General features: G+C 44.5%; 839 protein-coding genes, 6 tRNA genes, 6 rRNA genes, 2 other RNA genes, 2 pseudogenes and 2 riboswitches (2 of these 857 only partly in view). Of the genes and pseudogenes, 509 read left to right on the forward strand and 346 right to left on the reverse strand.

What is annotated here, in order from left to right; genetic code table 11:
* On the reverse strand, positions 1–175 hold the 5' portion of the coding sequence (locus ACLD71_RS07275; RefSeq protein ID WP_411993863.1) for a site-specific integrase. 722 nt of this gene lie to the left of the window's left edge; the window shows 175 of its 897 coding nt (coding positions 1–175); it begins with the start codon at positions 173–175; its stop codon lies beyond the left edge, outside the window.
* Between the two features lie 162 nt (positions 176–337).
* On the opposite strand from ACLD71_RS07275, the pseudogene ACLD71_RS07280 reads away from it, so the two are divergent.
* A pseudogene (locus tag ACLD71_RS07280) lies at positions 338–490 on the forward strand (transposase); the annotation flags it as partial.
* A 43-nt stretch (positions 491–533) separates the two neighbouring features.
* Here the strand turns inward: ACLD71_RS07280 and speB are convergent.
* Positions 534–1,454, reverse strand: coding sequence for an agmatinase (speB, locus tag ACLD71_RS07285; protein WP_411993864.1), 921 nt, complete (start codon positions 1,452–1,454; stop codon positions 534–536).
* A 200-nt stretch (positions 1,455–1,654) separates the two neighbouring features.
* Here speB and ACLD71_RS07290 point away from each other — a divergent pair, with 200 nt between their 5' ends.
* Complete coding sequence (locus ACLD71_RS07290; protein WP_411993866.1) at positions 1,655–2,791, forward strand: efflux RND transporter periplasmic adaptor subunit; 1,137 nt, start codon at positions 1,655–1,657, stop codon at positions 2,789–2,791.
* Complete coding sequence (locus ACLD71_RS07295; RefSeq protein WP_411993868.1) at positions 2,788–5,874, forward strand: efflux RND transporter permease subunit; 3,087 nt, start codon at positions 2,788–2,790, stop codon at positions 5,872–5,874. The genes ACLD71_RS07290 and ACLD71_RS07295 overlap by 4 nt, the downstream gene beginning before the upstream one ends.
* 50 nt (positions 5,875–5,924) lie before the next feature.
* Here the strand turns inward: ACLD71_RS07295 and ACLD71_RS07300 are convergent.
* The 8 genes from ACLD71_RS07300 to ACLD71_RS07335 all read right to left on the reverse strand — a co-directional run bounded on the left by ACLD71_RS07300 (position 5,925) and on the right by ACLD71_RS07335 (position 14,664).
* Positions 5,925–7,129, reverse strand: a protein-coding gene (locus ACLD71_RS07300; protein ID WP_411993870.1) for an IS3 family transposase whose coding sequence is annotated in 2 segments (ribosomal slippage) — positions 5,925–6,742 and positions 6,742–7,129 — 1,206 coding nt in all. Because the reading frame shifts where the segments join, the coding sequence is not laid out codon by codon here.
* Between the two features lie 117 nt (positions 7,130–7,246).
* On the reverse strand, positions 7,247–7,789 hold the full coding sequence (locus ACLD71_RS07305; RefSeq protein WP_137672381.1) for a cupin domain-containing protein: 543 nt from the start codon (positions 7,787–7,789) through the stop codon (positions 7,247–7,249).
* Positions 7,790–7,816: 27 nt separating this feature from the next.
* Complete coding sequence (locus tag ACLD71_RS07310; RefSeq protein WP_137672380.1) at positions 7,817–8,662, reverse strand: ABC transporter permease subunit; 846 nt, start codon at positions 8,660–8,662, stop codon at positions 7,817–7,819.
* Positions 8,662–9,588: a putrescine ABC transporter permease PotH gene (potH, locus tag ACLD71_RS07315; RefSeq protein ID WP_303516828.1), complete on the reverse strand. Its 927-nt coding sequence runs from the start codon at positions 9,586–9,588 to the stop codon at positions 8,662–8,664. Before potH ends, ACLD71_RS07310 begins: the two co-directional genes overlap by 1 nt.
* A complete protein-coding gene (potG, locus tag ACLD71_RS07320; protein ID WP_137672378.1) occupies positions 9,585–10,724 on the reverse strand; it encodes a putrescine ABC transporter ATP-binding subunit PotG in 1,140 nt (379 codons plus the stop codon). Before potG ends, potH begins: the two co-directional genes overlap by 4 nt.
* A 60-nt stretch (positions 10,725–10,784) precedes the next feature.
* On the reverse strand, positions 10,785–11,894 hold the full coding sequence (locus ACLD71_RS07325) for an extracellular solute-binding protein (RefSeq protein ID WP_137672377.1): 1,110 nt from the start codon (positions 11,892–11,894) through the stop codon (positions 10,785–10,787).
* 47 nt (positions 11,895–11,941) lie between these two features.
* On the reverse strand, positions 11,942–13,300 hold the full coding sequence (locus ACLD71_RS07330) for an aspartate aminotransferase family protein (RefSeq protein WP_137672376.1): 1,359 nt from the start codon (positions 13,298–13,300) through the stop codon (positions 11,942–11,944).
* A 32-nt stretch (positions 13,301–13,332) separates the two neighbouring features.
* Positions 13,333–14,664, reverse strand: coding sequence for a glutamine synthetase family protein (locus ACLD71_RS07335; RefSeq protein WP_411993873.1), 1,332 nt, complete (start codon positions 14,662–14,664; stop codon positions 13,333–13,335).
* 233 nt (positions 14,665–14,897) lie between these two features.
* Here ACLD71_RS07335 and ACLD71_RS07340 point away from each other — a divergent pair, with 233 nt between their 5' ends.
* The 3 genes from ACLD71_RS07340 to ACLD71_RS07350 all read left to right on the forward strand — a co-directional run bounded on the left by ACLD71_RS07340 (position 14,898) and on the right by ACLD71_RS07350 (position 18,716).
* On the forward strand, positions 14,898–16,268 hold the full coding sequence (locus ACLD71_RS07340; protein ID WP_411993875.1) for a glutamine synthetase family protein: 1,371 nt from the start codon (positions 14,898–14,900) through the stop codon (positions 16,266–16,268).
* Between the two features lie 51 nt (positions 16,269–16,319).
* Positions 16,320–17,597 carry an NAD(P)/FAD-dependent oxidoreductase gene (locus tag ACLD71_RS07345; RefSeq protein ID WP_411993877.1) on the forward strand — a complete coding sequence of 426 codons (1,278 nt, stop codon included), beginning with the start codon at positions 16,320–16,322 and terminating at the stop codon, positions 17,595–17,597.
* A 147-nt stretch (positions 17,598–17,744) separates the two neighbouring features.
* Entirely contained in the window at positions 17,745–18,716 is a 972-nt protein-coding gene (locus tag ACLD71_RS07350) for an aldo/keto reductase (protein WP_411993879.1), read from the forward strand.
* Positions 18,717–18,771: 55 nt separating this feature from the next.
* Here the strand turns inward: ACLD71_RS07350 and ACLD71_RS07355 are convergent, their stop codons facing one another.
* Positions 18,772–20,169 (reverse strand): MATE family efflux transporter, encoded by a 1,398-nt coding sequence (locus ACLD71_RS07355; RefSeq protein WP_137672371.1) that lies wholly within the window; start codon positions 20,167–20,169, stop codon positions 18,772–18,774.
* Between the two features lie 117 nt (positions 20,170–20,286).
* Here ACLD71_RS07355 and ACLD71_RS07360 point away from each other — a divergent pair, with 117 nt between their 5' ends.
* The 7 genes from ACLD71_RS07360 (at position 20,287) to ACLD71_RS07390 (ending at position 24,965) form a co-directional block, all read left to right on the forward strand.
* Positions 20,287–20,766, forward strand: coding sequence for a GNAT family N-acetyltransferase (locus tag ACLD71_RS07360; RefSeq protein ID WP_137672370.1), 480 nt, complete (start codon positions 20,287–20,289; stop codon positions 20,764–20,766).
* Between the two features lie 19 nt (positions 20,767–20,785).
* Positions 20,786–21,232 carry a DUF3291 domain-containing protein gene (locus tag ACLD71_RS07365; RefSeq protein WP_411993881.1) on the forward strand — a complete coding sequence of 149 codons (447 nt, stop codon included), beginning with the start codon at positions 20,786–20,788 and terminating at the stop codon, positions 21,230–21,232.
* Positions 21,233–21,321: 89 nt separating this feature from the next.
* Positions 21,322–22,863 carry a glutamate synthase-related protein gene (locus ACLD71_RS07370; protein WP_137672368.1) on the forward strand — a complete coding sequence of 514 codons (1,542 nt, stop codon included), beginning with the start codon at positions 21,322–21,324 and terminating at the stop codon, positions 22,861–22,863.
* Positions 22,864–23,014: 151 nt separating this feature from the next.
* Positions 23,015–23,091 (forward strand) — tRNA-Arg (locus ACLD71_RS07375).
* 29 nt (positions 23,092–23,120) lie between these two features.
* Positions 23,121–23,196 (forward strand) — tRNA-His (locus ACLD71_RS07380).
* Between the two features lie 244 nt (positions 23,197–23,440).
* A tRNA-Pro gene (locus tag ACLD71_RS07385) sits at positions 23,441–23,517 on the forward strand.
* 581 nt (positions 23,518–24,098) lie between these two features.
* Positions 24,099–24,965, forward strand: coding sequence for a substrate-binding periplasmic protein (locus tag ACLD71_RS07390; RefSeq protein WP_137672367.1), 867 nt, complete (start codon positions 24,099–24,101; stop codon positions 24,963–24,965).
* A gap of 18 nt (positions 24,966–24,983) precedes the next feature.
* On the opposite strand, the gene ACLD71_RS07395 is transcribed toward ACLD71_RS07390, so the two are convergent.
* Positions 24,984–25,331 (reverse strand): hypothetical protein, encoded by a 348-nt coding sequence (locus ACLD71_RS07395; protein WP_303516800.1) that lies wholly within the window; start codon positions 25,329–25,331, stop codon positions 24,984–24,986.
* 274 nt (positions 25,332–25,605) lie between these two features.
* Between ACLD71_RS07395 and galM the strand changes: the two genes are divergently transcribed.
* Both galM and ACLD71_RS07405 read left to right on the forward strand, forming a co-directional pair.
* Entirely contained in the window at positions 25,606–26,637 is a 1,032-nt protein-coding gene (gene galM / locus ACLD71_RS07400) for a galactose-1-epimerase (protein ID WP_411993883.1), read from the forward strand.
* Positions 26,638–26,736: 99 nt separating this feature from the next.
* A complete protein-coding gene (locus ACLD71_RS07405) occupies positions 26,737–27,282 on the forward strand; it encodes a YSC84-related protein (protein ID WP_411993885.1) in 546 nt (181 codons plus the stop codon).
* Between the two features lie 96 nt (positions 27,283–27,378).
* Here ACLD71_RS07405 and ACLD71_RS07410 read toward each other — a convergent pair whose 3' ends face one another.
* Both ACLD71_RS07410 and ACLD71_RS07415 read right to left on the reverse strand, forming a co-directional pair.
* Entirely contained in the window at positions 27,379–27,936 is a 558-nt protein-coding gene (locus tag ACLD71_RS07410) for a porin family protein (RefSeq protein ID WP_411993886.1), read from the reverse strand.
* Between the two features lie 602 nt (positions 27,937–28,538).
* Complete coding sequence (locus ACLD71_RS07415; RefSeq protein ID WP_411993888.1) at positions 28,539–28,970, reverse strand: IS110 family transposase; 432 nt, start codon at positions 28,968–28,970, stop codon at positions 28,539–28,541.
* Between the two features lie 637 nt (positions 28,971–29,607).
* Between ACLD71_RS07415 and ACLD71_RS07420 the strand changes: the two genes are divergently transcribed.
* Positions 29,608–29,946, forward strand: a complete 339-nt coding sequence (locus ACLD71_RS07420; protein WP_303516337.1) for a hypothetical protein — start codon at positions 29,608–29,610, stop codon at positions 29,944–29,946.
* A 180-nt stretch (positions 29,947–30,126) separates the two neighbouring features.
* Here the strand turns inward: ACLD71_RS07420 and ACLD71_RS07425 are convergent, their stop codons facing one another.
* Positions 30,127–30,303: a hypothetical protein gene (locus ACLD71_RS07425; RefSeq protein ID WP_303516336.1), complete on the reverse strand. Its 177-nt coding sequence runs from the start codon at positions 30,301–30,303 to the stop codon at positions 30,127–30,129.
* A 295-nt stretch (positions 30,304–30,598) separates the two neighbouring features.
* Here ACLD71_RS07425 and ACLD71_RS07430 point away from each other — a divergent pair, with 295 nt between their 5' ends.
* On the forward strand, positions 30,599–31,192 hold the full coding sequence (locus ACLD71_RS07430) for a DUF1287 domain-containing protein (protein WP_411993890.1): 594 nt from the start codon (positions 30,599–30,601) through the stop codon (positions 31,190–31,192).
* Positions 31,193–31,209: 17 nt separating this feature from the next.
* Here ACLD71_RS07430 and ACLD71_RS07435 read toward each other — a convergent pair whose 3' ends face one another.
* Positions 31,210–32,106 (reverse strand): LysR family transcriptional regulator, encoded by an 897-nt coding sequence (locus ACLD71_RS07435; protein WP_411993891.1) that lies wholly within the window; start codon positions 32,104–32,106, stop codon positions 31,210–31,212.
* A 106-nt stretch (positions 32,107–32,212) separates the two neighbouring features.
* Here ACLD71_RS07435 and ACLD71_RS07440 point away from each other — a divergent pair, with 106 nt between their 5' ends.
* Positions 32,213–32,782 carry an NADPH-dependent FMN reductase gene (locus tag ACLD71_RS07440; protein ID WP_303516332.1) on the forward strand — a complete coding sequence of 190 codons (570 nt, stop codon included), beginning with the start codon at positions 32,213–32,215 and terminating at the stop codon, positions 32,780–32,782.
* Positions 32,783–32,835: 53 nt separating this feature from the next.
* Here ACLD71_RS07440 and ACLD71_RS07445 read toward each other — a convergent pair whose 3' ends face one another.
* The 4 genes from ACLD71_RS07445 to ACLD71_RS07460 all read right to left on the reverse strand — a co-directional run bounded on the left by ACLD71_RS07445 (position 32,836) and on the right by ACLD71_RS07460 (position 36,421).
* Positions 32,836–33,792, reverse strand: coding sequence for a peptidoglycan-binding domain-containing protein (locus tag ACLD71_RS07445; RefSeq protein WP_411993894.1), 957 nt, complete (start codon positions 33,790–33,792; stop codon positions 32,836–32,838).
* Positions 33,793–33,804: 12 nt separating this feature from the next.
* A complete protein-coding gene (locus ACLD71_RS07450) occupies positions 33,805–34,305 on the reverse strand; it encodes a hypothetical protein (protein WP_303516329.1) in 501 nt (166 codons plus the stop codon).
* Between the two features lie 97 nt (positions 34,306–34,402).
* Entirely contained in the window at positions 34,403–35,188 is a 786-nt protein-coding gene (locus ACLD71_RS07455) for an ABC transporter permease (RefSeq protein WP_411993896.1), read from the reverse strand.
* 108 nt (positions 35,189–35,296) lie between these two features.
* Positions 35,297–36,421, reverse strand: coding sequence for a GGDEF domain-containing protein (locus ACLD71_RS07460; protein WP_137672353.1), 1,125 nt, complete (start codon positions 36,419–36,421; stop codon positions 35,297–35,299).
* A gap of 289 nt (positions 36,422–36,710) precedes the next feature.
* Between ACLD71_RS07460 and ACLD71_RS07465 the strand changes: the two genes are divergently transcribed.
* The gene (locus ACLD71_RS07465; RefSeq protein WP_411993898.1) at positions 36,711–37,358 is read left to right on the forward strand and encodes a YceH family protein; all 648 of its coding nucleotides are present in this window, start codon (positions 36,711–36,713) and stop codon (positions 37,356–37,358) included.
* A gap of 106 nt (positions 37,359–37,464) precedes the next feature.
* Positions 37,465–38,669, forward strand: a protein-coding gene (locus tag ACLD71_RS07470; protein ID WP_411993900.1) for an IS3 family transposase whose coding sequence is annotated in 2 segments (ribosomal slippage) — positions 37,465–37,852 and positions 37,852–38,669 — 1,206 coding nt in all. Because the reading frame shifts where the segments join, the coding sequence is not laid out codon by codon here.
* Positions 38,670–38,710: 41 nt separating this feature from the next.
* Here the strand turns inward: ACLD71_RS07470 and ACLD71_RS07475 are convergent.
* Positions 38,711–39,853, reverse strand: coding sequence for an HlyD family secretion protein (locus ACLD71_RS07475; protein WP_411993902.1), 1,143 nt, complete (start codon positions 39,851–39,853; stop codon positions 38,711–38,713).
* Positions 39,853–40,239 carry a DUF3302 domain-containing protein gene (locus ACLD71_RS07480; protein ID WP_411993904.1) on the reverse strand — a complete coding sequence of 129 codons (387 nt, stop codon included), beginning with the start codon at positions 40,237–40,239 and terminating at the stop codon, positions 39,853–39,855. Before ACLD71_RS07480 ends, ACLD71_RS07475 begins: the two co-directional genes overlap by 1 nt.
* Before the next feature lie 182 nt (positions 40,240–40,421).
* Between ACLD71_RS07480 and ACLD71_RS07485 the strand changes: the two genes are divergently transcribed.
* Positions 40,422–41,348 (forward strand): exo-alpha-sialidase, encoded by a 927-nt coding sequence (locus ACLD71_RS07485; protein ID WP_137672349.1) that lies wholly within the window; start codon positions 40,422–40,424, stop codon positions 41,346–41,348.
* 61 nt (positions 41,349–41,409) lie between these two features.
* Here the strand turns inward: ACLD71_RS07485 and ACLD71_RS07490 are convergent, their stop codons facing one another.
* The 4 genes from ACLD71_RS07490 to ACLD71_RS07505 all read right to left on the reverse strand — a co-directional run bounded on the left by ACLD71_RS07490 (position 41,410) and on the right by ACLD71_RS07505 (position 44,552).
* Positions 41,410–42,411 (reverse strand): DUF2860 domain-containing protein, encoded by a 1,002-nt coding sequence (locus tag ACLD71_RS07490; protein WP_411993906.1) that lies wholly within the window; start codon positions 42,409–42,411, stop codon positions 41,410–41,412.
* A gap of 278 nt (positions 42,412–42,689) precedes the next feature.
* Positions 42,690–43,148: an aspartate carbamoyltransferase regulatory subunit gene (gene pyrI, locus ACLD71_RS07495; RefSeq protein ID WP_137674851.1), complete on the reverse strand. Its 459-nt coding sequence runs from the start codon at positions 43,146–43,148 to the stop codon at positions 42,690–42,692.
* Positions 43,148–44,080 carry an aspartate carbamoyltransferase gene (gene pyrB, locus ACLD71_RS07500; RefSeq protein ID WP_303516311.1) on the reverse strand — a complete coding sequence of 311 codons (933 nt, stop codon included), beginning with the start codon at positions 44,078–44,080 and terminating at the stop codon, positions 43,148–43,150. Before pyrB ends, pyrI begins: the two co-directional genes overlap by 1 nt.
* A 112-nt stretch (positions 44,081–44,192) precedes the next feature.
* Complete coding sequence (locus ACLD71_RS07505; RefSeq protein ID WP_137674849.1) at positions 44,193–44,552, reverse strand: TraR/DksA family transcriptional regulator; 360 nt, start codon at positions 44,550–44,552, stop codon at positions 44,193–44,195.
* Between the two features lie 303 nt (positions 44,553–44,855).
* Here ACLD71_RS07505 and ACLD71_RS07510 point away from each other — a divergent pair, with 303 nt between their 5' ends.
* Positions 44,856–45,953 (forward strand): extracellular solute-binding protein, encoded by a 1,098-nt coding sequence (locus tag ACLD71_RS07510; protein WP_373681417.1) that lies wholly within the window; start codon positions 44,856–44,858, stop codon positions 45,951–45,953.
* 65 nt (positions 45,954–46,018) lie between these two features.
* Here the strand turns inward: ACLD71_RS07510 and pckA are convergent, their stop codons facing one another.
* The 3 genes from pckA to hslR form a co-directional block, all read right to left on the reverse strand.
* On the reverse strand, positions 46,019–47,644 hold the full coding sequence (gene pckA, locus ACLD71_RS07515; RefSeq protein WP_137674848.1) for a phosphoenolpyruvate carboxykinase (ATP): 1,626 nt from the start codon (positions 47,642–47,644) through the stop codon (positions 46,019–46,021).
* Positions 47,645–47,823: 179 nt separating this feature from the next.
* Positions 47,824–48,705: an Hsp33 family molecular chaperone HslO gene (gene hslO, locus ACLD71_RS07520; protein ID WP_411993908.1), complete on the reverse strand. Its 882-nt coding sequence runs from the start codon at positions 48,703–48,705 to the stop codon at positions 47,824–47,826.
* A 12-nt stretch (positions 48,706–48,717) separates the two neighbouring features.
* Entirely contained in the window at positions 48,718–49,113 is a 396-nt protein-coding gene (hslR, locus tag ACLD71_RS07525) for a ribosome-associated heat shock protein Hsp15 (RefSeq protein WP_137674846.1), read from the reverse strand.
* Between the two features lie 318 nt (positions 49,114–49,431).
* Between hslR and gspC the strand changes: the two genes are divergently transcribed.
* The 12 genes from gspC (at position 49,432) to ACLD71_RS07585 (ending at position 60,696) form a co-directional block, all read left to right on the forward strand.
* The gene (gene gspC, locus ACLD71_RS07530; protein ID WP_411993910.1) at positions 49,432–50,256 is read left to right on the forward strand and encodes a type II secretion system protein GspC; all 825 of its coding nucleotides are present in this window, start codon (positions 49,432–49,434) and stop codon (positions 50,254–50,256) included.
* 19 nt (positions 50,257–50,275) lie between these two features.
* Positions 50,276–52,387, forward strand: a complete 2,112-nt coding sequence (gene gspD / locus ACLD71_RS07535) for a type II secretion system secretin GspD (protein ID WP_411993912.1) — start codon at positions 50,276–50,278, stop codon at positions 52,385–52,387.
* A gap of 65 nt (positions 52,388–52,452) precedes the next feature.
* Complete coding sequence (gene gspE / locus ACLD71_RS07540; protein WP_161985205.1) at positions 52,453–53,925, forward strand: type II secretion system ATPase GspE; 1,473 nt, start codon at positions 52,453–52,455, stop codon at positions 53,923–53,925.
* An 8-nt stretch (positions 53,926–53,933) separates the two neighbouring features.
* Complete coding sequence (gene gspF, locus ACLD71_RS07545; protein WP_137674842.1) at positions 53,934–55,151, forward strand: type II secretion system inner membrane protein GspF; 1,218 nt, start codon at positions 53,934–53,936, stop codon at positions 55,149–55,151.
* 28 nt (positions 55,152–55,179) lie between these two features.
* Complete coding sequence (gene gspG / locus ACLD71_RS07550; RefSeq protein WP_303553875.1) at positions 55,180–55,620, forward strand: type II secretion system major pseudopilin GspG; 441 nt, start codon at positions 55,180–55,182, stop codon at positions 55,618–55,620.
* Between the two features lies 1 nt (position 55,621).
* Complete coding sequence (gene gspH / locus ACLD71_RS07555) at positions 55,622–56,215, forward strand: type II secretion system minor pseudopilin GspH (RefSeq protein ID WP_303516302.1); 594 nt, start codon at positions 55,622–55,624, stop codon at positions 56,213–56,215.
* Entirely contained in the window at positions 56,208–56,570 is a 363-nt protein-coding gene (gene gspI, locus ACLD71_RS07560) for a type II secretion system minor pseudopilin GspI (protein ID WP_137674839.1), read from the forward strand. The genes gspH and gspI overlap by 8 nt, the downstream gene beginning before the upstream one ends.
* Positions 56,570–57,289, forward strand: coding sequence for a type II secretion system minor pseudopilin GspJ (gene gspJ, locus ACLD71_RS07565; RefSeq protein WP_411993916.1), 720 nt, complete (start codon positions 56,570–56,572; stop codon positions 57,287–57,289). The genes gspI and gspJ overlap by 1 nt, the downstream gene beginning before the upstream one ends.
* Complete coding sequence (gspK, locus tag ACLD71_RS07570; protein ID WP_137674837.1) at positions 57,289–58,278, forward strand: type II secretion system minor pseudopilin GspK; 990 nt, start codon at positions 57,289–57,291, stop codon at positions 58,276–58,278. The genes gspJ and gspK overlap by 1 nt, the downstream gene beginning before the upstream one ends.
* Positions 58,275–59,477: a type II secretion system protein GspL gene (gspL, locus tag ACLD71_RS07575; RefSeq protein ID WP_411993918.1), complete on the forward strand. Its 1,203-nt coding sequence runs from the start codon at positions 58,275–58,277 to the stop codon at positions 59,475–59,477. Before gspK ends, gspL begins: the two co-directional genes overlap by 4 nt.
* On the forward strand, positions 59,474–59,944 hold the full coding sequence (gene gspM, locus ACLD71_RS07580) for a type II secretion system protein GspM (RefSeq protein ID WP_137674835.1): 471 nt from the start codon (positions 59,474–59,476) through the stop codon (positions 59,942–59,944). Before gspL ends, gspM (ACLD71_RS07580) begins: the two co-directional genes overlap by 4 nt.
* Entirely contained in the window at positions 59,941–60,696 is a 756-nt protein-coding gene (locus ACLD71_RS07585) for a type II secretion system protein N (protein ID WP_411993920.1), read from the forward strand. The genes gspM (ACLD71_RS07580) and ACLD71_RS07585 overlap by 4 nt, the downstream gene beginning before the upstream one ends.
* 36 nt (positions 60,697–60,732) lie before the next feature.
* On the opposite strand, the gene yrfG is transcribed toward ACLD71_RS07585, so the two are convergent.
* Positions 60,733–61,395: a GMP/IMP nucleotidase gene (gene yrfG / locus ACLD71_RS07590; protein ID WP_137674833.1), complete on the reverse strand. Its 663-nt coding sequence runs from the start codon at positions 61,393–61,395 to the stop codon at positions 60,733–60,735.
* A 75-nt stretch (positions 61,396–61,470) separates the two neighbouring features.
* Here yrfG and nudE point away from each other — a divergent pair, with 75 nt between their 5' ends.
* From nudE to ACLD71_RS07605, 3 genes are all read left to right on the forward strand, one after another.
* Entirely contained in the window at positions 61,471–62,034 is a 564-nt protein-coding gene (gene nudE / locus ACLD71_RS07595; RefSeq protein ID WP_137674832.1) for an ADP compounds hydrolase NudE, read from the forward strand.
* 4 nt (positions 62,035–62,038) lie between these two features.
* Positions 62,039–62,854 carry a 3'(2'),5'-bisphosphate nucleotidase CysQ gene (gene cysQ, locus ACLD71_RS07600; protein ID WP_411993923.1) on the forward strand — a complete coding sequence of 272 codons (816 nt, stop codon included), beginning with the start codon at positions 62,039–62,041 and terminating at the stop codon, positions 62,852–62,854.
* 136 nt (positions 62,855–62,990) lie between these two features.
* Positions 62,991–63,398, forward strand: a complete 408-nt coding sequence (locus ACLD71_RS07605; RefSeq protein WP_137674830.1) for a c-type cytochrome — start codon at positions 62,991–62,993, stop codon at positions 63,396–63,398.
* 91 nt (positions 63,399–63,489) lie between these two features.
* On the opposite strand, the gene ylqF is transcribed toward ACLD71_RS07605, so the two are convergent.
* Entirely contained in the window at positions 63,490–64,434 is a 945-nt protein-coding gene (gene ylqF / locus ACLD71_RS07610) for a ribosome biogenesis GTPase YlqF (protein WP_411993925.1), read from the reverse strand.
* A 232-nt stretch (positions 64,435–64,666) separates the two neighbouring features.
* On the opposite strand from ylqF, the gene ACLD71_RS07615 reads away from it, so the two are divergent.
* From ACLD71_RS07615 to ACLD71_RS07625, 3 genes are all read left to right on the forward strand, one after another.
* Positions 64,667–65,365, forward strand: coding sequence for a hypothetical protein (locus tag ACLD71_RS07615; RefSeq protein ID WP_411993927.1), 699 nt, complete (start codon positions 64,667–64,669; stop codon positions 65,363–65,365).
* A gap of 128 nt (positions 65,366–65,493) precedes the next feature.
* Entirely contained in the window at positions 65,494–66,618 is a 1,125-nt protein-coding gene (locus tag ACLD71_RS07620; protein WP_137674827.1) for a M14-type cytosolic carboxypeptidase, read from the forward strand.
* 305 nt (positions 66,619–66,923) lie between these two features.
* Complete coding sequence (locus ACLD71_RS07625; RefSeq protein ID WP_137674826.1) at positions 66,924–67,694, forward strand: PEP-CTERM sorting domain-containing protein; 771 nt, start codon at positions 66,924–66,926, stop codon at positions 67,692–67,694.
* 53 nt (positions 67,695–67,747) lie between these two features.
* Here ACLD71_RS07625 and gltS read toward each other — a convergent pair whose 3' ends face one another.
* The 3 genes from gltS to ACLD71_RS07640 form a co-directional block, all read right to left on the reverse strand.
* Complete coding sequence (gene gltS / locus ACLD71_RS07630; RefSeq protein ID WP_137674856.1) at positions 67,748–68,971, reverse strand: sodium/glutamate symporter; 1,224 nt, start codon at positions 68,969–68,971, stop codon at positions 67,748–67,750.
* A 198-nt stretch (positions 68,972–69,169) separates the two neighbouring features.
* A complete protein-coding gene (gene gorA / locus ACLD71_RS07635) occupies positions 69,170–70,519 on the reverse strand; it encodes a glutathione-disulfide reductase (protein WP_411993930.1) in 1,350 nt (449 codons plus the stop codon).
* A 60-nt stretch (positions 70,520–70,579) separates the two neighbouring features.
* Positions 70,580–72,583: an ATP-binding protein gene (locus ACLD71_RS07640; protein WP_137674824.1), complete on the reverse strand. Its 2,004-nt coding sequence runs from the start codon at positions 72,581–72,583 to the stop codon at positions 70,580–70,582.
* A 188-nt stretch (positions 72,584–72,771) separates the two neighbouring features.
* Here ACLD71_RS07640 and prlC point away from each other — a divergent pair, with 188 nt between their 5' ends.
* From prlC to glpG, 9 genes are all read left to right on the forward strand, one after another.
* Positions 72,772–74,805, forward strand: coding sequence for an oligopeptidase A (gene prlC, locus ACLD71_RS07645; RefSeq protein ID WP_411993932.1), 2,034 nt, complete (start codon positions 72,772–72,774; stop codon positions 74,803–74,805).
* A 65-nt stretch (positions 74,806–74,870) separates the two neighbouring features.
* A complete protein-coding gene (locus tag ACLD71_RS07650; protein WP_137674822.1) occupies positions 74,871–75,953 on the forward strand; it encodes a mechanosensitive ion channel family protein in 1,083 nt (360 codons plus the stop codon).
* 509 nt (positions 75,954–76,462) lie between these two features.
* Positions 76,463–77,581, forward strand: coding sequence for a branched-chain amino acid ABC transporter substrate-binding protein (locus ACLD71_RS07655; protein ID WP_137674821.1), 1,119 nt, complete (start codon positions 76,463–76,465; stop codon positions 77,579–77,581).
* Positions 77,582–77,677: 96 nt separating this feature from the next.
* Complete coding sequence (gene livH / locus ACLD71_RS07660) at positions 77,678–78,604, forward strand: high-affinity branched-chain amino acid ABC transporter permease LivH (RefSeq protein WP_137674820.1); 927 nt, start codon at positions 77,678–77,680, stop codon at positions 78,602–78,604.
* Complete coding sequence (locus tag ACLD71_RS07665; RefSeq protein WP_411993935.1) at positions 78,601–79,872, forward strand: high-affinity branched-chain amino acid ABC transporter permease LivM; 1,272 nt, start codon at positions 78,601–78,603, stop codon at positions 79,870–79,872. Before livH ends, ACLD71_RS07665 begins: the two co-directional genes overlap by 4 nt.
* On the forward strand, positions 79,869–80,633 hold the full coding sequence (gene livG, locus ACLD71_RS07670) for a high-affinity branched-chain amino acid ABC transporter ATP-binding protein LivG (RefSeq protein WP_137674818.1): 765 nt from the start codon (positions 79,869–79,871) through the stop codon (positions 80,631–80,633). Before ACLD71_RS07665 ends, livG begins: the two co-directional genes overlap by 4 nt.
* Before the next feature lie 19 nt (positions 80,634–80,652).
* Entirely contained in the window at positions 80,653–81,354 is a 702-nt protein-coding gene (locus tag ACLD71_RS07675) for an ATP-binding cassette domain-containing protein (RefSeq protein ID WP_137674817.1), read from the forward strand.
* Between the two features lie 138 nt (positions 81,355–81,492).
* Complete coding sequence (gene glpE, locus ACLD71_RS07680; protein ID WP_137674816.1) at positions 81,493–81,819, forward strand: thiosulfate sulfurtransferase GlpE; 327 nt, start codon at positions 81,493–81,495, stop codon at positions 81,817–81,819.
* On the forward strand, positions 81,816–82,664 hold the full coding sequence (gene glpG, locus ACLD71_RS07685; RefSeq protein WP_137674815.1) for a rhomboid family intramembrane serine protease GlpG: 849 nt from the start codon (positions 81,816–81,818) through the stop codon (positions 82,662–82,664). The genes glpE and glpG overlap by 4 nt, the downstream gene beginning before the upstream one ends.
* 59 nt (positions 82,665–82,723) lie before the next feature.
* On the opposite strand, the gene ACLD71_RS07690 is transcribed toward glpG, so the two are convergent.
* Entirely contained in the window at positions 82,724–83,125 is a 402-nt protein-coding gene (locus tag ACLD71_RS07690) for a flagellar basal body-associated protein FliL (RefSeq protein ID WP_137674814.1), read from the reverse strand.
* A gap of 228 nt (positions 83,126–83,353) precedes the next feature.
* Between ACLD71_RS07690 and ACLD71_RS07695 the strand changes: the two genes are divergently transcribed.
* Both ACLD71_RS07695 and ubiA read left to right on the forward strand, forming a co-directional pair.
* Positions 83,354–83,917, forward strand: a complete 564-nt coding sequence (locus ACLD71_RS07695) for a chorismate--pyruvate lyase family protein (protein WP_411993939.1) — start codon at positions 83,354–83,356, stop codon at positions 83,915–83,917.
* Positions 83,898–84,779 carry a 4-hydroxybenzoate octaprenyltransferase gene (ubiA, locus tag ACLD71_RS07700; RefSeq protein WP_411993941.1) on the forward strand — a complete coding sequence of 294 codons (882 nt, stop codon included), beginning with the start codon at positions 83,898–83,900 and terminating at the stop codon, positions 84,777–84,779. Before ACLD71_RS07695 ends, ubiA begins: the two co-directional genes overlap by 20 nt.
* Here the strand turns inward: ubiA and plsB are convergent.
* A complete protein-coding gene (gene plsB / locus ACLD71_RS07705; RefSeq protein WP_411993943.1) occupies positions 84,776–87,169 on the reverse strand; it encodes a glycerol-3-phosphate 1-O-acyltransferase PlsB in 2,394 nt (797 codons plus the stop codon). The genes ubiA and plsB overlap by 4 nt on opposite strands.
* Before the next feature lie 244 nt (positions 87,170–87,413).
* On the opposite strand from plsB, the gene ACLD71_RS07710 reads away from it, so the two are divergent.
* Positions 87,414–88,100: a hypothetical protein gene (locus tag ACLD71_RS07710; protein ID WP_411993945.1), complete on the forward strand. Its 687-nt coding sequence runs from the start codon at positions 87,414–87,416 to the stop codon at positions 88,098–88,100.
* 167 nt (positions 88,101–88,267) lie between these two features.
* Positions 88,268–91,054: a choice-of-anchor Q domain-containing protein gene (locus ACLD71_RS07715; RefSeq protein ID WP_411993947.1), complete on the forward strand. Its 2,787-nt coding sequence runs from the start codon at positions 88,268–88,270 to the stop codon at positions 91,052–91,054.
* A 58-nt stretch (positions 91,055–91,112) separates the two neighbouring features.
* Here the strand turns inward: ACLD71_RS07715 and ACLD71_RS07720 are convergent, their stop codons facing one another.
* Complete coding sequence (locus ACLD71_RS07720; RefSeq protein ID WP_411993948.1) at positions 91,113–91,610, reverse strand: GNAT family N-acetyltransferase; 498 nt, start codon at positions 91,608–91,610, stop codon at positions 91,113–91,115.
* A 116-nt stretch (positions 91,611–91,726) separates the two neighbouring features.
* Here ACLD71_RS07720 and lexA point away from each other — a divergent pair, with 116 nt between their 5' ends.
* The 5 genes from lexA (at position 91,727) to ACLD71_RS07745 (ending at position 96,809) form a co-directional block, all read left to right on the forward strand.
* Positions 91,727–92,371: a transcriptional repressor LexA gene (lexA, locus tag ACLD71_RS07725; protein WP_411993950.1), complete on the forward strand. Its 645-nt coding sequence runs from the start codon at positions 91,727–91,729 to the stop codon at positions 92,369–92,371.
* A 327-nt stretch (positions 92,372–92,698) separates the two neighbouring features.
* A complete protein-coding gene (gene coxB, locus ACLD71_RS07730) occupies positions 92,699–93,766 on the forward strand; it encodes a cytochrome c oxidase subunit II (protein WP_201798771.1) in 1,068 nt (355 codons plus the stop codon).
* 11 nt (positions 93,767–93,777) lie between these two features.
* Positions 93,778–95,367 carry a cytochrome c oxidase subunit I gene (gene ctaD, locus ACLD71_RS07735; RefSeq protein ID WP_137674805.1) on the forward strand — a complete coding sequence of 530 codons (1,590 nt, stop codon included), beginning with the start codon at positions 93,778–93,780 and terminating at the stop codon, positions 95,365–95,367.
* Position 95,368: 1 nt separating this feature from the next.
* Positions 95,369–95,950, forward strand: a complete 582-nt coding sequence (locus ACLD71_RS07740) for a cytochrome c oxidase assembly protein (protein WP_411993952.1) — start codon at positions 95,369–95,371, stop codon at positions 95,948–95,950.
* Positions 95,934–96,809, forward strand: a complete 876-nt coding sequence (locus ACLD71_RS07745; RefSeq protein ID WP_137674803.1) for a cytochrome c oxidase subunit 3 — start codon at positions 95,934–95,936, stop codon at positions 96,807–96,809. Before ACLD71_RS07740 ends, ACLD71_RS07745 begins: the two co-directional genes overlap by 17 nt.
* Here the strand turns inward: ACLD71_RS07745 and ACLD71_RS07750 are convergent, their stop codons facing one another.
* Positions 96,810–97,013 carry a DUF2909 domain-containing protein gene (locus ACLD71_RS07750; protein ID WP_137674802.1) on the reverse strand — a complete coding sequence of 68 codons (204 nt, stop codon included), beginning with the start codon at positions 97,011–97,013 and terminating at the stop codon, positions 96,810–96,812. It abuts the gene before it with no gap.
* On the opposite strand from ACLD71_RS07750, the gene ACLD71_RS07755 reads away from it, so the two are divergent.
* The 5 genes from ACLD71_RS07755 (at position 97,006) to dinF (ending at position 101,635) form a co-directional block, all read left to right on the forward strand.
* Positions 97,006–97,734, forward strand: coding sequence for an SURF1 family protein (locus tag ACLD71_RS07755; RefSeq protein WP_411993954.1), 729 nt, complete (start codon positions 97,006–97,008; stop codon positions 97,732–97,734). The two genes, ACLD71_RS07750 and ACLD71_RS07755, sit on opposite strands and share 8 nt — an antisense overlap.
* A complete protein-coding gene (locus tag ACLD71_RS07760; protein ID WP_137674800.1) occupies positions 97,731–98,234 on the forward strand; it encodes a hypothetical protein in 504 nt (167 codons plus the stop codon). The genes ACLD71_RS07755 and ACLD71_RS07760 overlap by 4 nt, the downstream gene beginning before the upstream one ends.
* 16 nt (positions 98,235–98,250) lie before the next feature.
* Positions 98,251–99,267: a COX15/CtaA family protein gene (locus ACLD71_RS07765; RefSeq protein WP_411993956.1), complete on the forward strand. Its 1,017-nt coding sequence runs from the start codon at positions 98,251–98,253 to the stop codon at positions 99,265–99,267.
* Positions 99,245–100,159, forward strand: coding sequence for a heme o synthase (gene cyoE, locus ACLD71_RS07770; protein WP_174235973.1), 915 nt, complete (start codon positions 99,245–99,247; stop codon positions 100,157–100,159). Before ACLD71_RS07765 ends, cyoE begins: the two co-directional genes overlap by 23 nt.
* A 141-nt stretch (positions 100,160–100,300) precedes the next feature.
* On the forward strand, positions 100,301–101,635 hold the full coding sequence (dinF, locus tag ACLD71_RS07775) for an MATE family efflux transporter DinF (protein ID WP_411993958.1): 1,335 nt from the start codon (positions 100,301–100,303) through the stop codon (positions 101,633–101,635).
* Positions 101,636–101,645: 10 nt separating this feature from the next.
* On the opposite strand, the gene trmL is transcribed toward dinF, so the two are convergent.
* Genes trmL through ACLD71_RS07790 form a run of 3 tightly spaced genes read right to left on the reverse strand, consistent with a single transcriptional unit; the run spans position 101,646 to position 104,161 of the window.
* Positions 101,646–102,110: a tRNA (uridine(34)/cytosine(34)/5-carboxymethylaminomethyluridine(34)-2'-O)-methyltransferase TrmL gene (gene trmL, locus ACLD71_RS07780; RefSeq protein ID WP_137674797.1), complete on the reverse strand. Its 465-nt coding sequence runs from the start codon at positions 102,108–102,110 to the stop codon at positions 101,646–101,648.
* Between the two features lie 27 nt (positions 102,111–102,137).
* A complete protein-coding gene (locus ACLD71_RS07785) occupies positions 102,138–103,472 on the reverse strand; it encodes an ATP-binding protein (protein WP_411993960.1) in 1,335 nt (444 codons plus the stop codon).
* Between the two features lie 2 nt (positions 103,473–103,474).
* A complete protein-coding gene (locus ACLD71_RS07790) occupies positions 103,475–104,161 on the reverse strand; it encodes a response regulator (RefSeq protein WP_411993962.1) in 687 nt (228 codons plus the stop codon).
* Between the two features lie 157 nt (positions 104,162–104,318).
* Here ACLD71_RS07790 and ACLD71_RS07795 point away from each other — a divergent pair, with 157 nt between their 5' ends.
* From ACLD71_RS07795 to cysE, 3 genes are read left to right on the forward strand one after another with little or no spacing between them, the layout of a single operon-like run.
* Positions 104,319–104,789 (forward strand): Spy/CpxP family protein refolding chaperone, encoded by a 471-nt coding sequence (locus tag ACLD71_RS07795; protein ID WP_411993964.1) that lies wholly within the window; start codon positions 104,319–104,321, stop codon positions 104,787–104,789.
* 42 nt (positions 104,790–104,831) lie between these two features.
* Positions 104,832–105,734 carry a cation diffusion facilitator family transporter gene (locus tag ACLD71_RS07800; protein WP_411993966.1) on the forward strand — a complete coding sequence of 301 codons (903 nt, stop codon included), beginning with the start codon at positions 104,832–104,834 and terminating at the stop codon, positions 105,732–105,734.
* Positions 105,735–105,743: 9 nt separating this feature from the next.
* Positions 105,744–106,550, forward strand: coding sequence for a serine O-acetyltransferase (gene cysE, locus ACLD71_RS07805; RefSeq protein ID WP_201798769.1), 807 nt, complete (start codon positions 105,744–105,746; stop codon positions 106,548–106,550).
* 16 nt (positions 106,551–106,566) lie between these two features.
* Here cysE and ACLD71_RS07810 read toward each other — a convergent pair whose 3' ends face one another.
* A complete protein-coding gene (locus tag ACLD71_RS07810; protein ID WP_137674792.1) occupies positions 106,567–106,788 on the reverse strand; it encodes a DUF1653 domain-containing protein in 222 nt (73 codons plus the stop codon).
* A gap of 192 nt (positions 106,789–106,980) precedes the next feature.
* On the opposite strand from ACLD71_RS07810, the gene zapB reads away from it, so the two are divergent.
* Positions 106,981–107,187: a cell division protein ZapB gene (gene zapB, locus ACLD71_RS07815; RefSeq protein ID WP_137674791.1), complete on the forward strand. Its 207-nt coding sequence runs from the start codon at positions 106,981–106,983 to the stop codon at positions 107,185–107,187.
* Positions 107,188–107,204: 17 nt separating this feature from the next.
* Here zapB and rraA read toward each other — a convergent pair whose 3' ends face one another.
* The 8 genes from rraA to priA form a co-directional block, all read right to left on the reverse strand.
* Entirely contained in the window at positions 107,205–107,693 is a 489-nt protein-coding gene (rraA, locus tag ACLD71_RS07820) for a ribonuclease E activity regulator RraA (RefSeq protein ID WP_137674790.1), read from the reverse strand.
* Between the two features lie 181 nt (positions 107,694–107,874).
* Positions 107,875–109,206, reverse strand: coding sequence for an HslU--HslV peptidase ATPase subunit (hslU, locus tag ACLD71_RS07825; protein WP_137674789.1), 1,332 nt, complete (start codon positions 109,204–109,206; stop codon positions 107,875–107,877).
* A 19-nt stretch (positions 109,207–109,225) separates the two neighbouring features.
* Positions 109,226–109,756 carry an ATP-dependent protease subunit HslV gene (hslV, locus tag ACLD71_RS07830; protein WP_411993969.1) on the reverse strand — a complete coding sequence of 177 codons (531 nt, stop codon included), beginning with the start codon at positions 109,754–109,756 and terminating at the stop codon, positions 109,226–109,228.
* Between the two features lie 169 nt (positions 109,757–109,925).
* Entirely contained in the window at positions 109,926–110,579 is a 654-nt protein-coding gene (locus tag ACLD71_RS07835; protein WP_137674787.1) for a division plane positioning ATPase MipZ, read from the reverse strand.
* A gap of 107 nt (positions 110,580–110,686) precedes the next feature.
* Positions 110,687–110,989 carry a PilZ domain-containing protein gene (locus tag ACLD71_RS07840; RefSeq protein ID WP_137674786.1) on the reverse strand — a complete coding sequence of 101 codons (303 nt, stop codon included), beginning with the start codon at positions 110,987–110,989 and terminating at the stop codon, positions 110,687–110,689.
* Positions 110,990–111,307: 318 nt separating this feature from the next.
* A complete protein-coding gene (locus ACLD71_RS07845) occupies positions 111,308–111,868 on the reverse strand; it encodes an SPOR domain-containing protein (protein WP_411993971.1) in 561 nt (186 codons plus the stop codon).
* A 2-nt stretch (positions 111,869–111,870) separates the two neighbouring features.
* Positions 111,871–113,625 (reverse strand): arginine--tRNA ligase, encoded by a 1,755-nt coding sequence (argS, locus tag ACLD71_RS07850; RefSeq protein WP_303516221.1) that lies wholly within the window; start codon positions 113,623–113,625, stop codon positions 111,871–111,873.
* Positions 113,626–113,813: 188 nt separating this feature from the next.
* Positions 113,814–116,018 (reverse strand): primosomal protein N', encoded by a 2,205-nt coding sequence (priA, locus tag ACLD71_RS07855; RefSeq protein ID WP_137674783.1) that lies wholly within the window; start codon positions 116,016–116,018, stop codon positions 113,814–113,816.
* A 241-nt stretch (positions 116,019–116,259) separates the two neighbouring features.
* On the opposite strand from priA, the gene rpmE reads away from it, so the two are divergent.
* On the forward strand, positions 116,260–116,472 hold the full coding sequence (rpmE, locus tag ACLD71_RS07860) for a 50S ribosomal protein L31 (RefSeq protein WP_016399703.1): 213 nt from the start codon (positions 116,260–116,262) through the stop codon (positions 116,470–116,472).
* A 78-nt stretch (positions 116,473–116,550) separates the two neighbouring features.
* Here rpmE and ACLD71_RS07865 read toward each other — a convergent pair whose 3' ends face one another.
* The 3 genes from ACLD71_RS07865 to metJ all read right to left on the reverse strand — a co-directional run bounded on the left by ACLD71_RS07865 (position 116,551) and on the right by metJ (position 118,965).
* Complete coding sequence (locus tag ACLD71_RS07865) at positions 116,551–117,633, reverse strand: DUF4062 domain-containing protein (protein WP_411993974.1); 1,083 nt, start codon at positions 117,631–117,633, stop codon at positions 116,551–116,553.
* Positions 117,634–118,068: 435 nt separating this feature from the next.
* On the reverse strand, positions 118,069–118,437 hold the full coding sequence (locus ACLD71_RS07870; RefSeq protein ID WP_306766898.1) for a hypothetical protein: 369 nt from the start codon (positions 118,435–118,437) through the stop codon (positions 118,069–118,071).
* 228 nt (positions 118,438–118,665) lie between these two features.
* Complete coding sequence (metJ, locus tag ACLD71_RS07875; protein ID WP_137674780.1) at positions 118,666–118,965, reverse strand: met regulon transcriptional regulator MetJ; 300 nt, start codon at positions 118,963–118,965, stop codon at positions 118,666–118,668.
* A gap of 153 nt (positions 118,966–119,118) precedes the next feature.
* On the opposite strand from metJ, the gene metB reads away from it, so the two are divergent.
* Both metB and metL read left to right on the forward strand, forming a co-directional pair.
* Complete coding sequence (metB, locus tag ACLD71_RS07880) at positions 119,119–120,276, forward strand: cystathionine gamma-synthase (protein ID WP_137674779.1); 1,158 nt, start codon at positions 119,119–119,121, stop codon at positions 120,274–120,276.
* Positions 120,277–120,305: 29 nt separating this feature from the next.
* Positions 120,306–122,717, forward strand: a complete 2,412-nt coding sequence (gene metL / locus ACLD71_RS07885) for a bifunctional aspartate kinase/homoserine dehydrogenase II (RefSeq protein ID WP_411993976.1) — start codon at positions 120,306–120,308, stop codon at positions 122,715–122,717.
* Positions 122,718–122,870: 153 nt separating this feature from the next.
* Here the strand turns inward: metL and ACLD71_RS07890 are convergent, their stop codons facing one another.
* Positions 122,871–124,931 (reverse strand): alpha-amylase family glycosyl hydrolase, encoded by a 2,061-nt coding sequence (locus tag ACLD71_RS07890; protein WP_411993978.1) that lies wholly within the window; start codon positions 124,929–124,931, stop codon positions 122,871–122,873.
* A gap of 277 nt (positions 124,932–125,208) precedes the next feature.
* On the opposite strand from ACLD71_RS07890, the gene fabR reads away from it, so the two are divergent.
* Positions 125,209–125,829, forward strand: a complete 621-nt coding sequence (gene fabR / locus ACLD71_RS07895; RefSeq protein WP_137674776.1) for an HTH-type transcriptional repressor FabR — start codon at positions 125,209–125,211, stop codon at positions 125,827–125,829.
* 9 nt (positions 125,830–125,838) lie between these two features.
* Positions 125,839–126,177 (forward strand): DUF1422 family protein, encoded by a 339-nt coding sequence (locus ACLD71_RS07900; protein WP_137674775.1) that lies wholly within the window; start codon positions 125,839–125,841, stop codon positions 126,175–126,177.
* A 16-nt stretch (positions 126,178–126,193) separates the two neighbouring features.
* Here the strand turns inward: ACLD71_RS07900 and ACLD71_RS07905 are convergent, their stop codons facing one another.
* Together ACLD71_RS07905 and trmA are read right to left on the reverse strand one after the other, a co-directional pair.
* Positions 126,194–126,508 carry a hypothetical protein gene (locus tag ACLD71_RS07905; protein ID WP_411993980.1) on the reverse strand — a complete coding sequence of 105 codons (315 nt, stop codon included), beginning with the start codon at positions 126,506–126,508 and terminating at the stop codon, positions 126,194–126,196.
* A 222-nt stretch (positions 126,509–126,730) separates the two neighbouring features.
* Positions 126,731–127,834 (reverse strand): tRNA (uridine(54)-C5)-methyltransferase TrmA, encoded by a 1,104-nt coding sequence (trmA, locus tag ACLD71_RS07910; RefSeq protein WP_411993982.1) that lies wholly within the window; start codon positions 127,832–127,834, stop codon positions 126,731–126,733.
* 146 nt (positions 127,835–127,980) lie between these two features.
* Here trmA and ACLD71_RS07915 point away from each other — a divergent pair, with 146 nt between their 5' ends.
* From ACLD71_RS07915 to murI, 3 genes are all read left to right on the forward strand, one after another.
* A complete protein-coding gene (locus tag ACLD71_RS07915; RefSeq protein ID WP_411993984.1) occupies positions 127,981–129,156 on the forward strand; it encodes a DUF5610 domain-containing protein in 1,176 nt (391 codons plus the stop codon).
* 56 nt (positions 129,157–129,212) lie between these two features.
* Positions 129,213–129,439, forward strand: a riboswitch (cobalamin riboswitch).
* Between the two features lie 35 nt (positions 129,440–129,474).
* Positions 129,475–131,325 (forward strand): TonB-dependent receptor domain-containing protein, encoded by a 1,851-nt coding sequence (locus tag ACLD71_RS07920; protein WP_411993985.1) that lies wholly within the window; start codon positions 129,475–129,477, stop codon positions 131,323–131,325.
* Between the two features lie 80 nt (positions 131,326–131,405).
* Entirely contained in the window at positions 131,406–132,191 is a 786-nt protein-coding gene (murI, locus tag ACLD71_RS07925; RefSeq protein ID WP_411993987.1) for a glutamate racemase, read from the forward strand.
* Here murI and ACLD71_RS07930 read toward each other — a convergent pair.
* Positions 132,188–132,649: an RNA recognition motif domain-containing protein gene (locus ACLD71_RS07930; RefSeq protein ID WP_137674770.1), complete on the reverse strand. Its 462-nt coding sequence runs from the start codon at positions 132,647–132,649 to the stop codon at positions 132,188–132,190. The genes murI and ACLD71_RS07930 overlap by 4 nt on opposite strands.
* Before the next feature lie 609 nt (positions 132,650–133,258).
* Between ACLD71_RS07930 and ACLD71_RS07935 the strand changes: the two genes are divergently transcribed.
* The 22 genes from ACLD71_RS07935 to rplQ all read left to right on the forward strand — a co-directional run bounded on the left by ACLD71_RS07935 (position 133,259) and on the right by rplQ (position 147,268).
* Positions 133,259–134,801: ribosomal RNA gene (locus tag ACLD71_RS07935) — 16S ribosomal RNA — on the forward strand.
* 107 nt (positions 134,802–134,908) lie between these two features.
* A tRNA-Glu gene (locus tag ACLD71_RS07940) sits at positions 134,909–134,984 on the forward strand.
* Positions 134,985–135,226: 242 nt separating this feature from the next.
* Positions 135,227–138,115 (forward strand): 23S ribosomal RNA (locus ACLD71_RS07945).
* Positions 138,116–138,232: 117 nt separating this feature from the next.
* Positions 138,233–138,348: ribosomal RNA gene (gene rrf / locus ACLD71_RS07950) — 5S ribosomal RNA — on the forward strand.
* The 16S, 23S and 5S rRNA genes sit together here with 2 tRNA genes alongside, the layout of an rRNA operon.
* A gap of 45 nt (positions 138,349–138,393) precedes the next feature.
* Positions 138,394–138,469 (forward strand) — tRNA-Thr (locus ACLD71_RS07955).
* Positions 138,470–138,793: 324 nt separating this feature from the next.
* Positions 138,794–139,162, forward strand: a complete 369-nt coding sequence (gene rplN, locus ACLD71_RS07960; RefSeq protein WP_137673757.1) for a 50S ribosomal protein L14 — start codon at positions 138,794–138,796, stop codon at positions 139,160–139,162.
* A 10-nt stretch (positions 139,163–139,172) separates the two neighbouring features.
* The gene (rplX, locus tag ACLD71_RS07965; RefSeq protein WP_137673758.1) at positions 139,173–139,487 is read left to right on the forward strand and encodes a 50S ribosomal protein L24; all 315 of its coding nucleotides are present in this window, start codon (positions 139,173–139,175) and stop codon (positions 139,485–139,487) included.
* Between the two features lie 12 nt (positions 139,488–139,499).
* Positions 139,500–140,039, forward strand: coding sequence for a 50S ribosomal protein L5 (gene rplE / locus ACLD71_RS07970; protein WP_137673759.1), 540 nt, complete (start codon positions 139,500–139,502; stop codon positions 140,037–140,039).
* A gap of 13 nt (positions 140,040–140,052) precedes the next feature.
* Positions 140,053–140,358, forward strand: a complete 306-nt coding sequence (rpsN, locus tag ACLD71_RS07975) for a 30S ribosomal protein S14 (protein WP_137673760.1) — start codon at positions 140,053–140,055, stop codon at positions 140,356–140,358.
* 26 nt (positions 140,359–140,384) lie between these two features.
* Positions 140,385–140,777 carry a 30S ribosomal protein S8 gene (gene rpsH, locus ACLD71_RS07980; RefSeq protein WP_137673761.1) on the forward strand — a complete coding sequence of 131 codons (393 nt, stop codon included), beginning with the start codon at positions 140,385–140,387 and terminating at the stop codon, positions 140,775–140,777.
* A gap of 15 nt (positions 140,778–140,792) precedes the next feature.
* A complete protein-coding gene (gene rplF / locus ACLD71_RS07985; RefSeq protein ID WP_137673762.1) occupies positions 140,793–141,320 on the forward strand; it encodes a 50S ribosomal protein L6 in 528 nt (175 codons plus the stop codon).
* A gap of 9 nt (positions 141,321–141,329) precedes the next feature.
* Positions 141,330–141,680: a 50S ribosomal protein L18 gene (gene rplR / locus ACLD71_RS07990; RefSeq protein WP_137673763.1), complete on the forward strand. Its 351-nt coding sequence runs from the start codon at positions 141,330–141,332 to the stop codon at positions 141,678–141,680.
* Between the two features lie 10 nt (positions 141,681–141,690).
* Positions 141,691–142,194 (forward strand): 30S ribosomal protein S5, encoded by a 504-nt coding sequence (gene rpsE, locus ACLD71_RS07995; RefSeq protein WP_016402136.1) that lies wholly within the window; start codon positions 141,691–141,693, stop codon positions 142,192–142,194.
* Between the two features lie 7 nt (positions 142,195–142,201).
* Complete coding sequence (gene rpmD, locus ACLD71_RS08000) at positions 142,202–142,384, forward strand: 50S ribosomal protein L30 (protein ID WP_137673764.1); 183 nt, start codon at positions 142,202–142,204, stop codon at positions 142,382–142,384.
* 2 nt (positions 142,385–142,386) lie between these two features.
* Positions 142,387–142,821, forward strand: a complete 435-nt coding sequence (gene rplO, locus ACLD71_RS08005; RefSeq protein ID WP_137673765.1) for a 50S ribosomal protein L15 — start codon at positions 142,387–142,389, stop codon at positions 142,819–142,821.
* Between the two features lie 9 nt (positions 142,822–142,830).
* On the forward strand, positions 142,831–144,156 hold the full coding sequence (secY, locus tag ACLD71_RS08010; RefSeq protein WP_411993991.1) for a preprotein translocase subunit SecY: 1,326 nt from the start codon (positions 142,831–142,833) through the stop codon (positions 144,154–144,156).
* Between the two features lie 41 nt (positions 144,157–144,197).
* Positions 144,198–144,311, forward strand: coding sequence for a 50S ribosomal protein L36 (rpmJ, locus tag ACLD71_RS08015; RefSeq protein WP_000868186.1), 114 nt, complete (start codon positions 144,198–144,200; stop codon positions 144,309–144,311).
* Between the two features lie 109 nt (positions 144,312–144,420).
* Positions 144,421–144,777 (forward strand): 30S ribosomal protein S13, encoded by a 357-nt coding sequence (rpsM, locus tag ACLD71_RS08020; RefSeq protein ID WP_016402132.1) that lies wholly within the window; start codon positions 144,421–144,423, stop codon positions 144,775–144,777.
* A gap of 13 nt (positions 144,778–144,790) precedes the next feature.
* Positions 144,791–145,180: a 30S ribosomal protein S11 gene (gene rpsK, locus ACLD71_RS08025; RefSeq protein WP_016402131.1), complete on the forward strand. Its 390-nt coding sequence runs from the start codon at positions 144,791–144,793 to the stop codon at positions 145,178–145,180.
* A 26-nt stretch (positions 145,181–145,206) separates the two neighbouring features.
* Positions 145,207–145,827: a 30S ribosomal protein S4 gene (rpsD, locus tag ACLD71_RS08030; RefSeq protein ID WP_137673766.1), complete on the forward strand. Its 621-nt coding sequence runs from the start codon at positions 145,207–145,209 to the stop codon at positions 145,825–145,827.
* Between the two features lie 23 nt (positions 145,828–145,850).
* Positions 145,851–146,837: a DNA-directed RNA polymerase subunit alpha gene (locus tag ACLD71_RS08035; protein WP_137673767.1), complete on the forward strand. Its 987-nt coding sequence runs from the start codon at positions 145,851–145,853 to the stop codon at positions 146,835–146,837.
* Positions 146,838–146,875: 38 nt separating this feature from the next.
* A complete protein-coding gene (gene rplQ, locus ACLD71_RS08040; protein ID WP_137673768.1) occupies positions 146,876–147,268 on the forward strand; it encodes a 50S ribosomal protein L17 in 393 nt (130 codons plus the stop codon).
* Positions 147,269–147,365: 97 nt separating this feature from the next.
* On the opposite strand, the gene ACLD71_RS08045 is transcribed toward rplQ, so the two are convergent.
* Positions 147,366–148,628 (reverse strand): HD-GYP domain-containing protein, encoded by a 1,263-nt coding sequence (locus ACLD71_RS08045; RefSeq protein ID WP_137673769.1) that lies wholly within the window; start codon positions 148,626–148,628, stop codon positions 147,366–147,368.
* A 157-nt stretch (positions 148,629–148,785) separates the two neighbouring features.
* On the opposite strand from ACLD71_RS08045, the gene metA reads away from it, so the two are divergent.
* From metA to mgtE (ACLD71_RS08060), 3 genes are all read left to right on the forward strand, one after another.
* Positions 148,786–149,727: a homoserine O-acetyltransferase MetA gene (metA, locus tag ACLD71_RS08050; RefSeq protein WP_303515936.1), complete on the forward strand. Its 942-nt coding sequence runs from the start codon at positions 148,786–148,788 to the stop codon at positions 149,725–149,727.
* Between the two features lie 89 nt (positions 149,728–149,816).
* Complete coding sequence (gene metH / locus ACLD71_RS08055) at positions 149,817–153,497, forward strand: methionine synthase (RefSeq protein WP_411994077.1); 3,681 nt, start codon at positions 149,817–149,819, stop codon at positions 153,495–153,497.
* Positions 153,498–153,769: 272 nt separating this feature from the next.
* Positions 153,770–155,107, forward strand: coding sequence for a magnesium transporter (gene mgtE, locus ACLD71_RS08060; RefSeq protein ID WP_137673772.1), 1,338 nt, complete (start codon positions 153,770–153,772; stop codon positions 155,105–155,107).
* A 66-nt stretch (positions 155,108–155,173) separates the two neighbouring features.
* On the opposite strand, the gene ACLD71_RS08065 is transcribed toward mgtE (ACLD71_RS08060), so the two are convergent.
* Both ACLD71_RS08065 and ACLD71_RS08070 read right to left on the reverse strand, forming a co-directional pair.
* Positions 155,174–155,521 (reverse strand): hypothetical protein, encoded by a 348-nt coding sequence (locus ACLD71_RS08065; protein WP_411994079.1) that lies wholly within the window; start codon positions 155,519–155,521, stop codon positions 155,174–155,176.
* A gap of 74 nt (positions 155,522–155,595) precedes the next feature.
* Positions 155,596–157,521 (reverse strand): ABC transporter ATP-binding protein, encoded by a 1,926-nt coding sequence (locus ACLD71_RS08070; RefSeq protein ID WP_411994081.1) that lies wholly within the window; start codon positions 157,519–157,521, stop codon positions 155,596–155,598.
* A 101-nt stretch (positions 157,522–157,622) separates the two neighbouring features.
* Here ACLD71_RS08070 and ACLD71_RS08075 point away from each other — a divergent pair, with 101 nt between their 5' ends.
* Positions 157,623–157,811: a YheV family putative zinc ribbon protein gene (locus tag ACLD71_RS08075; RefSeq protein ID WP_411994083.1), complete on the forward strand. Its 189-nt coding sequence runs from the start codon at positions 157,623–157,625 to the stop codon at positions 157,809–157,811.
* Positions 157,812–157,931: 120 nt separating this feature from the next.
* Here the strand turns inward: ACLD71_RS08075 and ACLD71_RS08080 are convergent, their stop codons facing one another.
* From ACLD71_RS08080 to folE2, 5 genes are all read right to left on the reverse strand, one after another.
* A complete protein-coding gene (locus ACLD71_RS08080) occupies positions 157,932–158,408 on the reverse strand; it encodes a hypothetical protein (protein ID WP_411994085.1) in 477 nt (158 codons plus the stop codon).
* On the reverse strand, positions 158,398–159,336 hold the full coding sequence (locus ACLD71_RS08085; RefSeq protein WP_411994086.1) for a hypothetical protein: 939 nt from the start codon (positions 159,334–159,336) through the stop codon (positions 158,398–158,400). Before ACLD71_RS08085 ends, ACLD71_RS08080 begins: the two co-directional genes overlap by 11 nt.
* Positions 159,337–159,639: 303 nt before the next feature.
* Entirely contained in the window at positions 159,640–160,107 is a 468-nt protein-coding gene (locus tag ACLD71_RS08090; protein ID WP_137673778.1) for a Fur family transcriptional regulator, read from the reverse strand.
* Between the two features lie 28 nt (positions 160,108–160,135).
* A complete protein-coding gene (locus ACLD71_RS08095) occupies positions 160,136–160,741 on the reverse strand; it encodes a DUF1826 domain-containing protein (RefSeq protein ID WP_411994088.1) in 606 nt (201 codons plus the stop codon).
* Positions 160,741–161,694: a GTP cyclohydrolase FolE2 gene (gene folE2, locus ACLD71_RS08100; protein ID WP_411994090.1), complete on the reverse strand. Its 954-nt coding sequence runs from the start codon at positions 161,692–161,694 to the stop codon at positions 160,741–160,743. Before folE2 ends, ACLD71_RS08095 begins: the two co-directional genes overlap by 1 nt.
* A 169-nt stretch (positions 161,695–161,863) precedes the next feature.
* Between folE2 and ACLD71_RS08105 the strand changes: the two genes are divergently transcribed.
* From ACLD71_RS08105 to ACLD71_RS08125, 5 genes are read left to right on the forward strand one after another with little or no spacing between them, the layout of a single operon-like run.
* Positions 161,864–162,604, forward strand: a complete 741-nt coding sequence (locus ACLD71_RS08105; RefSeq protein WP_411994091.1) for a metal ABC transporter ATP-binding protein — start codon at positions 161,864–161,866, stop codon at positions 162,602–162,604.
* Position 162,605: 1 nt separating this feature from the next.
* The gene (locus tag ACLD71_RS08110) at positions 162,606–163,502 is read left to right on the forward strand and encodes a metal ABC transporter permease (RefSeq protein WP_411994093.1); all 897 of its coding nucleotides are present in this window, start codon (positions 162,606–162,608) and stop codon (positions 163,500–163,502) included.
* A complete protein-coding gene (locus tag ACLD71_RS08115; RefSeq protein ID WP_411994095.1) occupies positions 163,499–164,524 on the forward strand; it encodes a metal ABC transporter solute-binding protein, Zn/Mn family in 1,026 nt (341 codons plus the stop codon). The genes ACLD71_RS08110 and ACLD71_RS08115 overlap by 4 nt, the downstream gene beginning before the upstream one ends.
* A gap of 56 nt (positions 164,525–164,580) precedes the next feature.
* A complete protein-coding gene (locus tag ACLD71_RS08120; protein WP_411994840.1) occupies positions 164,581–165,201 on the forward strand; it encodes a DUF1007 family protein in 621 nt (206 codons plus the stop codon).
* An 8-nt stretch (positions 165,202–165,209) separates the two neighbouring features.
* Positions 165,210–166,205: a nickel/cobalt transporter gene (locus ACLD71_RS08125; protein ID WP_411994097.1), complete on the forward strand. Its 996-nt coding sequence runs from the start codon at positions 165,210–165,212 to the stop codon at positions 166,203–166,205.
* A 42-nt stretch (positions 166,206–166,247) separates the two neighbouring features.
* Here ACLD71_RS08125 and ACLD71_RS08130 read toward each other — a convergent pair whose 3' ends face one another.
* From ACLD71_RS08130 to ACLD71_RS08140, 3 genes are read right to left on the reverse strand one after another with little or no spacing between them, the layout of a single operon-like run.
* The gene (locus tag ACLD71_RS08130) at positions 166,248–166,745 is read right to left on the reverse strand and encodes a GNAT family N-acetyltransferase (RefSeq protein ID WP_303515901.1); all 498 of its coding nucleotides are present in this window, start codon (positions 166,743–166,745) and stop codon (positions 166,248–166,250) included.
* Positions 166,746–166,758: 13 nt separating this feature from the next.
* Positions 166,759–166,980: a SlyX family protein gene (locus ACLD71_RS08135; protein WP_137673786.1), complete on the reverse strand. Its 222-nt coding sequence runs from the start codon at positions 166,978–166,980 to the stop codon at positions 166,759–166,761.
* A 4-nt stretch (positions 166,981–166,984) separates the two neighbouring features.
* Positions 166,985–167,962, reverse strand: coding sequence for a WD40 repeat domain-containing protein (locus ACLD71_RS08140; protein ID WP_411994099.1), 978 nt, complete (start codon positions 167,960–167,962; stop codon positions 166,985–166,987).
* 147 nt (positions 167,963–168,109) lie between these two features.
* On the opposite strand from ACLD71_RS08140, the gene fkpA reads away from it, so the two are divergent.
* Positions 168,110–168,874: an FKBP-type peptidyl-prolyl cis-trans isomerase gene (gene fkpA / locus ACLD71_RS08145; protein ID WP_137673788.1), complete on the forward strand. Its 765-nt coding sequence runs from the start codon at positions 168,110–168,112 to the stop codon at positions 168,872–168,874.
* 92 nt (positions 168,875–168,966) lie between these two features.
* Here fkpA and ACLD71_RS08150 read toward each other — a convergent pair.
* A protein-coding gene (locus ACLD71_RS08150) for an IS3 family transposase (RefSeq protein WP_411994101.1) occupies positions 168,967–170,171 on the reverse strand; the annotation gives its coding sequence in 2 pieces (ribosomal slippage) (positions 168,967–169,784 and positions 169,784–170,171; 1,206 coding nt in all).
* Between the two features lie 97 nt (positions 170,172–170,268).
* A complete protein-coding gene (gene rsd, locus ACLD71_RS08155; protein ID WP_137673789.1) occupies positions 170,269–170,748 on the reverse strand; it encodes a sigma D regulator in 480 nt (159 codons plus the stop codon).
* 186 nt (positions 170,749–170,934) lie between these two features.
* Here rsd and nudC point away from each other — a divergent pair, with 186 nt between their 5' ends.
* The 5 genes from nudC (at position 170,935) to ACLD71_RS08180 (ending at position 174,601) form a co-directional block, all read left to right on the forward strand.
* On the forward strand, positions 170,935–171,729 hold the full coding sequence (gene nudC, locus ACLD71_RS08160; RefSeq protein WP_411994103.1) for an NAD(+) diphosphatase: 795 nt from the start codon (positions 170,935–170,937) through the stop codon (positions 171,727–171,729).
* A 105-nt stretch (positions 171,730–171,834) separates the two neighbouring features.
* Positions 171,835–172,899 carry a uroporphyrinogen decarboxylase gene (hemE, locus tag ACLD71_RS08165; protein ID WP_411994105.1) on the forward strand — a complete coding sequence of 355 codons (1,065 nt, stop codon included), beginning with the start codon at positions 171,835–171,837 and terminating at the stop codon, positions 172,897–172,899.
* 376 nt (positions 172,900–173,275) lie between these two features.
* The gene (locus ACLD71_RS08170) at positions 173,276–174,061 is read left to right on the forward strand and encodes a sulfite exporter TauE/SafE family protein (RefSeq protein ID WP_161985160.1); all 786 of its coding nucleotides are present in this window, start codon (positions 173,276–173,278) and stop codon (positions 174,059–174,061) included.
* Between the two features lie 10 nt (positions 174,062–174,071).
* Positions 174,072–174,401 (forward strand): hypothetical protein, encoded by a 330-nt coding sequence (locus tag ACLD71_RS08175; protein ID WP_411994107.1) that lies wholly within the window; start codon positions 174,072–174,074, stop codon positions 174,399–174,401.
* Between the two features lie 26 nt (positions 174,402–174,427).
* Positions 174,428–174,601 carry a PLDc N-terminal domain-containing protein gene (locus ACLD71_RS08180; protein WP_303515879.1) on the forward strand — a complete coding sequence of 58 codons (174 nt, stop codon included), beginning with the start codon at positions 174,428–174,430 and terminating at the stop codon, positions 174,599–174,601.
* Here the strand turns inward: ACLD71_RS08180 and ACLD71_RS08185 are convergent.
* Positions 174,598–174,981 (reverse strand): TM2 domain-containing protein, encoded by a 384-nt coding sequence (locus ACLD71_RS08185; protein ID WP_411994109.1) that lies wholly within the window; start codon positions 174,979–174,981, stop codon positions 174,598–174,600. The genes ACLD71_RS08180 and ACLD71_RS08185 overlap by 4 nt on opposite strands.
* Before the next feature lie 3 nt (positions 174,982–174,984).
* Positions 174,985–175,197, reverse strand: a complete 213-nt coding sequence (locus ACLD71_RS08190; protein WP_137673794.1) for a DUF4177 domain-containing protein — start codon at positions 175,195–175,197, stop codon at positions 174,985–174,987.
* Positions 175,198–175,458: 261 nt separating this feature from the next.
* Here ACLD71_RS08190 and ACLD71_RS08195 point away from each other — a divergent pair, with 261 nt between their 5' ends.
* Complete coding sequence (locus tag ACLD71_RS08195; protein WP_137673795.1) at positions 175,459–175,698, forward strand: TIGR02922 family protein; 240 nt, start codon at positions 175,459–175,461, stop codon at positions 175,696–175,698.
* A 31-nt stretch (positions 175,699–175,729) separates the two neighbouring features.
* On the opposite strand, the gene ACLD71_RS08200 is transcribed toward ACLD71_RS08195, so the two are convergent.
* Positions 175,730–176,662 (reverse strand): D-2-hydroxyacid dehydrogenase, encoded by a 933-nt coding sequence (locus ACLD71_RS08200; protein WP_411994111.1) that lies wholly within the window; start codon positions 176,660–176,662, stop codon positions 175,730–175,732.
* A 121-nt stretch (positions 176,663–176,783) separates the two neighbouring features.
* On the opposite strand from ACLD71_RS08200, the gene ACLD71_RS08205 reads away from it, so the two are divergent.
* The 3 genes from ACLD71_RS08205 (at position 176,784) to ACLD71_RS08215 (ending at position 178,320) form a co-directional block, all read left to right on the forward strand.
* The gene (locus ACLD71_RS08205; RefSeq protein WP_303515871.1) at positions 176,784–177,368 is read left to right on the forward strand and encodes a YjaG family protein; all 585 of its coding nucleotides are present in this window, start codon (positions 176,784–176,786) and stop codon (positions 177,366–177,368) included.
* Positions 177,369–177,535: 167 nt separating this feature from the next.
* A complete protein-coding gene (hupA, locus tag ACLD71_RS08210) occupies positions 177,536–177,808 on the forward strand; it encodes a nucleoid-associated protein HU-alpha (protein WP_137673798.1) in 273 nt (90 codons plus the stop codon).
* A gap of 158 nt (positions 177,809–177,966) precedes the next feature.
* On the forward strand, positions 177,967–178,320 hold the full coding sequence (locus ACLD71_RS08215) for a sirohydrochlorin chelatase (RefSeq protein WP_411994114.1): 354 nt from the start codon (positions 177,967–177,969) through the stop codon (positions 178,318–178,320).
* Here ACLD71_RS08215 and ACLD71_RS08220 read toward each other — a convergent pair.
* Positions 178,317–178,739: a hypothetical protein gene (locus ACLD71_RS08220; RefSeq protein ID WP_303515861.1), complete on the reverse strand. Its 423-nt coding sequence runs from the start codon at positions 178,737–178,739 to the stop codon at positions 178,317–178,319. The genes ACLD71_RS08215 and ACLD71_RS08220 overlap by 4 nt on opposite strands.
* Before the next feature lie 275 nt (positions 178,740–179,014).
* Here ACLD71_RS08220 and ACLD71_RS08225 point away from each other — a divergent pair, with 275 nt between their 5' ends.
* Positions 179,015–179,206, forward strand: coding sequence for a hypothetical protein (locus ACLD71_RS08225; protein ID WP_303515859.1), 192 nt, complete (start codon positions 179,015–179,017; stop codon positions 179,204–179,206).
* Positions 179,207–179,306: 100 nt separating this feature from the next.
* On the forward strand, positions 179,307–179,786 hold the full coding sequence (locus ACLD71_RS08230) for an FKBP-type peptidyl-prolyl cis-trans isomerase (protein WP_137673802.1): 480 nt from the start codon (positions 179,307–179,309) through the stop codon (positions 179,784–179,786).
* 41 nt (positions 179,787–179,827) lie between these two features.
* On the opposite strand, the gene leuA (ACLD71_RS08235) is transcribed toward ACLD71_RS08230, so the two are convergent.
* Both leuA (ACLD71_RS08235) and ACLD71_RS08240 read right to left on the reverse strand, forming a co-directional pair.
* Positions 179,828–181,501: a 2-isopropylmalate synthase gene (gene leuA / locus ACLD71_RS08235; RefSeq protein ID WP_411994116.1), complete on the reverse strand. Its 1,674-nt coding sequence runs from the start codon at positions 181,499–181,501 to the stop codon at positions 179,828–179,830.
* 282 nt (positions 181,502–181,783) lie between these two features.
* Positions 181,784–182,887, reverse strand: coding sequence for an ABC transporter ATP-binding protein (locus tag ACLD71_RS08240; protein ID WP_137673804.1), 1,104 nt, complete (start codon positions 182,885–182,887; stop codon positions 181,784–181,786).
* A gap of 259 nt (positions 182,888–183,146) precedes the next feature.
* On the opposite strand from ACLD71_RS08240, the gene ACLD71_RS08245 reads away from it, so the two are divergent.
* From ACLD71_RS08245 to ACLD71_RS08255, 3 genes are all read left to right on the forward strand, one after another.
* Positions 183,147–184,079: a carbohydrate ABC transporter permease gene (locus tag ACLD71_RS08245; RefSeq protein WP_174235951.1), complete on the forward strand. Its 933-nt coding sequence runs from the start codon at positions 183,147–183,149 to the stop codon at positions 184,077–184,079.
* Positions 184,079–184,930 carry a carbohydrate ABC transporter permease gene (locus ACLD71_RS08250; protein WP_137673805.1) on the forward strand — a complete coding sequence of 284 codons (852 nt, stop codon included), beginning with the start codon at positions 184,079–184,081 and terminating at the stop codon, positions 184,928–184,930. Before ACLD71_RS08245 ends, ACLD71_RS08250 begins: the two co-directional genes overlap by 1 nt.
* A gap of 70 nt (positions 184,931–185,000) precedes the next feature.
* Positions 185,001–186,230 (forward strand): ABC transporter substrate-binding protein, encoded by a 1,230-nt coding sequence (locus ACLD71_RS08255; protein ID WP_201798745.1) that lies wholly within the window; start codon positions 185,001–185,003, stop codon positions 186,228–186,230.
* A gap of 66 nt (positions 186,231–186,296) precedes the next feature.
* On the opposite strand, the gene ACLD71_RS08260 is transcribed toward ACLD71_RS08255, so the two are convergent.
* Entirely contained in the window at positions 186,297–186,836 is a 540-nt protein-coding gene (locus ACLD71_RS08260) for a YfaZ family outer membrane protein (protein WP_137673806.1), read from the reverse strand.
* A 280-nt stretch (positions 186,837–187,116) separates the two neighbouring features.
* On the opposite strand from ACLD71_RS08260, the gene aqpZ reads away from it, so the two are divergent.
* The gene (aqpZ, locus tag ACLD71_RS08265; RefSeq protein ID WP_137673807.1) at positions 187,117–187,815 is read left to right on the forward strand and encodes an aquaporin Z; all 699 of its coding nucleotides are present in this window, start codon (positions 187,117–187,119) and stop codon (positions 187,813–187,815) included.
* 245 nt (positions 187,816–188,060) lie between these two features.
* A complete protein-coding gene (locus ACLD71_RS08270; RefSeq protein ID WP_411994120.1) occupies positions 188,061–189,131 on the forward strand; it encodes a TRAP transporter substrate-binding protein in 1,071 nt (356 codons plus the stop codon).
* Between the two features lie 63 nt (positions 189,132–189,194).
* On the opposite strand, the gene ACLD71_RS08275 is transcribed toward ACLD71_RS08270, so the two are convergent.
* The 10 genes from ACLD71_RS08275 to soxR all read right to left on the reverse strand — a co-directional run bounded on the left by ACLD71_RS08275 (position 189,195) and on the right by soxR (position 201,104).
* A complete protein-coding gene (locus tag ACLD71_RS08275) occupies positions 189,195–190,145 on the reverse strand; it encodes an NADPH:quinone reductase (RefSeq protein WP_411994122.1) in 951 nt (316 codons plus the stop codon).
* Positions 190,146–190,993: 848 nt separating this feature from the next.
* Positions 190,994–191,587 (reverse strand): DNA-3-methyladenine glycosylase I, encoded by a 594-nt coding sequence (locus ACLD71_RS08280; protein WP_411994124.1) that lies wholly within the window; start codon positions 191,585–191,587, stop codon positions 190,994–190,996.
* A 26-nt stretch (positions 191,588–191,613) separates the two neighbouring features.
* Positions 191,614–193,209, reverse strand: a complete 1,596-nt coding sequence (locus ACLD71_RS08285; RefSeq protein WP_411994126.1) for a succinylglutamate desuccinylase/aspartoacylase family protein — start codon at positions 193,207–193,209, stop codon at positions 191,614–191,616.
* A 78-nt stretch (positions 193,210–193,287) separates the two neighbouring features.
* Positions 193,288–194,496, reverse strand: coding sequence for a methyltransferase (locus ACLD71_RS08290; RefSeq protein WP_411994128.1), 1,209 nt, complete (start codon positions 194,494–194,496; stop codon positions 193,288–193,290).
* A gap of 3 nt (positions 194,497–194,499) precedes the next feature.
* The gene (locus ACLD71_RS08295) at positions 194,500–195,096 is read right to left on the reverse strand and encodes a YitT family protein (RefSeq protein WP_411994130.1); all 597 of its coding nucleotides are present in this window, start codon (positions 195,094–195,096) and stop codon (positions 194,500–194,502) included.
* A gap of 157 nt (positions 195,097–195,253) precedes the next feature.
* Positions 195,254–196,543, reverse strand: coding sequence for a phosphoribosylamine--glycine ligase (gene purD / locus ACLD71_RS08300; RefSeq protein WP_411994132.1), 1,290 nt, complete (start codon positions 196,541–196,543; stop codon positions 195,254–195,256).
* A gap of 85 nt (positions 196,544–196,628) precedes the next feature.
* Entirely contained in the window at positions 196,629–198,221 is a 1,593-nt protein-coding gene (gene purH, locus ACLD71_RS08305) for a bifunctional phosphoribosylaminoimidazolecarboxamide formyltransferase/IMP cyclohydrolase (RefSeq protein ID WP_411994134.1), read from the reverse strand.
* Between the two features lie 270 nt (positions 198,222–198,491).
* Positions 198,492–200,267 carry a diguanylate cyclase gene (locus tag ACLD71_RS08310; protein WP_411994136.1) on the reverse strand — a complete coding sequence of 592 codons (1,776 nt, stop codon included), beginning with the start codon at positions 200,265–200,267 and terminating at the stop codon, positions 198,492–198,494.
* 127 nt (positions 200,268–200,394) lie between these two features.
* Positions 200,395–200,571, reverse strand: coding sequence for a DUF6435 family protein (locus ACLD71_RS08315; RefSeq protein WP_137673817.1), 177 nt, complete (start codon positions 200,569–200,571; stop codon positions 200,395–200,397).
* A 71-nt stretch (positions 200,572–200,642) separates the two neighbouring features.
* Entirely contained in the window at positions 200,643–201,104 is a 462-nt protein-coding gene (gene soxR, locus ACLD71_RS08320) for a redox-sensitive transcriptional activator SoxR (RefSeq protein ID WP_411994138.1), read from the reverse strand.
* Positions 201,105–201,221: 117 nt separating this feature from the next.
* Here soxR and ACLD71_RS08325 point away from each other — a divergent pair, with 117 nt between their 5' ends.
* From ACLD71_RS08325 to ACLD71_RS08335, 3 genes are all read left to right on the forward strand, one after another.
* Positions 201,222–201,638, forward strand: a complete 417-nt coding sequence (locus tag ACLD71_RS08325; RefSeq protein WP_137673819.1) for a VOC family protein — start codon at positions 201,222–201,224, stop codon at positions 201,636–201,638.
* A 116-nt stretch (positions 201,639–201,754) separates the two neighbouring features.
* The gene (gene zntR / locus ACLD71_RS08330; protein WP_411994141.1) at positions 201,755–202,162 is read left to right on the forward strand and encodes a Zn(2+)-responsive transcriptional regulator; all 408 of its coding nucleotides are present in this window, start codon (positions 201,755–201,757) and stop codon (positions 202,160–202,162) included.
* A complete protein-coding gene (locus ACLD71_RS08335; protein ID WP_411994143.1) occupies positions 202,146–203,195 on the forward strand; it encodes an SO_0444 family Cu/Zn efflux transporter in 1,050 nt (349 codons plus the stop codon). The genes zntR and ACLD71_RS08335 overlap by 17 nt, the downstream gene beginning before the upstream one ends.
* An 11-nt stretch (positions 203,196–203,206) precedes the next feature.
* Here ACLD71_RS08335 and ACLD71_RS08340 read toward each other — a convergent pair whose 3' ends face one another.
* Positions 203,207–203,614 carry an META domain-containing protein gene (locus ACLD71_RS08340; protein WP_411994145.1) on the reverse strand — a complete coding sequence of 136 codons (408 nt, stop codon included), beginning with the start codon at positions 203,612–203,614 and terminating at the stop codon, positions 203,207–203,209.
* Between the two features lie 242 nt (positions 203,615–203,856).
* Here ACLD71_RS08340 and udp point away from each other — a divergent pair, with 242 nt between their 5' ends.
* Positions 203,857–204,624 carry a uridine phosphorylase gene (udp, locus tag ACLD71_RS08345; protein ID WP_137673823.1) on the forward strand — a complete coding sequence of 256 codons (768 nt, stop codon included), beginning with the start codon at positions 203,857–203,859 and terminating at the stop codon, positions 204,622–204,624.
* 175 nt (positions 204,625–204,799) lie between these two features.
* On the opposite strand, the gene fis is transcribed toward udp, so the two are convergent.
* The 5 genes from fis to ACLD71_RS08370 all read right to left on the reverse strand — a co-directional run bounded on the left by fis (position 204,800) and on the right by ACLD71_RS08370 (position 208,099).
* On the reverse strand, positions 204,800–205,099 hold the full coding sequence (gene fis / locus ACLD71_RS08350) for a DNA-binding transcriptional regulator Fis (RefSeq protein ID WP_016402072.1): 300 nt from the start codon (positions 205,097–205,099) through the stop codon (positions 204,800–204,802).
* 35 nt (positions 205,100–205,134) lie between these two features.
* Complete coding sequence (gene dusB / locus ACLD71_RS08355) at positions 205,135–206,091, reverse strand: tRNA dihydrouridine synthase DusB (protein WP_137673824.1); 957 nt, start codon at positions 206,089–206,091, stop codon at positions 205,135–205,137.
* Positions 206,092–206,254: 163 nt separating this feature from the next.
* Positions 206,255–207,133 carry a 50S ribosomal protein L11 methyltransferase gene (gene prmA / locus ACLD71_RS08360; protein WP_137673825.1) on the reverse strand — a complete coding sequence of 293 codons (879 nt, stop codon included), beginning with the start codon at positions 207,131–207,133 and terminating at the stop codon, positions 206,255–206,257.
* 89 nt (positions 207,134–207,222) lie between these two features.
* The gene (locus ACLD71_RS08365; RefSeq protein WP_411994147.1) at positions 207,223–207,603 is read right to left on the reverse strand and encodes a hypothetical protein; all 381 of its coding nucleotides are present in this window, start codon (positions 207,601–207,603) and stop codon (positions 207,223–207,225) included.
* A gap of 76 nt (positions 207,604–207,679) precedes the next feature.
* On the reverse strand, positions 207,680–208,099 hold the full coding sequence (locus tag ACLD71_RS08370) for a hypothetical protein (RefSeq protein WP_411994149.1): 420 nt from the start codon (positions 208,097–208,099) through the stop codon (positions 207,680–207,682).
* A 300-nt stretch (positions 208,100–208,399) separates the two neighbouring features.
* On the opposite strand from ACLD71_RS08370, the gene ACLD71_RS08375 reads away from it, so the two are divergent.
* Complete coding sequence (locus tag ACLD71_RS08375) at positions 208,400–209,428, forward strand: MBL fold metallo-hydrolase (protein WP_411994151.1); 1,029 nt, start codon at positions 208,400–208,402, stop codon at positions 209,426–209,428.
* Positions 209,429–209,498: 70 nt separating this feature from the next.
* On the opposite strand, the gene accC is transcribed toward ACLD71_RS08375, so the two are convergent.
* The 4 genes from accC to ACLD71_RS08395 form a co-directional block, all read right to left on the reverse strand.
* Positions 209,499–210,842 carry an acetyl-CoA carboxylase biotin carboxylase subunit gene (gene accC / locus ACLD71_RS08380; RefSeq protein ID WP_137673829.1) on the reverse strand — a complete coding sequence of 448 codons (1,344 nt, stop codon included), beginning with the start codon at positions 210,840–210,842 and terminating at the stop codon, positions 209,499–209,501.
* Positions 210,843–210,854: 12 nt separating this feature from the next.
* Positions 210,855–211,307: an acetyl-CoA carboxylase biotin carboxyl carrier protein gene (gene accB / locus ACLD71_RS08385; RefSeq protein ID WP_411994153.1), complete on the reverse strand. Its 453-nt coding sequence runs from the start codon at positions 211,305–211,307 to the stop codon at positions 210,855–210,857.
* Positions 211,308–211,342: 35 nt separating this feature from the next.
* Positions 211,343–211,789, reverse strand: a complete 447-nt coding sequence (gene aroQ, locus ACLD71_RS08390; protein WP_137673831.1) for a type II 3-dehydroquinate dehydratase — start codon at positions 211,787–211,789, stop codon at positions 211,343–211,345.
* 143 nt (positions 211,790–211,932) lie between these two features.
* Complete coding sequence (locus ACLD71_RS08395) at positions 211,933–213,318, reverse strand: MATE family efflux transporter (protein WP_411994156.1); 1,386 nt, start codon at positions 213,316–213,318, stop codon at positions 211,933–211,935.
* 142 nt (positions 213,319–213,460) lie between these two features.
* On the opposite strand from ACLD71_RS08395, the gene ACLD71_RS08400 reads away from it, so the two are divergent.
* Positions 213,461–214,303 carry an AraC family transcriptional regulator gene (locus ACLD71_RS08400; RefSeq protein ID WP_137673833.1) on the forward strand — a complete coding sequence of 281 codons (843 nt, stop codon included), beginning with the start codon at positions 213,461–213,463 and terminating at the stop codon, positions 214,301–214,303.
* A gap of 9 nt (positions 214,304–214,312) precedes the next feature.
* On the opposite strand, the gene ACLD71_RS08405 is transcribed toward ACLD71_RS08400, so the two are convergent.
* Positions 214,313–214,954 carry a TetR/AcrR family transcriptional regulator gene (locus ACLD71_RS08405; protein WP_411994158.1) on the reverse strand — a complete coding sequence of 214 codons (642 nt, stop codon included), beginning with the start codon at positions 214,952–214,954 and terminating at the stop codon, positions 214,313–214,315.
* A gap of 178 nt (positions 214,955–215,132) precedes the next feature.
* Between ACLD71_RS08405 and ACLD71_RS08410 the strand changes: the two genes are divergently transcribed.
* Entirely contained in the window at positions 215,133–216,371 is a 1,239-nt protein-coding gene (locus ACLD71_RS08410) for an efflux RND transporter periplasmic adaptor subunit (protein ID WP_303515790.1), read from the forward strand.
* Positions 216,372–216,379: 8 nt separating this feature from the next.
* Positions 216,380–219,565, forward strand: a complete 3,186-nt coding sequence (locus ACLD71_RS08415; protein WP_137673836.1) for an efflux RND transporter permease subunit — start codon at positions 216,380–216,382, stop codon at positions 219,563–219,565.
* 80 nt (positions 219,566–219,645) lie between these two features.
* Here the strand turns inward: ACLD71_RS08415 and ACLD71_RS08420 are convergent, their stop codons facing one another.
* The 5 genes from ACLD71_RS08420 to ACLD71_RS08440 form a co-directional block, all read right to left on the reverse strand.
* Positions 219,646–220,011, reverse strand: coding sequence for a rhodanese-like domain-containing protein (locus ACLD71_RS08420; RefSeq protein ID WP_174235952.1), 366 nt, complete (start codon positions 220,009–220,011; stop codon positions 219,646–219,648).
* Between the two features lie 158 nt (positions 220,012–220,169).
* Positions 220,170–222,122 (reverse strand): acetate--CoA ligase, encoded by a 1,953-nt coding sequence (gene acs / locus ACLD71_RS08425; RefSeq protein ID WP_137673837.1) that lies wholly within the window; start codon positions 222,120–222,122, stop codon positions 220,170–220,172.
* A 288-nt stretch (positions 222,123–222,410) separates the two neighbouring features.
* Positions 222,411–223,217, reverse strand: a complete 807-nt coding sequence (locus ACLD71_RS08430; RefSeq protein ID WP_411994161.1) for a family 16 glycosylhydrolase — start codon at positions 223,215–223,217, stop codon at positions 222,411–222,413.
* A gap of 157 nt (positions 223,218–223,374) precedes the next feature.
* On the reverse strand, positions 223,375–224,007 hold the full coding sequence (locus tag ACLD71_RS08435; RefSeq protein WP_137673839.1) for a 3'-5' exonuclease: 633 nt from the start codon (positions 224,005–224,007) through the stop codon (positions 223,375–223,377).
* An 8-nt stretch (positions 224,008–224,015) separates the two neighbouring features.
* Positions 224,016–225,815, reverse strand: coding sequence for a DUF294 nucleotidyltransferase-like domain-containing protein (locus ACLD71_RS08440; RefSeq protein ID WP_411994163.1), 1,800 nt, complete (start codon positions 225,813–225,815; stop codon positions 224,016–224,018).
* Positions 225,816–226,182: 367 nt separating this feature from the next.
* Between ACLD71_RS08440 and ACLD71_RS08445 the strand changes: the two genes are divergently transcribed.
* From ACLD71_RS08445 to ACLD71_RS08530, 18 genes are all read left to right on the forward strand, one after another.
* Positions 226,183–229,704, forward strand: a complete 3,522-nt coding sequence (locus ACLD71_RS08445) for a NahK/ErcS family hybrid sensor histidine kinase/response regulator (RefSeq protein WP_411994165.1) — start codon at positions 226,183–226,185, stop codon at positions 229,702–229,704.
* Positions 229,705–230,321: 617 nt separating this feature from the next.
* Positions 230,322–230,894 (forward strand): DUF4255 domain-containing protein, encoded by a 573-nt coding sequence (locus ACLD71_RS08450; protein WP_411994167.1) that lies wholly within the window; start codon positions 230,322–230,324, stop codon positions 230,892–230,894.
* Positions 230,891–231,757: a hypothetical protein gene (locus ACLD71_RS08455; RefSeq protein ID WP_411994169.1), complete on the forward strand. Its 867-nt coding sequence runs from the start codon at positions 230,891–230,893 to the stop codon at positions 231,755–231,757. Before ACLD71_RS08450 ends, ACLD71_RS08455 begins: the two co-directional genes overlap by 4 nt.
* 13 nt (positions 231,758–231,770) lie before the next feature.
* Complete coding sequence (locus tag ACLD71_RS08460; RefSeq protein WP_411994171.1) at positions 231,771–233,261, forward strand: phage tail sheath family protein; 1,491 nt, start codon at positions 231,771–231,773, stop codon at positions 233,259–233,261.
* 39 nt (positions 233,262–233,300) lie between these two features.
* Positions 233,301–233,759: a phage tail protein gene (locus ACLD71_RS08465; protein WP_303553358.1), complete on the forward strand. Its 459-nt coding sequence runs from the start codon at positions 233,301–233,303 to the stop codon at positions 233,757–233,759.
* Between the two features lie 37 nt (positions 233,760–233,796).
* Positions 233,797–234,279 carry a phage tail protein gene (locus ACLD71_RS08470; protein ID WP_303553359.1) on the forward strand — a complete coding sequence of 161 codons (483 nt, stop codon included), beginning with the start codon at positions 233,797–233,799 and terminating at the stop codon, positions 234,277–234,279.
* A 2-nt stretch (positions 234,280–234,281) separates the two neighbouring features.
* Positions 234,282–234,494: a DUF5908 family protein gene (locus tag ACLD71_RS08475; RefSeq protein ID WP_411994173.1), complete on the forward strand. Its 213-nt coding sequence runs from the start codon at positions 234,282–234,284 to the stop codon at positions 234,492–234,494.
* 2 nt (positions 234,495–234,496) lie between these two features.
* Complete coding sequence (locus ACLD71_RS08480) at positions 234,497–235,276, forward strand: CIS tube protein (RefSeq protein WP_303553361.1); 780 nt, start codon at positions 234,497–234,499, stop codon at positions 235,274–235,276.
* Positions 235,276–237,075, forward strand: a complete 1,800-nt coding sequence (gene vgrG, locus ACLD71_RS08485; protein ID WP_411994175.1) for a type VI secretion system tip protein VgrG — start codon at positions 235,276–235,278, stop codon at positions 237,073–237,075. The genes ACLD71_RS08480 and vgrG overlap by 1 nt, the downstream gene beginning before the upstream one ends.
* 37 nt (positions 237,076–237,112) lie before the next feature.
* The gene (locus ACLD71_RS08490) at positions 237,113–237,412 is read left to right on the forward strand and encodes a PAAR domain-containing protein (RefSeq protein ID WP_411994177.1); all 300 of its coding nucleotides are present in this window, start codon (positions 237,113–237,115) and stop codon (positions 237,410–237,412) included.
* Position 237,413: 1 nt separating this feature from the next.
* A complete protein-coding gene (locus ACLD71_RS08495; RefSeq protein ID WP_411994178.1) occupies positions 237,414–237,842 on the forward strand; it encodes a GPW/gp25 family protein in 429 nt (142 codons plus the stop codon).
* A 5-nt stretch (positions 237,843–237,847) separates the two neighbouring features.
* Positions 237,848–241,675 carry a hypothetical protein gene (locus ACLD71_RS08500; protein ID WP_411994179.1) on the forward strand — a complete coding sequence of 1,276 codons (3,828 nt, stop codon included), beginning with the start codon at positions 237,848–237,850 and terminating at the stop codon, positions 241,673–241,675.
* Positions 241,676–241,683: 8 nt separating this feature from the next.
* Positions 241,684–242,598, forward strand: coding sequence for a hypothetical protein (locus tag ACLD71_RS08505; RefSeq protein WP_411994181.1), 915 nt, complete (start codon positions 241,684–241,686; stop codon positions 242,596–242,598).
* Positions 242,598–245,135 carry a hypothetical protein gene (locus ACLD71_RS08510; protein WP_411994183.1) on the forward strand — a complete coding sequence of 846 codons (2,538 nt, stop codon included), beginning with the start codon at positions 242,598–242,600 and terminating at the stop codon, positions 245,133–245,135. Before ACLD71_RS08505 ends, ACLD71_RS08510 begins: the two co-directional genes overlap by 1 nt.
* Positions 245,128–250,302 carry a contractile injection system tape measure protein gene (locus ACLD71_RS08515; protein WP_411994185.1) on the forward strand — a complete coding sequence of 1,725 codons (5,175 nt, stop codon included), beginning with the start codon at positions 245,128–245,130 and terminating at the stop codon, positions 250,300–250,302. Before ACLD71_RS08510 ends, ACLD71_RS08515 begins: the two co-directional genes overlap by 8 nt.
* Positions 250,303–250,317: 15 nt before the next feature.
* Entirely contained in the window at positions 250,318–251,712 is a 1,395-nt protein-coding gene (locus tag ACLD71_RS08520; RefSeq protein ID WP_411994187.1) for an ATP-binding protein, read from the forward strand.
* A complete protein-coding gene (locus ACLD71_RS08525) occupies positions 251,712–254,252 on the forward strand; it encodes a hypothetical protein (RefSeq protein WP_411994189.1) in 2,541 nt (846 codons plus the stop codon). Before ACLD71_RS08520 ends, ACLD71_RS08525 begins: the two co-directional genes overlap by 1 nt.
* 222 nt (positions 254,253–254,474) lie before the next feature.
* Positions 254,475–254,870: a DUF4157 domain-containing protein gene (locus tag ACLD71_RS08530; RefSeq protein WP_411994190.1), complete on the forward strand. Its 396-nt coding sequence runs from the start codon at positions 254,475–254,477 to the stop codon at positions 254,868–254,870.
* Positions 254,871–254,942: 72 nt separating this feature from the next.
* Here the strand turns inward: ACLD71_RS08530 and ACLD71_RS08535 are convergent, their stop codons facing one another.
* The gene (locus ACLD71_RS08535) at positions 254,943–255,602 is read right to left on the reverse strand and encodes a response regulator transcription factor (protein WP_303553372.1); all 660 of its coding nucleotides are present in this window, start codon (positions 255,600–255,602) and stop codon (positions 254,943–254,945) included.
* Positions 255,603–255,669: 67 nt separating this feature from the next.
* Entirely contained in the window at positions 255,670–256,278 is a 609-nt protein-coding gene (locus ACLD71_RS08540; protein ID WP_303515763.1) for a LysE family translocator, read from the reverse strand.
* Positions 256,279–256,563: 285 nt separating this feature from the next.
* Here ACLD71_RS08540 and ACLD71_RS08545 point away from each other — a divergent pair, with 285 nt between their 5' ends.
* Positions 256,564–257,055: an ABZJ_00895 family protein gene (locus ACLD71_RS08545; protein ID WP_137673844.1), complete on the forward strand. Its 492-nt coding sequence runs from the start codon at positions 256,564–256,566 to the stop codon at positions 257,053–257,055.
* Positions 257,056–257,069: 14 nt separating this feature from the next.
* Here the strand turns inward: ACLD71_RS08545 and ACLD71_RS08550 are convergent, their stop codons facing one another.
* Together ACLD71_RS08550 and ACLD71_RS08555 are read right to left on the reverse strand one after the other, a co-directional pair.
* Positions 257,070–257,462: a DUF5522 domain-containing protein gene (locus tag ACLD71_RS08550; protein WP_411994193.1), complete on the reverse strand. Its 393-nt coding sequence runs from the start codon at positions 257,460–257,462 to the stop codon at positions 257,070–257,072.
* A 72-nt stretch (positions 257,463–257,534) separates the two neighbouring features.
* Entirely contained in the window at positions 257,535–258,497 is a 963-nt protein-coding gene (locus ACLD71_RS08555; RefSeq protein ID WP_411994195.1) for an alpha/beta fold hydrolase, read from the reverse strand.
* Positions 258,498–258,593: 96 nt separating this feature from the next.
* Between ACLD71_RS08555 and ACLD71_RS08560 the strand changes: the two genes are divergently transcribed.
* Positions 258,594–259,610, forward strand: a complete 1,017-nt coding sequence (locus ACLD71_RS08560; protein ID WP_411994197.1) for a GlxA family transcriptional regulator — start codon at positions 258,594–258,596, stop codon at positions 259,608–259,610.
* 58 nt (positions 259,611–259,668) lie between these two features.
* Here ACLD71_RS08560 and ACLD71_RS08565 read toward each other — a convergent pair whose 3' ends face one another.
* On the reverse strand, positions 259,669–260,565 hold the full coding sequence (locus ACLD71_RS08565; RefSeq protein WP_137673847.1) for a LysR family transcriptional regulator: 897 nt from the start codon (positions 260,563–260,565) through the stop codon (positions 259,669–259,671).
* Between the two features lie 314 nt (positions 260,566–260,879).
* Between ACLD71_RS08565 and ACLD71_RS08570 the strand changes: the two genes are divergently transcribed.
* Positions 260,880–262,901 carry a methyl-accepting chemotaxis protein gene (locus tag ACLD71_RS08570; protein ID WP_161985164.1) on the forward strand — a complete coding sequence of 674 codons (2,022 nt, stop codon included), beginning with the start codon at positions 260,880–260,882 and terminating at the stop codon, positions 262,899–262,901.
* 311 nt (positions 262,902–263,212) lie between these two features.
* Here the strand turns inward: ACLD71_RS08570 and ACLD71_RS08575 are convergent, their stop codons facing one another.
* Together ACLD71_RS08575 and cutA are read right to left on the reverse strand one after the other, a co-directional pair.
* A complete protein-coding gene (locus tag ACLD71_RS08575) occupies positions 263,213–265,015 on the reverse strand; it encodes a protein-disulfide reductase DsbD (protein WP_411994200.1) in 1,803 nt (600 codons plus the stop codon).
* Positions 264,991–265,314 carry a divalent-cation tolerance protein CutA gene (gene cutA / locus ACLD71_RS08580; protein ID WP_235836223.1) on the reverse strand — a complete coding sequence of 108 codons (324 nt, stop codon included), beginning with the start codon at positions 265,312–265,314 and terminating at the stop codon, positions 264,991–264,993. Before cutA ends, ACLD71_RS08575 begins: the two co-directional genes overlap by 25 nt.
* A gap of 189 nt (positions 265,315–265,503) precedes the next feature.
* Between cutA and ACLD71_RS08585 the strand changes: the two genes are divergently transcribed.
* On the forward strand, positions 265,504–265,986 hold the full coding sequence (locus ACLD71_RS08585; protein ID WP_137673850.1) for an FxsA family protein: 483 nt from the start codon (positions 265,504–265,506) through the stop codon (positions 265,984–265,986).
* 54 nt (positions 265,987–266,040) lie between these two features.
* Here ACLD71_RS08585 and ACLD71_RS08590 read toward each other — a convergent pair whose 3' ends face one another.
* Positions 266,041–266,223, reverse strand: coding sequence for a hypothetical protein (locus tag ACLD71_RS08590; protein ID WP_137673851.1), 183 nt, complete (start codon positions 266,221–266,223; stop codon positions 266,041–266,043).
* A gap of 326 nt (positions 266,224–266,549) precedes the next feature.
* Here ACLD71_RS08590 and ACLD71_RS08595 point away from each other — a divergent pair, with 326 nt between their 5' ends.
* From ACLD71_RS08595 to oxyR, 4 genes are all read left to right on the forward strand, one after another.
* Positions 266,550–266,840, forward strand: coding sequence for a co-chaperone GroES (locus tag ACLD71_RS08595; protein WP_137673852.1), 291 nt, complete (start codon positions 266,550–266,552; stop codon positions 266,838–266,840).
* Positions 266,841–266,892: 52 nt separating this feature from the next.
* On the forward strand, positions 266,893–268,551 hold the full coding sequence (gene groL, locus ACLD71_RS08600; protein WP_137673853.1) for a chaperonin GroEL: 1,659 nt from the start codon (positions 266,893–266,895) through the stop codon (positions 268,549–268,551).
* Positions 268,552–269,238: 687 nt separating this feature from the next.
* The gene (locus tag ACLD71_RS08605) at positions 269,239–272,577 is read left to right on the forward strand and encodes an esterase (protein WP_411994203.1); all 3,339 of its coding nucleotides are present in this window, start codon (positions 269,239–269,241) and stop codon (positions 272,575–272,577) included.
* Between the two features lie 214 nt (positions 272,578–272,791).
* Complete coding sequence (oxyR, locus tag ACLD71_RS08610) at positions 272,792–273,682, forward strand: DNA-binding transcriptional regulator OxyR (RefSeq protein WP_411994205.1); 891 nt, start codon at positions 272,792–272,794, stop codon at positions 273,680–273,682.
* Here the strand turns inward: oxyR and ACLD71_RS08615 are convergent.
* On the reverse strand, positions 273,679–276,255 hold the full coding sequence (locus ACLD71_RS08615; protein ID WP_411994207.1) for a penicillin-binding protein 1A: 2,577 nt from the start codon (positions 276,253–276,255) through the stop codon (positions 273,679–273,681). The two genes, oxyR and ACLD71_RS08615, sit on opposite strands and share 4 nt — an antisense overlap.
* A 159-nt stretch (positions 276,256–276,414) precedes the next feature.
* Here ACLD71_RS08615 and pilM point away from each other — a divergent pair, with 159 nt between their 5' ends.
* The 9 genes from pilM (at position 276,415) to ACLD71_RS08660 (ending at position 285,327) form a co-directional block, all read left to right on the forward strand.
* Positions 276,415–277,491, forward strand: a complete 1,077-nt coding sequence (gene pilM / locus ACLD71_RS08620) for a type IV pilus assembly protein PilM (RefSeq protein WP_137673871.1) — start codon at positions 276,415–276,417, stop codon at positions 277,489–277,491.
* A complete protein-coding gene (locus ACLD71_RS08625) occupies positions 277,484–278,059 on the forward strand; it encodes a PilN domain-containing protein (RefSeq protein WP_411994209.1) in 576 nt (191 codons plus the stop codon). Before pilM ends, ACLD71_RS08625 begins: the two co-directional genes overlap by 8 nt.
* Positions 278,059–278,655, forward strand: coding sequence for a type 4a pilus biogenesis protein PilO (locus ACLD71_RS08630; protein WP_303515727.1), 597 nt, complete (start codon positions 278,059–278,061; stop codon positions 278,653–278,655). Before ACLD71_RS08625 ends, ACLD71_RS08630 begins: the two co-directional genes overlap by 1 nt.
* On the forward strand, positions 278,652–279,179 hold the full coding sequence (locus tag ACLD71_RS08635; RefSeq protein ID WP_137673874.1) for a pilus assembly protein PilP: 528 nt from the start codon (positions 278,652–278,654) through the stop codon (positions 279,177–279,179). The genes ACLD71_RS08630 and ACLD71_RS08635 overlap by 4 nt, the downstream gene beginning before the upstream one ends.
* Before the next feature lie 10 nt (positions 279,180–279,189).
* Positions 279,190–281,262, forward strand: coding sequence for a type IV pilus secretin PilQ (gene pilQ / locus ACLD71_RS08640; protein ID WP_411994211.1), 2,073 nt, complete (start codon positions 279,190–279,192; stop codon positions 281,260–281,262).
* A gap of 170 nt (positions 281,263–281,432) precedes the next feature.
* Positions 281,433–281,948: a shikimate kinase AroK gene (gene aroK / locus ACLD71_RS08645; RefSeq protein WP_137673876.1), complete on the forward strand. Its 516-nt coding sequence runs from the start codon at positions 281,433–281,435 to the stop codon at positions 281,946–281,948.
* Between the two features lie 7 nt (positions 281,949–281,955).
* On the forward strand, positions 281,956–283,032 hold the full coding sequence (gene aroB, locus ACLD71_RS08650; protein WP_411994213.1) for a 3-dehydroquinate synthase: 1,077 nt from the start codon (positions 281,956–281,958) through the stop codon (positions 283,030–283,032).
* A 10-nt stretch (positions 283,033–283,042) separates the two neighbouring features.
* A complete protein-coding gene (locus ACLD71_RS08655; RefSeq protein WP_411994215.1) occupies positions 283,043–284,509 on the forward strand; it encodes an AAA family ATPase in 1,467 nt (488 codons plus the stop codon).
* Positions 284,510–284,511: 2 nt separating this feature from the next.
* The gene (locus ACLD71_RS08660) at positions 284,512–285,327 is read left to right on the forward strand and encodes a Dam family site-specific DNA-(adenine-N6)-methyltransferase (protein WP_411994217.1); all 816 of its coding nucleotides are present in this window, start codon (positions 284,512–284,514) and stop codon (positions 285,325–285,327) included.
* On the opposite strand, the gene ACLD71_RS08665 is transcribed toward ACLD71_RS08660, so the two are convergent.
* Positions 285,324–285,506: a DUF2970 domain-containing protein gene (locus tag ACLD71_RS08665; RefSeq protein WP_137673880.1), complete on the reverse strand. Its 183-nt coding sequence runs from the start codon at positions 285,504–285,506 to the stop codon at positions 285,324–285,326. The genes ACLD71_RS08660 and ACLD71_RS08665 overlap by 4 nt on opposite strands.
* A gap of 118 nt (positions 285,507–285,624) precedes the next feature.
* On the opposite strand from ACLD71_RS08665, the gene rpe reads away from it, so the two are divergent.
* The 9 genes from rpe to ACLD71_RS08710 all read left to right on the forward strand — a co-directional run bounded on the left by rpe (position 285,625) and on the right by ACLD71_RS08710 (position 294,735).
* Positions 285,625–286,302, forward strand: a complete 678-nt coding sequence (gene rpe, locus ACLD71_RS08670; protein ID WP_137673881.1) for a ribulose-phosphate 3-epimerase — start codon at positions 285,625–285,627, stop codon at positions 286,300–286,302.
* Between the two features lie 9 nt (positions 286,303–286,311).
* Positions 286,312–287,007 carry a phosphoglycolate phosphatase gene (locus ACLD71_RS08675; protein WP_411994219.1) on the forward strand — a complete coding sequence of 232 codons (696 nt, stop codon included), beginning with the start codon at positions 286,312–286,314 and terminating at the stop codon, positions 287,005–287,007.
* A gap of 30 nt (positions 287,008–287,037) precedes the next feature.
* Positions 287,038–288,042, forward strand: coding sequence for a tryptophan--tRNA ligase (gene trpS / locus ACLD71_RS08680; RefSeq protein ID WP_411994220.1), 1,005 nt, complete (start codon positions 287,038–287,040; stop codon positions 288,040–288,042).
* Between the two features lie 146 nt (positions 288,043–288,188).
* Complete coding sequence (locus tag ACLD71_RS08685; RefSeq protein WP_411994222.1) at positions 288,189–289,097, forward strand: cation transporter; 909 nt, start codon at positions 288,189–288,191, stop codon at positions 289,095–289,097.
* Between the two features lie 88 nt (positions 289,098–289,185).
* A complete protein-coding gene (locus ACLD71_RS08690; protein WP_411994224.1) occupies positions 289,186–289,767 on the forward strand; it encodes an anthranilate synthase component II in 582 nt (193 codons plus the stop codon).
* 294 nt (positions 289,768–290,061) lie between these two features.
* Positions 290,062–291,273 carry an aspartate aminotransferase family protein gene (locus ACLD71_RS08695; protein ID WP_411994226.1) on the forward strand — a complete coding sequence of 404 codons (1,212 nt, stop codon included), beginning with the start codon at positions 290,062–290,064 and terminating at the stop codon, positions 291,271–291,273.
* Positions 291,274–291,388: 115 nt separating this feature from the next.
* Complete coding sequence (gene astA, locus ACLD71_RS08700) at positions 291,389–292,420, forward strand: arginine N-succinyltransferase (protein ID WP_411994228.1); 1,032 nt, start codon at positions 291,389–291,391, stop codon at positions 292,418–292,420.
* 40 nt (positions 292,421–292,460) lie between these two features.
* Positions 292,461–293,930 carry a succinylglutamate-semialdehyde dehydrogenase gene (gene astD / locus ACLD71_RS08705; RefSeq protein WP_411994230.1) on the forward strand — a complete coding sequence of 490 codons (1,470 nt, stop codon included), beginning with the start codon at positions 292,461–292,463 and terminating at the stop codon, positions 293,928–293,930.
* A 10-nt stretch (positions 293,931–293,940) separates the two neighbouring features.
* On the forward strand, positions 293,941–294,735 hold the full coding sequence (locus ACLD71_RS08710) for a DUF1338 domain-containing protein (RefSeq protein ID WP_411994231.1): 795 nt from the start codon (positions 293,941–293,943) through the stop codon (positions 294,733–294,735).
* A 49-nt stretch (positions 294,736–294,784) separates the two neighbouring features.
* Here the strand turns inward: ACLD71_RS08710 and crp are convergent, their stop codons facing one another.
* The gene (crp, locus tag ACLD71_RS08715) at positions 294,785–295,423 is read right to left on the reverse strand and encodes a cAMP-activated global transcriptional regulator CRP (protein WP_016403770.1); all 639 of its coding nucleotides are present in this window, start codon (positions 295,421–295,423) and stop codon (positions 294,785–294,787) included.
* 211 nt (positions 295,424–295,634) lie between these two features.
* Between crp and ACLD71_RS08720 the strand changes: the two genes are divergently transcribed.
* Positions 295,635–296,039: an OsmC family protein gene (locus tag ACLD71_RS08720; protein WP_411994234.1), complete on the forward strand. Its 405-nt coding sequence runs from the start codon at positions 295,635–295,637 to the stop codon at positions 296,037–296,039.
* Position 296,040: 1 nt separating this feature from the next.
* On the opposite strand, the gene ACLD71_RS08725 is transcribed toward ACLD71_RS08720, so the two are convergent.
* From ACLD71_RS08725 to ACLD71_RS08735, 3 genes are read right to left on the reverse strand one after another with little or no spacing between them, the layout of a single operon-like run.
* Positions 296,041–296,910, reverse strand: a complete 870-nt coding sequence (locus tag ACLD71_RS08725) for a phosphoribulokinase (protein ID WP_137673891.1) — start codon at positions 296,908–296,910, stop codon at positions 296,041–296,043.
* Positions 296,911–296,947: 37 nt separating this feature from the next.
* Positions 296,948–297,196 carry a YheU family protein gene (locus ACLD71_RS08730; protein WP_137673892.1) on the reverse strand — a complete coding sequence of 83 codons (249 nt, stop codon included), beginning with the start codon at positions 297,194–297,196 and terminating at the stop codon, positions 296,948–296,950.
* The gene (locus ACLD71_RS08735) at positions 297,193–298,191 is read right to left on the reverse strand and encodes a hydrolase (protein WP_235836224.1); all 999 of its coding nucleotides are present in this window, start codon (positions 298,189–298,191) and stop codon (positions 297,193–297,195) included. The genes ACLD71_RS08730 and ACLD71_RS08735 overlap by 4 nt, the downstream gene beginning before the upstream one ends.
* Positions 298,192–298,315: 124 nt before the next feature.
* Here ACLD71_RS08735 and ACLD71_RS08740 point away from each other — a divergent pair, with 124 nt between their 5' ends.
* On the forward strand, positions 298,316–299,707 hold the full coding sequence (locus ACLD71_RS08740) for a coniferyl aldehyde dehydrogenase (RefSeq protein ID WP_411994236.1): 1,392 nt from the start codon (positions 298,316–298,318) through the stop codon (positions 299,705–299,707).
* Positions 299,708–299,739: 32 nt separating this feature from the next.
* The gene (locus ACLD71_RS08745; protein WP_411994238.1) at positions 299,740–299,985 is read left to right on the forward strand and encodes a DUF3624 family protein; all 246 of its coding nucleotides are present in this window, start codon (positions 299,740–299,742) and stop codon (positions 299,983–299,985) included.
* Here the strand turns inward: ACLD71_RS08745 and miaA are convergent, their stop codons facing one another.
* Both miaA and ACLD71_RS08755 read right to left on the reverse strand, forming a co-directional pair.
* Positions 299,986–300,915 (reverse strand): tRNA (adenosine(37)-N6)-dimethylallyltransferase MiaA, encoded by a 930-nt coding sequence (miaA, locus tag ACLD71_RS08750; protein ID WP_411994239.1) that lies wholly within the window; start codon positions 300,913–300,915, stop codon positions 299,986–299,988. It abuts the gene before it with no gap.
* A gap of 118 nt (positions 300,916–301,033) precedes the next feature.
* Positions 301,034–301,243 carry a DUF1127 domain-containing protein gene (locus ACLD71_RS08755; RefSeq protein WP_137673896.1) on the reverse strand — a complete coding sequence of 70 codons (210 nt, stop codon included), beginning with the start codon at positions 301,241–301,243 and terminating at the stop codon, positions 301,034–301,036.
* Between the two features lie 792 nt (positions 301,244–302,035).
* On the opposite strand from ACLD71_RS08755, the gene ACLD71_RS08760 reads away from it, so the two are divergent.
* The 10 genes from ACLD71_RS08760 to ACLD71_RS08805 all read left to right on the forward strand — a co-directional run bounded on the left by ACLD71_RS08760 (position 302,036) and on the right by ACLD71_RS08805 (position 312,587).
* A complete protein-coding gene (locus ACLD71_RS08760; RefSeq protein WP_411994242.1) occupies positions 302,036–303,160 on the forward strand; it encodes a pyridoxal-phosphate-dependent aminotransferase family protein in 1,125 nt (374 codons plus the stop codon).
* A gap of 80 nt (positions 303,161–303,240) precedes the next feature.
* Positions 303,241–303,855 carry a flavin reductase family protein gene (locus tag ACLD71_RS08765; RefSeq protein ID WP_411994244.1) on the forward strand — a complete coding sequence of 205 codons (615 nt, stop codon included), beginning with the start codon at positions 303,241–303,243 and terminating at the stop codon, positions 303,853–303,855.
* Between the two features lie 2 nt (positions 303,856–303,857).
* Positions 303,858–304,358 (forward strand): C40 family peptidase, encoded by a 501-nt coding sequence (locus tag ACLD71_RS08770; RefSeq protein ID WP_411994842.1) that lies wholly within the window; start codon positions 303,858–303,860, stop codon positions 304,356–304,358.
* 426 nt (positions 304,359–304,784) lie between these two features.
* A 16S ribosomal RNA gene (locus tag ACLD71_RS08775) occupies positions 304,785–306,327 on the forward strand.
* 107 nt (positions 306,328–306,434) lie between these two features.
* Positions 306,435–306,510, forward strand: a tRNA-Glu gene (locus ACLD71_RS08780).
* Between the two features lie 242 nt (positions 306,511–306,752).
* Positions 306,753–309,641: ribosomal RNA gene (locus tag ACLD71_RS08785) — 23S ribosomal RNA — on the forward strand.
* 117 nt (positions 309,642–309,758) lie between these two features.
* Positions 309,759–309,874: ribosomal RNA gene (rrf, locus tag ACLD71_RS08790) — 5S ribosomal RNA — on the forward strand.
* A gap of 278 nt (positions 309,875–310,152) precedes the next feature.
* Positions 310,153–310,791 (forward strand): hypothetical protein, encoded by a 639-nt coding sequence (locus ACLD71_RS08795; protein WP_411994246.1) that lies wholly within the window; start codon positions 310,153–310,155, stop codon positions 310,789–310,791.
* Between the two features lie 121 nt (positions 310,792–310,912).
* Positions 310,913–312,298 carry a PhoH family protein gene (locus ACLD71_RS08800; protein WP_411994248.1) on the forward strand — a complete coding sequence of 462 codons (1,386 nt, stop codon included), beginning with the start codon at positions 310,913–310,915 and terminating at the stop codon, positions 312,296–312,298.
* Between the two features lie 10 nt (positions 312,299–312,308).
* The gene (locus ACLD71_RS08805; RefSeq protein ID WP_137673608.1) at positions 312,309–312,587 is read left to right on the forward strand and encodes a PilZ domain-containing protein; all 279 of its coding nucleotides are present in this window, start codon (positions 312,309–312,311) and stop codon (positions 312,585–312,587) included.
* On the opposite strand, the gene ACLD71_RS08810 is transcribed toward ACLD71_RS08805, so the two are convergent.
* Both ACLD71_RS08810 and leuA (ACLD71_RS08815) read right to left on the reverse strand, forming a co-directional pair.
* On the reverse strand, positions 312,571–313,536 hold the full coding sequence (locus ACLD71_RS08810) for a hypothetical protein (protein WP_411994250.1): 966 nt from the start codon (positions 313,534–313,536) through the stop codon (positions 312,571–312,573). The genes ACLD71_RS08805 and ACLD71_RS08810 overlap by 17 nt on opposite strands.
* 25 nt (positions 313,537–313,561) lie before the next feature.
* Positions 313,562–315,136, reverse strand: coding sequence for a 2-isopropylmalate synthase (gene leuA / locus ACLD71_RS08815; RefSeq protein ID WP_137673610.1), 1,575 nt, complete (start codon positions 315,134–315,136; stop codon positions 313,562–313,564).
* 182 nt (positions 315,137–315,318) lie between these two features.
* Here leuA (ACLD71_RS08815) and ACLD71_RS08820 point away from each other — a divergent pair, with 182 nt between their 5' ends.
* The 32 genes from ACLD71_RS08820 to tldD all read left to right on the forward strand — a co-directional run bounded on the left by ACLD71_RS08820 (position 315,319) and on the right by tldD (position 350,660).
* Positions 315,319–315,972 (forward strand): NAD(P)H-binding protein, encoded by a 654-nt coding sequence (locus ACLD71_RS08820; protein ID WP_411994251.1) that lies wholly within the window; start codon positions 315,319–315,321, stop codon positions 315,970–315,972.
* A 182-nt stretch (positions 315,973–316,154) separates the two neighbouring features.
* The gene (locus ACLD71_RS08825; protein ID WP_137673612.1) at positions 316,155–316,643 is read left to right on the forward strand and encodes a phosphatase PAP2 family protein; all 489 of its coding nucleotides are present in this window, start codon (positions 316,155–316,157) and stop codon (positions 316,641–316,643) included.
* A 10-nt stretch (positions 316,644–316,653) separates the two neighbouring features.
* Positions 316,654–317,760, forward strand: coding sequence for an MJ1255/VC2487 family glycosyltransferase (locus ACLD71_RS08830; protein ID WP_411994252.1), 1,107 nt, complete (start codon positions 316,654–316,656; stop codon positions 317,758–317,760).
* Between the two features lie 17 nt (positions 317,761–317,777).
* Positions 317,778–317,933 (forward strand): hypothetical protein, encoded by a 156-nt coding sequence (locus tag ACLD71_RS08835; RefSeq protein WP_174235948.1) that lies wholly within the window; start codon positions 317,778–317,780, stop codon positions 317,931–317,933.
* Positions 317,934–318,218: 285 nt separating this feature from the next.
* Positions 318,219–319,937, forward strand: coding sequence for an acetolactate synthase 3 large subunit (locus tag ACLD71_RS08840; protein ID WP_411994254.1), 1,719 nt, complete (start codon positions 318,219–318,221; stop codon positions 319,935–319,937).
* Positions 319,937–320,431 carry an acetolactate synthase small subunit gene (gene ilvN, locus ACLD71_RS08845; RefSeq protein WP_137673615.1) on the forward strand — a complete coding sequence of 165 codons (495 nt, stop codon included), beginning with the start codon at positions 319,937–319,939 and terminating at the stop codon, positions 320,429–320,431. Before ACLD71_RS08840 ends, ilvN begins: the two co-directional genes overlap by 1 nt.
* Before the next feature lie 150 nt (positions 320,432–320,581).
* Positions 320,582–322,474 carry an EAL domain-containing protein gene (locus tag ACLD71_RS08850; protein WP_411994255.1) on the forward strand — a complete coding sequence of 631 codons (1,893 nt, stop codon included), beginning with the start codon at positions 320,582–320,584 and terminating at the stop codon, positions 322,472–322,474.
* A 185-nt stretch (positions 322,475–322,659) separates the two neighbouring features.
* Positions 322,660–323,541 (forward strand): hypothetical protein, encoded by an 882-nt coding sequence (locus ACLD71_RS08855; protein ID WP_411994257.1) that lies wholly within the window; start codon positions 322,660–322,662, stop codon positions 323,539–323,541.
* Complete coding sequence (locus tag ACLD71_RS08860) at positions 323,538–324,149, forward strand: PilN domain-containing protein (RefSeq protein ID WP_411994258.1); 612 nt, start codon at positions 323,538–323,540, stop codon at positions 324,147–324,149. Before ACLD71_RS08855 ends, ACLD71_RS08860 begins: the two co-directional genes overlap by 4 nt.
* A complete protein-coding gene (gspM, locus tag ACLD71_RS08865) occupies positions 324,142–324,795 on the forward strand; it encodes a type II secretion system protein GspM (RefSeq protein ID WP_411994260.1) in 654 nt (217 codons plus the stop codon). The genes ACLD71_RS08860 and gspM (ACLD71_RS08865) overlap by 8 nt, the downstream gene beginning before the upstream one ends.
* A complete protein-coding gene (locus ACLD71_RS08870; RefSeq protein WP_137673620.1) occupies positions 324,788–325,129 on the forward strand; it encodes a hypothetical protein in 342 nt (113 codons plus the stop codon). The genes gspM (ACLD71_RS08865) and ACLD71_RS08870 overlap by 8 nt, the downstream gene beginning before the upstream one ends.
* Before the next feature lie 3 nt (positions 325,130–325,132).
* A complete protein-coding gene (gene mshL / locus ACLD71_RS08875) occupies positions 325,133–326,833 on the forward strand; it encodes a pilus (MSHA type) biogenesis protein MshL (RefSeq protein ID WP_137673621.1) in 1,701 nt (566 codons plus the stop codon).
* Between the two features lie 9 nt (positions 326,834–326,842).
* Positions 326,843–327,748 carry an ExeA family protein gene (locus tag ACLD71_RS08880; protein WP_137673622.1) on the forward strand — a complete coding sequence of 302 codons (906 nt, stop codon included), beginning with the start codon at positions 326,843–326,845 and terminating at the stop codon, positions 327,746–327,748.
* The gene (locus tag ACLD71_RS08885; protein WP_411994263.1) at positions 327,745–328,950 is read left to right on the forward strand and encodes a tetratricopeptide repeat protein; all 1,206 of its coding nucleotides are present in this window, start codon (positions 327,745–327,747) and stop codon (positions 328,948–328,950) included. Before ACLD71_RS08880 ends, ACLD71_RS08885 begins: the two co-directional genes overlap by 4 nt.
* A gap of 2 nt (positions 328,951–328,952) precedes the next feature.
* Positions 328,953–330,701 carry a GspE/PulE family protein gene (locus tag ACLD71_RS08890; protein ID WP_411994265.1) on the forward strand — a complete coding sequence of 583 codons (1,749 nt, stop codon included), beginning with the start codon at positions 328,953–328,955 and terminating at the stop codon, positions 330,699–330,701.
* Positions 330,701–331,930, forward strand: a complete 1,230-nt coding sequence (locus ACLD71_RS08895; RefSeq protein ID WP_137673625.1) for a type II secretion system F family protein — start codon at positions 330,701–330,703, stop codon at positions 331,928–331,930. Before ACLD71_RS08890 ends, ACLD71_RS08895 begins: the two co-directional genes overlap by 1 nt.
* The gene (locus ACLD71_RS08900; RefSeq protein WP_411994267.1) at positions 331,931–332,422 is read left to right on the forward strand and encodes a hypothetical protein; all 492 of its coding nucleotides are present in this window, start codon (positions 331,931–331,933) and stop codon (positions 332,420–332,422) included.
* Between the two features lie 25 nt (positions 332,423–332,447).
* On the forward strand, positions 332,448–333,098 hold the full coding sequence (locus tag ACLD71_RS08905; RefSeq protein WP_411994269.1) for a Tfp pilus assembly protein FimT/FimU: 651 nt from the start codon (positions 332,448–332,450) through the stop codon (positions 333,096–333,098).
* A 36-nt stretch (positions 333,099–333,134) separates the two neighbouring features.
* A complete protein-coding gene (locus tag ACLD71_RS08910; RefSeq protein WP_137673627.1) occupies positions 333,135–333,602 on the forward strand; it encodes a prepilin-type N-terminal cleavage/methylation domain-containing protein in 468 nt (155 codons plus the stop codon).
* Between the two features lie 46 nt (positions 333,603–333,648).
* Complete coding sequence (locus ACLD71_RS08915) at positions 333,649–334,131, forward strand: type II secretion system protein (protein ID WP_411994271.1); 483 nt, start codon at positions 333,649–333,651, stop codon at positions 334,129–334,131.
* Complete coding sequence (locus ACLD71_RS08920; RefSeq protein ID WP_137673629.1) at positions 334,118–334,645, forward strand: prepilin-type N-terminal cleavage/methylation domain-containing protein; 528 nt, start codon at positions 334,118–334,120, stop codon at positions 334,643–334,645. The genes ACLD71_RS08915 and ACLD71_RS08920 overlap by 14 nt, the downstream gene beginning before the upstream one ends.
* Complete coding sequence (locus ACLD71_RS08925) at positions 334,645–335,478, forward strand: PilW family protein (protein WP_411994274.1); 834 nt, start codon at positions 334,645–334,647, stop codon at positions 335,476–335,478. Before ACLD71_RS08920 ends, ACLD71_RS08925 begins: the two co-directional genes overlap by 1 nt.
* Positions 335,450–335,935, forward strand: coding sequence for a hypothetical protein (locus ACLD71_RS08930; RefSeq protein WP_411994275.1), 486 nt, complete (start codon positions 335,450–335,452; stop codon positions 335,933–335,935). The genes ACLD71_RS08925 and ACLD71_RS08930 overlap by 29 nt, the downstream gene beginning before the upstream one ends.
* Positions 335,932–339,834 carry a DUF6701 domain-containing protein gene (locus ACLD71_RS08935; RefSeq protein WP_411994277.1) on the forward strand — a complete coding sequence of 1,301 codons (3,903 nt, stop codon included), beginning with the start codon at positions 335,932–335,934 and terminating at the stop codon, positions 339,832–339,834. The genes ACLD71_RS08930 and ACLD71_RS08935 overlap by 4 nt, the downstream gene beginning before the upstream one ends.
* A 181-nt stretch (positions 339,835–340,015) precedes the next feature.
* The gene (locus tag ACLD71_RS08940; protein WP_016400728.1) at positions 340,016–341,059 is read left to right on the forward strand and encodes a rod shape-determining protein; all 1,044 of its coding nucleotides are present in this window, start codon (positions 340,016–340,018) and stop codon (positions 341,057–341,059) included.
* A gap of 75 nt (positions 341,060–341,134) precedes the next feature.
* Complete coding sequence (mreC, locus tag ACLD71_RS08945; protein WP_137673633.1) at positions 341,135–341,950, forward strand: rod shape-determining protein MreC; 816 nt, start codon at positions 341,135–341,137, stop codon at positions 341,948–341,950.
* A gap of 27 nt (positions 341,951–341,977) precedes the next feature.
* Positions 341,978–342,463 carry a rod shape-determining protein MreD gene (gene mreD / locus ACLD71_RS08950; protein WP_137673634.1) on the forward strand — a complete coding sequence of 162 codons (486 nt, stop codon included), beginning with the start codon at positions 341,978–341,980 and terminating at the stop codon, positions 342,461–342,463.
* Positions 342,463–343,038 (forward strand): Maf family protein, encoded by a 576-nt coding sequence (locus ACLD71_RS08955; RefSeq protein ID WP_411994279.1) that lies wholly within the window; start codon positions 342,463–342,465, stop codon positions 343,036–343,038. The genes mreD and ACLD71_RS08955 overlap by 1 nt, the downstream gene beginning before the upstream one ends.
* 6 nt (positions 343,039–343,044) lie before the next feature.
* A complete protein-coding gene (rng, locus tag ACLD71_RS08960) occupies positions 343,045–344,514 on the forward strand; it encodes a ribonuclease G (RefSeq protein WP_137673636.1) in 1,470 nt (489 codons plus the stop codon).
* Between the two features lie 4 nt (positions 344,515–344,518).
* Entirely contained in the window at positions 344,519–348,385 is a 3,867-nt protein-coding gene (locus ACLD71_RS08965) for a YhdP family protein (protein WP_411994281.1), read from the forward strand.
* Positions 348,385–349,209, forward strand: a complete 825-nt coding sequence (locus tag ACLD71_RS08970) for a carbon-nitrogen hydrolase family protein (RefSeq protein ID WP_235836217.1) — start codon at positions 348,385–348,387, stop codon at positions 349,207–349,209. Before ACLD71_RS08965 ends, ACLD71_RS08970 begins: the two co-directional genes overlap by 1 nt.
* A 5-nt stretch (positions 349,210–349,214) precedes the next feature.
* Positions 349,215–350,660: a metalloprotease TldD gene (gene tldD, locus ACLD71_RS08975; protein ID WP_411994283.1), complete on the forward strand. Its 1,446-nt coding sequence runs from the start codon at positions 349,215–349,217 to the stop codon at positions 350,658–350,660.
* A 25-nt stretch (positions 350,661–350,685) separates the two neighbouring features.
* Here the strand turns inward: tldD and yjgA are convergent, their stop codons facing one another.
* Entirely contained in the window at positions 350,686–351,189 is a 504-nt protein-coding gene (gene yjgA, locus ACLD71_RS08980) for a ribosome biogenesis factor YjgA (protein WP_137673639.1), read from the reverse strand.
* A 104-nt stretch (positions 351,190–351,293) separates the two neighbouring features.
* Here yjgA and pmbA point away from each other — a divergent pair, with 104 nt between their 5' ends.
* Positions 351,294–352,631, forward strand: coding sequence for a metalloprotease PmbA (gene pmbA / locus ACLD71_RS08985; RefSeq protein WP_303553428.1), 1,338 nt, complete (start codon positions 351,294–351,296; stop codon positions 352,629–352,631).
* An 82-nt stretch (positions 352,632–352,713) separates the two neighbouring features.
* Here pmbA and mgtE (ACLD71_RS08990) read toward each other — a convergent pair whose 3' ends face one another.
* The 12 genes from mgtE (ACLD71_RS08990) to ACLD71_RS09045 form a co-directional block, all read right to left on the reverse strand.
* The gene (gene mgtE / locus ACLD71_RS08990; protein ID WP_137673641.1) at positions 352,714–354,075 is read right to left on the reverse strand and encodes a magnesium transporter; all 1,362 of its coding nucleotides are present in this window, start codon (positions 354,073–354,075) and stop codon (positions 352,714–352,716) included.
* A gap of 65 nt (positions 354,076–354,140) precedes the next feature.
* Positions 354,141–354,410 (reverse strand): HPr family phosphocarrier protein, encoded by a 270-nt coding sequence (locus ACLD71_RS08995; protein WP_137673642.1) that lies wholly within the window; start codon positions 354,408–354,410, stop codon positions 354,141–354,143.
* On the reverse strand, positions 354,397–355,254 hold the full coding sequence (gene rapZ / locus ACLD71_RS09000; protein ID WP_137673643.1) for an RNase adapter RapZ: 858 nt from the start codon (positions 355,252–355,254) through the stop codon (positions 354,397–354,399). Before rapZ ends, ACLD71_RS08995 begins: the two co-directional genes overlap by 14 nt.
* Positions 355,255–355,280: 26 nt before the next feature.
* Entirely contained in the window at positions 355,281–355,724 is a 444-nt protein-coding gene (ptsN, locus tag ACLD71_RS09005; RefSeq protein WP_137673644.1) for a PTS IIA-like nitrogen regulatory protein PtsN, read from the reverse strand.
* An 8-nt stretch (positions 355,725–355,732) separates the two neighbouring features.
* Positions 355,733–356,020, reverse strand: coding sequence for a ribosome hibernation promoting factor (hpf, locus tag ACLD71_RS09010; RefSeq protein ID WP_137673645.1), 288 nt, complete (start codon positions 356,018–356,020; stop codon positions 355,733–355,735).
* Positions 356,021–356,043: 23 nt separating this feature from the next.
* A complete protein-coding gene (locus ACLD71_RS09015; RefSeq protein WP_411994288.1) occupies positions 356,044–357,546 on the reverse strand; it encodes an RNA polymerase factor sigma-54 in 1,503 nt (500 codons plus the stop codon).
* Positions 357,547–357,596: 50 nt separating this feature from the next.
* Positions 357,597–358,322 (reverse strand): LPS export ABC transporter ATP-binding protein, encoded by a 726-nt coding sequence (lptB, locus tag ACLD71_RS09020; protein WP_303513952.1) that lies wholly within the window; start codon positions 358,320–358,322, stop codon positions 357,597–357,599.
* 2 nt (positions 358,323–358,324) lie between these two features.
* Complete coding sequence (gene lptA, locus ACLD71_RS09025) at positions 358,325–358,864, reverse strand: lipopolysaccharide transport periplasmic protein LptA (RefSeq protein WP_303553430.1); 540 nt, start codon at positions 358,862–358,864, stop codon at positions 358,325–358,327.
* The gene (lptC, locus tag ACLD71_RS09030) at positions 358,827–359,384 is read right to left on the reverse strand and encodes an LPS export ABC transporter periplasmic protein LptC (RefSeq protein ID WP_137673648.1); all 558 of its coding nucleotides are present in this window, start codon (positions 359,382–359,384) and stop codon (positions 358,827–358,829) included. The genes lptA and lptC overlap by 38 nt, the downstream gene beginning before the upstream one ends.
* Positions 359,381–359,932: a 3-deoxy-manno-octulosonate-8-phosphatase KdsC gene (kdsC, locus tag ACLD71_RS09035; RefSeq protein ID WP_411994290.1), complete on the reverse strand. Its 552-nt coding sequence runs from the start codon at positions 359,930–359,932 to the stop codon at positions 359,381–359,383. Before kdsC ends, lptC begins: the two co-directional genes overlap by 4 nt.
* Positions 359,932–360,897: a KpsF/GutQ family sugar-phosphate isomerase gene (locus ACLD71_RS09040; RefSeq protein ID WP_303553432.1), complete on the reverse strand. Its 966-nt coding sequence runs from the start codon at positions 360,895–360,897 to the stop codon at positions 359,932–359,934. Before ACLD71_RS09040 ends, kdsC begins: the two co-directional genes overlap by 1 nt.
* Before the next feature lie 40 nt (positions 360,898–360,937).
* Positions 360,938–361,906 carry a calcium/sodium antiporter gene (locus ACLD71_RS09045; protein ID WP_411994292.1) on the reverse strand — a complete coding sequence of 323 codons (969 nt, stop codon included), beginning with the start codon at positions 361,904–361,906 and terminating at the stop codon, positions 360,938–360,940.
* Between the two features lie 147 nt (positions 361,907–362,053).
* Between ACLD71_RS09045 and ACLD71_RS09050 the strand changes: the two genes are divergently transcribed.
* From ACLD71_RS09050 to murA, 7 genes are read left to right on the forward strand one after another with little or no spacing between them, the layout of a single operon-like run.
* Entirely contained in the window at positions 362,054–362,854 is an 801-nt protein-coding gene (locus tag ACLD71_RS09050) for an ATP-binding cassette domain-containing protein (protein ID WP_411994294.1), read from the forward strand.
* Entirely contained in the window at positions 362,851–363,627 is a 777-nt protein-coding gene (gene mlaE / locus ACLD71_RS09055; RefSeq protein WP_411994296.1) for a lipid asymmetry maintenance ABC transporter permease subunit MlaE, read from the forward strand. The genes ACLD71_RS09050 and mlaE overlap by 4 nt, the downstream gene beginning before the upstream one ends.
* A 14-nt stretch (positions 363,628–363,641) precedes the next feature.
* Entirely contained in the window at positions 363,642–364,109 is a 468-nt protein-coding gene (gene mlaD / locus ACLD71_RS09060) for an outer membrane lipid asymmetry maintenance protein MlaD (RefSeq protein ID WP_303513935.1), read from the forward strand.
* A 2-nt stretch (positions 364,110–364,111) separates the two neighbouring features.
* The gene (locus ACLD71_RS09065; RefSeq protein ID WP_411994298.1) at positions 364,112–364,750 is read left to right on the forward strand and encodes a phospholipid-binding protein MlaC; all 639 of its coding nucleotides are present in this window, start codon (positions 364,112–364,114) and stop codon (positions 364,748–364,750) included.
* Positions 364,750–365,028, forward strand: a complete 279-nt coding sequence (locus tag ACLD71_RS09070) for a lipid asymmetry maintenance protein MlaB (RefSeq protein WP_137673656.1) — start codon at positions 364,750–364,752, stop codon at positions 365,026–365,028. The genes ACLD71_RS09065 and ACLD71_RS09070 overlap by 1 nt, the downstream gene beginning before the upstream one ends.
* 22 nt (positions 365,029–365,050) lie before the next feature.
* A complete protein-coding gene (locus ACLD71_RS09075; RefSeq protein WP_137673657.1) occupies positions 365,051–365,305 on the forward strand; it encodes a BolA family protein in 255 nt (84 codons plus the stop codon).
* A gap of 15 nt (positions 365,306–365,320) precedes the next feature.
* Positions 365,321–366,586 carry a UDP-N-acetylglucosamine 1-carboxyvinyltransferase gene (murA, locus tag ACLD71_RS09080; RefSeq protein WP_137673658.1) on the forward strand — a complete coding sequence of 422 codons (1,266 nt, stop codon included), beginning with the start codon at positions 365,321–365,323 and terminating at the stop codon, positions 366,584–366,586.
* Here the strand turns inward: murA and degS are convergent.
* The 3 genes from degS to ACLD71_RS09095 all read right to left on the reverse strand — a co-directional run bounded on the left by degS (position 366,570) and on the right by ACLD71_RS09095 (position 369,617).
* Positions 366,570–367,715 (reverse strand): outer membrane-stress sensor serine endopeptidase DegS, encoded by a 1,146-nt coding sequence (gene degS / locus ACLD71_RS09085; protein ID WP_411994301.1) that lies wholly within the window; start codon positions 367,713–367,715, stop codon positions 366,570–366,572. The two genes, murA and degS, sit on opposite strands and share 17 nt — an antisense overlap.
* A gap of 46 nt (positions 367,716–367,761) precedes the next feature.
* Complete coding sequence (locus tag ACLD71_RS09090; RefSeq protein WP_137673660.1) at positions 367,762–369,129, reverse strand: DegQ family serine endoprotease; 1,368 nt, start codon at positions 369,127–369,129, stop codon at positions 367,762–367,764.
* Between the two features lie 80 nt (positions 369,130–369,209).
* Positions 369,210–369,617, reverse strand: coding sequence for a YhcB family protein (locus tag ACLD71_RS09095; protein ID WP_137673661.1), 408 nt, complete (start codon positions 369,615–369,617; stop codon positions 369,210–369,212).
* Between the two features lie 107 nt (positions 369,618–369,724).
* Between ACLD71_RS09095 and zapE the strand changes: the two genes are divergently transcribed.
* The 8 genes from zapE to ACLD71_RS09135 all read left to right on the forward strand — a co-directional run bounded on the left by zapE (position 369,725) and on the right by ACLD71_RS09135 (position 375,789).
* Positions 369,725–370,843, forward strand: a complete 1,119-nt coding sequence (gene zapE, locus ACLD71_RS09100; RefSeq protein ID WP_411994304.1) for a cell division protein ZapE — start codon at positions 369,725–369,727, stop codon at positions 370,841–370,843.
* 192 nt (positions 370,844–371,035) lie between these two features.
* A complete protein-coding gene (gene rplM, locus ACLD71_RS09105) occupies positions 371,036–371,464 on the forward strand; it encodes a 50S ribosomal protein L13 (RefSeq protein ID WP_137673663.1) in 429 nt (142 codons plus the stop codon).
* Positions 371,465–371,481: 17 nt separating this feature from the next.
* On the forward strand, positions 371,482–371,874 hold the full coding sequence (gene rpsI, locus ACLD71_RS09110) for a 30S ribosomal protein S9 (protein ID WP_040306930.1): 393 nt from the start codon (positions 371,482–371,484) through the stop codon (positions 371,872–371,874).
* Positions 371,875–372,116: 242 nt separating this feature from the next.
* The gene (gene petA / locus ACLD71_RS09115) at positions 372,117–372,707 is read left to right on the forward strand and encodes a ubiquinol-cytochrome c reductase iron-sulfur subunit (protein ID WP_137673664.1); all 591 of its coding nucleotides are present in this window, start codon (positions 372,117–372,119) and stop codon (positions 372,705–372,707) included.
* A gap of 1 nt (position 372,708) precedes the next feature.
* Positions 372,709–373,920: a cytochrome b gene (locus tag ACLD71_RS09120; protein ID WP_137673665.1), complete on the forward strand. Its 1,212-nt coding sequence runs from the start codon at positions 372,709–372,711 to the stop codon at positions 373,918–373,920.
* Positions 373,920–374,654, forward strand: coding sequence for a cytochrome c1 (locus ACLD71_RS09125; RefSeq protein ID WP_303514037.1), 735 nt, complete (start codon positions 373,920–373,922; stop codon positions 374,652–374,654). The genes ACLD71_RS09120 and ACLD71_RS09125 overlap by 1 nt, the downstream gene beginning before the upstream one ends.
* Positions 374,655–374,740: 86 nt before the next feature.
* The gene (sspA, locus tag ACLD71_RS09130; RefSeq protein ID WP_137673666.1) at positions 374,741–375,376 is read left to right on the forward strand and encodes a stringent starvation protein SspA; all 636 of its coding nucleotides are present in this window, start codon (positions 374,741–374,743) and stop codon (positions 375,374–375,376) included.
* Positions 375,377–375,387: 11 nt separating this feature from the next.
* Complete coding sequence (locus tag ACLD71_RS09135) at positions 375,388–375,789, forward strand: ClpXP protease specificity-enhancing factor (protein ID WP_303513912.1); 402 nt, start codon at positions 375,388–375,390, stop codon at positions 375,787–375,789.
* Positions 375,790–375,839: 50 nt separating this feature from the next.
* Here ACLD71_RS09135 and dolP read toward each other — a convergent pair whose 3' ends face one another.
* The 4 genes from dolP to ACLD71_RS09155 are packed head-to-tail and all read right to left on the reverse strand — an operon-like array spanning position 375,840 to position 379,231.
* The gene (gene dolP / locus ACLD71_RS09140; RefSeq protein WP_411994308.1) at positions 375,840–376,406 is read right to left on the reverse strand and encodes a division/outer membrane stress-associated lipid-binding lipoprotein; all 567 of its coding nucleotides are present in this window, start codon (positions 376,404–376,406) and stop codon (positions 375,840–375,842) included.
* A 3-nt stretch (positions 376,407–376,409) separates the two neighbouring features.
* Positions 376,410–377,000 (reverse strand): SIS domain-containing protein, encoded by a 591-nt coding sequence (locus tag ACLD71_RS09145; protein ID WP_303553440.1) that lies wholly within the window; start codon positions 376,998–377,000, stop codon positions 376,410–376,412.
* A gap of 1 nt (position 377,001) precedes the next feature.
* The gene (locus tag ACLD71_RS09150) at positions 377,002–377,349 is read right to left on the reverse strand and encodes a YraN family protein (protein WP_411994310.1); all 348 of its coding nucleotides are present in this window, start codon (positions 377,347–377,349) and stop codon (positions 377,002–377,004) included.
* The gene (locus tag ACLD71_RS09155; protein WP_411994312.1) at positions 377,342–379,231 is read right to left on the reverse strand and encodes a penicillin-binding protein activator; all 1,890 of its coding nucleotides are present in this window, start codon (positions 379,229–379,231) and stop codon (positions 377,342–377,344) included. Before ACLD71_RS09155 ends, ACLD71_RS09150 begins: the two co-directional genes overlap by 8 nt.
* Before the next feature lie 139 nt (positions 379,232–379,370).
* Between ACLD71_RS09155 and rsmI the strand changes: the two genes are divergently transcribed.
* The 18 genes from rsmI to lpxC all read left to right on the forward strand — a co-directional run bounded on the left by rsmI (position 379,371) and on the right by lpxC (position 398,530).
* Positions 379,371–380,210 (forward strand): 16S rRNA (cytidine(1402)-2'-O)-methyltransferase, encoded by an 840-nt coding sequence (rsmI, locus tag ACLD71_RS09160; RefSeq protein ID WP_137673671.1) that lies wholly within the window; start codon positions 379,371–379,373, stop codon positions 380,208–380,210.
* 41 nt (positions 380,211–380,251) lie between these two features.
* Positions 380,252–380,635: RNase P RNA component class A (gene rnpB / locus ACLD71_RS09165), an RNA gene on the forward strand.
* 347 nt (positions 380,636–380,982) lie between these two features.
* Positions 380,983–381,438, forward strand: coding sequence for a division/cell wall cluster transcriptional repressor MraZ (gene mraZ, locus ACLD71_RS09170; protein WP_137673672.1), 456 nt, complete (start codon positions 380,983–380,985; stop codon positions 381,436–381,438).
* Position 381,439: 1 nt separating this feature from the next.
* Positions 381,440–382,375 carry a 16S rRNA (cytosine(1402)-N(4))-methyltransferase RsmH gene (gene rsmH, locus ACLD71_RS09175; RefSeq protein WP_137673673.1) on the forward strand — a complete coding sequence of 312 codons (936 nt, stop codon included), beginning with the start codon at positions 381,440–381,442 and terminating at the stop codon, positions 382,373–382,375.
* On the forward strand, positions 382,375–382,692 hold the full coding sequence (ftsL, locus tag ACLD71_RS09180; RefSeq protein WP_137673674.1) for a cell division protein FtsL: 318 nt from the start codon (positions 382,375–382,377) through the stop codon (positions 382,690–382,692). Before rsmH ends, ftsL begins: the two co-directional genes overlap by 1 nt.
* Positions 382,692–384,422: a penicillin-binding transpeptidase domain-containing protein gene (locus ACLD71_RS09185; protein WP_137673675.1), complete on the forward strand. Its 1,731-nt coding sequence runs from the start codon at positions 382,692–382,694 to the stop codon at positions 384,420–384,422. The genes ftsL and ACLD71_RS09185 overlap by 1 nt, the downstream gene beginning before the upstream one ends.
* Positions 384,409–385,884, forward strand: coding sequence for a UDP-N-acetylmuramoyl-L-alanyl-D-glutamate--2,6-diaminopimelate ligase (murE, locus tag ACLD71_RS09190; protein ID WP_411994315.1), 1,476 nt, complete (start codon positions 384,409–384,411; stop codon positions 385,882–385,884). Before ACLD71_RS09185 ends, murE begins: the two co-directional genes overlap by 14 nt.
* Positions 385,881–387,260 carry a UDP-N-acetylmuramoyl-tripeptide--D-alanyl-D-alanine ligase gene (locus ACLD71_RS09195; protein WP_411994317.1) on the forward strand — a complete coding sequence of 460 codons (1,380 nt, stop codon included), beginning with the start codon at positions 385,881–385,883 and terminating at the stop codon, positions 387,258–387,260. The genes murE and ACLD71_RS09195 overlap by 4 nt, the downstream gene beginning before the upstream one ends.
* On the forward strand, positions 387,254–388,336 hold the full coding sequence (gene mraY, locus ACLD71_RS09200; RefSeq protein ID WP_137673678.1) for a phospho-N-acetylmuramoyl-pentapeptide-transferase: 1,083 nt from the start codon (positions 387,254–387,256) through the stop codon (positions 388,334–388,336). The genes ACLD71_RS09195 and mraY overlap by 7 nt, the downstream gene beginning before the upstream one ends.
* 21 nt (positions 388,337–388,357) lie before the next feature.
* Positions 388,358–389,662 (forward strand): UDP-N-acetylmuramoyl-L-alanine--D-glutamate ligase, encoded by a 1,305-nt coding sequence (gene murD / locus ACLD71_RS09205; RefSeq protein ID WP_411994319.1) that lies wholly within the window; start codon positions 388,358–388,360, stop codon positions 389,660–389,662.
* A complete protein-coding gene (gene ftsW, locus ACLD71_RS09210; RefSeq protein WP_411994321.1) occupies positions 389,659–390,867 on the forward strand; it encodes a cell division protein FtsW in 1,209 nt (402 codons plus the stop codon). The genes murD and ftsW overlap by 4 nt, the downstream gene beginning before the upstream one ends.
* Positions 390,860–391,945: an undecaprenyldiphospho-muramoylpentapeptide beta-N-acetylglucosaminyltransferase gene (gene murG / locus ACLD71_RS09215; RefSeq protein WP_411994323.1), complete on the forward strand. Its 1,086-nt coding sequence runs from the start codon at positions 390,860–390,862 to the stop codon at positions 391,943–391,945. Before ftsW ends, murG begins: the two co-directional genes overlap by 8 nt.
* Positions 391,946–393,400, forward strand: coding sequence for a UDP-N-acetylmuramate--L-alanine ligase (murC, locus tag ACLD71_RS09220; RefSeq protein WP_411994324.1), 1,455 nt, complete (start codon positions 391,946–391,948; stop codon positions 393,398–393,400). It abuts the gene before it with no gap.
* Positions 393,400–394,323 (forward strand): D-alanine--D-alanine ligase, encoded by a 924-nt coding sequence (locus tag ACLD71_RS09225; RefSeq protein WP_303553449.1) that lies wholly within the window; start codon positions 393,400–393,402, stop codon positions 394,321–394,323. Before murC ends, ACLD71_RS09225 begins: the two co-directional genes overlap by 1 nt.
* Positions 394,323–395,081, forward strand: coding sequence for a cell division protein FtsQ/DivIB (locus ACLD71_RS09230; protein ID WP_411994326.1), 759 nt, complete (start codon positions 394,323–394,325; stop codon positions 395,079–395,081). The genes ACLD71_RS09225 and ACLD71_RS09230 overlap by 1 nt, the downstream gene beginning before the upstream one ends.
* A complete protein-coding gene (ftsA, locus tag ACLD71_RS09235; RefSeq protein WP_137673684.1) occupies positions 395,062–396,318 on the forward strand; it encodes a cell division protein FtsA in 1,257 nt (418 codons plus the stop codon). The genes ACLD71_RS09230 and ftsA overlap by 20 nt, the downstream gene beginning before the upstream one ends.
* Before the next feature lie 38 nt (positions 396,319–396,356).
* A complete protein-coding gene (gene ftsZ, locus ACLD71_RS09240; RefSeq protein WP_411994329.1) occupies positions 396,357–397,505 on the forward strand; it encodes a cell division protein FtsZ in 1,149 nt (382 codons plus the stop codon).
* A 107-nt stretch (positions 397,506–397,612) separates the two neighbouring features.
* Complete coding sequence (lpxC, locus tag ACLD71_RS09245; protein WP_137673686.1) at positions 397,613–398,530, forward strand: UDP-3-O-acyl-N-acetylglucosamine deacetylase; 918 nt, start codon at positions 397,613–397,615, stop codon at positions 398,528–398,530.
* Between the two features lie 22 nt (positions 398,531–398,552).
* Here the strand turns inward: lpxC and ACLD71_RS09250 are convergent, their stop codons facing one another.
* Entirely contained in the window at positions 398,553–399,008 is a 456-nt protein-coding gene (locus ACLD71_RS09250) for a DUF721 domain-containing protein (protein WP_137673687.1), read from the reverse strand.
* Between the two features lie 18 nt (positions 399,009–399,026).
* On the opposite strand from ACLD71_RS09250, the gene ACLD71_RS09255 reads away from it, so the two are divergent.
* The 3 genes from ACLD71_RS09255 (at position 399,027) to mutT (ending at position 403,169) form a co-directional block, all read left to right on the forward strand.
* Complete coding sequence (locus ACLD71_RS09255; RefSeq protein ID WP_411994332.1) at positions 399,027–399,950, forward strand: M23 family metallopeptidase; 924 nt, start codon at positions 399,027–399,029, stop codon at positions 399,948–399,950.
* Between the two features lie 35 nt (positions 399,951–399,985).
* Positions 399,986–402,700, forward strand: coding sequence for a preprotein translocase subunit SecA (gene secA, locus ACLD71_RS09260; protein ID WP_411994333.1), 2,715 nt, complete (start codon positions 399,986–399,988; stop codon positions 402,698–402,700).
* 61 nt (positions 402,701–402,761) lie between these two features.
* Complete coding sequence (gene mutT, locus ACLD71_RS09265; RefSeq protein WP_411994335.1) at positions 402,762–403,169, forward strand: 8-oxo-dGTP diphosphatase MutT; 408 nt, start codon at positions 402,762–402,764, stop codon at positions 403,167–403,169.
* Here mutT and yacG read toward each other — a convergent pair.
* The 8 genes from yacG to nadC form a co-directional block, all read right to left on the reverse strand.
* Positions 403,166–403,366 carry a DNA gyrase inhibitor YacG gene (gene yacG, locus ACLD71_RS09270; protein ID WP_411994337.1) on the reverse strand — a complete coding sequence of 67 codons (201 nt, stop codon included), beginning with the start codon at positions 403,364–403,366 and terminating at the stop codon, positions 403,166–403,168. The two genes, mutT and yacG, sit on opposite strands and share 4 nt — an antisense overlap.
* Positions 403,366–404,106, reverse strand: coding sequence for a cell division protein ZapD (gene zapD / locus ACLD71_RS09275; RefSeq protein ID WP_411994339.1), 741 nt, complete (start codon positions 404,104–404,106; stop codon positions 403,366–403,368). Before zapD ends, yacG begins: the two co-directional genes overlap by 1 nt.
* A 58-nt stretch (positions 404,107–404,164) precedes the next feature.
* Positions 404,165–404,767 (reverse strand): dephospho-CoA kinase, encoded by a 603-nt coding sequence (gene coaE, locus ACLD71_RS09280; protein ID WP_411994341.1) that lies wholly within the window; start codon positions 404,765–404,767, stop codon positions 404,165–404,167.
* The gene (locus ACLD71_RS09285; RefSeq protein ID WP_411994343.1) at positions 404,767–405,645 is read right to left on the reverse strand and encodes a prepilin peptidase; all 879 of its coding nucleotides are present in this window, start codon (positions 405,643–405,645) and stop codon (positions 404,767–404,769) included. Before ACLD71_RS09285 ends, coaE begins: the two co-directional genes overlap by 1 nt.
* A gap of 2 nt (positions 405,646–405,647) precedes the next feature.
* Entirely contained in the window at positions 405,648–406,895 is a 1,248-nt protein-coding gene (locus ACLD71_RS09290; protein ID WP_411994345.1) for a type II secretion system F family protein, read from the reverse strand.
* 86 nt (positions 406,896–406,981) lie between these two features.
* Positions 406,982–408,688, reverse strand: a complete 1,707-nt coding sequence (gene pilB / locus ACLD71_RS09295) for a type IV-A pilus assembly ATPase PilB (RefSeq protein ID WP_411994347.1) — start codon at positions 408,686–408,688, stop codon at positions 406,982–406,984.
* Between the two features lie 6 nt (positions 408,689–408,694).
* Complete coding sequence (locus tag ACLD71_RS09300; RefSeq protein WP_411994349.1) at positions 408,695–409,153, reverse strand: pilin; 459 nt, start codon at positions 409,151–409,153, stop codon at positions 408,695–408,697.
* A gap of 254 nt (positions 409,154–409,407) precedes the next feature.
* The gene (gene nadC, locus ACLD71_RS09305) at positions 409,408–410,247 is read right to left on the reverse strand and encodes a carboxylating nicotinate-nucleotide diphosphorylase (protein WP_411994351.1); all 840 of its coding nucleotides are present in this window, start codon (positions 410,245–410,247) and stop codon (positions 409,408–409,410) included.
* Positions 410,248–410,363: 116 nt separating this feature from the next.
* On the opposite strand from nadC, the gene ampD reads away from it, so the two are divergent.
* The 15 genes from ampD to ACLD71_RS09380 all read left to right on the forward strand — a co-directional run bounded on the left by ampD (position 410,364) and on the right by ACLD71_RS09380 (position 431,600).
* Entirely contained in the window at positions 410,364–410,945 is a 582-nt protein-coding gene (gene ampD / locus ACLD71_RS09310) for a 1,6-anhydro-N-acetylmuramyl-L-alanine amidase AmpD (protein WP_411994353.1), read from the forward strand.
* A 74-nt stretch (positions 410,946–411,019) separates the two neighbouring features.
* A complete protein-coding gene (gene ampE, locus ACLD71_RS09315; RefSeq protein WP_411994355.1) occupies positions 411,020–411,874 on the forward strand; it encodes a beta-lactamase regulator AmpE in 855 nt (284 codons plus the stop codon).
* Positions 411,875–412,131: 257 nt separating this feature from the next.
* The gene (gene pdhR / locus ACLD71_RS09320; protein WP_137673701.1) at positions 412,132–412,896 is read left to right on the forward strand and encodes a pyruvate dehydrogenase complex transcriptional repressor PdhR; all 765 of its coding nucleotides are present in this window, start codon (positions 412,132–412,134) and stop codon (positions 412,894–412,896) included.
* A gap of 57 nt (positions 412,897–412,953) precedes the next feature.
* Entirely contained in the window at positions 412,954–415,611 is a 2,658-nt protein-coding gene (gene aceE / locus ACLD71_RS09325) for a pyruvate dehydrogenase (acetyl-transferring), homodimeric type (protein WP_411994357.1), read from the forward strand.
* A gap of 11 nt (positions 415,612–415,622) precedes the next feature.
* Positions 415,623–417,482, forward strand: a complete 1,860-nt coding sequence (gene aceF / locus ACLD71_RS09330; protein ID WP_411994359.1) for a pyruvate dehydrogenase complex dihydrolipoyllysine-residue acetyltransferase — start codon at positions 415,623–415,625, stop codon at positions 417,480–417,482.
* A gap of 131 nt (positions 417,483–417,613) precedes the next feature.
* Entirely contained in the window at positions 417,614–419,044 is a 1,431-nt protein-coding gene (gene lpdA, locus ACLD71_RS09335; protein ID WP_137673704.1) for a dihydrolipoyl dehydrogenase, read from the forward strand.
* An 80-nt stretch (positions 419,045–419,124) separates the two neighbouring features.
* Positions 419,125–421,341, forward strand: coding sequence for a patatin-like phospholipase family protein (locus ACLD71_RS09340; protein ID WP_411994361.1), 2,217 nt, complete (start codon positions 419,125–419,127; stop codon positions 421,339–421,341).
* Between the two features lie 234 nt (positions 421,342–421,575).
* Positions 421,576–424,173: a bifunctional aconitate hydratase 2/2-methylisocitrate dehydratase gene (gene acnB, locus ACLD71_RS09345; protein WP_411994363.1), complete on the forward strand. Its 2,598-nt coding sequence runs from the start codon at positions 421,576–421,578 to the stop codon at positions 424,171–424,173.
* Positions 424,174–424,402: 229 nt separating this feature from the next.
* Entirely contained in the window at positions 424,403–425,221 is an 819-nt protein-coding gene (locus tag ACLD71_RS09350) for a winged helix-turn-helix domain-containing protein (RefSeq protein ID WP_411994364.1), read from the forward strand.
* A gap of 10 nt (positions 425,222–425,231) precedes the next feature.
* Positions 425,232–425,579: a YacL family protein gene (locus ACLD71_RS09355; RefSeq protein ID WP_303513836.1), complete on the forward strand. Its 348-nt coding sequence runs from the start codon at positions 425,232–425,234 to the stop codon at positions 425,577–425,579.
* A 349-nt stretch (positions 425,580–425,928) separates the two neighbouring features.
* Complete coding sequence (locus ACLD71_RS09360; protein WP_016400812.1) at positions 425,929–426,267, forward strand: P-II family nitrogen regulator; 339 nt, start codon at positions 425,929–425,931, stop codon at positions 426,265–426,267.
* Positions 426,268–426,312: 45 nt separating this feature from the next.
* A complete protein-coding gene (locus tag ACLD71_RS09365) occupies positions 426,313–427,584 on the forward strand; it encodes an ammonium transporter (protein ID WP_137673709.1) in 1,272 nt (423 codons plus the stop codon).
* Positions 427,585–427,717: 133 nt separating this feature from the next.
* Positions 427,718–428,752: an extracellular solute-binding protein gene (locus ACLD71_RS09370; protein WP_411994366.1), complete on the forward strand. Its 1,035-nt coding sequence runs from the start codon at positions 427,718–427,720 to the stop codon at positions 428,750–428,752.
* Between the two features lie 102 nt (positions 428,753–428,854).
* Positions 428,855–430,540, forward strand: a complete 1,686-nt coding sequence (locus ACLD71_RS09375; RefSeq protein ID WP_303513823.1) for an ABC transporter permease — start codon at positions 428,855–428,857, stop codon at positions 430,538–430,540.
* Positions 430,541–430,547: 7 nt separating this feature from the next.
* Positions 430,548–431,600: an ABC transporter ATP-binding protein gene (locus ACLD71_RS09380; protein ID WP_137673712.1), complete on the forward strand. Its 1,053-nt coding sequence runs from the start codon at positions 430,548–430,550 to the stop codon at positions 431,598–431,600.
* 24 nt (positions 431,601–431,624) lie between these two features.
* Here ACLD71_RS09380 and argR read toward each other — a convergent pair whose 3' ends face one another.
* Positions 431,625–432,092: a transcriptional regulator ArgR gene (argR, locus tag ACLD71_RS09385; RefSeq protein ID WP_137673713.1), complete on the reverse strand. Its 468-nt coding sequence runs from the start codon at positions 432,090–432,092 to the stop codon at positions 431,625–431,627.
* 189 nt (positions 432,093–432,281) lie between these two features.
* On the opposite strand from argR, the gene ACLD71_RS09390 reads away from it, so the two are divergent.
* The 16 genes from ACLD71_RS09390 to ACLD71_RS09465 all read left to right on the forward strand — a co-directional run bounded on the left by ACLD71_RS09390 (position 432,282) and on the right by ACLD71_RS09465 (position 447,463).
* On the forward strand, positions 432,282–432,989 hold the full coding sequence (locus tag ACLD71_RS09390; RefSeq protein ID WP_411994369.1) for a transporter substrate-binding domain-containing protein: 708 nt from the start codon (positions 432,282–432,284) through the stop codon (positions 432,987–432,989).
* 179 nt (positions 432,990–433,168) lie between these two features.
* The gene (gene mdh, locus ACLD71_RS09395; RefSeq protein WP_411994371.1) at positions 433,169–434,098 is read left to right on the forward strand and encodes a malate dehydrogenase; all 930 of its coding nucleotides are present in this window, start codon (positions 433,169–433,171) and stop codon (positions 434,096–434,098) included.
* A 117-nt stretch (positions 434,099–434,215) separates the two neighbouring features.
* Complete coding sequence (locus tag ACLD71_RS09400; RefSeq protein WP_137673716.1) at positions 434,216–434,935, forward strand: tetratricopeptide repeat protein; 720 nt, start codon at positions 434,216–434,218, stop codon at positions 434,933–434,935.
* A gap of 77 nt (positions 434,936–435,012) precedes the next feature.
* Positions 435,013–437,541, forward strand: a complete 2,529-nt coding sequence (gene rnr, locus ACLD71_RS09405; protein WP_411994373.1) for a ribonuclease R — start codon at positions 435,013–435,015, stop codon at positions 437,539–437,541.
* Positions 437,542–437,543: 2 nt separating this feature from the next.
* Positions 437,544–438,278: a 23S rRNA (guanosine(2251)-2'-O)-methyltransferase RlmB gene (gene rlmB / locus ACLD71_RS09410; RefSeq protein ID WP_137673718.1), complete on the forward strand. Its 735-nt coding sequence runs from the start codon at positions 437,544–437,546 to the stop codon at positions 438,276–438,278.
* A gap of 197 nt (positions 438,279–438,475) precedes the next feature.
* Positions 438,476–438,925: a 30S ribosomal protein S6 gene (gene rpsF / locus ACLD71_RS09415; protein WP_303513809.1), complete on the forward strand. Its 450-nt coding sequence runs from the start codon at positions 438,476–438,478 to the stop codon at positions 438,923–438,925.
* Between the two features lie 5 nt (positions 438,926–438,930).
* A complete protein-coding gene (gene priB, locus ACLD71_RS09420) occupies positions 438,931–439,245 on the forward strand; it encodes a primosomal replication protein N (protein ID WP_137673720.1) in 315 nt (104 codons plus the stop codon).
* A 4-nt stretch (positions 439,246–439,249) separates the two neighbouring features.
* Complete coding sequence (gene rpsR, locus ACLD71_RS09425; protein ID WP_137673721.1) at positions 439,250–439,477, forward strand: 30S ribosomal protein S18; 228 nt, start codon at positions 439,250–439,252, stop codon at positions 439,475–439,477.
* A gap of 49 nt (positions 439,478–439,526) precedes the next feature.
* A complete protein-coding gene (gene rplI / locus ACLD71_RS09430; RefSeq protein WP_137673722.1) occupies positions 439,527–439,979 on the forward strand; it encodes a 50S ribosomal protein L9 in 453 nt (150 codons plus the stop codon).
* Between the two features lie 157 nt (positions 439,980–440,136).
* Positions 440,137–441,321 (forward strand): ABC transporter substrate-binding protein, encoded by a 1,185-nt coding sequence (locus tag ACLD71_RS09435; protein ID WP_411994376.1) that lies wholly within the window; start codon positions 440,137–440,139, stop codon positions 441,319–441,321.
* Positions 441,318–443,006 (forward strand): ABC transporter permease, encoded by a 1,689-nt coding sequence (locus ACLD71_RS09440; RefSeq protein WP_411994378.1) that lies wholly within the window; start codon positions 441,318–441,320, stop codon positions 443,004–443,006. Before ACLD71_RS09435 ends, ACLD71_RS09440 begins: the two co-directional genes overlap by 4 nt.
* On the forward strand, positions 443,006–443,638 hold the full coding sequence (locus ACLD71_RS09445; RefSeq protein WP_411994380.1) for an ATP-binding cassette domain-containing protein: 633 nt from the start codon (positions 443,006–443,008) through the stop codon (positions 443,636–443,638). The genes ACLD71_RS09440 and ACLD71_RS09445 overlap by 1 nt, the downstream gene beginning before the upstream one ends.
* A gap of 123 nt (positions 443,639–443,761) precedes the next feature.
* Entirely contained in the window at positions 443,762–444,055 is a 294-nt protein-coding gene (locus ACLD71_RS09450; protein WP_411994382.1) for a c-type cytochrome, read from the forward strand.
* Positions 444,056–444,185: 130 nt separating this feature from the next.
* Complete coding sequence (gene dnaB, locus ACLD71_RS09455; protein WP_137673756.1) at positions 444,186–445,604, forward strand: replicative DNA helicase; 1,419 nt, start codon at positions 444,186–444,188, stop codon at positions 445,602–445,604.
* Between the two features lie 6 nt (positions 445,605–445,610).
* Positions 445,611–446,690, forward strand: coding sequence for an alanine racemase (gene alr, locus ACLD71_RS09460; protein WP_411994384.1), 1,080 nt, complete (start codon positions 445,611–445,613; stop codon positions 446,688–446,690).
* 167 nt (positions 446,691–446,857) lie between these two features.
* Positions 446,858–447,463: a peroxiredoxin C gene (locus ACLD71_RS09465; RefSeq protein WP_137673728.1), complete on the forward strand. Its 606-nt coding sequence runs from the start codon at positions 446,858–446,860 to the stop codon at positions 447,461–447,463.
* A 66-nt stretch (positions 447,464–447,529) separates the two neighbouring features.
* On the opposite strand, the gene ACLD71_RS09470 is transcribed toward ACLD71_RS09465, so the two are convergent.
* Entirely contained in the window at positions 447,530–447,997 is a 468-nt protein-coding gene (locus tag ACLD71_RS09470) for a chemotaxis protein CheX (protein ID WP_137673729.1), read from the reverse strand.
* Positions 447,998–448,356: 359 nt separating this feature from the next.
* On the opposite strand from ACLD71_RS09470, the gene ACLD71_RS09475 reads away from it, so the two are divergent.
* The gene (locus ACLD71_RS09475) at positions 448,357–448,974 is read left to right on the forward strand and encodes a hypothetical protein (protein ID WP_411994386.1); all 618 of its coding nucleotides are present in this window, start codon (positions 448,357–448,359) and stop codon (positions 448,972–448,974) included.
* A 705-nt stretch (positions 448,975–449,679) separates the two neighbouring features.
* On the opposite strand, the gene ACLD71_RS09480 is transcribed toward ACLD71_RS09475, so the two are convergent.
* Positions 449,680–449,985, reverse strand: a complete 306-nt coding sequence (locus tag ACLD71_RS09480) for a hypothetical protein (protein ID WP_411994388.1) — start codon at positions 449,983–449,985, stop codon at positions 449,680–449,682.
* A gap of 176 nt (positions 449,986–450,161) precedes the next feature.
* On the opposite strand from ACLD71_RS09480, the gene ACLD71_RS09485 reads away from it, so the two are divergent.
* The 3 genes from ACLD71_RS09485 (at position 450,162) to ACLD71_RS09495 (ending at position 453,007) form a co-directional block, all read left to right on the forward strand.
* Entirely contained in the window at positions 450,162–450,986 is an 825-nt protein-coding gene (locus ACLD71_RS09485) for a hypothetical protein (RefSeq protein WP_411994389.1), read from the forward strand.
* Between the two features lie 364 nt (positions 450,987–451,350).
* Positions 451,351–451,974 carry a DUF6088 family protein gene (locus ACLD71_RS09490; protein ID WP_411994391.1) on the forward strand — a complete coding sequence of 208 codons (624 nt, stop codon included), beginning with the start codon at positions 451,351–451,353 and terminating at the stop codon, positions 451,972–451,974.
* A gap of 1 nt (position 451,975) precedes the next feature.
* On the forward strand, positions 451,976–453,007 hold the full coding sequence (locus ACLD71_RS09495) for a nucleotidyl transferase AbiEii/AbiGii toxin family protein (RefSeq protein WP_411994393.1): 1,032 nt from the start codon (positions 451,976–451,978) through the stop codon (positions 453,005–453,007).
* A gap of 59 nt (positions 453,008–453,066) precedes the next feature.
* Here the strand turns inward: ACLD71_RS09495 and ACLD71_RS09500 are convergent, their stop codons facing one another.
* The 6 genes from ACLD71_RS09500 to ACLD71_RS09525 form a co-directional block, all read right to left on the reverse strand.
* Positions 453,067–455,310 (reverse strand): AAA family ATPase, encoded by a 2,244-nt coding sequence (locus ACLD71_RS09500; RefSeq protein WP_411994395.1) that lies wholly within the window; start codon positions 455,308–455,310, stop codon positions 453,067–453,069.
* A gap of 463 nt (positions 455,311–455,773) precedes the next feature.
* Positions 455,774–456,856 (reverse strand): hypothetical protein, encoded by a 1,083-nt coding sequence (locus tag ACLD71_RS09505; RefSeq protein WP_411994396.1) that lies wholly within the window; start codon positions 456,854–456,856, stop codon positions 455,774–455,776.
* A 208-nt stretch (positions 456,857–457,064) separates the two neighbouring features.
* A complete protein-coding gene (locus ACLD71_RS09510; RefSeq protein ID WP_411994398.1) occupies positions 457,065–457,679 on the reverse strand; it encodes a hypothetical protein in 615 nt (204 codons plus the stop codon).
* A 314-nt stretch (positions 457,680–457,993) separates the two neighbouring features.
* Positions 457,994–458,611 (reverse strand): recombinase family protein, encoded by a 618-nt coding sequence (locus ACLD71_RS09515; protein ID WP_411994400.1) that lies wholly within the window; start codon positions 458,609–458,611, stop codon positions 457,994–457,996.
* A 157-nt stretch (positions 458,612–458,768) separates the two neighbouring features.
* Positions 458,769–459,836 carry a site-specific integrase gene (locus tag ACLD71_RS09520; RefSeq protein WP_411994402.1) on the reverse strand — a complete coding sequence of 356 codons (1,068 nt, stop codon included), beginning with the start codon at positions 459,834–459,836 and terminating at the stop codon, positions 458,769–458,771.
* A 303-nt stretch (positions 459,837–460,139) separates the two neighbouring features.
* Positions 460,140–461,222, reverse strand: coding sequence for a site-specific integrase (locus ACLD71_RS09525; protein WP_411994404.1), 1,083 nt, complete (start codon positions 461,220–461,222; stop codon positions 460,140–460,142).
* A gap of 248 nt (positions 461,223–461,470) precedes the next feature.
* Here ACLD71_RS09525 and dusA point away from each other — a divergent pair, with 248 nt between their 5' ends.
* Entirely contained in the window at positions 461,471–462,448 is a 978-nt protein-coding gene (gene dusA, locus ACLD71_RS09530) for a tRNA dihydrouridine(20/20a) synthase DusA (RefSeq protein WP_411994405.1), read from the forward strand.
* A 116-nt stretch (positions 462,449–462,564) separates the two neighbouring features.
* A complete protein-coding gene (locus ACLD71_RS09535) occupies positions 462,565–463,203 on the forward strand; it encodes a super-infection exclusion protein B (protein WP_137673732.1) in 639 nt (212 codons plus the stop codon).
* Positions 463,204–463,211: 8 nt separating this feature from the next.
* Here ACLD71_RS09535 and ACLD71_RS09540 read toward each other — a convergent pair whose 3' ends face one another.
* Positions 463,212–463,667 (reverse strand): methylglyoxal synthase, encoded by a 456-nt coding sequence (locus tag ACLD71_RS09540; protein ID WP_411994407.1) that lies wholly within the window; start codon positions 463,665–463,667, stop codon positions 463,212–463,214.
* 113 nt (positions 463,668–463,780) lie between these two features.
* On the opposite strand from ACLD71_RS09540, the gene ACLD71_RS09545 reads away from it, so the two are divergent.
* Positions 463,781–464,350: an SOS response-associated peptidase family protein gene (locus ACLD71_RS09545; protein WP_411994408.1), complete on the forward strand. Its 570-nt coding sequence runs from the start codon at positions 463,781–463,783 to the stop codon at positions 464,348–464,350.
* 48 nt (positions 464,351–464,398) lie between these two features.
* Positions 464,399–464,986, forward strand: a complete 588-nt coding sequence (locus tag ACLD71_RS09550; RefSeq protein ID WP_137673735.1) for a gamma-glutamylcyclotransferase family protein — start codon at positions 464,399–464,401, stop codon at positions 464,984–464,986.
* A gap of 58 nt (positions 464,987–465,044) precedes the next feature.
* Here ACLD71_RS09550 and pykF read toward each other — a convergent pair whose 3' ends face one another.
* Positions 465,045–466,457, reverse strand: coding sequence for a pyruvate kinase PykF (gene pykF / locus ACLD71_RS09555; RefSeq protein ID WP_137673736.1), 1,413 nt, complete (start codon positions 466,455–466,457; stop codon positions 465,045–465,047).
* A 251-nt stretch (positions 466,458–466,708) separates the two neighbouring features.
* Entirely contained in the window at positions 466,709–467,419 is a 711-nt protein-coding gene (gene arcA, locus ACLD71_RS09560; RefSeq protein WP_137673737.1) for a two-component system response regulator ArcA, read from the reverse strand.
* A 751-nt stretch (positions 467,420–468,170) separates the two neighbouring features.
* On the opposite strand from arcA, the gene ACLD71_RS09565 reads away from it, so the two are divergent.
* The gene (locus ACLD71_RS09565) at positions 468,171–468,668 is read left to right on the forward strand and encodes a putative 4-hydroxy-4-methyl-2-oxoglutarate aldolase (protein WP_137673738.1); all 498 of its coding nucleotides are present in this window, start codon (positions 468,171–468,173) and stop codon (positions 468,666–468,668) included.
* Here the strand turns inward: ACLD71_RS09565 and ACLD71_RS09570 are convergent.
* Both ACLD71_RS09570 and aceK read right to left on the reverse strand, forming a co-directional pair.
* Positions 468,665–469,216, reverse strand: a complete 552-nt coding sequence (locus tag ACLD71_RS09570; protein ID WP_411994410.1) for a hypothetical protein — start codon at positions 469,214–469,216, stop codon at positions 468,665–468,667. The genes ACLD71_RS09565 and ACLD71_RS09570 overlap by 4 nt on opposite strands.
* 134 nt (positions 469,217–469,350) lie before the next feature.
* Positions 469,351–471,057 (reverse strand): bifunctional isocitrate dehydrogenase kinase/phosphatase, encoded by a 1,707-nt coding sequence (gene aceK / locus ACLD71_RS09575; protein ID WP_137673740.1) that lies wholly within the window; start codon positions 471,055–471,057, stop codon positions 469,351–469,353.
* A gap of 567 nt (positions 471,058–471,624) precedes the next feature.
* On the opposite strand from aceK, the gene thrA reads away from it, so the two are divergent.
* The 4 genes from thrA to tesB all read left to right on the forward strand — a co-directional run bounded on the left by thrA (position 471,625) and on the right by tesB (position 477,450).
* Positions 471,625–474,096 (forward strand): bifunctional aspartate kinase/homoserine dehydrogenase I, encoded by a 2,472-nt coding sequence (gene thrA / locus ACLD71_RS09580; protein WP_411994412.1) that lies wholly within the window; start codon positions 471,625–471,627, stop codon positions 474,094–474,096.
* Position 474,097: 1 nt separating this feature from the next.
* Complete coding sequence (thrB, locus tag ACLD71_RS09585; RefSeq protein WP_137673742.1) at positions 474,098–475,063, forward strand: homoserine kinase; 966 nt, start codon at positions 474,098–474,100, stop codon at positions 475,061–475,063.
* Entirely contained in the window at positions 475,060–476,337 is a 1,278-nt protein-coding gene (gene thrC, locus ACLD71_RS09590) for a threonine synthase (protein WP_411994413.1), read from the forward strand. Before thrB ends, thrC begins: the two co-directional genes overlap by 4 nt.
* Positions 476,338–476,589: 252 nt before the next feature.
* Positions 476,590–477,450: an acyl-CoA thioesterase II gene (gene tesB, locus ACLD71_RS09595; RefSeq protein WP_137673745.1), complete on the forward strand. Its 861-nt coding sequence runs from the start codon at positions 476,590–476,592 to the stop codon at positions 477,448–477,450.
* 75 nt (positions 477,451–477,525) lie between these two features.
* Here the strand turns inward: tesB and grcA are convergent, their stop codons facing one another.
* Positions 477,526–477,918, reverse strand: a complete 393-nt coding sequence (gene grcA / locus ACLD71_RS09600; RefSeq protein WP_411994415.1) for an autonomous glycyl radical cofactor GrcA — start codon at positions 477,916–477,918, stop codon at positions 477,526–477,528.
* 417 nt (positions 477,919–478,335) lie between these two features.
* Between grcA and ACLD71_RS09605 the strand changes: the two genes are divergently transcribed.
* A complete protein-coding gene (locus tag ACLD71_RS09605) occupies positions 478,336–478,887 on the forward strand; it encodes a hemerythrin domain-containing protein (protein WP_303513759.1) in 552 nt (183 codons plus the stop codon).
* Between the two features lie 49 nt (positions 478,888–478,936).
* On the opposite strand, the gene ACLD71_RS09610 is transcribed toward ACLD71_RS09605, so the two are convergent.
* Entirely contained in the window at positions 478,937–479,104 is a 168-nt protein-coding gene (locus ACLD71_RS09610) for a DUF3545 family protein (RefSeq protein WP_137673748.1), read from the reverse strand.
* A gap of 304 nt (positions 479,105–479,408) precedes the next feature.
* Between ACLD71_RS09610 and ACLD71_RS09615 the strand changes: the two genes are divergently transcribed.
* Entirely contained in the window at positions 479,409–480,818 is a 1,410-nt protein-coding gene (locus ACLD71_RS09615; protein WP_411994417.1) for an alanine/glycine:cation symporter family protein, read from the forward strand.
* A gap of 54 nt (positions 480,819–480,872) precedes the next feature.
* Here the strand turns inward: ACLD71_RS09615 and ruvX are convergent, their stop codons facing one another.
* From ruvX to ACLD71_RS09655, 8 genes are all read right to left on the reverse strand, one after another.
* A complete protein-coding gene (gene ruvX / locus ACLD71_RS09620; protein ID WP_411994419.1) occupies positions 480,873–481,301 on the reverse strand; it encodes a Holliday junction resolvase RuvX in 429 nt (142 codons plus the stop codon).
* 94 nt (positions 481,302–481,395) lie between these two features.
* The gene (locus tag ACLD71_RS09625) at positions 481,396–481,959 is read right to left on the reverse strand and encodes a YqgE/AlgH family protein (RefSeq protein ID WP_137675309.1); all 564 of its coding nucleotides are present in this window, start codon (positions 481,957–481,959) and stop codon (positions 481,396–481,398) included.
* Positions 481,960–481,986: 27 nt separating this feature from the next.
* Positions 481,987–482,943, reverse strand: a complete 957-nt coding sequence (gene gshB / locus ACLD71_RS09630; protein ID WP_137675310.1) for a glutathione synthase — start codon at positions 482,941–482,943, stop codon at positions 481,987–481,989.
* Positions 482,944–483,675, reverse strand: coding sequence for a 16S rRNA (uracil(1498)-N(3))-methyltransferase (gene rsmE, locus ACLD71_RS09635; RefSeq protein ID WP_137675311.1), 732 nt, complete (start codon positions 483,673–483,675; stop codon positions 482,944–482,946).
* A gap of 121 nt (positions 483,676–483,796) precedes the next feature.
* Positions 483,797–484,267 carry a SprT family zinc-dependent metalloprotease gene (locus ACLD71_RS09640; protein WP_303513743.1) on the reverse strand — a complete coding sequence of 157 codons (471 nt, stop codon included), beginning with the start codon at positions 484,265–484,267 and terminating at the stop codon, positions 483,797–483,799.
* 116 nt (positions 484,268–484,383) lie between these two features.
* Positions 484,384–485,535, reverse strand: a complete 1,152-nt coding sequence (metK, locus tag ACLD71_RS09645; RefSeq protein WP_411994422.1) for a methionine adenosyltransferase — start codon at positions 485,533–485,535, stop codon at positions 484,384–484,386.
* Positions 485,536–485,953: 418 nt separating this feature from the next.
* Positions 485,954–486,499: a hypothetical protein gene (locus ACLD71_RS09650; protein ID WP_303513742.1), complete on the reverse strand. Its 546-nt coding sequence runs from the start codon at positions 486,497–486,499 to the stop codon at positions 485,954–485,956.
* A gap of 394 nt (positions 486,500–486,893) precedes the next feature.
* A complete protein-coding gene (locus ACLD71_RS09655; protein ID WP_411994424.1) occupies positions 486,894–488,159 on the reverse strand; it encodes a chloride channel protein in 1,266 nt (421 codons plus the stop codon).
* Between the two features lie 208 nt (positions 488,160–488,367).
* Between ACLD71_RS09655 and tkt the strand changes: the two genes are divergently transcribed.
* The 12 genes from tkt (at position 488,368) to ACLD71_RS09715 (ending at position 509,992) form a co-directional block, all read left to right on the forward strand.
* Positions 488,368–490,362 carry a transketolase gene (tkt, locus tag ACLD71_RS09660; RefSeq protein WP_411994425.1) on the forward strand — a complete coding sequence of 665 codons (1,995 nt, stop codon included), beginning with the start codon at positions 488,368–488,370 and terminating at the stop codon, positions 490,360–490,362.
* An 86-nt stretch (positions 490,363–490,448) separates the two neighbouring features.
* Positions 490,449–491,474 (forward strand): erythrose-4-phosphate dehydrogenase, encoded by a 1,026-nt coding sequence (gene epd / locus ACLD71_RS09665; RefSeq protein WP_411994427.1) that lies wholly within the window; start codon positions 490,449–490,451, stop codon positions 491,472–491,474.
* A gap of 57 nt (positions 491,475–491,531) precedes the next feature.
* Positions 491,532–492,695, forward strand: coding sequence for a phosphoglycerate kinase (locus tag ACLD71_RS09670; protein ID WP_411994429.1), 1,164 nt, complete (start codon positions 491,532–491,534; stop codon positions 492,693–492,695).
* A gap of 98 nt (positions 492,696–492,793) precedes the next feature.
* Entirely contained in the window at positions 492,794–493,870 is a 1,077-nt protein-coding gene (gene fbaA, locus ACLD71_RS09675) for a class II fructose-bisphosphate aldolase (RefSeq protein WP_137675319.1), read from the forward strand.
* Positions 493,871–494,305: 435 nt separating this feature from the next.
* A complete protein-coding gene (locus ACLD71_RS09680; protein ID WP_411994431.1) occupies positions 494,306–501,085 on the forward strand; it encodes a retention module-containing protein in 6,780 nt (2,259 codons plus the stop codon).
* An 82-nt stretch (positions 501,086–501,167) separates the two neighbouring features.
* Positions 501,168–503,327 (forward strand): type I secretion system permease/ATPase, encoded by a 2,160-nt coding sequence (locus ACLD71_RS09685; RefSeq protein ID WP_137675321.1) that lies wholly within the window; start codon positions 501,168–501,170, stop codon positions 503,325–503,327.
* Entirely contained in the window at positions 503,320–504,714 is a 1,395-nt protein-coding gene (locus ACLD71_RS09690; protein WP_411994433.1) for an HlyD family type I secretion periplasmic adaptor subunit, read from the forward strand. Before ACLD71_RS09685 ends, ACLD71_RS09690 begins: the two co-directional genes overlap by 8 nt.
* A gap of 48 nt (positions 504,715–504,762) precedes the next feature.
* Entirely contained in the window at positions 504,763–506,058 is a 1,296-nt protein-coding gene (locus ACLD71_RS09695; RefSeq protein ID WP_411994435.1) for a TolC family outer membrane protein, read from the forward strand.
* Positions 506,058–506,660 (forward strand): OmpA family protein, encoded by a 603-nt coding sequence (locus ACLD71_RS09700; protein ID WP_137675324.1) that lies wholly within the window; start codon positions 506,058–506,060, stop codon positions 506,658–506,660. The genes ACLD71_RS09695 and ACLD71_RS09700 overlap by 1 nt, the downstream gene beginning before the upstream one ends.
* Positions 506,661–506,669: 9 nt before the next feature.
* Positions 506,670–507,341, forward strand: coding sequence for a transglutaminase-like cysteine peptidase (locus ACLD71_RS09705; RefSeq protein ID WP_303513725.1), 672 nt, complete (start codon positions 506,670–506,672; stop codon positions 507,339–507,341).
* Positions 507,342–507,350: 9 nt separating this feature from the next.
* Positions 507,351–509,282 (forward strand): EAL domain-containing protein, encoded by a 1,932-nt coding sequence (locus tag ACLD71_RS09710; protein WP_411994437.1) that lies wholly within the window; start codon positions 507,351–507,353, stop codon positions 509,280–509,282.
* A 20-nt stretch (positions 509,283–509,302) separates the two neighbouring features.
* Positions 509,303–509,992 carry an SIMPL domain-containing protein gene (locus ACLD71_RS09715; RefSeq protein ID WP_411994439.1) on the forward strand — a complete coding sequence of 230 codons (690 nt, stop codon included), beginning with the start codon at positions 509,303–509,305 and terminating at the stop codon, positions 509,990–509,992.
* Between the two features lie 126 nt (positions 509,993–510,118).
* Here ACLD71_RS09715 and ACLD71_RS09720 read toward each other — a convergent pair whose 3' ends face one another.
* Genes ACLD71_RS09720 through ACLD71_RS09740 form a run of 5 tightly spaced genes read right to left on the reverse strand, consistent with a single transcriptional unit; the run spans position 510,119 to position 515,882 of the window.
* Positions 510,119–511,093 (reverse strand): substrate-binding domain-containing protein, encoded by a 975-nt coding sequence (locus ACLD71_RS09720; protein ID WP_303513717.1) that lies wholly within the window; start codon positions 511,091–511,093, stop codon positions 510,119–510,121.
* 37 nt (positions 511,094–511,130) lie between these two features.
* Positions 511,131–512,132 (reverse strand): ABC transporter permease, encoded by a 1,002-nt coding sequence (locus tag ACLD71_RS09725; protein WP_235836274.1) that lies wholly within the window; start codon positions 512,130–512,132, stop codon positions 511,131–511,133.
* Entirely contained in the window at positions 512,129–513,664 is a 1,536-nt protein-coding gene (locus ACLD71_RS09730) for a sugar ABC transporter ATP-binding protein (protein WP_411994440.1), read from the reverse strand. Before ACLD71_RS09730 ends, ACLD71_RS09725 begins: the two co-directional genes overlap by 4 nt.
* Positions 513,651–514,820 carry a Gfo/Idh/MocA family protein gene (locus tag ACLD71_RS09735; RefSeq protein WP_411994442.1) on the reverse strand — a complete coding sequence of 390 codons (1,170 nt, stop codon included), beginning with the start codon at positions 514,818–514,820 and terminating at the stop codon, positions 513,651–513,653. Before ACLD71_RS09735 ends, ACLD71_RS09730 begins: the two co-directional genes overlap by 14 nt.
* Before the next feature lie 9 nt (positions 514,821–514,829).
* Positions 514,830–515,882 (reverse strand): sugar phosphate isomerase/epimerase family protein, encoded by a 1,053-nt coding sequence (locus ACLD71_RS09740; RefSeq protein WP_411994444.1) that lies wholly within the window; start codon positions 515,880–515,882, stop codon positions 514,830–514,832.
* A gap of 356 nt (positions 515,883–516,238) precedes the next feature.
* Between ACLD71_RS09740 and ACLD71_RS09745 the strand changes: the two genes are divergently transcribed.
* Entirely contained in the window at positions 516,239–517,234 is a 996-nt protein-coding gene (locus ACLD71_RS09745; RefSeq protein ID WP_152780420.1) for a LacI family DNA-binding transcriptional regulator, read from the forward strand.
* Positions 517,235–517,248: 14 nt separating this feature from the next.
* Here ACLD71_RS09745 and ACLD71_RS09750 read toward each other — a convergent pair whose 3' ends face one another.
* Positions 517,249–518,187 (reverse strand): GntR family transcriptional regulator, encoded by a 939-nt coding sequence (locus ACLD71_RS09750; protein ID WP_152780418.1) that lies wholly within the window; start codon positions 518,185–518,187, stop codon positions 517,249–517,251.
* A gap of 381 nt (positions 518,188–518,568) precedes the next feature.
* Here ACLD71_RS09750 and ACLD71_RS09755 point away from each other — a divergent pair, with 381 nt between their 5' ends.
* The 8 genes from ACLD71_RS09755 (at position 518,569) to ACLD71_RS09790 (ending at position 527,254) form a co-directional block, all read left to right on the forward strand.
* Positions 518,569–519,228: an aspartate/glutamate racemase family protein gene (locus ACLD71_RS09755; RefSeq protein ID WP_411994447.1), complete on the forward strand. Its 660-nt coding sequence runs from the start codon at positions 518,569–518,571 to the stop codon at positions 519,226–519,228.
* A gap of 35 nt (positions 519,229–519,263) precedes the next feature.
* Positions 519,264–520,337 carry an isocitrate/isopropylmalate dehydrogenase family protein gene (locus ACLD71_RS09760; protein ID WP_411994449.1) on the forward strand — a complete coding sequence of 358 codons (1,074 nt, stop codon included), beginning with the start codon at positions 519,264–519,266 and terminating at the stop codon, positions 520,335–520,337.
* A 114-nt stretch (positions 520,338–520,451) separates the two neighbouring features.
* A complete protein-coding gene (locus tag ACLD71_RS09765) occupies positions 520,452–521,420 on the forward strand; it encodes a Bug family tripartite tricarboxylate transporter substrate binding protein (protein ID WP_411994450.1) in 969 nt (322 codons plus the stop codon).
* Between the two features lie 60 nt (positions 521,421–521,480).
* On the forward strand, positions 521,481–521,963 hold the full coding sequence (locus ACLD71_RS09770; protein WP_411994452.1) for a tripartite tricarboxylate transporter TctB family protein: 483 nt from the start codon (positions 521,481–521,483) through the stop codon (positions 521,961–521,963).
* A 20-nt stretch (positions 521,964–521,983) separates the two neighbouring features.
* Complete coding sequence (locus ACLD71_RS09775) at positions 521,984–523,507, forward strand: tripartite tricarboxylate transporter permease (RefSeq protein ID WP_152780408.1); 1,524 nt, start codon at positions 521,984–521,986, stop codon at positions 523,505–523,507.
* A gap of 90 nt (positions 523,508–523,597) precedes the next feature.
* Complete coding sequence (otnK, locus tag ACLD71_RS09780; protein ID WP_411994454.1) at positions 523,598–524,848, forward strand: 3-oxo-tetronate kinase; 1,251 nt, start codon at positions 523,598–523,600, stop codon at positions 524,846–524,848.
* Positions 524,841–525,473, forward strand: coding sequence for an aldolase (locus tag ACLD71_RS09785; protein WP_411994456.1), 633 nt, complete (start codon positions 524,841–524,843; stop codon positions 525,471–525,473). The genes otnK and ACLD71_RS09785 overlap by 8 nt, the downstream gene beginning before the upstream one ends.
* Positions 525,474–525,622: 149 nt before the next feature.
* On the forward strand, positions 525,623–527,254 hold the full coding sequence (locus tag ACLD71_RS09790; RefSeq protein WP_411994458.1) for a methyl-accepting chemotaxis protein: 1,632 nt from the start codon (positions 525,623–525,625) through the stop codon (positions 527,252–527,254).
* 262 nt (positions 527,255–527,516) lie between these two features.
* Here the strand turns inward: ACLD71_RS09790 and ACLD71_RS09795 are convergent, their stop codons facing one another.
* From ACLD71_RS09795 to ACLD71_RS09835, 9 genes are all read right to left on the reverse strand, one after another.
* Positions 527,517–528,866 (reverse strand): hypothetical protein, encoded by a 1,350-nt coding sequence (locus ACLD71_RS09795; protein ID WP_411994460.1) that lies wholly within the window; start codon positions 528,864–528,866, stop codon positions 527,517–527,519.
* A 303-nt stretch (positions 528,867–529,169) separates the two neighbouring features.
* Entirely contained in the window at positions 529,170–530,399 is a 1,230-nt protein-coding gene (gene serA, locus ACLD71_RS09800; RefSeq protein WP_137672322.1) for a phosphoglycerate dehydrogenase, read from the reverse strand.
* Between the two features lie 254 nt (positions 530,400–530,653).
* Positions 530,654–531,307 carry a ribose-5-phosphate isomerase RpiA gene (gene rpiA, locus ACLD71_RS09805; protein WP_411994461.1) on the reverse strand — a complete coding sequence of 218 codons (654 nt, stop codon included), beginning with the start codon at positions 531,305–531,307 and terminating at the stop codon, positions 530,654–530,656.
* 136 nt (positions 531,308–531,443) lie between these two features.
* The gene (locus tag ACLD71_RS09810; protein WP_411994463.1) at positions 531,444–532,034 is read right to left on the reverse strand and encodes a 5-formyltetrahydrofolate cyclo-ligase; all 591 of its coding nucleotides are present in this window, start codon (positions 532,032–532,034) and stop codon (positions 531,444–531,446) included.
* Between the two features lie 114 nt (positions 532,035–532,148).
* Positions 532,149–532,871, reverse strand: a complete 723-nt coding sequence (locus ACLD71_RS09815) for a YebC/PmpR family DNA-binding transcriptional regulator (RefSeq protein ID WP_137672320.1) — start codon at positions 532,869–532,871, stop codon at positions 532,149–532,151.
* A 159-nt stretch (positions 532,872–533,030) separates the two neighbouring features.
* Entirely contained in the window at positions 533,031–533,774 is a 744-nt protein-coding gene (locus ACLD71_RS09820) for an outer membrane lipoprotein-sorting protein (protein ID WP_411994465.1), read from the reverse strand.
* Entirely contained in the window at positions 533,767–534,981 is a 1,215-nt protein-coding gene (locus ACLD71_RS09825; RefSeq protein WP_411994467.1) for an ABC transporter permease, read from the reverse strand. Before ACLD71_RS09825 ends, ACLD71_RS09820 begins: the two co-directional genes overlap by 8 nt.
* A complete protein-coding gene (locus ACLD71_RS09830; RefSeq protein WP_137672317.1) occupies positions 534,969–535,655 on the reverse strand; it encodes an ABC transporter ATP-binding protein in 687 nt (228 codons plus the stop codon). Before ACLD71_RS09830 ends, ACLD71_RS09825 begins: the two co-directional genes overlap by 13 nt.
* A 9-nt stretch (positions 535,656–535,664) precedes the next feature.
* The gene (locus ACLD71_RS09835) at positions 535,665–536,294 is read right to left on the reverse strand and encodes a hypothetical protein (RefSeq protein ID WP_137672316.1); all 630 of its coding nucleotides are present in this window, start codon (positions 536,292–536,294) and stop codon (positions 535,665–535,667) included.
* A 346-nt stretch (positions 536,295–536,640) separates the two neighbouring features.
* Between ACLD71_RS09835 and ACLD71_RS09840 the strand changes: the two genes are divergently transcribed.
* A complete protein-coding gene (locus ACLD71_RS09840) occupies positions 536,641–537,126 on the forward strand; it encodes a VOC family protein (protein WP_137672315.1) in 486 nt (161 codons plus the stop codon).
* 72 nt (positions 537,127–537,198) lie between these two features.
* Here ACLD71_RS09840 and ACLD71_RS09845 read toward each other — a convergent pair whose 3' ends face one another.
* A complete protein-coding gene (locus ACLD71_RS09845; protein ID WP_137672314.1) occupies positions 537,199–537,663 on the reverse strand; it encodes an OsmC family protein in 465 nt (154 codons plus the stop codon).
* 163 nt (positions 537,664–537,826) lie between these two features.
* Between ACLD71_RS09845 and ACLD71_RS09850 the strand changes: the two genes are divergently transcribed.
* Positions 537,827–538,480, forward strand: a complete 654-nt coding sequence (locus ACLD71_RS09850) for a cupin domain-containing protein (protein ID WP_411994470.1) — start codon at positions 537,827–537,829, stop codon at positions 538,478–538,480.
* Between the two features lie 386 nt (positions 538,481–538,866).
* Here ACLD71_RS09850 and ACLD71_RS09855 read toward each other — a convergent pair whose 3' ends face one another.
* Positions 538,867–539,667: a PEP-CTERM sorting domain-containing protein gene (locus ACLD71_RS09855; RefSeq protein ID WP_161985094.1), complete on the reverse strand. Its 801-nt coding sequence runs from the start codon at positions 539,665–539,667 to the stop codon at positions 538,867–538,869.
* Between the two features lie 219 nt (positions 539,668–539,886).
* Between ACLD71_RS09855 and ACLD71_RS09860 the strand changes: the two genes are divergently transcribed.
* The gene (locus ACLD71_RS09860; RefSeq protein ID WP_411994472.1) at positions 539,887–540,201 is read left to right on the forward strand and encodes a hypothetical protein; all 315 of its coding nucleotides are present in this window, start codon (positions 539,887–539,889) and stop codon (positions 540,199–540,201) included.
* On the opposite strand, the gene ACLD71_RS09865 is transcribed toward ACLD71_RS09860, so the two are convergent.
* Complete coding sequence (locus ACLD71_RS09865) at positions 540,198–541,259, reverse strand: LacI family DNA-binding transcriptional regulator (RefSeq protein ID WP_411994474.1); 1,062 nt, start codon at positions 541,257–541,259, stop codon at positions 540,198–540,200. The two genes, ACLD71_RS09860 and ACLD71_RS09865, sit on opposite strands and share 4 nt — an antisense overlap.
* Before the next feature lie 263 nt (positions 541,260–541,522).
* Here ACLD71_RS09865 and ACLD71_RS09870 point away from each other — a divergent pair, with 263 nt between their 5' ends.
* Together ACLD71_RS09870 and ACLD71_RS09875 are read left to right on the forward strand one after the other, a co-directional pair.
* Positions 541,523–543,625, forward strand: a complete 2,103-nt coding sequence (locus tag ACLD71_RS09870; RefSeq protein WP_411994476.1) for an alpha-galactosidase — start codon at positions 541,523–541,525, stop codon at positions 543,623–543,625.
* A gap of 66 nt (positions 543,626–543,691) precedes the next feature.
* Positions 543,692–545,395 (forward strand): solute:sodium symporter family transporter, encoded by a 1,704-nt coding sequence (locus ACLD71_RS09875; protein ID WP_137672309.1) that lies wholly within the window; start codon positions 543,692–543,694, stop codon positions 545,393–545,395.
* A 75-nt stretch (positions 545,396–545,470) separates the two neighbouring features.
* On the opposite strand, the gene ACLD71_RS09880 is transcribed toward ACLD71_RS09875, so the two are convergent.
* From ACLD71_RS09880 to ACLD71_RS09890, 3 genes are read right to left on the reverse strand one after another with little or no spacing between them, the layout of a single operon-like run.
* Entirely contained in the window at positions 545,471–546,220 is a 750-nt protein-coding gene (locus tag ACLD71_RS09880) for a LytR/AlgR family response regulator transcription factor (RefSeq protein ID WP_411994478.1), read from the reverse strand.
* A complete protein-coding gene (locus tag ACLD71_RS09885) occupies positions 546,208–547,230 on the reverse strand; it encodes a sensor histidine kinase (protein ID WP_303554370.1) in 1,023 nt (340 codons plus the stop codon). Before ACLD71_RS09885 ends, ACLD71_RS09880 begins: the two co-directional genes overlap by 13 nt.
* Positions 547,227–548,546, reverse strand: a complete 1,320-nt coding sequence (locus ACLD71_RS09890) for a hypothetical protein (protein WP_411994480.1) — start codon at positions 548,544–548,546, stop codon at positions 547,227–547,229. The genes ACLD71_RS09885 and ACLD71_RS09890 overlap by 4 nt, the downstream gene beginning before the upstream one ends.
* Before the next feature lie 252 nt (positions 548,547–548,798).
* Between ACLD71_RS09890 and galE the strand changes: the two genes are divergently transcribed.
* From galE to galK, 3 genes are read left to right on the forward strand one after another with little or no spacing between them, the layout of a single operon-like run.
* On the forward strand, positions 548,799–549,818 hold the full coding sequence (gene galE, locus ACLD71_RS09895) for a UDP-glucose 4-epimerase GalE (protein ID WP_411994482.1): 1,020 nt from the start codon (positions 548,799–548,801) through the stop codon (positions 549,816–549,818).
* 54 nt (positions 549,819–549,872) lie between these two features.
* On the forward strand, positions 549,873–550,934 hold the full coding sequence (locus ACLD71_RS09900; RefSeq protein ID WP_411994484.1) for a UDP-glucose--hexose-1-phosphate uridylyltransferase: 1,062 nt from the start codon (positions 549,873–549,875) through the stop codon (positions 550,932–550,934).
* 10 nt (positions 550,935–550,944) lie between these two features.
* Positions 550,945–552,111, forward strand: coding sequence for a galactokinase (gene galK, locus ACLD71_RS09905; protein WP_411994486.1), 1,167 nt, complete (start codon positions 550,945–550,947; stop codon positions 552,109–552,111).
* A gap of 165 nt (positions 552,112–552,276) precedes the next feature.
* Here the strand turns inward: galK and ACLD71_RS09910 are convergent, their stop codons facing one another.
* The 4 genes from ACLD71_RS09910 to ACLD71_RS09925 all read right to left on the reverse strand — a co-directional run bounded on the left by ACLD71_RS09910 (position 552,277) and on the right by ACLD71_RS09925 (position 558,676).
* The gene (locus ACLD71_RS09910; RefSeq protein ID WP_411994488.1) at positions 552,277–554,550 is read right to left on the reverse strand and encodes a beta-galactosidase; all 2,274 of its coding nucleotides are present in this window, start codon (positions 554,548–554,550) and stop codon (positions 552,277–552,279) included.
* Positions 554,551–554,998: 448 nt separating this feature from the next.
* Positions 554,999–555,460: a YhcH/YjgK/YiaL family protein gene (locus ACLD71_RS09915; RefSeq protein WP_303509151.1), complete on the reverse strand. Its 462-nt coding sequence runs from the start codon at positions 555,458–555,460 to the stop codon at positions 554,999–555,001.
* A 178-nt stretch (positions 555,461–555,638) separates the two neighbouring features.
* On the reverse strand, positions 555,639–557,000 hold the full coding sequence (locus ACLD71_RS09920) for an RICIN domain-containing protein (RefSeq protein ID WP_411994489.1): 1,362 nt from the start codon (positions 556,998–557,000) through the stop codon (positions 555,639–555,641).
* Between the two features lie 227 nt (positions 557,001–557,227).
* Complete coding sequence (locus ACLD71_RS09925; protein WP_411994491.1) at positions 557,228–558,676, reverse strand: aldehyde dehydrogenase family protein; 1,449 nt, start codon at positions 558,674–558,676, stop codon at positions 557,228–557,230.
* Positions 558,677–559,011: 335 nt separating this feature from the next.
* Between ACLD71_RS09925 and ACLD71_RS09930 the strand changes: the two genes are divergently transcribed.
* Positions 559,012–559,791 carry an FCD domain-containing protein gene (locus ACLD71_RS09930; protein ID WP_137672298.1) on the forward strand — a complete coding sequence of 260 codons (780 nt, stop codon included), beginning with the start codon at positions 559,012–559,014 and terminating at the stop codon, positions 559,789–559,791.
* A gap of 70 nt (positions 559,792–559,861) precedes the next feature.
* On the opposite strand, the gene ACLD71_RS09935 is transcribed toward ACLD71_RS09930, so the two are convergent.
* The 4 genes from ACLD71_RS09935 to ACLD71_RS09950 all read right to left on the reverse strand — a co-directional run bounded on the left by ACLD71_RS09935 (position 559,862) and on the right by ACLD71_RS09950 (position 564,391).
* Complete coding sequence (locus ACLD71_RS09935) at positions 559,862–561,475, reverse strand: MFS transporter (RefSeq protein WP_411994494.1); 1,614 nt, start codon at positions 561,473–561,475, stop codon at positions 559,862–559,864.
* 227 nt (positions 561,476–561,702) lie between these two features.
* On the reverse strand, positions 561,703–562,794 hold the full coding sequence (locus tag ACLD71_RS09940; protein ID WP_137672296.1) for a 3,6-anhydro-alpha-L-galactonate cycloisomerase: 1,092 nt from the start codon (positions 562,792–562,794) through the stop codon (positions 561,703–561,705).
* Positions 562,795–562,804: 10 nt separating this feature from the next.
* Positions 562,805–563,434, reverse strand: a complete 630-nt coding sequence (locus ACLD71_RS09945; RefSeq protein WP_137672295.1) for a bifunctional 4-hydroxy-2-oxoglutarate aldolase/2-dehydro-3-deoxy-phosphogluconate aldolase — start codon at positions 563,432–563,434, stop codon at positions 562,805–562,807.
* A gap of 27 nt (positions 563,435–563,461) precedes the next feature.
* Positions 563,462–564,391, reverse strand: coding sequence for a sugar kinase (locus tag ACLD71_RS09950; protein ID WP_137672294.1), 930 nt, complete (start codon positions 564,389–564,391; stop codon positions 563,462–563,464).
* A gap of 339 nt (positions 564,392–564,730) precedes the next feature.
* Between ACLD71_RS09950 and ACLD71_RS09955 the strand changes: the two genes are divergently transcribed.
* From ACLD71_RS09955 to ACLD71_RS09975, 5 genes are all read left to right on the forward strand, one after another.
* Positions 564,731–566,203 carry a mannitol dehydrogenase family protein gene (locus ACLD71_RS09955; RefSeq protein WP_411994496.1) on the forward strand — a complete coding sequence of 491 codons (1,473 nt, stop codon included), beginning with the start codon at positions 564,731–564,733 and terminating at the stop codon, positions 566,201–566,203.
* Positions 566,204–566,211: 8 nt separating this feature from the next.
* On the forward strand, positions 566,212–567,228 hold the full coding sequence (locus tag ACLD71_RS09960) for a zinc-binding alcohol dehydrogenase family protein (protein WP_137672292.1): 1,017 nt from the start codon (positions 566,212–566,214) through the stop codon (positions 567,226–567,228).
* 14 nt (positions 567,229–567,242) lie between these two features.
* A complete protein-coding gene (locus ACLD71_RS09965) occupies positions 567,243–568,250 on the forward strand; it encodes an Ldh family oxidoreductase (protein ID WP_137672291.1) in 1,008 nt (335 codons plus the stop codon).
* Positions 568,251–568,592: 342 nt separating this feature from the next.
* On the forward strand, positions 568,593–571,493 hold the full coding sequence (locus ACLD71_RS09970; protein ID WP_235836159.1) for a beta-galactosidase: 2,901 nt from the start codon (positions 568,593–568,595) through the stop codon (positions 571,491–571,493).
* Positions 571,494–571,591: 98 nt separating this feature from the next.
* On the forward strand, positions 571,592–572,572 hold the full coding sequence (locus ACLD71_RS09975) for a LacI family DNA-binding transcriptional regulator (protein ID WP_411994499.1): 981 nt from the start codon (positions 571,592–571,594) through the stop codon (positions 572,570–572,572).
* 103 nt (positions 572,573–572,675) lie between these two features.
* Here ACLD71_RS09975 and ACLD71_RS09980 read toward each other — a convergent pair whose 3' ends face one another.
* Positions 572,676–573,758 carry a glycoside hydrolase family 117 protein gene (locus tag ACLD71_RS09980; protein WP_411994500.1) on the reverse strand — a complete coding sequence of 361 codons (1,083 nt, stop codon included), beginning with the start codon at positions 573,756–573,758 and terminating at the stop codon, positions 572,676–572,678.
* Positions 573,759–574,199: 441 nt separating this feature from the next.
* On the opposite strand from ACLD71_RS09980, the gene ACLD71_RS09985 reads away from it, so the two are divergent.
* The 9 genes from ACLD71_RS09985 (at position 574,200) to ACLD71_RS10025 (ending at position 589,976) form a co-directional block, all read left to right on the forward strand.
* The gene (locus ACLD71_RS09985; protein ID WP_137672287.1) at positions 574,200–575,468 is read left to right on the forward strand and encodes an oligosaccharide MFS transporter; all 1,269 of its coding nucleotides are present in this window, start codon (positions 574,200–574,202) and stop codon (positions 575,466–575,468) included.
* 42 nt (positions 575,469–575,510) lie between these two features.
* Complete coding sequence (locus ACLD71_RS09990; RefSeq protein ID WP_161985093.1) at positions 575,511–576,923, forward strand: carbohydrate porin; 1,413 nt, start codon at positions 575,511–575,513, stop codon at positions 576,921–576,923.
* Positions 576,924–577,003: 80 nt separating this feature from the next.
* Complete coding sequence (locus ACLD71_RS09995; RefSeq protein WP_411994502.1) at positions 577,004–579,859, forward strand: beta-agarase; 2,856 nt, start codon at positions 577,004–577,006, stop codon at positions 579,857–579,859.
* A 74-nt stretch (positions 579,860–579,933) separates the two neighbouring features.
* Positions 579,934–582,921: a GlyGly-CTERM sorting domain-containing protein gene (locus ACLD71_RS10000; RefSeq protein WP_411994504.1), complete on the forward strand. Its 2,988-nt coding sequence runs from the start codon at positions 579,934–579,936 to the stop codon at positions 582,919–582,921.
* 64 nt (positions 582,922–582,985) lie between these two features.
* Positions 582,986–583,387 (forward strand): hypothetical protein, encoded by a 402-nt coding sequence (locus tag ACLD71_RS10005; protein ID WP_137672283.1) that lies wholly within the window; start codon positions 582,986–582,988, stop codon positions 583,385–583,387.
* A gap of 34 nt (positions 583,388–583,421) precedes the next feature.
* On the forward strand, positions 583,422–584,273 hold the full coding sequence (locus ACLD71_RS10010; RefSeq protein ID WP_411994506.1) for a diguanylate cyclase: 852 nt from the start codon (positions 583,422–583,424) through the stop codon (positions 584,271–584,273).
* An 18-nt stretch (positions 584,274–584,291) separates the two neighbouring features.
* On the forward strand, positions 584,292–585,770 hold the full coding sequence (locus ACLD71_RS10015) for a methyl-accepting chemotaxis protein (protein WP_411994508.1): 1,479 nt from the start codon (positions 584,292–584,294) through the stop codon (positions 585,768–585,770).
* A gap of 234 nt (positions 585,771–586,004) precedes the next feature.
* Positions 586,005–586,400, forward strand: coding sequence for a hypothetical protein (locus ACLD71_RS10020; protein WP_411994510.1), 396 nt, complete (start codon positions 586,005–586,007; stop codon positions 586,398–586,400).
* Positions 586,401–586,769: 369 nt separating this feature from the next.
* Positions 586,770–589,976: an FG-GAP-like repeat-containing protein gene (locus ACLD71_RS10025; RefSeq protein WP_411994512.1), complete on the forward strand. Its 3,207-nt coding sequence runs from the start codon at positions 586,770–586,772 to the stop codon at positions 589,974–589,976.
* A gap of 799 nt (positions 589,977–590,775) precedes the next feature.
* Here ACLD71_RS10025 and ssrS read toward each other — a convergent pair.
* Positions 590,776–590,956, reverse strand: a non-coding RNA gene (gene ssrS, locus ACLD71_RS10030) — 6S RNA.
* Between the two features lie 47 nt (positions 590,957–591,003).
* Positions 591,004–591,318 (reverse strand): cell division protein ZapA, encoded by a 315-nt coding sequence (zapA, locus tag ACLD71_RS10035; RefSeq protein WP_411994514.1) that lies wholly within the window; start codon positions 591,316–591,318, stop codon positions 591,004–591,006.
* 270 nt (positions 591,319–591,588) lie between these two features.
* Between zapA and ACLD71_RS10040 the strand changes: the two genes are divergently transcribed.
* The 5 genes from ACLD71_RS10040 to ACLD71_RS10060 all read left to right on the forward strand — a co-directional run bounded on the left by ACLD71_RS10040 (position 591,589) and on the right by ACLD71_RS10060 (position 596,608).
* Positions 591,589–592,194: a hypothetical protein gene (locus ACLD71_RS10040; RefSeq protein ID WP_137672278.1), complete on the forward strand. Its 606-nt coding sequence runs from the start codon at positions 591,589–591,591 to the stop codon at positions 592,192–592,194.
* A gap of 91 nt (positions 592,195–592,285) precedes the next feature.
* A complete protein-coding gene (locus tag ACLD71_RS10045) occupies positions 592,286–592,852 on the forward strand; it encodes a UPF0149 family protein (protein ID WP_137672277.1) in 567 nt (188 codons plus the stop codon).
* Positions 592,853–592,874: 22 nt separating this feature from the next.
* A complete protein-coding gene (gene pepP / locus ACLD71_RS10050; RefSeq protein ID WP_411994516.1) occupies positions 592,875–594,167 on the forward strand; it encodes a Xaa-Pro aminopeptidase in 1,293 nt (430 codons plus the stop codon).
* 4 nt (positions 594,168–594,171) lie between these two features.
* Positions 594,172–595,377 carry a 2-octaprenyl-6-methoxyphenyl hydroxylase gene (ubiH, locus tag ACLD71_RS10055; RefSeq protein WP_411994518.1) on the forward strand — a complete coding sequence of 402 codons (1,206 nt, stop codon included), beginning with the start codon at positions 594,172–594,174 and terminating at the stop codon, positions 595,375–595,377.
* 19 nt (positions 595,378–595,396) lie between these two features.
* Positions 595,397–596,608: an FAD-dependent monooxygenase gene (locus tag ACLD71_RS10060; protein WP_411994520.1), complete on the forward strand. Its 1,212-nt coding sequence runs from the start codon at positions 595,397–595,399 to the stop codon at positions 596,606–596,608.
* Positions 596,609–596,661: 53 nt separating this feature from the next.
* Here the strand turns inward: ACLD71_RS10060 and ACLD71_RS10065 are convergent, their stop codons facing one another.
* Both ACLD71_RS10065 and ACLD71_RS10070 read right to left on the reverse strand, forming a co-directional pair.
* Complete coding sequence (locus ACLD71_RS10065) at positions 596,662–597,159, reverse strand: GNAT family N-acetyltransferase (RefSeq protein ID WP_137672273.1); 498 nt, start codon at positions 597,157–597,159, stop codon at positions 596,662–596,664.
* Positions 597,156–597,878 carry a hypothetical protein gene (locus ACLD71_RS10070; RefSeq protein ID WP_411994522.1) on the reverse strand — a complete coding sequence of 241 codons (723 nt, stop codon included), beginning with the start codon at positions 597,876–597,878 and terminating at the stop codon, positions 597,156–597,158. The genes ACLD71_RS10065 and ACLD71_RS10070 overlap by 4 nt, the downstream gene beginning before the upstream one ends.
* Before the next feature lie 777 nt (positions 597,879–598,655).
* Here ACLD71_RS10070 and gcvT point away from each other — a divergent pair.
* From gcvT to ACLD71_RS10100, 6 genes are all read left to right on the forward strand, one after another.
* Positions 598,656–599,747, forward strand: coding sequence for a glycine cleavage system aminomethyltransferase GcvT (gcvT, locus tag ACLD71_RS10075; RefSeq protein ID WP_411994524.1), 1,092 nt, complete (start codon positions 598,656–598,658; stop codon positions 599,745–599,747).
* A gap of 78 nt (positions 599,748–599,825) precedes the next feature.
* Positions 599,826–600,218 (forward strand): glycine cleavage system protein GcvH, encoded by a 393-nt coding sequence (gene gcvH / locus ACLD71_RS10080; RefSeq protein WP_016403167.1) that lies wholly within the window; start codon positions 599,826–599,828, stop codon positions 600,216–600,218.
* A 111-nt stretch (positions 600,219–600,329) separates the two neighbouring features.
* Positions 600,330–603,215, forward strand: a complete 2,886-nt coding sequence (gene gcvP, locus ACLD71_RS10085; protein WP_411994526.1) for an aminomethyl-transferring glycine dehydrogenase — start codon at positions 600,330–600,332, stop codon at positions 603,213–603,215.
* A gap of 408 nt (positions 603,216–603,623) precedes the next feature.
* On the forward strand, positions 603,624–604,307 hold the full coding sequence (locus ACLD71_RS10090; RefSeq protein WP_411994528.1) for an N-acetylmuramoyl-L-alanine amidase: 684 nt from the start codon (positions 603,624–603,626) through the stop codon (positions 604,305–604,307).
* A gap of 36 nt (positions 604,308–604,343) precedes the next feature.
* Positions 604,344–605,555, forward strand: coding sequence for a hypothetical protein (locus tag ACLD71_RS10095; protein ID WP_411994530.1), 1,212 nt, complete (start codon positions 604,344–604,346; stop codon positions 605,553–605,555).
* A gap of 22 nt (positions 605,556–605,577) precedes the next feature.
* A complete protein-coding gene (locus ACLD71_RS10100; protein ID WP_411994532.1) occupies positions 605,578–606,573 on the forward strand; it encodes a hypothetical protein in 996 nt (331 codons plus the stop codon).
* Between the two features lie 64 nt (positions 606,574–606,637).
* Here the strand turns inward: ACLD71_RS10100 and dgt are convergent, their stop codons facing one another.
* From dgt to ACLD71_RS10130, 6 genes are all read right to left on the reverse strand, one after another.
* On the reverse strand, positions 606,638–608,149 hold the full coding sequence (gene dgt / locus ACLD71_RS10105) for a dGTPase (RefSeq protein ID WP_411994533.1): 1,512 nt from the start codon (positions 608,147–608,149) through the stop codon (positions 606,638–606,640).
* 529 nt (positions 608,150–608,678) lie between these two features.
* Positions 608,679–609,044 carry a hypothetical protein gene (locus ACLD71_RS10110; RefSeq protein ID WP_411994535.1) on the reverse strand — a complete coding sequence of 122 codons (366 nt, stop codon included), beginning with the start codon at positions 609,042–609,044 and terminating at the stop codon, positions 608,679–608,681.
* Positions 609,045–609,047: 3 nt separating this feature from the next.
* Positions 609,048–610,070 carry a hypothetical protein gene (locus tag ACLD71_RS10115; RefSeq protein ID WP_411994537.1) on the reverse strand — a complete coding sequence of 341 codons (1,023 nt, stop codon included), beginning with the start codon at positions 610,068–610,070 and terminating at the stop codon, positions 609,048–609,050.
* Positions 610,071–610,489: 419 nt separating this feature from the next.
* The gene (locus ACLD71_RS10120; RefSeq protein ID WP_411994539.1) at positions 610,490–611,344 is read right to left on the reverse strand and encodes a hypothetical protein; all 855 of its coding nucleotides are present in this window, start codon (positions 611,342–611,344) and stop codon (positions 610,490–610,492) included.
* Positions 611,345–611,519: 175 nt separating this feature from the next.
* Positions 611,520–612,602 (reverse strand): L-dopachrome tautomerase-related protein, encoded by a 1,083-nt coding sequence (locus ACLD71_RS10125; protein ID WP_411994541.1) that lies wholly within the window; start codon positions 612,600–612,602, stop codon positions 611,520–611,522.
* Between the two features lie 73 nt (positions 612,603–612,675).
* Positions 612,676–612,966, reverse strand: coding sequence for a putative quinol monooxygenase (locus tag ACLD71_RS10130; RefSeq protein WP_137672259.1), 291 nt, complete (start codon positions 612,964–612,966; stop codon positions 612,676–612,678).
* A 249-nt stretch (positions 612,967–613,215) separates the two neighbouring features.
* On the opposite strand from ACLD71_RS10130, the gene ACLD71_RS10135 reads away from it, so the two are divergent.
* From ACLD71_RS10135 to ACLD71_RS10190, 12 genes are all read left to right on the forward strand, one after another.
* Positions 613,216–614,136: a LysR family transcriptional regulator gene (locus ACLD71_RS10135; RefSeq protein WP_411994543.1), complete on the forward strand. Its 921-nt coding sequence runs from the start codon at positions 613,216–613,218 to the stop codon at positions 614,134–614,136.
* Between the two features lie 451 nt (positions 614,137–614,587).
* Positions 614,588–615,181: a transcriptional regulator BetI gene (gene betI, locus ACLD71_RS10140; protein WP_137672257.1), complete on the forward strand. Its 594-nt coding sequence runs from the start codon at positions 614,588–614,590 to the stop codon at positions 615,179–615,181.
* Between the two features lie 47 nt (positions 615,182–615,228).
* Positions 615,229–616,683, forward strand: coding sequence for a betaine-aldehyde dehydrogenase (gene betB, locus ACLD71_RS10145; protein WP_411994845.1), 1,455 nt, complete (start codon positions 615,229–615,231; stop codon positions 616,681–616,683).
* Positions 616,684–616,752: 69 nt separating this feature from the next.
* On the forward strand, positions 616,753–618,447 hold the full coding sequence (gene betA, locus ACLD71_RS10150) for a choline dehydrogenase (protein WP_137672255.1): 1,695 nt from the start codon (positions 616,753–616,755) through the stop codon (positions 618,445–618,447).
* Positions 618,448–618,579: 132 nt separating this feature from the next.
* A complete protein-coding gene (locus tag ACLD71_RS10155) occupies positions 618,580–619,527 on the forward strand; it encodes a choline ABC transporter substrate-binding protein (protein ID WP_137672254.1) in 948 nt (315 codons plus the stop codon).
* Between the two features lie 92 nt (positions 619,528–619,619).
* Positions 619,620–620,468, forward strand: a complete 849-nt coding sequence (gene choW / locus ACLD71_RS10160; RefSeq protein WP_411994546.1) for a choline ABC transporter permease subunit — start codon at positions 619,620–619,622, stop codon at positions 620,466–620,468.
* A 2-nt stretch (positions 620,469–620,470) separates the two neighbouring features.
* Positions 620,471–621,667, forward strand: coding sequence for a choline ABC transporter ATP-binding protein (choV, locus tag ACLD71_RS10165; RefSeq protein ID WP_411994547.1), 1,197 nt, complete (start codon positions 620,471–620,473; stop codon positions 621,665–621,667).
* A gap of 85 nt (positions 621,668–621,752) precedes the next feature.
* Positions 621,753–622,334 carry a hypothetical protein gene (locus ACLD71_RS10170; RefSeq protein WP_411994549.1) on the forward strand — a complete coding sequence of 194 codons (582 nt, stop codon included), beginning with the start codon at positions 621,753–621,755 and terminating at the stop codon, positions 622,332–622,334.
* A 143-nt stretch (positions 622,335–622,477) separates the two neighbouring features.
* The gene (locus ACLD71_RS10175; protein ID WP_137672250.1) at positions 622,478–623,134 is read left to right on the forward strand and encodes an OB-fold-containig protein; all 657 of its coding nucleotides are present in this window, start codon (positions 622,478–622,480) and stop codon (positions 623,132–623,134) included.
* Between the two features lie 39 nt (positions 623,135–623,173).
* Positions 623,174–624,919, forward strand: a complete 1,746-nt coding sequence (locus tag ACLD71_RS10180; protein WP_137672249.1) for a flotillin family protein — start codon at positions 623,174–623,176, stop codon at positions 624,917–624,919.
* A gap of 598 nt (positions 624,920–625,517) precedes the next feature.
* Positions 625,518–627,152 carry a dihydroxyacetone kinase subunit DhaK gene (locus ACLD71_RS10185; protein WP_137672248.1) on the forward strand — a complete coding sequence of 545 codons (1,635 nt, stop codon included), beginning with the start codon at positions 625,518–625,520 and terminating at the stop codon, positions 627,150–627,152.
* A 10-nt stretch (positions 627,153–627,162) separates the two neighbouring features.
* Positions 627,163–628,239 carry a glycerol dehydrogenase gene (locus ACLD71_RS10190; protein WP_411994552.1) on the forward strand — a complete coding sequence of 359 codons (1,077 nt, stop codon included), beginning with the start codon at positions 627,163–627,165 and terminating at the stop codon, positions 628,237–628,239.
* 108 nt (positions 628,240–628,347) lie between these two features.
* Here ACLD71_RS10190 and ACLD71_RS10195 read toward each other — a convergent pair whose 3' ends face one another.
* Genes ACLD71_RS10195 through norV form a run of 4 tightly spaced genes read right to left on the reverse strand, consistent with a single transcriptional unit; the run spans position 628,348 to position 631,573 of the window.
* The gene (locus ACLD71_RS10195) at positions 628,348–628,683 is read right to left on the reverse strand and encodes a DUF1971 domain-containing protein (RefSeq protein WP_411994554.1); all 336 of its coding nucleotides are present in this window, start codon (positions 628,681–628,683) and stop codon (positions 628,348–628,350) included.
* 31 nt (positions 628,684–628,714) lie between these two features.
* On the reverse strand, positions 628,715–628,897 hold the full coding sequence (locus ACLD71_RS10200; protein WP_137672245.1) for a hypothetical protein: 183 nt from the start codon (positions 628,895–628,897) through the stop codon (positions 628,715–628,717).
* 34 nt (positions 628,898–628,931) lie between these two features.
* A complete protein-coding gene (norW, locus tag ACLD71_RS10205; RefSeq protein ID WP_411994556.1) occupies positions 628,932–630,080 on the reverse strand; it encodes an NADH:flavorubredoxin reductase NorW in 1,149 nt (382 codons plus the stop codon).
* A gap of 11 nt (positions 630,081–630,091) precedes the next feature.
* Complete coding sequence (norV, locus tag ACLD71_RS10210) at positions 630,092–631,573, reverse strand: anaerobic nitric oxide reductase flavorubredoxin (protein ID WP_411994558.1); 1,482 nt, start codon at positions 631,571–631,573, stop codon at positions 630,092–630,094.
* Between the two features lie 467 nt (positions 631,574–632,040).
* Between norV and ACLD71_RS10215 the strand changes: the two genes are divergently transcribed.
* The 6 genes from ACLD71_RS10215 to ACLD71_RS10240 all read left to right on the forward strand — a co-directional run bounded on the left by ACLD71_RS10215 (position 632,041) and on the right by ACLD71_RS10240 (position 641,008).
* Entirely contained in the window at positions 632,041–632,649 is a 609-nt protein-coding gene (locus tag ACLD71_RS10215; RefSeq protein WP_411994560.1) for a PEP-CTERM sorting domain-containing protein, read from the forward strand.
* A 741-nt stretch (positions 632,650–633,390) separates the two neighbouring features.
* Positions 633,391–634,599 (forward strand): family 43 glycosylhydrolase, encoded by a 1,209-nt coding sequence (locus ACLD71_RS10220; protein ID WP_411994562.1) that lies wholly within the window; start codon positions 633,391–633,393, stop codon positions 634,597–634,599.
* Positions 634,600–634,790: 191 nt separating this feature from the next.
* On the forward strand, positions 634,791–635,810 hold the full coding sequence (locus tag ACLD71_RS10225; RefSeq protein ID WP_411994564.1) for a hypothetical protein: 1,020 nt from the start codon (positions 634,791–634,793) through the stop codon (positions 635,808–635,810).
* A 451-nt stretch (positions 635,811–636,261) separates the two neighbouring features.
* On the forward strand, positions 636,262–636,987 hold the full coding sequence (locus tag ACLD71_RS10230; RefSeq protein ID WP_411994566.1) for a hypothetical protein: 726 nt from the start codon (positions 636,262–636,264) through the stop codon (positions 636,985–636,987).
* Positions 636,988–637,038: 51 nt separating this feature from the next.
* The gene (locus ACLD71_RS10235) at positions 637,039–638,895 is read left to right on the forward strand and encodes a zinc-dependent metalloprotease family protein (RefSeq protein ID WP_411994567.1); all 1,857 of its coding nucleotides are present in this window, start codon (positions 637,039–637,041) and stop codon (positions 638,893–638,895) included.
* Between the two features lie 67 nt (positions 638,896–638,962).
* Positions 638,963–641,008: a fibronectin type III domain-containing protein gene (locus ACLD71_RS10240; RefSeq protein WP_411994569.1), complete on the forward strand. Its 2,046-nt coding sequence runs from the start codon at positions 638,963–638,965 to the stop codon at positions 641,006–641,008.
* A gap of 54 nt (positions 641,009–641,062) precedes the next feature.
* Here ACLD71_RS10240 and yghU read toward each other — a convergent pair whose 3' ends face one another.
* From yghU to ACLD71_RS10260, 4 genes are all read right to left on the reverse strand, one after another.
* A complete protein-coding gene (yghU, locus tag ACLD71_RS10245) occupies positions 641,063–641,920 on the reverse strand; it encodes a glutathione-dependent disulfide-bond oxidoreductase (protein ID WP_411994571.1) in 858 nt (285 codons plus the stop codon).
* Positions 641,921–642,254: 334 nt separating this feature from the next.
* Positions 642,255–642,860 (reverse strand): hypothetical protein, encoded by a 606-nt coding sequence (locus ACLD71_RS10250; RefSeq protein WP_411994573.1) that lies wholly within the window; start codon positions 642,858–642,860, stop codon positions 642,255–642,257.
* A gap of 328 nt (positions 642,861–643,188) precedes the next feature.
* Positions 643,189–643,743, reverse strand: a complete 555-nt coding sequence (locus ACLD71_RS10255) for a sugar O-acetyltransferase (protein WP_411994575.1) — start codon at positions 643,741–643,743, stop codon at positions 643,189–643,191.
* Positions 643,744–643,923: 180 nt separating this feature from the next.
* The gene (locus ACLD71_RS10260) at positions 643,924–644,838 is read right to left on the reverse strand and encodes an NAD-dependent epimerase/dehydratase family protein (protein WP_411994577.1); all 915 of its coding nucleotides are present in this window, start codon (positions 644,836–644,838) and stop codon (positions 643,924–643,926) included.
* Between the two features lie 83 nt (positions 644,839–644,921).
* Between ACLD71_RS10260 and ACLD71_RS10265 the strand changes: the two genes are divergently transcribed.
* Together ACLD71_RS10265 and ACLD71_RS10270 are read left to right on the forward strand one after the other, a co-directional pair.
* Positions 644,922–645,797 carry a LysR family transcriptional regulator gene (locus ACLD71_RS10265; RefSeq protein WP_411994579.1) on the forward strand — a complete coding sequence of 292 codons (876 nt, stop codon included), beginning with the start codon at positions 644,922–644,924 and terminating at the stop codon, positions 645,795–645,797.
* A 409-nt stretch (positions 645,798–646,206) separates the two neighbouring features.
* Entirely contained in the window at positions 646,207–647,307 is a 1,101-nt protein-coding gene (locus ACLD71_RS10270) for a DUF3179 domain-containing (seleno)protein (protein WP_137672232.1), read from the forward strand.
* Between the two features lie 81 nt (positions 647,308–647,388).
* Here ACLD71_RS10270 and nadN read toward each other — a convergent pair whose 3' ends face one another.
* The 6 genes from nadN to ACLD71_RS10300 all read right to left on the reverse strand — a co-directional run bounded on the left by nadN (position 647,389) and on the right by ACLD71_RS10300 (position 652,989).
* On the reverse strand, positions 647,389–649,236 hold the full coding sequence (gene nadN / locus ACLD71_RS10275; protein WP_411994581.1) for an NAD nucleotidase: 1,848 nt from the start codon (positions 649,234–649,236) through the stop codon (positions 647,389–647,391).
* Between the two features lie 436 nt (positions 649,237–649,672).
* On the reverse strand, positions 649,673–649,960 hold the full coding sequence (locus ACLD71_RS10280; RefSeq protein ID WP_411994583.1) for an immunity protein Tsi6 family protein: 288 nt from the start codon (positions 649,958–649,960) through the stop codon (positions 649,673–649,675).
* A 109-nt stretch (positions 649,961–650,069) separates the two neighbouring features.
* Positions 650,070–650,579: a hypothetical protein gene (locus ACLD71_RS10285; protein WP_411994585.1), complete on the reverse strand. Its 510-nt coding sequence runs from the start codon at positions 650,577–650,579 to the stop codon at positions 650,070–650,072.
* Positions 650,580–650,589: 10 nt separating this feature from the next.
* Positions 650,590–651,903, reverse strand: a complete 1,314-nt coding sequence (locus tag ACLD71_RS10290) for a hypothetical protein (protein ID WP_411994587.1) — start codon at positions 651,901–651,903, stop codon at positions 650,590–650,592.
* A gap of 329 nt (positions 651,904–652,232) precedes the next feature.
* Positions 652,233–652,688 (reverse strand): NifB/NifX family molybdenum-iron cluster-binding protein, encoded by a 456-nt coding sequence (locus tag ACLD71_RS10295; RefSeq protein ID WP_411994589.1) that lies wholly within the window; start codon positions 652,686–652,688, stop codon positions 652,233–652,235.
* 13 nt (positions 652,689–652,701) lie between these two features.
* Positions 652,702–652,989, reverse strand: coding sequence for a DUF134 domain-containing protein (locus ACLD71_RS10300; protein ID WP_137672226.1), 288 nt, complete (start codon positions 652,987–652,989; stop codon positions 652,702–652,704).
* A gap of 121 nt (positions 652,990–653,110) precedes the next feature.
* Here ACLD71_RS10300 and ACLD71_RS10305 point away from each other — a divergent pair, with 121 nt between their 5' ends.
* The 6 genes from ACLD71_RS10305 to ACLD71_RS10330 all read left to right on the forward strand — a co-directional run bounded on the left by ACLD71_RS10305 (position 653,111) and on the right by ACLD71_RS10330 (position 657,619).
* A complete protein-coding gene (locus ACLD71_RS10305; RefSeq protein WP_411994591.1) occupies positions 653,111–653,524 on the forward strand; it encodes a PaaI family thioesterase in 414 nt (137 codons plus the stop codon).
* 180 nt (positions 653,525–653,704) lie between these two features.
* Positions 653,705–654,421: a hypothetical protein gene (locus ACLD71_RS10310; RefSeq protein WP_411994593.1), complete on the forward strand. Its 717-nt coding sequence runs from the start codon at positions 653,705–653,707 to the stop codon at positions 654,419–654,421.
* A gap of 103 nt (positions 654,422–654,524) precedes the next feature.
* On the forward strand, positions 654,525–655,130 hold the full coding sequence (locus tag ACLD71_RS10315; protein WP_411994595.1) for a GyrI-like domain-containing protein: 606 nt from the start codon (positions 654,525–654,527) through the stop codon (positions 655,128–655,130).
* 35 nt (positions 655,131–655,165) lie between these two features.
* A complete protein-coding gene (locus ACLD71_RS10320) occupies positions 655,166–655,615 on the forward strand; it encodes an NUDIX hydrolase (RefSeq protein ID WP_137672223.1) in 450 nt (149 codons plus the stop codon).
* A 290-nt stretch (positions 655,616–655,905) separates the two neighbouring features.
* Positions 655,906–656,466 carry a CAP domain-containing protein gene (locus ACLD71_RS10325; RefSeq protein ID WP_411994597.1) on the forward strand — a complete coding sequence of 187 codons (561 nt, stop codon included), beginning with the start codon at positions 655,906–655,908 and terminating at the stop codon, positions 656,464–656,466.
* A 493-nt stretch (positions 656,467–656,959) separates the two neighbouring features.
* Positions 656,960–657,619 carry a CAP domain-containing protein gene (locus ACLD71_RS10330; protein WP_137672221.1) on the forward strand — a complete coding sequence of 220 codons (660 nt, stop codon included), beginning with the start codon at positions 656,960–656,962 and terminating at the stop codon, positions 657,617–657,619.
* Between the two features lie 89 nt (positions 657,620–657,708).
* Here ACLD71_RS10330 and ACLD71_RS10335 read toward each other — a convergent pair whose 3' ends face one another.
* The 4 genes from ACLD71_RS10335 to ACLD71_RS10350 all read right to left on the reverse strand — a co-directional run bounded on the left by ACLD71_RS10335 (position 657,709) and on the right by ACLD71_RS10350 (position 661,967).
* Positions 657,709–659,772 carry a metallophosphoesterase gene (locus ACLD71_RS10335; protein ID WP_411994599.1) on the reverse strand — a complete coding sequence of 688 codons (2,064 nt, stop codon included), beginning with the start codon at positions 659,770–659,772 and terminating at the stop codon, positions 657,709–657,711.
* Positions 659,773–660,014: 242 nt separating this feature from the next.
* Complete coding sequence (locus ACLD71_RS10340) at positions 660,015–660,269, reverse strand: hypothetical protein (protein ID WP_411994601.1); 255 nt, start codon at positions 660,267–660,269, stop codon at positions 660,015–660,017.
* Between the two features lie 528 nt (positions 660,270–660,797).
* Positions 660,798–661,316: a disulfide bond formation protein DsbB gene (dsbB, locus tag ACLD71_RS10345; RefSeq protein WP_411994603.1), complete on the reverse strand. Its 519-nt coding sequence runs from the start codon at positions 661,314–661,316 to the stop codon at positions 660,798–660,800.
* Positions 661,317–661,373: 57 nt separating this feature from the next.
* A complete protein-coding gene (locus tag ACLD71_RS10350; RefSeq protein WP_137672217.1) occupies positions 661,374–661,967 on the reverse strand; it encodes a TetR/AcrR family transcriptional regulator in 594 nt (197 codons plus the stop codon).
* Positions 661,968–662,124: 157 nt separating this feature from the next.
* Here ACLD71_RS10350 and ACLD71_RS10355 point away from each other — a divergent pair, with 157 nt between their 5' ends.
* A complete protein-coding gene (locus tag ACLD71_RS10355) occupies positions 662,125–662,811 on the forward strand; it encodes a haloacid dehalogenase type II (RefSeq protein WP_137672216.1) in 687 nt (228 codons plus the stop codon).
* Positions 662,812–662,917: 106 nt separating this feature from the next.
* The gene (locus ACLD71_RS10360) at positions 662,918–663,508 is read left to right on the forward strand and encodes a sugar O-acetyltransferase (RefSeq protein ID WP_137672215.1); all 591 of its coding nucleotides are present in this window, start codon (positions 662,918–662,920) and stop codon (positions 663,506–663,508) included.
* A gap of 289 nt (positions 663,509–663,797) precedes the next feature.
* On the opposite strand, the gene ACLD71_RS10365 is transcribed toward ACLD71_RS10360, so the two are convergent.
* Together ACLD71_RS10365 and ACLD71_RS10370 are read right to left on the reverse strand one after the other, a co-directional pair.
* Positions 663,798–665,300: a lytic polysaccharide monooxygenase gene (locus ACLD71_RS10365; protein WP_411994606.1), complete on the reverse strand. Its 1,503-nt coding sequence runs from the start codon at positions 665,298–665,300 to the stop codon at positions 663,798–663,800.
* Between the two features lie 395 nt (positions 665,301–665,695).
* Entirely contained in the window at positions 665,696–665,998 is a 303-nt protein-coding gene (locus ACLD71_RS10370; protein ID WP_303509401.1) for an ArsR/SmtB family transcription factor, read from the reverse strand.
* 105 nt (positions 665,999–666,103) lie between these two features.
* On the opposite strand from ACLD71_RS10370, the gene ACLD71_RS10375 reads away from it, so the two are divergent.
* Positions 666,104–667,024 (forward strand): permease, encoded by a 921-nt coding sequence (locus ACLD71_RS10375; protein WP_411994608.1) that lies wholly within the window; start codon positions 666,104–666,106, stop codon positions 667,022–667,024.
* A gap of 153 nt (positions 667,025–667,177) precedes the next feature.
* Here ACLD71_RS10375 and ACLD71_RS10380 read toward each other — a convergent pair whose 3' ends face one another.
* The 7 genes from ACLD71_RS10380 to ACLD71_RS10410 form a co-directional block, all read right to left on the reverse strand.
* Positions 667,178–668,497 (reverse strand): ferric reductase-like transmembrane domain-containing protein, encoded by a 1,320-nt coding sequence (locus ACLD71_RS10380; RefSeq protein WP_411994610.1) that lies wholly within the window; start codon positions 668,495–668,497, stop codon positions 667,178–667,180.
* Positions 668,498–668,616: 119 nt separating this feature from the next.
* Positions 668,617–668,907, reverse strand: a complete 291-nt coding sequence (locus tag ACLD71_RS10385) for an excalibur calcium-binding domain-containing protein (RefSeq protein ID WP_411994611.1) — start codon at positions 668,905–668,907, stop codon at positions 668,617–668,619.
* 265 nt (positions 668,908–669,172) lie between these two features.
* Positions 669,173–670,171: a zinc-binding alcohol dehydrogenase family protein gene (locus ACLD71_RS10390; RefSeq protein ID WP_411994612.1), complete on the reverse strand. Its 999-nt coding sequence runs from the start codon at positions 670,169–670,171 to the stop codon at positions 669,173–669,175.
* A 229-nt stretch (positions 670,172–670,400) separates the two neighbouring features.
* Positions 670,401–671,078, reverse strand: coding sequence for a hypothetical protein (locus ACLD71_RS10395; RefSeq protein WP_137672209.1), 678 nt, complete (start codon positions 671,076–671,078; stop codon positions 670,401–670,403).
* A 142-nt stretch (positions 671,079–671,220) separates the two neighbouring features.
* Entirely contained in the window at positions 671,221–672,471 is a 1,251-nt protein-coding gene (locus ACLD71_RS10400) for an outer membrane beta-barrel protein (RefSeq protein ID WP_411994614.1), read from the reverse strand.
* Positions 672,461–674,779, reverse strand: a complete 2,319-nt coding sequence (locus ACLD71_RS10405) for an EAL domain-containing protein (RefSeq protein ID WP_137672207.1) — start codon at positions 674,777–674,779, stop codon at positions 672,461–672,463. Before ACLD71_RS10405 ends, ACLD71_RS10400 begins: the two co-directional genes overlap by 11 nt.
* Before the next feature lie 15 nt (positions 674,780–674,794).
* The gene (locus ACLD71_RS10410; protein WP_161985091.1) at positions 674,795–675,451 is read right to left on the reverse strand and encodes a methylamine utilization protein; all 657 of its coding nucleotides are present in this window, start codon (positions 675,449–675,451) and stop codon (positions 674,795–674,797) included.
* A gap of 664 nt (positions 675,452–676,115) precedes the next feature.
* On the opposite strand from ACLD71_RS10410, the gene ACLD71_RS10415 reads away from it, so the two are divergent.
* Positions 676,116–676,640, forward strand: coding sequence for a hypothetical protein (locus tag ACLD71_RS10415; RefSeq protein WP_137672205.1), 525 nt, complete (start codon positions 676,116–676,118; stop codon positions 676,638–676,640).
* Between the two features lie 43 nt (positions 676,641–676,683).
* Here the strand turns inward: ACLD71_RS10415 and ACLD71_RS10420 are convergent, their stop codons facing one another.
* Entirely contained in the window at positions 676,684–676,860 is a 177-nt protein-coding gene (locus ACLD71_RS10420; RefSeq protein ID WP_235836157.1) for an ATPase, read from the reverse strand.
* A gap of 176 nt (positions 676,861–677,036) precedes the next feature.
* On the opposite strand from ACLD71_RS10420, the gene ACLD71_RS10425 reads away from it, so the two are divergent.
* Entirely contained in the window at positions 677,037–677,255 is a 219-nt protein-coding gene (locus tag ACLD71_RS10425; protein WP_137672204.1) for a TIGR02450 family Trp-rich protein, read from the forward strand.
* A gap of 36 nt (positions 677,256–677,291) precedes the next feature.
* Here ACLD71_RS10425 and ACLD71_RS10430 read toward each other — a convergent pair whose 3' ends face one another.
* From ACLD71_RS10430 to ACLD71_RS10440, 3 genes are all read right to left on the reverse strand, one after another.
* Positions 677,292–677,570, reverse strand: a complete 279-nt coding sequence (locus ACLD71_RS10430; RefSeq protein ID WP_137672203.1) for a peptidylprolyl isomerase — start codon at positions 677,568–677,570, stop codon at positions 677,292–677,294.
* Positions 677,571–677,784: 214 nt separating this feature from the next.
* Entirely contained in the window at positions 677,785–678,444 is a 660-nt protein-coding gene (locus ACLD71_RS10435; protein WP_137672202.1) for an NAD(P)H-dependent oxidoreductase, read from the reverse strand.
* A 412-nt stretch (positions 678,445–678,856) separates the two neighbouring features.
* Positions 678,857–682,186, reverse strand: coding sequence for an alpha-amylase family glycosyl hydrolase (locus tag ACLD71_RS10440; protein WP_411994618.1), 3,330 nt, complete (start codon positions 682,184–682,186; stop codon positions 678,857–678,859).
* Positions 682,187–682,642: 456 nt separating this feature from the next.
* Between ACLD71_RS10440 and ACLD71_RS10445 the strand changes: the two genes are divergently transcribed.
* From ACLD71_RS10445 to ACLD71_RS10465, 5 genes are all read left to right on the forward strand, one after another.
* Complete coding sequence (locus ACLD71_RS10445; protein ID WP_411994619.1) at positions 682,643–684,559, forward strand: alkaline phosphatase D family protein; 1,917 nt, start codon at positions 682,643–682,645, stop codon at positions 684,557–684,559.
* 109 nt (positions 684,560–684,668) lie between these two features.
* Positions 684,669–686,813: an efflux RND transporter permease subunit gene (locus tag ACLD71_RS10450; protein WP_411994621.1), complete on the forward strand. Its 2,145-nt coding sequence runs from the start codon at positions 684,669–684,671 to the stop codon at positions 686,811–686,813.
* Positions 686,813–687,532, forward strand: a complete 720-nt coding sequence (locus tag ACLD71_RS10455; protein WP_411994623.1) for a hypothetical protein — start codon at positions 686,813–686,815, stop codon at positions 687,530–687,532. The genes ACLD71_RS10450 and ACLD71_RS10455 overlap by 1 nt, the downstream gene beginning before the upstream one ends.
* The gene (locus ACLD71_RS10460; RefSeq protein WP_411994625.1) at positions 687,523–688,572 is read left to right on the forward strand and encodes a 3-oxoacyl-ACP synthase III family protein; all 1,050 of its coding nucleotides are present in this window, start codon (positions 687,523–687,525) and stop codon (positions 688,570–688,572) included. The genes ACLD71_RS10455 and ACLD71_RS10460 overlap by 10 nt, the downstream gene beginning before the upstream one ends.
* 268 nt (positions 688,573–688,840) lie before the next feature.
* Entirely contained in the window at positions 688,841–689,533 is a 693-nt protein-coding gene (locus tag ACLD71_RS10465; RefSeq protein ID WP_411994626.1) for an SDR family NAD(P)-dependent oxidoreductase, read from the forward strand.
* Between the two features lie 21 nt (positions 689,534–689,554).
* Here ACLD71_RS10465 and ACLD71_RS10470 read toward each other — a convergent pair whose 3' ends face one another.
* A complete protein-coding gene (locus tag ACLD71_RS10470; RefSeq protein ID WP_411994628.1) occupies positions 689,555–690,736 on the reverse strand; it encodes an MFS transporter in 1,182 nt (393 codons plus the stop codon).
* Positions 690,737–691,061: 325 nt separating this feature from the next.
* On the opposite strand from ACLD71_RS10470, the gene ACLD71_RS10475 reads away from it, so the two are divergent.
* Positions 691,062–691,235, forward strand: coding sequence for a PA3496 family putative envelope integrity protein (locus tag ACLD71_RS10475; RefSeq protein ID WP_174235926.1), 174 nt, complete (start codon positions 691,062–691,064; stop codon positions 691,233–691,235).
* 116 nt (positions 691,236–691,351) lie between these two features.
* Here ACLD71_RS10475 and ACLD71_RS10480 read toward each other — a convergent pair whose 3' ends face one another.
* The 3 genes from ACLD71_RS10480 to ACLD71_RS10490 form a co-directional block, all read right to left on the reverse strand.
* On the reverse strand, positions 691,352–691,702 hold the full coding sequence (locus ACLD71_RS10480) for a DUF2750 domain-containing protein (RefSeq protein WP_137672194.1): 351 nt from the start codon (positions 691,700–691,702) through the stop codon (positions 691,352–691,354).
* 141 nt (positions 691,703–691,843) lie between these two features.
* Positions 691,844–692,410 (reverse strand): rhomboid family intramembrane serine protease, encoded by a 567-nt coding sequence (locus tag ACLD71_RS10485; RefSeq protein WP_201798693.1) that lies wholly within the window; start codon positions 692,408–692,410, stop codon positions 691,844–691,846.
* A 63-nt stretch (positions 692,411–692,473) separates the two neighbouring features.
* The gene (locus ACLD71_RS10490) at positions 692,474–693,709 is read right to left on the reverse strand and encodes a DEAD/DEAH box helicase (RefSeq protein WP_411994848.1); all 1,236 of its coding nucleotides are present in this window, start codon (positions 693,707–693,709) and stop codon (positions 692,474–692,476) included.
* A gap of 186 nt (positions 693,710–693,895) precedes the next feature.
* Here ACLD71_RS10490 and ACLD71_RS10495 point away from each other — a divergent pair, with 186 nt between their 5' ends.
* Complete coding sequence (locus ACLD71_RS10495; protein WP_411994630.1) at positions 693,896–695,098, forward strand: ABC transporter substrate-binding protein; 1,203 nt, start codon at positions 693,896–693,898, stop codon at positions 695,096–695,098.
* Positions 695,099–695,477: 379 nt separating this feature from the next.
* Positions 695,478–695,975, forward strand: a complete 498-nt coding sequence (locus tag ACLD71_RS10500) for a carbohydrate binding domain-containing protein (RefSeq protein WP_411994632.1) — start codon at positions 695,478–695,480, stop codon at positions 695,973–695,975.
* Positions 695,976–696,015: 40 nt separating this feature from the next.
* Here ACLD71_RS10500 and ACLD71_RS10505 read toward each other — a convergent pair whose 3' ends face one another.
* A complete protein-coding gene (locus ACLD71_RS10505; RefSeq protein ID WP_137672191.1) occupies positions 696,016–696,291 on the reverse strand; it encodes a DUF3634 family protein in 276 nt (91 codons plus the stop codon).
* Between the two features lie 164 nt (positions 696,292–696,455).
* Here ACLD71_RS10505 and ACLD71_RS10510 point away from each other — a divergent pair, with 164 nt between their 5' ends.
* Together ACLD71_RS10510 and ACLD71_RS10515 are read left to right on the forward strand one after the other, a co-directional pair.
* Positions 696,456–696,893, forward strand: coding sequence for a DUF4399 domain-containing protein (locus ACLD71_RS10510; RefSeq protein WP_411994634.1), 438 nt, complete (start codon positions 696,456–696,458; stop codon positions 696,891–696,893).
* 95 nt (positions 696,894–696,988) lie between these two features.
* Positions 696,989–697,903 carry an endonuclease/exonuclease/phosphatase family protein gene (locus ACLD71_RS10515; protein ID WP_411994636.1) on the forward strand — a complete coding sequence of 305 codons (915 nt, stop codon included), beginning with the start codon at positions 696,989–696,991 and terminating at the stop codon, positions 697,901–697,903.
* Here the strand turns inward: ACLD71_RS10515 and ACLD71_RS10520 are convergent.
* Entirely contained in the window at positions 697,898–699,241 is a 1,344-nt protein-coding gene (locus ACLD71_RS10520) for an ABC1 kinase family protein (protein ID WP_411994638.1), read from the reverse strand. The genes ACLD71_RS10515 and ACLD71_RS10520 overlap by 6 nt on opposite strands.
* Before the next feature lie 228 nt (positions 699,242–699,469).
* On the opposite strand from ACLD71_RS10520, the gene ACLD71_RS10525 reads away from it, so the two are divergent.
* Positions 699,470–700,126 (forward strand): DUF642 domain-containing protein, encoded by a 657-nt coding sequence (locus ACLD71_RS10525; RefSeq protein ID WP_411994640.1) that lies wholly within the window; start codon positions 699,470–699,472, stop codon positions 700,124–700,126.
* Positions 700,127–700,162: 36 nt separating this feature from the next.
* Here ACLD71_RS10525 and ACLD71_RS10530 read toward each other — a convergent pair whose 3' ends face one another.
* Complete coding sequence (locus ACLD71_RS10530; protein WP_411994641.1) at positions 700,163–701,116, reverse strand: response regulator; 954 nt, start codon at positions 701,114–701,116, stop codon at positions 700,163–700,165.
* Positions 701,117–701,307: 191 nt separating this feature from the next.
* Between ACLD71_RS10530 and ACLD71_RS10535 the strand changes: the two genes are divergently transcribed.
* Positions 701,308–701,673, forward strand: a complete 366-nt coding sequence (locus tag ACLD71_RS10535) for a 5-carboxymethyl-2-hydroxymuconate Delta-isomerase (RefSeq protein WP_411994643.1) — start codon at positions 701,308–701,310, stop codon at positions 701,671–701,673.
* 183 nt (positions 701,674–701,856) lie between these two features.
* Entirely contained in the window at positions 701,857–702,264 is a 408-nt protein-coding gene (locus ACLD71_RS10540; RefSeq protein WP_137672187.1) for a hypothetical protein, read from the forward strand.
* Positions 702,265–702,330: 66 nt separating this feature from the next.
* Here the strand turns inward: ACLD71_RS10540 and ACLD71_RS10545 are convergent, their stop codons facing one another.
* The 5 genes from ACLD71_RS10545 to ACLD71_RS10565 form a co-directional block, all read right to left on the reverse strand.
* The gene (locus ACLD71_RS10545) at positions 702,331–704,265 is read right to left on the reverse strand and encodes a putative bifunctional diguanylate cyclase/phosphodiesterase (RefSeq protein WP_411994645.1); all 1,935 of its coding nucleotides are present in this window, start codon (positions 704,263–704,265) and stop codon (positions 702,331–702,333) included.
* 493 nt (positions 704,266–704,758) lie between these two features.
* Positions 704,759–705,154, reverse strand: a complete 396-nt coding sequence (locus ACLD71_RS10550) for an ACT domain-containing protein (protein ID WP_411994647.1) — start codon at positions 705,152–705,154, stop codon at positions 704,759–704,761.
* A 15-nt stretch (positions 705,155–705,169) separates the two neighbouring features.
* A complete protein-coding gene (locus ACLD71_RS10555; protein WP_411994649.1) occupies positions 705,170–706,768 on the reverse strand; it encodes a methyl-accepting chemotaxis protein in 1,599 nt (532 codons plus the stop codon).
* Positions 706,769–707,204: 436 nt separating this feature from the next.
* A complete protein-coding gene (locus ACLD71_RS10560; RefSeq protein WP_411994651.1) occupies positions 707,205–707,714 on the reverse strand; it encodes a DUF6653 family protein in 510 nt (169 codons plus the stop codon).
* Between the two features lie 6 nt (positions 707,715–707,720).
* Positions 707,721–708,134, reverse strand: coding sequence for a VanZ family protein (locus ACLD71_RS10565; RefSeq protein ID WP_411994653.1), 414 nt, complete (start codon positions 708,132–708,134; stop codon positions 707,721–707,723).
* A 323-nt stretch (positions 708,135–708,457) separates the two neighbouring features.
* Between ACLD71_RS10565 and ACLD71_RS10570 the strand changes: the two genes are divergently transcribed.
* Together ACLD71_RS10570 and ACLD71_RS10575 are read left to right on the forward strand one after the other, a co-directional pair.
* The gene (locus ACLD71_RS10570; RefSeq protein ID WP_137672182.1) at positions 708,458–709,405 is read left to right on the forward strand and encodes a LysR family transcriptional regulator; all 948 of its coding nucleotides are present in this window, start codon (positions 708,458–708,460) and stop codon (positions 709,403–709,405) included.
* 156 nt (positions 709,406–709,561) lie between these two features.
* Positions 709,562–710,125, forward strand: a complete 564-nt coding sequence (locus ACLD71_RS10575; RefSeq protein ID WP_411994654.1) for a hypothetical protein — start codon at positions 709,562–709,564, stop codon at positions 710,123–710,125.
* 97 nt (positions 710,126–710,222) lie between these two features.
* On the opposite strand, the gene ACLD71_RS10580 is transcribed toward ACLD71_RS10575, so the two are convergent.
* From ACLD71_RS10580 to ACLD71_RS10595, 4 genes are all read right to left on the reverse strand, one after another.
* Positions 710,223–710,663, reverse strand: a complete 441-nt coding sequence (locus ACLD71_RS10580; RefSeq protein WP_411994656.1) for a GNAT family N-acetyltransferase — start codon at positions 710,661–710,663, stop codon at positions 710,223–710,225.
* Positions 710,664–710,669: 6 nt separating this feature from the next.
* A complete protein-coding gene (locus tag ACLD71_RS10585; protein ID WP_411994658.1) occupies positions 710,670–711,239 on the reverse strand; it encodes a GNAT family N-acetyltransferase in 570 nt (189 codons plus the stop codon).
* 26 nt (positions 711,240–711,265) lie between these two features.
* Entirely contained in the window at positions 711,266–711,622 is a 357-nt protein-coding gene (hpf, locus tag ACLD71_RS10590) for a ribosome hibernation-promoting factor, HPF/YfiA family (protein WP_137672178.1), read from the reverse strand.
* A gap of 334 nt (positions 711,623–711,956) precedes the next feature.
* Positions 711,957–712,385: a cellulose binding domain-containing protein gene (locus ACLD71_RS10595; protein ID WP_411994660.1), complete on the reverse strand. Its 429-nt coding sequence runs from the start codon at positions 712,383–712,385 to the stop codon at positions 711,957–711,959.
* Positions 712,386–712,460: 75 nt separating this feature from the next.
* Here ACLD71_RS10595 and ACLD71_RS10600 point away from each other — a divergent pair, with 75 nt between their 5' ends.
* Positions 712,461–713,345, forward strand: coding sequence for a hypothetical protein (locus tag ACLD71_RS10600; RefSeq protein ID WP_411994662.1), 885 nt, complete (start codon positions 712,461–712,463; stop codon positions 713,343–713,345).
* A gap of 72 nt (positions 713,346–713,417) precedes the next feature.
* On the opposite strand, the gene icd is transcribed toward ACLD71_RS10600, so the two are convergent.
* On the reverse strand, positions 713,418–714,674 hold the full coding sequence (gene icd, locus ACLD71_RS10605) for an NADP-dependent isocitrate dehydrogenase (protein WP_411994664.1): 1,257 nt from the start codon (positions 714,672–714,674) through the stop codon (positions 713,418–713,420).
* A 212-nt stretch (positions 714,675–714,886) separates the two neighbouring features.
* Complete coding sequence (locus tag ACLD71_RS10610) at positions 714,887–715,984, reverse strand: endo-1,4-beta-xylanase (RefSeq protein ID WP_411994665.1); 1,098 nt, start codon at positions 715,982–715,984, stop codon at positions 714,887–714,889.
* Between the two features lie 553 nt (positions 715,985–716,537).
* On the opposite strand from ACLD71_RS10610, the gene ACLD71_RS10615 reads away from it, so the two are divergent.
* Positions 716,538–717,827 (forward strand): carbohydrate porin, encoded by a 1,290-nt coding sequence (locus ACLD71_RS10615; protein WP_411994667.1) that lies wholly within the window; start codon positions 716,538–716,540, stop codon positions 717,825–717,827.
* Positions 717,828–718,321: 494 nt separating this feature from the next.
* Positions 718,322–719,527, forward strand: a complete 1,206-nt coding sequence (locus tag ACLD71_RS10620; protein WP_411994669.1) for a carbohydrate porin — start codon at positions 718,322–718,324, stop codon at positions 719,525–719,527.
* A 77-nt stretch (positions 719,528–719,604) separates the two neighbouring features.
* On the opposite strand, the gene ACLD71_RS10625 is transcribed toward ACLD71_RS10620, so the two are convergent.
* Entirely contained in the window at positions 719,605–721,257 is a 1,653-nt protein-coding gene (locus ACLD71_RS10625; protein ID WP_411994850.1) for an AMP-binding protein, read from the reverse strand.
* Positions 721,258–721,709: 452 nt separating this feature from the next.
* Between ACLD71_RS10625 and ACLD71_RS10630 the strand changes: the two genes are divergently transcribed.
* The gene (locus ACLD71_RS10630; RefSeq protein WP_411994671.1) at positions 721,710–722,423 is read left to right on the forward strand and encodes a substrate-binding periplasmic protein; all 714 of its coding nucleotides are present in this window, start codon (positions 721,710–721,712) and stop codon (positions 722,421–722,423) included.
* A 65-nt stretch (positions 722,424–722,488) separates the two neighbouring features.
* Here the strand turns inward: ACLD71_RS10630 and ACLD71_RS10635 are convergent, their stop codons facing one another.
* Positions 722,489–725,641 carry an efflux RND transporter permease subunit gene (locus tag ACLD71_RS10635; RefSeq protein ID WP_411994673.1) on the reverse strand — a complete coding sequence of 1,051 codons (3,153 nt, stop codon included), beginning with the start codon at positions 725,639–725,641 and terminating at the stop codon, positions 722,489–722,491.
* Positions 725,642–725,654: 13 nt separating this feature from the next.
* The gene (locus ACLD71_RS10640; protein WP_411994675.1) at positions 725,655–726,782 is read right to left on the reverse strand and encodes an efflux RND transporter periplasmic adaptor subunit; all 1,128 of its coding nucleotides are present in this window, start codon (positions 726,780–726,782) and stop codon (positions 725,655–725,657) included.
* 394 nt (positions 726,783–727,176) lie between these two features.
* On the opposite strand from ACLD71_RS10640, the gene ACLD71_RS10645 reads away from it, so the two are divergent.
* The 10 genes from ACLD71_RS10645 to ACLD71_RS10690 all read left to right on the forward strand — a co-directional run bounded on the left by ACLD71_RS10645 (position 727,177) and on the right by ACLD71_RS10690 (position 735,883).
* Complete coding sequence (locus tag ACLD71_RS10645; protein WP_137672167.1) at positions 727,177–727,440, forward strand: DUF2960 domain-containing protein; 264 nt, start codon at positions 727,177–727,179, stop codon at positions 727,438–727,440.
* Between the two features lie 93 nt (positions 727,441–727,533).
* Positions 727,534–728,376: a DUF4037 domain-containing protein gene (locus ACLD71_RS10650; RefSeq protein WP_411994676.1), complete on the forward strand. Its 843-nt coding sequence runs from the start codon at positions 727,534–727,536 to the stop codon at positions 728,374–728,376.
* 157 nt (positions 728,377–728,533) lie between these two features.
* Positions 728,534–729,493 carry a S1 family peptidase gene (locus ACLD71_RS10655; protein ID WP_411994678.1) on the forward strand — a complete coding sequence of 320 codons (960 nt, stop codon included), beginning with the start codon at positions 728,534–728,536 and terminating at the stop codon, positions 729,491–729,493.
* Between the two features lie 198 nt (positions 729,494–729,691).
* On the forward strand, positions 729,692–729,955 hold the full coding sequence (locus ACLD71_RS10660; protein WP_137672164.1) for a CBU_0592 family membrane protein: 264 nt from the start codon (positions 729,692–729,694) through the stop codon (positions 729,953–729,955).
* Between the two features lie 224 nt (positions 729,956–730,179).
* A complete protein-coding gene (locus ACLD71_RS10665) occupies positions 730,180–731,091 on the forward strand; it encodes an AAA family ATPase (protein ID WP_303509538.1) in 912 nt (303 codons plus the stop codon).
* Positions 731,092–731,093: 2 nt separating this feature from the next.
* Complete coding sequence (locus ACLD71_RS10670) at positions 731,094–732,074, forward strand: DUF58 domain-containing protein (protein WP_137672162.1); 981 nt, start codon at positions 731,094–731,096, stop codon at positions 732,072–732,074.
* Positions 732,071–733,963: a transglutaminaseTgpA domain-containing protein gene (locus ACLD71_RS10675; protein ID WP_411994681.1), complete on the forward strand. Its 1,893-nt coding sequence runs from the start codon at positions 732,071–732,073 to the stop codon at positions 733,961–733,963. Before ACLD71_RS10670 ends, ACLD71_RS10675 begins: the two co-directional genes overlap by 4 nt.
* A gap of 165 nt (positions 733,964–734,128) precedes the next feature.
* Positions 734,129–734,746, forward strand: coding sequence for a hypothetical protein (locus ACLD71_RS10680; RefSeq protein WP_411994683.1), 618 nt, complete (start codon positions 734,129–734,131; stop codon positions 734,744–734,746).
* Positions 734,747–734,846: 100 nt separating this feature from the next.
* Positions 734,847–735,422 carry a DUF4136 domain-containing protein gene (locus ACLD71_RS10685; RefSeq protein ID WP_137672159.1) on the forward strand — a complete coding sequence of 192 codons (576 nt, stop codon included), beginning with the start codon at positions 734,847–734,849 and terminating at the stop codon, positions 735,420–735,422.
* Between the two features lie 62 nt (positions 735,423–735,484).
* Positions 735,485–735,883, forward strand: a complete 399-nt coding sequence (locus tag ACLD71_RS10690; protein WP_411994685.1) for a MerR family transcriptional regulator — start codon at positions 735,485–735,487, stop codon at positions 735,881–735,883.
* Positions 735,884–735,886: 3 nt separating this feature from the next.
* On the opposite strand, the gene ACLD71_RS10695 is transcribed toward ACLD71_RS10690, so the two are convergent.
* Entirely contained in the window at positions 735,887–736,825 is a 939-nt protein-coding gene (locus tag ACLD71_RS10695) for an aldo/keto reductase (RefSeq protein ID WP_411994687.1), read from the reverse strand.
* 280 nt (positions 736,826–737,105) lie between these two features.
* Here ACLD71_RS10695 and add point away from each other — a divergent pair, with 280 nt between their 5' ends.
* Entirely contained in the window at positions 737,106–738,110 is a 1,005-nt protein-coding gene (gene add / locus ACLD71_RS10700) for an adenosine deaminase (protein ID WP_137672156.1), read from the forward strand.
* Positions 738,111–738,156: 46 nt separating this feature from the next.
* On the opposite strand, the gene ACLD71_RS10705 is transcribed toward add, so the two are convergent.
* Positions 738,157–740,130, reverse strand: a complete 1,974-nt coding sequence (locus ACLD71_RS10705; protein WP_411994688.1) for a M48 family metallopeptidase — start codon at positions 740,128–740,130, stop codon at positions 738,157–738,159.
* A 16-nt stretch (positions 740,131–740,146) separates the two neighbouring features.
* Positions 740,147–740,740 (reverse strand): LemA family protein, encoded by a 594-nt coding sequence (locus tag ACLD71_RS10710; RefSeq protein ID WP_411994690.1) that lies wholly within the window; start codon positions 740,738–740,740, stop codon positions 740,147–740,149.
* A 190-nt stretch (positions 740,741–740,930) separates the two neighbouring features.
* Between ACLD71_RS10710 and ACLD71_RS10715 the strand changes: the two genes are divergently transcribed.
* Positions 740,931–741,578, forward strand: a complete 648-nt coding sequence (locus tag ACLD71_RS10715; protein WP_303509565.1) for a MarC family protein — start codon at positions 740,931–740,933, stop codon at positions 741,576–741,578.
* 65 nt (positions 741,579–741,643) lie between these two features.
* Here the strand turns inward: ACLD71_RS10715 and ACLD71_RS10720 are convergent, their stop codons facing one another.
* The gene (locus ACLD71_RS10720; RefSeq protein WP_137672152.1) at positions 741,644–741,898 is read right to left on the reverse strand and encodes a TIGR02647 family protein; all 255 of its coding nucleotides are present in this window, start codon (positions 741,896–741,898) and stop codon (positions 741,644–741,646) included.
* Between the two features lie 228 nt (positions 741,899–742,126).
* Here ACLD71_RS10720 and ACLD71_RS10725 point away from each other — a divergent pair, with 228 nt between their 5' ends.
* Positions 742,127–742,705, forward strand: a complete 579-nt coding sequence (locus ACLD71_RS10725; RefSeq protein WP_411994692.1) for a LysE family translocator — start codon at positions 742,127–742,129, stop codon at positions 742,703–742,705.
* 33 nt (positions 742,706–742,738) lie between these two features.
* The gene (locus tag ACLD71_RS10730; RefSeq protein WP_411994694.1) at positions 742,739–743,587 is read left to right on the forward strand and encodes an AraC family transcriptional regulator; all 849 of its coding nucleotides are present in this window, start codon (positions 742,739–742,741) and stop codon (positions 743,585–743,587) included.
* 7 nt (positions 743,588–743,594) lie between these two features.
* Here the strand turns inward: ACLD71_RS10730 and ACLD71_RS10735 are convergent, their stop codons facing one another.
* Positions 743,595–744,245: a peroxiredoxin-like family protein gene (locus ACLD71_RS10735; protein ID WP_137672150.1), complete on the reverse strand. Its 651-nt coding sequence runs from the start codon at positions 744,243–744,245 to the stop codon at positions 743,595–743,597.
* Between the two features lie 168 nt (positions 744,246–744,413).
* Here ACLD71_RS10735 and ACLD71_RS10740 point away from each other — a divergent pair, with 168 nt between their 5' ends.
* Entirely contained in the window at positions 744,414–744,986 is a 573-nt protein-coding gene (locus tag ACLD71_RS10740) for a TetR/AcrR family transcriptional regulator (RefSeq protein WP_411994696.1), read from the forward strand.
* A gap of 5 nt (positions 744,987–744,991) precedes the next feature.
* On the opposite strand, the gene ACLD71_RS10745 is transcribed toward ACLD71_RS10740, so the two are convergent.
* Both ACLD71_RS10745 and ACLD71_RS10750 read right to left on the reverse strand, forming a co-directional pair.
* A complete protein-coding gene (locus ACLD71_RS10745) occupies positions 744,992–745,699 on the reverse strand; it encodes an SDR family NAD(P)-dependent oxidoreductase (protein WP_137672147.1) in 708 nt (235 codons plus the stop codon).
* Positions 745,700–745,877: 178 nt separating this feature from the next.
* Complete coding sequence (locus tag ACLD71_RS10750; RefSeq protein ID WP_137672146.1) at positions 745,878–747,134, reverse strand: OmpP1/FadL family transporter; 1,257 nt, start codon at positions 747,132–747,134, stop codon at positions 745,878–745,880.
* A gap of 298 nt (positions 747,135–747,432) precedes the next feature.
* On the opposite strand from ACLD71_RS10750, the gene ACLD71_RS10755 reads away from it, so the two are divergent.
* The 5 genes from ACLD71_RS10755 to ACLD71_RS10775 all read left to right on the forward strand — a co-directional run bounded on the left by ACLD71_RS10755 (position 747,433) and on the right by ACLD71_RS10775 (position 749,323).
* Positions 747,433–747,729 (forward strand): Dabb family protein, encoded by a 297-nt coding sequence (locus ACLD71_RS10755; RefSeq protein ID WP_411994698.1) that lies wholly within the window; start codon positions 747,433–747,435, stop codon positions 747,727–747,729.
* 147 nt (positions 747,730–747,876) lie between these two features.
* Positions 747,877–748,113, forward strand: a complete 237-nt coding sequence (locus ACLD71_RS10760; protein WP_137672144.1) for a DUF333 domain-containing protein — start codon at positions 747,877–747,879, stop codon at positions 748,111–748,113.
* A gap of 79 nt (positions 748,114–748,192) precedes the next feature.
* The gene (locus tag ACLD71_RS10765) at positions 748,193–748,558 is read left to right on the forward strand and encodes a hypothetical protein (protein WP_137672143.1); all 366 of its coding nucleotides are present in this window, start codon (positions 748,193–748,195) and stop codon (positions 748,556–748,558) included.
* 19 nt (positions 748,559–748,577) lie between these two features.
* Positions 748,578–748,937 carry a hypothetical protein gene (locus tag ACLD71_RS10770; RefSeq protein ID WP_411994701.1) on the forward strand — a complete coding sequence of 120 codons (360 nt, stop codon included), beginning with the start codon at positions 748,578–748,580 and terminating at the stop codon, positions 748,935–748,937.
* Positions 748,938–748,939: 2 nt separating this feature from the next.
* The gene (locus ACLD71_RS10775) at positions 748,940–749,323 is read left to right on the forward strand and encodes a VOC family protein (RefSeq protein WP_411994852.1); all 384 of its coding nucleotides are present in this window, start codon (positions 748,940–748,942) and stop codon (positions 749,321–749,323) included.
* Positions 749,324–749,345: 22 nt separating this feature from the next.
* Here ACLD71_RS10775 and ACLD71_RS10780 read toward each other — a convergent pair whose 3' ends face one another.
* Positions 749,346–750,110, reverse strand: coding sequence for an SDR family NAD(P)-dependent oxidoreductase (locus ACLD71_RS10780; RefSeq protein ID WP_411994703.1), 765 nt, complete (start codon positions 750,108–750,110; stop codon positions 749,346–749,348).
* Between the two features lie 107 nt (positions 750,111–750,217).
* Between ACLD71_RS10780 and ACLD71_RS10785 the strand changes: the two genes are divergently transcribed.
* Both ACLD71_RS10785 and phrB read left to right on the forward strand, forming a co-directional pair.
* The gene (locus ACLD71_RS10785) at positions 750,218–750,553 is read left to right on the forward strand and encodes a winged helix-turn-helix transcriptional regulator (protein ID WP_137672140.1); all 336 of its coding nucleotides are present in this window, start codon (positions 750,218–750,220) and stop codon (positions 750,551–750,553) included.
* 76 nt (positions 750,554–750,629) lie between these two features.
* Positions 750,630–752,078, forward strand: coding sequence for a deoxyribodipyrimidine photo-lyase (gene phrB / locus ACLD71_RS10790; protein ID WP_411994705.1), 1,449 nt, complete (start codon positions 750,630–750,632; stop codon positions 752,076–752,078).
* Positions 752,079–752,110: 32 nt separating this feature from the next.
* On the opposite strand, the gene ACLD71_RS10795 is transcribed toward phrB, so the two are convergent.
* The 3 genes from ACLD71_RS10795 to ACLD71_RS10805 form a co-directional block, all read right to left on the reverse strand.
* Positions 752,111–753,298: an OmpP1/FadL family transporter gene (locus ACLD71_RS10795; RefSeq protein WP_411994707.1), complete on the reverse strand. Its 1,188-nt coding sequence runs from the start codon at positions 753,296–753,298 to the stop codon at positions 752,111–752,113.
* A 227-nt stretch (positions 753,299–753,525) separates the two neighbouring features.
* Positions 753,526–753,804 carry a hypothetical protein gene (locus tag ACLD71_RS10800; protein WP_201798692.1) on the reverse strand — a complete coding sequence of 93 codons (279 nt, stop codon included), beginning with the start codon at positions 753,802–753,804 and terminating at the stop codon, positions 753,526–753,528.
* Positions 753,805–753,810: 6 nt separating this feature from the next.
* A complete protein-coding gene (locus ACLD71_RS10805) occupies positions 753,811–754,092 on the reverse strand; it encodes a pyrimidine/purine nucleoside phosphorylase (RefSeq protein WP_411994709.1) in 282 nt (93 codons plus the stop codon).
* An 87-nt stretch (positions 754,093–754,179) separates the two neighbouring features.
* On the opposite strand from ACLD71_RS10805, the gene ACLD71_RS10810 reads away from it, so the two are divergent.
* From ACLD71_RS10810 to ACLD71_RS10820, 3 genes are all read left to right on the forward strand, one after another.
* A complete protein-coding gene (locus tag ACLD71_RS10810; protein WP_137672136.1) occupies positions 754,180–754,434 on the forward strand; it encodes a DUF3820 family protein in 255 nt (84 codons plus the stop codon).
* A gap of 272 nt (positions 754,435–754,706) precedes the next feature.
* On the forward strand, positions 754,707–754,919 hold the full coding sequence (locus tag ACLD71_RS10815; protein ID WP_137672135.1) for a cold-shock protein: 213 nt from the start codon (positions 754,707–754,709) through the stop codon (positions 754,917–754,919).
* 216 nt (positions 754,920–755,135) lie between these two features.
* A complete protein-coding gene (locus tag ACLD71_RS10820) occupies positions 755,136–755,600 on the forward strand; it encodes a TIGR02444 family protein (RefSeq protein WP_303509617.1) in 465 nt (154 codons plus the stop codon).
* A 3-nt stretch (positions 755,601–755,603) separates the two neighbouring features.
* Here ACLD71_RS10820 and ACLD71_RS10825 read toward each other — a convergent pair whose 3' ends face one another.
* Positions 755,604–757,391 (reverse strand): ABC transporter ATP-binding protein, encoded by a 1,788-nt coding sequence (locus tag ACLD71_RS10825; RefSeq protein WP_411994712.1) that lies wholly within the window; start codon positions 757,389–757,391, stop codon positions 755,604–755,606.
* Between the two features lie 106 nt (positions 757,392–757,497).
* Positions 757,498–758,847 carry a DEAD/DEAH box helicase gene (locus ACLD71_RS10830; protein WP_137672132.1) on the reverse strand — a complete coding sequence of 450 codons (1,350 nt, stop codon included), beginning with the start codon at positions 758,845–758,847 and terminating at the stop codon, positions 757,498–757,500.
* Between the two features lie 285 nt (positions 758,848–759,132).
* Between ACLD71_RS10830 and ACLD71_RS10835 the strand changes: the two genes are divergently transcribed.
* Positions 759,133–762,054, forward strand: coding sequence for an HD domain-containing phosphohydrolase (locus ACLD71_RS10835; RefSeq protein ID WP_411994715.1), 2,922 nt, complete (start codon positions 759,133–759,135; stop codon positions 762,052–762,054).
* A 2-nt stretch (positions 762,055–762,056) separates the two neighbouring features.
* Here the strand turns inward: ACLD71_RS10835 and ACLD71_RS10840 are convergent, their stop codons facing one another.
* Positions 762,057–763,301 carry a diguanylate cyclase gene (locus ACLD71_RS10840; protein ID WP_411994717.1) on the reverse strand — a complete coding sequence of 415 codons (1,245 nt, stop codon included), beginning with the start codon at positions 763,299–763,301 and terminating at the stop codon, positions 762,057–762,059.
* Positions 763,302–763,550: 249 nt separating this feature from the next.
* Between ACLD71_RS10840 and ACLD71_RS10845 the strand changes: the two genes are divergently transcribed.
* The 3 genes from ACLD71_RS10845 (at position 763,551) to ACLD71_RS10855 (ending at position 768,756) form a co-directional block, all read left to right on the forward strand.
* Positions 763,551–764,177 carry a LysE family translocator gene (locus ACLD71_RS10845; protein WP_411994719.1) on the forward strand — a complete coding sequence of 209 codons (627 nt, stop codon included), beginning with the start codon at positions 763,551–763,553 and terminating at the stop codon, positions 764,175–764,177.
* A gap of 28 nt (positions 764,178–764,205) precedes the next feature.
* Positions 764,206–767,991 (forward strand): DUF748 domain-containing protein, encoded by a 3,786-nt coding sequence (locus tag ACLD71_RS10850; RefSeq protein ID WP_411994721.1) that lies wholly within the window; start codon positions 764,206–764,208, stop codon positions 767,989–767,991.
* Between the two features lie 69 nt (positions 767,992–768,060).
* On the forward strand, positions 768,061–768,756 hold the full coding sequence (locus ACLD71_RS10855) for a TIGR01621 family pseudouridine synthase (protein ID WP_303509635.1): 696 nt from the start codon (positions 768,061–768,063) through the stop codon (positions 768,754–768,756).
* 41 nt (positions 768,757–768,797) lie between these two features.
* Here the strand turns inward: ACLD71_RS10855 and ACLD71_RS10860 are convergent, their stop codons facing one another.
* The 3 genes from ACLD71_RS10860 to ACLD71_RS10870 all read right to left on the reverse strand — a co-directional run bounded on the left by ACLD71_RS10860 (position 768,798) and on the right by ACLD71_RS10870 (position 772,901).
* On the reverse strand, positions 768,798–770,288 hold the full coding sequence (locus ACLD71_RS10860) for a carbon starvation protein A (protein WP_411994723.1): 1,491 nt from the start codon (positions 770,286–770,288) through the stop codon (positions 768,798–768,800).
* A 163-nt stretch (positions 770,289–770,451) separates the two neighbouring features.
* Positions 770,452–771,204 carry a two-component system response regulator BtsR gene (btsR, locus tag ACLD71_RS10865; RefSeq protein WP_137672125.1) on the reverse strand — a complete coding sequence of 251 codons (753 nt, stop codon included), beginning with the start codon at positions 771,202–771,204 and terminating at the stop codon, positions 770,452–770,454.
* On the reverse strand, positions 771,201–772,901 hold the full coding sequence (locus ACLD71_RS10870; RefSeq protein WP_411994725.1) for a LytS/YhcK type 5TM receptor domain-containing protein: 1,701 nt from the start codon (positions 772,899–772,901) through the stop codon (positions 771,201–771,203). Before ACLD71_RS10870 ends, btsR begins: the two co-directional genes overlap by 4 nt.
* A gap of 250 nt (positions 772,902–773,151) precedes the next feature.
* On the opposite strand from ACLD71_RS10870, the gene ACLD71_RS10875 reads away from it, so the two are divergent.
* Both ACLD71_RS10875 and tyrA read left to right on the forward strand, forming a co-directional pair.
* Positions 773,152–774,225, forward strand: coding sequence for a 3-deoxy-7-phosphoheptulonate synthase (locus tag ACLD71_RS10875; protein WP_411994854.1), 1,074 nt, complete (start codon positions 773,152–773,154; stop codon positions 774,223–774,225).
* A 13-nt stretch (positions 774,226–774,238) separates the two neighbouring features.
* Entirely contained in the window at positions 774,239–775,363 is a 1,125-nt protein-coding gene (tyrA, locus tag ACLD71_RS10880) for a bifunctional chorismate mutase/prephenate dehydrogenase (protein WP_137672123.1), read from the forward strand.
* A gap of 60 nt (positions 775,364–775,423) precedes the next feature.
* Here tyrA and ACLD71_RS10885 read toward each other — a convergent pair whose 3' ends face one another.
* From ACLD71_RS10885 to ACLD71_RS10895, 3 genes are all read right to left on the reverse strand, one after another.
* Positions 775,424–775,858, reverse strand: coding sequence for a hypothetical protein (locus tag ACLD71_RS10885; protein ID WP_137672122.1), 435 nt, complete (start codon positions 775,856–775,858; stop codon positions 775,424–775,426).
* Between the two features lie 150 nt (positions 775,859–776,008).
* Positions 776,009–776,431: a right-handed parallel beta-helix repeat-containing protein gene (locus ACLD71_RS10890; RefSeq protein ID WP_411994728.1), complete on the reverse strand. Its 423-nt coding sequence runs from the start codon at positions 776,429–776,431 to the stop codon at positions 776,009–776,011.
* A complete protein-coding gene (locus ACLD71_RS10895; RefSeq protein WP_411994729.1) occupies positions 776,418–777,173 on the reverse strand; it encodes a hypothetical protein in 756 nt (251 codons plus the stop codon). The genes ACLD71_RS10890 and ACLD71_RS10895 overlap by 14 nt, the downstream gene beginning before the upstream one ends.
* 374 nt (positions 777,174–777,547) lie before the next feature.
* Here ACLD71_RS10895 and prfB point away from each other — a divergent pair.
* From prfB to ACLD71_RS10935, 8 genes are all read left to right on the forward strand, one after another.
* Positions 777,548–778,646, forward strand: a protein-coding gene (gene prfB / locus ACLD71_RS10900; RefSeq protein WP_137672120.1) for a peptide chain release factor 2 whose coding sequence is annotated in 2 segments (ribosomal slippage) — positions 777,548–777,622 and positions 777,624–778,646 — 1,098 coding nt in all. Because the reading frame shifts where the segments join, the coding sequence is not laid out codon by codon here.
* 16 nt (positions 778,647–778,662) lie between these two features.
* The gene (gene lysS / locus ACLD71_RS10905) at positions 778,663–780,186 is read left to right on the forward strand and encodes a lysine--tRNA ligase (protein ID WP_411994731.1); all 1,524 of its coding nucleotides are present in this window, start codon (positions 778,663–778,665) and stop codon (positions 780,184–780,186) included.
* Between the two features lie 130 nt (positions 780,187–780,316).
* Positions 780,317–780,766, forward strand: a complete 450-nt coding sequence (locus tag ACLD71_RS10910; RefSeq protein ID WP_411994855.1) for a DUF1499 domain-containing protein — start codon at positions 780,317–780,319, stop codon at positions 780,764–780,766.
* Between the two features lie 105 nt (positions 780,767–780,871).
* On the forward strand, positions 780,872–781,858 hold the full coding sequence (locus ACLD71_RS10915) for a substrate-binding domain-containing protein (protein ID WP_411994733.1): 987 nt from the start codon (positions 780,872–780,874) through the stop codon (positions 781,856–781,858).
* 93 nt (positions 781,859–781,951) lie between these two features.
* Positions 781,952–783,373: a helix-turn-helix transcriptional regulator gene (locus tag ACLD71_RS10920; RefSeq protein WP_411994735.1), complete on the forward strand. Its 1,422-nt coding sequence runs from the start codon at positions 781,952–781,954 to the stop codon at positions 783,371–783,373.
* Between the two features lie 168 nt (positions 783,374–783,541).
* Entirely contained in the window at positions 783,542–786,205 is a 2,664-nt protein-coding gene (locus tag ACLD71_RS10925; RefSeq protein ID WP_411994737.1) for an alpha-amylase family glycosyl hydrolase, read from the forward strand.
* Between the two features lie 183 nt (positions 786,206–786,388).
* Positions 786,389–787,135 carry a carbonic anhydrase gene (locus tag ACLD71_RS10930; RefSeq protein ID WP_411994739.1) on the forward strand — a complete coding sequence of 249 codons (747 nt, stop codon included), beginning with the start codon at positions 786,389–786,391 and terminating at the stop codon, positions 787,133–787,135.
* Between the two features lie 286 nt (positions 787,136–787,421).
* Positions 787,422–789,038, forward strand: coding sequence for a cellulase family glycosylhydrolase (locus ACLD71_RS10935; RefSeq protein ID WP_411994741.1), 1,617 nt, complete (start codon positions 787,422–787,424; stop codon positions 789,036–789,038).
* Between the two features lie 70 nt (positions 789,039–789,108).
* On the opposite strand, the gene ACLD71_RS10940 is transcribed toward ACLD71_RS10935, so the two are convergent.
* The 3 genes from ACLD71_RS10940 to ACLD71_RS10950 are packed head-to-tail and all read right to left on the reverse strand — an operon-like array spanning position 789,109 to position 790,908.
* A complete protein-coding gene (locus ACLD71_RS10940) occupies positions 789,109–789,669 on the reverse strand; it encodes a DJ-1 family glyoxalase III (protein WP_411994743.1) in 561 nt (186 codons plus the stop codon).
* Positions 789,662–790,567, reverse strand: a complete 906-nt coding sequence (locus ACLD71_RS10945) for a ketopantoate reductase family protein (protein ID WP_411994745.1) — start codon at positions 790,565–790,567, stop codon at positions 789,662–789,664. Before ACLD71_RS10945 ends, ACLD71_RS10940 begins: the two co-directional genes overlap by 8 nt.
* Positions 790,549–790,908, reverse strand: a complete 360-nt coding sequence (locus ACLD71_RS10950) for a hypothetical protein (protein ID WP_411994747.1) — start codon at positions 790,906–790,908, stop codon at positions 790,549–790,551. Before ACLD71_RS10950 ends, ACLD71_RS10945 begins: the two co-directional genes overlap by 19 nt.
* 146 nt (positions 790,909–791,054) lie before the next feature.
* Here ACLD71_RS10950 and ACLD71_RS10955 point away from each other — a divergent pair, with 146 nt between their 5' ends.
* The 4 genes from ACLD71_RS10955 to ACLD71_RS10970 all read left to right on the forward strand — a co-directional run bounded on the left by ACLD71_RS10955 (position 791,055) and on the right by ACLD71_RS10970 (position 794,366).
* Positions 791,055–791,537 (forward strand): YajQ family cyclic di-GMP-binding protein, encoded by a 483-nt coding sequence (locus ACLD71_RS10955; protein ID WP_303509665.1) that lies wholly within the window; start codon positions 791,055–791,057, stop codon positions 791,535–791,537.
* Between the two features lie 178 nt (positions 791,538–791,715).
* On the forward strand, positions 791,716–792,510 hold the full coding sequence (locus ACLD71_RS10960; protein ID WP_137672109.1) for a hypothetical protein: 795 nt from the start codon (positions 791,716–791,718) through the stop codon (positions 792,508–792,510).
* Positions 792,511–792,768: 258 nt separating this feature from the next.
* Entirely contained in the window at positions 792,769–793,113 is a 345-nt protein-coding gene (locus ACLD71_RS10965; RefSeq protein ID WP_137672108.1) for a YciI family protein, read from the forward strand.
* Positions 793,110–794,366 (forward strand): RNA polymerase sigma factor, encoded by a 1,257-nt coding sequence (locus ACLD71_RS10970; RefSeq protein WP_411994750.1) that lies wholly within the window; start codon positions 793,110–793,112, stop codon positions 794,364–794,366. The genes ACLD71_RS10965 and ACLD71_RS10970 overlap by 4 nt, the downstream gene beginning before the upstream one ends.
* On the opposite strand, the gene ACLD71_RS10975 is transcribed toward ACLD71_RS10970, so the two are convergent.
* From ACLD71_RS10975 to ACLD71_RS10990, 4 genes are read right to left on the reverse strand one after another with little or no spacing between them, the layout of a single operon-like run.
* Positions 794,363–795,724 (reverse strand): AmpG family muropeptide MFS transporter, encoded by a 1,362-nt coding sequence (locus ACLD71_RS10975; RefSeq protein WP_411994752.1) that lies wholly within the window; start codon positions 795,722–795,724, stop codon positions 794,363–794,365. The genes ACLD71_RS10970 and ACLD71_RS10975 overlap by 4 nt on opposite strands.
* Positions 795,725–795,752: 28 nt before the next feature.
* Entirely contained in the window at positions 795,753–796,331 is a 579-nt protein-coding gene (locus tag ACLD71_RS10980) for a peptidylprolyl isomerase (RefSeq protein ID WP_411994754.1), read from the reverse strand.
* Positions 796,328–796,909, reverse strand: a complete 582-nt coding sequence (locus ACLD71_RS10985) for a YajG family lipoprotein (protein ID WP_303549253.1) — start codon at positions 796,907–796,909, stop codon at positions 796,328–796,330. The genes ACLD71_RS10980 and ACLD71_RS10985 overlap by 4 nt, the downstream gene beginning before the upstream one ends.
* A 22-nt stretch (positions 796,910–796,931) precedes the next feature.
* Complete coding sequence (locus ACLD71_RS10990) at positions 796,932–798,074, reverse strand: methyltransferase (protein ID WP_411994756.1); 1,143 nt, start codon at positions 798,072–798,074, stop codon at positions 796,932–796,934.
* A gap of 98 nt (positions 798,075–798,172) precedes the next feature.
* On the opposite strand from ACLD71_RS10990, the gene ACLD71_RS10995 reads away from it, so the two are divergent.
* From ACLD71_RS10995 to nqrM, 11 genes are all read left to right on the forward strand, one after another.
* On the forward strand, positions 798,173–798,760 hold the full coding sequence (locus ACLD71_RS10995) for an alpha-ketoglutarate-dependent dioxygenase AlkB family protein (RefSeq protein WP_411994758.1): 588 nt from the start codon (positions 798,173–798,175) through the stop codon (positions 798,758–798,760).
* A gap of 20 nt (positions 798,761–798,780) precedes the next feature.
* Positions 798,781–799,086 carry a BolA family protein gene (locus tag ACLD71_RS11000; protein WP_137672102.1) on the forward strand — a complete coding sequence of 102 codons (306 nt, stop codon included), beginning with the start codon at positions 798,781–798,783 and terminating at the stop codon, positions 799,084–799,086.
* 46 nt (positions 799,087–799,132) lie between these two features.
* Positions 799,133–800,203, forward strand: a complete 1,071-nt coding sequence (locus ACLD71_RS11005; protein ID WP_411994760.1) for a TRAP transporter substrate-binding protein — start codon at positions 799,133–799,135, stop codon at positions 800,201–800,203.
* A 298-nt stretch (positions 800,204–800,501) separates the two neighbouring features.
* Complete coding sequence (locus ACLD71_RS11010) at positions 800,502–801,842, forward strand: Na(+)-translocating NADH-quinone reductase subunit A (RefSeq protein WP_303549262.1); 1,341 nt, start codon at positions 800,502–800,504, stop codon at positions 801,840–801,842.
* Between the two features lie 2 nt (positions 801,843–801,844).
* On the forward strand, positions 801,845–803,056 hold the full coding sequence (locus ACLD71_RS11015; protein ID WP_137672099.1) for an NADH:ubiquinone reductase (Na(+)-transporting) subunit B: 1,212 nt from the start codon (positions 801,845–801,847) through the stop codon (positions 803,054–803,056).
* A complete protein-coding gene (locus ACLD71_RS11020; protein ID WP_137672098.1) occupies positions 803,046–803,831 on the forward strand; it encodes a Na(+)-translocating NADH-quinone reductase subunit C in 786 nt (261 codons plus the stop codon). The genes ACLD71_RS11015 and ACLD71_RS11020 overlap by 11 nt, the downstream gene beginning before the upstream one ends.
* Positions 803,824–804,456 carry an NADH:ubiquinone reductase (Na(+)-transporting) subunit D gene (locus ACLD71_RS11025; protein ID WP_137672097.1) on the forward strand — a complete coding sequence of 211 codons (633 nt, stop codon included), beginning with the start codon at positions 803,824–803,826 and terminating at the stop codon, positions 804,454–804,456. Before ACLD71_RS11020 ends, ACLD71_RS11025 begins: the two co-directional genes overlap by 8 nt.
* Before the next feature lie 4 nt (positions 804,457–804,460).
* Positions 804,461–805,069, forward strand: coding sequence for an NADH:ubiquinone reductase (Na(+)-transporting) subunit E (gene nqrE, locus ACLD71_RS11030; RefSeq protein WP_303509698.1), 609 nt, complete (start codon positions 804,461–804,463; stop codon positions 805,067–805,069).
* A gap of 31 nt (positions 805,070–805,100) precedes the next feature.
* Complete coding sequence (nqrF, locus tag ACLD71_RS11035) at positions 805,101–806,324, forward strand: NADH:ubiquinone reductase (Na(+)-transporting) subunit F (protein WP_137672095.1); 1,224 nt, start codon at positions 805,101–805,103, stop codon at positions 806,322–806,324.
* A gap of 3 nt (positions 806,325–806,327) precedes the next feature.
* Positions 806,328–807,353: an FAD:protein FMN transferase gene (locus tag ACLD71_RS11040; protein WP_411994764.1), complete on the forward strand. Its 1,026-nt coding sequence runs from the start codon at positions 806,328–806,330 to the stop codon at positions 807,351–807,353.
* A gap of 15 nt (positions 807,354–807,368) precedes the next feature.
* Positions 807,369–807,605 carry a (Na+)-NQR maturation NqrM gene (gene nqrM, locus ACLD71_RS11045; protein WP_137672093.1) on the forward strand — a complete coding sequence of 79 codons (237 nt, stop codon included), beginning with the start codon at positions 807,369–807,371 and terminating at the stop codon, positions 807,603–807,605.
* A gap of 40 nt (positions 807,606–807,645) precedes the next feature.
* Here the strand turns inward: nqrM and ACLD71_RS11050 are convergent, their stop codons facing one another.
* From ACLD71_RS11050 to ggt, 3 genes are all read right to left on the reverse strand, one after another.
* Entirely contained in the window at positions 807,646–808,092 is a 447-nt protein-coding gene (locus ACLD71_RS11050; RefSeq protein ID WP_411994767.1) for a DUF1566 domain-containing protein, read from the reverse strand.
* Between the two features lie 121 nt (positions 808,093–808,213).
* Positions 808,214–811,240 (reverse strand): PKD domain-containing protein, encoded by a 3,027-nt coding sequence (locus tag ACLD71_RS11055; RefSeq protein WP_411994769.1) that lies wholly within the window; start codon positions 811,238–811,240, stop codon positions 808,214–808,216.
* Between the two features lie 104 nt (positions 811,241–811,344).
* Complete coding sequence (gene ggt / locus ACLD71_RS11060) at positions 811,345–813,084, reverse strand: gamma-glutamyltransferase (RefSeq protein WP_411994771.1); 1,740 nt, start codon at positions 813,082–813,084, stop codon at positions 811,345–811,347.
* 361 nt (positions 813,085–813,445) lie between these two features.
* Between ggt and ACLD71_RS11065 the strand changes: the two genes are divergently transcribed.
* The gene (locus ACLD71_RS11065; protein WP_137672089.1) at positions 813,446–813,706 is read left to right on the forward strand and encodes a hypothetical protein; all 261 of its coding nucleotides are present in this window, start codon (positions 813,446–813,448) and stop codon (positions 813,704–813,706) included.
* Positions 813,707–813,856: 150 nt separating this feature from the next.
* On the opposite strand, the gene ACLD71_RS11070 is transcribed toward ACLD71_RS11065, so the two are convergent.
* Complete coding sequence (locus tag ACLD71_RS11070) at positions 813,857–815,080, reverse strand: threonine/serine ThrE exporter family protein (protein ID WP_235836154.1); 1,224 nt, start codon at positions 815,078–815,080, stop codon at positions 813,857–813,859.
* Positions 815,081–815,306: 226 nt separating this feature from the next.
* On the opposite strand from ACLD71_RS11070, the gene ACLD71_RS11075 reads away from it, so the two are divergent.
* Positions 815,307–817,022, forward strand: a complete 1,716-nt coding sequence (locus tag ACLD71_RS11075; RefSeq protein WP_137672088.1) for an NAD-dependent malic enzyme — start codon at positions 815,307–815,309, stop codon at positions 817,020–817,022.
* 86 nt (positions 817,023–817,108) lie between these two features.
* Here the strand turns inward: ACLD71_RS11075 and ACLD71_RS11080 are convergent, their stop codons facing one another.
* The gene (locus ACLD71_RS11080) at positions 817,109–818,845 is read right to left on the reverse strand and encodes a choice-of-anchor I family protein (protein WP_411994774.1); all 1,737 of its coding nucleotides are present in this window, start codon (positions 818,843–818,845) and stop codon (positions 817,109–817,111) included.
* Positions 818,846–819,143: 298 nt separating this feature from the next.
* Between ACLD71_RS11080 and ACLD71_RS11085 the strand changes: the two genes are divergently transcribed.
* The gene (locus ACLD71_RS11085) at positions 819,144–819,641 is read left to right on the forward strand and encodes a fasciclin domain-containing protein (protein WP_411994776.1); all 498 of its coding nucleotides are present in this window, start codon (positions 819,144–819,146) and stop codon (positions 819,639–819,641) included.
* A gap of 107 nt (positions 819,642–819,748) precedes the next feature.
* On the opposite strand, the gene ACLD71_RS11090 is transcribed toward ACLD71_RS11085, so the two are convergent.
* The 3 genes from ACLD71_RS11090 to ACLD71_RS11100 form a co-directional block, all read right to left on the reverse strand.
* Positions 819,749–820,282, reverse strand: a complete 534-nt coding sequence (locus ACLD71_RS11090; RefSeq protein WP_411994778.1) for a sigma-70 family RNA polymerase sigma factor — start codon at positions 820,280–820,282, stop codon at positions 819,749–819,751.
* A gap of 72 nt (positions 820,283–820,354) precedes the next feature.
* Positions 820,355–820,603, reverse strand: a complete 249-nt coding sequence (locus ACLD71_RS11095) for a thioredoxin family protein (protein WP_137672084.1) — start codon at positions 820,601–820,603, stop codon at positions 820,355–820,357.
* A 33-nt stretch (positions 820,604–820,636) separates the two neighbouring features.
* Positions 820,637–821,620, reverse strand: a complete 984-nt coding sequence (locus ACLD71_RS11100) for a permease (protein ID WP_411994781.1) — start codon at positions 821,618–821,620, stop codon at positions 820,637–820,639.
* Positions 821,621–821,866: 246 nt separating this feature from the next.
* Positions 821,867–822,059, forward strand: a riboswitch (FMN riboswitch).
* 155 nt (positions 822,060–822,214) lie between these two features.
* On the opposite strand from ACLD71_RS11100, the gene ribB reads away from it, so the two are divergent.
* Positions 822,215–822,868 (forward strand): 3,4-dihydroxy-2-butanone-4-phosphate synthase, encoded by a 654-nt coding sequence (gene ribB, locus ACLD71_RS11105; RefSeq protein ID WP_411994783.1) that lies wholly within the window; start codon positions 822,215–822,217, stop codon positions 822,866–822,868.
* 256 nt (positions 822,869–823,124) lie between these two features.
* Here the strand turns inward: ribB and ACLD71_RS11110 are convergent, their stop codons facing one another.
* Entirely contained in the window at positions 823,125–824,108 is a 984-nt protein-coding gene (locus tag ACLD71_RS11110; protein WP_411994785.1) for an aldo/keto reductase, read from the reverse strand.
* Positions 824,109–824,266: 158 nt separating this feature from the next.
* Here ACLD71_RS11110 and ACLD71_RS11115 point away from each other — a divergent pair, with 158 nt between their 5' ends.
* Both ACLD71_RS11115 and ACLD71_RS11120 read left to right on the forward strand, forming a co-directional pair.
* Complete coding sequence (locus ACLD71_RS11115; RefSeq protein ID WP_411994787.1) at positions 824,267–825,169, forward strand: LysR substrate-binding domain-containing protein; 903 nt, start codon at positions 824,267–824,269, stop codon at positions 825,167–825,169.
* A gap of 182 nt (positions 825,170–825,351) precedes the next feature.
* Positions 825,352–826,845, forward strand: a complete 1,494-nt coding sequence (locus ACLD71_RS11120; protein WP_411994789.1) for an alpha/beta hydrolase-fold protein — start codon at positions 825,352–825,354, stop codon at positions 826,843–826,845.
* Positions 826,846–826,893: 48 nt separating this feature from the next.
* On the opposite strand, the gene ACLD71_RS11125 is transcribed toward ACLD71_RS11120, so the two are convergent.
* Positions 826,894–827,778, reverse strand: coding sequence for a family 16 glycosylhydrolase (locus ACLD71_RS11125; RefSeq protein WP_411994791.1), 885 nt, complete (start codon positions 827,776–827,778; stop codon positions 826,894–826,896).
* Between the two features lie 404 nt (positions 827,779–828,182).
* Between ACLD71_RS11125 and ACLD71_RS11130 the strand changes: the two genes are divergently transcribed.
* Positions 828,183–828,485 (forward strand): hypothetical protein, encoded by a 303-nt coding sequence (locus tag ACLD71_RS11130; RefSeq protein ID WP_411994792.1) that lies wholly within the window; start codon positions 828,183–828,185, stop codon positions 828,483–828,485.
* Between the two features lie 153 nt (positions 828,486–828,638).
* Here ACLD71_RS11130 and rnr (ACLD71_RS11135) read toward each other — a convergent pair whose 3' ends face one another.
* Positions 828,639–830,969, reverse strand: a complete 2,331-nt coding sequence (gene rnr / locus ACLD71_RS11135; RefSeq protein ID WP_411994793.1) for a ribonuclease R — start codon at positions 830,967–830,969, stop codon at positions 828,639–828,641.
* Between the two features lie 565 nt (positions 830,970–831,534).
* Between rnr (ACLD71_RS11135) and ACLD71_RS11140 the strand changes: the two genes are divergently transcribed.
* Positions 831,535–832,371, forward strand: a complete 837-nt coding sequence (locus ACLD71_RS11140) for a hypothetical protein (protein WP_411994795.1) — start codon at positions 831,535–831,537, stop codon at positions 832,369–832,371.
* Here ACLD71_RS11140 and yjjX read toward each other — a convergent pair.
* The 3 genes from yjjX to ACLD71_RS11155 form a co-directional block, all read right to left on the reverse strand.
* The gene (gene yjjX, locus ACLD71_RS11145) at positions 832,357–832,899 is read right to left on the reverse strand and encodes an inosine/xanthosine triphosphatase (protein WP_137672072.1); all 543 of its coding nucleotides are present in this window, start codon (positions 832,897–832,899) and stop codon (positions 832,357–832,359) included. The two genes, ACLD71_RS11140 and yjjX, sit on opposite strands and share 15 nt — an antisense overlap.
* A 93-nt stretch (positions 832,900–832,992) precedes the next feature.
* Entirely contained in the window at positions 832,993–833,739 is a 747-nt protein-coding gene (locus ACLD71_RS11150) for a sugar nucleotide-binding protein (RefSeq protein ID WP_411994796.1), read from the reverse strand.
* 80 nt (positions 833,740–833,819) lie between these two features.
* Positions 833,820–834,179 carry a hypothetical protein gene (locus ACLD71_RS11155; RefSeq protein ID WP_137672070.1) on the reverse strand — a complete coding sequence of 120 codons (360 nt, stop codon included), beginning with the start codon at positions 834,177–834,179 and terminating at the stop codon, positions 833,820–833,822.
* 562 nt (positions 834,180–834,741) lie between these two features.
* Between ACLD71_RS11155 and ACLD71_RS11160 the strand changes: the two genes are divergently transcribed.
* Positions 834,742–834,963 (forward strand): hypothetical protein, encoded by a 222-nt coding sequence (locus tag ACLD71_RS11160; RefSeq protein ID WP_137672069.1) that lies wholly within the window; start codon positions 834,742–834,744, stop codon positions 834,961–834,963.
* A gap of 25 nt (positions 834,964–834,988) precedes the next feature.
* Here ACLD71_RS11160 and ACLD71_RS11165 read toward each other — a convergent pair whose 3' ends face one another.
* Positions 834,989–836,419, reverse strand: a complete 1,431-nt coding sequence (locus ACLD71_RS11165) for a PLP-dependent aminotransferase family protein (protein WP_411994798.1) — start codon at positions 836,417–836,419, stop codon at positions 834,989–834,991.
* 215 nt (positions 836,420–836,634) lie between these two features.
* Between ACLD71_RS11165 and ACLD71_RS11170 the strand changes: the two genes are divergently transcribed.
* Both ACLD71_RS11170 and ACLD71_RS11175 read left to right on the forward strand, forming a co-directional pair.
* Positions 836,635–836,895 (forward strand): DUF1127 domain-containing protein, encoded by a 261-nt coding sequence (locus ACLD71_RS11170; RefSeq protein WP_411994800.1) that lies wholly within the window; start codon positions 836,635–836,637, stop codon positions 836,893–836,895.
* 194 nt (positions 836,896–837,089) lie between these two features.
* Entirely contained in the window at positions 837,090–839,270 is a 2,181-nt protein-coding gene (locus ACLD71_RS11175; protein ID WP_411994802.1) for a di-heme-cytochrome C peroxidase, read from the forward strand.
* A 64-nt stretch (positions 839,271–839,334) separates the two neighbouring features.
* On the opposite strand, the gene ACLD71_RS11180 is transcribed toward ACLD71_RS11175, so the two are convergent.
* Positions 839,335–840,492: an iron-containing alcohol dehydrogenase gene (locus tag ACLD71_RS11180; protein WP_411994857.1), complete on the reverse strand. Its 1,158-nt coding sequence runs from the start codon at positions 840,490–840,492 to the stop codon at positions 839,335–839,337.
* A gap of 29 nt (positions 840,493–840,521) precedes the next feature.
* The gene (locus ACLD71_RS11185) at positions 840,522–841,211 is read right to left on the reverse strand and encodes a type 1 glutamine amidotransferase domain-containing protein (RefSeq protein ID WP_411994804.1); all 690 of its coding nucleotides are present in this window, start codon (positions 841,209–841,211) and stop codon (positions 840,522–840,524) included.
* A gap of 163 nt (positions 841,212–841,374) precedes the next feature.
* Between ACLD71_RS11185 and ACLD71_RS11190 the strand changes: the two genes are divergently transcribed.
* The 4 genes from ACLD71_RS11190 to ACLD71_RS11205 all read left to right on the forward strand — a co-directional run bounded on the left by ACLD71_RS11190 (position 841,375) and on the right by ACLD71_RS11205 (position 844,727).
* A complete protein-coding gene (locus ACLD71_RS11190; RefSeq protein WP_411994805.1) occupies positions 841,375–842,289 on the forward strand; it encodes a LysR family transcriptional regulator in 915 nt (304 codons plus the stop codon).
* Positions 842,290–842,408: 119 nt separating this feature from the next.
* Positions 842,409–843,146, forward strand: a complete 738-nt coding sequence (locus ACLD71_RS11195) for a hypothetical protein (protein ID WP_411994807.1) — start codon at positions 842,409–842,411, stop codon at positions 843,144–843,146.
* Between the two features lie 169 nt (positions 843,147–843,315).
* Positions 843,316–844,212 carry an EamA family transporter gene (locus tag ACLD71_RS11200; RefSeq protein ID WP_411994809.1) on the forward strand — a complete coding sequence of 299 codons (897 nt, stop codon included), beginning with the start codon at positions 843,316–843,318 and terminating at the stop codon, positions 844,210–844,212.
* Between the two features lie 35 nt (positions 844,213–844,247).
* Positions 844,248–844,727 carry a DUF1772 domain-containing protein gene (locus ACLD71_RS11205; RefSeq protein WP_411994811.1) on the forward strand — a complete coding sequence of 160 codons (480 nt, stop codon included), beginning with the start codon at positions 844,248–844,250 and terminating at the stop codon, positions 844,725–844,727.
* 47 nt (positions 844,728–844,774) lie between these two features.
* Here the strand turns inward: ACLD71_RS11205 and ACLD71_RS11210 are convergent, their stop codons facing one another.
* The gene (locus ACLD71_RS11210) at positions 844,775–845,287 is read right to left on the reverse strand and encodes a lactoylglutathione lyase family protein (protein ID WP_137672060.1); all 513 of its coding nucleotides are present in this window, start codon (positions 845,285–845,287) and stop codon (positions 844,775–844,777) included.
* A 94-nt stretch (positions 845,288–845,381) separates the two neighbouring features.
* Between ACLD71_RS11210 and ACLD71_RS11215 the strand changes: the two genes are divergently transcribed.
* The 3 genes from ACLD71_RS11215 (at position 845,382) to ACLD71_RS11225 (ending at position 847,762) form a co-directional block, all read left to right on the forward strand.
* Positions 845,382–846,266 carry a LysR family transcriptional regulator gene (locus ACLD71_RS11215; RefSeq protein ID WP_411994813.1) on the forward strand — a complete coding sequence of 295 codons (885 nt, stop codon included), beginning with the start codon at positions 845,382–845,384 and terminating at the stop codon, positions 846,264–846,266.
* 264 nt (positions 846,267–846,530) lie between these two features.
* Positions 846,531–847,043, forward strand: a complete 513-nt coding sequence (locus ACLD71_RS11220) for a PEP-CTERM sorting domain-containing protein (protein ID WP_137672058.1) — start codon at positions 846,531–846,533, stop codon at positions 847,041–847,043.
* A gap of 113 nt (positions 847,044–847,156) precedes the next feature.
* Positions 847,157–847,762 (forward strand): YiiX/YebB-like N1pC/P60 family cysteine hydrolase, encoded by a 606-nt coding sequence (locus ACLD71_RS11225; protein ID WP_411994814.1) that lies wholly within the window; start codon positions 847,157–847,159, stop codon positions 847,760–847,762.
* Positions 847,763–847,903: 141 nt separating this feature from the next.
* Here the strand turns inward: ACLD71_RS11225 and ACLD71_RS11230 are convergent, their stop codons facing one another.
* The 4 genes from ACLD71_RS11230 to ACLD71_RS11245 all read right to left on the reverse strand — a co-directional run bounded on the left by ACLD71_RS11230 (position 847,904) and on the right by ACLD71_RS11245 (position 854,513).
* Positions 847,904–849,376 (reverse strand): efflux transporter outer membrane subunit, encoded by a 1,473-nt coding sequence (locus tag ACLD71_RS11230; RefSeq protein ID WP_137672056.1) that lies wholly within the window; start codon positions 849,374–849,376, stop codon positions 847,904–847,906.
* The gene (locus tag ACLD71_RS11235) at positions 849,363–852,446 is read right to left on the reverse strand and encodes an efflux RND transporter permease subunit (RefSeq protein ID WP_137672055.1); all 3,084 of its coding nucleotides are present in this window, start codon (positions 852,444–852,446) and stop codon (positions 849,363–849,365) included. The genes ACLD71_RS11230 and ACLD71_RS11235 overlap by 14 nt, the downstream gene beginning before the upstream one ends.
* Position 852,447: 1 nt before the next feature.
* Positions 852,448–853,530 (reverse strand): efflux RND transporter periplasmic adaptor subunit, encoded by a 1,083-nt coding sequence (locus ACLD71_RS11240; RefSeq protein ID WP_137672054.1) that lies wholly within the window; start codon positions 853,528–853,530, stop codon positions 852,448–852,450.
* 101 nt (positions 853,531–853,631) lie between these two features.
* Positions 853,632–854,513 (reverse strand): LysR family transcriptional regulator, encoded by an 882-nt coding sequence (locus ACLD71_RS11245; RefSeq protein ID WP_137672053.1) that lies wholly within the window; start codon positions 854,511–854,513, stop codon positions 853,632–853,634.
* Positions 854,514–854,744: 231 nt separating this feature from the next.
* Here ACLD71_RS11245 and ACLD71_RS11250 point away from each other — a divergent pair, with 231 nt between their 5' ends.
* The 3 genes from ACLD71_RS11250 (at position 854,745) to ACLD71_RS11260 (ending at position 857,544) form a co-directional block, all read left to right on the forward strand.
* Entirely contained in the window at positions 854,745–855,440 is a 696-nt protein-coding gene (locus ACLD71_RS11250; protein ID WP_411990759.1) for a hypothetical protein, read from the forward strand.
* A 355-nt stretch (positions 855,441–855,795) separates the two neighbouring features.
* A complete protein-coding gene (locus ACLD71_RS11255; RefSeq protein ID WP_411990760.1) occupies positions 855,796–856,356 on the forward strand; it encodes a hypothetical protein in 561 nt (186 codons plus the stop codon).
* 195 nt (positions 856,357–856,551) lie between these two features.
* Positions 856,552–857,544, forward strand: coding sequence for a transposase (locus ACLD71_RS11260; protein WP_411990761.1), 993 nt, complete (start codon positions 856,552–856,554; stop codon positions 857,542–857,544).
* 209 nt (positions 857,545–857,753) lie between these two features.
* Here the strand turns inward: ACLD71_RS11260 and ACLD71_RS11265 are convergent.
* Positions 857,754–858,311: pseudogene (locus tag ACLD71_RS11265) on the reverse strand (IS110 family transposase); the annotation flags it as partial.
* A gap of 120 nt (positions 858,312–858,431) precedes the next feature.
* Between ACLD71_RS11265 and ACLD71_RS11270 the strand changes: the two are divergent.
* Positions 858,432–858,674, forward strand: coding sequence for a hypothetical protein (locus ACLD71_RS11270; protein ID WP_411990762.1), 243 nt, complete (start codon positions 858,432–858,434; stop codon positions 858,672–858,674).
* Between the two features lie 649 nt (positions 858,675–859,323).
* Here the strand turns inward: ACLD71_RS11270 and ACLD71_RS11275 are convergent.
* The 4 genes from ACLD71_RS11275 to ACLD71_RS11290 all read right to left on the reverse strand — a co-directional run bounded on the left by ACLD71_RS11275 (position 859,324) and on the right by ACLD71_RS11290 (position 864,605).
* On the reverse strand, positions 859,324–860,514 hold the full coding sequence (locus ACLD71_RS11275; protein WP_411990763.1) for a hypothetical protein: 1,191 nt from the start codon (positions 860,512–860,514) through the stop codon (positions 859,324–859,326).
* Positions 860,514–861,332: an outer membrane lipoprotein-sorting protein gene (locus tag ACLD71_RS11280; RefSeq protein ID WP_411990764.1), complete on the reverse strand. Its 819-nt coding sequence runs from the start codon at positions 861,330–861,332 to the stop codon at positions 860,514–860,516. Before ACLD71_RS11280 ends, ACLD71_RS11275 begins: the two co-directional genes overlap by 1 nt.
* A complete protein-coding gene (locus ACLD71_RS11285) occupies positions 861,301–863,616 on the reverse strand; it encodes an efflux RND transporter permease subunit (RefSeq protein ID WP_221076308.1) in 2,316 nt (771 codons plus the stop codon). The genes ACLD71_RS11280 and ACLD71_RS11285 overlap by 32 nt, the downstream gene beginning before the upstream one ends.
* Before the next feature lie 236 nt (positions 863,617–863,852).
* The gene (locus ACLD71_RS11290; protein WP_137672048.1) at positions 863,853–864,605 is read right to left on the reverse strand and encodes a TetR/AcrR family transcriptional regulator; all 753 of its coding nucleotides are present in this window, start codon (positions 864,603–864,605) and stop codon (positions 863,853–863,855) included.
* A 425-nt stretch (positions 864,606–865,030) separates the two neighbouring features.
* Between ACLD71_RS11290 and sstT the strand changes: the two genes are divergently transcribed.
* A complete protein-coding gene (sstT, locus tag ACLD71_RS11295) occupies positions 865,031–866,254 on the forward strand; it encodes a serine/threonine transporter SstT (protein ID WP_411990765.1) in 1,224 nt (407 codons plus the stop codon).
* Positions 866,255–866,419: 165 nt separating this feature from the next.
* Here sstT and ACLD71_RS11300 read toward each other — a convergent pair whose 3' ends face one another.
* The 3 genes from ACLD71_RS11300 to ACLD71_RS11310 all read right to left on the reverse strand — a co-directional run bounded on the left by ACLD71_RS11300 (position 866,420) and on the right by ACLD71_RS11310 (position 869,538).
* Positions 866,420–867,973, reverse strand: coding sequence for a tripartite tricarboxylate transporter permease (locus tag ACLD71_RS11300; protein WP_411990766.1), 1,554 nt, complete (start codon positions 867,971–867,973; stop codon positions 866,420–866,422).
* A gap of 25 nt (positions 867,974–867,998) precedes the next feature.
* Entirely contained in the window at positions 867,999–868,463 is a 465-nt protein-coding gene (locus ACLD71_RS11305) for a tripartite tricarboxylate transporter TctB family protein (protein ID WP_137672045.1), read from the reverse strand.
* Positions 868,464–868,569: 106 nt separating this feature from the next.
* Complete coding sequence (locus ACLD71_RS11310) at positions 868,570–869,538, reverse strand: tripartite tricarboxylate transporter substrate binding protein (protein WP_137672044.1); 969 nt, start codon at positions 869,536–869,538, stop codon at positions 868,570–868,572.
* A 235-nt stretch (positions 869,539–869,773) separates the two neighbouring features.
* Here ACLD71_RS11310 and ACLD71_RS11315 point away from each other — a divergent pair, with 235 nt between their 5' ends.
* Together ACLD71_RS11315 and ACLD71_RS11320 are read left to right on the forward strand one after the other, a co-directional pair.
* On the forward strand, positions 869,774–871,387 hold the full coding sequence (locus tag ACLD71_RS11315; protein WP_411990767.1) for an ATP-binding protein: 1,614 nt from the start codon (positions 869,774–869,776) through the stop codon (positions 871,385–871,387).
* A gap of 4 nt (positions 871,388–871,391) precedes the next feature.
* Complete coding sequence (locus ACLD71_RS11320) at positions 871,392–872,069, forward strand: response regulator (protein ID WP_411990768.1); 678 nt, start codon at positions 871,392–871,394, stop codon at positions 872,067–872,069.
* A gap of 19 nt (positions 872,070–872,088) precedes the next feature.
* Here ACLD71_RS11320 and ACLD71_RS11325 read toward each other — a convergent pair whose 3' ends face one another.
* From ACLD71_RS11325 to ACLD71_RS11340, 4 genes are all read right to left on the reverse strand, one after another.
* The gene (locus ACLD71_RS11325) at positions 872,089–872,538 is read right to left on the reverse strand and encodes a hypothetical protein (protein WP_137672041.1); all 450 of its coding nucleotides are present in this window, start codon (positions 872,536–872,538) and stop codon (positions 872,089–872,091) included.
* Between the two features lie 15 nt (positions 872,539–872,553).
* Positions 872,554–873,453: a M15 family metallopeptidase gene (locus tag ACLD71_RS11330; RefSeq protein ID WP_411990769.1), complete on the reverse strand. Its 900-nt coding sequence runs from the start codon at positions 873,451–873,453 to the stop codon at positions 872,554–872,556.
* 139 nt (positions 873,454–873,592) lie between these two features.
* The gene (locus ACLD71_RS11335) at positions 873,593–875,329 is read right to left on the reverse strand and encodes a hypothetical protein (protein ID WP_411990770.1); all 1,737 of its coding nucleotides are present in this window, start codon (positions 875,327–875,329) and stop codon (positions 873,593–873,595) included.
* A gap of 148 nt (positions 875,330–875,477) precedes the next feature.
* Entirely contained in the window at positions 875,478–877,379 is a 1,902-nt protein-coding gene (locus ACLD71_RS11340; RefSeq protein WP_411990771.1) for a glycosyl hydrolase 53 family protein, read from the reverse strand.
* Positions 877,380–877,563: 184 nt separating this feature from the next.
* Between ACLD71_RS11340 and ACLD71_RS11345 the strand changes: the two genes are divergently transcribed.
* Entirely contained in the window at positions 877,564–877,980 is a 417-nt protein-coding gene (locus ACLD71_RS11345; RefSeq protein ID WP_137672037.1) for a hypothetical protein, read from the forward strand.
* Between the two features lie 51 nt (positions 877,981–878,031).
* Here the strand turns inward: ACLD71_RS11345 and ACLD71_RS11350 are convergent, their stop codons facing one another.
* The gene (locus ACLD71_RS11350; protein WP_411990772.1) at positions 878,032–878,940 is read right to left on the reverse strand and encodes an SMP-30/gluconolactonase/LRE family protein; all 909 of its coding nucleotides are present in this window, start codon (positions 878,938–878,940) and stop codon (positions 878,032–878,034) included.
* A gap of 649 nt (positions 878,941–879,589) precedes the next feature.
* Here ACLD71_RS11350 and ACLD71_RS11355 point away from each other — a divergent pair.
* Both ACLD71_RS11355 and ACLD71_RS11360 read left to right on the forward strand, forming a co-directional pair.
* Positions 879,590–881,071, forward strand: a complete 1,482-nt coding sequence (locus tag ACLD71_RS11355; RefSeq protein WP_137672035.1) for a sodium-dependent transporter — start codon at positions 879,590–879,592, stop codon at positions 881,069–881,071.
* A gap of 4 nt (positions 881,072–881,075) precedes the next feature.
* Positions 881,076–881,171, forward strand: coding sequence for a MetS family NSS transporter small subunit (locus ACLD71_RS11360; RefSeq protein ID WP_137672034.1), 96 nt, complete (start codon positions 881,076–881,078; stop codon positions 881,169–881,171).
* A 59-nt stretch (positions 881,172–881,230) separates the two neighbouring features.
* Here ACLD71_RS11360 and ACLD71_RS11365 read toward each other — a convergent pair whose 3' ends face one another.
* The 5 genes from ACLD71_RS11365 to rsgA form a co-directional block, all read right to left on the reverse strand.
* Positions 881,231–881,950: a hypothetical protein gene (locus tag ACLD71_RS11365; protein WP_411990773.1), complete on the reverse strand. Its 720-nt coding sequence runs from the start codon at positions 881,948–881,950 to the stop codon at positions 881,231–881,233.
* Between the two features lie 57 nt (positions 881,951–882,007).
* Positions 882,008–882,958, reverse strand: a complete 951-nt coding sequence (locus tag ACLD71_RS11370; RefSeq protein ID WP_411990774.1) for a HEAT repeat domain-containing protein — start codon at positions 882,956–882,958, stop codon at positions 882,008–882,010.
* A 101-nt stretch (positions 882,959–883,059) separates the two neighbouring features.
* Positions 883,060–884,223: a glycoside hydrolase family 11 protein gene (locus ACLD71_RS11375; RefSeq protein WP_411990775.1), complete on the reverse strand. Its 1,164-nt coding sequence runs from the start codon at positions 884,221–884,223 to the stop codon at positions 883,060–883,062.
* A gap of 759 nt (positions 884,224–884,982) precedes the next feature.
* A complete protein-coding gene (locus tag ACLD71_RS11380; protein ID WP_411990776.1) occupies positions 884,983–886,395 on the reverse strand; it encodes a hypothetical protein in 1,413 nt (470 codons plus the stop codon).
* A gap of 145 nt (positions 886,396–886,540) precedes the next feature.
* Entirely contained in the window at positions 886,541–887,593 is a 1,053-nt protein-coding gene (rsgA, locus tag ACLD71_RS11385) for a ribosome small subunit-dependent GTPase A (RefSeq protein ID WP_411990777.1), read from the reverse strand.
* A 347-nt stretch (positions 887,594–887,940) separates the two neighbouring features.
* Here rsgA and ACLD71_RS11390 point away from each other — a divergent pair, with 347 nt between their 5' ends.
* The 3 genes from ACLD71_RS11390 to ACLD71_RS11400 all read left to right on the forward strand — a co-directional run bounded on the left by ACLD71_RS11390 (position 887,941) and on the right by ACLD71_RS11400 (position 894,754).
* Positions 887,941–888,651, forward strand: a complete 711-nt coding sequence (locus tag ACLD71_RS11390; RefSeq protein ID WP_411990778.1) for a pirin family protein — start codon at positions 887,941–887,943, stop codon at positions 888,649–888,651.
* Between the two features lie 340 nt (positions 888,652–888,991).
* A complete protein-coding gene (locus tag ACLD71_RS11395; RefSeq protein WP_411990779.1) occupies positions 888,992–891,541 on the forward strand; it encodes a glycosyl hydrolase family 8 in 2,550 nt (849 codons plus the stop codon).
* A 369-nt stretch (positions 891,542–891,910) separates the two neighbouring features.
* Positions 891,911–894,754, forward strand: a complete 2,844-nt coding sequence (locus tag ACLD71_RS11400) for a glycosyl hydrolase family 8 (protein ID WP_411990780.1) — start codon at positions 891,911–891,913, stop codon at positions 894,752–894,754.
* 55 nt (positions 894,755–894,809) lie between these two features.
* On the opposite strand, the gene ACLD71_RS11405 is transcribed toward ACLD71_RS11400, so the two are convergent.
* Positions 894,810–895,349 (reverse strand): hypothetical protein, encoded by a 540-nt coding sequence (locus ACLD71_RS11405; protein ID WP_411990781.1) that lies wholly within the window; start codon positions 895,347–895,349, stop codon positions 894,810–894,812.
* Between the two features lie 276 nt (positions 895,350–895,625).
* Here ACLD71_RS11405 and ACLD71_RS11410 point away from each other — a divergent pair, with 276 nt between their 5' ends.
* Together ACLD71_RS11410 and ACLD71_RS11415 are read left to right on the forward strand one after the other, a co-directional pair.
* Positions 895,626–901,013 carry a response regulator gene (locus tag ACLD71_RS11410; protein ID WP_411990782.1) on the forward strand — a complete coding sequence of 1,796 codons (5,388 nt, stop codon included), beginning with the start codon at positions 895,626–895,628 and terminating at the stop codon, positions 901,011–901,013.
* Between the two features lie 96 nt (positions 901,014–901,109).
* Positions 901,110–901,520, forward strand: a complete 411-nt coding sequence (locus ACLD71_RS11415; protein ID WP_137672024.1) for a hypothetical protein — start codon at positions 901,110–901,112, stop codon at positions 901,518–901,520.
* Here ACLD71_RS11415 and ACLD71_RS11420 read toward each other — a convergent pair.
* Positions 901,517–902,416, reverse strand: coding sequence for an HAD-IIA family hydrolase (locus ACLD71_RS11420; protein ID WP_411990783.1), 900 nt, complete (start codon positions 902,414–902,416; stop codon positions 901,517–901,519). The two genes, ACLD71_RS11415 and ACLD71_RS11420, sit on opposite strands and share 4 nt — an antisense overlap.
* 89 nt (positions 902,417–902,505) lie before the next feature.
* Complete coding sequence (locus ACLD71_RS11425) at positions 902,506–903,483, reverse strand: LysR family transcriptional regulator (protein ID WP_411990784.1); 978 nt, start codon at positions 903,481–903,483, stop codon at positions 902,506–902,508.
* A 147-nt stretch (positions 903,484–903,630) separates the two neighbouring features.
* On the opposite strand from ACLD71_RS11425, the gene ACLD71_RS11430 reads away from it, so the two are divergent.
* The 4 genes from ACLD71_RS11430 (at position 903,631) to ACLD71_RS11445 (ending at position 906,474) form a co-directional block, all read left to right on the forward strand.
* Complete coding sequence (locus ACLD71_RS11430) at positions 903,631–904,284, forward strand: outer membrane beta-barrel protein (RefSeq protein ID WP_411990785.1); 654 nt, start codon at positions 903,631–903,633, stop codon at positions 904,282–904,284.
* A gap of 161 nt (positions 904,285–904,445) precedes the next feature.
* Positions 904,446–905,303 carry a carboxylate/amino acid/amine transporter gene (locus ACLD71_RS11435; protein ID WP_137672020.1) on the forward strand — a complete coding sequence of 286 codons (858 nt, stop codon included), beginning with the start codon at positions 904,446–904,448 and terminating at the stop codon, positions 905,301–905,303.
* Between the two features lie 89 nt (positions 905,304–905,392).
* On the forward strand, positions 905,393–905,857 hold the full coding sequence (locus tag ACLD71_RS11440) for a VF530 family DNA-binding protein (protein WP_137672019.1): 465 nt from the start codon (positions 905,393–905,395) through the stop codon (positions 905,855–905,857).
* Between the two features lie 113 nt (positions 905,858–905,970).
* Positions 905,971–906,474 (forward strand): RNA methyltransferase, encoded by a 504-nt coding sequence (locus ACLD71_RS11445; protein WP_411990786.1) that lies wholly within the window; start codon positions 905,971–905,973, stop codon positions 906,472–906,474.
* A 31-nt stretch (positions 906,475–906,505) separates the two neighbouring features.
* On the opposite strand, the gene ACLD71_RS11450 is transcribed toward ACLD71_RS11445, so the two are convergent.
* Positions 906,506–907,495 carry a rhodanese-related sulfurtransferase gene (locus tag ACLD71_RS11450; RefSeq protein ID WP_411990787.1) on the reverse strand — a complete coding sequence of 330 codons (990 nt, stop codon included), beginning with the start codon at positions 907,493–907,495 and terminating at the stop codon, positions 906,506–906,508.
* 254 nt (positions 907,496–907,749) lie between these two features.
* Between ACLD71_RS11450 and ACLD71_RS11455 the strand changes: the two genes are divergently transcribed.
* Positions 907,750–908,700 (forward strand): chemotaxis protein CheV, encoded by a 951-nt coding sequence (locus ACLD71_RS11455; RefSeq protein WP_411990788.1) that lies wholly within the window; start codon positions 907,750–907,752, stop codon positions 908,698–908,700.
* A 103-nt stretch (positions 908,701–908,803) separates the two neighbouring features.
* On the opposite strand, the gene ACLD71_RS11460 is transcribed toward ACLD71_RS11455, so the two are convergent.
* The 6 genes from ACLD71_RS11460 to ACLD71_RS11485 form a co-directional block, all read right to left on the reverse strand.
* Positions 908,804–909,799, reverse strand: coding sequence for an ABC transporter substrate-binding protein (locus ACLD71_RS11460; RefSeq protein ID WP_201798687.1), 996 nt, complete (start codon positions 909,797–909,799; stop codon positions 908,804–908,806).
* A gap of 120 nt (positions 909,800–909,919) precedes the next feature.
* Positions 909,920–910,216, reverse strand: coding sequence for a DUF3861 domain-containing protein (locus ACLD71_RS11465; protein ID WP_137672015.1), 297 nt, complete (start codon positions 910,214–910,216; stop codon positions 909,920–909,922).
* Between the two features lie 22 nt (positions 910,217–910,238).
* Positions 910,239–910,739, reverse strand: a complete 501-nt coding sequence (locus tag ACLD71_RS11470) for a DUF2798 domain-containing protein (protein WP_411990789.1) — start codon at positions 910,737–910,739, stop codon at positions 910,239–910,241.
* A gap of 337 nt (positions 910,740–911,076) precedes the next feature.
* Positions 911,077–911,754 (reverse strand): ChrR family anti-sigma-E factor, encoded by a 678-nt coding sequence (locus ACLD71_RS11475; protein WP_137672013.1) that lies wholly within the window; start codon positions 911,752–911,754, stop codon positions 911,077–911,079.
* Positions 911,747–912,373 (reverse strand): sigma-70 family RNA polymerase sigma factor, encoded by a 627-nt coding sequence (locus ACLD71_RS11480; protein WP_235836152.1) that lies wholly within the window; start codon positions 912,371–912,373, stop codon positions 911,747–911,749. Before ACLD71_RS11480 ends, ACLD71_RS11475 begins: the two co-directional genes overlap by 8 nt.
* A 32-nt stretch (positions 912,374–912,405) precedes the next feature.
* Complete coding sequence (locus tag ACLD71_RS11485; protein ID WP_411990790.1) at positions 912,406–913,014, reverse strand: hypothetical protein; 609 nt, start codon at positions 913,012–913,014, stop codon at positions 912,406–912,408.
* Between the two features lie 151 nt (positions 913,015–913,165).
* On the opposite strand from ACLD71_RS11485, the gene ACLD71_RS11490 reads away from it, so the two are divergent.
* From ACLD71_RS11490 to ACLD71_RS11520, 7 genes are read left to right on the forward strand one after another with little or no spacing between them, the layout of a single operon-like run.
* On the forward strand, positions 913,166–913,606 hold the full coding sequence (locus tag ACLD71_RS11490; protein ID WP_137672011.1) for a nuclear transport factor 2 family protein: 441 nt from the start codon (positions 913,166–913,168) through the stop codon (positions 913,604–913,606).
* Positions 913,603–914,325 carry an SDR family NAD(P)-dependent oxidoreductase gene (locus ACLD71_RS11495; protein WP_411990791.1) on the forward strand — a complete coding sequence of 241 codons (723 nt, stop codon included), beginning with the start codon at positions 913,603–913,605 and terminating at the stop codon, positions 914,323–914,325. Before ACLD71_RS11490 ends, ACLD71_RS11495 begins: the two co-directional genes overlap by 4 nt.
* Positions 914,326–914,329: 4 nt before the next feature.
* Entirely contained in the window at positions 914,330–915,583 is a 1,254-nt protein-coding gene (locus ACLD71_RS11500) for an NAD(P)/FAD-dependent oxidoreductase (RefSeq protein ID WP_411990792.1), read from the forward strand.
* 10 nt (positions 915,584–915,593) lie between these two features.
* Positions 915,594–916,328: a DUF1365 domain-containing protein gene (locus tag ACLD71_RS11505; protein ID WP_411990793.1), complete on the forward strand. Its 735-nt coding sequence runs from the start codon at positions 915,594–915,596 to the stop codon at positions 916,326–916,328.
* 22 nt (positions 916,329–916,350) lie between these two features.
* Positions 916,351–917,574 carry a class I SAM-dependent methyltransferase gene (locus tag ACLD71_RS11510; protein WP_411990794.1) on the forward strand — a complete coding sequence of 408 codons (1,224 nt, stop codon included), beginning with the start codon at positions 916,351–916,353 and terminating at the stop codon, positions 917,572–917,574.
* 7 nt (positions 917,575–917,581) lie between these two features.
* Positions 917,582–918,055 (forward strand): DUF2878 family protein, encoded by a 474-nt coding sequence (locus ACLD71_RS11515; RefSeq protein ID WP_137672006.1) that lies wholly within the window; start codon positions 917,582–917,584, stop codon positions 918,053–918,055.
* Positions 918,048–918,536: a chalcone isomerase family protein gene (locus tag ACLD71_RS11520; RefSeq protein ID WP_137672005.1), complete on the forward strand. Its 489-nt coding sequence runs from the start codon at positions 918,048–918,050 to the stop codon at positions 918,534–918,536. Before ACLD71_RS11515 ends, ACLD71_RS11520 begins: the two co-directional genes overlap by 8 nt.
* On the opposite strand, the gene ACLD71_RS11525 is transcribed toward ACLD71_RS11520, so the two are convergent.
* On the reverse strand, positions 918,533–919,186 hold the full coding sequence (locus ACLD71_RS11525) for a DsbA family oxidoreductase (RefSeq protein WP_137672004.1): 654 nt from the start codon (positions 919,184–919,186) through the stop codon (positions 918,533–918,535). The genes ACLD71_RS11520 and ACLD71_RS11525 overlap by 4 nt on opposite strands.
* A gap of 188 nt (positions 919,187–919,374) precedes the next feature.
* Here ACLD71_RS11525 and ACLD71_RS11530 point away from each other — a divergent pair, with 188 nt between their 5' ends.
* Both ACLD71_RS11530 and ACLD71_RS11535 read left to right on the forward strand, forming a co-directional pair.
* Positions 919,375–920,472, forward strand: a complete 1,098-nt coding sequence (locus tag ACLD71_RS11530; protein WP_411990795.1) for an alkene reductase — start codon at positions 919,375–919,377, stop codon at positions 920,470–920,472.
* A gap of 127 nt (positions 920,473–920,599) precedes the next feature.
* The gene (locus ACLD71_RS11535) at positions 920,600–920,779 is read left to right on the forward strand and encodes a hypothetical protein (protein WP_411990796.1); all 180 of its coding nucleotides are present in this window, start codon (positions 920,600–920,602) and stop codon (positions 920,777–920,779) included.
* A 192-nt stretch (positions 920,780–920,971) separates the two neighbouring features.
* Here ACLD71_RS11535 and ACLD71_RS11540 read toward each other — a convergent pair whose 3' ends face one another.
* Positions 920,972–921,697 (reverse strand): ion transporter, encoded by a 726-nt coding sequence (locus ACLD71_RS11540; RefSeq protein WP_303515971.1) that lies wholly within the window; start codon positions 921,695–921,697, stop codon positions 920,972–920,974.
* Positions 921,698–921,812: 115 nt separating this feature from the next.
* Positions 921,813–922,746 carry the 3' portion of a DUF4041 domain-containing protein gene (locus ACLD71_RS11545; protein ID WP_303515973.1) on the reverse strand. 557 nt of this gene lie beyond the right edge of the window, so 934 of the gene's 1,491 nt are visible here — the last part of the coding sequence; its start codon lies off the right edge, out of view; the stop codon is at positions 921,813–921,815.

Genomic DNA, 922,746 nt, shown 5'->3' on the forward strand with positions numbered 1-922,746 from the left:
AGGCCTTTAAATCAGCGGTGCTTAAGGTATCAGGGCAGCGGTCAAAGTGGGCCGAAATACGACGTACCGCACGTGAATACGCATCAATGGTAGCGGGGCGTTTCCCTTGTAAGGTTAAATTGGTAAGGTGTTGTTGATAAAGAGCATTAAATCGTTGCTGTTGCTTGGCGTCCATGGTTTACTCCTGTTATTCACCATCGGGCGATGGCGTTACTAAGAGTATGGTTGGCTTGTGCTTCACTCTGCCGCAGAGCGGCTTCGTTCAACAAGGGTTTTCAAGGCGGACTGTAGTTGATCCGATTCAGTAGACACTTCACTCAAACAAGATGAGGTGTTTATGCCAGCTTATAAAAAAGGTAAAAAAACTCAGCAATACACAACTGAATTCAAAGCAACCGCCGTTAAATTAACCCACTTGGCAGGTGCTACAGTTAAAGGAGTTGCAGAGTCACTCGACATTCATCCGTTCATGTTATCTCGGTGGCGGAAGCCAAAGTCCCTTTTCATACCTTAATCTATTTTTCAATAGCGAATTATCGATGTTTAACAGCCCACAAGTGCAGTAGCTCAACCGCAATGGTTGCGGCCGCGAGTGCCGTTACTTCGCTGTTATCGTAAGCGGGTGCCACCTCTACAACGTCCATTCCGACAATGTTTACGCCTTGCAAGCCACGCAGGATTTGTAGGATTCGGTTAGTGCTTAATCCGCCACCGACAGGTGTGCCGGTGCCCGGTGCATAAGCGGGGTCTAAGCAGTCAATGTCAAAACTAAGGTATAAGGGTTTGTCACCGATGCGTTGGCGAATTTGCTGAACAATTTGCTCAATGCTTAAGTTATTGGCTTGGTCGGCATTAATCACTTCAAAGGGATGATTGGCTTTCTCGTAATCGGTTCTAATGCCTAGTTGTAGGGAACAAGCGGGATCGATTAATCCCTCTTTGGGCGCGTGATAAAACATGGTGCCATGGTCGTAACGGCTACCTGCGCTGTAGGTGTCGGTGTGAGCGTCGAAGTGCAGCAACGCCATTTTACCGTAGTGTTTGGCATGGGCACGTAACAACGGCAGGGTAACAAAATGGTCACCGCCCAAGCTCAGCATGGTTTTGCCCGCTTTAAGTAAGCTGGTGGCATAGTCTTCTACTCGCTGAGTAAACTGGGCTTGCTCGCCACAATCAAATACTAAATCGCCTGCGTCCACTAAACTGATACGCTCTAACAACTTAAAATCCCAAGGCCAACGTGTCTCTTCCCAGGCTAAATTTACTGATGCTCGGCGCACCGCATCTGGCCCTAAGCGGGCACCAGAGCGGCCAGTGGTGGCTAAATCAAAAGGGAGGCCGGTAATCACCACATCAGCCGAGCTAAGCGCAGGGCGATGATCTAAGGTTTGGCGTAAAAAAGTATTCGCATTTGAATATAGAGAATAGTCTGGGTGATCCGCCAAGGTACTCATAAAAACATCCGTTGTTATAAAATAATTAACAATTTATTTTGTAGTAGGCTGATTATAAGCGCAAGTGTTTTGTATTTTGCTACATTGAACGGTTTTTTATATGAATCTTTTTGTGAATAGAATGCGCAAACACTAGACACTAATGAGCACACTTCCTACACTGAGTAGAGCTTTTACCACTAAGTCACACGGACGTTAATATGCATAGGTCGTTATTTTCATTCACCTTTTTGTTTGCCTCTCTTTTTGTAGGAGCGGTGTTAGTGAATGCTTCTTCTAATTTGGCCCATGCCGACGATTCTAACAGCCTTGCGAATGAGCCTATTAATATTGCACAAGTGAAAGCTTTTGTGCCGGTTCGTAGCGACAATTATGCCGTTGAACGGCAGTTTGTAGGGCAAGTAATTGCTAAGCAACGTGCTGACATTGGCTTTGAACTTGCGGGTAAAATCTCTAACATTTATGTAGATGAAGGTGAAAGGGTTGAGCAAGGCGCTATTCTAATGCAGCTTGATACCGAGCTACTCGAGATTGAGTACATTGACCTTCAAGCACAGCTACAACAGCTTGCCGCCGATGCCTCTTTGGTTAAAGCGAACTTGAAACGGGTAAAGTCGCTGAATGATGACGGCTATGCCTCGGCGCAAAATGTTGATGAACTGGTCGCGCAGCAAAAATCCTTGTGGGCCAATAAAGCCCGTATTGATGCTTCTATTAAAGCTAACCGCACCCGTATTGAAAAATCTACCTTGGTCGCGCCGTACAGCGGCATTATCGATCGCCGTACTGTATCTGAGGGGGCAGTAGTGGGGGCGTCTCAACCGGTACTAACGGTACTGCAAAAAGGCGCGAATGAGGTAAAAGTAGGGGTGCCGGTGCGTTTGTTAGAACAAGTTGATATGGTGAAACCTAAGTCGGTTACTGTGGCTAAGCGCCACTACGCCGTAGACTTGGTGGCTGCTGGTGGCCAAGTTGATCCGGTTACTCGCACTGTTCAATTACGCTTTGCCTTGCCTGACAACGATAATTTAGTGAGTGGCCAACTGGCTTACTTAAATGTGGTAGAAACGGTAGAAGAGCCAGGTTACTGGATTCCCGTGACCGCCATTACCGACGGCATTAGAGGCTTGTGGAATGTGTACGCCATTGTGGCGCAAAGTGATGGGAATTTTAAACTAGAACGGCGTGATGTAAGCGTTCGTTATGCTACCGAAGACCAAGCCTTTGTGCGTGGTGCCTTGCAAGCGGGCGAAGCCATAGTAGCGACTGGCATGCACCGTTACGTGCCGGGGCAAACCGTTAATCCGAGCGGGGCCTTGGAAGAGGCAAGCCAATGATAGGCGCTCTTTTTAACAATGGGCGCTTAATTGCCCTGTTAATCACGCTAATTATTGTGGCGGGAATGGGCGCGGTAAGCACCCTGCCGCGCAGCGAAGACCCTAAAATTACCAGCCGTTTTGCCAGTATTGTTACTCAGTACCCTGGCGCTTCCGCCGAGCGCGTAGAGGCCTTGGTGACCGAGCTTATCGAAAACAAAATTCGTAAACTTCCCGAGATTAAGCGAGTGCAGTCGTCGTCTCGCCCTGGCTTTTCGGTACTTCAAGTTGAATTAAAAGACGCCGTAATTGATGTTGTACCGGTTTGGGCAAGGGTGCGAGATTTGGTGGGCGAATTGCCGCCACTGTTACCTGATGGCTCCTCTGAACCGGTCGTTGATGATGACCGAGGTTATGCCTTTACCAGCTTAATAGCACTGCGCTGGACGGGGCCGGGCGACACCGACTTAGCCATTTTGGGCCGTTATGCCAAAGAGCTACAAAACCGTTTACGTAACGTGTCGGGTACTGACTTTGTAGATTTGCAGGGGCAGGGTGAAGAAGAAATTCTGGTTGAGATTGAGCCCTATCAAGCTGGAGCCATGGGCCTTACCACTGATCAAGTATCGCAAATTATTGCAGGGGCCGATGCCAAAGTATCTGCAGGTGAACTCACTAACGAAAACACCCGCATGCAGTTGGAGCTTGAGGGCGAACTCAACTCTTTAGAACGGATTAAAAACATCCCGGTTAGCAGTGCCGAAAATGGCTATGTTTACCGTTTAGGTGATTTGGCCACCGTGACCCGCCAGCTAAAATCTCCGCCAGAACAAATTGCCGTGGTTGAGCGTGATTACGCGATTGTGGTGGGTGTGCGGATGTTGGCCGAATACCGAGTGGATCAGTGGAGTGCTCGAGTTAATCAAACCCTTGATGAATTTAGAAGCATTTTACCCACCAATGTAAGCGCCGACATTATCTTTGAGCAAGACGGTTATACCGCTAAACGCCTTGGCGAACTGGTGGTAAATGTACTGATTGGTTTTGCCATTATTGTGGTAGTGCTGTTGCTTACTTTGGGGTGGCGCTCAGCCTTAATTGTGGGCTTGTCTTTACCTTTAACGGTAATGTTCACGCTGGCGTGTATGAAGTTTTATGGTCTGCCGATCCACCAAATGTCGGTAACTGGCTTGGTGGTGGCTTTGGGGATTATGGTTGATAACGCCATTGTTATGGCCGATACCATTGCTCAAAAACGTCAGCAGGGTAAGAGCGGTTTGCAGTCGGTGAAAGAGTCGCTAAGCCACCTTTGGTTACCCCTGTTAGGCTCAACCTTAACTACTATTTTGGCCTTCTTGCCAATTGTTTTAATGCCTGGGCCGGCTGGCGAGTTTGTTGGCGGTATTGCCTTAAGTGTTATTTTCTCGCTGATTGGTTCTTACTTTATCTCGCATACCCTAGTGGCCACCTTCTCTGGTCACTTTTTACCTTCGCAACAAACCGCGGATCATTGGTATGAGAAAGGCATCCAGTTTCCTGCCCTCAGTCGTGGTTTTCAGGCTGTTTTGCATGCTAGTTTACGCTACCCTAAAATTGCTATTTTATTGGTTACGGCCTTGCCATTATTTGGCTTTTACAGTGCTGGCAGTTTAACCGAGCAGTTCTTCCCGCCGTCTGACCGTGACATGTTCCAAATTGAAGTGTACATGGCGCCGCAGTCGAGCATTTACGCTACCGAGCGTTTAACCGAGGAGCTCACCGAGCATCTTTACGCAAAACAAGGCATTAAGTCGGTGAGTTGGTTTGTTGGTAACAATGCTCCTTCATTTTATTACAACTTAATGCTGCGCCAGCAAGGGGCAAAAAACTACGCCCAAGCGATGATTACCACCGACGATTTTCGCGCCGCCAACCGATTGATTCCAAACCTGCAGGCCGAGTTTGATTTGCTCTATCCTCAGGCGCAAATTCTGGTAAGAAAACTTGAGCAGGGCCCTCCGTTTAATGCGCCTATTGAGCTACGCGTTTATGGGCCAAATTTGGATCAGCTTAAAGAGCTTGGTGACGAATACCGACGCATACTCTCAGAAATCCCGTATGTTACTCATACCCGCGCCACCTTGTTAGCGGGTACGCCCAAGGTGTGGCTAAAGGTAAATGAAGAGGCCTCTCGTTTAAGCGGTGTCGCGCTTACTCAAATTGCAGGGCAGTTGCAGGCGAACTTGCAAGGCCGAATTAACGGTAGCGTATTAGAAGCCAGCGAGTCTTTGCCGGTGCGTATTCGTTTAGCCGATGACCAGCGTCAGCAATTGGAGAACTTGGGTGACATTACCCTCACCAGTGAAATTGCCGGCAATATTCCTTTGGCCTCTTTAGCAGAACTAGAGATTAGGCCAAGTCGCGGCGAAATACCGCGGCGTAATGGTCGGCGAGTAAACGTGGTAGAAGGTTATTTGCGTACAGATATTTTACCTGACCAAGTGCTAGAGGTATTTAGTCAGCGTTTAGAAGAAGAGAACGTTCCTTTGCCTGCTGGTTACTCGATTGAGTTTGGTGGCGAAGGAGCCGAGCGTAACGAAGCCGTTGGCAACTTACTCGCCAGTGTGGGGATTATTGCAGTACTGCTGGTCACCGTGGTGGTGGTGTCGTTTAACTCCTTCCGCTTGAGCTTTCTAATTATGATTACCGCCATTCAAGCAGCGGGTTTGGGTTTGCTAAGTGTTTATTTAGGCAGTTTCCCCTTTGGTTTTACCGTGATTATTGGTTTGTTAGGTTTGGTGGGTTTGGCGATTAACGCGGCCATTGTGATTGTGGCCGAGCTGAAATCCGATCCCAAAGCCTGTGCTGGTGAAGCAGAAGCAATTTGTTTTGGAGTGCTAAGCTGTACTCGTCATATTAGCTCTACCACTATTACTACCGTGGGTGGCTTTTTACCCCTGATATTAGAAGGTGGCGGTTTTTGGCCTCCGTTTGCGGTGGCCATTGCTGGCGGCACGGTATTAACCACGATGTTGTCGTTCTTCTTTGTGCCGGTGGTGTTCTCTTTGATCGCAAAAGGTAAGCGTAAAATTCCATCGGTGGGCGAACCCACAGTGGCTCACTAAATTGCTATAAATAAAGTGACCCGTCCTGATATGGGTTGACACTTGATTGACTAAAACGCTCGATGCACTTCATCGGGCGTTTTGTATTTTAGTGCTTCGTGAGGCCTATATTCATTGTAGAGCTTAACCGATTCATCGACCATTTTTCGTGCCTCATTTAAGTTTGTAGGTTTATTCAGCAAGTACTCCATCTTTAGTATTCCATTTATTCTCTCCGCAAGGGCGTTCTGATAACAGTCATAACCGTCTGTCATCGAACAAGATACATCGTGCTGACGGTGTATCGCCTGATATTCATTGGAGCAATACTGAACACCTCGGTCCGAATGATGAACAAGCTCCCCTATAGACCTTCGTTCCTTCAACGCATTTAAGAATGCTTGTTTGACCGTGTAAGCTTTCATATCCTTACCTAGGTGATATCCCACTATTTTTCTTGAGTAAGCATCCGTCACTAGACTGAGGTACGCTTCACCGCTACGCGTCGCCAAGTAAGTGATGTCAGCCACCCATAACTGCTCTGGTTTATCGGGTATTAGGCCTTCTTTTATGCGGTTAGGATGGCAGTAAAAACGATGATTGCTATTTGTAGTTCGATGGTAAGCCCTTCGATTATGAACTAATAATCGATTCATTCTTAGTAAAGAGAATAAGCGGTCTCGGCCAATATCGATAGCATTCTGGGCAAGTAGGTACTTGAGCTTACGAGCCCCGATACGAGGGTGCATCATTCTTTGTACTTTCACAAAGTTGAGCACTGACTCATCTTTTTGTATTTGGTGAGCCTGGGCAATACCGCGCTTGTAAAAAGCTTGCCGTGTAATACCCATGAAGTGACAGGCTTTCGTTACAGTTAACTTTCGGACCGCTTTTTCCTTAATAACTCGGCCTTGCGCTTCTTTGAGAGCCGAACTCCGAAGTCTCTATCCATGACTTTTACCACCGCTTCAAAGAAATCAGCTTTCATCTGAGAGTCTTCTAGCTGCTTCTCTAGCTCTTTAATGCGTTGCTCTGGGGTTTGAGGCGAAGAAGAATTTGACATAGCAGTACCTACCATTCTCGTATGCTCTATTCCTTTAGACCAATCTAGTCGACCATGTTTGCGAAGCCAAACTAAAACGGTAGAGCGACCTTGGATCCCATAACGGTCCTGAGCTTGTCGATAAGACATTTCGCCTTTTTCAACTTGGTCTACCACTGCCAATTTAAAGGCAAGAGAATAATTTCGTTGGGTACGTTTACTGGTTGTTTTCATGACACTCTCCAATTTCATGTTGGATATGTGTCAACCTTATTTAGGACGGTACAAAGACAAACAAAAAAGCCGCTAATAGCGGCTTTTTTGTAGCAATAACTTATCTGAATGTTGTGGCTAGAAGGTTGGCGGAGTCGCGGCGCTAATTAACTCACATTCATCTTTGCTTTTATTGCGGAAGCGGTGCGGTTTGCGGGTTTCAAAGTAGTAGGAGTCGCCGGCTTTTAATACTTTAGATTTGCTGCCAACGGTAATCTCAATTTCCCCACGAATCACAATCCCGCCTTCTTCGCCTTCATGTTGAATAAACTCGGTGCCGGTATCTGCGCCGGGTGGGTAAATTTCGCGTAAAATAGCCAACTGGCGGCCATTATGTTTGCTGCCTACCAATAGCATTTTTACCATGCCATCACCTAAGTCGGTGAGCTCGTCTTCGCTATAAAAAATCTTGTCGTCGCTTTCCATTTCTAAGGTGAAAAACTCGCCCATAGAAATAGGAATTGCATCAAGGATCTTTTTCAAAGAGCCTACCGAAGGGTTAACTTGGTTCTGCTCAATTTGCGAGATCATACTGTTAGTGACCCCGCTTAATTTTGCTAATTCTCGTTGCGAAATGCCGCGCATTAAGCGAATACTCTTCAGGCGTTTTCCAACATCCATTAAGTTTGTTTCCTCAATTTCTAACGCCTATTTAGCATTGCCGGTTCTTAATTCCTGCAAGCGACGTTTCTCTGCTTTGGCCATAATCCACCAAGCAATAAAAGTAGCGACAGATACTACACCAATTATCAGTGTGGCTAGGGCATTAATTTTGGGACTTACCCCTAACCTTACGCTAGAAAATACCACCATTGGCAAGGTTGTTGCGCTCGGGCCCGAGACAAAGCTCGCGATGACTAAGTCGTCTAAGGATAAGGTGAAGGCCAATAACCAACCCGCCACAATCGCCGGTAAAATGGTGGGTAAGGTAATCACAAAAAATACTTTTAAGGGGGTTGCCCCTAAATCCATGGCGGCTTCTTCAATGCTTTTGTCTAGCTCACGCAGGCGCGAACTCACCACTACCGAGACATAGGCCGTACAAAAAGTAACGTGGGCAATCCAAATGGTTAACATGCCGCGTTGGCTAAATAAATCAAACACTTGGCCCAAAGAAATGAACAGCAGTAACAGGCTTAAACCGGTGATGACTTCTGGCATAACTAAGGGCGCAGTAATCATAAAGGCAAAGCTGGTTTCGCCTCTAAACTTGTTATAACGGGTCATAACAAAAGCGGCTAACGTACCCAGTACCACTGCGGCGGTGGCCGACATAAAACCAATTAACAAGCTAAGCGTAATGCCGTTCATTAGTAGGGCGTCGTCAAACAAGGCGCCGTACCATTTGGTAGAAAAACCACTCCATACCGTGACTAAACGGTTGGCATTAAACGAGTAGATGATCAGGCTTAAAATAGGCAAATAAAGAAAAGATAAGCCTAAGCCGAGTATCGCCCACTTCCACTTGGTTTTGTAAACGGGGATGGCGTCCATTAGCCGGCCTCCATTTCACGTTTTTGATAGCGATAAAAGAACATAATCGGCACCATTAATAGCAGTAACATCACCGAGGCAACGGCGGCAGCCACCGGCCAATCGCGGTTATTAAAGAACTCTTGCCAGAGAATTTTACCAATCAAAATGGAGTCTGGGCCGCCTAATAATTCAGGAATAACAAACTCGCCCACGGCTGGAATAAATACCAACATCGAGCCGGCAATAATACCGGCCTTGGTTAATGGCAACAGCACTTTAAGTAGCACGGTGGTGGTAGACGCACCTAAGTCGCGAGCGGCCTCTACTAAGGAGTAATCGACGCGCATTAAGGCGGTATATAAAGGCAAAATCATGAACGGTAAATAGGTGTATACAATGCCAATATACACCGCGGTATCGGTATGCAATATTCGCAAAGGTTCGTCGATAATCCCGGTGTACATCAAGATATTGTTTAAGAAGCCGTTGTTTTTAAGAATGCCAATCCATGCGTAAACACGGATCAAAAAGCTGGTCCATGAGGGTAAAATAATTAGCATTAACAATATATTACGATTGGCGGGGCTAGAGTGAACAATTGCCCAAGCCATGGGAAAGCCAATAATTAAACATAACAAGGTTGAGATGGAAGCAATTCGTACCGACTGCAAGTAAGAGCTAATGTACAGGCTGTCTTCAATTAAGTACGCGTAGTTGCCTAGGTTAAGCAGTATTTGCACTTGTTCCTCGGCCATTGTCATCAGCTGAGTGTAAGGTGGAATAGCAATAACCGCTTCGGCAAAACTAATTTTGAAGACGATGAAAAACGGCATCAAAAAGAATAGAAATAACCAAAAGTAGGGCACGGCGAGTATCGCACAGCGGCCACTGGGCGTAAGGCGAGTGAGCCACTTTTTGAGCTTGGCTGATGATTGAGTGGTCATATTTTTAACACCACGCAGCTATCGGCTTGCCAGCATAGGTAAACTTGGTCTTCCCAAGTGGGCATGTTGTTGCGATGGCGACTGCTGTTAGGCATGGCTGCCGTTACCCGCTTACCGCTGGCCAAGCGCACATAATAAATTGATTGGTCGCCTAAGTAGGCAATGTCTTCTACGGTGCCTTGGCAAACGTTGTTAGTACGTCCTTTTAGAGTTTTGAAAATACTCATTTTTTCGGGGCGTACCGCGACCATAAATGGTACGCCGGGCGCTGAAGATACACCGTGGTTGAGGCTAATGGGAAAGCCCAGTTCTTGGCTATCAATGGTGGCGCTGTCGTTATCGTTATCGCGTAATACACCCTCGAACACGTTCACCGAGCCAATAAATTCGGCGCTAAAACGCGAGTTGGGGTATTCGTAAATTTCTTCTGGTTCGCCCACTTGAATAAACTGGCCACGATTCATAATCGCAATCCGGCTAGCCATGGTCATGGCTTCTTCTTGGTCGTGGGTTACCATTACGCAAGTTACGCCCACTTTCTCAAGAATATCCACTACTTCAAGCTGCATTTGCCCACGAAGGTTTTTATCCAATGCGCCCATTGGTTCATCTAGTAACAGTAATTTAGGGCGCTTGGCTAAGCTTCTGGCAAGCGCTACGCGCTGGCGCTGGCCGCCAGATAGTTGATGAGGCTTACGCTTGGCGTAGTTTCTCATGCGCACCAATTCAAGCATTCTTGCCACGGTGTCGGCTATTTCGTCTTTTGGGAGTTTGTCTTGTTTCAAACCAAAGGCGATGTTTTGTTCTACGGTCATATGCGGGAACAAGGCATAAGACTGAAACATCATATTGACGGGGCGTCGATGCGGCGGCACGCCAATAAGATCTTGGCCGTCGAGAATAATGCTGCCCGAGCTGGGTTTTTCAAAGCCGGCCAGCATTCTTAACAGCGTTGATTTACCACAACCTGATGCACCTAGCAGTGCAAAAATCTCACCTTTATTAATGGTAAGGCTTACGTTATCTACCGCGATGGCTCCATCGTAATCTTTGCTAATACTTTCAATGTGTAACAAAGGCTCCGGAGCCTTTTCTCCGTCTACCGGAAGCTTTGAAATGTGTGACACCGCAGCCATTGCGGATCCTCCATCATGAAACAAAAACGTGCTTGCCACCCTTAGGTGGCAAGCGACTCGCTAGTTTTGAAGAAACTTAGTCCAAGAGCGAGTGAGTGTTCGTGACACTTTCGCTGGCGTTACCTTTGCGCCATACAGCTTGGCTAGGGTTTCGTCACTTGGGTAAATACCTGGGTGCTCAATAATTTCGGGATCAATAAACTCCTTCGACGCTGGCGTTGGGTTGGCGTACCACACGTAGTTAGAGATTTCTGAAATCACCTTAGGCTGCAATAAAAAGTTAATGAATTTATGCGCGTTATCTTTATGTGGCGCATCTGCTGGAATGGCCATGAGATCAAACCACGCTAAAGCGCCTTCCTGCGGGATTACATATTCCACCTCTACGCCATTGTCGGCTTCTGCCGCGCGATCTGAGGCTTGTAGCACATCGCCAGACCAACCAATAGCCACACAAATGTCCCCATTCGCTAAGTCATTTATGTATTGCGAAGAGTGGAAATAAGTGACGTAAGGGCGAACTGCTTTTAGCAGCTGGTAAGCTTCGCCGGTGTCTTTGTAATCGTTAGGGTCAACACTATTTGGGTCTTTACCCACATAGTGCAGCGCCGCTGCAAACAGCTCAGTTGGGGCGTTTAAAAATGCGACACCACACTTTTGCAGTTTTTCCATATTTTCTGGTTTAAACACTAAATCCCAACTATTGGTGGGGGCGTCTTCGCCAAGCACTTCTTTAACTTTGTTTACGTTGTAACCTAAGCCTGTGGTTCCCCATAAATAGGGCACTGCATATTGGTTGCCCGGATCTGCAGTGTCATCAAGCATGTCCATAATTTTAGCATCTAAATTGCTATAATTAGTGAGTTTTGTTTTGTCTAATTTGATAAACGCGCCTGCTTGAACTTGGCGAGCTAAAAAGTCTGAGGTAGGAACCACAAGATCGAAGCCAGTTGATCCCGATAGGATTTTAGCTTCTAGCACTTCGTTTGAGTCAAATACGTCGTAAACCACCTTAATGCCTGTTTCGGCTTCAAACTGAGCAATGGTATCTTCGGCGATATAATCTGACCAATTGTATACATTAAGCACTTTTTCTTCTGCTGCCTGCAGGTTCATTGCGCTGGCAGTTAACAGGGAAGCTATGGTTAGCTTCAGGCTAGCTTTGTTCATCAATGTTCTCCAATTCCATGTGGTGTTTGCTCGTACTGCTTCGCGGATTAACTCAATGCCTGCAGAGTGTCATCCAAACTTTGTTTTGCCAGTGTGATTAACTGATCTATTTGTTGTTTAGTGATAACCAATGGAGGGGAAATAATCATGGTGTCGCCACAGGCGCGCATAATTAATCCATTGTTAATGCATATATCGCGACATACGCCGCCAGCGCCAACATCCTTGCCGTAGCGCTGATTGGTGTTTTTATTGGCGACTAACTCTATGGCGGCCACCATGCCTTTACTGCGTGCCTCACCCACTAAAGGATGCTCGCCCAACTCTTGCCAGCGTTGGGCAAGATAAGGGGCGGTGTCGTTACGCACAGTGTTAACGATGTTTTCTTGCTGCATGATGCGAATGTTTTCGATGGCTACAGCACAAGCCGCTGGGTGACCGGAGTAAGTAAAGCCGTGGGCAAACTCGGTATCGGCGTCAATTAAGCCTTGTGCCACTTTATCCGACACCATTACTGCGCCCAGTGGCAAGTATCCTGAAGTAATGCCTTTGGCTAAGCACAACAGGTCGGGCTTAATGTTATAGGTTTGGCTGGCAAACCATTCGCCAGTGCGGCCAAAGCCGCAAATCACTTCATCTACTATCAGTAATATTTGGTACTTATCGCAGATCCGTTGAATCTCTGGCCAGTAGCTGTCGGGGGGAATAATTACTCCACCAGCTCCTTGAATGGGCTCGGCGATAAAGGCGGCGACCTTGTCTTCACCTAATTCGAGGATCTTTTGCTCTAACTGGCGAGCGCGCTCTACACCAAAGGCTTGCGGATCTTGGCCTTGGCCCTCTTCAAACCAATAGGGTTGGTCTATATGGCAAATGTTGGGCAGGGGTAATCCACCTTGGGCGTGCATAAAACCCATACCGCCAAGGCTTGCACCCGCCATAGTGCTGCCGTGATAAGCATTGTTACGGCTAATGATTTCGAGCTTGTTAGGTTGGCCTTTGCTGGCCCAATAATGGCGTACCATACGCACCACGGTGTCGTTACATTCTGATCCTGAACCTGTAAAAAATGCTCGATTCAATCCCTCGGGCGTAAGCTCAGCCAACAGTTTAGACAGCTCTACCGCTGGGCTATGAGTGGTTTGAAAAAACAAGTTGTAGTACGGCAGTTGCTGCATTTGTTTGGCCGCCGCATCAACCAACTCTTGGCGACCATAGCCTAAATTTACACACCATAGTCCGGCCATGGCATCGAGCAACTTGTTGCCTTCATTATCGTATACAAAAACACCTTCGCCTCGTTCTATCACTCTAGCTCCTTTCTCATTTAACTCCTTAAAGTTAGTGAAAGGGTGCAAGCAGTGGGCGCTGTCTTGTTGTTGTATCGTTAATGTTGCTGTGCTCATTTTGCCTCCTAATGGCCGGGGTAACTGATTGTTTATACGTTGAGCAATAAAAACTCACGCTCCCATGAACTAATCACTTTGAAATAGGTTTGGTATTCTTTGCGCTTCACCGCCACGTAGCAGTTAACAAAACGCTCGCCGAGAATGTCCTTGAGTTCGTCACACTGCTCTAGCTTAACCAGCGCTTCTTCTAAGGTGCCGGGCAAGGTGTAGCGGTCTTCGCTAACGTCTCCGGTTTCTTGGGCAGACGGTACGAGTTTATTTTTCATGCCTATGTAGCCGCAGGCCAAGGTAAGCGCCATTGCTAAATAAGGGTTGGCATCGGCGCCAGCAAAGCGGTTTTCTACTCGGCGGTTTTGCGCATCAGACAAGGGGACACGTAAACCCACGGTGCGGTTGTCGATGCCCCATTGCAGATTTATCGGTGCTGAGTCTCCAAACATTAAACGGCGATAGCTATTCACGTTGGGTGCGTAAAAGGCAATGCTGGCTGGAGTGTATTGCTGTAGGCCAGCAATAAAACTTAAAAACTGCTCGCTGTTGCTGTCATCACTATTGGCAAACAGATTGTTGCCATCAAAATCTTCCAAACTTTGGTGAATGTGCATGGCACTACCGGGTTCATCTTCCATAGGTTTAGCCATGAACGTGGCGTAGGTATCGTGTTGTAGCGCGGCTTCGCGCATGGTGCGTTTAAACAAAAAGACTTGGTCACAGGCGAGTACTGGCTCGCCATGATCAAAATTAATCTCCATTTGTGCGGCACCGGATTCATGCACCAAGGTATCTACATCGAGGTTTTGCGCCTCACAGTAGTCGTACATATCTTCGAACAGCGGGTCAAATTCGTTTACCGCGTCAATACTAAATGATTGGCGAGCAGTTTCTGGGCGACCATTGCGACCAATGGGCGGCTCAAGGGGGTAGTCCCAATCGACGTTTTTCTTCACTAAGAAAAACTCGAGCTCTGGGGCAACAATGGGCTTCCAACCTTCTTTCTCATATAAGGCCAGCACTTTTTTTAGCACCGAGCGCGGCGCCATACCAATTAACTCACCGTCGGCGGTGTAGCAATCATGAATAAGCTGAGCGGTGGGTTCTTTTGCCCAAGGCACAAAACGTACGCTGTCGGTGTCGGGTTCAAGGTTCATGTCCTTTTCGGTCCAGTCGAACAGTTCATCGTCGTCTGGCCAGTCACCGGTTACAGTTTGGTAGAAAATTGATTCTGGAAGGCGCATACCGCCTTCTTTGAGGTATTTGCTTGCGGGGATAATTTTACCGCGGGCGTTACCGGTAATATCGGGGATGAGGCATTCAACTTCGGTTATCTTGTTATCCGCAAACCACTTCCTGACGTTATCCATAATCACCTGTTATTTATTGTTAAGTAAACTAGGGCATATATCGACGCCCTCGGCTTTTTGCTCCGTGCTAATTAGAATTGTCACGATTTGGCGATAAAGTCAACAAGGTGTTAACTAAAACCTAAATATAGCGTCTTTTTTGGCTTATAAGGCAAAATTGTTTGCATTATACTTAACACTATGTTGTAAATCTAAGGGCTGTAAGGGACGTTTTTACTGAGGGACTGTTAATTATGTTGAAACACCAGCCGCAGGAACAAGCAGATAGTTTGCTTGAGCAAGTACACCACTTTTTGGCCGCTCATCCGCATCTAGAAAGCATTGATTTAATGCTTTCAGATATGAATGGGGTGATCCGTGGTAAACGTATTGAAGCGGCATCTTTGGAAAAAATAGCCAAAGAAGGTATGTGTTTGCCTGCATCGGTGTTTGCCCTAGACATATGTGGTGAAACAGTTGAAGAAACAGGGCTAGGTTTTGAACAGGGTGACGGCGATAGAATTTGTCACATACTGCCGCATAGTTTAAGTGTTATCCCATGGAAGAAAAACGCCGCGCAAGCGCTTGTCACTATGCATGAAGTGGACGGCCAGCCATTTTTTGCCGACCCTCGTCAGTTATTAACTAAAACCCTTAGCCGCTTACAGCAGCGCGGTATGTTCCCTTGTGTTGCCATAGAGTGGGAGTTTTATTTACTGGATGCGCGTAGTGAAAATCGCCAACCGCAAGCGCCTTTATTACCTAAATCGCAACAACGCATGCAGCAAACCCAAGTTTACTCCCTAGATGAGCTAGACGAATTTTCTGAGTTTATTCGAGACATTCAAGACTACTGCCATACTCAAAACATTCCCAGCGACAATGTAATTGCCGAATATGCGCCCGGCCAATTTGAAGTGACCTTGCAGCACCAAGAAGATCCGCTTTTGGCCTGCGACCAAGCCATTTTGCTTAAACGCGCCATTAAGGCAGTGGCTAAACAACATGGTTATTTAGCCACGTTTATGGCCAAGCCCTATGCCGAGCATTCGGGTAATGGCTGTCATGTGCACATCAGCATGTTAGATGAACTGGGCAATAATCGATTTGCTAAAGATAGCGCGTTGTTGGAATACGCCCTTGCGGGTTTACTCGACACCATGCCACAAGCCATTGCCCTACTGGCACCCAACGCCAACTCTTATCGCCGTTTTCAACCCGATATGTTTGTGCCACTACAGGCAAACTGGGGCTGGGATAACCGCACTGTTGCCTTACGTATTCCTTCTGGTAGTAAGGCGAATACACGTATTGAACATCGCGTAGCAGGCGCAGATTGTAATCCATACATTGTTATGTCGGCCTTATTGGCGGGTATTGATTATGGCATTGACCAGCAGTTAGATTGCGCCGAAGCGGTTAGTGGTGACGCCAGTAAAGCTAACGCGCCGGCTTTACCTACCTATTGGCAGCAAGCCTTAAAGACTTTTTCCCACTCTACGTTATGGTCTCTCTTAGGTGAGGACTTTAGCCACGTTTATCACGCCAATAAGCTCAGCGAATGGCATCGCTTTGAAGCACAAGTCTCACCCTTAGAGCAGCAGTGGTATCAACAAATGGTGTAGCGCTTAGCCAGCAGGGAAGCAGTAGTTTATTTTTAGATCAAAGGTGAGTACATGAAAGCGCAACATGCAAATTCCTATTATGCGGCGAGTGCGAATCTGCAGCTTGATTATCCGCAACTGAAAGGAGACCAGCAAGCAGATGTATGTGTGGTTGGTGCAGGCATAACCGGCGCGACTACCGCCCTAGAGTTGGTCAGCAAAGGTTATAAAGTCATCTTATTGGAAGGTGAGCGAGTAGGCTGGGGCGCCTCGGGTCGCAGTGGCGGCCAAGCAATTTTTGGCTGGGCCTCGGAGCAGTCAACGCTTGAAAAGCTAATGGGTAAAGACGATGCCAAAAAGATGTGGGATTTGTCGGTAGAGGCGTTAGCCGTTACCAAGGCCAATATTAACAAGCACAAAATTGATTGTGATTGGCAAGACGGTCAAATTCATGTGGCAATTAAAGATCGCCATGTAACAGAGCTTAAAGCATGGCACGAGCAACTCAGCACCGATTATGGTTATGACCAACTAGAATATTGGAACCGTGACAAGCTAGAAAGCCAGCTCTCTAGTCCGCGTTACTTAGGCGGTATGTTCGACCCCAATAGTGGCCATTTGCACCCACTAAATTATACCTTGGGTTTAGTTAAAGCCGCTGAGTTAGCAGGCGCCGAGATTTATGAAGACAGTAAAGTCACCAAGATTGAGCATGGCAGTAAAGTAAGCGTAACCACCGCCAGTGGCAGTGTGACTTGTTCCCATGTGGTGCTGGCGTGTAACGCCTATATGGAAGGGCTGAATAGCAAATTAGAAAGCCGAGTGATGCCAGTGGGTACTTACATTTGCGCGACGAAGCCCTTAGGCGAGCAGCGAATTCGTGAGTTAATTGCTAACAATATGGCAGTGTGTGACATTAATTTTGTATTGGATTACTACCGCTGTTCTGGTGATCATCGCATGTTGTTTGGTGGCCGAGTGAGTTACTCCGGCATAGAGCCTCGCGATCTCGCAAAAACCATGAAGCAACGTATGGATTGGGTATTCCCGCAATTGGCAGATGAACAAGTCGAGTTTGCGTGGGGAGGCAATGTGGGCATAACCATTAACCGCGCCCCACACTTTGGCCGTATTGCCCCTAATGTATATTTTGCGCAGGGCTTTTCTGGGCATGGCATTGCCGCTACCGGATTGGCTGGCCAGCTAATGGCTGAGTCGATTATGGCAACATCTGAACGCTTCGATATTTTTGAAAAAATCCCCCATATGCCTTTCCCTGGTGGGCGGTTGTTACGCACGCCGGCTTTGGTATTAGCCATGAGCTACTATCGCTTACGCGATCTTCTTTAAAGTTTAATGCAGTGCTTACTTGGTTTAGCACTGCATTGCTTTACTGCTTCGAACTATAGTGCGTAAATTCTGCCTATAAACCTATTAGCCTGTGAAGATTTATCGTTATACTTGCTCAATATTCGTAACAATAAAGGCATGCGACAAATGGCTGCATCTCCAATTAATTTAGTTTTACCTAAGGCGAGCCGCCTCGTTTATGGCTGTATGGGCTTAGGCGGTAACTGGGACAACTCTCCAGTAAACCAAGACCATGTAAATCAAGCGAACGCGGCAATTGATGCTGCTTTAGAGATTGGCATTAACTATTTCGACCACGCCGACATTTACACCATGGGTAAAGCCGAGCAGGTATTTGGTCAGGTATTGGCGCAGCGCCCAGAGTTACGTGAGCAAATTATTTTGCAAACCAAATGTGCGATTCGCTTTGGTGATGATCAGTGGTGTGGTCGCTACGATTGGTCGGCAGATTATATTCGTCAAAGTGTTGAAGACTCGTTACGTCGCCTGCAAAGTGACAGCATTGATGTGATGATGCTACATCGCCCTGATCCGCTAGCTGAAATGGATGAAGTAGCCGAAGTATTACAAGCGCTTAAAGACAGCGGCAAAGTACAGCATTTTGGTGTGTCTAACATGAGCGGTGCTCAAATTGCACATTTGCAATCAGTACTCAGCTTCCCGCTGGTGGCTAACCAACTAGAAATGAGCTTGTCTAAGCTTGATTGGTTAAATCACAACATTGCAGTGAACGACGAGCAAGTGAAAGGGCATAGTTTTGCTGCGGGCACCCTAGAATATTGCGCGATGAATAAGGTGCAAATTCAAGCTTGGGGCAGTTTAGCGCGTGGTTTATTTAGTGGTGCCGACCTATCTAACACAAATCAACAACAGCGCGATACCGCGCAGTTAGTTCGCCAGTATGCAGACCAGTACTCTACCTCTCCTGAGGCCATTGTATTGGCGTGGTTAATACGCCACCCAGCGGGTATTCAGCCGGTGATTGGTAGTGTTAATGTTGATCGCATTCGCGCCTGTGCAGATGCTACTAAAGTTGAGCTAAGCCGCGAGCAGTGGTACCAACTTTACGTCACTTCGCGTGGTCAGGCCTTACCATAGGCTGATGACTTATCTTTAAAAGTCGAGCTGATGCTCGGCTTTTTTTATGTCTTTCTCAGGCCTGTTTTAAAGCGAGTTCAGCCTTAAACTGTTGCACCAGTTTTACCAGCCACCATGCAACTAACAGGCTGAGCAACACCGTAGATAAGGGCATCACCAGCCAAATTCCTTTTACTCCAAACAGGAATGGTAAAACCAATATAAAGGGCAGTTGAATAGCCATGTTGCCAAGCGAAATAAAGGTGGCACGGCTGGCCCGGTTGATTGACTGAAACACCACTGCACCGGTAAATACTAAGCCATCTAAGGGCATAGCCCAAAGATGCAAGCGAATGCCGCTTACGGTGGCGTCTAGCAGAGCTGGGTCATCGTTATTAAACACTCCCACGCTAAACTCGCTAAATCCATTCATCAGTAGTACGGCTGCCACCCCAGTACCCAAAATAATGCTAAACCCCAAGGCCATTACTTTAAGTACGTTGTCATAACGCTTGGCACCATAGTTATAAGAGATTAGCGGCTGCATACCGTTGGCAAAACCTTCAGCGATAAAGTAATAAATCACACTCAGATAAAGCACAATCGCGTAAGCGCCAGTTTCGGTTATGCTGCCGTAGCGTAAAAAGAGGTAGTTATGAATCAGCGTAATAAAAGCGGTATAAACGGTGGTGAAAAAGCTACTTAAGCCCAAATTAGAAATGTTCGCCAAGTAGCGGGTATTTAGCCTAAAACCACTAAACTGAAAATGTAAGTTGCTATAGCGTGAGCCAAAATAAACGAGGGCTAACAGCATCACAATGGCTTGTGCACCCAAAGTTGCGTAGGCGGCGCCCGCTAGTTCCCAGTTCCATTTTACAATGAATAAGTAGTCGAGGCCGATATTGGCTAATGCGCCTATTACCATCAAAATGGTGGCAAAATTGGGCGAGTTGTCGTTACGGATCAAAATAGGCAGTGCGCAGCTAAACAGCACCACTAATGCACCGTTGCCCAGTATGCCTAAGTAGCTTTCTGCCAATTGCTGAATATTACCGCTGGCGCCTTGCCAGGTAATTGGGTTGGCCCCCAGTAAGGCTAAAATAGCGCTGAATATGAGCGCCATTAACACCATTAGTAATAAGGCATGGTTAAACAAGCTTTGTACGCGTTGCTTGTCTCCCTCGCCGCTGGCAATCGAAATGAGTGCTCCTGCCCCCACCCCTACCATTAAACCTAAGCCGGTGACTAAGAAAATAATTGGCCACACCAAGTTAATCGCTGCCAAGCCTTCGGCACCCAATATTTGGCCAATAAATATTCCATCTATAATCAAGTAAATGCCACTCACGATCATTGCGACCACAGAGGGGATGGAATAACGCCAAAATTGTTGAGTAATATTTTTACTGAGCATGAGCAGCCACTTGTGTTCTAAACGCTGGGTAAAGCTAAGGAGTGAAAGTGCAACCATCATATTCGGATTACCTAAGCAGGCAAGAGGAAAACTGCGAATTAAGGTATATGCTTAACTGATTGTACAAAGCTTAAGGCTTTAGTTGGTTTAAGCTGCGGTTAATCTTAAGGATACTAGATGGATAAAGGCTTCACCGTTCGCTTGGCTGAGCTTGATGATGCTGCGGCCATTAGTGTTTTAGTCAGTCAACTTACTCGGCGCTTTTTGGTTGAGGACTTTAGCCCGGCTGGCGCCGCTCGCTTGCTAGATGCCATGAGCGAACAGGCGGTTCGCTCTTATCTTCAACAAGGCTTTCGTTATCACCTTGCTGAGCAAACATTAGAAAATAATACTGAGCTGGTGGGGGTGGTGGCTACGCGAGATAATCAGCATTTGTATCATCTGTTTGTCGCCGAAAGCGTTCAAGGGCAAGGATTAGCGTCGCGCTTGTGGCAGCAAGCTAAAGCGTCTTGCTTAGCCAATGGTAATTGTGGTGAGTTTACGGTAAACGCATCGCTTAACGCGAAGGTGATTTATCAGGCATGGGGTTTTGTGGCTGAACAAGAACGCCGTGAAACCAAAGGGATTATTGATGTTCCAATGCGCTTAGTTCTTTAACATACAACAGGATAAAAACATGCATCTAGCTCAGCTTAATATTGCCACTGCTAAAGATGAATTGGGTTCTCCTCGCTTGAAAGAGTTCGTAGACAATCTTGAACCGATTAATGCTCTGGCCGAAGCCAGCGAGGGGTTTATATGGCGATTAAAAGACGAGACCGGCAACGCGACCGAGATACAGGCTTTTAGCAATCCCAGAATCATTGTGAATATGTCGGTATGGCAGTCGGTAGCCAGTTTACAGGCATTTATGTTTAAGACTCATCATGTTGATTTTATGCGCCGCCGCAGTGAGTGGTTTGATAAATCACCGCTGGCGACCTATGTATTGTGGTGGGTTGAATCGGGGTATCGGCCAACGATAGAGGAAGCGTTAGCGCGACTAGAGCACTTGCGAGAGCATGGTGAATCTGAACATGCTTTTAGTTTTAAAAGTAAGGTCAAAGCGCCAGCGACTAAGTAACTAAGCCCTCATGCCAGCCAAAAGCGACTAAGCTGATTGAATGCAAGGCAGCGTAAATTAGCCTAGGCAAGTTAGCGTAAGGAGTGTGTATGAGCAAAGCAATTATTGCCGATAACAAACCTAAAAAGGTAAATTTAGTAAAAGGTGACCAATATTACTTTTGCAGTTGTGGTCGTTCTAAAGCCCAGCCTTTTTGCGATGGCAGCCATGCCGGTACAGGCTTAAGCCCTAAAGCTTTTAAGGCAGAACAATCCGGTGACGCCTACTTATGTGCCTGTAAAACCACCGCTAATAGCCCGTTTTGCGACGGTAGCCACAAGCAAATAAGCAGTGAGCAAATCGGCAAAGAAGCTCCGCAAGCTAGCGCGGTTAATGTTGCGCCTAGTGCAACTCCTACAACAGAAGAACCTACCGTGGCGTTTATTCACCAGTTAGCTCGCGAGGGTTTATCCCAACTTGGGCATCACGGCGCCATGACCTCGATGGGAGTACCGAGGCATTTGTTACCGCATTGGGACGATATTCAAATTATGGTGGCGCAAATGGCCACCAAACCTTTGTTAGAAGACCATCCTGTTTCTACGGAGTTGATTATTGGTCCAGAGGCCAAAAAGCCGCTGCGCTTAGATATCCCCTTATTTGTGTCCGATATGAGCTTTGGTGCGTTATCTGAAGAAGCCAAAATTGCTTTGGCCAAGGGAGCTGAAATAGCCGGTACTGGGATATGTTCTGGCGAAGGTGGTATGTTGGCTGAAGAGCAGCAACAAAACTCACGTTATTTTTACGAATTAGCCAGTGCCAAGTTTGGCTATAAAGAGTCTTTACTAGCAGCAGTGCAAGCTTTTCATTTTAAAGGGGGGCAAGGGGCGAAAACAGGCACTGGTGGACATCTTCCGGGTAATAAAAACCAAGGTAAAATTTCCTTGGTAAGGGGCATTCCAGAAGGTGTATCGGCGATTTCGCCGCCTACATTTCAAGATTTGCACAGCGTGAGTGATTTTAAGCATTTCGCAGATCGCGTGCGCGAGATGAGCGGCGGTATTCCAGTTGGCTTTAAGTTAAGTGCTAATCATATTGAGCGTGATATTCAGTTTGCTTTAGATGCTAGTGCCGATTACATCATTCTCGATGGGCGTGGCGGTGGCACGGGCGCAGCCCCAGAAATATTTAGAGACCACATTAGCGTACCCACTATTCCAGCTTTGGCTAGGGCACGCCGTTACTTAGATCAGCAAGGTGCAAGCGGCAGAGTTACGCTCATTATTACCGGCGGTTTACGTTTGCCAATGGACTTTGTCAAAGCCATGGCTTTGGGCGCTGATGGTATTGCGATTTCTAACAGCGCGATGCAGGCGATTGGTTGTGTTGCGGCTCGAATATGCAATACCAATAACTGTCCGGCAGGCATTGCTACTCAAAATGCCGACTTGCGCCAACGTTTGAACGTTGATAAATCGGCTCAACAATTGGCTAACTTTTTTGATGCCTCGGTGGCATTAATGACGGTGATGGCCAGAGCGTGTGGTCATGAGCATTTAAATCAGTTCAGTAAAAAGGATTTGGCAACGTGGCATCGAGAAATGGCGCATCTTAGTGGCGTGGCTTATGCGGGCTTTAGTCCCATCGCGTAATCGTGTAGCTGGCGATAAAAAGTACTAATGGGGGCATAAATCTGGCGGCTTTTTCAGCACTTGTAAGAAAAGCCAGCAAATACATTTTTTTTTATAAAATGTCTTTACAGAAGGGGGCGAAAACCCTAATATACGGCTCCTCCAGCGTTGAGCACCCGTAGCTCAGCTGGATAGAGCGTCGCCCTCCGGAGGCGAAGGTCACAGGTTCGACTCCTGTCGGGTGCGCCATTACTTCGGAAACGCTTGAAAACTCTATGGTGGGTATAGCTCAGTTGGTAGAGCCCCGGATTGTGATTCCGGTTGTCGTGGGTTCAAGCCCCATTACTCACCCCATATTCAGGTTAGCGAAATTCGTTAATCTAAAGCGCTAAAGTTAGGCACTGGATTTATCCAAAAGTAACTTAATCGGTGATAGTGTTTTTAGTAACGCATCAGCGCGAAGCTCATAAAGAGTGGGACCAGAGGGTAGCCTCTATAAACACTAAGAAATCGGTGATTAGCGCAGCTTGGTAGCGCATCGTCGCGAAGCTCATAAAGAGTGGGACCAGAGGGTTAGCCTCTATAAATACTAAGAAATCGGTGATTAGCGCAGCTTGGTAGCGCATCTGGTTTGGGACCAGAGGGTCGGGAGTTCGAATCTCTCATCACCGACCACCTTAAAAAAGCCTGCTCATTGAGCAGGCTTTTTGCTTTCTAGGGTTTGGGTAATTTCTCTACCTAGAGTCGGGAGTTTCCTCTTAACCTTGTTCATCACCGACCACATTCAAAGCCTCGTCAGAAATAACGAGGCTTTTTTGTATCGGCATTGTGTCCATGTTTTGAGGTGAGAAAGCAGGGAGTTCGCCTTTTAACCTTGCTCATCACCGACCGCATTAAATAAGCCTGCTCATTGAGCAGGCTTAGGGTTTGGGTAATTTCTCTACCTAGAGTCGGGAGTTCCCTCTTAACCTTGCTCATCACCGACCACATTCAAAGCCTTGTTAGAAATGACGGGCATGTTTGTATCTGCAGTTTGTCCGTATTCTGAGGTAAGCAAGTCTGGATTTGGCTTTTTTACCTTTGCTATACCGCTGGCTAAACGATGTGCTCAATCGCCGCTATATTTATCCATAGTAGTAATGTGTGAATTATTTACAGACTGATCAATTTATTGTGAGAACTTTAGAGTTGAGCGCTATTGAAGAGCGTAGATATTTTGTACACTTAAAGTCTGATGACTGAGTAATTTATTTAATATGAAGCACTTATTAGCCACCTCTTTACTGTTTATTGCCTTTTGTTCAGCGTCTACTGCTGCTGAGCTAAATACGCTGGTGGTTCAGCATGTTGCCCCGCAAAGTGACAAAGATACCCGCAACGCTTATTTCATTGATCTACTCTCACTGAGTTTAAGTAAAACGAAAACAGATCTAGGTCCATTTCGCTTAGAGAGTAGCAATGTAAAAATGAGCCAAAACCGCGCTTTACAGCAATTATCTAAAAGCCAAGATATAGACGTGGTGTGGACCATGAGTTCTAGCGAGCGCGAAGCCAACTACCTACCGATACGTATTCCTTTGTTAAAAGGTTTATTAGGACAGCGCTTGTTAATGATACGGCGAGAAGATCTTGGCCGTTTTGCTCATATTAATACTCTGCAAGATTTACAGGCCTTTACTGCGGGGCAAGGTAAAGGCTGGCCTGATAATAAAATACTCGAAGCCAACCAAATTTCGGTGGTCGAGGGCATGAGTTACGAGGGCTTATTTGGCATGTTACAGCGGCAGCGCTTTGATTATTTCCCCCGTGGCATTAATGAAATCTTTGCCGAATTAAAGCAGCACCCTAAAGAAGATTTTGTTGCCGAGCCTCATTTGGCTATTAGCTACCGCGCCCCGATCTATTTCTTTGTTAATAGCAATAATCTCGACTTAGCCGCCCGAATTGAGCAAGGATTGTGGATTGCCATTAGTGATGGCAGCTTTGACGAGTTGTTTGCGCGCTATCATTACGATGACTTAGCCAAACAGCTACTTACACGAACAGTGATTAAGCTCGACAACCCTTATCTGCACCCAGACACTCCAAGCGAGCACAGCCCTTTGTGGCTAAAGCTGCACTAATCATCGGTAAATGTAAGCCTATTTACCGTAAGCATCGGCCTCAACAGTAATGCACTGTATCGCATAACCTACTCGCCATTTAGTCGTATCACTAATGCTTACATCGCTTAGCATTACAGTGGCCGCTTGTGACTGTTTAGCTTGCTGCAGTGCCAGCTGAGTAGAAGGGCTTTGTTTTAATGGGAGAAGGTATAAAGCATGAGTTTGGCAGTGTTCGCCACTTGCTGGCCCAATATAGTTAAGGCTACTGGCATCCCCTTGATAAAAACTGCGTTCGGCGTAAGAGCCATGATACCCAGTAGAGCATGCAGTGAGCAGCAATGTGGTTATTCCAATAACACCTGTGTGAAGCAACGAGTATGACAAAGCTAATCCTTATGGTTTGCGCCAAACACAGTATAACGCTGGCGTGTAAGTGATGAAACACCGCTTGCTTAAGGCTAGGATAAGGCGATAAGCCTCACAAATTTCTTGTTAAGCGCATTATGTTTTTTATGCTTAGGTAGATTTGTTTGGTAAATATATTATCGTGTAATCATCTAGGTTAAGTACTCTGTAAGCCCCGCTGGCCTTGGCTTTAGTTTATGCCAAGCGTAAAGACTTAACCTACCCCCTATTATTATTTATCTAGGAGCTGTAAATGTCGTTCGCTAAATCCAACCCCGAAGTGCAAACGTTTACCTTAAAAAATAAACAAGGCAGTGAAGCAACGCTACTGGCTTGGGGGGCAACCTTGGCCAGCTTAAAGATTAAAATGAGCAGCGGCGAGTTACGAGAAGTAGTTCTGGGTTGCGACAGCTTTGACGATTACCTAAAACAAAACGCATTTTTGGGCGCTACCGTTGGCCGTTATGCTAACCGTATTAAACAAGCGCATATCGAGTATCAAGGCAAAGGCATTGCTTTAAAAGCTAACCAAGGTGAACACCAACTGCATGGCGCCAGTGACTTTAGTCACCGAGACTGGCATGGCGAACAACTAGCCGACAACAAAGTTCGCTTTACCATTATCTCGCCAGACGGCGAATGTGGTTTTCCGGGCAACATGCAAGCGCAGCTAGATTACACCCTAGATGAAGATAATCAATTAGTGTTGGACTACTCGGCAACAGTAGATAAAGCCTGCCCAGTGAACCTAACTGACCACAGTTACTTTAACTTGAATGCCGCGAGTTCTACTATTTTGCAGCATCAACTATACATTGCCGCCGACCAATACTTACCGGTAGCAGAAGATGGTATTCCGGTAGACGGATTAAAAGAGGTGAGTGATACAGGCTTTGATTTTAGGCAGGCTAAAGCCATTGCCGATGATTTGAAAAAAGACGCCGACCAACAATTAGTCGGCGGGTATGACCACAGCTACTTATTGCAAAAATCTGTAATAGAGAGTGGAGAGGCTGTGGCGCGAATCGTGGCCGACGATGCCTCATTAGCCATGGAGGTGTATACCAACAAACCGGCTATTCAGCTTTATACCGGCAACTTCTTAACCGGTAATCCAGGGTTTAACGGAGAAACTTATCAAGCGCATAGCGGCGTAGCGTTAGAAACTCAGTTCTTACCAGATTCACCTAATCGCCCAGATTGGCCGCACCAAAGTTGCTGGCTAGAACCTGGCGAAACCTACCGCTATCAAACGCGTTATCACGTATATCAACCAAAGGCCTAAGTTTACAGTCCCTTAGAAGTATTTTTGCGCAGCGTACCGATTTTCATATACATCGTGTATGCTGCTTGCACCTTACTCCACATCTAGGGACGTTTATTTATGAAGAAATGGTTGGCACTGTGTATTGGTGTATTAGCGTTAAGCTTTCAAGCGGTGGCTGATGATTATCAGACAACAATACAACAGTTTAAAAAATCTGATAGAACCACCCCCTTTTTTAACAATGCCTATGGTTATGCGGTGTTTCCTGCCATTGGTAAAGGTGGAATTGGTATTGGCGGCGCATACGGAGAGGGGAATGTTTACCTCGGTGGCATGCCAACGGGTAGTGTGAATATGGGGCAAGTCACCTTAGGTTTCCAGCTCGGTGGCCAAGCATTTAGCCAAATCATCTTCCTTCAAGACAAACGTGCTTACGACGAATTTACCAGTGGCAGCTTTGAATTTGGCGCGCAAGCCAGTGCGGTGGCCTTAACGGTTGGTGCGTCTGCTCAAGCGGGTACATCAGGCGCAGGTGCCGCAGCGGGCAGTACTCAAGCAAAAGCTCACTACGTGAGTGGCTATGCAGTATTTACTTTAGCTAAAGGCGGCTTAATGTACGAAGCTAGTATTGGCGGGCAGAAGTTTAACTTTACTCCCAATTAATTAGATAGGCTTAGAAAGAAAAAAATGGACCGTTTAGGTCCATTTTTTTGAAAAGAGTGCTAATTGCCTGACCTATAGCCTTTCAATAGTATTCACTTAGAAGTTATAACGTAAGCCAGCGAAAAAGCCGTTTGTTGTGACTTCTATTCCATCGATATCGGCACTTGCACTTCTGTAACCTACATTTAGTCCAAGACCATTATCAAATACGTAGCCGCCTTCTGCGCCAATTTGAAAACTAGTATCTGACTCAGATGCACTAACACCAGATTCTATGTCTTTTACTTCAAGCTCCATTTGTCCCATGCCTAAAAGGCCAGCGATATAAATGTTTTTGTTAAAGAAGAACATAGGCTTAGCGTTTAAATAAAACGCACTACCTGAGCTTTTTAGGACGCCTAGATAGGTAACATCCCCCATCGTGCGAAATTCAGCTTCTACGCCAATCTTAAAGTTTTCCGAAGGAGCGAAAGCGTAGCCGCCAACTAAGTTAATCCCAGGATCATTACTGTCACTAATTGAAATACCATCAAATTGTAATTCAGTATCATTTGCAAACGCGAAATCCACGCCTATGTAGGCTCCACCTGTTGCATTTGCAGTGCTCGCGAAAAGCATAGATAGAGCCAGAGAAGCTTTAGTTAATTTAATCACTAATTATTAATCCTTTAATGTTTAGTTTTAGAGGGGATAGATATTATTGACTTATATAATAACAGCGCTTGTGTATATTCTATAGGGTTTTCTTCATCTATTTGAATTATATGGATAAATTAACGTTATCCTTACTTTTCTGTAAGCGTTGTAACTAAATCTTGAGTATTTACTTTTTTACAGTACTTTTTAGCACGATATTCAATATAATTGTTTGGTTAGTATAAATTTATAGTGCTTAGAAAAACTCTCAAACTTATGGCTCTAGCTTTGTTTTAAGAGGTAAATAGTCGGGATTGCTACTTATAGTTAATATGAGAGGAAGAAAAGAGGAGATTGCTTATCAGCTTTTTCTTTGAATACTAAAGTATAAATATTTCAGTGGTTTAAGTTCATTGTCGGTCTCCTTGTTTTTGTGGTTGATATGCGCACAGTTAACAGAAGTTCACCTCTTGGGTGTTTTACTTAAGTTAACGAACATTACAAGCCACAACTCTAAGGGGGAGCTAAGTTAAAGATCATTCTTAAGGCTAGAGCTTATATAGAGTACTTAATATTAGTTTTTCCCTATTTAGTCAGAAATTCAATTAACTCGCTTTCGGTTACAGTGATACTAGATGGTAGGCTTCATTCCAACCTTGTCGCCCCTTACAAGGATGACCATTGGGCACATGAATAGAATGAATCAATCCCGCTCGTGCCATTCTCGCTAAAGCGATGGCATCGCGCCTATCGGTTTTAACCTTATCACCGGGGGCTTTAGGGATAAGGGCGGGAGCCACTACCCAGCATTCAATACCGTGTTTCACTAAATGGCGATAAAGCCAAAATCCGCAGGGCCCAGCTTCATAAACTACGCAGAGATGAGTAGCCAAGCCTTTGTATTTTTTGATTAGTTTGTTGATAGAACGAATATTGGTGGGAATGGTGCCATGAAATACAGGCTCATCTCTCGAGTTATCAACACAATAAGCGACATCTGTGGTCTCTTTGTGAACGTCTAGTCCAATGAAAAACGTGCTAGATTTAGACATGTCGATCTCCTGTTCTGTTAAGACTTTACATCTAACAGTGTGGCTCTAGTTTGACTAACCCACGATAAACGCAGGAGGTCGACTCTTTTACCGGGGATCATTATGTCTATAAGGTCTGATGATGAAGGTATTTCAGAGTTTTGTATCGATCATATATTTAATGCTTATATTATCCGATATTTATTATGTTATTGAGCATATTGAAAGCTTTAATATATTGGACATAATGGTACATAGCCTTTTTGGTTCTTCGCTGTATTTAATCTTGCATGTTATGTGTGGTTGTTTGGTGCTACTGCAACATATGGAAAGGGTGGCTTAGTCGTTAATTTAATGTTTTTAGCCATAAGTTCAATTATTGCAATTGTAATGACGACAATATTCAAGTTCAGCTATAAGCCAAATATATTCGATGATGCAAAAAGTTCTAATACACCAATTGAGGTTTCAGTACTTATACAGATATTTATATATATAGTAGTTTCAATAGGGTGTGTGGCAGTTATATCTAGAAAGCGTACTATTGCACCCTGAAACCTTATAACAAGCAATTTAAGTCGGAACATTTAGTTGATCCGATTCAGTAGACACTCCATTCAAACAAGATTCGGCGTTCAACTTCACCATAAGGTAGCCAATGAGACTTACTATCATAATATTCAGTATCGTGTTTATTTCACTACAAACTGCTACGTCTATTTTATGGGTGCAAACTAAGGCTATTGAACAGTTTCGCAGTGCTTTTTTAGCTTTTTACAGCAGTGGTATTCCTATGTGGAGTGATTTAGCATTTTCGTTGGGTGATTGGTGGTTTTTGCCGTCTTTTATTGCTTTGGCTTTTTTAGTTTTTGGCTCTATTTTTAATAAAACGTACTCCGTTACCATTCTCGCGTTGGTTATTTCAGGCCTTTCTTTTTTTGGAATGCTTTATGCGATGTACCCTGTTGATTTAATGCTAACTGATGTGATGTTCTAAAGGCTTTGTTGGTTCATTTGTCCGTGGTGGTTTACACAAGCTGAGCGTGTCACTGGTCTACTAGATTCCGCGGTAATTTTTTTGCTGAAATAAGCTAACCGTAGCCAGGTAAATAGCTAAGCGTTGAGTACGCGCCATATTGAGCGGTTCTACTCGTTTCTGTTGCTGGCTTAATAAATGTTACCTAGATAGTAATTCTATTAGCTCGTTTTCGGTTGCGGGAATACTTTGCAGCTCAATACCTGCTGGTGAGCCACCTTTAAGCATGTAGGCGTTGGTGCTGCAGTGGTCGTAATGAAACCATTGGCCGTCTATGCATACGTTGGTATAGCAACGTGGATCTTGTATTAATTCCATCTTAATTCCCTTACTAAAATTGTTAACACAGCTTTAACATAAACCATGTTGCTAGAAATTAAATATGATCTACATCAATTCAGCCTGCGAGCTACCTCTAAGGTGTAGTGAATTATTGTTTAAAGAGTGAGCTAGATCTGCTCGTGCACTAAATAGTAACAACGCGCTTGGCCATTTTAGGCCAACCAGCCAATGAATAGTGTTTAGCCGCGGTTTCGCTGAGAAGGGGCTAATGACCATCTTCTGCTTATTGTTTATTATGTTTATTAATTTTGGCGAGTTTAAAGAGTAAATAATGAAAAAAGCTGGGTGGGTTTTGGCTGTGGTTGTGTCGCTACAGGCTATGGGGCAGCCTTTTCCTCAAGATTTAGTTGAGGCCGCTTTAGCACGTACCGAACATACCGTTATTTACGATGGCTCCTATGTAGCATTGGAATACCCAAACGGCGACGTACCTAAGCATCTGGGCGTATGCACTGATGTAGTGATTCGCTCTTATCGAGCAATAGGGGCAGATTTACAAGTATTGGTACACGAAGATATGCGCGACCACTTTAACCTGTACCCCTCGCAGCGAATTTGGGGCTTGAGTGGCACCGATAGGAATATTGATCATCGTCGGGTACCTAATTTACAGGTGTTTTTTGCTCGCCATGGCGAGTCTTTCGGGCGTAGCCAGCAAGCTAGCGATTACCAAGCCGGTGATATAGTCACCTGGATGCTACCGGGTAACTTGCCGCATATTGGTATTGTGAGTGATCAGTTATCAGCCGATGGTGTGCCTAAAATAGTGCACAACATTGGTTTGGGGCCTCAACTTGAAGACATGCTATTTAGCTACCAAATTACTGGTCATTATCGGTATCAACCCAGTGAAAGTAACCAGTAGTACTCGCCACATTCTGGCTAATTGGCGTTTGTTAAGGTACTAAAACGTTGCTTTAAAAACTGAGTAAAGGCCTGTACTTTACTGGTGCGGTGGGTGTCTACGTGAGTACTGAGCCATTGAGGTATCGCCCACTGCGCAGGGGGAGAAATAAGCGGTTCTAGTTCTGGGTGCAATTGCGCTAAGCGACAAGACAAAGGCGCTGCGCCAAAGCCTGCCTTTATAGCAGGAACAAAGGCATTAAAGTCATTCACCTTCAAAGCAATTTGCTGCGGTTCGACTTGGCTATTCAGCCAATGAATAAAGCTAATTTGCGAATAAGGCTCGATGGTTGAGATAAACTTATGGCCTGCCAACTGTTCTAGTGATGCAATTTTCCCGTACCGTTTTACATAGTCTTTAGAGCCATACAAAGTGACGGGTATTTCCCCTAGGCTTTGCACCACATAATCAAGGTCTTTAGGTTTTTTGCCTGGACGAATGCTTACATGGGCTTCGCCATGTTCCAGTTTTAAAATACGACTGTCGGCTGCATATTCCAGTTTTATTTGTGGGTACAGTGCTTGAAACTCGGCCAATATTGGCAACAAAATATCTGCCATATTGTTCACGGTGGTGAGCACCAAAGTCCCCGACAGTTGGTTGTCGGTGCCTGCTAACTTACCTAACAAGCGGCTAAAGTCGTTTTGCGTACTTTCCGCGGCTTGAGTTAGCATTATGCCAGATTCGGTTGGCTGATAACCGCGAGCATGACGATGAAACAAGCGGGTGCCTAGCCGCTCTTCTAAGGCATTAATTCTGCGCAGTACCGTGCTGTGGTGAACATCCAAGGCTTCTGCTGCGGCTGTAAGTGTGCCTAGCTTAGCCACTTGGTAAGCAATATGGATGTCGTTCCAATCATTCTTATGTGCATTCATGCACAGAAGTGTTGCACGTATGTTGTTTTTCTTCAAATTTGCTTATGCAACAATGTTCTCAAATCGACAATAACTTCATCTAGAAGGTAATGCTGAGGAGCATAAAATGACTAAATTAATCGCACTTGCAGGTAGCTTACGCGCTCAATCATTTAACAAGAACTTAGTAAAAATTGCCGCTCAAGGCGCGGAGGAAGCTGGCGCAGAAGTACGCTACGTTGATTTAGCCGATTTTGCTATTCCACTTTACTCAGAAGATTTAGAAGCCGAAGGCACACCGGCATCGGTAAATGATTTAAAGCACTTATTCGCCCAAGCCGATGGTATTCTATTGGCTAGCCCAGAGTACAACGGTTCTATTTCTGGGGTGCTAAAAAATGCCTTAGATTGGTTGTCGCGTCCGTCTAAAGACGCTGATATTGGGTCTGCCTTTCAAGGTAAAGTTGCCGGTATTATGGCTACCTCGCCGGGCGGTTTAGGCGGCATACGTGGCTTAGCCCATACGCGCGATATTTTGTTCAACTTAGGCGTTTTGGTTAGCCCTAAGCAAGTGGCAGTAGGCTCGTCTTACCAAGCCTTTAACGCCGAAGGCCAGTTAGCCGATGCAGATATGGAGCAACGGGTAAAAGCGTTAGGGGTAGAAGTTGCGGCTATAGCGAAGCAATTGGTTAACTGAGCCAGATAAGGCGGATTTAGCTCTTGGTTAAATCCGCTAGGTCGCTTATAAACTTAAGGTAAAGTAGGCAATTGCAGGTTTGTTTGAGGGAGTTCAACATGCCAGCAGTTGCGTTCAACAATTACTTTTTCAATTGGCTTTTGAACCGCGGTATAGCTTGTAGTATTACCTTTTGAAAACTTTCGTTTATTAAACTTTGCACTATAAGCGAGCAGAATTGATTCAAACTCTGCCTGTTTAGAGCTTGCTATGCTTGAGTACGGAATATCAAAAATATTATTGCTCTGATAAATCGCTTTTGTTACACAATGCCTTGATGTTCTGCTGCCGGTAGCAAGTTTTTCTTTAATTTTCGCTACCATCAACGCTTTAATTTGCTCCGATGTTTTTCCAGCTTTGTTATCTGTATAGACTTTATCTACAAGTTGCCCGGTTGGACCATATGAATAACCCCGGTGTGTTTTAACTGATATTCCATTCTTGCTCGCAGTTAAATTATCATTGAGCATAATTCTAGCTTGGTCTTCAGGGGTCCGAAGCGTGCTTGAAATGTCGATACTATCTACGTTTGAAAGTTGCATTATTTGTTTCAAAACAGACATAGTGTAAGCACTTAGCACTTTTTTTGCGTTAGAGCGGTACAGAATAGATTTTGGCTTACTGGAGTTCGTGGTTGATGCTTTTTGTGTACGTGTAGTTGGTTTAGCTGCTTTTAAATAAGGCATTGGTGTGTATTTAAATGAATGCCTAGTAGCACTTTTTTGTGCGTATGAGTTGATGATGCTGGAAGATCGGCCATTAGGATCAATTCTTCCATCTGGGTTGATCATCTTAACAATGGTACGTTGAAACTCCTCTATCATTAATTGAGTATTTTTCCCCATTTTCCCATCTTCAGCTAATATTTTAAAAGGACCTTTAATAGGGACTGTATTTAGACCTTTTTGTACTGCTAATACATCGCCATATAAGTTTTTACCCTGTCGACCGACACTTTGTTTTAACTGCATTATTTTACTCCTTTAAAATTCTTCAGGGCCAAACCATCGATAAGTTGTTGAACTATTGAAAATATTTGCAGGCCCAACTTCTTCACCAGCTAAGGTCTCCCATTGCAATTCCAATATTGCGCCGTGTTCTTGGTCGATTCTGAGAAAGTTAGAGTTAGCATTAGATTTGATGGTATTTTCTATTTGCTCCCTGCTTACTCGGTTGTCACGAAAAAGGCTATCTAGCCATTGAGCATTTTTGATGCGACTTTCCAAATCTTTGCTCGAATCTAAGCTGAAATAATAGAGGTCAATGCCTATTTGGCATTCTTCCCATTGTGCAATCAGTAATGAACCATCTTTGAAGTGATAGAGCTTCCTTTTGTCTCCGTTTACTGAGGTATCAATAGGAGTAAAAGAAAGTTGCTCGGCTTTAGAGCTAGATAGCTCAGGAGGAGATTGAGATACGAAGCACTCTTCAGCATAAGAAAAGTACGATGTACTTAGTATTGTTATATATACAAGAAACTTCATTGTTGTCGAACCTCAGTACAAGTCTATGATTAAAAGCATAAAAACTAATTACGCAATAGTATAGAGATGTTTTTATCAATAAAAGCTTTGTAAGAAATTATTTTGTGAAATTACCGAGTTTAACCAAGCCCGTTTGGCCAATGCCGACACGAATACTCAAGCTAAGGGTGGTGGCGATAGAAATGCTGAGCATGACAAAAATGGCGATAAGGATCACCAGTTGGTACTTAACAGCCACCATTGGGTCACTACCTGCGAGAATTTGGCCAGTCATCATACCGGGTAGGGTAACCAAACCAACGGTACTCATAGAGGCTAAAACAGGGGCAAACGCTTGTTGCATAGCCGATTGCACAAAACCTTGGGTGGCTTGTTGGCGGCTAGCGCCAAGGGCTAAGTAACCTTGGTACTCACTGGTTTTTTCGCTTAAGGCGCTAAACAGCCGTTGTAAGGCCACAATGTTGCCACTAAGGCTGTTGCCTAAGAGCATTCCGGCTAAAGGAATGAGGTATTGAGCGCTATAGGCTGGGGCGGGTTTGAGTAGCGCCAGTAGCAAAATTACCAGTAGTGGGCTTAAACCCAATATTAAGCCACTTAATACCGGAAAAAATAAGGCTTTGCGTGGTAATTTGGCTTTGCCAATAATGGCGCTGGCCCCTACTAGCAACATGACCGTTAACCATAGTAGGTTTACCCACAGGCTGTTTAGCTCAAAAAGAAATTGCAGATACACACCAAGCAGAGCAAGTTGCAACAACATGCGCATTAGGCTGATGCCAATATCTTTACCCAAGGCTAAATTAAAGCGCCAGTTAATAAACACTGGAATAAGCAATACTAGGCAAAATAGCCCTAGGGCCAACCAGCTAATGTCTATTGTCATGAAGAATTCCAGCGTTAAAACAAACCATCGAGCAAGCCCTTAGCTCTGCATGCTATTAGTGTAGCGCGGGGCTTTGGTTGAGTCTTGTGCTGATTAAGGTCTAGCGGCTTAACAGGCTTGTTTGCTGGTGCTGTGTTTATACAGTCTTACGCAGTTTTTACCCTCGGCTTTGGCTTGGTATACCGCTTTGTCGGCGGCTTTCATCATGGCTTCGTGGTGTGGCATTTTGGGGCTGCGACTAGCCACGCCAACACTCACACTCACCTGATATTTTTGATGATTTAGTTGCATATTCTCGATGCGTTCGCGAATCGAGCCTCCTAGGCGATATGCACCTTGCTCGTCGGTATTAGGGCAAATAAGTAAAAACTCATCGCCCCCTAGGCGAGCCACAACGTCGTCGTTACGCACTGATTCGCGCAAGGCTCTTGCCAGCAGCATTAACACTGCATCACCAGCATCATGACCATTGCGATCGTTAATCTGTTTAAAGTGGTCTGCATCAATCATCATGCAAGCTAAAGGGGTATCGTTAGCTACTGATTGTTTCCATAGCTCCATGAGTTGGATCATGGCATGGCGGCGATTAGGTAAGCCAGTAAGCACGTCGGTATGCGCTAAAGACTGTAAATGCTGGTTGGTTTTTTGCAGCGCAAGGGTACGCTCTTGCACTTTTTGCTCAAGGTTTTGATTTAGCTTTAATAGCTCGTGGTTACGCACACTCACTTGATGAAATAAGCCACGCAAGGCGGCAATGAGCGGCTCGGTCGCTAAATCATTGGGTTGTTCTGTTTGGCAGTAGGCGTGCTCTGGGCTATCGCCTTGCTCAATAAAGTGCAGTTGTTTAGCCAATACTTGGTCAATGCCGAGAATGTGGTAAGCCAGCCATTGAATCAAGTAGTCGAGTAGGTGTTTTACTTTGCTTTGTTGGCTGTTGTGGTTGAATTGGCTGAGTTTAGCCACTTCACCTAGAAACTCCTGATGGGCTTTTACATGTGCGCGGCGATGGCGAGCATCTACCTTATGCTGAGCCATTAGCATCTCTTCTTCTTGAAAATGCTCTTTTACGTAGGTATCCAACTCTTGGCTAAGTTGTTGAATGGCACCTTTTGGGGCTTGATTTTCGGTAAGTAAATCGCCGATTTGATTAATAAGATCAATCAAATGCCGATGTTGATCGTCAACAACAGAGATACCTGTTTCAAAGTCTGCAGTCCAACGAAATGATTCCATACTATAGCGTCCAGCAAGTCCCTACTTAAGCGTTTCACGTGGTGGCAATGCGCGTTTAATCGCTCGTGTTGAGCGGACGCCTACCTTAGCGGGTAATCAGACCTGTTAAGCTAATCTACATCAAAAAAACATCAAATAAGAGGCTTTATTAAAAGAAATCTTAACGCTGAAAACTTTGTTTAATTTAGCGTACGGAAATGTGCGAGCAAGAGCTGCTTAAGCAAGCTATTTAACGTATTCTAAATGTCATAATTCTAGCGTAAGCCTAGTTGATAATGAGAGGTGTAGAGTGGAACAAAATTTAAGTGTAGAACAAACGCGAGTGATAGGTGCGTTGTTAGAGAAAGAAACCACCACGCCCGACCAATACCCTCTGTCGTTAAATGCGCTCACCTTAGCGTGTAACCAAAAAAGCAATCGTGAACCGGTAATGGCTTTAAGTGAAGCCGAAGTTCAAGATATTTTGGCGGAGTTGCAAGATTTACGGATTGTTACCGAAGCGCCCATGTCGGGGCGCGTAGTCCGTTACCAGCACCGTTTTTGTAATACCCAATTTGGCGGCTTACAGCTAAGTGAAGGCGAACGCGCTATTGTGTGTTTAATGTTTTTACGTGGCCCACAAACCCCCGGCGAACTGCGTACTCGCAGCCAACGCTTAGCTAATTTTGCTAGCGTGCAAGAGGTAGAGCAAAGCTTACAAGCACTTGCTGATCACGAAAGCGGTAAGTTGGTTGTTAAATTAGAGCGAGAGCCCGGTAAACGTGAGTCTCGTTATGCGCATTTGTTCTCTGGTGAGCCTTCGTTTGCCGCCGCAGCGCCAAGTGCTGTTAGTGCTGCTGTTGCGCCTGTGCAACAAGCTGAACTACAACAGCAAATTGATGAGCTACGCCAAGAGTTAGCCGTTCTCAAACAACGAGTTGTTGAGTTAGAACAATAAAGAATCTATTCCAAATAAAAAGGCCAGCAATTTGCTGGCCTTTTTGTTAGCGGTGTACCGTCCTAAATAAGGTTGACACATATCCAACATGAAATTGGAGAGTGTCATGAAAACAACCAGTAAACGTACCCAACGAAATTATTCTCTTGCCTTTAAATTGGCAGTGGTAGACCAAGTTGAAAAAGGCGAAATGTCTTATCGACAAGCTCAGGACCGTTATGGGATCCAAGGTCGCTCTACCGTTTTAGTTTGGCTTCGCAAACATGGTCGACTAGATTGGTCTAAAGGAATAGAGCATACGAGAATGGTAGTTACTGCTATGTCAAATTCTTCTTCGCCTCAAACCCCAGAGCAACGCATTAAAGAGCTAGAGAAGCAGCTAGAAGACTCTCAGATGAAAGCTGATTTCTTTGAAGCGGTGGTAAAAGTCATGGATAGAGACTTCGGAGTTCGGCTCTCAAAGAAGCGCAAGGCCGAGTTATTAAGGAAAAAGCGGTCCGAAAGTTAACTGTAACGAAAGCCTGTCACTTCATGGGTATTACACGGCAAGCTTTTTACAAGCGCGGTATTGCCCAGGCTCACCAAATACAAAAAGATGAGTCAGTGCTCAACTTTGTGAAAGTACAAAGAATGATGCACCCTCGTATCGGGGCTCGTAAGCTCAAGTACCTACTTGCCCAGAATGCTATCGATATTGGCCGAGACCGCTTATTCTCTTTACTAAGAATGAATCGATTATTAGTTCATAATCGAAGGGCTTACCATCGAACTACAAATAGCAATCATCGTTTTTACTGCCATCCTAACCGCATAAAAGAAGGCCTAATACCCGATAAACCAGAGCAGTTATGGGTGGCTGACATCACTTACTTGGCGACGCGTAGCGGTGAAGCGTACCTCAGTCTAGTGACGGATGCTTACTCAAGAAAAATAGTGGGATATCACCTAGGTAAGGATATGAAAGCTTACACGGTCAAACAAGCATTCTTAAATGCGTTGAAGGAACGAAGGTCTATAGGGGAGCTTGTTCATCATTCGGACCGAGGTGTTCAGTATTGCTCCAATGAATATCAGGCGATACACCGTCAGCACGATGTATCTTGTTCGATGACAGACGGTTATGACTGTTATCAGAACGCCCTTGCGGAGAGAATAAATGGAATACTAAAGATGGAGTACTTGCTGAATAAACCTACAGACTTAAATGAGGCACGAAAAATGGTCGATGAATCGGTTAAGCTCTACAATGAATATAGGCCTCACGAGGCACTAAAATACAAAACGCCCGATGAAGTGCATCGAGCGTTTTAGTTAATCAAGTGTCAACCCATATCAGGACGGGTCACGGGCCATTAATGGAAGGGGAAAATGTAGTTTACCCAGCCTTGCATACGTAACAGTACTTTTCGTATCACCGATACATGATAGAAATGTTCGGTATAAATCGCCACTTGGCCGCTGATCCCTATTGGAAAGTCGAAGTCGTCAAAACGCGGCTCTGGGTCAATTATCACTAAACTACGGCTGTGTTTAAACAAGGCATCTGCACCACGTAAGCTGCCATTTGCTTGAAATTCACCTTCGGCAATGGTTGGCATAACTTGGAGAACGGTACCTTTAAACACAATGCCTGGTTGAGCGGTGACAATAAATTCAGCCTCGTCTCCTGCTTTTAAACGCTTGATAGAGTTTTCCCAAAAAGCCCCTACAAAAATACTTTCTTCTTTAGGAATAAAGGTCATTACCGGGCGCAGCGGCATGGGGACTGCCACCATGCCTTTGCGTAAACCTACTTGGGTTACATAGCCGTCGGTAGGGGCGTGTACCACTGTTTGCTCTAGGTCGAATAAGGCTTTATCTACCTGGCTTTGCAAGCGGGCTACATTGGTATTTACCCCATTTATTTGCGACTCGTAGGCCAATCGCGCATTGGTTTCATTGGCTTCGGCCACTTGTAGTTGCGCCTCGGCTGCCAAATAAGCTTGTTGGCGATTTTCTACTTCAAGCTCGGTAAAGGGGCTGTTTTTACCGCCTTTTTTACGGCCTTCGGCATAACGTTGGTAAGCCTTTTGTGTGCGGTCTCGTTCGGCTTTAGCTGCGTTGGTAGTGGCTTGTGCACTGGCCAATTGTGCCAATAGCTGTGGTACTTGCTGTTGCGCTGCTGCAACTTCTGCTTCACGTTGTGCAACCACGGCTTCAAAAGGCTCTGGGTCTAACTTAAACAGTATGTCGCCTTCTTTAATCAGCTGATTTGGCACTACCGGTACATCAATAACCTTACCTCTAACTAGGGGCATAATCGGCACTGAGGTATATATTTGCCTCGCTTGGGCGGTAAACGGATGGTTGTAATTCATTAAAATGAGCAGCACCCCAATAATAACAATGCCGCCAAGCACCGCAGTAGGTACTGTCCATTTAGTGAGTGGAATATTGAATATTTTGAACACCGCAATGCAAATGCCGGTGTAAGTGAGAATGAGCAATAAATCCATTATTGATTCTCCTGTTGTTCTAGCTGCTGCACATGTTTGCTAATAATGGCGACTTGGCGTTTGAGCTTGGCCACTTCGGCAGCAAGTTCATCTTCGCGAGATTCTAGTTGCTGTTCTTTTTGCTCTAAGGTTTGTTCTTGTTGTTCGAGTTGCTTAAAGCCCCAGCCACGATCTTCTCGATATAAGGTGGCCCAAATCCATAAAAAGGGCCAAATAACATGCAAGGTAAATAAGCTTATCCAGCCTGCTACATGAATGGCGTCTTGATGGGGGTGATTACGGTGTTTAGATATTTCATAGGGAATATCGTGAATGGCGATAATTCCGTAAAACAGCGTGAGGCCAACAAAAAACAGTAGCCCTAAAGCGAAAAAATCCAAAAACATAGTCCCTCCTTGGGATATTTTTGCGATTAACTAAAACTGTTATTCAGCTTAAACGATATTCGTCGATAAAGGTATTAAGTCATGGCGCTTTAGCTCGGTGTGCTTGTTAAGTTACTTTGCCATTTAAATCATTAGCTTAAAATTTCAGCTTAGATGCTGGTTTAATCGCTCAGAGGGTGTTTATGAAGTTATGTTCGGTAGAGCGAGTTTGGGATGAAGGGGAACACAATGCCTTTACCGATCTCTGCGAGTTTAAACAGGCTTTGTGGTTATGCTTTCGCGAAGCCGAAGGCCACGTGAGTATTGAAGGCGATATTCGTATTCTTTGTCGAAGCTTTGATGAAAACGATTTTAGCTCAGCAGCCTTTATTCACGTTGATGGCATAGACTTACGTGACCCAAAGCTAGTGCAAAGTCCTGATGGCCGATTGTTATTAACCTGCGCGGGGGTTAATCGCAGCAGCGAAACCTTTGATCTACAAAGCTTCACTGCGTGGTCTGATGATGGCAGTACCTGGTCTGAACTATGTGCCCAAGGTGATGCCAATATGTGGTTGTGGCGAAGCCGCTATTTAGTCGATGGTGCTTACTCGGTGGCTTATAACTACAGCTTAGATAAAGTGAGCTTATATAAAATGGATGCAGCTGGTGATTACCAAATGCACTTAGACCCGCTATTTAGCTTAGCGCAAAACGGCTTGGCTTACCCTAACGAGCACGACTTGAGCTTGTTAGATGACGGCGCCGCTTTGTGTTTGCTACGTCGTGACAAAGACAGTGGCACCGGCCAGCTAGGTTATGCCAAACCGCCTTATTTGGATTGGCAGTGGCAGGATCTAGGTATTCCTATTGGTGGGCCAGCCATGCTTAAATTAGATGATGGGCGTTTGTTATGCGCGGTACGTTTATATCAACCCGTGCGTACCAGTTTGTGCTGGTTAGATGCCGACCAAGGAAAACTGAATGAGGTGCAAGTGCTGCCATCTGATGGCGATACTAGTTACCCCGGCTTGGTGCAGCAAGGTAATGCAATATATTGCAGTTACTATTCTAGCCATGAGGATAAAACAGCTATTTATCTGGCCGAATTAGATTTAAGCCAAGATTAGCGCTTACCGCAATGAACAAAAAAAAGGCAGCCCTGAGCTGCCTTTTTTAGTGCTAGTTTGCTTAAAAAGTATAACCGAAACCAAAGGCTGCAATACCACCTTTACTGTCGTAAAAGGTGATGTTTGAGTCGGTATTGTTATAACCACCTAATACGTTGAACATGGTGTTCTTCCAACCAAAAGGTTCGTTGTAAACGTAAATACCAAACAAGGACACTTTGTCATCTTTTTGGGTTTGATTATCAAACACAGGATTAGCGCCAGAAAATTTAGTTTGCCCGTATTCAGCATTTAAGGTGAATACATTAGGGCCAGAGCGGTAAATACTGGTTAAACGCAGAGTATATTGGTCGAAGTCGTTGGCGCTACCGTCGGCTTTAGCAGTGGTGTAAGCCACTGCGGGTGCTAAAAACCACTTGCGAGACAGCGGGACAAAGGTTTCGGCAATGATACGGTGCAGGTTGGCGTTTCGTTTAAGGGCTTCTGCTTCTGCTGAACCCGCTCCAAATAAATCAACACCACTTTGCTCGTTGTCTACAGTACGTTTTGCGTACACGTATTCAAGCGTTAAGGGGCCATCGGCTATGGCTTCATATCGAACTCGACCACCTTGGTAGTTCTCATCGGTTTTTTGGCGAGCTGCGCCAACCAAATAAGGGTCTGCCCAAGTGTCGTTAAGTAAGGGGAGTTCTGGGAAGTAGGCGGCAGTAATTTTGCTGCGGTCGCTAATTGCGCGGGTATACCCTAATTCATATTGGAATTGAGCTCGACCTAAATTCTCGCGGCTGTTACCTAAGAAGAATTGGTTCTTTAGATCTTCGGTGGTGTATTCCACTCGTAATAGCGGATAAACAATTGCCGAGCTAGAGCTCTTACCATTGTTCGTTAAATCATCGGTTATTTGATTGTCGTCATCAGTTGAGAATTGGTTCTGACCACTAACATAACCCACGTTGAGGTTAATGGTGGCAGACCAACCCGGCTCTTCAGCTAAAGGGCGAGCATCGGCAGTGAAACTAAACAACATACTACAACAGAGCAGCGAGCTTACTCGTTTAAACATTAGTCACATCCTTGTATCGGGGCATTAGAGTTAAATCATTAATGTGGATTAACTCTGTCTACGCGTCAAACCGTTAAATAGATCAGTAATTTGTTACTCTACAATAACTTAAGCTAACAGCTTTGTAACAGCAATATTTGTTGAGCTTGTTATTAGTGTATTAAATATAGATGAACTGCCGTAGCACGTTGGCTTTTTTATTACGGGGTGAGTCACTAAGTGCAACAAACAAAAACAGAGCGGCTGGCGCTCTGTTTTTTATCGCTAATTAGAAGTGGTTAGTCGAGTTCTGAAAACAAGCCACGGTCGAAGGTTTTTTCACAGTAATGGCATTTTAACTTAATATCTTGCTGCTGATGGCGTACATAAAAGTTACTGTCGATAGGCTCGTTGTGGCTAATGCAATTGCTATTAGGGCAGGCAAACACACCTTTTACTTGCTCAGGTGTAGAAACATGAAATTTACGTACTACTTCAAAATCTTCAATTAAGTTAATGGTCGCGTTGGGCGCAAACAAGGCTAGCTGATTGGCTTGATTCTCATCAAATACGGTGTTCTCAACCTTAATTAAGTCTTTTTGCTGCTGCTCGCCGCTTGGCAGGTTAAGCCCTACGGTAATTCGTTCTTGAGCGGCCGATAGTTGGAAAAACTTAAGAATTTTGATGCCTTGACCGGCTGGTACGTGATCAATAACGGTGCCGTGAGCAATGGCTTCTACTTGCAACTTCTTCTTCATTATTGAGCTCCAAATTCGTTAGTCATCACCAAGGCGAGCAGCGCTTGTCGAGCATAAACACCGTTTTCTGCTTGTTCAAAGTAGTAAGCGTAAGGAGTGGTGTCTACATCGGTGGTGATTTCATCCACGCGTGGCAGAGGATGCAAGATTTTTAAGTTGTCTTTCACTTGTTTCAACATGTCTGCGCGCAAGATGAAGCTTGATTTCATATGCTGGTATTCGGTTTCGTCAAAGCGCTCTTTTTGTACTCGGGTCATATACAAAATATCGAGTTCGTCTACCACTTCTTCAATGCTGTCGTGCAAGCTGTATTTGATTTCACGGGCATTTAATTCTTCAATAATGTAGTCAGGCATCGCCAGCGCTTTGGGCGCAATAAAGTAAAACTCGCAACCAAATAGCGATAAAGCTTGAGTGAGGGAGTGTACAGTACGGCCATATTTTAAATCGCCAACAAAAGCGACTTTTAAGCCTTCTAATGACCCTTGGGTTTCATAAATGGTGAATAGATCGAGCAAGGTTTGCGTAGGGTGCTGGTTAGAACCGTCGCCGCCATTAATTACCGGAACACTGGAGAATTCACTGGCTAAGCGTGCTGCGCCTTCTTGGGGATGGCGCATGAAAAAAGCATCACTATAAGAAGAAATTACTTTTACTGAATCAACCAGGGTTTCGCCTTTTTTACCCAGCGAGGTATTTCCACCATCGGCAAAGCCGATTACGCTGCCGCCTAAACGTTGTACTGCGGTTTCAAAAGATAAACGTGTACGAGTTGAAGCCTCAAAAAAACAGCTAGCCACCACTTTGTTTTTTAGTAGCTCGGGACGGGGTTGTTGTTTAATGCTTTGGGCGGTGTCGACGATTAACTCAAGTTCCTGACGGGAAAAATCAGGGATAGAGATAATGTGCTTTTGATAAAGCGGGTTGTTCATGCTCGCAGATCCTAATCCGATGTGAAATCGGAACGGAATTATATCAGCGAGCAGAGCCAGTGAATATGATCTTAATAAGGAATACTAAGATTATTTGCAAATAGCGCGCATATTAGGCGTATTGACTGCTTTTACGCTCGCGATAATCTTGGCAATCAATGCAGTAACGCGATTCTGGTCGTGCATTTAATCGAGCCGAGCTAATGTCTTCACCACAACCTTCACAAAAGCCATAGTCTTTTTCTTCGATACGGCGTAGCGCATCTTTAATGCTTTTAACGTGGGCGATGTCGTGCTGACGACGATTTAGCTGCAGTTGCTGAGACTCTTCTTGGTTGGCACGATCGACATCGTCGCCAGAATCTTCTTTGTCTTTAAATAGCTGACTGTCTTGCTCTAGGCGCTGTTGAGTTTCGTTAAGTTGCTCGACGAGCTGCAGACGAATGGTCTCTATTTGTTGATCGCTAATCATTGTTTTGAATGTCTTCCTTCCTATTGTGTTAAACGCGGTCCTTACCTTGTTGCCACGTGATTAACTCAAAAAATTAGTTAATCGCCAATTTTACCGAGGTGTAAAGGCTTTTCAAAGTGCTTTTTTGGATAATTGTTAGCCAGCTAGCACTTGGGTTTCAATTAATTACCCGTTACTATCGCGCTCAGTTTCTTTACTGAGCAAAATCGAGTGTTTTGTCAGTGATAAAACATCATCTGCACTAAACTAATAAATAGATAACCACAGTGATTTAAGTATCACGCCATAATGAGGATTGCATGAGTGAATAGAATAAACATGCTGCTAGTTAGCCTATTAGCTTTGGCCACCAGCGGAGTAATAGCTCAAGAAGAGAAAGTACTAAATGTTTACAATTGGACTGAGTACATTGCTGAAGACACTATCGCCGAGTTTGAAAAAGAAACTGGTATTAAGGTGGTTTACGATGTATTTGATTCCAACGAAGTATTAGAAGCCAAGTTGCTATCGGGCAGCACCGGTTTTGATATTGTTTCACCATCGCATGACTTTTACGGTCGCCAAATTACGGCGGGGGTTTATCAAAAACTAGACCGCAGCAAGTTAAGCAACTGGGATAATTTAGATCCTAAACTACTGGCCACACTAGAAAGTTTTGACCCAGGTAATCAATACGGTATTCCTTATATGTGGGGGACTACGGGTATTGGTTACAATGTAAATAAAGTAAAAGAGATTTTAGGTGAAGATGCCGACCTTAATTCTTGGTCGTTAGTCTTTGACCCAGAGAACGCCGCTAAACTTAGCCAGTGTGGTATTGCTTTCTTGGATGCACCTAGCGAAGTTGTGGCCGCGATGCTTAATTACATGGACAAAGATCCAAACAGTGCTAAGCAGAGTGATTACAAAGGCGAGATTGAAACGCTGATGGAGCAACTTCGCCCTAGCATTCGCTACTTCCATAGTTCGCAATACATTAATGATTTAGCCAGCGGCGACATTTGTGTGGCGATTGGTTGGTCTGGTGATGTGCTAATGGCCGGTGACCGCGCTGCTGAGGCCGACAACGGCGTAGAGCTTGAGTACATTATTCCTAAAGAAGGTGCTGGCGTGTGGTTTGATATGTTTGCCATTCCAAAAGATGCTAAACACCCAGAGAACGCTCACGCTTTTATTAACTATGTATTGCGCCCAGAAGTGATTGCTAAGGTGACCGACTTTGTTTGGTACGCTAACCCAAATACTAAAGCTACTGCCTTAATTGACCCTGAGATTGCCGCTCACCAAGGGATTTACCCTAGTGAAGAAGCCTCTGAGCATTTATATGGTTTTGTGGCTGTGCCACCAAAAGTAGAGCGTACTCGTACGCGTTTATGGACCAAGTTTAAATCTGGCCGTTAAGTTTTAGTGATGTGTAAGTATAAAAAAACCAGCCCTTAGGCTGGTTTTTTTATTGCAGGAAGTACTTAGTCTAGCTGAGGGCCGGCAGCAACTAGTGCTTTACCTTCGGCGTTATCAGTGTACTTATCGAAGTTATTGATAAAGCGTTGGGCTAGGTCGTCTGCTTTGCTTTGCCATTGCAGAGGATCTTGGTAAGTATCACGAGGATCCAAAATCTCTGTATCTGCGCCGGGTAGGCTAGTAGGGATTTCCAAATTAAATACCGGCAATTGTTTAGTTTCTTGCTGCTCGATAGAGCCGTCAAGAATGGCGTCAATAATTGCGCGAGTGTCTTGAATGGAAATACGTTTGCCTGTGCCGTTCCAACCCGTATTCACTAGGTAAGCTTCTGCGCCGGCTGCTTCCATGCGTTTTACTAGTACTTCTGCATACTTAGTAGGGTGCAAGGTAAGGAAGGCCGCACCAAAACATGCTGAGAAAGTAGGTGTTGGCTCGGTAATGCCACGCTCAGTACCTGCTAGTTTGGCGGTAAAGCCAGACAAGAAGTGGTACTTAGTTTGCTCAGGCGTTAGCTTAGCAACGGGCGGTAATACGCCAAAGGCATCAGCAGTTAAGAAGATCACTTTTTTAGCATGACCCGCTTTGGAAACAGGCTTAACAATGTTCTCAATGTGATTGATAGGGTAAGACACCCGAGTATTCTCGGTTTTAGACCCATCATCGTAGTTCACACTACCATCATTGCGAACGGTAACGTTTTCTAACAATGCGTCACGTTTAATAGCATTGTAAATGTCAGGCTCAGCTTCTTTGCTTAGTTTAATGGTTTTAGCGTAACAACCCCCTTCAAAGTTAAATACGCCTTCGTCATCCCAGCCGTGCTCATCATCACCAATCAGCTCGCGCTTAGGATCGGTAGACAGGGTTGTTTTACCAGTACCAGATAAACCAAAGAAGATAGCGGTGTCACCGTCTTTGCCAACGTTGGCAGAACAATGCATTGACGCCATGCCATTTAAAGGAAGGTAGTAGTTCATCATGGCGAACATACCTTTCTTCATTTCGCCGCCGTACCAGGTACCACCAATCACTTGCATTTTTTCGGTCATGTTGAAAACGGTAAAGTTTTCTGAATTCAGACCCTGTTCTTTCCACTTCTTGTTGGTAGTTTTAGAACCGTTCATTACTACAAAGTCAGGCTCATAGTCTTCTAACTCTGCGGCAGTAGGACGAATGAACATGTTGGTAACAAAGTGAGCTTGCCAAGCAACTTCAACAATAAAGCGTACTTTTAAGCGAGTATCAGGGTTAGCACCACAAAAGGTGTCTACCACAAATAAACGTTTGCCAGAGAGTTGATCAGTAACGGTTTTTTTAAGGTCGGCCCAAACCGAAGGATCAATGGGTTTATTGTCGTTCTTGGCTTGTTCAGAGGTCCACCACATGCTGTCGCGGGTGGAATCATCAAGCACAATGTATTTATCTTTTGGGGAACGCCCAGTAAAAATCCCGGTATCAACGGCAACGGCACCTGATTCGGTGACAATTCCACGTTCGTAGCCGGTGAGTTCAGGGCGAGTTTCTTCCTTGAAGAGTTGTTGGTATGAGGGGTTGTACACCACGTCCGACACGTCTTTGATGCCGTATTGAGCCAGGTCGATAACCTGATCTTTTTCTGCAACGTCAAGCATAGCAGTCTCCTGTAGGTAGAGAGGTAAGATTTAATTTTATATTTTTATTGGTGTTGGCTTCGATTCTATCCCTTTAGTGGTACCAAAAAGAGAGGGTCGTCAAATTACCAGCACTTTTCTTATGGTTATTAGAGTTGTATCTAGGAAATGCGATTGACACCGCATTTCCTGAGGTCAGTTTAATGAATTTTGGCAGGGTTTGTCGATATATTGCGCGTGAAAATGTTTTCAACGTCGGCTTCGTTAAATTTATAGTCATGTCCACAGTAGTCACAATGCATCGAAATATGGCCGCGTTCATGGCAAATTTCGAGCAATTCTTTGTGGTCGATGTTACTTAATGCTGTTTCACAGCGCTCTTTTGAGCAGCTGCATTTAAATATCACATCTTGTGGTTCATATACACGTACCTGATGTTCGTGGTAGAGGCGATATAGCAATTGCTCGGCGTCTAATTCAAAACTTTCTTGGGCAGTAGTGGTTTCACTGAGGGTTTTAATTAACTCAAAGTGTTCTGTGTCTTCATCTTTGCTAGCTGGCAGCGCTTGCAGGAATAAGCCACTGGCGTGTGGGCGGCCATCATACATGCCGGTAAATAACCAAATGCGGGTATTTAACTGCTCTGATTGCTGAAAGTAACTTTCGATACTGGCCGCAACACCTTGTGGGTCAATTTCTACAATGCCTTGGTAACGTTCGCCCTTAGCTGGGGTAATCGTAATGACAATATGGCCATTGCCCACTAAGTCGATAAAGCTAATTTGTGGGTCGATGTTATCGCTGTAACGCGCTACGCCACGCATCTCTTGTTGGTCGGTACCGCTTACTGCAAGCACACTTAGCGGACCATCGCCTTGCAGTTGCACGGTAATGTCGCCTTCAAACTTAAGTGTGGCGGTCAATAAGCAAGTTGCCGCGAGTAACTCACCTAGTAGGTTCTGGATTGGTGCTGGGTAGTTTTGTTGTTCGACGATTTCTTGGTAGCTTTGCTGCAACTGCACGAGTTCGCCACGTAGATTGTAATCTTCGAATAAGTAACGATTGAGTATGTCTTGCTTCATGTTTAGGCCTGACTATTGTTGTTTAAACTGAATGATCTTCCGACGCTGTTTTTTATCAGGTCGACGTTCTGGGCTAGTATTCTGCGCCATGAGTTTTCGTTGCATTGCAAATTGTTCGCGTTTTTTAACGCTGTCTTCGGTTTCTAGGTAAAGTAATTGTGCTTGTGGCGCGGGGCCTCGTTTGTCACTGAGTTGCTGCACTAGCACTTCTATTTGTTGCTGGCCTTGCCATAAAGTTATGGTTGCGCCAACTTCTACGCTGCGGCTGGGTTTACAACGTTGCTGGTTATAGTGCACTTTGCCACCCATCACCATGTCGCGTGCAAGTCCTCGGGTTTTGTAAAATCGAGCCGCCCATAACCACTTGTCAATGCGCGGTTGTTGCTTGTTAGAGTTTTGTGAATTCATGCTAAGTCTTAGCTGGCTTATATATTATCTATTAAATTATATCAGTTTTATGCGGGCTAGCTATGTCTTGGATTAGTGCGTTATCCAGCAGAAAACTGATAAAAGTGCAATTAAATGCAAAATTTACACTTGCAGCACTTGTTCTACGCATAACTCCCTTTAGAATGAAGAACCCTCTAAATGAGGCGGTTTGCCATAGTTTTTTCATAAGGATGATCGAGAATCGGTTAACGATGACAGATGTATTATAACGAATAAATGGATATTAACTCTTTTTCAACTCAGTTTGCTCGATACGTTCCTTCTCAAAAGAGCAGCGTGTTTATCACATTATTATTGATGTGTTTAGCCGCTTATCAGTTGGCTTCAATTACGTGGTTATTAGTGCCAACTAAATCTCAACCTTTTCGCTGGGTTCCGCAGCCAGTTGATACGGTTAGCACTCAGTCTAAAGTTGATCTGGACAGCTTAACTAAGCAGCATTTGTTTGGTGAATACCAAGCAAAGAAAACGGTTAAGAAGGTGGTTACGCCGTCTTCCAATGACGCACCTAAAACTTCATTAAAACTTACCCTTTCTGGATTGGTGGCGAGTAGCGACCAATCAAAAGCTTTAGCGATTGTAGAGCACAAAGGCAAACAGCAAACCTATGGCATCGAAGAGTCAATAAAAGGGACTCAGGCTGTCATAAAAGAGATCCAAACCGACCGTATTATATTGTTGCACCGTGGTGTCTATGAGAGTTTGTTACTTGATCCTGAAATCAAACGATCGCAAGCCCGTGCAAATGCAAATAATGCCAAGCGCAACACCCGTAAACCTAGCGATGAGACTGCCAAGGTTGATGTGAAAGAAGTATTAAAAGACCCTTCTAAATTAACCGATTACATTCGTATTTCGCCGGTTCGTAAAGATGGTGCCTTAAGCGGTTACCGGGTTAATCCTGGTAAAAATGCTGCCTTATTTAAACAAGTGGGTTTAAAAGCTAATGATTTAGCGGTTGCCCTTAATGGATATGACCTGCGTGATAACGCGCAAGCAATGCAAGTGATGCAAGAAATGGCCGAGTTAACGGATATTACGGTAACCGTAGAACGTAACGGCCAGTTGCAGGATGTGTTGTTCAGCCTGCCAGATGAATAGTACCGGAGATTTATTTAACATGAAGTTGCAAGCATTACGCTTTGTTCGCCGCAGCCTTGTTGGCCTAATTGGATTAGGTCTTTGCGGAATGGTGAGTGCCACCGAGTATTCGGCAAATTTTAAAGGCGCAGATATTAGTGAGTTCATCACCACGGTTGGGCGTAATCTCAATAAAACCATTATTGTCGACCCGGCGGTGCGCGGTAAGGTTAACGTTCGCAGTTACGACTTACTTACCGAAGATCAGTACTATCAATTTTTCTTAAGTGTTTTAGATGTTTACGGCTTCGCGGTGATTGACATGCCTAATGGTGTCACCAAAGTCGTTCGTGCTAAAGACGCTAAGGCTGGCGCGATTCCGGTTGTTGATCGAGACGATCAAGCGATTGGCGATGAAATGGTGACACGTGTTGTTGCGGTTAAAAATGTATCGGTACGAGAACTCGCTCCGTTATTACGTCAGCTAAACGATAACGCTGGTGGCGGTAACGTAGTGCATTATGACCCTTCCAACGTGATTATGCTTACCGGTCGTGCTGCAGTAGTGAATCGCTTGGTGGAAATTATTCGTCGAGTGGATAAAGCTGGTGACCAAGAAGTTGATATTATTCGCCTTAAGTTCGCCTCAGCCGGTGAGCTTGTGCGAATTATTGAATCATTAACCGCGAGTACTGGCGGCAAAGGCGCAGCAGCAAGTTTGCTGATTCCTAAGGTTGTCGCCGATGAGCGTACAAACAGTATTGTTGTTTCAGGTGAGCCAAGTGCCCGCGCCCGTATCGTCCGTTTAGTCGCTAAGTTAGATAGCGAGTTAGAAACCTACGGCAATACACGGGTGTTTTATCTGAAATATGCCAAAGCCGCCGACCTTGTGGACGTACTAAAAGGTGTGAGTGAAACTGTGGCTGCAGAAGCCGCTGGTGGTGGCAAAAAAGCCAACAGTAGTAGCTCGCGCGGCAATTTCTCCATTGAAGCGCATGAAGACACCAATACCTTGGTGATTACCGCTCAACCTGACAACATGCGTACTTTGGAAGGCGTAATTAATCAGCTTGATATTCGCCGCGCCCAAGTCAACGTTGAAGCGATTATTGTTGAAGTGGCCGAAGGCGACGGTATTAGCCTTGGTGTACAGTGGGCGACTAAAGCTGGTGGTACTCAATTTAACGATGCTGGTGTATCAATCAGTGAAATTGGTGCCGGTATCTACGATGCCCAACCCACAGAAGGTACAACCATTATTAGTGGTTCTGGTGACAACCAAAACACCACTATTAACCCTGATACTCCCGGAGATATCTCTGGTTTAGCCAGCGCATTGGCTAAAATCTCTGGCGCAGCCTTTGGCTTCTATGGCGCAGATTGGGGGGTATTAGTTCAAGCGGCAGCTAACGACTCGCGTTCTAACTTACTAGCAACGCCGTCTATTACCACTTTGGATAACAAAGAGGCCTTCTTTACTGTAGGTGAAGAAGTACCAGTACTAACCGGTTCAGCGTCAAGCAGCAGTAACGACAATCCTTTCACTACGGTTGACCGAAAAGAAGTGGGTATCAAACTAAAAGTAACCCCACAAATTAACGAAGGTAATGCGGTTCAACTTACCATTGAGCAGGAAGTCTCAAAGGTACAGGGTCAAACTTCAGTAGACGTTGTATTTGCTAAACGCCAATTACAAACCACAGTGTTAGTAGACAGCGGCGATACGATTGTTTTAGGTGGCTTGTTAGACGACCAAATTGAAGAGAGTGAATCAAAGGTACCACTATTGGGTGACATTCCAGTATTAGGACACTTGTTCCGTTCAACTAACTCAAAGAAAGTTAAACGTAACTTAATGATTTTCATTCGCCCAACCATCATTCGTGACTCTGTAACGATGCAAAATATTAGCTCGCGCAAGTACAGCCAAATTCGCGCTCAGCAGTTATTGCGTGAAGAGCTAGGTGTAGCGCTAATGCCAGAAACCAAAGTACCGGTATTACCAGAGTTCAATTCAACTGACGATGTGTCTCCTGAAGTACAAGAATACATCGACTTTTTGAAAGAAAAGAATGAGCGCTTAAAGAAAGAAGAAGCCGATAAAGCCGCTAAAGAGGCTGAAGCAAACAAAGAGCAAGTGAGTGCCGAGTAATGGACTTAGATGCTGAGCTAAATGTATTAGAAGATGAGAAAGCGCTAGTGTCAGACACCCCGCATATGGAGGGTGTTGAAGGCTGGCAGCTGCCTTATGTATTTGCTAAGTCTTACGGTGTAATGCTTGAGAAACAACAAGATGCTTGGCGGGTTTATCATAATTCTAAGGTTGAGCTTGAAGCTTTGCTGGAGATCCGCCGAGTATTAAAGCAAGAGTTTGCCTGTGAAGCCTTGTCTGATGATGATTTTGAACAGCGCCTTACCGAAGGTTATCAACGAGACTCTTCGCAAGCGCGTCAGTTAATGGAAGATATCGGCAACGATATGGACTTTTATACCTTGGCGGAAGAGCTACCAGAAAACGAAGACTTGCTAGAAACTGAAGACGACGCGCCAATCATTAAATTGATTAACGCGATGTTAGCCGAAGCGATTAAAGAAGGGGCCAGTGATATTCACATTGAAACCTTTGAAGCGGCTTTAGTGATTCGATTCCGTATCGATGGTGTATTACGAGAAATTTTGCGCCCTCATCGTAAACTAGCGGCTTTGTTGGTTTCTCGTATCAAAGTAATGGCGCGATTAGACATTGCTGAAAAACGGGTGCCGCAAGATGGCCGTATTTCTTTACGTATTGCTGGTCGCGCTGTTGATGTACGTGTATCCACGATGCCATCGAGCCATGGCGAGCGCGTAGTTCTGCGTTTATTAGACAAGAATAACTCGCGACTGAAATTGGAAAGCTTAGGTTTAGCCGAGAACTACCGCGATATTATTAGCGATTTATTGAAAAAACCGCACGGCATTATTTTGGTTACTGGGCCTACTGGTTCCGGTAAAAGTACTACTTTGTACGCTGGCCTCAACGATATTAATACCAAAGACCGCAATATTCTTACCGTAGAAGATCCGGTTGAATTTAACATTGAGGGTATTGGTCAAACTCAGGTAAATACTAAAGTTGATATGACCTTTGCACGTGGCTTACGCGCTATTTTGCGTCAAGATCCCGATGTGGTAATGATTGGTGAAATTCGAGATTTAGAAACCGCGCAAATTGCTGTACAAGCCAGTTTAACGGGTCACTTGGTATTATCGACGCTTCACACCAATACCGCGATTGGGTCGGTGACCCGCTTACGCGATATGGGTGTAGAGCCGTTCTTGTTGTCTTCTAGTTTGTTAGCTGTATTAGCCCAGCGCTTAGTGCGAACCTTATGCCGTGATTGCTGTGAAGCTCATGTGGTGAGTGAGCATGAGCATCAGCTGCTAGGCATTGCTAAAGATGCCACGGTATATCGTCCAGTGGGTTGTGAAAGTTGTAACAATACCGGCTATCGTGGTCGAACCGGTATTCATGAGCTGTTGCCCGTCACAGACGATGTTCGTGACATGATTCACTCGGGCAGTAGTGAACAAGAAATTGAAAATGCAGTGCGTTCATCTTGTCCTAGTATCCGCCAAGATGGGGTAAACAAGGTATTGAAGGGCATTACTAGTCTTGAAGAAGTATTGCGTGTTACCCGCGAAGGATAGTTAAAGTAATGCCAGCATTTGAGTATCAAGCCTTTAACCCAAAAGGCAAAAAGTCTACTGGCGTTCATGAGGCCGACACCGCGCGTCAAGTGCGGTCTTACTTACGTGAACAGGGGCTCACTCCTCTTAAAATTGAGCCCGTGGCAGAAAAAGCCAAAAAAGAGAGTAGTGGATTTCGTTTTAAGAGCAAAGTTAGCACCTCAGATTTGGCGCTGCTTACTCGCCAATTAGCTACCCTTGTTGCCGCAGCAATGCCTATTGAAGAATCGTTGAAAGCGGTAGGGCAGCAATGTGAAAAGCCCAAACTTAAAAGCATTATTTTAGGGGTTCGCTCAAAAGTTGTGGAAGGTTACAGCTTGGCCGACAGTATGGCTGAGTTTCCCGATGTATTTGAAAAACTCTATTGCGCCATGGTGGCCGCGGGCGAAAAGTCGGGTCACTTAGACAAGGTACTTGATCGCTTAGCCGACTATACCGAGCAACGACAAGCCATGCGCATGAAAACCATGCAAGCGCTCATTTACCCTGCGGTACTCACCTTTGTATGTTTAGCGGTCATCGCCATCTTACTCGTGTCAGTTGTACCAAAAGTGGTGGCTCAGTTTGAACACATGGGGCAAGAGTTACCCAATGCCACTAAGTTCCTCATTTACGTTAGTGAATTGGTGAGTGACTACGGTTTGGTGTTTGTTTTGGGCAGCATGTTTGCCATGGTTGTGTGGCAGCGAATGCTGCAAAAAGACAAAGTACGCATGAAATGGCATCAGCGTATTTTAGGCATGCCAGTTGTGGGTAAAGTTAGCAAAGGTTTAAACACCGCGCGTTTTGCTCGTACTTTAAGTATTCTAAATGCCAGTGCAGTACCGTTGTTAGAAGGTATGGGCATTGCGGGCGAAGTACTGACTAACGATCATGCGCGTGCTCAAGTATTAGACGCAGCTTCTAAAGTTCGAGAGGGCAGTAGCTTGCACTCATCCTTAGAGGCCACCAAATTGTTTCCACCGATGATGTTACATATGATCGCCAGTGGTGAGCGTTCTGGCGAGTTAGAGGGTATGTTGGAGCGTGCTGCCGACAACCAAGACCGTCAGTTTGAAATGCAAGTAAACATAGCATTAGGGATATTCGAGCCTGCCTTGATTGTTACCATGGCAGGTATCGTGCTATTTATCGTAATGGCAATTTTATTGCCAATTTTGGAACTCAATAACATGGTTGGGCTATAGGCTTAACTGGTATTTCGGAGTAAGAACAATGCAAAAATCGATGCACACACAAGCAACTAGCAAAGGTTTCACCTTGCTGGAAGTGATGGTGGTGATTGTTATTTTGGGTATTTTAGCGGGGTTGGTGGTACCAAACCTACTGGGTAATAAAGAAAAAGCTGATATTCAAAAAGCCAAAACCGATATCATCGCCTTGGAAAACGCCCTCGACATGTATCGTTTAGATAATTCACGTTACCCAACGACCGATCAAGGCCTAGATGCTTTGGTTAGTAAACCAAGCTCGAGCCCAGAGCCGCGCAATTATCCTGAAGACGGCTACTTACGTCGTTTGCAAAAAGACCCATGGGGTAACGACTACATTCTTATCAGCCCGGGTGAAAAAGGCCGCATCGACATCTTTAGTGCGGGTTTTGATGGTGAAGAAGGCACTGCCGATGATATTGGCAACTGGAATTTAGACCAGTAAATTGCTCAAGTCTCACTTAAGTCTACGCTCACGCCAGCAAGGTTTTACCTTGCTGGAAGTGATTTTAGTATTGCTGTTAATGTCGATAGGGATTTACTCGGTCGTCATGTCAGTGTCAGGTTCAAGTGAGCAAAAAATAGTAGAGCAACAAGCCAAGCGTTTAGCTGCCTTGGTGCAATACGCGCAAGAGCAAGCCTTGCTCACCGGTTATGATTACGGCATTTATAGCGATGCTGAGCGTTACCAATTTGTGCGTATGGAGAAACAACGTTGGATAAAACTCGACGACAGAATTTTTAAAGAGAAAGTATTTGAACAACCTTACTTTCTCGAGCTAAGCCTTGAAGATGCCGAGCTAGAAGAGCAAGGCTATGGCAGTGGTAGTTTAGGCTTTGAAGAAGGTGATTTGTTTGAAAAAGACTTTATCACCGAAGAAGTTAAACAAAGCATTGTTCCACAAGTGTTGCTGTTAAGCAGTGGCGAAGTCACTCCCTTTAAGCTGATATTTGCTTACGAAGACAGCCAAAATCGCTGGCAAGTAAGTAGTGACGATCTTGGTCAGCTTACCATTGAAAGGGACGATGAAGATGAATAAGCAGCGCGGTATGACGCTGCTTGAAGTAATGGTGGCGCTGGCGGTGTTAGCCATTGCGGGCACCGCTGTAATGAAAAGTGCTTCAGAGAATTTACGCAGCCTCAGTTATATTCAAGAAAAAACCTTTGCCCTATGGATAGCCGACAACCAAATGGCTGAACTTAAACTCAGTAATACTTGGCCTGGTACCTCTAGCCGCAAAGGCACTACCACATTTGCCGATACCGAATGGCAGTGGCGTTCGCAAGGCGTAGCAACGAGTGATCCCAATTTTGTGGCGGTCACCATTTCGGTCTATCGCAATGCCGAAGAAAAAGCCGCTTTGGCCGAAATCACCAGCTATGTGAGCCGCTAATGAAGCAACGCGGTTTTACCTTATTAGAAATGCTGGTAGCGATAGTTATTTTTGCTTTGCTTACCATGGCTGCGTATCAGGTACTGCAAGGTGTTATGCGTAGTGATGAAATCTCCCAAAAACACGGTGAACGTTTACGCGAAGTGCAACGCGCTATGTTTTTAATGCAACGTGATTTTACCCAACTCGCACCACGTTCAGCGCGTGATGAAACAGAAGAACAGCGCCCCTTAATCATGTCTGAAAAGTACTTACTGGAAAGCGATGACATGGGCATTGAAATGATGGTGCTCGGCTGGCGCAATCCGCAATCAGTGATTCGCCGTTCACAGCTGCAGCGGGTTGCTTACCTCGTGAAAGACGAGAAATTGATTAAGCGTTTTTATGCTCATCCTGATGCGGTGGTAGGTTACGAACCACGTGAAATGGTGATTCTGAATGACGTGGAAGAGCTGAGTTTTCGTTTTCATGGTTCTAGTGGTTGGAGCGACCAAGTCTCAGACAGTAATCAATTACCACGCGCCATAGAAGTAAAACTCACTCACAAAGATTTTGGCGAATTGCGCCGAGTGTTTTTAAGCCCTGAAGGCAGCCGAGCGCCCGTGGCTAGCCAAGCGCAAGAAGATGCAAACAATAATACCAACCAAGGTGATAGTAGCGATAGCGGTAATAGTGGCAGTAATAACTCTGGCAGCCAGCCTGATCCGGATGCTTCATAATGGTTAACTTGCCTCGCTCTCTTCAGCGTCAACACGGCGTAGCCTTGCTTACTGTGATGCTTATTTTGGCTGTTATGGTTGTAGTAGCAGCACAGTTTAGTCAGCGTTTACAACTCGATTTAGCCCGCGCCAATAATTTGCAGCATTCGTTACGCGCCAATTGGTTATTGTCTGGTGCTGAGGCCTTTGCGATTAAAGTGATTAAACAAGATTTGGAAGATGACGATCGTGTGCACCTTGGTCAATACTGGGCAACCGAGGGCATGGTTTTTCCACTAGAAGACTCTATTATCAAAGGCCGTATTCTAGATATGCAGGCCTGCTTTAACTTGAATGCCTTAGGCCAACCAAATAAGCGCGATGGTCAGCCGCCTAAAGTTGCCGATCAATTTACCGGTTTGTTAGTGGCCTTAGGGGTTGATGCCTATACCGCAGAGCAAATTACTGACGCGACTCGAGATTGGATTGATGCCGATACTATTCCTTTGCCACAAGGTGCAGAGGATGGGGTGTACGAAGGCTTAAATCCAGGCTATCTGCCGGCGAATATGCCAATGGCAGATCGCAGTGAGTTTAGAGCGGTTTATGGGGTTACTGCTAGCATCTACCGCAAAGCAAAGCCGTTTATCTGCGCATTACCCGAAACCAGTTTGGCGGTTAACGTGAATACTATTGCGGTTGACCAGCCCCAGTTATTAGAAGCACTGTTTTATCCTGATCTGGATAACACTGGTGCACAGCAGGTCTTGAATGACCGTCCCGATGAAGGGTATCGTTTGTTGGATGAGATGATGACTCACCCAGCGTTAGCCGGTATTCCTTTAACTCAAGCGGGTTTACAACAAACGCTTGCGTTGCGCTCTAACTATTTTAAAGCGCAGCTGTTAGTAGAAAATGAACAAGGACAAGCACAAATGACTAGCGTTATTCAGCGCAGTGGCACTTCTGACCTTAAAATGATCCGCAGAAGTTTTGGAGACGAACTGTGAACGAACAACTCATTATTCGCCTACCCAGCACTGGCAAAGAAGTCATTAATTGGATGGTATGGTCTGACAACGAGCAAGAGGTTATTGCCGCTGGTGAGTTAGCGGGCAGTGCCGAACTGGAAGTATTGCAAGACAAAGCCGAACATCGCCGAGTGATTGTATTGGTACCCACCAGTGATGTAAGCCACCATCAGTTAGAGTTACCAAAAACTGCGCAGCGTTCATGGCAGCAAGTCGCTCCTTTTATGCTAGAAGAGCAACTCGCCCAAGACCCAGATAGTTTACATATTTGCTTATTAGATAAAGGCAAAGAGACTATTGATGTGGCGTGTGTGGGCCATCAGCAGATGGACAGCTGGCAGGATATGTTAGAAACCGCGGGTATTTACAGCCAAACCTGGTGTGTCGAGGGTTACTGTTTACCCGAGCCTGAAGAAGGCCAAGCGTCAGCGCTGCAAATAAACCAACAATGGTTGTTTCGTTTTAGCGATGGTCGAGCCATGAGCATTGACCAAGCGTGGTTAAGTGTTGCACTTCCTTTGTTAGCCAAACAATATCCAGAATTAGTGGTTCAGCATTACAGCCCATCACCGAAGATAGATGTTGAAGGCATTGAGTGGCAAGCTCGTGCGCCAGAGTTAGCCATGAAATTGCTGGCCGACGGCGCTAAAAAAGCCAAGTTTAATTTGTTACAAGGCCAATATGCTAGTGCTAACCCACTGACTAAAATTTGGTTACAGTGGCGTAAAGTCGCCATTGCTGCCGGGGTGTGCTTTGCATTAGCACTCACTTATCAGGTAGTTGATACCTATAAAACAGAACAGCAAATTGCCGAGGTAGATAGCAATATTCGCACGGTGTATAAAAAAGTATTTCCTGAAGTATCGCGGATTCGCGATAGTCGAATCCGTAGTGATTTTCGAAAAGCATTAGCCGGAATTGGCCAAGCGCCAGAACAAGATTTCTTGATGATGATGGTGCACCTTGCGTCTGCCATGGATAAAAATACAGGATTCCAACCGGTTAGCCTGCGCTTCGATCAGAAAAAAGGTGAAATTCGTCTGCAAGCAGAAGCCAAAAATTTCCAGAGTTTTGAACAATTTAGGCAAGCTGTTCAGCCCTTTGAAACCGAGCAAGGTACGCTAAGCAATAAAGCGGGTGCGGTAGTTGGCACCGTGGTAATAAGGAAAGCGTCATGAAGCAGTGGTGGCAAAGCTTAAATAAGCGAGAGCAGAACTTAGTGATGGCTGCCGCCGCGGTGGTGGCCTTAGCGATACTGTACTGGGGCATTTGGTCGCCGATTGCTAATGCGAATGAAACCGCCAAGCAGCGATTGCTTAATCAGCAGCAAACCTTGATATGGGCGCAGCAGCAGGGTGAGTTAATTATTGCTAGTGGCCCATCGCAAAAAAATGCTGGTAAGGTGAATGTTAGCCAGTCAGTAAGCAGTAGCGCACGCCAACAACGTATTACCATTAGCCGAATTCAGCCTAAAGGCGATGAAGTGGAAGTATGGATTGAAAACGTGCCGTTTAACCAATTAATGACTTGGCTAAAAATGCTGAGTCAGCGCTATGGCATAGTGGTTGAAAACGTAGATTTAGATGAAGGCAAAGAGCCAGGCATTGTAGGTGTGCGTAGGTTACGTTTAGGTAAAGCAGAATGAAGAAGTACATTGGTGTAGCACTGTTATTAGTTGCCGTTTACCTTGTGAGTTTGGTGGCTACCACGCCACTAAGTGTTGCACTTAATTATTTACCTATACCAAAGCAGCTAAAGTTAAATCATCCAAGCGGCTCAGTTTGGCAAGGTGAGTTATTGAGTGTAGACACGCCTAACCTTACCTTACATGACGTGAGTTGGAGCTTTAAACCAGCATCTTTATTGTTAGGCCGATTGGCGGTAGATATTAAGCTAGGAAAAGGGCAACAATTGCAGGGCCAAGGCCAAGCAGGTTTGAATTTTTCGGGTTGGTTTTTGAAAGATTGGCAGCTTGAAGCGCCGGCTAGCTGGGTTGTTGAGCAAGTACCTATGCCCTTACCGATTTCGGTTGAAGGCGATATTCAACTCGCATTGGCCGGCGCTAGCCAAGGCAGCCCCTGGTGTGAACAGCTACAAGGGCAGTTAATGTGGTTAGGCCCGCTAGTGGGAACACCACTGGGCGAACTGGATTTAGATAATGCCAAGGCAGATTTAAGCTGTAATGAAGGCCAACCAAGCATAGCGCTAAAACACAGTGATAAACAATTAGAGTTAGAGTTACTGGCTTCGGTTGGTCAACCTAATTGGCTTGCCGAAGGTAAGATAAAAGCTGGGGCAGACATGCCAAGTAGCTTAAGTAACAACCTTAAGTATATTGGCCGACCTGATCCGCAAGGGTTCTATCGCTTTAAACAGCAAGGCCGCTTGCCGCGATAAACCGACCAACGCTAGCGACTCCGCTAGCTTTTTTATTTATCCCAACAGCTCTTTAGTGAAGTGATGGTAATCATCAATGGAAGGGTAATGAGTAAACTCTTTGCTGGCTTGTTTTGAATCGGGGTTACGAATACCCAACAAATACTTAATGCCAAATAGATGCGCTTGCTCTAGTACATGTTCATTGTCGTCAATAAACAAGGTGCGCTCGGGGTCAAAGGGATGATGCTCAATTAAGGCCTGCCATAGCTTCGGGTCCTCTTTGGGGAAACCAAACTGATGAGTACTAAACAAGGTATCTAAATATTGGTTTAGCCCAGTTACTTTTATCTTTGTTGCCAAACCATCGGGATGGCAATTGGTTAGTAACACCCGGTTTTTACCCGCAACGGCGAGCGCTTCAAGAAAGGGTTTAACGTCGTCTCGCCATTGAATTTTATGCTCTACCTCGGTTTTTAGATGTCGAATATCGATATTGGTTTTGTTGCTCCAATAGTCAAAACAGTACCAATCTAAGGTGCCCGATACGGTTTCATAATCTGCAAATAAACGCTCGCGCGCTTCATCTAAACTTAAGCCATTTTGATGAGCAAAAGAGATGGGAAGATAATGCATCCAGAAGTAATTATCGTAATGCAAATCTAGCAGCGTGCCATCCATATCCAATAAAACGGTGTCGATTTTAGTCCAGTCAAACATTCTTGGTCTCTAGTCCTTGAGTGCTTCTAACAGCAATGTAACAATGACAATAACTTAATGATAGCAGGAAGATAGATGAGCAAGCATCATCCGCCTCGATTATTAGACAGCGCCATAGCTGCCGAAAGTCGCTTCTTCAAAATTGAAGAGTTACATCTGGAGTTCAGTAATGGCGAAAAAAGAATTTATGAACGTTTAGTTGGATCAGGCCAAGGCGCGGTTATGATTTTGCCGATCACTGAGCAAAATGAACTGCTGCTTATTAGCGAATATGCCGCCGGAACAGAACGTTATGAACTAGGCTTTGCTAAAGGCTTGGTAGATCGTGGCGAAACCGCCCTTGAAGCTGCTAACCGCGAGCTGCAAGAAGAAATTGGATTTAAGGCCAATAGCTTGCAGTTGCTTACCGAGTTGTCGGTAGCACCCGGTTACTTTTCTAGCCATATGTCGGTGTTTGTTGCCCAAGGTTTAGAGCCCAGCGTACTAGAAGGCGATGAGCCCGAACCGCTTGAGGTTATTAAGGTTCCCTTAAACCAAATAGACAGTTTATATGCCCGCAAAGAGTTTTCTGAAGCCCGCAGTGTTGCGTCATTGTTGCTATTAGAGAAATGGTTAACGCAGAACAAAGTGAGAAAGTAATAGGATGTTTGACCCTGCTAGTGTGTTACCTGAGGTAATTGAAATAGCCCGCGGTGCTGGCGAGATTATTCGTAATATTTACGAAAAAGGCGATTTTGTTAGTGAGACTAAAGACGACGCTACACCAGTAACGTCGGCAGATTACGCAGCCCACCATTTTATTATGGATGCCTTAACCGCGCTCACGCCTGACATTCCCATTTTATCTGAAGAACAAGCCGATATAAGCTTGGCTGAACGTGAAGGTTGGACGACTTATTGGCTGGTCGACCCTTTGGATGGCACTCAAGAGTTTGTCTCTGGTAGCGGTGATTTCGCCACTGAAATTGCGTTGGTGGACAATAATCAACCGGTACTTGGGGTAGTTTATGGGCCTATCGTACAAATTCTTTACGCGGCCGTTAAAGGGCATGGCGCATTTAAAGAGCAAAATGGCGTACGCAGCGCTATTCAGAGCCGTCACTATCCTGAGAAGCCAGAACATATTCGAGTGGCGACTAGCCGAGTACAACGTCCCGCTTTATTGCAAGCCATATTAAACTGTAATTATCATTACAAACTTTACCCATTGGGGAGTGCTAGCTTAAAAAGCTGCATGGTGGCGGAAGGGGCAGCTGATTGTTACATTAGGGTTGGACCAACAGGGGAATGGGATACGGGTGCTCCACAGATTATTTTACAAGAAGCTGGCGGTACTTTGCTCGATTTACATCTGCGTGAATTAAGCTATAACCAGCGGGAGTCTTTAGAAAACCCCAATTTTATCTCATTGGGCGATCCGCATTTACCGTGGCGCGATATTCTAAAAAATCCTAGCTAACTAACAACTCGGATACATCAATCTAATATTCGTTTTTACAATGGTTTAACCTCAAGGTAATAGCGGGTATAATTTTGCCAATAATGACAAGGATGCCTAATACTGCGGTCAGTAGGCACGACGAGGAGAGATAAGGGTGAAGCTTTTGAACTGGAAAACACTGGTACTATCTATTTGCTTAACAATTGTGCCTAACGCGTTTGCGGCAGACATGTCTGACGAAGCCATTGCTGAGCGTATTAAGCCAGTGGGTGAAGTTTACCTAGATGGTGAATTAGACGTCGCCAAAGCGCCAGCAGCTTCAAGTGGCCCACGTGATGGTGAAACGGTTTACAATACATTCTGTACTGCTTGTCATAGTACTGGCGCGGCAGGCGCACCTAAGAAAGGAGACAGCGCAGCTTGGGCTCCGCGTATTGCTCAAGGTGAGCAAACCTTGTTTGACCACGCCTGGAAAGGCTTTAACGCTATGCCAGCAAAAGGGACTTGTGGCGATTGTAGCGAAGACGAAATTAAAGAAGTTATTGCTTACATGATTAAGTAAGTATTTGGCTTTATAGAAAAACACCACGCCTTTGCGTGGTGTTTTTAGTTGCGGGCTAGCAAAACTCGTTCACTCAATACTTACTCAAGGTTTAACTGTTTTTACGACGGCGCTGGCGTTTTTTAGTTTTCTGTAACTCTTCCACCATTTTTTTACGCTCTTCTTTCTCAGCTACAACCTTAGCGGTTTCGACTTTCTCAATCGCAATCATCGCGGGGGTTTCTAAACTTATTCTTCCTATCGTTGCATCGCGTAATTCGTTGAGAATAATAGTGGCCACTTTTACATAATCAACGTGTCCACCACGCACTAAACAGCCGCGACGACGGCCTATTTCTTCCATCAAAACAACTTCTGAATCAGGCAATTCTTCAAGCTTGTAACGGGATTTTAGTTCTTCTGGGTAAGCTTGTAGCAAATACTCACAGGCAAAGGCTGCTACGTCATCGTAGTCCATAGCCGTATCTTTAACTGCGCCGGTAGTGGCTAAGCGGTAGCCGCTGGCGACATTATCAAACTTTGGCCACAAAATTCCAGGAGTATCGGATAAGATAATATTGCCTTCTAAACGGATCCGCTGTTGAGCTTTTGTCACCGCGGGCTCGTTACCGGTTTTAGCAATTTGTCGGCCGGCCAAGGCGTTAATTAAGGTGGATTTACCTACATTTGGTATACCACAGATCATGGTATGAATAGGTTTATCTACACCGCCCTTGTTAGGCAGCATACTGCGGCAAAGCGCTAACAAATCTTGAGTTTGATTACCTTGAATTGTACACAAAGGAATCGCCTTAACTCCTTGCTCTAGTTCAAAATATTCTTGCCATAAAGCGGTCACTTTAGGGTCGGCTAAGTCGCTTTTATTCAGTACCTTAATGCAGGGTTTATCACCACGTAAGGTGGCTACCAAAGGGTTTTCGCTACTGTAGGGGATCCGCGCATCCAATACCTCGATAATTAAATCGATTTTTGGCATCACTTCTTTAATCTGCTTTTGGGCTTTGTGCATATGCCCTGGATACCATTGAATGGCCATTTCATCCCCACTTATTGTGCTATTTGGCGCTCATTGTACTCACCATACGGGTAAAGTGTAGTGCTTTGTAGTGTGAGCAAACGATTTACATAAGCAATTACAGTGCATTTATTAAGCATATAGATGATTCTTACGGTAGAGTTCGCATCTAGCTGCTATGTTGATAGGGTTACAAAAATATTTAGTGATGACTTAATCACTAAATCAATACTTAGACAATCTTAGGGAAGAGATGATGTCTGCTCATGATATCGAGAGCAATATAGTGGCAGAGCCGCCTCAAATCACTGAAGCCAATGCTTCCAATCAACGAATGGGTCACTCAGGCGTGAGCCTACAGGCGCGCTACGAGCACCATAAATCACGCCATCAGTATTATAAAAAAGCCTATAAACATGTGCGTAAATACCGCTGGATAAGTGTCGGTTTAGCCATCGTAGCCTTTAGCGCTGTGTTTTTTCTTATCGCCTTATTACCTTCATATAATCAGCTAAAAGATGATTACGCAGACATGCACACCGATGCGCAAATTACTCAGGATCAAAATCGCCAGCTAAAAGATGCACTGCTGATTGAGCGCAGAAACAACTTTGACCTAAATAAAGAAAATCATCCCGAGTTACGCGTGTTTGCTTTTGATACCTTGATTGCTACCGATCAAGCTCAAATTCGTTCAGCTTTTTTTGAAGCATCTGACCATATTGGTAAGCATATGGAAGTTAGTTACCAATTGTTGGCCGAAGGGCCTATTGAGCAGTCATTAGCGATTGTATTGGTAGATCAAACAGGCCAGCAAGTGCATCAGCAAACCATCGATTTTGGCGAGCTACAGCTAAAAGAAGGCGAGTCGCGTACGGTAGAGAGCACGATGTCTTTAGCGAAAGACTTAGACGTACGTTACTTTAAGGTGATGGCCTTAAAAGAAGATTAAAGCGGTGTTTATCCTTGTTAGCGAAAGGAGCCTAAGGCTCCTTTTTTAATCCAACAAATTGTTGTTTAGCGACTTAGTTAAAGAGCTATACTGGCTGCATATCCATTTATTATTCTGGTGAGAATACAATGTACATTACAGATCGTTTTGATAGTGGCAATATTCGAGTGATTTCTTTAGAGGAACCGCAGGATATCCAGTTAGAAATAAAACATGACAATCAATCTGAGTTTTTCCAGTGGTTTCATTTTCGCTTTGAAGCGTCACTTGAGCAACATTATCGTTTTAGCATCACCAATGCAGGGAAATCTGCTTATGCTAAGGGTTGGAAAGACTATCAAGTAGTGGCTTCTTATGATCGAGAAGAATGGTTTAGGATTGATACTGGTTTTGATGGAGATCAGCTAAATTTCTCATTATTGTTAGAGCAACCCAGTGTGTATTTTGCTTACTTTGCCCCATATAGCTACGAGCGCCATCAAGACTTGTTACATACTATGCAACAAGATTATCGAGTAAGCCTTAATACGCTTGGACAAACCTTAGACGGGCGCGATATGAGCTTGCTTACCATTGGCGACCCTGAACAGGCCAAGCACAAAGTGTGGGTAATGGCGCGGCAGCATCCGGGTGAAACCATGGCAGAGTGGTTTGTGGAGGGCATGTTGGGTAACCTACTGGATCAAGACAACCCCCTGTCGATGAAGTTATTGGAAAATACCGTTTTCTACGTAGTACCAAATATGAATCCCGACGGTTCGGTACGCGGTCACTTACGTACCAACGCGGTAGGTACAAACTTAAACCGCGAATGGCAAAACCCTAGTATGGAACGCAGCCCAGAGGTGTACTTGGTACGCCAAAAAATGTTGGAAGTGGGCGGTGATGTATTTCTAGATATTCACGGAGATGAAGATCTCCCCTACAACTTTGTGGCAGGCTGTGAAGGGGTTCCCTCGTACGATGCCCGCCACAAACTCTTAGAAGATACTTTCAAGCACGCTTTTATGGCGATTTCACCTGATTTTCAAGACACTCATGGTTACGACAAAGACCAAGCTGGTCAAGCCAATTTAAGCATTGCTGCCGCTTGGTTAGGTGAGCAGTTTAAAACCTTGTCTTACACCATTGAAATGCCTTTTAAAGATAATGCAGATATGCCTGACGAAGCGTTTGGTTGGTCACCTGAACGTGCTATGCAACTAGGCTGCGATGTATTATTTCCGATTAAGCAGGCCTTAGAAAAGCTTTAACTAAGGTGGCACCAGTATTTGATTACAACGCTGGTGCCGCTGTCAGTTAGTTTTACAAATTGGCTCCAACAATAATCATAAAACTCTTCATCTTGTCCCGCCTATAGGCGCAAACAGCACTAAGGTTGTGAGGCACCTCCCATCTCTCGACAGGCTGCTTTGTCAATTATTTATACAATTTTTTGCTTATTGTTCGTAAACATAATTTGCCGATAATCATATACCTTTGAAATAAAGGATGATTTTCATCAAGGAATGGAATATGCAGGCTTTTTGAGCGACTAGGCAAGCGCATGGAGTGCTAAATGAGAATAATAAAAGCAAAATCAGTGTTGGCAGGAGTAGGGTTACTAATGGTAACCGCAACAGCATCAGCAACTATTATGTATGATCAGAACGTTACTGGAGATGTGATTTTTGGTAGTGGTAATGCTAATGGTGGATTTACCACTGATCGCCAAAATGGTATTGAACTAGGTTTAAGGGCCAAGCTCCGTTTTGATGACACTAACCAGCCGCAAAATGTGTTTAATAGTAACGGTGATGGAACCTATCAATTTGATAATATCCTCCCTCCTTCGGGCTTTAGTTATGCGCCCAATTCCCCATCAACAGCTATTTGGAACTTTGAGTGGTCGGTAAATAGCAACTTTGATGGTAGCGGTGGATTCTTAGATAACTTTTCTTACCTGCTTGAAATTGATTTTGATCCTAGTGCGGGTACTAATTTTATTGGCCTTGATCCAGTAAATGTACCAAGCTCCGACAATGCTTTAGGTAACAACAGTACGCCTAATGGCGGTGGCTTGGTTGATGAAGCCAACTACGGTTCTAATATTGGCGTGAATAACTTAGCGCAAAATTCTTGGAATATGGAATTTGCTCCTTTTGACTTTAACGCATTAGATGTTGGTATTTATGATTTTGTATTAAGTGCCTTTGACTCGCAACAACAGCTATTGGCCAGTACCTCAATTCAAGTAGTTAATGCCCGAGTACCTGAACCCCAAACCTGGATTCCCTTTAGCTTCGCACTGTTAGGTTTAGCTTGGTTAAGGCGCAGAGCTAAGCAATAGCAGCCAACTGGCTTTATCAAGAACGGCGCTTTCTGCGCCGTTTTTATTTAGTGTTAATTTAAAAAGCTAATGTAAGTCTGCAGTACAATTAAATTCACAATGTCGATAAAAAACGCCCCCACTATAGGTACCACCATAAAAGCGGGCGGCGAAGGCCCGTTTCTAGAGACTAATGCGCTCATGTTCATTACTGCTGTGGGAGTTGCCCCTAAACCAAATCCACAATGGCCACCTGCTATCACCGATGAATCGTAGTCTTTGCCCATTAATCTAAAGCTCACAAGACTGGCAAAGACCGCGATCATTAGGGTTTGGCATAGTAAGATGATGATAAGAGGCAGGGCCAAATCGAATATCTCCCATAACCTTAAACTCATCAAAGCCATGGATAAAAACAGTGACAGTGAAAGCGTACCTAATAGATCAACACATTCGTGGTTAATCTCGTAGCGTCCGCTAAGTTCGCAACTGTTAGCAATAATTACCCCAAAAAACAGCGCGTAAACAAAGTCTGGCATTTTTAGCCAGCTTAATGCGAGTTCTACTTCTAACTGCTTAGTAAATTTTGCTGCAACGACGCAAAGCAATAATAAAAATAACACTTCAATTACTGAAGTCGGGGTAACTAAGTCTTCCTCTTTACGGCTGTAGGTGACAATGTCTGGATGCTTTTTATGGTGATCTTTACCTTTTGAGAAAGGTGATTCCAAATTATGTTTGTTAATCAACCTCTGGCCAACCGGACCGCCAATTATCCCTCCCATTACTAGGCCAAAGGTGGCGGCTGCCATAGCAAACTCCAAGGTTTGAATATTGTATTCTTCAGCAAAAATTTGTGACCAGGCTGCGCCGGTTCCATGGCCACCAGACAAAGTGATAGAGCCGGCAAATAGTCCCATCATGGGCTCTAAACCTAAGGCGCTGGCGAGCATAACCCCAAGACCGTTTTGCAAAACGATATACAGTGAAGCTATACCTAAAAATACAAATACCTTTTTGCCGCCTTTCACTAATAACTTGTAGTTGGCTGCTAGCCCTACGGTGCTAAAGAACATCAGCATTAAGGTATCTTGTAAGGGCAGCGCAAAGGTGAGTTCAATACCACGGAATTTGAGTAGGGTGATAACAATGGCTACCACTAATCCGCCTACAATAGGCTCGGGTATGTTGTACTTTTTAAGTATTGCGACATAGTTGCAAATGATTCTGCCGATAAACAGCACTGTTAAGGCGATAAGGAATGATTCAAGCTCAGCAATCGCATACACCGTATCCATACTCATGAGATCCTAAGAACTAAAGAAGACTGATTTATTGAGTGTAGTTGGCGTTGAACTAAGCGTTAAAAATATAATGAAAACAAGGCTGTTTAATTTTGGCTTAGGAAGAGCTGGGAAGCTTAACTTGGGGCTGTTTAAGAGAGAAGTGAAAGAAAAAGCAACTAAACGGGTATCCATCTAGTTGCTTATATCTGACTAGCGTAGAGTTACAAACTCCTCGCCGCTAGTTGGATGAATGGCGACACAAGCATCGAAATCTGCCTTGGTTGCGCCCATCTTCATGGCAACGCCAAAACCTTGTAGGATTTCATCCATGCCTAAACCAATACCGTGCAAGCCAACTACTTTTTCATCTTCACCAGCACAGATAAGCTTCATTTTCGTCACTTGACGATGTTGAGTCACTGCGGTGTACATCGCGCCAAAGCTTGAGTTATACACTTTAACATTGGCTTCGCCATACTGCGCTATGGCCTCTGGCTCGGTTAGGCCAATGGTGCCGATGGCTGGGTGACTAAATACTACGGTAGGAATTAAGTCGTAATCCATTTTAGCGTTGGTTTGGCCATTAAATAGACGTTCAGATAATAAACGTCCTGCTTTAACCGCCACCGGCGTAAGCTCTACCTTACCGATATTGTCGCCAACCGCGTAAATACCTGGCGTTGAGGTATTTGAGTATTCGTCGACTTTAATGTAACCCCTGTCGTCGGTGTCTACACCAACGGCTTCTAAGTTGATGTTATCGTTGGCTGGCTCGCGGCCAATTGCCCAAATAACAGTGTCTACTTGTAGGCTAATTCCATTCTCAAAACTAACGACTAAACTGTCATCACTTTGTTTTTCAATGGCTTTGGGTGTGCTTTGTGTATGCAGAGTAGGGCCGTCTTCAGCCATGATCTCTACCAAGGTTTCACTTAGCATAGGGTCGAAGTTACGCAGAGGAGCGTGTTTACGTACCGCTAAATGCGTTTCACTACCTAGTGAATGTAATACACCGGCTAATTCTACTGCTATGTAACCTGCACCAATCACCAGCACACGTTTAGGTTGCTCGGTAAGTGCAAAGAATCCATCTGAATCTATGCCCAGTTCTGCGCCAGGAATATGTGGAATGCTTGGGCGACCACCGGTGGCGATAAGAATGTGCTTGGCACGGATTTGCTCGCCGTTTACCTCAACCGTATTCGCATCTACAAATTTTGCAAAGCCGTTTATTAAGGTAACGCCATTGTTGCCCAGAACACGGTCGTAAGAACCATGAATGCGCTTAATGTAGGCTTCGCGGCTGGCCACTAAGGTAGACCAATCAAATTTATTTACTTGTACATCAAAGCCATAATCTGGGGCGTAACGGTGAATTGCTTCAGCTACTTGGGCACCAAACCACATGGCTTTTTTAGGGACACAACCCACATTCACACAAGTGCCGCCAACATGGCGAGCTTCAACCAAGGCCACTTTCTGGCCATGCATAGATGCACGGTTCGCAGAGGCGATACCGCCGCTGCCTGCGCCGATGCATAGGTAGTCAAATTCTTTCATTAAGGTACTCCGTAAAGGGCCGAAAACTTGCAGCAGTATAGCCTGTACTAAAGACAGATGTTAATCAGCTTTTTGCGCTTGGTAGGGCAAGCGAATCGAAAAGTGCACCCCTTCGTTGGGTTTACTGTCGAAGGCTATATGTCCTTTAAGCAGTTGTACCACCAAGTTGTAAACAATATGGGTGCCTAGTCCGCTGCCACCTTGGCCGCGTTTAGAGGTAACAAAGGGGTCAAAGATGCGGTTGGCAATCTGGCTATCTACGCCTCGGCCAGAATCTTGATAATCGATATGCAACTGGTCGTTTTCTCGATGAATTGATATGTCGATACGTTTAACACCATCCCAATCATCAAAACCGTGTTTTACCGAATTAAGGATAAGGTTGGAATAAATTTGGGTAAAGCTGCCAGGGAAGCTATATAGCTCTAGGTCGTCTGGGCAATCTACAACAATTTCACAGCCAGAACGGCGAACTTTGTGACCTAGTGAGGTGATCACTTGGTTTACATTTTCTTGTAAGTTAAAGGTGTAACATGCTTCGGAGCTTTGATCTACGGCTACCTGTTTAAAGCTACTGATAAGGTCTGATGCACGGCGTAAATTACTCAGTAGCAAGTCGGTAGATTGATTAAGGTTTTGAATCAAATCTTCCATAAACTTACGGCTTAGCTTGCCGCTTTCAATGTTCTTCTCTAGTTGATTACCTTGTTCTTGAAGATAAGACGCGGCGGTTACACTAATACCAATGGGTGTATTAATTTCGTGAGCTACACCGGCTACCAAGCCACCTAGTGAAGCCATTTTCTCGGCTTCTACCAAAGATTGCTGGGCATTTTTTAGTTTGTCGAAAGCACTAGCCAGTTGTAGGTTACTCTCTTCTAAACGTTCGGTACGCGATTGTACTTTTTGTTCAAGTTCGTCGTTGAGGGTTTTAATCTCATTCTCTACCCGTTTAAGGGGAGTAATGTCGTAACCAAATGCAATCATGCGGGATACGTGGTTGCCTTCGTAAAAGGGCACGAACGTCCACAATAAGGTGTACTGATTATTGGCTTGGTCGGTAAGCGTAAGCTCTTGATCTTGAATCACTCGCAGTTCACGTAAATCGGTTTCGATTTTTTGGCGCATATCGTTATCAATAAATACGCTTAACCAGTTCTGCCCCTCTAGCTCCTCTTGATGAAAACCGGTGAGCATTACCCCCGCAGGGTTGGCAGTGAGTACGTTTAACTGGTTATCTAGGGTGACAATAACCGCATTACTGGCGTTAATTACGGTGGCTGAAAAGTCTCGTTCATGGGCTAATTGTTCGGTTGCTTTGAGTTTTTGGTCGAACTCGTGATCAATCTTTTGGGTCATTTGATTAAGGGTATTAACCAATTCCCCCAGCTCATCGTTACGCTGTTTAGCGCCAGTATCTATTTTAAGGGGGGCACCCAAGTTATCTAGATCTAGGTTGCGGGTATACTCCACAATGGTGTTGAGGTGGCGCACAATCACATAATAAATGATGAACAAGATACCGATAGAAACCACGAGGGTTTTAACGGTTTGGCTAATTAGTATTAGCATGGCTTTTTGCCATAAGCGCTCATAAACCTGCTCTAGAGAAGCGGCGACAAACAATTTACCTACCATCTCACCTTGGTAAATAAGTTCAAATTCTTGGGATAAGTCGTAGCGATCTGCTGAGCGACCACGGGCTAACAAAGGCACTTCAGAAGAACCGAGAATTTCTTTTACTAGTACATATTGCATATTAGGCAGGTTCATAATGCCTTCAATTTGTACTTCTACTTGTTCTTCGTCGAGGTTCCAAAGGCTGGCGGCAATAGGCTGCAAAAAGCTGACTTCAATTTGATCGATGCTTTTTTCAATCACTTGTACGTCTTGCTTGTAGTCGTAGCGTAATTGAATAAGGGTAATAATTAAGGCAAGTAAAGTGGAACAGATGAGAATATAGGACAACATGCGCAAGGAAAGGCTATTAGTGCCTTTGTTTAGAGCTAATTTTTGCCACAACCCTGGATTATCATTAACCGGGGTATTGTTGTTATTGTCCATTAATTAACGAGTCCTGTTGGTCTAGGTTATTGATAAACCGAGAAACCAAAATAATCCCTAAGGAAATCATAGTCTAAATCAAGGCTATGTAAACTGCCCAAATCACTAAACGTGGGTTGATTTACAAAATTTTAGCCCCAGATTATGGTATTCATAGATATCGTTTCTTCAGTCTTTAAGGATTCTGTATGAGTAACCCATTACTTGATTTACCCGGATTACCTCCGTTTAGCAAAATTAAGCCAGAACATGTGCAGCCTGCGGTAGAGCAAGTGATTGAGGAATGCCGCACGACGATTGATGAAGTGCTTAAACACAGCACCGCGACTTGGCAAAACTTCATTCTGCCTTTAGATGAAGTGAATGATCGTCTCGGCCGCCTATGGTCACCGGTCAGCCACTGCAATTCGGTCATGAATAGCCCTGAGCTGCGCGAAGCGTATGAAGCCTGCCTACCCATTTTATCTGAATACAGCACCTTTGTGGGTCAACATAAAGGTTTGTATCAGGCCTACAAGCAATTGGCCGAAAGCGAAGCGTTTGGTGGCTACAACCTTGCCCAACAAAAATCGATCAGTGATGCCTTACGTGACTTTGAACTTTCAGGTATCGGCCTAGAAGCGGAACAACAAGGCCGTTACGGTGAGATTGTTAAGCGCCTTTCAGAGTTGTCTTCTCAGTTTTCAAATAATGTATTAGACGCTACGTTAGCTTGGCAAAAGCACATTACAGACGAGAGTGAACTAACAGGCTTACCAGAGTCTGCGCTAGCAGCGGCCAAGCAAGCAGCTGAATCTAAAGAATTAGATGGCTACTTATTAACTTTAGAGTTTCCTAGTTACCTGCCAGTAATGACCTACGCGGATAAACGCGAACTACGCGAAGAAATGTACCGCGCATTTAGTACTCGCGCGTCTGAACAAGCCAGTACGGACCAAAAATTTGATAACACCGCGATTATTGATGAAGAGTTGGAGCTGCGTACCGAGCTAGCCCAACTGCTTGGCTTCGACAGTTATGCCGATAAATCCTTGGCCACCAAAATGGCTGAGTCGCCAGCACAAGTACTGGGCTTTTTGAATGACCTTGCGGGTCGTTCTAAACCACAAGCAGAGCGCGAGTTGGCCGAGTTGAATGCTTTTGCTAACGAACATTATCAAGTCGCTGAATTAGCTGCTTGGGATATGGCGTATTACTCAGAGAAGTTAAAACAACATACTTACGCGATTTCAGATGAACAGTTGCGCCCTTACTTCCCGGAAGATAAAGTGCTGAGCGGTTTGTTTGAGGTAGTTAAGCGCCTGTTCAATGTTAGCGTTACCGAGAAACAAGGCATCGATACTTGGCACTCAGATGTACGCTTCTTTGAGATTAGCGATGATAGCGGCGAGCTGCGAGGCTCGTTCTACCTAGATTTGTATGCTCGTGAGCACAAGCGCGGTGGTGCCTGGATGGACGGCTGTATTGACCGTCGTGTAGACGCCGATGGCAAACTGATTAAGCCCGTCGCTTACTTGACTTGTAACTTCAATAAACCGATTGGCGATAAACCTGCGCTGTTTACTCATGATGAAGTGATTACTTTATTCCACGAGTTTGGCCATGGTATTCACCATATGTTAACTAAAGTGGATGAAGCGGCTGTGTCTGGTATTAATGGCGTAGCTTGGGATGCAGTAGAGTTACCGAGTCAGTTCCTAGAAAACTGGTGTTGGCAGAGTGATGCCTTAGCCTTTATCTCTGGGCATTTTGAGGGCGGAGAACCTCTACCGCAAGCCTTGTTAGATAAAATGCTGGCGGCACGTAACTTCCAATCGGCAATGACGATGGTTCGTCAGCTGGAGTTTTCTATTTTTGACTTCCGCTTACACCATGAAGAAGCCAATGGCCGCAGTGTGCAACAACGTTTAAACGAAGTGCGTGAATTAGTATCGGTAATAAAAGCGCCAAGCTTTAACCGTTTCCAAAACAGTTTTAGCCACATTTTTGCTGGTGGTTACAGTGCAGGATATTACAGCTATAAATGGGCAGAGGTATTGTCGGCTGACGCTTTCTCAAAATTTGAGGATGACGGTATTTTCAACGCGCAGACTGGCTTACACTTCTTGAGTAATATTCTAGAGAAAGGTGGCTCACAAGAGCCAATGGAATTGTTTAAAGCCTTTAGAGGAAGAGAGCCTAAAGTGGATGCTTTGTTGCGTCACTCTGGCATTGCTGCGTAATGTTACGCGCGTAACTCACACTTAATAACGCGGCTTAGGCCGCGTTTTTTATAAGAGATGGATCGATGTTTGAAGAATTTTCCCTGTGGTTAGAGCAAGAACAAGCTCAGTTAGCCACATCTAATTGGTTGTTTGATGTATTTGTAGTGCTAAGTATTACCTTGGTTGCGTTTATTGTGTGGCGTTTACTGGCATCGCGTTTAAGCCGTTTAACCGAGAAAACCAAAACCGTATGGGACGACGCCATTTGGTTTTCCTTATGGAAACCGATTAACTGGATGATTGCAGTGGTGGGTTTGTCATTGGTGGCGGTGGCCTTTGCCAATGCTCTCGATTCCGAGTTTAAACCCTATATCGCGATTATCCGCCAAGTAATGATTGTATTCATGCTGGCGTGGGTAGCGATGCGTTTTGTGCGCCGCGTAGAAGAGCAACTTATAACTGTGGGTAAAGACAAAACCACTGTGCAAGCAGTGGCTAAGCTATGCCGGGCGGCGGTGATTATTTTGTTTTTGCTGGCCGTGTTTCAAACGCTAGGTTTTAGTATTTCTGGCGTATTGGCATTTGGTGGTATGGGCGGGCTAATAGTAGGGATGGCAGCAAAAGATTTGCTGGCTAACTTCTTTGGTGCTTTGTTGGTGTATTTTGATAAGCCCTTTAAAGTGGGTGATTGGATCCGTTCCCCCGATCGCAGCATTGAAGGCACAGTAGAAAACATTGGCTGGCGAGTAACTAAAATTCGTACCTTTGATAAGCGTCCTTTATATGTGCCTAACTCTATTTTCTCGAGCATTGCGGTAGAAAACCCAAGTCGCATGAGTCATCGACGAATCAAAGAAACCATCGGCATTCGTTATGACGACGCCAGTAAAATGAGCAAGGTAGTAACAGAAGTCGAGCAGATGCTGCGAAATCACCCTGAGATAGACACTACTCAAACCTTAATGGTGAATTTTGATAGCTTTAATGCCTCGTCTTTAGACTTCTTTATTTACACCTTTACCAAAACCACTAACTGGGTGAAGTACCATGAAGTGAAGCAAGATGTGCTGAACAAAGTGGTGGAAGTGGTTGAAGCAAATGGTGCTGAGTTTGCCTTCCCTACACGTACTTTGCATATGGCCTCTCAAGTGGAGCCCAGTGTTTAGTTAAACAAATAAGCTGGGGTAAGTATTGTGCTTACCTCGGCGCTTCGCACTGCACTTTGTCTTTATTTCTCTGCATATTTATTCTTTATCTAAGCCTAAATCTTCACAATGTAAGCCGAGTTAAATAGTCTAATCTTGGGCATTCTTTACAATAAACTTTATTATTATGCTGAAAAACCTAATTTAACATTATCAAAATTTAGTTATTCAGCAGTGTAGTAGCATATTTAGAAAAAATAAGATGAAAATGCTTAATTTTGATCCAGTTGTGGGTGTATTGCTCGCTCTTGTCGATTTTTGTGCTGGTTAAGTGAGGTTGGTTACATTTATTGCAGTTAAATAGTTTGTTAAAACTAACTGTGCTTGGGCCTGTTCAGCTAGGTCGACTTGTTAAACACAGTAGACTTAAGGTAAAACATCAGCCAATGAGGTGATAACTGCATTATGGATTAATGCGCACTTCTGCAAACACACACAAACTATAACAAAAAGCTAACATGGAGTTTTCAATGACTAAATGGACAAGATCAGCTTCAGGGGTAGCGGTATCGCTAGCACTATTTGGCGCAGTATCTGTGGCGCACGCTGCAGACACAATTAAAGTTGCTATTGCAGGACCGGTAACCGGACCAGTAGCCCAGTATGGCGACATGCAATTTGCTGGTGGCGGTATTGCGGTTGAGATGCTTAATCAAGCCGGTGGAATTGACGGTAAATTGATTGAAGCAGTGGTTTACGATGATGCCTGTGAACCGAAACAAGCGGTGGCTGTAGCCAACAAAATCATCAACGATGGGGTGAAATACGTCATCGGTCACTTATGTTCAGGTGCGACTCAGCCTGCGTCAGACGTATATGAAGATGAAGGTGTATTAATGATTACACCGGCATCAACCAATCCAGATATTACTACCCGTGATTACCAGTTAATTTTCCGTACTATTGGTCTTGATAGTGACCAAGGCCCAACGGCTGCGCGTTATGTTATTAACTCAGTTAAGCCGAAGCGTGTTGCTGTTATTCACGATAAGCAGCAGTACGGTGAAGGTATTGCAACCTCTGTAAAAACTGAACTAGAAGCCGCTGGTACCGAAGTAGTGGCTTTTGAAGGTGTGACTGCGGGTGATAAAGACTTCTCAGCACTGATTGCAAAACTGAAAAAAGAGAATGTAGATTTTGTTTACTACGGTGGTTACCACCCAGAGCTAGGCTTAATCCTTCGTCAGTCAGCTGAAAAAGGCCTTAAAGCCACCTTTATGGGCCCAGAGGGCGTAGGTAATAAAGACATTTCAGCAATTGCTGGAGAAGCTTCTGAAGGCTTATTAGTAACGCTTCCTAAGAAATACGATTTAGATCCTGCCAACAAGCCAGTGGTTGATGCGTTAGTTAAAAATGGTGATGACCCAACTGGCCCATTTGTTTGGACCGCTTTCGCCGCTATGCAATCTATTGTAGCTGGTGTAACTGCTGCGGGAGATGATCCTGAAGCCGTCGCTGAATACCTGCGTAGCAACCAAGTTGATACGGTAATGGGCCCGCTACAGTGGGATACTAAAGGCGATCTAAAAGGCTTCGACTTTGGTGTATTCACTTGGCACGCTGACGGTTCTTCATCGGCCGCTAAGTAATTCCGCAATAACACACCGACTAACACCTTGTTAGTCGGTGTTTTCCGTTTTAAAAGACACTAATTAGTGGCTAAGAGCCGCTAGATTGGGGCAGCTATGTCTGAGCAATTTTTCTATTTCTTTCAGCAGTTAGTCAATGGATTAACCATTGGTAGTACTTATGCGCTGATCGCCATTGGTTACACCATGGTATACGGCATTATCGGCATGATTAACTTCGCTCACGGCGAAGTCTATATGATTGGTAGTTACGTCGCGTTTATTGTGCTCGCTGCACTATCCCTAATGGGATTAGACTCTTTACCTATTTTATTGTTTGGTGCGTTTTCCATAAGTATCATTATTACCAGTACCTATGGCTGGACCATCGAAAAGATCGCCTATCGGCCAGTTCGTGGTGGTAACCGACTTATTGCGCTGATCTCGGCGATTGGTATGTCAATTTTCTTGCAAAACTTAGTGCGCCTTTCGCAAGGTAGCCGAGATATTGCGATGCCAAGCTTAATCACTGGCGGTTGGACCTTTGGCCCAGAAGATGGCTTTAATCTCACCATCTCTTACATGCAAGTAGTGATATTTGTGGTGACCTTTGTTGCCATGATTGTATTAACAACTTTTATCACTAAATCTAGAATGGGACGCGCCTGTAGAGCATGTTCTGAAGATATCGGTATGGCAAACTTGTTAGGCATTGATACCAATAAAGTTATCTCATTAACCTTTGTTATTGGTGCTGCGCTAGCCGCTGTAGCCGGTGTTTTACTCGGTATTTATTACGGCGTTATTAATCCTTACATTGGTTTTATGGCCGGACTAAAAGCCTTTACCGCAGCAGTATTAGGCGGCATTGGTTCTATTCCTGGTGCCGTAGTGGGTGGTTTGCTACTGGGTATTACTGAGGCGATAACCGCCGGTTACTTTAGTACTGAGTACAAAGATGTGGTGTCATTTGGTTTGTTATGTTTTGTTTTGCTATTCATGCCAACCGGGTTACTGGGCAAGCCAGAGGTAGAAAAAGTATGAAAAAACTTAATCTATCAGGTGCGCTAATCTCAACCATTACCTTTATGTTATTGGCTGGTTGGTTGCTCGGTATTCGCATGGAACCAAGCAGTAGCGGCTTGAAATTAGCCTTGGCTGATGAGCAGCATTTAGAGTGGTTATTTATCGGAATGGCTGCGGTGTTTTTAAGCCAGCTTTTACACCCGATTATTTTTGGAAACAGAAAAGCAAAAGCATCAAGCAAAAAGTTTAGTTTTAAATTACCAAGCCCAGAGCAAAACCCTAAGGCCTACCGGTTGGTAGTGTCGTTTGCGCTTGCTGCCGCCATTGTATGGCCATTTATGGTGAGCCGCGGCTCAGTTGATTTAGCCACACTAACCCTTATTTACGTTATGTTGGGTTTAGGCCTAAACGTGGTGGTGGGTTTGGCCGGTTTACTCGATTTGGGTTATGTAGGCTTTTACGCTGTAGGTGCCTATACCTATGCATTATTAAGTGCCGATGGGTTTGGTTTCTGGATGTGTTTGCCTATCGCTGGCGCTATGGCAGCCTTGTTTGGTTTTTTACTTGGGTTTCCGGTATTGCGCTTGCGCGGTGACTATCTAGCGATTGTAACCTTAGGTTTTGGTGAGATTATTCGCCTATTGCTGAATAATTTAACTCACCTTACAGGCGGCCCTAACGGGATTAGTAGTATTCCAAAACCGACGCTGTTTGGCTTAGAGTTTAACCGTCGGCTAAAAGGGGAGGGTTTTGATACCTTTCATAACTTCTTTGGCATTAGCTACAACTCGCAATACAAGGTTATCTTCTTATATCTAATGGCGCTATTGCTGGTGGTTCTCACAGTGATTGTGATTAATCGTTTGTTAAGAATGCCGATTGGCCGCGCCTGGGAAGCCTTGCGAGAAGATGAAATTGCTTGTCGCTCATTAGGGTTAAATCCAACCGTGGTGAAGCTAACAGCCTTTACCATTGGTGCCGGTTTTGCTGGCTTTGCCGGAAGCTTTTTTGCCGCCCGCCAAGGCTTTATTAGTCCCGAATCATTCACCTTTATTGAATCGGCGATTATTTTGGCGATTGTGGTATTGGGGGGAATGGGCTCGCAGGTTGGAGTAATACTCGCTGCAATTATCATGACGGTATTGCCAGAAATGGCGCGCGAGTTTAACGAATATCGCATGTTAATGTTTGGTCTAATGATGGTGTTTATGATGGTTTGGCGACCACAGGGTTTACTGCCTATGTCTCGTCCTCATATTGAGTTAAAAGAGGAGGCCAAAGCATGAATCCATTATTAGAAGTGAACGGCCTTACTATGCGTTTTGGCGGTCTGTTAGCGGTAAATAACGTTGCCCTAAGCCTTAATGAAAAAGAAGTGGTATCGGTGATTGGTCCCAATGGCGCTGGTAAAACGACAGTGTTTAACTGCTTAACGGGTTTCTATAAACCTACAGCAGGGCAAATTCTTTACCGTGGTGAAGCGCTGCAAGGTTTAGCGGGTCATCAAATTGCGCGTAAGGGCATTGTGCGTACTTTTCAGCATGTACGTTTGTTCAAAGACATGAGCGTGATTGAGAACCTGTTAGTGGCTCAGCACCGCCATCTCAATACTAACTTTTTGGCGGGTTTGTTAAAAACACCTGCTTTTAAGAAAAGTGAGTCTGACGCTTTGGCGTTTGCTGAGTATTGGTTAGACAAAGTGGATCTTAAAGAGTTTGCTAACCGTAAAGCGGGTAACTTGGCCTATGGCCAGCAGCGCCGTTTAGAAATTGCTCGCTGTATGGTGACCCGTCCAGAAATTTTAATGTTAGACGAGCCCGCCGCCGGTCTTAACCCTAAAGAAACTGACGATTTAGACAAATTAATCATTGATTTGCGTGACAACGAGTCGGTATCAGTATTGTTGATTGAGCATGACATGAAGCTGGTAATGGGGATTTCAGACCGCATTTATGTGGTGAATCAAGGTTGTCCGTTAGCCAATGGTAAACCGGAAGACATTCGAAATAACCCTGAGGTGATTAAAGCCTACTTGGGCGAGTTTTAGGGCGAGGGAAGAGATAGCAATGTTAGAGTTAAAAAATGTTTCGACCCACTATGGCCCAATCCAAGCCTTACATGATGTGAGTGTTACGGTTAACCAAGGTGAAATTGTTAGTTTAATTGGTGCCAACGGTGCGGGTAAAACCACTTTGTTGATGACCTTGTGTGGTGATCCTCGTGCCAGCAGTGGCCAAGTGTTGTTTGACGGAAAAGACATTACCCATAGCCAAACTCACGACATCATGCGCGGTGATATTGCAGTGGTACCAGAAGGGCGACGAATATTCTCCCGGCTAACGGTAGAAGAGAATCTGCGGATGGGCGCTTTTTTTGCGACTAAGCAAGAAACCGAAGAGCGGATCCAAGAAATGTACAGCTTGTTTCCACGTTTGCTAGAACGGGTAAGTCAGCGAGCTGGCACTATGTCGGGCGGCGAGCAGCAAATGCTAGCCATTGGTCGAGCGCTAATGAGCAATCCACGTTTGTTATTGCTAGATGAACCATCGCTAGGTTTGGCGCCGATTATCATTCAACAGATCTTTGATATTGTTGAACAATTACGCCAACGCGGCATGACGGTTTTTTTGGTTGAGCAAAATGCTAACCAAGCTTTGCGCTTAGCCGACCGCGGTTACGTATTGGAAAATGGCCGAATTGTTCTGGAAGATACCGGCGATAATTTATTGGTAAACGAAGAAGTACGTAAGGCCTATTTGGGCGCGTAATCTTATTACCCTTAATCCAAAAGCAAGCTTAGGCTTGCTTTTTTTATGCGTGAGCTAAGGCGCTCCCTGCAAAGTGTGTGACTTTTTCTTTAGGGCTAAACCAGTTAAAGTGGGTCAAAAATAGCGATAGTGAAAACCATGGAACAGTTTGAACAAATTGATGTGAGCGGCGCTCAGCAAAAAATTGCCGAAAGTGGCGCTGTATTACTTGATATGCGTGATCAGCAGTCATTTTCTCAAGCCCACCCAGTGAATGCGTTTCACTTAAGTGATGGCAGCCTTAACCAGCTAATGTCAGATACCGAATTTGATACCCCGCTGATTGTGATGTGTTACCACGGCATCTCTAGCCAAGGTGCGGCGCAATACCTAATTCATCAAGGTTTTGAAGAAGTGTATAGCTTGCAAGGGGGGTTTGAAGCCTGGCGAACAGTTGCACCGATTGAGTCGGGTGACGCTGAGTGAAACAACTAATAGTGATGGGTAACCCGCGAGTGGCGCAAGCTTACGTGGATTACATGGCAGTGTTAAAAATTGAATGCCAGTTAGCGGCCGCTGATCAAGGTGTAGCAGTATTTCTTAAAGATGAACAGCACCTTGAAAAAGCTGAATATGAGCTTAAACAGTTTTTAGAAAACCCCAATGATGAAAAGTATTTGGCAGCGTCGTGGACTGTTGCCGACAGCCGCAAAGCCTCTTTTTCTTACGGTGGTAAAGGCATCGTAAAAAGTGCCTTCTTTGCCCATGCGGGGCCAGTGACCTTAAGTGTATTGCTGATTGCAGGACTGGTGTATTTGCTGATGAATATCGGCTTTGACCGTTACATGATGCAGCACCTTACCATTACGCCGCAGCTCAGTATGTTGGCTTCTGAGCAGTTTTGGAGAGTGATTACACCGATTTTTCTACACTTCTCGGTGATTCATATTGTGTTTAATGGTTTGTGGTGGTGGCAACTAGGCGGCGAAATTGAGCGCCAGTTGGGCAGCTCCAAATTGTTGTTGATTACTCTTGTGGCGGCGGTGATCCCCAATGTGGCACAACTTCTGGCCACCGGCCCTTATTTTGGCGGCTTGTCGGGAGTGGTTTACGCCCTGTTAGGTTATTGCTGGTTTACCGGTTGGTTACGGCCACAGGCAGGGTTACAGCTAAGCCCTGCCATTGTTGGGTTTATGCTGGTGTGGTTAGTGATTGGCTTTATGGATGTAATCGGTCCGTCGACCGCTAACTTAGCCCATTTATTTGGTTTGTTTGTTGGCTGCGCTCAAGCAGTGCTCGATAGGTTTGTTGGTAAGCAAAAGCAGGCTTAATCTAAAAAGCAAAAAAGCCCATTTTAGATGGGCTTTTTATTGTGCAGAGTAAGTGTTGCTTACTGGTAGAGGTATTTAGTAAATAGCAATTTACTCACCAGTTTTTTACCCGTTTCTTGTACCAGCAAATCATTTACCGCTTCTTGGCACATCATGCGTATTTCTTCGCGGCCTTTCAGAGACTTAATATCTTCTTCACGTTGGTGGCCTAGAATCTCGATGATGGCATCGCGAATAAGCGGTGCGTGATGCTCAATGCTGCTTAGCGCGCTTTGGTTTTCTACCATCACTTCGGCAGTAATACGTACATAGCCGAGCTTTTTACCGGTGCTAATGTAATTGGTAATAATGTCTGGCTCAAAACCAAAGTAGGCATAATTAGTCCCGCCTGCTTCCTGACTAGAGGCAAAAGATGAAAAAAATAAACTTACGCAAAACAGCAGCGTGGGTGCGAATTTCATGTGGCTTTATAGTTCCTTGGTAGTCCTAGCTTTATTGTTTCTGTTAGTTGCCATTAGGTCAAGCAACCATCGTCAAATATTCCAAGTGTTTGGTGTTAGAATAGCCAGTGACTTAAGTGAGCGAAATAGTACTTTGAGTGTAGCATGAGCACAAATAAGCTTGGTCGAGTTTACTTTAATTAGCCAATTGCCGGATAATGAGAACCTAACTTTGAAGTATGTGAACGCGTGAATTTGAATCAAGCCCAACCCTGTGGAGCCAATGGACATTGGCAGCTGCCTGAAGCCTTACCTGTTTATTCCGCCACCCTACAGGATTGGTTAGTTTATCCCGGATCGCTTACAGCTCGTTTACGCCAACATTGCCAACAGTTTTCTATTAAGGTGTTGTTTGAAGGGTACGCAGAGATTGCTGAACATGAGGCCAAGGCTGTTGCTTGCCAAGGACCTTATTGGGTGCGAGAAGTGTTGTTGTGCTGTGATGGAAAAGCGTGGGTTTTTGCTCGGAGTGTGATTCCTAAAAGTTCATTAGAAGGGGACGCTGCTGCGATAAGTCGGCTAGCAAATAAACCCTTAGGTGAGTTGTTGTTTACCGATAAAGGGCAGCGACAAACCCTGGAACTGTGCCAAATTGAGCAGAACTCACCGATTTACCAACATGCGCAAACTCAGCAAGCGTTGTGGGGGCGTCGTTCACGCTTCCTTCTTGCCAGTGCGCCGTTATTAGTCGCCGAAATCTTTTTGCCCAACAGTTTGGCTTATCAAGGAGAAGATGGTGTTGCAGCTAGCTAGTATTCGCCCTTATTGGCAACTCATGCGTGCAGATAAACCTATTGGTACGTTGTTGTTGCTGTGGCCGGCGTTGTGGGCACTTTGGTTGGCGGCCGAAGGTTTGCCTAGCTTGTCGGTGTTTGTGGTGTTTGTTTTGGGGGTGTTTTTTATGCGCTCGGCAGGTTGTGTGATTAATGACTATGCCGACCGAAAAGTAGATGCGCATGTTAAACGAACTGCACAGCGCCCCTTGGCAACGGGCGAGGTTAGTGAGCGAAACGCCTTAAGTTTGTTTGCTGGCTTGGTAGCGGCATCATTTTTATTGGTGTTGACGCAAAACACGCTGACCATATTGTTGTCTTTTGCGGCCTTAGTTCTTGCCGCTATTTACCCCTTTATGAAACGTTATACCCACTTGCCTCAGTTGTTTCTTGGCTTGGCTTTTAGTTGGTGTATTCCCATGGCTTATGCGGCTCAAACTGGCAGCGTGCCTAGCGAGGCCTGGTTGTTGCTCATGGCTAATGTGTGCTGGACAATAGCTTACGATACCAAGTATGCGATGGTGGATCGTGATGATGACTTGCTGGTGGGTATTAAATCTACTGCCATTTTGTTTGGTCGCTTCGACAAGCTAATCATTGCCTTGTTGCAGTTAAGCAGTTTATTGTGTTTTGCAGCATTGGCTTACCTAAAAGATTTAAGTTGGGCTTTTGATTTTGCTTTGTTAGCTGCTGCTGTGCTATTTGTTTATCAGCAAAAGCTGATTCGATATCGTGACCGTGATGCTTGTTTTCAAGCTTTTTTGAATAATAACTACGTAGGTTTGGCGATATTTTTAGGTATCGCCAGCCACTATGCGTGGCTGGCGTGGTTTGCGGTTTAAGCGTCTAGTTCAAGTAACTCACTGATAGAGTCATACACTCCGTCTGCTAACAATGGTGACAGCTGAGCGAATAGCTCGCCGGCCGCTCGTGTCTCTGTATATCCCTTTTCTCGCATTAGCGACAACAGATTAGTAGTAATGCGTTTGTCGTAATACTCTGGTGCGTCAATATTATGCAGTTTGGCTAAGCGCTGGGCTCCTGCTAATGCTTGCTGTTCTAGCTCTGCACGTTCTAAATGCGGATATTTTGCTAATAAGGCAGCTACAATCGCATAGCGATGCAAGCTTTCTTGGGCAATTTGAGAAAGCAGCAATAAACGACCTCGGCGGTGATTATCAATAATAAAACAGTCGCCATTTTCGCTAATCAGTTTTAATGCTACAAACTCTTGTAAGTACTGCTCGGCGAGATCGCTCATATCACTCACTTGATAGCGCAAGAACAGTTCGCCTTTTAATAGCGGGTATAGCTGTTCAAGTAAGCTAACCAACTGGTTACGACAAAGGCTGCGATGCTGGAGTAAAGCAGTAGCAATAAATGCCGGAATAATCATTAAGTGAATAATGTTATTGCGGTAAAAGTTAAGCAGCACTTGTTGTTTCTCATCAAGGCCGATTATTTCGCCTAAATAATCACTTCTTATTTCAAACTTATCTAAGCTGATGGTTTGGTCTAGCAAGGCCTCTGCATCCAGCTCAGGTAAGGTAACGTGGTCACTATAAGGCACGTTTTTAATCAATGAGGTACATAAGGTTATTTGCTTAACCAACTGCTTGCGCGGCAGTGCACGATTTTCTGCAGCGAGCAAAATAATGGCACTTAAGCACAAGCCATTCACTGCGGCGGCACTGTTGATGTTTTCCATCAATTGGTTAGAAATATCATTAACCGCAGGCACCAACCAAGTCGGCTTTAATCCATCTTCTGGATGCTCACGCCACTCGGGTGCGAGTTTGTTTAAGCTTTGGTTTACGTTGATAGGCTCGCCAAAGTTTACGTAGCCATGGCCAAAATTACGCAGTTTACGCAGCATGCCAAACAGAGAAAATAGTGATTCTTTGTCTTTGGATTTGCCCTTTAACTCTTTGTAGTAAGTGCCTACTTCCATTACGTGTTCGTAACCAAAGTAAATGGGCACAATAGTGACGGGTCGCTCTAGTCCTCGCAGCATCGCTTGTACTGTCATGGCTAACATGCCGGTTTTGGGTGGAAGCAAGCGTCCAGTGCGGCTACGCCCACCTTCCGTAAAGTATTCAACTGAATAACCGCGACTAAACAATTGGCCGAGGTACTCGCGAAAAACGGTTGAGTAGAGTTTGTTGCCCTTAAAACTGCGGCGAATAAAGAATGCACCGGCACGGCGAAAAAACGGTCCCGCTGGCCAAAAGTTAAGGTTTACGCCTGCTGCAATGTGCGGTGGAACCATGCCCTGATGATAGAGCACATAAGACAACAGTAAATAATCCATATGGCTGCGGTGGCAGGGGGCGAATACAATTTCGTGGCCCTCTTGAGCTAGCTGACGCACCTTTTCTGCGTGGTTAACTTCTATGCCTGAGTAGATTTTATTCCACACCCAACTTAACACCGACTCACCGATGCGAAGGTTGCGATACGAAAAGTCAGCAGCAATTTCCTCTAGGTACTTTAAGGCTGCTTGACGCGCTTCAGAATGGCTAATTTTCTTTGCTTTGGCTTCTTCAGCTATCGCTTCACGAATAATGGTTGAGGCGAGCAGTTGCTCAAACATATGACGACGGTTTGGCAGCTTAGGCCCGGTAGCGATCATTTGCATACGGCTAAAGTGGATTCGTGCTACGCGCGCTAACTTATGGCCAATACGCTTATCAGAACCTTGGCGCTGCGCCATATCCTTCAGTGATACCGGACGACTGAAGCGTATTAGGTTTTCGCGTCCTTTAAAAATTACTTGCCAAGTTTTCTTCAGAATGCCAGCTGGGCGTTCAGGCTTGCCGCCCATTAAGTCGTTAACACTCTCTCTGCCAGGGTAGCGATCCCAAAACAATTTAACAGGCACTAATTGTGCGTTATGGCTTTCATCGCTGCGGTGAATACTGAGAGCCGCGGTAAATTGGTCGATGGTCGCTTCTAGGGTTTCACCTTTACCATCGACTAAAAAGGCTACCCCTTGGTGGGCTTCACCGGCAAACATCACTGGCTCGAAGGGATCGGGCAGGCCAAGCTGTTTACAGGCAAGTTGTAAAGTAAGCACGTCAGCTAATGAGTTACTAGGAATGACGTAAATGATCGGTTGGCTTAGATCTAGATCGAACTCAGCAATCGGGTTTTGAGGGACAAACTTGCCGCGAGTAAAAAAGCCAATGATAGAGCGCAATATGGCCAATATTGGAGAGGGTAAATGTAACATCTCAAAGAGCTTATAGTGGTGAATGAATACAGGGCATAGAGTAGCAGACTTATCAAAATTTGGCTTTGATTTGATGCAAAATCTGCGTAAACAATGGTTTGGAATATACTGCTGTTCTAAGCGAGAATACTTCCTCTAAGTAAGCTAGTTTTGCTGTTAATCTTTGCCTAATTAGAATTGGCTGCTATCGTTAAAATTGGTCACTCATGATTTAGATTAGGCTTACCCGGCTAAGGAACCCATCATGAAATTGTTTACACGTGCGGCGATTTTCGGCATTTCACTACTTACCACTCCCTTTGTTCATGCTGCGTTTATTACTACTCAAGAAGCCGCTCTTGATAGCATTTATTCTCAAGCTACTTTTGGTCAAAACATCATTGATATCCGCATTGGTAGCGCCACCGAATTGGTTTTTCCCGAGCTATTGGATATCACTACCAGTGCGGAGGTGAGCCAACTTTTTAGTCAGCATGTTGGCCCCTCTAATGTGGTCAATTTTTATTTTATCGACACAATTAGCGCCTGCGGATCGCAAATCAATCGAGGGATAGTGGGTTGTGGGGAGTATTTTGGAAACGATTTTGTGGTTGAATCTAGTTACGCCGCGGGCAGTTTAGGCGGAGAGTTGCTGGCTCACGAGTTAGGCCACAATTTAGGCCTACCGCACTTGTCTGGCGCTTACCTAATGAATCCAAGCCTCAACAATCGCACATTAATTACCGAGCCAGAAGTTGAGCGCATCTTCCGTAGTCCTCTCGTTCAAAATGATAACGATTATTTCTGGATAGACATTAACCCTGTACTGATTGTTGCAGAGGCGACAAGAGTGAGTGAGCCAGCTTCGGTTTTTATGTTTAGTAGTCTTTTGCTCGTATTCTTATTCAGTCGCTCAAGACACCGATCTTATTACGAATCTATCGCGCCTTAATAGTTTTTTTAAAAGCTTTTTTGAAAGGGCTTTCAAGAGCTGTTTGTTGTTTTAAATATACTTTTCATTGGCTTAGCTGTGATCTATGGCTATCTTTTAGTACAAAAATAAGTAATTAATACAAAGAATAATAGAATGTCTTCATTAGCATGAAGGGATTCTTAACCATGAAATACAATATCATATTATGCGGGCTATTTGCCGCTTCCATTCACACTCTCGTAGGTTGTGGTGGTTCGTCAGGTTCCAGTTCAATAAGTGAGGCTAGAGCTCAATACGAAGGAAGCGAAGAATTAGCGGTGGTTAATTCTGCTAACGCACATCAGTTTTCTCGTGCTGCGTTTTATTCTTCTCAACTTAAAAGCAATGGGGAACTAAGCGCTAAAGATCTTATTTCCCCTGATAGCTTTTTGTATTTAATGTTCGGTATTGGGGATTTTCCTGGCCTATACTCTTCTCTAAGCTGTGATAGCGGAAACTTTGAAGAGCATAGCGATGTAGATACAAGCACCTGGTTAGGAGAGGTATCAGTCTCATTTAATGAATGCCTTATAAACAATGCAACAGTCAATGGTTCATACACTCTAACAATTAAGGCTTTGAATAGTGCTAGTGGACATTATTTAGATAATTACTCGGTTAAGTACACGGATTTCTCCATCTCTTCTAACTCAAATCACTATACTCAGCTCAATGGTAATGTTGACTTCCGTATTACCCGCAGCCTCACCAAAGATACACGCATGAACTTGATCATGACTGATGAGAATCAAGCTCAGCAAATACTCTTAGATAACGTCTCCTGGCTTGAGTCGAATGCCAATAGTGGAAATATGGTTGAGGTAAAGGGTAGTATTTATTTGGGGGATCATGGTCGTGTAGATTTAACAAGTGACCAATTGTTAATGTCAGGGCTAAATGTTGACGACGGGCACTTCACTGTTAAGGGCGACTCAAGCTCGTATAGCACTACATTTAATCCAAATCCGAAGAAAAACAATCTAGAGTTATTTCCCTTTGATGAGTCAAACTCGACAGTTAGGGAAGCTCCTTTACATTTTCTAACCCACAGAGTTCTCAGCAACTTAAATGATAGCGACGGTGATGGAATGTGGGATGGTTGGGAGATTTATTATGGGCTTGACCATCTTGAAGCAAATGGAGAGGATGATGACGATGGAGATGGGTGGTCGAATTATTTAGAGTTTGTTGGTATTGATTCTTCTCCTGTAGATGCAACGTCTAAACCTTCTATCAACATCGGTATACCTAACTCGTTTATAGATACATTGGTTGGGCTTGAAAGTTCCAGTTACACGTTACGGTTATTTGGAAATATAGATAAACGTTTAGCTGATGCGATCAGCGATTTTTCGTTTACAGTGAGTTTCCCGGAAACTATCGAATGGAATATTGAAGAAAGTGACCACTGTTCTATAGAAAATAATTTACTAAAGTGTAATGTCACAGATTATTCAGATTTTATAGGTTACCAAAACCACCCTCTCGAAAACTTAGATTTAGCTATATTAGAGTTTAAAAATAGAAGTCTAGACGTAGGTGAAACGAAGCATAAAATTGCACTTGATTTTAATAACCCACTAATGACTTCAGCACAGGAAGAACCTTCGTTTTCACGCAGTCTAACACTTCACCAACGACCTTATACAGAAAGCAGGATTAATGCTAACGATTTTGCGGTTGTTTTAGACGACATCAAAGATGAGTTCTTCTATAAATTAGAAATCGATAGCAGTCGCTATCTAGAGCAGGCTTTAGATATTAGTTTACCAAGCAGTTCATTGGGAATGGAGATTGTTGGAATTAATGTTTTAGACGATGAAATGGTGTGCACCTTTTCTTCTAAGTTAGTTCAGTGTGATGTGCCATCTTTTCGTAATCCTTCTGTCGAACTGGTGCTATCTAAACCAAGTGCTCATGGAAAAGTGAGTATTGGCATCAATGTGAAAGACTACAAAGATGGTAGCTTGGTGTATGAGCAACAGTTTTCAAGTTTGCTCGCGATTACTTCATCGATGGCGGAGTTGAAGGCTCAAGCTGTTGAGCTAGAAGTTGGTGAGACGATATTAAACATAGCGCCTGGGATCTACAGTGGTAGCGTTACTTTTGATAGAAACTTAACCTTGAAAGGGGATGCTAATACAGAATTGTGGTTAAAGTCAGGTGCTTATGCAGATGGAGCCTCGATAACCAGTACTTCTGAGTTACACATTGATGGTCTAAATCTACACGTTATTGCTGATACAGACAGTGCAATAAAGGTGAGCGGGGGGAGTATTGTTAACAGTGCTATCCACATTTCTGGTTATCGCGGCTCAATGATTACTTCAGATAAGCCTATACGAATTACTCACAACTCCATAAATGTGAAAGACACGAATGGTGCACTTATTAACTTACCGCCGGGCTCATCGGTGAACAATAATCTTATTGTTTTGCAAAACAGCCGAGCGACGCTAATTGGAAACTCACTGGGTCAAGCAGAATCAGAGCAGCTTAAAGAATCTGTAAAAGTAAGCAATAATACTCTAATAGATATGTATTCTTTCTTTAGTGACCACTCGCTCTTTCCATTATCCGCCATTGTTTTTGAAAACAATATTGTCGCACTGACGGACAACTTAGAGAGTGTTGATGACTCAGAACTCGATGGTTCAGTATTTAGCGTTAGCGGTGAGCAAAGCGTTACTCGTCATAACTTGTTTTCATCTCGTTTTACAGAGCTACTAAATAATAGTGAGTTTGTGAACGAAAGTAACATTGTAAGCGACAAGATCTCTCAAGGGCTAGAGAGTGACTTCAGTTTGAATTTGACTAGCGAGGCCATTGATACTGGTGTTGATAACCTTGAGCTACCGAGTAAGGATTTAGCAGGAAGTGCAAGGATATCAGGTGCGGGCGTAGATATTGGTGCATTTGAGCTTCAGCAATAGTAAGTTTTTTTCAAAAGAAAATTTCGATAGCGCTATCCTGTCAGGATTAGCGCTATTGTTAAGTTCCCTGCTTTAAAAGTTGCTTTAGCATCCAAACATTGCAGCCATTATGGGCTGTACCTTGTAAAGGTGCGGATAAGTGTTTAAAACCGAGGCCTTCGTATAGTTTAATCGCTGCCGACATATTGCTAAGCGTGTCTAGGTAACAGCGAGAAAATCCCTGCTCTAAGGCAAATGCTAGGCAGGCTAAAGAGAGCTTTTTACCGAGACCTTGGCCTCTACCTTCTTCTAGCAAAAATAACTTTTTTAACTCACTGGTATCTTTACTATCGGCAAAAGGCGCAATGCCGCAGCCGCCAACGACCTTGCCATCTAACAAAGCGACCACATATCTACTACGATTTTGCTGTGTATAGTGCTGACTCATATTATCGACTTCAGCATCAGAGGGGCCAAAGCCTTCTCCTACCGCGCCATATTCTTGGCCAACCTGTTTGATTATTCGCTGTAGATCTTGGTCATATTGGGCTGATATTTCGATTATCTCAAGGGTCATTATTGCCTCCTATCACTTTGAATCAACAGTAACAAAATCAGAATTAAGATAAAACCTTGCGTCAAAATGTATGCTGTATATACTAACAGTGTGCTGTATAAACTTACAGGTAGACTATGAAGCCCTTAACGCCCCGCCAAACAGAAGTGTTTGAACTTATTCGCCGCCATATTAACGATACTGGTATGCCTCCAACGCGTGCCGAAATTGCTAAAGAACTAGGATTCCGCTCGGCTAATGCAGCAGAAGAACACCTTAGAGCTTTAGCTAAAAAAGGTGCGATTGAAATGATTCCTGGTGCGTCGCGAGGGATCCGTATTAGCGAAGCGTACTTGCCGGCTAGCGCGAATGAAGCCACTGTAGAACCCGAGCCAGGCTTGCCGTTAATCGGGCAAGTTGCTGCGGGTGAGCCTATTTTGGCGCAGGAGCACGTTGAATCTCATTACGCCGTAGATGCTAACTTATTTAATCCGCATGCCGATTATTTACTGCGAGTACAGGGCATGAGCATGAAAGATATCGGCATTATGGATGGTGATTTATTAGCCGTGCATAAAACTACCGAGGTACACAATGGACAGGTGGTTGTGGCTCGTTTAGATGAAGATGTTACGGTTAAACGTTTTGAGCGTGACGGCAAGATGGTGTACTTACATCCTGAGAATGAAGAGTTATCAACCATTGAAGTTGATCTTGAATATCAGAACATCGAAATAGAAGGTTTAGCGGTAGGTATTATTCGCACTGCCGATTGGATGTAAGCCTTATTCAACAATAAGTTCCCCATTTTGAAGCCCAAATCACTCTGATTTGGGCTTTTGTCGTTAGCATCACATCTTTTGTCTTTATCCACAAAAATCTCAACAATGTATTTACATTTCTTTAACTTAGGGGTTAATTTATAAGCAGTAGGTTGTATTTAGCTGTAATAGCCTATGCTTTTGGGGTGGGGATTTTCCCTTTATTCGCAGCTACTTTCCTAGCATGGAAAGTTGTTGTCGTTGGCTACTGCAAAGGAGAGCGCTGTGGGCCGATGGATTCAGCTATTATTGCTGACATTTTTTTCGTCGCATTTGTTTGCGCAAGAGATGTCTTTTAATTTACGTCCTGGTGTTACTGCCATCAGTGAGCAAGTTTATGGCTTGCACATGACAATTTTCTATATTTGTTGTGCCATTGGTGTTTTGGTATTTGGCGCTATGTTTTGGTCGATTTACCATCACCGTAAATCCAAAGGAGCGGTTCCTGCTCAATTCCACGAAAGCACTAAAGTGGAAATTATTTGGACCATTATTCCCTTTATCATTTTGATAGGCATGGCGATTCCAGCCACTAAAACCTTACTGGCAATGGAAGACCCTTCCGATGCCGACATTACCATTCAAGTGACAGGTTCCCAGTGGAAGTGGCACTACAAGTACTTTGACCAAGATTTAGAGTTTTACAGTGTAATGGCATCTGATTGGGATGAAGTAAACGGCAAACTGGAAAAGCGCAAAAACTATTTGCTTGAAGTTGACCACCCCCTCGTATTGCCAATCGGTAAAAAAGTCCGCTTCCTCATGACCTCTGAAGACGTTATTCACTCTTGGTGGGTGCCTGACTTTGCAGTTAAAAAAGATGCTAACCCAGGTTTTATTAACGAAGCATGGACCATCATTGATAAACCCGGCATTTACCGTGGCCAATGTGCTGAGCTATGTGGAAAAGACCATGGCTTTATGCCTATTGTTGTCATTGCCAAACCCCAAGCCGAATATGATGCTTGGTTGGCAGAGAAAGAAGCTGCCTATTTAGCCAAGCAAGCGCAAGAGCTAGAACTGGTGGCCATGACGATGCAGCAAGATGAGCTGATGTCGTTAGGCGAAAAAGTGTATGAGAAAAGCTGTGCTGCTTGTCACCAAGTTAACGGCTTAGGTTTACCTGGCGTGTTCCCCGCTTTAAAAGACAGTCCAATCGCGTTAGGTGATGTGACTAAACATATTGAAGTGGTGGTAAATGGCGAGCCTGGCACAGCCATGCAAGCCTTTGGTAAACAGCTTGGTTTGAAAGAGCTAGCTGCGGTGATTACTTATGAGCGAAATGCTTGGGGTAATGATACGGGTGACTTAGTGCAGGCCAAGGATGTTGTGGCCGTGCAAAACGCAGCGCAGTAGGGAGACAGACAATGAGCACGATTAGTGACGTTCACTCAGACCATGAAGAACACCACCATGCCCCTCGCGGATTAATGCGTTGGGTACTAACCACCAACCATAAAGACATTGGTTCAATGTACTTATGGTTCAGCTTTGCCATGTTTATTGTTGGTGGAGCCATGGCGATGATTATTCGCGCCGAGCTGTTCCAACCAGGCTTGCAACTGGTTGAGCCTAATTTCTTTAATCAAATGACTACGGTGCATGGCCTTATCATGGTATTTGGTGCGGTGATGCCAGCCTTTACGGGCTTAGCTAACTGGTTAGTACCAATGATGATTGGCGCGCCGGATATGGCTTTGCCACGCATGAATAACTGGAGCTTCTGGATTTTACCCTTTGCCTTCAGCATTCTGTTGGCATCGCTGTTTATGGAAGGTGGCGGCCCCAATTTTGGTTGGACTTTTTACGCTCCGTTATCAACTAAGTACAGCCCAGACAGCACCGCCCTATTTGTGTTTGCGATACATATTATGGGGATAAGTTCGATCATGGGAGCGATTAACGTGATTGTTACCATTATGAACTTACGCGCCCCAGGTATGACCTACATGAAGCTGCCGTTGTTTGTATGGACTTGGTTTATTACGGCCTTTTTGCTGATAGCGGTAATGCCGGTATTGGCGGGGGCGGTGACAATGGTGTTAACTGATAAATACTTTGGAACCTCCTTCTTTGATGCTGCGGGAGGGGGGGACCCGGTGTTGTTCCAGCATATTTTCTGGTTCTTCGGCCATCCTGAAGTTTACATTATGATTCTGCCCTCCTTTGGCATTATCTCGGCAATTGTTCCCGCGTTCTCTCGCAAACCGCTGTTTGGTTATTCTTCGATGGTTTACGCCACGGCGTCTATCGCAGGACTAAGCTTTGTGGTGTGGGCGCACCATATGTTTACCACTGGAATGCCGGTGGAAGCAGAACTATTTTTCATGTTCTGTACCATGTTGATTTCGGTGCCCACAGGGGTGAAGGTATTTAACTGGGTCGCCACTATGTGGAAAGGCTCTTTAACTTTTGAAACCCCCATGTTGTTTGCGATTGCCTTTATTGTACTGTTCACCATTGGTGGTTTCTCAGGTTTGATGCTGGCGATTACTCCGGTGGATTTTCAGTACCACGATACCTACTTTGTGGTGGCGCACTTCCACTATGTATTGGTGACAGGAGCCATCTTCTCGATTATGGCTGCGGCTTATTATTGGCTACCCAAATGGTCGGGCAGAATGTATGACGAAGGCTTAGGTAGATTGCACTTCTGGTGCTCGCTGGTATCAGTAAATGTGCTGTTTTTCCCTATGCACTTTTTAGGTTTGGGAGGAATGCCTCGCAGGATCCCTGATTACGCTCTGCAATTTGCTGATGTAAACGCAATCGTGAGTATTGGTGGTTTTGCCTTTGGTTTATCGCAGTTCATCTTCTTGTACTTGGTGATTAAGTGTATTCGCAGTGGAGAGCCTGCTCCTGCTAAACCGTGGGAAGGTGCCGAAGGCTTAGAGTGGGATAACCTGCCTTCGCCTGCGCCTTATCACAGCTTCACTACTCCACCGGAGATTAAATAAGATGCTTGGCCATCGCCGCTTAGTTGTGCGACTGCTATTGGTAGTGGTGGCTATGTTTGGCTTTGGTTATGCCTTAGTGCCTTTGTACGACGTATTCTGCAAAGTCACCGGCATTAACGGAAAAACCGCCAAAACAGCTAGCGAAGTAAGTATGGCTACCGATGAGCAGCGTATAGTTACGGTGGAGTTTATAAGTTACGTGCCACAGGGACTTAACTGGAAATTTGGCCCCAAGGTTAACCGGGTGAAAGTTCATCCAGGTGAAACCTTACAAGTCGATTTTAGCGCCAGTAACTTCACCGCTCGCCGAGGAACAGTGCAAGCAGTGCCTTCGGTAAGCCCTGGTCTCGCGGCTAATCATCTTAAAAAAGTGAGTTGTTTTTGTTTTGAACAACAAACCCTCGCACCGGGTGAGCAACAAGACATGCCTTTGTTTTTTTATGTCGACCCCGAATTACCTGAAGATATAAACACATTAACCTTGGCTTACACCTTATTTGCGGTAGAGGGTGCTGAGCTAAATGAATCTGAAACTGCACAAACACGTGCTGATGGAGAGGTGAGCAATGACGCAGCCTTATGATAAGTATTACGTACCTGCCCAAAGTATTTGGCCAATTGTTGGCGCGGTAGGTTTATTCCTCATCGCTATGGGCGCGGGTTTTAGCGTTCAACAAATGGGTAGCGAGCAAAGCTACGGCCTTTGGGTATTAACCTGTGGTTTTGTGGTGATTATTACCATGCTATTTGGTTGGTTTGGTAATGTTATTCAAGAAAGTATGGATGGCTTATACAGCGCCCAAATGGATCGTTCATTTCGTCAAGGCATGAGCTGGTTTATTTTCTCTGAAATCATGTTCTTTGGTGCATTTTTTGGTGCACTATTTTACGCCCGAATGATCGCGGTGCCATGGTTAGGTGGCGCAGGCAATAATGAAATGACCGGGGCTGTGTTATGGCCTGAATTTGAAGCCATTTGGCCACTTATTCAAACCCCCGGCGGTACTACCACCGAGGCAATGGGCTGGTACGGCTTGCCACTACTTAACACCGTTATATTGGTGATATCTTCATTCACCCTACATTTTGCTCACGTGAGTTTGGAAAAAGATAAGCGCGGCCCGCTCAAATTATGGCTAGCTATTACCTTGGTACTGGGCTTTGCATTCTTATTTTTCCAAGTAGAAGAGTATGTGCACGCTTACCAAGAAATGGGGCTAAGGCTTGATTCAGGTATTTACGGAAATACCTTCTTCTTATTGACGGGTTTTCATGGTTTACACGTAACGCTGGGCGCAATCATGCTAACAGTGATGTTTTTGCGAGTACTAAAAGGCCATTTTACCGGGAAGAGCCATTTCGCCTTTATGGCTTCCAGTTGGTATTGGCACTTTGTAGACGTGGTGTGGTTGTGTCTATTCTTGTTTGTATACGTGCTCTAACTAATAAGGGCGAGGGTTGGGTTGAATGTATCCCAACGACATGGCGAGTAACACAACGATGAGAACTAATGCGCTTATCATTAAGCGCCTAGCTAGATAATGAGTCATTGGTTTCTCGCCGCCTTTAAGCATAACGCGAAGTGCTAACACCATATTTACCACAACAAACAGAACGAGTGCGGTAATCAGTATTTTAATGAACATAAGCAAGCTCTCTCAACAGACTGATAAAAAAACAGTTTCCTACCGCTTGATACTGTTTGTATTGCTTATGGTTGCGCTGATAGCGCTGATGGTCAAGCTTTCATTGTGGCAATGGCAACGTAGTGAACAAAAACAGCAATTATTGGATCAGTATCAACAGCAGTCGCTAGTAGAAACAAGTCTCGATAAGGTTCAAATGAATGGAGCAGTGCCGTTTCAGATAGTAAAAGTTTCAACAATTCACGCAGTGGGCGCCAATCTTTGGCTAGACAACCAAGTAGAGCAGGGAAAAGTGGGTTACGACGCCTATACCTTGGCGACCACTCCGCAAGGCAATGTATTAGTGCGCTTGGCTTGGCAACCTGCTTCTTATCAACGCGCTGAACTGCCACAAGCGTTAAATACTGATGCTTTGCCAAATCGATATCGTTTACGCGAGGTGAGTTTACCGGTGGTGTTGGATAAGCAACATTGGTTAGAAGCGTTTCCGCAAGGTTTACGGGTTCAGCAAGTCAATATCGATGCCTTAGCTGAGTACTGGGGCATTGATTTATTACCTTTTGTATTGGATAGCCAATTAGAACATTCACCAGAGCAGCTGGTGTCTATATCTCCTGAAAAACATAAGGGCTACGCTTTGCAGTGGTTGTTAATGGCGTTAGTGGCTAGCGGGCTGACGGGCTATTTTTGTTGGCAAAATAGAAACAAGGAAGGTTTATGAGAAGTCACCAAAAAACCATGCTGTTACTTGCTTCAGTATTTTTAGTGCCATTAATTCTGGCCTGGGTCGTACTTAAAATGGGCTGGTTTGAACGGGGGGCTTTAAGCCATGGCCAATGGTTAGAGCCGCCAATGCAATTAGAAAATTATCAAGTCGGTAAGTGGTCGATTGCTCAAGTCATAAAAGATGATTGTTTGGATGTGTGTAGCGACAACTTAGCGCGGTTGAATACCGCATGGTTAGCACTGGGCATTGCCAAGCAAAAAACTCAGCGTTTAGCGTTAATCAGCGAGGCTAAAGAAGCCAACATTGATGCAGGTTATGCTCGTTTGGCAATAACCCAAAGTAATCAAGGTTTAGCGGGATACGACCAACAATGGTTGGTGGTTGATCCCACGGGCTGGGTCATTTTAAGTTATCAGCCGGCTCAAGGAGATGAGCAAGTGAAAGGCTTAATCACAGACGTAAAACGTTTAATTAAAAACTCGCGGTTCCAATAAAGGCTAAGGGAAGCATATGCAAAAAGGATTAATTGCTGCCATGTTACTTGCCGTTGTCGTGATCGGTTTAGGCGCGTTCACGCGATTAACTGATGCTGGTTTAGGGTGCCCAGATTGGCCGGGTTGTTATGGCCAGCTCGCAGTGCCTCAAACTGAAGAACATATCCAGCATGCCGCGACTGCTTTTCCTGAACGCCCGCTTGAAGCGCATAAAGCTTGGAATGAAATGATTCACCGTTACTTTGCCGGCGGTTTAGGTTTGCTGGTGGTGGCGCTAGCGGCGATAGCGGTTTGGCGTAAACAACATCGATTTATTGCTATTGCTTCAGTGGTGCTGATCATATTTCAAGCCGCCCTTGGTATGCTCACGGTGACTCTAGGGTTAATGCCTATTGTGGTGATGGGGCATTTGTTGGGCGGTTTTTCAATGCTGGCATTGTTGTTCACTTGGTTTATGTTGCGTCAACGACCTATTACCAAACCGCAACGCAGTGGTCGCTGGTTGTGGGTTGGCTTGTTAGTACTAAGCATTCAAATTGCCTTAGGCGGTTGGACCTCTGCTAATTATTCGGCCATTTCCTGCCAAGGTTTGCCCTTATGCCATGAAGCGTGGAGCGATGATTATCAAATAGATGCTTTTCATCCCTTACCAGAACGAACAGGCAGCAATTACGAGTTTGGTGTATTGAGCCACGAGCAGCGTAAAACGGTGCATGTAACTCATCGCATTTGGGCCGGAGTGACTGCCCTATACTTATTCATTTTGGCCTTGAGTTATATACAGCGACGCCATAGCGACATTGAGCGCGGGCGAGCTTCTCGGCTTATTTATGTATTGTTTACCCAAGTAGGGCTAGGCGTAGCGAATGTACTTTGGCAGGTACCTTTGGCTGTTGCGGTGGCCCACAACTTAATAGCGGCCATGCTGCTGCTATGTTTAATTAGCTTGATTTTGGCCCACTACCAAAGTGCCACCAAGTTAAAACCACTTGTGCAAAAGGAGACGCATTATGGCGAAGTTGAACACGCTTAACCCGCCTAGTTCATTGAACAAGGGAATAAATTGGCGAGCGCTATACAAATTAACCAAACCTAAAGTGGTTGCTCTAATTGTGCTTACCGCGGTGGTGGGTGCTTGTTTGGCAACATCTGGCCTTCCGCCTTGGCAAGCCTTGCTCATAGGTAATTTGGGTATCGGATTAATGGCGGGTGGGGCAGCAGCATTTAATCACTATATTGATAGCGAAGCGGATGCAGCTATGGCGCGTACCCATAATCGCCCGTTACCCACTGGGGCGATTGCCAGTTGGCAGGCATTATTGTGGGCGTCGCTATTGTCGCTGGCTGGATTTGCTATGTTGTACTGGTGGGTGAACCCGCTGACTGCTTGGCTTACTGCTGCGAGCCTAGTGGGGTATGCAGTGGTTTACACGCTATGGCTAAAGCGCGCTACGCCACAGAACATTGTCATTGGTGGCTTAGCGGGTGCAATGCCGCCATTGCTAGGATGGACGGCCGTAAACAATGCGGTATCGGCTGAGCCTTTGCTGCTTGTTATGTTGATATTCACTTGGACACCACCGCACTTTTGGGCGCTGGCGATTGCTCGTAGAGATGATTACGCAAAAGTGAATATTCCTATGCTGCCAGTGACACATGGCATTAGCTTCACCAAAAAGCTGGTGGTGCTGTACTCGTTGTTATTGTTTGCGGTCTGTTGGTTACCGTTTTTAGTTGGCATGAGTGGACTGGTTTACTTGGCCGCTAGTTGTGTACTTAACTTGCGCTTTATTCAATTGGCATGGCGTTTATACAATGGTGATAATCAAAAAGACGCCATGAAGTTGTTTGCTTATTCGATAATGTATTTGATGCTGTTGTTTGTCGCCTTACTGGCTGATCATTGGCTGTTTGCTTTGCTGTAGCGGAGTTGCTGTTATTTCAGTTTGTTTTTTTGGCGGGTGGCTGGCTATAATCTGATTACGTTGTTTTAAGCTAGTCATTGCTATTGCCGAGAGTGTATCGAACTCTTACACTCTCGGTATCAACCTCTGACTCTCTCCCACATGTCTCATTCGCGTTTCTCTGCTATTGCCGCCATTGCCATCCCGATGATTCTGTCGAATATCACTATTCCTTTATTGGGTTTGGTGGATACCGCTGTCATTGGCCATTTAGATCATTCCTACTATCTCGCTGGAGTGGCTCTCGGCTCAATGATGATTACCTTGGTATTCTGGCTATGTGGCTTTTTGCGTATGTCTACCACCGGCTTAAGTGCGCAAGCATCGGGTGCTAACGATCGAGCTGAGCTTCAACGTATTGGGTTTAACTCAGCCTTACTCGCCTTGGTGTTAGGTTTCACTTTACTTGCCTTGCAGGCGCCAATTTTACGTTTAGGGCTGAGCTTGGCCGGTGGCAGCGAGCTTGTTCAATTTTATGCCGCTGAGTACTTTTCTACGCGAATTTGGGGCGCTCCTGCAGCTTTGTTAAATTTCGTATTGTTAGGCTGGTTACTGGGCATGCAAAATGCTCGAGCACCTATGTTGTTACTTATTTTAACCAACAGCTGCAACATCGGCTTAGATGTTTTGTTTGTAGTCGGTTTTGATTGGAAGGTACAAGGTGCGGCCTTAGCCACAGTGATCGCTGATTATTTGGGATTATTGTTAGGTTTGTATTTGTGCCGACAACAGTTTCTAAGTCGTTTTAAACAACGTCCTAGTTTCTCTGAGTGTTGGCAGGGGTTTAGCCGTAAGCACTTAAGCGGATTGTTTTCCCTGAACAGAGATATCTTTTTACGCTCATTATCTCTGCAGTTGTGTTTTGCTTTTATCACTTTTCAAGGCTCGCGACTGGGCGATAACATTGTTGCAGCTAACGCGGTATTGCTAAACTTTTTGATGTTTGTTTCTTTTGCCCTCGATGGCCTCGCATACGCGGTAGAGGCGTTGGCGGGTAAAGCCAAGGGAAAACAAGATCGTGGTTTGTTTGTGGATGTTATAAAGCAATGTTTGTGGTTAGCGCTGATGGCTGGGGTAATGTTTAGCGTAATGTTTGGGGTATTTGGAGAGCATTTAGTTGCTCTACTTACCGATATCCCAGAGATTAGAGTAACCGCAGCCTTGTATTTACATTGGTTGGTCTTACTACCGCTGGTGGCGGTGTGGTGTTTCATTTTAGATGGGGTGTTTATTGCGACCTCGGAAGGGCGGATTATGCGTAACTCTATGCTACTGGCCAGCTTTGGTGGATTTTTCCCTTTGTGGTGGTTGTTTCAGGGTTGGGGTAACCATGCTTTGTGGCTAGCTTTGTGTGGCTTTATGGCCCTAAGAGGAATGAGTTTGGCATGGGTATATAAGCGCGCCTTAAATCAACAGCGTTGGTTTAAGGCGGCTTAAAGGCTTCGCATTATACTGCGTCAATATAACCGAGTTGGCGCCAAGCTTCGTAAGCAAATACCGATACTGCGTTTGATAAGTTCATGCTGCGGCTATCAGCTAACATAGGAATGCGTAAACGAAACTTACTGTCGATTTCAGACAACACATCATCGGGCAAACCACGAGTTTCTGGGCCAAACATTAAGTAGTCACCAGCTTCAAAGCTAAAATCGCTATGAAAACCGCTGCCTTTGGTGGTGCAAGCCAACAATCGGGCGGGCTGTTCGGTGTCCAAAAATGCTTGGTAGTCGGCATGGCGCTTTACCTCAGCAAATTCATGGTAGTCCAAGCCTGCACGCTTAACTTTTTTATCATCCCAAGCAAAACCCAATGGTTCGATGAGGTGTAAGTTACAACCGCTATTCGCCGCTAAACGGATTATTGCGCCGGTATTTTGTGGTATTTCTGGTTGATAAAGCACAATGTTAATCATGATAAGTCCAAGTCGCTGCGAAAAGCGCTATTGTAGTGGTAAGCGCAGGCTAACTTCTAGCCCTTTAGCCGAATGATTGCTCGCGCGAATGCTTCCACCGTGTTGGCGAACCGCTGATTCGGCAATGGCCAAGCCTAAACCCACTCCGCCACTATCGCGATCTCGCGCTTCTCCGCTGCGATAAAATGGCCGGAAAATGCTTTCTAATTCGCCCTCATTTAAGCCTGGCCCATCATCACGAATAACCAGCACTAGCTCATTGTCTTGCTGAGTTATTTGCAGGCTGACATGCTGTTCAGCGTATTTTAAAGCATTACGGCAAACGTTCTCTAAGGCCGAGGCCAAAAGCTGTGGGTAACATACCAGGCTAACATTTGGTGGGTAGCTTGCCGTAAAGGTTTTGTTTAATTGCTCTGCCTCAAACTCACAATCGTTAACGATGTCGTCGATTAGGTCGGGTAAATCAAGCTGTTGTTGCTTGGCATTTACTTGCATACGCGAGAGTGATAACAGTGCGTTTATCATCTCTGCTAAACGTTGTGACTCTCGTTCAATGCGTTCTATTTCTGGGCTCGGCTCTTGGCGTTTTTTATGAATGGCCAGCGCCATATTCATTCGTGTAAGTGGCGAGCGTAGCTCATGGGAAATGTCACTAAGTAAGCGCTGCTGGTTGCTAATAGCCTGGTTTAGGGTATCTACCATGCGTTGCAAGCTATCAGACAGTTGACCAACCTCGTCGCCGCGATGGATCTCGGGCAGTTGAGTGTCTAAGTGGCCAAGTGATACTTTGTTTGCTGCCGATTGCAGTTTCTTGAGTGGCCTTACAATGTGGCGAGTAAGCAAAAAACACAGGGCTAAGCTAAGCCCAATAGCCACCAAACTTAAAAAAACCGGCGATACGCCAAAGTTACGAATGGCATGCATTTGCTCAGGTTTAGCGCGTCGCTCTACATAGAGTAGGTAGCTTTGGTTATCGAGTGTTATTTGCTGAGGGCCAATAAGAATGTACTTTTTATCGAGAGTGATTCTTGGATCTTCAAGGTTATCGTGGTTCGCGATTAAACGGCGCATGTCGCGACTCACATCTGTTTGGTTAATCACTTCACCATTTGCATTCACAATGAAAGGTTTACCAAATCGCCCTTTAAAGCGTGGTTCCAGCTTTGGATGGAGCATTTTCTGAGGGTTGTTCTCAATCCTCTTTGCAAATTCTTGCAAGCTTTTTAGCGCCCAAGAGGGCGCTCTAAAATTATCCTCGCTGACCATTTTCGATAAGTTGATTGAGACAAAAGCCGTGACCAACAAGATCATCCAAAATGAGATGAAGATTTTTACAAATAAGTTGTTAATTAGACGCTTCATTACTACCACTCTAGCCACATATAGCCTTTACCACGCACTGTTTTAATCCGTGGAAGTTGATCTTTACGTGCCGGTATCTTTTTGCGTAAGTTACTAATATGCATATCTAAGCTGCGGTCAAAGGCTTGTAGACGCTTGCCTAATACTTTTTGATTGAGGGCGTCTTTTTCCAATAATTTGCCAGGCTGTTCTAATAAATGCTGCAGTAGCAGTAACTCAGTACTGGTGAGTTCTAGCTCTTGGCCGTCACAATGTACTTGCTGTTTGGCTACCGATAACTTCAAGTCTTGATGGCAGACGAGTTCTTGATTTGCCTCTGTTGGGCTCGCGCTTTGAGTGCGGCGTAAAATTGCCCGGATCCGCGCTAGTAATTCACGCTCACTAAAAGGTTTAGCTAAGTAATCGTCGGCGCCTAGCTCTAAGCCTAATACACGGTCTATTTCATCGCCTTTCGCGGTAAGCATTAGTACTGGCTGTTGGTTGTCTTTGCGTAATTCTTTTAATACTTCAAAGCCATTTTTACCCGGCATCATTACGTCTAATAGCACCAAATCATAGCGCTGCTGTTTTAGCTTTTCTAAGCCACTTAAACCGTCGTTGCATACCTCACAACTAAATCCTTCTAGTTCTAAGAGTTCGCCTAACAATTCGGTCAGCTCTTTGTCATCATCAATTAATAATAGCTTCACAGGCGTTTCTCTTTTCAACATTTATAAGCAAATTGTACAAAACTAGGGCGGCTTTGCGGGGTTTAATTTGTGGCTTTTACATAGCTTTACACTTTACTGCAGTTACTTTGCATTCACTTTTGTAGACTTAAATGGACTTAACAGACCTCAGGAAAATATGATGAAAAAGCTACTTGTTACTACCCTCGTTGGCGCTTTAGTTATTGCACCGGTAGCCTTCGCTGCTAAAGGCAAAATGCAAGATGGCATGAAGCGTGGTGGTCATCCTGCAATGAAAATGATGAAAAAACTGGATTTAACTGATGAACAAAAAGTTCAAGTTAAAGACATTATGCAGCAATACAAGCCTCAAGGTGGCGATAAAGAACAGCACCAAGCAATGCATGAACAGCGTATGGCAATTATTACGTCTGCAACTTTTGATGAAAGTGCAGCGCAAGCCTTGATTGATATCCAACAAGCTAAGCACCAAACGCGTATGTTAAACATGCTGCAAGCTCAGCAAGAGATCTACCAAGTATTAACGCCGGAACAACAGCAAAAATACATCGAAATGAGCAGCAAAAAAATGGAAAAGCAGCAAAAGCGTATGGATAAAGCCAGCAAAAAAGCTCAGTCAGAGAGTTAACTAGCCGTTATACTTTACAAAACTTGAGAAAGAATTTGTGAAGTGGAAAAACAACGCTATCAACGTTTGGTCACTTTGGCTACATGGGTCGCAACCTGTGTAGCGGTGGCCTTGCTTGTCATTAAAGGCGCGGCATTTTTATATACTGGTGCGGTGAGCATTCTTGCCTCTTTGATTGACTCACTAATGGACATTGCCATGTCGTTAGTGAACCTTCTCGCGGTGCGTTATGCACTGCAACCTCCCGATAAAGAACATCGCTTTGGCCACGGCAAAGCGGAACACTTAGCAGGTGTTGCACAAGCTGCGTTTATTACTGGCTCAGCTATTATGCTGTTGTTTGGCGGATTTACTGAATTATTAAACCCTAAAGCCATTGAGCACAGCCGCTTAGGTATTACGGTAATGATTATCTCCACACTAATTACCATTGGTTTAGTAATATTCCAGCGTTATGTCATAGCCAAAACCAATAATAGCGTGATTAAAGCTGATTCGATGCACTACGCCATGGACATTTATATGAATGCCGCAGTGCTGGTTGCGCTGCTGCTAAGCCAGTATGGCTGGTATTGGGCCGATGGTTTGTTCGCGGTGCTAATTGCGGTTTACATTTGTTATGGCGCTTATGGCATTGGCAAAGAATCGGTCCAAAACTTATTAGATAGAGAGTTGCCTGAATCTTTTCAATTACAGGTGTATAATTGCGCGCTGGCTATTCCAGGGGTACTGGGCGCGCATGATATTCGCACCCGCCAGTCTGGGCATACAAAATTTATTCAGCTTCATTTAGAGCTAGATGATAAGCTTATCCTCTACGAGGCACATAGAATTGCCGATGAAGTTGAAGACGCTATGTTAGCGCAATGGCCTGAGGCCGATGTATTGATCCACCAAGATCCTCAATCGGTGGTTCCTAAAGAGAAAAAATTAGAGCTCGAATAAGGTGAAGGTGTGGCAAAGGTAAAGGACTATCAGATCAAGCAAACGTTAGCTGAAACGGTATGGTTACAGATCCGTGATGAAGCCCACCGTATGGCTGAAGACGAACCGATGCTATCGAGTTTTTTCTACTCGACTATTTTGAATCACCATACCTTGGCTTCAGCGTTAAGTTTTCAATTAGCCAGTAAACTGGATAGCTCTACTGTACAAGCGATTCTGTTGCGTGAATTTATTGAAGAGGCCTTGAAGGCCGATCCGTGCATACTTGAAGCAGCTGCCGCAGACATTGTCGCGGTAAAAGACCGCGACCCTGCGGTTAAGTACTACGCTATTCCATTGTTGTATCTAAAAGGCTTCCACGCCCTGCAAGGACATCGCGTAGCCAATTGGTTATGGCATCAAGGGCGCTTGGCATTAGCCCGTTACATGCAAAATCAAATCTCGGCGGTATTTGCGGTAGATATTCACCCTGCAGCTACCATTGGTAAAGGCATTATGCTGGATCATGCTACGGGTATTGTGGTGGGCGAAACGGCGGTAATCGAAGACGAAGTTTCGATTTTACAATCGGTTACCTTAGGTGGTACGGGTAAAGATCGCGGTGACCGTCACCCTAAAGTTCGCCAAGGCGTATTGATAGGCGCTGGTGCTAAAATTTTAGGCAATATTGAGGTAGGTCGCGGCGCCAAAGTGGGCGCCGGTAGTGTGGTTCTAGAAGATGTTCCACCACATACCACCGTAGCAGGCGTGCCTGCTAAAGTAGTTGGTACGCCTAGTTGCGCCACTCCAGCAACAGATATGGGACAAAATATTTAGTCCTAGCCTGTTAGGCTTAGTCTTCAAGTGCTTCGACAAAAGTAAATCGCGGCACTTGCTCACCATCTTGCTCTACTTTCTCAAAAAACATCTCATAAGGTCTCACCCATAGTTTTCCTTCGCCATATAGCGGGCGGTAAAGGACTAAGTGTTCCTCGGTTTCAGAATGTTGTACGGTATCGATAACTTGATATTCTGGGCCTTTATAGTGGCGGTAGCGGCCTTTTTTTAGATTCATGACTATTTATTCAACAACTAGTTAGGGAAATACTGTTCTACGCTTGTTGGCTATAGATGACAAGAGTATGCTGCTTTAAAAGCAGTCATCATCAATATGTGAACGCTGAGCTGGGTTCATTTATCCATGATGACTGATTCAACTCAAATAAGAAGAGTTGGCTGAGAAACAGAATTAACGGGAGAAATATCGATGTCTTTTGACGTATTAGAAAAATTGGAAGCAAAAGTTCAGGTTGCAGTTGATAGCATTGAATTGTTGCGTATGGAAATTGATGAGCTGAAAGAGCAAAACAGCCAATTGAATGACGAAAATGGCCGTTTATTGCAAGAACAGCAAGCTTGGCAAGAACGTCTTAAAGCCTTGTTAGGCCGAATTGAAGACGTTCACGCCGAATAAGCTGCTAGCTTGGGCGCTTATTCTATATCAAGTGGCTCAGGCGATAAGATTACCCCAGTGGTATCTGCATAGATGTGATCTTCTGGAAGGAAGGTCACGCCGCCAAAGTTTACCGGAATATTTACATCCCCTGTCTCATCCTCGGCATCTGCGCCAACGGGAATAGATGCTAAGGCTTGAATGCCTATATCCAAATCTTCAATGGCATCTACATCGCGTACACAACCATAAACAATAATGCCATCCCACTCGTTTTCGGCAGCAGTTTCGGCAATGCTTACATCAACCAATGCGCGGCGTAACGAACCACCACCATCAATAAGCAATACTCGACCCGTTCCAGACTCTTGTACAACTTGGGCGATTAAACCTGAGTTTTCGAAGCACTTAATGGTAGTGATTTCGCCCCCAAAAGCATTTCTGCCACCGTAGCTGGCAAACATGGGTTCAACAACGTCAACCGTATCTGCGTAAAGGTCACAAAGTTCAGAGGTATTATATTCCATGGTCTGGATCCTAAAATTGGCCCGAGTGTTCGCTACCAGTATAAACCCTAAGTTGCCGTTTTCAATTAAGAAATATCAAGTAATTAAGAATTGCATCTAGCCTATGTATAGTGGGCTTTGCATTCCGCGCAGATACAAAAAAAGCCGCCAAAGTGGCGGCTTGAGAGCAGACCAACAGCGCTTATAAAATAAAGCGGCTTAAGTCTTCGTCGGCCACTAGGTCGTCTAAAGACTCGTTAACGTACTTAGCGTCAATCACAACGGTTTGGCCAGCGTTGTCAGAAGCGACAAAGCTTAGCTCTTCCATCAGCTTTTCCATTACCGTGTGTAAACGGCGAGCACCAATGTTTTCGGTACGCTCGTTTACTTGCCATGCTGCATCGGCGATACGGCGAATACCATCTTCGGTAAACTCTATATCTAAGCCTTCGGTAGCCATTAGAGCTTTGTACTGCTCGGTTAGTGATGCGTTGGGTTCGGTAAGAATACGTACAAAATCGTCAGCGCTTAAGGCGCTTAAACTGACGCGAATTGGCAAGCGACCTTGTAATTCAGGAATAAGATCGGAAGGTTTTGCTACCTGGAAAGCACCCGATGCAATAAACAAGATATGATCGGTTTTAACCATGCCATGTTTGGTACTAACGGTTGAGCCTTCTACTAATGGCAGTAGATCTCGCTGAACGCCCTCGCGGCTTACATCTGGACCTGAAGAGTCTCCACGTTTACAAATTTTGTCGATTTCGTCTAAGAATACAATGCCATTGTTTTCAACCGCATGAAGGGCTTTTTCTTTTAGCTCTTCAGGGTTTACCATTTTAGCGGCTTCTTCTTCAATAAGTAGCTTAAGGGCTTCTTTAATCTTAACTTTTCGTTTCTTGGTATCTTTGTTTCCAGACAAGTTTTGGAACATGCCTTGTAGCTGGTTAGTCATCTCTTCCATACCAGGAGGAGCCATAATTTCTACACCCACTTGTGGCTGGGCAATATCAATTTCAATCTCTTTATCGTCTAGCTTGCCTTCGCGTAGTTTCTTGCGGAAAGTTTGACGGGTAGAGCTTTCTTCGCCTTTTTCCTCATGGCCAAAGGTATCTTTAGCCGGTGGGAGTAGCGCGTCTAGAATGCGGTCTTCAGCTTGGTCTTCTGCACGAAAACGGAATTTTTCGGTTTCTTGTTCGCGAGTAATTTTGAATGCTACATCGGCCAAATCACGAATAATAGTTTCAACTTCTTTACCCACATAACCCACTTCAGTGAATTTTGTCGCTTCTACTTTAATAAATGGTGCGTGAGCAAGCTTCGCTAAGCGGCGGGCAATTTCTGTTTTACCCACACCGGTTGGGCCAATCATTAGAATATTTTTTGGGGTGACTTCTTGGCGCAACTCGGCATCAAGTTGCATACGACGCCAGCGGTTACGAAGCGCTATCGCTACTGCACGTTTTGCATCTGCTTGGCCAATAATGTGGTTGTCTAACTCTGAGACGATTTCTCTTGGGGTCATTTTCGACATGATGTTTTCCTGCAAAGCCTTAGGCTTTAGCGTCTAATTCTTCGATGGTGTGATTTAAGTTAGTAAATACACAAATGTTACCGGCAATGGTCAGACTTTTTTCTGCGATTTCGCGCGCGCCTAGCTCGGTATTTTCTAATAGGGCTAATGCCGCCGATTGGGCGAAGGGTCCACCCGAGCCAATGGCAATTAAGTCCTGTTCTGGCTGAACCACATCACCATTACCAGTAATGATTAGCGAGGCCTCGCCATCAGCTACTGCAAGAAGTGCTTCTAGTTTGCGTAACATGCGGTCGGTTCGCCAATCTTTGGCGAGCTCTACAGCGGCTTTAGTAAGATGGCCCTGGTGCATTTCAAGCTTGGCTTCAAAGCGTTCGAATAGGGTGAAAGCATCGGCTGTGCCGCCAGCAAAGCCGGCGAGAACTTTACCGTGGTATAGGCGGCGCACTTTCTTGGCGTTGCCTTTCATCACAGTATTGCCAAGGGAGACTTGGCCATCGCCAGCAATGATCACTTTGCCGTTGCGGCGTACGGAGACGATAGTAGTCACGTTATTTCCTCAATTGGTTGAGCTAACTGTATACATTAGCTTAGCTATACTTTTGAAATGGGGGAGGCTAAGGTCTTTTTCAAGGTATTTACCGAAAAACAGCGGCTAATCGCAGTTTAACTCGCCGCATTTTAGGCCGTGATTTGGTTTTCTTAGAAGAATGTCGCGTCTAATTGGTGGGTGAGACATCAAGAAATTCTTTAATGATCGCGTCAAGCTCTTTAGCTGCTTGGCTATTGGGTTCTATTTCATTAATTGAACGGCCAGTTTCTTCGGCTTCATCATAGGCGAAATGATGCTGGCTTTCCGATTCCAATACATGCAATCCAAGAGCTTGGCACTGCTGCCTCGCATCGTTAACTCGTTGTGTCTGTTTAGCCGAGGTTGTGCATTGACTTAGCACGATGCTCGCTGTCATGTTCGGGTTCACTAATCGGCAAGTACTTATTGCGTCATCTAGAAAGCTGAGGCTTTTTAAGTCGCGCTGTTTTGGGCGAATAGGTAGCAGCACTTTCTGAGCAACCGACATAGCAGCGCCTAAGGCCAAATTGTCTAAGCCTCCGCAGTCAATCACTACATAGTCATGACGGCTTTTTAGGTTCAGCAAATCATTACGAATTTTGCCAAATAAACGAATGCCATCAATATGGCTAAGTGCGGTGTTTATAGCGCGGGTATTAATCCAGTCAAGGCTAGACTGATGGTCATCGCAGTCAACGATTAAGACTTTGGGGTGTTTAGTAGTGGTGAGGTGAACCGCAATGTTCTGTGCAAAGCTGCTCTTGCCGTTGCCACCTTTTTCTCCGCCAACCAGTATTAACATGGCTGCTCCTTCTTATTATCACTTGTGGCCAAATGTGCTTTTGGCCGCCAATCAAGTCCTAATAAGTATAAGACACTCCACGGATATTGCTTGGAGCGTGATTTTTTTTACAACAATAACAAAAACATATGGTAACTGGTGAAGTTCTTTCGATGGCAACGAGCCACCTTGGCTTTCATTTCTGTGGCGTCAGCATGTTCAGTGGCAAATTTTATTATAAGTTTGGTGCCAATCTGTAGATCATCACTGTGCATAATTAACAAGCCGCGACGTGATATGTCTATGCAAGTTGCTTCTATGCTTTCAGCTTCTCCATCGCTGTTTTTCCACATAAGTTTTACTGGCTCATTTTCTAGATCCAGTCGCATTGAGCGCCGACGATCTAGCTGCTCTAGTTCGGTGTTTTCCATTTCATCGCGTTCCTATTACGAGTCGCGGATTTAAAGCCTATAAATATTCCGCATTTTAACTGTTATTAACAATATAGCGTAGCTACATTTTTATAACATAGTTGAGAACCAGTTCAAATAACTAATATTTTTAATTGCTTAGCGTTGTTTTTTTAACAAAGCTTAACTAATGACTAAGAATATTTAGCTACAAACTTGACGATACCCAGCATTATTTTTGGTTATAAATAATACAAGATTTAAATAGAATGAAAAGTCTAAGTGGTTAAAATATAAGCCGAATAGCATTTATTCGGCTTAAAGAGGATTTTTGACTTGTTAGAAGTTCCAGTGCCAGATTTGGCAGCCATTTATCTTGGCACGTTGTAGCACGTGTCGAGCACGTTCTGCATCGCGTTTAGTAGGAAATGGGCCTAATACAACGCGATACCAAGCGCCATTTTTACCTTCGGTACGTCTTATTTGGCTTTCTAAGCCTGCAAAAGCGATTAAGGCTTTGCTCTCTTCTGCTTTATCGCGGCTGCGGAAAGAAGCACATTGCATTTGATAAGGTTTAGCCGGTTCAGCTGACTTTTCAGCTAACTCTACTTCTACCTTTTTCTCTTCCAATTCTTTTACGTAGGTGCGCTCTTTAGGCGGCTCGGGTAAGCGAGTTTTGGGCTTAGTTTTGGTTGCCTGAGGTTTTACTATCTCGCTTAGCTCTGGCGCTGGAGTTGGTGCAGTGCCTTTAATATTAAACAGCAAAACAGAAAAACCAACAATTGCAGCCACTACGCCAAGGGCGAGCGGCAGCGGAAAGCGCTTTTTATTGCTTACTGCAAGGCTAGGTTTAGCCGTGCGTTTTTTGGGCTTACTGCGCCCAACGTAGTCCTTAGCCATACTTACATGCGTTCCAGGGTGTCAATTCCTAGTAGTGATAAGCCTTGGTCAAGCACTTTAGCGGTAAGTGCCGCTAAACGTAAACGGCTGCACTTAGTGTCGCTGTCTACTTCGTCTTTAAGGATTGGGCAAGCTTCGTAGAAGGTCATGAATGCGCCGGCTAGCTCGTAGAGGTAGTTACACATCATGTGTGGCATACCTTTGTTGGCCACATTATGCACTGCATCGCTAAACTGAATGAGCTTTTGCGCCAAGGCGATTTCGGCTTCTTGCTCTAGCTTAATAGCCTGTTGCAAGTTAGCTACGTCAATCTCTGAGCGGCGAATAATTGACTGAATACGGGTGTAAGCGTACTGCAAGTAAGGAGCCGTGTTGCCGTTAAAGGCCAGCATGTTCTCCCAATCAAAGATGTAATCGGTAGTACGGTTCTTTGATAGATCGGCGTATTTTACTGCGCCCATGGCTATTGCTTTAGCTGCCACAACTTGTTGTTCGGCATCTAAATCGCGTGATTTTTCGGCCACAATGGTTTGCGCGCGTTGCTCGGCTTCTTCCAGTAAATCTACGAGTTTAACCGTGCCACCACTACGGGTTTTGAATGGGCGACCATCTTTGCCAAGCATCATGCCAAACGCATGGTGCTCTAAAGGTACTTCTTCAGGCACGTAACCCGCTTTACGAACAATGTTCCACGCTTGCATAAGATGCTGATGCTGACGTGAATCGATGAAGTACAATACGCGATCGGCATTTAAGTTTTGGTAACGGTATTTGGCACAGGCGATGTCGGTGGTGGTATACAAGAAACCGCCATCTTTCTTCTGAATAATAACGCCCATAGGGTCGCCATCTTTGTTCTTGTACTCATCTAAGAACACCACGGTTGCGCCGTTATCTTCTACTGCTAATCCCTGTTGTTTGAGGTCGCTAACAACTTCGTTCAACATAGGGTTGTACATGCTTTCGCCCATCACATCGTTTTTAGTTAACGATACGTTTAAGCGATCGTATACCGCTTGGTTATGGCTAAGGGTTACATCGACTAACTTGCGCCACATGGTATTGCAGTATTCATCGCCACTTTGCAGTTTAACCACATAGTTACGGGCGCGTTCGGCAAACACTTCGTCGCTGTCGTAACGTGCTTTTGACTCCCGATAGAATACTTCTAAATCGGCTAGCTCAATGTCGCCAGCGTCAGTGCCGCGCGCTTCAACTTCTTCAAGATTAGCGATAAGCATGCCAAATTGTGTACCCCAATCACCAATGTGATTAGCGCGAACTACTTTATGGCCTAAAAACTCTAGAGTGCGAACAACCGCGTCGCCAATAATGGTTGAGCGTAGGTGGCCTACGTGCATTTCTTTGGCTACGTTTGGTGCAGAGTAATCCACAACAATCGTTTGAGTTTGCTCGGCTGGTTTAACGTTGGCAGTTGCAGAAGTGGCCATGGCTTCAACTTGCGAAGCTAACCAATCGTTATTCAGGTAAAAGTTAATGAAGCCAGGGCCTGCGATATTGGTTTTTTCTACCAATGTAGATGCTGGCAGGTTGTCTACGATTAGTTGAGCCAGTTCACGCGGGTTTTTACCCGCAGGTTTGGCAGCCATTAGCGCAAGGTTGGTGGCTAAATCCCCATGAGCTTTATCTTTGGTTCGGTCTACTTGGATCTTTGGTTCGAATCCTTCAGGAAGCACCTGCTGTTGTTTCAGGGCTGTGACCGTTTGTTCCAGAAGTTGTTGAATAAGCTCTTTCATGTAGGTTGACACCAATCTCGCGTAAATAGAATGTACAAAGCGGGCATTTTACCGACAATTTGTGATGAAAACTATCTCTTATCTTGGCTAATTAAGCTTGGTTTTCAACATCAAGGGAAATAGTCGTTAATCCTAGGTGTTAAAGGCTGCGAGATAGATCCTCGCCACTTGGAAAAACACCCACTTATTTATTGCATGTCGTAGGGGTCAATATCTAGCGACCAACGCACTTTTCGGCTCAATTTTAAGCGTTCTAGTTGTGGTAATAAGCGATAAACCAACTGATGCAAATTGGGCCGCTGTTCAGCTTGAACCAAAAGTTGCATGCGGTATTTACCGGCTCGGCGAGCTTGTGGTGCAGGAGAGGGCGGAAATACCCATGTATCGCCTTGCTGCAATGGCTGAGCTAGCTGATAAAGCTGCTGGCTTAGCTCATTCACTGCATTACCGTCTGCCGCTTCAAAGCGGAATAAGGCTTGAAAGCTAAAGGGCGGTAGCTCGGTGTCTTTGCGCTCGTTTAAGGCAAAGCGAGCAAAGTGTTGGTAACCGTTGTTGATAAGATCTTGCAGTAATTCATGCTCGGGGTGATGCGATTGCAGCATCACCTTACCTAACAGGTTGGCTCGACCGGCTCGACCGGCAACTTGCACATAAAGCTGGGCTAAGCGCTCAGGCGCGCGAAAATCAGAGCAGAATAGGGCGTGGTCAATATCGAGCAATGCCACCAAGGTCACGTTGGGAAAATGGTGGCCTTTGGCGAGCATTTGGGTGCCAATAAGAATTTGATACTGGTTGCTATGAATATCGTTGAGCAGCTGCTCTAAACTACCTTTACGGCGAGTGCTGTCACGGTCGATACGTGCCACTTTGTATTCAGGGAATATTTCCAGCAGCGCTTCTTGTAGCTGCTCGGTACCTAAACCTGTCGTCACTAAGTTGGTGGAGCCACATTGGGTACATTGGTGAGGTACCGCTTTTTGGCTACCACAATGGTGACAGGCTAAATGGCGAGGTTGCTGATGGTAAGTAAAGTAAGCTTCGCAGCGCTCACACTCACACACATGGCCACATTCATGGCACAACAACGCCGGGGCATAGCCGCGACGATTAAGAAATAGCATCACTTGGCGACCGGCTTTTAACTCAATGCGCATCGCTTTGATCAACGCTGGCGATAAACCTGACGATAGTGGCTGTTGGCGAATGTCTAACAATTGCTGCTCGGCTAGAGCGGCGTTACCGGCTCGCTGTTTTAACTCTAAATGTGAATAGCGGCCACTAAGCGCGTTATGCAAACTCTCTAATGAAGGCGTAGCTGAGCCAAGCACAATAGGCGTTTTTTCCATGCGGGCGCGCACAATGGCTAAGTCGCGAGCGTGATAGCGAAAACTGTCTTGCTGTTTAAACGAGCTGTCGTGTTCTTCATCAATGATTATCACTCCGGGGTTAGCCATAGGGGTGAATACCGCAGAGCGGGTGCCAATAATGATGCCGGCTTCGCCGCTTTTTGCTTTAAGCCAGGCACTTAAACGTTCGGTATCATTTAATCCAGAGTGAATAGCAAAAACCGGCACTGTAAAACGCTCAGCAAAGCGGGCTAAAGTTTGCGGGGTTAGGCCAATTTCTGGCACCAGCACTAAGGCTTGTTTACCTTGCGCAAGTACCTCGGCAATCACGTTTAAGTAAACTTCGGTTTTACCCGATCCGGTAATGCCCTCAATCAGAAAAGCCTGAAAGCTGCCTATGCTTTGATTGATGGCCGCCACTGCAATGGCTTGCTCTGAGTTCAGCTGTAAAGATGCGCTTTTATTGGTGTCGTGTTTTGACCACGTTTTTGCTTCAGGGCTAATGTCGATTTTCTTAAGTAGGTCTTTATCCAGCAAAGCCTTTAAGGCGGTGCGAGAAAGCTCTTGCTGCTTGCATTGCTCGTCACTTAGCTGGCCATTAGTTTGCTGTTGTAAATGGCCTAGCACTACGCCTTGTTTCGGCGCGCGGCTAAAGCTACTTAAATCGGCTTGTTTACCTTGGTCTGTAAGCTGCCAAGCAACAACGCTTTTGGCTTTGGCTGGCTCGCCTTTGCGTAAAAGTGCCGGCAAGGCTTGGCTGATCACATCGCCCAAGCTGTGGTGATAATAAGAGCTGGCCCAGTTCAGTAGCTTAAATAGGCTTTCTGGCAATAGTGCTTGTTGGTCGAGCGATTCAGTAAAAGCCTTGAGTTTGTCTTCTTCAATGTCGCTATCGCTGGGGTGCTCAATCACTAAACCCACTTTTTCGCCTTTACCAAAGGGTACCTTTACGCGACTACCAATCACTGGCAAAGGAGTACCATCAGGTACGCTGTAATCAAATAGGCGACGTAGCGGAATGGCTAAGGCAACACGAACTATGGACACTAATGAATGAACTCTAGGAAAAAACCTGCCTCATTCTACTGGCAGAGTGTGCAAAGGGGCAAATGGCACGTGAGGTGTTTTTTTAAACGCTTATTGTTATATCTTGCTTGCTAAGCGTGTTGGCTTCTTATATGATCCGCCACCTAAAAATTTATAGGCTCTGATAGAGTTGCTTTCGTATGGTGTTTGGTGTCAATTGTGGCGACCAGATGGCGATACGGCCCAAGTATTGAGGTAATCCATGAAAACTGATATCCATCCAACTTACGAAGTACTTACTGCTACTTGTTCTTGCGGTAACGTAATCGAAACTAAATCTACTCGCACTGGCGCAATGTTCCTAGACGTATGTGACAAATGTCACCCGTTCTACACTGGTAAGCAACGTAACGTTGATACCGGTGGTCGTGTTGATCGTTTCAACAAGAAATTCGCTGTATTGGGCAAAAAATAAGCCAGTCTTATTTACGCTACACAGCAAACAAAAAGCGCCTAAGGGCGCTTTTTTTGTGTCTGGAAACCTATGTGATTTTTATTCGTTCACAGGGTAAGAAACTATGTATCCATTTTCATCTATTGTGTAGATTTGCTTTTCTTTTAGCCATGCCTGAATCAAAAAAATATCTTCTGGGTGCACTGAAAAATGTCGAATGTCACCTGTTCGGTATGTACCGCCAACTAATGGAAACATTGGAACGGCCTCGTTTGAAGTTGATAGAGTGGTATCAAACACGTACTCTTTGATTAGAATTCCTATTTCTCCTTCAGAGCTAACCTGCCTAATTTTCTCTTCAACTATGTGTTTTAGTTTGCTTATATCTACATTGGTTGAATACGAAGATTGGATGAATCCGTTGCCTCGATATCTAAACTGCAAAATAGAATATCTTATTTTCCAAAACTCTTTTCCTGTAGGCTGGCTATCAATAGGGGAGTTAAGTACAGGTATACTGGATAAAGCTCCAATCCCACGAGCAATTTCGAGTTCTAGCCGTTGAACTTTCCTATTTAATTTCTCATTTTCACTACTCAAACGTTGGGAGAGTAGGTTATCTGTTGATGAGTCTAAAGCTCTTATCCAACCAGGCATTGGATGCGAATTAATTAGCTCATTTATAGCAAAAGTTACTTTAAGAGCGAGGTCTTCCGGAGACTCCCAGTATGAACACATTCGGTTATTGTTTTCAACGACACTTCTAAAAGCTGAGTAAAGTTCTCTTCCATGATCAGTTCTTTCTACTTTACTAGCCTTTAAGTCTTCTGGGTCTTTAAACAAGAAGCTTATAATCGGTATATTTTGGGTTATAGCATAGTGATATTCGTGATGAGTAAAACTACGAGACACTTTTCTAGACCTCTTAAAGCCGAATTCATCTCGGTAAGGCTCATTGATTTCACACTCACTCCCGTATCTTCCCCCAAGAACAAGAACATAATAGTCGCATTCGTCTATGAGACCTTTTATGAACTCCCATTGAGTTGTGTTGGTAGATGGGAAAAGTTCCATTCCGACTGGAATGCAGTTGCATTTTAGCAAGTTTTCAGAGACGAACTTTCTTTCATCTTTCAAATCATCGTAAGTCGAGCTAACAAAAACCTGATATTTCTTTTGCATATGATTCTCTCTAAAACTGTTGATCTTTGGTCAACTCTTCCTGTTCAATACCTTATCATTTAATTGTATTTTGATTGCGCTCTACCTTCATAAATGATGATGTATTTGTTATTTAGAAATAGACATGCTTATTGTGCGGAGTATTTTCCCACCATTATCGCCGAGTGGCGCAGGCGCGCTTTAAACTGAGGTGAAAGCACAGATGTAAACAAAGCATCGCTTTGTGTGCTTGAACACAGGAGGCAGGTAATGCGGGGCAACCTTTCTTTTACTTCGTTTTCTTTGGTTGTTCAAAGAAAATGGTGTCGCCGTTAGGCGAAACGGGTGCGTTTAGCTAACAGATGAGAAATAAAGCAAATGGAGTCAAGCTTAGCCTTAAGTAAGACAAAACAACAAAAGCCGCTTAATCAGCGGCTTCGTTTTATCAATTAGTACTTAGTTGTTGGCTTCTTCTCTCTGCTCTAAAGAGCGAGTTTTACCCAAAGTCCATGTGTCATAATCTCGCAGCAAATAGAGTGCTAAGCATGCGGCTAGCATTGGCCAAGCAGCAAAGAACAATAAGTTATTAAATGGGTCTAGATACTTAGCAAATGAAGAAAATGTTGAACCAGCATGTAGTACCAACACTGCAAGGTAGGTGATGTTTTTCCATAAACCTAAGGTAAAGGCTGCGATAAAGGCCAGTTGTGCAAGCCCCATCGCAATAAGTGTATTGGTGGTTAAATTTAATCCGTAAAAGCCAGAGAACACTTTTATTGCATGCTCTGGTACAAGTACTTTATCTAAGGCCCATATTGTAAACACGAGGGCAATGCTTAGCCTTAAACATAAAAGACCAAGTGATAGCTTTGAGGCTAACTGAGGTGGGTACGACGTTTTCATCCTTTTACCTATTTAAAGTTAAGAGCCTGTTTACAGACCGGTAAGCCCCCAAATTGATTACAGTTTATGTGTAATAGTTGGTGAAAATAATTTGTTGTGCGCTGGGTTTAGGCAATAAAAAAGCCGCTCGGTGAGCGGCTTTGTAAAATCTTAATCTTCTTTATTGAGTTCTGCTTGGGCGGCTTTTTCTAAGGCCGGGTCGGGCTTGTCTTTTTGCAAGTCGGCATCGTCGGGGAGCGGCTGGCCTGTGTAGGCATGAAGGAAAGCCTCACAAAGCAGTTCGCTATTGGTGGCGTGACGCAGGTTATTAATTTGTCTGCGAGTACGCTCGTCAGTGAGTATCTTTAATACCTTAAGCGGAATTGATACTGTGATTTTTTTAACTTGTTCGCTTTTTTTACCGTGTTCAGCGTAAGGGCTGATCCACTCACCGTTCCATTCTGTCGACATACTACAATACACACCAAACCAAAGAGACCCTATTGTAACGGGGGAAATGCGACTTAGCAATCCAACAGCAAAGACATTTAGACGTCTAGAAGTGTTGACGTCTTTTTTGCTGGTGGTAAAGTGGCAGGATGAATTGAGGGAGTAGATCAGCAAATGTCTTTAAAAGATCTTCAAGCTGCCACTATAGCAGTGCGCAGCGGTATAGAAAGTGATAGCCAACACGGCGCAGTAGTGCCGCCTATTTATTTGTCTAGCAATTATAGCTTTGCTGATTTTAATCAGAAGCGTCAGTTTGATTACAGTCGCTCTGGTAATCCAACCCGTCATATTTTGGCTGAGGCGATTGCCGATTTAGAACATGGTGCTGGTGCGGTGATTACTAACACCGGTATGTCGGCGGTTAACCTTGTTACAGCCTTGCTTGAGCCGGGCGATTTATTGGTTGCGCCGCATGATTGTTACGGTGGTAGCTACCGTTTATTCGACAGCCTAGCTAAGAAAAATGCCTTTGAAGTGGCTTTTGTTGATCAAAACGATTACGCAGCGTTGACGCAGTTATTGGCTAAGAAGCCCAAATTAGTGTGGTTAGAGACCCCAAGTAACCCTTTGCTTCGAATTGTAGACATTAAAACTATTGCCGAACAAGCACATGCTGCTGGTGCATTGGTGGTGGTAGACAACACCTTTTTATCACCCGCTTTGCAAACGCCAATTTTGTTAGGTGCCGACATTGTGGTGCACTCGGCCACTAAATACATTAACGGCCACTCGGACGTGGTTGCCGGTATGGTGGTTGCGGCCAACGAAGAACTGGCCGAGCAATTGGCTTGGTGGGCTAACTGTTTAGGGTTAACGGGTTCGGCTTTTGATTCCTACCTTACTTTGCGTGGTTTGCGCACACTAAAAGCTAGAATGAATGTGCATCAAGAAAATGCTCAAGCCATTGTGGCTTGTTTGCAGCAGCAAGGCGTTGTGGGCAACATCTATTATCCTGGATTACCAGAGCACCCAGGGCATGCGCTGGCGCAAAGTCAGCAACGCGGTTTTGGTGCTATGTTGAGTTTTGAGCTGGAACTTGAAGAAAGCCAAATGGTTAAGTTTCTTAAAAACTTACAATTGTTCTCTTTGGCGGAATCTTTAGGTGGGGTAGAGAGTCTAATCGCTCACCCTGCTACCATGACTCACGCGGCGATGTCGGCTGAAGCCTTAGCGGAAGCGGGAATTTCTAACCAGCTATTACGGGTATCGGTGGGTTTAGAAGACGCCCAAGATTTAGTTAATGACTTACAACAGGCCTTTGCCTCGCTTTAAGCGGGCTAAAAGTTGTAGAGAGGTATTCGGTGTCGGTAAATAGACATGTTCACAAATTTGGTGGTAGCAGCTTGGCTGACGCGGGATGTTTTAAGCGTGTAGCCAATATTGTTGCCCAGCATTCGCAAGCCCAAGATTTGATTGTGGTCTCTGCCGCAGGTAAAACCACCAATCGCTTAATCAACATTATTGAATTGGCTCAGCAAGCCGACGACGCCACTGCTGAAGCGCTACAAGCGTTGATTGAGTTTCAAGGTAAGTTAGCCAAAGAGTTGCTTAGCAAGCTTACCGCGCAATCGCTGGTTCAAGCCTTAGACACTGAGCACCGTTACATTGCCAGTATTCTAGAGGGTGAGTTAGACACCTTTAATACTAATGAGGTTCTGTCGTTTGGCGAGCGCTGGTCTGCTCGCTTATTAGCTGCTTTGCTTAGCGAAAGCGATTGCCAAGCCGAATGGTTAGACTCTCGCGAGTTTTTCAAGGCCGAGCTATCGGCGCAGCCGCAAGTGGACGTTAGCCAAAGTACACCATTGTTAGCTAAATGCTTGGCGGCGAAACCTGCATGCCGAATGGTGGTTACCGGCTTTATCTGTAGTGATTGCCAAGGTCGAACCGTCACCTTAGGGCGTAATGGCAGTGATTATTCTGCCACTGAATTAGCCGCTTTAGCCAACGCAATATCAACCACAATTTGGAGCGACGTTGCTGGCATTTACAGCGCTGATCCACGCTTGGTGAAAGATGCTCACTTGCTCGAAAACTTAGCCCTAAAAGAGGCGGCTGAGTTATCGCGTATTGGCAGCTCAGTATTACACGCGCGCACCCTAGAACCACTTGCGCGATCTAAGCAAAAAGTGAGTTTGCGCTGCAGTTATGCGCCGAATGATGGGCAAACTCTGATTCATCGCAAAGGCATTAAGAACAATACTGCAAAAATTGTTACTTCTGTAGATGACATCGTATTACTTGAGCTTACTTTCAGCCACGATTTTTCAAGCAATGCCACCGCGCTACTGGAGGCCTTAGCAAAAAGCCATTTAGCGCCGGCGACTCGCCACAAACACAGTGAAACGGGTTCTTTGCGAATGGCATATACCCGTGAGCTGGTTGATGAAGCCTTGTGCAGAATTGACCAATTAGCCGAGCAGTTTCAGCTTAAACAAGTTGAGCGCAGCGAGGGGTTCTGTTTAGTTGCGTTGGTTGGAGCTGGAGTATGTGATAACCCGCAACAGTGCTATCAGTTTTTCCAACAGTTAGCTGAGCAACCACTTGAGTTTATTCATTCAAGTGCCGATAAGCTCAGCCTATGTGCCGTGGTAAGAAAAATTACCTTAGAGCCTTTGCTTAAAGAGTTGCACACTAATCTGTTTAAACAGAAAACCAAGCTAGGCCTGATTGTGTTTGGTAAGGGTAATATTGGTAGCCAATGGCTGAGTTTATTTGCCGAGCAACAATCGCAGTTGCAACAACAATACGGATTAGAACTGAGCTTAGCGGGAGTATTTTCTAGCCAAGCTGGTCACTTAAATTTTGCAGGTTTATATGCCGACGAGGTTTTAAGTATTGAGGCCGATGTGCCGCTTATTTGGCCTGAGTTATTTGATAAGCTGAGTCGTCACCCCTATGACGAGCTAGTGGTGGTAGATATTACCGCCAGTGAAGCGCTCAGTGCATATTATCAAGAGTTCGCGCGCCGGGGTTTCCATCTCATCACTGCGAATAAACATGCTGGCGCTAGCGAGCAAGCAAACTATGCGGCTCTGACAAAGGCCTTTGCCGATCACTCTTGCCATTGGTTAAGTAATGCCACCGTTGGTGCGGGTTTGCCGGTGCAATCTAGCATTCAGCAGTTACGCCAAGCTGGTGACAACATTGAGTCTATATCGGGGATCTTTTCTGGCACCTTAAGCTGGCTCTTCCAACAGTACGATGGTTCTTTAGCATTTTCAGAATTGCTAGCGGATGCGCTTAATCAAGGCTTAACAGAGCCTGATCCTAGAGAGGATTTATCGGGTAAAGACGTACAGCGAAAGCTTCTGATATTAGCGCGAGAAGCCGGCTTGGAATTGGAGTTGAGCGATATTAGCCTAGAGTCTTTGGTGCCCGAGGATTTAGCTCACTTAGACTTAGAGGCCTTTCTAGATGCCATGTCTGAGTTAGATGAGCCAATGTTGCAAGCGTTTAACGATGCTAAGCGTCAAGGCAAAGTGATTCGCTTTTTAGCGAAAGTAGATGCTAAAGGCCAAGCAGAAGTAGGCTTAGCGGCAATAGACGCTCAGCACCCATTCGCAAATTTAAAACCCTGCGACAATGTATTTGCCATTGAAAGCCAGTGGTATAAGCAAAATCAACTCGTTATCCAAGGCCCTGGCGCGGGTCGAGAAGTGACGGCTGGTGCAATACAAGCCGACCTTGTGAACCTGTGTCAGTTAATGAGCTGAGAACAAAAAAAGGCCTCTTAAAACTTAAGAGGCCAAACAGGATATTAAGGGTGTTTACAAACGTTTGAAGGCAAACCTTCAGTCTAGTTTTAAGGGTTGCTAGAAAACCTTTCTTAAAGTAAGAAATGGCCCTAAGGGCCACTTCTCTAACTTTTACTCACATTTGCTGATCATCATGTTGCCACCGGTTAAAGCGCTGTTGATTTCAAAACTGTAAACGTAGTTACCCGCTTCAGGGATAACAACACTTGATTCAGTACCCGAACCAATCGCAGGAGTCATGGATTGCTCGCTAGCAATTACTGCCACACCGGTTGCAGTTGCAAACTCAGAGCTCCAATCAGAAGCTGCGAACTTGAAGCCAAAAGAAGTAGCTTGGGATTCATTCACTACCACTTGGTAAATGTTGTTTCCTTTATAGCTAAATTTGTGGCTATCAGGTGTAGCACCAAAACCGTCCCCGCCAACATAACTGCCGCGGATCCACATTTCTTTATCTAATGGCCCATTGCCCGCAACATCTGCTGCATTACAATCAGCTAATGGTCCCGTCCCTACAAGCCCTCCGCCGTTTCCTTGCTGAGGACCATCTGCCGTGGCAGAAACTACTTCAAGGAATAGCGATTCAAAACCGTCTATTTGGATGCTATAGCCGCCTGATGCAATATCAATGGTTTCGTTGGTTAGCATGTTACGTAACTGACCATCACTACCAACTTCATCGCCAGTAACGCCAATAGTAAAGCTGTTGGCGCTGGTATTGTTCAGGAACAAGATAGTGTTATCTTCGAATTGTTTGTGATCGAAGAAAACGCTGGCAGCATCATCATGATTAATGGCGGTGCGCTCACCTTTATAAAGAGCTGGATTAGCTGCGCGTAAGGTCATTAGCGAACTAATGTAATCTCGTAAGTCAGCTTGGTTAGCGTCGGCATTAAATACTACTCCGCCTTGTTCGCTAGCCAAGCCTTCAACCTTACCGCTGTTTCGAGCTACGTGGTCATCACAAAGGCCTTGGTCTGCACAAACTGTATTATCTACTTGGTCAGCAAAGTTAGGAACTTCATCTCCAATCTCTTCGCCGTAATACAAGGTGATCGGGCCAGAGTATGCACTTAAAAATGCGTACGCTGCTTTGTGACGATTCCAATACTCTGCTTGATTAGGTTGTGCAATGTCACCGCGTTGCAATAAGTCCCCAAAACGGACTAAGTCATGGTTACCAATAAAGCCATTCGGAACAGCGTGACTTGGGTTAGCTATTTGTCCATTAAAGGCCGCGTTCAAGTTAGTGGCATCTCTGCCGCCACTGCCACTCTCTTCTACCGCATAGGTTTGAGTGATGCTATAGCGCATTGGGAAGTCAAATGCTGAACAAACACCCGGAGTAGCTTCAGGTCCGTAACCATCTTCACGGATCTGGTTACCACCGCCATCCCAAATTTCGGCGACCATATATGCCAGAGGGTTCACGGTTTCACTATTCATGGTGTAAGTTGTTGCTTTAGAGGCGTCTTCTACCGCTTTACGAATCTCACCCCAAGCACCAATTGGTACTTGGTAAGCTTGGTCTAAACGCCAGCCATCAATACCTAGTTCTGTCACCCAGTAGCTAGCGACTTCTTTATAAAACTCTAAAGTGTCGTTATCAGTACCCGGGTAGCTCACTGGGTTGTCGCTTCCTGACGGCGTTAAACCGTTCGGAGAAGGTGTAACGTTGCCTTTGTGATGACCAAATACGCCATCAAAAAACACGTACATGCCGCGAGCGTGAGCTTCATCAACTAAAGTGCGCGCTTGTTCCATGGTGCCAAAATTTGGATCAATGGCGAAGTAGTTGCGGGTGAAGTAGCCGGTAGCGTCTAGTTTAGAATCACCTTGAGAATCAAAGATAGGTGTCATCCAAACTGCATTCATGCCAAGGTCTTGAATGTAATCTAGAGAATCGATAATTCCTTGCAAGTCACCTTTGTGGTGGCTAGTGCCGTAACCGTCATTATAGTCGTGACTAGAATCACCATCGATAAATGCTTCGGTCATTACCTGGTATATACGTAGTTCTTTGGCTTTTTCATAAATAGCAGCATCACAGGCGTATGCTTGGTATTCATAATCTGGAACAGTAGGTGTGCCACCGCCGTCACTACCACCGCCGCCACAAGCGCTTAAACCGAATACTACTGCCATTGAGATGGCGCTTTTCGACCAATTCATTATTCATCCTTGCTAGGTACGTCTTATATAGATTGAGTTAATCACAGCGCAGCAAGGCTGGATACTTGGTATCGTTTTCAGGTTGATGGAATATTGACCTAGCTCGCATCTTTGGTTTTATTGAGATTATTGTTTTTTTATGAAATGCTTTTCAGTGAAAAATTCCTGAGTTGTATCATTTTGTGGTTAAAAGCTTGGCTTTAAGTTAAAGCTAATCTTCGATTTGGGTTTTATTCAGCTCGCGGTATGATGGTGCTGTTAAAATAAAGGGAAAACTATGAGTGGCGTTAGAGCGCAGCAAAAAGAAAAAACCCGTAGATCAATTATTGATGCTGCGTTTAGCCAACTAAGTGCTGAGCGCAGTTTATCGAGCCTGAGCTTACGCGAGGTGGCAAGAGAAGCAGGAATTGCACCGACGTCTTTTTATCGCCATTTTTCCGATATGGAAGAATTAGGCCTAACCTTAGTTGATGAAGGAGGCTTAACTCTGCGACAACTTATGCGTCAAGCACGGCAACGCATTATTGCCACTGGGGGGAGCGTTATTGGGACCTCGGTAGATACTTTTATGGAGTTTGTTTATAACAATCCCAATATTTTTCGATTGTTGCTGCGAGAGCGTTCTGGGACTTCACCAGCGTTTAGAGCGGCAGTAGCACGAGAGATTGCCCATTTTATCGCGGAACTGACCGACTATTTAGAGCACCAATATAAGTGCCCGCGAGATGATGCCCAGATGCAAGCTGAAGCGATGGTGATTTTAGTCTTCAATGCCGGAGCATCGGCTTTAGATCTGGCCGAGTTCGATAGGCAAGTGTTGGCAGACAAAACGGTTAAGCAGTTGCGTATAGTGGCTAAAGGTGCAGCGTTATATAATCGTACTCAAGCATTAAGCTAAGAGGTATATATGAAGGTAAAAAAGTGGCTATTGTTATTAGCGTTTATCGCAGGTTTGTGTGGCAATGCTAGTCTGGCTTTACTCACAGTGCCGGAATTGACGTTTTCAGTATTTCCGATTATTGCCTTTGTGCTGTCAATAATGCAGCTGTATCAACTTTATATGGAAAAAGATCTTAGCGAAGACTCTCCGCTGATGGGAGTCGCGGCCTTTTTGTTAGGTGCATTAGGCTATTCGGCTATGCTGCGGGCGCAGTTTCCAGACATAGGCAGTAACTTAGTGTTGTTGCTGATTTGCCTATTTATTGGCTTATGGCTTATGTTCAAACTCGGCGGTTTTAAGCGTTAGTTTTGGTTGCTTGGCTTTACTGGTTTATTGCAGGTAGGTCTACCAGTTGCTTTGTAACTATTATCGCCTGCCTTTTGAGCATATGATAAATTCGTTCACCACCCAAAAGCTCCGGTACTTTGCCGTTGGAGGCTACCAACCCTTCACCTATTGATAAGGCATTTGAGGCAAAAACCGCTGTAACGAGGTAGGTAAGTTTCTGGCTGTTTAGCGAATTTATCGGCGCTTTGTTGGTTAACAATGTACCAATCGGCATTATTCCCGCTAACCAAGTATTTTTTCCTTGAAGGATCCCTCGGTGGTCTTGTTGTGCATGACTCAAACTATCCAATCTACCCTCTGCTTCGTCACTCCAATATAGGGTGTGCTCGCAGGTTCTGCCGCTAAGCTAAAAAAGCTGAATATAGTGACTAGAGTAGCAAAAGAGCAAGGGTGCATAAGCAATCCTTACTTAAATGGATCTTTTTTACTGTGGGCTGAGCGGGGAGAGTTGGCTTTTCAGTGTCTCAAGCAACAGCGATTAAGATGCATTAATCGCTGTTGCTGGCTGGGTTTAACGGCGTTGTAAGTAGACGCCAACCTCTATGTGGTCGGTATAAGGGAACTGATCGAACAAAGCCCAATGGCTAATCTGGTGAGTTTTACTGAGTTCGCCAAGGTTGTTGTACAAGGTATTAGGGTTACAAGAAATATACACAATGTTGTCGTAAGCTTGCACCATGCCTAACGTAGCGTCGTCTAGTCCCGCACGTGGTGGGTCAACCAAAATGGTATCACATTGATAACTACTTAAATCCACATCGGCTTCTTGTAAGCGGCGAAACTCCCGCTCACCTAACATAGCTTGGGTAAATTCTTCTGCAGACAAACGTAAAATTTTCACGTTATCTATTTGATTCACTTTTATATTGTATTGCGCAGCCTGCACCGAGGGTTTGGCTATTTCGGTGGCCAGTACTCGATTAAAGTTTTTCGCCAGGGCCAGTGAGAAATTACCGTTGCCGCAATACAGTTCCAGCAAGTCACCTTGGCTAGCACTAGTGGCGTTTTGCGCCCAATCTAGCATGTGCTGATTCACTACTGCATTAGGTTGGGTGAAGCTATTTTCTATTTGTTGGTAAACAATCTCTTTGCCATTTACCGTTAGCACTTCATCGACGCGATCATCGCTTAAGCACATTTTTTGTTTGCGTGAGCGGCCAATTAGCTGAATCGAAAACTGTTGGCTCAGTTCGGCTTTAAGCTGTTCCGCCGCAAGTCGCCAGCTTTCATCTATCGGCTTATGGTAGAGCAGGCTTACGATCGCCTCGCCGCTCAAGGTTGACAGAAAATCTACCTGGAACAACTTGTGGCGCAATAGCGTGTTGCTTTTTAGCTTTTCAACCAATAACGGCATGAGTTGATTGATGATCTCACTCGCTGGTGGAAAAGTATCTACCCTAAACTTCTGCTTGGTCTTTTGAGCAAACATAATGTAATAGAGGTCGTCGCCCTCGTGCCATACGCGAAACTCGGCGCGCATACGGTAGTGTTTCGTCGGAGATGCGAACACACTTGGCTCGGGTGGAGAAAACTCGGCAAATTGTTCGCGACGTTTAGCGACTTTCTCGGCCAAGAGTTCTTGGTACTGTTCTGGGTAGTATGCGATAGCGCTCATGGCCGCTCCTGTGTTCTAGCAAGGAGCGCAATTTAAAGGCGCATGGCTTGCTTGTCCAGTTTATCTACAATAATAGTGATAAAATTTCTAAAGTTTTAAATTTGGTCGCCGATAAGCTGTGACTAGGGTAAATCCATGGAGGCTTTATGAACGAACTAAATGGCTTGGGTAAAACACCCGTGCAGCAATATGCCGAGCGCCTATTGCAACAGTCTGCGCCGGCGATCGAGAAAAGGAATAATCTCGCCGACGACAAGGCAAGCCTAAATCAACAAGGTGCTGTAGCCAGCCATGTATTGTTGAGTTCAATAGAAAAACACACTTTGTCGATGGCCACGGGCGGCGTTAGCTTACCTAAGCCGCAGCAAGTGAGTGTGTTTGATGCCGAAGAAGTGGCGAGAAATGTACTTAACTTTGTTGCTAGCTCTTTATATAGCGCAAAGCAATCTGGGATGTCGGAAGATAAATTGGCCGAGATGATGGCTCAAGCCCGTAAAGGTGTAGATATTGGCTTTGAAGGCGCTCGAGAAGAGCTAAGTGATGCGGGGATCCTTAACGAAGAGCTCGAGAAAGGCATCGATAAAAGTTATGACTTGATTCAAGACGGCCTAGAGAAAATAGAAGAGGGTGATTACGAGATTCAATCAGCACCTATTGCCAGCCAATTGGCCATGTCTAGTTCGCAATCTGCTAGCATGCAGTTAGAAACAGCGGAAGGCGATAAGGTCACTATTAGTTACGGCTCGCAATTAGCGGCAAGTTATAGCGAAAGTGGTTCGTCCTATCAGGCATCATTTGCGTCTCAGCAGCAATTTAGCTTCTCTGTTGAAGGTGATTTAAATGAAGATGAACTGGCAGCGATAGCCGATCTAATTAAGCAAGTCGACGAAGTAGGTCAGCAGTTCTTCTCTGGTGACTTAGATAAGGCTTTTGATCAAGCGCTAACGATTGGTTTTGATGAGCAGCAGCTAGTGGGTTTTGCGGTCAATTTTCAGCAGCAACAAAGTATCGCGGTGAGCCAAGCTTATCAGCAGGCCGATGACAAAGCGGCTGGTGGATCCGATTTAGTGCCCGATCTCAGCCAGTTCTTAAGTTCTTGGCAAGATATTCAAGCTAAAGTGAGCGCGTTGTTTGCTCAGCCAGAGTCTACAACAGAAACCTTACTTGCTGGTATTTTACCGGTGTCTAGCCCAAGTGAAGAGAATGACAAACAAGCTGATATAGAACGCTTTAAAGGTTTCGCTGACAGAATGGCTGAGGCTTTGGCGATGTTTAATAACACTCCGCCTAATCAAGCGAACGAAAACGCCAATATTAGTTAATTTCATGTAGAGAAAAAGCCAGCCATTTTGTGCTATTAATCACATTAATGCTGGCTTATAATCTCGCCCGCTGTGGTGCTTAAGTAAGCGAAACTTAGGCTTAATAGGGAATCTGGTGGAACTCCAGAACTGACGCGCAGCGGTAAAGAGGAACGAAAGCTCAAGGATTGGCCCTTTCCAAGGATCACCAGACACTGCTTGTTTAGCCAAGCGGGAAGTCGTAGCCGTAGTACATGTAACCTGCCTCTAAGTCCGAATACCTGCCACATCGCACATGCTTACAATAGCAAAGTACTACGCGACGATTAGGATACATCGATGAAGAAGTTCATATTACTGGCTGCAGTTGCGCCAGCTTTTGGCTATGCCCAAGAAACCCCTCAAGAGCCTGCTCAAGAACAACAAGCCACCATGGTAGTTACCGCTAACCGTATGGAGCAAGCTGCAGCTAGCGTTATTGCCCCCCTCACGGTGGTAACTCGCAGTGAAATAGAAAGCAGTGGCGCCCAAGACATTGTGGATGTACTCAGCCAGCAAGTAGGTATTAGTGTTAGCCGTAATGGTGGTAAAGGCCACAGTGAAAGCGTATTTATTCGTGGTTCGGGTTCTTCGCAATCGTTGTACCTTATTGATGGCGTACGAATTAACACCGCAACTTTAGGTGGTGCTCAGTTAGGCCTGCTGCCTCTTGAGTTTGTCGAACGAATTGAAATTTTACGCGGTGCACGCGCGTCTGTTTATGGTGCTGACGCAGTGGGTGGTGTTATTAACATTATTACTCGTCCAGAGTTTGGCAGCGAGTACCATGGGCTTAAAGTTGCGGTTGGAACAGAAGCCACCGCTAAAATTGCTGGCCGCGCGAGTGGTTTAATTGGCAGCTCAACCCAATATAATGTGGTGCTTAGCGCTGATAAAAGTGACGGCTACGATATTCGCCCGCAAGACACATTAGACGAAGACTATGGTTATAGTACCTTTGGTGGATTGTTTAGCATTGACCACCAATTTAACCAATCTTGGCGCGGTCGTGTTTATGCCATCCATAACGACGGTGAGTCTGAATTTATTCAAGGTGTAAAGTACCTCAACAAGCATCAGCAAAGTGTATATGGAGTTAGTGCTAATTACGCTGCTAACCAATGGTCTAGTGAACTGGGCTTAAGTTACCATCAAGATAAGTCTGACAGCGCTGAGGCAAGTAATTTCGTTAACCCTAACCGCTATGCAACCGAGCGCAAAGCCGCTAACTGGCTGTTAGGTTACAAACTAGATGAACAGTGGTTATTGCAAGGTGGTCTTGATTACCAAAGTGATGACATTTCTGGTTCTAAGAGTGCTTATAAGGAAGAAAGCCGCGACAACAAAGCCGCGCATATTGGTGCTCGAGCAGACTACTTAGTGCATATCTTAGAAGCTAGCGTTCGTTATGATGACAATGAGCACTATGGTGACCATACCACCTATAACTTAGGATGGGCATGGCAGCTTCAATCTGATCTTCGCTTTAATGCGTTACATGGCACTGCATTTAGAGCGCCTACTTTTAACGACCTTTATTACCCAGGCAGCGAAAACCCGAATATTAAAGCTGAAACCTCTACTAATACTGAGTTTGGTTTTGCTTTAGATTTATTGCGTAGCCAGTGGCAATTTAATGTGTTCCGTAACGATGTAGAAAACCTCATTGCTTGGGGCTGTGTAGCTCGTTGTGATAATGACTACAGTGGCCCATCAGACACTTGGCCCTTATGGACACCTGACAATGTTAGTGATGCGCGTATTCAAGGTATCGAAATTCAAGGTGACTTTTCTACTGCTTGGGTAAACCATAGAGTGATTGTTGAATACCTTGATCCAAAAGACCGCAGTACCAATAAAAACCTTATTCGTCGCTCTGAAGAGCAAGTGAAGTATAAAGCAGATGTTTATTGGTCTGACTTACAAGTGGTTGTCGATTTCTTATGGAGTGGTGAGTCTTATGAAGATGCGGCTAACACCAAAACCTTAGGTAGCTACTCGGTATGGGATCTTAGTGCTAACTATCGTTTCCAAAATGGACTGCGTTTAGATGCAAAACTACGTAACTTATTCGACCAAACGTATTCTACAGCACAAAACTATCAAGCCCCTGGCCGCACGGTAGAAGTGGGTGCGAGTTACAAGTTTTAAGCTAAACGCTTAACAATGGCCGTCAGCCCTAGCATTGGTTACACTAGGGCTGATTTTTATTGAGGTTTATTGGTACAACAATGCATGTTCTTGTTTTTGATTCTGGTGTCGGCGGGCTGTCTATTCTCGAAGAGCTTCAGCAACTTAATCCAGAACAGCAGTATAGCTACCTATTCGACAACCTTTATTTCCCCTATGGCGAGTTAGCCGACAATCAACTCGTGGAGCGAGTCTTGAGCTTGCTAAAGTTAGCTGTTCATCAACTTAATCCCGATATCATTGTCGTTGCCTGTAATTCAGCTAGTACTTTATCTCTTCCTTATTTACGAGAAACATTAACTATTCCGGTGGTGGGTGTTGTGCCTGCGATTAAGTCAGCGGCTAAGCTAAGCCAAACTAAGCATTTTGGCTTATTGGCCACGCCAGGAACGGTAGAGCGGAGCTATACAGAGCAATTGATTAATGATTTTGCCGCAGATTGCCAAGTCGAATTAGTAGGGTCTACATCATTGGTGCAGTTAGCTGAGCAAAAACTGGCAGGCGAACAGATTACACTAGAGGCTGTTAAAGCAGTTTTAGAGCCGTGGCTATCGATCAAGACATTAGATTGCGTTGTGCTGGGGTGTACTCATTTCCCGCTATTAAAAGAAGAGTTACAACAGGTATTAGGAGAGAAAGTTAAACTTGTCGATTCTGGCTCAGCTATAGCCAAGCGAGTACAAAGCCTACTTACAGATACTAGTAAACCGAATTTAATGCAAAAAAAAGCGGAAACCCATGCATATTGCACAGAGCATTCCGCTAATTCTGATTTACTTAAGCAACTACAACACTATGGCCTACATAGTTTGCAGCTATTAACTTAAGCCTCTTTACGTTCGTTTGCTTCACGTACCTTCAAGGTGCGTTGCTGAAACTCTTGCTCGTTCAATGCTTCTACAGCTTTAGGTGCGTCTTCAGCTGCCATTTCAACAAAACCAAACCCACGGCGTTTGCCGGTTTGCTTGTCTTTTAATAAGCGAACGGAAACTACTTGCCCGTAGTCAGAAAACAACTTACGAATCGCCGACTCGTTTGCACGGTACGGCAAGTTACCTACGTATAGTGTTTGGGTATCAATAGCGTCAGCAGAATCGCTAGCAGATGAATCTGAATTCGACTCTTCGCTAGAGGCTGAACCGGAGCTTAATAATACGATGGCGCCACCTACTATTACTGCAACAGACAGATAGATAGGTTCAAGAGATGCTACAGCGCCAGCGACAAAGTATGCAGCTATAGCTGCTGCAACTAAAATGACAATGGATAAACTGGAATTTTTCATAATAAATTCAATGCTCAATGTATTCGGAATAATGGAAAGCAACTTATTTAACAAAATTGCGACATCATGTTAGCCAGCTTTTTGTCGATAAGCTAGAAAATGTACAATTTCTCTTTCAGAAATTTGCTAAAAGACACAATTACTTTTAATTCATAGGTTTGATGGGCCTTAAAACGTCGATTTTGTGGATAAGTTTGTGGGTAAGGTGTGGCTTAGTTGGGGGCTACTTAGGAACCTTAATTTTATTACGATTTTCTTCAAAAAACGCTTGCACCAAAATCGCGGATCCCTATAATGCGACTCCACTGACACGGCAAGCGGCGCTGCAAAGCGATGTAGAAACGATGTCAGGGTTGGTAAGGCCTGAGGCTTTATTAACGGCGCAAAAACTTCTTCTTAATTAATATTAAAAAGCGGTTGACAGCCACAGAGGAAAGCGTAGAATGCGCACCTCGCTTCGGCAACGAAGCAACGCTCTTTAACAATTTATCAAGCAATCTGTGTGAGCACTCACAGGGCATTAAGCGAAAAAATTAGCTTAAGTGAACTGGATGCTTGCACTGTTTTAACAGTAATAATTTTCAGTTTTTACTTTGAGCGAAAAAACTTTGATTGAAGAGTTTGATCATGGCTCAGATTGAACGCTGGCGGCAGGCTTAACACATGCAAGTCGAGCGGTAACATTTCTAGCTTGCTAGAAGATGACGAGCGGCGGACGGGTGAGTAATGCTTGGGAATATGCCTTTACGTGGGGGACAACAGTTGGAAACGACTGCTAATACCGCATAATGTCTTCGGACCAAAGGAGGGGATGCTTCGGCACCTTTCGCGTAGAGATTAGCCCAAGTGGGATTAGCTAGTTGGTAAGGTAATGGCTTACCAAGGCGACGATCCCTAGCTGGTTTGAGAGGATGATCAGCCACACTGGGACTGAGACACGGCCCAGACTCCTACGGGAGGCAGCAGTGGGGAATATTGCACAATGGGCGAAAGCCTGATGCAGCCATGCCGCGTGTGTGAAGAAGGCCTTCGGGTTGTAAAGCACTTTCAGTCGTGAGGAAGAGGTGTAGTTTAATACGCTATATCTTTGACGTTAGCGACAGAAGAAGGACCGGCTAACTCCGTGCCAGCAGCCGCGGTAATACGGAGGGTCCGAGCGTTAATCGGAATTACTGGGCGTAAAGCGTACGCAGGCGGCTTTTTAAGCCAGATGTGAAATCCCCGGGCTCAACCTGGGAATGGCATTTGGAACTGGGAAGCTAGAGTTTTGTAGAGGGTGGTAGAATTTCAGGTGTAGCGGTGAAATGCGTAGAGATCTGAAGGAATACCAGTGGCGAAGGCGGCCACCTGGACAAAAACTGACGCTCATGTACGAAAGCGTGGGGAGCAAACAGGATTAGATACCCTGGTAGTCCACGCCGTAAACGATGTCTACTAGTTGTCTGTGAGTTTAACTCGTGGGTAACGCAGCTAACGCATTAAGTAGACCGCCTGGGGAGTACGGCCGCAAGGTTAAAACTCAAATGAATTGACGGGGGCCCGCACAAGCGGTGGAGCATGTGGTTTAATTCGATGCAACGCGAAGAACCTTACCTGCCCTTGACATACTAAGAACTTACTAGAGATAGTTTGGTGCCTTCGGGAACTTAGATACAGGTGCTGCATGGCTGTCGTCAGCTCGTGTCGTGAGATGTTGGGTTAAGTCCCGCAACGAGCGCAACCCCTATCCTTATTTGCCAGCACGTAATGGTGGGAACTCTAGGGAGACTGCCGGTGATAAACCGGAGGAAGGTGGGGACGACGTCAAGTCATCATGGCCCTTACGGGCAGGGCTACACACGTGCTACAATGGCATGTACAGAGGGATGCGAACTCGCGAGAGTAAGCGGACCCCAAAAAGCATGTCGTAGTCCGGATCGGAGTCTGCAACTCGACTCCGTGAAGTCGGAATCGCTAGTAATCGTAGATCAGAATGCTACGGTGAATACGTTCCCGGGCCTTGTACACACCGCCCGTCACACCATGGGAGTGGGCTGCAAAAGAAGTGGGTAGTTTAACCTTCGGGAGGACGCTCACCACTTTGTGGTTCATGACTGGGGTGAAGTCGTAACAAGGTAGCCCTAGGGGAACCTGGGGCTGGATCACCTCCTTATTATGATGCTGATGTTCCTGTGACGTGTTCACACAGATTGCTTGATGAAAAGATAAAGAGAGATAAGTTCTAGTGCGGTTTAGGACCAACGAGAACAGCTTTACAGTGTCCCGTTCGTCTAGAGGCCTAGGACACCGCCCTTTCACGGCGGTAACACGAGTTCAAATCTCGTACGGGATACCATTTCTCTCTTTGGTTTGAGAATACAAAGCTAAGCATTTGTTTATACAGTGCTTAGCTTTGGTTTCTAAGAAACCAATTGCTCTTTAACAATTTGGAAAAGCTGATAAAAAATATCTCAAAAATACGAGTTAAATAACAAGTGTTTTTGGTATTCAAAAAAATAAGGTGATCGTACTCGAATGGCAGGACTTATACAGCCTGACCATTCAAGTTAGTTAAGCGACAACATTTAGGTGTTGTATGGTTAAGTGACTAAGCGTATACGGTGGATGCCTTGGCAGTCAGAGGCGATGAAGGACGTGTTAATCTGCGATAAGCCATGTTAAGTCGATAAAAGACGTTATAGACATGGATTTCCGAATGGGGAAACCCACTGCATTTTATGCAGTATCGCAACGTGAATACATAGCGTTGCGAGGCGAACCCGGGGAACTGAAACATCTAAGTACCCGGAGGAAAAGAAATCAACCGAGATTCTGGTAGTAGCGGCGAGCGAACCCGGATTAGCCCTTAAGCTTTTATGTGATTAGTGGAATGTTCTGGAAAGGACAGCGATACAGGGTGATAGCCCCGTACATGAAAATCTACTTTAAGTGAAATCGAGTAGGACGGCACACGTGATATGTTGTCTGAATATGGGGGGACCATCCTCCAAGGCTAAATACTCCTGACTGACCGATAGTGAACCAGTACCGTGAGGGAAAGGCGAAAAGAACCCCTGTGAGGGGAGTGAAATAGAACCTGAAACCGTATACGTACAAGCAGTGGGAGCCCCCTTGTGGGGTGACTGCGTACCTTTTGTATAATGGGTCAACGACTTAATTTCAGTAGCAAGGTTAAGCGAATAGCGGAGCCGTAGGGAAACCGAGTGTTAACTGCGCGCATAGTTGCTGGGATTAGACCCGAAACCCGGTGATCTAGCCATGGGCAGGTTGAAGATTGGGTAACACCAATTGGAGGACCGAACCGACTAATGTTGAAAAATTAGCGGATGACTTGTGGCTGGGGGTGAAAGGCCAATCAAACCGGGAGATAGCTGGTTCTCCTCGAAAGCTATTTAGGTAGCGCCTCGGACGAATACTAGTGGGGGTAGAGCACTGTTAAGGCTAGGGGGTCATCCCGACTTACCAACCCTTTGCAAACTCCGAATACCACTAAGTACTATCCGGGAGACACACGGCGGGTGCTAACGTCCGTCGTGGAAAGGGAAACAACCCAGACCGTCAGCTAAGGTCCCAAAGTCATAGCTAAGTGGGAAACGATGTGGGAAGGCTTAGACAGCCAGGATGTTGGCTTAGAAGCAGCCATCATTTAAAGAAAGCGTAATAGCTCACTGGTCGAGTCGGCCTGCGCGGAAGATGTAACGGGGCTAAGCTATGCACCGAAGCTACGGATGCTTACTTTGTAAGCATGGTAGAGGAGCGTTCTGTAAGCCGTTGAAGGTGAATCGTAAGGTTTGCTGGAGGTATCAGAAGTGCGAATGTTGACATGAGTAACGATAAAGGGGGTGAAAAGCCCCCTCGCCGAAAGACCAAGGTTTCCTGTTCAATGTTAATCAGAGCAGGGTGAGTCGGCCCCTAAGGCGAGACTGAAAAGTGTAGTCGATGGGAAACAGGTTAATATTCCTGTACTTCGTATAATTGCGATGGGAGGACGGAGAAGGCTAGGCCAGCATGGTGATGGTTATCCATGTTTAAGGTTGTAGGCTGGACACTTAGGAAAATCCGGGTGTCTAAGGCTGAGAATTGATGACGAGTGTCTACGGACATGAAGTGGTTGATGCCCTGCTTCCAGGAAAAGTCTCTAAGCTTCAGATTATACGAAACCGTACCCCAAACCGACACAGGTGGTTGGGTAGAGAATACCAAGGCGCTTGAGAGAACTCGGGTGAAGGAACTAGGCAAAATGGTACCGTAACTTCGGGAGAAGGTACGCTCTTGATGGTGATGGGATTTACTCCCTAAGCTGCTGAGAGTCGCAGATACCAGTTGGCTGCAACTGTTTATTAAAAACACAGCACTGTGCTAAATCGAAAGATGACGTATACGGTGTGACGCCTGCCCGGTGCCGGAAGGTTAATTGATGTGGTTAGTCTTTGGACGAAGCTATTGATCGAAGCCCCGGTAAACGGCGGCCGTAACTATAACGGTCCTAAGGTAGCGAAATTCCTTGTCGGGTAAGTTCCGACCTGCACGAATGGCGTAATGATGGCCAAGCTGTCTCCACCCGAGACTCAGTGAAATTGAAATTGCCGTGAAGATGCGGTGTACCCGCGGCTAGACGGAAAGACCCCGTGAACCTTTACTACAGCTTGACACTGAACATTGACCCTACATGTGTAGGATAGGTGGGAGGCTTTGAAGCGTTGTCGCTAGATGATGTGGAGCCGACCTTGAAATACCACCCTTGTAGTGTTGATGTTCTAACGTTGGTCCCTTATCGGGATTGCGGACAGTGTCTGGTGGGTAGTTTGACTGGGGCGGTCTCCTCCCAAAGAGTAACGGAGGAGCACGAAGGTTGGCTAAGTACGGTCGGACATCGTACGGTTAGTGCAATGGCATAAGCCAGCTTAACTGCGAGACAGACACGTCGAGCAGGTACGAAAGTAGGTCATAGTGATCCGGTGGTTCTGTATGGAAGGGCCATCGCTCAACGGATAAAAGGTACTCCGGGGATAACAGGCTGATACCGCCCAAGAGTTCATATCGACGGCGGTGTTTGGCACCTCGATGTCGGCTCATCACATCCTGGGGCTGAAGTCGGTCCCAAGGGTATGGCTGTTCGCCATTTAAAGTGGTACGCGAGCTGGGTTTAGAACGTCGTGAGACAGTTCGGTCCCTATCTGCCGTGGGCGTTTGAGAATTGAAGGGAGCTGCTCCTAGTACGAGAGGACCGGAGTGGACGAACCGCTGGTGTTTGGGTTGTTATGCCAATAGCATTGCCCAGTAGCTACGTTCGGAACTGATAACCGCTGAAAGCATCTAAGCGGGAAGCAGGCCTTGAGATTAATTCTCACTGGGACTTTAAGTCCCCTGAAGGGCCGTTGGAGACTACAACGTTGATAGGCAAGGTGTGTAAGTGCTGTGAGGCATTGAGCTAACTTGTACTAATTACCCGTGAGGCTTAACCATACAACACCTAAGTGGTGTGTATGTTTGATGAAGATTATCTTATTTAGAAACCAAGAGTGCTTGTTAGACTCGTGGGATGTTTCAGCTTTTTCGAATGTTAAAGACAACAAGTTTTTGCCTGGTGGCAATAGCGTTGTGGACCCACCTGAACCCATGCCGAACTCAGAAGTGAAACGCAACTGCGCCGATGATAGTGTGGGGTTTCCCCATGTGAAAGTAGGTCACTGCCAGGCTCTCAATTAAGATAAAAACCCAGCTATAGGCTGGGTTTTTATTTCGCTGATATAGCTCAGTTGGTAGAGCGCACCCTTGGTAAGGGTGAGGTCGGCAGTTCGAATCTGCCTATCAGCACCATATTCAGAGAAGCCCGGCATAATACGCTGGGCTTTTTTGTTTCTACCGACCAAATATTGCTCGGTAATCTAGGTTAGGTTGGAGATATCGTCTCCGGTTCTAATCACGTAACTGCGAAATTAACCCTTTTCAAACTGTTTTTTGAATGGTTTTATCTTGGTAACTGTTTGTTTATATTGCGTTTATTAATTAAATCAAACAAAATTTAGACAGTTCTACCAATTCAAAATTTAGGGTGTTATAATTTCGCGCCCTTTAATTAGGCAGCCAGAGATCTCAGCGCTAATTGTTGGGATCAGTTGTAACATATAGCGGAGCACTGAAATGATCCAAATGCAATCTACTATGGACGTGGCGGACAATTCCGGCGCGCGCCGTGTACAGTGTATTAAGGTCCTAGGTGGTTCGCACCGCCGCTATGCACGAATTGGCGACATCATTAAAGTTACTGTAAAGGAAGCAATTCCACGCGGTAAAGTTAAGAAAGGTGACGTTATGAATGCAGTGGTAGTGCGTACTAGAAAAGGCGTACGTCGTCCTGATGGTTCTGTAATTCGTTTTGACCGCAATGCAGCGGTTATCTTGAATGCAAACAATCAGCCTATTGGTACTCGTATCTTTGGTCCTGTGACACGTGAACTGCGCAATGAACAGTTCATGAAAATTGTGTCTCTAGCGCCAGAAGTACTTTAAGGAGTCCAAAATGGCTAATAAAATCCAAAAAGGCGATGAAGTAATAGTTATTGCAGGTAAAGACAAAGGCAAACGCGGTAGCGTAACCAAAGCTTTATCAAACGGTAAACTATTCGTTGAAGGCGTTAACGTAATCAAGAAGCACCAAAAGCCAAACCCTCAATTGGGTGTTGCTGGCGGTATTGTTGAGAAAGAAGCGGCCCTTGATGCATCAAACGTAGCGATTTTTAACCCTGCCACTGGCAAGGCTGATCGCGTTGGTTTTCGATTTGAAGACGACAAAAAAGTTCGTGTATTCAAATCGTCTAATGAAATTGTAAAGTAACTGGAGTTAACGATGGCGAAACTGCATGACCTATATAAGGAAAGTGTAACGCCTGAACTCGTAAAGGAGTTCGGTTACAAATCCATCATGCAAGTCCCTCGGATTGAGAAAATCACCCTTAACATGGGTGTGGGAGAAGCGGTTAATGACAAGAAAGTACTAGAGCACGCAATTGCTGATCTAGCGGCTATCTCAGGTCAAAAACCTCTTACTACCAAAGCTCGTAAATCTGTAGCAGGCTTCAAAATCCGTGATGGATACCCGATTGGTTGTAAAGTGACTCTACGCGGTGAGCGTATGTGGGAGTTTTTAGAGCGTTTGATTTCAATCGCAATACCTCGTGTTCGAGATTTCCGTGGTTTGAATGCTAAGTCATTCGATGGCCGTGGTAATTACAGCATGGGTGTTCGTGAGCAAATCATCTTCCCTGAAATCGATTATGACAAAGTTGATAAGGTTCGTGGTATGGATATTACTATCACTACTACTGCCGAAAGCAACGAGGAAGGCCGCGCTTTGCTGGCTGCCTTTAACTTCCCATTCCGTAAGTAAGGTAGAGTTAGTTATGGCTAAACAATCAATGAAAGCTCGTGAAGTGAAACGTGAAAAAGCCGTTGCTCGCTTCGCGGAGAAGCGTACTGCGCTTAAAGCGATTATTAGCAGCGTGAACAGCTCTGATGAAGAGCGTTGGGACGCAGTGTTAAAATTGCAATCGTTACCTCGTGATTCAAGTCGGTCTCGTCAGCGTAACCGCTGTAACGTAACTGGCCGCCCACATGGCTACCTGCGTAAATTCGGCCTTAGCCGTATTAAATTACGTGAAGCAATGATGCGCGGTGAGGTTCCTGGCCTTAAGAAAGCCAGTTGGTAATCCACTTAATTACGGAGTAAACGATTATGAGCATGCAAGATCCTATTGCAGATATGTTGACTCGCGTTCGCAACGGTCAATCAGCAAATAAAGTATCTGTTGTTATGCCTTCATCTAAAGTAAAAGTGGCAATTGCTAACTTGTTGCAAGAAGAAGGTTACATCACAGGATACGCTGTGACTGGTGACGTGAAAAAGTCATTAGAAGTTACCCTCAAGTATTTTGAAGGTAAAAAAGTTATTGAAAAGATTGAACGTGTAAGCCGTCCAGGCCTACGCATTTATAAAGGTGCTAAAGACCTACCTAAAGTTATGGGTGGCCTTGGCGTTGCAATCATTTCTACATCTAAAGGCGTTATGACTGACCGTGCAGCACGTAAAGCTGGCATGGGCGGTGAAATCGTCTGTTACGTAGCTTAACCGGAGGTAGGTAATATGTCTCGCGTAGCCAAGGCTCCCGTTACAATTCCTGCTGGCGTTGAAGTAAGTATCAACGGCCAAGAATTAACGGTTAAAGGTAGCAAAGGTACATTGACTCGCGTTTTTAATAACGCAGTTGTTGTAACGAAAGAAGAGAACGAACTTAAGTTTGCTGTAGTTGAAGGTGCTTCAACTGCTCAAGCTGGTACAGCTCGTGCTCTAAGCAACAACATGGTTGTTGGCGTTACAAATGGGTTTGAGAAAAAATTGACACTGTTAGGTGTTGGTTACCGTGCGGCTGTTAAAGGCTCGGTAGTTAACCTAACTCTAGGTTTTTCTCACCCAGTAGATTACACCTTACCAGAAGGTGTAACCGCAGAGTGTCCATCACAGACTGAAATCGTACTGAAAGGTGCTGATAAGCAAGTTGTTGGTCAGGTAGCAGCAGACATTCGTGCGTTCCGTCCACCAGAGCCTTACAAAGGTAAAGGTGTTCGTTATGCTGACGAAAATGTTCGCCGTAAAGAGGCTAAGAAGAAGTAGGTTAACACTATGGATAAGAAAATTGCTCGTCTGCGTCGTGCAACACGCACTCGCAAAGCTATGCAAGAGTTGGGTAAAACCCGCCTGGTGATTCACCGTACTCCGCGCCATATTTACGCGCAGGTGATTGCACCTGATGCTAAGGTTCTTGCAACAGCATCAACAGTAGATAAAGCCGTTTCTGAAGGGCTTGAAAGTTTAAGTAATGTAGCTGCCGCTACTGCCGTAGGTAAAGCAATCGCTGAACGTGCCGCAGAAAAAGGTATTACATCTGTAGCTTTTGACCGTTCTGGCTTTAAGTATCACGGCCGCGTTGCTGCGCTTGCAGAAGCTGCACGTGAAGCTGGTCTTCAGTTCTAAGGAGTGAGTCATGTCAAAATTTGAAGCACAAGCCGGTAGTGATCTGAATGAGAAGCTTATCGCTGTAAACCGTGTGTCAAAAGTAGTTAAAGGTGGTCGTATCTTCAGTTTCACTGCTCTTACAGTAGTGGGTGACGGTAACGGTCGCGTAGGGTTTGGTTATGGTAAAGCACGTGAAGTTCCTGCTGCTATTCAAAAAGCAATGGAAAAAGCGCGTCGTAACCTTACTAGTGTACAGCTGAGAGGCACTACACTGCAGCATCCTATTAAGGGTCGCCACTCTGGGTCGCGTGTTTACATGCAACCTGCATCAGAGGGTACTGGTATTATTGCCGGTGGTGCGATGCGTGCTGTTCTAGAAGTTGCGGGCGTGCAGAACGTATTGTCAAAAGCATACGGTTCTACTAACCCAATTAACATTGTTCGCGCTACTATCGACGCTCTTGAGAATATGCATTCTCCACAAGACGTTGCTGCGAAGCGTGGCCTAAGCGTCCAAGAAATTCTGGGGTAATAAAGCCATGTCGAACACAATTAAAGTAACACAGACTAAAAGTGGTATTGGGCGTTTGCCTAAGCACCGTGCGACCCTAACAGGTCTAGGTCTTCGTCGCATTAATCACACTGTTGAATTAGAGGACACTCCTTGTATTCGCGGTATGATTAATAAAGTTTCTTACATGGTTAAGGTTGAGGGAGAATAATCATGCGTTTGAATACTCTTTCTCCGGCGGCTGGCTCAAAGCCAAACGCCAAGCGTGTAGGGCGTGGTATTGGTTCTGGTTTAGGTAAAACCGGTGGTCGTGGTCACAAAGGTCAGAAGTCTCGTTCTGGCGGTAGTGTTCGTCCAGGTTTCGAAGGCGGTCAAATGCCATTGAAACAACGCTTGCCTAAATTTGGTTTTACTTCACGTAAATCAATGGTAACTGCTGAAGTTCGTACTAGCGAACTAGCTAAAGTTACTGCTGACGTGGTAGATTTGGACGCTTTGAAGGCAGCTGGTCTTATTACTCGCAACATTAAGTTTGCAAAAGTAGTACTATCTGGCGAAGTTAAAGCACCAGTTACCTTACGTGGCCTGCGTGTAACTAAAGGCGCACTGGCAGCTATTGAAGCTGCTGGCGGTAAAATCGAGGAATAAGTACAAAACATGGCTAAGAATCCAGGAACAGCATCAGCAAGTGCACAAGGCGGCTTAAGCGAGCTTAAGAGTCGTTTACTATTTGTGCTTGGAGCCATTATTGTGTTCCGAGCAGGCTCCTTTGTGCCGTTACCTGGGATTGATGCCGCTGTACTGGCCGCGTTGTTTGACCAGCAAAAAGGTACCATTCTGGAAATGTTTAATATGTTTTCAGGTGGTGCACTTTCACGTGCTTCTATATTCGCGTTAGGTATCATGCCGTACATTTCGGCATTGATTATCATCCAGTTATTGACAGTTGTTCACCCAACCCTTGCTGAACTTAAAAAAGAAGGCGAGTCGGGTAGACGTAAGATTAGTCAATACACGCGTTATAGCACGCTGGTTTTAGCAACCTTCCAAGCTATTGGTATTGCTACTGGCTTACCAAATATGATGGCAGGTCTGGTAATTAACCCAGGTCTACCGTTCTATTTCACTGCGGTGGTTAGCTTGGTGACAGGAACAATGTTCCTGATGTGGTTAGGTGAGCAAATTACTGAACGCGGTATCGGCAACGGGATTTCGATTCTAATTTTTGCTGGTATTGTGGCAGGATTGCCTTCTGCAATCGGTCAGACGGCTGAGCAGGCGCGTCAAGGAGAGTTGCACTTATTGTTACTCTTGTTCATCGTTGCTCTTGTATTTGCGGTGACCTTCTTTGTGGTATTTGTAGAACGTGGACAACGTCGTATCGTTGTTAACTATGCAAAACGCCAACAAGGTCGCAAAGTGTTCGCTGCACAAAGCACACATTTACCACTTAAAGTGAACATGGCGGGTGTTATCCCAGCAATTTTCGCTTCAAGTATTATTCTGTTCCCTGGCACATTAGCGCAGTGGTTCGGTCAAAATGAAGGCTTGTCTTTCCTTTCTGACCTGTCATTAACGCTACAACCTGGGCAACCGTTATATGTGTTCTTGTATGCAGCAGCTATTATCTTCTTCTGCTTCTTCTACACTGCGTTGGTATTTAACCCTCGCGAAACAGCAGACAACTTGAAGAAGAGTGGCGCGTTCATTCCGGGTATACGCCCAGGTGAACAGACCTCGCGATACATAGACAAGGTGATGACTCGTTTAACCCTAGCTGGTGCTTTGTACATCACGTTTGTATGTTTAATTCCTGAGTTTATGATGATCGGAATGAACGTTCAGTTCTACTTCGGTGGTACTTCGCTACTTATTGTAGTGGTGGTTATCATGGACTTTATGGCTCAGGTCCAAACCCATTTGATGTCTCATCAATATGGTTCGGTTCTGAAAAAAGCTAATCTTAAAGGTTACGGCCGTTAGGCCGCCCTTGAGATTGGTCTTTAACTTTTACGGAGATAGCAATGAAAGTACGTGCATCCGTTAAGAAAATCTGCCGTAACTGTAAAGTTATCAAGCGCAACGGTGTTGTGCGTGTAATTTGCAGTGAGCCAAAGCACAAACAGCGCCAAGGCTAGTTAGTAGATTTCAAGACAATATTATTTGCAATGTGGTCATCTGTTGAGTATCCTTACGGGCTTTTCACAGATGGCCTTCGTTTAACACGAAAATTATAGGAGTGTGCCAATGGCCCGTATAGCCGGCATTAACATTCCTGATCAGAAGCACGCAGTTATTGCTTTAACTGCAATCTTCGGTATTGGCTTAACCCGCTCACAAAAAATTTGTGCGGCAGCCGGTATTGCTGAAGATGTTAAGATCAGAGAACTTGACGAAACACAAATCGATAAACTTCGTGACGAAGTAGCTAAATTCACTGTTGAAGGTGATCTACGTCGTGAAGTATCAATGAACATTAAGCGTCTGATGGACCTCGGTTGTTACCGTGGACTTCGTCACCGTCGCAGTTTGCCCCTTCGCGGTCAGCGCACTAAAACAAATGCGCGCACCCGTAAAGGTCCTCGCAAACCTATTAAGAAATAAGGGGTGAGTGAAAATGGCTAAAACTCCGACTCGCGCTCGTAAACGCGTAAAAAAACAAGTTGCTGATGGCATGGCTCATATCCATGCTTCTTTCAACAATACTATTGTGACTATCACTGATCGTCAGGGTAACGCGCTTTCTTGGGCCACTGCAGGTGGTTCAGGTTTCCGTGGTTCACGTAAGTCTACTCCGTTCGCTGCACAGGTTGCTGCTGAACGTGCTGCTGAAGCAGCTAAAGACTACGGCCTTAAGAACGTAGAAGTGTTTGTAAACGGCCCAGGTCCTGGTCGTGAGTCTTCAATCCGTGCATTACATGCTGCGGGTTTCCGTGTGACTAACATCACCGACGTGACTCCGATTCCACACAATGGTTGTCGTCCACCGAAGAAACGCCGCGTGTAGTTTCTGGATAGATTGGAGAAAGAAAAATGGCAAGATATTTAGGTCCAAAGCTTAAACTTAGCCGTCGTGAAGGTACCGATCTTTTCTTGAAAAGTGGTGTACGTGCGATCGACACAAAGTGTAAGTTGGATGCAGCACCTGGTCAACATGGTGCACGTAAAGCGCGTCTTTCAGACTACGGTTTACAGCTTCGTGAGAAGCAAAAAGTTCGTCGTTTATACGGCATACTTGAAAAACAATTCCGCAACTACTACAAAGCTGCTGCTCGCCTTAAAGGCAACACCGGTGAAAACTTGCTGCAATTGTTAGAAAGTCGTTTAGATAACGTTGTTTACCGTTTAGGTTTTGGTGCTACTCGCGCTGAAGCTCGTCAGCTAGTTAGCCACAAAGCTATCGTAGTTAACGGTCAAGTGGTTAATATTCCTTCTTACAAGGTATTACCAGAAGACGTTATCAGTGTTCGCGAAAAATCTAAGAAGCAAGCTCGTATCGTTGCATCTTTAGAAATCGCTGGACAACGTGAAGCGGCATCGTGGATAGAAGTAGACGCTACTAAAATGGAAGGCACTTTCAAACGCCTACCTGAGCGCGCTGATTTATCTGCGGAAATTAACGAACAGCTGATTGTCGAACTTTACTCTAAGTAAAGTTGAATTATAGAGAGGACACAATGCAGGGTTCTGTAACAGAGTTTCTAAAACCAAGGCTAGTTGAGATCGAACAAGTTAGCCCAACTCGTGCAAAGGTTACGCTTGAGCCATTAGAGCGTGGTTTTGGCCACACTTTAGGTAATGCTCTTCGTCGTATTCTTTTATCTTCTATGCCTGGTTGTGCGGTAACAGAAGTTGAAATCGATGGCGTGTTGCATGAGTACAGCAGTAAGGAAGGCGTACAAGAGGATATCTTGGAAATCTTGCTTAACCTTAAAGGTATTGCTGTGAAGTTAGAAGGTAAAGACGAAGTAACACTTAGTCTTGCCAAGTCTGGAGCAGGTCCTGTGGTTGCAGGCGACATTCAGCACGACGCTGATGTCGAAATCACTAACCCTGAGCACGTTATTTGTCACCTTAGCAGCAACGCTGAAATCAGCATGCGCATTAAGGTTGAACGTGGTCGCGGTTACGTACCAGCTTCAGTTCGGGTTCACTCTGAAGATGAAGAGCGTCCAATTGGTCGTTTGCTAACTGATGCAGCATACAGCCCAGTAGAGCGTATTGCTTATACTGTTGAAGCTGCTCGTGTAGAGCAACGTACTGACTTGGACAAATTGGTTATCGATATGGAAACCAATGGTACTCTTGATCCAGAGGAAGCTATCCGCCGCTCTGCAACAATTCTTGCAGAACAATTGGATGCCTTCGTTGACTTACGTGATGTAAGTGAGCCTGAAGAAAAAGAAGAGAAGCCAGAGTTTGATCCAATCCTGCTTCGTCCTGTCGATGATCTAGAGTTGACAGTACGCTCTGCTAACTGTTTGAAGGCAGAAGCGATTCATTACATTGGTGACTTGGTACAACGTACCGAAGTTGAGCTACTTAAAACACCTAACTTAGGTAAAAAGTCGCTTACAGAAATCAAAGATGTATTAGCGTCACGTGGTTTGTCTCTAGGTATGCGCCTAGAAAACTGGCCGCCAGCTAGCATTGCTGATAAGTAGTCACTGGTTTTAACGTCTTAATATAGAAGGATAAGGTCATGCGCCATCGTCAGAGTGGTCGTCAATTGAACCGAAATAGTAGCCATCGTCAGGCTATGTTCCGGAATATGGCCAGTTCATTGGTTCGCCATGAAGTTATCAAGACAACATTGCCTAAAGCCAAAGAGCTTCGTCGTGTTGTTGAGCCATTAATTACATTGGCTAAAAATGACAGTGTAGCTAACCGTCGTCTAGCTTTTGCTCGTACTCGCGATGCAGAAGTTGTTGGTAAGCTATTTGCTGAAATCGGCCCTCGATTCAAAGAACGTGCAGGCGGTTACACTCGCATTTTAAAATGTGGTTTCCGTGCTGGCGATAATGCTCCTATGGCATTCATTGAATTATTGGACCGTCCTGAAGTTGAAGAAGTTGCTGAAGAAGCGGCTGAGTAAACTCAGACACCAAGTATAAAAAGCCGGACTTAGGTCCGGCTTTTTTTTGTCTTTAATTTGTCGAGTTAGCTGTTATCACTGCGAAATAATTAACCCGTTACAAACGTTTGTTGTGATCGAAGTAATAAGAGATGCGCGCCCGCGGATTCAAATACTCAAACACAGCATCGGGTAAGGCGCTGGGCTTTAGGGCTTTCTCAATGGTTAAGCCTGCCGCTTCTAAATCAATAATTGGTGCTTCAGTACGCGGGATATTGGGGTCATAAACTTGTACAGCAGGGAACAGCAAACGTTCCGAGTTTACCGACATCACCAAGCCAATCTGCCCTGAACTAAGCTGCACAACACTGCCTGGCGGATAGATACCCAACAAACGTATAAGTATGCCTAAGTCAGCAGCATTGAGCTGCGCTTTACGTTGTTTATAAAGGTAGGAAATAACCGTAAAAGGAATCCGGGTTAAGCGCGGGTCTCTTGGGTGGCATAAGCTGTCATACTCATTTACAACTGCAATGAGCTGGGCTAAGCGGTCGATGCTGTCGCCTTTTAACTTTTGTGGGTAACCACTGCCATCTAAATACTCGTGGTGTTGCGCCGCAATCACTTTTACCTTGGCGGGTATCGTTTCCGACAACTTGAGAAAATCAGCCCCATACTTAGTGTGCATCTTTAATAAGTTGGCTTCTTGAGCGGTTAACTTACCCGGTTTGCGTAGCACTTTATCGGGGATTTTCATTTTCCCTACATCGTGAAACAAGCCGGCCAAGCCTAAGATTTTTATATCTCGCTCGGAAAATCCTGCCGCTTTGGCTAGCATCATGGCAAGGATAGATACATTTAAACTGTGGTAGTAAAAGCTGTCGGCATCTTTGCTGTCGTTCATTAAGTGCAGCACTACACCCTCGCCAGAGAGTAAGTCATCGGCTAGGTTGTTAATTAGGGTTGTAGCGTCATCAACGGCGTTAAGTGGGCGGCTTTTCAGTTTGCTCATCACCGCGCGAACTTGCGCCATTGAGCGATCAAACTCTTTCTCAACTTTTTGTAGGTTACGGCGGTAGTTCTTTAACTCTTCAATACGCGCGCGTTTTTCTTCCCAGAGTGCTTTGGCGGCTTTCTCTAAAGCCTTAGCGTCATCCTTTTTTTCTTCGTCTTGTTCTTGGTTCGCCGGCAAAGGTGGCGTATCGCTCTTTTCAGGTACCACAATGACATGCTTCAATCCCAGATTCTTGATTACATCAATCTGATCTTGGCTTTTTATTTTGAAGCTGGTGAACATAAACGGGTGCTCGCCCCATTTTACCGGAAGCTTAACAAACACACCTGTTTGTAATCGTTCTACATTAAGCTTTAACTCAGCCATGTGCCCTTACAACTTTTTTTCATCAGGGAGCATTATGAATAATTATTGGCACAAAATCAGCAGCTTTTAACAAGTTCTAGACATACACGAGGAACTATTTAAAATAGGTATCTAGATGTCTAGACATGCATGTCTTGTTGTTAGCTTGGAGCCTCTTATGCCAATTTGTATTCCTGACCAGTTACCCGCTGCTGAAGTCCTGCGTAACGAAAATATTTTTGTTATGCCAGAGAGCCGTGCAGCCCATCAGGATATCCGTCCGCTAGAGGTAGTACTTCTTAATTTGATGCCTAAGAAAATTGAGACTGAAAACCAAATCCTCAGGCTGCTCTCTAACTCTCCCTTGCAGGTGAATGTAAAGCTATTACGTATCGATCATCGTGTGTCTAAGAATACACCCAAAGATCACATCGATAAGTTTTATCGTGATTTTGACAAACTGCGTGAGCGTAACTTCGACGGACTGATTATTACTGGTGCTCCTTTAGGGCAAGTACCCTTCGAAGAAGTGTATTACTGGGATCAAGTTAAAGAAATTATTGATTGGGCCACAACCCACGTCACTTCAACCTTGTACTTATGTTGGGCGGCGCAGGCGGCGTTGTATCATTTATATGGTTTGAACAAACAAACTAGAGATACCAAGTTGTCTGGGGTGTATTGGCATCAAACCAAGCACAAGCATAATCCCTTGGTTCGTGGTTTTGATGACGCTTTTCTCGCGCCACTATCACGCTTTGCGCATTTTGATTCAAACCTAATTACCGAAGAAACCGACTTGAAGGTACTGGCCGATAACCCTGAAGCGGGTAGCTACTTATTTGCCAGCGAAGATTTTCGCCAAGTATTTATTACCGGTCATCCAGAGTACGCAGCAGATACTTTGCACAACGAGTATCAGCGTGATTCTCAAGAAGGCTTGAATCCGCAATTGCCCGAAAACTACTACACGCATGACGATTGCTCAGCCGCGCCATGTGCCACTTGGCGTAGTCATGGCCACCTTTTGTATAACAACTGGCTTAACTACTGTGTTTACCAAATCACGCCTTACGACTTAGCCGAGCTTAAACCCAAATCCGATAATATCTTGAAATAATTTCATATAACTTTATCGCAGATAAGCCCCATTAGGCAGTGTGCTACACTGCCGAGTCGAAATACCAGCGAAAGAAATAGGAAGTTCCCGTGTCAGCAAGGCTACAACTAGAAAAGCAACTCTCTCAACGCATCATGATCATCGATGGCGGCATGGGAACCATGATTCAGTCTTACAAATTTGAAGAGGCTGACTACCGCGGAGAGAGCTTTGCAGACTGGCATACCGATGTAAAAGGTAACAACGATATGTTGGTGCTAACACAGCCAAGAATCATTGCTGATATTCATCGTGAGTACTTGCTGGCTGGCGCTGATATTCTAGAAACCAATACCTTTAACGCTACAACTATCGCCATGGCCGATTACGACATGGAGAAGTACTCGGCTGATATCAACCGCGAAGCCGCGCGTATTGCTCGCGAAGTTGCTGATGAAGTGACGGCTTTAAACCCTGAACGTCCACGTTTTGTGGCGGGTGTGTTAGGCCCCACAAACCGTACCTGTTCTATTTCGCCAGATGTGAACGACCCAGGTTATCGTAATGTCACTTTTAACGAGCTAGTAGAGGCTTATGTTGAATCCACTAAGGCGCTTATAGAAGGCGGTAGTGACTTAATTTTAATCGAAACCATCTTCGATACTCTTAACGCAAAAGCGGCGGTGTTTGCAGTAGAAACCGTGTTTGATGAGCTGGGCTATAAATTGCCAGTGATGATTTCGGGTACCATTACCGACGCCTCAGGCCGTACCTTAAGTGGCCAAACAACCGAAGCCTTTTACAACTCTATGCGCCACGCTAGCCCAATTAGCATAGGTTTGAACTGTGCATTGGGGCCAGACGAGCTTCGCCAGTATGTTGACGAGCTTAGCCGCGTAAGCGAAACCTATGTCTCTGCTCACCCCAATGCAGGCTTGCCAAATGCCTTTGGTGAATATGACCTTGAAGCCAACGAGATGGCGGAACACATTGGTGAATGGGCACGCGCCGGTTTCTTAAATTTAGTTGGTGGTTGTTGTGGTACCACGCCTGAGCATATTAAAGCCATGGCCGAAGCGGTTGAAGGCGCAGCGCCACGCCAACTGCCAGAAATAGATGTAGCTTGTCGCCTTTCAGGGCTAGAGCCACTAACGATTACCGCAGACACCCTGTTTGTAAACGTAGGTGAGCGTAACAACGTTACAGGTTCAGCAATATTTAAGCGGCTGATCGTAGAGGAGAACTACGATAAAGCTATTGAGGTTGCCTTAAACCAAGTTGAGAACGGCGCGCAAATTATTGATATCAATATGGACGAAGGCATGTTGGATTCAAAAGCGGCCATGGTGCGCTTTTTGAACATGATTGCCTGTGAGCCTGATATCGCCAAAGTGCCGGTGATGATTGATTCATCTAAGTGGGATATTTTAGAAGCTGGCCTGCAGTGTGTGCAGGGTAAGCCTATTGTTAACTCCATTTCGATGAAAGAAGGGGTAGAGCCCTTTATTCGCCAAGCTAAAATTCTTCGCCGTTATGGCGCCGCAGTTATTATTATGGCCTTTGATGAAGAAGGTCAGGCAGATACCCGCGAACGTAAGTTTGAAATATGTAGTAAATCTTACGACATCTTAGTCAATCAAGTCGGCTTCCCGCCGGAAGATATTATCTTCGATCCAAACATTTTTGCGGTAGCTACCGGAATCGACGAGCATAACAACTATGCGGTTGATTTTATCGAAGCGGTAAAAGACATCAAAGATAACTTACCGCATGCGATGATTTCTGGCGGTGTCTCTAATGTAAGCTTTTCATTCCGTGGTAATAACCCCGTTCGAGAAGCGATACACGCGGTGTTCTTGTACTACGCGATTAAGAACGGCATGGACATGGGCATTGTAAATGCGGGTCAGTTGGCCATTTACGAAGACATTCCTAAAGAGCTAAAAGATAAAGTTGAAGCTGTAGTACTTAATACCCATAGCAATGCCACCGAAGAGCTGCTTGAAATTGCCGAGAAATACCGTGGTGACGGTTCTCAACAAGAAAGTGCTCAGGATTTAGAGTGGCGCACATGGGATGTTAAAAAGCGCCTAGAGCACGCCTTAGTTAAAGGCATCACCGAATTTATTGAAGACGACACCGAGCTAGCGCGCCAATCGGTAGAGCGCCCATTACACGTGATTGAAGGGCCGTTAATGGACGGCATGAATGTCGTGGGTGATTTATTCGGCGATGGTAAAATGTTCTTACCGCAAGTAGTAAAATCTGCCCGTGTTATGAAACGCGCGGTAGCCTACTTACAGCCCTATATTGAAGCTGAGAAAGGCGAAGGCCAGCGCTCTAACGGTAAAATTGTAATGGCTACCGTGAAGGGTGACGTGCACGACATTGGTAAAAACATTGTAGGGGTTGTGCTGCAATGTAATAACTTTGAAGTCATCGACCTTGGCGTCATGGTGTCTTGCGACAAAATTCTTAAAGTCGCTAAAGAAGAAAACGTAGATATGATTGGCCTCTCAGGGCTAATTACGCCCTCGTTAGATGAAATGGTGCACGTAGCTAAAGAAATGCAGCGTACCGGCCTCGATCTGCCGTTGCTTATTGGTGGAGCAACTACTTCTAAAGCGCACACTGCGGTTAAAATTGAACAAAACTATGAGCACCCTGTCGTGTACGTATCTAACGCGTCTCGCGCGGTGGGAGTATGCCAAAGTTTATTGTCCGACGAGTTACGCCCTCCTTTTGTAGAAAAACTGGATAAAGACTACGAGATTGTACGTGAGCAGCATGCTCGTAAGCGCCCGCGTACTCCACCGGTTACTTTAGAAGTCGCTCGTGCTAATCGTGCGCCGATTGAGTGGGAAAACTACACGCCGCCAGTACCAAAGCAATTGGGCATTCAACAGTTCGAAGATGTGTCGATAGAAGACATTGAACCTTACATAGATTGGACCCCATTCTTTATGACTTGGTCATTGGCTGGCAAATACCCGCGTATTCTAGAAGACGAGGTAGTGGGCGAAGAAGCTAAACGTTTGTTTGCCGACGCCAAAGCAATGCTCGCTCGTTTTAAACAAAAGCGCGAAGTGAAAGTATCAGGTGTGTTTGGTTTGTTCCCTGCCAATAGCGTGGGTGACGATATTGAGATCTACACCGACGAATCACGCAGCGAACTGCTAGGAGTAAGCTCTCAGCTTCGCCAGCAAACCGATAAGAAAAAGGGCGCTAACAATTGCTTAGCCGATTTCATTGCACCCAAGGCGAGCGGCAAAGCCGATTACTTTGGTGCCTTTGCGGTAACTGGCGGAATTGGTGAAGATGAATTAGCCGATATGTATAAAGATGAAGGCGATGATTACAACGCGATTATGGTAAAAGCGATTGCCGATCGCCTCGCCGAAGGTTTTGCAGAGTACTTACATGCGCAAGTACGTAAAGACTTCTGGGGCTATGCTGCTGACGAAAACCTCAGCAGCGAAGAGTTGATTCGCGAAAACTACCAAGGCATACGTCCAGCACCGGGTTATCCCGCTTGTCCCGAACATACCGAGAAAGGTCTCATTTGGGACTTACTGGATGTTGAAAAACGGATTGGAATGATACTAACCGACAGCTACGCGATGTGGCCGGGTGCTGCGGTATCTGGCTGGTATTTCTCTCATCCAGATAGCCGTTATTTTGCGGTGGCATCGATTCAAAAAGACCAAGTAGAAGATTACGCCAAGCGTAAAAATATGAGCTTGGAGGTTGCCGAACGCTGGTTAGCGCCTAACTTGGGTTACAACAGCTAAGCGCGGAATAAAACCTAGCTACATTTAAGTTTCGCGTTGCTGGCTGCAACGCCCGTCAACTCGCCCTTCAGCTTTAGCTTTAGGGCGATAAATCGCTTGAGTTTTAAGCTTATTCCCCCTACAATTTGCGCCGATTTTATCACTGAGAATCTTCTATGAACCCGGACCCCGACAGTCGAAACTTTTATCGTTTTATAGACCCGATACAACAAAATTTCTTCGCGTAGTCCGTCTGGTTAATGCTTGGCTCTATGCGATAGCTGGAGCAGTACATGGCACATCTTCAACAAAAATTAGAGCTCGCTTTAGTTAACTTAGACAAGTTAACCCTTCGCTCAACCCTCGATGAATACCACTTTGCCGACGTTGGTCAAGCTTTGGCTGAGTTTGAACCTAAAGAAGCCTTACCGCTTATCTCGATGTTTTCGCTAGGTGATCGCGCTAAAGTTTTCTCGTATTTGCCTCCCTATCTACAAGCCGACGTAGCGGGTTTAATGAAGCGTCATAAATTGGCCGCGTTGTTTTCTCGCATGGAGGCGGATGAGCGCGCCGATTTATATAACGACTTAGACGAAGAGCAACGCGCCATGGTTTTGCCTGGCTTAGCTCAAGCCGAGCGCGAAGATTTACGTAAGCTTTCCAGTTACGCCGAAGGAACCGCTGGGTCAATTATGACCTCTGATTACGCCACCCTAAAAGAACATTGGCTGGTTAGCCGCGCGTTAAAGCAGCTGCGACTTGAAGCGCCCGATAAAGAAACTATTTACCAAACTTATGTGATTGACCGCGAACGTCGACTGCTCGGTACCGTGTCTTTGCGTGAACTGATTCTGGCCTCTCCTGATATTCAAGTGCGCGAGTTAATGCGCACCGAGGTGGTATCGGTCACCGTAGAAGAAAGCCAAGAGCATGTAAGTAAACAAATTCGCCACTACGATCTATTGGCCCTGCCAGTGGTGGATGAACAGCAAAAGCTGGTTGGCATTGTTACTTACGATGACGCGATGGATGCGGCGGTTGAAGAAGCCACCGAAGATGCCCAAAAAAGTGCCTCAGTAGGTAAGCTTGACGAAACAGTAGACCGAGTGAGCATTTGGGAGCTCTACCGTAAACGGGTAATGTGGCTGGTACTGCTAGTGTTTGGCGCGATGTTCTCCGGCGCGGGTATTGCTCATTTTGAAGAAACGATTTCGGCCAACGTTGCCCTGGTGTTTTTCTTACCTTTATTGATTGGAAGTGGCGGTAATGCAGGCTCACAAGCAGCTGCCTTAATGGTACGGGCACTGGCCACTGGCGAAGTAGACAAAAATGACTGGTCTAAATTGTTTAGCCGTGAACTATTGGTAGGGCTAGCACTTGGCTTAACTATGGCGGCTGCAGTATATAGCGTAGGGGTATTTCGTGGTGGCCCAGACGTAGCAATGATTGTATCGATGTCGATGGTGATCATTGTATTAGTGGGATCTCTGGTGGGCTTAAGCTTACCGTTTTTGCTGAATAAGATGAAACTCGACCCTGCAACGGCCTCTGGCCCACTGGTAGCGACAATTGCCGACGTATCAGGGGTGTTAGTTTATTTTGGCTTGGCCAGCGCCATACTCGGCTTGTAACGCGACACGCAGCCACAAAAAAAGCGAGCCATAATATGCTCGCTTTTTGCTTTCAATCATTCAGGTTTAGTCTTTGCTTTTTTCGCTACTGCTTGCCGGGCGAATTAAGCTCACCCCTTCACGAATAATCATTAAACCTACACCTACCAGCTTAACGCATACGTATAAAAATACGATCAGCACTATTACCTTGATAAAGGTTTGAAAAATCTCAAAAAACTCTTCGCTAACTTGGGTATTTATGGCATCAGTATCGGCCATTAACCAGTTAAAAAAGTGCTGCATGAAGGGCGCATCATGCGGCAAGGTAATTAAACTCACTGTTTGTGGTAGCACATAGGCTATCACTGCGATTCCTACCACTATTAGCGCAATGCCAATAAGTAATCTTGAGCGGTTTAGCGCCGTGTTCATATACATCCTTGAATGGTTATTAATAGTTCTGTTGTTAGTAGCATTACCTGAGTGACTAAAGAGATCAAGTAAACTTAGCTTTCCTGCTCTATACCAAAGGCTTGTTGCTGCTCTTCTAGTTGCTCTTGCAGGTCAAACCAGCTTAGTTCAGTTTCTTCTAGTTCGCTCTTAAGTTCTGCTTGTTGTTGTAAACACTTTTGCAGTTGTGCTTTGTTGTCGGCTTCATACAGTTCTGGTTCAGCCATTTTTTGTTCTACTTCGTCTAAACGTTGCTGGGCTTTAGCGCTGCTTTTCTCAAGGCTTTCTAATTGCTTACGAATGCCTTTGGTTTGCTGACGAAATTCAGCTTCGCGACGTTTCTGTTCTTTACGTTGATTCACCGGGTTCGCGCCAGTAGCACTACTTTCTGTACCGTTGCTGTTTATCTGTCGGTTGGCTTGGCTTAGCCATTGTTGGTAATCGTCTAAGTCACCCTCAAAAGGCGAGACCCGCTGGCTGTCTACCAAGTAAAACTCATCGGTAGTGGCGCGCAGTAATGCTCGGTCGTGCGATACAATAATCATTGCACCGGTAAACTCTTGCAGCGCCAAAGTGAGTGCGTGGCGCATTTCTAAATCTAAGTGGTTGGTAGGTTCGTCAAGTAGTAATAAGTTAGGCTTTTGCCATACTACTAGCGCCAATACCAAACGGGCTTTTTCGCCACCACTAAACGGCGCTACCTTCTCTAGAGCTTGATCGCCTTGGAAACCAAAACTGCCTAAGTATTTGCGTAACTCAGCCTCGGTAGTATTAGGGGCCAAGCGTTGCAAATGCTGCATCGGTGTATCGTCTGGGCGTAGGGTTTCTAATTGGTGTTGGGCAAAGTAACCCACTTTAGCCATTTTGTTTATTTCTACATTGCCGGCCAGCGCTTTTAGCTCACCAGAAAGCAGTTTAATAAAGGTAGATTTACCCGCGCCGTTGCGGCCTAACAAACCAATACGGCTGCCAGGCACCAAGTTAAACTTAACTTGTTCAAGAATGGTTTTATCTTCATAACCGGCGCTCACTTTTTCCATAGTAAGCAAGGGTAGGGGCAGGTTGTCTGGCTCTCTAAACTGAAAGCTAAACTGCGAATCTACGTGGGCTTGGCTAATCACTTCCATTTTTTCAAGCGCTTTTAGGCGGCTTTGTGCTTGCTTGGCTTTACTGGCCTTGTAACGAAAACGGTCTACAAAACCTTGCATATGCGCACGCTCGCGCTGTTGCTTCTCGTACATGGCTTGTTGCTGAGCCAAGTGCATGGCGCGCATCTGCTCAAAGTCTGAGTAGCCACCGGTGTACTCATTTAGCTTTTGATGCTCAATGTGCACAATGCGATTAATAATATTGTCCAGAAAATCGCGGTCGTGAGAAATCAGAATTAGCGTGCCGGGGTAGCGCTTAAGCCACTGTTCTAACCACACCACGGTGTCTAAGTCTAAGTGGTTGGTTGGTTCATCCAATAGTAATAGATCGGAGCGAACCAATAGCGCTTGGGCTAGGTTTAAGCGCATTCGCCAACCACCCGAAAAGTCACTTACGCTTTGCTGTTGGCCTGCCTCACTAAAGCCCAAACCCGCCAGTAACTCAGCGGCTTTGGTTTTAATTTGGTAGCCACCAATGGTGTCCATTTTGGTATGCAAGGTGGCAATGAGCTCGCCTTTTTCAGCTTCTTCTGCGGCAGTAATATCGCGCTCTAGTTGGCGAAACTCTTGGTCGCCGTCAATCACGTAATCAATGGCTTTGCGTTTAAGCTCAGGCGTTTCTTGGGCAACGCTGGAAATTTCCCACTTGCTTGGCACACTTAAGTTGCCTGCATCCACTTGCAGTTGGTTTTTTAACAAAGCAAATAGCGATGATTTACCGCAACCATTTTGTCCCACTAAACCCACTTTTTGGCCGGGGTGAATGGTGAGGTTTGATTCTTCTAAAAGAAACTTGGTGCCGCGTTGCAGGCTAATATTGTTGGCTACGATCATGGTTGTTGCTATGTGCTACTAAAAGTGTGCAATAATGCCGCTATGATACCCGATGCGGCTAATGTCGCATAGCAACATGGCAGTGCAAACTAGAGTTAACTATGGCAAAACATCGTTTTATTGCGGGCGCAGTATGCCCAGAGTGTGAAGAGCAAGATTCTATTCGTTTAATCGTTGAGCAAGTGAACGGTGAAGAGCACGAGCACATTGAGTGCGTAAGCTGTAACTACCATGCAGAACGCCCCAAACAGCAAGAAGAAAAAGACATTATTGGTTTGTTTAAGCCTTAGTATTAAAGGTAGCTCTGAGTGCCTAGAGGATGCTTTGTATTAATGCTGTCCTTCGGGGCACGACTCTTGTAAATAACCTTACTCTTTTTCGATAATGGAGATTAGTAATCTTCATGAGAATTACTCAAACAATCGTTTTTGTAACGCTTGCCTAAATTCTACCGGATTTTTACGCAGAGCCTCATGGTAGGCGACGAAGGCTTGATATTTAGCTGATGACATCAGCCAGCTAGCTAGTAATGGAAAGGCAATAAACATTAATCCAAACCATTTATCGTCGTGTTCAACTATTAAAGCATATAGTAGATAGCTTGCTAATTGAAAGTATACATTTAACCGATTCACTTTAACTGCGTGAGGTCTACCTCGAATTATCAGTACATTTGTGGCTACAATGATCAAGGTGATTGTCAATCCAAGCACGCCATTAAATGCTAAGTATTCGTCAACTGTAAATTTTCCGAATATTTCCTGGAATAATTCTACGACTAAAACGGTGGCGATGCCGCCACCGATAATAATAGTCATGATAACTGAAATACCTACGACAAAAATCCACATAGACAACTCATGCTTTTTAAAAAAACTATCTGTCATCAGCTCCAAGCTCCTCATAAATGCCTATCGCTAGAGTCTTTATCGTTCCACCGTAGGCACTGCCTACAATGCTTAAACTTGCTCCAACTGCATCTTTAACGTTGAGTGATACGGCATTGACAATTGCCTGGCTACTGTAGCGTTTAGCTAGTTTACTTGAGTTTGTGAGTGCTTTAAGTGTTTTTTCGCTAATGCCTGGTAGATTGAGCCGGTGTATCTCTAAAGTTATACGCTTTCTTTCGGCCCGACTAAAGCCCTTTAGTATTTCAATTTTTGATTTAGAAGTAGTTAGGCTCAACGTTTTAAACATTTTTATAGTTGTAGCTCCGGCCGCCGCAGCACCACCCAATGAGATGACGTCTAGCGCGGTACTAGCAGCGTTATACCATTCCATTGTATCCAGCTTATCCAGAGCTTCTGGATTACTTTTTTCTACATATGAACGCCCAGCGCCGTTAAAACACTGAACAGTAGAAGCTGTGGCCGCTGCGATGCCTAAATAAGTGACTGCTGCACTTGTCCCCCCTGTTATGGGTATTGCTGTTGTTGCTCCTACAACAACGACCCAACTTAATACTGCCGCACCGCAACTTAATCCTGTATTAAGCAATTCTCCCGTCAACTTACTTTCTCGGCGTGAAGCTTTCAACTCGCTGGCATATTTGACTGCAGATACTTGCTTTGGAGGTTCTCTTAATATCAATCGAATTGGATTTATGCGACATACGGGTTTAAAAGGGCGTAGGGTAACAACCGTGAATTCAGAGTCGATATAAACTACGCCAGCCCCTGATGTGTTTTGATCCGAATCTAAAGATTTAAAAATGCGCGAGAGATTAAGTTCGCTTTGTAATCGCTGCTTGAGCTGTTTCTCTTTGTTTTCTTGAAAAGGTGAGCGTAGTAATGCATTAGACATCATCATTTCCATCGATAATTATTAGCAAGCTTCTTTAATTAAAGCGCCGATACTTTACTAACAAATCAATCATTTTGATACAATCAATCATAGTGTTTATATGCAACGTAAAATAAATTAAATAACTCAAAGGGCTTACGATACGGCAGTTGTTGGATATGAGTTAAAAATGAACGTCTAAACCTAATTCTTTGCTTACCAAGTGGACAGACATAATGAGTGTCTGGCTCAATCTCGAAGTTTCTACGTTAGGGAGCCGAACTGCTACTCCACATTTAGATTGTTCAGCGATAATAGAAAGTGGAGTTAGCGATTTTACTTTTGACTCTGTTTACAATCCTTACACAAACAACTCAGCTCCAGTTGTGGGCTGAGTAAGTGATAACCCACTTGTTGAGCGCGATTATCTATTTCGTCGATTAAATGCTGGGGAATGGTGATTTCTTCAACGCTTTGGCAATTTTGGCAGATTAAAAACTGCGAGACTTGATGATGACACTGTTCGTGAATATGCGAGCAAGCCACAAACTTGTTTTGAGATTCTAATCGATGAACCAGTTGGTGTTGGGCAAGAAACTCAAGGATTCGATATACCGACATTGGCGGCATAGTTTGTTCGGCTTGCTGATTGTAAATATCCAGTATTTCGTAGGCCGACATTGGCTTTTGCTGCTGTAGCAATACCCGCAAAATTTGCTCCCGCTTCACGGTTAAACGCGCGCCGGAATCTTTGCAACGGTGAGTTGCACTATCTACGATACTTTGGTCACTCTGTCGGGTCATTGTCATCCAAAATTCTGGTTAAATGTGGCTAACTGGCGAAATCTACACTCAGCAATAAACGAGGGTATACCTCTTCTGATGTGGGCGAGCGATGCATTAAACCGTGCTCACTCTCTTCGTCCCAAGCTTGCCCTTTTAATAAGGCGACTGCAAACAATGGCAGGTCTTGTAATGGCGGTTGGCTGGGCTGCTCGGCTAAGCGGCTTTTGGTCAATACACTGTACTGCGTGCCTGCGCCTAGGTAACTCAGTAGCAAGCGGCATGGTACCTGATCACAGTGTAGTTTTGGACACATAGTTTGCTCTAGTTTGACCAAGCGCATACCAATTACGTCGAGTTCGAATAAGCAGCTAAACATATCGCACACTAGCACTAGGTCATCAATCATGGCTTGGCGGCCTGGGCCTGGCGGTAGTTTTTCACTGATATAGCTTGCTACTTCGTTGGTATTGAGCCTGGCAGAAATTCCTCTAAAAGTACTTTGCTCATCTACCAAGCTGGCGGCGTATTCGGCTATTTGAGGATCTGGTTGGCGTTGCCACACTGCTAGCTCGGTTTGATTGCTATAGATCTCGGTGAGCGCTTGGGCGGTTGCGCCAGTATTAACTACTGACGTGGTGGTTGGCATGTTCATTATCGACTTCCTTGAGCAAATTGTGGCTGTAGTTTCACTGTTGAGGTGCGTGGCGATACCTGAGCAAAGGCGTTATGCGCATGTAAGCTTTCGAGATGCCTTACTTGAATCGCAATATTGGGATAAAGCGGTGTAAGCTGCTGGGTGAGGCGTCGGCTAATATCTTCTACAAACATTAAGTTCTCGCCATTTAGCTCGGCAAAGGCTTGTTCGTCGGCGCGTTTTACGCTGGTTTGTACTGGAGTGGCGATAATCGCTTCTAGTTGTTCAATCAAGTTGACCAAGCCTAAAGCTTTAGAGTGCGTGGGTAATGGCAGTGATACTAAGGCCACACTGCGTTGGCTGTGGGGTGTGGCAAGGGTGCCATTTTGTTTAAGCCAGGCTGCGGCTTGTGAAGGGCTTAAGGTTTTATCTTCGCCAAAGTGCTGTAAAAATTGGTGGGCTAAACTTTCTCTGACAAGGGCGGCAGAGCAAGGGCAGGTTGAGGAATACTGCAGTTCGACTTGTAAGGCAACAGAAAGCGCTTGTCCTTGTATTAATTCGGCAGATAAGGTGATGGGGTAACGCTGCCAACCAGCAGGGCTATTGCTGACTAAGGCGGGGCGCTTTAACAAAAACTCGAACTGTAGTTCTATTCTCGCAGCGGTAGAGCGAACGTCTGAATGGCTGCTTAACACTTGCGCCAAACAGTGATCTAGAGATTGGCGAGTGAGTGCTTGCTGAGCCAATTCGTTAAGCAAAAAGTAAAGCCGCGACATATGAATTCCCCGCGCAGCTTGCTCGCCGCCAGGTAGATCGACGGCGATACTGGCACTGGCGTGGCTATGGGTTAAGCCTGCTGGCTCATCTAAATAAACCGGTACCGAAATATCATCCATACCCACCCAGCTAATTGAGGGCTGATGTGTGGTTAGCGATGAACTGGCTACATCGGGCAGTTGGGATCTCAACAATTTCTTCTCTTTACATTATAAGTTTATGAATGATACGTTATATCATATCATTTGTATTGGTGGCGATGAAGCTATGCATTTTTATTATCTCGGCTTGGCCGCGCGTTTGTGTTCGTTAGTGTTAGTGGCGGCGCTGCTCATCTTATTAACCTATGGAGCCGTTTAGGTTATGCAAGCGATTGTTGAGATGGATGCGCTGACAATTGGCCACCACGCTAATCAAGCCATAGTAAATAACGTGCAAGCCTTTATCCCCAGCAATGGCATGCTGGCGCTGGTTGGCCCTAACGGCGCTGGAAAGTCGACGTTATTAAAAACCATTTTAGGCGTGATTAAGCCCTTGAGCGGTGACTTGGTTTACCATATCAATCCTCGTCACGACATTGCCTACATGCCTCAGTTATGCAGCGTAGAACGTAGTTTCCCTATCAATCTCAAACAGTTTGTAAGTGCCGGTTTATGGGCAAAAACAGGTTGGTGGCGACCTATGCGACGTTACCAGCATGAGGTGCAACAGGCACTGGTTCAGGTGGGGATCGAAAACTTAGCCTCCAAGATGTTAAGTGAACTATCGGGCGGGCAATTACAGCGAGCCTTGTTTGCGCGGATGTTATTACAGCGCAGCAAATTAATGCTGCTTGATGAGCCTTTTAACGGCGTAGATGAGGCGACTGTATCGGTATTACTTGAGCAACTAAAACGTTGCCAAGAAAATGGTGCGACTATTGTTGCTGCAATACATGATTTGGAGTTAGTTAAGCAGCACTTCGAGTATTGTTTGTTGTTTAAAGAGGGCGGGGTTGTGCAAGCTAGCAGTGATGAACTGTTTACTCCTCATTACTCTGCAGTGGCGAAGCCCTCAATAAGGGTTGTTGAGTTTGTTGGTCAAGACTTAAAGCGGGCGAACTAACATGCTTGATTTAATATCCTTACTGTTTGCCCCCTTTATTGATTACCAATTTATGCGCCGAGCGCTGGTGGGTTGCGCTACTTTATCGCTGGGAACCGCTCCCATTGGGGTGTTTTTAATGTTGCGGCGATTGAGTTTAACTGGCGACGCGATGGCTCATGCCATTTTGCCCGGGGTAGCCTTGGCCTATTTGTTGTGTGGTTTGTCGGTGGTAGCAATGACCATTGGTGGCCTAGTCGCTGGTTTACTGGTGGCAATGTTGGCCGGCGCTACAGCGCTTAAAACTAAAAGCAGTGAAGACAGCACCCTCGCGGCTTTTTATTTGAGTTCACTCGCTTTAGGCGTGTTACTCATCTCTGCCAAAGGCAGCAATATCGATCTCTTGCATGTTCTTTTTGGCACCGCCTTAGCGCTGGATGATACCGCGTTCACGCTGCTATTGATTACCTGTGTTTGCAGCTTGGTGGTGTTTACTCTTATCTACCGACCACTGGTACTGGGAACGCTTGATAAAGACTATTTAGATAGCTTTGGTAGCAGCGGAAAAGTGGCTCATTTGGCCTTTATGTTTCTGGTTGTGGCCAACTTAGTAGCGGGTTTCCATGCGCTAGGAACGCTAATGGCTGTAGGCCTAATGATTTTACCCGCTTGTATCGCCAGATTTTGGACCCGCAAGCTAGAGCCCATGTTGCTGTTGTCGATATTGCTCAGCGTTGCTGCCTGTTGGGCCGGGCTGTTGTTGTCTTATTACTTTGGCTTTTCTACCAGCCCAAGCATTGTGCTGTTGCTAGCCGCTTGCTACCTCATTTCTGTGGTGTTTAGTCCACTCGATGGGTTACTTCGTAGTGGCAAACCAACTCCCTCTTTTAATCATAACAATAAGGATATGCTCTTATGATTCGCCGTTTTATTGTCAGCCTTGCACTCTCTCTATTTGTGCTTCTTCCAACGATTAGTTTGGCCGCCCCGGTACAAGTAGTGACCAGTTTTAGTGTGCTAAAAGACTTAGTAAAGCAAGTAGGGGGAGAGCAAATAGAGCTGACTAATCTTGTAGGGCCGAACGGAGATGCCCATGTTTATCAACCCTCACCCGCAAACGCGCAAGCAGTGGCCCATGCTGATCTGTTAGTGATAAACGGTTTGGGTTTTGAAGGTTGGATGGAGCGCTTAGTTGAAGCTGCAGATTTTCAAGGTTTAATGCTTGCCGCTACTGATGGCATTGATGTGATTCATCTGGAGGAGCATGACGATGAATCCGAGGCTACACACCATGATGAGCACGAAGCACATCATGAAGACGAGGCTACTCACCATGATGAACACGAAACACATCACGAAGATGAAGCTGAACACCATGAGGAGGGTAAAGAAGATCATCATGCTCATCACCATGGCGAGTTTGACCCACATGCTTGGCATAGTGTGATAAATACGCGTACTTATGTTCACAACATACTTGCGGCGCTGGTAAAGGTATCACCCGAAAACAGAGCCTACTTTGAAGAAAACGCCGCGCGTTACCTTAGTCAGCTTAAGCAGCTGCAAACACGGTTAGCGGCCGAAATGGCTTCGGTTCCTGCAAACAAACGTAATGTGATTACCTCGCATGATGCCTTCGGCTACTTGGCTAAAGACTATGGCTTTCACTTTACCGCTCCACAAGGCATGAGTACCGAAGCAGAAGCGTCTGCTGCCGATGTGGTTAACATTATCAAACAAATTCGCCAGCAAAATATCCAAGCCGTATTTGTAGAAAATGTATCTAATCCGCGTTTAATCGAGCAAATAGCCCGCGAAACTGGCGTTAACATTGGCGGTGAGCTGTATTCCGATGCTTTAGCAAGCGAGGAACAAGCCGCTGGGACCTACATAGGAATGATGGAGCATAACATCTCCACCTTAGTGAATGCGCTCAAGTAGCGGTTTTAGCGAGTCCAAAGGTGCTTAAAACAAGTAGGGCGCTGTGTGTGGCTGCCATGCTATGCATGGCGCCCTTATTGGTGAGCGCACACCCTCATTCATGGATAGATGTGCGAAGTTATGTGGATGGAAATAACCAGCAAATTAACGGGATAAGCATGGTGTGGCAATTTGACCCTATGACCTCTGCTTATATGTTGGACGGCGAAGATCTAGACGGTGTTAATCGCCAGCCAACCTTGATCCGTATGGCTCAAGACTTAGTGATTAACATTAGCGATTTTGATTATTTTACCAAGGTTTATTGGAACCAGCTGCCAGTCGAGTTGGCCGGAGCTAGCATGCAACGGATTACCATTGAAGGGCTCAAGGTGAGTTTTAGTTTTTACCTGTCGTTCAAACAGCCTATTTCAATGCAAGCTATTTCAATGGGACAGGGGACCTTAGATATCCGTGTTTTTGATCCCAGCTATTACATTGATATGTCCTGGCGCGATTCAAACGATCTTGCTCTCGCGATTGAGTTACAAGCTGCGTGTAGTCAAAAAATTATAGAGCCAAGCCCTAGCTCAGAACAAATGAGTTATGCATTGGCGCTGCCTGCTGATGCTAGCCCTGATAACGCTTTAGGTAAATTATTTACTCAGCAGGGCGTGATTACCTGCGAATCACTGTAAGGATGTAAATGATGCGCCGTCACCATCGCTCTGTGCTGCTATTGGCCTGTCTATTGTTAGTTGTGGGCGGAAGCAGTATTTATCTGTGGTTGTCATTTCCTCAGCTGTGGATGCAATCTAAGCGCTGGCAAATGGAACTGAGTCGCTACATTAGTGAGCTGTTGAGCTTGGCATCGCAACATCCGGCAAAGGCAATGTGGACAACGTTTTTAGCTAGCCTGAGCTATGGGGTTTTACACGCAGTTGGGCCGGGGCATGGCAAGGTGATTATGGCCAGTTACTTGAGTACTCATCCGGCGAAACTTAAGACCAGCCTTAAACTCTCTTTATCTGCGGCTATGCTGCAAGCGCTGGTGGCTATCACCTTGGTGAGTACCCTGCTATTTGTTATGGACAGCAGCATTAGTCAACTCAATATTCAGGCTGAACGGCTGGTTCAGTTGAGTTATATCGCGATGATATTACTGGGCCTAATTGTGGCTTGGAAGGGCATTAAACAATACCGAAGCTCGCAGAAAAAACTGAATCTGGTGAATATTGGGCCACGGCTTACTGGCCAAGAGCTTAAGACCAATACAGTGCCTTTTACGCCACTGTTAAGCCCACACAATAACGATTGTGAATGCGGGCATAGCCACGTAGCAAGTTCAGCGTCATTAACCGAGGCCAGCAACTTGAAAGACTATTTCGCTATTGTTGTCAGTATTGGTATGCGGCCATGCAGCGGGGCGCTAATGGCACTGATATTTGCAAAATCTTTAAATGTTTATTGGTTGGGAGTAGTCAGTGCGCTGTCAATGGGATTGGGCACGGCGATAGCGATCGGTTTGCTTGCTTGGCTATCATTATCGGGAGGAGGACTGGCTAAGCGTTATGTTTCCTTAACCGGCCAAAAATATCGCGTGCTGCGCTTAGGTGTAAAATTGGCTGCCGCAGGCTTAATTTGTTTAGTGGGGCTCGTTATGCTGAAAAGCCAGTCCTTATTATTCTCACCGATATTGTGAAATAACCATGAGCAGTTTTGGGATACGCATGGTGTTAGCTTATTAAGCTAAGGTTTTGCCCAAAATTGTCAGGCTATAATCTTGCTGATCCATTCTTGCCACATTTGGCAGCTGGCCCCAGTCTTGATAACCAAGCTTTTCAAACAAGGCAAGGCTAGGCACATTATGACTAAATATGAAGGCCAACAGTATTTCTATTCCCAGTTCTTGGGCAATGGGTTCGGCGGCAAGTAACAAGCGTTTGCCTAAGCCTTTACCGCGCTGGTCTTCAGCTAAATAGAGACTGATTTCGGCGCTATGTTGGTAAGCTGGGCGACCATAAAAATCACTAAAGCTTAACCAAGCAACCACTTCCCCGGCTTGTTCTATTACGTATAAAGGGCGCTTGGGGTGTTGGTGCTGCTTAAACCATTGAAGGCGTGAGGCTACCGTTTGTTCTTCTGTATCGGCTGTTACTTGGCGAGAGGCTACGATCGAGTTGTAGATCTCTACAATGCGAGGAAGGTCGGCTTCAAGCGCCAGGCGAAAGGCTACAGACATGTCAGTATTCCACTTAGTAATGCGGTGGCGGTGTTTCTTGCTCTTGAGGGGCGACGGCTGCGCTGCCATCGCCTTCAAACAATTTGGCGCGAATAAGCTTAAACTGATGTTGTAGCGTTTCTAGCTGATTTTGTTGATCTTGTAGGGCAAGGTTTAGCTGCTCGATGGTATCTTCTTGAAAGGCTATTTTGGTTTCAAGGCGTTCAATAACGCCGTCTAATTCTTGCTGATTCATACCGCTACTTCTTTAATTCCCAAACTTCGACTAAACCGCTCGAGCTGGCGCTCGCTAGCTGGCCATTATCGAGCATCGCCGCACTATACACAACCGCGCTTTTGGGACGTGTTTTTTTGGTAGGAGTGACTAGCCAATGTTGCAGTGCTTGGCCACTTGCTACATGCCAAACGCTTAATTTTCTGGCGGCTGAGCCAGTAAGTAACCACTCGCCTTGATTAGCAAAGCTCACATATGAAAATATGTTTTGTCGAGCGGTAAGTTTTAGCTGGCTAACTTGCTCGCCGCTAGGAATGGCCCATATTCGGGCTAGCTTGCCGTTATCGGCAGTAAACGCGTATTTACCGTTAGACTCTAAAGCGACTGATGATACCCGCCCTTGATGCGGAAAGCGCAAAATAACTTGAGCGGTTTGGGTATCCCAAAATAGTGCTTGGTAATCGTTACCGCCGGTGAGGGCGTAACGGCCATTAGCGGATAGCGCCACTGTGTTAATTTTTTCGCTGTGACCTAAAAACTCTAAGCGACGGCCAGAGAGTAGGTCGAGGTGGATGACTTTGCCATCGCCTAAGCCAATCAGAACTTGTTGACCATTGCTGGTTAAGGCAATGTCGCGAATGCTTGATTCACTGAGCTTCCAATAACCTAGCGCTCTGCCACTGGCGATATCCCACACCACAAAATCATCACGGCTGGCACTTATGGCATAGCGATTACCCTCGGCAATTTTAACCAAAAAGACTTGGTTGTTGGCTTGGTTTTGATGATCCCACTGAAATAGCTGACGTTGTTCTTTTACATCCCACAGGCTTAAACCATGGTGAATAGAAGAGACCAAACTGAGGCTGCCGTCAGACGAAAAATCGGCAGCATAAGATCCGTCAGTAGCTTGCTCCCAGCTGCGAACAGGAGGTGAGTCGTCGCTACAACTGGTCAATAGCAGAGTAAAGCTATAAATTACAAATAACTTAATAATTGTCATTTTTTTGCGTTTTTTTACGGAACTGTCACTAGGTTGTGTTGACTAATAGGGTTAGTATAAGGGCTTTGCGGGCTAAGTGTTTAATTATTCACAATGATCTTGCACGCTATGCCACAGATTTAATGCGACTTAATTGGAGATAAATGAATGAAAAAGTATTTTGCCGTGTCGGTTTTGGCCGCCTCGATATTAGCCGTTACTGGCTGTCAGGAAGAGAAAGCTGAAGCTCCAGCGGTAGCTCAAGTAGCCTTAGAGAACGAAGGTCAACAGCAAGCCTATGCAATTGGTGCTTCTGTATCTCGTTACATTGCCACTACACTTGAGCAGCAAAAAGAATTGGGTCTTGAATTAGATAACGCATTAGTTCTTAAAGGCATGCAAGACGGTTTAAGTGGCGAAGTAGCCATGTCTGAAGAAGAAATTCAGCTAGCACTTAAAGCACTAGACGAGAAACTTGCTGGATTGGTAGAAGCTAAAACGGCTGAAGATGCAGCTGCAGCTCAAGCTGAAAGCGCTAAGTATTTGTCAGATAACGCTGCTCGCGAAGGCGTTTCAGTGACTGAATCTGGTCTACAGTTTGAAGTATTAACTGACGCTGAAGGCGACAAGCCAAGCGCTGCTGATACAGTAACTGTTCACTACAAAGGTACCCTGACTGACGGAACTACTTTTGATAGCTCTTACGACCGTGGTGAGCCAGCAACGTTCCCACTAAACCGTGTGATTCCAGGTTGGACCGAAGGTGTTCAACTTATGTCTAAAGGCGCGAAGTACAAATTCTTCATCCCTTCAGAGCTAGGTTACGGTGAAAACGGCGCAGGTAGCATTCCACCTAACTCAATCTTAGTATTTGAAGTTGAGTTGATGGAAATTGAAAAAGCTGATGCAGCGGCAGAAACGCCAGCTAGCTAATCAATAGCTTGATCAAAAAAACGCAGCATTTAGGTGCTGCGTTTTTGTTTATAGCAAATGACCCGTCCTGATATGGGTTGACACTTGATTAACTAAAACGCTCGATGCACTTCATCGGGCGTTTTGTATTTTAGTGCCTCGTGAGGCCTATATTCATTGTAGAGCTTAACCGATTCATCGACCATTTTTCGTGCCTCATTTAAGTCTGTAGGTTTATTCAGCAAGTACTCCATCTTTAGTATTCCATTTATTCTCTCCGCAAGGGCGTTCTGATAACAGTCATAACCGTCTGTTATCGAACAAGATACATCGTGCTGACGGTGTATCGCCTGATATTCATTGGAGCAATACTGAACACCTCGGTCCGAATGATGAACAAGCTCCCCTATAGACCTTCGTTCCTTCAACGCATTTAAGAATGCTTGTTTGACCGTGTAAGCTTTCATATCCTTACCTAGGTGATATCCCACTATTTTTCTTGAGTAAGCATCCGTCACTAGACTGAGGTACGCTTCACCGCTACGCGTCGCCAAGTAAGTGATGTCAGCCACCCATAACTGCTCTGGTTTATCGGGTATTAGGCCTTCTTTTATGCGGTTAGGATGGCAGTAAAAACGATGATTGCTATTTGTAGTTCGATGGTAAGCCCTTCGATTATGAACTAATAATCGATTCATTCTTAGTAAAGAGAATAAGCGGTCTCGGCCAATATCGATAGCATTCTGGGCAAGTAGGTACTTGAGCTTACGAGCCCCGATACGAGGGTGCATCATTCTTTGTACTTTCACAAAGTTGAGCACTGACTCATCTTTTTGTATTTGGTGAGCCTGGGCAATACCGCGCTTGTAAAAAGCTTGCCGTGTAATACCCATGAAGTGACAGGCTTTCGTTACAGTTAACTTTCGGACCGCTTTTTCCTTAATAACTCGGCCTTGCGCTTCTTTGAGAGCCGAACTCCGAAGTCTCTATCCATGACTTTTACCACCGCTTCAAAGAAATCAGCTTTCATCTGAGAGTCTTCTAGCTGCTTCTCTAGCTCTTTAATGCGTTGCTCTGGGGTTTGAGGCGAAGAAGAATTTGACATAGCAGTACCTACCATTCTCGTATGCTCTATTCCTTTAGACCAATCTAGTCGACCATGTTTGCGAAGCCAAACTAAAACGGTAGAGCGACCTTGGATCCCATAACGGTCCTGAGCTTGTCGATAAGACATTTCGCCTTTTTCAACTTGGTCTACCACTGCCAATTTAAAGGCAAGAGAATAATTTCGTTGGGTACGTTTACTGGTTGTTTTCATGACACTCTCCAATTTCATGTTGGATATGTGTCAACCTTATTTAGGACGGTACAAAAATAATAAAAAAGGCCTCTTGTGAGGCCTTTTTATTTGGTTTTTATTCTGCGGCAGCGCTTTGTTGGCTGTGCTGGTATAAATGGTCGAGTAATTCATCTTCTACTGCGAAGCGCTCTTCCATTTCTTGTCCCAGCTGAGATAAGTCTCTGTCGAAGCTGTTGAGCTCGATGTCTTCACTCACTTCGGCGTACTTGTCGTTAAAGGCCAGTGCGGTGTCAGTGGTTTCGGTAATTTGCGGTAATAAGCTTTCGCCAGGTTTGGTATCACCATCGTTGGCGCATTCACTCACAATTTGCTCGTAGATTTCAAAATGACCTGTTGATGCGTAATCAACTAACTGTTGGCAAAATTGGGTAATCGCCGGCAGCGGCGGTAGCGAGCGTTCAGCGGTGTCGTAGGGCGGTAGACCTGCTAATTCACAGTAGGCAATTAACAATTGTTTTCTAGCGTCTAACCAAGCATCGATAACTTGGCTGGCGCCTCCCCATTTGGCTTGAGCTTGTTCAAGTTTGCTTAGCATTGCCCTTGCTCCTAAATCCCTAAAGAATATAACTATAACTAAATAAAATCGGGGCTTTCGTCAACCGATATTTAGTTTAAGTGAGGCGTGGCTAAACATTTGTCAGTCGTGAAAAGCTTGTTATGTAGTGTAAGCTTGGTCATTATTTGCCTATTGAGCAAGCTCGCGTTATAGAAAGGATGAAGTGTGAGTAAACAATTTGGCTGGTGGTTTTTTACCTGCGGCAACCAGGTATTAGTGATCCCTCAAGGTGAGCGTATTCCTTACGGTGATATTGAAGACCTACCTTTACCCGAGTTAGATTTTACCCAAGTTGAACGCTTTGCCAGTTATAAAGGCGAGGCATGTTTGCGTTTGGAGTTGAGCGAAGCAATTGATTTGGGCATGGGTGAGTGGATTGATTTACGCAGCAGTATGTCGGTACTCACTGGCCCGCTCTTTAACTTGGTAGGAAAAGCGCAACAGTTTGCGTTGTTTCTTAAAACTCATCGTTTTTGTGGCAGTTGTGGTGAAGCCCTAGAACGGGTGGACTGGGAGTTGGCCATGCAATGTGGCCATTGCGGCTTTAGAGCGTACCCACGAATTTCGCCCAGCATTATTGTGTTAATTAGTGATGGCCGCAAAGTGCTGTTAGCTAACCATCGTCGCCATCAAAAGCAAGAGCAACCGATATACACTGCCATTGCTGGCTTTGTTGAAGCGGGAGAAACGCTTGAACAAACCGTGCATAGAGAAGTGCATGAAGAAACCGGTATTAGGGTTAAAAATGTGAGTTACTGGCGGAGCCAGCCTTGGGCGTTTCCCCATTCAATTATGGCCGCTTATTTTGCCGAATATGACACTGGAGAGGTGAATATTGACCGTCGCGAACTGGCCGATGCGCAGTGGTTTGATTACAGCAATCTGCCTCACCTTCCGCCAACTGGCACGATTGCCCGCGATATGATTAATCACTGGCTTGGACAAAAAACTAACGAATAATTATGGGGCCTTACATAAACTGTTCAGGCTTAGTTATAAGGCTTGAGTTGTTAAGGCAGCTAGTTACAATGCACTAGCTAAAATTTTAGATAATCGGGAAAGTTAATGTCGGAACTTAAAAACGATCGCTATTTGCGCGCACTGTTAAAGCAGCCTGTAGACGTAACACCAGTATGGATGATGCGCCAAGCGGGTCGCTATTTGCCTGAGTATCGAGCTGTACGCAAAGATGCAGGTGATTTTATGTCGGTGTGTCGTGATGCTGACTTGGCTTGTGAAGTAACCTTGCAGCCACTGCGTCGTTTTAAGCTTGACGCGGCTATTTTGTTTTCCGACATTCTTACTATTCCTGACGCTATGGGTTTAGGTTTGTATTTCTCTACAGGAGAAGGCCCAAAGTTTGAACGCCCAGTGACCAGCAGGGCACAAGTTGAATCCTTAGGTGTGCCAGATCCAGAGCAAGAGCTGGGTTATGTAATGAATGCCGTTCGCACTATTAAGCGAGAGCTGAAAGGCGAAGTACCGCTGATTGGCTTTTCTGGTAGCCCTTGGACTTTGGCAACTTATATGGTTGAAGGCGGCACGACTAAGTCGTTTGCTGGTATTAAAAAAATGGCCTTTAGCGAGCCGCAAACTCTGCACTTGTTACTCGATAAACTAGCTGAATCAGTCATCTTGTATTTAAACGCGCAAATCGCTGCTGGTGCTCAGTCGGTGATGTTGTTTGATACTTGGGGTGGGGTATTATCGCCACGCGATTACAACGAGTTCTCGTTGCGCTACATGCACAAAATTGTTGATGGCTTAACCCGTAAAGCCGATGGCCAAACTGTGCCAGTGACTTTATTCACCAAAAACGGTGGCCAGTGGTTAGAGCAAATCGCTGCTACGGGTTGTGATGCAGTAGGCTTAGATTGGACCATTAATATTGCTGAAGCGAAAAAACGCATTGGCGACAAAGTGGCCTTGCAAGGCAACATGGATCCCTCAATGTTGTATGCGCCAGTAGGGCGTATTCGTGAAGAAGTCGCCACTATTCTTGAAGGTTTTGGTGAAGGCAATGGCCACGTATTTAACTTAGGCCATGGCATTCACCCAGACGTAAACCCCGAGCATGCGGGTGCCTTTATTGATGCTGTTCATGAATTAAGCGCACCTTATCATAAGTAGCGTTAATATCTGCCTACTTCACATATAACAAAGTTAAATAACACGTATTAACTATACGGCGTGTTATTTAACTGAATCACCCTCGCTATTGCTCTCAGCTTTGATATAGTAAAGTACTTAGAACTCTTTACGGATGAAGTTCATTTTTGGCCGTAACTGAGAGCTTGTTGTTATGAAATCCCCTTTGCAAATAGGCATAGTGTTTATTCTTGTGCTGATAATGGTTGTTACCTATAAGCTAAAAAGTGTAGGTGAACCTAACGTTCTTCCTTATCTTTCTTATCATACCCTCAACGGTAAAACAGAAGTGCTTGCGCAACAGCTAGTCATCCCGCAGACTGAGCACACTAGATAATCGAATTTTCTATTTATCGTTATGATGTTTCTTAGTTTTTTACTTATTGGTGCCGCGGCAGGTTTAATGTCGGGGTTATTTGGTATTGGTGGCGGTTTAGTCATTGTGCCGGTGCTAATTGGTAGCTTTGGAGCCATGGGTTTTGCCAGTGAATCGGCGATTCACCTAGCCATTGGCACGTCATTAGCCTCGATTATTATCACAGCTAGTAGCGCCAGCTACGCCCATTATTGTCGTGGCTCAATTGATTGGAATATTGTGAAACGCTTGGGTGGCGGCATAGTGTTTGGATCGATGCTTGGTGCTTGGGTGGCCACTCGCTTACATGCCGATCACTTAACTAACTATTTTGCTGGTTTCTTACTGGTTATGGCGCTGTATATGGCGTTTGGTAGAACGCCTAAAGCTCAACGCAGTTTGCCGGGGCCCACTGGCACCAGTTTATTAGGTGCTATTGTGGGCTGTATCTCTGCCATGTTTGGCATTGGCGGCGGTACCATTACTTTTCCTAGTTTGAGTTGGTATGGCGTATCAGCCCCCAAAGCTGTTGCTATTTCGGCAGTATGTGGTTTACCGATTGCGTTAGTGGGCACTGTTGCATATATCTATAATGGTTGGCATGAAGCCGACTTACCGGCCTGGAGTTTGGGTTATGTTTATTTGCCTGCATGGTTAGGCATTGTGCTTACCAGCTCCATATTTGCCCGTTTAGGTAGTCGCTTAGCTTATCGTTTGCCCGCCAAACGGCTTAAGCAAGCATTTGCCTTGTTGCTATTGGTAATGGCCATTAAGTTATTGATTGAGTAGGAGAGGTTTGATGAAAAAGTTTTTATTCTCGGCAGTTCTGATTGCTTGGTTTTCTAGTGCTGCAGCGTTTGCTGCAACCCCTGTTTCAGAGAAGCAATTAGGCGAAGTGCTGGTGGAATCGCGTAATCAGCTTTACCAAGCAGAACCTGGCCAAGCCAGTGATTATTCACGTTTAGTGGCATATGGCTTAGATACTCGCTACGGGGTATTTGTGCGTAGTTGGTTGTATTTTGAGCTGCAAATGGCCACTCAACAAATAAGTTTGCAACCAGATAACGAATTAGCAAAAAGCCGTCAGAGCATTCTGTTTAACCTGCGTCGCCAAATTGATTTAGAATAGGCAAAATTTTTTAACGAGGAGTAACAATGTCTCTGTCATTGTTGTTAGCCATTGTGATTTTAGTTGGCGATATATTCGCCATAGTGAAGATTTTAAACAGCAGTGCGGAAATTGGCCGTAAATATCTTTGGATATTTTTAATCTGCTTACTGCCACTAGCTGGCATTGTATTGTGGCTATTTAAAGGGCCCAAAAACTAGGGCTCTTTTAGTTGTTTAAGTAAGGCCTGCATTTTTTGGTTATTGTGCTGCAGCACCATTAACTCTGAACGAAACAGTGCGGGCAGTTCGACCACGGTGATTGCGATTAACATCGCTAAACCCCATTGCCAAACGCCACCTAGCATTAACAATAGAGCCACCAGTGAAATGCCAAGATTGAGCAAACCTCGTAGCCACTTAGCTAGATAAAAATGGTGCAATCCCGCGAGCATCCAATAGTTAAGCACAGCGTAGCTATCTGGGTCTTTTACTTGTTTTTGCCAAGCATGATGAAACTGCTTACGTTGCTCGTCAGGCAGCTCTCTCACCGATAAACGCAGCTGTTCTTGCTGCTGTTCTAATTGCTCGCGGTTTAACATGGTTTAACGCCCCAGAGTCACAATTACCGTTTCGCGACTCCAAAATAACCAGAAACGACGATTTTCAATCACTTGAAATACCAGCTGCCAACCATCGCTAGCTTCTTTGTTCAAGCTTGCTTCTACTTTTTGCAAAGGCATGCCTGATGCACCTAGAAACAAGGTGCCTAAAGCCCCTTCGGTAATTGCGATTACTTTGTACTCTTTGTAAGCCATGTTGCTCTCATTCTCTAATAACAGTTGTTCGACTATAAGCTATGCTTAAAAGCAAAACCATCATTAAGCGCAATTCAAAAGCTATGCTACTTTTAAATACATAGCGGTGGTTTTTGTAATCAAATAGTCTTTAGAGACAAAAGCTTATTGCTTGTTACAGGCTTAATACAGAGCGTTTGATGTTTATGTGAGCCAAACTTGCTATTTGCTAGTGAGTTTGTTGGTATGTTTAAGTTGATGGGTAAGCGTTAGGGAACAGCTATGAAAGTAACCATGCTTTACTATGATGAAGATAATCCACTGTTGTTACAGCAACAGGTACTGTCTGAGCTGAGTCAAAGTAGCAAAGGCCGGGTCATTATCCCTAATGAAGATAAACTAGGAAAAATCATCATTGCCATTTTAGATGGAGAGGTGAAAGTTCTTAACTCCTTAGGTGACCGCGCATTTGCCGCCTTTGATTTAGAAAAGCAAATCGCCTTTGAAGGCGACGCAGATTAATCTCTCAAGGCAGCGAATCGTTCGCTGCCTGTTAATAACCTTTCGCAAAATCCACTTTATCTATCAAATCTTCTCCCTGTAAGTAACGACTTAAGTTGTCGGCAAACAATTGAATGATATCTGCTACCCGGCTAGGTGCCGAGATATGCGGAGTTATCATGCAGTTGGCTTGTTGCCATAAAGGATGGTCTTCTGGCAACGGCTCGGGGTTCGTGACATCGAGTATTGCCCGCGCTTTGGGCTTGGCTTGTAGAAACTGCAGTAAGGCTTGCTGGTTTAATGTTGCTCCTCGGCCTACATTAAAAAACACCACATCGTCGGCTAAGGCCGCAAAAAAATCTAGGTCTAGCAAACCTTGAGTCGCTTGGGTATTGGGTAATAACGCCACCACGACCTTGGCAGTCGCGCAGAGTTGTTGCTGCTGGGAAAACGTATGTACGTGGTCAAAGGCCGCTTTTGGCGAGCCGCTATGGCTTAATGCGACCGGCCGCATACCAAAGTGACGGGCCGTACCCGCGAGGTGTTGGCTGATATTGCCACTGCCAATACAGCAAAAGGTTTGTCCCTGTAAGCTATTGCTAGGCAGAGACTGCCACAAGGCTTGTTGGTGCTGGTTCCGATAGGCAAGGTGCTGCTGAGTGTGCGCAAGTAGATAAGAAAACACATACTCGCTCATTAAAGGACCAAAGGTGCCTCGGCTATTTGTGAGTAGGTAATGCTTAGGCAAATCTTCGGCGAGTAGGGCATCTATTCCTGCAAAGGTCGAGTGAAGCCATGCTAGGTTTGGCATGCGGTTAAGCACTTGGGCTGCATCACTGGGCGTAGCCAATAATACTTGGCTTTGCAGAGCCGTATCTGACAGCTCAGAGACATGTGACGCGAGGTGCCAATCACATTGAGGAAATTGTGGCTGAAGGGCCGCGGCATATTGTTGAGCCTGCGGGTTGATAATAGCGATCTGCATGTTGCACCTTAGTTCTTCGCAAACAAGAGTTAATTTAGCTAAGCGATTACGCTGGTGTTAAGCTGCATAACCTATTAGCCTTTCGATTATCTTAATCGTTTTATTTAGCGCGGAGCAAACAATGCTTACCCCATGTGATATCGACCGTTTAGCGCAGTTGTCTGCCAAACAACAATCTTTATATTGCCTAGCGCTGTTGCAAAGGATGTCGCCAAATTATTTGTTGTTTTGTCAGGCGGTAGAGCTTGAGCATGATGCCGACTTTAAAAAACTATTGGCGTTGTTTTGGGAAAGTGCCATGTACCCTAAAACTCGCATTAACTTTTCCGCGCAGCGAGAACGTTTTGAAGACCTGATCCCAGAGCCTCAAGATTACGATATGTACGGGGTATATCCAGCTTTAGATTGTTGCGTAGTGACAGAGTGTTTGTTTAGTGCTTTGTTAGAATCTACTGGCCAAGAAGCAGAGCAAGCTAGCCAAACCTCTTTAGCCAGCGTTTTAAGTTTTTTGGAGTTGCAGTTTGGTGAACAAAGCGAAGCTGAAATAATGCAGCAAGAATTAGTACAGCACGAAATGGCTTTTCAGAGTGCATTGTTGGATCTTGTTGACCAAGCAGATGGCGATAAAAACGCCATTCAAGCCTTGAAAACGCTGGCAGTGAACCAAGGTGTCAGCAATTTAGGTATCTGCTTAGAAAGCAATTAGTTCGGAATAAACGTCAAATACTGGGTGTTTTTGTGACTGTTTACGCATAAATTGGTTAAAGCCCCGCCAAACAAGGCTCTAAAGCAGAAAAACTCTTTGCGCGGGGTTTTTTTTTCTCTTAAAGTGAAGCTGGATTATTTAAAACGAACATAAAGGATTTAGACATTATGAACAAAACTGAACTAATTGATGCTATTGCTGAAAAAGCTGACCTATCAAAAGCTCAAGCAAAACTAGCATTGGAAACAACTTTAGGTGCGGTAACTGGTGCGCTTAAAGAAGGCGACCAAGTTCAGCTAATCGGCTTTGGTACATTCAAAGTTAATCATCGTGCAGCCCGCACTGGTCGCAATCCTCAGACTGGTGCTGAGATCCAAATTGCAGCAGCCAATGTACCTGCCTTTGTAGCTGGTAAAGCATTAAAAGACGCTGTTAAATAGTTTCTTTAATTAGCCTCTGCTTGCAGAGGCTAATTTTTCCTCTTTTGTTTCCTTCAGATTGTTTTTCCCATCTCCGGTTCGATTCAGTAAACTAAGTCTTCAATTAAGCTGCAAAGCGATCTGCTATTTCAGCCGTTCAATCGATCAGTAGGAAGAATATGAAAGCCTTATTGGTAGTGGCACACGGAAGCCGCCGTCCCCAATCAAATCAAGAAGTGGTCACTCTCGCCGAAACAATGGCAAACAAGTTGAGTGATTATCAGCAAGTGCACGCCGCGTTTTTGGAGTTAGTTGAGCCGAGTATTTCGCAAAAAATCGAGCAGTGTTATCAAACGGGGATCAGGCAAATCGTTATGTACCCGCATTTTCTGGCTGCGGGCACCCATGTTGTGAACGATTTGCCGAGAATAATTGAGCAAGCTAAGCAAGATTACCCTGATTTAGATATAGATCTGCAGCCCCATCTCGGTGGTTTTGATGGTTTAGCAGAGTTTATCTGCCAATCGCTTTAATCTAAGTCGCTAAAATCCCTTATGCGTCCTAGTAGCTGCGGTAAGTAATGCGGGTGAGCTAATTGCAATAAACCCTGCCAATTACGATAAGTGAGCGTTTCTTTGAGTAGTAGCATCACTTTAGTCAGTGGCGCATTACGCAGTAACTCTGGGCGATACAAGTAATCACCACCTTCTTGTACAAACCACGAGCTAGACTCAAAGTTTTCGAATAGGTGTTGACGCTCGGCAGTATCACGCAAAATTGAGAGTTGGTTTAAGGTGTCTAAAGATTGAATCTCTAGGCTTAAACTGGCTATTTCATTTAGATGCTGCTGGCTAGGCAAGCTGCGTAAAGAGAACAAGTGCTCCATTAGTGCTTGTGATGCATGGCTTGGTTCTGTAGGGGATGCATATTGAACAACATTATCTATACTCATCGGTCACCTCTTATTATTTCAACCTCCTTGTTGATTAATCTTTCGTCATATCTGATTGGATTCTGAACATATATGAAGGATTGGGCAAGCACCTCATGGTTATCACTGTTATTCAATTTATGAATTAGCGCATAGAGACTGAGCTGCTTACGTGATAGCCAAAAAGTAAATACGACTAAGGTCGTGCTGTAGAAAGCGATATCTTCAACTAGGCTGAATTCCTGTAACAATAAATCCGCATACTAATTAAAAAGCTAATTTGCAGGGAGAGCTGAATGCTAGCGTATGACATCAAGGAAGTTGAAATGGCAGTATTGCCATCACGACGACGCCGTAATCGACGAAATGCACTCACTAAGTCGGAAATGGATGTAAACGTTTCCACAAAGTCTAAAAGTAAATCTCAATGTGAGTTTGAAGCCAGTATCAACGATGAGTCGAACAGCCTGATACTGTTCCTTGATTAGCCAGCACATCACCCGCGTTTAGCTAAAACACCGCTAAGACTTGGCAAAGATAGTGGTTTCTGTTTTAGTGTTGCAACATTTAATGGTTTGAGAAAAGAACATGAAAGTTGCTAAAGATAGTGTTGTGCGTTTTGAGTACACCTTGCACGAAACAGACGGCCCAATGCTAGAAAGCACCCAACAAGATGCCGTGGCTTATCTACATGGACATAAAGCGATGATTCCCGCTATTGAAGCGGGCCTTGAAGGGAAAGAGGCCGGCGCAGAAATAGCGCTTAGTTTAGCCCCGGAAGACGGCTATGGCGTGCGTGACGAGAATGCAGTTGAACGTATTTCAGTTAAGCATTTACAAGGTGCTAAAAACTGGAAAGCGGGTATGCCTGCAGTGGTACAAACCGAGCAAGGCCCACGCCAAGTCACAGTGGTAAAAGTGGGCAAGTTTATGGCGACTATCGATACTAATCACCCTTATGCCGGGAAACACTTAGACTTTGCCATTAAGCTTGTAGAAGTGCGTGCTGCAACAGAAGAAGAACTGGCACATGGCCATGCTCATGGCGCTGGTGGTCATCAGCATTAATCAATAAACCAGCGCTGCCAAGCGCTGGTTTTAGTACTCAGTTATGCTGGCTCACCAATAGGTTGCTGGCATAACTCTTGGTTTAAAGCGCATAGTGTGGCTTTTAAACTTGCTGTTAGAATGTCTTTATCAATAGCTACACCTAGGTAGCGTTTGCCGGCGATTTTGGCTTGAATATAACAAACCGCTTCGGCTTCTGCGCCCTTACTCAAGGCATGTTCATTGTAATCTAACACTTCAATCTCAATATTGAACTGGTGAGCTAAGCCATTAACAAAGGCGGCTAATGCACCATTTCCGCTGGCCTTTATCTGAAACTGTTCTTGGTCACGCTGTAACAATACCTGTACTTGCTCTTGCTGCTCATAATTCACTTGGTAATTAACCAACTGATAAGCGTGTTGTTGCTGTAAATACTGGCGTTGAAATAGCTGCCAAATTTTGTCGGGGCTAATTTCTTCACCGCTTTGCTCGGCATCTTGCTGAACCAATGCGCTAAATTCGATAAGTGCCCAGCGTGGCAACTGAATACCATAGTCTTTATCTAAGATGTATGCGATGCCGCCTTTTCCGGATTGACTGTTAATACGGATCACTTCTTGATAATCACGGCCAAGGTCAGCTGGGTCGATGGGTAAATAGGCCACATCCCAGTGCTGTTCTGGCTGTTGAATATCCAAACATTTTTTAATTGCGTCTTGGTGGCTGCCAGAAAAGGCAGTAAATACCAACTCGCCCACGTAAGGGTGGCGTGGGTGCACCGGTAATTGGGTGCAAAACTTCACGACTTGTACAATTTCGTCTACATCGGCCAAGTTCAACTGCGGATCAATGCCCTGGCTATACAAGTTCATCGCCATGGTCACAATATCCATATTGCCGGTGCGCTCACCATTGCCTAACAAGGTGCCTTCTACCCGATCTGCGCCAGCCAATTGCCCTAATTCTGCTGCAGCAATGCCGCAACCTCTGTCGTTATGGGTATGCTGGCTAATGACTAAATCTTCGCGATGAGCGATGTGATGGATAAACCACTCTATTTGATCGGCATAAATGTTGGGGGTAGACATCTCCACAGTCGCTGGCAAATTCAAAATGATCTTTTGGCTGGCTTTAGGCCGCCATTCGGCAACCACGGCATTACAAATATCCACGGCAAAATCTAATTCTGTGCCAGTAAAACTCTCTGGAGAATACTGAAATTGCCAATTGGTGTCGGGATTGCAGTCTGCATGTTGTTGTAACTCACGTGCGCCTTTAACTGCTATTTCAATAATCCCGGCTTTATCTAGCTTAAACACTTTGTCGCGTTGCACTTTTGAGGTTGAGTTGTACAAGTGCACAATGGCATTTTTTGCCCCTTTTAAGGCTTCAAATGTCTTTGCAATCAAGGCTGGGCGGGCTTGGGTTAATACTTGAATTGAGGCATCGTCTGGGATTTGATTGGTTTCAATAAGCCAGCGAACAAAATCGTAATCAGTAGTAGATGCGGCAGGAAAGCCAACTTCTATTTGCTTAAAACCTAGCTTGATCAATAACGAGAATAAACGCTGTTTTTGCTCTACCGACATGGGTTCAATAAGGGCTTGGTTACCATCACGTAAATCTACGCTACACCACTGGGGGGCATGAGTAATGGTATTGCTTGGCCATTGTCGTTGAGGCAAAGCGACGGGTTTAAAGGCTTGGTATTTTGAGTGACTAAATTGAGGCATGCTAATTTCCTTGATTGCGAGCGTAAGTCATGGGTAAGTAAGGCGAATTGCCAGCCAACGCTTGCCTAGTGAATGCGCTGACTGCGGCTTAGTCGCAGGGTTTTGATTAACATGATTTTTCTCAACAAATGAACATGTTGAAAAGTATACGCAAAAACGAAGGGGGAGTGTTTGTTTAAATTGTTTATATTGAATGATAATGCGCAATCATTACTGTATAAAACTACTTAATGAGCAATGATTACGCGTTTTGTTCCGCTAGCGTGATATAGTCAACTAGCGTTACTTAATGGTTTTTTGGTAAACCCTTACCGCTTGTTCTGCTTCGTTAAACAAATAACACTCGTTTAGGTCACAGCTAAGGGTAATTTCAGTGTAACGGGGCACTTGGTGGTCACCGTTTACATGTACTTTGATTCCATCAATTTCGCCCAATTGACCAAACAAATAGGTGGCATTACCAAGGCGTTCGCTCACTTCACTTTGGAAAGCTAGCTTGAGTTCGCCGCTGTCATCTAAGCGCAAGTGCTCTGGGCGAATACCCAGTTGCAGTTTTTCACCTACTGTAACGCTGTTATCTCTCACCTCTATGTTAATTTGCTGGCCGTCTGGTAGCTCTATTGTTGCAGTATTCCCCTCTAATGCTTTTACGGTGCTTGGCATGAAGTTCATTTTTGGAGAGCCAATAAAGCCTGCCACAAACAAGTTCTCTGGGTAATTATAGAGCTCTAGTGGCGAACCTACCTGCTCAATATTACCAGCACGCAGTACCACAATTTTATCGGCTAAGGTCATCGCCTCTACTTGGTCGTGAGTTACATAGACCATGGTGGTTTGTAGTTCTTTGTGCAGTTTGGCAATTTGTAAACGCATCTCAACACGCAGCTCTGCGTCGAGGTTTGATAGTGGTTCATCAAACAGGAATACACGAGGGTCGCGAACAATGGCTCGGCCAATGGCAACTCGTTGGCGTTGGCCACCAGAGAGCTCTTTTGGTGTGCGTTGTAGTAAGTTTTCCATCTGCAGTGTTTTGGCTGCCATGGACACTTTTTTATCGATTTCAGCTTTGTCTACGCCATTCATTTTCATGCCAAAACCCATGTTCTCGGCTACGGTCATGTGGGGGTAAAGGGCGTATGATTGGAATACCATTGCCACGCCGCGCTCGGCCGGGTCAACTTGGTTAACTACTTGATTATCAATGCTTAGTTCGCCGTCGGAGATATCCTCCAAGCCGGCAATCATCCGCAGTAGGGTAGACTTACCACAACCCGATGGGCCAACAAACACGACAAACTCTCCGTGGTTGATGTCTAGGTCTACGCCGTGAATTGTTTCTACTTTGGCATAGCGTTTAACTAAGCCCTTTAGTGTGATATCTGCCATTTTCTATCCCTATCATTGGTCACTTATAATTCTAGCAACTGAACAAGTATGATGTTGATCATAGTTCGTTACTTTACCTTAACAATTGCTTGGTGAAAACGTTTACTTGTCACAATATTTGATCTAAGTTTGATAATAACGATAGATACTAGAACGCTCGAAAGGGCGGTGAAACTTGCTGAAATGCGATGCGTATCAACAGAAATCTGCTATTTATAGCTATATTACTGGATACCGGCAGGCAAATAAGGAACATGGAATGGCGTCGAGTTCTTCAAATAAATCTCAGAAAAATGCCGTAAATACGGCGTCTGAGTTAGTGTCGGGTAAACGATTACGCGCTAGTGACGTAGCACCTTGGATGTTTTTAGGTCCAGCGTTAATCATCTTTTCAATTTATGTTTTGTTTCCAGTACTGGACAGCATATGGCTCAGCTTTTTTGAGTGGGATGGTTTGGGCGAGAAAACCTTTATTGGTTTTGGAAACTATGTAGAGCTGTTTGACAGCGACCAATTTTGGACAGCCTTAACCAACAACATATTATGGATGGTGTTGTTTATGCTGGCGCCACCGATGGGGTTAGCAATCGCCCTGTTCTTGAATCAACAGGTATACGGAATACGCTTAGTTAAAGCTTTATTCTTTTTCCCTTTTGTTATCTCACAAGTGGTAGTGGGTTTAGTTTTCTCTTGGTTCTACGACCCGAGTTTTGGCGTACTAAATAGCGTTATTAGCTTCCTCGGTGGTGACCCCATTTCTATTCTCGCCGATGAAGATTTGGTGACCTACGGCATTATTGCTGCGGGTTTATGGCCACAAATTGCCTACTGTATGATTTTGTACCTCACCGGCTTAAACAATCTTAACCACGAACAGCTTGAAGCCGCCCGTTTAGATAACGCCAAAGGCTTTAAAATGCTTTGGTACATCGTATTGCCTCAGCTAAGGCCCGCGACATTTATTGCCATTGTTGTCACAGTGATTGGTGCGCTACGTTCGTTCGACTTAGTGGCCACCATGACCGCTGGCGGACCATGGGGAAGCTCAACCGTACTGGCATACATGATGTACGAAGAATCTATTTTCAACTATCGCATGGGTTACGGTGCTGCGGTGGCTGTAGTGCTATTTTTAATTATGGATATCTATATCGCTTACTTCTTGTGGCGGATGATAAGGAGTGAGAAATAATGTACCCACGTCCTATAGAAAAGGCCTCTGCCTTTACCAATATTAGTTACCGAGTCGCTCTACCTATTTCGATAGTGCTATGGCTACTGCCGTTAATTGCTGTAATGGCAACGTCGGTGCGCTCACTGGATGACATTAACCAAGGTAATTACTGGGGCTGGCCAAGCGAGTGGATGTTGATTGAAAACTATACGCAAGTTTTTACATCAACCCCGATGTTTCAGTATCTGTTGAATAGTTTAATCATTACTTTACCTGCAGTAGCTGGCTGTGTGGCCTTGTCGACCATGGCTGGCTTTGCGCTGGCTAAGTACAACTTTAAAGCCAACATTTGGATCTTTGCTACTTTTATTGCAGGTAACTTTGTTCCGTTTCAGATCTTAATGATTCCGGTGCGAGACCTCACGATTCAGTTTGGTTTGTACGATACTCACTGGGCATTGATTTTGTTTCATATTGCCTTCCAAACCGGCTTTTGTACGCTGTTTATGCGTAACTTTATTGTTGGTTTACCAACCGAACTGATTGAATCTGCGCGGGTTGAAGGCGTTAGTGAGTTTAAGATTTTCTGGCATATTGTATTGCCGCTAGTTAAACCGGCAACAGCCGCGTTAGCAGTATTAGTATTTACCTTTATTTGGAATGACTTTTTCTGGGCCTTGGTATTGGTACAAAGCGATGAAGTTCGCCCCGTTACCGCTGGCCTCAGTGCGTTGCAAGGACAATGGTTGGCATCTTGGCAGTTGATATCAGCCGGTGCAGTAGTTGCGGCCTTACCTCCGGTCATACTATTTTTTACCATGCAACGTCATTTTATTGCTGGGTTGACTCTAGGGGCAACCAAAGGCTAAACGCACCCTCAAGCAATAATGAGGGAAGTAATAAATCCTTCACAAGGACAACAAAAACTAAGGAATGTAAATGATGAGTAAACTAAAACAATGTGGTCAGGCGCTTGCGCTAGCTACTTTAATCAGTGGTTATGCCAATGCTGGTACGCTGATTATTAACTCTGACGCTTCTGACCCTGCACCTAAAGCCGCATTTGCAGAAATCATTGCTGAATTTGAAAAAGAGTACCCAGACATTAAAGTGAAATACAATTTGTATGATCACGAAGCTTACAAAACCACTATCCGTAACTGGTTAGTGACGTCGCCGCCAGATGTTGTTCACTGGTATGCGGGTAACCGTATGAAGGCTTTTGTAGACAAAGGCTTATTTGAAGATGTGAGTGACATTTGGGAAGCCAACAATATGGCCTCAGATTTTGCTACCGCAGCTCCAGCTATGACCATTGACGGTAAGCAATGGGGTGTTCCTTACACCTACTACCAGTGGGGCATTTACTACCGTAAAGATATCTTCGAGAAGTACGACATCGAAGAACCTTACTTGTGGGAAGAGTTACTTGAAGCCTCTAAGATCCTAAAAGAAAATGGTGTTGCTCCCATCGCAATTGGTACCAAATACCTTTGGACTGCTGCAGGTTGGTTCGACTACATGAACTTGCGAGTAAATGGCTTAGATTTCCACATGGAGTTAATGGAAGGCAAGGTGCCTTACACTGATGCTCGTGTTGTGAAAACTATGAAGAAATGGCAAGAGATGATCGAGCCTGGTTACTTCCTAGAAAACCACGCTTCATACTCTTGGCAAGAAGCACAGCCGTTCTTATACAACGGTGATGCAGCCATGTACCTGATTGGCAACTTCATTACGCCTAACTTCCCAGAAGACATGAAAGATAAAATGGGCTTTTTCCAATTCCCTATTATCGACCCAACGGTAGGTGTGGCGGAAGATGCGCCAATGGATACTTTACATATTCCTGTAAAAGCGAAGAACAAAGAAGACGCCAGAAAATACCTAGCGTTTATGGCTCGTCCTGAGAACCAAACCAAAATCAATAAAGCCTTATTGCAAATTCCGCCTAACAAGAAGGCTAAAGCTGAAGATAATGAATTCTTGAATAAAGGTGTGGCTATGTTGGGATCTGCAGCAGGTACTGCTCAGTTCTATGACCGCGATACTGATCCTGCAATGGCCAAAGCCGGCATGAAAGGTTTCCAAGAGTTTATGGTTCACCCAGATCGTTTAGATAAGATATTGAAGGGCTTAGAAAAAACGCGTCAGCGTACATTTAAATAGTTTTACATTTCTTTTCCTTAAGAATATACCTCAATAAAAAGCCCTGTTTAACAGGGCTTTTTTTATTTAGAAATTAAAGGCTGCACCAATGTATAGGCCTTTAGTAAAATCTAAATCGGGTTCGTTGCTGTAACGAAACTGAATGGCGCGATAACCAAGGTAAACATCAGCTTGAGGCATAATCGAGTAAGCGATTTTGGCATCTAAATCGTAGTAGCGGTTTAACTCGCTGCTCGTTAACACTGACGGAGCGTAATAAGCACTCGCTGATACATTTAAGTTTTGTGCCACGGTAATTTTGTAATCACCACCAATTGCAAACGCGTGCGGATTTTCGCGGTTGTTTGCCCATAGCTTGGTAAACTTAGCGCCGATAGAAAACTTATGAATATCTTGTTGGTGAGTAGCCTTAATACCAAAATCTGCTAGATCACCCTCTGGACGAGAGTACATGTAGTTAGCGGACATCTCGGCACCAGGTGCGATGGCGGTTGAAAAGCCGGTCTCAAATACGTCGTTATTAAGGTCAAATTTAATTGAGCTAGCAAGGGCGGCGGTGCTACTCATTGCGAAAAGGCTCGCAACTAACAAAGAACGTTTAAACATAAGTTTCCTATATTGATGTTCATCCAGACTAAAACGCCGAGATTGTACCACTATTTTATTTAATTATCTGATAATTGCCTTTATTTTGAACGGATAAACTACTTGATCGACAATTAGTTGTTTAATCACAATTTAAGAGGGGCAAATTGCCGCTGAGCGAACTAGGGCATCACTAAAATTTCAGTTAAAAACACAGTGTGAATGGTGAGAGTAGCCTATAGTTAGGCTGCTACAACTTGTTGTTGTAATACTCATTAAATGTTTGAAAAGGAGAGCAAACATGCCATTGTTTAATCGTTTAATTGCCGAAGGGATTGGCACATTTTGGTTAGTGTTAGGGGGCTGTGGTAGTGCAGTATTAGCGGCTGCATTTCCTGAGGTAGGCATTGGTCTAGTCGGTGTGTCTATCGCTTTTGGTTTAACGGTACTGACTATGGCGTTTGCTATCGGCCATATTTCAGGTTGTCATTTAAACCCAGCAGTCACCATTGGTTTAATGGCTGCAGGGCGCTTCTCTAAGGTTGATGTATTCCCGTACATCTGTGCCCAGTTACTAGGCGGGTTTGTTGGCGCCATTATATTGTACTTAATTGCCAGTGGTAATGCTGATTACGACCTTGCAAGTCATGGATTAGCGAGTAATGGTTTTGATATGCACTCGCCAGGTGGTTATAGCCTAATTGCTGCATTAGTATGTGAAATAGTAATGACCTTTATGTTTTTGTTTATCATTTTGGGTGCTACGGATGAGCGCGCCCCTGCAGGCTTTGCCCCTATCGCCATTGGCTTAGGGTTAACCTTAATCCACCTCATCTCCATTCCGGTCACAAATACCTCGGTAAACCCGGCTCGGAGTACTGCTCCTGCCTTAATTGAAGGTGGTATTGCATTGGGTCAATTGTGGTTATTTTGGGTAGCTCCTATTATCGGTGCGGTATGCGCAGCGTTAATGTACAAGCAAATATCAGCTAAAAGCTAAGTGTATCGAACGAAGCCAGATCTTAAATAATGCTCTTCCTTATATAGAAGGAGAGCATTTTTATTTGGGCGTTTCAGCATTAAATCTCACTCCAAATACTTTCTCTTAAGCTGCTGACTAAACGTTGGTTTTAGCCTTGCCACGGGTCTGTTACTATTCTGTTAATGCATGCTAGTTGGCATTAGCTTCAGGCATTACACAACATAATAAAAAAAGATCTGTAACCTACATATAAGGACATACCAATGAGAAAGGGATTGCTGTGCTTTGCAGCATTGCTTACCAGCTGCTTAAGCTTGAGCGCTGTGGCTGCTGAAGGAAAAGTGTACAAACTTAAACTGGCGGAGTCTTGGCCGACCAAATTTCCTTTGCTAGATACTGGCGTTCAGCGCTTTGCAAAAATGGCTGAGGAAATGTCAGACGGTCGATTACAAATTCGGGTTGATTCTGCAAACAAACACAAAGCCGCTCTGGGTGTATTTGACTTGGTGAAAAGTGGTCAATACGACATGGGGCACTCGGCCTCCTACTATTATAAGGGCAAAGTGCCTAACACCATGTTTTTCACTACTATGCCATTTGGTATGACAGCCATGGAGCAACATGCTTGGTACGCATATGGTGGTGGTAAAGAGTTAATGGCCAAAGTTTACGAACCCCACAATTTGCTCACTTATCCTGGCGGTAATACCGGCGTGCAAATGGGCGGTTGGTTTCGTAATGAAATTAACAGAGTTGAAGACCTAAAAAATCTCAAAATGCGGATTCCTGGTTTTGCTGGGGAAGTGCTGGCTAAACTAGGAGCAACACCGGTTAATATTCCTCCTGCCGAGTTATATACAGCCTTGGAGCGAAATACCATTGATGCCTTGGAATGGGTGGGGCCTTCATTAGACTTACGCATGGGGTTTCATAAAATTGCACCTTATTACTACACCGGTTGGCATGAGCCAGGCTCAGAGAACATGTTCTTAATTAATAAGAAGAAGTTTGCAAAGCTGCCAAAAGATCTACAAGTGATATTGGAAACAGCAATGCGCGCAACAGCTTTTGATATTTACGTTGAAGCGACCGCTATGAGTACCAACAACTGGGCAACTATGCTGCAAGAGTACCCAGATATTAAAGTGCGCACTTTTCCTAAAGAAGTATTAGCAGCGCTTAAAAAAGCCAATGATGAGTTGTTGGCTGAGCACGCCACGCGTGACCCACTCGCTAAAGAGATTATTGAGTCACAGCAGGCATTCACTAAAAAAGCCCGCGCTTATACTTTAATTTCTGATTATGGCTACTTAGAAAGTACCAAAGATCTCTAAGCCGTGAAGGCTTTATAAAAAAAGCGGCTTCGGCCGCTTTTTGTTTAGCCATTAACTGATTGGCTAATTCACGTTGATCACTACATTGCCGGTGGCGCCGGCTTGCATAACAGCATGATGGGCGTCGGTTGTATCAGCCAAGGCAAAACGCTTGGCAATAACAGGGTTTACAAAGCCCGCTTCGGCTCCAGCGTAAATTCCACTATGTATTTGCTGCAATTGTTTTGGAGTAGCATTGGCTAACGCCATACCCATGATGCAGGCATCCCTAGCCATTAAGTCTCTAGGGTTTATTTCAACGCTACCACGGCTACCAATAACCACCACTCTGCCACCTTTATTAAGCAAGGGCAGATCGTCGCCTAAGTTTTGATTCGCCAGCATCTCTAGTACAACGTCTACCTTGCCAGCTTGCTGGAGTGTTTGGTAATGTTCGGGGAGGTGATGGTTGGCGACTACATCTGCACCTTGTTGCTTCAATAGGGCTAAACCAGCATCGCTTCCTGCAGTAGCAAATACCCTGCAACCAGCGGCTTTGGCAAGTTGAATTGCTGCTAAACCTACGCCGCCACTGGCCCCATGAATCAGTACCGTTTCTGCAGCTTGGCTATTGGCTCTTATAAACAATGCGCGCCAAGCGGTGGCGTAAGGTGTGCCCAAACAAGCACCCTGCTCGAAGCTCAAGCTGTTCGGTAATGGATAAACGTTATTTGGGCTGGCTAAGCACAGTTCGGCGCTAGCGCCACTTAGCGTGCCTGCGCAATAAACTCGTTGGCCTAGTTCAAAGCCTTCCACGTTATCCCCTAAACCAACAATCGTGCCTGCAGCATCCTTACCGGGAGTGTGTGGGAAGTTAGCTGTGTAGTTGTTAGTGCCTGCCACAATATAGGTGTCAACTGGGTTTACGCCAGCAGCGGCAACCTTGATTAAGATTTGTTGATCGTCGGCCACTAAATCAGGACGTTGATTGAGCTTAAGTTGATCACCATGGAACTCTGCTTGGATCGTTTTCATTAAATTGCTTCCAACCTATTGTGAAAAATCTAGATTTAATCAGCATAACCCAAAAAAGCCGGATGAAAATCCAGCAAATTTCAACACTGTGATCCTTTTTAAGAATTTAAAATGACCATTTTCGACAAAAGACAAATTTTGAAACTGTAATGAAAATGTTTTCAAAGGCTATTTTAGTAATAAAATTACCAAAAACTAAATTTAATAATGCCAAAAGTATTTTTCATAATACTAAATGTGCGGCGTGTCGCATAAAATTAAAACCGTAGAAGAAAGTTACTAACAAGAAGCAGCAAGCAGGCGTTATTTACTTTCACATTTAACAAAAACCAATAGGTGGAAATATTATGGAATTATTCGGTTTATATTACGCGCTTCGCGCAAAAAACTTTAACAACGAACAAACTGCAGCTCAACGTAGCCGTTAATACAGTTAATTAAATTAGAGGAACAAGATTATGTACGAACTTTTTGGATTAGTAGCCCTTAACTACTTTGGTAAAAACAAAACTGAAGAACAAAAACTTCAAGAACGTAGCCGTTAATTTTACACTAAATAGAGAGAGAATGATTATGATGGATTTTATGGGTTGGGTTGCACTAAGCTACTTACAAAACAAAAAAACTGAAGAACAACGCATTGCTGAATTAAGCCGTTAATTTCAGAACTGCAGTAACAACAGAACAAGCAAGAAAAGAACAAGTAACACAGTAATAACGATGTAATCGCCGATCAGGCGAAAAGCGTTCCTCACACTCACTGAGGAAGCTAACACTCCCAAGCGTTACCCTCTAGAAAGAAACTCTTAAACAGACATCTGCCTTTTGTATATTTTAATGCCTTCTGATTACACTCGAGCTAATTCGACACAGTCTTGATAGACATGACAGCCTACAACGTGGTCGTTGATCATCCCTACAGCTTGCATAAAGGCGTAGCAAATAGTTGGGCCAACAAAGCTAAACCCCGCTTTTTTTAGTGCTTTAGACATAGCTTGAGATTCGAGACTTTCGGTAGGAATATCTTTTGAGCTAGCATGTTGATTAACAATGGTTTTTCCGCCAACAAAACTCCAAATGTAGTCACTAAATGTGCCACCTTGCGCTTCAATGGCTAAGTAGCCTTTTGCATTTTTTATAATTGAGTTGATCTTAAGTTTGTTACGTACGATCCCTTTGTTTTGCATTAATCGTTCGCAGTCTTGTTGATCGAATAGGGCAATTTTCTGAGGTTGAAACTGGGCAAAAGCTTGATAGTAGTTTTGTTGTTTTCGCAAGATGGTAATCCACGACAAGCCCGCTTGTTGACCGTCTAAACACAGCTTGGCAAATAGCTCTACAGAGTCATAAACTGGACGCCCCCACGTTTGGTCGTGGTAGTGTTGGTAGTCTTCATCGTCGCCGCACCATTGGCAGCGAACCGGCTGTGTTGTTTTAGTCACCTTGCAAATCCTCTTAATGGTTTTGTTTAATGGCTTTCATTGAGTGGATCAATTGATTGTATAGTTACGTTCTGGGTTTCCCCGCTCGTCGCGTTAGAGCTTTCAGCGGGGGGCTCTTCCTCGCTGGGCAGTGCCGGCTCTATTACACCCTCTGAGTCTGTTGCTGAATCTGTTTCGTTATCTGATTGTTCGTCATTGGCGTCGTCTCCAGCTTTAGGGATACCCATTTGCTCGGCGTTTTTCTCAACCACTTTTTTCTTAATTTGCTCGCCTTGCTGTTCGAGATCTTCAATGCTTCGCTGCTCGCCTAAGTTGTAGACAGCGTAACCGGCACTCACAAACTGATCTTGGGCTCGGCCTAATACCATGGCATTAAATGGAGCATTAATAAGCTCTACCTCTTCAGTAATGGGGTTACTAATCTCACCCAATAACTGACCTTTTTTAACCTTTTGTCCAAGGCTGACTTTGTTAATCAAGATCCCGCCTTGGCGAGAACGGATCCACTCAGAGGCGTAAAATACTGGCTGAGGTGATGACCAAAAAAAAGAACGAGGCAGCATTTCAATGGCACTTAAATAGCTGCGAAGCGCCTTAGCCCCAGTTTCTACAAGCTTCACATCAACCGTAAATGGGCCGCCAACTTCCATGACTACCGCAGGAATACCTGCAGCAGTAGAAGCACCACGTAAACTGCCGGGAGGGGCGATGCTTTGCAGTACCGGAATTGCGCCAAAATGACTGGCTAATTCAGATACGGCTGGCAGGGTAATATCGGCGCGTAACTGGCTTACGTTTTCTCGGTACATAGAGCCCGAGTGTAGGTCGATAACACTATCACAGTGACGAATGATGCTAGTGAACAAGCTGTGGGCGACTCGAGAAGCGGTAGAGCCGTTAGGATCACCAGGGAACGCTCGGTTAAGGTCGCGACGATCAGACATGTAGCGATCTTTACGCCACAAGCCATCAATGTTAACCACTGGCACCGAAATAATGGTGCCTTTGAGATCTTCTGATTTTAAGTTTTGCACTACCCGGCGCGCAATCTCTACGCCGTTTACTTCATCGCCATGAATCGCTGCCGTTAAACATACCCTAGGACCGGGCTCTTTACCGTGAATAACCACCACTGGGGTGGCGAGTTCAAAACCACCAGGTAAGTGACCAGAATACCAATCTAGAGTTGCAGTGCTGTTAGGGCTAAGTTCGGTATTCAGTAAAGTTAAAGGGCCCCAAACGGGTTCTTGAGCCGCTTCGTCAATGGCGGTTTCTACATCTTCCTTGGCTGGCGTATTTTTGCCCACAACAATAGGAATAATTGGCTTAGGTTGATCGGGCAGTTCTAGCGCTTCGCTAGTCTTAGCGCTTAGCGCATCATTGTTGGTGCTTGTGTTATCTGTGCCTGCGCTATCAATATCAGCGTTGTTGACCGGGCTGCTTGAGTCTTGCGTTTGTTCTGATGACGGTGCGGCTTGCTTGAGCTCGGCAGGTTCACTAAGGTCGGCTTGTTCCACTTCCGATAGCGTTGGATTCATCACCTCTTCATATTGATCTTCTTGCTCTGTAGCAAAGGCAGTAAAACTGAAACACAACAAAACAAACAAAACACAACGTGACATAGCGTCTCCAATTAAAACAAATGGTTTGGCACTAAAGCAATGCGAACAGCAAATGCAGCAACAGTGATTAAAGCAGGTTTAGGCTAGTGCTGCTTGTATTAATACATTACGTGGACTGGTTTGGAAGGGGAAAAGTTCCGTTAATCCAACTTGATAACCGTGTTCTTGTAAAAACAGACTGCGATCTAGCAACAGCCAGTGTTCCATTATGGGCCTAAACAGGTGCTGTACCAACTCTATTTGTCGTACTAATAGGTGGCGTTGCTTACCCAAGCGCAAATAATGCTGCCAATCGAGATTGGCTGACGGGGTTAGTGAGTGCTGTTGGCAGGCCCAAAGAGCAAAATCACTAAACGGTTTACCTTGGGCAAACCAATGCTTCGCCACTGAAGGTAGCGCTTGGTAGTGAGTCTCTCCGCTGAGCGCTTCGCGCAAACATTGATAACTTAAACGCCAATGAATTTCTCTTTGGCGCAGTGTTTGTACTCGCTGTCCAGAAGTGACGGATTGGGCGACCGCTAAACGCAAATCTTGTTTAGTTAAATGCAATACGCTTTGCTTAGCGCGAGCTGATAAGGCTTGATAGTGCTCGCCGGTAATTAGGTGGTAACAGCAGGGGCACAGGCTAAGCTCTTGGGTTTTACTTTGAACGGCTGAACGCAACAGCTGTAAATGCAGTTCGCCACAGGCATGTAAGGCAACGGCATGTTGCTGGGGTTTTACATACTGATGGGAGTCAGCGTTTAACACGTCACAGTGATGAAAATGCTGTTCTACATTTAACTGCTTGGCGAGCTGCTCACCGTGTTCGCATAAGCTGGCTTGCCATTCCAAGCTAGTCACTGGCAGTTGGTGGTGAAAGCTAATCAGTCGACCAAGGTGCCCCTTACCTGCACACCATTCTAAAATGGGTAGTTTTGTATCGCTCAGTTGCTGGCTAAAGGCTTGGATCTGCTCTGCTTTTCGCCCTTTAATGCCAGTGTTAAACCAAAAGGGAGTAGACAAAGGTTGTTGTTTGGCTGGGGTAAGTGACCACTGCTCAAGGCATGGGCTTAACTCTGGGAAAAATTCAGCGAAGTGAGCAAGGGCTAACGCAGGCTCTAATTCCAGCTGGTTGATTTGGGTTTCGCTTAGGCTTTGTAAGCTATTTAGCAACCCTGGGTTGTGCCAAGGCAATTGCTGATGCTGAAAAGGGGTGAGCTGCCAGTAAGCTTGATACCTGCTTAGCAAGTGATCATGTTGACTAAATTGAGCGTGTAAAGCCTGTGGCGTTAGTGCTTGAAACATTGCTTAAGACAAGCCCTGGTAGCGGCCGCTTTTATGATTAAGGGCTATGACTACGTTTAAGGCGGCAGCGCCTGCAATAGACCATAGCAGCACGCTAAGTGGTACTAAAAAGTAAGATGCTGCCACAATGACAATGTCTAGCGCCATTTGCACATGTCCGGCTCGAATATTAAAGCGCTTTTGTAGATATAGTGCCAGAATGTTTACTCCACCTAAGCTGCCTTTATGGCGAATCAAAATAAGCATACCGGTACCAATTAAAAAACCACCTGCCACAGCGGCATAGGCGCGATTGAGCGCAGCGATATCAATCACAAGGTGCATGTAATCGGTAAACAAGGACACCAGTAATACACACGCTATAGTTCGAAAGGTGAAGGCGGCCCCCATTTTGACAAAGCCTAATACAAAAAAGGGTAGGTTAATAATTAAGAAGATTTGGCCAAAGGAGAGGTCTAAAAATTGGTTTGCGAGTAAGGCTAAACCAGCGGTACCTCCGGTGAGTAGCTGAGTCTCTTTAAAAAAGAATACCCCTAAAGCCACCATGGTGGTGCCAATTAACAAGGCTAATATATCTTCTAAAAGATTGTGCCGTTCCATTGAGCTTCCGTTATTAAATACTGACAGTGAATAATAGCATCGCCAGTCAGTGTTTGAGATAAATCGCTATATGAAATCATAGAAACAAAAAAAACCACCATGATTATTACTCATAGTGGTTTTATCTGTTTATGCTACAGGCCGTTTAGTGGCTAAATTAGCTTTTTTCGCGGGCAATCGCGCGGTAACCAATATCGTTGCGGTGGAACATGCCTTCCCACGATACTTTTTTCACTAGCTCATATGCATTAGCTTGTGCCTCGGTTACGGTGTTGCCTAATGCTGTGGCACATACAACCCGGCCACCATTAGTGACAATGTTACCGTCTTTATCGGCAGTACCTGCGTGGAACACTTTTGCGCTATCGCTTTCTTCGCTAAGGCTTGGCAAGGTGATTACATCACCTTTTGGGTAAGAGCCTGGGTAACCCGCTGCTGCGAGTACCACACCCATAGCTGGGCGGGCATCAAACTTGGCGGTTTGGGTATCTAGTTTTCCGTCTACTGCAGCTAAACATAGCTCAACAATGTCCGATTGCATACGCATCATAATAGGCTGGGTTTCAGGGTCACCAAAGCGGCAGTTATACTCAATAATTTTTGGTGAACCATCGGCCATAATCATTAAACCAGCGTACAAGAAACCAGTGTATTCATTGTCTTCTGCAGTCATGCCTTTAACGGTAGGCATGATCACTTCATCCATAATACGCTGATGGATTTCTGGTGTAACCACTGGTGCGGGTGAATAAGCACCCATGCCGCCAGTATTTAAGCCGCTGTCACCGTCACCAACACGTTTGTGGTCTTGGCTAGTTGCCATGGCGAGTACGTTAGTGCCATCTACCATTACGATGAAGCTGGCTTCTTCGCCATCTAAAAACTCTTCGATAACTACACGTGAACCGGCTTCACCAAAGGCATTGTCGGCTAGCATATCTTCAATAGCGGCAATGGCTTCTGCTTCGGTCATGGCAACAATTACGCCTTTACCTGCTGCTAAGCCATCAGCTTTCACTACAATTGGCGCACCTTGCTCTTTTACGTAAGCAATCGCAGGCGCTACTTCAGTAAAGGTTTGGTAGTAACCGGTAGGAATGTTGTGACGGGCTAAGAAATCTTTAGTGAATGACTTAGAGCCTTCAAGCTGAGCCGCTTTTTCAGTTGGGCCAAAGATTTTAAGGCCTGCCGCTCTAAAGGCATCGACCACACCAATCACGAGTGGTGCTTCTGGGCCAACAATGGTCAGTTCAACCTGGTTTTGCTGCGCAAAGCTAAGTAAGCCGGCAATGTCTTCTACACCAATGGCTACGTTTTCTAGCTTAGGCTCAAGCGCAGAACCTGCGTTACCTGGGGCAACAAATACTTTTTCAACTGAAGGAGATTGCGCAGCCTTCCATGCTAGAGCATGTTCGCGGCCACCGCCGCCAATCACAAGTACGTTCATGTTTGTCTATCCAATACTGAGTAAACGGGGCTTGGCGCACCAAGCCAAAATACAAAACAGCCAGCGCTGGGCTGGCTGTTGGTTTCTAGTGGTAGAAGTGGCGCATGCCAGTGAATACCATGGCCATGCCATGTTCATCGGCTGCGGCAATCACTTCATCATCGCGCATTGAACCACCAGGCTGAATCACACAGGTAATACCTGCTTCAGCAGCGGCGTCGATACCATCGCGGAACGGGAAGAAGGCGTCTGATGCCATTACACTTCCGGCTACTTCTAGGTTTTCGTCGGCCGCTTTAATGCCAGCAATTTTGGCACTGTAAACGCGGCTCATTTGACCTGCACCAACGCCAATGGTCATGTTGCCTTTAGCATATACAATCGCGTTAGATTTAACGTATTTTGCTACTTTCCAGCAGAATAGTGCATCGCGCAACTCTTCTTCACTCGGTTGGCGTTTGCTTACTACGCTTAAGTCGCTTGGGTTTACCATGCCTTGGTCACGGTCTTGAACTAACAAACCGCCGTTTACTCGCTTAAGCTGTAAACCTGTGGTTTTAGTAGACCATTTACCACACTCTAACAAACGTACGTTTTTCTTGGCGGCAACAATTTGTGCTGCGGCTTTAGAAATTGCAGGAGCAATAATCACTTCAACAAACTGACGAGAAACAATCGCTTCAGCGGTATCAGCATCTAACTCGCGGTTAAAGGCAATAATGCCGCCAAATGCAGAGGTAGGGTCGGTTTGGTAAGCACGTTCGTAAGCTTGTTGAATGTTATCGCCTAGCGCCACACCACAAGGGTTAGCGTGTTTTACGATGACACAACAAGGTTGGTCGAATTCTTTTACACACTCTAGTGCAGCATCGGTATCGGCGATGTTGTTAAAGGATAAGGCTTTGCCTTGTAGTTGAGTGGCAGTAGATACTGACGCTTCTTCAATGTTGTTTTCTACGTAAAAAGCAGCTGCTTGGTGGCTGTTTTCGCCATAGCGCATGTCTTGCTTTTTAATGAATTGGCTATTGAAGGTACGTGGGAATTTGCTTTCTTCGTCGCCTTCTTTGTTGTCGCCATAGCTTGGTACCATGGTACCGAAGTAGTTAGCGATCATGCCGTCGTATGCAGCAGTATGCTCAAAAGCGGCAATGGCTAAGTCAAAGCGCGTTGCGTGTGCGAGTGACTTATCGTTGCTGGCCATTTCAGCCAATACGCGATCGTAGTCAGAGGCATTTACCACAATGGTTACGTCTTTGTGGTTTTTAGCCGCGCTGCGCACCATGGTAGGGCCGCCGATGTCGATGTTTTCAACTGCATCTTCAAGGCTACAATCTGGGTTAGCAACTGTGGCTGCAAATGGGTATAGGTTTACTACTACCATATCGATAGCGTTAATGCCGTGAGTTTCCATCACTTCATCATCGGTACCACGTCGACCTAGTATGCCACCATGTACTTTTGGGTGAAGGGTCTTAACACGTCCATCCATCATTTCAGGAAAGCCGGTGTAGTTAGAAACTTCAATCACTTCAATGCCGTTTTCGGCAAGTAGTTTAGCGGTGCCACCAGTAGACAAGATCTCTACGCCTTGTTGGGCTAAAGATCGAGAAAATTCGATGATGCCTGTTTTATCTGAAACACTGATCAGTGCACGTCGAATTGGTCGAGCGTTTTCCATTGGAGTTTTATCCTCATTAGCAGTTATATGCGCTAGCGGTACAAGTTGCCCGAAAAATAAACAACTTAGGTTTGAGGCGCGCATTTTACAGTAAAAGTGTGAAGAATGCGCCGTTTTTAGCTGAATAATCTTGGGAATTGACACCAACTGGGTGGCTAAAAGCGCAGAAAGTACTATGAACACAAGCCGTTAACTGGGCTTTGTTGACCGCTTGGTGATAAAAATAAGCCTTAAAGGCGGAGTTGGGGCTGGCCTTAGGCTTTTTGTTCGTTAACCCGATTTGGTGGTTTGCTGGTTATTTGCTTGCCGCTTGGCGGCAATAGGTAGTTTAAAGCTGTAGCTGTTTCGGCCATTTTGCTTGCTGTTATATAGGGCTTGATCAGACAAGCTAATGATTTCTTCAAGGCCGATATCAGCACTTTCTGCAATAGATACACCCACGCTAATAGTGACATGAGACAGTCCTTCCACTCGGGTAAACTTATGGGGTATCTGTTGTTGGTTTATTGATTTAATCAGGCGGTTAGCCGCGTACTCGGCATAGTCGTAATCACTATTACTAAGAATGGCGATGAACTCTTCGCCGCCATAGCGGGCGATTAAATCACCAGGGCGTTTACAAATGCCGGTATCAATGAGGGCTTTGGCGACTTGCTCTAAACAAACATCACCTGCCGGGTGGCCATAGTGATCATTAAATTGTTTAAAGTGATCAATGTCTATCAGCATAATGGTAATTGGGTAGCCGCCGCGCTGGGCGCGTCGCCATTCTTGTTCTAAAAACTCATCCGCGCAGCGGCGATTAGGGATCCCGGTGAGGCTATCGGTAATTGATTGTTTCTCTAGCTCTCGGTAAGCGGTTCTTAATTCTTGTTGCGAGGCTTCTAAGTCAGAGGTGCGCTCCCGTACTCGGTCTTCTAATACTAACTGAGCTTGGCGTAAGTTAAGCTTGGCGTTTCGCTGGCTAAAGTAGAGTAGAAAAAACAAACTGATTGCTACCGACACCGAACTAACAATGCCTAGTACTACAATGTTTCGCGTGCGAGCGTAGACTTCAAAGGCTTCAGCTTTGTCTATCTCGGTGGTTAAGCCAAAATCGTAGGTGGGTTGCCATGTCCAAGCGCCCACCACAGTTACACCTCGATAATCTGGATAGCCCTCGGTGTTATAACTGGTATTACCTTGAGTAGCACTTTGTGCCATAAAAGTGAGCGCTTTAAAGCTGCTATCGGTGCTGTTAGCTTGCGCTTTGGGGTCGGTAATATAGAGGTTATTAATTGCGCTTTGTCCCGGTTCTAAAATGCCAGAGCGATGTAACTCTTCATCAAATCGACTGGACGAGAGCATTAGGCCGTTACGATCAAAGGCATAGGTTTCTCCAGAGTCCCAAATGCGGCCGAGTTGGGTAATTCGGCTAAAGTGGTCAGCTTGATTCACGCTAATAATAAGCACCCCTTTAATTTGTTGCTGCTGGTTAATAACCGGTGCAGAGAAGTACATATTGTCGAGCTGTTTGGCTTTAGCTTGGTTAATGCCAGTAATAAAAATGGCTTCGCCCTCTAAAACTCGATTCATCTTAAGGTGTTCATATTCAAACAAAGGGTGCAGGGTATTGACTTGATTACGCATATTCGAGTTAAGGACTCGCCCTTCTACATCGCTCAACCAATAGGCATCGTCTTGATAGGTTTCCATCATTAAGGCAAAGCTTCGTTCTACGTTAGCTTCGGCACTAGCGAGTAACATAGAGGGGCTTTTAGGGTTGCTAAAAATTTCGGCAGACAGAGTGATACGTTCCGACTGAGCGGCATTACGTAGTTCTAACAAGCGGTGTTGAATCCAAATATGATGAGCTTCTTGAGTAGCCCTTAGCACGGTGCGCAAAGATTCTTTAACTTTAAGCTGAACCTCATCTTCAATATTCTCTAGCGCGGTAAATACAATGGCGAGAATAGCTAAACTGAAGAAGGCAACCGTTGCGACTACGGTGCCTAATTTCACGAACTTGGGTTTGGAGTCTTGTTGAGTGCTTAAAATATCTTTCACCAAGAGTACAAAGGTTGATTGATAATTAACCAGTATGGACGGGGTATCGCGTTGTCTCAACTTAATGGCTTAAAATAACTTTTACATCAATAACTTGCGCATAGGTTATTTAAGCCAGTTAAAGCTGCTATTTCACTTCAGTCTCTAGTTGCTCAATCTCTTTCCACAGTTCGTCTGCATCGGCACTCAACATTGAGTAGGTCATAATGTCACCGCGTCGTTGCGCCAACATCGCTGATTCAAGCAAGGCGTCGTACTTTTGGCGTTTGCGTTTGATAGGGTTGGGTTTCAGAAAACTAAACATAAACACTCCTTTGTTATTAATAAGAACGCATGGATGCAGTAAAAAGTTCTCTGCAAATCGATTATTTTTGGCTAGGTTTGTTCACTGCTGCGATTTAAGATCACTGGCCCGGTGCCATGAGCGGCTAACTGATCGTCGGGGTTATAAAGCGGGCAGCTATTCATTGACAAACAACCACAACCAATACAACCGGTTAAGGAATCTCGTAGTTGAGTTATTGCCTCAATCCGTTGGTTTAAGTTTTCTCGCCACTGCTGAGAGAGCAGCTCCCAGTCATTTTTATTGGGTGTGCGGTTGCTTGGCAATCGGGCAAAAGCCGCTTTAATATCTGCCAGATTAATCCCCATTTTTTGTGCCGCTTTAATTACCGATACTCTTCTTAGTACCTCTGGGTGGTAACGCCGCTGATTACCTTGATTCCGCTGACTTTGAATCAAGCCTTTAGCCTCATAAAAGTGCAGGGTAGATACTTTTATGCCACAGCGCTTAGCCACTGCGCCTACCGATAGAGCGTGTTTGGCTTGTTGATTCATCTTGCTCTCCATTTTTTTCGAGTTTAGTAAAGAAAAAGCTTTACCTCAACTTAACTTGAGGTTTTAAGGTATTTACTAAGTCAATACTAAGACGATTAAGCAATCACGGAGAGACGTATGTATTTAGAACATATAAACCTAACAGTTAAAGACATGGATCAAACGTTAGTTTTTTATAAAGCGGCATTTCCTCATTGGTGGGTGAGGGGGGAGGGCCAGCAAACGTGGTACGGTACCGATCGACGTTGGCTGCACTTTGGCGATGACAATCATTATCTTGCCTTTAACGATAATGGATATGGTGAAAATCGGCCTTTAGAGGGGAATCAATTAGGCGTGGCGCATTATGGATATGTAACGGCTGATCTAGATGCTGTGATTAGTCGCTTGCTAGCGGCAGGCTTTGAAATTCATCATGAAGGGGCGCAAAGTCAGCATCGGCGTAATGTGTATTTCCGTGACCCAAATGGCTTTGAAGTGGAGTTTGTAGAGTACTCATCAGACTTACCAAAAGAGCGAAACCTTTACGAATAGACTCCACCTACACCTATTTTAAAGGCCTGCTTGTCAGGCTTTTTTTGTTTCTTTGAGAAAATCCTTGACCCTGTACCTAGCTACAGGGTTTATCATAGGTGTAGATGGAGGGTCGCATGTACAAAATTGGCGAATTAGCAAAACTCAGCGGTTTAACTGTGGAAGCGTTGCGCTTTTACGAGCGTAAGGGCTTGTTATCGCCAGCAGCTCGTGGTGCGAATCAATACCGAATGTATAGCGAACAAGACCTAGCAAGGCTTGGTTTTATTCAGCGCGCCAAGCAAGCCGGATTATCGATTAAAGATATCTTGGAGTTGCTTACCCTGCGCGAGCATGCTGAAACCTCTAGCTGTGGTGATGTAAGCAGTGTGGTAGCCCACAAGCTACATAAGGTGCAGGAACAATTGCTTCAGCTGCAAGCGTTTGAAGCCACCCTCAAAAAGCTGCATGACGAGTGCTGCGGCGGTGAAGAAAGTGCTACCTCTTGTTCAATATTAAAGGCCTTAGATGATGTTATTGAATAACTTTGTAAGTTTGTTTTTAAGTGCTGCTCCTTGGTTGTTTTTAGGTTTTGTTATTGCTGCTAGCTTGAAATTAGGCTTACCAAGCCGTTGGCTAGCAAAGCACTTAGGCAATAGTAAGCCCAGTACGACCATTAAAGCGGCGTTTATTGGCGCACCTTTGCCTTTGTGCTCTTGTGGGGTTATTCCCGCCGCCATGGGCCTGCGCCGAGCGGGCGCATCTAAAAGTGCCACCACTTCTTTCTTAATTGCCACACCGGAGACAGGTGTTGATTCAGTGGCAGTATCTTATGCCTTATTGGGGCCTGTAATGGCCATTGTTCGGCCCGTAGCTGCTATTACTAGTGCAATTGTGGCAGGTTTACTTGTGGGAAACAGCGAAGATAATAAGCCGGTTACTAGCGAAGTAAAAAGCTGCTGTAGCAAAAAAAACGCTAGCCAACAGCAGCAAGCAACTGCTGAGGTAAAGCTCAGCGTTAAACAAAAAATAAGCGCTTGGCTGAATAGCTTTGCTGAACTGGTGGGAGACAGCTATTTATGGCTCTTGATCGGTTTGGTATTTGCCGCCTTGATTCAAACTTACTTGCCCGAGAGCTTTATGACCCGCTGGGGACAAGGCTGGATCACTATGTTAGTGATGGTGTTGGTTGGCGTGCCTATGTACATTTGCGCCACAGCATCAACGCCTATTGCCGCAGGTTTAATCATTGCTGGTATATCGCCAGGGGCGGCCTTGGTATTTATGCTGGCGGGGCCGGCCACTAATGTTGCTACCTTAATGTTGGTTCGCCAAGAAATGGGAGAGCGTGCGTTAGCCGCCTACTTAACCGGTGTTGTAGTTAGTGCAATGGCCTTTGGCTGGGGCTTAGATTGGGCAATTGGCCAATGGCACTGGCAAGTAAATCCGGTAGCTTGGCAAGAGCACCAGTTAGTGAATAGCTGGTGGGTGGTAAGTAGTAGTTTGGTTATTGCGATATTGATGTTACGCGCAGGACTCAATGATGCGCGGCAGCGCTGGGTGAGCACTGTCGCATAAGTTCAATATTATTAATTAGTTGGCACGCGCTTAAACATTGCACCGTTGTTTAAGCGCAAATTTTCGCCGTCACTCATTAGCGGTTCTTCTAACGCTTGGATGAACTCCATTTCAATTTTGTTAGCCATGTCGTCACACAGCATGCGTGTCATGCCAATAGGCTGATTAACCAACAGCTGTTTGCCATTCCACTCAGCTTGGCCAAAAAAGTTATTACAACCCGTGGTGCCAGAAATCTTAAAGCCCTTATCGTTTTCTTCTAAGGTAAACGCTGGCAATTTAATGTCGGCAATGTTGTAAAAGTCACCGGTCATATACCAACGACTATCTGTTAAATCCATGCTTGGCTCCGATTGATTACTGGCACAGCCGGTTAAGCCCAACGCGATTGTTAAACCCAAAATTAGCTGTTTATTCATGGTAGTTACCTCAAGTAAGCACAAAAACTATTTCAAGCTATTGTAGAACACAGAGAGAGTGAAAAGTTCGTTTACTGATAAAATTAATGTTTTTTTTAGGTGGTTTTAATATCAACACAAAAAGTAACTATCAGCCTAATTGGTACTAAGTTACCGCCAAATGCGAGATGTTTCACACTTATTGGACAGTTCTCGTCCTATGCTTCGCTCATCAATCATTGGACGAAATTAAGTAGGTAAACATGAATCAGCAAGCGAGTGTATTTCATTTAGGTTTGAACCCAGAAATGCTGAAAGGCGCCACGTTGGCCATCATTCCTGGTGATCCACAACGCGTAGAGCGTATTGCTTCATTATTGGAAGAGCCAGAATTTTTAGCCTCACAGCGTGAGTTTACCTCTTACCTTGGCAAGTTGAATGGCACACCTGTTGTAGTGTGTTCAACTGGTATTGGTGGTCCATCTACGTCAATCGCGGTAGAAGAATTAGCCCAGTTAGGTATTCGCACCTTTTTGCGTGTAGGTACTACTGGCGCTATTCAGCCACACATTAATGTTGGTGACGTGATTGTTACCACGGCATCGGTTCGTTTAGACGGAGCCAGCAGCCATTTTGCTCCAATGCAATTCCCTGCTGTTGCCGATTTCTCCTGTATGCAGGCCTTAAACAGCGCGGCGCTAGACGCTAATGCTACTTGTCATGTCGGTGTAACTGCTTCAAGTGATACCTTTTACCCTGGACAAGAGCGTTACGACACGGTATCTGGCAGAGTAGTGAAAGCCTTTCAAGGCTCGATGGAAGAGTGGCAAGCTATGGGTGTGCTTAACTTTGAAATGGAAAGTGCCACCTTATTCACCATGTGTGCATCTCAAGGCTTAAAGGCAGGCTGTGTTGCAGGTGTAATTGTGAATAGAACCCAGCAAGAGATCCCAGACGAAAGCTTGATGAAAAACACCGAGCACCAAGCAGTAAACATTGTTGTTGAAGCCGCACGTAAGATGCTTGGTTAACAAAAAACTAAGCCAACTTGCCTGATGGCTTAGCTGTCCTTTCCATATTCAGCCCAATAGTTCGTTAAGTTCTATTGGGCTTTTTTGTTCTCAGCGACCTGATAAGAATAAATCGTATGCAATAAAAAAGGCCTATCAACAGATAGGCCTTTTTGAGCAATATCTAAGTCTTAGCTTAGTTCATGCCGTATTTTTTTAACTTCTTGCGTAAAGTACCGCGGTTGATACCTAACATGATTGAAGCGCGAGTTTGGTTGCCACGCGTGTATTGCATAACTACGTCAAGCAACGGAGCTTCAACTTCAGATAGTACTAATTCGTACAATTCAGACACATCTTCGCCATTTAATTGTGCGAAGTAGTTGCGCAATGCTTGCTCAACAGAATCACGCAATGGACGTTCTTTCACTTCAGTACTCGTAGCACTGCTAGTCATAGTAGAAAGTGTGTTTGTGGTGGTATTTGAATCAAACATACTTGACGCTCTTTTTAATTAATTAATGATCACAACTATTCGAAAAACTGCTCAATCGCGGACGTTTGTACCAGGGCTGATTCAAGCTGGTTAAACTGGCTACGAAACTCGTCCGTGTCCGCTAATTGCTTCAAGTACCACCCCACATGTTTGCGAGCGATACGTACCCCTTGGTACTCCCCGTAGTGTGAATACAGGTTGTCTAAGTGGTGAAGCATTACTTCCTTCACTTCTTCGGCCTGTGGCGAAGCAATATGCTCACCAGTGCTTAAGAAGTGATTAATTTCTCTGAAAAGCCAAGGGTTACCTTGGGCTCCTCGACCGATCATGATGGCGTCCGCTCCAGTATAGGCCAGCACATGCTTGGCTTGCTCTGGGGTGGTGATATCACCATTAGCCACAATCGGTATTGAGACTTCTTGTTTTACTGCTTTGATAGTGTCGTACTCAGCCAAACCTTTATACATACATGCTCGCGTCCGACCATGAATGGCTAAAGCTTGAATGCCAGCCGTTTCTGCAAGCTTGGCAATATGCAAAGCATTGCGGTGTTCTGGTGACCATCCAGTTCTAATCTTTAAGGTCACAGGAACATCAACCGCCTGTACAACAGCATCAAGAATCTTTGCTACTAGTTCCGGTTGCTGTAACAGCGCCGAACCAGCTAGCTTTTTGTTTACCTTTTTCGCCGGACAACCCATATTGATATCGATGATTTGCGCGCCATTTGCCACATTATGTTGGGCGGCGAGAGCCATCAATTCTGGGTCAGCTCCAGCTATTTGAACACTGCGTATGCCGCATTCATCTAGGTGAACCATACGATTTAGCGATTTTTGGCTATTCCACACCCGAGGGTTACTGGACACCATCTCCGAAACCGTAAGCCCTGCGCCTAGTCGCCAACATAAGCGGCGAAAAGGTTGATCAGTAATGCCAGCCATAGGCGCTAGTATCACCGGATTGTCCAGTTTATAACTGCCTATATTCATGACTCGCGTTCTTCTCAATCTCAGGGCGGCGTAGTTTACGACTTTTTTAGCACGCTGGAAAGGCTATATTTTGAACATTTTTCAAAAAAAAAGCTGGATTTTTAGTGGAGGAATATGGCAGCAAACCCTTTGAGATAGGGTTTGCCCCACTTTTTCGGGTAACTTAGCGTTTTGTGCCGCTTAATCGACACCATTCTTGATCGAGAACAACCGGATCCATATCGCACTGTGATTGATAAGCATCCACAACGGTGGAACTTTGTTCTTCTAGAATGCCAGATAAGGCAATTAAACCTTGCGGTTTTAGGTAGGCGAGTATTACTTCTGCCAATTCTTTAAGTGGCCCTGCGAGAATATTGGCCACTACGATGTCGGCTTTAAAATCTGTTGGTTGGTCTTTGGGTAGATATAGCTCGAGTTTGTCGGCAACGCCATTTCGCTCGGCGTTGTCACGGCTGGCAAGAATGGCTTGAGGGTCGATATCAATGCCGACGACGCGTTCAGCGCCAAGCTTGATAGCGGCAATCGCTAAAATGCCGCTGCCACAGCCAAAGTCCACCACTGTTTTACCACTAAGGTCGAGTTGGTCTAGCCACTTTAAACATAGCGCTGTTGTGGGGTGAGTGCCTGTACCAAAGGCAAGCCCTGGGTCGAGCATTACGTTTACTGCGCTTGGATCGGGTACGTCGGTCCAGCTTGGGCAAATCCAAAGGCGCTTGCCAAATTGCATGGGGTGGAAGTCTTTCATCCACTCGCGTTCCCAGTCTTTATCTTCAAGTTGATCTAGCTTGTAGTTGCCATCGTCAATTATCAGCGCTTCGCGCAAGAACTCAAGAATAGGCGCCATATCGGTGGTGGCATCGTAAAGGCCTTGCACGTCGGTATCACCCCATAACGGTGTTTCCCCTAATAAGGGCTCAAATACCGGTGTGTCGTGGCGGTCTAACAGGGTAACGGCTTGGCTACCGGTTTCCATTAGTATGTCGCCAATGGTCTCGGCAGTGTCTTTTGTGGCGTTAATTTTTAGCTGGATCCAAGGCATTGTCCGCTCCTCTAGAAGATTATGCGGCAAGTGTACTGGGTTAGATAAGGCTTAGCATTAAAAATATGCTAAGCCTTTTATTGGCGGGTTTAACTGCTCGGGCTTAATCCGCGATGGCGGTATTTAGCACGCTTGTATAATAGCTGTAGGCCTCGGTAACAGGCCAGTAGGGCAAGTACAATGGAAGGAGCATTGAACACCACGCTAACAATCACCACCGCTATGGCTAAATAGAGAAAAGGAATAAATTCGTATAGAGGCTCTGGGATCACCTTCCGTTTACGTAGAATGGATTTTTTAAATTTGTCGTAACGACGGTAGTTAGACCTAAGCACCCACACTAAGGCTCCCATGGCAAATAAAATAGCCCCACCTACATGGGCTAGCCAAGGCTCTAGAAACAACATGGAGCTGGTGCCTGCATACAAATATCCACTAGGTAGTAATTCGTATATCGCTTTCGGTAACATGGTTGCCTCCCTTGCTCTTAACATTCCATTAACTTATTAAGCATAGACTCAATGAAGAAATTGACCAAATAGTCTACTAATCTACTGTGTGATGCTTAGATGATTGGGCTGCTGCAGTTGTCGTTTGCGCTTTTTGCCAAGCGTGTTGGCGGTACTTATGCCGCAAATACAGCAGCGAACAGCCACGATACATGCATAACATTGCGATGCCGTAAGCCAGTAAAGTAGATTGGGTAGAGGCTAAGCTTAGTGCTACTGCGATAAAGAAGAAGGGCATAAATTCGTACAAGGATTCGGGAATGGTAAAGCGTTTGCGAGAGTGGACCACTTGATCGTGGCGCCTAAAGTTGGAACGCATCACCCATATAAGCGCGCCAAGGCAAAACAATAGCGCTCCGCCGGCTATGCCTAAGTTTGAGTCTATCCATAATACAGAGCTAGACCCTGCGGCCAAATACAGGCTTGGCAATATTTCATATATTGGCTTGATGATCATGATGTTACACGCTATTCCATTGTATTTATCGGCTAAATTACCACTTCCCAAAGCATAACTTTGCTCTAACTAAGATGAACAAAGTGTAAGTCAAAATGAAGATTCTGCTTTTTTCCGTGAGATTAGCTTGCTTGTTTGCTGTAACAACTTGGTTACAGATTGAACGATATTTAGTCTTTCAAAAAGTAAACTTTATGGTTTACTTTGTTTGATTTGAATGTAAACTCTTCGGTGTAATTTGTAGAGGTAGAGATGTTGACTATTCGACGTACCGTAATGAGTTTTTGTTTGGGAGGATTAATGAGCACTTCGATAGCACCCGCACTGGCGGCAGACAACAGCATATTTAATACCACACAGCTTGATGGCAAGTATCAAAACAGCCAAGCAAGCCCTGCCAACAGCTCGGCATGGGGAATTTTATGGCGTTACGTGACTGAGCGTCGAGTAGATGCCACGCCGACTAATGCTATTCCAGTGTTGCCATTAACTGCCGCTTCACTCGATGCCTTGCCTTCAGAGCAAGATAGTGTGATTCGTTTCGGTCACTCTAGTGTTTATATGCTGGTGGGTGGGCAGCGATGGTTAATTGACCCTGTTTTTTCACAGCGTACTTCGCCGTTTAGTTTTATTGGGCCAAAGCGCTTTCATCAACCCCCGCTAAATCTTAACGAGCTAGATAACATTGATGGGGTATTGATCTCTCATGACCATTATGATCATTTAGACAAATACAGCATTGGCCTATTAAAAGACAAGGTTAAGCACTTTGTAGTACCTGAAGGTGTTGATCAACATTTAATTGATTGGGGCGTAAAGCCTGAACGTATTCAACGTTTACGGTGGTGGCAATCTGCAAAATTTGGTGAGCTAAGCATTACTGCCACGCCAACTCAGCACTTCTCTGGACGTGGATTATTTGATGGAAACCAAACCCTGTGGGCATCCTATGTGATTGACTCTCCCAACAAACGGATCTTCTTTAGTGGTGACTCTGGGTACTTTGATGGTTTTAAGCAAATTGGCGAGCGCTTTGGTCCCTTTGATCTCACCATGATGGAAACCGGCGCTTATGATAAAGATTGGTCAGCGGTGCATATGACACCCGAACAAACGCTGCAGGCTCATCTCGATTTGCGTGGTCAAGCCATGATGCCAGTACATAACGCCACTTTCGATTTGGCCTTTCATTCGTGGTACGAACCACTAGAACGCATTAGTGCGCTAAGTCAGCAAGCGGGTGTGGAGTTAGTGACACCAAAAATTGGTGAAGTTTTCAAAGTTGGTCAAAACCAAACTACCGAAGCATGGTGGCGAGACTTAAAATAAGCACTTGGATTTACGCCAATAAAAAAAGGCCCTAAGCATGCTTAGGGCCTTTTTAGTATCAGCTCGTTGCTTATTGCATGCCGAGTTTTTTCTCAAGGTAGTGGATGTTTGCTCCACCAAATTGGAAGTTTTCGTCTTGCATAATTTTTTGCTGAAGCGGCACGTTAGTTTTGATGCCGTCAATCACTAGCTCTGACAATGCGTTCTTCATACGAGCAATCGCAATGTCACGGTTTTCACCGTAAGTGATCAACTTACCAATCATTGAATCGTAGTAAGGCGGCACAGAGTAGCCAGCATAAACGTGTGAATCCCAACGAATACCCATACCACCTGGCGGGTGGAAACGGTTAATGCGGCCTGGAGATGGGATAAAGGTTTCCGCATCTTCAGCGTTAATTCGACACTCAATGGCGTGACCCGTTAGCTTCACTTGATCTTGGCTAAACGACAGTGGTTGGCCAGCAGCAATGCGCAGTTGCTCTTTGATTAAGTCGATACCTGTCACCATTTCGGTAACCGGATGCTCAACCTGAATACGGGTGTTCATTTCAATGAAGTAGAACTCACCGTTTTCGTACAAGAACTCAAAAGTACCAGCACCACGGTAGTTAATTTCAATACAGGCACGAGTACAGCGCTCACCAATATTGCGACGCATATCTTCAGTGATGCCTGGCGCTGGCGCTTCTTCTACCACTTTTTGGTGGCGACGTTGCATAGAACAATCACGCTCACCTAGGTGAATCGCTCCGCCTTGGCCATCAGACAATACTTGAACTTCCACGTGACGTGGATTTTCTAAGTACTTCTCCATGTAAACAATATCGTTACCAAAGAACGAACCAGCTTCAGTACGGGTTAAATCAACAGAAGTATGTAGTTCTTCTTCTTTGTGAACCACTCGCATACCGCGACCACCGCCGCCGCCAGCTGCTTTAATAATAATTGGGTAACCAATGCGTTTAGCGATTGCAGCATTTTGCTTTTCATCGGTGCCTAGCGGGCCATCTGAACCAGGTACACATGGTACACCGGCTTTTTTCATGGCTTTAATCGCTTCAACCTTGTCGCCCATCATGCGAATGGTTTCAGCTTTAGGGCCGATGAAAACAAAACCACTTTTCTCAACTATTTCAGAGAATTCAGCGTTTTCAGACAAGAAACCGTAGCCCGGGTGGATCGCTACTGCATCAGTGACTTCAGCGGCAGCAATAATGCGCGGAATGTCTAAATAACTTTCCGATGCTGCAGGCTTACCAATACAAATTGATTCATCGGCTAACAATACGTGTTTTAAATCACGGTCGGCTGTTGAGTGCACAGCGACGGTTTTAATGCCCAATTCTTTACAGGCGCGCAAAATCCGCAGGGCAATTTCACCACGGTTAGCAATAACTACTTTATCTAGCATACAAATGCCTCTTTATTCGATGATGAATAGCGGTTCATCAAATTCAACAGCTTCACCGTCGTCAACTAAGATGGCTTTTACTATGCCAGCTTTGTCAGCATCAATCTGGTTCATCATTTTCATTGCTTCAATGATGCACAACGTATCGCCTACGTTTACTTGCTGGCCTTCTTGTACAAACGGTTGTGCTTCAGGTGAAGATGAACGGTAGAAAGTACCTACCATTGGCGATAGCATTTTGTGACCAGATGCCACAGCTTCGCTGGCAGCTGGCGCTGCAGGAGCATTAGCAGGTGCGGCAACTGGCGCTGGCGCAGCAATAGGTGCTGGGGCGTATACTGCTTGCGCTGCACCACTAAAATTACGGCTAATGCGTACTGCTTCTTCACCTTCAGTGATTTCTAATTCAGCTACACCAGATTCTTCAACTAATTCGATTAATTTTTTAATCTTGCGAATATCCATAAGGGCTCTCTTTATCGTATTAGGTTAATTAACAACTATTGCTGCAGCTTGTTTAAGGCTGCAGTCAAAGCAAATTGATATCCTTGGCTACCCAAGCCACAAATCACTCCCTCAGCTTTGTCTGCTAAGTAAGAGTGATGGCGGAAGGGTTCACGTGCATGCACGTTAGACAAGTGAATTTCTATAAAAGGAATATTCACACCTAGCAGAGCATCACGCAGTGCCACACTGGTATGAGTAAAAGCCGCAGGATTGATGATAATGAAGTCAATCTCGCCCATGGCTTGATGAATGCGATTAATCAGCTCGCCTTCGATATTGGATTGAAAATCCTGAAGGCTAACACCCATGTCATGGGCTTGAATGCGTAGCTGCTCAACAATGTCGTCTAAACTCTGGTGACCGTAAACCTCGGGTTCACGCTTACCAAGAAGATTAAGATTTGGACCATTGAGTAACAAAATAGAGAATTTATTAGTCATTTTCGTTGAAAAGCCAGCTTAAATTATAGAACGTGTCGATTTCTGAAGATTAGCACATTTATCAATGGTAAATGTGCTAAGTCATCGACATTTTCGGTAATTATAGTGTTTTCGCAGAAAATGGCAGCATTTTTCTGGTCTAATCAGTTCGTTTCGGCGAGAGGCTCTGTTGTTAGGTTACGTAGCCATTTCTTTTGGTTCATTCGCCAAAAGCACAACATAGCCTTAAATACTTCTTCGCTTAGGGCAATACAGAAGGCAGTAATTAAGCTCACATCAAACACAAAGATTGCGATAGACGTTAGCATTAAACCCACTCCCCATTGGCAGAAGGTATCCGACATTAAGCAAAAACCATTATCACCACCACTACGTAAAATACCGTTAATTAGCACCATGTTGAAGATGCGTAACCAGGTAGAGGCGGCCAAAATTAGCACCAATTGTTGTGCTAGCTCCAAGGTTTCAGACTCTAGCGCGCCAAACAAGTTCAATAAAGGGTAGCTTAATAGCCACACTGCAACACCAATAGCGATAGCGGCAATTGGGCTAACCAGTAAGGCTAAACGAGCATCTACCCAAGCTTGGTTAAACTGGTTCGCGCCTAGTTTATTACCCACCATAATGGAACAAGCAGCAGAAAAGCCCATGAAACAAGATATAGCCATGCCTTCAATAGGGCTGATCAAGCTCATTGCTGCTAAGGCATTGGTGCCTAGCTGACCATATAAGGTGGCAAATACAAATACACCGCTAGACCAAATGCTAAAGTTGATCACTAAAGGTAGTGCCAGCTTGGCGTATTTGTTTACTTCTGCGCGGCTAAATTGCCAAAAACCAATCATTGATACTTTTAGTAGTGGGTGCGATTGCCACCATAAACTGGTAACCAAAACGACAAGCTGCAACAAGCGGGCAATCACTGTTGCTACGCCTGCGCCAACAATGCCCATTGCAGGGATGGGTCCAAAGCCAAAAATAAGCACTTGGTTTAATAGAATATTAGCGACTACCGCAAAAATACTAATGTACAGCGGGAGTTTGGTATTGCCGCTAGCACGCAAGGCAGACTCAATTACAATCACGGGGAGGGTGAATAAGATCATCAACGCGGTGGCGCGAATGTAGTCACTGCCAATGGCAACCAAATGTACGTCGCTGCTGCCCCATTGCATAATGGTGCTTGGGCTGAAGATCATAAATGCCAAGGTAGTAAGGGTAAAAATAAGCCCTGCGTAAAACGACAGTGCCACAGTACGGCCAATGGCGTTCCAGTTCTTAGTTCCCCAGTGCTGAGCACTTAAAATAGCGCAAGCAGTAGAAAAGCCATTCAAGATGACAATTGCCACAAAAAACGCACGACCAGCGTAACCTACTGCTGCCACTTCGGCATCACCTAAAGTAGCAACCATAAGCACATCCACTAGGCCTAACAGGCTTAGCAGTACTGCTTGTAAAGATATTGGCCAAGCTAGGCGCCAGAACTGCTCTAGCCATGAGCGATTCAATGTAATAGGAGATGCTTGCATAACAACCTCAAAACGTGACTTGCATCAGATAAAAGCTATCCGCTTGAAAACGGTAGCCAGAAATTATGGGCGCGATACTATCTTATATAAAAGAACTTCCACATAATTGAAGCTATCTAAAATATGTTCAAAACTATCATTTATGAATGAGCGGCATTGGCAAGACAAGTTTGATATAGGCTCCGCCTGCGTTGAGCGTTTTTTAACCACCGAGCGTTTTTCTGAGCTGGCTAAGCTTCAAGTTAATTTAGCGGGGGTATCTTATATTCGAGGCGAGTACTTCGTTAGTCGGCGAGCCCCGCAAGAACACTCAATTTTAATTTCTATGGCTGGTGTTGGTAGTTTGCATACGCCAGAAGGACGACAACGCTTAGGACCCAATGAAGTGGTTATTCTGCCCGCAGGAACCGATTATTCGTTTAGCTTGGCGAGTCATTTTTGGCGGCATAATTGGTTTCAGTTTTCGGCTGATATTTCTTGGTATCGTTTCCCTAAAAAAGCCAAGGTAATGAAGATTAATTCCAGCCAAAATATTGATAAGTGTTTGAAGCTACTACTAGATGAAGAAGGAAAAACCAAGGCCGATCCACTGGTGGAATCAGCGTTAACCCAGTTGCTTAAACGCTATTTATTGCAGCTGCTCAAACCTTTAAAGAACCAAGAGCCTAGTCCGTTACATAATTTGGAGCAGCAATTGCGCTCTTCATTGCACTATCCGTGGACTGTGAGCGAGATGGCCCAGCGTTTATCAGTATCTGAAGCGCATTGTTATCGCTTATTTCAACAAGAGTTTAAATGTAGCCCTAAGCAATACCTTACTCGTTTACGCTTAGAGCATGGCAGCTATCTATTACGCGAAAGCCGCTGGTCTATCGACGTTATTGCTAGCCAGCTGGGCTATCAAGACGGCTTTGCTTTTGCGCATCGCTTTAAGAAAAGCTTTGGGGTTTCTCCGGGGCGTTATCGTAGGCAAAGCCAAGCTTAGCGTTAAATATTATCGTTGCAAGCTGGCAGCCAATTTGGCCACGCTCACTCGCTTAAAAGTGTCTAAAGTAAGTTCTGCCACTTGTTGCAACTGTTGTTGGCTTGCGCCGTTAGTGGCATGCACATTTAAACCTTGTAGAACGGTGGCAAGATAATGGGCTAGCGCTTCTGGGTCAGCATCTGGGGCTAAATCTTGCTCTTGTTGGGCGCGTTCGAAGCGTTGTTGAAGGGCAATACTGCCTTCGGCTCGGCGAGCTTTAAGGGCTTCTTTAATGGTTCTGGCCGACTCGCTGCAAGATAAGGCTCCTTGCACAATCACACAACCTTGTGGTTGGTCTGGGTCGCTTAAGTTAGCCACCGCACCCTTCAACATAAAATCAACTACATCGTAAATGGTCGGTTGCTCCAGAGCGGGGTAAAAAAAGGCTTGGGGACGTTTTTCGTAGAGTTCTATCGCTTGCAGAAATAGTTGTTCTTTATTGCCAAATGCAGCGTACATACTGGGTTTATTAATGCCCATTGCTTGGGTGAGCTCATTGAGTGAGGCGCCTTCGTAACCTTTTTGCCAAAACACCTCTAGCGCTTTTTCTAATGCATCTTCTGCATCAAAACTACGTGGGCGACCGATATGAGAACAACATTTGGGAGACATTTTGTAACCTTGGTTTACTTTCTACGCTGATCATAGCTAAGCCAAATAGCCCTGTCTAGATAAATGCATACCGAGCGGTACAAAAAGTTCTTGATCTTGATCATGTTTCAGAACTAATATACCAAGCAGTACAAAACATCTAGTAATTATCAATTATTCATCACTTGAGGGATCAGAGATGGCTTCAGTTTTTGATTTAACAAAAATCATCGCAATAAGTGCATTAAGCATATCGTTAATTGGCTGCGGTAAACCCGAAGCGGCTACTCAGCAAACCCCTCCACCTCCCAGTGTAGATGTTGCAGAGGTTCTGCTAGAACAAATTACCGAAACAGATTTTTACACCGGTCGCTTACAAGCTCCGCAAACCGTAATGGTGGTACCGCGTGTATCGGGCTATATCGACCAAGTGTTGTTTAATGAGGGCAGTGTAGTAACAAAGGGCGAAGTGCTATTTAAAATAGATAATCGTATTTTTGCTGCTGAAGTTGAGCGTTTAGAAGCCGAATTAGTGAGCGCTAAAAGTAGCTTAGATTTGGCGAAAAAAGGCTATAAACGGGCCCAAGCTTTGAATAAGAAAAATGCTATCTCAGACGAAATCTTAGATAGTCGCTTCTCTGCAAGGGAGCAAGGTGCAGCGGCAGTAGCTTCAATCACCGCGGCCTTATCTCGCGCTCGCCTTGATTTAGATTTTACCGAAGTACGCGCTCCCATCGCCGGTCGGGTCTCTAATGCGCTGATCACCGAAGGTAACTACGTAAACCTAGGGTCAAGTCAGTTAACCCGGATTGTATCTATCCAGCATATGTATGCTTATTTTGACGTGGATGAACAAAGCTTTCTTAAATACCAAGAGCTGAACAATGTGATTCCATTGTCTGACAGTCAAGATTCGATTGCCGCTGTGCAAATGGCCTTGGCCGATGACAGTGTATTTAAACACTTGGGTAAGATTGATTTTATTGATAACGCCTTAACTGGTGCAACTGGCACCATTCGCTTACGTGCTCGCTTTAACAATCAAACTGGCGAATTACGCCCTGGTATGTTTGCTCGTTTGCAAATTGCTGGCAGTAGCCGTTACCAAGCAGTGTTGATTGACAACAAAGCGGTAGGCACTGACCTCAATAACAAGTTTGTTCTGGTATTAGACGACAATGACCAAGTGCAATACCGCCCCGTGGTATTAGGTGAGCAAATCAATGGCTTGCGAATTGTGTCGCAGGGTTTGTCTGGTTCAGAGCGGATTGTGGTTAACGGCATTCAGCGAGTGCGCCCACAAATGCAAGTTACCCCGGTACCTGCCAGCATGGCCAGTGACGAAGTCATATCGGAGCTTCGTCAGTCTCAACGTTTGTTAGAACAGCAGCATCAACAGTTAAGTCTTAATGCCAAGTTATCAGTTCAACAAGGATAAGTTAGCTTATGTTTTCTCAGTTTTTCATTAAACGGCCGATCTTCGCCGCAGTTATCTCCTTGCTAATGTTTATTGGTGGAGCAATTGCAGTGTGGCAATTGCCTATTACCGAATACCCCGAAGTGGTGCCGCCTACCGTAGTTGTGACTGCAAATTACCCAGGCGCCAACCCAAAAGTGATTGCCGAAACCGTGGCTTCGCCGCTGGAACAGGAAATTAACGGCGTAGAAGATATGTTGTATATGTCTTCGCAGGCGACCTCTGATGGCCGTATGACTCTGACAGTGACTTTTGCCATTGGCACCGATGTAGATCAAGCACAAAGCCAAGTGCAAAGCCGGGTCGACCGGGCGACGCCGCGTTTGCCTTTGGAAGTACAGCGCTTAGGTGTTGTGACCGAAAAATCGTCACCCGATTTAACCATGGTGGTTCACTTAAGTTCGCCTGAAGATCGCTACGACTTATTGTACTTATCTAACTATGCGGCGCTTAACGTAAAAGATGAACTGGCCCGTATTGAAGGGGTAGGCGCGGTGCGTTTGTTTGGCGCTGGCGACTACAGCCTACGTATTTGGTTAGACCCTAATAAAGTGGCTTCGCTGGGGCTTAACCCTAATCAAATTATCGCTTCTATTCGTGAGCAAAACCAACAGGCAGCTGCCGGCAGTTTGGGGGCTCAGCCTAGCGGTGAATCTGATTTTCAGATCCTGATTAATGTAAAAGGCCGTTTAAATACCACCGAAGAATTTGAAGATATCATCATCAAAGTCGGTGATAACGGTGAAGTGAGTCGGCTTAGAGATGTTGCCCGAGTTGAGCTTGGCGCAAGCAGCTACGCCTTACGTTCGTTGTTAGATAATAAAGACGCCATTGCGATTGGGGTATTCCAAGCTTCTGGCTCGAACGCGATTCAAATATCTGAAGACGTACGCGCTCGCATGGCTGAGCTGAAAAAGAGTTTCCCACAAGGCTTGAGCTACGACACGGTATACGATCCCACGGTATTTGTGCGCGGCTCGATAGAGGCAGTAGTCAAAACCTTGTTTGAAGCAGTACTACTTGTGGTGCTAGTGGTGGTGTTATTTTTGCAAACTTGGCGTGCGTCTATTATTCCGTTAGTGGCGGTACCTGTTTCCTTGGTAGGTACCTTTGCCTTTATGCACCTAATGGGTTTTTCGCTCAATGCTTTGTCGTTGTTTGGCTTAGTGCTGGCGATTGGTATTGTGGTGGATGACGCCATTGTGGTGGTCGAAAACGTTGAGCGGAATATTGCCGAAGGCTTAAGCCCGGTGGCTGCGACTCAACAAGCGATGAAAGAAGTGACGGGTCCAATTGTTGCCACTACTTTAGTGTTGGCTGCGGTGTTTATTCCTACCGCGTTTATGTCGGGATTAACCGGACAGTTTTATAAGCAGTTCGCCTTAACCATTACCATCTCAACCTTTATTTCTGCGATTAATTCATTAACTCTGAGCCCGGCGTTGTCAGCGTTATTGTTAAAAGGCCACGATCAGCCTAAAGATCGCCTAACCCGTATTATGGATAGTTTGTTTGGTCGATTTATCTTTGCGCCATTTAACCGCGTGTTTGATAAAGGCGCTAATGCTTATGGCAGTATCATCAAAAAGACCATTCGTTTATCAGCCTTGGTCGGTATTATTTACGTAGGCTTGTTAGGTTTAACTGCTTATCAGTTTGATACTACGCCAACCGGTTACGTGCCGGGGCAAGACAAACAATACTTAGTGGCCTTTGCTCAGTTGCCAGATGCGGCTTCGCTAGAACGTACCGAAGCGGTAGTGAAACAAATGTCGGAAATCGCCCTAGCGCAACCGGGTGTTGAGCATGCCGTCGCCTTTCCTGGCCTGAGCATTAATGGTTTTACTAATAGCCCCAATAGCGCGATTTTATTCACGCCCTTGGCCGATTTTGATCAACGTAAAGATCCAAATTTGTCGGCTAATGCCATTGCTGGTGCGCTCAATCAACAATTTGCCGGTATTCAAGAAGCCTTTATTGCGATATTCCCACCGCCACCAGTGCAGGGGTTAGGCACTATTGGCGGCTTTAGGTTACAAATTCAAGATAGAGCTAACCACGGTTATGAAGAGCTGGCTAATGTCACTATGCAAGTGATGCAAAGAGCCTGGGGCACACCTGCATTAGCAGGAGTATTCTCGAGTTATCAAGTGAACGTACCGCAGTTGGACTTGGATTTAGACCGAACTAAAGCCATGCAGCAGGGTGTATCAGTAGACGAAGTCTTCTCTACCTTGCAAGCGTATATGGGGTCCACCTACGTGAATGACTTCAATAAGTTTGGCCGTACCTATCAGGTAAACGTGCAAGCCGACGAATCGTTTAGGCAATCGCCAGAGCAAATTAGTCAGCTTAAAGTACGCAATATTGATGGTGCTATGGTACCGCTGGGCTCATTTGTTGATGTGGATTATGTAGCAGGCCCAGACCGGGTGATGCACTACAACGGCTATACCACAGCTGAAATTAACGGCGGCCCAGCGCCGGGTTACAGTAGTGGTGAAGCGCAAGCGGCTATCGAGCAAATATTGGCGGAAACTTTGCCAATAGGCATGACTTACGAATGGACCGAGCTAACTTACCAACAGAAGCTGTCGGGTGATACTGCCATGTTGATTTATCCGCTGGTGATTATCTTGGTGTTTATGGTGTTAGCGGCACAATACGAGAGCTTACGTTTGCCAATGGCGATTATTCTGATCATTCCAATGACCTTGTTATCGGCGATTAGCGGAGTATTGCTGTGGGGCGGGGATAACAACATCTTCACCCAAATTGGGTTGATTGTACTGGTTGGCCTCGCGACCAAAAATGCCATTTTGATCGTTGAGTTTGCCAAAGAGCTGCAAGACCAAGGTCGCACCGTGATAGAAGCCGTATTAGAAGCCTCTCGCTTACGTTTGCGTCCGATTTTAATGACCTCAATTGCCTTCATTATGGGAGTGGTACCGATGGTGTTTTCTACTGGAGAAGGCGCCGAAATGCGTCAAGCCATGGGGGTCGCGGTATTTGCAGGTATGATTGGCGTGACGGTATTTGGACTGTTACTCACACCACTGTTTTATTACTTGCTGGCCAAGCGTACACCAAAGCCTAGTGAAGAAGATGATAAACAAGACTTAGCTATAGCAAACCCTGCGTTCATTGCTAAGTGACCCTGTTTTAATCATTACACACTTAAAAGAAAACGCCGCCGCTTGAGACTCAAGCGGCGGCGTTTTAGTTTTTATCTTGGTTATTTAGGCTGAGAGGCTAGCATCTCATTTAGCCCACCACCATTTACCACTTGCTGATAACCCATTGCTTGCAATACCTGCAAGGCGTAACCAGAGCGGTTTCCTGAGCGGCAATATACAACGATTGGCTGGCTCTTATCTTTAGTCACTGAAGCAATTTGCTCTGCAATTGCGGTATGTGGAATGTTATAAGCCTGCTCAATATGACCTTGGGAAAACTCTCCTTCGGTGCGTACATCAATCAATAGGGCTTGTTGTTTAAGTACATTTTGCCAAGCTGTATCTGCGCGTTCCGTCGCCTGAGCCCCGGTAATGCTGAAAATACTGCAAAGCCATAAACAGCTTAATATTCGAATCATCTTCATAATGTTCCTTGTAATGAAGTTAATTTCTGCATCGGTCTAGTTCACAGTAGTGTATCGGCACAGCTTGCTTAATATTTTGATCTAAATTCGCTAGCTGGACAGTTCTTAATCAGCATACACAAAAAAGCCGCTAACTTAGCGGCTTTTTTAATCAGCGCTTAGGCTGCGTTAGATTTTTCTTCTATTAGCTTATCGACTACCGACGGATCGGCAAGGGTTGAGGTATCGCCCAATGAGTCCGTTTCATTGGTGGCAATTTTACGCAAAATACGGCGCATAATCTTGCCTGAACGGGTTTTTGGTAGCGCTTCTGCCCAGTGTAAAATATCGGGAGTTGCGATGGGGCCAATCTCTTTACGTACCCAGGCTTTCACTTCTTTGTGAAGTTCAGCGCTGGCTTCTTCGCCCGCCATAAGGGTGATGTAAGCGTAAATGCCTTGGCCTTTAATTTCGTGTGGTACACCCACAACGGCCGCTTCAGAAATCTTAGGGTGAGCTACCAGTGCGCTTTCAATTTCAGCGGTGCCCATACGGTGGCCACTTACGTTTAACACATCATCTACACGGCCGGTAATCCAAAAATACCCATCTTCGTCACGGCGTGCGCCATCTCCGGTGGTGTAAGTGCCCGGGAAGGTAGAAAAGTAGGTTTGCTCAAAACGTTCATGGTCACCGTAAACGGTGCGCATTTGTCCTGGCCAACTGTCTTTAATAATCAGGTTGCCTTCGGCAGCGCCTTCTAGTTCATTGCCCTCGTTATCAACCAAAGCGGGTTGCACACCAAAAAATGGGCGAGTTGCAGAACCGGGTTTTAAGGCGGTGGCGCCTGGTAGTGGAGTAATTAAAATGCCACCTGTTTCGGTTTGCCACCAAGTATCTACAATTGGGCAACGCTCGTCACCAATCGTGCGGTAATACCATTCCCAAGCTTCTGGATTAATCGGTTCACCTACCGAGCCCATAATACGCAAACTGCTGCGTTTGGTACCTTCGATAGCGGCGTCACCTTGCGCCATTAGCGCGCGAATAGCGGTGGGGGCTGTGTACAATATTGTTACTTGGTGTTTGTCACATACTTCACTCATGCGTGCTGAAGTAGGGTAATTTGGTACACCTTCAAACAAAATAGTGGTGGCGCCGTTGGCCAGTGGTCCATACACCAAATAGCTGTGGCCGGTAATCCAACCTACATCGGCTGTACACCAGTAAATATCGCCAGGGTGATAATCAAATACGTATTTAAAGGTCATGGTAGCGTAAAGTAAGTAACCGCCAGTAGTATGTAATACGCCTTTAGGCTTGCCCGTTGAGCCCGAGGTATACAAAATAAATAGCGGATCTTCGGCATTCATTGCTTCTGGTTCGCAGTCACTGGCTTGATTCTCAGTAATTTCATGCCACCACACATCGCGACCAGCATGCCAGTCTACCGAGCCTCCGGTGCGTTTAAGCACTACGACACTTTTAACAAAGGCACAATCTGGGTTTTCTAAGGCTTGATCTACGTTGGCTTTGAGTGGAACGCCTCGGCCACCACGTACCCCTTCATCGGCCGTAATCACGTATTTGGAGTTTGAGTCGATGATTCGGCCCGATAGGGCTTCTGGAGAAAAACCACCAAACACAATAGAGTGCACTGCGCCAATGCGGGTACAAGCTAACATGGCAACGGCGGCTTCTGGCACCATTGGCATGTACAAACATACCACTTCGCCTTTTTTCACACCTTGTTCTTTTAGCGCGTTAGAAAATTTACATACCTGCTCATACAGTTCGTTGTAAGTAAGCTTACTGTCTTCTGCTGGGCTATCGCCTTCCCAAATTATGGCTACTTCATCACCTCGTTCTTTTAGGTGACGGTCGATACAGTTAGCGCTGACATTTAGCAGGCCATCTTCAAACCATTTAATGCTGACATGGCCTGGGTCGTAAGAGGTATTTTTTACGCTGTTAAACGGTTTAATCCACTCGAGTAACTCACTACCGTGTTTACCCCAAAATTGGTCTGGCTGAGTAATAGACTCTTGGTACATGTCTAAGTACTGTTGGTCGTTTAGTAGGCAGCTTTCTGCAATGTTAGGTTTAACCGGGTACAGCTTCTGTTCACTCATGTTCCTCTCCTTGCTTCCTCTTATCGAGGCGGGATATCGTCAATGACGTCTCGGATTTGGTTCTAGACTCGCACCGACATAGGTTGTCGACAATTAGACTTTTGGTTAATTATTTGTGAAGAATAGTAAAATGCTTTATTAATCAAAGTGATTTTTTCTGTTGCGAGGTCAAACTGAGAGGCGGCTCACGGCGCTTGAACACTAAATGGTTAGTGCTTCTGGTCAGAGTTGTTATAGCGGAAAAGGGTAGGGAGAAACCCCAGCGCTTAGGCTGAGGTTTGAAATAGCTTACTCGCTGTAGTTGGCAGACATACCTTCTTCGGTAAGGCTTAGTACTAGCTTACCGTTAACAATGTTGGCGTTGTTTGGCGAGAACGTCACTAAATTCGAGTCAAAACCCCAGTCGCCTTTACCCCAGCGTTTTTCGTCAAAGTTGTTGAAGTCATCACGCCAAGACAGTGAAAACTCGCCGTTGTCTTGGTATTCGTAGTATTCCATCCAATCAACCACTTGGTGTAGCGGTAAGCTGCTTGCTTGGAATTGTCCTACCCAGCCAATGGCTTCGGAAATCCAAATATTCATTCGGTAGCTTTGTGGTATATCACGCATCGCAATCACTTGCTTAGAGCCGCTGTCGTGGCGAACGGTTTCTCCGTCTACTTGCCAAATAATATCGTTGGGTGTCCAGGTGATGGTGTATTCAACAAACTCTTCAAGTTGAGGAACATTGTGTTTCTTTTCACTGTGTACACGTTTATTCACTTGGCCAGTGATCAAGTTAGTTTGTAATTGGTTTGGGGTTTTACCAATGGCTTCAAAGTCGATTTCGCTCCAAGGGATCCCTTTGCCTTGCCAAGATTCGTTATCGTAGGTAAAAAATGACGATACCACACCAGGGCTAGACACTAGCTTCATACGAGTAACAAATTTGCCGTATAAGACTTTGTCGTTACTATAAACCTCTGCCCCAAACAGCGGTTTGTCGCTGCGATTTAATGCGCCGGTTTGTGCATGTGTATCTTGGTTGGGTTGTTCTGCGACAGCACATGCCGAGAGGACTGCGGAAAGTAAGGTGAGTAGGGCGATTTTTTTCATGAATTGTTCCATACATCATAATAATTGCCCTCAATTTAGCGGCTTGAAGAGGATCTCTCCAGCGCTATATTGGGTCACTTTCTCAGCCTGTGAGTAAGCGCTAGTTTGTTGAAATAACGATGAAATGCTTTGTCATTTTTAATACAAAAAGTGGCACTTATGCGGAGATAGCTTGAGGAATTGCGTGAGTGGGGCGAGGGCCAAACTGTAGCCGCAGATAAATCATTGCCGCGGTAATGGCGTCGTCGATGGCTTGATGGCGTCCAGACAAGGGGATCCCCAAGGTTTGGCAAATATGGACTAAGTCCAAGTTGGGGCTAATACCTACGTGGTCTACATGCACTTTGTCGGCAAACATGCGGCCAACATCGATTAAAGGATTGACCAGCTTAAAGCCATACAATTGGCGACAAAAGCGATTAAGAATGCGTTGGTCGTAAGCTATGTTGTAACCCACGATTGGCCTTGGGCCTATAAAATCTAGCAGTTTGGGCAGTGCTTCTTCTAGCTGACTCGCTTGCTCTAAATCGCTGTGGCGTAAGCGGTGAATTTTTATTGAATCGGCGGCTAATTTCTCTGTGGAGCGCACTTTTACATCGAAACATTGGCTCGACAAAATGCGCTGCTCGCGAATAATGACAGCACCAATAGAAACAATGTCAGCCTGCTTGGTATCTAAGCTGGTGGTTTCTAAATCTAAGGCAACAAACTCTGGACCACGGTAGTACTGAAACAGCGTGGCAAAAGGACTATCTCGATATTTTCGCTGGTAAAGCAAACGTTGCAACATCGAACTACCTAATAATCGCGAATATTAAAGTGTAGGGCTAATAACTGTTTAAACTTCTTCACCACATGCAACCCGTGGCGCAATAAATCCCGTTGGCTATGGTTAAGTTGGTCCACTTTTAGTACGTGATAATCTTGGTTCTCATCCACTGGGAATAGTTGCTGAATGCGCAATTTAAAGAACAACAGTAAAGCTTCTTTAAGGTTAGCAGCGGTATCTTCGTCTAGCACTTTTAGCAAGGCGAGTTGTTCGATTCGTTCAAGGGTATTGGTGGGGGCTATCGAGCCCTCTAAGGCGAGTGCTCTTACCCCATGCACGATGGGGAAAATACCGCCCTTTTTAATATCTAAACCCGCTTGTTTAGACTTAATGTTGCCAAACAAGGTTAAAGGAGTATGGAACTTAAGGGCCGGCTGGGCAAAAAACGCTAGGGTTACACTGCGATTAGCCATTTGTGCCATTAAGTCTTTTCGCAAACGCCGCAGTAGGCTTTTATTACCAGCAATGGCGTGGGCGTCAATCACAATGGCTAGGTTCATCATTGCATCGCCGTGGCCTGTTTCTATCCATTTAGCAATGGTTCGGCTCCATTGACTTTGTTGCTGCACCCATTGCGTGTTGTTCACCATTATGTTGCCAGGGCAAGGCGGGTAGCCTAATTCGAGCAAGTATTCGCTAAACTGATTAAGCTGCTGTTGTTTCTCTGGCCAGTCGTAGCCATCTTCTATCACCAAGCCGTTGTCTTGATCGGTTTTTACTATCTGTTCTCCGCGCCCTTCGCTGCCCATCACCATTAAACAAATATGGTTGTGGTGTTGCTGGGGAATGCTTAGCTCAAATACGCGGCTAATAATCTGCTCATTCATGGTGGCTAGCAGCTTCATAATAAACAGGGTTCGAATACCGTTGTTACACAAATTTTCTACCAAAGTATTGAGGGTATGTGCGGCTTCGCTCAGCTCTTCAATGGTAGAGGCGCGGGCAATGCGCAGAGCCAATACATGTGAATGGGTAGAGAACAGGCTAAGCAGGTGGGCCATTTCGAGTATGCCAATGATCTTCTGCTGATCCTTCACCACTACTCGCTCAATGCTATTGCGAGTCATTAGCAGCATGGCGTTAAATAGAAAGTCACCTTTGTTTACGCTAATTAAATTAAAGTTAGCTAACTGACAAACTGGCGTGTCTAAAGATTGCTGCACCAGTACCGCAGCGTGCAGTAAATCGGTACCGGTTAGCATGCCAAAACAACCATCGTGATTCACCAGCAGTGATTCCAATTTTTGCTCGCGCATAATTAAAGTAGCTTGTTGTAGCGAAGTTTCTCCCTCTATCACAACTGCGGGCTGCACATTGCGTTCATCAATAGTGGTAAGAATAAATTCGGCCAGATTTTTGTTACCTTCGCGCGATTCAACCAATTGATGGCGAGTGGCTAAATCTCGTTGAAAGTAATCACCAAAGTCGCTGTTTTCACTCACTAGCTGGCGAAATATTTGGCTGGGAAGGGCGTAACAAAGGGTTTCTTCTAGGGCGATGTAATCGTGTTTGGCGTAGCCGCCAAATTGCGAGCGAACATCAAACCAGTCTTCTACGGTGTAGTGGGCAAATACTTCATCGTTATTGTCGGCACGCTCTTCTACTTGGCCTTTTATTACAATGAATAAGTCTGCTGCGAGTGCGCCCGCAGTAACAATTTTTTGCTGGCTTTGAAAATAATGAATATCTAGGTTGCTAGACACAAGGTCACGCTGCTTAGGCTCAAGCTGATCAAAGGGCGGGTGCTGAAAATTAAAGTCTGAGCTCATTGCCTCACCTAGCAGTTCGGTAAATTAATCACAGTTAAGCTTGTTCTTTTTTGCTAACGTAACCAAGGCGACTTTAGTCTAAACGTGCGCACAACACGGGTTTAACAGAGTAAAGTGGGCTAAATGAGCACTAGAACAGAATGCAGATGCTTACTCAAAGTGACTTATGAGACTGGGCGGGTCTTTTAATCTCTAACGCACGGCGATAAGCATTTATTTTTTTGAAAATAAAAGCCGAGGAAATGGATTTTAGATGCTGATATGTCGCTGAGTGAAGAGTGAAGTTTGGCGGTTCTATCGTTAATTTGCGGTAGATGATCAGTAATAAATCATTTTGGAAAATGAAAGTCTAGGAAACGGATTTTAGATGCAGATAGTGAGTGAAGGTTGGTTAGTGATTCCCTTGTCTTTGGCATACTTGGGGCTATTGTTTGTTATTGCCTACTATACCGACCAAAACTCTAGTGCTCGCTTACGCTGGCAACCCGCGTTTTATAGCTTTTCTATTGCAGTGTATTGCACCTCGTGGACCTTTTACGGCACGGTGGGGCAGGCCAGCGAAAACTTCCTGTCCTTTATTCCCATTTATCTTGGCCCTGTGCTGCTATTTATATTTGGTTGGAAACTGCTTGCGCGAGTGGTTTTGATCGCCAAACGCGAGCATATCACAACCATTGCCGACTTTATCGCGGCACGTTACGGTAAGTCTCAAACCTTAGCAGTGGTCATCTCACTGATTTGTATCATTGGTGTATTGCCTTATATCGCCCTGCAACTCCGCGCCATTGTTATGGGCTTGGATCTGTTTGGCGGTGAAGCCATGCGCGAAGCGGTGGGTAAGGGCAGCAGCTCACAAATCGCCTTATTTGTGAGTATTGCCTTGGCGATATTTACCATGTTATTTGGCACTCGTCATATTGATGCCACCGAGCACCATCGCGGGGTAATTGTGGCGATAGCGTTCGAATCACTAGTAAAGCTGGTGGCCTTTGTGTGCGTTGGCTTGCTGGCTGTATCGATACTCTGGGACTTACCGCTCGATGCTCAGCAGGCTGTGGGTGAGTCATTCAGTCTTAAGTGGCAAGAGATTAGCTTTGCCGATGTTAGCGATTTAATTGTGGCAACCTTGCTGGCTATGTCGGCGGTGATTTGTTTACCCCGCCAATTTCACGTGACAGTGGTTGAAAACAACCAAGTTAATGATTTAAAAACTGCTCGCTGGTTATTCCCAACTTATTTAGTGCTGTTAGCTATTTTTGTATTGCCTATCGCCTTTGCGGGTGACTACTTGTTACCGAGCAATACCCCTGCCGACAACTACGTGATTAGCCTGCCATTAGCGGCCGGCCAAAACATATTGGGTATGGTGGCCTTTTTAGGTGGTACCTCAGCCGCAAGCGGCATGGTGGTGGTGTCTACCATTGCTTTGGCCATTATGGTGAGCAACGATTTAGTGCTGCCTCTACTGCTTAAACAAGGCGGCTTAAGCCGTCGTAACTTTGCCCAATTTAGTGAATTACTGCTAAACGTGCGTCGAACCACCATTTTAGTCATTTTGCTGCTGGCCTGGGGCACCTTCTTGATGCTGGGTGAGATTAGCAATCTTGCCGATATTGGCTTTTTGTCTTTTGCCGCCATTGCCCAACTGGCTATTCCTTTAATATTTGGTTTGTACTGGCGCGAAGGTAATCGAACTGGTGTGTATGCCGGTTTGTTGGTGGGTATGAGTCTGTGGTTGCTCAACCTGTTAAATATGACCGATAGTTTGAATCCACTTATATTTAATCAGTGGATTGCCGATTGGCTAAGCGCGCCACAGTTACAGGGCCATGCACTTATTTCTAATCAAAATTGGGGCATATTACTGAGTTTGTTAGGAAACTTGTCGGCCTACATTTTAATTTCTAAGCTATCTAGCCCAGCGGTATCAGAGTGGCTGCAAGCCAGTAATTTTGTTGGCCAATCGGGTAAGAGCGATGACGCTGGCGCGCTCTATCAATCGAAAGTGAGCGTAGAAGAGTTACATATGCTGGCGTCGCGCTTTTTGGGCACCCAACGTATCAGTGATGCCTTTGGTAAATATGCCACCTCACGCGGTGTAGAGTTAAGCCCAAACCAGCAAGCTCCGGTAGAATTAATTGCCGAAACCGAGCGTATGTTAGGCGGTGTATTTGGCTCTTCGTCGGCGCGTTTAGTATTAGGCTCAGCCTTGCAAGGTAAGCAAGTTCAGCTAGAAGAGTTTGCTTCTATCGCCGAAGAAGCCTCAGAACTTTTACAGTTTAATAAACACTTATTGCAAGGTGCGATTGAACACATTGATCAAGGCATTGCTATTGTTGATCAAGAGCTCAAACTAGTTTCGTGGAATCGTCGCTATACCGAGCTCTTCGACTTCCCAAACGGCATGATCTCAGTCGGCCGGCCGATAGAAGATTTGATCCGCCATAATGCCGTAAACGGTTTATGTGGCCCGGGTGATATTGAAGAGCATGTAGAGCGGCGGGTGGAGCATTTACGTCGTGGCAATAGCCACACATCATCGCGGATCCGCCGAGACGGCCGGGTGATTCAAGTGCAAGGTAATCCCATGCCAAACGGCGGCTACGTAATGACATTTAGTGACATTACTACCTTCCGCCAAGCCGAAGATATGCTTAAACAGGCCAACGAAATTCTAGAAGCTCGAGTGACACAGCGTACTCAGCAGCTTTCATCAATTAACCAGCAGCTAGTACATGCCACCAGCTCTGCCGAGCAAGCTAACCAATCTAAAACCCGTTTTTTGGCGGCCGTTAGCCACGATTTAATGCAACCGCTTAATGCAGCCAAATTGTTTACCGGTTCACTGTTGGAAGCCGAGTTAGAAAAAGAGGCGAAGTTTTTAGCCGCCAGCATTGATAAATCCTTATATTCTGCCGAAGAAATCATCAGTGATTTGCTGGATATTTCGCGCTTGGAATCTGGCCGAGTAGTGGTGAGTACCGAGCAGTTCGAAATTGGCCATTTACTGGATCATATTCATGCAGAGTTTATACCTCTGGCTCAACAGCAAGGTGTTGCGCTTAAGTTGCAGGCTAGCAAGTTAACCGTGCGCAGTGACAGCAAATTATTGCGTCGAATATTGCAGAACTTTTTAACCAATGCCTTGCGTTATAACCCCAATGGCAAAGTACTGTTGGGCGGGCGGCGTAAAGGTAACAGCCTGCGTTTAGAGGTATGGGACAACGGACCGGGTATTGAAAAAAGTAAACAGCAGCAAATATTTGAAGAGTTTCAGCAGCTACAAAAATCTGGCAGAGCCCGAGAAGAAGGCTTGGGTTTAGGTTTAGCCATTGCTCAAGGTTTTGCCGAATTGCTCGAGATACCGATTGGCGTGGAATCGGTACCCGGTAAAGGCTCGGTATTTTATATCACTGTGCCAGTAGTTGAAGCATTAAACGTGCATAAGCAAGTGAAGCCAGAAGGTGATGCAATTACCACCACTCAAGGCGCGCGAGTACTGTGTATTGATAATGAACCAGACATATTAGTGGGAATGGAGAGTTTACTAAGTCGCTGGGGCTACGAAGTGATTTGCTGTGAAGATGCTGACGTAGCAGAAGAAGTGATAGACGGCGGTTGGGTGCCGGAGCTAATACTCAGCGATTACCACCTTGATTTTGACAAAACCGGATTAGAAGCTCTGCAAAGACTCATTCACGAACGCGGCTTATCGTGTCATGGCATAGTGATTAGCGCTGACAGACAAACTGATCTCATCGACAGAGTACGTGCCCAAGGTTTCGCATACTTGAGTAAACCGTTACGACCACTGCGTTTGAAAAAGCTCTGTCAGCAGCTGCTCAATAGTAAAACGGCGGCTAATTATTGGCTAAAGCCCAATTCCTAGAGCTTGGGGTTTGTTGGGGTTTCACTTTTATTTGATAATTGTTGGAGAGACGTTTTCGATTCCCGTTGTGATTCAAAATCTAGATATTATCGAGACTTTACGTTTGAGTATTACTTTTCAATATTGATTATAAATCAGTAGTTTGCTCTCAAGGTTAAGGCATTCCAAATTAGTAATGACTGCATCTGTTACCTCCGTCTTAGATCTGTTAGCTGATCTTTCAAATTATCTTCAATTTACTCGCCTAGATATCAGTACATTTGTTGAATACTCCTCGGATCCTTGGTCACCTTCACTACGTAAGGGGTGAGCGCCGCATAATCTGAGCTGCTAATTCTGGCCGATACTATACCCACGCCTGACACTATCTAGTGCATGTCGATACCTAATCACTAGTTTCAAATTTATCTATAGCATTCTTATTGTAATAAATAATTATATTAAATTTATTTTTTGTTTTTGTTTTTTTGTGTCTAAGCTTTGTTATAAATATTTTTGTTAATTTTTTGTTGGTCGTTTGGTGGTTGAATCCGTAGATAAAGAGCTTGCGATGGAATGCATGCTTAGCTGGTTTCTATCAAACGTAATGGATAGGTTTCATTGGAAGGGAATTCAAGTTGATAGGCGAAGCCTTAAACTTAACAACAACATTGCTTAATGAACATTTAGCACGCCGCTTTGAGTTGGATGAAGACATGGCTGTGTTGTCAAACGTTCAAGATGTCGCAGGCAAGGCACAATCGAGCTGCACCAATAAAATGGTGCTTAGCTTAGTGAGCATTGAAAAGGATCCCGCCTACGTAAACTCGAAGCAAGGAGTGTTGTCAGGTGCTCAAGCTTATTCTAAGCAAGCTTTGCATTTGAACTTGTATGTATTACTAGCGGCTAACTTTGAAAATGAACGTTATCAACACGGTTTGCGCTTGTTATCGGAATGTGCTGAATTTTATCATCATCAATCGGTGTTTGATCGTAGTAACTGTCCAGCCTTACCCAACAATATAGACAAATTAGTGTGGGAAATAGAAAACTTAAACTTGTCGGAACAAAGCCATGTTTGGAGTTTGTTGGGCAAACACTGCCAACCCTCTATTTTCTACAAAGTGCGTGCGATACCGTTAGATGCAAGCCATATTAGCGGGCGCCTGCGCCCTGCCACTACTCCAGCTAGCGATGTGGGAGGATTATGAGTCTTACATACTCTCGATTGTTATCACTAAGCTGCGAACACCAATATCAGCAGGATAAGCTTTTTACCGGTTTAGACTTCGAGCTGTCGGCGATGAGTCGAGTTACAGCAGATAACTGCCAACTATTGTTTAAACCCCTAGCGGGTGGCTTTGAGCTATTGGTTAATGATCATGGCTTAGAAGTATTGCCCATGCTGATTGAAGAAAGTGCTAAGCCTAAACAGGTAAACGATGCTGATTTGCTTATATATGCCTATTTGAACGACCCTAACTTTTTAAACTACAGCGAACTAAGTCTTAAGCCTGGCGAAAACTGTTTGTGGCTGAATAACTTACAGACTAGTCAACAGCACCGTCAGCTACATATTGGTGATAGGGCCAGTTCAGCAGAGCTGATTAGCGTGACTGAAGTACGTAAGCTAATTGGTGAGCACTGTTTGCCTCGTTTAAGTCGCACTCCTGACGTCATTATTCATTTTGATTTAGCTAAGCTCATTGCCGATGTACAAGGTCAATTAAGTGATTATAGAGTTTGCTTTGCTAGCATTGCTTGCCAGCTAAAGTATTTGATATTTGGCGCTGAGCAATATCAACACCTAGAGATTAACGACAGCCATGGCGAAATTGAATTTGCTCAAGTTGCAGACGAGCAAATTGCTCAACGTAATTCCGTCGTGTTTTTATCTAAACAGACGGTTGCTATGCAGCGACCTTGGCCGCACAAGTTTCAATTAAAAGAAAATGGTTCGCGCTTTCAGCAAGTAGTAATGAACCGCTTACCTGCAGTACCTGCCTCAAATTGCTACATCTACCTTGATGCAGAAAAAAAGACAAAAGCCTCGGAAATAATAGTGGATCTATAAAAAGGAAAATGACATGGGAAACATGAAAACTCCCGGTGTGTATATTGTCGAAAAAAATGCGTTTCCAAATTCTGTAGTGGAAGTGGCAACAGCGGTACCTGCATTTATCGGCTATACCCAAACCGCAAGTAAAAATAATAAGTCGGTATTAAACAAACCAATTCGCGTTACCTCAATGGCCGAGTTTCATAATATTTTCGGCTTAAGTCCCAATTTACAATTTGGCTTTGCCGTAGCAGCAGACGCTGTAAGTGCTGATATGTCTTTGGGCGAAAAACATTTCACAGTGGAGGCTAGTGGTAAAAAATACCGTTTATACCACAGCATGCAAATGTTTTTCTTAAATGGTGGTGGCCCTTGTTACGTTGTATCGGTAGGTGATTACGCTGCCGATTTAGCTAAAGACGGGATGTTAGCTGGGATTAAAACTTTGGTTAAAGAGCAAGAGCCCACCATGGTGGTTGTTCCCGATGCTGTAAGCTTAGCAGCTGCCGACTGTTACACCGTTCAGCAACAAATGTTGATGCATTGTGGCAGTAAAATGCGTAACCGCTTTGCATTGCTTGATGTACATAACGGCTTTCAAGATAAAGAAGACAGCGTTGCAGCGTTTAGGGCAGGTGTGCCAAATAAGGAAATAGGTGATTTTGGCGCAGCCTATTTCCCATGGGTTAATAGCACCTTGTTTAGTGATTCAGACGTTAACTTTAATTATTTAAATGATGAGGGTAAAACCGCATTACAAGCATCCTTAAATGACGAGCTCGGCACGCCTGATGCCACGTCTGACATTGGTAAAATGCTCGCTGGGCTGACGGCGACAGAAACCGCTGAAGAAGACCCAACGCCGGTGGATATTGACAAAGCGCTACGAGCGTCGTGTATTACCTATCCTGCATTAATTAAAGAAATTTGTAGCCAGCTTAATTTAATTCCACCGTCAGGTGCGATGGCTGGTTTATATACCATGACAGATAACGCTCGTGGTGTATGGAAAGCCCCAGCAAACATTGGTGTACTTGGTGTCACATCGCCAGCTTTCGAAATTTCCGACGAAGAACAAGAAAGTCTAAACGTAGACGTAAATGGTAAGTCAATTAACGCTATTCGCTCATTTATTGGCGAAGGCACCTTAGTTTGGGGGGCTCGTACTTTAGATGGTAACAGCCTAGATTGGCGTTACGTTAACGTACGTCGCACCATGATAATGCTAGAGCAATCAGTAAAACTGGCGGCTAAAGCCTATGTATTTGAGCCAAACGATGCGCAAACTTGGGTCACTATTAAAAGCATGATCTCAAACTTTTTAACTGGCATTTGGAAGCGAGGCGGTTTAGCCGGTGCTGTGCCTGCTGATGCCTTTAGCGTACATGTTGGTTTAGGTGAAACCATGACTGGAGAAGATATCTTAGAAGGGATTCTAAAGATTACCGTACTAGTCGCCATTACTCGCCCAGCAGAATTTATTGAAATTACTTTCCAACAGCAAATGCAAAAATCATAACGCTAGCGTTAAGTATTAACTAATTTAGGAGAATAAATCATGGCAGATGACGGTAGCGCACAGTCGCAAACAGTATGGCCAATCTCAAAATTTTACTTCCAAGTTAAATGGGATTCAGAAGTAATGGCGTTTCAAGAAGTATCTGGCTTAGATGTCGAAGCTCAGGTTATTGAATATCGTGCAGGTGATAGCAAAAAGTTTTCTACGGTAAAAATGCCCGGTATTCAAAAATCCGGCAATGTCACCATGAAAAAAGGTGTCTACAAATCGGATAACAAATTCTGGGATTGGTTTAGCCAAATAAAAATGAACACCATTAAACGGGTGCCAATAACCATTAGCTTGTTGGATGAAACAGGGGCCCCCACCATGGTGTGGACCCTAGAAAATGCTTGGCCAACCAAAATTACAGGCACCGACTTAAAGTCAGACGGTAACGAAGTGGCGATAGAAACCATCGAAATTGCCCACGAAGGCGTAACCATCGCCAATAGCTAAAACTATTAGCAAGGTGCTGACTTTAAGGACTAACACAATGAGCATTGGGTCGAGTTTAAAAGATGCGTTATGGATGGGCGACTATCCGCCGTCGGCGTTCAATTTTAAAGTGATTCTCGGTTGCTCATTGGGTTTAACTGATACCTCTTTTCAGGAAGTATCGGGTATAGAGGCAAGTGTGAGTGTAGAAGATCAAAACGAAGGTGGTTTTAATACTGTCAACTATACCTTGGGGCAAGTTAAACACCCTAACTTAGTGCTTAAACGAGGGCTCGCCCCTATAACATCTCCGTTAGTCATGTGGTGCCAAAGTGTTTTTGATCTTGACTACCGAGTGCAAACTATTTCTATGCCGCTAATTGTAATGTTAATGAACGGTGATAGAGATCCGCTTCGGGTTTGGATGTTCAATAATGCGCTGCCAGTTGCATGGAAAATCGATGCGTTTAACTCCACTAAAAATGAAGTAGCTCTAGAAACCATTGAGCTGAAATACTCTGGCTTAACCAGGATAGTTTAGTTATGGCAATCGAAATAAAACAGTTAGTGATTAAATCTAGTATCGATAACAGTCCCGATAAGCTAGAAACCTTTAGTGAAGGAAGGGATGAACTTCGTTCTACCAGCTGGGATGAAAAGCAAAAACAACAACTACAAGATGACATATTGACGCAAACGCAACGTTATTGTGACCGTGCTATTGCTCAGCAAATTAAGAAGCAAAGTGAGCGTTAATTATGGAAGATTATGAATCGATTAGATTGAAAGCCACCCAACAACTTAATCAAGCGTTAATGCGAATTGAAGCGACGAAAAAGCCTAAATCCTTGAGTGATATAGTGAGTGGAGAGAAAGCCCGACTGTCATTTAGCGTGGTTAACTTAAGTGATGGAAAATTGGACAAAGCCTCTGGAGAACCTTTTTTCACTGTGCAAACCAATCCTCAAACATTTAAAAAGAAGCTGGGGATAAATTACAAAAATAATAAAACTATAGGGCGAATTGGCACTGAATCAGAGTATGAGGGGTTTAATCCAGAAAACGTAGATTTTTCCTTTGTGCTCGATGTTACTGGTTCAGAAGCCCAAGACTCGGATTTTCAAATCTTTGATAAAATTGCTGAGTTACTGGAAGGGCTATATTGCTACCAAGGGGATAAACACGAACCTAATCGTGTAGCAATCGAATGGGGAAAAGAGATATTTTTTGGTCGTTTAACGTCACTAGATTACGAACACGTGTTGTTTCACCCTGATGGAACGCCATTACGAACAAAATTTAACCTCTCCTTTGTTGAGTGTAAATCAACCCAGGAAATGGAGTCGAAAAAGAAAACCTCTTCACCAGATTTATCCCACCTAATTTTGGTAAAGGCAGGGGATACTTTACCTTTGTTGTGCCAAAAAATTTACAAAAACCAGCAGTACTGTCACGCCGTAGCGCAAGCCAATAACCTCGCACATGTCGCCGATATCGAGCCTGGCATGCAATTATTATTTCCGCCCTTGGAGAAGTAATGGCTGATTCCCCTTTAGACAATAGTGACGGCGTTGTAGATTTCACGATTAAATCCGAAGGGAATGCTATTACTTGTCGTGGCACCGTGCGCTCAATTGTGATTCATCAACAAGTTAATCGCTTGTCTCGTTGCACTATCGAAATAGAAGATGGCAGTCTTGCCGAACAGACATCTCCAATCAGTAACAGCGATGAATTTAAGCCGGGAGTTAGCATCAGTGTAAGCGCCAATTATGACGAGCAAACAAGTTATAGCTTGTTTGAAGGTATTGTCACTAGCCATGGCTTACGAGTGGATGAATCTAGCCAACTGCTTATCGTAGAGTGTATCGACCAAGCTGTGACCATGACGGTAGGGCGTAATTCGGCTAACTACATTAGCAAAAAAGACTCTGACATTTTTAGCTCGTTAATCGGCAAACATAGCCCGCTTACCAGTGGGAGTATTGCCAGTACCACGGTGATTTACAGTGAATTAGTACAATACAACTGCAGTGATTGGGATTTTATGGTGACACGAGCAGAAAGCAACGGTTTGCTGATTAAAAACCTTAACAACGAAATCTCTGTGATAGATCCAAGTACCAGTGAAAGCGCTAAATTAACGCTAACCCTAGGGAAAGATATTAATCAATTTGATGCTGATATTGACGCCCGTTACCTATTTAAGAATGTGTCTGCTAATAGTTGGGATCAAACCACGCAAGCCGTGGTTAACGATACCGCCGAACCGCAAACGGTTACCGCTACCGACAATTTGTCGGCCAGTGATTTAGCCGGGGTATTGAGTTTAAGCAGTTATAGAATGCAAACTGTCGCTCAGCAGCCTGATGGCGCAATGGCGGCGTGGGCTAAAGCGCAGCAAGTAAAAAGCGCCTTGGCCAAAACCTGCGGCGCGGTAAGTTATCGTGGTTGTGCCAAAGCTGTAGTGGGAGATTTTATTGAAATTGCTAGCGTTGGTGAGCGCTTTGATGGCGAAGTATTTATCAGTGCGCTGTGTCACGACATTCGTCGTGGCGATTGGCAAACTACGGCTGAATTTGGCTTGGCGGCGCATTGGTTTGCCGAGCAACAACATAGCGAGGCGCACTCTGCCCAATCCTTGTTACCGGCTATTCAAGGGTTAACGGTAGGCAAGGTGCTCAAGCTCGATGAAGACCCCAATCAGGAGAATCGCATTCAAGTCTCGGTTCCAATTAATGGCGCCGAAGAACATGGTGTATGGGCGCGACTTATTCAATTTTATGCTTCTAGCGGCTTCGGTAGTTTTTTCATTCCAGAAATCGACGACGAAGTCATTTTAGGTTTTCTCAATAACGATCCCTCTTGCCCGGTGATAATTGGCAGTGTTTACAGCAGTAAACAAGCTCCCGCCTATGATGTTAATGACAATGAAGAAAACAAGTATAAAGCGTTGGTCACTAAAAGCGGACATACCGTTGAATTTGACGACGATAAGAAAATAATCACGATTAAAACGCCTGCGGGTAATCAACTGGTATTTAGCGACGATGATGAAAGTATTACCTTAACCGACCAAAATAATAACGAAATTAAAACCAACGACAGCGGCATTTCGCTTACCTCGCCAAAAGACATCAACCTAAAAGCTAGCGGTGATATTTCTCTTACCGCAGATGGGAAAGTGGCTATTGCGGCAACCCAGGACGCCACCATTAGCGGCTTAAATGTACAAGCTTCAGCCAATGTTGGTTTCGCTGCAAAAGGCGAGGCAAGTGCCGAGTTATCGGCATCAGGACAAACTACGGTCAAAGGCGCCATGGTTATGATTAATTAACAGTCATGGCTAATAAACTATTTATGAAGGGAACACTATGCCTCCAGCTGCACGCTTAACCGACATGCATACCTGTCCAATGCAGACTCCGGGTTTACCGCCTATTCCTCATGTTGGAGGGCCGGTACTTGGCCCTTGTGTTGCTACGGTATTAATTGGCAAGTTACCGGCAGCAATAGTCGGTGATTCGTGCTTGTGTGTAGGGCCCCCTGACAGCATCGTTAAAGGTTCGGCTACGGTAATGATATCGGGGATGCCTGCAGCGAGAATGGGTGATACCACCGCCCATGGTGGAACGATTGTATTGGGGTGCCCTACCGTGATTATTGGAGGTTAGCATGGCAAATAGTGATACCAATTTTCTTGGTCAAGGTTGGTCGTTTCCACCTTCGTTTGCGTTACGTAATGGTGCGGCACAATTAGTCACTAGTGATGAAGACATAAGCCAAAGTTTGCATATTTTGTTAAGTACTAAACCTGGGGAGCGGTTAATGCATCCTAATTTTGGCTGCGCTTTACACCAATTTGTTTTTAGGAATTTAAGTGTAACAACTGTTAGTGCGATTCAAGATATGGTCAAGCGTGCTGTATTACATTTTGAACCAAGAATCATACTAGAGCGTGTCGATGTTGGAATCGACGATTACTACCAGGGAAAAATAGATATTGTACTGAGTTACATTATTAGCCAAACCAATACACGTACTAACTTGGTCTATCCGTTTTATTTTAAGGAAGCCACCGATGTATCTGCGTCGGGAGCTTAATCCTTATGGCGCTTAAGCAACATCGACAGTTACCTAGCATTCAAAGTCAACGCTATCCAGCAGCACTAGAAGATGATTATGCTCTACTTGATAACCATAGCTTTGCTGACACGTTACAAGCTAGTGGAAAATTTGCTGCAGTGCTGCACTTAGTGAGTGACGACCTTAAAAAGCGTCGCAGTTGGCAGGCACTTTTTACTCACGATGTGTTCTCGGTGTTAGCCGAGATAAGCTTGTATTTTCCAAGCGGAAGCGATGACCAAAGCGATATTAATGTAAGTGCCAATTTTATTTGTGACGTTATGCTCAGCATTAATCATTGGATACAACGTTTAGCTGGAAGTCGCCATCCTTTGGCTGTCACGATCTTAGCCGAAATCCGCTATTTGGTATGTCAGTCGTTGGCTATAGAGTATCATCATTTGCTGCTCGTCGCGGCTGAGCTTAGGGTAAGCAAACAACACACTGTGAGCTCTAAGCTAGCGGATCTAGATAAGGTTTGGCTGCAGCCAAATCAGCATGAGCTCAGTTCTAAAAGTTATGCTCGGCTTAACTTACCCCAACTGTTAAAGCACATTCGTCGACGTTGCATTGCCAATGTAAGTCTTATTCGCAATAAAATGTCGCCACAAATGAGCAGTGCAATTGAACAGTCTGGACACGACCCAGCGCTGGCACTGTTTATCGCATTTTTACACATTAGCGAGCAGTTACAAGCGCTGCTAAACCGTTATGGAGCGAAACACCGCGATCATTACTATTTTGATTTACTCAATCTTGATTTGAGTAGACCACAACAACATAGAGTATTAGTGCATTGTAAACTTAAAGATAATGTTCAAGATTACTCTTTTGCCAACGATGCTCAATTTGAACTACTTAATGATAGCGCGACTCAAACTTTTCGCTTAAATGGGCCGTGCTCCTTAGCGAAGGTTGAAGTCTCCGCCGTAAAAAGTTTTTGTCTGCAATATGACCCCTATATTTCACCAGAATGCCAACTAGGTTTTTATAGTGCGATAAAGCAAACTCGATTAAAGGTTGGTGAGGGTGGACTCAGTATTCCGCTTTTTGGTTGCCAGCGACCAGATGTTAGCCACGAGAAAGCCGAGGAACTTGCCATTGGCTTTGCGATTGCCAGCAATGATTTGCTATTGCAAAGTGGAGAACGCAGCATCGAGATACGTTTTAGCTTACGCGATACCTTACTCCATGATATGAGGTTTCAAGCATATCTTGAGGGTTCAGAATCAACAACAAATGTTGGCTGGTTCAAAGCGGTGTCCAAAGCTTTGGATATCCTTAATTTGCATATTTCGGTGCCTGTCACATCACTTATTAGTAGTCAGTTTTTTAAGTGCTGGCAGAACTTAGAGCCAAGTCTTAGTGGTTTCAAAAAAGCCATTTTGTTGGCCATTATAGAAGCGGCAGAGGACGTCAGTGATGTGGTCGCTGCTGCTGGAAAGCTGTTTTGCCACTGTTGGCTAGTAGAGCGTTCCTGGCTTAGTGCCAGTGATAAGCAGCAAGTATTTAAGTTGCTGAAGACTAAAACAGGTTTCGACTACGGGATATTTTTGTCGGAGCTGTTTATAAATAACACCATGCTTAAACTGTTTGATGTGCATTTAAGTGCTGAAACAGGCTGGTTAAGCCAGTTAGCGTGTATCAGTCAAATTAGTGATGGGCAGCTAGCCTTAGAGATAACTTTAGGCGCAGCCGCTCCAGCCATTGTGCCCTTAAGTCACGAACTACATAGTGGTGCGTTGATTAGTGATAAGCCAGTGCTTAAGGCGTATCTCAATACTTTAGAATCACTATATGGTTTGTCTTTGTTTGCTGACTTACAACTTAGTTGCATAGATATTTCTACCGAGGTTGAGCAGGCCGAAGATATCGTGGCCTTTAATGAATACGGTCGAATAGATGCCACTAAGCCTTTTTTACCCTTTGGGCCTTTGCCGCTGGTGGGGTCGTTTATAACTATAGGGTGCTTTGAGGCAGCGTTAAAAGATACGCGTTATTTTTCTGCCAATATTGAATGGGCGGGTTTACCAAGTGAAGCTGGCGGGTTTGCTTCACATTATGCCGATTATGGTTTAAATATCGACAACGGCAGCTTTAAAGTACAAGCTTCAGCGTTAATAAACAATCGCTGGGTTGAAGGGCAAACTCAGGAGCTATTTTCCTACAATTTACATACCGGAGTATTGTACTCAAAGGTTAATTTACCTCTACACGAAGTAGGTATCAGCAATCGACTACTGGGCCCCAACTTATCTGATTATAGTGCTTCTCCACGTCAGCGAGGAGGGTATTATCAATTACGTCTTAGTGGCCCCAAATTTGGCTTTGCTCAGCAGCGATATAGCTCGGTATTAGCTAACCATGTAAGTCGTGCATTTCGCAATAAGCAAGATTTAGATATTCCGCCTGCGCCAATCTCACCCAAAATAGAAAAAGTTACCGTAGCTTATCGTGCTCATCAGCAAGTTAATTTAAATAATCGTCAGAGTAGTAAAGTAGCTGCTAAGCAATTATTCCATATTAAAGGCCGAGCGATTTGGCCGATGATTACCGCTAACGATGCTGGTACATGTAGCTTATTACCTCGCTTTGATAAACAAGCATATTTATACATAGCTTTAGAGGCTAAACAAGCGCCTAAACAAGTTAGTTTATTTTTTGATTTACAAGATGATAGCCAAGTTGTAGGGGAGCAGCTAGCCGGTGTCATAGCTTGGGAGGCATATGCCAAAGACGGGTGGCAAACTCTACAGCAGAAAAGCATTGCGTGTGACAATACCGCCAACCTAACAATGGCGGGTGTGATTACTTTAGATTTACCCAAGGGCATGACTCGGCACCCTTTTGAGCTGCCCAAAGATCAGTTTTGGCTAAGGGTCTCCACCAAGCAATTAGCGAGTAGTTTTCCTTTTTTAAAGCGTATTGTGACTAATTGCATAAGTTTGCATCATCATAGTCAGGCGCCCTTAAACGCTGATTTAACCACGCCGATAAAAAGCAAAAACAATATTAGCGAGTTGGGCCAGTTAGACATCGTTCATCTAAGTCATCGTACCGAGGCTAAACACAGTAAGCGCGATACTATTAAGGCTAGTGCTGAGTTTTTGCGACACAAGCAACGGCCTGTTAACGCCTGGGACTATGAGCGAATGGTGTTAGAAGCATTTCCTGAAATTTATTTGGCTAAGTGCTTCCCTCATGCTTGTTTTACTAGTAAAAAAATTCAACCGGGTCACGTACTGTTGATTGTCGTTCCCCACTTGTCAGTTAACACTACGTCAGTTGATGGCGCGAGTATTAGTGCCAATTTGTTAGAGAAAATCCGACGCTATTTAATCCAATATTGTGCACCCGGTATTCAGTTAAGTGTACATAACCCGCGTTTTGAAAAGGTCCAGGTGCGTTGTTCGGTAAGCATGCAAAGAGATATGTGTGATGGTCGAGGCATTAGCCGCTTAAACCAAGATATTTGTAACTACTTCGATATTTGGCGTGATTATCGGCCTGTAGTGGGATTTTCTTGGCAACTTAGTAATGATGTTTTAAGCGCCTATATACAAACCTTGCCCTATGTAGTTTCGGTAACTGGTTTGTCGCTCATACATATCAGCCAGCAATCAGCTTTACACTACCGTTTACACGATAGCGCCGCTCAACAGTGGTCCACTATTCAATCAAACTTTCCATGGTGTTTACCACTTTCCGAGAAGCAACATGCAATTACTTTGGTAGAGGCCAATCAAGAGCTAGCGCCTAGCCCTGTTGGCATTAACGACTTGGATGTTGGCGGTAGTTTAATACTGGAGTAAACAAATCTATGGCAAGACAAGATAGAAATACACTACGTCGCTATTTCCAAAACGGGGCTAAACCTAGTTCCGCACATTTTAACGATTTTATTGAATCGACCTTAAACATGCGTGATGAGGGATTCAGTAAGTCGCCGGATTTTGGCTTAGAGATATCCGCTCAATCCGAAGGAAAGGGCCTATTATCATTCTTTACTAATGCGACAGAGTCTACACCTAATTGGACCTTAAACTATCAGCTAGGTAATAGCTCTACCATGGCATTACGTGCTTATGATAATAGCACTCCACTGCTCGCGTTTGTTAACTATCAAGCCACCAATGCAGAGCCCGTGGGGCGCTTGGGAATAAACACTCATTCACCCAATGAAGCTCTAGATGTTAATGGTTTTGCACAAGCGAAAGGGTTTATTGGCAGTCTCCAAGGCGAGATCCCTGCAGATAGTCAATACCATGATATTACCGATGAGTTAGAGGGCTGTAACGGATTTGAAGTGATGGCTGGGGTTGGAGTGGCGCGTACCGGCATCTATGGATTAGTGCATGCCATTGCACTCAATACTTACTACCCACGAAAATGGTACGACAACTTAGTGGCCATTGTTTTCTTTCTTCCATATAGGGTGATACAACGGGTTATATTTGGTGTAAAGGATCCCCAATCTAACTTCTATCGTGGACGTCGCGGTATTAGCCAAACTGCCACTCGTTTCGATAAAGGAAGAATAAAACTACGTTGGTTGGCTCGCGGCGAAAAGTACGTTCTGCAAGCAAAAACGGCTTGTAATTGTGACCAAGAGTTAGTGCGCTTAACGGGTGACCAAGAGCACCAAGTTGTATTGCAGTATCACATCAAAAGTTTGTGGAAAGATAACAAGATGTTTGGCAGTAAGCGGCGTAAAGCCGTGGATGAATCTGCTTAATGGAGTACGGTAGTGGGGTCGCTTCTAGCCAAAAAATACTGCCTATTGAGCAGCAAACTGAGCTGCTTGACTATAAAGAACTCTATACGCAAGGTTTGGCCTTAGTTCAGCAGTTGTCAGGTGACAGCTGGACTGACTATAACGTTCATGATCCCGGTGTAACCTTACTTGAACATCTTTGTTTTGCCTTAAGCGATCTCAGTTATCGGGCGAGCTTTTCACCACAAAGCTACTTAAATGACAGTGGAGCAGAGCAGGACTATAACCAATACAATTTATTTGACCATGCAACCGTAAGCAAAATTCATCCAAATAATGGAAACGATTTACGCCAATTGTTGCTAAACGAAATTGACAGCCTTGAAGATGTATTGGTTGTAAGCCAAAACGACTCATCGTTAAACTACCTTAAGCTAACCCTGTATATCAGTATTCGGCCAGACCTTAGCAATAAGATTAGCGAAGCCTTAATAGAACAGACTCGCAGCCAAATACAAGTGCTATATGCAAAAAATCGTTGTCTTAATCAAGACTTAGATGCGATAGAAATCTGTGAAAACCAGTTTTATCAGTTAAGCGCAGTTGTTGAATTAATCAGTGAATTAAGCCCTGCGGAATTATTAGCTGAAATATACTTTCGCTGTTGTGGTGATTTAACGGAGCACGATAGCCAAAATGAAGATGGTAGCATCACCGTACCATTAAGTGATTTGTACCAAATAGTTGAAAGCATTCCCGGTGTCCTTACGAGTAGCGCATTAAGTTTAATCGACAAGCAAGGATCGCGTTGTAGCACCATGGAGCAACATAGTTTTAGTGAAACTGTTCGTATCCGTTTGCCGCAAACCGCTCAAGAAATAGCCATTAGCTTACATTACCAAGGTCGAGAGTTAAGTGTCGATTTCGAAGAATTCGCTTTATGTTATCAAGAGCGATTAACCAAATATCAAAGTGAGCAGAGGCTCATAGATAAGAAAGAAATACCGGCTAAAAAATTTAGCTGTAGTCACAAAAAATTGAATGAATACGTAAGCTTAAGTCAGTGGTTACCGGCTAATTTTCGTGTGGGAGTGAAAAGTTTTCCTCCTGCTAAAGATACCAAGGGGCGAGCTACAGCTTTGCAATTAAAGGGCTATTTAGCCTTATTTGAGTACGTATTAACGAGTAAGCTTAGCCTGCTAAATGACATTAAATACCTATTTGCACCGAATAACTTTAAGCAAACCCTTGCCTGCTTTGATAAAGATTTACTCAGGGACATAGACCATCTAGCGCCTTTACTAGATGACAAATATACTGATTTCGTAAAACAGCAGGCGGTCATTGGGCGAGTTAGCATTACTCAGCGTAGCCGTATATTGGACTACCTATTAGCTTTGTATGGTGAGCAGCTCAAGCCGCGCGTTGCATTTGATTATCTGTATTACCATACCGCGCAAGATGCTCCTTTATGCCACCTAAATATGCAGCGTCGAATGCTGCGCCATATCGTTAACGTAAATAAACATCGTTTAAAAGCTACCGATTTATGTGCAACCACATTAGGTGCAGGCCAGATTAGCGGGGTGCAATTAAAAGCCAGTTTGTTATTGGGTTTTGACTACCTTGGTCTTCGGTCATTAAGCTTTGGAGTGTTTAGAAACCACCTAGAGTTGATGCCTGCTAATGGCAATAGCGAACAAAGCGGGATTTATGATGAATCCCCTTCGTTAGCCAGCTACTGTTTGGGTAACCCCTTATCTGAAAACGTTGATTTAACGAACTTTAGTCCCTTGAATCAACACTCTAGCGAATCGGTTAGTTTTACTCAGTTTAATCACTATTTTGGCGCCCTAATAATAGATGGTCGACTACAAATCCCAGAGAGCGCAGTGGCGTTAATGTTAGGTGAGCAGGCTATTCTGGTGGGAGAGTGTCGGCGGGAAGACATTAAACCGTTTACCGATAACGAACGTGCAGCGGTCGATGAATTCCATCAATTCGAACAAGTGGCTAATCAGCATGTAGACTCAGCGTCAGAGCAAAGCCAGTTTGCAGTAGTATTTCATCATAAAACATGGCAAAAATATTACTTATTAGAAAGCTTTGCCGATTTAGTCACCGCGAAACAAGCCGCCAAGTGTTTGCGAAGCTATTTTGTGCAGCTGAGCTTACAAAGTGAGGGGCTACATGTTTTAGAGCACGAACTATTGGCTCGCAGCTTAAGCTCCCAAAAGCTAAGCCAACTAGAGCAGAGTTTGCTTGGTGCCCAAATATCTTTAGTGCTGCCTAACTGGACTGCACGAACTCAAGATCTTCATTTTTGTGAGTATGCGGAACAACAATTACGTGAGTTAGTACCTGCCCATATATACCCTCATATTTTATGGCTCGACATTGGCAAAATGTATCGCTTCGAGCAAGCCTATATTCACTGGCTGTTTGCCTATAGAAATGATGGCCCGAAAGCCGACGCTACTGCTAAGCGTGCAGCTGCCGTTATCAGTATTTTAAGCGAGTTTATCTCCGCCGATTGGCAGGGCGGAAGCCATGAATAAAACTGTTATTCAGCACGCTGTTTTTGCTACCCGGTTTAGTTCTGAGCATAATATTGCAGCTTGGGAGCTCAGTATGCAGCAATGTATTCAGCAGCAGTTGTTGCCGCAGCTAGATAGTTTGCTAACGCAGATGTTTAGCCAGGCAGATATTAGTATTGAGTGCTTAGAGGTGGATTTAGGCCGAGTAGAGGGCAACAATTACCAGCAAGCCTTACTTAGCGCGTTAAACCAAAATCTCCCTGAAGCACTAGCGCCTTTTATTCAAGCTGAGCAAGGGAGATTTAATCAAGCTCAGCTGCAGCTTGAACATCTTGAGCGAGATGTTAAGACCGCTCCTATAGCCGCTGACGTAAGCGAACTTTTGGTATGGTTTGGACAGCAAGTATGCGCGGGAAATAGTCATCAGCTAGCCTTACTAATCAGTGCCAAACAGACCATAAATAGCTTAGTAGCAGAGAATCCGCACCTCATTAGCCAATGCTTAGAAAAATTAACTCACGAGGCGTTAATTACCATTCTGCTTAAATTGGCGGCTAATTTAAGCGCAGCTAATTGGCAGGTATTGCTGAATGAGAACATTACGCTAAATAAGTTGGGTCATTCTCGTTATGCTCCCTTAGAAAAGTTATGGCAAGGCTTGCTTAAGTCATCACGCTACCAGCCATTTCAGCTCACCATACATTGGCAAGCAGCCTTAAGTGCATATGCTTTAAGTGGCAAACTCACAGCCATTTATCAACTTTTTAGCCAATTAGACGCTAACCTAAGCGCACTACCAAGCGACACCAGCGAATTGAGTAACTTTGTCACGCTGTGCCAACCATTTCAGCCCGCAGCCAGTTTTAGCTTGCACTATTGGCTTCAAGAATTGAGTGAAGCCTTTACAGGGTTAGACAGCCGCAAGCTGGGCCAGTTGTGGCAAGATATTTATCAAGTGCCTTATGAGCAGTTGTTGGTTTTTTTAAGTCAGTTAACACTTAAGCCTCAGCAGATCAGCTGTTTAGTTATAGCCTTAAGTGATGAGCAGTTATTAAGTTTAACCGCGGGTCATAATCACGAGCATAGCGCTTTAGTTAAAGCTTGCTTGCGGGGATTGGTTAGAGGTGAGGCGCAAGCAAGACCAAAGCTTGAGGCTGGCAAGCTTAGTGCAAGTAAAGTAGTTAACGGTAGGGCCAATAACGACGCTGTTAAAGGATTAAGTCGTGGCGATTTTTGGCAGTTAACCTTGAGCTATCAGTTAGTTGACCGCGGAAGTTTACATAATCAAACCAGTTACTTGCGTTATCTTGCCCAGCATCAGGCAAAAACTAAGCAATTAGATCTTCATCAAGTGATTCTCGATTTTGCTGAGATCATCGAACAGACCAGTAAGGACCCCCGTTTACTTAGCATTGTTCAAACTCTTAAAATTGAGGCTAAAGGGTTATTACCAAGTGCCAGTGATTACCAGACTCCTAACAATAACATTGAGCTTGCTCCTCAATTTAACTTGCTTTGCGATAACCTTGAGCAAGCTTTCCTGGGCGAGAGGGCTGTCACCCAAACAGCTGAACTAGAGCATTGGTTAAATCATGCCAATGAGGTACAAATTGCGCGTTTGTATTGGCGTTTGTCCAATGCTTTACAAGCAGGCTATAGCCTGTCGCTGTTGCCAGAGGGGCTAGCGCATAGCTTGTTTTCTCATTGTTTTAGCTATGCAGCTCAATTATCAGTATTACCTGATGAGACGATTAAACGGTGTTTACAGGAGTTGAGCCGAGCTAAACCGCCGATCTTACAGATAGCGCTTAATCGGCTATTACGTGGGGGGAAATCTGAGCTTCAATGGTTGAACTTTGCTCAATGTCCAGGTTTATCGACTCATGCGCTATTGGTTCAACGCTTTAATGACAAGCTCAATCCAGTATTGCAGTCGCTAGTTTTAACTTATAAGGGCAGCGCGAGTAAGGCTCAAACCATCGTGAAGCAAGTGGTTGGGTTAAGTGCCCAGCAGCAAGAATTGCTCGCATTACTCGCTCAACAAAGTAGTAACCATGTACGCCTATGCGAACGCGTTGTCGCAGCGCTTACCTATGATCAGTTAACCGACGTATTAGCCTTGTTTGGTGGCTGTATGTCAGAGCTTAATCATGCTGCGTTTAGCTCGTTGCTAAATCAGTGTGCTAAGGCTAATTTGGGAAGCTTGCTTAAATCTCCTCATACTCTTGAAACTACCAGCCGTGTTTATTTGTTATATCAGTCACTTAATCAGAGTAATTTGAGTTTCCTAGCGCTAAGGCATGGTTTTATCGAGTTGCTTAGCGCAATGTTGCCTTTGTCTGTTGCTCAGTTGTATGCGCAGTTCGGACATACTGCTGCACCTTTTGGCCAAATTATTTGCCCTAGCTTGTACAATTGGGGAAAAGAGCGGCGGGATGAAAAAGTTCCGATGTCACTTAGTGCTTTGCCAATGGATAGTTTTTCATTTGAGTTAACCGTAAAACAAAGCCAATCACTTGAACAATGGTGTAAAGCGTTAAGTATACAAGCACGATCCGAACTTCAAGTTGTACTAAGTAGTGTTAATCCTGAAGGGAGTTTATTGTTCAAGCTTGCAAGTCAGCTAAGCAACCCTCAGGTCGACTTATTAGTCTCTATTGTGGGCGGGGTGCAGCTCACGAGTTTTAGCCATAGCGCAAATGCATTGGTTGATGAACTGAGTTTTTTTGCGGGTAACGCGAATTACCTGCAGCAACTACGTAAAACCACTTTGTTGTATCTATTGTTCAATGACCAACCTAGATCCGTTCCTAGTGAGGCGCAATGCCAAGCTTTAATGTTAAGTGCTCTGTCTGCGGGTTTGGGTTTAAGGCCAGAACAATTAAGCGCTGATTTTAATGCGCTTAAGCATTGGGCAACGGCACGCTGCGATGCCGTTGCGTTGCTTACATTGATTAAAAATCGGCGTGCTGGCCCTTCTGTTCCGCGTTGGACTAAAGCAAACATTGTTGGCAGTACCGATTTGCTTGGCCCGATTAATCCGCTGGCCCCGCAGATTAATTTGGCTAAAAGCAGTCAAGTTAGTGCTCTACTGCCACTGCCAAGGTTAGGGTTAATCGATGGTATATTCACTCAACAATACTCAGCGTTACCGTTGGAATTAGTAAGTCGCTTAAGTGGGCGCTTTAATCTTTTAGCAAAACAAAGTTTTGGTGCTTATTGCCACTATGCCCGTTGGCGGAAACAGTTACTAAATCGCTATACGATTCCAAACTTACTTCAGTTGCTTAGTAGGGTGTATTGGCCACAGGATGAGCTTGAAACCATTCTTAAGTTGCCGTCACTGGCAAGCAATGGGGAATCAGCTTTACCTTGGCAAAAACTACTGGCTAGCCTTAATAGTGGTGCTTATTCTACTCCGCAGTTAATGGACGAGTTACTGCAAAACTTAAGCTTGAAAAAGTACAGTAATTGGCAAGCCGTAATTGAAGGCCTATACCAGCAGTGTGGGGTTAGTCGCCAGCAAGCATGGCGTAAAGCTGCTGGCATTAATGAAGCGCGAGTCACAAAGCCCAAAGCCTGTGTAATCTATAGTGAGTCACCGCACCAGTTACAGATCCAGCAACAACTTAGCAAAGCTTTTAGCGAAGCAATACAACAAGGTGAGTTAACGACTAAAGGTTTAGATGTTCTTGCGCTGCTCGACGAGAGTTCACCAATACTCGCTTATCAACAGATCCACCGCTTAGTGCGGTCTGCAAATCATATTCGAGACTTAGATAAACCAAATGTTCAGTTGGGCTTGTTGGCAATACTAAATAACGCAGGGTTAACAACCGCTAAGCAGCAACATTTGTTAGCGCGTGGTTTGGCTAATGAGTTAAGCCATCTAGAAATGGGGGCTATACAACAGGCTGTATTTGATATTTGTCCTAGTGATTCAGCCACCGACATCCATCGTTTAGAGAAAGTACCCAATCAGCTTAGGTCTATGCTAAAGCAGTTTGATAGAACGCCAATTGTGGCAATTGATACTGCTGAACCAATGTTAATAAGCTCGCTCCTGAAAACCCTTGAGAGTAGCCCCTCTCGATTTATCAAGGAATACCATCAAGCACTTAGCCAACCAGGATTTAAACAGCAATTTGCCAAAGCTTTAGAGTCTGCTGAGCACCTTGAACTGTTTTGTCAGGCAATGCCTTTATCGTTGCTGCCCAGTTTGTTAAGTGACATTACTTCGAGTGATGTAAATGTCGCGATGGCGTGTATTCAGCGCTTATCTTTTGTGCAAAATCACTTTGGGTGGATGTCGGTAAATTTAAGTGATGTGGTCGCTGTGCGTTGTTTAAGTCAGTACTTTTTAGTGGCTGGTTTTAGCTTTACTCTGCCGCGATTTATGGCCTGTTATTTAGCTGCATTGGCACAGTTAAGTCATCAAACTTACCTGCGAGTATCTGACTCACGGGCTGAGTTGGTCAAAGGTTTGCGGTTGGCCGAATATGTCTGCCAATCTAATCATAACGCTCCAGTTATCCCTTCTCATACCACAGCAGATATTGAACAAGCATTGTATGAGGTCGTGGAGCAACAATTGACTGCCGCGAGTACTGATAAAATTACCGATGTGGATGCCACCCTCATTCAGAGTGACCCGCTAGAACCTGTGGCCAAAAGCGAACCAGAACCGATACAACAAGCGGTGCTAAGCAATGCCGGTTTAGTGTTATTGGCCCCATTTATACCCATGTTGTTCGAGCGTTTGCATTTAGTGGAAAAGCAACAATTTGTTAGTCCGCTTAGCCAGCAATTGGCGGTAAATGTGCTGCAGCATCTGCTTGGTATTGACGACTATAGCGATACTGATTTGAGTTTAAATAAACTCATTTGCGGAATGGGGATTGCTTCTCCTGTCGTATGCTCTCCAGCCAGTGAGGAGCATAAACCCTTGCTAGAAAGTTTATTAAACGAAGCTGTTCGCCAATGGAGTGCATTAGGTAAAACCAGCGTAATGGGGTTGCGCGATAGTTTTTTGTTACGCAACGGAGTGTTGTCTCGCCAAGAGGAATTATGGCAGTTACAGGTAGAGGTTAAACCCTACGACATGCTGCTGGATAAACTGCCTTGGGGTTATGGCATGGTTAAATTCTCATGGATGAAATCTGCTATTCAGGTTAACTGGCATGATTAGCAAAAGGATAAGAGCTTGATTCAAATTCAACAAATTGCACAGCAATATTTAGCAACAGCGGAGCAATCTCAAGCGATTAGCCAATTAAACGCAGTGGTACTGGGTGCTGAGGTGGCATGGTTTACCGCCGTATTAGAAGCGCGAATGCTGCATTATTTTGAAAAGGATCACGCCTTGGATATTAGTGACTTAGCGGCGCCAGACTTAAGTGAAAGCCAATCCCTATATGCGCAATTTGTGTTGCAAAATCAGTTTAACCAGTGGCAGCGGTTGGCCTTGATATTGGCGATGCTGCCGCATATTAAACCTGAAGCTTTAGACTTGTTTTACATTAAAAATCAGCAGTTAGATAAGCGTTACCCTGAATTTGGCGGGTGGAATGGTAAATCTCATTCGGGTTTTTTACCTACAATAGAAACTTTTTTGTTTGTTGTTGCTGGTGGCGATCTAGTCCGTCGCTTTAGCGCATTAGCCGAATTTGATGACGAATCCCCTTTAGTAAAGTATCGCGTTATATCCCTTAATAGTGAGCACCAAGATGAGCCGTTTACTGCGGCAGCTTTGCGCTTAAGTGGCGAATACCTCACTGCTTTTACGACCGGGATGTTGCATAAACCGCATTATAGTAGTGCATTTCCCGCCAAGCGCTTAACTACACCCTTAGAGTGGCAAGATTTAGTATTACCTTCGCGCGTAATGGAAGAACTTAACCAATTGCTTAGTTGGATTAGCCATCAGCGGCAAATCATGCAAATGGATATAGCTAAAAATTTGAAGCCTGGATTTCGGGCTTTACTATACGGCCCTCCGGGTACCGGTAAATCACTCACTGCTGCCTTAGTGGGTAAGCATTGTGACATGGATGTATATCGAGTCGACTTGTCAGCTTTAGTATCAAAATACATTGGCGAAACCGAGAAAAACTTAGCGGGCGTATTTGACCAAGCGGAATCAAAAAATTGGATCCTCTTTTTTGATGAGGCCGATGCCTTATTTGGCGCACGTACCCAAACACAATCCTCTAATGATCGTCATGCGAACCAAGAAGTGGCTTATTTGCTGCAACGAATCGAGGATTTCCCAGGGGTGGTGATTCTAGCCTCCAACATTAAAGACAATATAGACATTGCTTTTATTCGTCGTTTTCAAGCGGCTATTTATTTCCCTATGCCGGACGCCAAACTACGTCAAACTCTTTGGCAAAACATGCTCGGCGAACAAAATTGCCAACAGCGCGAGTTTGACTTACCTGAGTTGGCCGATTCCTATCAACTGTCGGGAGGGGCGATGACCAACGTAGTTAGAAACAGCGCTTTACTGGCAATTAGGCAAGGACGAACCCAGTTATCTAGCGAAGATATACATGAAAGTGCGCAGCGAGAAATGCGTAAAGAAGGGAAATCTATTTAATGAATAAACTTAAAGTAATCACCTTTAGCGTGGTAATGGTTGGTTTATTTACCGGCTGCTACAGCTATAGTGCCTTAGCTGAACAAGCTTCAGAAAATGCTGCTACACCTGCCATTGCTGCACAGACTACACTCAGCGAGCCAGCAGGGATCGCTGGTGATGCCTCTAGTCAAGCAGATACGACTGTAACAGACAGTGCAGTGCCATTGGCAAAACAAAACAGGGATAATTCCGTCACTTTAACTATTACCGTTAGTAACAATAATGGTCAGCCAATACTAATAAACAAAGCGGAAGATGGTGAAACAGCAAATCAACCACCAAACAACAGTAAGTCTAGTGGCAACGCTAAAACAGAAAACCAAGGGGATGGTTCAACATTAGATAACTCTATCCTTATCGAATCTAGTGGCAATATTGCCAAGTTAACAGGTGATACCAACAGTGCTAGTGCTGTTGATACCAATAAGCTGAGCAGTATCAACGAGGTTGCCTCTTTAGATACCCAACAGCCGATACTAAGTTGTAAGAAGGCCACGGCTTCAGCTACTAAACTAAGTAAATGGCAAACTATGTTGATTCAAGTGGGCTTGTATTTGGAACACCATCGCTATTCTGATAACAAGCAAGCAAAACAAGACTTTAAATATTTAAGTGATGGTATTGGCGAAGGAGTCACTAAGAATTGGTTAGCTAGATACTGTGAACATTTGCCGGTAGAGCAACAGAGCGATGTGATTAATACGCTGTATCTGTCGGGATCGTTTCAAACATTATCAACACAGTGCCAAAAATTGCTAATGACTGATTACAAAGTATGGGGTGATAAAACATTTCAACAGTTTTTAGCTATGTGCATTTCTCCTTCACCCACTCAGCCCGACAATGTGAGTAGTGACTATTATCAGTTTGTTGCTTGTAAAGACGGTGAGCCACAAACCCACTGCATTGCCCCTGAAAACTACCCAGCATCAGCGCTAAGCACATTAGATGAACAAGACAATTATTTTGCTACTTTTGGCGGTTTAATCGCCCAGCTAAAAAGTGCTAATACGGACTTTAATGACCAACAATTAACCAGCTTACAGAGCCAAACAGGGCGAGACTTTCCCGCAGTGCTACCAGAGATTCCATTATTTTATTCTGATTGTGGTTGCGTGCACGAAGAGTATTTTGAAACTCACCGTTATGCTTATTTCCCCGCTAGCCGTTTACTTGTAGAACCCACAAAAGAAAAAGAAGTAGCCGATGACGCCTTAGTGCTACCACCAATTATCGATCTTCCCTACAGCGATATGTCACGCATTGCCTTCGACCGAGTGGTGATTGAGGAAGATGGTAGTGGCACGTTTAACGGGTGGCAAGAGATTAGTCGCAGCTTTATTCGTGAAGCGCATAGGCATAATACCGAAGTGGATGTATTACTTAACTTTAAGCAATGGCGCATGGCCAAGGCCACAACCCTGCAAAAACAAATGGATTCTGTGAAGCAGTATTGGCTAGAAAGCTCGAATACCACGTTGTGGGATAAATTGGTCAGTATTAGTAGCGATGTAGATGGTCTAAATATACTGTTCGAAGACCTATACCCGCATGTTCAGACCAGTGAATCATGGGGAAATCTTGCTGAGCAAGATGCTGAGGCCATTAACCAGTATATTAGTACGCTGTTAACGCTCACCCGTGCAAATACAGGTTTGGCTAAGAAGGTAGAACTAAGTCTAACTCTCGATTTAGCCGCTTGCCTCATTGACAGTGATTGCGTAGAAGGCTATTTGCCCCATTTTTGGAACACTCTTGATGTATGCCCTTCTATAGAGGCAGGTAGTGGCCAATTTGAGCGCTGCCCAAATGGAGATATTCCACTGAAATTTATTATGGTTACTGTATCGGGAAATGCCGCAGAAGACAGTAATCGCCTGTTCAACAGTTACGACAAAGCATTTCACGGACAAACTAAAGGCAATTTATTGATTAAAACACTTCCTGTAGTAAGCCCTGCTATATTGTATCAAGAGGAACTAAACTCAGACCCAAGCACTAAACCCTACAGCGCGCCATTTAAACAAGCGGTGTACTTTGGAAAGTATGTATTGGGAGGCAATGCGTACTGGCCTTTAGCCAAAGCGCATAGTAGTGAGATTCAAGCGCTTATTTATCAGTCTGTTCATGAAGATACCACTACACCATTTGCCCGCACATTGGTGTTAGAGGCGCAACAAAGTACCGGCGTAGATATTTGTAAGTATGTATGTACTGGCCGAGAAATTTATCGTCCAGCTTTTATGGTCTATTTGCTATTCATGGTGTTTATTACGGTGTTGCGCTCGGAGTCCTGCGTAATGTGTGGCGTGATAGAGCGTTACTTTAGTGTTTACATTGTCATGTGGTTAGTATTGGTGGCGATGTTTATTGCATGGTTAGGCTGTGATGAGTTATGGAATGAACTACAGCAAGAAGTTTTGTTTATCGGATTTGTGGGTTTAGCCTTACTGTGTGTATTGCAGTTAGTAAACAAACGAGAGGGGCCGTTACCTTAGGTTTTTAAGTGGAAAGTTAAAGCTGAAAATCGAACCGGACAGTTAATGCCCAATTAAGGAGATATAAGCATGGCTCAAAGTACCAAAGTATCAGTTGTTAGGCAAAGCGATGACTACCAAAGTTCAAGTTCTCAAAGGACTTTGGTTAATGATACGCGTAGTGGGTTGCGTCAGCTACAGCGAGTGCAATAAGCTGCTAATAACAGCCGAAATTCAAATAAATTGGCTCGGTTAAACCACCGCATTGCACCGGCATCAGGTATAGCGAGTCAAGCTATTCAAAAAGCCAATAAAACGGGTTTACCTGATAACTTAAAATCGGGCATGGAAAATTTATCAGGCATGAGTCTAGATAATGTAAAGGTACACTATAACTCGCCTAAACCTGCCGCTGTGCAAGCTCATGCGTATGCGCAAGGTAATGAAATTCATTTAGGGGCAGGCCAAGAGAAGCATCTACCTCACGAATTAGGCCATGTGGTACAGCAAGCGCAGGGTAGAGTCAATGCGACTACCAGCGTGGGTGGAATGGCAGTAAATGATAATCCTTCATTAGAGCATGAGGCTGATGTAATGGGGGCTAAAGCTTTGCAAATGCAAAGCAAACCTGAATGCTGATTGAGCTATCTAAAATCACTAGAGCGCTCAAGTTTCTTTAAGTTGAGCTTTTACTAAAGCCATTTTTATCCATTATATATCGTTATCTTCTGGGCTTGGCTCCAACTCCAATTGCTGCAGTGCAATTACCGCTTGGGTACGATTCTTAACGTTAAGTTTGCGGAAAATAGCCGTAACATGCGCCTTAATGGTTGCTTCAGACACACTGAGTTCGTAAGCAATTTGTTTGTTCAGCAAACCTTCGTTCAGCATGACTAATACTTTGTATTGCTGCGGCGTGAGGCTGGCTAAGCGCTCGGCGAGAGGGTCTTCTTCTACTTGGCTGGTAAAATCGATACCGGCTGGAAACCAATCGTCGCCTTCCATAATGTGTTGAATAGCGGCAACTAGCTGCTGCAATGGCGTTGATTTAGGAATAAACCCCGTCGCGCCCAATTGCTTGGCTTTTTGTACTACGCTGGTTTCTTCGCTGGCCGAAATCACCACAATAGGTAGCTCGGGGTATTGGCCATGTAAATGGGTAAATGCCGAGAAACCATTAGCACCAGGCATTTTTAAATCGAGTAGCAATAAGTCGGGGTCACGCTCTAGGTCTAAGAGCTTGAGTAGGTCGTTAACATTCTCAGCTTCTAGTAACTGAGCATCGGGAACTGCAGTTTGCACTGCTTGCTGAAGAGCACTACGAAACAAGGGGTGGTCATCAGCGATAATGATCTTGTAAGTATCTTCCATAGCGAGGGTTTTCTGCCTTTTTTTTGACCATAGCACCAAGCCCTCATGGATTCAATTTGCTTACTAATTAACTGTGAAGGCCGAGCAAAGTTCCCATGCCAAGCAGAGTTGATCCGCTAAAGCGATTTACCCATTGTTGATAGCGTTGCAGCTTAACTTGTACTCGATGATGCGAAAGAATTCGCACGATTACGTACCAAAGCAGGGCGGTTTCGAGCAGCAAGGCAGCGCCTAAAATCAGCTTTTCGCTAAGCAATGTATCGCTGCCAATAAACTGGCTAAATACGCTAACCACAAACACTAAAATTTTAGGATTGAGTAAGTTACAAGCAACGCCACTAAGCACAACTTTTTTAGCTCGTTTGGGTTGTGGCTCTCCGGCTAGTTCAATTAGCTCTGAGCGGCTAAATAAGGTTTTTAAACCAAGAAATACTAAAAAGCCAGCGCCGCTCCAACGCAAAATTTCGAACAGCAAGGGCGATTGTTTGATAAGGATAGACAGCCCACCAATAGCGAGGCTGATATGAATGCTAAAGCCTAGCAATACACCCATCACGCATAGTGCGGCTTGGCGTTTACCGCTACTAGCATTGCGCAATACCATCACCATATCTGGGCCAGGGCTTAACATGCCAAGAAGATTAATTAATAAAAGAGCGCTGAGGGCTTCTAACACGGGCCGTCCCTGAAACTGGAAGTCGAAAACTGGCGCTAGTGTAAGAAGCAACGCTGACTAGATAAATGGAATTATTGTTATTTAAAGCATTCCAAAATGGAATTTAATTTGTCTAAACGAGTTATTGTAGAAAATGTGAGCTGAGTTTTTGTAGCGCTGCTTAAGTTGATATGGGTTAATTTGTTTTTGGGTAGGCAGTGATAATTTTTGGCTAGTAGGTAAACTACGCCATGCAGTTATTGCTAAGGCAATCGATGTTTAGCTAAACAAAGTTAAGGGAAGAGCGTGCAAACAGCTGATGTATCAATTAACAAATATTTACTCTGGTTTTCGCTGGTGTATTTCGCCAGCTCCTTAGTATTTGGCATGGTGGTGTCTTATTTAGATTTAGAAACCAACAGCTTTTTAGGCCTTATTATTTTGATGCTGTCGGCTTTAATAACTGTTCAGCTGTTTGTAAACGATCATCGCCGGGTACTTACTCGGCGTGAACTGCGGTATTTAAGTTTTTGGTCTTGGTTAGCGTCGGTGCTTATTTCTGTGATCGAGTTGCTGGCGGTGTTTGCTTATTCTTTCTACGAGATTTACGGCATGATTGCTTGGTTAGATGTGCAAGCAGAGCTGTCGGCTTTATTATTTGAACTGTCTATCGACTTACATGCTCTTTATGCGATTATTGCAGTGGTATTGTTAGTATTTTGGGGCTTAACACGTTTAGCTTATGGCTTTGCTAATAAAGCATTTACTAAGCAATTAGCCAGAACAAATCCACTTTAGGCTTCAGTTTTGGTTTAACTTGGGTAGGGGCAATGTCTACAGTCATTGCCGCAGCATGTGCCGCGCTTAAGGTGATACCAGGCACTAAACACCATAAAGCCATTCTCTGTTGTGTAATCTAGATGTTCTTGAAGTTTGCTTGATGCCTCGCCTATAGGGCGATAGCGCGCTGCTTGTTCTAACATTTCGGCATGTGGTGTACTGGCAATTAACCGTTCTAGTTTAACCGCCAGTTTTTTAGATAAACAGCCTTGGCAGAAACAAGCATCGCCGGTTAAACCCAGCGTAACCGGCAATATTGTGGGCATTTTCATACACCAGCATTGTGCATTTGCGGTGCAGGCTAGTGATTCCCCGCAGCCCGGGCAGATAGACGAAGAAGGTGCAGTTGATACAGGTTTATTCATGGTGGCCTAATTAGGCGATACTCAATAGTCGCCAGCATAAACAATTTCGCTACTTCCGCCTATGTTTCCCTGTTAAACCTCACCCTCTATTTTTCGTTGGTTTACCAAGAACTGCACCGTTTGTTCAATTACCTGTGGGTCTTTAAGGATCTTAAAATGGCCTAAACCTTGGGTCTGGTAGTGGTTAGCGGCTGTCCAGCGCTGCTCAATCTGCTTGAATTGTTGTTGAGCCACTTCTTGGTCTTGATCATCACTGATCAACAAACCTTTGGTGGTTTGTGGCACCAAACGCTCTACGGTAAATAACTGCCAAGGGTCTTCGCCTGCCAACAAGTTCTGCATTTTTTCGCCCACTTGTTGTTGAAACGAGGTTTTAAGCCCACGACTTAAGTTAAGTAGCTTGGCGTAGGTATTAAACATTTCTTGAACGCTTAAGTGTGGCGCTAGCATCACAATATTGTTGGTGGTAAACCCTCGCTGCTGAGCGGTGGTAGTAGCCATCGCCCCAAAGGAGTGAGCTAATACGCAGTGCACTGGGACATATTGCTGGGCTATCGCGCTGAGGCTGTCGCTAAAATTAAGCAAGTGGCTATGTTTGTCTGAATGCATGCCATGACCAGGGGCGTCAAATGTTGCGACTTGGTATCCAGCCTCCATCAATGGTTTTACAAAATGACGAAATTGAATCCCACTGCCACTCCAGCCGTGTAAACATACCACCAAAGGCCCACTTCCCCATAGGTGTAGAGCCACTTTATGTTGGTTTACATCAATAGAGTGCACTTGCTCGGCACTTTGCCAAAACTGCTGAGCCTTGGGGCTAGGTTTACGTTTAAACACTCTAAACCACAAATTGGCGAGTTGAGCTCCCGCCCAACGTTGATGGCAATACCCCGCCAAGTTAAATAACAAACCTGCTGCTTGGTAACTCAGTGGCACCACACGTTTGTGGCGCTTACCTGCAAGGGCATGATTAATATCGGTACTCGCTTTGCTATTAATCGATGTTGGTTCTTGAGAGATGGGCTGATTCATTTTATGGCTCCATGCGACTGAGTGGCTAGTATGCCGATTGCTAGAACACAAAATAAGTGTCATATTTGCCAATCTAATGGTGAAATCGGACATGAGATGAAAGCCGCAATTTTATTAATGGATAACTGTTTTGGTACAGGTATTAACGGTATTTTAGACGCCCTAATTGCCGCCAACTACAGCTTAATCAAGTCTGGTGCGCAGCCTTTATTTGAGTGGGAGTTAGTGTCTTTAGACGGTAATAGTGTGCGACCCACCAATGGTTTACGCATTGATGCCGATTGTGATTTAGCCAGTTTTGTCGAGCGTGGCGATAAACCCGATATTTGGATTATTCCTGGTATTTATCAGTCGGCCAGTAACTTTGGTAAAGTGCAGGCGGCAATGCAAAAAAGTGAAGTAATGGTACCGGTACTGCAACAACACATGGCCGAGGACAAGATGATTGTGTGCATGTGCACCGGAGCGTTTTTACTGGCCCAAGCGAATTTACTGGGAAAGAACCCAGCACTAATGCATTGGCGTAACGAACATCATTTTCGTCAAGCTTTCCCTACGCTCACCATTGATAGTCAAAACACCATTGCTGAGTATCACAATTTGTTGTGCTCAATTGGCGGCAGCATGGCTTATGAGTACCTAGTGTTGCGTTTAATTGGCCGTTTTGCGGGACATCAAACGGCAATTAACACTGCTAAGTTATTGATGATGGACTTAAACGCGCCGCCTGCAGCGCCTTATCGGGCGACTCACTTCAAACCTGAACACCAAGATGCGTTAGTGCAACAGGCGCAATTGTATTTGCAACGCAATAGTAGCGAAGAACTGAACATGGTGGGTTTAGCCGAGGAACTGAATATTAGTGACCGCCAGCTAAAGCGCCGTTTTGCCGCTGCCTTAGCTTGTTCACCACTACAGTACTTGCAACAGGTGAGGGTGAATCAAGCCTGTAATTTGTTAGAGGCAACTCAGCTGCCGAGTAGCAAAATTGTACTAGAAGTGGGCTACAAAGACGAAAGTAGCTTCCGCCGATTATTTAAAAAGCAGATGGCAATGACCATGGAAACCTATCGCCAGCAATTTGGCATTATGGCTCACGGTATCTCAGCGTAAGAACTGTTGCTTTATTAGGCCTTCAATTTGTTCAGGTGAGCGCTTACTTACATCTTGTTTAAGTCATTGCTTGGTGTATCTGCTGCCTAAACCAAGAGTGCGCTGGATCGTGATGATTACGGTGATGCCAAATTAGCGAGTACTCAAAATTTTCTACAGTAAAAGGTAAATCAACGATTGCCAGTGGTCGCTGTTTTACTAACTGCTGGGCAATCTTTGCTGGCAAAGTAAGAATAAAACGCGTTTCGCTAAGTATTTGAACGGTCGCTGGATAAGACGATGCACGAAACTGTATTTGTCGCTGAAACCCTTGTTGCTGTAAGTACCGGTCAATGTGGCTATTTTTATCTGCACCGGTGGTAATAATGGCATGGGGATAGCGACAATAATCAGCGACACTGGGCGTGTTAAGGGCTAAATAGGGATGCTGTTGGTGCATTAAACACACTAAACGGTCGGTGCCTAAGGTAGTGGCATGTAACTCGGTACTGTCTTTAGGCGGTAGTGTCATGCCTAAATCTACTTCACCGCTGTGCAGTAGCCGATTGGTGGTGTGATCCCAGTTGCACAATTCTATATTAAGCTGCGGCGCTTGCTCATAGATTAAGCCTAGCACCTTAGGTAGTAAGTGTTCACTAACGTAGTCGGAGGTGGCAATGGTAAAGGTGCGCTGGCAGAGGCTGGGCTCAAAGACCTGTTGATGTAACAGATTTTCTACTGAATCCAACAGGGGAGCGACTTGGGCTTTTAGCGCTAAGCCTTTAGGTGTGGCTTGTAATTGGCCCTGCACACGTACTAACAATGGGTCGCCAAACACTTCGCGTAATTTAGCTAAATGCTTGCTCATGGCTGATTGGCTTAAATGCATTTTTTCAGCTGCGCGAGTTACGCTTTGCTCTTGCAGCAGGTAATACAAAGCGCTGAGTAAATTTAGGTTTATCTTACCAAGTTGCATGGGGTGTTCCTGTTATGAAGTGTTTAGCTTACTCGGGCTGGTGTTTTGTGTATAGCGGCAAATAGTTTGATTCACTATTTGTTGATATTATTGATTTTATTGTCAGCGTGTTGTTTTGCTACAGCTCTTTGTTGAGCTATATCACTCTTTTATTTTGTAACAAGATGTTAACGTTCACACAAACTTAGATTAGCTCTCGAAAACGTGATTACATAATTGCTGATCTGGAAAACATAATAAGTGGTGATGTGCCATCCAGTTAACATGTAAGCGCTTACATATGGATGTGGCAAATTTTTAAAAGTGAGATAGAGATGCTAATACACAAAAAGTTGTCAATTACTCAATTGATTCTCGCAACATTTTCGCTGCTATGTGTCGTATTGTTAGGTTTAGGCTTAGTGGCTTGGAAGCAAATGCAGCAAGCCGAAAATACCATGGGTGAAGTGATTACCCAAGCGTTCCCATTAATGGAGCATACCAGCAATTTAGACCGAAGCTTAACCGCGGTTGAACGGGTACTGAATAATGCGATTCAAGAGCGCGATGAGCAACAAGTTAATCAACTCATTGAGCAATATCGTCAGCGTGTGGCTGACTACAAGGTGGCTGAAGACGTGCTGGTTAACTGGTTAGCTGAAAACGGCGTAGAGAGCGAGAGCTTCACTTTAGTGCAAGAGCAAAATGAGCTGTTGTTTGAAGATAGCGAAAGCTTATTGGAACTGCACCAGGATGTTATTTCTAGCGGTACTTCTTTGTCAGAGCGCACCGCAACTTTCCAAGGTATTTCACTTCGTATTAACTTATTGTTAGGCCAACTGTTTGATGAAACCGATCCTAATATGACCAGAGTGTTATTGGATGCGGTAAGCACCGATTTATCGGCCATGCAATTGGCCACCATTAACGTATTAAATTCAACTAACCCGCGAGAAGTGGGTAAATTGATGACCAGCAACCGCGAAACTAAAACTTACGTAGAAGAAGATTTTGGTGACTTGATTGTGGAAAAAGAGCTGTCAGGTGACTCTCAAGGCGAGCATGAGTTGGTAACGCAAGTTCCATGGTTATTGAATGAAGTGACTGCCTTTGGTGGTTTGTTAGGGCAATACCAGCAGTATTTGATTAAGCAAAACCAGTTAATGAAGCTTAAAGGCTCAATTACAGAGCAATTAGAGGCCGTTAATGCCAACCTTAGCCAGCTAATTACCGAGAGCCAAAGCGCCACAGAGAAGCAGATTGAAGGTGCGTCGGGCAGTATTTCTACCTTGATTAGCAGCGGTGCAGTGGTCATTCCCTTAACGGTATTGTTTTGTTTAGCCATGGGATTAACTATTCAACAATTGATTAGGGCTCCATTGAAGCAATTGATCGAAACCTTGAAGCACTTAGCGGCCGGCGATTTAAGCCAACGCTGCCAATACCAAAGTGGCAACGAGTTTGGCATGTTGAGTTCACAGCTTAACCAAGTGATTGAGCAACAGCGGGACACTGTGACCGGTTTGCGCAATAAGAGTGAGGCTCTAGGCCAAGCTTCTACGGTTAACCGCCAGCACGGCAACGATATGTTGAAGCAACTGGATGAACAACGCAGCCAGTGTATTACCGTGTCGGCCGCCATGACTGAAATGGAGCAGGCGATTCAAGATGTGGCTCGACGCGCCGAATCAGCCGCCCAAGGGATGCGAGAAATTAGTGATAGTACCCAAGATGGTGTGCGTTTAACTGAAGAAGCTTTAGAGAACAACCAAGCCTTAGCGGACAATATTGCGAGTTCGACCGATAGAGTTAAACACGTAAATGAAAGCAGCAACGCCATTTTTGGTATTTTAGAAGTGATTGAAGGGATTACTCAGCAAACTAACTTGTTAGCACTTAACGCAGCCATTGAAGCGGCTCGCGCCGGTGAACAAGGTCGTGGCTTTGCTGTGGTAGCAGATGAAGTTAGACAACTAGCGCAGCGCACCGCGTCGTCTACCACTGAGATTCAAACCATGATTGGTGGGTTACAGCAAGATACCTCACTGGCAGTGAAAGAGATTGAGCAGTGTAATCAGAGTATGGAGCTGAATGCCAACAACGTGAACAGCATTAACCAGCAGATCCGTGACATTAACACTCACATTGAGCGACTGTCGCTGCTTAATGAAGAAATTAGTGTAGCCACTAATCAGCAGCAAACAACCAGTGAAGATGTGTCGTGCAGTATGGAAACCATTTCTAGTGCGGCGCAGCAAAACTTAACCGTAGTTACTGAACTAAATCGCCTGAGTGATGATTTAGAATCGGTGGCTAAAGAACAAGTTGATTTGGTACAGGGCTTTAAGGTCGCTTAAGTATCGACGGTACTAAAGAAAAAACCACCTTAGGGTGGTTTTTTCTTGGCCAATACTGGTTATAGTTCGCCTTATAAGGCCGCCAGTAGGTGAAACACTTACTGTATCTTTGCTAAGGCATTAGACCTTACTGAAAGCGAGAGCTGAACCACCACCACTATATTTAGCGCCACGCTAAAATTGTTAACTACGACTCCATTTTAGGGTTTAGTAATTAACAGGCTAATAGTGCTAGCGAACGAAATTATTGAGTAGAGCCTTAAACCATAACAGCACTGAATAAAAAGCCACCCTAAGGTGGCTTTTTATAACTATAAACCGTTGAGTATTAAATGGGCTTTAAAGGCTTCGGCGTTCATAAAGCCGGTGACTCTGGCTTGATTTAGTTCTTCGCCTGCGTGGTTAAACAACAATATGGTGGGCAAACCTAAGACTTCATAATGGCCGAGTAATTTTATTGCTGTGGCATTGGTTTTCGTCACATCGGCTTGAATCAGTACCATGTTGTCAAACTTTGCAGCCACTTGTGGCGCATGAAAGATTTCATTTTCAAAGGCTTTACAGGCGGTACACCAATCGGCGTAAAAATCGACCAACGCGGGTTTACCTTGCGCTGCGGCTAACGCTAACTGCTGCTGCATTTCTTCCAAGTTTGCTACTTGAATAAACTCGCCTTGTTTAATGGCTTGAGGAGCCGACAACCAAGGTTGAGCGGCCCACAGCAAGGCTACAATCATTATTGCCGACAAGATAAGCTGACGGGTAGTTTGCCAAGCACTTAATACGGTTAAGCGGTTCTGATGATAGTAGTAAGCGCTAGCGCCAATGACTAATACCGCCCATAAAGCGTGAACCGCCGAAGCCGGAATAAACCGCTCTAGCAGTAATACCGCTACCGCTAATAACATCACGCCAAAAAATGTTTTAACGTGGTTCATCCATGCGCCAGCTTTAGGCAGTAAGCGGCCGCTACTTGCGCCAAGTATTAGCAGCGGTAAGCCCATGCCTAAACTCAAGCTATATAAAGTGAGCGCGCCCAAGCCAATGTCGCCACTTTGGGCCACATAAATGAGAACGCCAGACAACGGTGCTGCTGTACAAGGCGAGGCCACCAAGCCTGAAATCATCCCCATAATTGCAGCACCAGTGAGCGAGCCGGCCTGTTGCTTATTGCTTAAGTTGTTTAGCTTCTGTTGTAAGTTGCTAGGAAGCTGTAGGTTGAAAACGCCAAACATTGATAGTGCCAACACTACAAACAGTATGGCTAAACTGCCTAAGATAACAGGGTGTTGTAAGGCTGCTTGAAATTGCAATCCGGCGCTGGCTACTACTAAGCCTAAAGCCGTAAAAGTCACCGCCATGCCTTGCACATAAGCTAAAGATAATGCAAACGCGCGTTTGCTACTCAGTTGCTTGCCCGCGCCGGCAATAATTCCAGTAAGAATGGGGTACATAGGAAATACGCAAGGTGTAAAGGCCAGGCCAATTCCCAATACAAAAAACAACAAAGTATTTAGCCAAATACTGCTATTGGTTAAACGCTCGGCCAGTACCCATTGTTGGCTAATAGGCACTGATTCAGTGCTAGCTGATTGCGCTGGGCTGTTGTTGTCGGCCTCGCTAATCGAGTTCGCTGAGTCAGAAGGGGCTGAACCGCTTTGCGAAAGAAATACCGATTTGGTTTCTGGTGGGTAACATAAGCCTGCTTCAGCACAACCTTGGTAAGTCACGGTAATATCGCTGGCGTTATTAAGCTCACTTAAGGGCAGTGAAAAGGACACATCTTGTGGGTAAATCATCACTTCACCAAAATAGGCGTCGTTATATAGTTTACCTTGTGGTAAGCGAGAGCTTAAATCTAGAGATTGTCCGTCGGCCTCAACAATAAATTGCGCCTGATAGAGATAATACTCTTCAGCCACCTGCCAGCTTAAGTGCAGGGCTTTGTCTTGTTCTACAAAATTAAAGGCGAAGGCGCTGTCTACCGGCAAAAAATCATGAGCGTTGGTCGACGGGCCAGTATTTAAGCCCGGTAGCTGATCTAGCAAGTTGTTGGCATGGGCGGGTAGGCTCAAGCAGAGCGCTAATACTACTGTAAAGAATCGTTTAGCCATTTGAGGTAATCACTCGCTCCTTGTTCAATCGGTAGTGCAATGTATTCAGGGCAATCATAAGGGTGCTCTTTTCTTAAAAAACACTGCAATGGATTTATACACCGTAAATTGGTTTTAATTTGCAGTTGTACTTCTTGGCTAGACTCAATTTTGTCTTGCCACCGATAGACAGACCTGAGTTGCGGTAAAATGTTAACACAAGCGGCTAACTTTTTTTCTACCACTTGCTGGGCAAAGTCTTGCGCTGAGTCTTGATCTGGGAACGTGGTGAGAACCAAATAGCAGGCCGTGTCCATCATCAACTCCTTTTTTAAGGCTTTATTAAAGTGTAGAAACCTTAGCGTTAAGTGCTTAAGCTATTTACTAACAGCAGGGTTAACCGCTGCTTTATTGAACACAAACCTTTAAATTTGCCCCATTAGCCCCCATATTTTACTCTTAAGGTGAAGCGCTGGTTAAGCTTCTCCATGACTTAGAGGAACTACGCCTTGTTTTTATATGTATTTTTGTTGTTTGCTGGCCTGTCGTACGCCGAGATTTATGTACTGATTCAGGTGGGCAGCCAAATGGGAGCCTTAAGTGCCATCGCTCTCACTATTCTTACCGCATTGGTGGGTGCGTCATTAGTTCGTAGCCAAGGATTACAAACCGCTTTTCAAGCGCGTTCGGCGATGGAGCGAGGAGAAACACCTGCTCAACAAATGATTGAAGGGCTAATGTTGATTATTGCTGGCGCTATGCTGGTAATGCCAGGTTTTATTACGGATACTTTTGGTTTACTTATTTTACTGCCGCCGCTACGGGCTTTTTTGGCGTCGCGAGTATTAAAATCTCAAGCGCTTAAGATGCAGTCGATGCGTTTTCAAACGCCAGGAGGCGGCAATGTGAAAGATGCTAATCCGCCAAGCGGTAAAGTGGGTGAGAAACCCGGCAGCACCATTGAAGGCGAGTTTGAAAGAAAAGATGACTAAAACAAAAAAGAAGGGCAAGCCCTTCTTTTTTTATATCTGTCTAAAGCTTATTGCTTAGTGTTTGGTGGTCACGATGCGTGGATTCAAACCTTTGCTAGTAGACAAAAATGAATCAAACTCATCGGAACGCAGATGCTCTTCGGCTTCTTTAACGCTACCCTGGAAAGACAAATAAACAGTTTTCTCTTTTGAGAGAAACCCGCTTAAACGCTCAAATGCAATGTAAAGTTGCTGCATGCTAAGTGCTCCCGCTATTACGCTAAATTCAACCAACGATTTGTTATCTGTTTGTTATTCAAATGTTGGTATAACTGTCTAGTATGACCAGTAGCTGTGATCCTGCTCAAATTTTTATTCGGGTTCAAGTGTTTTTTGTAAAATTTGTTGCTGAAAATGTTTTCATTTTGATATTCGCTAAGTTTTTGCGATAAAAAACCAAAAAAATTTCTGCTTTACCCCTTGTATGCGCTTTGAACGCCCCCATCTTATTTTCAACAGAAAGCTTTGTAGCCTTGGCTGCATTTTACAAACAAACATGAATGTTTTTTAAAGGAGAGATAGCAATGAACATCCGTCCGTTGCATGACCGCGTTATCATCAAACGTAAAGATCAAGAAAGTAAGTCTGCTGGTGGCATTGTGCTAACTGGTTCAGCGGCTGAAAAATCGACGCGTGGCGAAGTTGTTGCCGTAGGTAAAGGTCGTATGCTTGATAACGGTGAAATCCAAGCCTTAGATGTAAAAGTTGGTGACACTGTAGTATTTAACGAAGGTTACGGCGTTAAATCTGAAAAAGTTGATGGCGAAGAAGTGCTAATCATGTCTGAGTCAGACATTCTAGCAATTGTAGAATAATCTCCCTTTTTTCTGGTTAAGAAAAAGCTGAACGAATATTAGGAAATGTATCATGGCAGCTAAAGACGTATTATTTGGAAACGATTCACGCAGCAAAATGTTGGCTGGTGTAAACGTACTTGCAGACGCAGTAAAAGTTACTCTGGGCCCTAAAGGCCGTAACGTAGTATTAGACAAATCTTTTGGCGCACCAACCATCACTAAAGATGGTGTATCTGTTGCTAAAGAAATTGAACTTGAAGACAAGTTTGAAAACATGGGCGCACAAATGGTGAAAGAAGTTGCTTCTCAAGCCAACGATGCTGCTGGTGACGGAACGACTACTGCAACAGTACTTGCTCAATCTATTGTTAACGAAGGCCTTAAAGCAGTAGCTGCTGGCATGAACCCAATGGATCTAAAGCGCGGAATCGACAAAGCGGTAATCGCTGCAGTTGAAGAGCTTAAAGGTTTATCTGCTCCTTGTGCCGACACTAAAGCGATTGCTCAAGTAGGTACTATCTCTGCTAACTCTGATGTCACTGTTGGTAACATCATTGCAGAAGCAATGGAAAAAGTAGGTAAAGAAGGCGTAATTACGGTTGAAGAAGGCCAAGCGCTAACAGATGAATTAGACGTGGTTGAAGGTATGCAGTTTGACCGTGGCTACCTATCTCCTTACTTCATCAACAACCAAGAGAACGGTACTGTTGAGCTAGACAGCCCATTCATTCTGTTGGCTGACAAGAAAATCTCTAACATCCGCGAGCTACTTCCATTATTGGAAGCACTAGCAAAAGCGGGTAAGCCACTGCTTATTATTGCTGAAGACGTTGAAGGCGAAGCCCTAGCGACATTGGTTGTAAACAACATGCGCGGTATTGTTAAAGTATCTGCGGTTAAAGCCCCTGGTTTTGGTGACCGTCGTAAAGCTATGCTTCAAGACATCGCTATTCTAACTAACGGTACTGTGATTTCTGAAGAAGTTGGCCTAGAGCTAGAAAAAGCGACTTTAGAAGACCTTGGTACTGCCAAGCGTGTCGTTATCTCTAAAGACAACACCACTATCATTGATGGTGTTGGTGAAGAAGCGGCGATTCAAGGTCGTGTAAATCAAATTCGTCAACAAATCGAAGATACGTCTTCTGATTACGACAAAGAAAAACTTCAAGAGCGCGTAGCTAAATTAGCTGGCGGTGTAGCGGTAATTAAAGTTGGTGCTGCTACTGAAGTTGAAATGAAAGAGAAAAAAGACCGCGTAGAAGATGCACTACATGCAACTCGCGCAGCGGTTGAAGAAGGCGTAGTGGCTGGTGGTGGTGTTGCTCTAGTGCGCGCCGCAGCTAAAGTAGCTGGCCTTGAAGGCGACAACGAAGACCAAAACGTAGGTATTCGTGTAGCACTTCGCGCAATGGAATCTCCTCTTCGTCAAATCGTGACTAACGCTGGTGACGAAGCATCTGTTGTTGCTAACAAAGTTAAAGAAGGCGAAGCTAACTACGGTTACAACGCTGGCACAGGCGTATACGGCGACATGCTAGAGATGGGTATTCTTGACCCAACTAAAGTAACTCGTTCTGCTCTTCAGTTTGCTGGTTCAGTAGCTGGTTTAATGATCACTACCGAGTGTATGATCACTGACAAGCCTGAAGACAAAGCAGCTGGTGGCGCTCCTGATATGGGCGGCATGGGCGGCATGGGCGGTATGGGTGGCATGGGCGGCATGATGTAATCATCGCTCCAGTTATTCATAGAAACTCATAAAGTTTCTTGAAGCCGGTAAAGCTAAGCTTTACCGGCTTTTTTATTGCTGTAATTTTTGTATTTTCACTATCAATTACTAACAACTCCGCTCTAGTTTGATTGCAGAAAGGCTATAGGGTCTAAAGGGGCTACTGCTGGTTGCTCGGCTTTAAGTCTGAACAAGCCAGGTTAACAAAGTACCGCATAATTAAATTGAATACTTAGCAAGCTAATTGAACGCCATTCGGGCATGCGTCATGTTCACTGTCGCCTTAATACTCTTAATCGTGAAAGCCTGCCTTTATTTCCAAACTATGGCCACAAAATTTCCACCATCGTGCTTTGCATTGAATCGCGCTATCGATTTTACTATTTCGGCTACCAAATGCTATTCACTAACAGAGTTGGTTTAGGTATAAAAATTTAGCCTTGTTGGTTTTTAACAGTTAAGGCCTTGCCTCACAAAATCAGTAGTGACTTTTTAGTCAGCAATGAAGCGTGATGGACTTCACTTACCGTAAGACCACTAAATATATACTTATCAATAAGGTGTTTATGCCTTAGGTGTGCCTTTGCCTCGCACTAAAAAGATAACAAATTTGCAGTTACTAAGGATTTCTTGGCGGCTGTAAACGCAGAGCAAAGTACTGAATAATCGTTATAGTGGGAATAACAAATGCTAACAAAAATTACAGTGAGCAGAGGCTTTATTGGCCTTAGCTCAATTATATTGCTGAACGGCTGTTTATCTGATGATTCATCGTTAAATTGCGCTCCACCCTTAGAACAAAATGCCGAGGGTACTGCTTGTGTCAGTGTTGCTCCTTACCAAGTTCCTTTATTTTTGAAAGGTAGCTTTAGCGGTTGGTCTGCCGAAGAGAAGTTTAAGCTGAGCTTTAATGGCGAAAATTATCACTTAGACAACACTGAATTTACCGCAGGAGTTCATGAGTTTAAGGTGGCCGATGAAAACTGGACCTTAGAGACAACCTTTACAGCAAATATTGATGAGCTAACTCAGCTCAGCCCTAACACCGATTACCCTCTAGCCACTGGCGAAGCAGCTGCGAACATGTCTTTGGTGTTAGAAAATGCAGGTGTTTATGATTTTGTGTTAACGATAGGCGAGGATCTCTCTTCTCCGGTATTTAGTTACAAGGAAGATATACCTCCATTAGCTCAAAAACTCTATATTCGCGGCGGCTTTAATGGCTGGACCAGTGATGATGAGCTGAAGTATTTAGGTGATAACCAATACCAGCTAACTAAGCAAATCGCCCCCGGTAACCATGAGTTTAAATTGGCTTATGCTGATTGGTCGAGCGAGTGGGTGTTGGATGCCGATAATCCGGTGGTGGCAGAGCTAGATAAAGAGTACACCTTGGAGGAAAGTGGCCCGAACAGTAGTTTTTTTGTCACAGAAACAGCTTTTTACCAGTTTACTATCGATGCTATTCAACCTTCTGCACTGGTCTTTAGTGTTACTGAAACCGATGGTAGCGGTGATGTAACCATAGATCCCCATTTAGATCATGAGCTCACCCTTGAGCTGAATTACCCGAATACCATTGATGACGATGTTAGCAAAGCGACGTTTTCAGTTAAAACGGCAGCGGCAGAACTACGCGAATATGCCCAATCAACGACTCAAGATTTACGAGACCCCGGCAATAACTACGTACTTTACCAAGAGCTAGCAGGCCAAGCTAAGGTGCGTACCGGAAACATTGCCTTTGACGGCTTATTTGCGCTGGCCCTAAATGAAACGGTGCAAAACAACGTAAGCGAAATTGTTGATGATAATTACAACGGGGGTGAAGCCATTCCATGTGATTGTTTTGAAACGGGAGCTAAATGGCACTACGTATGGACCAGAGATCTGTCTTACGCTGCTCACTTGGGCTTAGCAATGGTTGATCCTCTGCGTGTTAAAAACTCATTAGAATTTAAGCTGTCACCATACCGCGAAGGGCAAACTAAACCTGCTTATGCAAAAGGATCTGACGACGGTTTACAGATTGTACAAGATACTGGCACGGGCGGAAGTTGGCCAATCAGTACCGATCGCGTTACTTGGGCAATGGGGGCGGAAAAGCTACTGCATAATTTGAGTGGCAATGATCGAACAGCGTTTGTGAACCAAGCATACCCTGCATTAGTTAATACCTTAGAGAATGATCGTGTTGCTGCGTTTGACACGCAAGACGGCTTATATAGAGGCGAACAGTCGTTTCTTGATTGGCGTGAACAAAGCTACGCCAGCTGGATTGTTAACGACATTGCTAGCCTAGGCAGCAGCAAAGCCTTATCAACTAATGTGCTTCACTACCAAGCGATTCAGCTGGCTGCATCGTTAGCCCAAGAGTTGGGGGACAGTGTTGCGTCAGCTAAGTATCTGGGTTGGGCAAGTGACCTTAAAGATGCTATTAACCAAGAGTTTTGGTTAGCTGATAAAGGTTTGTACAGTAGCATTATTGCTGGTCATCAAGATGGCGCAGCCTTATACAAGTTTGATTGGTTAGGCCAAGCTTTAGCGGTGGTAAGTGGTATTGCTGATAGCTCGAGAGCGGCGAGTGTTGTGGCTAATTACCCACACGGAGACTTAGGCGCCCCGGTTATCTTTCCTCAGCAGCCGGGAATTGCTGTTTACCACAATCGTGCGGTTTGGCCATTTGTGACTGCCTATGGGCTAAAAGCGGCGATAAGCTCCAATAATGTTGCGGTGGCCGATGCTGCCTTTGATACTCTGATTCGGGCTGCATCGCTGAATCTGTCGAATATGGAAAACCTAGAATGGTTAAGCCTTAAACCCAATTTATTGGATATCGATAATCCGGGATTATCTGGGCCGGTGATTAATTCGACTCGCCAGCTTTGGTCTGTGGGAGCTTATGTAGGCATGGTGATTGATGGTGTGTTTGGCGTGCAAACGGAAGAGAGTGGCATCAATCTTAATCCGTTTATCACCAGCAAATTACGCCGTACCCTGTTTGCCAATAACAGCACTATTAGTTTACAAGGGCTTACCCTACGTGGTCACAATATTGATGTACAAATCGAATTGCCCGCAGAGAGTGACGAGCCTGGTTATTATCCTGTTCAAAGTGTCAGCTTAAATGGGACAAGCGTTGCTTCTTCAATAGCTTGGTCGGCATTGGCAGACAGTAATAGCATAGTGATTACACTAGGAGATTTAGTAGCAGGAGCTAATGATATTTCTCAGGTAACAGCTGAGGCTCTAGCTAGCCAAGACCCACAAGTGTTTGCTCCATTCTCTCCAGTGATCGAACGAGTATTTTTAGAGGCAGGCAAGCTAGCGCTAGAGATAAGTGATACTCAAAACAACGAGCCAGTAAGTTATCGCATCTACCGTAATGGTGATCAAATTGCCGCTCAACAAGCCTTAGGCGTTTATCTAGACAATATTGCCCCCGAAGCAGGCGTTGCTGCTTGTTATAGCGTAGAAGCAGTATTTAGCGCCTCAGACAATGTGTCGCATCACAGTGTGCCGCAGTGTTATTCATCGGGCCAAGAAATACTGGTGAGTGATTCTCGAGTAAGTAGTAACGTTGCGGCAAGCCCTGCCGATGCGGTGATTGCTCAAGCTTACTTAAAGCAATGGGGTAACCTAGGCGATAGTTTAAGTGTGAGCAATTTACAAATTAGCACCAACGGCAGCTATAACATTCAACTTAAATACCATAATGACCATAACGCGATTAATTTAGGGGTAACTAACGCCGTGAAATGGATGGTGGTTAAAAATAGCAGTGGTGATGTAGTGGCAGAGGGGCCAATTCAAATGCCACATGCGCGTACTCAGGCTAATACTAAGCCACTGGTGTACTCTACACCGCTGCAGGCTGAGTTAGCCATTGGCAGCTACTCACTGGCTTTGTACGATTTTTACAATATGAGTTATTTGGCTGCTAATAGCACTTTTACTGATACTAAAGATGCTGCATTTAACTTGCTCGATATTGCTGCTATTCGAATCCAAGCAGCGGTTAAGTAACCCGCTAGTTATACAGCCAGTAGCTTTGCTACTGGCTGTTTCCCCCATATAGCAATACCTGCCTTTCTGGCTTTTATCTTCATTTAGCTTCTAGTCACTGCTTAGCTGAAGACGCATATTTGATGAACCGACAACTAATGATGGTAAGCTAAGGAAAATGATTAGCTATTGCAGCACTGCGCTAGTGTTCAGCAAAGTTGAAAATGAGAATTAAATGAATTTAAGAGATCTAGAATACTTGGTTGCTCTACAAGAGCTCAAACACTTCCGCAAAGCGGCAGAAAAGTGTTTTGTTAGCCAACCTACCTTAAGCGGCCAAATTGCTAAGTTAGAAGAAGAACTCGGTTTACTACTGATTGAGCGAACATCGCGGAAGGTGATTTTCACCCATGCTGGCGATGAGCTTGCTGCTAAAGCGCGTACCATTTTGCTTGAGGTTAAAGGCTTGAAAGACATGGCAAAAAGCTTCCAAGCACCTATGGCTGGGCCGTTGCATGTGGGTTTAATTCCTACTGTTGCTCCTTATTTGTTACCCAAAATCGTGCCACATATTCGTGAAGAATTTAGTGAAATGGAGTTGTTTCTTTATGAGGAACAAACTCATGTTTTATTACAAAGGTTAGAAGAGGGCGAGCTTGATTGTCTGCTGCTGGCTTATTTACCAGACATGGAGCGTTTTGGCTCAATTGATTTGTTTGATGAACCCTTAATGCTGGCAATGCCAAGCAACCATAAATGGCAGAATCAGCAGGAAGTTCAACTCTCTGAACTGAGCGGTGAGCAAGTATTAATGTTAGAAGATGGCCACTGTTTGCGTGACCAAGCGATGGGTTACTGTTTTGCCGCTGGTGCCAAAGAGGATACTAGTTTTAAAGCCACCAGCTTAGAAACCTTACGCCATATGGTTGCGGCCGGAATGGGTATTACCTTGTTACCTCAACTCGCGATACCAGATACTGAAGAACAAAATGGCATTTGTTATCGCCACTTTAGCTCCCCAGAGCCTAGTCGCCGAATAAGTCTGCTTTATAGAAATAACTCGGTTCGACGACCATGCTTTAATCAGTTAGCTAAACTGATTCAATCTCATACAGAGTTTGCTTAGAACAACTCTTCTTCTTCACTATCAAATACTGAACCTGAAGATGGCTTTACATATTCTTTGGGTTCGGTACCGTTCTCGAAGTACTCAAAGCGAGTTGTATGATCGCTCGATTTGGTCAACAAACCGGTGGTGCGATCAATTCTTACCGTACTTACGTTTTTAGGTGGTGTGAAGGCTTGTTCTGGCACGCCTTCTAAACCTACTTTCATAAAATCGATCCAGGCTGGTTGAGCAGTTCTTGCGCCGAACTCTTTGCCGGTAACTTGGTTCTTGTCTAAATTAGCATTGTACGATGCCTCGCCTAACTCGCGGTTAAAGTCATCAAAACCAATCCAAGATGTCACCACTAAGTCGGGAGAGAAACCTGAGAACCAAGCGTCTTTGGCATCGTTGGTTGTACCCGTTTTACCGGCTATGTCTCGACGTTTAAGTTCTTTCGCAGCTCGCCAACCGGTACCATTCCATCCTGTTTTATGTGCCCAACTACCACCGCCCCAAACGGCACTGTTCATCGCTTGTGAGACCAAAAACGCATTTTCAGCACTAATAATTCTTGGTGCTAAATCATCTTCTTGAGCAAATGAAATATCACATTGTTTTAAAGGATTACCTTTAATATTGAGTAACTTGTTCAAACTAGGGGCGTGCTCAATGGTGTCAAAACAAGAATCACAGGCTACTTTTGGCAATTGCTGGAAGATGATATTGCCTTCCCCATCTTCTATGCGGTCAATGAAATAAGGACTCACTAAATATCCACCATTAGCAAAAGAGCCATAGGCACTGGCAACTTGCATGGGCGTTAACGATGCTGAGCCTAAAGAGAGAGATTCGTTGCGCGGTAGCTCGTTTGCTGGGAAGCCAAACTTGGCTAAATGTTTAATAACGGCATCTATACCTAAGTCTCGCATTAAACGTACTGAAACAACGTTTTTGGATTGAGCTAAAGCCACGCGCAGACGGATAGGGCCATCATAAACAGGCGGGGAGTTTTTCGGGCGCCATGCCACTCCCATTGCCTTATCCCAACGGTTAATAGGCGCATCGTTCTCTAATGTGGCTAAGGTCATACCCTGTTCAAAAGCTGCCGAGTACAAAAATGGTTTTATATTTGAGCCTACTTGACGGCTGGCCTGAGTGACTCGGTTAAATTTGCTTTGATTAAAGCTAAACCCACCCACTAAGGCCTCTACAGCTCCGTCTAATGGAGAAATAGCAATTAGTGCTGCGCCAGCATCCGGAAGCTGAGAAAGTGAGTAGCTGCTTGCTAGAGGCTGATTCTCAGATTCATTGCTGTTGCTAGCTTCTTTGTCTGCGGTGGCTAGGTTATCGGCGATTGCTTCTACCCATACTACATCACCGGCAGACAGTATCTCACCGGCTAACTTAGGCGCAGGGCCTTGGCGAGTATCAGTAATAAACCGACGTGCCCATTTCATATCATCCCAGGCGATTACACCAAGCTTTCCACCTTTAACTAGAATATTTGCGCTGTTGTCAGTAGTCGATATTACTGCTGCAGCACGTAGTACACCGTAATTGGGTAAACTGGCGAGTTGTTTGTTTATGTCTTCTTGGCTTAACGCTGGTTCTTGGCCTTTCCATAGCTGTTTAATTGCGCCGCGAAAGCCATGGCGTTGATCGTAACTTTTAAGGTTTGTTCGTAACGCGTCGGTTGCGGCATTTTGTCGTTTGGCAGTCACGGTGGTATACACATCCATGCCGGTTGTGTATGCATCTTCGCCAAATTGCTCGAGAATTTGCTGACGAACCATCTCGGCCAAATAAGGCGCAGCGAGGCTGATTTCAGCGCCGTGATAAGTCGCAGTAATCGGTGCTTGATTCGCTTCATCAAAGCTTGCTTGATCAATATAGCCGGTTTCTAACATACGGCCCAATACCACACGGCGACGGTCGCGGGCACGCTCTGGAGAGCGAATAGGGTTTAACGCAGAAGGAGCCTTGGGCAAACCCGCAATAACCGCTATTTGCGGTAGTGTAAGCTGATCGACTGTTTTTCCGTAATATACTTGTGCAGCGGCGCCGACACCAAATGAGCGATAGCCCAAGGGGATTTTATTGAGATATAAAGCAAGAATTTCATCTTTCGATAATTCCTGTTCAATCTTAATTGCTAAAAAGATCTCCTTGATCTTACGGATGTAGGTTTTTTCTCGGGTTAAGAAAAAGTTACGCGCTACTTGTTGAGTTATAGTACTTGCGCCTTGGCTTTTTTCGCCGGTTGCGATCAAGTTTACTGCAGCCCGAGTAATACCAATTGGGTCAATACCTGGATGTGAATAGAAGCGGGCATCTTCGGTAGCCAAAAATGCTTGCAGCATTTGTTCGGGAACCTCATCAATTTGTAAGGGAATGCGGCGTTTCTCTCCAAATTGGGAGATTAACTCGCCATCCGCACTAAATACTCGCATGGGTGTTTGTAGTTGCACATCTCGTAAAGTTGTCACGTCGGGCAACTGAGGTGCAAAATAAAAATATAATGCAGTGACTGCTGCTAGCCCAAGGCTAAACCCTAAGAAAATCAAAAATAACAGTCTTTTAAGCCATTTCATTCCGAATTTTGCACTCTGTATCTAAAGAATCGCCGATTATATCGTCAAATTGTGACCTGTTTCGACAACTTTCTTAATAACTATTAGCACCTAAATCAATAACCCGTTATTCTGCAATCACAGGTAACTGTTTAAATTTAAAAAGATAGTTGGCGAGTCATGGTACTAGGGATAGGTAAAAAATCATCGACTGCTTTGTTAGGTATCGACTTTGGATCTGCCACAATTAAGGGCTTATTGCTTTCAAAATCCTCAAAAGGGTTGAAAGTTGAGTCTGTGGCCGAAGTAGATACACCAACAGGCGCGTTAGTCGATAACCAAGTTGTTTCTCCGGAAGAGATTACTGAATCATTACGCGAATTGAAGCGAAAGCTTCCATCGCGTAGTCGCCAGGTGGCGACAGCTGTAGCAGGTAGCCATGTAATTACTAAAGTAATTTACATGGACAGTAGTTTGTCAGAATTAGAGTTAGAGACTCAAGTTGAGCTTGAGGCTGAAAACTCTATTCCATTTCCAATCGATGAAATTAGTCTTGATTTTGAAGTATTAGGTATTAACGAAAGTGAGCCTAATCGAAATAATGTGTTGTTAAGTGCTGCCCGCACTGAGGCTGTAAGCATCCGTGCTGAGGTGCTAACCAATGCTGATTTTGAAACCAAAATTGTAGATGTTGAATCACATGCTTTAGGGCGTGCTTGGAACTACGTGCTTAACCAGCAAGACGAAGAGTTTGATGAAAGCAAAATTATCGGTTTAGTTGATATCGGTGAAACTACTTTAAACTTTGCCATTTTGGATAAAGGTGAAGTGGTATATAACCGAGCACAAAACTTTGGTGGCGCTCAATATACCCAACAAATTGCGAGTTTCTATAGTCTTAGCTTAGAAGAAGCGAAAGAGATGAAAGTAAGTGGTCGCTTACCGGAAAACTACGAAATAGACGTATTTGCTCAGTTTGTTAGCGGTATTATTCAAAACGTACGCCGTCAGGTGTCGTTATTTTTAAGCTCCAGTGGTTATAAATCTTTAGACGCTATCGCAGTTAGTGGTGGTAGTGCTTTGTCTGATGAACTGATGTTTCAGATGCAAAGTGATCTAGAAGTGCCCGTAATTAAAGCTGCGCCGTTTAATGATTGTCAGTTTGACCGTTCGGTTGACCGCGAAAAACTTCGTCAAGAAGGCGGTAAATATATGGTTGCGCTGGGTCTAGCTTTAAGGAGTTTTGATAATGTCTAACATTAACTTACTTCCTTGGCGCGATGAGGTTAAAACTAAACAAAAGCGTGAATTTTGGATTGGCTTAGCATCTGCTGCGGCTATTACGTTGGTAGCGTTATTGGGTGTGCAGGGTTACTACACTAACCTTCAAGACAAACAAACTGCGCGGAATCAGTTTCTTGAAAAAGAAATTGCCATTCTTGATCATCAAATTGGCGAAATTCGCAAAATTAAAGAACAGAAGAAAAGTTTGAAAGAGCGGATTGCATTGATTCAAACTTTGCAAGAAAGCCGCAACGTTCCCACTAGAATCTTTAATAACCTGCCGTTAATTGCCCCTACTGGCATCTATTTGGATAGCTTAGCCTTTAGAGACCAAGCAATTAATTTAGATGGTAAGAGTGAGGCGAACTACCGAGTGGCTAGCTTGATGCGCAATATTGAGCAAAAAGTGTGGCTGGGTAGCCCTAGTATTCGTTCTATTGTTGCTTTACCAGGTAAACAAGCGGATATGGAGCTCAGTAAGTTCCAACTTAACTTTGCGGTAAAACTTGGTGTTCCTGAAGAAAAAAAGGAGGCTAAGTAATGGATTTACAGCAGTTAAATGAACTCGATTTAGAGAGCATTGGTACCTGGCCTAAAGTTGCAAAAATTATTTTTGGCTTGGTGGTGTGTGGTCTGCTTTCTGCGGGCTTTTATTATTACCAAATTGCAGACGAGCAAAAAGAGTTAGTGAAACTTGAAGCTAAAGAGCAAGACTTACGCTCAAAGTTTGAAGTTAAAGCCGCTATTGCTGGCAACTTACCCATTTACCAAAAGCAAGTAGAAGAAATGCGCGTGGCATTTTCATCTTTGCTTAAACAGCTTCCAGAGAAACATGAGATTCCCGGTTTGCTGGATGAACTTAGCTTTATTGGTATTGATAATGGCTTAGAGTTTCGTCGCATTAATTGGGAGCCAGAAGTAGAACATGAGTTTTCTACTGAGCTACCAATTAAGCTGGAAGTGAGTGGTACTTACCATCAATTAGGTGCTTTTGTCAGCGCTGTTGCAGCGCTTCCTCGGATTGTTATTTTGGATAACATCACCATGAAAAAACAAGGTGATGGCGGAACATTAAGTATGGCGATGTTAGCCAAAACTTACCGCTATAAAGAAAAACCAGCGCCGAAGGGGAAATGATGAGAGCTATAGCTATTGGATTGACCCTGCTTGCATTAGTGGGTTGTGAGGCATCTCAAGATGACTTGCAACAATATGTAATGGAAGTGAAGGCACGGAAAGTACCGGTTAAGGAAGATGTTCCAGAAATTAAACCTTTTGAGCATTTAGCTTATCAAGCGACTGAACGACGAAATCCGTTCACTAGCCCAAGGGCTGAACTTGCTGATACCACCTTAAACACAGAGAAAGAGTGTACTGTTACACCAAGCATCACGCGTCAAAAGCAATCGCTTGAACAGTTCTCTTTATCCAGTCTCACTATGCGTGGGATTCTGGGTGACGGACCAAGCCTATGGGCTTTGGTTGAGGCACCTGGTGGCGAGCTGTATCGTGTTAAAGAAGGTTACTATTTAGGCTTACATCACGGCATGATTGTGAAGGTAAGCGATGTAGGTTTGGATATTCAAGAAGTTGTTTCAGACGGCGAAGGCTGTTGGAACGAAAGAACTACTCAGCTTTCGCTCTCGAAAGTTGATCAATAGGGAAATAGGCATGAAGGGAAAGATGCTGCAAGGAGTATACAAAAGCGGCTTGCTGCTGGCTGGTGTGTTTTGTTGCATAACACAAGCTTGGGCAAATGCTCAGTTAATTCAACTAAACACTAACCCAATGGTGAAAGGAGCGGTGGAAATAGAGTTACTTTTCGATAAGCCTATCGAAAATGTAAATGACCACCTCGAATATTCGCCGAATCAGTTGGTTATTGATGTTGCTAACGCTAGCTCTGCATTAAAAATTAACCCTCTACCCATTGAAGGTGGTGGTGTTAAGCAAGTTCAAAGTTTGCAAACTGAGTCAGGTTTGCAGCTGGTACTAGCTTTAGAGCGATTGGTGCCTTACCAGGTAAGCAAAGACTCAAAAAGGGTATTAATTAAACTTGGTGCACTGCCAATTGCGGCAGCGAATGCGCAAAGCTCTGTTGATGATGCTTTTGAAAATGCTAGCCGTGTTGAGCACGCCACCATTAATACCGTTGAGGGGATAGACTTCCGCCGCGGTAAAGGTGGTTCAGGCCAGGTGATGATTGATTTGAATAACAGTTCAATCGCTGCCGATATTAAGCGCCGAGACAACAGTCTAATTGTTGATTTTTACAATACCGATATTGCTGAAGAAAATGTTTATGTCATGGACGTAAACGATTTTGCTACACCAGTAGAAAGTGTAGAAGTGTTTAAACATGATGCTAAGGTACAGCTTAAAATCGCCATTGATGGTGACTTTGATTACCGTTATGACCAATCGGGAGAATTGTTTTTAGTTGAAGTTAAGCAGCTTGAACCTGAAGAAGGTGCCAAGGTTGAGTATCAGGGTAAGCCTATTTCCCTGAACTTCCAAGATATTCCTGTGCGTACGGTGCTGCAGCTAATTGCAGACTTCAACAAGCTTAACTTGGTTACCACGGATTCGGTACGCGGTAACATTACCTTGCGTATGGACGATGTGCCTTGGGAGCAAGCGCTAGACATTATTTTGAAAGTAAAAGGCTTAGATAAGCGCTTAGATAACAATGTATTGTTGATTGCGCCAGCCGCTGAACTTGCGGAGCAGGAGCGTCAACAGCTTGAAAGTGCTCAACAAGTGGCTGATCTAGCACCGCTTTACTCAGAGTATATTCAAGTTAACTATGCTAAAGCTGCAGACTTATCAGCCTTGCTGAAAAGCGAGCAGGCTTCAATGATGTCAGAGCGCGGTTCGGTTGCGGTTGATGATCGTACTAATACCTTGTTGATTAAAGATACTGAAGAATCACTAAATAACATCAAAGCGATGGTTGAAAAACTGGATATTGCGGTTAAGCAGGTCGTGATTGAAGCGCGCATGGTGACGGTAAGTGACGATGTTAGTGAAGAGTTAGGTATTCGCTGGGGGGTGACGAGTTCTGGTTCCGCTGGCAGTGGTACAGGTATTACTTCAGGTACTCTAGAAGGCGCTGACGATGTACTCGCTGGTAACATCCCAGACTTGGATGACCGTTTGAATGTGAATTTACCAGTGGCAGATCCTGCTGGTTCAATCGCCTTCCAAGTGGCCAAGTTAGCCAACGGGCAAATTCTTGATTTGGAGCTTTCAGCTTTAGAGCAAGAAAACAAAGGTGAAGTGATTGCAAGCCCACGCATTACTACTGCAAACCAAAAGGCTGCGTACATTGAACAGGGTCGTGAGATTCCTTATGTAGAAAATGCTTCTAGTGGTGCTACCTCGGTTACCTTCAAAAAAGCGGTATTAAGCTTACGTGTAACGCCGCAAATCACGCCTGACGGTAATGTAATTCTTGACCTAGTTATTACTCAAGATTCAGAGGGTGATGCGGTACTCACGCCTACAGGACCAGCGGTTGCGATTAACAAACAAGAGATTGGTACTCAGGTACTGGTAAAAAATGGTGAAACCATCGTATTAGGTGGTATCTACCAACAACAAAATGTTAATCGAGTGAAGAAAGTACCTATTTTGGGTGATGTTCCAGGCTTGGGTTACTTGTTCCGCACGACTACTGAGAGTGTTAACAAGAATGAGTTACTGATATTTGTAACGCCTAAAATCTTGCTAGACACCTTATAAACAAGCCTTTTAGTCACTCTCAGGTCGAGTCATTCGATTTGAGAGTGATTTTGCGGTTGCCAAAGTCCCCTCCATACTGAGATAATCCCGCCCTGATCTTTTTACTAAGGTTTGAACATCACGTGCCCGCATTGCCGGGAGAAAATAGACAAAGACAAATTTGAAGAAGCATGGCTGAGAAACGAAATATCTTCCTTGTAGGACCAATGGGTGCTGGGAAAAGCACAATCGGGCGTCATTTAGCACAGCAATTACACTTGCAATTTTACGACACAGACCAAGAAATTGAACGCCGCACCGGTGCCGATATCGCTTGGGTGTTTGACGTAGAAGGCGAGGCCGGTTTTAGAGTTCGTGAAGAAGGCGTTATTGACGACCTATCTCAAGAACAAGGCATCGTGTTAGCAACGGGTGGTGGTTCTGTTATTAGTAAAGAAAACCGCAATCATCTTTCTGCGCGCGGTATCGTAGTTTACTTAGAAACCACTATCGATAAGCAGTTTGCGCGTACTCAACGTGATAAACGTCGCCCATTACTTCAAACTGATGAACCTAGAGAAGTATTGGAAAATTTAGCGGGTGAGCGTAATCCCATGTACACCGATGTGGCCGATTACACCGTTAAAACAGACGATCAAAGTGCCAAAGCAGTGGCCAATCAAATCATCGAATTATTAGGATTCTAAAATAACAATGGAATGTTTGACGGTTGCTCTTGGTGAGCGTAGTTACCCCATTACTATTGGCCAAGGTTTATTAAACCAAGCTGATTTATTTAGTTCAGCCATCTCCAGTAAAAAGGTTATGGTTGTCACTAATACTACGGTAGCACCACTATATTTAGAGCAACTACTGGCTTGTTTAAGCGGCTACACCGTAGATGTAGTGAGCTTGCCAGACGGTGAGCAATACAAAAACTTAGACACGCTAAATCAAATCTTTTCAGAGTTGTTAGCTCAGCAACACAGCCGAGATACCACTATTGTGGCGCTTGGCGGTGGAGTGATTGGTGACATGGCAGGTTTTGCTGCTGCGTGTTATCAACGAGCGGTACCCTTTATACAAGTACCTACGACCTTATTGTCACAGGTTGACTCTTCGGTGGGGGGGAAAACAGCGGTAAACCATCCGCTGGGTAAAAACATGATTGGTGCATTTTACCAACCTAAAGCGGTGATTATCGACATCAATTGCTTAGCTACGTTGGATAAGCGTGAGCTAGCAGCAGGCATGGCTGAAGTGATTAAGTATGGCATTATATATGATGCTGATTTCTTCAGTTGGCTTGAAGATAATCTTGATCAACTTATGAATTTAGACCCTGCTTTAATGACGCGTGCTATAGCTCGTTGTTGTGAAATTAAAGCCGAAGTTGTTGCTAAAGATGAGACTGAGCAAGGTATTCGAGCGCTCCTAAACCTTGGGCATACCTTTGGTCACGCTATTGAAGCTGAACAAGGTTATGGGGTTTGGTTACATGGCGAAGCTGTAGGTGCTGGCATGGTAATGGCCGCAGAAACAGCTGAACTGGCTGGTATGATCGATAAAACGCTTGTTGAGCGTATGCGTAAGCTGATTGAACGAACGGGTTTACCAATTGTACCGCCGCAGAACATGGGCTTAGCGCAGTTTATTCCCCATATGATGCGTGACAAGAAAGTATTAGACGGAAAACTACGTTTAGTACTACCTAGCTCTATTGGTACAGCAGAAGTAGTTGATACAATTACTGAAAGTGATATAAAAACAGTTATCAATCGATTTCAATAAGGCAATTTGAATGGTGGAAGTGCGGCGCGATGCCGAGTTTGCGCAATTGCAAAGTCAATTACGTTTGCGCGATAGACTTATCACCCAAATTCGCTTTAGTGCTAAATTCATTTGTGTAACGGGTGAGACGGGCTCAGGAAAGTCATCTCTTGCAACTTCGGTATTAGAGCGTGCTCCTTTTGCTAATCACGCTTTTGTTACCGCTGCTGCCGATGAAGGCGGCCGACTGCGTCGCGATTTACTCCAACAGTTACTCAAAGACCCTCTCTTTAATCAAGACGATCCGCTATTTGATAGCTTCCAGCGCAATGTAAAAGAAAGCGCTGCGCCCTTGGTTGTGATAGTGGACAATGCACAGCACTTGAGCGCGGATATACTCAAAGAGTTAGTCGAGTTTTATCAACACTACAATCAACTTTATCATCACGATATGTCGCTGCTGTTGCTTGCAGAAAGCGGCACAGAGTTTAATGCGCAATTGGATGCGCTAAACAATGACGTACTGTATTTTGATGTCTCTCCGTTAAACGAAAGTGAAGCATTTGAACTCGCTTCACTATTGTTTAATCGTGCAGACTATGTGGCTGAGTTTGAAAATCAGCAAGCCATTGAACAACATATAGCCTCGGCGAAAGGAAATCCTAGTCTAATTTATCAATTTGTCGATCAAATCGTTACCGGAGATATTCCCATGTCAGAAGCAAGCAGTCCTAATCGTAACAAGCTCTATTTGGTTATCGCGGTGGTGTTATGTGCAGCAGTCGCGGGTTTACTGGTACAAGTTATCAATGATTGGGGCGGCGATGGTGATAATAACGACAGCCGTATCGCACTTGCCTTGATGGAAGAGCCGACCTTAGCTAATGGTAGTTCACCAAGCCAAAGTGCTGCAGATACAACGTCGAGCAGTTCAAACCTACTCGGGAGTCAAGTCGAGACCGCCGAGCTCCCGTCTCAAGATTTACCGGAAGAGCTTGATATTAGTTCGCAAAGCAGTAGCGATGAGCTACGAGTAATTGTTGAAGACGACGTAGTTAATAAACTATTGGCTGAGCAAAACGAGCCTAAAGCTGACACAGGCCAAGTGACAGAGATTAAAGATAACGACAACTTACTTGCAGAGCTGCCCGAAGAGGCCGTTAGCCCAAGCTTTGAAACGATTGAAAACAGTGACGTAGCAATTAAAGTTACGGATGTTAAAGCCCTGTTAGAAGCTAAGCCAAGTAAGCATTACACCTTACAGCTAATGGCGCTGAATAACCGCGAGAAAGCCCAACAGTTTGTCTCTGCGCGCCAATGGTCACATGACGTTTGGGTTTATCGCTCAAGTGCTAACCCCAACGTACCCTATAAAATTATTTACGGTGACTTTGCTACTCGCGAAGAAGCCCAAGCCGCTCGCACAAGTTTAAAACAGCAAAATCTAGATTCATTGATTAAGCAATTTAAACAGGTACAGTTTGAATTGACGCAATAGAAATGAAGAAAACTCGTGCTTTTTTAAAGTGGGCCGGCGGAAAATACGGCCTGATTGAAGATATTCAACAACAACTTCCTGAAGGCGATACCTTAGTTGAACCTTTTGTTGGCGCTGCTTCGGTATTTCTAAATACCGACTATTCTCGTTATCTGTTAAGCGACATTAACCCTGATTTAATTAATTTATATAAACTTTTGCAAACAAGTCCGCAGAAGTTCATTAATGACGCCAAGCTTTACTTTACGCCCGAGTGTAATCAGAGTGAGTTTTACTATGAGGTGCGTAAGCGGTTTAATGCGACTACAGACAGCTATCAACGTTCCTTAATGTTCTTGTATATGAATCGTCATGGCTACAATGGTCTGTGTCGCTACAATCGCAGTGGTGGCTTTAATGTGCCCTTTGGTTCTTACAAGCGACCTTATTTTCCTGAGCATGAGTTAGCGTTTTTTGCTGAGAAGGCGAAGCGTGCAGAGTTTCGTTGTTGCAGTTATGTAGAAACCTTTGCTGACATTAAAGCCGGCGACATTGTTTATTGCGATCCACCTTATGCTCCCTTAAGCCCTACCGCCAGTTTTACCAACTATGCAAGTAAAGGCTTTAATCGCAGCGATCAAGAACGTTTAGGCGAATTAGCAATAGCCGCTCAGCAACGCGGGGCATCAGTGTTGATTAGTAATCATGATTTACCACTAACACGCACTATCTATCAAAGCAGTGAGTTGAGTCAGCTAAGTGTGCGCCGTACTATTAGCCGTAAGGGGCATAAACGCATGAAAGTGGCCGAATTACTGGCTTACTACCGCGCTAATTAAGTAATCACTTTTACTAGCAGCGCAATACTCAGAACAAACACTATCACCATCACAATGCCTAACACGATAAATTTCCACGCTTTGCCTTGGCTAAAGTCGTGTTGGCGTTGCTTGTTTGATTGAACACCAAATAGTGCTCCCAGGACGCTTTTGAACAAAGATGCAGTTTTACCGGCCATTTTTTGCTCCTTAGAATGTGAAATTTCAGCATGCCATAAAAACTATCTTTGTACAGTGATTGGATCACGGCACAAGCTGCGCTAAAATTGCGCACTTTAAAATCCAATGGTTACCCCAATGAGCAAACCCTTTTTAATTGCCCCTTCAATTTTAGCTGCCGATTTTGCCCGTTTGGGTGAAGAAGTAGAAAACGTATTAGCTGCCGGTGCAGACGTGGTTCACTTTGATGTAATGGATAACCATTACGTACCAAACTTAACAGTTGGTCCTATGGTGTGTAAGGCGCTTCGCGACTACGGTATTACCGCTCCGATTGATGTGCACCTAATGGTAAAACCGGTTGATGCAATTATTCCGCAGTTTGCTAAAGCAGGCGCTAGCATGATTACCTTCCATGCTGAAGCCTCTGAGCACATTGACCGCAGCTTGCAGCTGATTAAAGAGCAAGGCTGTAAAGCGGGCTTAGTGCTTAACCCTGCTACACCTTTGCATTGCCTTGACTACGTAATGGATAAGCTAGACATGATTTTGTTAATGTCGGTTAACCCAGGTTTTGGCGGCCAGAAATTTATTCCCAATACTCTTGATAAGCTGCGCGCGGTACGTAAAAAAATCGATGACAGTGGTTACGATATTCGCTTAGAAATTGATGGTGGCGTAACCCCTGACAATATTGGTGAAATTGCCGCTGCCGGTGCCGACATGTTTGTCGCAGGATCTGCTATTTTCAGTAAGCCTGATTACAAAGCAGTGATTGACCAAATGCGTGCTGAATTAGCCAAAGCAACAAAGTAAGGCCAATTAATGACTCAGTTAAAACAGATTAAACTTATCGCTTTTGATTTAGATGGCACTTTAGTGGATAGCGCTCCAGATTTGGCTTTAGCTATAAATGCTATGTTGGTGGATTTAGGGCGTAGTGAATTCTCAGAGCAAACTATTCGTCATTGGGTTGGCAATGGTGCAGAAGTGCTGATTAAACGTGCCTTATCTGGTGCTTCTGTTATTGCTGAAGATTTAGAGGAAGCTTTATACCTCAAAGCTAAACCCTTATTTAATCGCCATTATAGTGAAAGGCTTTGTGTAGCCAGTAAACTTTATCAGGGAGTAGGGGAAAGTCTTGCCGCGCTTGCCGAGCTAAATATTCCCATGGCTATTGTTACCAATAAGCCAGGTTTGTTTACCCAACCTTTATTAGAACAGCTAAATCTTGCACGCTACTTTGACGTAGTATTGTCGGGCGACAGCTTAGCACGTAAAAAGCCAGACCCACTGCCGTTGCAGCATCTTGCAGAGCACTATCAATTGAATATCGACCAGCTTCTTATGGTGGGTGACTCAAAAAATGATATTCAAGCGGCAAAAGCGGCGGGTTGTGCCTCTCTGGGCTTGACCTACGGCTACAACTACGGTGAAGATATTGCACTTAGTGGCCCCGAATTTGTGGCAGACAGCCTTGAGACTTTAGTAGAGCTAATGAATGGCTCGGTAACGGCTTAAGCCCATCGTAATTGTTTGAATAGGAACATCATGAGTAAACCCATAGTATTAAGTGGCATTCAGCCATCAGGTTCGTTAACCATTGGTAATTATATTGGGGCAATAAACCAATGGATTGACATGCAAAACGACTACGACTGTCACTTCATGTTAGCCGATTTGCATACTATTACCGTTCGCCAAGAGCCTGAGCAGTTTAAGAACCAAGTATTGGACGGCCTAGCCATGTATATTGCTTGTGGCTTAGATCCAGACAAAAGCACTATATTTGTACAGTCACAAGTACCAGAGCATGCTCAACTAGCCTGGGCGCTTAACTGTTACACTCAAATGGGCGAACTGAATCGCATGACTCAGTTTAAAGATAAGTCAAGCAAGTACGCCAGCAACACTAATGCTGGTTTGTATACCTACCCAGCGCTTATGGCGGCCGATATTCTATTGTATCAAGCCAATGCCGTTCCTGTTGGAGACGACCAAAAGCAGCACCTTGAGTTAACCCGTGACATTGCCCATCGTTTTAATACGCTTTACGGTGACATTTTCACTGTGCCCGAGCCATTTATTCCTAAGTTTGGTGCGCGAGTTATGTCGCTTCAAGAGCCAACTAAGAAGATGTCAAAGTCAGACGACAACCCTAAAGCATTCATCTTGCTCAACGATACACCTAAGCAAATCGCTAAGAAGATTAAAGCATCGGTGACTGATTCAGATGAAGCCGCGCGTATCTATTTTGATCGTGATGAAAAGCCAGGTGTATCAAATCTTCTAACTTTGCAATCGGTCGCTACCGGAAAATCGATAGATGAGTTGGTGGCTAGCTATGAAGGTAAAATGTATGGTCACCTTAAAGTTGACACGGCAGACGCAGTGGTGGCGATGATAGAACCCATTCAGGCGCGCTATCAAGCACTACGCGACGACGAAGCAGCCCTACAAGCCATTATGGCGAAAGGTGCAGCCCGTGCTAGTGAGCAAGCCAGTAAAACCCTAAAAGCGGTTTACGATGTTTTAGGTTTCATTCGCTTAAAGTAGCAATTTGTTCTAAGTGTTAAAGCCCAGCCAAGCGCTGGGCTTTTTTATACCCAATAGTTAACGCTAGTGACTTAGCTGCCCGCTTGCTAGTATTTGGCGTAATATCAACATATTGAATTAATCGGCCAATGCCGAGGAGCGAGTAGATGGATCTGGAACGCAAAACTCTGGTGTATTCGGCGGTTGTCGCCTTGATACTTTCTCTATGGGGTATTGCAATGGGGGTGCACACCGAGTCTGGCGCTATTATGTTAGACGGGGTTTTTAATCTACTGTCTTCAGTGATGGCCTTTACTGGGATCCGCATTGCCTACCTCACCAGCCAGAATTACAACGAACGCTTTCCTATGGGCTACTTTGCCTTTGAGCCGCTAATGGTAATGGTGAAAGGGATCTCTATTCTGGTACTGGTTGCGTTCGCCTTGTCGGCAAATTTGCAAACCATGTTAGCTGGTGGTCGCGAGCCGCAAATTGGCATGATGCTGATTTATGTGGTGCCCGCTGTGTCTGGTTGTTTATTGGCTTGGTGGCTATGTTTACGTAGCAATAAGCTGCAGGCCTCTAACTTACTGCTGGCAGAGCAACAAGGTTGGCTAATAAACTCGGTGATCTCTGGTGCCATTGGCGTAGCATTAATCATTGTATTGCTTATTCAAGACAGCAGCGTAGGGTGGATAGCCCGTTATGTAGACCAAATTCTAGTGATTGTATTTTCACTTATCTTCTTAAAAGACCCTTACCTACTGGTTAAAAATGGCTTTAAAGAACTACTACTGAGCGCACCTGAAGCCGAACATACCAAACCATTTACTCAAGCCCTAGAACAGCAAACCATGTTAAATGGTTTTGAGTTAGGAGAGATAGTGGTGATGAAAACCGGTCGTCGCTTTTGGGTGACCATAGAGGTGGTGTGCCGGAATCATCAACTTGCGCTAGACGATATGGTTCAGCAGAGAAAACAAATTCGTAGTTTGGCTAATCAGTATTACCAGAATAATTATACCGAAATTGTATTTGTTGAACCCTCAGAGCAAGGCGAATTTTCTGCTGGATGAAAATTATTACAGCAGCTCGAAATGTCGCTGCCTGCTAACTAAAAATCAGCTACTATAGCGCTTTTAACGTGCAGGCTATTCTGGTTACATGCTACTGATTATCGACAATTACGATTCATTTACCTACAACCTCTATCAGTACTTTTCGCAGCTGAATGTAGAGGTTGTGGTTCGTCGTAATGATGAGATTAGCATTGAACAAATTAAGCAGCTTGCGCCGTCCCATCTGCTTATTTCACCAGGTCCATGTTCACCCAATGAAGCAGGGATTTCTCTCGCGGTTATTGCAGAGTTTGCTAACACGCTGCCCATTCTTGGGGTGTGTTTAGGACATCAGTGTATTGCACAGCACTTTGGCGGCAAGGTAGTGCGTGCGGCTCAAGCCATGCATGGCAAGGTAAGGCCGGTATATCACCAGCAAGATTCGGTATTTAGTGGGCTCGCTAACCCAATGGCAGTTACCCGCTATCACTCCTTGGTGGTTCAGGCAGACAGCTTACCGGAATGTTTAGAAGTGACCGCTTGGAGCCACAATGATAAAGGTGAAAAGCACGAAATTATGGGGCTTAAACATAAGCATTTACCGATACATGCGGTGCAGTTTCACCCTGAAAGCATTCTTACAGAGCAAGGTCTGCAGTTGCTAAGTAACTTTATTGATTCTAATTAATAGAATGAATGGGCTTTAAAATGATTGAATGCATTGATTATATAGAATGAATAAGTAATGCATATTTATGCGTGATGATTTTGATGTGAGGGCATTGCAAGCAATATTCCCTACGCTATTATTAGAACTATGCACTGAATATGCTTAAAAATGGCCATATTTTGTATGGCTTAATGGCTGAATACTCAGACATCACTCTCGATATTTGCCATAATCGCCAAACTCTTTACATACTATTAACCTTTCTGGCCTTTGACATAAAGGGATCGCCAGAAAGCTAAAGGAGAACACTACATGTCACACGCTGTTACTCGCGCGCTATTCGATGAGGTTATGGTTCCTAATTACGCCCCGGCGGCTATTATTCCGGTGAAAGGCGAAGGTTCACGCTTATGGGATCAAGAGGGCCGAGAGTATATCGACTTCGCTGGTGGTATTGCGGTTAGCTGTTTAGGGCATTGTCACCCTGCGTTGGTGAAAAGCTTAACCGAACAAGGTCAAACCTTGTGGCATCTAAGTAATGTATTGACTAACGAACCGGCTCTGCGCTTAGCCAAAAAATTAGTCGACAGTACCTTTTCTGAAAAAGTGTTTTTCTGTAACTCGGGTGCCGAGGCAAACGAAGCCGCGCTTAAATTAGCGCGCCGTTACGCAATTGAGCATGGCTCAAAAGACAAAACCAAAATCATTGCCTTTGAACAGGGCTTCCACGGTCGCACCTTCTTTACCGTTACGGTAGGCGGTCAAGCTACATACTCAGATGGTTTTGGTCCTAAGCCGGGTGATGTAGAGCATATCCCTTACAACGATTTAGCGGCGCTTGAAGCGATTATCGACGACCAAACTTGTGCAGTGATGATGGAGCCGCTGCAAGGCGAAGGTGGCATTATCAGCCCAGATTTAGCCTTTGCAAAAAAAGTGCGTGAGTTATGTGATAAACATAATGCGCTACTTATCTTTGATGAAGTACAAACAGGTGTTGGCCGTACTGGCGAGTTGTATGCTTACATGGGCCTAGATGTGACGCCGGATATTCTTACCTCAGCCAAAGCCCTAGGCGGCGGTTTTCCAATCGGTGCGATGTTAACCACTACTGAGATTGCGGCTTCTATGAAAGTAGGAACCCACGGCAGTACTTACGGCGGTAACCCATTAGCTTGTGCCGTAGCAGAAACCGCTTACGACATTGTTAATAGCGAAGAAGTGCTAAACGGTGTTAAGCAGCGCGAACAATGGTTTAGAGAAGCCTTGGATGCCATTAACGAGAAGTACCAAGTATTTTCAGAAATACGGGGTAAAGGTTTGTTACTGGGAGCAGTGCTAAACGAGCAATACCAAGGCCGCGCGCGTGACTTTTTAGTGGCAGCGGCCGATCAAGGCTTAATGGTATTAGTCGCTGGTGCTAACGTAGTGCGCTTCACGCCTTCTTTAATTGTCCCTCAAGCTGATGTTGAACAAGGCATGCAGCGTTTCGAGCAAGCTGTTGCCAAAGTGGCAAACGCTTAGCGTTTTTGGGCTGGCCTTAGCAATAAGGCCAGCCAAGTTATACTTTTTAACTATCAAGAGTAGTGGCTAATATTTAGCTACGGTTCTGTGCTATTCAAAAAAGGGAGATGTAGCCATGTTAGTTATCCGTCCTATTAAGGAAACGGACTATCCTGCCTTGTTACAAATGGCGGTTGGGTCTGGGATAGGCTTTACTTCTTTACCGGTTGACGAGCCTTTATTGCGTGAAAAATTAGTTCATTCTATTCGTTCGTTTGCAACCGATACCGACAAACCTGGCGACCAACACTATTTAATGGTGGCGGAAGATACCGTAACCGGTGAAGTGGTTGGCACCAGCGCCATTGATGCTGCTGTAGGCATGAGCAGTCCATTTTACACTTATCACCTAGGCAAGGTGGTTCATGCTTCACGAAGCTTAAACGTTTATAACGTGGTGGAAACGCTCACGCTAACCAATGACTACACTGGCGTTACTGAACTATGCACCTTGTTCTTACAAGAATCGCACCGTCAAGGTCAGAATGGTCGCTTACTATCTAAGTGTCGTTTCTTGCTCATGGCTGAACACCAAGAGCGCTTTAATGAATCGGTCATTGCCGAAATGCGTGGTGTATCTGATGAACAAGGCCGTTCGCCATTTTGGCAATGGTTGCAAGATAGTTTTTTTAGCGTGGATTTCCCCACTGCCGACTACCTTACTGGCGTAGGCAAAAAAGAGTTCATTGCGGAACTGATGCCGAAGTATCCCATCTACGTGAATTTGCTTAGCAAAGAAGCCCAAGCGGTAATTGGTGAAGTGCATGAGAAAACGCGGCCAGCACTGCGTTTATTGGAAGCCGAAGGCTTTTGCAAACACGGTTATGTAGATATTTTTGATGCTGGGCCAACGGTAGAGTGTCCTTTGAAGTTGATTGAGAGTGTTAAGCACTCCTTTAAACTCAAGATTCGTATTGGACAGCCTAGCGATGTAGCTGAAGAGATGTTACTCACTAACGCGCGTCTTGAAGACTTTCGCGCCTGTGTATCCGCTATCGATATTAATCTACAGCAGCAAACAGCGCTTATTTCGCAAGAAGCTGCAAACGCATTAATGGTAAATGAAGGAGCAAGCATTCGCGTGGGTGCCTTGCGTTTCGAGCAATAGAACTTTGCCTACGGGCAGCATTAAAGGATTTGAGCTAGTAATGGAACATTTAAATCAGTTTATTAATGGTCAATGGTTAGCAGGTGAAGGGACTGTATTTGAGTCTATCGACCCAGCTAAAAACCTTAGTGTGTGGCAAGGCAAAGCAGCGCTTTCATCACAAGTTGATAATGCGGTAGCTGCCGCACGTGCAGCGCAGTTTGCCTGGTACATGAGTGGTGTTGAATCTCGCCTTACAGTGATTAAACAGTTTGCCCACTTGCTGGAGCAAAATAAAGAGCAACTCGCGTTAACCATTGCCCAAGAAACCGGCAAACCTTTGTGGGAAACCCGCACCGAAATAGCTGCCATGATCGGTAAAATTGCTATTTCAGAAAAAGCCTATTTTGAGCGCACTGGAGAGTCATCTTCAGAGTTGCCTATTGCGACCGCGGTATTACGTCATAAACCGCATGGTGTAGTGGCTGTATTTGGCCCTTATAATTTCCCGGGCCACCTGCCTAATGGACATATTGTTCCGGCCTTAATTGCCGGCAATACTGTGGTACTTAAACCATCTGAATTGACTCCTTTTATCTCCGAGCGAGTGGTTAAATTGTGGCAGCAAGCAGGTTTGCCTGAAGGCGTGCTTAACTTAGTCCAAGGTGAAGTTGATACAGGCAAGGCCTTAGCCTCGCACGCTGGCATTGACGGCTTGTTCTTTACTGGTAGCTCAAATACCGGTCACGTATTGCATAAACAGTTTGCCAGTCAGCCAGATAAAATTTTGGCCTTAGAAATGGGCGGCAATAATCCTCTTGTGGTTGATAAAGTGGAAGACATCGATGCTGCGGTGCATGATATTGTGCAATCTGCCTTTATTTCGGCAGGCCAGCGTTGTACTTGTGCTCGCCGCTTGTTTTTACCTAACAACGAACAAGGCAAGCAAATTCTTAGCCGCTTAGTGGAAGTAACTAAAGCCATCGAAGTGGGCGAATACGACGCTGAACAGCAACCGTTTATTGGTGCCATGATTAGCGCTAAAGCGGCAGCTGGTATGGCGGCAGCACAGCAACAATTGCTAAACTTAGGTGCTAAGTCTTTAGTTGAACTTAGCCAAGCGGATCCAAGCAAAGGTTTTGTTAGCCCAGGAATTGTAGATGTCACCGCAGTGGCAGAACTGCCTGATGAAGAATACTTCGGGCCTTTGTTACAAGTTATTCGTTACGCTGATTGGGATGAAGCGATAGCCCAAGCCAACAATACTCGTTATGGCTTATCGGCTGGTTTACTTAGCGTCGACGAGGACAAGTGGGAAAACTTCCGCCACCGTATTCGCGCAGGCATTGTGAACTGGAACAGATCAATTACTGGCGCTTCAAGTGCCGCACCGTTTGGCGGAGTTGGCGCATCAGGCAATCACCGCGCCAGTGCTAAATATGCGGCCGACTACTGTGCTTATCCTGTTGCATCTATGGAAGGTAAAGCCAGCGTATTACCAGCAAGCTTAGGCCCTGGCCTGCACTTCTAAGGAGTGAGTTATGACCGTAGATTTGTTTTTTGAGCGCTTGTGGGAGCAGTACTTGGCGGTTACACCTAGTGCTGACTCTATTCATCAGCTACTAGGTAAAGGTGCTGAGGTAGTGAATGATCACATTGCAGTGCGTACCTTTAATTTACCTAATACCGGTGTTGATGCCTTTGCTAAGCATTTAATCGCTATGGGTTATCGAAAGGGTGGGGAATATCATTTTGCCAATAAACACTTGGATGCAGCACATTTTGAACACGATGACCCCACTGTTCCAAAGGTATTTATTAGTGAGCTGCAGGTAGAAAGTTTGTCGCCAGAGTCTCAAGCGATTGTTCAAGGCTTGGCTGCACAGGTAAATAACGACTTATACCAGCGACCAGAGGTATTTTTTTCCGGGCGACCTTGGCAGCTTAGTTATGCCGAATACCAAACACTGCTTAACGAAAGTGAATATGCGGCTTGGTTAGCGGCCTATGGTTATCGAGCCAATCATTTTACTATTTCGGTGAATCAACTCACGGGTATGGATGATTTACAGCAAGTGAATCAGCAATTAAAAGAGACTGGCTTTAGCTTAAATACTGCAGGGGGAGAGATAAAAGGGTCGCCAGAGGTGTTGCTAGAGCAGTCTGCCACCTTGGCCGATCAAGCTGAAGTGGTATTTAGCGACAGTAAGCACAGTATTCCTAGCTGCTTTTACGAGTTTGCCTTGCGTTACCCTAAGCCTAACGGAGAGCTTTACTCGGGCTTTGTCGAAGCCTCAGCTGATAAAATATTTAGCAGTACCGATAGCGCACAGTAAAAACAAAAAAAGCCGCATTTAGCGGCTTTTTTATTAGCGTGGTAGCTTACTAGCGCGTGCCGTAAACCACTATAGTTTTACCGTGTGCGGTAATTAACTCTTGCTCTTCTAACATCTTAAGAATACGACCTACCGTTTCGCGTGAACAACCAACAATTTGGCCGATCTCTTGGCGGGTAATCTTAATTTGCATGCCGTCTGGATGCGTCATCGCGTCAGGCTGCTTAGCTAGGTTTAATAAAGTCTGTGCAATTCGACCAGTAACGTCCAAGAATGCTAAGTCACCTACTTTTTGGCTGGTGATTTGCAAACGGTTCGCCATTTGGCCTGAAAGGCGCATTAAGATCTCAGGGTTAACTTGGATTAGCTGACGGAACTTCTTGTAAGAAATCTCCGCTACCTCGCAAGGACTTTTAGCCCGGATCCAAGCAGTACGAATTGGATTTTCAGTGTCTTCGAAAAGACCCAACTCACCCATGAAGTCACCTTGATTCAAGTAAGACAAGATCATTTCCTTGCCTTCTTCATCTTTAATCAATACTGCGACTGAACCTTTTACAATGTAGTAAAGCGTTTCAGCTTTTTCGCCAGCATGAATCAAAGTACTTTTTGATGGGTACTTATGAATGTGACAGTGAGAAAGAAACCACTCCATCACCGGATCAGCTTGAGGTTTGCCAATTACCATATTAAAGAAATCCTCTGTCTTTATAATTATTTGCTAGCTTTATAACTAACAAATTGTATTTATTGTTGTAGTCGTCCATTCCGCCTCTAGCATAAAAGGCTTCGGGCTTTGCTGCAAGGCATTTATACGCCTTTAGTATGAGGCAAACACTAGCCTTGAACCTTGACCTAGATTAAGCTGGCTGACGAAATATTCCCTAGGAGAATCTAACATGAAAGCGACCGTTACGTGGTCTAAAGAACTACAATTTATTGGAGAAAGTAGCTCAGGTCACCAAATTTTGATGGACGGTGACAATGCACAGACTGCTGCAAGCCCAATGGAGTACGTATTAATGGCCGCTGGTGGCTGTAGTTCAGTAGATATTATCTCAATTTTGGGTAAAGCGAGACAGCAAGTCACTGATTGTAAAGTTAATCTAGATTCTGAACGGGCTGAGGGAACACCCCGAGTATTTACCAAGATTCACTTAGAGTTCGTGGTAAAAGGGCATGATTTAAGTGAAAAACACGTAGCGCGCGCTGTGCAACTAAGCATGGAAAAGTACTGTTCTGTGTCATTAATGTTGAGTAAAAGCTGTGATATAAGCCACAGCTATCGTATTGAAAGCGCTTAACTTAGCGAATTTTTCCTGTCTCTAATAGTTGTTGAATCATTGGTGACAGGATTAGCTCCATGGCAAAACCCATTTTACCGCCTGGTACCACAATGGTGTTTTGCCGAGACATATAAGCGCCATCAATCATTTGCAGCAAAAACGGAAAGTCGACGTTTTTCAGCCCTCTAAAGCGAATGACCAACATGCTTTCGTCTAATGTCGGAATGCTTTTCGCGCTGAAGGGGTTAGAAGTGTCAACAGTAGGCACCCGTTGAAAGTTGATATGTGTACGCGAAAACTGCGGGGTAATGTAATTAATGTAGTCGTCCATTGAACGTACTATTGATTCTTGCACTGCTTCACGTGAATGGCCTCGTTCAGTGGTATCGCGTACTAGTTTTTGAATCCACTCTAAGTTAACAATGGGGACCATGCCGATAAGTAGGTCGACTTTAGAGGCGACATTTTTTTCGTCATAAACCACACCGCCATGTAAACCTTCATAAAATAATACGTCGGTTTCTTCAGGTAAGTCTTGCCAAGGAGTAAAAGTACCCGGCATTTGGTTATATGGTACTGCTTCGTCAAAAGTATGCAGGTAGCGACGGTATTGACCGGTGCCATTCTCACCATATTGTTTGAAGAATTCGTACAGTAAATTGAAGTCGTTGGCTTCGGGGCCAAAATAGCTAATGTGTTTGCCGTGTTCGCGCGCTTTACGGATCGCCACGTCCATTTCTGGGCGAGTGTAGCGATGGAAACTGTCACCCTCTATAAACGCCGCGTTTAGCTTGTGCTGTCTAAACAGGTGGGCGAATACTTCGCTGGTGGTAGATGTTCCTGCGCCTGAAGAACCAGTAACGGCAATAACGGGATGCTTAGCTGACATAGTGGCCTTATCTGTTAGTGATGATTATAAACATGGTTTACCCATCATCCTGCTGCCCTTCCATGGCAGAGGCATCAAACTGCTCTTTGGCAATTAAGTTTACTGTTTCGTGAAGCTCTGAGTATACGATTAAAACCGAACCATTAATAACTTGTTGTTTAATTTGTTCAAGTTTCTCGCTTAAGCTCAGCTCTTGCTCACCGTAGTCAGTCCCTTCGCGTAATACATAACTCTCTAATAATGCATCGAAGGTATTAGGATCTAGTTGCTGCCAAGGAATAATCATTTATCTGTTTGCTCTAATTGCTGCTTAAACCAATGCGGAATACTCGATTCCAACCAAAATTTGGGGCGCAGCAGGCTACCACCAACAAAACCTACGTGTCCACCTGTGTCACTTAAACGATACTCCACTGCCTTGCTTAGCTGACTGGTATTAGGAATCACTCGTTGATCCATAAATGGGTCATCGGCAGCGTGAATTAACAAGGTAGGGTGTTGAATGTCTTTTAATAACGGTAGGCCGCTACAACGCTGATAGTAATCTGCTGCGCCTTTAAAGCCATGGGCCTTAGCTGTGTAATGTTCATCAAACTCCACAAAGTTGCGCCATTGTTGAACTTGTTGAGGTTTTAAGGGGGCTTGATGAGTTTGGGCGATTTTTTTTACCAGATTGTCTTTCATGCGAGACAGCAAGTGATGCTGGTAAATTTTGGAAAAACCTTGCTGCAAGCGTTCTGAACACGCGGCTAAATGCAGTGGTGGAGAAACAATAACCGCCGCTTTAACAGGGGAGCTAGGTGTTTTTGCTAAGTAGTTAACGAGCATATTGCCCCCTAGCGAATAACCTAAAGCTAATAAAGGCGCATTAGGAAACTGCTGCTGCAAATGCGCAATGCATGCGGTGGCATCGCCTATTTCGCCACTGTGATATCCCCGCCATAGTTTATTGGCTTTACCGCTGCAGCCACGAAAGTGCATCACAACCGCGCGCCAGCCTTGTTGTTGGCAAGCTTGCAGAATACCCTTGGCATAAGGTGAGTTTACACTGCCTTCTAAACCATGAAATACCACTACAATAGGTTGTTCAGGAGTTGCAGCTTGAGCGCTATCTATCCAGGCTAAATCTACAAAGTCGCCGTCGCTTAGCTCAAGCTTTTGCCAATCGAGTGAGATTTTTTTTCGCCTCAATAAAAAGGTGGGCAGTAGCGTTTGTAGATGATTGTTGCTGGCCCACCATGGCGCTTTAAATTGACTTGGGTTAATGCTTTTTCTCCACAATATAGCTAGCTACAAACTATGTGCTTAGTCATAAAATTGTTCAAGCTTTGTCATTTTTATTTACAAGTTACCGTTGGTAACATAATCTGGGTTTACGTAAGACAAACTATTATTGGTGGCGTCCATGAATCAGCAGCAACTCAATCAAGATTTATCTCGTATGCAAGCAGCGTTTAAACAACAAACGTATCCAACGTTGCAGCAGCGCAAATACCATTTAGACCAGCTGCTGGTACTTATATTGGAAAACCAAAGTGCCATTATAAACGCTATTAGCGAGGATTTTGGCCATCGAAGCTCTCACGAAACTCAGCTGATTGAAATATTCCCTTCTATTGAAGGGATCCGTTATGCACTTAAGCACTTAAAAAAATGGCTTAAGCCGCAACGGCGTGGCGTTAGTATTTGGCATTTTGGGGCTAGTAATAGCGTAGTTGCGCAGCCGCTAGGGGTTATTGGGGTTATCGTGCCCTGGAATTATCCTTTGTACCTAGCCATTGGTCCCTTAACCGATGCATTGGCGGCGGGCAATAAAGCAATGATTAAAATGTCAGAGCTAAGCCCGCACCTTACTAAGCTGCTGATAGATCTAATGCCTCAATATCTAGCTGATGACGTAGTGAGTATTTACGCTGATGATGGCGACTTAGGCTCGTTGTTTTCAGGATTGGCCTTTGACCACCTAGTCTTTACCGGTTCTACCAATACTGGCCGTAAAGTGATGCAGGCCGCTGCTGCGAACCTTACCCCAGTAACGCTAGAGTTAGGTGGTAAGTCTCCGGTGATTATTGCTAAGGATTACCCAATAAAGTTAGCGGCTGAACGCATTATGATGGGTAAACTATTTAACGCAGGGCAAACCTGTGTGGCTCCCGATTACATATTGCTGCCTAAATCTCAGCGCCAAGCCTTTATCGATGCCTGCTTGGCTTACTGCAAAAAGCACTATAGAGATTTATCTGATGAATCTATTTCAAGTATTATCTCCAGTGATTTTCTGGCCCGCTTACACGAAATACTTGAAGATGCAGAGCAACAGGGAGCCAATACTACTCCGCTTATTTCAGGCGAAAGTAGTGGCAAAATAGCACCCACTTTAATCTTTGATGCTCCAGCTACCACCACCTTGATGCAGCAAGAGATATTTGGGCCATTATTACCTGTGGTTGAATACGAAGAACTTGCAGAGGCAATTGCTTATGTTAATCAGCATGAACACCCTTTAGCGCTGTATGTATTTAGTAAGCAACAGCAGCTACAACAGCAAGTGATACAACAAACTCAAGCGGGTGGGGTATGTATTAACGAGGTATTGCTGCATGTAGCGCAGCATGAATTGCCATTTGGTGGAGTAGGGGCAAGTGGTATGGGCCATTATCACGGCTATGATGGATTTGTGCAGTTCTCAAAAATGCTGCCTATTTTCAAGCAAGGGCAGTTTGCGGCGATTAGCCTAATGCAGCCACCTTATAACAAGTTTACTGATCTCTTGATCAAACTGATGACGCGTGGATAATTAGCGCAATTGAAACCAGTTGAGTCGCCATTGTGAGCTGTCAGTTTTGCCAAAAAGCGTGGTTTGTAGAAAAGTTAGGACGTTGCCAGCAATGTATGTTGCTGGCGAATCTTGGTTGGCTGGTTATGTTGCTTTTAAGTGTAATGTATAGCGGTAAGGTCGCGGTTTATCAGCTGAGCTTATGGTTAGCTTTTGCAGCCTTGGCTTTGCTAAGTTTGGCTCATTGGCTGATGTTTTGTTATTACCGCTGGTTTGCCTCTGAGCCACCTTCGAATTAACTAGCTTGTTAAGCTATGTAGCTGTGGCTCAACAACCTGCTTCGCTTGTTCTACTAAGTCATACTGTGGATCCAGCCAATGAATCACATCGCCACGACGTTCCATTTTCCTAAACCAAGTGTCTTGGCGCTTAGCAAATTGATGAATCTGTGAGTTTAGCTTTTGGAACATATCGTTGTAAGTGAGTTGTTCTTGTAAGTGCTGGGCAACCAAGCGGTATTCTAAACCGTAAAACTCAAGCTTTTGATAACTTACCCCCTCTGAATGCAAGCGCTGTACTTCTTCAATCAAGCCTTCTTCTAAGCGTTGTTTTAGGCGCAGCGTGATGCGCTCGCGTAATACCGAGCGATCCCAGCGGATCCCGATATATAAGGGCGTAATAGTTGGGTGTACCGCTACATCTTGCTCACTGACTTGAACATCGGCTTCAGCAATCTCTATCGCTCGTACTAAACGTGGCCGTACTGTTAAGTCGGTGCTGTTATGTTGCTCTGGTTTTAAGGCGAGTAAACGTTGCTGTAGCGTTTCTAAGCTAAGCGTGGCCAGTTCGTCTCTAAGCGCTTTGTTTACCGGCGCTTCGTTCAACTGGTAGTTTTGAGTCACAGCGTCAATATAAAGCCCCGTTCCTCCCACCATAATGGGTAACTTTTTAGCCTGTTTTATTTGTGCGTAAGCCGCAAAAAAATCGCGCTGAAAATGAAACACACTATATTCAGTATCGGGTTCAACAATATCGATCAGGTGATAGGGGATCTCCTGATACTCAGCAAGATCTTTCCCTGAGCCAATATCTAAACCACGATACACCTGCCGTGAATCCGCTGATAGCACTTCGCCGTTATAGTGGCGAGCTAATTCCACACCTAAGTGAGTTTTACCTGAGGCGGTAGGGCCGAGTACTACGATGAGATTGGCTAAGTGAGTTTGCATAGTGTTTTTCAAAGCGGGTTTTGCGGGGAATGGTAACAAGAAAAAACAAAAACGGCATGTGCAAAGCAGCATGCCGTTCTAAATAAGCCTGAGATCCTTGGCGAAAAACGCGTTTGTTTTAGTTTTCCCAGAAGTGCTTACGAGACTCTTGGTAGCGATCAGCTTCGCTTAAACCAATATCACGTAATAAGTACGCAGGTAATTGGGCTAATTGACGTCGTGTTTTTTGGCGTAACAGCCAAACATTACAAAGTTGGTAAACCTCTACAGCGTGCTGTAAGAAAGACGTGTTTTTGTTGTTGCCGATAGTATTTGTGTTAGTGCTCATAATCTAGGACCTCATCTCAGTTGATGGGGCCATCTTAGGCTTGCTCTGCGGCTTTCTCAAACAAAATAAACTGCATCTTTTGCATTAGAAAAACTAATTTAACTGTCTTTTCTGTGGAGCTTTATTTTTAGTGAAAAAATAGGCGAATAGTTATTCATTAAAATGAATTTAGAGTACAAATTCTAGCGAGGAATAATTAACTATTGTTTAGATTTTGAACCAAGTTTCTAGATTTATAGCCTGTTTGTTAAGGAGAGTTACAAGGGGGAGGGCTTGATCGCGATTTGACTATTTATTCTACGCCATTTTAAGTGCTCTAATAATTGCCTTGCCCTTTTATCTGTATGGGATTGTTGGACATTGTTAAAGTCGGGCTGTTTTATGTTTTAGATCAATTTTTAGGTACTAGGCAGGCTTAACAAGCTCGTCATTACTGGTGATCTACAGGTTAAATGGTGTACTTTTTTGTTAATGCGTTGTTGGTAGTTTGATCTTATTCAAGTAAGTGCTGATTATTGGGGTTTTTCAGCTATTCACTAACTGTAATGTTAACCTTGTTAGACTTAGTTATTTTTATTAAAGGGTTCGCAGTGTTGTTTTAGGTTGAAACTAGCAATTGCTTATCAATATCGAAGTTGTTACCGAGTGCTTCACTGTGCAATTTATAGCGTTAAACAAAGTGTCGATGCGCAGCTGTACATTTTACGTTCAACTTTTGTTAAGGCAATGTTAGAGTAATTACGCAACACAGATAATTACAATAAATAACAATATAAATATAAGGACATTAGGATGGACGTAAGTTCTTTTAATCCCCCGCGCCGTACCTTAATGGGTCCAGGCCCTTCAGATATTTCTCCTCAAGTATTACAAGCGCAAAGTCGACCAATTATTGGTCATTTAGACCCCTTGTTTGTGAATATGATGGATGAGATTAAAGCCTTACTGCAATATGCATTTCAAACTACTAATCAGCATACGTTCGCAGTATCAGCACCAGGCTCTGCAGGCATGGAAACGTGCTTTGTTAATCTACTTGAACCAGGCGATAAGGTAATTGTATGTATTAACGGTGTATTTGGTCAGCGCATGCTAGAGAATGCGGAGCGCTGTGGTGCGGTGCCTATCGTCGTTGAAGACAATTGGGGTGAACCGGTTTCTCTTACAAAAGTCTCTAAAGCATTTGAGCAATACCCTGATACCAAAGTGTTGGCGTTTGTGCATGCAGAAACATCCACCGGTGTCGCATCAGACGCACAAGCCTTATGTGCCTTAGCCAAGAAAAATGGCAGCTTAACTATTGTAGATGCAGTGACTTCATTGGGTGGCATTCCTCTTAAAGTAGATGAATGGGGCATTGATGCCATTTATTCAGGCAGTCAAAAGTGTTTGTCTTGTGTACCGGGGTTGTCTCCAGTTAGTTTTAGTCAGGCCGCAGTAGATAAACTCAAGCAACGAAAAACTAAAGTTCAAAGCTGGTTTTTAGATCAAACCTTAGTCATGGGTTATTGGTCAGGCGAGCAAAAACGCTCGTATCATCATACAGCTCCAGTAACAGCTTTATATGCCCTACACGAATCCTTACTAATGTTACATAAAGAAGGATTAGAAGCATCTTGGCAACGTCATGCTCAGCAACATACTGTACTTGCTGAAGGTTTAGCTAGACTAGGTTTAGATTTAATGGTGGATGAGAGTTGCCGCTTGCCTCAGCTAAATCTGGTCGCCATTCCTGAAGGGGTAGACGAGCAAGCAATTCGATCTCGGTTGCTTAATGATTACAATTTAGAAATTGGTGCTGGCTTGGGTAAGTTTGCAGGTAAAGCTTGGCGTATTGGTTTGATGGGCTACGCAGCTCGCCAAGAGAATGTTAGTTTGTGTTTAGCGGCATTGTCTGAGGTAATGGCTAAAGACTAGTTATTTCGTTCTATACTGATAAACAAGCCCGCTATTGCGGGTTTGTTGTTTACCGCCTTCCTATATTAAGGAGCTTTTAGGTGTATATCGACTTTGCCGACTTGTTAAGTAAGCAAGTTTATCATTGCATGACTCAAACCATTGTACCTCGTCCTATTGCGTGGGTACTTAGCGATAATGGCCAGCCCACTTCTTATAATCTCGCTCCTTTTTCTTATTTCACTGCAATTAGCTCAGATCCACCATTGATCATGCTATCGGTGGGTAAGAAGCCCGACGGCAGTGATAAAGACACCAAGGTCAATATTCAGAACGGTAAATACTGTGTAGTGCATATCGCCAGTGCAGAACAAGCCAAGCAAGTAACGGAATCAGCAAAAACCTTGCCTTATGGTGAATCTGAGATTGTTCAACAGCAACTAGAACTTGCTTCTTTCGAAGGGTTTGCATTACCACGTTTAGCTGATGCACCTATTGCCATGGCGTGTGAACTGTTTGAGATGCAGTCTATCGGGAATACGCCGCAGTCGATGATCATCCTTAAAGTATTACACCTATATATAGAAGAACAATTTGCCACAATGAATGAAGGCCGTATGGATCTAGATACCAACGCGCTAAATCCTTTAGGTCGTTTAGGTGGTGGAGAGTACTGGGCAAACGGTCAAAGCTTTACTATCCAGCGGCCCAAATAGTGATGAAGTTTGAATTAGCTAATAACGTCGTGCGTAGTTACCAGCTTCTGGCTTTGTTCATTGCTGGAATGTGGCTGGTGGGTTGCAGTAGTCAGTCATCTACTAGCGGTGGGGTGAACCAGCAAGCTAATGCAATAAGCGGCGAGCAAACTCAGTTCTTGGCTCTACATAAACAGTGGCAAGGTACGCCCTACAAATTAGGGGGATCGAACAAAGCAGGGATTGATTGTTCCGCTTTTGTGCAACACCTATATAGTAGTATCTACCAAAAGCAGCTTCCTCGAACGACACAAGCCCAAATGCAGCAGGGTAAAACCGTTAACTTAGCTAAAGCGCGTACCGGTGATTTGGTGTTCTTTAAAACCAGCCATAAAGTGAGACACGTTGGTGTCATTTATGACCAACAGCTCTTTCTTCATGCATCTACTTCTAAAGGCGTGATCTTTTCTCGACTCGATAATGTTTATTGGTCACCAAAGATCATCACGATAAAACGGCTCTAATTGTAGATAAAACCAACTAAAATCACAGCTTCTGACTACTATCTGAACACTTGACTCGATTTCTGTGATTTTCTTCAAAAAACGCTTGCACCAAAATCGCGGATCCCTATAATGCGACTCCACTGACACGGCAAGCGGCGCTGCAAAGCGATGTAGAAACGATGTCAGGGTTGGTAAGGCCTGAGGCTTTATTAGCGGCGCAAAAACTTCTTCTTAATTAATATTAAAAAGCGGTTGACAGCCACAGAGGAAAGCGTAGAATGCGCACCTCGCTTCGGCAACGAAGCAACGCTCTTTAACAATTTATCAAGCAATCTGTGTGAGCACTCACAGGGCATTAAGCGAAAAAATTAGCTTAAGTGAACTGGATGCTTGCACTGTTTTAACAGTAATAATTTTCAGTTTTTACTTTGAGCGAAAAAACTTTGATTGAAGAGTTTGATCATGGCTCAGATTGAACGCTGGCGGCAGGCTTAACACATGCAAGTCGAGCGGTAACATTTCTAGCTTGCTAGAAGATGACGAGCGGCGGACGGGTGAGTAATGCTTGGGAATATGCCTTTACGTGGGGGACAACAGTTGGAAACGACTGCTAATACCGCATAATGTCTTCGGACCAAAGGAGGGGATGCTTCGGCACCTTTCGCGTAGAGATTAGCCCAAGTGGGATTAGCTAGTTGGTAAGGTAATGGCTTACCAAGGCGACGATCCCTAGCTGGTTTGAGAGGATGATCAGCCACACTGGGACTGAGACACGGCCCAGACTCCTACGGGAGGCAGCAGTGGGGAATATTGCACAATGGGCGAAAGCCTGATGCAGCCATGCCGCGTGTGTGAAGAAGGCCTTCGGGTTGTAAAGCACTTTCAGTCGTGAGGAAGGGGTAGTAATTAATACTTGCTATCTTTGACGTTAGCGACAGAAGAAGGACCGGCTAACTCCGTGCCAGCAGCCGCGGTAATACGGAGGGTCCGAGCGTTAATCGGAATTACTGGGCGTAAAGCGTACGCAGGCGGCTTTTTAAGCCAGATGTGAAATCCCCGGGCTCAACCTGGGAATGGCATTTGGAACTGGGAAGCTAGAGTTTTGTAGAGGGTGGTAGAATTTCAGGTGTAGCGGTGAAATGCGTAGAGATCTGAAGGAATACCAGTGGCGAAGGCGGCCACCTGGACAAAAACTGACGCTCATGTACGAAAGCGTGGGGAGCAAACAGGATTAGATACCCTGGTAGTCCACGCCGTAAACGATGTCTACTAGTTGTCTGTGAGTTTAACTCGTGGGTAACGCAGCTAACGCATTAAGTAGACCGCCTGGGGAGTACGGCCGCAAGGTTAAAACTCAAATGAATTGACGGGGGCCCGCACAAGCGGTGGAGCATGTGGTTTAATTCGATGCAACGCGAAGAACCTTACCTGCCCTTGACATACTAAGAACTTACTAGAGATAGTTTGGTGCCTTCGGGAACTTAGATACAGGTGCTGCATGGCTGTCGTCAGCTCGTGTCGTGAGATGTTGGGTTAAGTCCCGCAACGAGCGCAACCCCTATCCTTATTTGCCAGCACGTAATGGTGGGAACTCTAGGGAGACTGCCGGTGATAAACCGGAGGAAGGTGGGGACGACGTCAAGTCATCATGGCCCTTACGGGCAGGGCTACACACGTGCTACAATGGCATGTACAGAGGGATGCGAACTCGCGAGAGTAAGCGGACCCCAAAAAGCATGTCGTAGTCCGGATCGGAGTCTGCAACTCGACTCCGTGAAGTCGGAATCGCTAGTAATCGTAGATCAGAATGCTACGGTGAATACGTTCCCGGGCCTTGTACACACCGCCCGTCACACCATGGGAGTGGGCTGCAAAAGAAGTGGGTAGTTTAACCTTCGGGAGGACGCTCACCACTTTGTGGTTCATGACTGGGGTGAAGTCGTAACAAGGTAGCCCTAGGGGAACCTGGGGCTGGATCACCTCCTTATTATGATGCTGATGTTCCTGTGACGTGTTCACACAGATTGCTTGATGAAAAGATAAAGAGAGATAAGTTCTAGTGCGGTTTAGGACCAACGAGAACAGCTTTACAGTGTCCCGTTCGTCTAGAGGCCTAGGACACCGCCCTTTCACGGCGGTAACACGAGTTCAAATCTCGTACGGGATACCATTTCTCTCTTTGGTTTGAGAATACAAAGCTAAGCATTTGTTTATACAGTGCTTAGCTTTGGTTTCTAAGAAACCAATTGCTCTTTAACAATTTGGAAAAGCTGATAAAAAATATCTCAAAAATACGAGTTAAATAACAAGTGTTTTTGGTATTCAAAAAAATAAGGTGATCGTACTCGAATGGCAGGATTTATACAGCCTGACCATTCAAGTTAGTTAAGCGACAACATTTAGGTGTTGTATGGTTAAGTGACTAAGCGTATACGGTGGATGCCTTGGCAGTCAGAGGCGATGAAGGACGTGTTAATCTGCGATAAGCCATGTTAAGTCGATAAAAGACGTTATAGACATGGATTTCCGAATGGGGAAACCCACTGCATTTTATGCAGTATCGCAACGTGAATACATAGCGTTGCGAGGCGAACCCGGGGAACTGAAACATCTAAGTACCCGGAGGAAAAGAAATCAACCGAGATTCTGGTAGTAGCGGCGAGCGAACCCGGATTAGCCCTTAAGCTTTTATGTGATTAGTGGAATGTTCTGGAAAGGACAGCGATACAGGGTGATAGCCCCGTACATGAAAATCTACTTTAAGTGAAATCGAGTAGGACGGCACACGTGATATGTTGTCTGAATATGGGGGGACCATCCTCCAAGGCTAAATACTCCTGACTGACCGATAGTGAACCAGTACCGTGAGGGAAAGGCGAAAAGAACCCCTGTGAGGGGAGTGAAATAGAACCTGAAACCGTATACGTACAAGCAGTGGGAGCCCCTTCGTGGGGTGACTGCGTACCTTTTGTATAATGGGTCAACGACTTAATTTCAGTAGCAAGGTTAAGCGAATAGCGGAGCCGTAGGGAAACCGAGTGTTAACTGCGCGCATAGTTGCTGGGATTAGACCCGAAACCCGGTGATCTAGCCATGGGCAGGTTGAAGATTGGGTAACACCAATTGGAGGACCGAACCGACTAATGTTGAAAAATTAGCGGATGACTTGTGGCTGGGGGTGAAAGGCCAATCAAACCGGGAGATAGCTGGTTCTCCTCGAAAGCTATTTAGGTAGCGCCTCGGACGAATACTAGTGGGGGTAGAGCACTGTTAAGGCTAGGGGGTCATCCCGACTTACCAACCCTTTGCAAACTCCGAATACCACTAAGTACTATCCGGGAGACACACGGCGGGTGCTAACGTCCGTCGTGGAAAGGGAAACAACCCAGACCGTCAGCTAAGGTCCCAAAGTCATAGCTAAGTGGGAAACGATGTGGGAAGGCTTAGACAGCCAGGATGTTGGCTTAGAAGCAGCCATCATTTAAAGAAAGCGTAATAGCTCACTGGTCGAGTCGGCCTGCGCGGAAGATGTAACGGGGCTAAGCTATGCACCGAAGCTACGGATGCTTACTTTGTAAGCATGGTAGAGGAGCGTTCTGTAAGCCGTTGAAGGTGAGTCGTAAGGCTTGCTGGAGGTATCAGAAGTGCGAATGTTGACATGAGTAACGATAAAGGGGGTGAAAAGCCCCCTCGCCGAAAGACCAAGGTTTCCTGTTCAATGTTAATCAGAGCAGGGTGAGTCGGCCCCTAAGGCGAGACTGAAAAGTGTAGTCGATGGGAAACAGGTTAATATTCCTGTACTTCGTATAATTGCGATGGGAGGACGGAGAAGGCTAGGCCAGCATGGTGATGGTTATCCATGTTTAAGGTTGTAGGCTGGACACTTAGGAAAATCCGGGTGTCTAAGGCTGAGAATTGATGACGAGTGTCTACGGACATGAAGTGGTTGATGCCCTGCTTCCAGGAAAAGTCTCTAAGCTTCAGATTATACGAAACCGTACCCCAAACCGACACAGGTGGTTGGGTAGAGAATACCAAGGCGCTTGAGAGAACTCGGGTGAAGGAACTAGGCAAAATGGTACCGTAACTTCGGGAGAAGGTACGCTCTTGATGGTGATGGGATTTACTCCCTAAGCTGCTGAGAGTCGCAGATACCAGTTGGCTGCAACTGTTTATTAAAAACACAGCACTGTGCTAAATCGAAAGATGACGTATACGGTGTGACGCCTGCCCGGTGCCGGAAGGTTAATTGATGTGGTTAGTCTTTGGACGAAGCTATTGATCGAAGCCCCGGTAAACGGCGGCCGTAACTATAACGGTCCTAAGGTAGCGAAATTCCTTGTCGGGTAAGTTCCGACCTGCACGAATGGCGTAATGATGGCCAAGCTGTCTCCACCCGAGACTCAGTGAAATTGAAATTGCCGTGAAGATGCGGTGTACCCGCGGCTAGACGGAAAGACCCCGTGAACCTTTACTACAGCTTGACACTGAACATTGACCCTACATGTGTAGGATAGGTGGGAGGCTTTGAAGCGTTGTCGCTAGATGATGTGGAGCCGACCTTGAAATACCACCCTTGTAGTGTTGATGTTCTAACGTTGGTCCCTTATCGGGATTGCGGACAGTGTCTGGTGGGTAGTTTGACTGGGGCGGTCTCCTCCCAAAGAGTAACGGAGGAGCACGAAGGTTGGCTAAGTACGGTCGGACATCGTACGGTTAGTGCAATGGCATAAGCCAGCTTAACTGCGAGACAGACACGTCGAGCAGGTACGAAAGTAGGTCATAGTGATCCGGTGGTTCTGTATGGAAGGGCCATCGCTCAACGGATAAAAGGTACTCCGGGGATAACAGGCTGATACCGCCCAAGAGTTCATATCGACGGCGGTGTTTGGCACCTCGATGTCGGCTCATCACATCCTGGGGCTGAAGTCGGTCCCAAGGGTATGGCTGTTCGCCATTTAAAGTGGTACGCGAGCTGGGTTTAGAACGTCGTGAGACAGTTCGGTCCCTATCTGCCGTGGGCGTTTGAGAATTGAAGGGAGCTGCTCCTAGTACGAGAGGACCGGAGTGGACGAACCGCTGGTGTTTGGGTTGTTATGCCAATAGCATTGCCCAGTAGCTACGTTCGGAACTGATAACCGCTGAAAGCATCTAAGCGGGAAGCAGGCCTTGAGATTAATTCTCACTGGGACTTTAAGTCCCCTGAAGGGCCGTTGGAGACTACAACGTTGATAGGCAAGGTGTGTAAGTGCTGTGAGGCATTGAGCTAACTTGTACTAATTACCCGTGAGGCTTAACCATACAACACCTAAGTGGTGTGTATGTTTGATGAAGATTATCTTATTTAGAAACCAAGAGTGCTTGTTAGACTCGTGGGATGTTTCAGCTTTTTCGAATGTTAAAGACAACAAGTTTTTGCCTGGTGGCAATAGCGTTGTGGACCCACCTGAACCCATGCCGAACTCAGAAGTGAAACGCAACTGCGCCGATGATAGTGTGGGGTTTCCCCATGTGAAAGTAGGTCACTGCCAGGCTCCTATTACTAAGCCCGCTCAATGAGCGGGCTTTTTTATTGCCTGCGATTTATCGCGCCATACAAACAACATCCCCACCCAACACTATAGGCAGTTTCATGTTTAACCCGCTTCCATATGACCGGTTAACCTGACTAGTTTACGAGCTATTTATCTTAAGTATTTTGCTGATAAATATACAAAGCTGAATTGTTATTTTGGAAGCATGAATATGCTACTTTAAGAAAATGCTAAGATGTACGAACTGCTATTTTTGATATTAGATGGAAAGGAACTCTATGTTAATTCGAATATTTTTGCTGATTACCGTTGGCTTACTTCTTACAGGGTGTGCGTCGACAGAAAAGTCTCGAAAGCTTGAGTTAGTGGATGCTTCTATTTGCTGCGCCACTTACGATGATATGGATTTTGAGTTATTGAAATTGGGTGAACATTCCATAGAGTTTGGTTCTGCGCTTGATGTGAAAGAATTTGCTGGTAATCGAAGTTTTTTTAAAGCTTATGAACTTCCTAGCTCTAAAGGCAAATATATAAAAGTTAAGTCATTCATATCTGGAGATGGCTTTACAGGCACAAAATATTTCTTACCGGTATTTATCGCTTTGGATAAAAACCACCAAGCAGTTAAGGCATTTACTATCCCAATGAATGTAGAGAGCTCAATATTGACCTATTACGCTGCTGGTTGGTTCACTTTAAAAATGCTGGGTGATGCAAAATACTTGGTAACAATGACTGGTGATGTCGAAAATGAGTTATTTCAGAAAGAACTGGCTAGGGAGTATGCCTTCCCAAAAAACCAAATACCCAAAGAAACAAAACGGGCTAGCCACGGTGAGGTAGAAATAGAATTACGAGAATCGAGCAATGATGACACTCCTTATTGGCATAAAGTTGATCGGATAGTTAACGGTTAAATTATAAGCAGTTGGTTTAAGTTGATTACTATTAATTTGTAATGCCGATCAGGATGATTTAGCCTGAGGATGAACGTTTGCAATACTTCTCACATCGCCTGTTGGCCTATGGAGGGCAAATATGGAAAATAACGCTCCAAGTAAACTGTTCATTCTCGACACTAATGTGCTTCTGCACGAACCCCTCGCTATTTACTCATTTCAAGAACACGATGTTGTCATCCCGATGACGGTACTCGAAGAATTAGACCGAATTAAAGATAGGCAAAAAGACGTAAGTCGCGATGCTCGAGTAGCTATTCGCTCTCTAGAGGATGTCTTTGCCGATGCGTCTCCAGAAGAAATTGTTAATGGTATTAATCTCAAAAATGAAGCTGATAATCAAGCTAGTGGTAAAGTCGCCATTTTTGCGGATCACGCCTTAGAAAAAGATCAGCAAAACTTTACTGCTGATGAGCCCGACAACCGTATTATTAATGCGGCTATCTATTTGCAAGAAAAGCACGCCCCGCGAAAGGTGGTTCTTGTTACTAAAGACATTAATATGCGCTTAAAGGCTAAAGGAGCCGGTCTAAAACTTGTTGAAGATTACCGTACCGATCAATTGATAGATGATATTCGTTTACTCGCAAAGGGCTTTGTAGAGTTTGAAGGTAGCTTTTGGGGGCGTGTTAAAGACTGTGAAAGTAGCTCTGAAGGTCGAGATACCCACCATGTTATTGATGCTGAGATCCTAGGCCCATGCTATGTAAATCAATACATTGTGGATGATACCGAAAGTTTTGCTGCGCGAGTTGTAAAAAAGGATGAGCAAAAGGTCGAGCTACTAGACTTAGGTTATGAACGGCTGATGGCAAAACATGCTTGGGGTGTTCATCCTAAGAATATCTATCAAGGTATGGCGTTTGATGCCTTGCTCGATCCAAGTATCGATTTGGTCATTCTTACTGGCCCTGCCGGGTGTGGTAAAACATTGCTGGCAATGGCTGCTGCTTTAGAAATGGTGGTAGAAAAAGGGATCTACGACAAGATTATTGTTACTCGAAATACCCCTGAAATTGCTGAATCGATTGGTTTTTTACCCGGTACTGAAGAAGAGAAAATGGCCCCTTGGCTGGCAGCGATTACCGATACTTTGGAAGTGCTGCACAAACACGATGAATCGATGTCAGGCTCAATGAATTACATTATGGAAAAGGCCAACATCCAGTTCAAATCCGTTAACTTTATGCGTGGACGGAGTATTCAAAATTCCTTTGTCTTTTTGGATGAGTGTCAAAATTTAACAGCTTCCCAGCTCAAAACCATTATTACTCGCTGCGGTGAAGGAACCAAATTGGTATGCTGTGGTAACTTAGCGCAAATTGACAGCAATTACTTGTCGGCAGTGACCTCAGGGCTAACTTACATTGTTGAGCGCTTTAAAGATTTTGAAGGAAGTGCAAATGTTTACTTAAATGGCGTAGTGAGGAGCCGTTTAGCCTCGTTTGCAGAAGAAAAACTATAGAAGGTAAAAGATGATTGGAGACGAAAACAAGCGCGCATTTCACCGTATGCTAATTGATGCAGAGTTACGTATCTGGGTTGGCCAGCAAAGCTATTCGGGTTTGTGTAAAGACTTAAGTGCTACTGGCATGGGGATTAGTTTAAAAGATGTAAAACTGGCCTTAGGCGATGACGTTGAAGTCGCCTTAAGTGGTCAAGGTGTTGCACCTTTTAGTGCTAAGGGCAAAGTGGTACGTTGTATAGCTGAAGGCGATATTGATTACGCTGTTGAGTTTACTTCACTCTCTTAAACTTTGGGGGTTCCCAGTCTATTCGTTGATAGGTATAAAGCCCTGAATGGATGTACTGGGAACTGCTTTTTGCTACTTTCCCTAATTGAAACAACGCTGGCCCAGTGGGTTCAGCAAGTACAAATTTCTTACCTCTTATCTCCACCGTTTCATCACTAGCTCTTGCTGGAATGGCCAAAGCAATCAAAGCATGATTTGGCACATAAATAATGGCAATATCCAACCTTGGAAAAGCCGTTTTGAGGGCGCTAGCAATCAAAGTAGATTTACTATCGCAGTCGCCTACATTATTACGAATAACTTGAATTGGGGTGAGGTAACCAGCGCCACGTAGATTGTCTTTAGAGCGTAGTTGGTTGTAAGGAATAGATTGTACAAACCCCAGTAAATAATTAGTGACTTCCCTAGGGCTACTTTCCTTGTCCCCTAGAGCATTTAAGCTGCTGTTTAACCAACTTGTGAGATATTCGGCGCTCTCTTTAGCCAAACGGTTATGGTCTGGCATAATTCCTATTGAACCATCCACGGTACGTTGTTCTACAAAGTATTGTTGGTTTAAATAGTCTTGGTAATGCTGCTCAATGTCTTGGTGTAGTTGAGTATTTATTTCTTTTAACAGTGCTTGGTCATTGCCCTGCAGCTGATAAGAGAGTTGGTCGTTTTGAGTATTAAAGGTTACTCGTGCTTGTTTAGGGTCTATGTTACTTAGGCTGCTTTTTAGCTGAGAGAGCACGTATTGCTGAGCATGTTGAGGGCGATACTGAGTAAACTTTGTGAGGTGGTGTGGATAGTTGAGTAAACTAAAGCCTATTTGTTGTTGCTTACCTTGTTGATCGTTCCAGAGGTAGTTGTAATTGCCTGCATTTCTGTCAAAACTGAGCTGTTCTGCATCAGCAAAAGCACTGAGTAAGCCGGAGATAATGAGTAAGTGAATTAATCCTTTTTTCATTGTTGCTCCGGCTGATTTAATGCTATTAGCCTAGTTTAGATTGTTTCTGTTTGGCGACTTGTTCCGCGCGATGAATATGATTCAATACGTGAACAAAGGCTTTAGCCGAAGCTTCAACAATGTCGGTGGCTAGGCCCATGCCGTGATATTTACGGCCTTGGTAGTTTGCCACAATATCGGCTTTACCAAGTGCATCTTTAATATCTGATTTTTGCGCAGCACTTGTGCCACCGCCTGCGGCTTCAATAGTGTAATCGTCGATCTTGATATCGTAGCCGGTTATTTTACGTAGGCAACGGTAGGCTGCATCGATGGGACCATTCCCGGTAGAGGCTTCGAGTATTGTCTCTTCACCGGCGATAAGCTTAACGGTAGCGGTTGAAACCACATCAGAGCCACTTTGAGCACTTAAGTACTCTAATCGATAATGCTCAGATTCATCTTGTAAGTTATTAAAAAATACTAAGGCTTCTAAGTCATAATCAAAGACTTGGCCTTTACGATCTGCGAGTGCTAAAAAGCTCTCGTATAATTCATTTAAGTCGTAATCAGCTTCGCTGTAACCTAACTCCTGCATACGGTGTTTGATTACGTGGCGACCAGAGCGTGAGGTAAGGTTTAAGCTGTTTTTGTTTAAACCAATACTCTCGGGTGTCATGATTTCGTAAGTATTTTCATTCTTCAACATGCCATCTTGGTGAATGCCTGAAGAGTGTGAAAAGGCGTTGCTGCCAACGATGGCTTTATTAGCTTGTACTGGCATGTTACACAAATGACTGACTAACTGACTCGCGCGGTAAATTTCTTGAGACTTAATATTGCTGGTTAAACCGCCGAGCTGATCTTTACGAGTATTGATGATCATGGCCACTTCTTCGAGTGAGCAGTTGCCTGCACGTTCGCCAATCCCGTTTAAGGTACATTCTATTTGGCGAGCACCTTGCTGCACAGCTGCAATAGAGTTAGCTACCGATAAACCCAAATCATCGTGACAGTGAACCGATATAACGGCTTGGTCAATATTAGGTACGCGATTAAATAGGTTGCTAATAATGCCACCAAACTCGCTAGGAAGCGTGTAACCAACGGTATCTGGAATATTTACCGTGGTAGCGCCGGCTTTAATCGCGGCTTCAACCATGCGGCAAAGATTATCAATAGGGGTGCGTCCGGCATCTTCACACGAAAATTCAACGTCGTTGGTATAGTTACGCGCGTGTTTTACTGCTTTTACTGCCATATCCAATACGTCGTCAAAGCTACGTTTAAGTTTGCTTTCTACGTGCACGGTTGATGTAGATATAAAGGTATGAATACGGAAGGCTTCAGCAACTTTTAGTGCCTCGGCGGCTACATCAATGTCTTTTGGTAGTGCGCGAGATAATGCACAGACAGTGGAGTTTTTAATCTCTCGAGCAATGGTTTGTACTGAGTCAAAATCGCCAGGAGAAGAAATTGGAAAGCCCACTTCCATAATGTCTACGCCTAAACGTTCTAAGGCGAATGCAATTTGCAGCTTTTCTTTCACCGTTAAGCTGGCTGCTAAGGCTTGTTCACCGTCACGAAGGGTGGTATCAAAAATTTTGACTAGGTCAGACATTCATTAATCCTTGTCTATGTTATCTGTGTTTGCCTAACTGCACGTTATAGTGATTAGGTTTATTATTAGTTATTGAATGCGAGGCGCACAATATATCGGCTATTTTAGCAAGCTGACATCTTAACGGCTAAGTAAAAATAGAGCCAGTGACTCAATAACAAATTAATAAGGGGGGATAAAGCGTGACCAAAACTGCAATTGTGATTGGCGCTACAGGTTTGGTGGGCCTGCAATTAGTGACGCAACTTCTGGCTAGTGAACAATGGCACAAGGTAGTGGTATTTGTTCGCTCTAGCTTAAATGTGTCTGATGAAAAATTGCTCGAGCACGTGGTTGATTTTGCTGATATGCCACAGTGGCAAGCAGACATTAAAGGCGATAGCTTGTTTATTTGTTTAGGCACTACACTTAGCCAAGCAGGCAGCAAAACGGCGATGCGTAAGATTGATTTGGAGCTACCGTTAGCGTTTGCCACATTGGCCAAAGGCAATGGTGTTAACGATTGCTTGCTTATCTCTTCGTATCTAGCAAATGCACATTCACTGTCACATTATTTGCGGCTGAAGGGCGAACTTGAAAACCAACTGGCTCAGCTAGGGTTCCAACGCTTTATTGCTTTTCGACCGGGGCCTTTACTTGGGAAGCGAAAACAACCGCGTTTTTCTGAGCAGGTGGTGGCAGCTATGCAGCCAATATTTAGAGCACCTTATTCGCCATTACGCGCTTGGCGAGGTATTTCTGCGGATCAATTAGCCCACACTATGAGCGTTTACGCGTTGTTAGATGACAATATCGCTAAGCAAGTTGTTCAAGGAGAATCCTTGTTTCAACATTGATGGAAAAACACTGTCATTAGTCATTAACTCTTTAAGTCCCCTTAATCCACCTACTTCGTAAGGTTCTTCTCAGTGTGTAAGTTATCACTAAGCTGAACATTGTCATGGTTTTGTCAAGTTACCTTCATTTAGCGGTAAAGCAAATTATCCAGTCTGTGGAAAAGCACAGGAAGGAGCTTGGTATGTTACAACGATTGAGCCAGTGGGATTATGCAATATCCGCTACATGTTTAGGCCACCGCTTTAATGCGCAAGTGGCTAAGGCGGCGCGGGTGGTCTCTCATTCCGGCGATGGTTATTACTACGCCTTATTTGGCGGGATTATCGCATTCACTCCATTTGCCGGCTCATTTTTGAGTATTGCTTTACCTGCCTTTGTTATTGAGCTGATGTGCTACTTGGTGCTGAAGCAAGTGTTTCGCCGAGACCGCCCCAAGTCACTACCGGTATTTATCTGCCCTTCTGATCGCTTTAGCTTTCCATCTGGACACAGTGCTGGCGCCTTTGTCATGGCCGGAAGTATCGCCCAAATTTTTCCCAGCTGGTCTGGTATTGCATTTACCTGGGCAAGCTTAGTGGCTTGCTCGCGAGTATTGCTTGGTGTGCATTTCATTAGTGATGTTATCGCCGGAGCAAGTTTAGGTTTGTTTATCGTTTATAGCATCAATTAGGTTAAGAAAAATGCGAATTCTTTACGGTGTTCAAGGTACAGGTAATGGCCATATTACTCGTGCGCGTTTGCTTTGCTCGGCCTTAAAGCAACAAGGTATACAGGTTGATGTACTTATGTCAGGTCGCGAAGGTGAAATGCCAGATGTTCCTGAGTTTGGTCGCTATCGTAAGGTGAAGGGAGTGAGCTTTCACCATAAAGGTGGGCGTGTGAACAAATGGGCGACGTTTCACGATTTGTCATTAAGGCAGTTTGCCCAAGATGTGAAAGCGCTCGATTTGTCATCTTACGATCTATTGATTAACGATTTTGAACCAGTAAGTGCATGGGCCGCTAAGCAACAAGGTGTAGATAGCCTTTCTATTTCTCACCAAGCTGCGTTCTTGCATGATATTCCTACTAAAGAAATGGGCTTTTGGAATCGTCGTTTAGTACGCAACTTTGCGCCCTGCAAATACAACCTGGGTGTACATTGGGCCGACTTTAAGCAGACCATTGTGCCACCACTGGTGGAAGCGTTAGAAAACATTAGCAATAACGGGAAAATTTTAGTGTATTTACCGTTTGAGTCTTTGCATCAAATTTTGCCATTGTTAAAGCGATTTACGGGTCATCAATTTGTGTGTTTTCATCCTGAGATAAAGCACCCTGTATTGGATGGAAATATTCAGCTACAGCCAATAAGTCGCAATCAGTTTCTAGATCATCTTCGCGCATGTGCCGGAGTTTTTTGTAATGCCGGTTTTGAGTTACCTTCGGAAGCATTGGCTGCAGGCAAAAAATTGCTAGTTAAACCGCTGTTTGGCCAATTTGAGCAAGTGACCAATGCCTATACCCTGCAAAGCTTAGGTTTAGCCCATGTGGCCGAGAGCTTAGAACCTTATCAGTTGGATTCATGGTTACAGATGGACCAAGCTGAGCCGGTTTATTACCCCAATGTTGCCGAGTTGCTGGCGACTTATATCAAGAAAGACCAGTGGCAAAACCTTGAAGCAATGGCTAAAGATATGTGGCAGCAAGTGAGCTACCCTGCGGCTAGCCAGTTGCTCATGGCGAATATCATGAGTGACCGAGCCCCAAGCGCCGAATCTTTGACTAAAATTAAAGTGTCGGGATGAGCCTACAAGGAGCGAGTATGCGTTTTACTAATGAAGACGGCCAGGTCATGGACTTAGCCAATAACATGACCTTACAAGAATTATACGATATGGGAGTAAGCATCTCGCTAAGTGAAGATGCCGATCCAGAACAACAGATTTGGCTAACAGAAGAGCATGATTCTATTAAGTGATAATGATGCTTGTGTGAAGCGCTAAGTGACCGGGTGATATCTATTTATCATCCGGTTTTTTATTGCTTGTTTGGGAGAATAGTCTGTTGAAGCTCTATCCTGCTTGAGATTTTTTATAGGATGAGCTGCTTAAAAGAGCAGAAAGACTAGACAAAAGCGTAGACGCTAGGGGGCAAGAAACGTTAAAGTGCTAGCCTTGGAAGACAGGATTATAAGTCCAATTTCCCGCAACATAACAAGAGTTATCCCCAACAATTAAAATAAATAAAGCCTGGAGGCTTGAACATGGAGAAGTTATCCGGCGCCGAAATGGTCATCCGCTGTTTGCAGGACCAGGGTGTTAAACATATTTTTGGTTACCCTGGCGGCTCAGTATTAGATGTCTACGATGCGCTATTTGACAGCAGTGATATTGAGCATGTTTTGGTTAGACATGAGCAAGCCGCTGTACATATGGCCGACGGCTATGCGCGCGCAACTGGCGAAGTAGGTACTGTATTGGTGACCTCTGGTCCCGGTGCTACAAACACGATCACCGGTATCGCTACCGCCTATATGGATTCAATCCCTTTGGTGGTGTTATCCGGCCAAGTGCCTACTGGTTTGATAGGCCAAGATGCCTTCCAAGAAACCGATATGATCGGTGTTTCTCGCCCAGTGGTTAAACACAGCTTTTTAGTAAAAAAAGCCGAAGAGATCCCTGCCGCGATTAAAAAGGCTTATTACATTGCCTCTACAGGGCGTCCGGGTCCGGTTGTTATTGATTTACCAAAGGACGTGCAGAATCCGCTGCTTAAGTTCCCTTACGAATATCCAAAATCGGTTAACATGCGGTCGTATAACCCTACGTTAACTGGTCATAAAGGTCAGATTAAAAAGGCAGTTAAAGCCTTAGCTGCTGCCGAACGTCCAGTGCTGTACATTGGTGGCGGCGCGATTATGGCTGAAGCTGGCGAGCAAATTAGCAAGCTGGTTGATTTGTTTAATATGCCCGTTACCTCAACCCTGATGGGCTTAGGGGCATTTGCCTCCACCGACCCTCGTTTTGTGGGCATGCTGGGTATGCACGGCACCTATGAAGCCAACATGTCGATGCATAATGCCGACGTAATTTTTGCGGTGGGTGCGCGCTTTGATGACCGCGTCACGAACAACGTGAAAAAGTTCTGTCCTAACGCGACTATCTTGCACATTGATATTGACCCAACCTCTATATCAAAAACCATTCGTGCCGATATTCCTATCGTTGGCTCTGTTGATTCAGTGATTGAGCAAATGCTGGAATGTATTGAAGAAACATGCATTAAAAACGAAGCCGACAGCTTGAAAGCTTGGTGGGCTCAGGTAGACGAATGGCGTAGCCGCAAGTGTTTAGATTATGCAAAAAGCGATACCTTGATTAAACCTCAGCAGGTGATTGAATCAATGTACCGGGTGACCAAAGGTGATGCTTATGTCACCTCTGATGTTGGTCAGCACCAAATGTTCGCCGCCTTGTATTATCCTTTTGATAAGCCTCGCCGTTGGATTAACTCTGGTGGCTTAGGCACCATGGGCTTTGGTTTCCCTGCTGCTATGGGGGTTAAGTTTGCCTTCCCTGATGCTACCGTGGCCTGTGTAACAGGTGATGGTTCTATTCAAATGAACATTCAAGAGTTGTCGACTTGCTTGCAATATAACGTGCCAGTGGTGATTGTTTCTTTGAACAACCGCTCGTTAGGCATGGTTAAACAGTGGCAGAAGATGTTCTACGATGGTCGCCAATCTCATTCTTACATGGATTCCGTGCCTGACTTTGTGAAATTGGCTGAAGCTTACGGCCATGTAGGTATGCAAGTGAATCACCCTGATGAGCTAGATGCAGCCATGGAAAAAGCCTTCTCAATGAAAGACCGAGTGGTGTTTATGGACATCATGGTTGACCCTGAAGAACACGTTTATCCAATGCAAATAAAAACCGAAGCGATGAAAGACATGTGGCTAAGTAAAACGGAGAGAACATAATGCGCCGAATTATTTCAGTTTTATTAGAAAACGAAGCTGGTGCTCTGTCTCGTGTTACTGGCTTGTTCTCGCAGCGCGGTTTTAACATTGATTCATTAACCGTGTCTACCACAGAAGATCCAACTCTTTCACGTATGAGCATTTGCACTTACGGCGATGAAAATACCATTGAGCAAATCACCAAGCAGCTAAACAAGCTGGTTGATGTGCTTAAAGTATCGGAGTTAACCGAAGCTGAGCATGTTGAGCGTGAGATAATGTTGGTTAAAGTTCGTGCGGCTGGAGCAATCCGCGAAGAAGTGATGCGAACTTGTGATATTTTCCGCGGTCAAATCGTTGATGTAACGCCAAGCATGTATATCATGCAATTAAGTGGCGATAGCGCCAAACTGGATGCTTGTGTCAAAACCTTAGCGCAATCAACCGAGATTTTGGAAGTAGTGCGAAGTGGTGTTTGTGGCATGAGCCGCGGCGAGAGAATGCTTCGGCCATAAATCTTTTCGAAATGTCGAGTTAAAGACCAGCTTAGGCTGGTCTTTTTTTGTATTGATTCCAAGCATTTCGATAATTACTGATATACTCAAGCTATGGCTAAACCAAAGGATGGTAGAGCCCATTGCGCTTGATGGTGAGGAACACCTTGCATGAAATTCTCTAGTCGGATCATTGTATTTACCATTAGTTGCGTAGTAGTCGCGGTACTGCTTGTATTGCTTGGTGGAGCATTAACTTTCCGACAACTTGCCTTCAATCAGCAGCAGCACCAGTTGCGCTCGGTAGTTGAGGTAATTGATGGCCAGTTGAGTGTTCAACCCGAAACACCCGAGTTTGCCCAATGGCTGCCTAACTGGCTGCGGGCCCATAATATTCAAGTATTAGAAGTGTCTAACCGTGGAGGGGTGATTTATACCTTTCGCGAACTCAATTATACCGGCAATAGCAATAGCTTGGTGTCGTACCGTTACCCCTTAATGGCTCATCCTGATTTTGTGATTCAAATTTGGGTAGAGCGACCATTCAAACAGCTTACCTACGAACCCGAAGCCATGTTGGGCATTGGTGGCGGCGTATTGATTGTTGCACTGAGCTTAATTGCGGTGTTCCGCTGGCTTAAAAAGATTATGTTCGGTGCAGAATTACTGCAAACGCGCGGTAACCAAATATTGGCGGGACGATTGCGTGACGTACAAGTGGGTAGTCCCAAGGAATGGCCTAATGCGGCCAGTAAAGCCATTGAACAACTTATTACACAATTACTAGAAGCACGCCAAGAGCGTAGCCGGTTTGACTGTATTATTCGTAATCACGCCTTTGTCGATGAGCTCACTCAGTTGTCAAACCGCACCCATTTCTATAATCAGCTAGAAGCGGAAATTGGTGATGCCGACGCACACACCGGCGCGGTACTATTGGTTTACTTGCGGGGCATGGATGATGTTAATTACCAGTACGCCCGTAACGAAGGTGATGCTATTTTGCAGCAAAGTGCCGATGCATTAAAGCAGTACACTCGCCGCAACATAGATGTGAACTTAGCTCGCTTCAGCGGTGATGCCTTTGCATTGTTAATGCCGCTTTCCACTTTAGATGAAGCTGAAGATACAGCGGCGGGCATTCTCAAGCTGCTAGAGCGCATTCCTTTGCCAGAAGTTGCAGACGAGGATGACTTTTTCTACATTGGCATTGCTGGTTATCAATATGGTGACAGCGCGCAATTAGTGATTGAACAAGCCGAAGACGCATTGCGTGTTGCCCAAATGCAGCGCCACAATGGGTGGTATGTGGTACCTCGCGAATTAAGTTCAACCCAAACCGGAAAGGGTTCGGTTCGCTGGCGTACCCTCTTGCAGCATGTATTAAGCAATGAAGGGCTGCATTATTATCAGCAAGATGTTGTTGATGAAGATGGTCGGGTTTGTTATCGCGAATTATTAGCCAGAATTACCGACTACCAAGGCGAAGTGATAAACGCTGGCGTATTTTTGCCTTGGGCGGAGAAAAGCGGCTTACAGGCAAGTTTTGATGAGCATGCCTTAACATTTGCCATGAAGTACGTGAAATACACTCGCCAGCCTATCAGTGTTAACTTGAATATTGCGACGGTAATAAAGCAGTCGGTGATGCGTGAATTGCTGCAGTGGGTTTTCTCTGTGCCTTACAAAGAGTGTAAGAAACTAGTCTTAGAGTTTCCCGAGATACAGTTATCGCAGTTAAATGACACCGAAATGCTACGTTTAAAAGCACTGAATAAAAAAGGCATTAAGTTAGCGGTAGAGCGAGCGGGGCAGCGGGTGGTGAGTACTCAATACATTAGCGAGTTAAAGCTTGAATATTTGAAGCTGCATACTAGCTTAGTGCGAGACATTCAGATTCGACAAGTTAACCAACTCGCAGTGAGCTCATTAGTGGCCAGTTGTTCTGACCGCGTAGAGGTTATTGCTGTAGGCGTAGAGCGCAACGAAGAATGGCGTGTTTTGCAGCGTTTAGGTGTGCACTACGGGCAAGGTTTCTTATTTAGCAAGCCAGAGCCCATTTAAATCATCTTGGGGTGGTGTTTTGGTGAGAAAAGCATGAGTTATTTGAGTGCCTAATCTACAGTTACTAGATATACCGCCGTTAATCTTGAGAATTAGCACATATTTGTCGGCCAATGCTTTAAAAAATAACAGAAAAGTTTAGACTACTTGTGTAGATTTTACATGGATTACTCAAAGGAAAAGGGATGGGTTTAGCGTTTTGGCGAAGAAATACAGCGAAGACTCGTTGCAGTGCCTATTTGCGCTCAGATCTTGTGGTTTTAGCCGATCACCAACAGCAAACCTTTGAGAAGGCGGTTAGCTCTATCGAGCAATGGCCAGAAGCGTTAGCATCATTATGTAAAGAGGCACAACTCGGTGCCGACCATCAAATTGTTTTTGTTCTAGGCAATGCGCATTATCAACAGTTTCAGGTAGAAAAACCCAAAGTCGCCGAAGAAGAGTTGGCAGGGGCAGTGCCGTGGGCCATTAAAGACATGGTGGCAGAGCAGGTCTTAGATTTAGCGGTTGATTATTACGAAGCGCCAGCCGCGCCAATGGCCAGTGAAAAGCTCAATGTAGTGTGTGTTCGTAAACCTGTTATTCAGCAGCTGGTGAATATGGCGAATCAGCAAGATTTAACCATTGAAGGCATCACTATTGAAAGCCTCGCTGCGATTAATTTTCTTGAAGCCAATGAGCGTTGCCAAATGTTGTTATGGCAGCCCAAAGGCGGTGACTTAGAACTTATTGTGGTTCGCCAAGGGCAAGTATCTTTTACTCGTCAGCTACGTGCCTTTTCTGCGTTGGGCCAGATGCAAGAAATTGAATTTACCCAATCTTTCTTTGATAGCTTGAGCCTAGAGCTACAACGTTCAATAGACTACATTAGCGCCACTCTAAAATTGCCAGAAGTTAGCGTTATTCAGTTGGCGATTCCTAGCCGTTTTTGTGATGAAATTGCTCGCCAGTTGCAGCAAAATCTAACCCCAAAAGTTAATTTATTAGAACTCTCGTCGATTGAAAGTAGTGAGTACTATTATCACTTGCCAGCCTTGGCTGCTTTACAAGAAGGGGTGTTGTCGTGAAAACGAGAATTAACCTTTATGTTGAGGAGTTTCGTCCAAAGCCAGAACGAGGTTCACTAAGGCAAGCGGTGATATCTTGGGGAATTGTTGGCGTGTTAGCTTTGGTATGGGGGTTTTGGCAGCAACAGCAAACCAATGCCGCTGTTGTGAGCTCGAGTGCTCAACGCCAGTTACTTAATCAACAAGAGCAACAGCTTAATAAACTAAAAGCCGCTATCGAGCAGCGCGCTTTAGACCCAAGATTACAGCGTGAAGTTAGCCTTGTGCAACAAGAGCTAACATTGAAACAATTGTTAGACCAGCGCCTTAAAGGGCATGGTTATGCAAACAGCGGCTTTTCTTCATCGCTTAATGCTTTGGCGTCTATTGAAGATAGCCAAATATGGCTGACTGAAATAAATATTCAGCGTGGTCGTATGGCCTTAGCGGGGCAATCTACCAGCAGTGATGCGGTGCCTAAATGGCTTAAGCAGTTTAAGGCCTACCCCGATTTGTCTCAGCAACAGTTCGCTGGCTTGAAGATATTTAGAGATGAAGACCAGCAACTGCACTTTAGTTTAAGTGGTTCAACTAAGAGCGAAAGCATATTAGGAGGCCCAAATGAGTGAGCAGTGGCAACAGTGGCAAGCTACCTTCGCAGGTCTTAGTTTACGAGAGCGCCTATTGATTCTTGTTACCGGCTTATTGGTGATTATATTACCGAGTTATTACTTGTGGATAGAACCCGCCAGTATTAAGCAAAATAAAGCTGAAACAGAGTTGGCAGAAGCGACGCGAAAATACGCTGAAAATGCCGATTTAATTGAATTCAGTAAAACAAAACTGCGCGAAGATCCGAATAAAGACATTAAAGCTGAGTTGTTACAGTTACACGCTCAGCTAGAACAAGTAGATAAGAAACTAGAGCTACAGCAGGCGGGCTTGATCCCCGTTGAGCAGATGACCGAAGTACTGGAAAAACTACTGCAAAAAAGTGACGGCTTGATGCTGGTCTCTATGGATTCTTTAGCGCCTGAAGCGATATTAAGTAGTGCAGAAAGCAGCGCTGATAGTCTTAATTTTTATCGCCACGGTATTCGATTAAAACTCAATGGTGGCTATTTTCCTTTAGTTAAGTATTTGCAGGTAGTTGAAGAGTTACCGCAGCGATTCCTGTGGCAACTTATCGATTACCAAGTGCTTGAGTACCCAAGAGCCGATATCACTATCGATATCTATACCTTAAGCACCAATAAGGATTTTATTAGTGGCTAAGTATTTTTTAGCGTTAATGCTCTCATGTGGAGTGCTTACCAGTAGTGTGTTGGCTACGCCGCTAAGTGATCCTACTGCGCCACCTAATAGTCGCAGTAGCACGAGTAGTGCCGCCAAGCAGGTATCTTTACCCAGTATCCAAGCGATTATTGTTGGTGGGAAAGAGCCAGGGGCGATTCTTAATCAGCGCTTTGTGGGCGTAAAACAATCAATATCAGGTTACACCTTGAGCCGTGTGCATCAAGATTACGTAGTGTTAACACGAGCAAATAAGCAGTATCGAATTCAATTAGACAAGGTGTCAGTGAAACGCGTCACTGGGCAGGGGCAGTAATACATGTATATCAAACGGATTTTTATAGGCTGTGTCGTTGTATTGGTAAGTGCTTGCCAGTCCACCTCTAGGCCTGATCCTGTAGAAGCTAAGCAAGCTATCTCTGAAGCGCAAAAACCAGTGCCGTCTACGATAAAAGCGCCAGAGTTACCCGCAGAAGTGCAAGCAGAGCTAATGCCAGAACTTGGCTTGCAGCAAGGGGATTTGCTTCAGGTTGAGCATCGCTTTGACGTAAATGCGCGTAATGTAGACGCAAAAACCTTCTTCCCTGCTTTGATTAAAGGCTCTCCTCTTAGCGTGGCAATGCATCCAGGCGTAGAGGGTAAAATTACCTTAAAACTTAAAGAAGTGACCTTAAAAGAAGCCATTGATGTGGTGTCTGATATGTATGGTTACGACGTTAAACGTAGCGGTAAAATATTACATGTTTACCCAGCGGGAATGCGTATTGAAACTATTCCACTTAACTACTTAATGTTAGAGCGTTATGGCTATACTCGTACCCGCATTAATTCGGGTGGTATCACCGGTGGTGATAGCGATAATAATAGCTCGAGCAATAATTCGTCGAATAACTCATCTAGTAATAACTCCAGTAACAACAATAACAGCAGCCGTAATTCTAATCGGAGTGACAGTTTTAACGGCACTAAAATTGAGTCTGCGACTGAAACGCGTTTCTGGTATGAGCTTGAAGAAACCTTACGCGGCATGATCGGCATTAGTATGCGTCGAGATCGTGGCAACGATACCTCTTACGCCAATGACGGCCGCATGGTGGTTGTTAGCCCACAAGCTGGTTTAGTTACTGTACGTGCTTTTCCAGATGAAATTCGTACCATTAAAACCTTTTTGGCTAAGTCTGAAAGGAACTTACAGCGTCAAGTGATTTTAGAAGCCAAGATCATTGAAGTCACCTTAAGTGATGGTTACCAACAAGGTATTGATTGGACCAACGCCGGTGATGTGATTGGCTCAACAGAGGTATTGTTTAACAATACCTCGCAAATTCCTGGTGACGCGATTAGTGCAATATTAGGGGGCGGTGGTGCGCTAACCGTTACCGATGGCAACTTTCAAGCGGTGGTGAGTTTGTTGCAAACTCAAGGTGATGTGAATGTATTGTCTAGCCCGCGCATTACGGCGTCAAATAACCAAAAAGCTGTTATTAAAGTGGGTACCGATGAGTACTTTGTTACTGACGTATCAAATACTACTATCTCGGGCACCAACCCAGTGACCAACCCCAGCGTAGAGTTAACACCCTTTTTCTCGGGTGTTGCTTTAGATGTTACTCCACAAATTGACGATAACGGGCAAGTGCTACTGCACGTTCACCCCTCAGTGACAGAAGTTAAAGAACAACGCAAAGTGATTAGCTTTGGCAGCTCTAGTGAGCAACTTGATTTGCCCTTAGCCCAAAGTGACATTCGTGAAACTGATACGGTTATTAAAGCAAACTCTGGTGATGTAGTAGTGATTGGTGGCTTGATGAGCTCCAAACAGGAAGAGATTATTTCTAAAGTGCCGTTTATTGGTTCTATTCCTGGCTTGGGCGAGTTGTTTACCAACAAAGCGATATCGAGCAAAAAAACCGAATTAGTAATTTTGATTCAGCCTACTGTGGTGACCGAAGATACTTGGCAAATTGAGCTACAGAAGTCTCAGGATTTGCTGAACACTTGGTATCCAGAAGAAAACTAGGCGGCATAAGTGGCAGTATATCTGGAACATTTTGGACTTTCGCAAGCACCGTTTGGTTTAACGCCGAACACGGGTTTGTATCAGGCTTTATTACCTCATGACGAGGCGATACAGGTACTGCAAACTGCGCTTAAATCTGGCGAAGGTTTTATTAAAGTCAGTGGCGAAGTGGGTACCGGTAAAACGTTGCTTTGTCGCAAATTGCTTAATGAAATGAGCGATGAGTACCAGTTTGCTTACTTGCCTAATCCTTGTTTATCTGCTGAGCAAATCCATGCCGCATTAGCTAATGAATTGGGTTTGAAGGTCGACCCAAGTGCCTCTTCGCACAGTTTATTGGAACAGATTCATCACTGCTTAATTGAATTAGCCAGTCAACAGCGACCAGTTGTATTATTGATTGATGAGGCTCAGGCCCTAAGTGACGAAGCATTAGAAGTGATTCGGCTGCTTGGAAATTTAGAAACAGAACAGCGTAAACTATTACACGTAGTCTTGTTTGGCCAACCAGAGCTAGATGAGCGCTTAGCCAGCCAGCAACTTCGACAATTACGCCAACGCATCACATTCTCGTACCGCTTACGCGCCTTAGAAAAGGATGAGGTGGCTAGTTACATTCAGCATCGCTTACATTTAAGTGGTTACCGTGGTGGGCCGTTGTTTACTGCAGGGTCGTTAAAGCTACTAACACGGGCAAGCCGCGGAATACCGCGTTTAATCAATATATTAGCCCACAAGGTATTGATGCTGTGTTACGGCCAAGGTGCTCAACAAGTTAGTGTAAATATGGTAAAAACCGCCGTTCAAGATACCGAGGATGCGGCGTTACCAGCAGCTAAAACCGCGTTGTTGGTGTTGGGTTTCTCCGCTTGTTTCTTGCTTGGTTTAGTTATTTGGTGGGGAGCACTACGATGAGTGTTATCAATCAAATGCTGAAAGATTTAGATAAGCGTCAGCAAACTAACCCGCAAAGTATGGCACCACTGGTGGAAGAGTCAGGCCGCAGTGCTAGAGCCTACATTCTTATGGGTTTAGTGCTGATTGCATTAATGATTTCTGCTTGGTTGGCGCTTCGCTATTTTACCAACTTAGAATTAAAAAGTGACGTTGAAGTAGTGACGGAAGCAACGAACAACAGTTCGCTCTCCATTTCTCCAGAAACAGAACAGCTTCAAGCCGTAGCCGCCGCGATAGACGTTGAATTAAACGAGCCTACAAGCAGTGCTGAGCTGATAGTAGAACCAGCGGATACCTTGATCAATAAGGACTTACCACCGAAGACAACTACTGAGTTGGGGTTGGTTGCGACTCCAGATCCCAAATCAGACGTTGAGCAGACGCTACCGAGCCCGATCATTGAAGCTGAGCCAGAAAAAATAGCGACATCAAATGTTGTCATTACTACAGATAAGGTCGTTGAAGCTAGAGTTGAGAGTGAGCCTGAAGCTAACAAACCTTTAGAAACAGTAGAGCGTCAAGCTCCGCTTTCTAAGAATGTAGAAAGCAACGAGTCGAGCTTGGAAATAAAACCTCTGAAACTTAATCGAGAACAACAAGTTGCCTTGTACACTCGGCGCGGTTTTCAAGCATTAGACAAAAATCAATTAGTAGAAGCGCGCTTAGAGTTTAATAAAGCCTTACAGCTCGATCATCAAGCACATGAAGTGAGAGAGCAATTAGCCGCCTTAGAGTTTGGCCGTGGCAACGCAAGTGCTGCTGTGAGCTTGTTAGAAGAGGGAATTCAACTTAGCCCATTGCGTGGTTCATTTAGAGTAATGTTAGCGCGTATCTTTGTACAACAAGAAAATCTGCCGCAAGCCATTTACTATTTAGAGAGTGCCGAGCCTGAGGTGAGTGGCAATGTAGATTACTACGCTATGTTAGCCGGCCTAGCGCAAAACCTTAACAAACAAGAGCTCGCCTTAAGTGCTTATCAAAAACTGGTGAAGCATGAGCCGAGCCGCGCGCGCTGGTGGATGGGCTACGCCATTGCCAACGACAAGTTAACTCACTATAACGAGGCGTTAGCCGCCTATCGCCAAGCGGAACTGATGGGACAGCTTTCTAGTCATTCACGCGATTTTGTCGCAAACCGTATTCGACAGTTGGAGCAATAAACATGGCGCAACCCAAATTACGAATGCGTTTAGGTGACTTGCTCGTGAGTGAGCAAGTTATTAGTGAAGCCGAGTTAATGAGCGCATTGGCTCAACAAAAGCAAACCGGGCGAAAGTTAGGCGCGACATTAATTGAACTTGGGGTTATTGCCGAAGTGCAGTTACTGGAGTTTTTGGCTCGCCAACTCGGCATTCCTTTTGTCGATTTAGCTCAGGTCTCTGTCGATGCTAATGCCGTAGTTATGTTGGGTGAAGTTCATGCTCGACGCTTACGAGCTTTGGTAATTCATAAAGATGGAGACGTACTTACTGTCGCCATTTCTGACCCCGCCGATCTCTCGGCTATTGATACCTTAGCCGGGTTGTTAGCGCCAAGTCAGCTTAAATATGTAGTAGCTCGTGAATCACAAGTGGTAGAAGCTTTTGACCGCTTTTATCGCCGTACTCGAGAAATTGAAGGTTTTGCCCAAGAGCTAAAAGAAGAATATGCCAGCGCCGATGAATTTGATATTGGTCTGGCGACTGCCAACGACGAAAGTAACGAAACTACCGTGGTTAAGTTGCTGCAATCTTTGTTTGAAGATGCGGTACAAGTTGGCGCGTCAGATATTCATATTGAGCCAGACGACAAAGTATTACGGATCCGCCAACGGGTAGATGGTGTACTACAAGAAAGTGTATTAAATGAAGTGCAAATTGCCTCAGCCATGGTGCTGCGTTTGAAGTTGATGTCTGGGCTAGATATTTCTGAGAAACGTTTGCCACAAGATGGTCGTTTTAATATTAAGGTACGTGGCCACTCTATCGATGTACGTTTATCTACCATGCCTATTCAGGCTGGTGAATCGGTAGTAATGCGTTTGCTCGATCAGTCTGCGGGTATTTTGTCCTTAGAGCAAACCGGTATGCCGCCCGACATCATGGAACGTTTCCGCCGCCAATTGCATCGCCCTCATGGCATGATCGTGGTAACGGGGCCAACCGGTAGTGGTAAAACCACCACTTTGTACGGGTCCTTAAGTGAGCTTAATCAGCCAGAATCAAAAATTATTACCGTAGAAGACCCGGTTGAATATCGTCTTCCTCGGATTAACCAAGTACAAGTAAACACCAAAATTGGTCTCGACTTTTCCAGTATTTTACGGACAACTTTGCGTCAAGATCCCGATATTTTGCTGGTGGGCGAGATGCGTGACCAAGAAACCGTAGAGATTGGTTTGCGTGGCGCTTTAACCGGTCACTTGGTGCTGACCACTCTGCACACTAATGATGCCATTACTAGTGCCCTGCGTTTAATTGATATGGGCGCAGCGGGCTATTTGGTAGCAAGCTCCTTAAGAACCATTCTTGCTCAACGTTTAGTTCGTCGTTTATGTGACAACTGCAAACAAGAGCAAGCCGCCACGCTAGAAGAAAAAGTTTGGCTAGAGCACATCAGTAGCCAAGATTTAAGTCAGCAAGTTTTCTTTAAAGGCCGAGGTTGTCAAACCTGTAATTACACCGGATACAAAGGTCGAATTGGTGTATTTGAAATGCTTGAGTTAAACGAAGCAATGATGGAGTGTTTGCGTCGTGATGACCCTGATGAATTTTCCAAGGTCGCCAAAGCGTCTGAGCAATATAGACCTCTCTCTTTAGCCGCCTTAGATTACGCCAAACAAGGTGTTACCTCGATTGAAGAAGTGCTGCGTTTAGTGGAAGAAATTGATGTTTACGGCAGTGTAGTGAATCAAGCGGAAGAGTCTGTGTAATGGCTATTTTTCGCTATCAAGTTCGCGATAGCACAGGTCGCCTAATAAACGGCGATATTGAGGCGGCTAATCAAAATGCGGCTGCAGAAAGTTTACTTCGTCGCGGCTTAACACCGATTAAAATTGCCGAAGGAAAAGTGCAAGGCGAGGGTTTTGGTAGCTTAGATGTCAGTAGCTTATGGGAGGGGCGAATTAAAATTGATGAGTTGGTGGTATTCACTCGTCAAATGTACTCGCTAACCAAAGCTGGCATACCCATTATGCGGGCGATAAATGGCTTGGCCGAAACGGCCCACAGTAAGCTATTGCGCCGTTCCTTGGCGGGGGTATCAGATGCGCTAAGTAGTGGGCGGGCGTTATCTACATCAATGGCGGAATACCCGAAAGTATTCTCACAGTTGTTTGTAAGTATTGTGCATGTGGGCGAAAACACTGGCCAACTAGAGCAAGCGTTTTTGCAGTTATCGCAGTACTTAGAATTAGAAATGGATACTCGAAAGCGGATTAAAACCGCGATGCGTTATCCCACTTTTGTGATTTTGGCGATTGTTATCGCCATGGTGATTTTGAATATATTTGTTATTCCACAATTTGCTGAAATATTTGGTCGATTTAACGTGGAGCTACCCTTAGCCACCAGAATATTGATAGGAACGTCGAACTTTTTTGTGAACTTTTGGCCGCTGTTATTAGTGTTAGCAATTGGTTCGGTGTTTTTGGTGAGGTGGTATGTGGCCACTCCCAAGGGGCGAATGTTGTGGGATAAAACCCGCTTGCGTTTACCGGTGGTTGGCTCGGTGATTGAACGTTCTTTATTAGCGCGTTTTTCTCGTAGTTTTGCCATGATGTTGGGCGCAGGCGTTCCGTTAAATCAAGCTTTATCACTAGTGGCCAGTGCGGTAGACAATGCCTTTATGGCAGAGCGTATTGTAGAGATGCGCCGAGGTATTGAACGCGGAGAGAGCTTATTGCGCAATGCCATCGCTAGTGAGTTGTTTACGCCCTTAGTATTACAGATGATCTCGGTGGGTGAAGAAACCGGCCAAGTGGATGAATTGCTGACCGAAGCTGCTGAGTTTTATGAGCGTGAAGTGGACTATGATTTAAAGAGTTTAACCGCGCGAATTGAACCAATACTCATTAGCGTGGTCGCAGGTATGGTGCTAATTCTTGCTTTGGGTATCTTTACGCCAATGTGGGACATGATGCGTGCAGTTCGAGGTGGTTAAGTGAATCGGCAAGATTTACTGGAGAATAACCGTTCTCGCTTCAGCTGGATTGTGACATTCTGCATAGTTTTATTAGTCGTATTATTGCTTTTAATAAGCTTTGTTAGGACAATTGAGCAAGCAGAGCAGCAAGTTGTAGAAGAATATACTCAAACTTGGGTTAACCAGTTGGCGCAAGTTCACGGTTTATGGATAGCCAGATTTAGACCCGAGTTCTTAGAGGTAAATCTATATCAACTCGATAGTTTAACCGGTGAACAAAAGGCACTAGAACCGATCACGCTTAAAATGACTAAATCTGGTTGGCCAGTCGTTAGCAGCCAACAAGATTGCTTGGTTTTATGGCAGCAAATAGTGGGTGTTGAGTTGAGTTTTGAAGGGAAGGTAAGTGATGCTGAATTTTTACAGCAGCGTTGTTATTTTACCTTTGAGCAGTTAGCGGTGATGGTGTACAGCCCGCAACAAGGTTTGATTACAAAGGAATGGCTGTAAAGCTGATTTGAGGAGTAACTAACAAGTGACAATTTATCCTAGCCTAAGTGCTAACAAATACAGGCAAGTCGGCTTCTCATTGATCGAGTTGGTGATTGTTATTGTGGTGTTGGGGATCCTCGCTGTTACCGCATTACCACGATTTTTGGATGTAACAGAAGAAGCCAAGGTAGCCAGCCTTGAGGGCGTAGCGGGTGGGTTTGCTACAGGTGTTTCTTTAGCGAGAGCGCAATGGGAAGCTGAAGGTCGACCGAGTGAAAACGGTAAGAATGCCGTTATTTACGATACTCAGAAGGTGTATTTAACAACTCCTACTGCTGCTCAAATATCTAACGGTAGTGTTGCACCTGGTTACCCTGTAACCAGTGATGATGAAGACGTAGATCCTGGCTCGCTTAGCGGCGAAAAGTGCCTAAAAGTATGGGACGCTATTTTACAAAACCCGGCTCGAGCGACCAGCACCTTTGCTGAAGTTGCCGATCAAGGCGATTATTTTAAATATTACACCACGGTGACCGGCGCTGCTGAAGCGACCAGATGTATTTTCTACCAAGTTAACTCCTTGGCAAAAAATAGCGATGGGTCTTACGTTGATCCTGGCAACGACGAAGGCTCTTTTAATAACTTTACGTACCAACCCGCCGCTGGGCGAGTTTTTACAAATATTTCTAACTAACGATTTATAAATCAATAATTTTCTAAGGATATAGAAATGAAAACAACTAAACAGCAAGGTTTTACGCTAATTGAATTGGTGATTGTTATTATCATCTTAGGTATTTTGGCTGTGACTGCAGCACCTAAGTTTTTAAACTTACAAACTGATGCTCGCGCTTCAACTGTGAAAGGCTTGGAAGGAGCAGTTAAAGGCGGAGCCAATTTGATTTATAGTAAAGCGGCAATTGCTGGTATTGAAGCAAGTTCTGGTGATGTATCAGGAGCAAATAGCACTGATGTTTCAACGACTCTTGGTTACCCTAATGTAGCTGCATTTGGTTCAGATCAACTCGATGGTTGGCTAGATCTTAGTACTGCTGAATGGACTGTTACTACTTCTGGTGCTGGTGCAACTATTACTCCGGCGGGCTTTACTGCTTCTTCTGGTGCTTGTGAAGTTCAATATACGATTGCAGATAGCACGAGCTCTGCCCAAACTGTATCAGTTGTAACTGGCTGTTAATTGTTTAAGGCTAGCTTCGGCTAGCCTTTACTTTTTAACTATTAGATTGGAAACATCATTTAAACCTCACCCTCGAAACTCCGGCTTTACCACTATTGAGCTGGTGATTACGCTTATCCTCATTGGCATTCTTGCTATCACTGTACTCCCCAGATTCTTTCGCGGCGGCTTTGCTGAAATAAGCCTGCGCGAGCAATTGCTAAGTCGTTTACATTTAGTACAAACCCAAGCAATGAACCATTATCAAGATTGCTTTTTTCTACAAATTAACAGCGATAACTATTTCTCTGGCGAGCTTGCAACAAACGGTGATTGTTTAAAAACTATCGATGTTCTAGAAGAGGTATCTTTTTCGAATGAGCTTACCGTAACTCAAGGTATTATTCGTTTCGATGGCATGGGACGGGTTAGGCTTGGGCTTTCAGAGCCACGTTTATGCTCGCAATTTCCTTGTATTATTAGCGTGCAAGGTGAAGAAACACACACCATTGTTATAGAATCAGAGGGCTATATTCATGCGCCCTTGTAAAAGCTCCAGAGATAGCGGTTTTACTCTGATTGAGCTGATTGTTGGCATAGTGGTGCTTGCGATTTCGCTTGTAGTCATTACCTCATTTTTAGCACCTCAAGCGGTGCGTAGTATTGACCCTATTTACCAAGTACGATCCGCCGAATTAGGGTCTAGCCTAATGAATGAAATACTGTCTAAATCATTTGATCACAATTCGGATCATACTGGCGGAGGGCTGTGGCGCTGTGGAGAAACTGGCCAGCCTGCTTGTACTGTCGCAGGTAGTTATGGTCCGGACGGAGAAACTCGTTCTCAATATAACGATGTGGATGATTACCATACTAATGGTAATTTTATCGCTATTGACGACAGTTTGGGAACTAACTTAGCCAACATCTATCGCAACTATTCTTATCGAGTGGCTATCGACAGTTCAGAGAATGGCATTAATGTAGCTAAACGCATCGATTTGTGGATAAGGGCGCCTAATGGCGCTGATTACGCCTTTAGTGCTTATCGGTGGAATTACTAATGGCTAAGCAAGTGGGTTTTACGCTTATTGAACTCGTCATTACCATGGTGTTATTGGCAATACTGGCGATTGCTACCACCGATTTTTTGCGTACCGGTAGCCTTATTTACCGACAAAGTGCTGATAGGCAGGTGTTGCTAGGTGAGGCGCGTTTTGCCATTGAGCGCCTAAACAGAGAATTACATAATAGCTTACCGAATAGTGCTCGTTTAGATCCAAATGGAGCGAATGTCACTGACTATTGTTTGAGTTTTGTGCCTACCATCTCGGCACATACTTATATTGACATTCCTGTTGCCCCGAGTAGTTCGGCGTCAGCAGCGGTGGTTACTTCACCAAGTCAACCATCGATTATCTCTACCGCAGAACCAGCCTGGCTAAGCACTTACATACTCAACTCCGATGAGGTGCTACTGGCGTCTGGAGGCTTGGTAAACGCAGGCTGTAGTTCTGCAACTGGAAAAGTGTTCTGCTTAGCTAACATAAGTGAAGATGCTAGTTCGGGAGCCAGTACCCTAGGTTTTTCCGATTCTTCAAATAATGCAACATCAGTGAGTTTTACTACGGACTCACCCTCACAGAGAACTTTTATATTGGGGGAGCCGATTCGCTATTGTGTTGAAAACAATCGCTTGCTGCGTTTTCAGCCAGCAGACAGTGGTACCGGTGTACTAATGGCGAGTAAACTCGAAAACCCTAATACAGTGCTACCCTTTCAGGTGGTGCAGCCTAGCTTGACCAGAAACAGCTTAGTGAATCTACGCTTGCGGTTTGTTGAAAATAATGAGGTAGTGGAATTTAATCATGACATCGTCATTCTCAACCAGCCTTAAGCAGGGACAACTAGTTAGCAACCCTGCTAAGCAGCAGGGGAGTGCGTTGGTGATTGCGATTTTTGTGATTGTGGTGATGGCTTTAATTAGTGCTGCGTTAACGGTGATGTTACAAGATACCTCTCGCAATGCGACTTGGGATGTATTGGGTACTCGTGCCGAGTTAGCGGCTTATTCTGGTTTAGAACAGGCGCTTTCAGAGTTATTTCCTGCTGATGGAAGTGAAACCATACTCTGCGCAGATCTCACCTTGGAACCTAATTTAACTGGGCCGGGCTTTCAAAGTTGTGAAGTTGAGGTTTTATGTAACGAAGTTGTGGCTTGTAATGCTGATGGAACAGGCGGGGTGACTCAGCTTGATGCTTGTGTCTATAGCTTACAAGCTACGGCCTCCTGCGGTTCTGGCGAAGTACTAGTCCAGCGTTCTCAACAAATTCAGGCGAGGAGTGCTTTATGATTTCAGTAATTGTAAACCGCTGTATCCTTATCACTTTTTTGCTTTTCCCCCAACTAGTGCTGGCTGTTGATTGTGTCGACGTATTTACCAGCCCCATAGCATCTTCACAAAATAATCGTCGTTTGGAGGTAAATTGGTTAGCGCGAGTCTATGGAAGCAATCAAGGGCGATTGGATATAGATAGCGTTGATAAAGTTAGCTCATCAGATGGAAATACTTGTCCTGATGCCAATACCGATTGCGTGGCTAGCGGTAACTTAGCCTCGGCGGGTAGCAATGTTAATATTGAAAAAATTAACAACGGGCAGTCTGTTAATGTGGGTTACCAACAAACTGTCACGCTTGGCTCAGGCAGCTATAACACAAATAATTTTGCAGACATTCAAGGGGCTACTCAAAGTACCATCAACTTTTCTAGTGATCGCAATGAGTATTTTATTGAGAATGTGAATGTAGGTTACCAATCTGCTTTACGTCTCTCGCCAGGAACATATTGGATAGATGGTGATTTTACCATCGGCCAAGAGGCTACACTAGAATTGCTTGGCTCCAGTGGTACGGTAAAAATATTTGTGAATCGTAACGTGACCGCAGGTTACCAAGCTAAGTTAAATGTAAATGGCGACCCCTTACGTTTGGCCATCTATACCCGAGAGGACATCGATTTAGCCAATGAAACTGAGTCTGCTTTTATTGGTTACGCTAGACGGAACATTGCTTTAAATTACCAAGCCGAATTAGAGGGGGCGTTATTCACCCAGCAACGCGATGTGGTAATGGTTAACGAGTCGGTTGTTCGAGGAATTGCTAATCCAGGAGAGGTAGATTTTGCTCCTCTGTGTAACAGTAGCGTGACAGAACCACTTTTGTTGCAGTTTGGCAGCGCTGGCGCGGGGCAAAATGGTGGTACGGTTACATTTGACCAAACTTACCAGTCTAAACCTTTAGTGTTTTTAATGACGCCTATTGATGCTAACGATCCAAACAATGACGGACCAGTAGCTGCGCTAGTCACCAGTGTAGATGTTGATAAATTTACATGGGTACGACAAGAGCCTCCCTTCAACTCCACGGTATCAAAAAACATAGAAGCAGTAGATTGGATTGCTGTTAATGAAGGTGAGCATTTTCTCGAAGACGGCACTGAGTTAAGAGCGGGCAAGATAAGCACCAATACTGCTTTTCCGTTTCCCGATAGAGACTATTTTAATGTAGAGATGCCCAACAATTTGTCGGTGGTGTTGCATCAAAGTCAGTCGCGTAATAACAATTGCTGGCTCACCACTACGTCAGAATATAACAATAGTGGTATTCGCTTAGCGATTGATAACAGTGAAGCCTACGATTTCCGCTTTTTCGCACGTTATTGTAACTCACAAAATGACTCAATTTATTACACTGACTTACAAGATGAAACAGTCGCCTATCTCGCAACAGAGCCAGTAGTAGGAGCCATTACTGTAGAGAATGAAGTCATTAATTATCAATTTGGTAACTCGTTAACTCACGGTAGTGGTGGAAGCACTATTACACCGCAAGCAACGTGTGATTACACCACTCCTTATCAAAACAACTTGTTCTCTTCGCCGCCTATATTGGTGGCCAGCAAAAATGAACGTAGAGGTAACAATGGCGGTTGGTTGAGACGCTGTCAGCACAACGCGGCTGATTTCTCAATGATTACAGAGGAAGACCAATACCTTGATAATGAACGAAGCCATTTAGCGGAAAGCTACAGCTACATGGCATTTAGTTCTAATGCTTCGGTGGCTGTTCCAGGGCTTAATATCTCTGCTCAGGACTTTGGTTTAACCTGTGATATTCATGAGGTAACCATTCAAGCAACCCTTGATGGGCAAGTGGATCAAAGTTTTGTAGGGACGGTGAATCTATCCACCTCTAGCAATAAAGGGACCTGGTCGAAAGGAAACGGACTTGGCAACTTAGTACCAGAAAATAACAACGGCAAAGCAAGTTATGGTTTCACTGCTGCTGATTTAGGTGAGGTGAGTTTAGGTTTATTCCATCCTTTAGAGGGCTCAGTAACCTTAACAGTTGTTGACGGCACGGTAGGCGATTCTGCCGTAGTAACTTTTAATGCTTACGGCTTTGAAGAAAAATTGGTGGGGGCATGGGGCGAGAATCCTCATAAAGCCAACACTGAATTTAAACTACAGCTAACCGCTGTAGGTAAAGACCCTGATGGAACCGAGTGTCGCCCAATCGCTAACTATGGTGGGCAAAAAACGCTAAACTTCTGGACGGATCTTACTCATACAGGTGAAGCGACACGGCTGCTTAAAGTTAAAGATCAAGTATCTAGTGAGTATGTTGAAGTCAGCAATACTGAAGATGTTATAACTGGCGTTGATATCGTGTTTTCAAGTGGCATCGCAGTAATTGACCTCCAATACCCTGATGTTGGCCGCTTAGGCATTAACTTCTTGGATGAAGTCGTTAATGAGGATGGCAGCACAGTTACCTTGTTAGGCAGTGCTAGCGCTGAATTGATACCAGATAGATTTGAATGGGCGTTGATTGAAAATGAAGTCAACGAAACTAACCCGAGTTCAAATAATGATACAGTGCCATTTGCCAGGTCTGGCACGCCTTTTAAATCTTGGTTAGCGGCGCGAATAGCTAATTGCACACCGTCTTCGGTAACCGATTCTTCATGTGATGCGGCTAATTTTATCGCTGACACAGATAAGCTTGGGCTTAAAGTTGAGCTTGCCTCGCCAGATAGTGGCGTACTAGGCACATTTAATGATGGCGTGATTGTCAGTCAGATTGCCGGCATCGTGGTGGTTGACGAAAACGAATATCACGATGTGGGCAGCATCAATTACTCTGGGTGGATTAGTAAATATTTGGATTACACTTTTGTTTATCCTGATGGTACAGATCTATCGACAGTTATAGATTATGACGTCAGTGTGGCAAATACTGAGGTGGGTATGTTTTATCCTCATCACTTTGAACTGTCGTCGGCCGTGCTAGGGGCAGCATGTACACTAGGGGACTTTAGTTATATTGGCCAGCAAGAACAAAAAGTGACTTGGATATTACAAGCCGAGAGCGCTAATGGCTCGATCACAGAAAATTACACAGATAGTGTTTTCCCGGTAAATACTGATTTTAGTCGTTGGCAGTTTAATAGCAGCTCTAGCATCTTAGGTTTCGACGACGGATTAAAGATTGATGATGCTACCGCGATATGGAGCCAAGGAATTTTTGCACAAACTGATGAAGTTATGGCTGGTTTGTTAAAACCAGTAGCGGCACAAGCCCCAGTAACAGATGGTAAGTTACGCTTGTTCTACAATCTATATTTTGATGATGCGACCTTGCTTAGTGCAAATATTGTTTCCGATCCTGATGCTGGTGGCTTTGATTGCGGTATAGATTCTGATGAAGGTCCTTATTGTGATTTAGGCACCGTACCGGATCTACGCCATGGCCGCATAAAACTCAACAACGGCTTTGGTTCTGAGTTGCAAGCGATTGGCGTCACTGGTGATTTACAGTACTTCGACGGTACTCAGTACATTAGCAATACCGAAGACGCTTGTAGTAACTTAAATCTTGCGCCTCTAGATTTTTCTCCTAAAACAGATGCTACAAATGCAACGGTAGGTGGCGGTACTTCAACTGTTAGTCTCCGTAGCCCTGGTATTGCTAACCAAGGTGTCATTTGGGTCGACTTTACCGCTCCAGGCGAAGGTAATACTGGCAGTGTCGATTATTGGTTTAACCTAGACACTAATTTGAATTGGCTTCGTGAAGATTGGAATGGCAATGGAAGCTTTGAGAGTGCAGACGACGCAGCAGGTGCTGGACAAGTCACCTTTGGTATTTTCCGACAAAGTGACAGGGTTATTTATCGCCGGATGCTATAAACCTTAAGTTTTGTATGAAAAATGTACACCTTGGTTCAAAGATATTGAATTAGCTAGGTGATAGTCTTCACTATCCTTGGCTTCTCTCTATAGTATGCTTGCTCATCGGTGCCTGCGTTGGTAAAGTGAGCCAAGTTTTAATCGCGTATCATCGACACTATTTCTCAGGATTTTCCCAGCTATGTTTAAAAAGCTTCGAGGCTTGTTTTCTAACGATTTGTCTATCGACTTAGGAACAGCTAATACACTTATTTATGTTAAAGATCAGGGGATCGTTCTTAACGAACCTTCAGTAGTGGCGATTCGCCAAGAGCGCGCTGGCAGCCCAAAAAGTGTAGCTGCGGTAGGACATGCCGCTAAGCAAATGCTCGGACGAACTCCAGGTAACATATTAGCGATTCGCCCAATGAAAGACGGGGTAATTGCAGATTTCTACGTGACAGAGAAAATGTTACAGCACTTTATCAAGCAAGTGCATGACAACAACTTCCTACGTCCTAGTCCTCGAGTTTTAGTGTGTGTGCCTTGTGGTTCTACTCAGGTTGAGCGTCGAGCTATTCGTGAATCAGCCATGGGAGCAGGAGCGCGTGAGGTTTATCTTATTGATGAACCAATGGCTGCAGCTATTGGTGCCGGTTTGCCGGTATCTGAAGCAACCGGTTCTATGGTGGTAGATATTGGTGGTGGTACCACCGAAGTGGCTATTATCTCTTTGAACGGTGTGGTGTATTCATCTTCAGTACGTATTGGTGGCGACAAATTTGACGATGCCATTATAAACTACGTGCGCCGTAACTACGGCAGCCTCATTGGTGAAGCAACCGCTGAGCGCATCAAACATGTGATTGGCTCTGCTTATCCGGGTGATGAAGTACGTGAAATTGAAGTACGTGGTCGTAACCTAGCTGAAGGTGTTCCAAGAAGCTTCACTTTAAACAGCAATGAAATTTTAGAAGCACTGCAAGAGCCGCTTTCCGGTATTGTTAGTGCAGTAATGGTTGCCCTTGAGCAAAGCCCACCAGAGCTTGCCTCAGACATTTCTGAGCGTGGTATGGTGCTCACCGGTGGTGGCGCACTAGTGCGTGACTTAGACCGTTTACTCATGGAAGAAACGGGTATTCCAGTTGTGGTTGCAGACGATCCGCTAACTTGTGTGGCGCGTGGTGGCGGTAAAGCTATCGAAATGATCGACATGCACGGCGGCGACTTATTCCACTACGAATAAGCGCTGTAGCGCGGGCACAGTATTGTGCCCGTTGCTTTATATGAAACAACTCGACAACTACTCAGGTAACGACCGATGAAACCTATCTTCGGCCCAGGTCCATCTCTAGAGCTTCGCCTTGCGCTCGCTGTTGTATTGTCAATTTCTTTGATTTTTATCGATAGTAAACTGATAGCCTTCAAACAGGTTCGTGTTTATTTGCATTCTGCTGTAAGTCCTCTGCAATACATTGCTAACATGCCGGGTCAACTTATGGACTCGATGTCTAATCAAGTAATTACTCGTGAACAGCTCAAACGAGAAAACAGCTCCTTAAAAGAACAGCTGATACTTAACCGAGCTGACCAACTGTTAATGGAAAGCCTTGCTAAAGAAAACACCCGCTTGCGTGCGTTATTGGGCTCACCTGTTCGAAATGACAGCCGTAAGCTGGTGGCTGAAATTATGGCAGTAGATTCAGATCCTTTTTCTCACCAAGTGGTGATTGATAAAGGCAAATTGGATGGTGTTTACGAAGGTCAGCCGGTGATTAATGATATCGGTGTCATTGGCCAAGTATTGCATGTAGGCACGACTACTAGCCGAATATTACTCATTACCGATGCTAGCCATGGTATTCCGGTGCGGATTGCTCGTAACGATATTCGTGCCGTAGCGACCGGTACCGGTGAGCTCAGTCGATTACAGCTACCACATATTCCGCGCAGCACAGATATTGGTGAAGGTGATGTGTTAGTAACCTCTGGTTTAGGTGGAGTGTTTCCTGAAGGGTATCCGGTAGCGGTAGTGAATCGATTCGACTATCAAGAAGGTAAACCCTATGCCGATGTGGTGGCGACACCAGTGGTTGAATTGGACCGCTTGCGCTACCTATTGTTGATTTGGCCCTAAGTTTGAGTGGCAGTATAAAGGCACAACATGATTGAGAAGATTAATGGCCGTGGCGCCATTATTGGCAGTTTGTTTATCGCATTAATTTTAGCGATTATTCCGCTACCTTTAGTGGCCGATGCGTTCCGCCCTGACTGGGTATTGGTATGTGTTTTTTATTGGACCATTGCCTTACCGCATCGCAGCAATGTGGGCGTCGCTTTTGTTGTAGGGTTCATTCTCGATATATTGTTAGGCTCTACCTTAGGCGTTAGAGCACTGGCGATGTCTATTGTGGCGTATATAGTTGCAACCAATTTTACCCGTTTACGCAATTTTTCAGTGTGGCAGCAAGCTCTGGTTGTGGGTGGCATGACTGGTTTAGCCAAAATTGTGGTGTTTTGGGCTGAATACCTAGTGCAAGATATTCAGTTACCTGCAGGGTACTTTTACCCAGTGATTACAACATCTGTGGCTTGGCCTTGGATATTTTTGTTGTTACGCAAACTACGTCGCCAATGGAAGATTTCTTAATGTCGTCAACTTCACTGATTTTAGCCTCATCCTCACCAAGACGAGTAGAGTTGTTGGCTCAACTTGACTGGCCATTTACCACCCAAGCTGCTGATATTGATGAAACCCCGATTGCTGGTGAGCTTCCAGAACAACTGGTACGCAGGTTAGCTGAGCAAAAAGCCGCAGCGGTTTATCATCAGCAAAACGATTCTTATATTGCCGTGTTGGGCTCAGATACTATTGTGGTATGTGATGGCCATATTTTAGGTAAGCCACAAGATGCAAATGACAGCCAACGCATGTTGAGTTTATTAAGTGCTAAGCAGCACCAAGTAATGACGGCTGTCAGCCTGTATCATCACTCAAAAGCGCATACGCAGTTAGTCACTACCTCGGTCTATTTTTGCGCTCTTTCTGCCAAACAAATGGTGGATTATTGGGATAGTGGAGAACCTAGTGACAAAGCAGGCAGTTACGCCATTCAAGGTGTAGGTGGTAAGTTTGTCGAGCGTATTGAAGGTAGTTATAGCTCGGTGGTCGGCCTACCTTTGGTAGAGACTGACCGTTTACTTCATTTACATTTAACTCGCTAGGTTATTATGTCAGCAGAATTATTGATCAATGTTACACCTACAGAAACTCGTGTTGCCCTAGTTGATAGCGGGATTTTGCAAGAAACCCATGTTGAACGTGATGCCCGCCGTGGCATTGTGGGTAATATGTATAAAGGCCGTGTGAGCCGAGTATTACCCGGTATGCAAGCGGCATTTGTAGATATAGGTTTAGATAAAGCTGCATTTTTACATGCTTCTGACATTGTGCCGCACACTGAGTGCGTGGATGTTACTGAGCAGGAACACTTTCAAGCAGGCAATATTGCTGAGTTGGTGCGCCAAGGCCAAGATATTATGGTGCAGGTGGTAAAAGATCCTCTCGGTACCAAAGGCGCGCGTTTAACCACTGATATTACTCTCCCCTCTCGTTACTTAGTGTTTATGCCAGGTAGCAGTCACGTAGGGGTATCACAGCGCATTGAAAGTGAAGAAGAACGTGATCGCCTAAAAGAAATCTGTAGTGATTTTGTTGATGATTTAGGTGGCTTTATTATTCGTACTGCTGCCGAAGGGGTAGGTGCCGACGAGCTCGAGCAAGACGCTGCCTTTTTAAAGCGCGTTTGGCGTAAAGTTCTGCAACGCAAAGAGAGCTCTCCTAGTAAAAGCAAGCTGTATGCTGAACTGAATTTGGCTTTACGTATTATTCGCGATTTTGTGGGCACCCATTTAGACCGGATTCGGGTTGATTCTCGTGAAACCTACGAGCAGTTGGTGTCTTTTAGCGCTGAATTTGTGCCGGAGTTTACCGAAATCCTTGAATACTATGCTGGCGACCGACCGATATTTGATTTATTTGATGTAGAAAATGAAATTCAGCGAGCGCTAAAACGCCGTGTAGACTTAAAGTCTGGCGGTTATTTGATTATCGATCAAACCGAAGCAATGACCACTATCGACATCAATACCGGTGCTTTTGTGGGTCATCGAAATCTCGAAGAAACTATTTTTAATACTAATATTGAAGCCACTCAATCTATTGCTCGTCAGCTACGTTTACGTAACTTGGGGGGTATTGTGATTATCGACTTCATCGATATGACTGATTCGGAACACCAGCGCAGAGTACTGCATAGCCTAGAGTTAGCGCTGGCTAAAGATCGTGCTAAAACTAACATCAGTGGCTTCTCTCAACTCGGTTTAGTAGAGATGACACGTAAACGTACCCGTGAAAGTATTGAACATATCCTATGCGGCGAGTGTCCAACTTGTCGTGGCCGCGGCACGGTGAAAACAGTTGAGACTGTTTGCTACGAAGCTTTACGAGAAATCATTCGGGTTAACCGGGCTTACGACGCCGATAACTTCATCGTGTATGCATCAACCAAAGTAGCTGAAATGCTAATGGGAGATGAGTCGCATAGCTTAGCTGAATTAGAGGTCTTTATTGGAAAGCAAGTACGTGTTCAAACCGAACCTATGTATAGCCAAGAGCAGTTTGACGTGGTTTTAATGTAAACCTATGGCAACTCCTTTTGCTCGCGGAGCGAGAAAGTGCTGGCATGGTTTAGCGTTATTATTGGTTATTGTTGCCGTGTGCTTGAGTATTGCACGCGGCATTTTAAGTTTTGCGACTAACTACAAAGACGACTTAGCGTCTTGGCTGGTGGATGGACAGCAAGCCGATTTAACTATTGGCCAGCTTAGTGCGCGCATGCATAATTTTCGCCCTATGTTGGTATTTGAAGATAGCCAAGTAGCGATTGGAGAAAACCGAGAAACTACCTTCAGTGTAGGCGCATTGATGCTGGAATTAGATCTCTGGCAAAGTATTGAGCAAGGCCAAGTAGTATTTAAAGACTTAGTGCTAGACCAAGTTAATTTTCAGTTAGCTATTGACCCCCATAGTGCGCGCTCCCAGCGTGATTTTAGCCAAAGCTACCAAGCCATTGCCGATGTATTTCTGGGCCAATTAACTCGTTTTAGCTTAACCAATAGTTTGATAGAAATTGAGTTTCCTGATCATAGTATGAACTTTGATATCGCTAATTTGGATTGGGTGAATAATGGTCAACTACACCAAGGAAACGGTGAGATACTTATTGGTCAGGATTTACAAAATGGCCGAATAAGCTTTCGAGTAGACCTGATAGGTGATGCTTCAAACGTAGATTCTTTAAGTGGTAAACTATTTGCTAAAGGGCAACAGCTTAACTTAAATGCTATGCCGCGTTTGTTAGGGCGAAGTTCAGAACATCTTGGTAGTGATTTAAACCTGTCTTTATGGGTTGATTTTGGTGCAGATCAACAGCAACGTTGGGTAGTGCAATGGCAACCTAGTTATGTTTATTGGGGAGCTGACAACGAACAGCATTTGGTTATCGACGGTGGTTTAGCCCAAGGTCTCAAAGTTGAAGATGATTGGCGTATCGATAAGCTGCCCTGGGACATTAGTGTTAATAGTCTTGACGCTGATTTTACCCTGCAAGCCTTGCTCAATAAACAAGGTCAAGCTTGGCGCCTTGCCGAGTATGACCTAGCCACCTGGTCACCTGCTTTAGTGGCCCTGGAACAGGAAGGGGAGATTGCTTGGTCAAGGTTAATCACCGAAGGGCAATTAGACCAACTGCAACTCAATTACTCACATGCTGACAAAGCCCTGACCTATCAGGCTGATATTTCTGGCTTGAGCACCGTGGGACAATCTTACCTGCCTAGTATTCTCGCGCTAAATGCATACATTCGTGGCGATAAACAAAGTGCTCACTTAAGCTTGCAACAGCGAGGGGCATTTCAGCTCGCAGCTCAATTTATAGAAACTTGGCAAGTACAACAACTCGAATCGGAGATTGAAATTAGTTTTGGTGATGCGGGCTTAAGCCTAAAGAGTGATGCGACTCAATTACTGACTCCCGAATTAGATTTTGCTGGTCAATGGGCGCTTATTTGGCCGGAACAAGGCAAGTGGCCACTGCTGAGCTTAATGGCTAATGCCGAGATTAAAGATGCCGGCAAAGCTTACTGGTATTACCCAAATGTAATGCCCGATAAGGTTTTCTCCTATTTAGAAGGCGCACTCTTAGCTGGCGCGGCAAAAGATAGCCAAATTCTTTGGTATGGGCAGTTAAACAACTATCCCTATGACCAACACAATGGCATTTTCCAAGCCTTTGTACCGCTCGATGATGCCACCTTTAAGTTTGACCCTGATTGGCCTGCCTTAGAAGAGTTGCAGCTAGATTTGTTATTCCAGAATGATGGCCTGTTTATGGAGAGTAATAGGGCGCGTTTAGGCGAGGTTCCTGCACAACGTATTAGTGCCAGTATTCCTAAATTTTATAGCGGGTCGGAACTGTTTATTACTGGCGAAATTGCCGGACCAGCCAGCGCGGTACAAGACTATTTACTGCAATCACCGATTGAAGCCTTAAGTGCAAGCCTGCAGCAGCTTCCGTTAGGAGATGGTGATGTAGCGGGTGAAATTTACCTTAATATTCCGCTCTCTGACGGAGATGTTGAGGTAAATGGCCATGTAGACTTCAATGGTAATGGCATTGAAGTGTTACCAGCGGGCATGAGCCTTAGTCAGCTAAACGGCCGCTTGTATTTTCAGAATGAGCAATTGCGTACCAATAACTTATCAGCCCTGTGGCGGGGGATGCCCTTAGACATCAAGTTTAATACTGAAGCGGACGCTGATAATTATCTGCTTAACTTTGATTTAGCAGGGCGATGGCCATTGGTGGAGGCTGAGCGTGCTTTTGGTATTCCACTTACCGAGTACGCAAAAGGTAATTTACGTTGGCAAGGGGATTTAGATATTCGCCTTAAGCCGGAAGGTTTGTTTGATTACAACGGTGACTTTCGAAGTGATTTACTGGGGGTGAGCATGAACTTGCCCGCACCAATGAAAAAGGCGTCAACCCTTAGCTGGCCTACTGCGCTTAGCGTTAACGGCGATCACCTTACTAGTAAATTTCAATTAGAGTCTAATCAGTTGGTCTCCGCTACGGCTAAAGTAGAATTTGCTGACGACCAAAAGAAGCTGAAATACGCACTGCTTAATTTAGGTGCAGATAACAACTTGTTGTGGGAAGGGGAAGGCTTAGCCATGTCTTTTGATTTTCCTGAGCTGGATCTGGAACCGTGGCTTTTTTGGGCAAAAGAGCAAATTAAATTTACCCCTGAGAAGCCTGAAACAGACTACACCAATGTGAGTTTAGAAGTGCCAGAGTTAATGTTTGTACGGGGCGCGGTCACTAAAGCAACCTTGCTGGAACAAACTCTGGATAACTTTGATATTGCGTTTTTGCCGCGCAGTAAAACCCAGTTACAAATTGAGTCCGAGCAGCTAGTGGCTAGTCTTGCGGCACCTAAGCATCCCTCTGTTGAACAGCCAGTTAACGTTGTTATTGAAAAGGCGAATTTAGATCAAATTGATTTTGGCCGTTTTGAAGAACAAGTAGAACAAGACTTACAAAAACTGGAGTCACGACAAACTACTTCAGAAACCAGTGGTCATAGTTTGTTAAAAGTTTTGCCGCCTCTCAAGCTCAGCTGCAGCGGTTGTCAGCTTGGAGATTACCGTTTAGGAAATGTAAAAGTTGATTTGCCGATCGAGAACCAAGCGATGGAAAACGGCCGCTTATGGGTTGATTGGGGACATAGCCAATTAACTTCAGCTTTGTTTTGGAATGCCCCAGACGGAGCCGAACAAGCTGGTTTAGCTGGTTCTTTTGAGAGCACCAGTATGGAAAAAGTATTTGAGGATCTCGGCCAAGAAAGCCCGCTAAAAGGAACTCCTGCACGTTTCACTTTTGATGTTAACTGGCGCGATAGCTTATTGAGTCCTGAAATGAGCAGCTTAGATGGCAATATCAAGGTTCAAGCCGACAAAGGCGTGGTGACGGAAATGAGCGATAAAGGTACCCGTTTATTAACCTTAGCCAGTTTGGATACTATTCGTCGCCGACTTAAATTAGATTTTAGCGACGTATTTGAAAAAGGCATGCACTTTGACTCATTGAGCGGCAGCATCACCTTTAAACAGGGCGTTGGTAATAATCAGGACTTTTTCTTTGATGGTGTGGCCGGTTCCATGCGCGGCAAAGGCGAGGTTGATTTTCGAGATGGTCAAATTGATTACCTAGTGAGCTACTCTCCTAAAGTTACTTCAAGCTTGCCGGTACTGGCTGCATTTTTGGTCACTCCCGCTACTGGAGTAGCCGTATTGGCTTTATCTAAGTTGTTAGAACCAGTGGTGGAAGTGGTAACACAAATTGACTTTGCACTCACGGGCAATATTGGTGAGCCAGAGTTGATAGAATTGGAGCGGGTTAAACAAGAAATTAAAGTGCCAGATAAGTTTCGTCCTAAGGAGTCTCGCTGATGAATTTAATTGCCTTGCAGATGACTTCAGGAAGTTCACTGTCGAGCAACTTAGCGCAAGCTGAAGAGTTGCTAAAGCAGGCTCAGCCGCACGCTGGGGATTTGGTATTGTTGCCAGAGAACTTTGCTCAATATGGTGGCGGAGACCAAGCGTATATCAGTATTGCTGAGCCACTTGCAAATGGCCCTATTCAACAATGGTTAGCCGAACAGGCCAAACGCTATGCTATTTATTTGGTGGCGGGAAGCGTGCCAACACAAGCTGATGATAATGCTCGTTGTTATACCTCCAGTTTAGCATTTTCTCCCGATGGTGACTTATTACAGCATTATCATAAATTGCATTTATTCGATGTTGAGGTTGCCGACAACGTAGGCTGCTATAGAGAATCCGATAGTTTTGTTGCGGGCCAGCAGCTTGCTTGGTTTGATATTGATGAAATTCGTGTTGGTATGGCGATTTGTTTTGATTTGCGTTTTCCTTATTTATTTCAGCTGCTGCGCCAACAGGGCTGTGATATTGTATTAGTTCCTGCAGCGTTTACTGCGCTAACGGGGGAAGCCCATTGGCAGCCGCTGTTACAAGCTCGAGCCATCGAAAATCAGTTATATCTGATTGCTGCAAATCAAACTGGAACACATGACAACCAACGCCAAACATGGGGACACTCGATGATAGTGGATCCGTGGGGGCGTTGTTTAGATCTACAAGCAAGCGGAATAGCGCCAGCAAGAGCCGAATTTAACCCGCAGTTGTTAAAGCAAGTTAGGGACCGGATGCCCGTGCCGTTGCATGGTCAATTACATTTAGGGTGGAGAGAATAAACACTATGTCGTTTGAAAAAGTCAGTCAGTCATTACTGGTGCCGGGTGGCATTGGCGAGCAAGAATTAACAATGGCGCTGACCGAGGTAGCAAAACACCAAATTGATTACGCTGATCTGTATTTTCAACATAGTCGCCATGAGTCTTGGGTGCTAGAAGACGGCATTGTAAAAGAAGGTAGCTATAACATTGAGCAGGGCGTTGGTGTTCGCGCAATTAGCGGCGAACAAACGGGCTTCGCTTATTCAGATGTGATTAATCAAAGCGCGTTAATTCAAACTTGCCAGGCTGCCCGAGGTATTAGTGCTAAAGCTGGTTCGGCAAAAGTAAAACCATTTTATCGAGTTAGCGCTGAGCAGTTTTATCAGTCAGACAACCCTTTAGTTAGCTTATCTAACCAACAAAAAATTGCTTTGTTAGAACGAGCAGACAAATATGCGCGCAGCTTAGATTCCTCAGTGACTCAAGTGATCGTTAGCTTAAGTGGCGTTTACGAAGAAGTGTTAGTGGCGGCTAGTGACGGAACCTTAGCAGCAGATATCCGCCCCTTAATTCGCTTTAACTGTAGCGTATTGGTAGAGCGCAACGAGCGTCGTGAGCGAGGCTCTGCTGGTGGCGGTGGCCGAAGCAACTATAGCTATTTCTTAGAAGACGTAAATGGTCGCGAACGGGCGATGGGCTTTGTTGATGAAGCCGTACGCCAAGCCTTGGTTAATTTGGAAGCGGTAGATGCGCCAGCTGGACTTATGCCGGTAGTGCTAGGTGCCGGTTGGCCTGGCGTGTTACTGCATGAAGCGGTAGGCCATGGTTTAGAGGGAGACTTTAACCGTAAGGGCTCCTCTGCTTTTAGTGGCTGCATGGGTGAGAAGGTCGCCTCCAGTTTATGTACTGTGGTAGACGACGGCACGATGGGAAATCGTCGCGGTTCGGTCAGTATCGATGATGAAGGTACGCCTGGCCAATACAATGTATTGATTGAAAAAGGTGTGCTTAAAGGCTACATGCAAGACAAACACAACGCTCAGCTTATGAATACGCATTCTACCGGTAATGGCCGACGTGAGTCTTATGCCCATTTGCCCCTACCGCGTATGACAAATACCTATATGTTGCCCGGTGAAAGTGAACCCGAAGAGCTTATTGCTTCGGTTAAACGAGGCATTTATGCGCCCAACTTTGGTGGTGGCCAAGTAGATATTACGTCAGGCAAATTCGTATTTTCTGCCTCAGAAGCTTACCTCATCGAAGACGGCAAAATTACCGCGCCAATTAAAGGCGCCACCTTAATTGGTAGCGGACCAGAAGCGATGCAGCAAGTGTCGATGGTTGGCAATGACCTCGCGCTCGATCAAGGTGTTGGTGTATGTGGTAAAGAAGGTCAAAGTGTACCGGTAGGAGTAGGACAGCCTAGCTTGAAGTTGGATGAACTTACTGTAGGTGGTACAGCATAATAAAAAGGGGCGTTAAGCCCCTTTTTTAATGGTGTTCTTTTAGGTATTTAGCCAGTTCTTGATGGGCTTTGTCTGGTTTTTCTTGCTCTAATTCTTTTTTAGCTTGGCGGACTAATTGGCGAAGCTTTTGGCGCTCAAAGTTAGGGTTCTCAGCTACTAAGTTATTAATCGCTGAATCGCCTTCGGCAATTAAGAGGTCACGTTGTTTATCTAACGCAAGTTGCGCTTGAGCCTGATAAATATGTTTATTACGGATCTTGTCTAAGCCAGCATTAATTTGCTCTTCATTTTCAGTGCGCATCACTTTGCCAATGTAGTTCATATGGCGGCGTGAGGCTTCGCGTTTGTCTTTCAAACGTTTAGCTAGGGCAATGGCTTCGCGTAAGGTTGGACTCATCTCAATAGTGGCTAGCTGCGGATTGGTTAACCCAACCAAGTCGGCACCTAGTTTTTTCAGCCGGTCTGCTTCTCGCTTGATTTCGGACTTACTGATCCAATCGTCATCATCAATGGGCTGTTCTTTCTTCATTTTTAACTCTCATGGTACTTTTTTTCATATCTTACCAGTTCTTGCATATGGTCGCTCGATGAGTTTTGTTATGCTAGGGAAATGCATGGAGATGAAGAATAACAATGAGCCCTGAAAAACAAGTTAGCCAAGAGTTAAGCCAATTAAAACAGGCTGTAGAGTTTGCCATTCAAGAAGCCAAACAACTAGGAGCCGACGAATCGGAAGTGTCGATTTCTAAGCAAACCGGAATTTGCGTGGCTACCCGTGATCAAGAAGTGGAAACGCTGGAGTTTAATCACGATGGTGCCTTGGGTATCGCGGTATATACGGCTAACTGTAAGGGCAGTGCTTCAACCTCTGATTTAAGCCCAGAAGCAATTAAGAATGCAGTGAAAGCGGCTTACGATATTTCTAAATTCACTTCGGCAGATAAAGCTGCCGGAATTGCCGACAAAGAGCTACTCGCCACTGATATTCCTGATTTAGATTTATTCCACCCACACCCACTAGAGCCTGACCGTTTTATTGAGCTTGCCAAAAAGTGTGAGGGATTAGCGTTGGCTAACCCTAAAATTAAAGCCAGTGATGGGGCGAACATTAATAGCCACTACGGGGTTAAGGTATTTGGAAATAGCCACGGCTTTGTAGGCGGTTACCCGACCAGTCGTCATAGTATTAGTTGTATGTTGATCGCTGGTGAAAAAGATATGCAACGTGATTACGCCTACAGCGTAGCGCGTGACTTCTCTGACCTCGACAGTATTGAAGAGATTGCTGCTCAAGCGACCAGTAAAACCCTAGGTCGTTTAGGCAGTCGCAAAATTTCGACTTGTGAAGTACCTGTGGTATTTGATCAAGAAGTGGCGGGTAGCTTGTTTGGCCATTTAATTGGAGCGATTAGTGGTGGTAATTTATATCGTCGTTCGTCATTTTTACTCGATAGTTTGGGAAAAAAATTGTTCCCGAGTTGGTTGTCTATTTACGAAGACCCATTTGTTAAAAAGGGCTTATCAAGTACGCCTTTTGACAGCGAAGGTGTAGCACCTAAAGCTAAACACATTATTGCCGATGGAGTTTTAGAGTCTTACTTATTAACGACTTATGCGGGCCGTAAGTTGGGCATGCAAAGTACCGGGCATGCGGGCGGTATTCATAACTGGCTTGTGAAAAATAGCGGTGTAAATAGGGCTGAGCTGTTAAAGCAAATGGGGACGGGCTTATTAGTAACCGAAATGATGGGGCAAGGGGTAAATACGGTAACTGGAGACTACTCTCGCGGCGCCGCTGGCTACTGGGTAGAGAACGGTGAAATTGCTTTTCCAGTACATGAAATCACCGTGGCCAGTACTTTGCCTGAAATGTTTGCGAATGTTGTCGCTATTGCTGATGACTTCGATAAAGAGAGTGCTATTCAAACTGGCTCGATATTGATTTCTTCAATGAAGATTGCAGGTAGCTAAAGATAATTGGATTGGGCTAGAGCCACAAAGAAGCTGAATTGTTTGCTCTAGCTCAGTTCTCGTCTCTGGCCTCTAGCTTTGTTTAAGCCAGTATTAAGGTGGCCATTCCTAAGAAAGAGAATAAGCCCATTACATCTGTAATGGTGGTTAAAGCCATACCGCCAGCTAATGCTGGGTCAATGTTAAATTTCTTCATTAGCAGGGGAATAGTAACGCCAGCCAGCCCGGCTAATGACATATTTATAAACATCGCCCCTGCGATGATCACACCCAGTGTCCAATCTCCTTTCCAAAAGGTTACCACTATCGCAATCACCGTGGCCCAAATCATACCGTTGAGCATGCCAATAGCCGCTTCTTTGCCGATGAGCCAGCGTGAGTTACCTTCCCCAATATGCCCCACAGCTAAGCCACGGATTACCAGGGCAAGTGTTTGATTACCGGCAATGCCTCCCATACTAGGGACAATCGTCATTAAAATTGCCAAGGTGGCTAATTGTTCCAAGGTTGACTCAAACATGTTACTGATAGAGGCTGCGATTAACGCTGCACACAAGTTTATTGCTAGCCAAAAGGTTCTACGTTGAGTACTTTTTATTACCGGCGCAAAGGTATCTTCGTCATCATCCATGCCTGCCATGCCCATCATACTGTGCTCGGCATTTTCACGAATAATATCAACCACATCATCAATGGTCACTCGGCCCAATAAGTGACCTTCTTCATCGACAACAGGGGCTGAAATCCAGTCGTGGCGCTCAAATAATGCCGCTACATCATCTTCATCCATCGCTACCGGAATGGTCTCTGCCTTACTGTCCATCACGTCGCGAACGTCAACATTGGGGTTAACGGTAAGCAGGGTGGATAAAGGGATATCACCGAGTAGTGAATCATCCTCGTCCACTACATACAAGGCGTCTGTGGCCTCGGGCAGTTCACCGCGCACCCGTAAGTAACGTAATACCACATCAATAGTGACGTCGGCACGAATGGTGATGGTGTCAGTGTTCATGATACTGCCGGCAGTATCTTCAGGATAGGCTAAGGCGGCTTCTACACGATGACGGTCTTGCCCGTCCATCTGTTCTAATACTTCTTGATACACACTATCAGGCAGGCTACGCAGCACATAAGCGATATCGTCGGTGTCCATGCCTTCGGTGGCTGCGGCAAGCGTCTCAGGCGCCATTAATTGCAGCACGCCTTCCATTACGTCTTCGTTAAGCTCTTCGAGAATTTCGCCGTGTTGTTCAGGATCGGTGAGTTGCCATAACACTTTCCGCCCCGCTGGTGGGCTAGATTCTAGCAGTAAGGCTACGTCACAGGCCGGCATTTGATGAAGCATGCGCCTAACATGCACAAACATACCGCTGTCTAGGGCTTGGTTAAGCTCCTGCAAACGTTTGTGCTGATTAGGGTTTAACTCCATCTCTTCCGGCATAAGCATTCCCTATTATTGTTTAAGCAGCGCTTGCTAAGTGTAGCGTGTGTTTATTGCGCTTTGGTTTATTCTTCGTCGAAATTTGCTTCTATTAACGCTTGAACAGCATCTAAAGCCGCAGTGGCATCGTCCCCTTCGGAAATAATGGTTAAGGTATTACCTTGAGCGCTGGCTAACACCAACAAGCCCATTACACTGGCAGCTGAGGCAGTTTTCTCGCCATCGATAATGGTTAGTTCAGCATCAAATTTTTGGGCCAGCTCTACCAGTTTTGTCGCTGGGCGAGCATGCAGCCCCAGCTTGTTTTTAACGATAACTTGCCTAGTGAGTTTCAAGACGGTGTTCCAAAGTGCGATGGCGACGTTGTACTTTACGCTGAGCACTAAAGTGTTCAGCTAGTTTTTCTGCTACGTAAACACTACGGTGTTGGCCACCAGTGCAACCAATGGCAATGGTTAGATAAGCGCGATTATTGGCTTCCAAATGCGGTAACCAAGATTGTAGTAAATCACGAATTTGCTTAATGTATTGATTGACCAAAGCTTGTGCTGATAAATACTCTTGAACGGGTTTATCTAGGCCAGTCAGTGGTCGTAACTCTTCTTGCCAATGGGGGTTCGGCAGAAATCTAGCATCAAACATATAGTCAGCATCGTTAGGTACGCCGTTTTTAAAGCCAAACGATTCAAACACTAAAATTAACTGTTGTTGCTGATCGCCAGTTACTCTAGAGCGAATTAAGCCACTTAGCTCATGCACTGATAAGCGTGAAGTATCGATGCGTAAATCAGCATTTCGAGATAACGGTGCCAGCAGCTCGGTTTCCGATTCAATCGCTTCCGCCAGAGACAAATTAGTTTGACTCAGCGGGTGAACTCGCCGAGTTTCGCTGTAACGGCGGATCAGCGCTTCGTCTTTAGCATCTAAAAAAATGCTTAATAGATTCACATCAGGGCCGGCGTTGCGAATAATTTGGCCTATCGGCGAAGGTTCGTCTGGGAGGTTTCGAATATCGATACTTATTGCTACTTTAGAGTAAGTATTTTTTAAGTTATCGATAAGAGATTGCCATAACACAACCGGGAGGTTGTCTACGCAATAGTAGCCCAGATCTTCTAGTACTCTTAAGGCGACGGTTTTTCCTGAACCAGAACGCCCACTCACGATAATGAGTTCCATGACTATCCCTAACGGTGATTAGAGTATTAGGCTACCATGATGTCGTATAATTCGTCATCACTTTGTGCACAACGAAGTTGTTTACATACTTGCTTATCGTTAAGTTTTTCAGCTACTTGAGATAAGGTGTTGAGGTGTTGTTTACACTGATCTTCTGGTACCAGTAAGGCAAAAACCAAATCAACAGGTTTATTGTCAATGGCATCAAAAGCAATTGGGGGATCACAACGTAAAAAAACAGCGGTTGTTTGATGCTGTTTATCAATGCGGCCATGAGGTATTGCCACGCCTTGCCCGATACCGGTGCTGCCCATTTTTTCTCTATTCAACAAACTCTCAAATATACATTGAGCTGTCGTATCCAGTTGACCAGCGGCTAGTTCACTAATGATTTCTAAGGCGCGTTTCTTTGAAGAGCATTGGACTGCACTTTGAGTGCAATCCAAGCTTAGTACTTTATCTATTTGCATGGAGGTGACTAATGTTTGTTAAGTTTTTCTTTATGTTTGATAACTTGGCGGTCAAGTTTGTCGATGAGACCATCAATGGCCGCATACATATCTGAATGTTCAGCGGTAGCGAATAATTCACCGCCATTTAAATGTAAGGTGGCTTCTGCAATTTGATTGAGCTTCTCGACGTTGAGGATGACATGAACATTGTTTATCTGGTCAAATCGTCGAGTGAGCTTGGCAAACTTGTTATGGACATATTCTTTTAAAGACTCAGTTATATCAACGTGGTGTCCGGTAAGATTAATTTGCATAAATATAGTCCCCTTGATTGGCCTTAAAGTAGGCTCTTACGTTGGTTAGAAGGTGGTATCGCTAAAGACTCACGATATTTTGCAATCGTACGTCTTGCCACCTTGATCCCCTGATCTGCCAAAATATCAGCAATCTTACTATCGCTGAGAGGTTTACTGGTATTTTCGGCAGCAACCAGTTTCTTAATTAATGCACGAATAGCGGTAGATGAACATTCACCGCCGCCATCGGTAGCCACATGGCTAGAGAAAAAATACTTAAGTTCGAAAATGCCGCGAGGTGTGTGCATGAATTTTTGAGTTGTCACTCGAGAAATCGTTGATTCGTGCATTTCTACTGCTTCGGCCACATCGTTCAGCACCATTGGTTTCATTGCTTCTTCACCGTATTCGAAGAAGGCTTGTTGATGGTGAACGATACAGTTAGAGACTTTGAGTAAGGTTTCATTGCGGCTTTCAATACTCTTAATAAACCACTTGGCTTCTTGTAAGTGGCTACGGATAAACTGAGTATCGGTGGCATTAGACGTTTTACTTAAGGATGCATAGTGAGAGTTTACTCTTAGCTTCGGCATCGCATCGGGGTTTAGCTCTACCACCCAACGACCTTGGCGCTTCACTACGGAAACATCGGGAATAACGTATTGGGCTTGGTTTGGCTCAACAGCGTTACCCGGGCGTGGTTCTAAGGTGTGAATCAAACGCATCACTTCGCGCAGCTGGTCTTCTTTTAATTTGGTCTTTCGAGCCAATAAGCGAAAATCTCGATTGGCTAATACATCGATATGGTTAGACACCACATCTTTGGCTTCATTTAGCCATGGTGTTTCTGGGGAAAAACGGCTTAATTGAATTAACAAACATTCTTGTAGTGAGCGCGCGGCAATGCCTACGGGGTCGAAATGCTGAATCCGTTTTAGTACTGCTTCAATTTCGTCAAGCTCTACATCTAAGTCGTTATTGTCACTAGAATTGAGGCCATCTAATAACTGTTCACAATCTTGTGTGAGGTAACCAGATTCATCTACTGCATCAATAATGGCTAAAGCAATGGCTTGGTCTACTTCGCTGAATGGAGTAAGGCGCATTTGCCACAGCATGTGATCTTGTAAGGAGTCAACGGTTTCGCCTTGGAATAACATATCGTTGTCGTCACCACCGCTACTGCCGCTCGATGAGCTAGCTGGCGCGGAACTGGCGCTATAAATATCATCCCAAGTGGAGTCTACGGGTAGGTCATCAGAAACAGTTTCTTGGTTAATGGCATCACCAGCTTCCATTTGGCTGCTGTCTACGTCGGCGCTGGATTCGGCTTCTGTAGATTTTTCATTGGCTGACTTAGCGTCTGTTGCGTCACCATCATTCGAATGTGACTCATCCGCCTCAAGCAGAGGGTTACTTTCCAGAGCCTCTTGAATTTCTTGCTGTAAATCCAGGGTTGAAAGCTGGAGTAAGCGTATGGCCTGTTGTAACTGGGGGGTCATGGTTAACTGCTGACCAAGACGCAACTGCAAAGATGCTTTCATTAACTACCGCTATCCCTTCTTTTTATATTATTTTCTAAGCTGCACTTTAACTATAGCTTGAATTGTTCACCGAGATAAACTCGTTTCACGTGCTCGTTTTCAAGTATTTCTTGTGGCTTACCTGAGGCTATCAATTCACCCTGACTAACGATATAGGCATGCTCACAAACATCGAGAGTTTCCCTTACATTGTGGTCGGTAATTAATACACCTAGACCGCGATCACGCAGATGTTCAATGATTTTTTTAATATCAATAACGGAAATAGGATCTACCCCAGCGAAGGGTTCGTCAAGCAAAATAAACTTAGGGGCTGCGGCTAAGGCGCGGGCAATTTCTACCCGGCGACGCTCTCCGCCTGACAGGCTCATACCGAGATTTTTGCGAATATGCCCAATGTGAAACTCTTCTAGCAAATCGTCCAATGCGCCAATTTGCTGCTCTTTGTCCAAATCCTTACGGGTTTCTAATACCGCTAGAATATTTTTTTCTACCGATAAACGGCGAAAGATAGAGGCTTCTTGGGGAAGATAACCAATGCCTTTTCGTGCTCGAGTATGCATAGCGGTGCTAGACAGATCGTCATCATCGATAAGTATTCGGCCTTGGTCTCGTGGTACTAGGCCAACTACCATGTAGAAGGTAGTGGTTTTACCGGCGCCGTTTGGCCCTAGTAAACCAACAATTTTCCCGGTTTCTACATTTAAACTGACGTTCTTTACTACCTTGCGACCTTTGTAGCTTTTGGCAAGGTTCTCAGCGATTAAGGTACTCATGATTACTCATTGTCCTCGGGGGAGAGTTCTTCTAATTGCTGAGGCAGGAAGATAGTGGTCACTCGATTATTTTCATCGCCTTGAGCAACCATCTCTTGTTTGTTAATGCTGTATTTAATCATTTGGCCTTTTACTAAGCTCTCTTCTTGCTTGAGCTGAGCATTGTTGGTTAACGTGAGGGTCTGCGTTTTTAAATCGTAACGCACCTCGTTGGCCTCTGCTTCAATTGGCTTGCCGCTGTCTAGTAGTTGGTAAAAAGTTGCCGGTTCGCCTTTGGCGATCATCACCTCGCTGCCTTTTTCTTCACTACCTATTACGCTGAGTTCTTCGGCGTGCATTTTTATTGAACCTTGAGTCACCACTACATTATTGTAGAAAGTGACGCGGTTTTCTTTGATGTTGACCTGCTGGCGGTCGGCATCAACAATAATTTGTTTGTTGAAGTCGTCTTCAAGTGCTTGAGAACCCCAAGAAAGCATAAACAAGCTAGCCGCTAGCGCTAACTTACTCTTGTGGGTTGTGGTAAACCGCTTCGATATCATCTAATAAAGTCACTATTTCGTTAGCTAGATCACCGTCCATGCCAACACCATACAATTCGTACGATGGGCCATACACGGTAACAGGTTGATCGCTGCTCATGGTTTCGCTTTGCAGATCGATTTCCAAACTTTCGGTAATTATGTCGCGAACATACTCGCCACGACTTAAGTTTTTAATCACTACATTGTCATTTAAGGTGACAGTTTGTTGCTGCTGTACTGTAGCGTGATCAGCCACAATTTGCCATACAGGTTGACGAGGATCTGGGTAAACCAAAATCTTTGGTTGAGTAAATTCTGTGTGCTTAAGTTGTTCAAAAAACTCCATTTGTTCGGCATAGATACGGTAACGAGGGCTGCCATTTTCGCCAAAGCTGACGCTATAGAGTTTCTCTGCAACAAAGTTGGGCTTGCTGGCTTCGCGTTGAGCGCTTTGTTGTTTAGGATCTGAGGGGCTTAATTGCCACAACACCAAGGCGAGAACGAACAGGCTAGCAAAAAACAGCGTAACGCGATTCATACACTCATACCTTGAGCATGTTCTAGCTGATCTTTGGCTTGCAGTATTAGATCACAAAGCTCGCGTACCGCGCCAAAACCACCTGGGGTAATGGTAACCAAGTTAGCATCTTGCTTGCACAGCGGGTGAGCGTTATGTACAGCAACACCTAAGCCACAAGCGCGCATTACCGGCGTATCAACCACATCATCGCCAATGTATGCCACTTCGTCAGCTGACAGGTTGAGTTGTTCGAGCATTTGTTGGTAGGCCACCATCTTGTTTTGTTGGCCTTGGTAAATGCGGCTTACACCTAAAGCCTGCATGCGTTTTTCTACGATAGTAGATTGGCGGCCAGTAATAATGGCCACTTCTACACCAATGTTTAACAAGGCTTTAATGCCAAAGCCATCATGAGTATGAAAGGCTTTTAGCTCTTCACCATCATTGCCAAGGTAAATTCGGCCATCGGAAAACACTCCATCAACGTCGCAAATAAGCAACTTGATGTTTTTAGCACGGGTAAAGTTTTGCGAGCTTACCGAGCCATAAGGCGTGTTAATCGTCATTAATATACTCCAGCCTGCAGCAGGGTATGCATGTTAAAGGCACCCACTACGGTCTGTTGGTTCAATACAAATAAGCCGTTAATTGATTTGGCTTTCATCAGCTTTAAGGCGTCAAAGGCTAACCAAGAGTCTTCAATGACTTTGGGGTTTTGAGTCATTACTTGGCCAATTGGTGTGTCATGTATATCGATGCGTTGATCAAGTATTCGACGTAAGTCGCCGTCGGTAAAAATACCCACCAATTGCTGCTTAGCATCAACAATTCCCACCATACCTAAACCTTTGGCAGTAATTTCGAACAATGCTTCACGAATAGTTTGTTCGACTGTTACTAGAGGGATTTGTTCCCCGCTTAGCATTAAGTCACTCACACTTAACAATAATTTTTTACCTAAAGTGCCGCCAGGATGAGATAGCGCAAAATCATCGGCAGTAAACCCACGGGCTTCTAATAGTGCTACCGCCAACGCGTCGCCCATTACCAAGGTTGCTGTAGAGCTTGCGGTAGGTGCTAACCCTAATGGGCACGCTTCACGAGGCACTGAGATACATAAATGGTAGTTGGCAAGCTTGGCCATAGACGAGTTGGGGTTGCTGGTCATCGCAATAGAACGAACACCAATTCGGTTAAATACAGGGTAGAGCGAGAGTATCTCTTCTGATTCACCAGAATTAGACAAGGCTAATACAATGTCCTCGGCAGCAATCATGCCTAAATCACCGTGGCAGGCTTCGCCAGGGTGAACAAAAAATGCGGGAGTGCCGGTAGAGGCTAAAGTAGCGGCAATTTTATTGGCAATGTGGCCTGATTTACCCATACCAGTAAGAATCACCTTACCTTTACAGGCTAAAAGCATTTCGCAGGCGGCGGCAAATTCTTGATCAATATATTGATGGAGATTTTCAATAGCTAAGCTTTCAATCTCAAGGACTTGCTTGGCTGAAGCGATATAATCAAACGACACTCATTTCCCCTTAGTTTCTTAAATCAGTAATAACAGGTGCTTAGGCTAGAAATAATAGCAGTTGATAGCCTATGAAGCCGCTTAACAATAAGCCGCCTTCCCAACGAGTGATTTTGCGGCTTTTACCAAAGCCCATCGCCATGATGAACAACAATACGGTAACACCCATCATCACATAAAAATCGCGGCCAGCAGCGTTGGCGTCAATTGCCCCTGGCGCTATAAACGCCGGGACAGCCAGTACTGCTAGAATGTTAAACAGATTAGAGCCGATAATATTGCCCAGAACTAGGTCATCCTCTTTCTTGATGACACCGGCTACACAGGCTGCTAGCTCTGGCAGGCTGGTGCCAATGGCAATAATGGTGAGGCCAATCACCAAGTCGCTCATACCAAAGTAACGAGCAATCTCCGAGGCAGAACCCACTAATAAATCAGCACTGAGTGGAAGCGCAACCATACCCACCGCTAGCCAAAGCAACGCTTTGCCAGTTGGTACATCGTTAGGTACTTCTGATTCAGCTTCCTCGATCATTGGGTCAACGTTGGCGCCTTTGCGCTGGCGCAATGAGTTGATAATTAAGTAGGCCATTAACGCTACAAACAGAGTGAGTAAAACAAACCCTTCTTGGTAACCTAGGTGTTTATCATGAAGCACCCAGCCGGCAACTGCAGTGGCCACTAATACCATAGGTAGCTCTCTAAACAGGGTTGAGGAGGATACTATTAGCGGTTTAAGCAAGGCGGTGATGCCTAGTACCAGAGTAATGTTGGTAATATTTGAGCCAATTACGTTGCCCACGGCGGTATTCATTTTGCCTTCTAGGGCGGCCGTGGCTGACACCATAACCTCTGGTGCAGAAGAACCTAAAGCAACAATAGTTAAGCCGATGATCATTGGTGGTAAACCAAAATTATTAGCAATGGCGGCTGCACCATAAACAAAGCGGTCGGCGCTCCACACCAACAGTGCGAGGCCCAATACCAATAATAAACATTCAACTAACATGTGAATCCTTCAGTTATAAAACATCAACGATGCCAAAAAATCGGAGCATTGTCGGCATTTTCCCTGCAAAAGGGAAGAGTTTAGCCTTGAGTGTCATCAATTATCTCAATAATATGTCTGCCTTGGCCAATCAAGATTGCTCACGGAGTGGCGGATAGTTTGATTGAAGTAAAACAACTGGCGTTTCAGCGCGCTAATAAAGTCATTTTTGATGGCTTAGACTTGCGTATCCAACGCGGTAAAATCACGGCCATTATGGGCCCCAGCGGCATTGGCAAAACTACCTTGCTCAAGCTTATTGGTGGGCAGTTACAACCCACCGCAGGTGAGGTATTGATTGATGGACAGAATGTGCATCAGCTCAAACGGAATGAATTATTTAAACTGCGTAAGCGCATTGGTATGTTGTTTCAAAGTGGCGCTTTGTTTAGTGATTTAAATGTGTTTGAGAACGTTGCATTCCCGCTGCGTGAGCATACTCGGTTGCCGGAAGCTGTATTACGCAACCTGGTATTAATGAAACTGCAAACAGTGGGCTTGCGCGGTACAGCTAAGTTGATGCCGAGCGATCTATCTGGCGGAATGGCTCGTCGAGTGGCGCTGGCCAGAGCGATAGCGCTAGAACCCGAAATAATCCTTTATGATGAACCCTTCGTGGGTCAAGACCCTATTTCAATGGGGGTATTGATTAAGTTAATTCAAGGGCTTAATCAAAGCTTGCAGCTTACCTCAGTGATTGTTTCTCATGATGTAAACGAAGTACTTAGCATTGCTGACTACGTTTTTGTGATAGACGGCCACAGCGTACTAGCCCAAGGCAGCGTTGCCGACATCGCGGCGAATCCAAACCCGCGTTTAGCGCAATTTCTTAAAGGCCAAGCCGATGGCCCTGCTGCTTTTCATTATCCCGCAGACGATTACGCTAGCGTACTGAAGGCAAGCTTATGATTGAATTTATTGCAAGGTTAGGGCGTAACGCTTTAGCTCGAGTTAGCGCCATTGGCCGAGCGAGTTTGATGCTTTGGCATGCATTGGCGACTTGGCCGAGTGCTCAGCTTGTAAAAGATACGGTTAAACAAGTTTATGTGGTGGGGGTGCAATCTCTGCCAATTATTTTGGTTTCTGGCTTATTTATTGGCATGGTGTTGGCACTGCAGGGCTATCATATTCTAGTCGACTTTGGCGCTGAGACTAGCCTAGGTCCTATGGTTGCTTTGTCTTTATTGCGTGAGTTAGGTCCTGTGGTTACCGCGTTGTTGTTCGCAGGACGAGCAGGTTCCGCCTTAACCGCTGAAATTGGTTTGATGAAAACAACAGAACAGCTATCTAGTATGGAGATGATGGCGGTAGACCCACTTAAACGAGTGGTTGCTCCACGATTATGGGCTGGCTTTATTGCTATGCCACTACTGACCTTAATGTTTAACCTGGTGGGAATTTGGGGTGGCTTTTTGGTTGGCGTAGAGTGGCTAGGTGTCGATAACGGTAGCTTTTGGTCGATTACCGCAGCCTCTATTGAATTTGGCCAAGACATTGGCAATGGCATGATAAAAAGTGCGGTGTTTGCCATCACCGTTGTATGGGTAGGATTGTTTAATGGTTACGACGCTTTGCCCAGTGCTCAAGGGATTAGTCAAGCAACAACTCGCAGCGTGGTTCACGCGTCGTTGTTGGTGTTAGCTTTAGATTTTGTATTAACCGCATTAATGTTTGGCAGCTAGGTTTAGGGAATAACATGAAAGTAAATAAAGTAGAGTTGTCGGTAGGCGCATTTGTTTTGTTAGGCATTGCTGCCTTATTGGTGTTGGCCTTAAAAATCGCAGATAGCCAATTTGGAAACAATACTGATACGTATACCTTGTATGCCAAGTTCGACAATATTGGTGGTTTAAAAGCTCGTTCACCAGTGAAAGTAGGGGGCGTTGTCGTCGGTCGTGTAGAACAGATTAACCTAGATATAGAAGATTACATGCCAAAGGTAACGTTAAGCATGTATCGCCAATACGGTTATTATCCAGAAACCAGTTCCTTATCAATTCTTACTGCTGGTTTGTTAGGTGAGCAGTACATTGGCCTAACTCCTGGTTTTGTATTAGAAGACATAGAGAACTTGAATGACGGTGACGTGATTGAAGACACCAAATCGGCCATAGTATTAGAAGAACTGATTGGTCAGTTTCTATTTTCGGTATCGGAGGAGTAAGCATGTTTATACGCAGCTTGATGTTGGTAATGTCGCTATTGCTTAGTGCCAGTGCTTGGGCCGATGAAGTGGACGACAACCCTTATCGCTTAATGGCTTATGTAGCAGATCAAACTTTTAGCCGCTTGGCTGAAGTAGATCGTGAAGCCGCTGATGCTGACCAACAAATCGAAGACATTGTGCGCGAGCAGCTGATGCCGCATATTGATTATCGCTATGCGTCGTTTGTGGTACTGGGAAAACAAATTAAAAAGACTACTAAAGAACAAAGAAGTGAATTTACCGCTGCGTTCAAAGAATACTTAGTGAGTACTTACAAGCAGGCTTTAGGGCAATACAAACAGCAACAAGTAACGATTGAACCAGAGAGATCGGTAGAAGGTAAGAAAAAGGTAGGGGTAAAAGCCCAGTTTATTGATGGAGAACGCCCGCCGATTAAACTCGAGTTTAAGTTTCGTAAACTTAAGAAAAAAACCGAAGACAGCAGCGACCGCTGGTTGGCCTACGACTTAATCGCTGAAGGTGTTAGTTTGCTGTCAACGAAGCAATCAGAAATGGACAGTTTAATTCGTAGCAACGGTATAGACGGTGTCATTAAGTTGCTGCAAGACAAAAACTTTGCCGCACACGAGGCCAAGTAATGAGCGCTGAGCTTAAGCTTGAGCAGCAAACGCTTCGTTTAATTGGTGAGTGGAACGCAGATGATGTTGCCGCTCAGTGGCCCCAGTTAGCAAAGTGCCAAGCCACAGAACTCGACTTGGCCAAACTTAAGCGGATTGACTCTGCAGGAATAGCCGCTATCATCACCGCCTTAAAACCTGAACCTAGCAATCGCTTAATTGTTAAGCATTGCCCTGATCAAGCCAAGCAGCTGTTTACTCTCTATGAGTTAGACGCCTTGCTGCAATTTGAAAACTAAAGCACATTAGCGGAGCGTTATAATGCAACCAGAACAAATTGAACAAATTTTATCGCAAGCGCTTGAGCTAGACCATGTGCAAGTAACTGGGGAAGGTAATCACTTTCAAGTTGTTGCTGTTGGTGCAATGTTTACGGAACTATCGCGCGTTAAAAAACAACAAGCGGTATACGCACCACTGAAAGAGTACATTGCGAGTAACGAAATTCACGCTTTAGGGATTAAGGCGTTCACTCCTGATGAATGGCAAAAGCAACAAAAATTTGGCCAACTGTAGTCGCTAGGAGTAGTTGTGGATAAGTTTAGAATTGAAGGTGGCTGTCGTTTAGAAGGCGAAGTGGCCATCTCTGGTGCAAAAAATGCGGCTTTGCCGATCCTTTTTGCTACCTTGTTATGTGAAGAGCAAGTGACCTTGCACAATGTCCCTCAACTAAGAGACATTGGCACAACCTGTAAAATGCTTGAGCATTTAGGCCGCGAAGTCGAAGTCAGCGGCGAGACCGTGATTGTTAAAGCTGGTAAAGCTAATGACTTTGTTGCGCCTTACGATTTAGTAAAAACGATGCGTGCATCGATTATGGCACTAGGCCCATTGGTTGCCCGCTATGGTGAAGCCGACGTATCACTACCTGGTGGCTGTGCCATTGGTGCACGTCCAGTTAATTTGCACATTCATGGTTTGGAGCTAATGCAAGCCAACATGAGTGTTGAAGACGGTTATGTAAAAGCCCGTGTAGACGGCCGCTTGAAGGGCGCCCGTATCTTCATGGATATGGTGAGCGTAACTGGCACTGAAAACCTGATGATGGCGGCGGCGTTAGCTGAAGGCGAAACCATTATTGAAAACGCTGCTCGTGAACCTGAAGTGGTAGACCTAGCCGACTTCTTAAACACCCTTGGCGCCGATATTAAAGGTGCGGGTACCGACACTATAGTAATTACTGGCGTAGACAGCCTACACAGCGGTGAATACAGTGTATTGCCAGACCGCATAGAAACCGGTACTTACCTAGTAGGGGCAGCGGTAACGGGCGGTAAAGTGCGTTGTACTCATACTGACCCTACATTGATGGAATCGGTATTGGCCAAGCTTGAAGAAGCGGGTGCAAATGTAAGCAGTGGCAGTGATTGGATTGAAGTAGACATGCAAGGGTGCGCGCTTAACGCGGTTAATGTTAAAACAGCGCCGCACCCAGCGTTTCCTACCGACATGCAAGCCCAATTCACGGTACTAAATATTGTGGCCGAAGGGACTGGTCATGTGACAGAAACGATTTTCGAAAACCGTTTTATGCATGTTCCCGAGCTGATGCGTATGGGCGCAGAAATAGAGCTAGAAGGCAACACCGCTATTTGTAAGCATTCAGATCACCTAACGGGCGCTCAAGTAATGGCGACTGATTTACGTGCTTCTGCAAGCTTAGTGATTGCCGCTTTGGTGGCTGAAGGTGAAACCGTGGTCGACCGGATTTACCATATCGACCGTGGTTATCAAAATATTGAAACTAAGTTTGCTAAATTAGGCGCAAAAATTACGCGTTTTAACGACCGCTCGTAGGTCGAACTGGCAGTTTTAGTTCGGTAATAGTAACGGGGAGCTCTAGCAGTTCCCCGTTTCTGTATAAGCGAACCATGATCTCTGAACCTGGTCGCGTTTCGGCAACAATATCCATGGCCTGTTTAATCGATTCAATATCTTGGCCGGCTAAACTCACTAAAATATCGTTAGCCAAAATACCAGCTTTTCCCGCTGGCCCTTGTGGGTCTATACCACTAACAATAACTCCACGTGTTTCGTTTAATTTAAGACGTGAAGCCAGTAGTGGAGTGATTTTTTGTCCATCTAAACCTAAATAACCACGCACAATCGTGCCGTCTTTAATCAGGCTCTGCATGATTTTTTTAGCTAATACAAAAGGGATAGCGAAGCTAATACCGTAAGTATCTGCTGCATCGTTTAAGTGATAGGCTGAGGTATTAATGCCTACCAACTCACCGCGAGTATTGACTAAGGCACCGCCAGAATTACCACGGTTAATAGCTGCATCTGTTTGCAGAAAGTCTTGACGACCGGTAGAGCTCATCCCACTACGGCCCGCGGCACTAATAATACCTTGGGTAATCGTTTGGCCCACGTTATAGGGGTTACCAATAGCCAGTACTACGTCACCCACTTGGGTGCCAAGTTGGTCGTTTTGTGGAATTACTGGTAAATCTGGAGAGGCGTCAATCTTCAGCACGGCTAAATCAGTGATGATGTCTCCACCGACTAACTCAGCGTTAAATACTCGTCCGTCCTGTAAGGCAATAACAATTTGGTCTGAATTGGCAATCACGTGCAGATTGGTTAAAACAAAGCCCTGCTTCGACATGATCACGCCCGATCCCAAACCTTGAGATTCTAGCTGGCTGTCTACGTTCACATAAGATTGCAGGAAGCTGCGAGTATAAATGTTTACAACGGCAGGAGCCGCTCGTCTAGAGGCTTGTGCGTAACTAACCAATGGGGTATCGGTATAGTCGCCTAATAGCTGCTTGCTGTTCTCCCGAAACTCAGGGAAGGCAAACAAAATTCCGATTGCCATTGCTAAACCAAAAATAGCAGGCTTGAGTAAATACTTGATTATAGCTAACAATTGTTCTTCTCCAGCTAGAGTCTCAGCATAGCACGCTGATTCTAGAGACAAAAGAAAAGGCGACTAATAAGTCGCCTTTGTTGTTAGCTTAATCAGTTTACTGAATGATGCGGTACAAGTTTTCGTCACCGCGTTGAATATTTACCGCGAGTACTTTGGGTTCGGTTTCTAGTAGCTCGCGTAAGTCGGCAATGCTGCTAATTCGGATTTTGTTAATGCCGATAATAATATCGCCTTCTTCAAAACCGTTAGCAAAGGCCTTTGAGTTGCGTTGAATTTTACTGACCACTACGCCAGAAATATCTGCGCCTTTAGCGGTAGAGCTCAAACTTGCGCCTTCTAGGGCTGGATGCATAACTTTAGCGTTAATGTTTTGCTCTTCGGCTTGCTGCAAAGTAACTTTAAAACTAATGTCTTCGCCATCTCGAATCGCGCCGATCTTAATGGTTTTACCTGCACCCATGGTGCCTATTTTGGCGCGCAGTTCCGCAAAGCTTTTCACCTTTTTATCATCAACAGCAATAATAATATCGCCTGGCTTAATGCCTGCTTGATCTGCTGCTGAGCCTTGCATCACTTGATTTACAAATGCGCCGTGCTGCGAGTCGGTACCAAAGGCTTTGGCTAAATCGCTGTTTAGTTCGCCACCAGTAACGCCTAATACGCCGCGGCGTACCTCGCCAAATTCAATAATTTGGTCTGCGAGGTTACGTACCATGTTGCTTGGGATGGCAAATCCAATACCAATATTACCGCCATTAGGGGCGATAATGGCGGTGTTAATACCGATTAACTCACCGCGTAAGTTAATTAACGCGCCACCTGAGTTACCGCTATTAATGGCAGCATCGGTTTGAATAAAGTTCTCGAGGTTTTCGATATTTAAGCCGCTACGACCTAGTGCACTAACTATGCCTGAGGTAACCGTTTGGCCAAGACCAAATGGATTGCCAATAGCGATGGCAAAGTCACCCACTCGGAGTTCATCAGAATCAGACAGCTTTATATCAACCAGTTCGTCGGCATCAATTTTTAGTAGGGCAATATCGGTATGGCGGTCACTGCCTAATACTTCTGCTTCAAAGGTGCGGCCATCTTTTAAGGTCACCACGATTTCGTCAGCTTCATGAATAACGTGATAGTTAGTAATCACGTAACCCTTTTTAGCATCTATCACTACGCCCGAGCCTAAACCCTGAAATGGACGCTCTTGTTCGCCAGTATCTGGGTTACCACCGGGTCCGAAGAAATACTTAAATAACTCTGGGAGTTGTTGCTGAGATACTTTAGTCCCTGCAACTGAGATATTCACCACTGCAGGGGTGGTTTGCTCCAGTACTGGGGCTAAACTAGGCAGAGGCTCTCCACCTACAGAAAACGGCAGTGCAGCCTGAGCTTGCAATGTGGTGGCGCCAAGGAAAAGTGAAAACAGCAAAATGACAAATTTCTTTGTGGACTTGCTCATTTAAATACCCTCAATAAACAGTTGTCATGATAAAAAAGCAGGATCTTAAAGACCCTGCTTAGTTTAAAAAGTTCAATGATTTAGCTAGCTTTACGCTGCGCTTCGGTAAATAAACCTGATGGCTCGTTAGAATAGTCTTTAGGCTGTGCGTCATTTGATTCAACGCTGTCATCTACTTCTAACTTTTCTTGATAATCGGCGAATAGCTGCGGCTGGGCTACGTCATCACTAATCAATGATTTTGACTGACTTGCCATATGCTCGTAAATGCCTTGGTACTGCTTAGCCATATCTTCAAGTAGTTGGGCACTGGTAGAAAAGTGCTCCTGAACTTGCTCTTTATAGCTATCTAATTCGGCTTTGTTTTGTGCTAACTCTTGCTTCATGCTGGCGTCGTTAGTTCCGGCTGGTTTAGATGCCATACGACTAAGGAAGAAACCAATAGCGACACCAATAAGAAGAAAAATCATACTGCTAATTGCGCTCATATTATTCCTTTGTTGGTCTTGATGAACTTTCAATATACTTGAGAATGGTTTCACATGGTACTATCAATTTTGGTCTAATTTTTGCGGGTTTTGGGAATAGGGAAAGGATGACTCCACAGCGACAATATGAGCAAGATCTGCAACGTGATGATTTTGTAAAAGACAATGCACAAGCCTTTGCAGTGGCTCAGCTACAAAGAGTTTACGAACAACTCTCTGATAAACCAGCGTTAACACTAAGCCAACCTTCTTTATTCGGAAAACTAAAAGCGCGCTTTTCGAGGAGCCAAGAAGTGGTTCGCCAGCAGAGTGTGCAAGGCCTTTATATGTGGGGTGGAGTAGGTAGGGGGAAAACCTATCTTATGGATACCTTTTTTAATTGCCTGCCGCAGCAGCGTAAAATGCGGGTGCATTTTCACCGCTTTATGCAGCGAGTTCATCACGAACTCAAAACCCTTGATGGGCAAAGCAATCCGCTTGAAATAGTCGCCGACCGTTTGATTACTGAAGCAGAGGTTATCTGTTTTGACGAGTTTTTTGTTTCAGACATTACCGACGCAATGCTGTTGGGCACTTTGTTTGAGGCCTTGTTTGAGCGTGGCGTTACGCTGGTGGCCACTTCAAATATTCCACCTGAAGATCTTTACCGAAATGGCTTACAGCGTCAGCGTTTCATGTCGACCATAAAGTTAATTCAACAACATTGCCAAATACTGAATGTAGATGGCGGTAGTGATTATAGAATGCGTACCCTTAGTGAGGCTGAGATTTATCATTACCCTTTAGATAAACAAGCTGAACAAAATCTAGCGCAATATTTTTTACAATTGTCTAACGAGCCTCGCCAGCAACTAGGTCAAATTGAAATAAATCAACGGATGATTAGTTTCGTCAACGAAGCCGACAGTGTATTGCACATAGAGTTTGCTGAGCTGTGTGAGGGCGCGCGTAGTCAATTAGATTACATTGAATTAGCAAGGCTCTACCATACGGTGTTGCTATCGGGCGTGGTAGCCATGGGAGCTAAAAATGACGACGCTGCTCGCCGCTTCATAGCCCTAATTGATGAGTTTTATGAGCGAAATGTTACGCTTATTATTGCTGCCGAGGTGGCGCTAGAGAACCTGTATAAAGGTGGGCGCTTAAGTTTTGAATTTGAACGTTGTTTGTCTCGTTTACAAGAAATGCAGTCTCACGAATATCTAGAAAGAGAACACTTACCTTAAATAATCTAGATTAAAGGTGGTTTTTTTTTGTACTTCCCCTATAATCTTGCCACCCCACGTTACATGTCACCGATTTGGTGGCACTAACAGTCAAGTCTACTCCGTATTCGAAGGGATACCATGAGTGGCTATTTTCACGTTTGTGATTTTCACAAACACGTGTGTAACAGTTATTTTGGGTTATATATACAAATGAAAACTTTTGTAGCCAAGCCAGACAGCGTAAAGCGCGACTGGTACGTTGTAGATGCAGATGGTAAAACTCTGGGTCGTATCGCAACTGAAATCGCTTCTCGCCTACGCGGTAAGCATAAAGCTGAATATACTCCTCACGTAGATACTGGCGATTACATCGTCGTAATCAACGCTGAGAAAGTAGCCGTAACGGGCAACAAAGCGAAAGGTAAAATTTACCACTCGCACACTGGTTACCCTGGTGGCTTAAAATCAATTAGCTTTGAAAAGTTAATCGATAAAGCACCTGAGCGTGTTATCCAGTCTGCAGTGAAAGGTATGTTGCCAAAAGGTCCTCTAGGCCGTGCAATGTTCCGTAAACTGAAAGTATTCGCTGGACCTGAGCACACTCATGCGGCTCAGCAACCACAAGTATTAGACATTTAAGTTACGGAATTTTAATAATGGCTGAGAATCAATACTACGGCACTGGCCGTCGCAAAAGCTCTACTGCTCGCGTATTTTTAAAAGCAGGTAGTGGTAACATCACTGTAAACAACCGCACTTTGGACGTTTACTTTGGCCGTGAAACTGCTCGTATGGTAGTTCGTCAACCACTTGAACTAACTGAATTGTTAGAGAAAGTTGACTTACTCGTTACAGTTAAAGGTGGTGGCACAACTGGTCAAGCTGGTGCTATCCGTCACGGTATTACACGTGCACTAATGGAATACGACGAAAGTCTACGTCCTGAATTACGTAAAGCTGGCTTCGTTACTCGCGATGCTCGTAAAGTTGAGCGTAAGAAAGTTGGTCTACGTAAAGCACGTCGTCGTCCGCAGTTCTCTAAACGTTAATTGCTACGCACATTCGTGTTACAAAAAAGCTCGGCTATGCCGGGCTTTTCTTTATTCTAAAAGGTTAAAAACCTTGATTTCCCTTGTCAATTTGTGTGTTTTTTATTACTATTTTGTTCGCATTTACCTGCAATAATGTAGTAGCAAGTAAACGCTACCAGTAGCAGAAAAACGCTACCTTGTGCAGCATGCCGCAAGGAAAATTACAATAATTGCGCGGATCCTTACCGGAGAGACATTGGATGAGCAACGCTCCTGTCGATGCTGGCCGTCGTCGCTTCCTAACCTGGACAACAGCTGTTGTCGGTGGTGTAGGAGCTACGTTTGCCGCAGTACCTTTTATCAGTTCATGGAATCCGAGTGCCAAAGCTAAAGCAGCTGGAGCACCGGTAGAAGTGGATGTTAGCAAAATAGAACCTGGACAATTACTACGTGTAGAATGGCGTGGTAAGCCTGTTTGGGTGGTTAGCCGTCCTCAATCGGTTCTCGATAACTTGAACACCCTTGGTGACAAGTTACGTGATCCTGACTCTGAGGAGCCTCAACAGCCCGAATACACAGTCAATGTGCATCGCTCAATTAAGCCTGAGCTTTTCATAGGTGTTGGTTTGTGTACTCACCTCGGTTGTTCGCCTACTTACTTACCTGGTAGCTTTGGTGAGCAAGTTCAAGGTGTTGAATACGGATTCTTCTGTCCATGTCATGGTTCGAAGTTTGATATGGCTGGACGGGTTTTCCAAAGTGTACCCGCACCACTGAATTTGGTTGTACCTCCTCATCACTACGTTGATGAAACAACCATTTTGGTCGGTTTGGACCAGGGAGAGGCATAAGATGAAGGCACTTATCGGTTGGATCGATGAACGGATCCCGTTGACCAAGACCTACAACAAACATGTGGGCCAATACCCAACGCCAAAAAATTTCAACTTTTGGTATATTTTTGGCTTTATCGCCATGGTGGTATTAGTTAACCAAATCCTTACAGGGATTTGGCTAACCATGAATTACAACCCATCTGGCGATGGTGCTTTTGCCTCTATTGAATACATCATGCGTGATGTGGAATATGGCTGGCTACTGCGATATATGCATTCAACGGGGGCTTCAGCCTTCTTTGTTGTGATTTATTTGCATATGTACCGCGGTTTAATTTACGGCTCTTACCAGAAACCTCGCGAACTGATTTGGTTGTTCGGGATGTTAATTTTCTTGGTATTAATGGCTGAAGCCTTTATGGGTTACTTGTTACCTTGGGGGCAAATGTCCTACTGGGGCGCGCAGGTAATTATCTCGCTGTTTGGGGCTATCCCCGTTATTGGCGATGATTTAACCCTATGGATACGTGGTGACTACGTTATCTCGGGCGCAACCCTTAACCGGTTCTTTGCACTGCATGTTATTGCACTGCCACTAGTATTGGTTATGTTGGTGTTCTTACATATTGTTGCTTTGCATGAAGTAGGGTCAAATAACCCAGACGGCATCGAGATCAAAGAGAACAAAGATGAAAACGGCTGGCCGAAGGATGGTATTCCTTTCCACCCGTACTTTACAGTAAAAGACTTAGCGGCGATTGTAGGCTTCTTGTTCTTCTTCTGCTGGGTGATGTTTTTCTTCCCAGATGGTGGAGGTTATTTCCTCGAAAAGCCAAATTTTGAAGCGGCTAACCCTCTGAAAACACCGGACCATATTGCCCCCGTTTGGTATTTCACACCGTTTTACGCCATTTTGCGTGCGGTGCCTGATAAACTGTTGGGTGTAGTAATGATGGGCTTGTCTATCGCAGTGTTGTTTGTTCTGCCGTGGTTAGACCGTTGTAAGGTTAAGTCGATTCGTTATCGCAGCACCATACATAAACTAAACATTGCACAGTTTGTAATTTGTTTCATTATCTTGGGGGTTCTAGGCGTATTACCTTCTACTCCTGCTCTAACGTTATTGGCGCAAATCACCTCTTTTGGTTACTTTGCCTATTTCTTATTACTCTGGATTTACAGTAAGAATGAGAAAACTAAGCCACTTCCAGATAGGGTAACTAAATGATGAAAAATGTCTTTTTAGCATTAGCGTTACTTGTCCCTAGCTTAGCGTTTGGGGCGGGTGGCAACGTACACTTAGACAAAGCCAATTACGACCTGACTGACAATGCCTCGTTGCAAAATGGTGCTAAGTTGTTCATGAACTATTGCTTCGGTTGTCATAGTACTCAGTACCAACGTTATAACCGCGTAGCTGAAGATTTAGGTATTCCAGTTAAATTAATGGAAGAAAACTTGATTTTTACCGGGGTAAAACCGGGTGAATTGATGGAAAATGCGATTCAGGAAGATGATGCAGCTAAATGGTTTGGTGCCCCAGCGCCAGATTTAACTTTGGTTGCTCGAGTGCGTGGAGCAGATTGGGTTTATACTTACCTACGTACATTTTACGTTGATGAGACTCGTCCATTTGGGGTGAATAACAAAGTTTTCCCAAGTGTTGGTATGCCACATGTATTGCAAGAGTTGCAAGGTGTACCTAATGCGGTCTACGAAACAAGAATGATTGATGGTGAAGAACAGCAAATCTATGTTGGCATCGAATCAGATGGTAGCGGTGAGATGAGCGATGATGAATATGACCACGCAGTATTAGACCTAGTTAACTTCTTGGTTTATTCAGCTGAACCTATTCAGCTAGAGCGTAAACGCCTAGGCTATTGGGTGTTAGGGTTCTTATTTATCTTCTTTATTATTAGTTATCTATTGAAGAAAGAATACTGGCGCGACGTACACTAAGTCATAAGCTAGTATTTGTTTATCGGCAATAGCATTTATGCTGTTGCCGTTTGTGTATTTATTTTTGATGGTTTTTGGAGGATTCAATGGCTGTAGCTGCCAACAAGCGTTCGGTAATGACGCTATACTCTGGTGCTAACGACTTATATAGTCATCAGGTACGTATCGTATTGGCTGAGAAAGGCGTCAGCGTAGAAATTAATCAGGTTGATCCGGATAACTTGCCGGAAGATTTGATTGATTTGAATCCGTACAGCTCTGTTCCTACCTTGGTTGATCGTGAATTGGTGTTATACCAATCTCAGATTATTATGGAATATTTAGACGAGCGTTTTCCTCATCCGCCACTAATGCCGGTTTATCCTGTATCTCGTGGTTCAAGTCGTTTAATGATGCATCGCATCAAAAATGACTGGTATACATTGGTTGAGCAAATTGAAAAAGGCGACAACGCTGATGCAGCGCGCAAACAATTAACCGAAAGTTTAATTGGTATCGCTCCTGTTTTTGCTGAAATGCCTTACTTCATGAGTGAAGAATTCAGCTTAGTAGATTGCTACCTAGCACCGTTATTGTGGCGCTTACCTACTTTAGGTATTGAGCTAGTAGGTAATGGTTCTAAAGAGATTAAGTCTTACATGATCCGTGTATTCGACCGTGAATCTTTCCAAGCATCATTAACTGATTCTGAACGCGAAATTCGCGATGGGTTCTTAGGTTAATGACTAGCGAGATGACGCCAAATAGGCCTTATTTACTTAAGGCTTTTTTTGACTGGTTGTTAGATAACGAATTAACACCGCATTTGGTGGTAGACGCAACGCAAAGCAACGTAACGGTTCCCAGTCAGTTTGTTAATGACGGACAGATAGTATTGAATATTGCCCCCTCTGCGGTAGGTGCATTTAGTATGGATTTGGAGCATGTTGGCTTTAGTGCGCGGTTTGGCGGTAAGCCTTTTCAAGTGTATGTGCCTATGGCCGCGGTTGTAGCCATTTACGCTCGCGAGAATGGCGCTGGTACGGTATTTGAGCCTGAAGCTGCTTACGAGCCAGCAGAAGAGCTTGAAAGCGATGTACAGACTGAGGTGGTAGAAGAACCACCAAAGAAACCTACGCTAACGATCGTTAAATAAAAAAAGCGCCAACTGGCGCTTTTTTTGTGTCTTAATTTGAGCATTTAGCTTTAGTCTACTAACTCAAATACCTTAATGACTTTGCTTACACCTGTTTCATGTCTGGCAATATCAATGGCTAGGCTCTCTTCTTGAGCGGTAACAACACCAATCAAAAACACTTCGCTATCTTCTGTGATTACTTTGATTTTTCCTGGTGGAAGCTTACTGTCTTCATATATCTTAAACTTCACTTTGGTCGTAATCCACGAATCGTTACTGCGCACACCCAGTGAGACGGGGGGCTTGATACGAACTTCATTCAGTACCTGCTGAACTCCTTCAACCTCTTTTACAATTTGGGTAATTTGGTTAAAGTTTTCTTCGCTTGGTGTTTGCCCAACAATTAACGTTCGACCATTTAAGGCCACAACAGAAAGTTTACTGTTACGCCAAATCTCATCTGATTGACCTAAGGCATTTAATGCTTGTAGCTCAATCCCTTGATCGTCAAACTGCGTGCCAATTGTGCGTCTATCGGTGGCTGCGCCTGCTGCAACCCCTGCTCCTACTACCACCGCTCCAGCACAAGCTTGAAGCAGCCCGGCTAAAACGATAATGCTGACTAAACGTAACATCCTCTAATCCTCTTGTTGGGGAAACAACGTACGGTCGACTAAATCACATAAACTATTTAGGGCCAGTAAGTGTACTTCGTTGATTCGAACACTTTGCTCGCCTGGTACTCTAATCTCTACATCTTGCTCACTAAGTAAACCTGCCATTTCTCCGCCATCTTTACCAGTGAGGCCAATAATACTCATGTCGCGATTCACTGCCGCTTCCATGGCTTTAATCACATTACGGCAGTTGCCAGAGTCGGAAATAGCCACCAAAATGTCGCCTTGTTGCCCTAGAGCGCGAATTTGCTTGGCAAATATTTCATCAAAAGAATAATCGTTAGCGATAGCCGACAACACTGAGCTGTCGGTACTTAAGGCCAATGCCGGTAAGCTTGGGCGTTCGGTATCAAAGCGGTTGACTAAGTTGGCCGAGAACTGTTGAGCCAGTGCTGCAGCCGAGCCATTGCCTGCAATCAGCAATTTATTACCATTAAGTAAAGCTTGCGCAATAATAATAGTGGCCTTTTCAATAGCATCAGGCAGGGCCTCGGCTGCGGCTATTTTTGTCTGAATGCTTTCTCTAAAGATTTCTTTTATTCGTTCTTGCATCTCATTCCCCAAAGGCGTTTTGGAACCATTCCAAGTGCGGTGCTTGTTCCTGAATGGCCACTACGTCAAAACGCATGGCAGTATCAAATTGGTTCAAATTTTGTTGTTGTAAGTAGTGTTGCGCACTTAGCAATATTTTACGTATTTTATGCTGATCAACTGCTGCTACTGCGCCGCCAAAATCACGGCTTTTGCGGTATTTAACTTCAACAAATACCCAGGTGTCAGCCTGCTTACAAATTAAATCTATTTCGCCTCGTCGGCAATGATAGTTCTGCTCGACCAGCGTTAGCCCTTGCTGTTTTAGGTAGTTAGCCGCTTGTTGTTCGGCGGCTTGGCCTTTATTCAACAGGACTTTCTTGATTATTGCTTTCTTGAACAGTGCTTTCTTGAATCGTGTCAGCTTGAATTTCCAAGGGAACCAATTGACCATTTTTATACTGTGTCCACGTTAGCTGGCGTACGACTAAACCTTGTTGGTCAACGCTTAGATTTCCGGTTAAGCCTTTAAACTGATACTCAGAGTAACCACGCATCTGTGCCAATTGGTTAATTAAACTGTAAGCATCGTAACCTAGGCCATACAGGCGTTTTTGCGAGTCTGATGAGCTCGGCCATAGCTGTTGGTGGCGAATCGAGTTCACCGACTGTTGTTCAAGTATCCAAGGCATCTCGCTAATGTAAATACCGTCCAACTCGTTTTCGCTGGTTTCATCATTTTTATCGTAGCTGCGCGAGCTTGCGTACAAACGTGGGTTAGCAGCAAAGGGGCTTACGGTAACATCAATAAAGGCCTTTATCAGTTTGGTTTCAGTATTGGTACCGACTAAGTACAGCGAGTTTGCATCGCTGCGAGAACGCACTTCAGCTTCAATATCTTGGCCAACAATTTGTTTAAACTGGCTAATGCGTTGTTGGCTGGTATCGGTGTGTAATAGCTTACGCACGGCACGCTGTAAATCGTTGCGGTTTGCGTAAAAAACAACATCTACTGGCGAACTTGAGTGCAGTTTCCACTCTTCACTAAAGGCTTCCCCCATGCGAGTGCCCAAGCTACTTTGTGGCGCTAAAACAAGTGGGTTTTGTTCTTCTCGCTGAGCCATGAATTGCGCGGCTTGTTTAGCTTCGTCTTCTGGAGACAGTGGAAAGAAGAATTGAGCTTCATTTTCGGTCGCTTGAATATCGTTAAGTGCAAACACTGGCATGCTCGGGGCAAGATTTACCAAGCTACGTAGCTGTGATTTAAGCAATGGCCCAACAATAAAGTCTATTTGGTCTAGCTCCAATTGTGGATATAGCGTTTCCATAGCCTGGGCTTGAGTGTCGTAAAATACCAATTCGGCATCACTATAAAACTCGCTTTGTTGATCTAAGAAAGCCGATACTAGCCCGTCTTTTACCGCTAAAGCGTTGCTTTGATACTTACCGGTTAATGGCAACAACACGGCGATTTTTTTAGGGGCGTAAGGACTAATGCTTAATGCTTTTGCCAAATCACCGCCCACATAGTCTAGAGCTGGGTGCTCTGGGTAATCAGTTTTCCAATCTTGAAGAGTAGCAATCAACTTTTCTGGAGACTGCTTGGGTTCATTACTAATCGCTACAATTTCTAACCAGCCGTTTCTTAGCTCGTTACCAGGCTGCTGAAAGCTGCGTAGGGTAAACGCAGTTAGTGGTTTTAGCTGTTGCCAAATGTTTTGGTGGTTACCTTCGCGAGACTCTTCTGCTAAGTAGCGGTCTAGCTCAATATACGCGCCTGCTGCGGCTAGTGGGTTGTTTTGTTGGTGGTAGATATCACCACGGCTCAGGTAATAAGCAAACCAGTAATCATCGGGTAGTTGCCAAAGTGGGTCAAAATCTAATATGCCCAGCGCTTTTGTGTAATTGCCTTGCTGCTGTTGGGCATAGGCTTGCACGATTCGTAAACCTGCTGCTTGCTTGGGCGTGGCGGCTTGTTTACTGAGTGATGTGGTTACCGCATCACCTGCTTGATACATACCTTGCTGGTAGTAGGCTTTAGCCGCAAGTAACTCCCACTCAAAGCTTTGTTCAACCGGCGCGATGCTGGCCTGATCCAAGTAAAACTCTGCGTTATGTTCTGGCGCAAGTGCAATTGACGGTAATTCAATGGCAACAATGGGTGGCTTGGTTGGGCCACTTGTACAGGCCGCGAGTATAAGCACAAGGCTTAAACTGATATAACGTAGCGCTGAAATCAGGTTATGTTTCAAGGTTCATACCACTAGTATTGATTAGTTAGTGCATATATTAAGAGCCTAACGCTAAATAATCTACAATCGAAGTGGCGAAAGATTGAGGCAAGTGACGCTTTTGATTAAAGTAGAGGCCGTTTTTACCAGAGGTTAGTTTATGTCAGCTATCGGCACCTTATATATTGTGGCAACTCCCATCGGCAATTTGGCTGATATTACATTACGTGCTATCGAGGTGCTAAAAAACGTATCGATGATTGCCGCAGAGGACACTCGCAATACCGGTCGTTTATTGTCCCACTACGAAATTGGTACTCGTTGTGTTGCTGTACACGACCATAATGAACAGCAAAAAATTGCTTGGTTAGAGCAAAACTTGTTGGAGGGTAAAGACATTGCTCTAGTGTCTGACGCTGGCACGCCACTGATTAATGACCCAGGTTATCATTTGGTCAATGCTTTTCGAGCGAAAGGTTACCCTGTGGTGCCATTACCGGGCGCATGTGCGGCGATAGCGGCCTTATCGGTAGCGGGTTTGCCTACTGACCGCTTTCTATATGAAGGCTTTCTACCTGCTAAAACTAAAGCGCGCCAAGAGCGACTTAACGAGTTACGCCAAGAAACGCGTACGGTTGTGTATTACGAGTCACCTCACCGTATCGTTGATAGCTTGGCGGATATAGTTTTGTGTTTAGGGGATGAGCGTCAGGTTGTGATGGCGCGCGAAATCACTAAAACCTTTGAAACGATAAAGTCGTTACCGGCCGCCGAGCTATTAGCGTGGGTAAAGGCGGATGCCAATCAACAGAAAGGTGAAATAGTGTTGGTGGTGTCGGGGCACCAAAAAAACAATGAGCAATTACCGGTAGATGCCTTAGATACGCTTAAATTATTGCAAACCGAACTGCCTTTAAAAAAAGCGGCTGCGCTTACCGCTAAAATCTACGGATTGAAGAAAAATGCGCTCTATGAATATGGCTTAAAACAAGCAGAATAAGCGCTATTCTTGCTGCCTATAGTTTGCTATAGTCCGCCACCGGAGTTGGCTAGACAACCGCTGCTTCGTCGTTGTGTGCTCTTTCGAGAGTGGCAGACGGGCGAAGGGGAGGAAAGTCCGGGCTCTATAGGGTAGGGTGCCAGGTAACGCCTGGGGGGCGCGAGCCCACGACAAGTGCAGCAGAGAGAAGACCGCCGATGGCTCATTCGTGAGTACAGGTAAGGCTGAAAGGGTGCGGTAAGAGCGCACCGCGCATCTGGTAACAGATTGCGGCGAGGTAAACTCCACCCGGAGCAAGGCCAAATAGGCCCCCTTAAGGCGCGACCCGCGTTGGGGGCGGGTAGGCTGCTTGAGCCGTTAAGCAATTAACGGCCTAGACGAATGGTTGTTCACGACAAAACCCGGCTTATCGGCCAACTCCCTCTAATTTTAAAGCCCTGTTGCTATGCCAACAGGGCTTTTCTGTTTTTATTATCAAAAACTGCGAGCGAATCTCTGCTAACTCAGCCTTCACTGTTTGTCTTTAAACAAAAAAACGACATTTAATTTGAATTATTTTTTACAGCAAATCTGCCTTGCTGCTTTGTATATCAAGTCTTTAGCCTTTTCTTATTTAAAGCTGGTGGAAATTTGTTCATTTTCTTGCTCAAGGTCGCTTGCAAAGGGGGAGACTCGTCCTTAAACTTAGTGAATTGTGGGATAAAGTGGATCTAAGTGGATCTATTTGACCAACAACTGAATTTAGTTAGGGATAAATGGGGAATTAACACTGATGTTACGTGGTGCCAGCTCAATCAATCTAGACGCGAAAGGACGGCTTACTATGCCGACCCGTTATCGCGAGTGGTTGATGGACGAGTGCCACGGGCAAATGGTGTGCACCATCGACATTAATCATCGTTGTTTATTGCTTTATCCATTAGCCGAATGGGAAGAAATAGAGCGCAAACTTAAACGCCTTTCTAGCATGAATCCTGCCGAGCGCCGCTTGCAGCGTTTGCTATTGGGCTATGCCGATGATTGTGAAATGGATAAAAACGGCCGCTTGCTCATTCCGCCTCCACTGCGCCAACATGCCAGCTTGGAGAAAAAAATTATGCTAGTCGGGCAACTCAATAAGTTTGAGTTATGGTCAGACGAGCAGTGGCAGCAACAAATTGCTGCAGATATTGCCCTAGAAGAGGACGTTGATATGTTAACCGATAACCTAAAGGATTTTTCACTTTAGCATGAGTACTGAATTTGCCCATACCTCGGTACTGCTGCAGGAATGTATCGACGGTTTAGCCATTAAAGAAGATGGTATTTATGTAGATGGCACCTTTGGTAGAGGTGGACATAGTCGCGCTATTTTGCAGCACTTAGGCCCAAACGGCAGACTCATTGCTATCGACCGTGATCCTCGCGCTATTGAAGCGGCCAAGCAATTTGCTAACGACCCGCGCTTTCAAATTGTTCATGGGCCATTCTCGGGGATAGAAAAATACATTACTGAGCTAGGTTTAGCCAAAAAAATAGACGGCGTATTACTCGATCTTGGTGTGTCTTCACCGCAGTTAGATGATGCAGAGCGTGGCTTTAGCTTTTTACGTGATGGCCCATTAGATATGCGCATGGATACTTCGCAAGGCCAAACGGCTGCGCAGTGGTTAACTCACGCGGCCGAAGAAGACATTGCTTGGGTTATAAAAACCTTTGGCGAAGAAAAGTTTGGTAAACGTATTGCTCACGGCATTGTGAATGCTAGAGCGGAAACCGAGCTCACCGGTACCTTGCAGTTAGCCAAGATTATTGATGAAGCCTGCCCAGTTAAAGACAAATTTAAACATCCTGCTACCCGTAGCTTTCAGGCTATACGCATCTATATAAATAGTGAGTTGGATGAAATTGACACAGCTTTATTGGGCGCAATGAATAGCCTTGCTACCGATGGGCGATTAGCGGTAATTAGCTTCCATTCTTTAGAAGACAGAATGGTAAAACGCTTTATTCGCAAGCAAGAAAAGGGTGAGCAATATCCAAGAGGTTTGCCATTAACCGAAGAGCAACTGGCTAGTGGCCGTTACTTAAAAGCGGTGAGTCGTGCTATCAAGCCTAGTGCCGCCGAAATAGAAGTTAACCCGCGTTCGCGCAGTTCAGTATTGCGAGTAGCTAGACGATTGTAATGAGCGAGCTTAATCGCCAGCCCAATTTGTTACGGGCAATGTTAAAAGACCTGTGGCGTAACAAACAGCAATTTTTGTTGTTAATTGCCGCCGTAGTATCGGCTTTTTGCGTGGTATGGGCCACTCACCATACTCGTATGTTTGTGGAGCAACGTGAGTTGTTGATGATGAGCCGTGACGAGTTAAATGTAGAGTGGCGACACCTATTAATTGAACAGAATGCCTTGGCTGAACACAGCCGCATTGAGAGCATCGCCAAGAAACGCTTGGATATGCATCGACCTAAAATTAAAGATCAAGTGGTAATAAGGCAGTAATGAACAGTAAAGCAAACAAACATGGACTGTTTATTCATTGGCGCTTTGTGCTAGTGATGGCAGTAGTTTGCCTGGTGTTTACCGCTCTGGTTAGTCGCGCTGCCTATATCCAAGTAATTGCGCCTGATATGTTAATTGAGCAAGGCGATTTACGTTCTATTCGAACCAAGACGGGTTACGCTGAACGTGGCGTAATTACCGACCGTTTAGGCAACGAACTGGCTGTTAGTGTACCGGTGCGTGCGGTGTGGGCCGACCCTAAGCATGTTGCTGATCAACATAGTTTTGAAAACAAAGAAGCCTGGGTTGCTCTTGCCAAAGTACTTGATACCGATGTAGATAGCCTGCAGCAACGGGTTAGTAACCCAAAACGTCGCTTTGTATATCTGCAACGCCAAGTCAGTGCAGCAGTGGCAGGGTACGTAGAAAAACTCAAAATTAAAGGTGTCTACTTAAAGCCTGAATCACGTCGTTTTTACCCTACCGGTGAAGTGAGTGCTCACCTTGTTGGCTTTACCAACATTGACGATAATGGCTTAGAAGGCATTGAACGTAGCTACGATGACTGGTTAACGGGTGAGCCGGGCAAGCGTAAAGTACGTAAAGATCGCCTTGGCCGAGTGGTTGAAGATTTAGCGGTCATTCATCAAGCGAAACAAGCTCAAAACATCGCCTTAAGTATCGATCAACGAATTCAAGCCATTGCCTATCGCGAGCTCAAGAAAGCAGTAGCAGATACTCAAGCTACGTCGGGCAGTGTGGTGGTGTTAGACATTGATACTGGCGAAGTGCTAGCGATGGCTAACAGCCCGTCGTTCAATCCTAATAACCGTAACGAATTCCAAAGTTATCGCTATCGCAATCGCGCGATTACCGATAGTTACGAGCCTGGTTCAACAGTAAAACCGTTATCGGTTATTGCGGCTTTAGAGCGTGACCACATTGGCGCGACCAGCATGATCAATACGAACCCAGGTTGGATGCAGATTGGCGGTAGACGTGTACGAGACTCACGGAACTACGGAGAAATCAGCCTCACCAAGGTTATTCAAAAATCCAGCAACGTTGCCACGAGTCAATTAGCTCTTAAAGTGGGCGTAGAAGGTATGTTAGATACTTTCTATGACGTGGGATTTGGTAACGACTCAGGCCTAGGTTTAGTGGGTGAGTCTGGCGGTCAAATGCCGCAGCGTCGCCGCTGGTCAGATTTCGAGTTAGCTACTTTATCCTTTGGTTATGGCTTGATGGTCACGCCGTTACAGTTAGCACAAGCCTATGCAACCATGGGCTCTGGCGGCGTATTCCGCCCAACGTCAATTATTAAGTTACAACAAGCGGCTACCGGAGAGCGGGTGTTTGAGCAAAACAAGGCTCAAGCCGTTTTAGAGATGATGGAGTCGGTGATTCAAGATGGCGGTACTGGGCAAAAAGCTGCCGTACCCGGTTATCGTGTTGCGGGTAAAACTGGCACAAGCCGTAAAGCGGTGCGTGGCGGCTATGGTGATGACTACGTTGCTATTTTTGCTGGCGTAGCCCCCGTAAGTAACCCCAAGCTGGCCATTGCTGTATTTGTTAATGAGCCGAAAAATGATCGTTATTATGGTGGCGATGTTGCTGCACCGGTGTTTTCAAAAGTGATGCAGGGTGGATTGCAGTATTTAAATGTAGCCCCTGACGACAACAACAGCAAAGTTGTACAGCTAAATGGAGGCAGCAATGGCAACACCTGATTTATCTGCCCTGTTAGCCCGATTTGCTATTTCGGTTGCACCCGACATTAGTTTTAAACATCTCTCGCTTAACAGCCGAGAGATTACCTCTGGTGACATCTTCGTGGCGGTAAAAGGCCATCAAGTAGACGGTAGAAATTACATCGAAGCAGCCATTAGTGCGGGTGCTGTAGCGGTCATTGTTGACGCGGATGATGAAAAGGATCATGGCCATATCTCGTGGCTAAATAAAGTGCCTTGCATTCAATTTTGGCGTTTAAATCGTCAGTTGTCACAATTGGCTTCGTCGGCCTATTTCCCTGATGGTAACCCTCTAACACTGGTTGGGGTGACTGGCACAAACGGCAAAAGTACCGTTACTCATTTAATTGCTAATTTAGCCAACTTAAATGGAGTACCTGCAGCGGTAACCGGTACTTTAGGTAATGGTAAGCCCGGGCAGTTGATCGCTAGCGAGAATACCACTGCTGATGCAATTACAATTCAACGCCAGCTAGCAGAGATGCACCAACAGGGATTCAAGTTAGTAGCGATGGAGATTTCTTCTCACGGATTGGTGCAACAACGTGTGGCGAGTGTCCCTTTTAAGGTGGCTATTTTTACAAATTTAAGCCGTGACCATTTAGATTATCACGGCAGCATGGCGGAATATGGTCGCGCCAAGCAAGCCCTGTTTGATTGGCCAAGTTTAGAGTGTCGCTTAATCAATGCCGATGATGGCTTTGGTAAGCAGTTATTACAGCATTACCCAAGCGCTCAAGCCTTGTCTCTGGAAGATAGCCGAGCCGCGTGGCAAATTGGTGATTTACAGTTCAGTGAACTAGGGGCGAGTGGCTATTTACTCAGCCCAGATGCCAGCCATGAAAAAGTGCATTTTCAAAGCCCGCTATTAGGGCGGTTTAATGCCGACAACTTATTAGCGGCGATAGCTTGTTTGCAGCATATTGGCCTTGAATTAGCCGATATTATTGAGTCGCTACCAAAGCTAAATGCAGTGCCCGGAAGAATGGAATTGTTTACGGGTCAGTGTTCTGTGGTAGTGGATTATGCACATACACCTGATGCGCTAGATAAAGCCCTAGGCGCACTGCGTCAGCATTGTCATGGCAAGCTTATTTGTATCTTTGGCTGTGGTGGTGATCGTGACAAGGGTAAGAGGCCACTAATGGCGGCCATTGCAGAGCAAAAAGCGGATCAAGTGATAGTGACCGACGATAACCCACGATTTGAAGATGCTAACGCAATCGTAGAAGACATTCTGTTGGGCTTTCAGCATAAAGAGCAAGTAACGGTCGTTCATGAACGCTCGGCTGCTATCGCTCAAGCGATTGAACAAAGTGGCGCGAAAGACATTATTTTGGTAGCCGGTAAAGGCCATGAGAGCTATCAAATTATTGGTGCAGAAGTACGAGATTATGATGAGCGTGCGTTAGTGCAGCAGTTAGTGGGGGCATCAGTATGATTCCATTAACGCTTGCTGAGTTACAAGCTCCGTTAAATGCCCAGCTACATGGCGAAGACTTAACAATTGAACAGGTGAGTACAGATACTCGCCAAGCCATGCCTAAGGGTTTGTTTATTGCCCTAGTAGGAGAGCGATTTGATGCCCATGAATTTGCCGATAAAGCGCTTGAACAAGGCGCTATTGCCTTAATTGTAGAGCGTAAGCTAGCGCTAAATGTGCCTCAATTAGTGGTGGCAAATTGCCGTATTGCTTTAGGGCAAGTAGGCAGTTACTTACGTGAAAAACTAGGCCTAGCATGCTGTGCGATTACCGGCAGTAACGGTAAAACAACGGTAAAAGAAATGTGCGGCGCTATTTTGGCTCAGTCAAAACAAGTGCTAGCCACTCAAGGCAATTTTAACAATGACATCGGTGTTCCGCTGTCTTTATTGCGTGCAGAGCCTCAGCATGAAGTGGGTGTTTTGGAATTGGGGGCAAACCATATTGGTGAAATCGCCTACACCGTTAATTTAGTTAAGCCTCAAGCGGCGTTGATCAATAACGTTTCTGACGCTCACATCGAAGGCTTTGGCGACCAACATGGCGTGCTAAAAGCAAAATCAGAATTGTTTTTGGACTTAACGGCTGAGCAAACCGCTATTTGTGAGCTAGGTTCTGAATATCAAGCTTATCTTGATAAAGCCGCAAGCCCAGCTACCGTGCAGCATTTTTCTTTGGACAATAAGCTAGCCGATTTCTTTGCCAGCAACATCAATTCGATTGGCTTAACAGGCAGTCGATTTAGCTTACATACTCCTCTAGGGCAGGTTGATGTTCAAATAAATTTAGCCGGTGAGCATAATGTTAAAAACGCAGTCGCTGCTGCGGCCTTGGCTATGGCTATGGGGGCTAATTTACAGCACATTCAACGAGGTTTGGCCTCGCTCGAGAAAGTGCCCGGCAGGGTGAACCTTCAATCGTTGAGTGCGTCTATCAATTTGATCGACGATAGCTACAACGCAAACCCAGCATCATTTAATGCTGCGGTGGATATTCTGGCAAGTTTTGAAGGTAAGCGCTTCCTCATTGCTGGTGCTATGGGAGAGATGGGGCAGCAAACTAAACAGGTGCATAAAGACTTAGTGAGCAGAGCGCTTGACAGCAACATCAGCTTGTATTCTTATGGCGCGTCTTTTGACGAGGTGCTGGCTGAAATTGGTCAGTCCTCACTAGGTTTTGACAGCCATGTCACGCTAGTTAAGCAGTTGATTAAAAGCTTAGAAAAGCAAGCCGGCAAAGCCTCGCTTGTTCTGGTGAAAGGGTCGCGGTCGACCCACATGGAAAATGTCGTTAAACAGTTACAGCAATATTATAAGAAGGGTTTGGAATGTTAGTTTGGTTGGCGGAATATCTGCAGCAATACTTTAGTGGATTTTCGCTATTTGGTTACTTAACTTTTCGCGCCATTGTTAGTGCGTTAACGGCTTTGGTATTTGGTTTGTGGATGGGGCCAAAACTGATTCGTCGTTTACAACTACTACAAATTGGCCAAACAGTCCGTAACGACGGTCCTGAGTCGCATTTAAGCAAGTCAGGCACGCCGACGATGGGCGGTGTATTGATCATTGCGTCAGTATTTTTATCTACCTTACTGTGGGCACGTTTAGATAACCCTTATGTATGGGTTATGTTGTTTGTTTTTGGTAGTTACGGTGCCATTGGTTTTGTTGATGATTACCGCAAAGTTATACGTAAAGATCCTGCAGGATTAATTGCCCGCTGGAAGTATTTTTGGCAATCGGTGGTTGCGCTTATTGTTGCTGTGTATTTGTTCTGGAGCGCTGACTCCGCAGCGCAAACTCAGCTGGTGCTGCCGTTTATTAAAGACATAATGCCTCAATTGGGTTGGCTGTTTATTCCGCTTACTTATTTGGTAATTGTAGGTAGCAGCAACGCGGTAAATTTAACCGACGGTTTAGACGGCTTAGCCATTATGCCGAGCGTAATGGTGGCATCGGCCTTTGCGCTAATTGCTTATTTAACCGGTAACGTTAACTTTTCTAGCTATTTGTTCATTCCATACATTCCTGAGTCTAGTGAGCTAGTTATTGTGTGTATGGCCATGGTGGGCGCTGGCTTGGCATTTCTTTGGTTCAATACCTATCCTGCGCAGGTATTTATGGGCGATGTAGGTTCATTAGCCATTGGTGCTGCACTAGGTGCAGTAGCCGTGTTGGTTCGCCAAGAATTATTGTTAGTGATTATGGGCGGGGTTTTTGTCATGGAAACTGTGTCGGTGATTTTGCAAGTGGGGTCTTACAAGTTACGCGGACAGCGAATTTTTCGTATGGCGCCCATTCATCACCATTACGAGCTTAAAGGCTGGCCTGAACCGCGAGTGATTGTGCGCTTTTGGATTATATCGCTGATTTTAGTTTTGATTGGCTTGGCAACATTAAAAGTTAGATAGAGTTAGGAACGAGTGAATACAGTGAGTAGATTGCAGCTAGATAAACGTTACGCAGTTGTTGGCCTTGGTGCCAGCGGCCTTAGTAGCGTGCGCTTTTTACTCAAGCATTCTATATCGCCGTTGGTATGTGATACACGCAAACAGCCGCCTGGTCTTGCTCAGCTTCCAGAGCACTTAGAGGTGGTGTGTGGTGAGTTACCACAGGCTAAGCTACTTGATTACGATGTTGTTATTGTTAGCCCTGGAATTGCTTTGGCTACGCCCGAACTACAGGCTTTAGCCAAGGCGGGTGTTGAGCTGATTGGTGATGTAGAGTTGTTTTGCCGCTATGCTTCTGCACCGATTTTGGCGATAACCGGATCTAACGGCAAAAGCACCGTAACCAGTTTAGTGGGCGATATGGCTAAGCAGGCTGGGATGAAGGTTGCTGTTGGTGGCAATATTGGAGTGCCAGCTCTGGACTTGTTAGCCGATGAAGTTGAGCTGTATGTGCTGGAGTTATCTAGCTTTCAATTGGAAACCACCACTAGCTTAACTGCGAAAGCGGCGACTTTGTTAAATGTTAGCGAAGACCATATGGATCGCTACCAAGGTTTGGCGGAGTACATCGCGGCAAAACAAAAAATTTACAAAGGTGCCGAATGGGCGGTTGTTAATTTGGATGACGCGCAATCAACGCCGATTACCAGCTCTCATTCAACGCTAAGCTTTTCGGTGAACCAAATTGCAGATTATTGCTTAAGTGTTGATAAGCAACACTTAATGCGGGGTGACGAGGTTTTAGTTCATACCAATGAACTGCCCTTGGTAGGCACCCATAACTACGCTAATATTTTGGCTGCTTTAACATTGGCAGAGGCGGTAGGTCTAGAGTTAGGCGCTTGTGTAGAGGCTGCTAAGCAGTTCACTGGCTTGGCCCATCGCTGCCAATTAGTGTCACGTAAAAACGATATTGCGTGGATTAACGATTCAAAAGCTACCAATGTAGGCGCTACCTTGGCAGCGCTTCACGGCCTGAGCACCGGGAAGGCTAATTTATGGTTGATTGCTGGTGGCGATAGTAAAGGTGGTGAGTTAGCTGAGTTAGCGCCTGCTTTTGCAAAGTTAGCTGGAATAGTGGCCTTTGGTAAAGACAAGCACCGTTTCCAAGAACTCGAACATAGCATTCAATTAAAAAATGATCTCAACGAAGCTTTTGCGTGGTGTGCCGAGCAAGCTCAAGCTGGTGATATTGTGTTGTTGTCGCCAGCCTGCGCCAGTTTAGATATGTATAAGAACTTTGAAATGCGCGGTCAGCACTTCTGCGAACTGGTGGAGGCATTATGAATATAGTGGCAAAACCTCAAGCTTGGTTTAGCAGCCTTTGGCTGAGATTGAATCCAGAGACTAAAGACGCTCAAGAGCCGCTGTTATTTGACCGCCAGTTACTTTGGTTGGCTTTGTGCCTAATGGTGACAGGCTTAGTCATGGTGGCTTCATCGTCAATACCAGAAGGCATTGCCTTAAATGACGACCCATTTCGTTTTGCTAAACGCCATGGCATTTATTTGGTGCTTTGTTTGGCTGCGGTTGCAGTGGTAGTGCAAATCCCTATTGCTTGGTGGCAGTCGCATAACGCTAAGTTGTTGTTGCTTGCTGGAGTGGCCTTAGTTTTAGTATTGATTATTGGCCGTAACATTAACGGCAGTAGCCGCTGGATTGGCTTAGGGCCAATTAATATTCAGCCTGCAGAGTTTGCTAAGTTGGCGTTGTTTACCTATTTGGCTGGCTATTTAGTGCGTCGCCATGAGCAAGTGCGCGAAAACTTAAAAGGTTTCTTAAAGCCACTTGTGGTGTTTTTCTTCTTGGCAGTACTGCTGCTGGCTCAGCCTGATCTTGGTAGTGTGATCGTGATGTTTGTTACCACCGTTGGCATGTTGTTTTTAGCAGGTGCAAAACTGGTTCAATTCTTTGGTTTGATGTTCACCGGCATTGTTGCGGTAGTGACCTTGGTGATTGCTGAACCCTACCGAATGCGCCGTGTATCTTCGTTTTTAGACCCATGGCAAGACCCCTTTGGAAGTGGTTATCAATTAACCCAATCGTTGATGGCTTTTGGCCGAGGTGACTGGCTGGGTGAGGGTTTAGGTAACTCTATTCAAAAGTTAGAATATTTGCCCGAGGCACATACGGATTTTGTTATTGCGGTATTAGCCGAAGAGCTAGGTTTTATTGGCGTATGCGCGGTGTTGTTATTGCAAATATTGTTGGTGTCACGCGCCATGGTCATTGGTAAACGCGCGTTATTGGCGGAACAAGCGTTTGCAGGCTATTTGGCCTGCGGTATCGGTATTTGGTTTAGCTTCCAAACCATGGTGAATGTGGGAGCGGCTTCTGGGTTAGTGCCCACTAAAGGTCTTACCTTGCCTCTGATTAGTTATGGTGGCTCTAGTTTATTAGCGATGTCTATTGCGGTAGCTATTTTATTAAGAATCGACCACGAACTTCGTTTGGCAAAATGCCAAGCCTATACGAGGGATGCCCATGGTTGATACTACTCAGAAAAAGTTATTGGTTATGGCTGGTGGCACTGGCGGGCATGTGTTCCCTGGGCTAGCGGTGGCTGATTACCTAAAAGAGCAAGGTTGGGAAATTTCTTGGTTAGGTACTGCTGAGCGAATGGAAGCTCAACTGGTGCCTAAACATGGTTATCCGATCGATTTTATTAGCATCAAAGGCGTGCGTGGTAACGGCTTACTTCGCAAACTTGCTGCACCATTTAAGCTACTTAATGCTGTTAGGCAAGCGCGAGCAGTGATTAAGCGCTTTCAGCCCGACGTAGTGTTGGGAATGGGCGGTTTTGCTAGTGGCCCAGGTGGCATTGCTGCATGGCTAATGAGCAAACCTTTGGTATTGCATGAGCAAAATGCGGCAGCAGGTTTAACCAATAAAATGTTGGCGAAAATTGCCAAAAAATCACTAATGGCTTTTCCTGGTGCGCTGCCAAATGCAGATGTTGTGGGTAATCCGGTTCGCCACTCGGTAATAACTTTGCCAGAAAAAGAACTGGCCGACCGAACTGATTATAATCTTTTGGTTATCGGTGGCAGTTTAGGTGCTCAAGTGTTTAACGAAAAGCTTGCGGCGGGTATTAAACACAGTGGTTTAGACCTAAATATTTGGCACCAAGCTGGTAAAGATAAGCAGGCAAGTGCGGTTGATGCCTATCAGTGCCAAGGACTTGATGAAAATTTGAGTGATGCACCTAAAATAGTTGAATTTATTGATGATATGGCTGCAGCTTACCAGTGGGCTGATGTGATACTCTGTCGCGCTGGCGCGCTAACGGTGTCAGAGGTGGCCGCAGCGGGTATTCCTGCACTATTTGTACCTCTACCTTATGCCGTTGATGATCATCAAACCAAGAATGCACAATTTTTGGTAAAAGCTAATGCCGCACGTTTATTAATACAAAGCGATTTTTTGCCGCAAAATATTGCGGCGTTATTACATGAATTTGCTGACCCAGCATTGCGCCTAGCTTGCGCACGTAATGCTCGACAGCAGGCCTCTGTGAATGCCACTGAAAAAGTAGCCGCAGTGTGCCAAGCGTTAACAAAGAGTAGTTAGATGAGTAAAGTTGAATTAGCCAAGTTAAGAACCATGATTCCAGAGATGCGAAAAGTGAAGCGAATTCACTTCGTAGGGATTGGTGGCGCCGGTATGGGCGGTATTGCAGAAGTATTGGCTAATGAAGGCTATCAAATCTCTGGCTCTGACCAAGCCGCTAGCGCGATGACTGAGCGCTTGCAATCGGTCGGAGCTGAAGTTTTTTTCAACCACGACGAAGGCAATATTCAGGGCGCTAACGTAGTGGTGGTTTCTACCGCTATTCGTGAAGATAACCCCGAAGTACAGGCAGCTCGAGCGGCGCGTATTCCTGTAGTGCGTCGCGCCGAAATGTTGGCTGAACTGATGCGTTACCGTCATGGTGTTGCCGTGGCCGGTACTCATGGTAAAACCACAACCACCAGTTTAATCGCCAGTATTTATGGTCAAGCAGAACGTGACCCTACCTTTGTTATTGGCGGTTTGTTAAACAGTGCGGGTACTAATGCGCGCTTAGGCAAAAGTCGTTACCTAATTGCAGAAGCTGACGAAAGTGACGCTTCTTTTCTGCATCTTCAGCCCATGGTCGCGGTAGTGACCAATGTTGAACCAGACCATATGGAAACCTATGGTGGAGACGAAGCGCAGTTGCACGCCACGTTTATCGATTTTTTGCACAACCTACCATTTTACGGTGTAGCGGTGATGTGTATCGATGACGAAGGCGTACAAACTTTGTTGCCGCAAATCGGTCGTCAAATTATCACTTACGGGTTTTCAGATAACGCTGATGTTCGGATTGAGAACTTTGCTCAGCAGGGAGACCGTTGTTCGTTCACGGTAAACCGGGCTGGTCACGAGCAGTTAAGCATAGCCTTGAACATGCCAGGCGAACATAACGCTTTAAATGCTGCAGCAGCGATTGCAGTAGCTACCGAAGATGGCATCGAAGATAGCGCGATTGTTGAAGCGTTAAATAGCTTTGCCGGTATTGGCCGTCGTTTCCAGCAATACGGCGAGTTTGCTACAGGAAATGGCTCCGCGTTGTTAGTCGATGATTATGGCCACCACCCAACTGAAGTGTTGGCCACAGTAAAAGCGGCACGTGCGGCCTGGCCAGAGCGCCGCTTGGTGATGGCATTTCAGCCTCATCGTTACAGCCGAACGCGTGATCTTTACGAAGATTTTGTTGATGTATTGGCCCAAGTAGATAGCTTATTGTTACTTGAAGTTTACTCGGCGGGTGAAGATGTAATTGCTGGCGCCGATAGTCGAGCCTTGTGTCGAAGCTTACGCCAACGTGGTTTAGAGCCGATTTACGTTAAACAACCTAGCGAGTTAAACGCCTTGCTCGCCGATGTGATTGAAGATGGTGACGTTGTGTTAACCCAAGGTGCGGGAAACATTGGTGTATTAGCGCGCGAGTTGGGTGAGTTAAAACTGAGTATCGATAAATTAAAAGGCAGTAACAGTTAATGGCCAGTTTACGTATGAATCGTGTAGCGGTGTTATTTGGCGGAGACTCTGCTGAACGAGAAGTATCGCTAAAATCTGGCAATGCGGTGTTGGCTGGTTTGTTAAGAGCTGGGATTCAAGCTGAAGGTATAGACACTAAAGGGTTTGATCTAAATATTCTAAAGCAGCGCAAGTACAGCCATGTGTTTATTGCCTTACATGGTCGTGGTGGCGAAGACGGTACGTTGCAAGGAGCTTTGGAGTACTTGGGTTTGCCTTACACTGGCAGCCGAGTATTGGGATCAGCGCTAGCGATGGATAAAATTCGCTGTAAGCAAATTTGGCAAAATATTGGTTTGCCTACCGCCGATTACGCGATTGTAGATAAACAAGGTTATCAAGCGGCAGATGCTGCCGGCATTTTAGAGCGTTTATCTGGTGTAGTAATGGTTAAGCCAGCGCTAGAGGGTTCAAGCATTGGCATGGCCAAAGCAGAAACGGTAGAGCAGCTAGAAGAAGCGATTACCAATGCGTTTGAGTTTGATTCGCGGGTTTTGGTTGAACAATGGATCACGGGCGCAGAATACACGGTATCGATTGTGGGAGATAAGGTATTGCCTTCTATAAGAATGCAAACGCCTCACACATTTTATGACTACAACGCTAAGTACCAAAGTAACTCTACTGAGTATTTCTGCCCAAGTGGCTTAGACGAGCAAGCAGAACAAGAGCTGGCAAATATTGCCATGCAAGCCTTTAAGTCGGTAGATTGCGAGGGTTGGGGACGAGTAGACTTTATGGCTGACCAACAAGGTAATTGGTACTTGTTAGAGGTGAACACTTCTCCAGGTATGACAGAGAAAAGTTTAGTGCCTATGGCGGCAAAGCAAACAGGCATTAATTTTGACCAGTTAGTGGTTAGTATTTTGGACTTGGCGCATTAATGATGACGCTAAGCGACCAGCAAAAGCAACAAACCGCCTATTGGTCTGGTGTTGTCTTTTTTGTTCTGGTGCTGCTGAGTTTAGCTTATGGGGTGTACTCAGTTTATAACAGCGTAAGCGATAAGCAGCTAAGCCCAATGAACCGTTTACTGGTATCGGGAAAACGCGATTATGTATTGGACAACGAATTACAAGAAAGCTTAGCGGCGTTACCTGAAGCGGGTAATTTTTTCAGTTTAAATGTGTCTGAGGTGAAGCAGCAATTAGAGCTATTGCCTTGGGTAAAGCAAGTTACAGTGCGTAAGCAATGGCCAGATAAGTTATCAATTGCCTTACGAGAGCAGCAAGTGGTGGCTCGTTGGAACAATGCAGCTTTGCTCAATAAGCAAGGACAAATATTTGAAGCACCGCAACAACGGGTGGTGAATAAACTAGTCACTTTAAGCGGGCCTGATGAACAAGCTGGAGCGGTATTAACCACTTTTGAGCAATTGCAGCGAGTATTGCAGCGTCACCAATTGATTATTGTTGGCTTGGCGTTAAACGAACGACACGCTTGGCAAGTAGAGTTGGCTGGCGGCATGGTGCTCAAGCTAGGAAAAGAAGACAAACTTAATCGCATCGAGCGTTTTGTTGCGGTTTACCCACAGCTTAAACAAGACGCTGTGGAATACATAGATTTACGCTATGACACTGGTTTTGCAGTGGGATGGAAGAAACAGGAAGGTTTGGCAGCAAATGACCAAAGTAACGGATAGAAAACTAATAGTTGGCTTAGACATTGGTAGTGCAAAAATCACCGCATTAATTGGTGAGGTATTGCCTAGTAATGAAATGAGCATTATTGGTGTGGGCAGTCATCCGGCTAAAGGCATGGACAAAGGCGGAGTGAATGACCTCGACTCTGTGGTAAAAACTGTGCAACGCGCATTGCAAGAAGCTGAACTCATGGCTGACTGCAAAATAAGCTCTGTTTACTTGGGTGTTTCTGGTCGCCATATTCGCTGTTTAAACGAAAAAGGCATGGTGCCCATTAGCGATGAAGAGGTGACCCAGGATGATGTGGATAATGCTATTCACACTGCAAAGTCAGTAAAATTGCCTGACGAGCATCGCATTCTGCATGTACTGCCTCAAGAGTTTGCCATCGACTTTCAAGAAGGCATAAAAAACCCGATTGGTTTATCCGGTGTGCGTATGGAGGCGAAGGTACACTTGATTGCTTGCCATAACGACATGGTAAAAAATATTGTTAAGTGTGTAGAGCGCTGTGACCTTAAAGTAGACCAACTTATTTTCTCAGCGTTAGCGTCGAGTTATGCAGTACTCACAGACGATGAAAAAGAGCTAGGTGTGTGTGTGGTGGATATAGGCTCGGGCACCATGGATATTGCGGTTTACACTGGCGGTGCGCTGCGTCATACCTCGGTAGTCCCGTTTGCGGGTAACTCAGTGACCCGTGATATAGCAACGGTATTTGGTACGCCGTTAAATGACGCTGAAGCGGTTAAAGTTCGTTATGGTTGTGCGCTAGGTAGCATGGTAAGTCGCGACGATACCATTGAAGTGCCAAGTGTAGGCGGGCGACCATCTCGTAGCTTGCAGCGCCAAACCTTAGCCGAGGTTATTGAACCTCGCTACAGCGAGTTGTTTGGCATGATTAAATCTAAGTTAGACGAACTAACCGAAGATATGCAGGCGCAGGGAACCAAGTTACAACTAGGTGCAGGGGTTGTGTTAACCGGTGGCGCTTCGCAAATAGAGGGCGTAGTTGAATGCGCCGAGAAAATTTTACAATGCCAGGTGCGGGTTGGTTCTGCCAATAACGTAGCTGGCCTAACAGAATACGTACAAGCACCCACTTACTCAACTGCAGTAGGTTTGTTGCATTACGGAATGGAAAACCAAAGTGAAAAACCAATTGAAGTAAAGAACATTAGTAGTGTTGGCAATATCGCGAAGCGATTGCACAGTTGGTTTAAAGGTGAATTTTAGTTTTTGCTAGTTGGCAGAAACCAAGCGGAGAGAGAACTATGTTTGAGATTATGGATAGCCATACCGATGAAGCGGTAATTAAAGTTGTAGGCGTAGGTGGCGGTGGCGGTAACGCTGTTGAGCATATGGTTGCACAGTCTATTGAAGGGGTGGAGTTCATCACCATCAATACAGACGCGCAAGCACTGCGTAACTCTGGTGCTGACAATACTCTACAAATTGGTGGGGCCATCACCAAGGGATTAGGAGCTGGCGCCAACCCAGAGGTGGGTCGTGAAGCTGCGATGGAAGATCGTGATGCGTTAATGAGTCAGTTACAAGGTGCCGATATGGTATTTATTGCTGCTGGTATGGGCGGTGGTACAGGTACTGGTGCGGCACCTGTTGTCGCTGAAGTTGCCAAAGAACTCGGTATTCTTACGGTAGCGGTTGTAACTAAACCTTTTGGCTTTGAAGGCAAGAAGCGTACGAGTTATGCCCAGCAAGGTATTGAACAACTCAGCAAGAACGTGGATTCGTTAATCACCATTCCTAACGATAAGTTGCTAAAAGTTCTTGGTCGTGGTGTTTCTTTGTTAGATGCTTTTAAAGCCGCGAACAACGTGTTGCTTGGTGCAGTACAAGGTATTGCTGAGCTAATCACGCGCCCTGGTTTAATTAACGTGGATTTCGCCGATGTTCGCACGGTGATGCGCGAAATGGGCACTGCTATGATGGGTACTGGTATTGCTGCTGGTGAAGATCGTGCAGAGGAAGCTGCCGAATTGGCTATTTCAAGTCCATTGCTTGAAGACGTCGATTTAGCGGGCGCGCGCGGTATATTGGTGAATATTACCGCTGGCTTTGATATGAGCATCGAAGAATTCGAAACCGTGGGTAATGCTGTGAAAGGTTTTGCTTCAGAGAACGCTACAGTAGTAGTAGGTGCAGTTATTGACCCTGAAATGAGCGATGAGTTGCGTGTTACTGTAGTCGCAACAGGTATTGGCGCAGAACGTCGCCCAGATATCTCGATTGTTAAGCCGCAGCAAGCAGTAAATGCTGAGCCTGTAGCCCGCACTATGCCTGCTGATACCGCTCCTATGGTTGAAGAACCAGCAGCTGTGGTAAATGCAGAACCACGCAGTGCCGGTGGTGATGGTGATTATTTAGACATCCCAGCATTTTTGCGTCGCCAAGCAGATTAATCTGTTGGCGATTGCTGAAGTTTTAGGCAAAAGTTTGTGATGTATATCAAACTTGTGTTAAGATGTCCGACCATCTAGTTTATTGGTCGTAAAGCAGAGGAATTTTTATGCTTAAACAACGGACTCTTGAAAAGTCAGTACAAGCGACAGGCATCGGTTTGCATTCCGGGCACAAGGTCACCATGGTCTTACGTCCAGCACCTGCGAATACCGGTATTCTGTTTAACCGTACCGATCTCGATCCAGTTGTAACGATCCCTGCAAAAGCAGAGTTAGTGCGCGATACCATGTTATGTACTTGTCTTATTGACGATGCAGGCAACCGTATATCTACGGTAGAGCACTTAATGGCCGCAATTGCAGCGTTAGGTTTGGATAATGTAATTATTGATGTTGATGCTCCTGAACTTCCAGTGATGGATGGCAGCTCAAGCCCGTTTGTATTCTTATTGCAATCGGCGGGTATTGAAGAGCAAGCTTCAGCTAAAAAGTTTATTCGGATTAAACAAGCTATTCGTGTAGAGCATGAAGATAAGTGGGCCGAATTACTACCAAGTAATGAAGGTTTTAAAATTGACTTCTCAATTGATTTTGACCACCCAGCAATGGAAGGGCGCAATCAAGCGATTTCAATGAACTTCTCTGCAGATAGTTTTGTTAAAGATATTAGCCGTGCGAGAACCTTTGGTTTTATGCGTGACATTGAGTACTTGCAGTCTAAAAACTTAGCCCTAGGTGGAAGTTTAGAGAATGCGGTAGTGTTAGATGAATATCGAATTCTTAACGAAGATGGCCTTCGTTATGATGACGAATTTGTTAAGCACAAGCTTCTTGATGCAGTGGGCGATTTGTATATGGCGGGACTACCGATCCTTGGTCATTTACGCGCTCATAAATCAGGTCACGCGCTAAACAACAATTTAGTTCGCGCAATGCTAGAGCAACAACATGCTTGGGAAATTGTCACTTTCGAAGACAAGGCCGAAGCTCCAGCTGCATATCAACAACCGGTATACAGCTTCTAAAATCCAATTTGGTCGGCGCTGGCTAACTCTCTCCGCTCAGCGCCGCTAATTTTTCCAGCTTTTCCCTCAGTTCATCGGGTACGTGTTTTGCCAATTCTGTGATATGTTTGGCTGCTTGGGCGCTTAGCTGGCGTTTTCCAGTGCTTTTTACCTCAGCTTCTGGTTTAATACTTTTCAATTCGGGATTTATTTTTAGTTCCAAACTGACAACCCCTGGTATGGCTTTGCGCAGCTCGCTGAGTAAATCAAAACGAAACTGTTTTAAACGCGTTAGCCAGGCTGAACTGGGTGCTTCGATAATAGCGACTCCTTGACGCATATTAACGATACGGCATTGCTGTAGTTTGTAGCGCGCCAAAATTTCGCTGCCAAGTTGCTGTAGCTGCACACGTTGTTGTAAAGGCTGCTCGATTTGTGTGAACTGTTTCTGGTGAAATATACGTTCTATCGAAATCGGCTGATGCTGACGTTTGGACATTAAAGTTAACATTTATATATGAAATTAAGTTTAGTATACGCCCATAAAGGTGAGACCAGAACCGTTCGTTTTAATCCCTTGCGATTAGCGTGGTTCGCATTCTTGTTAGTCGCTTTGCTCTGTAGTATTAGCTTATGGGGCGTACAGCAATATCAAAACCTCGCCAAACAGCAAACAATATTACTGGGACAGCTAGACCGCTTGCAGGCAGAACCGAAGCTCGAGCAATACGAGCAACAGTTGCGGCATCGTTATAGCCAGTTGGCAGCAAAAGTTGGCCAAATGCAGGTGGAAATGACGCGGCTAAATGCCTTGGGTGCTCGGCTCATTGAAGACACAGAGTTCGCTGCAGAGTTTGATTTCACCAATACGCCGCCTATGGGCGGCCCAATGTTAGATGTAGATAGTACAGTCCATCGCAGTGATACTCTCATTTTTGACCTCGGCCAGCTAGAAGCTCAAGTGGGCGCAAAGAAAAAATCACTGAGCCTGCTTGAATCTTGGCAACAAAGTCACCATCTAGTTAATAGTAGTTATATATCTGGTTGGCCTGCAAAGGGACCGGGTATTTGGATTTCTTCGCCATTTGGTACTCGAGTAGATCCTTTTACTAAGCGTAAGGCTCGCCATAAAGGTGTAGATATCGCGGGTAAAGAAGGAACCAAAATACGCTCGGTAGGTGCTGGAGTCGTTGTTTGGGCGGGAAGCCGCTTTGGTTATGGTAACCTAGTTGAAATTGAGCATGGTAACGGAATGGTAACGCGTTACGCGCATGCTAAAGCTGTATTAGTAAAAGAGGGTGATGTTGTAAGTAAAGGGGATGAGATTGCGTTGATGGGCAGTACCGGCCGCTCAACTGGGTCTCACGTGCACTTTGAAGTGCTGAAAAACGGTCGTCCGCTAAATCCCAGTAAGTTTATTTACCGCAAAGCCAGTGCCTAGAAAATTGGATTTCGTCTTAGCAAAAGTAGTGTTTCATGATTAGTAAATTAGTAACAAAAATCGTTGGTACTCGAAATGATCGTACCATCAAAAAGATGCGTAAAGTCGCTATCACTATTAGCGCTTTAGAGCCCGAGTACGAGAAACTGTCTGCTGAAGAAATACAAGCTAAGGCGGGCGAATTTAGAGAGCGCTTAGAAAAGGGCGAGACTCTAGAGGCCATTTTGCCAGAAGCTTTCGCAGTTGTGCGTGAAGCATCTAAGCGTGTATTTGAAATGCGCCATTTTGATGTGCAATTAATTGGTGGCATGGTACTTAACGACAACAAGATTGCTGAAATGCGCACCGGTGAAGGTAAAACCTTAACCGCAACCTTACCCGCTTATTTAAACGGCGTAACCGGCAAAGGTGTGCATGTTATTACGGTGAACGATTATCTTGCTCAGCGTGATGCTGATTGGAATCGCCCGTTGTTTGAATACTTAGGCCTAAGTGTTGCCGTTAACGTTTCTGGTATGGACCATGAAGCGAAAAAAGCGGCGTACGCTGCTGATATTACCTACGGAACTAACAACGAATTTGGTTTTGACTACCTGCGTGATAACATGGCTTTTGCGCCAGAGCAGCGCGTTCAACGTCCACTCAATTACGCAGTCATCGATGAAGTGGATTCAATCTTAATCGATGAAGCACGTACACCATTAATTATTTCTGGTCCAGCTGAAGATAGCTCAGAATCCTATAAAAAGATTAATGACATCATCCCATTATTGGTTCGCCAGGCAGAGGAAGATACCGAAGAGCTTATTGGCGACGGTCACTATACGCTTGATGAGAAAAACAAGCAGGTTCACCTAACCGAAAATGGTCAGATATTTGTAGAAGAAACACTGCAAGAACGTGGCATGTTGGAGCAAGGCGATTCTTTATATAACGCCGCTAATATTAGTATGCTTCACCATGTTAATGCTGGTTTGCGTGCTCACACTTTGTTTGAGCGTAACGTTGACTACATCGTTAGCGATACTAACGAAATCGTGATTGTAGATGAGCACACTGGCCGTACAATGCCTGGTCGCCGCTGGTCTGAAGGTTTACACCAAGCTGTAGAAGCTAAAGAAGGCGTAGCTATTCAAAACGAAAACCAAACGCTGGCGTCAATTACCTTCCAAAACTACTTCCGTTTATACGAGAAGTTGTCTGGTATGACGGGTACTGCTGATACCGAAGCATTTGAATTTCAATCAATTTATGGCTTAGACACTGTTGTAGTGCCCACCAACAAACCGATGGTTCGTGATGACCAAGGGGATTTGGTTTATCTGACTGCGGAGGAAAAATACCAAGCAATTATTGACGATATTCGCGAATGTGTAAAAGCTGAGCGTCCCGTTCTTGTGGGTACGGTTTCTATTGAAAACTCAGAGCTACTTTCTAGTATTCTTAAGAAAGAAAAAGTTAAGCACAATGTACTAAACGCTAAATTCCATGAGAAAGAAGCTGACATTGTTGCTGAAGCCGGTACTGCAGGTGCTGTGACTATTGCTACCAACATGGCCGGACGTGGTACCGATATCGTGTTGGGTGGTAACTTACAGGTTGAGATCAGCGCCTTAGGTGAAGACGCGACTGAACAGAAAGTCGCTGAAGTGAAACAACAATGGCAATTACGCCATGATGCAGTACTAGCTGCCGGCGGATTACATATTATTGGCACTGAGCGCCATGAATCTCGCCGTATTGATAATCAGCTACGCGGTCGTTCTGGTCGACAAGGTGACCCAGGTTCTACACGTTTCTACCTATCAATGGAAGACAGCTTAATGCGTATTTTTGCCTCAGATCGGGTAACCGGTATGATGAAAAAACTAGGCATGGAGCAAGGTGAAGCGATTGAGCACCCATGGGTGACTCGCGCTATTGAGAATGCTCAGCGTAAAGTAGAAGGGCGTAACTTTGATGTACGTAAATCTCTACTTGAGTTTGATGACGTGGCCAATGACCAGCGTAAGGTCGTTTACGAACAGCGTAATGACTTGATGGACAGTGATAGCATCACCGAAACCATTGAAGCCATTCGAGAGGATGTGTATTCAAGTGTCATTGATGAATATATCCCCCAGCAATCGCTTGAAGAAATGTGGCAAGTTAGCGAACTTGAGCAGCGCTTAAAAAGTGACTTTGGTTTAGATTTATCGATTCAAAAATGGCTTGATGAAGACGATAAATTGCACGAAGAAAAACTCCGTGAAAAAATCTTAGAAGCCGCTATAGCTGATTACCAGGTTAAAATTGACACAGTAGGTGCCGATCCTATTAAGCAATTTGAAAAATCTGTAATGTTGCAAACGCTTGACCAGTTATGGAAAGAGCACTTAGCTGCAATGGATCATCTTCGCCAAGGTATTCACTTACGTGGTTATGCTCAGAAGAATCCTAAGCAAGAGTATAAGCGTGAGTCTTACGAGTTATTCATGCAAATGCTTGAAGCGCTGAAATTGGATGTGGTAAGTATCTTGAGTCGTGTTCAAGTTCAAGCTCCTGAAGAAGTTGAAGCGATGGAAGCGAAGCGTCGTGAAGCTGAAGAGCGAGCAATGAAATTACGCCAGCAACAATCGCAAGGCCAAGCTGAGGAATCAGCTGAACCCGGCCATACGGTGGTTCGTGACGGACAAAAAGTGGGTCGTAATGACCCTTGCCCATGTGGATCCGGTAAGAAATACAAACAATGTCACGGTAAGCTTTCTTAAGGTTACAAAGTCTATTGAAAAGAGAGCTCAGGCTCTCTTTTTTTATGAGTAAGGAACGATAATGAAAATGGTAAATGTAGCTGTGGGCGTGATTGTTGATGGTGGGCGAATCTTGCTTAGCTTACGTAACCAAGCGCAACATCAAGGTGGAAAGTGGGAGTTTCCAGGTGGCAAAATTGAAGAAGGAGAGCTTGTTGTAGATGCGTTGTCTAGAGAACTGGAGGAAGAACTGTTAATCGTTGTAGATAAAGATAGCTGTAAGCCTCTTATTCGCGTTGAGCACGACTATGGCGATAAAAAGGTATGCTTACATGTTTATACGCTAACTCGCTTCTCAGGTGAGCCACAAGGCGCTGAACAACAAGAAATTCGCTGGGTAAACAGAAATGAACTGGTTGACTTAAATTTTCCAGAAGCCAATGAGGTCATTCTAGAAGAAATTCTTAAACCTAGCTTTAGTGCGGATTAAAATTCCCAGCTATCGGGTTTATCTTCGTCTTCTTGTAGGTCCTGTCCGGCGATAAATTTCTCTTCATTGGCCCATTCACCTAAATCAATAAGCTTACAGCGTTCACTGCAAAAAGGTCTATATTCACTGCTGGCTTGCCAAATCACGGTGGTATCACAGGTTGGGCATTCTACTTGCGGAGGATTCGGTTTTTTCATTAAGCAATCTTACAACAATAAAGGCGGCAGGGAATATCGGCTACTTCAGCGTTAACCGCACTAATAAATTTAATCGCAAAGCGGTGTTTATGCCCGCTAACGGTTGGATAACATTGAATCTCAGTATCTACTTCAATACGCAACAGACCACATTCGGCTGCAACCCCTTGATAAAAGCCCTTATGAGCAATTACATCGACATCACTGTGCTGTTCTCTGAGTAGATTTAACAAGTGTTTGATAGCTTCAGCCACTAATTGAAATGGTCTTAACCAGAGTTGGACTTGAGAATTGATTAACTCCTGTGGCTGATTTAACCACAAATGCAAATAGGGCAAGTCGAAGCTACTGTTTCCGCCTGGCAAACATAGTCGCTGGCGAATACTCGCAAGTAGCCGATCATTTTTAAGGTGGTCAGATACACGAGTATGCTTAGCTATGGCGGCGATAAAGGTTTTAACTTGTAACAAGAGCTCTTCAATTTTACTGGTATCAACATTTGGCATTGATGCCCATTGGTCGAGCTTTTCAGCCTGTTTAGCTAAATCTTTAAGTAAGTCTGCGCGCCATTCACAGCGTTCTAATACTTCAGCCACTTCAAACAGCACTCGAAAAAACTGCTGTTGTTGCAGTGGGTGCTGCAGTGCTTTGGACAGCATTAGTTGCTCAAACAATTGCTCTAAGCGTAAGTAGTTTCTTACTTTTTCGTTTAAAGGGTGTTCAAAAATCAATGCGGCCATGAGAACTCAGTTTTACAGCTTTGGGTGGCTTATCCACGCTAGTGTAACCATTGGAGGATTAACTGTCATTGCTTTTACTGAGATCGAGGTAAAACTGGTGTAATGCTTTAACTTTTAGCTGTAAGGTCGGAAGATCGGCATTGTTTTCAATGATGTCATCGGCAGCGGCGAGTTTTGCTTCCCGTTTCATTTGGGCATCGATAATTTGTTGCGCTTGCTTAGCACTTACACTGTCTCGAGCCATGGTGCGTTCTATTTGCACATTTGTTGATGCATCTACAACGAGCACGCGGTCTACTAGCTTGTTAAGTTGGTTTTCCAAAAGCAGCGGGGCTACTAAGATTTTGTAAGGCCCTTGAGCCTGATTTAGCTGGGTGAGCATTGCTTCGCGAATGAGTGGGTGCACCAGTTGATTAAGCCAGTTTTTTTTCTCTTCATTAGCAAAAATTTCTTGGCGTAATTTAGCGCGATTTAGCTGACCATTTTCAAGCAAAATAGTTTGCCCAAAATACTTTGCGATTTGGGCAAGAGCTGGCTGGCCTATATTCACCACTTCTCTAGCAACGATATCTGCGTCTACAACCGTTATTCCAAGTTCTTCAAACCAACGGGAAACCTGACTCTTACCACTGGCAATGCCTCCCGTTAAGCCAATAATCATTAGGCAATTCCAAGGTAAGAAAAGTACCAAGTATGAATAGTGTCACCAAAGAATAAATAGCAAAGCGCCCCTAAAGCGAGATAAGGGCCAAATGGAATAGGTTTGCTTTGTTGGTGTTTGCGAAACACAATTAGCCCAATACCGATCGCTGCTCCGGCAAATGAAGATAACAGGATGGTTAGGGGCAGAGCTTGCCAGCCAAACCAAGCGCCTATCATCGCTAGCAGTTTGAAATCACCGTAACCCATACCTTCTTTACCTGTGAGTAGTTTAAATACCCAAAATAAACTCCATAAAAAGCCATAACCGATAGCCGCACCAAGCACTGCGTCGTTCAAACTAACAAAGCCCGTATCCAAGTTGATGAGCAAACCTAACCATAAGGTCGGTAGAGTGATTTGATCGGGCAAATACATGGTATCTAAATCAATCATGGTGAGGCAGAGTAAAATGATGCAAAACAGACTAGCAAAAACAAAGGGTAAACTAAGTCCAAATTGCCACCAACACGCCAGAGTTAATAAGCCTGAAGCTAGCTCTACTAGAGGGTAACGAGCACTGATTGGTGCTTTACAAGTCGCACACTTTCCTCGAAGAATTAACCAACTGACTACAGGGATATTTTGCCAAGCAGTGATTAGGCTATTACAGCTTGGACAGGCTGAACGGGGCACCATTAAGTTGTAAGTGTCAGCTTCTGATTCAGAGTTATCTTTTAGCTCATCAGCCAAAAAAGAGCGACATTCTGTTGTCCACTCTCGCTGCAACATTATAGGTAAGCGGTGAATCACCACATTTAAAAAAGAGCCAATGCATAAGGCTATTAATAAGCAGAAACCCAGCGCAGTGGCTGGGTAGAGTTCAATAAAGGTTTGCATGCTTAGCTGACAACTGAGCCTAATTTAAAGATTGGTAGATACATGGCGATTACCATACCACCAACCAATACGCCAAGCACAGCCATAATAAGTGGTTCGATCAGGCTTGTGAGGCCATCAACAGCGTCATCTACTTGTTGCTCGTAAATATTGGCTACTTTTTCTAGCATGCTATCTAAGGAGCCAGACTCTTCGCCAATCATCACCATTTGCGTCACCATGTCTGGAAATATATTAACGGTTCGCATGGCGATATTCATTTGCATACCACCTGTAACCTCAATTCTAATTGCGTCAATGGCATTGCGGTATACAACGTTGCCTGAAGCCCCTGAAGCCGAGCGAAGCGCATCAATTAATGGGATACCTGCAGCAAAGGTCGTTGATAAGGTACGAGCAAAACGGGCCATAGCTGCTTTATGTAAAATAGGGTTAATGACCGGAATTTTAAGAACGAACCGGTCAGTGGCGTCTTTAACTGCTTGGGATCGCCTAAAGGACTGTACATAGCCATAAGCTAAAGCAAACAAGGAACCAAAAATGACTGGCCAATAGTCCTGTACAAAACGAGATATAGCAATAACAAACTGGGTAAATGCTGGAAGCTCTGCTCCAAAACCTGCAAAAATTTCTTCGAATTGTGGAATTACAAACAGTAAAAGGATAGTAGTAACGATAATTGCAACGATAATAACTGAGACGGGGTAAAACATGGCTTTTTTAATTTTTGATTTAAGCGCTTCTGCTTTTTCTTTATAAATTGCTACGCGGTCATAAATCGTCTCTAAAGCACCACTTTGTTCGCCAGCTTCAATTAAGTCACAATATAAGGCATCGAAGTAGAGCGGGTGTTTACGCAAGGTTTCTGATAGCGCGGTACCTGACTCAACCTCCGCCGCTATTTCGGAAATAAGCTCCCTCATCGCCGGCTTTTCGACACTTTTTGAAATAATATTAAAGCTTTGTACTAAAGGTACACCTGCTTGCAGCATGGTTGCTATTTGCCGCGACATAACGGCAATGTCCATGGCATTAATTTTATTACCGAGCTTAGAAAGAAAACTTTCTGTTTTCTTTTTAATTTTTGTTACGGTAATGCCTTGTCTACGTAGTTCTGCCTTAACCTGACTAATGGTTTCAGCTTGGTATTCTCCGCTAACCTTATCGCCTTTACGGTTTACCCCACTCCAATTATAAGCGTTGATTTTTTTGACGGCGACTTTTCGTTTTGTGCTGGTTGCGGTAGCCATAACATCCTTGCTAATTGTTGATACTTAATTTGGTATGAAGCTAATTATTTAATTTATCAGATAATTACGCTACGTAGTGGGTGGGTTTACACATTTGTGACCCGCTCTACCTCAGAAAGACTAGTTACGCCTAAGCGGGCTTTTTCTAAGGCAGACATACGTAGTGAATACATGCCCTCAATGGCCGCTTGCTCTGCGATTTGAATTGAATTACCTTCTAACATAATCAACTTGGAAATTTCAGTACTCATAGGCATGACCTCATAAATACCTACTCGTCCCTTGTATCCGCCCGTGCATTTGTCACAGCCAACGGGCTCAAATAGCTTAATACCAGAGTCGATTTGTGTTTGAGTGAAGCCCATTTTGGGTAGCAATATGGCTTCAACCATTTTCGGTTTTTTACAATGTTCACATAATTTACGGGCTAGTCGCTGGGCAATTATTAAACTAACGGAAGAAGCAATGTTAAAGGCGGGGACACCCATGTTTAACAGCCGAGTTAAAGTCTCTGCCGCTGAATTGGTATGTAAAGTAGATAAAACTAAGTGACCAGTTTGTGCTGCCTTAATCGAAATTTCAGCAGTTTCTAAATCTCGAATCTCCCCCACCATGACAATATCGGGATCTTGACGTAAAAATGCACGTAAAGCGCTGGCAAAGGTCATTCCCGCTTTATTGTTAATCAATACTTGATTTACACCTGGCAAGTTGATTTCCACAGGGTCTTCCGCTGTAGAAATATTTGTTTCGGTAGTGTTTAGAATGTTCAAGCCAGTGTACAAAGATACTGTTTTACCAGAACCGGTAGGGCCGGTTACCAAGATCATACCTTGTGGCCGAGCTAAAGCGTCTAGGTATAGTTTCTTTTGCTTGTCATCATAACCGAGGATATCGATATTTAGATTGGCTGCTGAGGAATCTAATATACGAATTACAATTTTTTCTCCCCACATGGTGGGCAGCGAGTTAACCCGCATATCAATGGCTTTGTTTCGCCCAGTTTTCAGCTTAATTCGTCCATCTTGCGGCAATCGGCGCTCGGCGATATCCATTCTGGCCATTACTTTCAAGCGAGCTGAGAAGCGGTTGGCTAAATTAATCGGCGGGCTGGCTATTTCATGCAAGATACCGTCAATGCGAAAACGGATCCGGTATTTATGCTCGTAAGGTTCAAAGTGTAAATCTGAAGCACCACGGCGAATTGAATCCATCAATATCTTGTTGATGTAGACAACAATCGGTGCATCATCTTCTTTATTATCTTGCTTTTCATCAAGCCGAGAGTTTTCATCGCTCACCTCTAGGCCACTAATATCTTCATCTGAGATATCGCCGAGGTCAAGATTAGATGTATCGTCAACTAAAGACTGAATGGCTTTGAGGAGCTTAGTTTCTTCAACCAAAAGTGCTTCGACATGTAGTCCAAAGCTAAAACCAAAATCTTCCAAAGCAACAACGTTACTTGGATCCGCCATTGCTACATAAAGAGTTTGGTTTTGGCTATAAACAGGCAGTACGTGGTGTTTAAAAATGAGCTTTTCGTTAAGGTAGTCTTGCGGTATTTCGGTTAGTTCAATGGCATCGAGATCGAGTAAGGGAATGCCAAACTGCGCTTCACAGAAATCGGCAAGATCTTTACTCGAAATTAGTTCGTTTTCTACAAGGACTGTTGTAAAGGCGCGCTGTTCTTGAATGCAGCGTTTGAACAACTCCACAAGTTGAGTTTCTTTTTCTGGAAAAGAAACGGCCAAGCTAGAAGCTAGGCCGTTAAGTTTAATTTCGACTGACATTAGCTATTAACAAAGCCCTTCAGTGCGACATGTACCACCGCGAGTCCAAATAACTTGACCCGTTGTCGTAGATGCAGAAGCCGTTAGGGTATATGTTACATCAACATTACTCGAATCTTGGATGTTTTGCGCTGAAGCTGTAATTACACCAGCAGCAACATCAACTGATTTTACTTCTGGGCCGCCAGATGATTTCGCTCCAGCGTTATCTGATGCTGTTGAACAAGTTGTTTGCGCACCACTTGCACCAGGATCGCTCTGCCAACATACTTCATAGGCTGTTTTTGCTGGGCCTGCAGCAGCAATAACCTCAGAGAATTTAGCACGGTCAGTATAAGTTTGGTACGCCGGTAATGCCACTGCAGCCAAAATAGCTACAATCGCTACTACGATCATTAATTCAATAAGAGTAAAACCTGATTGCTTGTTAGCAACTTTGGTTTGAAGGTTTTGGATGGTTTTCATTGCGTCTTTCCTTTACACAAGTTTTTTGAAGTTATTCATTTACCGTTGTTTTTGTTCAGAGTTGTGGTGAAACAATTGAGTTGTTTCTACGTCCCTGATACCACGATGCTATAAATGAGTTTCACATTAAAGCATACGACTTAAAAAAGTATAGCTTTTATTGAAAAAAGGCAATGATATCGTGATCTTAGCAACACTTATTAAATCCCTTGTGTACATTTAGGTGTACACAAGGATGTTCGCATTAACATTTATTAGGCGACAAATCGCATACTTAGGTCTAAGGCCTTGACATGTTTAGTTAAAGCACCCACAGAAATGAAGTCTACGCCGGTTTCGGCATACTGACGAATCGTTGTTAGGGTCATGTTTCCTGAGGCCTCTAATTTTGCTCGGCCTTGGTTTAATTGCACCGCTTGTTTCATTAATGCCACAGAGAAATTATCTAGCATTACCACATCACAATTGGCATCTAATGCTTGCTCAAGCTCATTGAGATTCTCTACTTCCACTTCTACCTTTTTACCTGGAGATAAAAGGCGGGCTTTTTCGATAGCTTGTTTAATGCCACCACAGGCCATGATGTGGTTTTCTTTAATTAAGAATGCGTCGTGCAAGCCAAAACGATGATTGGTTCCTGCACCACAAGTTACTGCGTATTTAGAGGCATGGCGTAATCCAGGGATGGTTTTACGGGTATCTAATAACTTACAATTGGTGCCTTCTAGCAAGTCCATGTATTCGGCAACTTGAGTGGCAATGCCGGATAGGGTTTGAATAAAGTTAAGTGCAGAGCGCTCACCAGTGAGCAAGATTCTTGCTGGGCCAGTTAAAAAACAAAGTGCTTGGTCTTCTACTACTTTATCGCCATCGGCCACTAACCACTCAATGTCTACTTCATCACCAAGCTGACGAAACACTTCATCGGCAAATGCTTTTCCGGCAAAAGTGGCGGATTCACGGCTAATGATTTTTGCTTTGCTTACTTGTTGCTCTGGAATAAGGGCGGCGGTAATGTCTAAGTTTGCGTCGAGTGTTCCTAAATCTTCAACTAAAGCGGCGCTTACGTTGGCACGCAATTGTTCAGCGTTCATGCATCGTTTCTCTGGTGGTTAGTAGATGTGAAGTAGATAAGTGAATTATCATCATAAATATTGACGTATTTTAACGCAGAAGCTTCACGCTTGCATGGGCTAATCTAGTCTTTATTATGAGTGGCTACATTTGGTATTGCTTATACGGAGGTTTAGGCTTGAGAATCAACGCACAACATCAACTGGTTTCAGCTAGGCAAATACCCAGTGCATTCTATAATTTGCGGCCTACGGGCGAAGTGAGCTTGTTGGTTATTCATTGTATAAGTTTGCCCGAGGGGAAATTTGGTAATCAGTATATTGATGACTTGTTTAGTGGTTGCCTTGATTGCTCCGTTGATCCAAGCTTTCATGATCTAGAAGGTCTAGAAGTTTCAGCCCACCTACTTATTGATAGAGCCGGACGGGTAACTCAATACGTACCCTTTGATAAACGGGCTTGGCATGCTGGTGTATCTTCTTTCGAGAATCAAGACAACTGCAATGATTACTCCATTGGCATTGAGTTAGAAGGCACCGATACAAGCCGCTATACTTCAGATCAGTATCAATGCTTAATAGAGGTCACTAAGTTACTGCAAAGTAACTACCCAGCCATTACCAAGCAGCGCATTGTGGCTCATAGCGATATTGCTCCAGGAAGGAAAACCGACCCCGGTTCGGAATTTGATTGGAGCCGATACCTAGACGCATTATAAAGTCGCTAGATATCGCTAAGTAATTAACTTAATATTTATTATCAAGCTGACGTTTATGGAGTAAATTCAGCAACATGTCTTTAATTTCACTTTTGTTAGCCTTGAGTTTAGAACGTGCTCGCCGAATTGGCGCCAGTTGGTGGTGGCAGCATGTATTTTATTGGTGGTTGCAACGTTTCGATAGCTTGTCTGCAACATGGCAGATTGTTATGGCGGTGGTTCTGCCTACGCTGCTGCTTGCTTACTTGCAAGTTAGCTTAACTGGTTGGCTGTTTGGTTTACCCAGTTTGGCTTTATGGATTTTTATTCCACTGCTTACCTTAGGTTGCCCGCCATTGCAGCAAGGTTATCGAGACTACCTTCGGGCAGCCGCTAGTGGTAACGAACAAGCCTGTAATGAGTTTAACCAACAGCTATTGAGCCAAATTCACCCGCTGCATCAAACTGATGAAAAGGAATCTATCGCTCTCTCTACTGGCACCCAACTCATGTGGCTTAACTATCGTTACTATTTTGCGGTGATCTTTTTCTATGTATTAGCGGGGCCAGCTGGTGCAGTGTTTTATGGTTGCAGCCGCGGCTTGTATTTACATAAAAGTACCGAGGTGCAAGCTCTTGCGCCTACGGTAAATAATTTCATGCACTATATAGATTGGCTGCCAAGCCGTTTAGCGAGTTTATGTTATTTGGCGGTAGGCAATACCTCAGCAGCTTTACCCATTTGGTTGCAAGCTTTAAAAGATACTACCCATAGCAACGGTTATTGGTTGGCCAAGGTGGCGGTAGCTGCAGAGCTTTCTGGCGACGAATCTGAACACGAGATGTTGTGCGTGGCTACTACCTGCCGTTTCGTTAGTTTAGCTAAGCGCGGAATTATGTTTGCGATTGCGATTATCGCCATGCTAACTATCGCTGGTTGGTTAATTTAGCCCTGTCAGTCGAGTTGTAGCAAACTCGACTATTTTTCACATTTCATTGTTAACTCCTTCCCCTTTGTTACATTCGGTTGATCTTGTGCACAAAAAAAGGTCTGACCAATTATATTTGTAGGACAATAGACTTTACATATCTGGCATTAGGTGCTGGCTAAATTGATGTGGGTCAATTTTTCTGGACAGGGTGTTTCTGATTTGTTAATTTGCTGCGTGTAAATTGGTATTACCAATATTCAAATTGATAGGAATCGATGAGCTACCAACGAATTAAACCACCTAAACTCGCCGACGTAATTGCTAAGCAATTAGAGCGAATGATTGTAGAAGGGAGTTTACCGCCAGGTGAGCGTTTGCCTGCCGAACGGGAGTTGGCTATTCAGTTCGATGTTTCACGTCCATCATTGCGTGAAGCGATTCAAAAATTAGAAGCGAAAGGCTTGGTAGTAAGGCGACAAGGTGGCGGTACTTATGTACAGCAAAAGTTGCGCGAAGCGCTTACAGATCCCTTGTTTGATTTATTGTCCAATCATGATGAAAGCCAACTAGACTTGTTGGAGTTTCGTCACGCTGTTGAGGGGATTTCTGCCTATTATGCCGCCCTAAGAGGGACCGAAGCGGATTTAGATAAAATTCAGGCTTGTCACGAGCGCATAGAGCTGGCGCAGCAAGACGGAAATACTCAAGACGAAGCAAAAGCAGTTTTAAATTTTTATGAAGCGATTACCGAGGCGTCACATAACTTGGTGTTGTTTCATTTGATTAGAGGCTTAAGTCCATTGTTGGAAAAAAACATTATGGACAATTTTCAACTCTTGTATACACGCCCAGATGTTGCCGAGAAAATTCGCCACCATCGGTCGTTAATGCTGCAGGCCATCTTAGATGGTAAGCCAGATGATGCGAGAGAAGCTTCACACAAACATTTGGCGTTTATTGAAGAAACGCTATTGCTGATTGAGCGAGAAGATAGCCGTGTAGAGCGGTCTAATCGTCGTTTAAAACAATTGAAAGTGTAACCCAAGCCTTAAAAATTAGGTTTTGGAAAACTATTAATAACTGATAAGGAAACAGCCATGTCAGAGGTACTGAAGCATGATGTTGACTCGCTAGAAACCAGTGAGTGGATCGACGCCATTGAATCTGTGATCCGTGAGGAAGGCGTTGAACGTGCACAGTTCTTGTTAGAGCAGGTCATTGCTAACGCTAAGATTGATGGATTAGCTGGCCCTGGCGGGTCTATCACTAGCGATTACATCAATACTATCGCAGTGTCAGATGAGCCTGAATACCCTGGCGACAGTGCGATAGAGCGTCGTATTCGTTCTATTATTCGCTGGAATGCAATTATGATTGTATTGCGCGCATCTAAAAAGGACCTCGACCTAGGCGGTCACATGGCGTCTTATCAGTCTTCTGCTGCATTTTATGAAGTGTGTTTTAACCACTTCTTCCGTGCGCGCAATGAGCAAGATGGCGGTGATTTGGTTTATTACCAAGGGCACATATCTCCGGGTATTTACGCACGCGCCTTTGTTGAAGGGCGTTTAACGACTGAGCAACTAGATAACTTCCGGCAAGAAGTAGGCGGTAACGGTTTAAGCTCTTACCCACACCCTAAGTTAATGCCTGAGTTCTGGCAGTTTCCTACCGTGTCTATGGGCCTTGGTCCTATCTCTGCTATTTATCAAGCACGTTTTCTTAAGTACCTTACTGGTCGAGGCTTAAAAGACTGTACTCAGCAACGTGTGTACGCGTTCTTGGGTGATGGCGAGATGGACGAACCAGAATCACGTGGTGCAATTTCTTTTGCCGCTCGTGAAAAGTTAGATAACTTATGTTTCCTTATTAACTGTAACTTACAGCGCTTAGACGGCCCAGTAATGGGTAACGGCAAAATCATTCAAGAGCTAGAAGGCCTATTTAAAGGTGCTGGCTGGAATGTGATTAAAGTGGTTTGGGGGAGTGAGTGGGACAGCCTGCTAGCGAAAGACAGTTCTGGTAAGTTGTTGCAGTTGATGAACGAAACCATTGACGGCGATTATCAAACCTTTAAAGCAAAATATGGCGCTTATGTGCGTGAGCACTTCTTTGGCAAATACAGCGAAACTGCTGAATTAGTTAAAGATATGAGTGACGACGAAATTTTTGCTCTGCGTCGTGGTGGCCACGATCCGGTTAAACTTTACGCCGCCTTTGATAAAGCACGTAAAACAGCCGGCGTACCTACTGTTATCTTAGCTAAAACGGTTAAAGGTTACGGTATGGGCGAAGCAGCTCAAGGAAAAAACATTGCTCACGGCGTGAAGAAAATGGACATGAACTATGTTCAGCAATTCCGTGACCGTTTAGGTGTAGATGTAAGTGACGCAGACTTACCTAATCTGCCTTACATTGAGCTTAAGCCAGGTACAGCAGAATACGATTACCTACATGCTCGCCGTAAAGAGTTAAAAGGTTACACGCCAACTCGTTTGCCTAAGTTTACTAAAGACTTAGAGATCCCTGAGTTGAGCGAGTTTGATGCCTTATTAGGTGAGCAAAAGCGCGAAATATCTACCACCATGGCTTATGTTCGAGCACTAAATGTCATGCTTAAGAACAAAGGCATTGGTAAAAACATCGTGCCGATTATTGCCGATGAAGCACGTACCTTTGGTATGGAAGGCTTGTTCCGCCAAGTGGGTATTTACAACCCTGGCGGTCAGGTTTATACCCCGCAAGACAGAGAGCAAGTGTCTTACTATAAAGAAGATACTAGCGGTCAAGTATTGCAAGAAGGGATTAACGAATTAGGTGCCATGAGCTCATGGGTTGCTGCTGCTACGTCATACAGCACCAACGATGTACCAATGATTCCGTTCTACATCTATTACTCAATGTTTGGTTTCCAACGTGTAGGTGATATGTGTTGGATGGCGGGCGACCAACAAGCGCGCGGTTTCTTATTGGGCGCTACAGCCGGTAGAACCACCCTAAATGGCGAAGGCTTGCAGCACGAAGATGGTCATAGCTTAATTTTGGCTAATACCATTCCTAACTGTATTTCTTACGACCCAAGCTTTGCCTTTGAAGTAGCTGTAATTCTGCAAGATGGTTTGCGCCGTATGTACGGTGAGCAAGAGAATGTTTACTACTACTTGACCTTGATGAATGAAAACTATCATCAACCAGCTATGCCAGAAGGCGCAGCTGACGGTATCCGCAAAGGTATCTACAAGTTTGAGAGTAATAAAGGCAGCAAGGCTCAGGTTCAGTTATTGGGCTCTGGCACTATCATGCAGCAAGTACTTAAGGCCGCTAAAGTGTTGAGTGAAGAGTACGACGTAGCGTCTGAAGTCTTCAGTGTTACCTCGTTTAACGAACTGACCCGCGAAGGCCAAGCTGTTGAGCGTTTGAACATGCTTAAGCCAGAAGCGGAAGAGCAAGTACCGTTTATTACTGAAGTTTTAAGTGACTTACCGACTATTGCCGCTACCGATTACATGAAGCAATACGCCGAGCAAGTACGTGCTTACATTCCTGGTAGTTACAAAGTACTAGGTACCGATGGATTTGGTCGCAGTGATAGCCGTGAAAATCTACGTCGTCACTTCGAAGTGAATGCCGATTACATTGTTGTAGCTTCGTTAGCTGAGTTAGCTAAAGCTGGAACTATTGATAAGAAGTTAGTGGTAGAAGCGATTGAAAAATATGGCATCGACACTGACAAAGTTAACCCTCTCTACGCGTAAGGGCGAGTGATATGAGTATTGAAATTTTTGTACCAGATATTGGCGATGATGAAGTAGAAGTTACCGAAATTCTTGTCAATGTGGGCGACAGCGTAGAGTTAGAGCAATCGCTTATTTCGGTAGAAGGCGACAAAGCCGCTATGGAAGTACCAGCATCTCAAACGGGTGTTGTGAAAGAAATTAAAGTAGCGGTGGGTGACAGTGTTGCTACAAACGCACTGATTATGATTTTTGAAGCCGAAGGTGCTGCAGCTGCAACGCCAGCAGCAGAAGCGCCGGCTGTATCAGCAGTGCCTGCCGCTAGCTCGGTAGAGTTAGTGCACGTTCCAGATATTGGCGACGATGAAGTAGAAATTACTGAGATCGCAGTGAGTGTGGGTGACGTTATTGACGCTGAGCAAACGCTTATTTCTGTAGAAGGCGATAAAGCTGCTATGGAAGTACCAGCACCATTTGCTGGCACGGTAAAAGCGATTAGCGTAACGGTAGGCGATAAAGTGACTACCGGTTCTCTTATTATGGAGTTTGAAGTAGCCGGTTCCGCGCCTGCTTCAGCTCCTGTTGCAGAGGCCGCACCTGCGGCTCCAGCTGCTAAACAAGAGCAGCAAGTTCTAATCCCTGATATTGGTGACGACGAAGTTGAAGTAACCGAAGTAACGGTATCGGTTGGCGACACTGTTGAGCTTGAACAAACGCTTATTTCGGTAGAAGGTGACAAAGCCGCTATGGAAGTACCTGCACCGTTTGCTGGTGTGGTTAAAGAGCTTAAGGTTGCGACTGGCGATAAAGTAAAAACTGGCTCGTTGATTATGGTGTTTGAAGTTACATCTGCAGCGCCTGTTGCTAGCGCACCAGCGGTGGCACCAGCCGAAGCAGCTAAACCTGCAGCGGCTCCTGCGCCAGCTAAAACGGCAAGCGCTCCTGCTAAAGCGGGTGAGTTTGTTGAAAACAGTGCCTACGTACATGCTTCACCGGTTATTCGTCGTTTAGCGCGTGAATTCGGGGTTGATTTAGCCAAGGTTAAAGCGTCTGGTCGTAAGGGCCGTATCGTTAAAGAAGACGTACAAGCTTACGTTAAACAAGCAGTTAAAGTACTTGAGTCTGGGGCTTCTGCTGGTGGCGCAGGTATGGCTGTAGCGGCTTGGCCGAGCATTGATTACTCTAAATTCGGTGAAGTAGAAGAAGTTCCGTTATCACGTATTCAGAAAATCTCTGGCCCTGCTTTACACCGTAACTGGGTGAAAATCCCACATGTTACTCAATTTGACGAAGCTGACATTTCAGAAATGGAAGCCTTCCGTAAAGAGCAGAACGTGATTGCTGAGAAGCAACAACTTGGTTTCAAGATTACGCCTCTCGTATTTATGCTAAAAGCGGCTGCTAAAACCCTAGAAGCTATGCCTAAGTTTAACTCGGCGCTTTCAGATGATGGCAATAGCCTTATCATGAAGAAATACATTCATATTGGTATTGCGGTAGACACGCCAAACGGCTTGGTTGTACCGGTAGTGCGTGATGTGAACAAGAAAGGTGTTTACCAGCTTTCAGAAGAGCTGGTAGAAATTTCGAAGAAAGCACGTGCAGGCAAACTAACAGCCTCAGACATGCAAGGTGGCTGTTTCACTATCTCTAGCCTTGGTGGCATTGGTGGGACGCAGTTTACGCCTATTGTAAATGCGCCTGAAGTGGCCATTTTAGGTGTATCACGCAGTGAGATGAAACCTAAGTGGAATGGTAAAGACTTTGTTCCGAAGTTAATGCTACCGCTGGCATTGTCTTATGACCATCGAGTGATTGATGGTGCAGATGGAGCAAGATTCATCTCCACCTTAAGTGGCTTGTTAGGTGATATTCGCCGACTAGTACTTTAGTAATAAGAGCTGGGTGTTTATCACCCGGCTCTTCTTTTTTATACCGATTAACCGTAAACTCAGTTTAGCTGCATGGTTAACAGATTTACCCTACAGCAGCTTTACAACATAACAATACCAAGAGGTCATCAATGAGTAAGGAAATCAAGACCCAGGTGGTAGTACTGGGTGCAGGCCCTGCAGGTTATTCTGCTGCCTTCCGTGCTGCCGATTTAGGTTTGGAAACAGTAATTGTAGAACGCTACGCCACCCTCGGCGGAGTATGTTTGAATGTGGGCTGTATCCCATCAAAAGCACTATTGCACGTAGCTAAAGTGATTGAAGAAGCAAAATCACTGGCCGAGCACGGCATTGTATTTGGTGAGCCACAAACCGACATTAATAAAATCCGTACCTGGAAAGAAAAAGTCATCAGCCAATTGACTGGCGGTCTCGACGGTATGGCTAAAATGCGTAAAGTTAAAGTAGTTCAGGGCCTAGGTAAGTTTACTGGCGCTAACTCATTGCAAGTTGAAGGTGACGAAGGCGTCACAACTATCAACTTCGATAACGCGATTATTGCTGCGGGCTCTCGCCCAGTTAAATTGCCATTTATCCCACACAATGATCCACGTGTTTGGGATTCAACAGATGCACTAGAACTAAAAGAAGTTCCAGGCAAATTGTTGGTATTAGGCGGCGGTATTATTGGCCTAGAAATGGGTACAGTATACGGCGCACTAGGCAGTGAGATTGATGTAGTTGAATTTGCCGACCAGCTAGTACCTGCTGCAGATAAAGACGTTGTACGTGCTTACACCAAGAAGGTGAAAGACAAGTTCAACATCATGTTAGAAACCAAAGTGATAGCCGTAGAATCTAAAACTGATGGTTTATACGTGACTTACGAAGGTAAGCAAGCGCCCCATGAACCAGTACGTTACGACGCAGTACTGGTAGCTGTAGGTCGTGTACCAAATGGCTTGGGCTTAGAAGCTGAGAAAGCTGGCATCGAAGTAACCGAACGTGGTTTCATTGAAGTTGATAAGCAACTTCGTACAAACGTACCGCACATTCATGCTATTGGTGACATTGTTGGTCAACCTATGTTGGCTCATAAAGGTGTGCACGAAGGGCATGTTGCTGCCGAAGTTATCTCTGGCAAGAAGCACTTCTTTGACCCTAAAGTTATTCCTTCTATTGCTTACACCGAGCCCGAGATGGCATGGGTTGGCTTAACCGAGAAAGAAGCTAAAGCACAGGGTATTAACTACGAAGCATCGGTATTCCCTTGGGCTGCTTCTGGTCGCGCTATTGCGTCAGATTGTCCAGACGGCATGACTAAGATGATTTTTGATAAAGAATCTGGTCGTGTAATTGGTGGCGCAGTTGTGGGTACCAATGGCGGTGAATTGCTTGGTGAAATTGGCCTAGCCATTGAGATGGGTTGTGATGCCGAAGATATTGCATTAACTATTCATGCTCACCCAACCCTGCATGAGTCTGTAGGTTTAGCGGCAGAAATTTTCGAAGGCAGCATTACCGACCTTCCAAATGCCAAAGCTAAGAAAAAGAAAAAATAGACTCAGATAGTTTTAAAAACTAAAGTTATAAAGGCAGCCTTGGCTGCCTTTATTGTTTGTTTTCAAAGGAATGACTCTTGATGTCGCGTTTGCGCAATAGCCTATTATTGTTAGTTTTTTTATCTACTGCTTTTAGCGTAGTGGCGCGCCCTAAAATAGGTTTAGCGTTAAGTGGTGGTGGCGCTAAAGGTGCTGCGCATCTTGGGGTTATGCAGCTTTTAGAAGAATACAATGTTCCCGTTGATTATGTTGCAGGTACCAGTATGGGCGCATACTTCGGCGCAATGTTGGCAATGGGCTATACCGCTGAAGAAATAGAAGCATTAACATTTTCTATTCATTGGGAAAGCGGCTTTGTTGACGACGTAACACGGAGCGAGTTGTCTCTACGCAGCAAGAAACAGCAAGACGATTATCAGATCTCTCTACCTTTGGGACTAAATGAGAAAGGTATTCAAATACCCAAAGGCGCTGTACAAGGCCAAACCATGGCCGAAATTCTCCGATTTGCCACCAGTAATCTAGAAGCACTAGCAAGTTTTGATGAGCTCGCAATTCCCTATCGAGCAGTCGCCACCGATATGGCCGAAATGAAAGCCTATATACTTGAACGAGGTGATTTAGCAGTCGCCATGCAAGCCAGTATGTCGGTGCCGGGAGCACTACGTCCAGTGGAGTTAGACGGTAAACAGCTGTCTGATGGAGGGGTAGTAAACAACATGCCGGTGGATGTACTTAAAGAGATGGGGGCCGATATTATTATTGCAGTGGATATTGGCTCACGGCTTAAAAAGCAGGGCCAACTTAATACTGCGGTTGATGTAGTGGATCAGCTATCTATCTTTTTGACTCGCTCAGGCACCGAACGACAAATAGCGTTGTTAAGCGCCGATGATTTATTAATTTCTCCTGATATGACGGGAGTAGATACCGCCGACTTCTCTGCTATGCCGTTAGCGTTACAGCGAGGTAAAGAAGCGGGCAGGGAGCCTATTGCCGAACTAGCTAAACGGATAGGTGTAATCGATCAACACCAAGAGTATTTGGCCTATCGTAAAATTGTTAATGAGCGTAAAGCGCAGCTCAAGTTACATGAAGAGTTTGTAGTAAGCCGTATCGAGCTAAATAACGACTCAAGCCTTAGTGATGAGGTTATTTTGGCGCGTTTAAAAATCAACCAAGGTGAGCTTTTATCTAAGGCTGAGTTAGAAGAAAAAATTAGCCAGCTTTATGCCTTAGGAACATTTGAGCGGGTAGATTATCGCATTAGCACTGAGCAAGGCGAGAATGTTATTCATGTGGATACTCAGGAGAAAAGCTGGGGGCCGGGCTATTTTGACATGAAGATAGGCTTACAAGAGAACTTCTCCGATAGAACTGAAGCCAATATCGGTTTGGGTTTTACCTTGACCAATTTGAACGATTTGGGTGCCGAATGGCGCAATGAAGTCGAAATAGGTTCGATTAAACGACTGTATACCGAATACTACTCACCAATAACCGAAAGCTTAAAGTACTCTTGGGCGATTTCAGCAGAATACGACAAACGCAATCGCCGCCTTTATGGAATATCGGAAGACTTTGAATATCTAGAGGCTAGTTTCTCCGATCTGCAGTTTCGCACTCACTTGGCGTGGAATTATCAACCTTGGCAAGAATGGGCGGTAGGTCTAGCCGCAAAACATGGCAATATTGAAGTTAATGGTGTCGCTGCAGAAGCGAATTATTGGCTGTATGGGCCTTATTTTAAGTTTGATTACGACACCCTAAATAGCTGGGCCTTTCCAACTCAGGGGAAAATGCTGGATGTTAATTTCACGCTTTATCATGAAGATGTGGATGAGTTTTCTAGTGTACTAGCGCCTAGTTTTGAAACACGCTGGAAGGTGCCTTTTGGCTGGGATAAGCATAATTTTAATTGGTTTGGTGAATACGGAAGCACCGGCAGTGATTTTATCATCCCTACTGATGCTCAAGATCTTGGTGGTTTCCTAAGGTTGTCAGGCTTTACCTATGAGCAGCTATCTGGCCGCTACAAAGCGCTAACCGGGTTAATGTATTTCTACCAACTTCATCATTATCAATCTCCGGCTTTTCAAGCGCCTGTATTTGTTGGCGGCTCACTAGAAAATGGTGGGGTGTGGAACAACTCCAGCGATATTTCATATGACAGCGCCATTTGGGCTGGGAGCGTATTTATGGCTCTAGATACCAGCATGCTAGGGCCGATAGTGTTGGCTTATGGGCATAATCAAACTGAGCAAACGTTATATTTGTTTATTGGCAATGACTTCTAAATACGTGACAAATGTGAATAAATTGTAACTTTAGGCTTTGTGGCTAAAGTATAATAATGCATTTATCTTATTGTAATTAAAGGTTTTTGTTTGATTTTTGGTGGTTTTTTAAAAATGCCGATATTTTAATTTATAGTTAAAACGGCTATAATCTCAGCCCGATGAGGCCAGCTAACCCAATGGCCCATATATATGGATATCCCCTACGGGCATTATTACAATAAGGAGCGAGCCGTGCTAGAAAGCTACCGCAAACACGTCGAAGAGCGTGCTGTTGAAGGTATTGTACCTAAACCCCTAGATGCTGAACAAACTGCAGGATTAGTAGAGTTATTAAAAGCTCCGCCAGCAGGTGAAGACGCATTCCTTCTGGATTTATTAGCTAATCGAATTCCCCCTGGTGTAGACGAAGCCGCCTATGTAAAAGCTGGTTTTCTTGCCGCTATTACTACTGGAGAGGTGACTTCACCTATCGTGTCAGCTGCTTATGCAACAGAGTTGTTAGGCACCATGCAAGGTGGTTACAACATCGAGCCGCTTATCTTATTATTGGATAACGCCGAATTAGCCCCGATAGCAGTTAAAGCCTTATCGCATACCCTGCTAATGTTTGATTCTTTCCACGACGTGGAAGAAAAAGCCAAAACGGGCAACAGCTTTGCACAACAAGTGATGCAAAGTTGGGCTGACGCAGAATGGTTCTTAACCCGTCCTGAGTTAGCTGAGAAATCGACACTAACTGTATTTAAAGTAACCGGTGAAACCAATACCGATGACTTGTCTCCAGCACCTGATGCTTGGTCACGCCCAGACATTCCATTACATGCTTTAGCCATGCTTAAAAACACACGAGAAGGTATTGAACCTGATCAAGCGGGCACTATTGGGCCAATGAAGCAAATTGAAGCACTACAAGAAAAAGGTCACCCTCTAGTTTATGTAGGTGATGTTGTTGGTACTGGTTCTTCACGTAAATCTGCGACTAACTCAGTGCTTTGGTTGATGGGTGACGATATCCCTAATGTACCAAACAAGCGCGGTGGTGGTTTCTGTCTAGGTGGTAAAATTGCCCCTATCTTCTTCAACACCATGGAAGATGCTGGTGCGTTGCCGATTGAGCTAGATGTAGAACAACTTGCAATGGGCGATGTTATCGATATTTACCCATTTGCTGGTGAAGTGAAAAAAGCCGGTAGCGACGAAGTTATATCAACCTTCGAGCTTAAAACTGAAGTATTGTTAGACGAAGTACGTGCCGGTGGCCGTATTCCTCTAATTATTGGCCGTGGCTTAACTGACCGTGCCCGTGTTTCTTTAGGTTTAGCACCATCAGAAGTATTCAAACGTCCTCAAGATGTTGCTGCTTCAAGCAAAGGCTTTACGCTGGCGCAAAAAATGGTAGGTAAAGCATGTAGTGTTGAAGGGATACGTCCTGGCCAATACTGTGAGCCTAAAATGACAACAGTGGGTTCGCAAGATACAACCGGACCAATGACCCGTGACGAACTTAAAGATTTAGCGTGTTTAGGTTTCTCTGCAGACTTAACCATGCAGTCATTCTGTCACACGGCGGCTTATCCTAAGCCTGTAGATGTGACTACTCACCATACCTTGCCTGACTTCATAATGAATCGTGGCGGTGTTTCATTACGCCCTGGTGATGGCGTTATTCACTCTTGGCTAAACCGTATGTTGTTGCCAGATACCGTGGGTACTGGTGGTGATTCTCATACTCGTTTCCCAATTGGTATTTCATTCCCTGCGGGTTCTGGCCTAGTGGCATTTGCAGCTGCAACCGGTGTTATGCCATTGGATATGCCTGAGTCAATCTTGGTGCGTTTTAAAGGTGAGATGAAGCCTGGTATCACATTGCGTGATTTGGTTCATGCTATACCCTACGCAGCGATTCAAAACGGTTTGTTAACGGTTGAGAAGAAAGGCAAGAAAAACGCTTTCTCTGGTCGGATTCTAGAAATTGAAGGCTTAGAAAACTTAAAAGTTGAACAAGCTTTTGAATTGTCTGATGCTTCTGCTGAGCGTAGTGCCGCGGGTTGTACCATCAAGCTTGCGAAAGAGCCAATCATTGAGTACTTAAACTCTAACATTGTTATGTTGAAGTGGATGATTGCTGAAGGTTATGGCGACCGCCGTACCATTGAGCGCCGTATTACTGCAATGCAAGAATGGGTAGCTAATCCAGAATTAATGGAAGCCGATAAAGACGCAGAGTACGCTGAAATTATTGAGATTGACTTAGCTGATATTGGTGAGCCTGTATTGTGTGCACCAAACGACCCAGATGACGCGCGTTTGCTGTCTGAAGTGGCTGGCCAAAAAATTGATGAAGTGTTTCTTGGCTCTTGTATGACCAACATTGGTCATTTCCGAGCTGCGGGTAAACTACTTGATAAACATACTGGCTCGTTACCTACACGCATGTGGGTTGCTCCGCCAACACGTATGGACCAAAAGCAGTTAACTGAAGAAGGCTATTACGGAATCTATGGCCGTGTAGGTGCTCGCACCGAGATCCCGGGTTGTTCATTGTGTATGGGTAACCAAGCACGCGTAGCCGACAACTCAACGGTGGTGTCTACGTCTACACGTAACTTCCCGAACCGCTTAGGTACTGGCGCCAATGTGTATCTTGCGTCGGCAGAGTTAGCCGCTGTATCAGCTATTTTGGGTAAGCTTCCTACTCCAGCCGAGTACTTAGAATACGCTAAACAAATTGATGCAACTGCAGCAGATACTTACCGCTACTTAAACTTTGATCAAATTAGTGACTACACCAAAGTCGCTGATGAGGTAATCGTTCAAGCTGCAGTTTAACCTTCTGCAAAATCGACAAGCACAGCTAATAGCTGTGCTTTTTTTTTGCCTTTCACTTTACCTTTTTTACATTTTTTATGCCGTATTTGTCAATTTGTAGCTGTTTTTATGTAAGTTTTTTGTAATTTTTTGCTATTTTGCGCTATTTGTCATAGGATATTTTAGTATTTACTGGTATAAAGTGCGTGCTAGATTTGACTAGCTCATTTACTTGCTGTTGGAAAACTATATGTCCTTTAATGATGTTGTTGTAGTTGGCCCTTTGGCCGTAGATATGAGCCAAAATAGTATTACGTTTAAGGATAAAAGTGCCTATTTAGGACCATTGAGAACCCACTTATTGGGATATTTATGTAAACATGTCAATCAAGTTGTGGGGAGAGACGACTTGTCTGACGCAGTATGGGGACGTAGTGTTTCCGACCATACTATTAATCAACATATATCCCAGTTACGTAAAGTGATTACCACGCTTAACAATACCGACTTAACCATTGCGACGATCCCTAAAAAGGGCTATATCGCTAGATGTGAGTCAGTAGGTCAACCTAACCGAACCAAAGCTGAACCGGCTCAAGTGCAGGCCAAAGCGCTGCTGCTGAGTGACCCTGTAACATGCCAACAAATCCAGTCACATATGGAAGATGGCGAGTTAAAGCATTTGGAAATGTTTTCTAGTGCAGGCTTATTACATGAACGCCTAATGATCAATGAGTTTCAGGTTGTGATTGTAGATACCGATTTGGCGAATGCAGAAGGCTTAAAGCTAATCAAAGCTATCCGCACTGGTCAAACACTTGCCAGTTCAGACATTGCTATTTTGTCAATGGCGTCGGAGGCTAGCAAGCAGTTGCTAGGCTTTAACGTATTGATGGACGTGCAGGGCTTAGTGGTTAAACCGGTTAATAACGAAGTGCTAGAAAAACAGATTAAATCTGCGCTAGCGGCTCGTTTCAAACTAAAGCCTAATGTAGCCTACGATCTTGTACCTACTATGCTAAACACGTCGGTTAACGTAAACTTGCAGTCAACTTGCATGAGCAGCTAGACTAATTAGTATGGAACTGACGATACGCCGTTCTTTGGACGGCGAATTTATTATTGATTGCGGAGACGAACATCGGTGTTTTTCGATGTGGCTTGAGCGTGAATTAAATAAAGATCGTCAGTTTGTTCTGCGTTTGTTAGCGCAACTCGAACAGCTTAGTGGTTTAGATGAGCTTTGCTTAGATAGCGCCGAGTTTCGTTTCGTGGCAAGTTGCGACGAAGTAAGCATTGAAGTCTCTACAGACGAATCAAGTGAACATCCCGGTTTACTAGAAGAAGCCTTGAGTCTAGACGCCGCCCACAGTGCGTGCGGTTATGATGATTTCATCGAATTGTTGAAATCCATAATTAAATATTAATTTGGTGCAACAACTCTCCACCTAGCTTCCTATTCCGCCTTACTTTTTTGAATCATTAATCCTTATTGCTCATTAGCTTAGCTACTCTCCTGTTAATTATCTTTTCCCTGTTTATTTGTCCTTAACCATGTTTGCACTTAATTAGTGCTGCTGAATTTTGTTGTGAAATTTTGTGAGCCAAAATAGAACAATGTTAAAAATATTGGCACCAAGTTGGTGCGTGTGATTTTTTTGTCAATTAGTTTTTTGTTTTTAACTCTTTGTTTTTTATGGTTTATGCGATTTTGGCACACGGCTTGTAAGTTGTTATTCGAGAAAAGTTAATCGATGACTCTTTGGAGGAGCTCAAATGAAACTAATTAGCGCGATAATCAAGCCATTCAAATTGGATGACGTGCGTGAAGCCATCGCCGAAGTAGGCGTAGATGGTTTAACCGTATCTGAAGTTAAAGGCTTTGGTCGTCAAAAAGGTCACACAGAACTTTACCGTGGTGCTGAATACCAAGTTGATTTTCTACCTAAAGTAAAATTGGAAATCGCTACTAGCTCAGAAAATGTAGATCGCATTATCGAAGCTATTTCTAGTGCAGCTTACACCGGCAAAATTGGTGACGGTAAGATTTTTGTATACGACTTAAGCAACGTAGTACGTATTCGTACTGGCGAAATGGATGCAGAGGCTATCTAAGGGAAACCTTAGCAAGCTTATAACAGGGATTACGGGGAAGTAATTATGGAAAACGAAATTTATCAACTGCAATATGCCATGGACACCTTCTACTTTTTGGTGTGTGGCGCATTAGTTATGTGGATGGCTGCTGGCTTTTCAATGTTGGAAGCAGGTTTAGTTCGCGCTAAAAACACCACAGAGATTCTTACTAAGAACATCGCACTTTATTCTATCGCTTGTATCATGTACTTGGTATGTGGTTACTCAATCATGTACGACGGTGGCATCTTCTTATCAGGCATCGAAGCCTTTGACCTAGGTGGCGTACTGGCTTCTAAAGCTGAAGAAGGCTTTGAAGGCGGCAGCGTATACTCAGGTGCTTCTGACTTCTTCTTCCAAGTAGTATTTGTAGCTACAGCAATGTCTATCGTATCTGGTGCGGTTGCTGAGCGTATGAAGCTTTGGGCATTCTTAATCTTTGCTGTAGTGCTAACTGGTTTCATCTACCCTCTAGAAGGTAGCTGGACATGGGGCGGTGCAGACGTATTTGGTCTTTACAACTTAGGCGACCTTGGTTTCTCTGACTTCGCTGGTTCAGGTATTGTTCACTTAGCTGGTGCTGCAGCAGCATTGTCTGGTGTATTACTACTGGGCGCCCGTAAAGGTAAATACAGCAAAAATGGTTCTGTTAACCCAATCCCGGGTTCAAACATGCCACTTGCTACTGTAGGTACTTTCATCTTATGGATGGGTTGGTTCGGCTTCAATGGCGGTTCTGTATTGAAACTCGCTGATGCCTCAAGCGCTCACTCTGTTGCTATGGTATTCCTAAACACTAATGCAGCTGCGGCAGCAGGCGCTGTTTCTGCTCTACTTGTGTGTAAGTTAACTTGGGGCAAAGCTGACCTAACAATGTTACTAAACGGCGCGTTAGCTGGCCTAGTAGCAATCACTGCTGAACCTTCTACTCCTACTGCGCTTCAAGCCACTATGTTTGGTGCTGTAGCGGGCGTATTGGTAGTTGCTTCAATCGTATTCTTCGACAAGATTAAGATTGATGATCCAGTAGGTGCTATCTCGGTTCACGGTGTAGTTGGTTTGTTCGGTCTACTGCTTGTTCCATTAACTAACGATGGTTCTAGCTTCTCTGGCCAAATCATTGGTGCCTTAACTATCTTTGGTTGGGTATTCGTTTCAAGCTTCATTGTTTGGAGTATCTTGAAAGCTGTAATGGGTATTCGAGTAACAGAAGAAGAAGAAATGAATGGTATGGACCTGTCTGATTGTGGTATCGATGCATACCCAGAGTTCGTAACAGTTAAATCTTCTAACTAAGAATAACTTGTTATCAAAAAGGCCTGCTTTTGCAGGCCTTTTTTTGTTTTAAAACATAGGCAATTTAGTTAACGCATGTTAATCTTAAGTCAAATGATAACGATTTGCGTTTAACTATTTGAAGGATTCGCTTGTGAACAAATCTGTATTCTCTTCGTTGGTAGCCGTATTGGCTTCATTGGTTGTTGCTACGCCAGCCATTGCTGCAGAAGAAGTTAACTTGTACTCATACCGCCAACAAAGCCTACTACAACCACTTACCGATGCATTTACCGCTGAAACTGGCATTAAGGTAAATGTTGTTCACGCAGAAAAAGGCTTAGCCGAAAAGATTAAGGCTGCTGGTGCGAATAACCCTGCTGATTTAGTGCTTACCGTTGATATTGGTCGCTTGGAAGAAGTACGTGCTGCTGGTTTGTTTGAAGCGGTAGATTCACCAGTATTAAATGACGTTGTACCCGCGCACTTGCGCCACCCAGAGAACCTTTGGTTTGCCTTAACCACACGTGCTCGTGTTGTTTACGCACATAAAGATCGTGTGAAAGAGGGTGAGTTAGCGTCTCTCAATGATTTAGCTGATCCAAAGTGGAAGGGTCGCATTTGTACGCGCTCAGGCAAACATGTATATAACATTGGTTTAATTGCTTCTGTGATTGCCGAAGATGGCGAAGAAGCCGCTGAAACATGGTTGCGCGGCGTTAAAGACAACTTAGCTCGCAAACCTCAAGGTAATGACCGCGCTCAAGCTAAGGCTATTTTCGAAGGTCAATGTGACCTTGCTATCGCCAACCGCTACTACATGGGTAAAATGTTTTACAACACTAAAAGCCCTGAGCAACAGCAGTGGGCAGAGCAAATTCGTGTTGAGTACTTAGACCAACAAGTGGGTGGCCGCGGTCAGCACATTAACATTTCGGGTGCTGGTTTACTGAATACCGCTAAAAACAAAGATAATGCGATTAAGTTGCTAGAGTTCTTAGTGGGTGAAACGGCTCAAGGCCTGTACGCTACCGCTAACTTTGAAGAACCTGTACGCGCTGGCATTAAAACCGACGAGTTCATTGAAAGCTTAGGCGATTTCAAATCTGACCGCATTTCGTTACAAGACGTAGCAGACCAGCGCGCAGCAGCAGCTCGCTTGGTTGACCGCGTTGGCTTTGATATGTAAAGGTTGCTAAACTTGCAGTTCTATCTGCAAGCTTAGATAAAGCTGGCCTGAGGTCAGCTTTTTTTGTGTATACGGCGCAGCGCCGTTTTTTGTTTGGAAGCTATGAGCACTACCGCTACGTCTACTTCGGTTCGATTATTGTTATCTAAATCTCGCTTCGATCTATGGGTATGGATAGCGCTTGCGATTGCCATTCTGGCGTTTATTCCGGTCATCACCTTATTTAAGTTATCTTGGGCGAATAACCAAGAAATTTGGCAGCATCTGCTCGATACGGTGTTTTGGATATATGTTAAAAACACCCTGCTGTTGTGTATGGGAGTTGCCCTGTTTACCGCTTTTATTGGTACAGGGGCGGCGTGGCTGGTTACTCGATTTAATTTCCCTTTAAAATCTGTTTTTGTATGGGCACTTTTGTTGCCTTTAGCTGTGCCGAGTTACATATTGGCCTTTGTGATAACCGATCAATTGGAATACGCCGGTTTTGTGCAAAAAAGCTTGCGTGCAATTTTTGGCTGGCAAACCGCGCGCGATTATTGGTTTCCTGAGATCCGCTCGATTCAAGGTGCTATCGCTGTACTTAGTTTAGTGCTTTACCCTTATGTGTATTTGTTGGCTCGTGCTGCATTTGTCGAGCAAGCCGCGCAGCTATTTGAAATGAGTCGCTGTTTAGGGAAAAGCCAAACTCAAAGCTTTTTTAAAGTAGCGCTTCCGTTGGCAAGGCCAGCCATAGTAGTGGGTGTGACTTTAGCCTTAATGGAAACCATTAATGAATATGGCACCGTAGAGTTTTTTGCGGTGCCCACGCTTACCGCGGGTATTTTTGATGTATGGCTGAACATGAGTAGTTTGTCGGCCGCTGCACAAATTGCCTTAATGTTGGTGAGCTTTTCCATTTTATTGTTGGGGCTAGAGCGTTACAGCCGCAACGCAGGTAAGTTTTACAAGTTGACTGGGCAATCTCCAGCAATGTTTGCCGAGCCTCTTAAAGGCGCTAAAGCTTGGACGGCCACGCTACTGTGTTTGTTGCCGATTAGTTTGGGTTTCATCCTGCCGGTCACGGTGTTAAGTAATTATGCTTTACGTAACTTAGATTCTGGCTTTGACCAGTATTTAACTAATGCGTGGAACAGCTTCTCGTTAGCTGCAATGGCGGCGCTGCTAACTACAGCCTTAGGTTTATTGTTAGCCTATGGAGTACGTTTATCTAAAAGTAATAAGATGCGTAGCATCGCCGAGGCAGCAACGCTGGGTTATGCGATTCCTGGTGCGGTGTTGGCGGTAGGTATTTTGTATCCGCTTGGCTTGTTTGATAATGCGGTCGATAGCTTAATGAAAGCTTGGTTTAACTACCCTACAGGTTTACTGCTTACCGGCACAGGAGGGGCTTTAGTGTTGGCTTACTCTTTACGTTTTATTGCCTTAAGTTACCGCACCCTAGATGCCAGCCTAACTAAAATTACGCCAGAAATGGACGATGCTTCTCGAGTATTAGGTAGTCGCTCTGGTAAAACGCTCTGGCGGATCCATTTACCGTTGATCAGACCAAGCTTACTTACCGCTATGTTGTTAGTATTTGTCGACACCATGAAAGAGCTGCCAATTACCTTAATTTTAAGGCCGTTCAATTTTAATACCCTGTCTACTCAAGTATGGGATTTAGCCTCTTTGGAGCAACTAGAGCAAAGTGCTTTAGCTGCCTTAACCATATTATTGGCAGGTATTCTTCCGGTTATCATTATGAGTCGAAATATTGGCTCTTCAGAACAGCGCCCACAAGGACACTAAACCCGCAATGAGTATTGTTTTACGTAAAGTTAATCATTTCTACGGCGAACAGCAGGCGCTTAAAGATGTCAGTATTGAGGTTGAAGAAAACCAAATTGTAGCGCTGCTGGGCCCATCAGGGTGCGGAAAAACCACCTTATTGCGTTTAGTCGCAGGTTTAGAACGGCTGCAAAGTGGTGAGCTGTACTTGCAAGACAAGTTAGTCGCAGCCCCAGCACAAGCTATACACTTAGCTCCAGAGCAACGCGCCATAGGTATGATGTTTCAAGACTATGCCTTGTTTCCGCATATGAGTGTTAAAACCAATATAGAGTACGGACTACGCAAGCAACAAGACTTACCAAAGCGTCGCCAGTGGATTGAAGAAAGCTTAAACAACATGGGCATGCAAGGTCTGCTAGGTCGCTTTCCGCATACCTTGTCGGGTGGCCAGCAGCAGCGTGTCGCCCTATTGCGCGCTTTAGCTCCAGAGCCTAACACCATGTTGTTGGATGAACCGTTCTCTGCGCTCGATGAGCATTTACGCCAACAAGTGCGAGAAGAAACCCTCGACGTATTGAAGAAAACCAAAACCCCCGCAGTGATGGTGACTCACGACCCGCTAGAGGCGATGTTTATCGCGGATCGTATTGTTGTGATGGAGCAGGGGGAAATTGTACAAAATGCTAGCCCTCAAGAAATCTACAATCAGCCAGCAAATGCCTTTGTGGCAGCATTGTTTGGCCCAAGCAATCGCTTTGTTGCACCGGTAGAGCAAGGTGCGGTTAGTACCGCTTTAGGGGCTTTTTCGGCCAATCAAATTAACGATGGCGAACTGGCAGAGGTGATCGTTCGGGCTAAAGATGTGGTGGTGCATCAGCTTGAAAACAGCCAACAAATAGAAGCGAGTATTATCTCGGTGCATTCAATGGGTAATGAAACGCACTTTAGGTTACAGCTAGCTGAATTACCTGAGCAGGTGATTCATGCGCGAATGCGTGACCATTGGCAAGCAAGTCCGGGCACTAAGGTATGGTTATCGGTTAATGGTGATGCGGCATTTGTCTTCCCCAAAGTGTAGTTTGGGGAAGTGTTTTTTGAAGCCTTAGGCAACTTCAAACAGTTCTTTTACCGATTGAAATACATCGGCAATCGCAACTTGGCGGGTAGGGGTTATAAAAATAGTATCATCACCAGCAATGGTGCCAAGAATACCTTCAGCTTTACCTAATGAATCTAGCAAACGGGCAATTAACTGCGCCGCACCGGGGCTAGTATGAATAACGATTAAGGCATCGTTGAAATCCATTTCTAGTACTAAGATTTTTAACTGACTAGAAACAGTAGGAACCCCTAACTCTGCTGGTAGGCAGTAAACCATTTCCATTTTTGCGTTGCGAGTACGCACTGCGCCAAACTTACTTAGCATACGTGACACTTTCGATTGGTTGATATTTTCGAAACCCTGATCTTGTAGGGCGGTCACTATTTCAGCTTGAGAGCCAAAACGTTCTTCTTTTAACAGTGATTTAAATGCTTTAATTAACTGTTCTTGTTTATCGCTATATTTCATCGGTGATCCGAGCTTGTAAATCCGCGGTTATTGTCGCCAACTTTTATATGTATATCAACTTTATTCTAGTTTTATGCATATAAATGCATAGTGAAACACATAATTGTTGTTCAATTAGCCAACATTTTCTTGTGAGGCTTTGCTAAGCTGAATTATGATAGCAACATCAAACTTGGTGTGTAGTTAACTATGTGGCTAAAATTTCTGTTCTTTCTTCCTTTGCTCGTACTTCAATCAGTACTTGCTGACGATAAACCTCTGCGAGTGGTTACCGAAGCATCTTATCCGCCCTTTGAATCATTTGATGAGCACAAGCAGCTGGTGGGCTTCGATATTGAGTTGGCTAAGGCCATTTGTGAACAAATAAATCGAGAGTGTGAGTTTTACCATCAGCCCTTTGATAGTTTGTTATCTAGCGTTGCTGCCGATCATTACGATATGGCGATATCAGCCTTAGATATTACCGAGCAACGTAAAACCTTAGTAAGCTTTAGTGATGCTTATTTCGATAATATGGCGGTTTATCTCACGAAGCCTGAGCTAGAAGTTGCAAGCAACTCAGTGGTTGCGGTACAAAGTGGCTCGAGCTTTATGCGCTTCTTACGTGAACAACGGCCTAATATTCTATCGATTGCTTACCCCAGTTATCAACTCGCCTTAGCAGATTTGAATCAAGCTAAAATTGATGCGGTATTTTTAGATTCGGCAGCGGCTCACTATTGGTTGGCAAGCCATCCGGAGTTTGTGACTCAAGTGGATGAAAACTATCCGGCGAGCGGATTAGGTATGGCGGTTTCAAAGCAAAACGAAGACCTGCTGAATCAAATCAACCATGCGCTTAATGTGTTAAAAAATAACGGCAGTTACCGAACAATATACCAGTCCTTCTTTAACTAACAAACACTGTTAGACCAAGGTCTTAAACCCTATAGTTAAAGTGTGATTAAGGCAGCTTTTACTGTTTTAAAGTTGCTTTAAAAATGTTGCTAAATTGTATTTTAGAGCGGATTCCGTTATCTTGTTTCTGTCTTTATAGACATCCCCTCTACAATTACAAAAAAGCATGGAGAAGTTGGATGAAAGTTGCCGTATTAGGTGCTGCAGGCGGAATTGGCCAAGCCCTTTCATTACTATTAAAAACCCAGTTACCCGCTGGTTCTGAACTTTCGCTTTATGACATCGCCCCAGTAACACCTGGTGTTGCTGTAGATTTGAGCCACATCCCTACACAAGTGGCCATTAAAGGATTCGCAGGCGAAGACCCTAGCCCGGCCCTAGAAGGTGCCGATATTGTTCTAATTTCTGCCGGTGTAGCGCGTAAACCTGGTATGGATCGCTCAGATCTATTTAATATCAACGCGGGCATCGTTAAAAACCTTATCGAGAAAGTTGCCGTTACTTGTCCAAAGGCATGTATTGGTATTATCACTAACCCAGTAAATACCACGGTTCCAATCGCGGCCGAAGTATTAAAAAATGCTGGCGTATATGATCCTGCTAAACTGTTTGGTGTAACCACACTAGACGTGATTCGCTCAGAAACCTTTATCGCTGAAGCGAAAGGCCTAAACCCAGCAGACGTTAAACTTAACGTTATTGGTGGCCACAGCGGCGTAACTATTTTGCCATTGCTTTCTCAGTTAGACGGTATTTCGTTTACTGATGAAGAAATTGCAACAATGACTACACGCATCCAAAATGCCGGTACAGAAGTTGTTGAAGCTAAAGCTGGTGGCGGTAGTGCTACACTTTCTATGGGCCAAGCAGCAGCACGTTTCTGTTTGTCTTTAGTTAAAGCAGCGCAAGGCGAAGACGTGATTGAGTGTGCTTACGTAGACGGCGGCAGCGAGCATGCTAAGTTCTTTGCTCAACCTATCCGTTTGGGTCCTCAAGGTGTTGCTGAAGTCTTACCTTACGGTGAGATTAGCGCCTTTGAAAAAGCCGCAGTTGAAGGTATGTTAGATACCTTACACGGCGATATCGATAAAGGTGTTGAGTTTGTTTAAACTCTTCCACTAGCCGATACTAAGGAGTGCTTGCACTCCTTTTTTTGTGGCTAAAAAGTCACTTTAGTTTTTGCCAGCCTTGCCGATAGCATAATTGTTAAGACGATAGGAACGGCTATGAATAAGCAACTCATTTCATTACTTCTAGCAGCAGGCTTAAGCACCTCGGCGTTTGCTGAGTCTATTGACGCTTTGTCGGTAGAAGACGAACTTGATGCTCCTCAGCAGCAAGCAGAGCCGGTAACTATTGATCCCACTGAGTATACTAGCCCATCAGACATAGAAGCGGTTCAGCTGTATAGGCAAGATGAATTAATTACTTGGATTAACAATAACCAGCACCTGACGCGTGTTAAAGCCGATGACTGTCAACTGGTAGAAGACATTGAAGCGCGCGCCGAGAAAGTGGCCATTCCCGCTTATCAGTTTTTGTGGGGCGACATGCTGGCTTGGGGGGTATGCGTAGAACCTAACCCAGAATTAGGTGTGATGTACATGTGGCGCGCCGCGAATCAAGGTTTAGCCGCTGCCATGGAACAACTAGGGCGTTACTACGCTACTGGCACCTTGGTACAGCAAGACTATGCTAAAGCGATTCCTTTGCTGAGAGAATCCGCAGGCCAAGGCTTTGTTCCGGCTCAATTACGTTTGGTCTCACTGTATGTCGAAGGTAAGGGCAGCCCTTACGATTACGAAGATGCTTATCGCTGGTTACATCACTCTATTATTGCCGATAAAAAAACGCACCGAGAAGCCAGCCAATTGCTTGCTTCATTAGCGTCGAAGATGCCCGATTACGTGGTAGCCAAAGCTAAAGCCAGTAACCAACCCTACTAAAGCCACGCGCAAAGCATTAACATAGAGCTATTCTTGAAGGGTAACTCCCTCAATTGCTCAACTTGATAGGTTAGTTAATGCAAAATCAGGCTGCGTCGGCCACTCTTACATCGACCTTACTCAATGCCTTAACCGAAGAAATGGCACCTGTTTCTAAGGACTGGCTGCATGCGTTATGTTCTGAAGAACAGCAAGCCCATTTTTCGGCAACCTTAACGTATATGTTAGAAGAAGGTTTGTTAGTCACCACACGTATTGGCGCCTATACCTTGCCAGAACGTTTAGGTTTGGTTACCGGCACCATTATTGGTCATCGCGATGGTTTTGGTTTTTTGAAAACCACCCAAGAAGGCACCGACTTATTCCTTCCGGCTAAAGAAATGCGCAAAGTGTTTCATAACGACTTTGTTCTGGCTGCGCCGTCGAGTATGGATAAAAAAGGCCGCCGTGAAGGCCAAATCATAAAAGTGCTTAAAGCGGGTAAGGTCGAATTAGTTGGCCGTTACTTTGTTGAAGGTAACCACCGTTACGTGGTGCCAGATGATTCGCGGATTAACCAAGACATCTTGATTGGTAAAAACGATACCGCCGGGGCTCGCCAAGGCCAAGTGGTGGTGATTGAAGTAGTTAGTCGCCCTGCCGCGCCAAAACTGGCGGTGGGTAAAGTCACCGACATTCTGGGCGAAAAAATGGCTCCGGGCATGGAAGTTCAGGTGGCTTTACGCAACCATGATATTCCGCATGATTGGCCAAATGCTGTCACTAAAGCGGTGAGCAAGCTTGAAGAAGAAGTGGATGAGGCTTCTAAGCAAAATCGAGTTGATTTGCGTGACTTACCATTAGTCACCATTGATGGTGAAGATGCTCGCGACTTTGATGACGCCGTGTTCTGTGAGGCGAAAAAATCAGGTGGCTGGCGTTTGTGGGTCGCCATTGCAGACGTTTCTTATTATGTGCGCCCAGACGCCGCATTAGATCGAGAAGCGCTTAATCGCGGTAATTCAGTCTATTTCCCAGACCAAGTGATTCCTATGCTGCCAGAGCAGTTATCTAATGGTTTGTGTTCACTGAACCCGCAAGTCGATCGCCTGTGTATGGTGGCTGAAATGACTATCTCGGCAGCGGGGCGTTTGTCGGGCTATAAGTTTTACGAAGCGGTGATGCATTCACATGCGCGATTTACTTATAACAAAGTGGCGGCAATTCTCGATGGTGATGAAGCGCTAGCGCAACGTTATGCCGATCAAGTTCCGCATCTGCAAGAGTTACATCGTCTTTATAGTGCGCTAAAAGTTAGCCGCGCACAGCGTGGTGGTATTGAGCTAGAAACTCAAGAAACCCGCTTTATTTTTAATGCTCAACGCAAAATCGAGCAAATTGTGCCGCTAACCCGTAACGACGCGCACAAGATGATTGAAGAATGCATGATCCAAGCAAACGTAGCGGCTGCAAAATTTGTAGAGAAACATCAGCAAGCTATTTTGTATCGGGTACACGACCGACCGGGTAAAGAACGCCTGACTAACTTTAGAGGCTTTTTGAATGAGCTAGGCTTGCCGCTGGGTGGTGGTGATGAGCCTCAGCCGAGTGACTATTTTACTTTGGTGGCATCAATTCAAGAGCGTCCAGATTTAGAACTTATTCAAACCATGTTGCTGCGTTCAATGATGCAGGCGGTTTATCAGCCAGACAACTTGGGGCACTTTGGTTTAGCGCTTAAGTCTTATGCGCACTTTACGTCGCCGATCCGCCGCTACCCAGATTTGTTATTGCACCGGGTGATTAAATTTTTAGTCAACAAGCTTGAGGCGGAAGCGGCAGGTAAAACCGTTAAAAATAAGTGGACAGTGACAGGCGGCTATTCATATCAAGATGACGAAATGGATAAGTTTGGCGAAGCTTGTTCAATGACCGAGCGCCGCGCCGACGATGCAACACGTGAAGTGTCAGACAGCCTTAAGTGCGAATACATGCAAGATCATGTGGGTACGGTATTACCGGCTACCATTGCAGCAGTCACCGGATTTGGCTTTTTTGCCCGTTTAGAAGAGTTCCATATTGATGGCCTAGTGCACATCAATTCTTTACGTGGCGATTATTATCATTATGATGCAGCTCGTCAGATACTGGTGGGTGAGAAAACCGGCAAACGTTTCCGCATTGGTGATGCAGTAACGGTAAAAGTCGCGTCGGTAAATATGGCCGACCGTAAAATGGAATTTGTCATCGTTAACAAAGATGGCCAAGCCGATGAGTTTGACCGCCCACAGCGCAGTGGTAAAGATGGTGGCCGCGGCAAGCGTTTTACCAAACCTGGTGAAGAGCGGGAAACCACTGGGCGCAATGGCGGTAAAAAGAAACCACGCCATCGCGATACAAAAAATAAAGGCAAACGACGCAAGCCTAGTACAGCTAGTGACAGTAATAAAGATACCAGTTCTGAGAACAAAGGTGGCTTTAGCCCTTGGCAGCAGCGTGATCCTGATGCAAAGAAAGCAAAACCGAATAATGACGCCAAGGCTAAACCGCGTAAGAAGCCCAAGAAAAAACGCAAGCAACGCCCTGGAAAACAAGAGCGCACAGCCGCTAAACAACAGAAGAATTAATCATGAGCCAACAAGTAATTTATGGCCTGCACGCAGTGCAAGCATTATTAGAGCGCAGCCCAGAGCGTATTATTGAAGTATTTGCGCTTAAAGGTCGTCAAGATGACCGCTTATTACCACTACTGAATGAAATGCGTCGCTTAGGGGCATCTGTGCAGTTTATGCCTCGTAAAGCTTTAGATGACAAAGCAGAGAGTACTCAGCACCAAGGTATTGTGGCGCGAGTAAAAGCAGGGCGCGGCTACAATGAGCATGATTTAAAGCAATTAGTTGAATCAACTACAGCGCCGCTATTCTTAATATTGGATGGCGTAACGGATCCACATAATCTAGGTGCTTGTTTACGTAATGCCGATGCAGCAGGCGTAGTAGGGGTAATTGTGCCTAAAGATAACTCTGCTCAGCTAAATGCTACGGTACGCAAAGTGGCCAGTGGCGCGGCAGAGACGGTACCGCTAGTAGTGGTGACTAACTTAGCCAGAACCTTGCGCGAATTACAGCAATTAGGTGTATGGGTAGTGGGCACTGCTGGTGAGGCGGAGCAGTTTATCTACGACACCAAGTTGCAAGGGCCAATGGCATTAGTGATGGGTGCCGAAGGTACAGGCATGCGCCGCTTAACACGCGAAACTTGTGATGAGCTGGTTAAGCTTCCAATGGCGGGTACAGTCTCTAGTTTAAACGTGTCAGTTGCTGCTGGTATTTGTTTATTTGAAGCAGTACGCCAACGCCGTTAAACACTGGCCTTAGCGCCGTATAAGTACCAACGGAAAAGCCGCCGTTTAGATAATCTAACAGCGGCTTTAATTTAACTTGATTAAATTCTCGCCTTCGCATAAAATCAGCGCCCCTAAAACAGTCATTTTACTTTTAGTTCCTTGCCTCTTCGGTCCGGCTGTACCATGAACGAGGCTATAACCCGTAGGGAGCAATAATGCGTCATTACGAAATCGTATTCATGGTCCACCCAGACCAGAGCGAACAAGTTCCAGGCATGATCGAGCGTTACTCAGCAGTTATCACTGATAACGGCGGTAGCATTCATCGTTTGGAAGACTGGGGCCGCCGTCAATTGGCTTACCCAATCGAAAAATTGCACAAAGCCCACTATGTTCTTTTGAACATTGAAGCTAGCGCAGAAGTTGTTGATGAATTGGAAACTGCTTTCCGTTTCAACGATGCTGTTATCCGTAACATGATCATGCGCACTAAGTCTGCTGCTACAGAGATGTCTCCAATTGCTAAAGCTCGTGATGAGCGTCCAGCTCGCCGCGATGATGAGCGTCCAGCTCGTCGTGAAGAAGCTGCACCAGCAACTGAAGAAGCACCAGCAGTAGAAGCTAACGTAGAGTCAGCTAAAGAAGAGTCAGCTAGCGAAGAATAAGACGTATGTCTGAGAATAGATTAGTACTGCAGGGGCGGGTATTACGCGCACCAAAACGCTCTACTAGTCCGGCCGGTGTTGCACATTGTCAGTTTTGGCTAGAGCATCGTTCGCAGCAACAAGAAGCTGGATTTTCGCGCCAAGCCTATTGCCAGATGGCAGTAGTCGCAAGTGGCGATATTTTGAAGCAAGATTCATCGCATATAAGTATGGGGTGTGAAGTAAAAGTAAGTGGTTTTATAAATAGCCACAAAGCGGCCAACGGTACATACCGATTGGTACTTCATGCTTCTGAAATTGATTTGTTATCACGAGGATAATGTTATGGCACGTTTTTTCCGTCGTCGTAAATTCTGCCGCTTTTCAGCGGAAGGCGTTGTTGAGATCGATTATAAAGATACAACAACTCTGAAAAACTACATCACTGAAAGTGGTAAAATTGTACCTAGTCGTATTACTGGTACAAGCGCTAAATACCAACGTCAACTTGCACGCGCTATTAAACGTGCTCGTTACCTGGCTCTATTGCCATACACTGATTTACATAAGTAAATCCTTGTTGCAATTGGCCTAACTCAATCGAATTAATCGAGGAAAGGTAATGGAAATTATTCTATTAGACAAAATCGCTAACTTAGGCGGTTTGGGCGATCAAGTTAATGTTAAAGCAGGTTACGCACGTAACTTCTTGATCCCACAAGGTAAAGCTGTACCAGCTACTAAAGGCAACGTTGAAGTTTTTGAAGCTCGTCGTTCTGAATTAGAAGCTAAACTAGCAGAAACTTTGAAAGTATCTGAAGCTCGCGCTGAGAAACTAAACGCTCTTGAAGCGATTGTTATCGAAGCTAAAGCTGGTGAAGAAGGTAAACTATTCGGTTCTATCGGTACTCGCGACATCGCTGATGTTGTAACTGCTGCTGGTGTTGAAGTAGTTAAATCTGAAGTTCGCCTACCAAACGGTGTATTACGTAACACTGGTGAAATTGAAGTTGTTATTCAAGTTCACACAGACGTTAATGCTACTGTTACTCTACAAGTTGTTGCTGCTGAATAATTTCAGTTATATAGCTTGAAAAAACCGCGCCTAGGCGCGGTTTTTTTGTTTTTAGGCTATGATTTTAAAGGATTTTGAAAGATTATTTAGACTAATCCGGTTTCACTATAGCAACAATGTAGTGTTCTGTTTTAGCGACTGAACAAGGAGAGTTAGTGTGCGTTTAATAATAGTGTTGGTAACGGCTTTGCTGAGTATGATTTCCCACGCGGCATCCACTTGGTCTGAAGTGGAACAGCAAGCTAAGGGACAAACTGTTTATTTTAACGCTTGGGCGGGGGCTGATAATATCAACGCTTATATTCGCTGGGCTGGCGAACAAGTGGAGCAGCGTTACGGTGTAAAGTTAGAACACGTAAAAATTAACGACACCGCTAATGTAGTGAGTCGTATTTTGGCCGAGAAAGTGAGTGGCCGCACTAACGGTGGCAGCGTAGACCTAATGTGGGTAAACGGAGAGAACTTCCGCGCGTTAAAAGAAGCTAAATTACTCTATGGTCCATATAGTCAGCACTTACCCAATATGGCCTTAACCGATGAGAATAATCCCGCTTTACTGTATGACTTCACTTTGCCTGTTGACGGTTATGAATCACCTTGGGGCGGGGCGCAGCTCACTTTCTATCACGACAGCAAACGCTTGCCGCAGGCACCTAAGTCAATGGCCAAGCTATTATCTTACTTGGAAAAACAACCGGGACTATTTACTTACCCAGTGCCGCCAAGCTTTTATGGAGCCACCTTTATTAAGCAGGCCTTGTTAGAAACTATTAGCGATAGCGAGCAGCTGTATCAACCTGTTAACAAGCAAACCTTTGATAAAGTGACTGCAGGTTTGTGGGCTTATTTAGACAAATTACATCCATTAATGTGGCGCCGTGGCCAGAGTTTTCCTAGTGGCAGTGGCCAAATGCAACAGTTGCTTAACGACGGTGAGTTAAGTATTGCTTTCAGCTTTAACCCCAACGATCCTGCGGCCGCTATTGAGCAAGGTTTACTGCCAGATTCGGTGCGTAGTTATGTTCACCAAAGTGGTACCGTGGGTAATACTCACTTTTTAGCAATTCCGTTTAATAGTGACTCTAGTGCCGCAGCCATGGTGGTGGCCAACTTTATGTTGTCACCAGAGGCCCAAGCCCGCAAAGCGGATTTAGCTTATTGGGGCGATCCAACAGTACTAGCGTTAGATAAACTCAGTAATGAGCAACAACAGCTGTTTGCTAAGCAACAGGGTAATAGTGCGAGTCTAAGCGCTGCAGACCGCGCCAATGTTAGGGGCGAACCTCACGCCACTTGGGTAGCTTTGCTAGAAGCAGAGTGGTTGCGTCGTTATAGTCGATGAAGGGCATATCTAAAAAGGCAGTAATACTGTTTCCGCTAGCTACTAGTGTGTTGTTGTTACTGCCTTTGTTGTTTGGATTTGTTGATACTCTATTACCAGCTTTTGGCTATTTGCCTATCGCTTCTAAAACCGAATTGAATTTATCGGTTTGGCGTGAACTGTTTAGTTACTCCTCTTTATGGCATTCGCTGGCGTTAAGTATATTTACTGGCTGGATCGCCGCTATCCTTTCTCTAGTTAGCGCTTTGTGGCTAATTATGCACTGCTACCAAAGTGCTTGGTGGCGATTCTTAGAAAAAAGTCTAGCCCCATTTTTAGCTATTCCTCATGCGGCCATGGCGATTGCGCTATTGTTTTTGCTTGCGCCCAGTGGCTGGTTAGTTCGCTTGGTTTCACCTTGGTTAACTGGTTTCGATTACCCGCCTACGTGGCAAAGCACGCAAGATGCTTGGGGTTTGAGCTTAATTGTTACCCTGTGGGTTAAAGAGTTGCCATTTATATTACTGATATTAATGGCTGCGTGCTCTCAACTACCAGTACAACGCAGCTTGGCGATAGGCCAAAGTTTTGCTTATTCCAGCCAGCAAATCTGGCGGCAGGTTTTATTCCCCCAGCTAATTAAGCGTATTCGCTTGCCTTTTTTTACGGTTCTTGCGTTTTCGTTAACGGTAGTAGATGTTGCTCAAATTATTGGCCCCACAAAGCCAGTGACCTTTGCATTACTCGTTTGGCAATGGTTTAGCGATAGCAATATCGAAATGCGCTTGTTGGGCGCAGCAGGCTCTTTATTGTTGTTGGCTGCAGTTATCCTGAGCTTGTTAGTGGCAGTGCTGCTAGAGAAGCTTTATTTAAAGCACAACTTACAAAGCGCATTGAAGGGCTTAAGAAAAGCTTCCTCTAGTGCGAAACCCGCCCGTATTTTGTTAGTGGGTACGGTGCTGTTGTTAGTATTAAGTTTGCTGATTATTGTCATTTGGTCTTTTACTTGGCGCTGGCGCTTTCCCGATGCTTTGCCCGCACAGTGGGGTTGGCATTATTGGCAACAAGCAGGCAGTTATTTGTATACGCCGCTGCTAAACAGTTGGAGTATTGCTTTGTTATCATCAGCAAGCAGCTTGGTATTGGTGGTTGGCTGTTTAGAGTACCAACTAAAGCAGGCTCAGCCCTCACGCTGGTGGTCGCTAGTTATGTACATGCCTTTGTTGTTGCCGCAGGTGGTATTTTTGTTTGGTGTACAGGTTCAGTTATTTAAATACCGTTTAGACGGCAGTTTGTTAACTGTGGTGTGGGCACATCTGATTTTTGTTTTACCTTATGTATACCTGGCGTTAGTGGATAACTATCGAAGCTTCGACAATCGTTATATGCAAGCTGCAATTAGTTTATCGCACTCCTACTGGCGTAGCTTTTTGATAATCAAATTACCCATGCTCACTCGGCCGCTGGGTTTAGCATTTGCCATTGGTTTTGCGGTAAGCATTGCTCAGTACCTGCCTACTTTGTTTGTGGGTGGTGGCCGAGTCACCACGTTAACCACTGAGGCGGTAGCGTTAGCCTCAGGTGGTGATCGCAGAGTTACGGCGGTTATGGTTATATGGCAAACCTTGTTACCTTTACTGGTATACAGCATGGTTATTATTTGGCCTAAATGGCGCTACCGCCATCACCGAGGAATGCAAACCTAGTGTTAGATATTAGTCATTTTAGTTTGAGTTTATCTGGTAAACACTTAATCAGTGAGCTCAATTTGTCAGTCGCTAAAGGTGAAATAGTGACTATTATGGGCCCTAGTGGCTGTGGCAAATCTAGCTTATTGGCTGCAATAGCCGGCACCTTAGATCCCTCTTTGTCTTGCAGTGGTAGCATTAAGCTAGCAGGAAAAGACATTCTCGAGCTTGAGCAAGCGAAGCGGCGAGTTGGGATATTGTTTCAAGATGATTTATTGTTCCCACACTTTACGGTGGGGCAAAACCTGCAATACGCATTAGCAAGTGATAAGCAAAACAATGCCAACTCTATAATAGAACAGGCTTTAAGTGATGCTGGCATGTGTGGCTTTCAGCAGCGCGATATTGCCAGCTTGTCTGGAGGGCAGCGGGCGAGGGTTAGTGTATTGAGAAGCCTACTGGCTGAGCCCAAAGTTCTGCTATTAGATGAACCCTTCAGTAAGTTGGATAAACCCTTACGCAAACAGTTCCGGGAATTTGTTCGCGAAAGAATTGAAGCACTGAATATTCCTGCGATTCTAGTCACTCATGACCAAGAAGATAGCTTACAAGCACCACCAATCTCTTTATTTGCTGACAATAACAGCTAGGGTAATAAACTGTTGCTGTTGAGTTTTATTTGATAAGCTGGTTTTTCCTGAGGCTTTATTGTGTGGAGCGAGAGCGTCAGGACTCAATGATTGAGATCCCCAATAACAATAAAGAGGATGAAGATGAACAAATTGATTTTTGCACTAGCATTGTCACTTCCATTTGTCGCATCAACAGCGAATGCAGCCCCAGCCAAGGCACCTTTATGTGCGGCTTGTCATGGTGCTAACGGAGTAGCAGCTATTCCTGGTTACCCCAATCTTGCGGGCCAAAACGAACAGTATTTGGTTTCTTCATTAAAAGCTTATCGTGATAAACAGCGTAATGGTGGCCAAGCCGCTGTAATGCAAGGGCAGGCAATGAGTTTAAGCGACGCTGAAATTGCTGAACTAGCTGCTTACTTCGCAAAAATGTAGTTAAGTGAGCGTTAGCACTAAGCCAGCCTAGGGCTGGCTTTTTAGTTTCTGCCATTCAGGAAATGTTACTTGGTGTCACTTCAATCTTCCCGCATAATAGTGGCCAGAAAAAACAACCGCAATGAAGATTATGGCAGCCAGCGCGCCCTCTCGTAAATTTAAAGATAAAGACAAAAAGCCCAGAGATTCTCAGATTGATCAGTTAAAGGTGCCACCACACTCCTTAGAAGCTGAGCAAGCCGTTTTGGGCGGCTTAATGTTAGATAACAATGCTTGGGATAACGTGTCTGAGCTAGTTGTAGAACAAGATTTTTATCAGCGCGCCCACCAATATACTTTTTCTGCCATGCATCGTTTGGCCGAAGGTGGCCAACCCATTGATTTGGTTACGGTGTCTGAAGAGTTGGAGCGACAAGAACAACTTGATGACATAGGTGGTTTTGCTTATCTAGGCGAAATTGCTAAAAACACGCCGAGCGCAGCGAACATTCGGGCCTACGCAGAAATTGTTCGAGAGCGAGCGGTGACGCGTGAATTGATTTCGGTAGCCAATGAAATTGCCGATAGCTGCTATGAGCCGGCTGGACGTAAAAGTAGTGACTTGCTCGACTTTGCAGAGAGCAAAGTATTTAAAATTGCCGAGTCACGCGCTAATGCCAATGAAGGTCCTAAAGAAGTAAAAGGTTTACTGGCACAAACCATTGATAAAATTGAAGAACTGTACAAGTCACCAAACGATGGCGTAACCGGTGTTTCAACAGGCTTTGCTGACTTAGATAAGAAAACTGCCGGTTTGCAGGGCTCTGATTTGATCATTGTGGCGGCGCGTCCTTCTATGGGTAAAACCACGTTTGCGATGAACTTGTGTGAATACGCCGCAATGACTCGCGATAAACCGGTGCTTATCTTTAGTTTAGAGATGCCGGCAGAACAAATTATGATGCGTATGTTGGCCTCGCTGGGCCGCATTGATCAAACTAAAATTAGAACAGGTGCCTTAGACGATGATGATTGGGCGCGTTTGTCATCGACCATGGGCCTAATGGCCGAAAAATCAAAAATGTATGTGGATGATTCTTCTGGTCTAACACCTACTGAAGTTCGCTCTCGCGCTCGCCGTGTCGCCCGTGAAGAAGGTGGCTTGAGCATGATTATGATCGATTACCTGCAGTTGATGCAGGTGCCGGGCTTAAGCGAAAACCGTACCTTAGAAATTGCTGAAATTTCTCGCTCACTTAAATCCTTAGCAAAAGAGCTAAATGTACCGGTAGTGGCGCTATCACAGCTTAACCGTAGTTTGGAGCAGCGTGCTGATAAACGTCCGGTGAACTCGGATTTGCGTGAATCGGGCTCTATTGAGCAGGATGCCGATTTGATTATGTTTATTTATCGCGATGAGGTTTATAACGAAGGCACCGAAAATAAAGGTTTAGCTGAAATCATTATTGGTAAACAACGTAACGGTCCAATTGGCCGAGTACCACTTACCTTCCAAGGCCAGTTTTCGCGCTTTGATAACTGGGCTGGTGAATTTTACGATGACGAATAATTACCAATGAATATTGCAAATGCCTTGGTGTCATTGTCAGCCTTAAGACACAACTTCTCAGTATTAAAACAACGCGCACCGAACAGTAAAATTTTGGTGGTGATAAAAGCCAATGCTTATGGGCATGGCATGCTGGAAGTAGCACAAGGCTTGGCCGATATAGCCGATGGCTTTGCAGTAGCAAGAACCAAAGAAGCACTCGCTCTGCGCCAAGCAGGGATAGTGGCGCCCATCCTCGCTTTAGAGGGATTTTTTGATAGCCAAGAAGCCCAATCCTTGGCTGAACACAATATTGCTACGGTGATTCACAGTGAGCAACAGCTGGCACTGATAGAGCCGCTTAAGCTTGCTAAACCACTTGATACATGGGTAAAGCTTGATACCGGCATGCATCGCTTAGGTTTGTTACCAGAGCAGTTTAAAGCCTTATTGCCACGTTTGAAAAGCTGTAACAATATTCAAGCTAATCTTAAGCTTATCAGCCACTTTGCCTGTGCTGATGATGTTGAGCACCCGCTAACCCCCCAGCAAATAAAGTGTTTTGAAACGCTAAAAGCGGAGCTTAATGCTGAGTGTTCTCTGGCTAATTCAGCCGGTGTTTTGTTGTGGCCACAAGCACATTCAGATTGGAATCGTCCGGGAATCTCTTTGTACGGCATTTCCCCTCAAAATCACAACAGTGGTGCTGATTTTGGATTAATACCAGCCATGACCCTGCAATCAAATCTTATCGCGGTACGCGAGCACCCTCAGGGAGAGAGTGTTGGTTACGGTGCTACTTGGCATGCCGAGCAAAATACCAAGTTGGGCGTGGTTGCAATGGGTTACGGTGACGGTTATCCGCGCAGTGCGCCAAACGGTACACCAGTTTGGTTAAATGGCCGAATAGTACCCATCGTGGGTCGGGTATCAATGGACATGTTGTGTGTAGATTTGGGAATTGATAGCCAAGACCAAGTGGGTGACCGGGTTGTGTTGTGGGGCCCTGAGCTACCCGCAGAACGAATTGCTGAAGCGGTGGACACCATTGCTTACGAGCTTGTCACAAAATTAACCTCTAGAGTTCGCCTCAGTTACACTCAGTAGTATTTACAAGTGCCATTATTTAGGCTATTAATTGGATGCTGAATTATTAATCGTTAATTTGATAGCTTTTACCTATCAAATTAATTGATTAGATCAATTCGTCTATTCGACAAATTTAGCGCATTATTCGTAGCGATATTGATAACCTATTTAACAAGGAATTCGAAATGAGTGTATTAGTTGGTCGTCCTGCTCCAGACTTTACTGCCGCTGCTGTATTAGGTAACGGTGAAATTGTTGATAGCTTCACTTTAAGTGAGCACATCAAAGGTAAAGCTGCGGTAGTGTTCTTTTACCCGCTAGATTTTACTTTTGTTTGTCCTTCAGAATTGATTGCTTTTGATCACCGCTTTAAAGATTTCCAAGCTAAAGGTGTTGAAGTAATCGGTGTTTCTATCGATTCACAATTCTCACACAACGCATGGCGTAACACTGCTATTGAAGATGGTGGTATCGGCCAAGTTCAATACCCTCTAATTGCCGACGTTAAACACGAAATCTGTCAAGCTTACGATGTAGAGCATCCAGAAGCTGGCGTAGCGTTCCGTGGTTCTTTCCTAATCGACACCGCTGGTGTTGTTCGTCACCAAGTAGTGAACGACCTTCCACTAGGCCGTAACATTGACGAAATGCTACGTATGGTTGACGCATTAAACTTCCACGAAAAGCACGGTGAAGTTTGTCCTGCTCAGTGGGAAGAAGGTAAAGAAGGTATGGACGCAAGCCCAGAAGGTGTTGCTAAGTACTTGTCTGCTAACGCTGAAGGCCTATAAGACTTTCGCTAGCCCAGACATTAAAAAGCCCGCTAACGCGGGCTTTTTTGTATCTAATATTTGTGACTACACGTTTTCGAAACAAATCTCGATAGTGGCATTACCATGAATTGAAGAGAAAGGAATTAATACCTTAGGGCCTTCAGTTTTATGAGTAATGGTATGCGAAGGGCCTGATACCACCACCGGCGTAGCCATATCGAAATCATAGCCGCTTTCGGCTAACAAACGTTTCGCTCCACCGGTTACCATATTGGTAATCTCACCCACCATATCGGTGACTTCTTCATTAATCGAATCAGGGGCTTCGCCTAACATGCGTCGCATAATTTCGATGGCCAATCCTTTATCAAAACTGATGGATAAAGAGCCTTTGGTTTGTGGGCCAACCATACCAATTAAACCTGATACATCGCCACGCGCGATCTCGTCTTTCTTTACTCCAGGCTTGCCCGGTTTTAACTCCATTTGAGCCATTGTTTCTAGCACATTTAACAGAGACTTAAGAAATGGGTTTACAAAATTAACGTCCATAGTGACAGATTACTTCCTGCTGAGTGAATATGGTCAAAGCCAATAATAGAACCAAAGAGAGGGCTATTTGACTAAAAGCACAAAAATAATTGAGAATTACTTAAGAATCGCACGAGATCCGATGAGCTGCAACTATAAGTAATATTTTTAAGATGTGTTTCACTGAATCAATGCGACAGACTTGCTATTAGTAAGTCTGTCGCTTCTTTATTAATAGCTACGAACAATTTTGAGTACTATAAGGCCATTTAAAATAGGAGACTGTAGTCGCCGTAATTCATATGGTAGTTATCTCACCGATGTATATTGAAGTGAGCTGTTGGGTCCACTCTTAAAAATCTTAATCGCAAGGATGTGAAATGAAAAAGTGTGTCACGGTGATTAGCCAAGCTTACTTAGCTATGTTGTTAACGCCATTTGCCGTCGCTGAAGTCGAGCAAAATAGTGAAATGTTTGTGCTTAACTTTGAAGGTCCAGACTACGTGCGAACCATTCGTTATACCAAACCTTACCGCGACGGCGATCGCTGGGAGATGGGTTCATTTGTTTATGATAAAACAGTGACCGTTCAAGGCTTGGTGACTATATTTAATGGTGAATTGAAGTTAGGTAAACAAAGTGATGGCCGCGTTTTTGTTTATCAAAATGCCAGTGACTACCAGGAAAATAATTGGACCGTTTCGCTGATTATTAATGAGGATCTAACGGGCTCATTTATTGATCAAAAAGGCAGTAATGTACATGAGTTTGTAGGTTCTTTTAGCGAAGTAGAAGGGCAGGTTGCTAAAGGAGATGAAGCCTATAGTGACCCGTTATGGCAAATAGCCTATCGGATACAGCCTAAACAAGGGATATACACGATTAATGGCGTAACAGCCTTTGAAGGCGAAGTGAGTGGTAAACATCGTTGGTTATCAAACTGGGTATTTGCTGATCGCTTTCAATTTACGAATAAAGATTCTAGCTCCGTTAAATAGCCGTCAAAGCTCAATGGTAAATTAGTTAATGCTCCTCAACTCATAGTATAATCACTGGCTGATTTGAGCGGCATTCGCAATATGTGTGCTTTAGCTGCTGTAGTTCGTTGATTATTTTACCTTTGTTTAAATGTTGAGCTCATGACTAAAGATTTACCTTACCAAGCACATCGCTTTTCTGTCGCTCCAATGCTCGATTGGATCATTGAATAATAAATTCAATTTAAAACAATGTCTTACATTGTGTGGAGAAAACGAGGGGACATTAGGGGACATTCGCTATTATCATCAACACCCTCGATTCAATACTATCTTCTCTTGAAGTTTGGTTCTACTTTTCAACGGCAATTAGGGGACATTTTTGGCATTTTTGCCTTCTAGAACAGCGGACTTTATTCTCCTACCATTGCATTTGGTAACAGCCACCAGCACCACCTCAACTGAAAACAGTTTCTTGTTTTAGCATTGTACTTATACAAAAAATCCTATGCCTATATAGAAGGTAGCGATTTTTGAAAAAACAAAAATTGAACTTTATCTGCCAACTAGAGCTGGTGGAAAGAGATAACCCCAGAAAGGAAGAACCATTATCAAAATTAGGTAATACCGAATGTTGATAATGGTGCAAATGAGCGACCTACTATATAGGTTCAACTTGAACTTGATTTGTAATTTTCCTAGCAAAGCTGCTTGAATGAAGTTGAATTACTTTAACTTATTGAGAGCTTTGAATCGGAGTAGCTTACTTACATCTGCCATTGAGTTCTCTAGTAGTAACGAGAAGAATTGAATCGGATCTAATTCCATACTATCAACTTCATCATGATGATCTAGCCAATTCGCTTTGACCACTTGAGTAATGTATGTTGCAAGTTGTTCCTCCGTAACATTAGCAAGGCGATCTAACTGTTGAAGCTGACATCTCCGTTTTACTGCGTGTATAGCTGCATTCTCAAGGTCTATTTGTCCCACTGCCATTTTTAGCTTTTCTAAAAAATCTCCATTATTCATAACCGTTTATTGGAACTATAAGAAATGAATGGGTTGTATTTCAAGGGAGGTTTGGAGGGGAACCATCCAACAAGGGGGTAAATTGCAGCGAAGCAATCAATTTGCCTATCTTGAAGCTCTAAACTTATACGAATTTGCGTCAACTGATGTTAATTATTAAGTTGTTAATAAACTAGATGAAAACTTTTGTAGTCGTAACAAAACCAGTGAAGAACGGTTCAGCTGGTATCCTCAAAAGAGAACGGTATTTAAAAAGTGAATCACACCCTAATCATACCAATACTGAAGCGATCTTTGATGTAGTCGGTGGTGAAGTCACGTCTAAGCGTATAGTCATTGCCGGTGAGCAATATAAGTTACACCAAATGCTAGGCAGTAATCGTCGTGGACGGCCGCTTAGCTCATTTGCAATGGAATTCTGCCTAACGCTCCCTAAGCCTTACCGTCCAACCAAAGACCAATGGCGCCTAATTATAGGTGACTGTTGTAAAAGCTTAGCCGATCACCTAAAACTGACTGGTTCCGAGCGGAAAACTTTTTTTTCATTAATACGCGGAGTATGCCATCAACAAAAACAAGAAGGGAAAGGTTCTGGAGATCACTGTCACCTAATCGTATCAAAGATCGCTGGGAAGAAGGTTCTTCGAGACCTTCAGAGAAAGAAGGCAACGTCATTGCTTAAACAAGCATTTACTGCGGCTGTAACCAATCATGTTGGTGTATCGATACAAGACTACAAGCCCTATGAACTTAACAGAGGTAATCGTTTAGAAAAGTGGCAATATGAGTCTATAAAGCTAAATGAGGCTCAGGAGCAAAAACAGAAGTTATGCTCTAAATTAGAGCGGCAGATTAATAAGTGGGAACGAGCATTGGAGAGTCATGACTCTAAGCAGGTGCGTCGTCAAAGAAACCGTATCGAAAAAATATTTGCAGAGCTAAATGGAGAGTTTGAAAACCCTGCGTTATCTTCTCGAATTAACAGTATCCTTAATCGGTAACGCAAGTTATTAACTCATTTATGCCCCAAAATCACTCAGAGCAAATGCTCTACACAACTCAACGGGCGTACTTTTACCCTACTAAATCTAATTTAACTTTCATTATTACGGCTGGGTTTTGGCTACGTAAATAAGTCAAAAATTGAACTACATGGATAATGAGTTTTAGAAAACTATTTTAATAAAAATCCTCAAGATTATTGACGTCTAAGCTCATTTTTTTCAGCATCTTACTAAAGTCTGACTATTAAAAAATCTCTTACTTTAAGCATCCATAGTGTCATTAGGTTACATTTAGGATGCTCCATAGGTGTCAATAAGTCACAAAGTCAGTATACTAATATAAGTAATTGAGGAGGTTTTAATGGTAGTGTCACAGCAAGTAACCAGCTATATAATGCGCCAGCAATATGGTCGTGTATTTACGCTTGATGATTTCATGAAAAGTTCAAACCTTGAATCAAACCGAGCGGCAGTCACTGCACTCAGCCGCTGTGTTGACATGAAGTTAGTCAAACGTCTATCTCGTGGAGTCTATTACAAACCCCAAAAAAGCCGATTCGGCACTCTGCCTGTAGATACACAAGAACTGATCAAAGCTCTCAGCCGAAAAAAACATGCTGAGTTCGTTGTATCAGGTGCAACTGCAGTCAACGCTTTAGGTTTATCAACACAACTCCCTATGGTTAGGAGTTATATGATGACAGAACGTGTCAGAGTAGATCTTAAATCCGTCAATATAAAAATCGAATATAGTAAAGCACTTGATCATTTTTCGAAGCACTTAAAAATCAGCGATAAAGCACAGAAGAAACAGGCTTTTATATTTTGGAGTGCGCTACATTACATAGGCAAGGATAGATTCCCGGATTATCGAAGTCCGTATATTTCAGGTTTTGACAAGGCATTTAGCAGTAATGTGAGACAAAAGATTTTGCAGGCTCTTCCGCCATCAATGACTTGGGCAAAAAAAGAAATAGGACATTAAATTGAGCAAATATTTGGAACTACCTGCTTCTGAAAAACGTGAAGCATTATTGGTTGCTGAAGAGAAGCATGAAAGCAAACTTCCAGCATACATAATCGAAAAGGATTATTGGGTTACACAGACTTTAAACATTCTCTACACAATGATTGCACCTACCTTTTCTGAGAAATGTGATAAGCCATTTCTCTTTAAAGGTGGAACGAGTCTTTCGAAAGGCTACAGCCTAATCAATAGAATGTCTGAGGATATCGACCTGTCTTTTTCTTTAAACCTACTTGAGTGCGAACCTATTAATTTAGAGAAAGTAACCAGTAGGAAAGCCAGACAAACCGCAGCATTAGCCATCGATACAAAAGCTGAAGAGTTAATAAAGCAACAGCTCATTGACCAACTTACTAAACATTTACAAGCTCTGGATACAGAAGTCAAAATTGAGATTGAATCTGATGCCCCCCTTAACATCGCCATCTACTATCCTAAAGCTCTAAATGAGGATGAATATGGAAGTTCTGCTCAACAAAGAGTTTTGCTCGAAACAGGTGGACGTTCTGACAATCACCCAGACAAAGTAATTGAGATGAATCACATGTTGGGAGAGGCTATACCAGATCTTTTAGATGATGGTTTTGATGTTTTAACCTTGTCGCCTGAAAGGACAATTTTAGAAAAGATGTTCGCAATACACACTAACCATGTGAAAGAGTCCTTAGCTGATAAACATGCTCGACATCTTTATGATATTGTCGAAATTGACTCGAAGTATCCAGCATGGTGTGCAAATAAAGCTCTGTTCGAAATTGTGGTTAACTTTTGCGATGTCTACTACAAATGGCACGCTGATTCATGCTCATCAGCTTTGAAGGGACCTTTAATTCTTATCCCTCAGAATCCAGATATGACGGATAAGTATAAAAAGGATTGGGAAAGCATGGCAGATATGTTTCCTAAAGCTGAACTTCCCTATTCATTCGATGACTTAATAGATAACGTCAAATCGATTGAAGTTAAGGCAAATGGTAGTTTCTACACTTGATTTGTACCAGCTCAGACCTGATCTGACAGTTACCCAATTTCGATGTGGTGCCTGTCAGTTTATATCTGAGACATTTTTTGATAATGTTCGGGATAACCCGTGATTTCGAATAGCAATTTTAAACCATCCCTAAAGACCCCATAGTCAAATTCTTTAAAATCAATGATATTCTGACCAAGGGAGTGTGACTCTCGATTTATGTACCGTATGAAAGCCTGATATTTCACTTCTTGAAGTTCTTGTTTTTGCGTTACATTACTCAAATCTGATTTTTGCACAAAGTTGAAGAAGTACTCAACTACGTTTCTCATACAGTTTGCAACCAAAGCAGCGGGTTGATCCTTGTCATTAATCACTGACCAGTATGATTGATAGTCATTCTGTACTTCTTCATACTTCATCGTTCCAATCGTTGTACCATTCGTATTTTTAGATAGTCGATACAGAGATTGATTTTCTTTTCTTCGTTTGTGATTTGAATCAACAAGCTCATAAAAGAAGTACAGGCTATGCGTGAGGACAAAAACTTGCTCCACCCCATAACCATTGAAGAAATCGTTCTTTATTAGCTGCCCGATATTGTAAACATAAATATGAGACAAGCTTGAAACTGGATCGTCAATTACCGCAATTTTTTTAATATGAGCCTCATCAGCCGTTTGTTTACCTTTAAACAATTCTCGGAAGTACAAAAAGCTAATAATCATCTTTTCGCCCTCCGATAACGACAAGAAGATTGGCCCCTCTGTGCCAGTTCTTACGAGGCGATATAGCTCTTCCTCGTGCTTCTCAATATAAAAATCCGTAATTCCAATATCAACAAGACCCTCATTAATATTATTGATCGAATCATCAATGTTAACTGTTTGTTTTTGTTGCTCGGTTCGTTCGGCTTCGAGTTGAACTACCTCAGTGTCGACATCTTCCTTAACCGCTTTCAACTCGATTATTTTGTCATTACTGTCTTTTTTGCTTGATTCATACCCTTTGATGGTTTGATCGTATTCCCAACGAACAATTTTCCAAAACTCGTCTTTAATACGTTTCAATTCTTGCGTTGAATTAGCAATTTTTTGGTTGTGAATCCCAATGCTGACATTGATTGAATCGACATGTTTATTAAAGGAAGCAACGTGCTCGCTAAGTCTTTCCAACTCAACTTTCAGGCTTGGCGTTTGTTCCTTTTGCTGAATTTTTAGTAAATTGGATTTTAGTGTTTCGACAATTAATGCATAAGATTCTGCCATTTCAGCAAGAAAATCGACAGAAAAAGGCGACTTCTTATAGATATCTAAATCAGTCAGAGATTCAACTATCTCTTGGTATTTGGTTAGTATTTTGCCGATATTCTGCTTACTTTCTTCATACGTTTCATCAAAGTAGTCTTTAATTTGTGCGGTTAACTCAGGCGTAATCGTCTTAGATTGGCAGAATGGACAACTCTCATCTTCAATATCAGCAATGTACTGCAAGCCATCACTAACCCAGTCAGAATTTTTCAGTTGATTAATCAGTTTTGCGATTGGACTATCTCCATTACCAATCACTATTTCTTTGAGCAGTTCTAATTCCTCTGGCAAAAGCTCTGACAATGAAATCTTAGGCAAAACATCGTAAGTAGTGGCTTTGTCACCATCAATTACTGCTACTTCTTCTTTAAGTTGTTCAATTGTTTTAACTGGTTTAACGGGTGGCAGAGGGACAGAAATAAGATAGCTGAACAGAACTTTTTTGTTCCCCATTAACCGATCCAGACAAAATTTCAGGACACGATCACCACCAGAGTAGTTCGTCTTTATTTCCCAGACCTTTTTTTCTGCCGTATCTGTCGCTTTCTTTAAAATCTCACTTTCTTTGTCAATGTCAGCTTGGAAGCCCTTGCTTTTTTCAGTTAGTTGATCAATATCTTTCCCAAGCTGTTCTACCCTTTCCTTAGCTTCCTTGTTCTCTTTGGATAGGCTAAAAATACCGTTAATTGAGTCTTTGGAGTAAAAATTATCTTGGATAAATTTCTGATTATAAACAAGAACCTTACAGCTATTGACTGTGTGAGAGCAGCTTTGATATTTAGGGTCATCAGGCGCATAGAAGTAGTTTGAGAACGTACTTTTACCAGTGCCATTTAAACCATAAATGATGTTTACTTTTCTATCGGTGTTGAGAGTTGTCTTGTTTCTATAACTTGCAACATCACTAAAATGTATCTGTGTAATCAATGCACTACCTCTCATCAACTGTAAACTAAACATTATTATTGAACGAAGCCGCTGCATGGCAGAGTAAAGCGTAAAGAAACTCACCATATCTCTTGTTATCCATCACTCGATAGGTAGGAGTTTCATTTTGTCTATGCACAACGACTTATGTACTTAAATATACAAGGTAACAGTCTGATAAAGATTGAAGAAACATACACTTTAATATAATAAGTTGCTGGTAAGGCTCATTGCTCCTTTCTAAATATGTCTGTCCCAAGTAGTTTATGTGTAGCCACCACTTAACCCCATGTGTTGAGCAAGCACAACACATCTAAGCCCGGAATAGTTATCAAAATGGCTTTACCATACCTGTAGTTATTCGTGACTTGCTAATATTCTATTTTCCGTAACTTATTTTTGTCCAATTTCAAGTTACGAATATAAACAACGGTTATTTGAGAACCAAGAAATTGTCTAGGATTTTCAGGCCTACCAGTATAAGCCCTCATTGACTGAGCTTTTTATCCTATTTAGCATCTGAGAATATTGTGGCGAACCATGTCACCGCCTAGCCTAAAACATCCCATACAACTTTCGCGTAATTTGCGCATTTATCAACAACCGACAGGCTTTTGTCCTTAACATCGCTAAGCCAATCCCACCACGTTCGAAGTTCCTTGTATTTGCGCTCAACCTCTTTGCACTCGGCTATTTCAGTACTTAACCAAACATAGCGTGGCTTTTTACAATCCAGATATTTCTTTTTGTAAATCGGCAGCTTTGTATTGCGTTGATATTCAAATTCAGCCTCACGTTGCTGGTAGGCCTCATTGTCCGTAAAGCGCAAGGTAGAGCTCGCAACAAACTGCTTAACGCCTGCTAATGCACTTGAGCCCATACCGTTTAAAGTGGCACCTATAGGCTCAACAATATATTGAGTGAACAATGCTCGCGGGGCGTAGTAGCTATCAATTTGCGGCTTACCCCATACGCTACCCCAAAAAATTTCTTCACCTACAGCGTGCGTTTCAGGTATAAAGCTAAGCTCGAAACTCAGGCCGTCATTTGTCATTAGTTCGAGCTCGCGCTCTTTGTATTTATTCTTAATCGTATAAGGCAAACGCCCAGTTTGCTCTGCAATTGTTCGCTGTTGCTCGCTTAGCTCAAAATAATAAATATAGGTTCTATTGGTGTTTAGCGGGTTGGTCGTTGAGCTATACGCAAACAGAAGGAATGCGATAACGAACATTGTTGCTGATGATGCCTCCCAAGATTTCACATATACCTTCTTGCCACAACTAAAATACTTTTCCCTCGCGTACATGTACAAAGCACTGTACCCGCAGGTCAGGGCTACGAAGCCCCACGCTCTGTCGGCGGGAACCATTGGAGAAAGTCTGCACAGAAAAAGCACAAGGGGTTGCGTCAAGTAAGCAGCAATCAAACTGAGCAAAGGAATGCCGATCACCCTTGCGTCTACAAACAGCACTTTGGCAACAACAGGCGTCCACCAGATTACAAACTTGAAGGGCATCATCAAAAAGGCAAATAAAGAGACAACGACTTGAAACAAGAAGCCGTAAACGTAGGCAACGGGAGAAGGTGCTCTATAACGCAAGTAGTGATCGATACTCGTTAATAGCTCAATCAAACGTTCAAAGCACTTAAGCACCTTAATGAAAGCCATAATAAGAAAATCGATAACGCTATTTATTCCGTGTAAAAACCTACTAAAAGAACGTAACATCCAAATCAACCTTAAACTACAAAGCACCTACCGCTAGGACACTCAATTAATTGTTAATATCTACTAGCATACAAGCGCTAAGCACAACGTAAGCTACACAGTTTTCAAAAAACTATTCTTCTAATTTTATTTGAGAATTCCCAAGTACACTTCCCCAAACCAGTCTTTTGTTCGGGGCGTAGTCGCTAAGACTTGAACGGCCACTAATAACAGCTTGAGCTTGCGGAGAGTCCGAATCAGGCATGACCTTTGTGAAGTAAATATAGGTCGCATTATTGGTGATGAAATTAAAAGGAGAGAACACCACCATGGTAAAGAAAGACAAGCCCAAAACCAGTCCTGAGACCTTAAAAGGCTTCAAACTAGATTTTGGCTTATTTTTAACAAACAAGAACTTGAAAAGATGATGAAGGGCGTATGTTAGCGCGCAAGCATTTATGAGTGTTCCGGCAATAAGCAAGTAATTTCCCTTCATTGTTTCTTCGTAGGGCAAAATACGCAACAAATCGCGATACAAGAATGGGTGTGAAACAATGGCAATCCAGAAGCCTAGGTAACACGCATAAAGCGAATAGATTTTTGTAAATAGTCGCATCAACCACTTGGTAATAGCTTCGATATGATTTGGCAAATTAAGCTTTTCAATACGAACAAAAGGCTCACTCGTACTATCATAATTAAATGCCCTGCATTTCAACTCTAATGCCTTTAGCTTTAGTTCTTTCAAAAATATCTTCCTTCGCGATACCGCTTAATTGGCTTTCTTAATCATATGGATACAGACCTAATACGCAAAGCACTTCAATGCTTCTTTATAAAAAAATACTAGTAATTTTATGTATTTAACTATACATAGCTGTTGGTGAAGAAAGAGGTAGAGTTGAAATTGGATGAAGGTTGTGGCTGTATCTGCAATGCTGGTCGGATCGCTATGTACTGGTCTCCAAAAACAGGGCACTTTTAGTTAACTAGCAAGCTCACAACTTATTTACCTTGAAATACGAGCTAAGCAGGGGCTTGAAAGAAGAGTTTATGATGGTTTCATGCATATTGCTTCTTAACACGCTGCACCGTTGAAACAGATACACCTAACAAGCTTGCCGTTTCACGGATAGAGTGATTACTATTTAATGTCGCAAGTATTTCCTCATGCTTGCCCTTCATTTTTCCAGAGTTGGGTCTGCGGCCTTGAAATGCTTCATCCCACTTACCAGCCTCACGTAATGCTTGTCTGCCAGCTTCTGCTGATGCAAGGCGAGTTTCACGCTCTGCCGCCGCCATTGCGGTAATCATAGTGATTTGTACGTTAGTGATCATATCTGTCATGGTGTCACCTGTATATTCAAACGTACGAGATTGATTTAGGGTTTTAATTATTACGCCACGACATAGTAATTCTCTGATTACACGTTCAGCATCTTCATAATTACGGCCAATTCTATCGACCCACCAAACGATGAGTGTATCTCCCTTGCGAAGCCCAAGGATTGGGTCAATTAGCCTTGATAGCACCATTCTCTCCGCTGCTGGAACTGTTCCACTGGTTCCGTGTTCTTCAGGCATTATTTCAGCATTAGGGAATTGCTTCTTGATGTCGACTTCTTGCGAAGCGATGTGTTGATCTTTGGTGGAGACTCTTAGGTAGGCAATTTCTTTCATGGCTATATTCTTTTAGTTTGTGTAGTCACATTAGAATATTCAAAATTAGATTGGCAACTAAAAGATTACATTGGTAACAATGTTTTTGATGCTGGTGGATGTAGTCATTAAATACTAACTAAAAGCGCACATGTAACACCTTTAATCGTAAAATAACTTACGCTGCTTTAGGCATAGAGGCACACAGTGGTAGGTAATTGTTGTTTAAAATATTTAGGTCACGATGCCCAGTAATCTTGGATACTTCAACGACGCTTAGACCTGATTCAAACATGCGACATGCTGCTTCAGTTCTGAGGTCATGAAAGCGCAAATCATTAATATCGAGAGCTCTAGTAAGTTTACGCCACCTGCTTCCTATGGCGTCGGTGCTATAAGGAAACACCAAGTCATCTTCACTAAGAGGTTGTTTTAGTAGTCTATCTAAGAGCTTGTCTGACAAGTTCAGGATATCAGTATGTCTTTTGTTTTTCTTAGGGTGCTTACGGTCACGTACTGTTAGCGTGTTTGTCTCTTCACAAATGTCACTCCTACGCAACTTTGATATTTCACCAAGTCTTAAGCCAAGCTCGATAGCTACCGCCATAATGTCCTGAAGCGGTATGTGGCTCTTTGCATTAGTGTTTACAGTATCTAATTCGTTGGATATTAGCTCAAATTCATTTGGTTCTAGACGCCGACTACGCTCTGCACTGCGACCGATAAACCCATGTCTCTGAAGAGAGGAACGGGCAGCATCAAAAACTGTGCAATCAGTAGAGATGCCATAAAATGTGTTGGCGTCTTTAAGTGCTGTGCAAAGGTTAGAAAGATCATGGGATACTGTTTGAGGTTTCACTGTTTCTCTCCTGAGTTTGCAATGCTCAAATAGAGATTGTGCAGTTAAAGAGTCAACAGGAAGTTTGGCTATGGGGTACTTGAGCAGCATTCTTAGATTCGCCTCCTTAGATCGTCCTAGGTGACTAGAAGTTGGCTCATTGTTTAATACCTTCTCGATGACATCACTGATTAAAATAGCCTTAATCTTTTTGATTCGACGTAGCCCCTCAACACCCTCTCTTTCAGCAATTTGTTTAGCCTTCGTCGCCCATTTATCAGCGTCTTGGTAGGTATCAAAAGTCTTACAGCACTGTTCGAGTGTTTTTCCGCATGAGGTAACCCTGACCCGAGATTTATATCTCGTGCCTCGTTGGGTTTTAATTGGTTCAATAGCTTTCGTTGCCAAGTGATCCAAGCCTCAGAAAGTGGGTGCAAATACAATTATTTGCGGCTGAGATGGATACTAATGAGCAGTAAGCAAACGTTCAAATTAGAGCTTGTGTTCAAAAGTATGCGTTATTTAGCGTTTTAGAGGGGGGTAAGGCTTTAGAGGGGCTTTTTGTTATGAAAAGCAAATACCCCCTCTAAATTGGCCTATTAGTAGTGCTCCTGAGTATCACTTCAGTGTTTTTTAATTCGATACTATTTTAAAAAATTTTAAAATAAGACAAAATTGTGATCCATGTCGCGTGATGGTGTTTTTTTAAACTCAATCGCTTAACTTGCTGACCGTGTGAAGAGTTTGAACGCCTAAGCGAAGATATACATTGTTTAGTACGTTTATGTCTTTATGGCCTGTGATTTTAGACACTTCAACAATGTTTAGTCCTTTCTCAAATAGCTGACATGCGCCTTCCGCTCGCAAGTCGTGGTAGCGAAGGTCTTTGATTCCTTTTTCTCGACAAACACGCTGCCATGCTGCACCAATAGATTCGCGCTTGAAAGGGAAAATACGAGATTCAGTTTTTGGCTGACGTAAGAAAATCTCTTTAGCTTCATGAAACAGTGGGATGGTGCAATCATTTCCTCGCTTGTTTCTTGGGTCTTTACGATTACGAATTGTTAAGGTTGATGAATCCAAGTTTAAGTCGTTCCATTCGATACGAGTTATTTCTCCCAATCTCATGCAGGTATATATAGATAGGTGAAAGATATCGACCAAAGGAATATGAGCAGCACGGTGGGATTGTCTTCGTATCAAGCCTTCTTCTACGATGCGCAATTCTTCAGTGGTTGGTCTACGCTCTCGACGTTGGCTGCGGCCAATTAGCCCGTATCGAACTAAGGTAGGGATGGCTTCTCCATGTGCATTAATATTGGCGCTGTAACCAAACATAGGGCCAGCTACGTCAATGACACTTTTGAGATAGGTTATATCATGATAGATAGTTTGGGGGAGAGGCTGAGTTGCCTCTTCTTTTCGAATACGGCAGTGGTTAACTAAGTCATTTGCCGTAAGCAGATCTGCGCGTAAAAGTGCAATGTCATAGGCTCTAAGTCTGCTGAGTACTGCAAATTTGGAACGACCAATATCTGCAGATGTAATAGGATCATTTAAATATAGAGTAATCAGGTCACCAATAAGAATGGTCATATCTTTTGGCTGTGTGTTAGGTATACCGTCTTTTTCTAGCTGAAAGCTTAGGTTTGTAGCCCAATGTCTGGCCTGTTTTTCTGAAGTGAAGGTCTTTGATTGTTCAAATAATCTTTTGCCATGACTGGTTAGCCTAACTCTAGCTTTGAACTTTATAGTATTCTTTCTTTTAACCTTTTCTATAGCAATAGTTGCCATTTTTAACCTCTCTTATTAGTAAAAGTTGGAAGAGAGGATGTTGATGAGATTACTAAACGCTATATTTGAAGCGCTAGTAAGCTAACTGTATAATCGCGAACCGAATCAAGTTCAGTGTCTTTTGTGTCCCTCAAAATATCCCTCAAGGGACATTTAGGGGTACAAAAACGTTAGATTTACTTGTTTTTTTCCGTTTTGCCTTCATGGATTGTGTGGCTAAAACCCTAATTTATAAAGAGATTTTAACTATGCATCCATCTTCTCGTTTTTCCGTTGCCCCAATGCTCGATTGGACCGACCGCCACTGCCGTTATTTCCACCGATTAATGACGAAGAATACCTTGCTGTATACTGAAATGGTGACAACCGGTGCCATTTTGCATGGAAAGGGCGATTACTTAGGGTTTTCGGAGCCAGAACACCCAATAGCCTTACAACTTGGTGGTTCCAATCCCACAGAGCTTACCGAGTGTGCTAAACGTGCTGAAGACTTAGGTTATGATGAGGTAAACATTAACGTTGGTTGCCCTTCAGACCGTGTTCAAAACGGTCGTTTTGGCGCTTGTTTAATGGCTGAACCAAACTTGGTGGCCGAGTGTGTCAGCGAAATGCAACATCAGGTAAAAATACCAGTAACGGTGAAAACTCGGATTGGGATTGATGAGCAAGACAGCTATCAGTTTCTAAAAGACTTTATTGAACCGGCTGCTCAAGCGGGATGCGAAACCTTTATTATTCATGCGCGTAAAGCGTGGTTATCTGGCTTAAGCCCTAAACAGAATCGTGACATTCCGCCGCTTGATTACTCTCGCGCTTATCAAGTAAAAAAAGATTATCCTCAACTCACCATTAGTGTAAATGGCGGTATCAATAGCTTAGAGCAAGCTGAACAACACTTAACCCACCTTGACGGGGTAATGTTGGGGCGCGAGGTTTACCAAAATCCTTATTTATTAGCTGAGGTGGATCAACGGATCTTTGACGATCACTCTCCCCAGTTAAGTCGACATCAGGTCGCTGAGTTAATGCTACCGTATATTGAGCAGCATCTAGCTCAGGGTGGGCGTTTGCAGCACATTAGCCGTCATATACTTGGTTTATTTCAAGGTTGCGTAGGTGCAAGAGCTTGGCGTCGTCACCTTAGTGAGAATGCGCATAAGTCTGGCGCGGGCATAGAGGTAATGCAAGCCGCGCTGGCATTGGTTCCCGAGCATCAAGACGCGTAAATACAGCTCGCTTTATCGTTAAAAACTGGCCGCTTAATGCGGCCAGTTTGTTATCTGGCATAGCCCTTGCTATCACTACCTGCGAAGAGTCAGCTTTTTGTCAGGAGAGTGAAACAATGGAATTTTTAAGTCGTTTAATCGCCCGTTGGGGGGTATTAGACATTTTAATGGCGTGGCTACTAATCGCTAGTGGTTTGCTGTTAATGATACCAAACCAATGGCTACCCGAAGCCAGCATAAATAGTCAACTGAGCTTAGTGCTTACTTTTAGTTGTGTAGTGGGTTTAGCCTATTTTATTAGCCGTGGCTTGCTGCTATTAGTGACTAGCTTAAGTGGGGCAGTTCAACATCGCAAAGAGCTACAGCGTTTGTCGTCAATGGTTGCGTGTTTAGATCATTCTGAACGAGCGATTCTACGTGAGTTTATTATTGCTCGACGCAGTGTTTTAAGTTTGCCTCTCAAGGAACCGGCAGTGGTTAACTTATTGGAGAATGGGGTACTTAAACCGATTAATCAGCAGCATGTGCAAGAACAGCGTAGTAACGTTGACATGATGATTAACTTGGCAGCACGACCATTATTAAGTTACAAAGCCTTGGGGTTGCCAGTGGGTAAATTAAACGAGGAACAGATTGAGCATTTAAAATCAATTCGCCCTCGCTTTTTACAGCCTGACTACAAAGCTAACCGTACTCACTCGGGGAAGTTATTTAGGATCCGAGCGGGTGAAGCAGAGAGCCAAACAGCCGCATAACGTGCTGCTTATTTTGTGCGTTGTTTCAGGTAACCTGCATAGTCAGGAACATCTACCGAAAACTCCTGATTGAAATGACGGCTGGCTAAGATAAAGTCAGCCGTTGCTTGGTTTGTTGCCATAGGAATGTTCCATACCGCAGCCAAGCGCAGCAAGGCTTTTACATCTGGGTCATGAGGTACCGCATCTAATGGATCCCAGAAAAAGATCATTAAATCTATTTTCCCTTCCGCGATCATCGCTCCCAGTTGTTGGTCACCGCCCATTGGGCCACTTAATAGTGCTTCTACCTCAAAGCCCTGTTGTGATAATAAAGTGCCGGTAGTACCAGTGCCAAATAACTGATGTTGTACTAATGCTTTTTGGTGGATCTTAGCCCATTTTATTAGCGCGCTCTTTTTATGATCATGAGCCACTAAGGCAATGCGTTTTCGCTCGTGCATTTTGCGAGTTGTTGTATCCATGCTACCTCTTAAATACTCTTAGATTGAAAGCCTTTACTGCAGATTATGTTACTGTTTGTATTTACTATTAGCTAGCGATAGCAGACAGAACATAAGGGTAGGGATCGCAAAACGTGTGCGGCAGTGTGATGATTGGTGGTGAATACGAAATACGACAAGTAATTGGCGTAGATTCGTTATTTTTAGATTTTGGTGAAACTAAGCAATATCGACCCCGCGAGTCTTTGCCTGCGATAACTTTTACGCAAGGAAAACTAACTTGTGAACACTATCTCTGGGGAGTTCAGCATTCTCAAACGAGCCAGTTAATCATTAATGCTCGGGCAGAAACCGCTGCAGATAAAGCAATGTTTAGCCAAGCTTGGTTAAATCAGCGTTGTTTACTTCCCGTTAAAGCCTGGCATGAGTGGCGCAATCAGGAACGTTTCGAATTTCGTCTAGACCATAGCCACTTGCTGTTATTAGGCGCTTTGTATATTCGCCAACACCAACATGAGCAAGCTCGGTTGGTAGTGCTAACTCAAAATGCGAGCAGTCAATTAACGCAATACCATCACCGTATGCCTTTATTGTTTGAGTTAGAAAGCGGATTAGCTTGGCTTGCTGGTCAAGCGTCTCAATCTAAACCTCAACAGTTTCATTATCATGTCTCTAGCAATAGCCCGCAGCTAGGTTTGTTTTAGTTTGTTCGCGATAAAGTCAGCGATACTATTTTTTAATCGGAGTGAGCGATGATTTACATTTTTGGTTATGGCAGTTTAATTGATACTGATTGCCGCCAGTGCACCTTTCCCGGAGAACATGCCTATGCGGCGCGCTTACACGGGTATCAGCGTTATTGGAGCGGTTTAAAGAGTGCCGAAGACCGTTCTGCCGTAGTCATTACTCCAGATAGTAATGCTAGCGTAAACGGGGTACTGATTCCGTTTGACGAGACATTCTTGCCAGAGTTAGATAAGCGAGAACAAGACTACGACCGTGTATTGCTTGATGTTCAACAACTTGATTTGCTCGACGATTTGCCCGGTGAAGTTGTTAAGATCTATACCTATGTGGCAAAGGAGTATTGGCACCCACAAACGAACAGCCCCATTTTACAAACCTACTTAGATGTATGTTTACGTGGGTGTTTAGCGGTAAATGAAGAATATGCACGAGAGTTTTTATTGTCGACTAACTATTGGGTAAATCATTGGCAGGATGATCGCCATCAACCTCTTTATCCACGGGCGATTAACATGAGTGCTTTAGCCTTGGATCAAATTGATTCAATCTTGAATGATATGGCGCATTTAGCTGAGCTAAAACCGAGTAAATAGCAGCCATAAAAAAAGGCGCCTAAGGCGCCTTTTTTACTTCAATTCAGTAAACGTAAAATTACAGTACGTGTACAGAAGAAGTGTTAGTTGTACCAGAAGGTACTAAGGCACCAGATACCATCACAATGATGTCGCCTTTGTTAGCAAGACCAGATTCCATCGCTAGGTCTTTACCTAGAGCGTAGAATGCGTCAGTGCTTTCAATGCTATCAACAACATGTGGGTAAACACCTTTAGTCAAGCAAAGTTGAGCAGATGTTTTAGTGTTAGTAGTAATCGCTAAAATGTTCGCTTTAGGGAAGTACTTACGAACAGACTTAGCTGATTTACCGCCTTCAGTAGCCACAACGATAAGAGGAGCACTTAGCTTCTCAGACGCTTCAACAGCACCTTTACATACCGCTTCAGTGATGCGTAGTTTACCGCTATCACGTGCTGGATCTAGGTTAGAAGGCATTACTGCGTCAGTACGCTCACAAATAGTTGCCATGATAGATACCGCTTCTACAGGGTATTTACCTTTAGCAGACTCACCAGAAAGCATTACTGCATCAGTACCGTCTAAGATTGCGTTAGCAACGTCGCCCGCTTCAGCGCGAGTTGGACGTGGGTTTTTGATCATTGAGTCAAGCATTTGTGTTGCAGTGATAACCAGCTTACGAGCACGGTTACATTTCTCAATCATCATTTTCTGAGCGAAGATTACTTCTTCAACTGGGATTTCAACACCTAAGTCACCACGAGCAACCATGATGCCGTCAGATACTTCTAAAATTTCGTCGAAGTTATCTACGCCTTCTTGGTTTTCGATTTTAGAGATGATTTGGATAGCGTCGCCACCATTCTCTTTAAGAAGTTGACGAATTTCTAGTACGTCTTCTTTCTTACGAATGAAAGATGCAGCGATGAAATCTACGCCTTGCTCACAACCAAAGATTAAGTCGCCTTTATCTTTAGCTGAAAGTGCAGGTAGTTGAACGATTACGCCAGGAAGGTTAACACCTTTGTTTTCGCCTAGGTCACCGTTGTTAAGAACAGTACACTTAACTTCGTCGTCAGAAACAGCAATAACTTCCATTTCGATTAGGCCGTCATCTACTAAGATGATGTTGCCTACTTTCAAGTCAGCCGCTAAACCAGGGTAAGTTACCGCTACGCGAGTTGAGTCGCCGATAATTGTTTGGTCAGTAGTGAATGTGAACTCTTGACCTGCAACTAAGCTTACGTCATCGCCGCCAGCTAGTTTAATCGTACGGATTTCTGGACCTTTAGTATCCAATAAAACAGCAGCAGATTTGCCCGTGTTCTTAATAACTTCACGTAGGTTGTTGATGCGAGTGCCGTGCTCTGCAAAGTCCCCGTGAGAGAAGTTAAGACGCATTACGTTCATGCCTGATTCAACTAACTTAGTTAGCATTTCTACCGATTCAGTTTTTGGACCAATGGTACAAACTATTTTGGTTTTCTTCATTGAAGTGACTCTCCGTTAAGGATGCTAGTAAAAAAATCTGCGCACATTATACAAGATTGATCACAAAAGGATATGTAGAAAAATAACTACAAATCAGAATGTCGATCAAAATATTGTCGATTTATTGGCTGTAAATGTGGCTGGTAATTTGTTCGAATTTGTAAAACCTTGCCAGCCTGCTCATTTATTGAGCATCTAGCAAGTATAAAAAAACCTCGCGAAACTGCGAGGTTTTGTTGAGCATTTATTGCTTACTCAATTTCACCACAAAAACGATAGCCTTCGCCGTGAATAGTCGCGATGATCTCTGGCGTTTCGGGGATTGATTCGAAGTGTTTTCTAATTCGACGAATGGTAACGTCTACAGTCCGGTCATGTGGCTTAAGCTCACGGCCTGTCATCTTCTTAAGCAAGTCAGCTCGGGTTTGAATCTGCCCAGGGTTTTCTACAAAGTGCAACATTGCGCGAAACTCGCTGCGTGGTAATTTGTAGGTTTCTTGATGAGGGCTTACTAAAGAGCGACTGTTAATGTCTAAGGTCCAGCCGTTGAAGCGATATTCTTCAACAGAGCCTTTATCTTCATTGGCTGCTTGACCATTTACAGTGCGGTTTAACAAGTTGCGAGCTCGAATAGTTAGCTCGCGAGGATTGAATGGTTTAGTAATGTAGTCATCTGCACCAATTTCTAAGCCTAAAATTTTGTCTACTTCGTTGTCTCTGCCTGTTAAGAACATCAAGGCAATTTGTTCACGATCACGTAATTCGCGTGCTAATAACAAGCCGTTTTTACCAGGAAGGTTAATATCCATGATAATTAAGTGAACAGAGTGCGCTTCAAGCACGCTATTCATTTCATTGCCGTCGATAGCTTCAAACACGTTATAGCCTTCGGCTTCAAAAGTGCTTTTTAGCGTGTTACGAGTGACCAATTCGTCCTCGACGATTAAAATATTCGGTGTCATGGTCTTCCCCAATGCTGTTTAGAATAAGTGGGCTTGCGAACAAGTAGCTCAAATAAAAGGTGCAAAGCAATCGCTACTTAATTCAATCCATGTTGAGTTTGTGTTAAAACCCGTTGAATGGCAAAAAAATAGACAAATAGTTTGCCTGAAACGCGTGTTAAATCGGCGTATGAGACCTTCTATATGCATTGTTCGTTACAAGCAATAAACATATTCTATGGGCTTAACAGTGATATAACAACTTGAGACTGAAAAAAGCTTACGTTTTCTGCTGTGCTTTTGATTCAAATCAATCGGAATTGACCATTTTAACGATTTTTAAAAGACAATACTGAAAATAAACTACATGTTTACTTTATATGAAAACACTATCTTTTGGGTCATTGCTAACTTTAAATATCAAAGGCTTGCGATAATTACCGTGAGTAATCCTTTTAGTGTTACGAGAATCCGATTATTCAGTCGAAAGTAAGACTGTTATTTAGTTTCATGTTTACAGTTGCTGCAGTTTACTCACTGCTGGCTTACGGCAGGCTAGCGTGATCTAAATCATTACGATTTTAGTGCAGTTGTTGATCGCTCGTTAATTGATGTGCAACATATTGCAAAGCTTTTCAGGCAAAAGATTTTTAGTTGGATAAACGACCACTGTTATCTGCGCGAATGGCTGTGTATTAAGCAAGCTATTTCAAGCTTAGGCCTAAGCCGACCATTGGTATAATGTATAACTTGATGATAAAGGATGACCGCCATGCAAGACCTTCTTCCCGAGCTTTGTGATCTTTACCCTGAGCAGGTAAAACTATTAGACCCGATATTTACTCTCTATGGCGCTAAGCCGTTATTTTGGGGCCAGGTGGTCACTGTAAAATGTTGGCAAGATAATAGCCGAGTTAAAGAGTTATTAGCCACTCCGGGTGAGGGAAAGGTGCTGGTGGTAGACGGAGGTGGAAGTGTAGAGCGTGCTTTAATGGGCGATTTAATTGCTGACTCAGCCTATGTGCAAGGTTGGGCTGGTGTGGTAATCAATGGAGCTATCCGTGATGTAAGCGCCATTAATACCATGGACTTGGGGGTTAGAGCTTTAGCAGCATGCCCAATGAAAACCGAACGAAAAGGCTTAGGTGAGCTTAACTGTAGTATTGAGTTTGCTAGCCAAGAAATAAAGCCCGGTATGTTCATTTATGCTGATGAGAATGGTGTGCTAGTGAGTGAACAGGCCTTAGAGCTACCTGAAGGTTTTGCTTAGAAGCGGTAGCCTAAACCAAATTGTACCTGTTGCTGAGTTTGTTTATCTTGCTGAGCTTCCACTTGATAAACGGCTTTAACATCAATATTTTTAAGTAAGTGGTAAGTACTCGACAGCTCTAGACTATGCTCGGTATTGTCGTATTTAGGTTGGTGAACCTGCACCAGCTTACTTTGAATTGAGAGGCTTTTTAGGGGTTGATAATTTACCCCAGTGGAAAGGTTGAAACCTTTGCGGGTGGCAATATCGTCGTATTGGTTATTTACCCCTGCTTCAACAAATAAAGACAATTCGCTGCGCAGTTTGTGCTGATAGCCGCCGTTAAAGAACCAAGATTGACCGTCGTTATCGTCACCAGTGGCTACAAACTGGCTATTGTTGTAACCCGTAACGTACCAATTTTTTACTTGGCTACGGGAAGACAGCTGTATATGTTCGCCATCGCCGTAACTTAGGCTCATTTCACTTTCAACATCTGCAGCAAACGCCGCGCCAGAAACGACAAAAAGAGCAACAACAAGTGAATGCTGAAATAGTAACTTAGCCACCGCTGCTCCTTATTATTATTTTTGTTTCTAAAAAGTAGTATGGTTGATCCTTTGCTTAAGATCACCGCTGATCCTCAAAAATTTAAACAAAACCGATTAAATGATCATTTCATATAATTTTGTAGCAGGATCCTCTACCTGTTTACAAATCGGCGACGTCTTCGATAAGGATAAACGTCTTCAAACAGACCATTTTTAATGTTCTGTTGTAGTTGCTGCCAATACTTGGCTTGAAATAACTCAGCGTGTAACTCTTTAAAGACCTGTTTAACAACGGGTTTACCTAACAGAAAGGTGGCAAACTCTTCTGGGAAAATGTCATTGGGCCCAACGGAATAGCTTGGATGGGCACCCCATTGATCTTCGGGATATTGAGATTTTGGAAACTCTCTAAAGTTGCATTCGGTCATGTAAGAAATTTCATCATAATCGTAAAATACTACACGACCATGACGGGTCACTCCAAAATTCTTAAACAACATATCGCCGGGGAAAATATTGGCGGCAGCGAGTTGTTTGATGGCGTTGCCGTACTCATCAATAACTTGTCGTGTTTGTGCTTCATCAGCTTTATCCAAATACATATTGAGCGGGATCATTTTGCGTTCGGTATAAAGATGCTTAATGGTGATGGATTCGCCTTCTATATGTAACATTGATGGCGCTACCGCGTGCAACTCATCTAACAAGGTTTGGCTAAAGCGAGCTAGCGGAAACTCCACATTAGAAAATTCCTGAGTGTCGGCCATTCTGCCCACCCGATCATGTTGTTTTACCAAACGGTACTTCTCTTTAACGATGGCATGGCTAACATCTTTGGGTGGAGTAAATTCATCCTTAATGATTTTGAAGACGACATCGTAAGAAGGCAGGGTGAATACGCTCATCACCATACCTTTAATGCCAGGTGCAAGTTCGAATTGATCGCTCGAGTTATGTAGGTGGTTGAGGTAGTGACGATACAACTCGGTTTTACCGTGTTTTTGACAACCAATGGCGGTAAACAACTCGTAATCTGTTTTATTAGGGAGCAATTGCTTTAGAAAATTGACAATGCGCCTTGGTGCGGGGGCATCCACCATAAAGTAGGAGCGGGCAAAGCCAAAGATAATACTCACTTCGTCACTATCGATAAGTACCGTATCAACGCTCACTTTGCCATGTTGATTAAGCAGTGGAAACACCATTGGGAAATTTAATCCTTCACTTTTATAGTGGCCGATTAAATAGGCGGCTTTGTTACGGTAAAACACTGGCTGCAGCATGGTGATTTTGTGTAATTGTTGGCCCGCAAGCTGAGGTACTTGATTAAGTCGCTCAGTGATAAAAGAGATATCGCGAGTTAAGTCTTCATAATCGATACTAAAGCTATAATCTTCAAACAAGCTATGCAGTAAGCGTTCTAGTTGAGTATCTTGATACCGCTTTGTGAGTAACTGATAGTCAAATAATTTACTGCAGCGACTCGGTCTTATAAAGAGTTGGCTTTCTTCTATATAGCGATGATGGAACAAACGTTGGTAAACCGAATTAAAGAAAGATTCAGCAACTTCAAAGTTATCATGCTGCTTAAGCAAGTCTGAATAGTGAGATTTAACCGCTGCGCAAAACTGGTTGCTGCGCTGTAGATGGCCGGTGAGCTGTTTAATGGCTTCTCGGGCTTCGGTTACGTGGTGGTCATAAAGGCGAATACGCTCACGAGAAGCGAGTTGTACCGACATCCAATCGGCATCTTCAAAGCGTTGTTTAGCGCCACGGGTCACTTCTAAAAAGCATTGGTAGAAGCTATTGAAGCGCTGCAGCATGGCGTGGGCAGCTTGGTGTTCCATCAATTCATTCATAGGTATTTTCTTATTGTTGTTTTTTTATCCACTATGGCAGGATTTAAACACCTGTTCAAATTTTTATTGCTGGGCTTCGGTTACCTTAATTAGCGAGCCAGATAGCGGGCGAAGGCGTTTAGTCTGTTTTCGATTCTAGGGGTTACTTATGTTGAATGAAGGGTAATCAAAGGTGGGAGTTGAGCGAGAGATTGGATTATAAATGCTTAATTATTCGTATAAAACTTATGAAGCATTCACTACAAGTTATCTTTGAGGAGATAAAGCTGCCGCTAGCGACTTCTGAGATTATTAGCAAAAATCAGGGCTTAAGGCTGTTCTTGGCCTTTAAAGGCTTGTTTTCCCCATTATGCTAAACAAATAAAACTTGACTATAGCGCCCAGCTGGTTATGGTATGAACATAAATTGGATTTAGATTTTTTATTCAGATGTCAGTACATTTTGTTTACACAACCACCGGAACGATTACCCGCATTACTACATGCGGGTCGGGCTGGTTGTAGCAAATAACTACATCGAAGAAAGCCCGTATCACTCACGATGCGGGTTTTTTTTTGGGAGGAACAATGCGAGTTTTAAAATTTGGTGGATCATCTTTAGCCGACGCTGAGCGCTTTAACCGCGCTGCCGATATTGTGTTAAGCAATCAGCATCAATCTCAAATGGCTGTGGTACTGTCGGCTCCTGCTGGCGTGACCAATGACTTAGTTGCTGTCGTCGACAAAGTGAGTCACGGTAATGATGGCGAAAGCTATTTAAACCGTATTGAAGAAACCTTCCAAGCCTTGCTTACTCAGTTAAAGGCTAAGTACGCTGGTTTTGCGATTGAGCAAATGCAGTTAATGGTGCATCAAGAGTTGGGCGAGCTTCGCCAGCTACTTAAAGGTGTTGCCTTGTTACAGCAATGCCCAGACAACATTCGCGCTAAAGTACTCTCTACTGGTGAAAAACTTAGCATTCACACAATGAACCACTTGCTATTAGTGCGTGGTCATAGTGCTGAGATCATTATTCCTCAGCAAAAATTGGTTGCCAATTCAGGCGGTTACCTAGAAGCGGTTGTTGATATTCAAGCGTCTAAGCAGCGTTTAAATCGTGCAATGATTCAAGAAGGTGTTATTTACTTAATGCCTGGCTTCACTGCTGGTAATGACCAAGGTGAAACCGTTGTGCTTGGCCGCAATGGTTCAGATTACAGTGCGGCAGTATTAGCTGCTTGTTTAGATGCAGAATGTTGCGAAATTTGGACCGACGTAGACGGCGTATATAACTGCGACCCACGAATTGTTGAAGACGCACGTTTATTGCGTAGCTTAAGCTACCCAGAAGCGATGGAGCTTAGTTACTTTGGTGCCAAAGTATTGCACCCTAAAACCATTGCACCGATTGCCCAGTATCATATTCCTTGCCTCATCAAGAACACTTTTAACCCACAAGGTGAAGGTACCTTGATTGGCGCACAAAGCCCTGCTCAAGATGATTTGCCGGTTAAAGCGCTATCAAGCTTGTCTGAACTCACGATGCTTACTGTTTCAGGCCCAGGCATGAAAGGTATGGTTGGCATGGCAGGGCGAATTTTTGAAAGCATTTCGCGCAGTAAAGTATCAGTGGCGCTAATTACCCAGTCTAGCTGCGAATATAGCGTTAGCTTTTGTATTCATAGTATTGATGCCACTCGCGCGCTTGAGGCCTTAAACGAAGAGTTTGAGTTAGAGTTAGCGAATCAACTATTAGAACCGATTGAAACTATCGACAAGCTGGCAATTATTTCGCTGGTGGGCGATAGCATGCGCCGTAGCAAGGGGGTTGCTGCACGCTTCTTTACTTCTCTTGCGGAAGTGGCAATTAACATAGTCGCGATTGCGCAAGGCTCTTCAGAGCGTTCTATTTCGGCAGTGGTGTCTCAAGAGAAAGCTGCTGAGGCGATTCGCGCCTGTCACCAAAACTTCTTTAACAGCATGCATTACATTGATTTATTCCTGATTGGCGTAGGCGGTGTTGGTGGTGCTTTAGTTGAGCAAATTCATGCTCAACAAGGCCATTTAAAAGAGCAGCAAATTGGTATTCGGGTATGTGGTGTGGCGAACAGTCGTAAGCTACTGTTGGATGCTAAGGGCTTAGATTTAGAGAACTGGCAACAACAGCTAGAGGCTACCGAAGAGAATGGTGGTTTCAGTTTAGCCAACGTTACTGACTTAGTTGGCCAAAGCCACCTTATTAACCCGGTGATAGTAGATTGTACTAGCAACGATGATATTGCCGGCAAATACGCCGAGTTTCTAGCTAATGGCTTTCACGTAGTTACTGCCAATAAAAAGGCCAATACTTCAAGCATGGAGTATTACCAACAACTACGTAAAACTGCCTTGGCAATGCGCCGTAAGTTTTTATACGACACTAACGTAGGTGCTGGTTTACCAGTAATTGAAAACCTACAAAACTTGCTTAAAGCTGGCGATAAGCTGGAACGCTTTAACGGGATCCTTTCTGGCTCGTTATCTTTCATCTTTGGTAAATTAGATGAAGGCATGAGCTTCTCCGAGGCAACAACTATTGCTCGTGAAAACGGCTTTACCGAGCCTGATCCGCGAGATGATTTATCGGGTATGGACGTTGCTCGTAAACTGCTTATTCTGGCTCGTGAAGCGGGCATGCCTTTAAGCATCGAAGACATTCAAATAGATAAAGCCTTACCGCCAAACTTTGATTCAAGTGGCGATACTGAAGCCTTTATGGCGCGCCTGCCAGAAGCCGATGCTTATTTTGCTAAGTTGATGGAAGATGCCGCAGCCGAAGGTAAGGTATTACGTTACCTTGGTAGCATTGATAAAGGTGTATGCAAAGTATCGTTAAGTGCGGTAGCAGCAGACGACCCATTAAACCGTGTTAAGGACGGCGAAAATGCCTTAGCCTTTTACAGCCGTTATTATCAACCTATTCCATTGGTATTACGTGGCTACGGCGCTGGCACTGCGGTAACCGCTGCGGGTGTATTTGCTGATGTACTAAGAACCTTAAACTGGAACCAAGAGGTATAATATGAGTGTTGTTGTTTATGCTCCAGCCTCAACGGCCAATGTCAGTGTTGGCTTTGATTCCCTAGGCGCTGCCTTATCTCCTATCGACGGCCGATTGTTGGGTGATAGAGTAATGGTGGAAGCCGCTGAAGGTGATGATGTCGTCATTGAGAACGTGGGTGATTTTGCCCACAAGCTACCGGCCGATCCTAAACAAAACATTCTTTACGATTGCTACCACTATTTTGCTAAGCAGTATGCCGAGCAGGTTGGCAAGCCCTTAGCGTGTGTAAAAATGACCCTAGAGAAAAACTTGCCAATAGGCAGTGGTTTAGGCTCTAGTGCTTGTTCGGTGGTAGCCGCTTTAGAAGGCTTAAATGCTTTTGTTGATACGCCCTTTGATAAAGAGCAAATGCTTATTATGATGGGCGAGCTAGAAGGGCAGATTAGCGGCAGTGTGCATTATGACAACGTAGCCCCTTGTTACTTGGGCGGCATGCAACTGATGTTGCAGCAAGAAGGCGCTACTAGCCAAGCGATTCCCCATTTTGAAGATTGGTATTGGATTGTTGCCTACCCAGGCATTAATATCTCTACCGCGCAGGCTCGTTCAATTTTACCTGCGCAATATCGTCGCCAAGATACCCTAGAGTTTGGCCGTAATTTAGCCGGATTTGTACATGCTAGTTACAGCAAACAACCTGAGCTAGCGGCGACATTGTTAAAAGACAATATTATCGCCGAACCTTATCGCGCGGCACTTATTCCGGGCTTTGATGAAGTACGCAGTTTTGCCGCTCAAAGCGGCGCTTTAGCTAGCGGTATTTCTGGCTCTGGACCAACAATATTTATTGTTACGCCAGTGCTTGAGCAAGCACAACGCACCAAAAGCTGGTTAGAACAACACTTTATTCAAAACGAAGATGGATTTTGCCATGTTTGTAAAATCGATGAGCAGGGCACACGAGTAACAGGAACGTCGCTATGAACTTATACAATCTAAAACACAACGAAGAACAAGTTAGCTTTACTCAAGCGGTTAAACAAGGTTTGGGCAAACAGCAAGGTTTGTTCTTCCCTGATAATATTCCAGCCTTTGATGATATTGACGCGTTGCTTGATCTGGATTTTCATCCGCGCTGTGCAAAGTTGTTAGCGGCATTGCTAGATAACGAGTTGCCTGAGCAAGAATTGCTAGAAATGGTCACTAAGGCTTTTATCTTCCCTGCGCCTTTGGCCGAGGTAAGCGATAAAATTAGTGCTCTAGAATTATTCCACGGCCCAACTTTAGCGTTTAAAGACTTTGGTGGCCGTTTTATGGCGCAGTGTTTAGCTAAATTTTCTAATGGCAATAAAACCACTATTTTAACCGCAACTTCTGGCGATACTGGCGCTGCGGTGGCACATGCATTTTATGGCATGGAAAACATCAATGTTGTGGTGCTTTATCCAAAAGGTAAAATTAGTCCGCTACAAGAAAAGCTGTTCTGTACCTTAGGCGGTAACATTACCACTGTTGCAGTAGAAGCTGACTTTGATGCTTGCCAAGCCATGGTGAAGCAGTCGTTTGACGATGAAGCACTTAAACAAGCGATTGGCCTTAATTCTGCTAACTCAATCAATATTAGCCGTTTAGTGGCGCAGGTATGTTATTACTTCGAAGCGGCTGCTCAGTTGTCAAAAGCACAGCGCGAGCAATTAGTGGTTTCTGTGCCGTCAGGTAACTTTGGTAACCTAACAGCTGGCCTGATTGCAAAAGCGATGGGTTTGCCAATTAAACGCTTTATTGCCGCAACTAACGCAAACGACACGGTACCGCGCTATTTGGCCTCAGGTAATTGGGAGCCAAAGCCTACTCAAGCTACGCTGTCTAATGCAATGGACGTAAGCCAGCCAAACAACTGGCCACGTGTAGAAGAGCTGTTTAAAACCAAAGGTTGGCCACTTAGTGACCTAGGCAAAGGCGTAATGAGCGATGCTCAAACTGCTGAAGCAGTTAAAGCTTTAGACGACGCAGGCTATGTATGTGAACCGCATGGCGCAATTGCTTACCAACAGCTAACCGAGCAATTGGCCGAGGGCGAGCAAGGCTTGTTCCTATGTACTGCGCATCCCGCTAAGTTTAAAGAAAGCGTTGAAGAGATATTGGGTCGCGAAATCGGTTTACCTAAGCCGCTAGCAGACCGAGCAGATTTAGCGCTGTTATCTAAAGAAATGCCTGCCGATTTCGCTCAACTACGTGAACTGCTTATGAGCATTTAAGTTTAGCCTAAGCTAAGCAGAATGAACTAAACAGCGCCTTACTTGGCGCTGTTTTTGTTTGAGCGGATAGTAAGAAAAGTCGAGGGGATTAAGTGGCTAAACTATTTTGGCAAGTTATTGGCTGAGACGAGTATTAAGTCGATTCAAGGTAATCAATTTGGTCTTTAGTTGCAGTCTAGTTTGACCCCGAGTTGATCTTTGTTTCGTTCTCGCGCATATTGCAGGGATTGCTAGGACAAAATCAAAATAACTATGAGTAAAGTGTTAAAAGATCTACTTGAGCTGCTTACCCTAGAGCGTATTGAAGAAGGGCTGTTTCGTGGCTGTAGCCAAGATTTAGGTTTTGGTGCTGTGTTTGGCGGCCAAGTAATGGGGCAGGCGTTATCGGCTGCTAAAGAAACGGTAGATGAGAAGCGCCAAGTTCATTCTTTTCACTCTTACTTTTTACGCCCTGGCGATCCCAACCATCGAATCGTTTATGATATTGAAAGTATTCGCGACGGGCGAAGCATGTCTACTCGCCGAGTGAAAGCTATTCAGTTTGGTAAGCCTATCTTTTATATGACGGCTTCATTTCAAGAGCCTACCATTGGCTTTGAACACCAAGATGAAATGCCGCAAGTGCCCGCACCGGAAGAGCTGCAGTCAGAACAAGAGTATGCTTTTCAATTGCGCGATCAACTGCCTGATGCAGTGCGGGATAAGTTTATTTGCGACAAGCCATTAGAAATGCGCCCGGTAAGCTTTGTTAACCCTTTGCAGCCAGAAAAGCTAGAAGCTAAACGTTGCGTATGGTTTAAAGCGAATGGACAAATGCCAGACGATGGCCGTATTCACCGTTATTTGCTGGCTTACGCCTCAGACTTTAACTTTCTGCCTACAGCTTTGCAGCCACACGGTCGCTCGTTTATTGAGCCCTCTATACAAACTGCCACTATTGACCACAGCATGTGGTATCACCAAGATTTTCGCTTAGACGAGTGGTTATTGTATGTTGTCGACAGCCCAGCGGCTTCTCAAGGGCGTGGCCTAGTGAGAGGGCAGTTCTTCACGCGTGAAGGTAAGTTGGTCGCATCAACCATTCAAGAAGGGTTGATTAGAGAGCGTGATTAAGCTTATTTAGGAAGGTACAACTAATACTAAAAAAGCATGCCTAGGCATGCTTTTTTTATTGAGCGAAACTGAAGCTTACAAAGATTCAGTAAAAGTACGTGTAATTACGTCCTGTTGTTGCTCAGTCGTTAGCGAGTTAAAACGTACCGCATAACCTGAAACACGAATGGTTAGTTGTGGGTACTTTTCTGGGTGCTTAACTGCATCTTCTAAGGTTTCGCGACGCAGTACGTTCACGTTTAGGTGTTGGCCACCTTCTTCAATAGGTTGTGCTTTCATTGGCACTTCACGATACTCGATTTGACCCAATGCATCGATAGCTACCACTTCATCTTCAGCGTACAGCTCATCTTTTACACATAGGCAACGAGCTTGGTTTTGCTCGTTATCTAATAGCCAGAAAGAACCCAATAGTGCGTCGTTGTCTGCTTTAGTAATTTGAATACCTGTGGTCATAACATACCTCATTAGCTAAAAATTGTAATTTTATTACATAATATAGCGATCCTTGAGCCACTTATCGAATCATTATCGCCACTTGCTGTAACTATACTACAATTGACCTTAATCAAAAAAGGGTTTTTTTTGAATTTTATTATTAATTTTATTGATGATGGTTAAGGGCTAGCTTATTGTCTTGTGCTAGGAGGTGAAGCTGTGTTTGAATAATATCTAAGCAGTAGTGGTCGATTTGTTATTCAAGCATTTGTTTTTTATGGTTTAGTAGTTACATAACTGTGTGTGATCTCATTTTGGGGTGTTTATCTTAAAAAGTGTGAACTGAGCGAAAAGCAAATCTGTCTAATAAACGATCTAGCGCAATTAAAGTACAACGGTGAGTCCTTTATACTGATTTAAAGAGTGCTGGTTAGCCAAGGAGAAGCAATGTTACAAAGTCTTCATCAAGATCATCAAAATATCGCTAAGTTGCTGAAGGTGTTAGAGCAGAAGTTGGCTCACATTCGCAATGAAAAAGCGGTTAAGTACAAGTTGATCGCTCATATTATTAGCTACATGCAAGAATACGCAGATCGTTACCACCATCCTAAAGAAGATTTAATTTACGAATACTACGTTAAGTACCGTGTTGTAGAGGATGACCTTTCCGACCAACTGAAAAAGCAACACCAACACTTGTTGGAAATGACTGATGAGTTGAGTGATATTCTTGACATTATTTTACTGGATGCAGTGGTTCCGCTTGACCAGTTCAGTGACAAGTTAGAAGCCTTTATTAAGGCGCAGTGGGAACATCTTAACTATGAAGAAGAGGTGATTTTCCCTGCGTTGAAACGCCACCTAACCGCTGACGATTGGCGTGCGATAGAGCAAAGTTGGCAGCACGGCAATTATGAAGACCCATTGTTTGGTCATCGTGTGCAAGAGCAATACAAAGCTCTATCAGAACGCATCAAGCTATCTGAGCCACAAGAATAGTGAGCAAATACCCAGTAACAAAAAACCCGGCTTAGCCGGGTTTTTTTATTTAGTATTCGTATTCAGTTTGAAGGTCAAAACTATTGTCGATTGACTGTAGTTCCTTTTGTAAACGAATCTTATCTTTAATGGCTTCTATTTCACGCCATTTACGCTTCTTATTTGAACTGCGAGAAGATTTACTTGTTTCAACAGTATCCAAGTCTAGCCTATCCATGGTTATCTCCTTGTATGTTGTTGCAATTAATAAGTACCACACGTGCACAAAAAGTAAAATACTAATGTTGCAAAAAAGTTACCGCGGGCAATTTTTTCATCAAATTTTGTGAAACTTCCTATGCTTTATAAGTAGTCTGTAACTTAGTTACCAGCATAAATAACTTTTATTTATATACGGCCGTGTTTTTATCTTGTTTTTGTTATATATCAAAGCATGGTTAGTTGCTCACGCCTAAACTCCGCGCTCATTTAAACCTAAGCTAGGTTTTAAACGAACAACAAAAGTAAGGTGAATGTAAACCATGAATGAGATTGTGAACTGGTTAAACGACGTACTTTGGGGCAATTTGCTCATCTATTTGCTGTTGGGTACCGGTGTTCTATTCACCGTGCGAACTAAATTTATTCAGTTTCGTCATTTTGGACACATGTTTTCAGTAATGAAATCGAGTCGTAAAGGCGATGCTAGCGGTATTTCTTCTTTCCAAGCCTTGTGTACCAGCCTGGCGGCTCGTGTCGGTACCGGCAATTTAGCAGGTGTTGCCTTAGCCATTAGTCTTGGCGGCCCTGGAGCGGTGTTCTGGATGTGGGTAGTGGCATTACTAGGTATGGCTACCAGCTTTGCAGAAAGCAGCTTGGCCCAGCTCTACAAAATCAAAGACAGCGACGGTAACTTCCGGGGTGGGCCTTCTTATTACATGGAGCAGGGCCTAGGTAAACGTTGGATGGGCGTGATCTTCGCTATCTGCTTGATTGTAGCGTTTGGTTTAGTCTTTAACGCGGTACAAGCTAACTCAATTGCTTCAGCCTTACACGAAGCATTTGGCTTTGAAAAATATGTGGTTGGCGGCATCTTAGTGGCTGCAGCTGCATTAATCATCTTTGGTGGCATTCGCAGTATTGCTCGTTTTGCCGAGTTAGTGGTACCGATTATGGCCTTAGCTTACGTGCTAGTGGCCTTAGTGGTTGTGCTGATGAATATTCAACAAATGCCTGAGGTGTTTAGTTTAATCTTCCGTTCGGCATTTGGCTTTCAAGAAGCTGGTGCTGGTGCCTTAGGCGCCGCCATGATGAACGGTATTAAGCGCGGTTTGTTTTCTAACGAAGCAGGTATGGGTAGTGCACCAAATGCAGCCGCTACGGCAACGCCTTACCCGCCTCATCCTGCATCGCAAGGTTACGTGCAAATGTTGGGTGTGTTTATCGATACTCTAGTGATTTGTACCGCGACAGCGGCCATTATTCTGCTTAGCTACAATGAGCAATTAACGGGTGATGGTATCGCGTTAACCCAACAAGCACTTAGTGGCCAAGTGGGTGAGTGGGGAAGTTATTTTGTTGGCGTGGCAATTATCTTCTTTGCCTTTACCTCTATTGTGGGTAACTACTCTTACGCTGAAACAAACTTGATTTTCCTCGAGCATAACCATAAAGCGGGTTTATGGGTTTTCCGCTTATTAGTGCTCTCAATGGTGATGTTTGGTGCGGTAGTGAAAATTGATATTATTTGGAATCTAGCAGATGTATCGATGGGCTTTATGGCAATTGTCAATTTAGTGGCTATTTTAATGCTCTCTGGCGTAGTGGTTAAACTGGCTAAGGACTATAACCGCCAACTAGATGCGGGCAAAGTGCCCACTTTTAACAGCGATGATTACCCAGAACTGAAGCAGCAAATAGATCCAGAAATCTGGTCCAGCTCTAAGAAGTAGCTACTGCAACATAAAAAGCCTCGATACTCTCGAGGCTGTTTTATGTTTGTAAGCTTAATATTGTTCTGCGCACCAGCTTTCAAAGATAAGAGCGGCTGCTAGGCTGTCTACCGTGCCTTTTTCAAGGGCTTTATAGCCACCTAATTCAAATAACTTTTCTTTGGCATCTACTGTGGTTAGTCGTTCGTCCTGCATCGCAATTTGGTAGCCAAAGCGGCCGTGTAAGCGGTTGGCGAACTTCTTGGCGCGGCTCGTAATGTCTTGCTCGGTACCGTCCATATTCAGCGGTAAACCAATCACTAATAAATCAGGCTGCCATTGTTCTAGTAGCTTTTCCAATAGGGGCCATGAAGGGATCCCATCTTGTGCTTTAATTGCGGTTAATGGCTTAGCGCTGCCGGTGAGCTCTTGACCAATGGCTACGCCAATGCTTTTGGTTCCAAAATCAAAAGCCAGTACTGAACGTTCTCCATCGCGCGCCATTATGTTCGCCCTGCTGGTTTATTGTTAGAGGGCAGCCATAAACCTAGCCAAGCTGCACTTAGAGTTAAGCAAGAACGATGTTGATGTGTGTTCATTACGCGTGTCCTACTTGGCTAGATAGTTGCCAAATATCGATACCTAAATGATTGGCCGCGGCTTCCCAGCGCTTATGGCTTGGTGTCCTAAAAATGATATCGGTACTGGCGGGCAGGGTTAGCCAAGAGTTTTCGGCAATCTCTTGCTCTAACTGACCCGCTTCCCAGCTGGCGTAACCTAAGGTAACAATGTATTCACTGGGTTGAGAATCTGTGCCTAGGGTATCGAGCACATCTTTTGAGGTGGTCACCATCAGTTCATCGCTTATTTCTAAGCTACTGCTAAAGCCTTTAACTGGCGAGTGCAAAACAAAACCGCGCTCTTGAGCCACTGGTCCACCTTGGTAAACCGGTTTATCTAAATCTTGACGGATCATCTCTACCTGATCTTGCAATTCTATTTGCTCTAGCAACGACTCTACCGATAAATCGACAGGAACATTGATGACTAGGCCCATAGCGCCTTCATCGTTGTGCTCGCAAAGGTAAACTACCGAGCGCTTAAAGAACGGATCGTTCAGGCTCGGCATGGCGATTAAAAACTGATTTTGCAGGGTATTCATTGCGTCCAAATTAAACCTTACTACTGTCTAGGTTGATGCTTTAAGTCTAGCTTCAATCGCATCCATTAACTTGCCAGTGATAGATATATCATAGGCGGCTTCAATCTCTTTTATACAAGTTGGGCTGGTAACGTTAATTTCGGTGACTTTATCGCCAATCACGTCTAAGCCCACAAAGACTAAGCCCTTTTCTTTAAGAGATGGACCAATGGAGTTGGCAATGTTCCAATCGCTTTCAGAAAGCGGTTGTGCAACACCACGGCCTCCTGCTGCTAAGTTACCGCGAGTTTCTCCTTTAGAGGGAATGCGCGCTAAGCAATAAGGCATTGGCTCGCCGTCTACAATCAAAATACGCTTATCACCGTCTACAATCTCGGGGATGAACTTTTGCGCCATGCAATATTCTTGACCGTGATTGGTGAGGGTTTCTAAGATTACGCCTACATTAGGATCGCCATCTTTTAGGCGGAATATAGACGCGCCACCCATGCCGTCTAGCGGCTTCATAATGACGTCTTTATGTTGTTGATGAAACGCTTTAAGACGCGGCATGTCGCTACTAACTAAGGTCGTTGGCGTAAATTCAGAGAACCATGCGGTAAACAGCTTTTCGTTGGCGTCACGTAGGCTTTGTGGCTTGTTAATAATTAAACTGCCTTCAGCTTCTGCGCGCTCTAGTATGTAGGTGGCGTAAATAAATTCAGTATCAAAAGGTGGATCTTTACGCATCAGTATCACGTCGAGCTCACTGAGGCTCTGGTCTACTTGGCTGCCAAGTTCGTACCAAGATTGGGGATTCTCTTGTACCGCAAGTGGGCGCATATTGGCCGCCGCACGGCCGCCATCTAAGTAAAGATCTTGCATTTCCATGTAGTAAATTTCGTAGCCGCGCTTTTGCGCTTCCATCAACATGGCAAAGCTTGAGTCTTTTTTAATGTTAATGTTGGCGATGGGGTCCATCACGATACCAAGTTTAATACTCATTTATGCTAAGTCTCCAAATTGACACTGCAAAGCGGTGATTGCCGTTAATGCGGCGGTTTCTGTGCGCAATACACGGGGGCCTAAAATGGTCTCTTGAAATTGGTATTGATTACATACTTCAATTTCTTGAGCACTTAAGCCGCCTTCTGGCCCAATTAGTAAGCGTACTCCATTTTCAGGAGTAGGCAGGGTCTTAATGCTATATGGGGCCTTTGGATGCAAATTCAACTTCATTGCTGATGAGGTCTCGCTAGCCCATTGCTCTAAACTTTGTAGCTGTGCTACTTCAGGCACGATGCTTCTGCCTGATTGCTCGCAGGCAGCGATTGCAATTTTTTGCCATTGCTGGCGTTTTTTCTCGAACCGTTCTTGATTCAGTTTTACGCCACAGCGCTCGCTGGTAAGAGGGGTAATTTTGTTTACGCCTAGCTCTACAGATTTTTGAATGGTGAATTCCATGCGATCACCACGAGAAATAACTTGGCCTAGGTGGATATCTAGCGGTGATTCAGAATCATTGATATGCACTTCAGTAATTTTTACCGATACATGCTTTTTACTGCTGCTCTCAATGATGGCTGGGTAGTTGTTGCCATCGCTATTAAATAGCTCGAGTAGCTGACCTGCTTCCATTCTTAATACTCGGCCCACATGATTAGCGGCTTCTTCATCTAGCTCTGTGAGTTGATGTAGCGCGAGCGATTGAGACTGATAAATACGAGGAATGCGCATGGTAAAAAGGTGGCTCCGTAATCTAGCAAGAAAAATGGTTGGTTTTACTGCTAAAGAATAAACCTATTGCTGGTTTATTCCCAGCAACTCTATGAATCTGGGAAGGATAAGGTACCTCTCTTCACTGACTTATTTGAAGAACCTGTCTGCAGGTGCGGCATTGATAGCTCGCGCCTTTAAGTACCTTGTTGTGGCGACGGATGCTGAGTAGGTGGCTTTGGCACGCACAGCGGTATTCGACGCTGTTGATTTTTATGCTTTCAAGTGAGTAGTTATGGGTGGTGTGCGGAGGGCAGTTAAATACGTTCAACATAATGGCTTGCCACTCTTTACCGTGTGGTTTTACTCGGCCATACACGGCGTGGCAGATGATATGAGCGACTTCATGAGGAACGGTTTGTGCTAGAAAGTGTTCAGGTTGCTGCTGATAAAAGTGGGCATTAAAGCGCAAACGCCAGCGGCTTAAGTTAGCACTGCCTGCCACTTTGCTATTACGCGCCGACAACAGTATTTCTGGGCGGGTAAATGTTCGCTCAAAAAAAGTCTCAGCTTGGATAAAGCAATCTTCTACGGTTTGGTTTAGGCGTTGCACGCTAACTTCAGTTCTCCATAGTGTTAAATGGTCAGTAATGTTTAACGATCAAAAAAGCCGAAAGGATAATCAAGGATTATACGCTTTCGGCTTAGCTTGGCGAGTTTACCTCTGGCTTATAGGCCAGCTTCGCTCTTTAGTAACTCTGCTTTATCAGTCGCTTCCCAAGGGAATTCTTCACGACCAAAGTGGCCGTAAGCCGCTGTTGCTTTGTAGATCGGACGCTCCAAATCTAGCATGCTTAGAATACCGTAAGGGCGTAGATCGAAGTGTTTGCGTACTAATGCAACCAATTTGTCGTCGCCAATTTTGCCTGTACCAAAGGTTTCAATGCTAATTGAGGTAGGCTCTGCAACACCAATGGCGTAAGACACTTGAATTTCACAGCGGTCTGCTAAACCTGCAGCCACAATGTTCTTAGCTACGTAACGACCAGCATAAGCTGCACTACGGTCTACTTTTGAAGGATCTTTACCAGAGAATGCACCGCCGCCATGACGCGCCATGCCGCCGTAGGTATCTACAATAATTTTACGACCGGTTAAACCACAGTCACCCATTGGGCCACCAATTACAAAACGACCAGTTGGGTTTATATGGTATTGAGTATTTTCATTTAACCATTGCGCTGGCAATACTGGCTTAATGATCTCTTCCATTACTGCTTCACGTAAATCGGCAGTAGAAATGCTGTCACAATGCTGAGTAGATAACACGACCGCGTCAACGCCTGTGATGATGCCGTTTTCGTAAGCAAAGGTGACTTGCGATTTTGCATCTGGGCGTAACCAATCTAAGGTGCCATTTTTACGTACTTCTGCTTGGCGCTTAACCAACAGATGCGAGTAAGTGATAGGGGCAGGCATCAATACGTCGGTTTCATTGGTGGCATAACCAAACATTAAACCTTGGTCGCCAGCGCCTTGTTCTTCTGGGCGAGAGCGGTCAACACCTTGGTTAATGTCTGGGCTTTGCTTGCCCACAACGTTGAGTACCGCACAAGAATCGGCATCAAAGCCCATGTCTGAGTGGGTGTAACCTATGTCGCGCACGGTTGAGCGAGTAATCTCTTCAATATCAACCCAAGCTGAGGTGTTAATTTCACCACCTACCATTACCATGCCGGTTTTTACGTAAGTTTCACAGGCTACACGTGCCTTAGGGTCTTGCTCTAAGATTGCGTCTAATACTGCGTCAGAGATTTGATCTGCAATTTTATCTGGATGCCCTTCAGACACTGATTCTGAAGTAAATAAATGAGTAGCCATGTTTATATCTCGTAAATGATTATATACGTATGGATGTTTTACCATCTGGACGTCTATTCTAAGTGAGGGTTTACAGATTTGCTAGCGCTTATTAATGAAAAAAATTCACCTTAGTGGATTAGTTTTGTTGTATTGGTTTGTTTTGCTTAGTGCTGGATAGTGCTGGATAGTGCTGACAGGATGCTTGGCAGGCGTTTATTCAATGCTCATTCACCATTCTATCTTAAGAAATAAGGGGGCTAACTGGTGGCCTTAAATATGTTCAATTCGGGCTGGTGATATATCTTAAAGGGGAATGGTAGTGCTTCTTTATGGCTTATTAAGAACCTAACAAAATGGATATTGTCGCTAGTGTATAAAGATAACTTAGCCGCCTCGGGGGCGGCTAAGTGTTTCCAGCTTTAATTAAGCGGCTTTATTAAGGCTTGCTGAGTTCATGCTTAATCCAGTTGCTCATGTTTTGGCGAGTTTCTAGTCCGGTTTTTCGCGCAATTTCTTTATCGCCACGTACCACTAATAATATTGGTAGGGTAGAAACTTGATATTTGCTACGCGCAGATTTGTCCTTACTTAGATTGATGAGCTCAATTTTCTTTTCGTTCTGCTGGTTATAAATCATCACCAAATCAGCTTGGATCTTACTTTCGTCATTACGGTCATGCACAAAAGACACTAAACGTAAGGGGGGGCGAGGGCTACGCACTAAATCTAGGCATTGGCCATTATCACCGTATTCTTTACATGACCAAATGAATTCATAGTACTCAAGACGTTGTGAGTAGAAGTATTGGCCAGCATCAAATTTTTTGAGGCTAGGTATTTGTTTAGTGCTTACACCATACTTATCGGTGAAGCTTTCTATAACCCGACTATTAGGGCGGAAAGTGGTGGTTTCGGTATTGACTGAAGCTAAAACTTGGCTAGGTAACATAGCCATTATTAACAGTACAACTAGGCGGCGCATAAAAAATTTCCCTCTATAAATACAAAGCCACTATTAATATCTCTGGCATAGTAGATCACTCTAAGCCGTAAGCCCACAGTAATTTACTGTGATAGCGCTCTCATTTTTAAATAAACCAAATATTTAAGTGAATAGTTGCTGGTTGAGGTGATTGTATAGGTTAAATCAATACTTTAGAGGCAAAGCTTTATCTTGCTTAATAAGGGATTATCCGTTTATACAACTCTACTCAACCGCCTAGGGTTGGTTTTTATGAAATAGCACTGCATCTATTGGTTATGCAAGTTTGCGGGTTGAGTTCTTGTTGCTTGATGAAGTTAGCGAGTAGGCCACTCAGATGAAGATATATTGACGGCAGCATCGGCACATAAATAGTCGTCAATTTGAATTAGTGTTATTGTAATTGTTCGTTGTTTAAGGTTTTGTTTTCTTCTTTTACCAGTACTGGGCTATTGATTAAGCGGATCTGGGCATTAAGTAATTGTTGCTCGATCAAACTAGGTGAACGGAATAGATACTTGGCAACAGCGCTGGCACACAAACAGGCCACAATCGCCGGCAGCACAATCTCTACTTGTAGGGTTTGTTCGGTAATGAGTAAGAATGCGGCCCAAGGAGTGCGAAAAACAGCACCAAACATTGCGCCCATGCCAACGATAACAAGCATCGAGTTGGGGGCATTGGGAATTACATTACCGATAATGCTACCTAAAATGCCACCAATCACTAACATGGGCCCTAAGCTCCCGCCAGGCAAAGCAAAGGCTAAGGCTACTGTGGTGAGTACTATTCTGGCAAGCAGCCACAGGTGTTGTTCAGTTAAGGCTAATTCCCAGCTCAATAAGCCATTTGGAGTAATGGGCTCTAAACCTAACCAGTGTGGATTAATTACTCCCGCTAAGGCAGTGATACCTGCAGCGATAGCCACTGCATAACTGCGCTTAAGTGTTGGAATAGAACGAATCGCTCGCACCAATAAAGTGGCAAATAAACCACACAACATGCCAAGCAACGCAAATTGAGGCAGCCCCGTCCAAGTAAACGATTGGTCGGGGAGGTCGATGCTTAACATACTGCCACCATGTAGATCGGAAACAACGCTAGCCGTATAGGCGCATATTGCAATGGTAGCAATTGAGCGCCAATTAAAGCGACGCATTACTAATTCGTAGGCAATTACGGTGCCGGCAAGCGGCGCATTAAATAAAGCTGCTACGGCTGCCGCCGTGCCGCAAGCGACACTTAAGCGAATTTGTCCTTGAGTAAGGCGAGCGGCGTGGGAGAGATTACTGGCCACTACTGCGGTAAGGTAACAAGCAGGCCCAACTACGCCAACAGCGAAACCACCCCAAGTAAGTATTAGTCCCACTGCGAATTGATAAGCTAAATTGCCCCAATGAAGTTGCCCTTCATCAAAATGGTAGGCTTTAACCACAAAAATTAAACCCACTTGTTTGTAGTTAGCAAACAGCCGTTCAAGAAACAAGATGCTTAAGGCCGCGAGTAAAGGAAGCGAGTATGGTGGAAGGGGCTGATTAAGCAAAAGATTAGGATTAAGGTGGGCAAGGTCGCTAAATAGCAAGGCAATACCACTAGAGAACAAACCAATGAACAGGTAAACAAAAAAACTGCGGCTGCGAAATGCAAAATTATTTGCCATCTAGTTGGTTTACCGTCCCTCAATATTTCTTGTATCAAGACTTTATCACGTCCTTGTCAGCTGTAAATATGTGTTTGCTTAAGCAATTAGCAGAGTTTTTTAATAAATCTGGTTATTCTTTTTAGATATTTATTGAGTAACACCGTTGACTTTGTGACAATACGCGCCTCTCGACACCCTATAGCCCTAATATTTGCAGGAGAAATTCATGTCTTCTCGTCGTCAATACGCCAATGCTATCCGTGCTTTAAGTATGGATGCAGTTCAGCAAGCTAACTCTGGTCACCCTGGTGCTCCAATGGGAATGGCTGATATTGCTGAAGTTCTATGGCGCGACTTTTTGAAACACAATCCAACTGACCCAACTTGGGCAGACCGTGACCGCTTTGTTTTATCTAACGGCCATGGCTCTATGTTGCTGTATTCTCTGTTGCACCTATCTGGGTATCAACTTCCGATTGAAGAGCTTAAAAACTTCCGTCAGCTTCATTCTAAAACACCAGGTCACCCAGAGTACGGTTACGCACCTGGCGTAGAAACCACTACTGGCCCGCTAGGCCAAGGCATTACTAATGCCGTAGGTATGGCACTGGCTGAGAAAATCTTAGCGGCGCAATTTAACCAAGATGGTTTCCCGGTTGTTGATCACTACACTTACACCTTCTTAGGTGATGGTTGTTTGATGGAAGGTATCTCGCATGAAGCTTGTTCTTTAGCGGGTACTCAAGGCCTAGGTAAACTTATCGCATTCTGGGATGACAATGGCATCTCTATTGATGGTGACGTAGAAGGTTGGTTTACCGACGATACCGTTAAGCGTTTTGAATCTTACGGCTGGCATGTAATTGGTGGCGTAGATGGCCACGATAGTGAAGCCATTAGCGCAGCGATTAAAGCCGCTCAAGCTGAAACGACTCGCCCAACCATGATTTGTTGTAAAACAGTGATTGGTTTTGGTTCGCCAAACAAATCGGGTAGCCATGATTGTCACGGTGCTCCACTAGGCGCTGAAGAAATTGCAGCTGCTCGTGAGTTCTTAAACTGGCCATATGCTGCGTTTGAAATCCCACAAGATGTTTACCAAGCGTGGGACGCTAAAACTGCGGGTGAGAAATCACAGTCAGAGTGGAACCAATTGTTTGCCGGCTATGAAGCGGCTCACCCAGCACTAGCAGCTGAGTTCAAGCGTCGTGTGACTGGTCAAATGCCAAGTGATTGGAAAGAGTTTGCCGACAACTACATTAGCGAACTGCAAGCAAGCCAAGCTAAAATTGCTACTCGTCAGTCTTCACAGAAAACCTTAGAGGCCTTTGGCCCTAAATTGCCAGAGCTACTAGGTGGTAGTGCTGATTTAGCACCATCTAACCTTACTATGTGGTCTGGTTCTGAAGCGGTAACCGCTGAAGACGCATCAGGCAACTACATGCACTACGGTGTGCGTGAGTTTGGTATGTCGGCCATTATGAATGGTATGACTTTGCACGGTGGTTTAAAGCCTTACGGTGCTACGTTCCTAATGTTTATGGAATACGCACGTAACGCTTTGCGTATGGCTGCTTTGATGAAGCAACCGGCAATTTTTGTTTATACCCACGATTCAATTGGTTTGGGCGAAGATGGCCCAACTCACCAAGCGGTAGAGCAAACTGCTAGCTTACGTTTAACACCTAACATGAGCACCTGGCGTCCATGTGATTCAGTAGAGTCAGCGGTTGCTTGGCGTCATGCGGTAGAAAGTACCGACAGCCCAACTTCGCTTATCTTCTCTCGTCAAGGTTTAGCGCCGCAACCGCGTGATGCACAGCAACTTGCTGATGTTGCGCGTGGTGGTTACGTACTGAAAGATTGCGTGGGTACGCCAGAGCTTATCTTGATTGCTACAGGTTCAGAAGTTGAGCTAGCGGTAGCTGCAGCAGATGAACTAACGGCCGCAGGTAAAGCAGTACGTGTAGTCTCGATGCCTGCTACTGATGTGTTTGATGCACAATCGCCAGAATACCGTGAATCGGTATTACCGATTGCTGTACGCAAACGTATTGCTGTTGAAGCGGGAATTGCAGATTTCTGGTACAAGTACGTTGGCTTTGATGGCAAAGTACTGGGTATGACTACCTTCGGTGAGTCAGCGCCAGCCGGTGAATTGTTCAAGCTATTTGGTTTCACTAAAGAAAACTTAGTGAACATGGCAAACGAACTTCTGTAAGCACTTGCAAGTGCTCGTTCAGTAATAAATAGAACCCTCTGCTAAGAGGGTTCTTCGTTTCAGTGTTATAGAAAAAGGCGATTATCATGCCTCGTCAACCTATCAAAGTAGCGATAAATGGTTTCGGCCGAATTGGTCGCAGCGTACTTCGCGCATTATTCGAATCTCACCGTCAACACAAAATAAAAGTCGTTGCGATTAATGAGCTGGCCAGCCCAGAAGCGATGGCTCATTTGCTTAAATACGATTCTACCCATGGCACGTTTGCTGAAGATGTATTGCTGCAAGGTGAAACGCTCACGGTAGAAGGTCAAGCCATTCAACTACTGCATCAAAGCGAGCCCAATCAGTTACCGTGGAAAGATTTAGCGGTGGATATTGTCATGGAATGTACTGGGCGTTTTAGCTCGGTGGCCGATGCGCAAATGCATATTGACGCCGGGGCCAAGAAAGTTTTGTTTTCTCACCCTGCCGATCCTTGCGTAGATCAAACGGTAGTCTATGGTGTAAATGAAGATTTGCTGAGTGCTAGCGATAAAGTGGTCTCAAATGGCTCTTGTACGACCAATTGTATCGTACCGGTGATTCAGGTCTTAGATGAAGCCTTTGGGGTTGAATGTGGTACTATTACTACAATTCACTCAGCAATGAACGACCAACAGGTCATTGATGCCTACCATACTGACTTACGCAGAACCCGTGCGGCTGGGCAGTCAATCATTCCTGTTGATACTAAGCTGGCTAAGGGTGTAGAGCGAATCTTGCCTAAATTCGCCGGTAAGTTTGAAGCCATTGCGGTGAGGGTGCCTACGCAAAACGTTACGGCGATGGACTTGAGTGTAACATTGTGTAAAAAAGTTACAGTTTCTGATATAAATCAAGCCATACAAGCAGCACTTTGCGGTAAATTAAGCGGCATATTGAGCTATACCGAAGAACCTTTGGTGTCTATCGACTTTAATCACGATAGTCATTCAAGCATTATTGATGGTTCTCAAACACGGGTTAGCGGCGAACATTTAGTGAAAGTGTTGGCCTGGTGTGACAACGAATGGGGGTTCGCCAATCGCATGTTAGATACCGCTGAATTAATGAGTAACACGGAATTGTAGGTTTAGCCATGCTGGCTAAACTGTAAGTTTAATTTTTAAAACTATAGAGGACAGATAATGTCAATTATCAAAATGACCGACTTAGATCTTGCAGGCAAACGCGTATTCATTCGTGCTGATCTAAACGTTCCAGTAAAAGACGGTAAAGTAACTTCTGATGCACGTATCCTAGCATCTCTTCCTACTATTAAGCGTTGCATAGAAGCTGGCGCTAAAGTAATGGTTACTTCTCACCTAGGTCGTCCAACTGAAGGCGAATACGCTGAAGAATTCTCTCTAGCTCCTGTAGTTAACTACTTAAACGACGCACTAGATTGTGACGTTAAACTAGCTAAAGATTACCTAAACGGCTTAGAGCTAAACCCGGGTGAATTGGTTGTTCTTGAGAACGTTCGCTTCAACAAAGGCGAGAAGAAAAACGAAGAAGAGCTATCTAAGAAGTATGCTGCATTGTGTGACATCTTCGTTATGGATGCTTTCGGTACGGCTCACCGCGCTCAAGCATCTACCCACGGCGTAGGCACTAACGCGCCTGTAGCGTGTGCTGGTCCTTTACTTGCTGCTGAACTAGAGGCGCTTGGCAAAGCAATGGACAACCCAGCTCGTCCGCTAGTGGCTATTGTTGGTGGTTCTAAAGTATCAACTAAATTAACAGTGCTTGAGTCTTTATCTAAAATTGCTGACCAACTTGTAGTGGGTGGCGGTATTGCTAATACTTTCATCGCTGCAGATGGTCACAATGTAGGTAAATCTTTATACGAAGCTGACCTAGTAGATACTGCTAAAAAACTAATGAAAGAGTGTGCTATTCCTGTAGCCACTGATGTTGCCTGTGCTAAAGCCTTTGATGAAAATGCAGAAGCTGAAATCAAAAATGTTTCTGAAGTACAAGACGACGATATGATCTTCGACTTAGGCCCGGATTCTACAGCAGCTCTTGCTGAAATTATTGGCAATGCTAAAACTATCCTTTGGAATGGCCCTGTTGGCGTATTTGAATTCAAGAATTTTGAAGCAGGTACCGCGGGTATTTCTAAAGCTATCGCCGAGTCTGCAGGCTTCTCTGTAGCGGGTGGTGGTGATACACTAGCGGCCATCGACAAGTTTGGTATTAAAGCCGATGTATCTTACATCTCTACGGGCGGCGGCGCTTTCCTAGAGTTTGTAGAAGGCAAAGTATTACCAGCTGTAGCCATGCTTGAAGAGCGTGCAAAAGGCTAAGAACGTAATCGGGAGCGCAGCTCCCGATTTTCTGTATTAGAATACTCTGTTACAGAAACAAGAATTTTTAATCAACAAGACTAAATGGAACCATTGCTATGTCTAAGATCTTTGACGCAGTTAAACCAGGTGTAATCTCTGGTGATGACGTACAGAAAGTTTTCGAAATTGCTAAAGAAAACAAATTCGCACTACCAGCGGTAAACGTAGTTAACACTGACTCAATCAACGGCGTACTAGAAGCTGCGGCTAAAGTTAAGTCTCCAGTTGTTGTTCAGTTCTCTAACGGCGGTGCAGGTTTCTTCGCTGGTAAAGGCGTTAAACTTGAAGGTCAAGGTGCTCAAATCCTTGGTGCTGTTGCTGGTGCAAAATATGTACACGCTGTTGCTGAAACCTACGGTGTTCCAGTTATCCTGCACACTGACCACGCGGCTAAGAAATTGCTTCCTTGGATCGACGGTCTTCTAGATGCTGGTGAAGAGTTCTTCGCTCAAACTGGTAAGCCTCTTTTCTCTTCTCACATGCTTGACCTAAGTGAAGAGTCTCTAGAAGAAAACATTGATACATGTGCTAAGTACCTAGAGCGCATGGCTAAAATGAACATGACTATCGAAATCGAACTTGGCTGTACTGGTGGCGAAGAAGACGGCGTAGATAACTCTGACATGGACGCATCTGAGCTTTACACTTCTCCTGAAGACGTAGCATACGCATATGAGAAACTAATGGCTGTTAGCCCACGTTTCACTATTGCTGCTTCTTTCGGTAACGTACACGGTGTTTACCAAGCGGGTAACGTAGTACTTACTCCTACTATTCTACGTGATTCACAAGCTTACTGTGCTGAGAAATTTGGTATTGCACCAAACGCACTTAATTTTGTATTCCACGGTGGTTCTGGTTCTTCTGAAGCAGAAATCCAAGAGTCTATCGGCTACGGTGTTATCAAAATGAACATCGACACTGATACTCAGTGGGCAACTTGGGATGGTATCCGTACTTACTCAGCTGAAAACTTTGATTACCTACAAGGCCAAATCGGTAACCCTAAAGGTGCTGATCAACCTAACAAGAAGCACTACGATCCTCGCGTATGGTTACGTGCTGGTCAATCTTCAATGGTTGCTCGTTTAGAAAAAGCGTTCTCTGACTTAAATGCAGTAGACGTGCTGTAATTTAGTCATCTAAGGCTATATTACTTAAGGCTCGCTTTGGCGAGCCTTATTCGTTTTTAAATCACAAGTAAATGGTATTAGATGGATTTATTTCAGCCATAATTGATGAGTTGTACATTTTAATTTACGTTTAAAGTGGCGCTCCGTCAGCTATTTGTTCACTTATCCTACCTCTTCAATTTTCTCGCTTTTAGTTCATGATTGTTTTACTTTAGCTTTATAAGCCAATGAATTTTCTATATTTATAGTTTTAGTATTAAGTGTTTTCCTAAGCTATTCAGGCTCTTATGTTTGATCTTAGGTTTAGATTAGAAAAATTCATTCGTTAAACTAAGGTCTATTGACTAAAATTTATACTCTAAGCCCTTCGATATAGGCTGAGTCGCTGGCTGCGGATAGCGGGCGTGTTAAATAAAGATTGAAAGGAATAATCAGATGGAACAGAGCATTGCAACATCAAATGCAACGATTGTATCAATACAAGGACAAGCGTTTGCAGTAGATGCCCAAGGCAATATTAGATCCCTGCAACCAGGGGATAGTGTTGTGCCTGGCGAAATGATTATTACTTCCCAAGGTGCGCAACTTGGCTTTTACTATGGTGAAGACCAGTACCTGCTTGGTGACAATAGTGCTACTCAACTTCCCAATGTTGATATTGCAGAAGGCCCTTTAAGCGCGGCTAACGATCTTGATGTAGACGCTTTGCAACAAGCCATTTTAGAAGGTGCTGACCCAACGGAGTTGTTTGAAGCGACTGCGGCTGGTGGCGCTCCTACTGCTGCGGATGGTGAAGCAGCTGGCAACGGTGGGTTTATTACGATCGACCGAATTGGTGGAGAAACCATTGCTCAAACTGGTTTTAATACCCAAGCTCCCCAAGTTCCAACTAATGCAGCCCAAACTGACTCTGATGCAAACGCTCCAGAACCGCTAGCAGCAATCGATAACTCTCAACCTGAACCCACTCCCACTCCGCCTGCACCTAGTCCCGATCAAGCACCAACGATTACGCTTACTGCTGGAAGTATTACTGAAGATTTAGTGGATGCCGATACCGTTATTGCTAGCTTTACATCAAATGATGCCGACGGTGATGTTTTAAATCACAGCCTGCTAAATGATACTGATGGTTTTTTTGTTATTGATGGAAACGAAATTAAGTTGAGTGATGCGGGTATTGCTGCAGTTAACAATGACCAACTCAATTTAACGACTTTGAATTTAACCATTCAAGTTGAAGCTAATGGCCTAACGGCTTCTGATAGTGCTTCCGTCGAGATTGTTAGAGTAGACGACGATCCCGCCACACCTGTAGATCAAGCTCCAACGATAGACGTGGTTGCTCAAAGCGTCACTGAAGATGCAGTCAGCACAGATACAATTGTTGCCAATTTTACCTCAAACGATCCTGATGGTGACGTTCAAACTTACCAATTGTTGAATAACGATGACGGCTATTTTGTTATTGATGGTAACCAAGTCAAACTCACTGCTGATGGCGTGGCGGCGATTAATAATGACAGCTTAAATCTGACAAGTTTGGATTTGACCGTTCAAGTTGAAGCTAATGGCCTTACTGCTACCGATAGCGATACGCTTAGCATTGTAAGAGTGGACGACGAACCAAGCACTCCTGTAGATCAAGCTCCAACGGTAGATGTGGTTGCTCAAAGCATTACTGAAGATGCAGTCAGTACAGACACAATTGTTGCCAATTTTACCTCAAACGATCCTGATGGTGACATTCAAACTTACCAGCTGTTGAACAACGACGATGGTTATTTTGTGATTGATGGTAACCAAGTAAAACTCACCGCTGATGGTGTGGCGGCGATTAATGATGACAGCTTAAATCTGACAAGCTTGGATTTGACCGTTCAAGTTGAAGCTAATGGCCTTACTGCTACCGATAGCGATACGCTTAGCATTGTAAGAGTGGACGACGAACCAAGCACTCCTGTAGATCAAGCTCCAACGATAGATGTGGTTGCTCAAAGCGTTACTGAAGATGCAGTCAGTACAGATACAATTGTTGCCAATTTTACCTCAAACGATCCTGATGGTGACGTTCAAACTTACCAATTGTTGAATAACGATGACGGCTATTTTGTTATTGATGGTAACCAAGTCAAACTCACTGCTGATGGCGTGGCGGCGATTAATAATGACAGCTTAAATCTGACAAGTTTGGATTTGACCGTTCAAGTTGAAGCTAATGGCCTTACTTCAACTGATAGCGATACGCTTAGCATTGTAAGAGTGGATGACGAACCAAGCACTCCTGTAGGTCAAGCTCCAACGATAGACGTGGTTGCTCAAAGCGTCACTGAAGATGCAGTCAGTACAGATTCAATTGTTGCCAATTTTACGACAAATGATCCAGATGGAGATGTGCAGGCTTACCAGTTGTTGAATAACGACGATGGTTATTTTGTGATTGATGGTAACCAAGTCAAACTCACCGCTGATGGCGTGGCGGCAGTAAACAGTGATGCTTTAAACTTGTCTGAACTCTCCATTAATGTTCAAGTTAGCGCGAATGGACAAACCGCGACTGATAGCGACATCGTGAATGTTGTTCGTGTGAACGATGCACCGGAAACTGATACGGTGGTACTAACGCCAATAGCAGAAGACAGCGGTGCACGTACAATTACTAGTGATGAACTACTAGCTAGCGCAGGAGATATCGAAGGTGATGACTTAACGGTAAGTAATCTGCAAATTAGCGCAGGGAGCGGTAGCTTAGTCAATAACAACGACGGTACTTGGACTTACACGCCAGCTGCTAATGACGATACAGAAGTCAGTTTCAGCTACGACATCACCGACAATGGCAGTACTAATGGCGCAAGTGACCCGCAAACGGTAAGCGGCAGTGCCAGCTTAGACATTACTCCCGTGAATGATGCACCGGAAACTGATACGGTGGTACTAACGCCAATAGCAGAAGACAGCGGTGCACGTACTATTACTAGTGATGAACTACTAGCTAGCGCAGGAGATATCGAAGGTGATGACTTAACGGTAAGCAACCTGCAAATTAGCGCAGGGAGCGGTAGCTTAGTCAATAACAACGACGGTACTTGGACTTACACGCCAGCTGCTAATGACGATACAGAAGTGAGCTTCAGTTACGACATCACCGACAATGGCAGTACTAATGGCGCAAGTGACCCGCAAACGGTAAGCGGCAGTGCCAGCTTAGACATTACTCCCGTGAATGATGCACCGGAAACTGATACGGTGGTACTAACGCCAATAGCAGAAGACAGCGGTGCACGTACAATTACTAGTGATGAACTACTAGCTAGCGCAGGAGATATCGAAGGTGATGACTTAACGGTAAGTAATCTGCAAATTAGCGCAGGGAGCGGTAGCTTAGTCAATAACAACGACGGTACTTGGACTTACACGCCAGCTGCTAATGACGATACAGAAGTGAGCTTCAGTTACGACATCACCGACAATGGCAGTACTAATGGCGCGAGTGACCCGCAAACGGTTGGCGGCAGTGCCAGCTTAGACATTACTCCCGTGAATGATGCACCGGAAACCGATGCGGTGGCACTAACGCCGATAGCAGAAGACAGCGGTGCACGTACTATTACTAGTGATGAACTACTAGCTAGCGCAGGAGATATCGAAGGTGATGACTTAACGGTAAGCAACCTGCAAATTAGCGCAGGGAGCGGTAGCTTAGTCAATAACAACGACGGTACTTGGACTTACACGCCAGCTGCTAATGACGATACAGAAGTGAGCTTCAGTTACGACATCACCGACAATGGCAGTACTAATGGCGCGAGTGACCCGCAAACGGTAAGCGGCAGTGCCAGCTTAGACATTACTCCCGTGAATGATGCACCGGAAACCGATGCGGTGGCACTAACGCCGATAGCAGAAGACAGCGGTGCACGTACAATTACTAGTGATGAACTACTAGCTAGCGCAGGAGATATCGAAGGTGATGACTTAACGGTAAGTAATCTGCAAATTAGCGCAGGGAGCGGTAGCTTAGTCAATAACAACGACGGTACTTGGACTTACACGCCAGCTGCTAATGACGATACAGAAGTCAGTTTCAGCTACGACATCTCCGACAATGGCAGTACTAATGGCGCGAGTGACCCGCAAACGGTTGGCGGTAGTGCCAGCTTAGATTTAACGCCAGATAATGACGCGCCAGATGCTCAGGACGATGATTTCTCAAATGTAGCGCCTTCTGAATCTGTCCAATTAGATTTGTTGGCTAACGATAGCGATCTGGAAGGTGATGCGATAAGCATTAAATCAATTAACGGCACAGAACTTACCTCGGGAATTGCGCAGGATATTACTGTAGCTAATGGCGTTGTTAACGTGACTGCGGCAGGAGTAATTAGTTTTATCGCTAATGCAGATGGTAATGGTTCAGTTGATTTTACTTATGTTTTACAGGACGAATTTGGCGCCGAAAGTTCAGCTAGTGTATCTGGAAATGTCGTTGATCTCGTTAATGATTCAGCGCAAGTATTTGAAGCTGGTTTAGATACTGGTTCGGACGCCGGAGTCGCTGCTACGCTAACAACGGGTAACTTGCTCAGTAATGATGGTGGAGTGGTTGATGGCTTAGCTATTTCTAGTATCGGTTATGATGGTGGAGTGCACGCTGCTGACGTAAATGGTGTGATTAGCTTTGATACTGAACAAGGCTCGCTAACGGTTTATACCGAAGACTACAATGGTTTTTCTAAAGGTGATTACGAATACCAATTAAACTCTTCAAGCCTTAATGGTGATGGCGTCACCGAAAGCTTCGATTATGTTGTGAGTAACCCTACAGAGGGCTTCGCTACTCAAGCTAAGTTAGATGTTAGTATCGTTGATGATGCACCTATAGGTAGCAATGTTTCGCATAGCTTGGAGTCTAGTCCGCTACTGGTTACCACCAACTTGGTATTGGTATTAGATACATCAGCGAGTATGACTAACGGTGAACATGGAGATGGTCTCGATTATTTGCAAATTGCAGTGGACGCCTTGTCTAACTTAATCGAGCAAGCTGATGCCGCTGGCAACGTAAATGTGCAAATAGTTGGCTTTTCAGACTCGGTAATAAACAGTGGCTGGATAAGTGACAATGTTGCGGAGGCATTAGCATTCCTTGAAGACTTAAGTTCGGGCGGAGGCACACATTATGACGCGGCTCTTAATGAAGTGATAGCCAGTAGCGGCGTTGATATGCAACCTGATGCTGACAATACTCTGTTGTATTTTATTTCAGACGGTGAACCAAACTTTGGCCACCGTTTAGAAGATGTAGAAGAATATAATGGTGAAAATGGCTTACAAGCTTGGGACTCGTTTGTAGCAAACAATATCGATACTAGTTATGGAATTGGTATCGGCCAAGCTGATTTGGACGTGCTCAAAGACGTGGCGTCGGATTCTTCAAGTGATGAATTTGCCTTTATCGTTGATAATGTAAATGATCTCTCTACTACACTTGTAGAAAGCTACCTAGAGGCTGAAGTAGACGCCTCTTTAGGGTTATTGGAAACAGCTTCTACTGATGGGTTTATGGTCGGGGCTGATGATGGTTATGTTAGTGCCATCACTATTGACGGTACAACTTACAATTATGATCCTGATGCCGACCCTGAACAGCCTAAAACCATTAGCGTATCAACTGCCTTAGGTGGTTTGTTACTGCTTGATTTCTCCACCGGAGCCTATTCTTATGAGTTGGATGTTGGAGGTGATGGCTGGGGACAGCAAGAAAACTTTACTGTAGCAGTTACCGATTTTGATGGTGATTCACATTCGGTAAGTATTGAAATTAATACTGTTTTTGAATCGGTGGTCGATGCTAATCGGGATGTCATTATTACAAACCAAGATGGTAGTACCACAATTAGCGTACCAAGTTTAGCTTTGCTCTGGAACGATAGTGGTGCGGGGATTTCTTTAGATAAAGTTGGAACGGCTGTGGGTGGTTCAGCGACAGTCGGTGATGAAATCCTGTTTGACTCAAATGACGGGGTTGGTCTTGGTATCCACGATAGTAACTTCGAAACGGAGGCTTTATCGATTATTGGTACTGAAGCCGATGTTAGCTTTGTTGACTTCAATGGTCATAATACAGTCGATTTGAGTGACCGGTCCTTGTTTAGCCTTAATGACGGTAATATCCCGCAAATTGTTAGTGGTGGGTATTCTTACACTTATCAAAGTGAGTTAGTTAACGATAACGACCCACTTACCTCAGCTGACGAAGACTGGATTAAAGTGACTCTTGCAAAAGGGGAAACTTTGTGGGTAAACATGGCAACCATTTCGGGTACTGAGAGAGTTAAAGTAGACGCTTTTCTTTATGATGCTAGTGGTAACCCTATCGTAAGCGATAGCGGCCAAAACAAACTTGCTGAAGATTGGCAGGGGCCAAAAGATAGTTTTACTGCATCAGAAGAGGGCGATTACTACATTCAGGTTGTTGCTGATTCGGATACCGATAGCGGTTTTTATCAACTTCATCTCACTATTGATACGAGCTACGCAGTTTACACCAAAAATGCAGATAGCGATGTTCATGAACAATTTGAATATAGCATTATTGGTGACGGTGAGATTGATAGCACAACTGCAGAGCTTATTGGTGTTCATGGTAACTCTGTTGATGGCGGAGATGGCGATGAGGTATTGGTGGGTAATGAGTTTGCCAATACCATTACTGGTGAAGCGGGTGATGATGCCTTGGTAGGCTATGCTGGCGACGATCAACTAGAAGGCGGTGAAGGTGCTGACTTGTTAATGGGCGGTATAGGAGCTGACACTTTAATTGGTGGCCAAGGTAACGACGTATTAATTGGTGGTGATGATAGTGATATGTTTGCTTGGCTTGACGGTGACGACCAAGGCACCACCAATGACACCATTAACGACTTTACCTTAAAAGACGATAGTGATCCGAATAACGCCCCTGATGTACTTAACTTGAGTGATTTATTACAAGGCGAAACGGAAGCGAGTTTAGAATCTTATTTGTCGTTTGAAACCATAAGCAATGGTGGCGCTGTTGAAACGATCATATCAATTGATAAAGATGGTGGGGCTAATGGCGAGAGTGTTCATCAAACGATCACCCTTAAAGATGTCGATTTCAGTGGTATGAGTGATAATGATATTTTGACTCAATTGATTGAAGATCAGCAGCTTAATGTAGACAACTAGGCCGTTTACGTTTGGGAAAACCCACTTTCAAGAGTAAGCTAAGGCTTACTCTTGATGTTTTATATTTAGGAAAGGATGCTAGGTGCAGGACGCAAAACCACAGCAGCAATATCGTGATTTAGATGTAACCGCAGAACGCATTGATCCCTTACTGAACAGTTTGGTATTTTTGTCCAAGTTTTATGGTAAGCCTTTTTCTGCTAGAGCGTTGTCAGCGGGATTACCTTTGGAAGAAGGACTACTCACTCCGGCATTATTGCCGCGTGCTGCTTTGCGAGCAGGCATGGATGCATCTCTTGTAAAAAAGCCTATCGGCAAAATTCCTGAATTACTCTTACCCTGTATCTTGTTGTTAAAAGATGGTCGCTCGTGTGTTCTCGTTTCACGCACTTCTGATTCTGTTGAAGTAGCTTGGCCAGAACTTCCAGATAGTCATGAAACCATCTCTCTAGACAAACTCGCCCCAGACTACACGGGTTTTTGCTGCTATGTGCGCAAACGCTACCGTTTTGACGCTCGCTCGCCAGAATCTCTGAGCAACAAGCAGGGCCATTGGTTTTGGAATACTCTACGTCGTTCTGCGCCCATTTATCGGGATGCCTTGGTGGCATCGTTATTCCTTAACTTGTTTGCGATAGCTTCACCGCTGTTTGTTATGAACGTCTACGACAGAGTAGTGCCAAACTCAGCCATTGATACGTTGTGGGTGCTTACCGCAGGTATGGCCTTAGTATTGGTGTTTGATTTTGCCTTAAAGCAAATGCGCGCTTATACGCTGGATTTAGCGGCTAAAAAATCGGACATTTTGTTGTCTGCTCGAATCTTTGAAAAACTGTTAAACATAAAGGCAGAAGTAAGGCCGCCATCGGTGGGGGCTTTTGCTAAAAACGTACAAGAATTTGATTCCATTAGAGAGTTTATTACTTCTTCTACGGTTGCAGCCTTGGTTGATGTACCGTTCTCATTGTTGTTCTTGTTAGTCATCGCCATGGTGGCTGGCCCCTTGGCGCTAGTACCAGCAGGGGCAGCAGTATTAATGCTGCTTTATTCGTTTTACATCAAACGCAAAATGCATCAAGAAGTTGAATTAGGCAGTCGGTTTGCTAGCCAAAAAAATGCTCACTTAATTGAGAGTTTAAATGGTATCGAATCCCTTAAATTGGCAGGAGCCGAAAGCCAGTTTCAGCATAAGTGGGAAGAGCTCGTTGGTAACATTGCTACTTGGAATATGGCTATTAGAAAGCTTGCTACCTCGGTAGGTAATGTGAATGCCTTTGTCTCTCAAAGTACTACTGTATTGCTGGTAGTGGTGGGGGTATTCCAAATCTCTCAAGGTAATCTCTCGATGGGAGGCTTAGTTGCCGCAGTGATGTTAACTGGGCGAGCGTTAGTGCCTTTTTCTCAGGTGTCGCTATTGGCTACAAGATATAACCAAGCGCAATCAGCCTTAGAAAACCTTGAAGATATTATGCAGCTGCCAGATGAGAATTTAGAGCGCTATATGCATCGTTCTCATTTTGATGGTGCGATTAGTTTTAGCGATGTGAGTTTTACTTATCCTGGCAGTGAACAGCAAGTTTTGAAGCAAGTGAGCTTCTCAATTAAAGCCAAAGAGAAAGTCGCCATTATTGGTAAAATTGGCGCGGGAAAAACCAGCTTAGAAAAACTATTACTCGGTTTTTATATACCCCAGCAAGGTGCCATTCGCCTCGATGGTGTCGATTTAAAACAAATTAGCCCGGCAGATGTTCGCCAAAAAATCGGCTGTTTACCGCAAGACATAAATTTATTTTATGGTTCTATTCGAGACAACATTACCCTCGGGGTGCCGCACATTGAAGATGAACTAATCTTCCGTGCCGCAGAACTTGCCGGGGTGACGCAGTTCACTGACGTAGATCCAGAGGGTTTAGACAGACAAGTAGGCGAGCGAGGTCAGTATCTCTCTGGTGGACAACGCCAAGCGGTCGCATTAGCCCGCGCTTTGTTGTTTAACCCGCCAGTATTAGTGTTAGACGAACCAACAAGCAGTATGGACGCGTTCTCTGAGAACTTAGTTAAATCTCGATTAAAGCAAGTAGCAGAGGACAAAACCTTTATTTTAATCACTCACAAGATGTCGATGTTAGATCTGGTTGACCGTATCATTGTATTAGATAGAGGAGCGGTAGTGGCCAATGGTTCTAAAGCGGAAGTATTAGAGCTATTACGCAGCGGCAAAGTGAGGTCTCCCAATGAGTAAGCAAAGGCCTGATATTTCTGAGGCAGAGCTTAAGTTTGTTGATGATATTAATGCCGCCATGTTGATGAAAACACCGCGTCGCTCGCGTCGCTTGTTGTGGCTTATTTTTGTCTTACTAGTGAGCGCAATATCTTGGGCGCATTGGGCTCAGGTAGATGAAGTCACTATTGGCAATGGCAAGGTGATCCCATCTCAACAGATTCAAACAATTCAAAACTTGGAAGGCGGTATCCTTAAACAAATTTTGGTTAGGGAAGGCGAGCAAGTAGAACCTGCTCAGCCCTTATTACTTATCGACGATACTCGTTTTCGCTCAGACTTTCGCGAGCAAGAGCAAAGAGTGATAAACCTAGAAGGTGATGTTGCTCGCTTAAGAAGTGAAATTGCCAGTATTCAGTTAGACCCTAATTTGGCGTTCGAGCAATGGCAAGAACAGGTAAACGTTACCGATGTAGAGATTGAGTTTAACGATGAGTTTAAGTTGAAATACCCATCGGAAGTGACCGGCCAGCAACTACAAAAAACCGCTCGCTTACGAGCCTTGCAAAATCAGCTTTCTATTACTGCAGGGCAAATCGATCAGAAACAACAAGAGATAGTGGAGCTAAAGTCCAAAATCTTGCACGTAAATCAAAGTTACAATTTAGTATTAGAAGAACTAAAAATTACCAAACCCTTGGCGGAAGAAGGCATTGTTTCGCAAGTGGAAATTCTTAAATTGCGCCGACAAGCGAACGATTTAAAGGGTGAGTTACAAAGCAGCAAATTACTTGAACCTAAAATTCGCAGCGCGATTGCCGAAACAATATATAAGCGTCGTGATATTGCGTTAGCGTTTTTAAGCGAAGCGCGCCGAGAGCTGAATCAAATTGAAGCTGAGCTACAACCACTGAGCGAAGGGCAAGTGGGCTTGCGTGATAGGGTAGACAGAACCTCGGTAGTTTCGCCGGTTAAAGGCACGGTTAAAAAGATTTACATTAATACCGTTGGTGGTGTGGTTCAGCCGGGCATGAGCATCATGGAAATCGTACCAATTGAAGATAAGTTATTGGTGGAAGCGAAAATTCAGCCGAAAGATATTGCATTTCTTCGCCCGGGGCTTAAAACTGTTGTTAAATTCAGTGCTTACGACTTTTCCATCTATGGTGGCTTAGACGGGCAGCTAGAACATATTAGTGCAGACACCATTTTAGATGAAGAAGGCAATAGTTATTATCTGGTGAGAGTGAGAACCGACAAGAATTATCTCGGTACAGACGATACACCATTGCCGATTATTCCAGGAATGCTATCTAGTGTGGATATCATTACGGGTAAGAAAAGTATTTTAGATTATCTATTAAAACCAATAATTAAAGCGCAACAATCTGCGTTACGCGAACGATAAGAATGTGTATTTGCTAAGTCGTTGCTTAGCAAATGACAAGGAGTGTTAATGAATAAGCTGAGCTTGACCTTAGCATCAGGTCTGTTAATGGGCTCTAACCTTGCTTGTGCTCAGTCTCTTGAGCAGGCGGTGGCTAAAGTATTAACTGAGCACCCTCAGTTACAATCTTCTTTTAACCAGTTTAAAGCCAGTACCGAGCAATACCAAGGGGCCAAAGGTGGCTACTACCCAACCGTAGATTTAACTGCTGGAGCGGGCTGGGGCCAGAGTGAAACCGAAAACTTTGGGGTGAACAGTGCCAACCCAACCGAGGTTGGGGTAAGTATTCGTCAGCTCTTGTTTAGTGGCTTTTCAACCACAGGTGAAGTATCGCGTACTGAAAATGAAGCGCGAGCCGATCAGTGGCTGCTATATAACGACGCTGAAAACATCGCGCTACGAGTCGTCGATGTTTATCTAGAAGTCGTAAAGCAAGAACAACTGTTAGAACTCGCAGATAGTAATCTGCAAACTCACTTAGCAATTCAAAAAGACATTAAAAAACGCACCGATTCAGGAGTGGGTTCTAGTGCCGATTTAACCCAAGTAAACGGCAGGGTAGCGCGGGCGACAACTAACGCTTTATCGGCTAAAAATAACCTACTTGATGCACAAACTCAGTTTTTACGAGTGGTAAATACCTTACCTAATGATTTGGTGCTACCCGGCGCTGATATTGCCTTGTTACCCGCTGATTTAGATGCCGCTTTGGCCGCAGCATTGGATGTTCATCCTACCCTAAAAGCTGCTCAGTTTGATGTTGCCGCTGCCAACGCCCAAAACACCGTAGCTAAAGCCAGCAACTACCCTGAGATTGCTGTAGAACTAGATGGCAATTGGGACCGAAACCAAAACGGTTTTGATGATACCAAAGATTACGAATTAGCAGCCATGCTGCGTTTGCGTTACAACTTATTCAATGGTGGTAGTGATGCTGCCGAAATTCGCCGCAGTGCTTATGATGTAAATCGCGCCAAGGCCGTGGGAGATGACGCTTACCGACAAGTCACTGAAGGCACTCGTTTAGCCTGGAACGCATGGGATGTATTAGTGCGCCAGAAATCGTTTCTACAACAACACGTAGAAGCGAGCTTTCAAACGGTTGAGGCCTACAAAAAACAATTCAATTTAGGCAAGCGTAGCTTGCTTGATGTACTGAATACCGAAAACGAACTTTTCGAAGCTCAAAACGAATTTATTGGCGCAGATATCGATGAGCTGCGTGCTAAATACCGCTTACTAAATGCTACCGGCCTACTGCTTGAAGCATTACGTGTTAACCGACCTGAGGACTGGAACTTTTAATGAACAACAAAAGCTTAATTGTCGCAGCCGCTATTTTAGCCCTAACTGCGTGTAGTCAATCTGCCGAAACTTATAAGGCTGAAACCGCCAACTATGACCGTCAAGATCAAGACAGCGACGGCGTGATTAATGAACGAGACCTTTGCCCTGATACTGAAGAAGGAGCCGCAGTAGATAACGACGGCTGTTCTGAATTTCAAAGTATTGATGACGGTTACGAATTAATGGTCTTTTTTGGCCACGATTCCAGTAAACTTACTGGTGAATTTGAGCCTCAGTTGCAACAAGTGGCTGACTTCATGCAAAAATACCCTGAGGTTAAAATCAGCGTTGAAGGCTACGCCAGTGCCAGTGGTAGTAAATCTTACAACTTGAAACTTTCTAAGCGTCGAGCGGCGAGTGTTCGTCAGCAATTGATTACTGATTATGCGGTGCCAGCTGAGCGCATAGAGCTTGAAGCCATTGGTGAAGAAGAGCTGCTAGTAGCGGGAGATTCTGAGCAGTCTGAGGCAGCTAATCGTAGAGCGAGAATCTTTGTTCAAGAAGAGTACCGCAAAGTTGTTCCTCGTTGGTCTATCTACACTCCTCATTTAAAACAGTAGAGACTCTAGATGCGGCGTCTTCTAGCTCGGTGGTGGATGCTAGTACTGCTTTGGCCAGTACTCATTCTTGCCACTGGTTATCAGCTAGAAGAACTCGCCGCAACCGTTCGCTCTTTCTATGGTGATAAAGCCGAGCAACGCGTAAGAGCCTGGCGGCAGGTGATTAGCGACGGCCATGCGCTATCGGAAACAGAACAGCTGCACACCGTGAATGACTTCTTCAATCAAATGCAGTTTGTCGACGATATCGATGTTTGGGGCCAAAAAGACTATTGGGCGACACCTGTAGAGTTTTTGGGCGCAGCAGCCGGTGACTGTGACGACTTCAGTATTGCCAAATATTTCTCACTGATTGAGCTAGGCGTAAGTGATGAGAAAATGCGCCTAGTTTATGTAAAATCACTTACCTACAACCAATTTCATATGGTGGTGGCTTATTATCAAACGCCTTCATCTGTGCCGATTATTCTCGATAATATCAACCCAACTATTTTGCCCGCGACTCAGCGTGATGACCTTGTGCCTATTTACAGCTTTAATGGTCAGCATCTTTGGTTGATGAAAGAAAAAGGCCGCGGCCAGCTGGCGGGTAAATCGAGTCGTTTGAAATTGTGGACTGATTTACAGCAGCGCTGGCGACTGAATAAACTTAAAAAACCGATAAAGAATTTTGATGCTTAGGGGAACACTATGACCTTATATCGACAATTGTTGATTGTAGTACTGCTTATCTACGGAGGTTTGTTAGCCGTAGTGTTCAGTATTGAAATTGGCAATACCCGTAGCTATTTGTCTGAGCAGCAATTATCGGATGTAAACAATACCAGCACCTCTTTGGGTTTATCTTTAAGCCCTTATTTGGAAGATGATGATGTAGTAGGGGCAGAGTCGGTAATTAATGCCATGTTTGATAGTGGTTATTACCAACAAATTAGCTTGACGCTATTTGCCGACGAGAGCGTAATAGACCGCCAAAACAGCAGCGCTATTGAAGGTGTACCAGAATGGTTCACTTCTTTTGAACTATTCCAGCCTAGTTCTCAGCAGCAAGTGCTTACCAGCGGGTGGATGCAGTTAGGCGAGCTAACCGTGGTGGGGCATTCTGGCTTTGCTTATTTGCAGCTATGGAATGCCATGGTAGATCTCGCCAAGTTATTTGTAGTGGGCTACTTAGCCACGGTGCTTATGTTAATGCGGGCGCTACGATACTTACTTAAGCCATTAGAGCAAATCCAGCAGCAAGCTAAGTTAATTGAGCAACGCGAGTTTGGCCAAACTATTCCACTGCCGCATACCCTAGAGCTGCGCAGTGTTGTGGGGGCGATTAATCATATGTCTGACAACATCGCTCAGCAGTTTGAAAGCCAAGTTAAAGAAGCCAACGCATTACGCGAGCAAGCTTTTCAAGATTCGGTATCAGGTTTAGGGAACCGTGCCTATTTTATTAATCAAAGTAAGTCATGGTTGGCAGAATCTGGGGTGGGTGGCTTAGCCTTAATATCATTAGACATTATCGAAGCGATTCATGTAAAAGAAGGGTTTAGCGCCCGCGACGAATTTATCCATTCAGTTGGCGAGCTGTTTACTGCTTATACTCAACAGCAGCAACAGTTAGTGTTTGCGCGTATCAGTAATCTTGAGTTTGCGGTATTAGCCGAGGGATTTGATCAGCAACAGTTGCTGGACTTAGCGCAGCAAGTTCACCAAGACATCTTAGAGCGCTTAGCAACGTGGAAACAATACATGCCACGGCCGTTAGTGATTGGCTTGGTATTGCGCCAAAAAGACGAAAACATTGGCGAACTACTGACTGCTGCTGATACTGCTTTGCATGTCGCACGAGAGCTGCGAGAGGGGTTCTTTAGTTTAGCGGATGTGGAGCATACGCATATTCCACGCAGCCAGTGGAAGCAGTTGTTAGAAACCACCATTAGTCGCCAAAGCTTGGCTTACAAAACCCAGATTGTGAATTTTATCCATAGCGATAAAGTGTTGCACCATGAGCTATTTACAACAATTGAGGTAGACGCTCAGCACTATGCGGCAGGGCAATTTATGCCTGCAGTTGAGCAGTTTAGGTTAGGTGCCAAGTTTGACCAAATGGTGGTTGAGCAAGCCGCCAGTGCGTTGAGCAAACATGCGGATTTGAGTTTAGCCATTAACCTAACGTTGTCTGCTATTAGTGAGCAAAGTTTTTTAACTTGGTTGGGTGGGGCTGCAGTGCAGTTTAAATCAGTCGCTCACAGAATGGCCTTTGAGATCCCGGAAACGGCTTTTCTCCAAGAAAATGCAGAGTTGGAAAAAACTTTAGGCTTGTTGCGAGCGTTAGGCTTCCAGATTGGGATTGATCAATACGGGCGTAATTTAAACTCATTAAGCTATTTAAGCAGGGTAAAACCTAATTACGTGAAAATTGATTATGGGTATACCGCTCAAGCGCTGGCAGAAGAGGGCGATACTCATTTCCTTAGTGCCATTTGCCGGGCGGCAAGAAACTTACAAATTGTAACGGTGGCGCAACGGGTAGAGAATCAGCAGCAGGTAGAACTGTTATCGGCCTTGCCAGTGGACGCCTATCAGGGTTATGTTGCACCTCCTCAGCGTTTTAAATTGGCTGAATAGTGAAGTTTAAAGGGGTAGAGATGAAGAAGATTTTATTACCGGTGTTATTGGCTTGTAGTGTGATAGCCATGCCCGCATTTGCGGCTTTGTTACATACCAGCGGCGAGGCGAAGCTGGTGGTTATTGCAGACCAAGTTCAATTAGATCTACATGCAAGCAGTTTAGCGAAATCAGCTAGTGACGCTAAGCAACAAGTTGATGAAGTAGTAAAAGTTACTCAATCTAACTTAGCTGGTTTGTTAACCGACTCTGACCGTTTTGAAGCCAGCCAACTGCAAATTCAAGCGGAATATAAATACCAAGATCGTGAGCGGGTATTTGTAGGTTATCGCGCACAGCGTAGCATTATTGTTGAACTCGCTAATTTAGACGGGCTTACTCAAGTACTCGATGCAGCCATGTTGAGTGGCGTGAATGAAGTGCGTAACTTGCAGTATAAAAGCTCGCAAGAAGACCAACACAAGCAACAAGTGCGTTCAATGGCTATTGCCGACTCTTACGTTAAAGCTAAGCAGTTAGCTGATGGTTATAATGGCCAACTAGGCCCTGTGGTTGAGATTAACTACCGTAATCAGTCTGCTATTCCACTAATGAAGATTGAACGGGTTAGCATGGCCGCGGCAGATGCTGGTGCAAGTTCTTATCAAGCGGCGCAGTTAACGTATAACGACAGTGTTGATGTGAGCTTTGAGTTATTGACTGAAGAGTAGTATTTGGGCTATTACCTTAATCAGTTACTGAGGTGAGGAATTAAAAAGCGAAACAGACTAGGTCTATTTCGCTTTTTTGTAGGTGAAATTTAACTTTACCGTTAAGTGATTTAACTCAGTCGCGTACTAATATGCGGCATCGGCGACGACAAACTCGCTAGCGTTATTTGTATCCACCAATTCTGCCGCCAAAATAACTCGCGATGGCGCGCTATGGTACATCTTACCTAGCATTTCATGACGAGCGCCGGTAATCGCTAATGCGATGCCAGAGGCCACCATGCTCGGCGGGTAAGTCACGGTAGCACGCACTACAGGGTTTCCATCTACCACCATTTTGATGATGTCTTGCGAGCCTGCACCGCCAAGTACTGTTTTAATGTCAGTTCGGCCTGACTCTTTAATTGCCTGCATCACGCCTTTTAACATGTCGTCATCTTGGCACCAAACCGCATCAATTTCAGGGTGTTTTTGTAAGTAGTTTTCCATTACGGCTAAGGCTTTCTGGGTTGACCAATCAGCAGGCTGGCTGTCTAGTATGCTCATGCCTTTGTGCTGGGCAATCACATCGTTAAAAGCATCTACCCGCTGCTTATTAATCGGGATCGACATGCCTTCAATCACTACCACTTTGCCTTTGCCATCCATTTCCTTGGCCAACCATTCACCGCTCACGCTGCCTAGGCCTGCATTGTCGCCGGCAATAAACACGTTTTGCGCTGGGGTTTCAAGCTCGCGGTCTACCACTACGGTATAAATACCACTGCCATAAGCCTCTTCAATCACTTTTTGCAACGTGGCTGGGTTGTGCGGCAAAATAACTAAGGCATCAATGCCTTTAATCATTAAATCTTCTACATCGCCCACTTGCTTAGAGCCCGAGCTCGCAGCCACCACGTAGAACTCAACATCATCTTCACTTTTCTTAAAGTCTGCGGCAGCTTTTTCAGCCCACCAAAGTAAACCGGCTGTCCAACCGTGATCTGCTGAGGGAACGGATACACCCACTTTTAAGGTTTTGGCTACCGCCGCATTAATGCCCAGCGAGGCAATTAGCATAGCCGCAAGTAGTAGTTTTCCTATGTGTTGCAATAAACGCATGAGTTACTCTCCTTTGTTTGTTATCTACGGCTTGGTTTTAGCGGTCACGTTTGAATTGCATTAACACTGCAATCAAAATAACCAAACCTTTTACCGTTCCTTGTAAATAGGGTGAAACCCCCATTAAGTTCAGCATGTTGTTAATAATGCCTAAGATGATGGCACCAATAACGGTGCCCCATAGTGTGCCTTTGCCGCCTGCTAGCGAAGTTCCGCCAATAACTACCGCGGCAATGGCATCCAGTTCGTAAAACAAACCCGCGTCACCGGGGCTCACCGAATTAAGACGTGATGACAGCATTACCGCAGACAAACCCACGGTGAATCCCACAATCACAAAAGTTAAGAAGTAAACGCGCTTAACGTTAATCGCCGAGTAGGTGGCAACTTTTGGGTTTGACCCCACCGCGCACACATGGCGACCAAAAGCGGTATGGCGCAAAATGATGTGGCCCACAAAGGCTAAGCCAATAAACAACCACACCGGAATAGGAATACCCATCCAGTAACCGCCGCCAATATCTGGGTAGTGATTGTTTTGCGAGACCATTTCTCCGGCATCACTGATGTATAGGGTGAGCGAGCGAAAGATAGACATGGTGGCTAAGGTGGCAACAAAAGCGGTAATCTTTCCCTTGGTGGTAAGTAAACCATTTACCGCACCAAAAGCCGCTCCCATGGCCATGGCAGCCGCTATTGATACGGTTACCGCCATCCAGCCATCGCCCATATAGTTGAGCAGCATAATCACCAATACGCCCACTAATGCCACCATGGAGCCTACCGATAAATCGATGCCGCCAGCAATAATCACAAAGGTCATCCCTAGTGCGATAATGCCGGTATAAGACACTTGGCGTAATACATTGGTAAGGTTTCTAGGGATAAGAAAGTGCTCACTGGCCATGGCAGAAAGTACCACTAATACCAATAACGCAACTAACGGTGCCCAGTTAGAGAGCGTAAATTTAGGTAGCCTAGTTACCCAGCTAGCTGACGAAGAGTTAGATTTAGTATCCATTTTGGCTACCTCACTCATTGGTGGTTCTCCTGTAGCGTCGCAGATAACGGCGCTGCCTGGCTTTGCAAACCTGCGGCCAAAAACATGATTTGTTGTTCGTTGATGTCCTGATCACGTAACTCTCCTTGAATCTGACCTTCGCGCATCACCAATACCCGGTGAGCGAGCCCAATGAGCTCTTCCATATCTGATGAAATAACCACTACCGCTAAACCTTGCTCGGTCATGCTCTGCACAAAGTGGTAAATTTCTTTTTTAGTGTTTACATCTACCCCGCGAGTAGGCTCATCTAAAATCAGTACTTGTGGTTGAGTGTCCATCCATTTAGACAAGTACACCTTTTGCTGATTACCTCCGCTCAAATAGAGCAATTCGGTATCCAATGAGGCGGCTTTAATATCGAACTTTCGAACATATTGCTGGGCTTTTTCTCGGGTTTGAGCGTGATTAATAAAGCCTTTGCTGTAGTTGTTTAGTGAGATAAGACTAATGTTTTCAGGCAAATTGAAGTTCATCGTTAAACCGCAGCCTTGGCGATCTTCACTTAAATAAGCTAAGCCATGTTTTACTGCGTCTTTAATGTTGTGAATTTGCACCGCTTGCTGCTGCACATAAATGTCGCCTGTTTGGCGGCGGCGTAAACCCATAATGGCTTCGGCGGTTTCGGTGCGGCCACTGCCTATTAATCCGGCAAATCCCAGTACTTCGCCTTGGCGTACTTCAAAGCTGATGTTGCTTAACAGATTTTTCACCGCCAAGTTTTCTACCTTTAAGGCGACTTTACTTTGTACTAGTGAGCGAGGAGGGAACACTTGGTTGAGTTCGCGCCCTACCATTTTTCGCGCCATGTCTTGCTCATTGATTTCGCTAACCTGATCGACGGATATCAGCTCACCATCGCGCAAAATAATCAAACGGTCGCAGAGTTGTTTCACTTCCTTTAGTTTGTGAGAAATGAATAAAATAGTGACACCCTGCGCTTTTAGTTTGTCGATAAGCTTAAACAGTACTTCCACTTCTTGGCTGGTTAACACCGTGGTGGGTTCATCCATAATCAAAATACGCGCTTCGTTGACCAAGGCTTTAGCAATTTCTACCATTTGCTTTTCAGCCACGCTAAGTTCTTCGATTAGCGCATCTGGCGATAGCTGGGTCTCTAGTAAATTCAGCAGTTGGTGAGTGCGTTGGCGCATCGCTTTTTTGTTGAGTAATAGGCGGCCTTTTAGCTCTTGACCTAAAAAGATGTTTTCAAAGACACTTAAGCTAGCGATTAAGTTGAATTCTTGCGGGATCATTGCAATGCCCAAGGCTTTAGCATCACTAGGGCTGGTGATTTCTACCGCCTCCCCAGCCACCAATACTTGCCCACTACTGCGTTGGTAAATCCCTGAAATGATTTTAAGTAGAGTGGATTTCCCCGCGCCATTTTCACCCAAAATCCCCATCACTTCTCCGGCGTTTACTTGCACGCTAATCGCATGCAACACTTGCACGCCGGAAAAGCTTTTAGAGATCTTCTCTAAGCTTAAAATGGGTTCAGGCAAGCTCATGCACATTCTCCAAAGGTGTCCACTTGCCATCGTTTTGTGAGGAATGGATCATCGCGTTGATGAACTGCAAACCTTCTACACCTTGTTTCACTCCAGGTAACAAACTGTTGTTTAAAATCTCGGCGGGAGAATCACCATTACGGGCCGCCCGTATAGCTTGAGCTGTTTCGGTATAAAGGTTGGCAAAACCCTCTAGGTAACCTTCAGGGTGACCTGCTGGTGTTCGAGCTAGGTGTTCAGCCTCTGATTGATAACCGTACCCTGCGCGACTGAGGATACGACTGGGTTGAGCAAACGGGCTGTAGAGTAATTGGTTGGGGTGCTCTTGCGACCATTCAAGGCCGCCATCACTACCGTAAATTCGAATGCGTAAGCCGTTTTCATTACCTGGGGCAACCTGCGAACTCCACAGCATACCGCGCACGCCTTGTTCAAAGCGCAGCATGGCTTGAACATTGTCGTCAAGTACCCGTCCTTCAACAAAGGTGCTTAGTTCAGCGCTCACTTGTTCAAGTTGTAAGCCACTAATAAACGCGGCTAAGTTAAAGGCGTGAGTGCCAATGTCGCCTAAGCAACCTGCTGGGCCAGAGCGTTTAGGATCGGTGCGCCATTCGGCTTGTTTATTGCCGGTATTTTCTGCCGCAGTAGTAAGCCAGTCTTGGGCGTACTCAACTTGTACTAAGCGCAGCTTACCGAGTATGCCTTCACTCACCATTTGCTGAGCTTGGCGAACCATTGGGTAGGCGCTGTAATTATGAGTGAGTACAAATAGCTTGCCGCTGTTATTGGCAAGGTTTTTCAGTTCTATGGCTTCATGCAACGAGCACGTCATGGGTTTATCGCATATTACATGAATACCTGCAGCCAAAAATGCCTTAGCAATAGGAAAGTGCAAGTGGTTAGGGGTAACAATACTTACCGCTTCAATACCATCTTTACGAGCGGCTTCAGCGCTTGCCATCACTGAGTAATCACTGTAGCTTCGTTCGCTTGCAATGCCCAGATCAAGCGCCGACTGTGCCGCTCGCTCTGGATTAGAACTCAAAGCCCCTGCAACTAATTCATAATGGTTATCCAAGCGAGCAGCAATTCGGTGAATAGCACCAATAAATGCGCCGCTGCCACCGCCAACCATTCCTAGTTTAATTTTATCCATGAGTTACTCCTATAAACCCAAAATTCGCAGATTTGCTGCTTGGTCGATGGCGCTGTCGGCAAAATCATCAAAGGCTTTGTCGGTGACTTCAATGATGTGTTGCTCTACAAAGGCTGCGCCTTCCAGCGCGCCAGCTTCGGGGTGTTTAAGGCAACATTCCCACTCAACCACCGCCCAGCCACTAAAGTTGTATTGGGCGAGTTTGGAAAAAATCCCCACAAAATCTACTTGGCCATCGCCTAAAGAGCGGAATCGACCCGCACGTTCTGTCCAGCTTTGATAACCGCCATATACACCTTGTTGCCCGGTTGGGTTAAATTCAGCATCTTTCACATGGAACATTTTTATTCGAGGGTGGTAACGGTCAATAAAGTCTAAATAATCCAGTTGTTGTAGAACAAAATGGCTAGGGTCATACAAGATATTGCAACGCGGATGCTGCTTAACTGCATCCAAGAACATTTCAAAACTAATGCCGTCATGTAAATCTTCTCCGGGGTGGATCTCGTAACATACATCTACGCCAGCTTCATCAAAGGCATCAAGGATCGGTAGCCAGCGCTTAGCTAGTTCAGCAAAGCCCGTTTCAACCAAACCTTGCGGGCGCTGTGGCCATGGGTACATAAAAGGCCAAAGTAATGCACCCGAGAAAGTAGCGTGTGCGCTTAAACCTAAGTTTTTAGAGGCTTTTGCTGCGAGTAGCATTTGGTTTACGGCCCACTCTTGACGAAGGCTGGGGTTGCCTCTTACGGATTCAGGAGCAAAGCCGTCAAACATTTCATCGTAGGCTGGGTGCACTGCAACAAGTTGGCCTTGCAGGTGCGTCGACAGCTCGGTGAGAGTGAGGCCATTGTCGGCAAGCAGGCTTAATACCTCTTGGCAATAGCTTAGATCTTCTGCAGCGCGCTCCAAATCAAACAAACGTTTATCCCAGCTGGGCATTTGCACTCCTTTGTAACCCACACTGGCTGCCCAAGCGGCAATTGAACTAAGTGAGTTAAAGGGCGCTTCGTCACTAGCAAACTGGGCGAGGAACAGCGCGGGTCCTTGTAGGGTTTTCATCGGCAATCCTTTTATCGAAGTTCAAACCAAATGTCGTATTTTGTTGAGACCAAATGTAATCGATTACATTTAGTCTCATAAAAAAACCATGCGCTGTTCAAAGCTGGAGGCGTATAAAGCCGCACTGCATGGCATTTATTTAGTAGTTGAATAAAACTTATACAATAAAATAGTGTTTATCTAGCGTATTTTGCGAAAATGTGATCAGTTTAAAAGTTTATTTTTTGTACAAATTGCTGATTGAGTTCTTAAGTGATTTAAAATAAAGTACTTTATGATAATTGATGTAATCCGTTACATTTGGGCTAAGCTTTCACTAAGGTTAGCCTTGCTTATTACCAAATTAAGGACAGTAAATGCCTACCATAAAAGATGTGGCCAAATTGGCAGGCGTATCTACCGCAACGGTATCTCGGGCGATGATGAGCCCAGAAAAAGTATCCGAGAAAACCCGTTTGAAGGTCGAGTTAGCGGTAGCCGAGTCGGGATTCTCTCCCAATGTGATTGCCCGAAATTTAAGGCGCAGCGAATCGAAAACCATCGTGATTATTGTGCCTGATATTGCCAATATGTTTTTCGCTAGCATTGTGCGTGGGATCCAGCAGGTTGCTTTGCAAAACGGCTACAAAGTGTTGCTGGGGGACTCAATTCACACGGTTGAGCAAGCAAAAGTGTATATGGACTTGGTACGCAGCAAGCAAGCCGATGGCATTATTTCGCTTACCGCTGAGCTACCTATGGAGATCCGCCAAGGTACCGAAATTCCAATGGTGATGGCCTGTGAGTACTTTCCAGGTTTTCCTATTCCCACGGTGCGTATTGATAATCGCGGCTCGGCTAAGCGAGCAGTCGATTATTTATTAGATATTGGGCATAGCCAAATTGGCTGTATTACCGGCCCTATGGAAAACCCAATTTGTGTGGATCGTAAAGCCGGGTATCAAGACAGTCTGCAGCAGCTAAATATTGCCGTTGACGAAGCCGCTTTTGAAGATGGTGATTTTAGTTTTCAGTCGGGGTATAGCGCGTTTATGCGTCTACACGAACACTACTCAATGACAGCGTTATTTTGCTTTAACGACATGATGGCTCTAGGGGCAATGAAAGCGGCCACTCAACTGGGTATTAAGGTGCCGCAACAGTTATCAATAGTGGGCTTTGATGACCTGTTATTTGCCGAATATACCAACCCAGAGCTCACCACCATTCGTCAGCCGCAAGAAGATATTGGTAAGACAGCAGCCAACACGCTAATGAAGATACTGCAGGGAAGCAAAGCCAGCCAAGACACCATTGTGCCCACTCAGTTATTGGTTCGCTCTAGTTGCTGTTCTCCAAGTAAAAGCGGTTAGAGGAGTAGTGAGTCCTAGCCTATTGAGGACGAAGAAACACTATAGCTAAACAGTTCACTGGCTATTTGTTCTTTTTCTTTGGCTGCACGCTCTAAGTGTTTATGAAGAAATGCGGCTGCTTGCTCCAGCTTGTTGCTGTCAATCAATTCTATCAGTTGTAGGTGCTCTTCACATTCAGTTTTAGGAATGCTGCGCTTACTGTGAACATTGTATTCTATGAGTCTTCTAAGGCGATTTACGCGTTGCAAGGCGTCCAGTAAAAATACATTGCCAGATAAACCTACAATCGTTTCATGAAAAAGTACGCCTGCGTTGAACATTTGCGCAGCGGAAACAAGTTTATCGGTATGGTTGAGAATGTCATGTTGTGCCAGCTTGAGCATATGTAATTTAGCGTGGTCAACAAAATAGCCGGGTTCTCTTAAGGCTTCAGACTCAATGAGTTGTCTAAACCGATAGCTTTGTGCATAAGCTTTTGGTGATGAAATGAATTCTTTAAACTCCCAACCGTAGCCTAAACTTCTGGTTAACCAACCTTCTTTCTCCATCGCTATAAGTGCTTCTTGCAGGCTTTTACGATTAACCTGATATTTGTTAATTAAGTCATTCTCTACCATTGCCTTGCTTATGTGGCCGTTTAGGTAATCTTGGCCAATTTGGTAGCAAAGTGGGCTTAAGGAGTCACTGGTTGCTGGGCTTAGCTTTAGAGCTCCAGGATCACTAGGCACATCAGCGGCTAAGAAAAAGCCCTGATTGGGTTTTCGAATAAGTAAACCTTGTTCTTGTAGCTGGGAGAATGCCGCGCGAATAGGAGTTCTAGATACCTTTAACTCATTAGCAAACTGCATCTCTTTAAGGTGAGTATTGGCGGCAAGCTGTCGTTGGCAAATAATTTCATAGATGCGGGCGGCGAGTAGTTCGGTAGAGCTGCTTTTTTTGCTACTAGTTGTCATTTTAAGTCTTCCATGATGTATACCGCGCAGAAACAACCTGCCTAACAATTTGTAAGTAAGTGATAACAAAATTGTTAAATTGCATTTTTATACCAAATTGTACTTTCTACAAAGATGTATACAAGTATTTGTGAGCGACTTCAACAATCTGAACTTCTATTTTTCAATCTTATTAATTGTATTTTAGCAATTCTAAATACACTCTATTTCCTTTGTGTTCTTTTTAAAACAATGGCTTACGTTTAATTATTGAATGTTTGTAGTGCTTTTGTTTCCTTTGATTGTGATTGAAACATGCAGTTAACATTTTGTTGACAAGGTTTTATCCAACTCTTAAATTGTATTTAGTTTTTACAAAATACAAAAAATAAAGGTAAGGAAATGCCAAGAGTAGTACTTATTCATGCGGTTCAAATTGCCATGCAGCCTATTCAATCTGCATTTCAACAGTATTGGCCTGAAGCTGAGTTAATCAATATTCTCGATGAGTCACTAAGTATTGAACGCGCTAAACAAGAGCAGCTTAGCCAGGCGCTTATTTCGCGCATTATTGACTTAAGTGAATATGCCACCTCATTAGGCGCCGACGCTGTGTTGTTTACTTGTTCTGCTTTTGGAGAGGCCATTGAAATGGCGGCAGAGCAAAGTGCGATTCCTGTCCTAAAACCAAACCAAGCCATGTTTTTACAAGCCATAAACATTAGCCCTAATGTCGGCATGATTGCTTCATTTGAGCCAGCTGTTGCCGGCATGGAACAAGAGTTTAATCAGTTAGCTAAGGCGCAGGGTAAAGACGCTCAAATTACCACGGTGTGTGTAGCCGAAGCGAAAGAGGCGCTAAAGCAAGGTGATGTGGATAAACATAACCAATTAACTGCCAATGCCGCTAAGCAGTTGAGTGAGCAGCCAGTATTAATGTTGGCGCACTTTTCCTCATCTCGCGCTTTAGATGCGGTGAAAAAGGCAACAGGAAAACAAGTGCTTAGCAGCCCAGTGAGCGCAGTAGAAATGTTACGAACAGTTTTAACGAAAACGGCTTAGGCCATTAAGAACAACCAGTAAGAAAAGAGGTAAAGATGAAGATTATTGTATTGCCTGGAGATGGCATTGGTCCTGAGATCACCAACGGTGCGTTGAAAGTACTAGAAGCCGCAAATCAAAAGTTTGCACTTAACTTGCGTTATGACTTTGACGATGTAGGGTTTAGCAGTTTAGAAAAATATGGCACCACTTTACGTGAAGAAACGCTAGAGAAGGCAAAAACTTACGACGGTATTATTTTGGGTACGCAGTCTCATGCTGATTACCCCAAGCCCGAGCAGGGGGGGCGTAATGTCTCTGCTGGATTCAGGATTGGTTTAGATCTTTATGCCAATGTTCGTCCAGCGCGTTCACGCTCATTTATCGATACCAACATGAGCGCTGGCAAAAGTATCGACTTAGTCATTATGCGTGAAGCCACTGAAGGTTTTTACCCAGACCGCAATATGACTGAAGGCTGGGGCGAAGTGATGCCATCACCTGATATGGCTTTGTCTATACGGAAAATTACCCGTCATTGTTCTGAGCGCATTGCTCGTCGAGCCTTTGAGCTGGCGATGACCCGTCGCAAAAAAGTTACCGCAATTCATAAAGCGAATAGCTTTCATATGACAGATGGTTTGTTCCTAGATGTAGTGCGAGATGTTGCTAAGGAATTTCCAGAAGTAGAGCTGGATGATTTGCTTGTCGACGCCTCTACCGCGCATTTAGTGCGCAACCCAGAGCGATTTGATGTGTTAGTCGCGACCAATTTCTATGGCGACATTATAAGTGATTTAGCTAGTGAGCTGTCTGGCAGCTTAGGTTTGGCCGGATCGATGATGGCTAGTGACCACTATTGCTGCGCCCAAGCTCAGCATGGTTCTGCCCCGGATATTGAAGGCCAAGATAAAGCCAATCCGGTGTCGATGATTTTGTCTGTTGCCATGTTGATTGAGTGGATGGGCGAGCGCCATAACAAACAAGACTTGATTACTGCTGCCAAAGCGATGGTTACGGCGGTAGATGCAACCTTAGAAAACCCAATTAACAGAACAGCCGATTTAGGCGGACAGTTGGGCTGTAAAGCCTTTAGCCAGGCTGTTGCTGACACTTTAGCTGCGAGCTAAATCAAATGATGTTGAGAATGATGTACAGCATCTCCAAGAGTGGAAACTGTGAGTTAGTGCTTAGTTAAAGCGCTTAGCTTTCGGCAACCTAGAAATATAATTAAGGAAGATAAGATGTCATTACTGAAAAAATTTGTTGCGCTGCCGATGATGGCTGCATTAATCGCTTCGCCACTTAGCTTAGCGAGCGATATTGATTACCCTACAAAGCGTTTAAATTACACCATTGCCTTCGGGCCGGGTGGTGGTAACGACCTGATGTCTCGCACTGTGGTCGATATTCTTAAAAAGTACCAATTTTACTCTAAGAACATTCGAGTAGATAACCTTGCTGGTGGCAGTGGCGCGGTTGGTTTTAACTACGTAGCCCAAAAGAAAGGTAGCCCATACAACATGAGCTCTACCAGCGGTAACTTCTTAGGTACACCGTTAGTGTCTAATACGGGCTGGACTTATCGCGATTTCACTCCAATTGGTTTGTTGGCACAAGATGCGATGTTTATTGTTGTAAGAGCAGATTCTGACTTCAAAACGGCGAAAGATTTTGTTGAGTATGCCAAAACAAACCGCGTCACTATAGGTGGCACCGGAGCTGCAGGTCCTGAGCGTGTAGTAGCCAGCTTGTTTGCCGAAGCCGCGGGCTTTAATTACGACTATGTTCCATCGCAAGATGGCGGCGGTATGGTGACTTCGCTTACATCGAATAGTGTTGATGCCATTGTAGCTAACCCTTCAGAAGTGTCTGGCCAAATAACGGCTGGCAATTTCCGTCCATTGGCTTATTCAGAAGCCCAACGCAGTACCGTTTACGCTGAAGTACCCACGTTTATGGAGGAGGGATATGACTTCGCATTTTCCTTACCAAGAGGGGTTGTAATGCCTGCTGGTATCGATAGCGAAGTGCGTGACTGGTGGGTGGCAACATTACAAAAAGTAGTGGCAACTCCAGAGTGGAAAGAATACCTAGAAACAAACAGTCTGTCTGGAAATACGGTTTGGGGTGAAGACTTTGCTGCAAATTTAGCAGCCACCAGTGCCGATTTTGAAAGAGTGTTGACGCAGATTGGCGCCATTAAGAAGTAAGCGTATTAAAGAGCAGTCAGCGGCGGCTTGCCGCCGCTATAACGAGTTAAGGATGTAACAATGCGACATTGGTTTTCAATCGGATCATTAGTGTTTTCCTTGGCCTTTACCATCTATGGGTTCAGCACTTTGGATCTTTATGATGTAAATGGAAGACCAGGTCCGGGCTACTTTCCGTTGATTATCGGTATTGGCCTCATTATTTGTACTGGAATAAACACGGTTAAAGACCTAGCAGCTGTAAAGGCTAAACAGCAACAAGCTGGAGCTGAAGGCCAACAGGAAATGGCTCAGCAGCCGACCTATGCCAAAGACACCTTAGTCATAGCCAGTTTGGTTGGCTTGCTGATTGCGGTGCTAAATAGTGCTGGAGCCATTATTGCCATGATTGTCTTTATGTTGTTGTTTTTGTGGTACTTCAATCCTGGGAAAACTAAACAAAATATTAGCTATGCGGTGCTGTTTCCTGGGGCTGTGTATTTGCTGTTTGATGTTTGGCTACAAGCGGGTTTACCCGACGGTTTGTTAAGTTACTTCTACTAGCGTAGGAAGAGGTTAGTAAGATGTTTTTAAGTGAAATGTTTGCCAATTTATCATTTGGCTTATCGGTTGCTTTTACCACCACCAATTTGTTTTTCTTGTTGGTAGGCGCATTTGTAGGAATGGTTGTGGGACTGTTCCCTGGTTTTGGTCCGGCAGCAGGTATTGCGATACTGATACCGATGACCTTTGGCTTAGATCCAACCACAGCAATTATTTTGTTGTCGGGGATTTACTATGGCTCGATGTACGGTGGCACCATTACCTCTATTTTAATTAACACTCCGGGGGAATCGGCCACGGTTGCATCAACTTTGGATGGTTACCCGTTGGCTAAGCAAGGTCGAGCTGGTCCAGCATTGGTAATGCAAGCCATTGCATCTTTTGTTGGCGGTACTATCGGCGTAGTTTTAATTTGCGGTTTCGCGCCCTTATTAGCTCAATTTGCGTCTTCATTTGGGCCGTCGGAGTACTTTTTAATCATCATGTTAGGTTTGTTATTGCTCACAACTATGATGGGAGATAACCGACTTAATGGCATGGTGTCAGCGCTATTTGGTTTTGCTATTGCAATGGTTGGGGTTGACTCAGTAAGTGGCGCTCAGCGTTATACATTTGGCTCGCCAGAGCTGATTGGTGGCATTTATTTTGTTCCGGTTGCTATTGGTTTGTTTGGTATAGGTGAGTTGTTGTATTGCATTTATACCGGCCAACATAAACAAGAAGTATCGCGAGTGAGCTTTTCGTTATTCTCTAAAGACTTTTGGCCAAATACCAAAGATTACTTCGAGTCTCGTTTTACTTTCTTTAGAGGCTCCATAATTGGTTTTATTGCCGGTGTATTACCAGGCTCAGGGGCCACAATTGGTTCTATTTTGGCTTACTCGGTAGAGAAAAAAGTCGCTAAAGAGCCAGAGAAGTTTGGTAAAGGCGAAATGAAAGGCTTGGTTGCGCCAGAAACCGCCAATAACGCTGCATCGGCAGGTGCTATGGTGCCGCTCATTGCATTGGGGATTCCTGGTTCGGGGGCAACCGCAGTATTGCTAGGGGCCTTAATGATGTGGGGTTTACAGCCAGGTCCAATGTTAATTGATAGTAATCCAGATTTAGTGTGGGGCCTAATTGCCAGCATGTATATGGGCAATATGGTGTTAGTCATTCTTAGTATTGTTGCTATACCACTGTTTGTTAAGTTCCTTGACATCCCTTATCGCTTAGTTGTGCCAGTGATTGTCATTCTTTGTGTGGTCGGTGCTTATGCGCTTAACAACAGCATTATTGAGACCTCAATGCTAATTGTTATGGGCATAGTTGGTTTTGGTATGAAGGTATACGGCTACTCTCCAGCTGCAACTGTTTTAGCCTTGGTGTTAGGGGGCATGGCCGAAAGCACCTTCTTACAATCGCTAATTATTAGCCAAGGTAACTTAGATATCTTTGTCCAACGACCAATCTCGTTAGTGCTGAGTTCGGTTATGTTTGCCGCTATTGGTATCTCTGGGTTCTTTAAGCTTCGTCAATGCTTAAAAGCAAAGCGTAGCGCTTAACTCACTAACTTTAGCTGTGTTACCTATCTGTAATGCAGCTTTTCTTTAATTCTAACTTAGCTGCTCAAGAGGCAGTGAAGGAGCCTTGTAATGCGATTAGGAATCATTGCTGATGATTTTACCGGAGCAACCGACATCGCCAGCTTTTTGGTTGAGAATGGTTTGAGCGCGATACAATTTAGCGGCATACCTAAACAAAATATAACAGAAGAACCCGATGCAATTGTGGTGAGCTTAAAGTCTCGCTCTTGTCCTGTAGAGCTGGCTGTTGGGAATTCCTTAGCCGCACTGGAATGGCTAAAAAATCAAGGGTGTGAACGTTTCTATTTTAAGTACTGTTCTACTTTTGATAGCACTGCCGCAGGAAATATAGGGCCGGTTACCGATGCTCTATTAGCGGCCTTAGATTTTCCCTATACAATTGTTTGTCCGGCCTTGCCTGTTAATGGTCGAACAGTGATTAATGGCCAGCTATTTGTTCATCATCAGTTGCTTAACGCGTCGGGCATGCGTCATCACCCAGTGACACCTATGGTTGATTCTGATGTTGCCAGAATGATGGAGCAGCAAAGCCAAGGCAAAGCTGCGAATATTTTTTACCCCGAGTTAGCTAAAGGTAATGAATATTTAGCTGCAAAAATGGCCGAACTTGCCGATGCAGGCGCAAAATATCTAGTGTTAGATACTCTGGATGAGCAGCACTTGAACGTTATTGCTAGCGCCAGCGCCAACTTGCCTCTTGTCACAGGAGGATCTGGATTAGCTGCCGGAATTGCTCACTGTTGGCCTAAAGCCTCTCACATCGGACGAAGTGTTGAGGCTTGTCCGCGGCCTTCTTCAGCGGTGGTGTTATCGGGCTCTTGTTCAGACATGACTAATCAACAAGTGGCGTTATACCAAGCTAAAGCAGCCTCTCATGCCCTAGATATTGAACGTTGTTTTAATCAGCCAGACTATCCAGAAGAGTTAGCGCAATGGGTGTTGGATAACCAGCGTACCTATGCCCCAATGATTTACGCCACGGCTGATCGCCAAGCTCTTTCAAAGGTACAGCAGCAGTTTGGTGAACAGCAAGCTAGCCAAGCTATCGAGCGTTTTTTTGCACAGGTGTCAGTGTTATTGGCAGACAAAGGAGTGCAAAACTTTATTGTGGCTGGGGGAGAAACCTCTGGTGCGGTTACCCAAGCTCTAAAGGTGAATGGTTTGCGTATTGGTCCTCAAATAGCGCCTGGCGTACCTTGGGTTAGAGCTTTAGATAAAACCCTATATTTGGCGCTAAAGTCTGGCAACTTTGGTGAACCGCATTTTTTTGCTAAAGCACAGGAGCTGATCCATGAATGAACATCAACAGCGTAAACAACTTTGTGAACTCGCAAAATCTATGTTTGATAGGGGCTACGCCACCGGAGGTGCCGGTAATATTTCTGTTCAGCTAGATAAAGGAATGTTTCTGGCTACCCCTACGGGTTCTAGCTTTGGAAGGTTGGAGCCCGATACCCTTTCCTTAATTAGTCAATCAGGTGAGCACATTAGCGGAGATAAGCCCTCTAAAGAAGTAAGTTTTCACTTGGCTATATATAAAAATCGACCAAGTTGTAAGGCGATTGTGCATTTACATTCAACTTATTTGACCGCCTTATCGAGCTTAAAGAACTTGAATACTGATAACGCTATTAGGGCCTTTACACCCTATTACGTTATGCGAGTTGGCCAGCTTCCTGTAGTGCCTTATTACAACCCTGGTGATCCGATGATTGCTACTGAGTTAGCTGCGTTAGCACCCAAACATCGCGCCTACCTATTAGCGAATCACGGGCCGGTAGTCACTGGTATTGATTTACTGGATGCGGTTGATAATGCAGAAGAGTTAGAGGAAACAGCAAAACTAACCTTGTTATTAAAAGATAACGACGTGGCTTATATTTCTGATGACAATCTTAAAATACTGGCCAATAAAGGAATTTAAACCAAACAACAATAAGAGCTAGCAAAGCTTAGCCAACAAAGGCTGTAAGCGCCAAGTAGTGCTTGCAGCGCCTTTTGGACGTGGTACTTGCACAATGCGCTTCCTATCGCTAATTCAAGCTACCACGGTTTTTTGATCAAGGAAAACCGATGAATATTAATAGCAGTTTAAGAAGAAAGTACACTTTAGTGTTTGTTTTTCAGGCTTTGTTTTTCGTGTTTGTGGCTGGTTACTTTTATTATGCAACGCTTTTTTTAGATCAAAAGCTGCGGGATTTTTCTAGGGTATACAGTCCTAGCATTGCGGCTGTTACAGCTGCAGACAGAGATCTATATCAAGCTCGTTTAGCAGAAGCGTTATTATTTCAAGGTGAGTTAAGCCCCTCCAAATTTGAATCTTTAAATAAAGACTCCATCAAAAATGCTCAGCAAGCTTTTGATGGAATGCAAACCTTTGTAACCTTGATGAGTGAACAAAACAGCGACTTAAGCCACTTAGCATCTTTTAGGCAAGTGCATAGTGGTTGGCAAACACAGCATGAAAACGTCTTTTCTTTGGTAGAGCAGCAACTTAAAACGGGAAATGCGCAACAAATACCTGCTAATGAAAGCGCATTTGAGCAACTACGGGAACAATTTAAAGTAGCAGGGGATATTGTTGAAGCCTTAATGACCGAGCAGCAATTGTTGGTAGCCAACAAAGTTAGCCAGTTTAAAAAGGTCATTATCGCTATGGTTGCAATGGTGATTATTATCAGCGCTTTGTGTTCTTGGTTAGTTCCTAAATATATCTCTCAGTCGATCAAGCAAGTAACAGAGGGAATCAACTCTGTTAACTCTGGAGACGGTAATCTACAACGAAGAATAGAATCTACACGTAGAGACGAAATTGGCCAGCTAGTAGCCGGGTTTAACGACTTTGTAGGCTCTTTGGCTCAATTGGTAAAAGGGATTAAAAATGAATCTAATTCTTTAGATAAGCAAACCGTTTTACTAAAAAGTGAAGCAGAAAAATCTTCACAATTAAGCCAATCACAATATCAAGCCATGGAGGCTATTGTTACCGCTGTTAACCAAATGAGTGTGGCAATAAAAGAGGTGGCACTTAGTGCCAGTAATACGGCCGATGAAATGGAAACCGTGAATAAAGTGACAATAAATGGCCAGGAAACCTTAGAGCAGTCGGTGCAAAAAATAGAGAGTTTATCGGATAAAATTAGCTCGGCTTCAGTAGTTATCCAAGAGTTATCTAATAACTCAGAGCAAATTGTAACGGTATTAGATGTGATTCGAGGTATTTCTGAGCAAACTAATTTACTTGCTTTAAATGCCGCGATCGAAGCAGCCCGTGCTGGAGAGCAAGGCAGGGGATTTGCTGTTGTGGCCGACGAAGTTCGAAACTTAGCCAGTAAAACCCGTCATTCTACAGAGAATATTCAAGAGATGATTACTAATTTACAAGACGGGGTAAAACAAGCGGTAGACACAGTGGAAGACAGCGTTGTGGGAGCGCAAGCAGTAGTTAAGTTGTCTGGACGAGCGAGTAAGGCCTTGGTTGAAATATTAGGTGTTACAGAGAAGGTTCAAGATATGTCTATTCAAACGGCGGCGGCAACCGAGCAGCAAAGTATCGTGGCCGAAGACATCAATCAGAATTTGGTAGGGCTATCTGAGATGACTAGTGATTTATCCAATATCGCTAATCAACTAAACGATATTGCACTTGCTACACGAAGTACCTCGCAAAACATAGATTCTAAGGTTGAGCACTTTACTGCGTAACGGTGATTGTAGAGGACTTAGTATGCAGTTAATGGGTGTTGTCATAAAGAAGTCCTCTTTATGTCAACCTATTTCCGGACGGGACATATGTCTACAAAAAAGCCAGTCTAGAGACTGGCTTTTTACATTCTAGCGATTAGCTTTTAGTGAAGAATGCGGGCGCGAATTGTGCCTTCAATCTCTTTAAGTTTGTTAATTGCTTAACCGACTAGAGCCGTTTTAACGTTGAACACTAAGTTTCTAATACAATAGTAGAACTTATTTACTCTAGCTCTTCAGCGTACTCTTCAGCAAAGTTTCTAACTTTTTTCTCTCTAGCATTCAGGGCTACGTAGTCGAGTTTTTCTTTATACTTTTTATTCTCTGAGAGGCCGAGAACTCGACAAATCCATGCGTGGTAATCGGCATTTGAGCTTGATTTATACTTGCTTCTACTTACCGAGTTGTCTAGAGATAAGCTGAGTTCATCTAGAAAAATAGGGTTTTTAGGGTACTTTTTATACACGGTTTTAACCCCACGCTTTTGCAAGTAAGCATCATTTGAGCGAATCATGTTAAATATTTGATGTTGATTCCAGTCTAATTCGACACCGTCAGGAAGGGGGCGATGTATCGCGCTGGCGCGAATATGTCTGGATGTTAAGGTATCTAACTCTCCTGTAGCTGCATTCTTTAAGCTTGCCTGCTTTGCTTCTTTCGTGATCTTTATTAGCGTGTCTTGGTAACGGATTAAACCTGAACGCGCTAAGGTCTCCATTTGGTATTTTGCTTCTGATAACTCTTTTTCTGATAGATCTGACTGGTACGTAGATAATAACTTGCTTTCTATTAAATCAAAGATTTCAGGTTGGTTTAGCCAGTGCTTTTGAATGTCTTTATATGCGCCTTTACGAACCTTTACATCGTTGCTATTTAATCTGTCTACGAAATCATCAGTTATAACGGCAGGAATATAGTTGTGATCACTCAGTTCAACGGTTTTATTACTGAAGTCTCGTATTACTGAGTTAGCGTAAGCGGTCAATTCAAGTTCAATATCTTCGTTATAAGCAGAGTTATCATCACCGAGCGTTAAGTCGATTAACTTTTTTGCGACATTGGAGGCAACGAAAATGGAATAATCTACATCACTCGAAACATTTTTTTCGGCTTTTAGCATGTCTCTCAAGCCGGAATATGAAGTCACCATGAGTTCTTTGGATTGAAATATAGATACTTTCTCTCCATCTATTTCTGAAGTTATAGAGTATATGAATTTTGGTGGTGTAACGGTATCCATCGGGAAGGGAGTCGCTTCACCCGCGAAAACTCTTTTGTAGTCAATGTATATTGATACTGGAGCTACATTTTGGTCAGACGCGCTCGCCAATAAGCCTGCTTTATTTAGTTTGTCTTGAAAAATGGCAGCCATGATTGTTTCTGTGTGTTCTTCGTCTAAGAAGTTAGGAACATTAAGGCTGTATGACAAGTCAATATCGAAATCTTGGATTTGATATTTTACATCAGGCGAAAGTTGGGCTTTTGGTAATTTTTGAGATTGGTTTGATGCGCAACCACTTAGTATCACAACTGAAGCTATTAATAGCCTCCATTTTCCAATGAATATTTTCACTTAGTTCCCTCTATTTATTTTTTTACTTATTTATTGCTAACAAGATGTGATTAATATATTTGTTAATTGCATATTGTTGAATAAATGTTCACTTCACATTTGTATTACTTACCGTTTATCATTTTTTACGCTTTTTTTATCTATTAAGCAAGAGCATTGTAGAAATATAAAAGGAGGGTTTGGGGGCTCTATTAAAGTAGAAAGGGTTCGAAACTATTGTTTGAACAAGGCTAAGAATACAATTTTATGCCTACAAAAAAGCCAGTCTAGAGACTGGCTTTTTTACATTCTAGCGATTAGCTTTTAGTGAAGAATGCGGGCGCGAATTGTGCCTTCAATCTCTTTCAGTTTGTTAATTGCTTGCTCGGCTTGAGCTGTTTCTACGTCAATCACTACGTAACCAATACTGTCGTTGGTTTGTAGGTACTGAGCTGCAATGTTGATTGAGTCTTCCGCAAAGGCCAAGTTGATTTTGGTTAGCACACCCGGTTGGTTATGGTGGATGTGTAACAAACGGCTGGTGCCGGTGTGCTCTGGTAGCGCTACTTCTGGGAAGTTTACGGCTGATAGGGTTGAACCGTTATCAGAGTATTTAGCCAGTTTAGAGGCTACTTCTATACCAATGTTTTCTTGTGCTTCTTGAGTTGAGCCACCTACGTGTGGGCTAAGAATTACGTTGTCAAAGCCGCGTAATGCAGACACAAACTCTTCTTTGTTTGATTTAGGCTCTGTTGGGAACACATCAATAGCAGCACCCGCAAGCTTTTTGCTTTCGAGTACCGACACCAATGAGTCAATCTCTACCACTGTGCCGCGAGAGGCATTAATAAGAATAGACCCTTGCTTCATTGCTGCCAGTTGCGCTTCGCCAAACATGTATTTGGTTTGTGCTGTTTCTGGTACGTGTAGGCTCACTACGTCGCTCATGGCGAGTAACTGATCTAAGTCTGCAACTTGAGTAGCGTTACCTAGCGACAGTTTGTTTTCAATGTCGTAGTAGTAAACTTGCATACCTAAGGTTTCAGCTAGAATACCTAGCTGAGTACCAATGTGGCCGTAACCAATAATACCTAGCTTTTTACCGCGCGCTTCATATGAGCTGTCGGCAGATTTTATCCACTCACCGCGGTGAGCTTTGGCGTTTTTCTCTGGAATGCCGCGCAGTAGTAATATAATTTCACCTAATACGAGTTCAGCTACGCTTCGAGTATTAGAGAAAGGGGCGTTAAATACTGGCACACCTTTTTGTTGAGCTGCTTTAAGATCAACTTGGTTGGTACCAATACAGAAGCAACCAATAGCTACCAGTTTGTTAGCGGCAGCTAACACACGTTCGTTTAGGTCTGTACGGGAGCGAATACCAATGAAGTGAACATCTTTGATTTTCTCAATTAGTTCTTCTTCTGCTAGCGAGGTTTTGATCATTTCTACATTTTCATAACCCGCAGATTGGAAAGATTGCAGTGAGCTAGGGTGTAAACCCTCTAACAACAATACTTTGATTTTTTCCTTGCCTAACGAATACTTTGCCATGTTTGCTTCCTAATACCCATGTTACCGCTGAGCGGCTAAATTTAGCAAAAAAGCAGCACTTAGGGAATGTAATTTTATTACATCAAAATATATTCATATTGTGAATAATTCACTGTTAATCTCATTGATGGTGAATTTTATCGCTTGAATACTGTGCTTTATTGAAGTTTTACCAAAGTATTCTTTGGTGTGTTGGAATATTTCACAAAAAAAAGAGCGCTTGCTGCGCTCTTTTTTCTCAATGGCTTGCTGGTTTAGCGTTTTTTGGCCCCTTCTGGGGTGCCTATTATCACTTGGTTTGCACCGCGATCTGCAAACAAGCCATTAGTGACTACGCCCACTATGGCATTAATATCTTTTTCCATTTTCACTGGGTCGATGATTTTCATGTTGTACACATCTAAAATCACGTTGCCATTGTCGGTGGTTACACCTTCACGGTAAACCGGGTCACCGCCTAATTTCACTAATTGGCGAGCAACATAGCTACGAGCCATTGGAATCACTTCTACGGGTAAGGGAAACTCACCTAAAATCGGCACTTCTTTTGTATTGTCTACGATACAAATGAATTGGTCGGCAACCGCTGCAATGATTTTCTCGCGAGTTAGCGCTGCGCCACCGCCTTTAATCATGTGGTTATGTTCGTTAATTTCATCTGCGCCGTCTACATATACTGATAGTTCGCTAACGCTATTTAAATCAAACACTTCAATGCCGTAGCCTAGTAGCTTTTCGGTTGATGCTTCAGAGCTAGATACAGCGCCTTGGATACTGTCTTTCATGGTCGCTAAGGCGTCAATGAAATGGTTTACGGTAGAGCCCGTGCCTACGCCAACAATGGTGTCTTCTTGAACATATTCCAATGCTGCCCAGCCAGCGGCTTTTTTCATTTCATCTTGTGTCATTACAGTGCTCCGAGCAAAGTGAAGAGTGGGGTGCCAATTAAGCTGGCTAATTTGGCGCGGATTATAACCAAGCGTTGCAATTAACGCCAATTGAGATTGCTGGTTTTTTAGTAAAGCAATGTGACAAATTATTCGCTTACCAACGCCAGTGCTTGCTAGGGGTAATAATTTGTTTTAAAGGTTGATCCCAGGCTTGAACGGGCACTTGGTTAATTTGCTGGCAATCATGTGCCATGCCAATTACCAAAGGTTGCTCGCCGTTTATTGTGGCCAATAAACGATCGTAATAACCGCCACCCATGCCTAGGCGATTACCTTGAGAATCAAAGGCGACCAATGGCGCTAGCACTACGTCGAGCTGTTGGCTGGTTGTTACTTGGCTTTTATCAAACACGGGCTCACTAATGCCAAAGCGATTGGTTTGCATTGGGCTGGTGGCTTGATAGCGATGAAAGCACATTTGGCCATCTTGATGTGGGTCGATAAGTGGCACATAAACGTGTTTGTTTTGTTGCCACAACCATTCTATTAATCCAGTGAGATTCACTTCGCCATCAAAGGCTAAATACAAGGCAATGTGTTGCATATTGGCGATGTTAGGATCGTGTTGCAGTAAGTCGAGAATCGCTTGGCTGGCTTCTTGCTGTTGAGTGTGACTTAACGCGCTGCGTTGTTGGCGAACCTGTTGGCGTAATTGCTGGCGAGTATCTGGCTGGGTCATAAACATAACGAGATGATTAAGTAGAACAATCAGTGTGCATGGAGATGGTTAATCAAGCAAGGCCGAATGGCCACCAAGCCTGAGGTACAGGCTTGGTTGAAGTCACTAGAGGTAAACTAACTAGTCCGCTAACTCTACGTTATGGTAAACATTTTGAACGTCGTCGCAGTCATCTAACATGGCTTGAAATTTTTCAAACATGGCTACGTCGTCGCCGCTTACTGTGGTGTAGTTTTGCGGAATAAAGCTAATTTCTTCCATCTCAAATTCTAGCTCTGGCATAGCCTGAGTCAGTGAGGTTTTCACCTTGAAGTATTCAGTGTGTGGGGCAAATACGGTAATCATGCCGTCTTCACTCTCAACGTCAGTCACTTCTACGTCGTCCATTAATAGGATTTCTAGAATGGCGTCTTCGTCGTCACCTTTAAATGCAAAAATTGATTGGTGGTCAAACATATGAGCCACACTGCCTTGGTTACCAATTTTAGATTTGGTTTTTACAAAGGCTTGGCGAACGTCGGTAAAGGTACGGCTGTTGTTGTCGGTTAAACACTCTACAATCACCATACAGCCACCTGGGCCATAACCTTCGTAAACGGCTGGCACATAGTCTTCGCCTGCGCCGCCTTTGGCTTTATCAATGGCTTTGTCGATCACGTGGCTAGGCACCTGATCTTTTTTGGCGCGGTCTACTACGCTGCGTAGCTGTAGATTGGCTTCAATGTCGGCACCGCCGTTTTTGGCGATAACATAGATTTCTTTACTGTATTTAGAATAAACCTTGGTTTTTGCACCAGCGGTTTTGGCCATAGAGGCCTTACGTACTTCAAAACTTCTGCCCATTGGGATGCTCTTTTTTATCGATGCTTAAAAATTCTGAGGAGGATTTTACCAGCTGAAACGCAAGGAACAAGGGCTGGCGCGGTTTCAGAGCAAAGAATAAGGCTAAAGTTGCTAAATCGTGAGGCATTTAACTGTTACCACCTCACGATTTATTGATGTTTAGAGCTGCTCTAGTGACTGTTTACTCAAATAAGCCGGGTTATAATATTTGTCGGCTAAGCTGTGGGGTTCCACCGACTGATAGTTAATCACCGTGCTTTTATTGGTTTGAATACTATCCACCAAGGTCATGGTTTTTACTACGGCGCGGCCCTGCCGTTGGCCTTGCTCAAAGTAGGCTTGCTTGGCGAGCTTTCCTGACTTTAAATATAAATCGGCTTGCAGTGGAAAATTGCTTTCTTGGGCGAGCCATAAATCAATTTTTTGATAACTCGCGCCACTGGTTTTCGCCTCCAGTTTTAAGTGAATCGCCTTCACACCCTCTATTTGTTTGGTTTCACCCAGTTCACCTTGGTAATCCTCACTCCAAGTTAAGGTAGACACATCACCTACCGAGGCTTCGCCAAGCAGCTTTTGCATTGGCGTAATGCGAATAGGTCGGCGGCTGTTTGGCATCAATAACCAATAGTTATCACCTAACATCAACATTTTTTGTCCCAGTTCCGACTGGGCTTTAAACACCACTAAAGACTCCCGTTCTGGTCGAATGTACACGTTGTAATAGTGTTTCTTTTTTAGGGTTTGCTTTTCAAACTGACTGACTTGAGTGACTATTTTTGCCGAGCTGCTTTGCAGCCGATAACTATCGGCTTCCAGTAAGCGCAGCGTGACCTCATCATTGGCCTGAGCAAAGCCGATTGAAAATAAGCTGCCGAGCAGCCACAACTTAAAGAGACTAAACATAAATAAGTGCCTCGGTGATGGGTTTCTTTAGACCTTTGTTCGCGGCAATAGCCGAGGCTAGCGCACAAATACACACCACGCCGAAAGAGACGATAGCAGCAAGAAACAAAGAGAAAGTAATATGCAAGGGGTAACCTACGCTGCGCCCGGGTGGCGGTGGCATTTGAATATCGGCGAACAATAAAAACAGCGATACCGACCCACTTAAAAGCAGACCTATTAAGCTGCCGATAACCGCCAGTACAACCGCTTCTAACACAAAACCTATTAGTTGTTCCGAGTTAGCTGTGCCTAGTGCCGACAAAGTGCCAATTTCTCGAGTGCGTTCGGTCACCGACATGCTTAAGGTATTGAACAGCGATACAAATACCACTAAAGCCATGATGATGCCCATTACACCAAAAATGCGGTTATACAAACCTTTCACGGCTTCGTAGAAGAAAGCTTGTTTCCACCAAGGGGTGACTAATAAGCTAGCTTGTTGCTGCTCAACCTGTTGTTTTAGTTGTTCTATGTCTTGATTGGCGAAGGTAAATACCGACATCAAACTCACTTTATCGGTGGCCAATAAGGCTTGGCTAAAATCTAATGATACATATACCAAGCGTTTGTCCATTTCTGGTACACCAGTAGAAACAATACCTTGCACCATAAAGTCGTAAGCATTGAGCGCGCCCTCGGTGGTGGTGCTTAACAATGTAATCCAATCGCCCGGTTTGGCTTTCATGTTACGAGCGAGCTCCTCGCCTAATAAAACTTGTGGTTGTTCTTGGCGTTCTTCTGGGCTTAGCAGTTGGCCTGCTTTTACATCTAAAAATGGCCCCTTTTGAGTGAACTCGCTGGCCAACACACCTTGGCCAATGAAAATTGCTGATTTATCGCCATTGCTAATTAGTCCGCTAAATTCTATTCGCGGCTGAACCGCTTTTATGCCATTAATCGCCATTAACGCTTGGCGTTGCTGTTGCCAGTCAGCTAAGCCGTATTGCAGCGGGAAGTCTTCTTGCTCTGTAAAGTATTGCTGGCTGGATAGGGTTAAGTGGCCGGTATCTCTGGCGGCGGCCTCAGCTAGCGATTGATAGGTGAATAATCCAAAGCCTCCAGCACTGACTAAAGCGAGTACCGCAATGGCGATAATTAACACCGACATCACGCTGCGGCGGCGATTACGTTGCACGTTGAGTAAAGCATGTTTTAAGCGACGCATGTGGCAGTCTCCTTAGCCAGTATTTGTCCGTCTTGTAGTTGAATCAGCCGGCTGCAATGTTCGCTCATACGGCTATCGTGAGTAGCAATCACAAAGGTGGTTTGGTGGCTTTTACCAATGTCTTTCATTAGCTCTACTACCTGATGCGCGGTATGGCTATCTAGGCTGGCGGTGGGTTCGTCGGCGATGACCAAGCGAGGCTTGTGTACCAAAGCGCGAGCCACTGCAATACGTTGTTGCTGGCCACCAGACAGGCGATCAGGTTTTGAGTGTGCAAACTCGGCCATACCCACTGCATCCAATATTTGCATCACTCGCTGTTTGCGTTCGCGGATGGCTACCTGGTTTAGCATGAGTGGGTATTCAACGTTCTCGAAGGCACTCATAACCGGTACCAAATTGAAACGCTGAAAGACAAATCCCAACTGTTGCCTGCGCAGTATCATGCAGTGTTGTGGGTCGTTATCTAACTTGTGACCATCAAAATACAGTTCTCCTTGATAGCTTAGGTCGAGCAAGCCACAAATATTTAGCAGCGTGCTTTTACCGGAGCCAGAAGGCCCACACAAACCAATCATCTCGCCAGTTTGAATTTGCTCGCTGATGTGCTTCAGTGCTTGCTGTTGTATTTGCCCAGTTTGGTAGTACTTAGATACCTGCTTAAATTGCAACATAACTGATCCCTAACCCTTGGCGTGTTGCGCCATTAACTGTTCAGCATTTTTGCCAAACTTGTCGTTTAAGCCACGTTGTTTTAGCTGGCTAAACCATTGTTCGGCGAGCTCTGGCTGCTCGGCATCTAATGCTGCTTCAATGGCGTAGCTAAATACCCAGCTGGTGGCTTGCGCCGGAGATTGCAAAAAACGGCTATCGTTTAGCACTTGTTTAAACAAACTCATGCCTTGTTGTTGGTAGTTAAAAAAGTCGGGTACTTTGGTGAATGTGACCGCAGCAGTTGCTTGCATATAAATGGCCTGAGGCAAGTAGCGATATTGTTGTTGCCATTGCTGCTCGGTAATCATGTTTAAGGCTTTGTCTATTCGAGCCAAGCCATCTTCGGTGTAACTCATTTTTGTCCACGGTAGCCAGGCATCATCTCCCTTAAAAGTTTCGGTGCCGCCTAGGTAAAATAATGTCCAAGGGTCTGTGGGTTGCTGCTGGTGAGCTTGCTGCAACTCTTTATACAGTTGGTCAAGTTGTGAATAGTCACCTTGCGCTGCCTGGTAGTACGAGGCGAGTTGCTGGTCGTTAATACTGGCGGTGGCTGAGTAACTGCAAACGAGTAATAGGCTGGCGAGAGTTAGCGTCTTCATGATCATTCCTTGTCAGTGTGAGGTTGCTGACTAAGGTTACGATTAGCGCCTTGTTTAAACATCTCGATGCGATGAATGGTGACATAACCTGACCAAGGGATTGGTTTGCTGATAAGTGAAATCAAACTTTGCCTGCTTCAATAAACACTACCATCAGGCTTTAATTACTCGCTAGGTTTTGGTGTCGCGCTTAGCGGCTGCGAGCCTCATGATTATTCGCACCACCAATTAATAACAAATCGTTATCATTTTTATAAATTTTTATAATTTCCTGTGATTGGCGTTGTTCCATATACTCATCCCATCAAAACAAGTCACGAATTAACAACAGATTGTGGAGTAAATTATGAAAATGAGTCATGTAGGTATCATGGTTGCCGATATGGATAAAGCCGTTGAATTTTACACCAAAGTACTAGGCCTAAAGGTAGTAATGGGTAAAAGCGAAGTCGTGGAAGAGCATGAAACGGCGATTGGCCGTATGTGTATTGCAGTATTTGGTGAAGGGTTTAAAGGTTTTAATATTGCACACCTAGTTACCAGCGACGGTGTTGGTTTTGAACTGTTTGAAATGAAAGATCGTGAACAGCGCCACGAGGTAGATTTTTCTCGCATCGGACTATTTCACTTTAGCCTTGAAACCGATGACTTTGAAGGCGTGATTAAAAAGACCGAGCAGTATGGCGGTAAAGTGAGAATGGACATCATGCGTTATCACCCAGAAGATGACAGCAAGCAAGCTAAAATGGTGTACCTAGAAGACCCGTTTGGCACCTTGTTTGAGCTTTACTCTCATAGCTACGAAGAAACCTATTCTTCTGAGTACGAATAATAGAGAGCAAAAGAAAGGGTTGGCTATAGGCCAACCCTTTTTCGATCTACTTTAGCCATCAGTGCTTTAGCATTACGCCACGATATGAGTGGTTATTTTGGTGGTAACGGAATTAGCAATAAAACATTGCTGATGAGCTTGATGGTGCATCTTTTCCAGCTTTGTAAGGCTAAGCTCTTTATCTGCAAAGCTTACCTTAGGGTTAAGTATTACCTCAGTCATAGCCATTTTTCCGTGTTCATTCATTGCCATTATGCCTACCGCTTGGTCTACATAGCTATTTACCACTAAGCGGTTTTTAGCGGCAATCGACAAGAAAAAAAGCATGTGGCAGCTAGATAAAGACGCGACAAAGGCTTCTTCAGGATCTACGTTCGCCTCTACTGAATGAGGGAGCGGAACCACATGCGGCGAAGAAGATGCTGGCACACTTTGGCCGCCATCAAAATGCCATATATGACCGCGACTGTATTGGTTATCGGTGTAGTTCTCATGCTCTTGGCGTTGCCATTCAATGGTGGCGCAATACTTAGACATCTCACTTCCTTGTATTCATTCACATCAGCTAGTTAAGCGCTAGCATGCTGCTCGGTGAATACCGTGTCAATGCATTGCGGTGAGCAATGTCATATTGGCTGAGCTTGAAATTTGTTGCTAACAAGTCGACTCTATTAGATACAGCTGTAAAAGAGGAACGGTAATGTTGAATATGGATTTTAGCCAAGCCTTGGCAATTGATACCGAGCAAATGGATTGGCTAACCAGCCCATCGGCAGGCGTACTACGTAAACCGCTTGAGCGTGAAGCGAAAGAATCAGGCCACGTGACTAGTGTTGTGCAGTATCACGCTGATTCGTATTTTCCGGAACATTCGCACCCAATGGGCGAAGAAATATTTGTGCTAGAGGGGGTGTTTTCTGATGAACAGGGTGACTACCCTGCGGGTACTTATATCCGTAATCCACCAGGCAGTAAACATAGCCCGTTTAGTCAGCAGGGCTGTGTGATTTTTGTAAAGCTCAATCAGTTCAATACCAACGACCTTGAAGAGGTGAGGGTAAATACCAGAAGTACTGCTTGGTTACCGGGGATAGAAGGCTTACAGGTAATGCCCTTGCATGCCTTTGAACATGAACATGTTGCCTTAGTGAAATGGCCTGCCGGTGAAGTTTTTCAACCCCATAGTCATTTTGGTGGTGAAGAAATAATGGTGTTGTCAGGTGAATTTAAAGACGAGCATGGTGACTACCCTAAACATACTTGGCTGCGTAGCCCGCACATGAGCAAGCACCACCCTTTTGTTGAACAAGACACCATTATTTTGGTGAAAACTGGCCACTTGCCCGTTGAGTAATGAAGGTGTAAAAGCGGTGCCCTAATGAGGAGAGTCGGGCGGGCACCGCCCTTACAAACTTTTTGCCTTGTGCAATGTTGAACGTTTAAGTGTTAGCTGCATTGCAGTAGCTTAATGAGCAACACTTTATATTAATATTGTATTACAATTTGTGATGCTGCTTGCAAAACAAACCAAGAAGGGCTGAAAATTAAACAAAGTACCTGTTCAGCGTATTGTCATTCAGTTTATAGGATTAGGGGTAACTAGCTGGAAAGGTAAAGATTCTTGAAGATTGCGGTTGGCTTAAAACGTGGGGGAAGTGTGGGGTAGTGTGTATTTTAGTAAAAAATGCAGATGCCAAAGGGACAAATAGTGGCACCTGCAAGTAAACAATGCCTAAAGGATTAGGATTTGCTGTGTTGACGTCGTAAACCTAAAGCGATTAAGCCAAAACCAAATAGCGCGATAGTGCCTGGTTCTGTTACTGATACAATGGCGAACTTACCGTTTAGTGAGCTGCTTCTAACAGCACTGTTTTCGTCACCTAGGTAAGGATTAGACATATTATCGGTAATGTTAAAGTTAAGCTGCCATACTAGATTGTCGTCATTCAACCAAAGCTCGTATAACGAGCCGTAATCGGTGCCAAAGAACCCTTCAGCCAAGGCATCATCAACGGCTTGGTCGTACCAGCTGTAATCTAACGATCCTTTAAGTGCAACATCACCCATTACCGCGGTACCAGAATCAACCACTAGCTGAGCGACTTTAATGCTGTCGCCGTAGACTACTTCGCCACTGACTTGGTCAAAACCTAAAATTTCGCTGTAGCTAACATTGATGTGGCCGCCAGCATCAAAAAATACTTTACCATCGTTATTGAAGTTGCCACCCAAATCGTTGTAGTCAAATGACATCGCCCAGTTGTTACCTAGCCCAGCTGAATACAAAGGCGTATTTGGGTTTCTGAATATGCCTGTCGCGCTGCCATGACCTTCTTCGGAAAAGGTAGAGTTAGCGTTTGGCCCACATACACCCGCTGAACAACTGCCATTTTGTAAGGTAGATTGAGCCTGAACATTGGTTGTAAGGTAGTCTGCTGTGGCCGTGGTATTACCGCCCAAATCTAAGTAAAACGGTACCGCACTTGCTCCACTCGAAGCAGCTAATAGTAATGCGGAACAAAGAGAGGGGAAATATTTCATTTTTATACATTCCATTGGTAAGTTATTGGTATTAATTGATTTTTGCTAAATCAGCAAATATATTGATTCAATTGTCTATAAGCAATAACTGGTCCGATGTTTATAACCTTATAATTATTAAGGGAATTAACTTTTATTTTACACATCAAATATTTATCTTTGTAAAAGAAGCTGACATGCTTTTAATATCAATAGCTTAGTTAAATAGAGACAATGAATATGGCGGTAATAGAGTTACGCGAGTATCGAATACAAGCGGGTAAAACTGAGCAATGGTTGGCGTTGATGAATCAAGAGATTCTGCCTTACCAGATCAGCAAGGGGGTTAAGTTACTTAACAGCTACCTATATCGAGATGAGGAAAACCGAGAGTGGTTTGTTTGGCTGCGTGAATTTGACGATGAAGTGAGCCGTCAAGAGATTTATGAAAATCTTTATGATCAGTGGTGGATAGACAATATTCGGCCCACTGTGTTTAGTCTTATCGAAGAGCAAAGCGTAAAAGTAAGGCTGTTAGTACCCGCTTTTAGCTAGTCGGGTAGGGCATTTTTAATTTGCTGAAGTAATTGCTCAATATTTGATTTTTGGTAGCTGCTTTCTGTGAACACTTGAGTGCTTTGCCGTTCAACAACTTGAGTTGCAATGGATGCCTTTATAGGGCGAGGGCTGCTTTCATCACTAAATAACATCGCAACGGCCTGCTCCGATATTTGAGCAAAATCTTGCTTAATGGTGCTTAGCGGAGGGTAAAAATAGGCGCTGTCGGCACTGTCATCAAAGCCTATTACCGCCACTTGTTGAGGCACGTTTAAGCCTTGTTCGTGTAAGGCGCGCAACACTCCTAACGCCATCTGGTCACTGGCTACCAGTACTCCGTTTATGTTTGCGCCATTAGCTAAAGCCTCTCGGGTTAGTTGGTAACCACTACTGGCTAGCCAGTTCCCTTCCAACTGAGCTACTACGGTAGCTTGGTGCTGGTGGATTTTTTCTAACCAACCCTGCAAACGCAACTGTGAAGCACTGGAGTCACTGGGACCCGTTATCAGCAATAAGCGAGTGCGCTGCTGTTTTAACATTACACTGGCGGCATCGGCCGCCCCCTGCTGATGAGCGGCGCTAACTAGGTTTACCTGGCTATCGTAGGGCACATCAATAAATACAAAATGTAAGTCGGCAAATAACATCACAAGTTGCTCGGCTTCCACTTTGGTAAGCGGCAGATTGACAATAATGTACTCAATGCGTTGTGATTTTAGTTCGCGAGTGGCCTCTACAATTTTGTCAAAGGCGTGTTCGTCTACCACCGACAATGCAATACCGTAGTCGCGCAATTTGGCTTGTTTACGGATGTTGTTGGCAATAATCGAAATACCGTGTAACGACACGTCCAAAGTAATTAGTCCAATTACCATTGATTTAGCCCCACTTAACAGCTGAGCCCCTTTGTTGGGTACATAACCTAGCTGTTCAATGGCCGCATTCACTTTGTCGCGGGTGTCTTGGGCAACATTGCTTGCGCCATTGGTGACTCGTGACACGGTTTGCGTAGATACGCCGGCTAATTCTGCCACTTGTTTGAATGTCACGTTCACCTGTAAATCCCTTACTTCTTCCGACCTAATTGCTAATAGTGGCAAAGTGTAACACTGCGATCTAAGGAAATCTTATCGATACACCTAAACTGCGAATAAGGCTTCCTATCACCCATATGTTTTCGTAAACATTACTTGATCTTTGTCACAAGTAAACGTTTTCCCTTTTGATCTTCATCACGCATTAAAACCGGTTTGTTAGTTTATTAAGCAATAAAAGCGCATATTGCGCCCAATGTTTACGCAAACACATGGATATAGCGATGAGCCAGATTATTCACCTTAGTAGCAAAAATTGCAGCCTGATTATTAAAGTTGAACGTGTTCCCGAAATTTTGCATTGGGGAACCAAGATTGAACAAATTGATGAAGATTTACTGCTGTCTACTGAGCGGCCGATTTCACAAGCACGTTTAGACGTAGATGTACCCTTAACGCTATGTCCTGAGCTGGGCAGTGGTCATTTTAATGCACCGGGTATTGAAGGACACCGCAATGGATTTGATTGGGCGCCGGTGTTTACCACCACCAATCATTACGCTAGTGATGGTTGCGCGGTGTTCACCCTACGCGATGAGGTCGCTAACCTAGAGCTAAGTATTGAGATTGAATTAGATTACGACAGTGATGTGGTGAAAAAGCGTATTACTGTGACCAACTTGGTTCATACCAAATACTACCTCACTAAGTTGTCTGCTACCTTGCCGTTGCCACATCATGCTAACGAACTAATGACTTTTCATGGCCGCTGGAGCCGAGAATTTCAAACCCACCGCCAAGCGTTCTCTCACGGTGGATTTATGCAGGAGAATCGTCGCGGTCGTACATCGCATGAAAACTTCCCAGGGCTATTTGCAGGCAGTAATAACTTTGACCAACAAAATGGCCAAGTGTGGGGTTTCCACCTAGGCTGGAGCGGTAATCACCAATTGCGCGCCGATGTGAAAAGTGACGGCCGCCGGTTTGTTCAAGCCGGTGAACTGCTATTAGCTGGTGAAGTACGCCTTGATTATATGCAAAGCTACAGTACGCCGTGGTTATATGCTTGTTGCAGTAATACCGGTTTAAATGGCATTTCAGATCGCTTTCACCGTTATGTTCGCGCCAACATCATTCATTTCCCAGAGAACAAACCTCGTCCGGTGCACCTTAATACATGGGAAGGGATCTACTTTGAACATGATCCTGAATACATTATGAAAATGGCTAGCGAAGCCGCCGAGATGGGCGTAGAGCGCTTCATCATTGATGATGGCTGGTTTATTGGCCGCGATGGTGAGCGCAGTGCTTTAGGCGATTGGTACCTAGATGAGAAAAAATATCCTAATGGCCTAGAGCCAGTTATTGAACACGTGAACCAACAGGGCATGGAATTTGGTTTGTGGGTCGAGCCAGAGATGATCAGCAAAGATTCCATTTTGTTCCGCGAGCACCCAGAGTGGGTATTGGAGCTTAAGGGTTATCACCAGCCTTCAGGCCGTTGGCAGTATGTATTGGATCTACAAAACCAAGACTGCTTTAAGTACTTATTTGAACGTTTAAGTGAATTGCTGACGCGTTACAATATTGCCTACCTTAAGTGGGATATGAACCGAGAATTGGTGCAGCCTGGCCATATTGGTCGCCCAGCAGTAAACGGCCAAACCAAGGCCTTATATGCCTTACTCGACAAACTACTTGCTGCTCACCCTAAAGTTGAAATTGAGTCTTGTTCGTCCGGTGGTGGTCGAATCGATTTCGAAATTCTTAAACGTACTCACCGTTTTTGGGCCTCTGACTGTAACGATGCCTTAGAGCGCCAAACTATTCAGCGTGGTATGAGCTATTTCTTCCCACCAGAGGTAATGGGCGCACATATTGGTCCTGGAGAAAGCCACACTACTCGCCGTTGTCACCATATCAATATGCGTGGCATGACCGCGCTTAGCGGCCATATGGGCGTAGAGCTAGATCCTGTCAAAGTCGACCCGCAAGAGAAACAAGCATTTGCTCATTACATTGCCTTGCACAAGCAGTATCGCCAGCTGTTACACACTGGCCGTAGTTTCCGTTTAAATGCTTCAGACCATCGTCAGCATATCAACGGGGTGCAAAGTGACGACGAAATGTTGATTACTGTTTGCCAATTAGCCATGCCCGATTACGCCTTGCCAGCTCCTTTACGAGTGAGTTGTGTAGATGAAAATGCGCACTACCAAGTAAAGCTAGTAGAGATGCCAGAAACCAGTTTTCAACTGATGAAGCAGCGCCCAAGTTGGCTTGATAAAACTCTCACCTTGAGCGGCGACAACCTACGAGAGATTGGCCTTACTTTACCGATTCTCGATCCAGAATCAGCACTAATGGTGCACCTAAAACGCATTTAACCAACAATTTTTGTATTCACCGAGTGGCCAGTGACCGCCACTCGCCAACTTTATGAAGGATTAACTATGTCTATAACAGTGTTCTTATCGTTCTTGCTGTTTACTGGCTTTGTTGGGGTGTTTACCTACAACAAAGTGAAGAAAAACAAGCACGATTCACAAGATGGCTACTTTCTCGGTGGCCGCAGTTTAACTGGCGGCTTAATTGCTAGCTCGCTGATTTTAACCAACCTTAGTGCCACCAGTTTTGTGGGCATGAGTGCCCAAGCTTACACTCACAATATGAGTGTAATGGGCTGGGAAGTGGCGTCGGGCGTTACCTTAGTCATTATTGCGCTGTTATTAGTGCCGCGTTATTTAAAGCAAGGTATTACTACCATTCCAGACTTCTTGGAAAGCCGTTACGACTTATCGGTGAAGAAGTTCGTTACCTTGCTATTCTTGTGCCAATACGTGATTAACATTCTGCCTACCACTTTGTACGCAGGTGCAGTGGTACTGGGCGAGATCTTCGATATTCAAACCTTACTGGGTGTTTCAGAGTTTGCTGCGATTGCAATTATCTCTGCCACTATTGGTATTCTCGGCTTTTTCTACGCCATTTATGGAGGTCTAAAAGCAGTGGTGATAGCCGATACGATCAATGGTGTTGGTTTGATCATTGGTGGTTTAATGATCCCAGTGTTTGGTTTAATGGTGCTAGGTGGCGGCAGCTTTGGTGACGGTTTACACCAAATCATTACTGTTGCGCCAGAGAAGTTACAATCGGTAGGCACATCCAGTGACCCACTGCCGTTCTCAACGCTGTTTACCGGTTTGCTTTTAGTAAACTTATATTATTGGGGAACCGATCAATCGATTATCCAGCGCGCTTTAGGTGCTAAAAACCTTAAAGAAGGCCAGAAAGGGGTGATTTTAGCCGGTGCCATTAAGGTTATCTCGCCACTATTTTTGATTATTCCAGGCATTATTGCATTTCATATGTTTGGCGCCGACGCAGGCAACCCAGACACTATGTACACCCGATTAGTGAATGAAGTACTGCCAAAACCATTAGTGGGCTTTTTTGTCGCGGTAATGTTTGGTGCCATTCTTAGTACCTTTAACGGCGTACTGAACAGCTCAACAACCTTGTTCGCGCTTAACGTTTACAAGCCATTATTTGGCGAGGGTAAATCAGACCAAGAACTGGTAGCTAAAGGCCGAATCTTTGGGGTATTGATTGCCATTATTGCAGTATGTATTGCCCCGTTTATTATGTTTGCGCCAGAAGGTCTATTCCAATACTTACAAATGGTTGCCGGCTTCTTTAGTGTGCCAATTTTCACCATTGTATTTGTAGGTTACATTTCAAAACGGGTACCCGCTATTGCCGCTAAAGTGTCGTTAGTTGTGTTTGTATCTTCTTACGCAGCGATGCAGTTGGTATTTGAAACGCCGCTACACTTCTTACACCAATTAGCGATTTTGTTTGTGGTGTGTACCATCTTAATGTTTGTGATTGGCGCCATTAAACCGCGTGAGCAGGCCTATGTGATGCCAATTAATGAAAGCATGGACGTTACGCCGTGGGAATTCCGTTTTGAAGCCTCAGCCGTGGTGCTTTATATGGTGCTAGGTGCCTTCATTATGTTCTCTGACGTGGGCCTAATGTCAGACGATCCAACGATTATGCAAACCTACGGTTTCTGTGGCTTGATTATGTTAGTGGGGATCTTCTTTAGACATATGAAACGCAAGCAGCTGCAACCAGAGGTTGAAGCAGGTTAATTCCTAGTTCGTTGTGTTATTTGCCCAGCTAATTAGCTGGGCTTTTTTGTATTAGAGGCGATAATGAGTCAGCGCTTACATCGCTTTAAACAAATGATTAGCGCTGCGGCTAACGGGGTATTGGCTGCCATCCACTAACTCTACTGTTAGCTTGCCTAACATGTTCTTGTTAACGCGCTTAATGCTATTCACTTTGACTAAGGTGGAGCGATGAATTTGCCAAAAATGCCCTGGCTGAATTTGTCCCAGCAACTCTTTTAGCGGTGTGCGAATAACATACTCACCTTGCATACTGCGCACCGTGGTGTATTTATCTTCGGCAACAAAAGCCAATATACTGTCTATGGCCACTAACTCTACCGAGTCACCTTTACTGGCTTTAATCCACTGCAGATGTTGCGGCTTGTCGTCCAGTGCCGTCACTAGGGCTTGTAAGTCATAGTCTGGTTTGGCTTGCGGGCTAGCTTGGCGCTGCTGAATCCGTTGGCAGGTTTGTAATAAACGCTGTTCATCAAGCGGTTTTAGCAAGTAATCAATGGCTTGCTGCTCAAAGGCTTGTACGGCGTATTCATCAAAAGCGGTGGTAAATACAATGTGCGGTGGTTGCTCAAGTTGATTAAGCTTTTGGGCGACTTCTATGCCTGTCATGCCGGGCATGCGAATGTCTAAAAATACAATGTCGGCGCCGAGCTGTTCTACGGCGGTAAGTGCACTTGGTCCATCGCCGGCTTTATCTACTATGTCTAGTTCTGGCCAGCATTCAGCTAACATTTTGTCTAAGTGAAAGCGCAATAGCGGTTCGTCATCAACAATTATTGCTCGCATGGAAACTCCAAGGTAGCCAAGGTGCCACCGCTTGCTTGTGGGCTTATGCTCAAACTTGCCTGATTAGGGTAAAGGCTGGCTAAGCGCTGTTGAATATTGGCCAATGCCATACCATTACCTTGTTTCGGTGATGGCTGAAAACCGATGCCAGTATCACTAATTGCTATCTTCCAGCGCTGGTCTTGCATCGCGATGTGAACACTCACATCGCCGCCCTCAGGTTTGGGTTCAATACCATGAAACACTGCATTTTCTACCAGTGGTTGTAACAACATGGGGGGGATTTGTTGTTGCGTGAGATTAGGGCTGTCTAATTCAATATTAAACTGCAGGCGCTCGCCTAAGCGAATTTGCTGAATCGCCAAATAAGCGCTAATTCCTGCTACTTCATCTTCTAAGCGAATGCTTTCTTGGCGGCTCTTTTTAAGGGTGACTCTGAGTAGCTCGGTAAACTTATCTAAAAGCACCTCAGCTTGTTTGGGTTCTACTGCGATGAGGGCTTTTAAGTTGGCTAAGGTATTAAATAAGAAATGCGGTTCTATTTGGCTTTGCAATAACTGAAGCTGGCTGTAGGTAAGTGCTTGCTCTGCTTTAAGCTTTTCTAACTCGGCAGTTTGTAGGGCAGAGGACATTTCAAGGTTTTGTTCTCGGCTAAAAAAGTAGTAGTAAATTGCCGCGCAAAATAGCAGGCCAATCAAGACAACTTTTAACATTAATGGCCAATTAAAATTGTCGTAATAAGGGCTGATCCAATACCAAGTGTGGGCGCTGCCTAAGCTTAAGGTGATAGGGGCGCTGAGTACAAAACTCCAAAAGGTATCTAGTTTAGGGAAAAGCCAGTCGATGAGCATGGTAGCCACGGTGCCCACGCAGCCAAATACTAAAGCAATAATAAAGTGCATCCAGTATGGGCCGCCCCAAATCGCATTGGTTAGGTATGCTATGGGAATAGAAAACAATGCACATATGGCTAGCGAACGCCCTAGTGATTTATAGCAATTCGATTTCAAAAGCGTCCCTCAAGTTTTATTAAGCCAACTCTACTTTCTGGTAATAATTGGTAAACGGCGTTGTCAGCACCTCCAAGATAACGCAGCCTTGCACCAAGCGTCCATCCTTGGACAAATTCATAGTCCAGCCTTGCTGTGGCGATCACGCCGCCATCTTCAGGCGCTAGCATTAAGTCAAAGGCTGGTTGCCAATCGTCTATATCGCGATGCCAATGCAGCATCACATTGTGTTGCATTATATTCTGTCCGTTAAACACAGCGCCCTGCGAATAGCGTAGTTGATTCAAACCACCATCCTGTTGGGCTAAATAGCGGCTAACATCGGCTACCTTTTGCCACTGCTGCTGGCTTAATGCGCGGTTATCAAACCAATATTCCACTATTAGGTTGTCACCGGCTAAGTTTGCCCATGTCATCCCCAGCAGCGCTTGTATGCCATCATCAAACTCTTGCTCAGAGATGGGAGCAACTTGGCCAATGTTGGTTTGTGTTAAGTGGCTTACCATGCGCCGGTAATGTTGCTGGTAACGGCTCTCGGCGTGCACTTCCCAGGCATCACCAAAGGTACTTACCCAACTGCCGCCTAAGTTTAGTGCCCGTTGATTATCGTAGTAAGCAAGGGTTTGCCATTCACTATTATTGCTAAGTTGATACCAGCGCAAGCCTGCTCCACGTTGTTGTAAACCTTCTGAATCTGTCGCCAAATAAGAATCAGTGTAAAACAGCGCGTATTCACCATTGCTACTAAATTGGCTTAGGCTAAACACGCCTACGCCTTCTTCTACTTGAATCGCGACAGGGTTGCGCCGGTAGGGTAAAAACATGTCTAGTGGGCGGAATCCATAACTCACCCCTAGGTCGATCCTTTGCTTGCCAACGAGTAAGTCACGTTCGGCCAGTTCTGTTTTCCAAAATAACTCAGCAAGAATCAAGTCATGTTGATTGTCTTGTTTTTGTTTGCTCTGACTCAGCGCGACCAGCTGCCCTTGCAGATTATGGTATTGTGGATACCAGCGTAAGGCGGCATCGGCAAACCATTGGTCTTGGCTGGCAAATACCGGGCTAGCCGATGCTTGAGCGTAGCCGCTGTCTAATTCTAATTGCCATTGTTGCTGCCAAGTTGCATGGGCACTAAGGCTTATCAAAGCAGCAAAGCAGTAACTACATATTCGAATACCAAGCAAAATGCGTCCTAGGTCAATTCCTTTTAGCCTTAGCATAAAGCGCTGCTGGCAAAGCTTAGGGTAAATGCGATAAAGGGGGATTAACTCAGATAAACGGTTAATTGTGGGTGTTGGATAATCATTCTGATTCACCAAAGAGCAGCACTAACACGGTTTTCTTACCGTTTTTGTTTAATATTGTGATCTTTTGGGTAAACGTTTTCCCTTGGTGGTGGGGTGTATTTGTGCAGAAGATCAAGTTTATGGTGGGATTCGTTGACTTTTCAATGAATAGTTGTGGAAACGTTTTCCCTTTTTGTGATTAAATACTGTTAGTTGGTTCTGAACGGTCGTATAACGCGGCCATAAAGTATGGGTAAGGCGCTCAATCAATAAGGAGAGCAAATGAATAAGATCTTAGTAACTGGTGGCATGGGATACATTGGCAGCCACACTTGCGTGCAAATGATTAACGCCGGTTTAACTCCGATCATTCTGGATAATTTATGCAACAGTAAAAGTGAAGTGCTGGCGCGTATTGAAAGCTTAACTCAACAACAACCGGTTTTTTATAAAGGTGATGTGCGAGACCGCAGCGTGCTAGAAAAGATATTTAGCGAGCACAAGATTGACTCGGTGATTCACTTTGCTGGCCTAAAAGCCGTGGGCGAGTCGGTGCAAAAGCCGTTTGAGTATTATGATAACAACGTAAATGGTTCTTTAGTGCTGATCGACGTAATGCGAAAAGCGGGCGTGAAAAGCATTGTATTTAGCTCATCAGCTACCGTTTATGGCGAACCCAGCGAAATGCCCATTAATGAAAACACACCTACCGGTGATGTAACCAATCCTTACGGGCGCAGCAAATACATGGTGGAAGAGTGCTACCGTGATATTCAATTAGCCGCACCTGACTTAAGCGTTACTTTGCTACGTTACTTTAACCCAGTAGGTGCCCATCCAAGCGGCACTATGGGTGAAGATCCGCAAGGTATTCCTAACAACCTTATGCCGTTTATTGCCCAAGTGGCAGTAGGGCGTCGCGAAAGCCTATCAGTATTTGGTGATGATTACCCAACACCTGATGGCACTGGTGTTCGCGACTATATCCACGTAATGGACTTAGCCGATGGCCATGTAGCCGCGTTAACCAAAGTGGGCGAGCAAGCAGGCTTGCACATCTTTAACTTAGGCACCGGTAAAGGCAGTTCTGTTCTGGAAATGCTTAAGGCCTTTGGCAACGCTTGCGGTAAAGATATTGCCTATGAAATTTGCCCGCGCCGTAACGGTGATATTGCCGAATGTTGGGCTGCTACCGACAAAGCCGAGCAACTGCTGGGCTGGAAGGCTAGCCGCAGTGTTGAAGATATGACGGAAGATACGTGGCATTGGCAATCCAATAACCCTAACGGTTACGACAACTAGAATTTTAGAAATAATGAGCGCCTCAAAAGGGCGCTTTGAACGGAGTTAGACCCCATGTTAAACACAGACTTTGACCCTACCGAGCATCCGCATCGCCGTTATAACCCCTTAACGGGACAGTGGATATTGGTGTCGCCGCACCGTGCTAAACGCCCCTGGAGCGGCCAAGATGAAGCACCGTCTACGGCGACGTTGCCGAGCTACGATGCTGGCTGTTTTTTGTGTGCTGGCAATACCCGTGTATCGGGTGATAAAAACCCGGATTACACGGGCACTTATGTCTTTGGTAACGATTTTGCTGCACTGATGACCGATTCACCCAGCGTACCCGCTGCCACCGACCCCTTGTTTACCAGCATGGAAGCCCGTGGTTTAAGCCGGGTGATTTGTTTCTCGCCAGACCACAGTAAAACTCTGCCGGAGTTATCCACCACGGCAATTCGTGGCGTGATTGATACCTGGAATGAACAAATTGAAGAATTAGGTAAAGACTACCTGTGGGTACAAGCCTTTGAGAACAAGGGCGAAACCATGGGCTGCTCGCAGCCTCATCCACATGGCCAAATCTGGGCCAACAGCTTTCTACCTAACGAGATTGAGCGTAAAGACCAACACTTGCGCGATTATACCGCCCAGCACGGCAGCAACTTGCTGGTGGATTACGCTGCTCGAGAGCAAGCCGATGGCAGCCGTACCGTGGTGGAAACTGAACATTGGATAGCGGTCGTGCCGTATTGGGCTGCTTGGCCTTTTGAAACAATGCTCATGCCTAAAACCCATCTTCGCCGGATGAGTGAGCTCAGTGATGCTCAGCGTGATGATTTAGCACTGGCGATGAAAAAACTCACCAGCCGTTACGACAACTTATTTCAATGCTCATTCCCGTATTCCATGGGCTGGCACTATGCGCCGTTTTTTAAAGAAGGCGATACCACGACCGAACACTGGCAATTACATGCCTTGTTCTACCCACCGCTATTGCGCTCAGCCAGCGTACGTAAGTTTATGGTGGGCTACGAGATGTTAGCGGAAAGCCAACGAGATTTAACCGCCGAGCAAGCGGCCAGCAAACTGCGCGACCTTAGCGACGTGCATTACAAAGAACAACAGGACTAAGGAGCTGCGCATGACCCAACGTCAACAACACCTCATCGATACGGTCAGCAATGCCTTTATCAATATGACGGGCTCAGCCCCTGCAAGGCTGGTTCAAGCCCCAGGGCGGGTAAACTTAATTGGTGAACATACCGATTACAACGACGGCTTTGTGCTGCCTTGTGCCATTGACTACCAAGCCGTGGTAGCGGCTTCACCGCGCAGCGATAACATCGTGCGTGTGGTATCGGTAGATTACGATAACCAAGTGAACGAGTTTGATATTAGCCAGCCGCTACAGTTTGATGAAAGCTGCATGTGGGTAAACTACATTCGCGGCGTCATTGATTGCCTGCAAAAAGAAGGCTTCACCCTTGGCGGCGCCGATTTAGCGGTGAGTGGTAACGTGCCACAAGGCGCTGGTTTAAGCTCATCGGCTGCCCTTGAAGTGGTAATTGGTCAAACCTTTAAAACCCTGTTTAACCTAGCCGTCTCGCAACAGAAATTGGCGCTGATTGGCCAAGCGGCGGAAAACAACTTTGTAGGGTGTAACTGCGGTATTATGGACCAGCTTATCTCCGCCGAAGGTAAAGCCAATCATGCCCTACTGATTGATTGCCGCTCGCTAGAGACGCAAGCAGTGGCCATGCCAGAAGACATGGCGGTGGTGATAATCAACTCCAACAAAAAACGCGGTTTAGTGGACAGTGAATACAATACCCGCCGCGAGCAATGTGAAGCCGCCGCGAAAGGCTTAGGAGTGAGCTCACTGCGTGATGTGAGTGAAGCCCTGTTTGCGGAAAAGCAACACAGCCTAGACCCATTGGTGGCCAAACGCGCCCGCCACGTGATAACTGAAAATGCCCGCACCTTAGCAGCAGCCGAGGCCCTAAAAGCCAACGACATGGCGACCTTGAGTGTACTGATGGAGCAATCTCATGCCTCAATGCGTGATGATTTTGAAATCACCGTACCGGAAGTGAACTGCATTGTAGATATCGTGAAACAGGTGCTAGGCCACCAAGGTGGCGTACGCATGACTGGCGGTGGCTTTGGTGGTTGTATTGTGGCGCTTATGCCGCCTCAATTGGTCGATAAGGTATGCCAAGCAGTCGAGCAGCAATACCAAACCGTGACCGGTTTAAAAGAGAGCATTTACGTGTGTAAGGCGATGCCAGGTGCTGGTGCAATAAATTAAGCCTCTTGCCGCAAACATTCAGCAGATAAAAGCTCGGCCTTGTGCCGGGCTTTTTTATTGCTGCTAATTCCGCCTTAAAGCTCTCTCAGTACAGTATCCCTAGTAAATATAACGAGCTAAAAAAAAGAGGAGCAAGCTCCTCTTTGTTGTTGCCTAAATCAGGTCTCAGTCTTTGGTTTTGCCAAAGCGGCGTTGATACATATTGCCATTTACCCGTTTAGCGGCATCTACCATTGGTTGGTAGGGGACATCAGTAATGCCAACAAAACCTACGTTGTAGTTCTCGCCGTCAAACGAGCGACCGGTGATAGGGGAGTCAATGTACTGGAACCAATGTGCGCCCACAAAGTAAGGGTTATCAATCACCGAATTAAGGTAATCTTCAAACATCTCCCCGCGCTCGGATTGATCGTTCGCGGTAACTAGGCCAGCATGGTAGAAGCCTTCTTTAACGCCAATATGGAACTCACCAATAATGCTTGGCATATCTACTTCGGCTAAGAACTTCCAAGGTTCAGGGTGCAAACCTTCTTTGTAGTAGTTGTAACTGACAACGTCTACGTGTTTGGCTGCGGCTCTTACTACCTCAGGGTTGCACCCCCAGTCGGCAAAGCGAGCGCCTAGGTATAAGTGATTTGGGAGTTGTGCTTTTAACGACTCATTCACCACCTTGAAGTACTCACTGGCGTAGAGTTCTAATAACATCGAGTAGTCGTTAAGCTGAGCCTCGTTATGGCCAAGGTCGGTGAGACCTGCAGCCACATCTTCCCAAGAGCTAATATCGCTTTGCCAAGCTTGGTTGAGCTTATCTATGCTGCTGTATTTGTCTTTTAAGGCTTGAGTGAACACCGCTTTAGTTGGGCTGTCTTGGTCGCTGCGACCCAAGGTATGGGTGGCGATGCCATAATGGCTTTTCACCGTGTCCATGCGGCCCCAGCTCTTTTCATTGTCGATGAAGATACCTACACACCAAGGTGAACCTTTTATCTCGGCGTTAACTTGGCTAACGGTGGCTTCGGCGCGCTCTCTAAACACTGGGTCGAATGGGTCTGGTAAAGGCGCCCAAAAGTCATCCCCACTGGTGACGGTTTTAAACTCACCAATGATCCAGCCATTGGCAAAATAAGGGATTTTTTTATTATCGTAAAACTCTGGTGCTGTCCAATTACCCAAGCAAGAGAAGCCCCAGTTGAGCATGCGATCCATGGTTACTTCGCGCCATTTTGCCATGTAGTCTTGGCCATCTTGCCCGTATTTACGCTGTAAGTTTGCCGAGTAAAAACTAAAGATCTCACCGCGATCTACTGGTCCTTCAAACAGCTCACGCATGTAGCTGTAATGTTCCGCCAATGGGTCATCGTAATCTGGCAGCCACTCAAAAAAGTCTCTACGGGTTTGGTTCGCGACATAGGCAGAATCAAAAGCTTGCTGGCTAATTTCCAATTTTTCTTTTGAGTCTTCAGGTGTCACATCATCGTTGTTGCGTGCAGCAACGGTAGAGTGGTCGTAATCTACGCCGGTGATGGTAAATGAGTTAGCTAGGCGAATAATATCTAAGCCGGTGGCAAAGTAAGGGTAGCCATCCGGGTCAACCAAAGACCATTTACCCTCAATTTTTTCAGCGCGGAAGTAACCGCTAGCGTCCAATTGCGGGCCGCCGGTAAAACCGCCAAAGCGAGAGCGTTGCGGCATGGCGCCTTGTTCTAAGCTTTTAAGTTCGGCGGCAGTGACTGAGAGTAACTGTTCTTCAGAATGAATTTTCTCTGCGGTGTCCACTGCAGCATTTTGACCAAACTTATCTAAGCAGCCTTTAAGAAAGTCGGGATTGCTATCGGGGGTGAGAATTACTCTAAAGTTGTCTAATACCAGTTGGTGATCGATTAAAGTGCCATGAATACTTAATTCAATTTTAGCCACTGCACTGAGGTCTATATTCATTTCTCCCCACATCCAGGTGGCGTAGTGAAATGGCGTATCCCAAGAGGCAGGGTTAGAGCGAAAACCCGATTGATAATTAAGGCCACCTTTAAGGTATTCGCCTTCTAATTCATTAAGGTAGGTTTTACATGAGTTGCCTTGCACGTTAATACTGCGACTATGCATTTGCCCCTGTTTATCAAAGATGTTGATGAATATTTGCGTAGAGCGTTTGCCTAGGTTTGTGGCGTCAAATGCAAAACAAAAGTGGGGCAATTGGCTCCAATCAAATGGCTGTTCTGGTTCAATAAAAATAGAGGTGTAGAAGTTCTCTTTACTGCGTGTACTAACTTTTAGTGCTTGCTGGCCAGCGGTAACGCCTTGACCGCTGCCAACAAGCTCGGCGTCTACGTTACTGAAGCTAAATGCTGAAGGGATTTGATCGGCAAAATCATAAATCAAAATCGATGTTTCGTGCTCAGAGATAACGCGAGCATCCTCAGCCGATAAGCGTGTATTCATTACTTGTCCTCGTAATATAAGCAAGCTACTGCTCGGCCTAAGGTGGTCACTAAACCACAAGATTAAACAATAATAAGCGTAAGGCTAGTCACTGTTAAGGCTGAGGTGCTGCCGTTAAAGCGAATTAAAATTATCTGAGTCTATTAATTGCTTTTACGGCTTTTGTGTCAACCAAATTGTAAAAATTGGATAACCAATCTTATTAATATGTGAACCAAGGCACGACTTGGTTTTTCACACCGAGTCGCTTGAGTTGTTTTCGCTACTGATGGGCTTTAATAAGGCGCGCGTTGTAGGCTAATCTTGGGTTAGTTATTTCAGTGGTGTTTTGAGAGAAGCGGATGCGAGATAAGTCGAAAGAGCGCTTAGCTTGTTTAAGCTAAGCATCTTCACATGCTCCAAGTAGATTTAGAACTAGGTGCTAAAGAGGGACTCTAGATACAAGGTATTACAGTGCAGTTAATGGAATTTTGATCACGGCTTTTCGTACTTTCATCGGCGCTGATACCGCGCAAAGTGGGCGATGAACTTCATTTGGGAAAAATACGGCAAAATCACCTTTTGCGAGATGTACCAATTGCTCGTTACTGGCTCGCTCAAAAAAAGCGACATCATTTTCTAACTCGGTTAAGCGCAGAGCGTCTTCGGCAAGTTCGTGGGTATAGCCAATGTTTTCCTCACCTTCTAGAACCACTTGAATATCAAGATACTGCTTGTGGATCTCGGCTTTACGTTTTTCAAAGGGTTCAGTTTCAGGGGACATCAGTAATACAAAAACTGATTCATCCGATAAGGTATATTTACCATCGGGTTGTTGCTGAGCAATGGCCATTGCCTCATCAATCCACTTAGGAAAAGACGGGTTTACATAACTCACTAAAGAGAGTTTGTTTACGTTTCCAAATAACATCTTACTACTTCCTGTTGTTTAGGTTTTTGGTTTAAGGGGATAAAGCTGACTGTTTGGCTGCTAAGAGCGTTACATTGTTATGTGGTCTTAACGCGCTGAGCAAACGTCATAAACAGGAGGCAAACGCTCCTGTTTATGACGTTGAGTGGCTTGTAGTGAATATTTTGCAATAGTGTACTTACAAGAACTTGAAGCGCTGGTTAGTCGCGCCAGTGCAGGCCCATTGCCTAATCTGTCCACCATTTGCGTTTGAACTATTGGCTACCTCTAAGCATTTTCCGCTTTGTTTATTTCTAATTTCAAACGTATTACTGCCCTTGTCTTCTAGGCTCCATATTTGATTAGAGTTGGCGTGATTACATACCCATTGATGCACCTTAGCGCCATTTGCCGAGCTGCCAGACGCAAGCTCCATACAAAGCTGACTTACCTTGGCATTAATGCTGTATTGATTGTTGGCTATTTTAGTAAACTTGAACCGTTGATTGTTGTTGCCCGTGTTACACGAATACTGCTGGTAAGTACTGCCATTCCATAAGGCGCCATTGATTACATCAACACAACGATTGCTGTGTGCCAGTTGTAAATTGGTGTAACCACTCGGTGGCGTAATATCGCCAGTAGGTGGTGTAGTTGAACCACCCGTTGGTTTGTATACGCGGATCCAATCTACATACATCTTGTTTTTATCACTATCGGCTAAATCTGCATCAGTGGCGATGTGGCCTGCTTCAGAGCGCCAAGAGTGGTCTTCAGTATCAATAATAATGAAGGCTTCTTGATCCATGTTGTAGCGGCTCTTATCAAGAATGGCACCGGTGTAATCTTTGTCTTTCATTACCACTTGGCTCCAAGCGCCTTTTGTGGTTTTTTGACCATCGATGTAAAAAGTAACGTCTGTTGGACTCTTCCAATACACACCAAAGCGGTGGAAACCGTCACGCCAATAGTTTCCCCAAGTGGGCGTGAAGTGCGTCTGGTCGTTGTAATCGTTTTTTATCGAGTTGTCGTTATTACGGAAGAAAACATGAAAGTTGGTCGACATGTTCTTGGCATACCAATCTTGGCGAGCGCCACCGTATACCTCTAATACATCTATTTCACGCTGGTCGTTTTCGCTTAACAACCAAAAGTTGGAAGAAAGCTCTAAGTTACTCACCTTGATACTGGCTTCTAAAAAGATGGGGTATTTTACTTTGGTTTTAGAGGTGATGACCCCTGCATTTACTTTATTGGTGCCCTGGCGACGCGAAGCGCTAATGATGAGGTTGCCGTCACCAACCCACGATTCATCGCTCGACCAGTGAGTAAGGCCGGGGCCTGTCCAGCTATGAAAGTAACTGTCTTTCCATTTACCGGTAAACGTGCTGGTTTTGCCTGAGTAGTTAAAAGAGTCAGAATAGTTTTGTTGTAACTCCCAAGATTGTCCTGCGTCTAGTTCGACAGGAATGGGGATGTTATCCCAATCAGCAGCTGTTGCATTTATTGCTAAGCCAATACTGCACGCCATTAAGATTGAATGTTTGGTGAATCCTTTCATTGTTTATCTCCCTGGTTAAAGTGCAAGCAAATATCGCATGCTTATTAACCTATTTTTGTGATTTGGTCGATCAATTTCGTTCTTTTGTTAACCTTTTGTTGTGAGTGTGAGCTAAACAAGATTTTGTTGATGGGAGTAGGCATTAAACATGAGGGCTAAAAGCAAAAAGGCCTTGGTATTACTACCAAGGCAAAGTGCTAACAATTGTCAAAAAGGAATAGAAATTCTTACTGGTAGTTCAAGTAAATGGTTTTCTTTTGCAGGTAACCCTCCAATCCGTACTTGCCGTCTTCGCCGCCAATACCACTGCGTTTAAAGCCAGTGTGGAAGCCGTTTAGTAGTTCTCCGTTCGGGCGGTTTACGTATATTTCGCCCACTTCTAACTGATTTACTACTTGCATGATTTTTCGCATGTCATTGGTATATACATACCCAGACAAACCCAAATCAATATCGTTAGCGTATTGCAACGCTTGTTCAAGGCTATCGATAGGCATGGCTGCGACTATTGGGCCAAACACCTCTTGCTTCATAATGTCCATGTCATTGGTAACATTGGTCACCACGGTAGGTTCAAACCAATAGCCTTTAGTAAACTCTTGGCCAGCAGGCTTGCTGCCACCACAGGCGATTGTTGCGCCGTCGGCCTTCGCTTTTGCGATCATTTCAACGAGCTTTTCTACTTCGCGAGCATTAACTTTTGGCCCTACATTAGTGCCTTCAAGCATGGGATCGCCAACCTTAAGTTGTTTAACTTTGGCAATGAATTTATCCATGAACTCAGCGTAAATGCTCTGATGGATGTACATACGCTCATTAGAGGTACAAATTTGGCCGCAGTTGCCAAAGCCAGAGTTAACTGCAATCTCAACCACTTCATCTACGTTGGCGTCGTCCAACACAATGAAAGGAGCTTTGCCGCCTAGCTCTAAATTCAATGCGGTGATGTTCTCTGATGCAGAGCGGTACAAAATAGAGCCCACTTCAGAGCTACCGGTTAAGGTCACAAGCTTGGTGATAGGGTTACGAACCAATTCGTCACCCACTTCGCCGCCTAAGCCTGAGACAATGTTTACCACCCCTTTAGGGAAGCCGACTTGTGCAATCAACTTAGAAAATTCTAATACAGTTAATGGCGTGTCTGCTGGCGGCATCACTACCATGGTATTGCCAGTGACTAAAGCGTTGCCGAGTTTACGAGCAGCCAGTGCGAGAGGGTAGTTCCAGGCTAATAAACCCACGGTTACGCCAAATGGAACACGCTGGATCCAAATTTGCTCATCTTGGTTTTCGCTAGTAACTATTTCGCCTTCGATACGTCTTGCTGATTCTGCTGCGTAGCGCAAAAAGCCTACTGAACCTGCCACTTCACCGCGAGCATCGCTAAGTAACTTACCTTGCTCTTGAGTTAACATTACAGCGTAGCGTTCTGCTTCGGCTTCTAGGGCATCAGCTAGCGCGCTAACTAAGTCTGCTCTTGCTTGAGCGGGTAAGCTGGCCCATTCTTTTTGGGCTAACTCAGATGAACGTAAAGCTTGTGCTGCTTCTTCGCGGCTGGCTTGCGGCGCATAACCCACTACTTGCTCATTAGTAGGGTTAACAACTTCGATGGTGTTGCCTGTTGCGGATACTCGCCATTCGCCATCAATAAATATTTTGTGTGAAACTGTGTTCATCTAACGTCCTTTAGATTGTTAGTTGAATTAATCTGGTAAACCAATTTGTGTATTTAAGCTTAACTGGTTAACCTTTTCAGTGATGAGAGTCACATCTTGCTTCAATGGCCTACTTGCCCTGCCGAGATTTGATAAGTATTTTTGAAATATCATGTGTTTAATGTAGATTTTTGTATTAGTAGTACAATTTCGGACAAAATGAGACCTGAGTAGATAAGGTTGACTACAAGTTTGCGCTAAAAGGCGGTACTATTCCGGATTCGGTCTAGAACTTAGTTGAATTGATTTACCAAAAACTAAGTGGTTTAAATTTTTTTCAAAGGTTAAATTGCATTATGGCTAAGATGGATACCAAGCGACGCTATTACGATATTGGCGTTCAAATCGAAGAGCTGTTGTTTTCTGGAGTTTTTAAAGCGGGCGAGCGACTGCCATCGGAGCGAGAGCTAAGCGAGCGCTTTGAAACGAGCCGGGCAACCATTCGCGAAGCGGTTATTATGCTTGAGTTGAAAGGTTTAGTTGTGGTGCGCCAAGGCGCGGGTATCTACTTTATCGATTCACCGGAAAAAGTCAGCAAACGCACCATTTTACCAAAAAGTGATGTGGGGCCGTTTGAACTACTGCAGGCTCGACAAATTATCGAGAGCAGTATTGCAGGGTTTGCTGCCACCCAGATTAAGTTTAATGAACTGCGTGAGTTAAAACGTGTATTGCAGTTACAAGAAAGCGAAATTAACGGCGATAGTGAAAGGTTTGAAGAGCTTGATCAGCAGTTCCATAGCTTGATTGCTGAGTCCACTCAGAATCGAGTATTAATAAATCAAGCGGTAGACATGTGGAGTACGGTACGTACTACCAACCCTTTGTGGAATGAGCTAAATCACCAGTTTCTACATGAAGAGCGTTTACAGTCAATGTGGATTAATGACCACAAACGTATTTTGTTAGCCTTGCAAAAGCGTTCCCCAGAAGATGCCAAACAAGCGGTATGGCAGCACATAGAAAACAGTAAGCAAGAGCTACTTAAAATTGCCAGCTCAGATAATAGCGACACGGATTTAGACGATTACTTCTTTGCAATGGAGTTCGACAGTAACTTTACTGAAAGCCATTAAGCTAGCCCTGTTTAGATGAAGAAAGCCGCTAATCGTTAGCGGCTTTTTTTATGATTTTTCTTGCTTCTAGCTAGGCAGCAGGCATACCAGAACTGGCTTCTTCTTGTTCACTGGGGGCTGAATTCCTTTTGCTTTGGCCTACCAAGGTACCTTCTATCTCTTCAATGGTTTTGTTTTTGGTTTCTGGGAGTAGGGGCCACAATAGTACTAAACCTATTAAGCCAAACATTGAATACATTAAGAAAGTATTGGCCGCGCCAAAGGTTGCTAGTTGCCAAGGGAAAAACTGTTGAATGAGGTAACTCGCGATACTGGTCACCAAAGCAAACATTGGGATCGCTACGCTACGTACTGAGTTGGGAAATATTTCCGAAAACAATACCCACATAATAGGGCCAATTGAGATATGAAAGGCGGCGATAAACGCCAAAATACCAATCAAAATCAGCATTGGATTAACGCTAATGGCTGCTTCAATAATGTGCCCTTCGTTTAACCTTAAGGTGTTTGCGTCGTAGTTGCTGGCGAGCATTTCTTTAAAGCTTACGTCGTCTTCAAATTGCTTACCTATTTGTGTGGTGAGCGGGGTGGTATCAATCACTTCTTCAAGCTTATCAATAGTTTGTTGGTTAACGCTATAAGTGGCATTGCTAAAGCCGTACCAACAGGCTGCATGGCTTAATACCACGGCCACTAAACCTAGTATGAGTAGCGGTCTACGACCTACTTTGTCGATAAAGAAAATTGCTAGTACCGTAAATACAACACTGGTTATACCAATATAAATGGCTTGCTGAAATGAGGCATTGAGACCAAAGCCAATTTGCTCAAATACCGTAGGCGCATAAAAAAGAATGGCATTCATGCCGGTAATACCCTGCACCACAGCCATAATAAAACCAATCGCAAAAACGGTTTTCATGGGTGATGAAAACAACAGTTTAAGTTGCTGGATAACGCTTTCGGTATCTTTATGCTCATTTAGGTTCTGTTGGATCTCTGCCTGTACTTCAATAGCTCGTTGCTGCGGCAGTATCTTGTTTAATACTGCTAGCGCTTGGTCATGTTGGCCTTTCATTGACAGCCAGCGTGGGGATTCAGGCACTCTAAATAACAGGATTACCCAAGCTAAAGCGGGAATAAGTTCCGAGGCCAACATTGTCCGCCAAATAGTGCTAGGCGAAAACAGCAGTGAGTTTTCACTGACATGAGTCACTAAGTAGTAATTAATAAAATAAGCGGCTAATAAGCCAATCACAATATTGAACTGGTTGGCCGATACAAGCTTGCCGCGTTGTTTAGCGGGGGCAATTTCACCAATGTACATTGATGCGAGTGACAACGAGCTAAAGGCAAGGCCGCCAATAAAGCGAGCGATGGTCAGCATCATAAAGCTGGTTGCCATTGCCGACATCAGTGCCGAGAATAAATACAACACTGCCACAATAATCAGTGTTTTCTTACGGCCTAAGGCATCGGCTGCTTTACCTGCAAAAAACAACGCGATAATAGCGCCAAGGCTTGGCGCGCCAACAACCGTACCAATTTGAATGTCGCTAAGTGAAAACTCAGAGGCTATGTAGCGCACTGTGCCAGAAATAATGGCTGCATCTAGGCCGAATACAAAGCCGCCGATAGCAACGATTAACGCATATTTATAGGCATTCCATGTTTTTATGTCCATTTCTTATCCTCAGGGGGTAATATTCGACAGCTATTTAAACACCTTTGGATAACCAATTTGGCGATCAAGATCGATATTGGTTGATCTTTATTTGAAATTGGTCGTTGTTTGTGAGGTTTATTAATGAATTTATTGCTAATTAGCAAACATGAGAAAGTGGTGCTTGAGAAAAGATCAAAAAAACACCGCTGAGGACAGCGGTGTTTTATCGATAGAAGCGGGCTGAGTTAAACTTCGTAAGTGGAAATCTTATCCCAATCAAACTCTACGCCAACTCCCGGTGTATCTGGCGCAATAGCACGGTGATTATCTACGACTAATGGACGCTTGGTATATTCATCAATCGGGAAGCTATGCACTTCTAACCAGCCAGAGTTGGGCTGTGATGATACCAAGCTAACGTGCAACTCCTGCATGCCATGAGAGCAGGCTGGAACGTTATGCTGGTTGGCTAAGCGAGCAGCTTTAAGCCAACCGGTAATACCACCACAATTGGACGCATCCGGTTGTGCAAATGACAGTTTAGCTCGCTCAAAGGCGTACTCGAATTCGTGAATGGTATGTAAGTTTTCACCCATAGCCAGCGGAATACTAGTGGCGTCGGCAATCCGGCCATAACCGAGGTAGTCATCTGGAATGGTGGGTTCTTCGAACCAGGTAATATCGTATTGCTCTACCGCTTTAGATAAGGCAATCGCTTGTTCAACTGTTAGCGAATAGTTGGCGTCGATCATAAAGGTAACATCACTGCCAATCAGCTCGCGTACTGCTTTAATTCGTGCAATATCTTCTTCGGCATTCTCGCGGCCAATTTTAATTTTTACCGCGTTGTAGCCCTTATCTAAGTAACCCTGAATATTGCCGAGTAACTTCTCTAAACTGAACTGTAAATCGATACCCCCACAGTACGCTTTACAGCTAGAGCCTTCGCCGCCAGCCATTTTCCATAGAGGTTGATTGAGGCGTTTTCCTTTGAGATCCCACAGAGCAATATCTACCGATGAAATAGCAAATGAGGCAATACCACCACGACCTACGTAGTGAATGTGCCACTCCATGAAATCATAAATTTCATCAATTTGGCTGGCGTCTTTGCCGATAAGCGCAGGGCCTAGGTCATGTTCAACCATGGCTTTAATGGCATAACCACCTTTACCGCCAGTATAAGTATAACCGGTGCCTTGGCTGCCATCTTCTAAGGTAATGGTGGTGGTCACTAGCTCGAAATGGTCGTGGTCACCGTGTTTAGCGTCAGATAAGATCTCGGCAAGCGGGATCTTAAACAAACGTGTGTTAACAGACTTAATTGTTGTATTCATGGGTATTCTCTTAATCGGCTAGTTGCGCCACAATCTCTTTAACCAGTTTACCAATGGTATCCCAATCACCTTTATTTATAAGTGATTTATCCACCATCCAAGTACCGCCACAGGCTAATACACCTGGTAGGGCTAAATATTTTTCAATGTTGTTTTGATTAATGCCACCGGTAGGCATCACTTTAATGTTGGTGTATGGACCTAACAGTGATTTAAGCATAGCAATCCCGCCAGACGCTTCAGCCGGGAAGAACTTAACGGTATCCAGGCCTAACTCTAAGGCTTGCTCGACACCCGAGGGATTATTCACGCCCGGTACAATGGCAATGTTGTGTTTTTGACAGGCTTTTACTGTATTTGGGTTTAACCCCGGAGACACGATAAAGCTTGCGCCTGCTTCTTTAGCAGCTACCACTTGTTGCTCGTTTAAAATGGTACCAGCACCAATCAACATCTCTGGCTGGGCGGCTCGCAGTAAACGAATTGCTTCTTCGGCAGCTGCTGAGCGAAAAGTGATTTCGGCAACGGGCAAACCATTATTTACCAGTTGCTCGCCTAGCGGAACAATGTCACTGGCCTTATCGATGGCAATAACTGGAATCACTTTGAATTTTTCTAGTAGTGCATTTAAATTTTCCATGGGTACATCCGTTTAGTCATTGTGAATTTAGTTAAGGTTCAAACGCTGTTCAACTTGCGCCAAAGTAGGAAGAGGAGCGACCGCGCCATAACCCGTAATAGTGATAGACGCTGTGGCATTGGCGTATTTTAAGCAATCTTGAATTTCTGCTCCGCGAACATAGTGAGTACAGAATGACCCCGCAAATGAGTCGCCGGCTGCGGTGGCGTCTACCGCAGTGACCTTGTGCGGTTTAATGCTAAAGCGAGCATGTTGGTCTGCCACAGTTGCCCCTTCAGAACCCTGCTTTAGTACCACAATTTTTGCCCCTAATGTTAAGTAGTGGTCAATGATCTCATCTGCATGTGTTAGGCCTGTGAGTAGCTGGGCTTCATCAATGCTAGGGAAACAGATGTCTACCTGTGAAATGGTTTCATTAATAATGGCTTTAGCGCGATTGAGCGACCATAACTTAAGGCGAAGATTCGTGTCGTAGGAGACCAGAGTGTCTGTTTTGCGGGCCAGTTCTATTGCCGCAAATACCGCGTCGCAACTGGTATCGCTAATTGCTTGGGTAATCGCAGTGGTATGTAATAACTTAGCGTTAGCAATGGCTTCAACGGGTAACTGATGCTTGCTTATTAGGCTGGCAGCAGAGCCCTTTCTTAAGAATGAAAAGTGATGGCCTTCTTCATTATGAGTAATAAAGTAAACACCGGTATGCGCCGAGGCGTTGCTTTCTACTAGATCTAAAGCGACCGACTCGCGCTGCCAAAGCGTTTTAAACTGCTCACCAAATTCATCTGCGCCTAGGTGGGTAATCATGCCTACATTGGCACCTTGGCGTGCTGCTGCAATCGCAAAGTTAGAAACATCCCCACCAAAACCACTTAGAAAGTCAGGCTGCATCGCTTGAGACTGCTTAATCTGACTAAATTCATACATCGGCTCGCCAAAACTTAATATTTCGCTAAACATGACCTGTCCTATTTGATTGCTTAATAGAAGGGCTAATCCCTTAATGAAACCGATGGTATGGGATGAATTAATTTTGGTCAACCAAAATGAGTTTTACGGATATTTAAATACAATTATTTCATTAAGCGTCTTTTATTCTTATTAACTTATTGTTTTTTTTGGGTTTTGTTGCTTTTTGATTAAGAGGTTAATTATAATAAACTCACTTTGGATAAACTATTTACTTATTTTAGTTAGCCATTTAAGGGTAATTGGTTTACCATTTTGTGATTGTAATCACGGCTATCTGGCTATTTTGTCGGTATAAATGCCATATTGGTTGAACAGTTGGGTGGGTAAATGGCAGTAAGTAATCATTTAAGCCAGTTTCAAGATAGGTTTAAAGCAGTAACGACATATAACAGGGAACAATTAGACACGAAGATTGTTCACATTGGCTTTGGTGCATTTCATCGCGGCCATCAAGCTGTATATAACGATTTAACTAACCAAGCGTCTGGTGAGCTTTGGGGCATTTGCGAAATAAACATGTTTGGCAGTGAAGATTTAGTGGCCAACTTAGTTGCTCAAGACTGCTTATTTTCGGTTATCGAAAAATCTAAAGACACGGTATGTTCGCGTTTAGTGAGAACCGTTACCGAGGCTATTCATACACCGGTGTCGGGGATAGCTGCAGCAATTGCCAAAATTGCTGAGCCACAAGTAAGCATTGTTTCGCTGACTATCACCGAGAAAGGCTATTGCGTTGATCCACAGTCGGGTTTGCTGGATGAAGCAAATAGCTTAATTCAACACGACTTAGCGAATCCGCAGGCTCCCGTTTCTGCTTTAGGCTTAATTACTGAAGCTTTACGAGTGAGACGTGATAAAGGTTTAGCGCCAATTAGCATTCTGTCTTGTGACAACATTCCAGAAAATGGTCACCTTACCAAAAATGCCGTACTCGCTTACGCCGCAAAACTTGACCAACAATTGGCCAGCTGGATTGAGCAGAATATTAGCTTTCCAAGCACCATGGTAGATCGTATTTGTCCTGCGATGACGGCTGAAGAATTTGCTGCCATTGAAGTGGAAGTGGGGTATGCAGACCCTTGCGGTGTGGTATGTGAAGACTTCCGCCAATGGGTAATTGAAGACAACTTTGTCGCGGGTCGCCCAGATTGGGATTTGGCCGGGGCAATGTTTGTAAACGACGTTTTGCCTTACGAAGAAATGAAGTTACGCATGTTAAATGGTAGCCACTCGTTTTTGGCTTATAACGGTGCCTTAGCGGGTTACGAGTACATTTACCAATGTATGCAAGACCCAACATTTAAAGCCGCCACCTTAAAGCTTATGACCCAAGAGCAAGCTAAATCTTTAAGCCCGAATTTGAACGTAGATTTGGAGCAGTACGCCGGTTTGCTTATCGAACGTTTTAGCAACGCAAATGTAAAACACAAAACTGCACAAATCGCGATGGATGGTTCGCAAAAGCTTCCTCAGCGCGCGGTTGATCCTTTGTTGCAGCTGCAAAAGCAAGGCTTAAAAGTGACTTGCTTACCTATTTTAATTGCCGGTTGGATGCACTCAATTATTGGTGCAGTGAAAAAGGGCGAGCAAATTGTCGACCCATTGGCAGACGAGTTTAAGCACATCGTTGATAGCCACGCCGAGCCTTTAGCCCAAGCTAAAGCCCTGCTCGCAATAAACAAAATTTTTGGTACTCATGCAAGCGATAACGCCAAGTTTAGTCAGCAAGTCGAATCAGCCTTTGTATCTATTGAAGAATATGGCATTGCGTCGGTTATCGACTCAATTGCAGTGAATTAGGAAACAACATGAAAACACTAATCTGTAACGAACCGTTCTCCATTGAGTACGTTGAGCGTGAAAAGCCGGCTGTTGCCGCTAACGAAGTACTGTTAAAAGTAAAAGCCGTGGGTATTTGTGGTACCGACATTCACGCCTTTGCCGGCCGTCAACCATTTTTTAGTTATCCTCGCGTATTAGGCCATGAGATTAGTGGCATTGTTGAAGCGGTTGGCAGTGATTGTTCTAGCGCTAAAGCGGGCGAGCGATTTTCTGTGATCCCTTGTATTCCATGTGGTGAGTGTGCCGCCTGTGAAGAAGGTAAAACCAACTGCTGTGAAAATGTCTCTTTATATGGGGTTCACCAAGATGGCGGCTTTAGTGAGTACCTCAGTGTATTAGAAAGCAACCTGGTTAAATTGCCAGAAGAAGTGAGTGATAGCCAAGGCGCACTGATCGAGTGTTTTGCGATTAGCGCCCATGCGGTGCGTCGTGCTGAAGTAAAAGCGGGACAACGTGTTCTGCAAGTTGGCGCAGGCCCAATTGGCCTAGCGGCAGCAGCCATTGCTAAGGCGAACGGCGCTGAAGTAGTTGTAGCCGATGTGAGTGACGAGCGTCGCGCACATGTAGAAAAAGCGCTTGGCATTAAAACCTTAAACCCGCTAGCAGAGAACTATGTTGAGGATTTAAAAGCGGCATTTGGTGGCAAATTAGCTTGTACCTTAATGGATGCTACTGGCAATAAAGGTTCTATGAGCCGCAGCGTTGAGCTAATTCGCCACGGCGGAAAAATCGTATTTATTGGTTTGTATATCGGTGATTTAGTACTCGACGATCCAACATTCCACAAAAAAGAAACCACCTTGTTAAGCAGTCGTAATGCAACCCGCGAAGACTTTGAGCGAGTGATTGAGCTGATGAGCAAAGGCCAGATTGACGAAAACATCATGAAAAACCGTGATTATGATTTCGACACTGTCGGCCTTTCTTACCAACAGGATGTAGTAAACAACTCAAGCCTTATTAAAGGCGTTATCAACTTTTAGTCGCGCAGGTAATTATGACAACAGTACACGTAAAGGAAGCCGAGTTAAAAGGACTTGCGCTTAACAAACTTATTGCAGCAGGCCTTGACGAGCAAACGGCCAAGGAAGTCACCGAAGTATTAATACACGCAGATGCTACCGGTGTGCATTCACACGGTGTTATGCGAGTAGAGCATTACTGTCAGCGTTTAGCCAAAGGCGGGTTAAATCGCGCCGCTACATTCTCGATTGAACAGGTATCACCCTCAATGGCGGTACTTGACTCAGATGATGGCATGGGCCATTCGGCGCTAATCGCTGCCACTAAACACGCCATAAATCTAGCCTCTGATACCGGATTAGGTTTTGTAAGTGTCAAGAATACCTCGCATTGTGGGGCGCTTTCATACTTTATGGAGCAAGCCACAAGCGCAGGTATGATTGCCATTGGTATGACGCAAACCGACACATGTGTTGCCCCGCATGGCGGAGCGGCCAAGTTTTTGGGGACCAACCCAATTGCCTTTGGTTTCCCGGTAGAGGGTTCTACGCCAATGATTATTGATATGGCGACCAGTGCCACCGCGTATGGCAAGCTATTACATGCCAAAGAAACCGGTCAATCGATTGGTAAAGGCCTTGCCATTGATGCCGAAGGCAACGAAACAACCGATCCTCATAAAGTGGCCAACTTGCTGCCATTTGGTGGCCATAAAGGCTCTGGCATTGCCTTAGCTATTGATGCGCTAACGGGCATGTTGATGGGGGCTAACTTCGGTAACCATATTGTGCGTATGTACGACGACTACGACAAAATGCGTAAGCTGGCCAGCTTAGTGATTGTGATTGACCCAACTAAACTGGGTAACGCGTTGTTCCCAGTGATGATGGCTGCAATGGTCAAAGAGTTGCACGAAGTTCCGCCAGTACCTGGTGTTGACAAAGTGCTTGCACCGAACGATTTACAAGTGGCTTATCGCGCCGAGTGTGATCGTAATGGGATCCCTGTTGCCAAGGGAGTTCACGATTACTTAGTGAGCTAAACCAGTAAAGGTAGCAGCATAGTGTCGCTCTGTGTTGCTACTAGCCTAGGTACTATCCTGCAATGGTTCCGCAAGTGCCTAGGTTTCTTCCTTCCTTATGTCTGTAGCTCTTCGTTGACTACAGCGTACTTTTGATCTCTTTAGTTACTGATTTAATTGAGTTTTTATCTTTATCTCTGTTGCCAAAATACCGCTATAGCTCACATAAGAATTCTAATTGGTATGCTAACTTTTATTTTGGTTATCCAATATTGCTTAGTGGTTGTCCAATAATATTGGTTTTGGTTATCCTTTTAGGGAGGAAATATTGTGCTGTTTAAAAAGAACAATTTAGCAATCCTAGTGTCTGTTGTACTAGCTGGGGTTTCAGTTTCAAAGGTTATGGCAGATGACACTAAGCAGTCGAGCGCCAGCGAGAATACATCGGGTGATATGACTAGTGCGGCAACCCCGCTTAATCTTACTGAAGCGGCGATTTTAGAAAAAATCACCCACAGTCATAGTCAGTTTTCTGTAGTAGAGAAAACAGCCGAGCAAAGCAAAGACGGATTGAAAATGAATTTTGATGCGATCTCCGAAGCGGAGGCGCAATCAAAATGGCCAAACGTGAAAATTCATTCCAAAGCTGGCCCATGGGATTGGAATACCAAAGGTGGTTTGAAAGTCGCGTTAGAAAACCCCGGTGCAGCAGACGTTCGCATAGAAATGAAGGTGAGCGATAACATTGGTATTATGGGCTCGGCCGATAACCAAGTTGATCTACCAATTGTTTTACCTGCGGGCAAAACCACTACCGTAGATTTCTTGTTTAACGGTACTCAAATGAATATTGAGGGTTACCGAGGCGGCAGTAAACTTAACCTAAAAAGTATTGCGGAAATTCAGTTTTATTCGGTAGGTCCTATCGCCGCGCAAGAAGTGATTATTCACGATATTAATTTTATTGAGCGCACCGGTGATTTTGTTAAATCAGAGGCGCGTGAAGCAGAAGTGATTGCAGCGCCCATTCCAACCATTGCCACTTTAGCTGATTTTAATGATGGTTCGAAAGGCATTGCCAGTAATACCCATGGCACCAAGCTTACTTCAATAAGTCGTGGTGAGGGGAAAGGTCTAAAAATTGATTACGCTGCCGATGCCTCTTATCCAAGCGTGACCTTTAGTGCTGATAAACCGTGGAATTGGTCTGAGCATGGTGACTTTACTTTAGCCTTTGACGTGGAGAACCTGAGCGATGCAGGCGCACAGTTGTTTATTCGCGTTGATGATGACGTAAATGAAAAACAAGGTGGTAGCGCTAATGGCGTAATCCATAGCCGAACAGGTTACGTACAATTGCCTGCAGGCGAAGCGGGTACTTACTACTTTACGCTTGAAGAGCTAGCCAAAACCCTCGACTCAGGCATGCGTGGCGAGCCACCCAAAAAGTCTTACCAAGCTCAAGCGATTAATTTTGGCTGGGGTGAAGCCAAGCTAGATTTAGCTAATATCGTGAGCTTTCAGCTGTACATGCAAGATCTACAAAGTGACCTTAGCTTGGTCATCGATAACATTCGTTTAGTGCCAAATCTTAGCGCCGATACCAGTCGCTACCAAGGTTTGTTGGATGAGTTTGGCCAGTTTACTAATGAAGACTGGGCCGAGAAAATTCATTCAGCAGAAGAATTACAAAAGCATGCTAAAGCCGATGTTGCGCTTATCGATTCAGCTAAACCTATGGCCGACAGAACGCCTTACGGTGGTTGGAAAAGTGGCCCTAAATTAGACGCAACTGGATATTTTAGAACTGAGAAAGTAGACGGTAAATGGTCACTGGTTGACCCAAGTGGTTACTTATATTTTGCCACCGGCTTAGACAATATTCGTATGGATGATACCTACACTACCACCGGGGTTAATTTTACCGATTTGGTGTTGTCTGAAGACTTAAGTTTGCGACCCAGTCAAATTTCGCAAGCCAGTTACACCGATAATCAAGACGCCCGCTCGGTTGCCTCTGATTTGCGTAACAGCATGTTTAATTGGTTGCCGAAGTACAGTGATGCCTTAGCCCAAAATTACCAATATTCCACCATGATCCACACCGGTCCACTAGAGCATGGCGAAGTATTTAGTTTTTACAGCGCTAACTTACAACGTAAATACGCCCCGGATTCTCGTGATGATGCGATTGGCGTATGGCGAGATGTCACCTTAGCGCGAATGCTTGATTGGGGTTTTACCTCATTAGGTAACTGGGCCGATCCAAGTTTTTATGGCAACCAGAAAGTGGCTTATGTTGCCAACGGCTGGATTGTAGGTGATCACCAACGGATTAATACCGGTAATGATTACTGGGGACCGATGCACGACCCTTACGACCCAGAGTTTGTTAGCTCGGTAAAAGCCATGGCTGAACAAGTGGCCGCCGAAGTTAAACAAGACCCTTGGTGTATAGGCACCTTTGTTGATAACGAAATGAGTTGGGGAAATACCGAGTTCGCGGCTAATCACTACGCCTTAGCGATTGCTGCTTTACGGAGTAATGCCAAAGACAGCTATGCCAAAGCAGCGTTTGTTAACTTATTAGAAGCTAAATATGCCAAAGATATCGCAGCACTAAACCAAGCGTGGGGCAGTGCAGTTACCTCTTGGGATGAGTTGGCTAAGGGCTATGTACATCAAGGTGAAATGAACGACGCGATTAAAGCCGATTACAGTATGTTCTTGGCCGACCACTCCGACCGTTACTTTGCCATTGTACAGCAGCAAATGAAGCAGGTAATGCCTGAGCACTTGTATTTGGGGGCGCGTTTTACTGAGTGGGGAATCACTCCAGAAGCGGCCAACAGTGCAGCTCAATATGTAGATGTAATGAGCTACAACCTATACGGCAATGATATGTCGAAGGGCGACTGGAGCCATTTAGCCGAGTTAGACAAGCCAAGCATTATTGGTGAATTCCACTTTGGGGCAACCGATAGCGGTATGTTCCATCCCGGTCTTGTTGCCGCAGATACGCAACAAGGTCGCGCAGAGAAATACGCCCATTACATGGATAGCGTTATTGCCAACCCTTACTTTGTGGGAGCTCATTGGTTCCAATACTTAGACTCGCCAACTACTGGCCGAGCTTGGGATGGCGAAAACTACAATAACGGCTTTGTTACGGTAGCTGATTCTCCTTACGAGAACTTAGTTGCAGGCGCAACCGAAGTAAACCGAACGCTGTATTCACAGCGTTATCCGGAGCTTATTAAGTAACACTAAAACCTTGATTAACAAAAGACGAGCTGGCCTCGTCTTTTGTTTTATCTGTTCGATTATAAAAATAAATAACTAAGCGCGAAGTAGGGAAGTAGATGACCACAATTGTAGATGTTGCGAACAAAGCGGGTGTCTCGGTAGCAACGGTATCTCGCATTATTAATAAAAATACGCCGGTGAGTGAGGCTAAAGTGGCCAAGGTAATGGCAGCGATTAAAGCACTAAATTTTGTGCCTAATTACCATGCGCAAAACCTCACCGTTAATCCACAAACTGGACCTGGGATGATTGTGCAATCAATCCAAGATCCACTCAGTGCCAGTTTACTGAAAGACCTTTCTGCTAGGGCATCAAGTTTATCGCAACCATTGCACCTAGCCTCTGGCGCGCACTCAGAAGCTCAGGAAATTCACTTGTTAGAAAACTATCTTGCTTTAGGTGTTCAGGCTTTATATTTCGAAAGTCAGCATATGGACGAACAACGCCTAGCTGAGTTTATGCGCTTGCATCCCCGTTTATTGGTGGCTAAGCGTTATGTAAGTCAGTTCGCTAGTCAGTGTTTGCACTTAGACTTGATCGCCAGTTTATGGCTGGCAATCACATCTTTGGTTGAGCGTGGGCATAGCCATATTACGGTGTGTTGTGATGCGCAGCAGTATCAGGAAATAAGCCCACAATTAGTCAACATTGACAGCCCTTTTAGCCAGGCAACGCTCACGGTGAACTGTTTGCCTCATGACCCTAGGGATTGTATATCGAGCGTTATTGGTTCTGATAAGTGCTCGGCGCTGGTGTGTTTATCACCCCGCTTAAGTTGGCCAATATGGCAACAAGTGCAACAGCAAACCGAGCAATTAAACCGGCAGATTGAGTTTATAGGCGCTTCAAATAATGCCCCTGGCGGCAAGCTCAGCTACAGTACGCTGTTTTATCCGGTGGAGGCGATGGCACGCCAAGCCTTGGCATTTTTGTTTGCCGAGCAAGCAGAAGTACGTGGAGCATTTGTTGCACAGTTAGAAGCATGTTATTCAGAAAACGAACTTTCGTATGTTAGTCGTTTAGGCGCTGCGGGCTAAGTGGTTTGATGGACGCAGTTTATTACTGGCCGAGGCGATTCACTGAGAGGATGGTATGTTGAGATGTAAACAAACGGCCCACAATTAAGTGGGCCGTTTTTTGTTAGTTAGAGTTTTGGTAGGTTGAGGCGTCGAGCACTTGTTTTTTCACTCGGTAACGGCAGATAAAGTTCCAGTTCCAAGAGGCATCATATTGGTGACACAATCCCCACTCCAAGCCGGGTGAATCAATATCGCTGGCTTGGTTAGGGCGGAAAATACCTAAGGCTTCGGGAGCGCCTTTTATTTGCGACATTATCTCAAAGTTAATGCCGTCTGCAGCCCATTGTACGGTGTTCTTTTCTGGTCCATCGGTCGTAATCAAAGAGGCGATGCCACCATCTTTATGCCATACCGCCACTTCATGTCCGCTATTAGAAATAGGGTTGTAGTCTGATTTCACATAAGGGCCAAGAATATCTTTAGCGATGGCGACACCGTGTTTAATCTCGCGTCCGCCCATGTTCATTTCTTCTCCCATGGTCTCGCCTTTGTAGTAAAGGTAAAACTCACCTTTAAAAAACATTAAGCAGGGATCGTGAACTTTATGGCTATCGAAGCTACCTTTAGATTCTACTAAAAAGCGATTGTCTTCTTCGGTACGCCATTTACCATCTTTAGCAGGGCTAACAATGGGGGCTGGGGATTTGTTCCACGGGCCAAATGGGCTGTCTGCCCAAGCAATGGCAATTTCTTCGAATTGGCGGTTGGTATAGGGCGCTTGTACTGTTTGATAGACCAAATAGTACTTACCTTGATGAGCTAATACTTCAGGTGTAAACACTGCGCGGTCGTCGTAAGCACCCGCTTCGCCAGGAGCAATAGCACAACCATGCTCTTTCCAGGTGATGCCATCTTTAGAGCTAGCGTGCCACACTTCAGTTAAATCCCAAGGAAATACTTTGTCTTGTGGGTTGCCGGTAAAACCAAGTGTTTCGCCTTCACCTTTGGTGTACCAGCAATGATAAACACCCTCTACTTTTATTACTGCAGTGGGGTCGCGGCGAATAACGCCTTCTTCAAAAGCAAAGTCTCCCTTTAGTGTTTGCTCGTCAAACTCAATCAGCCACTCTGGCCCTTTATTGTCGTAACCGCGTTCAATTGCGCGCTTACTGGCCAAGCTTAGCTTGCTGTTTATCCCTGACATATCTACCTCTATGCGTCATTAATCTAAAGTGTTTAATCTATATTGGTATAAAAGGTAAACCAATTTTAACTAATGGTACATTAACTTGCTGTTTCTCTTGGGTCAATATGAAAGAAAAGTGACCAAAAGCACATTTTAAGAACTTACTTTTAACCTTTCATAATAGCCATACTGAAAAACACAAAGGTTTTGTATGACAAGTTTATTGGCCTGCGAGACCCGCCACCAAAGGGCTCATGCATTTTGCCCGCTATTAACCTATTAACCAATTGTTGTTTTGGTATGACTTTCTGCCAACCAAAGTACTGATTTATACCGAAATGTTAGCGGTGTCACTTTAAATTGGTTGATCATTATGTACGATTACTCCAGTTATTTAGATATTGGTTTACCAGTGTGGTTTTAGCATTGAGTAGCTATCGCAAAGTTAATGGAGTAAACATGAAAACCGATTCTAACCGAGTCGCCATGGGCAAAGTTTGCCTTATGTACTTTTTTTACAATTTCTTCTGGTCATTAAGCTCTGGCTCTTTATTCGCTGTTTGGTTGAATGACAAAGTGGGCATTGACGGTTCTCAAATTGGCGTGTTGTTTGGTTTGCAAACGGGCATAGCAGTATTGTTTAAACCGGCTTTTGGTTACATTCTTGATAAGTTAGGCCTTAAAAAACATCTCATTTATTTTATCTCTTTCCTCAGTTTATTGATTGGCCCGTTTTATATCTACGTTTACGGCCCGTTATTAGGTAATGATTCAACCTTTGTATTGGGCATTGTTGCCGGCTCGCTTTACTTAGGCATGTTGTTCCAAGCAGGAAGCGGTGTGATTGCTTCTTACAGCGACCGATTTGCGCGCTGTCATGAAAACGATTTCGGTTTGGTGAACGGTTTTGGTATTGCTGCTTGGGGTGTATCTGCAGTATTGGCGGGTTACTTGTACAATATTAATCCAGACTTTATTTTTTACGCCTGTAGTGTTGCCGCCTTGTTGATGCTGATTTGTGCTTGGACACTTAGAGTTAGCCACTTAGAAGACGTTGATAACGACGTAATATCGCAAGACAAAATTCAAAAAGAAGACGTGATTCGCTTATTGAAGAACCCGAAAATGTGGGCTTTCATGACCTACGCAGGCACAATTTCGGTGGTGTTCTGGACATCGATGAGCCAGTTCACGCGTTACTTTATTAGCTTTTTCCCCACCCAAGAAGAAGGCATCTCTTTTAGCTCAAATATGGACGGCTTAACCGCTGTATTCCTGTTCTTTGTCAGTGCAGGTGTGCCTTTCATTATTCGTAAAATTGGCGCGAAAGGTAGCTTAATTCTTACCGCTGTGGGGATTACCTCATTCTTGCTAATGATTGGTTTTGCTGGCCTTGGCGAGAAGAACTTGTACTTGGCGATTGTTGCCAAGTTGCTGTTCGGTATTGTTAATCCCTTACTCATTGTGTCGGTATTTGCTTACACCGCCGAGCAGTTTGATAAGAAAGTAAATTCCTTCACTTACATGTTTGGATTCCAAGTGGTTAATAACCTGATGACGGCCATTGCTGCGCCAGTTATGGGGGTGATGTACGACCAACATGGATTCCCACACAGTTATATCTATTTTGGTGTGTTCGCTGCTGCGGCAACAGTGCTAGCAATGTTCACGCTAAGTTCCACCAAGAAGCTGACTACAACAGATCAACAAGAAACAGTAGCAGCTTAAGTAATCAAAATTATATTTTAGATAAGGATGTTAGGTAAACGTATGAAAACACGTATTTTTGCACTATCTGCTTTGGCTATATCTTGCAGTATGGCCCACGCACAAGAAGAGTCTGCTTTAGACTATTTAGGTGCGCAAGTTGTAGAAGGCGCGCGCTTTTGGGGTTACGGCCGCGGCGGTACAGGTACTTCTACAGATAAAGTTTTAGGTCTGCGTTCAGATCTTGCCAACAACGGTTTCAATATCATTGAAACAGCAGGTAACCCTCACGCTCAAACGGGTCGTTTGGGTAACGAAGGTAACTTTGCTGAATTCCACGTTGATTATGGTCTTGTGTTAAACGACATGAACTGGGTAATCAAAACCAACATTGCTACAGATATGGAAAAATTCAATCTGGATGAATGGTGGGTAGCTGGTCAAGGCGTGTTTAAATCAAGCCCTGGTGCGGTTATTTGGGTAGGTAAGCGTTACTACCAACGTTATAAAGCAGAAATTCTTGATTATCACATGCTACAAAACGATGGCGTGGGCGCGGGTATCGACGATTGGGATTTTGGTTTTGCCAAGTTTAACTTTGGTATTACTAAACAAGAAAATGGTGATACTTATGGATCAGACTTCTGTTCAACCACAGATCCAACTTACGAATGTGATACCAGCGGTCGCTCGGGCTACCGTGGCGGTTACCACTCGGTAAATACCCGCTTGCATGACATGAAAGTGACCGACAATATTGCGGCTTCAGTATTCTTTAACTACGGCTTCTACGCGGGTTCTGATACGACACTGAGCGAAGGTGGCAGTATGACTGCCAAAGATATGAAGCCAAATAGCTACCAAACGGGCTTTAGCATCAAACAAGGCCAATGGGCTGACTACAACGAATTTGTTGTGCGTTACAGCAGTGATATTGGTAAGTCGATGACCCAAGACTGGCTAGACACTCCATCTACGCAGATTGGTGCTTTCTTCCAAGGTATGCAAGAGCTAGGTGATTCGTTCCGCGTACAGTATGCCGTGGTATACGAAGGTCAAAAATTTGATGATGAAGCTTTAAAACGCAATCTCGTTTCTATCACAAAGTCTGATTGGGGCAACATTACTGTTCGTCCTACCTACATTTGGGATGACCGTTTTTCAACAGACCTAGAGTTAAGCTACGACCAAATCAAACTTGATGCTCGCGAAGGCTACGGTGAGAGTGGTACTAACTCCTCGTACAAAGTGACCTTATCGCAAAACGTGCATATTGGTGGCACTTTCTGGGACCGTCCTGTATTGCGCTTCTTTGTGACCTACGGTCAATCTGATACTGACACCACGGTTTATAACAACCGCCACGGTGAAGGTGTAGATAACCCAAGTTGGGAATGGCGTCATAACCCATATGTTACTGAGAAAGGTAAAAACTCAGCGACCACAGTGGGTGCTCAATTCGAAACTTGGTGGTAAGCCAACCACAGTAATACCCACTTAGCACTAGAGCTCGCAGGTATAGGCCTGCGAGCCTCTCACTCGTAATGGTAGAACTTATGAAATTTACAAAAAATAAAATTGCTGCTCTGTTATCGCTCGCTATGCTGGGTGTGTACGGATGTGGTTCAACCCCAAGTTCTGTCGACGCCGAAGGTGGCGTTGAAGATGTCGGCGGTACAGTGCCTGATTTTGAATCAGCCTCTTTTTTCAAAAAAATAAAGAAAGACCATGCTAAAACCCAAGTGGTCACCGACGAAGGTGTTACCCATGGTGAAAGCGCACTTAAAGTCGACTTTGATTCAGTTTCTGAGGCCAACAAATTTAAGTATTGGCCGAATGTTAAAGTGCATCCTGATGCAGGTTTTTGGAATTGGAATGCCAAAGGCAGCTTAACCTTAGACTTAACTAACCCAACAGATAGCCCAGCCAATATTATTCTAAAATTGGCTGACAACGTGGGCGTAATGGGCTCGGGTGACAATCAATTAAACTATGCGGTAAATGTACCTGCTGGTGAAACGGTTCCGGTAGAAATGTTATTTAACGGTACCAAGCGTAAGTTAGATGGTTATTGGGGCGGTGAGAAGCTTAACTTACGCAACATTGTTGAGTTCCAAATTTTTGTGCAGGGCCCTATGGATGCACAAAGTGTAATTATTGATAACTTTGATTTAGTGGATGCTACAGGGGACTTTATTGAAGCCTCTGGGCAAGCTGTAATGGTGACGGGACCTATTCCAACGGTCGCTTCAATCACCAGTTTTGATGAAGGACAACCTACTTTTGTAGCCTTCGACCGCAGTGCTGCAGCAACCGTAACAGAGCTTAAAACTGACATGGGCGGCGAGTTAGCCGTTAAGCTATCGGCATCGAATGCCTACCCAAACATTACGTTTAAAGCACCCCAACCTTGGGATTGGAGTGAGCATGGTGATTTTAGTTTAGCCTTTGATTTAGAAAGCCAAACTGATGAACCTTTGCAGTTGTTTGTGCGTGTTGATGACGCCGAAAACGAGAACTGGGGTGGCACAGCAAACGGCGTAGTCGACAGTATGTCTAGCTATGTCACTTTAGCCCCAGGTGACGACGGGACCTTCTATTTACCATTGGGGCAAACCGGTGATCAAATCGTATCAGGGATGCGTGCTGAGCCACCTAAAAAGTCTTATAACGCACAGGCTATTAGTTACGGGTGGGGTGAGAAAAACCTGAACTTATCTAATATTGTGTCGTTCCAGCTGTATTTACAAAACCCGACTAAAGACGCTGAATTTACCATTAAAAGTGTCCGTTTAATTCCTAACATTGACGCAGACACCACTCGCTATGAAGGTTTGATTGACCAATACGGTCAATTTACGGGTGCAGATTGGCCGAAGAAAGTAACAGAAGATGAAGAACTTGCTGTAATGGGTAAGTTGTCGTTGATGTCACTTAAATCAAGCAGCCAAATGCCAGGCCGTAGCATTTATGGTGGTTGGGCCGATGGTCCAAAACTAAAAGCAACGGGCTTCTTCCGTACTGAAAAAGTAGACGGTAAATGGTCGTTGGTAGACCCTCAAGGTAACCTGTTCTTTGCTACTGGTTTAGACAATATTCGCATGGACGATACGGTAACCATTACCGGTCACGACTTTGCAGATAAAGACAAGCGCAGTGGTAAAGAGGTAGCGTCTGAAGTGAGACGTTCAATGTTTACTTGGTTACCAGAAGACGGTGACACCCTTGCAGATAACTATGACTACGCCAACTGGGTGCACTCTGGTGCGTTGAAAAAAGGTGAAGTGTTTAGCTTCTACGGCGCTAACTTACAGCGTAAATATGGTGGCAGCTTTGCCGAAGCCGAAAAAGTGTGGGAAGAAATTACCATTGACCGCATGCTTGATTGGGGCTTCACCACGTTAGGTAACTGGGCTGACCCAATGTTCTACGACAACAAAAAAGTTGCGTACTCAGCAAACGGTTGGATCTTTGGTGACCACGCTCGTATTAGCACCGGTAACGATTACTGGGGCCCAATTCACGACCCATTTGACCCAGAGTTTGTGGTTAGCGTGAAAGCCATGACCAAAAAGCTAATGACTGAAGTAGACAAAAATGACCCGTGGATGATGGGCGTATTTGTCGACAACGAAATCAGCTGGGGTAATACCAAAAACGATGCTAACCACTATGGCTTAGTGGTAAATGCTTTAAGTTACGACATTAAGAAAAGCCCTGCTAAAGCTGCGTTTACAGAGCATCTAAAAACCAAGTACTGGGCAGTAGAAGATCTTAATTCAAGCTGGGGCGTGAAAGTGGCGTCGTGGGCCGATTTTGAGAAATCATTCGACCACCGCTCACGCTTAAGCAAAAACATGAAGAAAGATTATGCCGAAATGCTGGAAATGCTTTCTGCTAAATACTTCTCAACAGTTCGCGCCGAGCTTAAGAAAGTATTGCCTAATCACCTTTACCTAGGAGCACGTTTTGCCGATTGGGGAGTAACACCTGAAATCGCTAAAGGCGCTGCGCCATATGTAGATGTGATGAGTTACAACTTGTACGCCGAAGACCTTACCTCTAAAGGCGATTGGAGCAAGTTGGCCGAGCTAGACAAGCCAAGCATTATTGGTGAGTTCCACTTCGGTTCTACTGATTCGGGCTTATTCCATGGCGGAATCGTATCGGCAGCTAGTCAGAAAGATCGCGCTGTTAAGTACACCAACTACATGAAGAGTATTGCTGACAACCCTTACTTTGTAGGTGCTCACTGGTTCCAATACATCGACTCTCCAACTACGGGTCGAGCTTGGGATGGTGAAAACTACAACGTTGGTTTTGTATCAGTGACCGATACCCCATACGTCCCATTGGTTGATGCCGCTAAAACTTTCAACCAAGACGTTTATAAACTTCGTTACAAAAAATAATCGCAATTACGATTTAGCACTCCTTAGCTCGCTAAGGAGTGCCCACTGCTAGGTACAAGGAATGGGCAGGAAATATGAAGATTAAATTATTAACCGCAGCAATAGCTGCAAGCTTAGCGTTACCGCTAAGTGCTGCAAGTTTAGTGACTTCGTTTGAAGAAGCTGACTACAGCAGCTCAGAGAACAATGGTGAATTTTTGGAGGTGTCTGGAGATGCCACTTCTGAAGTTTCAACAGAACAAGCTACTGATGGTAATCAGTCGATTAAAGCGTCTTTTGATGCGCCTTTCAAACCAATGGTTGTTTGGAACTGGGGAAGTTGGAACTGGGGTGCTGAAGATCTTATGTCAGTAGATGTCGTTAACCCTAACGACACCGATGTTACTTTTGCCATTAAGCTAATTGATAGTGATATTCTTCCTGATTGGGTTGATGAGTCTCAAACCTCATTAGACTACTTTACCGTTCCAGCTAATACCACGCAGACTTTTAGCTTCAATTTGAATGGTGGGAACGAGTTCCAAACACACGGTGAAAACTTTAGTAAAGATAAAGTTATCGGCGTGCAGTTCATGCTTAGCACCGAAGAAACTAAAGTGCTGTATTTTGATAACATCATGGTTGATGGCGAAGCAGTAACACCGCCACCTAGTGATGGTGCTGTTAATACTCAAACCGCACCTGTTGCCACTTTAGCGCAAATTGAAGACTTTGAAACTATCCCTGATTACTTAAGGCCTGATGGTGGTGTAAACGTTTCAACCACTACTGAGATTGTAACTAAAGGCGCCGCAGCAATGGCTGCAGAGTTTACGGCTGGTTGGAACGGTTTAGTATTTGCGGGAACTTGGAATTGGGCTGAACTTGGTGAACACACCGCTATAGCCATTGACGTTTCAAATACCAGTGATAGTAATATTTGGTTGTATTCACGTATTGAAGATGTAAATAGCCAGGGCGAAACGGCTACTCGCGGCGTATTAGTTAAAGCTGGCGAATCGAAAACCATTTACACCAGCTTAAACGACAACCTATCGCTACTTACCCAAGATGAGCGTGTTTCAACCTTAGGTTTACGCGATATTCCCGCAGACCCAATGAGTGCTCAAAACGGTTGGGGTGAGTTTGTTGCATTAGATAAGTCACAGATTACTGCTATTCGTTACTTCATCGGGGAATTAGCCAGTGGCGAGACAAGCCAAACGATCGTGTTTGATAACATGCGTGTTATTAAAGATCTTAATCACGAATCTGCTTACGCAGAGATGGCTGACGCTATGGGTCAGAACAACCTAGTCACTTACGCAGGTAAAGTTGCCAGCAAAGAAGAGTTAGCTAAGTTAAGTGATCCAGAAATGGCGGCTTTGGGCGAGTTGACCAATCGCAATACTTACGGCGGTAACCCAGATTCGTCGCCAGCTACAGACTGTGTACTAGCTACGCCTGCCTCGTTTAACGCTTGTAAAGATGCTGATGGTAACTGGCAATTGGTAGACCCTGCTGGTAATGCGTTCTTCTCAACCGGTGTTGATAACATTCGTTTGCAAGATACTTACACCATGACCGGCGTGTCGAGTGATGCCGAATCTGAGTCTGCACTTCGCCAGTCGATGTTTACAGAAATTCCAAGTGATTATGTAAATGAAAACTATGGCCCTGTGCATAGTGGACCTGTTTCTCAAGGCCAAGCTGTAAGTTTTTACGCTAACAACTTGATTACCCGCCACGCTAGCGAAGATGTATGGCGAGACATTACTGTTAAGCGTATGAAAGACTGGGGTTTTAACACCTTAGGTAACTGGACCGATCCTGCGTTGTATGCAAACGGTAGTGTTCCTTACGTGGCAAATGGTTGGTCAACCTCTGGTGCCGATCGTCTTCCAGTTAAACAAATTGGCAGCGGCTACTGGGGACCACTTCCTGATCCGTGGGATGCTAACTTTGAAACCAACGTCACCACAATGGTTGGTGAGATTAAAGCGCAAGTAGCAGGTAATGAAGAGTACTTAATCGGTATCTTTGTTGATAATGAAATGAGCTGGGGCAACGTTACAGCAGAAGAAAGCTCTCGTTATGAGCAGACATTAGCAGTATTTAATACTGACGGTACTGATGCTACAACTAGCCCAGCTAAAAACAGCTTCATTTACTTCTTATCAAACGATCGCTACCCAGATGGCATTGCAGACTTAAACGCGGCTTGGGGTACAGATTATGCATCTTGGGATGCAATGCGCCCAGCGCAAGAGCTAGTTTATAGCGCTGCAATGGCTGCAGACCTACAGTACTTGTCATGGCAGTTTGCTTTCAAATACTTCAATACCGTAAACACGGCATTGAAAGCTGAGTTACCAAACCACTTGTACTTAGGTTCGCGTTTTGCAGATTGGGGACGTACTCCTGATGTAGTAAGCGCGGCTTCTGCTGTTGTTGATGTAATGAGTTACAACATCTACAAAGACAGTATTGTTGCGGCCGATTGGGATGCCGATGCTTTAAGTCAAATCGAAGCCATTGATAAGCCGGTAATTATTGGTGAATTCCACTTCGGAGCGTTAGATAGCGGTTCTTTTGCGGAGGGCGTAGTAAATGCCACATCACAACAAGATCGCGCCGACAAAATGGTTAGCTTTTACGAGTCAGTAAATGCCCATAAAAACTTTGTGGGAGCGCATTGGTTCCAATACATCGACTCGCCATTAACGGGTCGTGCATGGGATGGCGAAAACTACAACGTGGGTTTTGTTAGCAATACTGACACGCCATATACATTGATGACTGATGCTGCGCGTGAGTTTAACTGTGGCATATACGGTGGTGACTGTTCAAGCCTAGGTAATGCTACCGAGGCTGCGTCTCGTGTAGGTGCGCTATATACCGGTACTAACATTGGCGTAAGCCACTCTGGTCCAGAAGCGCCAGAGCCAGGTGAGCCAGTTGATCCACCTATTGACCCGCCAACACCACCAACGGGTGGCGTAACAGGCGGTGGCGGTAGCGCAGGATGGTTATCTCTACTTGGTTTAGTGGGTGTGTTCTTTATGAGACGCCGCAAAGTGTAAGACCTGTGCCGCCTCGTAAATGAAGTTGTATTTCGAGGCGGCCTTTTTATTTTCAGGAAAAAGTATGAAGTATTTATATATCGTTCGCGGGCCATTTGGCAGCGGTAAAACCGAGTTTGCTAAAACCATCACCGAAAACGTTGTGTCATGCTGGGATTACTATGCTCAGTACGGCCAAAATAAGTGGAATGAAGAGTTAAAACCCCATGCTGATGAATACTGCCGAAGTAGCGTATCGGAATTTATGGAGCAGGGTGCGAATACGATTGCAGTAACCAACTCATTCTCTAAATCTAGTGACTTAGATTTTTACCTTGAAGCCGCCAAGCAGCATCAATACAAAGTATTCACCCTGGTGATGGAAAATCAAAATAGCGAAGAATACAAACGTGACGCGCCAGAAGATGTGGTGCTCAAACAGATTATTAATCTTAAAAACAGCGTGGTATTCCACCAAGGTTTTTAACAGCAATTGACAGCGTTTTGGTAAGAGAAAAAGTATGAAAAAAAAAACCATTGCCAGCTTCTTTTTGTTTTGCGGTTTAACCTTATCTAATAGCGTTCTAGCGCAGGTAACAACGCCCATGGTTTTGGGCGAACGCGACCGCTTAATCGTTGATTTGATTAAATTAGCATTTGAAAAAAGTAACTATTCGCAAAAAATTCAACCCATTGATACCTATTACAGTGAGGCTCGATTAGTTGAAGAAGTAAAACAAGATCAGGTGAGTGTGATTTGGGCAGGTGCGTCAAACTCGATGCAGCAACAGCTTAAAGCCATCAAGATCCCTATTTTTAAGGGCTTGTTAGGTCACCGGGTATTTGTGATAGAACAAAGTAATCAAGCGGCCTTTGAAGGAGTATCGAGCCTAGAAAGCCTAAAGCGCTTAAAAGCTGGTTTAGGGCGTTTTTGGGGGGATACTGAAATTTTGGAAAATGCGGGTCTTGAAGTGGTAAAGCCAGTTAAAGCCCAGAGTTTATTTCATATGGTAGATGGTGGTCGCTTTGACTACCTACCTTTAGCGGTTCACGAAGCCTGGGAAGTGGTTGAAACCCAAAATGAAGTAAACCTAGCCGTAGAAGACAACATTTTGTTGATATACCCCATGGCGATGTATCTCTACGTGGATCCACAAAATCGAGAACTATACGACGCAATTAATAATGGTTTAGAAGCCGCAATAGCAGACGGCAGTTACGACCAACTATTTTATCAATCTCCTCTCATTTCTAACACCTTCAAAACAGCGCGCCTAAATGAGCGCCAAATAATAAAAATAAATAATCCTTTGTTGCCTGCCGACGCGCCTTTGCACCGTAAAGAGCTGTGGTTAGACATTCAAGATAGATAGACATAAGTGAGACTAAACGTGAAAGCAAGTTTAAGTAAATCTCTGATAATTATATTGTTGTTGTTTGGCTTGTTAGGCCTTTTGTTAGGTGGTGGTGTGAGTTACATCAACACTAAAAGCAAATTGGCTAAGGCTTACCAAGTAGAGCAAGAAGCAGTGACCGAAATGGCCAAAGCCGCTTTAATTGAAGCCGTGTTTGTGTATGACTTCGAGCAAGCCCAAGCCATTGTAGATGCCCTAGTGCAGTCACCTATTCTTAACGCGGTCACTGTTGTCGATCAACGGGGTAAAGCGATTGCTCAAGCAAGTATTGCCAGCAGTAAGCAAGAGTTTAGACAGTTAGAGCTGCAACGCGGCGAAGATTTAATTGGTAGCTTAAAGCTGCAGTTTGACGACTCTACGGTGGTCGCCACACTCAATAGCGAAATAACCAATGTAATGCTCAACATTATTTTGGTGTTGGCGGTAGTGGTGGGGGCGGTGTTCTTTTATGTAAGAAAACTGGTGGTGATTCCGATTAACGATGTGGCAAATTCTCTGCACCAAATTGCCACCGGCGATGGTGACCTTACCCGTCGTATTCCAGTACACAACAGCAATGAAATTGGCGTATTGAGCGGCAACTTCAATCTGCTCATGGATAACTTATCAAACCTGCTGAACAGCATACGTTCGGTGAGTGAGCAGGTAAGTTCGGTGTCGCATTCCTTGAGCTCATCTTCCAGTGAGTCGCAGCGTGATTCTCTTTCTCAGCAAGACCAAATGGAACAGGCTGCTACCTCGCTACAACAAATGAGCGCCTCAGCAGAAGAGGTGTTTGTTAACGCCGAAAGTACCGCTGAGAAGTCGCAAAATGCCAGAGAGAGAACCATTGCTGGTGTTGGCTTAGTTGATGAAAATAGTAAGCTCATTGCCAAGTTATCTAGCAGTATCAGTGATACCTCGCTGCGCATCGATACGCTGATTGAATCGAGTTCTGCGATTGGCTCTGTGGTGGAGGTGATTCGCAATATTGCCGAGCAAACAAACTTGCTGGCATTGAACGCCGCGATTGAGGCCGCTAGAGCCGGTGAGCAAGGCAGAGGTTTTGCGGTAGTGGCTGATGAGGTCAGGGCATTGGCTCAGAAGACTCAAGAATCAACCCAAGAGATCGAATCGATAGTCGCAGCCTTACAAGACAATGCCTCTAATGCGGCCAGCTCTATGGGCGCTAGTTTGCAATCGAGCAAAGAAGTGGACGACGCGGCTGAGTCCTTATCTCAAGCCTTAGGGGATATAGCCGAACACATTGAAAACATTAACCAAATGAACACGCACGTTGCGGTAGCCGCTAAACAACAAAATAGTGTTACCCAGACCATTGCAGAAAACGTAACGGTGTTAAATGGCCTAGCCAGCTCAATTGCCAACAACGCAAAAAATGTGAACGGACAAGTGGTCTCACTCGAAGAACACAACAATGAACTTGTCGTAAATATTAAACGTTTTAAAGTGTGACAAATAAGCTAAGGCAGTAGGAAGTAATCAATGTTATTTGGAAACGCGAATAAGCCCTCTTTAGTAAATATGTAAATTCATCCTTTGTTACTTGGATTGTTGAAGCGATGGCTTTGGCTGCTGAGGAAGAAGACAGTAGATAAGAGCTTTCTGGCGACAGAGTATTTGTATTTGGGAGCTAGATTTGCTGGTTGGGGCTGTAATCCCGACTTGGTAAGGGCCGCAGCAAAACATGTGGATGTTGTAAGTTACAACTACTACAAAGAAGGGCTACACCCAGAACCTTGGAAGTTTTTGGCAGAAGTAGATATGCCAAACATTATTGGTGAGTTTCATATTGGCGTTAAAGAAGGTTTCTTCCACACAGGTTTGGTGGTGACTAACGATCAAACCGAGCGCGGCGAGATGTTTGAAGACTACTTAAACTCGGTAATCGATAACCCATGTTTTGTCGGCGCACATTGGTTCCAATACATTGATTCACCAATTACCGGGCGCTCCTTTGACGGTAAAAACTACAATGAGGGTTTTGTGGGCATAACCGATGTGCCATATCAGCCAATGGTTGACACTACTAAGCCAGTAATTGGCTGCATATATCAGCGCCGTTTTAATAAGGCGAAAAAGTAGCGTGTTTGGATAGTTAACTTAAAGTAAAAAAGGGGGCTTCGGTCTCCTTTTTATTGGTTTACCAATGCGTGGTTTACGTGTTGGTAAAGTCTTTTTCTCTCTTGGTTATATTACTTTTTTGCTTGTTTTTTATCGTTGTTACTATTTTATTTCGAATAGATAGTTATAAGAAATTTAAAGAATATGTATTTAGTTGTTGTTATGTAAAGACTTGATGGCTATCTCATTATCGTGAACGAAATATGATATAGGTCTTATTTGTAAGGTTAACCAATTGTGTATTGGTTGAACTGTTGCTTAGATTGGATGATATGTTGTTGTACTTTTTCAGTTCAAAGACATTTAAGCCAATCAACAAAAGGATTTTTGATGATATCTAGCAATAGTTCCAAACAAAGAATATTTACGCGAAGCTTGATCGGTGCACTGGTTGTCGCCATTACCGGGTGTAATAGCAGCAGTGATGATGGCAATGGAGGAAACAGTGGTGGGTTTACACCTATTACAGTAACCAATACGCAGCCAGTAGAAATGCCTTACAGCGTTAGCGGCTCTAGCCTCAAGCAAGTCAATTTTGAATTTTCTATAACCGTTCCCTATGCCAACTTAAGTTTGTATGCCGATGATCAATTGCTATTGGATAACATTGATATTCCTCACCAAGGCGTAAATCAGTTAAACGCTATTGTTGATTTTGGCTCTTTAGGTGACAAGCAGTTACGCCTTGTAGGACGAAATGGCGATATCTTGATTAACAACATGATATTTCAAGATATTAGTGACTTGAGTATGCCTAAGTTTCGCGATGCCTCCGAAGAAATTGGCTTAGTGACCGAAGATACTTACAAATATGGGGGGCCATCGGTAGGCGATATTAACAACGACGGTCACTACGACTTCGTGCTCAATAACCACAACTATATTTCTACCCAACTAGCGATGAACAATGGCGATGGTACGGTGACCTTAACTGACCTGTTCCCCAATGTTCAGGATTTTCACGGCTCAGCCCTCGGTGACTACACTGGCAATGGTGAGTTAGACATTGTGGTGGCCTTAGGTGGGGCTAATGGTACCAATCCTTCATCTTATGTATTACTCAAAAATGAAGAAGGCACCTTCACTCAAGCCACCGATACTGGTATCACTACACCTGCGCGTGGTCGAGCACCTCGTTGGTTAGATATGGATTTAGATGGCCATTTAGATTTAGCCTTAATTAATGCTAAAACGCCAAACTATGATGGTCCACAGCAGCTGTTTTACCGCAATAAAGGTGATGGTACGTTTGAAGAAATACGCATCCCAGGTATTGAGAGCGCCGAGGCTGAGCGCGCGCTGGTTCTCGATTTTAATAATGACGGTATTGACGACATATTGCTGTTCTCGCCACTAACGCTTTGGCAGGGCAACGGCAACCTAAGCTTTACCGATGTTACAACCCAATGGTTACCAGAAGGCGCAGCTAATGCTTGGCAAGTGCAAGCAGTAGCAGACGTTGATGTAAACGGTAATGGTTTATTTGATTTGTATATTGCTCGAGGCAAACCAGAGTATCAGTTGTCTGATAAGTCTTATGATTTTAACCCGTCGACTAAAAAGCTCGATATCCGTGATAACGGTGAAACGGGCACAACAGAGATTAGCTTCATCGCTTATGAAAGCGTTACTTTATCTGGCTTAGATTTGGTTTATCGTCAGTATGATGGCGGCTACCCTATCTATCTTGGTGAAGCCAAAGAGCGTAAAGATGTGCATGCAACAGGCTTCCAGCCTGACCAGCTTCCACCAGAAATGAGTGGGGCGCCAAATACTTTGGAAATCACAACAGAGGTGGCGAATGGTTGGCCTAGCGCACGTGAGGCTAACGGTATTTACATTGGCTACCTAGGTGATGGTAATTGGAAAGCCGAGTGGGTTCGTGATCAAGATGTTTATTGGAATGTGAGTTTCACATTAGATGGATTAAATGACATTGCCCTAGATTGGCAGCCCAATAACCGTAATGAGCAAGATATCTTGTTGATTAACCAAGGCGATAAATTTGTTGATGCCTCGAGCGAGTGGAACTTGCCCAAAGGCGGCAACCACTGGGGGGTTACCCATGGTGACTTCAATAACAATGGATTCAATGACATCTTTATTCACCGCTTTGGCTTTTTAAAAGAGCGAGTAACAGACCTGTTATTGGTGAACTCTGGCAAAGGACAGTTTATTCCAACTACTTTGCACGGTGCGCACAGTGTGACAGACCACGGTCATGGCGATATGGGGCAAGGCTTTGATTTTGACCAAAACGGTCGCGTAGATTTACTTAACGGCAGCAACGAAGAAGGCCGTTGGTACATGTACAAAAATGATACCCAAGACTTAGGGAATTATGTGTTAGTTGAAGTGGGGTATAGCCCGCTAAATGGTATTGACCCCTTATCAGCACACGTTGTGGTAACTACCGAAAGTGGTAAAACTTATCGTAAACGTGTGGGATCAGCAGGTGAAGTATTTTCGCAAGGCTCGATTAATATGCTGCACTTCGGTTTGGCTAACGAAACCGAGATTAAGCAAGTTGCTGTACACTGGCGTAACGGCGAAACCGTGTACCTTAGTGATGTTAATGCCAATGCAAAGTACTTGACTAAAGATGCCACTAACCCAGCTCCAATAGGGATTGCTCTGGAGCGACAAGAGAAAAAGCTTGCAGTGGCCGAGACCTATAGCTTAATGCCAAGCTTTACCCCGCTAAACGCTCAAGCTGGCGTGAGCTATAACTCTTCTGATCCTAGTGTAGCCACGGTGAATGAAGAGGGCGTGGTGACGGCAGTTGCCGATGGTGATACCACCATTACCGTTAGCTCGTTAATTGCTGAGAATGTAACAACCACGATAGTCATTAGCGTTGGAGACTTTGAGCCTATTTATGCCACTGACATTACAATTGCCGGTGATGAGCAAGCCTTTTATGTGGGACAAACAGCCACTTTAACAGCGGAGCTAGTGTCTTCAGATCCTCTGGAACTGCCTGATGATCAAAGCATTACTTGGCAAAGCAGCAATACTGCAATTGCCACAGTAGATGGGGCTGGCGCGGTGACTGGTATTGCAGACGGTTCGGTAGATATTACGGCGATTGCTAATGGCTCAGAAGTGGCTAACGGTGTCTCTGACCACGTTAGCTTAAATATCGAAACCTTCTATGCTTCGGCAATGAGTTTTGATGACGGCAATATTTACACTTCAACAGAATATAAAACCGATGGCACCATGGATGTTCAAGTTAACTACCATGCGGGCTCGGGAGACACTATAGACAGTAATGGTGTTATTTATCGTTTACGCGAAATGACCGGTGACTGGGGCGTTGTTCAGGATCATATGGATACAGATAGCGCTGCAGCCGGTAAGGTGTCAGGCACCAGTTCAGTGTCTATTCCTTTAAATGACGTTACCCCAACCGCAGAGTTAGCTGATGGTTACTTCCACTTCTTGTTTATCGAGTTTAATACGACCAGCGGTAAGCACGTTGATGTAATGATTGGTTTTGCACCAGGAGACATAACCATTGTAGCCGCACCTTAATGAATCCGTTTGTTAAATAATTCTGTGTAGCTATAACACCAGAAGTGCAAGATGGACTTCTGGTGTTTTCCTCTCTAAGGGGGTTAAGGCTGAATACCCATACCTCTATAACTCCAATCCCTCCAATCTTCAAAAGTATTATCGCAAAGCGCAACTTAAACGAGCAAAAACACTTGCTTTATTACTTCATTTTTAAATCTAGAAACAAGGTATTCCAGTTAGTAATTAGTCGTGTATGAGTGTTTATTTATGAAGAGCAGGGGAGGCTTTGAATCGAGTAAAGACAGGCCTAAGTTGCTAGTGTTGATTTTGGCTGTTGAGCGATGAGGTTCGTATGGAGAGGGGAAAAGGCTGTTGTTTAAAAATAAAGAAGTAACAGACAGCATGTGTTGATTATAACGGTTGAGCGATGAGGTTCGTATGGAGAGGGGAAAATGCTTTCGTTTAAACGTAAAGAAGTAACAGACAGCATGTGTTGATTATAACGGTTGAGCGATGGGGTTCATATGGAGAGGGGAAAATGCTTTCGTTTAAACGTAAAGAAGTAACAGACAGCATGTGTAGATTATAACGGTTGAGCGATGAGGTTCGTATGGAGAGGGGGAAACGCTTTTGTTAAAAAGTAAAGAAGTAACAGACTGTATGTGTTGATTTTAACGGTTGAGCGATGAGGTTCGTATGGAGAGGGGAAAAGGCTGTTGTTTAAAAATAAAGAAGTAACAGACAGCATGTGTTGATTTTAACGGTTGAGCGATGAGGTTCGTATGGAGAGGGGGAAACGCTTTTGTTAAAAAGTAAAGAAGTACCCAGAGTGCCGCTGTTGATTTTAGCCCTTGAACCATGAGGTTCAAGGCGGGAAACAAGTCTCTACCGTAGGCTTCTCAGTCGGGCTGAGCATGCTCAATAGCAAAGAAAAATTACCCTAAAGATACAATTATCGGCTCAGGGACATCACCAACTGGCGAACACCCCAGGAAACTAAACTCTTTATACACTGTAGTAAAACATCGAGGCCTGTGCGAGGGCTCTATTCAACATTGCCTATAGGTTGGCTTTGCTCTAGCAAGGCACGCTCAATAGTGTGTTGAAGCTCTACTATGCGCTGATTCATATTATCAGCATAATTCTGGTTTTTAGCTTGTTCACCATGCAGCTCATAAGAGAGATGCAAACCCACCATAATGGCTAAATGCTCGGTGCTGTTTACACTGCTTTTTTGTTTCAGCGTTTCTAAGCGTTGAGATAATTCATCTGCGGCTTGGCGAAGTTTATCTTCTTCACCTTTCGGGCAAGCTACTCGGTAGTTTTTGCCTAACAGTATTATGTCTACGCCCTGCGCCATGGTTCGCCTTAGCTAAACTCTATTACGAACTGAATATATAGCGCAGCGCCTTAACTTGCAACCATTGTTGGGGCGGTATTGTGCAAGCTGCGGCATTAACGAGCAGTTTGTTGTAAAGCTAAGCAAATCTGCGCTATCTGGCTCATAAAACCTGCTTGTCATGCTTGAATATCATAAGTTTATTGTCCACCATAGCGGCCAATAATCACTAGGTTTGTTAAGCTAACTCAGGTTGTAGCGAAGTTTTTACGTAACAGGAAAGAATATTTAATGACGCAAGCAGGCAGTTTTGCCGATGAACGTCGCAGATTTTATCGCATTGTTTACCCAGTGCGCTTGATTCAGCTCCTCATAAAAATGGTCAACACTAAAATTGCCAATGTTGCCCCTCAAGGCCGCCATAAATCGGAAGTGAAAGATGCCTTTGCTGCACAGTTCATGCCGATGATGTATTTAGGCGATCACGTTTTTCCTGTATTAGATGTCTCTGAAGGCGGATGCCGTATTCAATGGCGCTCTTCTGCCGAACCTTTGCCTATTTCTAGTAAGATTTTGATTGGTCGGCTTATCTTCCATCAAGATCTCAGCAAAATTGTTGATTACTTACCTAAAGACGTTCAAGAAGAGTTTGAAGATTTAAGTTTGCTGTACAGCACCGAAGGTTACGAACATCAGTTTGAAGCGCGGATTTGTCGCAAAATTGAAAACAAACGAGACCCTTACCCTCAACTTTGTTTGCAGTTTACTAAGAACACCCATATCTCAGCGCGCTTTATTCGCCAGCAAGAAAGCACTCTGATTAAACTGTTCCGCGACCAATATATTGAGCGGGTGCGATTGCGCCGCAAACAATTGAAAGACGCCCAGCAAAAATAGCCCTAATGCTCCAGCTAATTGCGTGTTTAACATGGCTGCTAAACTTAAGCAGTGTTAGGATTAGCCCAATTAAAGTAGGTAGGTATTCAACGTGACTAAAATTGCATATCCAGATTACGAAGATCTGGGTGAACTGTTGATCGGTTCTAAAATCCTAGTAAGCCCAGCAGAAGTACACGGTTTATTAAGTGGCTTGTTGGCCGCTGGTTTGCCAAGTGATGGCGATTGGATGGGACAACTAAACCTGTTAATCAACGACGGCCAAGGCTTACCCATAGAGATTAAAAATCAGCTTAAAGTATTGATGGAAGCCACCCATAGCGGCATGAGCGATAGCTTATTGGGCTTTCAATTGATGTTGCCTGATGACGAAGTGGTTGTAGAAGAACGCACCGAAGCCCTAGCGCAATGGGTACAAAGCTTTTTAGTAGGCTTTGGTGTAGTGCAAAGCGATTTGAAAAAGCTTGCCGAAGACGTGCAGGAGCTGGTTAAAGATTTTACCGAAATTAGCCAATTATCGTCAGATTTAGATGACGATGAAGAAGAGAATGAACAAGCACTATTCCAAGTAGTGGAGTATGTGCGGATTGGTGCAATTACCATTTTTGCTCACCTCACTGCTAGTGATAGTGACGAACAACAACCTACATTGCACTAATATCACACGCTAAGGAGTTGCTGTGTTTTTATCGCGTCGTCAGCAGTTATTTACTGCTATGTCAGACAACAGTGTTGCGATTTTCTGCGCAGCAGAAGAACAAACCCGTAGTCGTGATACCGAGTTCCCGTTTCGCCAAGATAGCGACTTTTATTACTTCTCAGGTTTTAACGAACCCAAGGCACTGTTATTGCTGATTAAACAAGCCGGCGAAACCCGCACTGTATTGTTTAATCGCAGCAAAGATAAGCTAGCTGAAATTTGGCAAGGCCGACGTGTGGGTCAAGAACAGGCCGTTGAGAGCTTAGGCATAGATAAAGCTTTAGCGGTTGAAGATCTTGCCGAGCTACTGCATCTAGAACTAGATGGTTTAGATAAAGTGTATTTAGCGCAAGGGCGTTACCCCGCTTACGACCAACAAATTTTTGCTGCCATTGAATACCTGCGTAATGGTTTACGCCAAGGCTTTAAAGCGCCTAGCCAAATTGAAGATTGGCGACCGATTGTTGACGAGATGCGCCTAATTAAATCTGCCGATGAAGTGGCCTTAATGCGCAAAGCCGGAGAGATATCTGCGGCTGGCCATGTACGTGCCATGCGTAGCAGCAAAGGGGGTATGTTCGAATACCAACTTGAAGCAGAAATTCATCATGAGTTTTTAATGGCGGGAGCGCGTTCGCCCGCTTATGGCACCATTGTTGGCGCAGGAGACAATGCCTGTATTTTGCATTACACCGAAAACCAAAGCGTGATGCAAAATGGCGATTTAGTCTTAATTGACGCTGGCGCAGAATACCAAATGTACGCTGGTGACATTACTCGCACCTTTCCAGTAAACGGCAAGTTTAGCCCCGAACAAGCCAAGTTGTATAACGTAGTGTTGGCAGCCCAAGTGGCGGCGATTGAAATGCTTAAACCCGGCGTTTCTATTTTTGAGGCCAACCAAGTTGTACTGAACATTATGGTAAGTGGTTTGGTTGAGCTAGACATTATGCAGGGTGATGTTGCCACTTTAATTGAAGAAGAAGCTTACAAAGAATACTACATGCACGGACTTGGTCATTGGATTGGCTTAGATGTGCATGATGTAGGTAACTACTACGATGTAAAACGCACTCGCCCATTAGCAGAGGGTATGGTCATCACCATTGAGCCTGGTTTATATATTCCGGCAGATGCCGATGTTCCAGCAGCTTATAAAGGCGTGGGTATTCGCATCGAAGATGATGTGGTTATTACCGCCAATGGCAGTGAAGTATTAACTGCTGATGTGCCAAAAACGATCGCCGAGATCGAAGCATTAATGGCGAGTTAGTGTAATGCCGCAATCCAAGCTTGAGCATTTCGACATTGCGATTGTTGGCGCTGGCATGGCTGGTGCCAGCTTAGCTTTAGCACTCAGCAATCAAGAGAGCGGCGTTAAGCCTCTGCGAATAGCAGTGATAGAGGCCGCCGAGCTCAACTTTGGCCAACACCCTGGTTTTGATGGACGAGCCATTGCCTTGTCAGCGGGCTCAGAGCGTTGGCTTAAGCAGCAAAACCTATGGCATTCGCTGGCTCCCCATAGCTGCGCTATTGAACATATTCATGTCTCTGATCGTGGCCATTGCGGCTGGACAACCCTCAACGCTGATGAATACCAATTACGAGCCTTAGGCCAAGTGATAGAGCTTGAGCACGCCGGGCGAGAGTTTCATCAACTGTTGGCCGAACGCGAACAAATAACGCTATTTTGCCCGCATAAAGTACAACGCATTGAGCAACAACAACAGCAGGTGATTGTTGAGCTAGATAATCAGCAGAGCATCGCTGCAAGCTTGCTAGTTGGTGCCGACGGTGCCGATTCCTTAGTGGGTAAGAAGATAGGTATTCAGCAGCAACATGATTTTGCTAAGTTTGCACTGATAGCCAATGTGCAAGCAGAGCAAGCGCTGGCTGGTCGTGCCTTTGAGCGTTTTACCGATAATGGCCCACTAGCGTTGTTGCCCATGACTAACCAGCGTTGGTCGGTGGTATGGTCGGTTGATGCTGAGCAAGCCAAGCAGCTACAAAACCTTGACCAAGATGCCTTTTTAGCCGAGCTACAGCAGGCTTTTGGTTACCGCGCAGGGCGTTTTGTTGGCGTCGGCGCTCGTGTTACTTACCCACTGGTGCTGCGTTACTACCAGCGTTTCTTTTCCCATCGGATGTTAATTTTAGGCAACGCCGCCCACAGCTTACACCCCATCGCAGGGCAAGGTTTTAACCTAGGTTTGCGCGACGTAGCCGCTTTAGCACCGTTGATTTTAGAACAGTGGCATCAAGGGCAAGATTTAGGCGAACACGCTATGCTCGATACTTATCAGCAGCAGCGCCAAGCTGATATAGAACGTACCATTTCAATGACCTCAAGCCTCGCCAGCTTATTCGCCAGTAGCGATAAAAGCTCGGTTGTTCCACGTAATGTGGGCTTAATGGCCATGCAACTATTCCCAAGCTTTAAGTCTTTGTTAGCCAAACAAAGCTTAGGTTTATTCTCTCGTTAATTGGCGTAAAGGCAGGCATATGCAAGCAGTAGATATAGCAATTATTGGTGGTGGAATGGTTGGCTTGGCGTTAGCGAGTGCATTGGCCGACAGCCCCTTGCGTATTGCCATTGTAGAGCCTAAACCCTCACAACAACCTGAGTTAAACCAATACAGTTTACGGGTAAGTGCAATTAGCCTGTCTTCGCAACAGTTTTTAGAGTCTTTAGGCGTTTGGAGCAGTATCCTGCAGCAGCGTGTTGCACCCTACAGCGACATGCAAGTATGGGAGCACGACAGCTTCGCTAACATTCGTTTTCAGGCAGAAAAAATGATGGTGCCAAACATTGGTCACATTGTAGAAAACGACATTATTCGTCATGCTTTGTGGCAGCAAGTCAGCCAGCAAAGCAATGTTACCATTGTTGAGCAAGCGGTAGATAAGTTACATCGCGGTGATAGCGAATCATGGTTAAGTTTTGCAAATGGCCGAGGTGTAAGTTGTAAACTGCTGGTGGCCGCCGATGGCGCTAACTCTTGGCTGCGTCAGCAATTAGATGTGCCACTCACCTACTGGGATTACCAGCACACTGCCATTGTCGCCAGCATTAAAACCAGCGAGCCGCATCAAGATTGTGCCAGACAAATTTTTACTCCCGAAGGGCCTTTAGCCTTTTTGCCGCTCAGCGATAGCCATATGTGTTCTATTGTTTGGTCGGTATCCCCCGACAGAGCTGCCGAGCTAGAAGCATTGCCAGATGTGGAGTTCAATAAGCAACTTACCATGGCCTTTGATAACCGCTTAGGCTTGTGTGAGCGAGTAGGTGACATTGCTGGTTTCCCACTTCGAATGCGTTATGCACGTGACTTTGCTGGAAAGGGTTATGCCTTAATTGGCGACGCGGCACATACCATTCACCCATTAGCGGGCCAAGGCGTAAACCTTGGTTTGATGGACGCTGCAGCTTTAGCTCAAGAGTTAATAGCCTTACAGCAAGCGGGCAAAAGCATTGGTGATTATAACAACCTGCGTCACTTTGAGCGCTGGCGTAAAAGCGAGGCCAGCCAAATGATCGCCTCAATGGAGTTTTTTAAGCGTTTGTTTGGCAATACCAACCCCGCACTTAAGTTACTGCGTGGGGTGGGCATGAGTTTGGTAGATAAGGCCGAACCGCTCAAGCAACAAGCGATGCGCAGAGCTTTGGGTTTAGAGGGGGATTTACCGCATATTGCAAAGGTTAGCGCTCAATAATACAGAAACTAAAAAACTACCAATAAGTCGTTTTTTAGTTGCTAAGTAGCAGCTTAACTATCGTGACGTTGAAACTCCTTTATAGGGCCAGTAAACCCGGCTCTTTTAATCGCTGTTTGCATCCCATAATTGTCTTCACTGGTGTCTATAATAATCCTTCTTGATTGGCTGTTAGCGTTGATGTGGTGCGTTGCAAAAACCAATGCCTGAGTGGCAAGCCCTTGCCCGCGCATATTTGGGTGAGTAAATACCGGCCCAATAACCGCATCGGTAACGTCCACCGGGTAGTGTTTGCATCGACCATAAGTAATCACTCCATGGCTATGCAGCGTTTTAGGTGTACCAGAGCAATACATCGAACTTCTTTTTAAAGAGATCTTTAACAGAAGTTTAAACAGTTCCTTGCCTGCGCCAAAATGACTACTCAACATGTTGGCATTTTTAATAAATGACCCAAAACTATCAATCATCACCATGTTGCTCTTGAATGAGGTATTTATTTCATCAGGTGTGACGTTATTGGTATCGAGTGAATATACAAATTGCTTCATTCATTTAGTATCCAGTGAACATGATAAGGCTTGAACATTAATTTCTTTTTAAACCGAGCCAATGTTTCTGATGAATTTACATACGAACCGTATACAAAATATTTAACCCCTGAATAGCCTTCGATGCTTCTTTTTGCAATCTCGGTAATCAGTAAAGGTACAATGCCATCATTTTGGTAATCTCTGTGTCCAAAATAATGCGACAGCTCTAATAACTCTCCCGCAACAATGCAGCCTGCATAAGCGACTAACTTTCTGTTGCTATCAAAAACGCCGAAATAGGGATAGTTATGTGAGCCATTGCTTGGCTTGGGATCTGCGTTAGGCTTGGGTTTTTCATTAACATAATTGGCGTCCATCACGCCTTGACGAATACTGGTTGAGCAGCGAATCTCATAGATGTCATCAAGGTGATCATTGTAGTTAATGGATTCGAATGAGTAGCCCTTGCGCAGTGCTTTTCTTACGTTTCTACGCGCTGAGCTTTCAAGAGAGTTAAAGTATGAGTCGTAATCAGCATCTAATTTACACACTGCGACTCCTCTGGTCATTCGGCCAAATATAGGCATTCTAGGATGCCGTTTTGTTACTTCTTTAAAAAATGAGAGCGTGAATCTGGCAAAAAATGGTCCTTCATTCTTTGCCAAATTATATTTTAAGGAGATGTCTAGCTTGGGGGATGTGAATATTAATCCTGTTTTGCTTTTTAGCTTATTCAACGAAATCACTTTAATTCCCTTTAATAATTTCCTTGTTTTAAATCTAGTTAATAAATTCGATTTTTATTATTGATCTAAATCATAAAAAGGTGATGTTTATAAAGGGCCTTATAAGCAGCTGTGCCACCTGAATACCTACAGTTAAACAACGTGTTAAATCCGTCCGTTTTCGCTAATGTGTTTTTGGTAGTGGCAATATGTTTGGTGCAGCAGCGTTTATTGAGAGAGGTTTTGTATAGTGTGGTCAATATGCCTTTTTGGGGCTGGCCAGCGTTGTGCTTATAGATAAGTGCTGTGGATTGCAGCGTTGACGGGCAATCATGAGGGAGTCTTTTCGTGCAGTTGTAACACAAACGTCTGCAGGAGCATGTTACATAAAATGCTGGTGTTTAAACCTTGCTAGGCTTGTTATTGCTGTATAAGTGATTCACTCAAACGAGTGATTTATTTTTATTGATTTTTTTAATGTGGATTAGTTTAACTAATGAATGCTTGTTTTTTACTTACCTTGTGATTAGTGGCTAAAGTCGAGTTTCTTGGTCTAAGCTAGCGAAAATGCGCGTTGTGTTGTACGTTTATTGGTGTTTTTTGCTGATTTTTGGTTTTACTAAGCGATTCTTGTCATTGTGCTGTTGAGCAAATGTAAGTAAATTGTGCAGCTTATAGATTAGCTCAGCTTGTGATTGGTGCTTTCTTGTTGCGCACATCTCGCTATAATTGTTCAGCATTGGCAGGGGGAGTTTATCCTTCGCGTCCTCATAATAAAGGGATCAGCACATGACACAGCAAACGGTACTTCATCAAGCGCACCTCGACGCAGGCGCAAAGTTAGTGGATTTTCACGGCTGGGAAATGCCGATTAACTACGGCTCACAAATCGAAGAGCACCACGCTGTTCGCCAAGCCGCCGGCATGTTTGATGTATCCCACATGACCATTGTTGATGTGCAGGGCGAGCAAGCCCAAGCCTTCCTTCGAAAACTATTAGCTAACGACGTAGCCAAGCTTACCGTTAAAGGTAAAGCGCTTTACGGCGGCATGTTAAACCATGAAGGCGGCGTGATTGACGACCTTATTACCTATTACTTTAGCGAAACCGATTACCGCTTGGTGGTTAACTCAGCCACTCGCGAAAAAGACCTAGCTTGGATTAATCAAGTGGCTGCCGACTACACAGTAAGCATTACCGAGCGCCCGGAGTTGGCAATGATTGCTGTGCAAGGCCCACAAGCTAAAGCGTTAACCGCCAAGGTTATTAATGCCGAGCAAAACGCAGCGATTGAAGGCATGAAGCCTTTCTTTGGCGTTCAAGCTGGCGACTTATTTATTGCTACCACCGGTTATACCGGCGAGCAAGGCTACGAAATTGTCGTTCCTCAAGATAAAGCGGTAGCCCTTTGGAAAGCGCTAGAAGCGCAAGGTGTACAACCTTGTGGTTTAGGCGCGCGCGATACCCTGCGTTTAGAAGCAGGTATGAATTTATATGGTCAAGACATGGACGAGAGCGTATCACCGCTAGCGGCCAACATGGGCTGGACCATTGCATGGGAGCCGCAAGAGCGTGACTTTATTGGCCGCCAAGCCTTAGAAGCACAAAAAGCCGAAGGCACCGACAAGCTGGTAGGTTTAGTTATGGAAACCAAAGGCGTAATGCGTGCAGGCCAAGCAGTTACCGTGGTTAATGAATATGGTGAAGCCTTACCTGGTGTTGTCACCAGTGGCACTTTCTCGCCTACTTTGGGTCAAAGTATTGCGCTGGCTCGTATCGCCAATTGCGACGTAGAAGAAGCCTTAGTGGAAATGCGCAAAAAACAGGTTAAAGTGAAAGTAGTAAAACCTGTATTTGTGCGTAATGGCGCCAAAGTGTAAGCCCCAATAATCGAATTTTGTTTGTAGATTTAACTTTAAATTAAAACCTTAAGTAAGAACTTATAGAGGAAAGGAATTATGGCTAATATCCCTGCCGAACTGCGTTATGCCAGTACTCACGAGTGGGTACGTTCAGAAGGTGATGGCGTATACACCGTTGGCATTAGTGAGCACGCGCAAGAGCTACTAGGCGACATGGTGTTTATTGACTTACCAGACGTAGGCGACGATATAGACGCAGGCGATGACTGCGCAGTAGCGGAGTCGGTTAAAGCTGCCTCAGACATCTACGCGCCACTAAGCGGTGAAGTAGTAGAGATTAACGAAGAGCTAGAAGATTCACCCGAGCAAGTAAACAGCGATGCTTACGGCGATGGTTGGATGTTTAAAGTTAAAGTGAGCGACGAAAGCGAGCTAGAGAACTTACTCTCGGCCGAAGATTACGCCGCCACTATCGAAGAAGATGAATAAGCTTTGATCAAAAATGCGCTCCGCTAGTCGGGGCGCTTTTTTTATCCGTAACACAATAATAAACCCGACTAAACGCAACGCATTTTGTTTCAGTAATACAGGAATAGTTTAATGAACCCGTCTTTGCCGTTAACCGAACTAGAGCAAAACCAAGACTTTATTCGCCGCCATATTGGCCCCGATCAAGCCGAAGTTAACACCATGCTTAAACAGCTTGGCTTAAGCTCTGTAGAGCAACTTATTGAGCAAACGGTGCCTCAGCAAATTCGTTTAAACCAAGACCTAAGTATTGGTGATAGCCTCACAGAGCAACAAGCGCTTGCTGCATTACGTAAGCTAGCTAAGCAAAACAAGGTTTACCGTAGCTACATTGGTATGGGCTACCACAATACCCATGTACCGCACGTTATTTTACGTAATGTATTTGAAAACCCAGGTTGGTACACCGCCTACACACCTTACCAGCCTGAGATTGCTCAAGGCCGCTTAGAAGCACTGCTTAACTTCCAACAGTTAACCTTGGACCTAACCGGCTTAGAGCTAGCCAGCGCATCCTTATTAGATGAAGCCACCGCAGCGGCCGAAGCGATGGCCTTGGCTAAACGTGTCTCTAAAAACAAAAAATGTAACCTCTACTTTATTGCCGACGACGTTCACCCACAAACTATTGACGTAGTAAAAGAGCGCGCTGACTTTTTTGGTTTTGATATTGAAGTAGGCCCAGCCGAAAGCGTGGTTGAGCACAATGTGTTTGGCGCGCTGCTGCAATACCCCGGCACTACTGGCCGAGTGCGCGATTTAAGCGAGCTCATCGAACAAGTACATAGCAACAAAGGCATTGTGGCTGTAGCGGCTGATATTATGGCCTTGGTGATGCTTAAATCGCCGGGCGCGATGGGTGCCGATGTTGTACTAGGCTGTGCTCAACGCTTTGGTGTACCTATGGGGTACGGCGGCCCTCATGCCGCATTTTTTGCAACCCGTGACGCTTACAAACGCTCGCTACCGGGTCGAATTATTGGTGTATCTAAAGATCGCCGTGGCAAGCCTGCACTGCGTATGGCACTGCAAACCCGTGAGCAACATATTCGCCGCGAAAAAGCTAACTCAAACATTTGTACTGCCCAAGTATTGCTAGCCAACATGGCCTCGTTTTATGCAGTGTTTCATGGCCCAGACGGCTTGCGTACCATTGCCCAACGCATTCACCGTTTAACCGCTATTCTTGCTCACGGCCTAGAGGCCAAAGGCCTAAGTCCAGAACACGCCCAATACTTCGATACTCTAAGCATCAAAGTAAGCGATAAGGACGCGATTAAAGCGCGCAGCGAAGCACTAGGCATTAACCTGCGTATGGATTTAGAAGGCGCAGTGGCACTGAGCTTGGATGAAACCACTACGGCTGCTGACGTAAATGATTTATTCACCGTGCTGCTTGGCGAAGGCCACGGTTTAGACGCTGCACGTTTAGATGACATAGTGAAAGGCGAAACCTGCATTCCAGCAACGCTACTACGTGATACTCCGATTCTAGAGCACGAAGTATTTAACCGTTACCGCAGCGAAACCGATGTACTGCGTTATATTCGCAAGCTAGAAGGTAAAGACTTAGCGCTTAATCATTCAATGATCTCGCTAGGCTCATGCACCATGAAGCTAAACGCCACCGCCGAGATGATTCCGGTAACTTGGCCAGAATTCTCAAGCATGCACCCGTTCTGCCCAAGTGACCAAGCGCAGGGTTACCACGCCATGATTAGCCAGCTAGAAGATTGGTTGGTAAACATCACTGGTTACGATTCAATTTGTATGCAGCCTAACTCGGGCGCGCAAGGCGAATACGCAGGCTTATTGGCGATTCAAAAATACCACGCTAGCCGCGGCGACCATCACCGTAACATTTGTTTAATTCCTAGCTCGGCGCACGGTACTAACCCTGCTTCTGCACAAATGGCTAATTTAAAAGTAGTGGTAGTGGCCTGTGACAAAGAGGGCAACGTAGATATGGACGACATGCGCAGCAAAGCCGAAGAGCTCGCCGAGCAGTTATCCTGTGTAATGATTACCTACCCAAGTACCCACGGCGTATACGAAGAAACCATTAAAGAGATTTGCGACATTGTTCATGACAACGGCGGCCAAGTGTACATGGACGGTGCCAACATGAACGCCCAAGTAGGCATTACTTCACCGGGCTTTATTGGCTCAGACGTAAGCCACTTAAACCTACACAAAACCTTTGCTATTCCACACGGTGGCGGTGGCCCAGGTATGGGGCCAATTGGCGTTAAAGCCCACTTGGCACCGTTTGTGGCAGGCCACAGCGTAGTAAGCAATGGTAAAGCTAGCCACGCCAATGCCGCAGTATCGGCTGCGCCTTATGGCAGCGCGTCTATCTTGCCTATTAGTTGGATGTACGTAGCCATGTTGGGTAACCAAGGGCTGCGCCAATCATCAGAAATAGCCATTCTTAACGCCAACTACTTAGCTAGCCGTTTAAGCCAAGGCTTCCCTATTTTATATAGCGGACAAAACGGCCGAGTTGCGCACGAATGTATTATTGATATGCGCCCACTTAAAGAGGCCACCGGCATTACCGAAATGGACGTAGCCAAGCGCTTAAACGATTACGGCTTCCACGCGCCAACCATGAGCTTTCCAGTAGCAGGCACCTTAATGGTAGAGCCTACCGAGTCGGAATCGCTAGCCGAAATCGACCGCTTTATTGATGCGATGTTATCGATACGCGCTGAGATAGCCAAAGTTGAAACCGGTGAGTGGACCCTACAAGACAACCCGCTAGTGTTTGCCCCGCACACTTTAGATGATTTAACCGACGCTCAATGGACCCACAACTACAGCCGCGAGCTAGCCGTGTTCCCATGTGACGCAGTTAAGCAAAACAAATTCTGGCCTACAGTAAATCGCATTGATGATGTTTATGGGGATAGAAATTTATTCTGTGCTTGCCTTCCAATGGAAGCCTACCAAGAGTAAAAATTAAAACCTTTTCAGTGTGTTATGATAGAAAGCGAAGCAGCGATGCTTCGCTTTTCTTGTTATAAAGCATTAAACGATTACCACTAATCTAGCGTGGATTCGATTTCCGAAATAATAATATCAATCACACACAAGGGTAAGGAATATAAATGAAAATGGGGCCAAAACTTTACTGCTAGTTTTATGTTTCATGCTATTTGATATGCTTGGATTAATTGCCTGACAATTAAAATGTTATTATGTTGTATGAGGTTATTCTGCTTATTTGTTAATTTTGTTTATAAATTCTTTACATATTTGTTGTTTTTACTAGTGTTAAATTAAATATCGGATGCAATCAGTAGGGCTTTTTAATGAGTTCCATGGAAGGTTGGTTGCTAAGACTGTTTATATGAGACACATATCATGGATGACCCACGGAATTATTATTTCGAGCTTCCTGGAGGAGCTCAGCCCAAATTTTCTCCCTTAAATGAGCGGTGTCATCAGTCATATGGCTGGTTGTCAAAGCATCGTGCTCGTTCAAGAAGGTCAGATGTTTTAGATGGCGTAGATACGCTTGTTATTCATGCTACTGCCGGTTATGCAACTCAGCATGCAGTGGATACTTGGAAAGTAAGGAAAGCTAGCGCTCATTGGATCGTTCCTGATGAAAATGAGCCTCAGCATGGACATTTTGTCTGGGCTACGGTTGCCGAAGCAAAAGCGGCGTATCATGTTAGAGATACTATAGAACTACCCGAATTTTTAACGGGCAACCGTAATATAAACAATCGAAGTTTAGCAATCGAAGTTGTGAACACTCAAGATGTAGAGGGTTTTAGTGATCCATACTCAGAGTGGCAAATTCAACATACCGCAAACATAGTGTTACATGCTTGGTCAAAATACCCCAATTTGAAACATATTGTTTCTCACGCAAAGCTTGATCCAACAAGAAGAAAGGATCCTGGTTCCAATTTCCCTTGGATGAGATTTAGAGAATGTGTGCTTAACCATCGCCTAGGTGTGTTAACTGATCCGTTGCTCATTCCACCTGCAGCTTCACCTATACCGAGCGACACAAATCTTGATTGTTGTTGTCCATAAACCTTAAACAACCACCCATAAAACAAGGATGTTAATATGAGATATTTAGTAGTTTCCTCGCTTTTCTGTATTATAACCACCCCACAGGTTGAAGCTGCAGATCCGTTCACTGCTTCTTATGTTGAGGCTTCTAAGGTTCATGAAATCTATCGAAAAGAGCAAAGCTATTGGAAAGATAAAATAGCAAAAAGCGATCATCCGCCAGAAAACGAAACTAAGCGGCAAGGAAAGCGAATTGAGCTGGAAGGAAAGCAAGCTGAGCTGCAAAAAAAGCGAATTGAGCTGCTAGGAAAACAAACTGAGCTGCTAGGAAAACAAACTGAGCTGCTAGGAACTAATATCGACCCAACCGCCATTCCTCAATTAAATGAAGATATTACTCAATTAAATGAAGATATTGCTCAATTAAATGAAGACATAATTCCTTTAAATAAAGATATTTCTAATTTGAGTGACTATATAAATTCACCAGAAAAAAGTTTAGCCGATGATGCCCTAAATAGTGGTGAGTTTCAGTTTTTCAGGTTCACGACAGAAGAAAATGATGACCAGGTAGGTACAGATTCTTTATTTGGAAGCTTGATGGCTTCGAGTGCTGGGGATACCCAAACAATAAAATTTGATGCAATTAATTATAACCTTCATATGGGAGGGAATATTCATATACCATTTCAATTGTATTACGGGAATGTAGTTTCAGATGGAGATGATGATAAAGCTAACTCTATTAAATTGATGGACCCAGAGAATGGTGTTGCCTTAAAATTCCCAGTCGTATTCAACTATTTTAAAAACGAGTCTAGTGGTGGTTTGTGTGCATTTTACGATGAAGATAAGGATAGTGTAGGAAGGTGTTCATTAGGGGGGGATTTAACCTTTAACTATAGAGAGTTAAAAAATGATTCTGGTGAATCCGATACCCAAGCAGGTTATACCGCTAGATTAGGCGGAGCCATGGTTTTTCCCATTAATAATGTAGTTGGTGGTAAAGAAAAGGGTTTCTTAAGCTTAGGTGCTAAGGTTGTCTATTCTTACGCAAACGTTGACGACCCAACTAATTTTTTTACACCAGTACTTGATGCCAGTGGCAACCCTGTCTCATTTGATAAGTATATTGGAGCTGCAGACCTTGAAGTAAAATGGGTTTTTTATGAAAAACTATCAATATCAACAAGATGGTTGCTCCCTCTAAATAATACAGATTATCTCGAAGATGTCTTTAGTGTTTCATTAGAAAATAAATTCTAAGACTATAAGAAGGGCCTCAGCGATGGAGATTAAACAGTATTATATATTTTTTATATGCTTGTGGCCTTTTACGCTTAATGCAGCTGGAGTGCTAAAAGGAGAGGACATATTTGAACCTAAAAATAGTTGGTTCGATGCTAAAAAAGTTCAGCGTTTTAGACCCTACGGTGTTAACTCTGCAGTCTGGAATTTCAGGGAAGGGGACGATGATGCTCTACAAGCAGATTACTCATTTTTGTACACAATATACGACTGCAGAGTTAGGCATTCTAGCTCCAAAGAAGGCAATACAGAACTCAAAAGTACTGAAGGAAGTTGGAGTGACTGTGGAGATGATGCCCTAGTTAAGCCATTAGTCTTTGTTTCTTATACTGGTCAGTTCGATTTCTACTTGAGTACAAGGCCTTCTAGCCCAGTAATAAATAGACTAAGTAATCCTGCCATTCATTTTTTTAACATTGTTAGTAAAGATAAATATATAAATTATTTTGATATTTCTTTTGAGCACCGTTCTAATGGGCAAACTCGAGAAATTGACGAGTTTGACTCATCCGGTTTGAAAACTGAAACGGCATATCTCTCTGGCGATTACCGCTATTTTGACGAAATCAGTCGTGGGTCAAACTATTTCAAATTGGCTGTTGGAAATGATAAGTCAATTGAGAGCATATCTTTAAATTGGCGCCTATCAATTAAAGCGTATGTTACTGATGATACGGAGGTAAATTGGGGAGAATGGGTTAACTCATCAACCTCAATAAAAGATTATGATATTGTTAGGGCTAGTATTTCAGTTTCACCATTTATATTTTCAGGGCTCACTTTTACCTCAAGTTATGTATTTGGCAAAGAGTTGTTAAAAACCGATTCCTTCGACTGGAGTATCATTTATCCCCTGGAAGGTTGGGGGGTTAGTATTCCACTTATGGTTAAAGGGCATCACGGCCCAATGGCCACTCTTTCTAATTATACAAAATCGGTAAGTTCGCTTGGGGTTGGTTTTGCTTTTTATTGGTAGCAAAAGATATTTGGGCTAAGAGATAGAATAGTTTTCGGTTTCCGTTAACTATTCTATCTCTTAACTAAAAATCACTTATCACATTAAACGCTCTAAATTCGTCGTAGGCGTATTGGTCGGTCATGCCGCTGATGTAGTCAATAATCAGCCTTGTGCGGTAGTAAAACTCGCGACATTGTTCGTTGCCAAACTCATCGCTTATGGGCTCTTCCGTCATGGCTTTTTGATAGGCCGCCAAATGCTTAGATGGCAGCTTTTTGAATAGGCGCTTTATGTAAGCAGAGCTTTTTTCTTTGGGTTTTGTGTTATCTACTAAGTATTCAAACTGGCCTTGGCTTAGCGCTAGTAGCGGTTGATAGCAGGCCATTAAGCCAGAGATAATTTGGTAGCCTTGTAGCTCGCGGGCTTCTACTTCTGGGTGACAAAAGCAACGTTCTAGTGCGACGCTTTTAAAGGTTTCTACAATTAGGTGGTTTACGCTGCCATCTTCGATAAGCGCGCGGTTCAAGCTACCTTGGTAAACCGCTTCTAAGTTTTCTCTAAACTGGTTTTTCGCATGTTCGGGCAAGCGTTGGTTTACTGCTACGCGTAGGTAAACAAAAAACATAGAGTCTCTTTCTTCATCACTTAGCTGTGGTTTTTTGCTTTGGTGAGCAAAGTCGAGAATGGTTTCCATTTCTTTTGGTTTGCAGCAGCCATGTTCACTGCTTAGTTTGGCAAAGGTGGCTAATAGCGCATGCTTTAGTTCTTTAATGCTCAGCACGCCTTTTTCTATGGCGTCTTCTAAGTCGGCGATACCATAAGACACATCATCGGCCGCTTCCATAATGTAAGAGAACGGCGAGCGACAGTATTGGTCTATGTCTAGGCTGTTGCGCAGTTCCTCAACATAACTTTGCTCGCTAAGGTAGTAACCCACTTTCTTTTTTAAGTAACTAAACGGAGCGCTTTTATCTGGCTTGGCTTCTGTTCCGCAGCGAGTGTATTTGAGTATGCCAGAGGCTTGCGAGTAGGTGAGGTTTAGCTTTAACAATGAGTGAATAAGCCGAATGCCTTGTGCGTTGCCCTCGAAGCTGACTAGATCTCGGTGAATCGCTTCTGGCAGAGTTTGTTTCGGTTTTTTGTTCTGGTCTTCATCTAGCTCTGTTGCTTGGGAGCTTTGGTAAAGGCTATTGAGGTTTTCACTTAGCCAATCAATTAAGGCTTCTTCACCAAAGTGACCAAAAGGCGGGTTGCCTATGTCGTGCATTAAACAGGACATTTCAACAATGCTTTCTAATTGCCGCTCTAGTCCCTTAAGTTGGTAGCGATCTTGTTCGTCAACTAAGGCTTCGCAAATAAGCTGAGAAATATAGCGACCCACTTGCTGAACTTCTAAAGAGTGGGTAAGGCGACTGCGCACTGCAGCGTTGCGTTCTAAGGGGAATACTTGGGTCTTTTGCTGCAAGCGCCTAACTGCAGCGCTGTTAATGATTCGGCCTCGGTCGCTTTCAAATTTCTTTAAGTCGGCATTAAGATCTGGCTTAGGTGGGTAGGGCCGAGTACCGAGAATCTTGCTAGCGAAATTTACTGTCATACTCTAAGCCGCTTTCTGTCAATTAGAGTATTTATACTGCTGTATTAACAATGCAAAATCAATTATTGAGTCGTTTGAAAATAAGCTTTGTTACCAAGTTGTGGCCTACTCTTCGAAATAACAAAGAAGCACAGCAAGTAGGAAAATAAGCAAAGATGATATCTGGAAGTACCAAGCGAGTTTTATATCTTTTGGGCGAAGGTGATGTATGGGTAAATAATTGCTGGAGCCTCTGCGCCGTTTAATATCTTCAGCAACTATGTCAAACGCGTAGCCGGTAATCTGGTTGCTAGTACTTCTTTCCCCTGAGCGGTTCATTTTGTTCAGGTAGTCAACGGTTATCTTCCTAAAGGTGATGGTAGCCACAGCCCAGTTTATGATGATCAAAAATCCACAAAAAAATGGAAGGTATTCGTAAATTACGGGGTGCATTGGTTTACGTCTTGTGTCTACTGTATAGCCTTTTAGTTATGGCAGTATATAAAATACTGAATACCAAGCTCTTTAGGCATCCTTATGCTGTTTGCGTTTATATATCACTAAAATTTTTTATCACGTAACTAGCTACCATTAAAGCCACGCTAACCATGAACCAGCAGAATGCATATATAAATGCTTTTTGAATATTTTGAGGTACTTTATTCCTCTTCTCTAACATCCCATAGCGTTTGGCGTGAAACGAGCTCAAGAAAACAGTGGCGTATTGTAGAACTCCTTGCCCAGAAAAGAAAAAATTTAAAGAGTAAAATCTTACCCCGTCATCGAGTACATCTTCTAAAAACAGTAACCACTTTCTTTTTAAATAAAGCACTACTCCAACCCAAGAAAATATACCAACGCTACCAGCGATAAACAAAAGGATGGTTATTTTGGATATCAATGTGATATCACTCATCAGCTATTTAACCCCATTCCATCTATACAGTTCTTCACCAAATTCCTCCCCTTGAGCACCCGCATACTTGCCGCCAGCGTATCCTCCAGCGGCACCAGCAACAACTGAGCACCAGAAAAAGCTTGTGCCACTTGATGGTAGGCCAAAAATCAGCGAGCAAGTAGCCCATGTGGCAACAAAGCCTCCAGCCATGCCGCCTCCGATACTGCCTGTCGCTTTCATCACATTACTGTATTTGGCTTTACTACAGGTTGCAGTATCGCTAACAGTACAGGCTTTTCTGATATTAGAAACAGCATCTACTCCTGTTAAGGCGATACCAACATAGCCAACACGTTTTAAGTTACGCGCCATTTTGGCAACCGTGTCATAATTTTTTGCAAAGTTAGGGATGGCATTGGCTTTACCTGGTTGGGCATTCCAATGGTGAACAATACTCTTACTGCTTAAACCCAAATTACTGCGAATATCTCCAGAAACCAATTTTCCACCAAGAGTAGGTTGACCAAAACGACTTAGAGCAGAATTCAGCCTCTGAAAATGGATGTTTCTTTTAGTAAAAAAGCTTTGGTTATTTAAATTACCGGTAGAGTTGTAGCTACTGACATACGTTCGTTCTATATCCTTTAGAACATTTTTGACTTGAGTGGTGTGCGCATTCCAAGTTGTATTGCTTATTCCTAGCAATAAACCGTTGTAGCTAGCAACGTTTGCTAGTAACTCATATCTATCAGCTAGTATTTTTCGCTCTGAGTTATCCAATTTTAGTAACGTTTTATCAACTGCTTGAGCTATCACTAAGAAATCGACTTCTTCTTGGGTACATTGACTACTACTAGCAGGGGATAACAGCACGATTTGGCCGACTTGCACCATGTCATTTTTTAGGTGGGAATTGACCATTCTAAAGTGGTCATAAACAATTGGTTTTGGAGAATTATACATAATCATAATGAGCTGATCGATTGCCATCGACTTTTCAACAATATGGATTACTTTGTTTTGTTCACTTTTTTCCGCAGACATGATTAACCTTTAACTATCTTACGTTTTTGTTGATATATCAAAGGCACACTACATTAATTGATAATAAAGTAAATATTAATCTCATCATTGGTATCGGTGATTGATCCTAGAATTGAAGGCGTACAATGAGATACCTAGGATTTAGTGAAGGGTTGTGTGCCACCCCATACAGAGTGATTAGTTATGCCTATCAAATACAGTTTGTTCAGTAAGAAATAGTTAATGGTGTTAAATAGAGTCAACGTATGAAATGTAACAAGAGCTTCAAGCAAAGGTAATGCAAAGAATATTGAGGTTGAAGCACTCTGAAATAGATTTATACAACGTAGTCATTTCAAATGACGAGTAAGCTTCCACCTTAATGCTGATCTAGTGTTAGAAGCGTTTTAGGAAGCTTACTTTGCCTTACAAGCCGTTATCTAAGGAACGCGAACAAAGTGATACTTAAGATCAGCACTTGAATAATAAACCGAGCCTGAAGGGTTATCGGGATCTCGCATCTCTATTAAAATTTCTATCCCTTCGTCGATAAGGAGCGGGTTATCTAGAGTTATTGTTTGTTCCCTAGTAATCTGATGTTCGGCTAGTAAATCCCTGCTCCCGAGGCGCCTTAAAATTACGTTAAGTAGCCTAACTCCGTTGATTGGTAGAGCATTCGCTATGTGGTATCCATTGTAGTATTCGACTGCTACTAAGGCTGAAGCTTTTGGGCATGTAGTTATGTGAGCAACTCGCTTGTCGGGAAGTTCCGGGAAGCTACTTAATGAGCCGCTTCCAACAAATGAAATTCCTCGACGAACTAGGCTCCTATCCTCACTAATATAGTTACCAGATTGGGCCCGCCCGACTGAATCAAAGTAAGTAAAAGCATCGTTGAAATGGTATTCAAACAGGTGCTGAGCAATATCTTCTGCCCCCCGGTTTGATCTTCCTGTAACTAAGATCTTGTATCGTCCTGATTCACTAAAAAAGCGCGGGTCGTCGGTAGGTATTTCCATTTCGCCGTCAGATAAGTCAGATAAGAGCATGCGATTTAGAATATTTTGGGAGGCATAATCATAACGAATAAGCTCGATTTCCACTGAACGAAGTGAGTCGTTTTCAACTTCTGCTTGCCAACTTATTGGAATGATGCAACCAGCAGAGCGAACGACCATTGTGAGTGGGCATTGCAGTGTTACCTGTACGCTAGGGGTATCATCGCGCGTACGAATGATAACTATCACAATTATAGCTATAAGTAAGATTACTATAAATATAGATAAGCCAAGCATGTGAGCTTCCTTAAGTGCTTAGTGGGCTTACTAGATGAATCTGCAATATATAAACCAAAGCGATAAGTTATTGATGTTTATGTAACTAAAGAAAGCTAAGTATTCGTGAGTAGAATATTTGTAAAGTAAGCTGACAAGATATGAAGACCACTTCATATCTTGTCTATTCATTCTTCTAATCTAACTTGATGCGCAACACATGGTAGGGCTTGCTTGAGCCTTCTTCCCCTCGGTTAAACGCTGGGTGAAGATGCAGTGAGTTTTGAGTCACGTACAAGTAGCCATTTTGAATTGAGAAACCATCGGCCCAAGACAATAGTTCGTCGTCTTGTGCAAAGAGCTTGTAACCATTTTGGTTGGCAATGCCAATGGCATTTTTCTCAATGTCGCCCACATAAATATCACCGTTGTCAGAGATAATCATGCCATCGCTTGGGCGCTTTTCACTAAAGAACTCGATACTCTGGCCAAGCTTGTCAGCACTTAGCTTTTCATTCGCTAAGGCTTGAGCGGGAATGCGGTAAATAGCACTACCGTTTACCGAGCCAAAATATAGCCACTGGTTGTTGGCATCAATAGTGATTGGGTTTAAGCCTAGGTACAGCGCATCTACATTACCGTTTTCACGTTTGGTGGCCATTGGCGCGTTATCTATTCGCACTTCATGTTCTGGAGACAATAAGGCTTTATGTGATTGCAGTACTCGGCGAGATTCGCCTGTTACCAAATCAACTACCACAAAGGCTGGAGCCGCTTCACCGTATAGGTTTCCTAAGCTGGTATCAGCAATGTACATTTGCTGGCGCAGGGTATCTAAGGCGAAGTCTTGTAGGAAAGAGTTGCCTACCATTACCTCTTTGCTTATCTCGATACGTTTGAACAGGGTATTGTTTACGCTGTCCCAAGCAACAATTTGGGCGGGGGCGTCGGCGCTGCCCATATCCAAAATCCACACTACGCCATCTTTGGTGCTGTCGATGCCAATCACCGACGAAAAGCCAACTTCGCCCTTTTCGGGGCCGTTTGCCCAATCTTGAGTGGGGTAGGGCTGGGTTGAGCCGTCTTTCATTAGCTCAACCACTCTAAATTCTGGCGTATCTAGGGGCTGCATAGATAAAAAGGTGCGGCCTTGCGGAGTAACGGTAATGTTACCTGGGCGAGTGCCTTCTAGCTGCGCAACCACTTCTATGTTGGCTGCTTGTGCGGTGTTAATGAGCAATGCGGTGCTTAGTGCCAATAATGTGCTTAGCTTTTTCATGTGAAGCCTCTTTCCTTTTAAGCCCCGCTAATACAGGGCTTGGTGTGTCGTGTGTAAGTTTTGGTGTGCCTAGTTAAGCGATTTTTGTCATTTCGTTTAGGGTGAAGCTAGCTACTGCTCCGTCGGTGGCTGCCATGTAATCGGCTAAATGTTGGTTGCCCATGTGTGCTTGCCAAAGTTCACGCGAGGTCCAGTTTTCGTAAAAAGTGAAGTGCGCTGGGTTTTCGTTGTCTTGGTGAAGGTCGTAGTTAATGCAGCCTTCTTCGGCGCGGGTAATCTCAATCAGTTTTAGTAGCTCTGCCTTTACCAATTCAATTTTGTCTGCATTGGCAACAATGTTTGCAACGATAGTTAATGTAGTCATAGGGTCTTCCTCAGTTGTTTAATTTTGCGCCGCTGTTGCAGTGCCTTGTTGGTATGGAAGTATAGTAGTGGCGAAATTGACAATGAAAAACAGGCTTTAGTTTGAATTATTATCAAACAGTTTTTGAAAATAATGATGGCTTACTCTGCTAAGCAGGCTTATTGCCTTGGCTCTTGTTTGCTGTATTTACTTGATTAGCTGCTAATATCGATACAATAAATAGTTGATTATCAAATTTTGGTAGACAGTATGCTTCTTGAAGATTTACAGGTGATTTTAAAAGTGGCGGAGTTTCGCAGTATTACTGCTGCGGCCACTAATTTAGATATGCGTACCGCCACGGCCAGTGCGGCAGTAAAAAGAGTAGAAGCCTCACTGGGCGCAGAATTATTTATACGGACCACTCGCCACCTTCGTTTATCGTCTGCGGGTGAGCGTTATTTGCCACAGTGCCAGCAAGCTTTAAAAATGCTTGAGCAGGCCAAGTTAAATATGCGCGAAGATTTAGGCATTATTGATGGCGAAATTCGAATTTCTCTGTCGTCTGATTTAGGGCGAAACTTAATTACCCCTTGGCTAGATGAGTTTTTACTTGAGTACCCCAAGGTGGAGTTGCGCAGCAGCATTAGTGACAGCAACATTGATTTTTATCGTGACTCGGTAGATATGGCGCTGCGTTATGGCTCACCGAATGATGCCAACATGTATGGCTTTAAGATTTGTGATGTACCCAGGTTGGTATGTGCAAGCCCCGAATACATAGCTGAACATGGCACGCCTAGCGGGCCAGCTAAGCTAATTGAACACAACGTTCTGCTGTATCAACTACACGATATTTTGCAAGACGAATGGCAGTTTGACGATGGCCAGCAAAAGCACAAAGTGAAGCTAGAAGGCAATCGAGCATCTAATGACGGGGACTTAGTCAGGCGCTGGTGCGTGGCAGGCAAGGGCATTGCCGTTAAGTCTTGTCTTGATATGTCGCGCGACTTATTAGCCGGCCGAGTACTAAGCGTAATGCCGCAATACCAAGCCACCCCTACCGAGCTATGGTTAGTCTGCCCTAGTCGTCAATCTATTACGCCTACGGTGCGTTTATTGCGCGATCTTTTTAGAGAGAAAACCGAGACCATTCTTAATGAGATGCATAAAAAGGGTATTTTGACCTGAGTGGTTACGGTACCTTTACTGGCGCTTGGGCTGTTGTTTTAGCAAGCAAGCTCAGCCTTTGTTACCTTGGTTTTTGATCTTTTAGGCGCTTCTTTCAAATTATTTTTTTGTGAAGATGTATTCATTTTTTAGCTGGGCTAAGCGTGGCTAGTTGCTGGTGTTTTTCTGTTGTGTACCGCTTTTTTGGGCCGGTCTCTCATTCGATAATTACTTCGCTATCTACTTGAAATAACTAAATAGAAATCATTCCCACTTCTTATTTTGGCGCTTTAAACCTCTGTTTTGGGCTTGTTTAGCCACGAGTAAAAGCCGCTGCCAGATTCGCGGTAAATCAGCCTTGAAAGCCATCCCGCCTGCCCTTGAACGCACTGAGCAAACTTTGACTTTTATTTGAATTGCTGTAAATTTATTTTTAATTGCACGTTCAATTAAGAAACATTTAAGTAACAATATGCCAAAAGTAGGAATGCCCGAAATACGCCGACCGCAACTTGTAGAAGCCACTATGGCGGTGATTGACGAGGTGGGATTATCGGGCGCTAGCGTTACCTTAATCAGTAAAAAAGCGGGCGTATCTTCAGGGATCATTCATCACTACTTTGGTGGCAAACATGGTTTATTAGAAGAAACCATGCGCACCGTGTTACGTCGGTTATCTGCTACGTCTATCGCGCACTTACAAGCCGCAGACCCTAATAACGTTACCGCTAGGGTTATGGCGATTGTGGCAGCTAATTTTGATGGCTACCAAGTAGAAAGCAAAGTGGTAAAAACCTGGTTGGCCTTTTGGGCGCAGGCGATGCACGACAGCGATTTACACCGATTACAGCGGGTTAACGAGCGCCGCTTGTTGTCGCATCTTCGTTATGAACTAAAACAAGCCTTACCCGCCGAGCAAGCGCTGTTTGTGGCACAGGGTATTGCTGCCTTAATTGACGGCATTTGGCTACGGGGCGCGCTAAATCCCGATGGTATTTCTCCAGAGAATGCGCAAAAAATCATTTCCGATTATCTCGAAAAGCAGCTCGCGCCTTATTTGAGCTGACGTTTATCTATGCAATCATTATTAATTATCAAGGCATTTTGATGAAAATGAAGTCTCTTTACATCCATGGTCAGGCAATTGATGCCACATCAGTTGACACGTTTATTACTGCTAATCCCGCCACTGGCGAGCCATTAGCGGAAGTTGGCCAAGCATCGGCTGACGATGTAGACCGTGCCGTTGCCTCGGCGCAACAGGGCTTTAAAGTGTGGTCGGCGATGAGCGGTATGGAGCGAGGCCGCATTATGATGCGTGCAGTTGCTATATTGCGTGAACGCAACGACGAGCTAGCTGAGCTAGAAGTAAAAGATACCGGCAAGCCCATTCAAGAAGCTATTGAAGTAGATATTGTGACAGGCGCCGATGTGATTGAATATTACGCGGGGCTAGCGGCGGCTATTCAAGGCCAGCAACAAGACTTAGGCCATGGCCAATTTTTTTATACGCGTCGCGAACCCTTAGGTGTATGCGCTGGTATTGGTGCATGGAATTACCCTATTCAAATTGCCATGTGGAAATCTGCCCCAGCATTAGCCGCCGGCAACGCCATGGTGTTTAAACCCTCTGAAGAAACCCCTTTATCAGTATTAAAATTAGCTGAGATCTTTACCGAAGCAGGCCTACCAGACGGCGTATTTAACGTGGTGCAAGGTGACTACCGCGTTGGCCAAATGCTCTCTCGCCATGCCGATATTGCCAAAGTGTCTTTCACGGGTGAATCAGGCACTGGCAAAAAAGTGATGGCCGATGCAGCCGGCACCCTTAAAGACATCACCATGGAACTGGGCGGTAAATCGCCATTGATTGTGTTTGATGACGCTAAGTTAGATAACGCGGTATCGGCAGCCATGCTCGCCAATTTTTATACCCAAGGTGAAGTATGTACTAACGGTACGCGGGTATTTGTTCATGATGCTATTTATGAGCAATTTGTTGAGCAGATTGCCCACCGAACAAGCAAGTTGCAGATTGGCGACCCCAGCAATATGGCGACGCAAATTGGCGCGCTTATCTGTGAAGATCACCTGCACAAAGTGCTGGGCTTTATTGAGGCGGGTAAACAATCTGGTGCGCGCCTGATATGCGGTGGCGAACGCGAAACCGCCAATGGCTTAGACAAAGGCTATTTTGTGCAGCCCACCATTTTTGCCGATTGCAGCGACGATATGCCGCAAGTGCAGGAAGAGATCTTTGGCCCAGTAATGTCGATTCTACGTTTTAGTGATGAAGATGAAGTGATTAAGCGTGCCAATGCTACCCAATATGGCTTAGCCGCGGGTTTGTTTACCCAAAACTTATCACGTGCTCATCGGGTGATTGCGCAAATAGAAGCGGGCATTTGTTGGGTAAATACTTGGGGTGGCTCGCCAGCAGAAATGCCTGTGGGCGGTTACAAGCAATCGGGCATTGGCAGAGAAAACGGTATTGAAACACTTAATCATTACACTCAAAACAAGAGTGTGTTGATTGAACTGGGTGATCTTGAGTGTCCTTACGAGTAAGCCAGATACAGTGGTTATGTTGGGTCTAGGAAATTGCACACCTTATTGGTTGGAACGTAAGGGAAAGAAATGAACACCAAGTATGATTACATTATTGTTGGCGCGGGTTCTGCGGGCTGTGTATTAGCTAACCGCTTAAGTGCCTCGGGCAAGCACTCGGTTTTGCTGCTAGAAGCTGGTGGCAGTGATAGCAGTATTTTCATTCAAATGCCTACGGCGCTGTCTTACCCCATGAACAGTGATAAATATGCCTGGCAGTTTGAAAGCCTGCCAGAAGCTGGCATAGATAATCGCCGCTTACATTGCCCTAGAGGGCGAGTGCTGGGCGGCAGCTCATCGATTAATGGCATGGTATATGTGCGTGGCCATGCTTGCGATTTTGATGAGTGGGTAGAGCAAGGCGCTGCTGGCTGGAGTTACCAAGAGTGCTTGCCATATTTTCGTCGTGCGGAATCGTGGATCGGCGGCGAAGATGCCTACCGAGGTGGCGATGGCCCACTAGCCACGTGTAATGGCAATAACATGACACTAAACCCGCTTTACCAAGCCTTTATTGATGCTGGGCAGCAAGCAGGCTACCCAAAAACCAGCGACTACAACGGTTATCAGCAAGAGGGTTTTGGCCCAATGCATATGACTGTAGACAAAGGCGTACGCGCCTCAAGTTCTAACGCTTATTTACGTAGCGCCAATAAGCGTAAAAACCTTAGCGTAAAACAAGGTGTGGTGACTCGCAAAGTGCTGTTAAAAGACAAGCGTGCGGTAGGTGTTGAAATTGAAGTCGGTGGAAAAATTCAATCGATTTATGCCAACAACGAGGTGATATTGTCGGCGGGTTCTGTTGGCTCGCCGCAGCTATTGCAGCTGTCTGGCATTGGCCCCAAAGCAGTGCTAAAAGATGCTGGTATTGCCCTAGAGCATGATTTACCCGGCGTGGGTGAGAATTTGCAAGATCATCTAGAAGTGTATTTTCAGTATGCTTGTCGCCAAGCGATTACCCTTAACAGTAAACTAGGGCTAATTAGCAAAGGTTTGATTGGCACTCGCTGGATACTATTAAAAGATGGCTTAGGGGCGACTAATCACTTTGAGTCCTGCGCCTTTATTCGTTCGCGAGCAGGCTTAAAATGGCCGAATATTCAGTATCACTTTTTGCCTGCCGCGATGCGTTACGACGGCCAAGCAGCGTTTGACGGACATGGATTTCAGTTACATGTTGGACCAAACAAACCGCAAAGTCGTGGCCGCATTAGGGTGAAATCTGCCGATCCACATGGCAAACCAAACATCGAATTTAACTACATGAGTACCGCGCAAGATAAACAAGATTGGCGCGATTGTATCCGTTTAAGCCGCGAGATTTTGGCACAGCCAGCCATGGATGACTACCGCGGTGAAGAGATTCAACCGGGCGTAGATATTGATAGCGATGAAGAGATAGATGCTTGGGTAAGGCAAAATGTAGAAAGTGCCTATCACCCTTCTTGTAGCTGCAAAATGGGCGCTGATAACGACCCAATGGCGGTGCTTAATCAGCATTGTCAGGTTAGGGGGATTGCTGGTTTACGGGTGGTCGATTCTTCAGTATTCCCAACCATCCCTAACGGTAACCTTAACGCTCCTACCATTATGGTCGCCGAGAAAGTCGCAGACGCTATTTTAGGTAATTCACCGCTTGCTGCCTCAGATGCAGCAACATGGATTGCTCCCAATTGGGACACCGAGCAACGCACAGGTAGTGCACAACGCCCCGCCTTTCGCTGACAAAGAACACTTAAAACACATAACAGTTTACTGGAGACGAAGATCGCTCCAGTAGTTTGCTACACGCAAGAATTTGTTAGGGGCTGAATGTACGCCCTGCTAACGCTCACTACGGACTAAAAAGGAAGAGTCATGAACAATACACCGATTAAACGCGCCATTATTGGTAGTACCGCTTTACTACTGAGTTTTTCAGCCTCAACCGTTGCTGCCGCGCAATGTGACACAGTGCGTTTTTCTGATGTAGGTTGGACAGATATTACTGCCACAACCGCAATTACCAGTGAACTACTTAAAGGCTTGGGTTACCAAACCACGACTCAGTTGTTGTCTGTGCCTGTGACTTACTCGTCTATGGCCAACAACGACATCGACGTGTTCTTAGGTAACTGGATGCCTACCATGGAAGCCGACATTGCCAAGTATCGCGAGCAAGGAACCGTTGAAACGGTGCGCGCCAATTTAGAAGGTGCTAAGTACACCCTGGCGGTACCTAAATATGTTTACGATGCGGGCGTACATAGCTTTGCCGATTTGGCCAAGCATAAAGAACAGCTTCGAGGTCGTATTTATGGCATTGAGCCAGGTAATGATGGTAACCGCCTTATTCAAGATATGATCGACAAAAATGCTTTTGATCTAAAAGGTTTCAAACTGATTGAATCAAGCGAAGCGGGCATGGTGTCGCAAGTAAAACGCGCCGTTGACCGCGAGCAATGGGTGGCCTTTTTAGGCTGGGCGCCGCATCCAATGAACAGCAATTTTGATATGGCTTACCTCGACGGTGGCGACGACTTCTTTGGCCCTAACTACGGTGGCGCTAATGTTTACACTAACGTGCGTAAAGGCTACCTAGAAACCTGTTCAAACGTAGGTCAGTTGCTTAAAAATTTAAGCTTTAATTTGGAAATGGAAAACCAACTGATGGCGAGCATTTTAGATGACAAACAACAGCCTGATGCAGCAGCCAAAGCCTGGTTAAAAGCTAATCCTGAAGCCTTTGCTGAATGGCTTAAGCAAGTAACTGCGCGTGACGGTAGTGATGCTAGCAAAGCGCTACAAACTTACTTAAACATCTAGTTCGCGTTTAGCTCGCTGCGGCAAACTGCCACAGCGAGTTAGCGTTATTTTATTAATTTAATCAACACAATACAGACCATTAAGGAGTAACAGTGGACTTTATTACAGAGCATAAAATCCCATTAGGTGAATGGATGGCCACCTTCGTGGATTGGCTAACCTACAGCGCTGCCGGATTTTTTGACTCAGTGTCGTATACCCTCGAATCAGTAATTATGTTTTTGGTGGAGCTATTTAAATGGTTTCCGCCTTCGGTGCCCATTGTGGTTACCGCCTTATTAGCGTGGTTTTTGCACCGCAGTATTTCCCTCGTGGTATTTATCGTAGCTGCCTTGCTACTGATTATGAACCTAGGGTACTGGGAAGAGATGCTTGAAACGCTGGTATTGGTGCTAAGTGCTACCACTATTTCGTTGTTGGTAGGCGTGCCAATCGGCATTGTTGCCGCACATAAACCTTGGTTATACACCATACTCAGGCCCATTCTCGATTTGATGCAAACCATTCCCACCTTTGTTTATTTAATTCCCACCTTAGTGCTATTTGGTTTAGGGGTGGTTCCGGGTCTTATTTCTACCATTATTTTTGCCATTGCTGCTCCAATACGTCTCACTTATTTAGGCGTTAGCCGGGTACCAGCTGAACTGGTTGAAGCTGGTAAAGCATTCGGCGCTAGCCGACTGAAATTACTGCTTAAGGTTGAGCTTCCGGCGGCAATGCCAAATATTATGGCAGGGGTAACCCAGTGCATTATGTTGTCTTTATCGATGGTAGTAATTGCCGCGCTAGTAGGGGCCGATGGCTTAGGTAAACCAGTAGTTCGCGCGTTAAACACCGTGAATATTGCCCAAGGTTTTGAAGCAGGATTAGCGATTGTATTGGTGGCGATTATTTTAGACCGCTTATGTAAAAGCCCCGCTAGCCAGAACAAAGAGGGATAGGCATGAGTGCAATTAGTATTAAAAACTTAGATGTGCTGTTTGGTTTTCAAACCGCCAAATCTTTAGCTTTGCTGGACCAAGGCGCTAGTCGCCAAGAGATTATCGATGCCACTGGCGACGTGGTAGGGGTTCACGATGTTAGCCTTGATATTAAAAAGGGTGAGATTTGCGTATTAATGGGCTTGTCTGGTTCGGGCAAGTCGAGCTTGTTACGGGCGATTAATGGGTTAAATACGGTTACCCGTGGCTCACTCACTATTGAAGATGGTGACCAGCCAATTGATTTGGCTAATTGTGATAAAGCGGCCTTGCGCCACTTGCGTACTAATCGCATTTCAATGGTGTTTCAAAAGTTTGCCCTGATGCCTTGGTTAAGCGTGTTAGATAACGCTGCATTTGGTTTAGAGATGCAAGGCATCGCTAAAGCAGAGCGCAGACGCTTGGCCGAAGAAACTCTCGAGCTCGTTGGCTTAGCCGAGTGGAAAGATAACTTCCCGCATGAGCTATCGGGTGGCATGCAACAAAGGGTTGGGCTGGCGCGAGCATTTACCATGGATAGCGATATTTTATTAATGGATGAACCGTTCTCGGCGCTGGATCCTTTGATAAGAACCCAGCTACAAGATGAACTGTTAGAGCTACAACGTAAGCTAAACAAAACCATCGTATTTGTAAGCCATGATTTAGACGAAGCGCTAAAGCTGGGCAACAAAATTGCCATTATGGAATCGGGCCGTGTAATACAGCACGGTAGACCAGAAGACATAGTGCTTAACCCCAAAACAGAATACGTAAGAGAGTTTGTTGCGCATACTAATCCGCTAAATGTGCTGTGTGGTCGTTCTTTAATGACCGAAACCAGTGAGCTTAAAACCCAAAACGATAAGCTGGTATTGAGCGAGTATGATCAAAGCTACATTGAAGTGAATCATTTAAAGCAGGTGGTATCGGTAACACGCGGAAACAAACTTTTGCCTCTGCATAGGTGGCAAGAGGGCGACAACATAGAATCCCTAAGTAAAGATAGCCAAGTGATTGCTCCGGCTGATGTGTCTATGCGTGAAGGTTTAGAAATTCGCTATAGAACAGGGTTACCGGTGTTACTGGCTGATGAGGGTGTGCTGGTGGGAGTATTAGCTGATAATGATTTCTACCATGCGCTGCTAGGTAAACACTTTTCTTATGAAGCGAGCGCCTAAATATTTTCTCAATATTGTTGGTGATGGTAATAACCCTTTACTGATGACGATAAGTATTTAAAACAAGCCATAAAGGCGGATCAATATGATTCGCCTTTTTTGTATTCATCAGTTTATAAAAATTACGTACGACTCACTGGGTAAGCGCTGCATTGCAAAAATGGCCTTAACAGCAAAAAAGTCTATTAAGGCCGTGCTTATCTTAGTAGAATCTTGGTCAATAAAGGTTAGTGATTTAAATGTTACTAATCTTAAGGTAAAACATTCGAAGGGAGTCGGTGCGTTGCTTAAATGGAAAGTATTTTTTTGGCTTGGTGTAATTGCCACCATCGCTAATATTTTGCTTAGCGTATATCAAGATAAACCAGCTATTGGGGTGTTGCTATCAACGCTCATAACAGCGGTACTGTTAGTTCCCTATTACGGTTATGCTTATCAAAAAGCGCTGGCAACAGTAACGCTTTGGAAGATACTGCTATGGTTAGAAGCCTTGCTAATGGCCTTTGTTCTGCTATTTGCAGTGATTGGCCAAGTGGCTTATTTAGCGGGTGAAGGTGGTGTTTCAGTCGCCTTGTTAGGTTCAGTACTTATATTGTTAGTTTGTCCGCTTACCTTAATTCCCCCTTATCGTTATGTATATCGCTCAAATGCGTTGTGGAATATTTAACCATGATGTTTCTTTTGGGAAAATATGAGCATTAAAAACCAAGGTTAACAGTGGCCATAATAATTTATTAATGGCTGGCGGTTAATCTTGTTTCGTAAAGTGCCACTTTTTAACATGTAGGTTTACGGCAGAAAGGATGCTGAATGTACGATTTTTTAGTTGCTGATATTAATACCAGTTTTACAATTTGTTTAGCCTTTGTACTGGGCTTGGCCTTATTTGAAATACTGGGTTCTTTAATAGGCTTAAGTTTATTAAATACACTGGATGACTTACTGCCCATTGATATAGATATTGATATGGATGCCGACGTAAATAGCGGCGCGCTCTCAGGTGTGTTGGGTTGGTTGTATCTACATCAGTTGCCATTGTTGGTGTGGCTTATTCTGTTTTTAAGCAGTTTTGGCTTGGCCGGTCTCACGGTGAACTATTTAAGCCTTTCCAATGGGAATTGGTTATTTCCCTCTTTTGTTAGCCATCTAGCAGCACTGGTGTTTGCGATTCTAAGTACTCGGTTTTTAGGACGAGGCATCGCCAAGGTGTTCCCTAAAAGTCAATCTAGCGCGGTATCTAAACACGGTTTTAAAGGTCTACAAGCCAGAATAACTATTGGTACCGCTACCATCGGCAGCCCAGCCGAAGCGGTGTGTGTAGACCAACATGGGCAAAAACACTATTTAATGGTGCAACCTATAGATAGCGATGATTCGTTTCCTATGGGCACCGCCATTGTTCTACTAGAGCGCCATAAAAAATATTGGACCGCCAGCAAACTCAACGAATTATTAAACGATCATTAAGGATAAAGTGTGGATTTTTTAGGAAGTAGCAATAGCATAATGTTTTACTTAATTTGGGTCGGTGTGGGGCTTATTGCCTTTTTCACCATTGGTTTGATTTTAGCCAAATTGTATACCCGAGCGACCAAAGAAACCGCTTTTGTACGTACCGGTTTAGGCGGCGAAAAAGTGGTGAAAGATGGCGGTGCTATTGTGTTGCCAGTGGTACACGAAACCATTCCGGTGAATATGAATACCCTGCGCATTGAAGTAGAAAAGACTCAGAAAGACGCCTTGATTACTAAAGACAGAATGCGGGTAGATGTTAAAGCTGACTTTTACTTACGAGTAGCGCCTAACAGCGAAGGTATCTCGATGGCGGCGCAAACATTGGGTACGCGCACCATGCGAGTAGAGGAGCTGAAAAAGCTGATGGAATCTAAGTTTGTTGACGTGTTGCGCTCGGTAGCGGCAGAAATGTCGATGACAGAGATGCATGAGCAGCGTTCTGATTTTGTGCAAAAAGTACAACAGAACGTGATGAACGATTTGGAGAAAAACGGTCTAGAACTGGAATCTGTTTCGTTAACGGGTTTTGACCAAACCGACTTGCAGTTTTTTAATGAAAACAACGCTTTTGATGCCGAAGGCCGCGCTCGATTAACTAAAATCATTGAAGAGAAACGCAAAGAAACTAACGACATTCAACAAGAGAACCGCATCAAGATTGAGCAGCGTAACCTAGAAGCTGAGAAACAATCTCTTGAAGTGAATAAGCAAGAAGAAGAAGCCAAGCTAAACCAAGAGCAAGTGTTGGCGTTTAAACGTGCTGAGCAAAAAGCCGAGATTGCCAAAAGCCGCGAAATGAAAGAGCAAGAAGAGCGTGAAGCCGAGATTGCTAAAGAGCGCGCGCTAGAGTCTGCCGAAATCGAAAAATCACGCGATATTGAAACCCGTGAAATTGATAAGAGTAAGGCGTTAGAGCAGGCTTCGATTCAGCGTGAACGCGATTTAGAAGTGGCTGAGCAAGACAAACAAATTGCGGTTGCGCAAAAATCAGAAGAAGAATCAGCGGCTCGTGCTAAAGCTGCCGAAGCTGAAAAACTGATGGTTGAAAAGAGTGAAGCGGTAACCACTGCGCGCCAAATTGCCGAAGCCAATCGTCGTAAAGAGATTGAGGTAATTGACGCACTTAAAGAAGCAGAGCGTGACGCGGTGGGTATCACCGTTCAAGCAGAAGCTGAGAAGCAAGTAGCACAAGATAAGTCATCAGCTATTTTAATTGAAGCTAAAGCCGAAGCCGATGCTAAGAAACTACTGGCCGATGCTGATGAGAAAGTTTATGCAGTAGAGGCTGCCGGTAAGCAAGCCATGTACGAAGCTGAGAATACTTTGCGTGACGAGCAGGTAGAGTTGCAAAAATCTCTGGCCATTTTAAAAATTCTGCCAGAGCTAGTCGCCAGTGCGGTTAAGCCTTTAGAGAATATAGAGGGCATTAAAATCTTACAGGGTTATGGTGCTGGCAAGGGTGGAGCAGTGGATGGTGGTTCGGGAGGCGGCAATAAAGGCCTTGCTGAGCAAGTGACTGAAGCCGCTTTAGGTTACCGCGCTAATGCGCCATTGGTAGACGCAATGCTTAAAGAGGTGGGGTTAGTGGATAAAAACAATGGCTGTTTGGAAGATTTACTGACAGGCCATTCGAATATTATTCAAGATGCCTTAAGCGTGACAGAGCAAGAAAGTACGCCTGCTCAAGTATCTGAAAAACCTTCTGCTTTGCCAGAGAAACCAGAAGCTGTTTACTAGACCTTAGCGAATGAGGAGGGCTTCTGTGCCCTCCTTTTTTTAGCAGTAATGTAAACGAGCTGCAGTGAATCCCACCGCTAATCTTTAGTGGCTCAGGCCACCGATACGCCACTTCTTGACGCCAGTTTTGGTTTCATATTTTACCTTGGGGCATGGCCCTAGCATCACATATTCTTGCCAAACCTCACATTTTTGTAAACGTTTACATTAAACTGTTTGCTTTAAAGGCCGAGCAGGAACACATTATGTTCCTAATTATTGCAGACCTTGTATTTAGGCCTTTGGTTGATTGATGTACCAATATTAAAGCATATGCTTTGCTTTTTTGGGCTTTCTATCAGCGCTTCGGTACTGGAAGCGGGCTTTACTGCTCGATTGGAAGAAAACCACTAGTTAGCTTATATCAGTTGTTTTTTTACATTTAAATGTAAACGTTTCCATTTTTGGGCTTGCCACCAAATAGGCGCTGCTCATGGCATGTTGGGGTAGGCAAGCAATACAGCCTTATCAAGCGCTTATCTTTGCGGTGAAACGGTTAGCAATACAGTTAAACAGTTTTTGTGAGATTTAGAATAGCAGCATATTACGGAGATTTTAGATGGCTGATTTAGTGATTAACGAACGAGAATCGTGGGTAAATGACTCGATTGACGGCACCTTGTATACGCAGCAGCACAACAACTTAACTCGCTTAGATTTTGGTAATGACATTAAGGTGATTGCTCGAACTGATTGGCAAAAAGACAAAGTAGCCATTATTTGTGGCGGTGGCTCTGGGCATGAGCCAGCCCATGCAGGTTTTGTGGGTAAAGGTATGTTAACCGCAGCAGTATGCGGTGACTTATTTGCGGCTCCCAGTGTAGACGCTGTACTAAACGCTATTTTGCATGTGACTGGCGATGCCGGTTGTTTAGTGGTGATTAAGAACTACACCGGAGATCGCCTTAATTTCGGCTTGGCTTGTGAGAAAGCCAAAGAAATGGGCCGCAACGTAGAGATGGTGATAGTGAGTGACGATATCTCTATTCCCGAAAACCCTAAACCACGTGGCATTGCCGGTACCCTATTTGTTCATAAGGTGGCCGGTTATGTAGCCGAGCAAGGCGAAGACTTAGCGACGGTGACAAAAGCTGCGCAAGATACCATTGATTCTATCGCCAGTATTGGCATCGCTTTAAGTAGTTGTACATTGCCGGGTGATGATAGTGCAGACCGCATTGCGGCTGGCAAAGCAGAGTTAGGTTTAGGGATTCATGGTGAAGCGGGCATTGAAACCATTGAGTTACGCCAGTGCAAAGAGCTAGTGAGCATTATGTCTGACAAGCTACTCACTGCTTGTCCAAGTGAATGCCATGCGGTGTTAATTAATAATTTAGGCGGCTTGTCACCGATTGAAATGAACGTGGTGACTAAAGATGTTGTTGAATCAAACCTTGGGAAAAACGCTGAGTTATTTATTGGCCCTGCGCCCTTAATGACCGCCATTGATATGAAGGGGTTTTCGATCTCTATCTTGAAGCTTGATGAGCTTAAGCGCCAAGCATTGCTTAGCGATACCGTAACGGCTGCGTGGCCTGGCGTAAGTAAAAAACAAACAGTGGTGGTGACCCAATGTGAATCTCAATCTTCGCAGATTACATTTAGCCCTTCGCAAAATGAGGCCGTTGCAAACGCATTACGCACCGTGTGCAGCACCATTATCGACAACGAAGCAGCGCTCAATCACTTGGATACCATTGTAGGTGACGGTGATACCGGTTCTACCTTTGCTTCTGGAGCACGTAAAGTGCTGGCTGAGTTAGACGCTAATCAACTACCGCTAAATGAGCCGGGACTGTTAATGACCGTGATTGGCCAACAGTTAACCACGGTAATGGGCGGATCTTCAGGGGTATTGTTATCCATTTTCTTCACTGCTGCCGGTCGCGAGTTCACCGCGACAAATAACTTAGTTGCTGCTTTCCAGTCTGGCTTAGCGCGAATGATGGAGTACGGCGGTGCCGCGGTAGGTGATCGCACCATGATTGATGCACTTTACCCTGCTTTTGAGGCTTGGGGGGCTAACGGCTTTGCCGCTGCGGTTGAAGCTGCTAAAGCTGGCGCAAATAGCACTTTAGATATGACTAAAGCCAATGCCGGTCGCTCTTCTTATTTAAACAGCGATACCTTGAATGGGGTTAAAGACCCTGGTGCATTTGCCGTTGAGCAAGTATTTGAATCATTGAACAAGTAAGGAGAACAACATGGATAAGATTATAATTTCACCCAGCAAATACATTCAAGGTGAAGGCGCTCTGCATAACATTGGCCAGTATGTTTCCACTTACGGTAAGCAACCGTTAGTGATTGCCGATGATTTTGTCATGGGTTTAACTCAAGCTACTGTTGAAGCTAGCTTCAATGATCAGGCAGTAGATTTTGATGTTTTTAATGGCGAATGTTCACGCGACGAAATTAACCGCTTAATCGATAAAACAGGCTCAGTTAATGCCGATGTCATTATTGGCATCGGCGGCGGAAAAACCTTAGATACCGCCAAGGCCGTCGCTTTTTACTCTAAGTTGCCCGTGGTGATTGTGCCGACGATTGCGTCTACCGATGCGCCAACCAGCGCGTTGGCGGTGATTTACACCCCAGAAGGCGAGTTTAGCGAGTACTTGATGTTCCCTTCAAACCCTAACATGGTGATTATGGACACCGCCATTATTGCTGCGGCGCCGGTTCGCCTAATTGTTGCTGGCATGGGAGATGCCCTGTCTACTTGGTTTGAGGCGCGCGCGAATATGCACTCTGGCAAAGCCACTATGGCGGGTGGTGCACCCACTCGCGCTGCTCAAGCTTTGGCTAAATTGTGTTTTGAAACCTTATTAGCCGATGGCTTTAAAGCCAAAGTAGCGGTTGAAAACAAAGTCAGTACTAAAGCGGTAGAGAACATTATTGAAGCCAATACTTACTTAAGTGGTCTTGGATTTGAGAGCTCTGGTTTAGCCGCTGCGCATGCGATTCATAATGGCTTAACCAAGCTGGAAGAGTGTCATCATTTACTCCACGGTGAGAAAGTCGCCTTTGGCACGCTGACTCAGCTCGTGTTAGAAAATGCACCACTGGAAGAAACTACCCAAGTGATTGATTTTTGTAAGTCGATTGGTTTACCAACCAACCTCACGGACATGGGCGTAAAAGAGATTAACCGAGATAAACTGTTGAGTGTGGCAGAGGCTTCTTGTGCCGATGGTGAAACCATTCACAACATGCCATTCCCGGTAAGCGCTCAGGCAGTGTTGTCTGCGATGCTTACTGCACATCAGCTGGGGAGTTAAGCTGACAACTGTTGCTTGAGTTGAAGTTTGAATAAAATACCGAAGGCATTAATGCCCTCGGTATTATTGGGTTTAAGCACGTAAGTTAGTACTTATTAGCGCTTTTGCTTATTTACTATTAAACATCTTCTCGCCTGTTTTATCGGTAGCAGACCAGAAGTTGATATTGAATTGGGCATCGTTACTCAACTCAATACGGTGCCAGTATTGTGGTGGGCTAGTGGCAAAACTGCCGGCGCTTATTACTACTTTTACTTCTGGCTCAGTGGCTTCTGCATCAGCAAAGCCATAATAGGTTACTGTACCTTCCATTACGCAGAGCTGGCCAAATACACCTTCCGCCGTATTATGGTGGCTCAGCAATGCTGCAGGTACGTTGTTTTTGGTGAAAAATGGCGTAGAGCGTTGAATCGTCCAAGTGGCTGGAATTCGCAGGTGGCTCATAATCACTTCCTCTCTATAGTGAATAATCGATCTAGGGCTTAGTTGTTGTTACTAGTCTGTTGGTTTGCTGTCGCAAAGCGGCAACCAGAGATAAGACAACAGGCATTAATAAGCGCAATCTTGCTTGCTTAGTTATGCCAAGTTGCTGGTAACTATGTCGGCTTTCTTCTAGATGGTGCTCTGCCGTTTGGTTCTCTAAAAACAATTGGTACATAGTATTTACTCCTCTTTGTTGCCGCTAAGTAAGGCTATTGGCCCGATATTTTGCGTAAAAGTGGGAAGGCTTGATTAAGCTGTTGGTCGGTGACGACAAAGCCAGTCATTTGGTGTTGAGCGTTGTATGCCTCTGCGACTACGCCTTGCTTCTCAAAGCCTACTTTCCATGTTGAATTAGCATCAAAGCTGCCACCTACTTGAATAGGATAAGTGGGCGTTTTTACCTTCACCATCATTGGGGTAAGTGCTAATTGTGCTGGCTGATCGAGCAGTTGCTTGGCTAACACATTAGCACTCAAAATAATCGGTTGTAGGTAAGCCATAACCTTGCCGTCTATTTCTGCACAGTCCCCTATGGCATAAACGTTTTTGGCCGACGTTGCTAACTGCTTGTTAACGACTATTCCACGGTTTACAACAATACCTGCTTGAGTCGCCAAGAGGCTGTTGGCACGTAAACCAGCGGCGGAAATTACCGTATCTACCTTGAACGTTTTTCCTTGTTTGCTGGTCACGGTTGTTGTTGCTTCACCCTCGGTTGTATTTAAGGAAACTACGCTGTCATACAGGGCGAGGGTTATGCCCGCTTCATGCAGTTGTTGCTCTAAACGTAGGGCAATAAAATCGGGAGCAACATTGGCAAGTAAGCGGCTGTTGGGCTCCACTATAATGACTTCTTTACCGTTGGTGCGTAAGTCCATCGCGAGCTCTACACCTATTAAGCCGCCGCCCATTATTAACACGCTAGAGCTTGCGTTAATGCTTGCTTGAGCTTGGCGGTATTCCACCAAGCTATTTAAAGTAATAATGCTGGTTGCATTATTACCTTTGAGCGCAGGCACAAAGGTGCTGGCGCCAGTGGCGAAAACAAGCTTTGAGTAAGGATAAAGCTGACCATTGGCCGTAATGGTTTGCTTGGCGGTACAAACGCTCTCTACTTTAGTATTGGCAAACAGCTCAAGCTGATAACGCTTGGCAAACTCTGCTGCAGGTAGTTGAATTAAGGCGTCAACACTTTGTTGTTTGCTAAAGGCATGACTAAGGTCAGGCTTGTTATATTCATTGCCCTCGTCTGAGGTGAAGACTTGAATACTCAACTGAGAGTCTGTTCTGCGTAGTGTTTTTACTAACTGGTAAGCAGCAAAGCCACTGCCAATAATGATGATAGGTGCAGGCATCATTGCTCCTCTTATTATCCGTTATGCTCAACATATACATCTTTGCCCAAGTTACACTCGGGGCAGAGGAAGTAATCAGGCACGTTGGCCCAGGGCGTATTGGCTGCTACACCTTGATTTGCCTCACCTATTGCCGGGTCGTAAACCCAGTTACATACGGTGCAAATCATGCACTGGCAATCTGCAGGGTGGGCGGTGGTGGTGTTGGTTTCGCTGATGGCATGGCTAGCAGGAGCGGTTTGATTAACAGCCGCTGCTGTGCCAGAGTTTTGTACTTGGGCCGATACACTGTCTAAGGGATGTAGCGCCCATTGCTTGGCTATCTGGCGACCATGTTCACGGCATTCGCGCATGGCTTTGCCATCTGGTCGCCATTTGGTTTTTAAGCTTATTGCTGTTTCAAAGCCCGCATCGCTTAGGCGAGTATGGATACGGTCTACCGCACCGCCATTCCAGCCATAACTACCAAAAGCGGCCGCTTTCTTTTCTTTAAAACGCAATCCGGTAATCTCTTCTAACATGCCTGCAATTTTAGGCATCATTACGTTATTCATGGTGGATGAGCCTACCAATAAGCCTTTAGAGCGGAAGGTGTGAGAGAGGATTTCGTTTTTGTCGTGCTTGGATACGTTAAACACTTTTACCGCAACACCGGGATCAACATCATGAATACCTTGGGCAATAGCATCTGCCATCATGCGTGTATTGTTAGACATAGAATCGTAAAAAATAGTGATCTTGTCTTCTTGGTAGTTGTTGGCCCATTCAAGGTATTGATGAATGATTTGAGCTGGGTTGTCACGCCACACTACGCCGTGTGAGGTGGCAATCATATCAACCGGCAAGTTGAAGCTGAGTACTTCATTGATTTTGGCTGTCACTAAGCTGCTAAACGGTGTAAGAATGTTTGCGTAGTAGCGAAGGCACTGTTCTTTTAACTCATTTTGATCGACTTCGTCGTTAAACAAGTGCTCGTCACAGTAGTGCTGACCAAAGGCGTCGTTGCTAAATAGTACCGCGTCTTCTGTTAGGTAGGTCATCATGCTGTCTGGCCAATGTAGCATGGGTGCTTCTACAAAAATTAGCTGCTTACCATTACCAATATCAAGGCTGTCACCAGTTTTTATGGTTTTAAAGTTCCATTCTGGATGATGGTGGTGTCCTACGATTGAATCAATCGCCGCCTCGGTGCAATAAATTGGCGTATTAGGAATTTTTTCCATTAACGCAGAGAGCGCGCCAGAGTGATCTTCTTCCGCGTGATTGATCACAATGAAATCGATGCTTTGCAGGTCGATTTCCATTTCTAGGTTTTGAATAAACTGCAGGCTGAATCGGTGATCTACGGTGTCGATTAATACTGTTTTCTCTTCGCGGATGAGATAGCTGTTATAGCTTGTTCCGCGAGTCATTTTATATTCTGTACCGTGAAAGTCTTGTACTTCCCAGTCGCGTTGGCCTACCCAGTGAATGTTGTTTTTTACATGAATGGTCATAGCTTACTACCTAAATAACTATTAATTTGATTTGCTATTCAGGTTATTGCATAGCGTGTGCCATGATGATAAGCATTTGTTTTAATTGTGTTTATTTTTAAATGTATATTTTGTGGAGTCTTTATGACTCTTTGTTTGGCGTGTGGTGAAGTGTCTATATGACTCCTTGGTGTTTTTTTAAATGCTTAAGCGCGTTAATCGTTTTTTAGTTGAGCGGCTCTGGGGGCGATTCAGCGTTTGTTGTTGGTTGGCTAGTTTACGTGGTGGCTAATTACTGCCTCCATATTCTCCTAAAAATATACGGCGCTAAACCGTCAAGTTTATTTACACTTTAGCTAATAGTACGGGTGAGATGATAAATTATATTATAAATTTCAGTCGCTTACTAACTGGCTCAATTTGTGCTTTATGTCGCCACGTTAATAACACTATCAACAAATATTTATTTCAAGACTTAAGGAATGACTTTGAAAAAGATTATCGGATTACTAAGTACTTTATTGCTGAGTACAGCTGTACAAGCCACCCCAATTTCTAGTGGTTTAATTATTGAAGGCACCACTTTTGGTAGCAACAACGCTTTTCAGTTTTTTAACAACTCAACAGATGGCGAGCAAATTACATCTATTACTTGGGACTTAACCTCAATTGGCGCATTTTTTGATTCAACTGATACTAGCCCTGGTAACAGCAGCAGCCCAATTACTTTAGGCTCTTCTTCATCTGTAGGTCATGTTTTTCCTACTAATGATGCACTAAATGGCTCGGGTATTTTAACGATTAGCTTTAGTGATTTTGATGCGGGTGAATTTTTCCGTTTTGGTGTGGACACTGACTTCTTAAGTGCGCCAGACGCCGTTGGCTTAAACGGAAACCAGTTCTTTGGTGCCACTGCATTAGCCATATTCTCTGATGGAAGTCAGCGTTTTGGTACTTATGCACCAACAAGTGTTGTGGGTTTCGGTTCTGAAGTTTCTATTGTTGATGCGGTAACCGTTCCTGAGCCAGCAACAGTGTTATTGCTAGGTTTGAGCTTATGTGGTCTTGGTGTATCGCGTAAGAAGAAAAATGCCTAATAGCGTGTAGCTTTACTCGCGAGACATTTTTTGAAACATAAAGTAGCCCAAGCATTGCAAAATGCTTGGGCTACTTTGTGCTAACTATTACTGAAAATTCAGAATGTTTACTTAACGTGAGTCGAGGTGGAACTCTTCTATATTTTTCAGAAAATGCTGCCTCTAAGCATGTAACTGTTTGAGCATCTTTGCCTAAAGGCTGAACGGGTCGCTTAATCTCGCCAAACTCTGAGCAAATGAGTTCAGGCAATGCTTACTATTTTGTACAGCCTAAAACCGTCAGCCTAACTCTCTAAACGCCTTGCTAACATGGCTATTAGCATAAAGGTGCCATAGTCATTCCGCTTGCCTTACTCATACTGTTTCTTCGCTCCATTTCAGCTAATGCTAGTTAGCTCACTTTTAGGTGTAACTAGAGGCACCATCTTCTCTGCAAGCAAAGCTTTTCGACTATTTCATACCGCTCTTTTTTCTGCTGTGTAATTAAAAACGGAAAATTAACTGAACAAAATATAACCACCAAATGTATTTTTTTTTAGTGTTTAATTTTCCAACTCTTTTACGTTTTTTTGTATTTGTGAATGACTCTTTATTTATCTAATAAAGGATTATGGTTTTTAGCGGAAGGTGAGCTTTACTCGGGTTGATGGTTTTTTAATCGGCGTGGTTGTCGGAATTAATTAGCTATTACTGAAGAAATATAATTCTAAATGCAATTGCTCTACAAGGAGAAGTGAAGTAATGAATATAAATAAAAATAATTTCACGAACTTTAATAAAATTGTGATTGGTGTGATGCTTACACCAATACTCGTCGTAAATTCATATGCTGAAACATTAAGAAATAGAACGTTATTGCCTGAAGTGTGGGCGCCAAATTTAATTTGGGATGGAGGTAATAATCCACATTTTAATAAATGGCAACCAGTAGGTTCTGCAGATCCTACCGCTAAAGTTTTTAACGGTACCCTGTACGTATACACCTCAACAGACAGTAAAGAGCTTTGCCAAATACGCAGTGACAAACTACAAAAACATGCTTATGCGCCTTGGGCAAATACCGGATTTTGTATGCCGGGCTATCAAGTCTTTTCTTCTGCAGATGCCTCACTGAATCAAAGCACATGGCAGAAGCACGGCTTGGTATTACGCCAAAAAGATGTGCCTTGGGCTAGAAAGTCTGCTGAAGGCTGGGGCAATAGTGCCACTATGTGGGCGGCTGACGTAGTAGAAGGAGACGACGGTAAGTATTACATGTTTTTCCCAAGTGTAAGGGGTGACAATAACCATCAAACCATTGGTGTTGCGGTAGCCGATTCTCCGGCAGGCCCATTTGTTGCGAGGCCCGCACCTATCGCTACCACTAATAATTTTGACCATGTTTTTGACCCGTCGGTTATCAAGGTGGGCAACCAGTGGTACATCTTTTATGCTAAAAATGGCAGTGGGGGCAACAAAGCAATTTGGGCCGCTAAAATTGATGCTAACTTCAATTACATTTATAACCCGCTCGACTTAATGTTAGAGCCGGGCAGTTATCTGGAAGGACCTCATGCTTACATGATTGGTAATGACCTGTGGTTACAATGGGCAAGTGTTACAGCGCCAGCTCAATGGCCTTATCCTGGTGGGTACCAAATTAAGCAGGCCGTGGCATGGAACAACAATAACCCCTTATCGAATTTTGACCAGCGGGGCATTATGGTTCATCCATTTGGTAATCCAGGCACTAACCATGGCTCGGTGGTATCTTGGGCAAATAATTACTGGGCGTTTTATCACGATCATTTAAACGGTAAAAACTCAGGTTATACACCCACTGCACCTAACCAGATACATAACTACCGTCGAGCGATGTATAGCCTAGTGGAAATAGATGCGTCTAAACGAGGAGAAGTTAAACCTTTTAGACCCGACAATATAGTAAGCCAACCCAGCTTATCTAATTGATGTTTGATCTTGAGGTTTATTTTCCAAACGGTTTAAAGTGAAGTGTGTAATCTTAATTGCTGATACATGTTTTATTCATCCTGATGGGAAAAAGATCTTTTGTTATGAATATGGCCACAGCTTGATGGTAAATAAAGTCTTGCTGTGGCTTAGACGGGTTAACTATTAATACTCAGTGATGGAGCCAATTAATGTTGAAAGTCCGACGTTTAATTATGGTCTCAATTTTATGCCTGCTGATATATTGCGCATTTTCACTAAAGATATTTGATGGTAAAGGCGAGCCATTATCTGAGTGGGTGACTGTTCAACAGAACCAGCTAGCGCCGGTTAAGCTAAAGCCTTTTAATAACACTGTCGTTGAAGCAATTTCCTTAGGGGCTACATCATCGATGGGAGATGCACCTCAGTATCAGCAATCTCAAAATAGCGGTGAAGATTTTGCTGGTCAATTAGCGATGCAAATTGGTAGTGCGGCGTCTAAAGAAAACTTCCTCCGATCAATGGTTTTGTTAGAAGAATGGGCTAAATATGATTTGATAGCCGTTTTGGAATGGTTGGAGCGACAAAGTAGCCTAGAAATGGGCAGTTTTTACCAAGCCATAGTATTAAGCGCTATGTTGAACCCGCTAGCAGACAAACAACAGTTAGCAGAGCTCATTGCCAAGTTACCTGAAGGCTTAACCAATCACAGTTTGTTGATTAGCACTTTTGCTAATGATTTGGCTGAGCAAAATATTAATTTAGCCTTGGAGTGGCTAGAAACTGTTGAACTACAAAGTTCGGCTACCCATGCAACAACAAGTGTATTAACGCAATGGGCTCAAGTGCAGCCAAACCTCGCGTTAGAGTTTTTACTAGAACAGCCTGAACTCTCATCATCACTCACTCATCAAATGGTAATTAATGCCTCCTCAGCACTGAACAATGATGAGCTTACTCAGCAAATTGAACAGTTGTACCGCTATCCAGAAGACTTACAGTTAAGTATCAGCGGGGCGCTTGTGAGGGCTATGTTAGCGCGCCAACCAACGCAGGCAAAACAGTGGATAGAAGAGCAAGTAAGAGGCCCGATTAAAGATGCTTCATTGCGAGAATATATTCAACACCAAGCAGATTACATAGAGCCCCATGCATTGAGAGCGTTAATCTTGGAAGTGGAAGATAATGACTTATTTGAAACCTTATGGGTTTTAGTCGCCAATAAGTAAGCCAATTTAGTTGCTGTGGTTGAAACATTAATAAAGCCTCAAAAGAGGCTTTATTAGTTTGCTAGGTCGTATATTTAGCTAAAAGCAGGTTGCGAGTACTTAAGGTTTGTTACTTAATACCGCATCAATATCTACGGCACCATGGCGCTCCATCTCCCCGCCTTAATCGCTATCAGCTACTCTCTGCGAAACTACAAAAGCAGTCTGCTAACTCTAGGGAAATTTCAACCGGTCTGTTATTTTTCCAAGCAACTTTATCGTAGTAAGTAGTGCTGACAGCTTGTTAATTATTTTTTTGTCATTAGCTTTCCCCGCTTCATTTTGTGGAAATTTACTTAATAATCAGACGATTATGTTTTTATTTTAATTGACAAAAATATCTAAAGATAATATTTGTGTATTATTGTATTAGTAGGCTCTCGGGAAGAGAGTGTTAACAGGGAAGGGAAGCGTGAATTACAAGTATTGGTTGGTGCTTGGGGGGCTGAGTTTATCTGTAGGGTGGCTTATCAGTGATATGACGATATCCAGAAGCAATCCTCATTCCACTATAACTAAGGTTGAGCGAGAGAGTTCTGTAGAAAATAAACCAGAGTTATCGCCAATTCTAAGCCTAACAAACTCTGATTTACAACAAGAGGTAATGGATAAAAATGTTGAAGTGCTTGCTTCAATTGATGCGCCAAATAAGCCCTCGACATACCGTGTACCCCCGCTAGGTCATGTTTCTATTAAGCTATGGAAGAATATTGAACAAACACCTGCGCAATACACCAAATTAGAATCTCATAATATAGATCGGCGCTTTGTGGAATATAACAATAACGCGTTTGTTGGTTTAGCTTTAGGCGATTCCTTTGAGATAGCATTACCCCAATTAAATACCGAATATACGCCGAAAGTGATGGCTGTAGAGGTGCATGCTAATGGCGACAGAACCCTTTCAGGTCGTTATTTAGGTGATGATGACAAGGCTTACTCTATTACTGTTACGCAAAGTAGCAGCGCCATGTTTGCGACTATCGCAACGCCATCTGATGTGTATTTCATGCAAGGGCAACAAAGCCAAGGTTGGCTGATATCAGGTAAAGATCAAGACTCCCTCAAAACTTGGATAGACGAGGATAGTGTAGCCATTCCAAATGATGCAAAGCTTAACCCTCCGCCTATCCAATAAACGCGCACCGTTTAATCTCTAATTCTATTAAAAAACAAAGGATGTATAGACATGTTTAATGTCAGAAAAGCAGCAAAGGAATTGCTTGCAGGCCTGTGTGTGGGCAGCACGTTATTATTTAGTCCTCAATTAGCGATGGCTAATGAGACGGTAGACGTTATGGTTCTTTATACCAGTCAAATTGATGCTGAACATAGTGGAGCAACAGAGACGTACATTAACCACATCATTAGCTCAAGCAATACCTTTTACGCGAATAGTAAAGTAGATATTCGCCTGCGATTAGTACATAGCCAAGAAATGAATGTGGCAGGCACTACACAAGTCACGAGTGATGCGTTAAGTCGTTTACGTAGCGATGCAACTGTAAGAAGTTTGCGCTCAGAATATGGCGCAGATGTAGTGACATTGCTGACCAACCCTACCAATAGTGCTTGTGGCATTGGTTACGTAGGTAGCGGAAGCAATGGACGTTTTTCAAGTTATGCTAAAGATTATGCGTACAACTTAGTTGGTGGTGGAACCAGCTGTAGTTCAATGACCTTTGCACATGAAGTGGGGCACAACATTGGCCTTACACACTCGCGAGCTCAAGGGGATACTGGTGGAGTATTTGGCTATGGTTTGGGCTATGGGGTAAATGGTCAGTTTAGTACCATTATGGGCTACCCTTCAGCTTTTGGTACTCGTACTAGAGTTGACCGCTTCTCTGATCCTACTCGCTCAGATTGTTTGGGCTATGCCTGTGGTGTAGATAAGGCTGCGTCAAATGGTGCTGATGCAGTGAGTTCGATTAATAGTTTAAGTGAGCAAATCGCTAACTGGTATCCAACCGTGGTTGAGGGGGGCGGCCCAGGTGATAATTCTCCAGAGTGTTTATTTCCGAGTAAGCCTAACAAACCGAGTGCAAGTGAAGTAGGCAGCAACGCTTATACCTTGGATTGGCCGGTGGTTGAACATGCGGTTAAATATCAAGTAACACGTTGGAATGCTAGCACGAGTACTTGGCAAAGTTACGATATTGTAGATGTGAATAAAGCAGTGGTATCTGGTGTTACCAGCACTACAGATTTCTCTCGTGTTGTGGGGATAAATGCTTGTGGTCAGTTGGGTGAAACCTCCGACTATGTATCAATTACCATGCTAGATGATACGCCGGTATGTACAACGCCGGAAAAACCCGCTAAACCCATTGCCAGTGAGGTTACTAGTTCTTCCTATACCTTAAATTGGTCGGCCGTAAATGGTGCCGCCAAATACCGAGTCAACCGCTGGAATGAAAGTCAGCGGGCTTGGCAGCAGGTGCTAGTGACTCAGGAAACCCAAGCAACCATTAGTGATGAAACTGGCGACGTGGCTTATGCGCAAGTTGTTGCTATTAACAATTGCGACCAAGCGGGTTCAGCGTCTAGCTATGTGACTGTAAACCTCATAAAAGAACCTACCGACCCTGACAATGGTAGCGAGCAAAACCTTATTAAAAATGGTGACTTTAATGGCGCTAATTTAGCGGGTTGGACTACTTATTGGGGAGGTTCGCTGTCTCAGGCTGAGCTAGGTTATACCGGTAAAGCGATGAGAGTAGCCGCTCGAAGCAATTGGTATGATGGCCCAATGCAAGAGTTGGGTGGTGTGATTAAAGCTAATACCAGTTATGCCTTAGGCGCTAAGGTAAAAATGGCTGCCGCTACCGATAATGTTAAGTTACAAATTTGGTACTACGATGACACTGGTGGTCACTGGCTGGCACCTATTCAACAAACCGTGGCAACTGCTTGGACCGATGTTGAAGGCGGCTTTGTTATTGATAACCTGCAAGGTGAGCTGAAATACGTGCGCTTGTTTGTGTTTGGGCCACAGCCGCAACGTGATTTTTATCTTGATGATGTAACGATCACTGAGCGTTAAATTGTAAAAGCCAAACATTTTATATGTTTGGCTTTTTATATTTCAAATACATAGGACGTTTATTGAAATGTTTAGAAAACTAATTAAAACACTTTCCGTGATTGTGTTGTTGCTAGGTTGTGCCGAGCTTAGTGCTCGCCCTTCTACATTTTTACCTGCCGAGCAAGAAGTGTTTGCCATTGGTGATTTGCATGGTGACTTTAATGCAATGGTAACAATACTGCGCGCAGCGGGACTTATTAATTCTAGTAATAACTGGATTGGCGGTAGCCGTACCTTTATTCAGGTGGGGGATCAACTCGATCGAGGAAATGGCGAGAAGCAAATTCTGGATCTATTTGAAAAGCTTATTGCGCAAGCAGAACAAGCTGGTGGCCAAGTACTGGTGTTAAACGGCAACCATGAAACCATGAATGTAGAACTAGATTTTCGTTATGTTACGAGCGGAGGCTTTAGTCAGTTTAGTGACCACTATCATTCAGGAATTTCCGACTCTGCAGTAACCCGTTTGCCCAGTGAGCAGCGTGGTCGAGCAGTAGCGTTTAAGCCTGGTGGCCCCTATGCCAATATTTTATCTACCCATAACGCTACTGTAATGGTTGGGCAAACAGTATTTATTCATGGAGGAATTACCCCAGCTTATGCGCGCTATGGTTTAGAGCGAGTCAATGATGAAATTAGCCAGTGGATGAAAGGTTACGCTAGCCGACCATCTTCTGTTGGCGGATCTGGCCCCCTATGGAACAGAGACTATGGCGGTACTATGTCTAGCGCGACATGTAACCAGTTAGAAGAAACCTTGGCGGAATTAGGCGCTAAACGGATGGTGGTTGCGCATACTGTGCAACGCAGCATTAACCAAGCTTGTAACGGTAAAGTATGGCGTGTAGATGTTGGTATGTCTGATTACTATGGCGGTCAATTACAAGCCCTAAAAATAACCAATGATTCACTGATTCAAATTGTAGAAGAAAACGGTCGCTTAACCGAAACTGGTTTTGGAAATAGTGGTGATGGAGAGTGTCAAGCTATAGAGGAAGCGCCAAAGAATTTGGTGGCCAGTAATCTAAAGAGTGATTCACTCAGCGTAACTTGGTCACCGGTTGACCATGCCTCAGGTTATCAATTGGAGTACTTTAACGGGAACTCTTGGGTATCGACTCGCACCTCGCAAACCTCACATAACTTGAACAACTTACCAGAAGGTTCAACGGTAAAACTGAGGGTTAAAGCCAGTAACCTTTGCAGTGAAAGTGATTACACTGAGGAAGTTGCTGTAACATTAGTGGATACTGGTAGCTGTCAGGCGCCGCAGCAAGTCGCTTCAATAAGCACTAGCAATCTTAGTACAGGCTCATTCAGTGCTCATTGGCCTGAGGCTGAAAATGCTACTAGTTACATTCCGCAGTTGTGGGTGAACAGCGCTTGGCATTCGCAACCAGCGGTAACCACCAATCAAGTTTCATTCACCAAGCTAATCGCCAATAGCACCCAATTTGTTCGTGTTATAGCGGTGAATAGCTGTAACGAACAGGCGGTGGCTTCTTCTTGGGTAGAAGTTAAGCTAAGTAGCGTTGAGCAGTGTGAGGCTCCTAGTGCGCCCTCACAGCTTAGCGCCAGTAATATTGGCAGCAATACTTATACTTTAAGCTGGCCAGCGGTCACTAAAGCAAGTAGCTATAAGGTACAGCGTTGGAGTGAAAGTAACGGTGCATGGCAAGATTACAATACCACCACGAACACCTCACTTACTGTAAGCGGTGAACAGCGCAGTACCGCTTACGCGAGAGTAATTGCAATAAGCAGTTGTGGTAAGGCGAGCAATGCTTCTCAATATCTTACGATTAGTATGGCAAGTGACAGTGGCGTTTGTAGTGCCGCACCGACTGTCCCTACTGGGCTGAAAGTCGATTCAGGGGTATTAACTTGGACCAAAGTTGCCCAAGCTAGTTACTACAAAGTGATGGGCTGGAGCGGGTCGAGTTGGGAGTTTTATACCAATGCAACTAATAATAGCTTAACGATGTCATCAACTACGCCGCAATATCTCAGTGTAAGTGCGCGTAACGATTGCGGTAAAAGCAGCTACAGCAGTTATATCCAAGTGAGATAAATGAAAGCGAAAAAAGCACCTTAGGGTGCTTTTTTGTGTGTGAGAGGCTTAGGTCTAAGATTTTTTATTTAATATCGCATCAATATCTGCGGCACTGTGGCGCTCGGCTAATTGCTCCCACTCTTCGCCCCAAGCGCGATTAACTATACGACCACGCTGTACGCCTTTACGCTGCTCAATGTCTTTGGCCCAGCGCATTAGGTTGGTGTAGCTACTGGCGTCTAAAAACTCTGCGGCTTCGTATACGGTATTTAACACTACGTTGCCATACCAAGGCCAAGTGGCGATATCTGCAATCGAATACTCGTCACCACCTAGAAATTGGTGTTTCGCCAACTGCTTGTCTAATACATCTAACTGGCGCTTCGCTTCCATTGTGAATCTGTTAATCGGGTACTCATATTTCTCTGGTGCGTAGGCATAAAAGTGACCAAAGCCACCACCCAAATAAGGCGCTGAACCTTGTAACCAAAATAACCAATTCATTACTTCGGTGCGTTTGGTGTGATCTTTAGGCAATAGCTGGCCAAACTTTTCAGCCAAATAAAGCAAAATTGCCCCAGATTCAAAAACCCGTATTGGTGTTTCGCCAGAGTTGTCTATTAAAGCAGGGATCTTAGAGTTTGGATTTATGTCAACAAAGCCTGAAGAGAACTGATCGCTTTCGCCAATGTTAATCAAGTAGGCGTCGTATTCGGCTTCTGCAACACCTAGCTGAAGCAGTTCTTCCAACATAATAGTGACTTTTTGGCCATTTGGTGTGGCTAAAGAATAGAGTTGTAGAGGGTTGGAGCCTATCGCTAGATCTTGCTGGTGGCGTGCCCCTGAATCCGGTCGATTAATACTTGCCCATTGGCCACCATTTTCACTGTCCATGGTCCAGACTTTTGGCGGAATGAATTGCTTTGTCATCGTTTTTCCTTATCTGTTTAGGTGCTATCTATATGGATATAGGGGTGTTCTGTTGGCTTAAACTTATATCTTGCTTGTTCATTAGAACGCTTCACCTTAGAAAAACATTCACATAACGCTCAATAAACAATTGAATATGGCTGAGTGACTCAGTTTGCTTTATATACTGTAAGAGTAAACCATTGGCAGTGGCAAATACTTTGCGGGTAGTTTGCGGGTAGGTGAGTTAAAAAAGCCGAGTGAATGGGCTCTACTCGGCTGAAAAATGGTGGGCTTATATCGCTAGCGGGTGTGGCTGATACCGCTACAGAGGCTACCGATAAACCACCCTACATTACTGAGTATTGGTTCTCAGCTTTTGTTGTTTTATTCTCCTAGCAGCTAAACCAAACACGACTAAGGCGAATACGCCTGCACTGGCTGGTTCTGTTACGCTAACACTAGGCTTGTTTTGAACACTGCTTGTGAGCAAGTCAATTTGCAGGTACATAGAGCTGTTTACGGTAGTTTCAGGCAAAGCAAACGATACACTGTCGGCAGTAAAGCCGGTTTGTACGCCACTCATGTTAGTGATGACATCAATACCGTTTAACGCGGCATTAGGCATGCCTATCCAATCTAAATCAGACAGTACAAAGCTGAGAAATCCCTGTCCATTACAAGTAAACCAGCCACAATATGGACCATTGTCAAAACTCACAAATATAGAATCGGCTAATACATCGATACTGAGTGAGTTATCGAAGTTGAAGTAGTCTGCGAACTCGACTTCATCACTTACCGTTGCTGCCATAGCACCTTTGCCTTCGCAAAGTGCACTTGCCGAACCTGAATCTTGTGAGCAGGACAGGTAGATGTCATCGCTAATGATCGTGGCGGATGCGAAATTTGCAAACAGCAAGATAACGCTAATGCCAAAAGTAACAATCAGTTTTTTCATTAGTATTCCCTATCGTTGGTGATATGCCATAGGGAACAGAGCAGGTATTAGGCCACTATTAAATTATTTTTATTTTATAGTGAGTTAAGTGCTATTGAGAAAGGGAGTCGCGCGTTTTTTTAAAGCACATTCTCGCAAATTCGCATTTTGATAGTAGACCAATGAGTCTTAGGCATACCCACCCGCTGCTAAGTAAACTTGTGTTGAATTAGGTAGATAGTCATCCCGTGCAGTATTTCTATTGATTGTGAGATAAAAAGTAGAGTTCCACACCTAGGCTGAGCGGAATGGGGATGAGCTTAAAAATGATGAATATGCCTAGTTACATTTACTCTACGGTTTCTATCACCTTGGCAGGGTTACCGCCAATCACCACATTGTTCTCAAAACTCTTGGTCACAACTGCGCCAGAGGCCACGACAACGTTATCACCTAATGTTACCCCTGGATTTATGGTGGCATGGCCGCCGATCCAGCAGTTGTCGCCAATGGTAATGCCTTTAGCAAATTCAATACCTTGGTTACGCTCTATTGGGTCGATAGGGTGGCAAGCTGTGTATATACCCACTTGTGGCCCAATAAAGCAGTTATCGCCTATGGTGACAGGCCCGCAATCAAGGATCACGCAAGCAAAGTTCATGTAAAAGTTGTCGCCTACCGAAATATTCTTGCCGTAGTCACAATTAAACTGAGGCTCAATTTTAATTGCGCCTTTAATGCTGCCGAATAATTCATGTAGCAGCTGGTTGCGTTGCTCAGCTTGCTGGCGGGTTGTTTGATTGTATTGATGGCAAATAGATCTGGCTTGAGTGCGCATTACTGTGAGTTCACTATCGCTAGGGTCGTAAACTTCACCACGCAGCATTTTGTCTCGTTCAGTCATAGGCTGTTCTTTTGTTGTGAGTTATCAGCGTTATTAGTGAGCAACGCTAAGGCTTTATAGGTGGATAGATTACGTTAATCACTCGCCATCTTACTTTGACTTGGATTGTTTAATGGCTGGTTTTTGGCAACTAAGTATAAGAAAGAATAGGCGACTTATTGGGGATCGGCCACCTATTCTTTAGGCCGGTTTCAGTTGTTTTAGTATTTGAGTGAGTGGGGTACTTTGGTAATGAGTACTTAAAGCTTGCTTCATCTTGCTGCCATCTAGCAAAACCGGTTGACGCCACAAATACCGCATTCTTAGTACCTCTTTTATGGTGGGTACAAATAGGGACAGGAGAGCGAAGCTCCACCACGCAAATTTTCGGGTGAGCAGTGGCTGTTGGTTGTTCTCAAAGGCCTGCTGCCAATCTTTGGTGCTTAGGCGTAAACCGGGGTCATGCCATACCTCAAAGTCACTTTGTGTAAGCTCGAGTAATTGGACGGTATTGGCACATAGATCGGGTAAGTAAGACCAAAAGTGCTGATGCTGCGCATTATGTGGAAAAGCCATTTGAGTATGATTGCGTTTGTATTTAATCAGCATGCTAGGCCAACTTAAATGGGTATTGGGGCCAATAAAATCACCTGCTCGCACAATGGTAATTTTTGCACCGTTGTCAGCGGCTTTGCGTAAGCGCTGTTCCATTGCCACCCTTATTTTGCCTTTAGTGGTGATAGGTTGCATCTGGTGGCTCTCGTCAATGGCGTGCTCTGTGGGGCTGTAGTTATACACGTTACCGGGAAACAATAGCCGTATTGCCAATTGCTCGGCCACTTGCACACTAGGTTCTAATAGTGACAGGGCTTCTTCTTGCCAGCGGTGGTAGGCAGGATTAACTGCGTATACGATTAAGTCTGCATCTTCTGCCGCAGCGGCTAGCTGTTGATAGTTGCTGGCATCACCTTCTACGATGTGTTGTGCGTTTAGCCATGATGGCGCTTTAGCGCGGTTACGCATTAGCGCTTTTATTTGCCAGCCTTGCTGTTTTAATGCGTGTGCCATTTCTGATCCAAAGTTACCGCTTATGCCTAATATAAGTGCTGTTTTCATTTTCTTTCCTCCAGTTGATAAACCAATTATATGATTCATAATCAAATAGAGAATGGCCAAAAATTAGCAAAGGGTATGCAAATATGAATAGCGATAATTGGCAATGGTGGCAGTATTTTTTAGCTATCGCTGAGCAAGGTAGTTTGAGCCGAGCGGCCGATAAACTAGCGGTATCACAACCTACCTTAAGCCGTCAGTTACAGGCTATGGAGGCGCAACTTGGCCAGCCTTTATTTGATAGAAGTACCCAAGGTTTAAGCCTGACCGATTTTGGACAGGGTTTGCTAGAAGAGTGCCAACACATGCAAAGTAGCGCCCAAAAGCTGCAGCGTTTAGCAACTGGGCAAGCGCAAACCCTCAGTGGTCGAGTTCGCTTATCTGCCAATGAGCTAATGGCTCTGCATTATTTACCCGCTTTATTGTCTAGGTTTATGCAACGTTACCCTCAAATCTCTCTAGAGGTTGAGGTGAGTAATCACGCCAGTAACCTAGATAAGCGTGATGCTGACGTGGCTATTCGCATGTTTCCGCCTACTCAACTGGATGTTTACTGCCGACGTTTGTTTGATATTCCTCTCGGCTTTTATGCCAGCCTAGAATATTTAGCCCAACAGGGTGAACCTTGCGACTCGCAGAGCTTGTTTCAACATCGAGTACTCGGTTACGACCGCGACCCGCAGTTTGAAGAGGGGGCAAGGCAATTAGGTATGTCAGTTAAAAACGAACAGTTTTTGTTGCGTACCGATTGTTTACCTTTGCAATTGGAGCTCGCTAAACAACATGCTGGTATTGTGGTTAGCCACCAAACACTGTGTGAGGCTGCAGGCTTAATCAAGCTTGATGTTGGCATAGAACTCCCCGCATTGCCGCTCTACTTGGTGTGCCACAGAGACGTGCAACATAACAAAAAAATTCGAGTGTTGATGGATTTTCTAGCTGAAACATTGGAACTTAAATAAACGGAGAATAGGTGGTGAAGGCTTCTGCTGTTTGTCCTTCAATTTTACCTTACTCCTCTTTATTCCTAGTGCTTTGTTGCTATCTCCTTACTCGCCGTCTTTCTATTGTTTCATTTATCGCAATAATCGATTCCGCTCAGCCTACTTACTCGATAATCGGAGTGTGAGTAAGCTTGCCTTATGAATTAGCAACGCGCTAATTAGGTTGCCTTTAAAGTTGCTGAATGCGCTGAAGAGGCAGGCCAATCGCAAGCAACTCGATGACGTTTTAGCCAAGTGTTTATGCAGTAAAGTTAAAGCAGAGAGGTGAGAGAAGATACGTTGGTTAGCTTGTGATTTTGGTATTTGGGCTCTGAACACCATGGGTGTTACCAAGCCTAGCATTAGAATTTAACGAAAGGGTATCCGAATGAGTAAATCAAAGTTAAAGATTATTTTTTATAGTTTAGCGGTGTTAATCGTATTGGTTAGTGTAGGTTCTGCAATTGGTGTTACTGAGCCTGGGCAAAAGTTTGGCACCGACAGAAGCATTGTTATTTGGTTGCTCGAGCATCGAGTATTGGTGGGTGTAGTCAATGTACTGATGATGCTAGGTTTATGCTTAATTAACCTAAAAAGTAAATTCTGGCCACGTTCGGTGATGCTTGCATGCTCAAGCTTAGTGGCTCTAGGCATTTGGTGTAGTAATTACGCTACCCAAACGGTGTTTCCGTCAAAGCAGCACAATGCTGAGTACTTTGATGTGAGATATGCAGATACGGTATTACCAGACGATCAAGTGATGTATGTGGTGCAGGTAGGTGACGACGTTCGAATGTTCCCTCGCGAGCATTTACAAATCCCCCATATTGCTGGCTGGAATGTAGATGGCACCGACTACACCATGACCTTTTGTGGTTTATCTAACCTGCCAGTAGTGATTGAAGCAGATTATGGTTTAGGTGAATCTGACCTAAATGTATCGATTCAAACCCACAACAATTTAATCTTTAAAGACACCAACACTGGCGTGTTTTTACAGCAAATTACGATGGAATCAGAGTTTACCGATCACAAACCAACACAGGTGCCTAATACCTTAATGTCTTGGTCGGCAGCTCGAGAGCTTTACCCAAATGGCCAAGTATTTATTTATCACTATGACCGTCCTTTAGACAAGATGATTAACACTGCGTTTCAAGATGCGTTAGACGTACAGTTTGATAAAGAGCGAGAAGATGAAGCTGCTTTTCCCACCTTGCGTTTAGACGATGCGCGTTATAACCAGAAAGAACTGATATTTGGTTACGACGGCGGAGATTTTCAATTTGCTTTTAGCATTGATGATGCGCGGACTTTTGGAGGCGAAACCTTTGAGGTTGCAGGCCAAGAACTAAGAATAGAATATGATGCTGAACACGACTTTGCATACTTGGTAGATGGTGATGGTGAGCAATTACCTACCCACAATGGTTTGTTCTGGATGGTATGGTCACACTGGTTTCCTGAAACGATAACCTTAAATAGCTAGATGCATATTTGAGTAATATAAACCGATGACTCGATAGAAAAAAGCCCGCTGTAGCGGGCTTTTTAGTGTGAGTAAGTTGCTCTAGTTTTGCAGGTTGCCGTCTACATCGTAGAACATTTGAGTGCTGTAGTTTTCAAGTGGAAGTTTGTCGATAGTGCTGCGGCGTTCTACATAATCAACAAATGATTGTGCGTAATCGAGGAAGCTATCTTCAAACTTACTTTCGTCTGCTGCTATGTCGGTAAAGCTAAAGTAACCGTCGCGGCCGCCAGCAATATAGTCGTTAGTGACGACGGTAAGGCTGGCATCATCAGTTAAAACAACCCAATCAGTTGTGCCTTTGGCTTTCACTTCTACATCGTATAAACGGGAACCGGCCGCTTGTGACATATCTACTTTGTAGCGCAGGCCTGCTGCGTAAGGGTAAGCACCGGTAGAGCCGTCTGGGTCTAGGGCATAATCTACCGCTTCGTTCAGTACTGTTTTGATTTCTGCACCGGTCATTTCTAGATAAACGAGGGTATTAGCAAAGGGCAGTAAGGTGTATGCATCACCAATGGTGTAATTGCCTTGCGGTACGTCGTTACGCACTCCGCCTGCGTTTTGAATCGATACATCGCCACGAATCGCTTGCTCTAAAAATGCTTGAGCGACCAAGTTTGAAATGTCTGAGCCATTCGCGCTAGTGGCTGATACATCACAAAGGGTGCTGCGGCCTTGGCCTGGGATACGCTCAAAACATAGGTTTTGCGCTACATCGCCCACAACCGCTTGTTTTAGTACGTCTACTTCTTCTGCATACACGGCTAGTACGGCAGCTGCGTTGGCGTCTGGCGTTACGATAGACAGATTAGCGTTTGCTGTTACTTGCGCAGTGACGGCATCTCGGTCTGTGCCTGTAAGCTCAACACGAGTACCAGTGCTGTCTTTACGTTTAAAACTGTCGGCCAGCATTAAGTGTGGCGTACCCGTACAGCTTGCTAATTTACCGTTGCCGTCAAATGTTACGGCTAGATCTCCTACTACCGCAGAGTATTGCCACGCTTGGGCGACACAAACAGGGTCGCCGTCTAAGTTGCTTAGCATGGTGGGGTAATCGCCTTGGGTATTTAGGCCTAGGTCGGCAAAGTCACCCAATAGTGTGTGCGAGTCACCACCAACAATCACGTCTACGCCGCTAAGCTTAGCCGCTAGTTCTACATCGTTTTTGTACTGGTAGTGAGTAAGCAAAATAATGTTGTTTACGCCTTGGCCCTTTAGCTCATCAATGTACATTTGGGCGGTAGTGGTTTCATCATGAAAGAGGGTGGTGGCGTCTGGGCTTGAAGAGTTCTTGGTTTTAGTCGCAATGTCGATACCAATAATACCTACCTTGGCATCACCAAAAGACTTAATCATATAAGGTTGGAAGTAGTCCCAACGGGTAACGGGAGCGAGCGGCGATACGCCAACTTCAGGCTCTACATTCGCGGCTAATACTTGAGTTTGACAAGTTGGGCTGTAAAGAAACTCTAAGAAGGTTTTAAGGCCAGCGTCGCCGCCATCAAACTCGTGGTTACCAAGGGCAAAAGCATCAAAACATACTTCGTTCATCAGTGCTGCGTCGGCTTCACCTTTAAACAAGGTGTAGTATAGATCGCCAGTAATTGCATCACCCGCATGCAGCTTCAACACATTGTCTTTGCTGGCGGCGAGTTCATTTATTTTTGCGACTACTTTAGGGAAACCACCTACCGATACACGCGTCGCTTCGCCAGCTAAGGTTAGGTCTATACCTGTGTCAGCCTGCAGGTGAGAATGATGATCGTTAATGTGCAAAACATTAATGGTAAGCGGTTGGGCTGGCGTAGTGGTGTTGTCATTATCGTTACATGCAGCTAACACCAAGCCGAGTGGCATTATGGCAAGCCATTCCTTGCGAAAATTCATCTTTACTAAATCCTTCTAGATGGAAAACTCTAGACCTTAGTGTTAGTTGATGAACACTAGATGAACTATTTTTGTCTTTTTTATGTCGCGGTGATAATCAAAATGGACTCACTTGATGTTTACTGGCATTGAAGGGTAATAAGCCTTCACGAGCTTGATACTTTAAAGGCAAGTCATCTACGTCGATGGCTATTTTTATTGTGCCATTCAATAGTTGCTCGCACAAAGTCAACACTTGTCCAGTTACATCAAATTGATCATTAATCGGTGTATATGTTTTTAGAATATGAGTTTTTAACTCACTAGCCTGCCTGTTAGCTTATTCAGGCCAATATCGATGAAGCGGCCTGTTTTATAATCCACTTTAACTCTTTGAGTGCTCATGTCATTGTGGAGTGTTTAGCAATAGACAATGATATTTTATGTGCTGCGGTTTTTATTGATAGTCCTCGGGGTATAGGTGCGATGTAACTTCATCTAAAAGCCCTTTTAATTTTAGTTCTTCTGGAGAGGCAAAGTTTCTTGAAGCAAGAACCCCATAGGTAAATGTCTTCCCTTTAGGGAGGCTAGTTCTAGGGTTGCGTCCTTGTTTAGCTTCATCCGATAAAAACGTTAATTGCGCTAATATCGAGTCGTAAATGGCTTCCTCAATAGATGAGATGTTTTTCTTTGAAAACTCAACTAGCGCTAGGCCTGATGACGCTGAAAGCTTCGAATAATTCATTTGAACTTCCCTTTGCTTTAGGAATGCAGCTAACATCAGCTGAGTCTTCGAACTCAGAACAACGGTTGTGATTTTGCTCTATTAACGTCAATACATGTTTCTTGGATGTTTATAACTCGCCGCGATCAATTTTTTGAGCAATTACCTTAAGGTTGTCTAGCAAGCCCTCATCAAATAGCATTTTATCGGTAAAGCAAAACTCCTGTTGGCCTTCTCCCCCGAAGTTACTATGTAGATTTCGGCTTGCATTTGCCAAGGCGTAGCCAGAAGTACCAAACCAGCGACTAGTGACAAGCTTTTCACCGTCAATTACTTCACTAAATGTGAGCTCTTCCCTTTTCAAGCCGCCCTCAGCCTCTGTTCTCATAAACTTCTGTTCAATAGCATTGATGAACCACTGAAGACCGCTTTTGGGTATTTCAATATCGGTACCGCCAGTCACCCTTTCAGGCTTTCCATTTATTGAAGGGAAAATGCCTTTTGATGCCAGTACTAAATAATCGTGCTGTAATAACAAGTAGAAGAAACGATATTTACCGTTAGACCTTAGTGATTTAAAGTTTAAAACGGTGTCTGGGTTGTTATCTAATTCATCAACACGTAAGTTTTCAAATTTCATTAAAACTACCTTATAAATCAATTCGCTTAATTGCCCCTAGGCTCTCTAACTTGCCTAGTTGTTGTGGGTTTTTATCATAAGTAAACACTTCAACAGGGCCATAAGCGATATGACTAGTGACATTGGTATCACGGGTCATTCCATTACCTGTGAAAATTTCCCACGCGCTAATTTTTGTCGCGATGTCATGCCGCTTGCTCAAAAGCTTGGCAGTGTCGACATCGTAACCTAGCTCGTTAATGGCATAATCAATTCTGTCGTCAGGGGTATCCATGTCGACTCCTGCATCCCAAGCATTATTAGCAAACTCTTCATACTTAGGGGCAAAGTCCTCATTCATCACTTTGTTAGCAATGTTTGGGTCGATCCCCATATCAGGGTTACCTGCAATCATCTGGTTCATGTTATCAAATGTTGGAATGACAGAAACAACATCACCAGCATCGGCAACTTTTTGCTTATCGATAAGCAACATGGTGTATGTTTTTTCAGGCTTATATCGAGTACCAAAAGCGTTTAATAAAAGCTCAGCATCACTATCGGCATGTTCTACTTGGCTCATTGGTGCGGTCCATGTTACTGCTCGACCACCTTTTACTTGGCCAATGGTTCCTGAGTCTCCTGAATGAGCGGTTTCAATTATCCTAACAAGAATATTTTCGTTAAGACCGTTTTCTACTATGGCTAATTTGTCTTCTAGAGTATAAGGCGTTTTGGGAAGAGCAGAATTTGCTGCCTTAGCGTCGGTAATCGCGGTTTTAGCTATTTTTAAACGAGTGCTTGCTTCGTTGATTGTTTGGGCTGGGTTTAACCGCTTAGGTGCCGTTTTTGCTTGTTTCTGCTGGCTAGAACTTGGAGGCTGAGATGATTGTTGCTCAACCCTACCACCTTGGCCCAAAGTTTCCTTGGCTGGAGCTGCTCGGGGGGCAGCGGTTTTCTCTGGCAAAGTCGCTACAGGAATACCGCCTTCGGTATCTGTTGGGGCATTGCCTGCAAAGCTTTCACCCTTATACACTTTTACTTCGCCACTGATAATGGCTTTACTTAACCAGGCATGTTTTTGCTGCTCAGTTTTATGGTTAGCCATAAAATCGCCAGCCATGTTGGAATAGAGTTTGTTTAGGTCAAACTGGTAACCCCACATAGAGCTATGGTTTTGCAGTAAAGATTCAGCCCAATAAACATCTATGCAGCTGTGGAGTTGCTCACCTTGATGACGCGCACCGTTATGCCTAGGAATAAAAACGTAAGACTGGCCAAAGGCATCTACTAACAAGGTTTGGTTGAATTTGGATTGCTGAACGAAATTAGCGTTTGGCTGCATACTTGCTTCCTATATAGCTAATTAGTTTGTCTACCTTAAACATGCGATTCCTTGCTTGTCTGTTGTTCGATATTAACTGCAAAATCAATAAAGTGGGGATGCTATCAGTCTAGTGAGTTATGAGTCAATATTGATGTTGAGAAACTCATCAAAGTAGCTGTGAGGAATAAGAAAATTTGTGCGAATTACCAAAGTGCTCATAGATAGGTTTGGGGGAAATCTATTGACGATAAAGGGAAGTCTGTAACTTTATAAGGGGGAGTTGCTAAGCAAAGAAAGTGACAGACTTTGTTGGAACGGGTTAATTCATCTAGTTAGCCAATAATGGTTTAGCTACAGCAGGCCTTTCCTGAGCGACCGGATCTATGGTGGCGTTTATTTGATTGGCCACAACAGCGATTGGCTTGTTGGCGGTCTTCGCAATGATGGTTTTTATTGTACTGAGTAGAAGCGCGCCCTTGGCTAGGGTGGTTAAGTTCTAACAAGTCACTGGTGGTGGCTGCTTTTACTTCGGTTTTCTGGCCTACTTGAAAGACTTTAATGCCAGCCTTTAATAGTTTGGCTAAGGCGCGCTCCCCAATATTACGCACAATCACCACCTCGGTTTTCATGGTTTGTAATTGAGTGATAATGGCGCTTTTATCACTGCAAGAGGCTTCAGCGTTGGCCGCTGGATTCTCCCAGTTGTCAATTAAGCTATTGTTGTGGGTAAAAAATGAAAATTGCTCTGCTTTAGAAAAGTGATTAGCGACTAAAGCTTGGTCATTTGCTACGGCATAAATCATGGTTTGCTTCCTTTTATTCAATATTCTCTTCTTCAAATAGTAGTGCGCTGCCTTCTATTAAGCTGGCGGCTACCTTGTATCTCGCCTGATTAACAATGTTGCCAAAGGTTTGCCGTGATACACCCATTTGATCTGCGGCGGCTTGTTGGCTCATATTGTGGTAATCGGCTAGGCGCAGTGCTTCTAACTCTTCGGGCAGAATGTTTATTTTGTTTAATTTGCTCATTGGCACGCCGTTAGGTTTAAAGCAACGGTGGGCGGGAGCGCCTCCAATACGGCGGCATTTCTTTGGTCTAGGCATTTTTGCTCCTAATGTGATGAGTTAACCATACACCAGTAATTGGCATATGCCAATTACTGGTGTGATTTATTTATGGCATATGCTATTAATGGAGACTAAATATTGCTTAGGGAAATAATCAGTGAATAAGCTAAAGCCTGCGCACCACCAACATTGTATCGCTTGTGGTGATCCGCAACTAAACACCTATTCCATGGGGTTGACGTTCTCACTTAATCAACTAAAAGAAGCATGGGCAACGGTAAAGCTTGGGGATAGGTATCAAGGTTATAGTGGGGTGTTACATGGCGGTGTTATCAGCACTTTATTAGACGACGCAATGGTGAATCGATTGTTCTTTGAAGGAGTAGAGGCAATGACCGCTGAGCTAAAGGTTCGCTTTGTTAGGCCTATTCCTGTGAGTCAAACCTTACGCTTAAGTGCTCAGCTTGTTGGCGAGCGCAGAGGCATTTATTCGCTCACTGCATCGTTATGTGTCGATCAGCTGATTTATGCCAAAGCCCAAGCTAAGTTTATTGCCGCTGGTCCGCGCTAATCTAACTTGAAGTGCGTTTAATAGCAGGGGGAGTGCCTAAACGACTTAGGCTAACAGTTTGGCTTTAAGGTCCTCGTTGCCTAAAAAAACACCGTTGTTTTATGCTTTCTACAGACAAGCAGCGTTGAGCTACATCACTACTTTTATTGTGAAAGTGGCTATGAGAGTAAAGGCAACAAAATGAAAAAACTAATCACATTTGCAATCGTGGCTTCACTGGCCATTGTTAGCGGTTGTAAAGAACAGGGGAGCGTTAACCTTTGTTCAAAAAATGCCAACGCGAGTTCGTGTAACAGTAACAATACCGGCGGCAATAAAGGCGGCCAACCTATTAACCCCAACAACACATTGAATACTGCAGGGATTTACCGTGACACTGCCGACGATCATGTTGCTGTGGTGAGCAGCAATGGACGAGTATTATTTTGGGATGACTATTTCACTGATCGCGAAGTGGAACAGCGTGGCTTAGTGCGTATTTCTGTGCAAGCAGACACCGAGTATACAGAAGACAGCGCCTGCCAATATCCTTCTGGTTATGCGGCTAGCCATGTTTACAGTTTCACACGGATGCAAGATAAGGCCGTGCAGTTTAATACTAATTGTGGGGATGCACGGTTCTATACGAAGCGCCCAAGCAAACAAACCCTGACAATGACGACTGCCGACAATAGTGGTTTATATAGCGCTGCAGGAGAGTACTTAGAAATTACGGATTTAACCCTCATCAATACCGATGGCATGCAGGCCACATTGGCTGACAATGGTCAACTTAAGTTTAATCACCCCTATACGGACTGCGAGCAAGAATACCTTGTAGATGAAACCAGTTTGGTCATTCTTAGCAGCCCAAATTGCGAGGCCACCGGTTTTGTTTCAGGCTTTTATCAGCCATAACATAAGGTAACTACTTAACTACAGTAACAGCACGAGAGCTGTGTTTTGCGGTATGCTGACGGTATTCATATCGTTGTTGGTTTATCACCCTTAGAGTACAAGCATGAGCAAAATAGACTTTAAAAAAGAATTAAAGCAGTTTTATCGCCCTTCAGCTAAAAAAGTGGCGCTAGTCGATGTGCCGACCATGAATTTTTTAATGGTAGATGGGCAGGGTGAGCCTGGCTCTGAACGTTACCAAGCAGCGGTAGAGGCGCTGTTTTCACTCGCCTATACCCTTAAGTTTATGATTAAGAAGAGCGTGGGAATTGATTACGCAGTAATGCCGCTGGAAGGCCTGTGGTGGGCGGAAGATATGAGTGACTTTGTAAACGACAACAAGGCTAATTGGATTTGGACGATGATGATTATGCAGCCAGAGTGGGTGACCACGGAGCGGGTAGCTGAGGCGATAAAACAAGTCAACACCAAGAAAAATTTGGCCGCTATAGATCTAGTTCGCTTTGCTGAGTTTACTGAAGGTAAATGTGCACAAACTCTACATGTGGGGCCGTTTTCTGAAGAGGGGCCAACGGTAGAGCGGGTTCATCAATTTATTAGCGATAGCGGCAGTCAACTGCGGGGTAAACATCATGAAATTTACTTGTCTGACATTCGCCGCGCCGCACCAGAAAACTGGAAAACAGTGATTCGCCAAGCCATGGTTTAAGGTTATTACCATTAAGACTTAAGGAGACGTTAAAGATGATTCCGCTAGATACGTCGATTGTTTCTGGAGTGGCTTTATCGCAATTTAATAGCCAAACCAAAATGCTGTTAATGAAGCGCAGCAAGGGCAATTATTGGTGCCATGTAGCCGGCCATATAGAGGGCGACGAGAAGGCGTGGCAAGCAATGGTGCGCGAGTTTAAAGAAGAAACTCAGATAGAGGTCACTCAGCTTTACAACGGGCAGATTCTTGAGCAGTTTTTTGAAGCCAACAGCAATGTAATGCAAGTTATTCCGGTGTTTGTGGTGATCTGTCCTCCAAACCAAGCTGTGGTATTAAATCACGAACATACCGACTATCGTTGGGTGGGAATTGAAGAGGCTCAATCCATGGTGCCGTTTCCTAATCAACGCGAAGTGTATCAGCATGTTTGGCAGCACTTTGTATTAGCCCACCCACACCCTTTATACGCAGTAGATATTTAATCTATTTACAAGTAGTAGCGGAGAGTTTGTGATTGCTTTTTAGCATCGCGCCAGTTACTGAGTGGCTTCGAATATTTACTCAAATGGCTGTTGCTGCGTTGGTCTACAGGTTATATAGAAGCGTCTATTTAAGCTTACAGGGCGAATAGTTTGATATTTTTTATTGATGAAAAATTCATGGATTTTGCCATCTCAATGTGTTTTTATGCCTTATTAATTTAATTGTTAGTGAGTACTTAATGTCTCTAAAGGGCTTGTTTTCACTGACTTTACGCATGATAAGGATGTGCATGTCTCGTTTTATAATATTATTGTTGTTAATAGGGCTTAGTGGCTGTGGTGGTTCATCTGACTCTGGCGAACCTACACCAAACCAACCTAACGATCCGGTTAATCCAGAAGAACCTGCAGAGCCAACAGAGCCAACAGACAATACCCTTCAAGCTCGTATGTTAGAGGCCGTAAACCAAGCACGAAGTATAGGGCGTAACTGTGGTAGCGACTATTACCCTGCGGTAGCCTCGCTAAGTTCCAACCTAAGTTTGCAACTGGCCGCTGAAGAGCACTCAAACAATATGGCCAATTACGATTTCTTTTCTCATACCGGATTAGACGGATCTAGCTCAGCCACTCGCGCTACGGCGCACGGTTATAGCTGGTCTTACGTTGGCGAAAATATTGCTGCGGGGCAACGCACTTTAGAAAGCGCGATGTCTGGTTGGTTAAGCAGCACCGGCCACTGCAAAAATATTATGAATGCTAACTACACTGAGCTAGGTGCCGCTATGAGTGAAAACAGCAGCAGTAGTTATGGCCGGTATTGGACTCAGGTATTTGGAGCGCAACGCTGAGAAAAGTAATAAGCAATGAGTCTCTGATTAAAAGCCTAGCTAGCTGGGCTCTCACTTTATAAAAGTCTGTTTGATACATATTGAGTGTGTAAACCAAAGCAGGCTCGGAACTCTAATCAGTATTTAAAGGTACCGAGAGGCTTAATCATTTGTTGGTGAGCTACATTGCCAAGCAAATCGTAGCGCTTTTCATGTTTAACATCCGCTCCCTACAATGAATCTTAGGATAATCTTCTTAATATTAATGGCTTATAGGTGTTATTGATAATTTAATTATAAACATAATCAAGATCATGTTTTTTGATTTGTAGTTATGTAATATTTTTATCCCTTGTGAAAGTAGAGCGTTATTGCAAGCTTTTATGAGTAAAACCAAATAGTTAGTGAGCGTTTATGGTTACCGAGGGATCGTGTATAGCTGTTATCAGCTTGATGTGTAGTTAATGATCCCTTGGCTTAGGAGCCTCACTACCCAGACGATATAAGGAAATATATGTCATTTTTTAAATTTTTATTGTTATTACTTGGCCTTAGTGGGCCTGCTGACCCTGTTGAACCCACTGATCCTGGCGGCCAAGATCCTAGTGAGCCAACCAATCCGGTTGACCCTAGCGATCCGGTTGATCCCATTGACCCTGAGGACCCGGTGTTACCAACAGATCCAGTGGACCCTGTTGAGCCAACGGACCCGGTTGATCCCGTTGACCCAATCGAACCAAGTGATCCAGTAGAAGATACTATTCAAGCTAGAATGCTAGAAGCAGTAAATGAAGCGCGAAGTGTGGGGCGTAACTGTGGCGGTACTTATTACCCAGCCGTTGAGCCATTAAGTTCTAACTTAAGTTTGCAGTTGGCTGCCGAAGAGCACTCAACTAACATGGCAAACTATAACTTTTTCTCACATACCGGATTAGACGGTTCTAGCCCTTCTAGCCGCGCGAGAGGGCAGGGTTACAACTCGTCTTACGTGGGCGAAAACATTGCTGCGGGTAACCGTACCTTAGATGACGCAATGTCTAGCTGGCTAAAAAGCAGCGGTCACTGTTCAAACATCATGAGTGCTAACTACACCGAGCTAGGTGCAGGCATGAGCGAAAACAGCAGCAGTACTTATGGCCAATATTGGACTCAAGTTTTTGGCGCGCAATACTAAAATAAGAAAAGTGCTAAATGGTTAACGGCTAACAGTTTTAAGCCCAGAGCTTTGTGCTCTGGGCTTTTTGGTTATTGGTAAAGGGGGTTTTACAACTTCGTGACTCGATATTGTCGAGTATGGTCAGTGAGGGTAATTTGATACAAACCCGGTCCTTGAGAAAGGGCAATATTAGCGCGCTCGTTACTGTGGGTTTCTCCATCAGCTTGGTCATCGCCATACCATTTTCCGTTGGCGTAAAATTTGAAACTGGGCTGGCTATCGGTAACGCTCACTACCAGTTGCCAGGTATTGTCGGCGATTAAGTTCATCGCGGTTTTTCCCCAACTGTTTGCAGTGCCACGAAAATCAACGCTCTCAAAATCTTTTTGGTAGTTAGCTGATTGATCGAGCACCGTCACCACTACGCTGTCGGTAGCGCTATTTCCTTGGTTATCTTTAACGGTAAGCGTTACCGGAAAACTGCCCAGTTCTGAGTAGACCTTGCTGGCAGACACTCCGGTTAAACCGTTTGACCACTGGTAACTAATAATAGAGCCACTTAAGGCTTGTGAATCGCTGCCATCAAAGCTCACTGTGTCGCCTTGATTCACATTAATATCTGGACCTGCATTAGCAATTAAGGCCAGTTTACTATAACTCAGAGTATCTATGAGCTGCTTGCTTCTGTCGTCGCCAGAGCGGTAACCAGAAGGCTGAACTTTGTCGCCCACGCTACCCATACCATAGGTTTTTAGTTCAAAATTATTGGCCGAAACATTGATGATGCTAAAGCCAATTTCGTAAGCGGTACCGTTGCTGTTATGCGGGTAAAACGCCAATTGGTGCATGTTGCTGCTGGTAGTATTCCGAGGCCATTGACCAGCAGGAGCGGCAATCATATACCCCACGCCTTTATCAGCGGTTCGGCCATAACCCGATTTATTAAAATCTAAAGTGTTACTGGTTGCATGTACCGGCTTTAGGCGCTGGTATTCGTGCACGTGGCCAGTAATAGACCAATCTAATTTGTGATTAAAATAATCGGTATATGGGCGGACAAAAGCCACTTCACTTTTGCCACCAGCAGGGTTAATAGGTGGCACATGAAAATAAGCAAAACTCCAAGGGCAGGCCTGTGCTTTGTTTACCTCTTGCTGTAACCAGTTGGCTTGCGTTGCTGCATTGTTGCCGTTATCTCGCTCTGGATGACGGCCATAAAAAACCGGGATTTCTGAGTTAACGCTCATGAAACAAGCGTTACCGTAGCTAAAGCTGTAATAGTCTGGGTAGCTCATATCTGGAGACAGATAAAAGTACTTTCTAAATGAACGGGTATCTTCGGCATTGCTCCAGTATTGCTCTGAATCACTGACCCCGATATTACCTGGCGTATCGTGATTCCCCATTGCTGGCATGATGGGTTTAGAAGCAAACAGCTGTTGGCCTTTATCAAAAAATACCTTCCACCAGTAAAAGCGTTCAGAGCTATGGCTAACGTCGTCTTTTACCATGTCGCCTACGGTAATAATAAAGTCAAAGTCGTCCATGTGCTCACTGCTAATGGCTTGGGCAATATCGTGCCAGCGCTGCTCACCTTGCTCATCTTGCATGTCACCCACTACTAAAAAGCGGCTGTAATCCATATTGGTACTAGCGGTTTTAAATGCGTATTCAGCAGAAAACTTACCGTTTGGTCCAATTACCTTGTATTGATATTCGGTATCGGCTTGTAAGTTGGTGAGAGTGATATGGTGAACTTTTTCCCAACCTTCGCCAAGGGGGTCTACCTCATCTTCGGTTTGTTCTATCCAGCTAGTTTGGCCAGCTGGGCGGTAAAACACCGCTGCGCTAAAGTTACTATCAGCGCTGCTTAACTCGTAGTTAATCACCATGTTACTGCTGGGGTCTAAGATGCTAGCAGTATTGTAGTCACCCGAATATTGCGGCTGAAGCAAAGTGAGGTAAGGCCCTATATAAGGTTGAAAGGGTTTATCTAAGCAAGTAGCTAAACTTTGGTACCAACGGTTTTCGCTGTAGCATCCGCTGTTGTTTCGGCTAAATTCATCATTCTTATCAATGATAAAGTTGAGCTTTAAACCGGCATCTAACTCCGCTTGATAAGCGCTCGGTAAGCGCCAATAGTAATAACCACTGTCACTATCTACCAACAAGCTTTGTTGGCTATTCCAGCTGTATCCTTCTAACTGAGAAATGGCACTGCCATTAGAAATCCAAGCCCATATAGTGGGAGTGCTGGTAAAGTCACTGGCATCAAAATAGAAGCGAGTATCTGTTGTATTAGTTTGCTGATTACTGGTGCTTGTTGCAGGGTCTTCACATTGGCTTACCGAATCAACGGTGATGCTTTTATCGCTGCTGTTAAAGCTTATTTGATAACTACCCGCTTGGCTTATTAAAAAATCATCAGCAGGGTAGCTGTCATTCCAATCGCCATAATGGTCAATTTTAAAACGGGCATTAGTGGCAGAAAATGTTTGGCAACTTTGGTGAAGGTGGGTGTTAACTTACTCATTGCTGTACTGGCCCAGTTATTGGGTGTACCTCTAAAATGCCAGGTGTCTGCATGTACGCTTGAGATGCTTAAAAGTGCGGCTAAGCCAAGGGCTGATCGGCATGGCAAAGTCATCGACTGTTTTGCTGTTATCATTTTACATTCCTTATGTATTATCTGAGATCTCTACGGATCTTCTAGTTCCCAGTAAAATGCTAACATGGTTGAATTTTGTTCACTTGGCTTGTTGCTAATTATGAGGGTTCGCGCTTCACTCGCCCTGCTTGAAAATAGCTAGATTCCTATTGCTGAGGTCACAAATCGAAAACACACAGAATATGAGTATTAGGTCAACAGGAGTGGCTAGCACTATGGTTAGTTTGAGCTCTCCATTTAAAAGAACAGAAACTGTAGGCTTACGTGAGAGCTAATATTTACACTTTTTAATAGCGGTTCGGTTGGCCTTCTAAAGAAGAGAGTTGGATGAAACCAAGCTTAAAACAAGCCTAGTCATTTCGATTGTGTTGTTGCTCACTCGGTACAGGCTGAAAGTGAAGTGAGCAAACCTGAATATAGTGCTGGCGGTGATACAAAGTAAAGACGACCCGCGGTATGTAATGGGCCTATAGACTAACGCTAAGCTGATCAACTCTGCTCTGCCACATTTCCGTAGTCGTTTAGAATCTAAACGGGTGCCGGCTTTGCGTAAAACTGAGCCATTACCATGACGACCAGCGCGATAAGATTAGCCGCAAAAATAATGATCAACCACTGCGGCATGCTTAGGCTTAGAAATATCCAGTCCACTACATCACAAGAGCCATAGGCTTGAAACATCCATGGCAACCATTGATCTAAGGGGGCCCAGCCTGGGAAGCTAACAAACAAATCACACGTGGCAAAGGGCGATGGATTCATTTGTAAATCAGTATGCGTTATCGACAGTTGCAAACCCCATGCTGCGCTCACTCCCCAAGCGGCAAAGCCAAGTATTCGCACTAATAGATTGTTGGGGTTTAACAAACCAATGATTGCGCCGCCAGCAATGCCTAACATGGCTACACGCTCGTAAATACACATGACGCAGGGCGGTAGCTTCATAACATGCTGGAACGCTAATGCGCATGCTTCAAAAAATACCATAAATAGCAATAAACTCAGCCAAGCTAAGCGAGTTTGGGAAAAATGATTTAAGGCCTGCATTTACTTTCCTAGTACAACAATGAACAAATATTCTAAGTGGGGGCTGGTTTAAAAATTTTACGCGGTGGTAAATGAGCTGTGTTCAAATAACTCTTCTATGAGTTGTTTGATGGGGGCATTACCATCGTGGGCGCGCGAGTATGTGCGCAAGCCAATAATTTGCACTTGCAGGTGACGGGCTAATTGGGCTGTATCTTTATCGCTTTGTAACTCGCCAGCCAATTTGGCTTCATTAAGAACTTTGGTAAATTCGGCTTCTACCTTCGCCAGCAGCTTTTTGGTTTGTTCGAGCAGTTCGGCATTGTCGTCAGTTAATTCTGCTACGGTTTTTACCAGCATACACATACCACTAGGCGCTGTTTTTCGGCTATCTATTAGTGCTTTTTTTAAAAATAACTTTAAAGCGGCAATAGGAGAGGCTGCCTCGGCTTTACAGGCGTAAAGTTGTTCTATGCTTGAGTTGGCATAGTTATCTAAGGCTTCACTAAACAAGCCTTCTTTGCTACCAAAACTGGCGTAAATACTGCCGGGGCGCATATCTATGACTTCTTGAAGGTTACGCATAGATGTAGCGTGGAAGCCTTTTTCCCAATACAACTCTGTGGCTTTTTGTACTACGTCTTGGCGATTAAATTTAGCGGAGTTAGCCATTAGCTTCACCTAGTTAAACCTTGAACAATTGTTCAATTTACATTGAGCGAACGTTCAAGTCTAGTTATAGTGGACGCTGTTTTTAAGTGCTGTCTCGCTTGTTTGCGCTACAGTTTTATTGCTAATTGATAAGTAGCCACACCAAAGGGCAATCAAAATGACAATGACTTTAGCCTTTGACGTATACGGTACGTTGATCGATACCCGTGGTGTAGAGCAACAGTTACAAGCTCTGATGGGAGAGCAAGCCCCAGCGTTTTCTCAAATGTGGCGAGACAAGCAGCTAGAATACTCGTTTCGGCGTGGCTTAATGCAAAATTACCAAAGTTTTGCAGTATGCACTGCACAAGCCCTTGATTACTGTTGCCAAGTTTTTCAAATAGCCTTAACCGCCGAGCAAAAGCAACGCTTGTTGGATGTTTATAAGGTGTTGCCAGCACATGCCGATGTAAAGCAAGGCTTGACTGAACTACAGGGCCTTGGTTTTAAAATGTTTGCCTTTTCTAATGGCAAACGTGAGGCGGTAGAGTTGTTATTAAAAACAGCTGGAATAGACCACTTATTTCTAAGTGTGGTGAGCGCCGATGACGTTCAATCATTCAAACCCAATCCCGCGGTATATGCGTATTTTTTACAGCAAGCTAATACGACTGCGGATAAGGCATGGCTGATTTCGAGCAATCCTTTTGACGTTACCGGCGCTATTTCTGCGGGCATGCAGGCAGCGTGGATTCAGCGCTCAAAACAAACGGTGTTTGACCCTTGGGAAATACAAGCCAAGTTGGTCGTGGCCAGTCTCACCGAACTTGCTGAAAACTTACCTAAGTATAAAAGCGCTGTTTAGTTATCCTCTTTTGGGTAACTATGAACTTAGGCCAAGAATCCACGGTAAAGCCTTGTTACAGTGCCAAATTATGTAACTAGATTTAGCTCATGAATGAGAGGGTGCCATGGATAGTGAAGATCAAAAACACAGCCAGCAGGTGTATTACTTTAATGAGGATATTTTTGCGGAACAAACCCAATGCCAAGAAGTTATTTATGACTATAACCAAAGTCGGCCATCGCAAATAAAGCTGCGTGAAGACTTACTAAAGCAAATCTTTGCAGAAGTGGGCGATAACTGTTTTATAGAGCCGCCCTTGCAGGCTAATTGGGGCAAGCATACCCACTTAGGCAAAAATGTTTATGCTAATTTTAATCTTACCTTGGTAGACGATACCCATATCTATATTGGTGATTCGGTGATGATAGGGCCAAATGTTACCTTGGCCACCGCCGGTCACCCTATCGACCCAGAACCGAGGCGTAAAGCGGCACAATTTAACATTGCTATCGATATTGCCAATAATGTGTGGATAGGCGCAAATACTGTGGTATTGCCGGGTATTAGCATTGGCGAAAACAGTGTGATAGGTGCTGGCAGTGTAGTAACCAAAGATATTCCGGCTAACGTGGTAGCGGTGGGGAATCCTTGTAAAGTGCTGCGAGAGATTGGTGAACACGATAAGCAGTTTTATTATAAAAACCTGCGCTTTTAAGGCCAATCATAAACCTTGCTAACGGGCTATAAAGGCAGCATAGTGCTTATAAAAAGTATTGAATTGAAGCTTGATTAACCAGCAATGTTGAACACTTACCGATTGTTACTCAGTGGTACTTGATGAAGCGAACATCGCGGCCAATATCATCGGTCGCAGAGCGCTTCTTAGCGGATGCATAGCGGCAAGGCGAGCAGTGGTTAAGCGCCGATAGCGTCGTTAAGTAAATAAATAGCACCGCATTAGCGGTGCTATTTTCAAATGATAATTAAACCTTAATTAGTAGTGACTATTGGCAAATATCACCACTAACAACTGGTACCTCTAAGTTCCCATTGCCGGATCCTTGGAAACCCACACTGATAGTTTGACCCGGCTCAATGGTGCCGTTCCACGTGGTGTTGCTTACCGTGTAAGGGCCATTTCCACTGAGTACGCCATTCCATAGCTGATTCACACTGCTGCCGTCGGCGTAAGCCCAGCTAACTTGCCAGCCGTTAATTGCCTGCTCACCAGTATTGATTAAACGGATCTCTGCGTTAAACCCAGATCCCCACTGATCAACTACCACATATTCACAACCCGCTTGGGTAGGCGGCAATGCACTAAGCACCAGTTCTTGGCTGCTGGTGGTTTCTAACAATCCATCGGATACGCTGAGCAACACCGAGTAGCTGCCTGCTGCATCGTAAGTGTGGCTTGCCAATGCGCCACTCGCTTTGTATCCATCGCCAAAGTCCCATTGGTAGCTCAGAGCATCGTTTTCGGCATCGCTTGAAGCACTTGCATCAAAGCTGGCGACTAAACCTTTGCTGCTTGCCTCAAAGCTTGCGACAGGCGCGGTATTAGCGGTAGATTTCACCGAAATGCTAATTTGCGCAGGTGCAGACTCTAAATCTTCGTTGTCTATCACGCTAAAGCTAAAGTCGTCATCACCAATAAATCCGGCGACCGGGGTATAAGTAAGTGCAGCACCTGTGCCACTTAATGTCCCGTTTGCAGGCTGACTAAGCACTTGGTAACTGGCAATTTGGCCATTTGAATCACTGCCGCTTAAGGTAATGCTTAATGGAGTGTCTTGATTGGTGGCTAAGGTCTGCGAATCGGCAATTGGTTTACCTAAGGTGTCTTCGGCGTAGGCTAAATCAATACAGCCATGAAAACGCTCAAAGGTCCAAGAGTTACGCCCCCATTCACCGTACACTACCTGATGACCGCTGCGTTCTGGCAGGGTACAGGTGGTGGTGAAGGTAACCGCTTCTTTGTCAGATACTACCGCTGGGTTAGCATTGGGGTTGTTATCATCGTATGGCAATACACAAAACGGTTCTGTTTCAAAGTCATCCCAACTTAGGGCTTTGCTCGGGTCAAATACAAAGCCTGGTTTGGTTATCCAATAGTGAAACTCTCGTGTGTCAGAGAAGTGATTTCCCCAGCTAATGTTCCAGGTAATATCGAGTGGTCCAGCTTGAGCGGGTTGGCCCGGCCAAGACGTGGCTGCGTCCCAAGGTGTCGCCCCGCCTTCCCAGGTTTCGCTGTCAAAACCACATACATTTGCTGGCAAAGGAGATACCACTGCACGCCCTTCGGCATGAGTCAGTACACTCATGAATTTGTAACCACCTTGCGCATCGTTGGCAAAGGCGTCGATACAATGTTGGCTAGTGGCTTGATCGGGTTTTTCGGTTAAGCCACAAAGAGCGTTACGCGAGGGTGGATCTACGATTAAGCCGTGGGCAAAGGCTTGGCTACTGCCAAGTATACAAAGTGAGAGTATTAGTTTGTTAGTCATGTTGTTCCCTTAACATTATTAGTATTTTTACGCTGATTCGCCAATATGCTTGGTGAACCGGGCTTTGCCTCCACCAGCGATTAACACGCTTAGCGTGGCAAATTAAGCTCAGCAACTACGACCGCATACTTCGGTAATGTTACTTGAGTTATTTAAGGGAACTTAGTTGAGGGATGTTAGCTTATCCATGAAACAGCTTGGTAAATGAAAGTGGCGGTTTCACCAGTAAACAATAAATCAATCATTAGTCACGTTTTTGTGAGCTAACGTTAGTGATAAGAACAATATTTAATGGTTGGATTAACTATTTTTTAGTGCCACCCCCACGCTAATCACAGTTAGTAAAAATATTTTGAATGATTTTTGTACAGTGTTGGTCGGGAATCGCTTATTCGCTAGCAAGCTTTAGTTTGTTCATCGGCACAGCACTCATCTTGTAAAAAACTAATCACTGTTTGCAGCCGCTCAAACTCGGCTACGCAATATAAGGTTCGACCTTCGCGTCGTTGGCTTAACAAACCGGCTGATACCAAGCTTGAAATATGATGAGAAAGCGTTGAGCCCGGAATCGCTAATTTTTCTTGTAAGCCACCTACAGCAATACCGCTATAACCGGCTCTTACTACGCTTCGGTAGATACTTAAACGAGTAGGGTGGCCGAGTTCTTTTAGGGCTTTGGCAATGCTATCTGTGTTCATGAGGCTTCTCCATTAAATCTATATTTCGATATTATTAGAAATAACTTGTTTTTGTCAATGCTTGAGTATATATTTCGAATTATCTAGAAATTTAGAATTAATATAATGTTTAGCATAAATAGTGATATGGCTTGGCAAGCCTTAAATATGTTTGGTTTTTTGGCTGTAGAGCTGACCTTGCTTTTTTTAGCCATTAGCTACTTGGTGGGGGTGTTGCAGTTGTATATTCCGCCACAAAAAATTCAAAGTATTCTCAGTGCCAAAAATGGTTCGGGTTATATCGTGGCTGGCTTTTTAGGGGCAATAACTCCATTTTGTTCTTGCTCAACCATTCCTTTCTTAAAGGGCTTGTTACGCGCTAAAGCAGGTTTTGGCACCATGATGGTATTTTTGTTTGCCAGCCCTTTGCTTAACCCAATTATTATTGGTTTGTTTGCGGTGACCTTTGGCTGGAAGGTCAGTGTATTTTACTTTGTGATGGCGATGGGGGTCTCTGTAGTGGCGGGCTACACCTTAGAAAAACTGGGTTTTGAGATATATGTAAAAGCCGAGTCTTATTTAGAGCCAGAAGCCAAAAAATGCGGTTCGTCTTGTTCAGGTAAGCCAGCAGTAGAGCGTAGCAAATGGCTAAAAGTGTGGGATAGCACTTGGCAAGATTTTAAAAAAGTATTGCCTTATCTGATTGGTGGTATTGCCATTGGCTCGTTGATTTACGGCTTTATGCCAAGCGATTTAATTGCGCAGTTTGCTAGCAAAGATAACCCATTGGCAGTACCGGTTGCGGCTGTCATTGGTATACCTTTGTACATTCGTGCTGAAGCGGTAATTCCTTTAAGTGCGGCATTAGCCGCTAAAGGAATGAGCTTAGGGGCGGTAATGGCCTTGATTATTGGTAGCGCAGGTGCCAGCTTAACCGAAGTTATTTTGCTTAAATCTATTTTCAAAAACCAAATGATTGTAGCGTTTTTGGTGGTGATTTTAGGCATGGCCGTTAGTGCGGGTTACTTATATGGGTATTGGTTCTAAGTACCCCAAGTATGAGTTAACGAAGTGGCTGCATGTGGGGCTAAAGCTCCATGATGCGAGAGCCAACGTTACCACGCTAAATGCTTAAGCTGGAACGTTAAAAACCGACTTTTGTTAGTCGGTTTTTTATGTTTATTCTTCGCCTATTCGGCCCTAGCGCATTTCAAATAACTCGTTATGGAATTGATTAAGGTTGTACCCTTGCTTGGCTAAATCATTTTGTAAACACTGTGAGAACTTACTTGGCCCACAAAACCAGATGCTTCGTTGCATTAAATCATCGACTTCGCGTAATAGTTGGTCAGTGTTTAAGAATGCCTGGTTGCTGTTATCGATAATTTGTAACTCGATTTGAGCGCCGTTCGCTAAGTGCTGTAACTCCTCGATAAACTTCGCCTCTATGGTTTCGCTGCAATAATACAACTTAGCGAGAGGAGGTTTATCCATGGTTTGGCGCTGTTGCAAAATAGCGGTAAAAGCGGCAATGCCGATGCCGCCGGCTATCCATAGTTGCGGTGCAGAGTCACTAAAATCGAAGTTACCATAGGGACCTTCTATTTTTAGCTCTTGGCCAATGCTGAGGCGGTTTTTTAAATTAGCGGTAAAGTCACCCAACTCTTTGATCATAAATCGTAATTGACCCGTTCTAGTGTGCGTAGAGGCAATGGTAAAAGGGTGGGGCTCTTCACCAGGAAAACCAACAAAAGCAAATTGCCCACTATTGTGGCCATGCCAGCTGGGAACGCTTAAGCGCAAATCTAGCACTTTGTCTTTGGGTAAGAGCCTAAAGTTAGCCACTTTGGCGGTGTGTTGTTTGGTTTTACCTATACGTCCTAACAGGCTGTAGATTGCTGCTACGCTGCCCACCCAAATCAGCGCTAGGCAAACGTAAGTAATTGGGTAAGGCCAGTAACTGTGTTTGATTAATACTGCTGAGTGAAAGGCGATGACTAAAAAGGCTACCGACATCAGTTTGTGAGAAAAGCGAAAGCCTTTGTAGCGAATAACCCCCAGTAGAGCCACTATCACCAACACAACAATGCCATAAAAAGCCCATTCACCAACATGCTCGGCTAGCTCTCTTAATGGTTTGATTAGCGCGTACAAAGAGTCAGGATTATTTGGTCCGCTGCCTCTTACGGGTTTATCTAATACTCCAGCTCTTACCAGTTGCTTAGGGATGATGGCTAGTAGCCAATGTACTGCGCCTGTTACGACAGCTGCTATGCCAAGGTATTTGTGTAAGCGGTAAGACTTATCTAAACCTTTGGTGAGTTGCTCAATAAAGGGCAAGCGCAAAGCCAGTAACATGGTTAAACTCATCAAACCTACCGCTAGCATTCCACTATATTGAATGAGCGCAGATCGCCATTGAAAGAAGTTTTCATAGGACAATAGATTGGGTTCTACTTGAAGCCACAAAAGACTTAGTAGTGCTATGAACAGTGATATTGTTGCGGTTGTTTTACTCATGATTTGGCCTTACTTATCCCTTAGAGCAAGTATAAACAAGCCAATTTTTAGTTACGTAAAGCGCAGGTAAAGAAGTGTAAATAGGTTAAGAGATTAACTTATGAATATCTAATACGACGTTAATTACAATGCTGACGCTCGCAAGGTATCCCATCATTGTCACCGTCCATTTTTGTATTAGGGCAGTTGTTAATGAAGAAGGTTGCTTCTGCACAGGAAGACATTTGGCTACAGTGTTGCCTACCATCACAAGTGTACTGTTGTGTGGTTACTGATTGCAGCTTTGAGGCTTTTTTTATTGGAGCATCTAACAGCACTAAATCAGCATTGGTGATTACAGGTACATGTTGTTGTGTGTAGATATTCCAAGCCGCAAATCCAACTACCATCCATAGTATCAGTTTCTTCATTTTAATCTCTTTGTACGTAAGCCTGAGTCGAGCTTAGGAAAGCCTCCTATACCAATTAGCTAAGCCTAAGAGCTTTACTATAAATGTTTGTTTTATATATTAATTGTTTAAAATCATATTTTGATTATGTAACAATGGTCATTTGATTGTTGATTGCATGTATGAAGTTGTAAGGCCAAATAGAGAGCCTATTTTGCAGTTAACCAAGCTGAATTACACGGGTAATTCTAGCTTGGCTGCTGTCAATAAATAGTTTAAACAGCGCTTAAAAGCCTTCTAACACAATTTTACCCTTGGCCTTTTGGGACTCAATAAAGGCATGCGCTTGCTTTAGGTTATCGGCATTTATCTGGCCAAAGTGATCACCTAAAGTGCTTTTGATTTTACCTTGGTCAATCAGTTGCGCTATTTCACCTAGAAGCTGATGTTGTTTGATCATATCTTCTGTTTCAAACATTGAGCGGGTGTACATGAATTCCCAATGCAGAGAAATGCTTTTAGGCTTAAGTAGCTTCACGTCTAAGCTGCTTGGATCGTCGATTAACCCAAACTTACCTTGTGGTTTAATCACTTTGATAATCTCTGCTAGGTGCTGATCGGTGTTGTTTAAGCTCACTACATAATCAATGTTGTTGGCTTGTTTCAGTTCTTCACTGAGCGGATTACGGTGGTTAATGATTTGGTCAGCGCCTAGCTCTTTTAGCCAAGCCTGGGTTTCTGGGCGAGATGCGGTAGCAATAAGCTTAAGCTTGGTGAGCTGTTTAACCAGTTGAACCATAATAGAGCCAACACCGCCGGCCGCACCAATAATTAAAATAGATTTGTGTTGGTCACGGCTTACTTCTAAACGGTCGTACAACATTTCCCAGGCAGTAATGGCGGTAAGCGGCAGGGCAGCGGCTTTTGCGTCAGGAATGCTGGTAGGGGCTAAGCTTACAATGCGCTCGTCAACCAATTGGTATTCTGCATTACTGCCCGAGCGGGTTAAATCGCCGGCATACCATACTTTGTCACCCACCTTGAAAAAGCTGGCTTGGTCACCAACTTGCTCTACGGTGCCAACGGCATCCCAACCAATAACTTTCCATTGGCCTGTCTCGGCAGAGACATTGGCGCGGATTTTGGTATCAACAGGGTTAACCGACACGGCGGCTACTTTGATCAGTAGATCTTTCCCGCTGGCCCTAGGCTTGTCTAACTCTATGTCTTGTAAAGATAAGGTCTCGTTAATTGCTAGGGCTTGCTGATAGGCTACGGCTTTCATTGATTACTCCATTAAGGGCGAAAATGTAGATGAACTTAGTGTAGTTGACTCTAGCAGTTGGAAAAACTGGGTAGTAGTTAAATCACTTTCAATTAAATTTTGATAATCGAGACACTCGTTAAGAGATTAGCTGCATAGCGATGAGTACTGACTTATCCGTTTACATGAAGCCTGTTACTGCGGTAAACCCTTAAGCCGCTATGCTAATAAACAAATACAGAGAGTGGCTTTAGGGTTGAGACTCTTCCACAATCACGATGCTGCCATTGGTATTGGCTACCACTAAATATGCACCGCCCAGCTCACCAATAGCGCAAAGATCTAAGGTGTGTTCTCCCAACATTGCGTCGTTACATTGGGCAAAGGCAAAGCTATCGGTGACTTTCCCTACTTCTGTCGTCGCCAAGTTGATGTCGCGACTTTGGTCTTTTAACACTTGCTGGCTGTTACTGAATACTCGCAGATAATAGTTGTGTTGTTGATGGATAGTCGATTTTTCGAATATGGATAATTGTGGCAAATTGTTATTGTGCCAAGCTACAGCCCAATAGCTGCCACGGTGATTTAAGTGCTTGTTTACTCTTACTCGTTCAAGGCGGCTATTGCTATTTTCAATGGCAAATTGGCTTTCATTGTTACTCTCTATCCAGCGGTGGGTAAGGTCTTTACTGGCGCTAGCCGAGTTTAACTGGGTTACCCTAAAGCGCGAGTCAAATATGTCACTGCTATAAGCCACACTTTTAAGATAAAAACCGGTGGCATTGGGCTGGGCGTTAATATAAGAAATTTTTGCTGTTCTTGGTTTATCTACATGATCGAGTAGTCTATCGCTGGTATTGCAGGCGGTTAAACCAAGGCTAGTAAGTATGATTAAGCTAACAGACGCTAGGCGGAGAATTCCATTCATGTGGGGTCCTTAAATGCAGTAACGCGATTCATCACATGATAGAGGGTTAGCAATTTATCTCAGTGTGTAGAGTGTCAGTATGCTTAAGGCTTTGTCATTAAATGTCAGTACCAAGCATACTTCTACGTTATAAGTTAAGTGCTTAAAGGGCGCTAAAGAAATAACGAGCGGCTAGCTGAAACAGCTGCTCATTACTGTTTTCATCTAAGCCATGCAAAACCCGTTGTGGTCGCTGGCTAGATAACCATTGATACTCGCCAGCTAAAAACCAGTTTTTGTTTACGCGGTATTGATAGGCGCAGGTAAACCCTTTGCCACGTTCGTTGTTGTTATCGAGTGGGGTGTTGTCTAGGTCGGTATTCCTAAAGGCCTCGGCGCGAACACTAACTCGGTGTTTTTTATTGAAGCTGCGGGAGAGCAAGACAAAGCCGTTAGCAAAGTCCATATTTACCGCGTCTACTCGGTCGGGCGACTGCATCAAAGTAGATCCATTCATATATTGCCAAACAAGTTGCCATTGTTTGGCAAAGCGCCATTTTCCACCTAAGTGAGCAAACTGGGTTCGCCATGCATAATCGCCATCGTCAATTAAGTAGGGTTTGGCCATGTTGTCGTAATAACCTAGGCGAAATAAAGCAGTGCGATGAATGCTCCAATCCAGATTAGTGTGATAACCCGGTCGGTAGTCTATCTCTTTAAACGGATTTGAACGTTGTGATTGATCTGAGAGTGCGGGCTGTTTTAGCTCTGGGAAAGACCGTGTTTCTCCATAAAGGGTTTGTCTAGAACTGCTTGTCCAGCCATGCCAAGCCAGTAATGCGCCCGCGGGATCATTGTTTACAAATAGCATGGCACTTAGGGATAGATTGTGGCTTGAGCCCGAAAACTTACCTATTCGCTCTAATTTAGCTTCTATGCCGGTGGTGCGGATCTCTTCACCCAACCAAGTATTTAAGCTAGAGGCATTTAAAGTATAAGGTGTGGCCCATGCGGTAGCAGTGTTTTCTAAGGAAATACTGGGGTACATAATGCCTAAACGAGAGGACCAGCGCAGGCCGTTTTCTGAGGGCAGACCTTTGTAGCTAGCAAAGGCTTCGCTAAAACCTAGCGCGCTATCTTCGTTATCTAACCAGCCATTTAGCACCAGTTTTGCCGCAAAGCCATTGTCCCAGTGCGCGCCTATATCTAAGCCAGCTTGGGCAATAGACAGATGACTGCCGTTTGAATAAGCAAATTTACCAAAGCCACCTTTTAGGTAGCTATCGGTACTGTTTACCTGGCTGGCACGTAAGTCGAGTATGCCATTGGCAGTAAACTCGGTGGCCATGCTGGCTTGTTGTAGCGTTACTGCCAGCAGTGCAATAGCGCCGCGTAGTAATCCCTTAGTTGGCAAACTCTATGCTCTCCTGAGCGAGTAATTGGTACAATTCGTTGGCTGGTTTTGGGCGACTAATAAAATAACCTTGCGCTAAGTTACAGTTGGCTTTTTCTAACCAGCGCAGGCTGGCTAAATCTTCTATCCCTTCTGCTACTACGCTTAGTCCCATGTTATGAGCCAGTTCAATGGTCGATTTCACTATAATTGCATCATCGGCGTCAATCGCCAATTTTTGGACGAAAGATTTATCTATTTTGAGTTCATGAACCGGCAAGCGTTTTAGCTGTGCAAGCGATGAATAACCAGTGCCATAATCGTCGATAGAGAGTTTAAAACCGCGCTCTTTGAAACGGGCTAATAAGGCAATTGCGGTTTCGGGGTCGTCGACCAGGGCACTTTCAGTGACCTCTAAGGTGAACGATTCAGCGCGTAGCTGTTTGCTTTCAATATTCTGGCAAATGAAGCTATAAAAGCTTTCATCTTTAAGGTTTTCACCTGAAATATTAATCGCAATGTTGATGTCGATACCTTGTACTTTCCAGGCCAAACTTTGTGATAAAGCCTCTAAAAATACCCAGCGAGTGAGTGGGTTTATTTGTCCGGTATGTTCGGCAATTTCAATGAACGAATCGGGAGGAATCATCCCCAGCTCTGGGTGTTGCCAGCGCACCAAGGCTTCTACATGGGTAATCTTATTTGCGGCAAAGCTGAACTTGGGCTGGTAATGCAAGATGAGCTGATTGCTTTGAATCGCCTTTTTTAAGTCGTTAATTAGGCTTAAACGCTCTACCGTATTGGTATCGGTACTTGGGTCGTAAATATAACAGTGGCTACGAGACTCGCGGCAATGATTTAAGGCGGCGTCGGCCTTTTGAACCAGTATTTGTGGGTCTTGGCTGTGCTCAGGGTACAGTGCTACCCCCACGCGAATTTGTAGCTGTAAATGCATGTCTTGGTAGTTGCAGCCCTCATGCATTTGCATGGCAATATTATTGAGTTCATCACGGGCAGTGTCTCGAGTGATATTGGGTAATACCAATACAAATTCATCGGCGCCAATGTGACACAAAAAATGCTCGCTCTGTAAGGCCGTTAAGCGCTTGCCAGCTTCTTTTATCAGCTGGTCTCCAGCTGTATGGCCTAGGGTATCGTTCACCTCTTTCAAGCGACAGATATTGAGATGAAATAGCGCAAAAGGGGCACTATTTTGTTCGGTTAAATCTTGCAGTTTGCTGGCTAGCCAATGGCGATTAGGCAGCTCGGTAAGAGGGTCGTGTTGCAGCCGGTGTTTAATCGCTTGTTCACGGTTTAGCACCTTCTCTTGCATGCTATTAAATTCGCTAGCTAACTGGCCTAGCTCGGTTTTATCGTTAACCGACACCGGCTTTTGGTATTCACCTGCCGCGAGGCGTTTAGCTTGTTTAACCAATAACTTGATAGGCCTAGTGATGTCATCAGCAATTAAATATGCTGCAACCATTGAAATGATGAGGGTGAGTATGGTGATGAGTAAAATTTGTAACCAGCTTTGCTGAATCACCGCCACAAGGTTGTCACGAGAGCTGTGCAACAGCACATAAAAGTTCGCGCCACCCGCAGCGCTATATTGCTGTTTTAATGAAATAACATCGCTGGAAGTAGGATTTATTAAAGCTTTAGCACTGGCAATATGTGCAAGAGGGTTACTCGAGCCCAACAAAGACCAATGGTTTTGTTGCTCCAAAATTAAATCGGCCTGCAAGCCCGTTAGCGTTAAGAAACTCTCGGCTAAAGGGGTAGATATTTCGTAACCAAAACCTGCCCAGCCAATAATGGCAGGGCCACTTTTTAAGGGCGAAAGGTGTAGCTGATAAAGCTGCTCGCCAATTACGTAATAAGGAGGCAACTGGCTTTGTTTTAAGGCTGGCATAAACCCAAAGGCTTGGCCTTGCTGAGCGCCACGCACCACTTTCTTGTTCTGATTGTTTTGATAACTATTGACCAATTGCAGCTCAATCATACCTGAAGGTGTCACTACCATGGCTAAGTCGGCGTTGATGCGTTTACCGTGGTTAAGTAAGGCAATGGCTACACTGCGCTGGTCTTCGCCAAACACACTTTTTAAGCCATAGTCGTTGGTCACCGTTTCTGCAAAACTGGTGAGGTAAAATTCGCGCCGATTAAATTCACTATCAAACAAGGCCTTGGCTTTACTTAATTGCGAGTCGATGGCTATGCGTTCTTTTGTGCGCAAAGAGTCGTAAGTAGACCAAAATGAAATCGCTTGTAGCAAAAGTAGCAGTGAAACAAACAACAGCAGAATTTTGGTTTTAATACTTTTCATCGGCGCTCCTGCCAATTAGTAGTCTGAGAGGAAATCAAAATCATCCGGATTTTGTTGTTCAAATTCAGCTTCCAAGGCATGGGGCAAGTTTAATGCGTGAGTGCCAGTTTGATGAATACTAATGGTCTGGCTAATTTGCTTGTCTGCCGTTTTTAGTTCAGGGTGCCATACAGTAAGCTGGTAGTCCCCAGCGCTTACTTGTTCAAAGTTAGCCCGGCCTTGAGAGTCTGTTTTATTAAATAAAGGCGTATCAACCAGCAGTAAGTAAGCTCCCATCCAATCATGAATGTTACAACCCATAGGCACTACGCCGCTGTGATTAAAATCGCTCTTACTGTGTTGCTCGCCAGCCTTAATTTGAAATGAAAATTTGTTTTCCCCCACTGCCGAATATATGTGGTGAGTAATATTGTCATCATTATTAAAATCAACCTTACTGCCACGTTGCGCCACGCTAATGTAGGGAACGAAGGCTTTGTCGCGCTGGCCAATGGTGACTGCTGTTTGGTTGATATGTGGGAGTTGGTGACCAATTGGCGTAAGGTAAACCACCACGTCTTGTACTGGGTTGTTATCCGGACTATTCACCTGTACTGCGTAATCAAGAGTTTCTGCTGCTTGGCTTAGCATGCAAGGAAATACAACAAGTAGGGTAAAACAATATTTGCTCATCGGCATCCTTTGCCACTTAGTCGTGAATGATGAATGGGTAAATTGAGTTTATTCTCCGAGAACTAAGACCTAGTAATCCCACTAAAAATTGCAGCTGAGATGTCTAGTAAGCTAAGACACAAAAAAAACAGCGCAATAGTGACCCTGACCATCAGTTTATAGTTTAGCCACTTACCTGATAAATATTGAGGCTTTGATGCTTTATTTGAGAAGCATGAAGGAAAATAACTAGCTTGAGTTGGCTAGTTAAAGAGTTGCTAAGCAACGAGGCCAAAAAGCCAGTTGGGACAACAGCAGTGATAAAACCTTTAGCCAATGAATCTGTGGCTCTAAGAAAGGCCGTTTAGGTAAGCTAGTTTTTGCGTTGAGTGACAAAAATTCGAACACTCAATTGAATTGTAACTAGGTATAAACAAATTGTTCTTTTATAAATAGACTAACTGTTATCTAGAGTTAGTTTATTGTGTTGCCCTAAATATACCCAGTAGGTCGCCAAGTACTCGATATTTCAATTATTCATATGCTGTTTGATTTATTTGTCATTAATCTCATCACATTTGCACTTAAGATGTCTTTATCTACCTGTTTTATTTATGTTTTAATCCTCTCGCAAGTTTTTATATAAAAATCCAATAAAGGATTAGTATTACGGCTAAGGGAAGAGATGAAAAACATAAGCTTATTGGCTTTATTACTTTGCGCAGTAATAGGCCCACTACAAGCAGAAGAGCAAAGCGCGACTGAGTCTGAAGATCACTTTTGGTTAGAGCCAGGGCTGTCATATGGAAAGCCCACGGTGAGTGGCGGTTTAGACATGAGATATAATTTCTCCGATTACACGGTTGCTTTAGGTGCGATTAGCAGATTTGATGACTCAGGAGATATAAAACAAGATAGCACTTTTCGGTTATTGGCTGGGAAGTACTTTTATCCTGGGGAACATGAGTTTCTATTGGAAGTGGGGCTTGCAACGGTTCGATATTCCGAGACTGTACCTTATGAATCGGATGTTTCGACTGGGACGGAAACCGTTTATAACAATACTTTAGGTATTCCGGTTCGTTTCGCTAAGTATTTCAATGGCAAATATGTGGGCTTTGCTTTAACTGCTGATGTGATGTACACCAAAGAGGAATGGATTACTACGGCTGGCTTTAGCGTGCCTTTTGGTAAGCTTAGAAGGTTTTAGTAGTATGAATCAGTAGAGCAGTACGCTCTACTGATTCTAAATTCTATTCAGGCTTACGTTTGCCTGTCATAAACTCTTCTAAGATCTCTGGTGTTAATTCGCCCGCTTCTTCCAAACGTTTTAATTCAGCGACGATCTTCTTTTGATCTTCCATCGATGGAACGGGTAGCTCAGGCTCTTTTTCGATCCCTTCAGGGATATTTAGGTTATCTAACATCATTGCTTCTCGCTATAAAACTTCACTAGCTTAAGTATACCAGCAAATGGTGGATTCATAGCAGGGCTTTATTGTGTCACTATTTTAGTGAAAGAGTGATCGCTTTGTAGGGCTTAAGAGTTAGCTTTAGTAGCCAACAGCAGGCTTTTTTTGCTGGCCTAAGAGTAAGAATCAACCTTATGAAAAATCAAATAAACCCCAAGCGCTTACTGCATAGTAAGTGGACCAAATGTGAAGTTATAAACAAGATGAAGCATTTTATGGTAACGGAATTGGAGCTTGATGAGTTTCAAGTTGTACAGCGTTGCGTGATTCAGGCTGTTTATAACAAGCAAGATTTTGAGCTGGATTGGCGAGAGTTAAAAGATCTTAGCGTGTGGCGACAAGGTTGGAAATGAATCAAGTGCTGCCAAACAACACTTGATTCAAGCACGCTAGTTACGGCTAGTTACTTCCAATAAGTGATAACCAAATTGAGTTTTCACTGGGCCGTGCACGGTGTTTAGTGCTTCGTTAAATACTACGGTATCAAACTCTGGCACCATATCGCCTTTGTTAAACTCGCCTAATTCTCCGCCATTGGCGCCAGATGGGCAGCTTGAATGTTGCTTGGCGATATCGGTAAATGCTGCTCCACCTTCAATTTGTTTTTTTAGATCTAAACATTGCTGTTCTGTGTCTACTAAGATGTGGCGTGCACTTGCTCTTGGCATGGAAAATCTCCTAAATATGATGAATAAAACTACGGTTTAGCGGCTTACGCTAGCTACTGAGCCGTTGCTGTGTGCAAATGTAGTTGGCTAGCTAGGCTGGTGTCAAATGAAACACAAAGTCTTGTGAGCAGATAAGGTTTGTATCGAGTAAAAAGTGCGGGGACAGAAAACACAAAAGCTGGCAACACAGCCAGCTTTTTGAGTGTTTTGGCGCTTACAAAACTGTAATGATGTCTTCTTCTGCAAGGCGGGCTTTTGGTAGGCCGTGATTGTAGTCTTCACCATCTAGGTGGTAGCCAATCGCTAAAGCAAAGTCACATACGTAGCCATTTAGCTCTTGCTCAAATATTTCGCCAAGCAATGCAGGATCAACGCCTTCCATTGGCGTGGAGGCTATGCCCAAACGAGCAAGTACATGCAAAGTGTTTCCTACGGCTATGTAGGTCTGGGCTTTGGTCCAGTTGCCGTTAAAGCCGCTTTCGTCGGTATTTGCCTCCACAAAACCAAATGCACCGTTTAGCATGTTGTCGTACATTTCTGCTGGCAAATGGCCTGAGCTTACCTCTGCATCGACGACTTTACGGTAATCGTCTTTGCTGAAATGAGGGTTGTGTGCAAACAAAATAACGTGTGAGGCTTCTTTAGCGTGCGGTTGGTTAAACTGATGCATATTGGCAAAGCTATCGTGAAAGCGCTGCTTAGCTTGCTCACTTTCAATAACAATAAACTTCCAAGGTTGCGAATTAATCGAAGAGGCTGACAAGCGGATAGCTTGTTTAATTACCGTCATATCGTCTGCAGAAATGCGTTTAGTTGAATCGTATTTTTTAGCAGTGTAACGGCTGTTTAGATCGTTAATGATTGGATGAGACATTAGGTATTTCCTCAGAGATTAATTTCAATGAGCGCAGTTTACGAGCTTGCCATGCTGAGAAAAAGACCTGTTCTCTCCATTCATTATGGTTCTTTAAGTCCATAATCCACGATTTTATTGAGTCGTAAGTCCTAGCGGCGCTAGGGTGCAAATTGAGAAAGCAGGAGGCTCAAGGGTTTATAGCAGTGTTGATATTCCAAAAGTCAGCGCTTGGTAAAATTGGGCTGAAATTAGCCATTGGCTCCGGTTAGAAGCAGACACATCAAAAAATTGCCTTAACGGCTTAAGTAGGTGGAACATTCATTGGTTTGAGAGCGGCCAATAATCACCATTGATTGGGCCTTGTTAGCCTAGACACAAAAAAGCCGCTCAATCGCTTGAGCGGCAAACTTTTAAAGTAAAAGCTGTTGGACTATAGCGCTTCGAGTAAAATTAACCCTTCGCTACCCGCAGAGAAGCTTACGCTACCTGCAGTTACTGTCGCGATGGTGCCATCGTAAGCATTGCGCACGCTAGTACCATCATCAAAGTAGCTATCTACATTGATGTTTACTTGGCCTGAACCATCTACAACCACGACTACATTGTTGCTAACGCCAGAGATTGGGTTGGTCCAAGTACGGGCAAACGCTTTACCGCTAGATTGACCGCTTAGGTTGATGTGTTGACCGGCACCTACCGCTGGGTTATCACGACGGAATTGACCCACTTTTTGCCAGTGTTGGTGAACGCTGTTGCCAGACTTACTCCAATCTACACTTGAACGGCTACCTTGGTCTGCATCAGAACCACCGTCGCCATTTACGCGACCTAGCTCATCACCGTAGAACACTTGCACGCCACCCGGTAACAACAACAATGCGGTACCAGCTCGTTTTTGACGAGTATCGTCACCGTTGTAGAATACTGCACCAGTATCATGGCTAGAAATATAGCTTAATGAGTTCCAGGCGGTAGAAGCATTTACTTGGCTTGCGTAGCTAGCAAATACGCTCAACATGGTGTCGGCACTGCTTACCATGCCATCAATCGCACCTTTGAAGCTGAAGTTAATTACCGAATCAAAACCACCTTGAGTATGGTACTCTGATTGTCCAAGACCGTGACCAAATACTTCTGCCGTTGCCCAGAACTCGTCGTTCCAATCTGCGCCTGGCGCACTTGGATTGTTTTGACGCCATTCGCTTAAGGCTGACTTAGACTCACTAATTAAATGTGCCCAGTTATCGTTAGTCACGTGTTTTGCAGTATCAACACGGAAGCCATCAATACCGTAGTCTTTCACGTATTGTACTAGCCACTCAGTGATCCAATCACGTACACGTTTGTTGCCTTGTGCTTGGTAATCACTTAAGTAAGCTTGACCAAAAGTAGACTTGTTGGCTAAGAACGGTGGAATACCTACTTGTTGAGTTGACTCAGTTTTAAAGTCTGGCAAGAAAGCCAAACATTTAGTTAAGTCGTCACCACCACAAGCATCGTAGCCAGGTAAGCCAACGCGTACCCAATCTTTGCCCCACCATTTCAACCATAGGTTTTCATCACCGTCATAGTTGATAAAGTCATGGTAACCAAACCAGTTTTGGCCTGCACTTGGTGTCCAATTAGGACCCGCAGTGTCAGAACCATAGCTGAACTCGTCCATGTCTTTTAGGGTGTTGTAACCAGCGTGGTTCATCACCACATCCATGACTACACGGATACCTTGGCTATGCGCTTTGTCTACAAAAGCTTTAAACTCTGCAGGCGTACCCATGTTAGCGTCTAGGTTAGTGTAATCTTGTACGTAGTAACCGTGGTAAGCGTAGTGAGCAAAATCACCATCGTTACCGCCACCCACAAAGCCATGGGCTTGTTCGTAAGGCGCGGTTAACCAAATGGCGTTAATACCTAAATCAGTGAAGTAACCTTCATTTAATTTAGCGGTTAAACCAGCAATGTCACCACCGTGGAAAGTACCAATATTTTTACCGGTTGCATCAACACTCGGACGACCGTAAGAGTTGTTGTTGCTTGAATTACCGTCGTTGAAACGGTCGGTAATCACAAAGTAAACGTTGGCGTTATCCCAAGTAAAGTCAGAAGCCGTAGGCTGTTCAACTTTAGTGATGGTGAAACACTGATTAGCATTGCTGCTAGTGTTTTCTGCATACAAACATACTTGAAGAGACTCACCTATTGCTAGGTTGCTACCTACCGAAATTGTTGCGCCGCTAGTAAATGCTGTGCCGTTTACTGGGTCACTGCCGTCGGTTGTATATAAACCGCCAGTAACGTCATCGCCAGTAGCGTTTAAAGTAATGCTTACTTCGTTAGTCCAGAAGGTAGTTACCGCTGGGTCGATACTCACTTTTGCATCGTTTGATGGTATGTCACAAGTATCTGTCCAGCTTTGAGTGCTAATGATGTAACAACCATTCTTGTCGCGGAACAGGTCTTCGGTTTGGCTGTTGCCTTGGTTGCTAAAGATAAGCTTGCTTGAATCACTGTTGATAAACTTGTACTCAAACCAGTTTTCACCAAGGTCTGTCATGTTATCGCCAGGCCAACTTGTATCTGGTGTAGAACCAGCAGGAAGAGCATCCCAGTGATGAATAGACGGGGTCCAATCGGCTGGAGCATTCAAGTAAACAATAAAGCCAGTTTCTGGAACGGCAATTTTGTTGTAAGTGAAAGTTTGAATAACCGAGCCTTGAGGGTTAGCTACATAAACCTGTAACTCAACAGACTCACCAATGGCTAGTTCACCACCAATGTTTATGATGTCGCCGTTACTAAAGTCAACGCCTTGAGTACCGCCAGTAGTGCTTAACATGTAGCTACTAGAAGTGATGTTTTCACCTTTGTAGCTCAAGGTTACCGCTAGGGTATCGGTGCTAAAGTCGCTGCTGCCTGGGTTAATCGCTAACTCAGGTTTAGTGGCAATAATCACTTCTTCAGCAGTAATCTCTTTGCTAGACGCGTTGAAACTAATGTTGTAGTTGGTGTTATCAACCACTTGGAAATCTTGGTTAGGGTAGTTTTCGCCCCAGCTACCGTTATCTGAACAAGCCGCTACTTTAAAGCGTGCTGGGCTTTCTTCACCAGCAAAGGCTTGGGTTAATTCATAAAGGCCGCTTGCCGCGTTACGTACTAGTGGCGTTTGGCCCCAACCGTTTGCGGTACCACGGAAACACCATACTGCTGGCTCTGCACCGGCAATGGTAATGTCTACGCTGGCGGTATTACTTACTGCGCCTTGATCATCTGTCACTTGCAAAGTGATAGTTTGATCTTGGCTGAAGGTTACACTGATTGATTCAGTGGTTTCACCGGTGCTCCATGCGTAGCTAGCAATACTGCCGTCTGGGTCACTAGAGCCGTTGCCTGAGAATGTGATGCTAGTACCAGCATCTACAGTTTGCGCATTAGCGGGTGAGATAATCGCAGTAGGCGCTTGGTTGCTATTACAGCTGGCTACCGATACTACGTCGATGTTTTTACTATCGCTGTAAAAAGTAATTTGCTGGCTACCGGCCGATACGCGGTAGTCTGCATTAGGGTAGGCTTCTTGCCAGTCTCCCCAACGGTCTATTTTAAAACGTGGGTCATCGTTTCCAAAAGTTTGGCAGGTTTGAAACTGGGTACTGCTTACCTGTTCCATGGCAGTGGTTTGCCAACCATTTGGTGTGCCACGGAATTCCCATTCTGCTTGCGCAGAAAGCGAGGCCGTTAACAAACCAAGTAATACTACCTTGTTCATGTCATTTCCTTATTCGAATGTTTGTTTGCGATAGCCCTTTAGGCTTATCAACGTGTTAGCCAACATAAAATGACTCTTGGTGGTCATTTCTTGCGCGACATTACATCTAGTCGAGTAAAAAATAGTCGCAAAAATGAGCAAAGTGAGTGCTATATCAAGTATTTATCTTCATTTTGTGATTGAAAAGGATTTCATTTTAACTGGTACGACTTTGTCTAAGTTATATGTTGCTGAAAGCGCTTAAGTTTATTTTTTTTAATACAAAGCACTGAAGAGTTTATTTTTGGCAGAAGAATTAAATGCCCTATAAGGTGTCGGCTTTTAGCTTTTTGTTTAAAAATAATTCGCTGCAGTAGTGTTGGTAGTTTTGGGGGCAACCTAGCGTGGCCAGTCGCTGAATTTATCTATTTGTAAACTCAACATGGTTATTTGTTTGCTCACTTGTATACTTTTGTTATGAGCAGAACAAATTTAGCCTTAGTGTTAGCTGGTCCTATCTTGCGAAAAATTAGCTCGCAACGTTTTTCTGTTTGGCTTGCCACCTCTCAGGCGGTTGATATTAGTTTGAGTTTGCAGCCAGAAGGATTGGCTGCGCGTGAGTTTGACCATCAGAAAATGGGCCTTTACACCCAACAGTTACTTGCAGGTGAGCATTTGTTTTATCAGCTCATCGATATCCCATTGGAAGAGGCTTTGCCTGCTGCAGTTTGGGTCGGGTATGATTTGAAATTACGGCTAGCGGACCAAACTAAAGACCTAAGCTGGCAAGAGTGGGCGCCAGAACTGGTGTACCCACCGCGCAACCTGCCGGGCTTTATCGTGCCGGGTGCGGTGAAAAAAATGCTTCACGGTTCTTGTCGAAAACCTCATCACCCTAGTGCCGATGGTTTAGTCAGGGCAGACGCTCATTTAGCCGAACACTCAATTGAGGATTGGCCGAGCTTGTTAATGCTCAGTGGCGATCAAATATATGCCGATGATGTTGCTACGCCAATGCTGGTGGCCATTCACCGTTTAGTTGAGCAGCTAGGAGTACCCAATGAACCTTTTGTCGATGCAAAGGTATCTGGGAGCGATGAGCTGCATGCGCAGGCTCATTATTTGTCACGCCAAGAATTACTGCCAATGGAAGGTGCTGAGCTGGCTCAAAGTGCTTTGTTTAATAGCATACGCAAGCCTATTTTTACCTCAGACAACGCTAATAACCACCTGATTTCTCTTGCCGAAGTATTGGCGATGTATCTATTAGTTTGGTCACCCAGCGCCTGGACGAATTTGGAGCTAAGCCCTCCAGAATCGCTTAGCTTAAATGAGCTAGACGAATACCTTAAGCAGCGTGAAACCATCATTAGTTTTAGTAAAGGCTTAGCCAAAGTGCAGCGTTTAATGGCGCATTTGCCCACGGCCATGATGTTTGACGATCATGATGTGACCGATGATTGGAACCTCACTGCAGCATGGGAGCAAAGCGCTTATGGGCATGCTTTCTCTAAGCGCATTATTGGCAATGCACTGGTTGGTTACTTGTTGTGTCAAGGTTGGGGGAATGCGCCTGAGCATTTCTCTAAAGCGTTAATTCAGCAATTACAGCAAGCCTTGCAACAGCCCGGCAACGATAAACACCAACAGTTGATTGATACCTTATTGAGTTATCCGCAATGGCATTACCACTGGGATACTCAACCGCCGCTATTGGTGCTAGATACGCGTACTCATCGCTGGCGCTCTGAGCGTAACCTTAACTCTCCATCAGGCTTAATGGATTGGGAGTCACTCACCGATTTACAACAGCAATTATTAGGTAAAGATGCGGTGATATTGGTCTCTCCAGCCCCCATCTTTGGGGTGAAGTTAATCGAAGTGGTGCAACGCGTATTTACTTGGTTTGGCAAACCCTTATTAGTTGATGCAGAAAACTGGATGGCGCATCCAGGCTCGGCTAATGCTTTGCTCAATCTATTTCGTCACCCCAAAACGCCGCAGCATTTTGTTATTCTTTCTGGCGATGTTCATTACTCTTTTGCCTACCATATTCAATTGCGTGGCCGCCAAGGTGGACCCGATATATGGCAAATTACCAGTAGTGGCATCAAAAACCAGTTCCCTGAAAGCTTGCTCAACTTCTTAGACAGAGCAAACCGTTGGTTATATTCGCCTAAATCGCCGTTAAATTGGCTTACTAAGCGCCGCCGAATGAGAGTAGTGCCACATCGTCCCGAAAACGCCTCAAAAGGAGAGCGCTTACTTAATGCTTCTGGTATTGGTTTACTTGAACTGAATACCGATGGTTCTCCAAAATCAGTTAAACAACTCACTGTAGATGGCAATGTTGTCGCCTTTGAAATGTTCGAGCAAGACGCACACTGGGATTAGCGTCTTCAATTTTTTCAAATAAAAATAGTGGTTAGGTGAATGCAAATAGCTAGTCACTGGGTCTACTCAATCAAGGAAATCAATAAGCTGGGTAAAGGATGTAGAGTAGATGGCGAAATGGGAATGCTCACCGCTTTTAGTGAGTCTGCAGCAAACCTGGCTTAAAGGTGTGTGGATATTGTTACTGCTCGTTGCCGCAGCAGGCTTGCCACAGCTGCAAGTGCAACCAAGTATTCAAGCTTATTTTGCTAAAGATGACCCGCAAGTATTGGCCCTACAACAATTTGAAGATGAGTATGCTCCAACCGCAAATTTGTTACTGCTGCTATCTAGCGATACGTCTTGGAAAAATCGTGCTCAGTACTTAGCGACACAACAAGTCATAGACCAACTTCGCCTTGTCGAAGGCGTAGAAGCGATTAATCCCTTTACCTTATTGGCGCTGAACGATTCGCTTCCGCCTGCTATTGCTAAACAGTTTGTCAGCGAAGATGGCAAGAGTATAAATCTTGCGATTAATGTTGATACAAATGTGGCGGGGAAGGCTAAGGCTCTACAACAGTTTTTTACTTCCTTAGATAGCCAATTGAGCAGGCTTAGCCAGCAAGCAGATCATTCTTATACTTATTTGTATGCTGGCGAACTGGCCTTAAGTCGGCAGTATTTAGCGGTACTGCGCCATGACTTAGCGTGGTTTGTGCCAGCTTTGCTGTTTAGTTTTGCTTTGTTGTTTGTATTGGTTATTCGTCAAGCTTGTTGGTTATTAGGCATGGTGAGTTGCGCAGTGCTTAGCCTTACAATTAGCTTGGGGTTTGCGGCTTGGCTAGGTTTGAAACTAGCGGCAATTAGTGCATTTTTGCCTTTGGTTATTATCAGTTTGGCAATGGCTTATTCTAGTCACTTATTTTTTGCTTGGCGGGGTCTTTTATACACTAAAAGTGGAGAGGCTATTAGTTCTGCTCAGGCAATGCTTTTAGCTTTACAGCATAAGTTAGCGCCGTTGTTTTGGGGCGCAGTTACTACCGCGGTAGGATTTTTATTACTGTGTTTCAGCCCATCTCCTCCGATTGCAGATTTTGGCGTTATAGTGGCTTTTGCAGTGATGATAAATGCCTTAGCTTGTTATTCTATTTTACCTCTATGGGTGAATAAAATTGGTGCTGAGAATTTAATTAAACAAGCCGTTAAAGCTAACGATAGCTCTTTTTATACGCGCTTATTAGCGCACAGAAAGGTGCTATTGCTTGGGGTTACGCTGCTTAGCTCGGTTGCCTTACTGAGTGTTAAAAACCTTGCTTTTGATGATGACTCTCTGGGTTACTTCCCCGACGATAATGCATTTTCTCAGAGTCGTGATCAGCTTCAACAGCAGTTTTTGGGCATGCACAGCCTACGTTATCAAATTTTCGATGACGAGGCTTCTGAACCATTAACAGTAGCTGATGACCTAAGTCGAATACTTAGTTATTTGGCTAAACAAGATGAAGTTCGCCAAGTGAATAGTGCTCAAGACTGGCTAGATTGGATCGCGCAGGATCCTAGCGCCTTAGCTAAGTTAATGGCCATGCCGCAGAGTGATGATCTTAGTCAGCAAAAAGCGCTGTTGAATGTATGGTTAGCTCCGTTGAGTAACCGGCAACTGATCGCTTTTGAGCAACGGGTTGCTGAGTGGGCAGCCAGCCAGCAAATACAGTTATCTGCTGCTTACAGTAGCCAGCTTATTTTCGCCAAGTTCAACCGGGTAAATGGCCAGGCTATGTTGCTGTCGTTTGCTGTGGCGTTGTTGTTGGTGGCATTGGTGGTTCTGGTATTACGCCGCAGTGTTTATTTAATGCTGCTGGCATTGTTAGCCAATGGCTTACCGTTACTTTGGGTGTTTGCGCTGTGGCAGTGGAGTGGACAACACCTTAGTTTAGGTAGCGCAGTGGTGATGGGCATGATGTTAGGCATTATTGTTGATGACAGCTTACATATATTGCTTAAGGTGCACCCTGCTAATAGTGTTTCCGATTTGCAGCAGCGAATGAGGAGTATTAGCCCAGCGTTATTGCTTACCTCTGGCGCTTTACTTGTTGGTTTCTCTTTAGGTGGCTTGTCTGAGTTTTTACCGATTCAACAAATGAGTTTGTTGTCGGGTTTAAGCTTGGCTATCGCTTTACTGTTTGATTTAGTGCTGCTGCCGTTATGTTTGCCGCTTAGGAGCAAAGCTAACGCTAAAGTAAATGCCGCGATTAAACAGGCTGGAGGTCATTGATGAGCTTTTTTCCTGATGAACGCCATGCCATGGGGCGTTGTTTTGCCACTCAAACTGCGGTGCTTAGCCCAGAGCATGCTATTGCTCGTTGGGCGCAGCAATACTCACCCGATAGATTATCGTTTAGCGATAAACACAGCGAGGCCTTAGCCTTGTTGATGCCCTTACTACTGTGTGGAGAGCAATCTGCTCAACTGGTGTTTCAGCAACAAGCTAAAAACTTGGAACAACACAGCAACGCATTATCTATTAAGGCGTTGAACGAAGTTGAAGCCGATGAAGCCTGGCACGACGAAGCGCTGCAATGGGTATTTAGTCAACTGCCTGAGTTGGCACAACAACACAAAGTACGCCGCTCGGCTCAGCGATTTTATAGTGGCTTGGGGCGTAGCTTAAGTTTGCAACAACAGTTTATTCGTATTGCCAGTTTAGATGCCTGTGTTACTCAGCTGATGCAAATGATTGAGCGAGGAACTATCGGTAAAAACCATCCATTTTCGCAGCTGTGTGGTTTGATTAAAAAAGATGAAGCAAAACATGTTTACGTGAGTAAACACTTTGCTCAAGACCTTGGTGCCAGTGTGCAAGACATGGCCGAAGAGCGCTTGTTGGTCTTGCAAAAACTCATGACCTTGTTGAGTAGCCAAGCTCAGCAGTTCGAGATTATTGGTGTAGACCTTGATCAGTTACAACAGAGACTGGAGTTAAAATGGCGGTAAAGTTTGCATCCAACAATTTGAATTTACTGGCGGCAAATTATGTTTTGCCTAATCATCCGGTGAGTAATCAACAATTACTCGATCACTTGGCCGAGCGTTGTGGTTGGCGGATGGCCAGAAAGGCAAAAGTTATTGCTAAGCGCTTAGGTATTGAAGGGCGTTATTTAAGCCGTAGTTTTGCCCAGCCTCGCAGCCAAGCCTCGCCAAATGGTATTAGCATGGCAAAACAAGTACTTGAGCAGTGCTTAAATGATGCGAGTTTATCGGTCAACCAGCTAAATTATTTACTGAGCCATACCTGTACGCCACATACACAAGTACCGCCTAATGCTGCATGGTTAGCCGATGAATTGGCTTATCATGGCGCCTATTTAGAGTTACGCCAAGCCTGTACAGGCTTTGCCAACGGCTTACAAATGGCCAGTGCTTTGTGTGCCGCCGACCAACAGCCTGCCGCTATTGTGGGGAGTGAAACCGGCTCGGTGTATTTTGATTTGTCGCCAGAGTTTGTTGACCAGCAACAGCTGGTTAATTTTGTGCAAATGGGCGACGGCAGCGGCGGCGTAATTGTTGCGCCAGCCACTAAGCCAGAGCGTTTAATCAAAGACATTTACCTAGGGCAAATTGGCCACCAAAAAGCGCCAGGGTTTTATTTAGACTCGGGAGCCGACAGCGTGGGAGAAGCGCAAATGGCGCGTTTTCATCATAATATCCACGGTGTGCGAGAAACTGGGGCGCAGCTGTTTGAGCTGGGGTTACAGGCCGTGTTAGATCGCGGTTATCAACTGAGTGACTTTCGTTATATTTTACCCCACCAAGCAAATGGCCATATCGACAAGCTACTGAGTAAGGCACTTAACTACCCACAGTCGCAAATTATTAATGATGCCAAGCAGTTAGGTAACTTAGGGTCGGCAGCCATTTGGTTAAGTTTTGCCAAGCTTTTACAATGCAAACCCTTACAGCGTGGCGATCAGGTATTGGTGCTGGGGGCTGAGGCTACCAAGTACTTATATGGCGGTTTTGTCTACCAGCACTAGCCAAGCAGCACCAATAAGGCGGCACTAATACAGTCGCGAGGCGAGTCATCTTTACTGCTTGGAACGTGTGTGAAACAGCAGGGTTATAAAGCACAATTACGCTCAGGCTGAGCGGACAGTTTCACCGGGTTTCATCAGCATTTGAACTACTTCAATCTTCCATGAATTGGCGATGAGCTGGCGATTATTTTTGACTGGTTCGGTTTACTATATGCCATAGCTGTTTGTAGCTTAATGGCTGCAATTATTGAATTGAAGAGGCAAGTTGATGCAAATACAAGGTAAATGGGCACTGGTAACGGGAGCGAGTCGTGGTGTGGGCTTGCGAATTGCAAAGGCCTTAGCCAGCCAAGGTGCTAAAGTGATTGTGCATAGCCGTAGTTTAGATGCGTCGCAGCAAGTGGTTGAGCAAATTACCGCAGCGCAGGGCCATGCTGTGGCAGTGGCTGCCGAGCTTAGCGATAATGCCGCTATTGCGCAGCTAATTGAACAGGTTAACCTTATTACTGATAACTCGCTGGTGGTTCTGTACAACAACGCAGCAATAATGACACCTTGGCGAGAGGACAGCATAGTGCCTGCCAATGATTACGCCTTAAGCTTTCAAGTGAACTGTATTGCCCCCGCGGCCTTGTGTGACGCCTTCTTGCCGCAAATGAAAAAGCTAAAACAAGCAAGGATCGTCAATGTTACTTCTGGTATTGCCGACCAGCCGCAATTGATGGCCTATAGCTGTTCAAAAGCGGCTTTAGATCGCTATGTGCGAGACATGTTACCGAGTTTAGCGAACACTAGCGTGTTGATGAACTTGATGGATCCTGGCTGGTTACAAACAGATTTGGGCGGCGAGCATGCCCCAGATCATCCTGACTCAGTAATACCTGGTGCTTTAGTGCCAGTATTACTGAGCGATGAAGCAGGCAGTGGCCAGCTGTATTGTGCTCAAGACTATCGCGCATAACGCTTGATGCTTGCTAGGCCACTATATGCCAAAGGTTGGCGGTAAGTGGCCTCTGCCATCTTTTTCTTTAACTGCCACCAATAACATGTACAGGCTGGTACTGGCTAAAATAGCCGCTAAGTAAAGCGGCAGTTGGCGGCCCCATACTGCGCTAAAATCAGCGATTAAGGGGCCAACTATGGAGCCTATGCTATAGCTGATAAGCATGAACTCGGTAATGGCCACAATGTTGTCTGACTGGGCATTTACACAGGCTTGGCTGATTGCAATTGGATAGAGCGAAAACGTGCTCGCGCCCAATATAAACAATGCGACTGACAAGCCCAGCCAGCTTTTTGCTAACACCACCGCTATTGCGGCTAGCACACCAATGCTGGCCATCATAGCTTGCAGCAATGTTTTGCTAAATCGCGCAGAAAGGTAACTGCTTAAGGGCTGAATTAACATGCCGCCAAGCACCAAACAAGCCATTAACTTACCTACGTTATTACCCCAAACACTTAAGCTACTTAAATAGCTTGGCATTAAGCCGTATATAGGACCAAGAATTAAGCCGGAAACAATACAACCAATAATGGCGGGTTTACTTAATGTTGAAAACGCCTTAAATGACAATGTTTGATGCTGGGTTTGAGTTGGTGCATTGCTGCGGCTAAGCAGAGGCGCCAAAATAGCCAAGCTTAATAACACCATTACAGTTAAAAATGGTACAGAACCACTGATACCAAAAGGCTCTATTAGCAGTTGCCCAAAAGCATTTCCCGCATACAAGGTTGCCATGTATATTCCCAAGCGGCTTGTGCGCTGTTTGTCATCGTCAACCAATAACAACCAAGACTCAACAATAATAAATACACCTGCCGTTGCAGCGCCTGCGATAAACCGTAAGGCTAACCAGCTAATGGTATAAGGCAATTGCCACATTAACACCACACAGCTGAATATGACTGCAAGGCACAATGCTAAGGCGCGTCGGTGACCCATTTTAGAAATGACTTTTTGGGCGGCTAACGCTCCTCCAAGCAGGCCAGTGTAATAAGCACTCGCTAACCATGCGCTTAAGCCTAGAGGTAGAGACAAACCTGCTAATGCGAGGGGTAACAAGCTCATAAAGTAACCAGAGGCTATAGCAAACAAAGCTAAACCCAATAAGGGTGCAAATATTCCGTTTGCAGGCGAAGGTGTAACAGTAATACTTTGCATGGCTTACCAATAATTAAGGTGCGACTAAAAGAATGTGCTTTGATTAAAGCCGTGCGATAATGCCAACAAATTTTGAAAGGGTAAAACAAAGTATATTTGTCGAAACGATAAACACAATTTGATATATCTATTCGCTAATTAACTTTGTTTAACTCATTGATTTTAAATGTTTTAGTTTGGTTTTGGTGTGTTTTTTTGTGCCTGTTTTTTTGATTGACCTAATGGCTAATTTATAGCAAATTTAACGGGCTGGTCGAGTGCTGTTTTAGCTTAGTTACTGGCAAAGAAATGTCTGTAATATTATTGAGTCGAGTAGGTATAGAGTATGAAATTCTCAAGGTTTGACGATATTGATGAATGGGATGACGAAGATAAAGCCCATCACGTTAAACAGCATAAAAAAGTTAAAAATGGGGCTCGTACGCGGCGTAGAATTGATGAATACAACGAAAGAAAACAGTTAGACAACTGCCTTTCTGAATTGGCGAGTTTTTCTTAAAGCAGCGCTTAGAAGAGCGAGCAAACAAGTTCCATGTAAGTCACCTTAGTAATGACACTGCGTAAATCAAAAAGCCACTGAGTTCAGTGGCTTTTTTTTATTCTACGACTGCTCTTTTAGGCGTCGTCTTCGGCCAGTTGCTTGGCTAAACTAAAGGCTTCGATTTCTTCACCGACTAGATTCTCATCTAAATCGATTGCCACTAGCACTTTGTCTTCGTCTAAGCTGGGTAGCCACTCTTCAAAAAAATCTTCAAGTTTTACTGCTACTGGCTGGTAATCAGCCCAGTCTTCTATGCATAAAGCCTGAGCGTTCGCTTGTTTAGAGAATAACGGCATGACATCGGTGGCTTCAAACTCAATTGAGTCAACCACAACAAATTCCTCATCGGCGCTCAATACCCACAGCTCACCGGCTGCGATAACCGCTTTACTAAAGGCTGAAAGGTTGGTTTCTGATGTAGACATGATTTGCTCCGTAGTTGTTAGCTCGGGATAGTTGCGCAAGTTGAGCCTATACGCAAGTAATATAACCCAAAAGCGGTAAATGAACCGGCATGGCTTATTGCTTGGTGGATTTTACAGCGAAGTTTAGCCCTTAAAATGCTTCTATTTTAGCTTTTTAAACTTAACTAAACCCCACGCCATAACAATGCCTGCCACTGTACCAAAAGCATGTGACGACCAACTTACATTAGCTTTTAAATGAAATAAGCCCCAGAACATACCGCCATAAGCCAGTAATACAATCGCTGCAATGAACACACTTTTAATGCTGCGGCTAAACCAAGCATTGGCTAACAGTAATCCCCAGTAACCAAAGATAAGGCTGCTAGCACCTGCATGAACACCGGTTCCGCCAAACAGCCAAACTAATGCCCCACCAAGCAAGGCAATAACTAAGGTACTTTGCCATAGGATTACGCGACCAAGTTGGGCCACTAGGAACATTAATATCGCCAGTGGCAGCAAGTTAGATAATAGGTGTAACCACCCATGATGAATAAGCGGCGCTAAGGGGATCCCTATTAAGCCTGATGCGGATCGGGGCACAATGCCTAAAGCTGAAACTGCACCTAAGCTAATGGTATTAATCCCTTGAACCAGTATTAGCAATAAACAGAAATACATAATGTCGCGTAGACTTCGCTTAAGCTGAGGGGATAGGCTTATCATGATGCGGCTTAACCTTAAAATTATTGTTAGTGACCAAGTGGCAAAAGTTACCAGAGATTGGTTTCAAGATCTGCGATTTTTACTGGTAGTATTTAAAGCTCTTTTTCGCGCATTTTTCTTTTGGGCGGAGCGAGAGTTACGCTTATTCGTGGGGGCAGGTTTAGTTAAATCGGGTTCAAAGCCCGGAAACCATTGCTGAGGTAAGCGCCTATCTAATTGCACCTCTAATTCGGCTAATAGGTGTTCGTCTTCAACACTTAATAAAGTAACGGCCGTGCCAGTTTGGCCGGCGCGCCCAGTTCGGCCGATGCGATGAATGTAGTCTTCGCTTTTAAAAGGTAGTTCTTGGTTTATCACGTATTTCAGTTCATCTATATCTAAACCTCGGGCAGCAACATCGGTAGCCACTAGCGCACTAATTTCGCCAGTTTTAAATTTGGCTAAAACTTGCTCTCGCGCCGCTTGTGACAAATCGCCATGAAAAGGCGCGGCATTAATTTGTTGGCTAGTAAGCTGCTTAACCAGTTTATCTACAGCTTGTTTAGTTCGACAAAACACTAAGCTTTGTTGCCAGTTTTTCTGCTTAATAAAATGGCAGAGTAGGGCCGTTTTTTTATCGCTATCTACGTTGTAAACTCGTTCTTCAATGCTAGCGGCCTTGCTAGTGGCTTTGGTTATTTCTAATTGCTTTGGGTTGCGTAACAAGGGTTTAGCAAAGCGGTAAATACTGTCGTCTAAAGTGGCCGAGAATAACAAGGTTTGTCGTTGTTTAGGCACAAAACTCAATAGTGCTTTAAGCTCGTCTTTAAATCCCATGTCTAGCATTCTGTCGGCTTCATCTAATACTAGAAATGCCAAGTTTTTTAATGAACAAGAGCTTCGATTGAGGTGATCTAATAAGCGCCCAGGCGTGGCAACCAATATGTCGCAGCCAGCGCTAAGTTGTTGCTGCTGTTGTTCAATGCCCACGCCACCATAAAGCAATACAGAATCTAGTTCACAGTGTTTGGAGTAGGTTTGCAGGCTGGCATGTACTTGCTGGGCAAGTTCGCGAGTAGGGGTTAATACTAAGGCTTTAATTTGTTTAGGTTCGCAGCGCTTAGCTTGGCTAAGTAAGTGCAAAATAGGCAAGCTGAAGGCGGCAGTTTTACCGGTACCGGTTTGCGCACAAGCCATAAGATCTCGCCCCGCTAGAATCTCGGGTATAGCTTGTTGTTGAATAGGTGTCGCTTGCTGGTAACCCGCATCGTTAAGGTTGTTAACTAGCGTTTGGTTTAGGGAAAGTTGCTGGAAAGACATGTTATTGCCAAGTGCAAATGTAGTGCTCATATTATACCTAAAGTCATTAGGTTTGGGTGATGATTTACCATTAAATCATTGGTTTATACGTCCATTTAATATGCACTAAACGCGCGCAATATGATTAAGGACTACACTTTAGATATTCTAGCTAAGTGAGTTAGAAAATATTCTTTAGGAAGAAGAATGCAAATAAGATGTTTATGGATGGTAATAGCGTTAATGAGTTGGAACTGCGTTGCTCAAGAGCTAACGGTGTCGCTGCTATTAACGCCCAAACAACGCAATGCTTTTCATTCCACTTTTAAAGGTTTTACCGAAGAAACCGGCATCAAAATAACCACCATCACCCGTGATGATCACGACTATAAGGAGAAGCTGCCTATTTGGCTCAATGGCGAGAGCAACGCTCCTGATGTAATGCACTGGCAAGCCTCGCAGCGTCTTTTTTATTATTCTCGACAGGGCTTAGTGAGACCAATTACTAAGCTTTGGCAAGATTTAAGGCTAGATCAGGGCTTTGGCCATTTACAAAGCGGAGTAAGCGATAATGGCCAGATTTATGCGCTGCCGATTGCCTATTATCATTGGGGGATCTTTTATCGTAAATCACTGGTTGAAGAATTCGGCGGGCCACAGCGCTTTTGGGAAGGTTTTGTCGATCAATGTGAAAAACTGAAACAAGCCGGAATAACGCCTATAAGCATTGGAACCAAAAACTTCTGGCCTTCAGCGGCTTGGTTTGAGTATCTAAATTTACGTTTTAACGATTTGAAGTTTCATCAGCAGGTACTGAGTGGAAAGGTTTCTTTCTACGATGATCGTTTGAGAACGGTGTTCGAGCGATGGGCGTACTTAATTGAGCAGAAGTACTTTAATGCTGATCATCACGAATATACCTGGGACGGAGTATTGCCGCATTTTTACCGGGAGCGTAGTGCCTTTTTGCTATTAGGTAATTTTGTTGCGACAAAGTGGCCAGATAAGTTACGGGACGATATTGGTTTTATGCAGTTTCCGGTGTTATTAGGTAAGCCTATCTATGAAGTCGCTCCTACTGATGTTTTTATGATTGCTCGACATTCTCAGAATGTTAAACAAGCAGAAGCATTTATTAAATATATGGCTAGGCCAGAGATTCAAATGCAGCTTGCACAAGGTTTAAGCTATATTCCTGCTTCTAAAAATGCTCACGTAATGGCACATTCTGAAGTGGAAGAGGCGGCCAATATGCTGAAAGCCTCATTAGGAGTGTCTCAATACTTTGACCGAGAAACGATCGCCGAATTTGAGCATATTGCAGTACGTGCTTTTACCCGCTTTTTAGATGATGCCGATATTACGCGCCTCCAACGGGATTTAGAGCGTGCTAGGTTGCAAGCTTTTTGATGGAAACTTCGGTCACTGCCCATCATATTTAATGATTTTATCACTAAGCGTGGTATTGCTTTCATAAAATCCCCCTCAAAGTTACTTTCATATCAATTAATCGCTTGAACTTGCTCACAAAAATCAGCTCTATTGCTGTTTTTATAAACCAATAAACTTGAGAATGCCATTTAAGTAATTTGGTATTACAAATAAAAGGGTTTGGGAAGACCTAAGCAACCATTATCTCAGCAAAGACTGAGGAATCTATGCTTAAAAATTTGTGTTATAAGATTACTTATTTTAAGCGGGCACGTAATCGCAACTCCCGTGCTGCAAGTAAGCTCATCTCGTTACTTTTGCGGCGTGCTTCTTTGGCTGAAAAATAAGGAAATTGAACATGTTAAAGCAACCTTCGCTTTTGCTGTGTGGTTTAGTAATCTCGCTGTTAGCCGGCAATGTATACGCGGCTAGAGTTAAAGTTATTAATGCTGATTTTGAGCAAGGCTGGTATGGCTGGAAAAAGTCTGGCCCGTCAGCAATATCTGACCATGGGCGAGACGACGAGTCCTCAGCAAAAATCACTGGTGAATCAGGACGTGTAGAACAAGATGTTAGGGTAGTACCCAATACTGATTATACGCTTATGGCCTTTATGAAAGGCTCTGGTCAAATTGGTGTGAATACGGTCGCTGAGTTAACCGAGAAACAAAAAGCAGTAAACAAATTTCAAACGCTTACGATGAAAACTTACTCAGATGATGATTATCATCCCGATTGGGAAAAAATCACTGTAGATTTTAATAGTGGTAACTCGGATACCGTCACCATTTTTGCAGCTTATGAAGATGGAACTGGCCGGTTCGATCGTTTTAGGGTGATACAAAAGAGAGATTAGCGCTTGGTTCAGCCCTATTAGTACCCAGCAAACGCCGCGACTAGCGGCGTTTTAAGTTTCCGTCATTGCTTGGCGTTGGGTTAGGCTTCCATACATTACGCAGGCGCTGTAATACATTTTCGGGGATAGATTTAGAACACTCTAGGGTCACTTGGCGGCCACGTTTCATGCCGTATATTTTCCCGGTAACTGCTTGGCTAGTGCGTTGTACTAGCTTTATTTCGTGCAAAAAATACTCTGGTACTCGACCCTTAGTGACCTCGACGCGAATCCCGTCTACCTTAATCACAAACTCTGCTGTTATTGCTTTTAACATGTTCACCTACCGCTTTAAGGCTGATTTACTGAGCTATTTTTGTTTTATAGTAAAAGAATACGTAAGGTAATTCTATTTCGTTCAATGCTTCGGCCTTTGCTTAGTCTTAAGTTCGTTACTACCTTTTAAGTCAACCTTTCTGTTCAGTGACTAACGAGGTTTATATGTGTGGACTTAGAAAATTGTTTACAATGGGCATGTTGCTTAGTGCAAGTGTCGGAATGGTAGCGTTGCCTAGTGCGGCCGTTACCAAAGCGCCGGAAGGGGCATCGGTTTATATTATTTCGCCTAAAGATGGTGAGGTGCTTAGTAGCCCATTAACGGTGACGTTTGGCTTAAAGGGCATGGGGGTTGCGCCAGCGGGTGTGGATAGAGAAAACACTGGTCATCATCATTTGCTGATTGACGTAAAGCAACTTCCAAACTTAGAAATGCCAGTACCTGCAGATGCTCAGCACGTGCACTTTGGTGGCGGACAAACTGAGGTCACCATTGAACTCATGCCTGGCGAGCATAGTTTGCAGTTGCTGCTGGGCGATATGCACCATATTCCACACCAACCGCCTATCCTGTCTGAGAAAATAACCATTACCGTAGAATGAGCTTGCTAGTCGGCGATGTTTAGCGCACATTGGCTTTATAAACAATGTGTTAGTAGTGGTGTAAGGAGTAAATAATTAAAGTACTTAGTTTAAACTTGCTGAATTATTTAGCACCTCCTTATGCCGCTTATGAATTTGATAACATATTGGATGCCAAACAGTGGCAAGCAAAACAAGCTTGGTTAAGCCGCATGGTTAACCAAGCTCAAGCTGATGTGATGGCTTTTCAAGAAGTGTTTAGCGCCGAGGCTTTAGCTGAGCAATGTAAGGCCTTGGGTTATCCCTATTTCTTAGCGACGCCCAGTGCGTTAGATGAATCGAGTTATGTGTATCGCAAACCCGGTTTAGCACTGGCCAGCAAATACCCTCTACGTAGTGGCTCCTTGTATAACTCTGGCAATATCGATCTATTTAGTCGCCAGCCATTGGTGGCTAAGGTAAAGCTTGGTTCCTTAGGCTGGGTAAAGTGCTATGTTGTGCACCTTAAATCTAAACGGCCGATGTTGGATGAAGATATTCAAGGCAAGCCTAGTGATATTGATGAATACATGGGGCGCTGGCAATCAGACAATTTGCGCAATCAAGAGGTCACCTTGTTGATGCAAGATATACTGAGTTGTCGCAAGTACAAACTTGAGCCCTTAATGATAATGGGTGACTTTAATGATGATTTATCTAAAGGGGCGTTAGCGCATTTATTTGATGAACCCCAGCCACACCACGATGATGTAGAACAAGCTTGGCGCTTACATGACGCTTACTGCTTGAGCTCTTCAGCGACGCCTCGACCTGCTACTCACTACTACGGTGGTCAGGCGAATGTATTGGATTACATTATATTGTCGGGTGAGTTTTCGGCCGATTACCAGCAACAAATGGCAGAGGTGAGCGCCTATCACTGCTTCGACCGCCATCTTACTCATGCCGATTTTTCAATCGACAGCCAAGCTAGCGATCATGCTGCGGTGATGATTGAGCTAAACGCCAGAGGGGGTAGTATTGGCTTATAATCTATAGGGTTCAAATACTTGCTTCAGGTTCACTTTCGCTTTTAGACGGCTGGCTAACAAATACATACCGCCAATCTTCCTATGGATTAGCAGCACATCAATGGGCGGAGTGTTCCAATAGTCGTGCTCGTAACTCAAGGTCATTCCGGTTTCGCGTAATTGTTTAGCCAGCGGAGATTGAGCAAAGTCATAATCTCCGTCAAATTGCAGTGGTTTAATGACCATTGATAGCATTAACTTTAAGGTGGCAATTTGTCGCTCAGTGCTGTCGTCATTCACAAAACCTAAATCAGTGAGCGCGGCTAAATCTAAGGAAAAAGGCTGGTTTAAGGCTTTGCTTAACAAATGTCGGTAACCAGCTGAGAGTGCAGAGGGAAGTTGTCTGGTTGCGCCAAAATCAAGCAATATGATTTTTTGAGACTGCTTGGAGTAGAGGTAGTTGGCAAAATTAGGATCTGTTTGCATTAGCCCAAACTCAAACAACTCCATCATCAGTAGCTTAAACAGGTTATGCATTATTTTGTCGCGCAGTGCCTGTGGCTCTTCGCTTAGCTGATCAATAACCTCTCCATCATGATGGCTCATTGTGAGAATGTTGCTGGTGGTTAGGTGATCAAATAATTGTGGTAATTCAAATTCAGGGTGAGTCGCTAATTTTTGTTGGTACTGGCGTAAATACTCCGATTCTTGCAGGTAATCGGCTTCTTGGTGAAGCTGTAGCTTGGCATCTTGTAAGATTTGCTGATAATCAAACTGCTTCGGTAACAAGCCGCTTAGATTAAGCAAGCTAACAACATTATCTACATCACTATCAATGCTGTCTTTTACCCCAGGATACTGAATTTTAATGGCAACCCGTTGTTGCTGGCTGAGATAGGCACTGTGCACTTGGCCAATAGATGCGGCCGCAATTGGTTGCAGTGAAAATTGCTGAAACTGTTGTTGCCAATCTTCGCCCCATTCTTTAAGCAGTACTTGGCTTAGCTGGCCTATCGGCATGGGATCGGCATCGGCACGCAATCTCGCCAGTAACTCACTCACTTCTTTGGGTAGCATCTCTCCCGCATCCATCGACATTAACTGGCCAACTTTCATGGCAGCTCCGCGCAATTTAGCCAGTTGGTCTGCTACCCGTCTCACGTTATTTGGGGTAAGTAACACCTCATTAAGTTTAGGGCGTTTTCCGGCGGCGAGTTGCACCGCACCTTCGGCGATCATTCCGCCTGCTACGCGTGAAGCCAGCGAACCAAGGCGACCAAGCCGAGCTAAGCGGCCACTGGGTACCTTTGAGGCCTTAGAGTGTTTAGGGCTATTGATATCGCTACCTACTAAGAGCAAAAGACTGTGCCTAACAATACGCCATTATTTTTCATTTAGATCGAATATTGTGAAAAAACACAGCGTTAAGCCTAGGGCTTTTAAGGGTTTCGCAATCTGAAAATCAACCCGGCTGATAGTTTATATTTAATCTTATCAATGGCTTATGTTTGTGTTTCTCCTTTGGCCTAAAGCTTGCCTAGTCATCAGTAAATCAAGTGAATTTGCAAATTGCCAGAAGAGGCCAAAATGAAAAAATTATTAGGATTGTTATGTTGTTTACCGCTGTTCGCCAACGCCGGGATTATTACTAACGGAAGCTTTGAGAGTAATGATGTTCGCCGTGGTGGCTGGAGCTACTTCTCGAGTAATGATGTGCAAGGTTGGCAGGGGCACAACATTGAGATTTGGGATAACTTATTCAACATCAATGCGGTTGAGGGCGATCAATTCATTGAGCTTAACGCCCACTGTTCTGGAGGTGGTTCACGAGCTTGCCAACTGGGTAAATACAGCATTTACCAAGACTTTGCGAGTAACCAAGGGCAGCAGTACAGTTTCGGTTTATCTTACCGAGCGAGAACTAACAGAAATGAGTCTTTTCAGGTAAGTATTGAAGATAGCGTGGGTAATACGGTGTATTCGCAGTTATTGGCCGATCATAATAATAATTCGTGGCGTCAATTCAGCGGAACCTTTGTAGCAAACGATAACTGGTCGAGGATTCGGTTGGATTCGATGATTAATGGTTCGCTAGGCAACTTAATCGATAACGTTTACGTTGAGGCCATTCCGGTGAGTAGCTTTAGCGCAGCCACCTTTGCCGTATCTGAGCCAGCAAGTATTATTTTGCTTATTTTTGCCTTAGCGGCTTTGATTATCCTTCGAAAAAAACGAGCCGATTAAGGCTCGTTTTTACAAAAGGCAATATCAAACAGGTGCTTATCGTTTTAGGTAAGCTTGTAATACTTCACCACCACTATCAACATTCAAAGGCTTAAAGATAAAACCTTGAATACCCTGGCTCTGACAAGCATCTACCACACTGGCATCGGTAACCGAAGACAGCATTACAATGGGCGTGCTTTGGTCCGTTTCGCGCATTATTGCTAAGGCTTTGTCACCGTTAAGGCGGTTCATCACCACATCCATAAATACAAAATCAGGCTGTTTGTTTAGCAATTGCTCTACGGCGGTATCGCCATCTTCTGCTTCGATCACATTGTGATAACCAATACCGGCTAAGATTCGAAGCATTGCTTTCCTAATTAATGGGCTGTCATCCACCGTCATGATTAAAGCACCTTTTGCTAGGGGCTCACCTTCTGTTGGCGGCGCAACAATACAGGCGTCACTGTTAATTACCACTTCTTGATAGCTGTTTTGTTGGTCAAGCTGACGCACCAATAAGTTGAAGTAGTAACGGCCTACGCCTTCTACATGCACGGGTACCGTAACAATTTGTTGTACGCCCTCTAGGTAGCGGCTCATGTCAGCTAAATCTAATGCAACATGGGGGCTAGAAAACTCGAAGCCGAGTTTGTGTTGTTGTAATAAATGGGTGGCGCGACCAACAATGGTATTCCCCCATTCCTCTAGGGCTGCTACTAACTCTTCGTCTAAGCTGTCACTGTTACTTGCTTCACCGACTAAAGATTGTTGAACGGCTTGGCCTATTGCTACGGCCGTTTCTTGGTAGTGGTGCATTAAAACCACGCCGTCTAGTTGCCCTTGCATGTCAGAACAAACCGCGTAACCTTTAAAGCGAAAATCTTCTACTTTATCAATGAAGGGTTCGTCGGCAGTGCCGTCTAAACCGGTCATGAGTTTAAGGCTCTGTAAAGATTCTTGAATGAAAGGATGAAGAATAATTTTATGAATGGTTTCTACTGTCATAATTTTCCTTTAATAATAGAGCCCAAGTGGGATCTATCTGCTACTCCTAGAGCATTTGTCATATGTTTGATAACGCAAACTACTCTATGGAAGAAGTATTTACGATTCAAGCAAAGCGAACAAATGTGCGATCCCTGCCTATAAAAGGCAGGAAACCAGTACCGGATTACTACCCAGACTAAGGAAAGCCCATGCCACATTGTGTAATAGAATGCCCTGCAGATTTAGCTCGAATTGTTAATTTTGATGTTTTAGTGGAAGCCGTTCATGACGCGGTCGAAGCCAGCGGCTTGTTTGCTGATGGCGATGTAAAAGCTCGTTTAGTACTGGCTAATCACTATCGGGTTGGCGGTAAGCGCGCTCCTTATGTGCATACTTCAGTGCATATCTTAAGTGGCCGTAGTGAGCTACAGAAAAAGCACTTAGCCGACGCGGTTGCTAAAGCTGTGTGTGAGTTATTACCTAGCGTGAAAATGGTATCGGTAGAGGTAAGGGGTATTGCTCAGCAATATTACAGTAATCGCGCAGCAGTGAGTGCTTTGAGCGAAGCGGTGTAAGGCCTTTGGCTGTTTCGTCATGCAGATTAAGTACGGCGCCCGTTTCACTGTTCCGAAAAATGGAACAATATAACTCGCGGCTGCCGCTCAATCTTCTTAACTTTCTTGGTTAGTCTATGGTTGTTCACCAACGAGCTAAGTCTCTTTCTGGAGACTCAGCGTTTTACAACCAAGAGAGTTTATATGAAACATACTAAGAATCTATTGCTTACTGCATCACTTAGCGCTTTGTTTGCCAGTTCTGTAGCACTGGCGAATGCACCAGAGCAAAATGACGACATCCTCACTCATCAGCAGCGCCAAGTTGTTGAAGAGGCCGAACGTTTAGGTCGTTGTTTAGCGGTACATGCCCACGAAAACGATGCACCGGTTCGTGCAGGGTTAGCGGGAATGATTAGCACTGTGCAGCAACCCGATCATGAAGCCATTGCCTTTATGACGCTAGTGGGTGAAGAAGCGGGTTACACCGTAGGTATGTTAGATGCACTGCAAAGCCAAGGTAATAATACCAGTGAGTACCTTGTATCTATCAAGAGCAGTAACAATTGTAAGATAGATGAAACGATTAGCGAGCTTACCCTGCAGCAATAGATTGTTCGAACCGCCCAAGGAAGGGGCTAGGTTCCAGCTATGCCGCTCTCTAATGGCTTAAGAATGTTAGGCTTGCTGGGAAGTGGTTTCAGCTCCGCCATTGATAAAGGCAACGACCTGGCTTTCAGGTAAGGGCTTAGCAAAATAATACCCTTGCAAGAAATCTACCCCTAAACTGCGCAGCGTGTTCATTTGCGCTTCAGTTTCAACGCCCTCTGCCACTACCGAATAATTTAATGCCTGAGCAATATGCATCACTGCGGTAATGATCGGGTAGCCGTTGGTATCAATACGTTGCACAAAAGAACGGTCAATTTTTACGGTATTTACGGCTAAATCTTGCATGGTAGAAAGCGAAGAATAGCCAGTACCAAAGTCGTCTATAGATACCTGTACGCCAATATCTTGAATCGCTTTAATTTGCTCAGCCAAGAACAGTATGTCGCTGCTAAATACCGACTCGGTCATTTCTATATGTAAGCGCTCGGGAGGTAATTGGCTGGCATGTAACGCGTGTTTTACAATTTCTACAAAATCATGGTCTTCTAATTGGGTGACGGATACGTTAACACATACCGACAAAGCCTGTTCATTTGGCCACGAACTGGCAATTTGGCAGGCATTGTCTAATACCCACAAGCCAATTTTGCGGATTAATCCATATTGCTCAGCAATGCCGATGAACTCGTCTGGCGGGATCATTTCATCATCAAGTTGCCAGCGTAACAGGGCTTCAAAAGACACCACTTGGCAATCTTTAGCGCGCAAAATGGGCTGAAATGCCAAACTAAGCTGCTGTTTTTCTATGGCTTGACTTAAGCCATCCTTTAGCTTTAATTCTCGGTGTATTTTTTGTTCTAGCTGATTGGAAAATACCCCCACGGTACAGGGCGAGCGTTTTTTCTGAGCGTACATTGCGGTATCGGCTAAGCGAATAAGGCTGTGTTCATTTTCTGAATGCTGAGGATAAAGAGCAATGCCTACCGTTGCGCCTACCGATAATCGATTATTTTGAAATGAGTAGGCTGCTGATAGCACCTGAATAATCTCTTCAGATTGCTGCACTGCTTGCTGCTCATCGCAGCTTTCTATGGCGAGTAAAAACTCATCGCCACCCCAGCGGCAAAGTAACTGGTGATTAGCGCTTATGTCTTTTAATCGGCGAGCGGTATTGTTTAGTACTTGGTCGCCTGTATCGTGGCCAATAGCATCGTTAATCTTTTTAAAACCATCTAAATCAATAAACAACACCGCCAAGCTTTGTTGTTTTTTTTGGGCGGCAAGTAGTTGCTGTTGTAAGTTTTGTAAAAAGGCGGTGCGATTAAACAACCCGGTTAAGGGATCAAGGTTGGATAACTCGTAAATGGTATTAGTACGGCGCTCTACTTTTTCTTCCATGTGGTGCACTAGCAGGGCATTTTCATTTTTAAGTAAAATGGCTTGAGCGGTAAATTCAGCATTTTTCTTGGCAATCACCACCATAACAATGGCAAATAAAAAGCCTAAAATGCCTAACATCTGACGTTCGTAAATACCTGATAGTAGTAAACCAATAGAGGGTGGACCCAATAAGATAAACGCATAAAACATAGCAGTACGTTTATGCCCTGCCAGCACAGTGGCAGACCCACCAGCCATGGCTGAAATAATGATGATATGGGTGCTTAGGTCAATGTCGGTGCTATTAGGGTTGGCGACTACTTTTAGAATATAAACTGACCACAATACAGCTGTGAGGTTGGCGCCAGAGATAAAACGCAGTATTGCTTTGCTGCCATTCAGCTGTCGGTTAATATCGCGACGCTTCCATAAATGCCAGTCCACCAAACGAATAAGTAACAAACTCGTCATTAAAACCCACCAAGCGTGTTTAAACTGGCGCATCTCAGCGGTGTTAAAGGCAAACACTAAAAAACTAGAAGCGATGATAGAAATAAGTATTCCAGAAAATGCATTGTTGTATAGCAACTGGGCAGCATCTCTTTGGGTACATTGCTTCAATTCGATATTGTCGATAACTATTACCTTGGCAAATACCTAAGCAAAATAGTGGGCTTATAGCATTTGACTACTCGTTCAGATTTAGCGCTAACAGAGCGTTAACGCAAACAGTATAAATATGCTCAACATTGCTTGAGTGGTTCAATATAAAAAGCATAGCTGCTATCTAAGTATTTCTCGCGAAATCCTCAGATCGACGTCACAAAGCGAAGTGTTGAGTGGTGTTTTATGCCCAAGGGAGTCAGATACATAGAAGACCTGTGGGCAACATTCGCGCGTTAGCTTACCCTAACACTCTGCAATTAGGGTCTTAAAAGCATTAAATTTTTATCACTTTTAATGCAATAAAAACGAGCTAATGAAAAAGGTGAAGTAAGGTGTGCAAGCAAAGTACTTATCTAGCTAGATTCACCTAAATCCGTTTTGAAAATTAAGGATAGGCAGTAAGCATAATGGCCCTGATATTATCCTTAAAAGTGTGTTTTGGCCTATTTTAGTCGCTAAACTCTTGCAGGGTGCTTAGTGCTATTTCTGCTTGATGAGCGGGAACAAAAATATGGTCGTGGTAAAACGCAGCAACAACATTGGCGCTAATCTCACGTTCAGCCAGTTTAGTGGCTACCGCTGCAGTTAAGCCAACCGCTTCTAAATTAGAGTGTACCGTTAAGGTAATTTGTTTGAAGCTACCGTCAAAGTGCAAGTTTGCTAGCAGCGCTTGCTGCTTTTCTAGTATTAAGGTGAGGCCTTCGGTTTCTGCAAAGCTGGCTAAGGGCTTAAGCGATAAATAGTCGCTTAGCTCTCCTTGCTGAGAACAAAAAACAAATTCTTGCTCTAGTAGCCTTGGCTTCATTGAACCTAATAAAAGTTCTAGTTCTTTAACGCCACTCATCTAGCCTTGTTCCCCTTAGTTTTTTTGTGATAGCTCTAGCTCATCTATTTGCACTTGCAGATGAAGAGAGTTCTGATTAATTTGCGTTGCATTATGCTGCAGCTTTTCACCCTCAAACTCGGTACTGGATGCTTGTGCGCTAATGCTTTCAATGCTGCTCGCCATTTCATTGGCGACGATGCTCTGCTCACTGGCTGCAGTAGCAATTTGCGAGCTCATTTGGTTTATTTGGTCTACGCCTTCGGTAATTTGCACAAACTTCTCTCGCGATAAATTAACTTTCTCTAGAGCCTCATTGGCCGAGGTATTGTTTTGGTCAATGGTACTCGCTGAGCTGCTAATTCCTGAAGAGAGGTGCTCTAACATTGTTTGGATCTCTTTAGTGGCTTCTTGCGAGCGAGCCGCCAGGTTACGCACTTCGTCTGCCACTACTGCAAAACCTCGCCCTTGCTCTCCGGCTCGTGCGGCCTCAATGGCGGCGTTCAGCGCTAACAGGTTAGTTTGTTCGGCAATGCTGGTAATGGTGTCGGTAATTGAGCTAATTTGTTGGCTTTCTTGGGCTAGATTTTTGATTTTGTCGGTGGTGGCGGCCATTTCGCTGCTAAATTGCTGCATTGTTTCTAGAGCATCAGCAACCACTTGGTCTCCCTCTTCAACGGTTTTACTTAAGTATTGAGTCGTATCGGCAGTGTTTTGCACATTCTCTCTTACGCCGTCTACTGTCACCGACATTTGATTCATGCCAGTGGCGATTTGCGTGGTATGGCTACTTTGGGTTCGCATACTTTGCAATACGTCATCACTGGTAGCAGAAAGGCTATCGGCGGTCTCTATCATCGCTTTTACCGACTCAGATACTTGCATAAACATGGCTTTGTAGCGTGCCTGCACAATCTTAATCGACGCCAAGGCTTGCAGCATTTCTAGGTTCCCATCAACGGTGATAGCCTGGGTAAAGTCTCCGGCGGCTAAGTCTCTATTGTGTTGCTGAATTAAGCGAATTCGCTGGTATACGTGTTTATGGCTATAGAACCAGTAGATCAGTTGAACCAATGCGCCACTTATTGCGAGCAGCTTTATGGTGGTATTTTCTGACGCTATAACAATGGCTGCACACAGGCATAATAGCAGTAGGTTAAACATCATATTGATGGTGCTAATCGAGGTGCGTTCAAATAATGGTGCATTAGGAATCTTGATGCTGCTATTGCTACGCATTTTTGCGTAGAGCTTTTCGGCTTCGCTTACCTGTGCGTCATTAGGTTGAGAGCGAACCGACTGATAACCTACGGTTTTTCCTTGTTTCACAATAGGCGATACAAAGGCGTCTACCCAGTAATAGTCGCCATTTTTACAGCGATTTTTTACATACCCACGCCACGGGTTTCCTGACTTAACGGTTGACCAAAGGCTTTCGAAAGCTGCGGGAGGCATTTCTGGGTGGCGTACAATGTTGTGGTCTTGGCCAATGAGTTCTTCGCGAGTAAAGCCGCTAATGGCTACAAAGGCGTCATTAACGTACTTGATTTTACCCTGTAAATCGGTGATGGAAACTAAGTCTTCTTTGGACGTGAATTTTTGCTCTTGCTGGGTAATGGGTTGATTATTTCTCATTTACCGTCCTTTAAATGTGCAGTGCCTAAATCATTAGCGGCATTCACTAAGCGCAAGCCAGAGCGCCAAGCAATAAATGCGCGCAAAATATTGTTTTGTAATTAGCCAAAGTGTAGCTGGGTAATTTATTGGCAAAATTAGTATTAGTGCTTTTGACCGCGATCTCGGCGGATTAATCCCGCTTTCTGGGGCGCGGTGTTTGTAAGATGTAAGCTTAATGAGAGCAGCTGGTAAGGCTTGTGGCTGAGCTAAAGCGCTATTTTTGTGAATCTTGAATTGCTTGGTTTAGCGCCATGGGGGAGCTTGTTTTCTAGAGAGACCCCGTATTTTGCTTGGCGGTAAGCATATGCTAGGAGATAATTGTAGAGCGAAACTGTTAGGGTGAAGCGTTTGCTGCTTAGTGGCATAAGCTAGGCAATGATTGTGTCACTTAATGTTAGGGTTTTAGCCAATGGGCATATTCGCTGCTATTATCCTTCATATCCAAATATAGCCATACCATGCGGTCTACAAACCACGCTTTAAATGCCATGATCCAGCAGTTAGCCGCTATGAGAATTGTGATATCTAATTGGTAAAGCCCGTATATAAATAGCGGAACACCTAAGACAGATAATACCTGCAGAATGATACAGGGTGTTAGGTGGTGCCGAGGAATCTCGATATGCTTACGTTTAAGATAAATTCGCTCGCCAAAGGTGCCCATGGAGGCCCAGTTATGGGTGTTAGAGGGTTCACCAAATAAACGGGGATTTACCCATATCCAAGCAATAGACAGCAGAATAGGCACTATTGCATATATGCCGAGCCACTGCCGAGACCAAAACGCGAATGATATTAGCGGCAGAATAGTAAAGCGGCTGTACACACTCCAAGGATTTGCATGGCGACGCCAACTGCGTTCGTCCATGCCCATCAGTTTTTCTGCCAACTGAGTAATATTCATAACTCTTTAGTGACCCTTGGGCAAAGGAGTTGCCTTTGTCTTGGCTAAATGGGTACTGATGAAATAGCAACAAACGCAAGCCGCAGCGATACCAAGTAAGTCGGCAGAGGCATCTACTAAATCAAAGGTTCGAGTTGGCATATAGGCTTGGCTAAGTTCTTCGCCTAGTGCAAAAACAGTCACTGCTATTGCCCCCCAATAAATAGGAATGTTGGCAATGCGGAGGCCGCTGAATTTGGTCGCTAATACGCAGATGAAGGTGAGCGTGCCAAACAAACCAAAGTGGCCTAGTTTGTCACCATAGGGAAGGGAGCCTACAACATTGAAAAATACACTACTGGCGCCAGTATTGGCCAAATAAATCACCCAAAGAATAAAACTAAACAACAGTACCGCTAAAATGGTGGCAAATTTATGCATGAAAGAAAGCTAAGCTAAGAAACATTGTTGAGCAATATAACAAGGAGTGGTGATTAAGATAAGTCATTAGTTTCACAACACTTAGTCTTTGATTACCATTAAATGAAAATGCCCAGATACGATAACACCCTAATTTGGGAAGAGGGTTGCTAGGCTTGAACATAAGCACTCGCAGCTAACAAAGCTATCAAGCTAAAACCCTAGCATCGTTATTGTTAGCTAGGTGCTAAGCTAGTCACGTTTTTATTGCTCGGCGCTTTACTCGGTGATCTCCTACCGATTAAATAAAAAAACTAATAGTTTTTTAAAAGAAGATAAATTTCGTGAATATTAGAAAGGTGGATTTAAACCTACTGGTTTACTTAAATGTATTGCTGGAAGAGCGCAATGTCTCTAAGGCTGCTAGCAAGCTAGCACTAACGCAGCCTACTATGAGTAATGCCTTAAAACGTTTGCGAGAATTGTTTGACGACCCGCTGTTAGTGCGTACTGCCGAAGGCATGACTCCCACCGAAAAAGCCACCAAACTTAAACCTGAAATTGTGAGTTTGTTAAGTTTGGCCGAGAAAATAACCCAGCCAGACAAAGACTTTTCGCCGGAACAAAGTAGCGTGACTTTTCGTATTATGTGTAACGACTATATTGAAGCGACCTTACTGGCCCCGTTCATTCAAAGTGTATTAAGCAGCGCGCCCAAAATTAACTTTGATTTGTTTGGTCCTGGCGATATTCGCTTGAGTGATATGGAAAAAGGACACATAGATTTAGCCATTAATCGTTTTACTAACTTGCCTAAAACGTTCCATCAATCGAGCATTTGGCGCGACAACTTTTGTTGTTTGCTGCATAAAGACCACGCTTATACCGAGCAGCTGAGCCTAGATAGCTATTTAGACAGTGAACACGTTTGGGTGAATCGTGCGGGCTGGGGCGCAGAAACAGCTGTGGCTAACCAAAACAGTGGCCATAAGTTGGGTTGGGTAGATGAAGCCTTAGCTCAGCTTGACCAAAGCCGAAATATTCGGGTTTATACACGCCATTATGGCTTAGCGGGCTTGCTGGTGGCTCAACCACAATTGATTGCCACCTTGCCGCGCCGACAAGCGATGTTGTACAAAGATAATCAAGATTTACGCATTGTTCGGGTGCCTTTTCAAATTGTACCTATCGAAACGAAAATGATTTGGAGTCCTTTGCTGCAGCACTCTAAGGCACACCAATGGTTACGACGTTCGTTGATTGACTTCTCTGCCTCGGTGGCCGATAGATAAAGGCAAAACTTAGTACTATTCACAAAATCTATAGTTTGTATTGAAAACTACAATTTCATTTTATTTTGGTGGCGCGCTATCTTGAAGGTGAAGCTTAGTTAAGGGTTTAGCCAAGCAAACAAAACAATAATAAAAACCACCAGAAGGAAATTGACCATGAATACATCACAACATAGCGGTCAAGGTTACCAACACAGAGACAACCTATTTATTGATGCGCCGTTACTGACATTTATTGAGCAGCAATTGCTTGCTAATAGCTCTGTTGCATCAAGTCAGTTTTTTGAGGCCTTGTCTGTCTTGGTAGAAGAATTTGGTGGAACCTATCGCAGACTTAACCAAAACAATAAAGAAATGGCCTGCGAAGATCACTTACAACAATGCCAAAAAAGTACTCAAGCGCCAACGGCCATCAATATTAGTCGTGGCAGTAGTAAAGCAATTTTAGATGAATACAGTTGTGCTATTCCAAGTTGTATTCTCGATGTGTTAACCACCACAATGATTGCCGAGCAGCAAGATATGATGTTGTCGTTAAGTACCAGTAACCCCGAAGAAGCAGAGTTAATGGAAGCAGTGTTTAAACGCGCTCATGATTTAATGGGCCTTACTAAGCAACATATAGAAGTGATTCGTCCGGTTGATAATGTAGCTTGTATTGCGCAGGCGCGGCAACGTGCTGAGTATGCAGAGCCTCAAGCAATGGTAAGCCATGGATAATCGTAAATGTAGTGCGTAAAAAGCCAAGCAATGCTTGGCTTTTTCTTTTGGCCTTAGGTTACCTTAAGTTCTTAACTTATCGAGCGCCTAGTAGGGCTTAGCCCCCCAAGCACTTGCTGAACATAATCTTACTGCTGTCTGGATCGCCCTTATCTTGGTAGCCAGATATCTGGTAGCCCGCTGATATGAGTAACTGCAGCATAGCAGGGTAGCGATTCATTGATTTTACCATTAGCTGTTTATAGCCATTTTTAATCGCCCAGGCTTCTTGGCGTAGCCGTAATTGAGAAGCAATGCCTTGCTTGCGGTAAGCTGGCACTACACCGCCGATCCAGCTGTAAAAAATATCTTTTGATACTTGGTACCCAAGCTTATAAGCGATTGGTTTCCCCTCATGGCTGGCGACTAAAATGAGAGAGTTGGCATCAGCTAAGCGCGTAATGATCTTGGCCTTAGTGGTTTTACGGGCAAACTCGGGGATTTGCGCGTCCACTTCTAATACTTGATCTATTGTTCCACATTGATATTTAAGCTGCATAAGGCGCTACAGTACCTTTTTGTATTCAAACAGGGTAAAAGGATCGTTCGGTCTAGGCTGCATTTCGCCAACTTTTTTGTAACCCAGTTTTTGATAAAAGTGTTGGTTTCTAAAGGCTTTGTATGGCGTCACTAAATGCCAAACAGAGATGGTAGGGTAGCACTGCTCGATAAGCGCCATAGCGGCAGAGCCAATCTGTTTGTTTTGGAAAGAATCACTGATGAAAAAGTAGTTAATTTCCATCTCAGAGTAGCTTAGCGGCACCGTTAACATACCGCCCGCTAACTTGCCGTTGTATTCGATAGTGTAATAGTGACCTTTGGCAACTTGCTCGAGGTGCCAAGGGAGAGACTCAATACCTAGAGGGTAAGCGCCATATTGTTCTGCATCTTCACTAAAAGCCTGTATGGCAATAGTTTGCAGTTGTTCAGCATCGCTGGCATTCGCTTGTTTTAGTTGGGTTGTCATAAAGCTTTTGTTGGGGTGGCTTGGCGTTAAATAGGGTTTCAGTGTGAAGGCGGTAGGCGATGAAATCGCTGGCTTAAAATGAACAAAGCCAGCAATCGATGCTGGCATCTATAATTTGCTGAGTAAGTTTTTGCTTAAACTAGTTTCATCTCTTGGATGATCTCTGACGCTATCTCTGGTTTGGTACTGGTTGGCTTCTCATGAAGATCGGCTTTCAAGTTTCCTTTGCGATGAGCTAGGCCGGCTTCTAGTTTTTTAAGTGCTGCTGCAATGGCTGGATACATTACTGCGTTCGTCGATTTTGCTGAAACTCGCACGCCCTCATAATTAGTGAAAACTTCTATGTGATGTTGCCCGTGCTCTTTTGTGATGATGATGTCGCAGCTTATTAATTGTGGAAAGTGGTTCGATATTTTCTCAAATTTTCTTTCAACTTCAGTTCTTGATTCTTCGCCTAAGGATACGTGCTGGGTTTGAATATTCACTTTCATATAATTACACCTTGCTTATCACTACGTCCTTTAAACTTAGCAAACTCTGGCCACTTAGCCCAAGCGTATATTGCACATGTGTGATTAAGTTCGGTGTATTAAAAAAATCTTGCGGCTATGCCTTGAAATTAGCCGCTTGAAAAACAATATCTTGGGTAGGTTATTTTGTTTAGGAATGACAAGGCTAGATAAGTGGATAGATATCTGCTTAAGTACTGAACAAAAAGGGTGTAAGCCCGAAATGAAGACTAATGCTTCACTGTGTATTGCTCTCCGTAGAGAGCAGCTGGTTAAAAGCTCGACCTATAGAGGGTAGCCGAGCTTGTTACTATTCTCAACGGTAACTAATGACAAACCGCCCGCTTAAATTAACGATCTCGGCTTTAGCATTAGCGCTTCCTTTATTCACTTGAACACCAAAAATGACAGAGTTATTGGCTGCAATATTCCCGTTCCGCGGTAGGCTTTTAGCGATATAAGAGTTATTGCCACTAAACTCCGCATTCCAACTATTGCTTACTGTAGAACCCTCGTTAAGTAGCCACTGGATTTCCCAACTATTTATTGCCGAACTACCGGTATTGGTGATGGTAATATCTGAAGAGAAACTGCTGCTATAGTCTTGGTTTATGAAATAGCTGCCGTTCGATGTTGGTTCCAGCTCAGGGTCTGGATGTGGGTCTAGATTAGGAGTAGTGGTAGAAGCTTCTACAAATGCTATCCAGGTAAGGTTAAAGCCACATTTGCAACCTAGACACACCATCTATACAACTAGCGCAAACAGCCAATATTAACCATGGCCGATGCGTTTAAACGGACTTAAGTGAGGGCTACATTAGTGAAACATTCATTATTTGATTCTATTTTCGCAGCGGCCAAGTTACTGCTGATATTAAGCTTTGTGTGTAGCGGTTTGTTGGCATGTAATTCGTCACAAAATGCGGTATCCGTAGAGGATTCGGTACTTGACGTGGAATCACTTGTTGAGGTGGCGGTTCAACCTGTACTAAGCCAGCGTTTGAGTGATGATATGAGTTTGCCTCACCAAATGTTACCGAGCGGTGTACCAAATACCTATGATTGGTTTCAAGTGCCACGACTAGGGTTTGGCAATTACCCAGGAGAATTTTCGGCCTTTCTTAGCTGGGGGCAAGCTTATTTGGCCGCGGGAACGGAACCGGTTGATAATGTTCGAATACAAATGGCCCATCTCAATAGTTACGTATTAGATAGCCTAGATATGCGGTGGTATGTATTGCAGTCATCAAGCGATGTTGCTGGACGTCACTATCGTGAAGACTTTGTTGATGATGTAAACAAACCTGCTGATTTACGAACGGAAACCCTTGGCAGTTCGGTGACGATGACTCCAGGATACAACTTTCACTTTTGGCCTAAGCACAGTGGGCGCAAAGGCGTTAGTGAATCACGTATTGCTGGCGTGATCTCTGTAGTGGCGGCTCGGTTAGTATTGGATGATCCAACCGGGCCTGACAATCGCGACCAAGCGCAATACCTAATGAGTGTGGGGTCTGATTACTGGCTAAATAAGCTAGCGGGTTGGCAACAGTGGACTACCAATGGTGATGTAGGTATTGGCCGTTTTAGTCGGATTAACAATGACTGGCAATGGTTTACTATGCATAGTTTATCGCAACAGCAATTAGGGCAAGCGTTACCAGAACTGCCAAAGCTGGTGTTGGAAGATAAGGTTAGTGATTAAGGCAGAGCTATCGCTCTTTTGAGCGCCGTTACACATCGAGTATTAATTACAGCGTTAGGCATAGCCTTAATGCTAATGCATGTGCTTAATCACTTCTTCACCAAAGGCAGAGCAACTTAATTCTCTGGCATTTTCTATCATCCGAGCAAAGTCGTAAGTAACGGTGCGTGCTCCAATGGCACCGTCTACGCCTTGGCTAATCAGGTCGGCTGCTTCTATCCAACCGATGTGTTTTAGCATCATTTGCGCGCATAAAATAATAGAGCAGGGGTTTACTTTATCTTGTCCCGCTAAGCGTGGAACGGTGCCATGTGTGGGTTCAAAAAAGGCTACTTCGCTACTCATATTAGCGCCCGGTGCGATGCCAATTCCTCCCACATGGGCAGCTAATGCGTCGGCCAGTAAATCTCCATTTTGATTCATGGTAGCAATTACATCGTAAAGCTCTGGGTGCAAGGTTACCTGCTGGAACATACTATCGGCAATAATGTCTTTGATCACTAGCGGGGCTTGGCCGTCTTGTCGCGGGATCTCTAACCAATAGCCGTTGCTATGGGTTTGAGCGCCAAATTCTTCTTGGGCTAGTTGGTAGCCCCAATTTTTAAAGGCGCCTTCAGTAAATTTCATGATGTTACCCTTGTGCACTAGAGTAACGGAGTCGCGTTGGTGATCTATTGCGTACTGAATCGCATGGCGGATCAGCCTTTTTGAACCTTGCTCCGAGATATGTTTTATCCCTATGCCACACTCTTCACTAAAGCGCATTTTGGTTACGCCCATTTCTTGTTGAAGGAAGTCGATTACTCGCTCTGCACCTGGGCTGCCGGCTTTCCATTCGATGCCGCTATATATGTCTTCAGAGTTTTCTCTAAACACCACCATGTCGGTTAGCTCGGGATTTTTTAGTGGAGAGGGCACCCCTTGAAACCAGCGAATCGGACGAATATTTACAAACAAATCCATCTCTTGGCGCAGGGATATATTGAGCGAGCGAAAGCCTCCACCAATCGGAGTAGTAAGTGGCCCCTTAATGGCTACTTTATGTTCACGTATTGCACCCAATGTTTCTTGTGGAAACCAGTCGCCATCGTACATGTTGGCGGCCTTTTCTCCATTAAAGACTTCCATCCACATAATTTTTCGTTGTTGGCCATAGGCTTTGGCCACGGCGGCATCGACCACTTTTAACATCACTGGTGTGATGTCTACTCCCACGCCATCACCTTCTATGTAGGTGATAATGGGTTTGTCGGGAACCTGTAATTCTTGCTGCTGGTTAAGACTTATTTTCTCTCCGCCAGCGGGTACGCGAATATGTTGATATGGCATGCATAGCCTAAAAGTAACGAGTGCTTAGTTTTACTTTACTTGGCTAGTTAAAGAGGGGCAACGCTATGTGCAGTAAGAAGTGACCTAGTGTGGATTTAAACTAAAAGAAACGGCTAGCTGCTCGTTTGGTAACTAGGGGCTGTTTATCTTTCGCGGTTAAATTTCGTTCGCGAAAAAACAGCTTGAAAGATAAACAACCCCTAGCTTACTCACTATTTTAGTTCGTTTGCTACACCTTCAATGGCAGGTTTCTGCTCAAGGCTGCTGTTGAACAACAGTGGCCAATCATTGTGGCCGGTGAAGTGAGGGATCCAGCTGTCGGCGTCACTTACACCCCAAACAGTTATGCCGCCGCGTAAATTAGCTGGCACGTTGTCGTAATAGGCTTTGATGATTTCTTGGTAACGTAGTTTTTGTTCTTCGGCCATAGCGGCAGTAAAAGTATTTCGGTCACCGTTTGGATTCATTTTTATATCAAGCTCGGTCACTTTCACTTTCAATCCTTTTGCCACAACTTTGGCAAAGGAAGTACCAATAGCTTGAGCACTTGGCCAATCGTAATTTACGTGCATTTGAAAGCCAATTCCATCAATGGGAATGTCATCGGCAAGTAACTCATCGGCCATTCTTAGTACCGAGGCTAGCTTGGCTCCGTCGTCTTCGATGTTGTAATCGTTGTAATAAAGCTCAGCGTCGGAGTCTGCAGCGTGAGCCATCTTAAATGCTTCGGGGATGAAATCTTTACCTAAGTTTTGGTACCAAGGGCTGTTTCGATAAGGTGCAAAGCCGCCAGAGCTGCTGTCATCAAACGCTTCGTTTACCACGTCCCAACTTACTACACGGCCTTTAAAGTGATCGGCCACGGTGCTTACGTGGGTATCCATCATTGTGAGCCAGTCACCTAGATAGTTCTCCATCCAGCTAGGCATTTGTGAGTGCCACACTAAAGCATGAGCATGCACTGTAATATTGTTGTCGAGTGCCCAATCCACTAGGTTATCGGCATCCAGAAAGGTGAAATCGCCTTGGCGAGGCTGTATGTATGCCGATTTCATAATGTTTTCAGCGGTGATCTGATCAAAATGTTGAATAACAACATCCTGCAACTCTGGGCGTGTTTCAATACCGTTACTAAACTGGTCCTCGTATCCTGCTGGCACGGCCGCACCCATGTAGGTAGTGCTTAGTGCTTTTAGACTTTCTACTTGAGGTACCTCGATGGGTTCTCCTGAATCAGAACTTGAGCCTCCACAAGCGCTTAGGCCAATGCTTATAGCTGTAGAAAGTAGTGCTAATGGTAGTACACGCATAAATAATCCTTGATGTCTGTTAGCGCTAACAACGCAGGGGAGCAAGCAGTCATTTGCTTTAAGTCTGTGTTATTAAATCAGATTAAAGCGCTTTCATGTGATTACCAAAATCACTAATCGTCTTATAGTAAATAGTTTTTGTGATCTAGGTTCTAACAGGGCGCATTGATATTTATTGCTAATAAAATCAGTAGTGTAGAGTGGCGGGATGACGTTTATCTAATTGCACTGATTGAGCTTTACAACAAGCAAATATTGTTCAAATCAATCTTTCGTTTATTTTTCTTTATGCTGTTTTTTTTCTATTATTGAAATTAATTTCTTAAAATTAAATTTATTTGTGATTTTTATCTTCAATATTGCCATTTCCACTTGATTATATTTATTACAGTTATTGCTGCTGTTTTTGTGATCTAAATCTTTGGTAAGGTTTTCATGCGTGATATTACTCTCAATAACTCGGTTTGTTTGGAGTTATATTCTTTTTGCCTAGAAATAAAACCATTCAGGCAGAATAAAAATATAAAATAATTACTATTCCAGGAGTTTTTTAATGAATGTGAAAGCGCTTACATCAGCTGTGGCAATCGCACTTACTTGTTCCCCCCTCGTTAGCGCTGCAGAAGACGAGGTTAATTCTGAACAATTTCAACAGATTAAAGATTCACAACCGATTGTTTTAGATACAGAGTTTCAGGTTGAAGAAGGCATTATCTTTTCAGGGTATGCCCGATACGGCTTACATTATTCAGATGACTTTCAAAAGTATGTTCAAGCTGAAGGTGAGCTTGCAGGCCGTGCTGTTGGTCGTTTAGGTAACGAAACCAATGGTGGTGAATTCCAATTTGCTAAAGCATTTCAAAGTGAAAGTGGTGCTATTTGGGATGTAGTGCTGATGCTAGAAAACTGGTGGAAGTATGAATCTGAGCTAGAAAGTGGCGAAGAAATTAGTGAGTATGGTGATATTGCCCTTAAAAAATTCTACGCCGGTGCCACCAATATTTTTGTTTCCCAGCCTAATGCCTACATTTGGGCGGGTCGAGATTTCCACCAACGTCCACAACAGGGTTTAAATGATTACTTTTGGATGAGTCACGATGGACAAGGTGGTGGCATTTATAACCTTGAACTAGGTGATATGGCCAAGTTAGATTTCTCGGTAGTTGGCCAGGTTGATGGGCCGGGAGACAACGGTAACTATGCCTTAACGTCTAAGCTGCATGCCCTGCAACTCGCCGACTCTGTTGCCTTGAGCTTTCTATTTAACTATGGCTTTGAAAGCGATCAATATGATGACAATGGCGTAATAGAAAATAAAGACAAGATTAATGCCTACCACCTAGCTGCGGTGATTGACCAAAATTGGTCTAAAGGTCGTAATCAGTTTATTGCGCGCTATGCAGATAATGCAGACACCAGCGTATTTAATAAAACTGAAGATTTAACCACGCTGTATTTAAGCTTAGAAGGCGCGGTTAATTTTAGTGAGCAAGTAGCCCTAGAGTATTTAGGTGCTTACCACAACTACGATGCGAACTCGTCGGAAGATGACCGCACCAACTACAGTGCTATTGTTCGACCTATGTATAACTGGAACGATACACATTCTACGTGGTTAGAGGCTGGTTACTCAGTAGTGGATTACGATCAAGGCGGTAAAAACACGGCTTGGAAAGTGACATTATCACAAAACGTAACCATTAATGCCTTTGGTAACGCTCGCCCAATGTTACGTTTCTATGCCACTACTGGCCAAGCAGACAATCAAGTTCGCAGCAACGAAGCTATCGAAGCCAAGCAAGATACTTTGGCTCTAGGTGCTATGTTTGAGTCTTGGTGGTAAAGCGTTTTACTCATGAGCTATAGCTTCACTGGTTGAGGCTGTTGCATCATCAAAGGGGCGTTGTTTACGCCCTTTATTTTGTTTGTAAGCCTTTAATAAATTCCCGCCTAGTAATACTAATTTCTTCTTTAGTTAACGCCTCTATATCTAAATCACAATATTCCCATTTAGAGCTTTATGCTGAAACCCTTAAATGTTCCCTTTACTTTTATTTTTTATATTTAGTTTTTAGTTCTTATTTTTTCTTTCTATTTTTCGTTTTGATCTGTTTAATCTGGTAATTATGATATTTTATTCTGAATTATCTTAATTTATAGCTAGCATTGAAATGGCAGTAAAAGCTTTTGTTTTTGTGATCTGTGGTTATTTTATTCTGTTTGTGCGTGATGTTTGTCTCAATTTATTTTGACTCTCAAAATTATACTCAGGCTCGAAGGTGAGGTTCACTCGCCGGATAAACTAATAAAAAAAATTTATTCCATGGAGTTGTAAACATGAATATGAAAGCGCTTACAGTTGCGATGATGAGTGCCGGTATGGCATTTAGTGGTTCTGCTTTTGCGAAGGAAGAAGGCCTAAGTTACAACGGCTACGCCCGCATGGTTGCGGGTTTTAATACAGAAAAAAATAATAGTGAACATGAAGATCAAGCTTATAACGCGGTACGAAATGGTATTGCAATTATTAAAGCTCCAAGCAGCCCACAACAACCTGGTCGTATTGGTAACGAAGGTACCGGTATGGAGTTAGGTATTAATTATCACCAAAAGAGTGAAAATGCTGGTGATTGGGATATCTACTTTATGGCGGACGACGGCTATGGCTGGCAGCGTGATCACAATGATAGTACAACTTACAATTTAAGAATGGCTCAGGCTTTTGCGGGTGGTTCAAACTTGTTTGAAAGCCAAAAAGATATGTATGTGTGGGCAGGTAAACGGTTTAATGGCCGAGCTCAGTTTGGCTTAAATGATTACTTCTATTTCATGAATGACGGTGCCGGTGGTGGTTTCGACAATATGGATTTTGGTATGGCTAAATTTGATTTGGCAGTGGTATCTGGCGACAACGGTAATAACGGACGTTACGCGGTAACCTCAAAGCTACACAGCATCGAAGTAGGCTCAGGTAGCATAGGCTTTAACTTTAACTATGGTTTTGGTGACCAGTCTGATGAGCATGACCCAAAACACATTACCTCGCTTCAAGCAGCGGCTTTTTATAAAGTGGGCTGGAGCATGGGTACTAATGAATTTGCTGTTCGTTACAACGATAATGTGAGCGATAACAACCTGTTGGATGCCGGCCAAATTAAAGGTGACATTAATTCAACAGCATTTTACTGGTTTGGTAATTTAGGTCTAAGTGATTCGTTTGCTATTGATTATGGTTACAGCTTTGAACAATCTGATTTAGAAAACAACGATGAAAGCACCTGGAATCAGTTTGTTATTAAACCGCATTACCGTTGGTCTGATATCCACTCTACGTCGTTTGAGTTTGGTTACGACAGTGTAGATTTCCAAGACAACCAAGACGAGAGCGCTTGGAAAGTCAGTATTCAGCAAAACATGTCGATGGGAAGCTTCTTATGGTCGCGCCCAGAGATTCGATTCTTTGTGACTCATGGTGAAGTGAAAGTGGGTGATAAAACAACACCGGCTACTAACGTAGGCATGATGTTCGACGCGTGGTGGTAATTATTACCACTTTTAATGGGCGATAGGGACAGAGCCTAATCTTGGAATTTTGGCGCAGCTTAGCTGCGCCCTTTTTGTTAGCGTAACTCGCGACGTAGAATCTTACCTACGTTACTTTTAGGTAGCTCTTTACGGTACTCAATGTCTTTAGGCATTTTGTAACCGGTTAAGTGTTTGCGGCAGTGTTTTTTAATATCATCGCGGTTAAGCCGTGCATTACACACTACGAATAGCTTAATGCGTTCTCCCGTCACATCATCTGCCACGCCAATGGCGGCCGCTTCAACAATGCTTGGGTGCAGCGTTGCTACTTCTTCAATTTCGCTAGGAAACACATTAAAGCCAGAGACTAAAATCATGTCTTTTTTGCGGTCTTCAATAAAAAAATAGCCTTGTTCGTCCATGCGACCAATATCGCCAGATTTAATCCAACCATCTTCACTCAACATATTGGCGGTTTCTTCAGGCTGATTCCAGTAACCCTTCATTACTTGTGGGCCTTTAATTTCTAGCTCGCCCACTTCTCCTGCATCTAGCTCTTGGCCGCTATCGTCTACCACTCTTATTTGCGTGCTAGGCATAGGCACTCCAATCGACGGCAAAAAAGCTTGCTGTTGGTGAGTACCTGCAGCCACAACGGGTGAACATTCGGTTAAGCCATAGCCTTCAATTACTGGCATTTTTGTTAGCTCTTGCCATTGTTCAGCAATGTGCTTTTGAGTGGCCATACCGCCAGCAATGGTGAAACGTGCTTTGGAGAAATCCAGTTGGCGGAAACCAGCATGATTCAATAAGCCATTGAACAGGGTATTCAAGCCAAAAATCATTGTGAACGGATACTTTCGGAGATCGTTTACAAAGCTGTCCAAATCACGAGGATTGGTGATGAGCAGGTTTTTTCCACCAATATACAAAATGAACATCATGCTCACGGTGTTGGCAAAAATATGGTATAGCGGTAGTGGCGTTACGGCGTGTTCTTTATCTAGCAAAGTACGTGGTGAGAAGTGGTAAAACACTTGAATCACATTAACTAATACATTGCGATGCGTGAGCATGGCACCCTTAGCAACTCCGGTGGTACCACCGGTATATTGCAAGTAGGCAATATCGTCTCCGCTAATTTGCGGTTTTTGGTAGGCCATGGTTTTGCCTTGTGTTAAGGCCCTACGCATAGAAATCGCACCGGGTAGGTTGTACTTAGGCACCATTTTTTTTACGTACTTCACCACAAAGTTAACCAAGGTACGCTTATGAGCGGCAAGTTGGTCACCAATGCTGGTAAGAATTACGTGTTTAACTTGGGTCTCTTTTATCACTTGCTGCAAGCTATTACCAAAGTTAGTCACCGCTACAATCGCGCTAGCTTGCGAATCACAAAGTTGGTGTTTTAACTCGCGAGGCGTGTAAAGCGGATTAACATTGACTATCACTAAACCAGCTCGTAAAGCACCATATAGCGCGATAGGATATTGCAGTACGTTTGGCATCATTAATGCGATGCGCTCACCTTTTTGCATGCCTAGTTCTTGTTGCAAATAAGCGGCAAAGGCTAAAGACTTTTGGTCTAGCTCTTGGTAGCTAAGACTATGTCCCATATTCACAAAGGCAATCTGCTGAGGTGATTTCTTACAGCTGTGGTCAAACAGTTCCAATAAGTTTTCAAACTGTTCAGTGGTGACTTCTGCAGGCACATCTTCGGGGTAACTATTGAGCCAAGGTTGGTCTATTGAATTCATTTTCTATCCTCGCCCTGTGGTGAGTATTTGTCGAACTACGCTCAGTATTTACACGCTTGCTTAAACGACTTAATACCCAGCATGTGGCTAGTGTATTTTGCCCGCAAGGTTAGCCGATTGGTTTGATAAACCCTAGCTCATTTTCCTAAATCATTGAGCTAAATCATCAACAAATATTACGAAGTAACCAGTTTTGTGGATAAAACACGGAAATCAAAGGGGATTTGTTCAAGAACGTGGTGTTTTACTTGGCTTAACTAGAATTACCTAGAATAAATTTGCTTAGCTGGGTTGGCCTTTTACTTAAGGGCATATTGATTGTAATGTGGGGCTCACTGTTTTATTTAAAAGCCACTAAATGTGGAAGCGTTAAAGGGTGATAAACTTGCATTTACCACGCCTTTCGCTACCGTTAGTTTATGTACATTACGAGTAAAAAATTAGTGTTTAGATTGATGTGTTTTGCCCTATTAACAGTATCGAGTTTTGCGGTGCTAGCGAACTGTGACCGAATAAAAGTTAATGGTGAACATAATTGGTTTGATGTGTCCTACAGAGTTAACTCTCATGCCCCTTTGCAAGGCCTAGCAGTCGACTTGGCTAATCGAGTTTTTGCTGAGGTGGGCATTGAGGTTGATTATCAAGCGATGGTGCCTTGGAAGCGGCAGTTTTTACAGTTAGAAACTGGCGATTTAGATGTGATTATTGCTGCTTTTTACAATCAGCAGCGTGGCAATAAATTTGTTTATAGCGAAGCGATTGGCGTGGAATACAGCACTGCGTTTATTCATAAAGAGCATAGTGATACATACCGTGGCGCAGAAAGCTTGGTTGGTAAACGCGGATTACAACTGTTAGGAAGCAGCTTTGGTGACCAGTTTGACAGCTATGCTAAGCAAAATCTTACCATCTCTAAAATGGCCGACTTAGATCGGGCTATTAAGCTCATCGCTTTAAAAAGAGCTGACTATTTCTTGTACGCCACCCATGGAGGCCGGTTGAAAATTGCTGAAACAGAATTTGCCGATATGTTGGTGGATATGCAGCCCAGTATTAGCAAACAACAAATTTTTATGGTGATGTCTAAATCTTCTTCCTGCTTAGAGCATTTAGATGAAATAAATCAGGCCATTAGGCGACATCGAGACGACTTCTAGAGATTACTTTTCAATAAAAAAGCAAGCCCTAAAGCTTGCTTTTTAGTGTGGCTAATAGTGAAAGCTTAAGCTTCTTCTATTTCCTCTAGCTTGGTAGAACCTCCATGGTGGACTTCTCTGCGCCGTTGAATCATGGCGTAAAAACCAGGTATTAAGAAGGTGCCTACCAACAATACACACAGCAAGCCACCAACCAGAGAAATACCTAGCGAATTTTGACTAATATGGCCAGCACCATTTGCCAGTACTAGCGGTATCATGCCAAAGATAAATGACCAAGAGGTCATATTCACCGCTCTAAATCGCAAGGTTCCACCGGTTACGGCTGCTTGGTCAATAGGCATGTCATTGTCTTCACGCTGCATACGTGCAAACTCTACGATAAGAATCGCATTTTTGGCGGCTAAAGCAATCAACAAAACCAGGCCAATTTGTGCGTACAGGTTCATGGGTAAGCCTGCTAAAGATAGCGCTACAAACGATCCCAAAGTTGCTACTGGAACCACCAAAATAATTGCCAGCGGAATGGTCCAGCTCTCATATTGCGCCACCATAAACAGGTAGATAAACAGTAAGGCGAGGGCAAAGGCATATACCGCCATATTACCTGCTTGGATCTCTTGGTAAGCCATACCGGTCCATTCAAACTGGTAACCGTTTGGCAATTCTTCTGCGGCAATCCGTTCCATGGCGGCAATAGCGTCTCCCGATGAATAACCGGGCGCCGGTTGGCCTTGCAATACCGCACTGCGGTACAAGTTGTAACGCCAGGCTACGTCTGGGGCAAACTGCTGTTCTATGGTGACCAAGGTGCTCAGTGGCACCATGTCGCCACTGATACTGCGAACATGAAACTGACCTAGGTTATCTAAACGGCTGCGGTACTCATCTTCAGCTTGCATGGTGACTCGGAAGTTTTTGCCATAAAGGGTAAAGTCATTCACATACAGCGAGCCCAAGTTGGCTTGTAAAGTAGTGAATAAGTCGCCTAGCGGAATACCCAATTGCTTGGCTTTACTGCGGTCGATGTCTACGTAAAAGTGAGGTACATCGGCGCGGAATGTACTAAAAGCACTGCCTATTTCTGGGGCTTGGTTGGCTTTAATGGTGATATCTTGCATCACTTTAGCCAGTTCGCTGCGCGAGCGACCAAGACCATCTTGCAAGACAAATTCAAAACCTGAAGCCGTACCCATGCCCGGCACAGCAGGTGGGCCAAAAGCAAAGATCATGGCATCTTGAATTTTGCCGTAGGCTTGCTCGTTGATACGCTGGCTAATGGCAAACGATGAATGGTCACCGTCTAGTGCGTTTCGTTCATCCCAGTGTTTGAGTTTTACAAACATGGTGGCCGCGTTAGATTGAATAGCGCCGGCTAGCAAACCGTAACCGTTGGCTAAACTCACCGCTTCAACGCCCGGTTCTTGTTTAATGATATGGCTTAAACGCTCCGACACTTCGGCGGTACGGCTAAGCGAAGCGGAATCTGGCAGTTGAACGTTTACCAGCAATACCCCTTTGTCTTCTTGCGGGACAAAGGCCTTAGACGTGTTGTGATTCATCCATGCTACAGCGGCAATGGCTAAACAAAAGAACACCACTAAGGCAGAGCTGCGCCTTACCAATATGCCTGCGGCTTGGCCGTAGCGCTTGGTTACTGTGACTAAACCTCGGTTAAACAAAGCAAACCAGCGAGGCTGTTTTTGCGCACCACGTTTTAGCACTAAAGAACAAATAGCGGGTGAGAGAGTCAGCGCATTTATCGATGAAATAACCACGGATATACAAATAGTAATCGCAAACTGACGATACATAACTCCGGTGATACCAGGCAGCATCGCTACGGGTAAAAATACCGCAAGCAATACCAAAGTAGAGGAAACAATGGGGCCGGTAACTTCGCGCATGGCTTTTAACGTGGCTTGCCGTGGGCTTAGCTCAGGGTGAGCAGAGAGTTTACTGTCGACATTTTCAATCACCAAAATGGCATCATCTACCACAATACCAATCGCCAGAATCAAACCAAATAGCGTAATAGTATTGATGGTAAAGCCGGTAGCTAGCATTATTGCAAAGGTGCCAATCAGCGAAACCGGAATAGCGACAACCGGTATAAGCGTTGCACGCCAGTTACCTAAGAATAAATAGGTGACTAAAATAACCAATAAAATCGCTTCTATCAGCGTTTTGATTACGCCTTTTACTGACTCAGCAACAAACTGGGTGGTGTCGTAGGCAATTTCATAATCCATTTTCTCTGGCATGTTAACTTTAAGTTGTTCCATCAATGCCAAAACTGCGTCGCCACTGTCGAGCGCGTTTGCCCCTGTTTGTAACGACAAAATCACCGATACCGAAGGTTGCCCTCTAAACTCGCCAAAGGCGGCGTAGCCCCGTTTGCCTAGCTCTACACGGGCTACGTCTTTTAAGTAAACACGTGAGCCATCTGGGTTGGCGACTAATAGAATATTCTCAAAATCGTCAACGGTGTCTAAGCGACCTTTGGTGAGCAAGCTAAACTGCACGTCGTTGTTAGCTTCGTAAGGTGGTGCACCTATAGATCCCACCGCCACTTGCACGTTTTGTTCCGCTAGGCTGTTGCGAATATCGCTGGTGGTAAGGCCTAGGTTGGCCAGTTTAAGCGGATCTAACCAAACACGCATCGAGTATTCAGCCGAGCTAATTACCCGTACATCACTAATGCCTTGCACACGCGCTAATTGGTCTTCAACGTTTAAGGTAACGTAGTTGTTTAAGAAGGTGTCGTCATAGTGACCGTCAGGCGAGAAGAAGTTAAGCACCATGAGCAAGTCGGGCGAACGCTTACGCACCGTTACTCCAACTTGGCGAACTTCTGGAGGCAGCTTTGACTCGATTTGGGTGACCCGGTTTTGCACGTTAATTTGTGCCATATCGGGGTCGGTGCCGATGTCAAAGGTTACGGTAAGCGAATAAGAGCCATCGTTGGCACTTTTCGAGTTCATGTACAGCATGTCTTCTACGCCGTTCACCGAACTTTCAATCACCTCGGCCACTGCTTCTTCTACGGTTTCGGCACTGGCGCCGGTGTAGTAGGCGGAAACACTTACCGAGGGAGGGCTAATTTGTGGGTACTCTGCAACGGGCAATACCATTAAGGCTATCGCGCCTGCTAATGACAGCAGAATTGAAATCACCAAAGCAAACTTTGGCCGTTGAATAAAAAAGCGACTTAACATGATGACTCCTTAATTAACCCGCTTGCTGTTCTACAATTTGCACTGGCGCACCATGGCGTACGCGTTGCAAACCTGCGGTAATCACTTGCTCGTTGCCGTTTAAGCCGCTAGTGATGACGACACCTTGTTCCAATACCGGACCAATGTTTACGTTGCGGCGTTCTGCGGTGTTGTCTGCGCCAATCAACATCACAAACTCGCCTTCTAAATCACTTTGTACTGCACGTCTAGGGATGACTAATGCTTCAAGCGATGCGTGGCTCGTCAGTTTTACTTCAACATATTGGCCTGGCAGCAATTGTTGCTGAGGGTTGTTAAACTGAGCGCTAATGGCAATGGTGCCTGTTTGCAAATCAATTCGATTGTCGATGAAATCTAACTGGCCGTTTTCTGGGTAGGTTCGGCTATCGCTGATTTTTAGCTGCACAAGGGCGTCGTCGGTTTGTGCGCTAGAGTGGGCGTCTACTTGGTCTAAGCCCATGTTTAAACGCTCTCGTTCAGATACTCTAAAGCCAGCACGGATCGGGTTTAGGCTTACCAAGTTAGTCAGTCGACCATTGCTGCTGGCAATTAAGTCACCTTGGCTCACTTCACTTTGACCAATGCGGCCATCAAAGGGCGCTACAATTCGAGTGTGTTGTAAATCAACTAAGCTGGCGCTTAACTGCGCTTCGGCGGCCTCGAGTTGGGCGTCGCTAGACAGTTTTTCTGCGGTTAAGCGATCGTACTCTGAGCGACTAATATTGTTTTGAGGCAACAAACGTTCACCACGTTTCCAGTTAATCTCTGCATTGGTTAAGTTAGCTTTTGCCTGAGCTAAGGCCGCTTTGGCTTGTGCCACGGCTGCTTGGTAGCGGGTAGGGTCTATTTCGTAAAGCAGTTGTCCTTGCTCCACCATTTGTCCGTCTTCGAAGTGACGTTTCAGCAAGTAGCCGCTAACTTGAGCGCGAATATCGACATCTTTATAGGCTTCTATGCGACCAATAAATTGCTGAGACGGCGCATAATGGATGCTTTTAACGGGTTCGGCGTTCACCAAACTAGCGCTTACTTGATTAGGAGATACGTCGGCAGAGTTACACGCGCTAAGCAACAAAAGTGCAGGGGCTAAGGCGAGCACTTTAATACGGGAAAAAACCATGAAACTATCCTCAAACTTTACATCAATGCAGAACAAATAGCCGAAGAGAGCTGTTTGCCTCATGCAAATATAAAGTTGGCGAATGCTAACTAGACGCGTCCTGCGAAAACGCCTCTTTGACGCTGGTTTTATTTTTAGTAATTACTAAAATATGCAAGTGGTCAATATACACCTTATTCAACTAAAGTTAGCCTCAGAAATAGTAGGTGCTAACATCGGGATTTCTAAATAAAATTGAGGTTTTGTTGTTGCTAATTAGCGGTGGTTTTTAGCTTAAGCTGGTAAGCTCACTTTTTTGTCACCGGCAAGTTGCAATGATGGCGAGAAATAAACACAACATAGATAGGGTGTTTGCTATATTATCTAGCCGCATTAATACTGCCCAGAGGTTTTTATGGCGCGCCAAGTAAGCTATACCTACAAAAAACAAAACAAAGTGATTAATTTTTCCTTTGATAAGTACCACGACATTCATGAGGCAGTTGCTGCAGCCGAAGGTGTTGATATTTCAAGTTTTCTAGCGATGGAAAAGCAATTAGCTATGTCTACGCGAGACACCGCTACGCTAAAAGAATACCGCCTGAAAGAGTTCCAACGCTTAGGTTTTAGCGACATTCGTTTTCTAAAAGACGAAGAAAAAGACCAACCAGCCAAGTAAAGTTTGTCTGAAAGCGCATTTCTTAGGCTTGCTACTGGCCTGAAATGTGTATTTGCTTAAGGTAGATAGATTATCTATTTTTGAGTTTTTTTGATGTCTGAATCTCCGCATTTTTTGGCCTTAGTGGCTGATTTCGCATGTTTAGCCCAAGTTGATGCTATTTTGCTGGCAGGCTCTAGAGCGGCCGGCACCGCCGACGGCCACTCTGATTACGACGTATATGTTTATCTTAATGCGCCAATTAGTACTGATGTGCGCCAAAGCATCACTAACAAACACTGTCGGTACATGGAGCTGAACAATCAGTTTTGGGAAACCGAAGATGATGGGGTTTTACTTGATGGCATTGAAGTAGAGTTAATCTATCGAGATTTCGCGTTTCTTGAGCAGGAGTTGCATCCAGTCGTAGAGCAGTATCAAGCTAAGGTGGGGTATAGCACCTGCTTCTGGGCCAATTTATTGGCATCTCGCATTTTGTATGATGCAGATGGAAAAGCGGCGCAACTACAGCAACGTTTTAATGTGGCTTATCCAGCGCCGTTGCAGCAAGCCATTGTGAACAAAAACTTCCCGCTATTAACGGCGCAAATGCCAGCCTATTATTACCAATTAGAAAAAGCCCTAAAACGGCAAGACAGAGTAAGCCTTAATCATCGCTGTACTGAGTTTCTAGCCAGCTATTTCGATATTTTATTTGCTATAAATGCTTTAGCGCACCCAGGTGAAAAACGCATGTTGGAATATGCTAAGCAGCAATGCCTTATTGTGCCTGAAGGGTTCGTTGAAGACATTGAAGGTTTATTAAGTGAGATAAGTACTGCTCAGCCAAGCTTGCTGGCTAAAGTGAAATTATTGGTAAGGGAGCTTGAGCTGGTCATCAGCGCTAAAACGTCACTTGGGCTGCCAACATGCTACCCATTTAGTCAAAATAACTAAGGCCAAGACTCTTAACTTTTTAAACAATCAGTTAAGCTAATATGCGTTGAGGGATACTTGCCTAAAAACAACTTATTGATTGATCTGATACTGTTGATTAAATCGTTATTTGGTGTGAAAGTAGCGCTGAATAAGTAACTTCAACAGGGATGTATTAATGTTACCTCGCTCCGCACTAAGTATCGCTGCAGCCATCATCGCTGTCTCTTCAAATGTCTCGTTAGCGAGTTCTGAAGTGGCTGTTCCCTTTATCGTTGGGGGCGAAGATGCGCCCGCTGGCGAATACCCTTGGATGACTCAGCTTAAAGCTGATGGTAGTTATTGTGGTGCAGTATTGATTAATCAACAATGGGTGCTCAGTGCTGCTCATTGTACCTTCGACCAATATAGCGTTGGTCATTATGCTCCGAAAGAAAAGATCAAAGTGAAAATTGGCGACGATGTCTTTTCTTACCTCGAAGAGGACGGCGAAGCGGTTAGTGAAGTGTGTCAGCACCCTAACTATGTTGATTCTGTTGAAGAAGGTTCAAACCAGGTAGCTACCGATAATGATATCGTTTTGCTGCGCTTGGCTGAGCCTAGTTCAGTGACGCCGATTACAATGAATCAATCGGCTATTCATCAAGACTATAACTCAGGCTTTGGTTTAAGAGTGATAGGTTTTGGTCGCACCAACACCGACCCTGATAACCCTACTTATAAAGATAACTTACAACAAGCAAATGTGAACTTAATGGCTCAGAATAGATGCGCCGAAGTTTGGGGCAGTGCTCAACTTACTGCTCAGATGTTCTGTGCCGAGAGTTTTACCGCAGACTCATGCTCTGGGGATAGCGGAGGCCCAATATTTATTGATGAAGGAACTCAATACAAGCTAGCTGGCTTAGTGAGTTGGGGGTCTAAGTTTTGTGAAAATACACCTGGAGTTTACGTAGATGTTGGTCAGCTTTCACCTTGGATAACTGAAGTGGTAAACAGCACTGCTGAAGAGCGGAGTAATGCATCTTTGTGTTCTCAAAAAGCAGCACTTGCTCGACCAGAAAGTTCAGGTGGCGGTGCTTTTGGCGGCATAGCCATTGTAGCCCTATTAGTGCTTCGCCGTTTTCGCAGAGCATAATATATTGAAATAAAACGTTTTGTTTTTTGTTTAAAAAATATTCATGCATGTGCGGGCGTTTTCTGTTAGATTACGCCCGCATTTTTGTATGCCGCTAACAAGCTGTCTCATGGAATGCTGCTTTGCAGTTGAGAGCGTCCACCCCACGGATCGGGCCAGCAATTTGGACGAACATTTTTGCTTGTTAATGAGAATTTTATGCAAAGTATTTTTGCCGATATCGTTGGTTTACTGGGTACTGCCCTCGTGGTAGGTGCGTTCTTCCTTTTACAGTTAGAGCGATTAAGCCCTAAACAACTTACCTATAACTTGATGAACTTAAGCGGTGCCATTTTGCTGCTGATTAGTTTGTGCATTAACTTTAATCTAGCTAGCTTTATTATTGAGCTATTCTGGATTGGCGCGTCAGTGGTAGGTATTGTTAAGTACTTCAAACGTGAGCCGGCTGTTGCTCAAGCTTAAAACATTCAGTTTTGGCTAATAATTAGAAGCTATTGCAATTTTCAGCGATAGCTTTTAATCAATATATTTCCTGCTCTTCTTTGCCTTTGTGGCGTGCTTGAAGCGATCACGTATCGGTAGTAGCTCTCATTTTTAATAAGCCAAACAATCCTAAACAGTAAATAGTGCCCAAATGAGCAAAAGCTTTGTATGCTAGAGCGACTAAAAACAGAGCCTTTACTTATATGAATCAAATACATCCTCAATTAGCGCCAATTTGTCACTATCTTGAACAGCAACTGTTAGGCAAACCTAAAGCGGTGCGTCTGGCCTTGAGTTGTTTGCTTGCCTCTGGCCACTTACTGATTGAAGATTTACCGGGAGCGGGCAAAACCAGTTTAGCCAAATGGTTGGCGGCGGGTTTTGGTTTGAGTTTTCAGCGCATCCAATTTACCAGTGACTTGTTGCCTGCCGACATTATTGGTGTATCGGTGTATGAGCCACCCACTCAGCAGTTTATCTTTCATCCAGGGCCAATTTTTAATCACTTAGTATTAGCAGACGAATTAAACCGTGCGAGCCCGCGTACCCAAAGTGCTTTGTTAGAGGCAATGGAAGAGCAGCAGGTGAGTACCGATGGTCAAAGCTATCCTTTGGAAGCACCATTTTTTGTGATTGCGACGCAAAACCCTCGCGAGCAGTTAGGTACTTTTGATTTACCTGAGTCTCAGCTAGATCGCTTTGCTATGCGACTTAGTATCGGTTTTCCGGATTTGAATTCAGAACTTGCCATGCTTAAGCGTTCTAACCAGGCTGGTGAATCGCTGGTTGGCATGTCGATTGAGGCGCTAACTCAGCTACAGCAAGCGGTTGAGCAAGTGCATTGCAGCGATGCCCTGCTTGATTACTTATTACGTTTAATTCATTGCAGTCGCGCTTTAGAAGGGGCAAACCCTTTGTCGCCGCGCTGTAGCTTAACCTTGTTGGCCTGCGCCAAAGCATGGGCCTATTTGCATCATCAGCAGCACGTATCACCTGAAGATGTTCAAGCGGTATTTAGTGCGGTGAGTGCCCACCGTTTAGGGCGAGGTGACAGTGGTGAAGCCTACGCCAAGCAGATTTTAACCGACGTCGACCCATACAACGATCTGAGCTAAGCATGCAAATTTGGGGACGCTCTGCATTTAAAAAATGGCGAGGATTACGCACTCAAGCGTGGCTTGAACGGCGGATTCCCGCTTCAAGCCGTTTAGGATTAAACCGCAAGAACCTATTTATTCTCCCAACGGCATTTGGTTGGGGATTTTTGTGCGCCTTAGTGGTGATGCTAATGATGGGCAGTAACTACCAAAACAACTTAATACTTGCTTTAGGTTTATGGTTATTAGCCATGTGGTTGCTGTGTTTGGTGCTTTGCCATCAGAATCTTTCTGGTAGTGTGGTGAGTGTTGTTCAGCGCCCAGAAGGACAATGTGATCACCCATTGCGGCTGATCTTCACCATAGAAAAAGCCAATAAAACCTTCTCTAATGCACTTACCGCGGAGTTTAAAACCTGGCCGCATGAACAGGCTAGCCAGCATCAAAATAACCAACTAAGTGTAGATATTGAGGCGGTGCAGCGCGGCCGCAAGGCATTACCAAGAGTCTCTATTGCCAGTGTATTCCCTTTAGGTATTTTCCGTTGCTGGACGGTGGCTGATTTTAACTTAGAGCTGATTGCTTACCCAGCACCACTGTCAGGGTATGCTTGCCCCGCTCAAGAGCTATCTGAAGAGCATGATATTGAACAAACCTCTAGTGATAGCCAATTGCAAAGTGAGTTTGCCGGTCTAAAAACCTATCGCAGTGGTGAGCGTAAAAGCTTATTAGCGTGGAAGCAATATGCGGCAGGCCGAGGTTTACAAACTAAGGTTTTTAGCGGCAATCCTGCGCTAGATTTACATTTGACTGACCGATTACATAGCGGTTTAGATTATGAACAAGGCTTATCGGTATTGGCTTTTTGGGTTCGTCAGTTAGCGCAACAGCAACAAAGTTTTAGTTTACAAGTCGGTGGCCAGCAACTGGCAAGTGGCAGCGGCTTGGCGCATCAACGTGCTGCATTGCAACTCCTCGCAGAGGCACCTAAACAAACATGAACAATGTAAATGCTGCCCATATTCGTTTATCGCTTCTATGTTATTTGGCAACCGCTCTGGTGTTGTTTCAGCAATTGCCTTGGTTAGTGGTGGCTGTGGGGGCTGCAGCTGGCTGGTGGCGCTTAAGAGTAGTGAACGGTTTGGCTTCGCTGCCTAAACCACGTTGGGTAAAACTACTGTTAGTGAGTTTAATTGCCTTAACACTATGGCTAAGCCGCTCCGCAGAGCTGTTTGATAAACTAGTTAGCCTTGTCATGCTGGGTTATAGCTTGAAATACATTGAGCTTCATAAGCGGCGTGATGTAGAAATGTTTGCCTTAACGGGTTTGTTTTTATTGGCATTTTCGCTGGTATTTTCTAGCCAACCTTTAGCGGCTTTGTTAGTGCTAATTGTTGCCTTTATGCACTTACTGTTGTTACTGAGTTTAGATGTAAAACTCAATTTGTCTTGGCTAAAAAAGCTAGCCGTTTGGATGTTGGCCATCGCGCCATTGGGTTTGGTCTTGTTTATTGTTGCGCCGCGATTAGCCCCTTTATGGAAAATGCCCACGCCCAGTAGTGCACAAACTGGTTTGTCTGATGTGGTACGCCCCGGTGATATTAGCCAGTTGATTCGCTCAGACAAGTTAGTCTTTCGCGCCGAATTTAGTCGCCCGCCACCGCGAGACCAATTGTATTGGCGCGCTATGGTGCTGGATGAGTTTGATGGTGAAGAATGGACGCGCAGTGAGCTCGCTCAGAAGAAACGCGTGGTTAAAAATGAGCAAGCGCCGATTAACCAATACCAACTGTTGCTGGAGCCAGCCAATCAAGCTTGGCTGGCTACGCTTAACCCCAGCGAGCTGCGCGGAGGTGGAGCAGAGCAGGTTGGCGATAAAAGCTGGCAACGCAGTGGTGAGAGTTTCCCTCGGCAGATTTTAAGCTTTAATCATCTCCCTCATTTGAACCGTGAGTCGGTAGCACCAGAGCAATTACATCTGCTGACTCGCGTACCCCGCAACATAAGTGCGAATGTATTGCAGTTAAGTCGTCAGTTTAGCGAAGGTTTGGACCTCAATGCTGGCGGTTATTCTGAACAAGTCATGACAAGGCTAGAGCAGTGGTTTTTAAGTCAATCTTTTAGTTATACCTTAAGTCCTCCGGCATATCCTGGATTAGCAGGAATAGAAAGCTTTTTGCTTAACCAGCAAGCGGGGTTTTGTGTGCATTATGCTCAAAGCGCAGTAGTGCTTGCACGTTTACAAGGGATTCCCGCGCGTATGGTCACTGGTTATTTAGGTGGTGAATGGGAGCAAGCAGAACAACGTTTAGCAGTACGAAACTACGATGCCCACGCGTGGATGGAATACTGGAACGGAGAGCGCTGGATAAGGCTTGACCCAACAGCGTGGATAGCCCCAGACCGAGTAGAAAGCAACTTACAGCAAAGCCAATCAACCGCCGAGCAATGGCAAAATATAAGCGGTTGGGGGCAGAAAATTTGGTATACCCAAGGTTTTAACCAACTACGTTTATGGTTAGCGCAAGCCGATTATTGGTGGGCGAAGTGGGTACTTAACTTTGATCATAAACGTCAGTTAAGTTTGTTTTCACAGCTGCTTAACTGGTTGCCGGGGACCTCACTGTTGATGTTAACCGGCGGCATGTTGTTATCTGGAGTGCTAATCAGCGCCTTGTTGTTCGCTAAGCCATGGCTGTGGCGCGTACCGAATAAACATGTGCTAGCGCTAAAATGGCAGTTACTTTTATTAGCGAGATTGAAACTTCACCGTAGTCAGGGAGAAAGCTTTACTGACTATTTATCGCGTATAGAAAGTGCTGCACCTAAGCGTTATTTGCCGTTAAAGCGGGCGATTCTGCAGTATAATCAGCTGCGATACCACGGCTAAAACTTGCAGTAATTGAGTATATCGTTGAGCAAAAAATACCAACTCAATTGGTTAATTTGTCCAAAATATCCTATTTTTTTTATCAAATTGCTTGAGCTAACCAGACTATTGATAGCTCTGCTCGTAAAGTGAGCGGCATTAAACATCTTTGGTAAGGAGATTAAGATGGATTGGATCGAGTGGTTTGGTTATTTAGCGTCGGTGGTGGTGGCCATCTCATTAACCATGAGTTCTATTGTTAAACTTCGCTGGTTAAACATGATAGGCGCAGCGCTGTTTTCTAGTTATGGTTCTGTCATTGGTGCAATGCCCGTGGCATTGTTAAACCTATTTATTGTATTCGCCAACATCTATTACTTGCAGGGAATTTATCGCAGTAAGGATCAGTTTAAACTGGTAAAAGTTGAAGCCAGCAGCCCCTTATTGCAGTTTTGGGTAGAGCAATATCAAACTGACATTGAAAAATACTTCCCACAGTTTTCTGTTGATAGTTTGCAAGGGCAAAGCTGTTACATGCTGATGAGAAATAGTGAACCAGCGGGTATTTTTGTTGGTAGTCAGCAACAACATGAGTTTGAAGTAAAGTTAGATTACGTATTCTCAGCCTATCGAGATTTTAAAACGGGCGATTTTCTTTATCACAATTCCGGCTTATTTAAACAGCTAAATATAAGCAAATTGGTAACCTACAGCTCGGTTGAAAACCACCAAAAATACTTACGTAAGATGGGATTTTCTCAGTCAAGTGAAGACCAGACTTTGTATGAGTATTCACTAAGCTAAAGACACCAAGGGGTGAATTTGCAAAGACCAGAAATCGGAATTATCTACTGATAGTTTTATGGTAGGGTTAGCCCTCAATTAATAATCCGGTAATTGTAATATGCGTTTGAAAGTGCAGCCTTTTTTGTTTTTATCTCTTCTTTCAAGCTTACTGTTAGGTTGTGTTTCTGCTGAGCAAACCAGAGCCCCAGAAACACGTTCCACCACAGTAGTAAGCGGCGACACTAGCTATTTGGAGCAGTCGAGCGGCCGCTATGCTTGGCATCCTAGCTTGATGAAAGCTTATCTGCATAAAGCGGAAGGCGAAGAGATTCTGCTACAGGAACTGCGAAAAAATATCAGTAAAACCATGCAAGATAAAGGTTATACCTTGGTTGAACTAAACCAACAGCCTGATTTCTTTATTGGAGTGGGGGCCGCTTTAGACTCAAAAGTGAGTGATCAACAAATACTTGCGCGTGCAGGCATGATGGCAGGTTTATCGGCAGATGATGTTGATCCCACAATGTATGAAAAAGGCTCGGTGATGATCGCCTTGTTTAATTCAGCAGAAAGTGAACCTTTTTGGCGTATTTTAAGTCAAGGCATGGCCCAGCAAGAGCAGGCATTGAGCGAGCGAAAAGTCCGCATTGCACGCGAAGTCGATCGTATGTTGCAGTATCTTCCACAGCGCTAATCGGTCATAGCTAAGCGAGTGAAGTGCCAAGGTGTTTTGTTCGCAAACATAGGTAAAGCGTTATGAGTAAAGCCAACACACCTGCCAGTTACACGGTGAAACAAGCCGCAGAGTTAGTAGGAATAACCAGCGATACCCTGCGCTTTTACGAGAAAAAGGGCTTGTTGTTTAATGTTAATCGCTCGCCCAATGGGCACCGCCGTTTTAGTTCTCAAAATGTTGAATGGCTGCGCTTTATTGTGTGTTTAAAATCTACCGGCATGTCTTTAGATACTATTAAACAGTATCGAGATATGTTGGATGAGGGGCCAAGTACCGAGCAACAACGTTTACAGCTGTTGCTCGATCATAAACAACAAACCGAGCAACAAATTGCCTGCCTCAATCGCAACCTTGAACATGTTCAGCGCAAGATTGAACATTACCAAGAAGGAACCCAATTAAGCATTACTCTGGAATAAGCCTTATACCGACTCAATCAAGGCTATGTCGTAGGTATCTAGCTGCACACTAGCCCCTCTAATTACCCCGTCGGCTTGCTCTGGGCTCCGCATGCCCACTATGGCGCCGGTTATGGCGGGATGATTTAAGGCCCAAGCAATGGCAACTTCAGCGGCCGACACTTGGTATTTAGCTGCCACTTGGCTAAGTGCTTCTACAATTTTTAAATTATGGCTTAACTTAGGCTCGTTAAAGTCATCAGCGTTTTTACGCCAATCATCATCACCCATAGCGGCAATTCGCTGGCGAGTCATTTTACCGGTTAATAAACCAGAACCCATTGGCGAATAGCAAATTACCCCGGTGTTGTTTTGCTGGCAATAAGGCAATAGCTGCTCTTCACAATCACGATTAATTAAGCTGTAAGGTGGCTGCATAGCGTGAATAGGGGCAATCTTTTGCAAGGCTTCCATTTGCTCTAAGGAATGGTTAGACACACCTAAATAGCGAATCTTCCCCTGTTGTTGCAACTCCGCCATGGCTTGCCAAGCTTCTTCAATGTCTTCAGCTGGGTTAGGCCAGTGGATTTGATATAAATCGATAGTCTCTACTTGCAGGCGCTTTAGAGTGTCCTCGACTTCTTGTTTGATGCTGGCGGCTTTTAAGCAAGGTTGGATGTTTTGTTGTTGATCCCAGTTAAAGCCACATTTGCTAAAAATGAGCGGTTTATTGCTTAAGCCTTTGATGGCTTTACCCACTATTTTTTCACTGTGGCCGAGGCCGTATACTGGCGCTGTATCAATCCAGTTTATGCCTAATGATAAAGCATGTTGAATGGTATCGATAGAATCTTGATCTTGTTGCGCACCCCAGCCCCATTGCCACAGGCCGCCCATTGCCCATGCACCTAAGCCAATGCGGGTAATCTCCAGTTCACTGTTTCCTAAACGTGCCAGTTCCATAGTCACTTCTCCAAAGGTTTTGAATAATAGTTAACGATTACTTAAGGGGAGTGTAAAAGTTGGAGTTAACTCCAAGTCAAGCAATTGGTTGGTAAACTTTTATATCGCAAGGAAGTGAAATTTGATGATGATTTGTCAACACATTCGGCTAGGATTAAATAAAGCATCAAACTATTTGAAAAAGCAGGCCTTAATTGCTTAACACTGGCTTGGAACAGCGGCCAACGGTGACTACACTGAGCCGCTTATAAGTTCAAAAAATAATCCTGCAGGAGCTCCTATGTTAAAACAATACCCAGTGACTGATTTACATCGTCATTTAGATGGCACTATTCGCGCCGAAACCATATTAGAGCTGGGCCGAAAGTTTAACGTAGATCTTCCTGCAAGCAATCTTGAAGCGCTGATCCCCCACGTTCAAATTACCAAACAAGAACCTAATTTGGTGGCTTTTCTATCTAAGCTAGATTGGGGGGTAAGTGTATTGGGCGATTACGACGCCTGTGCCCGTGTAGCTGAAGAAAATGTGGCCGATTTAGTAAAAGCCAATATTGATTATGCTGAATTACGCTTTAGCCCCGGTTACATGGCTATGAGCCATAAACTTAAGCAAGAAGGCGTGGTAGAAGCGGTTATTGAAGGCGTGCGTCGTGGTATGCAAAAACACGATGTACAAGTGAATTTAATCGGTATTATGAGCCGTACCTTTGGTCAACAAAGTTGTAGCGAAGAGCTGGAAGCTTGCATGGCGTTTCGCGACCAAATAGTGGCGGTTGATTTAGCGGGTGACGAGCTGGGTCACCCTGGTGGTTTATTTGTTGAGCAGTTTTCACGTGCGCGCGATGCCGGTTTTGGTATTACTGTTCATGCGGGTGAAGCTGCTGGTTCGGCAAGCGTTTGGCAAGCTATTCGTGAACTAGGTGCTACTCGCATTGGCCATGGCGTTAAAATAGCTGACGATCCTGAGCTAATGGATTACGTAGCAAAGCACAAGATTGGTGTAGAATCGTGTTTGTCTTCTAATTTTCAAACCAACACCACGCCAGACTTAAGTCAGCACCCTCTTAAGCGCTTTTTAGAGCATGGTATTCGCGCTAGTTTGAATACTGATGATCCCGGTGTGTCGGCCATTGATTTACCCGATGAATACCGTATTGCCCGCGAGCAACTAGGCTTTGGCGATGAGCAAATTGCCAAGCTGCAAAGTAATGGTTTAAAAATGGCCTTTATTAGTGAAAGTGCGCGCCAAGCATTACGTGAGAAAGCCGCTAAACGCATTTTATAAGCTAAATGCTAACAGCCCGCTTAACGCTACGTTTAAGCGGGCTTTTTTATGTACGGCGCACACCCAAGCTAATTTGTGGTCCGGGGCAATCCATGACTGCCGCAATGCAGCGGATCATCTCGTTTTCTAAAATAGTGAGTTGTTTGTCTAAGCAAATACAGGCGACAAGTGCCCGAAGTATTCGTTGTTTGACTTGCGGATAAGCATTGGCGAGCTGTTTTACTGCTGGCCCAAAATGCTCAACTTGGCATTGTTCTCGTTCAAGTAGGCTAATCGTGTACAAACCAATACTGTTTGCGCCAATGCCAAAGCCGCGTTGTATCTCTAAAGTTTGTTCGTGGCCAAAATAGGCAAAGGTCGATAATACGATGGAAAAGGGCTTGGCGACTTCTGCTGTGGATTTATAGACAGCTTTGCTGGGCGTTGTTTTCTCAAATTGATGAGCTAAATAGTGTTTCACCAACTGATATAGACACCATTCATACATATCTACTTGTTGGTCGGCCTTAATTAAAGTTCGAAGATTATCCATAAAGCGCTGGTATTGCATAGCCGACATGCACTTTAAGGCGGGGAAGGATAACTCAAGCAAGGGCAAGCGATAGCTTTTGTCCACCGAGTTTATCCACTCCCAAGCTTGTAGGGTTTCGTTGATTCGCGAGTCTTTACTCAAGTTGTCCTTGATGTCATGCAGTTGTTTCTTACGTAGTGCATCGTTGCTATCAAGTAACAAAGCGTAAACCACGCTAATTACACCACATGGGTCATGAGCAAGGGCAAGTAAGCCTTCATCTAAATGAGCAAGCTCGCCGCTTACGGTAACGGTATGCTCTGATAAGCTGTACTCTGCTTTGGCTGATTTATTGGTGACGTGCTCTATCGCGGCCTCCGCAGCAGCAGCCACAAATACGGTTTTCTTTAACTGTTCTTGAGAGTGTTTTTGTGTGCGTTTCTGACTGGTTTTAGAGTAGATAGGTTCGGCGATCTTCTTTATGTCTCGCTTAATTACTTGCCCATCCCAACGAGGTAAAATACGCTTGATACGAGTTTTAATGGCGGGGTGAGTCGCAAAAAAACTGCCTAAGCGACGAGCGTCGCCAATGAACATATGGCTGGCTTCTTGGCTAAGCGGTGTGCGTAAACCCGAGCCTGCGTCGTAACCACCAATAATTTTTAGCGCATCGGCTATGCCGTTAGGGTTGCGAGTAAACTGAACGGCTGACGCATCGGCTAAATATTCGCGTTGGCGGCTAATGGCGGCTTTAATCATGTTGGCAAAAAAGGCGCCGATCCAACCCAAGGCCAATAAACCAAAACCTACCGCAACAACTCTAACATCATTGTTTTTGTTACGGCTGGAGTGCGATACGCTGTTGTAGCGTTGGCTATGCACCACAAACTCGCCGATGTTAGAGATAAAGATAATACCGCTTAACAGCGCGATAAGTTGCATGTTCAAGCGCATGTCGCCATTTAGAATATGACTAAATTCATGAGCCACTACACCTTGCAACTGCTCGCGGTTAAGTTGCTCTAAAGCGCCTTGAGTGATGCCTATCACTGCATCGGCTGGTGTATGCCCTGCGGCAAAGGCATTAATGCCTATTTCATCTTTGAGTAAATACACCGAGGGCACAGGCATGCCTGAAGCAAGAGCCATTTCTTCCACAACATTCAGTACTTGCCGTTGTTCTGGTGCTTGGCTATTGGGTAGCAAGCGCTCGCCACCTAATGATTCGGCAATACGCCGGCCTCCATCGCGCAACTGATACCATTTAAAGGCAATGGCGCAGCCAATAACGCTGGTCATCACTAAGCTCACCATAATGAACAGGTCGGTGGAGAAAAAGCTTCCCTCATTAGCCTGATTTAGCCCATTGTTATGGCTATCAAAAAGCCAAAATGTGCTAGCAATAATCACGTTGCTCAAGCCTATAAGTAAGATAACCGCCAGCACAAACAGCAAAACCAGCCATTTGCTGTTACGACGAGCGTGGTCTTGTTCGGCAAAAAAATTCATGGTTACACCTAAGCAGTTAGAAAGACACTTTAGGTGCAGTTTGAATCTCGGCGCTGTCGGCAAACTCTAATAGGCTAGCGTCTTTCTTATGGCCAAATTGGGCTGCAAAAAAGACTGGTGGAAAGGATTGGCGATATTCATTGTATTCGGTGACTGAGTCGTTAAAAGACTGGCGAGCAAAAGCAACGCGGTTTTCTGTGGTGGTTAGCTCTTCGCTTACTTGCAGCATATTGTCGCTGGCTTTCAAGTCTGGGTAGCTTTCCATCACAATGTTCATTTTGCTCATTGCGCCCTGTAATACCCCTTCAGCATTGGCAAGCTTATTCAGCGTGTTGCCTGTAGGGTCACTCGCTGCAGCGCGTAATAGCGCACTGGCATCGTTACGTGCACTAATCACGGCTTCAAGAGTCTCTTTTTCGTGAGACATGTAGGCCTTGGCGGTTTCCACTATGTTGGGAATAAGATCGTAACGGCGCTTAAGTTGTACCTCAATTTGAGCAAAGGCATTTTTGTAACGATTACGCAGGCTCACCAAGCGGTTATAGATGCCAACAACGTAAAAAATACTGGCGGCAACAATGACTAGAATTACAATTAACGATACATCCATGACTTAAGCTTCCTAATTATTAAATACTTAATATCAATATGATACGTATTTGCTGATAGATTACTATGCGCTAATAAGCAGTTCATTTACACGCTGTGAAGTAAGCATGGGCTAGGCTTGTTAATGTACTGCCTATTTTGCAATGTTATGGCAACTGTTAGCCTTTTCTTAACACTAAGCGAGTGATGAAATGCACGATTTAGCCACTATGGCAGTAACGGTATTTATGGGCTTCTTTGCAATGATGAACCCGATTGCCAATACAGCGGTATTTGTTGGTATGACTGGCAATCAAAGCCCTTTACAGCGCAAGCAAACTGCCTTTAAGGCATTGGTGGTTGCCTTTTTTATCACTGCCGCGTTTTGTTTGTTAGGTAAAGGTATTTTTGAACTGTTCGGCATTACCTTGCCAGCACTGCGCTTAGCGGGTGGCATATTGGTGTTTTTAGTGGGCTACCACATGCTACAAGGTAATGCCTCAAAAATGCATACGCATACACCGAACGAAAATGATGATAGCGAAGGTAAGGATATTGCTATTTCCCCCTTAGCTTTGCCAATACTCGCTGGGCCGGGCACCATTGCCACCGCGATGAACTATTCAGCATCTGGCGAGATAGTTAATATCATCATTACCATTATTGCCTTCGCCACATTATGCGTGATTACTTTTATCTGCTTTTTGTTGGGGCCAAAGTTAATCCAGAAAGTAGGCGAGAGCGGCATTAACATTACCACCCGACTAATGGGTTTAATTCTTACTGTGATTGGTATGCAAATGCTAATACAAGGTGTACATGATGCGTATTTGTTGTTTCAGGGAGCTGCAGTAAGCTAGTTCGACTTAGGTAAAAAAAAGCCAAGCGCTACAGACACTTGGCTACTTAAAATAGAACAATAGTGTTAGACCGTGGCGTGTTCAGGCTTGGTGCTGATAATGGCCAATAGTTTTTGAGCGTGTTCAGCCACTTCAATACCTAAATCGGTAAGGTAGCCGCCGTCAGCTTGAGTGCTTAAACCTCTGTCGAACAAACTTTTTGCTGCGGCAATCAGTTCTGGAGCTGCGTCCTGGTGAACCTTAATCCCGGTTTGTAAACTGCTCATATCAAACTGCAGCAACAAGTTTAGTTCGGCGATGTTATTGGGAATAAATTTCATAGAGCCTTCCTTTATTTTTATGTTACGTCCACATTAGAAACCCCGCTGCCATTGCGCAAGTTGTCAATTGGAGAAGTGATACCTTACGCAACGTTTTGTTGAGTGCAAATAACTGCTGCTCAGCTCTCTATGACTTAGCGCAATTTTGTTCAATAAAGTTTGCGAGCTAGCGCATATAGTTGGCTTTTAGCAGAGCTAGGGAGAAAGCGGGTGAGTGTGGTGATATCTATGATTGTTTTTGCTTTAATTGGTGCTATTTCTCCAGGTCCTGTGAATATTATTGCGACGGGCGCTGCGGCTAACTTTGGTTTTCGGCGCGCACTTCCGCATGTAATAGGCGCCAGTGTTAGTTATTGCTTGGTGGTTTTTATTAGTGGCTTTTCATTAACGGCGGTATTGCAGCTTTTGCCAAGTTTAACTGGCTTGCTGCAGTATATAGGTGGAGCGTTTTTGTTGTTCATGGCTTACAAGATAGCGATATCGCCCGTGAGCGAAGATACTCACCAAAAAATAATATCGCCGCCCAGTGCCTTACAAGGCGCGTTAGCGCAGGGGTTAAATCCTAAAGCATGGTTAGTGGCAATGTCTGGTGTGAGCTTATTTGTTTCATCGCAAACTCCTGCGTTTTTTTACTTGTTGGTTTTCTGTACTATTTCTTTGATAGTGTGTTTAATTGGTGTGGGGACTTGGGCTGCCATGGGCTCTGTTATTGCCAGCTATCTACACACTGCCACCAGAAAACGCACCTTTAATATCGTGATGGCTTTGTTATTGGCCGGGTCTGTAGTGTCGTTATTTGTATCTTAGTGTTTATATGTGGCCGTTTTACAAGGAGCGTATGTGGTTAATCAGGTGAAAGCCAAGCAAGTAACAGCCGCTAACAGTCAGCAACTACTAAAACGTAGCGCAAGTTTGCCTTTTATTGAGTTACGCCAAGCTCGGCATTCGCAGGCCTGTTACCACAGTCATTCGCATGATGAGTTTTCTTTTGGTTTAATTGATACGGGTGACGCGGTTTATAAAAATATGCAACAGCAGCACCGTATTACTGCTGGACATAACGTAACGATTAACCCTGGTGATGTGCACTCTTGTAACCCTAAACAAGGCGCATGGTCTTATCGCATGTTGTTTGTCGATAGCCATTGGGTGGGAGAGTTACAGCAAGAAATTCTGGTGAAACCTGCCAGTGACTACCAGCCATTTGAGCAACATTATGCAAATGATCCCGCGACTTTTACCCTACTGGCTGAGTTGTTCTCTGCGATCAAACATGATCATGATGGTTTACAGCAAGAAAGTTTGTTAATTCAATTTTTTGAAAGTCAGTTTGGCCAAGGTGCTGATGTTAGACGTGACGCGAGTTGCTTAGCAAAGCCGCAAATTAAACGTGTTCAAGAGTGTATTCAAGATCAGCTGTCTTGTTCCCTGAGTTTAAGTGAGTTGGCTGAAGTTGCAGGTTTAAGCCGTTATCACTTAGTGAGAAGTTTTAAGCGCCGTTATGGATTGTCACCACATGCGTTTCAGCTTAATCAACGAATCAATCGGGCAAAAACCTTATTGCGGGAAGGTAGTAGCATTGCAGACACCGCGTTGACTTTAGGTTTTGCCGACCAAAGTCATTTTCAACGAAACTTTAAGAAGCGCTTGGCCTTAACCCCAAGGCAGTACCAAGGCTTCTTTGTGTAGCTAAAGCTTAGTTGTTGAGTGACGTTAGCACTGGCAATAAGTCACTAGGCTCTTGGCGTTTGGTGTAATCGGCTTCTACAAACGCACTGGCTATGCTGCCGTCTTGAGCAACTACAAAGGTGGCAGCAAGCGGTAAATCAAATTGGCCAGCGCCATTATGTTGCTCTACTTCAATACCAAAAGATGAGTAAATTGGGCGTAATTCCTCAGGTAGGGCAAATACAATATCTAAGCTTTTGGCATACTCTGCATTTACATCAGACAATACTTGAAACTGTAACTCGTTTTTCTCGGCAGTGCTTAGCGAGGCGTCTGGTAGCTCTGGAGTAATGGCAACTAAATTAGCCCCCAGGGCTTTTATTTGCGGCAAAATTTGCTGGTAAGCACGCAGCTCTAAATTACAGTAAGGGCACCAGCCACCGCGGTAAAACGTTACAACAAGCGGACCGTCTTTTAATAATGCGTTTAGTGATACCTTCTCGCCGTTTTGGTTGGCGAGGGTAAAGCTAGGAAGCGCTTGCCCTTGCTGCGGGGTATTTGCTGCTATGTTACTTTCGCTTAAATTTTTAGTGGCCTGTTTCATCACTTGCTGAACGTCTAAGGGCGCTTTTTGGATGAAAGAAGCAATGTAATCGGCGATCTCTGTTTGCAAACTCATGATAATTCCTTTGTTCTTAAGTTGTGATGATTTCTTGAATGAACATTCAAACATCACTTGAATGATCATTCAAGTTAATTTTGAATGATCATTCAAAAAGATGCTTGTTGCTAACACACAAGGTATACTTGATGCGCACAGCTAAGCGTAAAGGCGAATACATCCAATATGGCAAAGATGCAGTTTCAACGAGAGCAGGTTCTAGAGCAATCCGCTAATTTGTTTTGGCGAGTGGGCTATCACGCCACCTCTATGCAGCAAGTATTTCAGCACACAGGCCTAAAACCGGGCAGTGTTTACTTGGCTTTTGGCAACAAAGAGGCTTTGTTTAAAGAGTCATTAACGCATTATTGCCAAGCTTCGCTGCAAGGTATTCAAGCGAGTTTAAGTGCTGCTAGCAATATTGAATTAGGCATCTGTCAGATCTTGGAGAGCATGTTGGAGCAGTCTCTTAACAGTGATTACTGCAGCTGCTTTTTGGTAAAGAGCCAGTTGGAGTTAAGCGACGAGCCCGAGCTGCAAACTCTGGTGAGCGAACAACTACAACAAATTGAAGCTCTGTATAGTGAGTTTCTAATGCACATTTATGATGAGCCAGAGGCTAAGGCTAAGGCCTGTAGTCTGATGCTGCATATCTTTGGTATTCGCGTTTATAGTTACCACCAAGGTAGCTTAGAGAAAATGCGCCAGGCGCTGCAAGTAGGTTTACCTTGGTTGCCTTGGCCGAACATACAGCATTAGGGCAACTACCAGCCTATTTGGCTGCCGTCCCATGCCCAAAATTGACCGGTATTTTCTGGTGTCAATTCAACTAATTTTTCAAGCAATAAGCTGGCGCTTTGTTGGCTAGACAGTAACTTGCCGGCTGGCACATTTCGTTGGAAAGGCTTTGATAACTCGGTATCCGTTGTACCGGGATGCCAAGCGATAACGCATACCTTGGGGTGGCTGCGTAGCCATTCTATTGCAATGTTTTTGAGTACCATATTTAACGCTGCTTTAGCGCTTCGATAGCTGTGCCAGCCACCTAAACGGTTATCACTTATTGAACCGACCTTAGCCGACACACTCACAAACTTAGCGTCATCACTTGTTTTTAATGGCTTGGCTGCGTATTTGGCTAGCAGCAAGCTAGGTAAAGCATTTAACTGCATACTTAACATGAAGTTGTCTGCTTGGCATTGTGACAAGCTTTTCTCTGGCTTTAGTTGCTGAGAGTGCAATACGCCTGCGCAGTTAATTAGCCAATCAAGCTGATCTATTTGTTTGAATAAGCCCGCAATTTGCTGTTCGTCGCTTAAATCCAGTTGCTGCCAAGTAAGTTTGGGGTGAGAAAAGTCTTGCCTGTGTGTATGCCACGTAGCGGTAATGTGCCGTACATCTGCTCTTTGGCATAAGAGTTTAACCAAGGATAAACCTATGCCACCGCTTCCTGCTATTACCACTACTTGCATTTATAACAACTCATAGAATTACACTCATACTATGTATACGCAGTAGTCGTGAGTTTAGTTTATTAAGGTGGTATTAGTTGAGAGGTGAAAGTGAACTAAAGTTGCGGGAGTGGCTGACTATTTATAATGGGGAAAATAGAATGGTAAGCCTTGCACTTACCATTCATTTGGGTCAGTTTTAGAACAAGTGGCTGTACTGCATAGAGTAGTAAACAGCGTCTGAACGGGTGTGACCAACCACGGTGGAGCTTGGTAAACCAGCACCTGCTAGCACACTACTATCTTCCAGTACTTTAACATCCTCGCCACGAACCAAAGCTACACCAAAATCAATACTGGCATTTTTGTTTAAGTGATAGCTAGCACCAGCGGTATACCAGTTACGGTCTGAATCGGGAATTGATAGTGAACTAACTTCATCTACTACGCCTTTGTCGTGCATGTAACCCGCACGGGCCGTCCAGTTTTGGTTAATTGTGTAAGTACCACCTACGCTAAACAACCAAGAGTTTTTCCAATGGTAGCTTTTAACCGTAGCGTCTGGCGCAGAACCGGTAACAGTAATGTGGTCAAAATCACCCCAGCTAGTGTGCTGTGCAGTGTAGTGAACCGCCCACTTGGGGCTTAGCTCGTGGTAACCGGCTACTTGGAATATATTAGGTAGTGGGATATGAATCTCTTCATAACTTTGGCCTAAGTAGTTAACTTTACCATCAGCTTTAAAGGTAGGGCTGACACGGTAGCTCATGCCTAAACGGTTTCTATCATTGATTTCGTAAGTTGCGCCAACAATTCCACCTAGAGCCCAGCCATCGGCTTCAACATCTACTAAGGTTGTTTGACTCAGAGGGTTATCAGTGATTTGACCTTCGCGTTTTAATTTACCTTCGCCGTAAATTAAATCGAGGCCAGCACCAATGCTGAACTGTTGGTTGATGCGATAAGACACACTGGCATTGAAAGTTGAGGTGACAATTTCAGTTTCACCCAATAAATCTACCGGCGTTACTGGTGCACCTGTATTGTTTAGTGAGCTAATATCTGTGCCAGTACCAAAATTACTAAAGGCGCCAACACCAACGGCAAAGGCATCGTTAATCGGGTGGATGTAGTAAATGTTTGGAATCACTTTATTGTCGGCAGCATCATCTTCGCTACCGTAGTTAATTGTGCCACCTAACGCGCTAACATCTTTAATGGTAACGTCTACGTCGGCGTAAGTTAAACCAAGTGATAAGGCTTTGCGGTCAAACATCGCCATGGCGGCAGGGTTACGTGACAATACCGAAGCATTGTCGGCGATAACGGCGTCACCAGAAAATGCGCGACCTATACCGGTTGCAGATTGGCTGTTTAGTTGGAAGCCTGCTGCAAGGCTGTGGCCGGTAACAAGTGAAATGCTGATGGCAAGTAGACTTAATTTACGTTTATTCATAACTACTGGTCTCTAAGAGGAGTGCATTCAGTTCGCTAGGCGTAACTGTTTTGTTTTATTTTTGTAATATTGGCGCATCTTAGGCAACTGATCAGTCCTCTACAACTCCGACCAGAGCAAATATTCTAATATTGAAATGCTTGATAACAGCATAAATAATTGGACTTAGCCCTTTAAATACAAGGCTTTCAGCAGTTTCGTTTTTTAATAGTGTGTTTTTTGTTCGCTTTTTAGTGCTATTAACAATTCGCTAAACTTTGAGATCATAAGCAAAATGCATTTTAGTCAGGAGTTAAAAATGATCCGTCACATTTTACTGTTTAAGTTTAAAGCTCACGCGAGCAAAGCTGATATTAAAGCAGCACAGCAAGACTTTTTAACGATACCATCAAAAATTGAAGGCGTGGTTGAGGTGGAATGGGGAACAAATAATAGCCCTGAGGGTTTAAACAAAAACTACGAATATAGTGTGGTGATGACTTTTGCTAATGAAGCGGCGCGCCAGCGATATTTGCCTCACCCCGATCACGACTTGCTAAAGCAACACTTTGTGCCTTTATTGGAAGACATTATTGTGTTTGATTACAGCACCTAAGAGTATGCTGAACTAGGTCTTACCACTTGTTTTCATTTGCCTATTCACTTGTTGCTGTGTTTTTAATCAACTATGATGGCGAAATGCTACAAGCTAGTATATTTTTACTTAAAGTGTCTAGTTAAATCTAAGCTATGGTGATGGTCGATGTTGCGATTTAAGATACTGTTATTAACTGGGGTGTTTGCCGCGTTAACGGCTTGCGATTCCGAGCAAGAAAACTCCTCGTCGGTTAGTATGGCTAACCCTGCTTCAGTCTATTGCGTAGAGCAAGGCGGAGACCCTCAAGTAGAGCAAACCAAAGAAGGTGAAGTCGGTTACTGCCACTTTTCTGATGGCAGAGTTATTGAGCAGTGGGAGTTTTACCACGCCAGTTTAGACTAAGACTCAGATTTATTACTCTCTTCCTTAATTCGGCTTTTACTTGGTTTATTATTACCTGTCTATGGTGAGGAACTAAGAAATGCCGTATCGCTATTATTCTCTATTGTGTACATTGATTAGTATTAGTTCACTGGTGAGTTGTGCCCCTCAAACATCGCCTATTAAAGGTAGCTTTGTGTTTGGTCACGAAGCGAGAGAGTTCATTCCCTGTGGCGGTGAAGCGTTGTGGTGGCAAGCAGAGCCTTTAGTCACTGCAGAGTTACTGGAGTATTACCGCGCCAATATTGCTAAACCTTATCAAGCTATTTATGTGACCGTGCAAGGCGAACGCCTAGCAGCTCAGGTTGATGGTTTTGCCAGTGAGTATCCTGCCGTATTTGAGATTAATAGGGTGATAGACTGGCAGCTTACGGTTCCAAGTAACTGCCAAAGTCCCCAATACTAAAAACATAATAAGGATAGACATGACGCTAGTTTTTAAATGGCTGTTTGGCTTAATCACGGTTGCTACCAGTGGCGTTAGCTTGTTGGTATTTGGCTTAAGCTGGTGGCCGTTGGTATTTGTCTTCCTAGGTTTGTTTGTTATTGCTTCTAACTATTGGCAAAGTATTGATTATATTGCGACTCTGTTGGCGCGACTGGGTGGCGTGTTAGCATTACTGGGCATTGCCTTATTGCTGATTGCAGCCAATGTGGGTAGCTCCTTTCATCTTTCGCCTAGCTACTGGGTAATGATTGGCCTGATGTCGCTGATGGCTGTTTCGGGCTGTAGTGGCTTTTTCTGGGCGCTATCACTCGATCCAAGCACTTCAAAGCAGGAGTAATGATGTTTAAAGCCTTTCATCATGTTGCAATTATTTGCTCAGACTATTCACGCTCGAAACACTTTTATAGTCAGATACTCGGTTTGCACATTATTGCTGAGCATTATCGCGAGCAGCGTGACTCTTATAAGTTAGATCTAGCGCTACCAAGCGGTGAACAAATAGAATTGTTTTCCTTTGTGGGTGCGCCGCCGCGACCGAGCTTTCCTGAGGCGCAAGGCTTGCGCCATTTAGCTTTTGCGGTAGATAACATAGCGCAAGTTATTGGCTATTTGGAGCAACAAGGGGTAGAGGTTGAACCCGTTAGGGTTGACCCCTACACCAACAAGCAATTTACCTTTTTCAGTGATCCTGATGGCTTACCATTAGAGCTCTATCAGCAGTAATCACTTTTTAGATTAAGGCTGCTTAGTTTCTTCCTGCCATCACTCCGCCGTCTACATCCCAAATTGCGCCGGTTACCCAACTGGCTTTGTCACTGAGCAAAAAGCTGACGCTGTTGGCCACATCATCTACGCTGCCAATGCGTCCAATGGGATGAAAAGCGTCAAAGCTAGCCAAACTTTCATCTAAGGCTTCTGGGGCGATAAAAGCATGGTAAATCGGCGTTTTTACTACTGCTGGTGCCACTGCGTTTACGCGAATATTAAATTCGGCTAACTCCATGGCAAGATGCTGAGTTAGCGCATGCAAGCCAGCTTTAGCCATCGAGTAGGCTGAGGACGGCGTCGCTTTTACAGCTTGGTGTGCCCACATTGAGCCTATATTTACTATGCTTCCTCCGCCATTTTTTACCATATTTTTTGCTACTGCCTGGCTAATAAAAAATAATGCCTGATTCAATTGCATGTATTGGTGGTAATCGTCACCACTGTGCTCTAAAAATCCAGTAGGTTTAAAGTAACCCGCGGCGTTTACTAGCTGGTCGATAGCATCAAAACCTTCGATTTTTTCTATTAATGCTGAAACATCGGCGGTTTGGTACAAATCAGCTTGCCAGGTGTGCACCTCACCTAAAGCCGATAACTCCTGTTTGGCTTGGCTGAGTTTATCTGCTGAACGCGCCACAATAATTACCGACTTTTTTTCTGCCAAAAGCTGTTTTGCTGTAGCGAAACCTATGCCGCTTGATCCACCAATAATTAACGCAAAAGACTGAGTGCTCGGGTTCATGACAATTCCTTTAGAAGTGTTTGAGTTCCGCTTCATCTTATGGAACATTGGGCTATCGAGAAAAGTAGGCACAAACCAGTACCCTAGGTACTTTTGAGTACATCTTAATGAAAAATAAAGAATTATTATTTTCACGAAAATCAGCACCAGAACGAAGTGCCCGCATGGTTGAGACTATTTACGGCTGCAAATGGTCGTTAACAGTGTATCAATTGTTAGCCAGTGGAATTAATCGCCCAGGGGAAATGGTGCGAAATGTAGAAGGCTTAAGTACTAAAGTGCTAAACGAATGTTTACGTAAAAATCTGGAGTTTGGTATTTTGAAGCGAATTGAATACTCAGAAGTCCCGCCTAGAGTTGAGTACCAAGTTACCGAGTTTGGCAGCAAGTTTTTACGCATTCTTGAGCAATTAGAAGATCTACAACAAGAGATCGCCTTATGATTAGTAGTCTAATCATTTGATCCCTTAAGAGTTTACTTACGTTTTTAACGAATAGAATTAAGCGAAAAGGTATCTAATGAGCGTCCAAATACTGTGGTTTAGAAATGACTTACGGACTAAAGATAATCACGCCCTAAGCACTGCTGTCGCCAGTGGCAAGCCCGTCATAGCTATCTATTTGCTTTGTACCAAACAATGGCAGCAACATCATCTAGCTCCCATTCAAGCCGATTTAATTCTACGCCGCTTAGCTCAACTTCAAGACGATCTCGCGTCACTTAATATTCCCTTATTAGTACATCAGTTAGATAGCTTTAAGCAGGTTCCTCAATCCTTAGTGGAGCTGTGTGAGCAGTATCAAGCTGCTGACGTACATTGCCATTATCAATACGAGCTTAATGAGCAGCGCCGCGATGAGGCGGTTGAACAGATATTACAAGCTCAGCAAACTAGTTTTCATCAATACCACGGCGAATGCGTGATGAAGCCCGGCACTGTACTTACTCGAACGGGTGAGAGCTTTAAGGTTTTCACCCCGTTTCGTAAGGCCTGGCTAAGTGGTTTAACTGAAGCTGAATTTAGCCCATTAGCCACTCCGCCTGCGGTGGATAAACACCTTCTACCAGCAAGTTTTGTTGAGTTACTTGAAAGCAAGCCCTTACTAAGGTGTGATTACCCACTGGTTGATAGCAGTCACTGGGCTTGTGACGATAAGCAGATTATTCAACAGTTACGAGATTTTAGCGCCAGTAAAGCTGCCGACTATAAGACTGCCCGTGACTTTCCCGCACAAGCTGGCACTAGCAAACTTTCGGCTTATTTGGCCTTAGGCATGCTTTCTCCTAGGCAGTGTTTAGCGCGATTGTATCTGGATCATCCGCGTTGTTTAGAGGCCCAAGAAGGCGGCGCATTCACTTGGTTAAGTGAAATTGTGTGGCGAGAGTTTTATCGACACTTAATTGCCGCTAACCCTAGATTGTGCAAAGGGCAAGCGTATATAGCGTGGACTGAGGCAGTTAACTGGCAACACGATGAACAGCTACTAAAAGCCTGGCAAGAGGGCAGAACCGGCTACCCAATAGTAGATGCTGCAATGTTGCAGCTTAAGCAAACAGGCTGGATGCATAACCGTTTACGAATGATTGTGGCAAGCTTTTTAACGAAAGATTTGTTAGTGAGTTGGCGAGAAGGTGAGCGCTGGTTCATGCAACATTTGATTGATGGTGACTTTGCTTCTAATAACGGTGGTTGGCAATGGGCTGCGTCTACCGGTACAGACGCACAGCCTTATTTTCGCATTTTTAACCCTACCACTCAGGCACAACGTTTTGACCCAAATGGCGACTTTGTGCGCTATTGGTTGCCAGAGCTGGCAGAGGTGCCAGGAAAACATGTCCATCAACCGCATACTTGGGCGGAGAAGAACGCCACCTCAGTCAATTACCCTATGCCGATTGTTGATCATGCCATTCAGCGAAAGTTGGCTTTGAGCTTGTTTGAACAAGCCAAAAGCCAAGCGCAATAATCCGCAGTACATGTGGCTAGCGGTGCTTGATATTAAAAGCTCACCGCAAAACCTAAGAAGTGCATATCCATATCAAAGTGACCGACTAAGTTTTTGCTAGGTAACACTTGTTGGTTTTGGTTAACTTCTGGCGAGCCTAAATCAGAGTACTCGTAGAAAAAGTCCACTGGCACTTCGTTAATCAAAGTACTTAGCCCAACCGAGTAGCGAATTTGTTTGTCTACCGGTAAATCGGGGGCTTGATACTGAGCGTCGTCTAGTGGAGAGGTTTCGTAAGAGAAGCCAAACTTTATCCGCCAATCTTGGTTAATTTGGTAATCAGTACCCACAGCCATGGCCCAAGTATCTTGCCAGTTTCTGGTAATGCTTTGGTCTGAAGAGGCAATGATCAGCTCAGTACTTTTAAAGTCGCTCCATTGGTACCAAGATAGGGTGCTGAATAAGCGCCAATCTTGATTTAGCTGGTGGCTAACATCTGCGCGGGCAAACGCTACCGCATCAATGGCCATTGAGTAATCAGCATTTTGATTGAGGTAAGACACATTGTCGTTAAATTGGTGTTCAAGCTTTGAGCGATAACTGATACCAGCAATGGTGTCTTGGTTGAATTGATAAACTAGACCAAGGTTGTATCCAAACGCCCAGTCATCGGTTGGGGTCATGCTTAAGGGCTGGCCTAGTAGTTGGCTGCTCATATCAATAGAGGCGTAGTTTGCTTGAATACCCGCAGCGATAGATAATTTGTCGTTCAGCTTGTAGCTTAGCGAAGGATTAAGTTGCAGCGTCACTAGGCTGGTATCAACCACTTGCGTAGAGCCTTTCCAGCCAGAACCGTAATCTAAGGCTGCCCCACCAATTGTGGTAAAGGCAACGCCAGCGGCCCAGTCTTGGTTTAGCGTCTTGTTATAAAACAAGCCTGCTGCACCTAACCAACCACCAGAATCACGAGAGTTGTCGCCACTGTCTTCATGATCGTAATAGGTATTTGAGAGATTTAAAGCTAAGCCGTTTACCGTGAATATATCTCGGTCCATAAACGACATAATGGCTGGATTCGCCCAAATAGCGGCAGAAGATTCGCGATACACACCATCACCTGCTCCGGCAGTACCTAAGTTGGCGTAAGAAGCTTGCGGAAGGTGATAGCCTCCGGCAAATAGGTAACTAGAAAAACTAGCGAGTAAAACGCCGCATAAAATTGCGCGAATCATAGTTAACATGAAGTGGCCTATAAGATGTTTGATTGTAGTTGTGCCTGTTCAGGTTCAGGCCGCGCGGAGTGTAAAGCAAACAGAATATAATGCTGAAAAATAGATCACTATGAATCAATAAAAGCAGATAAGTTGATTGAAACGGTGGTTTTTGGTAGTTGAAGAAGGGAGGGAGAAGAGTCTATTATTAGCCGTTAGCCGTTAGCCGTTAGCCGTTAGCCGTTAGCCGTTAGCCGTTAGCTGCGGCGTAAGCGGACTACCTTCATTATCTCGAATTCAAAGCCGGCTCGAAGTTGCTGGCTGGGGTAATAACTTAAATTGACTCTAGCTCCGGTTAAATCTTGATAGCGTTGTTTTCGTTTGTAAATAAACGGTACATCGTAGCCGCTTATCATGATGGTATGTAAGACCCAGTCGTCTTGCTCACGCTGTACGTGAGAAGACACCTTCATGTCTTCTGAATGAATTAACTGAGGGCGCTTTTTAAGCAGCGTTTCTGGATCTTTTTTTATCATGAAAACTTAGCCGTATACGCACAAATAGGCTGTTTCAGTCGGTACTTTTACCTGAAACTTTGCATTGCCGCTAACATTGAACTGTTGACCGTCTTTGTAGCTTGTCCAATCACTTTCGCCTGGTAATTTCACAATCAACTCACCAGCAACAACTACCATTAACTCTGGCTCCGCAGTGCCGAATTCATATTCACCAATTGCCATTACACCTACCGACGTTGGCTTTTCTTTGCCGGTAAAACCAATAGATTTCACTTGTCCGCCAAAGTATTCGTTGTTCTTCAACATTACATTTCCTTGTTTGAATCGATTGTGCAAAACAGCAGGCTAGCATAATGTGGAGGCATTTGGATCGACCAATGAGTTATTTGCACAATGAATGAACAGCTAAACGCTAACGAGCCTTTTGATAAAACTATGTTACTAAAAATTGCTCGCCATAAAATGCCATTTGGTAAGTATGCAGGGCGAGAAATTATTCGCTTGCCTGAAGAGTACTTGCTGTGGTTTGTAAACAACGATGGTTTTCCAAAGGGAGAATTGGGTGAGTTAATGGCATTAGCCCTTGAAATTCAAATAGCTGGCTTGGAAAAGATCATTTGGCCACTTATGAACTCAAAATCGGATTAAAATTCATCTACAACTGGTTGTTTTTCGCCCATCTCTTTGCTAGCGTGTTATTTCTAAATGCTTTTGTTTAGCACTTTAATCAAAATTTAACACTTTATTGATGATTTGAGGCTGATCTTATTGAGTATTTAGTAGAGAATGTAAATCGCTGTTGCAATGCTTGTTGATATACCAAAGGTTTTGGCCATTCTAGTTTTAGGTTGGGTTAACTTTTTGTCGCTGGCTTGCCTAGCTAATACGTTAATTTGCACTTGAAATATGAGAGGACGATAATGTCAGGTCAGGTATTATCAGGAACCGTTAAATGGTTCAATGATGAAAAAGGTTTTGGTTTTATTGCACAAGAGAAAGGTCCGGACGTTTTTGTTCACTTTCGCGCTATCAATGGAGACGGTCGACGTACCTTAACTGAAGGTCAATCGGTAACTTTTGAAGTTGTTCAAGGCCAAAAAGGCCCTCAAGCTGAAAACGTAACTGCCCTATAAGCCACGCAGTTGTCAGTTTCAGTTAAAACGCTATCTACTTAGATAGCGTTTTTTTTTGTTTACACCTACGACTAATGTTGAATAGTTTGCGTGTTGTCAGGCACTTAGCGGCTTTGTTAAGCTGCTGCACAAGTAAAAAGAAAGATTTTAAGCCGTTCGGGTCTTTATAAAGCGCACTACTTGGGCTTTATAAGTTTGTATGGAGTAGGGTAGGCCGTGATTTCAAAATCTTGTTTGGTTCCTGAGCTGCAAAGTATTGCTGATAACTTTTGGCATTATTCTGAAAAAGTATATTCAAGGCCGGAAGTTAAACAACATTGTTTATGGTTGCAAAACCAACATCAGCGTAATGTGAATTTGTTGTTGTGGTTGAGCTTTTGCCAACAGCAGCGCTGGACCGTTAATTTAGAACTATTACTTACCCAAATTCGCAGCAGCGAACAAAAACTCAGTGATTTTCGGCAACACCGCCAGGCCATGAAGCCCCATCTTAGTGAACGTCAGTACCAATTGTTATTGAAACATGAGCTTAAACTAGAGCGCAGGCAGCAACAATTACTGGTATTAAGTCAGCAGCGCCACCCTGGCGGACAAACCGCAGAATTAGCGCTTAATACTTATATTGAGCAGCCCGAGGAGGCGGCTCAATACTTAAGTACTTTGAAAGCAGCCTTGCAATAGGGCTTAGTTTTGGTGTTGATATAGGGTTTGGTATAAGCCTGCTTGTTGTATCAGCTCTTGGTGCTCTCCCGCTTGACTAATTTCGCCATCATCTAATACATAGATAAGGTCGGCTTGTTTAATCGCACTTAGGCGGTGGGCGATTATTAAGGTGCTGCGGTTATCTAAAAAGCCTTGAAGGTTTCTATGTAACTTGGCTTCGGTATCGGTATCTAAGGCTGAAGTCGCCTCGTCTAATACCACCACCTGCGGTTTAGCTAAAATCATTCTGGCAATGGCTAAACGCTGTTTTTGGCCTCCAGATAAACGAACTCCGCTGCGACCCACTATGGTGTTTAGTTGCTGAGGAAGCTTTTCTACGGTGACTTGTAGCTCTGCCAAGCGAAGTGCTTGCCATAGCTCTTCATCGTTGTGCTCGCGTCCCATATTCAGATTTTCGCGCACCGTGGTATTAAACAAAATAGGCTGTTGTAGCACCGTGGCAATATTGCTGCGAATAGTGGAATAACCCACTTTCTCTATGGGGGCGTTATCTAACAAGATTTGCCCACTGTCTTTTTGGTACAGACCTAACAGTAAGTTGACTAAGGTGGATTTCCCTCCGCCGCTTACCGACACAATGGCGACTTTTTTACCTGCCGGAAGGGTAAGGCTTACATTTTTTAGTACTGGCGATTCTTCTGTGTAACTAAAATTGACGTCTTTGAACTGAATATCAAAATTTTGTTTGCTGGCAAAAGGGTCGACTTCGCAAGGGTAGTGAGGTTCTTGTTTTAGTTCAAATAACTGATTGAGTCGTGCCATCGCAGCGTTGGCACTAAAGTAGCTATATTGAATACTTAAAATTTCTTGTACTGGACCCATCATAAACCACAGGTAGCCAAACACCGCGAAGATTTGGCCAACGGTAAGATCAGAAAACACCACCATTAACATCGCTATAGCGCGAAAGATTTCGAAACCCACTAAGAAGATGGTAAAGCTTAAACGGTTTACTGCATCGGTTTTCCAGTGAGAAGCAATGGCATAATCTTTAAGCTCTCCTGCTGCGCCCACCACACGAGAAAAGTAATGAGATTCTCGTTGGGTAGCTCGAAGCTGCTGAATGCTGTCTAGCGTTTCAATTAAGGCTAATTGAAAGGCTTCAAAGGCAGCATTTTCTTTTTTCTTTAAGTCTTTAACATGGCTGCCAAATGAGCGAGAGAAATAAATAACGGCGGGGTTTAGCAGTAAAATGATTAAGCCTAATTGCCAATCAATCCACAACAAAATACAGGCAGTACCAATAATGGTGAGAAGTGCCACTAAAAACTTCGATAAGCTTTCGCTAATAAATTTATCTAGGGTTTCTACATCGGTAATACAGCGGGCACTAATACCACCTGAACCTTGAGTCTCGTATTCTCTTAGTTCTACTTTGGGAAGATGCTCCACAAGACGCTGGCGGATAAGAAAGCTGATTTGCTTACCAATAAAAGTAAACTGCCGAGCTTGCAGTACGCCCACCACTAATGAGGATAAACGCAGGGTGACTACCACTGCCAGAATGCTCAATATATAAGCGCTGGGTTTATGCCAAACCTCAGGCAATATGTTTTGTAGTACTGAAATGGCTTTACCAGGTTGATTCAATAATACCTCATCAACCAGCAGCGGCATCATTAACGGAATGGGTACACTGACCAAGGTCGCCAATAGGGCAATTAAGTGAGCGTAGACAAGGGGCTTTTTATACTGAAATATTTGATGACGAATAGTAGCCCACGTGAATGCGGGAGAGGCTGAGTTCATAAGTTAAATAAGAATCTTTTTCATTTACAATTGTTCCAAGTCTACGAAGACTGCAATGAAAAAGCTAGCGCTAGCCGCAGCTTATCGTTTAGCTGCGGCCTTATTGTTAGGCTTCGTTATCGTTACTATCTATGTCGCTTGGGTTAATAGCTTTCTTTTGACGCACAATCGGTGCGTCACCCATATCGGTGCCTACAGCAAACGTTTTGTTCGATTTAACTTTGGCTTTCCCGACTTTGGCGGTTTTCTTAGGGCTCGCTTTTTGCGGTTTCTTACTAAAGCTAGCTTTGTTATTTGGTGCACGTAAGCCTTTAAACTTAGCCGCTAAACCGTCTAAGGTAATAAACGCTACTTTTTGCTCTAACAAAGCTTCTAAACTTTTGAAGCTATGCCAGTCTTTTGGTCCCACTAAAGAATAAGCTAGGCCTTGATTACCCGCGCGGCCAGTGCGACCAATACGGTGTACGTATTCTTCAACATGTTTTGGCATATCAAAGTTAATCACGTGGGATACCTGAACAATGTCCAAACCACGTGAGGCAAGATCGGTAGTAAATAATACTTTTTGATGACCACGACTGAAATCGTCCATGATCTTGTTTCGCGCTCCTTGGCTTAAGTCGGCGTTTAAGGCTGAGCAACTTAAACCTTGCTCACCAAATGCTTCGGCTAATCGCTGAGTATCTGCGCGGGTAGCAGTGAACACAATGGCTTGTTTTACTGAATCTTGTTTTAAGATCTCTGCTAGCTGCAGTTGTTTGTGGTCTAGGTGATCACTTAATAAAAACTGCTGCTGAATATCTTGGTGTTGGGTAAAACTAAAGCCTACTGCAATCCGTTCCGGGGCTTTCAGTAAGTTTAAGGCAAACTGGTTGATCGCGGCATCATCAAGAGTTGCCGAGAACATTAAAGTTTGACGTTTTCTATGGTTGGCAGCTTTATCAACAATTTTCAGTTGCTCGGCAAAACCAAGATCTAACATGCGGTCTGCCTCATCTAAAATAAGCAGTTCTAAACCTTCTAAGAATAAATGGCGCTTACTTAGGTGATCCGCTAAGCGGCCTGGCGTTGCCACGACCACTTGAGGATCTTTGCGTAACAACTTACTTTGATCATTAAAGTTTTCGCCACCAGTAATTAAACAGGCGCGTGTTTGAGTATTGGCAATTAACAAACGTAGTTGGGCAAATACTTGTTTAGCAAGCTCACGAGTAGGGGTGAGAATAAGCATTCGAGCGTCACGTTTAGATAAGGCTCGAGTCTTTAACATGCGCTGCATGGCAGGTAACAAATAGGCGAGGGTTTTCCCTGAGCCGGTTTTTGAAGAGGCGAGTAGATCTTTGCCAGCCATTGCTGCGGGAATCGCCCGAGTTTGGATTTCGGTGGCTTCAGTAAAGCCAAGGTGTTCAATGGTTTTATTTAGGCGGGGATCTAAGCCAAATTCAGAAAACTGCAAGTTGTTACTCTCAAATGATAAATGTGACTCAGATTATAACCGCAAACGGCGCTGCTCACATTAAGGATCGCCGCTTTATTGCGTTTTAATCTGCGTTTTTATTTTTAGCGAAACAAACATCATGTGACTGGATATACGCATTATCAATTTCAGGAGAGTAGTGGCTGGCCCTAAATCCTTGATTCATTTGATAAGGGTATAAAAAACAACCATTTTTACTTGCTACTCTCGCTAGCGGTTGTCATAGTTGAGTAGTTAGATATTAAGCCTAGCAAAGGATTGAAAATGGTTTCTCTCGCGCAGAAGAGTGCTGATTCGAAGCGGCGCTTTTCATTTCATATTCATTTAGTCAGCGTTATGATCTTGATGCTTATCACTAGCGGATTAGTGATTGGCACCCTTAATTATTTCCATACCAGCGATATTGTGGCTGAAAATCAGGCGCGTGCTTTAGGGCAAGTTGGCCGAGCAACAGTGTCTGAACTTGAAGGCGTGATGTTCCCAGCGCAAAACTTTGTGCATAGCTTGGCGGCTATGGATCTAAAGATGCAGCAAGTGGACAACAGCCAGCAAAGTTGGTTGCCTATGATCTACGCCACGCTAAGCCAACAACGCGGATTATCGGCTGTGTATATGGGGTATGCCAACGGCGATTTCTATTTAGTACGCCCTTTAGACACTCCTGCAAAGCGAGAGTTAGTGCAAGCGCCACAAAATTCTGTGGTATTAGTGACCAAAATCACCAATGGTCAATCAAGCAATAACTTTTACGACGAAGAACTTAAACCTTTAAAAGATCAAATTGAACGTGTTTATCAGCTCGATCCCCGTGAACGGCCTTGGTATCAACTTGCCATGCAAAGCCCAGGTTTGGTGGCCACCGACCCATATATCTTTTACACCACCAAAGAGGTGGGGGTAACCTTTGCCCATGCTAATAAAAATAGCAATATGGTGGTAGGCGCTGATATTACGCTCGCTAGCGTCTCTCAAAGTTTAAATAAAAACCTTATTAGCCCTTCTTCTCAATTGGTGATGTTTAACAACCAATACTCGGTATTGGCCCATCAGCAGCCTTCATGGATAGGTGAAAATCTTCAAATGAATGAAGAAGAAGTGATTTTACCGCGCTTGGATAAACAAGATTTAGGGGTACTTTCTCAACTGGCTGGGCATTTAGATACGGTGGGCTCTGGAAGCTTTATCATTAAAGGTAAGCAGGAAGACTGGATAGGGCAGATTATTAAACTTACCTTAGATGTGAATGCCAGTCGCGAGAACTTAAAAGTAGATAATTATTACCTTGGTTTGGCATCTCCCGAAGATGAAGTATTGATGGATGCGCGAGCGGCGCGCGATCAATCGGTAATTTTTAGTATTTTTATTGTGTTGATTTCTATTCCTATTGCTTGGTACGTATCCAGGTTGGTAGCTAAGCCGCTGCGCGAACTGATGATCCAAAACGAAGCCATTATGGCCTTTGATTTTGATGCCACTAAACAAGTGAATTCGGTGGTGCTAGAGGTTCACCAGCTCAGTCGCATTACTGAGCAGCTCAAGAAAACCATTAAGCAATTTGCCGATGTCTCTACCATGCTTGGTGAAGAAGATAACTTTGGACGGTTGCTTGATAAATGTGTGCAAGAAATGCAGACCATTTTGGATATGAATCATGGGGCTATTTGGTTAAAACAAGACGATAAGTTTGTACTGCAAACCATGGCTCTTGAAGATTTTGAACTACCACAAGAATTTGCTTATACCGATACCTTGTCGCAACCCCTAGTTCAGCAACTATTAGATTCAACGACGTCCTCAACCACCAAATATAAGCAATTTGAGCTTCAAGGGAGCGAGCTTAATTTGGTGGTGTCACCGCTGATTAATCGAGATAACAAATTGGTGGGCATGATCGCTAGCTTTAGTCGCCATCAGGCAAATATCTCGCCGCGAGTATTGTCGTTTATCGATGCCCTAAGCAGTGTAGTTACCATAGCCATTGAAAACAGGCACTTAATTGAGTCACAAAAACACCTTTTGGAAGCCTTTATTAAACTAACCGCTGGCGCGATTGATGCTAAATCGCCGTATACCGGCGGCCATTGCCAACGCGTGCCAGAGCTAACCAAAATGCTGGCGAGTGCTGCAGTAGAGCAACAGCAAGGCATATTCGCCGATTTTGTTATGAGCGAAGCACAGTGGGAGGAATTGTATATTGCCAGTTGGTTGCACGACTGTGGCAAGGTAACCACCCCAGAATATGTGGTAGACAAAGCCACTAAACTAGAAACTATTTATGACCGTATTCACGAGATTAGAATGCGTTTTGAAGTGCTTAAGCGCGATGCCCAATTAGATTATTGGCAAGAAGTAGCTAAAGGCGTTGGCGACGATGAGCAAGTTAAATTGCAGAATAAACTTGATGCTCAGTTAGTGGCATTAGACGAAGAGTTTGCCTTTGTTGCTAAATCTAATATTGGTGGCGAGTTTATGGGCGGCGAAGATGTAGAACGATTAAAGGTAATTGCCCAGCGCACCTGGCAAAGAACCATAGACGATCGCTTAGGTTTATCACATATGGAGTTAGACCGCCGCGCAGCAGTAACACAAAGTTTGCCAGCCACTGAGAAGTTGATCGACGATAAAGCTGAGCACATTATCCACCGCCGCGACGATGAGATTATTACCGAAGATAATCCATGGGGATTCAAACTGAATGTGCCGAAATACAAATATAATCGTGGAGAGCTATACAATTTAAGCATTGCTCGCGGCACTTTGAGTGAAGAAGAGCGCTACAAAATTAATGACCATATTGTACAAACCATTATCATGCTGGAGAAATTGCCCTTCCCAGACCATCTTAGGTTGGTGCCTGAAATAGCCGGAGGCCATCATGAGAAGATGGACGGCAGTGGTTACCCGAAACGCTTAACTAAAGAACAGATGCCTGCCACTGCGAGAATGATGGCAGTAGCGGATATTTTTGAAGCCTTAACCGCCGTTGATCGGCCTTACAAGAAAGGTAAAAACCTAAGTCAGTCGCTAAAAATCATGGGCTTTATGTGTAAAGACCAGCACATCGATGCAGACATTTTCCGCTTGTTTTTGGAATCAGGGGTCTACTTAGAGTACGCCAAGCAATTTTTGAAAGCCGAGCAGATAGACGATATTAATATTAACGACTACCTGCCCGAAACCACTTAAGGTTAATCGCCGACTACAATGTTACGGCCAGCACTTTTTGCATTATACAGAAGCTCATCTGCATGGTTAAGTTGGGATTCTAAATGCTCTTGTAGCTGGTTAGTTACGCCTATGCTCACGCTAATTGATAAGGGCGTATCGTTATAGTTAAATTCGGTTGCAGCGACCTGAGCGCGAAAGGCGTCGAGTAACTGGTAAGCTTGCTCGTTGCTTAAGCCTGCACAGGCTACACTAAATTCTTCGCCGCCAGTGCGGGCAAACAGAAAGTTAGATAAGCCTGCCTTTAATAGGCTAGAAAAGTGAATAAGCACCGCGTCACCCGCTTCGTGGCCGTATTTATCATTAAACTTTTTGAAGTGGTCAATATCTAATACCGCTACCGCAAACTGGCTATTTTTATCTTGGGCACTCTGATGTTGCTTTCTGCCATGTTCGACAAAATAACGTCGATTAGGAATGGCTGTTAGGTAGTCTTGGTAGGCCGCTTTTTCGAGTTTTTCAACTAAGGCTAAAGTGTGCAAACTGTGGTTAACCCGGCACTGAAACTCTTCAATCGAAAAAGGTTTATGTAAGTAGTCATTAGCGCCGTTTTTAATGAACTTGCTCGACACAGTGGCATTATCTGCCGATGACAAACCTAAAATACTAATTCGTCGTTGGCCCATTTCATGGCGAACTTTTTGAACCAACTGATAACCATCCATATTGGGCATTTGGTAATCGCTGATCAGTAATTTAATGTCTGGATCTTGTTGCAAGAGTTCAAAGGCCTCAACGCCATCGATTGCCTCAATCACTTTAAATAAATGGCGTTGTAGTAAGCTACAGATGTGTTTTCTAGCAAGGTCAGAGTCTTCAGCAACCAGCACTTTGGTGTTTTGATTGATGTATAGTTGATTTAGCGTATCAAAGGCTAATTCGTAAGAATAACGGCCTTCTTTTAATACATAATCAACCACGCCTTTGATAATGAGCAAAGACTGAGTTTGCTCATTAAAAGAACCTGACAGCACTACCGTTGGCAGCTTTTTTTCAAGCAGAAAATCAATTAACTCGCCATTGGGGGCATCAGGTAAGTTAAAATCGGCCAGTGCTGCAAAAAAGCGCGTGGGTTGTTCAGCGTAGAGCTGCTTAGCCTGTTCTAGGCTAGATGCAAAAATTGGCTCTAAATGTTTTAAACGGGAAGACAAATGCCTAAGAATTTTTAGAACGGTTGGACTGTCTTCTACAATGAGAACTTTTTGCATAACTTACTTCCCTAGAAACTCGGTTGACTCTAACTACTTGGTCATATAAAGCTGAACTCTATAAAGTGAATATAACAAATTAACAGCTTGAAGCTGCTAAGGTTTTTATTTTATCTAATTATTTAACATAGTTTTATCGTTTTACTAGAGTTGCTTGCAATTGTAGATGGATTTTTCACACTTATGCTGTTTAGTATTGTTTATTATATGGCTTATTAGTAGTCGCTAACTGTAGATAGGGAAAACGCAGTGTATTGGACCGAATTTTTAACCGTTGTGCTTGTTCATCTTTTAGCAGTGGCATCTCCTGGACCAGACTTAGCGATAGTGCTTAAAAACAGCATATCACTAGGGCGTAGAGCCGCTATATTTACTTCTATTGGCGTAGGCTGCGGCATTATGGTACATGTGGTTTACTCGGTGTTGGGTATTGGCTTAATCATCTCGCAATCTATTTGGCTGTTTAATGTTATTAAATGGTTGGGTGCAGCTTATTTGATTTGGATTGGTATTCAGGGTTTACGCGCAAAGCGCCGTAATGACCAAGATATTGAAGCCGAGCAAGGTTTGAGTACAAGTGATGGCAGCGCTTTTTTGAGTGGCTTTATGACTAATGGCTTAAACCCAAAAGCGACTTTATTTTTCTTGTCTTTATTTACCGTAGTGATCAACCCAAGTACCCCAATGCTAGTGCAGTTAGGCTATGGTTTATATATGGTTTTTGCCACAGCGCTATGGTTTATAATGATCTCATGGGTGTTTAGTACCGCGCGAGTTCGCCGTAAGTTTTTGCAGGTGGGCCATTGGTTTGACCGCACAATGGGCGTTGTTTTGGTGGGTTTGGGAATTCGTTTGCTATTTAGTAGTCGAAACTAGTAAGTATTAACAATGTAATGGGAGCGCTATGATCGCGGCCGCATGGATCGGGCAAGTTAAAAAGCGTTGGCAGGGATCAAACCGCTGGCAAAAAGCAGCGGTTTATTTAGCGGCGGTATTTTTTGTTTATTTGGTGTTATCTTTAAGCCTGCTCCCTTGGATCATTAAGCAACAATTAGAAACACAACTTACCGCCAGTAGTGGCCATCCGGTTACAGTGCAACAGGTTTCTTACCACCCCTTAAAAATGTCGTTAACTTTACGTCAGTTTGCTATTCACGAAACGGCATCGGAACAAACCGAGCCTTTATTTAGCTTTGAACGTTTATACATCGACTTTACCTTAAGCTCCTTATTTTACTGGAGTTGGAACTTTGAAAAGTTAGAATTAGATGGTTTGTTTTTCCATTTAAGCCGTTTGAAAAACGGCGCTTTGAATATCGATAGTTTATTTCCGCCTGCTGCCGACGCTACTCTAGCGGAGTCGTCAGCAGATAATCCAACTAGCCCTGTACCTCGCTTACGGGTTAAACAGTTCACTTTACGAAATGCCCAGTTAAAACTGAGTGATAAGCTTCCTGAGGAAGCGGTGGACTTTGCTATATCAGAATTTGATTTATCCCTCAGCGACTTTTATACCCAAAAAACAGGAGACGGCGCCAATGGTTACAGCATTGATGCACAAGTGGGGGAAAAGGGACGTTTAGCGTGGAGTGGCAATCTAGATTTACCTGCCTCTAGAGTCTCTGGAAACGTTAGTTTGGAGCAGTTTCAGTTACCTCATGTTTTTAGCTTTTTACGTCCCTATACCGATTTACGAATTACCCAAGGTGCGGTATCACTCAGTTCCAATTACTTGATTGATTATCAAGAGTTGTTTCAATTTACCACTGAGCAAGGCTCGCTGGAGATTACTGACTTTGAAGTGCAAGCCTTTGAGCAAACACGATCTCAATTTAACGCTTTTTCTTTAAACAATATTGCTTTTAACTTGCAGCAACAGCAGCTTGATTTAGGTGACATATCGCTATCTGAAGGCATGCTGAGTGCGAGCTTCGATAAGCATTCACAATTGGATTGGACTGACTGGTTTCATTTTGAAAAATTACTGGCAGAAACTCAAACAGATGAGCCCACTCAAGAGCAAAACGAGCCGGAGTTAATAGAGCAAACTACTGAAGAACCGCAAAGCTCACCTTGGCTGATTTCTTTAAATAGCATCACCGGAAACGCTTTTACATTTATTTTTGGCGAATCCTGGTTAGGGCAGCAGAAAACCCATTCGCTAAGTTTACAGCAATTGGAAGTAGGGCCATTCTCTAGCGATATGCAGCAAACCACCGAGTTGTCTTTGCAGGCAAAGTTGTATCAAGCTAGTTCCTTAGACGCTCGATTCAGTTTACTGGGTTTAGAGCAGCGTTTAGCGGGCGAGTTTAGTTTAAGTGATTTGCCTTTGACCCAATTAGAGAAGTGGTACGCTCCGTTTGTTCAGCTGCAAGTGGACAGTGGTGAGCTAGCGCTAAGCAGCCATTTAAGCATCGGTTTTGCAGACGACTTTTTGCTAAATACTGAGCAAGGTAAGGTCAGCATATCTAAGTTAAGCTTAACGGCGCCTGATGGCCCCGAACAAGAAGCGTGGTTAGCCTTAGAGGCTCTCTCTGCTCAAGCCATTGATGTTGACTTAAGTCAGCAAAACGTTGCCATTGGAGAGATCACCAGCCAAGGCTTGGCTTTAAAGGCCAGCATTGATCAAGACGGCAATCTTGATGTACTAGAGCAATTGGGCATAGAGCCAGCAGCTGGCGACCTTACGCAGCCTAAATATCAACAAAATGAACTGACACAAACTGAGCCTAGTCAAACTAGCAAACCAGATTCTCTAACACTTGATACCGAGAATGCAGCTCAAGCAGACGCTGAGTTGGAGACCAACAATGCTGACTGGTTGGTGAGTATTGATGTCATCAATGCCAGCGATTCATCTTTTAGTTTTAGTGAACCTTTCTCCGGTGAAACGCTTAAACATCAACTTTCTGCGCCGTCTATTATTGTTGAAAACATAGCATCGAGCCTGAGCAAGCCAATTAGCTTGGCAGCGACTTTAGCAGCCGCCCAGGGCGGTGAATTGGTTCTTGGTGGTGAGTTTGCGATTGCCGAGAAAAGCGCAGAGTTGGCCGTGCAAATAGACCAGCTTGATTTAGCTTTTTATCAGCCTTATATCGCTCAGTATACCGAACTTAATATGCAGTCGGCGCTGTTTAGCACCGAGATGCAGCTAGGGCTTAATTGGCAAGAAGGCTTTGATATCAACATGCAAGGGCCTTTGAGTGTGAATAAACTGCACTTAAAAGACGCGCGTGCCCAAGCTGATTTACTTAAGTGGGCAGAGTTTAATGTAAGCCGGTTTGCGCTTAATACCGCCGAGCAAACAATTGCGCTTGGTGAGCTTAACTTTATTCAACCCTATTTCTTAATTCAAATCTCTGAAGATTTTTCGACTAATCTCGCCGGCATCGTTAAAAGCAGTGAGCAATCAACTCAGTCTGCGGAACCTTCGGAGCAAGTGGTGTCTTCAGAAGAAGAGTCAGAGGCTTGGCAAATTAGTATTGAGCAAACTCAATTTAGCCAAGGCTTAGTCGACTTTGCCGATTTCTCTTTAAGCCCCAACTTTGCCGCTAAAATAGAAAAAGTCGCCGGTAAAATTGGCCGCCTGAGCCAAGATCCCGATCATCCCGCGGATGTGAGTTTAAGTGGTGAAGTTGATGGTTACGCACCAGTAAGTTTTGCTGGTAACGTTGCGCCGTTGGCTGAACAACCTGCTTTTGATGCTGCGTTAGACTTTAAACACTTAGAGCTTACTCGGCTAAATGCCTATTCTGGTACCTATGCGGGATACGTGATTGAGCGGGGGCAAATGTCTTTGGCGCTGGCTTACAAGCTTAAGCAAAATCAATTGCAAGGCAGTAACCAAGTCTACATTGAGCAGTTGCAACTAGGTAAACGTACCGATAGTGATAAAGCTACCTCGCTACCCGTTGAGTTGGCCATTGCCTTACTGGAAGACGATCAAGGGGTGATTGATTTAGGTTTAGAAGTGAGTGGTGACGTAAACGATCCCGACTTTAATGTGGCGGGTTTGGTATTTAAAGCACTTGGTGGAGCCTTGAAAAAAATTATCACCTCGCCGTTTGCGCTTATAGGCTCGTTGATTGGTAGTGATGATACTTTAAACCAGGTGAGTTTTACCGCTGGCAGTAGCGAGATTGAAGAGCAACAACTTAGCCAACTTAGCCAATTAGCTGAGGGCTTGAAAAAGCGCCCGCAGCTTAAAATTGGTGTCGTGGGCTCTATAAATGCCGCTCAAGATATTCCTGCACTAAAACGTCAAGCCTTGGCAGAACAATTAGTTGCCAGTGCGAATGTAGATATGCCCTTAAACACTATTAACCTCAGTGCCGTGTTAGACAACCGTAGTCTGCGTACGGCGATGGTTAATTTAGCTCAGCAACAGCTCGATGAGGCATCTAGAACGAAAGATCGTCAGCAGATCACCGAAAGCTTAAAAGAGCAACAAAGACTTAATCCCGATAACCTAAATATGGAACTGCACAGCTTGTGGTATCAGCGTTTAGTTGATTTGATTGAACTGAGTGAGGCCGAGCTAGAAGCCTTTGCTGAACAGCGTGCTATTGCCGTGAAAGATGTGCTTACCGAGCTAAATGGTTTGCCTATAGATCGTACCTTTGTACAGCGGCAGGCCTTAGATAAACAAAGTGGAAAAATGCTGGTGACGCTTAGTATTATCGCAGACTAAATACTTGTTTTAGTTGCCTTAAGTAAGCTCCTAAGGATAATGCCAGCAAGTTTTGTAAGGAAATGTAGTATGCAAACTCTTAGCTTGGTGGCTGAGCACGACGACTTCTTGGTAATTAATAAACCAAGTGGTGTGAATTTTCACACTGAATCAGATGAGTTGGGGCTGGTAGAGCAAGCTCGTCAGCAATTCGCTAGCGAGCTTTGGCCGGTACATCGCTTAGATAAGCTTACTTCTGGTTTACTTCTTCTGGCTAAAAGCAAAGTGGCTACGGCACGTTTTCAAGAATTGTTTAGCCAAGGTTTAGTCAATAAATACTATCTCGCCTTAGCGACAAATAAGCCGAAAAAGAAACAGGGTTTGATTAAAGGTGACATGCTTAAAGCGCGGAATGGGTCGTGGAAGTTAGGGCATAGCCAAAGTAAACCTGCTATTACTCAGTTTTTTAGTTATGCCTTGTTGCCTAAGCGCCGTTTGTTTTTACTTAAACCCCATACTGGCCGTACTCATCAATTAAGGGTGGCCTTAAAAAGCCTTGGTTCACCCATATTAGGAGATGTTCGATACAGCGGTGATAGTGCTGAACGCGGCTATTTACATGCTTACGGGCTCACCTTTGATTGGCATGGAGAACAATTACGTTTTCTTGCTACCGGTAATTTAGATGGTGAGTTTGAACGCTTTGAAGTAGCCGAAAAAATAGTCAGCTTGGCTAAGCCCTGGGATATGAACTTCCCAACATTAAGTGGTCCAACTGCCAAATAAAAAAAGAGCCGCATAATGCGGCTCAAAACGTAGGATGACTATTAGGCTTCTTCGACCGAATTTAATGTTGTTGGTTCATCATCGTTATCTAAATCATCTTCACCAATGCCTTTCAGTTTGGCAATAAGCATACCGGTAATCACTAAGGTAGTAACAATGCCGGCAACCGTTGATATAGTCATTGGCAAGCCAAAGCCTAAGGTGCTTGAATTTAGGATAAAGGTCACAACAACGGTGGTCATAAACATGGCTGGAACAGTGGTTATCCAGTGGAATTTGTCGTTGCGCAACAAGTAAGCGGTGGCTGTCCACAGCATCATTACTGCGGTAGTTTGGTTGGCAAATCCGAAGTAGCGCCAAATTACCCCAAAGTCTACTTGAGTTAGAATGCCGCCAATAATGAAGATAGGCAGGGCAATTAAGAGGCGGTTTTTAACCGGTTTTTGTGAAAGGTTAAAGTACTCAGCCAAAATTAAACGGCTAGAGCGGAACGCAGTATCGCCCGAAGTAATCGGTAAAATAACCACACCTAAGAAAGCTAAAATCCCACCAAATACGCCCAATAAACCAAATGATGCATCGTAAACCACTTTACCTGGACCGCCGTTGGCTACTGCCGCTTGTAAGCCTTCCATTGAGTTGAAGAACGATAGCGCAATAGCACACCAGATTAAGGCAATTACACCTTCGCCAATCATCGCGCCGTAAAACACGAAGCGGCCATTACTTTCATTTTCTACACAGCGCGCCATTAATGGAGACTGAGTCGCGTGGAAACCTGAAATAGCGCCACAAGCAATGGTAATAAATAAGGCAGGCCATAGCGGCAAATCGTTAGGGTTCATGTTGGTGAACATTTGGCTTACTTCAAAGCTACCCATTACTTGGTGTTCGCTGGAAAAGGCTACTGCAGTAATTAAACCCACCGACATAAAGATAAGTAGTGCGCCAAATAAGGGGTAGAAGCGACCAATAATTTTATCGATAGGAACAATGGTAGCGATGATGTAGTAAACAAAGATGAGGCAGACCATTGTACCCAAACCTAGGCTTACACCAGCTTGGTCGTTGATAAGGTTGGTTAACATGCCGGCGGGAGCCGAAACAAAAACCACACCCACTAACAGTAGCAACACAATGGCAAATACATTCATAAAGTGACGTGCGCTTTTGCCTAGGTAGCGGCCAGAAAGCGAAGGCACTGAAGCGCCACCATTGCGTACCGACAACATGCCCGAGAAGTAATCGTGAGTTGCTCCTGCGAAAATACAACCAACAACAATCCATAACATGGCTGCAGGGCCATAAAGCGCACCCATAATAGGACCAAAAATTGGGCCTACACCGGCAATGTTGAGTAGTTGAATTAGGTAAACTTTTTTCTTCGACATTGGCACATAATCCACACCATCCTGCTTAGCGTAAGCAGGCGTTTGTCGATGTTCCTTAATGCCAAAAACCTTTTCAACAAAGGCGCCGTAAATGAAGTAGCCGCCGAGCAATGCTGCGACGCAAAATAGAAACCAAAGCATGTCGTCCTCTCAGTACTTAGTTGTAATCGAGAACAGAATAAGTGTGAACATTGAAAGGCGCAGCCGAAGCTTAACTAAACGGCGCTATGTTCAGGTAAGTGGTCGAAATAGCGGTTTAGTGGTTATGCTATTTTCAGGCGAACGGGTGCAATGTACTAACTGCCTATAAACCAAAGTGCTCTTTAATGGCTTTAAAGTAGCGGCGACTAACTGGCAGTTGCACACCACTTTTAGTAAACAATACCGCGCCGCCGTTCTCTTCTAATGATATCTCCAAAATAGCATCTACATTGACTAAGTGTTGCCGATGACAGCGCAATAAGGGCGACTTTTCTTCCAGTACTTTTAGCGTGAGTTGGGTATGGTTAATACCTTGTGAGGTCGCCACATGCACTCCGCTTAAATCGCTTGAGGCGTATTCAATGTCTTCTAAGCGGATCAGCTTTACTCGCTGCTGAAAATAACAAGGAATGAGCTTGAGCTGTTGGTTTTTCAACATGTCTTGGTAAGAGTGAGGGGCTAACGTACCTTCTGAGAGTAGTGATGGCTCTGTTGACTCTGGTAAGCGTTCTTGCAGTCGCTTTATTGATTTACATAAACGCTTTGGGTCAATGGGCTTGAGCAAATAATCTACTGCATTCTGTTCAAAGGCATCTAAAGCGAATTGGTCGTAGGCGGTAACAAATATAATCGCGGGTGCATTGTCACTATCCAGCATATTAGCTAGCTCTAACCCACTAATTTGCGGCATTTCTATATCAAGAAAAAGTACATCAGCTTCTAGCTGCTTAAGGTGCTTCAAACACTCTATCGCATTACCAAATTGGCCCACCACCTCAAGTTGCGGGTGATGTTGTAGCAATTCGAACAGCTCTTCGCGTGCTAGTGGTTCATCATCAACAATAATGGCTCTCATGGGTTTGGCTCCTGAGGTAGTGATATCACCACGCGAGTATATTGGTGTAGCTGACATTCAATTTGTAAGGCGTATGGTTCGCCAAAGGCATTACGCAAACGCGTATCAACAATGTGCATGCCTAAGCCTTCGCTGGTGACTTGTTCCGGTTTTTGGTAAAGGCCTGCGTTGTCTTCTACCACTAACTGTTTTATGCCACTTTTAATTCGACTATAAATGGTTATTTCACCTGTCTCGAGTAAGTGAGCGGTACCATGCTTAATGGCATTTTCTACTAAAGGTTGCAGAGTAAAGGTAGGTAATTCAAGTTGCAGAAAAGACTCATCAATAGCTTGTTTTACCACTAAACGATCGGCAAAACGCACCTGCTCGATATGTAGGTAAGCATTAACATGTTCAAGCTCTACGCTGACTAAACTGGTTTGTTGATTGCGCTTTAAGTTAATCCGTAAAAACAGCGCTAAGTCGGCAATTAACTCGCGTGCCGAACTGGCGTCGCGCTTCACTACCGCGCTAATTGTATTAAGGGCATTAAATAAGAAATGAGGGTTTATTTGGGCGCGAGCCAATTTTAATTCGGCTTCTGTTAACAATTGCTGTTGTTGATGCACGTGGCTGTCACGCAGTTGCTCGGCAATCATTTTGGCGATACCTTCGCCTAGCGCTCGGTTAATGTGTAAAAACAAGCGACGTTTCGATTCATACAGTTTTACGGTGCCAATCACTTCTTTGTCACTGCCGCGAATCGGTACCACAAGCGATGAACCTAAGGGGCATTTGTCACTGCTGCTGCATTGATAGGGCTCTTCTACACCGTCGGCAAATACCACGCGATTTTCTTTAATTGCTTGGTAAGTTTGCTTTGACGATATTGGCCGGCCTGCGCTGTGGTGGTCGCTGCCCAAGCCCGTGTAGGCTAATACTTGCTGGGTATCGGTAATGGCTACCGCAGAAACGCCGGTTTCTTCATGAATGATGTTGGCAATGCGCACTGCGTCTTGCTGTTTGAAACCTTGATGAAAAATGCCCACCATCCGCTGGGCTAAATTAAGTGCTTTGGCCGAAGAGTGGCTACTAAATTTATCGTATAAGCGGCGGCGATCGCGGATCATCATCATAAACAATGCCGCGCCTATTGAGTTGGCTAGCACCATCGGCAAGGCGATAACTTCCACCAGAGCAAGGGCTTGGTCAAAGGGTTTTGCAATGGCCAAAATCAGCAGCATTTGCAGGGTTTCTGCTATTAGTGTGGCAACAAAGGCGATAGTGGGGGAAAACAAATGTTCGTTATGATGACTACGATGGCGGATCCATAAGTGAAACAAGCCGCCGACCAAGCCTTCCAAGGTAGTAGATACCGCGCAGGCTACATCGGTAAAGCCACCCATAAAGTATCGATGCATACCGCCAGTAAACCCGACTAGCAATCCCAATATTGGGCCACCAAATAATCCGCCCAACACCGCACCAACAGCGCGAGTATTGGCAATAGCATCATCAATGGCTAAACCGAAATACGAGCCTAAAATACAAAAACCGGAAAATAAGCAGTAAATGGTAAGGGTATTAGGTAGCCGAGGAGATAAATTAGTGAGGGGTAAAAAGGCTGGTGTTTTACTTAATAGGTAAGCGATAACCAGAAAAACGCTCATTTGTTGGGCTAAAGATAACAGCAGGGAAAAATCACTCAATATCATCAGCTATTAGAGCCTCGCAAGTTGGCGAAAGGATATCTGGTATTCACAGTAGATAGCAGCATATTAGCATACTGTTTGTGGCAACTAATAGGACTTACCAAAACTGCTGGTAATGCTCTTAACAAGCTGGTAACGCTTGACCGCTTGCAAATGGTGTAAGCACTGGTATTGTGATGGGTTTCTATAATAATTAATCCCGCTAAGGGAAAGGAAATGTGTGGCTAAATCCGCCACCGGAGTAAGAGAGCAAATGCAAAAAGATCCAATTAACGATATTCATATTTCGTCAGAACAAGTTTTAATCACTCCTGAACAGCTTCGTGAGAAGTTGCCTGCGTCAAAAGAAGCGCTGCAATTTGTTCTAGAATCTCGCAAAACAATTGCCAGTATCTGTCATCATCGCGACCCGCGTTTGTTGGTGATTGCTGGTCCTTGTTCGATTCACGACCTAGACCAAGCCAAGGAATATGCGACGCGCTTGAAGAAGCTGCACGACCAGTATCAAGATCGCTTGTTTATTGTTATGCGGGTTTATTTCGAAAAACCTCGTACTACAGTGGGTTGGAAAGGCTTTATTAACGACCCTCACATGGATAACTCGTTCGACGTAGAAACAGGCTTGCACAATGCTCGTGAACTACTAACTTGGACTGCTGAGTTAGGTTTACCGGTGGCTACTGAAGCGCTAGACCCAATTAGCCCACAATACTTGTCTGAGCTATTCTCTTGGGCAGCCATTGGCGCACGTACTACTGAATCGCAAACTCACCGTGAAATGGCCAGTGGTTTATCTATGCCTGTTGGTTTCAAAAATGGTACTGACGGCAATTTAGGCACGGCGATTAATGCGATGCAATCTGCAGCTTCGTCACACCGTTTCATGGGTATTAACCAACAAGGCCAAGTGTCGTTGTTGCAAACCCAAGGTAACCCAGATGGTCACGTAATTTTACGTGGTGGTAAGCAGCCTAACTACGATTCGGTGAATGTCGCATTGGCAGAGCAAGCTATGGAAAAAGCCGGTTTAGCGCCTAAGCTAGTGGTTGACTGTAGCCATGCGAACTCAAGCAAGAATCATGAGTTACAGCCATTAGTTGCTGCAAACGTGATTAACCAGATCGAAGAAGGCAATAAATCAATTATTGGCTTAATGTTAGAAAGTAACTTGGAAGCTGGTAATCAACCAAGTGAAGCGCCTAAGTCAGATCTTAAATACGGTGTATCGGTAACCGATGCATGTATTGACTGGACATCTACAGCAACCTTGTTAGACAAGATGTTTAACGATCTTAGCGACAGCTTAGCCAAACGCTTGGCAAAATAATAACGGAAACAACATGGTTCAAGCTCTAAATCTCTTACGTGACCAAATCGATGAAGTTGATCAGCAACTTCTTGATTTGCTGCAACAACGTATTCAGCTGGTGCACAAAGTTGGCGAAGTAAAAACGCAACATGGTTTGCCTATTTATGCCCCCGACCGCGAAGCCGCCATGCTGGCTAAGCGTCGTGCAGAAGCTGAAAATAAAGGTGTGCCACCTGCACTGATTGAAGATGTGTTACGCCGAGTGATGCGTGAGTCTTATACCAGTGAAAAGGACAGTGGTTTTAAAACCATTAAACCTGAATTAGGTAACATTGTTGTGATTGGTGGTCGCGGGCAATTGGGACGTTTGTTTGTGCAAATGTTTACGTTGTCGGGCTACCAGGTTGATGTTATTGGCAAAGAAGATTGGCAACAAGCCCCCGAGCTGTTTGCTAATGCCGGTTTGGTTTTGGTATCGGTGCCCATTAACCTAACCGAGTCGGTGATTGCTCAACTCGGGAATTTGCCAAAAGATTGTATTTTGGCAGACATCACCAGTATTAAAGCTGCTCCTTTGAGTAAAATGCTAGCAGTGCATCAAGGCCCAGTTGTTGGCTTGCACCCCATGTTTGGCCCAGATGTACCAAGCCTAGCAAAACAAGTGATTGTGTATGCTGATGGGCGTGGTAGCGAGCAATACCAATGGTTATTGCAGCAAATGGGCATTTGGGGCGCGCGTTTACATGCTGTAGAAGCCGAAAGCCACGATAAAGCGATGACATTGATTCAGTCCTTGCGTCATTTTACTTCGTTCGCTTATGGCATGCATTTAGCGCAAGAAGATGCAGATTTAAAACTGCTGCTTGATTTAAGTTCGCCGATTTATCGCTTGGAGCTAGCCATGGTAGGGCGCTTGTTTGCTCAGTCGCCTGATTTGTATGCCGATATTATTATGGCCTCGGATCAAAGCACCGCTATGATTAAACGTTATCACCAGCACTTTGGGCAATTGGTTGAGCTAATTGAAAGCAAAGACCGAGCAGGCTTTATTGCGTGTTTTGAGCGCGTTAGTCAATGGTTTGGTGATTACTCACAAGAGTTCTTGGAAGAAAGCAGAAGTTTGTTACAGCAAGCTAATGATAGCCGCCGCTCTTAAGTATTGCCTTTGAATATTAGCCAGTCTTTATGACTGGCTTTTTTGTGCCTGCGATGGGGCTTAAAGGTGCTTTTCGGTAAGGGCTTGTGCTTGTAGCTCGTAGTCAGTAATTTTGCTACTTAGCCACGCTAATGCATCGGTTCTATCGATAAAAATTTGTACTGTTTCACCCGCTTGAATATATATCTGGTTCAGGTGCCATTTGGCTAACTCTGGCACGCTAGCATGAGTAAGGATAAGTGCGGTGGCTACTCGGCCACGCTGCTTTTCAATCTTAAGCCATTCAATTAATTGATTAGCTGCATCTTCAGTATAAAAGGTTTCGCCATGGAAAGTGGCTAATACAGCCCAGGGAGAGTCTAACAACTTATCTAATATGGGAGCCGCGGCGCTGCCACTCTCTTCCATTTGTTCGAGATTCCAAGGGCCGGTGCCCTCAATTTCCATTATCTGTCCGTTCAGTGCGAACTCAATACTACCGTGTGCTTCTCGCAATGCCGCCTCCCGCTAAAACTAAACTGACGAAATTGTATTTGCTTGTCTTTTCAAGTTTACGTTAGATCGCTATTTCAGCAAGTTTCAACTCGTCATTTCGACTAAATGATTAGTCAGTAAATAGCCAATGTTAAGCCTTACTTTCTGGCATTATGGTGCGCTAAAAAAATTACTATGTTGCTGGCTTTCGCCTTGTTTAAGCGCCAGGTCACTGCTGTTGTTGTATAGCCAATTGTGATTGATAACAATGCTTTTTGCACTGGTGAAGTCTAGTAAAATACCGGCCCGTTTATGTTGAAAAATATGGTTGTTATGGATTTTTATTTTGTTCACCAAGCCGCTACCTTTGGGGTGTTGGTAGATCAAGATGCCATCTTCATCGGTATCAAAAAATTGGTTATCAAATATCTCAATATCACTGACCGAGCCGTTGCCTTCAGTCATAATTGCCATCGCACCGGCACCTTCAAATAAGCGTTCTCCACTTTGTTCACTAAATGCTTCGCGAATGTTATGTACTGTGTTGTTGTATATCTTAATGTTCTTTACAAAGGGCGGGCTAAAACCCAGCAAACCTCCAGCATCTAAATAAATACCGCGGCGATGTAAGCCATGAATAAGATTGGTTATGGATACTGCCGTTTTTTACGTCTTCTTTTAAGTCAATGCCTTCGCCGCCAAAGCGTGGGTTGCCACCATCAAAAATCTGATTATTTTTGATTTCGACATCGTGTACTCCGTTAGCCACAGTAATGGCTTCGTTATAGCCATTGTTGGCATTTTCATCCTCGCCTAAGCATGCTTGCTGAATAATGTTTCCGTCGATGGTTAGTTGGCTAAGGTTATTGTATTGCTGAGGATCTTGTTGCCATGCTACTCCCCACACGGCAATGCCAGACTGTACAGTTTGAAAGGTATGATTGTTGCGAAGCGTAATATGGCTAACAGGCTTAGCGCTTGAGCCTTCAAGGTAAATACCATTAAACGCTTGTTGAATAGTAAAACCTTCGATGGTGATGTGGCTCTGCTGCTTGATGCTAAAACCTGCACCTATTAGTAAAGTGTTTGCACGTTCCCCAGGCAGGCTGCTAATGGTGATGGCTTGATTATATTGACCCGAACTATTGATATTCACAGGGGTGGTTAAGTGATATTCACCCGGAGTAACCCATAGCTGGTCGCCAGTAGCCAGTTGATTAACGGCGTATTGTAAGTTGTTCCAGGGTTTAGCACGGCTGCCATCTGCTGGGACTGGGTAGCTGATTGCATTAACACCGCTAGTGACAAAGTAGTCTGCGGCAAATACATTGGACATGGAGCCTATAAAGACTAAGCCCCCAATAAGCCTGCCTATGAGCAAATGACAACAAGCAAACATCGCGCTTTTAGCCTCCTTAATCCCAACTGTTATTGCAGTTTACTAAGGGCTAAGCGTAAATTCAGTGTGTTACTGCTCGTTTAAAAGAGCTGAGCTGTATTTAGCAACACCGATTTAAGCGCTTTGGCTTAGGCTGATGAGCCTAATTCATGGGCTTTTAGAGGGCGTAAGTGCAGGGCAAACCTGGATTAACGGCCTGAAAGGAAAAAAACATGCTTATTTAACACTTTCATTGCGGCAAACTATGTTTATTCGCCGCTATATTGGTTAAAATTGCGCGTTTTTGGTACTTCGACGTAGGTCATTACACGATGTTTGAAATTAATTCGGTGAACAATTCTCTAGCAGATATTAAAGAGCGCACAGAAGTGCTCCGGGGGTATCTTTGACTACGATGCAAAAGCAGAGCAGTTAGAAGAAGTTAGTCGCGAATTAGAACAGCCCGAAATTTGGAATGATCCAGCGCGTGCCCAAGCGCTAGGTAAAGAGCGCTCGGCGCTTGAGTTGGTGGTAAAAACCATTGATAACCTGACCCAAGGCATAGAAGATGTGGCCGGTTTGGTTGAACTTGCGGTAGAGGAAGAAGACCAAGAAACCTTTGATGAAGCAGAGGCTGAAGCTCAAGACCTGATTACTCAATTAGAAAAGCTAGAGTTTCGCCGCATGTTTGCTGGCGATATGGACGAAAGCGATTGTTATATCGATATTCAATCAGGCTCTGGCGGCACCGAGGCTCAAGATTGGGCCAATATGATGCTGCGTATGTATTTACGTTGGTGTGAAGCGCATAAATTTAAAGCTGAATTAGTTGAAGTGTCGGATGGTGATGTTGCCGGTATTAAAGGCGCTACCATTAAAGTCAGTGGTGAGTATGCTTACGGCTGGCTTCGTACCGAAACGGGTGTTCACCGCCTAGTACGTAAATCGCCGTTTGATTCTAGCGGACGTCGCCATACCTCATTTGCGTCGGCATTTATCTACCCAGAAATTGATGACAGTATTGAAGTTGATATTGATACTGGTGACTTACGAATTGACGTATACCGCGCTTCCGGTGCTGGTGGGCAACACGTAAACAAAACCGAATCTGCGGTACGTATTACCCATTTGCCTACCAATACGGTTGTGCAGTGTCAAAGTGGTCGTTCGCAACACAAGAACAAAGACGAAGCAATGAAGCAGCTAAAAGCTAAGTTGTTTGAGTTAGAGCTACAAAAACAAAATGCCGAGAAGCAAGTGGCAGAAGACAACAAGTCGGACATTGGCTGGGGCAGCCAAATTCGTTCTTATGTATTAGATGATTCGCGGATTAAAGACCTTCGAACTGGCATTGAGAACCGTAATACTCAAGCCGTGTTAGATGGTGATTTAGATAAATTTATAGAAGCTAGCCTTAAGTCAGGGCTGTAACGAGCAAGGTTTTCACATGTCAGAACAAACAGAACAAAGTCTGGAACAAGCAGCACAAGAAGAAAATAAACTGATCGCAGAGCGTCGCGCTAAGTTAGACAAAATTCGCGAAACTTGCTCGGCCAACGGCCATCCAAATGACTTTAAACGTGAGCACTTAGCTGACGATTTACAGCAACAGTTTGGCGAACAGTCTAAAGAAGACTTAGAGGCTGCTGGTAACGTAGCTGCTATTGCTGGACGTATTATGGCAAAACGTGGTCCTTTCTTGGTGCTACAAGACGTATCTGGTCGCATTCAGGCATACGCGCCTAAACAAGTACAAAAAGATCTTAAAGAGATTGGCGGCCTAGACATTGGTGACATCATTGGAGTTAAAGGTGCGCTGCATAAATCAGGTAAAGGTGATCTTTACGTGAACATGGACGAATACACCTTGCTCACTAAAGCATTGCGTCCATTGCCAGAAAAATTCCATGGTTTAACTGACCAAGAGCAGCGTTACCGCCAGCGTTATGTTGATTTGATCGTGAACGACGATTCACGCCAAGCCTTCAAGGTGCGCTCTAAGTTGGTAGCCGGTATTCGCCGCTTTATGGAGTCTAAGGACTTCATGGAAGTGGAAACGCCAATGATGCAAGTGATCCCTGGCGGCGCCACTGCACGTCCATTTGTCACTCATCACAACGCTCTAGATCAAGAGATGTTCCTGCGTATCGCACCAGAGCTTTATTTGAAGCGTTTAGTGGTAGGTGGCTTTGAGCGCGTATTCGAAATCAACCGTAACTTCCGTAACGAAGGTCTGTCGCCGCGCCATAACCCAGAATTCACGATGATGGAATTCTACATGGCCTACTCTGACTACAACGATCTAATGGATCTAACCGAAGAAATGCTGCGCACTGTAGCGGTTGAGGTTCTAGGCTCTTCATCTATGCCTTATGGCGAAGAGACGGTGGAGTTTGCTGGTAGCTACCCACGCTTGAGTATGTTGCAAGCGATTAAGCAGTACAACCCAGAGCACACCGATATTCAAGCTTTAGATTACGACAAAGTGCAAGACCGCGAGCACATGGTTAGCATTGCTAAATCAGTTGGCGTTGAAGTAGAGAAGTTCTGGACTTGTGGCCAGCTACTTGAAGAAATCTTCGGTGAGACTGCGGAGCCTAAGCTAATTCAGCCAACCTTTATTACCGAATACCCAGCAGATATTAGCCCACTAGCGCGTCGTAACGACGACAACGCCTTCATCACTGACCGTTTTGAGTTCTTCATCGGTGGCCGTGAAGTCGCTAATGGCTTCTCTGAGCTTAACGATGCGGAAGACCAAGACGCGCGCTTTAAGGCGCAGGTTGACGCTAAAGATGCTGGCGATGATGAAGCGATGTTCTACGACGCCGATTACATCACCGCCTTAGAGCACGGCCTACCACCAACGGCTGGCCAAGGTATTGGTATTGATCGTCTAGCGATGCTCTTCACCAACACTCATACTATTCGTGACGTGATTTTGTTCCCAGCGATGCGCCCACAAGCCTAAAGCTGACAGATAAATCATTAAAGCCACGCACTTTTAAAAGTGTGTGGCTTTTTTTTTACTTTTTTTAGTTATAGTAACAATGATTGAATGTACGACAATATTTGACGAATAAGGGAGAGGGATAGTGAAGATGCTTATGTGGGGATTAGTAATAGTTGTGCTGGCAGTGGGGGGATTCATGACCTTTAAGAATCTAAAAGAGCCTAGTGATTTAGGGCTTAATGCGGGTCGTTTAGCGCCGCTAGCCAGTTCACCTAACGGCGTTTCTAGCTACGCAGAAGAAGAAGACAAAAAAGTCGCGCCTTTAGCCTTTAAGGCTGATCTAAAAAGTACCCAGTTAGCGGCTTTGCGCGCTTTTGCACATATGCCAAATAACAAAGTGGTGTCACGTAATGGTGACTACGTGCATGTTGTGTTTTTTAGTCCCAAGGTGGGTTATCGTGATGATGTGGAACTGTATTTTGATGAAACCAATCAACTCTTACATTTCCGCTCTCAATCGCGAGTAGGTTACTCCGATATGGGGATAAATAAGCTTCGTTATCAAGAGTTTGCAAAGTTATACAGCGAAGCCGATTAAGCATTCATAAAAGCGTGAGCCAAGTTGCAGTTAGCGCAGCTTGGCTTTACCAAGTGGGTTTTATTGGCTTAGCTTAGAAGAACCTTATTCACATGCGGTGATTCAGTGAAAGCTCTAATTGCTAGTTTCCTAACTCTTTTCTGTAGTGCTTTAATGGCCGAATCGGCTAATCCTAAACCTCGTTATTTAGTGGTACCTAAAACGGTAACCAACCCCTTTTTCGATGATGTAGAAAAGGGCTGTTTACAGGCTGCTGCAGAGTTAGACGTGGAATGTATTTATCTTGGGCCCGAAGAAGCCGATGCGAGATACCAAGACCAGATTATTACCCAGCAAATAGAACAAGGCGTCGATGGCATTTCGGTGTCGGTGATTAACTCGCGAGTATTAACCCACCGCAGTATGTTGCTGGCTAAGCAACAAAAGGTGCCAGTAGTTACCTTTGATTCCGACTTTTCTGAGCAGGCTTTAGCGCAAAACCCCACGTTGCGTTATAGCTATATTGGTACCGACAACTTCCAGTTCGGTTTTCAACTAGGCCGCTTAACCCAGGCCTTAAAGCCAAAGGGCGGAGCATTTTGTATCTTAACTGGGCATAAAGGTGCTGCTAACTTGGTTGAGCGGAAAAATGGTGTTTATGCAGGGCTAGGGTTCAACAGCAAAGGCAATAGCGAGCTCTGGGAAGAACACAGTCGCTGCCCAATCCATTCAGACGACGAAGCACTACGTTCGCTGAATAACCTAGATAGAATGGTGCGCTTGCATCAATACGAACCTAAATTGCTAGATGCAGTGATTACCGTCGGTGCTTGGCCACAAACCCTTGAGTTTAAGTACACCGAAATTATTAGCCCTTACCAAAAAATGCTAGATTCAAAAAACTTACTGCTGATTTTTGGCGATACCTTAGAGGTGCAAAAGCGCCTACTTGCTCAAGGTTTAGCCCATGGAAATGTAGGGCAGTCTCCTTATGACATGGGCTATCAGTCAATTTATACCCTGCACAGTATTCATCAAGGTAATGCGGTAGAGCCGATTATTCATACCAAATTGGAGCGCTGCGTTTACGGCCAACAGCCACTTTGTCAATAAATCACACTTTGCTGGTTGCTTACAATTAAGTCATTGAGACCTTGTTGTTTTTATGCAGAATAATGAGACTTTTCTTTTACGACATTCAGCATTTTGAAGCTTTCAGCGTTAAGTTCTACCCTCGCTAAAAAACTCGGGCATTCTCACTTGCGCGTGGCGGGAGAGTATTGGCATTTAAGCGATCTACTGCAGCTGCAACATATCTTGCTGAGTCATGCGCCGAGCCTGAAAGAAGGTTTGGTATGGTGGAGTAAAAGCTTATCTTTGTTTGAACGTAATGTTTATATCGAGATCAGTGAATCCAATGAGAGCCTTGATTTAACCTTATCGACTCGAGACCAGCAAAACCTGCCAGCTTGGAGTGAGCTGTTACTAACAGAGTTACACGCTAGTCTGTCTTCGCAGGTGAAAACAGAATTGGTGTCGGTATCCAGTAAATTATGTTTACGGGTGAGCTTATACGAGCTAGAGCCGCAGCCAGCTATGCCTGGATTGCATAGTTTTGCTAAAAAAGTCTTTTTATTGCTGCAGCATCAAGCCATTGAATCACCCGATTTACAATCTCAGCTAAAGCGCACCATTCAGCGTGCTATTGATAAGCCCTTGAGCATTGGTGTTGTTGCCAAACAACTGGGTTTATCAACCCGCACTTTGCAGCGTCGGTTAAGCGAAAAACAGCTTAACTTCTCTCAATTGGTCGAAGATGAAAAGCAAACCTTAGCGCTTAATCTATTGGCCGATACCCACTTGTCTGTTGCTCAAGTGGCCTTGAAACTGGGTTATGATGATCCGTCCAATTTTCATCGTTCGTTTCGACGCTGGTTTAGTTTTACTCCTAGCTTTTATCGACAGCAATGCCAACAAAACCGTATTCAAGTAAACCAGCAACCGGTGCGTTTGCACTATGCGCGCGGCTCCATTGGGCTGCCTGGAGAGTTGCATACTCAAGAAGGGCAGGTTTGGTTAGAAGTAGACAATATTGCCTTTGAAAAGGTGGTAACAGTTGAGTGTAAAGATCAAGATGGCATTTGGCGCCACTATCCCGCTTTTTTTGATGACTTTCTGGCAGACGGCACCGAGCTATGGTCTACCGCTAACCTACCAGTGGCACAACCACTGAGTTTTAGGCTACGTTATGACGTTGACGGCGAAACTTATATTGATGACAACCAGCAACGCGATTATTTAGTTAGTGAGCGCCTGTTGCTGGGAGCGCCCGCGTATATTGTGCCTACCTTGAGTATTATAAAAACTGGTTTTGCTTATCAATTGTTTATCGAGTTGGCATGTCGTTTAGCTAATGTGGATAGAATACTGTGTTACCTAGGCGAGCACCCAGAACCGCTGGCTTTACAGCAAGTAAGCACTAACTCGCAATACAGCGTTTGGACCTTATCCAGTCCTTTTCCGGCTTTGGCAAAACAATGTCATTTTCGCTTATACGACAAATATAACCAAGAGCTGGCACTGCATCACTACCCTAAACACTACCAATTTGTCCCTCCGCTGATGTAAACAAGGTTTAGCATTTTTTACCTCCACTAAAATTGTTGCAGCCTTCACAAAGTGCTTTTACTGGCATGCTAACGCCTAGTATTTGGCATCAAGTGACACCATTTATCATCTGCCTTTGTTTTATCGTTTGGCTCACTATCATTCACAATGGAAGGCGATATGAGCGTAATGAGTAACAATATAATGAAGCCAGCAAATATACTGGCTTTGTCTTTGTCTTTGTCTTTGTCTTTGGCACTGGCATTAAGTGGCTGTAATTCTGATGATGAGGCTCAAGTCGTCAATGGCAGCCATGTGGCATCACCAGAGTGGCAAGATCAGATTATTTATTTCTTGATGATTGACCGTTTTAATAATGGAGACCCAAGTTTAAGTGATCAAGGTCAAGGGGAGTTTGACCCTAGCTCGGATAAAAAATTTAGTGGTGGTGATTTGGTGGGAGTCAGTGACAAGCTCGACTACATTCAACAGCTGGGTGCAACCTCAGTATGGATTACCCCTCCGGTGGCTAATCAATGGTGGGATAACGAGCAAAACTATGGCGGTTATCATGGTTATTGGGCGCGTGATTTTCAGCAGGTTGACGAACACTTCGGCGACCTCGCCAGTTATCAAGCGCTGGCAAGCGACATTCACAGTCGCAATATGTTTTTAATTCAGGACATTGTGACGAACCATGTTGGTAATTTCTTCACTTATGATAAGCCCTGGGAATACGACGCCAGCCAACCTTGCGAAGGCTTTCGGTTGACCAATAACCCTCTTGCCGAGGGGCAGGTTTTACCTTATCCGCTCAACCTTAATAGCTGTAAAGCAGATGGCACGGGCAGCTACCATTGGACACCGAGCATTAGCGATCATAATAATCCAGAGCAGGAGAAAAACTGGCAGCTTTCAGATCTCGACGATCTAAATACCGAAGATCCGGAAGTGAGGGCTTATTTGAAGCAAAGCTACCGTAAATGGATTAGAGAAGTGGGGGTAGATGCATTTCGTATTGATACGGTGAAGTTTGTTGAACATGAGTTTTGGCATGATTTTCTACATGCCGATGATGGCGTAATGGCGCAAGCAGAGCAAACCGGGCGGCAACAGTTTTTAACCTTTGGCGAAGTCTTTGAAAGTTCGACGGCATACAACACCGAGGGTGAACAAAAAATGCTGAGTTACTTGGGGGAGGGAGACACGAAACAGTTGGGCTCATTACTAAACTTCCCTCTGCAAACTACCATGACGCGGGTTTTTGCAAGCGGACAGCCAACCGATTACTTACGTTTTCGTTTAGAAAAAATGATGGAGTTGTTTCCTAACCCTTATTTGATGCCGAATTTTATTGATAATCACGATATGCCACGCTTCTTGTCGCAAGCTAGCCAAGCTGATTTGAAGCAGGCTCTCATCACTATGTTATCTATTCCGGGGATACCGGTTATTTACCAAGGCACCGAGCAAGCGATGAGTGCTAGCCGTGATGCGATGTTTGACGGTGGTTATCGCGATGATGGTGAGTCTAAAGACTCCTTTGAGCAAAACAGTGAAATGTATTTGTTCATTCAAGCGCTAGCCGCGCTGCGTACACAAAATGCGGTGATGACGCGTGGCGATATTAAGGTAATAGCCAGTGATAAATCGGGAGCAGGAGTATTTAGTTTTATTCGTACGTTGGGTGACGAAGAAGTTTTAGTGGTAATGAATACGGCAAATGCGCCTATGTTGCTTAATCGCTTAAACTTGCAACAACCCGAAGGGACGGTATTTGAGCAGCAGCTGCAGGCCAATTGGTTGCAAGCACCAGCTGGTCTAGTCAGCGATGCTAATGGCGAAGTTAGCCTTGAGTTGCCCGCAAAGGCAGCAGTTATCTATTTTAAAACCCAGCAAACAGCAGCGGTTAATACTCCCGACTTAGGTATTCGCTTAGATGATGATTGGGCGGATCGAACCATTACCCAAGACACCGTGGTGAGCGGTAGTGCAGAGCCCAATGCTAAATTGCAGTTAGTGGTAAACGGTAACTTAGCGAACGCCATTGATATTCAAGTAGACCAAAGTGGGCAATGGACAAGTTTGTTATCTACTCGTCATTTTGCTATTGGTAAGCAATCGCATCGTTTTGCTATTTATTCCCCTAACGAACAGGCTGGCCTCGCTGATGTGCACTTTACTTCGGACTTGGCGTGGTCGAATACCCCTGATTTTAGTATTGACGATAGCGATGATGTAGCAGAAGGGAGTGGCGGGCCAAATGGCAGTTACTCGCTACCTGGAGATCCTAGTTTTGATAAGGAAAATAGCCAGTTAGCGATTAACCAAGCGGAAGTTTATTCGGTGGGCAGCAATGTTCGTATCAAACTTGTGATGGATAAGCTTACCGACACTTGGTTACCACCGAATGGGTTTGATCATGTAGGTTTTTCTATCTTTATTGATCTACCTGAAGATCAAGGGACTAGTCAAAGTGTACTACCTAAAATAAACGCCACCATGCCGAGCGGTACCTGGAATCGTAATGCGGTGATATTTGGTTGGCAGAGTTCGATTTACAATGCCGATGGAGCTGACGCAAATACTTGGGGTGAAGCAGTGACTCCAGCACCTATTGTCACCGTGGATAAGGAGCAGCAAACGATTTATATAGATTTTGCTAGTGAGGCTTTAGCCCGACCAAGCAGCTTAAATGGCATTCGTTTCTATCTTAGCACTTGGGATCTGGACGGTTTGTCGGCAGTTTATCGCCCATTAAATCCTGAAACGGGACCTTGGAACTTTTCTGGTGGCGCAGAGGACGAGGCTAAAATTTGGGATGAATTACCGATAATTACGCTAAGCGAGTAAAACTATAAACTATGTTAAGCCTTACATTAGTAAGGCTTTTTTTACACCTGTTATAATTAATTTAGTCATTATCCTCACCTCTATATTGATTCAATGGTCATTAGGCTGTTAAAACCTTGTTTCCTCTTACTCGTATCCATTCGGATCGACTAGTGAGTTTTCCATTTTTGAAGGAAGCAAGATATGAACAAGCAAATCTTAAACGTTATTTTAGCGGGATCTTTAATTAGTGCATCGGCAGTAGCTGGAGCTAAAGAAAGCGCCCATTGGTCATACTCTGGTCATCAGGGCCCCGCGCATTGGGGTGAGCTAGCCCCAGAATTTGCCACTTGCGCAGGTGGTAAAAACCAATCACCCGTTGATATAAGTCATACAATTAAAGGTGAGTTAGAAAGCCTTACCGTAGCCTATAAACCCGCCGGCGAAGCGGTAGTTAATAACGGTCATACTATTCAAGTTAACTACGCAGCTGGCAGCACCCTAGGTTTGGATGGCCATGAGTTTGAGTTAAAGCAGTTTCATTTCCACTCTCCTAGTGAAAATACCGTTAAGGGCCAGTCTTACCCCTTAGAGGCGCACTTTGTTCATGCAGACAAGCAAGGAAACTTAGCGGTTGTGGCATTAATGTTTGAGCAAGGTGAGGCTAACCAAGAGCTGAGTAAAGTGTGGGCTAAAATGCCTAAAAATGCGGGCGAACAAGCCGAGTTAAGTCAGGTAGTGAGCGCCTTAGCGCTGTGGCCAAGTCAGCAAGATTATTACCGTTTTAATGGCTCGCTAACAACCCCTCCTTGTTCAGAAGGTGTGAGATGGATAGTACTTAAGTCCCCGGTAAGTGCCTCTGCACAACAAATTGACGATTTTACCGCGCTTATGCAGCATCCAAACAACCGTCCGTTGCAAGCGATCAACGCCAGAACCATTCTTGAGTAAATGTAGCTGACTACTAAACCGGCTTGTTGCTTGGATTCGAATATTAGCAACAAGCGGAGATAAGTGCGTTATCTCGGTTAATTAATTTAGGTCTAACAATAATACAAATAATCAAGAAAGCATTTATAACTTTTATTCAAACTAAGACCTAAGCATAGCTATTTGATGAAAGCGGTATGAAACCTTTAGTTTTTCATGCGAAATGTAAATTAGTTATTATTGTTTAATTGATCAATAGGGTTTTTGGCTTATTTTTCAACTTATAACACATCAATATGGAGTAACTATGAAACGCTACAACACAAGGGAATGGCTGTTATCTTCTGGTCTTAGAACAGAAAAAGCAGCAATAAAAACAATTATCAAAGCTGGGATGTTGAGTTTAGTCGCTACAGTATCTGGCCTTAGCTTTTCTGCTTCGGCGGGTTTTACTACCTCGGGTACTCAGCTATTAGATGGCAATGGTAAGCCGGTTATCATGCGCGGGGTTAACCATGCACACGCTTGGTACAACTATCGCCAAGGTGCGTTTCGCGATATTGCTGAAGCCGGCGCAAACACAGTGCGAGTAGTACTGAGTGATGGCCAGCAGTTTGCTAAAAACGATGCCGCCGATGTCGCCAAAGTGGTAAAAATGTGTAAGTTAAACCGCTTGGTATGTGTGCTAGAAGTGCATGATGTCACCGGCTCGGGCGAGAAAGCGGAAGCTGGAGAAATGCAAATCACCGCCGCTTACTGGGTGGAGTTGGCCGATGTATTAAAGGGCGAAGAAGACTACGTTATCATCAATATTGCTAACGAACCATTTGGCAATAACGTTCCAGCAGAAACCTATGTAAGTGAGCATAAGCAAGCGATTACCACGCTGCGTGATGCCGGCTTCACTCATACCCTTATGGTAGATGCAGCGAACTGGGGACAAGATTGGCAAGAAATTATGCTGGATCATGCCTCAGATGTAGCATCGGTTGATACGCTAAATAACATTATGTTTAGTGTGCATATGTACCAGGTTTACCAAAATCGCGAGAAAATCGAATCTTATGTATCTACCTTCCTAACGCGTCATAACATGCCGTTGATTGTTGGCGAATTTGGTATGGATCATCAGGGTCAAGATGTAGACGAAGATGCAATTTTGGCGGTCGCTGAAGAGTATAGTATTGGTTATCTCGGCTGGTCGTGGTCTGGCAACACTGCCCCCGGCACCTTTGAGTTGGATATGACAGTTAATTTTGACGCAAGCAAGTTAACTCCCTGGGGTGAGCGTTTATTCAACGGTATTAATGGGATTAAACAAACATCTACTTTAGCGTCGGTGTTTGATGGACAAGAGCTGCCTGTGATTCAACAGTGCGACTTTTATGGCACCATCATTCCTGTTTGTTTATATGAAGATGGTGGTCACTCACAAGAAAATGGCGGAAGTTGTGTGGGTTACACAATGTGTTTGAATATTCCTGCAGGTTCTGGCGGTTTGGTTGATGGTCCTGTAGACCCAACAGACCCAACAGACCCAACAGACCCAACAGACCCAACAGACCCAACAGACCCAACAGACCCAACAGACCCAACGGACCCAACGAACCCAACGGACCCGGTGGATCCTAACGCGGCCTGTAAGCATTTGGTCATTAATAGCTGGGAAGGTGGGTTCCAAGGTGCAGTCACAATCACCAATAATGGCAGCGAAGCGATTAACGGATGGGAAGTGAGCTGGGGTTACAGTGATGGTTCAACGGTGACCAGTTCTTGGAATACTACACTGGTTTCTGCAGAAGGTTATACAGCGTCTAACGTTGGTTGGAACGGCACCATCGCCGCTGGCGAAAGTGTAGAATTTGGCTTTACTGGAAGCGGAGCGGGTAATGCTACGGCGGTAACTGGCGCGGTTTGCCAATAAGGTAGTCGCCTATACTACGTGTAAGCCATGCTGAGCATGGCTTTTATTTGGTAGATATAAGAACTTATATCTAAGCAAGTACCATTGGCGCCGCTACTGCGTTTGCGCAATCTTGCCCTTTTAATTGCGCGACTAATGCCAAACTAAATTCGAGGGCTGTTCCTGGGCCTTGGCTAGTAATTAATTGATGAGTTTTATCGACTACCACTCGCTGTGTGGATAATAGCTGTTTAGGCAGATCTTTTTGAAAGCCGGGATGGCAGGTTACTTGAGCTTCCCCAAGTAAGTTGTGAGGTACTAGCACAAGTGCTGGCGCAGCACATATTGCTGCTAGCCATTGAGTATTGGAGCGGTTTTTCAGTATCTCAATCAAGAGAATCGAATCACGAAAAACCTCACTACCAGGCACTCCTCCTGGCAATACCAACATATCGTAAGCAGAGGCGTTTATCTGATTAAGGTGTACATCGGCAAGAAATTTCACTCCCCGAGATGCACATATCTCTAAGCTATCTGTGGGGCAAACACTTACCACATCCACCGTTATATCGGCTCGGCGTAATACGTCGATAATCGTTACGGCTTCAATTTCTTCACTGCCGGGTGCAATGGCTACCATCACTTTAGTCATATTGTTGCTCCAGTTTTTTAATCTGTTCTAACATCTTTTTATTGTAAGGGCAGTGCAGTTGAAACTGTTTGGCGCGTTGCAACACATAAGCATTTATGTAGTTAATCTCGCTAGTTCGTTGATGATGAATATCTTGATGCATTGAAGAATAGTTAGCGGCGGTGTTTTGTGCCACTAAGCGCACTGTTTGTAGTAAATACTCTGTGCTGAGCGTAATTCCCTCGTGCTCTGCTACTAGGCTAAGCTCTTGGCATAGGGCTTCTAGTGTTTGTTGGTAATTGCTATTTAACAAATCTCCGTTTGGACAATTGTGAATAGCAGTAAGTGGATTTATGCAGCAGTTAATGGCCAGTTTTAACCATAGTGCTGGGTAGATATTGTTATGCCAGTCTAGTGGCGCTAAGGCCTCGTTCAGCAGCGATAGCTCATCAGGTTCAGAGTTGCCTAAATAGCTACCCAGGTCAATTTTACCTAAGCCGGTATGTTTAATGTGTAGGGCTTGTTGGCTTTTACTCAACACTAAGGCGCCATGGGTATTACTGGCTAAATAGAGCTGCTCGGGATTAAGTTGATTAATAAGGTCTTGATGCGCGCCTAAACCATTCACCATTAAGATAACCTTACAATCCGCAGGAATAGTAAGAGCAGCCACTGCGCTGGCCACTTGATGAGCTTTTACGCATATGATTAACCAGCGGCAGCTAGGTATGGTATTGAGTAGTGGCAAGCGAGAGTGTAGTTGAGTACTTTTGTCAGTAGCAAAAGGGGTTAAGGTAAGCGCTAGGCTGCTTTCTCTGACGATACGCGGGTCAACAAAACATACTTTACTGTGTTGGCTCAATAATGCGGCCAGTAAGCCGCCGACAGCGCCAGCGCCAATTATTGCGCAGTGATACATCGGTTCACCTTTTGTATGCTTGAGTGTTGGCTTAAGGCTAAATAGCTTATTACGCCCAGTATATCCGCCAATAAATCTAACCAAGAAGCTTGCCGGTAGCTACTTAATCCTTGCGACAGTTCGATGAACCCACCAAAAAGTAATAAACCAAGGGCTAGTTCTCGGTAACTATAGTCGGCCAGTTGTGCCAGCCAGGCTAAACCAAAAAAGCATACTAGGTGCAGCAGTTTATCGGAGTGCGCTACCGGGCCAACTATGGGCATTGGCCATAGGGCTAATACAAAAATACTAAGTAGGCTTGCCCACAACAGCCCGCGAAAAAATGCTCTGCGTTGTTTCACTATTGCTTGTTACTCTTTGCTAGAAATGATTCAGCCTGGCTTATCTAACAATACTATTGCCCAGATACTCCGAAGCATGCATTTTCGGATAGCACAGGTATAATGCAAGCATTTTCGCATAAGCCAAATTTAAGGGGATAGAAAACATGCCTTCATTTGACATAGTTTCTGAGATTGATGCTAACGAAGTTCGTCACGCCTGTGACAACGCGATTCGTGAGCTTGAAACACGGTTTGATTTTCGTGGTGTAGAAGCCAGTTTTGAGTATAAAGATGAGTCAGTAAAAATGACTGCTGAAGCTGAGTTTCAACTTAACCAAATGCTGCATATTTTACGTGGCACGTTAGTGAAACGTTCGGTTGACGCCAAGTCTATTGATTTAGCATCAGTGACTCGCAGTGGTAAAACTCACTCGCAAGTGGTCAATTTTAAAAATGGTATCGACCAAGCCACCGCTAAAAAAGTGGTTAAGCAAATCAAAGACGCCAAGCTTAAAGTACAAGCGTCTATTCAAGGTGAACAAGTACGTGTTACCGGCAAGAAGCGCGACGACTTACAAGCAGCCATGGCGCTAGTGCGCAGTGGTGAATTCGACCAGCCGTTTCAATTTGAGAACTTTCGAGACTAAAGTTAACGTGTGTTTCGCTCTTTGTTAAAAGCCGCCTTGTGCGGCTTTTTGTATTTATTGGGGATTGTATTGCTTAAGTGGCTATTTATGTGGCTAGTGCAATGAATGTTAAGCCGTTGGATGCTAAGGTATATTTTCTTGGAAGGAAGCCAAAGTAAGTGAATAGGGTAGTGATAGCGTGAAATTTTTTGTGCGGCTTTTAGTGTGTTTGGGTTTAGCTATTGTTACGCAAGTTGGGGCTGTTTCTTATCTGCTTTCTATGTTGCTTTGTCGTGTTAGCAAAATCACTAAGCTTTATTATGCCTTTGCTATCAATTTGGCGATGTATGCCTTACTTACGGTAGCTGTTGTGCCTTATGTCGCACCGTTATTTGGCAGAGAACCGGTGGTACATTTAACCAATGTTAAGCCACTAAATATGTGGTTAACGGTGGGCTTGAACAGAAATTATGTTGTGCCAGAGCTAAACAAAGCGCTAATTGAAATAGCCGGCAATTTGGAGCAACAACAACCCGCTTTAAGCTTGAACATTTTAGATGCCAATTTCCCTTTTTTAAATCGTTTTCCTTTACTGCCTCACCTAAGCCATAACGACGGCAGGAAAATTGACCTTAGCTATGTTTATCAGGATGGATATGGCAAACCGAGCCATTTTACGCCTTCTGTAAGTGGTTATGGAGTGTTTGAGTGGCCGGGTTTGATTGAAACAAATACCAGCGCCTTTTGCAGAGAGAATGGGTATTTTCAATATAACTATTCGCGGTATCTCACTTTGGGTCAGCACCACCCCGAACTTAGCTTTTCTAATCAGTACAACAAGCAGCTAATTGAAACCCTGTTAAAGAACACCGCCATTAGTAAGATATTTATTGAACCGCATTTAGTTGAGCGCTTACAGTTAGATGACTCGAGAATTCGGTTTCATGGTTGTAAATCTGTAAGGCACGACGACCATATCCATATTCAAATTTAGCAAAACTTAACGTTTTTTGGCTTGGCGGTCTAATTCGCGTTTGCCGTCGTTAAGCGCTTCTTCTTTTGGAGGTTATTGACTAACAAGTGTCACTCCCTCATCAACTTTGCGCGTATGTGCTTTGTGATAAATCTTAGTCTGCCAACTCCCTATATCTGAATTTTTTTACTAAAGTGTCCAACTTTGTCTGAGTGATGCGTCATAGTATTGTCAGAGGAGTTTGTTCCACTGGCTCAATTAGCATCAAGGAGAGTAACGATGAGCAATAAACAATATATGTGTCTGCTGCGCAGTGACAATGCCGAGGGTTGTGAAAAGCCGTCACCTTCAGATATGGAAGTGATGTATGCCAAGTACCAAGCTTGGCAAACTAAATTTGCCGATAATATTGTTGATATGGGAAGCAAGCTAGGCAGCGAAGGGGCGGTAGTGCGTCACGACAGTGTAAAAGACGGTCCTTTTATTGAGCTTAAAGAAGTTATTGGCGGCTATATGCTAATCAGTGCGGCTAATAAAGAAGCCGCGATAGCGGTAATACAAGCCAGCCCAATGGTGGAAAGCAGCAGTGTGAGTATTGAAATTAGAGAAATAAACTCACTGTGAAAATAGATGCTCATGTAGAGCATCTATTTCGCCACGAGTATGGGCAGCTCGTGGCGTTATTAGTGCGACGATTAGGTATGCAGCATCTAGATATGGCTAACGATGCGGTGCAATGGGCGATGGCGCAAGCCTTGGAACACTGGCCAAAAACCAAGCCTCCAACTACGCCTTCGGCTTGGTTATATCAGGTGGCCTATCGGCATGCACTGTCTGAGATTCGAGGCAATCAACTTAAGCTACAAAAACTAACTCGCTTACATGAGCAGCTAGATCATGCATCAACCCCTCCCGAAGACATGCCCTTAAGTGGAGAGTTAAATGACGCGTTGCTGCGGATGTTGTTTATCAGCTGTGATGAAGATTTAGCGCTTGAATCGCAGTTGGTCTTCACTTTAAAAAGCTTGTGTGGTTTTAGCATTGAAGAAATTGCCTACCGCTTGTTTATTAGTGAGGCAAATACCTATAAACGCTATAGCCGCGCCAAGCACTACTTACAGGCTCAGAAAATAGAGCTTGATGGGGTTGACGTTTCTACCATGGCGAGCCGTTTATCTGCTTTGCACCGGGTGATTTATTTGATGTTTACTGAGGGGTATTTGTCATCACATAAGGATTTAGCCATTCGCCATGATTTATGCGAAGAAGCGATTCGCTTAGGCCAAGCCCTAGCGAAAAGTACAATCGGTGGCAGCCCTGAAACTGACGCGTTATTGGCGTTAATGCTACTTAACTTTTCGCGGATTCAGGCTAGGCAAAACGCTCAAGGCTTGGTGTTATTGCAAGAGCAAAATCGCACGCTGTGGGACCAACAAATAATCCGCCAAGGGCTAGCTTACTTGCAACGTTCTGCGAGTGGTGAGAGTTTGTCTCGGTATCATGTGGAGGCGGGGATTGCAGCTGAACATTGTTTAGCGCCGAGTTACCAGCAAACTGATTGGCAAAAAGTAGTGCAGGGCTATCAGTTGCTTGAGCAAATAGCCCCTTCACCCTTTCATATTCTTAATCGAGCGATAGCTATAGCTGAGTGGCAAGGCGCCGCCGAAGGTTTACGGGTACTTAATGCGGCCAATTTCCCCGTGTGGTTAGAGCGTTCCTATCACTGGTTTGCTGTATTGGCAGACTTACAATATCGCTGCGGCGAAATAGGCCAAGCGACTAACAACGCGGAGTTAGCCTTGGCGCAAGCTCCCACCGAAAACATTAAACAACTGTTGCTGAAACGCTTGTCTGCCTATAACACTAACGGTGACTAAGTGTTGTTTTTACTGTTTTGGTTGTGCTGCAGTATTTTTGTGAAATAGCCGCGTAAGCTTATTAGCATTAGTAAGCTTGGGATCACCATCACCGCGGTTAAAATAAAGAACAGCGGCCACGAATCAAGGAAGTCGGCTAAGCTGCCGCTAAATGAGGCGAGGGTGGTGCGGCCTAAATTTCCTAAGCTTGCTAGCAAGGCATACTGAGTGGCCGAAAAGGCTTGCCCAGTTAACACCGTTAAGAACGATACAAAAGCTACGGTAGCAAAGGCACTGGTAAAGTTGTCTACGATGATGGTGGCTAGAAACAGCTGTTCGTCTGGCCCTACCGATGCTATCCAAGCGAACATTAAGTTACTGGCCGACATGGCTATACCGCCTAAAATCAACCCTCTAATAATGCCAAAACGGACATTAAAGGCACTGCCGACTAGGGTAAATACCACCGTTGCACCCCAGCCAATTAGCTTTGAGTAATGGCCAATTTGGTCGTTACTAAAACCTACTTCGCGGTAAAAAGTAATCGACATGCGGCCTAAAAAGGCTTCGCCAATCTTAAATAGAAATACAAATAGCAGCAGAGTGATCGCTACTCTTACGCCATTTCGGCGGAAAAAGTCTAAGAAGGGTTCGGCTACGGTAACGGTAAGCCACGCAACCAAGGGGGACTTTGTGCCTAGGTATTTTGCGTGGCGCAGTTCAGCTTGTTGTTGCAGGGCATCACGGTTAGTAGTGGGCTCTTTTACTAACACCGTAAATAACATTAACAAAGCAACAATAAAGCACATGCCAAGGTATACGCCGTTCCAACCAATTTGGTCTGCGTTCACAAAGGCTAAGTAGCCGGGCAGTGAATAACCAGTCCACCAACCAATCACCGCCATGGCCGAGGCTTGCGGTAAGCGATGTGAGTCACTGCTAGAAAAACTGTCGATGCGGTAAGCATCAATGGCGATATCTTGGGTAGATGACGCAGTGGCAATACACAGCGCTAACATAGAGGTGAACATTAGGCTTTTCGCGGGATCAAATTGAGCGATGCCAAAGGTACATAGCAATACAATACTTTGGCAGAGAAAAATCCAACTGCGACGCTGACCTAACCACTTATGCAAGATAGGCAGTTTGACCCTATCAACCAAAGGTGCCCATAAAAAGTTAATGGCATAAACGGTAAATACAGAGCCAAAAAAGCCAATCGCTGAGCGAGAAAGGCCGGCATCGGTTAGCCAGCCCGACATGTTTGAGCCAATAAGCACCCACGGAAATCCGCTGGCGCAACCGAGCATAAATACCCAAAGCAACCTCTTATCTAAGTAAGAGCGTAAGGTTTGTGACCAATTTAGCGATGAGTTCATCTAATGCTCGGTTGAGGTTAAGGCTTACTTAAGGTTGCGCTTCGCCAACCACGATTACATCTTCAATAATCACTTTTTCTACTGGCACATTGCGCATGCCAGGAATAGGGCCGGTTTTGGTCGGTTTGTTTACAATGTTATCTACCACGTCCATGCCTGAAGTGATTTCGGCAAACACTGTGTAACCAAACTTGTTTGGGCTGCCGTCTAGGTAGGCATTGTCGATAACGTTAATGAAAAACTGGCGACTGGCGCTGTGTGGGTCGTTGGTTCGAGCCATTGCTACTGTGCCGCGTTTATTGCTAAGGCCAGTTTTAGATTCGTTTTCAACAGGGCGGTAGCTGTCTACTTTTTCATAGTTGATTGAGAAACCACCTGCCTGTGCCATAAAGCCAGGGATAGTGCGGTGAAATAAGGTGCCTTTATAGCTGCCGTCTTCTACGTAACGCATAAAGTTAGTGACGGTTTTGGGGGCGGCTTCTGGCTTAAGTTCCATCTCAAACTCACCTTGATTGGTGATGAACTTTAAGGTTTGTGCTGCAGCGGGTAGGCTAAGTACGGCAAAGGCTAAAGCAAAAAGGCTAGTGCGAAAAATTCCCAAGGTCATAGTTGATACTCCAATACTTCAATAAGTTGCGGGTCGCTGGCGATTTGTGTCAATAATTCTGAAAGTTGTTGGCTCATGGCGTCGGCTTGTTTATTTACATTGACCGAAAACGCCCCCTCGTTGGTGTGGGTTGAGCGAAATTGCTTAGCTAAGGTTTTATGCGGCGTGTCTACCGTGACTTTAATTCGCATAGTCGAAGTAGCGGCGTGTTTTACACTGCTTTCTTCTACCTTACTGGCAAGCTCAAGCAGCTCAATGGTAATTAAGTTTGGCGAATCGGGCACAAAACCCACACCTTGCTGCTGCCAAGAGGCTGATAGTTGTTGTTCAATGCTCTGGCGTAAGTTACTGCCGCTAGCAATTAACTGAGCCTGCTCTTCACCGTCTTGATGAATGCTGATTAAAAAGCGGTTGCTGCGTAGATCCTGCGATTTTATTGCCGCTATGATCGAGTGTTGAGCAACCGAATCGAGATTTACCGTGGGTTGTAACTGTACTTGCTGAGGCTGGCTGCTACAGGCGCTAAGGCCTAATACACCGCCTAACAGCAGGGCGGGCAACAAAAATGGGCTTTTCAAGTTGTTCACCTTAATGGGTTGATTAACGCTTAGTGCTGCTCAGAATAACAAATTTGTTATTGCTCGCCAGTAACTTATAACCACCAAAGTAAGATTTTAATAGTGGGTGATAACCTAAGTGTCTATTTGCCACCACAATTAGCTTGCCGCCAGCGCGTAAACAGCGCTTGGCGTCTTTGAACATTTGCTGAGCAATGTGGCTAGAAATGGTGTTTTGTTGATGAAAGGGTGGATTACATAATACTAAATCAGCGCTTTCATCAGCTTGATGCTGCAGTGCATTATCGTGATTAAAGCTACAGCGAGTCAGGTGTTCTGGGTGGTTTAGCGCCACATTGTTTTTGGCAGAAGCCAGCGCCATCGCTGATTCATCACAAAAGCTAACTCGGGCATTAGGGTATAGGCTTAAAGCATGTAAACCCAATAAACCATTGCCGCAGCCCAAATCAATCACCGATTCAAATTCATCTTGGGGGAAGTGTTCTAATAGAAAGCGCGTGCCGATATCGAATTTCCCAAAGCAAAATACATTGGCGTGATCATTTAACTGCCATTTGTATTCAGCAATGTTCCAAGCTTTAGGGTAAAGCGCTGCAGACTTTCCCCCTGCATAATGGCCAAATAACAAACGGGCTTTCTTTTTGGCCAGTGAGGTCGTCACACTGCCAATGTGCTTCTCAAATAAGCCAAATACCGATTTAGGCAAACCTTTTACCATAGCACCACATGCCAACTGCGAATCGTTACTCAAGCTTTGTTGTAAGCCAATGAGCTGGTGCTCTAAGTAATTTAGGCTTTTGGGTAAACGCATTAGTACCAGTTCAGCCTTTGGCATTGTGTCGGTGCTAGAGAGCAGGGTTAAACGCTGGCTCGCATCTAGCGCGTTTACCTGTAGATTTTGTGCAAGTGCTTGTTGCGCAATGAATGAGTCACTTAACCAACTAATGTGGCTATTAGTAAAATTGGGGTGAGCCAGTAAGGCACACGCTAGGGCTCCAAATTCATCATTAATGATTAAGATATGTTGTGGAATAGTTGAAAGCTCAGCGGCGAATTCAATCAGAAGTTCGTCGGCCGCATTCCATGCTCGCAAGTCGCTAGCCGCGTCTTTGGGGTAACGTGATAAGCTCAAACTGAGCGAGTTTATTTGCAAATCTTGACTCATATTGGATTTGTAACGTGCAGGCCTTGAATAGTGGCAGCAGTGTAACTAAGTTGAGGGCTAAACTAAAGCAACACCCTTATGGATGTAGGTTGTAATAAGTGCTGTTCGCAGAAGATATCGCCACCAAAGAAATTGTCCATCATCGGCAATGGTTAAACTCTGAGGCCAGCGCCTTAGCATACCAACACATGCTGCATAAGCTACCTTGGCAGCAGCATCAGATTAAAATATTTGGCAAAACCTGCCTCGAACCCCGTTTATCTCTGTGGATTGGCGACGCCAATACGGCTTATCGTTACTCTGGAGAGTGGCGAGCACCTGCTCCTTGGCCAAGCTTTTTAATGCCTATAAAGTTGGCGGTGCAGCACAAATGCCAGCAACAGTTTAATAGTGTTTTGCTTAACTATTATCGAGACGGGCATGATTATATGGGCTGGCATAGTGACAATGAAAAGCAGTTGGGCGAACGCCCGGTTATTGCGTCACTAAGCTTGGGTGAGCCAAGACGGTTTTTGTTCCGTAATAAAGTTGAGAACCATAAACATGAGTACCTATTAGAAAGTGGTGATTTACTCATTATGAATGGTTTATGCCAGCAGCAATGGCAACATAGCTTGCCCAAAGCACTAAGAGTGAAACAGCCAAGGATCAATTTAACGTTTCGATATACAATGCCTTTGAGTTAAACCAAATACAGGGACTATTAATGCGCGTTGAAACACTGATTACCGACAAATTGCAGCAACACTTTTCTCCTAGCTACTTAGAGGTGGTAAACGAAAGCAATATGCATAACGTGCCTGCAGGTTCAGAGAGCCATTTTAAAGTCACTATTGTTAGCACCGAGTTTGAAGGTAAACGCTTATTGCAACGCCATCGAGCGGTAAACCAGTTGTTAGCAAATGAATTACAAAACGATATTCATGCCTTGGCTATGCACACTTATACGCCAAGCCAATGGGCTGAACAGCAAAATGCTCCAGCCTCTCCAAAGTGCCGCGGCGGAAGCTAGGACTTAGTAGATTGACCTCATTGCTGCATCAAATAAGGAATGTTTAATGCGGATAGTAATAAAAGTGGTTGTGCTAATTTGGCTGTTAGTTGGCTGTATTGATCAGCAGGGAGCTGATCCTCAGCAGCAAAAAGCCGAGTACAGTTGGACCTTAATCACCTCTTGGCCTAAGCATTTACCCGGTTTAGGTTCTGCTCCCGACCGCTTCGCTGAAGAAGTAAAAGCCATGAGCAATGGCCGCTTAGACATCAAAGTATATGGTGCCGGAGAGTTATACCCAGCACTGGATGTATTTAAGGTTGTGTCTGCGGGGGATGCTGAAATGGGCCATAGCGCGGCCTATTATTGGCAGAATGAGTTGCCAGCAGCGGTATTTTTTAGTTCAGTGCCTTTTGGTATGAGCGCTAAAGAACTTAATGCTTGGTTGTATTTAGGTGGTGGCTTAGCGCTTTGGCAGGAGCTTTATGCCCCGCATAACTTAATTCCCTTTCCTGGTGGTAATACCGACGCACAAATGGGCGGCTGGTATAACAAAAAAGTCACTTCGATTAACGATTTTAAGCAACTCAAAATGCGCATCCCTGGTTTAGGCGGGAAAGTACTTGAATTAGCGGGGGGCTTGCCCACCAATCTTCCCGCAGGAGAATTGTATACCGCTCTACAATCTGGTGAGCTGGACGCCGTTGAATGGGTTGGGCCTTATAACGACTTGGCATTTGGTTTTCATAAAGTGGCTAAATATTATTATTACCCTGGTTGGCATGAGCCAAGTACCACCTTAGAGTTTGTGGTTAATCAAGACGCTTTTGCCGCCTTGCCTGTTGATTTACAGAGAATAATTGAAAACGCCACGAAAGTGGTTAATCAAGAAACCCTCAATGAATATGTGGTCTACAATATAGAAGCATTAAATGTGCTGGCCAACGAGCACGGAGTGGAAGTTGTTGCTTTTCCCGATGACGTGCTCGCTTTATTAAAAGACTACAGCGTTGAGGTGATCCAACAGTTAGCTCAGCAGGATCGTTTTTTTGAAAAGGTTCTCAATAGTTATCAACGATTCCAATTTGGGGTGCTTAAGTACAATCAAGTGGAATTGGATCCTACAATCTTAGAATAAGCTATAAATACTCGATTTTTCAGAATTGGGTGATTTGTCAGCAATTTGAGCTTTGCTTGGTGCTTGCTTGACTTGTTTTACAAGTTTGTTAACAAACCGCTAACACTTAAGTCGAATAGGTTAGATTTTTGGCCTTTTTCTTTGGAGAAATAGGATTAATTGGTGCTAGAATACTCGCGATTTCTGTGGCTTGTTAGTTAAATGTCTAAGACTTGTTAGCTTAACTACCTCATTTGGAGTACTAAAGTTACATGGAAATCATCGCTCGTCTTCCAACCCAACACATGTGTAAGAGAGTATGATTACAATAAAAAAAGGATTGGATCTGCCTATTAAAGGCGGTCCCAAACAGCAAATAGTAGACGCGTCTATTGTTACCAGAGTTGCTGTACTCGGAGAAGATTATGTAGGTATGCGCCCTACAATGAAAGTTCGAGTGGGTGATGTGGTAAGCCAAGGTCAGACGTTGTTCGAAGACAAAAAGAACCCCGGCGTTGTATTTACTGCACCTTGTGCTGGCGTTGTTCAAGAAGTTAACCGTGGCGCCCAACGTGTGTTGCAGTCTGTTGTTATTGAAAAACAAGCAGGCGATAGCATCGATTTTGGTGCTCTCAGCGATGCCGAAATCGATAGCGCAGAACGCGCAACGATTGTTGACAAGTTAGTAAAATCTGGCCAATGGGCTGGTTTTAGAACGCGTCCATATAGCAAAGTACCTGCAGTAGACTCAGAACCTTCTGCTATCTTTGTTACCGCCATCGACACTAACCCTCTCGCTGCCGACCCTAAAGTGGTTATTGACCAAGACCAAAGTGCTTATTTAACAGGCTTACGTGTTTTGTCTCGATTAACTTCTGGTGAAGTATTTGTATGTAAGGGAAGCGAAAGCTTACCTCAATCAGATGCGGCTCGTGTACAAGAGCATGTGTTTGCTGGGCCTCACCCTGCCGGCTTAGCTGGAACACACATTCATAGCTTAAAACCTGCCAGTGCTCAGCGCACGGTATGGTCGATTGCTTACCAAGAAGTCATCGCCTTAGGTCACTTAATTGCAAGCGGTAAAATTTACAACCAACGTGTAGTGTCTTTAGCTGGACCCGTTGTAAAAGAGCCACGCTTAATTCGCACTGAGTTAGGTGCTGATATTGATCAATTGATAGATGGTGAATTGGTAGACGGCGAGCACCGCGTTATTTCCGGTACCGTATTAATGGGCAACCATGCTTCGGGTCCGCACGCATTTATTGGCCGTTACCATCAGCAAGTCGTAGCGCTTGAAGAAGGCTACGAAAAAGAATTTATGGGTTGGGCTGTTCCAGGCACGAACAAGTTCTCATTAGCGAGATTGTTTGTATCGGGTTTAAACAAGAGCAAGTTGTTCTCGTTAACCACCACTACCGGTGGTAGTTCACGGGCGATGGTGCCAATTGGTCAGTATGAACGAGTAATGCCTTTGGATATTCTTCCTACATTATTGCTTCGTGACTTATTGTCAAACGATACCGACAGTGCTCAACAACTAGGCTGTTTAGAGCTAGATGAAGAAGATTTAGCGCTATGTACCTTTGTCTGTCCAGGCAAATACGAGTACGGCAGCGTACTTCGTGATTGTTTGACCAAGATTGAGAAGGAAGGTTAAGCATGAGTCTTAAGCAATATATTGAAAAAATTGAACCTCAGTTCATGCCGGGTGGCAAACACGAGAAATGGTTTGCGCTTTACGAAGCCACGGCTACTTTCTTGTACTCTCCTGGTTTAGTGACGAAGAAAAACACCCACGTACGTGATGCGATTGATTTAAAGCGCATCATGATTTTTGTTTGGGTTGCCTTAATGCCTGCCATGTTCTTTGGTATGTACAATGCGGGTATTCAAGCAAACGACGCAATTATCGCTGGTTACGCAGTACCAAACGATTGGCATGGTGCTTTGATAGCGATGTTAGGGGTTCCTACAGGGGCTGACGCTGGCTGGATATCGTCAATGATTTACGGCGCGATTTTCTTCCTACCTATTTACCTAACGGCATTTGCTGTGGGTGGATTTTGGGAAGTATTGTTCGCCTCGGTTCGTGGCCATGAAGTTAACGAAGGTTTCTTTGTTACCTCTATCTTGTTTGCGCTCACTCTGCCCGCCACTATGCCTTTATGGCAAGTTGCACTAGGTATTACCTTTGGTGTGGTTGTCGCGAAAGAAGTATTTGGCGGAACCGGTAAAAACTTCTTAAACCCAGCACTAGCTGGCCGAGCATTTTTATTCTTCGCTTATCCAACGGCTATCTCAGGTGATGCTGTATGGACAGCGGTAGACGGTTACTCTGGTGCTACAGCGCTAAGTGTAGTAGCCGCAGAAGGCATGCAAGGTCTAGTGGCTCAAGGTATTACTTGGAGCGATGCATTCTTTGGATTCATCCAAGGATCTAGCGGTGAAACCTCAACCTTCTTGCTAGCGCTAGGCGGTTTGTTCCTTATCTTTACCCGTATCGCGTCTTGGCGCATTGTAGCTGGCGTAATGGTAGGCATGGTCGCAACCAGCTTACTGTTGAACGCAGTAGGTTCAGATAGCAACATGATGTTCCAATTACCGCCTCATTGGCACCTTGTATTAGGTGGCTTTGCGCTAGGTATGTTCTTTATGGCTACTGACCCAGTATCTGCGTCATTTACCAATAAAGGTAAGTGGTGGTACGGCGGTTTAATTGGTTTGATGGTGGTGTTAATTCGTGTAGTTAACCCAGCATTCCCTGAAGGCATGATGTTGGCCATTTTATTTGCTAATTTGTTTGCGCCAATTTTTGACTACTTTGTAGTTCAAGCCAATATCAAACGGAGGCTTGCTCGCGATGGCCAGTAATGATTCCTTAGCCAAAACCATACAGGTTGTTGTTGGCGTAAGTTTAGTGTGTTCAATTGTGGTATCGCTTGCAGCCGTTGGCTTGCGTGGCATGCAACAGCAGAATGCAGTTGAAGATAAACAAAAGAACATTTTAGCGGTGTCTGGCATTGAGCTAGCAGGGCGCAAGGTAGCGGATGTTTATGCTGAGGCGATTGAGCCTCGTGTGATTGATTTGGCCACCGGTGAGTTTGTTGCCGAAGACCAAGTTAACCCGCAAACCTTTGAACAGCGTAAATCTGCAAAAGATCCTGAAACCAGTATTCGCTTATCAGGTGATGAAGATATTGCCGGCATTGTACGTCGCTCTAATCTAGCCAGTGTTTACTTGGTTAAGAATGACCAAGGCGATATTTCACGGGTTATCTTGCCAGTTCATGGCCGCGGCCTTTGGTCAACCATGTACGCATTTTTGGCGATTCAACCAGATGGTAATACCGTTGATGCGATTGTTTACTACGACCAAGGTGAAACTCCTGGGTTAGGTGGAGAAGTTGCTAACCCATTGTGGCAGGCTAAGTTTGTTGGTAAGAAACTGTTTGATGACAATGGCGATACCGCTATCTCTGTTATCAAAGGTATTGCTCCTGCAGATTCACCTTCTGAGGTAGACGGTTTATCGGGTGCGACCTTAACCAGTAATGGCGTAGATAACACCTTCAAGTTTTGGTTAAGTGATAAAGGCTTCGGTAAGTTCCTTGCCAAGTTGCAACAGGGAGACCTAAACAATGGCTGATGCTAAGGAAACCAAAAAGGTTCTATTTGGACCGGTTTTTGCGAATAACCCTATTGCCTTGCAGGTACTGGGTGTATGTTCTGCGCTAGCGGTAACCAGTAAGTTAGAAACTGCATTTGTAATGACCCTTGCAGTAATTGTTGTTACGGCATTCTCTAACTTGTTTATTTCTATGATTCGTAACCACATTCCTAGCAGTGTGCGAATCATCGTTCAAATGGCGATTATTGCTTCACTAGTGATTGTGGTAGACCAAGTGTTAAAAGCGGTGGTGTACGACATTTCTAAGCAGCTCTCGGTATTTGTTGGTTTGATTATTACCAACTGTATTGTAATGGGCCGCGCAGAAGCCTTCGCGATGAAAGAGCCACCGTTCAAATCGTTTTTAGACGGTATCGGTAACGGCTTGGGCTACGGTGCAATTTTAATGTCGGTAGGTGCAGTTCGTGAACTATTTGGTTCTGGCTCTCTATTTGGTATCGAGATTATGCCGCTGATTAACAATGGCGGTTGGTATCAACCAAACGGTCTATTGTTATTGCCTGCCTCAGCATTCTTCATCATTGGCTTGTTGATTTGGGCATTGCGTACCGCATACCCAGCGCAAGTAGAGCCGAAGGAGTAATCGAGTGGAACATTATATTAGTCTCTTAGTTCGCTCTATTTTCATTGAAAATATGGCTTTGGCTTTCTTGCTAGGTATGTGTACCTTCCTAGCGGTTTCTAAGAAAGTTAAAACTGCATTCGGCTTAGGTGTTGCGGTAATTGTGGTGTTAGGTATTTCAGTGCCTGTTAACCAACTTATTTACTTCAACTTACTGGCTCCAGGCGCATTAGACTGGGCGGGTTTACCTAACGCAGATTTAAGCTTTTTAGGTTTCATTACCTTTATTGGTGTTATTGCAGCCTTAGTTCAAATACTAGAAATGGTATTAGATAAATACTTCCCTGCCTTATACCAGGCCTTGGGTATCTTCCTGCCGTTGATTACCGTTAACTGTGCCATCTTTGGTGGTGTATCGTTCATGGTGCAACGTGAGTACAACCTTGGTGAGTCGTTGGTTTACGGTATAGGTAGTGGTATTGGTTGGATGTTAGCCATTGTGGCACTAGCCGGTATTCGTGAAAAAATGAAGTATTCAGACGTGCCAGACGGCTTACGTGGTTTAGGTATTACCTTTATCACTGTGGGTTTGATGGCGATGGCGTTTATGTCGTTCTCTGGCGTTCAGCTGTAAGACGGCCAATAACTACAAGGAAAATTAGTCGATGGAAATTATTCTCGGCGTAACCATGTTTACCTTGCTCGTCTTGGCTTTAGTAACAATCATTTTGTTTGCTAAGTCTAAGCTGGTAAGTTCTGGTGACATTCAAATTTTAATTAATGATGATCCCGCTAAGGCGATTACTACCCAAGCGGGTAGCAAGTTGCTGGGCGTATTAGGTAATTCGGGTATCTTCGTTTCTTCTGCATGTGGTGGCGGTGGCTCTTGTGGTCAGTGTCATGTACACATTCACGAAGGTGGCGGTGATATTCTTCCTACTGAATTAGATCATATCAGCAAGCGCGACGCGGCCACTGGCCTACGTTTAGCTTGTCAGGTAAATGTTAAGCAAGACATGAAGATCTCTTTACCTGAAGAAATCTTTGGTGTGAAAAAATGGGATTGTGAAGTTATCTCTAACGATAACAAAGCTACCTTTATTAAAGAGCTTAAGTTACAAATTCCTGATGGCGAATCGGTACCGTTTCGTGCTGGTGGTTATATTCAAATTGAAGCGCCTGCTCACCATGTTAAATTCTCTGATTTTGACGTGGAAGAACAATACCGTGGCGACTGGGAACACTTTGGCTTCTTTAACCTAGAGTCAAAAGTAGACGATGAAACCATTCGTGCTTATTCAATGGCTAACTACCCTGAAGAAGCTGGCATCATTATGTTGAACGTGCGTATTGCTACGCCCCCGCCAAATAACATGAGCCTACCTTGCGGTAAGATGTCTTCGTACATCTTTAACCTAAAAGCGGGTGACAAGGTCACTATTTCTGGTCCATTTGGTGAGTTCTTCGCTAAAGAGACAGAATCAGAAATGGTATTCATTGGTGGTGGTGCTGGTATGGCCCCAATGCGTTCACATATCTTCGATCAACTTAAGCGTTTAAGCTCGAAGCGTAAAATTAGCTTCTGGTATGGCGCACGCTCACGCCGAGAGATTTTCTACGAAGAAGATTTTGATATGCTGGCGCGCGAAAATGAAAACTTTGAGTGGCACGTTGCCTTATCTGATCCACAACCTGGTGATGATTGGGACGGCAAAACAGGATTCATTCATAACGTATTGTTTGAAAACTATCTACGTGACCATGATGCACCAGAAGACTGTGAATACTACATGTGTGGTCCTCCAGTAATGAATGCAGCCGTTATTAACATGCTTAAAGATTTAGGTGTGGAAGACGAAAACATTCTACTTGATGATTTTGGTGGCTAAACAGTGAGTTTAGTGAAGCATTATTGGCTAGCCCTAGTAGGGCTAGCCTTTTTTATTAGCGGCTGTAGTGAGCAAAACAGTTTGTATACTCTGCAAATTGAAGGGCGCACTATGGGTACCTATTACCAAATAAAATTGGCCGAGCCTAAAGCAAACTTGCCAAATGGTGAGGCATTACAAACCAAGATTGACGCTGTGCTGCAGCAAGTGAATCAAGAGATGTCTACGTACATCTCTGATTCGGAGTTGTCGCGGTTTAATCAACATAGCGCGAATAATGCAATCAGCATTTCTGATAATCTAGCATTGGTTCTTGAGGCCTCATTACAGCTCTCAGAAGACTCTAAGGGCGCGTTTGATGTCACTGTTGGCCCATTAGTTAATTTGTGGGGTTTTGGTCCTGAGGGACGCCCAGAGCAACGACCTACTGAACAAGCGTTAGCGCTAACTAAAGCAAAAATTGGTTATCAGCATCTAAGCTTAAGCAGTGGTAAATTGTCTAAAGACTTGCCAGAGCTATATGTTGATTTATCAGCCATTGCTAAAGGCCATGGGGTAGACCGCGTTGCCGATCTACTGGAAGCTGAAGGGCTGCATAACTACATGGTCGATATTGGTGGTGAACTGCGTCTAAAAGGCCACAACGACAAAGGTGCGGGCTGGCGTATAGCGGTTGAAAAACCCTCGGCAGAGCAGCGCGCTGTGCAAAAAATTATTGAGCCAGGTGACAACGGTTTGGCTACCTCGGGTGATTACCGAAATTATTTTGAGCAAGACGGGGTCAGATATTCACATACTATTAATCCGAATACCGGAATGCCTATCGCTAACCATATTGTATCGGTGAGTGTGATTACGCCTACCAGTATGATGGCCGATGCTTATGCTACGGCGTTTACAGTGATGGGGGTTGAGCAGGCAATGCGTTTTGCTGAAAATAAGCAGTTAGCAGTGTATATTATCGAGAAACAAGGGGATGAATTTGTGGAGCATATCAGCTCGGCGTTTGTGCCCTTTGTTGTTCAATAGCAGTTAGGAGTCATAATGGCGTATTTTTTAGTGACCTTTGTATTCTTTTTAGTGGTTATCACTGCTATGGCGGTGGGTTACATTTTTCAAAAGAAAACCATTAGCGGAAGCTGTGGTGGTATTGCTGCTTTAGGTATTGAGAAAGTCTGCGACTGCCCCGAACCTTGCGATAAACGTAAAGCTAAAATGGCCTTGGTAGAGCAAAAGAAAAAGGCTCGCCAAGCGATGTTAGATGAACATCGAATCATCTAAATAAAAAGCGCCTCACGGCGCTTTTTATTTATCTTGTGATTTACAATCCGCCTCTTACTAAGCGCACTGCATAATCATCGTCTTTTTTATCTAAGTCTATTTCGCCACTAATAAATTTGATAAACCAAGCTTTGGTTGTAGTAAGGCTATCAGGGGTTGCTGTCCAATAAGGTATCGAAACCCCTAAAGCAGAGGGAAAGATGTTCTCGTTAATCGCTGGGTCATAACAGCTGTATTCTATTAGGTGGCTGAGTTCTTTTACATTAGGTAGGCGCCAATCGTTGTATCCAGCGAGTGTTGAGTTGGGGCCCTCTTCAACGGCTTGTTTCCAGGTTAGGCTTAGCGCTGCACCAGTGCAGGTGCTGCCATCCCAAGTTCTTCCTACGCTACAGCGTGCCCACATCAAATTGGTTTCTTGGTCTGAAATAGTTTGGTCGTTGTTATCAACAAAGCGGCTATCTGGCGTAGTTAATGGTGATGATGCCAAGCAAATGCTAGCACTGAGAGCGGGTAGAGGTGTTAACAAACAAGCGTTAACAATGACTAAGCATCCAAGAGAGTAATTTATTGATAATTGCGTATCGGAATTCGCGGTGTTCAATTTCAGTTTAAGGAAGGTCATGAACTAGCCTCACAGGTAAAGTTTCAGACTTAAGCGCAAATGGAAGTCTATCAATAGTTAAATTGAAATTCACTCTCCATGCTGCACTGTTGAATTGGGATAGCGTGCTTGATGTCCAGTACCCATCGTTATCTGTGTTTGGAAAGTAATCGTTTTCTATGGCGAAATTAGTTTGGCTATAGTCAACTAAGGATTGTAGCTCTGGATATGCCGGCACTCGCCAGTTAGTTAAACCACACAAACTTAGGGCATTTACGCTATTCACATAACTTTCGGTATCACATGTACCTACGCAACTGCCTGCATCAGCGGCACCACTGTTGCCGCCATTTTGGCTATTGTTATTGTCTAACCAGCTATAGTTATGGTGAATGTCTTGTAAGCCACTGTCGGTGGTTTTGACCTCCCATATTAGCTCAGTCACAGTATCTAATACACAGGACCAAGAGGTGGCATCTGCATTTAGAGCTTGCCCTTGGCTATCTAATTTAATAAAGCTAAAGCCGAGTTTTCCATCATCGTTATTTGAGGCGTTAATGTCTCTACCAACGTGACCGTCTTGATCTTGAGGGACCGAGTCACCATCGGCATCGGTGGTCAGATTACAATCAATTGAATTTTGATGAGACTCACTGGCGCCGAAGGCATAATCTGCACAGGTACTAATCCCAGTATCGTTAATTGGCGCTAAGTTGGTATTACTTGGCGTTAGCGCAATGCTTACTTGGTTAGTCGCGGTTTTGCCACCTTCATCGCTGACTGTTAAGGAAATAGCTACTACTATCGAAGTGGTAACATTTGGAGCGGTAAATTGAAGTTGTTCAAGGCTACTATCTGCAAAAGCAATGCTAATACCGCTATTGTCGGTTTGTTGCCATTGGTACTGCAAACTTGCTGTTTCAGTGTCACTCGATCCGCTGCCGTCTAAAACGACTAATTCTGTTTCCCTTACCAGGACGGGAGCGATAATGTCAGCCGTGGGGGAGAAGTTATTAGCAATGGTAATACTTACGTTGTCACTGACGCTAATCCCTTCGTTGTCTGTTACGGTTACTTCAAGTTGTACAACGCTATCGCCGCTCACTTCAGGGGCTATAAAGCTGGCATTTGCTGTATTGGCATCTTGTAGGCTAACTGTCACTCCAGCGGTTTGCTGCCACTGATAAGTGGCAATGCTGCCATCGGTATCGTTGGCTGTTGCATTCAGCGATACATTGTTTTGTTCATCAATAGTTTGGTCGTTACCTGCTGAAACAGTTGGGGCGGCATTCACCGGGTTTACGGTGACTTGTGTTAGTCCAATTTGGCTCACACCTTCGTTATCGGTAACGAGTACTTGAAAGACCAAATTTTCTGAGGTCACTATAGTGGGGGAGGTAAAACTAGCGATTGCGGTGTTTGCATCGCTCAGGCTTATATTGGTGCCACTAAGCTGTGTCCAGGTATAGCTAGCAATATTGCCATCGGCATCGCTAGCGTTCACGGTTAACATCACGCTAGTTTGCTCATTAACACTTTGATCTGCTCCAGTAGTCACTATTGGCCCAGTGTTTATTGGGTTTACGCTAACTGAGAGTGTATCGGTAGCGCTATCGCCTTTATTATCGGTAACCGTTATTTGAAACACTAAGGTCTCAGGTAACAAGAGAGTAGGGGAGGTGAAACTGGCTATCGCGCTATTAGCGTTGTTCAGGGTCACCTCGGTGCCACTAAGTTGCGTCCAGGCGTAGCTAGCAATAGGGCCATTGCTATCGCTGGCGCTAGCGCTAACGACTACCGTGCTTTGTTCATTAACGGTTTGGTCACTTCCTGCTTCCACGCTTGGTGGGAAATTAAGGTTGTTAAACCCCTGCTCAATTTGTTCTTTGAGCTGCGTATTATTGGGCTCATTGAGGTAATCTATTACTAGTGAAAGCCATGTTTGAAGGTTTTCGCCTTGGTTTCCTATTGCTGCGCGAAGACTCTCTACATCAACATTAGTGTTGTCGGTATTTAAGAATGGGTCAGGGCTTATATTACCCATTAAGGCTTCTATATCACTGATCCACTGTCCCTGTTGACTAAGGTCTTGTAAGTCGTTTCTAGCAGCGTAGCTAAGTATTAAGCTAGATATGGGGGTGACGTTACATTGGCGGCGATCATTGAACTCGCATGCGCTGTTCATACGGCCAACAAAGGCTTCGCCGTTTATCTGACCGCCATCAATTTCAACCAAAAAATCACGACTGTCAGTATCTAGCAAAAACTCAAAGTATCCCAACTCATCAGTTTGCGTTTGTGCTATTAGCGCACCGCTATTCCAATCTTTTAAACTAACAGTAGATTGGCTAATTGGGTCATCTACAGCCCTACCTTGTAATGCAGGGTAAGCATTAACAGTGATTTCTTTGCTGCTAGTGGCTTGTTGTTCATCCGTAGCACTCAGTTCAAATTGATAGCTCTGCACTGAACTAAGTGCGGGAATATCTACACTTAAATCTGCTTTATCGGTCTCTGTGGTGTTTAGTGGAGTTTGATTGTCGCTCAGTATTTGCCGCCACTGATAGCTAATTAGTTGGCTGTCGGCATCACTCACTTGGGCTTGTAGCGCTATAGTTTGCAACTCAGCAACTTGGCGTGATGCAGCCAAAATAATTTGTGGCGCTTGGTTGAAGTTAAGTACCGTAACGTCAAGGGTGTCGGAATATACCTTGCCCGCTTCAGTGCTAGCGCTGAATTCAAAACGTAGTATTTCAGTTTGGTTAACAGAAGGGGCAATAAAGCTTAACAGCAAACCATTTGAGTTAATTAAATCAACCTCTATGCCTGAACGCTGCTCCCAGACAGCCTCTGAGAGCTGCATATCTGGATCTTTTAAGGTTCCGCTAATTTCTACCGTTTGGTTTTCGTTAACCATTAGGTTTTGGCCTGCATCTACCGCAATTTTTGCGTTCGAATCGTCGCTACCACAGGCACTTAATAAGAGTGATGAAAAAAGTAAAACAAGCACGCCGAAGACTTTCTTTTTTAACATCAACCTTCCTTATTAGCTAATACCATACTGGCGAACAACTTTAGCCCTTCCAGTATAGAAGATAATCAGTGTAGCGAGATTGTTGGCTTATTAACATATTTTTATCAATCCCCTTTGGCAATACCTTCTCTGCGCGGATCTGCTGCGCCTACTAGCTTATCTGGGTAAATTCTTATGCCTTGTAAACCCGAAGTCATGTCTTTTATTTTGGTTTTGTACCCCAAATCTTCAAGGGCTTGCTGTTGCAAGGCAGCACTGGTATTTGCTTCGAGATCATAAGTACCGAAACGGTTATTTAAATGGGGCTGTTCAATAGCTTGTTGTAAGCTCATGCCCCAGCTTAAATGGCCTACTAAGGCTTTTGCTACGTAACCTATTATGCTGCTGCCGCCAGGTGAACCTATGGCAATAATTGGCTGCTTATTTTCCATTACAATAGTAGGCGCCATTGATGAGCGAGGGCGTTTGCCTGATTCAACGCGATTGGCGACCATTTGCCCGTCTTTTTCGCCAACAAAAGAGAAGTCGGTAAGCTGATTATTCAGCAAAAAGCCATTTACCATTATCCGTGATCCAAATGCATTCTCAACGCTACTGGTCATCGACAGCACGTTGCCTTGGGCATCAACAATACTAATGTGAGTGGTAGAAGGTAGTTCGATGCTGTGATCCTTAGCACGGGCAGTAGTGGTTACTACTTGGCCGGCACTAACACTTTTAAGGGCTTTTTCGCGCTTAAGGAGGTCAGCGCGAGACTTAATATAATCGCTGCTGAGTAAGCCTTTAAGGGGGACATCTACAAAGTCTCCATCGGCCAAATATTTGCCGCGGTCAGCAAAGGCTAGGCGAGAGGCATCTCCCAATATTCGCCAGCTATGAATATTGTTTGGCCCCCACTTGTCTAAAGGGTAGTGGGCAGCGATACCTAATATTTGCCCAACAGTACTAGCGCCGGAGCTTGGTGGCCCCATACCACACACCGAATACTGGTGATAAGGAGCGCATAGGGCAGGGCGCTCTTTCACCTCATAAGCGCTTAAATCGGCCAGGCTTAAACGGCCATTCTTATCATTGAGTTGAGTCACCGCAGCAATCATTGCCTCGGCAGTTGTACCTCGATAAAAGCCAGCGGCACCTTGTTTAGCGACTAGTGTTAAGGTCTTAGCGTAATCAGGATTTTTCAGTAAGTGGCCTTCTGGAAGGGGAGTGGCTGAGTCATCAAAAAAGTAGCGGCGGCTTTCCGAAAACCGGCCAAGGCGTTGCTGGTCACCTGCAATAAGTTTGGCTAAACGCGGGCTAACGCGAAAGCCTTCATTGGCTAGGCCGATAGCGGGTTGAAATAGATCTCCCCAAGTGGTTTTTCCATAGCGCTTATGTAATGTTTCGAACAGCGCTATCACGCCAGGGGTACCCACCGAACGGCCACCCACCACTGCATCATAAAACTGTAAGGGCTTGCCTGAATCATCTAGAAATAATGAAGAGTCTGCAGCTAAGGGGGCCGTTTCACGGGCGTCAAAGCTGGTAAGTTGGCTTTTTTCTGCATCAAAGTACACCACAAATGCGCCGCCTCCTATGCCAGATGACTGCGGTTCAACTAAACCTAACACGCTTTGCACCGCAATCATTGCGTCTACCGCATTGCCGCCTGCTTTTAGCACTTCGTAACCGGCTTCAACCGCTAAGGGATTAGCAGCAGACACCATAAACTTAGTAGCTACTACTTGTTTTTTGTGGGTAATGTTACTGGCTTGTTCTGGGGCAAAGCTGTCGGCGGTTTGGCTTTGGGCAAGGCTGTTAGCGCTAATCACTAATGCCACGCTTAGTAGGCTACGAGCAAACATGTTGGCTTCCTTTCTATTAGGTTTATCTAGCCAGTGTAGCAGCTGAAAAACTTCTCGCCATGTCTCGCCTATCTTATTGATAATTTGTGATTTTTACTGATTATTTAATGATTTCAAAAGAAAGGTGGTGGGTATTTGAGACAGGCTTGAGTGGCGCTATTAGCCACTTGTGGAATATCTCTTGGTATTGCTGTCGGGCATTGGCGACAGTCATGATCGAGAGAACTGCTTATTTTTTGATTAACTATTTGTTTTTAATGGGTTTTTAAGAGTTGGCTTAGGGTTTGCTTATACCCTGGTGCTCAACCGCTAGTTTAATCGCGGTCTTTTTGTGAAATTGATGTTTAACAAGGAGTTTCTTATGAACTTAAAGTATAGCTTTCCAATGTTAGCCTTATTTGTAGCCAGCTTTGCTTCTGCAAATAGTGAAGTGTTCAAAGACTTGGATACTAACCAAGATATGGTTGTAAGCCAAGAAGAAGCGGCCGAGTTGCCAATTCTTAGCCAAGTATGGACAGAGTTAGATACCGATCAAGACGGTGTACTTAGTCAAGCTGAGTTCATCAATCTCGAAATCTCGGTTCAACCAGAAGACCTAGAGAACAGTGAGGTGGCTGAGTAGCTAATCCTTAGTTTTCGTGAACCGATCCAATTTTAGGATGCAGTCGAGATCCGATATTTCTGCCTTTTGGTCTAGTTTACAGCAGTTCTAAATCCTCGATGTTTTTCCAGCGCTTAAGTCTGTGCTAGCTTAAGCGCTTTTTTTTGCCTGTTATAAAGAACTACGCTGTGGCACCGCTACATTTGCAAACAAAATACCCGCAACAATCGACATGAAAATCAAAAATGTTTGTGAACCAATATTGGGAATGCTTACCATTGATTCCCCCAGCACCATTGAATTCAAACTAATGTAGGCTTTGCTGCCCGGTACCAATAATACAATGCCTTGAAGCAATACCACCGAGGCAGGAGATTTGGTGAATTTAGCGAATAAGTTGGCGTACACTCCCACCACAAACGCACCAATAAACGGCCCTAAGGCTTCGCCTAAATAAGCACTACCCACAAAGGCGGCAGAATAAGCAATAATCCCTGATAATATTCCCCATGGAATATCCTTTGGTCTTACCTTAAACACCACGCTTAAGCCCAAAGATAGCAAAAATACGCCAAGCCACTTAATCCACCAGGTGCTCACTTCTATGACATGTAGGTCAACCTGCCCCCAAATTAACGCGCCAAAGGCCATGCCTAATACTGCGCCAAAATAGAGCTTAAACAGCACCATTACACCGTCCATTACTCGCGCTGTGCCGGCAATTAACTCACGCGCAGCCAGTTCACTTAAGCCCAAGGTGAGGGACAAGCCAGGCACAAAAATGATGATAGAAGAAAGGATTAAAATGGGGATATTTATATCGGGCACTATTTGGCTTATGGCTACCGCCATAAAGGCACACAATAATGCTGCCACGGGTTCTAACGCTTCGTGTACGCCGCGCGAGTGCTCGGCGCGATGGGCTAGATAAAAAGAGATCCCACTCAGTAAACTAGACCAGATAATGGTATTCCAAGTGGCCGCCATTAACATGGCAAACGCACCACCGGTTATCGCAAAGGCTAACAACATGGTCCAAGGTGTATGCATTGGCGCTTGGTTGGCGAGTGTGTTTAGTTGGCTTATAGCCTCACTTAAACTCACTTCTTGAGCGGTCACTTTCTCCACGAGTTGGTTGGTGCGCGCTAGCATGCCTAAGTCAATTTCACCTGGTTTTACGCGCATTACATAGTTGTATTCTTGAGTATCATCGGGTGCCCATAGAACAAAGGTAAGTGAAGTAGGGGTGACTAAAAAATAGCCATCTAAGCCCATGGTTTCGGCAACGTTGCGCAAGTGAGACTCCATACGAAAAGCTGGCGTGCCGTATTTATGTAAGGCTTTGCCAAGTTTGATAATGAAATCGCGTTTTACTTCAAAGGATGATTGTTTCAATGTGGGACGTTATTCAATGTGGTAGATGCTTAATTGTATCCCACAGAGAGAGTTTTGGTGTAGTGGCCAGCAGATAAAAAGCCACTGTAATAACTTAGAACCAATGGGTTTAGCTACTGACAGAGAAATTTACCTGATTTTTTAATGAAATAGCGTACAGATTCGGCGTGATCATTTATCATTTAGGATTAGATTAAATTTATTACGCGCTGTCTCGGAGGACGCCATGGCTATTGGCAAATATTTACGTTGGAAAGATGAAAACGGCAACGAGTTTCGTCCGGTTTCTATTTCTGGTAACGCATTGCTTAACGATCGCACGTTAAACAAAAGTTCTGCATTTACATATGAAGAGCGTGAAGCCTTTAATTTGGCTGGCTTGTTACCACCAAAACCACAAACCTTCGAAGATCAGCTAAAGCGCGTGTACCAAGGTTTTCTTAGTGCTTGTAGTGATATTGAGCAATACCAATACTTGCGTGCTTTACAAGACCGCAACGAGACCTTGTTTTACGCATTGGTATCTCGTCATATTGAAGAAATGGCGCCAATTATTTACACGCCTACAGTAGGTAAAGCCTGTCAGGAATTTAGCCACCGCTACCAAAAAGACCGTGGTCTTTATATTACCGCAGAAAACGTCGATCAAATGGGCGATATGGCGCGTCATTTTGCGGGTAAAGACATTAAAATTATTGTAGTTACCGACAGCCAAGGCATTTTGGGCTTAGGTGATTTAGGCATTGGTGGTATGGGGATTCCCATTGGTAAATTGTCGCTATACACCTTGGGTGCAGGGATCCACCCAGCGCGTTGCTTGCCGATTGCATTAGATGTAGGTACTGATAACCAAGATTTGCTTGATGACCCAATGTATCTTGGCCTGCCTAAAAAGCGCATGCGTGGACAAGAGTACCAAGAGTTTATTGAGAAGTTTGTGGCACAAACTAAACTGCACTTCCCAGAAGCGGTATTACAGTGGGAAGACTTTAGTAAATCTAACGCCTTCGACAATTTATCTAAGTATGAAGACGAGTTACCGTCGTTTAATGATGATATTCAAGGTACAGGCTCGGTCGTATTAGCCGGTGTAATTGGTGCCACTAAAATTAAAGGCGAAACCCTAGGCGAGCAAGTGTACGCAGTATACGGCGCTGGCGCTGGTGGCGTTGGCGTAGCCGATCAAATCTTTGCTGGCTTGCTAAAAGAAGGCATTAATCATCAAGAAGCACGCGACCGGATCTTTATTCTCGATTCACGGGGCGTGGTATTTGATAATCGCCCAGATTTAGACGAATACAAAAAACGTTACGCAAAACCGTTTGAGTTAGCCCAAAACTGGTCACTTGCCGAAGAGGGTAAAGCGAGCTTAAGCGAGCTTATCGACAATACGCCCGTTACCGTGCTGTTAGGTTGTAGTGGTGTAGGTGGTGCATTTAAAGAAAGCCATGTGAAAAAGATGTTGGAATATACCGAGCGCCCAATGGTGTTCCCACTATCTAACCCTACCGACAACTGTGAAGCCTTGCCTGAAGATGTTTACCAGTGGACTAATGGCCAAGCCATTGTTGCCACCGGCAGCCCGTTTGACGACGTAGACTACAACGGTAAGCAATACCGTATTGGCCAAGGTAATAACGTATTCATTTTCCCTGCGGTGGGTTTGGCTACGATTGTGGCGGGTGTGAGTAAAATCACCATGGAAATGTTCACTACTGCGTCTTTTGCTTTAGCCGAATATGTTTCGCAAGAAGATCTAGACAGCGGCTGTGTATTCCCAAGAATGCGCGAGTTAAAAGATGTTTCCGGTTTTGTGGCCAAGGCCATTTTGAAGCAAATTCAAGAAACCGATCCACAGGGTTGCTTGAGTGGTAAAGACATCGATCAAGAAATCGCCCAGCATATGTGGGAGCCTATTTACCTGCCGTATCGCAGAGTATAGAGCTCAACATTGTTGATAAAAAAGGAGCCGAAAGGCTCCTTTTTCTATTTATAAGATCAAGTGCAACGTGTAGATTTAGCCGCCCGTTATTGAGCAGTAATTTCCCATACTGTCAGAGAGCCACTCACCTCATTACCTACTAGCAACAAGGGCTTATTGGTTGGGCTGTCGGCAGCCGCAACAAATACCAAACTCTCTGGTGCTAAATCGCCAATGCCATCTCCGGCTTCTAGGCCCTCGGTTAAATCTCGGTTTATTACATAGCTTTCAAATGCACTGTTATACGGGTTGCTTACGTCGTAAACCATAATCCCGCCCATACGCTCTAAACCAATAAACGCGTAGGTTTTGTCGCCTACCATGCCTACGGTTAACGCTTCTGGTTCTGCGCCTTTGTTTTCTGAGCGAGAGTCACCTTCGTTTTCATCATCACCATTGTTAAACGCACTGCCGTGAATGGCAGCGGTAATGCGGCCAATGTCATCGGCTGAATCAAATACCACCGTGCCGTTTTGATCCCAAATAGTGAATGAACGCGCACCGTAAGCAAACGCAGTTTCGTACTCGCCATCACCGTTGTCGTCACCTAGCATGTTGGTTACGCGCAGCCCATCAATCTCGCCACCCGCTTGCAGAACCTCTAATTTAGACCCTGCCGCCGCTGTTAACTTTTTAAGCTTAAGTTCTTCAGAGAACGATAAACAGCCGTCGTCTTCATCGTAGTCTTGGCCGCCAGCAGCAATACATGCAGCTTCGTCGGCAACATCAAAGAAATACTCGCGTGCATCACCTTCATTAGCGGTGATTAAAAATGGTGCGCCATTCCAAGTGAATGAAGTAATGGTATCGGGCATGTATACGCCGTAAAGGCCGTCGTATTGGCCAAAGCTTACGCTGCCGTCTTCGTTGCCATCAAAGTTCAAGCCGGCCCAATCTTTAAAGCCTAAACCGATTATTTTTACGCTGTTATCGCTTAAATCAACAATGGCTAAGCCGTTGTTTTCTTGAAGCGTTACATAGGCCATTTGATTAGTGGTAGTGATGTATTCAGGCTCTAAGTCTTGAGCAACGGTGGTCGTGATGACTTGACCGTTTAAGGTTCGGCCAGCTGGGTTAGGGAAATGCATGCCCTTGGTTTCCAACTCGTTTTGCATACCATTAAACGCGGTAAAGTCGATAAGCGTAGCAGTGTCGGCTGGGGTGCCGTCGGTTACGTTAATCACAGCAATCGAACCTTCTGGGTCATTACTGTAATCTTTACTCGGCTCACCTTCGTTTGCCACAAGTACTTTACTGCCATCGGGTGTAAAGGTCACCATGTCTGGAAGGTTGCCCACTTCTACAGCGTTTAAAAATACCGGAGTGCCAGCATTCAAGCCTTTGTAAAACACAATGTAGCCATTGTTGGCTTGGTCATCGGCTTCAATAGCAACAGCCATTAAGTCGCCGCTAACTGCAATGCTATTTGCGCCACCAAGGACAACGTTGTTGGCTTCGGTTGGTAGCGTAAGCGCGGTGGCGTTTAAGTTGCTATCACTAAGTGGCGCAGTAAGAGCCTCAGAAGATAGTCCAGAAGCATCAATCATCTCAACGCTATCGTCAGAACTATTGATGGCATAAATGGTTTGGCTAGCAGCATGATACTGCACAATTTCTGCCGCGCCGTTAGCATTTAGCACAATACGGCCCACAGGGCTAAGTGAAATACCTGTTACTGCATCGGCGCCTGCTTGGCCTGCTTGACCATCATCGCCGTTACAACCTACTAATGCCAGGCAAGAAACTACTGCAAGTGAAACTAAGCTCTTCTTGAGCATCATCATATATCCCTATATTCGCTGATTAATCTTGCAGGGCATTTTGTGTACCTAATGTGACTGTGTGATGACCAAATTGTGACAGTTATTAAACATTCGATTGAGGGAGGGTGACAGTTTTAAACCTACGTTTCTGAGGAGGTGTTTATATTAGGCTATTGAATTTATTAGCGTTGTTGTTGAGTGATGAGTATTTACTGCATGAGTAAGCGGAGTGGGCTTTACTGCGAAATGTGATCCAAGCGAATAGCTTGGCCGTACAAATCTCGAACCCAACGCACGCAAAGCTGAAAGGAAAGAAACCATGTTAAAACGAATTGCAAAAGTGTTTACTTTTATTATCGCTGCAGTGACATTCTCAACAATCGCCCATGCTAACCACCATGGAATGAAAAAAGATATTGTAGATGTAGCAGTTGAAAATGGCTCCTTCACCACACTCGTTGCTGCTGTTAAAGCTGGTGGATTGGTGGATACCCTCAAAGGGGAAGGCCCATTTACCGTATTTGCTCCCACTGATGAGGCTTTTGCTAAATTACCCGAAGGTACAGTAGAAATGCTGTTGAAACCTGAAAACAAAAACAAGCTAGTCGCTATTCTTACTTACCACGTTGTAGCGGGAAAAGTGATGGCAGCCGACGTAGTAACCATTGATAGTGCAGCAACCGTTCAGGGAGGAATGTTAGCCGTTAGCACTAATGGCGAAATGGTAATGATAAATGATGCCAAAGTAGTGGCGGCCGATGTTAAAGCAAGTAACGGTGTAATTCATGTAATTGATACGGTGTTGATGCCTAAGTAACTACAGTAGCAGGGCTCTATTCGGGCCCTGTTTTTATTCCTTTGTCCAAGTTTGCTGGTCGACTACTTGAAACAACATTTCGGCAAGCGATTGCTTCAAAGCCTATTTTACTCTCCCGCTCCATCGTTAAGATTTTTAAAGCAGCAAACTCCCGCTTTATCTCGCTTCACTTTGCATTCGGTGGTTAATACGATCTCTAGTTGCATTCTAGCTCTGCGCAGGCGGGCTTTGGTGGCCGGTAGGCTAAGTTGCTGCTGCTTAGCATATTCAGGCTGAGTAAGACCATTAAGAGCACATTGCTCAATAATATCGCGGTCTTTGTCCGACAGCTTAGGTAACACTTTTGGCAGGCAGTGCTGTAGTTGGGACATCACAGGTGCAACACTGTCTGAAGCGGATAAGTCGCTAATGTCGGTGGCGTGCAGCTTTTGGCGTAGCTTATCAATGAAATGGTTTTTAGTGATTTTAAATAACCATGCTTTACCATCATCTAGTTTGCAAAAACGTTCACTATTGCTCATAGCCTTTAAAAATACTTCTTGCATGATATCTTCAGCTTCATGCTGGTTGTTGGTTTGCTTTATTAACCAGCCATAGAGCAAGGGTTCAGCCTCGCTCCAGGCCTTCATTAAACATTTCATGTTGCTCTCTGTCGCAATAGGGTTAAGCCGCCTAAGTTTTTGTACCAGCGGCTTAGTAAGTTGTTGCTAGTTTTACGCTACAGCATTCTTGCTTAATAACTCACGCACTAGATCAACAGACGGTACTGAGCCGCTATGTTTTATTTGCCCTTCAATGGCAAGGGCTGGCGTAGTTAATACCCCAGCGGCCATAATTTTTTGTAAATCGGTAACTTTTTCAAGATCAACGTTTAAACTGAGTTCGTTGGCTACCTCTAAAATGCGTTCTGCTGTTGTTGCGCAGTTTTTACAGCCTGAGCCATATACCTGAATCGTTGTCATAATGTGTTCCTTGTTGTGGTTGTTGGAAGTTGTTTAGTAGTAATAGTTAAATAGCCAACCGGTAATGGATATGGCCACCAGTAAATAGCCGGCAATTGCACCTAAAAAGCGTATTTGCATCACTTGCTTGAGCATGATCAATTCGGGAATGCTTACCGCCACTGCTCCCATGCAAAACGCCAAAGTGGAGCCTATTGGCATTCCTTTATTAATTAGTGAGGCCATGATAGGCACAACGCCGGATGCATTGGTATAAATGGGAATTGCGCTAAGCGTGGCAAGTGGCACGGTCCACCATTGGCCGTTAGCCAAGTTTTGCTCAAACCATTGAGCAGGCACAAAGCCATGAATAGCGGCTCCCAAACCCACGCCAATAATCACCCACTTCCATATGCGGCTTAAGATGGTTTTGGTTTCGTTTACGGCAAAGTAATGGCGATCTTTATGCGTCACCGAGGGAACGGGTGTGTCGTCTGCGATTTGAATATTGCTGTTTTCAGCTTGTTGGTAGGCCTCTGCAAGAAAGGGCTGTAACCATCGTTGAGCCTTAAGCATATCCATCATTACCCCAGCCAGCATGCCTAGCAACATACCAATGGCCACGTACATAAGGGTGAATTTTAAACCGAGAATGCTGCCTAACATAATCACCACTACTTCATTTACCAGCGGCGAGGTGATCAAAAATGCGATTGTCACCCCAATGGGAATTCTGGCAGAAACAAATCCCATAAACAGCGGGATAGAGCTACATGAGCAAAACGGTGTGATAGCGCCAAAAGTAGACCCTAATAAGTAACCCAAAGCTCTATGTTTACCTAACAAGTAGTTACGTACTTTATCTACGCTAAGGCTGGCGCGTAAGTAAGAGATAACGTAGATCAACAGCACCAATAACACTAAAATCTTGCTGGTGTCTTCAATAACAAAATGCAGGCCGTTGGCCACTCTAGTGTCGGGTGTTAGCCCAAATACGGAATAACTTAGCCAGTCAGCCAACCAAGTAAAAATCTCCATCTTTCAGTATCCAATTCGAGGGTATATGACTAACACGGATGAATACCGAAAAGGATGCAGAATATTTAGAAAAACCTTCTCGTTTTTTTGGAAAAGTGAATTGCCAGGCAATAGGGTGGTTTTAGCCCTAGCGCCGCAAGGCTATGGCTGGGACTGATGAGAGCTACTTATCACGAGTACTTTTCTGCATTGTGTTCCTCGCAAATTAAAGGCACCATAGCGTGGCTGTTTCTATACCAGAAACAGCCAAATTCTCAGGGCGGGGTGTAACTCCCCACCGGCGGTAGTTAGTTGTGTTTATGGCTAAAAGCCCGCGAGCGCCCAACGGTAGTTGGGGTCAGCAGATCTGGTGACGTAGCAATACTTTTATTGCGATTAGTCCAGAGCCGACGGTAATTTACAGCTTGGCTGTAATGAGTCCGGATGGAAGAGAATCAAGCATTATCATTTTGTTTTAACCTGGTTAGAACAGAACACTTAGCCTGTGGCTGAGTGTGGTTTAATGCCGATAAAAAACTTCACTTTACGGTGAGGTGCTATTCCTGCACGCCCTGATTCTGGAAAACTTAATGTAGTAATTTAAGGATTTAAACCATGAATCAGTCTCTACTTGCCGAATATGGCAATCCTATCCAACGAGTTGACGCCGCGCTTGCAGCCTTACGCCAAGGCCAAGGGGTATTGGTTGTTGACGACGAAGACCGCGAAAACGAAGGCGATTTAATTTTTGCCGCCGAAACTCTCACCAATGCTCAAATGGCCATGCTGATTCGCGAATGTAGCGGCATTGTTTGCTTGTGCTTAAACGATGACAAAATCAAACAGCTTGATTTACCGCCAATGGTCAGTGATAACTCTAGCCAATTTGGTACGGCCTTTACCGTAAGCATTGAAGCCAAACAAGGCGTAACCACTGGAGTGTCGGCTGCTGATCGCGTAACTACCATTAAAACCGCGATTGCCGAAGGCGCTAAACCCAGCGATTTAGCCAGACCAGGTCATGTTTATCCGCTGCGTGCCCAGCCCGGTGGAGTGTTAACACGCCGCGGCCATACCGAAGGTACTGTGGATTTAGTGACCTTGGCAGGATTAACGCCTGCTGGCGTGTTGTGCGAAGTGACTATGCCAAATGGCACCATGGCGCGTTTGCCCGAGATTGTCGCCTTTGCTAAGCAACATGCCATGCCAGTATTAAGCATTGAAGATATCGTGGAATATCGAAAAGCGCTGATCAGTAAAGCGAGCTAGTTAAGCGTTTGTTTAGGCAAAATAAAAGGGGCCATTAAGGCCCCTGATCAGATTATGCGTTTAGTACTATTGTTGTTTTGTAGGTGTAATCACCTTTTCATCAGTATAGCCCTAGCGTCACAAAAAGTTCTTATATTTTTTCAATGTTTCAGCTGTTTTTTCACAAGGCTGTGATCACGGTAATATTCATGAGCAACACGCTTGTGATAGAGCTTTTGCTCTAATGTGATAAAAGGTAAATCCCCTTATCGATAGATTAAAAGCGCTCTGGCACTGCGGGTTTATTAGCTAAAATGTTATCAACCTGCTGCCATACGTCGTTGTTTAACTGCTGTTTTAGCTCTAGCGCTTTAAGGTTATCTTCTAACTGCTCTAACTTAGACACTCCTAGTATTACGCTGCTCACATGTGGCGTACGCAAACACCAATTTAAGGCTAGGTGATGTAACGGCATGTTAAGACTTTCTGCCAATTGGTTAAGTTGCGCTATCTGCTCTAGCTTGTTGTTCTCGCCCATTAACATATCGCGCAGCCATTCATAGCCAGGCAAGCTTAAGCGGCTGTTATCAGGCACACCATTTAGGTATTTACCTGTGAGCAACCCACTGGCCAGTGGCGAGAAAATAGTGGTGCCTAAACCGGTCAGTTGATACAGCGGTAAGTACTCTGCTTCTACTTTGTCGCGTACCATCATGTTGTATTGCGGTTGCTCCATCACTGGGGCATGTAAGTTTTCTGCTTTGGCTACTGCCCATGCTTCGGTAATTTGCTGGGCGCTCCATTCAGAGGTGCCCCAGTACATTACTTTGCCTTGGCTAACCAAGTCGTGCATGGCACGAACCGTTTCGTAAATCGGCGTATCAATGTCTGGACGGTGGCAGTAAAACAAGTCCAGGTAATCTACTCGCAGGCGTTTAAGTGCTGCATGACAGGCATCAAATACATGCTTGCGGCTTAGTCCACGTTGGGTAGGTTTATCGCCGCCCCAAAATACTTTGCTTGAAACCACAAAGCTATCGCGTGTCCAACCCAGTTGCTCTATGGCTTGTCCCATTAAGCGTTCGCTTTCGCCGCTTTCATAACCTTCGGCGTTATCGTAAAAGTTTATTCCAGCATCATAGGCGCGTGTCATAATTTGCTTGGCGGCCGATAAGTCCACTTGTTTGCCAAAAGTAACCCAAGAGCCTAAGCCAAATTCACTTACCTGCAGGCCACTTTGGCCTAATCGACGATATTCCATTTTATACCCACTTAATCAAAGTTGTTGGCTCAAGTATAGAGTTAATAAAGCCACTGAAAAAAGAGGGTGAAAGCAAAAATACTGTTTGTTATATCAAACAAAAAATCTTACTTTGCGTATTATTATGGACAAGTTGATGCAGCGAAGTAGGTAAGCAGATGTCGAAGAATCATAAAAAGTTAGAACGCTTGTTGTTGTTTTATGAAGTGGCTCAGTACTTGAGCTTTTCTAAGGCCGCTGAACACCTTGATATTTCTCGTAGCTACTTATCGCAGCAAATTCGCAGCTTAGAACAAGATTTACATACCCAACTGTTGATTAGAACCACTCGCAGTGTGCGATTGACCACCGAAGGTCACAAGGTGTTTCTGCAGGCGCAAGCCATGCATCATAACTTGTTAGATCTAGAGCGAGAGCTAGAACACAGCGGCGAAGATGTCGCGGGTATTTTGCGCATTACCGCGCCAGCCGCTTTTGCAGAGTCGTTTTTGGTTGAGGTATGTAATGGATTTAATCAACGCTACCCCGAAGTAAGTTTTGAAATTGATGTTGGCCATCATCTAGAAGACTTACATGAGCGTAATTTCGATTTAGCCATTCGAGTTACCGAGCAACCGCCACAAAATATGGTGGCGCGAACGCTAATGCCTTATTGCCATTGGGTGTGTGCTTCCCCTGCATACTTAGCAGAGCACTTTGTGCCAACACAGCCTAGCGATTTAAACCAGTTGCAGTGCTTAGCCTTTCCTACTTGGCGAACCTGGACATTTAAACAAGCCAATAAAGTGCAAGAGTTTGAAGCCCAAGGGCGGTTTGCGGTGAACGACAATAACATTCTCATTAAAGCGGCTTTAAATGCGCAGGGCGTGATTCGAGTACCTGAGCATTTAGTTTGGGAGCATGTGCAGGCAGGCCGATTGCAGAGGTTACTGGCCGATTTTCAGGTTGAGCCACGACAAGTATGGATGCTGTACCCGCCTAAAATCGAACACTCTTCGCGGCTACAGCAGTTTATGGCTTACCTGCAAGACCATATAAGCAGTTTGTTGCCTAAGCCTTGATGAGATCAAAAGTGATGACTCAATCACCCGTTAATGTTTATTCATCGGTCTTATTAGCAGTTTGTGCCTATTATCACAGCACTTGTCGCAATTACTTTTATTGTCAATAGTGCTGTGTTTGTATGTGATTAAATTTACAACGCTTATTAGTGATCACCGAGCAGTGATACTTAGGGATTGAGATGAAACGACATAGCTTAGTAGCCTTAACCTTGCCTCTTGTTAGTGTGTTATTGGTGGGGGCTTGCAGCGCTCCTTCTTCTAGCAACGATGCCTCTGAACAGAATGGGTTAGCTTGCGCTAATTACGCTGGCACTTGGGAGCTTTTTTTAGAGGTTGATGACAGTGATTGCAATGGCTTTGGCAAACAGCTAAAGCAAGTATTTGTAGTGGAACAACAGCAATGCGAACTGAGTATTGATAGTGGCGTAACAGGTGATATTAATGGCCAGCAAATCACTTGGTCTGTACCTAGTGTTCGGATTGATGGTGGGGAATTAAGTTACGCTTCGGCTACAGCTGAAATACTCGATGGGAAGATTACTGGCTCCTACCTGTGGGAGTGGAGCAACAGCGCTTATTATTGTTCGGGCTCAACCACTGTAAAAGGGCGAATATTGCCCGAGCAAGAAGCCGCCAGTGCCGAGCTTGGCGAGTTTGATTTAACGCCTCCTCATCCGCTACTTTCTCCTGTAGAAAACTCCACCGCACATACCTTTACGGTAATGGCTAAACAGGCTGAGCAGGTGTATTTAGCCGGCGAAATGAGCGACTGGCGTCCCGATGTATTTCAAATGAACGCGAATGGCGATGGTAGCTGGTCAATTACCTTATATTTAGCGCCAGGTGCTTGGCAGTACAAGTTTGTGATAGACGGCAATTGGATAGCCGACGAAAACAACGAGCGCGCAGTAGATGACAGCAGAGGCGGATTTAACTCAGTATTGGTGATTGGCGAAGAGTCGCCGCTGCTTAGTGCTAACCCAGAGATTGCTCATGGTGAGGTAGTTAATGCAAGGTTCGCCAGCAGCGCGCTTAATAAAGCCAGCCCTTATGCGGTTTACCTGCCGCCCAATTACCATGCTAGCGAGCAACGCTATCCCTTAGTGGTGTTGTTGCATGGCTATGGCAGTAATTACCAGCAGTGGCTGGTGGACGGCAAAGTCCAGAACCTTATGGATAATTTAATCGCCAAACAAGCGATTAAACCTTTCATATTGTTAATGCCGTCTGGCGAGCAGAGCTATTACACTGGCGAATACGAGCAGCTTATTATGCAAGAGCTGCTACCGAGTATTCGTGAGCAATACAGAATTAAACCAGGCGCGCAAAATAGTGCGATTAGCGGTGTGTCTATGGGTGGGGCAGGGGCATTTTATTTAGCGCATAAATACCCAGAGCAGTTTGGTTTATCGGTACCTTTGAGCGGCTACTTTGATATGAGCATTTACCGCGATTTTACTTGGCAGAATTTTACTATGCAGCCAGCCTTGTATTTATACTGCGGTGAAGATGACCATACCAGTTTTCAAACCAATCAGCGTTTGGTGGAGCAGCTAGAAAACCATAAGGTTGAATTTACTTACATCACAGCAGAAGGCGGCCACACTTGGCGCTATTGGAATGACATTTCAGCCCATTTCCTCAGCCAAATATCAGCCTTCTTCTATCCATAATCAATCTGCTACTGAGTGTTAACAATCATCTAAGTCGGAGCGCTAACTCTAGTTAAGCGCTTCGTATACCCGTATATAATCCACTTCCATTTGGGCGGGGAATATTTGGTTAGATTGCGGGTTACTATCGTAATTGCCGCCTACCGCCAAATTCATAATGATATAAAAATCTTGGTCGAAGGGAGCAGGGAAGGCGTGGTCCTGGGTATACCAAGAACTTTGGCTAGCGTACAACTGGTCGTCTACGTACCAATATATGCCCTGAGGCGTCCAGTCGATTCGGTAAACATGAAACTCGCTAATATCGCTGTCGGTAAATAGGTAATGGCGTTCCGAGTAGGTATTATTTGGCCATTGTGCACCATAGTGAATGGTGCCATTTACTTGTGAAGGGTTGCTACCCCGCGCCTCCATAATGTCTATTTCGCCCGAGGCCGCCCACGTGCCATATACATTGTCTTGCGGCATTAACCAAAAGGCAGGCCATAGCCCTTGGCCAACCGGCAATTTAATACGCGCTTCAAATCGGCCATAGGCTTGGGCAAATAAACCTTGGGTTTTTAAACGGGCAGAGCTGTAATTGTAATTGCCGTATTGGTCGCTACTGCCTTCTACTAGTGCCTGAATAATCAGTTGACCATTGCCGTTGAGTCGCACATTAGCGGCCTTGTTGGTATAGGCTTGCAGCTCGTTATTTCCCCAGCCTGAAATGTACTGGTCGTTGAGCATAAAGCCGTTGCCCATGTCAAAGGTCCACTTATTCAAATCTAGCTGGTTGTCGTTAAACTCATCACTCCACGAGAGTTGCCAAGTAATGGGTGCTGGCTGGTTAGGCCCTTCCGATTGGGGGCTAACACCGCCTCCGCCGCCACAGGCGAATAAGCTGCTACTGAGTAGTACAAGTAATCCAATCTGAGGGCTGCGGTTTAGCATTAAGTGCTCCAAGCGTTGCTAATCATCTTCAGCATCAGTTTGCCAAGGGCTTGGCCTGTAAGGTAGTGAAAAACCTGCAGACTAAGAGCCAGATCAATGATGAAAAAACACTTCAAGTTACGTAATTTATTGCACTTGCCAAAGTAAACTCACTATTACATTTCACCATAAACCTGAGCATAGTGGTGCTTGGTTTTAGCGGTAAACATACGCTGTATCAATACCGCTTTTCACGATGCCTTCTTCATCCAAACTCTCGTATTATTTGGTGCTGATGTTTTTGTTACTTTTTGATCTGGATGGCTGGTGAGGCATAGGAAAGGTGATAATCTGGGTTTCACTAAATGCGTGATAAAAGGAAATTTTCTTTTTAATAAGTTGTTATATTTTTACTGAGAGTAAATATGAAATCACATGATATTGAAGAGTACATTTCACAGTTTTCGAATTTAAGTGTTCAGGAAAATAAAGGTGGGCGCTTCAAAATTTCACACACTAACCTTAAAAAGCGAGCCGGGAGTTTATGGTTTAGAGCCTATAGTGAAAAGTTTCGTTTATACCCTACTGGAGAAGTAATTTCTTTGCTAAATCTACAAAGTGAATTAGGCGCACCGGATGGTCAGGATATGGAGCGTGATTACTGGTTTCTAGAAAACTTGAAAGATGTAAAAACTATTATTCAAGCATTCGCTGAAGTCAAAACATAACAAGAGTTTTTAAGTCGGGCAAAAAACACAGTTGGCTTTGTTCGTATCTCACTATTTATAGCCGCTTAAAACGGCGTTAATACTGCCCGATGACTTGATAGCGCAGAAAAATCACCCACTAAGGCCATTTCTAGCCTTAGTGAGATAAAGCCTTTAAGCGACTTTTTTTGCTTTGCTTTTCGCTTTGGCTTTTTTCTTGGGTTTGCTGAAGTTGCTCGCGCTGGCGATATCACTTGGCACTAACTCAATTTTGCGTTGTTCCATATCTACGCGAGCGACTTTCACCTCAATCACATGGCCAATGCCAAAACTCTTGCGGCTGTTTTCGCCAATTAAGCGTTGTTTGTTTGCGTCGAAGTTATAAAAGTCGCCAGCCAGTGACGAGATATGCACCACGCCTTCTACTGCCATATCTTTTAACTCTACATACAAACCAAAGTTGTTTACGCCACTTACAATGCCTTGGAAGCTTTCGCCTACTTGGTCTTGCATGTATTCACATTTAAGCCAAGCGTCTACGTCCCAACTGGCGGTGTCGGCGCGGCGAGCCACTAAAGAACAGTGGTCGGCCAGCATTAACATTTGCTCTGGGCCGTATGGGTAGCTGTTTGCTAGCTTAAGAGGCGCTGCGCCGTTTACGCGGCGAACCGGATCTAGGCCTTTGCCGCTTAAAGATTTAAAGGTGCGTTTAAAAATGCTGCCGCTTTCTTTACTGCGAATAATCGAGCGAATGGCGCGGTGTACCAGTAAATCGGGGTAGCGGCGAATTGGCGAGGTAAAGTGTGCGTAAGCATCAAAAGACAAACCAAAGTGGCCTTCGTTTTCTGGGGTGTAAATAGCTTGGCTCATAGAGCGCAGCATCACCGTTTGAATAATGCTGGCGTCTTCTCGCTCACCAATACTGCTAAGTAGCTTGTTGTAGTCTGCTGGCGTAGGTTTGTCTCCACCGCCTAAGTTCAAACCTAGTTCGGCTAAAAAGCTACGCAAGCCTTTGAGTTTTTTCTCTTTAGGGCCTTGGTGTACGCGGTATAACGCCGGAATTTTTAGCTGTTCTAAGAAACGCGCCGTGGCAACGTTGGCGCACAACATACATTCTTCAATCAGCTTGTGGGCGTCATTGCGTACTAGCGGAACAATCTGCTCAATCTTTCGTTCGCTATTAAATTCAAAGCGGGTTTCTTGGGTCTCAAAATCAATGGCACCGCGCAGTTCACGCGCCTGTTTCAATACGCCATACAAACGGTGTAAGTCTTGTAGGTGTGGCAGTACCTTGGCAAACTCTTTACACAGCTGTTGGCCTTGCGCCGAGTTGGCTTGTTCTAACATTGCGCCCACTTGGGTGTAAGTGAGGCGGGCATGTGAGTGAATCACCGCTTCGCAAAACTGGTAACTGGCCAGCTGACCTTGGGCATCAATGTTCATTTCGCAAACCATTACTAAACGGTCAACCTGAGGGTTAAGCGAACATAAACCGTTTGAAATGGCTTTGGGTAGCATTGGCACTACGTGGCCAGGAAAGTACACCGAGGTGCCGCGTTTTTGCGCTTCAATATCTAAGGCGGTTTCTGGCTGAATGTAATGGGAGACATCGGCAATGGCTACCGATAAACGCCAGCCACCGTTTGCGCCTGCTTCACAGTAAACCGCATCATCAAAGTCTTTGGCGTCTTCGCCATCAATGGTGACAAAAGGTGTATCGCGTAAATCTACACGGTGCAGTTTGTCTTGCTCGGCCACTTCTGGGGCTAATTTAGCCGCTTGAGCCAGCGCTTCTTCTGGCCATTCAAAGGGAATCTGATGGGTACGAATGGCAACATTAATTTCCATGCCCGGCGCATTGGGATCACCAATGACTTCACTAATGTGGGCAATGGCGTTATCACGCTTGTGCGGGTAGCTGATGAGCTCGGCACTTACGTATTGGCCGTTGCTGGCACCTAGGGTTTGCGCCGCAGGTACATCAATAATTTGGGTAATGCGTTGGTTATCGGGCTGAACACTGTAGCGGCCATCTTGTTCTACAAAACGGCCAATAATGTGTTGAGTATTCTTCTCAATAATTTTAACCACGCGGGCTTCTTCACGGCCACGGTTGTTAAAACCATTTGGCAAAGCTTGAATGATGTCGCCATCAAATACTTTGCTCATTTGCGAGCTATGCAAAACAAAGTCGGTGTCGTAGCCTTCGCATTTTAAAAAGCCAAAACCTTCGCGGTGGCCAATTACGCGGCCTACTAAGTATTCGCTGTCGTCTACTGGCCAGTAGTTGCGTTTACGGTCGCTATGCAATTGGCCGTCGCGGCTCATGGCAATTAAGCGGCGGCGCAATGCTTCTAAGTCTTCTTCTGAGCTTAGGTTTAGGGCTGCGGCAAGTTGTTCGCGATTAAGCGGTTTTCCTTGTTGATCGAGCAGCGCAATGATGGCGTCGCGATCAGGAATGGGGTTGGCATATTGTTGCTCATTAGAGCGTGAGTGTTTACTCATAGTTATTGTTCTCTGTTAATCGGGCCAATAACCTTGCTCTAGGGAAATCATGAAATGTTCTTTTAATGCAGTTCAGATATAACTCTCAAGGTTTTTAGGCCAATGCGCTCGTTTATCGAGTCGCTAAAATAAGGTGTGATGATGAACGCTACAATCTGGGGTTCATTCATCACGATGTTTGCCTGACTTATAAGCTGGTTTTATGACAGCACTATGACAAGCAAAGTAATAATTGCCTGAGGGCAAGATTGGAAAAACAAGCTGGAATTTAAAACGACGGAACGAAGCTTAATTGAAGGCAAGCTAATGCGGAGTTCAAAAAATAGACTGATTTTCTAATGGCCGCCACTTTATAGAATTGTGAACGATTGTCAACTTATATAGCCGAGCAGAGCTGCAAAGGGGCTAAACCTTCTCCGTTTCCCCTCCTTTTCTTTTAATTGAGTCATTCAATATCTAGCTCACATTTTGTTCATCTTGTGTTTGTCCTTTTATTTTGTGTGGTTACTATTCGCTCGCTTAAAGAAAATAAAAACAACATAAATGTAAACATGCGGGAATCAATATGAGAATCACAATCGCGGCGCTAGCACTGCTGCACTTTAGTGGGCAAGCTACCCCATACAGTAGCAATGTAGAAAATGACTATTATCACCATGATGTGAATGGAATACCGACTGCTAGGGATCACAATGATGGTGTCCCTGATCTTTTTGATGCGATGAATATGTTGCTTGGTACTCGTTATCAAAGTAATGCTGAGTTAGACAATCGCTTCGTGGCTAACGATCAGTTATTTGTGGGCGAAGGCTCGCAAAGTGTTGCGTTAGTGGGGTTAACGGCAGGCAACCATAATACGCTTGGTATCTATACCGATGTAGGCGTTGGCGAAGAGAAAACGGCCATTTTGCCTTCTAATCCACACTATGGGTTTATGGGTGACGGTTCAGCTAACCAGCCTTTTGCAGGGGTAAGCCTAGACATAATGGGTGAGTTTGGTTGGTATTTAGAACAAAGCGGCCCGGTAACATATTCTACTTTTTATTCAGAAAATCAGTTAAACGGAGGCTGGGATCATACTATGACGTTTGCTATTCCTGAGCTTAACGGACAATCACGCTATTTAGATCTCGGCGACGGTATTGTGGAACACACCTTCTCCAACGCGTATTTAATTGGTTGGGAAGATCTTCCCTTTGGCTTTTTTGAACCTGATATGTTGGGGGATGATGATTACGACGATTTGATGTATTTAGTCGATTTTAAACCTGCTTCAATCAATAAACCGGTAGACGTATCGGAGCCGTTATCGGGCGTGTTGTTGGCGAGCGGTTTATTGGGATGTTGTTGGCAGCGAAGTAAGCGCCGCATACTGCGTTCTTTTGCCTTACCTCGCAAATAAATCAGCATGCGCAAACTTTACTAAGGCCAGGGTTAAGGCGTGTACGTAGTTGTCTTCGCGGGTGGCTAAGCCGTTGGTGAGCAGGCCAATGGCGCCGCCTTTTTGCTTAATGTTATGTGTATTAAACAACTTATCCATAAGTGGGCCAAGCTCTTCGCCTTGCTCAAGTGCTTGGTAAACACTGGCAGGCAAGGGCATGTTAGCTCCTCGACCTACCGCAGTTTGTTGGCTGTTGGCTATGGCAACAAAAGCAAAGGTGGCGGGGCCATCTTCAAACATATCAACGCCGCCCTCAATCGCTGCGTAAATGTCTGCATGTTGTTGCTGTTGGCAGTAGCGTAAACGATTTACTGCACCGTCACGTGTTTGCTGAGTGGTCATGGGTTGCTCGGGCACCAAAGAAGGCGCATCAATACCTTGGCAATCAATCTCGGCATCTGGGTAATACAAGGCTAGTGCCTTAGCTACCGCGCGTACTTTAACGGGGTTGCGAGAACCTACAATGACTTTGAGTGAACGTTGAGACATAACAACTCTATAAATAACGACAATTAGGCAGCTGATGCTAGCATATTTAAAAGCTTAAATGTGCTAGCAAATAAAGCAAAATAGTCTGCGAGATTAACTGTTTAGTTGATCGGTAATACTGCTACAAGAAACTCGTGAGTCAATAATTCTGCCGTCACGCGAAGGTGTATTCCCTGGCCGAATATCCCAATTTAGTTGGTACTTTTGATTAACTAACTGCACCAATTGATAAAATGACAAGCCCTGTTCGTTGCCACCTACATGGTAAACCCCAGCTTGGCCTTGTTCAGCTAACTGAAGCAAACAGGCCATGCTGTGCTCAACATACGCCACTGCGGGCAGCCATTCAGTGCTGGCTTCCAAGTAACCTTTCTGATTATGCATGTCTCTAACATGGGTGAGTAGGTTGTCTTGTTCAAAAGTGTCGAACATTTGCCAGCCTAAACGGGCAATAATGGTATGTGGGTTGGCTTGCAGCGCCGCCTGTTCACACACTATTTTGTATCGGCCGTATTCATTGTCGGCATCTGCTGGGTGATCTGGCGAAAAAGGGCCAATGCTGTCGGGGTTAAATACACTTTCGGTGCTGGTAAACAGTATGTTTATCTTTAGCTCTAAAGCAATGCCTGCCAGCATGGCTAGCCAATCTTCTGAGCCGGTGGCTAGATGGAAGATAGTGTCTATTCGGTTAGCCCGAATATAGGCGATTTGCTGGTCACGGTTATTAATGTCGAGCTGTTGGCGATCAAAACCGAATACTTCAACGCCCTTAGCCAGTAGGGCTTTTTTTAAGTAAGGGGCGAGTCGACCGTGTAAACCTGTTACTAAGGCGCGTTGCATTGCACTGTTTCCCATTCGGTAAGTTAAATCGATTATGCGATGTGTGCAGCGCAACTGCCAGAAAATTATGGTGGGCTTCTTTACTTCGCTAAAGAGGCAACCACACCTTCAACTTTGTCTTCTTGTAACCAGCTAATACAGTAGCGAATAGAGCCAGAAGGCGGAATGTTTTGGGTGCCTAGTTCTACTTGGGCATATACGGTTTCAAAAAAGTTAGTCGGTAATACGCTGTATTGGTAAAACACGTCCATTTCTTCCCTTAAGCCGTTGAGCGTAGCGCTTGGCGTAGGCTCAATTTTGGCTTGAATATGGTACATGCACGCAGCAAAGGCATAGTTTTTAAGGGCGGGTAACTCTGATTCATCGAAGGTGTCTGCCGCGAGGCTGGTGTTTGCGCTTAGCAATACCAGTGTGGCACTTATAATATGCTTTAAATTCATTATTACCTTAGGTATTTAGTCGCGTAAGCCACTAAATAACATTCAATTCCATTTTAAGTGCTTGAAAAATTATATTAAGACTAAGATCTTGTCAAATTGAGAAGCCCTAAATAGGCAGGATTAATTAATAAGTGATTACTTAGATTTATAATTTCTGTATTTTTGTTAATGCTTATAGTGATTACTGTACAAATATTGCTAAGTATTTATTTATGACTACCCCTCTGAAAACGTTTACTTGTTTAAATTTATCTAAGCTTTTGTTTTATATGATTTAATTGTTTTTTGTTCGGTTTTTTTGAGATCAAGCTTTTTTGATTAAATAGTAGTCACTTAAACCTGTTTTTTAATAAAAAATTTGCCGCTGTTGAAATCGATGTCATTTATATATATCGCTAAATAGTTAATTTAAACAGGCAAAGAATAAAGTGATAACGTCATTCTTTTTGTTTTTGCTAGTCTTTATGAGGCCTTAGGATGATTTTTCGTAGATTGAACTGATTCAATTAGATGGTATAAAACCGCAGAAATTGGATTTATCAATAATTGTAAGAGGAAAATCATGCGCAGTGTTTTAGTGAGTGCATCAGCAGTAGTAATGGCGTTAAGTGTAAGTTTACCGCTAGTTGCGGCAGAGCAACCTAGTAGTAAACCAGCCTTAAGTGAATTCGACAAAAACGCCGAGTTTTACCACAAAAGCTTAGTAAAAGATGGTTACCGTTTCGCTTGTCGTGTACACGACGAAAACGGCAAATGCACTAAGTTACAGTGGAAAAAACTGTAAGCTATGCGCAGCGAGGTTAAGCCCTTTAACCTCGCGTTGTTGCCTGCTTAAGCAAACTTTTGGCTTGCTCGCCAATAAGCTTAATGGCTTGCTCAATCCGTTCGCTAGGAGGGTTGGCATAACTTAATCGCAAACAGTTTTTATATTTCCCCGCCGCCGAAAACAAACTGCCCGCCGCAATACCAATATGAAACGGCTTTAAGTTATCGTTTAGCTCTAAACAGTTTATTTGCTCAGGTAGCTCTACCCATAAAAAGAACCCACCTTTAGGGAAGCTCATTTTACTGCCGTTAGGAAAATAGCGTTGTACCCAGTGCAACATAAGATCTCGCCGCGCCTGATATTGCTGCTTAGACAACCTTAAGTGTTTCTCGTAATAACCTTGCTCAATAAAGTCGGCCACCGCTAGCAGAGGCAAACTATTCGCCCCTAGCGAGGTGATAAATTTTAAGTGAGTAAGTAACTGCCCGTAACGCCCTGGTGCCACCCAGCCAACTCGAAGGCCTGGCGCAATGGTTTTAGAAAAGGATGAACAAAACAATACACGCTCTTGGGTGTCGTAAGATTTTAAACTACGTGGCCGCGGCGTTTGGTAAAAACCATCACCGAGTATGTCATCTTCGATGATGGCAAAATCGTATTGTTCAGCCATCTTCAAAAGTTTGAGTTTGTTCTTTTCTGGCATAACATAACCCAAAGGGTTATTAGAGGTAGGAATAAGCTGTAGCACTTTAATTGGCCATTGCTCTAACGCTAGCTCTAGTGCTGGTAGGCTAATACCTGTTTCTGGGTGAGTGGGTATTTCAAGTACTTTAAGCTGATTAGACTGAATTGCTTGCATGCAGCCATAAAAATTGGGTGAGTCTATAGCAACAATGTCGCCAGGCTGGGTGAGCGCTTTTAAGCTCAATGATAGGGCTTCTTGGCAGCCTGCTGTAATTTGAATATTGTCGGGGTGAATATGACAGCCAGAGTGTTGCATTAAGCGGGCAATTTGTACTCTTAAAGCAAATAACCCATTTCCCTTGGAACAGCTAAATACCTGCTTGCTTTGATACTTAACACTGTCGATTAGCAGTTTTTGTAAGGGTTTTAAGCTGGCAAACTCGGTGTCTGGCGAACCACGGCCCAAGGCTAAAAAGTGGCTGTTGCTTTCGTTCATGGTTAGGTCTAACACTGCTTGCCAATTATCAATAGGGACTGGCCGTTGTTCTGGTTGGCTGGTTTCTAGCAGTAGTGAGGTATTAGGCGGTTGCTGAACATAATAACCAGATTTTAGCTTGCTGCGCACGAAGCCAGCATCTTCTAACAGTCGGTAGCTTTCTTGTACCGTTGAAATGCTTACCCCTCGTGTTTTGCTCATTTCACGAATTGAAGGCAGCTTTTGTCCGACAGGGTAATAAGCTTGATTGATTTGATCTTTTAGCTCTTGGGCAAATTGTTCATACAATGTCATGGGCGCATCCTTAGCCGCAATAACCCTCAGTAATAACACATCAAAATACAGATTGGAAAAAAACCAAATTAAGCAGTACAGATCAACCTAGACCAAGCATGACAGATGCACTTTTGGTGCGTCTGTCATGCTAAAACATTGTTATTCTGAATCTGTACGCTAGCTTGCACAAAATTTAAGCTGTTTAGGCCGTTAACGGAATAAGGAGCAAGCCAATGTTGGTGTTAAACAAAGTAAATTTGAGTATCCGTCGTCTAGTTAAATGCCTCGCTCTGTATCGCGCACGCCGCCGCAGTCGCCAAGCATTGTTAGGCTTAAGTGATGAGCTGTTACGCGACATAGGGATTACCCGTGCTCAAGCGTATGCCGAGGGAAATAAAGCATTTTGGCAAAGTGGTTCTCAGGCCAAGCGGAGCAGCGAGAAGTACAGCAAAGCTCAATTTGTTTTTGCGCTCAAAAAACGCATTACTCGTTAACTCGTGACTCTGGAGCTGGCGAACCTAGCTTTAACCGAGTTGCTGAAATGCTAAGGTTGCGGTAGCGCTGTGCAAACAGCGTTACGCAACGAAACTAGCAAATACTGACACTGCGCGTATTAAGCTTACAATATTAAGTTAAATCTTCTATGGTTTATGGACTAGAGCCCTTCAAGGAAGAAAGGAATCAGGTCATGAGTGTTGTTGCCCCTGCTATTACTCGTCAGTGGATTATTCGTTTTATTGTTGCCGCTATTATTGTTGTGTTTATCTTTGTTCTGGCATTGTTAAGCAGCGATAAAGTGAAAAGCATTGTAGATACCTTAACCCCGCCTCATTTACCCGAATTACAAGTTACCCACCGTGACGGATCTTGGCTTGAGCAATACTGGCCTGATCAAAACTGGGGAAGCAAAGGGCAGTATGTGAGTGAAGATGCCAAGAAATATCACCATATCTCTCAAGGCACTCGCACCATTCCTATTCCTTATCACTGGTTTGTTGAGTTAGAGCAACCCAGTAGCTCAATTTGGTCTTTTTTGCTTCTTAACACCTTTTCCGACAAGGGCTTATTTACTGCCAATGAGTTTTTACTTCGTTTTGGTTTTATTCGCTCTGAAGCAGACAAATATAACCCCGATGGTTTACCTATTGGTTTTGCGCGCTCTGACTCAATTACTTTGCCGGGTTACCCCACTCGAACTGCCGGAGTCGGCTTTACCTGCGCAGCTTGCCACACCGGGCATTTTATCCACGGCGAAGGTGAGCATAAGGTTGAGTACGTGATTGATGGGGCGCCAGCTACTACCGATTTAACCTTGTTAACCAGCACCCTTGCCGCGGCGCTTGGCCAAACCGCGCTGTCGAGTAAAATCCCCTTTTTTGATGGACGTTTTGATCGCTTCGCTCGTCGCGTATTAGGACCCGCATACAGCCCTGCAACTAAACTCAATTTAGCCGATGAGTTGGCGAGTATCGTTAGTGCCAGTGCTGGGAATACCGATATTATTGATGTTGATGAAGGCTTTATGCGATTGGATGCGCTGAATCGCATTGGCAACCAAGTGTTCTCCGAAAATGTGAATCGTCGTGATAATTACCACGCTATCAATGCGCCGGTTAACTATCCCCATTTATGGACTGCGTCTTGGTTTGATTGGGTGCAATACGATGCCTCCATCATGGGGCCGTTGATTAGGAATGCGGGTGAAGCCATGGGCGTTAACGCCTATGTGGATATGCAAAGTTCGCTTGATGACCAGCGTTTTTCCTCATCGATTCCTATGCAAAACTTAGTCTGGTTAGAAGATTTTTTAGGAGGGAACCAGCCTAATCCGATTGATGGATTCTCTGGCTTGCACGGGCCCAAGTGGGAGTTTGGCGCAATTGATAAAGCAAAGGCTGAGCTTGGTGCTTCTTTGTATCAATCAAAGTGTCAGGGTTGCCATCTTCCTGCCTTAAATACGGAGCAGATATGGCAGGAGCAATATTTTTCTCCCATTGTTTATCAGCATCAAGGTGTGCCGCGAGAAACCAAAGAAAAAGTACTAAAACTTAATTTGATTCAACTGTCGCAAGTGGGGACTGATTCTGCCCAGGCAGACGTGTTAGCGCGGCGAACCTTGGGCACTGCTGGCGTAGCAAATGTACCCGCTGGTGAGGTTATTCCCGGTTTAGGTATTGACCAAGTGATCTGTGGTGAAGATCCTAATCAGCTCTATGCGGTGCAACAAACTAAGCAATTTGCCTATGGCGAACAGGGGGCATACCACGGGCCTTTAGGGCAAGAGCCCTCGCCGAAAACGCTGGTGGATCTGCCCGTTAAAGACGGCGGCAATATACTGTTTGGCCTTGCGTTGGGGGCAATTGTGCAGCAAACCATTGATGCTTGGTTTAAGCAAAATGGGTTGAGTGACCCTGCGTTACAAGCCAAGTTTGAAGGTGGCCGACCAAACTGCATTCGCGCAACTTCAGGATATAAAGCTCGCCCACTAAATAGTGTATGGGCTACCGCGCCTTTTTTACACAATGGGTCAGTGGCTACATTGCGAGATTTACTCTGCCCAGAAGGTGGTCAGCGGCCTAAGTACTTACAAATGGGCAATATTGCTTTTGACTCGGTAAACGTGGGGCTATTGCAGCCGAAAGGTTTTGCAGAAGAGGCAAAGCTTGCCCTTAAGCGCGGGCAGAAATACACGCAAGACGGTTACTTTGTGTTGGATACGTCAATACCGGGCAATCACAATAGTGGCCACCACTTTTCCGACCTATATGATCCGAAAAAACATTATATGAATCAGGTGACTGGTGCGATAGGGACGGCGTTTACTGCAGAGCAATGTGACGCGATGATTGAATATCTTAAAACACTTTAAACCGATTAATAAAGGCAAAAAAATAGGGCGCTAGCGCCCTATTTTTAAGTAATGAGGATTGTTTTTATAAAGCCGCGTTAAGAATGTTGCGGCTTACCTCTAAGGTCGTTTGCTTGTCTTCGCCTAAGGCTACCATTTGGTGTTGTTCCAATTTGCTCAACAATACTTCTACGTCGCTAGTGCCTAAATCAATGTCGCTTAATCTCACTGGCACTTGCATGCTGCGGAAGAACGCTTCGGTAGCGGCAATTGCATCGTTGATGCGTTGCTCGTTGTCGCCTTCGTTTATGCCCCAAATACGCTCGGCATATTGCAGTAATTTGTCGGCTTTGGCTTCACGACGAATCTTCATCACTGCTGGTAAGGTGATAGATAAACTGCGCGCGTGGTCTACGCCGTAGGCGGCGGTAAGCTCATGGCCTAACATATGGCTTGACCAGTCTTGCGGCACGCCTGCGCCAATTAGGCCATTTAAAGCCATGGTGGCTGCCCACATAATGTTAGCGCGTACTTCTAGATCTTGAGAGGTTTCAGCGGCGAGTGCTTTTGGCCCTTCTTCAATCAACGTTAGCAAAATCCCTTCAGCAAAACGGTCTTGAATTTTTGCGTTTACTGGGTAGGTAAGGTATTGCTCCATCACGTGGACAAAAGCATCAACCACACCATTGCTTACTTGGCGAGGTGATAAACTTAAAGTCACACTTGGGTCCAATACCGCAAACTTTGGACGCACCGCTAAGGCGTAAAAAGGTAACTTAGTACCATCGCGTGTTACTACCGCGGCAGGGTTAGTCTCTGAGCCTGTTGCTGGCAGAGTTAACACCGCACCTAAAGGCAGCGCTGATTCAACGGGATGTTGTTTGGCAATAATGTCCCATGGGTCGTCACCTTTATACTCAGCAGCTGCGGCAATAAACTTACTGCCATCAATCACCGAGCCACCGCCTACTGCCAAAATGTAATCTAAGCCTTCAGCCTTTATTTGCTCAACGGCGCGCATTAAGGTGTCGTAACTTGGATTAGGTTCAATGCCAGAAAACTCAGACCATTGATGATTCTCTAAGGCTTTAGCAACTTGGTCATAAACCCCGTTACTTTTGATTGAGCCACCGCCGTAGGTGACTAGCACCTTAGCGTTAGCGGGAACCTCTTGGCTTAGAGAGGCTATTTGTCCTTCACCAAAATGAATCTGAGTGGTGTTTTGAAACGAAAAGTTCAACATCATAATTCCTTAAAAAGGTGAGAGGGAAATTAGGCGAACTGTTGCAGTAATTTTTCTGCTGCCATTTCCGACGAGGCTGGGTTTTGTCCGGTAATCACTAAACCATCTTGTACCGCAAATGGGCTCCAGTCGGCAACTGATTGGTAATCAGCCCCACGTGCTTTTAATTCGTCTTCAAGTAAAAATGGTACAACTTCGGTGAGTTGTACAGCGGCTTCTTCGCTGTTAGTAAAGCCTGTTACAGCCTTGCCTTTAACCAGTAATTGGCCGTCAGCTTGTTTAACGTTAAGCAGTGCAGCAGTAGCGTGACATACTGCAGAAACGGGTTTGTTTTGCTGGATAAAGCTTTCAAGCAAAGCGATAGATTGTGGGTTGTCGGTTAAGTCCCACAATGGGCCATGACCGCCAGGGTAGAATACTGCGTCGTAATCGCTCGCATCAAGGTCTGCTAACTTTAGGGTGGTTGCAAGCTGTTGCTTGGCAGCATCGTCGTTGTCGAAGCGGCGTGTTGCGTCGGTTTGAAAATCTGCAAGTTCGCTGCTTGGGTCAATCGGTGGTTGGCCACCATTTGGAGAAGCTAAAGTGATTTCTGAACCAGCATCTAAAAACACGTAGTAAGGGGCGGCAAACTCTTCTACCCAAAAGCCTGTCTTGTGTTCGGTATTACCCAGTTGATCGTGAGAGGTTAGTACCATCAAAATCTTTTTTGCTGCGCTCATCTGTTTATTCCTTAATTTGCTTTTAGCTGATTGGCTACCGCCAAATACGGTAGCGATGAGAGCAGTGTAGACCCCAAGTTTGAATGCGACAATGCAGATTAAATAGACATGATTGGTAGAATAATTGATACAATACTGCTGATGTAGTTGGTGAGGGTTTGATGTGAGCGTTTCTTTTGAGCAATTGAAAAGCATGGTGGTGTTTGCCCAAGTGGTGGAGCAGGGCAGCTTTAGTGCTGCGGCTAAGCAAATAGGCATTACTCGAGCAGTGGTGAGTTACCACGTTAAAAAGCTGGAGCAGCATTTAGGTGTGAGTTTGCTTAACCGCTCTACCCGCAGTTTGCATTTAACCGAAGCGGGTGAGCAGTATTATCAGCGATGCCACAATATTACTGAGCAAGCTAAAGCTGCTAACCAGCAAATGGAAAATATTAAACAAGAGCCTGAAGGCTCGCTTAAAATTTCTTGCCCGGTCAATGCGGGCCTGCAAACCATTGTGCCTGCACTTAATCTGTTTCGAGCTTTGTACCCCAAAATCAACATTGAACTGGTATTAAGTGATGAGGTGGTAAACGTCATTCAAGATGGTTTTGATTTAGCCATTCGCGGCGCCGAACTAGAAGACTCTGGTTTACAAGCGTCCAAACTCACCACCTTAAAGACCTGTTTATGTGGCTCGCCTGATTATTTGAACAAACAAGGACGCCCCCAGCAGCCGGCAGATTTAGACGCCCATCAATGGGTCATTTATACCGCAGGCTCTAATACTTTGCAGCTAACTAAGGGGGCTCGGTCTTTTAGTATCAAAACCAAGGGTGGTATTAGCACCAATAACGCAGCAGCCAGAACCGCTTTTATTGAAGGTGGGCATGGTTTAGGGCGGGTGCCCTTATATGATGCATTGCCAAAGATTAAAACGGGCAATTTAGAAGTATTGATGAGTGATTATCAGTTGCAAGATATTGATGTTTACTGCGTATTTCCAAAAGGGGCCACTAGCTCTAAAAAGCTGCGTTTACTGATTGATTATTTAAAGCAGTATTTAGCCAAGCAGGAGCAACTATATCTAATTGCCTGAGCTTGCTGGCGATTTAAATGAACGATTAAATAGCTTTTATATCAATTGCTCGTGCAATTTTATCTAGAAAAAGCCATCATATAAAAAGGAATTGATTAATAAAGGGAATTATTTAAAAAATGAATTACGTTAGAAAATCGGCTGTTGTACTCCTAAGCTTTTTTCTTTCACTAAGTTATGCTGAGGCGTCAGTGATTAAAGTCGAAATGGACTTCGAAATAGTGTCAAATTATACATTGCTGAATGACGGGTCAGCGGTAAATAAATTAGGTGGAGTCTATAATGACTTTGGTATTGGTGATATTTATACCGCGACCTACACATTTGATTCCTCGCAATCAGCTGATTGTTTAGACAGTGGTTCGATGATTATTTGTTCGTTTTACCAAGGAGCAATGGTTGAACTAACGAGTAGGTTGGGGAATATTGGCAATTTCGATTATTCATCTCTAAATGGTTATTTAGATCTAAATTTTGTCCATGATAAATCACCGGATTTTGAAGATGTGTTTTCTTGGAGAGGTCAATCTAGCGGTTCGTTTATTGAAAACTATGACTACCAGTTTGCTCGGACTCATTTTAGTGGATTTGGGTTGTTGCTTTCCCATTTTCAAGTAGGATCAAATACTCTTGGAAGCATTTTTTCAAACATAGATAATGATGTTTTTGACGTTAATCGCGGGATGTCATTTAGTTTTTTAAATGATGAAATTGGTGAGACGGGAATAATCGGTACAGATTTGGTCGGAACAACTAGAGTTTCTATATCAAACCCTGTTCCTGAACCAAAAAGTTTCTTTTTTGTCGCTTTAGGGCTAATTGGATTAGTAATAGGTAATAAACTTAAAGCAGCTTGAACAATACCACTAAAGTATGGTTTCCAGTTTGTTCTAAAAACGCGCTAAAATTTTTGTTTGCGCGTTTTTTTACGTTTTTTAGTTGCGCCATGTTGATGCTTGTTTAAAGCCTTGTTGCTGCTAAGCGAGTTGCGTAGGCTTTAGCTAACATTAACTATAGAGTGCCATAGTGTTTTTTATTATTGCCTTAAGCGCCACCTTCGCTTACGCCTTGCAAGGCGTATTAATGGCCAAAGTATATCGTCAATCCGACCCACTTAGCGCAGTTGCCTATCGCGGGCTAAGTTTACTGATTAGCATGTCGCCTTTATTGTTATTAGTACCGCGCTCGGCTTATGCAGACTTTGCTGATCAAACGGGATACTTAGTCTTGGCGGCGAGTTTGGCTGCCTTAGGTAATTGGGCTAATGCCATTGCCTTTGTGCGTTTACCGGTTGGTATTGCTAGCGCCTTATCCATGGCATTCACCGCGTTATTTGTGGCCTTGCTGGGGCAAGTTTTTCTTGATGAACGCTTGAGTGCGCAGCAATGGTTAATGGGCGGGTTTACCTTGGTGGCGGTGTTGCTACTGGGCGCTAGCCAAGCTCGGCGAGCTAAACACGTAGCGCTGCAAGCTTCCCTTCACTACAAACCGCTAGTGGGAATATTAGCGAGTGCTGGTTACGGCGCGTTAATGTCTTGCGCCTTGGTATTGGTGGCCAGTATGTCGCGTTCTAGTCATCCTTTTTTAGTGGGTTATGCTTGGGAGGTGATGATTGGGGTCATGGCCATGTTGATGGCATTTGGCCGCGGTTTGTTTACCGTAAACAACGGTTTTCAAGGCATTAGTTTTACCCATTTTAAACAGATTCTTATCTATGCATCACCTACAGTGATCGGTACGGGGTGTTACGCATTAGCGATGACTCTCGGCCCGTTGGCCATTGCTGCGGCAATATTAAGCACGATGATGGTATTTAGTATGGTGTTGGGTTTATGGCTATTGGGCGAGAAACCAAGCACTAAACAATGGCTGATGATGAGCCTCGTGTGCTTGAGTGTGATTGGCTTAAAATTGGTGGCCTAGCGTGGCAGTTTAAAGCAAACCGCTAAGGGGAGAACATGACAAACGTAGAATACTTTTTGCTGTTGTTAGCAGCCATAACTAGCGGCGTAGTAGCTGGGATCTTTTTTGCTTTCTCCAACTTTGTGATGCCCGCTTTAGCAAGGCTAACCAATGAGCAAGGTTTAGCGGCAATGCAAAGTATAAATGTTACCGTGCTAAACCCTGGCTTTTTTATGGTGTTTATAGGGAGTGCGCTGTTAAGCCTAGCAAGCCTTATTTGGCAATTTACGCTTGCCGTAAGCATTAATTATTACGCAGTTGCGGCGAGCTTAAGTTACTTAATAGGCTGCTTTGCTGTTACTGCTTTGGCTAACGTACCTCGTAATAATGCTCTAGCGCTTATTTCTCGTCAGACAGCTTTGAGTAGCGAAGATGCGCAATATTGGAGAACTTACCTGCAGTCGTGGACTGCCTGGAATCATATTCGAACGGTGGCGTCAGCGATGGCGATGCTGCTGTTTATCTTCGCGCTATAAAAAAGGCCTTAATCAAGAAGATAAGGCCTTAGTCGATTCAAGTTCGCTTATTTGTAAGCGCCAGCGGCATAATTTAACTCATAGCTATGGCTATAAATTTCTAAGATGTTACCAAACGGGTCTTCCATATAAATCATGCGGTAAGGCTTTTCACCTGGGTAATAGAAACGTGGTGCTTTCATGCGTTTTTTACCGCCCGCAGCAACAATTTTCTCGGCCAATTCTTCTACATTTGGATCTTGTACACAGAAGTGAAAGATGCCGGTTTTCCAGTATTCAAAGTTGTCTTCAGGATTTTCTTGATTGTTGAATTCAAACAGCTCAACACCGATACGATCACCCGTAGATAGGTGGGCAATACGGAATCTTTCCCATCCACTGCCAAATACGTCGGTACACATTTCACCAATCGCACTATCATCTTCCGTAATTTCGGTCGGTTCCATAATTAGGTACCAACCCAATACTTCGGTATAAAATTTTACAGCGGCTTCTAAGTCTGGCACTGAAATACCAATGTGCGAAAAAGTCCGTGGGTAAGGGTTGTTAGTTAACTGCATGTCTAGCTCCACCTGTGATTTGATGGTTTAAGTTTAGTGCGGCATAATAAAAACATTAAATTATCTTTAATTATTAAATTGATAAGATTTTATTATGATTAATCTAGATTGGTTGCAAACCTATTGTACCTTGGTTGAAACAGGGCATTTTACCCGAACGGCCGAGAAGCTGGCGATGACACAGCCAGGAGTTAGCCAACAAATACGTAAACTGGAAGATCATTTTCAAACGCCTTTGTTGCAAAGAGAAGGCAAAAGCTTCAACTTAACGGAAGCGGGCCACAGGGTTTATCAGCAAGCGCAGGTTACTCTGGCCCAACTGAGTGGATTAGAGGTAAGCCTAAAGCAAGATGATCCACATACTGGTTTATGTAGAATTGCCAGCCCCGGCAGCTTGGGTTTAAAGCTATACCCCAGTTTATTGGACTTACAACAGCAGTATCCTAAGTTAGTATTTGACTATCAGTTTGCGCCTAACGCACGAATTGAGCAGCTATTGGCAGAACGCCAGTTAGACTTAGGCTTTATTACCCGCCCTTCGCAGTTGAGTGAGTTAAGCGCACAAGTTTTTGCCAAAGAAGCCTTACTGCTGGTGACCCCCGCCAGTTGCAATAAGCCTAACTGGCAAGCCTTACAAAACTTAGGTTACATTGATCATCCAGATGGTGCTCACCATGCAAATTTGTTGTTGTCGGCTAACTATCCCGAGTTTGAACAACTTGAGCAATTTAGACTTCAAGGCTTCTCAAACCAAATTTCCCTGATCTTAGAACCTGTGTCTCGAAGCTTAGGTTTCACAGTATTACCAGCTCATGCCGTGGCGGCTTTTTCTGAGCCCAGTAAAATAGCCATTCATCACTTAGCTAAGCCAGTAGATGAAACCATTTACCTAGTGCAGCGTCGTTATCAGCAACTGGCTAGTCGCTTTAAGTTAGTGTCACAAATTATGCAGCAGGGCTTAACAGCGAACGATAACTAAGCAAGTTGAACAAAGAGTGACTTAAGTCACATTTAGGTGCCCGTTCACCTTAAGCGGTATTTTTTCAACAGTTGAACTATTAATTGTTGATTAATAAGCATTTTGTTTAGTTAGATTCACATTTTAGTGTCAGCTATTTTTACATATATCAAAATTGAATTATCACTCTTAGGTTTAAGTCTTTGTAATTAAAGGTGTTGATATATAGGAATATTTTTTGCATCCCAGCGCCGGCAATGACCAAAATAGCAAGGAAAGCGGAAAGTGAAATTATTACAAAAAATAACAATATCGAGCATGCTTTTATTAAGCATGGTGTTTTCTCAACAATCAGCAGCCACGGTGATCGCACTAGATCCTCTGGAAGATGTGATTGTAACCAGCGACATTTTTGATTGGGTATGGGCTTCACCTTGTTCAGGTGGCTGTAGCCAGTTAGTCGATAACTGGGAATATGCAGGCGGGCTTTACGATGATGCCTTAAATGCAGCTTTAGGTGTAAGCATTTGGCGTTTTGCCAGTGTAGAGGAATTTGCCAATATTCCAGCCAAAAGTTTGTTTAAGGATACGGAGATATGTGCAGCGCAATACTTCGATAATCGCCACAGCCATTGTGATTTTGACGACCCAATCTCACGCCAACCTAACGGTGGTTATCAAGAAACCTTATTGGTTCGTTTTAACAATATCCCTTTAGCGGCACAAGTAAGTGAACCAGCAAGCCTAGCAATTATGTTGTGTGGTTTATTGGGTTTGGCGTTGCGTCGCCGCACTTAATGAGTATTTAGTTAGCTCCACCTTTAGATTTATTGATTTAAGCCTGCATCATTGCAGGCTTTTTATTTTTATCATATAAATCTGCATTAAGGATGATTTGGAGAGCATGGAATATGCTGGAGCGGCAGCAATTAGCTAAGCGGTTAAAAACTGGGGATTTAGTCTTTTTTTCGGGTAAAGGCTTAAGCAGTGACATTATTCGTTACGGCACGTTTAGTAAGTGGAGCCACGTGGGTATGGTATTGCAGTTAGACCAATACGACTTTACGACCATGTGGGAAGCGGTTCCCGGCACTGGCGAGCAATGTCTCTATAGCCAGCAACTCAGCAATGGTGTGCAAGTGGTAGCTTTACATGAAAGAGTGAAAAAACACTTTGGTAGTATTTCAGTTCGCCAATTAATGGGGGGCGAGTTAGCAGATGTTGCAATTGCTGAACTCATGAGCTTACTAGAGCGCTTAAAAGGTCGGCATTACGAACAAAGCTTTTGGGAGTTAGCGCGCGCTGGCTGGCAGGGGCCTTTTGGTGAAAACCAAGAAGATTTATCGTCGTTGTTTTGTAGTGAATTAGTGGCAGCCGCCTACCAATGTATGGGCTTGTTAGGTGGGGACAAACCCTCTAATGAATATACGCCAGCTAACTTTTCTGAAGGCCAACTTACCCAACTAAATAATGGCTTTTATCTTTCTCGGGAAGTTGATCTTTTTTCTACGGATTAACCGGCTTGGCGTTTTGACTAAGAATTGGAACCTTCTTGGTCAACGGCTTTAACAACCCTTGAAAAAGGACGCCTTGGGAAGAGACAGTAAATCGAGAACAGCTACTCCAGGAGTGATACCAAGGCGTCAAAACAGCTTTATTTAGTTAAGTGACCAATCGCCCCCTAAGCTTTTATGTAAACCCACAATGATGTTGGCAGTTTGTAGCTTGGCTAACACTTGCGCATCTTCTAATAGGTTTTGCTGGCGCTGGGCATCGAGCACTGCTAAGTGATCAATCAAACCGGCACGGTATAGCGAGTTAGCTTTACTTAGTGCAATGTTTGCTTGCTGACTAGCTTGGTCAATATTGACGGCAAACTCTTGGCTATTGCCGTAAGCCATTAGCATGGTTTCAACTTCAATAAATGCGGCGTTTACTGCTTGCTGGTAATGCAGGGCGCTATTATCAAAGCGCTGTTGCTGTATTTCTACCATTGCGTCATGACGACCGCCATCAAACAATGTCCATTGCACGCCAACCGAAGCTAACCAAGCACCAGAATCAGCTTTGAATAAATCATCAAAGTTTTCTGCGCTTAAACCCGGTCCACCGGTTAAGAAAAACCGAGGGTAGTCTGACACTACCGTTGCCGCTAGCTCTTGATTTACTGCAGCCATCTCGCGCTCAGCAATGCTGATATCGGGACGTTGAGTCAGTAAATCCGACGGCAAACCCACTGGAATTAGACCATTAAAGTTAGGCAGTTCGCTGTTGGCACTAAGCTGTTGGGTTAGCTGCGAAGGGCTTTGCCCAAGTACTAATGCCATGCGATGTAAGTGCACATTTTCGGCACTGTTTAACTGCGGTAAGGCTGCTTGGCTAAGGGCCAAAGCACTTTGCGCTTTGGCAACATCTAGTTCAGAACCATAACCGCTAGCACTTAACGATTTAACTAACTTAAGTACGGTTTTTTGCTCGTTAATATTACGTTGGGCAATAACAATACGTTGCTGAGCACCGCGGTACTGCAGGTAATTATTAACTATCTCTGCAGTGACCAAAGTGTGCATACCTTGGTGGTATATTTCAGCTTGCTCACCACGAATTTCAGCGGCGCTTACTTGCTTGTTTATACGACCAAATAAGTCCATTTCCCAGCTAACGTTAGCGCCAGCAAAGAAGCCGCCATTTTGCCGTTCCAGTAAATCAAGCTGACCACCTCCCAATGGGTTGTCGATGCCAAAGGCTGGGCCAGTTAGCGGATCATTTTTACTTAACTGGTAGCTCGTGTAGCCGCCCCCTAAACTTACCGTTGGCACTTTAAACGAGGCAACGGCATTTCGGTAAGATTGAGCCGCCTGTACTCTATTGGCTGCCATTTTTATGTTTAGGTTTTGCTGCTGGGCTTGCTCAACCAAGCTATTCAATGTGTTGTCGTTAAATTGTAACCACCAACCACTGGTTACCGTTTGTTGCGTGCTTAGCTGCTCAGTTTGCGCTGAGTATGCGGCGTCCATATCTGGATTCGGCGCTTGGTAATCTGGCCCCATAGAACAGCCAGTGGCAAATACCGACAACAGCAGTATTGATGCCTTGCTGGGCTTAAGAATAAAAGATTTAGTTGTTTTCATGGCTAAGCTCCACAGATGGTTCAGCTTCAGGCTCAGGTTGGCTTTGTTCTTCGTTACGGTAAAAGATCCGATACCAAGCAGGCATAATAATTAGCGACAGGAAGGTGGCGACGACTAACCCACCAATAATAATGGCTGCCATTTGGTCGAATAAGCGGTCGGTAAGTAGCGGCACCATACCTAATACGGTGGTTAGCGCGCCCATAGAGATAGCCATAGTACGGTTAAGCGTAGATTCGATAATGGCATCGTTAATACTACGACCTTGCTTACGCTCCAGTTCAATTTGGTCTATGAGTACAATACCGTTTTTAATAATCATTCCCGATAAAGCCACTGCGCCGGTTAAGCCCATAAAACCAAAGGGCTTATCAAATAAGAACAGGGTCCAGGCACAACCAATAGAGGCTAAAGGCAGCGTGACTAGAATAATAGCGGGCTGTTTAAGACCATTAAACAAAGCCACCATAATAATCACCATAATGATGACTGCTTTCGGAATTTGGCTAATGGTATCGTCTAGCGCGCGTTTCTCGTCGTAGTATTCGCCGCCCCATTCAAAGCTGTAGCCGTGGGGTAATTCTATGGCTAAAATTTGCTCCGCTATCTCTTTACGTACATCCGATGGCGTGGCACCAAATACTGCGGCTTGTGCGGTGATAATAGGCACGCGGTTTCTGCGCCAAATTAGGCTTTGTTCTTCGCGGGTTTCAAAGCCGTCAATCACTTGGCTAAGGGGGACGCTATGTAAGCCAAGTAGTGAGCGCACTGGCAAATTGTTTAAATGCGCAATATCGGTGTTAGTGCTTTGTAATTTAATTGGCAAAGTTTCATCACCTTGGCGCAGCGCACCCACAACCACACCACTAGAGGCTCGTTGAATAGCCAATGCAACATCGCTACGGTTAATACCCGCACGGCGCATTTTGTCTTGATTCATTAACGGCACTAACTGTTTGCTAGTTTGGCGCCAATCGTCACGAACATACTTAGTGTTTGGATGAGCGTTGTAAATGGCTTGCGCTTGCTCAGACAGCTGCTGTAATACCTTTGGATCTGGGCCGCTAAAGCGGGCTTCAAGGGCAAACTTATCTTTGGTCGCTAGTTTTAGATTTCTAAAGCGTGGCTCTGCATTGGGGTATTGTTGCATTAACCAACGATCACCACGTTCTACTAAGGTGTCAATAGACTCAAAGTCACGAGTATTAATGAGTATTTGCCCATAGCTACTATCATAAGGTTCTGGCTCAACAGTAACCGAGAAGCGCGGGGCACTGGCACCAATGTAACTAGAGATGCTGGTTACTTCTGGCTGTTCTAGTAACCACTTTTCAATTGCTAGCATATCGCGAGAAACAATTTCAGTTTGCCCGCCATTGGGTAGCCAATAATCGAGAAATACAATCGGGCGGTCAGAGCCTGGCATAAAGTTAATGGCAATTTTTGGCACTATTAACGCGGTAACTAACAGAGCTGGAATCACTAGGGCAATAGCGCTAAACGGTTTTGCCACTACCCACGTTAATACTCGGCGAGACATTTTTACTAACTTCGACTCTGCTTGTTCAGTTTGTGTTGGGTCTACTTTAATAAATGTCCAGCACATGAGTGGCGTTAAGGTCATGGCAATTAGCCATGAAAGCAATAGTGAGCTACACAATATTTGGAATACCGACCCAGCAAATTCTGCGGCGTCAGTTTGTGATAGTAATACCGGCGTTGCGCCCGCAATAGCGATGACGGTAGCAGCCAATAAAGGAACAGCAGTTTCTTTTACGCTGCTGGTGGCGGCTTCAAAACGGTCGATACCTTGAGCAAGTTTAGCTTTAAACATATCGGTAATGACGATGGCGTTGTCTACCAGCATGCCTAAGGCCAGAATAAATGAGCCTACCGATACGCGTTGTAAATCAATCCCAGCCAAGAGCATGTAAATAAGAGTAATAAGCAGCGTAACCAGCAAGCTAGAGCCTACAATGGCCGCGCTACGTAAACCCATAAAGATCCACAATACTGCAACCACAATAACAATGCTCTCAACTAGGTTGCTTACAAAGTTATTGATAGATTTTTGTACTTCATCAGGCTGAAAAGCAATCGTGCCTATTTCGCTGCCAACGGGCAGATCACTGGTGTAGTCACTTAATACTTGTTTTAAGGTATCGCCTAAGGCCACTACGTTAATACCGTCCACTGGGCTTACTGCAATGGTAACCGCTGGTTGTCCGTTAAAGCGGCTTTGCGATAGCGCGGGTGTTTGGTAGTCCAAGTAAATGTCGGCGATGTCGCCCAAGCGGATTAAGCCGCTACCTACATTGGCAACACCAGATTTAATCAGTAAGTTTTTAATGTCATTAACATTGCTGAATGTACCGTTTTGGCTCACTCGAATGCGTTCTTCACCCACTTTAAAACTGCCTGAATCAAGCACCATATTTTGGGTAGTAAGCTGGTTAAACACCTGTAGGCTAGAAAGGTTGTTTTCAGCTAAACGTTCATTAGGTAAGTCGATAGTAACGATTTGTTGTGGCAGACCGTGTAGCTCAACTTTTTTAATGCCGTCTACAGCTTTTAGTCGGCGTTGTAGTTCTTTAGCTTGTTGTTTAAGTTCGGCGGGTTCTACCCCTTCGCCATATACCGCAAACAACATACCGTACACTTCTGAGAACTCGTCTTGCACTATGCTAATTTGCGCAGTGGCAGGGAGATCTAATTTTACGTCGTTTACTTTACGGCGCAGTAAGTCCCATTGCTGGGGCAGCTCTTCTGATGCGGTGTTTTCTTTTAGATCAACAAAGATCATCGAGCTACCAGGGCGAGATAAGCTGCGAAGCTTCCACACTGCGCCCATTTCTTGTAAACGGGTTTCAATTTTGTCGGTAACTTGTTGCTCTACCTCTTGCGCCGAGGCACCAGGGTATAGCGTTACCACAACCGCACTTTTTACGGTGAACGACGGGTCTTCTAGTTTGCCTAAACCAATGTATGAACCAATACCGGCGATTATGCATAGCACGGTAAAAAAGCACACAAAGGTGCGCTGCCTAATAGCAAATTCAGCTAAGTTCATATTAACCTCCCTTCACTTCTAGCAATTCACCTACCTGTTGTCCTTCTTTAAGGTAATGGCTTCCAGCCACAATAATTTTGTCTTGTTGGCGTAAGTCGCCCGATACACACACTTGCTGTTGAGTTTGGTTAACAATGTCGATGGCAACACTTTTAACTTGCTGCTGCTCTACACGGTAAATTTTGGCTCTAGAACCATCTAGCAATAAAGCTGAATGAGGCAGGCAGAAGCGAGTTTGCTGAGAGGCATCTTGAGCCAGCGCCAACTGAATAGACTTACCTGGGTAGATGTCTTTAGTGGCTTGATTAAGTGTGAAGGTTACGGTGTAGGTTTGCTTGACTAAATCTGGCACCGTGGCAATTTCTGTTAACTCAGCTGGCAAGCTTTGATCTTGGTTATGCCAAGTGATTTGGGCATTCTGACCAAGTTTAAAGTTGGCAATTTGATTCTCTGGTACATCAATAACCGCTTCTAACTGCTCAGGTTTATGTAAGGTAAATACACGTAGCGCAGGTACCGCTTGTTCAAAGTTTTCTACAAAACGTTGAGCAATTACACCATCAAACGGGGCGCGAAGCTCGGTATAACGCAGGGCATCTTTAGCGCGTTGAATATTTTGATTTACCACTTCTACCATGGCGTCGGCACGTTGCTTACCGCTTAAAGCTCGGTTTAAGTTTACCGGAGCAATGGCGTTGTCTCTGGTGGCTCGTTCTACACGCTGGTACTCATTGTGTGCCAAGGTTTGCGCGGCAGTCGCTTCGGCGAGTTTTGCCTGTAGCTCCAGTAAGCTTACTTGATAGTCATGTGGGTCTAGGCGGGCGAGTAGCTGGCCTTTAGTTACCGATTCGCCGCTAGAAACCAGCACTTCTTCTATTGTGCCCGGCACTCGAAAGGCCAGTTTTGAACTGGTGCTAGAGCTTAACACTCCACTGTAGTGTTGATTTTCCAGCAGGGTAGCTGCGCTAAGGTTAATAACTTTAACCGGACGCAACTTGGTGTGAATGGTTTCTGCTGGTTGTTCGTTACTACAAGCGCTAAGTAATGTTGCGCTTAACGCTATAGCGATATAGGAGTGTTTCATAGCTTGCCCCGAAAGATAAATTTAGAGCGTGCATAGTAAACACTTTAATTGTGGCTATCTGCTAGCAATAGAGAACATGTGTGTCACGAATTTCGTGACAATTAGATGTAGGTTGGGATCCGCGAAATAATATGCTCTAGAAGTAAACGCGCAGCATGCGTTAAACCATTACGGCTTGGATAAACCATCCAAGCGTCTTCGGCGGGTGATAAGTACTCTGGCATTAAGTGACATACGCTACCATTTTCGAGCATCGGGTAAGCCAAAATATAGGGCAGTAAGGCAACTCCTAAATCGGCTTCTACCGCTTGAGCAATATGGGTATAGTTATTACTAATGTGATGATGGTTCACTTCTATGTCTTGGTTAGAAAATTGCCAGCGGTTTTCCAATTTTTGATCGTGACGGCGATACACAATACAACTGTGCTGTAATAAGTCTTGCGGTGTTTTGGGTGTATTGTGGGCTTTTAGGTAAGCGGGGCTAGCCACCACTATTTTAGTAAAACCACCAAGCTTTCTCGCCACAAAACTTGAGTCGGTTAAATCTCCAATGTACATCGCCATATCAAGGCCGTGTTCAAATAACCCTTGGTAACTTTCGTTAGAGTAACGTACTTCAATATCAATATCGGGGTAGCGTTTTTTAAACGACTTTGTAATGTCGATAAGATAATAATCGCTCCCCACGTTTACCCCCACTTTAACCTGACCTGTAGGTGTAGACGTATGGCTTTGCAAGGCGCTGTTTGCGTCGATTAAGCGGCGCATTATATCTTGCACACTTTCGTAGTATTGCTGGCCTTGGTTGGTTAAGTTTAACTTACGCGTAGTCCGAACAAATAAGCGGGTATTAAGGCCTTGTTCTAATTCGTTAATACGCCGACTTACGTTGGCGCGAGGCAAGTCTAATGAGTGAGCAGCGGCGCTAAAACTACCTGATTCAACCACTTTGATAAATAACGACAAGTCTTCAACACGCATAATCTCATTGTCTCCAAATTAGATACAAACTAGCTGCAGCCTAACAACATTTCTCACCAATTCAAGTGTTAGCTGCAAAGTAAGCTTGAGTTATTTCTAGGTATTTAAGCGTCTAATAAGAGGCTGTTTAGCTATTCACCTATTAGCTAGGCTTTAAGCTGCGAGTTTAAGGTTTTTCTAAAGGCTGTTTAAAGTGTGTCCATCAACTTAAAGACATCTACAGGACATATTATGAAAAAAACACTGTTAGCCCTAAGCATTGTAAGCCTTTCAACGGTGGCGATGGCCGAAGACAACGCAGCCAATGGCGATGTTAACTACGGAGACCCAACAGCCACGTTTAGTTCGGTAGGTGTGTCTCGCTCTAGCGACCGTACCCAGTTAAACAGCACCTTTGGTTGGGGGGCTGGCAACATGATTTTTGCTGACCTTGGAGCGGGCGACAAAAAAGATGCTGAAGGTAAAGTCGATTATGACTACCGTCTTCGTTACTTCAAAGTGAACGACGGTTTAGGGTACTCGGTAGATGTAATGGGCGACAGAAACACCACTACCGCCATGGCAGGGGGAATGTACAAATTCGACATTACTAACAACATTTCGCTATTTCCTATGCTGTACGGTGGTTACATGAGCAGCAAAATAGAAATGCAAACTGACGACGGTAAAGAAAAGTTTAAAGACTCTACCTTGGTACAAGCAGGTTTGTATGCAATGTATGCATTTGACGACGGCCACTGGCTATATGCAAACCCTAAAGCTACGTACATTACTCGTGCTAAAGACTATGTTCCGCAAATTGAAGTGGGTGGCGGTTACATGGTGTTAGACAACGTGTCGGTAGGCTTTAAAGTGGAGCATACCGCAGACAGTAAAGTGTCTAAAAAAGATACCGTAACGTGGTTGCAAGCCAGTATGTATTTTTAGTGATGAGTATGGCTTAAGTTCAGTAGTGTTTAGCGCTGCTGAGTTTAAGCCTTTTATCTGCATTTATTCACGAATACTGCTGTGGAAAGAGCGCTTAGCTAAAGACATAAAAATCACAGATTTTGTGTGATTTTATACAGGCAATCTGCAATTCCTACTTTCTACAAGTGTTTGCATACTTTCATGCTGATGATTTTGTTACTTTTAGAGTTAGGTAGCTGATGTAGCTCAGGAAAGGTGATAGTCTGGACTTTATCAAATGTATGATAAGAGGAAAAATTCCTTCTTTAAACAAGGAATTTTCCTGTTAATAAGCTGTTAGGTTTTTATATACACATAAATAGGAATGACTGATATGACATGGAGACAGTGGGTAGGCATTTTCGCGTTATTAGCTGGTTTGGTTTCTTTTGCCATAAAAGGGTACTTGGGTTTTTGGTCATCAGCTTTCTCAGGGCTATTTGCTGGAGTCACTGTTGCAATATTATTTGGGGAGGTCTTTGAAGAGTACTTGCCGTTATGGGCTGGCGCCACACTAATTTTTGGGATTATTGGGGTTTTTGATGAAAGCAAAGCATTCGATAGTAAACTTATGAATGCATACAATAAAGTAGTTGTCCAACTAGTAGATTTAGATAATGAGTGTAATACGATACCACCTAAAGTTATTGAGTACACTCGATTAGTGTGTGCGTTGCAAAGCAACACAAATTTGAGAAATACAGTAATCGAATTTGAAAAAACAATTAAACTATCACCAACACAAGGCCTTATTGCTAATTTGGTGTCGATATCTTCAGATAATTCTTTGGACAAGTGTGCAAATATGTTTAATGAAGTGAATAACGTATGTCCACATCAATTTGAGCGTATGCCAGGTGAAAGCAAAGCTATTTTACTTGGGCAGTTGGACTAAACCTAACAAGGCAATTAAACGGAACATGTAGTTGATCCGATTCAGTAGACACTTCACTCAAACAAGATGAGGTGTTTATGCCAGCTTATAAAACAGGTAAAAAAACTCAGCAATGAACAAAAATAATGGACACCCATAAAATTGACGATTTAATTTCTTTCTTCTAGGCTTAATTTCACTAGAAGGGGAATAGCTATGACTCGCGCCCGTGACCAACAAATTTGTTTAGACAGCACACCTTACTATCACTGCATTTGTCGCTGTGTTCGACGCGCCTATTTGTGTGGTGAAGACAGGGTAACGGGGGCAAGCTTTGAGCATCGAAAACAATGGATAGTGGATAAGTTTACTCAACTAGCCCAAGTGTTCTCGGTTGAGGTTTGTGCCTATGCAGTAATGAGCAATCACTACCACTTGGTATTACGAGTAAACCAAAAGCAGGCAGAGCAGTGGAGTTATCGCGAGATAAATACCCGATGGAAGCAATTGTTTGCAGGCCACAATGTGGTAGAGCAATACCTTAGTGACCCACAAGCCAAAGATGAAAACTACCCTAAGTCTATAGAAAAACTGGAAGACTGGCGTAAACGCTTATTTGATATCTCTTGGTTTATGCGCTGCCTTAACGAGCACATAGCTCGCCAAGCGAATAAAGAAGAGCAATGCAAGGGCCGATTTTGGGAAGGCCGTTTTAAATCTCAAGCTTTATTAGATGAAGCCGCCGTACTGGCTTGTATGGCCTATGTAGATTTAAACCCAGTCAGAGCCCAAATGGCTGATACCCCAGAAGAGTCTGACTTTACCAGTGTGCAACTGCGCATGCAGGCGCTAAAAACCGCTAAATCAGAAGAAAACCTACAACCCTCAACGGTGTTACCTTTTTCCGGTTATAAAGCCCATGGTGACCCCACCCCCGGTTTACCCTTTAACCTTTATGAATATCTAGAGTTAGTAGACTGGACAGGCCGCTGTGTACGCGCCGATAAACGCGGGGCAATACCCGCCAATATATTACCAATAATGACACGGCTTAACATTAACCAGAAAGACTGGCTAAGTGTGGTGAAAGACTTTAACCGCCACTTTATTAGCGCGGCTGGCTCAAATAAACATCTGCAACAACATGCTAGCCAAACAGGCCGGCGCTGGTGTGCCACTCATAGTAAATTACAACTCTGCGAAAGCTAGCGTAACCCACATAAAACCTACCAATGCATCTCTTAAGCTCAATTGAGGGCTTAGCTGTAGCTGCATTTTGCCACTTAAAGCCCAACGACCTTATCGCATGTTTCTTTAGTTGCTTTACGCCTCAAAAAATCTAACAAGCACCCAAAACTTTGGCTTAAGGGTTATTATTAATCAAAACAAGATAAGTTGGATGTCCTGTTATTTCTTGTTGGGTGGGGGAGCACTAACTCGGTGAGCCAGCGTAGGTGCTTAGCCGACCAATTGGCAGTGCCCGCATAGTTAATGTTATTACGTAGTAGCAAGGCTTTTAACTGATACTTGGCATCCTTTAAGTCTTTCATAGCGGTCTCACGCGCACGCGATAAATCCCGTACGGCTTCATCCTCAGGCTCTGGGACGTAAATAGGTGTTAGGTCTTCGGTTTTTAGCAGCTTGGCAAGTTTGAGTGCATCACGCTTATCGGTTTTTATCTTATCGCCTGGCTTTTTAGGGATAAGTGACGGGGCGACCACATAGCAACAATGGCCAAGGCTGGTGAGCAGGCGGTATATCCAGTAACCGCAAGGCCCCGCTTCATAGACAAAGTGTAAGGTGGCTCTTGGGTATTTAGAGTGAAGCTGTTTGGCCAGTTTAACAATGGCGGCTTTAGCGCTAGATATTCTGCCGAAGTGAACCGCTTGCGCCCCGCGTTGGTCTTCAATATAGGCGACTTCAACAAACTCTTTGTGAGTATCTAGGCCAATAAAAAGTATGTTATGTTTATTCATGCTGATCTCCAATCTAGTTTATTATCATTAACTATTATGGCTCTGGCTTTCAGCTAACCCACGAAGTTGGAGATCAGCACCTTCTTGGGGAGTCATTATGTCTAAGTGCCAAAATAAGATATGGGTATATTTATAATTCACACCCAAGATTCAATGCTTCTTTCTAAAAAGGCCTACGAATCATGGAAAGAGGTTCAAGATCAGTATCCTGATTACATGGCTTCTCTTGGACCTTGGAGTGCAGAAGAAGTAATTGATTATCTCGATGATGAATATTCTGATCTGAGTCCCAAGGCATCAATTCAGGTAAAGTCCTTAATTGATGGTGCGCAAGAGTGCTTAGAATTAGTTTTTCAAGATTGATCAACTAGCACTTAACAAACCAAGCCAGTTCGCCAGCGAACTGGCAGTACAAATTAACGCGCTGTGCGCTAAAAACAAATTTGCCTCTGCTTAGCGGCGTTAGGTATCAACTATGGCATGTTTTGGAAACTTGGTTTGCTTCAAGTGCAGAGTTGTTACGCGCAGGCCAACTTGGCGCAGGGTTACTCACGATAGACCGGAATCTATCGGGAAGATAAGTTCTGTGACTAAATGCCAGCATTGTGGCTACCCAATGTATTTCTTGGGCCCGACTATCAAAGTTCCTCCTAAAAGCAAAGTTAAGCTTTGGGACATTTTACACGCTGAGATTTTCGCGTTTCGTCGACAACTGGCTGACGATTCGAGAGTCGAAAAGGTCAAAACGAAGCACGCATTAGAAACAGAAATAGCGAAGCTACAAATGCGGGAGCCCAATCGTGAACGCATTAAACTGATAAAAAAGCATAAAGACAGGTTGAAGAAATATACCTAACAAGTGCGTCAAATCGGTCACTTCGCTCCCTAGGATGGCGCACACGACACGCCACTGGTTACGCAAGCGTTATTTTTCGATTAAACCATTTACTCTCTCCCAACAAAAAGCCCTCAACAACGAGGGCTTTTTTGCAACATCTTCCCTGTGTAGCTTTTAGAAAAAGTAGGCCATGTTTACTTGTACAAAGCTGTCTTTACTAAAGGCGTAGGTTGGGTCTGCAAGGTCATCGGCGTCGATGTACCAAAGATCTAGTTCGCCTTTCCAGTTTTCGCCAAAGCGGCGGCTGGCTTCTAGGGTGACGACGTTGGTGTTGTAGTCGAGGTCTATCGCGCCACCTAACAAAAACTCAGTACTTTGCGCGTCGTTTAATACTAAGCGAGCGCCTAGGTAGAGATCGTTTTGAAAGGTAGAGGTGGCCTCTTTGCCGTCACTATTCCAGTTGTATTCGGTGAGTAAACCTAAATCGGCAATGCTGTCGAATAAACCCACTAGGGTATATTCGTAACCGCCAACAGCAGCGGTGTAACTGTTGCTGCTGGTATTGCGATATAAGCCCTCAAACTTCCATAACCAATCGCCAATGGTGGCTTGTAGGTCTACGCCAAGTTGGTCCATTTGCTCATAGTAAGGGGTAAGTTTGGTGCCATCGGCGCTAGCAATTAGCAGTGGGTCGCGGTTGGTGCCACGAAAATAGGCGGTGCCTACGTCCCAGTCGCCAAAGGTTTGCGCCCAGCGCAGGGCTAGATCAACATGTTTGTCTTTAGCGCCCGATTCATACTGGGCATTATCTTGATCTACCGGTAATGGTGGGCGAAAGCGGCCATCTACGCCGGCAAAGGTTCGCTCTCTAAAGCCCGGTAGAATGAATACATCCCAAATGCCGGAGTCTTGATAGGTATTAAAGTGCAGCATGGGTTGGCCAAGCTTTTCGTCGCCATCGGGCGATTCGATAAAGTCGGTTTGGTTTATCACATCCACCAAGTGTTGGGTTTCGGTTACGCCCCAAAACACTTTGGCTATACCAATTTCTAACTCGTATTCGTCGGCTAGGTGCAGCCATTTAAGCTCGCGAATATCGGCGTGAGTGCGCTCGCTATCCATGGAATCGGCCCGAGCAAAGGGCGTAAAGGTGATGCTGTCGATGCCATCGTTCCACTCCCAGTACAGCTCGGGCTCGGCACTTATCGAGCCTTGATGCTGCTGGTTTTGACCCGGGAAAGCACCTTGCTCGAAAAAACCACGATATTGCACAGCCACATTGCCGCGCAGCTCCATAGCTGCGCTGTTTGTGCTTAATAAGACTAGGCTTAGCGCTGTTGCAAGCGCAGAGTTGGTCGCTCTCATTAGCGGGCTCGCTTAAGCTTGTTTTTATTGAAGTCTGACTCTTTTACGCCGGTTTTAAACTGATAATTATTCCAGAACATTTCGGTTTTTTTATCGGTTTGGTGGTTCACCATCAACATTTTTGAAGGGCGCCAATGTTTGTCGGCATACACTTGGTAATCACTCATGGTGAGGGTTTTAAGTAGCTGTCCTTTACGGTCGTAAAACTCTACTTTGTGTACGCGGTAGGCTTCTTTGTCCATCCAGGTAATTTGCTTGGTATAACCTGAGTACTTATCTACCGGTACGTTTTGCACTACATAGCTGTCTTGGCCGGCAATGGTTTCGTCGCGCAAGTAGGTGTAAGTGTATTTTTCTACTTCAAATGAGCTTAGATCTTCAAAGGCAAACTCACTGCCCATGTAAGGGCCAGACTTGTTGCGTGAACCAATGCGTTTTACCCGTTTTAAGGCGGGTAGGTATAACCATTGCTCGTCTGGCTCGAGAGCGTGAGAAAAGCTTAGAAAGGCAGTGCCTTTTACGTCGGCTGGGTGGTCAAACACACTTAAGGCTTTGTCGCCATCGCCTTCTACTTCTAAAGACTGAATGCGAATAGAGCGGGTGCTTTTATCGCCTTGCGCGTTGTACAGCACCATTTCTGTGTCGGCTTTCGAATCAACCCAACCTAAATCAAAGGCTTTGCGCTCTTGAGCGATGCGTAAGCCTTTTTCTTCTGCGGTTTCTGCTAATGCTTGTTGGCTAAACAACAGGCTAATACAGATAACTGCGGCACGATTAAGCCACATACTAAGCGGTTTTTTGTTGAAGTGCTGCTGCATTTTCTGCTCCCTTTGCACGGTCAAAACTAATCAAGAGTAATGGTAGTAGTAAGAAATCGATGATTAAGGCTACGGCAATAATAATAGAAGTAAGTAGCCCCATATTGGAGTTAATAGTAAAGGTTGAACCAATTAATACCGAGAAGCCAACCACCAATACCGCGGTAGTAATAGCCAGTGCTTTGCCTACGGTGACAAAGGCGTAGCGTACTGCGTCTTCGGCAGATTTACCTTGCTTGCGGGCATATTGGTACTTGGTAAGGAAGTGCACGGTGTCGTCGACCACAATGCCTAAGGTAACGCTAATAACAATCGACAAACCAAGGTTAATGTTGCCATCAATTAGCGCCCAAATACCAAAGCCAATGCCTGCTGGTACTAGGTTAGGTAGCAAGCTAATAAAGGTGAGCCGCAGTGAACGCAGCGAAATACCAATTAACACCGAGATAAGCACCAGTGCCCAAAACGCACCTTTGAGGGCTTGCGGCATATTGCGCTCGCCAATGTGCGCAAACATTAAGTTAGGGCTGGCGGCGATTACTCGGTACTCGGGCGCATTTTGTTGCCACCAATCTAAGGAACGTTGCTCTAGCGCTATCATGCCAATAGAGCCCATGTTTTTGGTGGTAATGGTTAAGCGCGTTGCCGATTTATCTACGTTGATTTGGTTATTTAAATCTAAGCCGTAGGGCAAGCTCATTTCGTACATCAATAAATACTGGGCAGAGAGTTCGCGCTCTTCGGGCACTAGGTAATAGCTTGGGTCGTCACCATGCATGTTTTTGTTTAAACGACGCATAATGTCGGAGATGCTATTTACGTTGTCGATCTCTGGTTGTTGGCGTAACCAAGCGCTAAAGTCAGCCACTTTTTGCATGTAGTGGGGCTGGTTAATGCCGCTGCTTTCGCCGCTTCTTATTTCATAAGAAATGGTGGTAATCCCGGATATATTTTCCTCCATAAAGTCTGTGGATTGACGAAAGTCCACCTGCTTGCTGAAGTACTCCGTAGCCACGTCGTTAAGTTGGTTGCGTGGGATCATGGCTAAGAAGCCAACAATCACAACTAGGGTAACCGGCATTAGCCACTTGCGAGAATCAATCACAAAGTTTGCTAAGCGGTCGTAGTTTGAACGGCTGCTAATACTCGGCGTTTGTTTAATGGGCAGAATGTTAAGCAGAGCAGGCAAAATGGTAAGTGCATACACATAGGCCAGCATTACACCCACTGCCACAATGGTGCCTAAGGCTTGAAACGGTGGAGAATCTGAGAAGTTTAAGGTTAAGAAACCAATCGCAGTGGTGGCACTAGTAAGGAAAATAGCGCGGTTGTTTATTTTTAAACTAAAGGCGAGGGCTTCTTTTTTAGATTTACCTTGGCGCATCTCGTAGAGCATTGAGGCGATAACGTGCACACAATCGGCCACTGCTAAGGTCATTACCATGGTGGGCACATTTACCGTAACGGTATTGAGTGCAAAGCCCATCCAACCGGCCATGCCCATGGTGCTGGCAATAGTCACTACAATCACCACTAAGGTAGCTAGCATGCCTAATACCGAGCGCAGTAAAATGGCTAGCATCACTAAAATTAGCAAGAACATTAGCGGCACTAAAGTGGACATGTCTTTCTGGCTTTGTTCGATGAAGCTGTTGTTCATCATGATCATGCCAGAGAGCAAGATTTTATGTTCTGGATAGGCTTGCTGGTACTTGGCTTGTAGCTCGCGTACAAATTGCGAGGTTTTAGGTACCTCGGCCTGCATATCGTCTTCGGAGATGGTGATGGTGGCAGCCACTACTGCTACGCGCCCATCTAGGCTAATTAAGCGGTTTTCTAGCAGTTGTTCGCTTAAGCTAACTTGCTCAATTTTGGATACTTTTTCTGCATCTAGCATGTCTAGCTCTAGCAATAAGTCTTCTACCCAAAGGTCATCTTCTACGGCTTCGGTATGCTGAAAGTTGGTGATGGAGTCGACCCGTGTAGAGTTAGGAATAAGCCAAGAGTCGTCGGTAAGCTCTTTAATGAGTGTGAGAGATTGCGGGTTGAATACGTCGCCTTCATTAGGGGAGATTACAAAGGTGACCGAATCGGTTTTATTAAACACCTTTTGCATGCTTTCAAATTCTTGCAGCTGAGGATTATCCTCACCAAAGAAAATGCGGTAATCGCCTACAAAGGTAAGAAAGCGTCCGCCAGAGCTCATTGCTACAACGGCTAACATTAATAACATGAGTGTTAGCCAAGGTCTGGCAATCACTTGATTAAAAAATTTCTTTTCCATAGCCCTGTCCTTTACCAATTGCACCATTCAATTGGTTTAGAGTGAATTATGACGATTTGTCTAAAATTGACGAATCGTCACTTCCTTTGCTTAAAAAAACCGCAGTAATCGGCGGCTTTAATTGAATCTAAATGCGTGCGTTTATTATTCCACTTAACAACAGTAGAACAACTTGGCACTTTTACTCTTAGAACTTACAAATCTTTATTCGCTAATTGCTGGTTTGCGTAAAGCGCTTAATACAGCGTTTCGTTTTGCTCCAGCATGGCCAACTCTTTGGCATATAGCTCTTGGCCTATTCGCTGCCAAGTGGCTAAGTAATCTTGTTGATTAGACAAGGGTTTCCAATTTAACCCGTCACACAACAAATTTACGTTGTATAGCAATGCGTATTGGCTGTCGAAGCCAGCAGAGCAAAACTTGCTGGATTTATGTACCACTGCGCTGCTTAGCGCATTGGTGCCAAAGGCCATCGACCAAGCGGCAAATGTAGCGGCATTGGCATCTACATTTTGGCTGGCTGGTATGTCACCTAAAGCAACAGCTTCTTCAATCAACTTAACCGCAATACCGACAATTTTGTTTTCGTGTTCACTTACGCTGGTACTGCGAATACTCGAGGTTTTCTCCATGATGTTAGGTGTTTTCATACTTAACACTACCATCGACAGAGTGGGGTAAAGACGATTAAACAAGCGATAGCCATAGGCCATTGCAATCATCTTCTCTCGAGTGCTACCAGCAAAATCATTAATCCGTTGGTATAGCTCTATTTGTAAACGCATAGAGCGACAGCATAGAGCACACAATACATCTTCTTTACAGGCAAAGTGGTTATACACGGTGCCTTTTGAATACTGCGAACGCTGGGTGATTTTATCCATTGTTAGGCCAGCAAAGCCGGTTTCAGCCATCAGCTCTAATGCAATATCGAGCAACAACTCTTCACGGTTAGCAATTTCTTGGGCTTTTCTGGTTTTGGTATTCATTTGTTCTCGTTATTGACACTTCGTCACAATGTGACGATTCGTCAAGTTATACGCCTTGATAAAAAATTGTTCAAGTTTTATTTGTATTTGATGTTTTTCTTTTGGTGCTTAATTTAGCTTAAGCGCCTGTTTGTTTAGCCAATGACGGCTTGCAAAATTGCCACAAAAACCTGAACAGCTGATCAAAGTGTAAGTAAATACTGAGCTTAAGGGAAAGTTGCAACACTAAGTCAGTTGAGCAATAGCTAAAAATGTTGGGCTTTTAGGTGTAAACCTTACTTGTATATTGCTTGTACAAGCTAGGTGAGTGAAAAGTTTTTGCGATGTGTCAATTTAATGTGGTTATTGTCTGTGATTATGGTGTTTCATCCTATAAGGTTACGCCTTCGCCAATTATATAGCTTCACGAAAGGACCATAAGAAGCATGAAACAACAATCAAACAACAGCATATTACAATTTATTACCCAAGGCAGTTTAGTGCTACAGATCCTTATCGGTATTATCGCCGGTAGCATTTTGGCCGTTTTAGCACCTAGTGCGGCTACGTCTATTGGCATGTTAGGTAGCCTTTTTGTTGGCGCTTTAAAAGCGGTAGCGCCGGTATTGGTTTTTGTGTTGGTGGCGGCTTCGGTAGCTAGCCATAAACGTGGCCAAAATACTCAGCTTCGTCCGATTATCTATTTATATTTATTTGGTACTTTTGCCGCGTCGTTAACGGCGGTAGCCATGAGCTTTATGTTCCCTACCGAGTTAGTGCTAGTGAGCACCGAAACCTCGGCTAATCCTCCGCAAGGCATTGGCGAGGTATTGCACACTTTACTATTTAAAATTGTCGATAACCCAATTAGCGCCATTATGAATGGCAACTACATTGGCATTTTAGCGTGGGCAATTGGTTTAGGTATTGCCATGCATAGCGCATCGGACACTACCAAAACCTTGTTTAATGACGTGGCTGCGGGTGTATCAAGCATTGTGCGTTTTGTTATTCGTTTAGCGCCAATTGGTATTTTTGGCTTAGTGGCAAACACTATTGCGCAAACCGGCTTCTCGGTATTGCTAGGCTATAGCCAACTATTGTTGGTACTCATTGGCTCTATGTTATTGATTGCCTTAGTGATGAACCCGCTGCTAGTGTTCTACAAAATTCGTCGCAACCCTTACCCGTTGGTATTTAAGTGCCTACGAGAAAGTGGCGTTACCGCCTTCTTCACCCGTAGCTCTGCTGCGAACATTCCAGTAAACATGGACTTAGCCCAGCGCTTAAAGCTAGACGAAGATACTTACTCGGTGTCTATCCCACTTGGTGCCACTATTAACATGGCCGGTGCTGCGATTACCATTACCGTGTTATCGCTAGCGGCTGTGCATACCTTAGGTATTCAAGTCGATTTTGCTACGGCATTGTTACTGAGTGTTGTAGCGGCGGTGTCTGCTTGTGGTGCCTCGGGTGTTGCTGGTGGGTCGTTATTGCTTATCCCATTAGCGTGTAGCTTGTTTGGCGTATCTAACGATGTGGCCATGCAAGTGGTTGCTGTAGGCTTTATTATCGGCGTATTGCAAGACTCTGCCGAAACGGCATTAAACAGCTCTACCGATGTATTGTTTACTGCTGCATGCTGTAAGGCTGCAGAGGAAAAAGCTTAAGCGCTATTTATGCGTAAAGGCTAACATCGTCAGTTAATTGTTTAGTAAAAAGGATGGCTTAGGCCATCCTTTTTTATTTGCTGAATATGCTGGAATTAATCAGGGAATTGGGATGCCCTGATATCGAGGGGAGTGGGCATCCCAATATTACTTAACATCATTGAGCTATATTTTTGTTGCCGCTTTACGTTTCGCTTGTTCGTATTCGGCTCTTGCTTTACTGCGCTCCCAAATTGGTCGTAGTAAAGGACTAAATAATACAAGCGCGGCGATGCTAATAAAGGTTAGTGTGAGCGGTCGTTCCCACAAAAAGCTCAGTTCGCCATCGCCAATCAGCAGTGCTCGGCGCAGGTTGTCTTCTAACATTCCGCCAAGAATAAAGCCCAGCAACATGGGCGCCATAGGGAAGTTAAGTAAGCGCAAACCCAAGGCCGCCATACACACCGCCACCATTATCATGATGTCCATGCTGTTGAAAGATACTAAGTACACGCCGGTGATAGAAAACAGCAAAATCATCGGTATGAGGTAAGGTCTCGGTATATTCAATAACTTGGCTAAGTAGGGGATGAGTGGCAAGTTAAGAATAAGCAGTATCACGTTACCAAAGTACATAGAGATGATGATTGACCAGAATAAATCTGGGTGCTCAATGTACATTCTAGGCCCTGGCTGAATCCCGTAAGCAATCAGCGCACCGAGCAATACTGCGGTTGTGCCCGAACCCGGAATACCCAGTGTTAACAGTGGCACAAACGAGCCCGTTGAGGCTGCGTTATTAGCCGACTCTGGCGCGGCGAGCCCTTTGAGTGAACCTTCGCCAAATTGTTTTTTATCTTCTGGTTTGGCTAAGTTACGCTCTACACCATAGGCTAGAAACGACGCGATAGTTGCGCCAGCACCGGGCAATACGCCCACAAAAAAGCCTAAGAAAGAGGAGCGTAAAGTAGGCGCGGCCACGCTTTTTACTTCTTCTTTAGTGAGCTTAAGGCTACCCAGCTCCGACATCATTTTTTGCTCAGTGGCACTGTTGTTTGGGTTTTCAGGTTTAAGCACCGACATTAACGTTTCGGCTAAGGCAAAAGTTGCCATGGCCAGTAGTAAGAAGCTGAAACCGTCGATGAGATCTAGCTGACCAAAGGTGAAGCGCTCTACGCCTTCGCTTCTATCGGTACCTACTGTAGCGAGCATTAAACCGAGAATCGTCATCATAATCGCTTTAAGCACTTGGCCTTTGCCCGAGAATGCAGCCACTGCCGACAAGCCCAATACCATGAGTGCAAAGTAGTCTGCGCTTTGAAAACTTAAAGATACTGAGGCTAACGCAGGCGCGGCAATCAGCAGCATTATTGCGCCTAAAGTACCGCCCGTGAACGAAGCGTAAGCCGCCACCGCTAGCGCTTTACCTGCTTGGCCTTTTTTAGCCAATGGGTTGCCATCAAAAGCGGTGACCACAGTTGCGCTACAACCCGGCGCATTGATTAAAATGGAAGACGAAGAAGCGCCAAAAATGGCCCCGTAGTAGACACCCGCCATCAAAATTAAACCCGAAGAAGGCTCTAAGCTATAAGTGAGCGGGATCATCAAGGCAATAGCTGTAATGGGGCCGAGGCCTGGCAACATGCCAATAAAGGTGCCGACTAAGCAACCCACCACTACCATCATCAGATTCATTGGCATTACTGCGGTGCCAAGCCCTGCTAAAATTCCGTCTAACATCGTTTACTCCTTGATTCGCTTACGCTCAGCCATTAAACCAGTGCCATAGCTGCCCAGGTTCTAAATAAATATCTAATATTTGGGTTAATAGCGCCCAAAACACTAGGGTGAAGATCACGGCTATTGCGGCAGCCTTCTTGTGTTTGGTTTCGCCCATAATGCGAAAGCTGACCACCAGAAAAATAATGGTGGCTAATACAAAACCCAACCAATTCACCAGTAGTCCATAAGCGAACATGGCCGCCAGCAGCTTAGCCACAGGTTGCCAAACTAAATGCTTAATACTGGCTCGAAAATCTGCCCCACCAGTGATTACCAAAATTACCGAACATATCACCCCGCTCAGCGCTAAAAACTGAGGCAAAGTACGCGGGGTGAAGGGCTCATACTCAGCGCCGGGGAATAGCGCTATGTCGTAGCTAAAGTAGCCATAAAACAAAGAGAACAGCAGAAAAATGAGGCCGCCAATTCGTTGATTGCTAATTTGCATTGTTAGCTCCAAGTTTGAAAAATACCGGTGCCGAACTCGACACCGGTGCTTAGCCTATTACTGCGGTAAGCAAAGAAAGCAGCAAGGGAGTTGCTGGCTTATGAAATTATAAGAAACCAAGTTCTTTCATCAGGCTGCCTACGGTTTTCTCTTGTTGTTCTAAGAAACCGAAGAACTGGCCGTAAGGCACAAAGTTGTTTACCCAACCATTACGTGAGCGCACGGTTTCCCATTCGCCAGTGGCGTACATCTCTTTTAGCATGTCGGAAAACTTTTCAGCTTGCGCTTCACTGGTGCCTGGAGCGGCAAAGAAGCCACGCCAGTTAGCAAATACCGTATCGTTGCCCATTTCTTTTAGGGTAGGCACTTCTGGCGCGTCTTTTACCCGTTTCTCAGCGGTAATGGCTAGAATGCGTACTTGGTCATTTTTGGCCATATCAAGCGCTTCGCCCAAACCGGTTGATAACAGCGCCGTTTCACCAGAGAGCAAACCTGCCATAGCTTTACCGCCAGCGTCGTAAGCAACGTAGCGAAGCTTCATGGGATCTAAGCCTTCGTTTTTAATGGCTGCAGCTGCTATTAGGTGGTCTAAGCTACCTCGGGCGCTACCACCTGCTACTTTTACTTTGTTGGGGTTCTCTTTGAAGTCGGCAACAATTTGGTCCCAGTGAGTATATTTTGAATCTTTGCGAACAATCAGCGCACCGTAATCTGCAATGGTGGCAGCAATGGGGGTTAAATCGCGAAATGATTGTGGGAATACCCCGGTTAGTGAGCGCACCACGATCGGCGTGGAATTCACCATTAAGGTATGTTCTTGGGTTTTAGCGGTTTCGATTAAATGGGCAATCGCTTTGCCGCCACCGCCGCCGCTCATGTTTTGATAAGACACTTTATCGATAATGCCTGATTTCATTAAGGCTTCACCGGTACCACGTGCTGTGCCATCCCAGCCACCGCCGGCACCGCCGGGAATAAGAAAGTGAACTTCATCTGCTTGTACGGCACCACTTAGGCCGGTGGCCAATACAGCGGCCCCTATTAATGTTTTTACCAACTTAATCTTGGCTAACATGCTTGCTCTCCTTGTTGCATAGGGTTTCCAGCGTTGCTGGAAGTGATAGTTGCCAAAACTGAAAACGGCTTGCTGGCAAATAATGTTGAATTAATGTTAATCAATCGCTGGCATTTGGGAATGAAAGCCAAGTAATGGCTTTAAAGTCCATATTGGTGATTAAGTTCATATTGTTCACGGGAATAGGCGAGTGTGCTCGTGCTAAGCTGGATTGAGTTAACAAGGAAATGTTTCGATGTATCAACAAGCTCGCTTACCCAGCTACCGCGCAAGATTACTGTTGATAATGCTGATCTACAGCTTGATTCAGCTGAGCATTGTGGTGGTGACTAGCTATTGGTATGTCAGTGATTCTGAATACCAAGACAAGGGTGAGCGAGCGCTAGATGTTGCTAGAGTGGTGGCTAAACTGCCCGATGTAGTGAGCGCGGTTGCACGCAAAGATAGCGCTAGCCTGCAAACCTTAGCCGAAGAATTGCGCCGCACCATGGGCGCCAGCTTTATTGTGGTGGGAGACGCCAAGGGTATTCGCTTAGCCCACCCCAAAAGTGAACGGATAGGCAAACCCATGGTTGGGGGAGACAACCACGCTGCTTTGGTACTTGGCCAAGAATATGTGTCTCAAGCCAAAGGATCTTTAGGGGTATCGGTGCGCGGAAAAGTACCGGTGCGCAATAGCCAAAATGAGATTATTGGCATTGTCTCTGTGGGTTACTTGCTAGAAAAAATAGATGTGCAGCTACAACCTTATTTACACTTTATGGCGCTGTTAGTGATGGGGGTATTATCGCTAAATATGTTAATTGGCTGGTGGCTGGCTCAACGGATTAAAGATACATTGTTAGGTTTTGAACCTGAACAAATGACCCGCCTATATGCCGAGTTGCAAGCTACCTTGAATACCATTCGCGAAGGCGTTATCGCGATTAACCGCGAAGGCATTATTACTAACGTAAATGCCAATGCCATGCGCTTACTGGGTAAAGATGAACTCGGCCAGCCAGCCAACCCCGTAGGCATGGCCTTGCGTGATTGGTTGCCCGATAGCGATATGGTGGAGTTGCTTGATCAACCACAGGCGCAAAGCGATGTAGAGCTGCTACTCAATGGCCACTTGGTGATTGCTAATCGGGTGCCAATGAATGATCACAATCAACGCTTTATTGGCATGGTATCGAGTTTTCGTCGTAAGGATGAAATTACCCTGCTGACCAAACAACTCTCGCAAATTAAAGCCCATTCCGAAGCCTTGCGGGTGCAAAACCACGAGCATGCTAATCAGCTCAATACCATTGCGGGTTTAATCCAGTTGGGAGAAGGTGACAAAGCCCTAGCGTTTATTGGCCAAGCCAATGATCAATTCCAAGAATTGATTCACTTTTTAATTGAAGCGGTAGATGATTCGGTGATTGCGGGTTGTATTTTAGGTAAGTTTCATCGGGCGAGAGAGCTGGGGTTAGCGTTAAGCATTGACCCTGATAGCAGTTTACGAGATTTACCCGAACATTGTGGTTCAGAGCAAATCGTTACCATAGTAGCTAATTTGCTGGATAACGCCTTTGAGGCCACTCGGCATAGTGATAATCAACAAGCCGTGACATTATCAATGACTGATTTAGGTAACGATATCATCATTGAAGTGGAAGATTTTGCCGGTGGTATTCAAGATGCTTTACAGCCCAATATTTACAAGCAGGGCGTTACCACCAAAACCCAAGGCGACCATGGTATTGGATTATATTTGGTGAAAGAAACGGTGCAGATTTTACGGGGAAATGTAGAGTTTAGTAGTGATCAATCGGGTACACGTTTTACCGTATATATTCCCAAGCAGTTAAAGCAGGAGTAGCAATTTGATTCAGGTTCTTATTGTTGAAGACGACGCGGGTATTGCTGAAATTCATCGCCAGTATTTGCAGCGAGTCAGTGACTTTGACGTCTCGGGTATCGCCTTGAGTATTGCTGACGCAATGATTCACATTAATGCCAAGCCTCCACAATTATTGTTACTGGATGTCTACCTGCCAGATGGTACTGGTTTAGAGTTACTTAAATATATTCGCAGCCAAGATTTGGCGATTGATGTCATGCTACTTACCGCCGCCAAAGAAGCATCCACTTTGCAAGAAGCCCTGCGCAATGGCGTGTTTGATTACATTCTTAAACCGGTGGTTTTTCCGCGGCTGCAGGAATCACTGAATAACTACAAAAACTATCTGCGTAGGCTTGACCAAAATAGCTCTTTTGAGCAGCAAGACGTAGATAAGTTAATGCCGATGAGCGAAGGCGCCACGGCAGAAAGTAAGAAGCGTTTACCTAAGGGGGTAGACGCGGTCACCTTAGATAAAGTACGCGGCTTATTTACCGAGCATCCGGCGTTAACCGCTGAGCTAGCGGGTAAAGAAATTGGCAGTAGTCGAACTACGGCAAGGCGATATTTGGAATACTTAGTAAGTTGCAATGAGCTAAGCCCAGAAGTGGCTTACGGTGCAGTAGGCAGACCAGAGCGGGTGTATCATCGGCTAAAGTGACTTAGCTATTTTGTGCTGTCTATTTTAACGAATCACATAGCTGTTTAACTAAATCAATTTCATGCGTTAATGGCTTAAAAGGTGCCACATGATCAGCGATAGAGGCTCTTAGGTAGTCTGCTGCGACATACTCATAATACTGGGGTTCGATAGTTTCATGAAGTAAATAACTGGTTCTCGATTGTTTACTGAATGCCACACTGTAGATGGGTAACTCAATGTTATCTAATTGGCTTTCTCGATAAACTTTAAAGGTCTCTTTATTATTTGTGATGAAGTCATTTAGGTACGCTGACCAATCTGCATACCATTCTGAACCATCTGCTGTGGAGTTACCTATGATTGCAATTGCAAATCCTTGCCTATAGTCATCACATAGGTTTTGTTCTGTTGTTTTGATAGTGGTTACGGCTTGTCCACTGCACGCCACACATGCCAGAATTAACCCAATCAACGTTGCCTTATTCATTTAGTCATCCTTAATTTATATCACTAACGGTAATATATGATTGTTTGAGTTAGAGGTTTGGTTAAAAAAGTGCTTTGCTTCGTACTCAAATGTTGAGGCATCAAGTTTTCTGTCAAAATGTGGAGAGTCCATTTTTGAGAAATTTCCTCCCCAACGTAAGCCTGCTTTTTTCATGGCTGCAATAAAAAGCTTCGCTGAATTAGTAGCTTTTTGGGCTTTAAAAGTGGCACTAGTGTTCCAATTGCTGCCATCCACAATGTTAACATCTACAGCGTGACCAATGTAATGTTGGCTACGCTTTGCGGGTGTAACAACAGCACCTTTAGGTGGAATTCCTAACTGTCTTAATGATTGGTTTATGACGATCTTTAACCCTAACTTTTTAGCTTCGATGTTCATAGTCTTTATATAAGGCAGTAATGAAACAGATACAACAAACTCACCTTTTGTAACATGTTGATTTCTTAATAATTTAAAACTAGGGTTTAGCTCAATATTTGAGTAAGTAGTCGCTTTTAGGCGAATCAAATCACCCGTAGCTTGATAAGTATTGCTACTCCAAATAGCTAATTCTCGCCTAGTAGCTTTCGTTGTTTTACCCGATACAGCTTCATGAAATGTTGGTTTAACTGTAACGGTAGAGCCGTTTTTAATGCGGTAAGGAATAGTTTTCGCATTGCTTTGAAATAGCTTAAGAGCAAGATCCGTTTTGCCCCCAAAATCACCATCAACTTTGGCTACATATGTACCTACTTTCTTAAGTATAAGTTGTAGCTCTTCAACGTGACTATAAGTATCAGGGTGTGAAGAACCTCCCCATATTTTTTTCTTATCGTTATCACCACGGCGCAGCTCATACCCAGCAAAAAGTTCAAACTGCCCAGAAAGAACAGAGAAAAGTAGATTTGTTATCATACTAAGTCCATTTATTAGTGCTATTACTCTAATGAGAATATTGTCATTTTGTTGGGAGGTTACACAATTAATTGTTTTTATTTGTATATTTTTGTTCGGAAAGGCTCGCCGTGGCGAGCCTTTTTAGTTTCTTTTTTAATTAGTTGGTTGCGCTATCTGCTTGGCTAGTCATGCTTGAGCCAAAGATAATACCTTGGTCATTCACAGCCATATTCATTTGCGCTTTAATGCGGTAGTCCTTTAAGTCTAATAACTCTTCTGGTACTTCTTCACCGCTCATTTCAATGCCGCTTATGATCGGTTCAAACATTTGCTGGTAATCAATGTACATGCTGATTAAGCCATTGTTAGCCACCGGCTCTGCTGCAAGTTGTTCACTAACTTCGGCTGCACGTTCGCCGTTAAACAATACAAGGTGGTTACCTTTAAGGGCGAGTTGAGGCTGAATGTTCATGCTTGGCGGAATGGGTAATAGGCCTGTTAGGTCTACCGGGGTTCCGTCTGCAGGTAAGGTGATGCTGGCCAATTGTGGTGAGAACTGCTTAGCCATTTCAAACAACACTGCTGGGTTATCTGCCGATACACTTAAAATCGCGTCTAGGCTTTCCAGATCTTCTGGGCGGCTTATATCGGCTAGTTTGTAACTAAATACTGCCATGCCAACGCCTTTTAAGCCGTTTGCCATGCCCGTCATCATGCCCACCATGCCAGGGTTTTGCTGTTCCATGGCCATTTGCATCTCTTGTAGAGGCGCACATTGGTAACTTGGCTGGAGCATTTCTTCCCATACCGACAGTAGCGAGGGGACTAGTTGGTTTACATCAATCCCGTAGGCCATACTGAAAACAGCATCTTCGGTGTTTGAAGCGTAAGAAGGAATAAAACCACTCATCGATTGATAAGCCTTAAGCAATACGCTGTTATTACTCTCAACAACCATGCGCGCGCCAAAACTGCTTTCTTGCTCGGTAATGCTCAAGTTGTCAAAACCCATCACGGTTTTAGGCCAGTTGCTAACAATGGCACTAAATTCTTGGTCACAGGCAGGAGTGCGTAAATCTGCTAAGGCATTCTCATCACCGCTGGCTTGGGTAATTTTAGTCAGGTGTTTGGCCAATAAATTGCCGTCGCTGGTGGTTAACGCTTTAGCAATTACTTGGTGGTTTATAAAACCAATGCCGTCGTCGATAAAGTTGTGTTTAGTTAAGCTGTCTTGAATCAGTGTTGTATCGGCAATTGATTGGCTAGCCGGAGTCATTCCTAAGGCCATTTCTAACAGTTCACTATCGTTAAGTGAAGTATTAAGGGTAATGGTTAACAAGCCATTATTTACCGCTACCACTAGCTCAGCGCTGTCTTGGTCACCTTCATCACTTAATGGGTAAGTGCGGTAATCTAGCCCTTTTAAGTTTGCAGCTTTATGGCTGAAGCCACTTTGTTGCTCGGCATTGTCTAACCACGCCCAAATGGCGTCTGGCTTAGCCACTTCAACTTTAATCACTGGCACGGCGCCAAGGGTATACATGTAGCTGCGTATTTCATCGGCTAAACCAAAGGTATCTACAAAGGCTTGGCCGTCTTTAAGTGCCTCGCTGTAGCTTTTGAATAACGCGACAAAGAACTTACCACGAGGATCGCTAATGTCAGCATCGTCAAAGGCGTCTACTGGCAAGCTTTGGTAAGATCCAGATAAAGAGTTGATGTAGTTTTTCACCGGAAACGGCTTAAGGCTGGCTGAGAATATAGCCGTATCGGTAGGCACATAAGCCAATACGCCGCTGTCGGCTGTTGTTTGGTCTGCCTGTTGTGAATACCAATATCCGCCGGCTCCAGCACCAATAGCCAGTAAACCACCGGCGATAAGAACGTTCTTCATCTAAAACTCCATGTATTAATCGTTGATTACCTGTAGCTGAAACGCTCATGCTTCAACTTTAGGAAGAGGTAAATGGCGCTTATTAAATCATTGATAACCCGGCACTTCAATTACTAATAAAGTTAATAATTAAAGGGGTTTATGTTAACTAGTCGATTACTCTAATTAACTGGAAATCATCTATCCAGCCCCAGCTGTCTGCCGCTAAATCTAGATCTAGATTTAAGTTTAACTCTCCATTTTCTACTTTGATGGGCTGGGTGCTATAGCGTTGCCAATTGTTCCATCCTTTAGGCTCTATTTGTACGCTGCGTTCGGCTTTTGGCGTTACCGCCCGTAGAGCAATAGTGTCTTGTTTTAGTGGGCTTCCCATAACTTGAACACTTAATTCATAGAGGCCGGGAGGAAGGTTGGTAAGTTTTAGCGCTATTGTGGTGTTAAGGGCTGACTCGGCCCAGTAGTTAAGCGCATAATCACCGTTAAAAGCCTGCTTGTCACTGACCTTAATGGCTATGGGGGAAGGTGTATGCCAAGGCAATAAATTGCCACTTTCAAAGCTGGGGTTAGCCAGGAAATTTTCATTCTCAGAAACAAGCACTCGAGCGTGAACGGGTTGGCCATTAAGAGTGCTGCCTGTTAACTGATGTATTCCTGGCGCTAAGGATTTGGGCTGCTGCTCAAATGGCCAAGTTACGTTCACCTGTTTAACAGAATCATCGCTAAAAATAGCCATAACAGTAGTCGGTAATTGGATGTGTTGATTGCGGAAGAAGCTCAACTCAAGATCTTCAGTTTTGACTAGCTTAGCGAGGGCTGCTTGGGGTTTGCTCTCGCTAGAAAAAGCGTCAATAGATGGGAGTACCTGACCATTGATGTTAAAAAGTGCTTGGTTTTCCCACGCATTGCCGGCATCACTTATCCACCCCCCCCGTAACCAAGCTGGCTCCCAGTAAAATACGCCTACGCCTTTTTGTTCAGGGACATTTGCAACACTATTTATTACCGCGTTTAATGCGTTGGCTTGTCCTTTTTCTGTGGCTAAGAAGCCGCCATCAATTTGTTGCTGCTCACCAAAAATATTATCGGTGCTATCAAAATTTTCTAAGGTATAGGCGTAAGCTGTTTCGGCAACTAATACTCTTTTATTGTAGCGCTGGCTGATAGTATTTAGGTTGACTTGCAAATCCTCAATGCTGCCGTGCCAGTATGGGTAATAAGATACGCCGATAATATCGTAATCGAGCTTGGCTTGCGTAAAGGCATCAACAGTAGTGAGGTATTTATTGAGGTTAGTGCCGTCGGCCAAATGCAGCATGATGGGCAGTGAAGTTTGGGCTTGTAGTGCTGCATCTCTGCTTGCTTGAATACCTTGCTTAAGCAAGCTAATCGCCGCTGGGCTAGTGATGTTTTTACCTTGTGGCCACACTAAACCGTTATCAATTTCGTTGCCAATTTGCACCATGTCGGGAAAAACGGCGTGCTGCTGCATGTTGAGCAAGCTTTGGTGAGTAAATGTGTAAAGGGCTTGTTCACGCTCTAAGGGAGTTAGCTGTAGCCATTCGCCGGGCATCTTTTGATTACCCGGATCGGCCCAAAAATCACTGTAATGAAAATTGACTAGTACTTTCATATTGTGGGCTTTGGCCCGCTTAGCCAAAGTAATAGCGGTGGTTAAATCATTGTTTCCACCACCAATAGCGCCAACTATCTTTTTGCCGTTGGGGCTAACTTGTTCAGACCAATAAACGTTAGTGGGCTTATTCCACAGCCGGATCCGCACCCAGTTAATTTGATGATTACTGAGGATCTTGAAAATATCCTCGGCTTGACCTTGTTGGTTGTAAAACGTCACACCTTTAGCTTCAATTTCTAATAATGAGGAGATATCTACGCCGTTGATAAACTCGTTATAGTAAGTCGATGTATTTATATTGGTGCTAAGGCCTACGTTGTTTTTGAATGCAGCGGATTGAGATGTGTCACTGCTTTGGCAAGCAGTGACAATAAAGGGCAATAACAGTAAATAAGGGACGTTAAACAACTTGGTCATCGTCAACTCAAACAAGATAAACTAATGAGGATATTGGCAATTCTTGTTGATAGATGTTGTGAGCTAAGCGCTAATATTTGTTTTATTTACGATTTTTTCTAATTTGATATGTAGTTTCACATCTTATTGATTTTTATAATACTAAATGCTTAAATCCCGGCTTAGTGGTTTTCAGGGATGAAGTATGAAAAATGTAATTTTTTGTGTTGTTGCGGTACTTGGTTTGAACGGTTGTGCAATGACAGGGCCTACAGTGGAAGAAGTTGTAGCTACTTACCACACGGAATTGAATGCTCCACATAAAGAAACTATCCGTCAGAAGATTGTTGATAGCTGTTCTTTAGTTCGTTATAAGGATAACGATCTAGAGGGTGGCTGCTATCTATCGAGCGATGTAATAGTTTACGAGTTTAATATAACTAATAACCGTATTGAGTGGAGCCCACAAGCAGCTTCAACTATTACAAAATTGGCTCTTAGAGAAGTCTGTGAAGATGAAAACGAGGCACTTAAATACGGATTTGGCTTGTTAGTTAATCTCGAAGGGAAAAACGGTTTCGTGGGTAAACTAAAAAATTATAAAGATTGCGAAAATATCTAATTATTCTTTACCTTATTAAATGGGCTGACGCCTTTGCCTCAGCCTTATAATTTATAGATCGCTAGGCCAACTTGTCATGGCAAAGGTCGGCGTAGCCACTCCGCTTACATCTTCAAGCTCAACAGCAAATACACCGCCACTTAGCGGGTAGTCTCGGAGTTGTTGCTCACTCATGCCTTCGCTAGCGGTTACTATATAGAGTGTGCTTAAATCGGGGCCGCCAAAAGCACACTTGGTCACATTAAGTGCTGGAATCGCTATTTGTCGTTCGAGTTTTCCTTCTGGCGTATAACGGCTTACTTGTGCGCCATTGTAGTGAGCCACCCAAATATGCTGTTCGGCATCGATGGTGATGCCATCGGGGTTACCAAAGCTGCGATCTATTTCTAGCCAGTTTTCCAATTTAATGAGACTACCATCTTCAGCCAGTTTACTGCGTAAGATGCAGAAATTTTCAGTGTCTACAAAGTAGCCATAAGCTTGAGAAGGGCTAAACGTTGGACCATTGGTCACCCAATATTTGCCAGCCAGCGAGCTTAGTTTGAGATCTGGACTTAAGCGGTAAAACGAGCCTGAATCTTGTTTGAGTTGGCAATCCATTGAACCTAACCAAAGGTCGCCGTTTGGCGCTACCCAAGCATCATTAAGGCGATTATTAGGTAGCTGAGGTTCTGGGTCGATTAACGGGTAGCTGATGTTATTGCTTAGCAGCTTTATGCCGTCGGCATAAGTGGCGACAAAAGTACTCTGTTCACCCGGTATTTGAGTGGGCAAAATAGCGCTAATCATCGGTTTTTGTGACCAGGTTTGCTGTTGGCCGCTGGCTGGATGAAAACGGTGTAGGCTTTCTTTTAATATGTCGACCCAATACAAGGCTTGTTCTTGCTCAATCCAGATAACCCCTTCTCCTAAACGCGCTTGAGCTGGCCAGATACATTCTATCTTGGGGTTACTGTTCATCGTTATGTCCTTTACTAAATGCCCTTATAAGCGAGCATTTTCTCATTCAATTCGTTTGTTAGCGATGGTAACACTTCTTAATTAGGGGGTGATTTGTTTCATCAGTTTTCTACATTTTTGCGAGTTAGAGTAGGGCGTAAAGAGCATTTCTAAGGAAGGAGACCGTGCTGGTTTGTTTATGGTTAGCGTTACAGACAAAGCAACATTATCTTCATCGCTGAATACGTCGCTTAAAAGTTGTTTGTTTTGGATTTACATGAGGATGTGAAATCAGTTTGGAGGATTAAGCTAAATACGGATGGGCGGATAGAGTATTTGTTTGTATTTTATTTTCTTGGTAGAGGTAGTGTTTGCTCTTTGCTTTATACGTGGTTATTGACTCTTTTGTATTCGTTTTTGGCAAAGTTAAATGCTGTTTTTTGTTTGACTTGTTAGTGAAAAAACCAAATAAAATTAATGATTTAAATCAATGTGCCTGTGGGTTGCTCTATTTTGTTAGTTCTTTGTTTTGTAGCATTGTTCTCTATTAGTTATCGGTGCTGTTAAATTCCGAATAGCTAGATGTAAAGAGTATTTTGTACAAGGAAAGTAGAGCGGTATGTTGAGTGCCTAAGTTTTACTCTCCCCTGAAGGTATTGAGGAGATAATTATGCAAAGAGAGCAGTGGGGCTCCAGGGTTGGCTTTATTATGGCCGCCGTGGGTTCAGCAATTGGATTAGGCAACATTTGGCGCTTCCCTTATATGGCGTATGAGAACGGCGGTGGGGCATTTTTTATTCCTTATCTGTTCGCTATGTTATCGGCGGGCATTCCATTTATGATCATGGAGTTCAGCCTTGGCCATAAAATGCGTGGTGCAGCCCCTCAAGTGTTTGCAAAACTAGGGCGAAGATTAGAGTGGTTGGGTTGGTTTCAAGTATTTATCGCGTTTGCGATTGCGGTGTATTACGTTGCCGTAATTGGTTGGTCTATTTCTTATCTTGGATTTTCATTTACCCAAAGCTGGGGTGCAGATCCCAATACCTTCTTCTTTAGCGAATACCTAAAGTTGGGCGACAACAGTCCTAGCAATTTGGGGAGTGTTCAGCTGCATATTTTAGTCCCGGTAGTGATTGCTTGGCTAATTACCTATTCAGCGGTATTTACCGGGGTTAAAGGTGGTATTGAGCGCGCCAGCAAAATAATGATGCCTTTGCTATTTGTTATGGTGTTGGGATTAATTGTTCGAATGGCCTTTTTACCTGGAGCGGTAGAAGGTTTGAACTACCTATTTAAACCTGATTTTAGCAAAATCTTAGACGCATCGGTGTGGTCTGCCGCTTACGGGCAAATCTTTTTCACCCTAAGTGTCGGGTTTGCCATTATGCTGGCTTACTCTAGTTACCTGCCAAAAGATTCCGATATTGCCAATAACGCCTTCATGACCGTGTTAATTAACTGCGGTTTCTCGATTATGGCTGGCATCATGATTTTCGGTATTTTGGGTTACATGGCTGATCAGCAAGGTGTTGCTATTACCGAAGTGGTAAAAGCTGGCGTAGGCTTAGCTTTTGTTACTATTCCTACTGCTATTAATCTCTTGCCTGCTCCTTATATCTTAGGGCCATTATTTTTCTTAGCCCTAACGGTAGCGGGTTTAAGCTCAATGATTTCTATTATTGAAGCGGTAACATCGTCGGTAATTGACAAGTTTGGTTGTGGCCGTAAAAAGGCGGCTACAGCAGTATGCGGCGTAGCCCTATTTGTTTCTTTAGCCTTTACTACCAATGGCGGCTTATTGTTATTAGATGTGGTTGACTACTTCATGAATAACGTGGGTATTCTTGGTAGTTGTTTCCTTGAGCTCATCATAGTGGGTTGGATGCTGAAAGGTTTACCCGATTTACGTGAATACAGTAATCAACGCTCAGAGTTCCGTATTGGGGCTTGGTTTAATGTGTGTTTACGTTTTGTTAGCCCGGCCATTTTGTTGGTTATTTTAGTGACCAACTTTATCTCTTTGATATCAGAAGGCTATGGTGGCTACAATCAGTTTGATTTAATGACCTTTGGTTGGGGGCTCGTTGCGATTATGGTAGTGCTATCTATCATAGTAAGAAAACTACCTACTGCACCAGCAACACAGGAGTAATAACATGGAACTAAGTGCAATTATTATGATGGTTGTTGGTTTAGGGTTTACTTGGGGTGGGGCGGCTTTTTGTATCGCTAGAGCTATGAAGGCCAAGTAAGACTAAACACAACACTTTGAAACAAAAAGCCAAGCAACCTCGCTTGGCTTTTTTGTGGCTTAAAACTGATAAGTATAAGAAATGCTTGAAGTGGTGTTATGGCCATAATCGTCGTTGGATAAATTGACATTTCCACGAATACTTTGTTCTTGGTTGATGCGATAGCTTGCACCAATGCCGCCCCAAATTGATTGGTAATTATTAGATGCGACCGTTGTACCTAACCACGATACTAGCGACCATTGTTCATTAAAGGGACGAATGGCAAAACCACCAAGATAACCACCATAGTTGAGCTCACTGGTGTTTTTAGGATCAATCACCGACACTCCGCCCGTTGGAAAAACCATCCATTTTCCGGTATTCACACCAAACTCTGATAACGGTACATAGGTGCCCAAATTGTAACTAATGCGATCGGTATTGCCGTCTACATATAAATTAACAATGCCTTTTTCAAATAACCACGATCCTCCTAAGTACCAATCGTCACCGCTAGCATTCACTTTACCGCGTAACATGCGGCTATCGTCTAAACCTATTGAGGCATTAACGGTAAGCTCTCCGTCATAACCCACGCCTGCGCGCGTTACAATTTGAGTGGGATCTTCAATATGTTTTTCGCTAGCGCTTTGGCGCTCTTCAGCATTTAGTGTGCAGGCCCATAAAGTAAAGCAAGCAAAGAGAGCAAGGTATAAGGGGGCATTCATGGCGGCAAATGTAGTCACGTTGGCAAAAGGTGGCGCAATATATAGTAGCCGACGAGATAAAGAACTCATCTTGGCTAGTTGAATTAACTAACCGTTAAAAGTGACGCAAAGTGTGCGCTTTGTGCACTATAAGTCCGGAGTGTTTTGTTTAATATCATCTTGGCTGACTCGTTGTCTTGCATCTTCTGGTAGCTGATTAAGTAGGTTCACCACTTCTTTGGCTAACGCGCTTATTTGTTGATTACTATCACCCACCAACTCTTGGGCAAACGCCACATGAGAACCATTACCCGTAGCTCGTAAGGCCATTAAGGCATCGGCTCTAATCGATGCGTTAGGATCGTTAAGTAAGGGGTGGATTAACGGTACAGCCAAATAATTATTGGTTTGTGAAAGGGCATATAAGGCTTGGCTTCGCTGTTGATCTTGGTTGCTGTTAATGGCTTCTGATTGCTCGGCTACGTAGTCTTCAAGCAAACTATAGTCACCACGTTGGGCTAATACTTGAGCACTTATTCTACGAAGATTATCGTCATGTCCGTTGTCGTAAATGGCAGAAACTAAATAGTCAGGCAAGCTTTGTGGCTCTTGGCGCCATTCATAAATGATGCGAGAGAGCGCAGCCAGATCATTGGGATGTTCGCTAAGCAGCAAGGTGTTTATTTGCTCTTCTACGTCAAACGGGCTATTACTTGCGAGCTGGCGTAGGGCTGCAACCGTATCGCTGGCCGCTTGGTTGCTTGTGGCATTAGTCTCTATACCAATAGCGGCCTTATCTGTTTGTGCAGCGTTTGGTTGGGCATTGCTTGGTAGGTTTGCCTGGACGGTAATATTGCCAGTAGTTGGCTCACAGCGGGTAAGTAAAAGCTCTGCTTGCTGCAGTGAATGGCTAACTTGTTGTAATTGGACTTCCGCTAGGTGTAGTTTTTGACGCAGCCGTTTTAGGTCATCTTCCAGTACGCTGATGTCTTGTTCGGCCTCTCTGTTAAAGCCGGTGTGTTTTGCGGGGCTAAAAAAAAGTACCAAGGTGAGAACAGTGCTAGGGATGATTAATACTGCTGTTTTTAGTAAGCGCATTCAGCACGCCTTATTATTTTGCTTGTTTGTGAAATGCTTAATAAACATTAATAAAGAAACGGCCATAGGCCGTTTCTTTGAGTCATGCTAACTCGCCGAGTTTAGTTGAATTTAAACTGCTGATTGCTGGCATTGTGACAATTGTACTGGTTTACGTTAGCGCCATTGTTTTGGTTGGAGCTACCTACTTCAATACATTTGCTGCTGTGTTTAGCTTGCATAGTGAACCAACCACCGCCCTGATCGTACAGTTTGAATTGTTGGTTACCGCCGTTATGACAGGCATATTGATGAATGTTGGCTCCATTGTTAGTGGAAGGTCCCGCCACGTCTAAACACTTGCTGCTATGCTGGGCTTGAACAGTGTACCAACCACCACCTTGACTGAAGAAACGCCATTTTTGGTTGTTGCCGCCGCCACAATCATATTGCTGAATATTCGCGCCGTTGTTGTTACTTACACCCGCCACGTCTAAACATTTTTTACTGTGTTTAGCTTGTAACTTAACTGCGTAATTAGGAGGGGTAACACTAGAACCGTTGCCACCAACGTTATCACCGCTGCCGCTTTCGCCAACGGTGATATTTGAACTACCGCTGCTTTGGTAACCCTCGGTACCCATTACCATGTAGTCAAAGCTGCCTAGCTGAAGGCCACTACGACCCCAGGCATCAAAGTGATTGCCGGTGGTAATGGTTCCGCTTGAGCGTTTGTTACGGCGAATACTCCAGTACTGATAGAAGGTTGCATTGCCAACAATAGAGGGTTTATTAACTCGCTGAGTGCGATATAAATCGTAGGTGCCACCATCGGTGGTTACGGTGCCTAGGTTTTGAGCGCCAGTGCTAGGGTTATAACCAATCCAGTTTTCCACTACGTAGTATTCAACCAGTGGGTTACGCGTCCAGCCATATAATGCTAAGTAACTGGTGCCATTGGCTTGGTAGCTGCCCGAATAAGTCACATTTTTGCGACCGCCTGGCTTCCAACCTTTTCCGCCAACCCAGTTTTTTACATTCGACCAGCGTGATGAATAATTACCGCCGTTACCTAGGGTGAACGAGGCTTCATTACTGCCATTGTTTTCTGACCAAAATGAATAGAAGTAACCATTGTGGTAACCGGTTTGGTTGCTCGTTAGTGTTTGTGCTTGAACCGGTGACACTGAAATGATGGCGGCGCAAGCAATTGTTGTTACTAGGCCTTTTATACTTAGCACTTCTTTTGCAGCGTGGTGCAAGGTTGACGCTATGGTTGTATTCATTGTTATTCCTCTTGGGATTGCCCAAATGAATCGAAGAACTACAAGGCTTCGCTCATCCATGTTTTTAGAGGCGCTGGTTTATCTACAACGCTTCGATTTAGTGTTTAACTAAATTGGATTGAGCCTCCTCCCCCTTTAGGTGAAGTAATACAGCTGCGAACACCGCTTTATTTCGTAGTTACGCTACTTGTGGCTGTCCAGCTCACCGTTTGCGGTGAGACATTATTTAGTCATTGTTTACACTATTCACTTCATGTGTTTTGTTAGCGCTAACATTTTTGCTTGATTTTAGGCCCAAATATTTTGGTTTAGGTAATTAAAGTCCAAGCTCACTCTTGATGTGAGTGATTTTTAAACGCTTGCAGATTAAAGCCCTGAGACTTGAATGGGTCAAGCCTATGGGTGGAGCTTTAACTTGAACAAAGCGGGTAGGGCGGGATTAAACTTCGATCTGCTTCACGAAAAAGCGAGGATTACTATTATTGAGTTATGATGTTTTAAAGATGAAGTTTTGATTCATTGACCGCTCATATCGGGGCTTTAGCTAATCAATATTAAAAGTGAAGGGCAATAGAGAGAGAAAATAATGTGCAAAATTTCGCATGTATTAACAATTTTTCACTTTAGTGATAATAATGTGTTTAATGAAGGTTTTGCGTAATTGGGAGTGAAAAAACATGAGTGTCTAAGTGGCCACTTAAATGCCTAAGTTCAGACAGTATTCGCCGAGCAGAATTTGCTCGGCTTTTGATTTATTGGCTATTTAGCCTGTTTAATTCCTATATTTTTATACGTGACTTGGCTAATGGCTAAGCCTTGCCAGCTCTTTAACGCTTCAGCTTTACTCTCTTTGGCATAATAGAAATAAGGCTGGCGCAATACAGCTTGGTCGGCGGGCATGGCAAAGTATAAACGAGCACTTTCTCCGCTCAGTTGGGCGCTGGTGAGGTAGGCGACTAATGCGTGCTCCAACGCGTGATAATCACTTTTCCAAAGATGTATTTTCAGCCCTTGATTAGCCACCGGGTAGGTGCCACCATCTTTGGCAACAAAACGGTCAAACCATTGCGGATAAGTGCTGACTAAATACTGCTGAGCATTGGGGTCTACCAAGGCTAAACTGGCTGCCGATTGGTCGAGTTCAGCATATTCCCACCAGATAGCGGGCGCGCCATTAGGGAGCCGCCGCCAACCGCCGTCGCCTTGCTCAATAAACGCTGCGGCTAAGGTGTCTTGTAAGCCTTGTTGGCTTTGTTTGGCAAGTTGCTGTTTACCTAAATACTCAGCGGCTAGCCAACTCATCCACCACGATTTAGCGGTGTGCCCATAATCGTTATGGCGAGAGGAGTCGAGTTGGTAATCTGCACCGTGTTTAGTCCCCCAAAATCGATGATCTTGAGGGCGTAAAAACTGACTCATTATGGTGTCTAACAGTTTACCTAAATCAGCATCCCATTGGCTTTTGTGTGGCTCTGGTAATAGTGGAGCAATCAGCAACATATACGCATTGATTTGATCCAATTGAGCCACTAACTCTATCTCTTCACCACTGCCATTATTAGACGGCGCGTTTACCCAGCGAAGTCGTTGAGCTTGCTCATCCCAGTATTGTTTAAAAATATAATCCTTAACTTTAAGTAAATCGGCAAGCACCTGTGTGTCGCCACTTAAGTAATAATAAAAGGCCATACCAAGCTGGGCATAGGCTAAATCTTGTGTGGTACGCTGCTTGGCAGAGAATTTAGATTGGCCGTTTTCAGTTACGCTAACCACCGAGCCTTGCTCTTCGAGTAAATGATTGCGTAAATAATCTACGCCTGCTTTAGCCAGCTCTAAGGCTTGTTTATCGCCGGTTAAGTGAAAAATAACGCCATATACAAAAGTATGTCGCGCTTGCATTCGCGTGTAGCTTTCAGCGAGATGAGGTTTCATCCAATCGGGTGCAAAGGCTAAATCGTTGCAAGGGTCTATAGCTTGATACAAAGATCCGTCGTTACAGCGAAAGGTAGGGAAGTTGCCCATGGGCTCACCAGCAGCATCTTGATGAAGCCAAAAGGGTGCAAGTTCGTTTTCAACACTGTCTAACCAACGTTGCGGCGAAGGAATGGCGTTATTCGCTGCTTGGGCATTTCCTCCCGCCAACAAACAGACACTGAGTAATACTCGTTTCACAGGCTAACCCCTTTAGCGCATTGAATATTAGCTAATTTTAGCTAACAGCAAAAAGAAAAAATCAGCGTTAAAGCACAGTTTCAATAGGGTTATTTATATTTGTATCAAGAAAAAGCGATAGCAAGCTGCTATCGCTTTGGTTGGGTTAACCGCCCTGTTTAAACTGCTTGCTACTGTTTTGAACTCGTCGGTAGAACTTTCCTAGTTCTTTATCGGCAAATCGCCTTTCAGCAATGCTAGCGGCGTTAAACTGCTGTTCGCGCATTAGCTTTTGATAATTAACCAGTCGGCGCTCTTCTAATTCACCCTTGTTAATCGCCAGCCTAACTTGGCAGCCAGGTTCGCTGTTGTGTTGGCAATCACCAAACTTGCACTGTTGAGCTAATTCAGTGATGTCATTAAAGGTGGCGTTTACCCCCTCTTCACAATCGCTAAGTTGTAACTCTCGCATGCCCGGTGTATCTAGCAATAATCCGCCTTTGGCCATTAAATGCATAGCGCGAGCAGTAGTGGTGTGACGACCTTTACTATCAGCTTCTCTAATGGCTGCGGTTTCACTGCTTTGCTCACCTAACAGGGTATTGATTAAGGTTGATTTACCAACACCAGAAGATCCCATAAACGCCACTGTTTGGCCTTGTTTACACCTGGGCTCTAGTTTGGCAACGTCTTGAGTATCAAGCGCATTTACTGCTTCAACCAGTAACATGGGGTCTAACTGTTGTACCTGTTGAACATAGTGCGGTACGTCGTTGCAAGTATCGGCTTTACTTAACACTACTACTGGGTCAACGTTAGCGTCGTTAGCCATTGCTAAATAGCGTTCTATACGACTTAGGTTAAAGTTGTTGTTTAAGGAACAAACAATAAACACCGTATCTACGTTAGCGGCAATTAGCTGCAATTCAGCGCGTGTACCTACTGCCTTTCGACTAAATAAGGTCGCCGGATCTAAGTGTTTACAAAACCTAGGCTCGCCATTGTTTTCATCTATCAATAGCCAGTCACCCACTGCCATCTTAGGCATGTTAGGTGTAATGCCAATACGTTGCATGGCCGTTTCAGTTGCTACCACGTATTCACTACGGTGTTGCTCAAATACGCGAGCAGGTATACACGAATCAAGTTCGTCTAAAGTAAGTTGTTGTTGAAAAAAGGGTTTCCATCCAAGTTGAGATAGAGAAAAAGAATTACCCATTGAGATTACCCCAAGCACATTGGTGCTATGTAAAAATAATATAGGGGTCGTTATTACGCCCCGGTGATTACCGGGCTGAGCAGGAGAGAGTTATTACGCTTGTTCCTGAGCCCGTGGAGTGTTGATTACAATCATTTTGTATCCTCGCTATTGACTAAAAATCGCTTAAATAATATCAAAAAATGAGTGCTACACCCATAATTACTTGAATAGTGATTGAGATAAATCTGGTCTAGGCAAAGAGGAACCCAAAATACTTAGGCTGTTTAAAACGTTTTTGTTGGTAAATGCGTATAAATAGCAAAGCCTTAGCGAATATTGCGGGCAAAAGAGGAGTAGCGTTAACTATGCATTATTTTCGAGCTGCGCATGAGCGTGGATCTGCAGACTTGGGATGGCTTAAAAGCCAACACAGCTTTTCATTTGCTAATTATCATGATCCTCAGCATATGGGATATTCAGTGCTACGGGTGATCAACCAGGATCAAGTCGCGCCTGGAAAAGGTTTTGATACTCACCAGCATCGCGATATGGAAATTATCTCTTACGTTACCAAAGGTGCGGTTGAGCATATCGATAGTATGGGTAACAAGTACCAGGTGCCAGCCGGAGACATTCAAGTGATGAGCGCAGGCACTGGTGTCAGTCATTCCGAATACAATGCCAGTAGCTCTGATGCCTTGGAGTTTTTGCAAATTTGGATAAAGCCACAACACAATGGATTAGTCCCCCGTTATCAGCAGGCTACTATCCAGCAAGATTCAAAGCTTACCGCGCTAGTGACACCAGACGGCCGCGATGGCTCATTGGTGATGCAGCAAGATGCAGCCCTTTATCGTTTGGTGCTAGCACCAGATCAATCTTTTGAGCTTGAAGTGATGAAAGCCTGTGGTTATTTGCAGGTAATAAGTGGCGCGGCAAATTTGCAGCAGCTTTCTGGTTCTGCCCACACGGTTCGACCTGGTGATGGAGTAGGGGTATCAGGAGAGCAAGCGCTAACTATCACGACTGAAAATTACCCTTTAGAAGCGCTTTGGTTTGATTTGCCGAGTGCATAAACACTCACTCTGAATGAGTTTGCTAACGCTAGTTAGCATGACGGTAGTAATTCGATGCACATAAATCTCTTTGGAGGGTTGTTTACGGAGGTTTGTTAGCGCTCACATTTTTGAAAGCTTGCTCACAGTTTCAATCCAAATGTGTACAATTTCCCACACTCGCTAATGATAAATTACATTTTAACTTGGGCTTTGTCGCTCAGCTGCTATGGTTCTGGCTGCATAAAAATCTAACAACAGCAAAATTACTTACATTTTTGAGAGGGTATTTGTGGGGGCGCTTATCGCGTTTTAGCAGGCTTTTACCGCTCATGTTAACCACTATTTTGAGGATAAAGGAATGATCTTTAAACCTTACGGACTTGCTGTGTTGAGCGCTGCATTAATATCGCCACTAAGCTCAGCTGAAGTCTTACAAAAATTTGAGTTAGAAAATGGCAGCTTACTGCCAGGTTACTCAAGTGCCATCGATAGCCCATTTAATGGTATTGCTGCTTATGCTAATAACGATGGCGTAGAGGTTCAAGCTCAATTAAGCAATGTTCCAGGGCAGTTTAGGCTCGATATTCGCGGGGCGAGTAGTGCCAATAATGCCGCAGGTATTAGTGTGTATTTGGGCGACAAAAAACTCGGCTCTACCGAGTTTTCGGGTACGGCCGCATCGGTAAGCAGTATCAACTTCAAGTTAGATGCACAAACCAGCTCATCAACCCTACAGTTTAAGTTAGAAAGCGATAACGGTAGCAATGACACCTATTTAGATTGGTTTGAATTGCACCGTGTTGGAGATATAGCGTCACTTCCTGCTGCTCCTGTATTACCAAATACTGGCGCTTATGAGAGCGGTATTTACCGAAATATGTTCCAAGAACTCGGCTATTCTAAAGCCGAAGTGGATGCCAAAGTCCAAGCGGTTTACGACCAGTTATTCCACAGCACCGATACGACCAATCAAGCTATTTTCATCCCAGTTGGTAATGATATGGCCTATATCTGGGATGTCGGTAATAACGACGTGCGCAGTGAAGGAATGTCTTACGGCATGATGATGGCGGTACAAATGGGCCGTCAAGAAGACTTCAACAAATTATGGAAGTGGGCCCATACCTATTCACTCAATAAATCAGGCAATAACAAAGGTTACTTTGCCTGGAAAGTGAGTACTGCGGGTAATGTGCAAGATGCCAACCCTGCACCAGATGGTGAAGAATACTTCGCTACCGCGCTGTTTTTTGCCTCTAATCGCTGGGGCGATGGAAGCGGTATTTACAACTACCGTGAGCAAGCCAACCAAATCTTAAAAGATATGTACGGTAACGGCCAAACTCGCTATAACAACCAAGGCCAGTTAGAAGAATTCAGTTTGTTTAGCCATGAAGACAAACAAATTGTATTTTCTCCTGCCACGCCAAGCGATAGAAATTGGACAGACCCTTCTTACCACTTGCCTGCGTTTTACGAGTTATGGGCGCGTTGGGCGGATAACAACAACAGCTTTTGGGCTGACTTAGCGCTTACTAGCCGCGCGTTTCTAAAAACCACAGTGAATGCAGAGAATGGCTTGAGTCCTGATTATGCTTATTTTGATGGTCGCCCACATGGCGAGTTTCAAGCGCATAAAGTGACCTTCCAATACGATGCATGGCGCACCGTGGGTAATGCGGCCATGGACTTTGCTTGGTGGAACAATGACCCATGGCAAACCACTTATGTGAATAGTTTACAAACCTTTTTTAAAGGTGAAGGTATTGATTCCTACTCAAGCTTGTATGAGTTAAATGGCACACCTTATCAAGGCAACTCTGACCATTCACCGGGTTTGGTGGCAATGAATGCGATGGCCAGTTTGGCATCAGATAACCAACGCTCTTGGGAGTTTGTACAAGCGCTATGGGATACGCCAGTACCAAGTGGTAAATGGCGTTATTACGATGGCACTTTGTATATGTTTGGTATGTTGGCACTGAGTGGTAATTACCAAATTATCTGCCCAGCAGGAGAGTGTGATGCGGTAACTCCTCCGCCAGTGGGTAACCGCCCACCAGTAGCTGTTAACGATAGCGCAAGCACCCAGCAGGATACGCCAGTAACGGTAGCGGTGCTAAACAATGATAGAGACCTAGACGGCGATAGCCTAAGCATTGCTAGCTTTACTCAGCCAAATAATGGTGCAGTAAGCCAAGTGGGTGATACCTTAAATTACACGCCTAATAGTGAATTTTTTGGCGAAGATAGCTTTAGTTACACTATTACTGATGGTGAAGAAATCGCCAGCGCTAATGTGACAATTGCGGTGCAAGATTCTAGCGTAAATAACCCGCCAAGCGCATGTTTTAGTGTTAGTAGTGAAGCAGCGACTGTTGGCCAAACTGTGAGTTTTGATGCTGCATGCTCTAACTATGTAGACAATGACAGCTTAAGTTTTAGCTGGGACTTTGGCGATACCAATGGCTCAACCGGTGCAGCTGCTAGCCATAGTTACGCCAGCGCAGGAACTTACCACGCAAAGTTAACGGTAACTGATGCTAATGGTGGCAGCGATAGTTTCACCTCTAGCATTACTGTGACGAGTGCAGGTAGTGGCGCTAGTTGTAGCTATAGCATTGATAATGAATGGAATAGTGGCTTTGTTGCCAGTATTACAATTGCTAACAATGGCAGCGCGGCAATTAATGGCTGGGAAGTGAACTGGGCTTATGTAAACGGCTCAACAGTGACCAACAGTTGGAATACCCAACTTGTTGGTACTGACGCGTACACCGCTAGCTCATTATCTTGGAATTCTACTATTCAACCGGGTCAAACGGTGAGCTTTGGAATGCAAGGCAACAAAGGTGTAGTGAATACGCCAGCAGAGTTAGTTACCGTGAATGGTACGGTATGTAACTAACATAAAGCTGTAACAACTATGTTATTAAACAAAGGGAGGCTGCGGCCTCCCTTGTTATTTTTATTTAACACAATACCGCTTTTAAATACCTTCAAATCCTTACTTCTAGATTTAGAATGCTAATTGTTAGCGTTAACATTTTGTTAATGCCGCTCACACTTTAGAGTGTTTTTTGTACGATCTTTCTTTTGCTGCTAACGATAGTTTTCATTTACCCTTGGCGTATTTTTAGTCACTGCTAAAGTCTGTGCTGCATATAAAACAAAAAATAGCTAGCTCTTCCAAATTAAGAGCTAAATAGCAACTTAAGCCAAATATTATTTTGGCGGTTGCCAACTATGCAAGACACCATATATGAGGATAAAAGGAATGATCTTTAACAAAACAGTGCTGGCGGTGCTGAGTTTAGGGCTATTATCGCCCATTTGCTCGGCCGAGCTATTGCAAAAATTTGAGCTAGAAAATGGCAGTTTATTGCCGGGCTACTCGGGCGCTGTCGACAGCCCCTTTAACGGCGTAGCCGCTTATGCCAATAACGATGGCGTAGAAGCGCAAGCCCAATTGAGTAACGTACCTGGGCAGTTTAGATTAGATATTCGCGGAGCTAGCAGTGCCAATAATGCTGCGGGTATTAGCGTGTATTTAGGTGGCAAAAAACTGGGTGCTACCGAGTTTTCAGGAACCAGTGCGTCAGTTAATAGCATTACTTTTAAGCTTGATAGCCAGCCTGCTAACCCAACCTTACAGTTTAAGCTTGAAACCGATAATGGCAGTAACGATACCTTTTTAGATTGGTATGAATTACACCGAGTGGGTGATATAGCTGCTCTTCCTGGTGCGCCTGTGCTACCAAGTGCCGGTGCCTACGACACTGGCGTGTATCGTAATATGTTCCAAGAATTAGGCTACTCTGCTGCCGAAGTAGATGCCAAAGTTCAAGCTGTTTACGACCAACTATTCCATAGTAGTGATATTGCCGATAAAGCCATTTTCATCCCAGTAGGCAACGATATGGCTTACATTTGGGACGTTGGTAACAACGATGTTCGTAGTGAAGGGATGTCTTACGGCATGATGATGGCCGTGCAAATGGGCCGTCAAGATGACTTCAACAAGTTGTGGAAGTGGGCGCATACTTACTCTTTGAACAAATCAGGAAATAACAAAGGGTACTTTGCTTGGAAGGTAAGCACTTCAGGCAATATTCAAGATGCTAACCCTGCGCCAGACGGTGAAGAGTATTTTGTTACGGCGTTATTTTTTGCCTCAAACTTATGGGGTGATGGCAATGGTATTTATAACTACCGAGAGCAAGCCAACCAAATCTTAAAAGATATGTATGGCAACGGCCAAACTCGCTATAACAACCAAGGCCAGTTAGAAGAGTTCAGCTTGTTTAACCATGCTGAAAAACAAATTGTATTCTCTCCTGCCACGCCTACCGACAGAAACTGGACTGATCCGTCTTATCACCTGCCCGCTTTTTATGAGCTATGGGCACGTTGGGCGGATAACAACAACAGTTTTTGGGCTGATTTAGCTGTGACCAGCCGAGCTTTCTTAAAGTCTACCGTTAATCCGGCAAATGGCTTAAGTCCTGATTACGCTTACTTTGACGGCACACCACATGGCGATTTTCAACATTGGAAAGATACTTTCCAATACGACGCTTGGCGCACTGTAGGTAATGCCGCAATGGACTTTGCTTGGTGGCAGAATGACCCATGGCAAACCACCTATGTAAATGCTTTACAGAGCTTCTTCAAGGGTGAAGGTATAGACTCCTACTCAAGCTTGTATGAGCTAAATGGCACACCATACGAAAACAACTCTGATCATTCTCCTGGTTTAGTATCGATGAATGCTGTGGCGAGTTTGGCCTCAGACAATCAGCGTTCTTGGGAATTTGTTCAAGCGCTTTGGGATACCCCGGTACCAAGTGGTAAATACCGCTATTACGACGGTACCTTGTACATGTTTGGTTTCTTAGCGTTAAGTGGTAACTACCGAATTATTTGTCCTGCGGGTGAATGTGACGTGGTGACGCCTCCACCATCTGGTGGCAATAACCCACCAACAGCCAACAACGATAGTGCTTCAACAACTCAAGATACTGCGGTAAGTATTTCAGTATTGCAAAACGACAGTGATGCCGATGGTGATGCATTATCACTGACTAGCTATACCCAAGCGGGTAACGGCAGTGTTAGCCAAGTTGGCAATGCACTGAGTTACACGCCTAATGGTGGTTTTGTTGGCAGCGACAGCTTTGGTTACACCATTAGTGATGGTCAAGCTAGTGCTAACGGCACGGTAACCGTTACGGTTAGCGCTAACGATGGTGGCGGTAACCCAACTAATCCACCGGTTGATGGTGAGTTGCTTGAACAGGCGCAATTTGAAGATGGTGTTATTTCACCTTCTTATCGTCAGCCTATTACCTCGCCGTATGCAGGCGTAATCCTTTATGGAAACTCTGAATCGGTAACGGTAAACAGCAGTAATTTATCTGCTGGCGACTATAGCTTGGTGATCAACGGCTCTTCAAGCAATAACACTGCTGCAGGTATCAGCATTTATGCTGACGCGCAAAAAGTGGCTACAGCTACCTTTAGTGGTATTACTCGTACAGAGCAAACAGTCACCTTCAGCTTAGCCAGCAATGCTAGCGCGTTGAAGTTTGTACTGGAAAGTGATGTAGGCCAAAACGATACCTTGCTTGATTGGTACAAGCTATACAGTGGTAGCAGCACCGGTGGTGATACTGGCGGCGGTAATCCTGGCACGCCAAGCGAAGTGCTAGTGCAAGCTGAGGACTACACCCAGTTCTACGATACCACTAGTGGCAATGCGGGTGGCAGCCACCGTAGTGACGATGTTGATTTGCAAATGACCTCTGATGTAGGTGGCGGTTACAACGTAGGTTGGACAGCAGCGGGCGAATGGTTAGAGTACAGCGTAGATTTAGCCGCTGGCACTTATACTGTTGATGTTCGAGTTGCTTCAAGCCCTGGTGGCGGTAGCTATAACCTTAAGTTGGCTGGTCAGCAAATTGTTGGTAATACCAGCGTAAGCGCAACGGGCGGGTGGCAAAACTGGCAAAGCCAAACCACCAATAACGTTGTGGTTAGCGGTGGCAGCCAAACTCTGCGTATTAATATTCTTCAAGGTAACTTTAACCTTAATTGGATTAAGTTTACTCCAGTGAATTAAGCCTTAACCTTAGGCTTTAGATGTTAAGCATGGCAGCTGTATAGCCATGCTTTTTTTACCATTTCATCATTGGTGCAGGGCTAAATGGTTGTTGTTTAATTCGCTGCCAAGTGCGTCTTAATAACATTTTATGAAAGCCGTGATTAGGCAATGTTTGTTTAAGTTGCTTTATAAAACCCACTGGCACCCCATGTTTGACAAGACCTAAAGAAAAATCCACTAAATCGGCCTGTCGAAAGTATTCTACCAACGGGTAACGAGGATCAGTAAACGCTCTCACTTTATGGTGCTGATCGATGATAAGTGCAATCTCTTCCGACCATTCGCCTAGGTTTTGCTGTTGTAGGTAACGCTCTGCATGAATCAAAGAAGGTGGCAAATAATCCACCGTGTTATTGGTCCACAAACCAATATCGCGAAAAGCCGCAGCAATAATCAGTTTTTGGGTCTGTTGTTGATCCGGATTGGCTAAGTAAAAGCAAATGTTAAGCATACGTAATACATGGTTTTTATAAGCCAAATAGTCTTCGCCTATTTGTGTCTTATAGGGCGCTAATATTTCGTCTAAAAGTGTTATCTCTGCGCACATGTTCATGGTTTGGCTCGCCGTGTTATTAGTTTGATTTAGTATAATGAGCAGAGCAGAGGATATCTTTAGTCATAAATGACAGTTTTATGGTTGTTTACGACAAAATGCCTCTGGGTGTTTAAAGCTGGAGCTAAGTCAAAACCCTCACTCATAAATCACCTGCTTTCACTTCATGGTCTACTATCATTAATAGCAAATGAGTCTTTTCTTTTTGCCTACTAGCAGATATCTAGGCTGTTTAATTTAGTGATAAAACATATACATTGGTGAACGATGCTATTTATGTGGACCCGCATTTTAGTGCTAAGGATTGCACTTACCTTGTTTGTTTTAGCGCTTGGTCAGGCAAGTGCAAACGAGCTCAATTTTAGTCAAGAAGAGCAGCAATGGATTGACCAGCAATCGGCTATTTCTGTGGTGGCCGATGTTAACTTTTACCCTTATGCCTTTGTTAATGATGCAGGTGAATATGACGGTATTTCACGTGACTACCTAAACGAAATTGCCAAGCTAAGCGGCTTAACCTTTACCTACCAAATCGGCTTACCGTGGTTGGAGATGTTGCAAGGCTTTAAGCAGCAGCGGTTCGACATTATTCCAATGATGTTTTTTGACCAAGAAAAAACCAGTTATGTAAATTTTTCTGAACCCTACCTATTACATACCGAGTATCTGTTTACCCAAAGCAATACGCCGGTGCTTGGCTCCTTGGACGAGTTATCGGGAAAAACCTTAGCGGTAGTAGAAGGTTTTGAGCAAACCGCCTGGTTAAAACAGCGTTACCCCACCATTACACTTAAATCTTATACCGAGTTGTCACATTGTTTGCGAGCGGTGGAGAAGGGGGAGGTTGATGCTACCATTGGCGAGCTGAGTTCTTCGCTATATCTAAAAAATAAACTGCGTTTAAACAAGATCAAAAAGAACATCGTGGTCACTGGGCGTAAAAACATCCCAATATCTCTAGGCTTAGCAAAGCAATCTCCTATTTTGTTGTCTGTAATTGATAAAACCCTTAAGTCTATCGATATAGAAACCCGCAATCGCATTTCAGGGCAATGGCTTAAGGACAGCTCATCGCAAAATATTATGAATGGCGCCTTTGGTTATGGGCGTGCTCCGTACATGTATGACCAAAGCTCGGAAGCTGGCCTAGAGTATGAAATAGTTCGGCGGGTGTTTTCTTCAATGGGTTACCAGTTAGGTAATATTGAACAGTTGCCTACCTTTCGTGGCGAAGAAATCCTCAATGAAGACCAAGCATTAGATTTTTCAGCAGGGGTGCTTGAAGAAGTTGAAGGGCTGTTTTATTCCGATGACATTGTGGTGTTTAACAATGTGGCAGTAAGCCGCGCTATCGATGACTTGGAACTGACTCGCCCCAGCCAGCTTAGCGAATATAGTGTAACGGGGTTTGATGGTTCAAAACGTTTGTATTCCTCGCAAATCAATAACTCAGAAAAGCCGTTCTCTAGTTATCGAGAACATGTGGTTCAAGAGCAGTCGTTAGCTGAGTTTTTTGCTGGAGAGGCCGATATTCTGGTGGCCGATGAAGCGTTGGTTAAGTGGGCGATTAGTTACGGTGAATCTGCCAATGGCTTAGTGGTTGATTACCAATTTAACGATATTTTTGTTCAGTCTGAAGTGGGCTATAAAGTAGCGTTTAGAGATGAGCGTATACGAGATTTTTTTAATCAAGCGCTTGGTGGGTTAAAACAAAGCGACAGTTATGCGCAACTGGTTGAGCTTTACATGGCGTCTAGCTTCATCAACCAGATAAAGCGGGGTAACCTCATCGCCGATGTTGTTGCACCTTACATTTTTAATAACGATATCAAACAGCTAAGAAACATTCTTAGAGTGTTTTATAAAAACTCAAACATTCAAGGAGTGACCGTCAGTTCTGATTCACCGAATCAGGTCATCTTGCAGCTTCAAGAGCGAGATGGTGAATTACAAAGCGTAGATTTTATGCAGGTGAGTAATCTTAGCCGCCTGTCAAAAGAGAGCTTTTTGGTACAAAACGGCAGCACCGATAAAGTGGGTAATATTACGTTTTATACCGAAACCAATACCCCAGAAGCGATTATCTCTGCCAGCGTGCCAGACTTAAGCCAATTCACCATGTTAAGTGAACCGGAGTTGGCCGATATGAGGTTGGCCTACGAACGGCATGGTTTATCTGGGCAACTGCTTAACTTAACTGCAGCAGAGCAGCAATGGATACTTGAAAATCCATTGGTAAAAGTAGCGGTTGACCCAGCAGCGTTGCCTTACGAAGCATTTGATAGTGACGGCCAGTACATTGGTATTGTTGCTGATTACCTACAGCTTATTTCTGCCAGTACCGGGATTGTGTTTGAGCCGGTGGAGGTTGAATCTTGGGAGCAGTCGTTAGACTTGATTCATCAACGCGAGGTGTTGCTGGCTTCGGCAGCTTTTGGCAATACCCATTTAGAGTTGGATTACACCGCTACGTTACCTATAACCAAAAGTGAGGTGAGTTACGTAGGGCGTAAAGGTGGAAATTTAATTGATTCCTTCAACCAATTAGAAGGGAAAACCATTGGCATAATTAAAGGCGCCTCACAAACCGACGAGATTGTGGAGCGCCACTTAGATGTAGATTGGATATTTCCCAATAATACCGAGCAAGGCATTGAGTTGGTTGAGCAAGGTGAAATTGACGGCATGGTAGATACCGTGTTGGTGCTTAACTATATTATCCATCACCGTGGGTACGCCAATTTATCGGTGGCAGGAGATTTTGACAAAAATGTCTCTTCTACCTTATATGTGCTTAAAACCCAGCCTTTATTACAGTCCATTGTGAGTAAAGCCATTGCTGCAGTCACCCAGCAGCAAAAAGACACTGTTGTATCTAAATGGGCGCCGCATAAAGTGGTTGAGAAAATCGACTATAGCTTGGTGTGGCAGGTGGGGTTAGGAGCGTTAGTATTGGTGGTACTAACGCTATTTTGGAACCGCCGACTAGCAACCCATATTAAGGCGCGCGAGCAGGCTGAGTTAAAACTACAAGCTCGCGAGCAACTGTTGTTTGACATGCTCAACTCCGCACCGATAGGCGTGGCTATTGTTGCCAATGACCAGACCTTTTTCTCCAACAAAACCGCTCGCGACATGTTTGGTGTAGAAGCCGAAGACTTAGACAATTTTAATGTTGGCGATATCTACAATGACAAGTCTCAGCGAGAGGCTTGTTATGAACAGCTGAGTAAAGGCGAACCGGTGGTTAATCAGGAGATTGATTTTAAACGTACCGATGGTTCACGTTTTACCGGCTTAGCCAATTATCTCAATACCGAATTTAAAGAACACAAAGCGGTATTATTTTGGTGTTACGACATTAGTGAACTTAAAGAGCTTAATACTCAGCTAACCCTCGCCATTGACCAAGCTGATCATGCTAATCGCGCTAAGTCTGACTTTTTAGCCAATATGAGCCACGAAATTCGTACGCCGATGAACGCCATTATTGGCATGACACATCTCGCGCTAAATGCTGACTTGGACCGAAAAACGCGCAGTTACTTAAACAAAGTATCACATGCTGCGGCTTCGTTACTTGGCATTATCAATGACATTCTCGATTTTTCAAAAATTGAAGCGGGCAAGTTAGACATGGAAAGCTTGGATATTTGTATTCAAGATATTCTGCAAAACCAACTGAATTTAATTGAGCTTAAAGCGCAAGAAAAGGGCATTGAAGTTGTCACTATGGTTGAGCCCCAAGTGCCTAATAATTTGATGGGTGACCCGCTTCGTTTAGGGCAAATTTTTACTAACTTGGCCAGCAATGCGATTAAGTTCACTGATCAGGGTGAGATTGTATTTACAGTGAAATTACTGGAGCAAGCAAGCGACCAAGCCAAATTGCAGTTTTCAGTAAAAGACAGTGGTATTGGTATTTCACCCGAGCAGCAACTAAAGCTGTTTCAATCTTTCACTCAGGCGGATACGTCTACCACCCGAGAATATGGTGGCACCGGATTAGGTTTAACCATTTGCAAGCGTTTGGTTGAGCTAATGGAAGGCGAAATATGGATAAATAGCGTGTTAGGCGAGGGCACTGAGTTTGTGTTTACCGCATGGTTTCAGCTCAACCATAGTCGCCCTAGTTTACGTAATGCCTTGGGTGCTAGCAGATTAGGCGATATGCAAATATTGGTGGTAGATGATAATGAAAGTGCCGCCGATATCATGGCTTCAATTGTTTCTTCTTTTGGTCCAATTGTCAGCGTTGTGCACTCAGGAGCCGAAGCTCAACAGTTGGTCGCGAAGCAACCAGAGCTGTTTGATGCGGCGATTGTTGATTGGAATATGCCTGATATGGACGGAGTCGCAACTTGCGAAGCAATTCGCCAAGAAGCAGGTAGCCATCCTATTGGTTTCATTATTGTTTCAGCCTATGACCACGCTCGGTTCAAGCAACAAAGTGAAAACGCCGGGGTCAGTGCTTATTTATCCAAACCGATTACCGCCTCGGAAGTATTTAACGCCATTGCGCGAATTAGCGGACGAGACATCGAGTTGTATACACCGGTTGCAAAACTCAGTGATAAGTTGAGTGACGCCAAGCGTAAACTGCGTGGAGCCCATGTATTACTGGTTGAAGACAACGAGCTGAATCAAGACTTAGCCCTAGAGCTACTTAACAGTATTGATGTGAGTTGTGACTTAGCTGAAAACGGCCAAATAGCGATAGATAAACTGCGTGTTAATCGCTACGACGGGGTATTGATGGATATTCAAATGCCAGTAATGGATGGTTACTCTGCGACTCAAAAGATCCGCGAATTTGATTTGGAAATAGTGGTGATTGCCATGACCGCCAACGCCATGAGTGGTGACCGAGAAAAAGTGATTAGCGCTGGTATGAATGATTACATTAGTAAACCGATTGATGTAGAAACCATGATCACTACTATGGCTCAGTGGATTCAAGCGTCTGGTATTAAAGGGGCAGGTGTTTCCGGTGATCAGCTTGTAACCAGTGACATGGCGGTAGCCCAAAGCCTGAACCCTGAACTGATTAATCAAGTCGCTGGTCTAGCTACCTGTAATGGTAATAGCGGCTTATATCTGAAGCTGCTAACAAAATTTAGCAATAGTCAGCAGCAATTTGTCGAAGAATTTGAAGTCGCCGTTGGCGAGTTAGATTGGGAGCTCGCCACTCGACTTGTTCATACCTTAAAGGGGAACTCTGGGAATATTGGTGCGTTAGCCTTACAAGATGCAGCCGCAGAGTTGGAAGCTGTAGCTAACTCGATTAAGCAAGGCGAATTAGGGGATAGTTTTGAAAACAGCGTTGAGCGCATTCAAACATTGCTCGCTAACCTTGCTACCCAACTGCATTTGGCTTTGGGGGAGATAGCTCTATTGTTGCCTAATGCAAACCGCCCTTCAGCCACTGACGATAGCTCATTGTTCGATAAAAATATCGCACAACTTAAATCTGAGTTTGCTCAGCTCAGTTTTCAGTTAGAAGAGTGCGACGCCGATGCGGTTGAGCGGATTGATGAATTGGTAGAGTTAGCGTTCCCCGAACAGATAAAAAAACAGTTAGTGAGTATTAATCGAGCGGCGGCTGAATATGACTTTGAAGAGGCTGCCGTTAAGTTAGCGGCTCTGCAACAAAGTTTGAGTTGATTTACATCATCTTAACAACACATAGTGCAGCAAGATTACTCTGAATCACCTAGTGTAGATGAAGTGTGTTTTTTCAGCATAAGTAAGGAAAACTTTATGAACAAACATTTTGTTATTGCTACGGTATGTAGTTTTAGCTTGCTTATTAGTGCGTCACTTGCGGCATTTCCCAAGTCAAAAGTGAGCGAGTCTCAGCATTTATTTGCCCAATCTATTATTTACCATTCTTTGAGTGGGTTTTGCGCCAATGTGGCGGGGAATAAAAGCTTGAGTTCTGATTATCAAAAGTGGCGAGTAAGTTATCAAGATAGTATTAAACAAGGCCGTATCGAAGTTGCCGACCTTGCCGCCACCATGGATAAAACCATGGACTCAGTTGTGTCTGATTTAGTGCATGTTGCCGAGCAAGAGTGGGGACAAATGGATAGTTCTCAACGCCAGCAAAAATGCCAAGATTTGCAGGCTTTTCTTACGCAATCAAAGCCAGAGAAACCTGCAACATATTAGATAGAAGCCAGTTGGTAATGAGGCCGTATTTTGCTGCGCTGGATATGCTGTTCCACATCTAAACCGCGTAAGAACCCATACTGAGTGACAAGTACACTTTTAAATCCCATCGCGTTGCCACCAAGTATGTCGGTGTGCAAGGTATCACCAATCATCGCAATGCGCTGTGGTGCAACATCTCCAAGTTGGTGTTTAATTCGACTCAGTGCTTCTTCAAAAATCGGCGCGTAGGGTTTACCAAAGCAACGTACCTGAGGATAGATCTCATCCGGTAGGGTTAAGGTGTAACTACCTGGCTCTTGAGATACCCCATTTTCTAGCGGTGCGATCAGGTCTGAATTTCCTACCCAAACTGTACGTGGCTTGTTTTGTAGTTCTGCTATAAACCGCTGGTGACGCTCTTCGTTCCAAGCTTGACCGCTTAAAAATAAAAACTCGTCCGCTTGCCAAAAGTTATCGTCTTCTGGGTAAACACAAGGTCGCTGGGTATCTAAACGAAACTCAGGCAGTGTTATAACACCTAAGCTTGTTGAGCTCTGTAAGTCCATGTACTGCAACAGCACTTCACGGCTATTTACAATTTCTTGGTCACTAAAGTCGAACCCCAAGCCGACAAACTTATCGAACAATTGCTGTTTGTTTTGAGTGGCAGCATTGGTTACTACCATCACTTTCTTGCCAGCCCTTCGCAGTTTAGCTATTTGCTCTTTAGCCCCTTCAATGGCGGTTCCACCCACATTTAGCACGCCGTAAGCATCAAACAAAAATACATCAATATCGTCGACTAAATCCGTAATGCTATCGAGTTGTTGGGTATGTGAAACAGGGACACTTTCAGGCAGTCGCTCTGGCATCGCAAGATAGGCCGAAAATGCCTCTGATGGGCTGTAAAACATGGTGATTAACCTCAGCAAAAATTAGAGCGTTACTGTGGCAGATAATTAGCAGAATATGAACCCATCCCAAGATGAAAGTTAGGCTTTAACTAAAAATTATTTTTCCTAGTGTTTAATGATACTTGAGCTTCAAGCGCATTTTTTATCAAGCCTTGTAGCCAAGTCATCATTGGGCTGTTTCGGTTTTTTACATGGCTGTAGCTTAGTACCGGTTCTTTAAATGTCTCGCCGTTAATCAATACGTTAATGGTTCTCAAACTTGGATATAGATGCTGAGGAAAAAGGTTAGAGTGAGGCATAAACATATTGGTATGTAATACGACATCAATAAGTGCCATTACCACTTCGGAGCGAAAGCCTATCTTCGCAGGTAAGCCCTCTCTTTTCATAGCTTCGGCGGCTAAGCTAAAATCATCATTCCAGCCAGGAATAAACAAGGAAGCAATTTCGTATTCCGATATGTCTTTAAGTGTTGCTAGCGATTTTTTCAATGGATGATCCTGCCTAACTATCACTCTCCCTTCTAGTTCGATCATGTGTTGGCTATACACTTCTTTGGGGTGGCTTACATCATAATTTACCCCAGCCAAAATTCGACCTTTTTGTATATCCTCTAGGGTTGAGCTTGACCAACTTGTAAGTACTAATCTTGAGTTTGGCGCTTGTTTAGAAACGGCTCTATATAAGGCGCCAGATAAGCAAGTCATTACCACAGGAGATAGAGCAATATTGATAGTTTGGTCTAGTGTCGATAGGTCTAGCTCATTGTTTCGGTTTAAGGCATTTTCTAAACCCGACATGTGGGGCTGAATAAGCTGTATTAGCTCTTCAGAAAACGCGGTAGCCTTTAAACCTCCATGCACTTTAACAAACAGCTCATCGCCAAAGTGGTTTCGTAGCTTAGACAAGGCTTGACTGATCGCTGGCTGAGAGACAAATAAGCGTTCCGAAGCTTTACGCATATTCTGTTCATCAAACAGCACTAAAAACGTTTTTAGTAGGTTTAGGTCTAGCTGTTGATAGGAATTTTTATTCATTACACTCATTGATGGTAAATCTCTATTCATCTGGGCGCCATTGCCCACCTTGTTTTCTTATTGTTGATTCTACCTTAATAAGCTTAGCTTATTATTGAAATTTGTTTTACTTATTAGAACAAGGTGTCAGTAATAACAATAATGCGCTTCGAATTTACTGAGACTTCGAGCATTATTATGAAAAAAACACTATTGGCATTCAGCCTATCTACCTTATCTATTCCATCCGCTTTTGCTGCTGAATTTTTTGTTGGAGCGGGTGGGGGCTACCAAAATGTTAAGGTGGAAGCATCAGACTCTGAATTTGGTAATCGCTCTGCTAACGCTGGTCGTGCAGCAATGCACCTAAGAGGTGGTGTATATCTAAACGAAAACCATCGTTTAACGGCTACGATCAATTATATGAGCGATGCAAATGTTTATCGCAGCCACTTAGGTCAACACCCTAGTCGAATCGATACACAGCTAGAGTTGGCCCAAAACGAGTATCTATTGTCTTATGATTATATTCAGTCAATCAGTGATAAGTTTTCTGTATTTGGAGGCGCCACCGTTGGTGCTGTTCATAATAAAGGGAAGTTTTGGTTAGAAGAAAAACCTCTGGGTGGCGGTGTTTCAAGTTACTCACATCAAGCGAGTCAAACCGATTTCACCTACGGTTTACAAATTGGTATGCAATATAAGATATTGGATAACTTGTCGGTGGATATTCAGTACAGGCATATGTTTAAGAGTTACTCCAATGATATTCATTGGGAGAACGGCGAAAAAACCAGTTTTTCATTGCCACATAGTAATGCTTACACAATATCTTTTGACTATCGCTTCTAGTTCGAGAGCTTTTGAGTACGCTTTGTACAAGGACTTTTTTAGCGTACTTACATAGGCCCATTTAATATATGAAGTTTTGGTACTTTCATCCTCTTTAAATTATCTTGGCTTCCTGACGATAAACATTACACTCTAGTTTTTGATTATCTGCTTGAGTTGTTATGTCATATCTTTTGTCTATTACCTTGTTGTGGGCCTTTTCTTTTAGTTTGATAGGAGTGTACTTAGCGGGGCAAGTCGACGCTTGGTTTTCAGTTCTAATGCGAGTGGGCTTAGCGACCTTAGTCTTCATACCCTTTCTTAAACCCTCGCAAGTAAGTCCTTCGCTCGCGATTAAATTGATGCTGATTGGAGCTATCCAATTGGGCTGCATGTACGGGTTTTACTATCAGTCATTTTTGTACTTGTCGGTACCGGAAGTGCTGTTATTTACTGTTATGACGCCGATTTACGTTACTTTGGTCAATGATGCCTTTGAGCGCCGCTTTAACTCTCAATTCTTATTAAGTGCTTTTATTGCCACTCTAGGCGCGGTGGCGATTAGGTATGAAGGCATCGACCAAGGTTTTGTCACTGGTTTCTTGTTGGTTCAAGGGGCCAACCTGTGTTTTGCATCTGGGCAAGTGGCATACAAACGTTTAATGGCTAGGCAATCTCAGCAGCTTGCGCAACAAACCGTGTTTGCTTGGTTCTTTATTGGAGCCTTGATTGTGGCCATCATCGCTTTTGTTATGTTGGGTAATACCAATAAGTTACCCTCGACTAATATTCAGTGGGGGGTACTTGTTTACCTTGGCATTATAGCTTCTGGCTTCGGTTATTTTGCTTGGAACAAAGGCGCTACCTTGGTGAACATCGGCGCTTTAGCGGTGGCGAACAACTTACTTATCCCTGCTGGAATAGCGGTAAATTTGCTGATTTGGAATCATGACGCTGACGTATTGCGATTAAGTATTGGCGCCGCAATTATTATTGCGGCCTTAGCGTTAAACGAACGCCTGCAAAAAACAAGCTTGTGAGAGTTTAAAGTTTGATGCACCTTTTTGAACGATTTGCCTTTATAATCGAAACCAGCAAACCGTTTCTGTTTAGGCTTTAGGATCTACGTATGAAAGAAATACAGCAAAATAACCCCTTGCATGGCCTCAAGCTTGAAGTGCTGCTGGATGAGATAGTTGAACATTATGGCTGGGAAACACTGGCCTATGCCATGAATATGAACTGTTTTAAAAACAATCCTACCCCTCAGTCTTGCCTTAAGTTTTTACGTAAAACCACTTGGGCGAGAGAGAAAGTTGAAGCGTTTTATATGTACCGCTTTAAACATCTTCCGCGGCCAGATGACAAGCAATATGCTTTACCTCCGCGTGACCGCTTAGTGCCCTTAGACCAAAAGCCTCGTGCTCCAGTAGTGATTGATATTACCGCAGAGAAGCAGGTGCAAAACAAGCCAAAACCTAAGCCTAAGAGAAGTTTTAAGGCCAAACCCAAAGCAACATGGCCTAAGCCACAAGAGAGCGATGTTCAAGATGAGGGCAAACCGCTAAACCCTTGGGCAGATTCACCTAAGTAAACTGCCTTAACAGCAGTAGGAAAATAGAAAATATCGAGTACAATTCTCGGTAATTGTTAGCCTTGTAGTGTTAATGGTATGCAAGGCGCTTAGTGCTTATTTCGGTTCTAGTTATGTCTCAAGATACAGTTAAAATTGGTTTGGTTAACCCCAAAAGCCCCAGTAATGTTGGTTCAGTAATGCGTGCAGCAGGTTGTTTTGGTACGTCTGAGGTGTTTTATACAGGGCAGCGCTACGCGCGCGCCGCGCGTTTTAATACCGATACCAAAAACCAAAGTTTGAATATTCCACTAAGAGGAGTTGATGACCTTGCAGAGCAAGCCGCAGGGCTAAAAATAGTCTGTATTGAATTGGCCGAAGGGGCAACACCCTTGCCAGACTTCACTCATCCTGAACAGGCTTTATATATCTTTGGCCCCGAAGACGGCTCTATTAGCCAAGAGCTGGTGGATAAAGCTGATGACGTGGTGTATGTCCCCACTCAAGGTTGTTTGAATTTGGCAGCAACCGTGAATGTGGTGCTCTACGACCGCCTTGCTAAATCTGATGTGTTTAAGAGTGGAGATGAGTTAATTCGTCAAAGCCGCGATGTTAATAACCGCTTAAAAGTCAATTAGTTGATTGGGGGCGTTTAACCGCCCCATCATATTATTTGGGGTTCTTCGTCGCGCGTTGATCTTCGCGTAACTTCTGCTTTTGCTGGCGACGCTGCTCACTATGTTGAGCGGCTTCCATTCCAACATGTTGTTCCCCACGTTGCTTAGCTAACTGTACTTGTTTTTCTCGCTCTCTAAAGCGGCTTTTTTGCTCGTCACTTAAGCTATCGTAACAATGTGGGCAGCTCACACCTTGCTCAAATTTTTCGCTTTGCATGTCGGCCGGAGATATAGGCATACGACAGCCGCTACACAATTGGTATTCACCCGGTTGTAGTTGGTGGTCTACGGTGACACGCTCATCAAATACAAAGCAGTCACCTTCCCATAACGACTCTTGTTGTGGCACTTCTTCTAAGTATTTAAGAATGCCGCCTTCTAAATGATAAACCTCATTAAAACCTTGTTCTTTTAAGTAGGCGGTTGATTTTTCACAACGGATCCCACCAGTACAAAACATCGCTACTTTTTTGTGTTTTTGTGGATCCATCTCTTCGGCTACGTAAGCCGGAAATTCACGAAAGGTTTCAGTATTTGGGTTAACCGCATGCTTAAAACTGCCCAGTTGTACTTCGTAGTCGTTGCGAGTATCTACCACCAATACTTCTGGGTCGGCAATCAGTTGATTCCAATCGCTGGGTTTAACGTAAGAGCCCACTACATGGTTAGGGTCAATGCCTTCCACACCCATGGTAACAATTTCTTTTTTGAGCTTTACTCGTGAACGATTAAAGGGTTGCTCGGAGCTAAACGAGCGCTTATCCACGATTTGGCTCAGACGAGGATCAGACTTTAGCCACTGTAATACAGTTTCTATGGATTGGTCTAGCCCTGCGATGGTGCCGTTAATGCCTTCTTCGGCCAGCAGTAAGGTACCGCGTACTTGGTGTTGTTTCATCAAGGCTAGCAGTGGAGTTTGTAGCTCTAGGTAATTGTTTAATCGAACAAATTTGTATAGGGCGCAAATGGTAATTTGGCTCATGTTAACTTCCTTGTGCCTACCGGGGCGTAATCCCGAAGCATGGTTAAAAGAGGCTCATTGTAATGAAAATGCTACTAATTGCAGCAGTAATGTGGCTTTTTGTTGTAGGCTTGTTGGAGTGGTTTAACGATGTATAGGTACAGTTCTGTGTGCTAGCCCGCTAAAACAAAGTGTTACGGACTGTTGTGTTTTTGCTGCATAGCATGACAGGTCTATAATGAAGTAATTAACTAACATGGAATAGGTTGAGTAGTATGTCTAGTGTTTTAGCCTCAGTGGATCAACGAACCCAGCTCGTGGGCGAAAACCGTTTAGAATTATTAATTTTTAAACTCAACTCAATGCAGTTGTTTGCAATTAATGTTTTTAAGGTGAAAGAGGTAGTTAAACTACCGAATATGAACCGCTTACCAGGATCTCATGCTCATGTTTCAGGCGTGGTTACCTTACGCGGTCATTCTATTCCGGTTATCGATTTACGTGCCGCAGTTAAAATGCCACCGGCTAAAGAAGAAGCCAAGGTCGACTGTAACTTAATTATTACCGAATATAACCGCTCGGTGCAGGGCTTTATGGTGGGCGAGGTTATGCATATTGTGAATACCTCGTGGAAGGATATTTTACCGCCGCCTACCTCGGTAGGGCGGAGTAATTACCTCACGGCCATTACTCGAATCGATCATGAAGATGCCAGTCGCATTGTAGAGATTATTGATGTTGAGAAAGTACTCGCTGAAATTGTTTCTTACAACATCGCCATTTCTGAAGAAGCCTTAGATAAAGATGTTTCTCATCTGTTAAGTGGGAAACGGGTGTTGGTGGTTGATGATTCCTCTACGGCACGTGGTCAAGTGAAAGCCACCCTAGGCCAATTGGGCATGGAAATTATTGAAGCCGAAAATGGCCTTCAAGCGCTAAACATGCTTAAGGGCTGGGCCGATGAAGGTAAATCGGTGTACGACGAAATTTTGTTAATGATTACCGATGCCGAAATGCCCGAAATGGATGGTTACCGTTTAACCGCAGAAGTGCGGGGGGATGAGCGTATGAGTGATTTGTTCATTGCCTTGAATACGTCTTTAAGTGGCAGCTTTAATGAAGCCATGGTAGAAAAGGTAGGCTGTGATCGCTTTATCTCTAAGTTTCAACCGGATTTGCTGGTAGATGTTGTACAGCAGAGAATGCGTGAATTTATTTCTGGTTAATTTCTTAAAACCTATTAGCAGCCTCAAACAGAGCGGTTAAGGCTCAAGTACTCTAGAAAAAGGCCCGAAGGCTTACATGTGCTTCGGGCTTTTTTGATTAATGCTATAAAGCCGCTGCTACTTTGTTTGCTACGTCTTCTGAGAGCCAAACTTGCCAAAGCTCAGGATGATGTTCAAAAAAGTAATACATCGCCTCTTCTGCGTCAGCCTGGTTGTCTTCCATCCAAGCCAGTAAAAGGCTCATTTGTTGGTTGCTAAAACCTCGCTGACCCAGATATTCAAAGGCTAAAGGTTCACTTTTAGCAAATGATTCCGTGGTAACCGAATGCACTGGCGAGGGCGGGTACATAGTGACTTTAGGTGACTCACAGTCTGGCTGGGTAGTACAGTTGCGGTATTCATCTAGGTCTGTGCCACTGCCAAAATCAACTTTTACCATAGTGTATTTACCCAACACTGGGGTGGGTGACCAGTAATAACCAAACCATGGCTTTTTGCGTTCATAGGCTTTAGCCAGTTCACCAGCTAAAGCGGCACCTGAACCAGGATCTATCATCTCAAAACCATGCTTCTCAAGCGCTAATGCATTGAACAAATGCTCTGAGGTTATTTGACAGGTCCATCCTGCCGGACAGCCATAAAACGCAGATTTTTCATCATCTTCCGGATGTTTGAATAAGTTTGCGTGTTTGATCACCCCCTCAATGGTGGCAAGCTCTGGGTGCTTCTCTACCAAGAAGTCGGCAACCCAAAAACCTTCTTCACCGCCGTCTGTTAAGGAGTTACCGGCGTAGCGTAAACGCTTATCGGCAACACCTTTGTCTAAGGCTTCCTTAATACCATTGGTCCAAAGTTCTGGCGCGATATCTGGGTAGCCTTTTTCTATCATTGATATCCCTGTTGGAACGCTATCTCCAGGTATCAATTCGGCTTCACAGCCAAAGCCATGTTCTAATATAAACTGGTCAATATGCGCCATCAGGCTTGCTGAATTCCAGTTCATATCGGCAATGCTTACGCTGCCACACTCTTTTGCATTGGTCTGAATCGATACCACAGACAACAGCATCGCTAAGGCAAGTGCACACTTGTTTTTCATAAAGTATATATCCTCTATCCATGTCGAATAAGCTTGTTTACCTTACCGCGTGCAAGGTAAATAATAATGCTTGCCAGCGTTAGTTAAAGGGCGGCTCAGTGAAGTTTACTTTAGCCCTACTTAACTGGCTTTTACCGTTGCTTTCAGTTTATGCATAAATGCTTTGAAGTGTGGCATAAAATCGATGAACAAATCGTGTTTACGATTTTGCATCATAACCGGCCCTAATAAACGCAAGGCTACACCCACTTTGGTGGCGATGTTTTCTTCTAAGCCACTGCCTTGCTTTAGTTTTTCTACAACCGTAAACAAGTCTTCTCTGTCTTGGTATTCGAATACCATGGTTTTTGGCGCTTCAGTATCGAGCTCTTCAATAGTGATACGGTAGCCATTTTCTTTTCTGGTACGTGTCGTCATACTTTTCTCACTCTAAGGTTGTTTAGCTTTTTAAGAATTTTTCAATTTTAGGTTTGACTGTCATTGAAATAATCAGCATAAGGCTTAAACCTACCGGCAGTGCGACTAAAAAAACCTCTAGCCACGCGCTGGCAAATTCTGATCTATTAGCAAAGCCGATATTTTTAGCGGTGGTAGTAAAAGCCATAATCGATTCCATGATGACTGCCATGATCACTCCAACAATCGGGTTACGTGCAGACTCTGCTATATGTGGCAGTAGCTTGGCGATTAACTTGCTCACTAGGCTCATCATTACTAGACCAACCGGCATCAAAATAACGGCGGTAGTAAGAAATGCCTCTAACCAAATCACTACAAAGGAGTCGCTGTATCCCACCTGTATATAAGTCATCACGCCAGTCAGGGTACCCGCGATAACAGACATCATGGCGAGCACGACTAAAATTTTGTAGAACAGTGGGTTGGATTTAGCGTCTGCCGTTACGGCTGTTGTTATTGGTGCGCTGATTTCGTTGTTCAATTGGTACCTATTTGCATATGGTTGATTTTGTCTACTATATTTGCATTGGTTGATTTAGTCAACCATATTTGGATCTAAATAGAGAGCAACTCAACATTAGTATTCTTTTATTTAGAAAATACAGTCAGTTAAGCGAACGCGTATCTATCAACTAAATGGGGGGGGAGTGAGCGGAGTAAGTCAGCATTCGATGAGGAACGCCGGCATTGTGGTTTACCGTTGCTGTAATACACGAAGATGCTTGGTTTTTAGTGGTAAGTGGCAAACAGCCAATAAAAAAGGCCCTTAGATAAGGGCCTTTATAAAGATTTACGTTCGCCAGTGCTTGGCTTGAGTTTTACTTAAAAAACAACTGGCTAAATGGGTTAAGTAAAGATGCCAGTCCCGAAGTAAAATGCAGTGGCGCATCTAACAAGGTTAAACATAAGCAATCTTGGTTAGCTGCAGTGCGCGGGGTGTGTTTATTCTCAGTATTTTGAATAATAAAATCACCCGGAACATAGCTACCTGCATCATCAATAAAGGTGCCAGCTAGTACCAAGGTTATCTCTTGACCTTGATGAGTATGCTCTGGCAAGGCACTATCTTGATCCATGTAAATAAAGTTCATTTTACTGTCACTAACAGCATCTACACGGGCTCGTTGAATTTTACCCGGTAAGCGTCCCCAGGGGCCAATGTGTTGCGGATGAGCTTGCAAAGCACGTGGCAACGGAAAACGTTTATCTCCTAAACTGATTTCTTCTTGCAGCCTTGGTTGGCTAGGCTCAATCACTGTTTCAGCACTTTGCTGCATAATCATTTGCAGCATCGAATCCAGATCATTGCTCATGGCTGCAGGTTGGGTATCTTCTAATTGAGCGGCCATTTTTTGTTCAATGGCGTGCACCCGTTGTCTACACTCGGTGCAGTATTCCAAATGGGCACTTACCATAATGCTCATAGCGGGGTCTAATTGGCCAGCGGCATATAGGTTGAGAGTCTCCTCAACTGGATGAAATTGAATGCTAGTCATCTAAAACCTCCTTCATTTTTTTCAGCGCTAATCTAAGGCGACTTTTCACAGTGCCAAGCGGTAAATTCAATATTTCCGATACTTGTTGTTGAGACTCACCATGTAGGTAGACCCGCCGAACAATATCAGCTTGTTCTTCTGGCAAACGTTCTATTAGCTCTTTGAGTTCATTACTCACTAACTCTTGATCCTCAGAAGATATTTTGTCTGAGTCTTCTTCTTCAGTGAGAATTGGCCAAAGGTCGTCGCCTTGCACCCAGCTTTGCTGGTGCTTGCCTTTGCGCATTAAGTCAAACTTCACGTTCCGCGACACCGAAAATATCCACGTCATCGCATTGCCTTTGGAGGCGTCGTATAAACCCGCTTTTAGCCATAGTTTGAGCATGGTTTCTTGCACCATTTCAAGTGCCAAGGATTCATCTACAAACTGCTTACGCGCCAAATTAAGTAAGCGTGGAGCAACTTCGCGGAACAAGGTGTCGTAACTGCGCTTACACTGCTTACTTGCAATGTTTGCCAATAACAGGGCGATACCATCGTCTTTATTGGGCTGGGAAACCTGAGTAGCCATGCGTGTTGTTGTTCCACCGATTGTCGATACTGAGCGTTGTATTTCCATATTGCCAAAATCGTTGTCGGATTGATAACTGATTAACGGGGTAGATGATTAAAACGATCACTTTGTCTCAAAATAAAACCTAAATAACGTATACACAAAGATGCAGAAGGGGACTTAAGCAAGCGCTGCTTGGTATTAATAGGCAGGGGAAGTAGCTCTAACCAGCGCCAACAAAGCTGCTTTACACATTCGCTACTTATATTTTCCTGCAGGTCAGAGGCTTTGAGTTCTGGATACTGTAAGTTGATTTTTTCTAGGGCGAGTTGTAAAGCATTGGTATTTCTTTGTTTATAGAGCTTTGGCCAAAGCTCTAAAGATTCAGCCCTTATACAAGGGGCCATCCATTCATTACTAAACGCTAGAGCATTCGCGCAAACCTGACCCCAATTTAGCACTTTACATTCAACCACAATCTCCGCTTGGCTCAACCAATCTATATGGCTAATTTGCGCAAAACTTACAATATCGCCTTGCTTGACTGCGCTGTTTCCATTGCTGTCTTGAAAGGCTAACCACATTCCACCGGCTTTCTCTGCTGCCCGTAAACTGGCAATGAACACAGACCCCTGGCCACGTATTCTTGCGTATCGCTCGGGCATGTAGTGTTCACTGCAAATCATCAATGGGTACAACTGAGGCATAAGCGGATCAGCTCCTAAAAACTACTTAGTTGTTTTGTATTACGTATAGAGTGCAAAAAAAGATGAATGATCTTTCTTATTATCTTTCACGTACTATGATTAACAACAATAGAAACAAATGCTTAGATTTGTTTAGCTAAAAGGATTTTTCATGAAAACTTCAGCGTCGATGCCCCCAATCGTCCAGCAGCTAGAACAGTTTTACTCTGAGCTTGGCATGGCCCAAGTGGCGCGTTTATCCGAGATTTACACCGACAATGTGGAGTTTATTGACCCTCTGCATCATCTACACGGCATTGCAGATTTAAGCCAGTATTTCGAGCATCTATTAGTGAATACCGATAAATGCGAGTTTATTTTTTCCTCTCGTTTGATTGCAGATGGCGAATTCAGCCTTACTTGGCAAATGCAGTTTGCTCACCCTAAACTCGGAAACGGTCGCTTAATTGCGCTAGACGGAATAAGCCACCTCAAGTTTGATGAAAAAATCTATTACCATCGCGATTACTACGATGTGAGCGCCATGTTGCATGACCATATTCCGGTGATTGGCTGGTTGTCTAAAAAGTTAAAAAATGGTCTAGCCCAATGAATATTTTTATCACTGGGGCTAGCTCGGGCATTGGTAAACAGTTGGCGTTAGATTATGCCGCCAATGGACACCAAGTATGGGGGCAAGGGCGAAATAAAGAGCGCTTGCAAGAATTAACAGACAAAGGCATCACAGCTTTGCCGCTAGAGTTAGCTGATTTAGCGAAAGTGAGAGCCAGCTTGAGTGAGTTACCAGCCATGGACTTAATTGTTTTGTGTGCCGGTAACTGTGAATACCTAGATCCAGAGCGCTTTGACGCTGAATTATTTAGCCGCGTTTGGCAAGCCAATGTGCTTACCGTTGCCAACTGTTTAGATGGATTGTGGGGCCAGCTAAAACCTGGCTCCCAACTAGCCTTGGTAGGCAGTTTGGCGCATTTACTGCCGTTTAGCCAAGCTGGCGCCTATGGCAGCAGCAAAGCGGCAATACACTACTTATCTCAGGCGCTTGGTACTGATTTAGCCGCCAAACAGGTGAGTGTGCATTGTGTGCAACCAGGTTTTGTTAAAACCCCTCTCACCGATAAAAATGCCTTTGCCATGCCCAATATGATTAGTTCAGAGCAGGCTAGCCAATACATTATGAAGGGTTTAGCAAAGGGTAAAACAAGTATTAATTTCCCTGGTGTATTCAGCGGAATATTACACTTTTTGAATTGTTTGCCAGTATCTTGGCAACAATCTCTCTGTCGCCGTTTAGCTCACAAGGAAGGAGCATAGATAGATGAAAATAGCAGTTATTGGAGCGGGCATATCAGGCATGACCTGCGCCCACTTATTAAAAGAACAACACGATGTCACCTTACTGGAACAAAATGATTATCTTGGCGGGCATACCGCGACCAATCAAATTGAAATAGAAGGTAAAGAGTACGCGGTAGATACCGGTTTTATTGTGTTTAACGACCGTACCTACCCCTTGTTTAATAAGTTGCTGGACAAGTTAGGTATTCACGCTCAGCCTACTGAAATGAGCTTTAGCGTGGTTAATCCAGAGCTTAACTTACAATACAATGGGCACGATCTAAACACTATGTTTGCCCAACGTAGCAACTTGCTTAAACCTAGCTTCTATAAATTCATTAACGAAATTTTGCGTTTTAACAAGCTAGCTAAAGCAGCGGTAGACATAGATACCTCGGTAAGCTTGGGGCAGTTTTTACAAGAGCACCGCTTTTCCAGAATGTTTCAAGAAAACTATTTGCTGCCCATGGGGGCGGCGATTTGGTCCTCTTCACTAAACGGTATTAACCAATTTCCAATGCAGTTTTTTGCTCGTTTTTTTGTAAACCACGGCTTGTTAGATGTTGCTAATCGCCCGCAATGGCATGTTGTTCCGGGTGGTTCCAAGCAATATATAAAACCGCTACTTGCGGGTTTAGAAAAAAACATTCGCTTGAACAGCCAAGTCACCAGTATTCAACGAGGCGACGAAGGGGTAAGCATTGAAACCAGCGATGGGTGGACATGGCAGGGCGATGCCGTAGTGTTTGCCTGCCATAGTGACCAAGCATTGTCGGTATTAGGCGCAGAAGCCAGTACTGATGAGCGAGAGGTATTAAGTAAACTCAAATATCAAAATAATGAAGTCATCTTACATACCGACGAGCGTCTGCTGCCAAGCATTCATCGCGCTCGTGCTAGTTGGAACTACCTACTACCGCCTAGCGGCGATAGGAATGACCGACTGGCCAGTGTTACCTACGATATGAATCGTTTGCAGGGTTTAGAGGATGCGCCGCAGTTTTGTGTCACCTTGAATCCACTGGAGCCGATTGCTGAAGATAAAGTGATTAAGCGCTTTAACTATATGCACCCGGTGTTTTCGGTTGAAGGGTTTGGCGCGCAGCAGCAACGTGAACTGATTAATGGCCAGAATAACAGTTACTTTTGTGGCGCTTATTGGCATAACGGTTTTCACGAAGATGGTGTGCGCTCTGCGGTGGAAGTATGTCGTAAGTTTGGCATCGATTTGTGAGGAGTAAACGATGGACGTAAAACACTCTTCTATTGCCTTTGGCGATACCTTTCATCAGCGTTTTGTGCCACGTAAACATGGCTTTAGCTACAAGCTTTATTATGCTTGGATAGATTTAGCTGAGGAGCAAGCCGTTCGCCATCAGCTAAAAAAATTCAGCCGCTTCCTGCCGTGGTTTCGACTTCGTGAAGGCGACTATTTAGGCAAGCAACCAGGCAGCATTCGAGATAAAGCCTTGGCCGCTCAGCAGCGTTTTCAGCCAGATTATAGCGCTAAACAAGTGGTGCTAATGGGGCAGTTTCGTTGCCTTGGTTGGTATTTTAGCCCGGTTAATTTTGTGCTTTATGGTGATGGCGACAAGTTTGATTACATGTTGGCCGAAGTCACTAATACCCCATGGAAAGAAAAACACCAATATTGGCTAGATTTAAACTCCCTAGAAGACCATGACAAAGCCTTTCACGTATCTCCGTTCAACCCCATGGATATGCGTTATAACTGGCAAGTAAAGCTAGTTGAACAACAGGTTACTGTAGTGATTAATTGCTGGCGGCAACAGAAAGAATTTAGCGCTGGAGTAAATTTAATTAAGCAGCCATTAAACTCTTCTAGCCTTAGTCGCGTTATTAAGTCATATCCTTTGCTCACTCTTAAAGTAGTAGGGGGAATTTATTGGCAGGCATTGAAGTTATGGATGAAAAAAGTTCCATTTTATGGTCATCCAGCCAGCGACAAAACTCACTGATATTTGCTGTTAAGGAAAACTTATGACCACTGCAAAATCGCTCGCTACTGCATCGTTAAATAGCAGCTTGGACATTACTCGCCATCTTGTAATGAAAACCTTTGACGGTTTAACCGGCGGGGCAATTTTATTGAGCCAAGCGGGCTACGAGTCTGTTCACCTTGGAGAGAAAGACTATCCTCATGTAGTAGAAGTACACATTCTTGATGCTCAGGTTTTTTCTCGTATTTTGAAGGGCGGCAGCATTGCTGCAGGCGAAACCTACATGGAAGGTTTGTGGCGCTGTTCTGATTTACATCGCTTATTACAGCTTCTAGCAGACAACCAAGATCATTTAGACAGCCTAGACAGGAAGCTGCATTGGTTTACCAGTGCTTGGTTTAAAGTTCAGCATTTCTTTCGTCGCAACCACAAACGCCAAGCCAAGAAAAACATATTAGCTCACTACGACTTGGGTAATGATTTTTATCAATCGTTTCTCGATCCGCAAATGCAATATTCGTCGGCTATTTTCGGCGGCCAAGATATTACGCTGGCACAGGCGCAAGACAATAAACTCAAACGTATTTGCGAGCAGCTAAAGCTGCAATCAAATGACCATTTACTGGAAATTGGTACAGGTTGGGGCGGCTTAGCCATGTATGCGGCCAGTCATTATGGCTGCAAAGTCACTACCACTACTATTTCAGATAAACAGCATGCCCATGTTTGCCAGTTAGTTGAACAACGTAACTTAGGCCATTTGATTACGGTGCTTAATCAAGATTATCGCGAACTAGAAGGCGAATACGACAAGCTAGTATCGATTGAGATGATTGAAGCAGTGGGTGAGCGTTATTTACCTGGTTTTGCTGAGTTATGCTCTAAGCGCTTAAAAGTGGGTGGCTTAATGCTACTGCAGGCGATTACTATCGACGACCGTCGTTTTACCGCATACAGAAAAAGCGTTGACTTTATTCAGCAATATGTATTTCCAGGCGGTTTTTTACCTTCACCTTCGCTGCTTAAGCAACTATTTTCCAAGCAGGGAATGCAGCCTCTACAGCGCCTAGAAATAGGCATTGATTATGCCGAAACCCTACAGCATTGGCATCATAGAGTGCAGCAACAACACCAAAACAACAGCCAAAGCTTTGGCTTTGATGAGCAGTTTTACCGTCTGTGGCACTTCTATTTCGCTTATTGCGAAGCGGGTTTCCGTAGCCACAATATTGGTACCGAACAGCTCACCATGGTGAAAGGGTAATTGGCTTATGCAATGGCCTGTATTGCTTGTATTTAAACTGAACTGGTTTGCCGCCTTTTTTTGGGGCGAGCAAGCGGTGTGGTTTATGTTGCTGGGGTTAGTGGCCTTAGCCTTATTGCAAGTACGCAACTATCAGTGGGCGGTACTTTTGCCTTGTGCCATGTTAAGCGTCGTCGGCGTTATCATCGATATCGCGCTAGTAGAGTTTGGCGTGCTGAGTTTTAGCTCGCCTAACTTACCTGTGTTTATGATGCTGTTGTGGGCAAGCTTTGCCCTTTTACTGCCCACCTTGGCCAGTTTACCTAAACCTTTTATGCCAATTTTTGTTGCGATAATGGGGCCAGTTTCTTACTACTTAGCCAGCTTAGCCAACGTATTTACCCTAGAGCCAGGCCTTTGGTTAGGGCTGCTTATACTGCTACCACTATGGAGTGTGTTTGCTTACTTAGCTAATTCGTTATTGGAGAAACGCTATGTTTAAAACCCTAATAATAGCCATTGCATTATTCTCAAGCTTTAGCCAAGCAAGCGATATGAAACTGGTAGGCGACGCCAGATTAAAGGTGTTGTTTTGGTCTATTTACAATGTGAGTTTACACAGTCCAGACGGGCAGTATCAGCAACATCGCTACCCAATGGTGCTGACAATTGATTACCTGCGAAAAATTAACCGCAGTAAATTGGTAGATGCCACTAAAGATGAGTGGCAGCGCTTAGGAGTGTGTGAGCAATCGCCGTGTCAGCAATGGCTCAACAAGCTTTCATCGATTTGGCCAGACTTAAAAAAAGGTGATCAGCTACAGTTAGTGGCCGACTCGGCCAACCAAGGACGCTTTTATCTCAATGGTGAACATTTGGGCTCATTAGATGACAACCTATTTAGTCAGCACTTTTTAGATATTTGGCTCTCGGAAAACAGCCGCTTCCCAAAACAGCAGCGCTCGTTAACCGGGGCAAACTAGCCCTTACTTAAACTCTCGTTTATTGCATCCAGTAAGTTTTTACTAGGCTGAGCGCCTGACAACAAATAACGATTGTTAATGATAAACGCGGGCACCGCTTGAATGCCGTGATTTTGCCAGGTCTGCTGGCTATTGCGCACTTCTTCAACGTAGAGTTGGTCTTTTAATACTCGCTGCGCTAGTTCACTGCTTAAGCCCACTTGCTCCACTATTGCTAATAAGGTATCGCGGTCAGAGGGATTTTTCCCTTGGCTAAAGTAAGCCTCAAACAATGCTAGCTTGAGCTCGGTTTGCTTGCCGTACGGCTCGCTCCAATGCAGTAATTGATGGGCCTCAAAGGTGTTATAAATTCTAGAGTCTTGATTAAAATTGAAGCTAAACCCAAGCTCTTTGCCAATGCCTTTTAGCTGCTCTCTCACGGCCTCGCTTTGCTCTGTAGTGCTACCATACTTTTCTTGAATATGTTCGCGAAGGTTTTGTCCTTCTGCGGGCATTTTCGGGTTTAGCTCAAAAGGGTGCCATTGAATATGTGGCCTAATATTGTCATCTAGCTGGCTTAAAGCCTCTTGCAAACGCAGGTAACCCACAATGCACCAAGGACACACCACATCAGACACAATATCGATGCGTAAGGAAATACCAGCAGCCATAAACAAACCCTCTTAATTTTGTGTAATGAGTATGCGCTAGTCGACCAGTGATTAGCAAACTTTGCAGGAACGAGAGAGCCCGCTTGAGGTTTGTTGTAGTTATGACAAAAATCATTTGTGATTTTTGAGCTAAATTGCTGGCTAGAGAGTTGGTAAACTGGCAACAGCTAAATAATAGGAACCCAAGCATGACAACTTCTTTGTTCGACTCAATCAAATTGGGCCAATTGACCCTAAATAACCGCATTGTAATGCCACCAATGACACGTTCGCGCGCCAGCCAACCGGGTGATGTAGCTAATGAGATGATGGCCAGGTATTACGCTCAGCGAGCGAGTGCAGGTTTAATTGTATCTGAAGGGACTCAAATTTCGCCAATGGGCAAAGGATATGCGTGGACACCAGGTATTTATAGCCAAGAGCAAATTGCAGGTTGGAAGACAGTAACCGACGCAGTGCATGCCAAGGGCGGTACTATGTTTGCTCAACTATGGCACGTAGGTCGAGTGACTCACTCAGATAACATTAACGGTGAACAGCCTATTTCATCTTCTGCTATTGCTGCCGAAAATGTAAAAGTATTTATTGATAACGGTAGCGACGAACCGGGTTTTGTTGACGTAAGCACCCCGCGAGAAATGAGCCAACAAGACATTAGCGAAGTGGTTCAACAGTTTCGCCAAGCAGCTTTAAATGCCATAGAAGCCGGTTTTGATGGTATTGAGCTGCATGCTGCTAACGGCTATTTAATAAACCAGTTTATCGATTCAGAATCTAACCAACGCCAAGACCAATACGGTGGTAGCTTGGAAAACCGTTTACGCTTTTTAGATGAAGTAGTTGCAGCCATGGTGGATGCCATTGGCGCAGAGCGAGTAGGGGTGCGTTTAGCGCCACTAACAACCTTAAATGGTACCGTAGACGCTAACCCTATCGAGACTTACACCGCTGCGGCTGTGTTGTTAAACAAACACAATATTGTTTATTTGCACATTGCCGAAGTGGACTGGGATGATGCGCCAGATACGCCAATAAGCTTTAAACGTGCTTTGCGTGAAGCCTACCAAGGCGTATTAATTTATGCTGGCCGTTATAAAGGGGACAATGCTCAACAAGCGATCAAAGACGGTTTAGCCGACATGATTGGTTTTGGCCGTCCGTTTGTAGCCAATCCCGATTTGCCTGCCCGTTTGCAGCATGGATATCCGCTGGCTGCTCACGATCCAAATACGCTATTTGGTGGTGGCGAGCAGGGCTTAAGCGATTACCCAAGCTACCAAGCTTAAGTAACAATCAGCCTAAGCCTTTGTGTAAGCAAAGGCTTAGTGGTTTTTCGCTGGCGTTTACAATAACCCTTGGACAAGTTTGTATAAATAGCTCAGAAATAGCAGCGCACCTACCACCATCAAAGCAGTGCCTGTAGAGGTATCATTACTGGACGCAGAAATACCGCGCGAGCTTTTACTGTTCCGCAACGATCGCCCAATCAAAATAAGCACTACAGAAATGAGCATCACCAAGGCATATACACTCAAAGAAGATGTTGATTCGGGTGTCACCGTGTTTCCTCAATTAGCTAATGCTGGCCAATAATAAACAAAGCCTGAGCAAACAAGTAGCACTAACTTAAGCATTAGTTAAACTATGCGGCGGCTGTCGCGGCGGGGCAAAAATGCGTCAAACCACCTCAACTCACTTTTGGACAAAGGCGAGTTAGGGGTTTATGCCCAGCTTTATCTTTGAATAATTCAGTTTAGGTATTTTGTAAATCTGAATCTACTTTTACTACTCCTTGTCTTTCGCTTCTAGTTTTCTGGCTTTACCCAACGCAGAAGCGATAATTCCCGCTGGAATGGATACGACGCCCAGTCCAATCATAAGTATTCCAAATGTAAAAATTCGCCCGCCAACTGTAATTGGGTAAATATCCCCGTAACCAACGGTCGTCAGTGTGATTACCGCCCACCACAAACTATCAAAAATAGACGAAAAGCCTTCCGGCTGCATTGCATTTTCGAAATAGTAAATACCGACCGATGATAGAAAAACCAACATAATAGTGACTGAAAAGAATAGGACTAGCTCTTCTTTGGCTAACCGAAAAGCGATATGAAAACGCTTTAGGGCATTACTATATTTGGCGAGCTTTAAGACCCTGAATAGACGAAGAAGGCGGAAAATCCTAACCGATCTCAAGTCCAGACCAAGTGATAGATAAAACGGCAAGATTGCAAGTAAATCGATTACCCCAGAAAAAGAGGTGACGAAGGTTGTCTTTTTTTCTGCCACCCAAAGTCGCGCCAGATACTCCAAAGTAAAAACAGCAACACAGAATACCTCAATATATCTTAGGTATGTTCTTTCACTCATAGCTAAATTAGGCAAGGTTTCTAGTGAAAAAGTGATTATTGAAATGATAATCAGTGCTTGGATGAAACAATCAAATAGCTTACCAAGCTTTGTTCTTCTGGTTTCAACGACTTTTTTAACCGAAGATTTAAATGCATTCATTTTTAATTCTTTTGTTTGGTGTCTAGTTAGCTTTATTGCACTGAAATAGCGTATAGCAGTATTAGGTGATAGCTAGCATATAAAGTCTGAACAGAAGCACTTTGGGGGCTTTGAGTCAGATGGATTCAGAAAATACAGGACCTTTAGATTCAGTATCAATGACCGTCTGACCTGAGCGTAAAGCTTCTTTTATCCCCGCTTGCTTTAACATAGCTTTTGTTTCGTAATAATCCTGTGCTACGGCTGTTTCAATGAAACTAGCCTCTTCATTTGAAAACTGTTCAACAGCTTGCTTTATCTCTGCAAGGTCAACGTTGAAAAATTCTTTACGGCGATTGACCATGTTTAGCCTTTTATTATCGAACTGACGGTGCAGCCCTTTTTCCAATGAGGGAGCGTCTTTAGTATGAATCATTGCATGCACATCGAAGCTAAACGGCACTGACGCATCACCTAACTCTTTAACTCTATCCATTGGTTCCAATCGGCGTGTCATACCAATTTTATACACATCCTCTCCAAAGGAGCCTATGTTACTAATAATATACACATGTCCTTGCTTGGTTTGCTCGGCCATACTTTGCGCACGCTGGTGTTTTTGTTCCGCCGATTCTAAATCTGATTGTAGTTGAGCAATTTGTGCTTCTAGCTGAGCTTTGGCTTCTTCACTAGCAGACTCTAGTTGCTTCTGTGCGACTTTAAGAGCTTTTTGATATCTAGCTTCTTCCTTGATAGCCTCCTGTTCGGCCTTTTTAATCTCAGCTTCAATTTTAGCCTCCTCGCGCATCTGAGCCTTTATTTCAGCCTGTTCTTCTTTTTCGCGTTGCTTTTTCTCTTTGTACTCGTGGGTGAGTCGAAGCTCCTTAAGCTTTAGCTTCAAGTACTCATCTGAAATAATGACTCTATTTGATTCGTTGAGATTATTAATGGCTTCAAAAGCTTTTTGAATACGAGCTTCCATCTTAACTGCATTTTTCCATGTGCAATTCGCAATGGCCGCTTCACACTCGTTATTGAAGGCTCTGGCGGTAAGACGAATACCTCGATTT

This window comes from Agarivorans sp. DSG3-1 (assembly GCF_046774965.1).
GTDB lineage: Bacteria > Pseudomonadota > Gammaproteobacteria > Enterobacterales > Celerinatantimonadaceae > Agarivorans.

Bases quoted from the DNA above. Each gene is read 5' to 3' on its own strand.
- speB (WP_411993864.1), bottom strand. From the start codon at position 1,454: ATGAGTACCTTGGCGGATCACCCAGACTATTCTCTATATTCAAATGCG.
- ACLD71_RS07290 (WP_411993866.1), top strand. From the start codon at position 1,655: ATGCATAGGTCGTTATTTTCATTCACCTTTTTGTTTGCCTCTCTTTTT.
- ACLD71_RS07295 (WP_411993868.1), top strand. From the start codon at position 2,788: ATGATAGGCGCTCTTTTTAACAATGGGCGCTTAATTGCCCTGTTAATC.
- ACLD71_RS07305 (WP_137672381.1), bottom strand. From the start codon at position 7,789: ATGGATGTTGGAAAACGCCTGAAGAGTATTCGCTTAATGCGCGGCATT.
- ACLD71_RS07310 (WP_137672380.1), bottom strand. From the start codon at position 8,662: ATGGACGCCATCCCCGTTTACAAAACCAAGTGGAAGTGGGCGATACTC.
- potH (WP_303516828.1), bottom strand. From the start codon at position 9,588: ATGACCACTCAATCATCAGCCAAGCTCAAAAAGTGGCTCACTCGCCTT.
- potG (WP_137672378.1), bottom strand. From the start codon at position 10,724: ATGGCTGCGGTGTCACACATTTCAAAGCTTCCGGTAGACGGAGAAAAG.
- ACLD71_RS07325 (WP_137672377.1), bottom strand. From the start codon at position 11,894: ATGAACAAAGCTAGCCTGAAGCTAACCATAGCTTCCCTGTTAACTGCC.
- ACLD71_RS07330 (WP_137672376.1), bottom strand. From the start codon at position 13,300: ATGAGCACAGCAACATTAACGATACAACAACAAGACAGCGCCCACTGC.
- ACLD71_RS07335 (WP_411993873.1), bottom strand. From the start codon at position 14,664: ATGGATAACGTCAGGAAGTGGTTTGCGGATAACAAGATAACCGAAGTT.
- ACLD71_RS07340 (WP_411993875.1), top strand. From the start codon at position 14,898: ATGTTGAAACACCAGCCGCAGGAACAAGCAGATAGTTTGCTTGAGCAA.
- ACLD71_RS07345 (WP_411993877.1), top strand. From the start codon at position 16,320: ATGAAAGCGCAACATGCAAATTCCTATTATGCGGCGAGTGCGAATCTG.
- ACLD71_RS07350 (WP_411993879.1), top strand. From the start codon at position 17,745: ATGGCTGCATCTCCAATTAATTTAGTTTTACCTAAGGCGAGCCGCCTC.
- ACLD71_RS07355 (WP_137672371.1), bottom strand. From the start codon at position 20,169: ATGATGGTTGCACTTTCACTCCTTAGCTTTACCCAGCGTTTAGAACAC.
- ACLD71_RS07360 (WP_137672370.1), top strand. From the start codon at position 20,287: ATGGATAAAGGCTTCACCGTTCGCTTGGCTGAGCTTGATGATGCTGCG.
- ACLD71_RS07365 (WP_411993881.1), top strand. From the start codon at position 20,786: ATGCATCTAGCTCAGCTTAATATTGCCACTGCTAAAGATGAATTGGGT.
- ACLD71_RS07370 (WP_137672368.1), top strand. From the start codon at position 21,322: ATGAGCAAAGCAATTATTGCCGATAACAAACCTAAAAAGGTAAATTTA.
- ACLD71_RS07390 (WP_137672367.1), top strand. From the start codon at position 24,099: ATGAAGCACTTATTAGCCACCTCTTTACTGTTTATTGCCTTTTGTTCA.
- galM (WP_411993883.1), top strand. From the start codon at position 25,606: ATGTCGTTCGCTAAATCCAACCCCGAAGTGCAAACGTTTACCTTAAAA.
- ACLD71_RS07405 (WP_411993885.1), top strand. From the start codon at position 26,737: ATGAAGAAATGGTTGGCACTGTGTATTGGTGTATTAGCGTTAAGCTTT.
- ACLD71_RS07415 (WP_411993888.1), bottom strand. From the start codon at position 28,970: ATGTCTAAATCTAGCACGTTTTTCATTGGACTAGACGTTCACAAAGAG.
- ACLD71_RS07420 (WP_303516337.1), top strand. From the start codon at position 29,608: ATGAGACTTACTATCATAATATTCAGTATCGTGTTTATTTCACTACAA.
- ACLD71_RS07425 (WP_303516336.1), bottom strand. From the start codon at position 30,303: ATGGAATTAATACAAGATCCACGTTGCTATACCAACGTATGCATAGAC.
- ACLD71_RS07430 (WP_411993890.1), top strand. From the start codon at position 30,599: ATGAAAAAAGCTGGGTGGGTTTTGGCTGTGGTTGTGTCGCTACAGGCT.
- ACLD71_RS07435 (WP_411993891.1), bottom strand. From the start codon at position 32,106: ATGAATGCACATAAGAATGATTGGAACGACATCCATATTGCTTACCAA.
- ACLD71_RS07440 (WP_303516332.1), top strand. From the start codon at position 32,213: ATGACTAAATTAATCGCACTTGCAGGTAGCTTACGCGCTCAATCATTT.
- ACLD71_RS07445 (WP_411993894.1), bottom strand. From the start codon at position 33,792: ATGCAGTTAAAACAAAGTGTCGGTCGACAGGGTAAAAACTTATATGGC.
- ACLD71_RS07450 (WP_303516329.1), bottom strand. From the start codon at position 34,305: ATGAAGTTTCTTGTATATATAACAATACTAAGTACATCGTACTTTTCT.
- ACLD71_RS07455 (WP_411993896.1), bottom strand. From the start codon at position 35,188: ATGACAATAGACATTAGCTGGTTGGCCCTAGGGCTATTTTGCCTAGTA.
- ACLD71_RS07460 (WP_137672353.1), bottom strand. From the start codon at position 36,421: ATGGAATCATTTCGTTGGACTGCAGACTTTGAAACAGGTATCTCTGTT.
- ACLD71_RS07475 (WP_411993902.1), bottom strand. From the start codon at position 39,853: ATGGATTTATTGCTCATTCTCACTTACACCGGCATTTGCATTGCGGTG.
- ACLD71_RS07480 (WP_411993904.1), bottom strand. From the start codon at position 40,239: ATGTTTTTGGATTTTTTCGCTTTAGGGCTACTGTTTTTTGTTGGCCTC.
- ACLD71_RS07485 (WP_137672349.1), top strand. From the start codon at position 40,422: ATGAAGTTATGTTCGGTAGAGCGAGTTTGGGATGAAGGGGAACACAAT.
- ACLD71_RS07490 (WP_411993906.1), bottom strand. From the start codon at position 42,411: ATGTTTAAACGAGTAAGCTCGCTGCTCTGTTGTAGTATGTTGTTTAGT.
- pyrI (WP_137674851.1), bottom strand. From the start codon at position 43,148: ATGAAGAAGAAGTTGCAAGTAGAAGCCATTGCTCACGGCACCGTTATT.
- pyrB (WP_303516311.1), bottom strand. From the start codon at position 44,080: ATGAACAACCCGCTTTATCAAAAGCACATTATCTCTATCCCTGATTTT.
- ACLD71_RS07505 (WP_137674849.1), bottom strand. From the start codon at position 44,552: ATGATTAGCGATCAACAAATAGAGACCATTCGTCTGCAGCTCGTCGAG.
- pckA (WP_137674848.1), bottom strand. From the start codon at position 47,644: ATGCTTGACGTTGCAGAAAAAGATCAGGTTATCGACCTGGCTCAATAC.
- hslO (WP_411993908.1), bottom strand. From the start codon at position 48,705: ATGAAGCAAGACATACTCAATCGTTACTTATTCGAAGATTACAATCTA.
- hslR (WP_137674846.1), bottom strand. From the start codon at position 49,113: ATGAATTCACAAAACTCTAACAAGCAACAACCGCGCATTGACAAGTGG.
- gspD (WP_411993912.1), top strand. From the start codon at position 50,276: ATGAAGTTGCAAGCATTACGCTTTGTTCGCCGCAGCCTTGTTGGCCTA.
- gspE (WP_161985205.1), top strand. From the start codon at position 52,453: ATGGAGGGTGTTGAAGGCTGGCAGCTGCCTTATGTATTTGCTAAGTCT.
- gspF (WP_137674842.1), top strand. From the start codon at position 53,934: ATGCCAGCATTTGAGTATCAAGCCTTTAACCCAAAAGGCAAAAAGTCT.
- gspG (WP_303553875.1), top strand. From the start codon at position 55,180: ATGCAAAAATCGATGCACACACAAGCAACTAGCAAAGGTTTCACCTTG.
- gspI (WP_137674839.1), top strand. From the start codon at position 56,208: ATGAATAAGCAGCGCGGTATGACGCTGCTTGAAGTAATGGTGGCGCTG.
- gspJ (WP_411993916.1), top strand. From the start codon at position 56,570: ATGAAGCAACGCGGTTTTACCTTATTAGAAATGCTGGTAGCGATAGTT.
- gspK (WP_137674837.1), top strand. From the start codon at position 57,289: ATGGTTAACTTGCCTCGCTCTCTTCAGCGTCAACACGGCGTAGCCTTG.
- gspM (WP_137674835.1), top strand. From the start codon at position 59,474: ATGAAGCAGTGGTGGCAAAGCTTAAATAAGCGAGAGCAGAACTTAGTG.
- ACLD71_RS07585 (WP_411993920.1), top strand. From the start codon at position 59,941: ATGAAGAAGTACATTGGTGTAGCACTGTTATTAGTTGCCGTTTACCTT.
- yrfG (WP_137674833.1), bottom strand. From the start codon at position 61,395: ATGTTTGACTGGACTAAAATCGACACCGTTTTATTGGATATGGATGGC.
- nudE (WP_137674832.1), top strand. From the start codon at position 61,471: ATGAGCAAGCATCATCCGCCTCGATTATTAGACAGCGCCATAGCTGCC.
- cysQ (WP_411993923.1), top strand. From the start codon at position 62,039: ATGTTTGACCCTGCTAGTGTGTTACCTGAGGTAATTGAAATAGCCCGC.
- ylqF (WP_411993925.1), bottom strand. From the start codon at position 64,434: ATGGCCATTCAATGGTATCCAGGGCATATGCACAAAGCCCAAAAGCAG.
- ACLD71_RS07615 (WP_411993927.1), top strand. From the start codon at position 64,667: ATGATGTCTGCTCATGATATCGAGAGCAATATAGTGGCAGAGCCGCCT.
- ACLD71_RS07620 (WP_137674827.1), top strand. From the start codon at position 65,494: ATGTACATTACAGATCGTTTTGATAGTGGCAATATTCGAGTGATTTCT.
- ACLD71_RS07625 (WP_137674826.1), top strand. From the start codon at position 66,924: ATGAGAATAATAAAAGCAAAATCAGTGTTGGCAGGAGTAGGGTTACTA.
- gltS (WP_137674856.1), bottom strand. From the start codon at position 68,971: ATGGATACGGTGTATGCGATTGCTGAGCTTGAATCATTCCTTATCGCC.
- gorA (WP_411993930.1), bottom strand. From the start codon at position 70,519: ATGAAAGAATTTGACTACCTATGCATCGGCGCAGGCAGCGGCGGTATC.
- ACLD71_RS07640 (WP_137674824.1), bottom strand. From the start codon at position 72,583: ATGGACAATAACAACAATACCCCGGTTAATGATAATCCAGGGTTGTGG.
- prlC (WP_411993932.1), top strand. From the start codon at position 72,772: ATGAGTAACCCATTACTTGATTTACCCGGATTACCTCCGTTTAGCAAA.
- ACLD71_RS07650 (WP_137674822.1), top strand. From the start codon at position 74,871: ATGTTTGAAGAATTTTCCCTGTGGTTAGAGCAAGAACAAGCTCAGTTA.
- ACLD71_RS07655 (WP_137674821.1), top strand. From the start codon at position 76,463: ATGACTAAATGGACAAGATCAGCTTCAGGGGTAGCGGTATCGCTAGCA.
- livH (WP_137674820.1), top strand. From the start codon at position 77,678: ATGTCTGAGCAATTTTTCTATTTCTTTCAGCAGTTAGTCAATGGATTA.
- ACLD71_RS07665 (WP_411993935.1), top strand. From the start codon at position 78,601: ATGAAAAAACTTAATCTATCAGGTGCGCTAATCTCAACCATTACCTTT.
- livG (WP_137674818.1), top strand. From the start codon at position 79,869: ATGAATCCATTATTAGAAGTGAACGGCCTTACTATGCGTTTTGGCGGT.
- ACLD71_RS07675 (WP_137674817.1), top strand. From the start codon at position 80,653: ATGTTAGAGTTAAAAAATGTTTCGACCCACTATGGCCCAATCCAAGCC.
- glpE (WP_137674816.1), top strand. From the start codon at position 81,493: ATGGAACAGTTTGAACAAATTGATGTGAGCGGCGCTCAGCAAAAAATT.
- ACLD71_RS07690 (WP_137674814.1), bottom strand. From the start codon at position 83,125: ATGAAATTCGCACCCACGCTGCTGTTTTGCGTAAGTTTATTTTTTTCA.
- ubiA (WP_411993941.1), top strand. From the start codon at position 83,898: ATGGTGTTGCAGCTAGCTAGTATTCGCCCTTATTGGCAACTCATGCGT.
- plsB (WP_411993943.1), bottom strand. From the start codon at position 87,169: ATGTTACATTTACCCTCTCCAATATTGGCCATATTGCGCTCTATCATT.
- ACLD71_RS07710 (WP_411993945.1), top strand. From the start codon at position 87,414: ATGAAATTGTTTACACGTGCGGCGATTTTCGGCATTTCACTACTTACC.
- ACLD71_RS07715 (WP_411993947.1), top strand. From the start codon at position 88,268: ATGAAATACAATATCATATTATGCGGGCTATTTGCCGCTTCCATTCAC.
- ACLD71_RS07720 (WP_411993948.1), bottom strand. From the start codon at position 91,610: ATGACCCTTGAGATAATCGAAATATCAGCCCAATATGACCAAGATCTA.
- lexA (WP_411993950.1), top strand. From the start codon at position 91,727: ATGAAGCCCTTAACGCCCCGCCAAACAGAAGTGTTTGAACTTATTCGC.
- coxB (WP_201798771.1), top strand. From the start codon at position 92,699: ATGTCTTTTAATTTACGTCCTGGTGTTACTGCCATCAGTGAGCAAGTT.
- ctaD (WP_137674805.1), top strand. From the start codon at position 93,778: ATGAGCACGATTAGTGACGTTCACTCAGACCATGAAGAACACCACCAT.
- ACLD71_RS07740 (WP_411993952.1), top strand. From the start codon at position 95,369: ATGCTTGGCCATCGCCGCTTAGTTGTGCGACTGCTATTGGTAGTGGTG.
- ACLD71_RS07745 (WP_137674803.1), top strand. From the start codon at position 95,934: ATGACGCAGCCTTATGATAAGTATTACGTACCTGCCCAAAGTATTTGG.
- ACLD71_RS07755 (WP_411993954.1), top strand. From the start codon at position 97,006: ATGAACATAAGCAAGCTCTCTCAACAGACTGATAAAAAAACAGTTTCC.
- ACLD71_RS07750 (WP_137674802.1), bottom strand. From the start codon at position 97,013: ATGTTCATTAAAATACTGATTACCGCACTCGTTCTGTTTGTTGTGGTA.
- ACLD71_RS07760 (WP_137674800.1), top strand. From the start codon at position 97,731: ATGAGAAGTCACCAAAAAACCATGCTGTTACTTGCTTCAGTATTTTTA.
- ACLD71_RS07765 (WP_411993956.1), top strand. From the start codon at position 98,251: ATGCAAAAAGGATTAATTGCTGCCATGTTACTTGCCGTTGTCGTGATC.
- cyoE (WP_174235973.1), top strand. From the start codon at position 99,245: ATGGCGAAGTTGAACACGCTTAACCCGCCTAGTTCATTGAACAAGGGA.
- dinF (WP_411993958.1), top strand. From the start codon at position 100,301: ATGTCTCATTCGCGTTTCTCTGCTATTGCCGCCATTGCCATCCCGATG.
- trmL (WP_137674797.1), bottom strand. From the start codon at position 102,110: ATGATTAACATTGTGCTTTATCAACCAGAAATACCACAAAATACCGGC.
- ACLD71_RS07785 (WP_411993960.1), bottom strand. From the start codon at position 103,472: ATGAAGCGTCTAATTAACAACTTATTTGTAAAAATCTTCATCTCATTT.
- ACLD71_RS07795 (WP_411993964.1), top strand. From the start codon at position 104,319: ATGATGAAAAAGCTACTTGTTACTACCCTCGTTGGCGCTTTAGTTATT.
- ACLD71_RS07810 (WP_137674792.1), bottom strand. From the start codon at position 106,788: ATGAATCTAAAAAAAGGCCGCTACCGCCACTATAAAGGCCCAGAATAT.
- zapB (WP_137674791.1), top strand. From the start codon at position 106,981: ATGTCTTTTGACGTATTAGAAAAATTGGAAGCAAAAGTTCAGGTTGCA.
- rraA (WP_137674790.1), bottom strand. From the start codon at position 107,693: ATGGAATATAATACCTCTGAACTTTGTGACCTTTACGCAGATACGGTT.
- hslU (WP_137674789.1), bottom strand. From the start codon at position 109,206: ATGTCGAAAATGACCCCAAGAGAAATCGTCTCAGAGTTAGACAACCAC.
- ACLD71_RS07835 (WP_137674787.1), bottom strand. From the start codon at position 110,579: ATGTTAATACTGGTTGGCGGAGAAAAAGGTGGCAACGGCAAGAGCAGC.
- ACLD71_RS07840 (WP_137674786.1), bottom strand. From the start codon at position 110,989: ATGGAAAACACCGAACTAGAGCAGCTAGATCGTCGGCGCTCAATGCGA.
- ACLD71_RS07845 (WP_411993971.1), bottom strand. From the start codon at position 111,868: ATGGCTAAGGACTACGTTGGGCGCAGTAAGCCCAAAAAACGCACGGCT.
- argS (WP_303516221.1), bottom strand. From the start codon at position 113,625: ATGAAAGAGCTTATTCAACAACTTCTGGAACAAACGGTCACAGCCCTG.
- rpmE (WP_016399703.1), top strand. From the start codon at position 116,260: ATGAAAACTGATATCCATCCAACTTACGAAGTACTTACTGCTACTTGT.
- ACLD71_RS07865 (WP_411993974.1), bottom strand. From the start codon at position 117,633: ATGCAAAAGAAATATCAGGTTTTTGTTAGCTCGACTTACGATGATTTG.
- metJ (WP_137674780.1), bottom strand. From the start codon at position 118,965: ATGTCGACAGAATGGAACGGTGAGTGGATCAGCCCTTACGCTGAACAC.
- metB (WP_137674779.1), top strand. From the start codon at position 119,119: ATGTCTTTAAAAGATCTTCAAGCTGCCACTATAGCAGTGCGCAGCGGT.
- ACLD71_RS07890 (WP_411993978.1), bottom strand. From the start codon at position 124,931: ATGAATTGGTCGAAAAGCGCCATCTCAATGGCAGTAGTATTCGGTTTA.
- fabR (WP_137674776.1), top strand. From the start codon at position 125,209: ATGAGTGGCGTTAGAGCGCAGCAAAAAGAAAAAACCCGTAGATCAATT.
- ACLD71_RS07900 (WP_137674775.1), top strand. From the start codon at position 125,839: ATGAAGGTAAAAAAGTGGCTATTGTTATTAGCGTTTATCGCAGGTTTG.
- trmA (WP_411993982.1), bottom strand. From the start codon at position 127,834: ATGAGCGCTATCGCATACTACCCAGAACAGTACCAAGAACTCTTGGCC.
- ACLD71_RS07915 (WP_411993984.1), top strand. From the start codon at position 127,981: ATGAACGAACTAAATGGCTTGGGTAAAACACCCGTGCAGCAATATGCC.
- ACLD71_RS07920 (WP_411993985.1), top strand. From the start codon at position 129,475: ATGAAGAAGTTCATATTACTGGCTGCAGTTGCGCCAGCTTTTGGCTAT.
- murI (WP_411993987.1), top strand. From the start codon at position 131,406: ATGCATGTTCTTGTTTTTGATTCTGGTGTCGGCGGGCTGTCTATTCTC.
- ACLD71_RS07930 (WP_137674770.1), bottom strand. From the start codon at position 132,649: ATGAAAAATTCCAGTTTATCCATTGTCATTTTAGTTGCAGCAGCTATA.
- rplN (WP_137673757.1), top strand. From the start codon at position 138,794: ATGATCCAAATGCAATCTACTATGGACGTGGCGGACAATTCCGGCGCG.
- rplX (WP_137673758.1), top strand. From the start codon at position 139,173: ATGGCTAATAAAATCCAAAAAGGCGATGAAGTAATAGTTATTGCAGGT.
- rplE (WP_137673759.1), top strand. From the start codon at position 139,500: ATGGCGAAACTGCATGACCTATATAAGGAAAGTGTAACGCCTGAACTC.
- rpsN (WP_137673760.1), top strand. From the start codon at position 140,053: ATGGCTAAACAATCAATGAAAGCTCGTGAAGTGAAACGTGAAAAAGCC.
- rpsH (WP_137673761.1), top strand. From the start codon at position 140,385: ATGAGCATGCAAGATCCTATTGCAGATATGTTGACTCGCGTTCGCAAC.
- rplF (WP_137673762.1), top strand. From the start codon at position 140,793: ATGTCTCGCGTAGCCAAGGCTCCCGTTACAATTCCTGCTGGCGTTGAA.
- rplR (WP_137673763.1), top strand. From the start codon at position 141,330: ATGGATAAGAAAATTGCTCGTCTGCGTCGTGCAACACGCACTCGCAAA.
- rpsE (WP_016402136.1), top strand. From the start codon at position 141,691: ATGTCAAAATTTGAAGCACAAGCCGGTAGTGATCTGAATGAGAAGCTT.
- rpmD (WP_137673764.1), top strand. From the start codon at position 142,202: ATGTCGAACACAATTAAAGTAACACAGACTAAAAGTGGTATTGGGCGT.
- rplO (WP_137673765.1), top strand. From the start codon at position 142,387: ATGCGTTTGAATACTCTTTCTCCGGCGGCTGGCTCAAAGCCAAACGCC.
- secY (WP_411993991.1), top strand. From the start codon at position 142,831: ATGGCTAAGAATCCAGGAACAGCATCAGCAAGTGCACAAGGCGGCTTA.
- rpmJ (WP_000868186.1), top strand. From the start codon at position 144,198: ATGAAAGTACGTGCATCCGTTAAGAAAATCTGCCGTAACTGTAAAGTT.
- rpsM (WP_016402132.1), top strand. From the start codon at position 144,421: ATGGCCCGTATAGCCGGCATTAACATTCCTGATCAGAAGCACGCAGTT.
- rpsK (WP_016402131.1), top strand. From the start codon at position 144,791: ATGGCTAAAACTCCGACTCGCGCTCGTAAACGCGTAAAAAAACAAGTT.
- rpsD (WP_137673766.1), top strand. From the start codon at position 145,207: ATGGCAAGATATTTAGGTCCAAAGCTTAAACTTAGCCGTCGTGAAGGT.
- ACLD71_RS08035 (WP_137673767.1), top strand. From the start codon at position 145,851: ATGCAGGGTTCTGTAACAGAGTTTCTAAAACCAAGGCTAGTTGAGATC.
- rplQ (WP_137673768.1), top strand. From the start codon at position 146,876: ATGCGCCATCGTCAGAGTGGTCGTCAATTGAACCGAAATAGTAGCCAT.
- ACLD71_RS08045 (WP_137673769.1), bottom strand. From the start codon at position 148,628: ATGGCTGAGTTAAAGCTTAATGTAGAACGATTACAAACAGGTGTGTTT.
- metA (WP_303515936.1), top strand. From the start codon at position 148,786: ATGCCAATTTGTATTCCTGACCAGTTACCCGCTGCTGAAGTCCTGCGT.
- mgtE (WP_137673772.1), top strand. From the start codon at position 153,770: ATGGCACATCTTCAACAAAAATTAGAGCTCGCTTTAGTTAACTTAGAC.
- ACLD71_RS08065 (WP_411994079.1), bottom strand. From the start codon at position 155,521: ATGAACACGGCGCTAAACCGCTCAAGATTACTTATTGGCATTGCGCTA.
- ACLD71_RS08070 (WP_411994081.1), bottom strand. From the start codon at position 157,521: ATGATCGTAGCCAACAATATTAGCCTGCAACGCGGCACCAAGTTTCTT.
- ACLD71_RS08075 (WP_411994083.1), top strand. From the start codon at position 157,623: ATGGCAAAACATCGTTTTATTGCGGGCGCAGTATGCCCAGAGTGTGAA.
- ACLD71_RS08080 (WP_411994085.1), bottom strand. From the start codon at position 158,408: ATGACAGATAGTTTTTTTAAAAAGCATGAGTTGTCTATGTGGATTTTT.
- ACLD71_RS08085 (WP_411994086.1), bottom strand. From the start codon at position 159,336: ATGGAAATGATGATGTCTAATGCATTACTACGCTCACCTTTTCAAGAA.
- ACLD71_RS08090 (WP_137673778.1), bottom strand. From the start codon at position 160,107: ATGACCCGACAGAGTGACCAAAGTATCGTAGATAGTGCAACTCACCGT.
- ACLD71_RS08095 (WP_411994088.1), bottom strand. From the start codon at position 160,741: ATGAACATGCCAACCACCACGTCAGTAGTTAATACTGGCGCAACCGCC.
- ACLD71_RS08105 (WP_411994091.1), top strand. From the start codon at position 161,864: ATGCAAGCGATTGTTGAGATGGATGCGCTGACAATTGGCCACCACGCT.
- ACLD71_RS08110 (WP_411994093.1), top strand. From the start codon at position 162,606: ATGCTTGATTTAATATCCTTACTGTTTGCCCCCTTTATTGATTACCAA.
- ACLD71_RS08115 (WP_411994095.1), top strand. From the start codon at position 163,499: ATGATTCGCCGTTTTATTGTCAGCCTTGCACTCTCTCTATTTGTGCTT.
- ACLD71_RS08120 (WP_411994840.1), top strand. From the start codon at position 164,581: ATGCTATGCATGGCGCCCTTATTGGTGAGCGCACACCCTCATTCATGG.
- ACLD71_RS08125 (WP_411994097.1), top strand. From the start codon at position 165,210: ATGATGCGCCGTCACCATCGCTCTGTGCTGCTATTGGCCTGTCTATTG.
- ACLD71_RS08130 (WP_303515901.1), bottom strand. From the start codon at position 166,745: ATGTCTGTAGCCTTTCGCCTGGCGCTTGAAGCCGACCTTCCTCGCATT.
- ACLD71_RS08135 (WP_137673786.1), bottom strand. From the start codon at position 166,980: ATGAATCAGCAAGAATTAGACGGCGTTATTGAACGCCTTGAAACCAAA.
- ACLD71_RS08140 (WP_411994099.1), bottom strand. From the start codon at position 167,962: ATGACAATTATTAAGTTATTTGTAATTTATAGCTTTACTCTGCTATTG.
- fkpA (WP_137673788.1), top strand. From the start codon at position 168,110: ATGAAAAAGTATTTTGCCGTGTCGGTTTTGGCCGCCTCGATATTAGCC.
- rsd (WP_137673789.1), bottom strand. From the start codon at position 170,748: ATGCTAAGCAAACTTGAACAAGCTCAAGCCAAATGGGGAGGCGCCAGC.
- hemE (WP_411994105.1), top strand. From the start codon at position 171,835: ATGTCGGAACTTAAAAACGATCGCTATTTGCGCGCACTGTTAAAGCAG.
- ACLD71_RS08170 (WP_161985160.1), top strand. From the start codon at position 173,276: ATGATGTTTCTTAGTTTTTTACTTATTGGTGCCGCGGCAGGTTTAATG.
- ACLD71_RS08175 (WP_411994107.1), top strand. From the start codon at position 174,072: ATGAAAAAGTTTTTATTCTCGGCAGTTCTGATTGCTTGGTTTTCTAGT.
- ACLD71_RS08180 (WP_303515879.1), top strand. From the start codon at position 174,428: ATGTCTCTGTCATTGTTGTTAGCCATTGTGATTTTAGTTGGCGATATA.
- ACLD71_RS08185 (WP_411994109.1), bottom strand. From the start codon at position 174,981: ATGTTAAACCGCGAGCAATTAGAACAGCAGCAAGAACAGCTGCGTTTA.
- ACLD71_RS08190 (WP_137673794.1), bottom strand. From the start codon at position 175,197: ATGGCTTACAAAGAGTACAAAGTAATCGCAATTACCGAAGGGGCTTTA.
- ACLD71_RS08195 (WP_137673795.1), top strand. From the start codon at position 175,459: ATGAAAGTAACCATGCTTTACTATGATGAAGATAATCCACTGTTGTTA.
- ACLD71_RS08200 (WP_411994111.1), bottom strand. From the start codon at position 176,662: ATGCAGATCGCTATTATCAACCCGCAGGCTCAACAATATGCCGCGGCC.
- ACLD71_RS08205 (WP_303515871.1), top strand. From the start codon at position 176,784: ATGCTTACCCCATGTGATATCGACCGTTTAGCGCAGTTGTCTGCCAAA.
- hupA (WP_137673798.1), top strand. From the start codon at position 177,536: ATGAACAAAACTGAACTAATTGATGCTATTGCTGAAAAAGCTGACCTA.
- ACLD71_RS08215 (WP_411994114.1), top strand. From the start codon at position 177,967: ATGAAAGCCTTATTGGTAGTGGCACACGGAAGCCGCCGTCCCCAATCA.
- ACLD71_RS08220 (WP_303515861.1), bottom strand. From the start codon at position 178,739: ATGAGTATAGATAATGTTGTTCAATATGCATCCCCTACAGAACCAAGC.
- ACLD71_RS08225 (WP_303515859.1), top strand. From the start codon at position 179,015: ATGCTAGCGTATGACATCAAGGAAGTTGAAATGGCAGTATTGCCATCA.
- ACLD71_RS08230 (WP_137673802.1), top strand. From the start codon at position 179,307: ATGAAAGTTGCTAAAGATAGTGTTGTGCGTTTTGAGTACACCTTGCAC.
- leuA (WP_411994116.1), bottom strand. From the start codon at position 181,501: ATGCCTCAATTTAGTCACTCAAAATACCAAGCCTTTAAACCCGTCGCT.
- ACLD71_RS08240 (WP_137673804.1), bottom strand. From the start codon at position 182,887: ATGGCAGATATCACACTAAAGGGCTTAGTTAAACGCTATGCCAAAGTA.
- ACLD71_RS08245 (WP_174235951.1), top strand. From the start codon at position 183,147: ATGGCGTCGAGTTCTTCAAATAAATCTCAGAAAAATGCCGTAAATACG.
- ACLD71_RS08250 (WP_137673805.1), top strand. From the start codon at position 184,079: ATGTACCCACGTCCTATAGAAAAGGCCTCTGCCTTTACCAATATTAGT.
- ACLD71_RS08255 (WP_201798745.1), top strand. From the start codon at position 185,001: ATGATGAGTAAACTAAAACAATGTGGTCAGGCGCTTGCGCTAGCTACT.
- ACLD71_RS08260 (WP_137673806.1), bottom strand. From the start codon at position 186,836: ATGTTTAAACGTTCTTTGTTAGTTGCGAGCCTTTTCGCAATGAGTAGC.
- aqpZ (WP_137673807.1), top strand. From the start codon at position 187,117: ATGCCATTGTTTAATCGTTTAATTGCCGAAGGGATTGGCACATTTTGG.
- ACLD71_RS08270 (WP_411994120.1), top strand. From the start codon at position 188,061: ATGAGAAAGGGATTGCTGTGCTTTGCAGCATTGCTTACCAGCTGCTTA.
- ACLD71_RS08275 (WP_411994122.1), bottom strand. From the start codon at position 190,145: ATGAAAACGATCCAAGCAGAGTTCCATGGTGATCAACTTAAGCTCAAT.
- ACLD71_RS08285 (WP_411994126.1), bottom strand. From the start codon at position 193,209: ATGTCACGTTGTGTTTTGTTTGTTTTGTTGTGTTTCAGTTTTACTGCC.
- ACLD71_RS08290 (WP_411994128.1), bottom strand. From the start codon at position 194,496: ATGTTTCAAGCACTAACGCCACAGGCTTTACACGCTCAATTTAGTCAA.
- ACLD71_RS08295 (WP_411994130.1), bottom strand. From the start codon at position 195,096: ATGGAACGGCACAATCTTTTAGAAGATATATTAGCCTTGTTAATTGGC.
- purD (WP_411994132.1), bottom strand. From the start codon at position 196,543: ATGAACGTACTTGTGATTGGCGGCGGTGGCCGCGAACATGCTCTAGCA.
- purH (WP_411994134.1), bottom strand. From the start codon at position 198,221: ATGGAAAACGCTCGACCAATTCGACGTGCACTGATCAGTGTTTCAGAT.
- ACLD71_RS08315 (WP_137673817.1), bottom strand. From the start codon at position 200,571: ATGTTTAGTTTTCTGAAACCCAACCCTATCAAACGCAAACGCCAAAAG.
- soxR (WP_411994138.1), bottom strand. From the start codon at position 201,104: ATGAATCAACAAGCCAAACACGCTCTATCGGTAGGCGCAGTGGCTAAG.
- ACLD71_RS08325 (WP_137673819.1), top strand. From the start codon at position 201,222: ATGTATTTAGAACATATAAACCTAACAGTTAAAGACATGGATCAAACG.
- zntR (WP_411994141.1), top strand. From the start codon at position 201,755: ATGTACAAAATTGGCGAATTAGCAAAACTCAGCGGTTTAACTGTGGAA.
- ACLD71_RS08335 (WP_411994143.1), top strand. From the start codon at position 202,146: ATGATGTTATTGAATAACTTTGTAAGTTTGTTTTTAAGTGCTGCTCCT.
- ACLD71_RS08340 (WP_411994145.1), bottom strand. From the start codon at position 203,614: ATGAATAAACAGCTAATTTTGGGTTTAACAATCGCGTTGGGCTTAACC.
- udp (WP_137673823.1), top strand. From the start codon at position 203,857: ATGAATCAGCAAGCGAGTGTATTTCATTTAGGTTTGAACCCAGAAATG.
- fis (WP_016402072.1), bottom strand. From the start codon at position 205,099: ATGTTTGATTCAAATACCACCACAAACACACTTTCTACTATGACTAGC.
- dusB (WP_137673824.1), bottom strand. From the start codon at position 206,091: ATGAATATAGGCAGTTATAAACTGGACAATCCGGTGATACTAGCGCCT.
- prmA (WP_137673825.1), bottom strand. From the start codon at position 207,133: ATGCCTTGGATCCAGCTAAAAATTAACGCCACAAAAGACACTGCCGAG.
- ACLD71_RS08365 (WP_411994147.1), bottom strand. From the start codon at position 207,603: ATGTTACCGAAAGCGATATACGAATTACTACCTAGTGGATATTTGTAT.
- ACLD71_RS08370 (WP_411994149.1), bottom strand. From the start codon at position 208,099: ATGATCATCAAGCCAATATATGAAATATTGCCAAGCCTGTATTTGGCC.
- ACLD71_RS08375 (WP_411994151.1), top strand. From the start codon at position 208,400: ATGAGCACTTCGATAGCACCCGCACTGGCGGCAGACAACAGCATATTT.
- accC (WP_137673829.1), bottom strand. From the start codon at position 210,842: ATGCTAGATAAAGTAGTTATTGCTAACCGTGGTGAAATTGCCCTGCGG.
- accB (WP_411994153.1), bottom strand. From the start codon at position 211,307: ATGGATATTCGCAAGATTAAAAAATTAATCGAATTAGTTGAAGAATCT.
- aroQ (WP_137673831.1), bottom strand. From the start codon at position 211,789: ATGACTAATAAATTCTCTATTTTGTTACTCAATGGTCCAAATCTTAAT.
- ACLD71_RS08395 (WP_411994156.1), bottom strand. From the start codon at position 213,318: ATGCAAGCATCTCCTATTACATTGAATCGCTCATGGCTAGAGCAGTTC.
- ACLD71_RS08400 (WP_137673833.1), top strand. From the start codon at position 213,461: ATGAATGAGCGGCATTGGCAAGACAAGTTTGATATAGGCTCCGCCTGC.
- ACLD71_RS08405 (WP_411994158.1), bottom strand. From the start codon at position 214,954: ATGTCTCCCAAATGTTGTTCTCATATCGGTCGCCCACGTAGTTTTGAT.
- ACLD71_RS08410 (WP_303515790.1), top strand. From the start codon at position 215,133: ATGGCTTCAGTTTTTGATTTAACAAAAATCATCGCAATAAGTGCATTA.
- ACLD71_RS08415 (WP_137673836.1), top strand. From the start codon at position 216,380: ATGTTTTCTCAGTTTTTCATTAAACGGCCGATCTTCGCCGCAGTTATC.
- ACLD71_RS08420 (WP_174235952.1), bottom strand. From the start codon at position 220,011: ATGAAGATGATTCGAATATTAAGCTGTTTATGGCTTTGCAGTATTTTC.
- acs (WP_137673837.1), bottom strand. From the start codon at position 222,122: ATGAGTGAACAGAAGCTGTACCCGGTTAAACCTAACATTGCAGAAAGC.
- ACLD71_RS08430 (WP_411994161.1), bottom strand. From the start codon at position 223,217: ATGAAAAAAATCGCCCTACTCACCTTACTTTCCGCAGTCCTCTCGGCA.
- ACLD71_RS08435 (WP_137673839.1), bottom strand. From the start codon at position 224,007: ATGTTGCAACGTTTGCTTTACCAGCGAAAATATCGAGATAGTCCTTTT.
- ACLD71_RS08440 (WP_411994163.1), bottom strand. From the start codon at position 225,815: ATGAGCTCAGACTTTAATTTTCAGCACCCGCCCTTTGATCAGCTTGAG.
- ACLD71_RS08445 (WP_411994165.1), top strand. From the start codon at position 226,183: ATGCAGATAGTGAGTGAAGGTTGGTTAGTGATTCCCTTGTCTTTGGCA.
- ACLD71_RS08455 (WP_411994169.1), top strand. From the start codon at position 230,891: ATGAGTCTTACATACTCTCGATTGTTATCACTAAGCTGCGAACACCAA.
- ACLD71_RS08460 (WP_411994171.1), top strand. From the start codon at position 231,771: ATGGGAAACATGAAAACTCCCGGTGTGTATATTGTCGAAAAAAATGCG.
- ACLD71_RS08465 (WP_303553358.1), top strand. From the start codon at position 233,301: ATGGCAGATGACGGTAGCGCACAGTCGCAAACAGTATGGCCAATCTCA.
- ACLD71_RS08470 (WP_303553359.1), top strand. From the start codon at position 233,797: ATGAGCATTGGGTCGAGTTTAAAAGATGCGTTATGGATGGGCGACTAT.
- ACLD71_RS08475 (WP_411994173.1), top strand. From the start codon at position 234,282: ATGGCAATCGAAATAAAACAGTTAGTGATTAAATCTAGTATCGATAAC.
- ACLD71_RS08480 (WP_303553361.1), top strand. From the start codon at position 234,497: ATGGAAGATTATGAATCGATTAGATTGAAAGCCACCCAACAACTTAAT.
- vgrG (WP_411994175.1), top strand. From the start codon at position 235,276: ATGGCTGATTCCCCTTTAGACAATAGTGACGGCGTTGTAGATTTCACG.
- ACLD71_RS08490 (WP_411994177.1), top strand. From the start codon at position 237,113: ATGCCTCCAGCTGCACGCTTAACCGACATGCATACCTGTCCAATGCAG.
- ACLD71_RS08495 (WP_411994178.1), top strand. From the start codon at position 237,414: ATGGCAAATAGTGATACCAATTTTCTTGGTCAAGGTTGGTCGTTTCCA.
- ACLD71_RS08500 (WP_411994179.1), top strand. From the start codon at position 237,848: ATGGCGCTTAAGCAACATCGACAGTTACCTAGCATTCAAAGTCAACGC.
- ACLD71_RS08505 (WP_411994181.1), top strand. From the start codon at position 241,684: ATGGCAAGACAAGATAGAAATACACTACGTCGCTATTTCCAAAACGGG.
- ACLD71_RS08510 (WP_411994183.1), top strand. From the start codon at position 242,598: ATGGAGTACGGTAGTGGGGTCGCTTCTAGCCAAAAAATACTGCCTATT.
- ACLD71_RS08515 (WP_411994185.1), top strand. From the start codon at position 245,128: ATGAATAAAACTGTTATTCAGCACGCTGTTTTTGCTACCCGGTTTAGT.
- ACLD71_RS08525 (WP_411994189.1), top strand. From the start codon at position 251,712: ATGAATAAACTTAAAGTAATCACCTTTAGCGTGGTAATGGTTGGTTTA.
- ACLD71_RS08535 (WP_303553372.1), bottom strand. From the start codon at position 255,602: ATGGAAGATACTTACAAGATCATTATCGCTGATGACCACCCCTTGTTT.
- ACLD71_RS08550 (WP_411994193.1), bottom strand. From the start codon at position 257,462: ATGAATAAACCTGTATCAACTGCACCTTCTTCGTCTATCTGCCCGGGC.
- ACLD71_RS08555 (WP_411994195.1), bottom strand. From the start codon at position 258,497: ATGAATCAGCCCATCTCTCAAGAACCAACATCGATTAATAGCAAAGCG.
- ACLD71_RS08560 (WP_411994197.1), top strand. From the start codon at position 258,594: ATGAAAGCCGCAATTTTATTAATGGATAACTGTTTTGGTACAGGTATT.
- ACLD71_RS08565 (WP_137673847.1), bottom strand. From the start codon at position 260,565: ATGCAACTTGGTAAGATAAACCTAAATTTACTCAGCGCTTTGTATTAC.
- ACLD71_RS08570 (WP_161985164.1), top strand. From the start codon at position 260,880: ATGCTAATACACAAAAAGTTGTCAATTACTCAATTGATTCTCGCAACA.
- ACLD71_RS08575 (WP_411994200.1), bottom strand. From the start codon at position 265,015: ATGGCTAAACGATTCTTTACAGTAGTATTAGCGCTCTGCTTGAGCCTA.
- cutA (WP_235836223.1), bottom strand. From the start codon at position 265,314: ATGATGGACACGGCCTGCTATTTGGTTCTCACCACGTTCCCAGATCAA.
- ACLD71_RS08590 (WP_137673851.1), bottom strand. From the start codon at position 266,223: ATGCAGCAACTTTACATTGCATTTGAGCGTTTAAGCGGGTTTCTCTCA.
- ACLD71_RS08595 (WP_137673852.1), top strand. From the start codon at position 266,550: ATGAACATCCGTCCGTTGCATGACCGCGTTATCATCAAACGTAAAGAT.
- groL (WP_137673853.1), top strand. From the start codon at position 266,893: ATGGCAGCTAAAGACGTATTATTTGGAAACGATTCACGCAGCAAAATG.
- ACLD71_RS08605 (WP_411994203.1), top strand. From the start codon at position 269,239: ATGCTAACAAAAATTACAGTGAGCAGAGGCTTTATTGGCCTTAGCTCA.
- oxyR (WP_411994205.1), top strand. From the start codon at position 272,792: ATGAATTTAAGAGATCTAGAATACTTGGTTGCTCTACAAGAGCTCAAA.
- ACLD71_RS08615 (WP_411994207.1), bottom strand. From the start codon at position 276,255: ATGAAATGGCTTAAAAGACTGTTATTTTTGATTTTCTTAGGGTTTAGC.
- pilM (WP_137673871.1), top strand. From the start codon at position 276,415: ATGGTACTAGGGATAGGTAAAAAATCATCGACTGCTTTGTTAGGTATC.
- ACLD71_RS08625 (WP_411994209.1), top strand. From the start codon at position 277,484: ATGTCTAACATTAACTTACTTCCTTGGCGCGATGAGGTTAAAACTAAA.
- ACLD71_RS08630 (WP_303515727.1), top strand. From the start codon at position 278,059: ATGGATTTACAGCAGTTAAATGAACTCGATTTAGAGAGCATTGGTACC.
- ACLD71_RS08635 (WP_137673874.1), top strand. From the start codon at position 278,652: ATGATGAGAGCTATAGCTATTGGATTGACCCTGCTTGCATTAGTGGGT.
- pilQ (WP_411994211.1), top strand. From the start codon at position 279,190: ATGAAGGGAAAGATGCTGCAAGGAGTATACAAAAGCGGCTTGCTGCTG.
- aroK (WP_137673876.1), top strand. From the start codon at position 281,433: ATGGCTGAGAAACGAAATATCTTCCTTGTAGGACCAATGGGTGCTGGG.
- aroB (WP_411994213.1), top strand. From the start codon at position 281,956: ATGGAATGTTTGACGGTTGCTCTTGGTGAGCGTAGTTACCCCATTACT.
- ACLD71_RS08655 (WP_411994215.1), top strand. From the start codon at position 283,043: ATGGTGGAAGTGCGGCGCGATGCCGAGTTTGCGCAATTGCAAAGTCAA.
- ACLD71_RS08660 (WP_411994217.1), top strand. From the start codon at position 284,512: ATGAAGAAAACTCGTGCTTTTTTAAAGTGGGCCGGCGGAAAATACGGC.
- ACLD71_RS08665 (WP_137673880.1), bottom strand. From the start codon at position 285,506: ATGGCCGGTAAAACTGCATCTTTGTTCAAAAGCGTCCTGGGAGCACTA.
- rpe (WP_137673881.1), top strand. From the start codon at position 285,625: ATGAGCAAACCCTTTTTAATTGCCCCTTCAATTTTAGCTGCCGATTTT.
- ACLD71_RS08675 (WP_411994219.1), top strand. From the start codon at position 286,312: ATGACTCAGTTAAAACAGATTAAACTTATCGCTTTTGATTTAGATGGC.
- trpS (WP_411994220.1), top strand. From the start codon at position 287,038: ATGAGTAAACCCATAGTATTAAGTGGCATTCAGCCATCAGGTTCGTTA.
- ACLD71_RS08685 (WP_411994222.1), top strand. From the start codon at position 288,189: ATGGATCTGGAACGCAAAACTCTGGTGTATTCGGCGGTTGTCGCCTTG.
- ACLD71_RS08690 (WP_411994224.1), top strand. From the start codon at position 289,186: ATGCTACTGATTATCGACAATTACGATTCATTTACCTACAACCTCTAT.
- ACLD71_RS08695 (WP_411994226.1), top strand. From the start codon at position 290,062: ATGTCACACGCTGTTACTCGCGCGCTATTCGATGAGGTTATGGTTCCT.
- astA (WP_411994228.1), top strand. From the start codon at position 291,389: ATGTTAGTTATCCGTCCTATTAAGGAAACGGACTATCCTGCCTTGTTA.
- astD (WP_411994230.1), top strand. From the start codon at position 292,461: ATGGAACATTTAAATCAGTTTATTAATGGTCAATGGTTAGCAGGTGAA.
- ACLD71_RS08710 (WP_411994231.1), top strand. From the start codon at position 293,941: ATGACCGTAGATTTGTTTTTTGAGCGCTTGTGGGAGCAGTACTTGGCG.
- crp (WP_016403770.1), bottom strand. From the start codon at position 295,423: ATGGTAATTGGCAAACCTCAAGCTGATCCGGTGATGGAGTGGTTTCTT.
- ACLD71_RS08720 (WP_411994234.1), top strand. From the start codon at position 295,635: ATGAAAGCGACCGTTACGTGGTCTAAAGAACTACAATTTATTGGAGAA.
- ACLD71_RS08725 (WP_137673891.1), bottom strand. From the start codon at position 296,910: ATGTCAGCTAAGCATCCCGTTATTGCCGTTACTGGTTCTTCAGGCGCA.
- ACLD71_RS08730 (WP_137673892.1), bottom strand. From the start codon at position 297,196: ATGATTATTCCTTGGCAGCAACTAGATCCTAATACCTTCGATGCATTA.
- ACLD71_RS08740 (WP_411994236.1), top strand. From the start codon at position 298,316: ATGAATCAGCAGCAACTCAATCAAGATTTATCTCGTATGCAAGCAGCG.
- miaA (WP_411994239.1), bottom strand. From the start codon at position 300,915: ATGCAAACTCACTTAGCCAATCTCATCGTAGTACTCGGCCCTACCGCC.
- ACLD71_RS08755 (WP_137673896.1), bottom strand. From the start codon at position 301,243: ATGAGCACTAACACAAATACTATCGGCAACAACAAAAACACGTCTTTC.
- ACLD71_RS08760 (WP_411994242.1), top strand. From the start codon at position 302,036: ATGGACGTAAGTTCTTTTAATCCCCCGCGCCGTACCTTAATGGGTCCA.
- ACLD71_RS08770 (WP_411994842.1), top strand. From the start codon at position 303,858: ATGAAGTTTGAATTAGCTAATAACGTCGTGCGTAGTTACCAGCTTCTG.
- ACLD71_RS08795 (WP_411994246.1), top strand. From the start codon at position 310,153: ATGTTAATTCGAATATTTTTGCTGATTACCGTTGGCTTACTTCTTACA.
- ACLD71_RS08800 (WP_411994248.1), top strand. From the start codon at position 310,913: ATGGAAAATAACGCTCCAAGTAAACTGTTCATTCTCGACACTAATGTG.
- ACLD71_RS08805 (WP_137673608.1), top strand. From the start codon at position 312,309: ATGATTGGAGACGAAAACAAGCGCGCATTTCACCGTATGCTAATTGAT.
- ACLD71_RS08810 (WP_411994250.1), bottom strand. From the start codon at position 313,536: ATGAAAAAAGGATTAATTCACTTACTCATTATCTCCGGCTTACTCAGT.
- leuA (WP_137673610.1), bottom strand. From the start codon at position 315,136: ATGTCTGACCTAGTCAAAATTTTTGATACCACCCTTCGTGACGGTGAA.
- ACLD71_RS08825 (WP_137673612.1), top strand. From the start codon at position 316,155: ATGTTACAACGATTGAGCCAGTGGGATTATGCAATATCCGCTACATGT.
- ACLD71_RS08830 (WP_411994252.1), top strand. From the start codon at position 316,654: ATGCGAATTCTTTACGGTGTTCAAGGTACAGGTAATGGCCATATTACT.
- ACLD71_RS08835 (WP_174235948.1), top strand. From the start codon at position 317,778: ATGCGTTTTACTAATGAAGACGGCCAGGTCATGGACTTAGCCAATAAC.
- ACLD71_RS08840 (WP_411994254.1), top strand. From the start codon at position 318,219: ATGGAGAAGTTATCCGGCGCCGAAATGGTCATCCGCTGTTTGCAGGAC.
- ilvN (WP_137673615.1), top strand. From the start codon at position 319,937: ATGCGCCGAATTATTTCAGTTTTATTAGAAAACGAAGCTGGTGCTCTG.
- ACLD71_RS08850 (WP_411994255.1), top strand. From the start codon at position 320,582: ATGAAATTCTCTAGTCGGATCATTGTATTTACCATTAGTTGCGTAGTA.
- ACLD71_RS08855 (WP_411994257.1), top strand. From the start codon at position 322,660: ATGGGTTTAGCGTTTTGGCGAAGAAATACAGCGAAGACTCGTTGCAGT.
- gspM (WP_411994260.1), top strand. From the start codon at position 324,142: ATGAGTGAGCAGTGGCAACAGTGGCAAGCTACCTTCGCAGGTCTTAGT.
- mshL (WP_137673621.1), top strand. From the start codon at position 325,133: ATGTATATCAAACGGATTTTTATAGGCTGTGTCGTTGTATTGGTAAGT.
- ACLD71_RS08885 (WP_411994263.1), top strand. From the start codon at position 327,745: ATGAGTGTTATCAATCAAATGCTGAAAGATTTAGATAAGCGTCAGCAA.
- ACLD71_RS08890 (WP_411994265.1), top strand. From the start codon at position 328,953: ATGGCGCAACCCAAATTACGAATGCGTTTAGGTGACTTGCTCGTGAGT.
- ACLD71_RS08895 (WP_137673625.1), top strand. From the start codon at position 330,701: ATGGCTATTTTTCGCTATCAAGTTCGCGATAGCACAGGTCGCCTAATA.
- ACLD71_RS08910 (WP_137673627.1), top strand. From the start codon at position 333,135: ATGAAAACAACTAAACAGCAAGGTTTTACGCTAATTGAATTGGTGATT.
- ACLD71_RS08920 (WP_137673629.1), top strand. From the start codon at position 334,118: ATGCGCCCTTGTAAAAGCTCCAGAGATAGCGGTTTTACTCTGATTGAG.
- ACLD71_RS08925 (WP_411994274.1), top strand. From the start codon at position 334,645: ATGGCTAAGCAAGTGGGTTTTACGCTTATTGAACTCGTCATTACCATG.
- ACLD71_RS08930 (WP_411994275.1), top strand. From the start codon at position 335,450: ATGACATCGTCATTCTCAACCAGCCTTAAGCAGGGACAACTAGTTAGC.
- ACLD71_RS08935 (WP_411994277.1), top strand. From the start codon at position 335,932: ATGATTTCAGTAATTGTAAACCGCTGTATCCTTATCACTTTTTTGCTT.
- ACLD71_RS08940 (WP_016400728.1), top strand. From the start codon at position 340,016: ATGTTTAAAAAGCTTCGAGGCTTGTTTTCTAACGATTTGTCTATCGAC.
- mreC (WP_137673633.1), top strand. From the start codon at position 341,135: ATGAAACCTATCTTCGGCCCAGGTCCATCTCTAGAGCTTCGCCTTGCG.
- mreD (WP_137673634.1), top strand. From the start codon at position 341,978: ATGATTGAGAAGATTAATGGCCGTGGCGCCATTATTGGCAGTTTGTTT.
- ACLD71_RS08955 (WP_411994279.1), top strand. From the start codon at position 342,463: ATGTCGTCAACTTCACTGATTTTAGCCTCATCCTCACCAAGACGAGTA.
- rng (WP_137673636.1), top strand. From the start codon at position 343,045: ATGTCAGCAGAATTATTGATCAATGTTACACCTACAGAAACTCGTGTT.
- ACLD71_RS08965 (WP_411994281.1), top strand. From the start codon at position 344,519: ATGGCAACTCCTTTTGCTCGCGGAGCGAGAAAGTGCTGGCATGGTTTA.
- ACLD71_RS08970 (WP_235836217.1), top strand. From the start codon at position 348,385: ATGAATTTAATTGCCTTGCAGATGACTTCAGGAAGTTCACTGTCGAGC.
- tldD (WP_411994283.1), top strand. From the start codon at position 349,215: ATGTCGTTTGAAAAAGTCAGTCAGTCATTACTGGTGCCGGGTGGCATT.
- yjgA (WP_137673639.1), bottom strand. From the start codon at position 351,189: ATGAAGAAAGAACAGCCCATTGATGATGACGATTGGATCAGTAAGTCC.
- pmbA (WP_303553428.1), top strand. From the start codon at position 351,294: ATGAGCCCTGAAAAACAAGTTAGCCAAGAGTTAAGCCAATTAAAACAG.
- mgtE (WP_137673641.1), bottom strand. From the start codon at position 354,075: ATGCCGGAAGAGATGGAGTTAAACCCTAATCAGCACAAACGTTTGCAG.
- rapZ (WP_137673643.1), bottom strand. From the start codon at position 355,254: ATGGAACTCATTATCGTGAGTGGGCGTTCTGGTTCAGGAAAAACCGTC.
- ptsN (WP_137673644.1), bottom strand. From the start codon at position 355,724: ATGCAAATAGATAAAGTACTAAGCTTGGATTGCACTCAAAGTGCAGTC.
- hpf (WP_137673645.1), bottom strand. From the start codon at position 356,020: ATGCAAATTAATCTTACCGGACACCACGTTGATATAACTGAGTCTTTA.
- ACLD71_RS09015 (WP_411994288.1), bottom strand. From the start codon at position 357,546: ATGAAAGCATCTTTGCAGTTGCGTCTTGGTCAGCAGTTAACCATGACC.
- lptB (WP_303513952.1), bottom strand. From the start codon at position 358,322: ATGAGTACCTTAATCGCTGAGAACCTTGCCAAAAGCTACAAAGGTCGC.
- lptA (WP_303553430.1), bottom strand. From the start codon at position 358,864: ATGATATCGAAGCGGTTTACCACAACCCACAAGAGTAAGTTAGCGCTA.
- lptC (WP_137673648.1), bottom strand. From the start codon at position 359,384: ATGAATCGCGTTACGCTGTTTTTTGCTAGCCTGTTCGTTCTCGCCTTG.
- kdsC (WP_411994290.1), bottom strand. From the start codon at position 359,932: ATGACGATTAACACGCCTTATGGCTCGGTAAGCTCGCAAAACTTTACC.
- ACLD71_RS09045 (WP_411994292.1), bottom strand. From the start codon at position 361,906: ATGTTAGTTGAATGTTTATTATTGGTATTGGGCCTCGCACTGTTGGTG.
- mlaE (WP_411994296.1), top strand. From the start codon at position 362,851: ATGATTGAATTTATTGCAAGGTTAGGGCGTAACGCTTTAGCTCGAGTT.
- mlaD (WP_303513935.1), top strand. From the start codon at position 363,642: ATGAAAGTAAATAAAGTAGAGTTGTCGGTAGGCGCATTTGTTTTGTTA.
- ACLD71_RS09065 (WP_411994298.1), top strand. From the start codon at position 364,112: ATGTTTATACGCAGCTTGATGTTGGTAATGTCGCTATTGCTTAGTGCC.
- ACLD71_RS09070 (WP_137673656.1), top strand. From the start codon at position 364,750: ATGAGCGCTGAGCTTAAGCTTGAGCAGCAAACGCTTCGTTTAATTGGT.
- ACLD71_RS09075 (WP_137673657.1), top strand. From the start codon at position 365,051: ATGCAACCAGAACAAATTGAACAAATTTTATCGCAAGCGCTTGAGCTA.
- ACLD71_RS09090 (WP_137673660.1), bottom strand. From the start codon at position 369,129: ATGAGCAAGTCCACAAAGAAATTTGTCATTTTGCTGTTTTCACTTTTC.
- ACLD71_RS09095 (WP_137673661.1), bottom strand. From the start codon at position 369,617: ATGAGCGCAATTAGCAGTATGATTTTTCTTCTTATTGGTGTCGCTATT.
- zapE (WP_411994304.1), top strand. From the start codon at position 369,725: ATGACTCCACAGCGACAATATGAGCAAGATCTGCAACGTGATGATTTT.
- rplM (WP_137673663.1), top strand. From the start codon at position 371,036: ATGAAAACTTTTGTAGCCAAGCCAGACAGCGTAAAGCGCGACTGGTAC.
- rpsI (WP_040306930.1), top strand. From the start codon at position 371,482: ATGGCTGAGAATCAATACTACGGCACTGGCCGTCGCAAAAGCTCTACT.
- petA (WP_137673664.1), top strand. From the start codon at position 372,117: ATGAGCAACGCTCCTGTCGATGCTGGCCGTCGTCGCTTCCTAACCTGG.
- ACLD71_RS09120 (WP_137673665.1), top strand. From the start codon at position 372,709: ATGAAGGCACTTATCGGTTGGATCGATGAACGGATCCCGTTGACCAAG.
- ACLD71_RS09125 (WP_303514037.1), top strand. From the start codon at position 373,920: ATGAAAAATGTCTTTTTAGCATTAGCGTTACTTGTCCCTAGCTTAGCG.
- sspA (WP_137673666.1), top strand. From the start codon at position 374,741: ATGGCTGTAGCTGCCAACAAGCGTTCGGTAATGACGCTATACTCTGGT.
- ACLD71_RS09135 (WP_303513912.1), top strand. From the start codon at position 375,388: ATGACGCCAAATAGGCCTTATTTACTTAAGGCTTTTTTTGACTGGTTG.
- dolP (WP_411994308.1), bottom strand. From the start codon at position 376,406: ATGTTACGTTTAGTCAGCATTATCGTTTTAGCCGGGCTGCTTCAAGCT.
- ACLD71_RS09145 (WP_303553440.1), bottom strand. From the start codon at position 377,000: ATGCAAGAACGAATAAAAGAAATCTTTAGAGAAAGCATTCAGACAAAA.
- rsmI (WP_137673671.1), top strand. From the start codon at position 379,371: ATGTCAGCTATCGGCACCTTATATATTGTGGCAACTCCCATCGGCAAT.
- mraZ (WP_137673672.1), top strand. From the start codon at position 380,983: ATGTTACGTGGTGCCAGCTCAATCAATCTAGACGCGAAAGGACGGCTT.
- rsmH (WP_137673673.1), top strand. From the start codon at position 381,440: ATGAGTACTGAATTTGCCCATACCTCGGTACTGCTGCAGGAATGTATC.
- ftsL (WP_137673674.1), top strand. From the start codon at position 382,375: ATGAGCGAGCTTAATCGCCAGCCCAATTTGTTACGGGCAATGTTAAAA.
- ACLD71_RS09185 (WP_137673675.1), top strand. From the start codon at position 382,692: ATGAACAGTAAAGCAAACAAACATGGACTGTTTATTCATTGGCGCTTT.
- murE (WP_411994315.1), top strand. From the start codon at position 384,409: ATGGCAACACCTGATTTATCTGCCCTGTTAGCCCGATTTGCTATTTCG.
- ACLD71_RS09195 (WP_411994317.1), top strand. From the start codon at position 385,881: ATGATTCCATTAACGCTTGCTGAGTTACAAGCTCCGTTAAATGCCCAG.
- mraY (WP_137673678.1), top strand. From the start codon at position 387,254: ATGTTAGTTTGGTTGGCGGAATATCTGCAGCAATACTTTAGTGGATTT.
- ftsW (WP_411994321.1), top strand. From the start codon at position 389,659: ATGAATATAGTGGCAAAACCTCAAGCTTGGTTTAGCAGCCTTTGGCTG.
- murG (WP_411994323.1), top strand. From the start codon at position 390,860: ATGGTTGATACTACTCAGAAAAAGTTATTGGTTATGGCTGGTGGCACT.
- murC (WP_411994324.1), top strand. From the start codon at position 391,946: ATGAGTAAAGTTGAATTAGCCAAGTTAAGAACCATGATTCCAGAGATG.
- ACLD71_RS09225 (WP_303553449.1), top strand. From the start codon at position 393,400: ATGGCCAGTTTACGTATGAATCGTGTAGCGGTGTTATTTGGCGGAGAC.
- ACLD71_RS09230 (WP_411994326.1), top strand. From the start codon at position 394,323: ATGATGACGCTAAGCGACCAGCAAAAGCAACAAACCGCCTATTGGTCT.
- ftsA (WP_137673684.1), top strand. From the start codon at position 395,062: ATGACCAAAGTAACGGATAGAAAACTAATAGTTGGCTTAGACATTGGT.
- ftsZ (WP_411994329.1), top strand. From the start codon at position 396,357: ATGTTTGAGATTATGGATAGCCATACCGATGAAGCGGTAATTAAAGTT.
- lpxC (WP_137673686.1), top strand. From the start codon at position 397,613: ATGCTTAAACAACGGACTCTTGAAAAGTCAGTACAAGCGACAGGCATC.
- ACLD71_RS09250 (WP_137673687.1), bottom strand. From the start codon at position 399,008: ATGTCCAAACGTCAGCATCAGCCGATTTCGATAGAACGTATATTTCAC.
- ACLD71_RS09255 (WP_411994332.1), top strand. From the start codon at position 399,027: ATGAAATTAAGTTTAGTATACGCCCATAAAGGTGAGACCAGAACCGTT.
- secA (WP_411994333.1), top strand. From the start codon at position 399,986: ATGATTAGTAAATTAGTAACAAAAATCGTTGGTACTCGAAATGATCGT.
- mutT (WP_411994335.1), top strand. From the start codon at position 402,762: ATGAAAATGGTAAATGTAGCTGTGGGCGTGATTGTTGATGGTGGGCGA.
- yacG (WP_411994337.1), bottom strand. From the start codon at position 403,366: ATGAAAAAACCGAATCCTCCGCAAGTAGAATGCCCAACCTGTGATACC.
- zapD (WP_411994339.1), bottom strand. From the start codon at position 404,106: ATGGCCGCATTGATTTTTGAACACCCTTTAAACGAAAAAGTAAGAAAC.
- coaE (WP_411994341.1), bottom strand. From the start codon at position 404,767: ATGATTATTGGCTTAACGGGAGGCATTGCCAGTGGTAAGAGTCAGGTT.
- ACLD71_RS09285 (WP_411994343.1), bottom strand. From the start codon at position 405,645: ATGCAAACCTTTATTGAACTCTACCCAGCCACTGCGCTGGGTTTCTGC.
- ACLD71_RS09290 (WP_411994345.1), bottom strand. From the start codon at position 406,895: ATGGCTACCGCAACCAGCACAAAACGAAAAGTCGCCGTCAAAAAAATC.
- pilB (WP_411994347.1), bottom strand. From the start codon at position 408,688: ATGTCAGTCGAAATTAAACTTAACGGCCTAGCTTCTAGCTTGGCCGTT.
- ACLD71_RS09300 (WP_411994349.1), bottom strand. From the start codon at position 409,153: ATGAAAACCATCCAAAACCTTCAAACCAAAGTTGCTAACAAGCAATCA.
- nadC (WP_411994351.1), bottom strand. From the start codon at position 410,247: ATGAACGCTGAACAATTGCGTGCCAACGTAAGCGCCGCTTTAGTTGAA.
- ampD (WP_411994353.1), top strand. From the start codon at position 410,364: ATGAGTGGCTACATTTGGTATTGCTTATACGGAGGTTTAGGCTTGAGA.
- ampE (WP_411994355.1), top strand. From the start codon at position 411,020: ATGTCTTTAATTTCACTTTTGTTAGCCTTGAGTTTAGAACGTGCTCGC.
- pdhR (WP_137673701.1), top strand. From the start codon at position 412,132: ATGAGCTACCAACGAATTAAACCACCTAAACTCGCCGACGTAATTGCT.
- aceE (WP_411994357.1), top strand. From the start codon at position 412,954: ATGTCAGAGGTACTGAAGCATGATGTTGACTCGCTAGAAACCAGTGAG.
- aceF (WP_411994359.1), top strand. From the start codon at position 415,623: ATGAGTATTGAAATTTTTGTACCAGATATTGGCGATGATGAAGTAGAA.
- lpdA (WP_137673704.1), top strand. From the start codon at position 417,614: ATGAGTAAGGAAATCAAGACCCAGGTGGTAGTACTGGGTGCAGGCCCT.
- ACLD71_RS09340 (WP_411994361.1), top strand. From the start codon at position 419,125: ATGTCGCGTTTGCGCAATAGCCTATTATTGTTAGTTTTTTTATCTACT.
- ACLD71_RS09350 (WP_411994364.1), top strand. From the start codon at position 424,403: ATGTCCTTTAATGATGTTGTTGTAGTTGGCCCTTTGGCCGTAGATATG.
- ACLD71_RS09355 (WP_303513836.1), top strand. From the start codon at position 425,232: ATGGAACTGACGATACGCCGTTCTTTGGACGGCGAATTTATTATTGAT.
- ACLD71_RS09360 (WP_016400812.1), top strand. From the start codon at position 425,929: ATGAAACTAATTAGCGCGATAATCAAGCCATTCAAATTGGATGACGTG.
- ACLD71_RS09365 (WP_137673709.1), top strand. From the start codon at position 426,313: ATGGAAAACGAAATTTATCAACTGCAATATGCCATGGACACCTTCTAC.
- ACLD71_RS09375 (WP_303513823.1), top strand. From the start codon at position 428,855: ATGAGCACTACCGCTACGTCTACTTCGGTTCGATTATTGTTATCTAAA.
- ACLD71_RS09380 (WP_137673712.1), top strand. From the start codon at position 430,548: ATGAGTATTGTTTTACGTAAAGTTAATCATTTCTACGGCGAACAGCAG.
- argR (WP_137673713.1), bottom strand. From the start codon at position 432,092: ATGAAATATAGCGATAAACAAGAACAGTTAATTAAAGCATTTAAATCA.
- ACLD71_RS09390 (WP_411994369.1), top strand. From the start codon at position 432,282: ATGTGGCTAAAATTTCTGTTCTTTCTTCCTTTGCTCGTACTTCAATCA.
- mdh (WP_411994371.1), top strand. From the start codon at position 433,169: ATGAAAGTTGCCGTATTAGGTGCTGCAGGCGGAATTGGCCAAGCCCTT.
- ACLD71_RS09400 (WP_137673716.1), top strand. From the start codon at position 434,216: ATGAATAAGCAACTCATTTCATTACTTCTAGCAGCAGGCTTAAGCACC.
- rnr (WP_411994373.1), top strand. From the start codon at position 435,013: ATGCAAAATCAGGCTGCGTCGGCCACTCTTACATCGACCTTACTCAAT.
- rlmB (WP_137673718.1), top strand. From the start codon at position 437,544: ATGAGCCAACAAGTAATTTATGGCCTGCACGCAGTGCAAGCATTATTA.
- rpsF (WP_303513809.1), top strand. From the start codon at position 438,476: ATGCGTCATTACGAAATCGTATTCATGGTCCACCCAGACCAGAGCGAA.
- priB (WP_137673720.1), top strand. From the start codon at position 438,931: ATGTCTGAGAATAGATTAGTACTGCAGGGGCGGGTATTACGCGCACCA.
- rpsR (WP_137673721.1), top strand. From the start codon at position 439,250: ATGGCACGTTTTTTCCGTCGTCGTAAATTCTGCCGCTTTTCAGCGGAA.
- rplI (WP_137673722.1), top strand. From the start codon at position 439,527: ATGGAAATTATTCTATTAGACAAAATCGCTAACTTAGGCGGTTTGGGC.
- ACLD71_RS09440 (WP_411994378.1), top strand. From the start codon at position 441,318: ATGAAGGGCATATCTAAAAAGGCAGTAATACTGTTTCCGCTAGCTACT.
- ACLD71_RS09450 (WP_411994382.1), top strand. From the start codon at position 443,762: ATGAACAAATTGATTTTTGCACTAGCATTGTCACTTCCATTTGTCGCA.
- dnaB (WP_137673756.1), top strand. From the start codon at position 444,186: ATGGCAGCCAGCGCGCCCTCTCGTAAATTTAAAGATAAAGACAAAAAG.
- alr (WP_411994384.1), top strand. From the start codon at position 445,611: ATGAATATTGCAAATGCCTTGGTGTCATTGTCAGCCTTAAGACACAAC.
- ACLD71_RS09465 (WP_137673728.1), top strand. From the start codon at position 446,858: ATGAGTGTATTAGTTGGTCGTCCTGCTCCAGACTTTACTGCCGCTGCT.
- ACLD71_RS09470 (WP_137673729.1), bottom strand. From the start codon at position 447,997: ATGGACGTTAATTTTGTAAACCCATTTCTTAAGTCTCTGTTAAATGTG.
- ACLD71_RS09475 (WP_411994386.1), top strand. From the start codon at position 448,357: ATGAAAAAGTGTGTCACGGTGATTAGCCAAGCTTACTTAGCTATGTTG.
- ACLD71_RS09480 (WP_411994388.1), bottom strand. From the start codon at position 449,985: ATGAATAATGGAGATTTTTTAGAAAAGCTAAAAATGGCAGTGGGACAA.
- ACLD71_RS09485 (WP_411994389.1), top strand. From the start codon at position 450,162: ATGAAAACTTTTGTAGTCGTAACAAAACCAGTGAAGAACGGTTCAGCT.
- ACLD71_RS09490 (WP_411994391.1), top strand. From the start codon at position 451,351: ATGGTAGTGTCACAGCAAGTAACCAGCTATATAATGCGCCAGCAATAT.
- ACLD71_RS09500 (WP_411994395.1), bottom strand. From the start codon at position 455,310: ATGGTGAGTTTCTTTACGCTTTACTCTGCCATGCAGCGGCTTCGTTCA.
- ACLD71_RS09515 (WP_411994400.1), bottom strand. From the start codon at position 458,611: ATGAAAGAAATTGCCTACCTAAGAGTCTCCACCAAAGATCAACACATC.
- ACLD71_RS09525 (WP_411994404.1), bottom strand. From the start codon at position 461,222: ATGGCAACTATTGCTATAGAAAAGGTTAAAAGAAAGAATACTATAAAG.
- dusA (WP_411994405.1), top strand. From the start codon at position 461,471: ATGCATCCATCTTCTCGTTTTTCCGTTGCCCCAATGCTCGATTGGACC.
- ACLD71_RS09535 (WP_137673732.1), top strand. From the start codon at position 462,565: ATGGAATTTTTAAGTCGTTTAATCGCCCGTTGGGGGGTATTAGACATT.
- ACLD71_RS09540 (WP_411994407.1), bottom strand. From the start codon at position 463,667: ATGGATACAACAACTCGCAAAATGCACGAGCGAAAACGCATTGCCTTA.
- ACLD71_RS09550 (WP_137673735.1), top strand. From the start codon at position 464,399: ATGATTTACATTTTTGGTTATGGCAGTTTAATTGATACTGATTGCCGC.
- pykF (WP_137673736.1), bottom strand. From the start codon at position 466,457: ATGAAGAAAACCAAAATAGTTTGTACCATTGGTCCAAAAACTGAATCG.
- arcA (WP_137673737.1), bottom strand. From the start codon at position 467,419: ATGACACCGAATATTTTAATCGTCGAGGACGAATTGGTCACTCGTAAC.
- ACLD71_RS09565 (WP_137673738.1), top strand. From the start codon at position 468,171: ATGCAAGACCTTCTTCCCGAGCTTTGTGATCTTTACCCTGAGCAGGTA.
- aceK (WP_137673740.1), bottom strand. From the start codon at position 471,057: ATGAATGAATTGATGGAACACCAAGCTGCCCACGCCATGCTGCAGCGC.
- thrA (WP_411994412.1), top strand. From the start codon at position 471,625: ATGCGAGTTTTAAAATTTGGTGGATCATCTTTAGCCGACGCTGAGCGC.
- thrB (WP_137673742.1), top strand. From the start codon at position 474,098: ATGAGTGTTGTTGTTTATGCTCCAGCCTCAACGGCCAATGTCAGTGTT.
- thrC (WP_411994413.1), top strand. From the start codon at position 475,060: ATGAACTTATACAATCTAAAACACAACGAAGAACAAGTTAGCTTTACT.
- tesB (WP_137673745.1), top strand. From the start codon at position 476,590: ATGAGTAAAGTGTTAAAAGATCTACTTGAGCTGCTTACCCTAGAGCGT.
- grcA (WP_411994415.1), bottom strand. From the start codon at position 477,918: ATGAGGTATGTTATGACCACAGGTATTCAAATTACTAAAGCAGACAAC.
- ACLD71_RS09605 (WP_303513759.1), top strand. From the start codon at position 478,336: ATGTTACAAAGTCTTCATCAAGATCATCAAAATATCGCTAAGTTGCTG.
- ACLD71_RS09610 (WP_137673748.1), bottom strand. From the start codon at position 479,104: ATGGATAGGCTAGACTTGGATACTGTTGAAACAAGTAAATCTTCTCGC.
- ACLD71_RS09615 (WP_411994417.1), top strand. From the start codon at position 479,409: ATGAATGAGATTGTGAACTGGTTAAACGACGTACTTTGGGGCAATTTG.
- ruvX (WP_411994419.1), bottom strand. From the start codon at position 481,301: ATGGCGCGCGATGGAGAACGTTCAGTACTGGCTTTTGATTTTGGAACC.
- ACLD71_RS09625 (WP_137675309.1), bottom strand. From the start codon at position 481,959: ATGAATACCCTGCAAAATCAGTTTTTAATCGCCATGCCGAGCCTGAAC.
- gshB (WP_137675310.1), bottom strand. From the start codon at position 482,943: ATGAGTATTAAACTTGGTATCGTGATGGACCCCATCGCCAACATTAAC.
- rsmE (WP_137675311.1), bottom strand. From the start codon at position 483,675: ATGCGCATTCCTCGTATTTATCAGTCTCAATCGCTCGCGCTACATCAA.
- metK (WP_411994422.1), bottom strand. From the start codon at position 485,535: ATGGCTACTCATTTATTTACTTCAGAATCAGTGTCTGAAGGGCATCCA.
- ACLD71_RS09650 (WP_303513742.1), bottom strand. From the start codon at position 486,499: ATGCGCCGCCTAGTTGTACTGTTAATAATGGCTATGTTACCTAGCCAA.
- ACLD71_RS09655 (WP_411994424.1), bottom strand. From the start codon at position 488,159: ATGGCAAATAATTTTGCATTTCGCAGCCGCAGTTTTTTTGTTTACCTG.
- tkt (WP_411994425.1), top strand. From the start codon at position 488,368: ATGTCTTCTCGTCGTCAATACGCCAATGCTATCCGTGCTTTAAGTATG.
- epd (WP_411994427.1), top strand. From the start codon at position 490,449: ATGCCTCGTCAACCTATCAAAGTAGCGATAAATGGTTTCGGCCGAATT.
- ACLD71_RS09670 (WP_411994429.1), top strand. From the start codon at position 491,532: ATGTCAATTATCAAAATGACCGACTTAGATCTTGCAGGCAAACGCGTA.
- fbaA (WP_137675319.1), top strand. From the start codon at position 492,794: ATGTCTAAGATCTTTGACGCAGTTAAACCAGGTGTAATCTCTGGTGAT.
- ACLD71_RS09680 (WP_411994431.1), top strand. From the start codon at position 494,306: ATGGAACAGAGCATTGCAACATCAAATGCAACGATTGTATCAATACAA.
- ACLD71_RS09690 (WP_411994433.1), top strand. From the start codon at position 503,320: ATGAGTAAGCAAAGGCCTGATATTTCTGAGGCAGAGCTTAAGTTTGTT.
- ACLD71_RS09695 (WP_411994435.1), top strand. From the start codon at position 504,763: ATGAATAAGCTGAGCTTGACCTTAGCATCAGGTCTGTTAATGGGCTCT.
- ACLD71_RS09700 (WP_137675324.1), top strand. From the start codon at position 506,058: ATGAACAACAAAAGCTTAATTGTCGCAGCCGCTATTTTAGCCCTAACT.
- ACLD71_RS09705 (WP_303513725.1), top strand. From the start codon at position 506,670: ATGCGGCGTCTTCTAGCTCGGTGGTGGATGCTAGTACTGCTTTGGCCA.
- ACLD71_RS09710 (WP_411994437.1), top strand. From the start codon at position 507,351: ATGACCTTATATCGACAATTGTTGATTGTAGTACTGCTTATCTACGGA.
- ACLD71_RS09715 (WP_411994439.1), top strand. From the start codon at position 509,303: ATGAAGAAGATTTTATTACCGGTGTTATTGGCTTGTAGTGTGATAGCC.
- ACLD71_RS09720 (WP_303513717.1), bottom strand. From the start codon at position 511,093: ATGCGTTTATTGCAACACATAGGAAAACTACTACTTGCGGCTATGCTA.
- ACLD71_RS09725 (WP_235836274.1), bottom strand. From the start codon at position 512,132: ATGAGTGAGGTAGCCAAAATGGATACTAAATCTAACTCTTCGTCAGCT.
- ACLD71_RS09730 (WP_411994440.1), bottom strand. From the start codon at position 513,664: ATGAGCTTGCCTGAACCCATTTTAAGCTTAGAGAAGATCTCTAAAAGC.
- ACLD71_RS09735 (WP_411994442.1), bottom strand. From the start codon at position 514,820: ATGGATAAAATTAAACTAGGAATGGTTGGCGGTGGCAGCGGCGCATTT.
- ACLD71_RS09740 (WP_411994444.1), bottom strand. From the start codon at position 515,882: ATGAAAACCCTACAAGGACCCGCGCTGTTCCTCGCCCAGTTTGCTAGT.
- ACLD71_RS09745 (WP_152780420.1), top strand. From the start codon at position 516,239: ATGCCTACCATAAAAGATGTGGCCAAATTGGCAGGCGTATCTACCGCA.
- ACLD71_RS09750 (WP_152780418.1), bottom strand. From the start codon at position 518,187: ATGACAACTAGTAGCAAAAAAAGCAGCTCTACCGAACTACTCGCCGCC.
- ACLD71_RS09755 (WP_411994447.1), top strand. From the start codon at position 518,569: ATGCCAAGAGTAGTACTTATTCATGCGGTTCAAATTGCCATGCAGCCT.
- ACLD71_RS09760 (WP_411994449.1), top strand. From the start codon at position 519,264: ATGAAGATTATTGTATTGCCTGGAGATGGCATTGGTCCTGAGATCACC.
- ACLD71_RS09765 (WP_411994450.1), top strand. From the start codon at position 520,452: ATGTCATTACTGAAAAAATTTGTTGCGCTGCCGATGATGGCTGCATTA.
- ACLD71_RS09770 (WP_411994452.1), top strand. From the start codon at position 521,481: ATGCGACATTGGTTTTCAATCGGATCATTAGTGTTTTCCTTGGCCTTT.
- ACLD71_RS09775 (WP_152780408.1), top strand. From the start codon at position 521,984: ATGTTTTTAAGTGAAATGTTTGCCAATTTATCATTTGGCTTATCGGTT.
- otnK (WP_411994454.1), top strand. From the start codon at position 523,598: ATGCGATTAGGAATCATTGCTGATGATTTTACCGGAGCAACCGACATC.
- ACLD71_RS09785 (WP_411994456.1), top strand. From the start codon at position 524,841: ATGAATGAACATCAACAGCGTAAACAACTTTGTGAACTCGCAAAATCT.
- ACLD71_RS09790 (WP_411994458.1), top strand. From the start codon at position 525,623: ATGAATATTAATAGCAGTTTAAGAAGAAAGTACACTTTAGTGTTTGTT.
- serA (WP_137672322.1), bottom strand. From the start codon at position 530,399: ATGGCAAAGTATTCGTTAGGCAAGGAAAAAATCAAAGTATTGTTGTTA.
- rpiA (WP_411994461.1), bottom strand. From the start codon at position 531,307: ATGACACAAGATGAAATGAAAAAAGCCGCTGGCTGGGCAGCATTGGAA.
- ACLD71_RS09810 (WP_411994463.1), bottom strand. From the start codon at position 532,034: ATGTTTATGACCCAGCCAGATACTCGCCAGCAATTACGCCAACAGGTT.
- ACLD71_RS09815 (WP_137672320.1), bottom strand. From the start codon at position 532,871: ATGGGCAGAAGTTTTGAAGTACGTAAGGCCTCTATGGCCAAAACCGCT.
- ACLD71_RS09820 (WP_411994465.1), bottom strand. From the start codon at position 533,774: ATGTTTAGTCTCTTTAAGTTGTGGCTGCTCGGCAGCTTATTTTCAATC.
- ACLD71_RS09825 (WP_411994467.1), bottom strand. From the start codon at position 534,981: ATGCGTCGCTTAAAACATGCTTTACTCAACGTGCAACGTAATCGCCGC.
- ACLD71_RS09830 (WP_137672317.1), bottom strand. From the start codon at position 535,655: ATGTTGCAATTTAAGCAGGTATCTAAGTACTACCAAACTGGGCAAATA.
- ACLD71_RS09835 (WP_137672316.1), bottom strand. From the start codon at position 536,294: ATGAAGACGCTAACTCTCGCCAGCCTATTACTCGTTTGCAGTTACTCA.
- ACLD71_RS09840 (WP_137672315.1), top strand. From the start codon at position 536,641: ATGAAAATGAGTCATGTAGGTATCATGGTTGCCGATATGGATAAAGCC.
- ACLD71_RS09845 (WP_137672314.1), bottom strand. From the start codon at position 537,663: ATGTCTAAGTATTGCGCCACCATTGAATGGCAACGCCAAGAGCATGAG.
- ACLD71_RS09850 (WP_411994470.1), top strand. From the start codon at position 537,827: ATGTTGAATATGGATTTTAGCCAAGCCTTGGCAATTGATACCGAGCAA.
- ACLD71_RS09855 (WP_161985094.1), bottom strand. From the start codon at position 539,667: ATGAAATATTTCCCCTCTCTTTGTTCCGCATTACTATTAGCTGCTTCG.
- ACLD71_RS09860 (WP_411994472.1), top strand. From the start codon at position 539,887: ATGGCGGTAATAGAGTTACGCGAGTATCGAATACAAGCGGGTAAAACT.
- ACLD71_RS09870 (WP_411994476.1), top strand. From the start codon at position 541,523: ATGAGCCAGATTATTCACCTTAGTAGCAAAAATTGCAGCCTGATTATT.
- ACLD71_RS09875 (WP_137672309.1), top strand. From the start codon at position 543,692: ATGTCTATAACAGTGTTCTTATCGTTCTTGCTGTTTACTGGCTTTGTT.
- ACLD71_RS09880 (WP_411994478.1), bottom strand. From the start codon at position 546,220: ATGCGAGCAATAATTGTTGATGACGAACCGCTATTGCGCTTTCACTTA.
- galE (WP_411994482.1), top strand. From the start codon at position 548,799: ATGAATAAGATCTTAGTAACTGGTGGCATGGGATACATTGGCAGCCAC.
- ACLD71_RS09900 (WP_411994484.1), top strand. From the start codon at position 549,873: ATGTTAAACACAGACTTTGACCCTACCGAGCATCCGCATCGCCGTTAT.
- galK (WP_411994486.1), top strand. From the start codon at position 550,945: ATGACCCAACGTCAACAACACCTCATCGATACGGTCAGCAATGCCTTT.
- ACLD71_RS09910 (WP_411994488.1), bottom strand. From the start codon at position 554,550: ATGAATACACGCTTATCGGCTGAGGATGCTCGCGTTATCTCTGAGCAC.
- ACLD71_RS09915 (WP_303509151.1), bottom strand. From the start codon at position 555,460: ATGTTATTTGGAAACGTAAACAAACTCTCTTTAGTGAGTTATGTAAAC.
- ACLD71_RS09920 (WP_411994489.1), bottom strand. From the start codon at position 557,000: ATGAAAGGATTCACCAAACATTCAATCTTAATGGCGTGCAGTATTGGC.
- ACLD71_RS09925 (WP_411994491.1), bottom strand. From the start codon at position 558,676: ATGAACACAGTTTCACACAAAATATTTATTGATGGCGAATGGCGAGTA.
- ACLD71_RS09930 (WP_137672298.1), top strand. From the start codon at position 559,012: ATGGCTAAGATGGATACCAAGCGACGCTATTACGATATTGGCGTTCAA.
- ACLD71_RS09935 (WP_411994494.1), bottom strand. From the start codon at position 561,475: ATGGACATAAAAACATGGAATGCCTATAAATATGCGTTAATCGTTGCT.
- ACLD71_RS09940 (WP_137672296.1), bottom strand. From the start codon at position 562,794: ATGAATACAACAATTAAGTCTGTTAACACACGTTTGTTTAAGATCCCG.
- ACLD71_RS09945 (WP_137672295.1), bottom strand. From the start codon at position 563,434: ATGGAAAATTTAAATGCACTACTAGAAAAATTCAAAGTGATTCCAGTT.
- ACLD71_RS09950 (WP_137672294.1), bottom strand. From the start codon at position 564,391: ATGTTTAGCGAAATATTAAGTTTTGGCGAGCCGATGTATGAATTTAGT.
- ACLD71_RS09955 (WP_411994496.1), top strand. From the start codon at position 564,731: ATGGCAGTAAGTAATCATTTAAGCCAGTTTCAAGATAGGTTTAAAGCA.
- ACLD71_RS09960 (WP_137672292.1), top strand. From the start codon at position 566,212: ATGAAAACACTAATCTGTAACGAACCGTTCTCCATTGAGTACGTTGAG.
- ACLD71_RS09965 (WP_137672291.1), top strand. From the start codon at position 567,243: ATGACAACAGTACACGTAAAGGAAGCCGAGTTAAAAGGACTTGCGCTT.
- ACLD71_RS09975 (WP_411994499.1), top strand. From the start codon at position 571,592: ATGACCACAATTGTAGATGTTGCGAACAAAGCGGGTGTCTCGGTAGCA.
- ACLD71_RS09980 (WP_411994500.1), bottom strand. From the start codon at position 573,758: ATGTCAGGGATAAACAGCAAGCTAAGCTTGGCCAGTAAGCGCGCAATT.
- ACLD71_RS09985 (WP_137672287.1), top strand. From the start codon at position 574,200: ATGAAAACCGATTCTAACCGAGTCGCCATGGGCAAAGTTTGCCTTATG.
- ACLD71_RS09990 (WP_161985093.1), top strand. From the start codon at position 575,511: ATGAAAACACGTATTTTTGCACTATCTGCTTTGGCTATATCTTGCAGT.
- ACLD71_RS09995 (WP_411994502.1), top strand. From the start codon at position 577,004: ATGAAATTTACAAAAAATAAAATTGCTGCTCTGTTATCGCTCGCTATG.
- ACLD71_RS10000 (WP_411994504.1), top strand. From the start codon at position 579,934: ATGAAGATTAAATTATTAACCGCAGCAATAGCTGCAAGCTTAGCGTTA.
- ACLD71_RS10005 (WP_137672283.1), top strand. From the start codon at position 582,986: ATGAAGTATTTATATATCGTTCGCGGGCCATTTGGCAGCGGTAAAACC.
- ACLD71_RS10010 (WP_411994506.1), top strand. From the start codon at position 583,422: ATGAAAAAAAAAACCATTGCCAGCTTCTTTTTGTTTTGCGGTTTAACC.
- ACLD71_RS10025 (WP_411994512.1), top strand. From the start codon at position 586,770: ATGATATCTAGCAATAGTTCCAAACAAAGAATATTTACGCGAAGCTTG.
- zapA (WP_411994514.1), bottom strand. From the start codon at position 591,318: ATGGCGCAGGGCGTAGACATAATACTGTTAGGCAAAAACTACCGAGTA.
- ACLD71_RS10040 (WP_137672278.1), top strand. From the start codon at position 591,589: ATGACGCAAGCAGGCAGTTTTGCCGATGAACGTCGCAGATTTTATCGC.
- ubiH (WP_411994518.1), top strand. From the start codon at position 594,172: ATGCCGCAATCCAAGCTTGAGCATTTCGACATTGCGATTGTTGGCGCT.
- ACLD71_RS10060 (WP_411994520.1), top strand. From the start codon at position 595,397: ATGCAAGCAGTAGATATAGCAATTATTGGTGGTGGAATGGTTGGCTTG.
- ACLD71_RS10065 (WP_137672273.1), bottom strand. From the start codon at position 597,159: ATGAAGCAATTTGTATATTCACTCGATACCAATAACGTCACACCTGAT.
- gcvT (WP_411994524.1), top strand. From the start codon at position 598,656: ATGACACAGCAAACGGTACTTCATCAAGCGCACCTCGACGCAGGCGCA.
- gcvH (WP_016403167.1), top strand. From the start codon at position 599,826: ATGGCTAATATCCCTGCCGAACTGCGTTATGCCAGTACTCACGAGTGG.
- gcvP (WP_411994526.1), top strand. From the start codon at position 600,330: ATGAACCCGTCTTTGCCGTTAACCGAACTAGAGCAAAACCAAGACTTT.
- ACLD71_RS10090 (WP_411994528.1), top strand. From the start codon at position 603,624: ATGGATGACCCACGGAATTATTATTTCGAGCTTCCTGGAGGAGCTCAG.
- ACLD71_RS10095 (WP_411994530.1), top strand. From the start codon at position 604,344: ATGAGATATTTAGTAGTTTCCTCGCTTTTCTGTATTATAACCACCCCA.
- ACLD71_RS10100 (WP_411994532.1), top strand. From the start codon at position 605,578: ATGGAGATTAAACAGTATTATATATTTTTTATATGCTTGTGGCCTTTT.
- dgt (WP_411994533.1), bottom strand. From the start codon at position 608,149: ATGACAGTAAATTTCGCTAGCAAGATTCTCGGTACTCGGCCCTACCCA.
- ACLD71_RS10110 (WP_411994535.1), bottom strand. From the start codon at position 609,044: ATGAGTGATATCACATTGATATCCAAAATAACCATCCTTTTGTTTATC.
- ACLD71_RS10115 (WP_411994537.1), bottom strand. From the start codon at position 610,070: ATGTCTGCGGAAAAAAGTGAACAAAACAAAGTAATCCATATTGTTGAA.
- ACLD71_RS10120 (WP_411994539.1), bottom strand. From the start codon at position 611,344: ATGCTTGGCTTATCTATATTTATAGTAATCTTACTTATAGCTATAATT.
- ACLD71_RS10125 (WP_411994541.1), bottom strand. From the start codon at position 612,602: ATGAAAAAGCTAAGCACATTATTGGCACTAAGCACCGCATTGCTCATT.
- ACLD71_RS10130 (WP_137672259.1), bottom strand. From the start codon at position 612,966: ATGACTACATTAACTATCGTTGCAAACATTGTTGCCAATGCAGACAAA.
- ACLD71_RS10135 (WP_411994543.1), top strand. From the start codon at position 613,216: ATGCTTCTTGAAGATTTACAGGTGATTTTAAAAGTGGCGGAGTTTCGC.
- betI (WP_137672257.1), top strand. From the start codon at position 614,588: ATGCCAAAAGTAGGAATGCCCGAAATACGCCGACCGCAACTTGTAGAA.
- betB (WP_411994845.1), top strand. From the start codon at position 615,229: ATGAAGTCTCTTTACATCCATGGTCAGGCAATTGATGCCACATCAGTT.
- betA (WP_137672255.1), top strand. From the start codon at position 616,753: ATGAACACCAAGTATGATTACATTATTGTTGGCGCGGGTTCTGCGGGC.
- ACLD71_RS10155 (WP_137672254.1), top strand. From the start codon at position 618,580: ATGAACAATACACCGATTAAACGCGCCATTATTGGTAGTACCGCTTTA.
- choV (WP_411994547.1), top strand. From the start codon at position 620,471: ATGAGTGCAATTAGTATTAAAAACTTAGATGTGCTGTTTGGTTTTCAA.
- ACLD71_RS10170 (WP_411994549.1), top strand. From the start codon at position 621,753: ATGATTCGCCTTTTTTGTATTCATCAGTTTATAAAAATTACGTACGAC.
- ACLD71_RS10175 (WP_137672250.1), top strand. From the start codon at position 622,478: ATGTACGATTTTTTAGTTGCTGATATTAATACCAGTTTTACAATTTGT.
- ACLD71_RS10180 (WP_137672249.1), top strand. From the start codon at position 623,174: ATGTTTTACTTAATTTGGGTCGGTGTGGGGCTTATTGCCTTTTTCACC.
- ACLD71_RS10185 (WP_137672248.1), top strand. From the start codon at position 625,518: ATGGCTGATTTAGTGATTAACGAACGAGAATCGTGGGTAAATGACTCG.
- ACLD71_RS10190 (WP_411994552.1), top strand. From the start codon at position 627,163: ATGGATAAGATTATAATTTCACCCAGCAAATACATTCAAGGTGAAGGC.
- ACLD71_RS10195 (WP_411994554.1), bottom strand. From the start codon at position 628,683: ATGAGCCACCTGCGAATTCCAGCCACTTGGACGATTCAACGCTCTACG.
- ACLD71_RS10200 (WP_137672245.1), bottom strand. From the start codon at position 628,897: ATGTACCAATTGTTTTTAGAGAACCAAACGGCAGAGCACCATCTAGAA.
- norW (WP_411994556.1), bottom strand. From the start codon at position 630,080: ATGATGCCTGCACCTATCATCATTATTGGCAGTGGCTTTGCTGCTTAC.
- norV (WP_411994558.1), bottom strand. From the start codon at position 631,573: ATGACCATTCATGTAAAAAACAACATTCACTGGGTAGGCCAACGCGAC.
- ACLD71_RS10220 (WP_411994562.1), top strand. From the start codon at position 633,391: ATGAATATAAATAAAAATAATTTCACGAACTTTAATAAAATTGTGATT.
- ACLD71_RS10225 (WP_411994564.1), top strand. From the start codon at position 634,791: ATGTTGAAAGTCCGACGTTTAATTATGGTCTCAATTTTATGCCTGCTG.
- ACLD71_RS10235 (WP_411994567.1), top strand. From the start codon at position 637,039: ATGTTTAATGTCAGAAAAGCAGCAAAGGAATTGCTTGCAGGCCTGTGT.
- ACLD71_RS10240 (WP_411994569.1), top strand. From the start codon at position 638,963: ATGTTTAGAAAACTAATTAAAACACTTTCCGTGATTGTGTTGTTGCTA.
- yghU (WP_411994571.1), bottom strand. From the start codon at position 641,920: ATGACAAAGCAATTCATTCCGCCAAAAGTCTGGACCATGGACAGTGAA.
- ACLD71_RS10250 (WP_411994573.1), bottom strand. From the start codon at position 642,860: ATGAAAAAACTGATTGTTACTTTTGGCATTAGCGTTATCTTGCTGTTT.
- ACLD71_RS10255 (WP_411994575.1), bottom strand. From the start codon at position 643,743: ATGACTGAACGAGACAAAATGCTGCGTGGTGAAGTTTACGACCCTAGC.
- ACLD71_RS10260 (WP_411994577.1), bottom strand. From the start codon at position 644,838: ATGAAAACAGCACTTATATTAGGCATAAGCGGTAACTTTGGATCAGAA.
- ACLD71_RS10265 (WP_411994579.1), top strand. From the start codon at position 644,922: ATGAATAGCGATAATTGGCAATGGTGGCAGTATTTTTTAGCTATCGCT.
- ACLD71_RS10270 (WP_137672232.1), top strand. From the start codon at position 646,207: ATGAGTAAATCAAAGTTAAAGATTATTTTTTATAGTTTAGCGGTGTTA.
- nadN (WP_411994581.1), bottom strand. From the start codon at position 649,236: ATGAATTTTCGCAAGGAATGGCTTGCCATAATGCCACTCGGCTTGGTG.
- ACLD71_RS10280 (WP_411994583.1), bottom strand. From the start codon at position 649,960: ATGAATTATTCGAAGCTTTCAGCGTCATCAGGCCTAGCGCTAGTTGAG.
- ACLD71_RS10285 (WP_411994585.1), bottom strand. From the start codon at position 650,579: ATGAAATTTGAAAACTTACGTGTTGATGAATTAGATAACAACCCAGAC.
- ACLD71_RS10290 (WP_411994587.1), bottom strand. From the start codon at position 651,903: ATGCAGCCAAACGCTAATTTCGTTCAGCAATCCAAATTCAACCAAACC.
- ACLD71_RS10295 (WP_411994589.1), bottom strand. From the start codon at position 652,688: ATGATTTATGCCGTAGCAAATGACCAAGCTTTAGTCGCTAATCACTTT.
- ACLD71_RS10300 (WP_137672226.1), bottom strand. From the start codon at position 652,989: ATGCCTAGACCAAAGAAATGCCGCCGTATTGGAGGCGCTCCCGCCCAC.
- ACLD71_RS10310 (WP_411994593.1), top strand. From the start codon at position 653,705: ATGAAAAAACTAATCACATTTGCAATCGTGGCTTCACTGGCCATTGTT.
- ACLD71_RS10315 (WP_411994595.1), top strand. From the start codon at position 654,525: ATGAGCAAAATAGACTTTAAAAAAGAATTAAAGCAGTTTTATCGCCCT.
- ACLD71_RS10320 (WP_137672223.1), top strand. From the start codon at position 655,166: ATGATTCCGCTAGATACGTCGATTGTTTCTGGAGTGGCTTTATCGCAA.
- ACLD71_RS10325 (WP_411994597.1), top strand. From the start codon at position 655,906: ATGTCTCGTTTTATAATATTATTGTTGTTAATAGGGCTTAGTGGCTGT.
- ACLD71_RS10330 (WP_137672221.1), top strand. From the start codon at position 656,960: ATGTCATTTTTTAAATTTTTATTGTTATTACTTGGCCTTAGTGGGCCT.
- ACLD71_RS10340 (WP_411994601.1), bottom strand. From the start codon at position 660,269: ATGATAACAGCAAAACAGTCGATGACTTTGCCATGCCGATCAGCCCTT.
- dsbB (WP_411994603.1), bottom strand. From the start codon at position 661,316: ATGCAGGCCTTAAATCATTTTTCCCAAACTCGCTTAGCTTGGCTGAGT.
- ACLD71_RS10350 (WP_137672217.1), bottom strand. From the start codon at position 661,967: ATGGCTAACTCCGCTAAATTTAATCGCCAAGACGTAGTACAAAAAGCC.
- ACLD71_RS10355 (WP_137672216.1), top strand. From the start codon at position 662,125: ATGACAATGACTTTAGCCTTTGACGTATACGGTACGTTGATCGATACC.
- ACLD71_RS10360 (WP_137672215.1), top strand. From the start codon at position 662,918: ATGGATAGTGAAGATCAAAAACACAGCCAGCAGGTGTATTACTTTAAT.
- ACLD71_RS10365 (WP_411994606.1), bottom strand. From the start codon at position 665,300: ATGACTAACAAACTAATACTCTCACTTTGTATACTTGGCAGTAGCCAA.
- ACLD71_RS10370 (WP_303509401.1), bottom strand. From the start codon at position 665,998: ATGAACACAGATAGCATTGCCAAAGCCCTAAAAGAACTCGGCCACCCT.
- ACLD71_RS10375 (WP_411994608.1), top strand. From the start codon at position 666,104: ATGTTTAGCATAAATAGTGATATGGCTTGGCAAGCCTTAAATATGTTT.
- ACLD71_RS10380 (WP_411994610.1), bottom strand. From the start codon at position 668,497: ATGAGTAAAACAACCGCAACAATATCACTGTTCATAGCACTACTAAGT.
- ACLD71_RS10385 (WP_411994611.1), bottom strand. From the start codon at position 668,907: ATGAAGAAACTGATACTATGGATGGTAGTTGGATTTGCGGCTTGGAAT.
- ACLD71_RS10390 (WP_411994612.1), bottom strand. From the start codon at position 670,171: ATGAAAGCCGTAGCCTATCAGCAAGCCCTAGCAATTAACGAGACCTTA.
- ACLD71_RS10395 (WP_137672209.1), bottom strand. From the start codon at position 671,078: ATGAATGGAATTCTCCGCCTAGCGTCTGTTAGCTTAATCATACTTACT.
- ACLD71_RS10405 (WP_137672207.1), bottom strand. From the start codon at position 674,779: ATGAAAAGTATTAAAACCAAAATTCTGCTGTTGTTTGTTTCACTGCTA.
- ACLD71_RS10410 (WP_161985091.1), bottom strand. From the start codon at position 675,451: ATGAGCAAATATTGTTTTACCCTACTTGTTGTATTTCCTTGCATGCTA.
- ACLD71_RS10415 (WP_137672205.1), top strand. From the start codon at position 676,116: ATGAAAAACATAAGCTTATTGGCTTTATTACTTTGCGCAGTAATAGGC.
- ACLD71_RS10420 (WP_235836157.1), bottom strand. From the start codon at position 676,860: ATGATGTTAGATAACCTAAATATCCCTGAAGGGATCGAAAAAGAGCCT.
- ACLD71_RS10425 (WP_137672204.1), top strand. From the start codon at position 677,037: ATGAAAAATCAAATAAACCCCAAGCGCTTACTGCATAGTAAGTGGACC.
- ACLD71_RS10430 (WP_137672203.1), bottom strand. From the start codon at position 677,570: ATGCCAAGAGCAAGTGCACGCCACATCTTAGTAGACACAGAACAGCAA.
- ACLD71_RS10435 (WP_137672202.1), bottom strand. From the start codon at position 678,444: ATGTCTCATCCAATCATTAACGATCTAAACAGCCGTTACACTGCTAAA.
- ACLD71_RS10440 (WP_411994618.1), bottom strand. From the start codon at position 682,186: ATGAACAAGGTAGTATTACTTGGTTTGTTAACGGCCTCGCTTTCTGCG.
- ACLD71_RS10445 (WP_411994619.1), top strand. From the start codon at position 682,643: ATGAGCAGAACAAATTTAGCCTTAGTGTTAGCTGGTCCTATCTTGCGA.
- ACLD71_RS10450 (WP_411994621.1), top strand. From the start codon at position 684,669: ATGGCGAAATGGGAATGCTCACCGCTTTTAGTGAGTCTGCAGCAAACC.
- ACLD71_RS10455 (WP_411994623.1), top strand. From the start codon at position 686,813: ATGAGCTTTTTTCCTGATGAACGCCATGCCATGGGGCGTTGTTTTGCC.
- ACLD71_RS10460 (WP_411994625.1), top strand. From the start codon at position 687,523: ATGGCGGTAAAGTTTGCATCCAACAATTTGAATTTACTGGCGGCAAAT.
- ACLD71_RS10465 (WP_411994626.1), top strand. From the start codon at position 688,841: ATGCAAATACAAGGTAAATGGGCACTGGTAACGGGAGCGAGTCGTGGT.
- ACLD71_RS10470 (WP_411994628.1), bottom strand. From the start codon at position 690,736: ATGCAAAGTATTACTGTTACACCTTCGCCTGCAAACGGAATATTTGCA.
- ACLD71_RS10475 (WP_174235926.1), top strand. From the start codon at position 691,062: ATGAAATTCTCAAGGTTTGACGATATTGATGAATGGGATGACGAAGAT.
- ACLD71_RS10480 (WP_137672194.1), bottom strand. From the start codon at position 691,702: ATGTCTACATCAGAAACCAACCTTTCAGCCTTTAGTAAAGCGGTTATC.
- ACLD71_RS10485 (WP_201798693.1), bottom strand. From the start codon at position 692,410: ATGATAAGCCTATCCCCTCAGCTTAAGCGAAGTCTACGCGACATTATG.
- ACLD71_RS10490 (WP_411994848.1), bottom strand. From the start codon at position 693,709: ATGTCTTTCCAGCAACTTTCCCTAAACCAAACGCTAGTTAACAACCTT.
- ACLD71_RS10495 (WP_411994630.1), top strand. From the start codon at position 693,896: ATGCAAATAAGATGTTTATGGATGGTAATAGCGTTAATGAGTTGGAAC.
- ACLD71_RS10500 (WP_411994632.1), top strand. From the start codon at position 695,478: ATGTTAAAGCAACCTTCGCTTTTGCTGTGTGGTTTAGTAATCTCGCTG.
- ACLD71_RS10505 (WP_137672191.1), bottom strand. From the start codon at position 696,291: ATGTTAAAAGCAATAACAGCAGAGTTTGTGATTAAGGTAGACGGGATT.
- ACLD71_RS10510 (WP_411994634.1), top strand. From the start codon at position 696,456: ATGTGTGGACTTAGAAAATTGTTTACAATGGGCATGTTGCTTAGTGCA.
- ACLD71_RS10525 (WP_411994640.1), top strand. From the start codon at position 699,470: ATGAAAAAATTATTAGGATTGTTATGTTGTTTACCGCTGTTCGCCAAC.
- ACLD71_RS10530 (WP_411994641.1), bottom strand. From the start codon at position 701,116: ATGACAGTAGAAACCATTCATAAAATTATTCTTCATCCTTTCATTCAA.
- ACLD71_RS10535 (WP_411994643.1), top strand. From the start codon at position 701,308: ATGCCACATTGTGTAATAGAATGCCCTGCAGATTTAGCTCGAATTGTT.
- ACLD71_RS10540 (WP_137672187.1), top strand. From the start codon at position 701,857: ATGAAACATACTAAGAATCTATTGCTTACTGCATCACTTAGCGCTTTG.
- ACLD71_RS10550 (WP_411994647.1), bottom strand. From the start codon at position 705,154: ATGAGTGGCGTTAAAGAACTAGAACTTTTATTAGGTTCAATGAAGCCA.
- ACLD71_RS10555 (WP_411994649.1), bottom strand. From the start codon at position 706,768: ATGAGAAATAATCAACCCATTACCCAGCAAGAGCAAAAATTCACGTCC.
- ACLD71_RS10560 (WP_411994651.1), bottom strand. From the start codon at position 707,714: ATGAATATTACTCAGTTGGCAGAAAAACTGATGGGCATGGACGAACGC.
- ACLD71_RS10565 (WP_411994653.1), bottom strand. From the start codon at position 708,134: ATGCATAAATTTGCCACCATTTTAGCGGTACTGTTGTTTAGTTTTATT.
- ACLD71_RS10575 (WP_411994654.1), top strand. From the start codon at position 709,562: ATGAATACATCACAACATAGCGGTCAAGGTTACCAACACAGAGACAAC.
- ACLD71_RS10580 (WP_411994656.1), bottom strand. From the start codon at position 710,663: ATGCAGCTTAAATATCAATGTGGAACAATAGATCAAGTATTAGAAGTG.
- ACLD71_RS10585 (WP_411994658.1), bottom strand. From the start codon at position 711,239: ATGCCAGCATCGATTGCTGGCTTTGTTCATTTTAAGCCAGCGATTTCA.
- hpf (WP_137672178.1), bottom strand. From the start codon at position 711,622: ATGAAAGTGAATATTCAAACCCAGCACGTATCCTTAGGCGAAGAATCA.
- ACLD71_RS10595 (WP_411994660.1), bottom strand. From the start codon at position 712,385: ATGGTGTGTCTAGGTTGCAAATGTGGCTTTAACCTTACCTGGATAGCA.
- icd (WP_411994664.1), bottom strand. From the start codon at position 714,674: ATGCCATATCAACATATTCGCGTACCCGCTGGCGGAGAGAAAATAAGT.
- ACLD71_RS10610 (WP_411994665.1), bottom strand. From the start codon at position 715,984: ATGCGTGTACTACCATTAGCACTACTTTCTACAGCTATAAGCATTGGC.
- ACLD71_RS10615 (WP_411994667.1), top strand. From the start codon at position 716,538: ATGAATGTGAAAGCGCTTACATCAGCTGTGGCAATCGCACTTACTTGT.
- ACLD71_RS10620 (WP_411994669.1), top strand. From the start codon at position 718,322: ATGAATATGAAAGCGCTTACAGTTGCGATGATGAGTGCCGGTATGGCA.
- ACLD71_RS10635 (WP_411994673.1), bottom strand. From the start codon at position 725,641: ATGTTAAGTCGCTTTTTTATTCAACGGCCAAAGTTTGCTTTGGTGATT.
- ACLD71_RS10640 (WP_411994675.1), bottom strand. From the start codon at position 726,782: ATGGTTTTTTCCCGTATTAAAGTGCTCGCCTTAGCCCCTGCACTTTTG.
- ACLD71_RS10645 (WP_137672167.1), top strand. From the start codon at position 727,177: ATGGCGCGCCAAGTAAGCTATACCTACAAAAAACAAAACAAAGTGATT.
- ACLD71_RS10650 (WP_411994676.1), top strand. From the start codon at position 727,534: ATGTCTGAATCTCCGCATTTTTTGGCCTTAGTGGCTGATTTCGCATGT.
- ACLD71_RS10655 (WP_411994678.1), top strand. From the start codon at position 728,534: ATGTTACCTCGCTCCGCACTAAGTATCGCTGCAGCCATCATCGCTGTC.
- ACLD71_RS10660 (WP_137672164.1), top strand. From the start codon at position 729,692: ATGCAAAGTATTTTTGCCGATATCGTTGGTTTACTGGGTACTGCCCTC.
- ACLD71_RS10665 (WP_303509538.1), top strand. From the start codon at position 730,180: ATGAATCAAATACATCCTCAATTAGCGCCAATTTGTCACTATCTTGAA.
- ACLD71_RS10670 (WP_137672162.1), top strand. From the start codon at position 731,094: ATGCAAATTTGGGGACGCTCTGCATTTAAAAAATGGCGAGGATTACGC.
- ACLD71_RS10675 (WP_411994681.1), top strand. From the start codon at position 732,071: ATGAACAATGTAAATGCTGCCCATATTCGTTTATCGCTTCTATGTTAT.
- ACLD71_RS10680 (WP_411994683.1), top strand. From the start codon at position 734,129: ATGGATTGGATCGAGTGGTTTGGTTATTTAGCGTCGGTGGTGGTGGCC.
- ACLD71_RS10685 (WP_137672159.1), top strand. From the start codon at position 734,847: ATGCGTTTGAAAGTGCAGCCTTTTTTGTTTTTATCTCTTCTTTCAAGC.
- ACLD71_RS10690 (WP_411994685.1), top strand. From the start codon at position 735,485: ATGAGTAAAGCCAACACACCTGCCAGTTACACGGTGAAACAAGCCGCA.
- ACLD71_RS10695 (WP_411994687.1), bottom strand. From the start codon at position 736,825: ATGGAACTGGCACGTTTAGGAAACAGTGAACTGGAGATTACCCGCATT.
- add (WP_137672156.1), top strand. From the start codon at position 737,106: ATGTTAAAACAATACCCAGTGACTGATTTACATCGTCATTTAGATGGC.
- ACLD71_RS10705 (WP_411994688.1), bottom strand. From the start codon at position 740,130: ATGAATTTTTTTGCCGAACAAGACCACGCTCGTCGTAACAGCAAATGG.
- ACLD71_RS10710 (WP_411994690.1), bottom strand. From the start codon at position 740,740: ATGGATGTATCGTTAATTGTAATTCTAGTCATTGTTGCCGCCAGTATT.
- ACLD71_RS10715 (WP_303509565.1), top strand. From the start codon at position 740,931: ATGCACGATTTAGCCACTATGGCAGTAACGGTATTTATGGGCTTCTTT.
- ACLD71_RS10720 (WP_137672152.1), bottom strand. From the start codon at position 741,898: ATGAAATTTATTCCCAATAACATCGCCGAACTAAACTTGTTGCTGCAG.
- ACLD71_RS10725 (WP_411994692.1), top strand. From the start codon at position 742,127: ATGATTGTTTTTGCTTTAATTGGTGCTATTTCTCCAGGTCCTGTGAAT.
- ACLD71_RS10735 (WP_137672150.1), bottom strand. From the start codon at position 744,245: ATGAGTTTGCAAACAGAGATCGCCGATTACATTGCTTCTTTCATCCAA.
- ACLD71_RS10740 (WP_411994696.1), top strand. From the start codon at position 744,414: ATGGCAAAGATGCAGTTTCAACGAGAGCAGGTTCTAGAGCAATCCGCT.
- ACLD71_RS10745 (WP_137672147.1), bottom strand. From the start codon at position 745,699: ATGCAAGTAGTGGTAATAGCAGGAAGCGGTGGCATAGGTTTATCCTTG.
- ACLD71_RS10750 (WP_137672146.1), bottom strand. From the start codon at position 747,134: ATGAATAAACGTAAATTAAGTCTACTTGCCATCAGCATTTCACTTGTT.
- ACLD71_RS10755 (WP_411994698.1), top strand. From the start codon at position 747,433: ATGATCCGTCACATTTTACTGTTTAAGTTTAAAGCTCACGCGAGCAAA.
- ACLD71_RS10760 (WP_137672144.1), top strand. From the start codon at position 747,877: ATGTTGCGATTTAAGATACTGTTATTAACTGGGGTGTTTGCCGCGTTA.
- ACLD71_RS10765 (WP_137672143.1), top strand. From the start codon at position 748,193: ATGCCGTATCGCTATTATTCTCTATTGTGTACATTGATTAGTATTAGT.
- ACLD71_RS10770 (WP_411994701.1), top strand. From the start codon at position 748,578: ATGACGCTAGTTTTTAAATGGCTGTTTGGCTTAATCACGGTTGCTACC.
- ACLD71_RS10775 (WP_411994852.1), top strand. From the start codon at position 748,940: ATGTTTAAAGCCTTTCATCATGTTGCAATTATTTGCTCAGACTATTCA.
- ACLD71_RS10780 (WP_411994703.1), bottom strand. From the start codon at position 750,110: ATGAACCCGAGCACTCAGTCTTTTGCGTTAATTATTGGTGGATCAAGC.
- ACLD71_RS10785 (WP_137672140.1), top strand. From the start codon at position 750,218: ATGAAAAATAAAGAATTATTATTTTCACGAAAATCAGCACCAGAACGA.
- phrB (WP_411994705.1), top strand. From the start codon at position 750,630: ATGAGCGTCCAAATACTGTGGTTTAGAAATGACTTACGGACTAAAGAT.
- ACLD71_RS10795 (WP_411994707.1), bottom strand. From the start codon at position 753,298: ATGTTAACTATGATTCGCGCAATTTTATGCGGCGTTTTACTCGCTAGT.
- ACLD71_RS10800 (WP_201798692.1), bottom strand. From the start codon at position 753,804: ATGATAAAAAAAGATCCAGAAACGCTGCTTAAAAAGCGCCCTCAGTTA.
- ACLD71_RS10805 (WP_411994709.1), bottom strand. From the start codon at position 754,092: ATGTTGAAGAACAACGAATACTTTGGCGGACAAGTGAAATCTATTGGT.
- ACLD71_RS10810 (WP_137672136.1), top strand. From the start codon at position 754,180: ATGAATGAACAGCTAAACGCTAACGAGCCTTTTGATAAAACTATGTTA.
- ACLD71_RS10815 (WP_137672135.1), top strand. From the start codon at position 754,707: ATGTCAGGTCAGGTATTATCAGGAACCGTTAAATGGTTCAATGATGAA.
- ACLD71_RS10825 (WP_411994712.1), bottom strand. From the start codon at position 757,391: ATGAACTCAGCCTCTCCCGCATTCACGTGGGCTACTATTCGTCATCAA.
- ACLD71_RS10835 (WP_411994715.1), top strand. From the start codon at position 759,133: ATGGTTTCTCTCGCGCAGAAGAGTGCTGATTCGAAGCGGCGCTTTTCA.
- ACLD71_RS10840 (WP_411994717.1), bottom strand. From the start codon at position 763,301: ATGCAAAAAGTTCTCATTGTAGAAGACAGTCCAACCGTTCTAAAAATT.
- ACLD71_RS10850 (WP_411994721.1), top strand. From the start codon at position 764,206: ATGATCGCGGCCGCATGGATCGGGCAAGTTAAAAAGCGTTGGCAGGGA.
- ACLD71_RS10855 (WP_303509635.1), top strand. From the start codon at position 768,061: ATGCAAACTCTTAGCTTGGTGGCTGAGCACGACGACTTCTTGGTAATT.
- ACLD71_RS10860 (WP_411994723.1), bottom strand. From the start codon at position 770,288: ATGCTTTGGTTTCTATTTTGCGTCGCAGCATTGCTCGGCGGCTACTTC.
- btsR (WP_137672125.1), bottom strand. From the start codon at position 771,204: ATGAGAGCCATTATTGTTGATGATGAACCACTAGCACGCGAAGAGCTG.
- ACLD71_RS10870 (WP_411994725.1), bottom strand. From the start codon at position 772,901: ATGATATTGAGTGATTTTTCCCTGCTGTTATCTTTAGCCCAACAAATG.
- ACLD71_RS10875 (WP_411994854.1), top strand. From the start codon at position 773,152: ATGCAAAAAGATCCAATTAACGATATTCATATTTCGTCAGAACAAGTT.
- tyrA (WP_137672123.1), top strand. From the start codon at position 774,239: ATGGTTCAAGCTCTAAATCTCTTACGTGACCAAATCGATGAAGTTGAT.
- ACLD71_RS10895 (WP_411994729.1), bottom strand. From the start codon at position 777,173: ATGTCCAATGTATTTGCCGCAGACTACTTTGTCACTAGCGGTGTTAAT.
- lysS (WP_411994731.1), top strand. From the start codon at position 778,663: ATGTCAGAACAAACAGAACAAAGTCTGGAACAAGCAGCACAAGAAGAA.
- ACLD71_RS10910 (WP_411994855.1), top strand. From the start codon at position 780,317: ATGCTTATGTGGGGATTAGTAATAGTTGTGCTGGCAGTGGGGGGATTC.
- ACLD71_RS10925 (WP_411994737.1), top strand. From the start codon at position 783,542: ATGAGTAACAATATAATGAAGCCAGCAAATATACTGGCTTTGTCTTTG.
- ACLD71_RS10930 (WP_411994739.1), top strand. From the start codon at position 786,389: ATGAACAAGCAAATCTTAAACGTTATTTTAGCGGGATCTTTAATTAGT.
- ACLD71_RS10935 (WP_411994741.1), top strand. From the start codon at position 787,422: ATGAAACGCTACAACACAAGGGAATGGCTGTTATCTTCTGGTCTTAGA.
- ACLD71_RS10940 (WP_411994743.1), bottom strand. From the start codon at position 789,669: ATGACTAAAGTGATGGTAGCCATTGCACCCGGCAGTGAAGAAATTGAA.
- ACLD71_RS10945 (WP_411994745.1), bottom strand. From the start codon at position 790,567: ATGTATCACTGCGCAATAATTGGCGCTGGCGCTGTCGGCGGCTTACTG.
- ACLD71_RS10955 (WP_303509665.1), top strand. From the start codon at position 791,055: ATGCCTTCATTTGACATAGTTTCTGAGATTGATGCTAACGAAGTTCGT.
- ACLD71_RS10965 (WP_137672108.1), top strand. From the start codon at position 792,769: ATGAGCAATAAACAATATATGTGTCTGCTGCGCAGTGACAATGCCGAG.
- ACLD71_RS10975 (WP_411994752.1), bottom strand. From the start codon at position 795,724: ATGAACTCATCGCTAAATTGGTCACAAACCTTACGCTCTTACTTAGAT.
- ACLD71_RS10980 (WP_411994754.1), bottom strand. From the start codon at position 796,331: ATGACCTTGGGAATTTTTCGCACTAGCCTTTTTGCTTTAGCCTTTGCC.
- ACLD71_RS10990 (WP_411994756.1), bottom strand. From the start codon at position 798,074: ATGAGTCAAGATTTGCAAATAAACTCGCTCAGTTTGAGCTTATCACGT.
- ACLD71_RS11000 (WP_137672102.1), top strand. From the start codon at position 798,781: ATGCGCGTTGAAACACTGATTACCGACAAATTGCAGCAACACTTTTCT.
- ACLD71_RS11005 (WP_411994760.1), top strand. From the start codon at position 799,133: ATGCGGATAGTAATAAAAGTGGTTGTGCTAATTTGGCTGTTAGTTGGC.
- ACLD71_RS11010 (WP_303549262.1), top strand. From the start codon at position 800,502: ATGATTACAATAAAAAAAGGATTGGATCTGCCTATTAAAGGCGGTCCC.
- ACLD71_RS11015 (WP_137672099.1), top strand. From the start codon at position 801,845: ATGAGTCTTAAGCAATATATTGAAAAAATTGAACCTCAGTTCATGCCG.
- ACLD71_RS11020 (WP_137672098.1), top strand. From the start codon at position 803,046: ATGGCCAGTAATGATTCCTTAGCCAAAACCATACAGGTTGTTGTTGGC.
- ACLD71_RS11025 (WP_137672097.1), top strand. From the start codon at position 803,824: ATGGCTGATGCTAAGGAAACCAAAAAGGTTCTATTTGGACCGGTTTTT.
- nqrF (WP_137672095.1), top strand. From the start codon at position 805,101: ATGGAAATTATTCTCGGCGTAACCATGTTTACCTTGCTCGTCTTGGCT.
- nqrM (WP_137672093.1), top strand. From the start codon at position 807,369: ATGGCGTATTTTTTAGTGACCTTTGTATTCTTTTTAGTGGTTATCACT.
- ACLD71_RS11055 (WP_411994769.1), bottom strand. From the start codon at position 811,240: ATGTTAAAAAAGAAAGTCTTCGGCGTGCTTGTTTTACTTTTTTCATCA.
- ggt (WP_411994771.1), bottom strand. From the start codon at position 813,084: ATGTTTGCTCGTAGCCTACTAAGCGTGGCATTAGTGATTAGCGCTAAC.
- ACLD71_RS11065 (WP_137672089.1), top strand. From the start codon at position 813,446: ATGAACTTAAAGTATAGCTTTCCAATGTTAGCCTTATTTGTAGCCAGC.
- ACLD71_RS11075 (WP_137672088.1), top strand. From the start codon at position 815,307: ATGGCTATTGGCAAATATTTACGTTGGAAAGATGAAAACGGCAACGAG.
- ACLD71_RS11080 (WP_411994774.1), bottom strand. From the start codon at position 818,845: ATGATGATGCTCAAGAAGAGCTTAGTTTCACTTGCAGTAGTTTCTTGC.
- ACLD71_RS11085 (WP_411994776.1), top strand. From the start codon at position 819,144: ATGTTAAAACGAATTGCAAAAGTGTTTACTTTTATTATCGCTGCAGTG.
- ACLD71_RS11090 (WP_411994778.1), bottom strand. From the start codon at position 820,282: ATGAAATGTTTAATGAAGGCCTGGAGCGAGGCTGAACCCTTGCTCTAT.
- ACLD71_RS11095 (WP_137672084.1), bottom strand. From the start codon at position 820,603: ATGACAACGATTCAGGTATATGGCTCAGGCTGTAAAAACTGCGCAACA.
- ACLD71_RS11100 (WP_411994781.1), bottom strand. From the start codon at position 821,620: ATGGAGATTTTTACTTGGTTGGCTGACTGGCTAAGTTATTCCGTATTT.
- ribB (WP_411994783.1), top strand. From the start codon at position 822,215: ATGAATCAGTCTCTACTTGCCGAATATGGCAATCCTATCCAACGAGTT.
- ACLD71_RS11110 (WP_411994785.1), bottom strand. From the start codon at position 824,108: ATGGAATATCGTCGATTAGGCCAAAGTGGCCTGCAGGTAAGTGAATTT.
- ACLD71_RS11115 (WP_411994787.1), top strand. From the start codon at position 824,267: ATGTCGAAGAATCATAAAAAGTTAGAACGCTTGTTGTTGTTTTATGAA.
- ACLD71_RS11120 (WP_411994789.1), top strand. From the start codon at position 825,352: ATGAAACGACATAGCTTAGTAGCCTTAACCTTGCCTCTTGTTAGTGTG.
- ACLD71_RS11125 (WP_411994791.1), bottom strand. From the start codon at position 827,778: ATGCTAAACCGCAGCCCTCAGATTGGATTACTTGTACTACTCAGTAGC.
- ACLD71_RS11130 (WP_411994792.1), top strand. From the start codon at position 828,183: ATGAAATCACATGATATTGAAGAGTACATTTCACAGTTTTCGAATTTA.
- rnr (WP_411994793.1), bottom strand. From the start codon at position 830,969: ATGAGTAAACACTCACGCTCTAATGAGCAACAATATGCCAACCCCATT.
- ACLD71_RS11140 (WP_411994795.1), top strand. From the start codon at position 831,535: ATGAGAATCACAATCGCGGCGCTAGCACTGCTGCACTTTAGTGGGCAA.
- yjjX (WP_137672072.1), bottom strand. From the start codon at position 832,899: ATGTCTCAACGTTCACTCAAAGTCATTGTAGGTTCTCGCAACCCCGTT.
- ACLD71_RS11150 (WP_411994796.1), bottom strand. From the start codon at position 833,739: ATGCAACGCGCCTTAGTAACAGGTTTACACGGTCGACTCGCCCCTTAC.
- ACLD71_RS11155 (WP_137672070.1), bottom strand. From the start codon at position 834,179: ATGAATTTAAAGCATATTATAAGTGCCACACTGGTATTGCTAAGCGCA.
- ACLD71_RS11160 (WP_137672069.1), top strand. From the start codon at position 834,742: ATGCGCAGTGTTTTAGTGAGTGCATCAGCAGTAGTAATGGCGTTAAGT.
- ACLD71_RS11165 (WP_411994798.1), bottom strand. From the start codon at position 836,419: ATGACATTGTATGAACAATTTGCCCAAGAGCTAAAAGATCAAATCAAT.
- ACLD71_RS11170 (WP_411994800.1), top strand. From the start codon at position 836,635: ATGTTGGTGTTAAACAAAGTAAATTTGAGTATCCGTCGTCTAGTTAAA.
- ACLD71_RS11175 (WP_411994802.1), top strand. From the start codon at position 837,090: ATGAGTGTTGTTGCCCCTGCTATTACTCGTCAGTGGATTATTCGTTTT.
- ACLD71_RS11180 (WP_411994857.1), bottom strand. From the start codon at position 840,492: ATGTTGAACTTTTCGTTTCAAAACACCACTCAGATTCATTTTGGTGAA.
- ACLD71_RS11185 (WP_411994804.1), bottom strand. From the start codon at position 841,211: ATGAGCGCAGCAAAAAAGATTTTGATGGTACTAACCTCTCACGATCAA.
- ACLD71_RS11195 (WP_411994807.1), top strand. From the start codon at position 842,409: ATGAATTACGTTAGAAAATCGGCTGTTGTACTCCTAAGCTTTTTTCTT.
- ACLD71_RS11205 (WP_411994811.1), top strand. From the start codon at position 844,248: ATGACAAACGTAGAATACTTTTTGCTGTTGTTAGCAGCCATAACTAGC.
- ACLD71_RS11210 (WP_137672060.1), bottom strand. From the start codon at position 845,287: ATGCAGTTAACTAACAACCCTTACCCACGGACTTTTTCGCACATTGGT.
- ACLD71_RS11215 (WP_411994813.1), top strand. From the start codon at position 845,382: ATGATTAATCTAGATTGGTTGCAAACCTATTGTACCTTGGTTGAAACA.
- ACLD71_RS11225 (WP_411994814.1), top strand. From the start codon at position 847,157: ATGCTGGAGCGGCAGCAATTAGCTAAGCGGTTAAAAACTGGGGATTTA.
- ACLD71_RS11230 (WP_137672056.1), bottom strand. From the start codon at position 849,376: ATGAAAACAACTAAATCTTTTATTCTTAAGCCCAGCAAGGCATCAATA.
- ACLD71_RS11235 (WP_137672055.1), bottom strand. From the start codon at position 852,446: ATGAACTTAGCTGAATTTGCTATTAGGCAGCGCACCTTTGTGTGCTTT.
- ACLD71_RS11240 (WP_137672054.1), bottom strand. From the start codon at position 853,530: ATGAAACACTCCTATATCGCTATAGCGTTAAGCGCAACATTACTTAGC.
- ACLD71_RS11245 (WP_137672053.1), bottom strand. From the start codon at position 854,513: ATGCGTGTTGAAGACTTGTCGTTATTTATCAAAGTGGTTGAATCAGGT.
- ACLD71_RS11250 (WP_411990759.1), top strand. From the start codon at position 854,745: ATGAAAAAAACACTGTTAGCCCTAAGCATTGTAAGCCTTTCAACGGTG.
- ACLD71_RS11255 (WP_411990760.1), top strand. From the start codon at position 855,796: ATGACATGGAGACAGTGGGTAGGCATTTTCGCGTTATTAGCTGGTTTG.
- ACLD71_RS11260 (WP_411990761.1), top strand. From the start codon at position 856,552: ATGACTCGCGCCCGTGACCAACAAATTTGTTTAGACAGCACACCTTAC.
- ACLD71_RS11270 (WP_411990762.1), top strand. From the start codon at position 858,432: ATGGGTATATTTATAATTCACACCCAAGATTCAATGCTTCTTTCTAAA.
- ACLD71_RS11275 (WP_411990763.1), bottom strand. From the start codon at position 860,514: ATGAGAGCGACCAACTCTGCGCTTGCAACAGCGCTAAGCCTAGTCTTA.
- ACLD71_RS11280 (WP_411990764.1), bottom strand. From the start codon at position 861,332: ATGCAGCAGCACTTCAACAAAAAACCGCTTAGTATGTGGCTTAATCGT.
- ACLD71_RS11285 (WP_221076308.1), bottom strand. From the start codon at position 863,616: ATGGAAAAGAAATTTTTTAATCAAGTGATTGCCAGACCTTGGCTAACA.
- ACLD71_RS11290 (WP_137672048.1), bottom strand. From the start codon at position 864,605: ATGAATACCAAAACCAGAAAAGCCCAAGAAATTGCTAACCGTGAAGAG.
- sstT (WP_411990765.1), top strand. From the start codon at position 865,031: ATGAAACAACAATCAAACAACAGCATATTACAATTTATTACCCAAGGC.
- ACLD71_RS11300 (WP_411990766.1), bottom strand. From the start codon at position 867,973: ATGTTAGACGGAATTTTAGCAGGGCTTGGCACCGCAGTAATGCCAATG.
- ACLD71_RS11305 (WP_137672045.1), bottom strand. From the start codon at position 868,463: ATGCAAATTAGCAATCAACGAATTGGCGGCCTCATTTTTCTGCTGTTC.
- ACLD71_RS11310 (WP_137672044.1), bottom strand. From the start codon at position 869,538: ATGTTAGCCAAGATTAAGTTGGTAAAAACATTAATAGGGGCCGCTGTA.
- ACLD71_RS11315 (WP_411990767.1), top strand. From the start codon at position 869,774: ATGTATCAACAAGCTCGCTTACCCAGCTACCGCGCAAGATTACTGTTG.
- ACLD71_RS11325 (WP_137672041.1), bottom strand. From the start codon at position 872,538: ATGAATAAGGCAACGTTGATTGGGTTAATTCTGGCATGTGTGGCGTGC.
- ACLD71_RS11330 (WP_411990769.1), bottom strand. From the start codon at position 873,453: ATGATAACAAATCTACTTTTCTCTGTTCTTTCTGGGCAGTTTGAACTT.
- ACLD71_RS11335 (WP_411990770.1), bottom strand. From the start codon at position 875,329: ATGAAGAACGTTCTTATCGCCGGTGGTTTACTGGCTATTGGTGCTGGA.
- ACLD71_RS11340 (WP_411990771.1), bottom strand. From the start codon at position 877,379: ATGACCAAGTTGTTTAACGTCCCTTATTTACTGTTATTGCCCTTTATT.
- ACLD71_RS11345 (WP_137672037.1), top strand. From the start codon at position 877,564: ATGAAAAATGTAATTTTTTGTGTTGTTGCGGTACTTGGTTTGAACGGT.
- ACLD71_RS11350 (WP_411990772.1), bottom strand. From the start codon at position 878,940: ATGAACAGTAACCCCAAGATAGAATGTATCTGGCCAGCTCAAGCGCGT.
- ACLD71_RS11355 (WP_137672035.1), top strand. From the start codon at position 879,590: ATGCAAAGAGAGCAGTGGGGCTCCAGGGTTGGCTTTATTATGGCCGCC.
- ACLD71_RS11360 (WP_137672034.1), top strand. From the start codon at position 881,076: ATGGAACTAAGTGCAATTATTATGATGGTTGTTGGTTTAGGGTTTACT.
- ACLD71_RS11365 (WP_411990773.1), bottom strand. From the start codon at position 881,950: ATGAGTTCTTTATCTCGTCGGCTACTATATATTGCGCCACCTTTTGCC.
- ACLD71_RS11370 (WP_411990774.1), bottom strand. From the start codon at position 882,958: ATGCGCTTACTAAAAACAGCAGTATTAATCATCCCTAGCACTGTTCTC.
- ACLD71_RS11375 (WP_411990775.1), bottom strand. From the start codon at position 884,223: ATGAATACAACCATAGCGTCAACCTTGCACCACGCTGCAAAAGAAGTG.
- rsgA (WP_411990777.1), bottom strand. From the start codon at position 887,593: ATGGGTAATTCTTTTTCTCTATCTCAACTTGGATGGAAACCCTTTTTT.
- ACLD71_RS11390 (WP_411990778.1), top strand. From the start codon at position 887,941: ATGCATTATTTTCGAGCTGCGCATGAGCGTGGATCTGCAGACTTGGGA.
- ACLD71_RS11395 (WP_411990779.1), top strand. From the start codon at position 888,992: ATGATCTTTAAACCTTACGGACTTGCTGTGTTGAGCGCTGCATTAATA.
- ACLD71_RS11400 (WP_411990780.1), top strand. From the start codon at position 891,911: ATGATCTTTAACAAAACAGTGCTGGCGGTGCTGAGTTTAGGGCTATTA.
- ACLD71_RS11405 (WP_411990781.1), bottom strand. From the start codon at position 895,349: ATGAACATGTGCGCAGAGATAACACTTTTAGACGAAATATTAGCGCCC.
- ACLD71_RS11410 (WP_411990782.1), top strand. From the start codon at position 895,626: ATGTGGACCCGCATTTTAGTGCTAAGGATTGCACTTACCTTGTTTGTT.
- ACLD71_RS11415 (WP_137672024.1), top strand. From the start codon at position 901,110: ATGAACAAACATTTTGTTATTGCTACGGTATGTAGTTTTAGCTTGCTT.
- ACLD71_RS11420 (WP_411990783.1), bottom strand. From the start codon at position 902,416: ATGTTTTACAGCCCATCAGAGGCATTTTCGGCCTATCTTGCGATGCCA.
- ACLD71_RS11425 (WP_411990784.1), bottom strand. From the start codon at position 903,483: ATGAATAGAGATTTACCATCAATGAGTGTAATGAATAAAAATTCCTAT.
- ACLD71_RS11430 (WP_411990785.1), top strand. From the start codon at position 903,631: ATGAAAAAAACACTATTGGCATTCAGCCTATCTACCTTATCTATTCCA.
- ACLD71_RS11435 (WP_137672020.1), top strand. From the start codon at position 904,446: ATGTCATATCTTTTGTCTATTACCTTGTTGTGGGCCTTTTCTTTTAGT.
- ACLD71_RS11440 (WP_137672019.1), top strand. From the start codon at position 905,393: ATGAAAGAAATACAGCAAAATAACCCCTTGCATGGCCTCAAGCTTGAA.
- ACLD71_RS11445 (WP_411990786.1), top strand. From the start codon at position 905,971: ATGTCTCAAGATACAGTTAAAATTGGTTTGGTTAACCCCAAAAGCCCC.
- ACLD71_RS11450 (WP_411990787.1), bottom strand. From the start codon at position 907,495: ATGAGCCAAATTACCATTTGCGCCCTATACAAATTTGTTCGATTAAAC.
- ACLD71_RS11455 (WP_411990788.1), top strand. From the start codon at position 907,750: ATGTCTAGTGTTTTAGCCTCAGTGGATCAACGAACCCAGCTCGTGGGC.
- ACLD71_RS11460 (WP_201798687.1), bottom strand. From the start codon at position 909,799: ATGAAAAACAAGTGTGCACTTGCCTTAGCGATGCTGTTGTCTGTGGTA.
- ACLD71_RS11465 (WP_137672015.1), bottom strand. From the start codon at position 910,216: ATGACGACACGTACCAGAAAAGAAAATGGCTACCGTATCACTATTGAA.
- ACLD71_RS11475 (WP_137672013.1), bottom strand. From the start codon at position 911,754: ATGACTAGCATTCAATTTCATCCAGTTGAGGAGACTCTCAACCTATAT.
- ACLD71_RS11480 (WP_235836152.1), bottom strand. From the start codon at position 912,373: ATGGAAATACAACGCTCAGTATCGACAATCGGTGGAACAACAACACGC.
- ACLD71_RS11485 (WP_411990790.1), bottom strand. From the start codon at position 913,014: ATGCCTCAGTTGTACCCATTGATGATTTGCAGTGAACACTACATGCCC.
- ACLD71_RS11490 (WP_137672011.1), top strand. From the start codon at position 913,166: ATGAAAACTTCAGCGTCGATGCCCCCAATCGTCCAGCAGCTAGAACAG.
- ACLD71_RS11495 (WP_411990791.1), top strand. From the start codon at position 913,603: ATGAATATTTTTATCACTGGGGCTAGCTCGGGCATTGGTAAACAGTTG.
- ACLD71_RS11500 (WP_411990792.1), top strand. From the start codon at position 914,330: ATGAAAATAGCAGTTATTGGAGCGGGCATATCAGGCATGACCTGCGCC.
- ACLD71_RS11505 (WP_411990793.1), top strand. From the start codon at position 915,594: ATGGACGTAAAACACTCTTCTATTGCCTTTGGCGATACCTTTCATCAG.
- ACLD71_RS11510 (WP_411990794.1), top strand. From the start codon at position 916,351: ATGACCACTGCAAAATCGCTCGCTACTGCATCGTTAAATAGCAGCTTG.
- ACLD71_RS11515 (WP_137672006.1), top strand. From the start codon at position 917,582: ATGCAATGGCCTGTATTGCTTGTATTTAAACTGAACTGGTTTGCCGCC.
- ACLD71_RS11520 (WP_137672005.1), top strand. From the start codon at position 918,048: ATGTTTAAAACCCTAATAATAGCCATTGCATTATTCTCAAGCTTTAGC.
- ACLD71_RS11525 (WP_137672004.1), bottom strand. From the start codon at position 919,186: ATGGCTGCTGGTATTTCCTTACGCATCGATATTGTGTCTGATGTGGTG.
- ACLD71_RS11530 (WP_411990795.1), top strand. From the start codon at position 919,375: ATGACAACTTCTTTGTTCGACTCAATCAAATTGGGCCAATTGACCCTA.
- ACLD71_RS11540 (WP_303515971.1), bottom strand. From the start codon at position 921,697: ATGAATGCATTTAAATCTTCGGTTAAAAAAGTCGTTGAAACCAGAAGA.